The following is a 922,746-nucleotide window of genomic DNA, read 5'->3' on the forward strand; positions in this document are numbered from 1 at the left end:
GGTACAGCGTTTGAAATTCTATCGATCGATATCGCTGACGTTGACATCGGCAAAAACATCGGAGCGATTCTGCAAACCGACCAGGCTGAAGCCGATAAAAACATCGCCCAGGCGAAAGCGGAAGAGCGCCGCGCCATGGCGGTTGCGCAAGAACAGGAAATGCGCGCCCGCGTCGAAGAAATGCGCGCCAAAGTCGTCGAAGCCGAAGCCGAAGTGCCGCTTGCAATGTCTGAAGCTCTCCGCAGCGGAAAAATCGGCGTCATGGACTACCTCAATATGAAAAACATCGACGCCGACACTGACATGCGCGATTCTTTCGGAAAGATGACGAAAGACCAAAATGAAGAGGATCATAAATAAACAAGCCCCTGTAAAAAGGAGGGAGCTCATTGCTTGATATCCTGTTCGACAATCCGATTATCATGGCGGCCATCATCGCAGCCATTTCCTTCATATTCAACAAGCTCGGAAAAAACGATGAAAATGAAGAAGCGAAGCGAAAACCGGCGCCTGAACAGCAGAGGACGCAGACGCCGAAGCCGAAACAGACGGCGCAGCACCGTCCTGCAAAAAATAAAAACCAGCGGCCGGCAGCGGCAGCTGCAAACAGCGCAGATATGGAAGCAGAGCTCCGCAGAATCAAAGAAGATGCCGAGCGTTCCATGCCGGCCGTTGAACGGACCATTAAAAAGCAGAGCAGCCGGGTGATCAACCGGAAGCAAGAGCTGCTCGACATGAATAAAAAAACAATAGTTCAAGGCATTGTCCTCAGTGAAGTATTCGGCCCTCCGCGGTCGAGAAAGCCGCATTACACAATGAGGCGCCGGCCTAAAATTTAAGTATTAGAACCCCCTTCTCACTCATACATATGAGATGAAAGGGGGTTCTTTTTTTATGGCGCAAAGAAAAAACCGCATCAAAGCGTGGCTGACAAGAACACTGGAAATTCCCCCTGATGTCATGATGGATCTTCCGAGAATTACGATGATAGGAAGACTTCACATATATATTGAAAACCACAGAGGGCTTTTGCTTTTCAGCGATACGGAAGTAAGGCTGATGCTCAAACAGGGGCAGTGCATCATTCAAGGCAAAGACTTTGTCATCAAAACGATTTTGCCTGAGGAAATTCTGCTTGAAGGCACGATTGAGCTTGTCCGCTATATCGATTCATAAGTCGGGGGGAAAGAAGCGTGAAGAATAAATGGCTTTCTTTTTTTTCAGGAAAGATCCAGCTTAAGATAACGGGAAAAGGGATCGAACGGTTATTAAATGAATGCACCAGGCGCAACATCCCGATGTTTAATGTAAAGAAAAAGAAAGACGCCGTCTTTCTTTATATTCCGCTTTCTGATGTACATGCCTTCCGGAAGGTCATCAGAGGCTTCGACTGCAAGTGCAGGTTCATCAAACGAAAAGGGTTTCCTTTCCTCGTGCAGAAGTCTAAACGGAATAGCGGCTTCACTTTTGGAGTTGCTGCATTTTTTATCATCATGTTCCTATTGTCCAACATGCTTTGGAAAATTGATATTACAGGAGCCAATCCAGAGACAGAACATCAAATCAGACAGCAATTGGATCAAATCGGCGTCAAAAAAGGCCGCTTTCAGTTTTCAATGCTGACCCCGGAAAAAATTCAGCAGGCGCTCACAAAGCGGGTCGAAAACATCACTTGGGTGGGCATTGAGTTAAACGGTACCGCCCTTCACATGAAAGTCGTTGAAAAGAATGAACCTGACAAAGAAAAATATATCGGTCCGAGGCACATCGTCGCCAAAAAAGGGGCGACCATCTCGAAAATGTTCGTGGAAAAAGGCGAGCCGCTCGTCACGGTGAACCAGCACGTTGAAAAAGGGCAAATGCTCGTTTCCGGGCTGATCGGAAGCGAAGAGGAAAAGCAAAAAGTCGGAGCAAAAGGGAAAATCTATGGTGAAACCTGGTACAAGTCAACAGTAACGGTTCCTCTTGAGACATCATTTGACGTTTTTACGGGTAAAGTAAGGACAAGTCACAAGCTATCCCTCGGATCATTTTCCGTGCCGATCTGGGGCTTTTCATTTAAAAAAGAAGACTTCTCGCGCCCGAAGACGGAGACCGAAAAACACTCGCTGCATTTTATGAATTTTAAGCTTCCTGTCGCTTATGAAAAGGAGCATATGAGGGAGAGCGAACAAATCAAAAGGGTGTACTCGAAAAAAGAAGCAGTTCTTGAAGGAATCGAAATGGGAAAAAGAGACATCAGGAAAAAAATCGGCAGAGACGGGAACATTATCAGTGAAAAAGTTTTGCACGAAACGAGCGAGAATGGTAAAGTTAAATTGATCATCCTTTACCAGGTTATTGAAAACATTGTTCAAACAACACCAATTGTTCAGGAGACTAAAGAATGACAGAACACTTACTTGCGATTCATCAGCAACTGGAAAGTCCGAATGAGGCTCAAGCGCTGTTTGGGAACCAGGATTCCCATTTGAAGTTGATGGAGGAAGAGCTGAACATTTCAATTGTCACGCGCGGAGAAACCGTGTATGTGACAGGAGATGAAGAAACGTTTGAAATCGCGGACAGCCTGCTTGCCTCTCTCCTAAATCTGATCCGCAAAGGAATCGAGATATCCGAACGCGATGTCTTGTATGCGATCAAGATGGCGAAAAAGCAGAAGCTTGAGTTTTTTGAAAGCATGTATGAAGAGGAAATTACGAAAAACGCCAAAGGAAAACCGATCAGAGTCAAAACCATCGGTCAAAGAGAATACATCGCCGCCATGAAAAGGCACGACTTAATCTTCGGCATCGGCCCAGCAGGAACGGGGAAAACCTATTTGGCTGTCGTAAAGGCCGTTCATGAACTGAAAAACGGACGCATCAAAAAGATCATTTTGACAAGACCAGCTGTTGAAGCAGGGGAAAGCCTCGGATTTTTACCGGGGGATTTAAAGGAGAAAGTCGACCCTTATTTAAGGCCGCTGTACGATGCGCTCCATGATGTGCTCGGAACGGACCATACGGCACGGCTGCTTGAAAGAGGAACGATTGAAATCGCGCCGCTTGCTTACATGAGGGGGCGGACGCTTGACGACGCATTTGTGATTTTGGATGAAGCGCAGAATACGACACCGGCACAAATGAAAATGTTTTTGACGAGATTGGGTTTTGGATCTAAAATGGTCATTACAGGCGACATTACGCAAATCGATTTGCCAAAGGGCGTCACATCAGGGCTTGCCGTTGCAAAAAAGATGCTCCTTGATATCGAGGGCATTTCAATTGTTGAACTGGATCAGACGGACGTGGTCAGACACCCGCTTGTCGCCCGTATTATTGAAGCATACGAAAAGTCAAAATAACTCCGAATGGCCCGATCGCCCGTTATCGGGTCATTTTTTAGTTTCCCGCGGGAAAAGAGGTGCTTTTGTTGAAAAAGAAAAAAAGAGGCGGAAAGTTTCGGCTTATCCGCTTGAATAACGGGGGCTTCCTTCCCGTCATTCTTTATGCGGCTTTATCCGCGCTGATGTTCATCCTGCTGTTTTTCCATGTGAGGCCGGAGTCCCTCGACCTCGATTTATTTTCGATCAGCGAGAATACGATCTATGCGCCGGCGACTGTCGAAGATCAAAAGGCAACGGCTAATAAAAAGCAGGAAGCAAGAGAAGAAGTTCCCGACCAGTACACCTTGAAAAAAGAGTACTCTGACAACAGGGTCGACCTTGTCTCATCAATATTCGACATCTTTAAAGAAGTGAAAAAAGAAAGCGCAGAACAAGAGAAAAAAGACAAGCAGGCCCCATCAGAAAAAGACCAGATCAAATCTGTCGAAGAAAAGCTGACTTCAGATGTGACGGACTCGCTGTCGCAGGATTCAGTCAAACACCTGCTGAAGGCCAGCGACGGAGAGCTTTCCATGACACAGGATTCGGTCATCACCGCCGTCAATGATGTGATGAGCAAAGAAATCCGCGCCGGAAAGCTTGATGAAGCGAAAGAGCATGTAACGAAAGAGCTGAAGGGTAATTCGATACCTTCAAAATTAAAAAACGCCGCTGATGAAATCGGACGCTTTGCAATCATTCCCAACTATGTATACGATCCTGACAAGACGGAGCAGAAGCGTCAGGAAGCGGCTGACAGCGTGCAGCAGGTGCAGATCAAGCAGGGGCAGATACTCGTTGAGGAAAATCAGCTGATCGACAGGGAAGTCTATCGAAAGCTTGAACTGACAGGACTCTTAAGCGGAGCCAACATCTTCAAGCCTGTCGGCGGACTGCTGCTTTTAATCGCGCTTTTCATCTCAGCTTTGGTTTACTATTTCGAAAAGCAGTACAGCAGCCGGATTCCGAAAAATAAGTCGCTCATGCTGTTTTCATTGATTACAGCGATCGTTTTAATCGTCATGGAAGTGATCAGTCTTTTTCAGCAGCTTGAAATCGGCCATATCGGCTATCTCGTGCCGATTGCGATGGGCGTGATGCTCATTAAACTGCTGATCAATGAAAGGCTGGCGATCCTGTCGAGCATGATCCTTTCCATTTGCGGAAGCATGATGTTTAACCAAGGTGTGACAGGCACGTTTAACTATGGAATCGGAACGTATTTCTTGATCAGCTCGATGGCGGGTATACTGTTTTTAGGGAAGCATAATGCGAGGGCGAAAATCCTCCAGGCCGGCTTGTTTGTCTCCCTGATCAACATCGTCGTCCTGTTTACCCTGCAGCTCATTCAAAACACGGCGCAAACCGGACTTGAGATGGGTACATACCTTGTCATGGGAGCGGTGTCCGGCATCGGATCGTCAGTTCTTGTGCTCGGGCTCATGCCGTTTTTTGAAAGCGGCTTTGGGATACTGTCCACGATGAAGCTTCTCGAGCTTTCAAACCCGAACCATCCGCTGCTCCGCAAAATTCTGACGGAAACACCCGGCACATACCATCACAGCGTTATGGTCGCGAACTTATCGGAGGCGGCATGTGAAGCTGTCGGAGCAAACGGGCTTTTGGCAAGAGTCGGAGCCTATTACCATGATATCGGCAAGACAAAGCGGCCCCAATACTTTATAGAAAACCAAATGAATATTGATAATCCGCATGACAAGCTTTCTCCGCAGCTGAGCAAAAACATTATCATTGCCCATGCGACAGACGGCGCCGATATGCTGAGGGATCATAAAATGCCGAAGGAGCTTGTCGACATCGCCGAACAGCATCACGGCACATCGCTGCTCAAGTTTTTTTACTATAAGGCGAAAGAAAAAGGCGATCAGACGACTGAAGAAGAGTTCCGCTATCCTGGTCCGAAGCCCCAGACAAAAGAGGCGGCGATCATCTCGGTGGCCGACAGCGTCGAAGCAGCCGTCCGCTCAATGCATAACCCGAATCCCGAAAGGATTGAAAAGCTGGTGCGCGGGATCATATCAGATAAGCTGCAGGACGGGCAGTTTGACGAATGCGATTTGACTTTAAAAGAGCTCAATATTATCGCGAAGACGCTCTGCGAAACGCTGAAAGGCATTTTTCATTCCCGGATCGAATATCCGGAAGCTAATCCTAAACAGAAGGTGAAACACACATGAGTTTAATTCTAGATATCACAGACGAGACCGGACGGGTTCCTGAAGACCAGCTTGCTGAAATTGAAAAAATTCTTCAATTCGCAGCGGCAGAGGAAGGCGTCGCAGACGGCGCCGAAGTTTCGGTTACGATCGTCAACAATGAAGAGATACAAAAAATCAACAAAGAGTACAGAGGCAAAGATTATCCGACTGACGTCATTTCATTTGCCCTTGAAGAAGACGGCGAAGGAGAGATTGAAATTATCGGCGCTGACATGCCGCCCGTTCTCGGAGATATCATCATCAGCGCTGATAAAGCACGGGAACAGGCCGAAGAATACGGGCATTCACTGATGAGGGAGCTGGGTTTTCTGACGGTTCACGGCTTCTTGCACCTCCTCGGCTATGACCATATGACAGAGGAAGAGGAAAAAGAGATGTTCACTAAGCAAAAGGAAATTTTGAATCGATATGGGCTCTCAAGATCCTCATAAACAAAACGAATGGCGCCGTCTGAAATGGAGTTTTTCAAACGCCTTTACAGGAATAGTTAAGACGTTCATGTCGGAGCGCAATTTTAGAATTCATTCTGGAGCCGCCATCCTCGTGATCGCCTGCGGCTTTTTCTTCAGGCTGACGCTGATCGAATGGACCATCATCTTGATCCTGATCGGCGGAATGCTCGCCTTGGAGCTGATGAATACGGCTGTGGAGCATACGATCGACCTTTTCACAAAAGAGAACCACCCGCTTGCAAAGGCGGCAAAGGACGCGGCGGCCGGGGCGGTTTGCGTGTTTGCGGCCGTTTCGTGTATGATTGGGTTACTCATCTTTTTGTCAAAATTGTTTTGATGCCGTGCCTTTCATTGTGCGCAATTCTTACAAAAATTTTACATTTGTGATTTGGGCGTGAAAAAGAAGCCATTTTTATGTAAAATAAAAGTGTTAGCGGTACCATAACCGCTATAGGAAGGAATACACACATTGACTAAACAAGAATTGATTGCAGAAGCTTTAAAAGCAAGGGAATTTGCATATGTTCCGTATTCGAAATTCAAAGTCGGCGCTGCCCTTTTGACTGAGGACGGCAAGGTGTACAAAGGCTGCAACATTGAAAATGCTGCATACAGCCTGTGCAACTGCGCCGAGCGGACAGCGTTGTTCAAGGCTTACTCGGAAGGGGAAAAATCGTTTAAGATGCTTGCCGTCGCTGCGGATACGCCGGGTCCGGTGTCGCCGTGCGGAGCGTGCAGACAGGTGATTTCCGAACTTTGTTCAGCAAATATGCCTGTCATCTTAACCAATCTGAATGGCCAAGTCAAAGAAATGACGGTTCAAGAATTACTGCCAGGAGCATTTTCATCGGAGGACTTACATGACACAGGAAAGCTTTAAATCAGGATTTGTCTCCATTATCGGACGACCAAACGTAGGAAAATCTACATTTTTGAATCGCGTGATCGGCCAAAAAATCGCCATCATGAGCGACAAACCGCAAACAACAAGAAACAAAGTGCAAGGTGTGCTGACAACCGATACATCCCAGACGATTTTTATCGATACGCCGGGCATTCATAAACCGAAGCATAAATTGGGCGATTTTATGATGAAGGTGGCGCAGAACACTTTAAAGGAAGTCGACTTGATCTTGTTTATGATCAATGCGGAGGAAGGCTACGGAAAAGGCGACGAATTTATCATCGAGCGCTTAAAAGGAGTCAAGACGCCGGTATTTTTGATCGTCAACAAAATCGACCGGATTCATCCGGATGAGCTTCTTGTGCTTATCGATGAGTACAGAACCAGGTATCCGTTTCAGGAAATCGTTCCGATCTCCGCCCTTGAGGGAAATAATATCGATACGCTTTTAAAGCAAATTGAGGATTATTTGCCGGAAGGTCCGCAGTTTTACCCGAGTGACCAGGTGACCGATCATCCGGAGCGATTTATCATTTCTGAGCTGATTCGGGAAAAAGTGCTGCATCTGACAAGGGAAGAGATCCCTCACAGCATTGCGGTCTCGATCGAGTCCATTCAAGAACGGGAAAACGGTTCTGTGTATGTGAGCGCGACCATCGTCGTCGAACGCGATTCGCAAAAAGGGATCGTCATCGGAAAAAGAGGCAGCCTGCTTAAAGAAATCGGCAAGCGGGCAAGAACCGATATCGAGGTGCTGCTCGGATCATCGGTGTTTTTAGAGCTGTGGGTTAAAGTGCAGAAAGACTGGCGCAACAAGATGTCTCAGCTTCGTGATTTTGGATTTAGAGAAGACGAGTATTAACGGACAGAGCTTGACCGCGGTTTAGTCGTGACAAAATCTCTCGAAATCAAAGATATATTAGAAAAAATTGTTTAACATGAAATGGAGGATACAAGGTCAAGATAATCTTAAGAATTTGGATGTTTAAAAAGCTAGTTATAAACAGAAAGGTGGGGCTTTTTATGTTGAATTTTACTTGGAATGTATTTTCACAAACAGGAAGCGTAGACACGTACCTCCTTTTTAAAGAATTGGAAAAGGAGAACCTGGAAAGACCCGAAGTACTTGAAGAAGAGCTAGCGCAAATTGACTTTCCAATTTTGTGATCATGCTTGACCCCTCCAATTTTTGGATGGTGCACATATGCTGACGAAATGTGAAGGTATCGTCCTTCGTACAAACGACTATGGTGAAACAAATAAAATCATTACGCTGTTGACGAGAGAACACGGGAAAATCGGTGTGCTGGCAAGGGGCGCCAAAAAGCCGAACAGCCGCTTGTCAGCGATTTCCCAGCCGTTCCTTTATGCTTCTTTTTTATTCCGCAAATCATCCGGTCTCGGCACATTGGAGCAGGGCGAGATGATCGAAAGCATGAGGCATATACGCGAGGATCTGTTTTTAACAGCATATGCGGCCTACATCGCTGAATTAATCGACAAGGGAACGGAGGAAAAGAAACCGAATCCGTTTTTATTTGAGCTGCTTCTTCAGTCGATGAGGAGGCTCGATGACGGTACAGATCCCGACATTATCGCCAACCTTATCGAAGTTAAAATGCTCAGCGTGATGGGGCTGTATCCGGAGCTGGATGAATGTGTGCACTGCAAAAGCAAAGACGGCACATTTCATTTTTCGATCCGCGACAACGGCTTTATCTGCCACCGCTGTTTTGCGAAAGATCCATACAGGATACCGCTGTCTCCCGCATCCGCCAGGCTGTTGAGGCTGTTTTTTTATTTTGACCTGTCAAGGCTCGGAAATGTCTCCGTCAAACAGGAGACGAAGGATGAGCTGAAAAGGGTCATTCAGACGTACTATGACGAGTACTCAGGGATCTACCTGAAATCGCGGCGCTTCATGGAACAAATGGACAATATGAAAAAGATGCTGGGCGATGAAAACAAAAGTTGACAACCTCTTCATCTTTTTATAAGATCATGTCATGAAGATTGGATTCAATAATGACGTTGCGTTGACGGAAAGAAGTAATTGCGCATGGCCTCATTGAAGCGACTCCGGGGCGGTGAAAGCCGGGGATGAGAGCGTAATGAAAGGCATTCCTTGAGCAACTTTTAAAAAAGAGGCTGAGACATTTCCTCTCAGCAATTAGGGTGGAACCGCGGGAGAACTCTCGTCCCTATGTTTGTGGGCAAACAAGCATAGGGACGGGAGTTTTTTTCTGCTCAAACCAGCCCTATGCCAAAAATTAAACTTGAAAACACGTTTTGTGGAGGTGCTTCATTTGAATATTCAAGAAATGATTCTGACCCTGCAAAAGCACTGGTCCAATGAAGGATGCGTACTTTTACAGTCGTATGATGTAGAGAAGGGTGCAGGAACGATGAGTCCATATACATTTTTGCGGAGCCTTGGACCTGAACCTTGGAAAGTCGCTTATGTGGAGCCGTCAAGACGCCCTGCGGACGGAAGATACGGGGACAATCCGAACAGGCTTTATCAGCACCATCAATTCCAGGTGATCATTAAGCCGTCTCCCGACAATATTCAAGAGCTTTATTTAGAGTCATTAAAAGCCCTTGGAATCGACCCTCTGGAGCATGATATCCGTTTTGTCGAGGATAACTGGGAAAATCCGTCGCTCGGCTGTGCCGGGCTTGGCTGGGAAGTGTGGCTTGACGGCATGGAAATCACCCAGTTTACCTATTTTCAGCAGGTCGGCGGGCTTGAGTGCAAACCGGTTTCTGTGGAAATCACATACGGTATTGAACGCCTTGCTTCTTATATTCAAGACAAAGAAAACGTCTTTGACCTCGAATGGACGAAAGGCTATACGATAAAAGACCTGTTCAAGATGGCTGAATACGAGCATTCCGTCTATACGTTCGAGACATCTGACGTCGACATGCTGTTCGAATTGTTTGCCACGTACGAGAAAGAAGCGAACCGCCAGATGGATCAGGGCCTTGTCCATCCTGCTTATGATTATGTACTGAAATGCTCGCATACGTTCAACTTGCTTGACGCAAAAGGAGCGATTTCCGTCACGGAGCGTACAGGATATATTGCAAGGGTGAGAAATCTGGCCAGAAAAGTGGCGAAAACGTATTATGATGAACGCGAAAAGTTGGGTTTCCCAATGCTGAAGGAGGAAGAGGCTTCACATGAGTAATCAAGATTTGCTTTTAGAAATCGGATTAGAAGAAATGCCGGCTCGCTTCATGCATGACAGCATGACTCAGCTGGGTGAGAAGCTGGAAAGCTGGCTCAAGGAAAAAAATATTGCCTTCGGTTCCGTCAAGCTGTATAACTCCCCTAGAAGACTGGCCGTTCTTGTCGAGAACGTGGCGGAGAAGCAGGATGATGTGAAAGAAGAAGCGAAAGGACCGGCAAAGAAAATCGCCCTTGACGAAAACGGCGAATGGACAAAGGCGGCCATCGGCTTTTCACGGGGGCAAGGAGCAAGTCCGGAAGATTTGTATTTTAAAGACATCAAAGGAACGGAATATGTATTTGTGCAAAAATTCCAAAAAGGCCAGGATACGTTTTCATTGCTTCCTGAGCTCCGCGATTTGGTGACAAGCCTCCACTTTCCGAAAAACATGCGCTGGGGCAGCGAAGATTTAAAATATATCAGGCCGATTAAATGGATCGTCGCGCTGTTCGGAAGTGAAGTCGTTCCGTTTTCAGTCGCTCATGTCGAAACCGGACGCACAACGCAGGGACACCGCTTCCTCGGAAAAGCAGCCGACTTGAGCGCACCTTCTGAATACGAAGCGACACTGGAAAGCCAGTTTGTGATTGCCGATCCGGCCAAACGGAAGCAGCTGATCGTTAAGCAGCTTGACGAACTGGCTGCTGAGAAGTCCTGGGACATTCCGAGAGACGAGGATCTGCTGGATGAGGTCAACCATCTGGTTGAATATCCAACGGTACTGTTCGGTTCTTACGAAGAGGAATTTCTCGCAATTCCTGAAGAGGTGCTCGTGACAACAATGAAAGAGCATCAGCGTTATTTCCCTGTCAAAGATGAAAACGGCAGCTTGCTTCCTTACTTTGTGACCGTCCGCAACGGAGACAGCCGCGCCCTTGAAAACGTGGCGAGAGGGAATGAAAAAGTGCTGAGAGCAAGGCTTTCAGACGCTTCCTTCTTCTATAAAGAAGATCAAAAATTAAACATTGACGAGAATGTGAGAAAGCTCGAAAAGATCGTTTTCCATGAAGAACTGGGGTCGCTCGGAGATAAAGTGAGACGCACTGAGGCGCTTGCTGAACGGATCGCTGAAGTCATCGGTGCCGATCAAGAGACGGTGCAGCTGATCAAGCGCGCTGCGCACATTTCAAAATTCGACCTTGTGACACACATGGTTTACGAATTTCCTGAGCTGCAGGGCATCATGGGTGAAAAATATGCGCGGATGCTCGGTGAGAAAGAAGAAGTTGCGCTCGCAGTCAATGAGCACTATATGCCGAGACAAGCCGGAGGACAAACGCCTTCATCAATCGCCGGCGCCGTCGTCGCATTGGCGGACAAACTCGATACGGTCGCTTCATTCTTCAAAATCGGCGTCATTCCGACAGGATCTCAGGATCCGTATGGACTGAGAAGACAGGCGAGCGGCATCGTCCAAATCCTGCTTGACCGGAACTGGGGCATTTCATTCAAAGAACTGGCTGCGTTTGCCGGACAGGAAGCAAACAGCGAACTGCTCGAATTCTTTAAACAGCGCCTCAAATATGTATTAACAGCGGAAAACATCCGATACGACGTCGTGGATGCCGTGCTCGAAAGCACGAACCTTGAGCCGTATTCGGCTGTCAAAAAAGCCGCCGTCCTTGAATCGGCTGCAGCCAAACCGGAATTTAAAGAAACGGCTGAAGCGCTGGCAAGGGTTATTTCGATCAGCAAAAAGAGCGAAACGAGCGCCATTGACGCTTCACTGTTTGAAAACCCTCAAGAAGAGGAGCTTTTCAAAGCTTATGAGGCGTGCAGGCAGCAAATAGAGACCCTTTACCAAGCAAAAGATTATGAGGGCGCCTTCAGTGAGCTGTCCAAGCTGAAAGAGCCGATTGAAGCGTATTTTGATCATACGATGGTACATGCCGAAGATGAAAGATTAAAAGCGAACCGCCTGGCGCAAATGGCAAGCTTGGCGGAGCTGATCCGATCTTTTGCAAACATCAATGCCATCATTGTAAAATAAACACCGCAGAAGACGGTTGCTGACAGGCTGGCAATCGTCTTTTTGCTCAAATCGATTTTTCACATCCTTGTCAAATACCGCCTGTCTTTTTCATAGAATTCAATTGTAATTGCTGTTATTTTAGTCTTCATATGCGTTATAATATGTTATCGACTTTTATACATAACGAACGAATTGTGAGCTTCGGCTTAAAGGTGGTGAGTACGATCGAACTAAATAAACGTCAGGAGCATATTTTGCAGATTGTCAAAGAGAACGGGCCGATTACCGGAGAACATATCGCGGAAAAGCTGAATCTGACGAGGGCTACCCTTCGTCCGGATTTGGCAATATTGACGATGTCGGGATTTTTGGAAGCAAGGCCGCGGGTCGGTTATTTCTACACGGGAAAGACGGGTACGCAGCTCTTGGCTGATAAGCTGAAAAAGCTGCAGGTGAAAGACTTCCAGTCCATTCCGGTGGTCATTCATGAAAATGTCTCCGTTTATGATGCGATTTGCACGATGTTTTTAGAGGACGTAGGAACGCTTTTTGTCGTTGATGATAATGCCATCTTAGTCGGTGTACTTTCACGAAAAGACTTGCTCAGAGCCAGCATCGGCAAACAGGAGCTCCCTTCAATACCCGTCCATATCATTATGACGAGAATGCCGAACATTACGCTTTGCAGGCGCGACGATTTCATTTTGGACATTGCCAAGATGCTTATCGAAAAACAAATTGACGCACTGCCTGTTGTAAAAGATACAGAAAAAGGCTATGAAGTTGTGGGAAGAATTACGAAAACGAACATGACAAAAATTTTAGTCGGCTTATCTGAAAATGAAATCATGTAGAGTGAACTTCAAATGGAGGGATATCATGAGTAATCGGACGATTTATGTTGTATCAGACTCTGTCGGCGAGACCGCTGAGCTCGTAGTCAAGGCGGCTATCAGCCAGTTTAACGGTTCATCCGAGCAGACAAACATCAGGCGGATTCCTTATGTTGAAGACCGCGGAACAATAAAAGAAGTGATCTCGCTGGCAGAAGCGGACGGCGGCATCATCTGTTTTACGCTTGTTGTCCCGGAGATTCGTGATTTTTTAATCGCCGAAGCGGAAAAGGCGAATGTCGTGTATTACGATATCATCGGCCCGCTGATTGAGAAAATGGAGACGGCCTACGGCTTCAGCGCGAAATATGAGCCGGGCAGAGTCCGGCAGCTGGACGAAGATTATTTTAAGAAGGTAGAGGCCATCGAATTTGCCGTAAAATATGACGATGGCAGAGACCCAAGGGGCATCTTAAAAGCGGATATCGTGCTGATCGGCGTGTCGAGAACGTCCAAAACTCCGTTATCCCAATACTTGGCGCACAAACGGTTAAAAGTGGCAAACGTTCCGATCGTTCCCGAGGTGGATCCTCCTGAAGAGCTCTTTACCGTTGATCCGGCTAAATGCATCGGGTTAAAAATCAGCCCGGATAAGCTGAACCATATTCGCAAGGAGCGCCTGAAATCGCTCGGCCTCAACGACAAAGCGATTTACGCTAATATCAACCGCATCAAAGAAGAGCTGGAGTTCTTTGAAAAGATCGTCGGCCGCATCGGCTGCAATGTCGTAGACGTATCAAATAAAGCGGTAGAGGAAACGGCCAACATTATTCACAACATGATGACAAAAAGGGTCTAAGAATAAAACTCAGGACACCCCATCCTGGGTTTTTGCTTTGATGGTTTTGGGAAAAGTGAAAATGATAGCATCTTTAACCCATTTGTATTATAATAAAAAATTGTGATAAAATAATTAACTTTTAGGTTTAAGCTTAGTACAGAACGAATAAACTATTATGGGTATCGTGTCAAGAATTTCCCCAAAAAAACTTTCGACAAATTCTTATAGATCGATTATTTTTGAAACCTGTGTGATTTTGCCTGTATTTATAGCAGGAGATTGATGGAGGGATGGAGAATTAGTCTTCTTGAAAAAGAAAGGACGATTTTTGTCGATGCAGACGCATGCCCGGTAAAAGATGAAGTGCTTAAAACAGCGGCGGATTTCGACGTTAAGGTGGTATTCGTGGCTTCATTCGAGCATTTTCAAGTCACAAGGAAAGAAGAAGAGAATTGGACATATGTCGATCCGCACAAAGAAGCAGCCGATCTGTACATTGCCAACCATGTTCGACCAGGTGATGTCGTCGTGACACAAGATATCGGGCTGGCATCGCTTTTGCTTGGCAAAAAGGTCTATGTGATGACGGAGAGAGGCTTTCTTTTCGAAGAGGACACCATCGATCATGCTCTTTTCCGCCGTCACGTCGCACAAAAATTGAGAAGAAGCGGACGTTACACGAAAGGCCCGAAAAAACTGGTCAAGGAAGACCGAGAGCGATTTGTCAAAGAGCTGCAAAAAATCTCGTCGAAAATTGAAGGATTTACGTACTAAGCAGCGAATTATGTACGACGGAGTGTTGGAACATGGGCAATCGTATACCAGACGAAATTGTAGAACAGGTACAAAAATCAGCTGATATCGTAGAAGTTATCGGAGAGTACGTCCAGTTGAGAAAACAGGGGCGTAATTATTTTGGGCTTTGTCCTTTTCATGGTGAGAATACGCCATCTTTTTCCGTTTCCGGAGAAAAACAGATTTTTCATTGTTTTGGCTGCGGAGCGGGAGGGAATGTTTTTTCATTTTTAAGACAAATGGAAGGCTATTCATTTACGGAGGCCGTCTCTCACCTGGCGGACAAATATCAAATAGATCTGCCGGAGCAGGTTGCAGCTGTATCAGCATACAGCACAGGCAGTTCGGATGAACAGAAAATGGCGGAAGCTCATGATCTGTTAAAGAAATTTTATCATCATTTGCTGGTCAATACAAAGGAAGGCCAGGAAGCGCTCGATTATTTGCTCGGAAGAGGCTTTGAGATGGAGCAGATCGAGCAGTTTGAAATCGGATGCGCCCTTGATTCATGGGATTTCATCACAAAGTTTTTGGAACGGAGAGGTTTTGATCTTGCGCTGATGGAAAGAGCCGGACTCATCATCAGACGCGAGAACGGTGACGGCTATTTTGACCGTTTCAGAAACAGGATTATGTTTCCGATTCATGATCATCACGGCGCAACGGTCGCTTTTTCCGGACGGACGTTCACCGGGGAGCAGCCAAAATACATGAACAGCCCGGAAACGCCGCTTTTTCGAAAAAGCAAGCTTCTCTATCATTTCCATCAGGCCCGCCTTCACATTCGAAAAGAAGAGAGGGCCGTCCTTTTTGAAGGATTTGCCGACGTCATTTCAGCCGTCAGTTCCGGTGTGAAAGAATCGATCGCCACGATGGGCACATCGCTGACAGAAGAACATGCGAAAATCATCAGGCGAAATGTCGGAGAGGTCATACTGTGCTATGACTCGGATCATGCCGGTTATGAAGCCACGCTGAAAGCGGCGGAGATTCTTCAGAAAAAAGGCTGCGACGTCAAGGTGGCCATGATACCTGACGGGCTGGATCCCGATGACTACATCAAAAAATTCGGCAGCGAGAAATTTAAGAATGATGTAATAGGGGCCAGCGTTACGATGATGACGTTTAAAATGAACTATTTCCGCAAGGGCAGAAACCTGTCTGATGAAGGAGACCGTTTAGCCTATATCAACGATGTACTGAAGGAAGTCAGCCTTCTCAGCGGGCCTTTGGAACAGGAAATATACATCAAACAGCTGGCAAATGAATTTTCAATCTCATTTGAATCCTTGAAGGATCAGCTTTCCGTATTTGAAAAGCAGGCTGTAAGCCGCAGCAGGGAAAGCAGCCGTCAGGACTCAAAAGAGCGGCAGGCGGCCGTTTCGCGCGCGCCGCGGAGAAAGACGGGTCTTCGGCCGGCTCATGAGAACGCGGAGCGGATGCTCCTGGCTCACATGATTCATGACCGGGACGTCATTCGAAAGGTTTTAGACCGGGTGGGCTTTGAATTCAACCTTGATCAGCACCGCGCGATTGCCGCTTATTTGTACGCCATGTATGAAGAAGGAGCGGACATTTCCATCCAGGAGCTTTTTAAAAGAGTTGAGGATCAGGAACTCGGTCAGCTTCTGACAGATATCTTAATGCTTCAGGTGAACGAAGAATTAAGTGAAGCGGAATTATCTGATTATGTAAAAAAAGTGTTGAATTATCGAAATTGGTCAATGATAAAAGAAAAAGAAGCTGCAAGGGCGGAAGCCGAGAGGCAAAAAGACTTCATCAAAGCGGCAACTTTGGCGCAGGAAATTGTTAAGCTGAACCGTTCGCTGAAATAAACCGTTATATATAATAGGAAAAGCTTTTGGCAATGAATCCTAACGGAGGAGCAAAAGCTGCTTGTCCTAATCATATATTGTCAATTTATGATTTGCTTTCCCGTGAAGCCCTAGATAAGAGAGAAGGCTTTACTCCGTGAAATAGGAACAAAAAAAGCGGGATGCTTTTAGAATTCGTCTGTAAGTTTTGGAAGGAGGGATCCATGAATGGCTGATAAACAAGCACACGAGACCGAAACTGAATTCACATTTGAACAGGTGAGGGATCAATTAACAGAAGCCGGGAAAAAGCGCGGAGTGCTCACATATGAAGAAATTGCAGAGCGCATGTCCAGCTTCGAGATCGAATCAGACCAAATGGATGAGTATTATGAATTTTTAGGAGAACAAGGCGTTGAATTAATTAGCGAGAACGAAGAAACTGAGGATCCTAATATTCAACAGCTGGCCAAGGCCGAAGAAGAATTTGACCTTAACGATTTAAGCGTGCCTCCGGGCGTTAAGATAAACGACCCTGTCCGCATGTATCTGAAAGAAATCGGACGGGTAAACCTTTTGTCTGCAAAAGAAGAAATCGAATACGCGAAAAAAATTGAAGAAGGCGACGAAGAGTCGAAGCGCCGTCTCGCTGAAGCCAACTTGAGACTTGTCGTCAGCATCGCAAAACGGTATGTCGGCCGCGGAATGCTTTTCCTTGACCTTATTCAGGAAGGAAACATGGGCCTGATGAAGGCGGTAGAAAAGTTTGACTACCGCAAAGGATACAAATTCAGCACATACGCGACATGGTGGATCAGACAGGCGATTACAAGAGCGATTGCCGACCAGGCGAGAACGATCAGGATTCCTGTTCATATGGTTGAAACCATCAACAAGCTGATTCGTGTTCAAAGGCAGCTCCTTCAGGATCTCGGCCGCGAACCAACGCCTGAAGAGATTGCGGAAGATATGGATCTGACGCCTGAAAAAGTCCGCGAAATCCTAAAGATCGCCCAGGAACCGGTTTCACTCGAGACTCCGATCGGTGAAGAGGACGATTCACATCTGGGAGACTTCATTGAGGATCAGGAAGCGACTTCTCCGTCAGATCATGCAGCATATGAATTGCTGAAAGAACAGCTTGAAGATGTACTGGATACATTGACAGACCGTGAAGAAAATGTGCTCCGCCTTCGCTTCGGCCTTGATGATGGTCGTACAAGAACATTAGAAGAAGTTGGTAAGGTATTTGGGGTAACAAGAGAACGAATTCGTCAAATAGAAGCTAAAGCACTTCGTAAATTAAGACATCCAAGCAGAAGCAAACGCTTGAAAGATTTTCTCGAATAAACTTGAACGGGTCAGGAGATCCGTTCTTTTTTCACGACATAATGAAAGCGCTATTATTGGTAACCCGATTATATTTTACTTAATTTCTTTCGAATTTGCAAATATCCAAAAGTGCATTTTGAGTCATTATAACCTTGAGATCGAAGGAAAAGCCCTTTATAATTGTTGTTGTAACCGTATTCAAAAACTGGTCTTTAAATGGAAAATGAACAATCGCTTCATCATCCGTTATTTTGTCTAAAATGTGAACTTCATCAGCTTTTGTTTCATAATTGGTTTACTTTTTGTAAAATTAAAGTAGAATTAGAATTGTTTACATAAGGGGCAGGGGTAAATTAAAAAGGGGGATGTAAAATGAACCGCAATCCATTGATACCATTTTTGTTAATCGCCATTATGGGCATAGGACTTGTTTTTATCTTATCCATAAAAGGCCTTTATGACGAAAAAGAAATTGCAGGTGAAGGGAATAAAACAGCTCAAGAAGACAAAGCGGATGCCTCGCCTGAAGAAATTTACAAAGCGAACTGTGTAACCTGCCACGGCGAGAATTATGAAGGTGTATCAGGTCCTAAACTGAAGGGCGTCGGGGACCGGATGGATACAGGTGCGATTAAAGAAAAGATTGAAAAAGGCGGTAACGGAATGCCGGGCGGACTTGTTCCGGCGGAAAAGCTTGATGATATGGCAAAATGGGTGTCAGAGATTAAATAGCTTTTCCAGATTGGCTAAATCACCAAAAGGATTCGTAATGAAAGCTTAGACAAGAGCTTTTGTGCGAATCCTTTTTTGTTTTCGTTAAACGGGGGCTTTTGCTTAGCGGTGAGTCATGTTGAAGGGTGATTTGGACTATTTAGATTTTCGGTCCCGGCCTTTATGAGTGTGATGCGTCTGCCTGAAATAGGCCTTTGTTACTTTTTTTGGGGCGCACTCCACCTTTGTGGGGGAAAAAATAAGCATTACACCCTATTTAAGTAAGATTGCATCTATTTTACTATTATATAAATGGAGAAAATGCAGCGGATGCACTGGTGCCATCCGTCTATTTGAGTATTTCCCTGAGGTGAATCATATGAGTCATGAGAGCACATTGAATCATATCCACAGCACGATTAACCAAAAGCTGGCTGATGTAGAAAGCCGGATTGAACGTGTCAAAACAGCAAAAAAGGAGATTGAGAAAGAACACGAAAGCGGGATTGTCGAGATCAGACAAATCTTGCACCCTCATCTGAACAGCCACTGGACGGGGGACTTCGCCAATGATTTTGATGACGAACGGGATGAAGCTCATACATCAATGTACAACATCGTGAACGGAAAGTATGAAGGCTATATTTCACAGCTGGAGAGAAAAATTTTCGCGCTGGAAATTGAAAAACACAGCCTTGAATTGGCGGGAGCGGCAGCTAAAGAGGCGGATCATTTGCTTTCTCTCGGAGAAAAAGCGGTTGATCAGTTGAGCGATAAACTCCGCTCAATCAAAAACAGTTGGAGCTGGTTTTAATGACGACAATCAAGCTGAAACATGAAGCGGTCATCAAAAAGCTGGAGGCCGTAAGAGAGGCGCTCGATGCCCTGGGCCTGCCAAATCCTCCGAAAGCGGCGGGGAAAAATAAATTGACATATGTGACAAAGTGCAACGAACGCGAGCAGAACATTCATCAGATGGTGGTTGATTACAAAAAAGCCGTACACAAAAACATAAGGGATACGAAGGAAAATGTCGATTTGCTGAAAGAGCAGGACAAAGCAATCGCCAGAAAATAGCCCTTAGGTTAGAGAGGACAATTCAATGAAAGTATTTGAAGCGCATTCTTTAATTGAAGCAGCGAATAACCGCAAGAAACAATACGAAACCTTTGAGGATCAACTGCAGACGCTCAAAAAAGCGTTTCTTGGGGTCGCTGATTTAGGTGAAGATTTTCAGGGGAAAGGTGCCGACAACATTAAAGACTTCTACAAAGGACAGGCAGAGATCGTAGACAGCTGGTTAAAGCTTGTTGAAGCGCAGATTGCTTTTTTTAAAGGTGTATCAGGTGATATAAAGGACAAAAAGCTGTCCGATTCTTATGTGGAAATCTCTTTTTTGGATCATGAACTGAAAAACGCGGATTTGAAAGCGACGGAAATCGTCTCGGGGCTCAAGCTGGAAATGGATAAAATCATCGCAAGTATCAGCGATATCGTTGACTTGGACAATTGGACGCTCGACGATTATATTGATAAAATGTCTAAAGCACAAACAACCCGGCAAAACACCATCGACGCCGTTAATCAGCTGGATGAATCGCTCAAGACCGAATACACAAACTTACAAGCGCTCGACAGCGCCGTGCTCGGCAAATATTCCGGGCTGATGGAAGCTACAAGCCACGGAAAAACCGCCTCGCCGATGTATTTTAGCTTGAAATCATTCCACTCAAGCGAGATCTATAAAAATACGATAGAAGTCGAAAATCAAGCCGCCAATTATATTCAATTCAAAAATGAACAGGCAGAAGCGCGCAGGCTTCAGGAAAAACAAGAAGAAGAAGCGAACAAGCCTTGGTATTTAAAAGCGCTTGATGCAGCCGGAACATTTGTCGGAGAAGTCAGCGGGTATTATGATTATAAGAGAGCCGCTGAAGGCGTCGACCCGGTCACAGGAGAAAAGCTGACAGACGGCCAGCGTGTCGCCGCCGGAGCAATGGCGGCAGCAGGATTTATTCCGATTGTCGGCTGGGCGGGGCGCGCCTTCAAAGGCGGAAAAGCCATTTATAAAACAGGAAAAGGACTCATCGCCGCTGAACACGCACTTGACGCTTACAAAGCCTCAAAAACGTTGAATGCCCTGAAAATGACGGAAATGGGCGCCTACGGCCTTGTCGCTTCAAATGGGTTCTCAGAAGCTGTTACGGGCAAGGACATGTTTGGAAACAAAGTTTCTGAAGAAAGACGGAAACAAGGCCTGATTGAAGCAGCCTTGAGTCTCGTCGGTGCAGGTGCTGTCGCAAAAACAGCAAACCACGGCGCTCAAACATTGGCCAAAACACCTGGCAAAAATATTCCGCTCGCGAAATCGCCAAAAGCGGCGCTGGTGCAAAAAGGAAACAACATCCTTGAAAAGGTGAAATCCTTCCAAGTTCCGACAAACGTCCGCGTCTACGTCGAACAGCCGGCCTCCGCAACAGGCCACCACATCGGCACCCCAATTGTCCGCGTGAATGTTGAGAAAACGCCGGTGAAAGAGCTTGGGATTGTGAAGATGGTGAGTGGTGGGGGGAACGTCAGTAAGGGAGCCAGGACTGGTAGTAAAATAGATGTTGGAAAAGCTGATTTAGGTGTTCTGCGCCAAAAATGGAATGTTCCTAAAACTGACACTGTTGCGGTTGGAAAGACAGATGTGGAAGGTTTGGAAAATTTAGTATTTGAGGGTGGATCCCCTAAAGTTAGAAAAGAAGCCGGGCTTCCCGATTTAGACTCAGTAATGCCAGATAGACCTATAAAATCTCCAGGAAAAATCGCAAGTGCAACAAGACATGCTGAAGAAGGCGTGTTAAATGATTTTATAAGCAAAGTAGAAGCTTTAGGAAAAAATCCTGCTGAAATAACAGGAACATTAAAAATTCACCAATCTAATCCTAAAGGGGTTTGTCCAACCTGTATTCAAGGACTAAATAATCCGAATGTACCAGCTGGAGTATTTAAGCAATTTAGCGAGATGTTTCCTAATTTGACGATAGAAGTAACTTCTGAGACTATTCAAGGAATCAAGCCAAACGGAAGATTGAATTTAGTTATTAAAAATGGTGAATATATTTAATTGAGGAGTGTAGTATATGTTTCAAGAATGGGAAGAATTGAATGATGATTTAAAATCTGCATATTATTTAGGACTTTGTGAAGCAATAGTTCCTACATTAAAACAATCAAATGATTTCAATTTTATAAAAGAAGCATTAGATGCCTGCTGGAAGTGGCTTGAACACAAGAATATAGAAGCAGACGATCTTTATACTTACCTGGAAAATTTAGATGACACAGGGATTTTAACTTTAATGCAGCTTGAATCAAATGAAGATGATCTAGATGCTTGGATATGTATTGCTGATGCAATATCTTATACAATTTACAAAGCATATAAATATCAGAAAGATGAGTATTTACCTGAAACCATCGAATCTATTGATTCTTACGAGTTATTTGAGGAATTTCATAGTCACTTTAGTTTATTATCTAAAAATCCAGGTCAAAAAGAAAAAGCTTTTTTGAAGTTTTTGAAAAAAGAGGGGGAGAAAAAAATTTCCAGGGAGAGCATTCAAGATTTTTTACTTAATAGTGTAGAATAAAAATAAGAAAGTTGGGATATTCCAGCTTTCTTATTTTATCTAATGGATGGGAATATCAAGAATTTTAGAAAAGTGGAAAAAATAAAAAGCTCCCTATTTGGAACAGAGGCGGTGAAGCAACCGAAGAGTTATTGAAAAGGTGGTTATCTAAATGAATTTTGGTAAGAACACTCAATTAGTCGAAGAAGTAATGAGCTTTATTCGTAATAACAAGATGTTTTTCAATGAGAACTTTAATGTCCCTAATTTGCGAGTCATTAATAATTTTAGTGATGCCCAAAATTTTGCCTGGTCACAAGATTTAAAGAAGTTGATACAGTGTGGGAGCATGTTAAGTCATTAGAAACTGAAAATATTGCAGAAAAGATATACGATTTAGATTTAGCTACTCAGCAAGATGAATTATACGAGTATTTCGGTGACTATGAAAATTACTCTGAACATTTTCTTCCGTTTGATTATGTAGATATTCATGAGGAGATTGAAGGAGACCTCACAATGTGTGCTTTAAATCGGTTGGTCAATGGAAAAACAAATAATTTTTATGAAAAGGTTTTTGAGTTATATAAAGAAGGCGGATGGCCTTGCGGTTGGAAGGGAACATATCCTAAAGGGGAATTTATTGTGTTTGTCCCATCTAACAGCAATGAATAAGAAAAAATAAATATAATCATTTCAAGCCTTGATTAGCTGTATGCTTTTCAAGGTTTTTTAGAAATTTGATACAGGTTAGTGTTGACAATGAGTTAATGTATATAAAGGTAAATGAATTACAACGAAGTTCAGCCTATCACTTCCTACAGGTTTGAGCATAAAGAAAAGCGTCTTCGTAGAACAGCCGACCACATCGGCACTCCAATTGTCTGCGTGAATAAGGGAGGGTATCATGAATAATATATTTTTGGACAATTTGCAAAATAAAGTTAAAGTAGGCTTTGTTTTAACAGTTGCCGAAAGAGTATTTTCTGTAATCAGCAAAGATGATGAAAGGCATCCGGAAGGAAGAGAAGCATTGGACAAATGTTGGTTATGGGTTGAATCTCATGCCGTTACTGGTGATGACTTATACGAGCTAATTGATAACGCAGACTTTACAGGAATTTCAGAATTTGCTGAGGAAGAAGAAGACTCGAATATTGCCAGGCTGTGGTCGCTACTAGTTGATGCTGTCGCTTATACTTCTTGGGAAGCTTATAAAAAAGAAAAAGTAAAACATTTGCCACAAGCGTTAGAGGGTATAAATAAAGATAGCATTACCATCTTTTTAAATAGTACGGTGGAAACTGGTTTTATCACATCGAAAGAGGTTGAAAAGATAAGAAAGGGCATTGAGGTTTATCAGAGTGCAAAAGAGGAGATCCCCACAAATAGAGAAGCGTTTATAAAGTTATTTTAATTATGAAAGAACTCAATCGCAAGTTAAATATATGTTTAATAACCGCTCCTAAAGTTAAGAATAAACCACTTGATTGCCAAGCACAGGGGATACGATTCTTATATGGAAGACCCTTTTTTGGATCATGAAGTGAAAAACGCGGATTTGAAAGGGGCGGAAATTGTCTCGGGGCTCAAGCTGGAAATAGATAAAATCACCGTAAGCATCAGTGCTATCGTTCATTGGACAATTGTACGCTGGACGATTATATTGATAAAATATCTAAAGAGCAAACAACTAGGCAAAACACCATCGACTAAAAGTAGAACTCATTTTGATGTAAATTCAACTGTCATATTAGAATCGCAAAAGGCCACTATATTTTTAAGGGAAGTACAGTGGGTCCCGCTCAAAAAGAGTACACCTAAAACTCTTAGGACATGCTCAACTAACTCATGCTGAATCTCATGCAGGGCTTATGAAAGACACGGAAGAGTAACAAGCCAATAATAATTGAGGCTACCAAATAAGGTGGTATTAATATGATCACGTATAATGGACCGGTTGAAGAACCAATTGAAAACCCGAATGATGATTTTATAAGAAGTATTGTATTTGAAAAAGGCGAGGATTATTGGAAGCAAGGAAGCGGGGATTCATGTTTTGAAGTAGAGGGCTGTGATGAATGGTTAATTTTCTTTTATGATGAACCATATGGGTTCTTTATAATGAGACATCCAGACTACCTCGTTCCAATGAATAAAAATGTTGAAATAGAAACGGTGGAACATTTAGTAGGTGGGGAGCCAATGAAGATTCCGTCTTGCAGCTATGTAGATCGTGGTTTAGCTTACCGTATAATTAATGAGTTTACTACCACTAAATCAATGCCGACTTTTATAGAATGGGTAGATTTGTATGAAATAGACTTTGACCATGGATTTTGATCTATATAGAATTATTCATATTTCATTTTGTCATACATAAAAGACAAGAAGACGATCATGATTATTGCTTGCTCCAAGTAGGAGAGCTTGTGGACACAGTCCTTTGTATTCTAGTGTCGGCAGTTTGGTCTGGCTGTGAAATAAAATGATCTCCGTCAGTCATCTAATGCAAATAGTAAAGTACTGACACATTATTTGTATAAAACTTGGTAATAAAACAAATAAGAGGACAAGACCTGAACTCAAGAGACGAATATACAAATCAGGAGTGAACGATTTGTCTAATTCCATAAAATCATTAGAACCTATAAATATACCGTGCGGCTGGTTCGTTAAATATAATGACTTAACCGACACACATGAAAAAGTTGAACCAAATACCAAATTATTAGAATTAGAAAAACAAAGATATCATGCTGCGGTCAAAATCATTAAAGGCCAGGATGAATATCTTATTCATATTTATGACAATCATAGAGAAACGATTGACACAATCAATGTTGAAGATCGCAGGCAGCTAGTAAAAGAGCTGGAACGGATCATTTGGAAAATAGAAGCGGCGGCATTTGGAGGGAACTTTTTCATTTTTGAAGGGCCTCCTGACTATTTACGTCTTAGAATTCCTCAAGGATGGACCGTCTCTTATAATAAACTAATTGATATCGATCCAGATCAGTTAGAGGAGGACAGTGATGACTGGTTTAACTTTACGTCATCATTACTACAGTTGGAGCATAAAGAAAGCCGCTTGATTTTAGATGTCGGCTGGTACGTGGATATTGAGCCTTCAGGCACTTTTTATATGCTATTAATTAAGAATTTGGACTGGGAAAACCCGTTAGAAGACATGGAAACGAGAAGACCGGAAAAATTAGTGGACCACATAGAAGCCGCCCTTCAAAAAGCAGCCGAACATCAATATAAATAGCCAGCCGATGCTTTGTTTGACTTCAGCCCCTCATTATTAATCGATTTTAGTCAGAAAAAGTTGTATTCCATGTACCTAGAACCAGCATGTTATGAAGAATATATACCAAAATCATTGGATTGGAGTTTATGAGGACTTTACAAGTCTAGTTCCTACAAATTAAAAGTATTGGATAAATCATAAAGGGAAAAGTTTATTTTAAAAAAGATAGGAGAGTTTCTAATGAATAGTAATGATACGGTAACCATGTTGAATGAGGAATTTGAGAATGATCAGACAGGTGAAAAGGTCGAAGGCATTACGATTATCGTAGATGGACAATTTAAACAAGTTTTAGATATCATTAAAGCCAAAAGCGACAGTTACCAGAATTACACTGAAATCATACGGGACGCCCTTTTTGAAGGTGTAAACAGCATGACGATGAAGCTGAGAAATAAAGAATAATAATGAATGATTAAAACATCACCCGATTTACAAAAAGACAAACAGAGCTCCCGAATTTTTGCTTGTTAAGGGGCTCTTTTTTTACAATGATCATTCTATAAGACATCTTGCTGTCCGGCATCGGAGTGATGTCCCGGTAATGAACTGAACAATTTAGATATGATCTAGATAAAGGCGTTCAAAAAAAGGCATGTAGAAAGTTGGTTTTTAAAGATGAACATCAACAATATACACGATTTTAATTTAAACCAAGAAAATGACTTCTTAACGATACAAACAAAACTAAAAAAACATATCAATCTAGAAAACCCCATCAGTAAAGACGCTCTGCAAACCTGTGCGGGGGTTGATTTAGCTTATTGGGAGAAAGATGGTGAAGCATTTGGTGTCTGCAGCATCATCGTGCTGGATTTTCATACGAAGCGTGTCATTGAAAAAGTACATTGTGCAGGGAAAATCGCCGTGCCTTATATCGCAGGGTTTCTTGCTTTTAGGGAGCTGCCGCTTATTATTAAGGCAGCTAAAAAGCTGACGATTGAACCGGATGTTTTTTTATTTGACGGGAATGGCTATCTCCATATTAACCATATTGGATTGCGACACATGCTGCGTTTTTTCTCGAAAACCCAACGATCGGCATTGCGAAAACTTACTTGAAAATAAAACAAACTGATTTTGTGATGCCTGATAATAAATTCGGCGCTTATACAGATATTGTGATTGATGGCGAAGTCTACGGACGTGCGGTGCGGACAAGGCAAGATGTCAAACCGATATTTCTATCATGCGGACATTTGATTGATTTAGACAGCAGTTATGACATCGCGATGAGCTTAATCAATCGAGAAAGCAGGCTGCCGATTCCGGTTCGGCTCGCGGATCTTGAGACCCATACTTTACGTGGATATTACAGAGAGAATCCAAAATTGACCGAGTAGAATGTTGATTTGCTGTTCCAGCTTGGAAAGTAAAGCGATTTTTTATATGATAGTAAAAGTAAAATGAATCTAGAAAAGTAGTGATGATTGTGAATGAATTGAAGTTATCGAAAAGGCTGCAGACTGTGGCGGAATACATAACAAAAGGGGCTGTTGTGGCTGATATCGGGTCTGATCATGCGTATTTGCCTTGCTATTGTGTGCTGAATCGCCTGGCAAGCGCCGCGATCGCCGGAGAAATCACAGATGGTCCGTTTCTTTCTGCGAAACAGCAGGTTGAGAAACTGCAGTTAAGTTCGCTCATATCCGTCAGGAAAGGAGACGGGCTTGAAGTGATTGAAAAGGGCGAAGCCGATGTGATCACGATTGCCGGAATGGGTGGCTCGCTCATTGCTCACATTCTAAAAACGGGCAAGGATAAGCTCTCAGGTAAGGAGCGTTTGGTTTTACAGCCGAATATCCACGCTCACCATATTAGAGAGTGGCTCTACCAGGAAGGCTATGCACTGATCAATGAAGAGATCCTTGAAGAAGACGGCAAGTACTATGAGGTTCTCGTGGCTGAAGCGGGCGATCGGGATGCGGCTTACGATGGGGTTTCCTTTGCGGCAGGCATGCTTGTCGGCCCATTTTTGGTCAAAGAACAAAATGATGTTTTTATCAAAAAATGGTCGCAGGAGCTGAAACATACGGAAAACATCTATCGACAAATTGAAGCGGCTCCTCCGAGTGAAGAAAATCGACAAAAATTGCTTGAGCTGTCAGAACGGATAGAGATCTTAAAGGAGGTACTTAGAAGATGACAAAAACGATAAACGGGCATGAAATCATTCAATTGTTTGAACAGTTCTCGCCTAAGTCTTTAGCCGTTGAAGGAGATAAAATCGGCCTGCAAATCGGCACGCTGAACAAAACGGTGGCCAATGTCATGGTCACGCTTGATGTTCTCGAAGAAACGGTTGATGAAGCGATCGCAAAGAACGTTGATTTAATTATTGCGCACCATCCCCCTGTTTTCAGGCCGCTGAAACATGTCATCACAGATCAGCCCGGCGGAAGGCTGATCGAAAAGTGCATCAAGCATGATATCGCGGTTTATGCGGCTCATACGAATCTCGATGTCGCTGACGGCGGTGTCAACGACATGCTAGCGGAAGCGCTGGAATTAAAGAACACAAAAGTTCTGGTTCCAACCTATGAAGAGCCGCTGAAAAAACTTGCCGTCTATGTCCCGAAAGATTATGAAGAACAGGTACGCACAGCTCTTGGAGACGCTGGAGCCGGCCATATCGGCGCCTACAGCCACTGTGCGTTTTCTGCAGAAGGAGTCGGCAGCTTCAAGCCGCTATCTGAAGCTGATCCGTTTATCGGCAAGCGGGGCGAGCTTGAACGGGTCGAAGAGGTAAGAATCGAGACCGTTTATCCGGCGGGTATTGAAAAATCCGTGATCAAAGCGATGAGTGAGGCCCATCCGTATGAAGAAGTGGCCTTTGATATTTATCCGGTCGAGCAGAATCCGCTTCAAAAAGGGCTGGGCCGCATCGGTGAATTGAATGAAGAGATGACACTCGAAGCGTTTGCCCGATATGTGAAGGAAAAGTTGGAGGCGAACGGAGCGCGGATGGTGGGCAAGTCTGATGCGAAAGTGAAGAAGGTCGCCGTATTAGGCGGTGACGGCAACAAATACATCCATCATGCAAAACGTATGGGCGCTGATGTATATGTCACGGGAGACCTGTATTTCCATACGGCGCACGACGCCATGATGATCGGGCTGAATGTAGTTGACCCCGGCCATTATGCTGAACAAATCATGAAAAACGGGGTTGCAAAAAAGCTGACAGCGATGTGCCGGGAGAAAAAATTTGATGTCTCGGTCTTTCCATCGGATACGAATACGAATCCGTTTACGTTTGTATAAAAAACAAAACCTGAAGCTATTAGCGCTTCAGGTTTTTGCTTTTACTTTAGGCAAGATTTTATGCAGCGGTACTTCGTGACTGATCTTCCATGTGGACGGATCTTCATGATCGAATTGCTCTAAAAAGCGGATGACTTCCTTTGTAATCGGGGTCGGTGTCGATGCGCCGGCCGTTACAGCGACGGTTTCTACGCCGTCAAGCCATTCCAGCTTTAATTCGCTTAAATCACCGATCCGGTATGCTTTCGTGCCCGCGATTTCTTCGGAGACCTGGGCGAGGCGGTTTGAGTTATTGCTTTTCGGATCGCCGACAACGATCGTCAAATCGGCTTTTTTCGCTTGTTTGGACACCGCTTCCTGACGCACTTGGGTGGCCAGGCAAATCTCCTGGTGGAATTCAACATCCGGATATTTTTCTTTTACCTTTTCCATAATATCGTGGACATCCCATTGGGACATCGTCGTTTGGTTCGTGACAATCAGTTTCTCCGCTTCAATGTCCAGCCTTTCCACATCTTCTTCGGTTTCAACAAGATGAACGATATCCGGGGCGACGCCGACCGCTCCTTCAGGCTCCGGGTGTCCTTTTTTTCCGATGTAGATGACGTGATAGCCTTCGGCTTTCATTTTCCGGATTAAATCGTGTGTTTTTGTCACATCAGGGCAGGTGGCGTCAATCGCGACAAGACCTTTATCCTCAGCTATTTTGCGGACTTCGGGCGAAACGCCGTGAGCGGTGAAGATCACCGTTCCTTTGTCGACCTGATTCAAAATCTCGAGCCTATTCGGGCCGTCAAGCGTATAAATGCCCTCTTTTTCAAATGCGTCTGTGACATGTTTATTGTGAACGATCATTCCTAAAATATAAATAGGTCTCGGCAGACTTTTATCGAGAGCCGCGTTTTTTGCGATGACCATGGCGTCGACGACACCGTAGCAATAGCCGCGCGGCGATATTTTAATTACGTTCATTCTTAGTCCTCCTATAAAGAAGTAAGAGCCGGGCATGATAAAAAGCCGTAAAAAACGGCTTATTTTTGCAGTCTCTATAGACCTCATTATATCTGATCCCGCAGGAGATATCAAAGAATGTTATATATACAGTTTAGGTTTAGATCCTCCGGTTTTTCTTTTTGCAGACGGAGGGGCTGAACGGCTCTGTTTTTTTCTGATTTCTTCGGGTTTGGATTTTTCGGGTTTTTTGGATGACACTTTAATTTCTTCTTTCTTTTCGCCGCTCGTTTCGGTCTTGTGTTCCGGTTCGTCTTTTTGTTGTTCGCCGTCTTCTGCTTCCGTATCATCGGAATTCAGCTGTCTGAACATTTTCACCATTCCGGGGAGATTGCGGACGAGCGGTCCGTATTGCTGAATCATCGGTGTTACTTGCTGGGCTACGCCGAGCGCTTTTTGAACATTGCCGAGCATATTTGAAATGGTAGACGGATTGGCCAGACCCTGAATGCCTCCAAGGCCGCTTCCGGTTCCGCCGAGACCCGCTCCTGTTCCCCCGGATGCGGCAGATCCGGGAAGAAATTTCGAGAGCAACCCCTGAATCCCTCCTCCTCGCGCGCCTGCTTGCTGCTGGGCGGCGCCCATTGGCTGAAACATCTGCTGCAGGCCACGCTGCTGCGCTTGAGGGGGCTGCATTCCCATCCCCGGATGTCTCGGCATCAAGGCTCTGCCGGGCCTTTGCGGCGCCTGCGGTCTTGGCTGATTTCTCATCGGCTGTTGCTGAAACATACTTGTACCTCCTTTCAAAATCCTTCTCTTGATAGGGTATGCACCAACGGTGGCAAAGTGCCTTTGTCCGCCGGCCCGATTAGGGCGGGGGTGATGGTTTTTTTCTGCAGGATCAGTTATAATTTAATGATGGACATGATATCAGCCTTTTTTTTAGCAGTGCGGCATAAAAAAGGATACATAAGCGCACAATTCAGCCATATAGGATAAAGCTTGGAGCGCCGGAATAACGGCTTTCCAAGAAGGAGTTGGGAAAATGAAACAAACGAAATTTGAAATGTACGATTTAAAGCCGTTTATTATAGAGGCTGTTCACCACTTGGGATTTTATGAGCCGACTGATATTCAAAAGCGGTTAATCCCTGCGGCGCTGAAAGGGGAGAGCGCGATCGGGCAGTCGCAGACAGGTACGGGAAAAACGCACGCCTATCTGCTCCCGCTTTTAAGCAGGATCGATCCTGAAAAGGAGTTCGTTCAAGTCGTGATTACGGCTCCGACAAGGGAGCTGGCCAACCAGATTCATCAGGAAGTTCTGAAAATCACCAAGTTTTTAGGGCCTGATGAAGCGATTCGTTCGAAATGTTTCATCGGCGGTACCGATAAACAAAAATCGATTGACAAATTAAAAACGCAGCCCCATCTGGTGGTAGGTACGCCGGGGCGAATTGCAGACCTGATCAGGGAGCAGGCGCTCGATGTTCATAAAGCCGGTTCGTTCGTTATTGACGAGGCGGACTTAATGCTTGATATGGGATTTTTGGAAGATGTCGATTTTATCGGGTCGCATATGCCGGAAGGCTTGCAGATGCTTGTATTTTCCGCAACGATTCCCGAAAAATTAAAGCCTTTCCTGAAAAAATACATGGCCAATCCGAGGTATGCACATGTTGAGCCGAAGCACATCACGGCTGAAAAAATCGAACACGTGCTGATACCTTCCAGGCACAGGGATAAAAATGAGCTGCTGCTCGAGGTCATGACCCATTTAAATCCGTATTTGGCGATTGTTTTCGCCAATACAAAAACAACGGCCGACGAGATCGCCGCTTATCTGACGGACAAAGGGATGAAAGTCGGACTTCTGCACGGGGGGCTTACGCCGCGGGAACGAAAAAAAGTGATGAAGCAAATCGGCGATCTGGAATTCACCTATATCATAGCCACTGATTTGGCTGCAAGGGGAATCGATATTAAAGGCGTCAGCCATGTCATTAACTATGAACTGCCTGATGATCTTGACTTTTACGTTCACCGCGTCGGCCGTACAGCGCGCGCCGGAACATCCGGAACAGCGATGACGTTTTATGATACATCTGATGAAGATGCACTTGTGAAGCTTGAACAGATGGGGATCGTGTTTGAAAACATGAGGATTGAAAAAGGCGAGTGGAAAAAGATCGATGACCGCAAGCGCCGTCAGAACCGAAAAAGAACGCCTGATGAAACGGATGAGGTCGCCAAGCGGCTTGTGAAAAAACCGAGAAAAGTCAAGCCTGGATATAAGAAGAAAATGCAGACGGAAATCCAAAAAATAAAAAGACAGCAAAAAAGAAAGCAATTTAGAAAAGGAAAGTAGGGGAAACAGTTTTGTTGAAAATCGGTTCACACGTCTCAATGAGCGGAAAACATATGCTGCTTGCGGCCAGTCAGGAGGCAAGCTCCTACGGCGCCAATACATTTATGATCTATACGGGAGCGCCGCAGAACACGCGCAGGAAAAAAATCGAGGATTTGAATATTGAAGCGGGAAGGGCTCACATGGAAGAGAACGGCATCTCTGATATCGTCGTTCATGCCCCGTATATTATCAATATTGCCAATACAACGAATCCGGCCACATTTGAGCTCGGTGTCGAGTTCTTGCGTTCTGAAATTGAAAGGACGTCGGCAATCGGCGCCAGACAAATCGTTCTTCACCCGGGAGCTCATGTAGGCGCAGGCGCAGAAACGGGCATTCAAAAAATCATCGAAGGATTGAACGAGGTCATCGACCCGAATCAGAATGTGCAGATCGCTTTGGAAACGATGGCCGGGAAAGGTTCAGAATGCGGGCGGACGTTTGAGGAGCTTGCACAGATCATCGACGGCGTTACACACAACGAGCATTTATCCGTCTGCTTCGATACATGCCATACCCATGACGCGGGTTACGATGTAGTATCCGACTTTGACGGTGTCTTAAACGAATTCGATAAAATTGTCGGAATCGACCGTTTAAAAGTGCTTCATATTAATGACAGCAAGAATGTCAGAGGTGCGAGAAAGGACCGCCACGAAAACATCGGATTCGGAGAAATCGGTTTTGATGCGCTCCAATACATCGTTCACCACGATCAGCTGAAAGATATTCCGAAAATCCTTGAAACGCCTTATGTAGGAGAAGATAAAAAGAACAAAAAGCCGCCTTACCGGTTTGAAATTGAAATGCTCAAAAATAAACAGTTTGATGAAGAGCTGCTTGAAAAAATCAAGCAGCAATAAAAAAGGGGGGCACACCAGCTCCCCTTTTATGATACGTATTGAGCAAACAGCTGGTTCAATAGCTGCACCGCTTCTTTTGAAGTGACCGCTTCCACTTGCTTGAGCAGTTTATTGCGTTCTTCTTCATTAAAAATATTGATGTTTTTTCCTTTCACAAGCTTTTCCACTTCAAGCGCCTGTTTTCTTGTTACTTGAATTCCGTATTGTTTAGCGTACTTCAGCACCTCGTCAGCCGTGACCTGATTTAAACGCTGCAGCACGATCTTTTGAAATAAAATCACGTCCATTCCTCCCCTCTGAACTAATGTATGGCGTAAAATTAAAAATGTGTCATTTTTTTATTTCAGTCTGTTAAATGATATGATAGTGATAAGGAACGGTTTGGCCAGTTTGTGAAAAGGAGAGACAGAATGGCAAAGACTCAAAAACAGCATAAAAAAGAATCAGCGGTCAAAAAAGCGTTTAGGATCGTCATGATTCTTATCGGGGCTGCCTGTGCTGCCGCCAGCATCGAATTATTTCTAGTGCCGAATAACATCATCGACGGGGGCATTATCGGCATTTCATTAATATTGGACTACCTCTTTAAAGATAACCCGTATATCAACTTCGCTCTGCTCGTCGTCGTTCTCAACATCCCGTTTATGTTTTCAGGCTACAAACACATCGGAAAAACGTTCTTAATTTCAACACTAATCGGAATCGTCAGCTTGTCAATTATTGAAACACTGTTGCATCATGTAGAAGGGGTTACGACTCAGCCCGTCCTGGCAGCCGTATTCGGCGGTCTTCTGCTCGGATTCGGCGTAGGGCTTGTTATTCGTAACGGCGGTTCTATGGATGGAACTGAGATACTCGGCATTTTGCTTACGAAAAAGCTGCCGTTTTCTGTCGGCGAATTTGTCATGTTCGTCAATGTCTTTATTTTTGCATGGGCGAGCTTTGTGTTTGGCCTTGAGCAGGCTATGTTTTCGGTTATGACATATTATATTGCGATGAAGACGATTGATGCCGTCATTCAAGGGCTTGAAGAGACGAAAGCGGTCATCATCGTTTCAGATCAATACGAGGAGATTTCCGATTCGCTGCTGCATCGCCTCGGCCGGGGAACGACCAAGCTCAAAGGGAAAGGCGGCTATTCCGACGAGGACACAGAAGTGATTTATGCCGTTGTGACCAGGCTTGAAGTGACGAAGCTGAAATCGATTGTCTTCGATATTGATCACAATGCTTTTATAACGATTATGGACACGCACGAAACGCGCGGAGGAAAGTTTAAAAACGCCATCCATTAGGCTTTCATTTACTTTTTTAAAGTTTATATGTATAATTTAAAGATGAACTGGTCAATCGTGAAAATGGCTTGCTGCTTTTCGGCTGCCATTTTCTTTTTGTGCGATAAATCGTAATGATTCTGGAGAATTTGAAGGTGAACGAATTGAAACAACCTATTATTGAAATGAAGCATGTATCATATTCCTATGATCATCGCAATGTGATAGAAGATATAAATTTGCAAATTGAAGAAGGGACTTTTCTCGGCCTGGTTGGTCCAAACGGATCGGGAAAGACGACATTGCTGAAATGCATTTTGGGGCTGATTAAGCCGCAGACAGGCGAACTTAAACTGTTTGGCGTTCCTCTCAGAAAATTTAAGGACTGGAGCAAAATCGGCTTCGTATCCCAAAAAGCAAACAGCTTTAACACCGGTTTTCCCGCTTCCGTTTATGAAGTGGTGGCAAGCGGTTTAACCGCAAAGCTCGGCTTATTCAGACGCATGTCCAAAGCCGATAAGCAGAAGGTGGATGAAGCGATCGAAGCTGTCGGCATCACGTCCCTGAAAGACAGAAACATCGGCGAGCTTTCGGGAGGACAGCAGCAGAGAACTTTCATCGCGAGAGCGCTGGTGAGCGAACCGAAGCTGCTCATTCTTGACGAGCCGACGGTTGGAGTCGATCAAAAAACAGTTGAAGGGTTTTACAAGCTGCTGGAGAAATTGAATCATGAAAAAGGCATTACGCTCATTCTTGTCACCCATGATGTCGGCACGGTTTCCGATAAAGTCACACACGTTGCCTGCATGAATAAGCATCTTCATTTTCACGGCAATACAGAAGAGTTTGAGTCCATGACAGATCAAGACTTGTCTCAATTTTACGGGCATGATGTTCAAGCCATCAGCCACAATCACCATCATCATGGAGGACACGAATAATGCTGACACCTTTTTTTCATTATGAGTTTTTGCAAAACGCTTTTATTTCAGGAATATTAATCGGCCTCATCGCGCCCTTGCTCGGCGTATTCATCGTTGTCAGGCGGCTGTCGCTGATCGCAGATGCGCTCAGCCACGTCTCTTTAGCCGGCATAGCAGCGAGCCTGTATGCAGGCAAACAGTTTGCAGTGCTCGCAGGAGTCAGCCCGATCTATTTCGGAATGGCGTTTTCCGTTGCCGGCTCTTTAATCATCGAGAGGCTGAGAACGGTTTATAAACATTACCAGGAGCTGGCGATCCCGATTATCATGTCGGGGGGAATCGGCATTTCCGTTATTTTTATTTCGCTTGCGGACGGATTCAATACGGATCTGTTCAGCTATTTATTCGGCAGCGTCAGCGCTGTTTCACGGGAAGACATGCTGGTGATCGTCGGCATTTCCGCAGCCGTTTTGATCGTGGTGTTTTCCCTTTTTAAAGAGCTGTTTCTTCTGTCGTTTGATGAAGAGCATGCAAAAGCTTCAGGGATTTCCGCAAAGTGGATTCATTTTATTTTTATTTTGATCGTTGCGCTTGTTATCGCCGCCTCAATGAGAATCGTCGGTACGCTTCTCGTTTCAGCGCTGATGACGCTCCCTGTCGCTGCGAGCATGCGCATTGCCAAAGGATTTAAGCAGGCGATTTTCTTATCGATCCTGTTCGGTGAACTTTCCGTCATCGTCGGCCTTGTGCTTGCCTATCATCTCGATCTTGCACCGGGGGGAACGATCGTGATGCTGTCGATCTTTATCCTGATACTGTGCATCAGTTATAATAAAGTCAAAAGGAGGATTCGCCGTGAACGTACAGGAAGCGCTTGATTTACTGAAGGAAAAAGGATATAAATATACAAGCAAACGGGAGGATATGCTTCAGCTGTTTAGTGATTCAGATAAATATTTAACGGCGAAAAATGTCCTTTCCGCTTTAAATGATGATTATCCGGGGCTAAGCTTTGATACAATCTACAGGAATTTGTCGCTGTTTGAAGAACTCGGCATTTTGGAAACGACTGAGCTTTCCGGTGAAAAGCTGTTCCGTTTTAAATGTTCTTCTGCTCACCACCACCACCATTTTATTTGCATGGTGTGCGGCAAAACGAAAGAAATTGAGCTATGTCCGATGGAAAAGCTGACAGACGATCTTGACGGCTATCAGATCAGCGGCCATAAGTTTGAAATTTACGGAACCTGCCCGCGCTGTGAAGAAGAAAGCACGGAAGCGCAGTAAAGGGAGCGGCATATGGCGGTTAAAGCCATATGCCTTTTTTTAACGCAAAAAGCATGTAAGATAAAACCTCTTACATGCTTTTTGCGGCTTTAAGCGTTTTCTCGTTCTTTTTCAGCCATTCGGCGGCTTCAAGCCAGCTGTCGACTCTGACGATGTTTGAATCGGTCGGAAGCTGATTGTACGGCGTATTAAACAACAGAACAGGAATGCCTGCTTCTTTTGCGATCATGGTTGCATTCCCGTGGTGGTCTTCAAAGAAAACATCGATCTCATGTCTGAAGACGGCTTCCAATTTATCGTGACCGCCGACAAGTTCTATATGGTCATAATGAATGTCGCGTTTCTCGAACCAGTCATAGGTGATATCCTCCAGGTGATGTCTTCTTGCTGTAATATATATCAGCTTATGCTGCTTTTTCAGCTCATCCAGCGTCTGTTTGGCATATTGAGCCAGCAATGCTTCCTGATAGATGCGGGGCTCGTTTTCGTTCATCCATTTCCAAAAATCTTCTTGAGATATATTCAGCAGCTTTGTCAGGTCATATTCCTTAATATCTTCCAATGTAATGGAGAGGCTGAACGACTCGTTCAAATAGGGAACAAAAGTATCCTGGGCAGTGATCGTTCCATCAATATCGATTCCTAAATGTAACATGTCCACACTCCTTATCATCCATTCCTCCAGTGTATCATAATCTTTTAACATTTACAGTAAAGTTTAGCAAACATGAATCGGGCTAAAATGCTTAAACTATAAATGCTCCTGGATTAAAGAGGGGGGATATCGAATGGAAAGAGATCAAAATGTTCGCGATCGTAACCGAGCAGGTTATGATGCTGACTTAGTCGATGCGACTTTAGATAATGATGAATTTTTAGAAGAAACAGCAGCAGAAGTTGCCCCGACCTATCGTACGGATAACGGGGACAACGGCGAAGCGCGTAACGATGCCGATGCTGCCGGCGGACGTGTAACCGGATATATTGCGCTTGCGCTTTCGATTATTTCCTTGTTTATGCTTCCAGTGCTGTTAGGAATTGCAGGGATCATTGTCGGTTATATAGCCAGAAGACAAGGAGCAGCTGGCTTAGGAGCATGGGCAATGGGTATCGGTGCAGTTTCCTTGGTGCTTGGCATATTCATCACCCCGTTTTTCTAACGGAAAAAGCTTGACGGATATCCGTCAAGCTTTCAGCTTGTCGACAAAGTCACAAAAAAGTGGCTTGATCGACAAGCTTTTTTTGTTAAAATGTGTGTGGAATCTAATTTTTGGAGGTTTTACCATGTTGACCAAACACTCTAAAGATCAGCGTGAACAGCTTGAAGTCGTTGCCTTAAGTGAGCTTGTACCTGAAGACCATTTGGTCAGGAAGATGGAAGAAGCCATTGATTTTTCATTTATTTATCAAAAAGTTGCCCCTCTTTATTCTTCAAAAGGGCGTCCAAGTATTGATCCTGTTGTACTGATTAAAATGGTGCTCATTCAATACGTGTTTGGTCATCGCTCCATGCGCGAAACCATTAAGCGAATCGAAACTGATGTAGCCTATCGCTGGTTTATTGGATATGGATTCTCTGAAAAAATCCCTCACTTTTCAACCTTCAGTAAAAACTATGAACGTCGCTTTCATGACACAGACCTATTTGAAACAATCTTCTATAGGATTTTACGTCAGGCCATGGATCTCGGCCTCGTCGATCCTTCGGTTGCCTTCATCGACAGCACACATGTCAAAGCGAATGCCAATAAGAAAAAGTTTGTGAAAAAGATCGTAAGAAAAGAAACAAGAGCTTATCAGGAACAGTTAGATCAAGAAATTAATGCCGATCGCGAAGCCAACGGCAAAAAGCCCTTAAAGCCCAGGCAATGCTCAGAAGAACGAGAAATAAAAGAAAGTACAACAGATCCTGAGAGCGGCTATTTTGTAAAGGGTGAACGGGAACGCCTTTTTGCTTATGGTTTTCATACAGCTTGTGACCGGAACGGATTTGTGCTGGGGACGGTTGTTGAGCCTGCCAATATTCATGACAGCCAAGTGTTCACGACCCTGTTTCAACAAGTGAAAGAGCGCGTCGCCAAGCCTCATACGGTCGCAGTTGATGCCGGATACAAAACACCGGTTATCGCAAAATTTCTTCATGAAGAAAACGTTCGCCCTGTTATGCCTTACACGCGTCCGCAAACCAAAAAAGGATTCATGAGAAAACACGAGTATGTTTACGATGAATTTTATGATGTCTATATCTGCCCGCAAGACCATATTCTCTCCTATCGCACAACCAATCGGCAAGGTTATCGAGAGTATGCTTCAGATCCAAATCGATGTAAACAATGTCCATTACTACATACGTGTACAGAAAGTAGAGATCATCGAAAGATGATTCACAGACATATCTGGCAGGATCATTTAGACGAAGCTGATCATCTTCGGCATACGGAAGAGAATAAACAAATCTATGCCAAACGTAAAGAGACGATCGAACGAGTTTTTGCCGATTTAAAACATAAGCATGGCTTGCGCTGGACAACCTTACGGGGAAAGAAAAAATTGTCCATGCAGGCGATGCTTGTTTTCGCTGCCATGAATCTGAAAAAGCTGGCGAATTGGACCTGGAAAGGTCCTAACCGCCAGCCTTCTGATCGAAATAATAGAATAAAATGGACAAAAACAGGTCGGATTTTTAAAATCCGACCTGTTTTGTCAACGGTCTGAAAGCTTGACGGATATCCGTCAAGCTTTTTTTTATTATGTGTTTAATTTTTCTTTTTCTGCCGCTTGTTTGGCATAATGCTCTTCGGCGAGCTTGTCGATTTCCTTTTTCAATTCCTCGACCATCGTTTCTTCAGGCACTTTCCGGACGATTTCGCCTTTGCGGAACAGAAGTCCTTCGCCGCGTGCGCCGGCGATCCCGATATCGGCTTCGCGCGCTTCTCCGGGACCGTTGACGGCACAGCCGAGAACGGCAACTTTGATCGGCGCCTTGATTTTCGCGATGTAATCTTCGACTTCATTGGCAATGCTGATCAAATCGATTTCGATCCGGCCGCAAGTCGGGCAGGAAATCAATGTTGCCGCATTGGAAGCGAGCCCGAAAGATTTCAGGAGCTCCCTGGCGACTTTTACTTCTTCGACCGGGTCCGCGCTTAAAGAAATCCGCAATGTATTGCCGATTCCTTTTGAAAGGATCGCGCCGAGACCCGCGGCGCTTTTCACTGTACCGGCAAACAGCGTTCCCGATTCGGTGATGCCTAAATGAAGCGGATAATCGAAAGCTTTAGCCGCTTTTTCATATGCCTCAATCGCCAGGTTTACATCAGACGCCTTCATGCTGACGATGATATCGTGGAAATCGAGATCCTCAAGAATTTTAATGTGGTGCAGGGCGCTTTCGACCATGCCGTCTGCTGTCGGATAGCCGTACTTCTCAAGGATTCGTTTTTCCAGAGAGCCTGCATTGACGCCGATCCGGATCGGAATGCCCTTTTCCTTCGCTGCGTTGACGACCGCTTCAACCTTTTCGCGGCGGCCGATGTTACCCGGATTGATGCGGATTTTATCGGCTCCGCCTTCGATCGCTTTTAATGCCAATTTATAGTTGAAATGAATATCCACGACAAGAGGGATGGATATCCGCTTTTTGATCTCTGGAATGGCGTCGGCAGCCCGTTCATCAGGACAGGCGACGCGGACGATTTGACATCCTGCTTCCGCGAGTCTGTTGATTTCGGCGACGGTTGCTTCAACGTCATGTGTTTTCGTTGTTGTCATGCTTTGAATGACGACTTCGTTATTGCCGCCTATTGTTAAAGGTCCCACTTTAACGGGACGCGTTTTTGTACGATGTGTGATTTCACTCACTTGAATTCGCTCCTTAAGTATAATTCGGAGGCGGTTGCTCCTTTTCTTATACCAAATCGTTTACAAGTCTTATTGTAACAGCCCGTTCATGAAACTGACAAGAAATTAACGCTTAATCAGGATAAACGGGAAACTTGTAGGTGACACCTGCTTGAATGCGGCCCGCCTCAACATTCGGATTCAACTCTTCAAAATCTTCGGCTATTTTGTCAGCCGGAACGGCGCTGTTCCCGATGATTGAAAATACCGTTTGTCCGGGCTTTACCGTAACGGACTTATATTGCAGGCTTGCAGCCGGAGCTTCCGCTGCCATGGTTGAAGCCGGTAAGGCGTTTTGAGGGATGGTGCCTGATTTCAAGTCATAATAAACAATGAACAGGGCGAGCAAAATCGAAAACAGCACAATGACACGTTTCATCTGATTTGTCCCCATTTCGTGCATTTTTTATTATGTTACGCTTGTCCCTCTTCCAACATGACAACAAATTTGCTCCTGCCCGCTTTACCTCGCTGCTTTAGAAGCCGGCGTTTCTTTAATGGCGAGAAACAGCATGATAAAGTTCACAAACCAGTTCAGGAGGAACTGACTTGGAACCACCGCCTCCAGCGCGTCCATAATTGCAAAAAACACGGTTGCGAGGGTGATGGAATAAGCAGACATTACCCAAAGCTGCTTATAGGAGAGCATTTTCTTCTGCCCGTTGCGAATGATCAGCCCGATGACGGCGAGAACCGAGACATCAATGAATTTTCCGGCTGCCGTCGCCAGGAACAGCAGAACGCACAAGACGGGAACAATCACCGCTTTATTTTGATCAACTAAAGAAAGAATATCATCCTTAGACATGTCCTCGGGAAGCATTGTGTACGGCATTTCCTGGACTTGGCCGTCAATGGCGATGACGAACTTATCTTTCAGGATGCCGACGGAATTGCGTTTGTCTTCGATCTGTTTTGTTTCATAAGAGCCGCTCGGATCAAAAACGATGACAAATCCGAATGACTGTGATTCAATCGCTTTCTTTGCATCTGTTTGCAGTGTGCCGTCTTTTATGGAGAAAGCGGGGAATTCTTTCACAGCTGACTGAAAGCTGTTCATCGTATTCACCACTCCGCTGCTGATATGGTAAAGGTTCGGGAGAGCGGCGATCACGCTGAGCAAAAATACGTATAAAATCGTTTTTCCTATGCCTTGGAAACGCATTTTCCCAATAGCTTGAGGGGAATATGTACTTTTAAAAAATCGCTGAAATAAATTCATTCGGTTTTCACTTCCTATTTCTATAATGTATCTGCATTATTGTATCGTCACAAAAGGACGAATACAAGAAAACTTATCGATCAACAGGCGCTCTGGAAGTTTCCTTTCAGAAAAATGGGTATAATATGAAGCATCACAATCGATTGGAGGGATTCGGATGGATGTTTTGTATTGGATCATCATTGCGGCAATGTTCGTCATTGCTTTCATCGGCCTTGTCTATCCCATTATTCCGAGCGTCGTTTTCATCGTAGCCGGCTTTGTTCTATACGGATTTTTATTTACATTCGGGCATTACTCCTACCTATTTTGGATCATTGAAGGCATTTTTACAGCCGTATTGTTTGCCGCCGACTATATTACAAATCTCCTCGGCATTAAGCGCTTTGGCGGCAGCAGGGCAGCGATATGGGGCAGCACGATCGGCCTTCTGGCCGGACCGTTTGTGATACCGGTGGCGGGCATTATTTTGGGTCCGTTTATCGGGGCCTTGGCGGGTGAGGTGATTGTCCATCAGAAGGATTTAAAAACGGCGGCCAGAATCGGAATCGGTTCATTGATCGGGTTTATTTCAGGCGTTTTTGCGAAAAGCGTGATTCAGCTGATAATGATCGGCTACTTTTTATATACTGTGCTCTAAAATTTTCCCCTGCATGTTTAAAAAGAAGGGGAAAAGGATAAAGTTTAGTGAGCGCTTGAAATGCATTTGTGATCATTTTGTGAGCATTTCCATTGAAACAAGCCTTTTCTTTTGATAAATTGAAAGAGGAAAGGCTTGCTAAAGGCGGCATTTCAATACATACAATATTAAGGAGGAATTGATAATGGCTTACAAACTTCCAGAATTACCTTATGCTTACGATGCGTTAGAACCTCACATCGACAAAGAGACGATGAATATTCACCATACGAAGCACCATAACACATATGTTACAAAATTGAACGAAGCGGTGGCAGGCAAACAGGATCTTGAAAGCAAATCTGTTGAAGAGCTTGTTGCAAACCTTGATGCAGTACCGGAAAACATCCGTACAGCTGTCCGCAACAATGGCGGAGGGCATGCCAACCACTCATTGTTCTGGAAACTTCTTTCTCCAAACGGAGGAGGCGCTCCAACTGGTGAATTGGCAGAAGCCATCAACAGCAAATTCGGCAGCTTCGATCAATTCAAAGAAGACTTTGCGGCTGCAGCAGCAGGCCGTTTCGGCTCCGGCTGGGCATGGCTTGTTGTCAATAACGGAGAGCTTGAAATCACAAGCACGCCAAACCAAGATTCTCCTCTTTCAGAAGGCAAGACTCCTATCTTAGGTCTTGATGTATGGGAGCACGCATACTACCTGAATTATCAAAACCGCCGTCCAGATTACATTAAAGCATTCTGGAACGTCGTTAACTGGGATGAAGTTGCACGCCTTTACAGCGAAGCAAAATAATCCAGCTTGAGAAAAGAGGCCCGCGAGAAGCGGGCCTTTTTATGTTGTCCGCGAAGCGGAGCGTCTGCTGAAAGACCGGCGAAAAGCCGGTCTGTTTGTTTTTCGTTTCTTTTGCTCTGAAGTACATAACTGACTTTTGATGAGACAGACTAATGGTGATCAGTAAAGGGGAGTCAGTTATGAGCAGAATCAAAAACATAATAGGCGATGTGGAATTAAACAGGGACCTCCTGCTGCTGCTTGCAGTCGGCGGCCTTTATTCTCTTAGCATTGCCCTTTCCAATACGTTTGTGAATGTATATCTGTGGAAGCAGTCCGGACAGTTTGTCGATTTGGCCATTTATAATTTGTCGATCGTCGTGATGCAGCCGATTATCTTTATGTTCGCCGGCCGCCTTGCCAAAAAAATCGACAGGGTTTTTATACTCAGGTTTGGCGTTTCGTTTTTAGCTGTATTTTATTTAACAGTGCTGTTGGCGGGGGAAAATGCGGGATCACGGCTGGTGCTGCTCGGAAGTGTGCTCGGAATTGGCTACGGATTTTATTGGCTTGCGTTTAATGTCCTGACATTTGAAATCACTGAGCCGGACACGAGAGATTTTTTTAACGGGTTCCTCGGCATTTTAAATTCCGGCGCGGGAATGATCGGTCCGATTGTTGCCGGCTATGTCATTTCAAGGCTTGCCGACAACACGGGATACACGGTGATTTTCAGCCTGTCCTTGGCTTTATTTTCAGTGGCCGTCATTACGAGCTTTTTTTTAAAAAGGCGTGAATCGCGCGGCCGCTACATTTTGAAAAAAATCTGGACGGAACGAAATTCAGACCCGAATTGGCGCAGCATTACAAATGCTCATTTTTTTCAGGGGCTGAGAGAAGGGATTTTCGTTTTTTTAATCAATGTCTTTGTCTTTATCACGACAAAGAGCGAGTTGGCATTGGGGAAGTTCGGCTTGATTAATTCAGCTGTTTCTTTTTTTGCATACTATTTCGCAACGCGGCTTATTAAAAAGGGAGCGCGCAAAAAGGCGATTTTAATGGGCGGTCTCGTCCTGTTCGGCGCTCTCTTTCTGATTTTGTTTCATATGACGTATGTGACGCTTTTGCTGTATGCTGTTGCGATTGCGATCGGCTATCCGATTTTGCTCGTACCGTATTCATCGCTCACATATGATGTGATCGGTAAAGCGAGGTATGCCCGGAAAGCGCGGATCGAATACATTGTCGTCAGAGAAGTTTTTTTAAACATCGGACGGATTGTCTCGATTTTGGTTTTTTTGCTGCTCGTGTCGCTTCTGAAGGAGGACTTGGGCATTCCGGTTTCTCTCGTTTTGCTGGGGGCAGGCCACACGCTGATCTACTATTTCGTCAAAGATATCCGTCTGACAGAGCCCGCCCGCGAAACGGTCGGAAAAGATGCGCATAAACAAACAGCTGAACCGAATTATTTAGAAGGAAAAAGGTAAGCCCCAAGGGAAAATAGTAGAAAAATGCTGAAAAAAACTTTACAATATATTTGGCACCTTTTCATAAGGTGTCTTTTCTTTATTTCAAAAAGGTGATGCTAATGATGAACAAAAAAATGAAAAATGAAAAACGCAAATCGCTCCCCATCAGGTTGAACATATTGTTCCTTCTCGCTTTTATTATTTTCACCATCGTCGTCGTGCGCCTCGGCATGGTGCAGATCGTCTTTGGCGAAGACTATACGAACGAAGTGCAGAAGCAGGAAGAAGTCGATGTCTCGACAAGCGTTCCGCGGGGGAAAATATATGACCGGAACTTGAATACGATCGTGAAAAATAAACCGATGAATGCCATTACATACACAAGGACATCATCGACCTCTCAGGAGGACAGGCTCAAAATAGCAAAAAAACTTGCAGAAATGATCAAAATCGATACAGATAAAATAACGGAGCGCGATAAAAAGGACTACTGGATTTTAACGCGCCCGAAAGAAGCCGAGAAGCTCATCACCGATGAGGACCGGAAAAAAGTCAAGGACGGCAAGCTGAAGGAAGACGATTTATACCAGCTGCAGCTTGACAGGATCACGGAAGATAAACTGAATGAATTGACAGATCAAGATTTGAAAGTCTTGGCAATCAAGCGTCAGATGGATTCTGGATACGCGCTGACTCCGCAGTATATTAAAAACAAAGGTGTAACTGCAAAAGAAATGGCGGTTGTCAGCGAACACCTGGACGAGCTCCCGGGAGTCGATGTGACGTCTGATTGGAAGCGGGATTATCCTTATAACGGTCTGCTCAGAACGATGATCGGCAGCATATCCGATTCAAATGAAGGGCTTCCGAAAAGCCTGCTTGATCATTATTTGTCGCTCGGCTACAACCGGAATGACCGCGTCGGAAAAAGCTACCTCGAAGCCGAATATGAAAATGTGCTTCAGGGACAGAAAGAGAAAGTGAAAAATATTACCAATAAATCAGGGGATATCGTCGATACGGAAGTCATTTCCGAGGGGAAAAGCGGAAAGGATTTAGTCTTGACGATTGATGTTGATATGCAAAAAGCGATTGAAAAAATTGTCGAGGATGAACTGAAGTCTGCCAAAGCCAAGCATAGCGCTCCGCTTCTCGACCGCGCATTCGTCGTTATGATGGATCCGCGAAACGGGGAAGTGTTATCGATTGCCGGCAAACAGCTTAAAAACGAAAGCGGCAAATTAAAGGTTGACGACTATGCGCTCGGCGCGATGACGTCTTCTTATGCGATGGGCTCGGCTGTCAAAGGGGCCACCGTTTTAACAGGTCTGCAGACGGGAGCCATTAATTTAAATACGACTTTTCTTGATGAACCGCTCTATATCGGAAAAGGAAAACCGAAAAAATCTTGGGCGAGCAACTTGGGAACACTGGGTATCCAGGGAGCTCTTGAAAAGTCTTCAAACGTGTTCATGTTTAAAACGGCGATCGCCCTTGGTAAAGGCCAATATAAGGCGCATCAGCCGCTCGACCTTCAAACAAAAGCATTTGATACATTCAGGTATTATTTCAGCCAGTTCGGCCTCGGCGTCAAAACCGGAATCGATCTGCCAAATGAAGCTTCAGGCTACAAAGGATCTCAAAGACTGCCCGGTTTCCTGCTTGACTTTTCCATCGGACAGTATGACACATACACACCGCTGCAGCTGGCTCAGTACGTGTCAACGATTGCCAATGGGGGATACCGCATGAAGCCGCAGCTTGTGAAAGAGATCAGAGAGCCCGATTCGAAAAAAGGAATCGGAGCCGTTACACAGTCTGTGCAGCCTGAAGTATTGAACAAAGTGGACATGAGCGATGAATATATAAAAGAAGTCCAGAAAGGATTCAGGCGCGTAATGACAAAAGGTACGGCAGCGGGACAGTTTGCCTCTGCTTCATATAAACCAGCTGGAAAAACAGGAACGGCCCAGTCTTTCTATGACGGACCGGACAAATCGAAAACGGGAACATCGACATACAATACAACGCTTGTTGCCTACGCACCTTACGATAATCCGGAAGTCGCTATTTCCGTCGTCGTTCCTTGGGTTTATAATGACTATGGCCAGAGATATTCGATCACAAACGAAATCGGCCGAAAAGTGCTTGATAAGTATTTTGAACTGAAATCAAAACAATCAAAAGAAAATACTGTCGAAAAAAATAAAGACAAAATCGAAAAAGAAGCTACAGAATAGGACTTTTTCATTAAAACACCTGCATTGAACCATGCAGGTGTTTTTTTGTGCGCCCGTTCCTTTCGTCCGCATTCTATACAAAGTTCAAGCTTATTTTACAAAACCTTAATAATTCATTTAAACAAGATTAATATTGAAAAGTTACGCTATACCCGTAGGACAAATTACACATTTACGCGGGAGGATTAAGAAGTGAAACCATTTAAAAAAATCACACTGATGTTCATCATGTCCGTTTTAGTTGTCTTCGCAGCAGCTTGTGGAAGCAGCAGTACAAACAACAATGCAGACGAAGGCAAACAAAGCGATAAAACAGAGAATAAGGCTTCAGGTTCTTTGACGATTTCGGGTTCTTCGGCGATGCAGCCTCTTGTCTTAGCAGCGGCTGAAAAATTCATGGATGAAAATCCTGATGCCGATATTCAAGTTCAGGCTGGAGGTTCTGGTACAGGCCTTTCCCAAGTGGCTGAAGGCACAGTCCAAATCGGAAACTCCGATGTCTTTGCCGAAGAAAAAGAAGGCATTCCTGCCAAAGAACTTACCGATCATCAAGTTGCGGTTGTCGGAATGGCAGCTGCCGTTAACCCTGAAGTAGGCATCGATGACATTTCGTTAGAAGATCTCAAAAAGGTATTCACAGGTAAAATCAAAAACTGGAAAGAACTAGGCGGGAAAGATCAAAAGATCACCCTTGTCAACCGTCCTGATTCTTCAGGAACCCGCGCGACTTTTGTCAAATATGCACTTGATGGAGAGACTCCAGCTGAAGGAATCACGGAAGATTCTTCAAACACAGTGAAAAAGTTAATCGCTGAAACGCCTGGTGCAATCGGATATCTTGCGTTCTCGTATATCAAGGATGATACTGTCACTCCGCTTTCAATCGACGGCGTTAAGCCGACAGCCGAAAATGTACAAAAAGGCAAATTCCCGATCTGGGCTTACCAGCATTCTTATACGAAAGGCGAACCTGAAGGCTTGGCGAAAGAATTCCTCGACTATTTGATGAGCGATGACATTCAAAAATCCATCGTGACGGAGCAGGGCTACATTCCAGTAACAGACATGGAAGTAAAACGCGACGCGGATGGAAAGCAAACTGATAAATAATGACAATAGAAGGCGGGAAAGTGTGCTCCTGACACTTTCCCTCTTATGACTTGTTCTTATAGGAGTGTAAAAAATGGTTCAAAAAATAGAGAAACTGTCCGCGAAAGAGCGGCTGATCAGCTCCAAGCATAATCGCAAAATGGATGAAATCCGCGGGAGGATTTTGGTTGCGTCGTGCGCCTTTATCATGATGGCGGCGGCGATTTCGATCACAATTTTTCTCGGAAATAAGGGGTTGCAATCTTTTCTGGCCAATGGTGTAAGTCCAATTGAGTTCTTAACCAGTCTAGATTGGAATCCAACGAACGAAAACCCTGAATACGGAGCACTTCCGTTTATACTCGGATCTTTTGCAGTGACCCTTCTTGCATCTTTGATTGCTGCACCGCTAGGAATAGGAGGTGCGATTTTCATGACGGAAATCGCGCCATCATGGGGCAGAAAAGTGCTGCAGCCGGTTGTCGAATTGCTTGTTGGCATTCCTTCCGTCGTTTATGGATTCATAGGCCTTACAGTGTTAGTGCCGTTCATTTCACAGTTTAAGTCAAGCGGATCGGGCCACAGCCTTCTGGCGGGAACGATCGTCCTGGCTGTCATGATTTTGCCGACGGTCACTTCGATTTCAACGGATGCGCTCATGTCGCTGCCGAAAAATCTCCGCGAAGGATCATACGCATTAGGCGCAACCCGCTGGCAGACGATCCGCAAAGTGCTGATACCGGCAGCGCTGCCTTCGCTTCTGACAGCCGTCGTCTTGGGAATGGCGAGGGCGTTCGGCGAAGCGCTGGCCGTGCAGATGGTCATCGGAAATTCCCGAAATCTGTTTGAGAGCCTTTTAGACCCTGCGGGGACATTGACAACGATCATTACGTTGAACATGGGCCATACAACATACGGGAGCGTGGAAAACAATACGCTCTGGTCAATGGGGCTTGTCCTTCTGATCATGTCGTTCTTGTTCATCCTGCTCATCCGCTATCTGTCATCCAGGAGGAAACTGTAATGAACAGCAAAGTAACAGATCGTTTAGCAACCGGTGTTTTTGGATTGATTGCTGCGGTAATCGCCGCTATTCTTGTCGGTTTGTTCGCTTATATCATCATCAATGGTGTTTCGCATATCAGCCTCAGCTTTTTAACTTCGCGTTCAAGTGCGCTGTCAAGCGGCGGAGGAATTCGAGATCAGCTGTTCAACTCGTTTTATATTCTCGTGCTGACGATGCTGATCACGGTTCCCCTGGGAGTCGGCGGGGGAATTTATATGGCGGAATATGCGCCCGCAAACAAATTGACCGATTTTATCCGTGTCTGTATTGAAGTTTTGTCATCTCTTCCTTCGATCGTTATGGGGATGTTCGGCATGCTGATGTTTGTAAATCTGACCGGATGGGGGTACAGCATTATCGGAGGAGCGCTTGCTTTGACGATTTTCAACCTGCCTGTCATGGTCAGGGTGACAGAAGATGCGATCCGCTCCGTACCTAAGGAGCAAAAAGAGGCTTCCCTTGCTTTAGGCGTGTCCAAATGGCACACGATTAAAACGGTATTGATTCCTGGCGCGGTGCCGTCCATCATCACAGGCGCGATTCTTGCGTCGGGCCGTGTATTTGGCGAAGCTGCCGCTTTGCTGTTTACAGCCGGACTAACCACGCCGAGACTGAATTTTGCCGATTGGAATCCGTTTTCTGAGACATCGCCGCTCAATATTTTCAGACCGGCTGAAACGCTGGCCGTTCATATTTGGAATGTAAACACACAGGGGATCATCCCCGATGCTGAAGCGATCGCAAACGGCGCATCCGCCGTTCTCGTTCTGTCCGTCTTGATCTTTAACCTGGCAGCCCGATGGCTCGGCTCTTTTATTCATAAAAAGTTAACGGCAAACAAATAAGAAGGAAGGATGAAATCATATGGCTCAGGTTCAGATGCCGGTTTTGGAAACCGTGCGCGACAATATCGGAATCGCTCCGTTCCCTGAAGCGAAAGAGCATATTTTAGAAGTGAAAAATTTAAATATTTACTATGGAGAAAAGCGGGCCGTCAACGACATTTCCATGCGTATTGACAAACATGCGGTCACGGCTTTGATCGGTCCGTCAGGCTGCGGAAAATCGACTTTTTTAAGAAGCATCAACCGGATGAACGATCTGATTCCATCAGCCAGAACATCCGGAGAAATACGGTATGAAGGGCTTAACATCCTTGATTCCAATATCAATGTCGTCAATCTGAGAAGGGAGATCGGCATGGTATTTCAGAAGCCGAACCCCTTTCCAAAATCGATTTACAGCAACATTACCCACGCATTAAAATATGCGGGCGAACGGCGGAAATCCGTGCTTGATGAGATCGTGGAAGAAAGCTTGACGAAAGCCGCGCTGTGGGATGAAGTGAAAGACAGGCTGCATGAGTCGGCTCTTTCGCTGTCAGGCGGGCAGCAGCAGCGTCTCTGCATCGCCCGGACGCTCGCGATGAAGCCCGAAGTCCTGCTCTTGGATGAGCCTGCTTCAGCGCTCGACCCGATTTCAAACGCGAAAATAGAGGAATTAATCGTCGGTTTAAAAGAGGAATACTCGATCATCATTGTCACGCATAACATGCAGCAAGCTTCAAGAATTTCCGATCAAACGGCGTTTTTCCTTAACGGAGATTTAATCGAATACGATCGTACGGAAAAGATTTTTATGAATCCTTCAGAAAAAAAGACAGAGGATTACATCAACGGCAGATTTGGATAAGGAGGGGCCGGTATGAGCGCTGTAACAGCTGTAAAGCCAGAAGATGTATACCAGATCAACGACTTGAATTTATGGTACGGCGAACATCACGCATTAAAGAACATTAACTTGACAATACCCGAGTACGAAATTACCGCCATCATTGGACCGTCAGGGTGCGGAAAGTCGACATTCATTAAAACGCTGAATCTCATGATCAATATGGTTCCGAATGTCAAAATGACCGGAGAGATCAGCTACAACGGAACGAACGTACTCAACAGCAAAGTCGACCTTGTCGAGTTACGGAAAAAAGTCGGCATGGTGTTTCAAAAAGGAAACCCGTTTCCCCAGTCGATCTTTGATAATGTCGCATACGGACCAAGAATCCATGGATTGAAAAACAAAAAAGAACTGAATGAGAGAGTGGAAAAGGCGCTTGTGGATGTAGCGCTGTGGGATGAAGTGAAAGACCGTCTTCATTCCCAGGCGCTCGGACTTTCCGGGGGGCAGCAGCAGCGCCTCTGCATCGCAAGGGCGCTGGCCACCAATCCTGACGTTCTCTTGATGGATGAACCGACATCCGCCCTTGATCCCGTTTCAACTTTGAAAATCGAAGAGCTGATGCTCAAGCTGAAAGAGAAATATACAATTGCCATCGTCACGCACAACATGCAGCAGGCCTCGAGAATTTCCGATCAAACGGCGTTTTTCCTGATGGGCGAGCTGATTGAGTGCAATGATACGGTCAAAATGTTTTCAAGTCCTGACGATCATCGGACGAAAGATTATATAACAGGCCGGTTCGGATGAGAAAGAGGCTGCCGTTTTAAAGCGGCAGTCTTTTTTGCATCGGCGGCGGAGGCAATAAAAAAGCAGGCTGGTACGAAGGGGTCTGACCCCATAGATGAGACAAATAAAAAACACCTTCAAGTTTGCACGGATAGTTGTTATCCGAAATAAGACATGGAGGTGTTTTTTCTATGGGGACAAGTAAACGGAAGGCTGGAGAAATGAGATTGGTAGGCGTACCTATGAAAGAGATCATGCAGAAATCGAATATCAAGAATAAGGCGCGGGTTCAGACATGGGTCAGGTGGTATAAGGCTGCGGATAAACACCGATTCGAACAGCCTGTTGAAAAACAATATACTTATGGAAAGGATCCCGAGTATTCTTCTGAATTAGAGAGACTGCAGGCAGAAAGTCGTTAGCTGAAACAACAAAATGAAGTTTTAAAAAAAGGGGGTAGTCCCAGAGGCATTCTTTTCGATTTTTATGAAACAATTCAACCTTAAATTTACCTTAATAAATAAAATTCCATATTTACCAAACATTGTAAAATGTGATACATTATTTAATAGAATTAACAAAAAATACTTTTGTTTATATAAGGAGCATTTATGGATAACAAACAAAACTTTATTACTCTCATACATCATTTCATATTTTCTCCAAAGGACTTTCTTTCTATCAAGTATTCTAGCGATAAGAATTATCGTCATTCTTGGTTTGTCTTCCTAGCTGTATTGTTTCTGTTTTTAGGCTTTTATTTAGCTATCTTCCCAACACTCTCTACCTTGATTAATAATTCATTTCAAGACAATGGAATTGATTATACAACTGATATGAATACACTCATTATGATTATTACATTAGTATTAGGTATTATTCAATTTACCTCGATGGTTCTTGTAAGCTTTTTTATTATACATATTATTGGGATATTAATTGGCGGGACCGCTACCGCCAAAGAATTTTTCCCTAGTTTTATTTATTCAATCATACCAATAGGCATCAAATTTACAATACTCGTTATTTTTTCTTTCTTTTTAGGTAGTGATTTCGCCTTTTCAGTTATTTACCCAAATTCTCAACAGCCACTAGATATTATCTTGAATATTATTATTGACCCTTTCTTTTGGTGGTCTACCATTCTAGGGTGTATTGCCTTAAAAGTAATACATCAAATTTCTTATAAAAAAACCATCATAATCATTAGCATTACAATGTCTTTAGGTATTATTTCTCTTTTTTCAACAAGTTTATTTTTATAAACTGAAAGGAGGTGAAATTTCAAAATGAAAAATAGCAATCTTTTTAAAATTGCAAGTATTACAGGTGTAGTTTCTCTCTTTGCCATTGCTACTTTCCTGATGGGCTCTTCAGAAGGTATTGCAGGTTTAGCTTCTATTGACTTTAGTTCAGGTCATCAGTTCGCTTTAGACCTTGCAACAAACCTAGGAATTAGTAAAAAAACAGCCTATGTAGCAATCGGTGTTATTATGACAACAGGCGATGTATTAACAATTCTCAGCCTATTGGCTGTTGTTTTGGGCGGAACGGGTCTAATTACAGCTGCAATGGTAGCTACAGCGAAAAAGCTGGCTAAAAAATACGGCAAGAAATATGCTGCTGAATGGTAAAATGACCAAAAGGAAGAGATTGAGGAGTATAATTATACTCCTCCTTATTTTCGTTTTAGGAGGAATATACACATGCTCAACAAAAGGGTTCTCATTGCAAACTTTAAACTAACCTATAGACGAACTTTAAATCGCTTGATTTATTTTTTTCCATCAAGCGAAAATTTACTTAAATCAAATAAAATTCTATTTGTCTTTGCGCCCTTTTTCTTGGTGTATATATTTATTCTATATAAAGCCTCACAGACTCTTTTAACTGGAGTTCCAGAGCATATTCTAACCCTAGGTACTAATTTTATCATTCTCTTTTTTGTTTTGAATATATTAAAATCATCGACTGATATCATACATCGATATGTATATCCTGAAGATTTTCTTCTTCTCCATACTTTAAAAACGGATCCAAAAAAAATTTTATTATCAAGGTTCTTTACAACAATTTTTCTAAACATCCTGTTTAAATTAACAGTAGTGTTATTCCCTATACTCTTTTTTATAAATTTTTCTACACATGACCGTATATATCTTTTGTTATCATTTCCATCACTGCTAATATTTATTGTTGGACTGACAAGTCTTTATTCATCGCTTACATACATCGTTTATTCTAAATTTCTACATAACATTTTAAATTCACGATTAAAAAGCTTGTTATCCCTTATAGGAATTGCCTGTATATCTGCCATTTCAACTACTTTTCTTGGCTGGATTGGACTTAATTATTTTTATCAAAATGATCTCCTTGAAGCTATTGGCAATTTCATATATCTATTCAAATTAGATATGATATTAGCCACCAATTGGCTACCTACAAATTGGTTTTTACTTTCAACAAGTGATATACATTTATTTTTTATATATTCTATAGGTTATATTGCTTTAGGTTGCCTTTGCGTCTTTATTACCTTTCATTTAATTTCGAAAGTATTGATTATAAAAGAAGCAGTACCTAATAATCTTTTGCCAAAATTAAAACCAATTAAGTTGCCTTTTTTAAGCTTCTTACAAAAGGCCTTACCACGGCAAAATATTGCTATTCTAAAGAAAGACCTTACTGCACTATTAAGGGCTAATTTTACAATAAAAAAACGACTGGTACTTTCCATTAATATGATTGCAATAGAACTAGGTGTATTGATAGGTCTTAGTTTAAATCAAATGTGGTTTGATTTCTCAGATATCTTTGTTATCTACCCAATTTTATTTGCGGTGACTTATAATACATCTTTATTAGGAGAGGGATTACTTGGCGTAACTTCAGCAGATGCAGAGCGTGAGAACCTTTATGTTTATAAGAGTTCGGGTGCTTCTATTTTTAAATTGATCGCAGGAAAATCTTTATTGCACTTATCTGTGATTCTTATTTTAATGAATACGTTATTTCTATTTATCTTATTGTTATTCAACTTAGATATTATGACGCAATTTATATTGTTCATCATGATTAACTCCATCAGTCTTATCATAGGTGCTGGGCAAATTATTGGAACATTTCTCTATCCTCGTTTAGATTGGGAGAATTTCGAAGATATTGGTTCATCTGTTAAAGCATCATTTTTTGAACATACTATTCTCGGAGTGTTACTGGCATTTTACCTTCAGTTGTATGGTATCACAGGCGTTCTCGTTACATTTGATATTATTAATAGGGGAATATTCTTTTTAGTCATTGTAACAGGCACCATTTTATTTGTTATAGGTATTGGATTCTTTTATTATTTTTGGATTAAAAGAATAGGAACGAAAAATTGGGAGATGAAAACATGAACATTGAAAATGTGTCTTTCAAATATAAAGATAAACTGATCCTTAAATCTATTAATTTAAAGATAGAGAAAGGCAAAGTGTACGGCTTGCTTGGACCAAATGGAGCCGGTAAATCAACTCTTTTAAAATGTATCCTTGGTATAGTGAAACCTTACGAAGGTAAAATCACTATCAAAGGAGAAACCTTGGAATCTGAAAGATCCTCTTACCTTAAATATATAGGATACGTTCCAGACGCGCCTTTTATCTATCATTATTTAACACCTAGAGAGTACCTTGAGTTTGTTGCTGATTTACAAGATGTCCCTTATGAGATTAAAAATGATAGAATAGATCTTTTGTTAAGTCAATTTAACTTGAAAGATAATGAAAATGACATGATATCTACATTTTCTTTTGGTATGAAACATAAGTTATCTGTTGCAGGAGCCATACTTCATGAACCAGAAATATTAATATTAGATGAACCATTAGGTGCATTTGATCCTCCAACTACAAAGATGATGAAAAGTTTTCTCAAACGTTATGCTGAACAGGGAAACACTGTCATCATGTCTACACACCTTGTAAACATAGCACAACAACTATGTGATAAGGTTGGAATACTGATTAATGGTACTTTAGTTAAAGAATATAATCACCTTACAGACATAAAGGATTTTGAAGATTTGATTATAAGGGATATGGATACGATTCTAAAATGAAGGAATTATTAAAAAGAAATAAGCGTATACTCTATATAGCAAGCTCCTTTTACATAGTGGGTTTAGTTCTTGGTGTGATTTTTAACAATATTCTACCTAGTCTTAGTCAAGATAATGTTCAAAATATCACAGTATTGGGTTATTTTACACATAATTTTGCAGCAAATTTATTTCTCATTTTTTCAATGTTTACATTTGGAATTTTGACATCTATCTTATTAATATTGAATGGCTTCTTAGTCGGTCTATCTTCTTTACATAGTATCACCGACCATGGAAACGATGTCTTATTTATATTAACTGCTTTGGTTCCTCACGGTATTTTTGAGATTCCCGCAATGATTTTATCGGGAGCACTTGGTTTCAAATTGTTAGATTACGTATATATGAAGATAAGGGGTATTAAATTTCCGAAAAAACAGTTTTTACTAGATTTTTTGTACTTTGTTATTATACTATTTTTATTGACATTACTTGCTGCTGTTACAGAAGCATTAATAACGCCTTATTTACTTACCAAATTAACATTAGGAGGCTCTTATGTTCTTTAATAAAAAGCAGATAGATAAATTATTGGATGATCATACAGAAGAAGAACAAAAAGAAACGAAAAGTAAAGTTAATACTTCATTTATAATAGTATTTTATTTTTCAATACTGCTATCAATCTGTACTATCTTTTTTGATTATAGGTACTTTTTGATTGCTTTGTTTGGCCCGACTATTTTAGTAACTTTTATATCCCCACCTTTCCAAACCAAAAAAGGTATTTATAGAATTTTTTCGGCCATATATTTAATAATTTTAATTACAGTTACTTTCTTTTGGTTAAATTAAGTGCTTAATTCTCAATCAAAAAACATCCTTAATGGATGTTTTTTGATTGTTTAAATTAATAATTTGAATTGCTTTTTGACAAGTTCCACCCCGTACTACGAATGGGTTCTTCATCCTTTTTGTTACTGTATAGGTATGTAAACGGTTTATTGTAGGAGGGGTCTTATGTTAACGTTTACTGGTTTGCTGATTTTGGGAAAGTAAGTCCGACCATCGTGTCTCTGATAGGGGTGCTCATTGCTGGATTTGACATCAATGATATTTAAACCTTCTTTGAAGAAGGGATTATCAAAGTACTGCCAGTGGCGACCATGTTTATCTTCGCCACTTTATTTTTTGCATTTTACAAGACACAGGATTCTTTGAACCTCTAATCAAAGCATTAAAAAGCTGACAAAGGGGAATGTTGTCACTGTTTCCATGGGGACAGCTGCAATTGGGATGATCTCACACTTAACTGTACCCGCACTGCTTCCACTTGTAAAAATTACATATAAGTCCTTGCTTACTGTACGACCAAGGTTAAGTGTATACATCTTACGAGTATCAGAAAGCTATTAATATAATGCCTCCATCGGATCGTTTCATTCCTCACTAAAGTCTGAAACGTTCTATCTTAACAGCATTGATCGAACTACGACTGCCATCGTAGAACGCACTGTTAAAGAATACATTCATTATTTTAACAATATTCGTATTCAAACAAAACTAAACAACCAATCACCGGTAAACTATCGGGAATTGGTTGTTTAAAGGTGTTTTTGAATCCTGTCTCAAAACGGGGGTCAGTCCCGTTCCAGTCTGCTTTTTTATTTAGACAGCGTTTTGACGATGTTTTTCAAGCTGTCACCGCGCTTCAGTTCGTATTTACCTGCGCGGATTTTAGATTCGTTTCCGGTCTTTTTCACATAATCTTTGAAGTCATCGGCAGATGAAATCACTTTTCCTTTTGCAAGGAGGTCTGCTATCTCAGCCGTGCTCATGCCGCTTTTGATTTCAAGCTTATACTTGGAATCTTTTTTTTCTGCTTCCTTCTCTTTTTTGTTTTGAGACGAAGCATCCTGCTTCAGAGCGGTCTCTTTATAATGGAGCAGCTGCTGGTATTCTTCGCGTTTCAGCGAAACCTGCTGGTTGTCCTTTAAATAAGTTTTGACATCGTTTTCGCTGATGTTTTGAGCGTCTTTAGAAGCTTCAGCTTTTCCGTTATCCGTCAAATAAAATGCGCCTGCAAGAACGGCGGTAGCCAAAATCATTCCTCCGGCAAATGCTTGTACACTTTGTCTGGTCATACAAGCACCCTCTCATTGTCTTTAATGATCGCTTTGACATCTTCGACAGATACGTGCTCAGCTTTTGCGATGGCGTCTACAGACATGCCGTTTTGGTATTTTGAAAGAATCTGCTTCGCAATATGCTGGCTGATTCCGGCATTTGGTCTGCGGACGACCACATTTGAATCGAGGAGCTCTTCCTCAAGGACGGTCATCTTCTTTTTTAGTTTATAGATTTCCTGCATGGCGGACAGCTGAAGGGTTTCCAACTCCTGTTCAACTTCCTTGATCGGTTCTCTTTGAAAATATGAGAATGCAATCAGCGCAATACTGACAACGAGCAGCGCAATGATAGCAATTTCCACGTTCATCACCTTCAATTCTAATTTTCTCCTTCTTTTTTATACCATAAAAACGCTTGCTTCAAAAGGAGTTAATGCAAAAAATAAAAATTTTGTCGAAGAATTTTATTTTCGTTGCGCCTGCGGGGCCATTTCCAATAGGATAGATACATAACAGGACTTAACGGGAGGGCGCACGGTGAAAAGGATAATCATCTCGAAAAAACCTTTTCAACATAGTATTCGAAGCGAATCTTCGTTTTGTAACGATATTTTAAAAATATCTTCGCCGGATCATGAAACCGTTCGGCTGAGCTGGGAGATCTCAGATGCGGCCCTTTCTGCGGCTGAAGCGGTTCTGTTTGAAAGGATAAGAGACGTCGAAAAGCAAATTCTTCTCTTTTGCGTAAAAAACGGAGAGCGCAGCGTACGGACGATCCATACCGATGCATTTAAAGGGGAAGCCTCGGTTTTTCCCGCTGCAGGCAATGCGTTCTACAAAGCGGAATACCGGATATACAATTCGCTCAACATGTCGCTGGCCGTTCTCACATCCAGCTGCTTCTTCCTTGGGGAAAACGGAATCCATTCAAACAGCAGCTGTTTTCTGTATCACGACAATCAGCAGGATTGGACGACTCAATTTTCCTCGTATACGAGTTATTCTTTAATAGAAGGAAAGGAGCGTTTCCGTTGATCAACGTATTGCTGCTGTCGCTGGAAAATCCCCTTTTATTGAAAAGCGGAGCGGGACGCTATGTGAAAAGTCACCTTGAACTATTGCGGAACGAAGTCAGCTTTACCGTCTGCACGACGGCTGCCGGGCAAAACAGCCATGCATGGGAAACGCTTGAGATTCCGCTTGATTTAAAAGTGTTCGCTTCTTTTGAAGAGGCGGTGGCCGCCATGAATTTTCAGATGATCAAAACCGTGCTGGCTCAAAAAGGACAATTTCATTTCATCCATGCAAATGATGATATCACCGCGCCTGCCGCCGTTTATCTCAGCGAGATGCTGGCTGTGCCGCTGATTTCCACGGTACACGGCCTTGAAAGCGGCCGGAAAACGGCAGCAGGCGAAAATGTCCACCCATACAGAGCAAGCCTCGAACGGCTTCTGGCTGAAAAAAGCGATCAAATTCTCGTGCTGAGCAGCATGATGAAGTCAGACATGCAAAAGGCGTTTTCGCTTCCTTTCGAGCAAGTCCGCGTCATTCCCCATCCGTGCAAAAAAAGCCGCACAGTGAAAAAACGAATGAAAAGCGCGCCGTACTTTTTTTCCTGCGGAAGGTTTGTTCCGGAAAAAGGGTTTATCGCATTGCTGCACGCCTTTCAGCAGCTTCGCAAACGGCGGCCTGATCTTGAACTTGTCATTGCCGGGGAGGGACCGCTTCAAAGCGGGATCGAGGCCAAGGCAAGAGAATTGGGTATTAAGGAAAGTGTGACAATTCTTCCTTTCCTTTGTGAAGAGGAAAGAGAGAGCTGGCTGGCATTTTGTGAAATGGCTGTTTTCCCAAGTTGTTATGAGCCGTTCGGCATCGCTGTTCAAGAAAGCATGGCCGCAGGCGCTGCCGTCGCCGTCGGAATCAACGGGGATGGAACGATTTCGTCATCGATCGGGTGACAGGCTTTCATCTTGATTTTAATGATCCGGATAAGGCTGCATATGCGCTCGCAGAAATTGTCGGCGCTAAGGAGCAGCTGCTCAAGGTCGGGCGAACGGCAGAGGCTTATATAGTGGATTTGCATGATCCTGGATATATCAAAAATGTGTTTTTGCAACATGTGTATCACACGTCTTTTTAACAAACCGTGACAAACTAAAAAAAACGCCTGGCATTCCGGCATCATAAGTGGTATTATAGATAAGTCTGAACAGAAATGATATATAGTTTGGAGGGAAAAATAAATGCGCGTTAATATTACTTTAGCTTGCACTGAATGCGGCGAGCGTAACTATATTTCTACAAAGAACAAGCGTAACAATCCAGATCGCGTTGAATTCAAAAAGTATTGCCCACGTGACAAAAAATCAACATTACACCGCGAAACAAAGTAAGCAGCAGGGATTTTCCTGCTGTTTTTCTGTTTTTAAGGGGGAAAGAGATGTGAAGCGTTCTTTACGAAACGAGGTCAGAAAGAGGCTTGCAAACATGCCGGAACAGGAGTTTCTTCTAAAGGCGGAAGCGATTCACCGGAAGCTTTTTCAATCAAAACAGTGGAAAAAAGCGTCTGTCATTGCCCTCACGATATCCAGAAATCGCGAAGTTCCGACAAAACCGATTATCGAACAGGCACGGCTTGAAGGAAAAACGGTGTGCATTCCGAAATGTATGCCTGATACAAAAGAGATGCACTTTCGCAGCTTTCAGGATGAAAGCGATCTTGAAGTTGTGTATTTTGGGCTGCAGGAACCGATCGTGCACAAAACCGGGCGGATGGAGCCTGAAGACATCGATTTCATCCTTGTGCCGGGAATTTGCTATGACCGGACAGGATACAGAATCGGTTATGGAGGCGGCTATTATGACAGATACCTGGCCGGTTTCACAAAAGATACCGCATCGCTGGCTTTCGAGTGCCAAGTGATCGATCATGTCCCAAAAGAACCGCACGACATTCCGGTTGAGCAAATTTTTACCGAAGACGCCGTTTACACCTGCAGCGGGTCTGCTGAATAATTATTAAAAAATGAGACACGATACGGTTATAGGAGGGATCATATGAGAAAAGTTACATTCGCTGCAGTAGGCGTCATTGCCGCTCTTGTGTTTTTTCAAAACCGTTATCGTGTCATCAATTTCATTCTTGGTCAAAACCAGATCCGCCACTATTTTATCCATTTGATGATGAGAATTCCGTTTTTTCGCAATAAGTTTATACAGCAGGCTTTCTGAATCCCGTTTAAAAACGGGGTTTTTTTAAAGCGCTTAAAAGGCGCAGAATGACGCGTTTCCTGTTATAATGGACAAAAACAATTGTGGAGCGTCGGTATGTATTCAATCGATTATTTGTATTGGAATTTCATCGGGAACCTCTTAGACAGGGATTTTGAGCTTGTCCAGGCACCCGCTTCATTCGGAGAAGCCTGGCTTGAAGCAAGGGGGAGCGCGCCGTATGATTTGGTTCGCGTTTTTCGAAAGGATATCGATTTCAGACAGGATCTCGTCGGTGACTTGGAATCTCTTTATGAAAGAGCGGAGCGCCTGAGAGCAGCATCAAGGCAGCGAAAGCTCTCGATATTGAACGTCTATTTGTCGCAGGAAGCACCTGTAGATGAGTGGGAAGATGTTGTCAGTCATCCGGTCGCAGATAAACGGATCAGCATCGTGCCGGTTTTTATTGAGCACGCTTCGGCTGAAGAAGGCTTCCGCAAACTCGCCGTTGCTTTAAACATGGGGCCGGATGAGCTGACAGGCCACATGCAGGATGCCGGATACGAGAATGTGGAAGAGAAGAGAGCCGAAGTATTAGCAGCGGCTAAAGCAAGAGAAGAAGAAAGGCGGCGGGAAGCGGCTGTATTTGAGAAAGGCAAACCGATGTTTACCTGGATTTTTGCAGTGCTTCAAGTCTTCATGTTTCTGCTTCTGGAAATGTCGGGCGGCAGTCAGAATACCGACACGCTCATCCGGTTCGGTGCGAAGGAAAACAGCCTCCTGTTAGCCGGGGAATGGTGGCGGCTTGTCACGCCGATCGTTCTTCATATCGGATTGGTCCACCTCATGTTTAATACATTTGCATTGCTGTCTGTCGGAGCCGCGGCAGAAAGGGTGTTTGGATCATTCCGCTTTCTTGTTATATACATATCAGCCGGAATTTTTGGATCGATCGGCAGCTTTCTGTTCAGCCCGTATCCGTCCGCAGGGGCTTCGGGAGCCATCTTCGGTTGTTTGGGGGCACTTTTGTATCTGGCTTTTTCAAACCGGAAAGCTTTCTTAAAAACGATCGGAACAAATATCATTGTGATTATCATTCTGAACCTCGGCCTCGGTTTCACCATTTCAAATGTTGACAATGCCGGCCATATCGGCGGATTGATCGGCGGTCTCCTGACGGCCTTGGCGGTCGGAATCCCCGGGAAAAAAAGACCGCTCCAACGGCTGGCAGGCTGGGTCCTCATCTTTGTCATCGGAGGAGGGGCCCTGTACTTTGGGACACATTCAGCTTCGATGCAGGAAAATGCCATGCTGCATCAGGCGGCGCAATGGTATGATGAGGGAGACTATGAAAAGGTAAAAGATGCCTTGCAGGAAGCGGGCTCAAAACAGGATGCTTCCAGCGACACTTTAAGACTGCTCGCTTATTCCGAATATCAGCTCGGCGAGTATGAAAACGCGGAGAAAAGGTTCGAGGCCGTCGTTGAAAAAGATCCATCAGATCACGCCTCACACTATAATCTTGCCAGGCTCTATGCTCAAAAAGGCGAGTTTGCCAAAGCCGAACAGTCTGTTGTAAGAGCGTTGGCAGAAAAGCCTGATGAAGAGTTGTATAAAGCGTTTCGGGACGAACTTAAGAAAGAAACCGCCCGGTAACCAAGTATGAAAAGCTTCCGTTATGTTAAAAATGGTCTTTAGAACAGACTCATTTTGACGGGAGCTTTTAATATACAATGGAAAAAAAGCATGCGGTCCAAAAAAATTTAGCGAAAAATGTTGAATATTTAAATGAAAAGCTGGGTGTCGACAAAAGCTTCGACATGATCCGGCTTGATGTTGTTTATGCTGATAGAGACATGTCGCTTTATCTTGTCGACGGCTTTGTAAAAGATGATATTATGCACCATCTGCTTAAGAATCTCTCAAGGCTCACCCCTGAAAGTCTGGAAGACGATCCGCTTGAGAAGCTGATCAAAACGTACATCCCATACATCGAAATTGATACGGAAGACGACCTCGACAAAGCAGCCGCCCAGGTGCTGTCTGGGCCGGCCGTTCTCCTTGTCGACGGGGTGGACCATGCCATTATTATCGATGCGCGGACATACCCGGCAAGAAACCCGGAGGAACCCGACAATGAACGTGTCGTCAGAGGTTCAAGAGACGGCTTCGTCGAAACGATCGTGTTCAACACCGCACTGACGAGAAGGAGAATCCGCGACCGTTCCCTCAGAATGGAGTTCCTTCAGGTCGGCAGAAGAAGCAAAACGGATGTCGTCATCTGCTATTTGGAAGATATCGCTGATTTGGAAAGTGTAAAAAAGCTGAAACAATCGCTTGAAGCGATCGATACGGACGCTTTGACAATGGCGGAAAAGACACTGGAAGAATATATCGGCGGCCGTCATTGGAACCCTTATCCGACGGTTCGTTATACAGAAAGGCCTGATACTGCGGCCGTTCATTTGTACGAAGGCCACATTCTTGTCTTTGTGGACGGCTCGCCAAGCGCGCTGATTACCCCTGTTACTTTTTGGCACCATCTGCAGCATGCCGAAGAGTACAGAAACAAACCTCTTGCAGGCGCTTATTTGCGAATGGTTCGTTTTATATCTGTGTTGGCATCGATTTTTTTGCTGCCGCTGTGGTTTTTGCTTTCCGTCCATCCCGATCTTTTGCCGGACGCCCTTGAATATATAGGGCCTGACAAAAAAGGGGCTCTTCCGCTGCTTGCGCAATTCATCATAATTGAAATAGGCGTCGACATGATGCGGATGGCTGCAATCCACACCCCGTCGTCTCTGGCTACGGCTCTCGGACTTGTAGCTGCTTTAATGATCGGGGAAGTGGCGGTGCAGGTCGGACTTTTCTCGCATGAAGTCGTCTTGTATCTCGCTGTTGCGGCTATCGGCACGTTTGCTACGCCGAGCTATGAGCTGAGCATCGCGAACAGGCTGGCAAGAATCGTTCTCCTGATCGCGGCCGGCGCATTCGGGCCGATCGGCTTTGTCATCGCGATCTTCTGCTGGGTGATTTATCTGGTCAGAATGAAGTCGTTTCATGTGCCGTATTTATGGCCGTTTATCCCCTTTGACTACAGAGCCTTTCGAGATATCGCGATTCGAACGCCAATGCCGCTGAAAAATAGAAGACCCGTATTTTTGGATCCCCAGGATCCCGACCGCTGAATGTCTGTTTTCCCAGGAAAACAGGCTTTTTTTTTTTGCTTGACGCCGGACAGCTTTATGAATACTCTAATGTTAGACCTTTAAAGAATGGTGAAATAAAATGAAAACAGCCTATGATGTACAGCTGTTGCTGAAACAGTTTGGATGTTATGTTTATTTTGGAGACCGCGAACTTGAACTTGAATATATGATGGACGAACTGAAAGAAATGTTTCTTTCGAATCTGATAGAAAAAGAACAATGGCTTAAAGGCGTTTCAATTTTGCAGAATGAACTCACAAAAGTAAAGAGAAAATAAAACAGGGATTAGAGGGGGAGCAGAATGAATGACAGCTGGCTGGTCGGAGTCGACCTTGGAGGAACAACGGTAAAGCTCGCTTTTGTAAGCGCTTATGGCGAAATCCTGCACAAGTGGGAAATTCCGACCGATAAATCGGGGGAAACGGTTACGGTAAGCATCGCAAAAGCCATCGACGGCAAATTGAAAGAGCTCGGCAAACCGAAGCACATCTTAAAATGGATCGGCATGGGCGCTCCGGGCCCCGTCAATACGGAGACCGGCATCGTTTATAAAACGACGAACATGGGCTGGGAAAACTATCCGTTAAAAGACCACCTTGAAGCAGAGACAGGAATAGCGGCGGTCATTGAAAATGACGCGAACATCGCGGCTCTCGGCGAAATGTGGAAAGGAGCGGGAGACGGCGCAAAGGATTTAATTCTTGTCACATTGGGAACGGGTGTCGGAGGCGGCATTATTGTAAACGGAGAAATCGTCCGCGGGCAAAACGGGGCAGGCGGTGAAATCGGCCACATCTGTTCAGTTCCTGAAGGAGGAGCGCCGTGCAACTGCGGAAAAAGCGGCTGTATCGAAACGATCGCTTCGGCAACGGGGATCGTCAGGATTGCCAAAGAAAAAATAAAAACCGGCCATCGAAATACAGACTTGCGTGCATGTCCGGAGATCACGGCGCGCGATATTTTTGAAGCGGCCCGGGAAAATGATCCGGTTGCTTGCGAAGTCGTCGATTATGTGGCGGGTCATTTAGGAATGGTCCTCGGCAACTTGGCGAGCTCGCTCAATCCTTCGAAAATCGTAATTGGCGGAGGCGTCTCAAAAGCAGGAGAAATCCTGCGCTCAAAAGTTGAACAATCTTTCAACCGCTTCGTATTTCCGCGGGCCGGCGAGGCGGCTGAGATCGTAATCGCTTCACTTGGAAACGACGCAGGCGTGATCGGCGGCGCATGGATCGCAAAAAACCAATGGCTGAAAAGCCAGGCGGAGCCTGTTTTATAAGCATTTTCAGACCGCTTTGCAGCATTGTTAACACTGTTAAGCCAATGTGAAAAATGATTGATTTTTTTGTACAGACAGGTTAAGATATGATTTAGTAATTTTAGCGATTTTTCTAAAATAAAACAATATGTGGAAATTCAGTTTACGGAAACATGCGTCTTGCTGCATAGGGAGGTTTCGAATGCGAAAGTCATTTTTTTCAAAGATTTCGTTTTTGTTAATTGCGACATTGCTGATGTGGCTGAAAACGTATGTCGTCTACAAAACAAGCTTCAATATTAAAATTGAAAACTTCATGCAAGAGTTTATATTGTTCATCAACCCTTTAAGCTTTTTGCTGTTTATATTCGGAATCGGCCTGTTTTTTAAAGAAAAAAACAGGAACCGGTTTATTATCGGGGCAAGCATCGTCCTGACGTTTGTCTTGCTTGCGAACATGATCTTCTACCGTTTTTACAACGACTTTTTAACGATTCCTGTATTGTTCCAGACGAATAATATGGGCGATTTGGGAAGCAGTATCAACTCTTTGTTTATGCCGACTGATTTGCTTCTCATCGTCGACATTGCCATTTTAATTTGGCTGTACAAGCGCCAGCCTGCCAAAACAGGCGGAAAGGCGACAAGAAAGGAGCGCGCGGCTTACTATCTATTTGTCGCTGCCGTTTTCTTTTTCAATTTAGGGATTTCTGAGACAGAAAGACCGCAGCTTTTAACAAGATCGTTTGACAGGGAAGTTCTTGTGAAGAATATCAGCCTTTACAACTTCCATATCTATGACGGGCTGATCCAGTCAAAGCAGTCTGCACAGCGTGCGCTCGCCGACAGCAACAGCCTCACGGAGATTGAAAACTATGTCAACGCAAACCGCACGGACACCAATAAGAAACTGGCCGGGATCGCCAAAGGGCGGAATGTGATTCTCGTTTCCCTGGAATCCACCCAAAGCTTTGTCGTGAACCAAAAGTTAAACGGCAAAGAGATTACGCCTTATTTAAACGACCTGATAAAGAAAAGCTACAGCTTCGAGAATTTCTATCATCAGACAGGCCAAGGCAAAACGGCAGATTCCGAATTCATCGTCGACAACTCTCTCTACCCTCTTGGAAGAGGAGCGGTCTTCTTTACGAATGCAGGAAACGAATATACGGCAATGCCTGAAATAATGAAAAATCACGGCTATTATTCCTCGATTTTCCATGCGAACAACAAAAGCTTCTGGAATCGGGATATTATGTACGATACGTTGAAATACGATAAGTTTTACGATATCAATTCCTATGATGTAAACGAAGAAAACTCAGTGGGCTGGGGACTGAAAGATAAGGAATTTTTTGAACAAACATCAGAGCTGATGAAAGAAATGCCTCAGCCGTTTTATACCCGCCTGATCACGCTGACAAACCATTTTCCATTTGAGCTGGATGAGGAAGATAAACTGATCGATGAATTTGATTCAAAAAGCCGTACGTTAAACAGATATTTCCCGACCGTCCGCTATCAGGATGAAGCGCTTAAACGTTTTATTGAAAAGCTGAAAGAAGACGGCCTCTACGATAATTCTGTTATCGTGTTATATGGTGACCATTACGGGATTTCCGAAAACCATAACGAAGCGATGAGCCAATTCCTCGGCAGAGAAGTAACTCCGTTTGAGGAAGTGCAGCTTCAAAGAGTCCCGCTTGTGATCCACATTCCGGGAGTGACGGATAAAGAGCCGAAAGCCATTGACACCGTCGGCGGCCAAATCGACATTCGGCCGACTGTACTGAACCTTCTCGGAATCGATTCAAGCGATCAGATCCAGTTTGGAAACGACCTGTTTGCCAAAGACAAAACGGAGTTTACAGTGCTTCGCGACGGCAGCTTTATTACGAAAGACAAAGTATACACAGACGGCATATGCTATGATAAATCGACAGGAAAGCCGTCTAAAGATAAAAAAGGCTGTGAGCCGTACATTGAAAAAGCGAAACAGGAGCTTTCATATTCAGATCAAATCATTTATGGCGACTTGCTGAGGTTTTATGACAGCGAGCGCTTAAAAAAGCAATCTGACGCCAAGCCGAAAGACGAGTAAGCTTTTCTTTTGGCGGAGAAAGCTGATGCAGCAGGCCGGATATCGTTCCGGCCTGTTTTTAATGACAAGCGTCCGTCATCAAAATCATGATCCAAGCCGATGCCGGTTATGATATAATTGATAATGATTCTCTTTATCGATATTCAAACCAGAAAGAAGGTATGAAAGGTGAATATGAAAGGAAAGACGCTCGCGGGAGCATGCTTTGTACTATTATTGGTCTTAGCATTGACAGCATGCGGCAATCAAACAGAGAGCAAAGATTCTTCTTCTAAATCAAAAAGCGAAGAAACGATTACATACAAGGCTGAAAACGGAACGGTTAAAGTTCCGAAGCATCCGAAACGGGTGGTTGTCATGGCTGACGATTATTTCGGCTATTTCAAAACACTCGGTCTCAATGTAGTGGGTGCCCCTGACAGGGTATTCAAAAATCCTTATTTCAAGGGGAAAACCGATGGTGTGACAAATATTGGTGAAGGAAATTCCGCTGAAAAGGTTATTCAATTAAAACCGGACCTGATTGTTGTATGGACGACCCAAGGCGCTGATATCGAAAAGCTGGAAAAAATCGCTCCGACGGTCGCTTTGAAATATGACAGCTTGAATAACACTGAACGGCTGAAGGATTTCGCAAAAATGACAGGCACTGAAGATCAAGCGGAGAAATGGCTGGCTGAATGGGACAAAAAAGTTGCCGCGGCAAAATCAAAAATTCAAAAAGCGGTCGGGGACAAAACGGTTTCCATTATGCAAACGAACGGCAAAGAAATCTTTGTATTCGGCGATCAATTCGGAAGGGGAGGAAGCATTGTTTATCAAGATCTCGGCTTAAAGGCGACAAAGCTGACGAAGGAAAAAGCAATCGACGAAGGGCCGGGCTACACGAGCATTTCATTAGAAAAGCTGCCTGAATTCGCCGGAGATTATATATTTATAGGTCCCTGGGAAACAAGCGGAGACGACAGCTCCGTGCTTAATACCTCCATTTGGAAGAACCTTGGCGCGGTCAAACATCAACATGTCTATAAAATCGACCCTGTCGGCTTCTACTTTTCCGATCCGATTTCATTAGAGGGCCAGCTTGACTTTATTACAGAAAGCTTAGCGAACTAATAGAAGAACTTCCGCCTATTTAGGCGGAAGTTTCAGCTTGTCGACAAAGTCACAAAAAAGTGGCTTGATCGACAAGCTTTTTTTGTTAAAATGTGTGTGGAATCTAATTTTTGGAGGTTTTACCATGTTGACCAAACACTCTAAAGATCAGCGTGAACAGCTTGAAGTCGTTGCCTTAAGTGAGCTTGTACCTGAAGACCATTTGGTCAGGAAGATGGAAGAAGCCATTGATTTTTCATTTATTTATCAAAAAGTTGCCCCTCTTTATTCTTCAAAAGGGCGTCCAAGTATTGATCCTGTTGTACTGATTAAAATGGTGCTCATTCAATACGTGTTTGGTCATCGCTCCATGCGCGAAACCATTAAGCGAATCGAAACTGATGTAGCCTATCGCTGGTTTATTGGATATGGATTCTCTGAAAAAATCCCTCACTTTTCAACCTTCAGTAAAAACTATGAACGTCGCTTTCATGACACAGACCTATTTGAAACAATCTTCTATAGGATTTTACGTCAGGCCATGGATCTCGGCCTCGTCGATCCTTCGGTTGCCTTCATCGACAGCACACATGTCAAAGCGAATGCCAATAAGAAAAAGTTTGTGAAAAAGATCGTAAGAAAAGAAACAAGAGCTTATCAGGAACAGTTAGATCAAGAAATTAATGCCGATCGCGAAGCCAACGGCAAAAAGCCCTTAAAGCCCAGGCAATGCTCAGAAGAACGAGAAATAAAAGAAAGTACAACAGATCCTGAGAGCGGCTATTTTGTAAAGGGTGAACGGGAACGCCTTTTTGCTTATGGTTTTCATACAGCTTGTGACCGGAACGGATTTGTGCTGGGGACGGTTGTTGAGCCTGCCAATATTCATGACAGCCAAGTGTTCACGACCCTGTTTCAACAAGTGAAAGAGCGCGTCGCCAAGCCTCATACGGTCGCAGTTGATGCCGGATACAAAACACCGGTTATCGCAAAATTTCTTCATGAAGAAAACGTTCGCCCTGTTATGCCTTACACGCGTCCGCAAACCAAAAAAGGATTCATGAGAAAACACGAGTATGTTTACGATGAATTTTATGATGTCTATATCTGCCCGCAAGACCATATTCTCTCCTATCGCACAACCAATCGGCAAGGTTATCGAGAGTATGCTTCAGATCCAAATCGATGTAAACAATGTCCATTACTACATACGTGTACAGAAAGTAGAGATCATCGAAAGATGATTCACAGACATATCTGGCAGGATCATTTAGACGAAGCTGATCATCTTCGGCATACGGAAGAGAATAAACAAATCTATGCCAAACGTAAAGAGACGATCGAACGAGTTTTTGCCGATTTAAAACATAAGCATGGCTTGCGCTGGACAACCTTACGGGGAAAGAAAAAATTGTCCATGCAGGCGATGCTTGTTTTCGCTGCCATGAATCTGAAAAAGCTGGCGAATTGGACCTGGAAAGGTCCTAACCGCCAGCCTTCTGATCGAAATAATAGAATAAAATGGACAAAAACAGGTCGGATTTTTAAAATCCGACCTGTTTTGTCAACGGTCTGGAACTTCCGCCTATTTAGGCGGAAGTTTTTTTGCGGGCTGAAACCTTATTGAAAAAGCGTTTTTTAAGTGCAAACCGGGAGAGTATTTAAACAGGCCTTCATCATATGCTATTGTGGGAAGGATCATTGATGGCATTCATCAACATCAAACCGGAGTTAAAGCAGAATATGGAAAGATTGTCTGATATCCTGAACATACCCGAACCGCTTTTAATCAGCGCAAACGCGAATGCAGCCGCGGACGAATTTTATTTTCCGGGAGCACCTTTTCTAGCAGGAAAAAACGTTCCAGCAGCCGAAACATATGAACAGCTGCAATTATTGGTGAATCAATACACACTTGAAGATGAACAGTGGCTGACAAAAACAGTCGTTTACGATGCAGCAGAACTGAAAAAGGAAATTGACAGATTGACAGAGTGCTTTCCGTTTGTTACTTCCCGCGTCATCGGCCGCTCAAGCATGGGCCAGCCTATATACGAACTGCTCCTCGGAGCTGAAAATGCCGAAAAAAAAACGCATATAAATGCCTCTTTTCATGCCAATGAATGGATCACCACTTCTGTTTTGATGAAATGGCTCAAAGAATACTGTTATCATGTATGTACAGGCCGGTCCGCTTTAGGTTTTTCACCGCACGACATTTTTTCATCAACAAAGCTTTCCGTCGTGCCGATCGTTAATCCCGACGGGGTTGATCTTGTGCTTAAAGGTCCCGGTCATCTTGGGATCGCGCGGGAAGCACTGGATGAGATGAATGAGCATCAGCCAGATTTCCGGGAATGGAAAGCCAATATAAACGGAGTGGATTTAAATAATCAGTTTCCGTCTTTTTGGGAGATCGAAAAACAGAGAAAACCGCCCAAATCCCCTTCCTACAGGGACTACCCCGGAGATGAACCGCTGACAGAACCGGAAGCGGCAGCGATGAGGGATTTAATCGCAAACGAGCCGCCTGATCGGCTTGTGGCGCTTCACACACAGGGAGAGGAAATTTATTGGGGCTATAAGGGGCTGGAGCCTCCTGAATCAGCTGATGTGATCCAAACATTTGAGCGCCTGAGCGGTTATAAGGGCGTCAGATATATAGACAGCTATGCAGGATTTAGAGATTGGTTTATTCATTTTTTCGGAAGAGAAGGATATACCGTTGAACTCGGCAAAGGAAAAAATCCTTTACCGCTAAAACAATTTGACGATATATATTGTAAAAGCAGAGGCATACTTTGGGCATCCTGCTTTTTTGAAAGCTGAAACTTTTCACGGTGAAAATCGTAAATTAGACAGTGACAGCCAATCATTTATGGAGGGAGAATGGCCGGTTTGAGAGTTTCGTTATGGCTTATTGCCGCTGTGATGACCGTGGCTGCGGCTGGTTGCACACCGCAGCATCAGGAAGGAACGAAAAGCGTTCATCATGAGGAGCCGGAAGGGAAAAGAAAAAGCAGTGCAGCAGTAAAAGATAAAAAAGTAATAGCGCTGAAGGACCGGCACTTTGATGAGGCGGCAGGATGGCTTGATAATGAAACCGTTATATACACCGCAACCGATCCGGTCGCAGGAAGTAAAGTCAAATCATATGATATATTTAAAGGGACGGGCGAAACGATCTACAAGACGGATGACAGGCTGATAGCGGCGGAAGTAAACAGGGAAAAAGGCATGATTCTCATCCAAACCGCCGGAAACGGCTCTGAAATGAAGTTAACTTTGCTTAATTTACAGGGAAAACAGCTATACACAAAAAAATTTCGCACGCATGAACTGCAAGTGGACTGGAATCGGTTTGACCCTTATCTTTTATACGTCACAACTTTTACGAAAGACTGGAATTATGAATCGCGCCTGATTGATGCGAAAGAAGAGCAAACTGAAAAAGACATCGCACAGGCCGCCTTTGTTCATTGGACTTCCGCCGACACTTTTGAATATATCAAATGGAATGAACGGGACCGGGAAAAACCGGCTCCTGTTTATTCCTACAACACAGCGGACGGACGGGAAAAGAAGCACGCCGATGATGCCGTACTGCTTGATGTTCTGGGGGATATGCGGCTGATCGTAGCGCCTTCATCCAATCATCGCCAGGGCACCTACATATTTTCAGACGTTTCTTCGTCGGACAAGAAAATTTCTTTCAAGTTGCCGCTGTTCTCGGAATATGGCAGCCTGTCACCGATGGAATACAGTTACGACCCTCGGCATGAGCTGTTTTATACGTATCAGCCGAATGAGTCGGGCTCCTTGTATGATCTGATTTCCGTCAGTCTCAAATCCGGCAAACGGGAAGTCATTCGTGAAAAAGTGGAAATGCTTCCGATTACCGTATCTCCTGACGGGGATTATGCATTGTACGGTTATACCCAGGATCAAATCATTTCATTCAACTCAAAAACAGCAGCGCCCCTTGTGACAAAAGAATAGAAAGGAGAATGGACAGTGGCCATAGCAGACGTTACCATCATACCGATCGGTACCGAGACTCCGAGCGTAAGCGCGTATGTAGCGGAGATTCAAACCATTTTAGAAGGATTTAAAAAAGAAGGCAAAATCCATTATCAACTGACACCGATGAATACTTTGATTGAAGGGGAATTAAGCGATTTATTTGAGGTGATTCAGACGATTCACGAAGCACCTTTCCAAAAAGGCATCCACAGAGTGGCGACAAATATCAGGATTGACGACCGCCGTGACAAGAAAACGACGATGGAAGGCAAGCTTGCAAGCGTCCAGCGTCATTTCAGCCAATAAGAAAAACAGCCTTATTCCGGAATAACGGAATAAGGCTGTCTTTGTCTGAAGGCACCGGGTTTAGTGGACTGTCGGATACCCGCTGTTAATGATTGTCATGACGGTAAACCATCCAAACACTAAAAAAGCCGCCCCGCCAAATAAGATGCCAAGAACGTTGATTTGTTTAAGAGAACGAAGAACTCCAAGAGCAGATAATATCGTGACTAGACCGAAAATGATCACGAGCAACATTAATATAAACCCCCTTCGTTTGGATCCCCTGCAGTATATTTCCAATTTTATTTTAACCGTTTTCATCAAATTTGTCGAGGACAACATGATTCATTGAAAGTTTCCCGCAAAACCTTCATAATGGAACAAAGAAAGATGAATCTGAGGTGAAGAAAATGAAATGGAGAAGAATGCCTTTAGGGCCTATCCAGACGAACGCTTATATTTTATCCCATGACGACGGTACCTGCTTAATATTTGATCCCGGCAGCGAATCAGGGAAGCTGAATGCATACATAAAAGAAAACGGCCTGAAACCTCTTGCTGTATTGCTTACTCACGCTCATTTTGATCATATCGGAGCTGTGGACAATGTCAGAAAAAAATGGAACATTCCTGTATACGTACATAAAAATGAAGCTGAATGGCTGACCGATCCTTCATTAAACGGTTCAGCGCTGCTTACAGGACAGATGATCACAGCAGAAAAAGCAGAGCATCTGATCGAAGAAGAGGGGGATCTTAAAATCGGCTCTTTTACGCTCCGCATGCTCTTTACGCCTGGACATTCTCCGGGCAGCGTCTCGTATTATGCGGAAGAGGAAAACCTGATCGTTTCCGGGGATGTTTTGTTTCAAGGAGGGATCGGGCGTACAGACCTGCCGGGAGGCAATCAAAAGGTGCTGATGGACAGCATTCATCAAAAACTGCTGACGCTTCCGGAAGAGACGCTTGTGTTAAGCGGTCACGGCCCCGAGACGGACATTGCAACAGAACAGGAACAAAACCCGTTCATCAACGGATTTACTTTGTAAAACATAAAGAAGACGATCCAGATGGATCGTCTTCTTTAATGGCCTCCCTGCCCGGGAACCATAATAAACACAGAATAATATGTAAATGCGGCAAAAAAGACTGTCAAGTAAGCACCGAAAATATAAATGTACATCCGCTCGGTCAAGTTGAGATACGATAAGAACACAAAGAATACAGTTTGACCGAAGAACAGCAGTGATGCATCTTTCATATTTCCTAAATAAAACATGACCGCAAAGATACCTGTCCAGAAACCTAACACACGGAACATGCGATTCATTTATATCCCTCCCAAAAAGCCCCTTTGATTTTATTATAAGCCAATTTATCTTGAAATGTAAACATTTTCATTTTGGGAAAATCAATTCATTTTTTACAATTTTGTGATAAGCATTTTTAAAAAATCACCTGTCACGTGTTTAAACGGAAAATATCACGGGTACTAGAACATACAAAGACAAAGTCAGTACATTTTAAGGAGGAATCATTCATGGAAGAGCTGACCTTTTATTCATACCCGAGCTGCACATCATGCCGGAAAACGAAACATTGGCTGAAAGCGAACCAAGTTGATTTTACAGAGCGGCATCTTTTCAGGGAAACGCCGAATCAGGACGAGCTGAAACATATTTTGTCTCTCACGACCGAAGGAATCGATGAGATATTGGCGACAAGAAGCCAGGCATTTAAAGAGTTAAATCTTGATATTGAAGAATTAACGGTAAGCGAAGTGCTGGAATTGTTAATTCAAAAACCAAAGCTGCTGAGACGCCCGATTATCGTAAACGGCGATAAGCTGGTTGTCGGATACAATCCCGGCGAACTCTTAAAATTAAAAAAACACACCTTACACCGTTCTGTTTCCTGAAAAAAACGAAGATTGCTGACACATTGCATGTTCAGCATATCTTCGTTTTTTCGCCTGTGTAACTGGGCTAGCTGGATTCGAACCAGCGCGTCACGGAGTCAAAGTCCGTTGCCTTACCGCTTGGCTATAGCCCAATGCGCTTACGTATAGTGTAGACAATCGAATTCGTTTTATACATAGTGATCAAAATGTTGGTCATATAGCCGATTGATTTAAAGGAAAAAAATGAGGAGGATTGACATGGAAAACAAGCATGCAGCCCTTTATGAGTATGTGGTCAAACAGGCGGACAGAATCACCGATGAATGGCTGTCCCGAACAGCGTCTGAAAAAGAAAAAACGGCAAAGCAATATAAGGACTTTATACTGGCTGTTTCAAAGGTATTTGCTAAGGAAGAACAGGCGCTCTGCTGGGATAAAGCCTCCGGATGCGCCAAGGAAATTGCCTACGACAGGGCTGTCAGCCAAATTCCGGTGACTGAAAGCATAAAGGGTTTTAAAGTGTGCCGTGAACTTTTAATAGATGAAATCGAGCATTTTTCAGATAAACATGCACCGGACTGTTCGAAAAAAGACTTTTTTATCTGGAATAAACAGCTTCACTCAATGATGGATGAGGTTATTGAACAGTTTATTCTTGAATATGAGCATACGACAAAGAGCCAATTGAAGGCGCAGACCGAGATGATACGCGAACTGAGCGCACCGGTTATACCGGTATCAGAACACATCGGTGTGCTGCCGCTCATTGGCGAAATTGATACTCACAGGGCAACGGTGATCATTGAATCTGCGCTTAAGCAGTGTGCTGAGCTTCATCTCTCGCATCTGTTTATTGATATTTCCGGTGTTCCTGTCGTCGATACGATGGTTGCCTACCAGTTGTTCAAAGTCGTAGACAGCACAAAACTGCTTGGTGTTGAGACGGTTCTTTCGGGTTTGAGACCGGAGATTGCCCAAACAGTTGTGAAGCTTGGCATGGATTTTTCGCATATTAAAACAGAACAGAGCCTTGCTAAGGCGCTTTGCAATAAAGGCTTTTGCATCCGTGAAAACGGCAAGGCTGAAGAGAAGGTTTAAATTTCTCATTTCAGCAGCCGGAAGCTGAATAAAATAGTCAAATCGGTATTCGGAAATTCCGTTTTTGCTTCGTATTCAGCTTGATTTGCGATCTTTAAGGATTTGATGCTTCCGATGTTTTTCGTATAAACTGCGCTTAGAAAGGAGGCGCAATGTTTTGTACACGATTGAATCATTAAGCGGAAGATTAATTGACGAGGCATATAGAATGAAGGCGTCAGACATTCATATTGTTCCCGGTGAAAAAGAGGCGGTGGTCCGCTTCAGGATTGATGATGAACTGTTTCAAAAAGACAGATTAACGAGAAATGAGTGCTCAAGGCTCATTTCTCACTTTAAATTCCTTTCTTCGATGGACATTGGGGAAAGACGGCTGCCGCAAAGCGGAGCTTTAACTCTTTATATCAACCGTCAGCCCGTTCATTTAAGAATGTCCACTCTGCCCACCATCCATGATGAAAGCTTGGTCATCAGGCTTCTTCCCAAGATGAGCAGCAAGCCGCTCACAAAGCTCTCATTGTTTCCGAGTGCAACATTCAAGCTGCTGTCTTTTCTGAAGCATTCCCACGGATTAATGCTTTTCACCGGTCCGACAGGCTCGGGGAAAACGACAACACTCTATTCTTTAATTGAATACGCCAAGCGGCATTTTAAGCGAAATATTATTACCTTGGAAGACCCTGTCGAATCAAGAAGCGAAAACATTTTGCAAGTGCAAGTTAATGAAAAAGCGGGCATGACTTATTCTGCGGGGTTGAAGGCGGTGCTTCGCCACGATCCGGACATGATCATCCTTGGGGAAATTCGCGATGCCGAAACAGCACAAATCGCAGTCAGGGCAGCTTTGACAGGACACCTTGTTTTATCGAGCATGCATGCGAAAAATGCAAAAGGCGCGATATACAGGCTGCTCGAGTTCGGAGTTGATATGACAGAAATTGAACAAACACTGGTCGCAATCAGCGCCCAACGCCTCGTCGGTCTCGTCTGCCCGTTTTGCGGCGACAGCTGCTCTTTATATTGCAGATTGTCGAGGCCTGTGAGAAGAGCAAGCGTCTTCGAACTTTTGTACGGAAAAAGCCTCAATCTCTGCATCGAAGAAGCAAAAGGCAGGTGCAGTGGCATGAAAACAGAAACTTTGAAAACGCTAATCCAGAAGGGAATAGCACTCGGATATCTGCCGTCGAATACTTATGAACGCTGGATAGGCCATGAAGATTAAAATGAAGTGGCCCGTCCTGGAACAGGCGGACATTCTGAAAAAGCTCGGAGACATGATGAAGAGCGGATATACGATTTTGGATGCTTTAAGTATGCTGAAACTGCAATTGAATGAAAGGCGAAGAGCAGATCTGACATTTGCGATGGAGAAGCTGACAGAAGGGCGACCTGTGTTTCAAGTACTTGAAATGATTTCCTTTCATAAGGATGCTGTTACCATTGTTTACTTTGCCGAACAGCACGGGAATTTGCCATATGCCTTTCGGCAGAGCGGAGAGCTGCTTCACCGCAAGATCGCTCAAACCGAAAAAATAAAGAAAGCCGCCAGATATCCTTTGTTTTTAGTTTTAACGGTCTGCGTCATTATCTCTATTATGAAATCGGCAATCATCCCGCAATTTTCCGCGATCTATGAATCAATGAACGTTGAAACGTCTATTGCAACGACCCTCATCTTTTCGGTTTTTGATCATTTTTATCTTTTTATCGCAGGAATGTTGTTGATTGCCGCCGCTTTATCCCTCTATTATCTGTGTTCATTTCGCCATAAACCTCCAGAAGACAAAATGACCTTTCTCATTAGAATTCCCTTGCTGGGCCAAACCTTCAAACTATTCAACAGTTATTTTTTATCGCTCCAATTGAGCAATCTTTTGCAAGCGGGTCTGTCTGTATATGACAGTTTAAAAGCATTTGAAAGCCAGCCGTTTTTATCATTTCATAAAAATGAAGCGAAGCGCCTCATCGAGCGGCTGAAACAAGGGGAGAGTCTGGAGCAGATGCTGGCCGGGCATCCGTTTTATGAAAATGATTTGGCAAAGGCTGTTGCTCACGGCCAATTAAACGGACACTTATACAGAGAGCTGTATTCATACAGTCAATTTTTGATTGAGCGGCTTGAACGGAAAGCAGAAAAATGGACAGGTCTGATCCAGCCATTGATTTACGGGCTAACAGCGGCGATGATATTAATTCTTTATTTGTCTATGCTTTTGCCAATGTATCAAATGATGAACCAGTTATAAGGAGGACGGAACTGTGAATGAAAAGGGATTTACACTGATAGAAATGTTAGTCGTCATGCTCGTCATCTCCATCCTGCTGTTGATCACCATACCGAATGTGACCAAGCATAATCAAAGTATTCAAAAGAAAGGATGCGAAGGCTTAATTAATATGGTTCAAGCGCAAATCACGGCTTATCAAATGGATCATGACGGGAAAATGCCGAGCAGGGCGGACCTTGAATCTGAAGGTTACGTGAAGAAGAACTTAAAGTGCCCGAATGGGAAAGAAATTAAAATTTCAAACGGCAAAGCACAGGCTGATTGACGGTTATGAATCAAAAAGGATTTACGCTTTTGGAAAGTCTTACTGTATTGATGATCGGTTCCATTATGCTCTCTCTTCTCTTTGCCGCACTGCCTCCCGCTTATGAAAAAAGAGTTGTTCAGCATTTTGTCTCACAGCTTGAAGAGGATTTGCTTTACGCTCAACAGACAGCTCTCGTCCGCCATGCGAAGGTTAAGGTGCAGTTTGACTTTGCCGGCTGCCGCTATATTATTAAGCACGCGGACGAAGGCTCATCGCCTAAGCTGGTCAGGACATACAGTTGCCATATTGCGTTCAAAAAAGCGACGCTCAAACGAACTCTTACTTTTAACCCAAGCGGAGTTCCGAATCAAGGGGGAAAAATCGTGATCGATACACAGCACGCCTCTTTTGCACTGACGATCTATTTAGGAAGCGGAAAGATTAATGTGCAAAAAAAATAGAGGCTTTACAACAGTTGAAGCTGTTTCCGCGTTCGGCATTTGGGTCATGATCACCATGTTATTGATTCCTATGGTTCATCAGCTGTCTTTGCAACGCGGGGCATCCGAAAAAGAAGAAGAGGCATATCGCATATTGGATGAAAAGATCAGCCGCTACACGCTGACCGGACGGTTTCAGCCTAAAGAAACCGTGCTTTACCGAAACACATCTTACTTTATTGAATGGAAGGAGCAGGGAGATGATTATGAAGTATGCATCTCCATTAAAAAAAGAGACAGTCAAAGGAGTTGCTTCACCATTTTGCGGTCAAAAGGGATTTACCCTTCTTAATGTACTGGTTTCCTTAATGGTGTATATGTTCATTGCAGGAACGATGGCCTCGATATTTCATCTGTTTTTATCCCCGGAAAGAAACGGTGCGGATATTCACCCGCGTGAATGGACGATTACTGCCGAGCAAATATTGAAGGAGTGCAGGAATTCACTTGATATAAGAGCGGCCGGCGATCATCAGTCATTGGAAATGACAAATCGCCAAGGTGCCGCCGTTCGCTATGAGAAATATCAGACAGTTATTCGAAAAAGAGTCAATGGAAAAGGTCATGTGCCGCTTTTACAACATGTCAAACACATGAGTTTTGTGATTGAAGATCATTTGCTGACCCTTGAAGCTACAAGTTTAAGCGGCAAGTCATACCGTAAGTCCATTCCGCTCTATCATATGTAAAGGGTGATCACGTGAAAAATTCAAAAGGATTCATTTATCCGGCTGCTGTTTTCACAGCTGTGATTTGCATGCTCTGCACGAGTCATTCAGCCGTTTTATTAACGAATCAACGAATGTTTGCACAGCAAACAAAAGAATTTCATATTCAGCAAAACCTTCTCCAAAATGGAATTCTCCATGCCTTGTCTCATATTCACGAAGAGACAAAAGAGAAAATTCAAAAACAGCATGGCTTGATATCGTATACTGTCAATCCGGCTCATCAGCAGCTCAAGCGAGTGAAGATAGAGGTAACGACAGCTTCCGGCACAGAAACGAGCGCTGAATTTCAATATGATTTGAGCACTAAGAAAATCACACAGTGGAAAGAATATTAAAAATTGTGTGTCGGAATCATGAAGAATGTATAAAAAAAGATTCGTATGACAACACTTCAACTGACAGAACTCCCCAAGAGGTGACGTGATGAAAACGAACGATTATGTTAAATATATGACGGAACAGCTCGTAAAATATATGGACACGCCTAAGCAGGAAAGAAAAGAAATGAAAGAAAAACGTAAAGAATCGAAGCCGCCGTCCAGGATTTATCAATGGTTCGGCATTCTTCCTCTTGGCTGTATCATGTTTTTTAAACGGCATAAATAAAGACAAGCCGCTTTCTACTGCAAAGCGGCTTATTTATATTCTTCCACAACGACGACTTTGTTGATTTTGTGTGTCGCAGGATCAAATGAAATTGTGACAAACACTCCGAAATTTTTATTTCCTTCACTCAATGTGACATGGTATTGTTTGACCGCTTCATCCGCCCGCTTTCGATCCCATACTTTTTTCGTGAGACGCACTTCTGCTTCCGGATACCTCTTTTTTGCTTCCTCAACCGCTTTTTCTTCCCACTTAGACATGCGGGCTGTTTCGTAAGCTGCCGCATGGGCATTGAGCGGCCCAATGCTTGCAAGCAGTAAAAAAGAGCATAACATGGCGTTTTTCAGCACGGGGCATCATCCTTTCTATCCTATTTTTTCCTTGTCAACAGTGTTTATACAAAAATGAAGAAGAAATTATGTACTTTATAAAGAACTTCAAACTTTTCGAAAAGATGAGAATTTGAGAGATTTTTTGAGGAATTAAACGAAAATGTTCTATAAAACGAACTTAATCGACTATTTTGATAGTTTTCAAAAGGTACATTTGTTCTTTATACTCTAACTATCAAGTTCTTTAAAACGAACGATCAGAAAAAGCCATTACATACTCGCTAGGAGGGTAGTCATGATCCGATTATCTCGAACTAGGAGATCCCGAAAAAGAGCCGGAAAAAACATCATCGTTTTTCAAACGCTGCTGATCATTTATCTTTTAATTGGATTGGGGAGTCAGCTGTCACAGCATACAAACGCATCATTTCACGATGTGGAAGCATACAGCATGACAATGAAAGCGGCCTCATCATTTCCTCAAGATGAGAAACAGTGGGACGGGAGCAATTTGAAGCTTCAAAAACAGACAAAGACGAAAGGTACGGTCTGTGCACCGCTGACATTGTTTGCAGAATATAAAAACCGCGGCAGCCAAATCGCCGACTCTGAATGGAAGTGGGAGCTTCATAAACTCGGTAATGCCAAAAAGCCGCTAGAGGACGGGACTGTCATCGATAAAGGCGCGTTCAAAAAAGAAGCCGAAAAGAGCATCTACCGGATAGAGTCAAAGCGGGCGGCAAAAGGAGGGCTCTACGCTTTTAAATTGATTAAGCCCGAAGGCCATCCCGATGTGAAAAAGGGCAAACCTTTCATTTGGTCAAATGTGATGGAGCTTCAAGAATGCAAAGAAGAAACACCGAAGCCGCCTAAAAAAGCTTCAGGAAAGCCAAAGCAAACAGAACAGACAGAAACACGGGAAAAGTCTGAACAGGACATAGAGAAAACACCAAAGAGCAGTGAATCCATAGAAAAAGAAAATAGAAAAGAAGAAAATTCATTAGAAAGCGGGGAAGCGTCATGAAACATGTGATGAAATGGGTCAGCAATATCTTATATGTGATTATTTTCACACTCATCATCGCCGCGGTCATCGTCGTGATTTCGACAAAGTCGTCCGGCGGAGAGCCGCAACTCTTCGGCTATCAATTGAAAACGGTTTTATCCGGTTCGATGGAGCCGGAGTTTAAAACAGGTTCTGTGATAGCCGTTCAAAAGATTGAAAATCCCGGGTCTTTGAAAAAGGGAGATATCATTACATTCATGCAAGACGAAAACACCATGGTTACCCACCGAATTATCGGTATAACAAAAAATAAATCAAATCTTATGTTTAAAACAAAGGGTGACAATAACCAAAACCCTGATTCCGATCCGGTGCTGGCAGAAAATGTTGTCGCTAAGTATTCGGGCATTACGGTTCCGTATGCCGGGTATTTGCTGGATTTTGCAAGTAAACCGATCGGCACAGCCATATTGCTGATCGTGCCGGGACTCTTGTTGATTCTTTATGCAGTGATTACTGTATCCGCGGCTTTAAGAGAGATTGACCAAAAAACTAAAGCAATTGAAGCCGCCGGGAAAGATCAATCAGTTTCCATGTAATCTTCGTTGGTCACCTGAACATTCAGGTCTCCATATATACAGATTTTCTTATTATAAAAGGAGGAGTTATCAATGGGTACAAAGAAAAAACTCGGATTAGGCGTTGCGTCTGCTGCGCTTGGACTGGCATTAGTAGGAGGAGGAACTTGGGCTGCGTTTAACGATATCGAAACAACTCAAGCAACTTATGCAGCAGGTACGCTTGACCTGAATGCGAAAGATACATCTGCAAGGGTGAACTTGTCCAACTTAAAACCTGGCGACAAATTCACTAAAGATTTCGAATTCAAAAATGACGGATCACTTGCGATTAAAGAAGTGCTGATGCAGGTTGGCTACAGCAATTTTGTTGACGGAAACGCGAAAAACGGCGGAAAAAGCACAGCGGAAGACTTCCTGAAACAATTTAAAGTCAGCGTTCTGACTGTCGGAGTTGAAGGCGGAAACGGCTATCCTAAAAACATCATTTTAGATGAAGCCAACCTTTATGATTTGTACAATATGTCCGCGAAAAAAGATAAGGCCGCGTACGAAAAAGTGAAGAAAGCAATCGAGCCAGAGTTCCTGCATGACAATGGCAAAATCAATGTAGCGACAATCAACGGAAAAACGGCGCCTGAATACGACGGCATTCCGAAAGATCCATATGACTTTGACAAAGTTCAATTGGTGATTGAGTTCGTCAATGACAAAACAACAGACGCCAGCGGCAGAATGGTACAGAACAAATATCAAGGAGATTCTGTGCAGCTTGACTTCTCATTCGAAGCTACTCAATGGAACGGCTTGACAATCGACGGCAAAAAACATGCCGATGAAAAAGGTTATGTAAAAGAGAACGAAAGAGCGCACAGTGAAGATAAATAATGGTGCAATTTAAAAAACGGATCTATATGATCCGTTTTTTTATGTTCATGAGGAATCGGCTTATTCAGCGTAAAAAATGCCAAAGGGAGTAAGATATGTTTCCCTTACTCCTTTTCCTGTCTTTTCTTCCACTTTTGATAATCTAAAAATTCTCGAAATTGTTTTTTAGAAACCCCTGATGCCATAGCGTCACGAACTAGATTTTCCCATTCACTATCTAATTGACCATCGTATTCGGTTTCATCTTTCTCATCGAGCAGGGTATGAACCGAGACGTCCAGAACAGCGGAGACTTTTTCTAGAAATTGAATGGAGGGGTTTGTTTGCAAGTTTCTTTCTATTGAACTTAAATAAGACTTCGCTACCCCAGCCTTTTCAGCTAGTTCAGATAGTGAGTAGCCTTTTTCTTTTCGATATTGTTTAATACGCTGGCCAATCAATGTCATCACCTTCCTTTCGATATTATAGCACATTCAGAAAGGATTTATTGAATGACTTCTTTCAATTGATGCGGAAGGTTTTGAAGACTTCTTACCCAAATTGAGAAAAATACGTATATCCTCTGGACTAATGCCTTGTTCAAGAGCGTGTTTAATCAGTTCTATCCACTCCTCATCCAATTCTTCTTTCTCATTTTTATCTTTATTCATGCATTTCCCCCCCAAAATACTTCATTATGTATTTCAGACAACCGTGTTGTGATAAACAAAGATAAACCCCGAGACTCAACACTTTACCAAGCTTGTCCAAATGGTGTTACGAAAGTTCTCCCTATCTCTTTAGTTCTATTATAAGTCCAGCTCACTGAATAAAAACAAGAATGGTGTCGAATCGGAAAAATTATCGTGAATTTTTTTTGTGCAAATAAAATAATCCCCCGTTTTGAACTTTAATATCGATTTTAGGCTCGTAAAGCGTTTGGAGAGCCTTTTTCTCAATTTCGTATTCCTCCGGTTTTTCTTCAGTATCCTCGTAAAATTGGTTTAAAAGTGACAGGTCGTTATTCCAACGTCTCAGGGAAGCTTCAGCCCAATCAAGCGGCTCGCTTCTGGCCGCCTGTTCGATATAGCGCTCAAGCCGTTTAATGCCGCTTTCCGGCTTAATCAACGGCGACATCGTGTAGCAGTAGTCAGAGATCTGTGAAGAGAGATCGCGGGCCTCCATTTGTTCTTGAAACGATTCGACCAGCTGACCGCTGATTAAATGAAGGCCGAGAGACAAAAGCTTATCTTTTTTCATGTCGGATTGGTACGAGATCGTCACATTCATGCCGAGCCATGGTTCCAGGGAAATATGGGCTCCATCGGAACGGATTTTCTCATAAAGGCGAATATATTTGCCGTTTTTTTGCACGGCCTGGAAAATTTGAAAAAGTCTTGGTGATCCAAAATGAATAAACTCACCTTCGATATCGGAAGGGGCCTCGTCTTCATTCGTGATCAGCGTGATTTTCATCGGATTAGGTTCTCCGCCCGTCTTTTCGAGCCAGTGCCAGTAAAACGGCCTGTTCATAATCTGTTTATCGACTTCAACCGTCAGCTGCACAGTCATGTGGCCTGAACTTTTGTCGGTGATCGTGCAGCCGTTTGCGATGAAAAAGCGTTCTAAAAACAGGTATATTTCTTCCTGACGCATTTGATTTTAGCCTCCGATCTGTTCTTGGTTTGAAACGGCTTCATTTCCGTATGAAATGAAAGAGGTTAAGTTTTCCATTTTAATCTTCATTTCCTCGTCTGTCGCGGAGTAAAAGAGAATGTCATGAAGGTGGTCTTCAAAATTGCCGACCTCGATTTTTGTTAAAATATCATCCAAGTCTCCGACGACTTTTTCGAACAAATGGATCTTTTCATAGAGAAGTTTTAAAATATGCTCTTCTACGGTATGCTTTGTTGCCATGTTGTAAATGTAAACATCGCGTTCCTGGCCGAGCCGGTGAATCCGGCCGATCCTTTGTTCGAGACGCATCGGGTTCCACGGAAGGTCATAGTTGATGATTTTATTGCAAAATTGAAGGTTGATCCCTTCACCGCCTGCTTCAGTCGCGATCAGAACTTGAACTTTGCCCCTGAACAAATCTTTCATCCAGTCTTTCTTTCCTCTTTTAAATCCGCCTCTGAACGGTACAGAACTGATGCCGTTCTGCTGGAGGAACCATTGCAGATAAATCTGCGTCGCCCTGTATTCAGTAAAGATGATGACTTTGTCATCGAGTTCTTGAATGAGCTCAACAACTTTCAGCGCTTTTGAATTTTGCGCGACCTCGTTGACCTTTTCGATCAAATGGTGGATGACAGGTTCGGAGATCACCGGCGCTTCGCGATCCTTTCGGTCAAGCATGTTTTTCAGCGTCATATAGACAGCTTCTCTGCTTGAACAGCATTCGCGCTCCAATGTCATGATTGAGAACATGCTTGATGAATGCTGATGACTTGTCTTCAGCTTTTTAATCTCGTCATACAAAGCCTGTTCTGTAGGAGAAAAGGAAATGGGCACGGTTTCGACATGGCGCTTCGTCCAGGTGATGCCGGTATCATGCCGTCTGTTTCTGATCATGACTTTATTGATAAGGGACTTTAAGCGTTCATGCGCTTCAGCTGAATTGATCTGTTTTGTATAATCTTTGTTGAAGTTGCTTTCATTTCCCAAGTGTCCGGGTTTTAGCAGGGAAACGAGATTAAATATTTCGTCGATCTTGTTTTGGATGGGCGTCGCCGTCAGCATCAGGCAATATTTTTTCTTTAAGCTGCGGACAAACTCGTAATTTTTTGTTTTATTGTTTTTCAGTTTGTGAGCTTCATCAATAATCACCACATCATACTGGATCGACAAAACCGTCTCCCTGTGCGGCGACCGCTTTGCCGTGTCAAGGGAGGAGACGACAACATCGCACTGCTCCCAGACATAGCTTTTTTTCTGTTCCACGGCCGGAATTAAAAACTTTTCCCGCAGTTCCTTCACCCATTGCGAGACGAGCGAGGCGGGGACGAGGATTAAGATTTTCTTGGCCAGCCCGCGAATCATGTATTCTTTTAATATCAGCCCAGCCTCGACCGTTTTGCCGAGGCCCACTTCATCCGCCAAGATGGCTTTTCCGTTCATCTGCTCGACTACCTTCCGGGCGACTTCGAGCTGATGGGGAAGCGGGGTGAAGCCTGGGAGGTGATAAGGGGCCTGCAAGCCTTCAAACGTCGGAATCGCAAGCCTTTTCTGCACTTCACAGGAAAGCTTGTAAAGCTCCCAATTCGCCCATGGTCCGTCTTCATCAAGGTGCTTTTTGAACTGTTCCGGCCACTCGTTGTCGAAATGAATGTCTGGTCTCATCACTAATGCCGCCTTTCTCTTCTGAGATTCAAATGTTCTTTTTTAAAAGAAAATATTGCGTGAAAAAAACGGATTTTACTAACAAATAAACAAAACACGAACATTCTTATTTTAAAATAATAAATTGTTAATGATTTTTCCTGTTGCCCAATTGTTGTGATGATGGTAGGATATTTGTAGATCATCAGTAAAAAAATCATAAGCTTTATATAGTATGTCCATGAAAAGAAATGAATATGAGCGAATGACAGCAAGGGGAGAGACCGATAGCGGGAAACCTTAAAGCGGCGCCGAAGGAGCAAGCTGGGGATACAGTGAATCTCTCAGGCAAAAGAACTCTTGCTTGACGCAACTCTGGAGAGAGTTTGTATCATATGATGTTTTAACAAACCACCAAAGGGGACATCTTTGCTTTTGATGCAAAGTAAACTTTCAGGTGCCAGGACAGAGAGCCTCAGAACTGACAAAGGGGCTTCTCTGTCCTTTTTTGTGCCGTCCAAAGCGGCGGAACCATCCAGGTGATGTTGGAATCTTTCTTGTTTTCTGATGATTGGCAAACTTGTTTTTAGTTTGAAAAGCGAAGGGGGAAGCAGAATGCTTAAACGAACGCCTTTATTTGACCTTTATAAGGAATATGGCGGAAAAACGATTGATTTTGGCGGCTGGGAACTGCCTGTTCAATTTTCTTCAATTAAAGAGGAGCATGAAGCCGTCAGGACGAAAGCGGGGCTTTTTGACGTCTCACACATGGGGGAGGTCGAAATCACAGGAACAGACAGCCTTCCGTTTTTGCAAAAACTGTTGACAAACGATGTTTCGACACTGAAAGAAGGCGGTGCCCAGTATACGGCCATGTGCTATGAAGACGGCGGAACGATCGACGATCTCCTCGTCTATAAAAAAGCGGCCAATGTCTACATGCTCGTCATTAACGCAGCCAATATCGACAAAGACGTCGATTGGATGAACAAGCACCAAGAAGGAGACGTTTCGGTTCGAAACGTGTCTGGCGAGATTGCGCTGCTTGCCCTTCAAGGACCGAAGGCCGAATCGATTTTAAAACAGGTCGCAGATAGCGATCTTGCCGGGTTAAAGCCGTTTACGTTCAGGGATGATGCGGCGATTGGCAGCGTGCAGGCGCTTGTGTCCAGAACGGGATACACGGGAGAGGACGGCTTTGAGATTTACTGCCGGAGTGAAGATGCAGCCTACATTTGGAAGCTGCTTCTTGAAACGGGCAAGGATTCGGGATTAGTGCCGTGCGGCCTCGGGGCCAGAGATACGCTGAGGTTTGAAGCGAAGCTGCCGCTGTACGGACAAGAGCTCTCAAAAGATATTACACCGATCGAAGCCGGCATCGGATTCGCCGTCAAAACAAACAAAGCCTCGGACTTCTTCGGAAAAGCCGTCCTGGCAAGCCAAAAGGAACATGGAGCGGACAGAAAGCTCGTCGGCCTTGAAATGATCGATAAAGGCATTCCAAGGCACGGCTACGCCGTCTATTATCAAGGCGAACAAGCAGGCGAGGTGACAACCGGCACACAGTCGCCGACCTTAAAGAAAAACGTCGGCCTCGCATTGCTGAAAAAAGAAGCCTGCGCCCTCGACACCGTCGTTGAAGTGGAAATCAGAAATAAGCGCTTGAAAGCCAAAATCGTGAAAACCCCATTTTACAAACGGCAGCCGTAAGTTTGCCATGACCGTGAAAGGAGACTGAAGATGAAGCACCGTTACCTGCCAGCTACAGATCAGGATAAAAAAGAAATGCTTGAGGCAATTGGAGTCGAGAAGATCGAAGAGCTATTCTCCGATATACCCGAAAGCGTCAAATTTAAAGGGGAATACCAAATTAAAAAGGCAAAGTCCGAGACTGAGCTCACAAAAGAGCTGACAAAACTCGCGGCTAAAAATAAAGATACAGTGATGCACGCCTCTTTTTTGGGAGCGGGCGTATACGATCATTACCAGCCCGTCATCGTGGACCACGTGATTTCGCGGTCGGAATTTTACACGGCTTATACACCGTATCAGCCTGAAATTTCTCAAGGGGAGCTCCAGGCGATCTTTGAATTTCAAACGATGATTTGCGAGCTGACGGGCATGGATATCAGCAACTCGTCGATGTATGACGGGGGAACGGCATTAGCCGAAGCGGCAATGCTTGCTTCAGGACATACAAAAAAGAAAAAAATTGTCGTTTCGGAAACCGTCCATCCCGAATCGCGCGAGGTTTTAGTAACGTATGCGAAAGGACAGTACATCGACGTGGTAGAAGTCCCTGCCAAAAACGGAACAACAGATCTTGCGGCTCTTGATGAAGCCGTCTGTGAAGATACAGCAGCAGTGATCGTCCAATACCCTAACTTTTTCGGGCGAATTGAGCCGCTGAAAGACATTGAACCGATCGCCCATAAAGGGAAAAGCATGTTCATCGTGTCCGCCAATCCGCTGGCTCTCGGGCTTTTAACACCGCCCGGGGCACTGGGAGCTGACATCGTTGTCGGGGATGCCCAGCCGTTCGGAATACCGGCCGCTTTCGGCGGGCCGCACTGCGGATTCTTTGCCGTCACGAAAAAATTGATGAGAAAAGTGCCTGGCCGTCTCGTCGGTCAGACGGAAGATGAAAACGGGAAAAGGGGATTCGTTCTCACCTTGCAGGCGCGCGAGCAGCATATCAGACGGGATAAAGCAACATCAAATATATGCTCCAACCAGGCGCTCAATGCGCTTGCCGCATCAGTCGCCATGACGGCGCTCGGCAAAAAAGGCGTCAAGGAAATCGCATGGCAGAACCTGCAAAAAGCGGCTTACGCAAAAGAAGCAGCTAAACGGGCCGGTCTTGAAGTCGTGTTTGACGGACCGATGTTCAATGAGTTTGTCGTCAGGCTCAATGAACCTGTCGAAAAAGCGAATGAACGCCTGCTTGAGAAAAATATTATCGGAGGCTACGATCTCGGCGCTTCATATCGGGATTTAAAACAGCACATGCTGATCGCCGTGACAGAGCTCAGAACAAGAGAGGAAATCGATACACTCATGAATGAATTGGGGGATCGCCATGAATAATCAGGATCAATCGCTTATTTTTGAAGTATCAAAAGAAGGGCGGGTCGGCTACAGCCTTCCTGAGCTTGACGTCCCTAAAACAGATGTGACAGACGTCCTTGACGAAGCGTATCTCAGAGATGAACCGGCAGATCTCCCCGAAGTGTCTGAGCTTGATATTATGCGCCATTATACGGCTTTATCAAGGCGCAACCACGGAGTGGATTCGGGCTTTTATCCGCTCGGTTCATGCACGATGAAGTACAATCCGAAGATTAACGAAAAAATCGCGAGAATCCCAGGACTTTCTGCGATCCATCCGCTCCAGGATGAACGGACCGTGCAGGGTGCGCTAGAGCTCTTGTACGACTTGAGCGAGCATTTGGAAGAGATCACGGGGATGGATGAGGTCACCCTTCAGCCGGCTGCGGGTGCGCACGGCGAGTGGACCGGGCTGATGATGATCCGCGCGTTCCATGAGGCAAACGGCGATCATAAAAGGACGAAGGTCATTGTACCTGATTCGGCCCACGGTACAAACCCGGCGTCTGCGACTGTTGCCGGATTTGAAACGGTCACCGTCAAATCGAATGACGACGGTCTTGTTGATCTTGAAGATTTAAAGCGTGTCGTAGATGAAGAAACAGCCGCGTTAATGCTGACTAATCCAAATACGCTCGGCCTTTTTGAAGAAAATATTTTAGAAATGGCTGAAATCGTCCATAAAGCCGGAGGAAAGCTGTACTATGACGGAGCGAACCTGAACGCCGTTCTCAGCAAAGCAAGGCCGGGTGACATGGGATTTGACGTCGTCCATTTGAACCTTCACAAAACCTTTACAGGACCGCATGGAGGCGGAGGACCTGGATCAGGCCCTGTCGGCGTCAAGAAGGAATTGATTCCGTATTTGCCGAAGCCGGTGCTGGTGAAAAAAGATGGCCGTTATACCTTTGACCATGACCGTCCGCATTCGATCGGCAGGGTGAAACCTTACTACGGAAACTTCGGCATCAATGTGAGAGCTTATACGTACATTCGTTCAATGGGGCCGGACGGGCTCAAAGAAGTAACGGAAAACGCCGTTTTAAATGCGAATTATATGATGAGAAAGCTTGCTCCATACTACGATCTGCCGTTTGACCGGCACTGTAAGCACGAATTTGTGCTGTCGGGAAGGCGCCAGAAAAAGCTGGGAGTCAGGACGCTTGACATCGCAAAGCGGCTTTTGGACTTCGGCTTCCATCCGCCGACTATCTATTTCCCGCTCAATGTCGAGGAATGCATCATGATTGAACCGACAGAAACAGAGTCTAAAGAAACGCTCGATGCGTTTATCGATACGATGATCCAGATTGCAAAAGAAGCGGAGGAAACGCCTGAAGTCGTTCAGGAAGCACCGCATTCAACCGTTGTGAAACGCATGGATGAAACAAAAGCTGCGCGGAAGCCCGTGCTGCGTTATGAAAAATGATAAGAAGCCGGCGGATCGATTTCGCCGGTTTTTTTGTAAAAAAAACATCTTTATGTAAACGGTTTATGTACTGAATGATAAGGATTTCTCTCGTATTAAATAGTAAATTCATCAAATTTAAAATTAAAAATAAAAATTACATTGTAAAACGTGATAGTTTCAATGTTTTTATCAAATATAATGGTTTAATTTGCCTTAAAAGAAGAGGATTATGGAGTATTTAAAAGGATTCACAAGGGTAGAGAGTGACAACGATGAATATGAAGGTTTGATACAAAATGACAGTGAATATGCCGTTTGTCTCATATGTTACATAAATGTTACGGTATATTAGATTGCTTCATACGGGAGGAGAAATATGAATTCAGACGAAAAGCCAATCAAGATAAAAGTAGAAAAAGTGTCTAAAGTTTTTGGGAAAAATACAAAGAAAGCAACGCAGCTGCTTGCCGATGGCAAAACCAAAAAAGAAATTCTGAAAGAAACCGGGGCGACCGTCGGGGTGAACCAAGCGGATTTTAGCGTGTATGAAGGTGAGATATTTGTCATCATGGGTCTATCAGGGAGCGGTAAATCAACCTTGGTGCGGCTTTTAAACCGGCTGATTGAACCGACTGCAGGACATGTGTACATAGATGGTGACATGATAACAAATATGTCTAAAGACCAGCTTCGGGAAATCCGCCGGAAAAAAATCAGCATGGTCTTTCAAAAGTTCGCTCTGTTTCCGCACAAAACGATTCTTGAAAACACAGAGTACGGATTGGAACTGCAAAAAGTCGATAAAAGTAAACGCCGGATAAGAGCTATGGAATCATTAAAGCTTGTCGGTCTTGAAGGATATGAACAGCAATATCCGGATCAGCTGAGCGGCGGGATGCAGCAGCGCGTCGGGCTTGCCCGCGCATTGACGAATGATCCGGACATTCTGCTGATGGACGAAGCGTTCAGCGCGCTTGACCCGCTGATTCGCAAAGATATGCAGGATGAACTCCTCGATTTGCATGAATCAGTAGGCAAAACGATTATTTTCATTACCCATGATCTTGATGAAGCGCTGAGAATCGGCGATCGAATCGCATTGATGAAAGACGGAAACATCGTTCAAATCGGTACGCCGGAAGAGATCTTAATGAACCCGTCAAATGAATATGTTGAAAAATTCGTTGAAGATGTCGACTTGTCTAAAGTGCTGACAGCCGGTCATATTATGAAACGCGCTGAAACCGTACGCGCAGACAAAGGGCCGCGCGTCGCTCTGACGCTGATGAAAAACCTCGGGATTTCCTCGATTTATGCCGTTGACAAACACAATAGGCTTCTTGGTTCTGTTGATGCTGAAACAGCTAAAAAAGCAGCCGAAAAAAGCCAGACGCTGGAGAGCGTCATCTCGAGAGACATTACAACCGTGGAAGAGAATGCGGTCCTGACGGATATTTTTGAATTGGTCTCTGATGCCAGCATCCCGATTGCTGTCGTCGATGAAAAACAGCGGATGAAAGGGATCATCGTCAAAGGCGCGTTAATCGGAGCGCTTGCCGGAAATGACCGGTATATTAATGCACATTCAGATCATGAACCAGCTCATGAAACTGTTGTTCAGGAGGTGAGATAATGTTTACTTTATCATCGCTTCCCCGCATTCCTTTAGCCGATTGGATCGATCAGTTTGTTGACTGGCTGACGGTGTCGTTCGGCGGGGTATTTAACGGAATTGCCAGCGGAGTGGAATCGTTTGTTGATGCGATTGTCCAAGGCCTGGGTTTTGTTCCGCCGGTTATTTTGACCGTTATCTTTGCCGCGCTCGTCTGGCTGATCAGCAAAAGAGGCATTGCGCTGTTTACTTTAATCGGATTTTTTATCATTGATTATTTAGGATATTGGGACGCCATGCTCCAGACATTGGCGCTTGTCGTCACATCCGTTCTGATTTCTGTCATTATCGGCATTCCGGTCGGAATCTGGGGCTCCCAAAAGAAAACGGTTCGGAGAATCGTTACGCCCATTCTTGACTTAATGCAGACGATGCCGGCATTCGTTTATTTGCTTCCGGCCATCTTCTTTTTCAATATTGGGGTTGTGCCGGGTGTTGTCGCTTCCGTTATCTTTGCGATGCCTCCGACAATCCGGATGACAATCTTAGGAATTCAGCAGGTGCCGGAAGATCTGATTGAAGCTACAGAAGCATTTGGTTCAACGACAAGCCAGCGGCTCTTTAAAGTGCAGCTGCCGCTTGCGACGAAAACCATTCTGGCCGGTATCAATCAAAGCATCATGCTTGCGTTGTCAATGGTCGTTATTGCATCCATGGTAGGTGCGCCTGGACTTGGAGAAGAAGTTTACCGGGCTGTTACCCAGCTGCAAACGGGTACTGGTGTAGAAACCGGGCTTGCGATTGTTATTATTGCGATCGTACTTGACCGGGTTACACAAAATATAAAATTGAAAAAAAGCAGGGGGAATGCATAATGTGGAAAAAGATAGCGGGAATCGGCACTGCAGCAGTACTGACATTGGGTCTGGCTGCCTGCGGAAGCAGCAATAATAATGAAAACGCGTCTGTAGGCGATCAAGTCAGTTATAAAATTACCGGCATTGATCCTGGAGCGGGCATTATGAATGCAACGGACAAGGCGCTCAAGGATTACGATCTCAGCAAGTGGGCTGTAACATCAGGCTCAAGCTCAGCGATGACAGCCGCATTGAAAAAAGCTTACGATAAAAAAGATCCGATCATTATTACGGGTTGGACACCGCATTGGATGTTTGCAAAATACGATCTCAAATATTTGAAAGATCCAAAAGGTTCTTACGGCGATGCCGAAGAAATCCATACTGTTACGCGCAAAGGATTCAAGGACGATCATCCGGGCGCACACAAGCTGCTCAGCCAATTCAGCTGGACAGAGGATGATATGGGAGAAGTCATGCTTGCCGTTCAGGATGGCAAAAAAGCGGAAGAAGCTGCAGCAGATTTCGTTAAAAAACATCAAGACCTTGTTAAGAAATGGACAAAAGGCGTCGATAAAGCGGACGGCGAAAAAATTAAGCTCGGCTATGTGGCATGGGACAGTGAAATTGCGAGCACAAATGTCATCGCAAAAGTTCTTGAAGACTTAGGCTACAACGTGACGCTCAGCCAAGTAGAAGCAGGCCCGATGTGGACTGGAATTGCAAATGGAAGCGTCGATGCTTCACTTGCTGCATGGCTGCCGCAAACGCATAAAACATATGCTGAAAAATACAAAGGCAAATACGAAGATATCGGTACAAGCATGACAGGCGTAAAAATTGGCCTTGTCGTTCCGACCTACATGAAAGATGTCAATTCAATCGAAGACTTGAAAAAATAACGAACAAAGCCGGCGAACCCATTTCGCCGGCTTATTTTTATTTGAAGGATCATCTGCTCCGCCTGTTTTGATTGTCTGCAGGATATGCTAAAAAAAATCCTAAAACGCAAAGACGCTTTAGGATGTTGGCCGCAACTGGAGACAGCTGCGGTTATTAATTTTTCGTTTTAATTTTTCCGCCCCATTTTTTGAACCCGCCTTTCAGGTTGTAAATCTCCTTACAGCCGTGTTTGCGGAGCGTTTGGGCGGCTCTTCCGCTTCTGACGTTGTTTTGGCAGTACAGGTAAACCGGTTTGTCAGGACGGATTTCGCTTTTTCTTTGCTTAAGCTGTGAAAGCGGAATGTTTCTCGCACCCAAAATGTGGCCGCCTTCATACTCGTTCGGCTCGCGCACATCGATGAGCTGTGCTTTGCGATAGCCGGCCCGGAATTCTTCTTCTGTCAAGGTTTTCATAATGCGCTGCTGATAGATGTATGAAACGACCGCGTAGATGATGAGCGCGGCGCAAATCAAGAGAATGATAATGCTGCTGGTAGACAATCTGATCCGACTCCTTTTTGAATTCATCCCGTCTGATAATCGGGAGATTTTTAACGATATGTTAAGACAAATACTATTATAGTAAAGCCTCAGAAATCTGTCATCTGATTCGCCGAATTTATTTTCAATTTTAAGAGGGAATGGTAGACTTATTTTATACCAAAGAAAAAGAGGGTAGGTTATGGAAAAAGAAATATGGCGTTTTATCGATTCGGGACGACAGGATCCCGCTTTTAATATGGCGCTCGACGAGGCGCTCCTTTATTGGCACAGCGAAAATAAGATTCCGCCGACCATCCGCTTTTACGGCTGGAATCCGCCAACGCTTTCAGTCGGCTATTTCCAAAATATCGAAAAGGAAATCAATCTGGATGCCGTCAAAAAACACGGTTTAGGCTTTGTGAGAAGGCCGACCGGCGGAAGAGGCGTGCTCCATGATCAAGAGCTGACCTACAGTGTTATTGTGTCTGAAGAACACCCGGAAATGCCCAAGACGGTGACGGAAGCGTACCGCGTCATCTCAGAAGGTATTCTTGAAGGCTTCAGAGAGCTGGGACTTGATGCGTATTTCGCCATACCAAGAACGGAAAAAGAGAAACAGAGCCTGAAAAACCCGAGATCTTCCGTCTGTTTTGACGCGCCGTCGTGGTATGAGCTCGTTGTCGAAGGCAGAAAGGTCGCAGGAAGCGCCCAGACGAGGCAGAAAGGAGTCATTCTCCAGCACGGTTCGATCCTTCTTGATCTGGATGAGGACAAGCTCTTTGATTTGTTTATTTACAAAAATGATCGCCTCAGAGAGCGCATGCAGAGAAACTTCAAACAAAAAGCGGTCGCCATCAATGAGCTCGCAAAAGAAAAAATCACGATTGAAGAAGCGAGCAAAGCTTTTAAAAAAGGGTTCGAAAAGGGGCTTAACATTCATTTGGAGCCTTATGAACTGACAGAAGAGGAAACGGAATTTGTCGCCGATCTCGCCAGAACGAAGTATGCGGCAGATGAATGGAATTATAGAAGGTAATCGGGTGAAAACGTTATCCCGTTGCTTGTTTTTTACATGCACATAGTGTAAACTTGTTATGATTTGAATAGGTGTGATTTGGAGGGATTTGATGACAACACCGAGTATGGAAGATTACATAGAACAAATTTATATGCTGATTGAAGAAAAAGGATATGCAAGGGTCTCAGATATAGCCGAAGCTCTGGCCGTCCATCCCTCCTCGGTTACAAAAATGGTTCAAAAACTCGATAAAGACGAATATTTGATTTATGAAAAGTATCGCGGCCTCGTGCTGACGCCTAAAGGGAAGAAAATAGGCAAACGTTTAGTATACAGACATGAATTATTGGAGCAGTTTTTACGAATCATTGGTGTTGACGAAGAGAAAATTTATGATGATGTCGAAGGAATCGAGCATCATTTAAGCTGGAACAGCATTGACCGTGTCGGAGATCTTGTGCAGTATTTTGAAGACGACAGCAAAAGAATCGACGATTTGAGAAGCGTCCAAAAAAGAAACGAACAGGAAAATCAATAAAAGCCGCCGGGTAACGGCGGCTTTTCTCTTTCCGTATCAGTTTTTCCAGCTGCCGCTTTGTCTCATGGTCTTTTTTTTCTGTCCGTTTCTTAAAATGGTGTAAAGCCATCTTTTAAGGGAGGGAGATCGCGATGTACATCGACGGGGTTTTTTCAGGCGGCGGTATGAAAGGGATTGCACTTGTGGGGGCATACGAGGCGCTTGAGAAACGGGGCTTCCGATTTAAAAGGCTGGCCGGAACGAGCGCCGGTTCGATTATTGCCTCGTTTATCGCGGCAGGTTATACAAGCGCGGAGATCCGTCAAATGATGGAAGAATTAAATGAAAGCGAGCTCCTTGACCCGAGATTTTCACTCTTGCCTTTGAAAATGCTGCAATGGGCATCGATTTATTGGCGGCTCGGTTTATATAAAGGAGATAAACTGGAAAACTGGATTTCCGAAAAGCTGAAAGCGAAAGGCATTTCAGTTTTCGGGGATCTTGAACAGGGAAAACTGAAGTTGATCGCCTCCGACTTATCGAATGGCAAGATGCTTGTGCTGCCTGACGATTTAAACAGATACGGCTTAAACCCAAGGCGTTTTTCCGTCGCCAGGGCGGTCCGGATGAGCTGCAGCATTCCTTATTTTTTTGAGCCGGTGAAGCTCAAGTCCTCCAGCGGCATCAGCGTTGTCGTAGACGGCGGAGTTCTGAGCAATTTTCCGATGTGGCTGTTTACAACAGAAAAAAAACGGCCGGTATTGGGGATCACGCTGATGCCCAATGAAAAAGAGAGGCCGAAGAAAACGATTAAAAATGCGTTCGAACTGTTCGGGGCGCTGTTTGAGACGATGAAAGAGGCGCATGACGCCAGGCACATTGCCACAAAACATGAGCGCAACATCATTTTTTTACCTGTTGAGGAAGTCCTGTCGACTGAATTCGCGATGTCGGCAGAAAAAAAACTAGCTCTAATCGAGCTAGGAAAAAAACGAACAGAATTATTTTTGAAACAGTGGACGTTTTAAAAGAAAGCCCTGTTTTTCTTTTTGCTTTTTTTGCCTTCAATCACTGTCAGCTGAGTCTGGCTTTTTTTCTTCACCAATACCGGCTTCGATTTATTAATAGACGGTACGCTTCTCAGATGATTAACCTTGCCTTTTATAGAGCGTTTTTTGTGATCTTGAAAACGCTTGTTGGATTGCTTGGCTGCTTTCTTAAAAGCGGCTCCTTCACTGCCCATATCGCGATTGGAAATGCGCCTGATCACGAAATAAATGATGGCGCCGACCGCTGCAAAAACAACCAAGTATTGGAGCAGGCGGCCCGGACTTGTGACGGCGAAATAGACAAACCCAAAAATTCCAAACGCAATAATTAAAGCTGAGACAGGATGTACGCGTTGCTTCATAACTGTCCACCTCCCAAAAAATTAACCAATTCGTTGCATTACATTACGATATTAGAAGGTTCCTTCTGTTCGTCCTCTGCTTTGGTCTCCATATGAAGAAGCTCATTGAAGCTTGCGATGGCGACTTCCACCTGATCGTCAGACGGCTCTTTCGTTGTTAAAAGCTGCAGCCACAAACCCGGATAGCCGAGCACCTTCAATACGGGGATGTCTCTCAGTTTGTTTGTCAGCTGCAGAACTTCAAATGAAATGCCGAGAACGACGGGTATCAGTGCGAGTCTATTCAAAATACGGAACTTGAGAGGGTCAGTAGGAACGAGCAAGTAAACAAACATGCCCACGATGACGGTGAATAAAATAAAGCTGCTTCCGCATCGGTAGTGCAGTCTTGACTGCCGCTGAACGTTTTCAACCGTGACCGGCAGATTTTGCTCGTAACAGTTTATGACCTTGTGTTCTGCTCCGTGATATTGAAAAACTCTTTTAATAAAAGGAGTGCATGATATGGCGTAAATATAGCTTAAGAGAAGGAGCAGCTTAAAAAAGCTTTCGATCATAATCTGCGCGACGTCCGACTGAAAGACCGGACGGGTGAGCTCCGCTAAAAAAACGGGCACGAGCGTAAAAATAAACTTGCTGAACAAAAAAGACAGGACGCCGACTGCGGCGAGGCCAAAAATCATCGTCAGCTTGGACGGCTTCTCTTCTTTCAATTGATCGTCTAAAGAAGGATCGAGGTCATAGCGTTCGCTCGAAAAATTCAAGTGCTTGGTGCCGTTCGCGCTTGCTTCAATAATCGCGATAATCCCTCTGAGAAAAGGAATTTTTTTAAATTTTTCAAGCGCCGGATTGGTTTTCCGAGGCAGCTTAAAAAATTCAAGGCTTCCGTCTTTTCTGCGGATCGCGGTTACATAATGGCGCCTGCCGCCGAACATAACGCCTTCGACGACAGCCTGCCCTCCGTATGCGGGCTGTTTTGTTTGATTTGACATTTGCATCAACCTATCTGTATCAATCTATGAGTACATTAACCATTTCCTTACACCTATTGTACAGGAAAAACGCTGAAACCTCTAGATTGACGGGCTCAAAAATTTAAGAAATTCGAACCTATTACAAAGCCAAATCTAATTAAAGTATACCCTTTTTCATGCTTTTTACACTCGGATCTTAAAAATCCGGGAAAGCTGATGTTGGCGAGGCTGTTTTTGGACATACTGGAAATGGAGGTGATCTGGACTGTATGGGTAATGAAGACAATCAAAAACAGCCGGAAGAGCTTGAGCAAAATAAGCGTGAAACTCCGATGACTTTCATCGGAAGGGTGATCACGACTGGCTTTGTCGGCGGAGTGCTTTGGAGTGCACTCGGTGAGCTTGCGTACCTTTTTAAGTTCTCCGAAGTCAATGCAAACATGATTCTCCAGCCTTTTGTCATCGGCGATTGGAAAAACGGATTTCTCGGGACGTTTATCAGCATCCTGCTGATCGGTGTTATTTCCATCGGAGCTGCCCTGCTTTACTACGGCACTTTGAAGCAGGTCAAAGGCATGTGGGCAGGCATTGTATATGGAGCCGTTTTGTGGGCTGTCGTGTTTTACCTGTTCAATCCGATGTTCCCAGATGTTCAGACTGTGGCTGAATTAAAGAGGGAAACGGTTGTGACGACGCTTTGCATTTACCTACTTTACGGTTTATTCGTCGGCTATTCCATTTCGTTTGAATACAATGAGCTCAATTCTGAAAAGTTGACGCGGGCCCTTGGAGAAACAAGAGAATAGTGCCTGATCAGGAAGCAATATGATAAAATGTTCACTGTAAGTGGACATTTTTTTGCGTGATGAGAAGGGGGAGGCAGAGTTGCCGCATATTTTAATATTGAACGGACCGAATTTAAACCGGCTTGGAAAACGCGAACCCGATGTATACGGTACAGACACATTAACTGATTTGGAACAAAAACTTTTTCAATTTGCCGAAGGCATTCAGATTGAATTGACTTTTTTTCAATCAAACCACGAAGGGGACCTGATTGATGCTCTTCATGAGGCAGAGGAACAATACGATGGAATTGTCCTGAACCCGGGGGCTTTCTCCCATTACAGCTATGCCATCCGCGATGCGGTGGCAGCAATCAGCATACCGGTGATTGAGGTCCATCTTTCAAACCCTCATGCGAGGGAAGAGTTCCGGCACCGCTCGGTCATCGCTCCGGTTGCAAGAGGCCAGATCACGGGACTCGGCTTTGAAGGTTATAAGCTGGCCATCTGTTATTTTATGAACGCAAATAACAAATAGGGGGACTAGTGGACAATGAAACTAAACAAATTGAGAGAGCTTTTCGGCGGTTTGGGTATTGACGGGATTTTGGTGACGAGCAGCGTTAATCTGCGGTACATCACCGGATTTACCGGATCTTCAGGACTGGCGGTCATCTCCGGCGACCAAGCGGTCTTTATTACAGATTTCCGCTATACAGAACAGGCGAAAGATCAAGTCAAAGGCTTTGACATTGTTCAGCATGCCGGCGGAATCGTTCAAAAGGCCGCCGAAGTGATCAAAGAGATGGGGATAAACAAAATCGGTTTTGAACAGGATAAAATGACATACGGAACGTATGCCGCCTACAAAGAGCAGCTTGGCGCAGCTGAACTCGTTCCTGTTTCTCAATCTGTGGAAAAGTTGCGCTTGATTAAGTCTAGTGAAGAGATTAAGATATTAAAGGAAGCTGCAAAGATTGCAGATGATGCATTCAGCCATATTCTGACGGTCATAAAGCCCGGCATCACCGAAATTGAAGTCGCCAATGAGCTCGAGTTTTACATGCGGAGCCAGGGAGCGGATCATTCGTCCTTCGATATGATCGTGGCATCAGGCGTACGCTCAAGTCTGCCGCACGGAGTGGCAAGCGGCAAAGCGATTGAGAAAGGCGACCTTGTGACATTGGACTTCGGGGCTTACTATAAAGGTTACTGCTCGGACATAACGCGTACGGTCGCGGTAGGAGAGCCGGATGATGAGCTGAAACGCATTTATCAAACCGTGTTTGAGGCGCAGGCTATCGGCATGCGGAGCATCAAGCCAGGAATCACCGGGAAACAGGCTGACGCTTATACAAGGGACTACATATCTTCACAAGGCTACGGCGAGTATTTCGGTCATTCAACAGGCCACGGCCTCGGCATGGAAGTTCATGAAAGTCCGGCGCTTTCAGCACGTTCGGACCAGATGCTTGAAAAAGGCATGGTTGTAACGGTTGAACCGGGAATTTACATACCGGGAAAAGGCGGGGTCAGGATAGAAGATGATATTGTCCTGACAGAGGAAGGAAACGAATCCCTTACCCATTCCGCGAAAGAATTAATTATTTTATAATCCGTTTGATTGGAGCAATAGGAGGATAATCATGATTTCAGTAAACGATTTTCGTACAGGATTAACGATTGAAGTAGATGGAGGCATCTGGCGCGTTGTTGACTTCCAGCACGTTAAGCCGGGAAAAGGTGCGGCATTTGTCCGCTCCAAACTGAGAAATCTTCGCACAGGCGCGATTCAGGAAAAAACATTCCGCGCAGGTGAAAAAGTGGCACGCGCCCAAATTGAAACAAAAACGATGCAGTACTTGTATGCCAACGGCGACCAGCACGTTTTTATGGATACGACATCTTACGAGCAGCTTGAGCTGAACGAGAAGCAAATCGAACACGAGCTCAAATTCCTGCTTGAAAATATGTCTGTCCACATCATGATGTATCAGACAGAGACGATCGGAATCGAACTTCCGAATACAGTTGAACTGAAAGTTGTGGAAACAGAACCGGGCATTAAAGGCGACACAGCCTCAGGCGGAACAAAACCGGCAAAAACAGAAACAGGCCTTGTTGTCAACGTGCCGTTCTTCGTAAACGAAGGAGATACGCTTGTTGTCAATACTTCTGACGGATCTTACGTATCAAGAGCATAAGAGTAACAGCGGGAAAGAGCCGGCTTCATTGAAGCCGGCTCTTTTTTTGCTGTCTGAAATCTTTTACCTCTCACAGGCCAAATAGAAAAATCGGAAGACTACTTTTTCAATGAGGAGCATAGATTGTAAAAAAAGAGGATGTGTTACTGGAGGTTTAAGATCATGAAGCTTTTCTTTGGACAAGTCAATCCGACGGTTTTGACAATGGCTGCGTTAAGAGTGGTATCATCTTTGATCGAACTGACGGCGGCTGTCGTAATGCTTTTGACAAACGACGTCAGAAAAGCCGTGGCGGTCAACAGTGTGCTTGCGATGGTCGGACCGCTCATCTTTATTATTACAATGACAATCGGCATCTATCAGATTGCAGGGCAGCTTTCTTACGCAAAGCTGATTTTGATCTTTATGGGAGTGGTGTTGATCATCGCGGGGATCTATAAATAGTGACACATGATAAGAGAGACCGACTTGTCATAATGTCTTCCGTTGATCATACATTTTTATAGAAGACAAGCAAAAAGAGGAGGGAGTGTTTTTGCATCACATCACAGAGATTCTCCCCGATACGATCAAACGCGCGCTCAACGGTTTTGGCGACCATGAAATCAATCAGATAGAAGAAATTCGGATTCGGACAAGTCGTCCGCTCGAACTGGTGAACAAAGGAAAGCCACGCTTTCTCCCTTATGCGGCGACGCCTGAAGACTCGGCGCTTCTTTTAAACAGGCTGGGAAATTACAGCATGTATACACTGGAAGAGGAATTGAAAAAAGGATATGTCACGATCAGAGGCGGACACCGCGTGGGGCTTGCCGGCCGGGTTGTCGTCGAAAACGGAGCAGTCAAAGGAATCAGAGAAATATCATCATTTAATATCCGCATTGCCAAAGAAAAAATCGGCATTTCCGAACCGTATGTCCCTCATTTATTTCAAAACTCGTGGCTGAACACGCTGATCATCGGTCCGCCGCAAACCGGAAAAACAACACTGCTCAGAGATCTCGCCAGGCTGATCAGCTCAGGGAGCGGCAACGTGTCTGCCAAAAAGGTGGGAATCGTCGACGAAAGGTCTGAAATCGCAGGTTGTGTAAACGGTATCCCGCAATATCGGCTCGGCGACCGGGCAGACATCCTTGACGCCTGTCCAAAAGCGGAAGGCCTGATGATGATGATCAGATCGATGAGTCCGGAGGTTATGATCGCCGATGAGATCGGAAGAATGGAAGACGCAGAAGCGCTCTTGGAAGCGGTCCATGCGGGGGTGTCTGTCATCGTTTCGGCTCACGGCTCCTCATATGCCGATATCGCCAGGCGTCCATCATTGAAAATGCTTCAGGAGCACCGGGTTTTTGAGAGAATCGTGGAACTATCCAGAAAGAACGGTCCCGGCAGCCTGAGCCGCATCTTGAACGGGAATGGAGAGCCGCTCGGTGCGGCGAAGAGGATGTTATTATGCTGAAGCTTTTAGGTGCCGTGCTTATTTTGGCAGCAGCCACATGGACAGGATTTGAAATGGCGAAGCCTTTCAGGGATAGACCGAAGCAAATCCGCCAGCTGTTGGCCGCTTTGCAGTCTTTAGAGGCTGAAATCATGTACGGGCACACACCGCTCCTTCAGGCGTCAAAGCAGATCGCACACCAGCTTTCCGGGCCGATAGCTTCTTTGTTTCAGACATTTGCAGAACAGCTGGAAAAAGGCAGCGCTTCAGCGGGGACGGCATGGGAAGACAGCTTGGAGAAAGTATGGCCCGAAACGGCTCTCAAAAAGAAAGAATACGAGATTTTACGGCAATTCGGCGAAACGCTTGGCCGTCATGATCTGATTTCTCAGCAAAAACATATCAAACTGGCGTTAACCCATTTAGAGACAGAGGAAGCTGAAGCAAATCTCGCCCAGGCGAAAAATGAAAAAATGGTGAAGAGCCTTGGGTTCTTGTCGGGACTGCTGCTGATTCTTCTATTGATGTAATGAAGAGGGGAGCATACACGAAATGGGAGTAGACGTAAATATTATTTTTCAAATTGCCGGCGTCGGGATCGTCGTCGCTTTTCTTCACACCATACTGGATCAAATGGGGAAGAAGGAATATGCCCAATGGGTCACGCTTTTAGGATTCATTTATATATTGTTCATGGTGGCTACTGTTGTCGATGATCTATTCCAAAAGATAAAAGCTGTCTTTCTATTTCAAGGATAGGGGGGCTCACTCATTGAAATCGTACAAATCGTAGGATTGGGAATGATCGCCACCTTCCTCAGCTTGATTGTGAAAGAGCAAAAACCGACGTTTGCTTTTATGATTGTCGTTTTTGCCGGATGCACGATTTTTTTATTCTTAGTCGATCAAGTCTACGAAATCATTCGGATGATTGAAAAAATAGCTGCCAATGCCAACATCAACATGATGTATGTCGAAACGATTTTGAAAATTATCGGGATTGCTTATATAGCGGAGTTTGGCGCCCAGCTGACGAAAGATGCCGGACAGGGTGCGATTGCTTCAAAAATCGAATTGGCAGGCAAAATCCTCATCTTAGTCATGGCCGTGCCTATTTTAACTGTCATTATCGAAACGATCATCGGACTCATCCCTTCCATGTCTTAGTCAGAAAGGAGGATTTCCTGAGTGAAGCGTTTTCTGTTCTGGCTCTTGGTCATAGGAATCGTATGCTTTGGAGCGCGTGATGTACAAGCTTCGCCACAAGAAGCGGAGCCGGCTGGGGAACCCGCCGCGGAAGAATCGGCTGAAGCGATGGCCAGAGAGCAGGCTGAAGGTTTGGAGCTTGACCGGGTCGGGGAGTTCTGGAACAACATTTTGACTGAGTATGGAGGACACCTTCCCGAAAGTCAAAAAGGAAGCCTGCTTGAATTTGTCAAAGGTGAAAAGCACTTTTCGCCTGAGGAATGGAGCAAAGCGCTGTTTTCTTACTTGTTTCATGAAGTGCTGGCTAACGGGAAACTGCTCGGGACGCTGATCCTGTTGACCATCTTCTGCGTGCTGCTTCAGCTTTTGCAAAACGCGTTTCAGCAAAGCACCGTCAGCAAAGTGGCGTATGCAATTGTCTACATGGTGCTGATCATTCTTGCGCTCAACAGCTTTCGGGTTGCCGTCACATATGCGAATGAAGCGATCCAGACGATGACAAGCTTTATTCTGTCGCTCGTACCTTTGCTTCTAGCGCTGATGGCGACTTCGGGAGGAGCCGCCTCAGCCGCATTTTTTCATCCGGTCATTCTCTTTCTCATGAACACGAGCGGCTTGTTTATCCAATATATCGTGCTGCCGCTTTTGTTTTTATCAGCGATTTTAAGCATTGTCAGCACGATGACGGACCAGTATAAAGTCACACAGCTGGCTCAGCTCCTCAGAAACGCGGCGATCGGCACGCTGGCTGCATTTTTAACCGTGTTCCTCGGTGTCATCTCGGTTCAGGGCGCCTCAGCCGCAGTGACGGACGGCATTACTTTGCGGACGGCCAAATTCATCACCGGAAACTTCATCCCCGTATTGGGCCGCATGTTTACCGAAGCGACGGACACGGTGATCAGCGCGTCTCTCCTGCTGAAAAACACCGTCGGGATACTCGGGGTGGCGATCTTGATTTGCATCGCAGCCTTTCCCGCAATCAAAATCCTCTCCCTCGCGCTCATATACAAAATTGCCGCAGCCGTTCTCCAGCCTCTCGGAGGCGGTCCGGTGATCAGCTGCCTGGATGTCATCAGCAAAAGCGTCATCTACATTTTCGCGGCCATGGCCATCGTTTCGCTGATGTTTTTTTTAAGCTTAACCGTGATCATTACAGCGGGGAATTTGACGATGATGATGAAGTAGGGAGGGATGAGATGGAATTTCTGACAGAGTGGCTCACGAACATTATTCTATTTATTCTGATGGCGATCGTCATCGATATGCTTCTGCCGAATTCGAGCATGCAAAAATACGCGAAAATGGTGATCAGCCTGCTCTTGATCGTTGTGATACTGAATCCGATTTTCTCTTTATTCAGGACCGATCCGGATGTCATCTTTGAGAGGCTTACAAAAAACGGACAAGTTCAGTCAAACGAAATAAAAAATCAGCTGAATTCAGAAAAAAAAGAAATACAAGCCTCACAACAAGCATATATCTTAGAACAAATGGCTGTTCAATTGAAAAAGAGCGCAGAGGGAAGGTTTACAAGCGACAAATACAAGATTGACCGAGTCGCGGTTTCTTCTGACAGCCAGCTGAAAACAGAGAAAGATCTCAGTAAGCATGCGGAAGTCTCGGTATTCATGGAACCGGCATCCGAAAAAACGGTCCAAGCCGTCGCTCCTGTCGAAATCAATACGGATCGCGGCTACCAGCCAATGCGAGAAAGAGAAAAGAAAGAGACGGGGGAAGTCAGAGAACAGCTTGCAGGCATATGGGAAATAAGCCCCGACAAGATTACCGTTCATATTGAAGGGGGAGAACGAAGCGGCAATGAATAAAAGAACCTGGATCGAAAAGCTGATCAGCCACCTGCTGCCAAAAGACGAGAAAAACGGGAAAAAGCTGACGAAATATCACTACTTTCTGCTGCTTTTTGTTCTCGGCGTTTCCTTCATGCTCGTCAGTCAAATCTTCTCTTCCGAACCTTCTCAAGATCGAGCGGCAGATCAGCCGGCGGCTTCACAAAAAGCTTCATCTGAAAGCGCCGGACAGAGCGGTGAGGGTGAAAAGGAAGTGTTCAAACCCGCTTCAGATGACAAACCGAAGGACTCGATCCAAGATTACGAACAGGAATATGAGAATCAGCTCAAAGACATATTGGAAACGATCATCGGCGTTGAAGACGTATCAATCGTCGTCAATGTTGACGCAACCTCATTGAAAATATTCGAGAAAAATAGAAAAACCCAGGAGACTTCAACGAATGAGACAGATAAACAAGGAGGCAAGCGAACGGTGTCTGAAATGTCTTCCGACGAAGAAATTGTCATCATCAAAAACGGAGATAAAGAGACGCCTGTCGTCGTTCAGACGAAAAAGCCCGATATCAGGGGTGTTCTCGTTGTCGCTCAAGGAGTCGACAACGTTCAAATAAAAAAGACCATCATTGAAGCAGTGACAAGGGTTCTTGATGTTCCGAGCCACCGCGTCGCTGTTGCCCCTAAAAAAATGAAGGAGGATTCATAAATGATGCTGAAAAAACAAACGGTTTGGCTTTTAACCATGTTAAGTCTCGTCGTTGTGCTGAGTGTCTACTACATTATGTCGCCTGAAGGAGAAAATGTCGTCACGGTGGATGACAAAGAACAAGTCGCCGCTGAAAAAGAAAAACCGATGAAAGAAGAGCCTGCCAAGGATGGCAAAGAAGACACAGCGCCTGCTAAAGACAAAACTGAAGGGAAAGACGCAAAAGATAAAGAAACGTCTGCGAGTGAACAGAACGGAGAAGTCGTAACAAAAGAATCATCCGGTGATGAAGATTTATTCACGACATACCGCATGGAAATGGACGATCAGCGCAGCAGGGAGAGGGAGGAATTAACCGAAATCGTCAGAAGCGATAAAGCGACGGCAAAAGAAAAAAGCGAAGCTTACGACAAGATGACAGAGCTCAGCGAAGCTGAAGGAACGGAAAAGACGCTTGAAACCCTGATCAAAACAAAAGGCTATAAAGATGCCTTGGTCAATGCAGACGGCGATAAAGTCAATATTACGGTGAAGGCGAAGGAGCATTCGAAGGCCGCTGCCACCGATATCATCGACATCGTCGCAAAAGAAGTGAAAAACTTAAACGATGTGGCTGTGACGTTCGAGCCAGCAGATTGAACATGTCCCGCTTGCAAAAAGCGGGATTTTTTTATGTCTGAGGCCCCTGTTGATGCAGGGCGCTCATGATTGTAGTTGAATTCGGCATTCCTCTCCTGTAAGATGAATATAGTATGTACTTTTAGTACTAACTGATAAATGCGTAAAATCTTTTTCATTAGGAGTGCGATAGCATGTTAAACATTGATGAAATCAGACAGTTGATAAAATTAATTGATGAATCTTCGATAAATGAATTTACATACGAAAACGAAGGATCGAAGGTTGAACTGAAAAAACAAAGCGGAACCGTGCAAACCATCCAGCAAGTGGCCGCAGCGCCTGTTCAAACACCGGCTCCGGAAGCTCCGGCGAAGCAAGCGCCAGTTCAGGATGCGCCTGCAGCAGAAGAAGCCGCAAAAGACGGCGGAAACCTCCACAAAATCACCTCTCCGATGGTCGGAACGTTTTATGCGTCTTCTTCGCCTGAAGCCGATCCTTACGTAACAGTCGGTTCGAAGGTAACAGAATCCTCTGTCGTCTGCATTGTGGAAGCGATGAAGCTCTTTAATGAGATCGAAGCCGAAGTGAAAGGCGAGATCGTTGAAGTATTGGTTGAAAATGGCCAGCTGGTTGAATACGGACAACCTTTATTTTTAGTAAAAGCAGAGTAAGGAGCAATAAGATGATCAAAAAGCTATTAATTGCGAACAGGGGAGAAATTGCTGTCAGAATTATCAGAGCGTGTAAAGAACTGGGGATCGATACGGTGGCCGTCTTTTCCGAGGCCGACAGAGAGGCGCTCCATGTTCAGATGGCTGATGAAGCATTTTGCATCGGACCTAAGCTTTCAAAAGACAGCTACTTGAATATAACGAACATCGTCAGCGTCGCCAAAATGACCGGCGCTGATGCGATTCACCCGGGCTACGGCTTCCTGGCGGAAAACGCCGATTTTGCCGAGCTTTGCGAAGAGGTAAACGTAACCTTCGTCGGCCCGACAGCAGACGCGATCTCTAAGATGGGGACAAAGGATGTTGCCAGGGAAACGATGCAGCAGGCTGGCGTTCCAATCGTACCGGGTTCCAAAGGAATTATTGAAGATATTGAAGATGCGGTTTCATTGGCGCGCGATATAGGGTATCCTGTCATTATAAAGGCAACTGCCGGTGGCGGCGGAAAAGGAATCAGGGTCGCTCGTACGGAAGAAGAACTGATCAACGGCATTAAAATCACTCAGCAGGAAGCGGCCACCGCTTTCGGCAACCCGGGTGTGTACATTGAAAAGTACATTGAAGACTTCAGACACGTCGAGATCCAAGTGCTTGCGGACACACACGGAAATACGATTCACTTGGGTGAACGCGACTGCTCAATCCAAAGAAGGCTCCAAAAGCTGCTTGAAGAAACCCCTTCACCTGCGCTTGATGAAGGAATCAGGGAGCAAATGGGGGAGGCGGCCGTCAAAGCGGCTGAAGCCGTTAAGTACACGGGCGCGGGAACAGTTGAATTTATCTACGATTACCGCGAGCAGAAGTTCTACTTTATGGAAATGAACACGCGCATTCAGGTTGAGCATCCGGTAACAGAGATGGTGACGGGCGTTGATTTGATTAAAGAGCAGATCAGAGTGGCGTCAGGCGAAAAATTAGCCCTCACCCAAGATGAAGTCACTTTTAACGGCTGGGCAATCGAATGCCGGATTAATGCGGAAAACCCTGAGAAAAACTTCATGCCTTCTCCGGGAAAAATCGAGATGTATCTGCCTCCGGGCGGGCTCGGCGTCAGAGTGGATTCTGCGGCTTATCCGGGATACTCGATTCCTCCTTATTATGACAGCATGATTGCAAAAGTCATCACATACGGGAAGACGAGGGAAGAAGCTGTATCAAGAATGAAAAGAGCGTTGAGCGAATTCGTCATCGAAGGCGTTCATACGACGATACCGTTCCATCTGAAACTGCTCGAGCACGAAACATTCGTAAGCGGAGAATTTAATACGAAGTTTTTAGAAATATATGATGTAATGGGATCGTAATTTTAACGGAGGTGAACATATTGAAAGACGACAACAGCTTATTGGAAATGAGCCATGAAGACAATCATTTAGGAAAAGTGGAAATCGCTCCGGAAGTCATCGAAGTCATTGCCGGAATCGCAGCTTCCGAAGTTGAAGGCGTAGCTGAAATGCGCGGCAATTTTGCGACAGGTGTCGTGGAACGGTTTGGAAAAAAGAATCACGGCAAAGGCGTCAAAGTTGATTTGTCAGATGACGGAATTATCATTGATGTTTATTGCGTGATGATGTTTGGCGTTTCGATTCCTAAAGTTGCAAATGCCGTTCAGGATAATATCCGCCAGACGCTTCTCAATATGACAGCTCTTTCGATTAATGAAATCAATATTCACATCGTTGGCATTCAATTCGATTCAAAAACGCACGAGGTGGAAGTCGATCAAGAGATGTAGTGCGGTGAAGTGGAAGAACCAAGGGGAATGACGGCCCTTTGGTTTTTTCATGTTCCGTTTTAAAAAATGACGTTTAAAAGCATCTTTCCGCTGTTATCGACCAAAAATAAGAGGAACCGGAAAGTTTGCAAAGAAGTTCGAAAAACGAATGATAATAAATGATTATTTCTTATTATTCGGTTATTGACGATAAAACCGCGATTTTTGCATGCGGAAAGACTAAAAATATGATATGATCTCTTTGTGGCTTAAACGGCAAGCGGCAAAGAGGGTTAAAGGAGAAAAAGAAAGAATGAAAAGAAGAACAGCAAGAGAAAAGGCTTTGCAGTCACTATTCCAGATTGATGTCAGTGATACAGAACCGAATGAAGCGATGCAGCACGCCTTGGACGGGCAGGAAAGCGACGCTTTTTTCGAGCAGCTTGTTTACGGGGTCTTAGAGAACAAAGAGAAAATCGATGAGATGATCAAACGGCATCTCGTCAATTGGAAGCTTGACAGGCTGGCGAATGTCGACCGCGCGATTTTGCGTTTGTCCGCCTACGAAATGATCTTTTTAGAAGACATACCTGTCAACGTCTCTATGAATGAAGCGATTGAACTGGCGAAGCAATTTGGAGATGACAAGTCGGCGAAGTTTGTAAACGGTGTTCTTTCTAACATTAAATCCGATCTTGAATAATCTAGGAGGAGAGCAAATGACAGCAACCATCATCGACGGGAAAGAAACAGCAAAGGAAAAGCGCGGGCAGCTGGCCAAGGAAGTTGAAGAGCTGAAAAAACAAGGAGTGACCCCGGGACTGGCCGTTATTTTAATTGGTGATGATCCGGCGTCTCTTTCATATGTACGGGGAAAGAAAAAAGCAGCTGAAGCCATGGGGATTCGTTTTCAGCTGGATCATTTCGATGCAAGCTTCTCTGAACAAGAGCTTCTTGAAGTGATTGACCAGTACAACCAAAATAACGACTTTCACGGAATTCTTGTCCAGCTGCCTCTTCCGGATCATATTTCCGAACAAGCGGTGATTGAAAGAATATCCCCTGACAAAGATGTTGACGGTTTTCATCCATTAAACGTAGGAAAGCTGCTGCTTGGCGAAGACACATTTCTGCCTTGCACGCCTGCGGGCATCGTGGAGCTTTTAAAGAAAACCGAGATTGATCTGTCGGGAAAAGAGGTTGTTGTCGTCGGGCGAAGCAATATCGTCGGAAAGCCGGTAGGACAGCTGCTCTTGAACGAAAACGCAACCGTTACGTACTGCCATTCAAGAACGGCCGACATTACGGCTCACACAAAAAAAGCTGACATTCTGATTGTCGCTGTCGGAAAGGCGAATTTCATCAAAGCGGATCAAATGAAAGAGGGAGCCGTTGTCATTGATGTCGGCGTTAACCGCCTTGACAACGGAAAGCTCGTCGGTGATGTCGATTTTGAAGAAGCGAAGGAAAAGGCTTCCTATATTACCCCCGTACCGGGCGGTGTCGGTCCGATGACGATTACAATGCTGGCCCATAACACGGTTAAATCAGCGAAGCGTACAATTTAACTTTAATGTACAGCCGTTCATCCGCCTGGTCTCGCGCCGGCGGATGAACGTGCTTGTGCCTTCTTAGAAAGGAGACTGTGCCATGAGTGAAATTTCATTTGTCACGGTCACGGCTTTGACAAAATATATTAAGCGCAAATTTGACGTGGACCCCCATCTTGAAGATATTTGGATCAAGGGCGAGCTGTCAAATGTTAAAATACATAGCAGAGGCCATATTTATTTTACACTGAAAGATGATAACGCCCGCATTCAATCCGTCATGTTCGCCAGACAAAACAGAAATCTCGCCTTTACCCCTGAAAACGGGATGAAAGTATTGGTGAGAGGCGGCATTTCGGTATATGAACCGAGCGGCAACTATCAGCTCTATGCAAAAGAAATACAGCCTGACGGCATAGGTGCGCTTCATCTCGCGTATGAGGAACTTAAGAAAAAGCTATCGCAAGAAGGCTTGTTTGATGAAAAACATAAGAAACCCATCCCCGCGTTCCCATCAGTCGTCGGTGTTGTCACGTCTCCAACTGGAGCGGCTGTACGCGATGTGATCACCACCATTAAAAGAAGATACCCCCTTGTAAAAGTGATCGTCTTTCCAACGCTCGTTCAAGGAGTAAACGCGGGCGAGTCAATCGTCAGCAGCATTAAAGAGGCTAACCGCAGAGAGTTATGCGATGTATTAATCGTCGGACGCGGAGGAGGATCGATCGAAGAGCTGTGGGCATTTAATGAAGAGGCTGTCGCCAGGGCCATTTTTTCTTCCGGCATTCCGATCATTTCTGCCGTCGGGCATGAAACGGATTTTACAATCAGCGATTTTGTCGCGGATTTACGGGCGGCGACCCCGACGGGAGCGGCCGAACAGGCCGTCCCTAATATGCTTGATTTGCTGGAGCGTCTGAAAACGCTCGAAGCGAGAATTGCAAAATCGATGCAGCAGGATTTAAGAAAGCGGCAGGAGCGGGTGAAAACCCTTCAGTCCTCTTATGCCTTCCGCTACCCGAAACGGCTGTATGCCCAAAAGGAACAGGAATTCGACCTGATATTCGACCGTTTCCAAAAACAGCTGGCGATGACCGTTGAACGCAAAGAACAAAAACTGAACGAACAGACATACAAGCTGGAGATGCTTCATCCCGAGGAGCAGCTTAAACAAGCGAGAAAGAGGCATGAAGAGCAAACAGTCCGGCTGAAGCGGAATATGGATGTGCAGCTGAAGCAGATTCACTCGCAGTTTCAAACGGTTCTTGGTAAACTGAATGCATTAAGCCCTCTCCAAGTGATGGAAAGAGGGTACAGTTTGACATATAAGGAAAATGAATTGATTAAAAGTATTGAACAGGTTCATGAAAAAGATGAGATCCGCGTCACATTAAATGATGGGACGCTGACCTGTGAGGTACTGCAAAAGAGAGGCGAAACAAATGGCTGAAGAAAACAAAACAAACCGGGAAGACCTGACATTTGAAGAGGCGATGAAAGGTCTGGAACAGATCGTATCAAAGCTTGAAGAAGGGGATGTGCCTTTGGAAAAGGCGATCGACTATTTCCAGAAAGGGATGGCTCTTTCGAAAATGTGCCACGAAAAACTGCAAAATGTCGAAAAGCAGATGGACTACATTTTGCGGGAAAATGGGGAATTAGCTCCTTTCAGTGTTCGGGAGGAGGAAAAAGGTGACCGGTAAACTTGACGGATTTTTAAAATCGAGAAAAACATTAATTGAAGAACGCCTTCCGATGTATATTAAAGACCTGCGAGCGCCGTCTATCCTCAAGGAATCCATGCTGTACTCATTGGAAGCCGGAGGGAAACGGCTGAGACCGATTTTGGTTCTTGCGCTTCTTCATGCGTACGGAAAAGACGAAGAAGCCGGAATTCCGGTCGGGTGCGCGGTTGAAATGATCCATACGTATTCATTAATCCATGACGATCTTCCTTGTATGGATGACGATGACCTCCGAAGGGGAAAGCCGACAAACCATAAAATTTACGGGGAAGCGACGGCCATTCTCGCCGGAGACGCCTTATTAACTGAAAGCTTCAAAATGATCACTTCCAATATGCCTTCTGAAGTATCCGCTGAAAAACGCATCAGACTGGTGAATGAGCTGATATCGGCGGCGGGGGCTGAAGGCATGGTAGGCGGTCAGATTTTAGATATGGAAGCGGAATCAAAGTCTGTCTCTCTTGATGAACTGCAGCGGATTCACGAAGGAAAAACGGCTAAACTCCTCAGCTTCAGCGTCATCGCGGGGGCGATTCTAGCAGATGCATCTGAAAAAGAGATTGAAAAGCTCCGCGAATTCAGCCATCATATCGGCATCGGCTTCCAGATCAGAGATGACATTCTCGACCTTGAAGGCTCAGAGGATAAAATCGGCAAACGGATCGGATCTGACGAGACAAACGGAAAATCGACCTATCCGTCGCTCCTTTCGCTTGAGGGCGCCAGCCAAAAGCTTGATGAACATATTGAAAAAGCAAAACGGCTGATTTCAGAGCTTCCGCTTGAAAAAGAGCTTATGTACGAGTTCTGCGATATGATTGCCGCAAGGGATCATTGATACAGGGCTTCCATTTGAGCATCAAAGGCTTATTATGATAAAATATAAAAAGTTGAACTCTAAAACGCCGCGCCGTTATCACGTTGTGTTAGCGGCTGTTTTTTCAAACGAAGCGTCCGCATATGCAAGTTTGCGCATGGGGATGAATTCGTCATATAATAATTCAAGCTGAAACTTAAAATGAAGCAAGGCGCATACTTGCAGAAATCATGCTGAAAGTGAGTTGATCCGATTGGATCTGTTATCGATAAAGGACCCTGCATTTTTGAAGAACCTTTCAAATCAAGAACTGGAAGATTTAAGCGCTGAAATTCGCCGCTTTTTAATTGAAACGCTTTCTGAATCTGGAGGGCACATTGGTCCGAATCTCGGTGTTGTCGAGCTTACCATTGCATTGCATAAAGAATTTAACAGCCCGAAAGATAAGTTTTTGTGGGATGTGGGGCATCAATCGTATGTCCATAAACTGTTGACCGGCCGCGGAAAGGACTTCGCCACGCTGCGTCAGCATAAAGGACTGTGCGGTTTTCCAAAGCGGAATGAAAGCGAACATGATGTCTGGGAAACGGGCCACAGTTCGACTTCTCTCTCCGGTGCGATGGGGATGGCGGCTGCGAGAGACTTGAAAGGGACTAACGAATATATCATCCCGATCATCGGAGACGGTGCACTGACCGGCGGCATGGCTCTTGAAGCGCTTAACCATATCGGCCATGAGCAAAAAGACATGATTGTCATTTTGAATGACAACGAAATGAGCATCGCTCCAAACGTCGGAGCGATTCATTCCATGCTCGGAAGGCTGCGCACAGCCGGAAAATACCAATGGGTCAAAGATGAGCTTGAGTATTTGTTCAAGCGGATTCCTGCTGTTGGCGGCAAGCTTGCCGCTACAGCCGAGCGGATCAAAGACAGCCTTAAATACCTGCTGGTATCCGGGATGTTCTTTGAAGAGCTCGGATTTACGTATTTAGGGCCTGTAGACGGTCATTCCTATGATGAACTGTTTGAAAACTTGCAGTATGCGAAAAAGACGAAAGGCCCGGTACTCCTCCACGTTATTACGAAAAAAGGAAAAGGCTATAAGCCTGCGGAAACCGATAAAACTGGCACATGGCACGGAACCGGCCCATATAAAATCGATACCGGTGATTTTGTTAAGCCGAAAGCCGCTGCGCCATCATGGAGCGCGCTCGTAAGCGAAACGGTCAGGAAGCTTGCCCGCGAGGATGAACGGATTGTGGCCATTACTCCGGCCATGCCTGTCGGTTCAAAACTTGAAGGGTTTGCGAGCGAGTTTCCGGAGCGCATGTTTGATGTCGGCATTGCGGAACAGCATGCGGCAACGATGGCGGCTGGTCTCGCGACTCAGAATATGAAGCCGTTTCTGGCGATCTATTCGACATTTCTTCAGCGCGCTTATGACCAGGTTGTCCATGATATTTGCCGGCAAAACCTAAATGTATTTATCGGCATTGACAGAGCGGGCCTAGTCGGCGCTGATGGGGAAACACACCAGGGCGTGTTTGACATTGCTTTTTTACGGCATATTCCGAATTTGGTTCTCATGATGCCGAAAGACGAAAACGAAGGCCAGCACATGGTCAACACGGCTGTCAAATACGATGACGGCCCGATTGCCATGCGCTTTCCGCGCGGAAACGGACTCGGCGTCAAAATGGATAAAGAATTGAAAACGATCCCGATCGGAACGTGGGAAGTGCTGAGACCCGGGACAGACGCGGTCATTTTAACATTCGGCACCACCATTCCGATGGCGCTTGCTGCCGCGGAGGAGCTGCAGAAAGAAGGACGTTCGGTCAGAGTGGTTAACGCCCGTTTTATCAAGCCGCTTGACGAAAACATGCTGATGGAAATCCTGAACGAAGGGCTTCCGATTTTAACGATCGAAGAGGCTGTGCTCCAAGGCGGATTCGGCAGCTCGATCCTTGAGTATGCCCATGAACATCAGTCATACAGCCCGATCATTGATAGAATGGGGATACCTGATCAATTTATTGAACACGGCAGCGTCGCCAAGCTTCTGGAAGAGATCGGAATGACAAAAGAAGACGTCATCAGACGAATAAGACTATTGACGCCCGTAAAGACTCATAAAGGAATTGGATCATGACAGGAAAAAAAGAACGGCTCGACGTTTTATTAGTAGAAAGAGGGTTAATGGAAACGCGGGAAAAAGCGAAAAGAGCCATCATGGCCGGCATCGTCTATACGAATGAAAACAGACTGGACAAGCCGGGCGAAAAGGTCGACCGCACGATTCCGCTGACCGTTAAAGGAAACCCGTTAAAATACGTCTCAAGAGGCGGATTAAAACTTGAAAAAGCATTAAAAGAGTTTCAGCTTTCCGTTCAAGGCAAGCTGATGATTGACATCGGCTCTTCCACCGGCGGCTTCACAGACTGCGCGCTGCAAAACGGCGCTCTCCGCTCATATGCCGTTGATGTCGGGTATAATCAGCTCGCCTGGAAGCTGAGACAGGATGAGCGGGTTGTAGTGATGGAACGCACGAATTTCCGGTATTGCACACCTGCCGATTTTACGGAAGGACTGCCGGAGTTCGCGACGATCGATGTCTCTTTTATCTCACTGAAAATCATCCTGCCTGTGCTTAAGAGCATTTTAGTTCCGGGAAGCGACTGCATCGCTCTCGTAAAACCGCAGTTTGAAGCAGGGCGGGAATCCGTTGGGAAAAAAGGGATCGTCCGCGATCCCCTCGTCCATCAAGCTGTGCTTGATGACATCAGCCGGTTTGCGGCTCGGGAAGGATATGACTGCAGAAACGTCTCGTTTTCGCCGATTACCGGCGGCGACGGCAACATCGAATTCCTTCTCCATTTGCATTGGGACGGAGAAGAGCAACCTGGCACGCCGATAGCAGAAGAAACGATCAATCAAATTGTCGAAGAAGCTCACAAGACATTAAAAGCGAAAAAAACGGATCCGCGTGATTAAAAACCCTTGAGAGTCGTACGGCGAATGCGAGGGTGGCCGGCACGCAAAAAGGAATAATAGTGGGCTATTATTCCTTTTTTACTGCAAACATGTACTTTTCCGACAAAATCATTTAACATAAATGTATAAACATACACAATTTGTGTATAAAACGAGGTGTGAAATGAACAAAGGTCAAAGGCATATTAAAATCAGGGAGATTATCACCGCTAATGAAATTGAAACGCAGGATGAGCTTGTCGATATTTTAAAGAAAGACGGCTATAATGTGACGCAGGCCACCGTCTCGCGGGACATTAAAGAGCTTCATTTGGTCAAGGTGCCGACAAACAACGGTTCCTACAAATACAGCCTGCCTGCTGATCAGCGCTTTAATCCCCTTTCCAAATTAAAAAGATCATTGATGGACGCATTTGTCAAAATCGACTCAGCCAGCCATCTGATCGTTTTAAAAACAATGCCGGGCAACGCGCAGGCGATCGGGGCGCTGATGGACAATTTGGATTGGGAAGAAATCATGGGAACGATCTGCGGAGATGATACCATTTTGATCATCTGCCGGACGCATGATGATACCAAAATCGTACAGAAGAAAATATTGGAGCTTTTATAAACGAAGGCCTGAAAAGAGGTGTCATGAAAGCTTGTTAGCTGAATTATCGATCAAAAACTTTGCCATTATCGAAGAATTAACCGTTTCTTTTGAAAAAGGGCTGACGGTTCTGACCGGTGAAACCGGGGCCGGAAAATCGATCATCATCGACGCCGTCTCTTTGCTTGTCGGAGGCCGCGGCTCGTCCGAATATGTCAGGTATGGCGAAAAAAGAGCCGAATTGGAAGGGCTTTTCCTCCTTGACAGCGGCCATCCGGTTTTTGATTTGTGCACAGAACTCGGGATTGAAGCCTCGGATGACATGATCGTCATGAGGAGAGATATTAACGCAAACGGCAAGAGCATCTGCCGCGTCAATGGAAAACTTGTCACCATTGCCGCTTTGCGGGAAGTCGGCAGACTGCTGCTTGACATACACGGGCAGCACGACAATCAGCTGCTGATGGAGGATGAGCACCATCTTCAGCTTCTGGACAGGTTTGCAGGAGAAGAAATCGAGCATGCTCTAAAAGCGTATCAGGAAGTTTACAGCCGCTACATGGACGTCATGAGAAAGGTGAAAGAGCTTTCTGAAAGCGAACAGGAAATGGCTCACAGACTCGATTTAATACAGTTTCAGCTTGATGAAATCGAATCTGCAAACCTTGAGCCGAAAGAGGACGAACTTCTTCAGGAAGAGCGCCGTCAAATCGCTAATTTCGAAAAAATATACGAAGCTCTGCAAAATGCCTATAATGCGCTACGCAACGAGCAGGCTGGGCTTGACTGGGTCGGCATGGCTTCAAGCGAGCTTGAAAACGTCTCAGGCATCAATGAAGGGCTCAATAAAGTATCTGAATCCGTAGCCAACGCATACTACATTCTCGAAGATTCAACTTTTCAGATCAGAAATATGCTGGATGAACTCGAATACGACCCCGAGCGCCTCGATTATATCGAATCGCGATTAAACGAAATCAAACAGCTGAAACGCAAATACGGCGCTACTGTCGAAGATATCCAAGCTTATTCGGCTAAGATAGAGGAAGAGATCGACCGGATCGAAAACCGGGACAGCCACTTGCAGGCATTAAAATCCCGCCTCGAATCAATCGGCAAGGATGTGGCGATTGAAGCCGCCAATGTGTCCGAAATCAGAAAAAAATGGGCGAAAAAACTGGCCAAACAGATTCAGCAGGAACTGAAAGATCTGTATATGGAAAAATCGACATTCGATACGGAATTCCAGGTGAAAAAAGCGGAACGGGATGATGATGCACCCGTCGTCAACGGTATGCCGGTTCAGCTCACAAAGCACGGCATTGATACCGTCCATTTCCTAATCTCAACAAACACGGGAGAACCGCTCAAATCTTTGTCAAAGGTTGCATCTGGAGGAGAGCTGTCAAGAATCATGCTGGCCATGAAAAGCATTTTCTCTGCTCAGCAGGATGTTACATCGATCATTTTCGATGAAGTGGATACGGGTGTAAGCGGCAGAGTCGCGCAGGCGATCGCCGAAAAAATACACCGCGTCTCGATCGGCTCTCAAGTTTTATGCATTACCCACTTGCCGCAGGTGGCCGCGATGGCTGACACCCATCTTTTGATTACGAAACAGTCGAAAGACGGGAGAACGACGACAAGCGTCACGCCGTTGACAAAACAGGAAAAAATAGCGGAAATCGGCCGGATGATCGCCGGAGTCGAAGTAACGGATCTGACGAAGCGCCATGCGAAAGAACTTTTGAACCAAGCTAAGCTTGTTAAAACTACCGGATAAGCTGTTCATCCTGAACAGCTTCAGCGTGTCGACAAACCCTCGCATTCGTTGTCAGGCCTGCGCGTCGGTGCTCACGAATTCCAACATTCGCTCCGCTCCGATGCTCGGCCTTCCTAGACTGCAAAGGTTTTCAATCACGCTGAAAGGATGACAAAATCCCAAAACTAAGAGCAGTTTTGGGATTTTGTTAACAATTTGAAGCTGTTCATCCTGAACAGCTTATTTTTTTTTGTCGGCATTTTCTTATACAAACTCATTCTTATCATTTTATCCAATGATTTTCTTCCGTCCGCAGTTATAATTCGCTGTCCGAAAGGCAAAAGTAATGAATGTAGCGAAAGAAATTTTATATGGTGTGGGTTAGGTGCGAGGAGAGTGAAAAGGTGGATGTTGAAAAAATCAGAAAAGTTGTGGGTATGATTCTCCTTGTTTCTTTAATAAGTGTAGGGTTTTACAAACCGGTGAAAGAATACATTGTAATCCCAAAAAACTTGAACATTTTTGAGACGGGTACCCGTGCGGTTGAAACGAGCTTATCCGTCAGTGCTTCGAAAGATGGATCATCGGAAGCATTCACACTGAAAGAAAATCAAAGTGAAGTGGAAATAAAAGGTGAAAAGAATGGAAAGGCAGAACTCGTCTATGATTTTGCCGGATTCCCAGTTAAAAAAACGAAAGTAAATGTCCTGCCTGATTTGAAAGTGGTCCCCGGCGGGCAGTCTATTGGTGTAAAGCTTCACTCCGTTGGCGTATTGGTCGTAGGTTTTCATCAAATCAATACCTCTGAAGGCAAAAAATCGCCCGGTGAAGCAGCCGGAATCGCGGTAGGCGACATTATCACCGAAATCAACGGCACGAAAATCGAAAAAATGAATGACATTACCCCTTTTATTCAAAAGGCCGGGAAAACAGGAGAAACCTTACATCTGTCGATTAAAAGAGATAAACAAGAAATCAAAACGAAGCTCATTCCGAAAAAAGACCAGGCTGAAGATAAATACAGAATCGGCTTATATATCAGGGACTCTGCCGCAGGAATCGGCACAATGACTTTTTTCGAGCCGAAATCGAAAAAATACGGAGCGCTTGGTCACGTCATTTCAGACATGGATACGAAAAAACCGATCGTTGTTGAAAAAGGGCAAATCGTGAAATCGACCGTCACTTCGATTGAAAAAGGAACAGGCGGAAATCCCGGAGAGAAACTGGCCCGTTTCGCATCAGAACGAAAAGTGATCGGTGATATCAACAGAAACAGCCCATTCGGGATCTTCGGGACGCTTCACGAGTCAATCAAAAACCGCATCGCTGACAAAGCCATTCCGATTGCATTTTCAGATGAAGTAAAAGAAGGCCCGGCCCAAATTTTAACGGTTATCGAAAACGACAAAGTCGAGAAATTCGATATTCAGGTCGTCAGTACGACACCTCAGAAGTTTCCGGCTACAAAAGGGATGGTGCTGAAAATTACCGACCCGAGGCTGTTGAGCAAAACAGGAGGCATCGTTCAAGGGATGAGCGGAAGCCCGATCATCCAAAACGGAAAGATCATTGGCGCCGTAACTCACGTTTTCGTCAATGATCCGACGAGCGGATACGGCGTGCATATTGAATGGATGCTGTCTGAAGCGGGAATCGATATTTATAAAAAAGAAAAAGCAAGCTGACTGCCGGATTCCTCCGGCAGTTTTTGATTTCGTCTTTTTTTCTTGCACGTTGTGCGTTAAAATGAAAGAAGAAAAGATTTTTCGACAAATTCACGTTCCCCGGTTTGTCAAGTCGCATTTCGAGTCGAAAAATCGAGAAAATCAGAAAAAAACAGAGAAAAAGCGAGAGATACCACTATTATTGGAAAAATCCTTTTTAAAAAAAGGGAATAAAGTGGTGCTGTCGAATTAAACATATTAGAAAAAGAATGATGAAATTTATCAACATACACATTGGGGAGGAAGAAACGTGGAGAAAATTAAAGTATGTGTTGCTGATGATAACAGGGAGCTTGTCGGCCTATTAAGCGAATATATCGAGGGACAAAGCGACATGGAAGTACTTGGTGTCGCATACAACGGACAGGAATGCCTTTCGTTGTTTAAAGACAAGGAGCCCGATGTGCTTGTGCTGGATATTATCATGCCTCACCTCGACGGATTGGCCGTTCTTGAAAGGCTGAGGGAATCGCAGCTTAAAAAGCAGCCGAATGTCATTATGCTGACGGCGTTCGGTCAGGAAGACGTGACGAAAAAAGCTGTAGATTTGGGCGCGTCGTATTTTATTTTGAAGCCTTTTGACATGGAGAACTTAGTCGGCCATATCCGCCAGGTCAGCGGAAACGGATCTCAATTGACACACCGTGCCCCGTCTTCTCAAAGCAGTGTGCTTCGGCCGCAGCCGGAATCGCCGAAGAAAAACCTGGACGCCAGCATCACGACCATCATCCACGAAATCGGCGTGCCCGCTCATATAAAAGGCTATTTATACTTAAGGGAAGCCATCTCCATGGTGTATAACGACATCGAACTGCTCGGAAGCATTACAAAAGTGCTTTATCCGGATATCGCCAAAAAATTCAACACGACTGCAAGCCGAGTCGAACGGGCGATTCGCCACGCCATCGAAGTCGCATGGAGCAGAGGCAACATCGACTCGATTTCGTCACTTTTCGGCTACACAGTCAGCATGTCAAAAGCCAAGCCGACGAATTCAGAATTCATCGCGATGGTCGCAGACAAGCTGAGACTGGAGCATAAGGCTTCTTAAACGTTGACATGGCGCGGTTTTAACGAAGATTTACCGTTGAATTGCCGACCTGTTTCTAACGAATAGTTTATCGTAATTCCGATGAATTTTTCGCCCTTATTGCGATGAATTGCGATCCGAAGGGTTTCATACAGTATTTGAAGGTCTCGTTTTTATAAACGAGGCTGTTTTTTTGCTCTTAAATGTACTGTTTTGAAGTCATCCCTAACAGCACATCTGAAAATACTAAAAAATGTAATTTGTACACTTTTTGGACATGCTTGCACGCCGTCAACAAGGGTCGGGAAGCAGTATGTGCAGCAGCAAATATAAGCATGAGAACTGCGGAAGGAGCAGCGCTACTCATCATCCGCTATGAAGGATTAAATGCTTGTCATGAAGCAGCCGGGCTTTAAAAAATGTTTAAAATAAAAGAATATTTGTACTTGCATTCCTGCAAGTTCTGACAAAAACTACATAGCACGCAGCCAGCTTTCGGTGTATCCGTCTATTTTTCAAAGTTTGTCTCACGCCCGGTGCATTGGCGTCATAGACTGAATCATATAAAGCGAAAGCCGCATGAAACGTCTTTTTTCTTATGAAAAAAGACGTTTTTTTATACAAAAAAATAAAAATGATGAAATAGATCTGATTTCTTCCAGATGTCAACCATTTTTCGGCCTTGGATAGACCGTTTTTCACAGACGTTTTTGAGCGGATGGCTTCTAACAATTCGGAAATCCTTGGGGCATTGGACGGGTAAATCGGGCGAATATCTGCTGAAGCGGCCTGCTTTACAGCTGTCGGGTATTAAAGATAAGGTACGGGGTGTAAAAAATTCAGCGGGTGAGGTGGTCGACATGAGGAAAGGAGTCATCCTTGTTCTGTTCGCTATGCTGTTATTGGCAGGCTGCGGCACAACGCAACATAATGGGCAAAGCGGTGATGAGAGCCGAAAAGGAACAGGCGAGGAAACGCTCGTGAAAGAAGGCACCTTTGTCGGTTTGGCGGACCAGCATACCGTCGCCGTCAATATTGACGGCAAAGAAACGATGTTTCAGGTCCCTCCCGAAAAACGGGACAAATATAAAGGGATCAAGGATGATACAAAGGTGGAAGTGGAGTACACGAAAGCAGAGGACGGAACATTACAGCTTGAAGATATGAAAAAGAAAGAATGATCGTTTGCAAAAAGGGATTGTAGGAGGAACAAATCGTGAAACTGTTAATAAAGAGTTTTGTTTTGCTGCTGTTTTCGTTTATGGCGGCTTTTCCAGCTGCTTTTGCGGCTGAGCCGCTTTCCGGGAAGACGGTATATGTTGATGCAGGTCACGGGGGTGAAGACAGCGGTGCTGTCGGAAACGGGCTGCTTGAGAAAGATGTCAACCTTGATGTGGCAATGCTGGTTGATGAAAAATTGAAAGAAGAGGGAGCCGACACGGTCGCCTCAAGAACGGATGATACGTTTTTGACGCTGGAAGACCGGGTGGCCAAGGCGAGCAAGAATGCTTCAGACTTGTTTATCAGCATTCATGCAAACTCTGCCGTCCCTGAAGCGTCCGGTACAGAAACATATTACAATTCTACGTATCAAGCCGCTGACAGCGAACGGCTGGCATCTGACATTCAAGAGCGGCTTCCGGATGCGCTGGGCACTCGGGACAGAGGTGTAAAAGAATCAGGGTTTTATGTCATCAAAAATTCTCAAATGCCGAGTGTTTTAGTCGAACTGGGCTTTATCACAAACAAAACTGATGCAGATAAACTCGAAAGTCCGGAATATCAGGAAAAAGCTGCAGACGCGATTGCTGACGCTGTCGTATCTTATTATGAATAATAGAAGGGCCCCGGTATATGACCGGGGTTCTTGTGTTATGTTTATGTTAAAAAAGGCCTTATGTGTGGAAAGAAAACAGTAAGACCTTCATAATGGGTTATAAACTTGCAATTCTTGTAGAGGTGAACCAGAAATGACGAAAATATTTGCACACAGAGGGGCTTCAGGCACTTTTCCCGAAAATACAATGGCGGCGTTTAAGCATGCGGCGGCCATTGGTGCAGACGGCATCGAATTGGATGTTCAAATGGCAAAAGACGGACGTCTTGTTGTCATTCATGATGAAAAGCTTGACAGGACGACTTCACTGAAAGGGTATGTGAAAGATCTTACATATGAGGAAATAAAACATGGAGACGCAAGCCACCGTTTTGCCGAAAAAACCGGTTCTGTCCCTGTGCCGACCCTTGAAGAAGTGTTTGAGTGGGCGGCAGATGCTGAATTTCTTCTTAATGTTGAATTGAAAAACAGCATTATCCGCTATGAAGGGATGGAAGAAAAAGTGATGTCGATGATTGAAGCGTACGACCTTCAAGACCGGATCATTCTTTCATCATTCAATCATGAAAGCCTTGCGTTATGCCACAGACTGAATCCAAGTATTGAATTGGCTGCGCTTTACATGGATGTCATCTACAAGCCGGAGGAATACATTGAGATGATTCCGGCTTCAGGATTTCATCCGTATCGCCGTTCAATGTCGGATGACACGATCAAAAACGCCCATTTGAAAGAAAAAGCGGTCAGGCCGTTCACCATCAACCGTGGAGAGGAGATGAAAAAGCTGATTGCTGCGGGAATAGACGGTTTCTTCACCGACTTTCCCGAAAAAGCGTTAAAATTAAAGGCCGAGATGTGAGATGCAAAAAGCCGCAGATATTGTCTGCGGCTTTTTCTTGTTCACAGATATCACACCTCGCGGCCGCTCTGCTTTTTTCTGAAACGGGGGCTTACTTGGTTGCGTTTTCTGTCTCTGTATAGAATAAATCCGCCTAACAAATAAAGGCCGCCTGCGAAGCATATGAACCCCGCCAGCCCCTGAAGCCAAAGGATCTGAAACGGGCCGATCAAAATGCCGAAAACCGTGTCGCGCATCAATTTAATTCCGAGAGCAGCCAGGCCTCCCGGGATCAGCAAAACGAGCAGTGCGATCATTCTCCCCATACACGAATCCCCTTACCAAAGATTTACCTTTATTGTCTATTTGAAAAAAAAGTTTGTCAAGAAAGGAAAACATGATAACATAGATGTTGTGCAAATTGTTGCAAGAGAACGTGAGAGTGTGCAAAATTTTTCATACAAAGGGGTAAAGGGATGATGCAAAAAGTACTGATCGTTGGTGCTGGAAAAGGGGGGACCGCTCTCTTGGATTTGCTGCTGAAAACAAAGACGATGCATATCGAGGCGGTCATCGATAAAAATCCGGAAGCTCCCGGGCTTTTCGTCGCGCAGAAAAACGATATCGAAACGGCACTCGACTGGACGCCATACATCACAGAACAGATCGACATCATCATTGAGACGACCGGAGACGCCGGCGTGTTAAAGCAGCTGATGCGAAAAAAGCACGACAGAACGATCGTGGTGCCGGGATCGCTCGCTTATATCATCTCTCAGCTGATGAATGAAAAGCAGCAGCTCATCCAAATGTTAAAAGAGCAGACGTATAAACACGACCGTATTTTCAACTCGATGAATGACGGCATGATTTTTATCGACATTAACGAAGAGATCATTTTGTTTAACAAAATGGCGGAGGTTATGACCGGAACAAAGCGCAGCGAAGCGATCGGCCAGCATATTCAAAGCGTGATCCCGACGACGAAGCTGCCGCGTATTCTCAACACGAGAGAGCCTGAGTATCATCAAAAACAATTTCTCCATCCGAACAGGCAGATTGTCACGACCCGAATTCCGATTATTGATGACGGAGGAACGCTCCTCGGGGCGCTCAGCATATTTAAGGACATTACCGATGCGGTCGAGCTGGCTGAAGAGGTGACCAACCTGAAGGAAGTCAGAACGATGCTTGAAGCGATCATTCAATCTTCCGATGAAGCGATTTCGGTCGTTGACGAAAACGGAAACGGAATGATGATCAACAGGGCATATACGAAGATGACAGGTCTGACAAAAGACCAGGTGATCGGGAAGCCGGCTAATACCGACATATCTGAAGGCGAGAGCATGCATTTGAAAGTGCTCGAAACGAGGCGCCCTGTCAGAGGGGTCAGAATGAAAGTCGGCCCGAATAAAAAAGAAGTGATCGTCAATGTTGCGCCGATTATCGTCGACGGCATTTTAAAAGGGAGCGTCGGCGTCATTCACGACGTATCTGAAATTCAATCGCTCACAAACGAGCTGAACAGAGCACGCCAGATTATCCGTACACTTGAGGCGAAATATACATTTGCCGACATCATTGGGTCAAGCGAGCAGATGCTCGTCGCGCTGGAACAGGCGAAATTGGGGGCGAAGACGCCTGCGACGATTTTGCTGAGAGGCGAATCGGGAACGGGTAAAGAGCTTTTTGCCCATGCCATACATAACGAAAGTGACCGAAAGTATAATAAGTTTGTCCGCGTCAATTGTGCGGCCATATCGGAATCACTGCTTGAATCAGAGCTTTTCGGCTATGAGGAAGGCGCTTTTTCAGGTGCGCGCCGCGGCGGGAAAAAAGGATTCTTTGAAGAAGCGAACAACGGAAGCATTTTCTTGGATGAAATCGGCGAGCTCTCGCTAAACACACAGGCGAAGCTCCTCCGCGTTCTTCAGGAAAAAGAAATCGTCAGAGTCGGCGGGACCAAACCGATCCCTGTGAACGTCCGGGTCATCGCGGCGACTAACGTCAATATTGAAAAGGCGCTCGCTGAAGGCCGGTTTCGCGAAGACTTGTACTACCGGATCAATCGCTATCCGATATCGATTCCGCCGCTCAGACAGCGGAAAGAGGACATTGAAGCCTTGAGCAGGCATTTGATAGGGAAGATCAACCAAGAGTACGGGCGCAATGTAAAGGGGCTTACGAAAAACGCCCTCAAATCGCTAAAAGCGCGGAAGTGGCCGGGGAATGTCAGAGAGCTTGAAAATGTCCTCGAGCGGGCGATGATTTTTTTAAAACCGCAAATGGAATGGATTGATCTAGAACATCTTCCTGAAGCGGACCGTCCGAGAAAAAAGGTGGAAGCCGGCGAAGCTTTCCCTGAAATTGAAGATGAAAAGCTGTCTGATGCGGTCGAACGGTTTGAAGCTCATATCATTAAAGAAACGCTTGAAAAGCATCAATATAACAGAACGAAAACGGCAAAAGCTCTTGGAATCAGCATTCGCAACCTCTATTACAAAATGGATAAATACAACCTTGCAAAAGATAGCATGCAATAAATTGCAAAAACGAGTGCAAAATCATGCAAACTGTAAACAGGTTCACAGTACCGAACCGCTTTTTTCATACTGGCACGAAACTTGCATGATATAGTGGGCGGATGTTTGCTTAGAAAGGTGGGTACTATGAAGCTGAAACAACTATTGCAAAAAGCGGCGGAGCTTGACAATAAAACGGTCGCCGTCGCACATGCGGAAGATGACGAAGTGCTGCAAGCGGTCAAACTTGCGGTCGACAAACAATTTGCCCGGTTCTTGCTGATCGGGCACAGAGAAAAACTTAGACATATGATGACAGAGCAGAATATTTCAAAACGGCACGTGGATATCATTCATTCGGAATCGCCGGCGGATTCTGCGAGAATTGCCGTTCAAGCTGTCAAAAGCGGCAATGCGGATGTTCTTATGAAGGGGAATGTCCCGACAGCTGTGCTATTAAAAGCCGTTTTGAATAAAGAGTACGGGCTTCGTTCCTCGCACGTGCTGTCACATGTAGCAGCATTTGAAGTCAGCGGGTTTGAGAGGCTGATTTATGTAACAGATGCGGCGATGAATATCAGCCCCAAGCTTGATGAGCTGAAGCAGATTTTAGAAAACGCAGTCGGCGTGGCGAGGTCGGTCGGCGTGCAAATGCCGAAAGTCGCTTGTCTTGCCGCAGTGGAAACAGTGAATCCCGCGATGGAAGCGACATTGAATGCAGCTGCCTTGACGCAGATGAATCATCGGGGCCAAATCAAAAACTGCGTTGTTGACGGGCCTCTTGCATTGGATAACGCGATATCGCCGCTTGCCGCCCGGCATAAAAACATTTCCGGGATCGTAGCAGGCGAGGCCGATATCCTGCTTGTTCCTTCAATTGAAACAGGCAATGTCCTTTATAAATCATTGATTCATTTTGCGGGTGCAAAAGTGGGAGCCATTTTAGCAGGGGCAAAAGCACCCATCGCCTTGACAAGCAGGGCCGATTCCGCAGAAAACAAGTTGTATTCGATTGCTTTGGCGCTGTGTACGTCTGAAGCACGACATGAGGAGGAATAAAAAATGGAACTATTTCGATATATGGAACAGTATGACTACGAGCAATTGGTATTTTGCCAAGATAAACAGTCCGGTTTAAAAGCGATCATCGCGATTCATGATACGACGCTCGGGCCGGCTCTCGGCGGCACAAGAATGTGGACATACGAAAGTGAAGAAGCCGCAATTGAAGATGCGCTGCGCCTTGCGCGGGGAATGACCTACAAAAATGCGGCGGCCGGACTGAACCTCGGAGGAGGCAAAACCGTTATTATCGGAGATCCGCGCAAAGATAAAAACGAAGAAATGTTCCGCGCTTTCGGCCGCTACATTCAAGGCTTGAACGGCAGATACATCACAGCCGAAGACGTCGGTACAACCGTTGAAGATATGGACATCATTCATGACGAAACCGATTTCGTTACAGGCATTTCACCTGCTTTCGGTTCATCAGGAAATCCTTCTCCGGTAACAGCTTACGGGGTATATAAAGGGATGAAGGCGGCGGCGAAAGCGGCATTCGGAACGGATTCGCTTGAAGGCAAAACCGTTGCGGTTCAAGGCGTCGGAAACGTGGCCTACAACCTGTGCCGGCACCTCCACGAAGAAGGCGCGAAACTGATCGTGACCGACATCAACAAAGAAGCAGTTGAACGTGCAGTCGCCGAATTCGGCGCCCGCGCCGTCGATCCGGATGATATTTATTCGCAGGAATGCGATATATATGCGCCGTGTGCCCTCGGAGCGACAATCAACGATGATACGATTCCGCAGCTGAAAGCCAAAGTGATTGCCGGGGCAGCCAACAACCAGCTGAAAGAAACCCGCCACGGTGATCAAATCCACGACATGGGCATCGTTTATGCCCCGGACTATGTCATCAATGCCGGCGGCGTCATCAATGTCGCTGACGAGCTTTACGGCTATAATTCGGAGCGCGCGCTGAAAAAAGTCGAAGGCATCTACGGAAACATTGAACGCGTCCTTGAAATTTCGAAGCGCGACCGCATTCCGACATACTTGGCCGCAGACCGTCTGGCGGAAGAACGAATTGAGCGCATGCGCCAATCGAGAAGCCAATTTTTGCAAAACGGCCATCACATTTTAAGCAGACGTTAAAATCATAACCCCTATTCTCTATTGGAGGTTTTAATTCAATGCAGGTACAGGAAAAACGTATTCTCGTCATCAATCCGGGATCTACATCTACAAAGATCGGCGTTTTTCATGATGACCGTTCGATTTTCGAAAAATCAATCCGTCATGACGAGGCTGAGCTACAGCAATATCAGACCATTATTGATCAATATTCGTTCAGAAAACAGGCGATACTCGAAACCCTGCATGAACAGGGAATCAATATTTCTAAATTGGATGCCGTTTGCGCCAGGGGAGGGCTGCTTCGGCCGATTGAAGGCGGCACTTACGAAGTCAATGATGCGATGATTGTCGATTTGAAAAACGGCTATGCGGGGCAGCATGCATCAAATCTCGGGGGCATCATCGCCAGGGAGATTGCCGACGGGTTAAATATTCCCGCTTTTATCGTCGACCCCGTTGTTGTGGATGAAATGGCTCCTATCGCAAAAATTTCCGGCACCCCGGCTATTGAAAGGCGCAGCATTTTTCACGCGCTCAACCAAAAAGCAGTCGCAAGGAAAGCGGCTTGGCAGTTTGGGAAGCGTTATGAAGATATGAAAATGATCATCACCCACATGGGAGGCGGCATTACGATCGGCGTCCATTGCCGCGGCCGGGTGATCGACGTCAACAACGGCCTCCACGGGGAAGGTCCGCTCAGTCCAGAGCGGGCCGGAACCATTCCTGCGGGTGATCTGATCGATATGTGCTTTTCCGGCGAATATACGAAAGACGAGCTGATGAAAATGCTTGTCGGCGGCGGAGGGCTTGCCGGCTATCTCGGCACGACGGATGCGGTAAAAGTTGAGAAAATGATCAAGGAAGGCGATCAAAAAGCTGCGCTCATCTATGAAGCGATGGCTTATCAAATCGCCAAAGAAATCGGGGCGGCCAGCGCCGTCTTAAAAGGCGAAGTCGATGTCATTATTTTGACAGGAGGACTGGCATATGGAAAATCGTTTATTTCCTCGATCAGACAATACATAGACTGGATTTCGGATGTCGTCGTCTTTCCAGGAGAAAATGAACTTCAAGCATTGGCTGAAGGTGCATTTCGCGTATTGAACGGCGAAGAAGAGGCAAAACAGTATCCGAACCAGAGGAGGGAAAGTCATGGCAACTGAATACGATCTCGTGATTCTTGGAGGGGGCACAGGCGGCTATGTGGCCGCCATCAGAGCCTCGCAGCTGGGGCTGAAAACAGCCGTCGTTGAAAAGCAGAAGCTCGGCGGCACGTGCCTTCATAAAGGCTGCATCCCGTCGAAGGCGCTCCTTAGAAGCGCGGAAGTATACAGGACAGCAAAAAAGGCGGACGAATTCGGAGTGGTCATTCCTGAAGTCGGACTGCGGTTTTCTCAAGTTCAAAGCAGAAAACAAAAAATAATTGACCAGCTGCACAACGGTGTCAAACACTTGATGAAAAAAGGAAAGATCGATGTTTACAAAGGAATCGGACGGATTCTCGGGCCGTCGATTTTTTCCCCGATGCCTGGGACGGTTTCCGTTGAGATGGCGAACGGGGATGAAAATGAGATGCTCATACCGAAAAACGTCATCATCGCTACAGGCTCAAGGCCCAGGTCGCTGCCAGGGCTTGAGCTTGACGGAGAAAACGTTCTGTCATCAGACGAAGCGCTTGAACTTGAGCAGCTTCCGGCTTCCATGCTGATCGTCGGAGGAGGTGTCATCGGGATCGAGTGGGCTTCCATGCTGAACGATTTCGGTGTTGATGTCACCGTCATTGAGTATGCAGACCGGATTTTGCCGACTGAAGATGCCGATATTTCTAGGGAAATGCAGGCGCAGCTCGCGAAAAAAGGCATCACAATCATCACGGGAGCAAAAGTGCTGCCCGACACATTGGAGAAAGGCGATGCGGTCAGCATTCAAGCGGAAAAAGACGGAGAAAAACAATCCTATTCCGCTGAGAAAATGCTCGTATCGGTCGGAAGGCAGGCAAATATTGAGGGTATCGGTCTGGAAAACACGGATATCCAGGTGGAAAACGGCTTTATCGTGACAAACAGCATGTACCAGACAAAAGAATCCCACATCTATGCGATAGGAGATGTGATCGGCGGCCTTCAGCTTGCACATGTAGCTTCTCACGAAGGGATTACGGCCGTTGAGCATATTGCTGGTGAAAACCCGCACGCCATCGATTATTCGCTTGTTTCAAAATGCATCTATTCAAGCCCTGAAGCCGCATCGGTCGGCTTGACAGAGGGTGAGGCGAAGGCGCAGGGGAATAGCGTTAAAGTAGGCAAATTTCCGTTTCAGGCGATTGGCAAAGCGCTCGTGTACGGTGAGACGGACGGCTTTGTCAAAATCGTCGCCGATCGCGAAACAGATGACATTTTGGGTGTTCACATGATCGGCCCGCATGTGACAGACATGATATCTGAAGCCGGTCTGGCAAAGGTGCTTGACGCCACCCCGTGGGAAGTCGGTCAAACGATCCACCCGCATCCGACGCTGTCGGAGGCGATCGGAGAAGCCGCCCTTGCCGTGGATGGAAAAGCGATTCATTTTTAGAAAGCATGAAGGAGTGAAAAAAATGGGCAATAACCGTCATGAAGCAGTGGGATTAACAGATGAACAAGCAATCGACATGTACAAAACCATGCTTTTAGCCAGAAAACTCGATGAGCGGATGTGGCTCTTAAACCGTTCAGGCAAAATTCCTTTTGTCATCTCTTGTCAAGGACAGGAAGCAGCCCAGGTCGGAGCGGCTTTCGCTTTAGACCGGGAGAACGATTATGTGCTTCCGTATTACAGAGATATGGGCGTTGTGCTTGCTTTTGGAATGACGGCAAAAGATTTAATGCTGTCGGCGTTTGCAAAAGCCGAGGATCCGAATTCAGGAGGAAAGCAGATGCCAAGCCACTTCGGCCAAAAGAAAAACCGGATCGTCACGGGCTCTTCGCCGGTGACCACGCAAGTTCCGCATGCGGTGGGCGTAGCGCTTGCCGGAAGGCTTGACAAGAAAGACATTGCAACTTTTGTGACGTTCGGCGAAGGCTCTTCAAACCAAGGGGACTTCCATGAAGGGGCAAACTTTGCCGCCGTGCATAAGCTTCCCGTCATTTTTATGTGTGAAAACAATAAATACGCGATCTCGGTTCCTTATGAAAAGCAGGTGGCTTGCGAAAACATTTCCGACCGCGCCGTCGGTTACGGCATGCCTGGCGTGACCGTTGACGGAAATGATCCGCTTGAAGTCTACAAAGCTGTTAAAGAAGCAAGGGAACGGGCCGGAAGAGGCGAAGGGCCGACATTAATCGAAACGATATCATACCGGCTGACCCCGCACTCCAGCGATGATGACGACCGAAGCTACAGAGAGCGCGAAGAGGTGGCGGAGGCGAAGAAAAATGATCCGCTTAACAAATTCGCACAATACTTAAAAGAAGCAGGTCTTCTGGACGACCAGTCTGAGAAGCAAATATCGGATGAGATCACAAACATCGTCAATGAAGCAACAGATTATGCTGAACATGCACCTTATGCAGATCCGGAAGATGCGCTGCGGCATGTTTATGCGGAGTAAGGGGGAAGAACAATGCCAGTTATGTCATATATAGATGCTGTCACTTTGGCTTTGAAAGAAGAAATGGAAAAGGATCCCCGCGTCTTTGTTTTAGGGGAGGATGTCGGCAAAAAAGGCGGTGTATTCAAGGCGACAGCCGGTCTTTACGACCAGTTCGGCGAAGAGCGGGTGATGGACACGCCTTTGGCGGAATCCGCAATTGCCGGCGTCGGAATCGGGGCCGCCATGTACGGGATGAGACCAGTCGCTGAAATGCAGTTTGCTGATTTTATTATGCCGGCTGTCAACCAGATTATTTCGGAAGCGGCAAAAATCCGCTACCGCTCCAACAATGACTGGAACTGTCCGATCGTCATCCGCGCACCTTACGGCGGAGGCGTGCACGGCGCGCTGTACCATTCACAGTCGGTTGAAGCCGTGTTTGCCAATCAGCCCGGCCTGAAAATCGTCATGCCTTCGACGCCTTATGATGTCAAAGGGCTTTTGAAAGCGGCCATCCGCGATGACGACCCTGTGCTGTTCTTCGAACATAAACGGGCATACCGGCTGATCAAGGGCGAAGTGCCGAGTGACGACTATGTGCTGCCGATCGGAAAGGCGGACGTGAAGCGGGAAGGCGAAGACATTACCGTCATCACATACGGATTGTGCGTCCATTTCGCCCTTCAGGCTGCCGAACGGCTTGCCAAAGACGGGATTTCCGCACATATCCTTGATTTAAGAACGGTATATCCGCTCGATCAGGAAGCGATTATTGAAGCGGCTTCCAAAACGGGCAAAGTGCTTTTGATGACCGAAGATACGAAGGAAGGCAGCATTATGAGTGAAGTGGCCGCGATCATTTCAGAGCATTGCCTGTTCGATTTGGATGCGCCGATTAAGCGGTTGGCGGGCCCTGATGTCCCGGCAATGCCGTATGCTCCTACAATGGAAAAATTCTTTATGGTCAATCCGGATAAAGCAGAAGCAGCGATGAGAGAATTGGCTGAGTTTTAATATAGCGAAGGAGGACACATCGTATGGCAGTGGAACAAATGACAATGCCGCAGCTCGGGGAGAGCGTGACTGAGGGAACCATCAGCAAATGGCTCGTCAGCGTCGGAGATCACGTCAACAAATATGATCCGATTGCTGAAGTGATGACGGATAAGGTCAATGCTGAAGTCCCTTCATCGTTCACGGGAACGATTGCCGAGCTAGTCGGGAAGGAAGGCGAAACTCTGCAAGTCGGAGACGTCATCTGCAAAGTCGAAACAAATGAAGAAGCAAAACCGGAGGCTGAGGCTGTTTCCAAGCCAGATCAAGAGGAAGCGGAGCCGGCCAAACCGGAGGCGAAAGATACATCTCAGAAAAAACGTTATTCCCCGGCGGTGCTGAGACTTGCCGGAGAGCACAACATCGATTTGGAGCAGGTGGAAGGTACAGGCGCCGGCGGACGGATCACAAGAAAAGACATCCAGCGCATCATTGCTTCCGGAGCTGTTCCTCAAACTGATGCAGCGCCGGAAAAACAGCCGGGTGCAAATGCCGCGGGAGCGATTGAACCTGATCAAAAACCGGCGCAAGCCGCACCTCAAGCTGCACCGCCTCAAAGTGCGGCCGGAGACGTTGAGATTCCTGTAACTGGAATCCGCAATGCGATTGCGACCAACATGGTCAGAAGCAAGCATGAAATCCCTCATGCCTGGACGATGATGGAAGTGGATGTCACAGGTCTTGTGAGCTACCGCAACAAAATAAAAAACGAATTCAAGAAAAAAGAGGGCTTCAGCCTGACCTTTTTCGCGTTTTTTGTCAAAGCAGTCGCACAGGCGCTGAAGGAATTCCCGCAAATGAACAGCATGTGGGCCGGAGATAAAATCATTCAGAAAAAAGACATCAACATCTCAATTGCAGTAGCGACTGAAGATGCGTTATATGTTCCTGTCATCAAGCATGCCGATGAAAAAACGATTAAAGGCATCGCAAGGGAAATCTCCGAACTGGCTCATAAGGTCAGAAGCGGCAAGCTGACCAGCGGGGATATGAGCGGAGGTACGTTTACGGTCAATAATACCGGTTCGTTTGGATCGGTTCAGTCGATGGGGATCATCAACCATCCGCAGGCTGCCATCCTGCAGGTTGAATCGATCGTCAAGCGTCCCGTCGTCATGGAGCACGGCATGATCGCGGTCAGGGATATGGTGAACCTATGCTTATCCCTCGATCACAGAGTGCTTGACGGCCTCATTTGCGGCAGATTCCTTGCCCGTGTGAAAGAGATTCTTGAACAGATCGATGATCATACGTCCATCTATTAAAAAAGCCGGCCCGTTTAGGGTCAGCTTTTTTCTTTTTCTAAGGGGGTGAGCATGCGGAGGTGCCCGTTCAGCACCTCGATTGAAGCCGGCGTTTTTGTGCAGATTTCGCCGTCTGTATCGGCTTCCATGGGAAGGGCGGTTTCAATTCGAACGGTTTGCCCCTGATAATAGGATAGCTCGCCTTTAAAGGAATCCCATTCGGGATCATCCATTGCAAAAAGCTCTTTCAATGCAGCCAGATTCGTATTCCGGCAGACGAGAATGTCCGCTTTTCCGTCGTTGATGCGCGGAAGGGGGATCTTGTTCGTTCCGATAAAGGGGCCGTTCAGCACGACGACCATGACCGCTTCGTCAGCAAACTCTTCTCCGTCGATCGACAGACGAAAAGAGAAGGGCTCAAGATTGGAGATTGTCCGCAGTGCGCTTGTAAAATAACTGATTCTCCCGAGCAGCGCTTTTTCCGTTTGATTGATATGGCTGGAAGCTTCCGTGATCAATCCGATGCCCCAAAAGTTGAGACAATAATGATCATTCGCTTTTAAAACATCGACCGGGACGGGACTTCCATTGACGAGCGCTTCCGCCGCTTTCTCTATGTTCTGGGGAATGCGGAGCGCCCTCGAAAAGTCGTTGCATGTACCGCCAGGGAGGATGCCGATATCTGGCTTGGTTTGAAGCTGGCTAATCCCGTTAATGCATTCATGCACCGTCCCGTCACCGCCTAAGATAAACAACTGCCCGATATCCTCCCCGATCTCCAGGCAAAATTCGAACGCATCGCGCTTTTTTCTCGTCGGTTTCACGATGAGTTCGTCTATAGCTTGTGAAAGAATCGGTACGGCAGCACCGAGTGTTTTTTCAACATTTTTTTGCCCTGCATTCCCGTTGTAAATCAGCATTGCTTTCTTTCGGTTCATAAAGTACTCCTTTATTTATAGGGTCTTTACTTATTTTTCCCCGGGCTGCCCGTTCCGTAAACCTGAAGGAACACGAATCGCCTGATTTGCGGTCCGGGCGGTTTCAAAGTATCATTAGAACAGATGAGCAAACAGCGGCTTTAGCATCATGCTATAAGCGCTAAAAAGGAGAGATCTTAAAGTGAACATGGATTTTAATCTGTTTATGAACGATGTCGTACGCCAGGCCAGACAAGAAATAACGGCTGCCGGCTACACCGAATTGAAAACGCCTGAAGAGGTCGATGAAGCGCTCACGAAAAAAGGCACTACGCTTGTCATGGTCAACTCCGTCTGCGGCTGTGCAGGGGGGATTGCAAGACCTGCCGCGCACCATGCGGTTCATTACGATAAGCGCCCTGATCATCTCGTCACCGTTTTTGCCGGACAAGACAAAGAAGCGACGGCAAGAGCAAGAGAATATTTTGAAGGATATCCGCCTTCTTCTCCGTCATTCGCCCTTTTGAAAGACGGCAAGATTTTAAAAATGGTGGAGCGCCATGAAATTGAAGGCTATGAGCCGATGGCTGTCATCACCAAGCTTCAAGGACTGTTTGAAGAATACTGTGAAGAAGTATAATGGAAAAACTGCCTGCCAAAACAGATGGCAGGCTTTTTTTGTGTATAAAAATGCTTTTTGTATGCAATCAGAAAGATAAAGACACAGGCGTTCAATTGGTATTTAAAGGCTTATTTAAAGGTTTTTTAGTTATTTTTCAAAATGGTATTGCATCCGCCTCGGAAAATGTTTAAAATACATAACAACGAATAAATATTCAAACAGGTTCAGGGGGATACGCAACATGAAAAAATGGATGTTACTGGTAGTGACAGCATGTGTCACATTTGCATTGACTGCTTGCGGGACGAGCAGCAGCTCTGATGATAAAAAAACATTGGTGATGGGAACTTCTGCCGATTACCCGCCTTTTGAATCGAAAGACGGGGATAAGATTGTCGGTTTTGATGTTGATCTGGCCGAAGCACTGGCTGAAAAGACGGGCCATGAAATCGAAGTGAAAGACATGGACTTCAACGGCTTGGTGACCGCTCTTAAAACAAACAAAGTCGACATTGTGCTTTCAGGAATGACGCCGACGCCTAAACGCAAAAAACAGGTCGATTTTTCAAATGTCTACTATACGGCTCACAACATGATCGTTACAAAAAAATCAAGCGGCATCAAATCGCTTGACGATCTGAAAGGAAAAACGGTCGGCGTACAGCTTGGCTCCATCCAGGAAGAAAAAGCAAAGGATCTCACGCCGGATTACGATTTAAAAGTTGAAAACCGCAACCGCATTTCGGATTTAACTGAAGAAATCAAAGCGGGCCGCTTTGACGCTGCAATCATTGAAGATATCGTTGCCGAAAAATATATTAATAAAAATGAAGAACTGGCTGGCTACAATCTGCCGAAAGAACCGGATGAAAAAGCCGGCTCCGCGATCGCCTTTAAAAAGGGAAGCGATTTGACCGAGAAGTTCAACAAAGCGCTTGAAGAAATGGAGAAAAGCGGAGAACTTGATAAACTGAAAGAAAAATGGTTCGGCGGAGAAACAAAAAAGTAAGCGTAAAAAGTTCAACTTTTTGTTGAACTTTTTTTTTCTAAAGCGATGTACGCCTCTTTGATCATGAGGCGGGAGAGGGAGAGTCATCATGAATTTTCTTGATTTTTCTAGTACAGTACCCGAAATGCCTTTCATCCTGGAAGGCTTGGGCGTTACCTTAAAAGTGGTCGCGGCTGCGGCCGTGCTTGGATTTTTGCTGGGGGTTTTGATTACGCTTTTAAAAATCAGTTCGATCAAGCCCCTCGCATGGATTGCAGACTTTTACACTTCCATATTCCGGGGGACACCGCTCGTTCTGCAGCTGATGATCGTCTATTACGGACTGCCTCAGGTGCTGGGCTTTGATATTGATGCTTATTGGGCGGCCGTCATCGCATTCGGCTTAAATTCCGCTGCTTATGTATCAGAAATCATCAGAGCAGGAATCAATGCGATCGACAAAGGGCAAAAAGAGGCGGCGATGGCTCTGGGCGTCCCGTATGCAAAGATGATGAAGGATCTCTTGCTGCCGCAGGCCTTTAAAAATATCATGCCCGCGCTGATCAACGAATCGATTACACTGACAAAGGAATCGGCTGTTGTCACCGTCATCGGACTCGGCGATATAATGAGGCGAAGCTATCAGGCGGGAGCTGCGATCTACAGCCCGCTTGAGCCGATGCTGTTTGCAGGCCTCATCTACTATGTGCTCGTTTTGATCCTGACGTTTGTCGGCAAAGCGATTGAAAGGAAGCTGAATGTCAATGATTAATGTTCGCAATCTCTCAAAATCTTTCGGAAAGCACGAGGTGCTTAAACATATTTCCGTTTCCTTTGAAAAAGGCGAAGTAGCCGCAGTCATCGGCCCGTCGGGCTCAGGCAAGTCCACGTTTCTGCGTTGCTTAAACCTGCTCGAAAAGCCGACGGAGGGCAGCATTTTCATTCAGGATCAAGAGATTACAAGCCCGAAAACAAATGTGCTGAAAATCAGAGAGAACATCGGCATGGTCTTTCAGCATTTTCACTTGTTTCCGCATAAAACGGTTCTTGAAAATATTACGTATGCACCTGTCCATGTCAAAAAAGAAAGCAAACAGGCGGCTGTGAAAAAAGCGGAAGAACTGCTTGAGAAAGTGGGGCTTCTCGATAAAAAAGATGATTATCCGAACCGTTTATCAGGGGGACAAAAGCAGCGCGTCGCGATTGCGAGGGCGCTGGCGATGAATCCGGATATCATGCTGTTTGACGAACCGACATCAGCTCTTGATCCCGAGATGGTCAAAGAAGTGCTCCAAGTGATGCAGGATTTGGCGAAAACCGGGATGACGATGGTGATCGTGACGCATGAAATGGGATTTGCCAAAGAAGTCGCCGACAGAGTGCTTTTCATGGATGAAGGAACCATTGTAGAAGACGACGATCCTAAAGCGTTTTTTTCTTCTCCAAAATCGAAAAGAGCTCAAGACTTTTTAGAGAAAATACTATAAAATAAGCTGAAGAAGATGCTGATCTTCTTCTTTTTTATTCACTAAGACTAGCAGAAAAGATTGGGGTTAACGATGTTTAAAATAGGTTATCGCACATTAAAAACAGCGCTTGGAACAGCATTGGCCATCTATATCGCACAGCTGCTCGGCCTCCATAATTTTGTGTCGACAGGGATCATCACGATCCTCTGTATTCAAGTGACGAAAAAACGGTCTCTTCAGGCATCATGGGCACGGTTTGCGGCATGCATACTTGCGATCGTCTTTTCATGCGCATTTTTTGAGCTGATCGGCTATCATCCTGCTGTCATCGGTCTGATGCTGCTGTTCTTTATTCCGACAACCGTTCTTCTGAAAATAAAAGAAGGAATCGTCACAAGTTCGGTCATCATTCTTCACCTTTATATGTCGGAAGGGATCACCCTTTCTCTCGTTTGGAACGAATTCCTTATCATCATTACGGGAATCGGCGTAGCCCTGCTGATGAATCTGTACATGCCGAGCCTCGATAATGAGCTCAAACAGTATCAGCAGAAAATAGAAGATAACTTTGCCAAGATTTTCGAAGAAATCGAACGGTATTTGCTGACTGGGGAGCAGGATTGGACGGGAAAAGAGATTCCTGAGACGCACCGTTTGATCAATGAAGCGAAGACCCTGGCATACCGCGATGTGGAAAATCATTTTCTCAGGCACGAAAACCTCTATTATCACTACTTTAAAATGAGAGAAAAGCAATTTGAAATTATCGAAAGGGTTCTGCCGAAAATCACGTCGATTTCGATGACGGTTGAACAGGGGCAGATGATCGCGGCGTTTCTCCATGATTTAAGAGGAGCCATCCATCCCGGAAATACGGCTCATAAATTTTTGAAGCGGCTCGTGAAAATGAGAGAGGAAATCGAAGAGATGGAGCTGCCGACGACACGAGAAGAATTTGAAGCGCGCGCTGCTCTTTTCATTTTTCTCGGCGAAATGGAACAGTATCTTGTGATTAAGAGTTACTTTAAAGGTATTAAATCTCCTGCATAACCGCATGAGTTTCTCCTTCATTGGTCAATCTAATGAAACAGGGAGAAGCTTGTGCGGTTTTTTCTATTCTTCCCGGAAGCCTGAGCCCGAAAAAAGCAGGCGTTTCTCCGAAAAAAGAATCGCCTGCTTTCATGATCTGTATTAAAAAATCATGCTGATTCCGGTAAGCAGAGTGGTCAGCACCATGACGCCGATCATTAAAATAACCATGAACTTGATGAATTTTCGAGACAAGCTTTTCACCTCTGTTTTTTAATCTCCCATTATTTTATACTGCTTTTTTTCATCGGACAAGTTTCGTTCTTGGAATCAAATAGAGAAGGGGCAGAACGTGATGAATATGTTTGAAAGAGTCGACGATTTAAACAACAGCCGCCAAAAAGCTTCGCTCGGAGGCGGCCAGGAACGGATCGACAGGCAGAAGCAAAAAGGCAAGCTCACCGCCAGAGAACGAATTGATCTTCTGCTTGATGAGGGGACGTTCACTGAACTGAATGCCTTTGCCAGAAGCCGGCAGTCCGGCGGCCCGTTAGGCGACGGGGTTGTCACGGGATTCGGAAAGATCGACGGGCGGCCCGTTTATCTATTTTCCCAGGATTTTACCGTCACCGGCGGAGCGCTCGGAGAAATGCACACCAAAAAAATAGCGGCCGTCATGGATCTTGCCCTCAAAAATAAGGCGCCGTTCATCGGTCTGAACGACTCAGGTGGTGCGAGAATTCAAGAGGGTGTGCTATCATTAGATGGATACGGTCATATTTTTTACCGAAATGTCCTTTGCTCAGGCATCATTCCGCAAATCTCTGTCATTCTCGGCCCTTGTGCGGGCGGCGCGGTTTATTCCCCCGCTTTGACCGACTTCGTTTTCATGAGCGAAAAAACCGGACAGATGTTTATTACCGGTCCGAAAGTCATCAAAACGGCGACAGGCGAGGCTGTCAGCTCCGGTGAATTGGGGGGCGCCTATATACATAATTCAATCAGCGGGAATGCCCATTTTTCCGGGGATTCCGATGAGGCCGTCCTCCATGAGGTGCGCAAGCTCTTGTCCTACATCCCCCAGAATCACGAAGAAAAGCCTCCCGCCAAGGCGAGAAAGGCGAAAGATCATGAGATAAGGCCTGCTTTAATGACGATCCTGCCTGAAGACGGTCAGCGTCCGTATGACGTCAAACAGATCATCGCGGAAATCGCAGACGGCGGAACATTTTTTGAAGTGCAGTGCCATTTTGCCAAAAACGCGGTGATCGGTTTTGCAAGGATAGCGGGGGAAACGGCGGCGGTCGTGGCCAACCAGCCGAAGTATTTAGCCGGAAGCCTCAGCATGGATGCGGCTGACAAAATCGCCCGGTTTATCCGTTTTTGCGATTCCTTTCAGATCCCGATTTTGACTTTGGTTGATTGTCCCGGTTTTCTTCCGGGAATACGCGAAGAGCACGGCGGGGTGATCAGGCACGGCGCCAAAATTCTTTACGCGTATGCGGAAGCCACTGTCAGCAAGGTGACGGTCATTTTAAGAAAAGCATACGGCGGAGCATATGTCGCTTTAAACAGCAAGGCGCTTGGAGCGGATGCCGTGTTTGCGTGGCCGAATGCAGAAATTGCAGTGATGGGCGCCTCGGAAGCTGCAGACGTGCTGTTTGCGAAGGAAATCGAACGGTCAGACGACCCGCGGGCCGCCCGGGAGGAAAAAATCCGGAAGTGCATGCAGGCTTCAAGCCCTTTTACCGCTGCAAGATACGGCATGGTTGACGATATCATCGATCCGAAAGAGACGCGGAAGAAGCTGATCCAAACGTTTGACATGCTGAAGAGCAAAAAAGAAATCCGGCCGGACAAAAAGCATGGAAATATACCGCTTTAAAAAATGGAGGGGAAACTAGTATGAATAAAAAACGCTTGTTAGAAGAGTTTTTAGAACTTGTGCAAATTGATTCCGAGACAAAACATGAAGCTGAAATCTGCAAGGTGCTGAAAGAAAAATTTGCGGCGCTTGGAATGGATGTCGTGGAAGATGACACAAAGCCAAAAACCGGGCACGGAGCAGGCAACCTCGTGTGCACGCTTCCGGGAACGAAAGAAGCGGACACGATTTACTTTACATCCCACATGGATACGGTCGTACCCGGAAAAGGCGTAAAGCCGGTCATTGAAGACGGATATGTCAAAACAGACGGCACAACAATTTTGGGAGCCGACGACAAAACAGGCCTTGCAGCGATGCTAGAAGCCGTAAAAGTGCTGAAAGAAAAAAACATTCCGCACGGAACGATCCAATTTATCATTACGGTCGGTGAAGAATCGGGGCTTGTCGGAGCGAAGGCTCTAGACCGTTCGCTGATCAAAGCCGATTACGGATATGCGCTTGATTCCGACGGGAAGGTCGGCAATATTATCGTGGCAGCGCCGACACAGGCGAAAATTAGAGCAACTGTCTATGGAAAAACGGCTCATGCCGGTGTAGAGCCGGAAAAAGGAGTCTCAGCGATCACGATCGCTTCAAAAGCGATTGCCAAAATGCCGCTTGGCCGCATCGACGAGGAAACGACGGCTAACATCGGCCGCTTTGAGGGCGGAACGCAAACCAATATCGTCTGCGATCAAGTCGACATTCTTGCTGAAGCCCGTTCGCTTGTTCCGGAAAAAATGGAAAAGCAGACCGAAAAAATGAAGCAGGCGTTTGAATCGGCAGCCGCCGAAATGGGGGGCAGAGCCGAGGTGGAAATCGAAGTCATGTACCCGGGCTTTAAATACAAAGACGGTGATCTTGTCGTTGAAATTGCCAAAAAAGCCGCCGGGAAAATCGGCCGTCCGTACGAGCTGTTGACGAGCGGCGGAGGAAGCGATGCGAACGTCATCGCAGGCCACGGCATTCCGACTGTCAACCTTGCAGTCGGATATGAACAGATCCATACGAAAAACGAAAAAATGCCGATTGAGGAACTTGTCAAAACTGCAGAAATGGTCGTTGCCATTATTGAGGAAGTAGCGAATCGTTCATAAAGGCGGGGTTTTACAGGGGAAGTTGCCGTTCGTTTCAGCTCTTAGAGCGGCGTTCTCGAACAAAAGAGCCGTCTCATTATTCTCATCAGCCCTTTAGTCGCGATCGAGAAGATTAAAGGGAAACGCAAAAAAGCTTGCGCCTTTAAAGGCGCAAGCTCAGCTTGTCGACAAAGTCACAAAAAAGTGGCTTGATCGACAAGCTTTTTTTGTTAAAATGTGTGTGGAATCTAATTTTTGGAGGTTTTACCATGTTGACCAAACACTCTAAAGATCAGCGTGAACAGCTTGAAGTCGTTGCCTTAAGTGAGCTTGTACCTGAAGACCATTTGGTCAGGAAGATGGAAGAAGCCATTGATTTTTCATTTATTTATCAAAAAGTTGCCCCTCTTTATTCTTCAAAAGGGCGTCCAAGTATTGATCCTGTTGTACTGATTAAAATGGTGCTCATTCAATACGTGTTTGGTCATCGCTCCATGCGCGAAACCATTAAGCGAATCGAAACTGATGTAGCCTATCGCTGGTTTATTGGATATGGATTCTCTGAAAAAATCCCTCACTTTTCAACCTTCAGTAAAAACTATGAACGTCGCTTTCATGACACAGACCTATTTGAAACAATCTTCTATAGGATTTTACGTCAGGCCATGGATCTCGGCCTCGTCGATCCTTCGGTTGCCTTCATCGACAGCACACATGTCAAAGCGAATGCCAATAAGAAAAAGTTTGTGAAAAAGATCGTAAGAAAAGAAACAAGAGCTTATCAGGAACAGTTAGATCAAGAAATTAATGCCGATCGCGAAGCCAACGGCAAAAAGCCCTTAAAGCCCAGGCAATGCTCAGAAGAACGAGAAATAAAAGAAAGTACAACAGATCCTGAGAGCGGCTATTTTGTAAAGGGTGAACGGGAACGCCTTTTTGCTTATGGTTTTCATACAGCTTGTGACCGGAACGGATTTGTGCTGGGGACGGTTGTTGAGCCTGCCAATATTCATGACAGCCAAGTGTTCACGACCCTGTTTCAACAAGTGAAAGAGCGCGTCGCCAAGCCTCATACGGTCGCAGTTGATGCCGGATACAAAACACCGGTTATCGCAAAATTTCTTCATGAAGAAAACGTTCGCCCTGTTATGCCTTACACGCGTCCGCAAACCAAAAAAGGATTCATGAGAAAACACGAGTATGTTTACGATGAATTTTATGATGTCTATATCTGCCCGCAAGACCATATTCTCTCCTATCGCACAACCAATCGGCAAGGTTATCGAGAGTATGCTTCAGATCCAAATCGATGTAAACAATGTCCATTACTACATACGTGTACAGAAAGTAGAGATCATCGAAAGATGATTCACAGACATATCTGGCAGGATCATTTAGACGAAGCTGATCATCTTCGGCATACGGAAGAGAATAAACAAATCTATGCCAAACGTAAAGAGACGATCGAACGAGTTTTTGCCGATTTAAAACATAAGCATGGCTTGCGCTGGACAACCTTACGGGGAAAGAAAAAATTGTCCATGCAGGCGATGCTTGTTTTCGCTGCCATGAATCTGAAAAAGCTGGCGAATTGGACCTGGAAAGGTCCTAACCGCCAGCCTTCTGATCGAAATAATAGAATAAAATGGACAAAAACAGGTCGGATTTTTAAAATCCGACCTGTTTTGTCAACGGTCTGAGCTTGCGCCTTTAAAGGCGCAAGCTTTTTTATTTTGTAGCCGATTCAGCAGGCTGAATGGCTTTTTTGTTTTTTTGGTAAACTTGATGAAGAACGACCGATTGAATCGTCAGAAGCAGTCCGCTTGTCAGCCAGTACAGCGGCAGGGCTGCAGGGACATTGATCGAAAAGATCGTCATCATTACAGGGAAAAAGAAGCCCATGATTTTGGCGGACTGCTGAGCCGCCGGATTTGATTGGGCGTTCTGTGCGTTCAGCTTTTGAGACACATAGAACTGGATAAAATACATGAACCCGGCGCTTAAAGATACGATAATATCAGAATGCCCGAGGTTAAACCAGAGAAAAGAGTGCGAAGCAATTTCAGGCGTCGAGCGGATCGCATAATAGAAACCGATCAGAATCGGAAACTGAATCAGCATCGGCAGACAGCCCATCGCCAGCGGATTGATGTTGTGCTTTTGGTAAAGCTGCATCATCTCCTGCTGGATTTCCCTCTGCTTCACGGGGTCTTTCGTCTTTTTTAACCTGCTTTGAATCGCATCCAGCTCAGGTTTGACAAGCGCCATTTTTTCCTGCATCGCCCGCTGCTTTTTATACTGGTTGGCAAACAGCGGAAAAACGAGAACCCGGACGATGATGGTCACAAAAATAATCGACAATCCGTAGTTTCCGTGGAAGATTCCGGCGATTCCCTTAATCAGCTCTGAAAAAGGCACCACGACATAATGGTGGAAGAAGTTGTCGCTTCCTCCGGTGCTGCCGGTGGCTGCCGAAGCTTGTTCACCTATAAACATAGTCATGATCAAAAACATTGCAGTCGCAAACAATTGCTTTAGTTTCGTGTTCAACACGTTCTCCTCCTTCTAAATAAGGGCCCGTATGCCGGACGCCCTTCACGTTTAAATTGAAAGAAGAAGGAAACGGTGGTCTTCATCGTCGTTCGATGAAGCTTTCATGCGAATGACTTTACTTATCCATACCGTAATGCGATGATATAGGATGATGAGAAAATCGACTGCAGAAACAAACTGTATTGCATGATATTCTTCAAACCGTTTCGTTTTCCAGCTGTCTCCCGTACTGCAATCCTTCAGGATCAGGGCGATACCGATCGCCGTCAGTGCGGGGAGGACGATTGTGAAAAACTCAATCAGAAAAAAAGCATCGTTGAAAGATTCAAGAATCATCTTTTATCACTTCCGTTTCATTTAACATCTTACTATATGAAAGCCGGGATGTCTAATCAGAGTGCCAGGAGGGAGCCGCTTTGTCTGCTGATAAACAAAAGGGGAGAGTCATCTTTCATATCGATATGAACAGCTTTTACGCGTCTGTTGAAATGGCGTATGACCCTTCGCTGAAAGGCAGGCCGCTAGCCATCGCGGGAAATGCGAAGGAGCGGAAAGGAATCGTCGTCACGTGCAGCTATGAGGCGAGAGCACGCGGCGTCAAACCGCCCATGCCGCTCTGGGAAGCGAAGCGGCTCTGTCCCGAGCTGATCGTCAAGCCGCCGAATTTCGACCGCTACAGAAGCTCTTCAAGAGAAATGTTTCAAGTGCTCAGGGAGTACACGGACCTTGTCGAGCCTGTTTCGATCGACGAAGGGTACATGGACTTAACGGATACGCCATACAGAAATCGGGCATGCGAAACGGCAAAGGAAATTCAGGAGCGCCTTCAAAAGGAACTGCTGCTTCCGTCAAGCATCGGGATCGCTCCGAATAAATTCCTGGCCAAAATGGCTTCGGATATGAAAAAGCCGCTCGGCATTACGATTTTGAGAAAGCGTGAAGTGCCCCGGATTCTTTGGCCCATGGACATCAGCGAGATGTACGGAGTCGGCCGGAAAACCGCCGAAAAGCTTAAGACGCTCGAGATCGAAAAGATCGGCGATTTGGCTGCCGCAGATGAGTATGCTTTAAAGCGCCTCCTCGGCATCAACGGCCCCCGTTTAAAAAGAAGGGCAAACGGTATCGACACAGGAGAAGTGAATCCCGACAGAATATACGAATTCAAAAGCGTCGGCAATTCCTCGACCCTCCCGCATGACAGCACAGATGAGAAAGAGCTGTTCGGACTGATTGACAAGCTTTCAATCTCAGTAAGCGACAGGCTGAAGCGAAAAGAGGTCATGGCAGCAAAAGTTTTCATCATGATCCGCTTTGCGGACTGGACGAACATAACAAGAAGCAAGACCCTTCTGAATCCGACCGATTCAAAAGACGAAATTGCGAAGGAATCGAAAGCCCTTTTCAGGCAGCATTGGCACGGAAGCCCTGTCAGGCTTTTGGGCGTGACGGGAACAGACCTCGTCAATCGAAAGGAAGCCGTCAAACAGCTTGATTTGTTTTCCTTTCATGAGGATGCCAAAGATGAGCCGATCCAAAAAGTGATGGCCGAACTGAATGAAAAATATGGAACAGACCTCATCAAAAAAGGGGTCAGGATTGTGAAAAAAGAAAGCAAAACGAGCGGAACAAGCTTTAACAAAGATTTTTTCCAAGACGAGAGACAAGATCAATAGCTTGAAAATGTAGGTCAAAGTGTGGTAATTTCAATTTAAATAAAAATTAAACTATAATGCTAAACGCTTTAGAAGGGACGTTAGACATGGCAAAACAACAAATAGGTGTAGTTGGTTTAGCAGTAATGGGAAAAAACTTGGCTTTAAACATTGAAAGCCGCGGGTTTTCAGTTTCTGTCTACAACAGATCAAGCGAGAAAACCGAAGAGTTTCTGAAAGAAGCCGAAGGCAAAAACGTTGTCGGTACATACAGCATTGAAGAGTTTGTTGAATCTCTTGAAAAACCGCGCAAAATTCTTTTAATGGTCAAAGCTGGAACACCGACAGACGCAACGATTCAATCGCTTCTGCCTCATCTTGAAAAAGGCGACATTTTGATTGACGGCGGAAATACATATTATAAAGATACGCAGAGAAGAAACAGGGAGCTGGCCGAAAGCGGCATTCACTTCATCGGCACCGGCGTTTCCGGCGGTGAAGAAGGCGCTCTGAAAGGGCCGTCTATCATGCCAGGCGGACAAAAGGAAGCCCATGAGCTTGTCAAGCCGATTCTTGAAGCTATTTCTGCCAAGGTGGACGGCGAACCGTGTACGACATACATCGGTCCTGACGGCGCCGGCCATTATGTAAAAATGGTTCATAACGGCATCGAATACGGCGATATGCAGCTGATCTCAGAATCCTACTTTATTTTGAAACACATTGTCGGTCTGTCATCAGATGAGCTTCACGAAGTCTTTTCCGAGTGGAATAAGGGAGAGCTTGACAGCTATCTGATCGAAATCACGGCTGATATTTTCACGAAAAAAGACGAGGAAACCGGCAAGCCGCTTGTTGACGTCATCCTCGATAAAGCAGGTCAAAAAGGCACAGGAAAATGGACAAGCCAAAGCGCTCTTGACCTGGGCGTTCCGCTTCCCATCATTACGGAATCTGTTTTCGCCCGCTTCATCTCTTCCATGAAAGAGGAGCGCGTCAAAGCGAGCAAGCTTCTGGCAGGACCTGAAGCGAAACCTGCCGCTGAGAACAAAGAAGAGCTGATCGAAGCGGTCAGAAAAGCGCTCTTCATGAGCAAAATCTGTTCTTACGCCCAAGGCTTTGCTCAAATGAAAGCCGCATCAGAAGAATACGGCTGGGATTTGAAATACGGCGATATCGCGATGATTTTCCGCGAAGGATGCATCATCCGCGCGGCGTTCCTGCAAAAAATCAAAGAAGCGTATGACCGCGATCCAGAGCTTGACAACCTGCTTCTTGACCCGTACTTCAAAAATATCGTTGAAAGCTATCAGGGAGCCCTCCGCAAAACGATTTCTCTTGCGGTTGAACAAGGAATTCCTGTACCTTGCTTCTCAAGCGCTCTCGCTTACTTTGACAGCTACCGCACTGCCACCCTGCCGGCCAACCTGATTCAGGCGCAGCGCGACTACTTTGGCGCCCATACGTATGAGCGTACAGATAAAGAAGGCATTTTCCACACTGAGTGGATGAAATAAGATGTAAAGCCGCAAGCTGAAAAGCTTGCGGTTTTTTGATTTTCGGAAGGATGCATGTTTAAGCGGTTGTGTGGAAACCTACTCAAAGAGAGAGTTTCAATAAGGAGGAATCAACCCATGTATCCAAGTTTAGAGGGAAAAACGGTCGTTATCACAGGGGCGGGTACAGGTCTTGGAAAAGCGATGGCACTGCGCTTCGGTGCTGAAAAGGCCAATGTAGTGATCAATTATTTCAAGGAAGAAGAAAATCCCGAAGAGACGGTGGAGAAAATAGAAAGCAGCGGAGCGCGCGCGATTGCCGTTCAAGGAGATGTCTCAAAAGAAGATGATGTGAAAGCGCTGATCAGACAGGCTGTTGATTCATTCGGTTCCGTTGATGTGATGGTGAACAACGCCGGGGTGGAAAATGAAGTACCTTCTGAGGATTTGTCTCTGGAGGACTGGAACCGCGTCATATCAACCAATTTGACGGGGATGTTTCTAGGATGCCGGGAAGCGATCGGCTATATGCTCGACCATAATATTAAAGGCTCGGTCATCAATATGTCCAGCGTCCATCAGCAAATCCCGTGGCCGCATTTTGTCCATTATGCGGCAAGCAAGGGCGGGGCAAAACTGCTGACGGAAACCCTTGCTTTGGAATATGCTCCGAAAGGAATCCGGGTAAACGCGATCGGCCCCGGTGCAATCGATACGCCGATTAACGCCGAAAAATTCGCTGATCCCGAATTGAAAAAAGGCGTTATTGAATTGATTCCGATAGGGTATATCGGAAAGCCGGAGGAAGTCGCAGCCTGCGCGGCCTGGCTAGCATCTGAAGAAGCAAGCTATGTGACAGGCCTGACGCTGTATGTAGACGGCGGGATGACAAAATACCCGGGATTCCAAGCGGGAAAAGGGTGAAAAGAAGGCGGGATGCCTTCTTTTCATCATAAGCCCATGAAAATTTACATAAGATTAATAGAAAGCAATAGTGCTGTTTACATAGCAATGATAGTGTAGGTGTGTCAACAAAAAGCGGTTATGGAGGGAGTACATAAGAATGGGTTTCTTACGCAACAGAATCGTCGGCATTACACTGGCAGGAGCAGTCGCTTTAGGATCGGCGGGAACAGGCAGTGCGGCAATGGAAACAGCGAAAAAAAAGGAAGAGCCGAAGGTCAAAAACGTGATCATGATGGTCATGGATGGAACAAGCTCTTCTGCATCAACTTTGGCACGCTGGTATAAAGGCGAACCGCTCGCAATGGACCAGATCGTCAGCGGCGGTGTCCGGACGTATTCGGCAGAATCGGCGATCACTGATTCTGCACCTGCAGCAACTGCGATGGCAACGGGACGAAAATCAAATTCTTCCTATATCGGTGTGCTGCCTTCAAAAGTGAACACACCAGGAGTCGAGAAGGTCCGTGAAAAAGATCATTACCGGCCTGTAGCAAACGTGCTGGAAGGCGCAAAACAGAAGGGGAAAGCAACCGGCATCATTGCAACATCTGAAATTCAGCATGCCACGCCTGCCGGCTATTCCGGCCATCATAAAGACCGCAATAATTTTGAAGTGCTCGGTGAACAGCAGGTTTATCAAAACATGGATGTTGTCCTTGGCGGAGGAAAAGAATCGCTTCAGCCGGGTACAAAGGATAAAAGCCGCAAAGACGGTGAAGACCTTGTAAAAGTGCTCAAAGATAAAAAGTACGATTTCGTTGAAACGAAAGATCAACTCCTCAAGTCAAAATCGAAAAAAATCTGGGGCGCCTTCTCACAGCGCGATCTCGCGTATGACATGGACCGCCGCGCAACGCATCCAGAGCAGCCGACTATTGCAGAGATGACGAAAAAATCGATTCAGACGCTTTCTAAAGACAAGGACGGTTTCTTTTTATTCGTGGAAGGAAGCAAGCCTGACTGGGCAGCGCATCAAAACGATCCGATCGGCATGATCAGCGATGTATTGGCGTTTGATAACGCGGTGAAAGAAGCGCTTGATTTCGCTAAAAAAGATAAACATACAATGGTTATTGCCGTCTCGGACCATGGCAACAGCGGCATCTCCATCGGCAACAGCAACACGACGAAAGGCTATGACACAACACCGGTATCAGCCTATGTCGATCCGCTGAAAAAAGCTAAAATGACGGTGGAAGGCGCAACTGGCAAATTAAAAGACGACTTATCGAATATCGAAGAAGCGGCGAAGCTTTACGGACTTGATGATTTAACGCCGGCAGAGAAGAAACAGCTGAAAAGCGTGAAAAACAAAAAAGAAGCGGCTTCATTATTTACCAAGCTGCTCAGCAACCGGGCCAACATCGGATTCACAACAGGCGGTCATACGGGTGAAGACGTCTTCCTGTATTCGTATGGTCCAGAAAAGCCGCAGGGTCTCGTCGAAAACACCGATATCGCCAAAACGATGGCAAAGGCAATGGGCTTCAACTTAGACAAATTAACAAACGAATTATTTATCGAAGCAAAACAGGCATTTAAAAAAGCCGGAGCCAGCGTAACGATCGATCAAAAAGATCCGGCTAACCCAGTTCTTGTCGCAGCGCGCAAAAAAGCAAAAGCCGAAATGCCTGTGAACAAAAACATTATCAGAATCAACGGGAAGGAATACGAACTAGACAGCGTGATTGTTGAAAGCAATGGATCCTTCTACGTGCCTAAAGAAGCAGTTCAGCTGTTCAAAAAATACGCCAGATAATTTATTTGAAAACCCCTCTGGAAAGAAGAGGGGTTTTTTATTGTTCGAAATAAATACATACATTTATTTTTAAATGTCTAGACATTTAAAAATAAAAAGATATAATAATAGTTGTGTGAAAGCGCTTTTAATAAAGGGAGGAGATCACCATGAAGAAAATTTTACTCGCATGCAGCTCTGGAATGTCGACAAGCCTCCTTGTCACCAAGATGCAGGAATACGCGCATTCAATCGGTGATGAGGCAAAAATTTGGGCGGTCGGACAGGACCAGGCGAAAAAAGAGATGGCAGAGGCAAACGTCGTTCTCATCGGCCCGCAAATGAGCTTTTTAAAAGGCGAGCTGCAGAAGGAAGCTGAACAGTACGGTATTAAGGTTGATGTGATTGATATGCTGGCTTACGGAATGGCTGATGGAAAGAAAGCTTATGAACAGGCGCTAAGCCTGATCGGGGATTGACGATAATGGAAAAATTAAAGCTCGATGAATTAACAGGCGAACAAATTTGCTTTCAGCTCATTCTTCACAGCGGAAACGCCCGCAGCAAGGTTATTCAGTCCATCAGGGAATACCGCGACGGCAGCGTTCAGAAAGCAGAGGAGCTGCTACAACAGGCAGAAGACGATTTGCAGCAGTCCCACGATATTCATTTTCAAATGATCCAAAAAGAAGCGGGTGGGGGAAAAAATGAGTTCTCTTTGCTGCTCTTGCATGCCGAGGACCATTTGATGTCGACGCTCACGATGAAGGAACTCGTTTCTGAATTATTGGAATTGTTCAAAGAGAAAAGTCTATGATTCGCACTGCATGGCAAAATCGAAGGGGGATAAGAGACCATGTTTGAAAAATTGAGCAACCTCTTGGTGCCGATTGCCGGGAAGCTGAATAATAACCGGTATTTAGGCGTGCTGAGGGATGCATTTATGCTGGCTTTTCCGCTCACCATTTTCGGATCGATCATTGTCGTTTTAACCAATTTGCCGTTTCTCAATAAAATGATGAGCAAATCCGCGCTTGAAACGTTCCAGTCGGCTTTAAGCATAGCGCCGAGCGCAACGATCAGCATCATGTCCGTTTTCGTCGTATTCGGGATCGGGTATTATTTGTCCAAAACTTATGAAGTCGAAGCGGTTTTTGGAGGAGTCGTCGCTTTGGCATCGTTCCTTCTGCTGACTCCGTTTGTATTAAACGGCGAAGGAGGGGAAGTGATTCCGAACGTCATCCCGATTGACAGGCTCGGTGCGAAAGGGATGTTCCTCGGAATGATTACCGCCTTTACATCCGCGGAGATTTTCAGATTTTTTGTCCAGAAAAACTATACGATCAAAATGCCCGCCGGCGTTCCGCCTGCTGTAGCAAAATCTTTTGCCGCGCTGATTCCGGCGGTGATGACCTTGTCCGTCTACTTGGTCATCAATATCCTTGTGACCCAAGCGTTCAATACGAATATGCACGATTTAATTTACAATCTGGTACAGGCTCCGCTTGTCGGTCTTGGAAGCGGTATCATTCCGACCTTGATTGCTATATTTTTTACTCAGCTTCTCTGGTTCTTCGGACTCCACGGGCAAATTATCATCAACTCTGTAATGGATCCGATCTGGAATACGCTTTCGATCGAAAATTTGAATAGCTATACCGCAACAGGGGAAGTTCCGCATATTATCAATAAGCAGTTTATGGAAGTGTACACCGTCGGAATGGGCGGAACCGGCATGACACTGGCCGTGATTATTGCCATCCTGCTGTTTATGAAGAGTAAGCAGATGAAGCAGGTCGCAAAACTCGGAGCGGCGCCGGGGATTTTCAACGTAAATGAACCGATCATTTTCGGCCTGCCGATCGTCATGAACCCGCTCATTTTTATTCCGTGGGTCATCTCGCCGATGATCGTCACTTTAATTACGTATTTGGCGATGGCGTCCGGGCTTGTGCCGCCGCCGACGGGGGTCACGATTCCTTGGACTGTGCCGATTTTTATCAGCGGAATGATGGCGACCAATTCGCTTGCCGGCGGCATTCTTCAGATTGTGAATTTAGCCGTTGTCTTTATGATCTGGTTCCCGTTTTTGAAATTCATCGACCGGATGAATATGAAAAAAGAGCAGGAAATCAATGCAGCGGAACAAGATCAGACAACGCTAGGACTTTAAAAGGAGATTGATGACATGTCAAAAACAGAACTGCAGCTAGAACAAATTCAATACCGTTTTCCAAAAGGTTTCTGGTGGGGGTCGGCGGCGTCCGCGACCCAGACTGAAGGAGCGGCGGCTGAAGGAGGCAAAGGAAAGAACATTTGGGATCACTGGTACGAAAAAGAGCCAAACCGATTTTTTGACGGAGTAGGCCCTGAGAAGACTTCGCGTTTTTACGAGACTTACAGAGAAGATATTCAGCTGATGAAGGAGCTCGGCCACAACTCTTTTCGTTTCTCCATTTCGTGGGCCCGTCTGTTTCCTGAAGGAAAAGGCAGGCTGAACGAGGAAGGAGCTGCCTTTTATAACCAAGTCATCGATGAACTGCTGGCAGCTGGGATCGAGCCTTTTGTCAACCTTTATCATTTTGATATGCCGCTTGCGCTCCAGCATATCGGCGGGTGGGAAAACAGGCAAGTCGTCGATCACTTTGTTTCATACGCGGAAACGTGCTTTCGGCTGTACGGGGATCGTGTGAAAAAATGGTTTACCCACAATGAGCCGATCGTTCCTGCTGAAGGCGGCTATTTATACGATTTTCACTATCCGAACATCGTCGACTTTCAAAAGGCCGTCCAGGTCGCATACCATGAAATTCTTTCAAACGCCAAAGCGGTCGAAGCCTACCGCAGACACGGAGGCGACGGCAAAATCGGCATCATTTTAAATTTAACGCCATCCTATCCGAGAAGCCAGCACCCGGCAGATGTAAGAGCTTCTGAAATAGCTGACGCTTTCTTTAACCAGTCGTTTCTTGATCCTGCCGTTAAGGGTGAGTTTCCGCAGCTTTTAACAGCTATTTTAAAAGAAAAAGGCTATTTGCCTGTCATGGAAGAAGGAGACTTGGAGCTGATCAAAAATCACACTGTCGATCTGCTCGGCATCAATTATTATCAGCCGAGACGGGTGAAAGCGAAGGAGCACCTGCCTCATCCGGACGCGCCTTTTATGCCGGAGCGTTTTTTTGACCATTATGAAATGCCCGGACGAAAAATGAACCGCCACCGCGGCTGGGAAATATACGAAAAAGGAATCTATGATATTTTAATGAATGTCAAAGAAAACTATGGAAATATTGAATGCTTTATTTCTGAGAACGGAATGGGTGTTGAAGGAGAAGAGCGTTTCCGCGGCGAAGACGGCATAATCCGCGATGACTACCGAATTGCGTTTATCGAAGAACACTTAAAATGGTTGCACAGAGCGATTCGGGAAGGAGCGAATGTCAAAGGCTATCACCTTTGGACATTCATGGACAACTGGTCATGGACAAACGCCTATAAAAACCGCTACGGATTTGTATCTGTCAACCTTGACAAAAACGGAGAACGAACGATTAAAAAAAGCGGATACTGGTTTAAGAAACTTGCCGAGAACAACGGTTTTTAAAAAGGACTCGGGCTAAAAGATGGTCTGTTGGGCCATCTTTTTATTTCCGCTTCAAAACCGATATAATGATAAGGAAGGTGTTACAAGCATACAGAATCCTTAGTAATGGTGGTTAAAACATGAGAAAATACGAATATATTTCAAACGAAATGAGGAGGCGGATTCAGGAAGAATACTATCCGATTGATCAGCCCATACCTGATGAGCTTTCTCTCGCCAAAGAATTTTCCTGCAGCAGAATGACGATGAAAAGAGCCCTCGATATTCTCGTGTCAGAAGGCATGCTGTACCGCAAGCGCGGACACGGCACCTTCATTGTGAAATCATCGATTCAGCAGCTTCCCGTCAGTGTGACAGACCGCGAAAACCTCGGGCTGACCAAGCTTCTCGCCAATAAACAAATCGAAAGCCGCATCATTCAATTTGATGTCGAATTCCCTTCAGATGAAGTGGCTAAGCAATTGTCAATCGAAAAGACCGTTCCGGTGTATCATATCATCAGGCTCAGAAAGGTTGAAGATGAACCGTATGTCATTGAAGAAACGTATATGCCTTCGAATGTCATCTCTGAATTAAATGAAGACGTCCTTCACGGCTCCGTTTACCGGCACATCACCGAGACGCTGAAACTGACAATCGCCGGCTCGCACCGGAAGATCAGGGCGGATAAGTCGAATGCGCTCGACCGAGAGCACTTGGAATGCGCCCCTGACGATCCGGTTCTTGAAGTTGAACAGGTCGCTTTTTTAAATACAGGTGAACCGTTTGAATATTCTTTTGCAAGGCATCGCTACGACAAGTTTGTGTTTTCCAGCGTCCATGTTCGGAAATGAAAAACCTGCATAACCGCGGGTTTTTTGTTTTGTCATGCAATCTTCCAGCACGCTTGTCCTCCGAGGGGATCGTGGGCTACCATCGCTTTAGCGGACGGGAATTTCCGGGGCCGTACGCATATTTAGAACCAGCTGCTCATAAAATTAACTAAATAATTAGAAATAAAACAATATATTGACAACTAATACATTTTTCGTGGTACGATAGGATTGTTATTTGTCCAACAAGCAAAGGGGGAGAATGAATGAAAAAGTGGAAAAGCTTATCATGGATTGTATTGCTGCTGACGCTTGTCATGGGATTGGCAGCGTGCGGAAGCGGCAATGCATCAGGAAATAAGGACGGCGGATCTGCGTCAAAAGGCTCAGAAAGCTACAGTCTGCTGACAGGGGGAACCGGTGGTACATATTATCCGCTCGGCGGTCAATTTGCAAACCTTTGGGAGGATGCAACAGGAGACAAATTTACGACGCAGACTACAGGGGCTTCTGCTGAAAACATGGCAACTCTGCAAAAAGGGGAAGCTGAGGTCGCTTTTTCTCAGACGGACATTGCCACTTATGCCATAGAAGGCAAAGAAATGTTTAAAGAAAAAATTGACGGAATCAAGGCGATTGCCGCCCTGTATCCTGAAACTGTACAGATTGTGACAACAGAAAAAAGCGGAATCAATTCGATTGAAGATTTAAACGGCAAAACGGTTTCCGTGGGTGCTGCTGGTGCAGGGGTCAATATTAATGCCAAGCAGATTTTGGAGGTTCACGGGATGTCTTTTGACGACATCAAACCGCAAAACTTGTCTTTTGAAGAGTCGACCGACGGCATTCAGTCAGGCGCGATCGATGCCGCCTTCATCACGGCTGGAACGCCTACCGGCGCTGTCGAAGGGCTTTCTGCACAAAATAAAATCAAAATTTTAAATATTGAAAAGGATAAGCAGGAAAAGCTGATGGAAAAGTATCCGTTCTATGCTGAGGATACGATTAAAAAAGGCACGTACGGCATCGGGAGCGATGTGAACACGGTCGCTGTCAAAGCGATGCTCGTCGCATCCGACAAGATGGATGAGGACACCGTCTATAAAATGACGAAAGCGCTGTTTGAAGCCGATAAAATCAATCATGCCAAAGGCGAATTTATCAAGCCTGAAACCGCGCTTGAAGGATTGGGCGATATTGAAATTCATCCGGGAGCGGCTAAATATTTCAAAGAAAAAGGGATAGAAAAATCGTAAAGCCGCAGGCAGATAAACGATGAACAAGTCAGGACACTCGATAGACCGTTGCAATGAAACATCGGTCTATCGTTTTTCTATTCGGCAGGGGATTTGGGAAAATGAGGAAATTTAAAATTGTAAAACGGCTTGTGCCGGCGCTGATCATTGCCGCTTTTGCAGCGGCATGCCTGATTCCTTATCAGACCGCTGTCGTGTTCGAGAAAGAGGACAGCGGCGAGATCATCGCTTTTCTTCCCCTCCAAAAGAAGAAAAGCTTTGATGTGATCTATACGCATTCCATCCATCGGACAGAAGTGATCGAATCGTATGTGTGGGAAAAAGGAATGATTCGGCAGACCGCTCTGACCTATCATGATCCGGCCGTCGGAATGCCCGCAAACGCGGAGCAAGGTGAAAGGCTCGTCATCAATAACGGTGTCTACACCATTTCGGACATGAAGAGGACCTTTCCGTTCATTGATATGCGGATCGGAAGGGTGAGGGCGAATCACAGGATCAAGTATTCAGGCGCTGAACATGAGTTAAAGCGGTACATCCGCCCCGGCACATGGACAAGGATGAGTGTCCGAAAACTAAATGTCTTGCAACAACTGAGGGGAGTGAAGATCAATGACTGAGCAGCTTTCGGAAAAAGATCAGCAGGAACTGCTGGAGAAATACGATCCTGAAGCGGGAACGAGAAAGCTCAAAGGGTTGACGGGGGTCATTGCATTTGCCGGCCTGCTCGCTTTTTCTTTGTTTCAATTATACACAGCCATTTTTGGTGTTTTTCCGGCTCAAATTCAAAGGTCGGTTCATTTAGGGTTTGCGCTCGGTCTGATTTTTTTATTGTTTCCTGCGACAAAAGGTTTACGGAAGACCGGCAAATTCAAAGTCGCCTGGTATGACGCAATCTTAGCCGTATTAGGAGCGGGCGTCGGCGCTTATTGGGTTGCCAATTATGAAACGATTGTAGGCGGGATCGGATTGATCACGGAAACTGACTTTTATGTCGGGCTGTTGGCCGTCCTGCTCGTATTGGAAGCGACGAGACGTGCTGTCGGACTGCCGATTACGATCATCGCCGGCCTGTTTCTTTTGTACGGCCTTTACGGCTCGTATCTGCCGGGCTTTTTGTCTCACAACGGCCTGACGCTGGAAAGGCTCGTTCAGACGATGTATTTTACGACGGAAGGAATTTTGGGCACGCCGCTCGCTGTGTCTTCGACATTCATCTTCCTGTTCATCCTGTTCGGTTCATTTCTTGTCAGAACCGGTGTGGGGCAGTATTTTAATGACCTTGCTGTGGCGATCGCCGGGCGAAGCACGGGCGGACCGGCAAAAGTCGCGATTTTTTCAAGCGCGCTTCAGGGAACGATCAGCGGAAGCTCTGTCGCCAATGTCGTCACTTCCGGATCGTTTACGATTCCGATGATGAAAAAACTGGGCTATAAAAAAGAATTTGCCGGTGCAGTCGAAGCTTCCGCATCTACCGGCGGACAGCTGATGCCTCCGATTATGGGAGCCGCCGCCTTTTTAATGGTTGAGTTCATCGGCGGAGGGATTACGTACTGGGATATCGCGAAAGCCGCGATGATCCCGGCTGTTTTGTACTTTACAGGCATCTGGATTATGACGCACTTTGAAGCGAAGCGCCTCGGCCTGCGCGGATTGACGAAAGAAGAAATGCCGAACCGCAAGGAAGTATTCAAAAAGATTTATTTGCTGCTTCCGATCGTTTCGGTCGTCTTTTTGTTAATGTCGGGCATTACGGTCATGCATGCCGCATTGTATTCGATCGTTCTGGCGATCCTGGTCGGTTTGTTCAACAGGGAAACGCGAATGGGCCTTAAAGGAATTGTGCTGGCTCTCGCGGAAGGAGCGAGAATGGCGCTTTCCGTTGCGGCGGCAACAGCTGCCGCCGGCATCATCGTCGGAGTCGTCACAAAGACGGGCCTCGGCCTTAAACTTGCAAACGGTCTGCTCGATTTGGCAGGAGGCGCATTGCTGCCTTCGCTCTTTTTGACAATGATCGCCGCTCTTGTTCTCGGAATGGGGTCGCCGACGACGGCAAACTATGTGATTACGTCGACGATTGCCGCGCCAGCCTTGATTTTGCTGAATGTTCCTGATCTGTCGGCCCACTTGTTCGTGTTTTATTTCGGCATCGTAGCTGACATTACACCGCCCGTTGCTTTGGCAGCCTTTGCCGCCGCCGGTGTTGCGGGAGGAGAGCCGATCAGAACGGGGATCAATTCAGCAAAGCTTGCGATTGCCGCTTTTATCATCCCGTATGTATTCGTCCTGTCTCCGGAGCTTCTCATGATTGACGCGCATTGGTATGAAATTCTCTGGGTGATCTTTACCGCATTGTCCGGAATGATCGCCATCGGTGCGGGCATGGTCGGATTCTGGATGAGAAAAGTGTTCTGGTTTGAAAGAATACTGGCGGCTGCGAGCGGTCTCCTGCTGATTTATCCGGAGGGCTATTCCGACATAATCGGTCTCGGCATATTCCTTCTGTTGTTCGTCCTTCAGCTGATGTGGAAGCGGGACAAAAGCCATCCGAAAGAAATACAGGCCTTAAAAGCATAAATAAAAAACAGCCTTCAATGTGAAGGCTGTTTTTTATTAAAGCGGCCACCAATGAAAGCCGTCTTTTGCGAGCAGGTCATCAGCAGCTTTCGGCCCCATAGAGCCCGCCTCATAGTTAGGGGAAAGGGTTTTGTTTTCCTCCCAGTTTTGAGATATCGCATCAACAAAACTCCAGGAAAGCGCAACTTCATCCCAGTGAGCAAAGTTTGTCGCGTCTCCGTGCAAACAGTCCAAAATCAGCTTTTCATAAGCTTCAGGCGTGTTGATGCCGTCCCCGCAGTTATGGCAGTAGTCGAGCTTGATCGGCTGGGCAAAAGTGCCGCCTCCAAGCTTCCTTGCGTTTAAATGAAGGGTGATGCCTTCATCCGGCTGAATATGGATCACCAGCAGGTTAGGATGCATCGTGTTGCCGTTTCCGTAATAAAGGTTCATCGGAATGTCTTTAAATTGGACGACAATCTGCGTTGATTTTTTCTGCATCCGTTTGCCTGTCCGGATGTAGAACGGCACACCGGCCCATCTGAAGTTGTCGATCAGCAGTTTGCCGGCAACGAACGTTTCCGTATTCGACTCTTTTGCTACATTTTGCTCATCGCGATAAGCCGGAACCTGTTTTTCGTCAACGACGCCCGCGTCATACTGGCCGCGCACAAAAAATTGATCGACTTCGTCTTTTCGAATCGGACGAAGGGCTCTGAGCACCTTCACTTTTTCGCTGCGGATCTCTTCCGTGTTCAGCTTGATCGGCGGTTCCATCGCAAGCAGCGCCACCATTTGAAGAATGTGGTTTTGAACCATGTCTCGAAGCGCACCAGATTTTTCATAATATCTCGCTCTGTCTTCCACACCCAAATCTTCACTTGACGTGATTTGAATGTTCGAGATGTATCTGTTTGTCCAAAGCGGCTCAAAAATCGCGTTGGCAAAGCGGATGACTTCGATGTTCTGCACCATTTGCTTTCCTAGATAATGGTCAATCCGATAGATTTGATCTTCTGTAAAGGCTTCACGGATTTCCTGATTCAAGGCTTTTGCGCTCGGCAGATCATGTCCGAAAGGCTTCTCGATAACAAGCCTTGACCAGCCTTTTGTTGAAGTGACACCCTCTGATTTTAGGAACTTTGCAATCGTTCCGAAGAATTCAGGAGCCATCGCCAAGTAAAACATCCGGTTATTCGGAATATCATATGTACTTTCCAGCTTCTCTAAAAGTTCGTTCAATTCCCGGTATGAGCCGGAATTTGTAACATCAAAAGGATGGTAGTAGAAGTGAGATGTAAACTCGTCCACATCCTTTTCGTTTAACGGAAACTTCGAAACCGATTGCTGTACGGTACTGCGAAAGTCTTCATTTGTCCAAGGGCGTCTGCCGACTCCGACAACCGCGAATTCATTCCCGATTTGTCCGTTTTCGTAGAGCCTGTGGATAGAAGGATATAGTTTTCGTTTTGCCAAATCCCCTGTTGCGCCAAATATTACGATAACTGCTTTTGGTTCCATTTGATCTTTTTTCAATTAAACGTACCTCACTTTATTCGAAGCTAAGTTTATTTTCTTCATTTTAAAGCTAATAATCCCTTAAAGCAAACATTTGAGATCGAATCGTATGAAAAGTTTACTGAAAACGGGCAGGGTATTTAGTTGCATAGCCTGGCGTGAAGCCGGCGTTTCTTTTTTCTCAGACTTCCTGTATGCTTGTGATAGATGAAGTTTTTAGCAGGAGGAAAGGATATTGGAGTTATTATTTTTAGGAACGGGAGCAGGCATCCCCGCAAAAACGAGGAATGTCACATCCGTCGCATTGAAGCTTTTAGAAGAAAGGCGGTCTGTTTGGCTGTTTGACTGCGGGGAGGCCACACAGCATCAAATTTTACATACATCGATCAAGCCCAGAAAAATTGAAAAGATTTTTATTACCCATCTTCACGGCGATCATGTATACGGGCTTCCGGGTCTTGTCAGCAGCCGCTCTTTCCAGGGAGGGGAAGGTCCGCTGACCGTATACGGACCGCAAGGAATCAAAACGTTTCTTGAAACGGCGCTTGACGTATCGGGGACGCATGTCACATACCCGCTTGTGATTAAGGAGATTGAAGAAGGGACAGTCTTTGAAGATGACCAGTTTATCGTGACGGCGAGAAGCGTATCTCACGGCATCCCCGCTTTTGGATACCGCGTGCAGGAAAAAGATGTTCCAGGCGCACTTGACGCCGAAGCGCTGAAAGAGACCGGAGTCTCGCCTGGCCCTGTTTATCAAAAGCTGAAAAACGGGGAGACGGTCACATTGGAAGACGGCCGGAAGATTCGCGGTGCAGACTTTATCGGACCGCCGAAAAAAGGGCGGATTGTCGCTTTTTCCGGAGATACGAGGCCATGCGAGAATGTGAAGAAGCTTGCCGAAAAAGCCGATGTCCTCATCCATGAAGCAACATTTGCGAAAGGTGACAGGGAGCTTGCCGGAGACTATTATCACAGCACTTCAGAACAAGCGGCGGAAACAGCGCGGGAGGCCTGCGCAAAAGAACTGATTTTAACACATATCAGTGCAAGATACCAGGGGGAAAACGTGCTTGAACTGGTCAATGAAGCGAAAGCGATCTTTCCTGATACCGTGGCAGCTTTTGACTTTTATGAGCATGAGATTAAAAGAACTTAATTGGCATTCGAAGCTTCTTTGTTCCAGCAATGCGGGACGGGAAGCTTTTTTTGTTGACACGGTTCTAAAATGGTGTATAATAAAGCGTAATCATTACGTTTTGATAAGGAGGACAACATGAGAGTCAAAATTACATTGGCGTGTACTGAAACAGGGGACCGCAATTATATTACGACAAAAAACAAACGTACAAATCCGGATCGCCTGGAATTGAAAAAATATTCTCCGCGTCTGAAAAGGCACACGATTCACCGTGAAACAAAATAACCAAAAACCAGCAGAATGTCTGCTGGTTTTTTTGTTTAATTGGCGGCTTGATAGGCGTATGTTTGCTGCTGTGCGGCATACCACACATCATAGATCGCAAGCTGGACGATGTGGGGCTCATCATGATGGATCAAATGCGAGCTGTTTTTCGCTTGAATCCAGCCGCTTTGATGCGAAAGAGACAGCAGTCTGCTGTGAAGCTTCAGCCACTCGTGATGAGCCTGTTTCGCCGTCTCCGTCCTTTTTCCCGCCGAGAGGACGAGCAAAGGAACCGAACCGAGGTGTTTCTTTTCCTGCTTCAGAATGTCCAGGCTTTGTTGAAAGTCCTCATGAGACCCTTCGATCGAAAACTGTTTGCTGTAGTCTTCTTTTAATGTTTCCGGAAGAAGAGGCAGCACTTTTTCCTCCTGATCTTCACAAGCGGGATCAAGCAGCACCATGCCGATGACTTCATCGCTGTACCGGCTTGCAAACAACCTTGCAATGACGGCGCCGAACGAATGGGCGACAAACAGGTAGGGCGGTTTGACGCCTGCTGCTGCAAGCAGCGCTTTCAGTTCCTTTACCATCTGATCCGCTGTTCTTTTGCTGCTGCTCGGCCCGCTGTTGCCAAGGCCTGCACGGTCGTATGCAAACAAGCCGAGATCTTCGTCTATATCCGGTAAAATGGGCTGCCAAGTTTTTGAAGAAGAACCGTAGCCTGCTTCAAAAATAATGGTTGCGTTCTTTTTTCCTTTTCTCTGCTTTGTGTAAAACATGCATCCTTTAACTGTATATATTCTTTCCGTTATGGTCATAGAGGTCATCCTCTCTCTGTATATGGTGTTTCTATTAGGAAAGACGCACGAACAAGGATGTTCGTTTCTCACGAGTTTGAAAAAAAGAAATATCCCGCCTTGAGGCGGGATATCAGCAACTTACCAGGCTCTGTCGTACTGAACAGGCCCTTCAATTTTTGTGTTCAGCTGTTTGGCAGCAGTTTTCGGCCAGTATGGATCTCTCAGCAGCTCTCGCGCAACGAAAATGAGATCTGCGCGTCCATTTTGGAGGATTTCCTCAGCTTGAAGGCCGCTTGTGATCAACCCGACTGCACCTGTCTGGATTTCGGCTTGGGCGCGAATTGTATCGGCGAAGCCGACTTGGTAGCCCGGGAAGACGTTGATGTCGGCAGGCACGACGGCACCGGAGCTGACATCGATCAAATCAACGCCCTGTTCTTTCATCCATTTGGCGAAACCGACATAATCGGCGACATCAAGGCCTTTTGTTTTGTAGTCTGAAGCCGAAACGCGTACGAACAATGGTCCGTCCCAGACTTCTTTTACAGCGTCGATGACTTCGCGAAGCAGCCTGTAGCGGTTTTCCGGTGATCCTCCATATTCATCCTCGCGTTTGTTGGAAAGCGGTGATAAAAATTCGTTGATCAAATATCCGTGGGCTCCATGAATCTCAATGATGTCAAAGCCGGCGGCTTTCGCACGTTCAGCTCCTTTTTTGAAAGCCTGAACGGTTTCTTTTATGTCTTCTTTTGTCATTTCAACAGGTATTCGCGAATTTTCGTCGAAAGGAAGAGCTGAAGGACCGTAGATTGTACCTTCGACCTCGGCTTTTCTTCCGGCGTGCGCCAGCTGAATCGCCGTTTTGCTGCCGTACGGCTTGATTTGTGACGTTAATGCGGCAAGTCCGTCAATATGCGCGTCATCCCATATACCGAGATCCTGATCGGAAATTCTTCCCTCTGGGGTGACGGCGGTAGCTTCTACCATGATCAGTCCGACTTGTCCGACGGCGCGGGAGATGTAGTGGGTCATGTGGAACGGCTGCACTTTTCCATCCTTTTCATGGGAGGAATACATGCACATCGGCGACATGACAATCCGGTTTTTTAGTGTAACTCCTTTTAAACTCCATGGTGTAAACAGTTTTCGATTACTCAAATTTTTTCGCCTCCCGTAAGTTTTCGCCTCGATTATACCAATTCTGTCCATTCTCGTCATATAAACTGCTCAAGTCATTTCCATATATAAGAATGTTCAGTACAATAAAGTTGTTCACATTCTAATTTTTACTAAATACGATATTTGCATACATCTGCGGAAAACAGTGAAAGAGGGGGTTTGCTTTATGAAGTGGCAGACAGTGGAAGAACTGAAACAGCTGCTCATTTCTCTAGTTCAATACGAAAGCATCTCAGGCACAGCCGGAGAAGTGGCGCTTGCGAAGTATATGCATGATATATTAAAGGAACGTTCGTACTTTCAAAAGAATCCTGAATACTTAAAGCTTCACCCGATGGAAGACGGGCGTTATTTTCTAACCGCCCTCGTCAAAAAGGAAGAGAAATCAAATACGGTGCTCCTCTTGAGCCATTTTGACGTGGTCGATACGGCAGACTACGGAGAATTCAAACATATGGCATGCAAAGTCCCGGAACTCATGGATGTATTAAATGATAAAAAAGAACTTTTGCCCGAACGGGTCAGAAGAGACTTGGAAAGCGGCGAATGGCTGTTTGGAAGGGGAAGCATGGACATGAAAGCGGGTCTTGCTGTTCAATTTTCGATGCTGGAACGGGCGATGAACGGAGAATTTGACGGAAACCTTCTATTAATTACGGTTCCCGACGAAGAAGTCAATTCACAGGGGATGCTTGAAGCAGTACCCGCACTGAAAGCTTTGGAAGAGGAATTTGGCCTTCATTATACATCGTGCTTAAATTGTGAGCCGATGTTTGAAAAACATCCGGGAGATCCGAAGCTGTACGTCTATTCAGGCAGCATCGGCAAAGCGCTTGCCGGATTTTTCTGCAAAGGGGTTGAGACGCATGTCGGCGAGCCGTTTGCAGGGGTGAATGCGAATTTAATGGTGTCCGAAATCAACAGGCTGCTCGAATTAAACGTCGACTATTGCGAAGAAGCGGACGGAGAGGTGACGCCTCCCCCGGCCAATCTGATGCAAAAAGATTTGAAGGAGGCGTACTCGGTTCAGACTCCTCACGCAGCGGTGTCGCTCTTTAATTTACTGATGATGCAGCGTTCCGCCGCCGAGCTCCATCGCATGCTGCTTGACACAGCCAAGGAAGCGGCCGCCAATATTCAAACAAATATTGAGCGTAAAACGGCCGAATATCAGCGGTTTGAAGCATTCACGCCAATGAACCCGACCGTTTCCGTGCTGACGTTTGAGGAGCTGTGGAACAAAGCAAAGGAAAAGGCCGGGAAGCCCGAGGCGGAACGCATACTTAACTTTGCATTTGCCAACAGGGGCGAGCTGGGAGACCGCGATTTTTCAACGAAAATCGTCTCTGAATTGGCTTCACTCTGCAAAGAAGATGCTCCGATGATCGTTCTGTTTTACAGTCCGCCGTTTTATCCGGCTGTTTCTTCAAAGGACGATCCTTTGATCCGAAAGGTGATGAAAGAAGTGAAGCAGTATGCGGCCGACAGGTACGGTATTGAATTTACAGAAGTCCAATATTTTCCCGGCTTGTCTGATTTAAGCTACCTTCAGCTGCAAAAGCAGTCTGTCGATGCGTTCACATCAAATATGCCGCTGTTTCAACACGGCTATTCACTGCCTAAAGGACGAGAAAACGCACTGTTTGTTCCAGTCATCAATATCGGGCCGGCCGGCAAAGACCCTCATAAATGGACGGAACGCCTCCATGTGCCGTTTTCATTCGGAAAGCTGCCCGATATTCTCCGGCTGGCGATACACAAGCTTCTCTAAGTATACGGACGGGACCGCTTGGGGAAAAAACGGGAACAAGCGACACGCTGTCTCCCGGTTTTTTTAAATTTTGGCCGCAAACATATCCCTGATTTCCGCAGAACGATTCGCCGCTTCTTTGACGCAGGATATGACAATCTGTTCAAACTGATGGTCGTCAAGCACCCGAAGGCCTGCTTCCGTTGTCCCTCCGGCGCTTGTGATCTCTTTTCTCATGACAGAAGGATTCCTGCCGGTTTCAAGCATTTGAGCCGCACCTGACATCATATCGATAATCAGCTGTTTCGCCGTTTCTTCAGGAAGCCCCAATTCCGCAGCCGACGCCTGCAGGGCTTCGACAAACCGATAAACAAAAGCGGGGCCGCTTCCGGCTAAGGCTGTCACCGCATCAAGGGCAGATTCCTCAACGATTGCAACGCTTCCGACTGTCGCAAAGAGGTCAGCCGCTTCCTGCATCTGCTCTTTCGTCACGAGCGGGCTTGCCGCAAAGGCTGTGGCTGATTTTTGAATGGCGGCCGATGTATTCGGCATGGCCCTTACAACTGGCAGCTCAAGCCCGGCATAGTGCTGGATCGTGTGAATCGGAATGCCTGCAAGGACGGAAATCAGCAGCTGATCTTTTCGCAAATAGGGGCGGAGTGCGGCTATTCCGTCCGCCGCGTCCTTCGGCTTCACCGCCAAAACGAGTGTATCCGAACGGGCGGCGACTTTTGCTGTATCGGCTTCTCCGCATACCCCGTATGTCTCGCTTAATTCACGAAGCCTGGCCGTATTCGACTGATTCGTGACGAATATTGCTTCCGGCTCCATCGCACCGCTTTTGACAAGCCCCTTAATCATCGCTTCAGCCATCGAACCGGCTCCGATAAATCCCATTCGTTTCATTATGAATTCCTCCTTCTAAAAAACAAAAAAACCTTTCCGTCTTCACAAAGGACGAAAAGGTTTCGCGGTACCACCTTCATTAGCATATACATGCTCAGCTCTTGCCCCGTAACGCGGGATACGTTTAGGTTTGCCTAAGCGCTCAGAGGGCAGGTTCAACAGGCAAGCGGGCTGTGAAATCTTTCAGCCGTGGATTTCACTCTCTTTCGCCATTGCTCGTTTACTATTCCTCTTCATTGCGTCTTCGTTCATTTACCTGCATATATTTGTTGTTCATTATGCTATGAGGAATGATGAAATGTCAACAGGCATTTGAAGCAAAAATGACATGCGCGGGAGAAAAAGGTAAAATATGATCAACATCAATTCGCAGGATGAGGAGAATCAAACGATGAAAGACGCAAGAATCATTCCTATTTCATTGCCGACTCCGTTTGCAGTCGGAGACGTCAACATTTATTTGGTCAGAGGCGAGGCGCTCACTCTGATCGATGCCGGGCCCAATACAAAGGAGGCGGCCGCCGTTTTGAAGAAAGAGCTGGCCGGCCAGGGACTGTCATTAAACGATATCGACCAGGTCGTTCTGACCCATCATCACGCTGATCACGCCGGACTGCTGGACGAATTCCCCGCAGGGGTCAACATCATCGGCCATCCGTTCAATGAACCGTATATCAGCCAAAATCCCGATTTTATTGAAAAACAAAAGGCCTTTTTTACATACCTGTTTCAGCGATTCGGCGTTCCCGGCGATATGAAGCCGCCGGGGCTTACGGTAAAAGCGTCGTACCGGTTTTCCTGTAATCGGACATTGACAGAGACCGTTTCAGAAGGCGCGCAAATTGACGGGCTTGAAGGGTGGAGGGTTCTTGAGACGCCCGGACACGCCGCTTCACATATTGTCCTTTATCATGAGGAGCTTGGAAGCATGCTCGGAGGAGACTTGCTGTTAAAGCCGTCTTCTTCAAATCCGCTTCTGGAAGTGCCGCAAAAAGGAGAAAAGCGCCCGACTCCGCTGCTGGACTATTTGAAATCGCTCGGCAGGCTGCGAGAGCTTCCGCTCAACATTATTTATCCCGGCCACGGGGAGGAAATCACAAAAGTGAATGAGCTTGTCGCCAAAAGGCTGGAAAAGCAGCGAAACAGAGCCGAAGAGGTGTACCGCATCCTTTCTGAAAAACCGCATTCACCTTATCAGATATGTCAAAAACTGTTCCCTGCAGTCTATGAAAAAGAGCTGTTCTTAACGATGTCAGAAACGATTGGGCAGCTTGACGATTTGGAATCCCAAGGGAGGATCGGAGCAGAAACGGCCGATGGAATCGAGTACTATTACGCAAAGTAGGTGATGAACATGCAGCAAAAGTTGAAAGAGCAAAACGTGATGATTACAGGGGCTTCAGGAGGACTTGGCGAACGGATCGCATACCATGCCGCCAAGGAAGGAGCCGAGATCATTCTGGCTGCGCGCAGAAGAGACCGCCTCATGGATTTGAAGCAAAACATCGCCGATGAAACCGGTGCAAAATGCCGCATCATCGCATTGGACGTCAGCCGGACGGATGACATTAAAGCGGCGTTCCAAGAAGCCGGTCCGGTTGATATTCTTGTGAACAACGCGGGATTCGGTATTTTCGAAAGCGCGCTTGACGCTTCCCTTGAAGATATGAAAGCGATGTTTGAGGTCAACGTATTCGGTCTGATCGCCTGCACGAAAATGGCACTTCCGCATATGATCAGGCAAGACAAAGGCCATATTATCAACATCGCCTCACAAGCGGGCAAATTAGCGACGCCCAAGTCAAGCCTTTATGCAGCAACAAAGCATGCTGTGCTCGGATATTCAAACAGCTTGAGAATGGAGCTTGCCGAGACAGGGGTCAACGTGACAACGGTCAATCCTGGACCGATTCAAACCGATTTTTTCAAGACGGCCGATAAAAGAGGGGATTATGTCAAAAACGTCGAGAGATGGATGCTTGATCCGGATCAGGTTGCTAAGAAAGTCGTCTCGGCAATGATGACGAACAAGCGCGAAATTAATCTTCCAGGCTGGATGAACGGAGTCAGCAAACTCTATCAGCTCTTCCCATCCCTGGTTGAACGAGCAGGCCGGAGCGCTTTCTATAAAAAATGATCGTCTCTCGAAGAAAGGAACGGAATCGTCCGTTTCTAGACTAAAAAGAAAGCTAGAAAGTGTCATTGATCCTGATGAATTTGTTGAAATTGCAAAAGAGATTGGAATTGAGAATCTGACAGAACAGCAGCAGAATTATTATTTATACCCTATAAATAGAAAAAAACAAAGTGGAATCATGGGGCGCATCAATAGGGGCATTGAAGAAGGAATAAGCAGCGGATAAAGTTGTCAGAGATTTTAAAGATATTAAAAATCTTCTTGTCCAAATCGCTTCCCACCAACTAGCCTTGTCATTAACAACATGACTACTTTTATTCAAGGATTAATGAAGCATCACCCAGAAGTTAAAAAGCCATATTGTGGTCGATATGTTTTGGAGATTCATAAGGTCGAAGAGAAGTCCTTTTAAAAGGGCTTTTTTTATGTGTAAATTTTTTTGATAACATTTTGGATAGTGTATAACAGAACTTATATTCGGAATGAGGTAAATAATTTGAAGCCTGCAATTTCGAACTTGAAAATGCCTTTCATGAAAAAATTATAATTGATCTCTGTGTCCATGCGATGGAACAAGAATTTATAAAGCTGAAGCAAGTGGCAACAAGAAAATAGAGGAATATTATCAGCTCAAATTAAAAGAACTGTTTTCCTAAAGAAAATAAACGATTATTTGAGAAAAGAAAATGTCAAAATACAAGAGGTTGTTGTATGTGATGGCATGTTTGTAAAATATCCATATTACATTAGGAGCAAGGAAGGGGGCATAAAAGAAGGGGAGGCGATGTATTGGAAAGCTGCCTTAAAATTGCACATGATAAGGAAACTAAATCATCTTTGAGATGAGAGTAACTCATGTTTTAGGTAGCCAAAAAAGCAGAGATGTGGAAACACCTCTGCCATTCATTTTATGCAGCAGCAGTTTGATAATAAGCGATTATCCCTACCGCTAATAATACAATCATTACTGCCAGAATAGACCACAAGATGGTTTTTGCTTTTTTGGACATTGGTTTCACCTCACAGTCGTCGATTAATCAAGCCTGGTTTTTTTGTAAGTCCTCTTTCCATTTTTGTCGCCAACAGCTTTAAGATGCACATTCCCTAATTGCACCGCAAAATCTTTAAGTGGCCCAATCCGATAAAAGAAGCTTCCTGTGACAGCTGCCTTATTGTCACCTGTTACCCAAGCATTTTTGCCAACTGGGTTTAATTCTGTTCTGACGACAGGATTCCAGTTTCGAACTACATAAGCGCTACTAGAGTTAATTTTTTTCACTTTGCCTTTAGTAACACTATAGTTTACTGAGACCCTATATGTAGTTACAGGTGCTCCAAAAAATTTAACTGAATCTGTGTAAGAAACTGCCTTATTTGCTTGAGGCTTCGCAATAATATCCTCTTCTTCATTTACTTCTGTATTTATAGTTAAAGCATTTGTGTCAAACTTGGTAAGATTGTCAACAAACTTCTGTTGATCTTCTTTAGGCATCGCCTTAAATTGGTTTAATACATTTTGTGCATCAAATACTGCGGAAGAAACATATTCTGGTGAAACTCCACCTTTTATGGCATCTTCTTCACTATAGTTGGCCAGGTAATTGATATAGTCCTCTATAGTGTATTTAAACGCTGTATCATTGGCGTGAACCTCTGCGGCCGATATTTGACTTGGCACTGTCAATCCAATTGTAGCAAAAACAGCAACAAAAAACAGAATCAATTTCCTTATTTTTCCTCTCCCTCTCAAGCTTTTTTCCAAGGATTATGACCTACACCGTATCACCTATACTTTTGATTAATTTGCCCCTATACCCACCCCCTTTACCTAAAGGTTAACAAACAATCCTCCAAAAATAAACAGTTTTTGATGAAAATAGGTAATAAAAGCTCAATATTTTGAAAATATGTCAGTATTAAAGTCTTGATCCAATTTCAGTATATGTGGTGAATGTCTAGCAATCTGACATATATGAAATTACTTCAAATCAAAACCATGATTGACTAATGACAAATAAATGGATATTGTATTAAAATGAATAACTGTAAAATTGAGGTATTGATGTAAGGGGGACAAAAATATGCAGAAAAGCAACAGCTTCTGGCAAAAAAACTTCACCTTTTTATTCGGCTCCAAAATGGTGAAGATAACCGCAGACAGTTTTGCATTTAGCACTATTCTGTGGTTTTTGATTTTAGATGGTAAAGGGGCTATTGGTACAGCTTTTTTGATATCTGTTAGCTTTCTTCCTCAAGCGATTTTGGGGCCGATCATTACACCATTGATGAAAACATCTACATTAAAGTTCTGGATGTTCTTCTCAGACTTGACTAGAGCGTCAATAATGCTAATCATCCCAATATGTTATTTTAATGGTTTTTCTCCTTTGTGGTTTATTATATTGCTAATGCTTATACATTCTGCAACTGGAGCTTCATATGATCCAGCTTCTGTTTCCTTAATTCCGAAAATTGTGAAAGAGGATAATATCCAAAAAGCTAACGCAACAATTCAGTCATCTGGTCAAGTTGTTAGATTAGCCGCAGTAACACTTTGTGGTGTTATGATAGCCATGATTGGAGCAGCATACACAATGTTGATTATCCTTCCGCTTTATATTCTTTCAGCCCTGCTAGTTCTTTTTATTAATTACAAAGCTAAAGAAGATGAGGTTAATGGAAAGGAAAACAAACCACGGGGAGGATATTTCAAAAAATTAAAAAGAGGGTTCGCACTTGTACGCAGGCATCATATTCTGTTTCCGTTAGCTCTTTATTGTGTGTTTTCAAATCTTGCATCAGCTCCTTGGGAAGCACTTTCAGCAGTATATATCTCTGAGGAACTCAATGGAGGGCCAATCGTTCATTCATTTGTAAGAGTGGCCACAGCTGCCGGTGCATTTTTATTAGGATTTGTATTGGCTAAAGTGAAAATTAATCGGTATGGTCTATTGTTTGTTGTTGCTGGCATGGTAGAAGGAACTGCTTTTTTTGTAACTGGAATGAATTCAATTTTGCCGTTAGTATTCATAGCTGCATTTGCATTAGGGGCTACAATTAGTGCAATTAATGTTCCAGAACACACAATCATTCAAATGTCTGTTGATGATGAAGATCAGCCACAAGTCTATGCGATCATAAATATGATTTCTTATGTCATGATTCCATTAGGAGCTTTAATTGGTGGATATGCTGCAACAGTATGTGGGTCAGGGAAGGTCATAGCAATAGGGGGGGAATCGAAATTATTGCAGGGATCTGCATTCTTGCATTCACTAGGCTTGGTAAAGCACAACGATCCGACTTAATTGCTGAAAAGGATCAAAGTTTAAAGATATGATAATCATACAAAACATTATATAATTATAGATTTTCGATTCTCAATTTTTTGAAAATATGCTACGATGGAAGAAGTTACATATTTCCAAGGTGGTTTAATAGGGGGAGGTTACTATTGATTGGTCAAATTGCTCATCAAGAAATTGCGAATGATTTGAATGAATGGTATAAGTCAATAAAACAGAGAGATAAGAGTAAAGCAACTCAACTACATCAAGAGATTAGTGATAGGTTGCCCAACATGTCAGAAAATCAAACTGTTTTGCTTTATTATAATCTCATTGAATCCAGGTATAAGCTTTTAATGGAAAGGTTCAATGAATCCGGAGAGATTTTAAGCAATATTAAAAAGTTTAAAGACCTTGAAAAAAACACAGATGACATCATTCAGTATTATTTTTATTTCTTTTCCGGAGTATATGAGTTTTATCAAAAGAATTATATAAAAGCAATCAATTATTATAAAAGGGCTGAAATAATGCTACATAAGATACCTGATGAAATGGAAATGGCAGAATTTCATTACCAGGTGGCAGTTGCTTATTATAGAATTGATCAGCATATTTTTTCAATTAATCATGCAGAAAAAGCATTGGAATCATTCAGAGCAAACAGCCTCTATCATGAAAGAGAGATCTATAGCGAAATGGTTCTTGCCGCTAATAAACTCGATATGCTCAACTACGAAGAAGCTGAGGCCAACTATCTAAGCGCAATAAAGAAATCAAAATCAGTAGGCAGTAAGTATTCAGAAAGTTTAGCTTATTTTAATTTGGGATTATGCTACGGGCGTATGGAGTTATATTCAAAAGCAGCTGAGTCTTTCAACAAAGCTTTAGACAACGAAGACCTTAAAAGTGGTGTTGTTGGAATAAAGTCAATGTTTGAATTAACTCATGTTCTATATAAGGACCATAAATCGGACGATGCACAAATTTGGTTCAAAAAAGGATTTTCTAGAGCAAATAAAGAAGGAGAAAAAGAATACGAAGCGAAATTTATATTTATTGATGGTCTCTACAATACAAAAGATACTCTATCTATGGAAAAAGGGTTAGAGTACCTTGAGTCGCAAAACTTATGGACAGATGTTTCTGAACTGTGTCTGGATGCAGCTCATTATTACAAAAACAAAGGCGATACAGCAAAGTCATCCCGCTATTTCGAAAGAGCTCATCACGCAAGAGACCAAATATTAAAGCTATTGGAGGAATTAAAATGAAAAAAGCCATCAGCGTTGTTATTGCATCGACTATCCTTTTAACAGCTGCATTTTTTGTAACAACATCAAGTAATACTCAATTGGGTAAAACCGCTTCAACTAATTTTCAAATAGCAGGTAAAGCTGAATTTGGATGATTTCCCAATTCATTTAACCGGCGACCACCACTATGTGGGAAATGGTCGCCTTTTTCTCTTGAAAAGGTTGTATCAAAGACTAACCATTTGATTATGTTATGGGTGGTCTTTTTTTGTGTTAAATGTTGCTTAAATTATGCCAGAAAGGGGAGGGATCATGTCATCAAAATTAAATTCAACAAAATTTTTATTAGCTCGACAGCTTAGAAACATTATGACCATCGAAGCTATGTTTGTTTTAAGAAAAGAGGCCCAAGTGCTGTTATCGCTTGGATAGCATGCCCAAAATATATTAGCAGCTTTATTAGCGGGAAAGACGAGGCGATGAAAGATGCTGTTAGTCGATATCTCGCTGAGGGAAAAATTTTGGATGAAGCTTATGGTATGCTTGAGGTAATATGTTACAGTAAGAATAGCTCACATAAACGTTTGTATTTGATTCCAAGAACTCAAAGAGGTTTCCTTTTTTTAGAAAGGCCTGTACATGAATTTCCCCTTTGGATACATTAATTCCAACTACAGGATTCACTGTTGTTGACCACTCTCTTTTTTGTCTTAACCGGTAACTCCTATCCCATCTCGACCCATATTTTCGCTTGTAATACGAGATTAATGTCTCAACCAGCTTAAACTTGCTTCAACAAGTAGAATGGTGAACAGTTTTTTGGCGGAATCTGTGGTTCTATAGACTTCCTCGCTCTATTCGGCTACCTTTATCTCAGAAAGATCAATTAAGAATACTATATAAGTAAACTTAATTGATCTACTATACGAATAGCCCTCAAGCTTGGAAAACTTAAAACAAAAAAAGATCTAATAACTCGTATTAAGATCTATAAACCAATTCTCTGACCGTACGGTGTACCAGCACCTGTAGTCTTGCTAACTTAAGTTGTAATACCTTTGATAGCCAAAACATAAGTTTTAGACTCAACTGTTGCCCCAGTCGAAATGAAGCTTAATGATCAGCCTTTATTTTAGCTTAACTAAAATCCATTCCAATAGCTTAATTTGCTTATTGCACAACAATAATATCAGGTTCGCCATCTTCTCCAATAAATGCTTCACCTTCATCAACAGATACATAAAAGCTGATGTGATACACGTTTTGAGAATGAGGCGGCAGGGACAACTTCTCTGGTTTGAGATCTGATCCTCCATCATTACTTGGGTATACGTAGACATCTTCTGTATTTTTTCCATAGTTGTTTATCTTTACAGAACAATCAATGTTTAGCTGGTCATCCATTGTTTCATACTCACAGGTGCTTTTGTTTTTTATATACTCAACAGCTTCTAAACCTTTTGCGTTCGCTTTCAAAATAAACATTGATTGCTCGGTGAGCAAAGGGTAAAGAACAGCAATCGCAATTGAACCTAAGACAAGCTTCAATTTGATGCGAGGAACTTCCTTGTAATGGCTAACAGCCAGAATAAACCCCACAACAACTATTATAAGCGCAAGAATAGCACTGTAATGGAGACCTGTTGACTCTGCATTGTTGCTCCAAGCTGGCAATCCTAAGAACCGAAGAATGATATCACCGGCAGCTTGGTATTGGTAGGTGTTGACTCCAAATATTAAACCAAAAATTATTAACCCAACACCAATAAGCCCTTTAAATCTCTTCATATTCTCCCTCCTTTTTTCTTCCTCTGTTTCTGTATTTTTTATTTTACTTCCCGTTCCATTAAAACTCAAGGTAATTTAACATAATTAGGAATTTGAATAAATGTTTGGGAGTAATCCAATGGAAAGAAAAGGGCGGAAGCGCTTTGCAGATAATAAAAAAGGTTCGAGAAGTGCTGGAGAAAACAAATCGTACTAAAGAAGAGATTAAAATTAAATAGTGCTCTAGTTTCGGTGGGCTTACACGTTCAGGATGAATAATGGCCAATTTTTCACGCCAATCGAAGTAGCAGTCTTTACAAGCCTAATGATGGGGATCGAGGGAGGACGAGTTTTTTAGACGTTCTTCCTGACTGCGAAATACATCGAGTAGAGCTAATGGCTGAAGCAGCACGTGTTTCAGAGGTCTGCTATCCTCATGCTTCTATTTATTAAGGGGATACAGTTGAAATGGAATGAGTTGAGTCATTTGATCATGTAATAGTGAATCCACCTTACGGACCAACGATCGACAATTGGGAGTTTGCAATTCCTTCGAAACGGAATCGTCCGTTTCTTTTTTATTTGCATTTTTTTAGATGATCTCCTGTCAGAGAGGCTCAAAATATCATATAAAGACAGGGAGACTTTGTCCCTCTTCAAACCGCTGCACCGAACCTGTGCTTCCTTCTATAGGCTTTGCTTGATCTGAAGGCACCTGTCCCGTCTGAGGCAATCGATATAAAAATACTGTATGCCGAAAGATTCCGTGCTTCCGGGAACACGTGCCGGCCGCTGATGAAAAATAAGGTAAAGGTCGCTTTCGTTATGCAGTTCTTCTTATATAAAATGGCAACTGGGTGACGAAAAGAAGTAATATTTTACCATTTATTGAGATTCTCTCATCCCGGCCGAAACATGATATCACGTGATACTCGCAACAAAATACACGATAAAAGGAGTTTCTTAACGGTGCAGGAAGAATGGAACCCATTGATGAAAAGTCGTTGCATCATCTGGTTAGTCACGGGGATTTACTTAACGGTCATCTTTCAATTTCCGCTGCAAAGCGTCGCTTCATCCGCAGACAAATACACCAATTTTGCCGAGCTTGCCGAACATGAAACAGAAGGAGAAGATTATCAAATCGAATATACAGACATGGGCACCGAACTGTTGATTCTTTCGCCGCACGGCGGAGGAATCGAAGGAGGTGTCAGTGAACTTGTCCGCGCCTTCAGCGCCGATTATTCCACTTACTTATTCGAAGGAATCAAACCCTCGCAAAACTGGGATCTTCACATCACAAGCAACAATTTTGATGAACCGCAGGCCGTCAAAGCGGTCAAAGAGCACAACTATACGCTGGCTTTTCATGGATATCATGACATCGTTGAACATACGCTTGTGGGGGGAACGGATACCGGAGGGGCGAAAGCAATTGTCAGAGCGCTGCAGAACAAAGGTTTTTCAGCGGAGCTGGTCAGCCCAAGCCACCGGCTTGCAGGGGGAAATCCCGAAAATATCAATAATCAATGCAAAACAGGTCAAAGCATTCAATTGGAAATCAGCACGCCTCAACGAGAGGCTTTTTTTTCGGAGTTCGGCCTGTGGACGCGGGCAAGTTCTAAAAATGAGACGTTCCAAGCGTATGTCTCAGCTGTTAAAGAAGTTTTGGAAACACGGTATAAATAAGATTGTATATTTGGGTCACATTAAAACTAAAGACATTTAAGAGGGTGAGCATGTTGATCTATATATACAACTGTTACGGCGGCACTCATTCATCTGCGCTTGCCGCCGCTTATCATCTGAAAAAGCTCCCATTCAGCAGAAAACCGACGAAAAACGAAATTTTAAGCACCGACTGTTTTAATCAATTAAGTCCGAAGGAAATGGGAAAATTAATTTTTCACGGTCTAGATGAAGAAGGCCACCAGGTGTACACGATCGGCCGAGGATCATCAAAAGCGGTCATTCCAGCCATGCTGGGCGTTTTCGAGCTGTTTGAAAAAAGCGGAAAACTGCAGGAAAAAGTCATTTTTTCAAACACGTCTCCGACTGTGCCCATTGCGATGACATTCGGCGGTTTATTTTCAAGGAGGCTGAAAATCGATCCGATCGGGGTTCCTTTGCTGGTGCTCGGAGCGCAGCAGGCATACCAAGACATCATCAAACTGGTACAGCAAACAAAAGACCGTTCAAAAACGACTTCTTCGGTGATCGAAGTGCTGGATAACAATTTCATAAAAAAATGAACATCTAAACAGCTTCCGGTATGCTGAGTCTTTCGGCTTCCATATCGGAAGCGTTTTTTTGTTTTCTTGATATAGTAATTACTTTTTGAAAAGGACATTTTCTAAAAAATTGAATATAAGATAGAGGATATTGTTGAAATAGGACGAATCTATAACCTTAGAATTACTTTTCATAAATTTACTTCTTTGTAAATTTGAAGGGGAGCGATCGGGGATTTCCCTATCACTTTGCTAGAGAATACTATCTGAAAGAAGAAACGGGGGGTTAAAAAGACGGCTGCAATCGTTATGAGAAGCAGCGATTTTATATTGGGAAATTCAATCTGCGACACTTTAAATGATAGAAGTGTAGTTTTAAAAATGAAAATCAACGTGATAAGAGACGGAAAATTAGAATGATGTTATTTTTCCAGAATAACAAATGGAGCCGTCTGTCTCAATACAAATTAGGAGGCGCCTATGAAAAAAATGTTTTCTATTTTTCAAAATAAAAATTATGCGCTGCTGTTCTTCGCATCCTTTACCTCACAAATGGGAGGGATCATCGGACTCACTGCACTCTTGTTTTACCTTCTAGACCGTTTTTCCAATCAGCCTGCATATGCCACAATGACCGAGCTGATGCTGTCATTGCCTACATTGGCTGTGTTTTTTCTCGTCGGTGTTTTCGCGGATAAGTTTGACCGGCAGAAAATCGCCAAAAACTGCGACTGGATCTGTATGGGACTATCTATTGTATTACTGCTGTCTCTCTATCTTGAATGGATGCCGTTTACATTTGCCGTTCTTTTTTTAAGAAACGCCGTTAAAAGTTTTTTCACTCCTGCCCAAACTTCTCTTATTCAAGGAATATTATCTGAAAACGAATATTCGCTGGCCGTCGGATTGAATCAAATGGTAGCCAGTTTATTTATGCTGTTCGGAAACGGGCTTGGCGTATTTTGTTATTGGACGCTTGGAGTTGAAGGAGCCGTCATGGTTGATGCAGCCAGCTTCGCACTGAGCGGGCTTTTGATTCAAGCCTGCCGGATCTCCGATGCCGTCCGCATGCCAAATGGAAAACATTCCATTAGACAGCTGAATATCGCTGGTATATGGAAAGATTTCACACTTGGTTTTACTTATATTCTCAACCATAAATTGCTGCTTGCCCTCGTGTCCGGATTCGTCCTTTTCGGAGTTGTCAATGGGGGGCTCTCGGTCATGCAGGTGTTTATACTAAAATACAAGCTTGCACCTGGAAACTATGAAGAAATGTCGATTGTACTCGGCATTGTTTTCGGTGCGGGGTTTTTGGCGGGAAGCATCGCCGCATCCTTGCTTTCTCAAAAATTGAAGCTTTATCAACTTTTGATCCTGGCGCTGATTGTTTGCGGTTGTGCCACGATTTCCGGCTCCCTGGTTAAAAGTTTGTGGCTGTATATGGTCTGCTCCTGCTTTATCGCGGTTTCTCTTCCAAGCATCAACGTTGCCATCGGAGGATGGATACCAAGCATCGTCAATCCGAAAATGATGGGAAGGGTACAGGGGTGGATTCATCCGCTTATGATGCTCTCACAGTCGCTGACCCTTCTGTTTATTGCGTGGCTTTACCCGGCATGGATCGCGCTTGAAAGCTTGTATTGGCTAGTCGGGGGAAGCCTGATTGCTGTTGGCGTTTTCTACATGATTATCCTTCCGAAGTTTTTAGCGGTGAACCGGACGGCTGACGTATCTGTCGATTAACGGCTTATTCACCAAAAAATATCTACAACGAAAGGGAATGATAGAAATGAAATTATTTTGCCTGCCTTACGCCGGCGGATCCGAATCCGTATTTTATTCCTGGAAAGGCCATATGCAGCCCGACATTGAGATTTATCCGATTCAGCTGAAGGGAAGGGGCCGGCGTTTCAACGAGCCTTGTTACGAAAGCCTTGAAGAAGCAGTTCAAGACATTTTTGAGCAGGTTCAAGCTGAACGAAAAGGTGACGACTACGCTCTTTTCGGGCACAGCATGGGAAGCCTTTTGGCATATGAACTTTACTATCAAATGAGCGGGGCGGGAGCTGAAAAACCGGTTCACATTTTTTTCTCGGGCTATAAAGCGCCAAACAGGATCAGAAAGACAGAAAAACTGCATACCTTGCCCAATCCTATTTTTAAGAAAAAAATTGTCGAGCTCGGGGGAACGCCTGAGGAGCTCATCAATCATGAAGAGCTATTTGAATTGTTTATCCCCATTCTCAAAAGCGACTTTAAAATGGTAGAAAACTATATCTATCAAGAAAGAAACAGCAAAATAGATTGCGACATTACCGTTCTCAACGGAAAAGAAGACGCCATGAGCAAGGAAGATGTATCCGATTGGAAACATCATACTTCAGGACACTTTACAGCCTATTACTTTGAGGGGAATCATTTCTTTTTGCACCATCACGTTGAAAAGATCACCGAAATCATCAATCATTCACTGACAGCCAGCCGGACGTTTTAACCTGCGATTTCGGCGAGATTCAAGCCCGGGTCTAATCTATTTTTCCTTCTTCGGACGCTTCAAAAATTACTTTTATTATAATCGGAACAGTGTTTTTTAGATCTTTTGATCTATTTGGTGTTTATCTTGTCTCATAAATACATGTTTAAACAATGTAAAATATAAAATATCCAATTCATAAAAAATTAACCATTATTAAACAATATTCCCATGGAAAATAATGATTATTTTTGATAATCTGTTTTCACAAGACGGAGGTTCAATAAAAAATCGGTAAAAGAGCAACTACAGACCAATATTATGGTGAATATTTTATCAAAAAGGAGAATTTTTATATGGTTGCTAAACATTCATTAGAAAATGGGGTATTTCACAAAATGACAGAGAATGAAAAAGAACTGATCCTACATTTTAACAACACAAAAACCGATTATCCAAAAAACAAGACGCTTCATGAGCTTTTTGAAGAACAGGCCATGAAGACGCCTGACCATACGGCTCTTGTGTTCGGTGCTCAGCGCATGACCTACAGAGAGCTGAATGAGAAAGCAAACCAAACCGCGAGACTTCTCAGGGAAAAAGGGGTCGGCAGAGGCTCGATTGCCGCGATCATCGCGGACCGCTCCTTTGAAATGATCATCGGCATCATCGGTATTTTAAAAGCGGGAGGTGCGTATCTGCCGATCGACCCTGAAACGCCGAAAGACAGAATTGCCTTCATGCTCAGCGACACGAAAGCCGCGGTGCTGCTAACGCAAGGAAAAGCGGCAGACGGAATCGATTGTGAGGCCGACATCGTTCAGCTGGACAAAGGGGCTTCAGACGGATTCAGTAAAGAACCGCTCAGTTCTGTCAATGATTCCGGCGATACCGCCTATATCATCTACACATCAGGTTCTACGGGAACGCCAAAAGGCGTCATCACCCCGCACTACAGTGTCATAAGGGTCGTTCAAAATACCAATTATATCGATATCACAGAAGACGACGTGATCCTCCAGCTTTCCAACTATTCGTTTGACGGATCGGTGTTCGACATCTTCGGCGCTTTATTAAACGGAGCGTCGCTGGTCATGATTGAGAAGGAAGCGCTATTGAACATCAATAGACTTGGAAGCGCTATCAACGAGGAGAAGGTCAGCGTGATGTTCATTACGACGGCACTGTTCAACATGATTGCCGACATTCATGTCGACTGTCTGTCGAATTTACGAAAAATCCTCTTCGGCGGGGAAAGAGCGTCGATACCGCATGTAAGAAAAGTGCTGAATCATGTCGGCCGGGATAAATTGATTCATGTTTACGGCCCGACGGAAAGCACGGTATATGCGACATATTATTTCATCAACGAGATAGACGATGAGGCGGAAACGATTCCGATCGGCAGCCCGCTGGCGAATACGTCGGTCTTGATCATGGATGAAGCCGGCGAGCTCCTGCCGATCGGGGTTCCCGGCGAGCTGTGCATCGCGGGCGATGGCTTAAGCAAAGGATATTTAAACCGCGAGGAACTGACGGCGGAAAAATTCATCCCGCATCCGTTCATTCCGGGAGAAAGGCTGTACAAGACGGGCGATTTAGCGAAATGGCTGCCTGACGGCAACATCGAATTCATCGGCCGGATCGACCACCAGGTGAAAATCCGCGGCTTCAGGATCGAACTTGGCGAAATCGAAAGCCGGCTGGAGATGCATGAAGACATCAATGAGACGATCGTCACCGTCAGGGAAGACGAAGAAAGCCGCCCGTACATTTGCGCCTATATCACGGCGAATCGCGAGATTTCCCTTGATGAGCTGAAAGGATTTTTAGGTGAAAAGCTTCCGGAATACATGATTCCCGCATATTTTGTCAAATTGGACAAGCTGCCGCTCACCAAAAACGGGAAAGTCGACAGAAAAGCCCTGCCTGAGCCGGACAGAACGGCGGGGGCGGAAAACGAATATGAAGCGCCGCGAAATGAAACGGAAGAAAAGCTGGCAGCTGTTTGGCAGGATGTTTTGCACGTTGAAAAAGCGGGCATTCATGATCATTTTGCACAAATGGGCGGACATTCATTGCATGCGATGGAGCTCATCGCAAAAATAAAGGAAAAAATGAATGTTGAAATTCCGCTGCATCAGCTATTTAAGCTTGCGACCATAAAGGAATTGAGTGCTTTTATCGAAGCTAATCAAGAAGAAGACAAGGGAGACGGCTTCGTGACAAGTGCTGCCGATCCGGAAAATATCCATGAAACATTCCCGCTTACAGGCATTCAGCTGGCTTATTTGGTTGGCAGGGATGAGACGTTTGAAATCGGCGGAGTCGCTACGAATTTAACTGTCGAATTTGAGGCTGATGTCGATTTGAATCGATTTCAGCTGACACTGCAAAAACTGATTGACAGGCATCCGATTCTCCGCACGATCGTATTTGAAAACGGAACGCAAAAAATTCTCGAAGCAACACAACGTTATACGATCGAAACTCAGGATTTAAGAGGTTTCACAGAAGAAGAAATCAACGCCAGAATTTTAGAACAGCGGGAGAAGATGACATCAAAAATCATTGATCCAAGTGTATGGCCTTTGTTTGAACTCAAAACGTTTATGCTGCCTGGAGAGAAAAAATATTTTTTCCTCAATGTGGACCCGCTCATTTGCGATGACAGCAGTATGAAACGATTAATCAGAGAGTTTAAACAACTATATGAAAACCCCGGCCTCCAACTGCCTTCACTAGAATACAGCTTCAGAGATTATGTTTTGGCCTCAATCAATTTTAAGCAAACAAGCAGATATCAAAAAGATCAACAATATTGGCTGGATAAACTGGATCATTTTCCAAGTGCGCCTGAGCTGCCTCTTAAATCTGATCCAGCTCATGTAGCGAAACCTTCGTTCAAGAAGTTTTCAACGTTTTTGGATGGACATACATGGAATGAATTAAAAAAGAAAGCCCGGCATCATCATCTCACGCCGACTTCCGTCCTTTGTGCTGCATATGCCTATATATTAGCTTATTGGAGCCGGCAAAATCATTTTGCTATCAATTTAACCGTATTTAACAGAATCCCGTTTCATCCGGATGTCAAGAACATGATCGGAGATTTTACCTCTTTAATGCTGCTGGATATCCATGCCGAAGAAAACATGAGCTCTTTCTGGAGATTTGCTTTAAATGTTCAGGACACGCTTTTGGAAGCACTGGAACACAGACATTATGACGGGGTTGATGTGATCAGAAACATTGCCAAAAAGAATGGCATGAATAAAAAAGCTGTCATGCCGATCATATTCACAAGCGTGCTGAGTGAAAATCCCGACGACTCATTTGACAGTCTTGTCGATTTTGACAACATTCATTTCTTTAGCACGAGAACGTCGCAAGTATATATTGACAACCAAGTTTATGAAATAAACGGCGGCCTTTATATTACATGGGACTATGTGGAGCAAATTTTTGAACATGAAGTAATTGAATCGATGTTTGACCAGTATATCGCTGTCATCCAGAAAGCCGTATCCGGCGAGGACGTTTCAACCATCCAAATGAATGAAAAAAGCCGCCAAATGATCAGCGCCTATAATGACACAGATCAATCTTTCGATACCGAGCCTTTGCACGAATTGTTTACCGGCCAGGTTAAACATGGACCTGACAGAATAGCACTCAAGCATCATGATGAGGTGATGACCTATCAGGAGCTTGACGAAAAATCCAACCAGGTCGCAAGATTTCTCATTGGAAAAGGGGTTGAAAAGGGCGACTATATCGGTGTCATCGGCAAAAGAAGCCTGGGGACGATTGTCAATTTATTGGCTGTATTGAAGACTGGAGCAGCTTATATCCCTCTCGATCCGGATTATCCGGAAGAAAGAAAGGCGTATATCCAATCAAAAAGCAATTGCAAATTCTTCATCAGCCATGACGTGTATGACAAAGAACATATCGAGCGCTTCTCAAAAGCGCCGGTTGACCGAAAAGTCGATTTGGATGACATGGCATATGTCATCTTTACGTCAGGAAGCACAGGCAAGCCAAAAGGCGTTCAGATTACGCATGGTGCCGCAGCGAATACCATTCTCGATATCAATGAAAAATTCAGCGTCACAGAACAAGATAACATGATGGGCATTTCCTCATTGTGCTTTGATTTATCTGTTTATGACGTGTTTGGCGCTTTAAGCAGCGGGGCGTCACTTGTCATCATTGATGACCAAAGGGATGTATTCAGTCTGAAAGAGACAGTCGAAAAAGAACGGATTACAATTTGGAATTCTGTTCCGGCGATTATGGGAATGACGGCCGATGTATACCCGGACAACGAACTCAATCATCATCTCAGACTCATCCTGCTAAGCGGAGACTGGATACCGCTTCAGTTGCCTGCAACCATAAAGAAGACGTTTAAAAACGCAGAAGTGATTAGTTTGGGAGGCGCAACAGAAGGATCCATCTGGTCGATCTACTATCCGATTCAAAAAGTAGAGGAAGACTGGAAAAGCATTCCTTATGGAAAACCGCTGGCCAATCAAAAAATATACGTATTGAACCAGAATAAACAATTATGTCCCGTCGGTGTCGAAGGAGAGCTGTATATAGGCGGAGCGGGGGTAGCAAGCGGGTATATTCATGATCAAGAAAAAACGGATCATTCATTTATCCAGCATCAGGAATTAGGTTACATCTATAAAACGGGTGACTACGGCGTCTTGAAAGAGGACGGTTATGTAGAGTTTCTCGGAAGAAAAGACAGCCAGGTGAAGATCAGAGGCTACAGAGTGGAAATGGGGGAAATTGAAAATACTCTCGTAAGCCATCAGGAGATTACGAAGGCATTGGTTATTGATTATACAAGTCCGGACGGAATCAAAAACTTATACGCTTTTGTTGTAGCCAAGAACGCGATCAGCCAATTAGATGTAAAGGAATTTTTGCAAAAAACGCTGCCTGACTATATGATTCCTGCGAAATTCGTACAAATTGACGAAATCCCGTTAACTGTAAACGGAAAAGTCGATAAACGCACGCTCCATGACTTGGCTGAACAGCATACCGCAGATGAAGGTCAACGAGGCGGATCGATGCTGCCGGAGAATGAAACACAAGCCATGCTTCTGGAGATTTGGAAAGATATATTTGGCCTAGACAGCATCAATCTCGATGTCAGCTATTATGAAATCGGCGGAGATTCACTCAAAGCGATATCCATCATCACGGAAATCAACAAACGAATGAATGTTGAGATGCCGATCAGCGAAATCTTTAAAAATGATACAATCATCGCTTTGGACCACTATTTGAAAAACAGAGAAGAAAGCGATATGGAACATCCGATTCAAAAGGCTCGCGAAAAAGAGTATTATCCGACTTCCCCTGCCCAACAAAGAATGTATATGCTGTCGATGCTGGAAAATGAAAGGGGAGCTTACCATATTCCGATGGCCCTTCTTGTCGAAGGCCGGATCAACGCCATACAGCTCGAAAACGCATTGAAGACATTTTTGCAAAGACATGAAATATTGCGAACCGGGTTTGAAATCCAAAACAATGAACTCATCCAAAAAATTTATGAGAATGTCGACTTCCGCCTGGAATACGAGTGCTTAGACGCTTCGATTACAGATCAGCGTGCTTTAATGGAGATCACAAGCACGTACTGTAAAGAATCCATCAAGCCCTTTGATTTAAGCCGGCCGCCTCTTATGAGGGCCAAGCTTATCAAAATCGACGATATGAGGCATATACTGGTCTTAAATTTCCACCACATCATCAGTGACGGGGTTTCTCAAGGCATCCTGATGAATGAAATATTGGAACTTTACAGCAATGTGCCATTGCCGGAAGTAAATGTGCAATATAAAGATTATGTGGAATGGAATCATACATTTAATCAATCAGACGCGATGAAAAAGCAGGAAGCCTATTGGCTTGACGTTTATCGCGATATACCGTCAAAGCTGGACTTTCCTTATGACTATAAACGTCATCATATTGACACGTTTGAAGGAAGCAGCGTGTTTTTGGACATGGAGCGGGAACTGTCAGATCATATAAGGAAGCTGGCGAAACATACCGGAACAACTCTTTATACGGTGATGCTGAGCGCATATTATGTGCTTTTAAATAAATATACAAATCAAACAGATATCGTTGTCGGAACCGCTGCTGCGGGAAGGCTGCATCCTGATCTGCAAGATGTATTCGGCGTTTTTGTTAATACACTTGCTTTGCGGAACGAGGTTGATACTTCCAACAGTTTTAAAGAATTTTTGCAGCAGACGAAAGAGCGTACGATAGCGGCCTTTGACAATTCCGAGTATCCGTTTGATGATTTGATCCGCAAACTCAATGGTGTACGGGAGTCTAACCGCAATCCTTTATTCGACACAATGTTTGTTCTGGAAGATGCCAGAATGTTTACCAAACAGAAAGGCGATGTCAAGCTAAGTCCGATCATCTTTGAACTGGACAATGCAAAATTTGACATGATCTTTAATGTGTTGGATTTTGAAGAAAAGATCGTATTGAATATTGAATATTCGACAAGTCTCTTCAAGGTAGAGACGATTCAAAAGATAGCGGAAGATTATTTCAGGATTTTAGAGGAAGTTTCAGAAAACCTTGATGTTGCTTTACATCAAATCGACATGATATCCCGTCAAGAAAAACGGATACTTTTAGAGTCCTTTAACGATACAAAGACGGCATATCCAAAAGGAAAAGCAATCCACCAGCTGTTTGAGGAACAGGCAAAACGAATACCAGATCACACTGCAGTTGTTTTTGAAAATCAAAAACTGACGTACCGACAGTTGAATGAAAAAGCAAATCAAGCGGCAAGGCTGTTGCGAGAAAAAGGTGTCAAGCCGGATACGTTCGTCGGGATCATGATGGAGCGTTCGTCCGATATGATCGCAGCGATTCTCGGTGTGCTAAAAGCAGGCGGCGCCTATTTACCGATTGATCCTGAGTATCCTCTGGAGCGGATGAAATACATGGCTTTTGACAGTGAAGTCAAAGTCATCATCTCTGACGTTCCGCTTGCCGAGGAGCTTACGGCGGAATCGATCGAGTTGATTCATATGGATGATGAGAGGATTGCCGGGCAGGATCGGTCAGACATTGACAATGTCAATCAAAGCGGCGACCTTGCATATGTCATCTATACGTCGGGTTCAACGGGAAAGCCAAAAGGCGTGATGATCGAACATCAATCATTGATCAACTTGTGCAGCTGGCATCAATCCTGTTTTGAAGTCGGACAAAACGACAACAGCTCGATTTATGCGAGCATCAGCTTCGACGCTTTTGTCTGGGAGCTGTTCCCTTATATAACAGCGGGAGCCACCGTTCATGTCCTCAATCAGGAGACAAGGCTGGATGTTGAAAAGCTGAACCGGTATTTTCATGATCATCATATTACGATCAGCTTTTTGCCGACACCAGTCTGCGAACAATTTACAGCGCTTGACAATCATTCGTTAAGAACGCTGTTAACAGGCGGAGATAAATTAAACGTCTTTAAAGAAAAAAGCTATCAAATCGTTAACAATTACGGACCGACGGAGAATACAGTCGTTGCTACAAGTTTTCCAATAGACAAATCGTATCAAAATATACCGATCGGCAAACCGATCGAAAACGTCAAAGTGTATATATTGAACAAAGACCTGCAGCTTTGTCCGCTCGGAGCGAGCGGCGAGCTCTGTATCGCCGGGGAAGGGCTGGCCCGCGGGTATGTCAACAGACCGGAATTGACTCGGGAAAAATTCATCGAAAATCCGTTTGTACCCGGGGAAAGAATGTACCGTACAGGTGATCTTGCCAAAATGCTGCCGGATGGAAACATTCAGTTTTTGGGACGGGTTGACCAGCAGGTTAAGATTCGCGGCTATCGGATCGAACCCGGCGAGATCGAGAACCAGCTGCTTAAATATGAAAAAATTGAAGAAGCGGCGGTCATCGCAAGAGATGACGGAGATCATGACCCGTATCTTTGCGCATATGTAACGGTTAAAAAGGAAGTCGAACCGGAGAAAATCAGAGCGTTTTTAAAGAAAAGCCTTCCGGATTATATGATTCCTCAGCACTTTGTCCAGCTTGACGGGCTGCCGCTTACCGTGAATGGAAAAGTGGATAAGAAAAGCCTTCCGGTTCCGGAACGGAGCGCCGCAATGGATCGCCGCTATGAAGCGCCGCGGGATCAGGTGGAAGAAAAACTTGTTTCCATATGGGAAGAGGCTTTAGGAATCAATAAAATCGGGATCAACAGCCATTTCTTTGAAGCCGGCGGGCATTCGCTAAAAGCCGCCGCTTTAGTATCAACCATTCATAAAGAACTGAATGTCAAGCTGCCTTTAAGACAAATATTCGAAACCCCGACGATTAAAGGGCTGAGGGAATATATCGGTGCGGCGAAGGAAAGTGTTTTTACATCGATAGGAAAAACGGAAGAAAAACCATATTACCGATTGTCTTCAGCGCAAAAAAGGCTCTATATCCTTTCTCAAGCAGGCAGTCATGTTGCATATAACATGCCTTTTGCCATGACGCTCGAAGGCGATTTTGATATCCGCCGATTTGAGAATACATTAAAAAACATGATCAAAAGACATGAATCATTTCGAACTTCATTTGTCATGATCGACGGTGAGGTGATGCAGCAGATTGAACACGAGATCGATTTTCAAGTCGCATACAGTGACATCGGCAAAGAAAGCGCTGAAGAAAAAATCAAAAGCTTCATCAAGCCGTTTCATTTGGAAAAAGCACCGCTTTTAAGGGCGGAGGTCGTCAAAGTGAATGAACGTGAGCACTTGCTGATGTTCGATATGCACCATATCATTTCCGATGGCGTGTCCACCGACATCTTCGTTCAAGAGCTGGGAGCGCTGTATGAAGGGAAATCACTGGAGCCGTCCGATATTCAATATAAAGATTACGCAGAATGGGAAAATAGCCATGCCCGCAGCGATGAGCTGAAAAGACAGGAAGAATACTGGCTGAAGACGTATAAAGGCGATATCCCGGTCCTTGATCTCCCGACAGATCATAAAAGGCCGCTGACGAAAAGCTCTGAAGGTGACACCGTCACTGCAGCAATCGAAAGTGAAACATTCCGCAAGCTTCAGCATATGGCGAAAGAAAACGGCGTTACGATGTACATGCTTCTGTTGGCCGGTTATACAGCACTGCTTTCCAAATATACAGGTCAGGAAGATATCATCGTCGGGACCCCGGCTGCAGGGAGAAATCATGAGGATATTCAACATCTCATCGGCATGTTTGTCAATACATTGGCGATCAGAAACCATCCGGAAGGGAAAAAGACGTTCAGACATTATTTGCAAGAGGTAAAAGAAAACACGCTTCAAGCTTATGAAAACCAGGATTATCCGTTTGAAGAGCTTGTCGAAAAAGTAAACATCAAACGCGACATGGCCCGAAACCCGCTCTTTGATACGATGCTCGTGTACCATGACACAGACTTGAAGCCGTTTGAAGCAGAGGGGCTGAGAAGCAGGCTGGTGGACATCAAGCGCGGCATTTCCAAGTTTGACATCACAGTGACTGCGAGTGAAGCGGCAGACGGATTAAAATTGGAAGTTGAGTATTCGACGTCGCTATTCAACAAGGAAAGAATGGAAAGATTATCTGAACACCTGATCAGCCTGTTGGAACAAGCGGCGGATCATCCGGACGTTGCCATCAATCAGATAGATGTCCTGACAAAGGATGAAAGACATCGGGTTCTGTATGATTTTAACCGAACAGACGGTGTGTTCTGCAAAGAGATGACGATACCGGAGCTGTTTGAAAAGCAGGCGGAAAAAACGCCTGATCATCCGGCGGTTGTCTTCGGGGATGAAACGATTTCTTACAGGGAGCTGAATGAAAGGGCGAACAGCCTGGCTTTCACCTTGCGTCAAAAAGGAGTAGGCCCTGATGTGATAGCAGGGATTCTCACAGAACGGTCAATCGAAATGATCGTCGGTATGATGGGTATTTTGAAAGCTGGCGGCGCCTATCTGCCAATCGATCCGGCGTATCCGCAGGAAAGAATAAGCTACATGTTAAAAGACAGCGATGTCAGCGTATTATGCGCGGCAGGCGATGTGGACCCGGGTGAAGCATATGCCGGAGACATCATCCGGATTGATCAAACCGGACAAAATGACCACGTGGAAAACCTTAAACATGACATCAAGCCGCAGCATTTGGCATATGTCATCTATACATCAGGATCCACTGGAAAACCGAAAGGCGTCATGATCGAGCATCATAGTGTGAACAATCTTGTTCATGGATTAAATGAAAGAATTTATCAGCATCTCGATGCTCATTTAAATGTAGCGCTGGTTGCACCTTATATATTTGATGCCTCTGTCAAACAAATATTCGCAGCGCTTCTCTTCGGGCATACCCTTTGCATCGTCCCGCGCGAGACAGCCTGGGATGCCATGAGTTTAATTGAGTATTATTCGAAAAACAACATCCATGTATCGGACATGACGCCTGCTCATTTAAACATGCTGGCTTATTTGGACAAATCGGAGCTCGAATTCTGTCTGAAGGAATTGATTGTCGGCGGAGATGCATTAACACCTGATGTCATAGGCGGCCTATTTCATAAATTCCCGAATCTGTCATGCAATATCACGAATGTATACGGTCCGACAGAGTGCTGTGTGGATGCTGCTTCATACAAAATAGAATATGGAAAAGTGCCGCAAACACCGTCCATTCCGATCGGCAGACCGCTTCTCAATACAAGCATCTATATTGTGGACAAAGAACTCCGCCCTCTGCCGGTTGGGATTGCCGGAGAACTATGTATAGCAGGTGAAGGGGTTGCCAGGGGGTATGTAAACAGACCTGAGCTTACGGCGGAAAAGTTTGTCGACCATCCATTTGAGCCAGGCAAAAAAATGTACAAAACCGGAGATTTGGCGATGTGGCTTCCGGATGGACAGATTGAGTTTTTAGGACGAGCCGATCATCAAGTGAAAATCCGCGGCTATCGCATAGAGCTCGGCGAAGTGGAACAGCAGCTCTTGACACATGAGAAAATCAAAGAAGCGGCAGTGATCGCAGGAAAGGATCAAAACGGCAACAGCTATTTATGCGCCTATATCGCCTCTGACAAGGAATTGCCTGCAGCTGATGTACGACAATTTCTTGAAAGGGAAATGCCTGATTATATGATTCCGTCCTATTTTGTGAAGCTTGACAGGCTCCCGCGCACCCCAAGCGGTAAAGTGGACAGAAGCGCACTGCCTGAGGCGGACGGCAATGTAAATGTCATGGAAGGAACCCGGTACGATCCGCCCCGAAATGAAATCGAACGAAAACTCGTGCAAGTCTGGAGAGAGATTCTCGGTGCCGAGGACATCGGGATCAGTCACCATTTCTTTGCGGCAGGGGGAGACTCGATCAAGGCGCTCCAGATCGTATCCAGGCTGGCAAAGATGAACCTGAAACTTGAGATGAAGGCGCTGTTCGCCAATCCGAAAATAAAAGATCTCAGCCGATTTATTACAGAAGAAACAAGACATCGCAAACATAACAAACCCGTTACAGGTGAGACGGAACTGCTTCCTATCCAAAAGAGATATTTTGCGAACAACAAAGAGGAGCTTGACCACTTCAACCAGTCATTTATGCTCTTTAGAAAAGACGGCTATGACGAAAACATCGTCAGAACAGCATTCAATAAAATACTGGAGCAGCATGACGCGTTAAGGATGATCTATGAAGAAAAAGACGGAGACATTATTCAATACAACAGAGGCTATCGTGAAAACTTGTTCGACCTGGATGTTTATGATGTAAGAGGCTTTGACAGTCAAGCGGAAAAGGTGTTTGAGCTGGCGACAGGCATTCAAAAAAAATCATCGATTAGAAAAGGAAAACTCGTTCATCTCGGCATCTTCCGGGCTGATGAGGGCGATCACCTGCTCATTGCGATCCATCATCTTGTCGTTGACGGCGTATCGTGGAGAATTTTGTTCGAGGATTTTGAAACATTGTACCTTCAGGCATTGAAAGGTGAACCTCTCGACATCGGATATAAAACGGATTCATACCAAGAGTTCGCCCGTCAATTGAAGAAGTATGCCCAAAGCCGCAGGCTGTTAAAGGAAAGGGAGTATTGGCAAAAGGCCCTGGAAGCGGATGTTCCATTTATTCCTGCTGAAAAGCTTGAACGAGACACGTTTGAACACAGCGCGACTTTGAGCATCAGAATCGGCCCAGACATGACAGCGAAACTTTTGCGAAACGCAAACAAAGCCTACAACACGGAAATCAACGATATTTTGCTGACGGCATTAATCGCCGCAGTCAGGGATATCACCGGCGAAAACAAATTGAAGGTCATGATGGAAGGGCACGGCAGGGAGGACATCTTAGACGGTGTTGACATCACGAGAACGATCGGCTGGTTTACGACGGTTTATCCGGTCTTTATCGATTTGGGAGAAGAAAAAGAAATATCGCAAAATATCAAAATGGTCAAAGAAGCGTTGAGAAAAATACCGAATAAAGGGATCGGCTACGGTGTTTTAAAATACATGACAGAAGAGCTTCAGAAAATACAAACACAGGCTCCGCTTTCTTTTAACTATTTTGGAGAAATGAACAATGACATGAATAGAAAAGTATTTTCCCAGTCGCCATTTTCACCGGGAGAAAGCATCGGCGGAAAAATCGTAAGGCACTGCGCCATCGAAATGAATGCGATCTCTTTAAACGGCGAATTGACAATCTATACGACGTTCAACCAGGACCAATACCAAACAAGCACAATCGAACAACTCAATCAATCATTCAAAGAAAACCTGGAAAAGATCGTCGATCATTGCGTTGATAAAGAAGGATCGGACATGACGCCTTCCGATTATGGCGATGTCTCGCTTGGTCTTGAAGAGCTGGAGCGTATTAAAGATAAGTACAGCGCGTTTCAAATCGAAAAGATCTATCCACTGGCCAATATGCAAAAAGGAATGCTATTTCATAACGCTATGGATCAGACATCAGGGGCATACTTCCAGCAAATTGTCATCAAATTAAAAGGACGTGTCCATCCGGACATTTTAGAAGAAAGCTTTCACGAAATCGTGAAGAGGCATGAAATCTTAAGGGCGTCTTTTGAATATGAAATCACAGCCGAACCGAGACAGATTATAGCTAGAGACCGGAAAACACCTTTCACATCAATAGATCTGACAGGCGAAAATCGAACGCGGCAGCATAGGTTCATAGAAACATATTTAAAAGAAGATCAAGAAAAAGGCTTTGATCTGAGCAGTGAAGCCCTCATGAGGGTTTGTTTGATCAAAATGAGTGATGAATCGTATCGGCTCATTTGGAGTCATCACCACATCCTCCTGGACGGCTGGTGTCTGGGTATTGTTTTGAGCGAGCTGTTCAGTCTATATGGAAAAATAATGAAGGGCGAATCCCGCCGATTAAAAGAGCCGAAGCCGTATGGAGACTATATCAAATGGCTGGAAAAACAAGATCAAGAAGAAGCGGCGGCATACTGGAAGGATTATCTAAAAGGGTATGAGTCGCGGTCTGAACTTCCGGCGTTCAATCGCGGCGCAACGTCAGAAGAATATTGCGGCAAAGAAAAAGTCATATCGTTTTCAAAAGAACTGACAACGAAAATCACCCGGATCGCCAAGCAGCATCATGTCACCATCAATACGGTTCTTCAAGGAATTTGGGGCATGATTCTGGCAAAATACAACAATACCGATGAAGTCGTATTCGGAACCGTCGTCTCGGGACGGGAGGCTCCTGTTGACGGCATCGAAGAGATGGTCGGCTTGTTTATTCATACAATACCGACACGGATCAGCTTTGAAGGCGCAAGAAGCTTTAAAGAGGTGTTAAAGAAAACACAAGCCGAGTCTATCGAAAGCAATCGATACAGCTATATGAATTTATCGGAAATTCAGGAACTGAGTGAAATAAAAAGAGAGCTGATCACTCATGTCATGGCCTTTCAAAATTATGCGTTTGATGAAGAGCTGTTCAGAAGCCAATCCGGGGAAACCGGTTTTGAACTGGAAGGTGTTCATGGAAAAGAACGGACCAACTATGATTTTAATCTGACCGGCGTTTTAGAAGATGAGCAGCTGAAGCTCAAATTGACATTTAACGAAAATGTGTATGACAACACCATCATCGAAACATTAGAAAAGCATATCATTACCGTCGCAGAACAAGTGGCGGAAGATGAGACACAAACATTACGAGACATCAACCTTGTGTCAAAAGAAGAACAACACAGGATTTTACACACATTCAACGATACAAAAACGGGTTACCCGAAAGACAAGCCGCTTCATGAGCTCTTTGAGGAACAGGCCATGAAGACGCCTGACCAGACGGCTCTTGTGTTCGGTGCTCAGCGCATGACCTACAGAGAGCTGAATGAGAAAGCAAACCAAACCGCGAGGCTCCTCAGAGAAAAAGGGATCGGCAGAGGCTCGATTGCCGCGATCATCGCGGACCGCTCCTTCGAGATGATCATCGGCATCATCGGGATTTTAAAAGCGGGCGGCACATATTTGCCGATCGATCCTGAAACGCCTAGGGACAGAATCGATTATATGTTGAAAAATAGCGGTGCGGCATTGTTAGTAACAACAGATTCGCTTCTTAAACCTTTTGATATAAAAACCGTTGATTTGTGTTCGGACGAGTTGCACTTACTAAGTGAAGAGAATCTTCCGCGTGTGAATCGCTCAAGCGATACAGCGTACATCGTCTACACGTCCGGCTCAACCGGAACGCCAAAAGGAGTGGTCATCCCGCATTACAGTGCGGCAAGAGTCGTTAAAAATACCAATTATATCGACATCACAGGAAACGATGTCATTCTCCAACTGTCCAATTATTCGTTTGACGGATCGGTGTTCGACATCTTCGGCGCTTTATTAAACGGAGCCTCACTCGTCCTGATCGAAAAAGAGACGGTCTTGAATACACATGAGCTGGCCGAAGTGATAAAAAAAGAACAAGTCAGTGTGATGTTCATTACGACGGCGCTGTTCAATACGCTCGCCGACATCAATATCGGCTGCCTTGCCAAGCTGCGGAAAATCCTCTTCGGCGGGGAAAGAGCGTCGATACCGCATGTAAGAAAAGTGCTGAATCATGTCGGCCGGGATAAATTGATTCATGTTTACGGCCCGACAGAAAGCACGGTATATGCGACATATTATTTCATCAACGAGATAGACGATGAGGCGGAAACGATTCCGATCGGCAGCCCGCTGGCGAATACGTCGGTTTTGATCATGGACGAAGCCGGCAAGATCCTTCCGATCGGGGTTCCCGGAGAGCTGTGCATCGCAGGCGACGGTTTAAGCAAAGGATATTTAAACCGCGAGGAACTGACGGCGGAAAAATTCATCCCGCATCCGTTCATTCCGGGAGAAAGGCTGTACAAGACGGGCGATTTAGCGAAATGGCTGCCTGACGGCAACATCGAATTCATCGGCCGAATCGACCACCAGGTGAAAATCCGCGGCTTCAGGATCGAACTTGGCGAAATCGAAAGCCGGCTGGAGATGCATGAAGACATCAATGAGACGATCGTCACCGTCAGGGAAGACGAAGAAAGCCGCCCGTACATTTGCGCCTATATCACGGCAAATCGCGAGATTTCTCTTGATGAGCTGAAAGGATTTTTAGGTGAAAAGCTTCCGGATTACATGATCCCCGCCTATTTCGTGAAAATGGACAAGCTGCCGCTCACCAAAAACGGGAAAGTGGACAGAAAAGCCCTGCCTGAGCCGGACAGAAGCGCAGGAACTGAAGCAGAGTACGAAGCGCCAAGAAACTATGTCGAACAGCGCATCATTTCCATCTTGGAGGACGTACTCGGAACAGAGCGGATGGGTATTTCCTGCCATTTCTTCGACAAGGGGGGGAATTCGCTGAAAGCGATGCAAGCTGTCCATTCCATTAACAAAACGTTTGGCATTGATATGAGGATCAGCACGTTCTTTAAACATCCGACTGCAAAATCATTAGCGCGTTTTGTATTAACCGCTGAAGCCGAATCGGCCGTTAGTGAGGAGTACGCGGAAGAGGAAGTGTGATGGAATTGCACTGTACAATCTATCATTTCAAATGATAGATTGTACAGCTGCCCCATTTTCCGCAAAAAACCGATTCTGATATTGGCCGCAAGTCTGACGAATGGAGTGAGATGAGTATGAGCATAATGGACTTCATAAATGATTTGAAAAAGAAAAATATCACCTTATACCATAACAAGGGAAAAATCAAAATCATCGGTCCTCAAGAATTATTGACGGCTGACTTAAAACAGCAAATCAAGCGGTATAAAGAAGACATCATCGCAGCGCTGGAAGCGGGCGAAACGGACATTGAGCGAAGCTTTCCGAAAGCGGCGCCGTCTAAAAGCGGAACCTACCCTTTGTCAAGGGAACAAAAAAGGATGTTCATTTTAAATCAGCTTGATGACAGCAAAACGGCCTATAACATGCCGCTGGCGGTAAAAATAAACGGTGAAGTTCAAATCAGCCGACTTGAACAGGCATGGAAAGCACTCATCAAACGGCATGAATCGTTAAGAACTTCTTTTGTCATGCTCGATGGCGAACCGGTGCAGAAAATCGAACAGGAAGCCGAGTTCCGACTTGAATACAGCGAGTTGGGGGATCAAAGCATTCAGGAGAAAATCAGCCGTTTCATCAAACCTTTTCAATTAGAAAAAGCCCCGCTTTTAAGAGCGGAAATCGTAAAAGTGGATGAAGCTGAGCATATGATGATGGTTGATATGCATCATATCATTTCAGACGGCGTCTCTATCGGAATTTTAATGAAGGAATTCGCCGACTGCTGTGAAGGCAAAGAATTGTCTCCGCTGGCGGTTCAGTATAAAGATTATTCAGAGTGGCAGAGAGACATCGAGCAGCAGAGCCGGTTGAAGAAGCAGGAAGCGTATTGGCTCAATACCTTCCGGGGAGACATTCCGGTATTGAATATGCCGCTCGATTTTCCGAGACCGAAAATCCGAAGCTTTCAAGGAAACAGAACGGTTGTGGAATTGGATCAGGACACCACAAAAAAACTGAAGACGATCGCCGCAAAAAACGGCGTTACAATGTACATGCTTCTTTTGGCAGGCTACACCATTCTGCTGTCAAAATATACCGGACAAGAGGATATCATTGTCGGCTCGCCGATTGCCGGAAGACCGCATGCCGATTTAAACGGGACAATCGGGATGTTTGTCGGCACCCTTGCGCTGAGAAACCGGCCAAAGGGGAACATGACATTTAGCGAATATGTCCAAACGGTCAAAAACAATACGCTGAACGCCTATGAAAATCAAGATTATCAATTTGATGCATTGATCGAACATCTGGGCTTGACACATGACATGAGCAGAAACCCGCTGTTTGACACGATGTTTGATCTGCAGCATGCGGATGATTTCGCATCTGAAGCCGGCGGGGGGCATTTTGAAACGTATGATATTCCATTTCATGTCGCGAAATTCGATGTAAGCCTGACGGCATTTTTGCATGGAAACAACCTGAAATTCGATTTCCAATATTGCACCGATCTGTATAAAAAAGAAACGGTTGAAAGAATGGCCGGACATTTTTTGAATGTTTTAAAAGACGCTGCTCATCACCCTGAACTGGCGTTAAGCGAGATTAGGATGATGTCGGAAGAGGAGAAAGACATCATCTTACATACATTCAATCATGAGAAAACAGATGGTCCGAAAAACAAGACACTCAGCCGGCTGTTTGAAGAGCGGGCTGAAAAAACACCCGATCACACCGCTGTTATATTCGAAGATCAGCAATTGACATATCGAGAGCTGAACGAAAAAGCCAACCAATTGGCCTGGCTTTTAAGAGAGAAGGGTGTAAAGCCGGATACAATTGTCGCGATCATGACAGACCGTTCACTCGAGATGATCATCGGGATTATCGGAATTTTAAAAGCCGGCGGAGCCTATCTGCCGATTGATCCGGATTATCCCGAGGACAGAGTCAAATATATGCTGGAAGACAGCGGAGCTGATATGGTCGTTACCCAGGAGCCCTTTAAATCAAAAATAGACGGGCGTCAACTGATAACCGCCGAAGATACCCGGTCTTTCAGCAAAGAAAATCTCCCAAATGTCAACAAGGCTTCTGATTTGGCATATGTAATTTATACTTCGGGTTCTTCTGGCAGGCCGAAAGGTGTCATGACGACTCACCGTAATGTCGTTCATTATGTTGATGCTTTTACGAAAAGGATTCCTTTGAGCGAACATGATACAGTTTTGCAAGTCGTATCCTTTTCATTTGATGCATTTTCTGAAGAAGTCTACCCTATTTTAGCTTGCTCAGGGCGCTTGGTGATCAGCAGAAAAGTAAGCGATCTGAACATTGATGAACTGGTGAAAACGATCGGGAAGTATCGTGTCACACTTGTCAGCTGCTCCCCGCTTCTATTAAATGAAATCGATAAAAATCAGCACTTAACCTTTCATCCGCAGATGAAATTTATCAGTGGAGGCGACGTATTAAAATTTGAGTACGTCGAAAATATCATCAAAGGCGCCGACGTTTACAATTCCTATGGTCCAACGGAAGCGACAGTTTGCGCTACCTATTATCAACTAAGCAGCGCAGACTGCAAAAAAACGAGCATTCCTATCGGCAAGCCTTTAAGCAATTATAAGGTATACATTGCAGATCAATACGGCCGGCCGCAGCCGGTTGGAGTACCGGGCGAACTGCTGATCGGCGGCGAAGGGATCGCAAGGGGATATTTGAATCATGAAACATTGACAAAAGCGGCCTTTGTGCTGGACGAATCAGGCGAGAGAGTATATCGTACAGGCGATTTAGCAAGATGGCTGTCTGACGGAAACATCGAGTTTTTAGGCAGAATTGACAGCCAAGTCAAAATCCGCGGCTATCGGATCGAGCTGGAAGAAATCGAACACCGGTTGCTGATGAACGACAATATCAATGAAGCCATCGTGGTGGCGAAGGAAGATCAGGAAAACAGCAAATATCTATGCGCCTACATCGCATTCAATAACAATAACGCAGATATTGAGCAGGTTCAAGAACGTTTGGCGAAGGACCTTCCGGAGTATATGATTCCGTCCTGCTTTATCAAGCTTGATCAAATTCCCCGCACGATCAATGGAAAGGCTGATCTTAAGGCATTGCCGGAGCCGGATCGAAGGGCATTTGCCCAAGCCCGCTATGAAGCCCCGCGCAATCAAACGGAAGCCTTACTTTTATCGATCTGGCAGGACATCTTGCCAGCGGAACAGATCGGGATTAACGACCATTTCTTTGACATCGGCGGACACTCGTTGAAAGCTTTTTCAATGGCCGCGAAAATTCAATCGGCATTAAAAGTCGAAGTGACGCTAAAGGAGATCTTCAGCCATCCGACGATTAAAGACATCGCAGCTTATATTGAACAAAAACAAAAACAAGTTCAATCCGACATTCAAAAAGCGGAAAAGAAAGAATACTACCCGCTTTCTTCCGCTCAAAAAAGGCTGTATATCCTTAATCAGATCGAAGAAGGCCAAACCGCCTACAATATGCCTTTTGCGATGAAAATAAAAGGTGAGCTCCAAACGGACAAGGCCGAGAAGGCCTTCAGAACGCTAATCAAAAGACATGAGAGCTTAAGAACATCCTTTGTGACCATCAATGGCGAACCCGTTCAGAACATAAACGAAGAGGTCACATTTGAAATGAAATACCGGGAGCTTGACAATTGCAGCCTTCGGGAACGGATGAATCAATTTATCAGACCGTTTGACCTGGAAAAAGCCCCTCTTCTGAGAGCGGAGCTGGTGAGGGTGAACGCAGCCGAACACATTCTCCTGCTTGATATGCACCATATCATTTCCGATGGCGTGTCAATCGGGATCTTGATGAAAGAATGGGCGGCTTTATATGAAGAAAAAGAACTTGCACCGTTAAAGATCCAGTATAAAGATTATTCCGAGTGGCAGCGAGAGTCCTGGCAAAAAGACCGGTTGAAAAAACAGGAAGAATACTGGCTATCCGTTTTTCAAAACGACATTCCTGTTCTGAACATGCCGACAGACTTTCCAAGGCCGCAAATGCAAAGTTATGAAGGAGATCGAATCGCATTTGCAATCGAAAGAGAGCTGACGGATAAGCTGAAAAAAACAGCGAAAGAAAACGGAGTCACGATGTATATGCTGCTGTTGGCCGGGTATACAATACTCCTTTCGAAATACACCGGACAGGAAGATATCATTGTCGGTTCGCCGATTGCGGGGCGAACCCGGGAGGAGTTGGAACAGACGGTCGGGATGTTCGTAGGCACCCTTGCGATGAGAAACCATCCAAAAGGCGGCAGGACATTCATTGAGTATTTGCAAGATGTAAAAGAAAATACGTTTAACGCCTATGAAAATCAAGATTATCCTTTCGATGAACTCGTAGACAAATTAGATTTGGAACGGGACATCAGCAGAAATGCCTTATTTGACACAATGTTTGATATGCAGGCGCTGGATGATGCAGAGCCTGATATAGAGGGATTGGATGTTGAACCCGTCGATTTGGAGTTTCAGATTTCAAAATTCGACTTGTCGCTAACAGCAGCAGAGTCCGCAGGCGTCATTACGTTTCACCTGGAATTCTGCACAAGGCTGTATAAAAAAGAAACCGCCGAAACGCTGGCGCAGCATTTCGTGAATATCCTAAGAGATATTTCCGATCATCCGCAGAAGCCGTTAAACGACATCAGCATGCTTTCAGAAGAAGAAAGACACACAGTGCTGTATCAATTTAATGATACGAACGCCGAACACCCGTCAGGGATTTTTTCTGAGCTGTTTGAAGAGCAGGCCGAAAAATCACCGAATCATCCGGCGGCGGTCTTCAAAGATCAAATGTTGACATACCGTGAATTAAATGAAAAAGCGAATCAATTGGCCAGAACATTGCGGCAAAAAGGGGTTCAGCGGGAGTCAGTAGTCGGAATCATGGCGGAGCGTTCGTTGGAGATGTTGACAGGCATATTGGCGGTTCTAAAGGCCGGCGGGGCGTACATGCCGATCGATCCGGGGCTTCCGAAAGAGCGCATCCAATATCTCATCACGGATAGCGGAGCTGATCTATTGCTGACCCAGCATCAGCTTATTGGCAGCATCAGCTTTGCCGGAGAAATCATCCAAATCGATCAGGCCGATGCTTACGACACGGATGGAAGCAATCTGGAGCATCTTAATTCCCCCGGTGATTTGGCATACGTCATCTATACCTCGGGTACGACGGGAAACCCAAAAGGCGTGATGGTCGAGCACCGCAATATCATTCATGCCCACTATACTTGGAGAAAGCACTATGAATTGGCATCATTTTCAGTTAACCTGCTCCAGCTTGCCAGCATGTCGTTTGATGTATTCGCGGGAGATTTATGCCGCAGTCTTCTCAACGGCGGAACAATGTATATAGTCCCGGATGATGTCAAACTGGAAATGAATCTTCTGTATGACATGATCAACAAATACGGCATTCATATGTTGGAATCGACGCCAAGCCTGATCATTCCTTTGATGAAATATATCGATCATCACAAGCTTGACTTTTCAAGCATGAAGCTGTTGATCATGGGTTCTGACACTTGCACGATCAAAGATTATAAGTGGCTCGTTGAACGGTTCGGACAAAGGATGAGAATCATCAACAGCTATGGCGTCACAGAAGCTTCTGTCGATTCCGGCTATTATGAGGAAGCTTTGGATCGGATTCCAGAGATTGCGAATACGCCGATAGGAAAGCCGCTGGACAATACAGCATTTTATATATTGGATCCCTCATTAAACCCGCAGCCGGTCGGCGTTTATGGCGAGTTGTACATCGGCGGTGAAGGGATCGCGAGGGGATACTTAAACAAACCGGAACTCACGAAGGAAAGGTTTGTTCCAAATCGTTTTGCCGCCGGGGGGAACATGTATAAAACGGGAGACTTGGCAAGGTGGCTGCCTGATGGAAATGTCGAATTCCTCGGGAGAATCGATCACCAAGTCAAGATTCGCGGTTTCAGAATCGAAACCGGCGAAATTGAAACGAAGCTTTTGGAAAATCAAAACATCAGCGAAGCTGTCGTTATAGACCGGGAAGATAAGAAAGGACATAAGTACCTGTGCGCCTATATTGTCGCTCGAGCGAAAACAAACGCAAATGAACTGAGGGAATATTTGTCCGATCACTTACCGGACTATATGCTCCCTTCCTATTTTATTCAAATCAACAAGATGCCTCTCACACCAAACGGAAAGATCGATCGAAAAGCGCTTCCTGAACCTGCCGGAGACGTCATAGCGGCAAGCGGATATGAAGCGCCGCGTAATGAAACGGAAGAAAAGCTGGCCGCTGTTTGGCAGGAAGTGCTGGACAGGGACAAAATCGGAATCAACGATAATTTTTTTGAAATCGGGGGAGATTCAATTAAGGCTCTGCAAATCGTTTCAAAATTATCAAGAGCCGATCTCAAGCTTCAGGTTAAAGATCTGTTTACCAATCCGTCCATCAGACACCTCAGTAAATATGTCAAAAAAGAAACGAAAGCACGCACCAGCGAAATCGTGCAAGGGCAAGTGCCGCTGACCCCTGTGCAAAGGTCGTTTTTTGAAGCGAATCAAAGGGAGCAAAACCATTATAATCAAGCGTTTATGCTCTACAGGGAAAACGGGTTTGCTGAAAGGATCGTCGAAAAGGTTTTCCGTAAACTCACAGAACACCATGATGCATTACGGATGGTCTATCGGGAGAAGAACGGTGAAATCATTCAGCATAACCGCGGCTTGGAAGACAGCGTCTTCGATCTGTATGTCTATGATTTGAAAACGGAAAAAAATCTCGAGAAAACCGTTTATCAGATAGCGACGAATATTCAAAAAGACATATCCATCAGCGAGGGCAAAATGATCAAGCTCTGCGTGTTCAAAACAACGGAGGGAGACCATCTGCTGATTGCGATCCATCACCTTTTGGTAGACGGCGTGTCCTGGAGAATATTGTTCGAGGATTTTGAAGCGGCATACGGTCAAGCCCTGCAAGGCAAACCGATAGAGCTCGGTTATAAAACGGATTCGTACAAGACGTTTTCCGAAAAACTGGCTGAGTACGCAAACAGCAAAAAGCTCCTGAAAGAACAAGAATATTGGCGGGAGATATCCAAAGGAAAGATGGCATTCCTCCCTAAACATCACCAAGCGGCACATGATAACTATGAAAATAGCAGAACACTCAGAATATCCCTCAGCCAAACGGAGACGGAACAGCTCCTGAAAGAGGCGCATAAAGCATACAATACGCAGATCAATGATCTCCTGTTAACGGCTTTGTTGATCGCCTCAAGGCAGCTGACGGGGGAAAACAGGCTGAAAATTCTTATGGAAGGCCATGGAAGAGATGATATTTTGCAAGATGTGGATATCACGAGAACGGTCGGCTGGTTTACCGCAATGTATCCGGTATTCATCGACTTAGAAGATGAAGCAGACTTGTCTGTGATGATTAAGATCGTGAAAGAAACTTTGCGAAAAATACCGAATAACGGAATCGGATACGGCATCCTTAAGTATTTGAGAAAAGACGAAGGGCTTTTAATGGATGAAAAGCCTCCGATCTTATTCAATTATCTTGGTGAGCTCGATCATGATCTGACGACTGAACAATTTTCATCGTCAAAGCTTTCGGCAGGTCAAAGCATCGGAGAAAAAAGTGCAAGGGATGCTTCTGTTGAAATCGATTCAGTCGTTGCCGGCCGGCAATTGATGATCAGTACGACATTTAACGAATACGAGTATTCTCCAGATACGATCAGCGAATTGAATCAAGCATTCAAAGAAAGTTTGCAAATGGTCATCAGCCATTGCACGGGCAAACATGAAACCGAAAAAACGTCCTCTGACTACGGTTATGACAAACTCTCATTGGAAGATCTAGAAGAATTATTAAATGAATATGAATCTGTCGACAGCTAGAAATCCTGACAAAAGAGATGAAAAGTGGTTAACCTGCTGCTTAAAAAATGGGCGGCCCATGTGGATCTGAAAACAAAAGGAATTCTAGGAGATGAGATGACGATATGAAAACAAAAGTTGAGAAAATATATCCGTTATCAAACATGCAAAAAGGAATGCTGTTTCATGCCATGAAAGACGAAGCGTCACACGCATATTTTGAGCAGTTCATCATTGAATTAAAAGGTGATGTGGATGAGCGGATGTTTGAAGAAAGCCTAAATGAAGTCATGAAAAGGCATGAGATCCTAAGAGCATCATTTCATCACAGATTGGATGAGCCGCTGCACGTCATTATCAAAGATCGGCACATGAAGTTTGACTATCTTGATATACGAGGCCGGCATGATCAAGACGGCGTTTTGGAAAGATATTTGGCAGAAGATAGACAAAAGGGTTTTGACCTAGCCAAAGATACGTTGATGAGAGCCTGTCTCATCAGAATGTCTGACGATTCGTATCAATTTGTCTGGACGTATCATCACATATTGCTTGACGGATGGTGCCTTGGCATCATCCTGGATGAGCTGTTGACGATATATGAAATGAAGCGGAAAGGTCAACATCATCAATTGGAAGACCCGAGGCCGTACAGCGATTACATCAAATGGCTGGAGGATCAGGATAAAGAAGAAGCTCAGAGCTATTGGGAGAGCTATTTGAGCGGCTATGATCAAAAAAATTCGCTTCCAAAGCTCCGCACACCTTCTGAGACGGGGTTTAAAAGAAGAGAGAAAACGATTGAATGTTCCAAAGAATTGACAAATCGCCTGATTAAATTGGCCAACCGGAATCATGTAACGATCAATACAGTGCTGCAAAGCATTTGGGGCGTGATTTTGGCGAAATACAACAACAGCGAGGATGTGGTGTTCGGAACCGTTGTTTCCGGCAGAGATGCCGAAGTGGAAGGTATAGAAACAATGGTCGGCGTCTTCATCAACACCATCCCGACCAGAATCAGGCTGGACAAAGACAAGCTTTTTAAAGATGTTCTGCGCCAAACCCAAGCCGACGCTTTGGAAAGCAGCCGCTACAATTATATGAATTTAGCGGAGGTTCAAGCGCTAAGCGAGTTGAAAAACGATTTGATCGACCATGTCATGGTCTTTGAAAACTATGCCGTTGACCAAAAAGCGTTTGAAGAAAAAAATGATGTAGGTTTTGAAATGGTGAATGTCAGCGGGGAAGAACAGACCAATTACCATTTCAGCATTTCCGCAGCTCTTGACGATCAATTAAAACTGCTCTTCATCTATGATGAAAATGTATATGACAACACCATCATCGAAACATTAGAAAAGCATATCATTACCGTCGCAGAACAAGTGGCGGAAGATGAGACACAAACATTAAGAGACATCAACCTTGTGTCAAAAGAAGAACAACACAGGATTTTACACACATTCAACGATACAAAAACGGGTTACCCAAAAGACAAGCCGCTTCATGAGCTCTTTGAGGAACAGGCCATGAAGACGCCTGACCATACGGCTCTTGTGTTCGGTGCTCAGCGCATGACCTACAGAGAGCTGAATGAGAAAGCAAACCAAACCGCGAGGCTCCTCAGAGAAAAAGGGATCGGCAGAGGCTCGATTGCGGCGATCATCGCGGACCGCTCCTTCGAGATGATCATCGGCATCATCGGGATTTTAAAAGCGGGCGGCGCTTATCTGCCAATTGACCCTGAAACGCCTAAACACAGAATAGCCTTCATGCTCAGCGACACGAAAGCCGCGGTGCTGCTTGCGCAAGGAAAAGCGGCAGATGGAATTGACTGTGAGGCTGACATCATTCATCTGGATAAAGGAGTGGCGGACGGATTCAGTAAAGAACGGCTCAGTTCTGTCAATGATTCCGGCGATACCGCCTATATCATCTACACATCAGGATCTACGGGAATGCCGAAAGGCGTCGTCACCCCGCATTACAGTGCGGCAAGAGTCGTTAAAAATACCAATTATATTGACATCACAGGAAACGATGTCATCCTCCAACTGTCCAACTATTCGTTTGACGGATCGGTGTTCGACATCTTCGGAGCTCTCTTAAACGGAGCGTCACTCGTCCTGATCGAAAAAGAGACGGTCTTGAATACACATGAGCTGGCCGAAGTGATAAAAAAAGAACAAGTCAGTGTGATGTTCATTACGACGGCGCTGTTCAATACGCTCGCCGACATCAATATCGGCTGCCTTGCCAAGCTGCGAAAAATCCTCTTCGGCGGGGAAAGAGCGTCGATACCGCATGTGAGAAAAGTGCTGGATCATGTCGGCCGGGATAAATTGATTCATGTTTACGGCCCGACAGAAAGCACGGTATATGCGACATATTATTTCATCAACGAGATAGACGATGAGGCGGAAACGATTCCGATCGGCAGCCCGCTGGCGAATACGTCGGTTTTGATCATGGACGAAGCCGGCAAGATCCTTCCGATCGGGGTTCCCGGAGAGCTGTGCATCGCAGGCGACGGTTTAAGCAAAGGATATTTAAACCGCGAGGAACTGACGGCGGAAAAATTCATCCCGCATCCGTTCATTCCGGGAGAAAGGCTGTACAAGACGGGCGATTTAGCGAAATGGCTGCCTGACGGCAACATCGAATTCATCGGCCGAATCGACCACCAGGTGAAAATCCGCGGCTTCAGGATCGAACTTGGCGAAATCGAAAGCCGGCTGGAGATGCATGAAGACATCAATGAGACGATCGTCACCGTCAGGGAAGACGAAGAAAGCCGCCCGTACATTTGCGCCTATATCACGGCGAATCGCGAGATTTCCCTTGATGAGCTGAAAGGATTTTTAGGTGAAAAGCTTCCGGAATACATGATTCCCGCATATTTTGTCAAATTGGACAAGCTGCCGCTCACCAAAAACGGGAAAGTGGACAGAAAAGCCCTGCCTGAGCCGGACAGAACGGCGGGGGCGGAAAACGAATATGAAGCGCCGCGAAATGAAACGGAAGAAAAGCTGGCAGCAATTTGGCGGGATATTTTAAAGGTAGAAAAAACGGGTATCAACGATCATTTCTTCGAGATGGGGGGACATTCTCTCAAAGCGGCCGCGCTGGCGGCAAGAATCCGAAAGGAGCTGAAAGCGGAAATCCCTCTTGGGCAAATCTTTAAAACGCCGACGATCAAAGGGTTGGGAGAATATATCAGATCGACAAAAGATAGTGTCTATTCATCTATTAAAAAAGTGGAAGAAAAAGAATACTATCGTCTTTCATCCGCGCAAAAAAGACTGTACATTCTAGGTCAAATCGAAGGGAGCGGATTGTCCTACAACATCCCTTTTACCATGAAAGTCAAGGGCTCCTTCGATATACGCCGGTTTGAGAACGCATTGCAAATTGTCATTCAAAGACATGAAGCGCTTAGAACGTCCTTCTTGATGGCGGATGGAGAGCCTGTTCAAAAGATTGAAAAAGAAGTAGATTTCAGCATCAAATGCAGCAAAATAGAGTCTCTATCGATTCAGGAGATCATCAAACAATTTGTCAGACCGTTTGATTTAAAAAAGGCCCCGCTTTTTAGAACAGAGGTGGTCAAGGTTGATGACGAGGAACATATCATTCTGTTTGATATGCACCATATCATTTCAGACGGTGCATCGATGGGGGTTTTGACAAAAGAAATTTGCGATTTGTACGGCGGAAAAGAACTGGAGCCGCTCAGCCTCCAATATAAAGACTATTCAGAATGGCAAAGGGATTTTTATCAAAAAGATGAGATGAAAAGGCAAAAAGAGTACTGGCTCAATATTTTCAAAGGCGAGATTCCAGTCCTCAACATGCCGACGGATTACCCGAGGCCGCAAATGCACAGTGTTGAAGGCGATAGAATCGGTTTTGCAATCGACGGCGAATTGACGAAGAAGCTCAAGCGGATCGCCAAAGACAATGGAGCCACCATGTATATGCTTCTTCTGGCGGCGTATACGGTTTTGCTTAGAACATATAGCGGACAGGAAGATTTGATTATCGGAACGCCGATTCAAGGAAGAAAACATCACGAGCTGAAACATGTGATCGGAATGTTTGTCAATACGCTGGCGATGAGAAATCATCCGAAAGGCGACAAGACATTCGCTGAATATTTGCAAGATGTAAAAGAGACGGCGCTGAAGGCATATGAAAACCAAGATTATCAATTTGATGATCTTGTCGAACAGCTTGACCTTGAACGCGACATGAGCAGAAATCCGCTGTTTGATACGATGTTTGTCCTGCAAAACCTGGAAAAAGCGGATGCTGAAATAGAAGGGCTCACATTTGAACCGTTTGAAAGCGACATCCATATTTCAAAATTTGACCTTACTTTATCGGCAATCGAAAAAGACTCGAAGATAGAATTTGATTTGGAATACTGTACAAAACTGTTTAAAAGAGAAACGGTCGAAAGGATGGCGGCGCATTTCGTCCGTGTTTTAGAAGACATTTCCAAACGGACGGACAAGCGGCTTGATCAAATAGAGGCCATGTCAGAAGACGAAAAAAACACATTGCTATATCGGTTTAATGATACGAAAACGGATGCTCCAACAGACAAAACCATTTGCCAGCTGTTTGCGGAGCGGGCGGAGACATCGCCTGACAAAACCGCGGTCGTGTTTGAAGATCAAACGCTGACATATCGACAATTGCATGAGAGGTCAAATCAGCTGGCCCGGTTTTTAAGAGAAAAAGGGGTTCAACCGGACACAGCCGTCGGCATCATGGTGGACCGCTCTCCCGAGATGATCATCGGCCTTCTGGGAATTTTGAAGGCCGGAGGCGCGTACCTGCCGCTTGATCCGGCATATCCTGAAGACAGGATCAAATACATCCTGGGCGACAGCCAAACAAAGTTTCTTCTGTCGGAAGAGGCGCTCATCAAAAAACGGGCCTTTATCAAAGAGGCCGACATGATCAACATTGATATTCACGACAAGCAAATTGCCGCACAGGATGCGGCTCAATTGGAGCCTGTCAGCCGCAGCGGGGATTTGGCTTACATCATCTATACTTCAGGGTCCACAGGAAAACCGAAGGGCGTCTTAATCGAACAAAAAGGGCTGAGCAATCTCGTTTCAGCGGTTGTCAAATTGATGCATTTAAACACGGGCAGCAGAGTGATTCAATTTGCTTCACTATCATTTGATGCGTCAGCATTTGAAATCTTTCCGGCGCTGGCAGCCGGGTCGGCTTTAGTGTTGGGACGGCAGGAGGAAATGATGCCGGGGCAGCCGTTAACAAGCTTTCTAAGGCAGTATAACATCACTCATGCGACCTTGCCGCCGACCGTACTGAATGTGTTGGATGAATCCGGATTGGAAAACCTCAAAGTAATCGTTTCCGCGGGCTCTGCCTGCAGCGAAGAACTCGCAAAAAGATGGTCCGGAAATCGGCTGTTTATCAATGCCTACGGACCGACGGAAACGACGGTCTGTGCAACGGCGGGGATTTACGAAGGATCCGGTCGTCCTCATATCGGCAGTCCGATTGCCAATACAAACGTATATGTATTGGATCAAAACCAGAAGCCTGTGCCGACAGGCGTTGTTGGAGAGCTGTGCGTCGGCGGAATGAGCCTTGCGCGCGGGTATTTAAACCGGCCGGAACTGACAGCCGAAAAGTTTATTTCACATCCGTTTGCATCAGGGGAAAGATTGTACCGGACGGGTGATCTGGCCAGATGGCTGCCTGATGGACATCTCGAGTTTTTAGGAAGAATAGACCATCAGGTGAAAATTCGCGGATACCGGATTGAACTGGGGGAAATCGAGAATCAATTGCTCAAGCTTGACAAAATCGACGAAGCGGCGGTTATAGCCAGGAAGGACGATGACCACAGCGATTATTTGTGCGCTTATATCGTCTCCAAAGAAGACTGGACATCAACCGAGATCAGTGAATGGCTCGAAAAAGAGCTTCCTCACTATATGATTCCGGCTTATTTTGTCAGACTTGATAAGCTGCCGCTCACATCAAACGATAAAGTCGATCGAAAAGCCCTTCCTGCACCTGACAGACATGTCGCCACAGGAGCGGAATACGAAGCACCGCGGAATGACACAGAAGCTAAGCTCGTTGACATCTGGAGGGATGTTCTCGGTGCCGGAGACATCGGTATCAGCCATCACTTCTTTGCAGCAGGAGGAGATTCGATCAAGGCGTTGCAAATCGTCTCAAGGCTGTCCAGGCTTGGCCTGAAGCTTGAAATGAAGGATTTGTTCGCCAATCCGAGAATCAAGGAACTTGCCAAATATGTTAAAAAACAATCACAGAGGAAAAATGCCAATACAACCGTCACGGGACATGCAGAACTCACTCCGATCCAAAAATGGTATTTTGCTAATAACAAAGAAGAACTGGATCACTTTAACCAGTCTTTTGTGCTCTTCAGAAAGGGCGGATTTGACGAAAGCTGTGTCAAAAAGGCTTTCAATAAATTAATGGAGCAGCACGACGCGTTAAGGATGATCTATGAAGAAAAAGGCGGGGACTTCATTCAGTACAACAGAAGCTTTCGGGAAGATCTGTTCGACCTGGATGTTTATGATGTAAGAGGTCTTGATCGTCAAGCGGAAAAGGTATATGAGCTGGCGACGAGCATTCAAAAACTATCATCGATTAGAAAAGGAAAACTTGTTCATCTCGGCATCTTCCGGGCTGATGAGGGAGACCACCTGCTCATTGTAATCCATCACCTTGTCGTCGACGGTGTATCGTGGAGAATTCTGTTTGAGGACTTCGAAACATTGTACAGTCAGGCATTAAAGGGGCAAACGCTTGAGATCGGCTACAAAACGGATTCCTATCAAGAATTCGCCCGCAGGTTAAAAGCATACGCCCACAGCCGAACATTATCGAAGGAAGCCGAGTATTGGCGGAACATTGCCAAGGCTCGTGTCCGGTTTATTCCGCCAAAGAACGTATTAAAGGAAGATGTATACGAAAACAGCACTACGTTGAGCATCAAGCTCGGCAAAGAGGCAACAGCGGACCTTTTGCGAAACACGAACAGAGCCTACAATACCGAAATCAACGATATTTTGTTAACGGCATTACTGACCGGAGCAAGGGACATCACAGGTGAAAACAAACTGAAGGTCATGATGGAAGGCCACGGCAGGGAAGATATTTTAGAAGGCGTTGACATCACGAGAACAATCGGCTGGTTTACGACGATGTATCCGGTGCTTCTTGATGCAGGAGAAGAAAAAGCCCTCTCCCAACAGATCAAAATGGTCAAAGAAACGTTGAGAAAAATACCGAATAAAGGAATCGGCTACGGGCTATTAAAGTATATGGCTGAAGACCCGGACTTCATCAACGAAGAAAAAGCCCGGATTTCATTTAACTATTTAGGCGAGATCGATGCCGACATAAACCGCGGCGAATTTTCCGGCTCCAGCTTTTCCGAAGGGGAAAGCATCGGCGGAAAAATTGCGAGAAGTCATTCTATCGAAATCAACGCCATCGTGATGAATCATGAACTGGTGATTCATACAACCTTTAATCAAATGGAATACGAAAAAGATACGATCAGCCGGCTGAATCATCAATTAAAAGAACGCCTGGAACAAATCATTAAGCACTGCACGCAACAGACGGAAAGCGAACGAACGCCGTCCGATTATGGAGATACAAATATCAGTTTAGCCGAACTTGAAGAAATCAAAGGAAAATACAGGAGCGCCATTGAAAAAATCTATCCGCTTGCCAACATGCAAAAAGGTATGCTGTTCCATGCCATCGAGGATCATACCTCAGATGCATATTTTCAGCAGACGGTCATGGATATTGAAGGATATGTCGATCCGGCGATTCTTGAGGCAAGCTTTAATGACATCATGAAACGGCATGAAATCTTAAGGGCCTCTTATGAATATGAAATCGTTGAAGAACCGAGGCAGATCATCATCGAAAACCGCAGCATCGATTTCACCTATTTCAATATCGCGAAAAGCTCCGCCCAGCAACAGGAAATGTTCATTGAAAGATTGCTCAATGAAGATCGAAAAAAAGGCTTTGATTTAAGCAGAGATGTACTGATGAGGGCTTATTTGCTGAAAACGGCGGAGCGCTCGTACCGGCTTGTCTGGAGCCATCACCATATTTTACTCGATGGCTGGTGCCTTGGCATCATCATGCGTGAGCTGTTTGTCATCTATGAAAACCGGATGAACGGCAAAGCCAGTCCATTAAAGGAGACGAAGCCGTACAGCGATTATATCAAGTGGCTTGAAAGTCAGGATCAGGAAGAGGCCCGTCAATATTGGCGCGAATATTTGAAAGGGTATGAGGAACAGGCACAGCTGCCTACATTAACAAAACGCAAAAAAAGCAGCCGCTATGACCGCCGGGAGAAGGTCATCCATTTGTCAAAACAGCTGACAAAACAATTGAAGGAGCTCGCTGCCAAAAACAGCGTTACGCTTCATACGGTAATTCAAACGATTTGGGGCCTGATGCTAACGAGATACAACAAGATCGATGATGTCGTGTTTGGAACGGTCGTATCTGGCAGGGAAGCAAACTTAGACGGAATCGAAGACATGATCGGTCTGTTTATCAACACCATCCCGACAAGAATCAGATTCAATGAGCAGGCGCGTTTTAACGATTGTTTGCAAAAGGTTCAGGAAGATGCGATTCAAAGCAACCGCTACAACTATATGAATCTCGCTGAAGTCCAGGCTTTGAGCAGCTTAAAGAAAGATCTGATCGATCATATTCTCGTATTTGAAAACTATGAAGCTGATGAACAGGACTTTGAAGAGAGTCAAATGAAGACAGGCTTTAAGGTGAATGAGATCAGCGCTGCCGAACAAAGCAATTACAGCTTTAGCATGTCGGTGACTCCAGGCGAAGAGCTCACACTTGTTTTGACATATGACGGCAATGTCTATGACAGGGATATCATCAACAATATCGAAGGTCATATTAAAAGGGTCGCTGAGCAAGTGACGGCAAATGAGAACCGGAAAATCGCAGAGATTGACATGCTGGCGGAGGAAGAAAGAAAGACGCTCCTATATGAGTTCAACCGGACAACCGCAGATTATCCAAGGAATAAAACGATCCATCAATTATTTGAAGAACAGGCGGAACGGACGCCTGGGCATACTGCGATTGTATTTGAAAAGGAGGAGCTCTCTTACAAAGCATTGAATGAAAGGTCAAATCAGCTGGCGGGACTGTTAAGGGAAAAAGGCGTCAAACCTGACATGATCGTCGGCGTTATGGCGGAACGTTCTGTGGAGATGATCGTCGGAATGCTGGCGGTGCTGAAAGCCGGAGGCGCATACTTGCCGATCGATCCCGAATATCCGGAAGACCGGATCAGGTACATGATCGAAGACAGCGGCATCAGCATCCTGCTGAAAAAGGCGGACAAACAGATTGACGTTGATTTCACCTGTATCGATATGAACGAAAAAGGGCTGGCGAAAGACATGGCCGCAGAGAACTTAGGGCACACGAGCGGATCTGCCGACATGGCTTATGTCATCTATACTTCAGGTTCGACCGGAAAGCCGAAGGGTGTCATGGTCAACCATCAATCAATTGTCAATACGCTTTATTGGAGGAAACAATCGTATGGCTACAGTACAGCCGATGCCACGCTTCAAGTGCCGTCCTTTTCTTTCGACAGTTCTGTTGAAGATATTTTCACGACGCTTATATCTGGGGCGAAGCTGGTTTTAATTAGAGATTTACGGATGAATCCGCGTGAGATCATCGGCGTGCTGCGAACGCATAAAGCGACAAACTTACTGGCCGTTCCGAGCTTTTATCTAAATCTGCTCGACACGATTGAGCAGCCTTTAGAGGATTTAAGATTTGTCACGGTCGCAGGGGAAGGCTTCAATGAAAGTCTGATCCGGCAGCATTTTGAAAAGCTGCCGAACGTCAAATTGTTTAATGAATACGGACCGACGGAAAACAGCGTTTGCTCAACGCGGGGCGAGCTGCGAAAAGATGACGAAAAAGTCGTCATCGGCCGGCCGATCAGCAACCACAAGGCTTATATTTTAAATCACAACCAGCAGCTGCTGCCGTTGGGCACGCCCGGTGAACTTTGTCTGAGCGGGGAAGGCCTTGCCCGCGGATACTTAAACAGACCTGACCTCACGCTTGGAAAATTTGTTCCAAACCCGTTTGTTCCGGGAGAAAACATGTACAGGACGGGGGATCTCGCAAGATTTTTACCTGATGGTCAAATCGAATATTTAGGAAGAATCGACCACCAAGTCAAAATCCGCGGATTCAGAATCGAACTGGGCGAAATCGAAAACCAATTGCTGAAAATAGAAGGCATTGACGCGGCGGCAGTTATGGCGCGGGAAGATCAAGCCGGCGGGAAATACCTATGCGCATATATCGTCGCGGACAAAACGGCCGGCGTTACAGACGTCAGAAAATGCTTGTTAAAGGAACTGCCGGATTACATGGTGCCGTCATACTTTGTCAAGCTCGATCAATTGCCGCTTACGGCAAACGGCAAAATCGACAGAAAAGCGCTCCCTGAACCAAGCGGCACAATCAGTGAAGCGGCGTACGAAGCACCGAGGAACCGTACAGAGGAAAAGCTTGTCTCAATCTGGGAGGACGTTTTAGGGATCGAAAACATCGGAATCAGCCACAATTTCTTTGAACTTGGCGGCCATTCCTTAAAAGCTGCGGCATTGACTGCAAAATTGCATAAAGAAATGAAGATTGAAGTCCCTTTAAGACAAATATTCGAAACACCGACAATCAAAGACATCGGTGATTTTATCGAATCCATGAAAGAAAGCCCTTATGCGTCCATCACACAAGCGGAAGAGAAAGAGTATTACGCATTGTCATCCGCACAAAGAAGGCTGTATATCCTTAATCAAATCGAACCAGGCGGCCTCTCTTACAACATGCCTTTCGCCATGAAAATTGCAGGAGATTTTGATGTCGACCGGTTCGAGGATGCTTTTCGGCAATTGATAGAAAGACATGAAGCCTTGAGGACGGCCTTTGTGATGGTTGACGGCGAACCTGTACAAAAAATCGAAAAAGAAGTCGATTTTAAAGTGAAGTACGGGCGACTCGGACAGGACCGGCTAGAAGAAAAAATCAAAGCGTTCATCAAGCCGTTTGCTTTGGAAAAAGCGCCGCTTTTAAGAGCGGAAGTATTAAAAGCGAGTGGCGATGAGCATGTACTGATGCTCGACATGCACCATATCATTTCAGACGGGGTATCCATGGCCATTTTCACAAGAGAGCTGGCCGAGTTGTATGAGGGGAAAACATTGCCGCCGTTAACGATTCAGTACAAAGACTTTTCAGAATGGCAAAAACTTTTTTATCAAAAAGATGAGATTAAACGCCAGGAAGACTACTGGCTCAACGTTTTTCAAGGTGAAGTGCCGGTGTTGAATTTGCCGGCGGATAAAAAACGTCCGCAAAAGCGTTCGATTGAAGGAGATATCGTCCAGTTTGAAATAGACGGCGAAACGTCCGCCATGCTGAACAAACTGGCGAAAGAGAACGGCGCGACGATGTATATGTTGCTTTTGGCGGGATACACAACGCTCTTGGCGAAGTATACAGGCCAGGAGGATATCGTTGTCGGCTCACCGATCGCGGGAAGGCATCACAGCGATTTGAAACATGTCATCGGACTGTTTATCAACACGCTGGCGATGAGGAACCATCCAAAAGGAGACATGCCATTTGCCGACTATTTAAAAGAAGTGAAAGAAACGGCGCTGAAAGCTTATGAAAATCAAGACTATCCATTTGATGAACTGGTTGAAAAACTTGATGTCAAACGGGATATGAGCAGACACCCGCTGTTTGATACCATGCTTGTTCTGCAAAACTTCGACGGCGATGAAGCGGACATCGACGGCCTGACATTCCAGCCGCTCCAAACCGAGGCGAACATCTCAAAATTTGATTTGACGCTGACAGCCGCTGAGACAAATGAAGGCATTCAATGTGTTTTCAACTACAGTACAAAATTGTTTAAGCAGTCCACGATTGAAAGAATGGCGGTCCATTTGATCAATATTCTGAAGGAAGCGGCAAACGATCCGCAAATGCCGTTGAGCGACGTTAACATGCTGTCAGATGAAGAAATGAGAGTGCTTCGGGATCAGAATCAAGGACAACAAACAGATTACCCTAAAGATCAAACGGTTCATCAGTTGTTTGAGCATCAGGCTGGCAAAACGCCGGAGCAAACAGCGGTGGTCTTTGCGGATGAAAAGCTGACGTACAGGGAACTGAACGAAAAAGCAAATCAATTGGCAAGGCTTTTGAGAGACAAAGGAGCAAGCGCCGGTGCACCTGTAGCGATCATGATTGAACCATCGCTTGAGATGATCATTTCCATGCTGGCGGTACTGAAAGCCGGAGCGGCTTACGTGCCGATCGAGCCGGAGCAATTGTCCAAACGGACGAATGAGATTTTAAGTGACAGCAGAGCTGCAATATTGCTTGTCAAAGGCTCTGTCAAAGAAAACGTCGCGTTCGCTGGAGAAATCGTCAATGTTGCCGACGGTTTGATTGATGCGAAGGCCGCGTCAAACCTGTCTGCATCGGGTTCAGCCGATCAGAATGCATATATTATATACACATCAGGATCCACCGGAAAGCCGAAAGGCGTATTTGTCAGACACGGGAATGTGGTGAATTATACAACTTGGTTTATGAAGGAAGCGGGTCTTACAGAAAACGACAAAGCCATGCTTGTGTCCTCATATGCGTTCGATTTGGGCTATACGAGCATCTTTTCGGCGCTGTTAAGCGGAAGCGAACTGCATATCGCACGTAAAGAATGTTATACAAATGCGCACCGGGCTTTACAGTATATCAAAGAAAACGGCATCACCTATATCAAGCTGACGCCGTCTCTGTTTAACATTTTTGTCAATGATCCGGGCTTTTCCGCCGAAAAACCTTGCGCTACTCTCAGGCTGGTCGTCTTGGGCGGGGAGATGATCAATACAAGGGATGTTGAGACATTTTACAACCAATATCCGGATCATGTAGTCATGAATCATTATGGCCCGACGGAAACGACAATCGGCTCAGTCTTTAAAGTGATCGACCCGGAACACCTCCATTCTTTCAAAGAATATCCGGTTATCGGCACTCCGATTCATAATACGAATGCATATGTGCTGGATGAAAACATGAAACTGCTTCCGGAAGGTGTGTACGGAGAGCTCTGCATCGCAGGAGCCGGAGTGACAGGCGGCTATGTAAACAAACCGGATATCACGAAAGAAAAATTCGTCGAAAATCCGTTTGCACCGCATACAAAAATGTACAGAACCGGAGATCTTGCCAGAAGGCTGAGCGATGGAAATATCGAACTTGCAGGCCGGATGGACAGCCAAGTAAAGGTAAGGGGCTACAGAATAGAACCGGAAGAAATCAAAAACAGGCTGTTGGCTCATGATGATATCAAGGAAGCCTTTATTGCTGCAAGGGAAGACCATAAAGGTGCAAAACAGCTGTGCGCCTATTTCACAGCAGACGCGGAATTGCTGTTCGAGGACATCAGGACGTACCTGATGCGTGAGCTTCCAGAATATATGATTCCGTCTTCATTTGTCCAAATTGAGAAGATGCCGCTTTCAGCCAACGGGAAGATCGATACGGCTGCATTGCCTGAACCGCAGCCGGGAAAAGAGACGGAATATGAACCGCCGCGGAACGAGACGGAAGAAAAGCTTGTTCAAATATGGGAAGAAGTACTTGGCATTGACAAGATCGGGATCACTCATCACTTTTTTGCAGCAGGCGGCGATTCCATCAAAGCGCTGCAAATGATCTCAAGATTATCAAGAGAAGGCCTGTCACTGGAAATGAAAGATCTATTTGCAAATCCGCAAATCAAGTCTTTGAGCCGATATGTCAAAGCCGAATCCGACAAATCAGCATCCTATGAAACGGTAGAGGGCGAGGTTCTCTTGACCCCGATTCAACAAGAGTATTTCTCGTTGAACAAAACGGACAGGAACCATTACAACCATGCGGTTATGCTTTATAGGAAAAACGGATTCGACGAGAGCATCGTCAAACGTGTGTTCAAAGAAATCATCAAACATCACGATGCACTCCGGACGGTGTTTACAGAAGAAGACGGAAAGATCATTCAGTACAACCGGGGACCGGACAAACAGCTGTTTGACCTATTTATCTATGATGTCTCGAGCGAAAACGACCAGCCTCAGAAAGTGTACCAATTGGCAACGGAACTTCAGCAAAGCATCGATATTAAAACCGGCCCTTTGGTCAAATTGGCGCTCTTCAAAACGAATAATGGGGATCACCTGCTGATCATCATCCATCACCTTGTGGTCGACGGGATCTCCTGGAGAATATTATTTGAAGATTTGGCGCTGGGATACAGCCAGTTATCGAATGGGGAAAAAGTCGAGTTTTATCCAAAAACGGCTTCCTACCAGGAATATGCGCGGCACATCACGGAATATTCAAAAACTGAAAAACTGCTTGGTGAAAAACAGTATTGGCTGAAGGCCATTTGTGACGACGTAAAATTCCTGGAAATGAATGAAGATGCAGGTGTCTTCAAAGTTGAGGACAGCAAAACATTCAGCACGGAACTCGAAAAAGAGGAGACAGCGCGGCTTTTAAGAGAAACAAACCAAGCTTACCGTACCGAAATCAACGATCTTCTGATCACAGCGCTTCTGGTGGCGGCAAGAGGTATGACCGGGCAAAATCAATTAAGAATCACGCTGGAAGGGCATGGAAGAGAACAGGTGGCAGATGGCATCGACATCAGCAGAACGGTCGGATGGTTTACCTCGAAATACCCGGTATTCATCGATCTGGGACAAGAAACAGACATGTCCAGGACGATTAAAATGGTGAAAGAGCACTTGCGAAATGTGCCGAACAAAGGCATCGGCTACGGAATTTTAAAGTATCTCACCCGGGACAGTGAGATCACAAAAGGCGCAGCATCACCAATCTTGTTCAATTACCTGGGACAGCTTGATGAAGACATCAACAGCGGAGAATTTTCTTCATCACATCTGTCGCCGGGAGAAGCAGCCGGAAAGGGCATCACAAGAGAACATCCACTCGAAATCAATGCGGTGGTCTTCAGGGGAAAACTGGCCATTCAAACGACCTATAACACAAGAGCATACAGTGAAGACGTCGTCAGAGCTTTTGCTCAAAACTATAAAGAAGCTCTTAAAGCGGTCATTCGCCACTGCGCGGAACGAGAAGAGACGGAAAAAACGCCGTCCGATTACGGAGACAAAGGCATCAGCTTAGATCAGCTTGAGGAAATCAAACTGAAATATAAAGGGATGGAAATCGAAAAAATCTATCCGCTTGCCAACATGCAAAGGGGCATGCTGTTCCACGCGCTCGAAGACAAGGAATCACAGGCGTACTTTGAACAAATGGCCATCAATATGAAAGGATTGATCGATGAGCGTCTATTTGCAGAAACGTTCAATGACATCATGGAAAGACACGAGATTCTAAGGGCCTCTATTGAATATGAAATAACGGATGAACCAAGAAATGTGATCATCAAGGACAGAAAGATCAATCTTGACTATCATGACTTGCGAAAGCAGAGTCCGGCGGAACGGGAGCAGGTGATTCAAGCGTATCGCAAAGCAGATCGGGAGAAAGGTTTTCGCTTAAACAGCGAACCATTGATCAGAGCCGCGCTGCTGAGAACCGGGGATGACAGTTATACGTTCATATGGACAAACCACCATATTCTGCTTGACGGCTGGTCCCGGGGAATCATTATGGGAGAGCTGTTCCAAATGTATCATATGAAAGAAGCCGGGCGAAAACACCGGCTTGAAGAGGCAAGACCGTACAGCGATTATATCGGGTGGCTACAGCAACAGGATAAAGAAGCTGCAAAAGCGTACTGGAGAAACTATTTATCAGGCTTTACCGAAAAATCGCCGATTTCGGTTTTGGCGGGTTCTGCCGGACATGCGAAATATAAGAGAAAAGAGGCCGTCATCGAATTCCCGCAACAATTGACCGGACGGATCACAGAGCTTGCCAGCCGTAACAATGTCACTTTCCATACTGTTTTACAATGCATTTGGGGAATGCTTTTGGCAAGGTACAATCAAACGGATGATGTCGTATTCGGTACAGTCATTTCCGGAAGGGATGCACAAGTAGCCGGAATCGAAAAAATGGTCGGATTATTCATCAACACTGTACCGACGAGAATTAGACTGGACAAAAGCCAAAGCTTTAAGGAACTCATCAAAAGCGTTCAGGAACAGGCTCTGGAAGGCAGGACATATCATGCCATGAATTTGTCGGAAGTACAGTCGCTCAGTGAATTAAAAAGAGAGCTGCTGGATCATATCCTGATTTTCGAAAATTACGCGGTTGATCAGAGTGCATTTGAGACAAGCGGCAAACGCGGTGCCGGTTTTGTCTTTGAAGAAATTCACGCCGAAGAACAAACAAATTACGGATTTAATATTGTGGCCGTCCCGGGCGAACGTTTGGTCATCAAATTGACTTATGACGGAAATATCTATCATGACCACATCATCGCCGGTATCAAAGAACACCTTCAACAAGTGATGGAACAGGTCGTCCAAAATGAAGATCAGTCATTAAACGACATCACAGTCCTTTCGGAAGCTGAAAGAAACAGACTATTGTACGAATGGAATGACACGAAAGCGGAATATCCGAATCAGACGATTCACCGGCTGTTTGAGGAACAAGCCGAAAAAACCCCTGAGCTTGCTGCGGTTGTCTCAGGAAATGACAAACTGACGTACCGTGAGATCAATGAAAAATCAAATCAGCTTGCCAGATACCTCAGGGACAAAGGAGTCAAAGAGGATACGATTGTCGCCATCATGGCAGAACGCTCACCGGAAATGGTGGTCGGAATCATGGGGATTTTGAAAGCCGGAGGAGCCTATTTGCCGATTGATCCCGATTATCCGGAAGAAAGGATCAAGTATATGCTTGAAGACAGCGGCGCGGCCATCATTCTTGCGGATCACAAGCAGGACTTGGGCACACTTCATCAAGAAGCCGTCGAATTAACCGGAGATTTCAGCAGTTATCCGGCTGACAATCCGGAACCGGCGGGTAACGCTGACAGCCTTGCATATATCATCTACACGTCAGGTTCTACAGGCAAACCGAAAGGGGTCATGATCAGGCAAAGAGGGCTGGTCAACTATATTACCTGGGCTGACCGTGTATATGTCCGAGGCGAACAGCTCGATTTTGCCCTCTACTCATCCATTGCCTTTGATTTAACGGTGACATCGATATTTACGCCATTAATCTCAGGCAACCGGGTGATTGTTTATCAGCATAGCGGGGACGGGGAACCGCTGATTCGAAAAGTGTTCAGAGACCAAAAAGCCGGGATTGTCAAATTAACCCCGTCTCATTTAAGCCTTGTCAAAGACATGGATGCCAGCGGATCAAGCATCAAACGCCTGATCGTCGGCGGGGAAGATTTAAAAACGGAACTGGCCAAAGAAATCACGGAGAGATTTCATCACAGCATTGAAATCTACAATGAATACGGTCCGACCGAAACGGTTGTCGGCTGCATGATCTATCAATATGATGTCGGACGGGACCGCCAAGTTTCTGTCCCGATCGGCAAGCCGGCCTCCAATGTCCAGCTCTATATTTTGGATGAGCGTCAGGAAGTGCAGCCGGTCGGAATTGCCGGAGAGCTGTATATCAGCGGAGATGGAGTCGCAAAAGGCTATTTGAACAAACCGGAGCTGACGTCTGAAAAATTCCTGCCAAATCCGTTTTTACCGGGTGAAAGAATGTATCGAACAGGAGATCTTGCGAGGATGAGACCGGATGGACATATTGAGTATCTGGGCCGGATCGATCATCAAGTCAAGATTCGGGGCTACCGCATCGAACTTGGCGAAATCGAGCATCAATTGTTAAGGCACAGCGATATAAAAGAAGCGGCGGTTGCCGCCAAAACAGATCAAAGCAACAATCAAGTTCTTTGCGCATACGTCGTTTCCGAAAGAGACATCACACAGGAAGACATCAAAGCGTTTTTGGCGAAGGAGCTTCCGGAATATATGGTGCCGTCTTATTTGCTGAAGCTTGATGAGCTGCCGCTGACACCAAACGGAAAAGTCGACTTGAAGGCCCTTCCAGAGCCAGATCGAAGCGCGGGCGCTTTACTGGAATACGAGCCTCCAAGACACGAACTTGAAGAAAAAATGGCCGCCATTTGGGAAGACATCCTGAATATCGAACAGATTGGCATCAACGCCAACATATTCGATATCGGGGCGAATTCTTTAAACGTCATGTCATTTGTCTCTAGGCTATATGCAGAGCTTGGCTTCAGAGTTCCGTTTAAGGACATTTTCTCCAAGCCGACCATTAAAGAGCTGTCTGATTTTCTGAAGCATGCACAAGACCTGCTGAAAGACTACACAGATGATTGCATGCAGCTGACCAGGGCGGAAGAAGGCGGCAAAAACCTGTTCTGCTTCCCGCCGGCCGCGTCGATGGGCATTGCCTACATGGGCTTGGCCAAGCATCTAAAGCAGCATTCGGTGTACAGCTTCAACTTCATTCCATCCGCAAACAGGATTCGAAAATACGCAGATATCATCAAAAACATTCAAGGTGAAGGGCCATACACATTAATCGGCTATTCATCCGGCGGAATCCTGGCATTTGATGTGGCGAAAGAATTGAACCGGCAAGGATATGAAGTCGAAGATTTGATCATCATCGATTCAAAATATCGGACAAAAGCCGAGAAACATCAGTTCACAGAGGAGGAATACAGAGAAGAGATATCCAAAACATTTGAACTTGAGAAATACCGCGATGCAGAGAAATTATTGAGCGACTATTTAGTGGACTTGGTGATGAAGTCTTATGTATATATACAAAACACAGTCACAACCGGCGCAATTGACGGACATATCAGCTATATCAAGTCAAGCGACAATCAGCGGGATGAAAATATGATGATGTGGGAAAAAGCGGCGTCCAAAACCTTTACAGTCGTTCAAGGAGCCGGAACCCATATGCAAATGATCTCCAAGTCCCATCCCGACATTCTTGAAAGAAATGCAAGATTGATCCATGATATCATCAATAAGACTGTCAAAATATGAACAAAACGGCATCCTTTTCAGGGTGCCTTTTGTTTGCCTTATCAACTCTCTGTTATAATGAAAGGCAAAGAAAAGAGAGGAAATATTTCAAAAAACATGCAGCAGCGGGTGCTGCGGTGTGAACATCTATCAAGACAAAATAAAAGCGGGTGAACCAAGTGGAAACCATTCGAGTGCTCATAGCGGATGATGAAAAAGAAATCAGAGATTTATTGAAAACCTATTTAAAAAGAGAGTGTTATGAGGTTGACGTGGCAGTTGACGGAGAAGATGCGTTAAGGCTGTTTGAACAAAACCATTACCACCTCGTGATATTGGATGTCATGATGCCGAAAATCGACGGCATCGAGGTCTGCAGAAGGATGAGGAATCATACGAATGTTCCGATCCTGATGCTGACCGCCAAAGACCTTGAAGGCGATAAAATTTTAGGACTGTCCATCGGTGCCGACGATTATATAACAAAGCCCTTCAGCGTAAACGAAGTGCTTGCGCGGATCAAAGCCATGCTGAGGCGCTTTTTGGTCCTCGGCAGCGAAAGCCGCTCTGATGAACAATCGCTGATTCAATTTAAAGGATTGACCATCGATTTGAAAACATATACGGTCACCGCAGGCGGACAGGAGATCTCCCTGACGGCGAAGGAGTTTGAACTTCTGAAGTTTTTCGCCTCAAATCCGGGGCAGGTATTTACGAAAACGCAGCTGTTTCGAAACGCTTGGAGCGACCAATACATAGAAGATGATAATACGGTCATGGTGCATATCAGAAGGCTGAGAAAAAAAATAGAGCCGAACCCTTCCGATCCACAATTTATTCAAACCGTTTGGGGAATTGGCTATAAGTTTGTAGGTGAGAAAGATGCTGACCGATAAAAAGCTGCTGCTTCTCATTCTGCAATGTGCGGCGATTGCAGCACTTTTGTTCATCTATATGAAAACGGCTTCCTTTGGGGTTTTCAGCACAATGTTGTTTGTTTTTCTGTTTGCCGTTACCGCGCTGCTGTTTACGATGAGGCTTCGCTTCATCGATCGCTTAAAGCTGATCGAAACCGAGCTGAAGCGCGTGGCGGATGGAAATTTAAGAAGAAGATTGCTGGCGGAAGGCGGTCAGCCGTTTAATGAAATCATTTTTTCCATTAACGAATTGATAGAGCAGCTTGAAAAAGTTCAAATCAACGCCGCAAAATCGGAAGCGGCCAGAAAACGGCTGCTGTCTAATATTTCCCACGATATCCGAACGCCGCTCACATCAATTATTGGCTATGTTGATGCATTAAAAGACGGGGTCGCGTCTTCGGAAGAAGAGAAACAGGAATATCTCAATATCCTTTCTAAAAAATCCAACAGCCTCAAGCAATTGATCGATGAAATATTCAACATGGCGAAATTGGACGCGAATGAAGTCCAGTTGAAAACAGAGTTTTTTGACCTTGCCGAAGTCGCTAGGGAAACGCTGATCGACTTTTTGCCGGAACTGAAAAAACATGACATTGATTTGAATGTGCAGCTTCCGGAAAAGAAATGCTTTGTTATCGCAGATCGGCTCAGCTTGATCCGCGTGATCGAAAACATCGTGAGAAACGGCATTCATTATGGAAAAGAGGGAAAAGTACTTGGAATCGAACTGACGGAATCAGAACATGAATATCAGCTTCTCATCTGGGATCAAGGTCCGGGAATTCCGGAAAACGATATTGAAAACGTGTTTGATAGAATGTACCGCAGAGACCGGTCGAGAAGCCTTGATGACGGGAGCGGCCTGGGGCTTGCCATCGCCAAATCGCTCGTCGAAAAAAACCGCGGACGCATATGGGCACAGAGCGTCCCGTGGGAAAAAACGACGTTTGGTTTTTCGCTGCCTAAACAAAACCATCTCCAATCATTTAAGAATTAATTAAGAATTGGTTAAGAAGAAGTTAAATCCTTCTGTTTATGATGTAGTTATAAGGCGAGTGAAAGAGAGTGGATCAACTTTGAACACAATTATTAAAACGACGGATCTCACGAAAATGTACGGGCCGCAAAAGTCTGTAGACCATCTCAATATCAATGTAAAACAAGGAGATATATACGGATTTTTGGGACGAAACGGCGCCGGCAAAACGACGACGATCAGAATGCTGCTGGGTCTGATCAAACCGACCAGCGGGCAGATAGAAATTTTCGGAGAGAATTTTTTCAAGAATAAAAAAGAAATTTTAAGAAGAATCGGATCTATCGTGGAAGTGCCCGGCTTTTACGCGAACTTGACGGCAAGGGAAAACCTGCTGATCAATGCGAAAATCATAGGTATCCATAAAAAAAATGCGATCGATGAAGTATTGGAGATCGTGGGCCTGCAGCATGAAACGAAAAAGCTCGTCGGCAAGTTTTCCTTGGGCATGAAACAAAGGCTGGGAATTGCAAGAGCCTTGCTTCACTATCCGGAGCTGTTGATACTGGACGAGCCGACAAACGGCTTGGATCCGATCGGGATCAAAGAAATGAGAAGACTCATTCATTCTCTCGCCAAAGAAAGAAACATCACCATCTTTATATCAAGCCACATTTTGTCTGAAATCGAACAGCTCGTCGATCATGTCGGGATCATTCATGAAGGAAAACTGCTTGAAGAAATTCCGTTTGACCATCTCAAAAAAAGAAACCGCAAATATCTGGAATTTCAATTATCCGATCAAAATAAAGCGGTCGTTCTGATGGAACAGCATTTTGATATTCATGACTACGAAGTTCACCAGGACGGGATCATCCGGGTATACTCCCATTTGGGCCAGCAGGGAAAGCTCAATAAATTGTTTGTCGAAAACGGAATAGACGTATTGAAGATTGCGATGAGCGAAGACAGTCTTGAAGACTATTTCGTGAAGTTGATTGGGGGCGGGACGATTGGCTAATTTGCTATATACCGAATTGCTGAAGCTTAAGCGGTCACAGATGTTTCTTGTCAGTATCCTGGGAGCGGCGGCAGCCCCTTTCATCTGTTTTATATCGTCTTTGGCTAAAAAAGCCAAGTACCCTGATGTACCGATTCGCTTCAGTGAGACCTTTTCCGATACCAACCTGTATATTGTGCTTTTGATCGGAGTCCCGTTGTATGGCGTGATTACATCATATTTATTCAATCGGGAATACGCTGAAAGCACGCTAAAGAATCTATTGACGATTCCTGTTTCAAGAATCAGCCTGATTGTCAGCAAATTGGTTCTGCTCCTCATTTGGATCATGATGCTGACGTTGATTGCCTGGGTGCTGACGCTGCTGTTTGGGCTGATCGGCCAGTTTGAAGGGCTCAGTTCGGCGGTTTTAATAGATGGGTTTAAACAATTTATGATAGGCGGGGCACTTCTTTTCTTCCTGGTCAGTCCAATTATATTTGTGACACTGCTGTTTAAAAACTACGTGCCCACCATTATCTTTACAATCATTATATCAATGGTCAGCATTATGGTATACGGCACGGAGTACAGCGCTTTACTCCCCTGGTCGGCGGTATGGGTGATCGCTTCGGGTACGTTCTTTCCGGAATATCCGCCCGAATATTCTTTTATCAGTGTTGCCGCCACAACCGTTCTTGGATTAGCCGCGACAATCGTTTACTTTAAAAAAATCGATATTCATTGATGCAGGAGGAGTCTAAAGGAATGTGCAACACATGTTTGTACATTCCTAATCCCGATAAAGGCTTATTGCACAATTTTGATGGATATATTTAGGATAAAAGTATAAAAAAGGAGAATGGAACATGTCTTTTTCAGAATTAAATATTGATGCTTTTCGTTTCATTAATGATTTGGGAAAAGAGTATTCGATGCTGAATCCGGTCGTTTACTTTCTGGCCGAATATATGATGTACTTCCTCGCGTTGGGTCTTGTCGTTTATTGGCTGACCCGGACGACAAAAAACAGATTGATGGTCATTTATGCAGTCATCGCATTTGTGATTGCCGAAATTCTTGGGAAAATCATGGGCTTTCTGCATTCCAACTATCAACCGTTTGCCACGCTTCCGAATGTCAACAAGCTGATAGAGCATGAAATTGACAATTCGTTTCCGAGCGACCATACGATTTTGTTTTTTTCAATCGGCTTTTTATTCTTCCTGTTTCACAAAAAGACGGGCTGGCTGTGGCTTGTGCTTGCGTTTGCCGTAGGCATTTCCCGCATTTGGTCGGGCGTTCACTATCCGCTCGATGTTGCGGCGGGAGCCCTTCTTGGCGTGTTGTCAGCTCTGTTTGTATTCTGGACAGCACCGAAGCTGTCATTTATTCATCAAATGCTGTCCCTTTATGAAAAGGTGGAACACCGGATTGTTCCTTCCAAAAGCAAATCGAACGATAAATCGAAGAACTTTTAAAGGATGAGGCTGCCTTGGATTTAAGCAGCCTTTGCTATGTGCACTCACAAATAAACGATCGGCTTCTTCATCCTCCAAATCGAAGGCGGTTCCCGACAGACCGTCTCCATGAAGGTAGACAGTCTGTCGGGTGCTTTGTTTTTTTGTACGAATAACAGCTGTAGAATCGCTTTCCAGGTATATAGGTTCCTCTTCTTCCTCCTTTTTTCATCCCCATTATAAAAGATGCGGGCTACCCATGACGAAAATTCCAAATAATAGGAATTGAATATAAGTAAAAATATGGTATAATATCAATTACATAGGAGGTGATAATTTCCAATAGGTAATGATAAAATGGTCCATTCTGCTAGAAATCTATTTTTTTATCCATTAAAATGAGAGAACTCGGACCTTAAATTGTTTTGGATGCGGCAGTAGCTTATGGATGGCAGCTGAAGACGTACATACGAATTATCAAAAATACGGAGGGAAACGAAATGAAAAAAGCGATTTTAGGGTTTTCTTTGTCTGCGGCGCTCCTGGTTCCATCCTCATTCGCTGCGGCTGCTGGGGACGGGCAGCTGACAAGTGAGCAAAAAGAACTGCTTGAAGCCAAGACAGAATACGTGCAGTCACTTCCTGAACAGGCATCTGTCCAAAGCGGTGTGACGGCATATGCAGGAAAAAGGCTCACAATTAAAAGAGGAAGCTTCCTCGCTTGGTCGAAAGATTATATCGACTGGTACTACAACGGCAAAAAAGTATCGAAAAGCAGCGGATCGCAGGATGTCGGCTACGTCTTTCCGAATGTCGTGAGAGCAAAAGGGATTAAAAGGTATTACAAGTCTTCAGGGCTTCACAAATGGAGAGCGAAAAAAACGCTGAGCTTCGGGACCGTTACACCGTGGGGAGATGTTGAATTCGCCAGCTCAACCTTTACAGACAGAAGGTGGGTCAATAAAAAAGGAAAATACGGAAACGATTAATTTGCCGTAAGCCATTTCATACAACGCTGCTAAAAGACTATTTTGAAATTAATGGCAGCGTTGTATAATGGAGAATGTTGCAACACCATCCTGATGCAAGAAAGGATTTTTTAAATTGATCAAAATCGATGACCTGACGAAATCTTATGGAAGCAAAAAGGTATTCAACCGTCTCAACATGAATATCGAAAAAAACAAAGTCACCTTCCTGATGGGGGAAAACGGCGCCGGGAAAACGACGCTCTTGAAATGCCTGCTCAAGCTGGAACATTTCGAAGGCGGCATTCTGTACGACGGAGAGCCGCTTGAAGCCGTCAGGAGCAAAGTGCACGTTATCTATGACGATTCCCCGTTTTACGATCATCTGAGCGGATATCAAAATATTAAACTGTTGATCAATAAACCTGCCGGCAAAGAAGAGCTGGAACAATTATCGCAAAAGTTCCTCGGCCGGGCGCTGCTGAAAAAAAAGGTTAAGACCTATTCATACGGACAAAAGAAAAAGCTGGCCTTAATGATCGCTGCATTAAACAAACCGTCATATTTGTTTTTGGATGAGATATCAAACGGGCTTGACTACCGGTCCATGATGGAGCTTCAGGCGCTGATCAATGACTGGTCGAGCAGGATGACGATTGTTGCCGCCGGCCATCAGTTTGAGTTTTATTCTTCAATCGTCGATCAATTATACGTGTTGAAAGACGGTTCAGCTATCCACATAGACAATTTTAAAACGAATGGAGCAGAATTGGGCGATGTCTATAAAGAATATTTATAATATTTTCAAAAAAGAGCTTGCATTTCAATCATATTCTAAAATGCTCGTCATGTTATTGCTTCCTCTATTATTCATTTCATCCGGATACATATATGTACATTATAAAAATACAATTGACAGCTATCAGCAGTTTAAAAAGACTGAAGACGAATATAAAGAACTCGGCATCGATATTAAGCAGGCGCTGGCGTCGCCCGTCAAGGTGAAGGAAGGGGAGCTGAAAAGCGAGGATGGCGACGGAGAGATCGTCGAAAATATTTTAAGGTTTGACTATGAGAATTTCGTCTTGTCCCTCCATCATCTGGAGCCCAAGCAGTCGGTTATCATGACGCTAGAGCTGATGGGCTTCATCATTTTTCCCTTGGCTTTTACGCTGTATGCCATCTATATCTCCTCTTACGACATCAGGTTCAAGACGGTGAAAGTGAAAGCTGTCAGCCATGATTGGAAATCCGTTCTGCTGGCCAAACAGTGTTCAGTTTACATGGTGATGGCTGCCGCCGTGATCGCCGTTGTATGTACGGCATATGTGTCAAGCTTCGTCTTTTATTCCCTGGCTTCAAGGGCCATACCGGTCGGCGAGTTCACAATACCCGCTGTTTCAAAAAGCAATATCCCGCTTCAGCTCGTTGTCGTTCTGGCGGTCAGCTTCATTTTTTCGACGGTCGGATTTTATTTGGGCGTCCTCTTCAGAAGCTTTATTACGCCTGCTTTGCTTTATATCGTTTACAGCCTGCTTATCCCTGCTTTGGGGAGATTCGATTTGAAAAACCTGCTGTCTAATCTCGGGCATGCGGTTTTCAGTTTCAGCGGCGGCTTTAAACTGTTTACACCGGTGAAGGTGGACATGATTCCGGTCGTCATCATTTTAGCCGCATCCATCGGCTTGCTGTCTGCGGTTACTTATTATATGGCGCACAGGCAAAGCAAATATGTCGTTTGAAAAAAGAGCGCAGGCACTTGCGCTCTTTTTTTGCAAGCGACGGATGCTCGTTGGCTCAGGTTTGGCAGGCGAGTGTCAAATAGTTGGAACAACAGAATCTGCCGTCTCTGGATGAGGCGGTTGTTTTGATTGAAACCTTGTTCCTCGTAAATATTCGGAAAATTCTATATAATAATAAAGCGGTCTCAGAAATTCATGCACTTTTTAGTAAACAGCTTTTGAACAGAGGGCAGGTGAGTATAATGGCGAATCAGGATTTGAATTTGCACACGTTATATACGAGTCATACCCGCGATGCCTGGGCAAATCTCGGCGGGCATATGGCGGTAGAAATGACCGAAGAGGAAGTAAAAAGGCTTGAAGGTTTAAATGACTATCTGTCTTTGGAAGAAGTCGAAACCGTTTATGTTCCGCTGGCGAGGCTGCTTTATTTACACCGGACAACTCAATATGAACGGAACACCCGGGTGAACGGTTTTTTGAACCATCCTCACGCGGCCAAAATTCCGTTCATCATCGGGATTGCCGGAAGCGTCGCGGTTGGAAAAAGCACGACGGCCCGCATCATTCAGACGGTGCTCTCGCGTTTGCAGGAACGGTTGAAAGTCAGTCTGATCACAACTGACGGTTTTCTTTATCCCAATGCGGTGCTGACAGAAAAACAGATGATGTCGCGGAAGGGGTTTCCGGAAAGCTATGATGTCAAAGCATTGCTTGAGTTTTTAAACGATTTAAAATCCGGCAAGAAAATCGTTCGCGCACCCGTTTATTCCCATTTAACGTACGACAGATTGGAAGGGGTTTACGAAACGGTTGAACAAGCGGATATCGTCATCATCGAAGGCGTCAATGTGCTGCAGACGCCGACGATCGAAGACGACCGGACAAAACCGCGGGTTTTCGTTTCCGATTTTTTTGACTTCTCAATTTATGTGGATGCCGAAGAAGACCTCATTATCAAATGGTATCTTGAACGCTTTCGCATGCTCAGAGAGACGGCATTTCAAGATCCGAGTTCTTATTTCCATAAATTCAAAGACCTTGCGGACGAAGAAGCGGACCATATGGCAAAGTCAATATGGGAGACCGTCAACCGTCCGAATTTGTATGAGAACATTCTGCCTACAAAATTCCGGTCTGATTTAATCTTGAGAAAAGGCGAAGGCCACAAGGTGGAAGAGATTCTCGTCAGACGGGTGTAGAAGAGGAGGCTTGCATGATCCATCATATTGAACTGTATGTTTCAGATTTGGAAGCGTCGAAGCGCTTTTGGGGCTGGTTTCTCGGAGAGCTCGGCTATGAGGTTTTTCAACAATGGGAAGACGGGATCAGCTGGAAAGCAAACGGCGCCTATCTCGTGCTTGTGCAGGCGAAAGAGCAGTTTGTCAAAGCAGGTTATCACAGGTGCCGCGTCGGTTTAAACCATCTTGCTTTTTACGCGGCATCCAAAGAACAGGTCGACGAAATGACAATGAAACTGAGGGAGCGTGGATGCCGCATTTTATATGAAGACAGACATCCGTTTGCCGGCGGAAGCGGGCATTATGCCTTGTATACCGAAGATCCCGACCGCATTAAAGTCGAACTTGCGGCGCCTTGAGGCGGGCGTCCGCCGGAAGGCCGGCCTTTGACCGAGCCGGCCTGTTTTCAATTAATGCTGCATCGTTTTTTTCGAACTTAATTTGACTTTTGCTTCATCTATTTTGAGCTTCCGGAAGGCTGCCACCAGGAAAGGAACGCCGCAAATAGTGACAGCAGACAGGATTGCAAAAGTGAAAAACGGCTTTTCCGCTCCAAAGGCGTCCAGCAGCATTCCCCCCGCCCAAGGGCCGATCACGCTTCCCAGCTGGGTGAAGCCTATAGCCCCGAAGTAAGTGCCTTTCAGCTCAGGCCGGGCAATCCGGTCGACCAGTAAATCCATCATCGAAAAGAGAAGCACTTCCCCGATCGTAAACACGATAATGATCAAGACGATGGACCATAGATCGTGGAAAAACGAGAGGCTGAACAGGCTTCCGCTAATCAGCACATTTCCGGCAATCAGCGATAAAATCGGTGAAAACCGTTTGGCGATATGTACGATCGGGTACTGTACGACAAGCACGGCCAAGGCATTCAGCGTCAGCATCATACCGAACACTTTCGTCCCGTCTTCGATGAACGGGCTGGCCGCCATGTATTGTGCGAGCGTGGATGTGAAGTGGGAATACCCGAATAAACAAAGAATCGAACCGATTAGTGTAATCGTAAATACCCGGTCTTTTTTTGTCACCTCCAGCGCGTCCCGCACTTTTATACGCTTATTCCGCTCAGTTGCCGGTACGGTGTGGTGTTTAAACTGAATGACCAGCACCGCCGCATAAATAAAATAAATGAAAGCCGCAATGAAAAACGGCAGCGTCGTTTTCGAAGATCCGAGGTACAGGCCTAAAAGCGGACCAAAGACGACGCCGAGGTTGATCGCGGTATAGCGGAGATTAAAGACGAAAAGGCGCGTTTCGGGTTTGGATACGTCTGAAAGCAGCGCTCTTGAAGTCGGTTCAAACAAAGCGCGGCATAATCCGTTTAAGGCATTCATGACAAAGAATGTCCAGACATGATCGGCGAGCGCGAAACCGGCGAACACGAATGTCCAGCCGAAAATCGAAACGAGCATGATGGTTTTCCGGCCGAACCTGTCTGATAAGTACCCGCCGTAAAAGCTTGCCGCAATTCCGATCAGAGAGCTCGCTGCAATAACGGCGCCGGCAAAGCCGGAAGAGGCGCCTTTCACTTGTGTCAAATAAATTGCTAAAAAAGGGATGCTCATGGCTGTGCCCATACGTCCGAAAATGGTTCCGACAATAATGGTCCAGCTGAGCGGGTGGATGTTCTGCCATTTTTGTTTCATGATAAACTCTCCGTTACGTTTTTATTTGTTTATCATACATGAAACAAATGGCGGTGAATAGAGGAATTTCTATATGCTGGGTGATCAAAAGGAGAACAAGCCTTGATTTGTGACATAATCATAGATGACATCTTCGATATGGGCATGCAGCCCCTCATTCGGTTCCTCGATCCGCCTTTCCTGCAAAGCCAGCTTCAGGATTTCTTTTTCGCCGGGGCTGAGCGGATCGGTTGCAACATTGCGTCCGTACTGCTTCAGCGCCTGTCCGAGCATTTTTTCAATCAGTTTCTCATCCATTTGTCTTTCTCCTTTAGGAGCGCTTTTTCTTTTATCTTACTAGGAAAAAACGAGGTTCTCAAGGGAGCTTTCAATTTGAGCCATTAAACCGGATGCGGCAGCATTCCGAACTGGAATGATCCGCCATGTCACCTTCTTTCCAAAGAAGGTGTTTTTTGTTGCTTTCAGCCAGGATTTTCTTTGGATAAAATTACGCCTGGAAATCGAACGTATATTCGGAGTATAGTATTCATACACTAATTGTGCGAACATCAGTTCTTTTTGGAGGGAGAGAGATGGATTACGGTCAATATCCGTCGCGTTCGGTTTTGTGCGTTGATATGCGGAGCTTTTATGCAAGCTGTGCCGCAGTCCTGCTCGGACTTGATCCGATGACTTGCCTGCTGGCGGTTGTCGGAAACACGGAGCGGCAGGGGAGCATCGTTCTCGCTGCTTCTCCGGCTCTGAAAAGAGAGTTCGGCGTGCAAACGGGAACAAGGCTTTATCAGCTGCCGGATGATCCGCGCATCAAGCTGGTCAATCCAAAGATGGGGCTGTTTGTCCGTGTTTCTACAGAGCTCACCCGGCTGTTCTGCCGCTATGTGCCGCCTGATGCCATTCATACGTACAGCGTGGATGAAAGCTTTATTCAGGTGGACGGTGTTGAGAGCATGTGGGGAGACGCCCGAACGATTGCGATGAAAATTCAAGATGATATGGAAAGGGAGTTTGGCCTTCCCTGTGCTGTCGGAATCGGACCGAATCTGCTGATGGCAAAGCTGTGCCTTGACCTTGAAGCGAAAAAATCAGCAGACGGAGTGGCCGTTTGGGGCTACGAAGACGTGAAAACGAAGCTGTGGCCGCTGTCTCCGCTGCGCCGCATGTGGGGAATCGGCTCCAGGCTGGAAAAGACGTTAAACCGGATGGGGATCTTTACAGTCGGTCAGCTGGCTCACTATGATCTCAAGCGGCTTGAGAAAACATTCGGGGTGATGGGAAACCAGCTCTATTATCACGCTTGGGGCATCGACCTTTCAGCGATCGGAGCGCCGCTCTTGGAGGGGCAGGTCAGCTATGGAAAAAGCCAGATTTTGCTTCGCGATTATCCGAATCCGGAGGAAGTCAAGCATGTCATTCTTGAAATGTGTGAAGAAGTGGCCAAAAGGGCGCGCGCCCACCGCCAGGCGGGCCGGACCGTCAGTCTTGGCGTCGAATACAGCCGCGATGAGCTTGGCGGCGGGTTTTACCGTTCAAAAACAATGGAAAGCCCTTCAAATGTCACCCTTGATCTATACCATACATGTCTGGCATTGTTCGAGCGGTTTTATGCCGGCAAAACGGTTCGGAAAATTTCCGTCTCTTTGTCCAATATTCAAGACGATACCAATATGCAGCTTGATCTTTTTCGTCCCGATCAGGAAAAGAAGCGGCAGCTCGGGTACGTGATGGACGGCATCAGAGAACGGCACGGATCAACAGCGCTTTTGCGGGCCGTTTCCTATACAAACGCCGGGACGGCCCGGCTGCGGTCAAAATTGGTCGGAGGCCATCAGGCATAGAAAGGAGAATCATTTATGCTTCGCGACAGAGGCAGTATCAAATGGGTTTCCATGATGCTGCCTGAGCACGTGGAATTGCTCAGGGAATATCATGAAAGCCTTCAAAAACTCAAAAAACCGATCCTGGATGAACAAAAATATGAAGAATTTAATGAAATCATTTGTGAAGCGATGGCAGAAAACAGAATGTTGCAATTTGCCTATTATCGGCAGGGGGAAGTGAAAACGCTGGCCGGCCGGATTCACTATGCCGACGCCCTGAAAAGGGAGCTGCGGATCGTAAGCCGGGCGGATGAAATATGCATTTTAAAGATGGAGGATATCATTGAGATTGAATACGATTGTCGTTTATAATAGAATCAGTATTCGGAGGTGGATAAAATGGTAAATGACATTCATTTGCCGACTGCAGCGTCTCATGCAAAGCCTGTTATCTTGAAAGGCGATACTTTGCATGAGGCGGGGTTATCAACAAATCGCCTAAAAAAAGCAAGGTATCATTTCTGATCATCCGGCTTTGCACCTTATTTTTAAATATAGATCCATAAATAAGGAGCTGGCAGAAATGAAGACACCTTTTATCAGAAATGACCAATATAATTTTATTAAGTTTCAAACGGACAGCCTTGTTCAGGGACATGCGAACATCAATGACGAAAACGTACTTGACGCTTTGAAATGCAATGCGCTCGATCAAGTGTTCAACCTGTTTCCTGATCTCAGCAGCGATCAAAAGTCTTTGCTGCAGAAGATGGCAGAAGTGGAAGACAGCGGTGAAACGATGCGCTTTTTAGCCGAATTAAAGCCTCATGTCATTCCATTTCAGCGTATAACAGTAAAAACCGCTAAAAAGCTATTTTCTAAAGTGAAGAAGTTAAAGACGCCCGATTTTGAACAGATGGATTTCAGCGGATATTCCTACCTGGGATGGAATGATGCAGGATCAGGCAGAAAGTACATGATTGTGGATGCCGGCGGAAAGCTGACCGGAATACACGGCACCATCAAATCCAGCAATAAAAAAGGAATCTGCGCGATATGCAACAGGACCGAAGAGATCGGACTGTTCATGGCCCGGGTGAAAAGCGGGAAAGAAACCTATACAGACAGAGGCAATTATATTTGCTGTGACAGTGAAACATGCAATCAAAATGTGATGACGCTGGATCATCTGAACCATTTCGTCGCACAATTAACGAAAGAATAAACGAGAACCCCCCCGGCTAAGCTTTAGCCGGGGGGTTTTATGATTTGGCTTTTAGCCTGCCTCTTTCGCAGCACTTCGCTCTCCGAAGAGACGGGTGGTCAGCCCGGGAACAGCCATACATAAGAATACGGAACGTCCAAGGCTGAATAAAAGAAAAGCGAGCCACAGCCCATGGTTTCCGAAAGCGGGCACAGCGGTAAAAAAGGCGGCCAGGAAGACGAGAACAGCCAAGAACATTGAATTTCTGACCGGGCCTATTTCAGTCGCTCCTGTAAAAATCCCGTAAAAAACGAGTCCAAAACTTGCGGCCAAAGGAAAGAGAGCGATCCAAATATCGTAGGTTTTCGCTGCTTCCAAAACGCTTTCAAGCGGTGTAAACAAGGGAAGGATTACACCTTTCAAAAGAAAGTAGCCGACTGAAAGCAGCGCGGCCGAGATCAGCGACCACTGGATCGAAAGGGAAAGCGTACGGGAATAAAGTTCCCGATCCATTCTTCCAACGGCTTTCCCGGCAAAAATGCTCGATGCATTGGCAAATCCGTCAAACACATAAGCCATCATATAATGAATTTGAATTAAGATCGCATTTGCGGCCAAAACTTCAGCGCCGAAGCCGGCTCCTTTAGCCGTAAACAAATTAAAAACTGTTAAAAGGCACAATGTCCGAATCAATAGATCGCGGTTGACAACCATCATTTTTTTAAACGGTTTCGGGTCGAACAAAACCTTGACGGACGGCAGCTTAAACCGCATGGCGGCATTCGTTTTCACAAGCCAGCAGCCGATCAGGCAGCCCGTCACTTCCGCAATCAAAGTGGCTAGAGCGATGCCGTATACTTCCATGTGAAAGACGTAGACAAAAACGATGTCAAGCACGATATTCAAGACGTTCATCGAAATCTGCAAAAGCAATGTCACTTTGATAAGGGACATTCCCATCAGCCAGCCGAGAATGCAATAGCTGATTAAAGCAAATGGAGCGCCCCAAATCCTCAGCGAAAAATACTGCGAGGCGAATTCAGCGGTATGGCGGTCAGGCTGTATCAGCGTCAGCGCTGCGTATTCAAGCGGTTTTTGCAAGAGAATGAACATCAGTCCGGCAAAAAACGCGATGCAAACAGGCCGGGCAAGAGCCAAAACGCTCTCTGATCTGTTTTGGGAGCCGAGCGACTGAGCAGCGAACCCCGATGTGCTCACCCGCAAAAAGCCGAGGAGCCAATACATCGTATTAAAAATCATCGTTCCGACTGCAACACCGCCGATGTAAGCAGGGGAGGAAAGCTGCCCGGCTACCGCCGTATCGACCGCCCCCAGCAAAGGAGTGGTGATCGTTGAAATGATCAGCGGAACGGCGAGTGCTAGATAATGTCTGTGATTCATCTCTTATGACCCCCCTTAGGATTCAAACACCTGAAGCAGCTTTTTGGCATATGGGTGCCTTTCGGCAGAAAAAAGCTCTTCTTTTTTAAATTGATCGGCAATCTGCCCGTCTTTCATGACCATGATGCGATGGCTCATAAAGTGGACAGCGGCCAGATCATGGGAAATAAACAAATAGGAAAGCCCCATATCATCCTGCAAATCTTTGAGGAGGTCGAGGATCTTCGCCTGACTGGTGACATCCAGGCTTGCCGTAGGCTCATCAAAGATGATTAAAGACGGGTGAGTGCTGATGGCTCTGGCGATTAAGGCCCTTTGGAGCTGCCCGCCGCTTAATTCATGCGGATAGCGGTCAAGGAGGCTCGAGGGAAGGCCGACCATTGAGAACAGACGCTCAGCCGTCAGACGGCGGCTGCCTTGGAAGTCCTTTAAAAATGGCGGTATGTCTTGTTTGGAAACATCAAGCGGCTCCATAACTGAATCGATAATATTGAGCTTTGGATTCAATGATGCGGCCGGATTTTGAAAAACAGCCTGCAGCTTTCGGCGCAGTCTTCGGGTCTCTTTTTTGTTTATGCCGGGAAGCGGATGTTGATGAAGCCGAATCTCTCCGTGATCGATTTTTTCGAGCAGGAGAAGGCAGCGCGCGAGGGTGCTTTTCCCGCTGCCGCTCTCGCCGGCGAGCCCGAGGCATTCGCCTTTTCGAATGGAGAACGATACATTGTCAACCGCTTTGTGGCCGCAAGCGTAATGTTTTGTCAGATTGCTGACAAAAAGAACGGTTTCTGCTGAATGGGTCATCACGCACCTCCTGTTCCCGCCAGCGCCGCTTCCTTTGTTTCAGGCGCGGCTGTCAGCCTCGGCGGAGGATTTTTCAGCGGCGGGACGGCTGCGAATAAACGTCTTGTACATTCATGTACCGGTTGTCTGATTAAATCAGCGGTTAAGCCGCTTTCGACGATTTCTCCGTTTTGCATGACAGCGGTTTGATCGGCGTACCTTTTGACAAGCCGGAGGTCATGAGTGATAAAAAGGATGGCGCAGTTTGTTTTGGCGCGCATCACGGTGAGCTGTTGCAAGACGTCCGCGGCCGTGATGCTGTCTAAAGCCGTTGTCGGTTCGTCTGCGATGAGAAGCTTCGGGCGGAGCACCATCGCTTGAGCGATCGCGGCCCTTTGGAGCTGCCCGCCGCTCAATTGAAACGGGTAGCTTTCATATACTCTGTTTTCCGGCAGAGAAACCTCCCGAAAAGCGCGGAGAATCGCTTCTCTTCGCTTGTTTTTAGACCAATCGGTATGCGTTTTGACCATTTCGTCAATTTGTTTGCCGATCCGTATAAAAGGGGTGAATGCTCCGTGACAGTCCTGAAAAATACAGGCGATATCCTTTCCGCGCATGCGTCGGAGCGCTTTGCGGCCGGCTTGAAGCATCTGGCGGCCCTCAAATATCACATCTCCGCCGGACACCGTTAGTCCGTCCGGAAGCAGCCCGGCTATGGCCGAAGCGGTCAGGCTCTTTCCGCTGCCGCTTTCCCCGAGCAGCGCGAACCATTCCCCTTCATGGATCGAGAAGGAGGCATTTTTGACAATGGTGTGCTGTCGGGAGCTGATTGATAAGCCCTCAATGGATAACATCGGCATGCTAAGAAACTCCTTTCTTGTGTTTAACGTCAAACCTGTCCCTTAAACGATCACCGTACAGGTTGGACAACAGAACGATGAACATGATCGCAAGACCGGGAATCACCATAAGCTGAGGCGCATGCAAAAAGTAATGTTTTCCGTCATTCAGCATGGCGCCCCATTCCGGGTATGGAGGCTGAGCACCCAGTCCGATATAGGACAGGGCAGCAATCATTAACACCGTTTTTCCGATATCAAGTGTCGCAAGTACGGAAACGTTGCCGAGAACATGGGGCAGCAAGTGCTTTTTTAAAATCGCCCCGGAGCCTAAGCCAGTCAGCTCGGCCAAGGCGATGTAATCTTTTTGTTTTTCCGAAAACACCGTGCTGCGGATCAGCCTTGCATAGCCGACCCATTTGACAGCGACAACGGCTAATATTAAGTTCATCAGACCGGGGCCAAGCAAACCGCTTAAAACAATCGCGACAATATAGTCCGGAAACGCCATGACCGCGTCAACGATTCTCATGATCATCCGATCCAGCCGTCCGCCGAAAAAGCCGGAGACAAGCCCGACGGGAACGCCTATGAAAACGGAGATCAGAATCGCGGCCAAGGCGGTGCCGACCGTCGCTTTCGCACCGGCGATCATTCGGGAAAATATATCTCTGCCCAAATGGTCTGTCCCGAGCCAGTGCTGCAAGCTGATCGGCTGGAGACGGTTGGCCATATCTGTGCGGAGCGGATCGAACGGCAAAAAGAAGGGGACGGTGAACAGCGCCGCGGAAAACAGCAGCACGAACCACAGTCCTGTTTTGGTTCGGAATATAAGTTTGACGTTTTTTCTCATCGGCGTCCAGCCTCCTTTAAGCGAATTTCCGGATTGAGGTACCGATAGGAGAGGTCGACCAAAAGATTGATCAGGACAACCGTGATCCCCATGAAAAGAATGTACCCCTGAATGATCGGATAATCACGCTGAACGATGGCGTCAACGACAAGCTTGCCGACGCCGGGATATGCAAACAGGACTTCAATAATCACCGTGCCGCCGAGCAGGCTGCCGAGGCTGACTCCGAATATCGTGATGACAGGGACAAGACAGTGGCGAAACGCGTGAAAGAAGAAAATTCTCGCCTCGCTGATACCGCGCGCCCTGGCTGATCTGATGAAATCCTGACCAAGGCTTTCGATCAAGCTTGACCGTACAAGGCGGACATAAACGCCCGACATCGCGATCCCGAGCGTGAGAGAGGGGAGAATCAAATGTTTAAACGTTCCGGCTCCCATCGACGGCAGCCAATTCAGCCTGACGGAGAAGAGATCGATCAGTATCAATCCGAGCCAAAAGCTTGGGAGCGCGGCTCCCACTAAAGCGAGCAAGCGGCCGAGATGATCGATCCACCGATCCCGGTATAAAGCGGAAAGCGTTCCGACCGGCACGGCGATCAGCAGCATGACGAGAAGCGATGCGCCGGTCAGAAGCAATGTCGCCGGGAATTTCCGGCTGAGCTCGTCGATGACGGGTTCGTGTGTTGTATAGGATTTTCCCAAATCAAATTGGAAAAAGCGTTTAAACCAGTTCCAATATTGAATATAAACCGGTTTGTCCAAACCGAGCTCCTCTTTGAATGCCTCGATCTGCTCGTCTGTTACCGCTACATCATCTACGCGAAGCATCTGTTTCACCGGATCACCGGGAGCCGCTTTCATAAATACAAAGCTGATAAACGAAAGCAGGAATAAGAATAGAACCAGTTCAAACAGCCGCTTAGCGATCTGCTTCATTTCGTTTTCACATCCAAATCTTTCGTCAGCATATAATACTCACTTTTGCTCGTTTCCCAATTTAATACACCGTCTCGGTATGCCGTGATGTTTTCGGGAGTGACGATAAAAGAGTTCAATGTCTCCTTCTCGATCAATTCAGCTGCTTTTTTAGCAAGGCGGTCTCGCTTCTCTTTGTCGATTGTGCGGTTGAATTCCTCAATCCATTTGATCAAGGTTTGATTTTCGATGCCGCTGTAGTTTAAAGCGCCATTCGGCATATAGGCGGTGTTCAGCAAATAGCCGGCATCGCCTCTGGGCGCGGTCATCGAGCTGTATGTCGCCAAATCCCAATCATCGTTCTTCGCCAAATACTCATCGATATTTTCGACTTGTTGAATCTTAATCGAAATGCCCAGTTCCTTCGCATTTGATTCAAGAATTTGTGCGATTAAAGGCAATTCCGGACGAGACTGATAGGTTAGCAGTGTAAAAGATAAGGCTTGTCCGTCCTTCACGGCTTTGCCGTTTTCAAGCTCGTAGCCGGCTTTTTTCAGCTCAGCTTTTGCCGCTTCCAGTCCGCTCGGCTTTTGAACCGTACCGGCGGAAAACGGGAAATCCGCTAAGAAAGGTCCGTCTGCCGGCTGAGCATGCCCGTTCAAAATGCTTTCAGCGATTTCTTTGCGGTCCAGTAATGCGTCGAAGGCGCGGCGCAGGTGACGGTCAGCGAAATGATCCTTCTTTGTATTGTAGAGAATCTGGTGAACGCGCAAGCTCGGCACCGAATCAACGGTAATCGATGAATCTTTTTGAATTTGGTCAATATCCTCCACGCTCGGTCTGTAAATAATGTCGGCATCTTTTGATTGGAGAGCCATGACGCGGGCGTTTGCGTCTTCATTAAACGAAAATGTGACGTGCTTCAGCTTCGGTTTGCCGTCCCAATAATCGTCATACCGTTCTAACTCTATTTTATGGCCGGCCTCAAAAGAGGAAACTTGAAAAGGGCCCGTCCCAACGGGCTGTTGAGAAATGTTTGCTGCGCTGACGTCAATGATCGATGTGTTTGGATGAACCAACTCTGAAGGGAATTCGGGAAAAGGCTCCTTTGTTGTAATCGTCAATGTTTGTCCTGCAGCTTTGATTTCTTTAATTTTTAAGGCGTTATTCATCGCTTTGCTCTCGCGTATCGTCCGTTCTAAAGACGCTTTTACCGCTTTGGCATCCGCTTTTTTGCCATTTTGAAACGTCAGATTGTCTTTAAGGGTGAAGACCCATGTTTGTCCGTCTTTACTTTCCCAATCCTTGGCAAGCCAAGGTTCGATGGAAAGGTCAGCGCTGATTTTGACGAGCGTTTCGCTGATGCCGGCGCGGACAGCCGTATAATTGACATCGAGATTCGGGTCAAGGGTTTGACTTGGAATATTGAAAAGAAAGGTGAGTTTCTTCTCATCACCTTTCGCTGAGTCAGCGCCTCCGGCGGAGCAGGAAGCGAGAATGAAGAGAAAAACAATCGGTATGATCATGCGTTTTGCTATGTAAGCCATCGGTTAATACCCCCAAGTAGTAATGATTTCGATTTACCCTCATTATCATAGGGGATATTTCCTTTGTTGTAAAGGAATGTTTGTTCGTGTTTGACGAAAGTGCGTGGACAAATTTTTCGGAGCCCGGCCAGCTTTTCCATATAAAATAGGTCTGCAAAAAAGAAAGCGCGAATAATTTGAAACAAGGGAGTTAATGGAACGATTTACAGGGGAAAAAAATATGCTGTTAATAAGATGTTCAAACAGCAAGTGAAAGGAGCCATAAAGCGATGATGATTACAGTAAAAATACGCCATACCGCTGAAACCGAAGGCACAGACATAGGTGACTTCACTCCTGCTGAACTCGAAAGCATCGTCCAGACGATCAGAAAATACGGAGCTTGGCTTTCACCTGATGCCGACGCAGATGATTATAAATTTACATTCCAAGACGCTAAATACAATCTCGAACAAAGAGTCTTTGAAATCATTGTGGAATAATCATATATCGACGGGGTTGACGGACACTGAATGAACGATCGGAAATGGCGTTTATTTAGAGTCCTTTTTATTTTTGCCGGGCGGGAAGACAGTCCCGATAAATGAGGAGGAGCCTTGAAGAAATTTAGCTCTTCAAGTTCCTTCACTTTTACTTCCCGTTGACGGTCAAACCGTCTTTAATCAAGGCATTCACTTTGCTGCTGAACAAAAGGCCGACATGGCTTACGCCTGAGATTTGCACATTGTTTGCACCACCAAGTTTGGAGAGGCTGTTTAAGACGATATAGTCGCTTGTGCTGTAAATCGAAGTGTATGAGATTTTGTCATTCGGAGCGATTCCCTGAGGCGCCGTGTTTGTAACCAGCCGGTTAGCACCCCCAAGGGTAACGACATGTCCGACTTTATCTGCTCCGTCCAGATTTTTAATATAATAGAGCGTATTGGCCCCGCCCATGCTGTGGGCGACAATATCGACTTTTGATGCTCCTGTTTGATTCAGCACATGCTTGATGTATTCGGATAATGTCGGCGCATTGATTTTATTATTTCCTGTTTTATCGATAAAGTTGATGGCGTAAAGCTCACTGCTTGTCCAGCCTTGAGATTGTAAATACGATTTAATGCCGATGAAGTTATAATTGGCTCCGCCGATGCCGTGAACCATGACGACCGGATTGTGGGAAGCGGCGGAAGCTGTTGAAGGCCGGCATGAAAATACGGACACAACAGACAGCATGCAAATCAATAGAATAGATAAAAATGAATGGCGACGCATTGTTTCTCCTCCTAAAAAAGTAATAAGTTCACAACAACGACAATTCTATAAAACGAACATATGAAAACGAAGTGTAAAATTATCTATTTTTTACACTCGGAAAAAGAGCAGTATATGAAACGGTTTTTTGCCGCTGGGCGCGCCGGTATCCTATGGGGCAAGGTGAGTGAAGCTTTTCAGGGAGATGGCAAATCGATTTGTGCTGTTGAATTAGAACTAAGAAATTACTCCCATTCATCTACTGACGTATTAAAATGGTAAATTGGGAGCGGGAAACGGTATAATAAGGAAGCATATCCATTGCTTAGTTGCAGAACATTTGTGCCGATGGTCAGGTATAATGTTGAAAGGAGAGGTTAGATTTTGATGAAAACATGTGCATTGAAAACAATGTGCCTGTGCTCTCATGTGCAGTTTTTTTCCGACTGCAAAGCGGTCCGCTGCATATCAACAAAGTGTTGATTGCTTATCAGCGGAAAACGGGATTTTCGTAAAAAAAAGACGTTTCGAATGATGACAGACCGGATCAGGATCAAGTCCTGTTTACCAAAGGGGGATGAACATGATTTCAAAAACGCCGGAGCCGCCGTATTACGCAGTGATTTTCACATCGGTCAGAACGAACGGGGATCATGGCTACAAAGAGACGGCTGCGAACATGCTAAAGCTTGCCGCAGCACAGCCAGGCTTTTTAGGAGCAGAAAGCGCAAGGGACATGAACGGAAAAGGAATAACGGTTTCCTATTGGGAAAGCCTTGAGGCGATTGAAAAATGGAAGTTTCACAGCGAACACCGGCAGGCGAAGGAAAAAGGCCGAACAAAATGGTATTCTGACTTTGCCGTGCGGGTTGCAAAAGTTGAAGCCGCAAGGATTTCGGAGCGGCCCGGCCGGCCCCCGTCAGATGGCACCGGCGGGGAGGAAATGCAATGATTCAATTGTTAAATCATAAAGACCCGCACACGGCCCGCCGCATTGTAAATGTTCAAAGGCCGGCTTATGAAAAAGAAGCGGAGATTATTCAATTTCAGGGCATTCCGCAGCTGAATGAAACAGCTTTTGATGTGATGGATTCCCGTGAAACTTTCATCGGCTGGTTTGAGGGAGGAGAATTAGCCGGAATCGCTTCCTTTATACATACAGCCGAAAAGCTGACGATCTGCAGGCTGGTCGTTCATCCCGTCCATTTTCGAAAAGGGATTGCGATGGCATTGCTTCGTTATCTATTGATGGAGAAGGAAGCCGAAGCGTTTGAAGTGACGACGGGAGCGGAGAATGAACCGGCAAAAGCGCTATATCAGAAATTGGGATTTTCCGAGATTGAGCAGTATGAACCTGAAAAAGGAATTGTTCTTTCAAGACTGACGCTGAATGCGCCGAGAAAGGTGAAAGTCGTCTCCTATCAAGAGGAGTGGAAGGGCGAATTTTTCAAAGAAAAAAAGCAGCTTGAAGCGCTTTTCCAGAATGAAGTCTTGCATATTCACCACATTGGAAGCACGTCAATTCCGGGGATGAGCGCCAAGCCTGTCATTGATATCCTGATCGAAGTAAACGATCTCGGCTCCGCCGCCCGCTTCGAAAAGGAGATGAAAATGCTCGGCTATGAATCGAAGGGGGAAAACGGAATTCCGGGGAGAAGGTTCTTTCAAAAAGGAGGACGGAAGCGTACACACCATGTCCATCTGTATGAAAGCGGGCATCCCGATATCAGGCGGCATCTCGCGTTTCGGGATTATTTAATCTCGCATCCGGAGCGGGCCGAAGAATATGCTGCTCTGAAGATGAAGCTGGCGGAGATGTTTCCGCTTGACATGGCAGGCTATGTTGACGGCAAAAACGGTTGGATAAAAGAGACTGAGCGCTTGGCTGAACAATGGGAAAAGGGAGGGGAGGACAGGACAGGTAAAGCCCCCTCCTGTTTCAGGCTCTGACACAAGAGTCAAACGTTCCTTTGTGGCTTCCGTCACAGTAAGGCATTTTCAGCGATTTTCCGCATCTGCAGAGCGAAAAAGCGGGTTTTTCAGGGAACGGGTTTCCTTCCATATCGATCAATTCGACGTCTCCCGTGACCCGGAAACCGCCGTTGTCCATCACTTTAATCTGCACTTTTTTGGGCATCATTCCACCTCCGAATCCCTTCATATTTATGCCTGACAGTCGGAAACGATGCGCTTTTTCCTGCTCCTGTGGTACAATGTCCGTAAACGAAATAGAGAAGGATGATATCATGCAGCTTGAAATCACTGCACAGGCAAAACAAGCCATTCAACGGGCAACAGAGCCTTATCCTGATAAAAAGATCCAGCTTCGCTATGATTCCGAGGGCTGCGGATGCGCGGTCAGCGGCGTGCCGGTTCTGTGGCTGACGGACGAATTATCGGGAAGTTGCGAGCCCCTTGAGACAAACGGGCTTCCGATTTATATTCAGTCATCGCAAAAAGTCTTTTTTGATGAAGCGATGACCATCGACTATTATGAGAAGGCGGGTGCCTTGATGCTGAAAAGTCCGGCACAGGTGCTTTCTCCCAGAATGAGTATTTTAGTGAAATAGGGTGGCGTTCGATTTGAATCAAAAGGTAAAATCTTTAAAACAAACCGCTCAAAATAAAACATGGGCGTCCTTTTTACATCAAAATCATCCGTATACACTCCTTCATTGGTCAATCGGAGGGACAGAGTCCGTCAAAAAGGATGTCTGGCTTCTTCAGGATGAAATGACTTTTGAAACAAAGGAATTCGATACAATTGAGACGGCCATCTCTTGGATCGGCGATCATATGAGCGACATTACGGATATTTTGTAGCACAAAAGAAGGCGGACGAGACTTATGCTCGTTCGCCTTCTTTACGCCGATTTGTGATCTCTTGAAGAAAGTCCCGCACCGTGTTTTTATAGCTGTTTCTGTTTTGGGTATAGCTCATCGCGTGCGCACCTTTTTCAGCGATATAAAGCCTTTTCTCCCCCGGCTTCTTCTCGTAAAGCATTTCGCTCGATTCAGCCGGGATATAGTCGTCGTGTTTGCTGTGAATGAACAGCACCGGTTTTTTGATCTTCCCGACGACGGATAAAGGGGAGACATCACCGATGCGGTAGCCGTCCCGCCATCTCAAAAAGAGGCTGGCAAGCGGCAAAATGAAAGCTCCCGGAAGATGAAAATCTTCTTTCAGCCGGTAAACGAGCTGATCCTCAAATGTGGCAAACGGACAGTCGGCCACGTAAAAATCAGCGTCGGCATCGTCCATTCCCGCGTAAAGAAGCGTCGTGACAGCGCCCATCGATTCGCCGTGAATGCCGATCAGCGCGTGTTCGCCGTGTTTTTCCCGAAGCCAATGGACAACCGTTTTCAAATCGTTTTTTTCATAATATCCGTAGCTCGTTGTTTTTCCGCCGCTTGTGCCGTGCCTTCGGTGGTCATATATGACGGCGTTCCAGCCGAGATCAAGAAACAGATTCATATATTTGATCGAATTCAGCAAATTCATCGTCACCCCGTGGCAGATAATCACGGTGTTTTTCGTTTTGTGCGGATGGACGTAGTATCCTTTAATATTGTAGCCGTAAGAAGAAGGGAGGTTGATTTCTTCTTTCGGGAGAGCGGCAAAAGCTTTTTCGTCATAATGGCCGTCAGCCGTTTCCCGCTCGATAATGTATTCGTCTGTCCGTTTTTTAATGTACATGATTTGATTCGTAAAATAGATTCCGAGCGCGGCAATAAACAGCAAAACCGCCCCGATAGCAGCCAGCCAAATCAACATCTGATGTATTCTTCCTTTCTTAAATGCTTCTCACTTTATCATACCACACAACGATTGGCATTTGCCGAGAGAGACGGCTTGCCTGAACTTTTAGATTCCTGATAAACTATCATCACAAACAGGGAGAACGGAGGACAGGATATGGGAAAGAAAAAACAAGACCCAAATGCCCGGCAGCTGCTGAAAGATGCGCTCGCCGACGATTTGAAAGATAAACTTCAGCAAATGAAGAGCGAATTGAAAGAGGAGGACGAAAAAAGAAAAGAGCGTGAGAAAGAACGGCTCATCAAGGAAAGACAAGAAAGGGAAAAAAATAAAAGCTTTGAAGAGCTCCTCAACGAAAGCGGAATTGACGACTGGAAGAAGTATAAGTAAGAAAGCCCCGTCTGATCAAGAGACGGGGCTTTCTTATTGCTTTATTCGCGATGTGCAGTGTACACGCCGCGTTTTGTATAAAAGCGGAGTGCTTTGATTTCCTGTTCTGTCAGACCGCGTCCGCCGACAGATTCAACGTTTTCCCGAAGCTGGGAGATTTTGCTCGCTCCGGGGATGACCGCTCCGACAGCCGGCTGGGCGAGAATATACTTCATCGCGGTTTCGGTCGCGGATAAATCAGGCGCCGTTTTTTCAATGTCCGCTTTTGTTTTAACGAGTTCATCGTAGGAATACGATAAATAGCCGTTTTTCTTGATCGCGGCGTTTGCATCTGACAGAGGTTTTTCTGTCAGAATCCCTTTTGCCAAAGGTCCTCTTGCAATCACGCTGATTCCATGTTCTTCAAGGAGAGAAAGCCATTCCTCAGGCCGTCTGTCCAACAAGCTGTATTGCATCATGACCGTGACGATGTTTGATTTTTTGATGTATTCCTTAATGACGTTCGGCCGAATTGAAGAAATGCCGTAATGGCGGATGACGCCTTCCTGTTTTAATTCTTCAAAAGCTTCGATCGTTTCGTCGATATTGTCTTCAATTGTGCCGCCGTGCAGCTGATAAAGATCGATGTAGTCGGTTTGCAGCCGCTTTAAGCTGTGCTTGACGGCTTCTTTTATGTACGCTTTCCGGGGATCCCAGAACCAGCCCGGTTTTCCTTCCTCCCAGCGGTTTCCTGCTTTTGTCGCAAGGATCACGTCTTGGCGCCTTGATTTGATTGCTTCACCGACAATCTCTTCGTTGCGTCCAAAATCGTACAAGTCGGCAGTATCCAAATAATTGATGCCAAACGCCAAAGCTTCATCCAAAATTGACAGTGCGTGCTTTTTGTCTGTTCCGAGAGACATGCAGCCGAGGCCGACTTCACTCACCTGTAAATCGGAATGTCCGAGCGTCCTTTTTTTCATAAGCTTCACTCCTTTTTTTCTTACTTTGAACGTAATACAAAGGAGCGAAGTTTTCAACCCATCGGCATCGGAATCAGAAGTACAGCTCGAAGATGATCACGCTTAGGGCGCAAATCAAACAAACCGCGGCAGGGATGGCCGTAAAAAAAGCTGCCGCGCCCGGAATAGGTGGGCATGAATGGCGCCTGTCATAAGCAGGGAGAACAACAGCCCCGAGCCGACAGCCAGATGCACATTCCAAATCCCGGCGATCATGCCGAGCGCTCCGGCGATTTCAAGAAATCCTGTTACTGAAAGAAACCACAGCGGGTATTGATAATGGCGCCAATGTTCCACTTGAAAAGGAACGTGCATCGCCTTGATTACGCCTCCGATCAGCATAAATGCCGCCAATCCTGCTTTTACGAAAATAAATGCCACCATGTTCACTCCGTTTCTGGATGTTGCGGATTAACGAGCATCCCGTGGATCAAAAGATCCGTGATTTGTTTTGCGAGACTTGAGGAGTCTTTTGATCCGTCAAGCAAATAGATATCGGCAAGGTGCTCAATCATGCCTGTCAGGCATTCGGCAACGGTCTCCATTTCCAGGCCGGACCGGAAGTAGCCAAGCTCCTGCTCTGCTTTCAAGTTTTCTTTCAAGGCCAGTGTTAAATCTTTTTTCATTTCATATGCTTCCGAGCTGAGAAAAAAACCGATGCGGGTCAAATCCGGGTCCTCTGCCAAAAAACGAAATACAGCCTCTACAGCAGCCGTTACCCGTTTTGATACGTGTTTTTTCTCGATTCCTTCTTCTAAACGAAACGATTCGATCAGATTTTTTAAGTTCGCGTGAAAGCCATTGATCAGCTCGTTATAGATGGCGCCTTTGCTTGGAAAGTATAAGTAGAAAGACGGCTGAGTCAGCCCCGCTCTTTTGACAATCGTACTTACTTTCGTCTCATGGAATCCCCGGTTTGCAAATTCGTTTGCAGCAACTGTGAGCAGCCGCTTCCGGCTTTCTTTACCTTTGCGTCCTTTTTCATTTCCCACATCCATCCGCCTCCAAAATAATACTTTCAAGTAATGTTACTGAAAAGTATTATTTCATGCGATCCTTCTTGATGTCAATCAAAATCATGCGATTTTCTTTTTCAGAAAGCCAGTCTTTCACATAGTGATACATTCGTCCGTATTCCTTCAGCTTGGCGCGGATTTCCCATGCTTTCCCCGACATGACGATGCGGTTGTTCAGCCGGTAGACCTTCATGGCGCGTCCCCCTTCCATGGTGTATGATAAAATGTATGGGATCAAAAGCCAGAGCAGAACTTAGGAGATGATCAAACTGAAGCATTTAGAGGAGAAAACCATATCTAAAGAAAAACTTTTTTCGGGCAAGGTGATCGATCTTTATCTTGAAGACGTCGAACTGCCGAATGGTAAAACGGGAAAGCGCGAAATCGTGAAGCATCCGGGCGCTGTTGCGGTGCTTGCTTTGACTGATAAAGGAAACATCATTTTGGTGAAGCAGTACAGAAAAGCGCTTGAACGGACGATCGTTGAAATACCGGCAGGCAAGCTTGAAAAAGGAGAGAAACCTGAATATACCGCGCTGCGGGAGCTTGAGGAAGAGACGGGATACACGGCGGCAAAGCTGGAGAAAATCACCGCTTTTTACACATCGCCGGGCTTTGCGGACGAATTGGTGCACCTGTATCTTGCCGAAGAGCTGACACCGCTTGAAGAAAAGCGCGAACTTGATGAAGACGAATTTGTAGAAGTAATGGAGGTGCCGCTTACAGGTGCGCTGAAACTGATGGAAACTCAGGACATCTATGATGCGAAAACGGCTTATGCCGTGCAGTATCTGGAGCTGAGAAAGGCCCTGCAAGCAAAAAAATGAAAGAAATATTCGCAGACATGCATATCCATATCGGGCGGACGGAATCAGGCCGGCCCGTTAAGATAACGGCTGCCAGAACGCTTACGCTCGACGAAATTTTGATTGAAGCAAGCGAGCATAAAGGAATGGAACTGATCGGCATTATAGATTGTCATTCACCGGAGGTGCTGGCGGAAATTGAAAAAGGGGTGTCTTCAGGCCGTTATACAGAGCTTGAAGACGGCGGAATCAAATATAAAGATACCGTGCTTCTGTGCGGTTCTGAATTGGAAATCAATGATGACAGATGCCGGGGCCCGATTCATGTGCTGGCATTTATGCCGTCGATCTCCGCAATGAAGCAGTTTTCCGCCTGGCTCTCGGAAAGGGTGACGAATATCCATCTGAGCTCCCAGCGCATCTATGAGACAGGCATCGGCCTTCAGCGGAAGGTGAAAGAGCTCGGCGGCTTGTTCATTCCCGCTCACATTTTTACGCCGCATAAGAGCCTGTATGGCAAAGGAGTCAAATTTTCGCTGCAAGAAGTGCTTGACCCGAAGATGATTGATGCGGTTGAACTCGGGCTGAGCAGCGACACAGATATGGCTTCACACGTATCCGAACTGAATCCCTATGCATTTTTGACCAATTCGGACGCCCATTCTCTTGGGAAAATCGGCAGGGAGTATAATAAGCTCCACATTAAACATGCCAGCTTTCAAGAGTTTTCACTTGCTTTAAGAGGACAAGAAGGGCGCTGCATTGCCGCCAATTACGGAATGAATCCGCAGTTGGGCAAATATTTTCAAACCGCTTGTGAAACATGCGGCCGTTTGCAGGAGGCAGGTGAAACGGTGTGTAAAGCGTGCGGAAGCCGAAAGTTTACAAAAGGCGTCAGCACACGTCTAATGGAGCTTTACGATCAGGATAAAAGCCCGGTCAAGCGCCCGCCGTACGTTCACCAGGTTCCGCTGCAGCTGATCCCCGGCATCGGTCCGAAAACGATTCAGAAGCTGAAAGATGCTTTCGGCACTGAGATGAATATCCTTCACCGGGTAAAAGAAGGCGAACTAAAAGAAACCATTCGTCCGCAGACGGCTGATCTCGTGATCAAAGCAAGGAACGGGGATTTAGAGCTGAAAGCCGGAGGCGGCGGAACCTATGGAAAAGTGCAGAGCTGAAGGGGGCTTTGGAAAAAGGGATGGAGTGGAAACTAAAATCGTATGAGGAATTGTCGAAGGAAGAGTTGTACCGCATCATCAAGCTTAGAATAGACGTCTTTATCGTTGAACAAAACTGTCCGTATCATGAGCTTGATCACTTAGATGAGCGGGCACACCATTTATTTCTAAGCCAAGAAGGAGAGATCGCTGCGTATTGCAGGCTGTTCCCGAGCGGTACGGCTTACCCGGAGGCATCAATCGGCCGGGTGATCGTCCGTAAAGAGGACAGGGGAAAGGGATATGCGCAGACGCTTCTTGATCAAGCGCTCCGCTTTTTGGAAGACGAGCGGGGGGAGAAAAGGGTCAAGATCAGCGCCCAGAATCATTTGCGTTCCTTTTACGGCTCCTTCGGATTTAAAGCAATATCAGACGTCTATATGGAGGACGGCATTCCGCATGTGGATATGATCAAAACGGCAGAAACCGTATGACTTGCGTTCAGAACCCCGCCTTTCTATAATAATAAGATAGTGGGGAACATGGCCAAAAGCAAGGCAAGGAAAAAGCGTGAGCACATGTTGAGAAACACAGGCAGAGATGCCGCCGTATCAAGAGGCAAGGCGCCTGAATTCAGCACGCACGTCAGAAAAACGAAAAGCAGGCGGGAAGAGCTTGCAAAGCTGCATATGAAACATAAACGAAAGAACCCTTATGATTTGCTTCATGAAGATCATAAGGGTTCTTTTTTTAGAAGATGCGCGAATACATGCATGTGTCCCGATGTTCGCTTAAATCATTCGAAAGGTCATCGCTTTGTAAAACGGCTTCCAGCTGAAAGCCGAGGCGCTCCGCCATTTTTCTGCTTTTCGTGTTCATGCTGTCACAGCATATCTCAAGCCGCTTGGCTTTGATGTGTCCCCTCGCGAAATCAATCAGTCCGTTAAGTGCTTCGGTCATGTACCCCTGTCCGGCAAATTCAGAACTGCGCCAATAGCCGATTTCAAACCGTTTCGCTTGCCAGTTCATGCGGTGAAGGCCTGTGCTGCCGACGAATTTCCCCGTTTCTTTATGGAAAATATGCATCCGTAAATCGTTGCGCAAAATAAAATCGGCCTGTGCCTGCCTGACGTTGATTTCTACATGTTCTTCCTCGGGCATTTCCCTTGCAAACGGCATCCACGGCTTGAGCTCAGGCAACGATTTTCGAATGGCGTCATGGACGACCGCGCCGTCGCCTGCCCTTGGCGCTCTGACAAAAAGGCGCGGGGTTTCAAAACTGTCCGGAAAATCGAGCAGTATCGGATTCATCCAGGTTCCCTCCAGATATTCTTTCTATTTTCGATTGTGCCATCTTCCCATCATAATCGTGTTGTTATATGTTCCGTCAGAAAGCCGCTTGTCTTTTTTTAAAATCCCTTCTATTTTAAAGCCATGCTTTTGATACAGGGCAGAAGCCCTCTCATTTGTTTCCGACACGCGCAGGGTCATTTTTTGAATGCCTGCGGCATCAGCCCAAACAATCGATTCGTTTAAAAGGCGTTTTCCAATGCCGTATCCCCAAAATTCTTTCAATACGCATACGCCAAACTCGATTTGATGAGAGAAGCGTTTTAAATCCTGTCCGGCACATCTTGAAAAGCCGACGATCCTGTTTCGAGCGACCGCCACTAAAAACAAGCATCGGTCATGTTCGCTGTCTCTTTTGATCAGCTCTCTAAAACCCGCTTCATCAATAAAACCTTCACCCTTTTCCCTGTCCAAATATTCGGTTTCTCCATCGATCTGTACCCTTACAGCAGATAATTCCTTTGCATCTTGTTGGACAGCTGGCCTGACGATGTAGCTCAGCCCTTTACCATCAAAGCGTTTGTTCATGAGATACTCCAATCATTTTTTATATCCATTAGTCTATCACATTACTTAGCTCGAATTTGTTTAAAATGACTGAATATAACAAAAAATGGATCGCGAATAGCGTTTTCGCGGACCTTGAGCCCGTGCTTATACATTGCTTTCGGCAGCGTAGTCAGCGGTTTTATCTCTAAGGACGCCGGGTGGATGGATGCGCATCAAAAAGATGTATGCGGCAAATGCGAGCAGCACGCCTGAAAACCATGAAATATCATAGAGGGGTTTCAGGGCCGGCAAGTATGTCCCGATCAAAGACATAAACGCTCCAAGTCCAACTGCGGCAAATGCGCGGTAATTGTAGCCTTTATAGTACGTATACCTCCCGGTTAGAGAGTAGAGATCTTCGATGTGAAGCGTGCGCTTCCGGATGATAAAATAATCGGCAAGCATAACGCCTGCGACCGGCCCCAATATTCCGCCGATTGTGCCGAGAAACGAAAACACGCTCGCTTCATTCTCCATCAGCTTCCATGGGAAAGTGAACAGGGCCAAAACAGCTGTCAAATAGCTGCCTCGCTTAAAATCGATATATTTCGGCAAAAAATTGGCCAGGTCATAGGCTGGCGAGACAATATTCGCTGCAACGTTTACCGAAATGGCGGCGATGCAAAGCGTAATGACCGAAAGCGCGATCACATACGGGTTGTCAAAATGGGCGAGAATATCGACAACATCCCAAATCGGCTCCCCGAAGGCAGCCTGTGAGCCGGAGGTGACGGTAATGCTTGCAAATGCAAACAGAACGAATGTGCCCGGCAAACCGTAAAACTGCCCTCTGATTTGTTCTTTTTGAGAGGCTGCAAACCTCGTAAAATCGGGAATGTTCAAAATGAGTGTCGCCCATATGCCGATAATTCCCGTCACACCGGCAAGAAACGGCCAAATCAATTCGCCGAATGTCTGAAATTTTCCCGGCTGCGAATAAATCGGACCGAGTCCTCCCGCAATATCGACTGCCCACCACACCATTCCGCCAAAGACGAGATAAACGAGCGGGCCGGCCCAGACTTCAAACTTTCTGATCGACTCCATTCCGTGGTGAAGGACAAGCAGATGAATTCCCCAAAAGAAAGCAAATGACAAAAGCCCTGATAAATGCAATCCAAACAAGTTCCAATCGCCGCCGATGTCTTTCCAGCCGCTCCACACATTTAAGATCAGGATGTTAAGCGCCATGCTTCCCGCAAACGCTTGAATGCCGAACCACATAATCGCCACAAAACCTCTGAGAAGCGCCGGAATATTAGCCCCGTATATCCCGAAAGAAGCCCTGATTAACACGGGAAAAGGCACGCCGTATTTTGTGCCGGCATGTCCATTCAATGCGAGGGCTGCATAGAGCACGACCGAAGCGACTGCGATAATCCCAAGCACCTGCCACGGAGAAAGCCCGATCGCTATCAGTCCGCCAACCGTTGCGTAAGTCGGGATGTTATGGATGCAGCCCATCCAGATCGATGCGAAATTGACCGCTTTCCATGTGCGTTCCTCAGGCTTTAGAGGCTGCAGGTCGCTGTTTGAGAGTGTACGGTCTGATTGAACTTTTTCATATTGGCCAGATTTCATATAATCCCTCCGCTTATTTTTAAGGAAAAATATAACTTATTATTCTGAAAAATTCATTAGATAAACTAAACAAATGTTTCAAGGCGTTTGTTGAGGTTGACTAAACGAGCCGTTTGAAACCGTTATAAAAATATTGATTTTTATGAAACAGTTGTCTATCTCGGTCATAGGATAAAAGACCAGGTTGAAATATTACTCCGCATTGTAATGAAAGCGTTTTCTGATCGGCGGAGAAAAAGGTGAAACTGAAGGGGGTTAACAAATAATGAAGAAAATTTTATTGGTTTGCGCGGCCGGCATGTCAACGAGCCTGCTTGTCAGCAGAATGAAAAAGCATGCCGAGGCGCTGAACGAAGAGGTCGACATCATCGCACTGCCTGTATCCGAAGCCGGGACTGCCGCGTCAAGCGCGGACGTCGTACTGCTGGGGCCGCAAGTCAGGTACCAAAAGTCACAGGTTGAGGCGAGCGCGGGAGACACGCCGGTTCAGGTGATCGACATGCGCGACTACGGCACCATGAACGGCGAAGCTGTGTTGCAAAAAGCGCTGCAGCTGATGAAATAAAAAGGAGGGGAGACAGGGATGAGCGGGTTTATGGAGAAGTTTGAGCGGAACGTGGAACGGTTTTTGGTTCCCGTTGCTGCAAAACTGAACTCACAGCGCCATATATGTGCGATCAGAGATGCTTTTATTCTATCATTTCCGATTATTATGGCAGGGTCGATTATCATTTTATTGAATTTCGCTATTTTATCTCCGGACGGGTTTATCGCCAACATTTTGTTCCTTGAAAAGATATTTCCGAACTTGGCTGATTATCAGTCGGTCTTTACCCCCGTACTGCGGGGATCGCTCGATATTATGTCCATATTTGTTGTGTTTCTCGTCGCACGCAATTTAGCCATCTCAATGAAAGCGGATGAACTGCTTGCCGGATTAACGGCCGTATCCTGTTATTTTATCATTTATTCACCGTACCGCCTGATCGAAAACGAGAGCTTTTTAACGACGAAGTGGCTCGGTGCGCAAGGGCTGTTCGTTGCCTTAATCATCGGGATCCTCGTCGGTGAAGTGTTCAGCAGGCTTTCAAATGCCAAGCGCCTGCAAATTCATATGCCTCCGCAGGTGCCGCCTGCGGTTGCCCGGACATTTAAAGTGCTGTTTCCGATCATCTTCATTACAATTGGTTTTGCGATGTTAAGCTTTGCGCTATTGTCTCTGTCGAAAAACGGTTTGCATGAATTGGTGTATACCGTGCTGCAGGCGCCGTTGAGAGAGATGGGAACGAATATTTTCACTGTTGTTTTCCTTGGAATCGTCGCCAACTTTTTATGGCTGTTCGGCATTCACGGCCCGAATACAATCGCGGCGATCAGAGAAACGATCTTTGCCGAAGCAAACCTTGAAAATCTCGCTTTTGCTGCCAAAACAGGCTCTGCCTGGAACGCTCCGTTTCCTGAAACATGGGCGCTGAATGACGCCTTTGCAAACTACGGGGGATCGGGCATGACGCTGGGGCTTTTGATCGCAATATTCATCGCTTCAAAGCGCCGGGATTATAAAGATATCGGTAAGCTTTCGATCGGGCCGGGGATATTTAACATTAATGAACCTGTTATTTTCGGACTTCCGGTCGTGCTCAATCCAATCTTCATGATTCCCTTTATCATCGTTCCGGCAGTCAACACTGTCATCGGCTACTTGTTCATCAAGTTTCAGCTGATTCCGCCGATCGCATACGCTGTTCCGTGGACAACGCCCGGGCCGTTGATTCCGTTTCTCGGGACAGGAGGAAACTGGCTTGCGCTCGGGGTCGGCTTTCTTTGCCTCGCCATTTCAACAGTGATTTATCTGCCGTTTGTAATGGCTGCCAACAAGACTGTGAATACGGACAGGGAGCATTCTTCGGAAAACAGGGAGGAATCATAACGTGATCAGGGCGCCTTTTACGGGCGCCTGTCTTTTTTCAAAAAAAGTCATGCGGCTCTCTTTTCTCTCATACAATCTATTAAAATCAAAAGCACGTCTGGGAGGAAGATACATGCGGAAGCCCACAATCAAAGAGCTCATCTTTCAACATATGAAGGATCATCTGTCAATCTATTTATTTGTTTCAGTACTGTTTTTAATGGGTGTGATTTTCGGCGCGGTCATCGTCAACAGCATGACGATCGGTCAAAAAGAAGATTTGTTCTACTATTTGAATCGATTTTTTGGACAGCTTTCCGAAGGAAAAGCAGCCAGCTCAAAGGAAATGTTTTTGCAGAGCTTTCTTCATAATATGAAATATTTAGGCTTAATGTGGATTCTCGGGATTTCCATCATCGGCTTGCCCGTCATTTTTATCATGGTCTTCTTAAAAGGGATCGTCGTCGGATTTACAGTCGGCTTTCTCGTCAATCAAATGGGAATCAACGGCTTTTTCCTGTCTTTTGTCTCCGTGCTCCCGCAAAATATGCTGCTGATCCCAGCTTACTTGATCATGGGGACTTGCGCCATCGCCTTTTCGATGAGGCTCATCCGCCAGCTTTTTGTCAAACGCAGCCTTGCAGAAGCGCCTGTCCATTGGTTTGGCCGGTACGCTTTTGTGCTCGTCCTGATTCTCGCGATGTCTCTTATATCCTCTTCCTTTGAAGCATATCTTTCACCGGTGTTGATGGAAAAGCTGACGGAGTACGTCTTGCCGAAACAGCATTAATTTATAATGATTATTAAAAAATATTCATTTTGTTTCTCAATTTATAATGATTATAGTTGGCTCCCTGCGCTTGTTTTGTTATAATAAGCTAGGTAATGCGGCGTAGGAGGGAAAGTCAATGGAAACACGTATTGATCGGATTAAAAAGCAACTGCATTCTTCCAGCTATAAACTCACCCCTCAGCGCGAGGCTACTGTAAGGGTGCTGCTTGAGAATGAGGAAGACCATTTAAGCGCAGAAGATGTATACCTCCTCGTAAAAGAGAAATCTCCTGAGATTGGTCTTGCGACAGTATATCGGACTCTTGAATTGTTAACTGAATTAAAAGTAGTGGATAAAATCAATTTTGGCGACGGTGTGTCAAGATATGACCTCCGTAAAGAAGGTGCCGCACATTTCCATCACCACCTCGTTTGCATGGAATGCGGTTCGGTTGTTGAAATTGAAGAAGATTTGCTTGAAGACGTGGAAGAAATCATTGAAAAGGATTGGAAATTTAAAATAAAAGACCACAGGCTGACGTTCCACGGCATCTGTCATGACTGTCAGCAAAAGGAATCGGAATAGTCTAAACCGGAGAGAACCCTTTCAGCCATGAGCGGGTTCTTTTTTGATTCAGACGTATAAAACTTGTCTCATTTGGCATAAGTTTTAGTAATCGAATCAAAAGAAGGGACCTGAAACCGTATGAAAATGCTGAAAACGGCTGCCGATATGATCAAGGTGTTCGTGCTGTTTACCGGTTTTACCGTCTTGTTTTATTATGCTATGATATGGATAAATTCAGAGTATGAAAACTATCATCGGTATGATAAACCTGAAGGAGCAGCCCTCAAGGTTGCCTCGATGGAAGGGGACGAGCAGGGCAGCTGGTTTAACCGGTTAATCTTTTTTTATTTGAACGGGGAGTAGGATAGCGTGAAAGTTCATATTAAAGACTTTATCCACTACGCCGTTGTTGAACGGGGGCTTTCCCACAACACGGTTGTGAGCTATGAACGGGATTTGAACAGCTACGCCGCCTATTTAGAGGAACAGGAGCAGCTGAGCTCTTTTGACCAGGTGACAAGGCTTACCATCATCCAGTTTTTAAAGCATTTAAAAGACGCCGGAAAATCCGGTAAGACGATTGCGAGGCATCTCGCTTCCATCCGCAGCTTTCACCAGTTTCTGCTGAGGGAAAAAGTAACGGCCCAGGACCCGTCCGTCCATATTGAGTCACAAAAAACGGAACGGACGCTCCCGAAGGTGCTGTCATTACAGGAAGTCGAAACGCTTCTCGATACGCCGAAGCTGACGGGGCCGTTCGGCTACCGCGATAAAGCGATGCTGGAATTACTGTATGCGACAGGAATCCGCGTCAGCGAGATGATCGCATTAAAGCTGTCCGATGTCCATTTATCGATGGGCTTTATCCGCTGCTTCGGGAAAGGAAGAAAGGAGCGGATCGTTCCGCTCGGCGAAGCGGCGTCACATGCGGTCGGCGAATATCTGTCAAAAGCGAGGGGAAGGCTTTTGAAAAAAAATTCCGAAGACGCCCTGTTTCTGAATCACCACGGCAGACAGATGAGCCGGCAGGGGTTTTGGAAAAATTTAAAGAAAATCGCCTTGGAAGCGGGAATTAATAAAGAGCTGACGCCGCATACACTGAGGCACTCATTCGCCACACACCTGCTCGAAAACGGAGCCGATCTCCGGGCCGTTCAGGAAATGCTCGGACACGCCGACATTTCGACGACGCAAATTTATACACATGTGACGAAAACAAGGCTGAAAGACGTATATAAGCAATACCATCCCCGTGCATAGCCTAAAAGAACAGGCGAAAGCACGGTTTTTCATGTTGAGTGAGCAGCAAATTGCGGGAAGTTTCTCACTATTCCCGTTCGTATTGTCAACTGTTGTGTAAACGGTTTATACTTGGCTAATAGCGGTATTTTGGTTTTTTTATGCCAAGCGTGACAGCCTACAGCTGACAGAAAGAAAAAAAGGAGGCCGACAAATGCCTGCATTTGATTACAACCGCGTATTTTTAATTGTGATGGATTCCGTTGGAATCGGCGAGGCGCCTGATGCCGATCAATTTAATGACAAAGGCGCAGATACATTGGGCCATATTGCTGAACACATGGGAGGCATCCGCCTGCCGAACATGTCGAAGCTCGGACTCAGCAACATCCGAGAAATCAAAGGTGTCGAAAAGGCAGAAGAGCCGCTTGCCTATTACGGCAAAATGAAAGAAGCTTCAAACGGAAAAGATACGATGACTGGTCATTGGGAGATAATGGGACTTTACATAGACAAACCTTTCCAGGTGTTTCCCGAAGGTTTTCCGGACGAATTGATCCATGAACTTGAACAGAAGTCCGGAAGAAAAGTGATTGGAAACAAACCTGCATCAGGCACTGCGATTTTGGATGAGCTCGGTGCGGAGCATATGGAAACCGGCGCGCTGATCGTCTACACCTCAGCGGACTCCGTTCTGCAGATTGCCGCACACGAAGAAGTCGTACCTCTCGAGGAATTGTACAAAATCTGCGAGATCGCGCGCGAGCTTACGCTTGACGAGAAATATATGGTCGGACGCGTCATTGCGAGGCCGTTTGTCGGCAAGCCGGGCGAATTTAAACGGACGCCGAACCGGCATGATTATGCACTGAAGCCGTTTGACAGAACCGTAATGAATGAATTGAAAGATGACAGCTATGATGTGATTGCGATCGGCAAAATCTCCGATATCTACGACGGCGAGGGCATTACGGAATCGCTTAGAACGAAATCGAATATGGACGGGATGGACAAGCTGGTGCAAACGCTTGACAAAGATTTTACAGGAATCAGCTTTGTAAACCTCGTGGACTTTGACGCGCTGTTCGGGCACCGCCGCGATCCTGAAGGATACGGAAAAGCGCTCGAGGAATTCGACGCGCGCCTTCCTGAAGTATTTGAAAAGATGCGTGAAGACGATCTGCTCATCATTACCGCCGACCACGGCAATGATCCGGTTCACCATGGCACAGACCATACAAGGGAGTACGTGCCGCTTCTTGTATACAGCAAAAAGCACGAAAAGCCCGGTGCGCTTCCGCTCGCAGATACATTCGCGGACATCGGCGCGACGATTGCCGACAACTTTAAAACGAATATGCCAAAGTACGGAAAAAGCTTTTTATCCCTGCTGAAATAGGAGGAAACGACGTGAAACAGATGATTGCAAATGCCGCAGACTATATTAAAAGCAAAACAGAAATCAAACCGGCGGTCGGCCTGATTTTGGGATCGGGCCTTGGCGTGCTTGCTGATGAGATAAAAGACGCCGTTCGCATTAAATATGAAGACATCCCGGATTTTCCTGTTTCCACTGTTGAAGGGCATGCCGGACAGCTTGTCATCGGCAGACTTGAAAATGTGCAAGTCGTCGCGATGCAAGGGCGTTTTCATTTTTACGAAGGATATTCAATGGACAAGGTAACCTTCCCGGTACGTGTCATGAAAGAACTTGGGATCGAGACTTTAATTGTGACCAATGCCGCAGGCGGCGTCAATGAATCGTTCCGTCCCGGCGATTTGATGATCATATCCGATCATATCAATTATATGGGAACGAATCCGCTGATCGGGCCGAACGATTCCTCGCTGGGTGTCAGATTCCCTGACATGTCATCCGCATATGATAAGGAACTGCGCCTCTTGGCGAAAAAAACAGCCGAAGAATTGAACATCAGTGTACAAGAAGGGGTTTACACAGCCGTCACAGGACCTACATACGAAACGCCTGCCGAAGTGCGCTTCCTCAGAACGATCGGATCGGATGCTGTCGGCATGTCGACGGTTCCGGAAGTCATCGTGGCAAAACATGCGGGCCTTCGCGTGCTCGGCATTTCGTGTATATCAAACGCGGCAGCCGGAATCCTCGATCAGCCGCTCTCCCATGACGAAGTGATCGAAGTCACCGAAAAAGTAAAAGCCGACTTTTTGCGGTTTGTTAAAGCGGCCGTCGCCAAAATCGGCTAAAACCGCCGCGAAGTTGAAATGTGAGCCAATGCAAGTTCAAATAAGAACCTGCATTGGCTCTTTCTTTTTGACTGATGAGAAATTTTTTCCAATCAATCCGTATAAATCCAACTGGATTGGAAAAAATAAAGAGGATTACGAAATGGAGGTCTGGGTGATGAAACGTCATTTATCCAAATTGCTGATTTTTACGATAATCCTGATGACTGCGCCGCCGGCGTTTGCAAAAGAGAGCGAAAAGAAACCGTCGGAGCTTGCTGATGACGCAAAATCTGCCGTTTTAATCGAGCGGGATACCGGTAAGGTGATGTATGACAAGAACAGCCGTGAAAAGCTTCCCCCGGCCAGCATGACAAAAGTGATGACCATGCTGTTGATCATGGAAGCTCTTGATGAAGGCAAGATCAAAATGAAAGACAAAGTCAGAACAAGCGAGTATGCCGCTTCAATGGGGGGATCGCAAATTTTCCTTGAGCCCGGCGAAGAAATGACGGTTGAAGATATGCTGAAAGGGATCGCCATCGGATCGGGTAATGATGCCTCTGTGGCAATGGCAGAGCATATTGCCGGATCTGAAGAGGAATTTGTCAAAAGAATGAATGAAAAAGCCGCTGAGCTCGGCCTCAAGGATACATCTTTTCAAAATACGACAGGTCTGCCTGAAGAAGGCCATTACAGCACAGCCTATGACATGGCACTCATGGCGAAAGAGCTTTTAAAATATGAAAACATCACGAAATTTACGGGAACATATGAAGACTATCTGAGAGAAAACAGTGATAAAAAATTCTGGCTCGTCAACACAAACCGCCTCATCAAATTTTATCCCGGCGTTGACGGAGTCAAGACCGGCTTTACAAATGAAGCAAAGTACTGCCTGACAGCTTCAGCGAAAAAAGGAAACATGCGCGTCATCGCTGTCGTTTTTGGTGCCAGTACGCCAAAAGAACGAAATGCCCAAATCACAAAAATGCTTGATTTTGCATTCAGCCAATATGAAACGCATCCGATGTATAAACGCAATGAAATCATTTCCGATTTGAAGGTCAATAAAGGCCATGAGCAAAAAATAAACCTTGTCACATCGGAACCGATTTCCCTTTTGACGAAAAAAGGCGAAAATATCGAAGCTGTTAAAAAAGAAATCAAACAGAAGGAAGATATCCAGGCCCCTGTCAAAAAAGGCACAGAGCTTGGGACGCTCGTATTGAAAAAGGACGGAAAGGTTCTCGCTGAAAGCCCTCTTGTCGCGGAAAAAGACATGGATAAAGCAGGGATGTGGACGATGTTCAAGCGGACGATGACCCACTGGACGAAGTGGAGTGAATAATGCCGAACGGTCACTAGTTTTGTCACGGTGAAGGAATTTATAAAGTCTGAAGCGAAACACTCATTATCCGATTTAAACCAAGGAGGAATGAGGATGAGCCTCGGAATCGATATTCACGTCAAAGAATCCGTACTATGCATTCGGTTGACAGGTGAACTCGATCACCATACAGCAGAAACCTTGAGAAAACAAGTCAGTGACCATCTGGAACAATCCGGCATTCGCCATATTGTCATGAATCTTGCAGACCTTTCGTTTATGGACAGTTCAGGACTTGGCGTCGTGCTCGGCAGATATAAGGAGATTAAACAGCTCGGCGGAGAAATGATCGTCTGCGCCATTTCTCCTGCTGTTAAACGTTTATTTGATATGTCCGGGCTGTTTAAAATCATTCGCCTTGAGCAATCAGAGCAGCGTGCACTTGAAACGTTGGGGGTGGCGTCATGAAAAATGAAATGAATATCCAGTTCACGGCACTCAGCCAAAACGAATCGTTTGCACGGGTGACAGTCGCTGCTTTTATCGCTCAGCTCGACCCGACGATGGATGAACTGACCGAAATTAAAACGGTCGTATCCGAAGCGGTCACAAACGCGATCATACACGGTTATGAAAACTCAGGGCAGGGAGACGTATACATTTCCGTCACCCTTCATGATCATATCGTCTACTTAACGATTCGTGACGAAGGAGTCGGCATCCCTGATCTTGAGGAAGCGCGCCAGCCCCTGTTCACGACAAAGCCTGAACTCGAGCGGTCGGGAATGGGCTTTACGATCATGGAAAATTTCATGGATGATATCTCGATCGACTCCTCACCTGAGATGGGAACCACAATACACTTAACAAAGCACTTATCAAAAAGCAAAGCGCTTTGCAATTAAGGGAGATTTGTTATGGATGTGGAGGTTAAAAAAGAAAACCAGAACACTCAGCTTAAAGACCATGAAGTGAAAGAACTGATTAAAAACAGCCAGAACGGCGATCAAAAAGCAAGGGACCTCCTCATAGAAAAAAACATGCGTCTTGTTTGGTCAGTCGTTCAGCGTTTTTTGAACAGAGGCTATGAGCCTGATGACCTCTTTCAAATCGGCTGCATCGGCCTCTTGAAGTCGGTGGACAAATTCGATCTTTCCTATGACGTTCGGTTTTCCACCTACGCCGTCCCGATGATTATTGGCGAGATTCAGCGGTTTATCAGAGATGACGGAACCGTCAAAGTGAGCCGCTCGCTGAAAGAACTCGGCAACAAAATCCGGCGGGCAAAAGACGAGCTTTCCAAGTCAAACGGCCGGATTCCGACCGTTCAGGAAATCGCCGATTATCTCGAAATCAGTTCGGAAGAGGTCGTGATGGCCCAGGAAGCGGTCCGCTCTCCCTCATCCATTCATGAAACGGTTTACGAAAACGACGGAGACCCGATTACACTTCTGGATCAAATCGCCGATCAGTCGGAAGAGAAGTGGTTCGATAAAATCGCTTTGAAGGAAGCCATCAAGGATTTGGATGAACGGGAAAAGCTGATTGTTTATTTAAGGTATTACAAAGACAAGACGCAATCTGAAGTTGCCGACCGCCTCGGCATTTCCCAGGTGCAAGTGTCGAGGCTTGAAAAAAAGATTTTAAAGCAAATCAAAAACCAGATGGATCAATTTGAAAGCTGAGGCTGCTCGGATGTCTAATGAAAAACCGGAACGCTCCAAAAAAGAGCGTTCCGGTTTTTTTTGTGGTAATTTATGGTCTTTTGCCGCTTGCTGAATGATAAATGGGATGTACTTCATACTACAACTATAACCATCATATAGGAAGTGACCCAGATGGAACGTCAAGTTTTTATCAGACTCCGCCACCGGCTTGAGGCCGATCCCGATGAATTGATTCTGCTCGGCCATATCGCACAGGTAGCGGGCGACCGCCGATACAAAGAAAAGCTTGAACGGCTGCCTATTTATCAGGTCAGCAAAGCGGATCAAAGCATGGTGGTGTTGGACGTGATGAAGGTGATCGAAGCTGTACATAAATCGTTTCCTGACCTTGACGTCCAAACCGTCGGCGGTTCCGAAACAATCGTGGAGATCCAATATCCGAAAAGGGGGCTGTCTCCCGTACTGTTCGTCGGCGTCTGGCTGCTCCTGTTCGTCGGTGCCGGCCTTGCTGTCATGAACTTTCATGAAGATGTCAGCATGAGGGACGTACACATCTTGCTTTACGAAATGGTGACGGGCAAGGAGAACCGCTATCCATACCTTTTGCAGATTCCGTACAGCATCGGTCTCGGTCTCGGCATGATTTTGTTTTTTAATCATTTATTTAAAAAACGGTTTAACGAGGAGCCGAGCCCTCTGGAGGTCGAGATGTTTAAATATCAGCTTGATTTGGACCATTATGTGGCATTGCACGAAAACAAAGAAACGACAAAGGATATTCATGATCATTAGCGTGATCTTTATCATCTTTCTCGGACTCGCAGGAGGGATTGCGGTTGGATCTGGATTTGTCGCTTTTCTTACCGTGCTTGGCATTATCCCGAGACTGACTCAGCTGACGAAAACGCAAGGGTTTATCCAGGCGTATGAATGGGCTGTCATTCTGGGCGCGGTGTTCGGAGGATGGGAATCGCTGAACATGTCCCGCTTTTTTTTATCCAAATGGCTGCTTGTTCCGATCGGCCTTTTTGCGGGCGTTTTCATCGGAATGCTTGCAGCGGCGCTGACAGAAGTGTTGAACGTGCTTCCGATACTGGCGAAACGCATCGGTATGAGGGACAGGATTTTGATTCTTTTAATGGCCATTGTGTTCGGGAAGATCCTTGGCTCGATGTTTCAATGGCTCATTTTTGTTCATTTGTCATAAAAGGAGGAATATGATGTCAAATTTGAAAGATAATTACCAATCGAAAGTCAAAGCTTATCAGCCTACGCCGCCTTATGTCCTGAACTGTATCAAGGCTTTTCTTGTCGGCGGTCTGATCTGTACGATCGGCCAGGCTCTCCAGAATTTTTATATGGCCGTATTCCACTTTGATGAAAAAACAGCTGGAAACCCGACGGTTGCTACGCTCATCTTAATCTCCGCTCTGTTAACAGGCCTTGGCGTCTACGACAGAATCGGCCAGTTTGCCGGCGCTGGTTCCGCCGTTCCGGTTACAGGGTTTGCCAACAGTATGACGAGTGCAGCCCTTGAGCATAAAAGCGAAGGCTATGTTCTCGGCGTGGGGACAAACATGTTCAAGCTTGCCGGAAACGTCATCGTGTTCGGCGTTGTGGCCGCTTATATTGTGGGAATGATCCGCTTTGCCTTTGACAAGTTGTTTTAGGAGGAAAACATCATGAAATTAACTGGAAAACAAACATGGGAGTTCGAGAACCCGCTGTTTGTTAACTCGAGCGGAACAGCGGTTGGACCTAAAGAAAAAGAAGGTCCGCTTGGACACTTATTTGACAAAACCTATGATGAAATGCACTGCAACCAGAAAAACTGGGAGATGGCAGAGCGCAAGCTGATGGAGGATGCGGTTCAGACTGCGTTATCAAAACAAAATCTTAAAAAGGAAGACATCGATATCTTTTTGGCAGGCGATCTGCTCAACCAAAACGTGACAGCCAACTATGTGGCGAGGCATTTGAAAATTCCTTTTCTTTGCTTATTTGGAGCATGCTCGACATCAATGGAATCGATCGCGATCAGTTCGGCATTGATTGACGGAGGTTTCGCAAAGCGTGCCCTAGCGGCAACCAGCAGTCATAATGCTACTGCTGAAAGGCAGTTTCGCTACCCGACGGAATACGGCGGCCAAAAGCCGGGAACCGCTACATCCACAGTGACCGGAAGCGGAGCAGTCGTCCTCAGTCAGCAGCCCGGCGGCATCAAAATCAGCAGTGCAACCGTCGGAAGAGTTATCGACTTGGGGATTACCGATTCGCAGGATATGGGGTCGGCGATGGCCCCCGCTGCGGCGGATACGATCAAGCAGCATTTAGAGGATCTGGGACGCACCCCTGATGATTACGATTTAATTTTAACCGGCGACCTTTCAGGTGTCGGCAGCCCGATTTTGAAGGATTTGTTAAAAGAGGAAGGAATCAATGTCGGGACAAAACATAATGACTGTGGACTGATGATCTATACGCCTGACCAGCAGGTTTTTGCAGGCGGAAGCGGATGTGCTTGTTCCGCTGTCGTCACCTTTGGCCACATTTTTAAAGAAATTGAAGCGGGAAGGCTGAACAGAGTGCTTGTTGTAGCGACAGGCGCCCTTTTAAGCCCGACGATCGTCCAGCAAAAAGAATCGATACCATGCATTGCCCATGGCGTCGTATTTGAACGGGCCGAAGGGGGGAACGCTTAAGATGGAATATGTCATTGCTTTTATTGCAGGAGGATTGATTTGCGTCATCGGCCAGCTTTTGCTTGATATCTTTAAAATGACGCCGGCTCATGTCATGTCAACTTTTGTCGTATCAGGAGCGATCCTTGACGGTTTCGGCCTTTACGACCGTTTTATCGAATTTGCCGGTGCCGGGGCTACAGTCCCGATTGTCAGCTTCGGCCATTCTCTTTTGCACGGCGCGATGCACCAGGCTGAGGAACATGGCTTTATCGGAATCGGCATGGGGATATTCGAACTGACATCTGCCGGTGTATCTGCCGCTATCTTGTTTGCTTTTCTTGTTGCCGTGATTTTTAAACCGAAAGGATAAAGGATAATGCCAGCAAAACGCAAGGTCATTTTGGTCACAGACGGCGATATATACGCTGCAAAAGCAATCGAATATGCGGCAAGAAAAACGGGCGGCCGCTGTATTTCCCAATCGGCGGGGAATCCAAGCATTAAAACGGGACCGGAGCTTGTATCCATGATCCTAGAAACCCCTCATGATCCTGTATTCGTCATGTTTGATGATTCCGGACTTCAAGGCGAAGGGCCGGGAGAGACAGCGATGAAATATGTAGCGATGCATGGCGATATCGAGGTGCTCGGGGTCATCGCCGTCGCTTCAAAAACTCATTATGCAGAGTGGACAAGGGTCGATGTATCAATCGATGCGGAAGGTGAACTGACGGAATTCGGCGTCGATAAACACGGGGTCAAAGAGCTCGATGTCAAACGAATGAACGGTGACACGGTCTATTGCCTTGATCAGCTGGATGTTCCGATCATCGTCGGAATCGGTGATATCGGTAAAATGAACAGAAAAGACGATGTGGAAAAAGGGTCGCCGATTACAATGAAAGCGGTCGAGCTCATTTTAGAAAGGAGCGGGTATCATGAGTGCTCAAAAGCAAGAGAAGACGAACGTATTCCTTGATCCTTCTAAGAATGAAGCGTATTTCAAGAAGCGGGTCGGCATGGGAGAAAGCTTTGACCTTGGCGTACGCAAGGTCTTTATCCTCGGCCATGAAGTTCAGCTTTATTATGTCAACGGGTTGTGCGACACCCAATACATCATTCACCTGTTAAGGGAACTGGTGCATCTCAATGATAAAGAAAAAGAGTCGGGCGAGGTCGAAGACATTGTCGAAAACAGGCTTTTGAACCAGCAGGTTTCAAAAGCAGAAACGCTTGATGAAGCGGTGGACCAAGTGCTGTCGGGACTGGTTGCCATCATCGTCGAAGATGCGGGATTTGCATTTATCATTGATGTCAGAAGCTATCCTGGCAGAACGCCGGAAGAGCCTGATACAGAAAAAGTCGTACGCGGTGCAAGAGACGGGCTCGTCGAGAACATCATCGTCAACACAGCCCTGATCAGACGCCGGATCAGAGATGAACGCCTGCGCTATAAAATGCTTCATATCGGTGAACGCTCCAAAACAGACATCTGCCTTTGCTATTTGGAAGATGTTGCAGATCCCGATCTTGTTGAAGTATTAAAAAAAGAAATTGAAAATGTGAAGATCGACGGACTGCCGATGTCGGATAAATCGGTAGAGGAATTCATTGTCGGCCAAGGCTTCAATCCGTTTCCGCTTGTCAGGTTTACGGAAAGGGCAGACGTAGCCGCAAGCCATATTTTAGAGGGGCATGTCATCGTGATCGTCGATACGTCGCCAAGCGTCATCATTACGCCGACGACTTTGTTTCACCATGTACAGCATGCTGAGGAATACAGACAGACACCGGCTGTTGGGACGTTTTTAAGGTGGGTGCGGTTTTTCGGTATTTTGGCCTCCACCTTTTTGCTGCCGCTTTGGCTATTGTTTGTCATTCAGCCGTCGCTCTTGCCTGATAATTTATCGTTTATCGGTTTAAACAAAGACACTCATATCCCGATTATCATGCAGATTTTCCTGGCGGATCTCGGCGTCGAATTTTTAAGAATGGCCGCCATTCATACGCCGACGGCGCTTTCGACTGCAATGGGCCTGATTGCTGCCGTATTGATCGGCGATATCGCGATCAATGTCGGCTTGTTTTCTCCCGAAGTCATTTTATACGTTTCCCTCTCGGCAATCGGAGCGTACACGACACCAAGCTACGAGCTGAGTCTGGCGAATAAAATGGTGAAGCTGTTTATGCTGATATTGGTGGCGCTTTTTAAAGTGGAGGGATTTGTCATCGGATTAACGATCTTAACTATAGTGATGACTTCGATCAGATCATTGCGGACGCCTTACTTATGGCCCCTCCTCCCGTTCAACGGAAAAGCGTTTTGGCATGTTCTCGTGCGCACTTCCGTTCCCGGGGGAAAAGTCAGGCCGAGCATCGTTCATCCGCGAAACCGCTCCAGACAGCCGTGAAGACGGTACTCCAAGAGGCTTTTCCCCGGGGAAAAGCCTCTTTTTCAGTAATCGAATTCAGGGGTCCCGATGCCTCTGTATTCGTTCGCAGAGATCGCGACTGCCCGGAGGCTGCAGATGTTGTTCTGTCTTCTGATCGGATAGACGACATACAACATTTCGCGGCCGGACGGGTCAAACGTTGACGAATGAAGGAAAACCTCGGTTCCTCTCCGCCAAAATCTCGTATTCGCCGGAGATGTAATAATCTGCCCTTCATAAGGCTCGTAAATTCGCTGTTCATGATGTACAGCCGGCTGATAAGAGCCGTATACATCTTCCGGTGTATAGCCTGGAGCCGGGGTGTAGGGGTAACGGTTTGGATACATATGATAACCTCTTTCCCACTTCGTTTTTTTAGGTTTCATCTTTAAGATTATATTCAGGTAAATGCCTATTTGTATGGGCGATAATCTCGATTTTTCAGCTCTTTTTTTAACTGAATGGACGTTATGTATGCCTATTTCTATCAAGTGCTGTTTTCTGTTATTCTATAATCAATAGAATGGATTGGTTTTTTAGGGGATTATTCCCTTTGTAAATCAAGAAAATTTGGACAAATGGTGGTTTAGTTTTTAAAACGAAATGTTATAATACAACATAAGAATCGCACTATCATGAAGCCGGAAGATGCATCGGGCAGCAATCGGACCGCCCCTTGCACCTTTGTAGATAGAGAAAGAGGGAATGACAATTGTTTTTACATGGTACTAGCAGACGAAATGAAAGTGGACACCTCGAAATCGGCGGTGTCGATGTTCTATCATTGGCAGAAAGATATGGAACACCTCTTTATGTATACGATGTCGCGCTGATAAGAGAGCGCGCCCGAAAATTCCAGAAGGCATTCAGGGAAGCCGGTTTAAAAGCGCAGGTAGCGTATGCAAGCAAGGCGTTTTCAGCGGTCGCCATGATTCAGCTTGCCGAACAAGAGGGGCTGTCTCTGGATGTGGTATCGGGAGGAGAGCTTTTTACTGCGATCAAAGCAGGGTTCCCCGCTGAACGGATTCATTTTCACGGAAACAATAAGAGCCCTGAAGAACTAGCCATGGCTCTGGAGCATCAAATCGGCTGCATCGTGCTCGATAACTTTCACGAGATCGCCATTACAGAAAAGCTTTGCAAGCAATCAGGACAAACTGTAGACGTTTTGCTCAGAATCACACCGGGAGTTGAAGCGCACACGCATGATTATATTACGACGGGACAGGAAGATTCGAAATTCGGTTTTGATCTGCACAATGGGCAGGTCGAACAAGCCATCGAACAAGTCCTTCGCTCATCTGCGTTTAAGCTCCTCGGCGTGCACTGCCACATCGGTTCGCAAATTTTTGATACGGCAGGATTTGTTCTTGCGGCAGACAAGATCTTTGAAAAGCTCGCTGAATGGAGGGAGACTTACTCATTCATTCCGGAAGTGCTCAATCTCGGCGGGGGCTTCGGCATCCGCTATACAAAAGACGACGAGCCGCTCGCTGCCGATGTCTATGTTGAAAAAATCATCGAGGCGGTCAAAGCAAATGCCGAGCATTTCGGCTTTGACATCCCTGAGATTTGGATCGAACCAGGCAGGTCTCTCGTCGGAGATGCGGGAACCACGCTGTACACGACCGGTTCGCAAAAAGAGGTGCCGGGCATTCGCAAATATGTGGCTATTGACGGCGGCATGAGCGATAATATCAGGCCGGCGCTTTATGAGGCAAAATATGAAGCGGCCGTCGCCAACAGGATGAACGATGATTGTCATGATACCGTATCAATCGCAGGAAAATGCTGCGAAAGCGGAGATATGCTGATTTGGGATTTGGAAATCCCCGAAGTTCGTGACGGAGATGTGCTCGCCGTTTTCTGCACCGGTGCATACGGCTACAGCATGGCCAACAACTACAACCGCATTCCGCGCCCGGCCGTCGTTTTTGTCGAGGATGGAGAAGCGCAGCTCGTCATTCAGAGAGAGACGTATGAGGATATCGTCAAGCTGGATCTGCCGCTGAAATCGAAAGTAAAACAATAAAAAAATGGAGATTCCCTCAAGGGGGGTCTCCATTTTTTTATTCAAAAAGAATTTTTTCCCGTTTGCCGCATGAAGAATATTTCCCGACCATCGGGCGGTGTTTTTTGCAAAAAAGATCATGACATGCATAGAACAGCGACCGGGCTGATTGTATATAATATTGGGAATTTAACAAAAATTTAACAAAGGAGATGGTAAAGGCAATGATCAAGGTGAAAAGGATGAGATTTGCTGATTTCGCGGATTTAGAGGCGGAGTAGATGAAACCGGCCAAAGTATCCCTACTCCACCGCATGCTCCAGTGCCTGAAGCAATGTGTTGATTGTAACATAGTGAAGTGTTTTACAGCAATAAACAGTTCTGTGAATATTTTATTAATTTCTGCTGTGATCTCATTCCCATATTCTGCTGCGGCCCATAGTGCAACACAGTCCGCTGATAAATATTCAAGCTTTGAAGAATTGGAGCGGAATGAAGATCCGGCGTCTTACCGAATGACGGAGAAGGACGCAAAAGTGCCGATGCTCATCATGGCCATTCATGGAGGCGGCATCGAACCCGGAACAAGTGAAATCGCCAATGAAGTGTCGAAAAATTATTCCTTGTACTTGTTTGAAGGGCTGAAATCATCAGGCAATAGGGATCTTCACATTACAAGCACGCGTTTTGACGAGCCGGCGGCGCTCGCCATCACTGCGAGCCATCAGTACGTCATGTCGCTTCACGGCTATTACAGTGAAGACCGCGCTATTAAAGTGGGAGGGACAGACCGCGTTAAAATCAGAATATTGGTTGATGAGCTGAACCGCTCGGGGTTTGCCGCTGAAATGCTGGCGACAGACGACAAGTATGCCGGAACCCATCCGAACAACATCGCCAACAAGTCGCTTTCCGGGCTGAGCATTCAGCTTGAAATGAGCACAGGATTCCGCCAATCTTTATTCGATCGGTTCACACTAAAAGACAGGGCAGCGACGCAAAACGAAACGTTTTACCGATTTACAAAACTGCTGACCGATTTTATTCACGAAAACTATGAAGAAGACGGAGGGGACTTCCCCTCTGCAAAAATAAAACACCCCCTTCAATTGAAAAAGGAGGTGTTTTGGCGGTTGTGTTAACCGTTGGACTCTGAGGTGCCGCCGCCGGTGAATACGGAAACGATGGCGTTCCACAGAGACACAAAAAAGTCGATCAGTTTTTGAAGGAAATTTTGTCCTTCTTCAGAATCCAGGAATTTCGTGATTTTATCTTTTGCTTTGTCAAGCTGGTCTCCAACCTGGTTCCAGTCGATATTAATATTTTTCATGTTATTAAATAAAGACATGAGAGATTTTTTCTGATCCTCTGTGAGCGTCACGCCCAGATCGGAAGCAGCCGAATCAATGGTTTTCTCCAATTCCTCTTTTGATTCGGGAACCCCGTTTTTCGAGATTTCTTCCTTGACTTTGGCCATCAGCGCCGATGCGTTCTCACTGCCGATTTTCTCGCCAAGCTCTGAAGTGGTGACTAGCTCTTCATTCGCGACTTTTTTCACGTCTTCGGAGATCTTTTCGCCCGAAGTCGTTTCATAGGCTTTCATTAAGCCGGTCAAAGCGGCCGTGCCTGATACTTCAAATGGTGCGGTGATATAGACTTTAGCGTCTTTTACACCGGCTGTCATCAGCGCGTTTAAATACATTTCATCCGTAATTCTGCTGATATTGTGTGTCTGCACTTCCAAACCGGTGCCTTTTTTTGCTACGGTAATCGAAGAAGAAGAAATCGCTCTTGTTCCGATTTGTGCTTTCGGTATATAATCCCCTAAATATTTATGCTCCTCATCATTTGTCACCTCGATGATGGTCGCATTTTCAGGCGCATTCATTTCTTTTAATACCTTTTGTCTGTCCTGGCTTGACAAGTCTTTCCCCAGCGTGACGATCACATCACCCACTGCGGCGTCAGCAAAGCTGACCTGCGGGAAAATGAGCAGACACAATGCTGTAAAGATTCCTAGTATCGATTTTTTCAAGCTCAATGCCCTCCTTAAAAATGCAGGCTTCAGGCAGAATTGCTGTACTTTTAAAGAAGCCTGCCGGAACGGAAATAATGCGTTCCGAAATATAGACGGATGAAAGATGAGAGAGGTTTCAAAGAAAAAAAGAGATCCATTTCTTTTCAAGTCAAATGCCCTCCGGGTATCGTATCACACCGCTCTTTTATCATTCATGATTTTCACAGGCGATTCAACCTTTTTTTAAAACTTTTACAAAAGCGATACAAGAGCGCCGTTTATTTCAGGTTGATTGGCTCTGTGCTTCTACGATATGATATAATGACCCTTGTGAAATGAAAGGAGAGAATCAAGATGGCTAAAAAAGGATACATACAACTGACAAACGGCAAAAAAATCGAGTTTGAACTATATCCGGAAGCGGCGCCGGGAACTGTCGCCAACTTTGAAAAACTTGCAAACGAAGGGTTCTATGACGGATTGAAGTTCCACCGCGTTATTCCGGGCTTCGTCAGCCAGGGAGGCTGCCCGCACGGCACCGGAACAGGCGGACCTGGATATACGATTAAATGCGAGACAGAAGGGAATCCGCATAAACACGAAGCCGGTTCTCTCTCAATGGCTCACGCAGGAAAAGATACTGGAGGCAGCCAATTCTTTATCGTCCATGAGCCTCAGCCGCACTTGAACGGCGTTCACACTGTTTTTGGAAAAGTCACATCAGGTTTTGATGCTGTCACTTCAATGGAACAGGGACAAGGCATGGAAAAAGTCGAAGTATTTGACGCATAATCAGAAAGTGCAGAAACAGCCCGCTAAGCCGGGCTGTTTTTTTTGTCTGAAACGGTGTTCATTTTCCAGATGCAATAGGACCAGGGACCGATTCTTAGACCGCATTCTGCTAGGAAATGACGATCCTAATAAATAAAATAATTGTGAAAAAATGACCCTTTATGTAAAATATATTCAAGTGAAGAGCTAGATAGAGAACGCAATCTGTAAAAAAGGAAGGGGCGTAAGGGGTGAGCGTAAAAATCCCATCGACTGCAGTCGGCGTAAAAATTAATGACTGGTATAACGCGATACGCAAATTCAATGTCACGGACGCCGAAATGCTGAAGGCAGAAATTGAGCGCGAAATTTCTCAAATGGAAGAAGATCAAGACTTATTATTGTATTACGCCTTAATGGAATTCAGACACAGAATCATGCTTGATTACGTAAAACCATTGGAAGAAGGCGAAACCCCGCCTGACTTTTCTGAAATATTAAAAGATATCGAAGATGAACAAGGAAAGCTGACAGGCCTGCTTGAATATTATTTCAACTTTTTTAGAGGGATGTATGAATATAAAAACCATGATTTTATTAAAGCGATCTCTTTTTACAGGGGCGCCGAAAAAAAGCTGCTGCATGTCGAGGACGAAATAGAGAGAGCCGAGTTTCATTTTAAAATGGCTGAAGTGTTTTATCATATGAAACAGAGCCACGTGTCGATGAACTATGCGCTTCAAGCGATTGAAACCTACCAGGCGCATGAAACTTACACGGTTCGGAGAATCCAATGCGAGTTCGTCATCGCAGGGAACTATGACGACTTGGATTCGAATGAAAACGCGCTTTCGCATCTTAAAAAGGCGCTGAAGCTTTCACAGCAAGAAGGCCAGCTCATATTGGAAGGACACACCTATTACAATTTGGGAAATTGCTATTATAAGATGGGGGATTTCAATCGGGCGGCTGAATACTTCAACAGAGCTGCTGCGATTTATCAAGAAGAGTCATCAGATATTCTCCCAAAAGCGTTTTTTAGTCTTGCACATGCATATTTCAAGCTGAAGCACCTGGAACAGGCGGATGACGCGTTAAACAAAGGGATTGACATCGCCCGGCGATCAGACGATTCGATCTATCTATCAAAATTTCATTTTTTGAAAGCCTTGTATCTTGATGATGACGGAAGAGCTCAAATGCTGGAAACTTTTCAGCTGCTCGGGTCAAAAAAGATGTATCCCGATATTGAGGACTTGGCATTGGAAGCAGCTGAATACTATAATGAAATTGGGCGCTTGAGCGACTCTGTTTATTTCTATCAAACGGTATTCAGTGCTCGAAAACAAATGAAAAAAGGGGACTGGTCGTATGAAATCTAAACTGTTGTTAACCGCCGCTGCTTCAGTAGCAGGACTTTCTCTGGCAAGTGCTGTGCTGATGACGCAAACAGATGGTATGAAAGTCGCCGAGAGAAATGTAACGTCCACACCGGTGCAAATCGCTGAGAGAAACGTAACGTCTACACCGGTGCAAATCGCTGAGAGAAACGTAACGTCCGCACCGGTGCAAATCGCTGAGAGAAACGTAACGTCCGCACCGGTGCAAATCGCTGAGAGAAATGTAACATCCGTACCGGTACATGTTGCTGAGAGAAACGTAACATCTGTCAAAACGTCACCGATTCATATCGGAGAACGAAATGTAACATAATATTCCGTCAAAGGGCAGTGCTGGTTTATATCAGCACTGCTTTTTTCATGTCCGATAAAAAGAGGATAGATGAGAAGTTTCATTAAGGACACGTAAAAAGTCCCCTTTAGGGGATCTTTTTTGTTTATTTTTTGAAACAAAATGCAAATAAGGACGTATATTCTTGGAAGGAATGCTGAATTTTTTTATAATAAAACTTATCAGAACTGAATAAGGAGATCAATAATGAGGACTTTAGTACTGCTTAGAGGCTGCCCTGGCACCGGAAAATCAACCTGGATCAGGGATCATCAATTGAATCAATATACGCTGTCTGCGGATCAGCTGAGGCTGATCCATCAGTCACCCGTGTTAAATTTGGAAGGGAAATACGACATTTCCCAAAAAAATGACGGCAAGGTATGGAAGCTTTTGTTCACCCTCCTTGAAGAAAGGATGGAAAGGGGGGAATTCACCGTCGTTGATGCCACCCATGCGAAACCAAGCATGATTTCAAGCTATAAAGCTCTCGTTTTAAAGTATCGCTACAGAGCGTATGTGGTTGATTTTTCCGATATTCCGCTTGAGACCGCTCTGTTGAGAAACCGGGAGAGGGCCGAGCATAAGCGGGTGCCCGACAGCGTGGTTCACGCCATGCACGAGCGGATTTTAACCGAACCGGCGCCTTCCTGGACAACGGTCATCAAGCCGGAAGAATTTGAAGATGTGATGCAGTATAAGCCGAGGCGGCTCGACAGCTACAAAAAAATACATGTGATCGGGGATGTGCACGGCTGTTTTACGGTGCTGGATTCTTATTTGAAAGGCAGACTCGAAGATGACGAGTTATATATTTTCACAGGTGATATGCTTGATAGAGGAATAGAAAACGCAAAAGTTGTTCAATTCCTGCTCAGTATCAAAGATCGTAAAAATGTGATTTTGCTCGAAGGAAATCATGATAAATACTTGAAGCAATACGGGCATGATGAAGAGACAAGAAGCAGCGTATTTAACAAGAAGACAAAACCGGAATTAGACGAAGCAGGCTTTGACAAAAAAGATATCAGGGAACTGGCCAGGCGCTTCCACCAAATTGTTTACTTCACGTATGGAGAAGATGCTTACATCATCACGCACGGCGGCATTTCCGCGCTTCCTGACAACCTTCTGCTTACGGCTACCAGCCAGCTGATCAACGGTGTCGGCGGATATGAGACAGATATCGACCATGTCTTTACGAAAAATATGGAAGGGCGGAACATCATTCAAATCCACGGGCACAGAAACATGTTCCGGCTTCCAGTGCATGCAGCCGCAAAATCATATAACCTGGAAGGGCAGGTGGAGCACGGCGGGCATTTAAGGGTTGTCACCATCGATCGGTCGGGAATTCAAACACATGAGATAAAAAATGATGTGTTTAAAACGTCCGCTCCTTCGCTTGATTCTCATCACGAACACGAGGAGCTGACGGTCGACCATTTTCTAAAGCATTTGGACGAACACGATTATGTGTCTGAGCAAAAATTAGCCGGCGGCATTTCCTCTTTTAACTTTACAAGGAAGGCTTTTCAGGAGAGAAAATGGGACAGCGTCAGCATGAAGGCAAGAGGGCTGTTTATCAACAGAAACACCAAGGAAATCGTCAGCAGAAGCTACAACAAATTTTTCAACATCGATGAGCGCCTGACGACGAAAATGCATGTTCTCGTTAACACGCTGCGCTTTCCGGTCACTGTTTATGATAAGGCGAATGGATTTTTGGGAACTGTCGGCTACAATTCTGAAACCGATGAGCTCGTCTTCACCTCAAAATCTTATACATCGGCAAGCGGACAAAAAGACGGCCATGCGAAATGGGTGGAAGAGCTGTTTCACAAAACGTTTGACGCATCTCAGATAGAGGATGTAAGAGAATATGTAAAAAAACGCAATGTTTCGTTAGTATTTGAAGTCGTGCTGCCAGAAAAAGATCCGCACATTATCGAGTACAAATCGGATAAGCTTGTCCTTCTCGACATTGTTAAAAGGCAGATGAAATATGAAAAGCTGCCGTATGAAGATGTCCTCTGTTTTGCTGAGACATTTCGTGTAGAATGTAAGCAAAAAGTCATTTCTTTTGACCAGTGGACGGATTTTTATAAATGGTACCTGTCTGTGTCAAATGACCCGTCGATTGAAGAGGAGGGATATGTGATTGAAGACTCGGCAGGATTTATGACAAAATTAAAACTGCCTTTCTATCAATATTGGAAGTTCGTGCGCGGTATCAAGCACAGACTCGGAGCGGCTGCTGCTCGCTCGCCCCATCACGAGGCTCTGTTCCATTCCGAGCATGTGAAGTTTCTCGCCTGGGCCAAAACGAAAGACAGCGAGTATCTTAAAAATCAGTCTGTTATTGCCATCCGAAACGACTTTTACAGCGAAACCTAAAGCGAAGAAACCAGAACAAACGGTTTCTCAAAACATAGTTATTTGGACTCAATTTTAAAGCTTGTTTTCACACACACCCCTAAACCAGAATGTACATTCGTAGGTTATAAGTAGTATTTCGTCTGAATATGAAACGATTTCCCTTCATTTTGCGTTATACTTAAAAACCACATATTTTCCGTCTGAATCGAACATGTTTTATTTCATCATTAACAGGAAATAAACATAGGATAGTTCAGAACGTGTTCTGGAGGTTTTGATCATGGGGAAAATAAGATTCAAGCTCACGGTTCTGCTCGTTTTGGCTGCCGTACTGGCCGGAGGCTTTTATTATTTAAAAAACGGAAGCGTTCAAGATGTCTCAACGGCGCTCAGCCAAACCGTCTCATCTGAGGAAAAGAACTATACCATTTATCAATATAAGATCACCAAAATTGACGGCACTGAATACCACGGGGTATCAGATAACGGAACGAAGATCATTTTCAATGCGAAAAATCTTAACCAGGATCTGTCCGACATTAAAGAAGGAGACAAAGTAAAGGCCTACTTCTCTAATGCCAACAGAATCGACGGATTAATCAAAGTCGTCAAGGTGGCAGATTAAAACCCCTCTGTTTCTCAGAGGGGTTTTTCTGTGCAAGCAGTTTTCATTGCAATTTTAATATGCGGCCGCTATAATTACGCATAAGGACAAGTAAATATCGATTGTATCCTTCGGGGCTGGGTGAAAATCCCGACCGGCGGTAATAAAGCGAGAGACAGCTTTAGAGCCCGTGACCCGCTGTGCGTCGTGCAAAGCGGTGGATTCAGTGAGAAGCTGAAGCCGACAGTGAAAGTCTGGATGGGAGAAGGATGAAGAGACTATGTGAAAAATAATGATGATGCATAGTTTTATTTCTCATGCACAAAAACAAACCCCCGGATCGACATCCGGGGTTATTTTTTTGGAAGAAGGGAGGGAAATTCATGACAGATGCGCATTATATGAATCTTGCATTGGAGCTTGCGAAGCAGGGCGAAGGTCAGACAGGGGCCAATCCGCTTGTCGGAGCCGTTGTCGTCAAAGACGGTGAAGTGGTCGGGATGGGGGCTCATTTAAAATACGGTGAAGCGCATGCAGAAGTGCACGCCATTCAAATGGCAGGCCGCCATGCGGAAGGAGCCGTCATTTATGTGACGCTTGAACCGTGCAGCCATTACGGCAAAACCCCTCCTTGCGCGGAACTGATTATTCGTTCCGGTTTGAAGCGGGTAGTCGTGGCAGCCGAAGATCCGAATCCGCTCGTTTCCGGAAGAGGAATCGGGATGCTGAGAAGCGCCGGGATCGAGGTCGAAACAGGCGTTCTCAAAGAACAGGCGGAAGAGCTGAACGAAAAGTTCATGCATTTTATGCGGACAGGCCTTCCGTATGTGACATTAAAAGCAGCTGCCAGCCTTGACGGCAAAACCGCTACCGCAACAGGCGACAGCAAATGGATTACTTCTGAAGAAGCGCGGATGGACGCTCACCAATACCGAAAAAACCACCAGAGTATTTTAGTTGGATCGGGCACAATAAAAGCAGACGACCCGAGTTTGACATGCCGTCTCCCCGGGTCAGTGAATCAGCCGGTGCGTGTCGTTCTCGATACGACGCTGTCAATCCCGCTTCAGTCAAAAGTAATTCAGGATAAAGCAGCGGAAACCTGGATTTACACGACGTCCAAGGCAGATCCCGAAAAGGTTCGGAACCTGGAAAAAGAAGGTGTACAGGTAACCGTGCTGGATGCGGATGAACTTCCGGTGCGCGACGTGCTTCTGCACCTTGCAGACCGAGGAATCGCTTCAGTCTTTGTCGAAGGTGGCGCGACGGTTCACGCAAGCTTCGTCAAAGAAGGACTCTATCAGCAAATGATCTTCTATCTTGCCCCTAAATTAATCGGAGGGCTGCAATCTCCCAGCATCCTCTCCGGTGAAGGCTTTCAATCGATGAAAGATGTCCCCTTACTGCATTTCACAACCATTACCAAAATCGGCCAGGATATAAAGCTGGCGGCAAAACCGATAAAAGAATAAGGCGGTGGCATATGTTTACAGGCATCATTGAAGAAGTCGGAACGATTTTGGACATGAAAAAGGCGGGAAGCGCCATGTCTTTAGTCATCCAATCCAACAAAGTGACCGAAGATGTGAAGCTTGGCGACAGCATTGCTGTCAACGGAGTCTGTCTGACCGTAAATGAGTTCGGTTCCGGCAGTTTCACGGCGGATGTCATGCTTGAAACGCTGAAAGCAACATCACTCGGCACATTAAAAAAAGGAAGCCGCGTCAATCTTGAACGGGCGATGGCGGCAAACGGCCGCTTCGGCGGGCATATGGTGTCGGGGCATGTCGACGGCACCGCGTCTATCGTACGCATAGAAAAAGCGGCTAACGCCGTATACTATGATTTAAAACTTGACTCTTCACTGGCCAAAATGCTTGTGTTAAAAGGTTCGATCGCCGTAGACGGCGTCAGCCTCACCATTTTTGGACTGACGGAAGATCAAGTAACAGTCTCGCTAATCCCGCACACATTGGATGAAACGATTTTTTCGGAAAAAAAGCCCGGAAGCATCGTCAACATCGAGTGCGATATGATCGGCAAATACATTTACCGGTTTCTCCACCAAGCAAAACAAGACAAACAGGCAAAGCCATTGACTGAATCATTTTTTAAAGAAAACGGGTTTTAAATGAAAGGAGGCTGAGCGCCTATGTTTCACACAATTGAAGAAGCGATACGCGATTTGAAGCAAGGAAAAGTCATCATCGTGGTCGATGACGAGGACAGGGAAAACGAAGGCGATTTCGTTGCGCTGGCAGAATACGCAACACCTGAAGTGATCAACTTTATGGCTTCGCACGGAAGGGGTTTGATCTGCGCGCCGCTTAATGAAGAGATCGCTTCACGGCTTGACCTCCATCCGATGGTGGACGAAAATACCGATTCTCATCACACGGCATTTACGGTCAGTGTGGATCACCGCGATACAAAGACGGGGATCAGCGCTCAGGAGCGGTCGTTGACCGTCATGTCGCTGATTGATGATCACGCGCTTCCGGGTGATTTTAAAAGACCGGGGCACATTTTCCCCTTGATTGCGAAAACAGGCGGCGTTTTAAAAAGAGCCGGACATACGGAGGCGGCCGTTGACCTTGCGGAGGCATGCGGTTCCGCGCCGGCCGGCGTCATCTGCGAAATCATGAATGAAGACGGCACGATGGCAAGGGTGCCCGAGCTCAAAAAAATAGCCGACCAGCATGACTTGAAAATGATTACGATTAAAGATTTGATCGAATATCGCTACAGCAAGGGAACGCTGATCAACCGAGAAGTGAAGATTACGCTGCCTTCCGAATTCGGCACATTCAAGGTTTACGGCTATACAAACGAAATCGATGACAAGGAACATATAGCACTCGTCAAAGGCGATATACCTTTCGGAGACGAGCCTGTCCTTGTCCGCGTACACTCAGAATGCCTGACGGGCGATGTTTTCGGCTCTTACCGCTGCGACTGCGGCCCGCAGCTTGCTGCCGCGCTCGCGCAAATCGAACAAGCGGGCCGGGGCGTGCTCCTTTATTTGAGACAGGAAGGAAGAGGAATCGGCTTAATTAATAAACTGAAAGCTTACAAGCTGCAGGAAGAAGGATATGACACCGTACAGGCTAACGAAAAGCTCGGTTTTCTCCCGGATCTTCGCAACTACGGGATCGGCGCCCAAATCTTAAGAGACCTCGGCGTGAAACAAATGAAGCTGCTGACGAACAATCCGCGAAAGATTGCCGGTCTCGAAGGCTACGGCCTGACGATCGCAGACAGGGTGCCGCTGCAGATGGAGACAAAAAAAGATAATGAAAAGTACTTAAAAACGAAAAAATCAAAATTGGGGCATATGCTTCATTTTTAAACTAAAATCAATCACAAAAAAGGACGGGATTCATATGAATAAAATAGAAGGTCATGTAATTGGAACAGATTTGAAAATTGGGATCGTTGTGTCAAGGTTCAACGATTTTATTACAAGCAAACTTCTAAGCGGTGCAGAAGATACGCTGTTGAGACATGGGGTCAAAGCTGATGATATTGATGTCGCCTGGGTTCCCGGCGCATTCGAGATTCCGCTGATCGCCAAAAAAATGGCTGAAACGAAAAAATACGACGCCGTGATTACACTTGGCACGGTCATCAGAGGAGCGACAAGCCACTATGACTATGTCTGCAATGAAGCGGCAAAGGGGATTGCGGCGAGCAGCATGTCAACAGGCGTTCCGGTGATCTTCGGCGTATTGACGACAGACACGATCGAGCAGGCGGTAGAACGCGCCGGAACAAAAGCCGGAAATAAAGGTGCAGAAGCTGCCGCGGCAGCGATTGAAATGGCGAACCTGACCCGGTCGCTTCAATAATTACCGAAAAAGAGTTTAAAAAGGTTATAAAAATGTTTATAATGTGATGTGAAGCGACTAGCCTTCGTTAGATCCACATTTTGATATATTGAGGGGTATTTATGTTAATTCGTTATAAAAAGTCATTCGAAAAGATTGCGATGGGGCTCCTTTCGTTTATGCCGAATGAGAAGGACGTCAAGCAGCTTCAGCAGACAATTAAAGACTATGAAACGGACACTGAAAGGCAGCTGTTCCTATGGAAAGAAGGCGAGGATATTGTCGGCTGTGTAGGAGTAGAGAAAAGAGAAGAAGAAGTCGAGATCAAGCATATCAGTGTAAACCCGTCTCACCGTCATCAAGGAATCGGCAAAAAAATGGTGTCGGCCATTTCGCAAATGTTTGCACCTAAACCGCTGGTTCCGAATGAATTAACTAAAGGATTCTTTGAGCGCTGTCAGGATCACGAAAATGAAGACATCACATATAACCAATGAGCAGAGGCTTCTAGCCTCTGCTCTTTTTTCGCCGTTCGATTTGTTTTTCCCTCTCGGCAATCACTTCAGTCCGGTCTCTCAGCAGGTGTTTATCGATGATGAAGGCGTCTGGTGGATCGTTTGCTCCCCACTCATACGACCTTTTTTCACATTTTTTCCGGCATGCTTTGATCAAAGCTTCATCTGTGATCGGAAGCATGATGCTTTCATAAGGAGAATGGGCTTTGATTTTTTGGTACGTCTTCCTTAACAGCTTGATGAAGCGGCTGTAATCCAATCCGAGCGATTCGACTGCGTCTTTTTCGGACGCCAGGATGCGAATGCTGTTCGCCATTAATCTCTCTGCGCCGGCAAAATTGTTTCTCCGCTGATGATAGAGTGCGACTGCCAGCTGAATCAACCCGACCCAGTATGATTTCCGCTCGCCGGGATTGTCCTTTTTCCAATGGTCTTCTAAAATTTCGTGGCATTCAAAATAATCCCTTGACCCGTGGAATTCGGCCAGGTAATCGATATAAGCTTGGGGATACATCTGACATCCTCCTTTAAGTTTCCGTTAAAGTGTATCATAAGAACGGAACGGAGGAAAAACGGCTGATATATCCAGGCTATGAAAAAAGCGCCCGGTAAAGGACGCTTCTCATTTTTATGTTAATAGATCCATGCCGCTCCTACAATAATCAACAAAATAAACAGAACGACAATCAAAGCAAATCCTCCGCCGTAGCCGAAGCCTTTACCTCCCATGTTGTTCCCTCCTCAGGTTTAAGATTTTACACAGTATTCTATGCAGCATACGCTCAAATCGTATAGGCGAATGCCAAAGCTTCTTAAATTATATTGGACTCATGCAGACGCGTAATTTATACTAAAGGGTAGCCAGTTTTAGCCGGCTTAGAAGCGATTTTGAAAATGGTGAGAAATGAACATGGAATATCAGGTGAAAATCGAGGCGTTTGAAGGGCCACTGGATCTGCTGCTGCACTTAATCAACCGCCTTGAAATAGACATTTATGACATACCTGTTGCGAAGATAACCGAGCAGTATTTATTATATGTGCATACGATGCGCGAACTTGAGCTCGACGTGGCCAGTGAATATTTGGTGATGGCCGCGACCCTTCTCAGCATTAAAAGCCGAATGCTCCTTCCAAAGCAGGAAGAGGAGCTCTTTGACGAAGAGTTTCTCGAGGAAGAAGAGGACCCGAGAGAAGAATTGATTGAAAAATTAATAGAGTACAGAAAATACAAAAGTGCCGCGCAAAATTTGAAGGAGCGCGAGGAAGAGCGGCAAAAAGCATTCGCGAAGCCGCCGAGCGATTTGAGCGACTATGCCAAGGAAATCAAACTCAGCGAGCAAAAGCTGTCCGTCACCGTTTACGACATGCTCGGGGCATTTCAAAAGGTGTTGAACCGCAAAAAAATCAGCCGGCCGTCTGAAACTAGAATTTCAAGACAGGAAATACCGATAGAAGAACGAATGACGCAAATCGTCGATTGTTTGAAATCGTCCCGTAAAAGGATGCATTTTATGGAACTGTTCCCGTACGAACAGAAAGAGCATCTCGTTGTGACGTTTTTGGCGATTTTGGAGCTGATGAAAAACCAGCTGATCATCATTGAACAGGAACACAACTTTTCAGACATTTACATAACAGGGAGTGAAGCGATTCATGACGCTTGATATCGTGAATTGGAAAGCCATTGTCGAAGCGCTTTTGTATGCCGCCGGCGACGAGGGCCTGACAAAAAAACAGCTATTATCCGTTTTGGAGATCGATGAAGCCGAGCTTCAGGATATTATGCTTGATGTCAAAGAAACCTATGAAAAAGAAGACAGGGGCATCGAGCTTGTCGAATACGCAGATACGTACATGCTTTCGACCAAAAAAGAATTCGCCGTCTATTTGAAAAAGCTGATTGAAGCCCCTTCAAAAGGGCTTTCTCAGGCTGCCCTCGAAGTTTTGGCCATCGTCTCATATAAGCAGCCGATTACAAGAGCGGAAGTCGAGGAGATCAGAGGGGTCAAATCTGAACGGATTCTCCAGAGCCTTGTCGCAAAAGCGCTGTTGTGCGAAGTAGGCCGGGCGGACGGACCGGGCAGGGCAATCTTGTACGGTACAACCGAAACATTCCTTGAACAATTCGGCTTAAAAACGCTTGAAGAGCTTCCGCCGCTGCCCGAAAATGTAGAAGAAGACGGGGTTCAGGAAGAAGCCGATCTGTTCTTTGAGAACTTTAACCAGACGTTCGAAGATTTAAAATAGACTCACCTTAAGGACCGAAGTATGATAATATATATTATCGTATTTTTTATGTTTAATTTCATGCATGAAAGAATACGATTGTAACAAAGCGATGAGGAGAGGGTGCCGACACCAATGGGAAAATCTATGGCAAGAGCCCAAACCGAGCAGGCAGGCGAATTTTTAGCACAGACCGTTCAGACGCTGTGCGATTATTTAAACGAAACGACGCTTTCATCCCTTGAAGCCGAAGAGCCCGGGAGAAGAGATTATTATCGCGATGTCCTCAGCAACTTGAGAAAACTGGCGGTGTACTGTGAAGAAGGGCTTGCGGCCTGCCGAATCAGGCTGCAGCAGGATCCTTTTCAGGAGGCTGCAGCCGAAAGGACGCTCTATCAGGTCTATCATCGATGCATAGAAGAATTTTTTACACCGAAAAAAGATACTTGGTACGAAGACAGCAGAGCGGCCTACACGGGAAAAAACGCCATTTGCTTTCACGAACCAGCGCCGGCCTCATTAAAAAATTTGATGGCTTCGCTTGAAACAGGATATCAATCGATGAGAGAAGAATTGGAATACTATGCGACTGACTATCGAATGAAGATGGTTCAGCCGAGATCATAGCTTAAATGAACCGTGAGCCGGAACTCCCCCTTTCATGAAAGGGGGGTTTTTATCTTGCTTTAGATTTTTCTCGGGAAATCATCCAATTGGTGTTCATAACAAAAAGACAAGCGCATAAACTTGTACAAACAACCACAAGGACGTGAGAAAAAATGCGCTTTTTTCTAAAACAAGCGGCAGCAGCCATCATGATATGCTCTCTTTTATGCTCTTCATACGAAACCGCTCAAGCACAGCCCTCCCTTCATATCAGCGCAAAAAGCGCGATTGTCATGGACGGGCAATCCGGACGGGTTTTGTTTGCAAAGGATGAGCATGAAAAACGGCGCATTGCAAGCATTACGAAGATTATGACAGCCATTTTGGCCGTGGAATCGGGCAAATTGGATGAGACGGTCACGGTCAGCGACAGAGCGGTCAGGACAGAGGGATCATCGATCTATTTAACAAGCGGGCAAAAGGTGAAGCTGAAGGACCTTGTTTACGGTTTGATGCTGAGATCGGGAAATGATGCAGCCGTTGCGATTGCCGAACATGTGGGCGGAAGCCTGGAAGGCTTTGTCTACATGATGAATCAAAAAGCGGCCGAGCTCGGCATGGAAAACACCCTGTTCCGCAATCCGCACGGACTTGATGACCACCCTGATCACTATTCCTCGGCCTATGATATGGCGCTTTTAACAAAATATGCGATGACAAATGAAACGTACAAAAAAATCGCCGGAACGAAACGCTATAAAGCAGAAACGATGCAAGGCATCTGGAGAAATAAAAACAAGCTTTTAACAGGGCTTTACAAATACAGTACAGGCGGGAAGACGGGATATACAAAGCTTGCAAAGCGTACGCTCGTCTCCACTTCATCGAAAGACGGAACCGATTTGATCGCCGTCACAATCAATGCCCCTGACGACTGGAATGATCATATGAACATGTTCAACTATGTATTCGGCCACTACAAAACATATATCATCGCCAAAAAAGGCGAGATTCCGAAATTAAAAGACTCTTTTTACGGAAATAAAGCTTTTATTAAACGGGATGTCACATATCTTTTAAACGAAGAGGAAAAAGAAGATGTGAAGGTTGATATCGAGCTTCTTGAACCGAAAAAATCATGGCGTAAAAACAAAAAAGAAATCCCGGACATCATCGGAGAAATGAACGTCATGTTCGACGGAAAAACGATTGCAAGCGTACCGATCTATTATGAAAACGAGCGAAACAAAAAACCGAAAAAATCGTTTTTCGAGACCTTTCAATCCGTATTCCAAAAAGCGGCGGGCGGTTCATCATGGTCAATATAATCTGGGTCGGCTTAACGGTGATCGGTCTGGTGTTTGCGCTTTTCAACGGAACGGTTCAGGAAGTTAATGAAGCTGTATTTAAAGGATCGAAGGAAGCCGTCACGATTGCGATCGGACTGATGAGCGTCCTTGTTTTTTGGCTGGGGCTGATGAAAATCGCTGAACAGTCCGGGCTTCTCGAAAAATTCAGCAGGCTGTGCCGGCCGTTCATTTCAAAGCTGTTTCCCGAGATCCCTCCGGATCATCCGGCGATGGGATATATTTTATCCAATTTAATGGCCAACTTTTTCGGATTGGGCAATGCAGCGACACCGCTCGGTATTAAAGCGATGGAACAGATGAAGGCGCTCAACCGGAACCGCAGGGAAGCGAGCCGCTCAATGATCACCTTTCTGGCGGTCAATACGTCAAGCATTACCTTGATTCCGACGACCGTCATCGCGGTCAGGATGACATATGATGCAAAGGCGCCGACAGACATCGTCGGTCCGACCATTTTGGCGACTTTAATATCGGGGATCTTTGCGATCTTCATCGACCGATACTTTTATTATAGAAGAAAAAAGAAGGGGTGAGCATTTGGAATTCATCAACTGGCTTTCTCTGGCCCTTATCCCGTTTATCATCGCCACGATTCTGCTATACGGTACATTCAAAAAAGTTCCGACTTATGAAGCGTTTGTTGAGGGGGGAAGGAAGGAATCCAAATTGCATTTTCCATTATCCCTTATTTAGTCGGTATGCTTGTAGCGATCACGGTTTTCCGGGCTTCAGGGGCGCTCGATTTTTTTATGAATCTTTTAAAGCCCGTGTTTTCCGCCGTGGGAATTCCGACGGAAGTGGTTCCGCTGGCTCTGATCCGGCCGATTTCGGGAACGGCAGCGCTCGGCATGACGACCGATTTAATCGCAGTTTACGGGCCCGATTCGTTCATCGGCCGGCTGGCCTCTGTCATGCAGGGATCGACAGACACGACTCTGTACGTTTTGACCGTCTATTTCGGAGCGGTCGGAATCAAGAAAATGGGGGATGCTTTAAAGGTGGGACTGCTTGCTGATTTAGCGGGGGTTATCGCGTCTGTAATTATTGTAACATTGCTGTTTGGAAGCGCCTGATCAACAGGCGCTTTTTGCTTTTTAGCCAAAACTGTTTTACTTTTGAGGTGAGAAAGGATACATTTAAGGGCGGAGTGCTACTTTCCTAAGGAAGAAGGCGCCTCGCAAACTTGTTTGTTGGTCTGGAAAAAAGTAAGATAATACATGAGGTGAAAGATATGGAACGACTTCAAAAAGTAATCGCCCACGCCGGTATCGCATCGAGGCGGAAGGCGGAGGAGCTTATAAAAGAAGGGAGAGTCACGGTCAACGGCAAAACCGTCAGAGAGCTTGGCGTTAAAGTATCAAGCTCCGATCGGATTGAGGTAAACGGCATCCAGCTTGAAAGCGAAGAACCCGTTTATTTTCTCCTGTATAAACCGAGAGGGGTTATATCAGCAGTTAAAGACGACAAAGGCCGGAAAGTTGTGACCGACTTTTTCACCGAGGTGGAGGAGCGGATTTATCCGATCGGAAGGCTTGATTATGATACGAGCGGCCTCTTATTGCTAACGAATGACGGGGACTTCGCCAATAAATTGATGCACCCGAAATACGAAATTAATAAAACGTATGTAGCAAAGCTGAAAGGCATTCCTTTAAAGGAGAATTTAAAAAAACTTGAGCGGGGCGTGCGCCTTGAGGATGGAAAGACAGCTCCTGCAAAAGTGAAGCTTTTGTCGCTTGATAAGAAAAAGCAGACAAGCATCGTCCAAATCACGATCCATGAGGGGCGAAACCGCCAGGTCAGGAGAATGTTTGAAGCCATCGGACACGAGGTGCTCAAGCTGAAAAGGGAAGAGTATGCTTTTTTGAACCTGGCGGGCTTGAAAACAGGGGAAAAAAGAGAGCTTACGCCTCATGAAGTCAAAAGGCTCAGGGCATTGGCAGAACACGGTAAAGCGGCTTTCTAAATTTTCACACAACCTTCAAAAAAGGCAAATGGCAGTCAGTCTTGAGATGATATAATGATACTGAATGTCTACATGAGGGGGCGGATTATGAAAAAAAAGCGTTTTTACATTCGGACAGGCATCCTCCTTGTGCTGCTTGCAGCGCTTGGCTACACGCTGTACAGCGCCGTGTTTCAAAACACGGAGAGTGTGGCGGTGGGGGAAAAAGCTCCCATTTTTTCGCTGGAGGATGTTGACGGCAACCGTCTCAAACTGGACGAACTAAAAGGCAAAGGGGTATTTTTAAACTTTTGGGGAACATGGTGCGAACCATGCAAAAGAGAATTTCCTTATATGGCGAATCAATACAAGGTGTTTAAGGATAAAGGGGTGGAAATCGTCGCCGTCAATGTCGGCGAATCGAACCTCGCCGTCCGAAACTTTATGAAAGACCACGGCGTCAATTTTCCGGTTGTGCTTGATAAAGACAGGCAGGTCCTTAACGCATATGATGTCACACCGCTGCCGACCACGTTTTTGATCAACCCTGACGGAGAGATTGTCAAGGTCGTGACGGGCGAGATGACAGAACGGATGATCCACGATTATATGAATATGATCAAACCAGAGGGATCGTCATGATGAAAGAAATCAAATGCGAATGCGGCCATGTGAATCCGGCGGGTACCGTTTTGTGTGAATCGTGCGGAAAGCCGCTCGTCAAACAGGATGCCAAACTCCTTGACATGCGGTATGACGGAAGTGCGAGACGCTCTCAAACCTATAATAAAACGATCGTAGATAAAATATGGAATTTCTTTTCGTCTGTAAAGGTCGGCGTCTGGCTGATCGTCATTACGCTGACAGCATCGGCTTTTGGAACGATATTTCCGCAGGAAATGTTCCTGCCGCCGGGTGCGCAGGCTGATACATACTACAGCGAACAATACGGGCTTCTCGGACAAATCTATTATGCTCTCGGTTTTCACAATCTCTACGGTTCATGGTGGTTTATTATTCTGGTTGCCTCAATCGGCATTTCGCTTGTCATCTGCAGCCTTGACCGGGTCGTTCCTTTGTACAGGGCTCTGAAAAACCAGGGCGTCACGCGAAATCCGAACTTTATGGAGAGGCAGCGCCTATTCAGCCGGACGGAAGCGGACATGTCTGAGGACACAAAATCGCAAATCATCGGTAAGCTGAAGAAAAAACGATACCGCGTCAAGGAAGAAAACGGCAACCTATTTGCCGAAAAAGGCCGTTTTTCAAGGTGGGGCCCATATGTTAACCATATCGGACTGATTATATTCCTCATCGGGGTCATGCTCAGATTTGTCCCGGGCATGTATGTCGACGAAACCCTTTGGATCAGGGAAGGGGAAACGGTGCCAATTCCGGGAACTGACGGCCATTACTATTTGAAAAACAACCGGTTTATAAAAGAAATGTACGACAGTGAAAAAGAAAAAGAAGTATTTTCAGAGGCGATCACCAAAGCTGGTGACGGGACTGTCGCAAAAACATATCAAACCGATGTTGAACTGTATGAAAGAAAAAATGACAGCCTGCCGGGCGAAGCGCCTGAATTGAAGAAAGTGAAAAACGGCAAGATCAAGGTCAATGACCCGTTGAAATTCGGTTCATATGCACTCTATCAGCTGACATACAAGGAAGGCGAGCTCGACAAAATGGTGTTTCAGCTGATTGAAAAAGACAGCGGGAAATCCTTCGGCAAAGTGGCAATCGACCTCTTGGAGCCGAAACCGGAATATGATCTTGGTAACGGTTACAAAGTTCATATAGCAAGCTACCTGCCGGACTTTTATTTTAACAAAGACGGGGAACCGAGCACGAAAACGAGGAATCCGAACAATCCGGCATTTGTATTCCAGATCACCGCACCGGATAAGCCTAAAGGAGAAAAAAGTTTCGTGGCGATTCAGGAAACAATCGAAGGTTCTGACGACAATAAATACAAAATGAAGTTTGACCATGTCGAAACGAAGAATCTCTCAGGCCTCACAATTAGAAAAGATTTGACTTTGTGGGTGCTCATTGTCGGCGGTGCCATCTTTATGATCGGCGTCATTCAGGGGATGTACTGGCACCATAGAAGGATCTGGCTCAGAACGCTGGACGGGCATGTGCTCGTCGCCGGACATACGAACAAAAACTGGTACGGGCTGAAGCAGGACTTGAAGGCCGCGCTCGCGGATACGGGGATATCCGAACCGGCCGATCAAAAAGAACTGTCAAAGGAAAAAAAATAAACGGCCAGCATAGGGAGGGGTTTTCATGGCAGAGTTAAGCGGCAATTTATTGTACGCGGCATTTCTCTTGTATCTCTCAGCGGTCTTCTTTTTTGGCGGCTCCATCAGGAGCAAGGCTTCAGACCGGAAGAAGAAGAACCGCTGGGCATCGATCGCAGTGTTGATCACGATCATCGGATTTGTATGCCAGTTTGGATATTTTATTGCGAGATGGATCGTTTCCGGACACGCGCCGGTCAGCAATCTCTTTGAATTTACAACTGCTTTCAGCATGATGCTCGTCCTGGCGTTCATCATCATCTACTTTATTTACAAGCTGTCTGCATTGGGACTGTTTACGCTTCCCGTTGTCCTGCTTTTGATCGCATATGCCAGCATGTTTCCGACCGATATCACACCGCTGATTCCGTCGCTTCAAAGCAACTGGCTGTATATTCATGTTACGACTGCAGCTCTCGGACAGGCGATTCTCGCCATCAGCTTTGTCGCCGGCGTGATCTTTCTGCTCAAGCATGTGGATCAGTCACAGCCGGGCAAAAAAACGTTCTGGCTCGAATTTGTCATGTTTATGCTTGTGACAACGCTCGCGTTTATCCTTGTCACGACCTCATTCCGCATTGGGGGCTATGAGGCGCAGTTCAAGTGGATTGATAAAGACAACCAGGAAGACGTCATGATTTACGAGCTTCCCGCTCTGATCGGACCGAACAAAGGCGAACTTTTAACAGAGGAGAGAATGGAGCCGCTTGTCAATGTGCCGCCTATTTTTTCAGGCCGGAAGCTGAATACGGTTCTCTGGTCGTTTGGAACCGGCGCATTGCTTTACGGTGTCATTAGGCTGATCATCAGAAAACGCATCAGTCAGCTTCTTCAGCCGCTCGTGAAAAATGTGAACCTTGACCTTGTCGATGAAATCGGCTATCGCTCCGTTTCGATCGGCTTTCCGGTTTTTACGCTTGGCGCGCTTATTTTCGCGATGATATGGGCACAGCTGGCATGGAGCAGATTCTGGGGCTGGGATCCGAAAGAAGTCTGGGCGCTGATTACATTTTTGTTTTATGCAGCTTATCTGCATCTCAGGCTTTCGAGAGGCTGGCACGGCGAAAAATCGGCGTGGCTCGCCGTCATCGGTTTTGCCATTATTATGTTTAATCTTATTTTTGTAAACCTTGTCATCGCCGGACTTCACTCTTATGCATGATCCGTGCGGTGCAGGAAGGTCCGGGCTTTTCGCCGGGCCTTCCGCAGCTTATCGTTTTAAATTGCGGAACGGCCATTCTTAGCTTGGCTTACGATCGCTTTTCTAATAAAATGAATGTAAGAAGATTCAAATCAGGAGGTTTACGATGGAACAGACGAAAGAGACAAAAATATTAGTAGTAGACGATGAGGCAAGAATCAGACGACTTTTAAAAATGTACCTGGAAAGGGAAAATTATAAGATCGAGGAAGCCGAGAATGGCGACGAAGCCATCGATAAAGCCCTGGGCAACGAATACGATTTAATCCTGCTCGATTTGATGATGCCCGGAACAGACGGTATTGAAGTATGCCGCCAAGTACGCGACAAAAAAGCCACTCCGATCATCATGCTGACGGCGAAAGGCGAAGAAGCTAACCGGGTGCAGGGCTTTGAAGTCGGAACCGATGACTATATTGTAAAACCTTTCAGTCCGAGGGAAGTGGTGCTGAGAGTCAAAGCGCTCTTGAGAAGATCATCGCAAACCTCTTACCTGAATACAGATACAACGGCAAAAAATGTTCTTGTTTTTTCTCACTTATCCATTGATCACGATGCTCACAGAGTTATGGCGGACGGAACCGAAGTCAGCCTGACGCCGAAAGAATATGAACTGCTTTACTTCCTGGCCAAAACCCCTGATAAAGTATACGATCGTGAAAAGCTGCTGAAGGAAGTATGGCAATACGAGTTTTTCGGCGATTTGAGAACGGTCGACACCCATGTTAAACGTCTACGTGAAAAATTGAACAAAGTCTCGCCGAAAGCTGCGAAAAAAATCGTAACGGTATGGGGTGTCGGGTATAAATTTGAGGTCGGAAACGAATGAAGTTTTGGAAGAGCGTAGTCGGTAAACTGTGGTTTACCATACTGCTTTTGGTTTCATTTGTCTTATTTATCCTTACGTTCTTTCTGCTTGAGTTTATTGAAAACTACCATGTCGATGAGGCGGAAGCTGATTTGACAAAGCTCGCCAGCAAGGTGGCCGTCATCATGGAAAACCATAAAGACCAGGAGACAGCCAGATCGATTACATGGGAGCTTGCCGATGAACTGACGAGCATTACCGTTATCAAAAATGAGAATGAATATTGGTATTCACCGCGGGAAAATCAAAAAGTGGCTTCCATCACATTAAAAGATATTAAAAATGATCCCGATCTGAACGAAGCGCTTCAGAAGCATCAAAAAGTGCAGAAGCGGACGGTCATCTCCAATCAAAAGAACGATCAGCTGATTGTCGGTGTACCGTACGGGAAAGACGAAAATGAAGGCATGGTGTTTCTTTCTCAATCGCTTCTTGCCGTGAAAGATACGACACAGCATACGACAAGGTATATTCTCTTTGCCGCTGCGATTGCGATTGTGTTAACGACGATTTTCGCTTTCTTCCTGTCGAGCCGGATTACCTACCCGCTCAGAAAAATGCGGCAAGGTGCACAGGATCTTGCAAAAGGGAAGTTTGATACGAAGATTCCGATCCTGACCCAGGATGAAATCGGCGAGCTGGCGATTGCCTTTAACCAAATGGGGCGCCAGCTGAAGTTCCATATTACGGCGCTCAATCAGGAAAAGGAGCATTTATCGAATATCTTAAGCAGTATGGCCGACGGCGTGATCACCATCAATATCGACGGGACGATCCTTGTGACTAACCCTCCGGCTGAACGCTTTTTACAGGCTTGGTATTATGAGCAGAACATGAATGTAAAAGAAGGCCATGAACTGCCTCCTGAAGCGCGCGAGCTTTTTCAAAACACCGTCAGCACGGAGAAGGAGCAGATGATTGAAATGACCCTGCAAGGCAGAACATGGGTGCTGCTCATGAGTCCGCTGTACAATCAGTCACATGTGCGCGGAGCGGTCGCCGTGTTGAGGGATATGACGGAGGAAAGACGGCTTGATAAGCTGAGAAAAGATTTTATCGCCAATGTCAGCCATGAGCTGAGAACACCGATTTCGATGCTTCAAGGATACAGTGAAGCAATCGTTGACGACATTGCAAGCTCTGAGGAAGAAAAAAAGGAAATCGCGCAGGTCATCTATGACGAGTCTTTACGAATGGGAAGGCTTGTGAATGATTTGCTGGACCTTGCCAGAATGGAGGCGGGTCATATTTCCTTAAACGTTGAACCGGTGGAGCTCCGCGAATTTTTCGAGAGAGTGTTCAGGAAGTTCTACGGAGTGGCCGGGGACAAAGAGATTACGCTTTCTCACAATCTTGATCTGCATGAAGCCAAATTTGTGTTTGATCCGGACAAAATGGAGCAGGTTTTAACAAACTTGATTGACAACGCGATCCGCCATACAAATGCCGGGGGCACCGTACATGTCGATGTGCAGTCAGCGCAAAGCGGGCTGAAGATCGCCGTGAAAGACTCGGGCAGCGGCATCCCCGAAGAGGACCTGCCGTTTATTTTTGAACGCTTTTACAAGGCGGATAAAGCAAGGACGAGAGGAAAAGGCGGGACGGGCCTCGGACTTGCGATCGTCAAAAACATCGTCGATGCACACAACGGATCGATCACCGTACACAGCATGCTGAACGAAGGAACTTCCTTCACGTTTTACATTCCAAGAAATAAGCAGGATGATGGCCAAATTTGACGAAGAATCTTGTTCCATAAGAAACAAAGAGCACCTGTTCATGCAGAACAGGTGCTCCGTTATTTGAGAACAAAATGTATCCAATTTGTAAAATGTCTGCTTATCCTGAAACGTTTTTGCCTTTGTTGCCGTTAAAAGAGTGGGAATTCCAAAAGACAGATGATCATCGATGAAGAATTTGGGATAACCGGAAACTTTGTCATAGTAAAAACCGGATATGGACCCGTTCTGATCATTATAAAAGGCCGTTCATTTTTTTCTGCGCCTTATAGCCCGCCAGCGATCCAATTGCGGACCGCCAAATGAAGAGTTTGGTTTGGATTTATGTATCATCTCTTTAGAAGGATGCGAGAAACAAACGAGATTTTTAGAAAAATAAGCATGAAACAAGGAATGAGTGATGACTTTATGGATAAAACCAAAATACTGATTATTGAAGATGATGAAGCAATTGCTGATTTGCTTTCATACGGGCTGACGTCCGAAGGTTTTGAAACGTGCACGGTCAATAGCGGCTCCTCAGGCATGAAGGAATTAGATCAGTTCAAACCTGATCTTCTGCTGCTCGATTGGATGCTGCCTGACTGCAGCGGATTGGATATTTGCAAAACTGTGACCGAAAGCTATAATATTCCGATCCTGATGATCACCGCCAAATCAGATATCACGGATAAAATACTCGGGTTGGAATTCGGGGCCGACGACTATATAACAAAGCCGTTTGATCTGCGCGAAGTTGTCGCGAGAATCCGCACGATCCTTCGGCGTCTGGAACAAGCCTATCATGTGAACGAACGGGAAACGGAAAAAGAGGATGAGATCCGGTTTAAAAATATTGTGATCGTTCCGGGTGAAAGACTGGTGAAAAAAGACGGATCAGCCGTCGAATTAACTCCTAAAGAATATGATCTGCTTATGACTTTGGTTGACCATCGGGGAAAAGTTTTCACGCGTTCAGAGCTTTTGGAATTCGTTTGGGGGTACGATTTTTTCGGTGACACCCGCACAGTTGATACCCATATTCAAAGACTCCGCAAAAAGCTTGATGCAAGCAACTTGATTAAAACGGTGTTCGGTATCGGATATAAATTCGAGAAGCAGGAGGAGTAGAGAGTGTTACGGACCATCAAGGGCAAATTTATTGTTGGCTTTTTTCTGATTTTTTCTCTCTCTTTCCTTGTGCTCAATCACACGGTTAAGAACGTGATTTGGTCGAGTAATGAAAAAATTGTAACATCGGATTTAGTCGAATTGAAAAAAAACAGTATCGTCTATGTAAACCAGGCATTTTTAATCAATCATTATAAAAACAATGAACTTTATTTCGGTGATATGGCCGATGAAATGGTAGATAATTTGAATCACTCTACAGGAAGCAATGTCGGTGTTTATACCGTGAATGGTGCATTGTTGTCTTCTTCTGATCAGAAGGCGTTTTCCCGAGGGAGTGATGAAGATCTTAAACAGGCGATCAAAGGAAAGACTGCCTATCATATCACCTATAATCGCAACAAAGCAGAAGTGTTTTTTTCATATCCGGTTGTCGTTGAAGGCACAAAAGTAGGCATATTGCGTTTTTCGAAAAATTTCGACTTGCTGTATAAGCAAAGCGGAGAGGTTCTGGATATTGTTTTTTACATCGCGCTTGCCATATTTGTGGCGGCGTTCCTTTTCTCCTATATCCTGTCCAGACATATCACGATTCCGCTCGTCAAGCTGACCGATGCCACCTCGCAAGTCAAGAAGGGCAAGCTGGATATGGATATCCACTTTAATAGAAAAGATGAAATCGGCCAGCTTGCCGTCAACTTTAACGATATGATCAGCAGGATTCGAGAACAAATTTTAACCATCGAAAGGGATCGCGATCGTCTAAAGGAATTGAACGAACAAGAAAAACGATTTTTTGACAATATGACGCATGAGCTGAAAACACCTCTGACCTCTATCCAAGGATATGCTGAGATCATAAAAAATAAAGGGGAATCGGATCGGGCTTTTTTTGATAAAGGAATGAACCATATTGTTGAAGAAAGCCGACGCCTGCACAATTTGGTGATCAAGCTTCTTGAAGTATCCCGGGAAACATCCAAAGGCGCTCAATTTGACAGGGTCGACGCAGGGGAAATTTTAAAAGATGTTTGCGAATCGATGAAGTTTCGGGCAGAACGGTATAAGAAAAGAATTACCTGTGACATTGAAGATGGCCTGTACGTTCACAGTCATGTGAGCAGGCTGCGCCAGCTTTTCATCAATCTGCTGGACAACGCCATCAAATACAGCTTATCTCATTCGGAAATCATCATTAAGGCCGAAATCATTGGAGAAAACATTCTTTTTACATTCAAGAATCCAAGTGCTCCATTGGAAAATGACCAACACTCCAAAATGTTCCAGCCTTTTTATTCAGTCAATCAGAAGATTAAGGAAGAGGGAAGTGTAGGCTTGGGATTAAGCATTGTGAAAACAATTGTTGACGAACACGGAGGAACAATCGAGATGTACTACAAGGAAAACCAAACAGTGATTCATGTTGAATTAGCTTACGCAAAGGTTGAGAAATGATGAAAAACAAACCGTTTATCATTTGGGCAGGAGTGCTGTTGTTTCTGGTCATTATCGTGTCCAGTTATAATGTCGGAAAAAGATCTGAAACGATTATCATCCCAAGCGAGGAAGACAATCATGTCGGTGACCAGAAGACCCGCCCTTTTCAAGTCAATACGATCTATCGCCTTCCAAAAGCAGGGCAGCTGCTTGGCTGGTCTTCACCGGATTCCGTAGTCGGTTTTTTCAAGGGAGATGGGACATCTGAACGTACGGCGCGCAGTCTTCAGCGCCTTTCCTCCCCCTATGAAAAAGCCGAAATCGTAAAAGGCATTGAAAGCAATATGTCCAACCTAAAAATGTCTCCAGACGGAAAGCGTATCGCTGGAGTCAATTTGGGATTAAATAAGGCATCCATGCTGCTGTTTTCGCCTGCGAACGGTAAAAAAACGGAAATCGCCAGCATCTCCGCCAGCAATGAGGTCTATGTCCAAGATGTTTCATGGTCAAATAATAGCAGATACGTTTGTTACCTCGTTTTAGATGCCGGACAAGGGAATCAGACAAGCCTTCGTGTTTATGATACGGCTTCCGGAACGCTCAAAACGTATACATTGAACGATTTTGCGGAGAAAAACTCGCTTACGGGCGTTAACATCTCTGATAATGGACGAGATTTTCTGCTTACCGAGTTGCAGCGTTCCGACGAGTACGGAATCAGAATGGGAACGATTGACGGCAACCGCATTAAAATCCAGGACAAGCGTCTGGACAGCCGCGGCGGGCCGGTTTGGTTAAACAATGATCAATTTGTATTCCTGGACACAGGAGAAACCCTGTACGAATATGATCGCAGAAACGGCGAGCTTTCTGCTTTGCTCGAAAAAGTAACTGTTTTTAAATTCTCAAACGACTTAAAGAAAATCGCTTACTCTTTGAAGGATGAAGAAAATATCTATGCAGGCAAGCTTCAGGGGAAAAATATCCTCTATGAAGAACCGATATACCACGGCACCATCCCTTCGGAAATATATTGGAGTCCGGACGGCAACAGCCTGCTCGTTAGCGCTCAATACCAGTATCCTTCAATGGAGAGTGCATCGGCGCGATTTTTAGAAGAACAAGCTTATATCATCACATTTAAATAACCGCTGTTTGAATATCAGGCAAAAAAACCTTATTTCAGTTAAATACCGAAATAAGGTTTTTCTTTTCACTCGTTTATTCCTTTCTCACTATTTTTCGCAAGGTAATAAGTCTTATTATTGTTCCTCAAAAAATGATGTATTTCCTCTTTTTGTGACATTTTGTTTACAAGTTGATCGAACTTCTGCGATATCTTCCCCTTATATTTAAAGAGCATCCTTCTTATAGAACGTTGTCTTCAAAATAGCAGCTTAAAAATTGTCATTTGTATGTGACGAGATTAAAAGAAACCTAGTGATTGATAATTACAGCTTAAGGAGTTGGAAAAAGTGTAAAATTTACCAAAAAAAGATCATAAATTGAGCGCACTAGGAAAATTAGTGCTGGGTATGTTGATTGTACTGGGTGTCACTTTGTTATGCATTTCTTGGAATGTACTTGCCGGTCCAAAGCAGGAACCGCTAAAAGAAAATTCCGCCGCTTCAGCACCGGTGACGGGAGGCAAACATAAAGCAGAGAAAAAAGAAAACAAGCAAACAGCGCCGGAAATCGGAAAGGTCGTCTATTTGTCATTTGACGACGGGCCGAATCCTGCGGCTTCAGATAAAATCTTAAGTTTGCTCGATAAGTATCATGCAAAAGCTACTTTTTTCATGTTAAAACCGAATATTGAACAAAATCCCGATATAGTGAAGAAAATGGTTGAAAACGGCCATTCTGTCGGCTCTCACGGAGTGACGCATCAAGTATCGAAAATCTATAAATCTCCTGAAAGCTTTGCAGCAGAAATGAACGATACGCTGAAAACGATCAAAGAAACGACCAACGTTGACACACATTTGATCAGATCGCCTTACGGATCAAAGCCTTACATTACCGGTCCATTTCAAGAAGTCATTAAGCGCGACCACTTTAACCTCTGGGATTGGACTGTTGATTCAGAGGACTGGAAATCTGCAAATACGAACGGTCAATTCGTGAATAATGTGATTCAGCAAGTCAATAACCTTTCCGGAGTTGAGCCGCTTGTCGTATTAATGCATGAAAAACCGACGACTGCCGCCCATTTGGAGAAACTATTGAAATACTTCCAAGAAAACGGTTATGAAATGAAGCCAATGCATGATTCGATCAAACCGGTTCATGTTCAGATGGAATTAAAAAATATGAGATGCATGAACAAGGAAGGGATACTATGGTGAAAATGAGAAAAAGAAAACTAAAGATGAAAAATGTGATATTGTTCGCCCTCGCGCTAGTGATAACGATTGGCAGTGTGGTTTCATACGGGATTTACCGTACCGTCGCAAAATCAATAAATGGAATGTACGAGCCTCTTCACCGGGATGCCGAGCAGAAGGATACTGCTCCGCACGATCCTATATCCATTCTCTTATTAGGGATAGATGAGCGCCCCGGTGATAAAGGACGACCGGATTCTCTGATTGTGATGACGATTAACCCGGAGACAAAGAAAACGACAATGACAAGTATTCCGCGTGATACAAGGGTGTTTATCAAATCGAAGAATAAATTTTCGAAAATGAATTCGGCTTACACCTATGGAGGAATTGAAGGGACCGTTGAAACTGTAGAACAATTTTTGAACATTCCAATCAATTATTATATTAAAATCAATATGGATGGGTTTAAAGATATTGTAGATGCAATTGGCGGCGTTACGGTGGATAATCAGATTGATTTCACCCTTGAAGGCGTGCATCTGTCAAAAGGGAAGCAGCATCTTAATGGCAAAACTGCTTTGACATATGCTAGGATGAGAAAAGACGATCCCCGCGGTGATTTTGGACGTCAAGAGCGTCAGCGTGAGATCATCAATGAAATCATTCATGAAGGTGCTCAATTAAAATCATTAACAAACTACCAAGAGATTTTGACAGCTTTAGAAAAAAACATCAAAACAAACTTAACACTGGACAAGATGATCGATATTCAACATTCTTATAAAGAAGCTGCCAAGGATATTAAACAGATAGAAATTGAGGGTGAAGATAAAAAAGTTGACGGCCTATGGTATCACCTGGTGACTGACGAAAAGAGAAAGGAGATTTCCAAAAAGCTTCGCCAACAATTGGACTTACAGTCATAAACGGATGAAAATCAGTCCATTTCAAAGGATCCGCCTTAAGGAACGTTCCGATTATGAGTATACGAACACAGCTTAGTGAGAAAGCGGAAGTTCCTATAGCTTGGCACCTGTTCATTTAGAACGGGTGCTTTTATGCTTGTTAAGTTAAAATTAAGCTTAACTTTAGTTAAACCCCCTTTCCATTTTCATATGTTCGTAATATAGTTGTAATAGTTGTAATGTAACCTTTTAAGATTGACAAACGACAATAAATTGAACGGAGGGGTTTCAGGTGGAAGAAACCTTTCAGAAAATATATGATCAGTATCATCAGGATTTATTTCAGTTTTTATTTTATATGGTAAAAGACAAAAACCAGGCAGAAGACTTAGTTCAGGAAGTATACATCCGCGTCCTGCATTCTTATGAAACATTTGAAGGCAGAAGCAGTGAAAAAACCTGGCTTCTTTCGATTGCGCGGCACGTTGCGATCGACTGGTTCAGAAAGCAGCAGACGATCCGCCAGCGGATTTTGGGGACGTTTGACTGGGAGAAACAAGATGTAAAAGACCGCAAGCCTCTGCCTGAGGACATCGTGATGCAGAATGAAAACCTGAAGGAAATTTTCGAGGCCCTTGACAAGTGTACGCTTGATCAAAGATCCGTTATCGTATTGCGGTTTATCCAAGGGTATTCGATCAGTGAAACAGCAAAAGCCTTAAATTTTTCCGAAAGCAAGGTAAAAACCACTCAGCATCGCGGTCTGAAAGTGCTTCGTAAACAGATGGAGCTTTTGAAGGAGGATCCAAAGAATGAAGAAGTCAGAATGGAACGAAGAACGGCTGAAGGCGTTACTAAGCCAACTTCCAACGGTTAAGGATAATCGTTCGGCAAATCAGATCTATCAAAAGCTGATTCTCGCACCAAAGCGTAAATCACCGAAAAAACGGGTCGGCGCATTTGCTGCTACAGTTTTGGTTCTCTTTCTTCTGATGCTGATCACTCCTCAATTAATCGAACAGATCAGATCTCAAAACAGCGCCGACGCCAACATTTCTTCTGACGGAAAATTGGTGCAGACGGAGGCTGATGCTGCCAAGTCTGAACCTGTAAATACGTATGTCGTCTCCCAGAATCAAAAAGACGACTATATCACCTTCGCTTTCCTTGATGAGTCCAAGTCTGTCGTTGTCCCGATAAGTCTCGAGAAAAGCATAAGCATGACGAATCTTGAAGATGCGCTTCACGCGTACAGCCGGCTTAAAGTGGACCAATTTACATCATTTGATACATCTTATCTTGATCAGGTGAAGTTCAAAGAACAGAAAAACAGTAAAAAACTGACGATTCAAGTAAATGAAAAAATACCGGAGCTTTCAGTGGAAGATTTCGAACGGCTGAAAAATGTGATCAATGAAACCTTTAAATGGGGTTCATATGATTCTGTTTTGTTTATTTCCGATGATAAATCTGGCGTTGAATTTGAATCATTCGGAATGCTCGCCGATATGGCGATTATGCATCAGACGCAAAAAGGCTACTATTTATATGAAAGCTCTGACGGACGCCGGTTCCTTGCACCTTCAAGCGAATCTTACGAAACGGTGCAGGAAGCGATAAAGATGATGAAAAATAAAGAAAGCGGCACTCATTTACAACCCATTCTATCCGATGATACGCAGATTGAAGATATTCAAAAGAATGGAAAAGAACTGATCATTCAATTTTCTTCCTCCGCGAATATTAAAAATAAACCTGAAGACGTTTTGATGGTTGAAGGCCTTCTATTGACCGCCAAAGATTTCGGGTTCACAAAAGTGAAATTTAAAAATGCATCCACAACCAAGGTCGGTGCCTATGACTTGTCGAAATCTGTACAGGTTCCGTACGCACCGAATCCGATAACGATAGAAAGCTAAAAGACTCCCTGCGAGGAGTCTTTTTTTGATGTATAAAATGTATTGATTTGGAAGTATACTAAGCTGTCTCCGAATAGGGGGGAATATTACCGCAGATGCTTGTAATAGGAGGATATGGAAAACCTTGAAGATACTCAGACAGCAAAACTTCCTGTTCGCGATCGCATGGCTTTCGGGGCTTGCGTTTCTCGTCATCACGCCGGGGGCGGCAGCTTCAGAGTGGATTGAACCGATTAAAGGGGAGATCACAGATCAATTCGGGACGAGAAACGGAAAGCATAAGGGGCTTGACATCGCCGCTCCTGAAGGGGAAGCTGTAGCGGCAGCCGCAGACGGAACGGTAAGCAAATCGTATCAATCGGACTCCTACGGCCACGTGATATTTATCAAACATGACAACGGATATGAAACCGTTTATGCCCACTTAAGCAAACGCCTGAAAAAGGAAAAAGAACGGGTGAAAAAGGGCGAGCAAATCGGAATCATCGGCAATACGGGAATATCGACCGGAACCCACCTGCATTTTGAAATGCATCACGGTTCATGGACTAAAGATAAAAGATATGCAATCAATCCGCTGACGGTGCTTCGTGAAGAAGCGTTCCGGCAAAATTCTGTCCACGTTCATCAAAACACCGGGACAATGAGCGGTGCGGTAACTGTTCAAAAAGGGGACACGCTCTGGAAAATCAGCAAGGATAGCGGTATATCAATCGAGGAGATCATGAGAATAAACGGGTTGAAACATTCGAAGCTTAAGGCCGGCCAAACACTCCGCCTTCATGACGACGAACCGAAGACCGGCACATATGTGGTGCAGAAAGGGGATACGCTTCATCATATTGCTGAAAAAATGGGCGTTACTGTCCGGCACCTCAAAGAATGGAACGATTTGAAAGGAGAGCAGATTTATCCCCGCCAGCTGCTTGAGATCAGGGAGAGTTCCTAAAAAAAACGGAACCCGAAAGGAATTTCTTTCAGGTTCCGGGGCTTTTTATTAAGGAAGATCGATGACTTTAACAGACACGATATCCGGGATGTTTTTCAGTTCATTTAAAATGTCGTCCTCAAGGTGGCGGTCAAATGAAAGCATCATGATCGCTTCTCCGCCTTTTTCTTTTCGGCCCACCTGCATAGTGGCGATGTTGATGTCATGGTCGCCTAAAATTCGTCCGACATGGCCGATAGCCCCCGGTTTATCCTGGTGGTGAATATACACAAGGTGTCCAGCCGGATAAAAATCGATATCAAAGCCGTTTAAGGCAACGATGCGACCGCCGAAGTGCGGAATGTACGTCGCTCTTAAAGAGAATGTCGTCACATCTCCGGTGACAGTCACAGAAATGCAGTTTTCATAGCCTGACTCATTGGAAGAAATTTTTTCGCTGAAGCTGATGCCGCGCTCTTTCGCGACAGTGCCGGCATTCACTTCGTTGACGGTAGCCGCGACCCTCGGCTTCAGGAATCCGGCTAAAAGGCTTTTCGTAATAAATGACGTTTCAAGCTTGGCGATAGAGCCTTCATATTGGATGGCTACATCTTGAACAGGCTCATTCATGCACTGGGACACAAGGTTTCCGATCGTATTGGCAAACTGATGATAAGGCTGGATTTTTTCGAATGAATCCTTTGTCATGGCCGGAAGGTTGATCGCGGACATCACAGGATTTCCTTGCGCATACTGAAGGACTTCTTCGGAAACTTGTGCAGCAACATTCAGCTGGGCTTCTTTCGTTGAAGCGCCCAAGTGAGGAGTCGCGACCACAAGCGGATGATCGATCAGTTTTGAATCGACCGGAGGCTCGACTTCAAACACGTCGAGGGCAGCGCCTGCGACATGTCCGCTTTCCAAAGCTTCCAAAAGCGCCGCTTCATCGATGATGCCGCCTCTTGCACAGTTCACGAGACGCACGCCTTTTTTCGTTTTTGCGATGGTTTCTTTGTTCAAAAGTCCCTTCGTTTCTTTTGTGAGCGGGGTATGAACCGTAATAATGTCGGCGCATGCCAGAACTTCTTCAAAACTGTTCGCATTAACGCCGAGCTTGCTTGCCCTTTCTTGAGTCAGGAACGGGTCAAATACATGAACGGTCATGCCGAACGCTTTTGCGCGGCTCGCGATTTCGCTTCCAATGCGGCCCATTCCGATGATGCCGAGTGTTTTTCCGTAAAGCTCTGAACCGACGTAAGCCGAACGATTCCACTCCCTTGATTTAACGGAGATGTTTGCCTGCGGAATATGTCTCATTAACGCTGAAAACATTGCAAAAGTATGTTCAGCAGTTGAAATTGTATTTCCATTTGGCGCGTTTACGACGATGACACCGTGCTTTGTCGCCTCGTCAATATCGATATTGTCGACGCCGACGCCTGCTCTGGCAACGATTTTTAGCGAAGTCATCTTTTTAAACAATTCTTCGGTCACCTTCGTGGCGCTCCGCACCAAGAGAGCGTCAAACGTATGAAGCTCGTTTTCCGCTTCCGCAACATTCTTTTCTACAATTTCAATAAAATCTGCTTCCATTAATGGTTTGAGGCCGTCGCTGGACATTTTATCTGAGACCAATACTCGAAACATGTAAGATTTCCTCCTAAATAAGCGTCATAAATATCTGATAATTTACCATATTCCATAAAGGGTGTCAATGAGTTTCGCGCGGAAAGACGAAAATTAAAAATGAAATAACTGTGAATGTGCGGTTTTTAGCGTGTGGGAAAAGTGAGTTTGCCGAAATATCCTGAAGGACGTCCCAAAACAGCTTAATAAGCTTTGAATCTGTACATTTTTTCACAATTCATTTATAATAATATCAGTATCAAAAATAAATAAGATCAATCTTCGGGGCAGGGTGAAATTCCCTACCGGCGGTGATGAGCAAGCGCTCTAAGCCCGCGAGCCTCTTAAGGGGCAGGATTCGGTGCGATTCCGAAGCCGACAGTATAGTCTGGATGGGAGAAGATGGAGGTTCCGTGCGTTTTGAAATGATATTTTCAAACGTTTATTTGACCTGTCTGTAAAACAGCCCCGCTTTTTCAATAAAGCGGGTTTTTTGTTTAGGGCAGGGGAAAGAACCATTCCTCTTTTCGTGAGATGTGATCGAAAAGGAGAGAGTGACAAAATGAAACACAACAAGGTGAGACGTCTCGTCTCAATCAGCATGCTGAGCAGCATCGCATTTATTTTAATGATGCTGAGCTTTCCGATCTTGGGGGCATTCCCGTATTTAAAAATCGATTTCAGTGATATCCCGGCACTGCTCGCTGTTATTTTGTATGGTCCGGGAGCCGGAATTGCCGTTGAAGCGATCAAAAATGTGCTGAATTACTTTATTGCCGGAAGCGCCTCAGGCGTTCCGATTGATCAGGCGGCTAACTTCATTGCCGGAACATTGTTTATCCTGCCGGCAGCTGTGCTGCTTAAAAAATCAAATTCTGCCAAAGGGTTTGTCACAGCTCTTTTCGCAGGAACGCTTGTGATGGCCGTTTCGATGAGCATTTTAAATTATCTATTGTTTCTGCCTGCCTACACTTGGTTTTTAAATGCTCCAGTGCTATCGGGAGAAGCGCTCAAAACCACAGTTTTGGCCGGAATCCTGCCATTTAATTTCATCAAAGGCATCGCTGTGGCTCTCGTGTCCACGCCGATTTTCCTTTCGTTGAAGCCGCGGCTGAAGGAAAACGTCCGCATGGCCGCCAAATAAATAGACATGAAAATGCCCGGCACAGTGCCGGGCATTTTCAGCTGCAGAAGGAGCCGGCTTCTTTTTGCTTGTTGGCGAAGCACTGCTTATCTGATAAAAAAACATCCGGCACTTTGTGCACCGGATGTTTTTTTGCTTTATTCGTGTTTAAGCGGGTCGCCTTCGAACGGCTCATCCGCAACTTTGATCGAATCTGTAGGACAGCCTTCAAACGCGTCCATCATGTCTTCTTCCAAGACGTCAGGGACTTCGACGACACCCTGATTGTCGTCAAGGGTGACAAATGCGATTCCCTCATCGTCGTAATCATAAATATCAGGAGCCGCAGCACCACAAGCTCCGCATGCGATGCACGTATCTTTGTCTACAATTGTATATTTTGGCATGAATAAAAAACCTCCCAGATTGTTCTTCGTTGGAACAAATGGTTTAACCCTCTATCTATCCGATATGAAACCTATTCCCATTCCTTATTGTAATGGTGTTAATCTTACATTTCAACTCAAAAATATTGAGAATGCTTATCACACAAGGGTTCTACTGCTAACATACCCCTTTTATATGAGTTTAAACGTCGATTTCTCCGCAAAATCTGTTAAAATAAAAAGAAGAAAAGATCGAATGTTGCCGGAAGATTGTAGGTGATGATATGCCGGTTCATTTTTTTGACGCCATTGTGCTCGACATTCTGTCATCCATGAAGGGTGAGCGTTCTTCAAGCGCGGTCTATCATTTATTAAAAGGAAAAAGGTCGTCACAGACGATACAGGACGCCGGTTTATTTGCCGTTTCAAAATACTTCGGCTTTTGTTCGGCTCTGTCCAGAGAGCAGGTGACAGTCAGCGTTCAGCGATTGAAACAGGAGTCTTTGGTCAGAGAAAAAGCGGAAAGCGGCGCTTACATCGTCACCGAAAAAGGAGAAGCGGAACTTGCCGGCTTTTTTGCCCTTTACCCGTGGCCCTGCCATTTTCACGGAGGCTATTATCAGGCGGCAGCCAAAATCATGTGGGCAAGGATGTCGCTTTTGATACAAGTGCTCTCCAACAAACTTTACCGCGAACGCGTGTATTTGCCGATCGTAAAAGATTATCAGATTCAGAACTGGGTTAAACAATATTTAAGAAACCGGAATGCCGCTGAAACAGCAGCCCAGTTCCACCATGAGCTGAAAGAGAAGCTGTCTGTTTTGAACGATGATGAACAGGCCGCTATTTTTGTCCACTCCCTGACTTCCGGGGCAAAAGCGGGCTATACATTTAGACAGCTTTCCGAAAAAATGGACCTTGATGAGTGGTACATATATGCACTGTTTTGGGATGTTCTGCATCATTTTATTCAATCCGCCCAAAATGGTGAAAGTCCGCTTTTTCAAACGCTCATTCAGGACATTCCTTTAAAGGATGGCCTGACACAATCGACGAGAAAAACGCTTTTTCTTATAAAAGAAGGGCATACAATAGAGCGGATCGCAGACATTCGAAAGCTGAAATCGGCGACGATCGAGGATCACATTGTGGAAATTGCCATTCATGATCCGTCTTTTTCCATCGATCAGTACGTGTCGAAAGAGGAGCAGAAAATCATTGCCGATTATGCGAAAGCGAACCAAACCAATAAAATCAGACAAATTAAAGAGGGGCTCGGCGGCCGCTACAGTTATTTTAAAATCCGCCTGGCCCTGTCGAAAACGGTGATCAGGAATGGATAAACTTCATCAGGCGCTCCGCCGGTATTTTGGTTATCATACTTTTAAAAACGGCCAGGAAACGATCATCAAAAGCGTGCTGGAGGGGCGGGACACGGTGGCGATGCTTCCGACAGGAGGCGGGAAATCGCTGTGCTACCAGCTTCCCGGGCTGTTGAAAGACGGAACCGTCCTGATCGTCTCACCGCTTTTGTCTTTAATGGAAGACCAGGTGCAGCAATTAAAGATGCGCGGAGAGAAGCGGGCTGCGGCCTTGAACAGCGCTTTGACACACCAAGAAAAAAATGACGTATTAAGTCGGCTTCACAGCCTCAAATATCTGTATATTTCACCAGAAGCGCTTCAGTCCGGCCAAATGCTGAAAAAGCTTCAATTGCTCAATGTCAGCCTTTTTGTCGTTGATGAAGCTCACTGTATTTCACAATGGGGGCATGATTTCAGGCCTGATTATTCGAAGCTTGGAGACATCAAGGCACTCCTCGGTCATCCCGTCACCCTGGCACTTACAGCGACGGCAACCGAAGCGACATTGAAGGACATTTCCAATATGCTGGGGCTTAAAGGCGCCAATTATTTGATCCATTCCGTTGATCGCCCGAACATTGCGCTTCATATTGAAAAGTTGCGGGATACCGCTGAGAAGACGGAGCGGCTGACAGGGCTGGTTCAAAAGCTGCAAGGTCCCGGTCTTGTTTATTGCCCGACAAGAAAATGGGCTGAAGAACTGGCTGACAAGCTTCGTGATGAGACAAAATTGAGAACGGGATTTTATCATGGCGGGATGGAGGCAAGCGACAGGATGCTGATTCAGCAGCAGTTCATCCGCAACCAGCTTGATGTGGTCTGCTGCACGAACGCCTTCGGTATGGGAGTTGACAAGCCTGATGTCAGATATGTGATCCATTTCAGCCTCCCGCAGACGACAGAGGCGTATCTGCAGGAAATCGGACGTGCGGGCAGGGATGGAAAGCAGAGCGTCAGCATTTTGCTGAAAGCTCCGGGAGACGAGGAAATCCAGGAGCAGCTCATTCAAATGGAAGCTCTCTCTCAAAGTGATATCGGCTTTTTATACGAAAAGCTTGCCGGAGTGAAAGATGAGCGAAGCCGGCGGGAAGTTCTGCAGCAGGCCGGTTTATCAGAAACGCAAGCCCGCCATTTTCTACATCTTTATCAGAAGGTGCATCACCTGGGCGGCGACGGCCGGGCGGCCATTCAGAGGGAGATGGACAGCCGCAGGGAGCTCAAGTTGAAAAAAGCGGCTGGGTTCGCCGCCGTCACCGAAAGCGAAGGGTGTTTCAGGGAAAGCTTGCTCGCTTATTTTAATGAACAAAAAGAACCGCTGGAAACGGATGACACAGCGTGCTGTACATCCTGCGGTTTAAGTCTTGAAGCATACGAAGTCAAAGGAGACCGTCCGTCTATGAACAAATTGACAGCGTGGGAAGAAGAATTAGATGCCATTTTTGCCGCCAGCTGTGATCGTGTATGCTGAAAAAACAGTCGGAAATTATACGTCGCCTGTCAGACAGGGAAATGCTGAAACAGCTCTATTTTTCCCAGATGCTGATGCTTTTTACCGCATTATTGATGGGCATCTTTTTATTTGATGATGCAGACGCTTTTTTGTCGCTTTGGAATCCATCGGATTTGAGCATCTTGAAGTACGGGGCGCCGCTCGCGGCTCTCGTGATTATCGCCGACCTGATGGTGATGAAATGGGCTCCGAAGCATATGTATGACGATGAAGGGATAAATGAAAAGCTTTTTCGTGAACGCTCGTACCCGCATATCGTGATTCTTACCCTTTTCATTGCATTTGCAGAGGAAATATTGTTCAGAGGCGTTATCCAGACGCATTTCGGTCTCTGGGCAGCGAGCATTATTTTCGCGATTTTGCATTTTCGTTATTTGAAAAAATGGCTGCTGTTTGTAATGGTTGTGTCCATCAGCTTTTTGCTCGGATTGAGCTTTGAATGGACAGGGAATTTATTCGTTCCTGTTACGGCACACTTTTTGATCGATGTTGTATTTGCGTGCCAGATTCGTTTTCAACACGTAAGGAGGAGTTCGCATGACGGAGATGTCAAGGATAGAGAGGAAGAAGAAGGAGCAGGAGAAGGCCCGTGCTGAAATAAGCCGGGAGGCGGCCGCGGCTGTTGAACTGAAGACACCTGATGATGACATTCCTTCCAGGCAGACATATCATAAAAAAAAGAAGCACAGCAAAAAAAAGAATAAAGACAGAAATCCGCTATTCACGTCACTTGCAGTCATGTTTGTTTTCATTCCGATCATCGTCTTCGTGGTGTTTATGTACATGCTGAATCAAGGCGAAGGCGGCGATTCCAACTCTGATCAGTATGATAATGTGTTTTATGAAAACAAATCCGGTGAGACGGGAATGACGAATGAAAATCAAAACGGTGAACAAGAAGCGGATCAAAAGGCGGCTTCGCAGCATACAGCCGCCGCCCTTCAAGAAGAAAAGCTGAAAGAGAGCAAACAATCGGAAAATAAAGAGGATGAACCGTCAAAAAAAGACGAGCAAAAGCAAAAAGAGCAGCCTAAAGAGGCAAAAAAAGCTGAGGAGAAGCCTGTCGCTGCAAAGAAGCCTACCGCACCGAAGCAGCCTGCGGTACAAGAGAAGAAAACGGCAAGCGCAGCTCAAACGCCGCCAGTTCAGCAAGCGCCGCAGCCCAAAAAGGTGCTGAAGCACACGGTTGGCGAAAAAGAGACGCTTTATCGGATTTCAATGAAATATTATAAGAACCGGTCAGGAGAGGAAAAAATCCGCAATTATAATCAATTATCAGGCAACAATGTCTACGCCGGCCAGGTTCTGAATATCCCGATTTATTAACAATGGCATGATTTTGCCCGCGAATACATATACATTGTACTATCAAATAGGACAAGGTGTGAGGACTGTGGGAAGCGAGCTTGAAGAGCTGAACCGTTTTACGGACGAACCGACGAAACAAATGCTCCGCGCCTTAATTAAAAGGAAGAAAAAGTACGAAAACTATGCCAGACAGACATTCAGGTGGCAGGTGCTGGCGGCGATATGTGCGGTTTCGTTTTGTTTGTTTGCAGCGTCAAAAGGGCTCGGGCAAAACGGCTTCCTTTCCGGCTTGCTGAATGACTCCGTCTACCTGCTTTGGATTTTGTCGGCCGCTTTTGCATACAGCACCGCTTACTATTTTAAAAAGAAGGAAGAAAAAGCAGAAGGGGAATTTCATAAGCTGAGATGCGAGATTATTCAGAAAAGCACGGATTTATGGCCCCAGCCTGAAGAGTGGAAATCAAGGGAAACGGTTTTTAAGATCATGAAACAGCAGTATGACATTAATCTTTATTTCGAAAGCAAATAAAAAAGACGTTTTCTTATTAAAAGAAACGTCTTTTTGCATAAAGCCGTCTTATGATAAACAAAACAGATTGGAGAATGCACATGATCTATTGGCTCAGTCTGGCTTCGGCCGTTTTCATCGGTTTTGCTGCTTTAGTGTGGAAAATGTCAGGTATCGCGCGAGAAAACCGGGTATTGAAAGCCGAGTTTTCGCTCAGGCGCCTAAATAACGAATTGACCGTCTTTTTTATTTCGGATATTCATAGGCGGACAGTCAGTGAAGACATTATTCGTGAAGTGAAAGAACACGGGGTTCAGCTCGTCTTGATCGGCGGCGACTTAGCGGAGGGCGGCGTTCCTTATTCGAGAATTGAAGAAAATATCAAAAGGCTTTCAAGTTTGGGAAAAACGTATTTTGTATGGGGAAATAACGATTATGAAGTTGATCAGGAAAGGCTGCAGGAAATATTCAGGGCACACGGCGTAACGCCTTTGCGCAATGCTTCGGTTTTGCATGACCATCAAGGACAAGCCGTCAATATTTGCGGAGTGGATGACATCAGGCTCGAATTGGATGATTACCCGGCAGCGCTCAGAGGCGTGCAGCAGGATTTTCCGACCATCCTTGTGTCACATAATCCGGAGATTCATCATCAAATACAGGAGACGGACGGTATTGATCTCATATTGAGCGGTCATACCCACGGAGGACAGATTCGCCTCGGCAGATTCGGGCTCTGTGAAATCGGAGGAACCGGAACCGTTCATCAGGCGCCGTACTTGATCAGCAACGGCTATGGCACATCGAAGCTTCCGCTACGGCTGGGAGCGAGGCCGGAAACCCATCTGATTAAGCTGGTCCCGGAACCCTGCATGGAAGGAAACTGATGCTTTTTCACTGAAAAGGAACGAAAAGGCGGCATTGTGCTTGTCTTCCGCCCAAACACAGTGTAAACTGGTATCAAAATTAAGAACCTATGACTCATCATCTCCATATAATAAGATATATGATGTGTGCAAGAAGAGGCAGGAGGGAACGTTATGCGGCTTGAGCGTCTAAATTATAATAAGATCAAAATCTTTCTGACACTTGACGATCTGACAGACCGGGGGCTGACGAAAGAAGACCTTTGGAAAGACTCATTTAAAGTTCAGCAGCTGTTTAAAGACATGATGAACGAAGCGAATACAGAGCTCGGGTTCGAAGCGAATGGCCCAATCGCTGTTGAAGTGTATTCTCTTCAAGCACAAGGAATGGTCATCATTGTCACAAAAAATCAAGAAACAGATGAAGACGATAATGAGTATGATGAGGACTATATTGAAATGCAAGTCAAACTTGGCGAAAGTGTTGACATTATATATGAATTTCAAACGTTTGAGCATCTGATTGAACTTTCCAAAAACCTGGACCGCATCGGTATTCAAGGCGGGACAGTCTACCACTATGAAGACAGGTATTTCTTAAGTCTCGACGATTTTGACTCCCATGAGGCTGACGGCGTGATTTCGATTTTAGCCGAATATGGGAATCCGACGACTTTAACGATTTACAGGCTTCAGGAATACGGAAAGAAAATCATGGAAAACAATGCCGTTCAGACCATTCAGACATATTTCAAATAGCCCGCATTCAAAAAAGATATTCTGCTGTGTTAAACAGCAGTTTTTTTCTGCCGAAAATAAGAATATAAAAAAAAGATTTTTCTCGAATATTTTCACGAAAAATGGTTGATTGTTCTTTGCATGATTAGTGCAAGGGTGTATACTATTCTCTGAAAGGACAACATGCCAGAAAGACTTTAGGAGGTTAACTTATAATGGTAGCCGATCAAAACACCGGTCATACTGAAGAAAACACACATGACGTTTTGAAATCAACGCAAACGGTGATACATAAGGCGCTTGAAAAATTGGGGTATCCTGAAGAGGTGTATGAATTACTAAAAGAACCGATCCGTTTTTTAACGGTGAAAATTCCGGTTCGCATGGACGATGGATCTGTTAAGATTTTCACGGGCTACCGAGCCCAGCACAATGATGCAGTAGGGCCGACAAAAGGCGGCATCCGTTTTCATCCGGGAGTTACAGAAAAAGAAGTTAAAGCGCTTTCTATTTGGATGAGTCTGAAATGTGGCATCATCGACCTTCCATATGGAGGCGGAAAGGGCGGGATCATCTGTGATCCGCGGGATATGTCCTTTCCTGAACTGGAACGTTTAAGCAGAGGGTACGTCCGGGCGATCAGCCAAATTGTCGGACCGACAAAAGACGTGCCGGCTCCCGATGTATTTACCAATTCTCAAATCATGGCATGGATGATGGACGAATATTCAAGAATCGACGAATTCAACTCGCCGGGCTTCATTACCGGCAAACCGCTCGTTTTAGGTGGTTCTCACGGCAGAGAATCTGCGACAGCAAAAGGGGTTACAATCTGCATTAAAGAGGCGGCGAAAAAGAAAGACATCGACATTGAGGGAGCTTCTGTCGTCGTGCAGGGGTTCGGAAATGCGGGAAGCTACCTTGCGAAATTCATGTATGACGCGGGTGCAAAAGTTGTCGGCATTTCTGATGCATACGGCGGCCTGTATGATCCTGAAGGGCTTGACATCGATTACCTGCTTGACCGCCGGGACAGCTTTGGGACGGTCACAAAGCTGTTTAATGACACCATTACAAACAAAGAACTGCTGGAACTGGAATGCGACATTCTGGTGCCGGCTGCAATAGAAAATCAAATTACCGCGGAAAACGCCCATAACATCAAGGCGAAAATCGTTGTCGAAGCAGCCAACGGCCCGACGACGCTCGAAGCGACGAAAATTCTTTCCGACCGCGGCATTCTTCTTGTACCGGACGTGCTGGCAAGCGCCGGCGGTGTAACCGTATCGTATTTTGAGTGGGTGCAAAACAACCAGGGATTCTACTGGACTGAAGAAGAAGTTGAAGAACGTTTGGAAAAAATGATGGTCAAGTCGTTCAACAATATTTACGAAATGGCGCACAACCGCAGAATCGACATGCGGCTTGCAGCCTATATGGTGGGCGTCCGCAAGATGGCGGAAGCATCCCGCTTCAGAGGCTGGATATAGGTTCAAACATTTGCAACAACCCAAAAAATCTCCTATCATAAAATAGGAGATTTTTTGATTTGCCCGATATGACAGGAGATGAACGGAACATGAAAGAAGAAAAAGTGATCATTATCGGCGGTGGCCCCTGCGGGCTTTCAGCAGCTATTCACATGCAAGAGATCGGAATAGATGCACTCGTCATTGAAAAAGGAAACATCGTCAACAGCATTTATCAATATCCTACACACCAAACCTTTTTCAGCTCAAGCGAAAAACTTGAAATTGGCGATGTCGCTTTTATTACTGAAAATCACAAGCCGGTCAGAAATCAGGCGCTTTCTTATTACAGGGAAGTCGCCAAGCGGAAAAATTTGCGGATCAACGCGTTTGAGAAAGTTCAATCCGTCACAAAAACAGAAAATAACCAATTTGTCGTGGAAACATCAAAGGATACGTATTTGTCGTCATTTTGCGTGATCGCAACGGGATATTATGACAACCCGAACTATATGAACGTCCCGGGAGAAGACCTTCCGAAAGTGTTCCATTATTTTAAAGAGGCTCATCCGTATTTTGATAAAGATGTTGCGGTTATCGGCGGGAAAAACTCAAGCGTCGACGCGGCGATGGAGCTCGTTAAAGCGGGCGCAAGAGTTACCGTTCTGTACAGAGGGAACGAATATTCCTCCAGCATCAAACCATGGATCCTTCCCGAATTCCTTTCGCTTGTCAAGCACGGAAAAATCAGAATGGAATTCCGGGCGGTCGTCAAAGAAATTACGGAAGAAGAGCTGATTTTTTCTGTCGACGGAAAAGAGACCAAGATCAAAAATGATTTTGTATTCGCGATGACAGGCTATCACCCTGATCATGGCTTCCTTCAAAAAATGGGAGTCGAAATTGACGCGGAGTCGGGCCGTCCTTCCTTTAATGAAGAAACGATGGAGACGAACGAAGAAGGCATCTTCATCGCCGGCGTTATTGCGGCCGGGAACAACACAAATGAAATCTTCATTGAAAACGGACGTTTTCACGGCGGCTTAATTGCAGCTGAAATTGCTAAACGAATATAAAACCAATATTTTATGATTTGTATCAGGCAAAAGAGAGCATATTCTATATATAGATGTGCTCTCTTTTTTTATCGGCACACAGATCAACATGAAAAGGGGCAGCCTGACATGAAAAAGAAAGTAGCTCTTATTACAACAGGAGGAACGATCGCCAGCCGGAAAACTGAAAGCGGCAGGCTTGCGGCAGGGGCGATCAGCGGTCCTGAATTAGCTGAAATGTGCAGCCTGCCGGAAGATGTCCAGATCGATGTCTATCCGGCGTTTCAGCTTCCGAGTATGCATATTACATTTCAGCATTTACTAGAACTCAAACAAACCGTCGAACGCGTTTTTCAGGACGGCAGCTATGACGGCGTGGTTGTGACGCATGGTACGGACACGCTTGAAGAAACCGCTTATTTTTTAGATTTAACCTTGCAGGATGAGAGGCCGGTCGTTGTCACAGGCTCACAACGAGCCCCCGAGCAGCAAGGAACAGATGCATATACAAATATCAGACACGCCGTTTATACAGCGTGCAGCCCAGATATAAAAGGAGCCGGCACGGTCGTTGTTTTTAACGAGAGGATCTTCAACGCGCGCTACGTAAAAAAAGTGCACGCTTCGAATCTGCAGGGTTTTGACGTATTCGGCTTCGGTTACTTAGGGATTATTGACAATGATAAAGTATACGTTTATCAAAAGCCATTAAAGCGGGATGTTCATCAGCTGCAAAGACCGCTTCCTGAAGTGGATATCGTCAAATGCTATCTGGATGGAGACGGCAAGTTTATCAGAGCCGCTGTCCGCGAGGGTGCAGCAGGGATCGTCCTTGAAGGAGTCGGAAGGGGACAGGTACCGCCGAATATGGTGGGCGATATTGAGCAAGCTTTACATCAGGGCGTTTATATCGTCATCACGACGAGCGCAGAGGAAGGCGAAGTGTATACGACCTATGACTATGCGGGCAGCAGCTATGACCTCGCAAAAAAAGGGGTCATCTTAGGCAAGGATTATGACAGCAAAAAAGCGAGAATGAAACTGGCCGTCCTTCTTGCAAGCTATGAAGAAGGTATAAAAGACAAATTCTGCTACTAGGCGGCCCGTTCTTTTTCAATTTCAAAACAATCAGAATCATGGTAGGATAGAATGAGATGAAAAGGAAAGAGGTTTCCTCATGTTCGGAATTATCTCAGCAGGCTTAGCTCCCGGAATCGCACTGTTAATGTATTTTTACTTAAAGGAAAAATATGAATCCGAGCCCATTCATATGGTCATCCGCCTTTTTATACTGGGGGTCTTGCTCGTTTTTCCGACGATGTTTATCCAGTATGTATTGGAAAAAGAACACATTTCTGAGGGCAGTTTTGTCGTTTCATTTTTAACTTCCGGCTTTTTGGAAGAATTTTTAAAATGGTTTTTGCTGATGGTCAGCGCTTTTCAGCATATCGATTTTGATGAACACTATGACGGGATCGTATACGGGACAAGCCTTTCATTGGGGTTTGCGACGCTTGAAAATATATTGTATCTCATCGGGAACGGGGTGGAGTACGCTTTTATGCGCGCTTTGCTTCCGGTTTCCAGCCATGCCTTATTCGGAGTGATCATGGGCTTTTACATCGGCAAAGCCCGTTTTTCCTCAAGTAAAACAAAGATGAAATGGCTGTTCTGCTCGCTTTTTATTCCGGCTTTGCTTCACGGTCTCTACGATTATATTCTGCTTGCCTTAAAAAACTGGATTTATTTTATGCTGCCCTTTATGGCGTTTCTTTGGTGGTTCGGCTTGCGCAAAGCAAAAAAAGCCCGTTCCGTCAAAGCCGGCGGGCAGTCTCTTCAGCAATAGCCGCCTCGAGCATAGGCGGTTTTTTTCATTTTCTGTCCGGCATATTTACCTAAAGTTGAAACAGAAAGGAAAGCGTGTATAAAATCTGCCTCTCTACAAAAGATATGGGTACAAAAATGCTGGAGGAGGCTTAAAACATGAAGTCGAAAGGTTCTTTTTGTTTGAATGTCATTTTATGTACCATTATGGCAACCAGTCTTTCACTTCCATTCAGTCAAAAAAGCGCTGCCTTTTCTGAACAGGTGATACAGCGGGGGGCGACAGGGGATGATGTGATTGAACTGCAGGCAAGGCTTCAATATAACGGCTATTACAATGGCAGAATTGACGGAGTATACGGATGGGCGACATACTGGGCCGTCCGCAATTTCCAAAATCAGTTCGGCTTAAAGGATACAGACGGCCTGGTCGGGCCGAAAACAAAACGATTTTTAATCAATCATACTAAATATTACAGCGACTACGTGCACAGACAACTTCGAAAAGGAAACCAATTTACACATTACGGCGGACTGCCGCTAAAGTATCAGACGAAGCCTTCAAAAGAAGTGCAGCAGCAGGCGAGAAAAAAGGCGGAAGCAAGACAGCAGCAGGGCGCACAGCAGCAGGGCACTGCCCAAAAGCAGCCGCAGCAAAAGCAGCAGGCCGCTCCTGCACAGCCGAAAAAACAAGCGCAGCCAAAGGCTGCACCTAAACAGCAGGCGCCTAAAAAACAGGATGCCGTTGCAGCCAACATGCCGGGCGGTTTCTCGAACAACGACATCAATCTGTTGGCCCAAGCGGTTTACGGTGAAGCGCGCGGAGAACCGTATGACGGCCAGGTTGCTGTTGCAGCCGTTATTTTAAACAGGCTCGACAGCCCTACCTTCCCGAACACGGTGGCTGGTGTTATCTTTGAACCGCTTGCATTTACAGCTGTCGCGGATGGACAGATTTACATGACCCCGGATGAAACGGCGAAAAAAGCCGTTCTTGACGCCATCAATGGCTGGGATCCGTCAGAAAATGCGACTTACTACTTTAACCCTGACACGGCCACTAGCTCATGGATTTGGGGCAGACCACAAATTAAAAGGATCGGTAAACACATTTTCTGTGAATAAAAGCGAGGTGCTATAAATGATCAGAGGAATTTTAATCGCACTTTTAGGTGTCGCCATCGTCGGAACAAGCTATTGGGGCTATAAGGAACATCAGGAGAAAGACGCCGTTTTGCTTCATGCCGAAAACAACTATCAAAGGGCATTTCACGATTTAACTTATCAGGTGGATCAGCTGCATGACAAAATCGGGAGCACACTTGCGATGAACAGCAAAAAAACCCTGTCTCCCGCCTTGGCGGAAGTATGGAAGACGACTTCTGAAGCGCATAACAATGTCAGCCAGCTGCCGCTGACCTTAATGCCGTTTAACAAGACAGAAGAATTTTTGGCAAAGGTCGGAGATTTCAGCTACAAAGCAGCCGTGCGCGACCTTGACAAAGAGCCGCTTAATAAAAAAGAGTACGCTTCTTTAAATCAGCTATATGAAAATTCAAAGGATATACAAAATGAATTGCGTAATGTCCAGCATTTGATTATAGACAAAAATCTGAGATGGATGGATGTAGAGCTTGCGCTCGCGTCCGGCCAAAAACAAAGCGACAATACGATCATTAATGGATTTAAAACCGTTGAAAAAAGCGCAAGTGCGTTTTCTGATACGGATTTAAGCGCGACAGAGATGACGAACACGAAAAAAGAGCAGCAAGGGTACGACCATTTAAAAGGCAAGAGAATAACCGAAAAAGAAGCGTGCAAGATTGCCCAAAAATTCGCTCAGGACAAAAATTACAATATCAAAGTGTCGAAAAGCGGCAAGAAAACGAACAGGGATGTATACAGCATCAGCATGCAGGACCCTGATCAAAAAGCGGATATTTATATGGACATTACCGAAAAAGGCGGATATCCGGTTTATCTGATCCAAAACAAAAAAATTAAAGATGAAAAAATCAGCCTGAACGACGCGTCGAACAAAGCCCTTCAATTTTTGAAAAAAAACGGCTATAAAACCGAAGACCTGAAGATGGATGAAAGCTCGCAATACGACGGCGTCGGCGTATTTTCGTTTGTTCCGGTCCAGGACGGCGTCTGGCTCTATCCGGACAGCATCCGCATCAAGGTCGCGCTTGACGACGGCGAAATTACCGGATTTAATGCAAAGGATTTCTTAATCTCCCATAAAAAAAGAGACTTGCCGAAGCCGAAATTAACGCTTGAAAAAGCGAAAGCAAGCCTGAATCCCAACGTAAAGGTTCAGGAGACGCGCCTTGCTTTAGTCACAAACGAGCTTTCACAAGAAGTGCTCTGCTACGAAATTCTCGGCACGATTGAAAATGATACATTCCGCATGTTTATCAATACCGAAGACGGCACGGAAGAGAAGGTCCAAAAAATGAAAAGTGCAGAACCGATATATAACGATTTGTAAAACGATAGATCAGAGGGAAAAGGCGGATACATGCCTTTTCCTTTTTAACATTCGGAATAATTCGTCCTAAACATTTCCATACTGAACGTATGGGCGGAACGTCCGCCGGTGAAAATTGAACATGCCCGGTGCCATAAACTTTCCGGGCAGCGGAGGAATGTTATGAAAACAATTGAACGGTTATTATTTAAGATTCTTGTCGTACAGGCGGTCATATTAATCAGCGTGCAGCTTCTTTTTCATTTCTCCAAGGCTGAGCCTTATCTGTCAAAAGTTGTGCAGTATGAAGGCGTGAACAACATGAAAATCGGCGAATGGATCGAGACATTTAAGCCGTAAATTCACGCTAAAATCTCCCCTTTTTCGCCTGATACATGATACAATCCTATAAGGAGTACCAGATAGCAAGGAGAGGAATTATGGAAAAGAAATTATGCATTGCAATAGACGGCCCTGCGGCAGCCGGAAAAAGCACCGTGGCTAAAATCGTGGCCGGAAAAAAGTCGTATATTTATATCGATACGGGTGCCATGTACAGGGCGATTACGTATTTAGCGCTGAAAAAGGGCGTCGATTTAAACGACGAAGCGGCTTTGACGGCCTTGTTAAAAGAATCTGCCATCGATCTCACGGTTTCGCCTGAAGGAGAGCAGAAGGTTTATATCGCAGGCGAAGATGTAACAGAGTCGATCCGCACGGATGACGTGAGCAACCAAGTTTCAATCGTCGCCAAACACGCCGGGATCCGCGAAGAAATGACGAAAAGGCAGCAGCAGCTGGCTGAAAAAGGCGGCGTCGTCATGGACGGCCGCGACATCGGAACCCACGTTCTCCCGAATGCGGAAGTGAAAATATTTCTTTTGGCGTCCGTTGAAGAGCGGGCAAAACGCCGCTTTGAAGAAAACGTCAAAAAAGGGTACAATGTAAACTATGAAACGCTTGCAGAAGAAATCCGGCGCCGCGACAAAATCGATTCAGAGCGCGAGATTTCGCCGTTGAAAAAAGCGGACGACGCGCTTGAAATCGACACGACTTCACTGACGATCGATGAGGTGGCCGAAAAAATCCTGCAGGTTGTAGACAAAAAGGCTCAAAAATAAAAAATCCGGGCAAATTACTTATTGTCTGCATGTTTTGACTTGACAAACACAGGCTTTTATTAGAAGTTAGTAATAATAAATCATGTTTTAGAACATTCAAATATCCATTTTTGAATGGTTCTTTAATACATATCGGCTGTCCGGATCGGATATCAATTCGTCCGGAATAACCGTTTTTACAAAAGCTGTGTAGGTTTGGACCAAGGAGGTTATTGAAATGACAGAGGAAATGAATAAAATTGATGTTCAAGTACCAGAGGTTGGAGATGTGGTGAAAGGTATTGTAACGAAAGTTGAGGACAAGCATGTTGATGTTGACATCCCCAACTGCAAGCAAATCGGAATTATCCCAATCAGTGAATTATCAAGTCTTCATGTTGAAAAAGCATCAGATGTCGTCAATGTAGACGATGAGCTTGAATTAAAAGTGACAAAAGTGGAAGACGATGCATTGATTTTATCAAAACGTGCTGTTGATGCAGACCGCGCTTGGGAAGACCTAGAGAAAAAGTTTGAGTCAAAAGAAGTGTTTGAAGCCGAAGTAAAAGACGTCGTCAAAGGCGGTCTGGTCGTCGATATCGGCGTGCGCGGATTCATTCCCGCATCGCTTGTAGAGGCGCATTTTGTTGAAGATTTTACAGATTATAAAGGAAAGACGCTTACTTTAATCGTCGTTGAGCTTGACAGAGATAAAAACCGCGTGATTTTATCACACCGTGCGGTTGTTGAAAAAGAGCAGTCGGAAAGAAAACAGGAGTTTCTTCAAACGCTGGAAGCCGGACAGGTGCTTGAAGGAAAAGTGCAGCGCCTGACAGACTTCGGTGCTTTCGTTGACATCGGCGGCATTGACGGTCTTGTTCACATCTCCCAGCTGTCGCATTCACACGTTGAAAAACCGTCAGACGTAGTCGAAGAAGGCCAGGATGTCAAAGTCAAAGTGCTGTCCGTTGACCGCGACAATGAGCGAATTTCGCTATCAATCAAAGAAACGCTTCCTGGGCCTTGGTCCAACATCGGCGAAAAAGTGAAGCCTGGAGACGTATTGGACGGAAAAGTCCAGCGCTTGGTGAGCTTCGGTGCATTTGTCGAAGTGCTGCCTGGAGTTGAAGGCCTCGTCCACATTTCGCAAATCTCGAACAAACACATCGGAACGCCTCATGAAGTCCTTGAGGAAGGCCAGGACGTTAAAGTGAAAGTTCTTGACGTCAACGAAGAAGAAGAGCGTATTTCTTTAAGCATGAAAGAGCTTGAAGAAAACACCGATAAAGCAGAGCAGGAAGATTACCGTCAATACCAGGCTAAGGAAGAGTCTTCAGGATTCCAGCTTGGTGAAATGATCGGAGACAAACTGAATAAATTAAAGTAAAATTTGGTGATGATGGTGACGCGAGCGAAAAGAAAAAAAGAACACATTGATCATGCCCTGTCCACCGGACAGAAACGTCAGACCGGGCTTGATGATATTACGTTTGTTCACGTCAGCCTTCCGGAAACGGAATTGTCACAAGTTGATACTTCAACCAAAATAGGCGAACTGTTTTTAAGTTCGCCTATTTTTATCAATGCGATGACAGGCGGGGGCGGGAAGGCGACGTTTGAGATCAACAGGGCTTTGGCGAGGGCGGCTGCACAAACGGGCATACCCGTTGCTGTCGGCTCGCAAATGTCCGCTTTGAAAGACCCTGATGAACGTCCTTCATACGAGATCGTCAGAAAAGAAAATCAGAAGGGTCTTGTATTCGCCAATTTGGGGAGCGAAGCGACGGTGGACCAGGCAAAGCGGGCGGTCGACATGATTGAAGCCGACATGCTTCAAATTCACCTCAATGTGATTCAGGAAATTGTCATGCCTGAAGGCGACCGCAGTTTTACAGGTCGCCTGCGCCGGATTGAAGACATCTGCCGAAATGTCAGCGTACCGGTCGCCGTAAAAGAAGTGGGCTTTGGCATGAGCAGGGACACCGCGGCCCGGCTTTTTAACGCCGGGGTTCAGGCGGTCGATGTCGGCGGTTTCGGAGGAACGAATTTTTCGAAAATCGAAAATTTGCGCAGGGATAAAGCGGTTCAGTTTTTCGATCAATGGGGCATATCGACAGCAGCCAGCCTGGCCGAAGTCAGCTCTCTGTTCAGCGATCAGCCGATTATCGCATCCGGAGGCATTCAAGATGCCCTTGATCTGGCCAAATCGATAGCGCTGGGTGCGTCTGCGGCGGGGATGGCGGGCTATTTTCTCCAAGTGCTGACAGCTTCGGGAGAAGAGGCGTTAGCCGCCGAAATCGAGAGCCTGATCGAAGATTTAAAAAGGATCATGACCGTCTTGGGGTGCCGGACGATTGAACAGTTGAAAAAAGCACCGCTCGTCATCAAGGGCGATACATATCATTGGCTGAAAGCGAGGGGTGTTGACCCCTTTGTTTACAGCAAGCGCTAAAAAAACCGGCTTCTCATGAGCCGGTTTTTTTACGGGTTTCGCTTCCGTGCGTCCTCCGCACTTTCGAGAGAGGCGGCCCCATTGTAGCTGATGGACTGGTCACGGTCGGATTCGGTTCGCTTCTGCTGTTTCAGCTTCTTTTCCTGCCTGTCTTTTCCCAACGCTGTTCCCTCCTTATCGCACGTTTAAAAAATCTCAAGTCACTCCATACTGAAAATGGAGGACGAAAACATATGGAAGAATTCTATTATTATTGGTCAATGTGGTTTTTATGGGTGTTAACGACTTTTATTCTTGAGAAAAACAGCTTTCGCTTTTATGCGTCAGCATTTATTTTGCTCAACATCATGTTAAGTATGTATCAGATTCAGCTCTTTCTGCATTTTAATGCTGCCTATTTGTCGTTTTATATAGGAGCTTTCATGCTGTGCGGTTATTTAAGGCTTCATAAAAGCGTCAAGCGGCTGCTGCTTCATTTGTCGATGGTGTCCGCCTACGGTTTTTTGTTTCTTTTTGCATTATATGACCCTGTTTGGTTTATCCTAAAGCCTGAATGGCTGATCATCATTCTGTTTGTCATCATGACGGCGGCTTTTGAAAGAAGCTTTGCCGCCCGTCTCGGGCTGTTTGTGCTCGGTACGTGCCAGGGGGAACTCTTGTATACGTTCGTCATCAGAAAGCTTTATGGAGACATTGCAGCCGGCGGTTATTCCTGGCTGTCAATGTGCGCTGCGGGGATCGTTCTCGTTTACGGAATCTCCCGGTATGAACGGCTGATGCATCAGGTCTATCACAAATGGAAACGATTGAATAAAGGAGCAGCAAAAATGTCATGAGCCAATATACTTATCCGATTATCTTGGGAATTATCGCCGGTATTGTTGTCAGAGTGTACATGCTCCGAACCGACTACCGCCAGTACCCCACATATCTTCATGGGAAAACGATACATATTGCGCTGGCTTTGATCGCTGCCAGCATTGGAGCGATCATTATTCCGTCGATCTTAAAATCGGATTATACAGCGATTACGTTTTTAACGCTGGCTGCAACCCAATTCAGGGATGTCCGGAATATGGAACGCGAAACATTGACGCAGCTTGACGGCTATGAACTCGTTTCAAGAGGCAGCACGTATATCGAAGGAATTGCGATCGCCTTTGAAAGCAGAAATTACATTGTCATATTCACATCGCTCCTGACGACCCTCGCATACATTCTGTTTTCATCGGTATGGGCAGGCCTTGCTGCAGCTTTCATCTGTTTTATCTTGGGCAGGATCTTAATGTCCGGAAGCTTTATTAAGGACATCGTCGATATAGAATATAAAAAGCCTCATTTTGACGGGGCCGGCCTTTATGTCGACAATATTTACATTATGAATATCGGGCTTCCCGAAAAACAGAAGCTGATTTTGGAACACGGCATGGGTTTTATTTTAAAACCGAAAAATTTTAATTCCGCAGTAACCATTGCCAATCTCGGGCAAAGGCAAGCGATTTTATTCGACGTTTCCAATGTGCTCGGCGTGTACCGGGATTCTGGAGAACCCTCTCTTTCGCCGCTGGCGAAAAGGGATTTGAATGACGGGCGGGTCGCGGTTTTTGTCCTTCCGGTCATCAAGGACAAAGAGACGGCGATCAGGGTGATCGGCGATGTTCCGACGCTGGAAAACGCCATCCGCATACCGATGGAATTTATTAAAGAAAAGCACAGCAAGGTGATAAAATGAGCGAATCAATCGAAAATTTCATTCTCGCCGTCGTCACAACAAGGCGCGACCGGGTGATTGGTGGGACGGCTGCATTTTTCTGCGACACCCCCGAGGAAATGAACACGTACGCGAAAAACCTTGAAGCCATTCTCGACGGAATCGCCCACGGAATAGGAGATGACCTTTATTTGATTGTGAAACATTTTTAATTACAGTTGTGATCTCTTTAGAAATTGATATAATATATGAGTTAAGCCCTTCTGCATGGAATAAGAAGGGTTTCTTTCTTCAAACTGATTTTTTGAAAAGAGAAACAAATGATGATTCATTTAAAGATGGAAAAGCTTTACTGAATTGAAAGGAAGGGTACTATGGGAAAACCTGTCGTAGCCATAGTTGGAAGACCCAATGTGGGAAAGTCCACGATCTTTAACAGGATCGCGGGCGAAAGAATTTCGATTGTGGAAGATACACCTGGCGTGACGCGGGATCGGATATACAGCTCTGCCGAGTGGCTGAATCACGACTTCAACCTGATTGATACAGGCGGAATCGAAGTCGGCGATGAGCCGTTTTTGGCGCAGATTCGCCATCAGGCCGAGATCGCCATGGAAGAAGCAGATGTGATTATTTTCATGACGAACGGCCGCGAAGGCGTTACGGCCGCTGATGAAGAAGTGGCAAAAATTTTATACCGTACAAAAAAACCCGTCGTTCTGGCGGTTAATAAAGTGGATAATCCTGAAATGAGAGCAAACATTTACGATTTTTATGCCCTCGGCTTTGGCGAGCCGTACCCGATTTCAGGGACGCACGGCCTCGGTCTCGGCGATCTGCTTGACGCGGTCAGCGAACATTTTAAAAACATACCCGAAACGAAGTATGAGGATGAGGTCGTTCAATTTTGCCTCATCGGCCGGCCGAACGTCGGAAAGTCCTCTCTTGTAAACGCCATGCTTGGAGAAGAGCGCGTGATCGTCAGCAATATTGCGGGAACAACGCGCGACGCCATTGACACGAGGTTTACATACAATCAAAGAGACTTTGTCATCGTTGATACAGCCGGGATGAGAAAAAAGGGAAAAGTGTATGAGGCAACTGAAAAATATAGTGTCCTCCGGGCTTTAAAGGCGATCGACCGCTCAGAAGTCGTCTGCGTCGTCTTGGACGGCGAAGAAGGCATCATCGAGCAGGACAAGCGGATTGCCGGCTATGCGCATGAAGCCGGAAAAGCCGTCGTCATCGTCGTAAACAAATGGGATGCAGTCGAAAAAGACGAGCGGACGATGAAAGAATTCGAAGAAAAGGTTAGAGACCACTTTCAATTTTTGGACTACGCGCCTGTTTTGTTTATGTCCGCTTTGACGAAAAAGCGCATCCATACGCTGATGCCTGCAGTCATGACGGCAAGCGAAAACCATTCGATGAGGGTGCAGACCAATATTCTTAATGATATCATTATGGATGCAGTGGCTATGAACCCGACGCCGACGCATAATGGCAATCGCTTAAAAATTTATTATGCGACACAAGTGGCTGTGAAGCCGCCGACATTTGTCGTATTTGTCAATGATCCTGAGCTGATGCATTTTTCTTACGAACGCTTTTTGGAAAACCGGATACGCGACGCCTTCGGATTTGAAGGAACACCAATCAAGATTTTCGCAAGAGCAAGAAAATAAAGAGGTGTAGTAAAAATGACAAAAGTATCGATTTTGGGAGCCGGAAGCTGGGGAACAGCCTTGGCGCTCGTTTTGGCGGACAACCAGTACGATGTGTGCATTTGGGGCCATCGTGAAGAACTGATTCAGCAAATCAATGAACACCATGAAAACAAAGATTATCTGCCGGGTGTCAAACTTTCTGAAAACGTGCATGCCACAACAGATCTCGAAGCTGCAGTGGCCGATGTCAGGACGATCATCGTCGCCGTTCCGACAAAAGCGATCCGCGAAGTTCTCGCACAGGCTGTTTCCTTCATCGACCAAAAGGCGATTTTTGTACATGTTTCAAAAGGAATTGAGCCTGACACACTGCTTCGCATTTCTGAAATGATGAAAGAAGAAATTCCGGCTGAATTAAGGGAGGACATCGTCGTTCTGTCCGGACCGAGCCATGCGGAAGAAGTCGGTTTAAGACACCCGACGACGGTAACCGTATCTGCCGACAGCAGCATTGAATCGGCACAGGCGATCCAGGATATGTTTATGAATCAGAATTTCCGCGTGTATACCAATCCGGATATGATCGGCGTAGAGATCGGCGGCGCCCTGAAAAACGTCATTGCGCTTGCCGCGGGCATTACAGACGGTTTGGGATACGGAGATAATGCGAAGGCCGCGCTGATTACAAGGGGCTTGGCAGAAATCGCCCGACTCGGCACGAAAATGGGCGGAAACCCGCTGACATTCTCGGGGCTTACGGGAATCGGGGATTTGATCGTCACCTGCACGAGCGTCCATTCACGAAATTGGCGAGCCGGTAATATGCTGGGTAAAGGCTTCAAACTGGATGAAGTTCTGAAAGAAATGGGGATGGTCGTTGAGGGGGTCCGCACGACAAAAGCCGCTTATCAGCTTTCAAAGAAATTTGATGTGAAAATGCCGATCACCGAAGCATTGCACAAAGTATTGTTTGACGGCGAAAAAGTTGAGACGGCAGTCGAATCATTGATGGCGAGAGTCAAAACGCACGAAATGGAAGATCTTGTGAACACATTCGAAAATCAAATGAAATGACCCCCCCATCACCAACTGCTTTTATACTCTCCTCTAAGTTCGTTTAAAAAAACCGAAACATTTTGGAGACTTAGGCAAGAGAGGATACATTTGTCCGAAGACTTGCATAAAATAGAATCGAAGTCTGGAAGAGCTGTATCTTACCAATTGGGTTATATAGTCACAATCGTTATGCCTGAAGCAAAGCCCCCCTCTTTGCTTCAGGTTTTTTTTGCGCCTTTTTCCGTTTCGAAATATTGGAAAAGCTGTTGAACTTCTGGTTTTTCTTATATAAAATGAAATATAACGCTTACATCACAAGAAAAGGTAGAAGGAGGGCTTCAATGTGAATGTCGGTCTGTTAAAAATGTGGTTTGCCTTGGGATCAATGGGCCTGATGTTCTTAGCGGTGATTGCCATATACATAAGCAGATATAAATTTAAAAACCGTTTTTTAAAAGTGATCACGTCGTTCGTCGCCTATACATGTATGCTCATCTCCGGCGTGATCGTCTTTTTTGTCGTCTTCAGCGGTCCCGTCAACGAATAATGCATAAAAAGGAAGATTCATATGAAAATCGTAAACGCACTGCTTGCAACTGTATTGACCGCAATCATGTTAAGCGGCTGTTTGTACCCTGAAGAAAGAAAGGCGAAAAACAGCGTGCCGTATCAGCACCAGCTCAAAGAAGTGCAGGCGGCCGTTGATGAATTCAGGGAGGCGACGGGAGGGCTTCTGCCGATTAAGACAAGGGATATGAGCGTTCCAATCTATCAAAAATACCCTATCGATTTTAACAGGCTGTCCCCCCGGTATATGGCTGAGCCGCCGGGCACTTCCTATGAAAGCGGCGGAGAGTACTTGTATGTTCTTGTCGATGTAGAAAAAAAGCCGACGGTCAAGCTCATTGATGTAAAAATGTCGGAAATGATCAGGGAGTTAAAGCTTCGGGTCGAAATGTATAAAGATCAGCACAAGTATCCGCCGTATAAAAAAGTCGTATCCAATCACTTATTCATGCTTGACCATGAAAAGCTCGGACTGAAAGAGGCGCCTTCTGTCACGAGTCCGCTTTCGGGCACCTCGCTGCCGCTTCTCGTCGATGAAAAAGGCGACATTAAAGTGGATTACCGGATGGATTTAGCCAACCTGATGAAGAAATCGAAAAAAACGGTAAAGCCGGGTGAGGAAATTCAGGATTTGATGTGGGAAGAGACGCCTTTTGTTCCGGCGTTTTCGGTAAAGTATACAGTGAATGACAAACAGGAACCTGTTTTTCTCGAATAGATATCGGTCAAAATGCAAGTATCAGTCATGAACCTTTCTCCTCAGCATACAATGAGGAGAAAGGTTTTTTCATGTATGCCGAAAAAATTTCCCTAAGCTGTCATATTGAAATAGGACAACGTCATACACTATAGTGTCCTGTTTTTGATTGATGAAGAAGTAAAAAATTGAAAAGGATTGGAAGTCCGGGAGGGGATCACTTGGAAAAGGTCGATATTTTCAAGGATATCGCTGAACGAACAGGAGGCGATATATACTTAGGTGTCGTAGGAGCTGTACGTACAGGAAAATCTACGTTTATCAAAAAATTTATGGAGCTAGTGGTGCTCCCGAATATCAACAATGAAGCAGACCGGGCGCGCGCACAAGATGAGCTCCCCCAAAGTGCCGCTGGCAAAACCATTATGACAACTGAACCGAAGTTTGTTCCGAATCAGGCAATGTCAGTTCATGTCAGTGACGGACTCGATGTGAATATAAGGCTTGTCGACTGTGTCGGCTATACTGTACCCGGAGCAAAGGGATACGAGGATGAAAACGGGCCGAGAATGATCAACACTCCTTGGTATGAAGAGCCGATTCCGTTTCACGAAGCTGCCGAAATCGGCACGAGAAAAGTCATCCAGGAGCACTCCACCATCGGTGTTGTCATTACGACTGACGGCACGATTGGAGAAATCGCCAGACAGGATTATATCGAGGCTGAAGAACGGGTGATTGATGAGTTAAAAGAGGTTGGAAAACCGTTCATCATGGTCATCAATTCCGTAAGGCCGTACCATCCGGAAACGGAAGCGCTCAGGCAAGAGCTGATGGAGAAATACGACATTCCGGTGCTGGCGATGAGCGTTGAAAGCATGAGGGAAGCGGACGTTCTGAGCGTTCTCAGAGAAGCGCTTTACGAATTCCCTGTACTCGAAGTCAACGTCAACCTTCCAAGCTGGGTGATGGTATTAAAAGAGAATCATTGGCTCAGGGAAAACTATCAAGATTCCGTTAAAGAAACCGTCAAAGATATTAAAAGACTGAGAGATGTCGACCGCGTCGTCGGCCACTTCAGCGAATTTGATTTTATCGAGCGCGCCAGCCTCGCCGGAATAGAAATGGGCCAGGGGATCGCCGAAATCGATTTGTACGCGCCGGATTACCTGTACGATGAAATTTTGAGGGAAGTCGTCGGCGTAGAAATCAGAGGAAAGGATCACCTCCTTCAGCTCATGCAGGATTTTGCTCATGCCAAGACCGAATATGATCAAGTATCAGATGCGTTGAAAATGGTGAAACAAACCGGCTATGGAATCGCTGCTCCTGCATTAACCGATATGAGCCTTGATGAACCGGAAATCATCAGGCAGGGGTCTAGATTCGGAGTCCGGCTGAAAGCGGTGGCGCCGTCGATTCATATGATCAAAGTCGATGTGGAGAGCGAGTTTGCGCCAATCATCGGAACGGAGAAGCAGAGCGAAGAGCTTGTCCGCTATTTAATGCAGGACTTTGAGGATGATCCGCTGTCAATCTGGAATTCCGACATTTTCGGAAGGAGCCTGAGCTCCATCGTCAGAGAAGGGATTCAAGCGAAGCTGTCACTCATGCCTGAAAATGCAAGATATAAGCTGAAGGAGACGCTCGAGCGCATCATCAATGAAGGCTCAGGCGGCTTGATTGCGATCATCTTATAAAAGGGAAGGCCTCTTATCATACGGGAGGTCTTTTTTTATGTCTGAAACAGGCTGAACAGGCGCCGTGAAAGGGATTGAGGCGGCAAGGGCAAGCGGCTGGAAATATAGGAAAGATTATGATTAAAAAAGGAAAAACAGGAATATTTGTTCGTTTCATTCTGCTTAAACCTTGACGAATAAGGGCTCATCGCTTTAAAATGCTTGATATGGTTATTCAGATGTGTTAATCTACATACAGAAAATCTTCACTTTACTGGACAAACGTTCCTCTCAAAGTGAAATTTTCACTGAAAGCCGTGAAATGCCTTTTCTATATTTATTTGAAATTTCTGTTCAAACAGGTATAGAAACAGGTTGAACTGTGAAGAAATGATGATAATCTATTGTTTGATACCTTTTGGGAGGAGGTGAAAGGCATGAACAAGACAGAACTAATCAATGCGGTTGCAGAAGCAAGCGAACTATCTAAAAAAGACGCTACTAAAGCAGTTGATTCTGTTTTTGATACAATTTTAGATGCACTTAAAAACGGTGAAAAAATTCAATTGATCGGTTTTGGTAACTTTGAGGTTCGTGAGCGCTCAGCTCGTAAAGGACGCAATCCTCAAACAGGTGAAGAAATCGAAATCCCTGCAAGCAAAGTACCTGCTTTCAAACCAGGTAAAGCGCTTAAAGACGCTGTAGCAGGAAAATAATTGTATGTATATATGCCGTTTTCGCGCGTAATACATACCATGTTGTTTCTTCACAGGAAAGCCCCTTTTCAAAGGGGCTTTTCATAATTTTAAGGCTTTTTTTCAGACGGAAAACATTTTGCCGGTAAAAAACCTTTCATTTTGCTTTTATAAGCTGAAGTGTGCTAGAATCTGAATTAAATGTATGCGTTTCTGGAGGATATAAAACAATGAGAGAAATCAACAAAGAACAAATTGAACAAGCTGTCCGGCAAATATTGGAGGCGATCGGAGAAGATCCGAACCGTGAAGGCCTTCTTGATACACCGAAAAGAGTCGCGAAAATGTACGCCGAAGTATTTGCGGGGTTAAACGAAGATCCGAAAGAGCATTTCAAAACGATTTTCGGCGAGGATCACGAAGAGCTTGTTCTTGTTAAAGATATTCCCTTTTACTCAATGTGTGAGCACCATTTAGTCCCTTTCTACGGGAAAGCCCATGTAGCCTATATCCCTAAAGGGGGAAAAGTGACAGGGCTCAGCAAATTGGCGAGAGCCGTTGAAGCGGTGGCAAAGCGCCCGCAGCTGCAGGAGCGGATTACGTCAACAATCGCCGACAGCATTGTTGAAACGCTGACTCCGCACGGTGTCATGGTTGTTGTTGAAGCCGAGCACATGTGCATGACGATGCGCGGCGTGAAAAAGCCGGGTTCAAAAACTGTCACTTCAGCCGTAAGAGGAACGTTTAGACAAGATGTAGCCGCTCGCTCTGAGGTGTTGGAGCTTATCAAAACATCATGATTAAAATTGAGAAGGTGTGCGATGAACATGACCAATAATCAATCGAATGATTTTGTCGTTATCAAAGCCGTCGAAGACGGCGTCAACGTGATCGGCCTGACGAGGGGCACGGACACAAGATTTCATCATTCAGAAAAGCTTGATAAAGGAGAGGTGATGATCTGCCAGTTTACCGAGCACACCTCTGCGATCAAGATCCGGGGCGAGGCCCTGATTCAGACGGCAAACGGCGAGATGAAAAGCGAGTCGAAAAAATAGAAAGCCGGCCTTTTATGGCCGTTTGCGTGGCATAAGACAATATCTTTCAACATATTATGGTATAATTAAACTTTCTCCGCTCAAAAAAGATACATAATCAATCAAAAAGAAAAACTGCGAATTTTGGGACAAGGGTGATATCTTTGCAAGACATCTACGGACAATTATCTTATTTGAAAATCAAGCTGAATCAAAAGCTTTCACATCCATATTTGGCGAAGCATTTGACTGCGCCGAAAGTTGATGAGGATAAGCTGTTTCTTTTCTACGCTCTGTTTGAGGAAACGGATTTAAAAGAAGCTGACAAGGAAAGTTACATCTTAACGGCGATGCTTGTTCAAACAGCCCTTGATACCCATGATGAAGTTACGACCGCAGCTTCAATTAAGCAGGACGACTATAAAAACCGCCAGCTGACCGTATTGGCCGGTGATTATTTCAGCGGCATGTACTACTCGCTGTTATCGGGTATGAAGGATATTTATATGATTCGGACGCTCGCTGCGGCCATCAAAGAAATAAACGAACATAAAATCAGGCTTTATGACCATTCCGCGAAAGATGCGGACAGTCTGAAAAAAAGCGTCAGCATAGTGGAAGCTGCACTTTTTCACCATCTCGCCGACCACTTTTACCTGCCTCACTGGAAAACAGCCGCCAATGACTTTCTTGTGTTTAAAAGGTTTGCGGCCGAAGAAAAAGCTTCAGATTCCCGGCTGCTGGAGACGATCATACAGAAAGAGTTTCCGGAAGACCAGGCTTCATGCGGACAGCTGGCTGCAGCGGCTTATGAAGAAGCCAAGCTTGCGATCAACCAGTCACTTGCTGCAAAGCCCGCCGTCCAAAAATGGCTTCTGAAACGGCTGCAGGAAATTCGGCCTGAAAAACGAACTTATCATCAGAAAGTGGAAGAAGGGTAATCATGGTGCAGTCAAAAGAACAGCGCGTACACGGCGTGTTTGAAAAGATTTATAAAAATTACGACCAGATGAACTCCGTCATCAGCTTTAAACAGCATAAAAAATGGCGCGACAAAACGATGCAGCTCATGAACGTACCAAAAGGAGCCAAAGCGCTTGACGTCTGCTGCGGGACGGGCGACTGGACAATCGCGCTCGCTGATGCGGCCGGAGAGACAGGGGAAATCAAGGGCCTTGATTTCAGCAAAAACATGCTGAGCATCGCCGAACAAAAGACCGACAGCTACAGCCAGATCGAATTGATCCACGGCAACGCGATGGAACTGCCCTTCCCGGACAATACGTTCGACTATGTCACCATCGGCTTCGGGCTTCGCAATGTTCCCGACTATTTAACCGTATTAAAAGAGATGGCGCGCGTGGTAAAACCCGGCGGCCAGGTTGTATGCCTTGAGACGTCCCAGCCTGAAATGTTCGGGTTCAAACAGCTGTACTTCCTGTACTTCCGTTTTATTATGCCCATGTTTGGAAAGCTCTTTGCCAAAAGCTTTAAGGAGTATTCATGGCTTCAGGAATCGGCCAGGGAATTTCCTGGTATGAAAGAGCTTGCCGCATTGTTTGAAGAGGCTGGATTAGAAAATGTTCAATATCATCCGTTCACAGGCGGCGTAGCGGCTACACATGTCGGCTGGAAGCGATGATGACTACAGAAATACTCGGGTGAATCGATATGAAATTGACAACGTTTTATTCTTTTTTGAATGACGATATTGAATTAATAGAAAAAGAGCTTGAAAAGACCGTGCACTCCGACTATCCATTGCTCAGTGAAGCGAGCCTGCATTTGCTGCAGGCCGGAGGCAAGCGGATTCGTCCTGTGTTTGTCCTGCTTTCCGGCATGTTCGGTGAATACGATATCAACAAAATTAAAAATGTCGCTGTTTCATTGGAATTGATACATATGGCTTCGCTCGTACACGACGATGTCATCGATGATGCGGAGCTTAGAAGGGGACAGCCGACAATCAAGGCGAAGTGGGATAACCGGATTGCAATGTACACAGGTGATTATTTGTTCGCTCGCTCACTTGAAGCGATGACGAAAATAAACGAACCGAAAGCCCATGAAATCTTGTCCAAGGCGATTGTCGAAGTCTGTCTTGGAGAAATTGAACAAATCAAAGATAAATATAATATGGAGCAAAACCTCAGAACCTATTTGAGGAGAATCAGGCGCAAGACAGCCCTTCTGATCGCATCGAGCTGCCAGCTTGGCGCCATTGTTGCCGGCGCGGGTGAAAACATTCACAAAACGTTGTACTGGTTTGGCTATTACGTCGGCATGTCCTATCAAATTATTGATGACATCCTCGATTTCACCTCAAGCGAAAAAGAGCTTGGCAAGCCTGTGGGCAGTGATCTGCTTCAGGGGAATGTCACGCTTCCCGTATTATATGCACTGAAATCGCCTGAATTAAAAGCGCGTCTGATGCTGGTCAACAGTGAAACGACACCGGAACAGATCAAACCAGTGATCGAAGAACTGAAGAAAACCGATGCCATAGAACATTCGTTCAGAGTCAGCGAAATGTATTTAAATAAGGCGTTCGCACTGCTTGAAACGCTCCCGAAGAACCGGGCGCGGACGGCGCTGGGCCAAATTGCGAAATACATCGGCAAACGAAAGTTCTAAAAAACGTCAAATGAGTCGAAAGTATGAATATTCTCCACCCTTTATTGATTAATTGTTTGAAAAATGCTATATTTCTGTTGTAGTGTTGAAAGCCTATACATATTAGCGGGGTGGAGAATCGACTATGGAAAAAACCTTTGTGATGGTAAAACCTGACGGCGTTCAGCGTCAGTTGATCGGCGAAATTTTGTTAAGATTCGAACGTAAGGGCTTACAATTAATCGGAGCCAAGCTGATGAAGGTCTCAGAAGAGACGGCAGGCGAGCATTATAAAGAACATAACGGCAAACCGTTTTTCGGCGAGCTTGTCGACTTTATTACTTCAGGCCCGGTATTCGCCATGGTGTGGGAAGGCGAGGACGCAATCGCGGTCGCCAGACAGCTGATCGGGAAGACGAACCCTAAGGAAGCGCTCCCGGGTACAATTCGCGGAGACTTCGGCATGTTTGTCGGAAAAAATATCATTCACGGTTCAGATTCTCCTGAAAGTGCAGCACGCGAAATCAACTTGTTTTTTAAAGAAGACGAACTTGTTGAAGACGAGAAGTTAATGAATCAATGGATTTACTAAAAATCAGCTGAAAAGCTGATTTTTTTATATGGATCAGAGTGGCTGCCGCCGGGCAGGCTTTTTTCTTTTTAAAGATACAAATTTAAAAGAAAACAAGCTATAATTGTACTCATATCAGCACGACGATTAGGAGAGAAAACATGGACAACTACAGTTTCTTTGTTGATAAATGGAAAAAAATAACTGGTGTGGATTTGGCATTATACAAAGAGGCGCAAATGAAAAGAAGGCTAACATCTCTTTATGAAAAAAAGGGGTACGGCGATTTCCGCGAATTTGCGATCGCTTTAGAAAAGAATGAAGCTCTTCTGCAGGAAACGCTGGACAGGATGACGATTAATGTTTCAGAATTTTACAGAAACTATAAGAGGTGGGAGGTTCTCGAAAAAACCATCCTCCCGCTTTTAAAGCCTGCGAAAACATTGAAAGTATGGAGTGCGGCGTGTTCAACCGGTGAAGAGCCGTATACATTATCGATGATTTTAAGCAGACAGAAAGGCCTCTCAGACTATCAGATCATCGCAACAGATATCGATGACAAAGTTCTTGCGAAAGCGAAAGAAGGCGTGTATCAGGAAAGATCTCTGCAGGAAGTGCCGAATGAGATAAAGGAACTTTATTTTACGCAAGACGGAAACCGGTTTGCCGTAAAAGACGAGATCAAGAAAAACATTCGCTTTCAAAAACACAATTTACTGGCTGATGCATATGAGAAAGATTTTGATATCATCGTATGCCGCAATGTTCTCATATATTTTACAGAGGAAGCAAAAGAGAAGATCTATCATAAGTTCAGCGGCAGTTTGAAGAATAAGGGAGTTTTGTTTGTCGGAAGCACGGAACAGATCTTCAATCCGGAAAAATACGGTTTTCAATCGACAGATACGTTTTTCTATCAAAAAAGTTAGCTGACTTTTTATAAAAGGTTATGTTATAGTTTTACTTAAAAGCGTTAATGTGATGAAGGGAGAACGAAAGCATGAGGTATTTAACAGCCGGTGAATCTCACGGTCCGCAGCTTACGACAATTATCGAAGGAGTCCCAGCAGGGCTTTATATCACAAAAGAAGACATTGATTACGAGCTTCAAAGACGTCAAAAAGGCCATGGCCGCGGACGCCGGATGCAAATCGAAAAAGATCAGGCGCGGATCACAAGCGGTGTAAGGCACGGGCGTTCTCTTGGATCGCCGATCGCTCTCGTCGTCGAAAACAATGACTGGAAACACTGGACGAAAATCATGGGATCAGAGCCGATCACAGCTGAAGAAGAAAGCGAAATGAAACGACAGATTTCAAGGCCGAGACCGGGTCACGCCGATTTGAACGGCGCGATCAAATACGGGCACAGAGATATGCGCAACGTGCTTGAACGTTCATCTGCCAGAGAAACGACCGTCCGTGTGGCGGCAGGAGCCGTCGCCAAAAAGATCCTTTCCCAGCTCGGCATTCAAGTGGCCGGCCACGTGCTGGAGATCGGCGGTGTAAAAGCCGAAAAAACAAATTACGAATCTATCGAAGACTTGAAAAAAGTAACCGAAGAGTCCCCTGTCAGATGCTATGACGAAGAAGCGGGCAGAAAAATGATGGACGCGATCGATGAAGCAAAAGCAAATGGCGATTCGATCGGCGGAATCGTCGAGGTGATTGTTGAAGGGGTGCCGGTAGGAGTCGGCAGCTATGTCCATTACGACCGCAAACTCGACAGCAAGCTGGCTGCCGCCGTGCTGAGCATCAATGCTTTTAAAGGTGTTGAATTCGGCATCGGCTTTGAAGCTGCACGCAAAAACGGCAGTGAAGTCCATGACGAAATCATTTGGGACGAAGAAAAAGGCTATACGCGCGCAACAAACCGTCTCGGCGGCCTTGAAGGCGGGATGACAACGGGAATGCCGATTGTCGTCAGAGGCGTGATGAAGCCGATTCCAACGTTATACAAACCGCTCAAAAGCGTTGATATCGAGACGAAAGAGCCGTTTACAGCGAGCATCGAGCGTTCCGATTCCTGTGCTGTCCCTGCCGCAAGCGTGGTGGCTGAAGCGGTTGTTGCATGGGAAATCGCCAAGGCGATCGTCGAGCAGTTTGGCGTTGACCAAATGGACCGGATCGCTGAAAATGTTGAGAAAATGAGAAAGCTTGCGAGGGAGTTTTAATGAAATCACTTCAAATCGAAACCGCTTCTTTGTCCTACCCGGTGTTCATCGGAGGAGGCATTAGAAAAAACGCGGCAGAGCTCTTGTCATCCTTGAACCTTCCGATGACGAAAGTGCTATTGATCACCGACGAAGAAGTTGATAAACACTATGGAGAAGAACTGTTCGGCCTTCTCCGCAGCAAATGGCCCGTCAAAAAGGTCGCGGTGCCAAGCGGTGAACAGGCCAAATCAATCGATATGTTTATGAAGCTCCAGACGGAAGCCATTCAATTTCACCTTGACCGTTCGTCATGCATTGTGGCGCTGGGCGGCGGCGTTGTCGGCGATCTTGCAGGGTTCGTCGCTTCAACTTTTATGAGGGGCATCGATTATGTGCAATTCCCAACGACTCTGCTGTCTCATGACAGCGCGGTCGGAGGGAAAGTTGCCATTAATCATCCGCTCGGAAAAAACTTAATCGGCGCTTTTCATCAGCCGAAGGCGGTGGTTTATGATACCGAATGCTTGAGCACGCTTCCTGAAAAAGAAATGCGTTCAGGTCTTGCGGAAGTCATTAAGCACGCATTTATCCGTGATGAAGCTTTCTTGAACGAATTGCTTAAAATTGATTCAATAAAAGCGATTACGACCGGCCAGCTCAGTGAAATGGTGTACAAAGGCATTTCGATTAAAGCGGAAGTTGTCTCACAAGACGAGCGCGAACAGGGAATCAGGGCCTATCTGAACTTTGGGCACACGCTTGGCCACGCCGTTGAAGCCGAATACGGCTACGGAGAGATGACCCATGGCGACGCCGTCGCTTTAGGCATGCAATTTGCTTTATTTGTCAGCGAGAAGGTGCTGAATTGTCCTTTTGACCGTACAAAAATCGCCGCCTGGCTGAAAAGTCTCGGCTATCCGGAAAGCGTAAAACGCGAAGTGTCAACAGAAGCTCTCATCAATCGAATGATGAACGATAAAAAAACACGCGGAGGCATCATTCAGTTTGTCCTGCTGGATAAGATCGGCAGTGTGCGGCTGCACGCCTTTAAAGCCGATGAAATTGAACGATGGCTGAATATGTGGAGATTGGAGGGAGGCAAATGATGATGCGCGGAATTCGGGGAGCGACGACAGTTGACCGGGATACAGAAAAAGACATTACGGAGCGGACGAAGCAGCTGATCGGAAAAATGATCGATGAAAATCAACTCAAACCTGAGCAAGTCGTGCAGATCTTCATTTCTGCCACTTCCGATATTCACGCTGCTTTTCCCGCAAAGGTCGTCAGAACGTTTGACGGCTGGCAGCATGTGCCTGTCATGTGCATGCAGGAAATGGATGTTGAACACGCCCTTAAAAAATGCATCAGAGTGATGATGACGGTTCAGACGGATATGCGGCAGGATGAAGTCCGCCACGTTTATTTAGAAAATGCCGTAACGCTCAGACCTGATTTATCATTGACAAAAAATACTGAATTGTAATACGATTATAGAAACCTTGAAATACACAGGAGTGTGTATGGGGTTTTAGTTTAGAAAAGCTGAGTATGAGACTAGGGTAGATTGAGAATGAGCTGAGATGAGCTGAGTTGAGACAAAACGTTTATTCATTCTACCCAAAAGACGCTGTTCTTTTGGGTTTGTTTCGTTTTCCCCTCTTCAATTCAATCATTTGTCCTCTAAAGGCCTTCTTCTCATTCTCTCCGCCTGAATAAGGAGTGAGAGATTGTTGAGTCTGCAAACCGATTTTGCCTCTTTTTCAGAGGATACTTCACACTTTAAAACAATACCGATAATTGAGAGTTTTTCTGTCGATACGCTGACGCCCGTTCAATTGGTCGAGAAGCTGCAGGAAAACATCGTGTATTTGCTGGAAAGCCAGGATGAAACCTCCGAATGGTCAAGATATTCTTTCATCGGCCTGGACCCCTTTTTGACGATCAAAGAAGAATGCGGCCGGTTTCACGCCTGCGATCAAAAGCAGAAGAAGCTTTATTCAGCTTCACAGTTAAAAGAAATTCTCGAATGGATGTCGGAGACGTATTCGATCAAAGCGCCTGAGCTCGACATCCCGTTTACAGGGGGAGCGGTCGGCTATTTAAGCTATGATTTAATGCCGCTCATTGAACCGTCCGTCAAAGGGCACAGCAAAGAAACGGAGATGGAAAAATGCCTCCTGTTTGTCTGCCGGACGATGATCGCCTATGATCACGAGCTGAAAAAGCTGCATTTCATCCACTATGCAAGGCTTGAAGGCAGTGAAACAAGGGAGGAGAAACAGCGCATTTTTAAAAAGGGGAAAGAAGAGCTTAAACAGCTTACACACAGGCTGTCAGCCCGGAAAACGCCGAAAGAGCTGTTTCTCCCGCAAGGACGGCACACGGCCCCCAGCTTTGAAGGGATTCAATCAACATATGAGAAATCCCGGTTTTTGGCCGATGTCGATCGCTTGAAAGAGTACATTAAAGCGGGAGATATTTTTCAAGGCGTCCTTTCGCAAAGGTTCGATATTCCGGTGAAGGTCAGTTCTTTTGAGTTATACAGAGTGCTGAGAATGGTCAACCCGTCCCCGTACATGTACTACATGAAGCTTCCTGACCGCGATCTCGTCGGAAGCTCGCCTGAACGCCTGATCCATGTTCAAAACGGTCATCTTGAAATTCATCCGATCGCCGGCACGAGGAAAAGAGGCGGCGATCAGGCTGAAGATAAGCGGCTCGAAAAAGATCTTTTAGCTGATGAGAAAGAAAAAGCGGAGCATTACATGCTCGTCGATTTGGCGAGAAATGATATCGGCAGAGTAGCTGAGTACGGATCTGTCCAAGTGCCCGAGTTTACGAAAATCGTTTCCTTTTCACACGTCATGCACATCATTTCAATCGTAACCGGCTCTTTAAAAGCGGGCGTTCATCCGGTAGACGCTTTAATGAGCGCATTTCCGGCCGGAACTTTGACTGGCGCTCCGAAAATCCGCGCGATTCAGCTTTTAAATGAGCTTGAGCCAGAACCGAGGGAAACATACGGGGGATGCATTGCTTATATCGGATTTGACGGAAATATCGATTCATGCATCACGATCCGGACGATGAGCGTGAAAAACGGAGTGGCGTCCATCCAGGCTGGAGCAGGCATCGTAGCCGACTCCGTGCCTGAAAAAGAGTGGGAAGAGACCTGCAATAAAGCGGGGGCTCTGTTAAAAACGATTCAAATCGCAGAAGAAATGTTTCTCGAAAAGGGGGAGGGCGGCAATGAACGAACTGCTGAAATCATGCGTTAACGGAGGAACAATGAATGAAGCCGAGGCACACAGCATCATGCGTGACATGATGAGCGGCTCGCTGAGCGCCGCGGAAATCGGAGCCCTCCTGTCCGTTCTCGCCTACAGGGGAGAGACGGCTGAAGAGATTGCGGGATTTGTCAGAGCCATGCGGGAGCAGGCGCAAACAATAAACGGGCCGGAACATGTTGTTGATACGTGCGGAACCGGAGGAGACGGAAGCTCCACCTTCAACATTTCCACAGCGGCGGCGATCATCGGTTCATCAGCCGGGGCAAAAATCGCAAAACACGGTAATCGTTCGGTTTCTTCAAAAAGCGGGAGCGCTGATGTTCTCGAATATCTCGGCGTTTCAATTCAGACGTCGCCTGAAGAAACAATTCAAAGTATTGAACGCCGCAACATGGGATTCCTGTATGCGCCAAGCTACCACTCTTCCATGAAGCACGTGGCCGGCGCAAGGAAGGATCTGGCTTTCAGAACCGTTTTCAATCTGCTCGGCCCGCTCAGCAACCCGATGAAAGCCAAACGCCAGGTGATCGGCGTCTACTCGATTGAAAAAGCAAAGCTCATGGCCCGCGCACTTGAAGCGTTTGAAACGGAACACGTATTGTTTGTGTCGAGCCGGGACGGTCTTGATGAACTGTCGATCACGTCGCCGACAAGTGTGATTGAACTGAAAGGCGGCAAAACATACGAATACACCGTTGAGCCTGGCGATGTCGGTCTGCCGTTCGGCAGGCTGAGCGACATTCAGGTGGCGACGCTTGAAGAAAGCGGCCGTCTCATCGTCGATATTTTGAAAAAACGCGCTCCGGATTCGGCTGTTCATATCGCAGCGTTTAATGCCGGAGCCGCTTTATACGTCGCAGAGCAGGCACCGGATTTAAAAGAGGGCGTTGCGCTCGCTTTAGAAGCTGTTGCAAGTGGTGAGGCGCTTGATCAGCTGGAGCGATTAAAACAGAAAGAGGAAGAGTTGTATGCTTAATCAAATTATTGATAGAAAACGAGAAGACATTCTGAAAATCGAACTGCCGGAAGATTTGAAGCTGCCAAAGCGGTCATTTAAAAAGGCGCTCCTTTCTCCTAACCGGTTTGTCGCTTTAATTGCGGAGGTGAAAAAAGCTTCACCGTCAAAAGGTGTGATTCAGGAAAACTTTGAGCCCGTAAAAATCGCTAAACAGTACGAACAGGCTAAAGCCGACTGTTTGTCTGTTCTGACAGATACACCTTTTTTTCAAGGGAAGAACAGTTATTTGTCAGATGTGAAACGCTCGGTTTCGCTGCCAGTACTGCGCAAGGATTTTATCATTGATTCCATTCAGGTTGAAGAAGCGGACCGCATCGGAGCGGATGCGATCCTGCTGATCGGAGAAGCGCTTGAACCGCAAAAGCTGTTTGACCTCTATCAGCAAGCTGCTGAAAAAGGCATGGATGTGCTCGTCGAAGTTCATGGCGAAGAGACGCTTGAGGGTATTTTAAATGTCTTTACACCCGAAATCATCGGCGTAAACAATCGAAATCTAAAAACCTTTGAAACATCCGTCGGGCAAACGGAGCGTATGGCAAAACTCGTTCCGTCAGGGACCGTTCTTATCAGCGAAAGCGGCATCGGAAAACCGGAAGACCTCGCATTTGTAAAAGCGTGCGGAGCCCGGGCCGTGCTTGTCGGCGAATCGTTGATGAGAGAGCCGTCACAGCTGAAGGCTGTCCATGCGTTATTCGGAGAGAACGGATGATGGAGAAACCGAGCTTAAAATATTGCGGGATTCATTCATTGGAAGATTTAAAGGTGACAGCCCGCTCGAAAGCCGATTACCTCGGATTTATTTTCGCCGAAAGCAAACGATCGGCAGACCCAGAGGATGTGAAACGCTGGTGTGGCAAAACGGATACAGCGGGTAAAAAGCTTGTCGGCGTCTTTGTTAATGAAAACATTTGCAGAATAGCAGAAATCGTAAAAGATGCCGGTTTGGACGTGATCCAGCTTCACGGAGATGAAACAGCGGCAGACATCAAGCGGCTGAAAAACATGACAGACTGCGAGATTTGGAAGGCGCTCCATCACGGGAATGATACCGTTCAGCGCATGGCATCTTTCGCACCTTACATCGACGGGTATGTCATCGACTCGTCTGTTAAAGGGCTGAGAGGAGGAACGGGCGTTTCGTTTTCGTGGGACAGCGTTCCGATGTATAAAGATGCAGCGCAAAGAGAAGGAAAGCGACTGTTTATCGCCGGGGGCGTGAACCCGGACACAATCGCAGGTCTTTTAAAGCGGCGCCCGCCGGGAATCGACCTGGCAAGCGGAATTGAAGAAAGAGGCAAGAAAAGCGAAAAGCTGATCGGCCTTTTAGAAGAAAGGATGTTCGAACATGTATTCATATCCGAATGAACAAGGCAGGTTTGGTGATTTTGGCGGGAAATTCGTCCCGGAAACACTCATGCAGCCTTTGGAAGAAATCGAAAAAGCGTTTCTTGAACTGAAAGACGACCCCTCATTTCAAAAGGATTATCAAAAGCTTTTAAATGACTACTCAGGCAGGCCGACGGCTTTGACGTTCGCCGACCAGCTCACAAAGCAGCTGGGCGGAGCGAAGATTTATTTAAAAAGAGAAGATTTAAACCATACAGGCGCCCACAAAATCAACAATGCCCTCGGCCAGGCTCTGTTGGCCAAGAAAATGGGGAAAACAAAGCTCATCGCTGAAACCGGCGCAGGGCAGCACGGCGTGGCTGCGGCGACGGTCGCTGCAAAGTTCGGCTTGTCATGCATTGTCTTTATGGGTGAAGAAGATGTTGCCAGACAATCGCTGAACGTGTTCCGGATGAAGCTCCTGGGAGCGGAGGTCGTTCCGGTGTCAAGCGGAAACGGGACATTGAAAGATGCTACAAACGAGGCGATCCGTTACTGGGTTCAGCATTGCCAGGATCATTTTTACATGATCGGTTCCGTCGTCGGGCCGCACCCGTATCCTTATATCGTCCGTGAATTTCAACGGATGATCGGCGAAGAGGCGAAAGCGCAGTTTTATCAATTGGAGCAAAGCCTCCCCGATAAAGTTGTCGCCTGTGTCGGAGGCGGAAGCAATGCGATCGGGATGTTCAGCGCGTTCATTGAAGAAACTGTTGAACTGATCGGAGTCGAAGCTGCGGGAAAAGGTGTCGACACCCCCCTTCATGCGGCAACGATCACAAAGGGTACAAAAGGCGTTATCCACGGTTCTTTGACCAACTTGATTCAAGACGAGTACGGACAGATCATTGAGCCTTATTCCATCTCAGCAGGACTTGATTATCCGGGGGTCGGCCCCGAGCACGCTCATCTTCATCAAACAGGGCGCGTCACGTATGAATCAGTCACTGATGATGAAGCGGTCTCGGCATTAAGGCTGCTGACAGAGACAGAGGGCATTTTGCCGGCTATTGAATCCGCCCATGCTTTGGCAAAAGCATTTGACATCGCTAAAGAACTGCCGAGAGAGAAAAGTGTTCTCGTCTGCCTTTCAGGCAGGGGAGACAAAGACGTCCATACCTTGATGAAGGTGTTGGAAGAAGAGGTGAATCAAGATGTTCAATCTGAAAAAACAGCCGTCCGATAAGTTACTTGTTCCGTTTATTACAGCGGGAGATCCGCTGCCTGAAATCTCGATCGAGCTGGCGAAATCCCTTCAAGAGGCGGGGGCGTCCGCCCTTGAACTCGGGGTTCCGTATTCTGATCCGCTCGCTGACGGCCCGGTGATTCAGCGCGCGTCCAAAAGGGCGCTTGACAACGACATGAACATCGTAAAAGCGATCAGGCTTGGCGGTGAAATGAAAAAAAACGGCGTCCATATTCCGATTATTCTCTTTACGTATTATAATCCTGTGTTACAATTAGATACAGATCACTTTTTCGCTTTACTGCGACAAAATCGGCTAGACGGACTCCTTGTACCGGACCTTCCTTTTGAGGAAAGCGTATATTTGCAGCAGCAGTGTAAAAAACACGGGATTACCTATATTTCGCTGGTCGCGCCGACAAGCGAATCGCGCATTCAAAAAATAACGCAGCAGGCGGAAGGTTTTGTGTATTGCGTTTCTTCGCTCGGTGTGACAGGTGTGCGCAATGAATTCGAAGATTCTGTTTCTTCATTTATCAGGTCAGTTAAAGGAATGAGCTCCGTCCCGGTTGCCGTTGGGTTTGGGATTTCCAGCTCCAAACAAGTGGAGATGATGAATGAACTGGCGGACGGCGTTGTCGTGGGAAGCGCCCTTGTCAGAAAGATCGAAGAGCTGAAAGACGAACTCATCGCCCCTGAGACAAGGGAACAAGCCTTAAAGGCGTTTGAGGCATACGCTAAGACATTTAGCGGATCGTACATGGTAAAATGAGGTGACAGAATGTTGCAAATTAAAGAACAGTTAAAACAATTAACGCCTTACAAGCCGGGCAAACCGATTGAAGAGGTCAAAAAAGAATTCAACCTCGACCGGGTCGTCAAGCTCGCTTCAAATGAAAATCCTTACGGCTGTTCGGAAGCGGCAAAAGCAGCGCTCCAGACCGAAGTGCAGCAAATGGCTCTCTATCCTGACGGCTATAGTGCGGCATTGAGAACAAAGCTTGCCTCCCATCTCGGCGTAAACGAAACGAACATCATCCTTGGAAACGGAACGGACGAAGTCATTCAAATTATTTCCCGCTCTTTGTTGGATCCTGCCTCAAACACTGTAATGGCGAATCCGACATTTTCACAATACAAGCACAATGCTGTTATCGAAGGAGCGGAAGTCAGGGAAATCGGCCTGCTTGAAAACGGCTGCCACGACCTTGATGCAATGCTGGAGGCGATCGATGAACAGACGAAGGTTGTCTGGGTTTGCAGCCCGAACAATCCGACCGGAACGTATGAATCCGGCCGCAACCTGATCCGTTTTCTTGAAAAAGTCCCGGAACATGTCCTTGCTGTCGTCGATGAAGCTTATTACGAATACGTAACGGCTCAAGACTACCCTGAGACCATTCCGCTTTTGGAACGCTTTCCGAACCTGATGATTCTCAGGACGTTTTCAAAAGCTTACGGTTTAGCGTCTTTGAGGGTCGGCTACGGGATTGCCTCTGAACAGCTGATTCAGGCGGTTGAGCCGGCGAGACAGCCGTTTAATACAAACCGGCTCGGCCAGGCTGCCGCGCTTGCCGCCCTGGGCGATCAGGCATTTATCGACGATTGCGTGAGAAAAAACAATGAAGGGCTCAAACAGTACTACGATTTCTGTGATGAGCACGGGCTAAATTACTATCCTTCACAAACGAACTTTGTGCTGATCGATTTTAAACGGGATGCAGACGAACTTTTCCTGGAACTGCTGAAAAAAGGCTATATCGTCAGATCGGGGAATGCGCTCGGCTTTCCGACATTCCTTAGAATATCGGTCGGTACGAATGAACAGAACGAAGGCTTGTTGAAAACGTTAGCCGGCATGTTGTAAGAGGTGATGATTCAGTCACCTCTTTAGTCTATTGATGAACTTAGGTGATAAAAAATGACTCAACCAAATGAAACGATTTTATTGGCCGGTTTGGGCTTAATCGGCGGCTCGATCGCCCTTGCCATCAAAAAGGAACACCCCGGCAAACGGATCATCGGGTTTGACGTGTCAGAAGAGCAGGCAAGAGCTGCACAAAAGCTTGGCGTTATTGATGCTCCGGCTGCTTCTTTTTTAGAAGGGGTGAAAGAAGCGTCAACCGTTTTTTTAGCGGCGCCGGTCGAACAGACGCTTCACATGCTTGATGAACTTGCCGCTTCAGGCATCAAAAAAAAGCTGCTCATTACAGATGTCGGCAGCACGAAACAAAAGGTCGTCAGCCATGCCGAGAAAGTGCTGCCGGATGAATACAGGTTTATCGGGGGCCATCCGATGGCCGGATCGCATAAATCGGGCGTCGCAGCCGCCAAAGACTTCCTTTTCGAGAACGCGTTTTATATTTTGACGCCTTCCGGCTCCGCCGGCGAAGAAGCAGTTGCTTCCTTAAAAGATCTGCTCAAAGGAACAAATGCAAAGTTTGTGGAAATGTCTCCGGCTGAACACGACGCCGTTACAAGCGTGATCAGCCACTTTCCGCACGTCGTAGCGGCCAGTCTCGTCCACCAGACCGTCAAATTCGAAGATCATTACCCGCTCATCAAGCGTTTTGCCGCAGGGGGCTTCCGCGATATTACGAGAATTGCCTCAAGCAGCCCGGCGATGTGGCGCGATATTCTTTTGCACAATAAAGATAAAATATTGGAGCGGTTTGACGAATGGAAATATGAGCTGGACAGAATTCAGTCTTTTGTTGAAAATGAAGATGCAGACGGGCTGTTTGAATTTTTTCGGCAGGCCAAGGAATACCGTGACGGTCTGCCTTTGCGGCAAAAAGGCGCGATTCCTTCCTTTTACGATCTTTATGTCGATGTCCCCGACCATCCCGGGGTCATCTCGGAAATTACGGCGATTCTCGCTGACGAGAAAATCAGCATTACGAACATCCGGATTATTGAAACGAGGGAAGATATAAACGGTGTTCTCAGAATCAGCTTTCAATCCGATGAAGATCGAAAACGCGCCGAAAAATGCATTCAAACCCGCGCAAAATATGAAACATTTTATGCTGATTGAGGTGGAACACATGAAAAGAGGAAAAATCAGTTCGCTAAAAGGAGAGCTTCATATTCCGGGAGATAAATCCATCTCTCATCGCTCTGTTATGTTCGGAGCCATAGCAGAAGGGAAAACGGTCATCAAAAACTTTTTGCCAGGAGCCGACTGCTTGAGCACGATCGCCTGCTTTCGGAAAATGGGCGTGGAAATCGAACAGAATGGCAGTGATGTCACCGTCCTCGGCAAAGGGCTCGATCAGCTGGCTGAGCCTGCGGAACTCCTTGACGTGGGGAATTCCGGAACGACGATCAGGCTGATGCTCGGCATTTTGGCAGGACGCCCGTTTCACAGTACAGTCGCCGGCGATGAGAGCATCGCCAAAAGGCCGATGAAGCGTGTCACAGAACCGCTTCGAAAAATGGGAGCGAAAATCGACGGCCGCGCCGGAGGGGAATACACACCGCTTTCTGTACGCGGCGGACATCTGGCAGCGATCGATTTTCAGTCGCCTGTTGCAAGTGCGCAAATCAAATCTGCCGTTTTGCTTGCGGGTCTGCAGGCCGAAGGCGCCACAACGGTGACGGAGCCTCATAAATCAAGAGACCATACGGAACGGATGCTGTCGATGTTCGGCGTCAGCCTTCAGGAAGATGAAACAAGCGTAACGATTGAGGGCGGGCAGCAGCTGAAAGCGGCCGAAGTCTTCGTGCCGGGTGATATTTCATCAGCTGCGTTTTTCCTGGCAGCGGCATCGCTAGTTCCTGACAGTGAAGTCGTGCTTCGCAATGTCGGACTCAATCCGACCAGGACGGGAATCATCGATGTCTTGAAAGAAATGGGAGCCGATCTTGAAATCGAAGAAAAAAATGCCGGAAACGCCGAGCCGTACGGCGATCTGAGAATCAAAACGTCCTCCTTGAAAGCCGCTGAAATTTCGGGCGATTTAATCCCGCGCCTCATCGATGAAATACCGATCATCGCTCTTCTCGCTACACAGGCTGAAGGAACGACGGTCATCAAAGACGCGGCTGAGCTCAAAGTAAAAGAAACGAACCGAATCGATACCGTCGCCTCAGAGCTGAAAAAAATCGGTGCGAACATCGAGCCGACAGAAGACGGGATGAAGATTCACGGCAGGACGCCTCTTACAGGCGGCGCGAAAGTCTCAAGCCACGGGGACCACCGGATCGGAATGATGCTGGGAATCGCCGCCTGCATCTGCGAGCAGCCGATCGACATTTTACAGCCTGAAGCTGTGAGTGTCTCATATCCTTCGTTTTTTGAACATATCGAAAAGCTTGCAAAAAAAGCCTGAAGCCTTGTGCTCAGGCTTTTTCAGCCCGGAAAATCATGAAAGCCGGGTGTTTGATCATAAAACGAATGTCTCCCGCATAGCTTGTCTTAACAGAATCAATCTGCTTCATCCAGCTGTGCGGGCAACATATTTGCCGGAAGCCGCCGCGTGAATTATGATAGTAAGTAACTCACCGCGATATGCCGGCTGATACGGCAGGCGATGAATTGACGAAAGAAAGGGACGTTTAGATTTGAATACTTCGATTCAAGAAGCCATAAAATTAGTTGAAGCAGGCCACCCGGAAAGCGGATTGAAAAAGCTTGCTGATATCGAGTCTGACCTTCATGATGAAGACAAAGCCATAGTAGCCCAGCTGTATTACGAATGGGGAATTGTCGATAAGGCTATCGCTATTGCGAATGATCTCCATGAACTGTATCCGGATGAAACGGAGCTGACATGCTTTTATGCCGAACTCCTCATCGAAACCGATCAGGAAGAAAAAGCGCTCAGCGTGCTTGAAACGATTCCGGAAACAGACGAAGCGTACCCGCAGTGCTTGCTTTTAATGGCTGACCTCTATCAGATGCAGGGTCTGTTTGAAGTCAGCGAGCAAAAGCTGTTGAAGGCGCAAGTCATTTTGCCGGATGAGCCGGTTATCGATTTTGCTTTGGGAGAGCTGTATTTCACTCAGGGAGCTTACGGCAAAGCTGTCCGTCAATTCAAAAAAGCGGCCGAAGAAGAAGCCGTCATCGGCGGCGTCAATGTGTACCAAAGGCTGGCGGAATCATTAAGTTCATCCGGCGCGTTTGAAGAAGCGCTTGAATGGTATGAAAAAGCCGTCAAGGAGAACCCGGAGCCCAACACACTGTTCGGGTTTGGTTTTACAGCGCTGAAAGCGGGGTATCCTAAAACTGCGATTAAACAGCTGACAGAGCTGAAGGAAATGGATCCCGCTTACTCTTCACTTTACAAGCCTCTGGCAAACAGCTTTGAAGCAGAAGGGCTTTATGAAGAAGCATTTGAAACGGCAAAAGAAGGAATCCGCTTCGATGAATTCAACAAAGAGCTTTATCTTTCCGCTGCAAAAGCAGCCTTAAAAACGAAAAGGCATTCGGAAGCGAAAGAGCTGCTTCGTGAAGCGCTGGCGCTGGACCCCGGGTATCTGGAAGCCGTCCATACCCTGCTTGCCCTGTTTCTTGAAGAAGAAGACGATGAGAGCATCATTGAACTCGTACAGGAAGTGCGCAAATACGGAGAGGATGATCCGAAGTTCAGCTGGCATCTGGCATCGGCGTTCGCCCGGACAGAGGCGTACGACAAGGCGCGTGAGGAATATGAGAACGCATTTTTGCACTATCGGGATGACGCCGATTTCCTTTACGAATATTCAATGTTTCTGCTTGAAGAAGGACGGCGGAAAGAAGCGCTGCCTCTGCTGAAAAAACTGGCAGAGCTCGACCCGGCAAACGAAGAAGTCCAGGAGACGATTTTCAGAATCGAAGATGAAAATTCCTTTGAATAAGCAGGATATGATCGGTTTGTGTGGAATTTATAAAGTAATACACAAGATGCGATAGAGGAGGGAATAACATGCAGACCCCTGTTTCTGTCAATGAAAAAAAAGATTTTATCCGCTGGTTTCTCAACCATTATCAGCTGAAACGAAGAGAGTGTGTATGGATTCTGAATTATTTAATGAGCCATGACTCGCTGATGGAAAAAGTGCATTTTGTCGAGCAGGCCGAATTTTGTCCGAGGGGCATTATCATGTCTACCCACTGCGTTGAGGAAGTGCCTTTTCGTTTTTATAAAGAAAATGTCATGACGACCGATGCAGAAAAATCATTTCATGATATCAGGCTGAATAAGCAGCAGGATCTCTTTATCCAGCTGAACTTCCGCTCAGCCTATAATTCTCCGGAATATGCGGCTGTACTCGAAGCCAATCCCCATATTCCGAAAGACCTATATGAAAATGAAAAAGATAAAATTGTCGCTGAACAGATTTTGGAGCATTCCATTTCCACTTTTCAGAGACAAAAGCTGCTGCGGGAAATCGATGAAGCGCTTGACCGCCAAGATAAAGAAAGCTTCGAAAAACTAGCTAAACAACTGAGCCAGCTGCGATAATCCGCTGCCAATCAAGCCTTGCCGAGAGCAAGGCTTGTTCAGCTCCGGAGAAAGCGCTGTCAAAACGAGGAGGCCGGGAGCCGTGAAATGGAATACGCACGATGCGGATGTTTACTTGAACGCGAAAGAATACATCGATACAGCTGTCATCCCTTTAATATCGGTTGATTTGGGAGATCAGTTTAAATCGGCCGTATCAAAAGGGGAATTTACGTCTATACTTGCAGAAGAACTTGAAAGGCAGCTGAAGGGCAGAATCTATTTGTTTCCGCCCTGTACATATTTAGATGCGGATGAAAAATCGGCGCAGCATATCGCCGATTTAAAAGAAATGGCCGGAAAACATTTTCACCACATCGTTTTTTTAACGACGGATGAACGCTGGAAGCGGGTGCTCGAAAGCGAGCAAAAGCTGCTGTGGGTTCCGGCGATTCCTCTCGAACATATGAAGGATTCGTTAAAGCAGAAGCTGCTGGAAGATCAAATTGAGCAAATATTGAACATTTTGTTACAATATTGGAACTCTTAATAAAAACACTTACATTTCCTTTGTATAATGATTTTGGGAATGTTGACCTTCCTAAAATATTGATATATTATGAGGGTGTCCTAGTTTCATGAATTTTTTTCTATTTCAGTTATATTGTAGCTGGGGACTTGAGGGGGGATATGAAGATGAGCGAAAAAAGACATCGGGTATCCAGACGTCAGTTTTTAAACTATACGCTGACCGGAGTCGGCGGCTTTATGGCGGCGGGGATGCTCATGCCTATGGTTCGCTTCGCGCTCGATCCGGTTTTAAGGCCGACTGAAGATCAGGACATGGTTCAGGTTGTCAGCGTTGATGAATTGACAAATGAACCGCAGCGCTTCGATTTTAAAATCAAACAAGTGGATGCCTGGTACGAATCGGAAGAATCGAGATCAGCGTGGGTTTTCAAAAGTGGGGACGAAATTGTAGCTTTATCACCGGTTTGTAAACATTTGGGGTGTACGGTCAACTGGAACAGCGATCCTAAAAATCCGAATAAGTTCTTTTGTCCGTGCCATTACGGACTTTATGAAAAGGATGGTACCAACGTGCCCGGAACTCCGCCGCTTGCTCCTTTGGACCGCTATGAGCAAGAGGTTAAAGACGGCTACCTTTACTTAGGGAAAGCCAAGCCGAGGAAGGATGGGTGATCATGCTAAACAAAATTTATGACTGGGTGGACGAAAGACTTGACATTACGCCGCTCTGGCGGGACATCGCCGACCATGAAGTTCCTGAACACGTGAACCCGGCTCACCATTTTTCAGCTTTCGTGTACTGCTTCGGGGGATTGACGTTTTTCGTTACGGTGATTCAGGTGCTGTCTGGCATGTTTTTGACGATGTATTACGTTCCGGATATTAAAAATGCCTGGGAATCTGTTTATTATTTGCAGAATGAAGTGGCGTTCGGACAGATTGTAAGGGGAATGCACCACTGGGGTGCAAGCTTGGTCATTGTGATGATGTTTCTTCATACGCTCAGGGTTTTCTTCCAGGGGGCCTATAAGAAGCCGAGAGAGCTGAACTGGATTGTCGGCGTTATGATCTTCTTTGTCATGCTCGGTTTAGGTTTTACAGGCTACCTTTTGCCTTGGGATATGAAAGCTCTGTTTGCGACAAAAGTAGGTTTGCAGATTGCTGAGGCGACGCCGCTGATCGGCTCGGAAATTAAAACGCTGCTTGCCGGTCATCCGGATATTGTCGGCGCTCAGACGTTGACGCGCTTTTTTGCCATACACGTCTTTTTCCTGCCAGCCGCTCTGTTCGGACTGATGGCTGCACACTTTATCATGATTCGCAAGCAAGGAATTTCTGGGCCGCTGTAAACGAGCGACTCAATTGAGAAGGAGGGGATGGCATGAAAAGGGGAAAAGGGATGAAGTTTGTCGGTGATTCACGGATCCCGGCGGAAAGAAAACCGAATATTCCAAAAGATTATTCCGAATTTCCTGGGAAAACGGAAGCGTTCTGGCCGAATTTCCTGCTGAAAGAATGGATGGTCGGGGCGGTTTTCCTTGTCGGTTTTCTCGTGCTGACCATCGTCCATGAGCCTCCGCTCGAGCGGATGGCAGATCCGACCGATACCGGCTACATACCTTTGCCAGACTGGTATTTTCTATTTCTTTACCAATTGCTGAAATACGAATATGCTGCCGGACCGTATACTGTGGTTGGCGCAATTATTATCCCGACAATTGCATTCGGAGCGCTATTATTGGCGCCGTTTCTTGACAGAGGCCCTGAAAGAAGGCCGTTTAAACGCCCGGTTGCCGTAGGGTTGATGCTTTTGGCGATTTCAGCGACGGTTTTCTTAACATGGCAGTCCGTTGTCACCCACGACTGGGCCGCTGCTGAAGAGCAGGGTAAAATCAAGGAAGAGGCCGATATTGATACGAGTGCAGCAGGGTATAAGATTTATCAGGAGCAAGGCTGTATTTCGTGCCATGGAGACAACATGCAGGGAGGAGCGGCAGGCCCGTCTCTCGTTGACAACGGCTTGTCTCCGGAAGAGATTGCGAAAATCGCCAAGGAAGGAAAAGGCGAAATGCCTGCTGGCGTTTTTAAAGGATCTGATAAAGAGCTTAAAGAACTGTCTAAATTCATCTCCGAAACAACGGCGAAATAAAACGGTTGTCAAGTTGATGAAGGCAGGCTATACTCTTGATAGAGCTGAAGCTGACGCCAAGTCAGCCTCTCGGGCTGTCGACGATGTCGATGGCCTTTTCAATTTTGACCGCTGCTGATCGTGAACCGTACGGAAGCTGGAAAGACCGCTGCTTCTTGGCGCGCGTTTCTGCGGTCAGTCTGTGAAGCTGACTCGGCGGCGGCTTTTTTTATTTAAAGAGACTGTGAGTTGATTGCTTTGAAACTAATTTCCTACATGCTCGCTCAAAAACCGCTGCTTCTGCTGCTTTTGATCATTAATTTCTTCGGTACGGTTTACGGGTATTACTGGTACCTTCCGCAGCTGACGAATACGCCTGCGAAATTTCTGATTTTCGTTCCCGACAGCCCGACGGCGACATTGTTTTTTTTATTTGTTCTCATCGGACTTTTATTGGGAAGGAATGCTCCTCTCTTTGAGGCGCTTGCGCTTGTTACGCTCGTCAAATACGGGCTGTGGGCGGTTGTGATGAATATCCTCGTGCTTGCGGTGTCCGGAAGCCTCCATTGGACGGGCTATATGCTGATCGCGTCGCACTTCGCAATGGCTGTGCAAGGCGTGCTGTACGCCCCTCATTACCGGTTTAAAGGGTGGCATTTGGCGCTTGCGGCTGTTTGGACGCTGCATAACGATGTCATTGATTACTTGTTTGGCATGATGCCGAATTATTCAATGCTCGATCAATATATGCCGCAGATCGGCTATTTTACATTTTGGCTCAGCATCGCTTCGATCGGTTTGGCCTATTACTTGGTTTTGTCCCGGAAAGCTTTTAAGCTGTAACACGGATTCACAATCTTGGTCTAACCTTGTCCCTCTCTTCATACGCTTTAATAGAAGGAGTGGGAGGGACCGTAATGATACGAAAGGTGATCCTTTGCATGATGCTTGCGCTTGTTTTTCCTGCGGCCGGTTTAAAAGCGGAAGAATCATCGGCTTTGCAGGAATTGACGGAACTGTCAGATACGGTATTCCAGCTAACAAGGCAGTCTCAATATGAGGAAGCGGTACAAATTCTTCAATACTTTGAAAAACGGCTGAAAGCAGCGGAGAAAGGCGAAACAGAGGGTATTATGACAGGCTCGGAAATCCGTCAGGTCAGTCTGGCCTACCATGATACGCTGAAAAGGCTGGAAAGCGAAGAGGTCGCACAGCAGGAAAAATTTAAAGCCGCCGCCCAGTTTAGAATGCTGATGGACGCCATAGAATCTGACCATGATCCGCTGTGGAGCAGTTTGAAAAAGCCGATCATGGATTCTTTCAGCGCTTTGAAGGCCGGGATTCAGAAAGAAGACAACCTGACATTCAGGGAAAAGTGGAATCATTTTTTATCCTTGTATGATACGATTTACCCAAGCTTAACGATTGATATTTCGCCAAAGCAGTTAAAAAGCGTCTCCAACCATATTGCAGTCGTGGAAAACGGGGGCTTTCAGCAAATGACGGAAAGCAGCAAGCTGGAAAGGCTGACGCTTTTGGAAAAAGATTTGGAAGATGTGTTTAATCAAGTAGAAGAAGATGATGCAGACCCTTCACTGTTATGGGTCATCCTGACGACGGGAAGCATTATCCTCTCGACGCTGACATATGTCGGATTCAGAAAGTATAAAGCCGAAGAGGACAGGCGCAGAAAAAGAGAAAAAGATTGGCCGAAATAAGAAGCTCCGCTGATCGCGAGCTTCTTTTTTTGCTGACCTTCAATCAGCGTGTGATCGGATTTTTGTTCTCATCAAGCGTAAACCCTTCTCCCAGAACGTCGTGTACGTCGCTTACGGCTACAAAAGCGTGCGGGTCGACCGAGGTAATCACGTTTTTCAGCTGGAAAACCTCATTTTTCGGGACGACGCAGTATAGAACGTCCCGCTCTGTTTTCGTATATGACCCCTGACCTTTTAAAACCGTGACGCCTCTTTCCATTTCTTCTATGATTTTGCGCTGGATCTGGTCGTTCTTTTCAGAGATGATGGTGGCGCCTTTTGCGGCATAACCGCCTTCCTGCATAAAATCGATGACTTTTGACGCGACAAATACGGCAACAAGCGTGTACATCGCTTCCTTATAGGAGAGGTAAAAAATAAGGGATAATGTAATGACGCAGGCGTCAAACACAAACATGGCTTTGCCCATCGGCACTTGAAAATATTTGTTGATCAGCCGCACAATAATATCGACGCCGCCCGTCGTTCCGCCGTATCTGAAAATAATGCCCAATCCGGTACCGATAAACACGCCTGCAAAAAGAGCCGCGAGCGCAAGATCGTTTTGTAGCGGCATATGAATCTGGAAGCGCTGAAAAATCCATAAAAACACCGACAGACTGACTGTGCCGAGAATGGTATATGAGAAGACCGTTCTGCCGAGGAGCTTCCAGCCGACGAAGAAGACGGGGATGTTCAGCACCAGATTGGATATGGAAGGATCGATATTAAACAGGAAATAAAGCAGCAGGGTAATGCCGGTAAAACCGCCTTCCGACAAGTTGTTCTGCATATTAAAATGAACGAGTCCAAAGGAAAAAACTGCAGCGCCTGCCAAAATAAACAGGACGTTCTTCATTCTGATGTCTCCGAACATAAAAAAACTCCTTTCCTTCCATAAGCTGGCGTTAATATTATAGTGTATCCGTTTTAAAACAGCAAACCCGTCTTAAACATTTGTCAAACTTGTTTGAATTCGCTAACATGTAAGAGATGACAGGAGGTTTTGTCAGCATGACGAAAGAAAAAACGATGAAAGATATACAGCGTGAGGTTGACGAATATATCGGCCAGTTTAAAGAAGGCTATTTCAGTCCGCTTGCCATGATGGCCAGGCTGACGGAAGAGCTTGGCGAACTGGCGAGGGAAATCAACCATCATTACGGCGAAAAACCGAAGAAAAAAACCGAATCGGAAAAAAAGATCGATGAAGAAATCGGCGACGTATTGTTCGTTTTAGTTTGTCTTGCGAATTCGCTTCATATATCATTGGATGAAGCGCATGATATGGTCATGGAGAAGTTCAACACCCGTGACAAAGACCGCTGGACAAGAAAAGAAGAAGGAAAGTAGAGGAGAATTAAGATGCAAAAGGAGACCATTAAAATCGCAATAGCAGGACCGCGCGGAAGAATGGGAAGCGAAGCGGTCAAACTTGTTGAAGATACCGCACATTTTGAGCTTGTCGGTGCAATCGACCGTACATATAACCGTGAAAAGCTGTCAGACGTGATGATATCAAGTTCAGATGCCGTCATTTACACCGATATTACCGAATGCTTTTCAGAAACGGCTCCGGACGTTCTGATTGATTTGACAACGCCGGAAATCGGCAAGCTCCATACAAAAATCGCGCTGGAGCACGGCGTCCGTCCTGTTGTGGGAACGACAGGATTTTCTGAGAGCGACTTGAACGAGCTTATGGAACTGACCGACGAGAAGGGGATCGGAGCCATCATCGCGCCAAACTTCGCGCTCGGAGCCGTGCTGATGATGAAGTTTTCGCAAATGGCTGCCAACTATTTTACCGATGTCGAAATCATTGAACAGCACCATGATCAAAAGCTTGACGCGCCAAGCGGAACGGCCTTGAAAACGGCGGAAATGATTTCGGCTGTTCGCGAAGCGAAAACCCAGGGACATCCGGATGAAAAAGAAATTCTGCCGGGGGCAAGAGGCGCCGATCAAAACGGAATCCGTCTCCACAGCGTTCGTCTGCCGGGATTGATCGCCCATCAGGAAGTGATGTTCGGCGGAGACGGCCAAACCCTGAAAATCCGTCACGATTCATATAACCGCGCATCTTTTATGTCTGGTGTGAAACTGGCTGTTGAACAAGTGATGAAAATCGATCAGCTTGTCTACGGCCTTGAAAATATCATAGAGTAACAAAAAGGGGGAAATCGCTTTGAAAATCGCCTTAATTGCCCATGACCGAAAAAAACAGGACATGATTCAGCTGACAACCGCTTATAAAGATATTTTAAAAAAGCATGAGCTGTTTGCGACAGGAACGACCGGTTTAAAAATCACCGAAGCGACAGGGCTGCCCGTCGTGCGCTTTCAATCGGGACCGCTTGGCGGAGACCAGCAGATCGGCGCTTTGATCGCGAAAAATGACATCGACCTTGTGATTTTTCTGAGAGACCCACTGACGGCCCAGCCGCACGAACCTGATGTGTCAGCTCTTATCCGCTTGTCTGACGTTTACGCCATTCCGCTCGCCACCAACATGGGAACGGCGGAAATCTTGATCCGATCTGTCGAGGCAGGCGCATTTGAATTCAGAAACATTGTCCACGGCGGGGATCGAGATGCTTGATATACTGGCTTTCGGTGCGCACAGCGATGATGTAGAAATCGGCATGGGAGGAACCATTGCCAAATATACTAAAAAAGGCTTTCAAATTGGAATCTGCGATTTAACCCAGGCTGAACTGTCTTCAAACGGAACAGTCGAAACGAGAAAAAGCGAAGCGGCGCTGGCGGCCGACATTCTCGGCGCCAGTCCGCGGATTTCCCTCACGCTGCCGGACAGGGGGCTGTTTCCCAGCCAGACGGCGATCAGAGACGTTGTTGCCGTCATTCGGAAACATAAACCGAAGCTTGTCTTTGTCCCTTATCCAAAGGACCGGCATCCCGATCACGGGCACGCAGCGGAAATCGTCGAAGAAGCGGTCTTTTCCGCTGGTATACATAAATATGAAGATGCAGAAAAACAGCCGGCCCATAAAGTCCAAAACGTGTACTATTATATGATCAACGGTTTTCATAAACCTGAATTTGTCATCGACATTTCCGAAACGATCAATCAAAAAAAGGAAAGCCTTGCTGCTTATCAGAGCCAGTTCATCCGTTCCCGGCAGTCGGTTGAAACACCGCTGACGAACGGATATATTGAAACGGTCGAAGCAAGGGAAAAGCTTTTGGGAAAAGAGGTCGGCGTCGCATACGCGGAAGGGTTTTTTGCAAAGCGGACTCTTCTGTTAAACAACGATTTATTTGGGGGCGGATGATGAAACAGTTAAAAATCGGAATCACATGTTATCCGAGTGTCGGAGGATCAGGAATTATCGCTACCGAGCTCGGCAAGCTCCTTGCGGAAAAAGGACATGAAATTCATTTTATTACATCAAGTGTTCCGTACAGGCTCAATAAAGTGTATTCCAACATCTATTTTCACGAAGTCGAAGTCAATCAATATGCCGTGTTTAAGTACCCGCCGTATGATTTGGCTTTGGCCAGCAAAATGGCGGAGGTGGCGAAGCGGGAACAGCTTGATGTTCTGCATGCCCACTACGCGGTGCCTCACGCGATTTCCGCTTTTTTAGCGAAGCAAATGCTGAACGGAAACATTAAAACGGTCACAACGCTGCACGGCACAGATATAACCGTTCTCGGCTATGATCCGTCTTTAAAAGACCTGATCAAGTTTGCGATCGAGTCGTCTGACCGCGTAACCGCGGTTTCTTCAGCTCTTGCCGCGCAAACGTATGATTTGATCAGACCGAACAAAAAAATCGAAACGATCTATAATTTTGTGGATGAGCGCGTGTATTTAAAAAAGCAGGAGCATCATTCGCTGAAAGAGCAGTACGGCATCGCACCTGATGAAAAAGTGATCATCCACGTATCCAATTTCAGACAGGTGAAGCGTGTACAGGACGTCATCCATGTCTTCAGCCGCATTGTCAAACGAATGAAATCGAAGCTGATTCTCGTCGGCGACGGGCCGGAAATGACCGTGATCTGCCAGCTTGTCAGGCAGCTCGGATTAAAAGACGACGTTCTTTTCCTTGGCAAACAGGACAGCGTAGAAGAGCTTTACGCCATCAGCGATTTAAAGCTGCTTTTGTCCGAGAAGGAAAGCTTCGGTTTAGTGCTGCTGGAGGCGATGGCCTGCGGCGTTCCGTGCATCGGCACCAATATCGGAGGGATTCCCGAGGTGATCAAAAACGGTAAATCCGGTTACTTGGTCGATGTAGGAGATATTGAAGGCGCAGCTCGTAAGGCGCTCCATTTGCTGACTGATGAAAGCCTGCAGCGCCAGTTTGCGGAAGCGGCGCTAGAAAGCATCAAGGCGCGCTTTTCTTCCAGTAAAATCATCGCGCAATATGAAGAAATTTATCAACAATTAACAGAAGGGGAGTGTGACAATGGAGGATCTCTTTTTGAAGGCTCTTCCTCTCCTTCGTGAGCTGAAAAAACACGGCCGGCAGGCCTACTTTGTAGGCGGAGCCGTCAGGGATGCCCAAATGAACCGGGATGTCGGTGATATTGACATCGCTACAGATGCATCCCCGGAAGAAATTGAAGCCATTTTTCCGAAAACCGTTGATGTCGGAAAGGAACACGGAACCATCATCGTCCTCTTTGAGGGAGAATCTTATGAGGTGACGACCTTTCGCGCAGAGCTTGAGTACGAGGATTACAGAAGGCCGAGCGGCGTTCAGTTTATCAAATCGCTGAAGGAAGACCTGAAGAGGCGGGACTTGACGATTAATGCCATGGCGATGGATGAACAGGGGAGACTGATCGACTATTTCGGCGGACTCCGCGACATACGGGAAAAATTGATTCAAACGGTCGGCGACCCGGCGGAGCGTTTTCACGAAGATGCGCTTCGCATGCTGCGGGCGCTCCGTTTTATGAGTCAGCTCGAGTTTGAGCTTTCTCCAAATACAAAAAAGGCGATTTGCGAAAACCGTCTGCTCTTGGCTCATATTTCTACAGAGCGGAAAACGGTTGAATTCGAAAAGCTGTTAAAAGGAAAAGCAGCGGACAGGGCTTTGGAAGCGGCGGCTGAAACAGGGCTTTACAAGGAGCTTCCGGGGTTGGACGGCAAAAAGGAGCGCGTTCTAGCTGCCCGAGCTTTTCCTTTTTATCAACTTCAAAAAAGAGCGGATATATGGGCGGCTTTCATTCACATGATATCGATCGATCCCGCTGAAGCGCACCGGTTTTTAAAAGGGTGGAAGCTTCCGGGGAAAGTCATAAAACAGGCGATCCTGACGGCTGAGCGAATCGATCAAAAATGGGATGCCGTCTCAATGTATGAGGCGGGGGAAGAGACGCTGCTGTCCGCTTCCGCCATCCGCAGCTTAAGGGACAAGCAGGCAATCGATGAAAAGCGGCTGGCTGAAATCAGACAGTCGTACCATGCGCTTCCGATTAAAAGCCTGAAAGACCTGGCGGTGTCTGGAAGCGATTTGCTGAATTTCAGAAAGAAGCCGGCCGGGAAATGGGTGTCCGATGATTTGAAACGGATTGAGCGGGCCGTGTTAAACGGGGAGCTTGCCAATCAAAAAAAAGCCATAGAGGAGTGGCTGGATTCATGCAGTCAAATTTAAGAAAGAAACTCATTCAATTGTTTACAGAGGCCGACGGCGAATTCATTTCAGGCCAGAAAATCAGCGAAGAGCTCGGATGCTCAAGGACCGCCGTGTGGAAGCATATCGAAGATCTGAGAAAATCGGGATATGAACTTGAAGCGGTCCGAAAGCTCGGCTATAAAATGATAAAAAAACCTGATAAAATCACCGAAGATGAAATCAGGCTCGGGTTAAAAACGAAAAAAATGGGACAGACCATCCATTTTCAGGATGTCGTCTCATCAACTCAAAAAATTGCCCATGAGCTAGCAAACAACGGTGCGCCGGAAGGAACGATCATCGTTGCCGACAAGCAGACTGAAGGAAGGGGAAGAATGGCGAGAGCATGGCATTCCCCGGAAGGAAACGGCATTTGGATGAGCATCATTTTAAGACCTGAAATGCCCGTGCAAAAAACGCCCCAGCTGACGCTTTTAGCCGCAGTCGCGATCGTTCAGGCAGTCGAAGAGCAAACCGGCATCGCAGCCGAAATCAAATGGCCGAACGATATTTTGATCAACGGCAAAAAAGTCGTCGGGATCTTAACCGAACTGCAGGCGGAAGCCGATCAGGTCCATTCTGTCATCGTCGGAACGGGGATCAACGTCAATCAGATGGCTTGCGACTTTCCCGAAGAATTAAAAGAAACAGCGACAAGCCTTCGTCTCGCAAGCGGCGAAAAAATCGACAGAGCAGCTTTGATTCAAACGATAATGACGACATTTGAAAAAAGGTATGAAGACTATCACGCCTACGGTTTCGAACCGATCAAGCTTTTATGGGAGAGCTACGCTTTGAGCCTGAACCGCGAATTGACGGCCAGGACGCTGAACGGAACGTTTCACGGCAAAGCGTTGGGAATAGACGAAGAAGGCGTCTTGATCCTGGAAACGAGTGACGGCATCAAAAAAATATACTCCGCCGATATCGATATAAATCCGTCATAGTTGGAAGGATCCATGCGTTTTTGGTATACTTCGGATGGGCAGTATCCTGTAGGAACTGCACCTGGAAAACATGCAACTGATAAAAAACAGTCTGCCTTGATCCAAAAAGGACTGGGACAGAGGGATGATTCTTGCCGAACACGGACGATTCGAAATCCTTCTCCTTGCCGGAAGGTTTTTTTGCTGTCCGAAAAGATGCACATGCAAGCACGGCAGCTCATCTCCTCTGAAAAAGAGGAGGAGAAAACATGAAGACAAAGATTGATTTTCTAAAAATGAAACAAGAGGGAGAGCCGATCGTCATGCTGACGGCCTACGATTATCCGGCGGCAAAGCTTGCCGAACAGGCCGGCGTCGATATGATTCTTGTCGGCGATTCGCTCGGCATGGTTGTGCTCGGCCTTGATTCGACCGTATCTGTGACGGTCGCTGATATGATCCACCATACAAAAGCCGTCAAACGCGGGGCAAAAGATACGTTTGTTGTGACGGATATGCCGTTTATGTCTTATCACTGCTCTTTGGAAAGCGCACTGAATAATGCCGCGGCGATCGTTCAGGAAAGCGGAGCCGATGCTTTGAAGCTTGAAGGCGGCGACGGTGTGTTTGAGACGATCACGGCTTTAACACGCGGCGGAATACCTGTTGTCAGCCACTTAGGCTTGACTCCTCAATCCGTCGGTGTCTTGGGAGGCTATAAAGTTCAGGGGAAAGATGAAGAAAGCGCCCGCAAGCTGATTGAAGACAGCAGGCGCTGTGAAGAAGCAGGCGCAATTGCGCTCGTTCTCGAATGCGTCCCGGCAGCGCTCGCTGAACAGATTTCAAAAGAGCTCACGATTCCTGTCATCGGCATTGGAGCAGGCCCCGGTACAGACGGACAAGTTCTCGTTTACCACGATGTTGTCGGACACGGAGTGAGCCGGACGCCTAAATTTGTAAAACAGTATGTGCAAATCGATCAGCCGCTTGAAAAAGCGCTTCGGGGATATGTTGAGGATGTCAGAAGCCGCGTGTTTCCTGAAGATGCTCATTCATTCCGTATCGATCAGCAAGTTCTTGAAGGATTATACGGAGGGAAATAAGCATGATTCAGATCCATACAGCAAAAGATATACAAAATGTAACGAAAAATTATCGCAAAGAAGGCAAAACGATCGGTTTTGTGCCGACAATGGGCTTCCTTCATGAAGGCCATATGTCGCTTGTGGAAAAAGCGCGAAAAGACAATGATATTGTCGTGATGAGCATTTTTGTCAATCCTATGCAGTTCGGTCCGGGTGAAGACTATGAAGCGTACCCGAGAGATATCGAAAGGGACCGGCAGCTTGCGGCCGACGGCGGAGTGGACATTTTGTTCACTCCTGAGCCTGAAGAAATGTACGGCCAGGAGCCGACGGTTACCGCAAGCGTGAAAAAGCGGACCGACGTCCTTTGCGGCCGTTCAAGGGAAGGACATTTCGACGGTGTCGCAACAGTGCTCACAAAGCTGTTCAATCTCACCTTTCCGACAAGGGTTTATTTTGGCATGAAGGATGCGCAGCAGGTTGCCGTGGTCGACGGGCTGATCAACGACTTTTTCATGGATATTGAGCTGATCCCGGTTGAAACAAAACGGGAAGAAGACGGGCTTGCCAAAAGCTCAAGAAATGTCAACCTGCGAGCAGAAGAACGGCAGAAAGCAGCCGCTCTCTATCAAGCCCTTCAGCGCGGCGCCGAGCTGATCCGCGATGGAGAGAGGGACGCGGAAGCTGTTAAGCGAGAGGTTCGGAGCATTCTTGAAAAAACGAGCGGTGTCATTGATTATGCGGATATTTATTCATATCCCGATCTGGAGATCAGGGAGCCATTAACTGGAAAAGTCATCATAGCGGTTGCCGTTCAGTTTTCCAAAGCCCGCTTAATTGATAATATCATCGTCGATATCCCGGCAGATCAAAAGGAGGATTTATGATGTACCGTACGTTAATGAGCGCAAAACTTCACAGAGCGAGAGTGACGGAAGCCAATTTGAACTACGTCGGCAGCGTGACAATTGATGAAGATTTGCTGGATGCCGTCGGAATGATGGCAAATGAAAAAGTGCAAATTGTAAATAATAATAACGGGGCCCGGCTGGAAACGTACATTATTCCCGGTGAAAGGGGGAGCGGCGTCGTTTGTTTAAACGGAGCTGCCGCCCGCCTTGTCCAGGTGGGAGATGTCGTCATCATCGTTTCTTATGCCATGATGTCTGAAGAGGAGGCAAAGACCCATAAGCCGAAGGTTGCCGTTTTGAACGAGAGAAACGAAATCGAGGAAATGCTGGGTCAGGAGCCCGCCCGTACCATTTTGTAGCCCCCTTGCCTTTAGGGGGCTTTCATATCGTTAGAAAGAGCAGAAGGTGAAGCTTTTCCCCCGCATCTTTCTAAAACGTGTTACACTTTTGTCGAAGGTATCGAAATTGAGGTGTCCATTGAATGAACAATCAACGATATGTGGTCATTGATGTGGAAACGACAGGGAATTCGCCGAAAAAAGGCGACAGAATCATTCAAATTGCAGCGGTTGTGATTGAAAATGGACAAATGACCGAACGTTTCTCCAAATATGTGAATCCCAATCAGCCGATTCCCGCTTTTATCGAGCAGCTGACGGGAATTTCAAATGAAATGGTTGAAAATGAAGAACCATTTTCGGCGATTGCCAAAGATATTTTTGAGCTGCTTCAAGACAGCTGTTTTATCGCTCATAACATTCATTTTGATCTTGCTTTTGTAAAGCATGAGCTGCAGCAGGCCGGCTTTGGTGAGCTTGAATGCAGCGTTCTCGATACGGTTGAGCTTTCGAGAATCGTTTTTCCGGGTTTTGACGGCTATAAATTAACTGAACTGAGCGAAGAGCTTCAGATTCGCCATGAAAACCCGCACAGGGCTGACAGCGATGCAGAAGTGACCGCTTTGATCTTTTTACATATGATGGACAGACTGAAAAGGCTGCCGATTCCTGTTTTGAAATCGATCAGACGTCTATCCTGGCATTTGATCAGCGACGCGCAGGAGCTTTTTGACGGCTTGATTGCTGAAAAAGGCGCCGATGCTGAGCTTGAGGCAGGCTTTATGAAGGTCGGTTCCTTTGTGATCAGGACCCCTGAAGACGAAGATGAAGAGGCCGGTCATAAGAGCCGGATCCCGCAGACAGAGCCGCTTATTTGGGAAAAAGACGGCGGGCTTTCTTCATTGGACGACCGGTTTGACAAGAGAGAAGGACAGACGAAAATGATGCGGGAGGTCTGGACCGCTTTTCAAAATCATGAGCATGCTCTGATCGAAGCCGCCACTGGAATCGGAAAAACGCTCGGATATCTTGTGCCGGCTGCAATCTATGCCAAGCAAACAGGCAAGCCGGTTGTGATCAGCACATATACGACATTGCTTCAGCAGCAGATGATTAACCGCGATATCCCGCTTTTGGAAAAGATTTTTCCTTTCCCGGTCAAAGCCGCGGTTTTAAAGGGGCGCTCCCATTATTTATCCATTCGCAAGTTCAAGCATATTTTACAGGAAGATGATGACAATTATGATAGCGTCCTTGCAAAAGCGCAAATTCTCGTCTGGCTGACAGATACAGAAACGGGCGATTTATCGGAAATTAATCTTCCGTCAGGCGGAAAGCTTCTCTGGGACAGACTGGCATATGATTCGCATTCATATGCAGAAAACAGCAGCATAAGGAAATTGTGTTTTTATGAGAGAGCCAAAACGCGGGCGCAGAAGGCTGATATGATCATTACCAATCATGCGCTTCTGTTGACTGACGAAGCCAATCAGCGAATTCATACCGGTGATGCCGATACGTTTGTTATTGATGAAGCCCATCACTTTGAACGCGCGGCGGGCGAGCAGTATGGAGCAAGAGCAGACTATGTCTTTCTTCATAAAAGGTTGATGCGGCTCGGCACCCTCAAGCAAAGGGGGATTTTAAAAAAAGCCGAACGCCTCTACCGGTCCGCAGGCATTTCATCAGAATCTTTTTTCCAAATGGACGAATGGCTCGCTCAGCTTCTTGAAGAAAGTGATCTTTTCTTTACGGCTGTTCATTCTTTTGTCAAGCGGAGGAAACCAAGAAACGATCTAAACCGTCTCTTATATAAGATCGGCGAAACCGGTGAAAGCAGGGCGTGGAACAGGCTTGAAGAAGGCGCGAGAAGACTGTGTTCCATGCTGTATGACATGCACCGGCTCTTTACGGATCAAAAGAAAAGCCTCGCTGAAAAACAGGCTTTTTTCACCAGCCGTCAGGCGTTTTTGATAGACGAATACGATTCATGCATGAACGACCTTGAAGAATATCGAAAGACGCTCGCCCGCTTGATGTTTGACCCTGTCGAAGATGAGGTCGTCTGGATTGAAATTGACGCGAAAGGAGCAAAAAACGCCGCGGCCATTTACGCTCAGCCGCTTGATACAAGCGAAATTCTGGCCGACCGGTTTTTCACCGAGAAAAAAAGCGTTGTGCTCACATCGGGGACGCTTGTCGTCGAGAACTCATTTGACTATATGATCAATAAGCTCGGTTTAAGCGATTTCTATCCGAGGACCTTGCAAATCGAGGCGCCTTTTTCTTATGATAAGCATATGAACATCATGATTCCGACGGATGTCAGCCCGATTCAAAACGATCCTGAAGACTATATTCAAGATGTCTCGCGTTATGTCAAGGCGCTTGCAAAACAGAAAAATGCCAAAGTGCTCGTCCTGTTTACGTCTCATGATATGCTGCGAGACGTCTACCATGCAATAAAACACGAGGAAGACTTTCCTTGTCCGCTCCTTGCGCAGGGGATTTCCGGAGGAAGCCCCGTCAAGGTCATGAAATTGTTTAGATCGTATCCCCATGCGGTTCTTCTCGGAACGAACCATTTTTGGGAGGGCGTTGACTTTCCGGGTGACGAGCTGACGACGCTTGTCATCGCAAGGCTGCCGTTCAGGCCGCCTGACCACCCTGTTGAATCAGCCAAGTGCGACCGGGCAAAGAGAAGGGGAGAAAGCCCGTTTCAAGCGGTATCTCTGCCGGAAGCTGTCCTGGCATTCAGGCAGGGGATCGGCAGGCTGCTCCGCTCGGAGAAAGACAGCGGAACGGTCGTGATTCTCGACCGCCGCATCCGAACCTCTTCCTACGGCACGGTGTTTATGAAGGCTCTGCCCCCTGCAAAAGTCATGGAGCCTGCATTCCTTGAGCTTGAAGCCTACATAGCCGGGAAAAACGGCTAAAAGCCGCATAAAGCGGCTCTTAAATGGTGTGGATTAAGGTTTTATTTTTTAGGCTGTTTATTTAAACGGTTATCCCGTTGTAACAACTAGTATGGCTTTAGGCACAAAGAGTATGAATTACAATTATTGTTTCGTTCGGAGGTATTTGAAAAATGGAAAACAAAATCGAAATTTTATCTACCGTAAGCGTCGAGCATTCAGAAGACCTGTATAAAATCGTCGACCTTTTGAACCGCACGCTCAAACGCGATGATCTCATGTTCGGCCTCGCTCTCGATGAAGAAGATCAAAAACAGGCCATTTTTACGATTTATCGTACTTAGGAGCAGAAAATGGGCAAAAAAACATTAATTTTCATACTGATATTTGGTATTATCTTTTTAACAGCACTTCTTGCGGGAGCGAATGTCTACCGTACGGCAATGGATCAGAAAGAAAGCGGCCACGAGCAGGCTGCCGAAACAGCCAAGCAGGAAGCAGGCTTAAAACAAGTTGACAGCGTGGAGACGTTTGTCGGCAAAGAAAAGCAGTACATTGTCACAGGGACGGACAAAAAAGGCGGCAAAATGTATGTTTGGGTGCCTGCTGACAAAAAGCAGAAAACGATTTACAAAAAAGCGGCAGACGGCATTACCGGCCGCCAGGCTTCAAAAGCGGTTCAGGATGAAGGCCTTGTGTCTGAGCTTAAAGAGGTGCACCTTGCAAGGGAAGGCAATGTTCTATTGTGGGAAGTTACATACTTAAATAAAGATGGGCAGTACAGTTTAAGCTATGTGGACTTTATAAACGGAAAAATTCACAAAAATATTACGCCTTAGACGAAACAGGGGGAAATCGAGTTGAATCTAGCTAAAAGAGTATCAGCGTTAACACCATCTGCAACATTGGCAATCACTGCAAAAGCAAAAGATTTAAAAGCGGCAGGGCACGACGTCATCGGTCTTGGGGCGGGTGAACCGGATTTTAATACGCCTGAGCACATCATTGAGGCGGCTGTCCGTTCGATGAATGAAGGACATACCAAATACACGCCTTCCGGAGGTCTTGCGGCGCTGAAAGACAGCATCCGCGAAAAATTCAAGCGCGATCAGGGAATCGAGTACCGCCAATCTGAAGTTATCGTGTGCACAGGTGCAAAGCATGCTCTTTACACCCTATTTCAAGTGCTCCTCGACGAAGGGGACGAAGTGATTATTCCGACTCCGTACTGGGTCAGCTATCCTGAACAAGTCAAGCTTGCAGGCGGCAAACCGGTATTTGTGGAAGGCCTTGAGGAAAACAGCTTCAAAATTTCTCCGGAGCAGCTTGAAAAAGCCGTCACGGAAAAAACGAAGGCTGTGATCATCAATTCCCCAAGCAATCCGACAGGCATGATGTATACGGAAGAAGAGCTCAAAGCGCTCGGTGAAGTATGCCTTCGCCGCAACATTCTAATCGTATCTGATGAAATATATGAAAAGCTGATTTACGGCGGAAAAAAACATGTATCCAGTGCACAGCTTTCTCCAGAACTTAAAAATCAAACCGTAATCATCAACGGGGTTTCCAAGTCACACAGCATGACCGGCTGGAGAATCGGGTATGCGGCAGGCAGCGAACCGATCATTAAGGCGATGACGAACCTTGCCAGCCACAGCACGTCAAATCCGACATCTGTCGCACAATACGGAGCCATTGCCGCTTACAATGGACCAAACGAGCCTGTTGAAGAGATGAGAAAAGCTTTTGAAGACCGGCTGAACAAGGTGTATGAACTGCTTGTTGACATTCCGGGATTGACATGCCTGAAGCCTGAAGGGGCCTTCTACTTGTTCCCGAATGCAAAAAAAGCGGCAGAATCGTGCGGCTTTTCAAGCGTTGATGAATTCGCTGAAGCGCTTTTGGAAGAAGAAAAGGTTGCGATCGTTCCCGGTTCAGGGTTCGGCGCACCGGACAACATCCGTCTGTCGTATGCGACATCCCTGTCACTTTTGGAAGAAGCGGTCGCACGGATTCGCCGCTTTGTCGTGAATCGAAGCCGCTAGAAGCAGAAAGCGTCCGCAGCTGGACGCTTTTTGCATGCACGCAAGCTGCATTGACCTGATCGAATCAAAAAAGGTATAATATACGTTATGGACGTCAGAAAGAATGAGGGCTTAACCGAATTCTTTCGTGTTTTGGAGGGAAACGATAGTGAAAACAACAATAAACCAAGTGTACAAGCATGTTGGTGAAGAAGTAACAATCGGCGCTTGGATCGCCAACAAACGCTCAAGCGGCAAAATTGCGTTTTTGCAGCTTAGAGACGGGACAGGCTTTATCCAAGGAGTCGTCGTCAAAGCGGAAGTGGACGAAGAAACATTTCAAGCCGCTAAATCTGTCACACAGGAAACATCGCTATATGTAAAAGGCGTCGTCAAAGAAGACGAGCGTTCGCCACTCGGCTACGAGCTTGCTGTCACATCGCTTGAAGTCATCCATGAAGCAACAGATTATCCGATTACACCAAAAGAACACGGAACAGAATTTTTGATGGATCACAGACATTTGTGGCTCCGTTCAAAACGGCAGCACGCAACGATGAAAATCCGCAATGAAATCATTCGCGCTACATACGAATTTTTCAATAAGGAAGGCTTTGTTAAAGTCGATCCTCCGATTTTGACGGGAAGCGCACCTGAAGGAACGACAGAGCTTTTTGCGACAAAGTATTTTGACGAAGATGCCTACCTTTCGCAAAGCGGCCAGCTTTACATGGAAGCTGCTGCAATGGCTTTAGGAAAAGTCTTTTCATTCGGGCCGACTTTCAGAGCCGAGAAATCAAAAACAAAGCGCCATCTGATTGAATTCTGGATGATCGAACCGGAAATGGCGTTTGTCGAATTCAATGAAAATCTTGAAGTTCAAGAGAACTATGTCTCTTTTATCGTTCAAAGCGTGCTTGAAAACTGCAAAATTGAACTGAATACGCTCGGCAGAGACACTTCCAAACTGGAGCTTATCAAAGCGCCTTTTCCAAGAATCACGTATGATGAAGCGATTCAGTTCTTAAAAGAGAAAGGCTTTGACGATATTGAATGGGGCGATGATTTCGGCGCTCCTCACGAAACGGCGATTGCCGAAAGCTATGACAAGCCGGTATTTATTACACACTATCCGACATCATTAAAGCCGTTTTATATGCAGCCTGCCCCTGACAGGGAAGATGTCGTATTGTGCGCTGACTTGATTGCGCCTGAAGGCTACGGTGAGATTATCGGCGGATCTGAACGGATCCATGATCTTGAGCTTCTCGAAGCACGCCTGAAAGAGCACGGTTTAGAATCGGATGCTTATCAATGGTATGCAGAGCTGAGAAAATACGGATCAGTTCCGCATTCAGGATTCGGACTCGGACTCGAACGGACGGTTGCCTGGATCTGCGGCTCTCCGCACGTCCGCGAAACGATTCCGTTCCCAAGACTATTAAATCGCTTATATCCTTAAGAAAAAAGTCTCCTGATTGCAGGAGACTTTTTCACAGTCATCCATGATATACTGGAAGGTAAGAGGTGTATCGAATGAAAAAACAGCACTTTATTAAGATGCAGGAGATGGGATCTGTCACCATTCCGAATCTGCTTTTTTTAAACTACCGGGAGCTTGGCTTAAACGAGACAGAATTCATGCTGCTCTTAAACATTAAAATGCATGTTGAGAGAGGTTCATTTTTTCCGACCCCGGAGGAATTAAGCAAGACGATGTCGATTGAAACCGAACAATGTATGAACATGCTGAGAATGTTCATTCAAAAAGGCTTCATCTATATAGAAGAATGCGAAGACCAGAACGGCATTAAGTTTGAAAAGTATTCGCTCGAACCTCTCTGGGGCAAGCTGTTTGAGCATCTTGAAATGGACGAGCAGAAGCAACTCGCCGAACAGAATGAAGGCGAAGAGAAGAGCCTTTATACGATCTTTGAAGAAGAATTTGCGCGGCCGCTGTCTCCGCTGGAATGCGAGACGCTCAGCATCTGGCTTGACCAGGATCATCACGATGCACAGCTGATCAAACAAGCTCTCAAAGAAGCCGTCATATCAGGAAAACTAAATTTCCGCTACATTGACCGGATTTTGTTTGAGTGGAAGAAAAACGGCATTTCAACAGTCGAACAAGCCGCAAACTACAGCCAAAGATTCAGGCGGAAGACCGCTCCGCGGCAAAGTGAGCAAAAGGAGTATACAAGACAGGTTCCTTTTTACAATTGGCTTGAACAATAAAGTGAAAGGTGAAGACATGCTGACAAAAAAACAGATCGAGTTTTGTTTAGAAACAATCGGTGAAATGTTTCCGGATGCTGAATGCGAATTAGTCCATGACAATCCGTTTGAACTTGTCATCGCCGTCGCTTTATCGGCCCAGTGCACAGACGCGCTTGTCAATAAAGTGACGAAAACGCTTTTCAAAAAATATAAAAAGCCTGAAGATTATCTTGCCGTTCCGCTTGAAGAGCTGCAGCAAGATATCAAATCGATCGGCTTATACCGGAACAAAGCCAAAAATATTCAAAAGCTCTGCAAAATGCTGCTGGAAGAATACGGCGGTGAAGTGCCGAAAGACCGGGATGAGCTGGTGAAACTTCCGGGCGTCGGGAGAAAAACCGCCAATGTCGTCGTTTCCGTTGCATTCGGTGTTCCTGCCATTGCCGTCGACACCCATGTGGAAAGGGTTTCAAAAAGGCTCGGCATTTGCAGATGGAAGGATTCGGTCACGGAAGTCGAAAAGACGCTGATGAAAAAAGTGCCTGAATCAGAGTGGTCCGTTACTCATCATCGACTGATCTTTTTCGGACGCTATCACTGCAAGGCGCAAAGGCCGAAATGTGAAGAATGCCCGTTGTTTTCTCTGTGCAGGGAAGGGCAAAAACGATATAAAAAAGGGCTGGTGAAGCTGCCGTGACAAGCGTTTCACTGTTGGACGAATACGAAAAAACGCTGCGGAAGAGAAGACTGGAATCCGGCGAAAGGCTTGCCGTTCTTTCGGAAAATCCGCTCTGCTATGATTTTTTTCAGGACATAGAAGAGGACAAGCCGTGGGAGCATGCTGAAGAATGGGTCCCGCTTCTGTTTGCGGTTTGGGAGCGTACAAAAGAAAAGCTTCTGCCCGTCTTTAAAACGAGAAAGTCAAGGTGCAGCCAGGATGATATGCTGAACGGGGTGTGCTGCTTGATCGCAAGCCTCCACTGGACGATGGGGGAGCCCGTCAAAAGTCTCAACTGGGAGATCATCACCCGTAAGGATTTTGGAGCCAAGCCGATGAACTGGACGGAACGCCTCGAGTTTATCCTCCAGAAACCAACGCAGTATCATTGTTTTATTCAGCTTGACGAATTGTTTACGGAAATGAAAAAGCAATTTTATAAATATGTTGCCATCAATCATAAAAAAGCCACTCACTAAACTGTGAGTGGCTTTTTAGATTAATGGGTGCCGGTTGATTGACCGTTGGAATTTGTTTGTTGATCATCTGTGTTGCTGTCTTGATCCGGGTTTTTGTTTTTGTCTTTATTCTGATCTTTGTTTTGATCATCGGCGTCATCATCTTTTCTGCCGTCTGTATTTCCCGGATTTTGATTGTTTTGATCCGTATTGCCTGAATTTTGATCATCCGGCTGATTTGAGTTGCCGTTATTTTGTTTGTCTTTGTCCTGATCATCATCAGCATCAGCATCCTGCTTCTTCTCGTCATCCTCGTCTTTCTTTTCATCGTCCGCTTTTGACTCATCATCTTCAGCCGCGTTGACTTTAAGCGTCACAGAAGCAGGGTCGCTTTCGCCATTTTCAGTAACGGCCGTGACTTGGAATCTGTAGACGGATCCTTCTTTTGCATTCGGTATGACGGCTTCTTTCGCGCTACTGCTTTGAATTTCGCTGTATCCGCCTCCGTCAACAGATTGTTTGACTTTAAAGGATACATCACCGTCTCCGGAATATGACCATGAAAGCTTGATGCTCTTTGATGCTTCATCATATTCTGCGCTCAAACCTGTCGGCTTCTCGGCATCTTCTTTTTCCTCATATTTTTTCGAAACGGTCGTCGGCTGTGTGCCTTTTACAAAGTACTCAGTGACTTTTTTATCGCTAGGCGTGTTGCTGCTGGCGAGCACCGGCGGGTTCGAGCCTTTTAGAACGGTCGCTTCAACGACGCTGTCAGGCTTTTCAAATGAGCCGCTGCCGTTGTCCACCTTGGCAATCAGTTTTTTGAACAGGAGCTTAGCGACTTGCTGTTCGTTTACGCTCAGCGAATTAAAGCCTTCTTTACCGGTCCAGACCGCTGCCGTATATTGCGGCGTATAGCCGACGAACCATGAATCCCTTGCTCCGTTTCGACTTATGCCGTGTTTTCTAATGTCGTCCTCGGTAAAGTTCGTCGTACCCGTTTTACCTGCTACAGTAACGCCATTGACTTGTGCGGCTGTTCCTGTTCCTCGCTGAACAGCGCTTTTCAGCATATCCGTTATCATAAATGCGGTATAATCGCTCATGGCTGCCTTTGATTCAGGCGTCAAATCAAGCTTTGTGCCGTCATTGAATTCCACAGCGGTAACGGTATGCGGCTCATTATAGTAGCCGTTGTTCCCGAAGGCGCTGTACGCTCCGGCCATTTGCAGAGGCGACACACCGTTTCCGAAGCCGCCGATTGCGTAAGCTTCCACTAAATCATCTGAATTTATGTTAAGACCAAGGTTGCCTGCGAATTTTACAATATTGTCTTTTCCGGCTGCCTGGAATGCTTTCAAAGCTGGAACGTTTCGAGAATCGACAAGTGCCTCTCTCATCGATATCCAGCCTCTGTGTTTTCTGTCATAGTTGTTAATCGGATCTCCGGTTGAATATGTGTATGCTTCATCTTTAATCTGTTCATACGTCGACCACTTCTTGTTCTCAATGACAGGGCCGTAGTCAAGGATCGGCTTAATCGTTGAACCAGGCTGACGTTTCGTATCTACTGCATAGTTAAAGTCGCCTGCTTTCCGGTCGCGTCCGCCGCCGAGCGCGCGGATTTCTCCGGTCTTCGTATCAAGCAGGGTGAGGCCGGCCTGCATTTTTTCAGTATACTGGATCGAATCGCCGTCCATCAGCTCATCCACATAATCCTGGGCGTCTGTATCAATCGTCGTGTAAATTTTCAGTCCGTCCGTTCCCGGAGTGACGTTCGCTTTTTCTTTCACTTCAGCGACGGCCTGCTCGATAAACGCGCTGTATTTGTTGGACGTTGATTTTGCGTACTCCTTCGGAGAGACAAGGCCTTTTGTGACGGCTACTTTTTTCGCTTTGTTGTACTCTGCGTCAGAGATAAAGCCGTGTTTATTCATCAGGCTCAGCACGACGTTGCGCCGTTTCTCGGCTTTTTCCGGATGTTTGATCGGGTTGTAGTTATTCGGGCTTTGCGGCATGCCGGCAAGCGTTGCGGCCTGCTCGACCGTTAAGTCGTTTAGATCTGTAACCCCGTAGAACTGCTCAGCCGCTTTTCCGACACCGTAGGCCTGCGGAGAGAAGTAAATCCGGTTTAAATACATTTCAAGAATTTCGTCTTTTGAGTATTTTCTTTCGAGCTGGAACGACAGCCAGACTTCCTGGACTTTCCGTTTCAGCGTTTTTTCATGTGACAGAAGGGAGTTTTTGACGACCTGCTGTGTGATCGTACTTCCGCCTTCAGAACCGAATCCGCCTTCGAAGTTTGCCAGAAGCGCTCCTCCGATCCGGATCGGATCGACGCCGTGGTGGTCATAGAAACGCGCGTCTTCCGTTGCAAGAAATGCGTTTTTGACGGAATCCGGTATATCTTTAATCGACACGTACGTCCGCTTTTCCGAACCGATTTCGGCGATTTCTTTTCCGTTTTTGTCATAGACGGTGGAAGAGTACGGTGTTTTCAGTTTTGCTTCATCAAGGGACGGGGAGTCCGCTACCATCACCGCAAAAGTGACGCCCCCGGCAATCAAGCCGATAACACCGATGATTAAAATAGATAAAAGAATTTTCTTAAACAATCCTGCTTTTTTCTTTTTCTTGGGTTTAGAATGAGTATTAGACCTGCTTTTGCCCTGCTGGGCTTTTCGCCGTTCCTGGCGGCTGTTAAATTGATCTGACATAACATCTCAACCTTTCGTAGTTAAACCTTTCCGCTCACATGACTTTAAAATCATAATTTATGATGGCGAAAAATACAACTGATCAATAATCTTAATATAATCAATTCTTGGCGAGTATCCAAGTGAAATGGGGTGAGCGGCTTCCTGAAGCTCGTCTTTTCGGATCGATTTTCTGCCGTTTTGTTTTTTCCGCTCCCAGAAATAAAATAATTTTTCTGCTTCCAAAAAATAAATTTCTTCAAAAGCGGATATGATAACAAAACAAATGCCGTCTTGCGCCACAACCTGCTTCATATGCTCGATCTGATGATCGTGGAAATTCTGAAGCGGGAAGGAGGTCCGGCTCTTCGTTTCTTTCGCTTCAAAATCGATGTAGCGGCCTTTATAAACCCCATTATAATCAGTAGTTGACGACTGCTTGAAATATGCTTCCTTGATCACCGCAGCGCTTCGCTTCGGATAATCGACCTGAACAATCTGTACAGGAGTCGGTTTTTTATGGATGACCGCAATCGAATGAGATTGATAATACATATTCGTTTCATTCAGGTCATCTTCGAGGGTCATGCCGCGATTGGAATACGACGGCTTCTTTTGCAAGGATGAGGCAGCTGTTTTCGGCTGATACGATTTGCCGTTCGGGTAACGAATCACTTTCTTCATCCTCCTTTTACAAAAAATCTGGATACTAACGGAAGTGGCTGATCTTGCACAACACTTTTTCCGCGGCGGAGCTGACGAGCCGCATTCAAGAGCTGACCGCAAAACTGAACAAGGACAATATCTCACGGACAAATGCCTACAAACGCTACTTTGACCGCCATCCTGAAATCAAGTGGTCGCTTTTGGCTTCATTTGTTTCCAGGAATGCCGGCTGGTCGATGACCGATTTAAAAGGACGTTTATTCGAGCTCGGACTTACGGCTTTTCAGCAAAAATGGCTGTTTTTAACGTATGAAAGAGCGAACTGGCTGATTTTTTCGGACGCCTATCCGCAGCTCCTGTTATACCATTGGTCCAAGCAGCTTGGCCAGCCGCTGTTTCATTTGCTCTCCTCATTTGGTGTGTCTTCATTTATGAAAACGGAGTGGGAGCGGTTCTGGCATGAGCGCGATCAAAAGCGGCTCATGTACGCTCTCATTATAAATGAACAAAACACTATCCAAACTCCTATTATACAAAATCCTTTGTTTAAAAAGAATGTTTTTCAGACGATTCCTTTTCAGCTATGTGAATGGTTTCACTTCAACACAGTGATTTTTCCGACGGTAGAAGGCGTTTTTTACGGTGTGTCTGTCAAACGCTTCACTAGTTTAAAGGAAAGGATCAAGCTCGGCAAGCAATTAAGCGAGCTGCTGTTTTCGCCTGAGCTTTTCCCCGGTTTTTTTCACTTTACATCATGTGTTCCGCATACCGGGTCGCGCTTTGATATGGAACGCTGGGCAGGGGTTAAAATCAGAACCTCGCCGTTTTTGAGAACGTGTTATCCCGTTGTTGCCCATTCATTAGACGGATTAAAATCCGATTGGTTTCGCGGAGGAAAGAGAGAGGCAATGTTCAAAGATGAAAAACTGCCGAAAACGATCGAAATCACCGATTGGTATTTTCAAAAAAGAAGGCAGCTGCAGGCATTGTTTTCGCTGGAGCATTGGCTGAATAAGAGGTAAAACAAAAAAGCAAGGGTTCTCCTTGCTTTTTAAGTGGACGGGCGGTTAGGTCCGCCTAATTTTTTATCCAGTGTGTCTGTTTGTTTAGCATCAGGTTTTGTTTTCGCAGGTGTTTTCTTTTTGTTGTTTTCCACAGCGGGCACCTCCTTACCTTTTTAGATTTTGCAAAAAAGCGCTGATCATACCATTTTTCGCAAGATCACTTGTCGAAAGCGGCGCGTTTGGCTGGAAAATGAGTTTCTTTGGCGGTTTGCTTCTAGTTTTGTCAGCTGCGGAGGAGAGGGGGCGCATAGGGGAGAATGCATAGAAGGCGATCAAAAAGGAGGGAAGCAAATGAACGGATTTGCAAGCAAAGACTCGGTCCTTCAAATGCTTTTGGAAACGGAATCAGACATGTCGTCTGCTGAGAAGGCTTTGACAGAAGCAGTACGCCGGGCGGAGTATGAAAATCGGGCTGGCTGGAACGAACGGCTCGATCTGATTGAAAAAGAACTGGCAGAGCTCTTGGCTTGTTTAAACAGCACGTTAATGGGAGTGGAGCCAAGAGGAGAGACGGCATAAGCCGGATTCGTTGTAACGGTCGTCTTCCTTTGGTACGATAAACCCGAGGTGAAAAAATTGGATACACAATCTCTTCTTGTACAGACACGGGAATTAATCCGCCTTGTAAAAGAAGCGGAAGAACGATACAGTAAGGGAAAAGAGGAAGGGACGGAATACGATTTTTTCGAGGTTGTCAAACCTTCTGTCGAGAGACTCGAACAAACAGTGAAAAGCTGGCTGGCGGAAAGCCTGCCTTATATCAAGGCCAATCGGCCAAAATACATTTATGAAGAACAGCTCAGCTCGGTGGAGGAAAATGCAAATGAAATTTTCATGCAGTCCTATTTTTGCAAAATCCATAAAAAACGCTTTAAAGATCTGACGGAATCCGTCCTCTATACGCTGAAAAACGTAGAAGACGATATATTAAAAGAAGACCGGGATTAGACCCGGTCTTCTCAGACCGTTGACAAAACAGGTCGGATTTTAAAAATCCGACCTGTTTTTGTCCATTTTATTCTATTATTTCGATCAGAAGGCTGGCGGTTAGGACCTTTCCAGGTCCAATTCGCCAGCTTTTTCAGATTCATGGCAGCGAAAACAAGCATCGCCTGCATGGACAATTTTTTCTTTCCCCGTAAGGTTGTCCAGCGCAAGCCATGCTTATGTTTTAAATCGGCAAAAACTCGTTCGATCGTCTCTTTACGTTTGGCATAGATTTGTTTATTCTCTTCCGTATGCCGAAGATGATCAGCTTCGTCTAAATGATCCTGCCAGATATGTCTGTGAATCATCTTTCGATGATCTCTACTTTCTGTACACGTATGTAGTAATGGACATTGTTTACATCGATTTGGATCTGAAGCATACTCTCGATAACCTTGCCGATTGGTTGTGCGATAGGAGAGAATATGGTCTTGCGGGCAGATATAGACATCATAAAATTCATCGTAAACATACTCGTGTTTTCTCATGAATCCTTTTTTGGTTTGCGGACGCGTGTAAGGCATAACAGGGCGAACGTTTTCTTCATGAAGAAATTTTGCGATAACCGGTGTTTTGTATCCGGCATCAACTGCGACCGTATGAGGCTTGGCGACGCGCTCTTTCACTTGTTGAAACAGGGTCGTGAACACTTGGCTGTCATGAATATTGGCAGGCTCAACAACCGTCCCCAGCACAAATCCGTTCCGGTCACAAGCTGTATGAAAACCATAAGCAAAAAGGCGTTCCCGTTCACCCTTTACAAAATAGCCGCTCTCAGGATCTGTTGTACTTTCTTTTATTTCTCGTTCTTCTGAGCATTGCCTGGGCTTTAAGGGCTTTTTGCCGTTGGCTTCGCGATCGGCATTAATTTCTTGATCTAACTGTTCCTGATAAGCTCTTGTTTCTTTTCTTACGATCTTTTTCACAAACTTTTTCTTATTGGCATTCGCTTTGACATGTGTGCTGTCGATGAAGGCAACCGAAGGATCGACGAGGCCGAGATCCATGGCCTGACGTAAAATCCTATAGAAGATTGTTTCAAATAGGTCTGTGTCATGAAAGCGACGTTCATAGTTTTTACTGAAGGTTGAAAAGTGAGGGATTTTTTCAGAGAATCCATATCCAATAAACCAGCGATAGGCTACATCAGTTTCGATTCGCTTAATGGTTTCGCGCATGGAGCGATGACCAAACACGTATTGAATGAGCACCATTTTAATCAGTACAACAGGATCAATACTTGGACGCCCTTTTGAAGAATAAAGAGGGGCAACTTTTTGATAAATAAATGAAAAATCAATGGCTTCTTCCATCTTCCTGACCAAATGGTCTTCAGGTACAAGCTCACTTAAGGCAACGACTTCAAGCTGTTCACGCTGATCTTTAGAGTGTTTGGTCAACATGGTAAAACCTCCAAAAATTAGATTCCACACACATTTTAACAAAAAAAGCTTGTCGATCAAGCCACTTTTTTGTGACTTTGTCGACAAGCTGAGAAGACCGGGATTAGACCCGGTCTTCTTTTTTATGAGGGCTGTTTGTTTAGCTGGCGTCCGTATTCATATCATAAGCAGGGTGCTGTGCGCCATTCGCTTCAAGAACTTTCATACTTGTGCGAAATTCGTTTAATGTCAGATGTCCCTGGATATACAAAAACTTGGCGAAATCCATCAGTTTGTTCATGCAGTCTGTCTCATACTGTTTCATCTCGGCAAAACAATTTCTTAAGTATGATACGTTCATATGGTGCATCCCCTCTCCTTTATATTAATAATATCGTACCATAACAATTCGACTTTTTTCTGTTTTTCAAATATTAAAATTTTCGACACTTTTTGACAAACTTGTGACAGAACCTTTGGAACGGGAAATGCTTTTATATCATACACATATAAAAAAGGGCTTTAGGAGGAGAGGAAAGATGGAAGAGAGGAGAACCGCCGTATATCCTTATTCCGGCCCCGGTGCGTATGTTCAAGCGGATCAGCAAAACCATCATGCCTATCATCCCGTTCAGCCGTACTACAGCCAGGAAACCGTCCCGTACGCTCATCCAGCTCAGCGGCCGCAGGCATATCAGCCGATCGAGCAGAATGTGGACCCGTTTTCAGTCTATCATCAGCCTGTTCAGCAGCAAATGCAGCCGCCGCTTCCGCCGTTTCAGGCATTTCCTTACCAGCATCCATATCCCTCGCCGCGGCCGAATCTCCACCAGCCATCACAGTTTCAAAGCTTTCTGTCGCAATTCAAAAAAAAGAACGGGCAGTTTGATTTCAGCAAAATGATGGACACCGCGGGCCAGATGGTGAGCACGGTCAACCAGGTCGGAGCGCTGGCCAAAGGGTTTATGGGATTCTTCAAATAAAAAAAGCATGGATGAAGGTCATTCATGCTTTTTTTGCTCCGGAAATGAGACCGTGAGGATATTTCGGTTCCACGACGTCTTCATTGTTTCTTCGCGGACGGGATATGGGAGCAGAACGGTTCTGGACAGGCTTGTAAATGATGAAGAACCGCCGTTTTCTTTTTTCTCCTTCAAGGCGACATGAAGATACCTCGATTTCGCTTCAATCATGATATCTCCGTTTTGAAACGATTCAGGAACGGCGATGTCGACGTGAAGCACCTCATTCTCCTCTCTGATGTTCATGGAAATGGTGGAATTCTGAAGCTGGTCTGATATCAGTTTTTGAAATGAATTTAAAATATCGTGGAAAGGTGAATTGTAAAATAACTGTTCAACCGCTTCTTGAATTTCGTCTTTCTTGCTGAGCGAGTGATTGTCGTTTTCCTTGAAATCCATTCTTCATCACCCCGGTTTTTTATTTTCAGCTTATGCAGGGGCTCTTGGTATGGTTATTCATTGATGGGAATTTGAAAGTGTGGTTAAATAGTGGGGAATCCAAAGATTTGATATTTAACCTGTTCCTCTTTTAATAGCCATCATAAAGAGGCGTTTTGAAAGGAGTCCAACTGTATTGCTGAAAAAATTATTCGGTATTGGTCAGAAACAAAATGAAGTGAAAGAAGAAACCGTTTTTTCACCGGTTGACGGACAAGTTTTGGAACTTTCAAAAGTCCCTGACCCCGTTTTCTCCCAAAAGATGATGGGTGACGGAATGGCTGTCGAGCCTTCCGGAGGCGAGATCGTATCACCTGTCGACGGGGAAGTGATCCAGCTGTTCCACACAAAACATGCCATCGGCATCCGTTCACTGTCCGGTGTGGAACTCTTGATTCATATCGGTCTGGAAACCGTAGCGATGGAAGGCGTTGGTTTTACAGCCCATGTCAAAGAAGGAGACAAAGTAAAAGTCGGCGATCCTTTAATAACGTGCGATTTGGAACTGATCAAGGAAAAAGCGAGCAGCACCATTACGCCGATCGTTATTATGAACGGCGATGTGTTGGAGCGCGTCACAAAACATGAAGAGGCAAAGGCGAAAAAAAGCGAGACAAAGCTCATGGAGCTTAAAGTTAAGTAACAGCAAAAAAGCAGAGAGCGATTCTCTGCTTTTTCCTTTTTCATTTTCTCAGGAAATCACCTCTTTCAGAACGAACGGACATTCGCTAAAATAGAAGGGAGAGGTGACAGCGTTGTTTCAAAAACGAAATTTGACAGATATGATTCAGCTTCTGAAAGAAGACCAAGCTTTCAGTAAGCAAATTGTTCATTGGCATACAATTGAGGAAAAAGAAGCGGATTACCGCGATTTTCCTGAAGGTTTAGATAAAAAAATCGTCCATGCTTTACAGCAGAGAGGGATAGAAAAGCTGTATTCCCATCAGGCTGACGCGTTTCTGCACAGCGCCGCCGGCAAAAACGTGACGCTTGTGACGCCCACGGCATCTGGGAAGACGCTTTGCTACAATCTGCCCGTCATTCAGCGGATCACAGAAGACCAGGATGCACGCAGCTTATATCTTTTTCCGACAAAGGCATTGTCGCAGGACCAAAAAAGCGAACTGAACGAATTAATCGATGAAATCGGTGCGTCGATCAACTGTTATACATATGACGGAGATACGTCGCCTTCGATCAGACAGAAAGTCAGAAAAGCAGGACATATCGTCATTACAAACCCGGATATGCTGCATTCGGCGATCTTGCCCCATCATACAAAATGGGTGTCATTGTTTGAAAATCTGAAATATATCGTCATCGATGAGCTTCACGTATACAGGGGAGTCTTTGGCAGCCATGTAGCCAATGTCATCAGAAGGCTGATGCGGATCGCTGAATTTTATGGAAGCAAGCCGCAGTTTATCTGTACATCCGCGACGATCGCCAATCCATTGGAGCTCGCTGAAACGCTCACAGGGCAGCCGATGCATCTGATTTCAAACAATGGCGCCCCGTCGGGAAGAAAGCATTTTTTATTTTACAACCCGCCGATGGTCAACCGTTCGCTTAACATCAGGAAAAGCGCGACCCTTGAAGTGAGAAAGCTCGCATCCGAATTTTTGAAAAACGGCATTCAGACAATTGTGTTTGCAAGAAGCAGAGTCCGGGTTGAAATTATATTGACATACTTGCAGGAAGTGATGAAACCGATTGTCGGCCCTAATTCGATTCAGGGGTACAGGGGCGGCTATCTGCCGAACGAGCGGCGCGTCATTGAAAAAGGCCTTCGCAGCGGGGACATTAAGGGCGTTGTCAGCACGAATGCGCTTGAGCTGGGCGTTGATATCGGACAGCTGCAGACATGCATCATGACCGGATATCCGGGAACGATCTCGAGCGCCTGGCAGCAGGCCGGCCGCGCCGGAAGAAGGCACAACGAAGCGCTGATTGTCATGGTGGCAAGTTCCGCCCCGCTCGATCAGTACATTGTACAGAATCCGGACTATTTCTTTAAACAAAATCCCGAGACTGCCGTCATTAATCCGGACAACCTGGTCATTCTTGTCGATCATATTAAATGCGCAGCCTTTGAACTGCCTTTCAAAAGAACGGACACATTCGGAGGTGCCGAAATCGAGGATATTCTTGACTACTTGGCAGAAGAAAGAGTCCTCCACTTAACCGGGAACACGTATCACTGGATGAATGACGCTTTTCCGGCGCACGGCATCAGCTTGAGGTCGGCTTCTCAGGAAAATGTTGTCATTATTGATCAGTCAAAGCGCGAGAAGGCGAAAGTGATCGGGGAAATGGACAGGTTCAGCGCCATGACGCTTCTGCACGATGAAGCCATTTATTTGCATCAAGGCATCCAATACCAGGTGGAAAAGCTTGACTGGGAGGAGAAAAAGGCGTTTGTCCGCGAGGTTCAAGTTGATTACTATACGGATGCCAATCTTGCCGTCCTATTGAGAGTTCTCGAAGTTGACAAGGAAAAAAAGACAGAAACCGCAGCGTTCGGTTTTGGGGATGTGACCGTTCAGGCAAAAGCGACGATTTTTAAGAAAATAAAATTTGAGACGCATGAAAATATCGGTTCAGGACCGATTCATCTGCCTGAAGAGGAACTGCATACCAATGCGGCTTGGGTGCAGGTGAACGATGACGAGCGGCAAAATTGGAACGATATCAAATTGGAAGAGGCTTTGCTTGGAACTGCAAACGTCCTGGGACATGTCGCCGCCTTAAAAGTGATGTGCGATCCGTCTGACCTGCACGTTTTTCCGCAAATTAAAGCCGTTCATAACGAAAAGCCGACGATCTTTTTGTATGATCGATATCCCGGCGGAGTGGGGCTGTCTCAGAAAGTGTATGAACAAATGCCTGAGATCATCAGTGAAGCGCATCGGCTGATTTCAAGATGTCCGTGTGAGTCAGGATGCCCTTCCTGCATAGGAGTGGGCGGCAGCGGCGATCAGACAAAAAACAATGCGCTGCGCCTTTTAAAAGGCTGGAAAGGTTGAGCGGAATGTCTTTAAAACGAAAACTTAACCGCTATAAGCATCACCTGGGAAATCAAGCGAAAGAAGAAAAAACGGATTCTCCGGCAGAAAAGCGGACTTCCGTGTCCGTCGGTTTTGAGAAAGAATGGGCCGAACTCGGTGTTAAACCGTATGTGTTTGAGGAATGCTATTGCCTGATCAGGGAAGTCGTTTATCCGTTGACACATGTTCATGGCCATTACGCATTTTCTGAGCTGCATGAGACGGTTCGGCACTGGAACAACAGCGCCGTTTCCCATTCACTTTCAAGCAAAGGGTATACACCGAGCCAGCTTTTTTTCTTTGATACGGAAACGACCGGTCTCGGAGGAGGAGCCGGCAATGCGATCTTTTTGCTCGGCCATGCACGGGTGTATGACGACTGCGTAGTTGTCAAACAGCATCTGCTGCCAAAGCCGGGGCACGAAGCCGCCCTCTATCACAGCTTCCTGAGTGAAGTCGATATTCAGTCTCTTGTCACCTACAACGGGAAAGCGTTCGACTGGCCTCAGGTGAAAACAAGGCACACGCTGATCCGCGACAGGGTCCCAAAGCTGCCGGATTTCGGCCACTTTGACCTGCTCCACGGATCCCGCCGCCTTTGGAAGCATAAATTTGACCGCGTCTCTTTGGGGACGGTGGAAAAGGAAGAGCTGGGTGTTGGAAGAACTGAAGATACGCCGGGCTACCTGGCGCCGATGATGTATTTTCATTTTTTAAAGGAGGAGCGCCCGGAAATCATTGAAGGCGTTTTGCGCCACAATGAGCTTGACGTGCTTTCTTTAATCTCTCTTTACATCCATTTATCGAAGAAAATCCTCGCCCCGGAGCAGACAGCAGAAGCAAACGAAAAGTACGCGATGGCAAAGTGGCTCCTCGCCAACCGGGAGACAGAGCTTGCGACAGCGCAATTGCAGGAGCTTGAAAAAAAGCCTTTCGAGCAGTCTGAACGCGCATCATTCGATTTATCCATGCAGTATAAAAAGCAAGGCATGCTAAAAGAAGCCGCATCCCTTTGGCTGAAGCTCCTAAATGGAAAAGACGGAAAAACCGCCTGGCGCGCAGGCATCGAACTTGCCAAATACCTTGAACATCGAAAGCGGGATATCCGGGCCGCCCTCGAGGTAACGGATAACCTGATGCTGCAGCACGGTTCACAAAAGTTTGAGCTGACCGAAAAAGAAGTGGCCGATCTTTTGAAACGGCGCGAGCGGCTGGAAAGGAAATTCGGACGAAATATTCCCCGGGCAAGCGCAGAAAACGACGGTCTTCGAAAGCCAAACATTTCAAGCATGTTATGAATTGTAGAAACCGATCGCTTCTTGTAAAATAACGTTAGAATGGTTTGAAGGGAGCGTCGATATGTATAAGGGGCTGTTTTATCTGTTTTTTGTCGTCGTACTGTTTATCGTATTGATCATGACGAATTTCAAGGAAAGCTTTATGGCTTACTTTTAAAATAGGTTTTTATATTAGTACATGTTTACCCCTTGCTTCATAGTTTAATAGTGTATATAGAAGCTTAAAGAAAGGGGAATTTTCATGCACTGTAAACCGCATGTAATGGCGCCGATTGTTCATCCTACTCAATGCTGCTACAACCATACGCAAAGCAAAACCGTCGTACCGCACATTCACCCGCAGCACACAACGAATGTCAACCATCAGCATTTTCAGCATGTTCATTACTTCCCGCAAACTCAATCAGCTGTCAACCAGGCATCACACCAGCACTTCGTGAGCCCTGGCGCAGGAATGATGCCCGGGCCTGGAGCGATGCCGGGACCTGGAATGGGTATGGGTCCTTACTAAAAAGGATTTTCGGAAGTTTTGTCAGGATGAACGAGCGCCGGATTGAACGTGAGCAACAGAATATCTTTTGAAAAAATGGGGCGGAATACGGCCCCTTTTTTTAGCAGGTGATTAACATGAAAGTATTGGCCGTTACAGGGTACAAGCCGTTTGAACTCGGGATTTTCAAACAGGATGACAAGGCCCTGTTCTACATAAAAAAAGCGCTTGAAAACCGACTGACCGCCCTGCTTGAGGAAGGCCTGGAATGGATCCTTATCTCAGGCCAGCTCGGCACGGAACTATGGGCGGCGGAAGTCGCGTTTTCGCTGCAGGAAGAATATCCCGACTTGAAAGTGGCGGTTATCACTCCGTTTTTGGAACAGGAAAAGAAGTGGAACGAGAAAAACCAAGAGCAGTATGAAGCTGTGCTCGCAGCCAGCGATTTCACTGAAAGCTTGACACACAGGCCGTACGAAAGCCCGGTCCAATTTAAACAAAAAAACCGGTTTTTCATCGAAAAGGCGGATGGCTTATTGATTCTGTACGACGAAGAAAGAGAAGGCTCGCCTGTGTATATGCTGAATGAAGCAAAAAAGGCTCAGGAAAAACGCGATTTTCCGATTTACACGATTACGATGGATGACCTGAGAGTCACCGTTGAAGAATGCAGCTTTTATGAAGAGTAAAAAGTGCAAGAGAAAATTTGACATTGCACACGTTTTCTGAAAAAATATAAGATGATGATTCACGATATGAGGTGAAAAAGATGCTTGCTGATAAAGTGAAGCTTTCTGCTAAAGAAATTTTGGAAAAAGAATTCAAAACAGGAGTCAGAGGCTACAAGCAGGAAGATGTTGACAAATTTTTGGACATGGTCATTAAAGACTATGAAGCCTTCCATCAGGAAATCGAAGAATTGCAGCAGGAAAACCTGCAGTTGAAAAAACAGCTTGAAGAAGCCAACAAGAGACAGCCGGCTCAATCAAATACGACCAATTTTGATATTCTAAAACGGCTTTCCAATTTGGAAAAACATGTGTTTGGAAGCAAATTATACGATTGATGAAAACCGCTTGCCCTTTAGAACAAACTAAGCTATAATAGTTGATGTCTTAACGTTCGGGTAATCGCTGCAGATTTTACATCTGTAGAGGAAAGTCCATGCTCGCACGGTGCTGAGATGCCCGTAGTGTTCGTGCCTAGCGAAGTCATAAGCTAGGGCAGCCTTGCAGAAGGCTGACGGCAGGAAAAAAGCCTACGTCCTTTATGGATATGGCTGAGTATCCTTGAAAGTGCCACAGTGACGAAGTCTCACTAGAAATGGTGAGAGTGGAACGCGGTAAACCCCTCGAGCGAGAAACCCAAATTTTGGTAGGGGAACCTTCTGGACGGAAATGAACGGAAAGAAGGACAGAGTTGACTCTGTAGATAGATGATTACCACCCGAGTACGAGGCTTAGCAGCCGACGGCAGTACGACGGAACAAAACATGGCTTACAGAACGTTACACACTATTATGATGATGACAATGTATAAGCTCTCCGCAGGTAGGAGAGCTTTTATCATGTAAAAAACATACATAAAAACAGGTGATATGATGAAAACCTATACATTAATTGCAACAGCGCCGATGGGAATTGAAGCGATCGTCGCCAAAGAGGTGCGAGATCTTGGATATGATTGTACGGTTGACAACGGCAAAGTCTTGTTTGAAGGCGATGCCCTCGCCATCTGCAGAGCCAATCTGTGGCTGAGAACCGCTGACAGGGTGAAAGTGCAGGTTGCCGAATTTACGGCCAAGACCTTTGACGAGTTATTCGGGAAGACAAAAGCGATCGACTGGAGCGCCTATCTTCCTGAACACGCCTCATTCCCTGTGACGGGAAAATCTGTTAAATCAGTGCTCGCAAGCGTGCCGGACTGCCAGCGTATCGTCAAAAAAGCGATCGCCGAGAAGCTGAAATCAGCGTATCAGACACAAGGCGGGTGGCTTGAGGAAACAGGCCCGGAATATAAAATCGAGGTCTCCCTTTTAAAAGACAAAGCGGTCATTACGCTTGATTCATCCGGAGCCGGTCTTCATAAACGGGGATACCGAACCGGCCAAGGGGAAGCGCCGCTGAAAGAAACCCTTGCTGCAGCATTGATTCTATTGACAAATTGGACGCCTGACAGACCTTTCGTCGATCCGTTTTGCGGTTCGGGCACGATACCGATCGAAGCGGCTTTGATCGGCCAAAATATCGCGCCGGGTTTCAACAGGGATTTTGCATCCGAAAGATGGGAATGGATCGGCAAAGAAGTGTGGGATCAAGCGAGGCTGGAAGTCGAAGACAAGGCGAATTATGATCAGCCTCTGTCAATTTCGGGGTATGACCTGGATCATCGTATGATCGAGATCGCCAAGGCGAATGCCGAGGAAGCGGGACTCGCCGATTTCATCGAATTTAAGCAAATGCAGGTAAAGGATTTTCGGACGAAAGAGGAATACGGCGTGATCGTCGGAAATCCGCCGTACGGGGAACGCCTCGGTGAAAAGAAAGCAGTCGAAGCCATGTATGAAGATATGGGCAAGGCATTTGCCGGACTTGATACGTGGTCTGTTTACATGCTGACATCAAACGAGCGTTTTGAAGAGTGCTACGGGAAAAAAGCGACAAAAAAACGGAAACTCTTTAACGGTTTTATTAAGACGGACTATTACCAGTATTGGGGGAAAAGGCCGCCAAAACCGAATAAAGAGAAGTGAAGCTAAAAGGCTGCCATGAAACGGCAGCCTTTTTTTCTTTCCATAGCTGGAAAGCCGCCAAACGGCGTTTTTAAATTCGCGCCCCTCAGGGTTTAATCCTTAAAAGCGCATGGCAAAACATCGATTCACTAGTAAATCCATGAATCATTTTTCTTTTTATAAGACGAATCATAGCATTTTTTGCGCGGCTCATAGTAGCAGTCTTTCTTGCAAGGTTTGTGGTAATCGTAGTCTTTTTTGCAATCATCATGGTAGTAATAATCGTAATCCTTCTTGCAAGGCTTGTGGTAATCGTAGTCTTTTTTGTAATCATCATGGTAGTAATAATCCTTTTTGCAATAATCGTAATCCTTCTTGTAAGGCTTGTGGTAATCGTAGTCTTTTTTGTAGTCATCATGGTAGTAATAATCCTTTTTGCAATAATCGTAATCCTTCTTGCAAGGCTCATGATAGTAAAAATCTTTTTTGCAATAATCGTGATCCTTTTTGTAAGGATCATAATCATAATCCCAATAATCTTTCTTTGCCGGTTCATAATAGTACATAAACTCTCCACCTTTAGTCTATAAATTTTTAAGTCCCTATAGGATATGATAGAAAAACGGAATAGACTGGGTTTATATAGTGGATAAAGCGCACATTGTCTAACACAGTCCTTGCTATCTGATGTTAAGCTTTTGTTTGACTGAAAAAAGGGTGGTTTGACCGCTGCGAAAACGGTCCGCCCTTTTTATTTAAAAGAGCAAAGAAAGAAAAAACATAAAATCAGCCTGTATAAAAACGATTCATCCTGCATATACTCGGGATTATTGATTTTGAAAAGGGGTGATTTCATGTTGAACAGCGATCACATTCAAATGATTCAAAAAGCGCTGGAGACGTCAGAAAATCAGCTCGAGGACATTGGCGAAGAGCGCCTTACATATGCGAAGGAAGAATTGAAAAACGCGATCAGCCATATGGAATCGACGGATCATCCGTTTTTGACGCATTCGATTTACCGGAAATAGTTGAGAGAGGCTTCCTGCTCCTTTTTTCAAATCTTTCTTGTTGAATTTCCCGAATCATAGTGATAGGATAGAAGTTCTGAAAACTCGATAGTTGGGGGTTGGAGCAGGGTGACAGCATCTCGTCTGCCTTTTTCATTAACAAAAACAAAAAACTTTTATGAAGAACTGAACAATTGGATCGGTGATGTATTTTACGATATTCTTCCTGAAAAAGGCTTTGATTTGCGCGATGAGCAAATATTCATGGCTTTTCAATTAGAGAGGGCATTTAAGGAAAAGAAGGTCATGTTTGCAGAAGCCGGAGTCGGATCCGGAAAAACGCTCGTCTATCTTCTGTTTGCCTTGAGCTATGCCAGGTATACGGGCAAGCCGGCGGTCATCGCTTGTGCGGATGAGACGCTGATCGAACAGCTCGTCAAAAAAGAAGGCGATATTTACAAAATTTCCGAGCATTTGGGCTTGACGATTGACGCAAGGCTCAGCAAATCGCATGATCAATATTTATGTTTGAAAAAACTGGAGAAAACGATGCAGCGCTCTGATGATGAGAAATGGCTTGACCTTTACGAAAGTCTGCCGTCTTTCGTTCACGAATCGCAGGGCATGCAGACTTTTTATCCATACGGCGACCGCAAAGAGTATTCGTCTTTATCAAATGATGAATGGTCTGAAATCGGTTACGATTCTTTTCAAGACTGTCTCACGTGTGATATGAGGCACCGCTGCGGACTCACACTGTCAAGAGACCATTATCGAAAATCAACCGATTTCATCATCTGTTCCCATGATTTCTATATGGAGCACGTTTGGACAGAAGAGGCGAGAAAACGGGAAGGCCAGCTTCCGCTTTTGCCGGAACACAGCGCTGTGGTTTTCGATGAAGGGCATCTGCTCGAGTTTGCGGCGCAAAACGCGCTGACGTACAGGGTGAAGCAATCGACGCTCGAAATGTTTCTCGAGCGCCTGCTCGGCAATGATATCAGAGAAGAATTTGCAGAGCTTGTCGAAGAAGCGCTTCGCGCCAACGACGAATTTTTCGGTTTGCTTTCGGAAAACGCCGAAAAAGCAGAAGGCTCTGAGCGCATGCGCATCAAAGATCATGCCAATCTGAAAAAAGCGGCCGCCGAGCTGTATGATTTGCTTGAAAAAATCGGGGAGGCGCTCGTTTTTGAAGGCGAGCTGTACACGATCGACCAATACGCTTTAACCGTTGTCGAGGAGTATCTCGAACAGATGGCTTACTCCCTTTCGCTCTACAGGAAAAATGCGATCAGCTGGCTTGAGCAAAAAGAGCTTGAGTCGACATTCGTCGTTATGCCGAGAACCGTCTCCGAAGTTCTCGGAGAAAAAGTGTTCTCCAAGCAGATTCCATTTATTTTCTCATCGGCGACATTATCGGAAAACGGATCGTTCGATTATTTGGCGACAAGCCTCGGAATCCGCGACTACTTATCATTTACCGTTGATTCGCCGTACGATTATGAAGAGCAGATGAAAGTGTACATCCATCGAATTGAGGAAAGAGAAGCGAAAGAAAAAGCGGCAATCCGTGCAATCAAAGAATCGGGCGGGAAGACGCTGATCCTGTTTCCGTCTTTTGAGGAGCTTCTGTCCTTCAAGCGCCGGACTGCACAGGAATCATTTTCGTTTCCTGTTTACTTTGAAGGGGATGAAGAAATCAGTACAATCGTTGAAAAGTTTCAAACGGTTGAAGAATCCGTTTTGTGCTCTGTGCATCTATGGGAAGGGCTCGATATTCCCGGAGATCCGCTGCAAAATGTCATCATCTGGTCGCTTCCTTTTCCGCCGCATGATCCTGTGTTTGAAGCGAAGCGGAGCGGTTTGGAAAACGCCTTTCGCGAAGTAGACCTCCCTTACATGCTGCTAAGGCTGCGCCAAGGCGTCGGACGTCTGATCAGATCAAACAGCGACTCCGGCACGATCAGCATTTTTGCGGGCGATGAGCAAGAATGGAATGTAATAAAAGAAGTCGAATCTGTGCTTCCTGTTCAGCCGGTCTATGTATAAAGAAAAGCGGACATTCCGCTTTTCTTTTTTTTGCCCGCATAAAAGTTGACTTTCGTAAATATTTCCATTAGTCTGATTACAATTCGCATCATATAAGGGAAGAGGAGGATGAATGATGTCGATCAATACATATGAAAAAGAGTTTTTAGAAACATTAAAGAAAATCAGCCGGTATGAGCAGGCGATTAACGTGATGTATTGGGATATGAGAACGGGCGCGCCGAGAAAAGGCGAAGAAAGCCGCGCCGAAGCGATCGGCCAATTGTCGGCAGACGTCTTTCAGATGAGAACGTCCCCGCGGATGAAGGAGCTTTTGGATGCCCTTGCCGAGCAAAAACAGGATCTGCCTGCCGATACACAGAAAGCGGTTGAGGAAGCAAAAAAAGAATACGATTTAAACAGCAAGATTCCGGAAGAGGAGTTCAAAGAATATACGACGCTGACATCCAAAGCGGAATCCGTCTGGGAAAAAGCGAAAAAGGCGTCCGATTTTTCTCTCTTTGCTCCGTATTTAGAAAAAATCATCGACTATAAAAAACGGTTTATCTCGTACTGGGGATATGAAGGCCACCCTTATAACACCCTTCTGGACCAATATGAGCCAGGCGTTACAGTCGAAAAGCTCGACGGCCTTTTTGCTGAATTGCGGGAGGCGATCGTTCCGCTTGTGCAAAAGATTGCCGCCAGTGATCAAAAGCCTGATACGAGCTTTGTGCACGAACGTTTTCCAAAAGAGCGGCAGCGCGATGTATGCCACTTTTTCTTAAAAGAACTGGGCTATGATTTTGAGGCGGGGCGCCTGGACGAGACGGTTCACCCTTTCCAGGTGACAATCAGCCAAGGGGATGCCCGGGTGACCACAGCTTATAATGAAAACGATTTTCGCTCGGCTGTTTTCGGAACGATTCATGAATGCGGCCATGCCATTTATGAACAAAACATTGATGAAGCGCTGGGCGGAACCAATTTAGCAGACGGCGCATCAATGGGGATACATGAATCCCAATCCCTTTTCTATGAGAACTTTATCGGCAGGCATCAAGGCTTTTGGAAGCGGTATTTTGAGAAAATAAAAGAAGCAAGTCCTGACCAGTTTGCAGGTGTTACTGCCGAAGGGTTCTACAGGGCCGTTAATGAATCAAAGCCGTCGCTGATTCGGATTGAGGCTGATGAGCTGACATATCCGCTGCATATTATGATTCGCTACGAAATTGAAAAAGCGATTTTCAGCGGGGAAGTATCGGTCGGAGACCTTCCGAAACTATGGAATGACAAATATGAAGCATATCTGGGCATTACGCCTCCCGACGATGCTAAAGGAATTTTGCAGGATGTCCATTGGTCCGGCGGCGATTTCGGTTATTTCCCTTCATATGCGCTTGGATATATGTATGCGGCTCAACTGAAATCAAGCATGCAGAAAGATTTCCCTGAGTTTGACCGCCTGATTGAAAACGGCGAATTTCAACCGATCAGAAAGTGGCTGACAGAGCACGTTCACATCCACGGCAAAAGAAAAAAACCGCTGGACATCATCAAGTCTGCGACAGGCGAAGAATTAAACGTCCGTCATTTAATCCGCTACCTGAAAGAAAAATATACAACACTCTATTTGTAAAAAAGAAATCCCTCCCGTTGCCCGGGAGGGATTTTCAGGTCAGAATTTTCTGTTAAATACGAACATTCAACTAAAAAAATGTGTGCAGGTTCGTCTTTTTTTGTTTTATCCCTTTTCATTCAGATCGAAAGTTGATATAATTTGATACATTATATCACTCATATAATCGCGTGGATATGGCACGCAAGTTTCTACCGGACACCGTAAATGTCCGACTATGAGTGGGCGCTAAGAAAACGAACGTCTTTTAGTGAAACAGACGGAATTCGTCTTTTTAAGCATTGCCCGCTCGCATTCAAAATCCGAGCGGACAATGCTTTTTTTTATGAAGGGCAATTGATGAACGGAGGGGTTTAATGGAAAAGCTAAAACGAAAAATTGCAGAGCATGGCACGGTGTTGTCTGACGAAGTGCTGAAAGTTGATTCATTTTTAAATCATCAAATCGATCCGGAATTAATGCTTGCTGTGGGCGAAGAGTTTGCCTCGCTTTTCCGGGAGGAAGGCGTCACGAAGATTGTGACGATTGAATCCTCAGGGATAGCACCTGCCGTGATGGCAGGCTTGAAGCTGGGCGTGCCGGTAGTATTTGCAAGAAAGCGTCAATCGCTTACCTTAACGGAAAATCTGTTGACGGCTTCTGTCTATTCCTTTACAAAGAAAACGGAAAGTACGATCGCCGTATCAGCCAGCCATCTTTCAAAGGATGACAAAGTTCTGATCATCGACGATTTTTTGGCAAATGGACAAGCGGCGAAAGGGCTTGTTTCCATCATTGAGCAGGCCGGCGCAAAGGTGTGCGGAATCGGAATTGTCATCGAAAAATCATTCCAGACGGGCAGGGAGGAGCTTGACAATCTTGGAATCAGAGTCGAATCCCTTGCGCGTATTGCATCTCTTGCCGATGGAAAAGTTACCTTTTTACAGGAGGTTGGGTCATGAAACTTACGGCCGGTAAAACCGTTTCATTAAGCATTCAGCACGTCCTGGCCATGTATGCAGGAGCCGTTGTCGTGCCGCTGATCGTCGGCGGCGCTCTCGGCTTGACGCCGGCTGAGCTGACATACCTTGTGTCTGCCGACATTTTGATGTGCGGAGTGGCGACACTGCTGCAAGTTTGGAAAAACCGCTTTTTCGGAATCGGTTTGCCTGTTGTATTGGGGTGTACGTTCACAGCCGTTTCCCCGATGATTGCGATCGCTTCGAAATACGGTATTCCAGCGATCTATGGAAGCATCATCGCAGGCGGTGTGATTGTCGTTATCGTTTCTTTTTTCTTCGGAAAGCTTGTTAAGTTTTTCCCTCCCGTGGTCACAGGATCGGTTGTCACGGTGATTGGGATCACCTTGATTCCCGTTGCGATGAACAACATGGCCGGCGGTGAAGGCAGCAGCGATTTCGGCGAGCTGTCCAATCTTGCATTAGCTTTTTCCGTTTTGCTGGTCATCGTCCTTTTATATCGTTTTACAACAGGATTTATCAAATCAATTTCCATTTTAATCGGTTTAATCGCAGGAACAGCCGGCGCCGCTCTGATAGGGAAAGTTGATTTTACAGAAGTGGCAAACGCAGGCTGGGTGCAGATGATCCATCCATTTTACTTCGGCGCTCCCGTTTTTGAGGTCACACCGATCTTGACGATGTCTCTCGTGCTGATCGTCAGCCTTGTCGAGTCTACAGGCGTCTACTTTGCATTGGGTGATTTGACGGACCGCCGGCTGACAGAAAAAGATTTGGCAAAAGGCTACCGTGCCGAAGGGATTGCCGTGCTGCTGGGCGGGGTTTTCAACGCCTTCCCTTATACGGCCTATTCGCAAAACGTCGGTCTCGTCCAGCTGACAGGAGTTAAGAAAAACAGCGTGATCGCGCTCGCTGGAGCTTTTCTTATTCTGTTGGGGCTGTTTCCGAAAGCCGCTGCTTTAACGACGATCATTCCTAAACCTGTGCTCGGCGGCGCTATGGTCGCGATGTTCGGCATGGTGATCGCCTACGGGATCAAAATGCTTAGCCGGGTTGATTTCGGAAAGCAGGAGAACTTGTTGATTGTAGCGTGTTCAGTTGGAATCGGCCTCGGCGTGACGGTCGTACCGCAAATGTTTCAAAACCTTCCTGATGCCGTCAAGCTTTTGACAGAGAACGGAATTGTCGCGGGAAGCTTTACAGCCATTCTCTTGAATGCGATCTTTCACATCCATCCGTTTTCTCGTCATGCTGAACAACCAGAAGCAGTTCCAACTGAAAAATCCGCTGTTTAAAACCTCACAGATTGTGAGGTTTTTTTGCATTGCGGATTAGCCATACTACCGGTATGAAGAGGAGGCGTAACGAATGGAAACTGTGAATGAGCTTGTCGAACGCATCAGCACGAAAGACGGCGGTGAAGCTGTCATCCGTCCCGTCAAAATGGCGGATGCTCCTGATATCATTGAAGCGGTAAAAGATGTGATTCATACCGGTGTTTACATCCAAAAAGAACGGCCGCGCACACTTGAGGAAGAGCGGGCATTCATCAGCGATATGATGGAAAAGGATAACATGTATGCGGCGGTTGAAATCGATGGTGCGGTGTACGGAATTGCCCGTGTCATTCGCGGCGACCTCAAAATGAAGCGGCACACGGGGCTGTTCAGAACCTGGCTTCACAGCAAAGCGCAAGGTCTTGGGATCGGCAGGGAAATCATGTCCTACACCCTCAACTGGTGCAGGCTGCATCGTCTGCATAAGCTCTGCCTGACCGTATTTTCCGCAAATCAAGCAGCGCTGTCGCTCTATGAGAAAAGCGGCTTTATCATTGAAGGGGTTCAAAAGGAGCAGGTTTTGGCGGACGGGAATTATGAAGATGAAGTGCTGATGGCCTATTTTTTCGGGAGGTCCACATAAGGCCGGGCGATTCGGGAGACGCTGTAAATAGAGGTGGTGTTATGGCCTATGTCATTTCGGCGGGGACAAGCCTTCCCCGCTTTCATGTCGACCAGAAGGAAGCGGCCGTTTTTGCAAGGGAGATGTTCAAAGATTCATTTAAAGACATTGACCGGCTGCTGGCAGCTTTCCAAAATGGAGAAATCGCTTCAAGACAATTTGTCATGCCTTTGGATTGGTATAAAGAAGCCAGGAGCTTCAAGGAAAAAAATCAAGCGTACATTGAAATGGCTGTCAGACACAGTGCAGAAGCCGTTTCGAATTGCCTGTCAGACGAACGGTTTTTGAAAAAAGAAATCCCTTTCGAAAAAATTGAAGCGATTTTTTTTATATCTTCTACAGGCATCTCGACTCCCGGCATTGAAGCGAAGCTCATGAACATTCTGCCCTTTTCAAAACGGACGAAGCGGATTCCGATTTGGGGGCTCGGCTGTGCAGGAGGAGCTTCAGGTATAGCGCGGGCATTCGAATACTGCAAAGCGTTTCCAAAAGCCCATGTCCTTGTGATTGCGGCGGAGCTCTGCAGCTTAACGTTTCAAAAGGATGATCAATCGAAAAGCAACCTTATCGGCACATCTTTATTTGGCGATGGAATCGCCGCGCTCTTAATGTGCGGCAAGGAAGCGGATATCTCATCAGCCGGATTGGAGGTTCTTCCGGAAGTAGTGAGCTCACAATCAGCCACCTTGGAAGATTCGGAAGATGTCATGGGCTGGGAAATCAATGACAACGGTTTCCGTGTCGTTTTTTCCAGGGACATTCCGACATTGATCAAAACACATTTAAAGAACGATGTCGAAGCATTTCTCCATAAGGAACAGATCGCTTTGGAGAACATTCAAGTATTTCTGGCCCACCCGGGCGGTAAAAAAGTTCTCGACGCTTATTTGGAAAGCCTCGGCTTTTCCGAAGCGCACATCGACTGTTCACGAAAAATTTTGGCCAGGCACGGCAATATGTCATCGGCCACTGTGATGCATGTTTTAAAAGAATATTGCTTGCATGGCAGTCCTGTGCCGGGAAAATACGGTCTCTTAGGGGCGCTCGGTCCGGGCTTTTCATCGGAGCTGCTGCTCTTGAAATGGACAAAAAGAGAGTGACTGACACATGTTTTTTTGGACGATTTTAAGCATTTTTGCCGCCCAGCGCCTGCTTGAGCTGGCAGTCGCGAAGTTCAATGAAAAAAACGCTCTGAAAGAGGGAGCGGTCGAATACGGGAGACGTCATTACCCTTACATCGTCGCGATGCATGTTTTGTTTTTCATATCTTTGATTTGGGAAACAATCGCTTTTCAACGCGGACCCCTTCCGATGGCGCTTGTCGTATTAACAGGCCTCATCTTTACTCAGGCCCTCCGATATTGGGCGCTCTTTTCTCTGGGGAGATGCTGGAACACGAAAATCCTTGTCATCCCTGGAACGAACCTTGTCCGAAAGGGGCCTTATCAATGGTTCAAACATCCGAACTATGTGGCGGTGGCTCTTGAATTTCTGCTTTTGCCAGTGCTTTTCCAGGCATACGCCACCGCACTTTTATTTACGGTGCTCAACGCTGCTGTCATGTACATCCGCATCCGCACGGAAGAACAGGCATTAGAAAAATTACACCATTGAAAATGATTATCATTTCATTTATAATGATGATAAACATTCTCATTATAGGATGGTGAGTCGCGTATGACGATGTTTTTTTTGCTGGCGGCGGTCAGTACATACAGTTTATTGATTGGTTATGTCTTAAAAGGTATCGCGGGAGCGAATCCGCAAAAATAAATAAATACACGTGCTGAAGCTGCCGAAACCGGCAGCTTTTTCTCGTTTTTTCTTTCAGATTGTGAAGAAAAATACAGCAAGGTTGTGTAAAATGGGAGAAAGGGCTAAGATGGCAAACAACAACGCATAAAAGGGGTAGGAAACATGGCACAAATAAACACGAAAGACGATCTGATGAAAAGAGCCGGAGCGGTTTTCGGGGAGCTCAGGAAGAACGGGGATGACAAGCGGTCGGCTCAGCTTGCGGGAATCATCCGAAAATGGCTGAGAAAAGAAGTGTACATCGCGTTAACCGGACATTATTCAGCAGGAAAATCATCGCTATTGAACGCGCTGCTTCAGGAAGACGTCCTGCCGACAAGTCCGATACCGACGAGCGCCAACCTTGTGCTGGTCCGCCGGGGGGAAATGAAAACAACACTCCATACGATCGATGGAAGGTACGCCCGGATGGATGGCTCTTATGATAAAGAAAAAGTGCAGGCGTACTGCAGGGACGGCAGCCAGATTGAAATGGTGGAAATCGAGGGGGCTTTTTCAGGAATCGCGCCTCAAGCCGTCTTAATTGACACGCCCGGAATTGATTCGACGGACGATGCCCATTTTTTATCGGCGTCTTCAATTCTTCACCAGGCGGATGCCTTGTTTTATGTCGTGCATTACAATCATGTCCATTCCGAAGAAAATGTGAAATTTCTTCGATCAATAAAAGATAAGATACCCAATATTTTTTTCATCGTGAACCAGATTGACCGTCATGACGAAGCGGAAACAGGCTTCCATGCCTATAAAAAGCAAGTGCTTGATATGCTGCTGAAAGAAGGGATCAATGAAGATCATCTCTTTTTTACATCGGTCACCGAAGCCGGTCATCCGCTGAACGAATTCACCCGGCTTCGCGCTGTGCTGGAAAGGCTGCAGCATCAATCCGAACAGCAGCTAAAGGCATATACGGAGCAAAAAATCAGCAGTCTGATTCATGAACATATCAAAATGCTGATCAGTGACGAAGATACGGCTCTGTCTGAAGAAACCGCTTCCTTAAGAGAAAAAGTCGAGACTGTAAAAGGACGGCTTGCCGATTTGACAGAACAGGAAAAACGGGCGGAGGAACAAATCAAAAAAGACATTCATACGATTGCCCAAAACGCAAACTTAACGCCGTTTGAGATGAGAGAGCTGGCCAAATCGTATTTGGAATCAATCGAAAAAGGCTTTAAAAAAGGATTTCTTTTCAGTAAGGCCAAAACGCTTGAAGAAAAACAAAAACGAAAAGAAGTGTTTCTTGCCGACGTCCAAAAAAGGGTTCAAGCCGAAATCGACTGGCATGTCATTGAAGCAATCAAGGCTTTCATGAACCGCTTTAACGTCCAGAGTGATGAACTACTTCGGGTCGTTCTTCAATTTCGGACAGAGGTAGATGAAAATGAACTGCTTCGTTCCCAGAAAAAAGGGGCTGAGCTTTCACCGGAATACGTGCTGAACTATACGAAAGAACTGGCTGAAAACATCAGAAGAAAGGCAAAAAGACAAGCGCAGCCGCTTATCGATCAGCTCAAAACTTTCATCAAAGAAAGAAGCGGCCTGCAGTCGGAAGCGATGAAAGCCGAATATGAAGCGGAAAAAGCGAAGCTCGCCGAGCACGAAAGCCGGTTGATCGAACAGCAGAAGTCATATGAAAAAGCAAACCGTCTCTGGGATCAATGGGAACACGGTGATCTGAGCGAGCTGCCAGCGAATTGGTATGCCGCTGAAACAAAGCCCCTTGAAAAACCGCTTGATGGCCGACGAGCGGAACCGGTCCGTGTGCAAGGGGAAAACAGCAGCAGTAAAGACGATGTGCTCCATCCGAAAAAGGGCGTTTCCGAGTACATTGAGCACTTTTTCGAACTAGCAGGGTTTTTGGCGGATATTCCTGCTTTGGAAAAGCAGCGAAAAGCATTCTTGGCCAAAACGGAACGCCTTCATACAAGGCAGTTCACCCTGGCGCTCTTCGGCGCATTCAGTTCCGGCAAATCATCTTTTGCAAATGCGCTCTGCGGGCGGAAAGTGCTGCCGTCATCTCCGACGCCGACAACGGCAACGATTAATAAAATAACCAAACCGTCGGGAACCAAAAGGGACGGAACGGCAGAAGTCGTTTTTAAAACTGAAGGGGAAATCAGAGCGGAACTGGATCAGCTATTGGAGGGGAAAATGGCTGCGGCAAAAGGCTCCGCTTTTCGCGAAAAACTTGGAAACCTTTTGAAAAAAGGAGAACTGGATGATGATGAACGGCTGCTGATTAAGAACTTCCTCAAAGCTTATGAGCGTTATGGTGCATATATCAACGATCGGGAAATCCTGACGATTTCCGCTGACGATCTGCATCCGTATGTCGCTGAAGAACAAACGGCCTGTGCCGTCCGCGAAGTCACCGTTTATTTGAGCACACCGGTCACGGAGAAAGGAATAACAATCGTCGATACACCGGGAGCCAGCAGCATGAATAAACGGCATACTGAACTTGCGTTTCAATACATGAAAGATGCTGATGCCCTGCTTTACTTAACATACTACCAGCATTCATTTTCCAAAGCGGACCGGTCGTTTTTGCGCAAGCTGGGGCTCATTAAAGACGCTTTCAGCATGGATAAAATGTTTTTTATTTTAAATGCGGCTGACCTCGCGAAAAGCCCGGTCGAATTACAGACGGTTGAAGACTATGTAAGGGGAGAGCTCTTGAAAGAAGGCATCCAAAATCCGCACCTGTACCATGTATCGAGCAAGCAGGAGCTCAACAAAAAAACTTCGCCGTACAACGACTTCAGCAGGCTAAAGCGGGAGCTCGACGATTTTATCGAAAACGGTTTGGCCAGAACAGCTGTCGAAGAGCTGCTTGATGAAGGCAAAAAACTGTGTGAAACCGTCTTTCAGCTCCGCGGTTCACTGCACCGTTCCGCTGAAGAAAAGGAAGCGGAGCAAAAGCGCGTCGCAAAAGCTTATCAAGAGGCTTTGGCTGCGATTGAAGAAGCAGAGAAGGGGTCATCAATCCTTCAAATGACGGAAAAGGATGTGGAAGAGCAATTTTACCACATGAAGCAGCGTCTGGCCTTTTTTGCACACGATTTATTTAAAGCTGCGATACACCCCGGGCTTCAGAACGGAGATTGGCGCGCCAATCTGCAAACCGCTTTGAAAAGCTGCTTAAAGGAGTATGAATTCGAATTTTTGCAGGAACTAAAAGCGCTTGATATCAGAATGGAAAATTTGATGCTGAAATTTGCGGGCGAACAATGGGCAAATGCCGTAAAAGAGCGGCTTGCCGGCAATCCTTATTTTTCGGTTCATATCCAGGCTGACCGGCCTGAGACCGAAAGCTGGGAAACGACTGAAGCGTCAGCGGATGAAGGGGAGTTTACAGATGAACTGAAAATGTTCAAAACACCTAAAACGTTTTTTCAGCAAAATGGCAAAGCCCGGCTTGTCGAGGCGTTTACTGCAAAGCTTTCGGCGATCACGGACAATTGGATTCAACGTGAAAAGCAGACATTTTTAAACCGCTGCAAAACGAGCGCCGGTCAATTACAGAAAGCGGCTGTTCTATCCGCAAAAGCTCAACTCGAAGAACAAAAAGAAGCATATTTTCATGAGGCGCTGGAGAGCGCAGAGCGCGAAAACATTGAAAAAGCGCATGCCTTGGCAGGCGAATGGCTCCGCTCATGTTGAATCAGATTGATATTGGTATGGATATCTGGCTGGCAGGCATGATAGACTGAATAAAAAAAGAAGGGAATTAGACGATGACAAACGTTCATGAAGCGATTACAGCACATTCAAAAAAACAGCACCAGCACATCAAGCAGTTCGTGCGTCTCGAACAGGAGAGGGAAAAAGCAATCGATGATGTGGTCGATAAGTGCCGGCGTAACGAAGCATTTTCAACCGACCTCATCAACCAAATTACAGTGCAGATGAACGAATTGGCCAAAAAAGGCATCGTTCCCACAAGACGGCTCGTCTCGAAGGAAATGGTTGCCGAATACGTCAGCCGAAAATATCCGCAGGCCTAGCTGGTGGATCCTTCCGCGTGTGGCGTCATGTGTTTTTGCAAAACATAAACCATGACCCGCCCGCTGGAGGTGAAGTGTAATGGGAAGAACAAAGCTTGGCAACGCGAATGCACAGCGAAACAACAACGCTAAAAAGAAGAACGGCTTTAACACTGAATTTGCGACTGAATCCTATTCGCAAATGGAAGCCGCAAAATTAATCTCAAGCAAAAAACAGCACCAAAAATAGAAACAGCGTCGCTAGACGCTGTTTCAGCTTGTCGACAAAGTCACAAAAAAGTGGCTTGATCGACAAGCTTTTTTTGTTAAAATGTGTGTGGAATCTAATTTTTGGAGGTTTTACCATGTTGACCAAACACTCTAAAGATCAGCGTGAACAGCTTGAAGTCGTTGCCTTAAGTGAGCTTGTACCTGAAGACCATTTGGTCAGGAAGATGGAAGAAGCCATTGATTTTTCATTTATTTATCAAAAAGTTGCCCCTCTTTATTCTTCAAAAGGGCGTCCAAGTATTGATCCTGTTGTACTGATTAAAATGGTGCTCATTCAATACGTGTTTGGTCATCGCTCCATGCGCGAAACCATTAAGCGAATCGAAACTGATGTAGCCTATCGCTGGTTTATTGGATATGGATTCTCTGAAAAAATCCCTCACTTTTCAACCTTCAGTAAAAACTATGAACGTCGCTTTCATGACACAGACCTATTTGAAACAATCTTCTATAGGATTTTACGTCAGGCCATGGATCTCGGCCTCGTCGATCCTTCGGTTGCCTTCATCGACAGCACACATGTCAAAGCGAATGCCAATAAGAAAAAGTTTGTGAAAAAGATCGTAAGAAAAGAAACAAGAGCTTATCAGGAACAGTTAGATCAAGAAATTAATGCCGATCGCGAAGCCAACGGCAAAAAGCCCTTAAAGCCCAGGCAATGCTCAGAAGAACGAGAAATAAAAGAAAGTACAACAGATCCTGAGAGCGGCTATTTTGTAAAGGGTGAACGGGAACGCCTTTTTGCTTATGGTTTTCATACAGCTTGTGACCGGAACGGATTTGTGCTGGGGACGGTTGTTGAGCCTGCCAATATTCATGACAGCCAAGTGTTCACGACCCTGTTTCAACAAGTGAAAGAGCGCGTCGCCAAGCCTCATACGGTCGCAGTTGATGCCGGATACAAAACACCGGTTATCGCAAAATTTCTTCATGAAGAAAACGTTCGCCCTGTTATGCCTTACACGCGTCCGCAAACCAAAAAAGGATTCATGAGAAAACACGAGTATGTTTACGATGAATTTTATGATGTCTATATCTGCCCGCAAGACCATATTCTCTCCTATCGCACAACCAATCGGCAAGGTTATCGAGAGTATGCTTCAGATCCAAATCGATGTAAACAATGTCCATTACTACATACGTGTACAGAAAGTAGAGATCATCGAAAGATGATTCACAGACATATCTGGCAGGATCATTTAGACGAAGCTGATCATCTTCGGCATACGGAAGAGAATAAACAAATCTATGCCAAACGTAAAGAGACGATCGAACGAGTTTTTGCCGATTTAAAACATAAGCATGGCTTGCGCTGGACAACCTTACGGGGAAAGAAAAAATTGTCCATGCAGGCGATGCTTGTTTTCGCTGCCATGAATCTGAAAAAGCTGGCGAATTGGACCTGGAAAGGTCCTAACCGCCAGCCTTCTGATCGAAATAATAGAATAAAATGGACAAAAACAGGTCGGATTTTTAAAATCCGACCTGTTTTGTCAACGGTCTGAAACAGCGTCGCTAGACGCTGTTTTCATCATTTTTGCTCCTGTGGTACAATAAGTGCATTGTATGATGAAAGGAAGTTTCCATAATGAACAAGAAGCTGCTGCTTGTAGACGGGATGGCTTTATTATTCCGGTCTTTTTTTGCGACTGCGGTGCACCGCAATTTTATGCTGAATGACAAAGGCGTGCCGACAAACGGGGTTCACGGTTTTTTAAAGCATCTGTTAACCGCTGCGTCTGCGTTTGAACCGAGCCATGTCATCTGCTGCTGGGACATGGGAAGCAAAACGTACCGAAACGATTTATTTAAGGACTATAAAGCGAACCGGAGCGAGCCGCCTCTAGAATTGATTCCGCAATTTGACATGGCGAAGGAAGCGGCGGAAGAGCTCGGGATTTTAAATATCGGCCTTGCGGGCTATGAAGCCGATGACTGCATCGGCACCCTGACAGCGATGTTCAGCGAAGAAGCGGACATCACGATCGTCACCGGTGATAAAGATTTACTTCAGCTTTTAACAGTCAATGTTAAAGTTGCCCTGCTTCAAAAAGGAATCGGCAATTATAAGGTATACACAGAAGAATCATTCAGTGAAGAGACAGGTATCGAACCGAAAGCTTTGATTGACATTAAAGCGCTGATGGGCGATACAAGCGATAATTATCCGGGTGTAAAAGGCATCGGCGAAAAAACGGCCTACAAGCTGATCAAGGAATATTCGACTGTTGACCGGCTGCTGGAAAACATCGGTCAGCTGACGAAGGGCCAGCAGACGAAAATAACCGAATGTCTAGAAGATCTGAAGATGTCCAGAATTCTTGCAGAAATTAAATGCGATGTACCGCTTTCCTGCTCATTGGACGATGCGGACTTCACCTTGATGCATGACAGGGCAAAGGAGATGCTGAGACTTCATCAAATACGGGGAATCGAGCCGCTGCTGATGAAATTCGAAAAAAGAGAGATCGGATAAACCGATCTCTCTCAGCGTGCTGCCAAACCCTCGCATTCGTTGTCAGGCCTGTGCTCCGGTGCTCACGAATTATAACATTCGCTCCGCTACGGTGCTCAGCCTTCCTAGACTGCAAGGGTTTTCAGACACGCTGAATGGGATGACAAATTCCTAAAATAAAACCTTTTAGGAATTTGTCAATCATTTAAAGAGAGATCGGATAAACCGATCTCTCTAATGTTTTGTATTGCTTTTTTTCGCCCGGTTTTCAAGCTCGGTTTTTGGGTCTGTATGACGGTTATCCCGGTTCAATACAATATCACCCTGGGGCGTGACACCGCCTGTCAGACGGCCTCTTCCTGCTGAATGCTGTTTTTCCACATGAACCACCTCACTCGTTATGATGTGCAGCGGGAATGGAATTTACTCGGGTTGGTTCAGCAATATCGCTTTTTTCGCAAGCTTGTCAGCCGCTTGATTTGACTTCGAAGGAATCCACTTGATAAAAAATAAATCAAAATCCTTTTTTAAGCGGATGATTTCATCCAGATAAGGCTTAAATGCCTGATTTTTGACAAACTCCGAATCGGCCGTGCGCTCAACGATCTGCGAATCGGTCCGAAACGAAACGATCCGATAGTTTCGTTCGGCGCACAGCTTCATTCCTTCGATCAGCGCCTTGAATTCCGCTTCATGGTTGCTCAGTAAGCCGGCGGGAAGGGAGATAGACTCGGTCTTCTGACCGTCTTTGATGAAAATGCCAAGTCCGGACGGTCCGGGATCACCCGCGCTTGCTCCGTCGATATAGACCTCAACCGGCATTGTTTTCGCTCCTTTCATCCAAAGGGGTGATTCTTTTAGCAGCATAAGCGTACGGCGCTGCGAAAACGGCGACAACGAATTTCAAGACGTATGTCGTGATGAAAATCTGAATCCATACATCAAGCGGATAAGCGCCCATAAATGCGACACTTGTAAAAATCAACGTATCGAGCAGCTGGCTTAGGGCTGTGCTGCCGCTGTTGCGAAGCCACAGTGCCCGATCGGAAGGAAATAACCTTCTGATTCCCGAATATACATAAACATCAAGCGTTTGGCTGATGATATAGGCGAGCAGGCTGCCGAGGGCCACGCGGGGCAAGAAGCCGAATATCGTCTCCAGCGCAGGCTGTGCGATGTCTTCCGGATGCGGCTTGAACAGAAGCGCTCCCTGCATGACGAGCGTCAAGGCAATCAGAATGAAAAAACCGATTGAAACGGCTTTTTTCGCTTCTTCCTTTCCGTATCTTTCATTGATGACGTCGGTCGCAAAAAATACGCTTCCGTACAGGATGTTGCCGAGTGTCGCGGTCAACCCGAACAGCTCGACCGTTTTGACCACCTCGATATTGGCGGCGGCTGTCGCAAAACCGATCCAGACAAATAAACCGGTTTTGCCAAATCGTTTAAAAAAGAAGAGAACAATGATAAAATTAATGATCGCAAAACTAATCCATAATATTTCGTTAAACAAGAACGGTACTTCCTTTCTGAATAAACTGTTTTGATTATAGCATAACAAGCCATAATTTGAATAAAGGTGATTTTGTGAAACTGAGAGCAGGTATGAAAATCAAGATTAAAGGGTCTTCACCCATTCCATTTACAGCTGATGAATGGATCGAGGTCAATGAGGCAGTGGCGGCCGGGCGTCAGCTTTCTCAAAGTCCGTATGTCACTGAACTTGAGTTTGAAGATGAGAAGGGCAGCTTTTGGACTCTGAAAGAGCTGGAAAAGCTGAAAGAAGAGCTTGCGGCTGAACCGGATGAGATCACCGTCTATTTTGACGGCAGCTATGATAAAGAAAGTCAGCTCGCTGGTTTAGGCATTGTGATATATTACTCCCTCGGCGGGGACCGGTATCGATTGAGAAAGAACAAGAGCTTTCGGCTGACAACGAATAACGAGGCGGAATATGCGGCTCTCTCTGAAGCTGTTAAAGAGCTTAAAGATCTCGGGGCAAGCAGGAACTCCGTCGTCATTAAAGGGGATTCGCTCGTCGTGCTGAACCAGCTTGAAGGGAACTGGCCATGCTATGACCCCGTCCATTCGAAATGGCTGGACAGAATCGAAAGCCAGCTTCAAAAATTAAAGCTCACGCCCACCTATATTCAAATCAGCCGCAAAGACAACAAGGAAGCGGATCAGCTCGCAAAAAAAATGCTTGAGCATACCATTGTGGAAAGCCAAATCAAACTAGATGAATAACGGAGATGAACGTTTTGGATAAGAAAGAGATCTTTAAGGAACTGACACATTTGCAGGACACCTACTGTGAAGGGTGCTTCATCAAAAAACACTTCAGAAAAGAATACGGAAAAACGTAGGCCCACGCATTTTGCATTTCAAAATGTACGGTCGGGGAAAAGCTCCGCACCTATGGAGACGTGCTGACAAACAAAAATTGATCCCTTTACCATCCCCAATAGGCCATTATCCTTGGGCCGCGCTAAAAAAACCGCTGAACGCGGTTTTTTTAATGCTGTGATTCGTCAAGCTGGTGCTGGCAATCATTTAATATGTTGAGCTGTTCGTTTAAAAAGTCTTCATCCAGTGCGGATAGTTCCTCAGCCTGTGACAGCTGTCTGGCATCTTCGATCGATTGATACGCCGATTTCAGCAAAGTGGAGCTCTTTTGCCTCGTCGCCATTCCCGTCGTCTTTTGGGCGGTTTCTACGGCTATTTCAAGCTGCTTGCGCTGATTAAATCCCGTTACGAGATCATCGCGATGTTCTGAGTTCATGATCATACACCTCCGACAAGTATTTTTTCTAAAAAAGGCATTTTTATGTGTGAAATAGAAAAAATAAAGTAAAATTAATCCGATATAACTATTGAACCTAAAAAATATAAGTCTTTATTACTAATTTAGGTAATCATGAAAAAAAGGAGTCTGAGGAACAGTGGAAAGCAATGAACTGCAAACCGTTCTTCACAAGACATTTGTGGAGGTATATAAAGATCTTGAACAGCTCGTTGATATCGCGAAAAAGGGGCGTCCATCTCTCGAGAAGAACATTGAGGAAATCGAGCAAAGGCTGAAGCAAAATATACTGGCGATCGAAATTCAGCTGAAAATTAAATAGGAGAGGCAAAAAATGCCTCTCCTATTATTTGAAGTCTCAATTGTCTTGATTTTGTTAAAGCTTTACAACGTTAGATGCTTGAGGTCCACGATTACCTTCAACAATTTCGAAAGAAACTTCTTGTCCTTCTTCTAGAGATTTGTATCCGTCACCTTCGATTGCAGTGAAATGAACGAATACATCGTCTCCGCCTTCAACTTCGATGAAGCCGAAGCCTTTTTCATTGTTAAACCATTTTACTTTACCGTTTTGCATATTGCTTAATCCTCCTAGTACTGTAGCACAATGTGCTAAAAAAAATTTTCATCATCTAACGATGTTCTGCTAAATGATGGTTTCACTATACACTATCTATGGAGGCTTCGTCAAGCTGTCAAGAGAAAAAAATGAACTTTAATGCTTTTTTAAGGAATTTTTTTGAAAACGTTTTCGATTTATGGTTATTGATCATTATTTTTCGCAAAGCGGACGAAACATTTTAAGCGTCAGCCCGTATATAATAAAACCAATATCAGGAATGCGAAGAGGAGTGTTGATAGATGAACCGTTATTCGGTTGATGAGTTTGTATCCAAAACCCAGCAGGAAGACAAAGGGGAGGGGCTGTTTGAAATGGAAACGCCCCGTCTCTTGGAAGTTAATCTCGATGGAAAAGTGTGGGCAAAGGCCGGTTCGATGGTTTCCTACAGGGGAAGAGTCAAATTTAAGCGTGAAGGGGTATTTGAACACGGAATTGGACGTATGGTGAAAAAAGTGTTCAGCGGCGAAGGGGCTGCACTGATGAAAGCGGAAGGAAACGGGAAGGTGTACCTCGCGGATCAAGGAAAGAAGATTTCCATCTTAAACTTGAAGGAGGACTCCATATTTGTGAACGGGCACGATCTGCTCGCATTTGAGCCGTCGATCGATTGGGACATCAAACTGATGAAAAGAATTTCCGGCATGCTGGCCGGCGGATTGTTTAACATTAAGCTTGAGGGTACTGGAATGGCTGCAATCACAAGCCATTACGAGCCGCTCACTTTGATCGTAACCCCGGAAAGCCCAGTCTATACCGATCCAAACGCAACGGTTGCCTGGTCTGGAAGCCTGCAGCCTGAATTTGTGACAGATGTATCTTTTAAGACGTTCATCGGCAGGGGAAGCGGGGAATCGATCCAAATGAAGTTTTCAGGGAACGGGTTTGTCGTTGTGCAGCCGTTTGAAGAAGTTTATTACTCGGAATCTTAATATTAAACGAAAAAAACACTTGCAGAGCAAGTGTTTTTTTGACTCGGGCTTTTTTAGGACAGCGCCCGGACAGTCTGTTTTTTGTTCATGATGATTTCAGACTGCTCGATAATGTCCGTCAGGATGACTTCTGATGAATTGGATAAATGCAGGCTTTTAATGTTTTTCTTCATTTCGTTTAACTTTTTCTCATCAGCCAAAAGGGAGGAGACTGATTCAAGAATTTCCTCATGCCTGTTGACGACGATGGCAGCTCCTCTGTCTTCGAAGAACAGGGCATTTTCCTTTTCCTGCCCGGGAACAGGCTTGTAAAGGATGACGGGAACGCCGATTGCCGTGGCCTCCGTCAAGGTAATTCCGCCCGGCTTTGTGATCATGCAGTCAGCCACCCTGAACAGCTCGTCAATTCTTTCGATATAACCGAGCGATTTCAGCTTGTTTGGATAAAGGGCTTCAATGTCTTCCAGTGAAGATTTCAGCATCGTATTTTTTCCGCACACGACGACGACTTGAACATCCTCTTTCGTCACCAGAGATTCACACAGTTCTTTTACGTTTTTCAGAACCCCGTGTGCGCCTGCCATGATCAGCAATATCTTCTTGTCGGGAGACAGCTGATACTTCTCGTAGATTTTATCTTTGTCCATTTCTTCTTCAAACTGCCTGCGGATCGGAATACCCGTGATCTTGACATTGCTCGGGTGAGTGCCGATTTCGAGCAGTTTTTCCTTCACATAATCAGTTGCTACGTAATATTTATCAATATGTTCGTGGACCCAAATTTTGTGAAGGCAGAAATCTGTCATGACGTTAAAGGTCGGAATGACTTTTCCCATTCTCCGTCTGTATTCGGGCACGACAATCATTGGAAACGTATTGATGATGATGTCTGGCTGATGTTTTTTAACCAGTTGGTCCAGCCGTTTATTTCCCATTTTGAAATAAATATTAAACTTTCTTTTATTGTAAATTTTATCGACCCCATAGTAGAACAGGCGATAAAACTGTTTACCGATTGAGAAGCTTTTCAGGTAGAGATACTGCGTGATCTCTGACACAATCGGATTTGATTCTTGATACAAATTCGAAACAGTTACATTCTTAAAACCGAGCCGTTCGCACTCTTGGTAGAGCGTTTTGGCTACTTGAACATGGCCATTTCCGTAATTTGCAGTCAAAATTAATATATTTTTATTGGTATTCAAGCATATTCACCTCAATTAATTCAAACAGCAAGAGCTAAAATGGTAAAAAAACAGGAGTCAATGTCCACACATACCATACCATAAATATTATTTTAATTATAAATGAAGAACAAAAATTAAGGTATTTTTAAAGTATGGATCGGCAGGAAAGCACTGGGTTCCTTATTATTCTTGCTTTCTCGGCAAAGCCGAACCCCCCCTTATGGAAGACTAACCCAACTGTATTTTAACACATTTTGAATGTCTTGCATCAGACCAGGGCATGAGAATTTCATTTCCACTCATATGGTGTTTCCTGGTAAACGTAATAGTTCAGCCAGTTCATGAACAAAAGAGTCGCGTGGGCTTTCCAGCGGTTTACAGGCGCCGCGCCGTCCGGCCCGTCTTTAAAATAATTCACCGGCGGATCAATGTCCATGTTCCTGGCTAAATCCCTTTCATACTCTTCTTTAAGAGTATTTGTATCATACTCAGGATGTCCAGTTAAAAAAACTTGTTTTTCATCTTTTGAAGCAATTAAACAGACGCCCACTTCATCGGATACGCTGAGCACTTTTAAATGGGAAACGGCTTTCAGGTCATCCATATTTATATCTGTATACCTCGAATGCGGGACATAGTAGAATTCTTCAAAGCCTCTGACCAGTCTTTCATTTTTCTCCATTATTCTGTGTTCGAAAACGCCAAATGTTTTTTTCGGCAGTTTGACTTTGCGAATTCCGTAGTGATGATACAGTCCTGCCTGCGCTCCCCAGCAGATGTGAAGCGTTGACGTGACATGCGTTTTGCTCCAGTCTAAAATCTCCTGGAGTTCTTTCCAATAGGACACCTCTTCGTACTCCAGGTGCTCGATCGGCGCACCGGTAATAATCATGCCGTCGAATTTTCGGTCCCTGATCGAAGAAAAAGTTGTATAAAACTGTTCCAAATGCTGCCTTGGTGTATGTTTTGGCGTGTGTGTAGACGGTATTAAAAAAGTGAAATATACCTGTAAAGGAGAATTTCCGAGCATCCTGAGCAACTGTGTCTCGGTCCTGATTTTCTGCGGCATCAGATTAAGAATTACAATATTTAAAGGTCTAATGTCCTGATGAAAAGCCCGTTTTTCATCCATGACAAAAATATTTTCACTTTCAAGAATCTGCTTCGCTGGCAAATTGATAGGTATGTTGATAGGCAACACGCCACCTCCGGTTTTCTCCGCTGATTTTTCTTCATTATAGGAACTTTTTGGCGATATTTCAATGTGTGAATTGTGTTACAATGAAAGAAGTGTGTGAAAAATATGGAAAATCATCGTGTGATGAACCAAAAGGAGGCTCCTCTTGCAAATGAAATCCCATTTATCAGACATAGAAATCGCCCAAAGCACGGAATTAAAACCGATTGCCGAAATTGCACGGAAACTCAATATAAATGACGATGAAATAGAGTGTTTTGGTTGCACAAAAGCGAAAATTTCTTTAAAAATTTTTGAGCGTTTAAAAGAAAAACCCGATGGAAAGGTGATTTTGGTAACTTCCATCAACCCGACCCCGGCCGGCGAAGGGAAGTCGACTGTCACCGTCGGATTGAGCCAGGCACTCTGGCAGATTGGCAAAAAATCAATCGTTGCATTGAGGGAACCTTCACTCGGTCCGACAATGGGACTGAAAGGCGGGGCTGCCGGAGGAGGATATTCCCAGGTTCTTCCGATGGAGGATATCAACCTCCACTTTACGGGAGATATGCATGCGATCACAGCTGCGAATAACGCTTTGGCGGCTTTTATAGACAATCATATTCATCAGGGAAACGAATTAAACATCGATATTAGAAAAATCGTCTGGAAAAGGACGCTTGACCTCAATGACAGGGCGCTGCGCGAAACCGTTGTCGGCTTGGGCGGAAAAGCGAACGGATTTCCCCGGGAAGACGGCTTTGACATTACTGTCGCATCGGAAATCATGGCCGTTTTATGCCTGGCCGGAGACTTGGCCGATTTAAAAAGACGCCTGGCAGCAATGATCGTTGCCTACACTGTTGACGGAGAGCCGGTGACGGCCGGCATGCTCGGTGTCCAGGGAGCGCTTGCCCTCCTGTTAAAAGATGCCATCAAACCAAACCTTGTTCAGACTGTTGAAGGAACACCGGCGCTCGTCCACGGAGGCCCGTTTGCAAACATCGCTCACGGGGCAAACAGTTTGATCGCGACGAAAACGGCTGCGAAACTGGCTGATTATGTCGTGACTGAAGCGGGATTTGGCGCGGATTTGGGTGCGGAAAAATTCATGCACATCAAAACGAGAGCCGGCGGGTTCACCCCGGGAGCGGTCGTGATCGTCGCCACCGTCAGAGCGCTGAAAATGCACGGCGGAACGCCTCTCGCCGATTTGAAGCAAAAAGACGTAAAAGCATTAAAAAGCGGAATCGCAAACCTTGCGAAGCATATCGAAACGATAGACGCCTTCGGTCTTCCGTACGTTGTGGCCGTCAACAGATTTGTACACGATGCGGAGGATGAGCTTGAGACCGTTCTTGGCTGGTGCAGGGAAAACGGACATCCGGCTGCACTGTGCAATGTTTGGGAAGAAGGCGGAAAAGGCGGGACTGACCTGGCAAGGGAAGTCATTCATGTCATGGAACAAAAGGACAATCGTTTTTCCTATTTATATGAATTAACCGACTCGATCGAAGACAAATTAACCAAGATTTCCCGCACCGTTTATGGAGCCGAAGGGGTAGAGTTTACCGAAAAGGCGAAAAAGCAGCTGCTGGAATTGAAAAAGAACGGATTGGACGGGCTGCCAGTATGCGTGGCCAAAACTCAGTATTCTTTATCAGATGATCCGGGGAAAATCGGCAGGCCGAAAGGTTTTAGCATCACCGTCCGTGAATTAAAACCATCGAGGGGCGCGGGATTTATCGTCGCTTTAACTGGCAGCATTTTAACAATGCCCGGGCTGCCGAAACGTCCTGCTGCACTTAAAATGGATGTCGGTGAAGACGGCAGGGCCAAAGGTTTATTCTAAAAAGGAGGGACGGTCATGTCCATTTACGATATCAGCGTCAAGACGATTAAAGGCGAGGACACGACACTGCGGCCGTATAAAGGCAAAGTGCTTCTCATCGTCAACACGGCCTCAAAGTGCGGATTTACACCTCAATATGAACAGCTTCAAGACTTGTATGAAACATATAAAGACCGAGGGCTTGAGATTCTGGGCTTTCCCAGCAACCAATTCATGAATCAGGAGCCTGGCGATGAAAAAAGCATTGAAGAATTTTGCAGCGTAAACTACGGTGTCACGTTTCCTATGTTTTCGAAGGTGAATGTAAAAGGAGATCAAATCCATCCACTGTTCCGCCACTTGACGAACAAGGCGAAGGGCATGCTTGGAACAAAAGCGGTCAAATGGAATTTCACAAAATTTCTCGTCGATCAAACTGGCGAAAACGTTGAGCGTTTTTCACCGCAAACCAATCCAAAGGAGATGGAGGAGGCCATTCAGAAATGGCTCGGCTGAATCAGGAACAAACAGAACAGATCCGCTTGATGTCCGAATGGGTAAGAAAAAAGCTCGCAGCCGAAGGCACAGGACATGACTGGCTGCATATCGAAAGGGTTCGGAACGTAAGCCTTCAGATTGCAAAAGAAGAGGGTGCAGACCTGTTTATGACCGAAGCTTGCGCCCTTCTCCACGATGTGATTGATGTAAAGCTTGCCGATGAACACCGGGTTCCGCTTCAGGAGCTGAAAAGGCGCCTGTCAGAAGACTGGAAGGTCGATCCGGAAACAGTTGACGGGATTCTCGCCATCATCACAAGAATTTCCTTCAGAGACAGAGAAAAATATAAAGATGAACCCCTTTCAAAAGAAGGTATGGCCGTTCAGGATGCCGATCGGCTTGATGCGATCGGCGCTGTCGGGATCGCCAGGGCTTTGATGTATGCGGGGGCAAAGGGCCATCTCCTCTATGGGAGCGCCAATGCCCCTACTGCTGTCGGCCACTTTTACGAGAAGCTTCTCCTTTTAAAAGATTTGATGAATACAAAGACGGGACGGATGCTCGCGGAAAAAAGGCATCAGCTGATGCTTGACTTTCTCGGCGAACTGGAAAATGAATGCGCCTTCTCCATAGAAAGCCGCCTTGATAGATCAGGGCCGGGGGTTATGGTAGAATAAGACCGGATCTTTTAACAGAGGGGGACAATGATGAAAATTAAATCGATAGAACCGACACCGAGCCCGAATACAATGAAGGTGATTTTGACCGAAGAACTGCCGGGCGGAAAAAGCAATAATTATAAAAAGGACCATGCGGAAGGCGCGCCTCCCGTCATCCAAGAGGTTTTAAACATAGACGGAGTAAAAGGCGTCTACCATGTGGCCGATTTTATCGCTGTCGAGCGCAATGCGAGATTTGACTGGAAAGACATCCTCCCTGCTGTGCGCGCTGCCTTCGGAATGGACGAAGCCGAAGAGGCGGGGGCCCGTTCCGAAGAAAAGGAATCGTTCGGTGAGGTTAAAGTCTTCGTGCAAATGTTCAGCGGGATACCGATGCAGGTGAAATTGACCGACGGCGAGCGCGAGGAGCGCTTCGGCCTTCCGGAACGTTTCCAGGAAGCGATCTTGAAGCTTAAAACCGCGTCTTCCAACGTCGTGCTCGAACGGTCATGGAAAGAGCAAGGCGTCAGATTTGGCGATTTTTCAGAAATCGGCCGTGAAGTAACGGAAGAGCTTGAGGCGGCTTACGATGAGGAGCGCCTGCGGAAGCTGACGGAATCAGCCGCATCAAGCGATGCTGAGGATAAACGCGCGGCTGTGCAGCGAAAGTCTTACCGGGTAACGCTTGAAATGATGGATGAGGAAGATTGGCAAAAACGTTATGCCCATCTAGAACAAATGGACCCGGATGAAAAGGACATTCCAGTACTCGAAAAAGCACTCAAGGATCCGAAAACATCGATCAGAAGGCTTGCTGTCGTTTATTTGGGCATGATCGAAACGCCTGCGGTGCTTCCTCTTTTATATCAAGCGCTCGAAGACAAAACGATCACGGTCAGAAGAACAGCCGGTGATTGTCTGTCAGACATCGGAAACCCGGAAGCGATTCCGGCAATGATCAAAGCGCTCAAGGACCCGAGCAAGCTTGTGCGCTGGAGAGCCGCCATGTTTCTGTACGAAGTCGGCGATGAGAGCGCGCTTCCCGCTTTAAAAGAAGCTGAAAACGATCCCGAATTTGAAGTCAGCCTTCAAGTCAAAATGGCGATCGAACGGATCGAATACGGTGAAGAAGCGAAAGGCTCCGTATGGAAGCAAATGACGGAAAGCCGCAAAAAAGACGGCTGACAAGGACGCTGGAAACAGCGTCTTTTTTGATGCCTTAAGCTCTTCGTTCCGAAGCGGCGATCCATCCGGGAATTTTGAAAAAAGTCACGCATCTTGTTATAAAATATCACTTTTTCTATAAAAATATTTCGAATATTGTTGAAAAACACGCTGAAAATATATATAGTAGTTAGCAATCATATGGAATGTGGAGGTTCTGATTCATGGGGAATGATTTACAGATGAAGATCAAAACAGCCGTCATCTTGCGGATCAGTCCGGCAAGCGGTTAACAGACAGTTTTTTAAAACTGAATATTCAGAAAATATAGAATGTAAATACGAAGATATTTAGGAGGATCACGATGACAGGTTTACGCAGTGACATGATTACAAAAGGGATCGACAGAGCGCCGCACCGCAGTTTGCTGCGCGCGGCAGGAGTAAAAGAAGAGGACTTCGGCAAACCGTTTATTGCCGTATGTAACTCATATATCGATATCGTACCGGGTCATGTCCATTTGCAGGAGTTCGGAAAAATCGTCAAAGAGGCGATCAGAGAGGCCGGCGGTGTTCCGTTTGAATTTAATACAATCGGGGTCGACGACGGAATTGCGATGGGGCACATCGGAATGAGATATTCTCTTCCGAGCCGCGAAATCATCGCCGATTCAGTGGAAACGGTTGTATCAGCGCACTGGTTTGACGGAATGGTATGTATTCCAAATTGCGATAAAATCACGCCGGGCATGATCATGGCAGCAATGCGGATCAATATTCCGACCGTGTTTGTCAGCGGGGGACCGATGGAAGCGGGAAGAACGAGCGACGGACGGAAAATCTCGCTTTCCTCTGTATTTGAAGGCGTTGGCGCTTATCAATCAGGCAAGATCGATGAGAAAGGGCTTGAGGAGCTTGAACAGTTTGGCTGTCCGACATGCGGATCATGCTCGGGCATGTTCACGGCCAACTCGATGAACTGCCTTTCTGAAGCTCTTGGCATCGCTATGCCGGGTAACGGCACCATTTTGGCGACATCGCCCGACCGAAGGGAATTTGCCAAACAGTCGGCCCGCCAGCTGATGGAGCTGATCAAGTCGGATATCAAACCGCGCGACATCGTGACCGAAAAAGCGATCGACAATGCGTTCGCTTTAGACATGGCGCTCGGCGGATCAACGAATACGATCCTCCATACGCTTGCGATCGCCAATGAAGCGGGGGTAGACTACTCGCTTGAACGGATCAATGAGGTAGCGGCAAGGGTTCCGCATTTATCAAAGCTTGCGCCGGCTTCCGATGTGTTTATTGAAGATTTGCATGAAGCTGGAGGCGTATCAGCAGTCTTAAACGAGCTGTCGAAAAAAGAAGGCGCGCTTCACTTGGATACGCTGACCGTAACGGGAAAAACGCTTGGCGAAAATATTGCCGGGCGCGAAGTGACGGATTACGAGGTCATTCATCCGATCGATCAGCCGTTTTCAGAGCAAGGCGGACTCGCCGTCCTGTTCGGCAACCTGGCGCCTGACGGAGCGATCATTAAAACCGGCGGCGTCCAAGACGGGATTACCCGTCATGAAGGACCTGCGGTTGTCTTTGACTCGCAGGAAGAAGCGCTTGACGGTATCATCAACCGTAAAGTAAAAGCGGGAGATGTCGTGATCATCCGCTATGAAGGTCCTAAAGGCGGACCGGGAATGCCTGAAATGCTTGCACCGACTTCGCAGATCGTCGGAATGGGCCTCGGTCCGAAAGTCGCCTTAATTACTGACGGCCGCTTTTCCGGAGCCTCCCGCGGTCTTTCGATCGGCCACGTTTCGCCAGAAGCAGCCGAAGGCGGCCCGCTTGCTTTCGTAGAAAACGGCGACCATATCATTGTCGATATCGAAAAGCGGATTTTAAACATCGAAATCTCAGATGAAGAATGGGAAAAAAGAAAAGCAAACTGGCCCGGATTTGAACCGAAAGTGAAAACAGGCTATCTCGCCCGGTATTCAAAGCTGGTGACATCTGCCAATACCGGAGGCATTATGAAAATCTAGCGGTTTTTTCGCTCGGTGTTTGAAATTCAGCCCCCGCTGTAGTATCCTTGACATCAGTAGTCAAGGTTTATAGAGGGGGCTTTTTAATATGTCAACAGCTTATGAAGAATACATGCGCCAGCTCGTTCTTCCGATGCGTCAGGAATTGGTGCAGGCCGGCTTTAAAGAGTTATCGACTGCGGAAGAAGTTGAGACTTTCATGGAAGGTGCAGAAGGCACGACTTTCGTCGTCATCAATTCAGTCTGCGGATGTGCCGCCGGACTGGCGAGACCGGCAGCCGTTCAGGCCGTCTCCGGAAGCGAAAACGGGCCTGACGAGACCGTTACAGTTTTTGCCGGACAGGACCGCGAAGCAACGGCAAAAATGCGGGAATACTTCGAAGGATATGAACCGTCTTCACCTTCAATGGCACTGCTGAAAGGCAAAGAAGTCGTTCATTTCATTCCGCGTGAACAGATTGAAGGCCGTGAAATGACGGAGATTATGAAAAACATTACAGATGCTTTTGAAAAACATTGCTAAAATGCCCTTTGAAGGGCATTTTTTACGGAGAAAAACATGATTGTCACAACAAGCTACAGACCGACTGAAAGCACGGTTTTAACGGCGGAAAAAATCAGCCGGACGCTCGGCGCCCGCTTTTCCGAACGGAGAAAACGGCCGATTCGCCAGATCCGGCAAACAGAGCAGGATGATGTTCTCGTGGTTGGAAAAGAGCGCTTTGAGCTGTATCATTCAGAGGGTGAAAAGTTCTTTTTCCATCCGAACTCTGCAATGTTCCGGGCGAAGCGCATGTTAAGGGGCGAACCGGACCCTTTTGTCGAAGCTGCACAAGTTGAACCGGGAGACAAGCTGCTCGATTGTACGCTCGGTCTTGGATCAGACGCGATCATTGCGAGCCTTGCCGCAGGCGAACTAGGCGAGGTGTGCGGAATTGAAAAAAGCCCGCTCCTCGCTTTTCTTGTCGAGGCGGGGCTTCAATCGTGGGAGACCGGCCTTGACGCTTTGGATCAGGCGATGAAAAGGATTCGGGTTCATTCCGGCGACAGCATTGATTACTTGCTGGAACTTGATGATGATTCAGCAGATATCGTCTACTTTGACCCGATGTTTGATGTTGGAATCAAAGAATCAGACGGCATCGCCCCTTTAAGAAAGTGGGCGCATTCCGAATTTACGCTTGACGGTGCTTTACATGAAGCCCTTCGGGTCGCCAGAAAAAGAGTGGTCCTGAAAGACCACTGGAAGAGTCCGCGCTTTGAAAAATACGGATTTTCCGTAAAAAAACGAAAAACAGCCCTGTTTCATTACGGTGTCCTCGAAAGATGAAATCCCAAGGTATACACCTTGGGATTTTTTAATCTGCGATTTCCATGACGATAAAATAAGCGAGGGTAATCAATGAAGCGGCTATAAAAAGACCTTCAACCATGAACGATCACTCCCAGTTTTGGAATTTTCATCTTTGATTGTAAACGTTTTATCGGCAAAAGAAAAGGCGTTTTGTTTTTCTGCACTGCCACTTTATGAATGACTGAAAATTCAACCTATGATAGAATAAGAGAAAACGAGAAAGCGATCAGAAGGGGACTAATCAGTCATGAAGATGTGGATGAGAAAAGCGCTTGTCGCATTATTTACAATTGCAACGTTCGGCCTTGTATCTCCTCCTGCTGCATTAATGGCGGACAAGCCGCAGGAGCATCAGAGCGTGAAAGAATCCGGGTATACAGCTGTTTATCAAAAGCAGGAAGAGCCCGAACTTGAAGAAGACAGCGAATCCAGATCTTCATTTAACACTTACAAGGACGAACTGCTCAATGAAGCGGAAGATCTGTCATTCGTAAAATTCGGCAGCAGGATATCGCCGGTCATTGAAGACGAGTACAGGGAAGAAGTGCTTCCAAAGGTCGAGGAGATCATCGTCAGCCATCTCATGACAATGCAGGACAATGACGCTTACCAGGATCTCGTCATTTCCAAAACGCCGACGGCGGGGAAGTCGGAAAGAATTTTCCACGTTTACAACCGGAAAACGGGGGAAGATGTGCTGAGATTCCATGTGCGCAGGGACAAGCCGCCGCATAAAGGGTACTGGTTTAACTTTCATTATCATACTGCCGAAGACGGCTTTCAAAAACATCACGATCTCGGAAGCATTTACTGGGACCGCAATACACCGCCTAACTGGATGAGCCACTAAAGGAGATTGATGCAGATGAAGAAGTATACGATGAATGAAATGGTGCACATAACGAAAAATATGCTGAATGAGCGCGGGGTTACGATTGAGGATATCGCGCTGATCGTACAAAAGCTGCAGGAAAAATACCATCCTGATCTGTCGCTTGAAGTATGCATTGAGAATGTCGAAAAGGTCTTAAACAAAAGGGAAATCGTTCATGCCGTGTTAACGGGGATAGCGCTTGACCAGCTTGCCGAGAAAAAGCTATTGCCTGAACCGCTTCAATATTTGGTCGAAACGGATGAACCCCTTTACGGAATCGACGAGATTATTCCGCTTTCCATCGTAAACGTCTACGGTTCGATCGGCTTGACGAACTTCGGCTATCTGGATAAAGAAAAGTTCGGCATCATTAAAGAACTGGACGACTGTCCGGACGATGAGGTTCACACGTTCCTTGATGATATCGTCGCTGCCTTGGCGGCAGCTGCTGCAAGCCGAATTGCCCATTCGCATCAGGATCTTGAGGATGAAGTGCAGGAAAAGAGAACAGACGGACAGAGCGTTGCGAATAGCCGCTGAAAGATCCGGCCGTCCCCGCCATCAGGCGGGGACTTTTTTATGCCGCATATTTTAAACCTTTTCTCGAAAAATATCTTGTTTTCGAAAGGTTAAACAAGATACACTACAAAAGGATGAAAAAAATGAAACATCATGCGGATATATGCCGTCATATGTTAGAGAACCGGAATTGAACAAAACGGGGAATGACACCAATGCATTCGGGCGGCCTGATCAGAATGAAAACCTCGAAGAAAGAAAGGTTTCCTCTCATCACAGCTTTAACCTCCATCTACATGCATCATGTTCACAGATGATCACACAAAGAGATGAGCATCATCCGGCTTTATTTCGCTACAAACATCATAAGGGGGCTTTAAATTAATGATTTCATTGATTACCGCCATGGACAGAAACCGCCTGATCGGCAAAGATAATGATCTGCCATGGCATCTGCCGCAGGATTTGAAGTATTTTAAAGAGGTGACGAAAGGACACGCCGTAATCATGGGGAGAAAGACGTTTGAATCCATCGGCAGACCTTTGCCTCACCGGGAGAACATCATCGTTACATCCAATAAAGAACTGGATATCCCGAATTGTCAGGTGATGCACTCGGCAGAAGAAGCGGTGCGGTTTGCGAAAAACAAAAATGAAGAATGTTTTGTCATCGGCGGTTCAACACTGTACGCGGAGATTCTGCCTTTTGCGGACAAGCTGTATGTGACAAAAATCGATGAAACCTTTGAAGGGGACCGGTATTTCCCTGAATTCAGCGAAGCCGAATGGGAAATCGTTTCGAGGCGGAAAGGCCTGAAAGATGACAAAAATCCTTATGACTACGAATTCCTCGTTTATCAAAGAAAAGGATAGAGGAGAGGGTTTTTCATGTTTCGCTATTGTTTTTTATGGGTTTATTCAGCCTATATGTTCATCAAGCATATCAAGCTCCTGCAGGCGCTGCAGACACTTGACCCGCGCCTTTCGTATGCCAATCAGATGGAAGCTGTCTTTGATAAGCCGAAAGCTTTTTTGCGGGGGTGCATCGGCTTAACCGGTTCGACCGTTTCCATCCATCAGAACGGAAGATCCCCGGCGGGGCCCGTCCTTTACGTGCATCCAAAGCTCGGCCTGTCAGAGCTCGCCGTGCTGCTCGGACACCTTGATAAAACGGCTTCGTTTTTTGCTGATCCGCGCGCCTTTCGTTATCCGCTGCTCAGCGGCTGGCTCAATAAAATGGCCGCGGTCAAAAAAAGCGCCGACAAGGAAGCATCACTTGAAAAAGTGGAAGAGATCATCAGGAAAGGCCAAAGCTTTATTCTGTCTGAAGACGGGCTCGATTACAAATCTTTATCCAAAAGGCTCGGCATTCCGATCGTTGCAGTCGAAACAGCCGGTACGGAAGACATGAAGAAAGGCAAGTTGTTCAAGAGGCTGAGGCCTGCTGATATCGACTTGACGATCCACCAGGCTTACGTCCTGACCGAAAACAAACAGCTTCAGGCATAAAAAAAACCAGGCTCCCGTAAAGGAAGCCTGGTTTTCGCCGTTTATGATACAAACGGCACCTTTGCCACGTAGAAAAGTACGCAGAAAAACATGGAGGCGCTGCCGCCGAGTACGAAAGTGTGCCAAATCGCATGATGATACGGGATCTTTCTCCATAAATAAAAGATCGTTCCGACGGAATACAATATTCCCCCTAAGAGCAGCAGGGCGAATCCTTCTCCGGTCAAGGCCGTATAAAGCGGCTTGATCGCAATGATCGCCATCCAGCCCATCACGAGATACACCAGCGTGCTGACCACGATAAACCGTTTCACAAAAAAAATTTTAAATACAACTCCGCCAATCGCAAGCCCCCAGACAACCGCAAGCATTGTATAGCCGAGCGCGCCTTTCAAAGGTCCGAGGAGCAGCGGTGTGTATGTACCCGCAATCAGTACATAGATGGCTGAGTGATCGATGATCTCAAGAATATCTTTCGTTTTTTTGTGCTGAATGCTGTGCAGAAGGGTCGAACTTAAATACAGGAACAGCATGGAAGCGCCGAAAATCGAAAAGCTGACAACATCCACCGGACTTCCGTAGCGGATCGCAAATATCACCAAAAATACGATGGCGGGTATGGAGAGGAGAACGCCGAGTCCATGGGTTATTGCATTCGCAATTTCTTCTTTAATCGTGTACATACCAAGTCACCCTTTCTAATCTTGAATAATGTGATGCTTTAAAGAGCTTAAAAAGCGGAGGCCTTCAAGCGTGATTTTTGTCCCGGCTCTTCCGCGGCCCTTTGTAATAAACTCTCTTTTTTCCAAATAATCCAATCTGCTGCGCACTTGCTGGGGGGTAAGCTCCGACTTGCCGTTTTTGCTCAGTTCAGACAGAACCCTGCGGCTGGCAGGCTCTCCTTTTTCATTTAATTGTTTGACTGCATCGAGCAAAAACGCAAACTCCTCTTTTTCCATTAAAGTCAGTGATGTTGAAGCCGTTTTTTTGTCTTTTGGCTTCTTCTTTTCGATTTGTTCTCTTAACGCCGGCGGAGTGTCGTAAAGCTGAATCGTTTTCCCGTCTGAGACGGTTTTCATATAATCCGTCATGTTTTTGAGTTCTCTGACGTTCCCCTCAAACTCATGCTGCTCTAAAGCCTTCCAAACGACCGGTTCGACATATATGTCATGATCCCCGCTTTTTACAAAATGATGCACGAGAAGGGGGATGTCGCTTCGCCGTTCAGCAAGGGGGGGAAGCGGAAGGTCGAGCACATTGAGCCTGTAGTACAAATCCTTGCGGAATTCGCTGCTTTCAATCCGTTCACCGAGCGGCACGCTTGAGGTGGCGATCAGTCTTTTTGCCATCCCTTTTTCAATGGCTGCCAAAAGCTTGCCCTGGAGAGGCAAGGAAAGCCCCCACACTTCGTCGAGAAACAAGGTTCCGGATTCATTCATCTCTGAAAGAAAAAAGTCTTCAGCCGCTTCATCTTCATTCAGCGTGCTGCAGCTTACGTGTGTAAAGGGATCATGCTTGAAAGATGATCCGGAATGAATGGCTTTGGCGAACAGCTCTTTACCTGTGCCTGTTTCTCCATGAATCAGAATCGGATGGGAAGAGGCTGCAAATTGTATCGCTCTGTTTTTCGTTTGCAAAAAGGAATCGCATTCCCCGATCAGCTCGGAGAACCCTACGGACGGATACGTGTGTTTAATCATGGCGGATCTCCTTTTGGTTCTAATTGGTTCTATTATAACACCCAATTAGAACAAATAAAGAGTTTTTTGAAAAAAAGTGTATTTGGCTGCACATTAACAATCGAAAAGAACTCCGTATATATCGAGAAAGTGTATAATATTCTGTAAATAACAAAGAATTGCCCTTTAAATTTTGAATATTCATGATATAATGGCGTATTAAATAAAGCTTTATACAGAAAGGATCTTATACATGAAACCGTTGCTTAAAGAAAACTCTCTCATCCAAGTCAAAGACATTTTAAAAGCCCATCAAAATGTAAAAGATGTTGTCATTCATACCCCCCTCCAAAAAAATGAGAGGCTCTCTGAGAGGTACGATTGCAACGTATATTTAAAAAGAGAAGATCTGCAGGTTGTCCGCTCTTTTAAACTGAGAGGCGCCTATTATAAAATGAAGCAGCTTTCAAAAGAAACGACGAAAAACGGGGTCGTCTGCGCCAGTGCAGGAAACCATGCGCAGGGGGTCGCTTTTTCCTGTAAACATCTCGGTATTCACGGAAAGATTTTTATGCCGTCGACGACTCCGAGGCAAAAAATTTCTCAAGTCGAATTGTTCGGCAAGGAATACGTCGAGATCATCCTGACAGGCGACACGTTCGATGATGCATATCAAAGCGCAGTCGCATGCTGCGAGGAAGAAAAACGGGCATTTATCCACCCGTTTGACGATCCTGCCGTCATGGCCGGCCAGGGAACGGTTGCGGTCGAAATCTTAAACGATATCGAAACAGAACCCCATTATTTATTCGCAAGCGTAGGCGGAGGCGGCCTGCTTTCAGGAGTGGGAACCTACATGAAAAACGTATCCCCGGATACAAAGCTGATCGCGGTTGAGCCCAAAGGCGCGCCGGCTCTATTTGAGTCAAACAAAAAAGGCGAAGTCGTCACCCTCGAGAAAATCGATAAATTTGTAGACGGAGCCGCCGTGCAGAAAATCGGCGAAGAGACATTTAAAACGCTTGAAACCGTTGTAGATGATATTTTGCTCGTTCCCGAAGGCAAGGTATGCACCGCGATTCTTGAGCTGTACAACCAATGCGCGATTGTCGCCGAGCCTGCGGGAGCGCTGCCGATCGCCGCTTTAGACCTTTACAGGGATGAAATTAAAGGGAAAAATGTCGTATGCATTGTGAGCGGAGGAAACAACGATATCGGCAGAATGCAGGAAATCAAAGACAGATCAATGATGTATGAAGGACTCCAGCATTATTTCATCGTGAACTTCCCGCAAAGGGCGGGAGCTTTGCGCGAATTTTTAGATGAAGTGCTCGGGCCGACCGATGATATCACCCGGTTTGAATATACGAAGAAAAATAATAAAAGCAGCGGCCCTGCGCTCGTCGGCATCGAATTGAAGCAGCGCGAAGACTATGAGCCGCTGATTGCGAGAATGGACCGTAAAGGCTTCCGCTATGTCGAAGTGAATAAAGATGAAGGGCTCTTTCATTTGCTGATTTAAGAAATTTTTTTGAAAACACGCATAAATCACAGACAACGGCTCCTGAGATTATGTATAATAAAGAAAATATCTCATAAATGAGGATTGATAGCTTGTTACTTAAAAGCCTGGAGTTCAAACGTTCGGATGGACAGAAGGTGAAGGTGACGGAAATACCCGTGCTGAAGGAGGACGACCCGCATTTTTTTATGGCCAGTCTGAGGCTCGAAATCTTTTTAAAGACGCTCTATTGTTCAAAGCGGAAAAAAAATGTCTACTCCTTTAGGGACTACTTAAAGAGAGCATTGAAATGGCAGGATTACCTCGCCATTTATCAACAGGAAGAATTGAAGCATAATGCATAAGAATTGATTGCATTCTTTGCCGGCCCATGAAGACAGCCAAATCCGCTTTGAAAAGGGCGGAAGACGGCATTCGGCCGGCAAAGAATTTTTCATGCCGATTTGGCCTCACTAGGAAATTCACCATTTGAACCGACAGGATGTGAAGGGAATTGACAAGCATTAAAATTGTAACGGACTCAACAGCTGACTTGAGCGAAGAACTGCTCAGAGAATATCATATTTCCGTTCTCCCGCTCTCGATATCAATCGACGGCATTGTTTACAGAGACAGGTTCGATATTCAGCCGGACGAATTTATTGAGAAAATGGAGAGCGCCGCAGAACTCCCGAAAAGTTCACAGCCGCCTTTAGGCGCTTTTATCGAACTGTACGAAGAGCTGACCGCTGACGGAAGCGAAGTGATCAGCATCCATCTCTCAAGCCAATTGAGCGGGACATACCAGACGGCTGTAAGCGCTTCAAACATGGTCGACGGGAACATTACGGTGATTGATTCCATGTATATTTCAAAAGGCCTCGGCTTTCAGGTCTTGCGGGCCGCCTTGCTGGCCGAAGAGGGAATGACGGCCGAAGCGATTGTAAATGACCTGGAGAACTTGCGCGACCGGACATCCCTCTACGTGACAATTGATCATTTTGATAACTTGATCAAAGGCGGCCGCATCGGGAAAGGAAAAGCGCTGATCGGCTCATTGCTCAAGGTTAAGCCGATCGCGAGGCTCGAGAACGGAATCTATACGCCTGAAAAAAATGTCCGGAGCAGCAGTCAGCTTATCCGTTATTTAACTGGTCAATTTCTTTCCGCGGTGAAGGGAAGGACGGTGCAGGCGATCGGAATCGCCCATGCCGATGCACTCGACCTTGCCCATAGGCTGAAAGACTCTTTGCTTGAACATATCCCGGGAATCGATATTGATATTTCATACACAACGCCGATTATCTCGGTTCATACCGGAAAAGGAGCGATCGGTTTTACCTTTTACACCGATTGAAAAAGGGGATGGAAGGATTGAAAAACGTTTTTGGCATTGTCCTTGCAGGTATACTCACAGTGTTTCTTTCGTCCTGCGGAACTAGCAAGATTGAAAATTCTTTAAACTATGACGTACAATCTTTTTCTTTTCAAAATCAAGACGGGAAAACGGTGTCTCTTGAAAGTTTAAAAGGCCAGGTGTGGGTGGCCGACTTTATATTTACGAACTGTAAAACGATCTGTCCGCCGATGACTTCACATATGGCTGAACTGCAAAAACAAATGGAAGAGGAAAACCTGCAGGCCCGCATCGTCTCATTCAGCGTTGACCCCGAAAATGATACGCCTGAAAAATTGAAGAAATTTGCGGCCAACTATCCGCTCAATTTTCAAAACTGGGATTTTTTAACCGGATACTCGCAGGAGGAAATCGAAAAATTTGCGCTGAAAAGCTTTAAAGCAATCGTGAAAAAACCTGAAGATGAGGATCAGGTGATTCACCAATCGTCATTTTATCTAGTCGATCAAAACGGCAAAGTCGTCAAGGATTATGACGGTGCAAAAGATACGCCGTACGATGAAATCATCGCCGATATTAAGACGCTGGAAAACCGTTGATAAAAACGGGCGGCCTGCCGCTAAAAGCCTGCTTCCTGACCACCGGAAAACAGGCTTTTTTTAACACCTGTCAAATCATTTTCAAAAGAATCAAAACATGGTACACTTTTTTTTAGGTTATCTAGAAGGAAGGGGCATCATTTTTGAACATACGGTTTATAACAGTCATGATGGCCCTCGTCTGTCTGCTTTCAGCCTGTACGGAATGGAATGCGGGCGTTGAAAAAACATCGGTCTCCCCTAAGCGCGATATCGTGATTGCAGCAGTGGGCGATTCTCTGACAGAGGGGGTAGGCGATCAAGAAAAGAAAGGCTATGTCGGCATGGTGGCCGACGAGCTTGAAAGCCGGAGAGATGTGAAGTCCGTAACGGTCAAAAATTATGCCGTTAAAGGCTCCCGGACCGATCAGCTGCTTGAAAGATTAAAAGAAAAAGAAGTACAAGAGGGCCTGAAAGATGCAGACTACATTTTATTTACAATCGGGGGCAACGACCTGATGAAAGTCGTCCGCCAAAACTTCGCGCACTTAACGCTCACACCTTTCCGCGTTGAACAAAAACTGTTTGAAAAGCGGTTTTCGAATATTTTAGCGGAAATCAGAGAGCAAAACGCCAGCGCTGAATTGATTTATGTCAGCATGTATAATCCATTTAAGTTTACGCTGTCTGAACTGAGGGAAATTGACCAAGTCGTAGACGAATGGAATGAAGGCGCAGAAAAAAGCCTGAAAAAGGTCTCCAATACGAAAATGGCGGATATTGCTGATATTTTTGAGGAATACAGCGATGAAAAGAAGATTGCAAAAGATGAGTTTCATCCTAATCAATACGGGTATTCTTTAATAGCGAAACGCGTTTACGAACAAATTAAAAACGAAGACCCCTCAGCAGAATAAGGTGAAAAAATGAAGAAATGGAAGAGCTTATTTTTAATTTTAGCAGCAGTCAACCTCATCATACTTGCCGGGATTTTCATTCTCGTATTCATGCCCGGCGGTCAAAAGGAACCGTCGCGGCCGACTCCGAGCGAATACCAATTGAACGTGACGAGCACGAAAGAGTCATTGGCCGCATTCATCAACACGTATTTGGAAAAGGAGTCTTCACCGGATCTTGACTATCAAATCGAAATCGATGATGAATTCCACATCGTCGGTGCGATCCGCGCCTTTTCCTCGACAGTCGATGCGAAGGTGTCCTTTCGGCCGACAGTGGAAAAAAACGGAGATGTGGTTCTTGACGTGACGAGATTTTCGATCGGCAAGTTAAATGTTCCGATATCGATGGTGCTGAACTACATGGATCAATTTTATGATCTTCCTGATTTTGTACACGTTCGTTCGGACGCTAAAGAAATTCAAGTCCGTCTGTCAGAGATGCCGCTTAAAAACGGAATGTATGTGAAAGCAAAAGACATTGATTTAGAAAAAGATCAAATCGAATTTGTTTATTATCAGCCTGCACAAACAGATTCATAGATCGTGCAGCGGGATTTACAGGGGTGAACATATGGAACGTATCTACACATATTTCAGCTTGCTGTCTATGTTGTTTTCACTGTACTTCGGCGGCCTCGCCGCCTTCAGTTTCATCGATGAAAACATGGACAAGATGTATTTGAACATCGGGTATTGTGCGTTGTTTTTAAGCATTATGATCTTTACCCTAGATGCAAAAAAACATAAAAAAACTGACCATCACAATCAATAATTGCCGGCAAAATCCTAAAACATGAGACCGTTTTAGGATTTTGTTGTCCATGCTTCAGCAGACTGTAAAAGAGACATCAGGTCTCTTTTTTTTCGCTATGAAGGCGGAGCTTTGGCAGGAAACGGCGCCGCTTTTATTGTGAGAGAAGGGGAGCCGTTGACGAAACCGAGACCATACAAAGTTGCGGATTCCCCGGCGTGAAGCGTGATTTTCGGGACCTTCAGCAGGACCGCTGTTGAACCGGCGGCCTTTAGCTCCATGTCGATTTTCTGTGAACGCACCTGGATGTACCGGGTGACCGTTTGAAAGGGGACACCGGAAAACAGGACAGGTCCGTTTTGCACTGCAAAGTCAAGAGCGGGGGAGTCCGGCGATAAATGGACGCATCGGATGCTGCGGCTTTCCGGATCAGCCGCAGGCTGGTCATACATTCCGACGGAAACGAGCTTTGCGGCTGTGCCTGTAACGGCAACCGTGCAGTACCCGCCGTGGATCAGGTGATACTGTACCGTCAGTATGGGACCGCGCGCCCTGCCTCTTTGGAAAACATCGATTTGAATACGGCCGGCAGGAAACCGGACATAAGAAGATAAATCTGTATAGGAGATGTTTTGAAAAACGGATATTCCGTTTACGAATACGTCGAGATTGTCGGTGTGAGGAGCCGCGTGGAGCAGTCTGATCATCGCTGCTTTTCCGCCGTTTCGAAAATAAAAGGGCGCCTCTGCAGGCGGAAGATGGCAGCAGTTCCACCGAAAACCTTCCGCCATTTGACGGGCATCATGATCTGTAGAGAACATCTTGTCACGCCCCTTTTCATGCTTTCTGACATCATATGAGGCTGCGAAGCCATCGGTCACATCGCGATCAAGACGACAGTTTAAAAGGAGAAAACAATGAAAACGGATTTTACATACGGAAATGTGTTTAAACAGCTGGTCTTTTTTTCTGGCCCGATCATTTTAGCCAATCTTTTGCAGATTTCATTTCAATTCGTTGACAGCTTGTGGGTCGGAAATCTGCTCGGAGCAAAAGCTCTCGGTGCTGCGGCCGTCTCAGGGACGGTTTTCTTTACGGTGCTGTCGTTCGTATTAGGCGTCAACAATGCGGCACTGACGATTCTTGCGCAGCAAAAAGGAAAAGGGGATAAGAAGGGACTTGCTTCATATGTCAACGCGTTTGTCGTTCTGATGACGGCGATGAGCGTATTGCTCGGGGTTATCGGCTATTTTTTCACAGAGCCTCTGCTTTCGCTTCTTCAAACGCCCGGCAATATGATGGATTTGGCTGTAAGCTATTTGAGCATTCATTTTATCGGGATTATATTTTTATTCGGCTATAATTTCATCAGTACAGTGTTAAGGGCGGTCGGTGACAGTCAAACACCTTTGCGTTTCGTCCTCTTGGCCGTCATCCTGAACCTGTTCATGGATCCGCTGTTTATCTCGGTATTCAACCTCGGAATTGCAGGAGCGGCCTATGCAACCGTCATTTCCCAAGGGATTGCTTTCATTTACGGTGTGGTCTATACGGTGAGAAAGCGGCTTGTTCCATTTTCAAAGCCGGCGCTTCCGTCGCTGGAAGAGACGTCCGTCATTTTGAAGCTCGGAGTGCCTGCCGGCTTGCAAATGATGGTGATTTCAGGCGGCTCGATGGCAATTATGAGCGTTGTCAATTCATTTGGAGAACGTGTCGTGTCAGGATTTGGCGCGGTACAGCGGCTTGACAGCCTGCTGATTCTCCCGGCGATGGCCATCGGCACTGCTGTCAACAGTATGGCTGGCCAAACCGTCGGCAGCGGCGATATGGAGCGTACGAAAAAAATCGCTCATTACGGTGTCATTTATGTTCTGCTGTTTATGGCTGCCGTCAGCACCGCGATATTTCTGACAGGCTATCATGCGGTCAGGCTGTTTATTTCGGAAGCCGATTCAGCCGCATTCGGGGAAGAATATTTAAAAACGATCGCTTTTTTCTATCCGTTTATCGGGATTAACTTTGTGTTAAACGGTGTTGTAAGGGCAGCCGGCGCAATGTTTCAAATTTTGGTGCTGAACGTGATTTCTTTTTGGGCTTTGCGTTATCCGTTTACATACTTATTTTCAAAGTGGCTTGGCGAAAACGGCATAGCCCTTGGCATTGGAATGAGCTTTATGCTGAGCAGCCTGACTGCGTTTTTATATTACCGCTACGCGAAGTGGAAGCACCTCGTTTTATTTGAAAAATGAAAGCAAGCCCCGGAAGTGCCTCCCGCCGGGTATCTGAAGCAAAGAAACAAAAATGCTTTTAACGTCTTAATAATTGACGATATATACAATATAAAATGAGTTTGGTGTTGGGGGCTTGTCATGTTTTTAATCGATTTATTTTTGAATTTGTGCATTTTAATAACTTCGCTCTTTATTTACACTCAGCTAAAGTGGAATATTTTTTCCCGAAAAGCTACTAATAAACAACTTGATTGGATTGACGGCGTCATGGGAGGGTTGCTCGGAAATGTGCTCATGTTCTTTTCGATCCAGGCAACCGATGAGACGCTCGTTGATTTGCGTTATGTGCCCGTCATGATTTTGTTTTTATTTACGGGCGCCTTTCCGGCCTTTATTTGTTCTCTGCTGATTATAGGAGGAAGATTTGTTTACGGGGGGAATACATCTTCGATTGCTGCGCTCACAGGAATGATCGTTATATTCATGGGATATTATCTCATCCTCAGGGTCATGGATAAAGACGCTGACACTTATCGAAAGACATTTGCTTTAGTCATTTTTGCCAATGTGGCGATTTCAATTGTGATCTTGATGCTCCTCCATGATTTCCATTTAGTGAAAATTTTAATGATCTGGTTCTGGATTTTATCTACTATCGGCGGATTTACATCAGTATATGTCGTCTCATATTTAAAAAAATCTCATTTTCTGTTAAAAAAGTATGAAGAGGAATCGTCGATTGATTATTTAACGGGATTGAATAATGTCCGCCATTTTGATGCGATATGGAATGCTCATATTTCAAACGCAATGGAGAAGAACGAGAAACTGTCTTTGCTTATGATCGATATCGATTATTTCAAAACGATTAATGATACATACGGACATTCAAACGGAGACGTGATTTTAAAAGAACTGGGAACGATTTTAAAAAAGTCAACGCGTACGGAAGATATCGTATCAAGAAACGGCGGAGAAGAGTTTTCGGTCATATTGCCGAACAGTTCCCATTCGCAGGCTGCAGAGATCGCTGAAAGGATACGCAAGGAAGTGGAGACACACACTTTTTCAATTTCTCATTCTAAAAAGATTCATATTACCGTTTCGATTGGGGTTGCGGCATTTCCGGAGGTCATTCGCAGTACGGACGAGTTGATTGAAAAAGCCGACCAATGTTTGTACAGGGCTAAACACCTTGGGAGAAACCGGGTGTGCACATCACTTTAAGCTGTACGAAAAAGGATAGATGAAACGATGTCCATCTATCCTGTCTTTGTTAGGTGCGTTTATCGAATTCGGCAAGCTTGATAAAAGTCTTTTCATCTTCAATTAATCCGCACGCGCCGCACTGCACTTTTATGGCGGGACCGCTGTACGGCAGGTGAAATGGAGAAAGCTCGTCATCTGAATACGTTTCCATGATCTCCCCTGTTGCCGGATCAATCTTAACGGATGTTGGGGACTGTTCGATTAAGTTGAACCGTGTTCGGTTTGTTTTGCAGTTTGGACAAAGATAAGGAGCTGTCATAAGTCAGTACACCTCTTTTTTGAATTAAGGTGCACAGATTCGGGCCAATTTATGTAAAACCCGGATTAGCGCTGTTCCCTTTTTTTGTCCAATTTGCTGAACAGTTCAATCAGCGTTTTCAGCTCTTCATCACTGAAGCTGCTGAACCGCTTGAAATAATATTCCGTTTTCTTTTCTTCAAAATATCTGATAATTTCTTTTCCCGCGTCTGTCAGATGGATTTTGATGATCCGTCTGTCTTCTTTTGACCGGACTCTCGTGATCCATCCTTTTTCAACCAACGCATCGGTTACAGCTGTGATATGGCTCGCAGAAACGCCTAAAATCGTTGCAAACTCCGTGACTTTCTTCGGACCTTGCTCGCTCAGCAGGCGGAGAATCATGAATTCATTGCGGGACATCTCTTTTTCGAGCAGCTCATTTATTTCATCACGTATCTGTTTAAATACTGTGCGAAGCAGTGCTTCCATATCATACATCATTTGTTCTCTAACTTTCAAAATTTCGCCCCTCCATATAAGTAGCAAATTTCAGCTTTTTTTAAAAAGGAATGACCGAATCAGCATGAATATTATTTTTCATGAACATGATATCACTATGATACCATAATTTTCGTTTTTCAAGTGTATGTTTCAGAAGATTTTTAGTTCATTTGACCATCAATTGAACAACGGCCCATGACAATGATAGATGAATACTGCTGTTTCTTAGAATTTGGTGATAGCAATGACATATTATTGTCATTTTTTCTTTTTAGGCAGCGGCTGATTTTGCGATGAGCGGGAGCAGGCTTAAAAATGAGCATGATGTGGTATAATGATTCCCAGCAAATGTTGAAGAGAAGGAGGCAGAACAGATGGCTGAAAAACGAGAACTCGCCACATTTGCCGGAGGCTGCTTTTGGTGTATGGTCAAGCCTTTTGACGAACAGCCGGGCATTATAAAAGTCGAATCCGGCTATACCGGCGGCCATACGGAAAATCCGACCTATGAAGAGGTTTGCAGCAATACAACGGGACATAGGGAAGCGGTGCAAATCACGTTTGATCCCGATGTCTTTCCATACGAAAAACTGCTGGAACTCTACTGGCAGCAAATCGATCCTACTGACAGCGGAGGACAATTCGCAGACCGCGGCGAGTCTTACCGGACAGCAATTTTTTACCATAATAACAAGCAGCGGAAACTCGCTGAGGAATCGAAGAAAAAGCTTGAAGAAAGTGGCATCTTTAAAGATCCGATCGCGACCGACATTCTGGAAGCCGGGCCATTTTATCCGGCTGAAGAATATCATCAGGATTATCATAAAAAGCATCCTGAACGCTACACACAGTATCGGATCGGAAGCGGCAGAGAAGGATTTTTACAACAGCATTGGGGGCGAAAGCATGACGAACAATAAAGAAGAACGGCTGAAGCAGCTGACCCGGATGCAGTATGAAGTGACGCAGAAAAACGGGACGGAGCCTCCATTTCAAAACGAATACTGGGATCTGCACGAAGACGGAATCTATGTCGACATCGTGTCGGGAAAACCGCTGTTTTCATCGCTTGACAAATTTGACGCACACTGCGGCTGGCCAAGCTTCACAAAACCGGTCGATTCCGGGGAGATCGAAGAAAAACTTGACACTTCACACGGCATGGTTCGGACTGAGGTGAGAAGCAAATCTGCCGATTCCCATCTTGGACACGTGTTCCCGGACGGCCCCGGACCGGACGGCCTGCGCTATTGCATCAATTCAGCAGCCCTCCGTTTTGTGCCGAAGGATGACCTTGAAAAAGAAGGGTACGGCGAATATGTCAAGCTGTTTGAACGTGAAAAATAGGTCTTAAAGGCGCTCAATAAATTATCAAGGATCTGCCCTCTTTGCTCTCACAAAGCAGAGAGGGCTTTTTTATCTCCGAATTTGGAATTGCATACTCCGAGCGAAAAAGTCGAGTAGTTTCTATTGATAAAGTAAAGCGGCATGAAGACTGCCGTGAGGATACCCAGCAAACAATAAAAATTTGAAACTTGTTACGAAAAATCCGTTAACATCCCACGAAATACAAACAAGGAAAAATGTTAATTTAAAGCGGTTTATGAACTTCCATATCATGTGGAAGAAACTCGTCTATGAAAAAACGCAAGAAATCCGGAGAAGAAAGCTGAGAAGAGCCGCATGTTCAGATGATCCTTTCTTTCAAAGAGTCATCTTTTTAGAGGATTTTCTGCTCTGAAAGCGAAAAACATTATGATAGAACATCTTGAGAAAAGAGGCAGCCGTTGTGACATCCATTTCAAACACAGAAGACCGTTATTTAATGCTGACATGCAGCAAAAAAATTGAGCCGCATTATCATCTATACACAGATGACCAGATCCCGCAAATGTTTTCATCTCATTTTCTGCAGCTGCAGGACGAATTTCCGCTGACAGAGCTGTACTCCCTGCTCGTTCGGGTACCCGATATATTAAAACGAAATTATATTCATGTGAAAAGCTCTTTTAACCGCGATCTCCCTTTCACAATGAAAAAGTCGCTCTTTGATCTTGGATACATTCTTGATGAAGAATTGTTTTATTCGATCCGGCTTGCAGATTGGAAAGGAGTTTCCCCTGTGCGGGCAGAATGGGGGACGAAGAAATCGCTCAGTGACGGCTGCCGCATCATGCAGGCTTATGATTCTTTGTCGATCAATGAAGCGTTTGCGAAAGAAAAGCTGCTGCGCAAGTATCCTTTTTACGAGGAAGGCATCATTCAGCTGTGTGTCTGCTATTCGGAAGAAGGAGAACCGATTGGATGTGCCGAACTTTATCTCGATCAGGACGAAAACGTTGCTAAAATCGAGGAAGTCGCCATTTTGGAACCTTACCAGCGAAAAGGCTATGGATCTGGCCTTATCAAGCAGATGCTCGCCGCTGCCAAACAATCGGGCATGGAATCGTGCTATCTTGTGACTTCGGGAAGCGATCAGGTGAAAACGTTTTATGAAAAGCTGGGTTTTCAGCAGGAGGAAAAGCTCACAACGATATTTAAATATTTGTTCGAATAAAGTAGGCAGGTGCACATACCAACTGGGACTTGGCCTGCATAGGCTGGGGTGTAGACTTTATACGAAAGGATGATAAGCCTGTGCATTACTCCCATTATTGCTGTCCTACTGGAGGATACGGCTACGGGTTTCACGGCAGAAACACATTTGTGCTCATCGTTGTCCTCTTTATTTTGCTCATCATTGTCGGTGCGGCTTTCATTTGCTAGCTAAAAGCCCTACGCCCGGTCGCTTGACATGCTCACAAAGCCTTCCATCCGGAAGGTTTTTTGTTTTCATTGTAAAATTTTACATATATATGTAATATAATCATGAGGTGAAAATATCGGACAAACGGGGGAGAAACTTTGAAATATGCTTGGGTCATAAAAAGGGACTTTTTCAGACTGTGGTCTGGAACATTTTTATCGCTCTTTAGTTCGGTTCTTTTCTATTATTCATTGGTATGGTGGTCTCTATCTGAAACCGGAAGCGCCCTTTCGGGAAGCGTCGTGATTGGCATCGGTCTGACTGTCTCAATTTTGATATCGCCGTTTACAGGCTGGCTTTCCGACAGGTTTCACAGGGGGAAATTGATTGCGGCTTCAGATATGATCATTTCAACTGTATTTTTAATAATCGGATTTTTGGCTGTCAGGCATGAGTTCAGTTATGTTACTGGCGGTTGCAAGGGCGATTGTATCGGCATGTTTGACCGCAATCGAACCTGCTGCAAGATCGCTCTTGCCGGATACATTGAGAAAAGAACAAATTGAAAAAGGTATCGCATTTCAAGAAGTGATCACACAGCTTATCCAAGTGATCGTTCCGCTTGTCACAGGGGTTCTGTTTTCCTTTCTGCATTTCGGCTGGTTATGGGTGCTGTGCGGAAGCCTCTCCCTCCTGTCCATCTTTTTGGAGTGGAGAATCATAGATAAAAGGGGCAGCCAAAAGCGTATTCCTTTTACAAACAAACAATTGTTCAGCGGTTTTACAAGCTTGTTTCAAAATAAGCCGCTCAAGTATTTGTTGTATGGGACGAGCATACAGCAGCTTGTATTCAGCGGTTTTCCAATATATATCGTCATTTGGACTTCGCTATTAATAAAAGATCAGGCTTGGCTGGGCGGCGCTTTTCAATCATTTTGGGCGTGCGGGACGCTGTCTGCGGCGCTTTTCTTGTCCTTTATCGCAAAACCGGAGCACGCAAAAGCAGCTGTGCCCGCTTTAATGCTGATTTTCGGCCTGCTTTTGTCGCCTCTCGGCTGGATTGATCATGTCGTGCTCGGCGCCGCGATTTTGATCGTCATCGGAATGATCAGCGGCGTAGTCAACATCTATATTGAAGGTTACTTGCAAAGGGTAACGGAAGGTGAAAACAGAGGAAGGTCGCTGGGCGCTTTTTTTGCGGTTAACAGCTCTTTTATGCCGCTCGGCTATGCGGCCGCGGGGATGTTGTCGGATGCCGTCAGTCCCGAATATTTATTTCTCATCGTCGCACTGCCCGCGCCGTTTGCTGCGTTTTCGATGATGAGATCATTTTATTTATGGGAAAAACAGACGAAGGAAACAGTTGCTTTGCAGGACAAAACGTCAATGTGAATAAGCGCGCTTGGAAAAATAAAAGGACATGTCCTTTTATTTTTTTGTTTACAACTAACGGCGATCGCTCCGAAATCAACCATTTCCGCTTGAAAAGAGAATGCCGCCTTTTCCCCATTCATATAATGTAAAGAAAAACCTCTCATTGGGGAAGGGGGGAGTTTTCATGTCGTTTTTGATTAAGCCGGATTTGCACGCAAGCTATCCGGTCGTTCAGTATGCAAAAGGAAGCTGGATTGTCGACAATTCCGGAAAGCGGTACCTTGACGGTTGTTCAGGGGCTGTTACCTGCAATCTCGGGCACGGTGTACAAGAAGTGATTGCGACTCTCAAAGAACAGCTTGATGCCGTTTCATTTGTCTACCGTTCACAGTTTACGAGTGAACCGGCTGAACAGCTTGCCGAACTCCTTGCTGAATGGCTGCCGGGTGATCTGAATTGGTCTTTTTTTGTCAACAGCGGGTCGGAAGCTGTTGAAACCGCTATGAAAATCGCCGTTCAATACTGGCAGGAAAAGGGGCAAAATGACAAAACGATTTTCCTTTCAAGATGGAACAGCTATCACGGAATTACAAACGGAGCCCTGTCGCTGTCGGGATTTTATGAGCGCCGCTACAGGTTTACTCACATGCTGCACAAGTATCCCGCCGCTTCCGCGCCAAACTGCTACAGATGCCGGCTTTCTCATCCCGAATGCCAGGAAGCGTGCGTGAAAGAAATCGAGCTCGCCGTTAAAAGGATCGGCAAGCAATTCATCGCGGGCTTCGTGGCCGAACCCGTCATCGGGGCTGCTGGAGCAGCCATAACAGCACCTGATGGTTATTACAAAAAAGTAAAAGAGATTTGCGAAGAAAATGAAATTCTTTTTATCGCGGATGAAGTCATGAGCGGGATGGGAAGAACCGGCCGGTTGCTGGCGATTGAACATTGGGGTGTGACCCCGGATATTGCCGTACTCGGCAAGGGGATGAGCGCAGGGTATTCACCGATTGCCGCAGCGGTCATATCCGATGACATCATGGAAACGGTCAAAAACGGCTCAGGAGTCATCATGAGCGGACATACGTACAGCGCAAACCCTTTTTCAGCCCGTGCGGCGCTCGCCGTTCTCCGCTACATTTTGAAGCACGATCTTGTTAAACAAGCCGGGCTAAAAGGGGAAAAGCTGAAAAAGATGCTGAAAGAAGTCATGAAACAGTCGAGCATCATTGGCGACGTTCGGGGCAAGGGGCTTCTTCTCGGGATTGAATTTGTCGCTGATCGAAAAAGCAAAAAGACATTTCCTTCATCAATGCCGGTGTCGGCTCTCGTCATTTCCGAAGCGAAAAAAAGAGGCCTGCTTCTTTATCCGTCCCAGGCGGGTATTGACGGCGGCGGGGGAGATGCGGTCATCATTGCGCCGCCCCTTACGATATCGGATCAAGAGCTGGAAGAACTCATTCATATATTTAAACATGCCGTACACGAGATTGAAAAACAAGCAGAAAAGGTGATACGCGAAAGATGACGGTTCTGAACAAACGTATTGCTGTTGAAGATGCGATTGCCGATTTGAAAGACGAAGCGACCGTCATGTTTGGCGGATTTGGGGGAGTCGGTTCACCGCCTTCTTTCATCAGTGCGATTTTGAAAAAAGGCGTAAAAAATTTAACGGTCATATGCAATGATGCAGGATTTCCCGCGATCGGCATCGGTCCATTAATCGTCAATAACCGTGTAAGGCGGCTGATCGCTTCCCATATCGGATCAAATCCCGTTGCGGGAAAACAAATGACTGACGGTTTTCTCGCCGTTGAATTTTCACCGCAAGGGACGCTCGCGGAAAGAATCCGTGCCGGCGGCACAGGTCTTGGCGGCATTTTGACCGATATTGGGATCGATAATGACATGGTGCGTCAAGGAAAGAAGATCGTTTCTTTGAATGGTCGCGAATACCTTGCCGAAGAAGCGCTGAGTGCGGAATACGCTTTTATTTATGGGAAAACCGCCGATGAATTCGGCAATATCATCTACGACAAAACGGCGCGTAACATGAACCCGCTTATGGCGATGGCTGCTGATCGAACATTTGCCGAAGTGGAGCGGATCGTTCCGCTTGGAGAGCTCGATGAAGAAGAAGTTGTAACACCCGGTGTTTTTGTCGAAGGTGTCGCTGAAACGGAAGGGGTGAACTGGAAATGGGTTTGGGAGTCATAGAGCGGGAGAGAATTGCAAAACGGGCGGCCCGCGAAATCAAAAGCGGAATGATTGTCAATCTGGGCATCGGCATTCCGTCTTTGGTTCCCAATTTTTTAGATCCGGGCACTTCCGTTATGATCCAATCTGAAAACGGGCTTCTCGGCATCGGCGAGTCGCCTGAAAAAGGAAGGGAAGATGAGAATCTTTGCAATGCGGCAGGCTGGCCTGTCACCGTAGTAAAAGGCGCTTCTTATTTCGATTCGGCCCTGTCGTTCGGCATGATCAGAAAGGGCGCGATTGATGTCACGATTCTTGGTTCTCTGCAGGTCAGCCAGTCAGGGGATCTGGCCAACTGGATCGTCCCCGGCAAAAAGGTTCCTGGAATGGGAGGGGCGATGGAGCTTGCCCAAAAGGCGAAAAAAGTCATTGTCGTGATGAGCCATACCGATAAAAACGGCGCACCCAAACTTGTCGCTAACTGCACTCTGCCACTGACAGCAAAAGGCTGTGTAGACATGGTGATTACAGAAAAAGCCGTGATCACCATTGACAGCGGCGGTTTTGTATTAAAAGAGCTGATGAATGAAGAGGATCTTGATGATGTGCTGCGGCTGACGGATGGAAAGGTCCGGATCGAACTGCCGCTTTCGTAAGAGGAGGAATTGAATGGAGAACATAGAGAGAAAGGTGTGCGATTGGATTGATTCGCACGAGAAAAAAGCGGTTCGCCTTTTGAAAAAACTTGTCGGAGAAAAAAGCACAATGGGCAGTGAATTTACCGCCCAAGCCGTCGTCCTGGAGAAACTGAGGCAATTCGAAGCTGAAATCGATGTCTGGGAGCCGAGCATGAAGCAATTGGAACAGCACCCGCTGTTTAAATCAGACAGAACAAGCTTTAAAGAAAGCCCGAATATTGCGGCTGTCAAAAGAGGAAAGGGCGGCGGGAAATCGCTGATCTTAAACGGACACATCGATGTCGTGCCTGAAGGAAACAGAAAAGACTGGGGAACGGAGCCTTTTCAGCCGGTCATGAAGCAAGGACGGATATACGGCCGAGGCACAACTGACATGAAAGGCGGCAATACGGCTCTTTTAATCGCGATGGAAGCGCTGGAGCAATGCGGGGTTCAATTAAAAGGAGACCTGATTTTTCAAAGTGTCGTAGACGAGGAGTGTGGCGGAGCCGGGACGCTGGCGGCCGTCATGAGGGGCTACAAGGCGGACGGCGCTTTGATTCCCGAGCCGACAAATATGAAAATGTTTATTAAGCAGCAGGGATCGATGTGGTTCAGAATCATGGTCAAAGGGCTTTCTGCACATGGCGGCACAAGATATGAAGGTGTCAGCGCCATTGAAAAAAGCATGCTTGTCATCCAGTCGCTCCGCCAGCTTGAACAGGTCAGGAATAAGAGAATAACAGATTCTTTGTATGACAATATCCCGATTCCGATTCCGATTAACATCGGCACGATCAACGGAGGCGCATGGCCTTCATCGGTCGCCGACACGGTGACACTGGAAGGAAGGTGCGGAATCGCTCCGAACGAATCTCCTGAAGCCGTCCAGGCCGAGTTTGAAAACTGGCTCAATGATCTTCAATACCATGATGAATGGTTTAAACACTATCCTGTTGACATAGAATGGTTCGGCGCCATGTGGCTCCCAAACGATTTGGCTGAAGACCATGAACTGACGAAAGTGCTGAAATCCGCCTATCAAACCATCACGGCAAAAGATCCCCTAATCGAAGCTTCCCCGTGGGCGACAGACGGCGGAATATTGTCGCACGCCGGAGGCACCCCTGTCATCGTCTTCGGACCGGGAGAAACAAAAATGGCTCACCAGGCAAATGAATATATTGAAAAAGACGCCCTGATTCAGTCAGCCAAAATCATCAGCCTGTTTATTATGAATTGGTGTGATTATGAACGGTGAAAAGATCAGCTGATTTGGAGGTTAAATATGGTGGAAAAATGGAGCAATGACAGCTGTACGCTTGAAGCGGATGTCGACTTGTTCAGTAAAAGAATCAGAATCATCAATTATGATGGCGATGTGTGTTCATTTTTTCCCGCCATATTGAAAGAAGCAAAAAAACACGGCATAGGGAAAATGATCGTTTTCACCAAAACGACTGACAGAAACGCTTTGCTTGAGCGGACGTTTGAACCGGAAGGGAAAATTGACGGATACTTTAACGGGCATGATGCTGACGTGTTCGTAAAATATGTGAAAGAAGACAGGCGAAAAACCGCTGACTGGCTTGCGCAGGATCAAATGCTGACAGAGCTGTTCAGCACTCCCCGCATCGCGGAGGCCCAAAACGCTTCCTTTAAAATCAGGCGGGCCGCCTCCAGTGATGCTCCTGGTCTCGCCGATCTCTACAACTGTGTCTTTCCTGTATACCCCGCGCCTGTTTCAGATCCGGCATATCTTAAGGAAGCGATGGGGAAAGGGGCCGTTTACTACCTCGCTTTTGACGGGGAAAAAGTGATTGCATCAGCAGGTGCAGACGTGAATCCCGTTTTGGGGAATGCGGAAATAACCGACTGCGCCGTCCTGCCGGAATACAGGGGCTTTTCATTGACGAGGCGGCTGATTGCCGCACTTGAAACCGATTTGAAACAAGCGGGTATCTTTTACGTTTATTCAATCGCAAGAGCAGCTTCTTTCGGGATGAACGCCAGTCTTTATCATTTATCATACTCATACAGGGGCCGGCTTTTGAACAACTGCCTCATTTATAAAAATATCGAGAACATGAACATCTGGTGCAAAAATTTAAGCCGGTCTTAAAAAGCGGTCTTCCGCTGGTTTTACATTTGAAGAGACACTTTTCACACCGGTCACATAACCTGAAAAGTATAGGGAAAATGCTGATAGGGGGATGAAAGATGGAAAACGGTCTGTTTCAGCCGAAAAGGCACTGGAAGGATATTGAGCTTTGGAAAGATGTTCCCGAGGAAAAATGGAACGACTGGATCTGGCAGCTGACCAACACTGTCAGAACGCTTGACGATTTGAAAAAAGTCGTCAATCTTACGAAAGAGGAAGAAGAAGGGGTGCGAATCTCCACAAAGACGATCCCTTTAAATATTACGCCGTATTACGCTTCACTGATTGATCCGGATGATCCGCGCTGTCCGATCAGAATGCAGTCGGTGCCCCTGGCAGAAGAAATGCACAAAACAAAATACGATCTTGAAGATCCCCTTCATGAGGATGAAGATTCGCCAGTCCCCGGCTTAACCCACCGCTATCCGGACCGGGTTTTGTTTCTCGTCACTAATCAATGCTCGATGTACTGCAGATACTGTACAAGGCGGCGATTTTCCGGACAAATCGGCATGGGCGTGCCGAAAAAGCAGCTCGATCAGGCGATCGCATATATCCGGGATACGCCCGATGTCAGGGATGTCCTGATTTCAGGGGGGGACGGCCTTCTTATTAACGATCAAATTCTTGAATATATTTTGAAAAACCTCCGTGCGATCCCGCACGTGGAAATCATCCGGATCGGCACAAGAGCCCCGGTCGTCTTCCCGCAGCGGATTACCGACAAGCTTTGCAGCATTTTGAAAAAGTATCATCCCGTCTGGCTGAATACGCATTTCAACACGAGCATCGAAATCACGAAGGAAGCGAAGGAAGCCTGCGAGAAGTTGGTCAACGCCGGGGTGCCGGTCGGCAACCAGGCCGTGATTTTGGCCGGTATAAATGACAGCGTTTCCATTATGAAAAAGCTGATGCATGATTTGGTGAAAATCAGAGTCCGTCCGTATTATATTTATCAATGCGATTTGTCTGAAGGAATCGGCCATTTCAGAGCGCCTGTCTCCAAAGGTCTTGAAATCATTGAAGGCTTGCGAGGACACACGAGCGGTATGCAGTGCCTACCTTTGTCGTTGACGCGCCGGGCGGGGGCGGAAAAATCGCCATACAGCCGAATTACTTGATTTCGCAAAGCCCTGATAAAGTTGTGCTCCGCAATTTTGAAGGCGTCATTACGTCTTATCCTGAGCCTGAGAACTATATTCCGGGAAGAGCGGACGACTATTTTTCTGAAATTTTCCCTGATGTAATGAAGGAAAAAGAGGAGATCGGCATATCGGCAATCTATGCGGATCAAGCTCTTTCATACACACCGGACGGCTTAAAACGGCTCGAAAGAAGGGAGAGCTATTCCGCAAGGCCCGATCATGAAACATTGAAAAGCCGCCGGGCAAAGCGCGATGAATTGAAAGAAAAGAAATTCCTTGCCCAGCAAAAAAAAGAAGGCGAAGCTGAGGGGCGTGTGCAATGAAGAGGTGTGAATGGTGCAGCGAAGAAAAAGCCGGGGAAGCCCGCACGGCAGTTTATTGGGAGCTTCCTGACGGGACGAAAGCGATCGAAATCACCGATACACCTGCGGTTGAATGCGAAGGCTGCGGCATGGTCTATCAGGAGGACAATGTCACCTGGGAAATTGAAAATCAGCTGCTCTTGATCGATACAAAAAAACTGCCTTCGTCCGTTTCGTATGATGCGCTGATGAAAACAGAGCGCATATTGAAGCGCAATTACTTTGATTTTTCTTCATGAAGCCGGCTTTTTGCCGGTTTTTTTGTTTGTATTTTTTCAGACGCCCTGTATAATAGAACATCAAAAGAGGACAGGAGGGGAGACCGTGAAGTCTTTTTACCATTATTTAATGAAATACCGCCATCCGAAACCGAAGGACGCGATCAGCGAATTTGCGAACCACGCTTATCTTGATCACGGATTTCCCAAGACATCAACTCATTACGATGAAATCAGCTCTTACCTTGAGCTTAATGGGGATTATTTATCGTCAATGACGAAATTTGATGAGGCTTGGGAGCAATATATTTCGGAAACAAAGCGATAAAAAATCCGCAGTTATTTCAGAACTGCGGATTTTTTTGCGTTCTCCCGGGCCGGCTGGGCTTTTCGGAAAACTCATCGGGCTTTGGAACCTTAGCCCATGCGAATTAACAGCACTCAGCATACGATAAGCGTAACACGGAAGCTTCAAGGCAAGGGGGAATCCAAATATGAAGTCAAACGCGCCAAAATTCAAAGTCGGGGATGTTGTCGTTGTCGTGATGTACGGGACGGTCGGAACGATTACAAAAGTTCATAAAATCGATAAGCATTTTTTGTATGAAGTCAATCATAATGAAGTGCTTTATTTTGAGACTTCTCTTCAGCTCTACAAAGATTATGACGGGGTCATTGTCGATACGGAAAAGCTTGACATCGAATATGAATTTTTAATCGGGGATGTCGTCTATGTAAAAGATTACGGCAAAGAATTGTTTAAAATCACCGGGCACAGAACGGAAATTTGGAGATATGTGGAGGATGGCTGGGAAGATATCATTTACGAGCTGACCCGTTTGAAAGACGGGGAATGGCTTGAAACCGAAGAAGAAGATTTAACGCTCGTCCTCAGAACTTACGAAATGGACCAGTTTGTCCATCAGCTTCTGTTTGTTCATTATGTCGGCGAAGCCGGACAAGAGCTTGATGAACCGATATCTGAAAAGGTGTTTCTGCCATTTGCGGGGGATCCCGAGGAGCAGGAACATGAGCGCAACATGGCTGTTGCTGTCGTGGATGAGCTGCTTGATATTTACAATGACTATAAAGTATTGTATGAAATGTTTCAGGATGCGGAATATAAAGAAATGATGGAGTTTGTGTTAAGCAGCCTGAAAGAATATTTCAAATGATAAACACCAAGTATAAAAAGTAAGGAAAACAGCCGAACACAATCAGGCCGAACATGGCTTTCAAGACCTTCCCCAACACCAGGTCAAACCCTTCTCCGTCAATTGCTTCAAGCGTTTTTTGGATCATTTTCTTTCCCCTTCCGGCTTTTGTCTTGTTACGACATGTATATGACAGAGGACAAACATTATGACAAACCGGTTATAAAACCGGATGCCAGCTCATACATCAGAATAAGGAGGCGATCACAATGAAAGAAATTGAATTGATGATAGATACAGAAGAAATCGCTGATTTTTTTTATCTAGAGCTGACAAGAAGAGGCTACATACCGAGCGAGGACGAACTGTTCGAAATTGCCGATATCACCTTTGATTATCTGATTGCAAAATGTATGATAGATGAGCATATAGAGGATTGAAAAAGGGGACCGGGGCGCAAATGCTCCGGTTTTTCTTATATATTTGCCCGGCGGGGGAGCCGGGTGTAAAATGTTTAAAAACAATGACAAGGAGGCACTGATTTTTTCAATGTATAAAGCACTATTTTCAGCCGCTGTCTTTGCAATCATGGCCATTCTTATCCGCATCCCGGCGGTTCAATCGTTTGATGTGAGCGTGATACAAGCTCTCGAATCTGTCAGACACCCGGTTCTCACAGCGTTTTTTAAAGCGGTGACAGAGCTTGGATCAAGCGGTTTCATGCTGCCGCTGATGCTTGCTTTAACTTTGGTACTTGCCGTCTATAAAAAAGCAGCGGCATCACTGTATCTTTATTTGCTGTTTTTCGTTGAGAGAACGGCCAATGAAGCTTTAAAAGGCTGGATTGCCAGAGAGCGCCCTGCGATAAACCCGCTCGTGCACGAACCGTCACACAGCTTTCCGAGCGGCCATTCAATGAATGCGGCGAGCATATATCCGTTTATCGCATATCTCCTTTTGCTCTGCATTCCTTTTTTTCAACAACGCAGCCGCGCACTTTACATGTGGACAGGGCTTATCGTCGGACTCATCGGCATTAGCCGCATGTATCTCGGCGTTCATTATATGACAGATGTCATCTCAGGATTTTCTCTCGGTCTGGCGCTGTTTTTCATCTTCAAAAAAATTGGCGAAAAGTCCCCGCTTGTTCGACAAAAGTAGTCAAAGGGATTGAGCCGCGAAACGCCAATTGTATAAAAAAAGGAGGGATCTGTATTGCCGTTAATGTTTCAAATGTTTAAAAAGAAGCTGACACCTTATGATGTGACGATTTTTCAAACGCCTTGCTTTGGTGAAGATAAGGGATATGAAATGGTTTACAGAACGGAAATAAACGGCAGAACCCATGAAGATGTGCTGGAGCGGACATTTTCCAATTTCAATGTTTATGACACGGTGCCGAATGATTACAAGGCGAGATTCCTTGCAACAGGCGACATCGTTTTAATCGATGAAGGAAGAAAGGGAAAAACCTATTATAAACTGCTGTCTACGGGATGGAGCAAAATCAACCGCATTTTGCTGCAGTCATCGTAAAGCTGAAAAAACTGCGGAAGCGCTGTCCGCAGTTTTTTTATGTTGTATTCTTTCGTTTTCTGGCGCTGAATTCCTTTTCGTGTGCATCCTCTGCCTCGATGACGTCCTTTGTCGGGATGTGGTTGTTCTTTTTCAGTCCGGTGACTCTGTTTCGCTGTTTTTTGCCCATCATTTATGACCTCCTTCCTCAAAAATAGGATGACTAAACGCCCCGCTATTTATCCAGGAGAAAGTCGTCTTTATTCTGTCATATTGATTGCGGCCGGGTAGACATACGGCTCCTCCGGCTCGCTGATCTCCTTCCATCGTTTCGTGCGGATGATCGGGATGACAGCGCCGTTATAAGATGCTTTGCCGAGCGTACCTTCCAATTCAATCCATGTATCAGGCTGCAATTGTTCTGCGCCGTTCCATTCGGCGAGAAACCCGATCAGGCTGGCGTCTGCGATGCAGTGCGTGATCATAAATCGGGACAGCACGAGCTGGCGTACGCTCAGCCCCGCTTCCTTATGGACGAAGCCTTTGACCTTGATCTCCTTTCCAATGTAATGATCAAGACGGCTTGTCACTTCATCATAATAGTCTGCAAACATATCGTCATTCATGACAATTCGCTTTTCATGTTTAAATTGCTCCATCTTCCGGTCATACGCCGACTTCGGCATTGCTGAATCGGCGAGCCCCTGCTGAATCTCCGGTGTCATGACATGTTCCTTTTCGCCTTCGGTTTGAGGGGCGATCTCCGTTTTGGTGAGCATCGTCCCTTTATTGGCGGCGACAGACGAATTCAGTACAGCCGGGGCAAGGGTGAATCCGGTGATAAGGGGAAGAGCGATTATGCCATTATGCATCAGTCTGATGAAAAAAGGTTTTGACTCGCCATGATCATGTCCGCAGCCGCAATCTCCAGTGTGGTCATCCTTCACCGTCCAGATCCTTGTCAGCTGAATGATAAACAGAAACGCAAACACACCTGCGGCGATGAGGCTTGTGTAATCGTATTTCGGATTGATCAGCTTATCAATTTCCCCTGTGTAATGAAGCTTGAAAATCAAGACGGAAAAGGCCGCCAACACGAGGGCGCGCAAAAATTGCCGAGGCTGAAAAACCATTGGTGAAACCTCCTTTCTACAGCAAACTGACAAATTTGATACAACCATAGACAACAACGGTGATCAGAACAGACAAACAAATGACGAACTTCGGCTTAAACACATGCAGCATCATGACCGTATTTTTTAAATCGAGCATTGGTCCGTACACGAGAAAAGCAAGGATGGACGAAGAAGGAAACAAATTGGAGAAGGAAGCGCCGATAAATGCATCCGCTTCAGAGCACAGTGATAAAAAGTAAGCCAGTCCCATCATGACCAATGCCGAGTCAAGCATGCCCCCTCCGAACAGAAACAGCGATTTTAACGGGAGGTAGGTTTGCACAAGCGCGGCAACTAAAGCGCCGATAATCAGAAACCTCCCCATATCAAAGAATTCGTCAACAGCATGTTTCAGCATATCAAATAGCTTTTCCGTAAAAAGGGATTGTCTGCCGGGATGGGTGCAGTGTGCAGCTGTCTTGCGGCTTTCCGTTTTCAGCTGGCTGGAGCGGAACATCATGCTGATCGCAAAAGCGATGATGACCGCTGCGGCAAAACCGACAGCAACCCTTAAAAGGGCCATTCGCAAATCATTGCCAAATGCCATAAAAGTGGATAAGATGACAATCGGATTGATCAGCGGACCTGTCAACAGAAAGCCGACACCGGCGTAGATGGGAACGCCTTTTGAGACGAGCCTTCTCACGATCGGGACAATTCCGCATTCGCAAGCCGGAAAACAAGCGCCGAGCAAACAGCTGACAATGACTCCTGAAAACCTGTTTTTCGGAAAAAGCGAGCGAATGTGCTCTTCAGTCACAAAGATCTGGATGAAACCGGCGATCAATACCCCGATTAACACAAAGGGAAGGGCTTCGATTAAAATGCTGATGAAAATCGTATTCAGCTGCTGAACGGAAGCCGGAATCTGGAAGGGGAGGCCTGCGGCGAACGATCCGCCGGCTGTTACAAGGCATATCAAAACACCGATGACGACAAGCCCGGTAAAGTCGATTAAATAACTGTTAAGTGAACGAAACATCGCTTTTCCTCCATCCTGAAATAGCTAATCGTAATGATTCTTTTTTAAAGGTATGCCTGTCCTTTTTTAAACATGACAACAAAAGAATGATGCCGAAGCGGAGCAGGGCTTTATTTTCTTTTTCCGCGATGTTGGTTTATAATACATATGCGAGTGGATGCTGCAATCATCATCACCAATCAGCTTTAAAAAGGCAGGAGGAATATTCATGAGCGTACATATTGGCGCAGAAAAAGGACAAATTGCAGAAACGGTGCTGCTCCCAGGAGACCCGCTGCGTGCAAAATATATCGCTGATACATATTTGGAAAACGTTGAATGTTATAACGAAGTACGGGGAATGTACGGCTTTACGGGCACTTATAAAGGAAAGCGCGTTTCCGTACAGGGGACGGGCATGGGTGTGCCGTCTATTTCAATTTATGTTAATGAACTGATCAGAAGCTATGATGTGAAAAATCTGATCCGCGTCGGCTCGTGCGGTGCGATCAGAAAAGACGTCAATGTAAGAGATGTCATTCTGGCAATGACTTCATCAACCGATTCGCAAATCAACAGAGTGGCATTCGGTTCGATCGACTTTGCGCCTTGCGCAGACTTCGGCCTGTTAAAAGCTGCTTATGACGCTGCAAGTGAGCGGAACATCCCGGTTACGGCAGGGAACGTGTTTACGGCTGATCAATTCTATAATGACGACAGCCAAATTGAGAAGCTTGCCAAACACGGAGTGCTTGCGGTCGAGATGGAAACGACGGCGCTTTATACATTAGCTGCGAAATTCGGCCGAAAAGCTCTCTCCATTTTAACGGTCAGCGATCACGTCATTACCGGCGAAGAAACAACGGCGGAAGAAAGACAGACGACCTTTAATGATATGATTCTGCTGGCTCTGGATACCGCTTTGTAACCAGATACATGCACTGAAAAAGGATGGATTCAAATGAACGGAAAGTACAAATACGTGACAATTGCTTCATTGCTGAGTGCAGCGGTCCTGCTTGGCACAGGATGTACCATGACCGAACAGAAGTAAAATGACACGGCTAAAACACAGAACACTGCAAATGCAAGCAAAGATGCAAAAGACCAAAAGGCTGACAGCAGCCTGGAAGATCAGGACTTCATACTCGAAAGCAAGTATTTTAATCAAATTAAAGATGTAGACGGGCTGCCGACGATTCAAAATCCGGAAAACATACTAGCGCTCGTCAATAAAGAATACGCGCTTCCCGGCAACTATGCACCGAGCGACCTGACAGTGCCTGATGTCGCGTTTTCTTTTACCGAGGATATCGACAAGCGGTATATCAGAAAAGAAGCCGCCAAAGCACTTGAAGAGATGTTCAGCGCCGCTAAGAAAGAAGGCTATGAACTGGCTGCGGTGTCCGGCTACAGATCCTATGACAGACAAAAAGCGATCTATAACAACGAAGTCAGCCAAAAGGGTGAAGAAAAGGCGAAAGAAGCTGTGGCATATCCGGGTCAAAGTGAGCATCAGACAGGACTTGCGATGGATATTTCCAGCAAAAGCAACGGCTTCGCCTTATCAGAGGACTTCGGCAATACGAAAGACGGACAATGGGTCGAGAAGAACGCCTATAAATACGGCTATATCATCCGTTATCCGAAAAACAAAGAAGACATTACGAAATATAAGTATGAACCTTGGCACCTGCGCTATGTAGGCAAAAAAGCGGCTAAAGTCATTCAGGAACACGACTTGACGCTTGAAGAGTATTTTAAACAGGTGAAAAAGATATAAAAGGGAAAGGGCCGATATGAATCGGCCTTTTCATGTTACCAAAAAAACAAACCTGCTAGGGCCACACCGGCAATTAAACCGAGTCCAAGTCCGTATACAGGACCCCAACCCCATCCGCCGCCGTAATATCCGTAGGCGAATCCGCGGCCTCCCCGTCTGATCATCGGGGCGATATACACTTTGCTTGGTGATACACGGACGATTCTTCCGACATGGACGCGGCCTCTTTTGTCGGTGATTCTCGCAACTCTGCCAACATTTTGGTGGCAAAACCTATAGTATCGGTCCACTTGAATGCTCCTTCCATCTTCTAATCTATTCCTAGTCAGCTTATGACGGATTCAATAGAAAAGGTTGGACGAAAGAAGGAGGACAAATGATGGTTTATAGATGTGATATCAAAATAATATGATCAAGAGAATCCCGGTATTTTTCCAGGTAATGCAGGTGTTTTTCCATTGTTTCATAGTTTTTGTCGGAAATCGAAGGCGATAGATCCATTTCAACGGCGTCATCGGGATCTGCTGCGTCTTCCAATAGGACAGGGATGATGTTAACCTTTGAAAATCCTTCTTCCCGAAGAACATGAACCCATTCATCCTCGGCATATAAAGCGGTGAATCCGTAAAAGTCCGTGATTTCTTTTTTGGCTTCGTCTGTCAGATTGTTGCCTTCCTTAAGGCAGACTTCGATCGCGATCAGCGTCCCTCCGGGTTTTAAAATCCGCCGGATTTCCTGTAAAGCAGACCGGATATTTGTGAAGCTCAGTACAGATTCAGATAATACACAGGCAAAGCTTTCAGACTGAAACGGCATTTCCTCGAGGGGAGAGTGGACAACCGGAATGGATAGCTGTTCTTTTTTAAAACGCTGTCGGGCTTTGTCGATCATGACCGGGTCGGCATCAAGAGCAGTGACAGGAAACAGCAGCTGCCCCAAATAAGCGGCGGTCTGGCCGGTTCCGCAGCCTGCATCAAGAATCGGTTGCTCAGGGTCGAGGCCGGCTTTGGCGAGCACTGCCTTTGACAGGGACATCCCGCCGGGATGAGCGGATGAGACGCCGAAGCTGGCGAGCATGTCTAAATAATCGCTCAAATTGAAATCCCTCCTTTTTTGTATGCATATGCAAAAGCGGAATAATGGTTGAAAAATGATCGAATGCCAGCAGCCCGGAAAATCGGATCCTGAGTGATTCGAGTTGACGAATAAAGATTCGTCCATGATAATATGGTAAGAAGAAAAGGTGGTGTTCGTTTGAAACAACAGTTAAAACTCTTTTTGGCTGTATTGATTACGGCTGTCGCCGCCTCCGCACTGACGCTTTATCTGGTGGGCAAAGGCAGCGGCGGTTCAGTATATTCCGCTTCAGACTCCGAGAAATTCGAAAAGCTGATGGCGGCGTACGACAAAATCAAGAGTGACTATTATCAAAATGCAGACGATGAAAAGCTGACTGACGGGGCGATTAAAGGGATGCTTGGAGCTTTAGATGATCCATATTCAACATACATGGATAAGAAAGAAGCTAAAAGCTTTGAAGAAAGCATTACCTCTTCTTTTGAAGGAATCGGCGCCCAAGTAGAAGAAAAAAATGGACAAATTCTAATCGTCGCGCCTATTAAAGGATCTCCCGCAGAAAAAGCCGGCTTAAAGCCGCATGATGAAATTCAGAAAGTGGACGGCAAAAGCGTAAAAGGCAAGACCGTCAACGAAGCGACAGCAATGATCCGCGGCAAAAAAGGCACGAATGTCAAGCTTGTTCTCAACAGGGGAGGCGTCGGCCAAATCGATGTTACGATTAAGCGGGATACGATTCCGATCGAAACCGTTTACTCCAAAATGATCGACGGCAACATCGGTGAAATCCAAATTACGTCTTTCTCTGAAAATACCGCAAAGGAACTGACGAAAGCCATTGATGACTTGTCTGAAAAAGGTGCGGAACGATTCGTGCTTGACCTCAGAGGCAATCCCGGCGGCCTCATGGACCAAGCGATTATGATGAGCAACCTGTTTGTCGATAAAGGCAAAACCATTATGCAGGTTGAATCCAAAAACGGAAAAAAAGAAGTGTACAAAGCTGAGAAGGAACGAAAAGTGAACAAGCCAACTGTCGTTCTCGTCAACGGAGGAACGGCAAGCGCCGCTGAGATCATGGCCGCAGCACTTCACCAGTCTTCAGGCATCCCGATTGTGGGTGAAAATACGTTTGGAAAAGGAACGGTTCAAAATGCGGAGAGCTTCTCCGACGGATCGACCGTCAAGCTGACGATTGCCAAGTGGCTGACGCCAAATGGAGACTGGATTCACGAAAAAGGAATCAAACCTCAATATAAAGCAGAGCTCCCAAGCTATGCCAAACTGCCGTACCTGGACTCCAAAAAAGAGTATAAGGCAGGCAGCACCGGAGACGAAGTGAAAGCCGCCCAGCAAATGCTCCAAGCGCTCGGCTATAAGCTGAATGCGACAGGGGCATTCGACGCACAGACGGAGGCTGCCGTTAAGGCTTATCAAAAAGACCAAAAGCTGAAAGCGACAGGCATCCTAACGGGCGAGACGACAATCAGCATGACAAGCAAGCTGCAAGATAAGCTTGCCGACAATGATACGCAGCTAGATAAAGCGATTGAGATCTTAAAAAAAGAGAAATAAAAGAAGCCCTTACGCTCACACGGAGCGTAAGGGTTTTTTTAGTGATCAAGCGCTTTTTTGCACATTCTTCTTAGTATGGAACAAATAGTTGATCACAGAATTGTGTTTTACATTTTTCACAAATAACGGATTCAACAAGACAACAGTCAAAAGGTTGGCGGCAAGCCCCCAGAAGCCTTCGTAAATGCCGAAAGTGGCTCCTGTCAAATAAACGGTAAATGTAACGGCAAGGCCGATGAGGAGACCGATGATCGTCGCTTCCTTCGTCTGGTTTTTCCAGAACAGGCTGATGACGATGGCAGGGAATATCTGCACCATGCCTGATACACCGAGAAGCTGAAGCGTTACAAGCGCTGCCGGGAACAGCATTCCGAATAAAAGGGCCAGGCCGATGACGACGAATACCATCGAGCGGGTGATGATCGTCAGTCTTTGTCCTGAAACGCGGGGGTTGATCAAATCGCGGTATAAATTGTTAGCGAACAGGTTGGACGCCCCAATCGCCATAATCGAACACGGGATCAGACTTGCCAGGGCAATCGTTGAATAGGCGAATCCTTGCGTGACGCCGCCGTAGGAACTTTGAATTAAATACAGCAATGCAAATCTCGGATTAATGTCATCAGGAAGTACGAGAAATGCGATAAAGCCTAAGAAAATGACTAAAATCAATACAATATTGTACAGCGGCAGAAACATACTGTTTTTTCTGAGTGCATCCGCGCTGTTCGCCGTGAAAACGCCTGTCGCCGCATGGGCCCACATGAACAGAGCCAACGCGGAAACGATCGATGCCGTGATGAACCAGGCGATTCCGCGAGGTCCGTCAGAAGGGATTGTCAGCATATGCGGTGCTTCATTTGCCAGCTTGTCAATCATCGGCGTCCAGCCGTTAAAATGGATGAGCGGCAACGAAACGACCATAAACAGCATCATCACCCAAACTAAAATGTCTTTAATAATGGCGGTATATGTAGGACCTTTGATGCCGCTGAAAAACGTATAAAGCGCGACAAGGACGAACGAAATGATTACGACGACATTGACGTTAATAAACCCTGTACCCGCGACTTGAAGTGTATCCTGAATTCCGCTGAGCTGCAGGCAGATATACGGGATCAGCATTAAGACGCCGACAATCGCAACAAGCGAAGACAGGAGCTTGCTGCTGAAGCGTTCCCTTGCGTAATCGGCCAGCGTTGTGAGCTGGTGTACTTTCGCCACCTTCCAAATCTTCGGCAGAAAAAAGTAGGCAATGAAATAGGCCAAAACCGAATAAGGAATTGCGAAAAAAGCGACGCTCCCGCTTGTAAAAGCGGTGCTTGTCAATCCTAAAAACGTGTAAGCCGTATACAAGTCGGCACCTACAAGAAACCAGACGAGCAGCCCTCCGAACCGCCTTCCGCCGACGGACCACTCTTCAACCGATTTCCGCGACTGCTTATTGCTGCCGGCGATAAACCCGATACAGACCACGGTCAAAATAATGCCGGCGGTAATGAGGAGCGCGGTTAAATTTCCCTGCATCACTCATAACCTCCGTTTCTTTTCTCAAATCTGTAAACCGCAAATGTGATCATCGGTGTCAGCACAATCCACAGCACCAGCCAAAAATGAAAAAATGGAAGTCCGAAAACGATCGGATCAATCCGGTTTACAAATGGCAGCAAGGCAAGCTGCCCGATAAAAGGGATGATGAACAGAACCCATTTAAAAAGCTGTTGATTCACCTTTTTTCCTCCTTTAGCGATTTTAATGTTCATAATCATAGCAGTTGTCAGATTTAATCACAAGATAATTATTAGAAAAAAGTGATTTTTTAAATTATTTAAACAGCCGTTCTGACTTGCATATTCGAAAGTATAACTTTACAATAATTAATATCTCGAATTCGAGATAAAACAGAATGAAGGGGATCACTACACAGGAGATTCCTGAGTAAATGAATGGGAAAGAGACGGGCGAACGGGGGCTTTTTGATTGATGAACCGCTGGAAAGACTGGCGCAATGACATCGCGGAAACAAAATGGGAAAAGGAGTGAAAGGAAATGAATCATATATATGAGAAAGGGAATTCGGATACCACCCTGTTGTTATTGCATGGAACAGGGGGAAACGAACACGATCTTCTGCCGATCGGCAGGATGATTGATTCCGATGCAAATTTGCTCGGAGTCAGGGGAAATGTGCTGGAAAACGGAATGCCCCGGTTTTTCAGGCGCTTGAGAGAAGGGGTGTTTGACGAGAAAGATTTGATCGACCGGACGGATGAATTAAAAACGTTTTTAGATGAAGCCGCTAATGAATTTCACTTTGACAGGAGCCGGGTGGTCGCAATCGGCTATTCAAACGGCGCCAATATCGCGGGAAGTCTGCTGTTCCGTCATGAACGTGTACTGAAAGGGGCAATTTTGCATCATCCGATGGTTCCGTTTAGAAATCGCAAGCTCCCCGATATGACAGGCCTGCCCGTGTTCATCGGAGCCGGCAAAACTGACCCGCTCTGTCCGCCGCAGGAATCAAGCGAGCTTGCCGACTATTTCACAAACGCCGGCGCCCAAGTGCTCCTTCACTGGGAAAGCGGCGGCCATCAGCTGACACACAGCGAGATCGACCAGGCGAAAATCTGGTATGAAAAGCATATAAAAGCATAAAAATAAACCTTAGTCCTTTTTGGGGACTAAGGTTTTTAGCATATTTAGAGCCATGTAGATACGTCAGACACATCAAAACGATTGCTTTTGTGCGCAGGTTTGACCGGTTTTCCGATCGAAATCAGCATGACCGGTACATAGCGTTCATCAATATTGAATTCTTTAACGAACGCTTGCTTGTCAAAGCCGCCCATCGCGCATGTGTCATAGCCCATTGCTTTAGCTGCAATCATCAGCTGCATGGCCGCGAGCGATGCGTTTGTAAAGGCGGCGTCTCTTGCAAATCCGCTGTTTTGATAAGCGCCGTTGATTTGTCCGAGCAGCGTGTTTTTAATGTCTTCAGTCATATAACCTGCTTCTGTCAGAGGGCCGTATACGGCTTCACCGTTCAGGTTCGCTTGTAAGTCTCCAAGCACGGCTACAACCGCAGATGCCTGGCTGACTTGTTTTTGGTTGAACGCAATCGGAAGGAGCTTATCTTTTGATTCCTGGCTGTGGAAGACTGTAAAATGCCAGTGCTGCAGATTCCAGGCTGACGGAGCCTTTGTTGTGACGCTCAGCAGCTTTGTCAGCTCCTCTTTGGAAATGGAAACGCTTGTGTCATATTCTTTAATCGAAGTACGCTCTTCCAGAATGTTGAGAGCGGTGTTTTCTTGTGAAGACATGTGACTTCCTCCTTTGGGCTAAACATGTTATGATAGAGTTAGACAAAAAGTTAGAAACTTACTTTTTGTAACTTTAATGAGTATTTTAATGGCACACATTATATTTGTCAACTGGATATGGAGGGGTGAGAGAATTGGGGTTTACAATGTGTCCTAGAATGGAAGCCGCCTTTTCTTTACTCGGCAAACGATGGAATGGATTGATCATCCATGTATTATTGGATGGACCTAAACGGTTTAAAGACTTGACCGAAATGATACCGATGATTAGCCAAAAAATGCTGGCTGAACGTTTAAAAGAGCTCGAACACTGCAAAATAGTCGAGCGCCAAGTGCTGCCGGAAACGCCGGTAAAAGTCATCTATCAATTGACAGACAAGGGAACGGCGCTAGAGCCTGTCCTCAGAGAGATACAAACCTGGGCCGAACATCATTGCGATCCGGAAGGGAGCTGACCGGATTGACTAGTAAAGAAACAGTCGTCATTACAGGCGGGGCCAAAGGCATCGGAAGAGACCTAGTGGCCGCCTATGCTCAAAAAGGTTTTATCGTCGTATTCGCCGACGTACTGAAGGAAGATGGTGAACAGCTTGAAAAAGAGCTGACCGCTTCCGGAGCGCGGGTTCAGTTTGCAGCTTGTGATGTAGGATCTGAAGAAGATGTGAAACGGCTGATGCAGGAAGCTTCCCGAAACGGCCGTTCGATATCGGCGCTTATTAATAACGCGGGCAGATCAGTTTGGAAGTCCCCTTATGACTTGATGGCGGAAGAATGGGACGATGTTCTGAATACCAATTTGAAAGGCGCGTTTCTTTGCGCAAGAGAAGCCGCCAAACAAATGAAAGAAGCGAAAACAGGCGGAGCCATCGTTAATATCGCTTCGACAAGGGCGTTTATGTCCGAGCCGGACTCGGAAGCCTATGCCGCGTCAAAAGGGGGCTTAATCGCTTTGACTCACGCATTGGCAGCGTCTTTAAGCAAAGATTCAATCGTCGTCAACAGCATTTCCCCGGGATGGATCGAAACCGGGGATGATACTGCCCTGCGGCCTATTGACCACGGGCAGCATTTGTCAAACAGGGTCGGCCGCCCTCAGGATATCGTCAAAGCATGCTTTTATTTGACCGATCCGGACAATCGCTTTGTTACCGGTACAAACTTGACAGTGGACGGCGGAATGACAAAAAAAATGATTTATGAAGAATAGCCCAAACGTTTCCCGACTTTATGAATACCTTTACTATAGGCAGACATAAAGGAGGATAAAAGCCAATGAACCCTCATATGCTTTATTCGAGATCAGGTCCTGCCGGATACCCGGCCAGATTCCCGTTATTCTGGGGTTTTGGAGCGCCGCTTGTCGGCGGATTGCTGGGCGGATTTCTCGGAAGCGCGATTTTTAACTACCCAAGGCCTTACGCTTACCCGCCGCCATACCCGGGACCTTACGGCGGCGCGCCTTTTTACGGCTACGGGGCAGCTCCTGGGGCCGTTCCGTACGGAGGTGTTCCGGGCGCAGCTCCATACAGAGGGGCGGGACCGGGCTATTGATCAATAAGCCAATTGTTGCTGGCATCTAAATGCCGGATGTCCAATATGAAGCGGCGGCCAAAGCTTGCGAATCTTTTCGCCTTTGGCCGCCGTCTCATTCTTTCCGGATCGATCAGTCAGGGAACTGTACTTTTCCAGGTACGGTATATGCGCTTGACGTCCCGTTTTCCGGCAGTTTTTTTATCGTGTCTTTTACGACTTTTCCTCGGATATCTGTAATTCTGACTTTAAGCGGACTTGTCCCGAGATTGGTGCTGACGAAATGGTTGTAGTCCGTTTTCTCCATGTTGATCCACTTTCCGTCTTTGTAATATTCCATTTTCATGACGGGATATTTGTGATTTCTGACTTGGATCGCCGCCCACCACTGGCTGCTGCCTTCTTTGATCCGGAAAGTGAAATTGCCGGTAATCGGCGCTTTGACTACACGCCATTTAATGTTGATTTTGCCGTCTTTCATATCGCCGATCTCGCGAAAAGCGTTCGGTGAAAGGTCAAGAGCTCCCGGCGCGCCTTCAGGATACAGATCGGTCACATAGACGGTCGTTTTTCCTTTCGGCCCTTCAACCCGCAGATAGGCGCCGGCAAGAGCTGCTTTCACTCCGCGGTAATTCATATCTGTCGGATTTAAAGCGGTGATCTTCATATTGGACGGAATCGGATCCAAAAGCAATGCACCGCCGGAGTAACCTGACCCCGTATAAGTGGCGTAGCCCGTATGCAGTGAGTTGTATGCTGCAGAAGCTTGAGGTGAAAAACAAAGGATCGTCAAAAACATCGCTGTGATCAATAGGCTGATTTTCTTTTTCATATCCATCCTCCTGTTTTATAAATTGAGAACCATTATCATTATAAGGACTAACTGACAGCAGCCGAAAGAGGAAATAGTTACAGGGACTTTTTAAGGAATAATGACTAACACTGTCGAAATGTAAAGGCACAGCCTGATGTCAGGCAAATGAGATGATCATCCAAGAGGACTAGTGTTAAGATGGTACAGGAAGAAAAAAACAGCCTGCTTCTCCAAGCTGGCCGTTTTCAAAACGTGATGTCGATTTCAGACAGGTTAAAGTCCTCATTTTTTAAGAACATCACTTCCAAAATGCCGTCTTTAAATATTGCTTTCGTACCCTTTCTGCGTACTAGAGAGGGGAGAACGACTTTTTCCTGCCGCCCTTTTTCAGGGTAGTTTTCTATGATCAGGGTTTGTGAAGTATGTTTAATTTTCAGAAGGTTAAGCTGTTCTTTGGTGAGCGGTACTTTAACAAATACATGGCTTGTCGTTTCAAAAATATCAATCGGATCAGATTCATCTGCCGCCGGTGTTTCTTTTGAGAGAGGGTCACGAAAAGGAAATTGAACTGCATACCCCGGTCCGAAAACACTTTTCATCATGTGGTGGATATATTGCTCCACATCTTTCGGGTCAGCGTTTTTTAATCCGTCCTTGGAAAACTGCTGAAATGGAAAAAAGCGTTGCCAATCAAACACGATCACACTTCCTTTCACATAGACGGTACAGTATATGCAAAAAAGTGCGGAAAGTGATGAGAAGAAAGGAAAGAAACAGACATGAATCATTCATCTCAAACGAAAGGAATCATTTACACAGCGCTCTCATATCTGCTGTGGGGGCTCCTTCCTTTATATTGGAAAGTGCTCGATCAGACGGCTGCGCTCGATATACTGGCGCACCGGATTATCTGGTCATTTGTTTTCATGTGCGGCGTGCTTCTCGTTTTGCGGCAGTGGAAAAACGGAGTCAAAGCATTTCGCGCGCTTTCGGGAAACCGAAAGGAATTTGTACCGCTCATTTTGTCGTCCGTTCTGATTTCGATCAATTGGTATGTCTACATATGGGCTATCAGCAACGGCTATATTCTTGAAGCGAGCCTGGGCTACTACATCAATCCGCTCGTATCGATCGTGCTCGGAATTGTCTTTTTAAAGGAAAAGCTGACGCGGATGCAGGGAGCGGCAGTTCTTCTCGCAGCTTTCGGCGTGCTTATTTCCGCCTTCCAGTACGGTTCCGTGCCGTACATCGCCCTGATACTTGCATTCAGCTTCGGGCTCTACGGACTGGCGAAAAAGCGGACATCGCTCTCAAGCGCCATAGGGCTTACCCTGGAAACGATGATGATCGCTCCGGTTGCAGCGATCTACCTGCTGTTCCTCAGCCATCCGGAAAAGGCTCAAGCCGCTTCAGGGAGCATCGGCATGATGGTGCTGCTGTTTTTGGCAGGAGTGTTAACCGCGATTCCGCTGCTTTTATTTGCGGAAGGTGCGAAAAAACTTCCGCTTTATCAAGTTGGCATTTTGCAATATATCGCTCCGACCATTACATTATGCTTAGGCGTTTTCGTCTACCATGAACCGTTCAGCAGCAGCAAGGTCTTTACGTTTACCTGCATATGGGCGGCGCTGATTTTGTTTACACTTTCGCAATTTCAATGGAAGAAACCGGAGAAAGTATTTTTGAAAAGAAAAAATTCCTTTCATCCGTAAGCCCTTTTTCTTTTCAATAAGCACCGATTATGTATAATTAAACATTATTGAAGCAATTCGGAGGTTATTCCGTCATGGCAGACGAATTAGAGCTTTTCCGGGCGTATAAAACCCTTTGGAAAAACCGGACGATGGACGGAGAAGGCAGGCAGGCGCTTTATCGGGCGATTGATGATGAGCTGAACGACCTCCGCACCCATCCAAGGCTCAGAAAGACGAAGCATGAAAAATACTATCAATCAATCCGGCGCATTGTGAATTCACAATTGGAACCAGATATGAAGCTCAAGCTGATTGAATGGCATACGGAACGATTAGAGTTATTAACAAACGAAGAAAGCAGGGAGTAACATGAAAGCAATAATAAAAGAAGATGTGCAGGCTTCTTTGGAAACATTTTTAAACCAGCCTGTTTACATTCATTTGGAGACGACAACCGGATCGTATTCCGCGCATAAAGATGAGCAGAACATGACCGTGGTGGCGTATATCAGAAACGCGAAGGTGACCTGCTCCCGGGCTAAAATCACGGGTGAGGGGCCATTTCGCGCCGGTTTGAAAATCGAAGACGGCTGGATCTACGCCGAAGGCCTGACGGATTATACGGTTGATGATGAAGGAAGATTGCTTCTCGCCGGCTATTTGCCGGGCGGCAAACTCGCCATTTCGCTTCAAATCAGCAAAAAGCCATTTGCAGTCTAAAAAGAAGGTGTTATAGATGAAAAAACATTTACTCGTGATCTTGCCGCATCCTGACGATGAATCTTTCGGAGTCGCCGGCTTGATCGCCTTAAACCGAAAAGAAGATATACCTGTCACATACGCGTGCCTGACGCTGGGCGAGATGGGAAGAAATATGGGAGACCCGCTTTTTGCCAACAGGGAAACCCTTCCGCTGCTCAGAAAGCAAGAGCTGATCGACGCCTGCAGGGAAATGGATGTACAGGACTTGCGCATGCTCGGATACCGCGACAAAACGCTCGAATTCGAGGATGAAGAAAAACTGGCCGATCGAATAGAGGCTATCATCGATGATGTAAACCCGAGCCTTGTTGTGACGTTTTATCCGGGACACGGTGTTCATCCTGACCATGATGCGTGCGGTGCCGCGGTTATCAGGGCATTATCGCGGAAAAAGAAAGAAGACCGGCCGCGCGTCTTATGCATGGCCATCACCCACCACAGAGAAGAGGTTCTTGGCAAGCCTGACGTCGTTCTTGATATCAAAGAAGCCGCAGATATTAAAATGAACGCGCTCAAAGCGCATAAATCTCAAACAGGCGGCTTTATGAAAGAAATAGAGCAAAAACTCGCCAATGGCGAGCCGGTTGTTGAGACATGGTTTGAAAAAGAAACATTTTGGACCTATCAATGGAATGATTAAAATGGTCAAAAAAGGTGTCGGGCATATGAGCCCGGCACCTTTTTATACGCTTTGAGTGTGAATATAGCGGTTTTGAATGCGTTTGAGCCTGAAGAACAGCCCGACTGCACCGGCTGCGAGCCCCGTGATCAGTCCGATCCAGTACCCGAAAGCTCCGAATGAAGTATACGTTCCGATCACAAAACCGACCGGAAGCCCGATAATCCAATACGAGACGAGAGCGGTAACAAGCGTGTAGTTGACATCTTTATATCCTCTGAGCGCTCCTTGAATCGGCGCGGCGATGGCATCTGACAGCTGAAAAAACAACGCATACAGCAAGAAGTCCTTTGTCAGAAGCAGCACATCCCGGTCAGCCGCATACAAACCGGCGATTTGCTCTCTGAACAGTAAAATGATGAGTGCGGTGAATAATGAAAAACCGACCGCTATTGAAATGCCGAGATAGCTGTAGGTTCTCGAGTCTTTAAACCGTTTTGCTCCGGCCTCAAAGCCGACGACAATTGTCAGTGTCATCGATACGCTCAATGGAAGCATGTAAAGAAGCGAAGCGAAATTCATTGCCGCCTGATGGGAAGCGATCGTGACCGTGTCAAAATGGCTCATCAGCAAAGTGACAGCTGCGAATATACTCGTCTCAAAGAAGATGGCGAAACCGATCGGAATCCCGATCTTCAGCAGCTTCATACTTTCAGCAAAAGAAAATGAATAGAATGTTCCAAAAATCCTAAACTGGTGAAACGGCGTCTTTTTGTGGACGATGTATAAAGAGATCAGACAAATGCACCAATATGTGATGGCGGAAGCCATACCGGCTCCTGCTCCTCCAAGCTTTGGAAAGCCGAAGTTCCCGAAAATGAACAAATAATTCAAAATAAAATTAATGGGCAGAGAACAGAGCGTAATCAGCATCGTCACCCGCGTTTTTCCGAGTGAATCAATAAAGCAGCGCATCACATTGTAAACAAACAGCGGCAATATGCCGAGCCCGATGCAGATTAAATATTGCTTTGCGATAACCGCTACCTTCTGTTCAAGATCGAGGTTCTCAAGCACCGGATCAATCAGTAAGTACCCGGAAACGATGACAGCAATGCTGATGATCCCGGCCACATAGACCGATTGAATAACAGTATAAGGGACATCCTTTTGCCGCTTGGCCCCCATCAGCTGGGCGACCATCGGTGTTACAGCCGTCAAAATGCCGGCAAGCCCTGTATAAACGGGGGTCCACAAACTCGAGCCGATTGCGACCCCGGCGAGGTCTGCGGCACTGACTTTGCCTGACATCACCGTATCGAGAACCGTAATGAGCGACAGTCCCGCTTGCGTAATCAAAATCGGAATTAAAATCGTTAAAAACTGTCTTGTTTTCTCCCGCAAATCCTTTGTTTCCCTCATATCAGTTCCCCGTTTCTTTTGGATAACGAGAGAAATTATAACACGTTATGTATAAAATGCAATAAATGTCTGTTCAATCTTTTTTCGTCTGTTTTGTTTTTTTAAACATTTGCACATAAATAAAGGAAAGAGAAAGGATTCCTAAACACGTACATAAATATTGACATATTTTTTGAATAGCCAAGAAGATTCACCTCCATGTCTTAAAATGCGCCATAAAAGGAGGAAACATGCATGAAAGCGGCGGTAATCAACCGGAAGTTTTTTATGTGTTTTTTAATAGCCTATTAAGACTATTAATATACAAAAATTAATGAGCATTAAGTTTTATTTTTCTAATTATCGTTACATTAAGACGGGAAAAAAGAATCTATAAATGAAATAGTAAAACGCCGTTCGATCTAAATAAAAGATGCTCCCAATTCCGGATGTTGGCAAAAAAAATGTGTGATATAGTCAATTTATGGTTTCTTGGAGGAATTTGTGCTGAAATGTAGAAATGTATGAGTGATCCTGATCTTTGCTTTTCGATTAGGCAATAGATGAGGATTGATCGGCGATTTCCGGTAAACTAATGAATATGAATACACAGTTTTTACATCCTCAACTTGAATGCTGGCTTGTCCATCTGTTGACCGTTTGATCCGAGAGAAAAAGAAAGCGGCTGTAAAACGGTACGGAAATCCGCATGTTACGGCGTCTATTCGGGCTGTTTCAGCACATGCAGCATATCCAGTCAACTCCTTCTCGCTGTTTTTCACCATGAACCTCTGATTTTAAAACAACTGATCATCGTATTTCCGAAAAATTGAAACGCAAACCTTTGCAAAAAAAGCATCCGGCATCTCGAGCGCGCGAAAAAAGTATTGATTTTTGTCAATATGTCTATCAGTCTGTATTTTTAATGAGAAATTTGTAAAAAAACAAAAAGACTATTAAAAAAATATAAAATAGACCGATACAAATCGTGAATTGCATTTTTTGCTTAAGAATATAAAAGGGGGCTTTCGGCCAAAGGTCATACATATGGTGATCAGATCACCTGTCTGATCGGCCGGATAAAGGCTTAAGCAATAGCAAATGTAATGGCATACATAGAGAGAACGAAAATGAAACGGGAGGTTAAAAGGTTATGAAGAAGAAGATAGCAGTAGGTTTGGCGGCCTCTGCGGTAGTTGGAACTTCATTGGCGGCATCACCGGTAGAAGCCCAAACCATCAAGGTGAAAAGCGGAGACTCACTGTGGAAGCTTTCAGCTGATTACAATACCAGTGTTTCGGCACTTCAATCAGCAAACAATCTTTCATCTACAGTTATTTATGTCGGACAAACTTTAAAAGTACCGGACGGCAAGTCAACAAGCAGCTCACAGACAAAATCCGCAAGTTCCAGCTCAAGCTCAAGCACTGCCAAGTCAACTTACACGGTAAAATTAGGAGATTCCTTGTGGCTGATTGCCAAAGACTACAAAACAACCGTAAAAGAGATCAAAAACTTAAACGGGCTGAGCAGCGATATGATTTACCCGGGACAAAAGCTGGTCATTAAAGGAAGCGCGAAAAACACCGGTTCCAGCTCCGGCTCAAGTTCGAGTTCCAGTTCGAAATCATCCAGCTCATCCTCAAGCTCGCAAAGTGCAAGCAGTTCAAGCAGCACATACAAAGTCAAATTGGGCGACTCTTTATGGAAAATTGCCAATAGTTTGAATATGACAGTCGCCGAAATTAAAACGCTGAACAACTTGAAGTCGGACACGATCTACCCGAACCAGGTTCTTAAAGTGAAAGGAACGGTTTCCAGCGGAAGCAAACCATCTTCTGGTTCGTCTTCAAGTTCTTCATCAAGTAAAACGAACACAAGCAGCAGTTCAAAAACGACCACTTACACGGTTAAACCAGGGGATTCTCTCTGGAAAATTGCAAATTCGATGAAGGTGACAGTCCAAAGCATCAGAGAGGCTAATCAATTAAAAACAGATGTTTTGCAAGTCGGCCAGAAGCTTAAAATCTCCGGTGCATCGACTTCCGGATCATCTGGCAGCCCGTCTTCCAGCTCGCCGAACTCTTCAGTTTCAACCGGCACTTCGACAAGCGCAAAGGTCGAGCGAATGATTGCGGAAGCAGAAAAGCATATCGGCGTGCCTTACAGATGGGGAGGCAACAACCCTTCAGGCTTTGACTGCAGCGGATTCATCTATTACACGTTGAACAAAGTCACATCTGTCTCAAGGCTGAGCGCAGCCGGATACTGGAACATCATGTCGCCAGTCAGCCAGCCTTCAAGAGGAGACTTCGTTTTCTTCCAAACATATAAAGCGGGTCCTTCACACGTCGGCATTTATTTAGGAAACAACAAGTTTATCAATGCCAACGATTCCGGTGTCACCGTCAGCGACATGAATAATTCCTACTGGAAACAGCGCTACCTCGGCGCAAAACGGTATTCATTTTAAAAAAGCCATTTTATATGGCTTTTTTTTTGCGTGATTTCAGGATGGTAAGGACAGGTTTAATGCCCCTCTTCATTGTCTAAACTGAAAAGAAAAGCGAAGGGGGAAGCCGTTTGAGAACATTACAGTACATATTGCTCACATGTATGGCTGTTTGTTTGGCAGCTGCATGCACACAGCAGAAAGAAATCGAGCAAAAAAATGCCGAACAGGAACATAAAGAAACTTTTGAAGCGATGACACAGCCATTAAAAATACCGCTGATCAAACGCGACGGTACGGAGACCGGTTTTATAGAAGTGTCTGCATCTGCTGCAGAAGGCCTTGATATCAGAGTCAGCGCCCATGATCTGCCGCCGGGAATGCTTGCTTTTCATATTCATGAAACGGGCGTGTGTAAAAAGCCTGATTTTGAAAGTGCGGGTGCTCATTTCAATCCTGACCAAAAGGAGCACGGCTTTCACAATCCGAAAGGACCGCATGCCGGTGATTTGCCGAATATTGAAGTCGGAGCCGACGGCAAAGTCGACGTCATCGTAAATGCGCCGGACGTCACCCTTGATCAGAAAAGCAAGTTCAGTCTGCTTGATCATGATGGAAGTGCCTTCATCATTCATGAGCATCAGGATGATGATTTAACAAATCCATCCGGAAACTCCGGAGCCCGGATGGTTTGCGGAGCGCTGACGAACACCGGAAAAAAGTGAATCGGCGCATGGAAGCCGTTTATATTGAGGGCAGCGCATCTTTTCTAGTATACTTACATACAGAAGACGCTTTGAGAAAGGAATTTTACAACACATGAAATATGATCTGCATGAACTAGAGCTGCCTGAAAAAATAAAAGAGCGGCTGATTCAGTCTGCCGCCCAACCTGTTGCCGCGGAATACCAATCATTGATTGGAACGCCCGGCTATGAAGCGGAAGACAGCGCCATTCTCTATGACGCGATGATCGCGCTGTCACTCGGAAAAAACGTTTTGTTAAAAGGCCCGACAGGCTCCGGAAAAACAAAACTTGCCGAAACGCTCTCCGCTTATTTTCAAAAACCTATGCACAGTGTCAACTGTTCTGTGGACCTTGATGCAGAGGCGCTTGTCGGTTACAAAACGATTGAAAACACCGACGGGAACGCCTCTATTGAATTTATCGAAGGTCCCGTGACAAAAGCGATGAACAACGGCCATTTCCTATATATTGACGAAATCAACATGGCGAAACCGGAAACGCTGCCGATCTTAAACGGGGTGCTCGATTACCGGAAAATGATGACCAATCCGTTTACGGGGGACGTCATCAAAGCGAAAGAGGGATTCGGCGTGATTGCAGCGATAAACGAAGGTTATGTCGGAACGGTCCCGTTGAATGAAGCGCTGAAAAACCGGTTTGTCATTATCGACGTGCCCTACATTAAAGGTGACCTGCTGAAACGGGTGCTTGAAACACAATCCGAACTGAAAAATCAGAAGCTGCTGGACCGCTTTGTCACCCTGTCATCGGACTTAATGACGCAGGCTCATAATGGACAGGTTTCTGAAGAGGCCGCTTCCATCAGAGCGCTTCTCGATACTTGCGATCTGTCGACGTATATTCCGCCGCTGCGAGCGATCGAACGGGGCATCGTTGAAAAGCTTGATGATGAACGCGAAAAAGCGGCGGTCCGAAATATTGCCCAAACTTTGTTCGAATGAGGGTTTTTTTATGAAGTTTATTAAATTCAATGACAGCAAGATTGACTCTCTGCTTTTTATGGAGCTGACAGATCTGGCGAAAACGCTCGCAAAAAGCGATCAGGTTGAAGTGGAGTACGGGGTTCAGTCTTATTACAATCCTTTTGAGAAAAAGATCTACATGAGCCATTTTTGGAAAGACAGGAACCACCGGGATATGGTAGACGGTTTGAAAAGTGATGTCTACTTGCGGTCAATCGGCTCCCGCTACAGCTCGATGAAAGACTTTTCCCGCATGCTTGACGCGGCTCGGAAATATCAGTTTAAGAGTTTGGCAAAACAGTTGTTTATGCTTTTTGAAGACATCAGAATCGAAGAGTCCATCAAGAGGGAGCGCCCCGGCACAAAACCGGTATTTTCAAACCGGAAATCAATGTACCGGAAACACTTTACGACCCAGTTGACGCTGAATTTGGAGCGGAGCATTTTTACAGATGCTTTGTTTTGCGCTGTATATCTTAAGCTGACCGCGGAATCGCCGCTTGATGAGATACCGGCTATCCATGAATCGGTCGATCCGATGAAAGGATTTATAGAAGCCGAGCTCGCCCGCGTATTCGAAGCGCGTTCAACTGCTGACATCGTCTCGATTGTAAGCGGGCTGATGGAAGGTTTCGAAGAGGTGCTCGAAAAGGATATGCTGAATACGTACTTCTTTTTTCCGGAACTGGAATACGAACAAGTTGACGAAGAAGAGCTTTTTCAAGATTTGAAAGCAAAACCGAAGCTGAGCGAGGATCTGACGCTTGAAGAGAAAAGTGCGGGTGACGAGGAAGTTCATGAAGAAGAAATGCCGACTTGGCACAGAGAAACGGAAGCCCCGGCGAAAAGCTTTCTCCAGTTTGATTTGGAGCACGGCGCCAAAACCGATATTTCCGGCGGCGCTTTAAGAGAAGGAGAAGACGGCGACCAAGCGCTCGGGTCTGTTCAGGGAACGGCGAAGCAGACGAAAAGAAAAGACTATTCAAAACTTGAATCGCTTGAATCTGTTCAAGATGAGCCGAACGGCGGCGCCGCACCAGCCGGCAAAGAAAACCGCTATGCGTTTTCGGTGATGAAGCCTCCGGAAAAACCTTCTAACGAAGACATATTAGACTACCAGGCTCAAGCCAAAACAATCGAATCGTATCAAAAACGGCTCAAACAGATGATTCAAAAAACGCTCGAGCATAAAAAAACGCTCCCGAGAACCGATTTGCATGCAGGCAGATTGAACAATAAACTGCTCCGTTACTTTACAGAGCGCAATCCGCGCCTGTTCTATAAAAAGCAAGAACCGTCAACAGAGATCGACGCCGTTTTTACATTGCTTGTCGACTGTTCAGCAAGCATGCATGACAAAATGGCGGAGACGAAACGGGGCATTGTCCTGTTTCACGAAGCGCTTAAATCTGTTGCTGTCCCTCACCAAATCGTCGGTTTTTGGGAAGATACGAACGATGCGACAGAGACGAGCCAGCCCAATTACTTTCATACGGTCGTCTCTTTTGCGGATTCCTTAAAAGCAGGCGCCGGACCGCATGTCATGCAGCTTGAACCGGAAGAAGACAACCGGGACGGATATGCGATCAGACAGATGACGAAGATGCTTGTTCAAAGAAGCGAAGCTCAGAAGTTCCTGATTGTCTTTTCAGACGGGGAGCCGGCCGCATTCGATTATGAACAAAACGGGATTGTCGATACACATGAAGCCGTTATGGAAGCGCGGAAACGAAATATCGAAGTCATCAATGTATTTTTATCAAACAGCGAAATCGAAGAATCGCAAATCAAGACGATACAGGACATGTACGGAAAGTACAGCCTTTTCGTCCCAGACGTCGATCAGCTCCCCGATGTTCTGTACCCGCTTTTAAAAAAGCTGTTGAGCAAAAGTATAGGATAGATATGACAGATGGCAGCAATACTCGCGGCCATCTGTTTTTTATCGTAGAAACACAGTGAAATATTGAAATTTTTATTATTTTTATCAACTTAATTTTTTACGGAGCACATCGGGATGTTAAAAAATAGACGGTCAGGGGAAATATGTGAATAAATAATGAGGCAGTTTAAAAGAATTCGGTCTGAAAGTTCAAAATTATAAATTTTTTTATTTTTCAAGATGATTTTTTAATTTTATTTGAACAATCTGTGTAGAAACAAATGAGAAACAGTGGTAAAATGTACGTGGAAGCGTTTTTATTACATATTTCTGGGCGTAAGGTTCAGAAGATATATTAAGATAGTGAATCATTCACTTGATTATTAGGTTGGGGGTAATGTTCAAATGTTTCAAAATAGTATGAAACAAAGAATGACTTGGGAAGAATTTCACGGTCCGAACCTCGGCTATGTGCTGGAGCTTTACGATCAATACGTCAAGGATCCAGAAAGCTTGGATGCTGAGTTAAAAGAGATGTTTGACGAACTTGGAGCTCCCCCGGGCGATATAAGGGCCGCCTCTCTAAAAAACGAAAACGAAGAGGCAGATTTCACGGCTGGATCTATTCAAAAAATCGCATCAGCGATAAAACTCGCAGAAGATATTAGAACCTATGGCCATTTAAACGCTTCCGTCAATCCACTGAGAAAAACACAAGAGAAACAGGAGTTTTTTCCTCTTGCTGAGTACGGGTTAACTGAGCAGGATGTGAAAAAAATTCCGGCGTCTGTCATATGCAAAGATGCCCCTAAAGAAGTAACAAACGGTTTAGAAGCCATTCAGTACTTGAGAAACACATACAAAAAATCGATTTCTTTTGAATTTGACCATGTGCACATTTTTGAAGAGCGCAACTGGCTGATGAAAAAGATCGAATCCGGGGAATTATTCGCCCCGAAATCGAAAGAAAAGCTGGTGGAAGTTTTAAGAAGGCTGACAGAAGTTGAAAGTCTTGAACAGTTTCTCCACAAAACCTTTGTCGGGCAAAAACGCTTTTCAATAGAAGGACTTGATGCGCTTGTGCCCATGCTGGATGATATTATCGCCAAGTCCGTTTCGGCAGGTACGACAAACGTTAATATCGGTATGGCGCACAGGGGCCGCCTGAACGTTCTTGCGCATGTTCTAGGAAAACCTTATGAAATCATTTTTTCTGAATTCCAGCATGCGCCGAATAAAGATCTCGTTCCGTCGGAAGGTTCGACAGGGATCAATTACGGCTGGACGGGTGACGTAAAATATCACCTCGGCGCCAACCGTCAGATTCAGGATGAGCATACGAAAACGGCGCGCATTGCGCTCGCGAACAATCCGAGCCACCTGGAGTTCATCGATCCGATCGTTGAGGGTTCGACAAGAGCCGCCCAGGAAACGAGAACGGAGAGCGGCTATCCGGTTCAAGACGTTAAAAAATCGCTGGCGATTCTGATTCACGGCGATGCGGCATTCCCAGGGGAAGGCATTGTCGCGGAAACGCTGAATTTAAGCCAGCTTAAAGGCTATCAGGTGGGCGGAGCGATTCACATTATCGCCAATAACATGATCGGATTTACGACGGAAAGCAATGAGTCAAGATCGACGAAATATGCAAGCGACCTTGCAAAAGGGTTTGAGATTCCGATCGTCCACGTTAATGCGGATGATCCTGAAGCATGCCTTTCAGCGGTTCAGCTCGCTGTTGAATACCGCATGACTTTCAACAAAGACTTTTTGATCGATCTGATCGGCTACCGCCGTTTCGGCCACAATGAAATGGATGAGCCGTCTGCAACGCAGCCGATGCTGTATGATGCGGTCAGAAAGCACCCGACCGTCAAGAACATCTTTGCTGAAAAGCTGATTCATAACGGGATCGTCGATAAAGAAACCGTCGACAAAATCGGGGACGCTGTCATGAAGCGTTTAGAAGAAGCCTATCGCAAAGTGCCGGCCAAGAAGGAAGACATGACACATGAAATCGTTCTTCCCGAGCCTGTTTCCAACGGTTTTCCTGATGTTGACACGTCGGTTGATGTTGAAACTTTGCGCAAAATCAATCAGGAGCTTGTTTCATGGCCTGAAAACTTCAACGTTTTCGATAAGCTAAAGCGAATCCTCGAAAGGCGCGCCAAAGCGTTCGACGATGACCGAAAAGTCGACTGGTCGCTAGCAGAGGCGATGGCTTTTGCGTCCATTTTGAAAGACGGCACACCTCTAAGACTGACCGGGCAGGATTCAGAACGCGGCACATTCGCACACCGCAACCTTGTCCTTCACGACAGCAAGACAGGGGACGAATTCATCGCACTGCATCACCTTGCAAATACGAAAGCGTCATTTGCGGTTCACAACAGCCCGCTTTCTGAAGGGTCCGTCCTAGGCTTTGAATACGGATATAACGTGTCTTCGCCGGAAACGATGGTGATCTGGGAAGCGCAGTTTGGAGACTTTGCAAACGCGGCGCAAGTGTACTTTGATCAGTTCATTTCTGCAGGAAGAGCGAAATGGGGACAAAAATCAGGGCTCGTTGTTCTCTTGCCGCACGGCTATGAAGGGCAGGGACCTGAGCATTCAAGCGGAAGAACGGAACGCTTCCTTCAGCTGGCGGCGGAAAACAACTGGACTGTCGCCAACTTGACGAGCGCCGCCCAATACTTCCATATTTTAAGAAGGCAGGCCAAGATGCTCCTTCGCGAGGAGATCCGCCCGCTGATCATCATGACGCCGAAAAGCCTGCTGAGAAATCCGAATACCGTGTCAGAAGTGCAGGAGCTCAGCGACAGCAGCTTTAAGCCGGTCTATGAAATGTCAGGACTTTCCCATCAGTATGACAAAGTGACGCGCCTCGTCCTTTCAAGCGGTAAAGTTTCGATTGACATCAGCAGCCATTTCAATAAAATGGAAGGTGAAAAAGATTGGCTGCACATTGCACGGGTTGAAGAGCTGTATCCTTTCCCTGCAAAGCATATTAAAGCGATCTTCAGCAAACTCCCGAATTTGGAGGAGATTGTCTGGGTACAGGAAGAACCGCAAAATATGGGTGCATGGAACTATATCGAGCCTTATTTAAGAGAGATTGCTCCAAAGGACGTGAAGGTCCGCTATATTGGCAGAAGAAGACGTTCAAGTCCGGCAGAAGGGGATCCGACGGTTCATAAAAAGGAACAGGAACGCATTGTATCTGATAGCTTGACTCGCAAAAATTAAGGGGGAACTAAAAAATGGCGGAAATTAAAGTACCTGAATTAGCGGAATCAATTTCAGAAGGAACGATAGCCCAATGGCTGAAACAACCGGGAGATTATGTAGAACAAGGGGAATTCCTGCTCGAGCTGGAGACTGATAAAGTCAACGTTGAATTGACGGCAGAGCAGTCCGGCGTTCTTCAGGAAGTGCTGAAAGATTCCGGTGACACGGTTCAGGTCGGCGAAATAATCGGAACGATTTCAGAAGGCGGCAAATCAACGGCTCCTCAAGCTGACGCTCAAGAAAGCGCCGGTGCTTCGGAAGAGAAGGCAGCCTCGTCTGAAAAGACAGCCGAACTTCGCGAAAGCGCGAACGATGAGGCGGATACAGCCAAAACAAGAACAATCGCTTCTCCGGCTGCCCGAAAGCTCGCCCGTGAAAAAGGCATCGATTTATCGGAGATTCCTACCGGAGATCCGCTCGGAAGGGTCAGAAAGCAAGATGTTGAATCTTATCAGAAGAACGAGCAGCCGCCAAAAGCTCAGCCTGATCCAAAACGCGAAACACAGGCGCCGGCTGCTAAACAAACTGAAAATGCAGGTAAACCGGTAGAGCGTCAAAGAATGTCCCGCAGGAGACAGACGATCGCCAAACGCCTCGTTGAAGTTCAGCACACCGCCGCAATGCTGACGACATTCAACGAAGTGGACATGACGGCGGTCATGAACCTAAGGAAACGCCGAAAAGATCAATTCCTTGAGCAGCATGATGTGAAGCTCGGATTCATGTCATTCTTTACAAAAGCTGTTGTCGCCGCGCTGAAAAAATATCCGCTCCTCAACGCGGAAATTCAAGGCGACGAGCTTGTGATCAAAAAATTCTATGATATCGGAATCGCTGTTGCTGCGCCGGATGGCCTCGTCGTACCGGTCGTTCGGGATGCAGACCGCAAAACCTTTGCTGATATTGAAAGGGATATCGGTGAGCTTGCGAAGAAAGCGAGAAACAACAAATTGTCGCTCAACGAGCTTCAAGGAGGCTCCTTTACGATCACAAACGGAGGAACGTTCGGATCACTGTTATCGACTCCGATTTTAAACAGTCCGCAAGTTGGTATTTTGGGTATGCATAAGATCCAGCTGCGCCCTGTAGCAATTGATGAAGAGCGTTTCGAAAACCGCCCGATGATGTACATTGCATTATCGTATGACCACCGGATCGTCGACGGTAAAGAGGCGGTCGGCTTCCTGGTTACGATTAAAAATCTGCTTGAAGATCCTGAACAGCTTTTGTTGGAAGGTTAAATCAAGAAAAAAGCTTTGGCCGCATGTACGGTCAAAGCTTTTTGTTTATCATCTGCGGGGCAGGAGAATAATTGTTATTCTTCTGCTTATTTGCTTTCTTGCTCCAGTATGTCGCAAGCCATGAGCCTGAAAGGTTATGCCAGACGCTGAAAACAGCGCTCGGGACAGCGGAAAGAGGAGAGAAGTGCGCCGTTGCCAATGCTGCACCGAGACCCGAATTTTGCATGCCGACCTCAATGGACACGGCTTTTTGTGATGCATAATCCATTTTAAAGCACTTTGCCAAAACAAAGCCAAGGAAAAGCCCGAGGCCATTATGAAGAACGACTACCGCAAAAATCAACAGCCCCGATTGAATAATGTTTTCCCGGTTGCCTCCGACGACCGCGGTGACGCTGGCGACGATGCCGAGAACAGAGACGAGCGGAAGCACCTGCACCGCTTTTTTCACTTGTTTTTTAAAGAAAAATTGAACGATCAGCCCGGCGATAATCGGGAGCAGCACCGCCTGCAAAATCGAAACGAACAGAGAGCCCGGAGATACCGGAAGCCATTCTTTTGCGAAAAATAAAATGAGAAACGGCGTTAAAAAAGGGGCAAGCAATGTGGAAACCGTTGTAATCGCCACTGACAGGGCGATATTCCCCTTCGCCAAAAATGTCATGACGTTTGATGCCGTGCCCCCGGGACAGCATCCCACTAAAATGACCCCAACCGCTATTTCGGAGGGAAGACCGAGTCCATAGGCCAGTCCAAAAGCTAGCAGCGGCATAACCGTATATTGAACCATCACACCGATCAGCACATGCAGGGGACGTCTCAGCAGCTCTTTAAAATCGTCCGCTGACAATGTCAATCCCATGCCAAACATAATCACGCCAAGCAGGATGGTAATATAAGGGGTGATCCAGGTGAATTGCGTCGGAAAGGCAAAGCCGAGAACCGCAAACAGAATCACCCAAATGGCAAACGTTTTTCCTGCAAATTGACTGATTTTGATCAAATAACTCATAAGTCCAGCTCCTCACATCTGTAGAAAATATAACATTCTCTTATTATAATTAATATTCTGAATAATTCAATACTAGTAAAATGCGAATTTGTTTTAAATAATATTATTATGTAAACTGAAAGAAATGTTTGAAAACCTTGACGAATTCGTTTATGCTTTTTAAAATGATAGTTTGTAGCCATATGCAATTAGACCGAGAAGAAGAGGTGCTTAAGTGGAAAATAAACAAAATATATGGTCATCAAAGCTTGGATTTATCTTAGCTTCGGCCGGCTCGGCAATCGGGCTCGGCGCGATATGGAAGTTTCCTTATGTCGCCGGAACAAGCGGCGGCGGAGCATTTTTACTTATGTTTATTCTTTTTACTTTATTGATTGGGCTTCCATTATTAATGGCGGAGTTCATTATCGGCAGAAAGACTCAAAAAGATGCCGTTGAATCCTATAAGGAGCTGGCGCCCGGCTCGCTTTGGCATTGGATCGGCCGGCTCGGCATTATCACGTGTTTCATTCTGCTGTCTTTCTATAGTGTTGTCGGCGGCTGGATCATCATTTATATTATCAAAGGACTGACCGGCGAACTGTCAAGAAGCACGGATTATGCAGGTCTTTTCGGGGAGACGATTGCAAATCCGTATCTCGTTCTTGCGAGCCAGTTTGCATTTATCATGATAACGATTCTTGTCGTTTCCAAAGGAGTCAGAAGCGGGATTGAAAAAGCGAGCAAGTTTATGATGCCTGCTCTGTTCATTATTTTTCTGCTGTTGATCATCCGTTCGCTGACACTTCCCGGTTCAATGGAAGGATTGGAGTTTTTCTTAAAACCTGACCTTTCCCATATCACAGCCAAAACGGTGCTGTTTGCGCTTGGACAATCCTTTTTCTCGCTGAGTGTCGGTGTTTCCGTTATGGTAACGTACAGCTCTTATTTATCGAAAAAAGAAAACCTTGTACAGTCGGCCGTTTCAGTGACATTGCTCAATGTATCTGTAGCGATTCTTGCCGGGTTTGCAATTTTTCCGGCCGTTTTTTCATTCGGATTATCTCCTGATGCCGGCCCGATGCTGTTATTTAATGTGCTGCCGTCAGTCTTTCACAAGATGCCTTTAGGAATCGTCTTTTTATTGGCGTTTATGCTCTTATTTTTATTTGCTACACTGACGTCCGCATTTTCAATGCTTGAAATCCTTGTTTCTTCCTTGTCAAAAGGGGATCCTAAAAAAAGACAGGCTTTCGCTTGGGCCGGAGGAATTGCGATTTTCCTATTCGGAATTCCTTCAGCATTATCATACGGCGTGCTTCAGGATGTATCGATTTTTAATCTATCCATTTTTGATGCGGCGGATTACCTTGTCAGTAATATTTTAATGCCGCTCGGCGCTTTGCTCATCGCCGTTTTTGTGCCGCTCAAAATCCCGAAAGAAGAGCTTTTTGCCGAATTGAAAGAGGGCTCTAAAATCAGCAGAAAATGGTTTGCAGCATGGCTTCTGCTGATTCGCTACGCCGCTCCAATCGTTATTATTATCGTCTTTTTGGACGTCATTGGCGTATTCTAAGATTGAATTGTTGTAAGGCCGGACAGTTTGAGTGCCGCTAAAGAATGGCGGCGGTATGACCGGCAAGGGAAGTGTTTGATAAATCGGCTTTTTTCTGCGCAAACATATTAAAAAGGCCTGCCGGTGAATTCGTTTTTGACGATTTTACCGGCAGGCAGAAGAGGGGGATACTTTGACTTTGATTAAGGCTTGCGGAATGTTACAGTTTGGCCGTTTCGATCAAACCAGCCTTTAAAGGCCCAGTTAATCCAGCCGCCGTCTCCCTGGTTTGTAAATTGTCCGCTTTCAAATACCCAAATGCCGTAAATCACCCCATGATAGTTGGCAGATCCATAAAATTTTACTCCTCTTAAACCATTTTGATAGCCTTGACTTAAGTTAAACACCATGACATTGTATCTTTGCCCAGCAGAATAAAAAGCGGTTTCCATGCAGTTTTTGACGAAACCGCTGCGGTTATTGCTTTGAACGATAGCATCCCTAATCGAGTTTCCGATTCCTAAGAGATCGAGGCCGATGTTGAGATTAATAGCGGAAGTTTTAAACTGTTGTTTTTCCTGGTCTAATGACTGATTGAGAGATGTGGGTATAGACATAGAAGGTAAGGTTGTAACAGAACTATCCGTATGTTTTGATTCTTTCGCTTCTGATAAGTACGGCAGACAGGTCAAACCGAGCATGAAGGCTGTAAAGAAAGCAAACATTTTTTTCATGATTAACCCTCCTAAATTAAATTTCCATTTTTCGAAAAAACAATCAGACAAACATCGACAGTTTGTTCATTTATCCCCTCCTTTCTCATAGAATAGCTTAACGAGTTTTGAAATTAGAAGAATGAGGAAAAACGACTATTTTCCAAATAAATCAAAAAATATTCACAATTCATACTTAAGGCACGAAATTGGGATATATTGATAGAATGTTGCAGATTCGCTTTTCCATAAGGAGATTATCATAATAGCAGGTTCAAAAAAGTGCACGACTGCGGGATTTCTCTTCTGAATCTGCTCAAACATCTCCGTGTATCGGTCTTGAAAATCCTGAGGATAAACTGGAGTATTTAAACTTTTATACGTTGTCTTTTTACATATGATAGAGGATTTAAGAGAAAACATAGATGGGCATTGACAGTGATAAGGATTCGGCGTTCGGCTCGATACGGCCGGTGTCGACGACTGCATGGCGCCAGGAAGCATTCATGAATGAAAGATGCGAGAGGAAGCGCTTGTTCGCTTTTTGAGGAAAGGCTTGTTTCATCTCTGATGGCGGGGAGGCCGATGTCCGGCTTCACAATCGAAACAAAAACAGGACTTCAATAGTTTGAAGTCCCGCCATTTGAATTTGTATCAGAAGGGCTCCCATAGAACGCGCTTTGCTGTCGCAAACCGCCTTTCAGGTTCTCTCCAGTCAACGACATTCCACCAATTATCGACGTATTTTGCCCTTTCATTTTTATATTGAAGGTAGTATGCGTGTTCCCATACGTCGAGCGGGAGAAGGGGGATCACATCCCATTGGCTCATCAGCTGATGTTTTTCTGCGATCAGAATTTCCAAGCGGTGCGAGCGAGGCGCCCAGACAAGGATCGCCCAGCCCACGCCTTCCACCTTTTTCGCCGCTTCGGAAAATTGTTCTTTAAAGGCCGAATAGCTGCCGAAAGAACGGTTAATCATTTCCAGCAATTCGCCTGTCGGCCGCCTTTTTCCTTTTGGGTGCATCGCGTACCAAAATATAGTGTGCAAATAGTGCCCGGCTCCGTGGAAGGCGAGCTCTCTTTCCCAGTGGTTTACAAGGTCGAACTGTTTGGTTTGCCTGGCTTTCTGCAGTTCTTTTTCAGCTTTGTTCAAGCCGTCGACATAGCTTTGGTGATGTTTTGTATGATGAAGAAACATAATTTCTCTTGAAATATAAGGCTCAAGGGCTGAATACGAGTAGGGCAGGCTTGGCAGGCGGTGGCCTCCGATCGGCACTGTTCTGAATGGCTGCCGGCCTGCTTGAGACGCATCACTGCGGGAGATGGCTTGATACACGGCTTCTGCCTGTTCATACCATTCCTGTTCGGTCGCACGAGGATCATCCAGTGATTGAAAAAGTTTTTCTAAATGGCTTTCTAAAGAAGGATCATCTTTCATTTGGTCTTTCAGATCTTTGGCCCATGACGCTATTTTTTCTTTGTAAGCATTCAATATGTCTCCCTCATTTCCGCTTTTTTAATAAATGCGCTTGAAGCGAGCAATGAAAACACAAAAGGATAACTGTGATAGCGGATGTAGAATTGTTTCGGCAGCCCGATTCCCGTCGGGTATTCGAGTCGCTCAGGCGAGCTTTCGTGATCATCGGTGAGAAAACGAATCCCTTTTAAGATCTTAGGGTCATCCGGACGCTCATATTGCAAGAGCGCCTCCAGCGCCCATGAAGATTGAACAACTGTTCCAAAGTGAAGAGGGACAAAACGCTTCGCTTCACAGCTTTTGCAGGATTCTCCCCAGCTTCCATCTTCGAGCTGGATCGATTTAAGCCAGGAGACCGCTTTTCTGACAGACGCGTGGTTGCGGGAAATCCCGACGGCTTTCATTCCGGTGAGTGCGGCCCATGTCCCGTAAATAAAGCAGACGCCCCATCTGCCATACCACGAGCCGTCAGCTTCCTGATGGTGATCAAGCCACCTTAGAGCGCGTCTGACCGCGGGATGGTCATCTGTCAACCGCTCTTTAAGTCCGAGCAGATGAAGAACGCGCCCAGTCAAGTCTGCCGTTGACGGATCGACCGCTGCGTCAGCGGCAGATTCGAGCGGCAGATTTCGGATGAGCGGATGGTCAACGTTTTTTTCAAATGCTGCAAACCCCCCGTCGTTGTTTTGCATTGATAAAAGCCAGGTAAGCCCCCGGTTCCAGGCAGCCGGATGCCTTTGAAACGGAATTGCTTTTAATGCCGCAGCGGTATCGTCCAAATCGGGATTGTTTGTATTGATGTGTGAAAAACCCCACCCTCCCGGTGCCGCTTGAGGATTTGAGACCGCCCAGTCCGCTTTTTTCACATGCTGTCTTTTGAGAAGGTAGTCCGCTGCCGATGAGATGGAAGAATGTTGTTCATCAGGTATTCCGGATTCCTGCATGGCATAGCTGATGAGCGCGGTGTCCCAGACAGTGGAAGTTGAGTTTTCCAAATGGAAGCCTTCCTCTCCGCATGATGAAATAAGGCTTTTGATTCCGCCGACTGCTTTTTTAACAACGGGGGCGTTTTTTGATATTCCCATCGCTAGCAGGCTGTAAATCATGAACATGGTCGCGCTCGCATAGCTGTATAGTGTTCCGTCTTCTTCGATTCTGTCCAGCATATATTTTTTGCCCGCTTCAAATCCGAGCTGATGGACATAAGCCGGCCATTGAAAGAGCTGTTTCCATTGCAGATTGAAAGAATAGAAGGTTCTCTCGTCAAAAGAGCGGATATTCAGCCATTCGAGAGGATTTTTTGACATGGCTTCATCCAGGTGCCGAAGCGAGCCGATTTGGTTGTTTTTTAAAGAGAATCGTCGATTAAACGTAATGGCCATCGGGACAAAATGAATTCTTGCGTATGTGCTGAAATGGTAAAAATGAAGCGGGAAATAGGGCGGGATCAGTAAAAACGAAAGCGGAATATAGGCTCTCGGCCATGGATACAGCCCGTTGGCAGCGAGCATCCACTTCGTCATAAAGTGCACATTCTTCAAACCGCCTGCGGCCTTAATAAATGCCTCGGCTTTCTGCATATGCGCATCTCTCCGGTCATAGAGCCCCGAAGCCAGCATCCCGGTATAGCCCTGGACTGTCGCGGTCAAATTGCCTGCCGTTTCATCCGGATGATTGCGAAATGCACCGTCTCCGCTCTGCTTCGAACGGATTCGTTCAGCAAGACTTGCGATGAGAGAAGAGTCCTGATCGCCAAGTGAAGTCAGCATCAAAATGAAAAAGCTGTCTGTCATCACTGGCCCTTCAAAACAAAACCGCCACGAACCATCAGGTCTCTGTCTATTTTGAAGCTTTGCGAGCGTCTTTTGTCTGAAAGCTTTCACGTCTTCTAGTAAAGAACGCAATCTTCTCATCTCCTTCATTTTACTGTATTCATTTCGGAAATGTGTCATGCCAACCGGATGAAAACAGAAGAACAGCGATTTTGAATATGTGATGAGTATACAGGCATTCGTCAGTGTGGGCATGCGTGAGCATGATCAGGAAATCATGAATATCTTCATTTACCTCTGTTCCATTTTCAGGTATTGTAAAAAGAGAGACCTTAGAAACAATGTTTGGGGGATGTTGCTGAATGAATATTGAACAGATGCTGTATGACACCGCAGTCGAATTGATCAAAAAGAGGTATCCGACCGGATGGGGCGGGGCAGCCGCCATGTACACCGAAGACGGAAGAATCTTGACGAGCGTAGCGCCGGAAGTAATCAACGCTTCAACCGATTTATGCATTGAAACGGGCGCCATTCTCGAAGCCCATAAGTATCAGGCAAAAATTACGCACTCTGTTTGTGTCGTGAGAGATGATGAACATTCCGAATGCAAGGTATTAACGCCGTGCGGGGTATGCCAGGAAAGACTTTTTTATTGGGGGCCGGATCTTAAAGCAGCTGTAACTGTACCGGATGGGCGTCTGGTTTATAAATCTTTAAAGGAAATACAGCCATACCATTGGTTTGCTGCGTATCAAAAATAGCAGGGGAGGCGCGTTCGATGTTCGAGAGCCGTAAAGTTTATCTCAGGCCTGTTGAAAAAGGCGATATGGAGAGCTTTTATAAAGCCGCTCAAAATGAATACATCAGGTATATGACGGGCACGATACGTGAATTTACGATGGAAGACCTTTATGAGCACTACGAGAGAATCACAAGCGATGAGACGCGCTATGATTTTGCCGTCTGCTTAATGGAGGACGATCTTTTGTTAGGCGATCTGTCCATCATTGACATCGACCGGACGAATCGAAAAGCGGGGTTTAGAATCGCTTTGCACAGCCCCGCTTATTTGAACAAAGGCTATGGTTCTGAAGCGGTGCGGCTGGCCATGCAGTTTGCATTCGAAAGGCTCGATCTTAACCGCCTCCAGCTCGAAGTCTTTTCACACAATAAGCGCGCTCTGAAAGCATATGAAAAAGCCGGATTTAAAAGGGAAGGTACGGTCAGGGAGGCTCTTTATATGAATGAACAGTACTCAGATGAAATCATTATGGGGATATTGAAGCGGGAATACAAAGAGCTGATATTCTGCTGAATCAGAGGACGCGCAGCATGTTATTCTACTGAGCGCCGCTTTGTTCATTCTTATTTTTCAATCTTTGCTGAACGGCTGCAAATGCCGCCGAAAACAGGCCGCCGGCAATCTGCGCCATTGTCATCAAATGAGCTTCTTTTTTTCTAAAACGATCACTCCAAATATACCGTTGATGAGAAAAATCCACAGCAGCTTCATCGTTCTATCTCCTCTTTCGTGTGCTGCCTTGCAGACTGGCTGTACGTTCTCACATCCCGTACGAAAAATGTGACAGCGGCTGTTCCGGCATATAATACAGCGGCAGCGATAAATACGCTTTGCACCCCGATCAAGTCAGCCAAAGCCCCCATAATGGCGATTGTTAAAACAGACCATGCAGTCAAAATGGTATTTTTGGCGGCGGTAACCGGTGCACGCTCTTCATCTGTCAACGTATCTTGAAGGATAACCGTCTGACTGACGTCTCTTACTTGATAAAGCGGACCCATCATGATACAGAGGATGACTGAAAGGAGGGGATTTGACGAATAGGCGAATAAAAGCGTTGTGATTCCCATTGAAACAGAACCCAAGACAATCATGAGGCCAAGCCTTTTTTTGAGCTGGTTGGAAAAGAGCACAGCGAGAATGCCGCCCAAAATTGCTCCCAAAAAATAACCGGCATTGATGAATCCCCACCAAGCCTCTCCTTTATTCAGCACCTCTTTCGTAAAAGCCAGCAAAACGGCGGAAGTCCAGACCGCATTTGCTAAACCTTCTGACATGTCCATCATCGTAAGCAGCAAAACGGTTTTCTTCCTGTATACAGTGCGCCAGACTGATTGTGTGCGGATTTTTTGGCGAGGGATAACCGCTGTTTTCAAATCAGGCAATTTGATTAAAAGCCCTGATACGAAAAAGAGTCCTGCTGTAAACACTGTCAGCGTGTGAGTCTGGGTCAAAACGGTTAAATAGCCGCCGAGCCCCCAGCCTGCTGCCTGAACAAACTGGTTGACCGTTACGATGCTTCCCGATGCAGCCACGTAATCGCGCTTTTTAATCGCTTGATACAGTAAACCTAATTGTGCGGGAGAATACCAGGAGCCGACAAAGCTTTGCAAAAACAGCAGCATATAAATGATATAAGAGGGTAAGCCTAGCGATTGGCATAAGCCGATGCATAATGCGCAGACCGCTCTGAACCATGTTGAACAAGCCGCTGTTTGAAGCAGGTCGAGGCGCTGAATAGCAAAAGCAGCCATCGCACCGCCTAATACACTGCCGAACGAGGATAAAGCCAAAACCAGACCCGATCCGAATACAGAGTTCGTTTCCTTAAACACATCGACCATGACGATGATCGTCATCAAAATCGATCCGACAGCCTGTGCTGTTTGTGACGCCCATATGTATCTAAAGCTTTTTTGATTCCAGAGGGTTTTGCTAAGAGAGGAAGAATACACGATTCTATCATTCCAGTCGATTTAAACTATCATCCATTTTACCATATGTATCTATAAATGTTTATTTCCACAAAAAGAAAACCGCCCTGATCGACAGGGCGGCTGCAGAAACTCATGTCTTGCGTTATTCGCCTGTATGAATCCAGACGCTTTTTACTTCTGTATAGTTATCCAGAGCGTATGAGCCCATTTCACGTCCGAGTCCCGACTGTTTGTAGCCGCCGAATGGGGATGCAGCGTCAAAGGCATTATAGCAGTTGACCCAAACGGTACCGGCTTGCAGACGGTCGGCGATATAGTGGGCGTTTTTCAAATTTTCCGTCCATACGCCAGCAGCAAGGCCGTATTCGCTGCGATTGGCCCGTTCGATCACTTCATCTACCGTTTCATAAGGGATCGCCGCCAAAACAGGACCGAAGATTTCTTCTTTTGCTATTGTCATCTCGTCTTCGACATTGGTGAATACAGTCGGAGAAACAAAGTATCCCTGTTCATAAGGGCATGTTCCGCCGGCTGCGATTTTCGCACCCTCCTGACGTCCTTTTTCAATATACGAGAGGACGCGTTCGTGCTGCTCTTTGCTGACAAGCGGTCCCATTTGCGTGTCTTCATGAAGGCCCGCACCCTGGCGGAGCGATTTGGAATAAGCGGCCATTTCATCGACGACTTTGTCATATTGGTCTTTATGGATGAACACGCGTGATCCCGCACAGCACACTTGGCCTTGATTGAACATGACGCCGGTCAGTGCGCCTGGAATCGCTTTCTTCAGGTCGGCGTCAGGGAGGATGATATTCGGCGACTTTCCGCCGAGTTCAAGGGTAACCCGTTTAACCGATTTGGCCGCTTTCTCCATAATTTTTTTGCCGATTTCCGTTGACCCTGTGAATGCCAGTTTGTCGACAAGGGCATGATCGGTCAGAGCTTCTCCGGCCGTCTCACCGAAGCCAGGAATGATGTTGATGACGCCTTTCGGGAAGCCTGCTTCATCGATCAGTTCTGCCAAATACAGAGCGGAAAGCGGCGTTTGTTCCGCCGGTTTTAAGACAACCGTACATCCCGCTGCAAGGGCGGCTCCCATTTTCCACATGGCCATCAGAAGCGGGAAGTTCCAAGGGATAATTTGCCCGACAACTCCGACAGGCTCATGTCGTGTATAGTTGAAATAAGGTCCGTTAACAGGAATCGTCTGTCCGGTTATTTTCGTCGCCCAGCCGGCATAATAGCGCATATGTTCAATTGACAGCGGAATATCGCCTGCGGTCGTTTCGCTGATCGGCTTCCCGTTATCCAGCGTTTCAAGCTGAGCCAGTTCCGTTTTGTGTTCCTCCATCAGATCGGCGAGTTTGTACATCAGCCGGCTTCTTTCGGCCGGGTTCATCGTCCGCCACTCACCGCGGTCAAAGGCTTCCCGCGCGGCTTTCACCGCTTTGTCCACATCCTCGGGACCTGCCTCATATAAGGTGGCGAGCGTTTCACCAGTCGCCGGGTTTGGGGTCTCAAACGTTTTGTTTGAGGCGCTGGTTACAAATTCCCCGTTAATATAGAGCTTCTTTGTTCCCTGCAAAAATGACTCCAGCTTTTTACTGACCTGCATTGTTAATGAACTCATGTTTGTCAAACAAACCTCCTTTGAAATTTTGGTCTGTCTTCGGGTGAGTTGTCTTGATGCTGGTTTGTCTTTTGATTCGGTCATTGCGTGGATGGAAGAGGGATATATTTCTGATTTTGGAACTATACACCACCATTCTATAACAGGGAATGAAACCAAATCAATATCCATGCTCTTTAAAATCACATTCGCCTCCAGATCGCATTGCATTTCGGCGAAAAAACGCTACAATGGAAACTATAGGACGTATGAAAAAGGAGACATCCACATGATTCACGAAAAATGGCAGAACAATAAAACCATTAAAAAAGTAAAGTGCATACATACCGATGCCAAAAAGTACATCGTCAACAGAGCGCTGACCGTCGGTAACGTATACGAGGTCAAAAACGAAACGGAAGAGTTTCTGTTTATCATCGATAATACAAACAAAGTCGGAGGCTATTACAAAGAGTACTTTGAAGAAGTAAAAGCCTGAATCAATTCGCGCGGGTCATCAACAGCAATGAATGGTAGTCGAACAAAAACCGCACGCATTCATAAAAAATCGGCTGACTGAATCAGTTGCGTGACCGAAGCAGGAAAAGCGCCTGATATGTACATAAAAGGCATAATAGTCAAAAGAGAACCGCAGAGGAAGAACATCCTGCTGCGGTTTTTTGTTTTATCCGTTATGCACCTTTTGATTGGTAGCAAACGAAAAATAAGCTAAAAAAACTGATAAAAAGTTGAAACCTCACGCGTCCGCCGGGCGTATGAATTGATAGTAAAAACAAACATATAGCGTTAAAGAAATGTAATCTGCTCGTAATTGTTTATAAATCAGGGTTATCGTATCCTTATTAGTAACTGACAGCATACTTTGCCTTGTGCATAAACATAAATTGGACATACAGAAAGAGGGGTTTTGATTGGGCGTTTTTTCAGCAAGCAAAACAGCAGACGGCAAAAAATTTGAACCGCTGCTCATAGAAGGAGAAAAAATTGAATCGGTTTGCAGACTGAGGATAGATCAAATTTGTTTTACGAACAAGCGGATTATTTTTTTTGATAATAAACTGTTTTCCAAAAAGAAAGTCCGCGTCTTTCTGCCATACAGATCGATTGAAGGCTTTGCGATTAGAGAAGTCAGCATGTTCAATCCAGACAGTTCTCTTTCTCTGATGACCAGCAGCAAAATCTTTGACCTGGAATTTACGAAGGATACCGACATGCTTGAAATTCAAGCGCTGTTATCAAAATACTTATGTGCATAATCTCAACAGGCTGTTCAAACGCTATTTTGCGAACGAACGGTCTTTTTTTTGCGGAGAAATGCAGGTTTCCCCTTTCGGCAATCGGGTAATGAAAAAGAAAGGAGGATGATCAACATGGCATTGACAGAGGAACAAAAACAGCACCTTTACGATAAATTAATCAGCTTAAAAAACGAAATCACAGCTGCAAAGTCTGAGGTACAGCCGATGAATGAAGAAACAGGCGAATTGTCAAACGGTATTGACAATCATCTTGCCGATCACGCCGGTGTGTATACCGAACGAATGAGGGACCAGGCTTTCCGGCAATCGGACGAAGCTTTGCTGAAAGAGATCGAAGACGCTTTAAATAGGATGAAAGACGGCACATACGGAAGGTGTGAAGCAACTGGAAAAGAAATCCCTTATGAACGCCTTGAAGCGGTTCCATATGCGCGAAGAACGGCCGAAGCTCAAGCGGAAGCAGACACAAGACATGAAGACCGCACAGAGAATGACCGGCAATTTACACGGCAGATGAAGGATTTGACGAATAAAGAAACGATGGATCAAAAGCATTCATACGTCTATGAACGGCTTGACCAGGAGCAGGACTCCAAATAAAGCGCCCAAACGGGTGCTTTTTTTTGGCCAGAAAAATAAATGAGTTGACTTTCTATTTAAAAGAAAGTAACATACTATTTGTAAGTAAATATTGAAACGTTAGCACGGGAGGAAAATAGAATGTCTAAAGTATTGTTTGTTAAAGCTAATGACCGTACTGCTGAAGAAGCTGTATCTGTAAAACTTTATGATGCGTTTCTTAACAGCTATAAAGAAAATCATCCAAACGATGAAATTGTAGAGCTTGATCTTTACAAAGAAAACCCGCCGTACCTGGGCAGAAATGCTATTAACGGGACATTTAAAGCAGGAAAAGGCATGGAATTGAACGAGGAAGAAAAAGCAGCTGCATCTGTAGCGGACCGTTACTTGGACGAATTCGTCAAAGCCGATAAAGTTGTTTTTGCTTTCCCATTGTGGAACTTTGCTGTTCCAGCTGTACTTCACACTTATGTGGACTACTTGTCCCGCGCAGGAGTGACGTTTACATACACTCCTGAAGGACCTAAAGGCTTGATGGGAGACAAGAAGGTTGCTCTGTTAAATGCCAGAGGAGGCTTCTATTCTGAAGGACCGATGGCTGCAATGGAAATGTCATTGAACTACATGAAAACCGTCATGGGCTTCTTCGGTGTTCAAGACCTGCATACCGTTGTCATCGAAGGACACAACGCTGTTCCTGACGACGCTCAAAAAATTATTGAAAACGGCTTAGCAGAAGCTAAAAAGCTTGCAGCATCATTTTAATTGTGAAACCCTTGTTCCAAAAGCGGAACAAGGGTTTTTTATTTATGTCGGCTGCTTCATGCTTAATAAATAATAAACATAGTCTGTCGGCACACCTGCTTCACCCATCTGTCTCAGCATCGCTGAAATGTTGCCTCTGTGGTACGTGCCGTGATTGACCACGTGATGAAGGAGTTCGCTAACAGGCGTTTTGATTTTGCCGAATGCCGGATGTGCAATCGTGATTTCACCATCGGGGTCTTCAAGATTTTCAAAAAACGTTTCATATTGAAGCGCTGTGTCATGGAAGAGGGAAATGAAGTCATCGATCTTTTTCCCCTTTAATCCTTCTTTCAGCCGCATGCCTGTTTCCTTTGCTTCCTCGTAAGCGGCTCCGGATATAATCTTCAGCCATAAGGCGTCAGCCACGCACATATGGGTAACAACCTCAGATACAGATTGAAAAACGCTTTTGATTTCCCGAGTGAACAGCTCTTCAGGCAGGCTTTTCAGGTGGGTGAGCACCCTTTGATTCGCCCAATTGTGATAATCTAAATGCTTTAGCGCGCTATGTGTCATTTTTTTGTCCTCCTCACTTTTTTAATATCAATTCGTGAAAAAGACTCATATTCCTTTAATTATGAAAAATGCCTCTGGTCATAAACGTAAAAAAACCTGCCGATCGGCAGGTTCTTGTGCTTAGTCTTCGTCCTGTTTTTTAGACGGGGTAACCGGGTAAAGCTCTTCCGATGCTTCACTTTGATACTGCAATGAGCCTGGCTTTTCCCGTTTTTCGTTTTCCGTTTCGCCCAAAACGTTGGCTTCCATATAGCGGTGGAAGAAATATTCGAACACTGTGACGCCGATCGCTGACACGATTGAAGCTGCAGCTAGCGAACCATACGGCGGATTATTTTGCATGGCGAGAATCGCCCAGATCAGTACGAGGGAAAGTCCAAAATCTCCCATTGTCGCTGTTGTATTGTTTGTTCTCGGCAGCAGAAGAAGATCTCCGATCAGATAGGAGATCACACCTAAAAACAATGTCAAAACAAACATTTCGCCGAATGGAACGCCAAAAAACAGAGTTAGCACCACATATAAGAGGACAAGGCTCACAATGAATTTTAAACACAATGCTCTTACATGTTTCATTTCGTTTCCACACCTTTCAGCTTATTTTAAAGCATTCCTGTTTTGTTGCTGTTTATTGCTTTTGTTATCCTGCTGGAATGCGCTTTCTGTTTCGTGGTCGTTTTTCAGCTGCTCGAGGCTGCTGTTTTGAATGCCTTTCTTCTGCATGGTCTCACCACCTTTTTCACTATATTTTGGATTGTTTTTGATTTCTTATACATACCACGAAAAAAGCAAAAAAGAGGGTTATCCCTCTTCCTGAAAGCCTGTCATTTTTTTCTCAGTCCTGCCGCGTATGCAGGGCCCATCCCGGTTATTTTTGATAAAATGAGCGCCATATCATGCGGCGTCTCTTTCATGCCGTTTTCCAGCCATTGCTGCATGACGCTGATATGAGCGCCGGTTATATAGGAAATCAAGTAGTCCTCCGGTACGATCGGATCCGTCTTGATCGCTTTTTTCAGCCGTCTTAAATTAATGCTCAAAACCGATTTGAATTTCAAACGGAAAGAACCCGGGCCTTTAGGGCCTAAAATTGCCTTCATAAAAACCTCGTTTTCTCTTATATATTGAAAAATATCGACGACGTCAGCGGATGGTCAATCACTTCCTGATTTAATATGTCCATTGAGTGAATCGAGCGTTTAGCAATGTTATTGATCTCTTGGATAATTTCCTCCTCGCTTTGCTCCAGCAAATCGTATTTATCTTCGTAATGCAAGTAAAACGTGCCGCGGTTAATATCGGCTTTCGTTGTAATGTCCGTGACGGATATCTCTTCAAACGTTTTATTTTTCATCAGTTCAGAAAGTGCGTCTCTAATCATTTTTTTCGTGCGCTTTACCCTGCGGTCTTTTTTTTGTCCAGTCATACAAATCCTCCTGACGGTCCATGAAAATCAACAATGTCCATGTTTGTGTTGAGAACTTAACATTTGCTGATTAATTGTTCATTGCATTCGCCTTTTGTGCAATTATAATAAACATGATGAATATTAATCAACACAGTGTTCAATATTTACGTATAAAAAAGCATGCCTCATAAGACAAAGTGTGTTTGTTGAAAGTCAGGCCAGGGCAAAATAAATTATCCAATATGAGGCGTGGAATTGCTGCAAAAAGCGGATCTAAGGAGAGGATAGAATGGAGAAATATGTGGTGTATTTCAATGAAATCGATCAATTTGCTTTGCCCTATGTCGGCGGAAAGGGGGCGAACCTCGGGGAAATGACAAAAGCGGGTTTTCCCGTTCCCAAGGGATTTTGCCTATCAACTGCCGCCTACCGCGCGTTCATACAAACATGCGGCATCATCGACAGCCTGCTCGATCAGCTTGGACAGCTCAAGCATGATGATCTCGAACAGATTCGGATTGCGGGGAAGCAGATTCGCGAGCATCTTGCCCAGATTCCCATACCTGGCGAGATCAAATCGGCGATATTGGAAGGCGTTGATACGACCGGCAAAGAAAAAGCCTATGCCGTCCGCTCCAGTGCTACGGCAGAAGACCTGCCGACGGCTTCATTTGCGGGGCAGCAGGATACCTTTTTGAACGTCTGCGGAGAAGATCAGCTTCTTGATGCAGTGAAACAATGCTGGTCCTCTCTGTTTACGGACAGGGCGATTTCCTACCGCGCGAAAAACGGTTTCGATCACCGCTCTGTCTTTCTTGCAGTTGTCGTGCAAGAGATGGTTTTTCCCGAGGTTTCCGGAGTTATGTTCACTGCGGACCCGATCACGGGGCACCGCAAAACGGTTTCCATCGATGCCAGCTTCGGCTTGGGTGAAGCGTTGGTGTCCGGAATTGTGAGCGCTGATCTGTATCAGGTTCAGTCAGGTGAAATCGTCAAAAAACAACTTTCGAAGAAGGAATCGGCTATTTACTCCGTGCCAGAAGGAGGAACCGTTCAGAAAATTCTCTCTCCGGAAGAACAACAAACACAGGCTTTGCCGGATCCAAAAATCGTCGAATTGGCAGAACTGGGGCGCAAAATCGAGGCTCACTACGGCAAGGAACAGGATATAGAATGGGCTTTTGCCGGCGGCAGCTTTTACATTCTTCAAAGCCGGCCGATTACATCTCTATACCCGGTCGTACGCTTTTTTGATGATAAGCCGCACGTATTGATTAATTTTGGCTATATCCAAATGATGACAGATCCGCTGAAACCATTGGGTGTATCGGTGATCAGCCAAGTTCTCCGATTTTTAAAAAAAGACCCTTCGGCACATCCGATTCTTCGCGAAGCGGGAGGAAGAGTGTTCGCCGATATTACGGGTGCTCTTTCTCTCAGATTCGCCCGGAGCCGGCTGCTTAAAGTATTAAATGGTATGGATCAGCTGATGGCATCTGCTGTATCGGAGGCAGTCAAGCGCAAAGAACATCAGCTTAATTCTCTTTCGATAAAAGGCATGTTTCATATTGCCGGGAGATTGGCGCCGATTTTGATTCCGGCAGCATTAAAGGTTGCCGGAATCCTGCTGATGAAAAACCCCGATAAAGCCGAGAAAAAAGCGGAATTGATCATTGAAGCGATCGTGACGGACACCGAGGAGAAGCTTAGCCGGACTTCCGGCGCTGAGACGATCCGCGTCATCCAAAAAGGAATGGAAAGGATGTTCCAAGACGTGCTTTCAAAAGTCGCTGTATATGTCTTCAGCGGAATGATTGCAGCCGGATCGCTCGAAAAAAAGCTAAAAAAAAAGCTGGGGGACGAGAAAAGCGCTATTTTACTGGGGAAATTGTATAAATCCCTGCCTCATAATGTCACAACGGAAATGGGTCTTGAGTTGGGGGATCTTTCCGATCAGGCGAGGAAGTATCCTGAAGTCATTGACTATTTCAAGCGTGCAGACAGCGAAAACTTTATGGAAGAATTGCTCAAAATCCCCGGCGGCGCCGAATTGAAATCCAGTTTAGATGGTTTTCTCAAAAAGTACGGGATGCGGTGCGTGGGAGAAATCGATATGACAAGGCCAAGATGGGCAGAGGCTCCGGTTCAGCTCGTTCCGTCCATACTCAGCCATATTCGGACGACTGCCCCTGGGGAACACAGGAGGAAATTTAAACAAGGCGAAATGGAAGCGGAAGAGGCAAAAAAGCAAATCATCTCTCAATTTCGTTTTCTGGAAAAAAAGAGAGTCTCCCGGCTCGTTCATATGTATCGAAGCCTGATGGGAATGCGGGAGCATCATAAATTTACACTTGTAAAATTGATGTTTTTATACAAAAAAGCCATTCTTAAAGAAGCCCGCACCCTCGTTGAAAAAGGTATCCTCAATTGTGAAGACGATGTTTTTTACCTTACGCTTGAGGAGCTTATCGCGCTATTGGAGAATCGCGGCATCGGGGATATTCCGGAATTGTTAACAGACAGAAAACAGCAGCATATGTCCAATCAAAAGCTCACATCCCCCCGCGTGATGACAAGTGAAGGGGAGATCATTACAGGGAGGCTGCGAAATGCAAAAAGTCCCGAAGGAGCTCTCACAGGGACACCGGTTTCTGCAGGCACCATTGAAGGGACCGCCAGAGTTGTGAAGAGCCCTGAAGACGCGAAGCTGAATCAAGGGGACATCTTAGTGGCGCCGTATACTGATCCGGGCTGGACTCCGCTTTTTACTTCAGCGGCCGGACTGATTACGGAGGTGGGCGGCATGATGACTCATGGTTCAGTAGTGGCAAGGGAATACGGCATTCCTGCGGTCGTCGGAATCGACAAAGCGACAGACATTATTGAAGACGGCGCCTACATCCGAATCGACGGAACAAACGGGTTTGTTCAAATATTGAACAGTGACGGCTCATGAACGCGCTTATATTGATATTTGCTGCTTATACAAATCCCTGATATAATAAAAATAGAACGAGTGTTCTGTTTGGTTGTCAAGGTGTGCAAAGCGTTGAGAGCTTTCAATGAACAAAGCAGATTCATGAAAGAAGAAGCTAGTCAAGCCAATGAAAATAAAGGAGAAATGGATGTCGCAAAATGGAATTGTTTTAGTAGCCAGTGTATCAATCTTACGTGATAATAAAGTCTTGATGATAAAAGAGAATAAGCCTACCGCCGTTCATAAGTGGAACTTTCCGGGTGGACGTATCGAATATGGAGAGGACATTCTCCATTCAGCTCGAAGAGAAGTTAAAGAAGAAACTGGATTGGACGTAAAACTGATTGCCGCTGCTGGTGTATATAATTTTATCAGTAGGACGAAGAATCAAGTTATTTTATTTCATTTTATTGGTGAAGTTACCGGAGGTTCTTTCAATCTCGAAGAAGATGAAATTTCAGACAGCAAGTGGATAAAAGTAAGTGACCTTGTAACATTTGAGAACGAAGACTTACGAGAACCAAATGTAACAAAGCAAATCATTGATAACTTATTAAAAGAGAATGTACACTCAATGAGTGTGTATAATGGGCAACTGATTCAATAGTTCTTATCCAGCTAACAGAGACGTTAGTTGAACAAGTATAGAGGAAACCCTAATCATAGGATTTCCTCTATTTTTATGCAATATCAACATTAAAATTCAACAGAGCCTAAATCAAAAAAGCCAGCCTCTTGAAAAGGCTGACGAAGTCGTTCTTACCAGCTTGCTTTTTTAACGCCGGGGATATGCCCTTTGTAGGCAAGCTCGCGGAAGCAGATGCGGCACAATTTAAACTTCCGAATCACGGAATGCGGTCTGCCGCAGCGTTCGCAGCGGGTGTACTCTCTGACTTTGAACTTTTGTTCCCGTTTTTGTTTGACAATCATTGAAGTCTTGGCCATCTTTTTACCTCCTTCATTTTAAATTCATCGATTTATATAAATAAAAATAGATTTTATTTCTGTAAAAAATTTATTATAACATTTAAAATATCATTTGTAAATAAATTCAAAAGACTCACTGTCCGAGTCTTTTTTGCAGATAAAAAGCGAAAATGAATCTCATTGATTAAAGCAAAACTTAGCAGATACACGAATCAAACGATCCCGTTTCTCCTCAAAAAGCGGCATATTCTATCAAAAAAGACCCACGCCCATCGATTGACTGATCTACCGTCCCTAAGATCGATGTGTCCGCTTTATTCGATCTGATGATTTGGATTGAGCGGAAAATAACCGATTTGCATCATTACGAAGCAGCGGGAAATTTGTATACTGGCTTCAAAGAAAGGGGGAGGATAGAGAACAACGGTATTTAGATTTTTGTCTCATTGTCTGGCACTCCACTATACAATGAAACGAAGGAAGAATCTAACACAGCAAGAAAGCGCTGCAGAATTTGACAGTCTTGTGATTCGACTCCAGCCAAAGAAACAAATCACTTCGATTCCGCAACACCAGCTCCCGCTCTCAACGATCAAGCTTGAAAACGAATAACGGAATGCAGGGCTGTTCATTTTCACATGAACCTCGATGTTTAAAGGGATGACATTGCCGCTGTGTCCATGAAAGCGGCGCCCGACGGCGAAAATGGTAAACGCGTCAAATGTTATAAGCGGTAAAATCGGGAAAAGGTGTGCTGGCTGCACACCTTTTTTCAGCGGAGCTACCTTTGGCTGACCGCTATTTTAAGTCCGATCAAAGCGAATAAAGACCCTTCCAGCAAATGAACTTTTTTGGCGGCTTGCGGACTTCTGCGCAGCCGGCCTCCGACTTTTTCCGCAAACAGGCTGATCATTACAAAGATCACAAACGCTTGAATTAAAAATAACATGCCGTAAACGAGCATTTGCGTTGTCACGCTGAAGGTGCCGGGGTGTATAAATTGCGGAAGAAAGGCAAGGAAGAACAATGAGACCTTCGGGTTTAATAGATTCATCACAACGCCTTTTTGGTATAAAGCCCTGCGGTTCAATGAATCTTTGGCTTCAAGATTGAAACCAGCGCTTTTTTGCCGAAAAGACTGGTAAGCTAAAAACAACAGATAGGCTGCACCTGCATATTTCACGATCGAGAAGGCGACAGCTGATTGATAGATCGCAGCAGAAATACCTGCTGCAGCCGCTGTGATGTGGACGACTAACCCTGTGCATAGCCCGCATGCGGTTGCTGTACCTGCCGATTTTCCCTTTGAGATGCTCTGTGCCAAAACGAACAAGTTGTCAGGGCCCGGCATAAGTGTAAGCAGTATAGCCGCACCCAAAAAAGAAACGATCGATATCACATCCATCTGTCCAACTCCATTTTCATTAGTATTTTTTTAATTATACCATCAGAGAAACTCTCTTTTGAGTGAAAAGGCGGGGAAAATGGACGGATTTTTAGTTTCTTGTATTAGTACAAGTTTGTGCTAATCAACATATTTTGATAATGAAGAATGAAACTCAAGGAAGGGAGAAGTGCTTATGTCTTACTGCAAACCGCGCGTTCTGCCGCCAGTTGTGCATCCTACCAGGTACTGTGAGGATCACAGATACTCTAAAACGATCGTTCCTCACATCCATCCGCAGCATATTAAAAAAGTGGATCATCAGAAATACGAGCATGTTCACTATTATCCGCATTCTTATTCAAGCTATAAGCCGGTATATCATGATCACTCTTACTGCGGTAAACCTTGTAATCGCTACGAAAAATACTAACCTTTCCCGAAGAAAAAATTCTTCTCATGAAAAAAGGCCGTAAGAAGCGTCCTAATGGTGCTTTTGCGGCCTTTTTTTTGATTTAGTTCCTGCATCCTTGCAAAGTCCCCTGCAAAACAGCTCGGCCGGCCTTTTTCGTCTTCGAATTGAAAGGACGCACTTCGACTCGGGTATTCACAGTCAGCTCTGACGATATTTCGTCAAATTTGCCCGCCCAAGGACTTCCGCCAAACCAGCTTGGCGCGTCTTCCCGGACGAGATGCATGGTAAAGCGCCAGCTGATCTGGTCCGGTATCCGGGCAATTCCTTCATATTGATCATAATCTCCAAATGAAGCAGGGGCTGGAAGCCAATCGGCGTAGATGCCGACGCTCCGCCGTTCCCTGACTGGACTTCCAGGGGCTTCGGTATACGGTTTCTTCACTTTCGCAATTAAAGCCGTTCCGCGGGCATTGGGAATATCCTGGGCTGGATGAAGAACGACGCTGCATGGATAAGGTACTAGTGCGGCAGGCTGCGCTTGGATCGTCGCCGCAGGCAGCATGAGGACAAGCGATATCGCCAGACTTCTCAAGCGTTTCATCATTGAACCACCTCCGTATCTTGAAATAGTCTAACCAGTCACACCTTTTCAAATTCTTCACCTTCAGCCGTCTGGACATTCACCTATTGACATCTTGGGAGTACCTTATGGTAAAGACATGATTGGGGGCGACGGCATGGGATACTTTGTTCAGGCTGAATCAGACGTTCACCTGTACGTAGAAGACATCAATCCTCAAAGCCGCAAAACAATTGTATTTTTGCACGGCTGGCCATTAAGCCATCTGCAGTTTGAATATCAATTTGACGATCTTTCACAAAAGGGATACCGCTGTATCGGCATTGACTGGCGGGGATTCGGGCGTTCGGATAAGTCGGCGACGGGCTACAATTACAACCGTTTGGCTGATGATATCCGCGCTGTCGTTGAGACGCTTCAACTAAACCGCTTCACGCTTGCCGGTCATTCAACCGGCGGCGCCATAGCACTTCGCTATATGTCGCGATACAGGGGTTCCGGGGTCTCAAAGCTGGTTTTGATCGATGCAGCGGCACCTGCGGGATTTACAGAAGAGACGGCAGCCAAATTGCTCCAGCAAGCGTCTAACGATCGTCCTAAGATGATGCGTGAAGTGACCGACACATTTTTCTTTCAATATATTACACAACCGTTCTCGGACTGGTTTTTTCAATTGGGATTGCAGGCGGCAGGCTGGTCGACAAAAGCGGTTATCGACATGCTGAGAGATGAGAAACTGTTTGATGATCTTGGAAAAGTCGCTGCTCCGACCTTGATCATTCACGGTGTTCAAGACAAGGTGATTCCGTTTGCACAAGCAAAGGAACTCAAACGCAAAATAAGAAATTCATATCTTGTTCCGTTTCAATACAGCGGACACGGCCCGTTCTGGGAGGAACGCGAAATGTTCAACCGGATTTTAACGCAGTTTATCGGTTGATTCTATACGGAGGAGCTGCCGCCACATAATGTTCAAAAAGCGGAAAGGAATATTTTGGATAACGTGTTATGATGATAATTACCGTACTGCTTCTACAGTTTGAGGCGTAAAAAATACCCGAATAATTTTAAACTCCAGGGAAGAGAAAAATCGCAAGTTTTTACTGGGGTGAATCTCCGTTTTGCGCAGAAGCAGAAGGAAGCATGACGTTTCTGAGGGGGAATGGGATTTAATGAAGTCAATTCAAGCAATCACCGTTCATTCAAAGCAATATATTGTAGGTGAGCCATGCCATCCGCCAGGATTTAGAGACGAAGCGACCGTTATGAAAATTACAGAAAAAAACAAGTTCTATGGGTTAATCAGAGGCTTTGTTGTTCATTTCGATACAAAAACAGAGCTGCATATTCATACAGATCCCGTCAAGGTTTATTGGAGATGAAGGACTTTAAGCGAACATTTAAAGTATTCGTTTAGTGTCTTTTTTTAACTCCGGAAGCAAGGGGTATTCAACCGGCGGATGCTTCAGGGTAATAAAGCAGATTTTTCAAAAACGATCTTCAGAAAATGAACGGGCAAAAATTGGGACAAAGTATAGGTACTTATGCAGTCAGGCTTTAGCTTTTCAGCATAATGTACTAGTGAATCTATAAATTGAAAGGAGCGTGTACACATGTACTGCAAAAAACATCATGAGCCGCATGTTTACCCTACGAAATATTGTGAGGATCATAAGTATTCAAAATCTGTCGTTCCTCATATTCATCCGCAGCATACTAAAAAAATTGACCACCACAAATATGAACATGTTCATTACTATCCGCACACTTATTCACATCATAAAGACGTTTCGCATGAACACTATCATTGCGGAAAACCTTGCAAAGGCTATGAAAAAAAGTCGGACTATGGCCATTGCTATTAATAAAGTGATTGTACCGTATTTTGATCGCAGCTAAATATACGTTCACTCATTCACAGACCATAGCTTTTTTATGGTCTGTTTCTATTTTGGAGGTAGTAACCTATATCGTGATAACCAGCAGTATGAAAGCGGAATTTACGATAAATACACACCGCATCATTGCAATATAAATAACCGCTGTTTCCTGCAATTCACCTTTCTTCTTTTTCTGACGTGATCGTGTACTGCATCTCTTGCATCTAGCTCAGAAGGCGGATTTCCAAGTCGCACAATGCATATTAATATCATTTATACCTTTTTTATTTTAAAATGGTACATATAGGATGTTGTTTTCTCTAGTTGGCTGGGAAGAAAGGAGAACCGTTATGCAAAAAACACTTTTTCAAAACGCAACGATTGTTACTCTTGATCCGCAGCTTCATACGATCGAAAAAGGGGACATGCTGATTGAAGGCTCCGTCATTCTTGACGTTGCCGAGTCGATTGCACCGGGAGACGCTGAGATTGTTGATGCCTCCAATATGCTGATCATGCCTGGATTTGTCGATACACACCGCCACGTATGGGAATCTGTGATCCGCGGAATCGGAGCTGACTGGTCCCTGCAAACTTATTTAAACCGGATTTATTATGGGAATTATGGATCGATGAGAAGGCCTGAGGATGATTGGGTCGCGAACTATTTAGGAGCGCTTGAGGCGCTTGATGCAGGGGTCACAACTTTGCTGGACTGGACGATGATTGAATCGCCTGATCATACGGACCAGCTGATTGCGGGACTAAAAGACGCCGGCATTCGCGCAGTATTCGCTTTCGGAACATCCGGTGATGCAGAATATTGGGACAGAGACAGCGATCTTTCGAATATGGACGAAGCGAAACGGGTAAAAAAAGCATATTTTCAATCGAAGGATCAGCTTCTGACGATGGGACTTGCAATTCGCGGTCCGGAGTTTTCTTCATGGAAGACATCTGTCTTTGAAATCGAAACGGCCCGGGAACTGGATGCCTTATGCAGCATGCATATTGCGTTTGGCAACTAGGGAGCGAAAGATCGTTCGATTGAGAAGCTGAATCAAGCCGGGCTGCTCGGTCCCGATTTAAATATGGTGCATGCCAATGCGATGAGTGAAGAAGAAATGAAAATGCTTTCGACTCACGGAAGCTCGATTTCTGTGACACCAGAAATTGAGATGATGATGGGGCACGGCTATCCTGTTACAGGGCTCGCCCTAAAAAACGGGGTTCTTACTGCACTTGGGGTTGATGTTGTGACATCGACGGGAGGAGACCTTTTCGCACAGATGAAATTTGCCCTTCAAGCAGAGCGTGCAAAGCACAATGAAGAGCTGCTGAAAGAAGGGATCATGCCTGGTCCCGAATTGAGCATATCGGCCGAACAAATCCTGAGAGCGGCGACCATTGACGGGGCGAGGGCCTTAAGGCTCGATCACAAAATCGGCTCGCTTTCCCCCGGCAAAGAAGCTGACTTTATCATGGTGAAAACGGACAGCGTCAATTTGCTTCCTTTCACTGATGCGGTGGGGGCTATTGTCCAAAGCGCGCACACGGGAAATGTAGACTCCGTATATGTCGCAGGAAAAGCGGTGAAACGAAACGGCCGATTGGTTGATGCAGATCTTGAAAAAGTGAGACAAAAAGCGCTGGAAGCAAGAGACCATATCTTATCCCGATATCCTGAAGGCGCCTTTTGATCTTTCCTTTGAAATTCTCAGTGATAAACTTGCCTTGCTAGACTTCAGAAAGCCGCTCCTTAGGATTTGTTCTGTTTGAAGACCAGCTTTCTGGTTTAGTTTTCAGAGAAGAGTATGTATGGAAAAGATTAAGATGATGTTATAACCTTTTCCTGTCGCTTATTAGTTTTGTTTAAAAAGGGATATAATTCACGCCATTAAGCATTTCTCTCCACAGATGATCATTAGACTGCCAGATTTCACGATCTGGAAGTGTAACCGCGCATATTCTTTTTAATGGCCAATTCTGCTCGACAATTCCTTTAACTTTTGAGTGATTGATAAGGAGTACCCTGAAGTCGTTTTGTACTAAATCCGATAATACGGACTCAGTTCTTGAGCTTCCTTGTAGGTTCCGTTAGTTCTGACAAAAAGGATCCGATTAGCGGTTGACATCTTTTCATAAAATCTGTTGATTCTTCTATTGAATTTTTCCATCACTTCATCGTATGCGGCAAGATGTTCGAGTGTATTTTTATCTGCTTTAAAATCATGAGCTGAATCGACATGATAATAATCATCTGTAACAGAGATATAACGGTCAGTAGTATAAACACCTGTTGAGTAGCCTGTTACCCTTAGATTTAGGGGTGCCATAAAATTTGAAAAGCGATTCTTTAAAAGACGGTTCAATTCGGTCAGGGAAGAGGTGCCGACCCAGTCTAAAGGGCCTGCATACGGCCTTAAATTGTTTTCTCTAAGCTGAAGAGCAGTTAACAGAGGTGGCCTAATCCGAAAATGGCATTATAGTCTCCTTTTATATCATTCAAATTCATAATCTAAACTCCTTTTGTGGATTAATTTCCAACAATCTATTTAGTATTCTATGTTTTATAAAAGGTTGAGTAACAACAGTTGCCTACATTGAGGTCTCGGAACAGGAGAGTTTATAGAATGGGGCGGAAACATAAATAAAAAACAACATAAAAGTTGTTTTTTAAAGGGAATCTTTTATCTGTACTAAAAGGATGTCTATAACAGAGTCATTCAAATTCTTTAGAATAGCTGCAATGTCTAAGACCAGCCTTCTTGTTTGTTCGTTATCAAGCATTAAATCTTTATAGTAGGAAATAATGGATTCTAAAACAATGGCAAGTTCGACACCATTGTCAATATTTGCTGTCAATGAGCTTTCTTTTATTTTTGTCAGAAGCCAATTTAAATCATCCAAACCTTCAATAGGGTAGTAATGAATCTGATACAGATCGGCTGCCGAATTTTCAGTTTCAGTCAGAATCTGTTCCGTTTTTTCTTTTGTGATGGCATCTTCCGGATAGACATAGGGAATATCTACATTCTCAGGATATATGCCTTCCTTATGTTCGCAGCTGTCATCATCAATGGAGTCATCTGTATAAAGTTTAGAGAGAAATTCTCCAAATGAACCGGCTAATCTAAAATCCTCTTCAAGTTCTGAGTCAAAATAGTGAACGGGCGGATTTTCTTTCGTCTCCCTGTAGTCAAGCGCTATCCACGTATGGCCGTCACCATGAATAAGGACCAGGTTGTCGGGCAGTCCCCATTCTTTAATAAAGGCTTTACTCTCGAGAATTCCTTCCTTTTTCCCCATGCCTAATAAGTAGTCAAACTGGATATGATCTTTAGCCCAGGAGGTGGGCCGTTCAGAAGGGAAAGCATTAAAATTGATATAGCTGCCATTTTGTTCAAGAATAAGCGCTTTATATTCTTCCGGAAGTCTCACACCTAACTTTTTTTCAGCTTTCAGAATGCCTCTCTCTGATATGCTTTTTAAAGTGTACGGATCTTCGTCTTCGTATGTCCAAAAGTTTTTCAAATGATTCCCCCACATCCGTTTGTAGTCAGCAAAATGGTGCTCGGGCCTTTATGCTTGTATTGCCTTTATAACGGCTATCTTTCGCTGAAGGCCGAGAAATTATCATACGTTTGCGGAATAGCTCCGTATGTTCCTTTAATGCGGATATCCTTACATTCACCTTCGGTATTCTCAAAATAAAGCCTATAGGTCCGAGGCATCAACGTGATGACATCCTGAGCGGTTCGATCAGGCCAGTTACCTTCAAAATCTTTAATGCTTAAGCTCATAAATCTGCCGGAAAGGTGCATCATCTGAATTTTAATCGTTGTTTTGCAGTTTTCTGCATTGAAAATCGTAAACTTGTAGCCAATATGCCAATTATAAACGTTAGTGTCGCTATTGGGAATGACTTCCACATGTGTTCCCGTAAACGTTAAATTCAATTTGTGCGGGAACGAATAAGCTTCAGCACTGCTCCCAAAACTGAAAAATCCACAAACCAACACCGTGATCAGCAAAAAGCGTTTCATTCCATCTCCCCTCCTTTTTTCCATTTTATTGTAGCATAGATGAGTTGAAAAAGATGGAAGTTTTTTGAGAGAGAAGCACAAACCGAAAATCACGTACGGTTTTGATCGGTGTAGAAGCCTCTCCAATATGGTTTTAATTACCGTATATATATAAATTGATCCAAGGGAAAATTAGGATCAGCCCTAGTTGGATCCATGGCAATTCTCTTTATTTTTTTTCATGTGAGGAGCGGAAACATGAAACTTAGCACTTATAAGATCTGCTTTTTATTTTCTATCATCATTCTTTTTTTAACCGGATGCTGGAGCAGCCATGAAATTGAAGAAATTGGTTTGACTTTTGCTCTAGGGGTTGATGAAGGCCGAGCGACTGCCCTTGAAAAAAAATTTATTAAAATAGGCGGTAATTATCCAAAGAAAGATCGAAACACTTTGACATACCAATATGTTAGTCCGTACACAGCAGGGGTTAAGATTGCTGGGGGAAGCAGCAGCAACGCAAAAGCTTACATTAACGTATATGAAACGGGTGATTCCTTTCAGCAAATAGGCACTGAAGTAGCGCTCAGACAGGACAGGCCGGTCTTCAGCTCCCACTTAAAGGTGATCGTCATTGCTGCGGATTTGCTTCGTACATATTCACTGAAGGAATTGCTTGATCAGTCTCTGAGGGACAATGAAATCAGGCTGAGTACGCTTGTCCTTGTCACAAGAGGAAGAGCAAGCGATGCACTAGAACTGAAAGACGGCTCCGGGGAAATACCCGCATTTCACCTTAGCAGAATTATTCACAATGACTTTAAGGCGAAAAAGATTCTTCCTCCGATCACACTTGCCAAATTGCCGGGCATGATGAATGCTGGAACGAGCTATTTGCTTCAAAACGTTATCGGTGTCAATGGGGAAATCAAATATGCAGGAGCTGTAGCCATTAACGGAAAAACAAACAAGCTCCTTGGTTTATTAGATGAAAAAGATTTGGACGGGATTATGTGGATCAAAGGACAAGGGATAGGCGGTACCATCAAAAACTATGATCCGAAAACAAAAAAACTGACGGCTTTGGCAGTTGATCATTTAAAGAGTGAGATCAAGCCGGTCGTTAAAGGAAACCGCCTTTCGTTTAAAGTGAAAATTGAGTCAGAGGCACACCTGGCCGAAACCTGGAATACAGCCGACGCAGAAATTGACAAAAAATATTTGAAAAGGAAGGAAGCATATGCGTCACAAACAGTGAAACAGCTAGTTGAGCAGATTACAGAAAAAATGCAGAGGGAATATAAAGCCGACCTTGCTGGCTTCGGTGATGAAGTGAGGATTCAATTTCCCTTTCTTTGGAAGAAGTTGAAGAAAAATTGGGATGAAGTGTTCACGGAGATTCCCATTCAATATGATGTGAACATCACGATGAAGGAATTTGGATCACAAAGCAGACATTAGCTTTAACTGGAATTTATAAAAAATGAAAGGGATAGAAGGAACGGGTGAGAAGTTGGTTATAATCAGATGGCTTTAAAAAGACAAAGACATCTGATCAAACACGCATTTTATAGTTCGTCCATGGCATCCTGAGGTTGACCGAATCTTTTGTTAAACAAAACGGAACTAACTTACTCTTTTAAGTTAGTTCCGCCGTTCAAACGACTAATCCAAATTTTGATCGATCGTTCCTTCAAAATAGTCATCACTGACCTGTTCATGAGTTTCAGCCAATCCTTTTTCCAACTGCGTGGCTCCTTCATAATCCGAGGGGTCAAAGTATTTTCCAGCCATATCCGTGCTGTCATTTATGTTATCTTTCCTATCAGTTTCAGCGTTCTCTGTCTTAGCATTGCTGTCTAACGATTGCTGAGAATCGTATTCCTTGTCTGCTGAAGAAAATCTTTTGTAATCATCGGGTTTGTCTGCTCCATTTTTTTGCATCACGTTTATCACTCCATATCATTGAATTTTATAATAAGAAAGGGGCATCTGAAGACCATTTCAGTTTGATGATCATTCAATACAATGGTTTCACTCCTTTTGTGAATTGTGCTGAAATATCAACTCTTCTTATTTTGTCTGTTGAGGTGGTATTCATTCGCTTTTTCGGGAAATCCAACTTCAACCCTATATCAAGGGAAAGAGAACAGGCGCAAAAAAATCATAAAGTAAAGCCGGGCGTGCAGGAACGACGCCGATCCTTTCAATGGCAGACATCAAACAAGATAACTTCCCATTCGATGATTAAGGCTTATGTATTTAAGGACATGTGAACTTGCATTGGACGCCTCCTCTGGGGGATAAAAGCGGAAAAAAAGCGAATTCAACTCTGGAATATATATTTTCACGCCTGTTTATGTTTTTTTGTTTCTATATGATGAAATGGTTGTTTTCAATGATGCATATGAACCAATAGCTGCGTAACCATAGAATCCGCCCATAAATACTCCAGCTATGAGGCTGTGTCGATGGCTTATGCAAACAGATATGATTAAGCCTAATGCGAGCGCAATTGATGGGACATACTTTTTGGGAACCTTGAGAAAAACTTTAATGATCTGTGTGACGATCATAATAATTGGCACTGCTATAACAGCATCCCAAAAGTTTGTATGAATGATTGGGAAATCCAAATAAACACCACCTTATTCATCAGTATTTCTTGATTTGCTGAAAAATATTTAACCCGAGCAGCAGAAAAGCTAACGGATCACATAAATGAAGCAGTATGCCAGCTTCAAGAAACATCACAAGCGCTCCCAGTCATGATGTTGTTGTTTAGCTTAGAAATAAGTTTTGAATGATCTTTTTGCAGCCGTTTCATTAGCAGCATTTTTTATGCGCTTGAAACTCTCGATTAAAGAATAGGTTTATTGGCCTGGTCTTAAAGATACATTTTGTTGGATTGAAAGGATTTATTCACCAATTCCTTTCCGTATAGTGGTAAACTCTTAGTTGGTTATTACTTTTGTCATGCATTTTTCGGGAAGCGAGGTGTTGCATATGATAGGTTCAATACTTGGAGAAACGCTGGCTTTAGATATCATGAAAGTTGATTTATCGATGAAGAAAGAATTTTTGGCAGAGCTGAAAGCTTGCCGCAAAGAGCTAGAAAAAGACAAAACGGAGTTCTCTGATTCCAAAAAGACGATCACCGAACCACAGTTGTCGTCTCATACATGGCAAGGCAGTCTTGCTGACTCCTTTGACCGTATTCGAGGCCTGATGAAGACTGCCTACAATGACATCAGCGGAAAACAGCTTTCTGATGTTTTAAGCAAAATCGATGAACGAATCAAATCTTTACAAGAGGATATTCACTCGCTCAGCCAGGAAGTTCGTTCTTTAGAGAAAAAGATTGAGAACGCGAAGCGAGAAGCGCGAAACAAGGAGTAAATGAAAAATGGGTCAAGAAATAAAAGTAAATACCGGGGAAGTCAAACAAGCGCTTTCTAATTTGAAGCATTCCAGCCATTCAATGAAAGCATCGGTTCCGACAGATATCAAGGGCCAGAATCAGCTTGATGCGACGATGAAGATAGAGGAATTGAATCAGACGATTAATAAGATCGCTTCTTCCTATGCCTCCGCCTTCTCAAAACAAGCCGCCCAAACGGAATCAGCAGTCGAAGCAATGAAGGACACCGACAAACAGCTGGCTTCTTCGATGAAAACAAAATAGAGGAGAATGCCATGAAGACTCTTGATGTTCAGGTGTTGCCCAAAGCCATTGATCAAACGTTGGAACAATTAAAACAACAATCAGACGAATTTACCAAAGTCAAAAACAAAAAACATGTTATATATCGGCTAGAAGATGATGTTATTGAGGCAGAAGAGAGATTAGAAAAAATTTCCTAATGATGAGGATGATTTTATAGATCCAAGCATTAGGGAGTTATACCCAGAGAACATGTTAGTGTTTTTTGAAGTTGGTGAGGGGACAAATCTTACTCTAGATTTAGATCAGGAAGAAGAGAACGGGATTTGTCCAGTATACTATTTTGAAAAGAAAATTGCGGCATCACTCGAAGAATTTTTGAAGAAAATGGATGAAGAACCAGACTATTATATTCATGCCTAAATTGACTTGAAAATTGATTAACTTTAAAGAATTACCTTGATTGGCTATTGCCTTTCAAGGTTTTTTATATTTAATCTGAAAAAAGTGGCATAGAATGAGAGACACACCTTTCCATAATCGAATGATGATGAAGATCGTCAGGGTTACTGAGACGTGGCTGGAGTCTATGCAGTTTTGCGCGTGATCGTCATCACAAGGCGGTAAGGTCCCGTGGAAATTATAAGTCTTTCAATTTCTTCAATGCCTTCTTCTTTTCTTTTTTAAAATTATGTGTCATAGTACCGATATAATGATTAAGTAGAATTGAAAGAGTGATGTCCATTGTTATCTTTAGGAAATATTATAACAATAGAATTTGAAAACGAAATTCAAGAATATGTCCTTGCGAAAAGCAAAGTGTTATCTATTGAAGGCAATGTTTTAAGAGTGCATTATCCTGTGGATGAAGAAACGGGGAGAACCGTTATTATTCCAACAAATACAATGGCCATGGTTCACTTTATAAGTGAGCAACAAGTCCCATATAAATTCACTAGTGTAATACAAGGCCGAGAAATCTATCAGGATATACCTGTATTAAATATGTATTTACCTGAAGAAGTTCAAATGACAAAAGTTCAAAGACGGCAATTTTTTAGAGTCAATACAACGATTCCCGTCACTGTTCGCCCATATGGATCTGGCTCAATGTTTAAAACATATACAGCAAATATCAGTGCTGGAGGCGCTGCGTTAATCATTGACGAGACGCAAAAACACGAACCAGAAGATGATTTAAATCTAAGTATCCATCTGCCAAATGAGCATGATGAAGATGTGATTGACGTCCATGCTCAAGTCAAACGCACTTACATTGACCCCAGAACAAACAAACAGTTCATGACAGTTGAATTTATCAAGATGAATGAACATGACGAACAAACTCTTGTACATTATTGTATAAAATTGCAATTGACAGAAAGAAGGAAATTGAAAACTGAATAAGTGTTAATTTTAACCTTCTTTATGAATGAGGTTTTAGATGGAAGTTTAGGAAGACAGTGATCTGCCTAAAATTTCTTAATTAATTCAGAGGAGATGTTTCGTCCTCGCCATATACATTTATGGAAACCTGTTGGCAAGTTGGCGTCCAACTCTGCCAACAGAAGTCATCAACTGCACTGAAGTGTAGTGATCCTTCACATGTAACAGATATTCTGCATGAAAACGGCAGATCGACAAGCAACATCGTCGGTGAAGCAGTGGAATCCTAGGTTGCGCCGGCCGATTTCAAGGTCAAAAAAGAAGCATGAGTTCTCGTCGCATAAGCCTGGGATGAGCTATCAAAAAAGGTGACATAACCGGGATTCAATGGCCGCGACCGCTGAACCAACGAAAAAAAGAGAAGCCTTTTTTCTTCTGCCAATGAAGAAAAAGGGCTTTTTAATTTGCTGAAAAACTTCTTTTTTGAAGCAAAGCACCAAACACCAGTAGAAAAAGGCGGTCGTAAGATTTCTGTGTCTAACTTAAATCAAATTAAAACGGCTCATGCAGCTCTCGTCTGGCAGAGCCAATGAGAGGAATACGAGTTAAAAAAGATTGAGAAATTGCTTAATGACAAATTGAACCCGATCGAGACTTATTGAAAAAGAAACAGAATCGACGCCAGACGAGTCACAGGAGATATGATTATTGATTTCGAGAAACCAAGAATTGAAATTATATTTAGGCCAAATACAAGCAAAGACCGCGAGCGTGGTATTCCGATGGGGGATAGTCATGAAAGTGAACCAGGCAAATCTAAAATAGATAATTCTTTTTTGATATGGGTGCGGAATTTAGAGTCTTTTAAAAATTTCAGCAGGAAATCATTCATATTTCGAGAAAGTTTTGCATTCTCGAATGGAGTTAAATCATTTGCAAAAAATGCAATATCTGTCTGGTTTCCATCTTTATCTGTCGCATACATTGCAATTGTAAGAATAAACGCAGTAGATCCTCCCTTTTGTCCCGCATGAACAAGCCATTCACAATTGTTTGGATTTCTCATTATTTGTTCCATTACCGGATCAAGATATTGATATACATTTGCACTAAAATATACTTTGCTGTTTAGCTTTTTCATAATAGATACATAATCTCTAGTCGTTGATCGGGGCAAACGGTCGGACCAAATTTTTTGAAAATCCTTGTCCAAAGTTTTTCTTAATTGTTTTTTTTCTTGATCAGTTAGTGGTTGGCTCAGCCATCTATTATGAATTTCAACCGCTTTATTACGGTATTCATGCATATCCATGTTTTTCATTACTTCTAGGACTTCTTTTTTCGATAAGTTCTTTTCATTCATCAGTTGGGCAGGTATATAGAGTGCACTTACAATGGGATACATAGGCTCATGCTTTAACATATCTAAGCTCTTTGGAACATGATTGATGTTTTGAAGCCCCAGCACCTCAATTAAGTATTCAGTATTTGCATTAGAACTGTAAGCAATCATCCCGTTGACTACCTCACATAATGGAACACGATCTATCTCTTTGTCTTTTTTTAATTGAATAATCCAAGCCTCATGCGCACCGCCGTCTGTTTTTGGAATATAGAAATTCTCTAATTCATTTAATCTTACTTCTTTTTGCGGATCGATTTTTCCTGTTGCTGCTTGTTGTGCATATTCGATGGCTAAGATGATTTTTACAGTACTTGCCAGTGGAAGTTGCTCGTTTACGTTAACATCAACCCAATTCTCATCATTGTACTTTATGGATAATGAGACATTCCCGCTTCCTGATTTTGCTTTAACAAACTGTACAATATACTCTGGATTTAACTTTTTTATTTCCCTCCGAAACATAAGAATACCGATTGCTATTACTAAACCAAGAGAAATTATTATACCTGCAATAATCCATAGTGCAATCTTCAATTTAACACTCCCTATAATGTTCAAATTACTATAGATACGAATTAAATAATGTTAGGTTTCAATTTCCTTCACACCAGCTCTTGTGATACGCAGTCCTGAAACCTCTTCTCAGGATTTCCGGGCATGATTCCTTTGATACTTGAGCCGGAATCATAAGACAAGCGCTTTTAAGCAAGAGCAAACGTCATTTCTGCCTTTTTGATAATTTCCTTTTAAAATAAGCCGTCCCAAACGGGGTTTAGCCAAAAAGCTCACCAAAAACAGGAAGATTTTGCGAGCTGGCAGTGGTAATGAAAAAGTGCTGAATGCCGGCAGCACATTTGTAGAAAAAATCAGAGGAAGTATCAAATGGGTGTCAATGATTTTATCGGAACACGCGGCTGCTGATTGGTTTGTGTTTTCAGAGAGCGGAATGTTTGAGTTACAGCGTTTGCCGGTGTTGAAAAGGGCGCCGCCCCAAAACCGAAAAGAGAGCCTGTCAGTGCTGCTGCCGCGGTTAGAACAGACATTGTTTTTTTCATGCCGCCCCTCCTTTTTTATCTATCCTCTCGTTTTCCGGTGATGACGCAATAAAACATGTGAGTGCGCTTTGTATGTTTTATTGATCCCTTGCAAGGGAAGAGAAATGGGTAATTCGGTATATACACAAGCAAGAAAGGGGAATGGAGATGGCTGAACAGAAAAAAATCACAATAAACGGCGTTGAAATGGAAGCGTCCGAGGAACAGACGGTGCTGCAGCTTTTGAATAACAGCTCGATTGAAGTGCCGCAAGTTTGCTATCATCCTAGCTTAGGGCCGATTGAAACATGCGATACGTGCATCGTCAGCATCAATGGCGAGCTGAAGAGGTCGTGCTCCGCTGAATTAAAGGATGGCGACGTCATTGATACGCTTTCGTCTGATGTGAAAAAAGCGCAGGTTATCGGGATGGACAAGATTTTATATAATCATGAGCTTTATTGTACAGTTTGCGATTACAACAATGGGGGATGTGAAATACATAATACGGTGAAAGAAATGAAAGTCAATCACCAAAGCATCCCGTTTGATCAGAAGCCTTACCATAAGGATGAATCTCATCCGTTTTACCGGTATGATCCGGATCAATGTATTTTGTGCGGACGCTGTGTCGAAGCGTGTCAGGACGTTCAGGTAACTGAAACACTGACCATTGACTGGGAGCGGAAACGCCCGCGCGTCATTTGGGATAATGATGTGCCGATCAATGAGTCATCTTGTGTATCATGCGGACACTGTTCTACCGTCTGTCCATGTAATGCGATGATGGAAAAAGGAATGGAGGGGGAAGCCGGATATTTAACAGGAATCGATGACGAAACGCTGCGTCCGATGATCGAGATCACAAAAGGCGTAGAAACTGGTTACGGCTCGATTCTCGCCATTTCTGATATGGAATCCGCCATGCGTGATGAACGAATCAAGAAAACGAAAACCGTCTGCACCTATTGCGGCGTCGGCTGCAGCTTTGATGTCTGGACAAAGGGCAGAGACATTCTGAAAGTCGAGCCGCAGGAAGAAGCACCGGCCAACGGCATTTCTACTTGTGTAAAAGGAAAGTTCGGCTGGGATTTCGTCAACAGCGAGGAACGCCTGACAAAGCCGCTGATCCGCGATGGCGACCATTTCCGTGAAGCGGAATGGGAGGAGGCGTTATCGCTGATCGCCAGCAAGTTCACGGATTTAAAAGAGGAGTTTGGCCCGGATTCGCTTGCCTTTATTACATCTTCTAAATGTACAAACGAAGAATCCTACCTCATGCAAAAGCTGGCGAGAGGGATCATCGGCACAAATAATGTCGACAACTGTTCGCGCTATTGCCAATCTCCTGCGACTGCCGGCCTGTTCCGGACAGTCGGCTATGGCGGTGACTCAGGGTCGATTACAGATATCGCGGAAGCGGACCTTGTGTTGATTATCGGTTCGAACACGTCTGAGTCGCATCCGGTCTTGTCCACTCGCATTAAACGGGCTCATAAGCTGAGAGGGCAGAAAGTGATCGTAGCGGATATCAGAAAACACGAAATGGCAGAGCGCTCTGATTTATTTGTCCAGCCGCGTGCCGGCTCGGATATCGTCTGGCTGAATGCCATCGCCAAATATTTAATTGAAAACGGCAAGGCCGATGAACGCTTCTTGCGGGAGAGAGTAAACGGCCGGGATGAATATGTGAAAAGCCTGGCGCCTTACACACTTGAATATGCCGAGGAGAAAACCGGAATTGATCAAGAAACCCTCATCCAAATCGCAGAGATGATTGGTCAGGCTGCCAGTGTGTGCGCATTGTGGGCGATGGGCGTGACACAGCATATTGGCGGAAGCGACACGAGCACGGCAATTTCTAATCTGCTGCTTGTGACAGGAAACTATGGAAAACCGGGAGCGGGTTCTTACCCATTGCGCGGCCATAACAACGTACAGGGAGCAAGTGACTTCGGAAGCATGCCTGACAGACTGCCGGGCTATGAAAAAGTGACGGATGAACAAGTCCGCCAAAAATACGAGCAGGCGTGGGGAGTGCCGCTGCCGAAGGAGCCTGGCATGACCAACCACGAAATGATCGAAAAAATCCATTCTGGCCAGCTGAAAGCGATGTATGTAAAAGGTGAAGAAATGGGTCTGGTCGATTCCAATATCAATCATGTACACGCCGCATATGAAAAGCTTGATTTCTTTGTGGTGCAGGATATTTTCTTTTCACGTACAGCCGAGTTTGCTGATGTGGTTCTTCCTGCGAGTCCGAGCCTTGAAAAAGAGGGCACCTTTACAAACACAGAACGCCGGGTTCAGCGGCTATATCAGGTGTTTGAACCGCTTGGCGAATCAAAGCCTGACTGGCAGATTATTATGGAGGTTGCCAATAAGCTCGGTGCTAACTGGCACTATGAGCACCCTGGAGACATTATGGAGGAAGCAGCCATGCTGTCGCCGATTTATGCCGGCGTCACCTATGAGCGCCTTGAAGGCTACAACTCCCTGCAATGGCCTGTAAGCGCTGATGGAAAGGATTCACCTTTACTCTTTACCGAGCGCTTCCCTTTCCCGGATGGCAAAGCCATTCTTTATCCTGTTCAGTGGACAGAGCCTGAAGAGTTCGGTGAGGAATATGATATCCATGTCAACAATGGGCGGCTCTTGGAGCATTTCCACGAAGGGAACCTGACCTACAAATCAAAAGGCATTTCGAAGAAAACACCGGAAGTGTTCTTAGAAATTTCTCCTGAACTTGCGGCAGAAAGAGGGATTCAGGACGGAACTCTTGTCAGACTCACATCGCCTTTCGGAAATGTCAAAGTGAAGTGCTTGATCACTGATCGTGTCAAAGGGAAGGAAGTATATCTGCCAATGAACGATTCAGGGGAAGCAGCGATCAACCTGTTAACAGGCAGCCATGCCGATAAGGATACCGATACGCCAGCATACAAAGAAACCTCAGCCAAGATGGAAATTTTGAAGCACGACGGAACCAATCCGCTGCCTAAGATCAATCACCGCAATGGCAATCCGCAGCCGCAAATCGGTGTGCAGGTACAAAAGAAATGGGCGCGGAAGGATTATATTTTCCCTGGTGACGCTGTGAAAAGGGGGATTGGGCATAATGGCTAAAGCGATTAAACGAATTCAGAAAATCGAGATAACCGAAGAGGAACAGAGAAAGCGTGATATGAAAGAAATAGAAGATGCATTAGTCGAAAATAAGGAAGCCATTCTTGAAACGCTGCATATGATTGCCCACATGAACGAGCGCGGTGTTTTGCCATTGCTCCGCGGCCTTTTTGGCCAAGGAGATAAAGTTCTTGACATCTTAGTGAAAAAGGCAGATACAGAGGAAACGGCCAATACACTGAAAAATCTGCTTCTTCTGTTCGGAACGCTTGGCATGCTGGATGTAAAACAGCTGGAACCTCTCATTTTGAAAGTGAATGCGGGGGTGGCAAACGCGGTGGAACAGAAGGACAGCGAAGAGAAAACAGGTTATTTTGATATCATCCGCTCGCTCAAAGACCCGGAAATCAACAAAGCAGTTACACTGCTATTCTCCTTTTTAAAAGGAATGGGACAAGATACAAAGGAGCTGGAACGCACGACTCAGCCTCCGGAGCACCAAAAACATCATCAGGAACCCCGAGAGAAAAGGGGGATGAATAAGAGGGATTGACCACCCGCCCGAGCCGGCTGTTGCCAGCTCGGGTTTTTGGTGAAAAGATCTAATGGACCGGTTAAAAATGATCAAATACGAGGAAGAAGTAAGTTTGCAGGCAGCCGGCTAATCAATATGAAATCGAAGCAATAAGAGCTCACTCAAAAAACAGGAAGATCTTGCGAGCGGAGTGGTATGAAAAAGTGTTGGATGCAGGCAGCACATTTGCAGGAAACATCACCGGATATTATGATTACAAGAAAGCCACTGAGGGTGTTAATCCCGTTACAGGAGAGAAACTTGAAGGTCATCGGATTGATGCAGCAGTAATCGACTCGGCCGGATACATTCCGGTTATCAAGAGTGCAAAGGAATTAAAGGCGTATATAGCTTATATGACTTCACAATCATTGGCAAAGTCTTAGCTACCTAGACAACACCGGAAACATTCCAGGTAGGTCTATTCGGGCTCGCCGCAGCAGATGGCTTTAGCGAATCGGTCACCGGCTGTGATATGTTCGTTAATAAGGGAAAGAAGCTGAAATTTCGCTTCCAACTGTGTTAAGAAAAAGGGATATGGATATTTCTGTTCGAAGTGTTTGAACTTCAGGTGAAGTCATTTGAACACATGCATTAAAGACCAAATAGCCAGAGTAAGCGGACCTCCATGCGCATTTAAAAACTCTTATATTTGAAAACCCCCTTCTATTTAGTTTGGGATTCCTTACCCGAAACAGAAGGGGGATGTATTATAACAATCTAAAAGAGTTCAGTTTTCCAAGACTTTTTAGGAACGAAGAACCACAAATTCCAAAAGTCATCCTTTGATTTAACCGCATATCTATAGATTGTTGTTGACTTTGCAGCGGATGGAGCACTTAAATAAAATTCATGGTTCGGAGCCTTGTCATGTTTGCCCGAAATGGATGCCATACTCTTCGTCAGCATTACATTATAACTGTAGTCAATCTTTGGATAATAGCTTCCGAATGGTATTCCAACTGCATGAGTTACAGTCCAATGGAGGTAATCGCTTTTTTTGCTAGTGATATGCAGCTTTATTCCAGAGCTACTGGCGGTTTTTCTTTCGATGACTTTTTTGCAGTTCGGGTCGCTACATCTTACAGATTGACTGACATCTTTATACAGGGTTATGCTTGTCGGCGAATGGAATTGTGTATTAACCATCGCCTGTGTTCTGAATTTACTTGATGTATCTGAAAAACCTCTATTATCCCCCTTTAAATATGTTTTCGAAATTTCTGGTTTAGGATCTGCAACCGTTTTGTAAGGTATGAAAGTTTTATAATCCCATCCCTTCATATTATCCTTTGGTAGCTTTCCTTGTATCGAAAAGTTTTCGTCAGTCGTTAAATCAGCTAATACTGAATCTTTTGATTCTAAGTATGATTCTTTGTTTCCCGGCATATCTACGACTGCAGAGAGGGAACCTTCGACACTCATGATTTTAGATTTTTCTTCTTCTGAAAGATTTGAACCCGATTCTTTCATCTTTTTCTCGATCTCTTTTTTCTTCGCTTCAGGCGGATCCAAACTAACATGGATAGAGTAGTTGTATTTTTCACCTGATTTCGCATGGTAGTCTGTAAACTCTCGATTTGTTGTTTCACCTATTTTTTGATCGTCTCTATAAACCTCATATACTCCGTCTTTGTCAGGGAGTTCATCCCATGAAAGCTGCACGCTTTCAGGATCAGCTATAACATTTAAGTGGCCATTTTGAATTTGATAAGCCATTAAATCTTCGGCATATGATTCTTCAGATGAATTTAAAGCTTTTTCTCCTAAATCATTGGTGACGTTTAGAGTGACCACTTTCTTTAACTTATCTTTTTGAAAGATTCCTATTTTATATTTATCTCCAATCGTTGACACATCATCACTGTATTCATTAGAATCACCTTCGTAAACTGGTGTGCCATTTTTGAAAAACTTGTATTCGTCTCCTTTTTCGTTTACCTTTAATGTAACATGTCCATTTTTTACTTTTGTTTCAATATCAGGGATCTCTTTCGCATAACCTTTAGGTATTGAACATAAACAAAGAAACAGAATTAGCAGGAAAGGTAAAACAAAAAGCTTTCTCATGGGAATTCCTCCGATCTTTGAAAAAAAAATTGATTACAAGAGAAAAGGAGTTTGACTAATGCGCGTTTTTGGTGGGATTATTAGTTACTTATGTACAGTTGTCTTTTCCGTTGTATCAGCGGCAATTGTCTACACGTTGATGTTCTTAGAAGGGTTTGGTTTTTTGTCTTTTAGAGCGATAAGTTTGTTTATGTTTGTTGCTTATTTAATCTTTGCTACACCAATACAAATCTTTCTAAATCGCAAACCAAAAAAATATCATGGATGGTATTTGCTAACTTACTTTATAGTCTCTCTTGTCGTTTGTGGAATTTTAGCCTTATTGACTAATTACGGTTTGACTATTTTTGTCTCGTATAAACTATACCTTTTTAGTTTTCTTTTGGCTTTAATTTATTGGTTTTGGGACTCTGTTTTTAGACAAAAGAAATAGCGCACATAATATTAAGCCAAATTTCACCCCTTTGTTTTTTATTTGTGCGAGTCAATTGTACCACAAGAAATTACAATTTCAAGAAAAAATACATATTTTTTCAACTTTACTCTTTTTTTGTCTTGCATCTGGATGATACATCACATTTTCAATTAGGTACAACTGAACCAACCAGGGACTACGACGAAAAGAGTCAATACAGAAAGACTTGGGATTGACCGATAAGGAAGTTTTAATATTAGAAGCGGGGTTAACATCCAAGAAGTATACTTGGCATCATCGTCAAATTCCTAGGGCGAATGGAACTTGTTGATTCTGAAATCCATGCAAAAACAGGACATACAGGCGTCAAAAAATATGGGGGAGATTCATAAAAAGAAAGAGAAATAGATAATGATTCAAGAAATATTAGTCCCTCAAAGTATAAAGAGTTTTCAAACAAGGAAATAAAAGAAATAGAAAATAAAATGAAGGTAGCAATTCTATCCGACTATAAAGAAGTTGTTAAGAAATATCAGGGGTGTATATCTTTAGATAAAAATGTTGTTGAAATTGGCAGTTTTAAAGAATCTTTTAATTTTCTTCTTAAATTTGAAAGCGATAAGTATATAGGAATACTAGAAGTTTATGACTCTATCAAAGATCGAAAATGTAATACCGTTTGCTAATGATCCAGGAGGGAATTTTTATAGTTTTGATTATAGGGATTCGTCTGCACCTAAAATCGTTTTTTGGGATCATGAAGAGGCTTATACAAATCCAGAAAAAGCGTTGATTTATGTTTGTTAGAACTTCACAGAATTAATCAATGGACTCAGACCTCTTAAAGAGGAAGAAGAATCGTTTTTTTAGCACCCAATATTGTTTGGGTGCTTTTTTATGTTCAAAACCGAGAAAAATCCGACAAAAGGGGGATAAAATGGGGGTCTTTTTCTATTCCACTTTGTCATACGATAGCGACAAGAAAAACGAACGTGAATATCGAGTCCAAGAAGGAGAGCCTGCGGACACTGATCTTTTGCACACGGATGTTGTGCCGCTGATTAGTGGCCGCTTTTTTAATGGCCAGAATGGGAGACGCACCTTTCCATTATTAAGTGTGAACCCGGATGTAAATCGTATGATGATTCGTCAGCATCACAGGAGGAGCGCCTGGAGACTATGCAGTATTACGCGCGATAGTCACGGGGAACACAAGCGGTGAGATCCCGTTTGCACAGGAAGTCATTTTTAATTCAAAAAAGCGAAAGCGCAAGGTGGTGTTTATTCGGTAAGGAGAATGAAACATGAAGATGAGATATGTTTTGTTTTATCAGCTGACACGAAGCAGCAGCTTAAAAAGTATTAAGCTCCTCAACGAAGGAAGATGAACATTAACGAGACGGGATTGGGAAGAGATCATGGGAGTCAGGAAGGACACCTATAAACGACAAGGTGGCCGCATTCGCCGCAAATAGTAGCAGGAAATTCCATTGTGTTATAATTAATGAAAACATGGCGAAGCGGGAGGTTTAAATTTGGGTAAGGATAAAGAAGAATTTAAGAAAGCGGATGACCGAGGTCAATGGCAGTGAGGCTGCGGATGTTTTTTTTGGAGCTGTTAAGTGATAATAAAGTTATTCTATTAAAAGACCATTTTGTAGAATAAGATAGGTTAAAATTTAGATATCATGTAAATCAAGGGAGGAATCAAGTATGTCAACATCTGTTGTAACCATCATAGCTATATTTTCTGTCGTTATATGGATTGCTGTGTCCCGAGAAGTTGTTAAACCTACAAAAATGATAAACAGGCGAAAAATGATAACTTTAGTGTCGGCAGGAACTTTATCAACACTAATAATAACCATTTCACTTTTTCAAAATCTCTCGTTCTTCCATTAAAGGGTGCGTTTGTAGAATAAGCCTTAACAATGAACAAACTTTTAAAAAAAAATGTATACTAATCATAAGAGAATCACTCGTTTTGATCAAATGGGTTCATTTAATTTAACGTAAGTGTGGATTTGTAAGATGTTTTTGACCAGACTTTGTTTTAAAGTAACAATTGGCAAGATTTTGGGAAAGCAAGTTGTTTTAGAGTGGTTATAGGTGATAAAGCGAAGAGCGGCCCTGCTAATAAGCGGGGCCCTTGTTGTTCAAAACTTCTTAGTGGTTTGTCTAACGATGAAAGATGTTATCGTCAGACAAATTATAGGTACGTTTGCTGAAATTCCATATATTTTACATACTGTTAAAGTACCCAGAATTGAGGCCTCATTCAAACTTTTCTCTCAACCCCTTCGGCTGAACCGTTTGATAGCCTCCTCGGTTACCGGCTCGAAGAGGTTAATTAGGTTTCCGTCGGGATCACGGAATAACATAGCACGGTTCCCCCATGGCATCGTGGTCGGTTCCTTTACCCAATCGTCTACAAACGGTTTCAAGCGCTCGTATTCGGCATCGATATTAAAGACGCGAAACTCAATAATGACGGAGTGATTGTTGGCCGCCACTGCAGAACCAGCGCCGAACAGTGGTACCGTCTGCGAGTGGCCGATCGCAAGAGTACACGATGGTACAACAAGTTCGGCAAATACAGGCGCATGGTGTTCAGCCGAAACACCCATGACTTTTTCATAGAATTTGACAAGACGATCCACGTCTTCAGTAATGACGAAAAGACTTGTTCAGAAGGCATCATCTACTCTGGCAGTGCAGCTGCTTTTGACCACATGGTTAAAAGTGACCACCAAAATGACCACAAATTTATTAAACACACATTGAAAAAACATGAAAATAAGTAAAGATGATGTGTATAAAAATTCTTTAAAAAAATGAAAGGAAACGAAAGTCTTGGGAATGATATTTTTAAACGGTGATTTAATACTTTTTCTAAGCAGAGTTTGGCCTTAAAAAAATCCGCCACCAAAACGGTCAAAGATGCGTGATCACCCTGATGAAAACCTCAAACAAAAAAAGAGGCAAACCCTTACGTACCAAGGGTTTGCCTCTTTACATTTAAAACGTCCCAGGAGAGATTCGAACTCCCGACACACAGCTTAGGAGGCTGTTGCTCTATCCACCTGAGCTACTGGGACACAGAACAATATTATAGTACAAAAAACTGAAAAAATAAAGAGGTTGCAGCGGTTTTTTGAAAAAATTCTTCGGGAAAACATACATCCGGCAGACTTCGCAGCCTGCTGAATGTATGTTTCTGCCTTAACCTTTCAGGTCAATATGATGCCCTGAAACGGGATGTGGCGCCTGCACCATGTCAACAAGCTGCTGTGCGCTTTGTTCGGCGGTGTCCAAAGCCGTCTTTGTCAGCGACATTTGCACGTTTTGATAAAGAGCGGCCTGACTCATGGCCATTGATAAAACAGCAATATCCAACATAACCACCTCCTTAACATGTGTATCGGTTAGAGAGGTGAGGACTTTACTCATATTTACTAATCTGAATATTCAATTTAATATAGTTGTAAACCGATCCCAGCGGCATCTTAAACACCATAAAAAAGAAGCCGTCTCTCAATACGGCCACTGATCGGTTCCTTGTTTGTCTTCGAATAAGGAGAGGGGCTGTTTTGTATCTTCCGCGATTCTTCAATTCCTGAGCATTTGTCTAATGTTTTTTGTTGATTTCATTCTCAAAGAGGCTGATGATTCTATCATTCTGCTTGACAATCGTTCGCAACATGGCGACAATGTTTCCTGCAAATCCGATCAATATGATCATCAATATGATGATGATCCACATGGTAAACCACACCCTTTATGCACAAAATTTTCCTTTCGATTCAACATTACCACCTGGTCTTTCACAAAACAACTTTCCTTTTGAAACGGAGGCTGATTTTATGGATTGGCTTGAATTTGTTTCTGCGACGGTTCAATCATTGGCATGGCCAGCTGCTTTGATGATTTGCGTTTTGCTGTTAAAGGAACCTTTGTCTGAACGGATGAAGGAATTGATCAAACTGAAATACAAGGACTTTGAATTGGAGTTTGACAAAAGGCTTCAGGAGCTCGTCTCCGTACGGGAAAAAAGGTTATCGGGACTGACATCTGTACGGTCGGTGCCGGCAGGGGAAAACATGATCGAAAGCGCTTGGTCTGATGTTCACAATGTTCTGCGGGAAACAGCCTCGACATTTGATCAAAATGCGATCCGCCTTGAAGGCGATGAATTGATTCAAATGCTGCATGACCGCGGAATTATACAAGACGACGCGGCATCTGTGCTGTCAGAGCTTTCCGCTCTGCGCCGGAATGCATCGGACGGAGCGAGCATTACCGGAGCCCTGGCATACAAAACGCTTTGCTTGGAGGAAGCGAAGCGTTTGCAATTATTAGCTGAACAACAGACTGCGATTAAATGAAAGGCGAAACTATTCATTTGATACTCTGACGCTTTACATCAGCGCCGGGGTTTTTTGTATTTGAGCTAAAAATGAATTTTCTTTATCGAATAGACGATTTTACGGAGAGAGGCTGATTGCCGGTTTAAATATGATATCATGGTGGACAGGAAGAAGTTTATGATAAGAGAGGGTTTCATTTATATGCTAGAGAAAGCTGAAGCTATATTGCAGCACTATTATGGCTATCCTTCACTGCGTCCGGGCCAGAAGAAAGCCATTCAATCGGTCGTTTCTGAAAAACGAGATACAGCATGCATTATGCCGACGGGCGGAGGGAAATCAATCTGCTACCAAATTCCCGCGCTCCTTATGGAAGGGACAACCATTGTGATCTCTCCTTTAATTTCCTTGATGAAGGACCAGGTGGATGCTTTAAATCAGCTTGGAATTCAAGCTGCGTACGTGAACAGTTCTTTAGGCCATGGCGAAATCGCTGAGCGGCTTTCCGTTTTAAAGGAAGGCGGCTACAAGCTGTTTTATGTCACACCTGAGCGGCTGACGTCTCCCGATTTTATTCGCGTGATTTCCCACATTCATATCCCGCTGACAGCGATAGATGAAGCTCATTGCATTTCACAGTGGGGCCACGATTTCAGGCCGAGCTACAGACATATTGAAAGCTTTTTAAATAGCCTCGGCACCCGTCCGGTCGTATTGGCATTGACGGCTACCGCAACGCCCGAGGTTCATGAGGATATTTGCACACAGCTCGGGATCGAAAAAGAGAGCACGGTTTTCACCGGTTTTTCACGGGATAATTTGACGTTTAAAATTTTAAAAGGCGAAAACAAGGATCGTTTTATCGAATCATATGTGGAGAAAAACCGCTCAGAGGCGGGAATTATTTATACAGCGACAAGAAAGGAAGCCGAAAGAATATCAAGCCGCCTGTCTCAAAAAGGAATTGCGGCCGGATGCTATCACGGCGGGATGAATGATGAAGAAAGGGACCGGCAGCAGGATCTCTTTTTAAATGACGAGATCAGCGTGATGACAGCGACCTCAGCATTCGGAATGGGCATCGATAAATCCAATATCCGCTATGTGATTCATGCTCAAATTCCAAAGAACATGGAGAGCTATTATCAAGAAGCAGGACGAGCCGGACGCGACGGTCTTGACAGCGAGTGTATCCTGCTATTTTCTCCTCAGGACATCCGGCTTCAGCGGTTTTTAATCGAACAGTCGACAGAGGATGAAGACATTCGGGCGCAAGACGTGAAAAAGCTGAGGCAAATGGTTGACTTTTGCCATACTGAAGGCTGTCTTGAACGGTTTATTCTTTCTTATTTTGGCGAAGTTTCGACTGAAGACTGCGGCAGGTGCAGCAGCTGTCTCGACACCCGAAGCATCACCGATGTGACGAAGGAAGCACAGATGGTACTGTCCTGCATCATCCGCATGGGAGAAAGGTTCGGAAAAACCATGGTGGCGCAAGTTCTGGCAGGTTCGAAAAATAAGAAAGTGACCGAAAACGGCTTCCAGCAATTATCGACTTACGGAATTTTAAAGAGCCGGTCTATTGCCGACATCAGCGATTTTATAGAGTTTTTAATCGCAGATGAGTACATCCAGATGTCCGACGGAACATATCCCGTTCTCTTTGTCGCCAACAAGGGGCGAAACGTTTTGCTCGGCCGCGAAGCGGTGATGCGCAAGGAAAAAATGCAGACAAGTCAAATTGTTAAAGATGACGAATTGTTTGAACGGTTAAGAACGCTGCGCAGAAAGCTGGCCCAGGAACAAGGCGTGCCTCCTTTTGTCATATTCTCTGACGAAACACTGCGGGAAATGAGCGGGAAAGTTCCCCTGACAGACGAAGAACTTTTGTCAGTCAAAGGAGTGGGAGAACAAAAAAGAGTAAAATACGGCGCTGTATTTCTACAGGAGCTTCAAGCCTATAAAACCGAGAAAGAAGTATAAAAACCCAAAAACATCATATGTAAAAAGTTTTTTTAGTAAATTTCCTATTGCAGATAAAAAAAGATTGGAACCCTTGATACACCTGAATTTATGCCGATTTTTGGACGGCTGAAAATCCTTCTCGTAAAATAACTGTAATCAAAAACAAATTGTTTTGTTATTGATTTGACATTTTCATATGTTACGATTGCTCCTGTTAGCCGGACAATAAAAAGCTAACAAGGGAGGATTTACTTATGAAGAAGACGTTTATGTCCTTTGTTGCAGTTGCAGCATTATCTTCAACTGCATTCGGAGCGAGTGCCTCTGCAAAAGAAGTAACAGTCCAAAAAGGTGACACCCTTTGGGGAATCTCGCAAAAACAAGGGGTAAATCTACAGGACCTAAAAGAATGGAATCAGCTTTCCTCAGACCTGATTATTCCAGGACAAAAGCTGAACGTTTCTGAAAAACAGACAGAAGAAAAGAAACAATATACCATTAAAAAGGGAGACACTCTCTGGAAAATCGCCCAACAATTCGGCGTTTCCGTGAACGACCTTAAAAATTGGAACAACATAAAATCAGATATCATTTACCCGAATACATCCATAACTGTTGACGGACAGGCGACGGTTCAAGCTGCTGCGGCGCAGCCTGCGGAAACAAAGCCTGCCGTACAAAAAGAAGCGAAAGTTGAGAAAGCTGCGCCTGCACCTAAGCAGAAAAAAGAAACGGCTTCCCGTTCAAACGAATCTCAAAGCTCTCAAAGCGCTCAAAGCGCTGCAAAAGAACTGACGGTTACCGCGACGGCATACACTGCCAATGACGGCGGAATGACAGGCGTGACAGCTACGGGTTTTGATCTGAACGCCAATAAAAATGCCAAGATTATTGCGGTGGATCCAAACGTGATCCCGCTTGGATCCAAGGTGTATGTTGAAGGCTACGGAGAAGCGACTGCTGCCGACACCGGCGGTGCGATCAAAGGGAACAAAATCGACGTATTTGTTCCAAGCAAATCCGCGGCAAAAAACTGGGGCGTTAAAACGGTTAAAGTAAAAGTTTTAAAATAATAAGTTTTACCATTGATGGACACTGACCATGGAGATGATCAGTGTCTTTTTTCTGTTTTCTGCATCTTTTTTTCGATTTAGATGTTTTTTTAGATTGGCAAATGGGTAGTTCAATAGATATGTACATATCAGCTGATTTAGAAAAGGAGATGCAGGAGTATTGCTGTGGATTATCATGACATTTTTATTGATTAATGCAGGGATTTTTATTTTTTCTTATCTGAGGACAAAAGATATTAATTTGAAGACGTCAGACGGTTATTTTCTCGGCGGGCGCAGTCTCACTGCTCTCTATATTGGAAGTTCGCTGCTTTTAACCAATTTGTCAACGGAACAAATGGTTGGGTTAAACGGTCAAAGCTATTCGGGAACGATGAGTGCCATGGCTTGGGAGGTTACAGCACCGCTTGCGCTCATTATGCTGGCATTCGTCTTTTTACCGAGGTATCTCAGTTCCGGAATCACGACGATACCCGACTTTCTTGAAAAACGCTATGATCAAAGAACGCGGCAAATCGTCTCGATTCTCCTGCTTCTGGGATATGCGACCTCGTTTCTGCCAACCGTTTTGTACTCCGGAGCGCTCGTTCTCGATCAAGTGTTTAATATTTCCTCCGCGCTTGGAATCAGTACGTTTACGACTGTTTTTTTCATCTCGCTTGTGATCGGGGCCGCAAGCTGCTGCTACATATTTTTCGGGGGGCTCAAAGCTGCGGCATCGGCTGATGCCATTTATGGCGTCGGTTTAATTCTTGGCGGTCTGTTCATTTTTGTGCTCGGAATCATGGCAATCGGCGACGGCAGTCTCTTAAACGGCTATACAGAGCTGACGAGTGTACATAAGGAAAAGCTGAATGCCATTACAGCCGACAACGCTGCAGAAGTCCCGTGGCCGACGATTTTTACGGGACTGCTTGTGAACAACTTATTTTATTGGGCTGTTAATCAGTCGATCGTTCAGCGGGCGCTCGGGGCGAAAAATTTGGCTGAAGGGCAGAAAGGCGCATTGCTGGCCGGTGTATTTAAGACGATCGGTGTGTTTTATCTCGTTCTTCCCGGGGTTATTGCTTATCATCTTTACGGAGGTCATATTCAAAATGCTGACACCGTTTACCCTAAGCTGATCGTTGATTTGCTGCCGACTGCGCTTATCGGTGTCTTTGCCGCGATTTTATTCGGAGCGATTCTCAGCTCGTTTAACGGTTCGCTGAACAGCACGATCACGTTGTTTACATTGGATTTGTACAAACCGCTCTTCAAGCCTGAGGCAAAAGAAGAAGAGCTTGTGAAAACGGGAAGGATCTTTGTGGTGATCCTTGCCGCGGTATCGATTATCATCGCGCCTTTTATTCTGTTTGCGCCGTCTGGCCTTTACAATTATTTGCAGGAAATGTTCGGATTTTTCAATGTCCCTGTATTGGCGGCCGTCGTCGTTGGATTCTTTACGAAAAAAGTGCCGGCGCTTGCCGTGAAATGGGCGATATTCGCACACATTGTTTTGTATACCATCTCAAAAATTTATTTTGTCCATATTCATTTTCTCTATATATTGGCCGTTTTGTTTCCGTTTTCCGTCCTCTTGATGCTTTTCATCGGAAAATTGAAGCCAAGGCCGTCGGAATTCAAGCTTGAGAAAAATGCTAAGGTTGATTTGCGGCCATGGAAGCATGCCAAACTTGCTTCTATTCTTGTGATTTGTCTGATGGCCTGCATTTATCTGTTATTTTCGCCTTGGGGTCTTGCCAAATAAAAAAAGGCAGAGGATGTGTTCATCCTCTGCCTTAATGTTTTGAGATACAAAGTGATACATGTTCTTTCTGTGCGTCGATGCGGCACCATCCGCCAATCGGAAATGTAAAGAAAGGGCTTGTATGGCCGAAATCTAAATTCGCGATAACGGGTATTTGAGAAAGCTCTTTTTTTGTTTGCACAATTTGTTGGAGGCGCTCAAGCGATACGGCTGATGCTGTCTGAAAACGGCCAATGAGAACAGCTTTGACACCGGAAAAATCGGGCAGATGAAGCAATGACTGCAGATCGCGGTCAAAAAACGCTGCCGGCGATTCCCAATCATCCTCAAGAAACAATACGGCGTTCTTGATGTCAGGGAAAAATTCCGTACCTTGCAATAGGTTCAATGTGCACAAATTCCCTCCTATGATCTTGCCGTCTGCTGAGCCTTCGTTGATCACAACAGGGCCGCTGTTTTGTTTGGGACATTCTTCAGTTTCGATTTCTTCACACCACATCGATGATGGTTCAACATCGTAGACACCGCTTGCGCAACAGCACTTCAAAAAGTAATCCTTCATGTAGTTTAGTCCATACCCCATTGAAAAGCTTGAAAAATGAGGTCCCGAATAGGTGACAAGCCCGGTTTTTGCATAGATCGCCGCTGAAAGGGCGGTAATATCTGAAAAGCCGCAGAACACTTTTGGGTTGGCCTTTATGAGTTCATAATTTAAATGTGATAACAGCTGATTGCTGTTATACCCGCCGAGCACAGTGAGTATTCCTTTGACGCGTTGATCAGAAAAGGCATCATGGAGATCGCTTACTCTCGATTGAATGCTGGAGGAAGAACATTCATCAATTTCATTAGCATGTGCGGAAAAAGAAATTCGAAATCCGAGATTGTTTAAAACTGTTCTCGCTTTTTCGATCTTATCGGTGTTGAGAAGTGACAGGCTTCTCGATGGGGCAATCACCCTGATTTCGTCACCGGGCTGTAGTTTTTCTGGAAACATGAACGGGCACACCTTTCATTGTTTCTATCTATTTCACCATACTTTTAAAGATCCTGCCACTGAATTTCACCGGATTTTGAACCGGGGTCAATCGTTACTTCAAAATGATGCTTTTCATAAAAATGAACCAGCCGATCCACATGGTCCCAATCCCTTTCAGCAATGTCCCCCGTGATGACCGGTATGTTGTGCTCGCGGGCTTTTTCTTTTAAATACTTCATGCAGATGGACCCATAACCGTAGCCTGCCGGCCCTTTAATATCCCCGATATGGATCGCGCGTTTTTCTTCTTTGTAGGAAGCGACAAGAGAAAAATCACATCTTCCGCGGTACGGCGACTGGCAATCGCTTAACATGATCTTGCATGTCCGGCCATCATCAATCGAATGGACAATCATCCATTCATCGTCTTTCGATTGATCAATACCGAGCACTCGCGAATCTTTGGAGATATCCTTCATATTTTCACGCATCCGAAACAGTTGAAATTGCAATTCGTTCAATTCCTTCTGCAAGCCGGAGCTGTCTTTTTGCATTTCTTCATCCGTTATCATAAAACTTACTCCTTTCCATTAAAACATACAGTTTTCGATTATAGTAAAAAGAACGGCAATTTGCAAATGGGTTGCTAGAATTAAATTTTAATGTAATTTTAAACAAAAATTTCACATTCTACGATTTTTTTGTGATAGAATTCATATGACTTCTGGTATATTTACCTAGGATACGAGACAATGGATCCTCCTAACCCCAGAAAAATCATGACAAAAGGAGCGTACGATTTTGAAGAAAAGAATTTTTTCTCTATTGATGCTGATGTCAGCTTTTGTTCTTGTATTAGCTGCATGTCAGCAGGCTGATCCAAAAGGATCTTACGCAGCGGCTTATAAAAAGCTGATTTCTGCGAAATCATACGAATTTTCAAGTGATATCGGCTTGAAAGTTGACGCATCCAACCTTGGAGCGGAAGATAAGCAAGTTGCTGATATGCTGAACGATGCAACATTAACGATCAGCGGAAAAACGAATGCTGAAACGAAACAGTCTGAGGCTGTAATTAAAGCGAAGCTGAAAGTCCAAAACATGTCGCTTGATTTCGATATTCCGGTTTATATGGACGAAAAGAAACAAGTCGGCTACATCAAAATTGACAGCGTTCTCGACAGCTTCGGCTTGTTCCTTGGAACAGCCGGCATGAATTTTGACAGCGTCAAAGGCAAGTACCTTGAATTCCCGCTTGAAGATGACAAAACTTCATCTCAAGACACGGATGAACTTCAAAAACAATTGATGGAATCCATCAAAGAAGCTGCGGACAATCTGCCTGCAGATAAGTTTGAAAAAGCGGATCTGACGGATAAAGAAAAAGAGCAGGGTGCTGCTCAAAAAGTCGCTTTCAGCTTTAGTGACAAAGAAATTAAAGCTGCGGTCGTCAAGTTCATCGAAATCGCCGGAAAAGCGAGCGGAGAAGCTGTTCCGAAGAGCGAGCTGAACAAGATCAAAGACGGACTGAAAGACGTCACATTCAAAAAGTTTGATGTGACATCAACAATCGATGACAAAGAAAATCTTCTGACTGAAAATGCGGATATCTCTTTGTCTGTTGACAGCAAAAAAGCCCCTCAATCTTTAGGCATCACGGCATCAACGACGTACAAAAATATCGATGGTGACGTAAAGTTTGAGCATAAACCGAATAAAGAAGATATCGTAACTGAAGAAGAATTCGAAAAATTAATGGCTAAAGATGCTATGAATTTCTAAGGCATCCGCCTGAGTTCCCTTCCTCGTTCTAGAGGAGGGGAATTTTTGTATATTCTGTGACTAAATTCTGACGAAAAGCCGAAAACGTTGACATTCCTCCTGAATTTGAATACGATTTTGATAGCTTGCACAAATAGGAGAGATTGCCCGATATGACCCATACACAAAAAAATAAAAACTATACAGGCATTGTTGTTGCTCTGACGATTATCATAAACGGAGTCATTGCCCTCTTGTTTTTCATGCCGAAAAGCGACAAATTCGCTCACTTGGATTTGACTTTTCTGCCGCTTTTGAACGCAGTCTGCAACAGCTTCACATTCATTTTCTTAGTGGCTGCACTGATCATGATTAAACAGAAAAACATTAAGGCGCACAAGCGGTTTATTTTTGCCGCTTTTACGACAACGTTCATCTTTCTCGTTTCATACTTAACTTACCATTCATTAATGCCTGACACTCATTTTGGCGGGGAAGGGATTATAAGACCGATCTACTATTTTATTTTGATCACACACATTGTCTTGTCCGCTTTAATCGTTCCCTTGGCCTTGTTTACACTGTTCAGAGGCCTGAGCATGCAGGTGGAACGCCACCGCAAAATCGCCCGCTGGACGATGCCGCTTTGGCTGTATGTCAGCCTGACAGGTGTTCTCGTCTATATGATGATTTCCCCCTATTACTAAAAGAAAAATCCGTTCTCTTATAAAAGGAGAGCGGATTTTTTCTTTTAGCAGCCTCTTGAAAAATAATCTTTCTTAATTGGATATCCGTCCTACACAAGATATGACAATCACCAATATAAATAATTAGAGCATTGGATAGAAATGAAAAAGGGAGATGCTTATGAAAATTCTTCTTGCCACTTATTGGAGTATTCCGCATGTAGGTGGTGTATGGACATATATGGTCCAACTGAAAGAATCGCTCGAATCTATGGGACATGAAGTCGATTTGCTTGGATATGGAGAGGAGAATCAGATTGTTCATATTGTAAACGAAAATCGCAAGGTCGAAAAAGAACAGCTGATGCCTATGATTGAGCAATCGGTCAATCAACAATCTTTTCCGCAAATATTTGACAATCAATTGATTCACTTTACAGAGATCCAGCGCTATGTTTACGAACTTGCAGCCATTTATTTAGGATTGGAAAAATACGATCTGATCCATGCCCAAGATGTCATCTCAAGCGGCTGTCTGAAACGAGTGAAGCCAAAAAACACACCGCTTGTCGCAACGCTTCACGGGAGTGTGGCCCATGAAATCAGACACCAGCTTACAACGATCCACAGAAGATCTAATTCTGACGTTGCAGGGGCGTACTTCGACCATCTTGAACGGGTCGGCGCTGTTTCGGCTGACACCACAATCGTTGCCAACAATTGGTTAAAAAATCTGCTGACTAAGGAATTCGATACACCGGAGGAACAAATCAGCGTTCTCCATTATGGCTATGATATTGATAGCTTTCTAAAACGAAAGGATATAAAGTCGTCAGCAGAAATACCGCAAACAGATAAGAAAATTATCCTTTTCACAGGTAGGCTCGTTGAAAACAAAGGTGTTCAGCATCTGCTTGCCGCACTTTCACATTTAAAAGAGGTTCGGGATGATTGGGTATGCTGGATTGCCGGCGACGGAGAGAGAATGGCGGGACTGCGAATTCTATGCAGACAGCTCGGTTTGGAAAATGATGTCGTGTTTATGAAAAAGCGCGATGATGTCCCTTATCTTCTTTCAATTGCTGATGTGTATGTTTTGCGAGTCTTCTCGAAAATCAGCCGCTGTCTGTAATTGAAGCACAATTAGCCGGACTTCCTGTCATTGTCAGCGACGCCGGAGGTCTTCCTGAAATCGTCGAACACAATGTGACCGGTATGGTTACGCCTAAAGGAGATGCACAGGCCATATGCGACTCTATCAATCAGTTGTTGGAAGATGAGACGCTCAGAAAAACTTTAGGATCCAATGCGCACAAGTTTGCAATGGAATATTGGAATATGGAGGAAGCTGTCAACAAGGTTTTGGAAATTTATCAGCAAACTTTAAAATAAAGGAGATATGTCATATGAAGTCTGAAATTAAAAAGCATTTGTTTGAACTTCTGACGAAAGAGGAAGTGGATATCGATTGGTGGGATAAATATTTGGATTTGCTTTTCGAGTTTCAAAAAGAAAAAGTTGAGGCATTAGCCGAAAAGGCCGCTCAGACGAATTCGGCAGCTGGATCAAATGAACAGCCTGTTGAAACCACAGAGGCTTTACCGGAAGAAAGCTCAACTAATGTAAACAGCAAAAATGAAGTATTAGACGAATTAACTGCGAGCTTTGAAGAAATGAACAGTAAAATTATAGAAAGCAATAACAAAGTGCTTGAAGCGATCAAAGAGTCGCTTCCAGAGAATTATACAATTCCAAATGATTCCACATTGAATTTCTTTAAAACACAAAATCATACAAAAACAGAATAATTAATTCTTCACAATCAACCTTCGGAGCTCCGAAGGTTTTTATTAAGCCTATAAATCTATCAAGGCTGATTGAATTTAGGAGGCTATGTTAGGTAATTGTCTTTTACCAATTTGCTACACCGACATAATATGTTATAAAGACCACATGCTCTTTCCTATCATTAGCTACTTATAACGGCCATCTTTTGTCAGTAAGCACAAGGAGTGAAAATATGAATTTAAAAGAGATACAGGGCGAATATGATGCGATTTTCAGCTTGGGGCATTTATGCCTGACAGCTCTCCAGCTGAGAAAAATGAATAAAAGGCCTTATGCGGGGCCGTTTGATTGGGTCGGCTCCTCGTCGCTGCCGGATCTGTGCCGACTGATACGAAACCGATTTGAAGGCTTTATGGATCCTATAAATTTGAGAGTGACGGGGTATTCCACAGGAGTTGCCACTAAAGATCCTTTTATTTCGGTTACGGATGATCATTATTGCATTGACTCGGCCCACGATTTTAAAGCGGATCGAAATACACTCGACAACCTGGCTACTTATCATGAAGTGATAGAAAAATTTAACAGGAGATTTAACAGATTTTTAGAAAAGACATCGACTGCACAGCGCGCGTTGTTTGTCAGAACAAGCGGCACAATGCAGGAAGCAAAAGAGCTTGAAGAAGTGCTCTCTGATTTGGTTACAAACGATTTCAGCATTCTTTTGATCAATCACACAAATGTATCGGGTATTGTTGAAAATCACTGGCCGTTAAAGAACGTATGCGCTGTCGAACTTCCTGATCAAGAAATTTGGCAATCAAATGACCCATATTGGAGTGAAATGTTCCAAGGTATAACGATTCGTTAGTTTTTTGCCGATGAGAATGATTGACTAAGGCACAAAGGGAGAGAAAAAGCGGATGTTTGAAAATAAAACGATATTCATTACTGGAGGAACAGGCTCATGGGGCCGGGAACTCATTCTTCAGCTGCTATCCTTAAACCCTAAAAAGCTCATTGTATTTTCCAGAAATGAAGAAAGACAAGTTCAAATGAGAAGGCAGATTGAAGATCCGAGGCTGACGTTTTTCATCGGGGATATCAGAGATCGGAAAGCGCTGAACACAGGATTAAAAGGTGTCGACTATGTCTTTCATTTAGCAGCGCTGAAGCATGTGCCGGTGTGTGAAGAACAGCCGCTAGAAGCATTAAAAACGAATGTCACAGGGACGGAAAACGTTATTGAAGCAGCGATCGAAAACGGCGTTAAAAAAGTCATCAACGTCTCGACCGACAAAGCGGCTGATCCTGCCAACTTTTACGGTATGACGAAAGCGATCGGCGAGAAGCTGATCGTATATGCGAACCATCTCTATTCAGACACGGATTTTATTTGTGTAAGGGGAGGAAATGTGCTCGGAAGCAGCGGAAGCGTTCTTCAGCTTTTTAAAGACCAGATCAGGGAAAAGAACCAGGTCTCCATCACAGACAAAAGAATGACCCGTTTCTTCCTCACGAAGGAAAAAACGATCCGGCTTTTATTAAAAGCGGCTGAAAGCGGCCAAGGCGGGGAAATTTTCATTATGAATTCGCCGGCCTGCAAAATTTTAGACATGGCTGAGGTGCTGATCGAAGCTTATGGAAACGAAATAACGTCCATCGCAGAAACGGGGGCAAGGCCGGGGGAAAAGCTTCATGAACTGCTGATTTCACCTCATGAACGGCAGCATGCTGTCTCATTTACAGATGACCTCGCGGTGGTGCTTCCTGCAATCAAAATGCCCGAGCTTCATAAAAAGTATGCGGATTGCCAGCCTTTAGAAACAGATAACTTGAGCTCAAAAGACTTTTTAATCTCAAAAGAGGAAGTAAAAGAAATGCTGAAAAAAGGCGGTTTTTTGGATTAGACGGATGGATCGAAGCGTTCACGGGGAATATGCGAACTGATGACAAGCATGGCATGCGTCTGCAGGCGATGCTTTCGTTCGCTCCTCCAAAACAGGACAAGCCGGGCGAAAAATCACCCAGCCAGCCGCTTTGTCAATGTTCAAGTGTTAATCCTTCGATATGTTCTTCGACTTTTTTTGTGCGTTCCATTACTTTTTCCGTGTAAGAGTAATCCCCGTAGCAATAAGGATAGCGGAAATTGTTTGTATCCCCGCCGCAATTGTACAGGTCGGGGTTCTTTTTGACTTGTTCTTCGGAAAATGCCTTTGCCAGCTTCTCAGAGTGCTTTCCGCCGTGTTTTGAGACATAGTCGATATAACCGGCCCCCATATTATAGCTTTGGATAATCGTTTCAATATCGACGCCTTTTTTCTGTCCCTTTTGATACATTACTGTAAAATGGCGCACACCCTGCTTAATGCTTGCTTTTGGATCGTCAATCTCATTTCGCTTCATGCCGAGAGATTCCGACGACTGCATCGGATCACCGCCTCTGCCTTTTGACTCTTGATACATCATGCCCAATAAAAGACCGGTGTATTGTGAAAGACCCTGTTTATCGAGTTCTTCTTCAACAAGAGGCTTGTAATCTTTTAATCTCTCAAGAATATTAGATTCAGTGTCAAGAGGAAGCCATTTTAATTGTTCCAGACCGGAGATGGCAAAGAAAATGATCAATGGAACAAACACAAAAAATGACAAACAGCCAGCTCCGGCTAAACATCCTGATTTCTTTTTCTTCAATGGTTTCACCTCTGTAGCGCCCTGATGCAAAACAGTATACAGTCTCATTTATTATGACATATCTCTACAAGAAGACCAAGTGATATACCATTCTAGCGCGGATCGCGATCAAAGCCGAATGTGACGTCCGGAAGAGAACGGATCCTGAACAAAAAGTATATAAAACCGGCAATCAGCCAGCCGGCTCCAATTATTAGCGCATTTTTGCTGATGCTAAGCAGCAGCCAGCCGCAGAAAGAGGCCCCTAAAAAGGGCATAACCAAATAACGAAGCGTTTTTAAAAAGCCTTTTTCCTGCCTCCGAATGTAGTAATGGCCGATGACAGACAAATGGACAAAAATAAATCCGATCAGCGCGCCGAAACTGATGAATGAATAGATGACCTCGAGTTCCCCGATCATGGCCGTCAATGAAATCAGCCCGATGAACATAATATTAAACACCGGCGTCTTTAAAGTCGGATGCACATAGCCGAAAAAGCGTTTCGGAAGAGAGCTGTCCCGCCCCATCGCATACAAAAGCCGCGAAGCGCTCGCATGCGAAGAAAGCGAGGATGAAATGACAGCGACCATTGTTCCCGCCAAAAAGAAGGACTTTAAAAAAGCGCCTCCTGTATATAGGGCGATTTCCAGCGATGCCGAATCGGCGTGCCGGAAGCTATCATAGGACGGATAGATTTGCTGCATCAAGTAAGAAATCGCCGTAAACAGCGTTCCGCCAATCGCTACTGTTAAAAAGATGGCCAACGGAATGTTCTTCTTCGGGTTGACCATTTCTTCAGACATGGTGGAAATCGCATCAAAGCCAAGAAACGAAAAACACAAAATCGTCGCTCCTGATACAATCAGGGAAGGCTCGATATCAGAACGGAAAAACGGATCGGCTGACATCAGCTCGCCCGTCCCGAGACCGTCTGCGAGCCCGGCGATCATAAAACCGGCAAAAGTCAGGGCGACGATCACTTGAAAAGCGACGAACAGCCCTGTAATATTTGCCGTTAGTCTGATGCCTAAAATATTGACAACGGTAATCGATAAAGCGAGCAGAACGACCCAAAAACCATGCGGCACTTCAGGAAAAGCCGCCGTCAAATAAGCGCTGCCGATCGCAAAATTGACCATCGGCAAAAATAAATAGTCCAGCATGATCGTCCAGCCGGCTAAAAATCCCGCATGCGGATGAATGCTTTCATATGCATATGTATAAACCGATCCCGCTTGTGGATAGGCCTTGACCATGCTGCCGTAGCTCAAAGCGGTCAAAAGGAGTGCGGCAACAGTGAATATGTATGCCGCCGGAACGTGTCCCTTTGTCAGTTGTGCGACCACTCCGTATGAATCAAATACGACGAGCGGGTCCATATAAGCAAGGCCGATCACAACGAGCGGGCCGAGTGTAAGACTTCGTTTAAGCGCAGTTTCGTTTTTCAATGACTTCTAAATCCCCTTATGTAAAAAATACAGAAATTAAGACATATTTTATCTGTTTTTTTGCGCTTGAGCAACCGTATAAAACCTCTTTTTCCCGTATAAAAATAATAAATGTTGCAAACCCTTTGAAAAAAGGCAAGGAGTATGAAGACATGGATATATTGAGAGGCTATGTTGAAGCCGTCAAAAGAAATATGGAGACGATGAATGCATCTGATTATGATGGAAAAGAAGAGGATTTAAGAAGACAGCAGGAAGAGCTCGAACGCTATGAACAACGGTTAAAAGAGAAAAGCGCTTCGGCCGATCGCTTTGATCAGGTAGTCGATGCCGCTGTAGATTGTGCGGCCGGCGATATTTCATTTTCACAGCTTGAACATATGTATCAGCAAGAAGGCAGCTAGCGTCCGGATCAGCGGACGCTTTTTTCACGTTTCAGGATGATGCGGACAGATCAGCCTGGATATCATGAATAATAGACTGCATATAGAAGCGAAAAAATCATGTATATGTGAAGAAGATGGTAAAATATAGTTTGAAAGGGGAGGGAGCAATTTTGACTAACTATATTTGCACGACGTGCGGTGTACAATATGACACTGCTCCGAAAGAGCCGGCGGAATGCATTATTTGCAATGAAGAAAGACAGTATGTCAATCATTCAGGGCAAGCTTGGACAACGCTGGAAGAAATGAAGCAAAGCGGAAGGTTTCAAAACGAGATCTCATTGGAAGAAGAGCGCCTATACAGTTTGACGACAACGCCCGAATTCGGCATCGGTCAATCGGCATACCTGATACAGGAGCCCGGTTTTAACTTGCTGTGGGATTGTATAACATACCTGGATCAGCGGACGTTTGAGAACATCGAGCGAATGGGCGGAGTCCAGGCGATCGCTTTATCACATCCGCATTATTATGCTGCACAAACGGAATGGGCTGAAAAGTTTGATGCTCCGATCTATATTCATGAAGATGACAAACAATGGGTGCAGCGGCCGAGCAGCCGGATTGTGTTTTGGTCCGGCGATTCCCTCAAACTGTCAAGCGGGTTGACTTTGCACCGGCTTGGCGGCCATTTTAAAGGGGGAGCGGTCTGCCATTGGGCAAACGGAAACGGAGGCAAGGGAATCCTCCTTTCAGGAGACATTATCCAAGTCGTTCAAGATCGCAGATGGGTGAGTTTTATGTACAGCTATCCAAATTTGATTCCTCTTCCCGCCGGCAAAGTGGAGCAAATGGCTGATCAATTAAAAAATGTTCCATTCAACCGGCTGTACGGCGCTTTTCGCCGCTTAGTGGAAAACAGTGCCGGAGAACGTGTACAGCTGTCAGCCGCAAGGTATGCAGAAGCGCTTCAGGGGACGCTGTTTTCGACTTGATCTGTTCCCTGGCTATAAAACTTTTCAACCGGTATGTTTTGGTATATGATATGAAGGTAAAAGTTGCGCGGAAAAGGTGAAAAGCATGAGTGAGCACAATCAGGAAACAACAGAAAAACAGGTGCGGGCCGAGTTAGATGAAGAAACTTTATTTCTCGTTTCACAGACGTTTAAAGCGCTCTCAGACCCTACGAGAATCAAAATTCTTCACCTGCTCTCACAAGGCGAACATTCGGTCAATGAAATAGCGGAGAAGCTGAGTCTGCTGCAGTCAACCGTTTCTCACCAGCTCAGGTTTTTAAAAAACCTTCGTCTCGTCAAATCAAGAAGGGCAGGGACTTCCATTTTTTATTCCCCAGAAGACCAGCATGTCCTCGATGTACTTCAGCAGATGATCGATCATACACAGCATGACTAAAGCTTATGAAAAGGCAAACTCCACATCCCGAGTTTGCCTTTTACGCTGAGCGTTTTTCTTCGATTCTCCCTTTTTTTAAAACAAAAAAAGAGAAACCGACATAATAAACGGCCAGTACAAAAAAACCGATCATCGTCGCCGGATCCTGCGCAAAAAGGGCGCCGTACGCTGCTGAACCCCCGTTTGAAACCGCAGTCTGGAGCTGGCCGATCTCGGCGATCCGGTAAAGAAACCGGTATAAAAATAACAAAAGTACGATCAATTCAATCCATAAATGCGTTCTGAAATAAAGGATGCCGTCCCGATTTTCGATTGACACATGCTTCAGCGCATAGGCGGTCAAGAGGAGCCCGAGCGCAATCCCAATCAGATCATAGAAGTATGATAAAGGGTGTAGTGCGCTCATCGTCAGCAGAAAAACGAAAATTCCCGAAAAGAGGATGATCCGGAACAGCATGCGTGCCGGCTTTAAAGGCTGATAGCCGACTGAGCGTTTGAACTTGATATAGACGAAGGACACAATGACGAAAAACTGTAAAAAATAAAATATGATGTTTTTAAAACCTCCTTTTTTAAGGAGTATATGTCCAAACTGTAAAAATCGTAACAGGAAAAGTGATTTTCTAAATAATTGGGTGATGAGATCCCCTTTTTTGTCATGATATTCCAAAATGGTGTGTGCTTTAGAATGAAAATAGGCAGCGTAAGATGAATGTGAGGGATCTGCGGTGAAAATTGACCGGCTATTGGCCATTGTGATTTTATTGATTAATAAACGCCAGGTGCAGGCAAAAAAGCTTGCCGGCATGTTCGAAGTCTCTGTCAGAACGATTTACCGGGATATCGAGGCGATCAACCAGGCGGGCATTCCGATTGTCACCTCACAGGGAGCGGGAGGCGGGATCAGCATCATGGAGCGGTTTCGGCTCGAAAATAAACTGCTTTCTGCAGACGAACTGGCTGCCATTACTACGGCTTTGGAAAGCGTTTCTTCGACGTATGGAGTGCTTCATCACGGTTCTGCCCTTGAAAAAATCCGGTTTCTCGTTTCCGAAGAAGAAATGCCGGAATTCCGCAAGAAAACGGAAAAATGGTTTGTTGACATCTCTTCCTGGGGAGAAAGTCCTGTCATTAAAGAAAAGATCCGCTTGTTAGATGGGGCGGCAGACAGCACGCGGGCGGTCTCCTTTACATACGTGAACAGAGAGGGGCAAACCGGAACAAGGAAAGCGGAGCCGCATACCCTCGTCCTAAAGGGAAGGCACTGGTATTTGTATGCGTTCTGCCTGAAGAGACAGGCGTTTCGCTTCTTTAAACTGTTGCGTATGAAAGACGTGCGGATGCTTGAAGAAAAGTTTGAAAGAAAGGAAGTTGATCTGTCTTCACTTCCTTGGGAAACATCATGGTACAAACCGGACAATATGACCGAGTTGACCCTTCTCATTAAGCCGTCGGGAGAGTCTTTGGCGAGAGAATGGTTTGGCTCCGAAGCGCTCACTTATGAAAACGGACAATGCGTGGCAACCGTTTCTTATCCGGAAGATCAATGGCTGTACGGATTTCTGCTCCAATTTGGAACACATATCGAAGTTCTCGCACCTCCCCGCATCCGTCAAAAAATAAAAAACTTAGCTAATCAAATTGTACATTTATATGAAACCTGACACGATGCTGTCAGGTTTCTTTTTGTATGATGAAGAAAAAGGAGGAATGAAACATGGAACATTATGTTTGCCAAAGCTGCGGCATGCCGATGATAAGCGAACTTTTCGGCACAGAAAAGGACGGGGGGAAGAATCGCGACTACTGTATGTACTGCTATGAAAACGGAGCATATACACATCCGGATGCGACATTGAAAGATATGATCGAAATCTGTGTTCCTTATATAAAAGAAGAGGGAAAAACCGAGGCCGAAGCGAGAGCGCTTTTGGAGCGGACGCTCCCTCATTTAAAACGGTGGACGGCGGATACGCAAACGAAAGGCGGGCAGAGAAGATGAGCTTTTCTCATTTCGAAAAACAGAAGGCAAAGTTATTCAGCGGGATATCGACCGTGACAAGCAACCGTGATGAAGCATCCGAAAAAGGTAAAATTCCTTCTATGTGGAGTTTATACCGTGAAAAATTTCTGCATACTGAACGCCAGGACATAAGGAGAGACACGATCGCACTTTATGCAGATTATGAGACGGACGAACACGGGACATATACATTTTCAATCGGAACGTTCGTTGATCAGCATGAAAAAGCGGCGAATCTCATTTCGCTCCCTGCATCCGAATATGCCGTTTTTGTTTCAAAGCGGGGGAGGATCGAGGAGGTCGTGTTTGAAACTTGGCAGGAGATTTGGACATGGGATGAAAAAAATCTTCGTACTTATACCGGAGATTTTGAAGTTTATGATGAACAAGCAGAGAATCCCGAAAACGCTCAAGTTACCATCTATGTTGCTGTCGATCGAAAAAAATAATGCTTGCAAAACTAATACCATTAGTTTTAAAATGAAAACTAACGGTATTAGTTTTTTATTTTGATCGAAGAGGTGAAAGCGATGAGGATTACCCGATTTGAATCTGTCTACCAGCTGACTTTTTTTCCGCGCATATTTCCTGTCAACTGTTATTTAGCAGATGAAGAAGACGGCCTTACATTAATTGATACAGGGATTCCGATCAGCAAAACAGGGATTTTAAAGGCTGCGGATCATCTCCGCAAGCCGATTAAACGGATTTTGCTGACCCATGCCCACAGCGACCATGTCGGTTCGCTTGACGCGCTGTACTACAGCCTTCCCGGTGTGAAGGTGTCAATATCTGAACGGGATGCGCGTCTGTTAAAAGGTGATACAAAGATGCTGGAAGGGGAGCGCGGAACAATCAAAGGAGGCGTTCCGAAAAACATCAAGACAAATCCTGATATCCTTTTAAAGGAAGGAGACAGGATCGGTTCATTGCTGACCGTTTCATCACCCGGGCATACACCTGGCAGCATTTCGTTTTTTGATGAAAGAAGCGGTCTTCTAATAGTCGGTGACGCCTACCATACGCGAAGCGGCATGACGGTATCGGGGCATTTAAAGCTTTCATTTCCTTTTCCGGCTTTGGCCACGTGGGACAAAGAAATCGCTTTAGAAAGCGCGCAAAAGCTGTTAGATTTAAAACCGAAGGCGCTTGCCGCCGGCCACGGCGATCTTGTCCATGATCCGGCTCAAGCGATGAAAAAAGCGATAAACGAAGCATATATCAAATTGATCAGGAAAGGATGAAGAAATCGTGTCTCCGCGAATCGGGTTGAATAAAGATGCAGTATTGGAAGCTGCGGCATCTCTTGCTGATGAGGAAGGCATTCATGAAGTGACGCTTGCTTCTCTTTCCAAAAGGCTGAATGTCAAACCTCCGTCTCTGTACAATCATATAAAAGGATTGAACGACTTACGGAAAGAACTCGCACTTTACGGCTTGACGATACTTTATGAAAACATGGCTTCTGCTGTCCAGGGAGCCGAAGAGGATCAGGCTGTCAGCAGAATGGCTCATGCATATGTCGCTTTTGCCAAAAACAGACCGGGGCTTTATGAAGCAACTTTTATTGCAATGCCTGATGAAGATGAACGGCTTGACGAAGCAGGAGACAGAATCCTCGCCTTGGTGCTTTCCGTTCTGAAAGACTATCATTTAGACGATGACTTCACGATCCATGCGGTCAGAGGCTTGAGAAGCATCATGCATGGATTTGCAACACTCAGGCAACACGATGCGTTCGGTCTTCCTTATTATGTAGAAGAAAGTTTTGATCTGACAATCCGTGCCTTCTTAAAAGGCATTGCTGTCTATCAGACCGAATAAACAAGGGAATTTCCCCCTTAATTGTTTACATTTTTTCGAAAATTTAGTATGATTGTCGTATGGCTCTTCCATTTTTTGAGTCATAGGTATGAGAAGGCTTAACCAGCCACTAATTGCCTTGGCCTAACAGCCGAGGATTTTTTTATGTCGGCAAAGAGAGGCTGAATATGCAAAAATTGGTTCACACATGATGTGTTCCATGTTATGCTGTTATTGTGAATATATTCACAAAAGGGCGTGCGTAATGAAAAAAACTCCGATTTACGTAGAAATATCTATCCAGACAGATATGGAGCGGCTATGGCGCTATACCCAAGATCCTGCCCTCCATCGGCAATGGGACTTGCGATTTACGGACATTACCTATTTAAAGCGCAGACCGGGTGAACCGCAAAGGTTTTTATACGAAACGAGAATCGGCTTCGGCTTAAAAATTTCCGGTACAGGAGAGTCTGTCGGAAACGTATATCAAGACACGGGAGACAGAGTCTCGTCACTCAAGTTCGCTACAAACCACCCGCTTTCTGTCATTCGCGAAGGCAGAGGATACTGGAAATACAGCGAGAGCGAAACCGGGATCACGTTTATGACACAATACGATTATGACACCCGTTACGGGAGGCTGGGCCGGCTTGCAGATATGGCATTCAGGCCGCTCATCGGCTGGGCGACGGCCTGGAGCTTTGCTGCGCTGAAGATTTGGCTTGAAAAAGGACTTCACCCAAGGCTGCTTTTTCAAAAAACATTGATCTATTGGCTCGTTTGTCTGCTGTTTTCTTTCGTCTGGATTTACCAAGGGCTTGTTCCAAAGCTTATTACGGCTCATCCTGAGGAAATCAGCATGCTTTCAGCTTTCACGGGCGGCCGTTTTCATCCCGAAATGCTCCTGAAGCTTATCGGTTTGGCCGAGGTGATGGTCGGTGTGTTATGGCTTTATCCAGGCCGGAAAAGGAAGTGGTTCCTTCTGCATATCGCCCTGCTTGTGCTGCTTTCGGCATCGGCGGGAATGGCTGATCTCGGATCTTTTGCCCAACCTTTTAACCCGGTCGTGCTTAATGCAGCGCTTATCATCTTGTCCGTTGTCGGCTATGTGAGCGCTTGCGGCATTCCAAACGCGGGTAATACGATCAGAAAGAGGCGTTGATTTGGTTTCGATTTATGAACGGGTGATCGAGGACTTTCACCTTCTTCACCCAAAACTCAAGGAACGGTATCACCCCACTCAAGAAAGCGCGTTCAGAGGCAAAGGAGTCATGACGGAAATATCCGGCGGTTCGTACTGGATCAGGCTGTTGTTTAAAGCGGGAACGGTCTTCCGCTGTTTTTTTCCCGAAAGAGGGAGGAACGTTCCGTTCACGATTGAAAATCATATTCGGCTGACGAAAAATGATACACCGGCAGCTGTTTGGAACAGAACTTTCTTTTTTCGTGATAGACAAAGGTATTTTGATGCTGTCATGATCTATGATGAAAGCCGTGTTGAAATCATCGACTATTTCGGACATCCGCCAATCTTAATCTCAAGCCTGCGGTTTAAGGCGGAAGCCGACGGATCATTGTCGATTACTTCTGTCAGACAATGGCTGCCTTTATTCAGTAAAAAGCTGCCCCTTCCAAAGTGTTTATACGGTATTTCCAGCGTGAATGAATCGTATGACGAAGAAAAAAGCTGTTTTACGATTGATGTTCATGTGAAAAACCCGCTGTTCGGAACGCTGTTTGCCTACAGAGGAACGTTTAACAGGGAGGGGGAGACGGCATGAAAGTCCGCCGCTTTTTTGTAAGCGTTCTTTGCTTTGCGGTTTTTTTCGCCGGAAAAGCGCCGGACATCCCGGCAGCAGAGGCGCTGCTTTTATTAGCGATGCTGTTTTTTGTTCCGGCCGCGCTCAATCTCATTCAGTATGAAAACGGAATGTTTCAGCTGATCAGCGTGTGCTTTCCTTATGCGGCATGTGCGGCTTCGTTATCCCTGTTGTTCCATTCCCCGCTTTTTTCAGCGGTTTGGCTGTGCTATACGGGGATGATCGCCTTTTACGGCGTCCTCCGCCTCTGGGAAAGAGGAGGAAAGGGCCTTGAAGAGGCATCGATTGACAGCGGCCTGCTTTACCTTCCTTTCGGAGGGGTTTGGCTTTTTGCTTATACGCTGAATCTCCAGGTCATGGATTTCAGCCCGCTGATCGTGCTGCTGACAGCGGTGCATTTTCATTATTCTGCCTTTTTCATTCCGATTTTTAATGGAATGCTCGGAAGGAAGCTGAAAAAGAAAGGCCTTCTTTATGCGGCGGTGACATGGCTCATCATGCTGTCTCCGCTTTTCATTGCGGTCGGCATATCGTTTTCGAAAACCATTGATGTCTTCGCAGTTGCGCTGTATTTGGCGGCCATATACGGCAGCGGCTTTCTCGTCTCGATTGCGGCCTTCAAAAACAGCGCGGCTCGCCGCTTTGTTATCTTTTCGTCTTTAACATTGATGATCACCATTGCTTTTTCACTCATTTACTCTTACGGCGTTTTTCGCGGCCGGCCGACTTTTACAGTCCAGGAAATGATTTGGATTCATGGGCTTGTCAACGCTTTAGGCGTCATTATTCCAGCGCTGACCGGCTGGCGTCTTGAATCTCCTGAGCCGGACTGTGAAAGAAGGCAAGGCGAAATGATGAGCAACATTTACGGGTCATGGAGAATAGGAGCCGATTTTTTACACCGGCACCGATTACAAAGCGATTCGTCTTACCAAGGTCTTGCCGATGATATGAGCGCATTTCAGAGAAACGGATTTCAGCTTGAGACGGTTTCTCCTCTTATTCTCGATTTCTATGAGCATACTGCCGATTATTCGTTAACAGCGGAGATCGCCTGGCGTCCATGGTTTAAGCCGCTTGCGCACATGTACCAGCTGATTTCAAAAATGACAGGGCAAATTCATTTGGGGACAAAGACCGGGCGGCAAACGATGGAGGGCGAGATTATCGGTGTTAATTCAGCCAAAGACGGCAGGAAGAATGTGCGCGCATGGGTCAGAACGAACGAGGAAGGCGAGACTGTGTTCGTGGCGCTTTATTCTGCTCATACCCATGATCACATCACATATATGAATATTGCTCTGCCATTGCCGTTTTCCAATCTGACAGGCATTTTAAAGCCGAAAACAGAGGACGGCTGCCTGATTTTGACGAGCAGTGACAAACGATCTGACCGGGGGGATGAAGGCATTTTCCTTTCGACCGGAACAGGTACGTTTAAACTGCCGCTTGCCGAACGCTTTATCATCAAAGAGCAGGGACGGAAGAGGCTCTGCGCCCATCACCGCATGTGGCTGTTCGGCATAAGGTTTCTCGACATTCAATATCATATTGAAAAAAAGGATTCTGCCGTCAATAGGGCGAAAATAGCAAATGAAAGCTAGGCAAAAATCGAATCGAACTGGAGGGTATTTATGCTAAAAAACATTTTACTTGAACAGTTTAAAGCATGCTTTAACGAAACGACTTGGTTTGTTTGTTTTCAAACGGCTTCCGCTGATCTCACGGAAAGCCAGGCAAGACAAAAAGGGGAAGGTTCGGAAAATTCGATTTTAGAAATTGCCAACCATTTGATTTTTTACAACGAGCGCTATTTAAAGTGGTTTAAAGGAATTCCCGTTCCGGCTTTTGATTATACGATCGATGATACGTTTGTAAACAAAAGCGGACTGGGCTGGGAAGAAAGCCGGCAGGAACTGAATACGATCTATGACGAATGGATCGATGCGCTTTCGGCATGCGAAGAGGAGATGCTGAACGAGCCGGCCCAGCATGATCCGCATTCCACCTGGGCGGAGATTTTGTCCATTCTCATTCTTCATAACGCTTATCATCTGGGACAAATCGTCACGATCCGAAAACAGCAGAAATCGTGGGACCCTTCAAAAGGCGTCAACTAACGGTGTTGTCAAGCAAGATGGCGGCTTAAGGCGGTCACCCACCCTAAGCCGCAGCTCATTTTGCCTGGGGGCATGCTTCGATTATTGCTTTTAGGTGATAATAGGCGTCTTTTAGCCAGGGATGGACAACTTTCAGTTTATCTTTTTGTTTCCACAAATACTGAATATAAACAAACGCCCCGTGCTCCAGAGAAATTTCAAGCGCTTCATGAAGCTCCTTGATGTAAGGCGGAGTCCCTGTCTGATCCCATTCTATTTTGTCCGCTGAAAACAGGACAAGGTCGAGCTGCGAGGGATTTTTTTTAAGCGTTGTATGGCATTCTATTGCATCTAAAATATCTTGATCCGCCACCTGAAACAGGTCCCGCGCCATCACTTTCGACAGTTTTTGATGGATAATCATCGGAAATATCCGTTCTTCGGGCAGAATATCAATACCGAGCGCCTCAGCAGCTGCAATCCTTTTTGCATTAGGGATGACACCGCTGATGTCATGCAAAATTCCGGCTATTCCCGCTTTTTGTGCAGGAACATGAAAACAATTTGCCAAATCTTCCGCCGCTTTTTTCACCCTTATCGAATGTTCGGCTGTTTTTTCGTGGTTATGGCGTCTCAAAAATTCAAGGGCATCTGAACATACATCGCCTGTGCAGCGAACTTCCATCTCTATTCCTTCAATATTCATCAGCGATTCTCCTTTTTGATGTTGTTTCATGATAAACAAAACACCTTCGTTATCTGATTTTATCTTATCATAACATTGACAAATCCGAGAACATACAATTAAAATATTTTGTTAACCGGAAAATAAAAAGAAGGGACTGTCGATTGACTATGTCTGAACTGACAAAACAGCTGATCTATGATATGTATGTTAAACTCCTGCACCTGAACGAACAAAAAGCGGATACTGATCTCAAGGCATTTTTAAAGCAGGCGGCAGAATCTGATGTTAAACGGCTCCCGGGGAATATGACGACGATCCATGTCATCAGCTGTATCGGTCATGATGAACCGATTAACAACACAGGCATCGCCAAAAAAATGAATTTATCAAAAGCAAATATTACAAAAATCAGTTCAAAGCTGCTGAAAGAAGGCCTTATTAAACGGTTTCAATTGACGGACAACAAAAAAGAGATATACTTCAGGCTGACGCCCAGCGGAAAACAAGTGTTTGAGCTTCATGAAAAGCTCCATCAGCAAAAAGCGGAACAGTTTCAGCGGTTTCTCGATTCGTTTTCAACAGCAGAACAGGGAGCTATTTTGAAATTTCTTCAAGGGCTGGCGCTTATGGCAGAAACAGATAATAAACAATAATAATATTATGTTAACTTGAAAGAGAAGATAAAACCGATTGACAAGAAAACCCTTCCAGATTATAGTTGAACCATCAAGTTAGTTATTCAGATAACTAAGAGGTGAAGTTTAATGGCAAGGCCGAATGTGACATCAAAAGAAACGCTGATTGAGGCGGCTAAGCGCCGCATTGCCGGACATGGTCTCGACAAATTGACGTTAAAGGCGGTTGCTGAAGAAGCAAAGGTGACGCAGGGAACGGTTTACTATCATTTCCGGACAAAAGAGCAGCTCGTGTTTGAAGTGGTTCGCGACCTTTGCCGCGCGTCGTGGGAAAGGTTGAAAGCAAATGAAAAACCCGCTGCCGAAAGGATAAAAGACGGATTATCATCGGCGAAATCAAGAACACGGAAAGATGCGTATTACCATCAGCTTTTTTTAGAATTGGCCGTTTTAGGTTTTCGAAATGAAAAGATAAACGAACAGCTTGGAGAACTTCTCGAAGAGGAAAATGCGGTGTTGGCAGAACAGCTTTCCGAGATGTGGAAGCGTTCTCCTGTTGACGGGGTTTCTTTCAGCACGTGGGGCATTCTTTTAAACGCACTAATCGACGGTCTTGCGCTTCAGTCGCTGATGTCTCCTGGATTTTCCTCTGAAAAAGTCTACGGAGAACTAGAGGCGGTGCTGCAGATGCTGACGGAAACCGCTGTAAAACAGCATGGAGGGGAGTAAAGGAAGATGGAGAGGTTGACTGAAAAACTAGGTTTGGCTCTTGTTTTTTCGTTCGTTGTCTGGCTTGGCGCCACCGTGTTTTTTATGCTGTTCGGCAGTGCGGTTCTTGCCGAACCCGGCCAAGATGCTTTTATGCTCCGCTTTTTGCTTCTTGAAGCCGGAACTTTTACCCTGCTATATGCCGTGATCCTCGCTTACCGGCGAGTTGACAAATCGAGGTTTGCGGCGGTTAAGCTTGGCATTGTGGGGTCGGCAGTCGGTTTATTTCTCGACACTTTTTCTTTATGGCATCATTCATTGATCTTCCCGGCGCTTTCAAAGGGCCAGGTGATTGGATTTGCGGTTTGGATGGTTTTCGCGTATGCCATGTATTTGACGATACCGCTCATACTTGAAAAAAGAAGGTCTGCGGTTTAAATGTTTTATGTAAGATTCGCCCGCTTTATGCCAAAACGGGCGAACGGTCTTTAATCTTGCGGAACCGATTGTTCTGCATTGATGTATCCCGCACCGTAAACATTTGGATCGCGATCTTTCCATAAATCGGTTCCGTCTATTAACAGTTGTTTGATTTCATCAGGTTCTGTCCCTGGGGCTTGCTGAAGAATAAGTGCTGCAATGCCTGCACAGATCGGCGTGGCCATCGAGGTTCCGGATAATATCATATAATCCGTGCCGACTCTGTTTGCTTTTTGCATCTTATCGAGAAAAGATCCGGGTGAACGAAGCGATGTAATATTTGTGCCCGGTCCCAGCAAGTCCGGTTTAACTTGACCGTAGATCGTCGGCCCTCTGCTTGAATAAGAGGCAACATCATCATCCTCCCGGCTGACTGTATCCCGGTCATCCAAAGCTCCGACTGTAATAATCTTGCTGCTGACGCCCGGGCTGGCAATCGTTTGCGCATCAGGACCGGAATTTCCGGCTGCCGCACATACAACAATGCCTGCATCCCATGCTGCATGAACAGCTTTAACGACCGGATCTTCTTCCTCATTCTCGTAGCGTAATGCATCTGCCCCCAATGACATTGAAAGAATGTCGATCGGATCATCAGGGTTTTCCTCATTGAATTGAATGCACCAATCGATCCCTTGAATGACGGTTTCCAGCGTGCCGGATCCCATTTTGTCCAATACTTTTACACCGACAAGTTCCGCTTCAGGAGCAGGCCCTCGGTACTGACCCGATGAGGCAGCTCCGTTTCCGCAAGCATCGCCGGCGCAGTGTGTGCCATGGCCGTTGTCATCATACGGTTCTGTCCTTTGGTTGACAAAGTCTTGAAAAGCCCTGATCCTGCCTTCAAGATCTTTGTGAGGGTATATGCCCGTATCAATGACAGCGATAGTGACACCTTTGCCTGTCAGCGTCTGGTTGTTTCTGATCACCTCTTTGGCACGGCTTGATTCAACCGCTACGTCGAGGAGCGCTTTCACTTTGCGATTTAAATAAATTTTGCGAATGTCACCGCATTGAGATAGGAGCGATTGCAAAGAAGAAGGGGTGACTTCCGCGCTGCAGCAGCTAATGTTGGAGAAGCGATGCTTGATTTTGTTTCTTCTTTTGCTGCCGATCATTTCATTGACTACTTGATAGCCTTTATGGTGGCTGTCTTTTTCAAATTCAATAATGACCGGTATTTTTTTGTTTTTCATTAATATTTTTTCGAAAAATCCGTGTAAAAAGCAAGGCGTCCATTTAAAAGGTTTATAGAGTTTCAGCACGCTTTCTCTCAGCGGCCGGTCCAGTTTATGGGCGTTGGACCTTACCATTTGAACCATATAGGAACCGAACATCCTAGTTCCACCTCATCTCTTAGTTTATTCTTCCTCTTAATCTATGAATGAAAGGGGGTTCCCGTAAAGTTGGCTGTCCTAAAACGGCGGCAAAAGAGGCCTGTTTACTATTCGCTTCTGGAAGTGGCAGCGGAAGTCCAGGGTTTCAACGAATCAAAATACATGATATTCTAGTCATGTCAATATCACCCTCTAGAAAGCGGCCAAAGGAGCTGAATTCATGGCAACAATCGAAGATTTTTTAAAGCTTGATATTCGGGTTGGGACAATTTTAAAAGCGGAAGAGTTTCCGGAAGCGAAAGTGCCGGCTATTAAGCTTGAGATCGATTTCGGAGAAGAGATTGGCGTCAAGCGTTCGAGCGCTCAAATCACAAAGCGTTATACACCTGAAAAGCTTGTAGGCCGGCAGGTGACAGCAGTCGTCAATTTTCCGCCGCGGCGGATTGCCGGGTTTAAATCGGAAGTTCTCGTTCTTGGCGGCGTGCCGGAAAAAGGCGACGTTATTTTGCTGGCGCCTGATCAAGAAGCGCCCAATGGAACGAAGATCAGCTGATACATAAAAGAGAGGCTCCCTCCAAACAGAAGGAAGCCTCTCTTTTTATTTCACCTTGAATTTTTTCGTCAATTCTCGCAGATCTTCCGCCATTTGTTCAAGTGTGGCAGAAGACGTGCTGATTTCTTCCATTGAAGCCAGCTGTTCTTCCGCTGATGCTGCAATATCTTGTATTCCAGCTGTGCTTTCCCTTGAAACATCGGCGATTTCCTGAACGGCACCGGAGACTTCCTGCGAACCTTTCGACAATTGTTCGACCGCCGCATTGAGCGTTTGCAGCTTGCCGGCGATCTCATTCGTCATGCCGCTGATTTCGTGAAAGCTTGTTTCTGTTTTCTCTGTTATTTTGAGTCCGGATTGGACTTCATGGTTGACCGATTGAAACATCTTGAGAGAATGTTCGATTTCTTTGACGATTTCCTGAATCAGCGCTTCGATTTCTTTTGCCGAATCCGCTGATTGGGCAGCAAGCTTTCGAACTTCTTCGGCGACGACGGAAAAGCCTCTGCCTGACTCGCCGGCGCGGGCCGCTTCAATCGCAGCGTTCAATGCCAATAGATTCGTTTGATCAGCAATTCCGTTAATGACCCTGAGAATTGATGTGATATCTTTCGATTTGCCTTCGAGACCTTTGACGACGCTCTCAGCTTGTTTGACAGATCGATCGATGGAGTTCATCTGGCCGACCGTTTTCTGAACGAGTTCTCCGCCGGTTTCGGCGATTTCTGTCGATTTGATCGATGATTCAGTAATCGATTCCGACACTTCGGTCATTTCGCTCAGATGATCATTCATTTGGCTGAGCTGCTGCGAGCTGGTTTCAACTTTTTCATTCTGGCTTTCGGCCCCGTTAGAGAACTGTTCGATCGCAGAAGTAATATGTTCTGTCGCTTGGCTCGTCTGTTCCGCGCTTGCTGTCAGCTGCTCTGATGAGGAGGCGACATTTTCAACCGATTCCTGAATGGTGCCGATCAGTGTGCGGAGCGATTCCGCCATATCATTGAAGCTTGTGCCGAGCTGCCCGAATTCGTCATTTGAACGCACTTTAATTTGCTGTGTCAAGTCGCCGCTGCTGATTTTTTTGGCAGATTGAACGAGCTGATTCAATGGTTTGCTGATCGCGCGGACGATAAAGAAAATGAGAATTCCGCCAAGCACCAAAGCCCCTGAAAAGACGATCAGAGCCATATAAAAGACGGGCTTTGTGGCGTTTGTTATCTCATCGGAGAACATTGTCCCGGCGATTTTCCAGCCTGTTAATTGATTTGTGGCAAAGGCCATTTGCTTTTCTTTTCCTTCAAAAGTATATTTGAATTCGCCTTTTTCTTGCTGTAAACTTGGTCAACCCAGCCGCCTTCACCTTCAGTTCCGGCTTTCATCTTCGGGTGGGCGATGTATTTTTTTGACGCACTTGAAATAAAAGCAAAGCCGTCTTTTCCAACTTTGACATCGTTTGTCGCTTTAATCAGCTCATCGATATTCAAGCTGAGCGCGGCGACGCCAGACCCGTCTTCATTCTGCTTGGCGATGGTAATGACCGTGTTGCCGGTGGCGGCAGAGGTGTATGGATCAGTGACGATGATTTCGCCTTTTTTCTCAACCGCTTCTTGGAACCATGGCCTTTCCGCGGGATTATAGCCGTCAGGCATTTTCGTATAAGGATGCTGCACGTAGACACCGTCTGCAGAGCCTGTGAACACGGCTTCTACATCTTTATTTTGTCTGGCGTATTGTTCAAACTTTTGTCTTAACGAAGTCTGGCCTTTTTCCTTGTATGTTTTTTCTTTGATCTCTTCACTGAAATATGTAACAGCATCCGCTTTTTTCTCAATGTTTTGATCGATCATTTCGTTTAATTGATCCACGCTGTTGCTTGCGCTTCTCATGATTTCATCTTCAATCGAACTTCCCGCCGTATAATAGGAAACACCTGAAAGGATTAAAACTGGGAGCGTTAAAATCAATAAAAATGAGACCGCTAATCTTTTAGAAAGAGAGGGATGCTTGAACCAGTCCAATATTTTTTTCATTCGCCAAAACTCCTTTTTATAGTTACGAGATTAATATCGGACAATTTTCACACTTTTGCATTAAATTTTAAATTTTAGACTTCGAAATAAAATTCTCAACTAAGGTGAAAGGCAACAGTTTTTGGGATCGGCTGAAAAAAGGGCTGCATAACTGTTGACAAAGTTTACCTTCGTTTATATACTAATCGGTAAATACAGTGAAAGGAATAGGTATAGGGGACATGAAGCAGTAATCTTATTTTCCATCGTTTTTTAAATATGAAAAAAACGGAAACTTGGAGAATAGGATGAGTATGCCCTTTTATACCTTGCATCAATTTCTAAATTTGCATGTTTTTTGTCGTGCAAAGAATTGGGATCGGTTCATACCGCTTTCACGATGCATATTTTGGCATGATATCCTCTCCGGGTTTCCGCGAGAGGTTTTTTGTTCCAAGCCAAAATAAAACAGAGGTGAACGGTATGACGATCTTAATGAAAATAAGAGGTTTGCAAAAAAGCTTTGGAGAGCAGACAATTTTAAAAAACATCGATTTTGACATTTCCAATCAAGAGCGGATTGGTTTGGTCGGATGCAATGGAGCGGGGAAAACAACGCTTGCAAATATATTAAGCGGTCATGCAGAAGCCGACAAAGGCACTGTTCAAACAGACCGGACGCTTAAAATCGGCTATCTGCTCCAGTCGATTGAGTACTCTGTTCATGATTTCAACAGCATATTAACAGGCGATGAGGGGGGGAATTATATCAGTTGACGAGCAGTCTTGGCTTATCAAAGGTTCAAAGCTGGAATTCCGAACGGCTCAGCCATTTGAGCGGAGGAGAAAAACTGAAGCTTGCACTGGCACACGTCTGGAAGACGATGCCTGATCTCCTCATCTTAGATGAGCCGACCAACCACTTGGATTTAAAAGGGATCAGTTGGCTCCTTGAAGAACTGCAGCAATATCAAGGGGCAGTATTGATTATTTCTCACGATCGTTATTTTCTGGATCAATCCGTCTCCAAAATCCTCGAACTGGAAGATGGGAATTTGCACACCTATCAAGGAAACTATAGTGCATACCGGCGGGAGAAAAAACGGTTATATGAAGCACGCCTGCACCAATACGAAGTCCAGCAGAAGCAAAAAGAAAGAATCGAGTCACAGATTGCAACTCTTCAAAATTGGTCGCAGAAAGCCCACCGCGACTCAACAAAACAGGGATCACAGTCAGAACGAAGGCAGCTTGGTTTTAAAGAATACCATCGGGTAAAAGCCAAAAAGCTCGACAACCAAGTCAAATCAAAACTGAAACGCCTTGAACAGGAACTTGAAAAAAACAAAGCTGAAAAGCCAAAGGAAGCGGCATCTGTCAATTTTCAGTTTTCATCAGGAGAAAAAAGGGGCAAGCGGATTATCGAAGCTAAAGGCCTGGCAAAAGCGTTTGACGGACGTACTTTATTCAAAGACAGCCATTTTTACGTCAAGCATGGCGAGAGAATAGCGCTTATCGGAGACAATGGGTGCGGCAAAACGACCCTTGTTAAGATGATGTTGGATGCTGAACCTGCAACAGCCGGAACGCTATGGAAAAGCCAGTCTGTAAAGGCCGCATATTTAAGCCAGGATGTCAGTGATCTAAGGGTTGACCAAACAGTTGCTGAAGTGCTGAATTTGTCTGACAGAGCCGAAATCGCAAATGCGCGGACGATTTTGGCCAATATGGGGATCAAAGAAAACCGCTTTCATGATGGAATCGGGACGTTCAGTCTCGGGGAGCGGACCCGAATCAAACTGGCAGGCATGATTTTAAAGGATTATGATCTGCTGATTCTGGATGAACCGACCAACCACCTCGATTTGCCAAGCAGGGAGCAGCTTGAGCAGACATTGCTTGAGTTTCAGGGAACGATCATCATTGTGTCGCATGACCTGTACTTCACAGACAAATTGTGTGAGAAGCTCCTTGTATTTGAAAACGGTCGTATCACCCGCGTCGAAACCGGATTAAAAGATTATCGGAACAGACAGAAACAGCCCCATGCAAAAAGCGATGAAGAGGAGCGGCTGCGCATCGAAAATCGGATGACCGCCGTTCTTGGAGAGTTGGCGGGACTCACGCCTCAAGATCCGAAATATCATGAATTGGATCAGGAGTTTTCAGAGCTGGCCAAACGCAAACGGGCGTTTTTAGAAAAAGAATAAATGAACAGAACCATTTGTGTTTTTAACGCAGATGGTTCTTTTTTGTTTGACGTGGTTTAAATTACCACCAATTATAGCTGGCACCCAAGGTAATAATAGGATAAAAATGATGGACTTACTACAGCAATGAAAAAGGGTGATCGACATGTGGAAAACCATTGTTTCCTATTTTCCGGACTGGCTGGTCCTGATGCAGGCTTTTTTTGTCTTTTTTGTCCCGTTTGCCATATCAAAAGTATTTTTGTGGCTTCGCACGGCAGGGGATGAGTGAGTGGCATGAGATGGTGGAAAGCAAAAACGCGAAGAATGATACAGTCGTCCAACAAGCCGGATAAACCTAAAAATGAAGTGCCGTCTGTGGAGTCAACTGGGTATTTTACCGGCGATTTTGATCACGACTTGAAACTGGCCAAAACGGCTATGGAGAATAACTCAGACGTTCATTTCCGCGAATTCAACTTAGGGCGCACCGGCATCCGCGCGGCGATTGTATTTGTCGAAATGCTTGCGGATCAAGACCTGATTGACAAGCATATTATGAAATCCCTTATGGATGATTTTTCCAAAGAATATAAAGTTGAACTTTCTTCATTAAGCAGCAATGTGACCGACTTAATTAAAAAGCAAATTTTATCAATTAGCGGCGTATCAGAGGTAAACCATGTCAACGAAGTGGTGCCCGAAGTGTTATCCGGTGCGGCCATGCTGCTGATCGACGGTTCAGCGGAAGTTTTACTGCTGGGAACTGTTAAAAGAAATACAAGGAACATTGAAGAGCCCGTATCAGAATCTTTGGTAAGAGGCGCGCGCGTCGGCTTTACAGAAACGATCGGCACCAATACAGCCCTTTTGAGGCAGCACGGCAAAAATCAAAACTTGTCTATGGTTCAATTTCAAGTTGGGAAGCGAGCCGTCAAAAATCTTGTCGTCGCTTATATCAAAGACATTGCGGAACCAGGGCTGGTGGAAGAAGTCAAAAAAAGAATCGAAAAGATTGATATAGATGATGTCCTTGAATCAGGTTTTGTCGAACAGCTGATCGAAGACAATTATCTCAGTCCATTTCCGCAGGTGCAAAGCACTGAACGTCTTGACAGGGTAATGAGTGCGTTAATGGAGGGAAGAGTGGCCATTTTATTGGACGGAACGCCTTTTGTTTTAATCGTTCCGGTTACATTCAGCATGCTCCTCCAATCGCCCGAGGATTATTATGAACGCTGGCTGCCGAGTTCCCTGATCCGCATCATGCGAATCGGCGCAGCCATGATCTCGCTGCTTGGGCCGGCTCTATATATTTCCTTTATTTCGTTTCATCCCGGGCTGATTCCGAGTGAACTTGCGATTTCCATTACCGGAACGAGGGTAGGTGTGCCTTTTCCATCGCTGATTGAAGCGCTCATTATGGAAGTGGCAATTGAAATTTTGCGCGAGGCCGGCCTGCGGCTTCCAAAACCAATCGGTCCCGCGATGGGAATCGTCGGCGGTATCATCATCGGGGAGGCTGCCGTGCAGGCAGGCATCGTCAGCCCGATTATGGTCATCGTCGTTGCCGTCACCGCGATTTCTTCATTTGCGATTCCTCAATACAGCGCCGGCATTTCGCTGCGCATGCTGAGATTTGTAGCGATGTTTTGTGCAGCCACGTTCGGTTTGTACGGGGTGATTATGTTTTTCCTCATGCTTGCCAGCCACGCGGTGAAGCTGAAAAGCTTTGGCGTTCCTTATGCGAGCCCTGCCGTTCCTTATCGTTTGCGCGATTGGAAAGACTTCATCGTTCGCATGCCGATACAGATGATGAAAAAACGGCCGAAGCTGTTAAAAACAGACGATTCGACACGCCAGTAGCATAGAAAGGAGGGAAACGCTCATGATGGTCAGGCACGAAGAGCGCATCACCACTTCGCAAACAGCAGTTCTCATCACCAATTTCCTGCTTGGGACAGGGATTCTGACGCTCCCGCGAACGTCTGTTGACGAGGTGGGGACGCCTGATGTCTGGATCACGCTTGTATTAGGCGGCTTGGTCGCTCTGACGGCCGCAGTCATCATGGTAAAGCTCAACCACCAATATCCTGATAAAAGCTTTTATGAATACAGTCAGGACATCATTGGCAAATGGACCGGCAGCTTGATCAGCCTGTTTTTCGTTTGTTACCTATTGGCCCATTCCGGTTTTCAGGTCCGCTCAACGCTTGAAATCATCCGCTTTTTTTTACTGGAAGGAACCCCCCGCTGGGCAATTGCGATGGTTTTTTTGTGGGTGGGCTTATACTTGATCGTCGGCGGCTTAAGCGCGATCGCCCGCTTGTTTCAAATTGTTTTTCCTATCACAGTCATTCTTTTTTTACTGGTCGCTTTAATGAGTATCGGAATTTTTGATGTGGACAACTTGCGTCCTGTACTGGGAGAGGGAATAGGGCCTGTTTTAAAAGGAATAAAGGTGACCGCATTGTCTTTTTCAGGTATTGAAATCATTTTGATCCTGATGCCTTTCATGAATCAGCCACGCAAGGCCATTCATACGATTATGATCGGAATCGCCATCCCTCTGCTTTTCTATATGATCACCGTCGTTATGGTGATCGGCGCCCTGTCTATAGACGGGGTAGTTTCACGGACCTGGCCGACGATTGATTTGATGAGAAGCTTTGAAATACCTGGTCTGATATTTGAACGGTTTGAGTCTTTGCTGCTGGTCATCTGGATCATGCAGCTGTTCTGTACCTTTGTTATTTCTTTTTATGGTGCGGCATTAGGCCTGGCCCAGCTCTTTAAAACAAATATTCGGCCGATGATGTTTGCTTTGCTTCCGGTCATTTATCTGATTGCAATGATTCCGAAAAATATTAACGCGATGTTTGCATTTGGAGACTTTATTGGAAACAGCGGCGTTTATTTAGGCGGCTTGACTCCGCTCGTGCTGCTGGTGATTTCAAAAATAAGAAGGAGAAAACAGGGAATCAGCTGATGCTTGAAAAAGAAAGGGGGGTTCTCCATGATGGTGAGTCAGCAGGATAAAATTACCGTTTCACAAACCGGCATCGTCATTACGAATTTTCTGTTGGGAACGGGCATCTTGACGCTGCCGCGGACATCTGCGGAAGCGGTTAAAGCCCCGGATGTCTGGCTTTCTGTTGCATTCGGAGGGCTGGTTGCCATATTAGCCGGTTTCATCATGGTGAAATTAAGCATGGAGTCCCCCGACAAAACGCTATATCAATATAGCCGGGATCTCATTGGCAAGTGGCCGGGAGGACTTTTCACCCTGCTTTTGATTTGTTATTTTCTCGCAACATCAGGTTTCCAAGTCCGGTCTGTCACAGAGGTTATGGGATTTTACTTACTGGAAGAAACGCCGCTTTGGGCGACAGCGATGGTTTTTTTATGGAGCGGAATCTATTTATTAACCGGCGGTATTAACCCGATCGCCCGACTTTATGAAATCGTCTTTCCGATTACTGTTCTCATTTTTCTGATCGTCATTTTTATGAGCGCAAGCATATTTGATATCGACAATTTGCGCCCGGTTCTCGGGAAAGGGATCATGCCGGTGCTTGAAGGAGTCAAGACAACGTCTTTTGCTTATACAGGCATAGAAATCATACTGATCATCGTTCCTTTTATGAGAAAGCCCGAGCAAGCGTTAAAAGCTACTTTGATGGGAATTTCTTTTCCGGTTGTCTTTTATATGATCACCGTCATTATGGTCATCGGTGCACTGTCAATCGATGGAGTGTCGTCACGGACATGGCCGACGATTGATTTGATGCGTAGTTTTGAGATACCGGGTCTGATTTTTGAACGCTTTGAGTCCTTGCTGCTAGTGATATGGATCATGCAAATGTTCTCCAGTTTTACGATCAGCTATTTTGCTGCTGCTTTAGGTCTGTCGCAACTCTTGAAGAAAAGGATGGAACCGATATTATTCAGCTTGCTTCCGGTTATTTATCTCATTGCGATGATGCCTAAAAATATTAATCAACTTTTTCAACTGGGAGATCTAATCGGCAACAGCGCCATCTATTTAGTCGGCTTCATCCCGCTAATGCTTCTGGTCATATCGAAAGTGAGGAGGGGAAAGTTTGAAAAAAACTAACACCATCCGTTATTTAACGATTGTTTTACTAATGTTTCTATTAACCGGGTGCTGGAGCAGCCACGAAATTGAAGAGCTCGGCTTAACATTTGCAATGGGGATTGACAAAGGCGAGGAAACCGAACTTGAAAAAAAGTTTGACAAAGCGGGGGGCGATTATCCGAAAAAAGACCGGATCACGATGATCTATCAATACGTGAACGAACAAGCGGCCGGTTCAAAATCGACTGGAGGAAGCACTGATCAAAAGACGTATATCAACGTTTATGAAACTGGAGACTCGCTTCAGCAAATTAATGCTGAAGTAGCATTAAGACAGGACAGGCCTGTATTCAGTCCTCATTTAAAGGTGATTGTCATCGCCGCTGACCTCCTCCGCACCTATTCGCTGGCGGAACTGCTAGATCAGCCTCTCCGCGATAATGAAATCAGGCCGAGCAGTATGGTTCTTGTCACAAGAGGGCGTGCAAGAGACACGCTTGAGCTGAAGGAAACCGGCGAAATGCCGGCGTTTCGTCTGCGTAAAATCGTTGAAAATGAGTATAAAGCGAAAAAGATCCTTCCCCCTGTGACACTTGCCAAACTGACAGGCAAAATGAGATCAGGAACAAGCTATCTTCTTCAAAATGTCATCGGTACCGACGGAGAAGTCAAATATGCGGGAGCAGCTGCGATCAATGGAAAAACCAATAAGCTGATCGGCTATTTGGATGAACAGGATGTAGAGGGCGTAATGTGGATTACCGGAAAGGGGACCGGAGGTACGGTCAAAAGCTATGATCCGACAGAAAAGAAGGTGACCGCATTTGGCGTTGAATCGATTAAAAGCAACATAAAGCCCATCGTCAAAGGTAACCGCCTGTCTTTTGAAGTGAACGTAAAGTCAGAGGGGTATCTTGCGGAAAACTGGAACACGAAAGAAAAAGCTTTTGATGACAAATTTTTAGAAAAAGTCGAAAAAACAACCGCGAAAACAGTGAAAAAATCGATGGAGGACATTACAAAAAAAATGAAAACCGAATACAAAGCAGATCTGGCCGGATTCGGTAACGAGCTGAGGATCAAGCATCCGAGGCTTTGGGAAAAACTAAAGAAAAATTGGGATGAGACCTTTACCGATATACCGATTACATTTCATGTTCAAATCGCGATTAAAGAATGCGGAACTGTTGGGGATCAGTAACAGAAGAACTTCTAATCACGAAAGGCGGAGAAACGCGCAATGATCCGTTCCGAAGATAAAATCACGACTTCTCAGGCAATCGTTGTCTTGGTCAGTTATATTATGGCGGCCGGGATTCTCACCCTGCCAAGAACCGCTGTAGAAGAAGCCGGTACGCCGGATGTATGGATTTCCGTCCTATTAGGCGGACTTGTCACAACGGCAGCCGGAGTGGTTATGACAAAGTTAAGCCAGCATTATCCCGGGCAAACATTTTTTCAATACGGGGGAGACATTGTCGGAAAGTGGCTCAGTATTGTGATCAGCCTGCTTTTCATTGAGCATTTTGTAGCGATTGCTGCTTTTGAAGCAAGAATTCTGGCGGAGGTGATCACCTTTTTTTTGCTGCAGCAAACGCCGATTTGGGCGATCATCATGTCAATGATGTGGATCGGATTCTATTCAATAAAAGACGGAATGGGGTCGCTTGCCCGTTTGTTTGAAATCATCTTTCCGATTACAATTCTTTTCTTTTTAACCGTGGTATTTATGAGCTTTGGCATATTTGAACTGGATAACCTGCGGCCTGTCTTAGGGAAAGGCATCATGCCGGCATTAAAGGGGACAAAAGCAACAACGCTTTCGTTTATCAGCGCAGAAGTGATGGTATTCCTTTTGGCGTTTATGAAAAAGCCGAAAGATGGTATCAAAGTCGTTGTCATGGGAATCGGCATCGCAATGCTCTTTTATCTAACAACGATCGTATTTGTGATCGGAGGGCTGTCAGTTGACGGGGTGACAGCGATGACATGGCCGGTGCTTGACCTCATCCGCAGTTTTGAAATGCCCGGCTTAATATTTGAACGTTTTGAATCGCTGCTCCTTGTCATCTGGATTATGAAGCTGTTTGCGACTTTTTCCGTCTCATATTACGCTGCATCCCTGGGGCTCTCGCAAATTTTCAAGAAAAAGAGCAGACCGATCATGTTCGGTCTGCTCCCGGTGATGTATTTGCTCGCAATGACGCCAAAAAATATCGATGATGTATTTTCTCTCGGCGACATGATCGGCTATCAAGCGGCTGTTTTATTCGGCATTGAGCCGATTCCGCTTTTATTGATTTCGAAAATGAGAAAAAAGAAATCTTTGCAAAGCTAGATGTTCAGCCCGCTTTGTTCACTCGCTTTTTAGCTCTCGGTTTCACCCTGTCATTCGGCATGAAAAACACGAGCAAAAAGGCGGCCGCTGCGGGGAAAATTGCCCAAGTAAACGTATGAACAATCGAATTTGACAGCGCCTCGGTGATGTGATTTAAAATATCCGGCGGCAATGATGCCCGGGCACTAGACAAAATCTGGTTGGCGTCATTCGGTGAGGCGGGATTTGAAGCGCCTGTGCTTTTAAACATATCTTCCATCTGTTCTGAAAATTGTTTTTTTTGAATCATTCCGAACATACTGGCGCCGATCGTCATGCCGAGAGAGCGCATAAAGTTGCTCGTAGAAGTCGCTGAACCGCGCTGTTCCGGGCCGAAATGATGGATTGCCGCCATGCTTAATACAGAGAATGAAAAACCGACTCCCAAGCCGACAACAATCATATAAATTGTTAATAATAAACGCGGAGTGTCAATATTAAGCGTGCTTAATAAAGAAAACCCGCTGACGAGAACCAGTCCGGAGATGAGCATAATGTTCCGGTAGCTCATTTTTGTCGTTAAGAATCCGCCAAGCTGGGCTGATACGACAGAGCCGAGCATCATCGGCAAAAGAACAAGCCCGGAGTTTGTCGCAGAGTCTCCGTAAACACCCTGAACAAAGATCGGAATCTGGATGGTCGCCGAAATAAATGTCCCGCCGTAAAATAAAGCGACAAGCGTGCTGCCGGCAAACAGACGGTTTTTAAACATATGAAACGAAATGATCGGTTCACTGGCCTTGCGTTCGATCATGAGGAAGCAAACCAATAAGACGGCTGCACTTCCGAAAAGAGTAAGGATGACATTCGAATCCCAGGCGTATTTCTCGCCGCCGAGCTCCAACGCAAACATGAGGCAGACGACCGCTCCTACGAGCGTGATCGCCCCTAGCCAATCAATGCGATGCTTTTCATGCTGTTTCGTCTCTTTGTAAAATAGAAGAATAAAAACAAAAGAAACCATACCGAGCGGCAGATTCATATAAAAAATCCAGTGCCAGCTGATGTAGTCAGTGACATAGGCGCCGATGAGCGGTCCGAAAATGCTCGAAAGGCCAAAAACAGCGCCGAAAAGTCCAGTGATCTTACCGCGCTTTTCCAGCGGGAAAATGTCAAAAATGATGGTAAAAGCAATCGGAATGAGAGCGCCTCCGCCAATTCCTTGGACCGCGCGGTAAATGCTGAGCTGCTCAATGGTTGTAGCCGTTCCGCACAATGCTGAACCCGCCATGAACACGATGCTGCCAAAAAGAAAAAAACGTTTTCTGCCATACATATCCGACAGCTTGCCGAATATCGGCATACCGGCCATTTCGGCGACCATAAAGGCAGATACAACCCAGACAAAGCTGTCGAGTCCGCCAAGATCGCCGACAATTGTTCCCATTGCCGTGACGACGATGGTATTGTCCATCGAAGCCATCAAAATAGCAAGCAAAAGTCCTGCTACAACAAATCCTAATTTTTGATTTTGAGTTTGTGACAAATCAATCTATTCTCCTTTTAAATAAATTCGTTCTAAAGCAGCGTTTGGCATGGACGCTTCATCCTGTTATGATCATTTATATCAGGAAATAAATATCTTAGCTGCTAAGACATAATGATTTTATAGAAGGGTGTTACAGATGTCAAGAACAAATCATATTGAAGGAAAAGGGCTGGTCAACGAGCTGATACAGCAGTTGAGGTTTCACAGCACAGCAACCGTTTTTCTGCACCAGGCGATCGGCGAGAAAATCGGACTGAACGGAACGGATCATAAATGCCTTGAGATCATCTCGCGGGAAGGTCAAGTAACAGCGGGGGAGCTCGCCGCAAAAAGCGGACTGACAACGGGAGCGATCACAGGAGTGATCGACCGTCTTGAGAAAGCGGGCTATGTCAGACGCATCAGGGATTCGTCCGACAGAAGGCGTCTTTTAGTCGAACTGATCCCGGAAAATCTGGAGACGATATCACATATATTTCATGACTTGGCGCAAGAGTCTGCCGAATTTCTAAGCCGATATTCAGAGGAAGAACTGCAAACCATTATCAAGTTTTTGAAAAACAGCACGGCGTTTGCCGCCGATTATGCCAAAACCTTAAAAAAGACGAAGTGATAAAAGACCGGTTTTGCTGCAACCGGTCTTTTTTGATGTTCATATTTTTTCAATTTGAACTCTTCCGGAAAAGAAAGTTGCACCACCGCCCATATCAGCTAAACGGTCGGGCGTCAGCGCATTGACGAGATAATGCTTCCCTTCTGCATCCGCCCACAATCCCTGGCTGACGGCCACGCCCGGAAGGACGTTTTCTCCGACGGCAGCGGGCAGGATGCATGAGCCGCGGTCATTCCAAACTTTCACCAAATCTCCATTTTCGATGCCCTTTTCTTCGGCATCTTTTATATTTAAGTGAAGTTTCGGCTCCTTTTCTAATTTGATATGTTTTTCATTGTTTGAAAAGGTCGAATTTAAAAAATTGTGATTCGGGCCGGGCACAAATAAAAATGGATACTTGTCCGTTTCAATGAGCGGGGTATGAGTCGGCAGGCCCGGATAGCCGTGCTGCTCCATCATTTTTGAATACAATTCAATTTTTCCGCTAGGCGTCGGCAGTTTATCAGGAAAAAACGTTTTTCGATTTGCTTTGACAAAATGCTTTTCAGTCAGGCTGTCATAGTCAATGCCATCGAGCCACGGATTATCAGGGTAGTCAAGCGCCTGTCTGATCATCTCTTCGTCGGAATCTTTCAGCGGCTCATCATCAAAGCCCATCGCCTCAGCCAAAAGCCTGAATACTTCTGTATTTGACTTGCTCTCGCCGTATTTCTCAATCACAGGCTTCTGAATCTGCGCATAATGGTGCCAATATGATGTATAGAAATCCGTATTTTCGAAAGCGGAAGAAGCCGGCAGGACGATATCGGCGTACCGTGCCGTTTCCGTCAGAAATAGATCGTGAACAACCGTGAATAAATCTTCGCGCTCAAGTCCTTTTCTGACTTTGTTCGCCTCAGGCGCGACAACGGCCGGATTGCTGCTGTACACAAACAGCGAACGGATCGGTGGTTCGGTTTCTAAGAGAGCTTTGCCGAGCTGATTCATGTTGATGACTCTCGGCGTTCTGCCTTTTAATAAATCGGGGCGCTGCAATGCTTTTGTATTATAGGCCAAAAATGCCGTGTTGCCTTTGATCGCTCCGCCTCCTTTTTTCGTCCATTGGCCCGTGATCGCGGGCAGGCACGAGATGGTGCGAACGATCATTCCTCCATTATCATGATGCTGAAGACCGTTGCCGATCCGAATCAATGAAGGGGAGGTGCGGCCGTACAGGCGGGCAAGCTCGATAATATCATTCCGGGATACGCCGGTGACCGCCTCTACTGCGGCGGGGTCGTATTGCCGCACATGGCGGCGCAGCTCTTCGTGGCCGACTGTAAATTCTTTCAAAAATGATTCATCAGCCAAATGTTCCTTGAATAAAACATGCATGATGCCAAGTGCAAGCGCGCTGTCCGTGCCGGGGCGAATCGGAATAAACCAGTCGGCCATCCGGCCGGTCTGATTTTTATGAACATCGATTACGACGATTTTTGCGCCGTTTTTCCGGGCTTTTTGAGCAATGGTGATTTGATGCATGTTGGTTGAGACCGCGTTGATTCCCCAAAAAATAAACAGTTTTGTCTCCGTTGTATCTTCAGGATCAGTGCCGATGCTTCCGCCCATCGTGTATTTATAGCCGACAGAACCGGCAGGGGTGCAAATCGCCCGGTCAAGCTGGCTGGAACCGAGGCGGTGGAAAAAGCGCCTGTCCATTCCTTCAGCCGTCAAGTTTCCCATATTGCCGTAAAAGCTGTAGGGCAGAATGCTTTCGGGGCCTTCCTGTTCAATGAGCGACTGCCAGCGGGTGCGAATCGTTTCAATCGCTTCATCCCAGCTGATCGGTTCAAACATTCCGGCTCCTTTAGGGCCCGTCCGTTTCAGCGGGGTTTTCAGCCGTTTGGGGTCATAAATACGCTCCGTCATATTGCGGACTTTATTGCAAATATTGCCCTGTGTGACCGGATGGTCCGGGTCGCCCTGTATTTTAACGATTTTTCCGTCTTTTTTATGAACGAGCAGCCCGCATTGATCCGGGCAGTCGAGCGAACATACGGATTTGAAAATCCCGTCTTTTTGATCAACATATGACTCCATGGAATCCGTTCCTTTCCGATAAAATGAATATGATTCTAGCATTATATCACAAAATGTCGTCAATTCTGAAAATACGAGCGGAAGAATCCCGGCAGAAAAAATGATAAAAAAGGATGCCCCGAGGAAGGACATCCTTTAAGTTTTTGGTTATTCTTTATCAAAATCAGGCGCGACCGCTTTTTTAATAAATAAAGCGGTAAAGAAAGCGATACAGCTTAAAGCGAGCGCAAACCAGTAGGCATGGTGAACGCCATGAGTCATCGCTTCATGCACGATTTGTTTGCTGGCTGCTTCTTGGCCGGCAAGATAGCTTTTCTGTCCCTGGCTCATAATGCTGACGAACACCGAAACACCGAGTGCGCCTGCAACAGGCTGAAGAGTATTGGAAATTGCCGTTCCATGAGGATATAAATGCTTCGGCAATTCGTTTAATGCATTCGTCTGTGCGGGCATCATGATGGCCGAGATGGACAGCATCAAGATGATGTACACAATAATGAACGCCCAAAGCGGCACCGAAGGATTGATCCTGCTGAAGAAAAACATCACGCCGACGAGAACGATCGTACCAGGAATGATGAGTTTTCTCGGGCCGAACTTATCGAACAAAGCGCCCATAGCCGGCGACATGAGACCGTTTAGCAAGGCCCCGGGCAAAAGCAAAAGACCTGCTGTTTTTGCTGAAAAACCGAGCGGCCCTTGCAAATACATCGGCATCACAATTTCGGAAGCGAACATCGCCATAATGACAATCACAAAAAGGCAGACCCCGCGCGTATAGTTTTTATAGGCGAACACACGCACATCAAGCAACGGTTGTTCAAGCTTCAACTGACGAAGCACGAACAACACGATGCTGATCAGGCTGACGATGATCACACCGATGATCAGAGGGGACTGAAATCCTTCCTGAGCTTCTCCGGCACTGCTGAATCCGTATACGATTCCGCCGATCCCGATGGTTGACAGGATGATCGACAAAAAGTCAGCCCGCGGGCGCGTCGCTTCTCCGACATTTTGCAAATACTTCACCGCAAACAGGATTGAAAATACTGCAAAAGGAATGACGATGATAAACAGCCAGCGCCAGCCGAGGATGTCAACAATGACGCCCGAAAGAGTGGGGCCGATCGCCGGAGCAAACATGATGACCAGCCCGAACGTCCCCATGATTTTCCCTCGGACTTCAGGCCGGTAAATCAGCAAGAGGGCGTTCATAATGATGGGGATCAAGAGCCCCGTACCGACTGCCTGAATCATGCGCCCCGTCAAGAGCATCGGAAAATTCACTGCACAAGCGGCGATGATAGTTCCGACTAAAAAAGTCGACATGACGCCGATAAACATCTGTCTTGTCGTGAACCATTGAATCAGTAAAGCGGAAATAGGCATTAAAACACCCATGACAAGCATAAATCCGGTTGCCAGCCATTGAACAGTCGGGGCATCAACGTGAAAGACTTCCATCAGCTCTGTTAATGCGATGTTCAACAGCGTTTCGTTTAATATTGCAAAAAATGCACCAATCATGAAGGTGACTAATATTGCTTTAGAATTAAACTTTTTCTCCATATCAAACCTCCTGTAATACAATTTACCCAAAAACATGACGACAAATGATATGTAGGATTCCCGAATATCCGGAGTCCCAATTTGCTTCTTTCGTTTTTCATCTTATATAATAACGTGTCTCCACCGCCGTTCATCGTTTTTCTTCATGATTGGCAACTATATGAGTATACTCGGTTTCACCCATATTTACAATAAAATTGTCAGGTTCATCTTTTGAAGTTAACGAGTGGATGATTATGAAATGACAGGGAGGTAAGGGCATAGATCATCCCTTCAGTCAAATAAGCCCATTATTACAGGTGTATTTTACCTGTATTGCGGGCAGCTGTTCTGACTGAAGAACATCATGCCCGGATCCTTTCCCTGATAGATAAAAAAGGTAAGAACTCTCCAAATCTGAAGAGTTCTTTTACATGCACTGTCGACTCCCGTATTTCTTTTCGCAGCAGACACCGTTACAAAATTTCGATATATCCCTCTGTACCGTGCACGCGAATTTGTTGCCCATCTTTTATCAGCCCAGTAGCATTCTCCACTCCGACGACTGCCGGCAGGCCATATTCGCGTGCGATCACCGCTCCGTGGGTCATTAATCCGCCGACTTCGGTGACCAGGCCTTTTATGGATACAAATAATGGTGTCCAGCCTGGGTCGGTAAAGGAGGTGACTAATATATCTCCATCTTCCAGATCGGCATTTTCCATGTTTAAAATGACACGCGCTCTTCCTTCTATCACTCCGGAAGAAACAGGCAGGCCTGCAATCGCATTAGGCGGCAAATTTTCTCGTTTGTACTCACCTGTAATGATTTCGCCATCAGACGTGATCACGCGCGGTGGAGTTAGTTTTTCATATAATTTGTACTCGTCTTTCCGTTTGCTGATGATTTGGTCATCTATTTTTTTTGTGCGTGCGGCTTCGTGAAGTTCTTCAAAATTGAGGTAGTAAATATCTTCTTTTTCATGAATAACGCCCGCTTGTACGAGTTGTTCGGCTTCTTTCAGCAAAGCCTGCTTATATACGAAGTAGCGACTGACTATGCCGTATTTTGGATATTCCCGGTAGCCGATGAAATTCCGGATGAGGTCGATCATTCGTTTTGTTTCTTTAGCTTTTTGTTCACCATCCGGTAATTGCTTCAATCGATCTATTAACTCTTGTTCTTTTTCCAAAGCAATCCGCCGCCCTTGTTCAAACTTTCGATTGCCGGCATTAGGCTCAAAGTTTTTAATATGACTAAGAATCATAGGGACAAGTGTAATTGGTTTTTCACTCCAGCGAGGTCTTGTAATATCGATTTCTCCGGGACACCGCATTCCGTATTTGCTGAGAAAATCATAGATAGCCTCTTGGGTTTCCCTTCCTCCATCAAACTTAACCAGTTCATCGAGAAAGTGATCTTCTTTTGCATGCTGCAAATAATCAATCACCTCTGGATAAGGCCGAATCACATCCGCCACATCCATCAGCGCCAGACCCATTTCCGAAGTAATATTGCCCGGTACAGATTGAGAAAGGGTATCAGCGGCGTTTTTTTCGCCTAGCCACTCGTTCATGTTTTCATTGATCCATGTTGTCGCATTTATAGCAGCCATAAACACAGCCGTACTTTGCGGGTCAAATACGATCTTCTTTAATTGCTGGATATCTTCCAGAATAAAATCAAACAAATCCGATCCCGATTTCGCTTGGATGTTTTGTTTTAACTCTTCGATCGATGTTTGACTGCGCTTCATCAAATCAGAAACGATTGCCGGATCGTTCTCGAATTGCGCCGGCAAATCTGAATGACCGCTGCCCGGAATCGGTGCTGTTTGATCATTTGGCAACAATTTTATAAAATCTCGCTCGATTACGGTCAAGAGTGCGTCTTTTGTAAGCGGATCAGATCCCACGGTATTTAATAAAGTTTCCCGGCCGGCACGTGTCGTCAGCCTAGGCGCAACATCAACAAACAATCTCCCGCCGGCTTTACGCATCGGTGCAGGAGTAATTAACAGGTAAAAAGACAATCCCAACGGTTTAATGGGATCAGTCATCATTTGCTGATGACCAACAGATAGATAGACGTGATTTTCTTGATCATTCGCTTCAGGGATCGGGTATAAAGTCGTGATCGGCCGGCTCTGAACAATATAAAATGTATCATCAGCCAAACACCATTCGATATCTTGCGGCTGGCCGAAATGAGCTTCGATCTGTCTTCCGATACGCGCCAGCTGTAAAATTTGCCCGTCAGTGAGCGCTTGAGACATCTGCTGATCAGGATCGATCTGCTTTGTCTCTGTTCCGCCTTGTGCTCGTCCATAAATCGCCAATTTCTTGGCCGCTATTCTTTTATCGGCGATTTGTCCGTTTTGCACTTTATAACAATCGGCAGAGACCAAGCCGGAGACAAGAGCTTCACCAAGTCCAAAACCGGCATCGATTGAAAGCAGTTTCCGGTTGGAAGTCATCGGATCAGCGGTAAATAAAATCCCTGAAGCCTGCGGGAAAACCATCTTTTGAATGATAACGGATAAATAAACTTGCCTGTGATCGAATCCATTCTGCATACGGTAGATGACCGCGCGTTCCGTGAACAGGGAAGCCCAGCATTTGCTGATATGCTGCAAGATCGCATCCTTGCCGATAATATTTAAATAGGTATCTTGTTGACCGGCAAAAGAAGCATGCGGTAAGTCTTCAGCAGTCGCACTGGAACGCACTGCATAAGCATGTTCCTCGCCATATTGGGAGAGATAGTGAGTTACTGCTTTCACAACATCAGAAGGAATTTCTGCTTCCATAATGATTTGCCGAATTTTCCTGCTGATTTCACCAATTTGATCCCGATCCTCAACTTTTAGCATGGCCAGTTGATCCAGCAACGCTTGGAACGTTTCGTTTCGTTTGATGGCTTTTTGAAATGCTGCTGTCGTGAGGCAAAAGCCTTCTGGTACTTGTATTCCTTGAATTTTTGATAATTCACCTAAATTTAACCCTTTTCCCCCGACAAGCAAAAGCTGTGTTTTTTCCATTTCGTGAAAACCGAGAACGAAATGACTCATTCTGCATCTCTCCTTCGAAAAAAAATTTGACAAGAGCTTTCCGATATGGTAGACTTAAAATGTAAGATGGGATACCTTTGACAATTAAGTCGAAACATACGTGTTTTGATTATATCATCGCGTCTGTTTTTATGCAATATTAAAAGAACCTGGTAAAACGATCCGGGTTCTTTTTTGTTTCTTCATGCAATCGAATATAACGATGGCCGATTTGATCCGGTTGGTTCGCGGATGACGCCAGCTGAGCAGGCGGTTTATTCTTCGCAAGTCGTCATATTTGCAAAAACGCAGTTTATTTTCCTATAATTTAAACGTGTGATACATATAGAAAGGAAGTTTTTCATATGCAATCTTTACAAAACAAAACCGCTCTGATTACAGGAGGGGGAAGAGGGATCGGCCGCGCAACAGCGATCGCCCTTGCAAAAGAAGGCGTACACATCGGCCTTATCGGCCGTACAGCTGCGAATCTTGAAAAAGCAGCAGAGGAATTAAAGGCCTTCGGCGTAAAAGTATCTGTAGCCGCAGCTGACGTAAAGGATTTAACAGCTGTAGAACGTGCGGTCCAATCCGTAAAAGGAGAGCTTGGACAAATCGACATTCTCATTAACAATGCCGGGATCGGCGGGTTTGCAGGATTTCTTGAGCAATCCCCTGAAGAGTGGGAAAATATTGTCCAGGTGAATCTGATGGGGGTTTACAATGTAACACGCGCCGTTCTGCCTGAAATGATCGAAAGAAAAGCCGGCGATATTATTAATATTTCTTCTACAGCAGGCCAAAGGGGAGCAGCCGGGACAAGCGCCTACAGCGCGTCTAAGTTCGCGGTACTCGGACTGACCGAATCGCTGATGCAGGAAGTCAGAAAGTACAATATCCGCGTGAGCGCCCTTACACCGAGCACGGTTGCGACGGACTTGGCAATCGACTCCAAATTAACAGACGGCAATCCGGAACGCGTCATGCAGCCTGAAGATCTGGCTGAATACATGGTCGCCCAGCTTAAACTGCATCCGCGCATTTTCATTAAATCAGCGGGCATGTGGTCTACAAACCCTTAAGCAATCGGGAAAGGACAGGCTTGAAACAGCCTGTCCTTTTTTCGTGCTATTTTCGCGAAAGGCGTACGGGGAGATGGCGGACGCCGAAGACAAACGGACTTTGAATCGCTTCAAGCTCCTCTGAGCTGTCCCTTTCCACGGATGCATGCCGCAGCAAGTAACCGAGTGCGACTTTCGCTTCAAGCCGGGCAAGGGGAGCGCCGAGACAAAAATGGATGCCGAAGCCGAAGCTCATATGAGGGTTTGATTTACGATCAAGCTTAAAGCTGTCAGGATCGTCAAATTTCAGTTCGTCACGGTTCGCTGAAGCGACCCAGTTGATCACCGTGGAACCTTTTGCAATCCGCACGCCCTTGATGTCAAGGTCTTCAGCCGCCGTGCGGCCGATCGCTTGCACGGGCGGATAATACCGCAGGGTTTCTTCAACAAAAACAGGAACGAGGGACAGATCTTGTCTTACGGCTTCCTGTGTGGCTTTGTCTTCGGTGAGATTGATGACGCTGTTTGCGATCAGGTTGGTTGTCGTTTCGTTGCCTGCGACCAAAAGAATGATGCAAAAATTCAGCAGCTCTTCTTCTGTCAGCGACTTGCCGTCAACTTCCGCCCGCAGCAAAAGCGAAATAAGGTCGTCTTTTGGCTCTTTTTTGCGCTGTTTGATAATGTTTTTAAAATAATCCGCCAAAAACCGATTGCCTTCTTCACGGCGTTTGTACATCTGTTCAGCGGCTTCAGCCGAGCGGTCTTCCGCACCTGCGACAAGGATGTCTGAATAATGTTTAAACATGAGGCGGTCTTCAGCCGGAACGCCCAAAAGTTCAGCAATGATAATGACGGGAAGGGGAGCAGCCAAGTCATCCACCACATCAAACAAATCCTTCTGTTTCGCTTCGTTAAATAAAAAAGCCGTCACTTCTTCGATATGCGGCTCAAGCTCTTTCACCGCTTTCGGCGTAAAAGCTTTATTAACGATGGCCCTCATTTTTGTATGTTTCGGCGGGTCCATTGTTAATATGCTTTTTCCTTTCATATTACCGCCGCGCTTTGAAGAGAAAAGCTTCGGGTTTTTTAACACGAATTGAACGTCTTCATATGAAAAGATATCCCAGCATTTTCGCTCATCATCGTAACGCACAGGAGACGTTTTTCTGATCCGGTTATAAATCGGGAACGGAAACAGCCGGTCATTACGGGAGCTGATTTCCTTCATCGGAATCCAATTGGCATAGTGCTTGCTTGATTGAAGTGAATTTGAATTTGCCACGTCAACTCTCTCCTTTAACATGAATCGTTTATACATGATGAACCGGTTCAATCTTTACGTTATCACTATTTTTACAACGGTTTCAACGGACATACCATGAAAAAATTGTCAATTGGACGAAAGTATCGGATCTAAAAAAGGAAAAAAGGCGAGGTATGCTGAACAACTGCGGGAACATCAGCTCAGAGATGGATGAAAAACGAGGCCGCACCTGATCAGGTACGGCCTCGATCTTTCAGCTGACAGCTTCTTCCCGGGAGAACTGGCTGTTATACAAATCGGCGTAAAATCCGTTCTTGCGGAGCAGCTCTTCGTGGCTGCCTTTTTCAATAATATCTCCGTTTTTCATCACAAGAATCATGTCGGCATCTTTAATGGTAGAAAGACGGTGGGCGATAACAAAGCTCGTACGGTTGGCCATCAGTTTGTTCATCGCTTTTTGAATATTCATTTCCGTCCGGGTGTCGACACTGCTTGTCGCTTCATCTAATATTAAAATCTTCGGATCAGCTAAAATGGCTCTCGCGATCGTTAAGAGCTGCCGTTGCCCTTGCGAGATGTTTTGGGCATCTTCGCCAAGTACCGTATCATAGCCGTCCGGCAAGGTGCGGATAAAATCGTCGGCATAGGCGCCTTTTGCCGCTCTGATGATGTCTTCTTCGGTCGCGCCTTCACGCCCGTAAGCGATGTTTTCCCGGATGGTGCCGTTGAACAGCCATGTGTCCTGTAACACCATCGCAAACATGCTTCTCGCCTGTTCACGCGACAGCTCGCTGATATCTGTGCCGCCGACCTTGATGCTGCCTTTGTTTAGTTCATAAAAACGCATCAGCAAATTGATGATCGTCGTTTTTCCAGCGCCGGTCGGTCCGACGATCGCAATCGTCTGGCCTTCTTTGGCGTGAAGGCTTAAATCGCGGATGACCGGAACGTTTTCATCATAGCCGAAGGCGACACGTTCAAACGATACATCGCCTTTTAATGTGCCGGTATCGATGGAAGCCGGCGTCTCCTCGGTTTCCTCGTCTTCGTCTAAAAGACTGAACACCCTTTCGGCGGATGCGATTGCCGATTGGATTGTATTCGCGATTCCGGCAACTTGAACGAGCGGCTGGGAAAATTGCTGCGTGTATTGGATAAAAGCCTGCACGCCTCCGATTAAGAGGGTGCCGTTAAGAACGAAAATACCGCCGGTTATGCTGACAAACACATAGCCTAGGTTGCCGATGAATGTCATGATCGGCATCATCAGACCTGAAATAAACTGCGCTTTCCAGCCTGACTGGTAAAGTCGCTCATTCACTTCATCGAATTGCTGAATCGCTTTTTCTTCATGACCGAATGCCTTTACTTCCTGATGCCCTGTAAACATCTCTTCAACGTGTCCGTTGATGTCGCCGAGTTCTTTTTGCTGCGCGCCGAAGTGTTTCTGCGAAAATGAGGCTATAAATCGGACAGCGAGCATGCTGAGCGGAACCGTGATGAAGACGACGAGCGTCAGTACAGGGCTGATTAGAAGCATCATGACAATGATGCCGACGATGGTAATGACAGATGTAATCATTTGCGTCAGCGCCTGCTGCAGTGATGTATTAATATTGTCAATATCATTGACGGCGCGGCTGAGCGTGTCGCCGTGCGAATGCTTGTCATAGTACTTTAAAGGGAGCCGCGTCAGCTTTTCATTCACTTCCTGGCGCATTTCGTATATCGTTTTCTGGGCTACGCCGGCCATCAGGTATTGCTGCAAGAACGTAAAGAAAGCAGAAAGCAGATACAGTCCTGCCAGGATCATCGTGATCCGGCCGAGAAAGCCGAATTGAACACCGGTGCCTTCTGTAAAGCTTGCGAAAAGGGAAGAGGTCGCATCTCCGAGAAGTTTTGGACTGATGACATTAAACAACGTCGCCAATATTGCAGCACAGACAACGAGCACCAGCTGGAAGGTCCGCGGTTTTAAATAGCGGGCCAATCTCAAGAGGGTCTTTTTAAATTCTTTCGGTTTTGTCTCGTCCATTCCTTTTGGTATCGAGCCGTGATGCTTTTGTTGTTGGCTCATGCGCTTTCCTCCTCAGCCTGCTGTGATGCCACGATTTCCTGGTAAATGTCATTTTCAGCAAGCAATTGTTGATGGGTGCCGATACCGGCTATTTTTCCTTCATTTAATACGATGATTTGGTCCGCATCCGTAATCGTGCTTACCCTTTGGGCAACAATAATGACGGCGGCATCGGCGGTGGTTTTCTTCAGCGCTTTTCTCAGCTTTTGATCCGTTTTGTAATCAAGCGCGGAAAAGCTGTCGTCAAATAAATAAATTTCCGGTTTTCTGACCAATGCCCGGGCGATGGAAAGCCGCTGTTTCTGGCCGCCTGAAAGGTTGGCTCCGGCCTGCTCGATATCAGATTCAATTCCGTTTTCCTTGCCTTCCACAAACTCGGCAGCCTGAGCCGTTTCAAGTGCTTCCAAAATTTCTTCATCTGTTGCATCTTCTTTGCCAAATCGGATATTGTCCTTAATCGTCCCGCTGAATATTGAAGCTTTTTGCGGGACATAGCCGATTTTTGCGCGAAGCTCCTTTTGCGCCATCTTTCTGACATCTGTTCCGTTGACAAGCACAGACCCTTTTTCAATATCGAAAAATCTCGGGATCAATTGAAGAATCGTCGTTTTTCCGGCTCCTGTGCTGCCGATGATCGCAGTCGTTTCACCTGGTTTTGCCTTGAACGTGATATTTTCGAGAACGGGCTTTTCAGCTCCGGCATAACGAAAAGTCACATCTTGAAATTCCACATAACCGCGCAGGCCGCTGTCTTTCTGCGGCTCTTTCGGATCGGTAATCGAAGGCACTGTTAACAGCACTTCGTTAATGCGGTCGGCAGATGCCTGAGCCCTTGGGATCATCACGAATGTCATCGCAAGCATGATCAGTGCGATTAGAATCATGGATGCATATTGAAGGAAAGCCATTAAGTTCCCGACCTGCATGCTGCCTTGATCGATGCGGATGCCTCCGAACCAGATAATCGCGATGTTCGTGAAATTCATCATAATCATCATGACAGGGAATAGAAAAGCCATGATTCTGTTGACGGCGATGCCTGTATCGCGAAATTCTTCGTTCGCTTTTTGAAACCGGACTTTTTCTTGATCAACGCGGTTAAACGCGCGAATGACACGAACGCCCGTCAAACCTTCCCTGAGAACAAGGTTGAGACGATCAGTCTTTTTTTGCAGGACGCCGAATAAGGGGACAGCTTTTCTTGTAATGAGAAAAATCAGCCCTGCAAGTATCGGGAGAGCGGCCAGAAATATAATCGACAGCTTGGCATCTCTGGAAACCGCAAGCACAATACCGCCGACCAGCATTAACGGCGCTCTCGTCATCAATGAAAGCATCATGTTGAGCACATCTTGGACCTGCTTGACATCATTGGTGGTACGGGTAATGAGAGAAGCAGAACCGATTTTTCCGAATTCATCCATTGAATGGTGTTCAACTTTGACAAACAGCTTGCGCCTGATATCTCTTCCAAAGCCGAGGGCTGTTTTCGAAGCGAAAAACGCTTTTCCGACAGTCATGATGATAGCCAGAAGGGAGCAGGCGATCATCCAGCCGCCGGTTCTCAATATGAATGGCATGTCGCCGTTCACGATTCCGACATCCACGACATCTGCCATTAACGTCGGCAAATAAAGCTCAAGCACACTGCTCAGCAAAGTAAAAACAGCGACAAGAATCACTTGCAGCTTATAAGGCTTTAAATATTTTAAGAGTGAGATCATTTTTCAACCTTCTTTTCACTTGTTTTTTCTCCGTGTTCGATAAACTCGGATAACTTATGAATCAAATCGGCGAACTGCCTGCTTTCATCCTCGCCCAAATACCGAGTGAGCTGCAGGAACCACCGGTTCAGCCCTTTAAGCGCATCGTCCGCCGCTTTTTTTCCTTCATCGGTTAAAAAAATCCGGACGATCCGCCTGTCATCCTCATCCATACGCCGAAAAACGAGTCCTTTTTTTTCCATCCTGTTCAACATCTGCGTGACGAAAGGGGAGGTGACATGCAGAGCGCGGCTGATTTCGGATGCCATTTTTCCTTCACCGCTTGCTTCATTTAAAAACATCAGCGCTTTTGCCTCAGTCTTTTTCCATTCAACTGCAGGAAAAGACTGCTTCATTTCCGCATACCGCAGCCGGTTGAAAGCTTCAATCAACTGCACAACGGTCTTGCGGCTGACTTTATCTTGTTTCATAAAAAGCACCTGCTTCTCCATTTTAATTAATTAAGTAAATAAACTAAAACACGGTATTATCATACATAGAACAACAAAAGATTGTCAAAGAAGAAACTTTGAAAAAAGAAAAAACCCGATCATTGATAACATGACCGGGTCATTGTACGAGCTTCATAAAAAAATCTTTCATTTCAAGGTGGCGAAGATGTTCCGGAACTTTTTCCGAACCGACGATGATCATCGGAGCCAAGCTATCCGTTTTATAAAGTGAGCCATGGCCGCCTCCTCCAAAATGGAGGGGAGACTTTTCGCCGGCAAATTGGAACCCGGGTTTCGCGTCGGCGATCACAAATTGTCCGCGATGCGAATGCATGGCGCTGTACAGGCGGGCAAGAGCATCCGGGTAATCGCCGTATTTGATCGATGCGCCATCTGCTTTAATGTCCAATAAAGAAAAATCTCCGCTGATCGTCCATGACTGCCCGTAAGGATCTTGATAGCCGCCTTTTGGACGAAACCGCAGCGGTTTTAAAGAACGCTTCGAATCGACATATATCCAGCCGCTTTTTTTCCACGCTGTAAAAGCGATTCGTTCGTCTTTTTTCAATTCATTGATGGCATCTTGCAGCGGCATGTTTCGATCCGTGACATAAATGTATGCCATTCTGTCGTTTACCGCAAAAAGAAGCTGGTCGCTTCGATCGGGGACTTCATTTATTTTAGCGATCCGGTATCCTTTAAAAAGCGAATGAAGCCGGATGGCGGCCTTGTCTTTATCGCGTCCGATCGCTGTCTGCCCGCCGTCACCCATGACGACCCACACCGCTTTTTCGGCCGCATCGCGCCAAGAATCATATGCATTCAATATGCGCTGCAGCTGCCGGTCCATTTTTTCGAGGCCTTTCATATCCATCGGGCCTTTTTTGTGTGCATCGCGGTCAAAATCGGGCAAGTAGGCGACAGTCAGCGCAGGAAGCTTCCCCTTTTTAATTAAATAGGCCATTTCCTGTGCCGTGAACTTGTCGTTAACGCCATAACCTTGCCAAATATGGTGGTAGGGGTTATCGGGATCGAGCTGGGCAAAGCGGCCGAACGAAAAAAGAGCCGGCCTGTTTACCGTCATATGTTCAGGCATCAATTTCAGCTTCTTGAGCGGGGGCGGGATGTTTAATTCGCGGCGGTCAGGCCCCCTGTATATGAGCCCGTTGATGGATGCCGACTGTTTTCCTCGCTCTTGCAAATCATCATGGACCGTTGCCGCCTTTCGGCTTAAATGGCGGTGATTAAGAGAATATAGTCCGTCTTCGATCGTTTGTTTGATGCCGAGCGCGGCGATTTCTTTTTTATCGCTCCCGTAATTCACGATTCTCTGTTCATCCTGGTTATACCAGACGAGCCCGGGAACGCGGTGGATATTCGGATAAGTTCCGGTGAGCAGCGTGCTGTCAATCGAGACCGACATCGTCGGATACGCGCTCACCACTTCAGGTTCATAATGACCGTTTTCAAGAAAGAATTTTAATGCCGGGGCGCGGCCATCTTGAATCGCTTTTTTCAAAGGCTGATCCATCAAAGAGTCGATGATAAGGACAATGACCGGTTTTTTGGAAGATTTGACAGCCACTGCTTCTTCATCCGGGAGCCCCAATTTTTCATCCCCGGCATTCAGCCATATGATAAATGAAACCAGCGCACATATAAAAATGACAAGTACAATGATTAGCTTTTTCAAAACGGCCTCATTCCTTTAATCCCAACATATGCATATTCTGGCATGGGACGCCGGAAGTTATAGCTGGTAATAGGTTCTAAATGAATCACGGCAGCACTTGGGAAGCCTATTTAATTAGAAAGGAGGGTTAATGATGAAAAAACATAAATGGTTAGCCGCATTTGCTATCATCGCAATTTTAGCCGTTATAGGCTATATCGCGGTCAGACATCTTGAACCGGAATATGCATATATGCCTCCTAAAGAAAAAGTCATCTCAAAAGAAAAACGAGTGCACGGATACGATCTATGGGGAGCATTTACACCGGACAAGCCCGCCTCCGCAGGGGAGGGAGCTGTAAAGGTTGATGACCGCCTTCTCGACTTGGGGCGGGAGACATTTTATAAGGAAACTTTCGGCAATGAAGTGTTTTTGACAGATATCATCGGACTCCTTGACGGTCCCATTACAGCAGCCAACATGACGAAAGCCATTGCCGGATTGAAAGGGAAAGGGACGACGAACTTGCGCATCGAATTGGCCGAAACCGTTAAGATCGGGGAGAAAACCTTTAAAAAAGGCGAGAAGATCGACACCGGCATTGATGTTGCAAAAGGGGCATACGCCCCGCTCGGCATGCCTTTCAAATACGCTGACGGAAAAATCAAAGCCGGCATCAGCTGTGCGGCCTGCCACGCCGCAGTCGATCCGAAAACGATGAAGGTGATGGAAGGCGTGACAAATCCTGATTTAAATACAGGGCTGATGTTGGCGCTGGCGACAAATTCAGCGGCTTATTTTACACATGCCGAAATTGATAATATTCAACAATTTATGAATGATAAAAGCCCTGTGATCACCGCCGGAAACGGCAAAAAAGAACGCCTTCCCGATCCGGACCGCCTCGAAGATGCGGTCGATCGCATTTTCCTGAAGTGGCCGAGAGGTTTTTTCGACTCGACGATCGATATGAAAAGCAATCCCACGCAGATTCCGGATGCTTATACATTGGGCGACCATCCGTATAGCTGGAGCGGTGCGGCAATGGCCGGTCCTTTTAAAGGCTTGACTGTGTTCAGCAATAATGTTCATGCGCAAAATTCGGACAGCCTCTCGCAAGCCCCGGCAAGCCGGGCGCTTTTCGGCATGAGCGAAGATGTTTATATCGGGACGATCCTGCAAAGGGCTCCCGCCTCAACATACAGGTATCAGCCGAAAAAAAAGGAAAGTCCGACTGCGTTTTTCAAAAAAGCCGATCCCACTCCCGGAGTACCGGGCGTCAACCAAATGGTCAAGCCGCCTAGCTTTCCTAACATCACTTTGGCGGCGCCCGACGGCGTACTTGTGAGCTCACCCGGACGAAAAGTGAATGAAGAAAACAACGCTGTATCCGCCTGGCAAAATACACTTAGACCGCCTGATCCGCGGCAAAAAACCGACAGCCAAACCGTCAGGCGCGGCAGGCGCGTTTTTGAACAAGCGGGCTGCATATCCTGCCATGCCGGCCGGTATTTGACGAACAACAAGGTCATCTCGGCTGAAAAAATCGGAACCGAGCCGACAAGGGCCCGGTCTTTTAAGAAAACGGAAAACATATTCGGGAAAAGCCTTATTCATTCGCCTGACACACCGGTGCCTCTGCCGCGCAAGCCGAAGATCCTGAAAGTCCCGACAGCCGGGTTTGACCCCGAACAGATCAAGCTTTCGTGGGCGCAGGGAGATTCCAAAGGCGGGTACAAAGTGCCGAGTTTAATCGGCGTTTACTGGCGCGCTCCTTATTTGCACGACGGAGGGGTTGCAGTGGGAAGCTCATTAAAAGAGACAGGCATACCAAATACGGTCATAAAAGGTAAGCAGGCGGACCCTTATAACAGTTTGCTGGCGATGATCGACAGAGACTTAAGACAGCAGGTCGTCAAAAGCAATTCAGAATCGCCAGACTTAAAAACGGTCAGGGTAACCGGCAAAGGGCATGAATTCTGGGTCGACGCCAAAAGCGGCTTTTCCGAACAGGAGCAAAAAGCGTTGATTCATTATTTAATCCATGCCGATATGCCGAGAAAGCAAGGAATGAAATGAAACGATAAGCCGCCTGAATGGCGGCCTTTTTTAAATCTTCGTCAGGGGAGCGGCGATATGATCGCCTTTTCGGTCCTTTGTGACGGCGCGATCCGGCTGACGGAATTGTCATTCACTTCAGCGGTTATGACGAGTCCAAGGCCGGTTCCAGACTGCAGCCAGTGCAGGCGAGTCCGTTCCCAGACAGAAAAAACTGGCGTCAGTATGAAAAATCAGCATAAAAAAAGGGGAAGAACATACATATATAAGATGCGCTTTTTACAATAGAAGAGATGCGGCAACAAATAAATGTACAGAAAATTCAGACTTCAATTGCTGTTTATGATAAAATGAAAGCAGCCAAGCTTTTGCGCCCGGCTGAATTCGTTGTCATACTGGCTATTGGTATTGCTGAAGGCGAGAAAAAAACTTCTTTACGAATTGATAAAAGACTTTTGCAGAAGGGGAAAGCTCCCTGTTTTTAGGGGTAATGATTCCGACTGTGCGCTTTACTTGAGGATAATCAATCGGAATCTTCTTTGTAAAACGGGGAGCCGTTTCATTAAAGGCGCTTTCCGGCAAAAGCGTCACCCCCATATCAGCAGAAACCAGCCCTTTGATCGCATCCAAATCTTCGCCCTCTGAGGAAATTTTAGGCGTATATCCTACTTGCTTGCATGCATCAACAGCCATTTTTCGAAGGATGTATCCGTCTGGAAACAGCACATACTGATCATTTCTGAGATCGCCTAGATGAAGGCTTTTCTGGCCTGATAGGGGATGATTGATCGGCACGAGTGCCAAAAGGCTTTCCGAAAACAAAATGTCCCCTTTAATCTCAGCGATATTTGACGGAACAGGACCGAGAAAAGCCAAATCGATATCCCTGTTTTTCACCGCTTCGATTAAAAATTTATAAGATCCCTGCCTTAAAAGAAAAGCGACATTAGGATGCTCCTCTTTAAAAGCGGAAATAACCGTCGGAAGGAACTGGCCCGCAAGGCTTGTCGGGAAACCGATTTTAACGGTCCCGCGATTCGGGTCCAAATACTCATCGATTTGTTCCCTCGCGAAATCGATCGCTTTCATCGCTGTTTTAATGTGATCTAAAAACTGTCTCCCGATCGGAGTCAGCTTCACATTGCGGCCTTCGCGCTCAAACAAATCAACACCGAGCTCTTCTTCGAGATTGGCGATCTGCCTGCTGATCGCCGACTGAGCGACGTGAAGGTGCATGGCCGCTTCCGATACGTGCTCTCTTTCTGCAACTTCCATAAAATAATGCAATTGGCGTAATTCCATCGTTGTTTCACCTGCTCATCTCAAAATGAGATAGTTTTAATCTAAATTATATATTGTTTGTATAGATTTGAAAACCTACAATAGGATTAGAGTTTGTAAGATTTTATGACCGGGGACAAACGGGAAAAATGAACGGGGGAGAGGAACAATGACTTATAATCAACTACCAAAGGCACAAGGTCTCTACCGTCCTGAATTTGAACATGATGCATGCGGAATCGGCCTTTACGCTCATTTGAAGGGCCTTCCTACTCATGATATTGTCAAAAAAGGATTGCAAATGCTTTGCCAATTAGACCACCGGGGCGGTCAGGGCAGTGACCCGCATACCGGAGACGGAGCAGGCATCATGATGCAGATTCCGGATGCTTTTTTCAAAAAAGTCTGCGCCGGTTTCAACTTGCCTGAAAAAGGACGCTACGGCGTCGGGATGATCTTCTTTTCTAAGGATGACAGCGGGCGCGAAAAAACCGAAGCGCGCATTAACGAGCTGATCGAACAGGAAGGGCAGACGGTGCTCGGCTGGCGAACTGTACCTATAAATGTCGGAAAAATCGGAACAGTCGCACAGAAAAGCGCGCCGGTCGTCCGCCAGGTATTCATCGGAGCAAATGAAACGCTGAAAGACAATCTGGCATTCGAACGCAAGTTGTACATCATTCGCAAACAGGCCGAAAATTGGGCAAAAGAACACGACAAAACGTTCTATTTCGTCAGCCTCTCTAGCAATACCATCGTATATAAAGGACTTTTAACGCCCGAGCAGGTTGATGCTTTCTATGAAGATTTGCAGGACGAGGACTTCGTCTCAGCTTTTGCATTGGTTCACTCCCGTTTCAGCACAAACACGTTTCCGAGCTGGGAAAGGGCGCATCCGAACCGTTATCTGATCCACAACGGGGAAATCAATACGCTGCGCGGCAATATGAACTGGATGAAAGCGAGGGAGCAGCAGTTTGTTTCTGAAGCGTTCGGTGAAGACTTGCCGAAGGTTTTGCCGATCCTCGATGAAAACGGAAGCGACTCCTCGATCTTGGATAACGCTTTTGAATTCTTTGTTCTGGCTGGAAGGAATCCGGCCCATGCTGCAATGATGCTGATTCCGGAGCCGTGGAACGAGAATCCGTACATGTCAAAAGAAAAGAAGGCATTTTACGAATATCACAGCTCTTTAATGGAGCCGTGGGACGGCCCGACTGCGATTTCATTTACAAACGGAAAACAGATCGGAGCCATTTTAGACCGGAACGGGCTCAGACCTGCCCGCTATTATGTCACTAAAGACGACTACCTTATTTTTTCCTCCGAAGTCGGCGTGATTGATGTCGAACAGGAAAACATCTTATATAAAGACCGGCTGGATCCCGGAAAAATGCTGCTTGTTGATCTTGAAGAAGGGCGGATTATCTCCGATGAAGAAGTCAAATCCGAAATCGCCGGGGAGTTTCCGTACCAGGAATGGCTCAGTAAAGAACTGGTTCATGTCTCAAACGATATTGAGGAAACCGAAGAAAAATCTGTGCCTGACCTATTGACCCGCCAAAAAGCATTCGGTTTTACGTACGAAGATATTCACAAATATTTAATTCCTGTCATTACAGAAGGGAAAGACCCGCTCGGTTCAATGGGCCACGATGTCCCGCTGGCGGTATTGTCAGACCGTCCGCAATCGTTGTTCAACTATTTTAAACAGCTGTTTGCACAAGTTACAAATCCGCCGATTGATGCAATCCGCGAGCAGATCGTCACTTCGACATTGACATGGCTCGGAGCGGAAGGCGATATTCTCCATCCGAACGAAAGCAGCTGCCGCCGGATTAAATTGTATACACCGGTCTTGACAAACGCGCAGTTCAATTCTTTAAAAGGACTTGTGCATAAGGATTTCAAAAGCAAAACGATTCATACGCTCTTTACAGACGACTTGAAGAGCGGTCTCGAAGATATGTTTAAAGAAGCGGACAGAGCGATCGCCGAAGGCGTGACTCTCCTTATTTTATCCGACCGCAAAATGGACGGTCAGAAAGCGCCGATTCCTGCGCTGCTAGCCGTCAGTGCCTTGCATCAATATTTAGTCCGCGCGGGAAAACGTACGAAAGTCAGCATTATCGCCCAATCCGGTGAAGCGCGCGAAGTTCACCATTTTGCCGCCTTGATCGGCTACGGAGCGGATGCCATTCATCCGTACCTCACGTATGCGACATACAAGCAGGCAATTGAAGACGGAGCGCTCTCCATCAGCTATGAAGAAGCCGTTACAAAATACAGCAAAAGCGTGACAGAGGGCGTCGTAAAAGTGATGTCCAAAATGGGCATTTCCACTGTCCAAAGCTACAGGGGCGCACAGATTTTTGAAGCGGTCGGGATCAGCAAAGACGTCATAGACAGCTATTTCACAGGAACGGCATCACAGCTCGGCGGAATCGGCCTGGACACGATTGCCGAAGAAGCGAAGCGCCGCCACAGGGAAGCTTATGAAGATACATTCAGCGAAACACTTGATTCGGGAAGCGATTTTCAATGGAGAAAAGGCGGGGAGCACCACGCTTTTAACCCGAAAACGATTCACACGCTGCAATGGGCATGCCGCAAAGGTGATTACAGTCTGTTTAAACAATATTCGAAAGCAGCTGATGAAGAAAGAATCGGTTTTCTCCGCAATCTCTTCTCGTTTGATGAAAACCGGAAGCCGCTGCCGCTTGAAGAGGTAGAATCCGCTGAATCGATTGTGCGCCGCTTTAAAACAGGGGCGATGTCATTCGGCTCTTTAAGCAAGGAAGCCCATGAAGCGCTGGCGATTGCAATGAACCGTCTCGGCGGAAAAAGCAACAGCGGGGAAGGCGGAGAAGATCCGGCGCGCTTTACCCCAGACGCGAATGGCGATAACCGCCGCAGCGCGATCAAGCAAATTGCTTCAGGCCGTTTCGGTGTGAAAAGCCACTATCTCGTCAATGCCGACGAGCTGCAAATTAAGATGGCGCAGGGTGCAAAACCTGGAGAAGGCGGACAGCTCCCTGGCAACAAAGTGTATCCATGGGTTGCCAATGTTCGCGGATCTACGCCTGGGGTCGGCTTGATTTCACCGCCGCCGCACCATGACATCTACTCGATTGAAGATTTGGCGCAGTTGATCCATGACTTGAAAAACGCCAACCGCGATGCACGGATCAGTGTAAAGCTTGTCGCTAAAGCCGGGGTCGGCACGATTGCAGCCGGAGTCGCCAAAGCGACCGCCGATGTCATCGTGATCAGCGGCTATGACGGGGGCACTGGAGCATCACCGAAAACAAGTATTAAGCATACCGGCCTCCCGTGGGAACTAGGGCTCGCCGAAGCTCATCAAACACTGATGATGAACGGTTTGCGCGAACGCGTCGTATTGGAAACAGACGGCAAATTAATGACCGGCAGAGACGTTGTCATGGCTGCGCTTTTAGGAGCCGAAGAATTCGGTTTTGCCACAGCGCCGCTCGTTGTTCTCGGATGCGTTATGATGAGAGCCTGTCATTTGGATACGTGCCCTGTCGGGGTAGCGACGCAAAACCCTGAGCTGCGCAAAAAGTTCATGGGCGATCCGGATCACATCGTGAATTACATGCTCTTTGTCGCAGAAGAAGTACGCGAATTGATGGCCCGGCTCGGATTCAGAACAGTTGATGAAATGGTGGGCCGCACGGATGTCCTTCGTGTCAGCGAACGGGCGAAAGCACACTGGAAAGCGGGTCAGCTCGATTTATCAAACCTGCTATATCAGCCGGAAGGCGCACGCACATTCCGTACGCCGCAAAACCATAAAATCGATGAATCGCTCGATATTACGCAAATTCTACCCGCCGTCCAGTCAGCTGTTGAAAACGGCACGTCTGCGGAAGCATCTTTTGAAATCCGCAACATCAACCGTGTAACAGGAGCCATAACCGGAAGCGAAATTTCTAAGCGCTACGGCGAAGATGGCCTCCCTGAAGATACGATTACGCTCCGATTCACAGGTTCAGCGGGGCAAAGCTTTGGCGCGTTCGTACCAAAAGGAATGACAATGTATTTGACAGGAGATGCCAATGATTACATCGGCAAAGGTCTTTCAGGCGGAAAAATCGCCGTCAAAGCGCCTGACGAATTCAACCCTGCATTCCGTGAAAATGTTATTGTCGGAAATGTTGCGTTCTACGGTGCTACAAGCGGAGAAGCTTATATTAACGGACTCGCCGGCGAACGGTTTGCCGTCAGAAACAGCGGAGTCAGCGTTGTCGTTGAAGGCATCGGCGACCATGGCTGCGAATACATGACCGGCGGGCGCGTCGCTATTCTCGGCGACGTCGGCAAAAACTTTGCCGCGGGCATGTCAGGCGGAATCGCCTACGTGTACGCCGAAGACAAAAAAGCCTTTAAACGGAAATGCAATCCTGAAATGATCGAATTTGAAACACTTGAAGCACCTGAGGAAATCGCCGAACTGAAAACGATGATCGAAAACCATTACAGATATACCGAAAGCTCAAAAGCAGCTTCGATACTTGATCATTGGGAAGAGGCCGTCGGCCGGTTTGTGAAAGTGATTCCGAAAGACTTCAAGCGAATGATAGAGCGGATTAAAGAGCAAAAAGAAGCCGGCTTGTCTGATGAAGAAGCGCTGATGTACGCGTTTGAAGCCGGTACGAAGCAAAAGATTGAACCGTCTGCGGCTGCTTCTTCAAAAGAAGCGGTGGCACAGTAAGAAAGGGGAGGGGAAAATGGGCAAAGCAACAGGATTTATGGAATTCAAGCGGGAAAAGCCTGCTGAACGCGATCCTCTCACACGGATAAATGACTGGAACGAATATTCGTCTCCATTTTCTGAGGAAGCATCAAAAAGACAGGGAGCGCGCTGCATGGACTGCGGCACCCCCTTTTGCCAAATCGGCATGGATATAGGCGGTTATACGTCAGGATGTCCGATTCACAATTTAATCCCTGAATGGAACGACCTCGTTTACAAGGGAAGGTGGAAAGAAGCGCTTGACCGCCTTCTGAAGACAAACAACTTCCCTGAATTCACGGGGCGGGTCTGTCCGGCGCCTTGCGAGGGCTCTTGTACGGTGGCGATTTCCGACCCTGCGGTATCCATCAAAGGGATCGAACGGACGATTATTGACAAAGGATTTGAAAACGGATGGATTCAGCCGCGGATTCCGAAAAAACGGAGCGGCAAGAAAATCGCGATCGTCGGCTCAGGGCCTGCCGGTCTGGCAAGCGCCGATCAATTGAATCAAGCGGGGCATTCGGTCACTGTTTACGAGCGCAGCGACCGCCCGGGCGGCCTGTTAATGTACGGCATTCCAAGCATGAAGCTTGAAAAAAGCGTTGTCGAACGCCGCATCAAACTATTGACGCAGGAAGGCATCGACTTTGTCACCAATACGGAAATCGGCAAAGATATTACAGCCGACGAGCTAAAAGAACAGTACGATGCGGTTATCCTTTGCACAGGAGCCCAAAAACAGCGAGATCTCTTGATTGAAGGCCGTGAAGCAAAAGGTGTCCATTTTGCCATGGACTATTTAACAGGCACTATAAAAAGCATGCTCGATTCGAATTTTAAAGATAAACAGTTTATCAATACGAAAAATAAAGATGTCATCGTCATCGGCGGGGGAGACACCGGGGCAGACTGCGTTGCAACGGCCTTGCGCCAAAAAGCGCGAAGCGTCGTCCAGTTCGGCAAACATCCGAAGCTGCCCGATACAAGAACCGCCGAAAATATGTGGCCTGAACAGCCGCATGTCCATTCACTGGACTATGCTTATGAAGAGGCGCAAGCAGCATTCGGCAGCGATCCGAGACAATATTCGATCCAAACGAAAAAGCTTGTCGCAGATAAAAACGGCCATTTGAAAGAACTGCATACGATTCAAATGAAAAAAGAAAAGAATGATCAAGGAAAATTTGAGTTTCACGAAATTCCGGGAACGGAAAAAGTATGGCCTGCTCAATATGTCTTTATTGCCATCGGCTTTGAAGGAACGGAACAGCCGCTGCTTGAACAATTCGGGGTAAATACGGTGAGAAATAAAGTTGACGCAGCATACGGGGAATTTAAAACGAATGTCGATGGAGTCTTCGCAGCAGGGGATGCGAGAAGAGGACAAAGCCTGATCGTTTGGGCGATTCACGAGGGACGCGAAGTCGCCCGTGAGGTTGACAAATATTTAATGGGAAGTTCTGTACTGCCGTAAAACAAAGGGGTATTCACATCATATAAATAAAGCCTGTCCTGCGACCTTCTTTAGGTTGACAGGGCAGGCTGTTTTTTGTTTGATTTACAATGCCATATCGTTATTTGTTCGAATTTATACAAAAGCAATGATAAAAAAATTGTGTACGTACTCCATTTCATGGTATATAACATAACCTAAATTATGCAACGCAATAAAGGAGGCTATAACAGTGGAAGAAACTTATCAATATCAAGATGACTGGACGGATGCGGATAGACAGCAGCCTTTTACTTATGGCGGCTACGGCGGCTACCCCTATCCGCGGCCAAGGCCGCGCCCTAGACCAAGACCGCCGTTTTATCCGTATCCATTCTTCTATCCGTTCTTTCCTTTTTATCCATACTACCCTTACTACCCGTACCCTTGGTAATGGGTAAAGCGAAGCTGTCTGGTGAAACAGACAGCTTTTTTCATTTTGATGAATTTTTCAAAACGCTTCCACGAATAATAACAGCGATATGATAAAAGCTCTATATTTCCAAAAGAGAACAAAATTGGATGTGGTATTCGTGTCGTTATTCGTCAAAAAGACCAGCAAGGAAAAGCGATATTTGATTTTCGCATTCAGTGTCATTCTTCTCTATGTCCTTCCGCTTTACATATTAAATGAAGACGCTCATATCCGCGTGCATGACAACCTGGATTCCAACATCGCATGGTATAAGGTGCTGGCGGAAAGCGGTCAACTGCTCGGCGGTGTTAAAGCCGTTATTCCGCAAATCATCAACGGACTGCCGCGGGATGCTTACGGAACGGAATGGAGCGGCATTGTATGGCTTCATGCCTTGTTTCCCTCGATGACCGCATACGCTATAAGCCAAACGATCACGAGGGTGTTTGCCTTTGTCGGGATGTATCTGCTGCTGAAAAGCCATTTGATTCGCGATGAAAAAGCGTATTTCATCAGAATCGCGGTATCGCTTGCTTTTGCTCTGACACCCTTTTGGCCTTCGGGAATGCTCAGCACGCTTGGCCATCCTTTAGCTTTATGGGCGTTTTTAAACATCAGGGCAGGAAGAGACTCATGGAAAGAATGGGCGACCCTTGCGCTTTTGCCGCTTTACTCAAGCTTTGTGCTCGGTTTCTTCTTTTTCCTTGCGGCCGTTTCGCTGATTTGGCTTTATGATTTGGTTACAAAGCGCAGCTTTAACCTTCGCTTTCTCGGAAGCATCGCTCTCATGACGGGCATTTTTCTGGCGATAGAATACCGGCTTGTTTATTCGGTTTTCGCTTCAGGCGAAACGATGCATCGGGTTGAATTTATTTCATCCAGGCATGACATCCTTCATTCGTTTCGGCTTTCATTTAAAAATTTCGTGCTCGGCCACAATCATGTCATGACCGTCCATACGGCGGTGATACTGCCTTTGATTGTGCTCACTTTCGGGCTCGTCGTTGCGAGACAACGAAAAAAGCGGCCAAGAGAAGAAAAGCTGTTCATCTTTTTATTCATTTTAAATTATGCGCTTTCTTTATGGTATGCCCTCTGGTTCAACAAGCTGTGGGCGCTTCCAAAGGAAAAGATCAGTCTGCTTTCGGCATTCAATTTCGCGCGTTTTCACTTTTTGCGCCCTCTTGTGATATACGCAAGCTTTGCAGTTGCATGCTACATATTGTGGAAAATGGGGAAGAGATGGCGGCGCTTCGTCCATGCCGCGCTGGTCGCCCAGCTGCTCGTGCTTATACCGTTTCATGAAGAGCTGACTTACGGCGCATACCACCATGCCCCGACCTTTCGGGAATTTTATGCATCAGATCAGTTCAAACAGATCAAACGGTTCATCGGCCGTTCTCCCGATTCCTACCGGGTGGCGAGCATCGGCCTTCATCCCGCGATTGCGCAGTATAACGGTTTTTACACACTTGATACGTATGCCAATATTTATCCGCTGAAATACAAGTATCAATTCCGGAAAATCATCGCCAAAGAGCTTGATAAAAATCCGGTCCTGAAGCGCTATTTCGATGAGTGGGGGAGCCGCTGCTACCTGTTTGTTGACGAGCTCGGAAAACATTACGCGTTCAAAAAGAACACGAAGAAAAAAATCACGAACCTCGAATTGAACACTGAAGCGTTCAAAAAAATGGGGGGGCGATATATTTTTGCTTCGGTTCCGATTATGAATGCAGAACAAAACAAGCTGGCGTTTTTAAATCGGTTCAGCCACCCGCAGTCCGCTTGGAACATCTATGTATATGAAGCGAAATAAGCATCGATAAGGAGGAAGCAAATTGAATCTTCAACAGCCTTTGCTGACAATCGTCATACCCTGCTATAACGAAGAGGACGTGTTTGCCGAAACCGCAAAACAGCTGACTGCGGTATTGGATGATCTCACAGCAGACAAGCTGATCTCTGCAGAGAGCAAGCTTTTATTTGTCGATGACGGATCGACGGACCGCACATGGCCGCTGATTGCTATGGAAAGTACAAGAAACCGCTATGTGACAGGCTTGAAGCTGGCCCGTAATTCCGGACATCAAAAAGCTCTCTTAGCCGGACTAGATAAAGCGAAGCAAAAATCGGATTGCGTTATTTCAATCGATGCCGACCTTCAGGATGACATTTCGGCGATTCGCCGGTTTATCGAAAAATATCATGAAGGCTATGAAATCGTCTACGGCGTACGCCGCAGCCGGAAAACAGATACATGGTTTAAACGAACGACAGCCGCATGGTTCTACCGGATCATGAATAAGCTCGGCATCCAGCTGATCGATAACCATGCCGACTTTCGGCTTTTGAATAAACGGGCGCTCGAAGAGCTCAGCCGCTATGCAGAAGCAAATGTTTTCCTGCGCGGTCTGGTGCCTTTGATCGGCCTCCGGTCGGCCAAAGTGTTCTATGACCGAAAAGAGCGGCTGGCTGGAGAAACGAAATATCCGCTGAAAAAAATGCTGTCTTTCGCTTTTCACGGGATTACGTCATTCAGTGTCGCTCCGATCCGTTTTTTTACCCTGATTGGCTTCTTCTTATTTTTCCTAAGCTGTATCGCAGGTATATATGCAATGATTCAAAAGCTGCTCGGCTACACGAATGCAGGCTGGGCTTCGTTGATCATTTCGATATGGTTTTTGGGCGGTTTGCAATTGATGGGGATCGGCATTATCGGCGAATATATCGGAACGATTTTCACCGAAGTGAAAAGAAGGCCGAGGTATGCGGTGGATATCGATTTATATACGGAACGGCTCGGCCGGCGCGAACCTGAAAAACGGCCGGGAACGAAGTTCAGTTGATGACGGGTCAAACGGATTACTTAACTTTTACAGTTCATTTTGAATAAGGAAGGATGTACAAATTTATGGCAGAAAAACAAACCTCTGGCATGACGGTTGTCGCTATCGGGTCGATCCCATTGATTATGACGTTGGGAAATTCGATGCTGATTCCGATTTTGCCGAAGATGAAATCTGAACTCAATTTATCGCAATTTCAAGTCAGCCTTGTCATTACCGTGTTTTCGATTACTGCAGCGCTCTTTATTCCGCTGCTGGGTTACTTGGCGGACCGCTTCTCAAGGAAAGTGGTGATTATTCCGTGCCTGTTCCTTTACGGGGCCGGCGGGATTCTTGCAGGATTTGCATCGACGACCTTTGCGAACGCTTTCCCGTGGGTGCTTTTCGGGAGAGGACTGCAGGGGCTTGGAGCAGCCGGTACAGCGCCGATCGCAATGGCGCTGACAGGAGACCTTTTTAAAGGATCTGAAGAAAGCCGGGTGCTCGGTCTCGTTGAAGCCTCGAACGGCTTCGGAAAAGTGCTGTCTCCGATTTTAGGATCATTGATTGCATTGATCGCTTGGTTTTGGGTGTTTTTTGCATTTCCTGCTTTCTGTATTGCACCGATCATTTTGACTTGGATTTTTATCAAAGAAAAAGACAAGAAAAAAGATCCGCCGCCTCTCGGAAAATATGTGAAAGGGCTGACAAGCGTTTTTAAACATGAGGGCAGATGGCTTTTCACCGCATATCTCGCAGGAGCCGTCTGTTTGTTTACTCTGTTTGGCATCCTCTTTTACTTATCTGATGTTTTGGAAAAAGAATTTCATACAGACGGCGTAAAAAAAGGTCTGATCTTGGCGATCCCCCTGCTTGTCATGTGTACAACATCATATATTACGGGCAGCAAAATCGGACAAAATCAGCAGCTGATGAAAAAAATGATGGTTATCGGGCTCGCTCTGATTACGATTTCCTACGGCACACTGTCTTTTTTCTCCGCGCTCATTCCTTTTATCTCGATCCTTGTCATCAGCAGCATCGGTACAGGCTTTGTTCTGCCGTGTGTCAACAGCTTCATAACCGGGGCTGTCGGAAAAGAGAGGCGCGGCTTTGTGACCTCGCTGTACGGATCGGTCAGATTTTTAGGAGTCGCGATCGGTCCGCCGATTTTCGGGAGGCTGATGGAATGGTCGAAACTCGGCATGTTTATGTCGATTGCAGGCCTGACATTAATCGTCGGTGTGCTGGTGCTGACTATGATTCACGTCAAAAAGGAAGACACCAAAAAAGGGGAGAAAGGGCTGCAGCCTGCTGACGCAAGATAGGAGGGAAGGAAAAAATATGCGCATTGAAAAGGTTGACACATTTCCGCTGTTCCACAAGCTTTCCTCCCCTTACGGCGATGCGAACGGATTGAAAAGCTACAGAACATGCTACCTGATTCGGATCACGACAGCTTCAGGCCTGTCGGGATGGGGGGAATGCGCGGATTGGCTGCCTGCTTTGGATGCGGGCTTTAAAAAACGGATCATTCCTTACTTAATTGGAAAAGAAGCGGGCAATCGCACGGAGCTTGTCACCGTCATTAAAAAGTGGCATCAGCGGGCCGCAGCTGCTGTAAGCATGGCTTTAACGGACATCACGGCGAAAAAAGCAGGCCTTTCGGTATGTGAATTATGGGGAGGAAAACTGAGGGAGCAGATCCCGGTCTATGCGTCATTCCAATCATATTCAGACAGGCCCGATTGGAGCCGCCATTCCCTCCGGCTCGTCGAAAAAGCCGTGCGGTTCGGATTTAAAACCGTCAAGCTGAAAGCGGGAGGCAAGTTGTTTTCCGAAGATTTGGCGCATATTCAGGCATTCCAGGAGATGGCAGGGCAAAACACCGGACTGATCCTCGATGCAAACCAGAGTTATGACCAGGCCGCCGCACGGAAGTGGGAAACGTGGTTTTCCGCCTGGGGCAACGTACTTTGGTTTGAAGAGCCCATGCCGTTTGACGTTCCCGCTGAATACCGGATGCTGCGTTCAGCGCTTTCTGTTCCGGTTGCCGGAGGAGAAAATGTAAAAGGCGCAAAACCGTTTTTGCCGATTTTTCTGGAGAACGCAGTCGATATTGCTCAGCCAGATGTTATGCACTGTGACGGCACAGACGATTTTCAAACCGTTCTGAAGCTCGCCAGGCATTTCGGAAAAAGGGTTTCTCCCCACAGCTATGACGGCGGACTTTCAAGAATGTACGCCGTTTTCGGACAAGCCTGTCTGCCGCCTTGGACCAAAATGGACGGAGAAGATATCGAACCGCTCGAATGGGATGCGATGGAGAATCCGTTCACACAACTCGTGCCCGTCAGCATAAAAAACGGCTGCATTCAAGTCCCGGACAAAATCGAAATCGATACAGAGCTCGTAGAAGCGTATGGATGGGACGGCTCGTCTTACATGTGATAGCGCCAACTCGAAAAAATGTGATATTTTTCATTTCCCCTTACATATAGTAGGAAAGAGGACAAGTTTCTTTAAAGGGGATTATATCCGTATGGGAAGAAAGCTCAAAATCGTACAGGCTATCGTGTTGGGCAGCGTGTTACAGGGTCTCGGCATGGCGCTGTTTTTGTTTCCGAATCATATTCCTTCAGGGGGCGCAGCCGGCATCGCTGTTTTGCTCAATTTTTGGTTTCAGGTTCCGCACGGATTAACCGTCTGGGCTGTCAACTTTTCGCTGCTTTTGACGGCCGTTAAATGGCTTGAACCCGTGACAGTCTTCGGGACGATGGGGGCGATTACCATGACGTCCGTTTCGGTGCAGATCTTCGAATCCTGCATGCCCTTCATGACGACGAACAATATCTGGCTGGATTTATTTTACGGATCCGTCCTTTTGGGGACGGGGGTTGGACTGCTATATAAATACAATATTTCTAACGGCGGTTTTGGCGCCCTGGCTTTAATGATATCGATTTACCGCGGCGGAAAACCGGGAACTGCGCTGTTTATGATGAACGCATTTATCTTCCTTTTGACGGCGTCTGTCATCGCCTGGGGAATCGTTATCCAAGCTCTAATCTGCCAGTGGATTTCTACGAGGATCATCGATGCGATTTATCAGATTCGCTTCCGTCCGTTATTGATGCCTATCGCCAGTCTCCGCAATAAAAAATAGGCCGCTTTTCAAACGACCCTAATCATATAAATAAAATGTATCTGATCGAAGTCCCAGTCTCAGCGTTTCAAGCGGAATGGCATCCTGAAACGGTATATTAGCCAAATTGGCGTCAGGACCGATTTTTTCAATGAAACACGTCTGCAGCTGTTTCGTCGGCGCTTCAAAAATTAAATCCCTTGAAGCGATGCCGGAATGAAGGATCTCCTCAATAAGCTGGGACCGCATTTCTCCATCGCTTTTGCACAGCCCGCTCGTGCCGCTTTCCCTCGTTTCCGTGATCACTTTTTCGGCCCCGGCTTCAAGATCTTCGAGGATGTAATCGATCCATTCGGCTGACTCCAGCTCACTGCTGAGGGCGCTGTCTTTGCTGCCGACTTCGCTGAACACGTGAAACTCTTTCGAAAAATCGGAAATAAAGCTTGCTTTATCTTTATTAGAGAGACGGACCGTTCCGTTTGATATTTCCACATAACGACATCCATATAATTTGCAGTAGCGATAGTAATCTTCAATTTTATCCTGGCTTAAAAACTTCTCAAACAATGTTCCGCCAAAAAAGAATTGAACGTCATTTTGCTTCAGACATTCGATTTTCTCAACCAAATATTTCGTAATTAAAGATGTTCCCCAGCCAAATTTCACAAAATCTATATAATCTGCCGCTCCGTGAATCGTATCTTTAAAAAAGTTCAAGGGAACCCCGTTATCAATCAGGATGGTGATCCCTTTCAATCTTGGTTTAAGCTGCCTGTCGGGCAGTATCAGTTCAGAAGAAATCATTGATTACCCCTCACAATCTGCTGTATCTTTCATACTTTTAGGTAAATGTCTGTCGGCCATTATTCAGCTGTCACATTAAGAATTCACCTTTTCCCGTTTATCGTTTCTCCCATTCATGTGTTGCCGTTCGGCAAGGAGTGATCTTCGTCCACCTCCCCATTAGGCAGCATGTTAGCCTCTCATCGCCTGACTTGCTTCTCAACTAGGTATCTATCCATTTTGTGAAGTCAAAGTAAGTATATTCGCCGTCCTTTCATATGGTTCCTCACTAGTTCTTCACAATGAAAACTGACGTAAAAAGAAAGCCTGCGACAGATTCGCGAAGCCCTTACTTAACATTAGAAAATATATCAGTATATCAAATCCGGATCTCTCACCGTCAGTTTTTATTTTTAATGCCACAAGACAGATGTAATGATTGACTGATATGAATCGGTTTATTTCAATTTGGCGCGCCGGGTCTTTCAGATATTCACAAAATTGCTGAAATCAAAACAATTTCCAGATCACATTTAGTTTAAAAAGTGAATAATCTGCCTATATGTTCTTTCAGTTCATGTTTCGTATCAGGGGGTAAGAAAACTAACCTTTAGGACGTATTGGGGGAAAATCGATGAACGATGTTTTAACGTATCACACATGGAATGAAAAAGCTTCTGAAGAGGTGATGGATACTTTCAGCGGCGAGATGGACGTTTTGAAATGGGCGTACAGCACGTATCAAAAAATCGTTTACGCCTGCAGCTTCGGCGCGGAAGGAATCGTTTTGATCGACTTGATTTCAAAGGTTGTGAAAGAAGCGGACATCGTGTTTTTAGATACAGGACTGCATTTTCCGGAAACATATGAGCTGATCAATGAAGTGAAAGATCGCTATCCCGGTCTGTCGATCCACTTTTTAAAACCCGGTCTCTCACTTGAAGAGCAGGAAAAACGCTATGGCAGCGAACTTTGGAAGCGCCAGCCGGACCAGTGCTGCCGCCTTCGCAAAATCGAGCCGCTCAGGGAGCATCTGTCAGGCATGGAAGCCTGGATTACCGGGCTGAGGCGGGAGCAGTCGGAAACACGGAAACATGTCCGATATATCAACAAGGACGACAATTTTAAACTGATTAAAATCTGCCCCCTTATTCACTGGACATGGGAGGATGTCTGGACTTACATTAAGCTGAATCAGCTGACGTATCACAAGCTTCATGATCAAGATTATCCGAGCATCGGCTGTGAGGTGTGTACGCTTCCCGTGACAGACAGCGGCAATTTAAGAGCGGGAAGGTGGGCCCACCAGGAAAAAACAGAATGCGGGCTGCATCAATTCCGGTAGGAGCTGGGTAAAAAATGACGATTACAATTTTGGCATTCATTATCGCTTTGTTTTTTGCCATGAACATAGGAGCGAGCGGAGCAGCAGCGTCGATGGGAATAGCATATGGCGCAGGCGCCGTCAGGAAAAGGCAGGCGGCCTTGTGGATCAGCGGAATTGGCGTATTTCTGGGCGCCATGATAGGCGGAGGAGAGGTTGTGAAAACAATCGGTTCAGGCATCATTCCCGCGTCTATTCTCAATGTGCATATTGTCGTGATTATCCTTGGATCATCCGCGATTTCGCTGTTTATCGCGAACATCGCCGGGATTCCTCTTTCAACCAGCGAGGTGACGGTCGGCTCGATTGTCGGGGTCGGCGTCGCGTTTCAGGCGGTATTTACCGATAAGCTGTTGGTGATCGTCATGTATTGGCTGATCATTCCGATTGCCGCATTTTTTCTCGCTTTTTTAATTGGACAATTGCTGAAAAAGACTGAGGCGAAGCTGCGGTGGCTCAAACAGCAAAAATGGGCGCGGCTGCTTACTGCGCTGGTGATTTTAACCGGGTTTTTAGAAGCTTTTTCGGCGGGAATGAACAATGTCGCCAATTCCGTTGGACCTCTCGTTGGAGCAGGCCTCTTGTCAGTCGGCAGCGGAACGTTTCTTGGAGGGCTGTTCGTGGCTATCGGAGCCATTTGCCTTGGAAGCAGAGTCATTGAGACGAATGGGAAAAAAATCACCGAGTTTTCGCTTTTGCAAGGGTCATGTGTTTCTGGACTCGGTGCGTCCCTAGTCATCGGCGCTTCGCTATTCGGCATTCCCGTGCCGCAAACCCAGATTACGACTTGCAGCATCATCGGGATTGGCCTTTCTGAAAAGGGAAGGGCAATTTTTCGTAAAAGCGTTATTTTGAAGTTAATGAAAGTATGGGTTGTTTCACCGGTTTTTTCACTTGTCATTTCGTATAGTCTCGTGAAAATCTTTCTCGATTTTGATTTATATTCAGTTGTAGTTGTTTTATGTGTTTTTCTTGCCACTCTTGGATCTGTAAGCCTTATGAAACATGCCAGGCAGAAACAATCAGATGTCCGAAGAAACAGGGATCATGTAAAGTCGATCGTTGGAGGAAGGGGGCAAAAAAGAGAGCCTGCCGCATGGAGGGACTTTAGTTAACCGGACCCGCCTGTTTTGGATGATTGGGACTAAGGCCCGGAATCAGCCGGATTTAAAAAAGGCGCTCGTGCAGCTTTATCTGTTTCATTGCCTGATCGTGAGAAGTCATGAGCGGAACGGCACTTCTCAGCCGTATGATCGAAGAAGAGGTTGGCACGACGCCGCTATTTTTTGAAGAATACCAATGGATTGGCAGAAGGCGCGGCGCAGCAGATGGCCCTTTTTCTCAGGAAAAGTATTCCTCTGGTATAAACTACATCCCGATTGTTAACAATGAAGAGAGAGATTCGGGAGGGAACCTTGATGGAATATGTACACTTGGTAGTCGAACTGACGATAGGGTTTGCAGCTTTATTTCTGATGACGAAAATTCTGGGGAAAACCCAATTTGCCCAAATTACGCCGTTTGATTTTATTTCCGCTTTAATATTGGGGGAAATGGTTGGAAACGCGATTTTCGATCAGGATGTCACCATCTGGAAAGTCCTTTTCACCATCCTCGTTTGGGCCATTCTAATCTATTCAATAGAAGTTTTATCACAAAAAGTGCAAAACATCAGAGGTTTTCTCGAGGGCAGGCCAAGTATTGTGATCAATAAAGGAAAAATCGATTATAACGCCCTCAAAAAAAATAAATTGGACCTGAACCAGCTGCAGACATTGGCACGTAAAAAAGGCTGTTTTTCCTTAAACGAGATCCAATATGCCATCCTTGAAACAGACGGTTCGCTCAGTGTCCTGCCAAAACACAAATACGGGATGCCGACAAAAGAAGACTTAAACATCCCTTACAAACCGGTTCAGCTCCCGGTGCCGTTAATCCTCGACGGCGAGCTAGAAAAGAACAATCTGCATGAAGCCGGCTTTGACGAGCTTTGGCTGCAAAATCAATTATCAAGTCAGGGTATCACTCAGTATCAAGAGGTGCTGTATGCGGAATGGCGCGGTGATGAGGGGCAGCTTTACATCACAACATATTGATGTTGGCAGGCGCGGGTTCGACAAGCTTCGAACCCGCGCTTTTTCAATTGCATTCACAAGGCTCGAGGAACATACTTTTTTACCGGTCCGAAAGGCTGTTGATCTCCAAAAAATTCCGTTAAATCATTCAAACGGCCTTCAAATGGCCGGATGACAAACGACAAAAGGTGCACATGAAGATGAAGAATCTGCCTTCAGCCTCCTTTTCTTTTCCTTTTTTCTTCAAAAATCTCCATTTTTCACATGCTCTGCACCGTCCAAGCAAAACACGCAAACTTGACATAATGATCTAAAGTGTTAATATACTAACCGTGTTCGAAAAATACGAACAGAAATGCGAACAAAGGGAGATGTTAAAGATCTTTAATCAAAAAAACGTAGCTTTTATAGGGGCGGGATCAATGGCAGAGGGAATGATCTCAGGCATCGTTCAATCCAAAAAACTGCCTGCTTCGCAAATCTATGTTACAAACCACACGAACCACCGGCGTTTAGAAGAACTCCAGCAGAAATATGGAATACAAGGCGTCAAAAAAGAACAACTTGACTATCAGAACATCGATTGCTTCATCCTGGCGATGAAGCCGAAAGATGCAGAGGGCGCTCTTAATTCCATAAAACCGCATATCAAACCCCATCAGCTTATCGTGTCAGTTTTAGCTGGCATATCAATATCATTTATTGAAAACACGCTGCACGACATGCAGCCGGTCATCAGAATCATGCCTAATACCTCAAGTGCAATCGGCGCATCTGCAACCGCCATGGCCGAAGGAAGCCATGTAACGGCCGATCTGTCAAAAACCGCGAAACAACTGCTTCAATGCATGGGAGAAGTCTATTCCATCGAAGAAAGCAAAATGGACATTTTCACTGGCATTGCCGGCAGCGGGCCTGCTTACTTTTATTATTTAATGGAGCACATCGAAAAAGCGGGAGCCGAGGCTGGATTAAGCCAAAAATTAACAAGGGAAATCGGCGCGCAGACATTGTTAGGCGCCGCCAAAATGCTGTTGGAAAGCCCTGAGGATACAGCTGTTCTCAAAGACAACATCACTTCCCCCAACGGTACGACTGCCGCCGGTTTAAAGGCCTTGGAAGAAAGCGGCGGAGGCGAAGCGATCGAACAGGCGGTCAAACAAGCCGCAAAACGATCCAAAACGATCAGTCTCGAACTGGAACAATTAGTCGCAGCAAAGTAAATGCCCGTAACGAAGAAAAATACTACAGGAGTGATAAAATGACCTCTAATCAACAGAGGGTAGTTGTCAAAGTGGGAAGCAGTTCTTTAACAAGTCTTCACGGCGAAATCAGCAGCAAAAAGCTCGAAAAGCTCGTTGAGCAGATTGTCCGCCTCAAAGATGAAGGACACGAAGTCCTCCTTGTTTCATCTGGCGCTGTAGCAGCCGGTTACCGGAAGCTCGGCTTTATCAACAGGCCGGATACATTGCCTGAAAAACAAGCATCCGCTTCTGTCGGCCAAGGCTTATTAATCGAAGCGTATTCCAAGCTTTTTTTATCCCACGGCTATATCGCTTCACAAATTTTAATCACAAAAAGCGATTTTTCAGATGAAAAACGGTACAACAATGTGAGAAATACGATGAACGTGCTGCTGAAACGCGGCATTATTCCGATCATCAACGAAAATGATACGGTTACCGTCAATCGGCTCAAATTCGGAGACAATGACACGCTTTCTGCTAAAGTGGCGGGTCTGATCGACGCCGACCTGCTGACCATCCTCTCTGATATAGACGGCCTTTATGACGCGAATCCGCGAAAAACGCCGGACGCCGCACTCGTCCAGGAAGTAACTGAAATCACGCCGGAAATAGAAGCTTCAGCAGGGGATGCAGGAAGCGAAGTCGGAACCGGCGGCATGAAGTCCAAACTGGACGCTTTTAAAATTACAATGGCTTCAGGCATCAAAGGGTTTTTAGGGCGCGCGGACACCCCCGGCATTTTGCACGAAGCGATCTGCGGGACTGCGAGGGGAACGTATTTTATACCGAATGCGGATTCACACGCCCTCAACCATAAAAAGCAATGGATAGCATTTAACTCTGGACCTGAAGGAGACATCGTCGTCCACAACGAAAGCAAAGAGTTTATTATCGACCGTAAAAAAAGCCTGTATCCTTCTAGTATTTACGACATCAACGGCCGTTTCAGCAACGGATCCGTCGTTCGAATCCTTGATCAGGAAGGAGAGGAAATCGGCCTCGGCGTCGTCAACTTTTCCTCATCCCAGCTTCGTAAATGGAAGAAGGATACGAATCAGGAAACAGCCGCTTCCTCACAGGCTGTCGTTGACAGAGAAGCGTTTGTCTGTCATTTAGAGCTATCCGTTCCGCTTTAAAAAACAAATCAAAGGAGGAATTGACATGACTGCGACGAGCGAGAGCATCAGTGCACAAATCGAAGAAAAAGCGATAAAGGCAAAAACGGCCGCAAAATCTTTGCGGCTGGCAACTGAAAAAGAAAAGAACGAGGCGCTTGCTGCATTGGCCGACCACCTGAAACAAAACATGAGCTATATTCTCACTGAAAATGCCAAAGATATCGAAGCGGGACGAAAAAAAGGCTATGATGCAGCCTACATCGACCGCCTGTCGCTCAATGAAGACAGGGTTCTGGATTTTGCCGATGGGCTGCTGGAAGTCGCGGAACTTGATGATCCGGTCGGAGAAACGCTATCAAGCTGGACGCTCGACAACGGGTTAAAAGCGGAAAAAGTCAGCGTTCCTCTCGGCGTCATCGGCATGATCTATGAAGCGCGTCCGAACGTAACTGTCGATGCGACCGGGCTTGCTCTAAAATCAGGCAATGCGATCGTTTTGAAAGGCGGCTCTTCCGCCATTCATTCGAATACAGCGATCGTATCGGTCATGCATCAAGCACTTGAGACGACAAACATCCCCCGCGATGCCGTTCAATTCATCGAAAGCACAGACCGAAGCGCAACGAAGCAGCTCTTTAAGATGAAAGAACATATCGATGTACTCATCCCCCGGGGAGGCGGGGCCCTCATTCAGGAAGTCGTTGAGAACGCAACCGTTCCGGTCCTTGAAACGGGAGTCGGCAACTGCCACATCTATATTGACCGGGAAGCGGACCCTGAAAAAGCAATCGATGTCATGATCAATGCGAAAACAGACCGCCCCGCCGTCTGCAATGCGCTTGAAACGCTGATCGTCCACGAAAAATGGCTTGAGGAAAACAGCGCCGCGCTTATCAATGCTTTAAACGAACACGGGATTCAAGTTCACGGGGACGAAAAGGCTGTTCAAATGATTCCAGGCGCAAGACCAGCAGGGGAAGCCGATTGGCAGAACGAATATTTAAGCCTTGATCTCGCGGTTAAAGTCGCAGGAAGTCTTGAAGAAGCCTGCAATCATATCGAAACATACGGAACAAAGCATTCAGAAGCGATTATCACCGAAAATCCGGAAACAGCCAAAGCTTTTCTGAATACCGTTGATGCTGCAGCATTGTACTACAATGCCTCAACCAGGTTCACCGACGGCGGCGCACTCGGATTCGGCGCTGAAATCGGGATTTCTACACAGAAGCTTCACGCCCGCGGACCTATGGGTCTGAAAGAATTGACCACATGCAAATATATCATGAGAGGCGACGGCCATATCAGAAGATAATTAAAGAGACCTGTACTGAAACTGCACCTGGTTTGTCAGACACCATCTGACAATCCGGAGGTGCAGTTTTTTTCGGCTGAATTTACATCCTCATAAAACATGCAGGCGCAGAATTTTTTTACCAGGCACCTTTCAAACTCCTCCCTTTACATCCTTTCAATCACATTACATAATGATCTATGATATAAGAGTCAGAAGGAGAGTGTGCGTTATGCAAATCCCATCCGGAAAAACCTGCGTTCCGACCGGTGTGGAACTTAAAGACACCGGCTTTGGCTATACGTTGTCATTGATAAGCGGCAAATATAAAATAGTCATTCTATATTGGCTGTCTGAACGCGAAGTGATGCGGCATAATGAATTGAAGCGAAGCATCGGCACCATTTCCTTCAAAACGCTAAGCATCATGTTAAAAGAGCTGGAAGCAGACGGCCTTATCATTCGCAGAGAATTTCCCCAAATCCCCCCAAAGGTTGAGTATTCATTATCTGAACGCGGACGCTCCATCGTGCCTTTGTTAAATATGATGTGTGAGTGGGGGGAGAAAAACAGGCTGGGCTGACAGCCTGTTTCAGCCCGAATGATTTTCAGCAAAACCCCTTGCTACATATGATCAATAAAATGCAAATAATCTCGTGCGCTTTTCTCCAATTCTCCTGCTCCCGGCTCATTTTCTTCTTCCTCGTTTCCGCCAGGCTCTTTTTCCTTGCCGTAAAATGCAAAAAATGAACGATAATCTGCGCGGCAATACCGGAATGTCGTTTCAAATGGAACTAATATTTGTTCAAGCGTATACCGGTACCTTCCGTTTTCACGATAATCTTCCTCTTTAATTCCGGCGGATACACCTAATGCCACTTTACGATTGTTTAATCGATCTCCTCCATTTGAACCATAAGCCCAGCCGTAAGCTAATACATCATCAAGCCATTTTTTAAGAAGAGGCGGACAGTTAAACCAATAGATAGGGAATTGCAAAACAAGATTGCCGTGCGATTCCACCAATTTTTGTTCTTTTTCCGCGTCTATGTTTCCATCCGGGTAAACGTCGGACAATTCGTGAACCGTATACTTTTCCGGATATTTTTTGAGTTCCTCTACCCAGCGCTTATGAACCACTGATGTTTCTAAATTTGGGTGTGCAACGATAACTAGCGTTTTCAAAGATTTGCCCTCCTTCAGCATGTTTTCATCTTGAGTATAAAGTTCACACTGCCAATTTGTAAGTATGCACTTTTAGTTCAGGTACTTACATAAAGGTAAGTACCTGTTGGCGATCAAACATGCAATTTACCTGTCCAAAATCCTCTGGCATGAAAAATGCACTTTTTTAATATAATGTTACAAAGCTCTGCTGCCTAAGGAATTTGACGATCCAAAAAGGGGGGCACTTTATGAATTTTGAACTAACCAGAGAACAGCAAATGATTCGTGAACTCGCAAGAGATTTTGCGAAACAGGAAATTGCACCGCACGCCGAACATGTTGACAGGACGGGAGAATTTCCGATTGAGACATTTAAAAAAATGGGGGAGCTCGGCCTCTTGGGGATTCCGTTTCCTGAAAGCTACGGCGGTTCAGGCGGAGATACGATTTCCTATGCACTTAGCGTCGAAGAAATCGGCAAAGCGTGCGGAAGCACCGGTCTTAGCTATGCTGCGGCTGTATCGCTCGGGGCTGCACCGATTTATTATTTCGGCACTGAAGAACAAAAACAAGAATATCTCGTCCCGCTTGCGACGGGCCGGGCGCTCGGAGCATTTGGGCTGACCGAACCGAATGCAGGTTCCGATGCGGGCGGCACCCGGACAAAAGCCCGCTCGGAAGGGGACAGCTATGTGATCAGCGGTGAGAAATGCTGGATCACAAATGCAGGATTTGCCAGGACCGTCATCGTCACCGCCGTCACCGGAATAGATGACAACGGAAAAAACATCATTTCCGCCATCATCGTTCCGACAGATTCGGAGGGCTTCACCATTAAAAGCGAATATGACAAAATGGGTGTCCGCGGCTCGAATACATCACAGCTCATATTGGACAATGTCCGCGTACCAAAACAAAATCTATTGGGAAGCCCGGAAAAAGGGTTTAAACAATTTCTCAATACACTTGACGGCGGCAGAATTTCGATCGCAGCGCTGGCTGTCGGTATTGCCCAAGGCGCATTTGAGGCGGCGCTCACATACGCGCGCGAACGAAAACAATTCGGCCGACCGATCTCTTATTTCCAGGCGATTCAGTTCAAGCTTGCCGACATGGCCATGGAAATTGAGCTCGCCCGCAATATGGTGCTGAAGGCCGCCTGGCTGAAAGATCAAGGACGTCCGTTTACAAAAGAAGCGGCTTTTGCCAAGCTTTATGCCTCAGAAATGGCGTTCAGGACATGCAATCAGTCCATTCAAATACACGGAGGATACGGGTATATGAAAGAGTATGGAGTGGAGCGCATGCTGCGGGACGCAAAATTAATGGAAATCGGTGAAGGCACTTCAGAAATTCAACGGCTCGTCATCGCAAGGCAGCTCGGCATCGGCAAACAAGCGCTGAAATGAAAACGCTTTCTATCGGAAGGGAGGGACAACGTTGGCAGAGCTGCTCCATTTGACAATTGGAAAGTTATTGGAGAAAACCGCGGCAGACGCCCCTGATCACGAGGCTGTCGTCTATCCGGACCGCGGCCTGCGTTATACGTACCGGGAATTTGACCAGTTGTGCAGAAAAGTCGCAAAAGGACTGATGGCGCTCGGTATTGATAAAGGTGAACATGTCGCAATTTGGGCTTCCAATACTCCGGAATGGCTCACCGCCCAGTTTGCTTCGGCAAAAGCGGGTGCTGTACTAGTCACAGCCAACACGAACTATCAATTATCAGAGCTTGAATATGTGCTGAAACAGTCAGATGCCACAACACTCATTTTAATGGAATCATACCGGGGCACTTCCTACATTGATATCCTTTGCAAACTGATTCCTGAATTAAAGGAGGGCGAACCGGGCAGGCTTGCATCTGAAAGACTGCCTTTCTTAAAAAATATTATTTTGCTGGGGGATCAAAGGCATCCCGGCATGTACCTATGGGATGATTTATTAAAGCTCTCAGGGTCAGTAAGCGAAAAAGCGCTTGATCGCAGGATGGAACGGCTCAAAGAGCATGATGTCATTAATATGCAATATACATCAGGTACGACAGGCTTTCCGAAAGGCGTGATGCTCACCCATTCCAATTTGGCAAACAATGCGGCAAATATTGCGGAATGCATGAATTTATCGAAAAAAGACAGAATGTGCATCCCCGTTCCGTTTTTCCACTGCTTCGGCTGTGTACTGGGGACTCTCGCTTGCGTCACCGCCGGCGCGACGATGGTGCCGGTACAAGAATTCAGTCCGAAAGAAGTGCTTTCAGCCGTCGAAACGGAAAAATGCACGGCGCTTCACGGTGTACCGACCATGTTCATCGCCGAACTGAATGATCCAGATTTCGCATCATATGACCTGTCTTCTTTAAGAACGGGCATCATGGCCGGTTCAAACTGTCCGATCGAAGTCATGAAAAAAGTGATCGATAACATGGGGATGTCTGAAATAACGATTGCATACGGACAGACGGAAGCCTCACCGGTCATTACCCAGACTAGGGTCAACGATTCGCTCAAAAGAAGGGTCGAAACCGTAGGGCGCGCTTTGCCGAATGTAGAAGTCAAAATAACTGAACCGGGTACGAACCGGGAGGTTGAAAGAGGCGTTCAAGGCGAGCTGTGCACACGCGGCTACCATGTTATGAAAGGCTACTACAAAAATCCTGAGGCCACGGCAGCGGTCATCGATGAGGATGGATTTTTGCATACGGGAGATTTAGCCGTAATGGATGAAGAAGGCTACTGCCGGATTACCGGGAGATTAAAAGACATGATCATCAGAGGCGGTGAAAACATATATCCGCGGGAAATAGAAGAGTTTTTATACAAGCATCCCGACATTCTCGACGTCCAAATTGTCGGAGTGCCTGACGAAACATTCGGCGAAGAGGTATCGGCCTGGATCAAACTGAAAAGCGGAGCATCGATGACGGCTGACGAATTAAAAGAATACTGCAAAGGCAAAATCGCCCGCTATAAGATTCCGCGCTATATCGCATTTGTAGAAGAGTTCCCGATGACGGCATCAGGGAAAGTGCAAAAATTCAAGTTAAGGGAGCAGGCGCTTGAGCATTTTCAATTGTAATTTTCTCTTTCAAGCGCGACTAACATAAAAGGAGGGACCTTTTTGTTTAAGAAAGTACTGATTGCCAACCGGGGAGAAATCGCCCTCCGGATCATCCGAACTTGTCAACGGCTCGGTATTCAGACGGCTGCTGTCTACTCTGAAGCGGATGCGGAGTCCCTGCATGTCAAAGCTGCGGATGAAGCCTGGCTGATCGGCAAACCGCGGGTCAGTGAAAGCTATTTAAATATTGAAAAAATCATCGAAACCGCTAAAAAAGCGGGGGTCTGTGCCATTCATCCGGGATACGGCCTGCTTTCCGAGAACAGCCGTTTTGCCGAAAGGTGCCTCAAGGAGAATATTACGTTTATCGGTCCGCCGCCTGACGTTATCGCCAAAATGGGAAGCAAAATTGAAGCAAGACAAGCGATGGAACAAGCCGGGGTTCCCGTCGTTCCCGGCGTGACAAAAAGCTTGTCCGGTCTGAATGAAGCCCGGGCTCTTGCCGAATCCATCGGCTATCCCGTGATGCTCAAGGCTTCTTTTGGGGGCGGCGGCATCGGAATGCAGCTGATCCGCAATGAAAGCGAATTAGAAAAAGCATATGAAGTCAACCAAAAACGAGCCGCCGATTTTTTCGGAGACGGGGCTATGTACATCGAGAAATATATCGAACAGGCAAGACATATCGAGATTCAGATTTTAACAGACAAATACGAAAATGCCGTCTATCTTTGGGAGCGGGACTGTTCGATTCAGAGACGCCAGCAAAAAATCATCGAAGAAGCACCTGCTCCGTTATTCGATGAAACCATGCGCACAAAGCTCGGTGAAGCGGCCGTGAAAGCTGCGCTGTCGATCGGCTATGTCAACGCCGGGACAATCGAGTTTTTAGTAGACAAGGAGAATCATTTTTATTTTCTTGAGATGAATACCCGCCTGCAAGTCGAACACCCGGTGACAGAGGAAATTACAGGGCTTGACCTTGTCGAAGAACAGCTCAATATCGCAGCGGGAAAACCGCTTTCCCATAAGCAGAAAGACATTCGGCGGGACGGACATGCGATCGAAGTCAGAATCTGTGCCGAAGATCCGAAAACATTTTTCCCTTCGCCGGGGCGGATTACCGACCTTAAGCTGCCTGAGCAACCGAATGTCCGTCATGAATGCGCAGCAGCCCCGGGTATGACTATCACCCCGTATTACGACCCGATGATTGCCAAGATGATCGTCAAAGGAAGCAGCAGAGAAGAAGCCATCTGCACATTGGCCGAAGCGCTTTCACAATATCAAGTGAAAGGCATTAAAACGAACATTCCGCTCCTTGAAGACATTGTAAGTTCTGACGAATTCCGAAAAGGCGGGGTCCAAACCGATTTTATCAGTCGCTATCAGTCAAAATGAAATCAAGGAGGCGTACTATGAATACTGTTGTCACCAATATGGCGGGAAACGTGTGGAAAATATTAGTGAAAGCGGGGGACAAAATCGAAAAGGGGCAGGAAGTCGCCATTTTAGAATCGATGAAGATGGAGATTCCGATTGTCGCCGAAACGGCCGGAACAGTCAAAACCGTCAGAAAGAACGAAGGTGATTTTGCCGATGAAGGGGATGTCTTATTGGAGCTTCAATAAGGTCTGGAGGATGGCAAATGGACGTACCGAAGAACATTTTCATTAAAGAAGTCGGGCCGCGCGACGGTCTGCAAAATGAACAAACCGCACTTTCGACAGCTGATAAAATTACCTGGATCGACATGCTTTCTGCCACAGGGCTTTCGTATATCGAAATCACTTCATTCGTCCATCCTAAGTGGATTCCTGCACTGTCTGATGCCCTTGACGTCGCCAAAGGCATTAACCGGAAGCCGGGCGTCACCTACGCAGCCCTCATTCCGAACCGAAAAGGGCTGGAACGGGCTCTCGAAGGAGGGATCGATGAAGCTTCTGTTTTCATGTCGGCAAGCGAGACACACAACCGGAAAAATATTAACAAATCGATCGGAGAAACGCTTCCCGTCTTACAGGAAGTCACCGGGACAGCAAAACAAGCGGGCCTCACCGTCAGAGCCTACCTGTCCACCGTATTTGGCTGTCCTTATGAGCATCACGTTCCATTGGAGCAAATCATACGCATCTCTGAAGCGCTGTTCGACATGGGCATCGACGAACTTTCTCTCGGAGATACGATCGGCGCAGCAAATCCCGTACAGGTTCAAAGGGTGCTTGACGTACTTTTAAAACGCTTTCCGAAAGAGAATATCGCCCTTCATTTTCATGATACGAGAGGGATGGCGCTCGCCAACATGATCGCAGCGATGGATATGGGAATCACCGTATTTGACGCATCATGCGGCGGGCTGGGCGGCTGTCCTTATGCCCCTGGAGCAACGGGAAATGCGGCAACTGATGATTTGATTTACATGTGCGCCCAGATGGGCATCGAAACCGGAGTTGATCTCAGCAAGCTGCTTTCAGCTGCTAAATGGATCGAAGACAAAACCGGAAGAGAGCTGCCAAGCCGAAATTTGCAGGCGGCTAAATCAAAGAACTGTTTTTCATAGATAAAGAGGAGGAAGATCGAATGGAGCCCAATGTTCTTTATTCCATCAACGAGCAGGCTGTTGCCGTGTTGACGTTGAACAGACCGCAGGCTGCAAATGCCCTCTCGCTCGGACTTCTCGACGACTTTCAGCGCATCCTTCGCGATATCCGTTCAAACCCGGCCGTCCGCTGTGTCATTATAACGGGAACAGGGGACAGGACGTTTTGTGCAGGTGCCGATTTAAAGGAAAGAGCCCGCATGAGCCGCACAGAAGCGAAGCAGGCCGTTTCCATGATTCAACAAGTGGTCAGCGAGACGGAAAAACTGCCGCAGCCCGTCATCGCTTCATTAAACGGAAGCGCTTTGGGAGGGGGGCTGGAGCTTGCATTGGCGTGCGACATCAGGATCGCAGCCGAACATATTGAACTCGGTCTCCCCGAAACAACGCTCGCGATCATTCCCGGGGCAGGGGGAACACAGCGGCTGCCCCGCTTAATCGGCAGGGGAAAGGCGAAAGAAATGATCTATACCGGCTGCCGCATCAGCGCCGAAGAAGCGCAAAAGATCAGCCTAGTTGAACATGTCGTTCCGCTTCAAAAGTTAAAGGAAACGACCGAAAGTATCGCAGCAAACATCGCGGCGAACGGACCGGTTGCCGTCAGACAGGCGAAGTTCGCCATCAACCAAGGGCTTGAGACAGATATCGAAACTGGACTCGCGATTGAACAAAAAGCCTATGAACTGACGATTCCGACGAAAGACAGAACCGAAGGGCTGAAAGCTTTTACAGAAAAACGGAAGCCGTATTATACGGGAGAATAAAACGAACGGGGGGACAGCCGATGCCGGCCGAAAAGGAATTGTATGAACGCATCCGCCGGATTCAGGAAGGCGGAGCGCAAAAATACCATGAAGCCAATGAGAAAAAAGGGAAATTATTTGTCAGAGACCGATTAAAGCTGCTGCTTGACGAAGGCCTCGACCTTGAGGACGCTTTTTTTGCCAATTGCATGGCAGACGGGCTTCCGGCAGACGGAGTCGTCACGGGAATCGGAAAAATCGGCGGCCGAACCGTTTGCGTCATGGCTAATGATTCAACGGTTAAAGCAGGATCATGGGGAGCGAGAACCGTCGAAAAAATCATCCGCATCCAGGAAACAGCCGAAAAACTGAATTGTCCGCTTCTTTATTTGGTCGATTCGGCAGGCGCAAGGATTACGGATCAAGTTGACATGTTTCCGGGGCGAAGAGGAGCAGGGCGGATTTTTTATCAGCAAGTCAAATTATCCGGGCGTATCCCGCAAATCTGTCTTTTGTTCGGGCCTTCAGCCGCAGGCGGCGCCTACATACCGGCTTTTTGCGATATCGTCATCATGGTCGAAGGTAACGCCTCGATGTATTTAGGCTCGCCGCGTATGGCGGAAATGGTGATCGGCGAAAAAGTGTCGCTTGAAGAAATGGGCGGCGCGCGAATGCACTGTTCTGTTTCAGGCTGCGGAGACATTCTTGCCGAAACGGAAGAAGATGCGATCAAGTCGGCGCGTCGGTATCTTTCCTACTTTCCGCCGAACTACACCGAAAAAGCGCCTGTCATTGAAGCAAAACCCGCCCGTCCGTTTGACCGGCCGTTGGAGGAGATCATTCCGAAAAACCAAAACGCACCGTTTCAAATGATGGATTTAATCGATCAGATCATTGATGAAGCGTCTTTTTATGAGATCAAAAAATTGTTCGCGCCAGAGCTGATTACCGGTTTGGCAAGGATTCACGGGCAGCCTGTCGGCATCATCGCCAATCAGCCGCGGGTCAAAGGCGGTGTGTTGTTTCACGATTCGGCAGACAAAGCCGCAAAGTTTATCAATTTGTGTGATGCCTATCATATCCCGCTGCTGTTTCTGGCTGATATCCCCGGCTTTATGATCGGAACGAAAGTCGAGAGGGCGGGTATTATCAGACACGGTGCGAAAATGATTTCAGCGATGGCCGAAGCAACCGTGCCGAAAATATCCGTCATCGTCAGGAAAGCTTATGGCGCAGGCTTGTATGCGATGGCTGGGCCGGCCTTTGAGCCTGACTGCTGTCTGGCGCTGCCTACAGCTCAGATTGCCGTGATGGGGCCGGAAGCAGCGGTAAATGCCGTTTATGCAAAAAAAATCGCACAATTGCCTGAAGAAGAGCGGTCCGCCTTCATTGCCGAAAAACGGGAAGAATACCAAAAAGACATAGACATTTACCGGCTTGCTTCAGAAATGATTGTCGACGGGATCATTCCGGCCGATTCGCTTCGTACGGAACTCATCAAACGGCTGAATGCATATATGACCAAATACATGACATTTACGGAACGGAAGCATCCTGTTTATCCCGTCTAAAGGCCAATGAAACGAAAAGGAGGAAACGGCATGGCCGAAAAAGCGGTTTGGCAGCCTGATCCGGAATTTGTAAAAACGACCCGGCTGTTTCAATGGATGACAGCCCTCGGTTTTTCCGACTATGATGATTTTTTGAAAGCAAGTACAGACGATATCGCCTGGTTCTGGGAAGAGGCCGAAAAAGCGCTCGGCATCAGCTGGTACAAGCGGTACAGCCAAACATTGAATCTCGATAAAGGCATAAAATGGCCGAAATGGTTTTCCGGCGGACGCTTAAATGCCGTTTGCAGCGCCGTCGAAAAATGGTCCCGACAGCCTGATACGGCCGGCAGGACGGCCCTCATCTGGGAAAGTGAAGACGGAAAAACAGAACGGATCACCTATTCTTCTTTACATCAAAAAGTCGCCCGTGCGGCGGCAGGCTTTAAAAAACAAGGCATATCAAAAGGGGATGTCATTGCGATTTACATGCCGATGATCCCGCAAACGGTCATCGCCATGCTCGCCGCCGCTAAAATCGGCGCGGTATTCTCACCGGTTTTTTCAGGCTACGGCGCCCATGCGGCAGCCGCGAGACTCAGCGCTGCCGGAGCAAAAATTCTTGTCACAGCAGATGCCTTTTTACGAAGGGGAAAGAAGGTCTGTATGAAGAAAGAAGCTGACAAAGCAGCAGACCGTGCCCCCACTGTCCAAAAAGTTGTCGTCTGCCGGCTTCACGATGGCGAACAAGATTGGAATCATAATAGAGATATAGACTGGAATGAATTGATGAAAAGCGATCCTCTCCAGATTACAGAAGAAATGGACAGTTCAGATCCGCTCATGCTGCTTTACACATCGGGCACGACAGGACAGCCGAAGGGAGCGGTTCATACCCACGCCGGTTTTCCGCTGAAAGCTGCATTTGATGCGGGCTTCGGGATGGATGTCAAACAAGGGGACACGTTTTTCTGGTTTACAGACATGGGCTGGATGATGGGGCCGTTTTTAATATTCGGGGGTCTCATAAACGGAGCGGCAGTTTTGCTGTATGACGGAGCACCGGATTTCCCGGCCCCGGATCGGCTGTGGGAGCTCGTCAGCAGACACCGGGTGTCGCATCTCGGCATCTCTCCGACGCTCATTCGCTCGCTGATGCAGCACGGCGAAGATTTTCTTCATCAATGCGACCTGAGCAGTCTGAAGGCAATCGGCTCAACGGGCGAACCATGGAATTATGAACCGTGGATATGGCTGTTCCGCCATGCTGGAAAAGAGCGGATTCCTATTTTTAATTATTCAGGAGGAACGGAAATTTCAGGCGGCATTTTGGGCAATGTGCTCCTGCGGCCGATCACGCCGATGACGTTTAATTCGCCTCTGCCCGGCATGGCGGCCAATGTCTTCAACGAAAAAGGGGAGGAAGTCGTCAATGAAGTCGGGGAGCTTGTCCTGACAAAGCCGTGGGTCGGCATGACATACGGTTTTTGGAAAGAGCCGTCCAGATATGAAAAAGCATATTGGAGCCGCTGGACTGACGTCTGGGTGCACGGCGATTGGGCAAAACGGGATGAAAACGGCTACTGGACGATCAGCGGACGTTCTGATGATGTCATCAATACTGCAGGGAAAAGGATCGGGCCCGCTGAAATAGAGTCCGTTCTGGTCGGCCATCCGGCGGTGGTGGAAGCAGGCGTTATCGGCGTTCCGGATAAGCTCAAAGGTCAGGCTGCCGTCTGCTTTGTCGTCCTCGCACAGTCGGAAAAGCCGTCGGAAAAACTAAAAGATGATTTGCTGAACCTCGCCTCTGATGCCATCGGTAAAGCGATCAAGCCAAAAGCGGTTTACTTTGTCAGCGGTCTGCCGAAGACGAGAAATGCAAAAGTGATGAGACGGCTGATCAGAGCTGCCTATTTGAACGAGCCGGCAGGCGATTTGTCAACATTGGAAAACCGTGAAACATACGATGAAATTGCCGGCCTTTCAGCGCAAAAAAATCTGTAGTATACTGGATAAGGCTTGCAGACAAAGAAGAAGGACACGTCCTTCCTCTTTTTATTTTAATGAAGCTCGATTGACCAAAAACTCACATTCTGACGATAACCGAACCGCCGCCTGCCGCGCAGACGCGGTTCTGCTGCTCTTCAATTGAACGCAGCAGCTGATTGTTGCTTTCCATGAGTTTGATCAGCAATTCCATTTGATCTTCGAGATTTTTCAGCCTTTGATTCATCTGCTGAGAAGATTGACCGGTATGCATTTGCGGGGCTGAAGGCGGATAAAACGTTTCAGCATTCCATTTTGAATACATAGAATAGGCCTCCATCATCTAAACTGATATATCTTATCGTATGATCCTAAAATCGCAACGTTCGCCTAAATCAAAACGAGAGGAACCAAAACATGGACTTGACAATAAAGGAAACCGCAGAATATTTAACGCTTTCAGAAGCATATGTTGAACAGCTTGTGAGAGAAAAGAAAATCCGCACCGTCTTCGACGGACAGCAGCATTTAATTAACAAAGAACAATTCAATACCCATATGGAACAGATGGAAAAGTATAAAGCGTGGGCGGAATCCGTTCTGAACGAACCCATCCCCGAAGATCCGGATGTTAAAGATGAAGATTAACTCGAGGCAACAATAATTTTATTATGTAAACTAATAGATGCGATTCTCTGACATTTTCGGACGTCTCCCGTCTCTATCATGACATGACGTTTCGTAAAAAAAAGACACAATATAGGAAATAAAAGGAATGAAAGAAGCCCTATATATAAAGTTTTCTATGATTTTATTTCATTTCCGAAACAATCACGTTCATTTTTTGTTCAAAAAGTGTTATCATTTAGTAGTAAAAAATACAGCGTGTTTTGAGATTGCGGGTTTTCGGGAATTCCAGACTGAAAACAGCAATACAAACACAAAAGGGGAGAACCTTTTTGCGGACTTGTTTGTGCACAAATTCACAAACTATGAAAAAGGGGTTCCTTCAAAAAACAGCACATCGCTTATTGAAAAGGAGAATTGGTTATGCCGGAAACAATCGATCAAACAGCTGATCAAACAAACGAATCTGTAAGCCAAAGCCAACGCGATCTTATCGATCAACTGCTAAAACCTGAAGTACAGGAGTCTTTGACTACTTTAGTCGACCAGCTTCCAAAGCTGACAGAACTGGTCAACATTTTGACAAAGTCTTACGATTTCGCACAATCCGTTGCAACTGATGAAGTATTAAAAAATGATACGGTCGGTGCCATTACAGAAATTCTTGAGCCTGTCAAAGATACGGCAAAAGAAATCGCGGCTACCGCCATTGAAGCAAAAGACCGCGCTGACGAAAGCAATGAAGTCATCGGACTTTTCGGTTTGCTGAAAATGCTTAAAGATCCGCAGGCCCAAAAGCTGTTCCGCTTTGTTCAAAGCTACCTGCAAATCATGTCAGAACGCGAAAAACAAAAATAATCACTATACATTCAGAATAAGGACGGAGGATTCACGATGTCAAAACATATCGTCATTTTAGGCGCTGGTTACGGCGGATTACTGTCTGCTTTAACAGTTCGCAAACACTACACAAAAGAAGAAGCAAAAGTCACAGTGGTTAACCAATACCCGACACATCAAATCATCACAGAACTGCACCGTCTTGCTGCGGGCAACGTGTCAGAACAGGCAGTTGCAATGCCGCTTGCAAAGCTTTTCAAAGGAAAAGACATCGATCTTAAAATCGCCAAAGTCAACTCGTTCTCAGTTGACAAAAAAGAAGTCGCTCTTTCTGACGGCTCTACCTTGACGTATGACGCGCTTGTCGTCGGTCTTGGTTCTGTCACTGCTTACTTCGGCATTCCAGGACTTGCAGAAAACAGCATGGTGCTCAAATCTGCAAACGATGCAAACAAAATCTTCAAGCATGTTGAAGAGCGCGTGCGCGAATACGCTAAAACGAAAAACGAAGCGGATGCTACGATCTTAATCGGCGGCGGCGGACTAACAGGCGTCGAGCTTGTCGGTGAACTTGCCGATATCATGCCGAACCTTGCGAGAAGCTACGGTGTCGATCCGAAAGAAATCAAGCTGAAGCTTGTTGAAGCCGGTCCGAAAATCCTGCCGGTTCTTCCGGATGAGCTGATCGAACGTGCGACAAAGAGCCTTGAAAAACGCGGCGTTGAATTCTTGACAGGACTGCCTGTCACAAATGTAGAAGGAAACGTTGTTGATTTGAAAGACGGGCAAAAAATCGTCACAAATACATTTGTCTGGACCGGCGGTGTTCAAGGCAATCCGCTGATCGGCGAGTCAGGTCTTGAAGTCAACCGCGGACGCGCAACTGTAAACGATTTCCTTCAATCCACATCACATGAAGACGTATTTGTTGCAGGAGACAGCGCCGTTGTCTTCGGTCCGGATGGCCGTCCGTACCCTCCGACAGCTCAAATCGCTTGGCAAATGGGCGAGCTGATCGGCTACAACCTGTATGCATACTTAGAAAACAAATCAATGGAAACGTTCAGCCCTGTCAACTCAGGCACGCTTGCAAGCCTTGGCCGCAAAGACGCAGTTGCCGTTATCGGCGCGAACAGCACATCTCTTAAAGGCCTGCCTGCTTCATTGATGAAAGAAGCGAGCAACGTCCGCTACCTGAGCCATATTAAAGGTCTGTTCAGCCTGGCTTATTAATCCGAAATGAAGCGCTACTTATAGTTTAAACTATAAGTGGTGCTTTTTTTTGCTTTAAATTTGACGGGCAAATGAAAATATTGTGGTAAATTTGAACCAAAATATATTGACAAAAAGAGGGACGCAGCGCATTATATGAATATAAAATCAAAATATTCATATGTTTATAAAACAAGGAGAGACTGCCATGCCGAAATTTACCAAAAAAGAAAAGGAAGTGATCCGTTCAGCTTTAGTACAAAGCGGAAGGGAGCTTTTCGCGCAGCTTGGATTGAAAAAAACGAGTGTCGGAGAGCTAACAGCCTCGGCCGGAATTGCCCAAGGCTCATTTTATACATTTTTCGACTCGAAAGAGGAGCTTTATTTTGAGATTTTGCAGCAGGAAGAAAGTAAGATTCGCGCCAAGCTTGAGGCATCATTTTCTGAAAGCGGGAAAACATTTGCACAGTTTTTGCGTGAAGCATTGGCGGTGATGGAACATAACCCGTACATTCGCCAAGTTTACGATGACAACTTACTCGAGACGCTCTTCCGCAAACTCCCTGAAGAAAAGCTGCAGGCGCATTTCGCCAGCGATGAAGATTTTTTCAAGCCTTTAATTGAAATGGGCCAGGAAAAAGGCTGGCTTGTCAGAAAAAAACCGGAGACGATCATCAGTGTGATTCGCGCCATTGTTCTTTTATCCTTTCAAAAAACAAACATTGGGGAAGACCGCTACGACGAAACGATGGATTTGCTTATCGAATTGGTCGGACAGGGACTTTCGGCCAAGGAGGATGCAGCTCATGATTGAAGTCAGCGGGCTTCGCTTCACATACCCCGGACAAAAAACGCCCGTATTGAAAGGAATCGACTTTTCGATTCAAAAGGGTGAAATTTTTGGATTTCTCGGCCCTTCCGGCGCCGGGAAAAGCACGATTCAAAAAATCTTAATCGGTATTTTAAAGCAATATGAAGGCCGGGTTTCTGTGATGGGAAAAGAATTGAATCAAGCCGACAGCTCCTTTTATGAGAAAATCGGCGTCGCTTTTGAATTTCCGAATTTTTATCAACGATTAACTGCGCTGGAAAACTTAAATTTGTTCCGTTCCTTGTATGCATCTGAAACTGAGGAGCCGGAAACGCTGCTCGCTTTAACGGGTCTTGAAGAGTACGGCCGGACAAAGGTATCCGCTTACTCAAAAGGCATGAAAATGAGGCTGAATTTTTTGAGAGCCCTGATCAATCAGCCTGATCTTTTATTTCTAGACGAACCGACCTCAGGGCTCGATCCCGTGCATGCCAAAACATTAAAACAGCTTATCCTGAACAAAAAGGCGGAATGGAAGACGATTCTGATCACAACGCACCACATGCAGACAGCTGAAGAAATCTGCGACCGCGTCGCTTTCATCGTTGACGGCAGGGTGGCTTTGATTGATTCTCCGCGCGCCTTGAAAGTGCAAAAAGGAAAAAGGCACGTAAAAGTGGAATACCGCAGCCGCAGGCAGCTGGAAACCGCTCAATTCGACCTTGATCAGATCGGCAGCAGCCCGGAATTTTTGAACTTGATCAAGGAGCACCCTGTGGAAACCATCCATTCCCAAGAAGCGTCGCTTGAAGACATCTTTATCGATGTGACGGGGAGACGTTTAAGTTGAGGATCTTGTCAGCGATTTCCCATGATATCAAACTTCAGTTCAAGCACGGTTTTTATTATGCCTATTTGCTGATCAGCACGGTGTATATCGCCGTATTGCTGTTTCTTCCGGCTGATTACAGGGAGGCGGCCAGCATTGCCTTGACGTTTTCAGATCCGAGCTTCCTGGGGTTTTTCTTCATCGGGGGTCTTGTTTTACTGGAGAAAGGGCAAAACATCCATGACAGCCTGTTTGTCACACCGCTAAGTGCGAGTGAGTATATTCTTTCCAAAACGGCGTCCTTGTCCGTTTTGTCTCTCGGATCGAGCATTTTCATCCACAGCAGCGTGTTCGGCTATGGAACAAATTCCGGTTTGTTCGCTTGCGGCGTGCTTTTCACTTCATTTTTCTTCACGATGATCGGCTTAGGTTTGGCAGTGCGGTGCGAAACCTTAAACGGATTTTTCTTTTTGTCTTCGTTGAGCACCTTTGTGTTCGTTCTGCCTTTGTTTGAAACAGCGGGCATTTGGAGCAGCCCGCTGTTTTACGCTCTGCCGTCAAAGGCCTCATTAATGCTGTTAGGTTCCGTGTTTACCGGCCTTCAGCAATGGGAGCTCGTCTACGCGATTTCCACTCTCTTGTTCTGGAACGGAGCCGCGTATTTGTGGGCGAGGCATTCACTTCAGACGTTCATCACATTAAAGCTTGGCGGAGGTGATACACGATGATGAAAATCATTCAGCTGATACGCGGAGATATGAAACAGATCAAGCGTGATTCAATGCTCGCTTTTTACGGTCTGGCGCCTTTTCTGCTCATCATCGTGACGGCAGCAGGCATTCCTTTGTCAGCGGAACTGACGGGATTTAATATCATCCCATACCGGCATTTGATCATGAGCTTTGCCATGCTTTTCATCCCCCTGATTCTCGGTACCATGTCGGGGTTTATCCTGCTTGATGAGCGCGACGAAAATATGATTCAGTATTTTGCCGTGACGCCCTTGTCGAAGCACGGATATGTCTTGATCCGCCTCATCCTGCCGATGGCGCTCACTTTTTGCTACAGCATTTTGCTGTTTGCATCCGGCGGTTTAATGGCACCCGGCTCTGTGTACCTTTTGTTCGTCCTGATTATGGTGACGCTTCAAGCCCCGATTTACACGCTGCTTTTAGCCGCCTATGCTTCGAACAAAGTGGAAGGGCTTGCTTTAATGAAAGGGTTCAGCCTGCTCACTCTTATGCCGGCCGCGATTTATTTTATTCCTTTTCCGTGGCAGCTTTTCGGCGTTTTCACGCCGACCTACTGGACAGCGAAAACGTACTTGGCGGGAACTACTCAGGAAGGGCTTGTTTTCGTTTTCGGGTTCATCGGAGTTGTGCTGCATGTCATGATACTGCTGCTTTTATACCGGAGGTTTTTGGTGAAAACCGACCAATAGGAGTATATCCCGCCGCGTTTTGCAATAAAGTATTAAAACATCAGCGGGAGGCGGGATATTTTATGAAGAAAAATATGAAGCTTTGTCTGTGTATGATCATGATCTTTGTATTGACGTTGGCCGGCAGCATAGACGGCTTGGCCGCCGGGGAAAAAGGCGGCGGCCTCAAAGAGCAAATCGATCAGCTGTTAAAGACCGAACCTGATTTAAAAGGTGCGCTCGCAGGCATCAGCGTCAGATCCGCGGAAAGCGGGAAAATGATATACGGCCATATGAGCGATACACGGATGAGGCCGGCGTCCAATCTGAAGCTTTTAACGGCAGCAGCTGCCTTTTCCGTCCTGGGCGGGGACTATACCTTTCCCACAGAGGTGATGACAGACGGCGCGCGAGCCGCGGGCACACTCAAAGGCAGCCTTTATATCAAAGGAAAAGGCGATCCGACGCTTTTGAAAGCGGATTTTCAGCAAATGGCCGAAGCACTCCGAAAACAAGGGATCACAGTCATCCGGGGAGACTTGGTCGGCGATGATTCCTGGTATGATGATGTCCGCTACTCTCCAGACCTTTCCTGGAGCGATGAAGACGCATACTACGGAGCGCAGATCTCGGCTTTAACAGCTTCGCCAAACGAAGACTATGATGCCGGAACGGTCATCATCGACGTGAATCCTGACGTCAAAACCGGAAAAAAACCCGTTGTATCGCTTACCCCGCAAACGAACCATGTCAAAATCGAAAACGGTGCCAAGACCGTTGCTGCAGACGGAAAAAAAGATATCACGATTAAAAGGGAACACGGCGGAAATACCATCCAAATCAAAGGGACGATTCCACAAGGCGCTTCAAGGGTCAGACAATGGGTTGCGGTTTGGGAGCCGTCAGAATATGCACTCGATTTATTTAAACAGGCTTTACAGCAACAAGGCATTCGAATCCTGGGAGAGACTAAAACCGGCAAAGCGCCAAAAAAAGCGCGCCGCATCACCGCACATCAATCCATGCCGCTTTCAGAGCTGATGATCCCCTTTATGAAGCTCAGCAACAACGGCCATGGCGAAACACTGATCAAGGAAATGGGAAAAGCCGCGAACCGTGAAGGAAGCTGGGATCAAGGTATGGAAGTGTTGAATAAAGAACTGCAGGGATTTGGAATGGACACAGAAAAGATCGTTCTCAGAGACGGCTCAGGCATCTCGCATATCAATTTGATTTCTGCCGACCAGATCACAAAGCTATTGTATTCCGTTCAAGAGGAGAAGTGGTTTCCGTCGTTTGCCCGTTCACTCCCGGTTGCGGGGGATAGCGACAGAATGGTCGGCGGCACATTAAGAAACCGGTTGAAAGACCCGGCTCTAAAAGGCAAAGTCAGAGCGAAAACAGGTTCTCTTTCAACCGTCAGTACATTGTCGGGCTATATCGATACTGCAAGCGGCAAGACATTGATTTTCTCCATTCTTCTCAATCAGCTCGCGGATGATGAAAAAGGAAAGGATATTGAAGACAAAATCGTTCAAATATTAGCTTCTTCATGACATCTCCCATTGCTGAAGGCAATGGGGTTTTCTTTATTTCATGTTTTGCTGCCGGCCGATTTTGATTTTATAACCCGGTTCTTTTTTATATAACAGATCCCCTCTATTTTGATTTTATTATAATACAGAATCATCAAAAGAAAATAGCTTCAAACAACGGCTGAAATGAGAAAAAACGCGATGTTCAAAGAACTTTCTCAAATTTGTTAACTATTTCACAAAATATGTGATATTTATCACATTCAAACCTGTTATATTCAACATAAGATATAAATGCAACAACTGTTATATCATTTCAACTTGAAAAAGAGGGGGATTTAAATGGAACAATGGAAAGGTTTCACCACAAACGTTTGGCAAAAAGAAGTCAATGTCCGCGATTTTATTCTCTCGAACTTTGAGCCATATCAAGGTGACGAATCGTTTCTCGAACCTCCGACGGAAGCTACATCGGCATTATGGGATCATGTAATGGATTTGACAAAAAAAGAGCGTGAAAACGGAGGCGTCCTTGATATGGATACAGAGATCGTCTCAACGATCACCTCGCACGGTCCCGGATATTTGAACAAAGACCTGGAAAAAGTCGTCGGCGTTCAAACCGATGAGCCGTTTAAACGGTCGCTTCAGCCTTTCGGCGGCATCCGAATGGCAAAGCAGGCATGCGAATCCTATGGTTTTGAACTGAATGAAGAAGTGGAAAGGATCTTTACCGATTACCGCAAAACTCATAACCAAGGCGTGTTTGACGCATATACGGACGAAATGAAGCTCGCCCGAAAAGTCGGAATCATTACCGGACTGCCTGATGCTTACGGGCGCGGGCGCATCATCGGTGATTACCGGAGAGTGGCGCTTTACGGCGTGGATTTCTTGATCGATGAAAAGAAAAAAGATGCGGCCGGCACCTCTCGGGTGATGTCTGAAGAAAACATCCGCCTTCGTGAAGAACTGTCAGAACAAATCCGAGCATTGAACGAACTTAAAGCGCTTGCAAAAAGCTATGGGTTTGACATTTCCAAGCCTGCGGCGAATGCAAGAGAAGCATTTCAATGGCTGTATTTTGCCTATTTGGCTGCCATTAAAGAGCAAAACGGAGCAGCAATGAGCCTTGGCCGCGTGTCCACGTTCCTTGATATTTACATCGAAAGAGATTTGAAAACGGGCGTATTAACAGAGCGTGAAGCCCAAGAGCTTGTCGACCATTTCGTCATGAAGCTGCGTTTGGTCAAATTCGCGCGCACACCTGACTACAATGAACTGTTCAGCGGCGATCCGACGTGGGTGACAGAATCAATCGGCGGAATGGCGCACGACGGACGCGCCCTGGTGACGAAAAACTCGTTCCGTTTCCTGCATACGCTTGACAATTTAGGCCCGGCGCCTGAACCGAATTTAACCGTTCTTTGGTCTGTCAGACTGCCGCAAAAGTTTAAAAACTACTGTGCCAAAATGTCGATTAAAACAAGCTCGATCCAATACGAAAATGACGATATCATGCGTCCAGAATACGGTGATGACTACGGAATCGCCTGCTGTGTATCGGCAATGGCAATCGGCAAACAAATGCAGTTCTTCGGAGCACGCGCCAACTTGGCGAAAGCTCTTTTATATGCGATTAACGGCGGAAAAGACGAAAAGCATAAAATGCAAGTCGGTCCGGAAATGCCGCCGGTTGCTTCCGACGTGCTGGACTATGACGAAGTGATGCATAAATTCGATCAGACGATGGAATGGCTTGCAGGCTTGTACATCAACACGCTCAATGTCATTCACTACATGCATGATAAATATTGCTATGAAAGAATTGAAATGGCCCTGCACGACACGGAAATTTTGCGGACGATGGCCACTGGGATCGCCGGCTTGAGTGTTGTCGCCGATTCATTAAGCGCTATCAAATATGCCAAAGTCAGCGTGGTCCGCGATGAAAACGGCATTGCGGTCGATTTTGAAACAGAAGGCGACTTTCCTAAGTACGGAAATAACGATGAGCGCGTCGACGCGATCGCCGTTGACATTGTCAAGCGCTTTATGAAAAAACTGCGCAAGCATCAGACATATCGCCAGTCCGTTCAGACCATGTCAATTTTAACGATCACGTCAAACGTCGTTTACGGCAAGAAAACCGGAAATACGCCGGATGGACGCCGCGCGGGAGAACCGTTTGCTCCAGGTGCGAATCCGATGCACGGCCGCGATACTAAAGGGACGCTTGCATCGCTGTCTTCAGTGGCAAAGCTGCCTTACAGCTATGCGCTCGACGGCATTTCCAACACCTTTTCAATCGTCCCGAAAGCGCTTGGCAAAGACGAAGAGAGCCGCGCCGCCAATTTGTCAAGCATCCTTGACGGATATGCCGCAAAAACAGGACATCACTTAAATGTAAACGTATTTAACAGAGAGACACTGCTCGACGCCATGGAACATCCAGAGGAATATCCGCAGTTAACGATTCGCGTCTCAGGCTATGCGGTCAACTTTATTAAGCTGACGAAAGAACAGCAGTTAGACGTCATCAGCAGAACCTTCCATGAATCGATGTAGCGAGCAATAAGCGGAGCGCGACCAAGGCGCTCCGCCTCATAAAAAGAGGTGATCTCCATGGATGGAAATATTCATTCGATCGAAACATTCGGCACCGTTGACGGTCCAGGCATCAGGTATGTCGTCTTCACACAAGGCTGCCTGATGCGCTGTCAATTTTGCCATAATGCTGATACTTGGGAAATCGGAACCGGAAAACAAATGACGGTTTCCGAAATCGTTCAGGATGTCCAGCATTATCTCCCGTTTATTCAATCATCGGGCGGAGGCATCACCGTGAGCGGAGGCGAGCCGCTTTTACAACTGCCGTTTTTAATCGAGCTGTTCAAAGCATGCAAAAGCCTCGGCATTCACACGGCACTCGATTCGTCCGGCGGATGCTATTCGGCTGCGCCGGCATTTCAAGAGCAGATCAAAGAACTGATCCAGTATACAGACCTTGTTTTGCTTGACCTCAAGCATCACAACAGAAAAAAACATATCAACCTGACAGGAATGCCGAATGACCACATTTTAGAATTTGCCCGGTTTCTCGCTGAACATCAAGTTCCCGTCTGGATCCGCCACGTACTGGTTCCGGGGATCTCCGATATCGATGCCGATTTAACGGCCCTCGGCACGTTTATCGGCACGCTTGCGAACGTTCAGAAGGTGGAGGTTCTTCCTTATCACAAGCTCGGCGTCTACAAATGGGAAGCGCTTGGCCTGGATTATCCGTTAAAAGGGGTTGAACCGCCAAGTGCCGACAGGGCCGAAAATGCGTACAGACTGCTCACCGCACACTTGCAAGGCGGATCCTTGCTGCAAGAGACATAAACGCTTTTGCCGGACAGACTTTTTCTAACAAGAAGCTGTCCTTTTTGTCTTACCTCACAACTGTATAAAAAATCCGTTTCTTTACAATAGTAAGATGAGAAAGATGCGCCTGCTGCGGCAGGCCGACAATAAAACAGCAAGGTGGGCGGGAAGCATGTATCATTTGTATTCTCACAACGACTTGGACGGAGTCGGCTGCGGAATTCTCGCAAAAGTGGCTTTTGGCGAACGGGTCGAGGTCCGCTACAATTCGGTCACCGGACTCGACATGCAAGTCGGGCGTTTTTTGGAGCGGACAAAAGGCAAAGAAAAACAGCATGAAGGCCTGTTTATCACGGACTTGTCCGTTCATCAAGAAAATGAGGAAAGGCTGGACCAATATGCGGAAGCGGGGGGAAAGGTCAAACTGATCGACCACCATAAAACTGCGCTTCATTTGAATGAACGCCCTTGGGGCATGATAAAAGTTCAATATGAGGATGGCAGGCTCGCTTCAGCGACTTCTCTTTTCTATGAATACTTAATAGACAACGGCCACATTCGAGAGACAAAAGCGATGGATCAGTTCGTCGAACTCGTACGCCTCTATGATACATGGGAATGGGAACAGACGGGCGCGCTCGAAGCGAAATGCCTGAATGACCTGTTTTTTATGGTATCCATCGACGAATTTGAGGAAAAAATGATCCGGCGCCTTAAAGAAAGCGACGCGTTTTCATTTGATGAATTCGAAGAAAAAATCTTGGATATGGAAGAAGAAAAAATTGAACGGTATATCCGCAGGAAACGGCGGGAAATCGTTCAAACCTTCATTAATGCGCACTGCGACGGCATCGTGCATGCCGAATCCTATCATTCAGAGGTGGGGAACGAACTCGGGAAAACGTATCCGCACCTAGACTATATCGCCATCTTAAATATGGGCGGCAAAAAAGTGAGCCTTCGCACCATCCATGATGAAACAGATGTATCAGAAATCGCCGGCACGTTCGGCGGAGGCGGCCATGCCAAGGCAGCGGGGTGCCCGCTGACAGATGAAGCGTTCAAGCTGTATGTAACTGAACCGTTTCCGCTGGAGCCCTTGAGAGCAGATGCCTTTAAAAACGTCTATAATGTAAAAAAGTCCGACTACGGCAGCCTTTATGTCAACAGGGACGAGGACCAGTTTTTTCTCTTTCCTAGCGCAAATGGCTGGAACATTCAATTAAACGGCGTGGCTCAGCATGAGACATTCACTTCATTCGAAGAGGCAGAGCGGTTCATTAAAAGAAATTACGCTGCATGGCTCGCAAGGGATGAAGCATTTGTCCAATATTTGATGCAGCAGGTGAAACTGGCGCTTCAAACGACAGGCTAAAGACAGCGACATGTCTTGGCCTGTTTTTTCATATACAAAAAAGAACATCCGGCATATAATAACAGAAAGTTCTGATTTTTCCAAAAGGGGAGATGTTCATGAAAGAAAAGAGCGCAGGCTGCGAAACTAAAGAATTCCGGGCAGTGTGGATCGCCACCGTCACAAATATTGACTGGCCTTCAAAAAAAGGACTGACAATCGAAGAGCAAAAAACGGAGTATGTGAAGCTTTTGGATGATGTGACAGCAATGGGGATGAACGCGGTCGTCGTTCAAATTAAGCCGGCGGCGGATGCTTTTTATCCTTCCGCATACGGGCCGTGGTCGGAATACTTAACAGGGATTCAAGGAAAAGACCCTGGATACGATCCGCTGGCATTTTTGCTCGAAGAAACCCACCGGAGAAAGCTTGAATTTCATGCATGGTTCAACCCTTATCGGATCACGATGAATCATACCGATTTGAACAGGCTGTCACAGGATCACCCGGCCAGAACGCACCCCGACTGGGTCGTTGCCTACGGCAGACAGCTGTATTACAATCCCGGCATCCCTGAGGCCCAGGAATTCATTGTCCAAGGCATAGCGGAAGTCGTCAAGAATTACCCGGTCGACGCCGTTCATATGGATGACTATTTTTATCCGTATAAAATTGCGGGAGTCGAATTTCCCGACTTGAGCACATATGAACAATATGGAAAAGACCGTTTTTCAAATATTGAAGATTGGCGAAGGGACAACGTCAACCAGCTTGTCAAACAAATCAATGATGCCGTCAAAAAAGAGAGGGCCTCAGTCAAATTTGGAATCAGCCCCTTTGGTGTATGGCGAAATATAGCAGATGATCCGACGGGATCGAATACAGCCGCCGGAATGACAAACTATGACGACCTTTACGCTGACACGAGGGAATGGATCAGACAGGGATACATCGATTACATCGCCCCGCAAATCTACTGGAGCATCGGCTTTGCCCCAGCTTCCTACGACATCTTAGTGGACTGGTGGAAAAATGAAGTCAGCCATCGCCCCGTTCATTTATACATCGGACAAGCAGCCTATAAAATCAATCAAAACTCAGATCCCGCCTGGTCAGACCCTGAAGAATATCCGCGGCAGATCGCATTAAACCGCGCCTCAAATGTGATGGGAAGCATCCATTTCAGCCTGAAAGATTTAAACCGGAATCCGCTCGGCATTAAAGACAGACTGATCCAGGACTTGTACAAAAAACCGGCAGCTGTTCCCGATATGCCTTGGCTTGGCAGCGTAAACAGTGAAAACTGATATTTTGCGGTAACAGTACCAATCCATTTTGAACGTTGTTCAAAATGGATTTTTTGTGTTAAAAATCGCATCGATAGTGCACCTTAATAGATAAAAACAAGGAAAGAAAGGTTTAAATCAAATGGACATTTTCTTAGCGATTTTACCAGCGATTTTCTGGGGAAGCATCGTGCTCTTTAATGTAAAGCTTGGGGGCGGACCGTACAGCCAGGTGCTCGGCACAACATTCGGCGCTTTAATTTTTTCAATCGGAATCTACTTCGTCGTCCAGCCTGAATTATCCCCCCGGATATTTGCCGTCGGCGTCGTTTCCGGACTATTTTGGGCGCTCGGCCAGACCAATCAGCTGAAAAGCATCGATCTGATCGGCGTGTCTAAAACGATGCCGATCTCAACAGGGCTTCAGCTCGTATCCACTTCTCTGTTTGGGGTGCTTGTTTTCCATGAGTGGGCGACGACAATCTCGATCGTTCTCGGCGTTCTGGCGCTGATTTTTATCATCGTGGGAATCGTGCTGACATCGCTGGAAGACCGCAGCCAAAAAACAGAGGAAAAAACCGGCGACATGAAAAAAGGAATCGTGATTTTGCTGATTTCAACATTCGGCTATCTCGTGTATGTCGTCGTCGTCCGGCTTTTTGATGTCAGCGGCTGGGCGGCTCTTTTTCCTCAGGCTGTCGGCATGGTTGCCGGCGGTTTGATCTTGACATTCAGGCATAAGCCGTTTAATTTTTACGTCATCAAAAATATCATTCCTGGTTTAATCTGGGCAGCGGGAAACATGTTTTTATTTATCTCCCAGCCGCGGGTCGGCGTAGCGACCAGTTTTTCGCTATCACAGATGGGGATCGTCATCTCAACGCTCGGCGGCATTATTCTGCTCGGCGAAAAGAAAACAAAGCGGCAGCTGATCGGTATCGCCATCGGCATCATACTGATCGTCGCAGCCGGCGTTTTGCTGGGCATCGCAAAAGCTTAAGGACGGCTTCTAAAGCCGTCCTTTAATATGTGATGCTGCCCTTAAGCGGCAGATGGTCGGAAGCGTTCGGATCAACGGCGACAATTTCAGCCGCTGACACATGAAAAGACGGACTGAGAAAGATGTAGTCCAAGCGCCGTCTCGGGCGGTGGGAAGGGTGGGTGAACCCCTGTCCGTATTGACTTTCATCCCACAGGTCGGCCAGTTTTTCCGCGACCTTTTTCCATCCCCGTGAATAAGGTTTCATATTAAAGTCTCCCGTGACGATCACAGGCAGATCGCTCTCTTGAACCTTCTCGATTAAAAAATCCGTCTGCTTGCCGTGAAGCCACGGATTCAGGCTCAAATGCGTAACAAAAACGCGAAAGAGCCGGTCACCGATCCGGACATCAGCCTCAAGAAGAGACCTTCCTTCGATCAGCCCTTTGACAAAATTGAATGAATGATGCCGTTCTTTCTTAATCGGAAAACGCGTTAATAGAGCGTTCCCGTATTGCCTTTTCTCAGAAGAATCGCCGGAACTCAATGAAAGGGAGGGGCAGTACGCATAGTGCATGTTCAATTGTTCTGCAAGCCGGCCGATTTGGTCTTCGTAATCGCTTCTATTTGAGAAATGCCGATCCACTTCATTCAGGCCGATGATGTCGCAGCCGCTTTGAGCGATCACACCGGCTGTTCTACCTAAATCAACGCGGCGGTCCCTTCCTTTTCCATGATGGATATTAAACGTCATGATGCTAAATTTCATAATCATCCCGCCTCTTCTTTTGCTAAGCATATTGTATCTCCGTAACGCTTAAAATATTTCAGCTGTCGGCAGAGCAAGTTTAGGTTAAAATGACATTATGAAATAAAGAGGGGTGGTCCTTATGACAAATAGCAGAACGAATCCAAAGGTTGATGAATTTTTAAGCAAAGCCGAAAAGTGGAAGGAAGAATTTAAGAAGCTCCGTCAAATCGTACTTCAATGTGAGCTGAACGAAGATTTCAAGTGGAAGCATCCTTGTTATACGTTCGAGAATAAAAACATCGTTTTAATCCATGGATTTAAGGAATATTGTGCGCTTTTGTTTCATAAAGGCGCATTGTTAAAGGACCCCAACGGGATTCTTATCCAGCAAACGGAGAATGTACAAGCCGCGCGGCAGGTTCGATTCACCAATGTACAAGAAATAGCTGAAATGGAGACCATTTTGAAAGCTTATATAAATGAGGCCATTGATGTAGAAAAAGCCGGCCTGCAAGTGGATTTTAAACAGGCTGCAGAATATACAATTCCAGAAGAACTTCAAAAAAAATTCGCTGAAATCCCAGCTTTAAAAGCGGCTTTTGAAGCATTGACGCCGGGCCGGCAAAGAGCATATATTCTTTATTTTTCCAAACCAAAACAATCCAAAACCAGAGAGTCGCGGATTGAAAAATATACTCAGCAAATTCTCGATGGAAAGGGATTGAATGACTAGTATATTACGCAACTACCTTTCATGGGAGATGCGAATCATAATCATGCCGAAGAAGCGGCGAAATGATGAGTGAGAATAAAAAAGCTTCCGAGTCCTCGGAGGCTTTACTGTTCTAGTATGATGATAATTTGAAGGAACCTATTGCAAAACGTACATACGTATATTTCATTGTCTTTGGTCATTATCATTTGGGAATCCTTCATGTCTGGCTTTTTCATTGGGAACTGCTTGCTACAGAAACCGGATTTTTCATTTGGGGCTGTTCGATCCTCATGGGCCTCATCCTTTATTTGTCCGGCCGCAAAAACGCAGTGACACGCCGATTTTTGCCTCAACTCTAGTGTCAATCATTTTAGCGTGTTTCACAGTGACAATCGATGTTGTCACGAGTTCCGCGCCTTGATGATCACCGCTTGATTATATAAAAGGACATTTATATAATGGATGCAACATAACGTCTGCAAAACGCCTGATATTGGAGGAATGTCATGTCCGTACAAACAAAGCTTGATTCGAAAAGCACGGTGAGCTGCATGAAGATATTGAGCGATTCTACCCGACTCTTAATTCTGAAACTGCTTCAGGAGAAACCATATTGCGTCTGCCAGCTTGTCGATATGTTTGAAACAAGCCAGCCCGCAATCAGCCAGCATTTGCGAAAGCTGAAAAGCGCAAATATGATCAAGGAACAGAGAAGGGAACAATGGCGTTTTTATTCGCTTCATGACGACTTTCCGGAACGCGAATTGGTCCTTGCCGTTCTCAATCAGATCGATGCACACGACGAGGTTCTTCAAACCGTTAAAAGAAAAGAAAGACCCGTTTCGTGCAGTTAAAACAGAAGAGGGTGGACTGTTCCCTCTTTTTCATTTGCATTCCGAATATAAGCATTGACTTATATAAAAATTTTATTATAAGATGTGTCCGGAGAGAAAACCTATGAAGGAGGCGTACACGCGATGACGACAGTCTTAGCCACTTTGATTTTTCTGCTGACGCTCACGCTCGTGATTTGGCAGCCGAAAAATCTATCCATCGGCTGGTCGGCCTGCGGAGGAGCGGTGCTGGCTTTAATTGCCGGAGTCGTCAATTTTCAGGATGTATTAGACGTAACGGGAATCGTATGGAATGCGACTTTGGCATTTGTTGCGATCATCATTATCTCCCTGATCCTTGATGAAATCGGATTTTTCGAGTGGGCCGCCCTGCACATGGCCAAGGCAGCTAAAGGAAACGGCATTCGGATGTTTGTCTATGTCACCCTGCTGGGAGCCGTAGTAGCCGCGCTGTTTGCCAATGACGGAGCTGCTTTAATTTTGACGCCGATTGTGCTTGCCATGGTACGCGCGTTAAATTTTCAAGAAAAGCTCGTTTTTCCTTTTATTATCGCAAGCGGATTTATCGCGGATACAACATCGCTGCCGCTTGTTGTCAGCAACCTTGTCAATATTGTCTCAGCAGACTTTTTCAACATCGGATTTATCGAATATGCAACAAGAATGATTGTTCCAAACCTGTTTTCGCTTATTGCAAGCATCATCGTGCTTTTTTTGTTTTTCAGAAAAAGCATTCCGCGGCATTATGACATGACAAATGTAAAACAGCCAGCGGAAGCGATTAGAGACAGGAAAATATTCCGCTTGTCATGGCTCATATTAGCCGTTCTGTTGGCCGGTTACTTTATCAGCGAGCTGTTCTCGATCCCTGTCTCGATCATCGCGGGCGTGATCGCCGTCATTTTCTTAATTACAGCGAAAAACAGCCCCGCGGTGCAAACGAAGAAAGTGCTGAAGGGAGCGCCTTGGGCGATCGTTTTCTTCTCAATCGGGATGTATGTCGTGGTATACGGTTTGAGAAACGCCGGCTTAACAGATGTTCTCTCACAGGTCATCCAGACCGTCAGCGATCAAGGGCTGTTTGCCGGAACAATGGGAATGGGCTTTATCGCAGCCATCCTGTCTTCATTAATGAACAATATGCCGACGGTGATGATTGATGCGCTTGCGATTCAGAATACCGATACACACGGGATTCTCAGAGAAGCGCTGATTTACGCCAATGTCATCGGCTCTGATCTCGGTCCGAAAATCACGCCGATCGGCTCCCTGGCGACGCTCTTGTGGCTTCACGTCCTTTCACTGAAAGGCGTAAAGATTTCTTGGGGAACCTATTTTAAAACAGGTGTCATTTTGACCATTCCAACCCTGTTCATCACGCTTGCCGGACTTTATGTGTGGCTGCTGATTATCCATTAAACATGATAGGAGACGATGACCAATGTCAAAAAAGACCATCTATTTTTTATGCACAGGCAACTCCTGCCGCAGCCAAATGGCTGAAGGCTGGGCGAAGAAACATCTCGGAGACGAGTGGAACGTCTACAGTGCAGGGATTGAAGCGCACGGTTTAAACCCGAACGCAGTCAAAGCCATGCGAGAAGCAGGCATCGATATTTCTGAGCAGACGTCCGATATCATTGATCCCGATATCTTACACAACGCAGACCTCGTCATTACGCTGTGCGGGGACGCGGCTGATAAATGCCCGATGACACCGCCGCACGTCAAGCGCGAGCATTGGGGTTTTGACGATCCCGCCAAAGCAGAAGGGACAGAAGAAGAAAAATGGGCATTCTTTCAGCGTGTACGCGATGAAATTGGAGAGCGGATCAAGCGATTTGCGGAGACAGGAGAATAAATGCAAAGCTCAGGTAACAATACCTGAGCTTTGCATTTATTAGAAACATATAAAAACACGTCTGCAACATATATTTTCTATAAAGAAAGAACGTCCCCTAAGGCATGCGGCCGTTCATGTAAAAATTCAGAAATCAATGTACCGAGGAATTCTGTAAAATCCATTGCCATCAGCTTTTAAAAGAAAAGATGACCTGAAAAACTCGTCTTAAATCTTACTTGTTTTCTTCACCTAAAACTGCTGGAGAAGCGCATGACATTCTTACGTTTAATTCAGGGTCCATTTTTTGAGTTAATGGTATTGAGCCCGGCTCACGAATAAGAGACAGCAGAGAATCGACCATTTTGTGAGCCAATTGATCGATTGGAACCCCTACGCTCGTCAGCGGGGTTTCAAGGCTTGCCATTTGAGGGATATTATCATAAGAAATTAAAGATAGGTCTTCGGGTATACTGAGCTGTTGTTCCTTTACGGCTCGTAAAATCCCTACACTGATATCGTAGCTTCCGCTAATGATTGCTGTAGGTTTTGGGGTTTGTTGTAATAGTTTTTTCGCAGCGGTATAACCGTTATACCAGCTTAACCCATTAGTATTTAAAATACTGTTTCGACTTAATTTCAAACCGGCTTCCATCATAACCTCTTCAAACCCTTTGCTTTTTTCAACCTGACGCTTGTCGGCAGGGGAGAGGTCGCCGACGTAGCTAATGTTTTTGTGGCCAAGTTGATACAGATACGCAACGGCTTTATAAATTGCTTTTTTATGATTGACATCGATAATAGGATGTGTATGTTCACCTGACACTCCGTAAGATAAGATAGGAATAGTTAATCCAGTATCATCACTAAGCTGAGTTTCGCCGCCTTCTTCAAAAATCATAATTCCATCCACGCGAAAACTCTTAAACAAATCCACTGCCTCTTTAGCTCTGTTAACAGATAAAATCATTGAATAGTTGTTCTTTTCGACCACTTCATTTATTTTAGTAACAAGTGCTGATAAAGCGATTCTTTCAATGGTAGGCCAGACAAGACCGATCGTTTGACTTTTTTTAGATGCCAAGCTTCTCGCTGCAAAATTCGGACTATACCCTAATTGTTCGGCAACTTGCAAGACCTTTTTCTTTGTATCCGGTTTTACAAGAGGGCTGTTTCTTAAAGCCTTTGAGACTGTTGAATAGCTTACTCCGGAAGCATTGGCGATGTCTTTAATGGTTACAGTCATTTTGGACCCTCCAAAACATCTTTAAAAATATAATATTGCAAATTTTCAAAAATAATTTTATGATAATAAATAACAACGTTGTTATTATAAATGATACATCATAAAATAACAATCATATACATCTTCCGAAGAAAATAACAACGTTGTTAAAGAATTTTTCGGATGATGAAGCAACGTTTATTTTTAACAACGTTGTTAAACTTATCGTAAAGGAGGAGATGTGTGAGAAAAACGATCATCTAATGCACTAAAATATTACACAAATTGTTACAGAACATAATTGGAAACGGGATTCAGGGGATAAACCGAAACATACAATGCAAAAATTTCACATATTCGTTCACTATTCGAGCGGAATTGTAAACGCTACCAAAAAAATATGGCGATGAAAGAAAACATGAATCGCAATCAATCATTGGTTAGAAAGCAACGGTTATGAGATTCAAGGAGGGTAGTTCATGAGAAAAATGCTATCCGTGTTTTTTGTATGCGCTTTAATCTTTGGAATGCTTACGGGGTGTAAAAGCAGCGATGTAATAGGCGTCGATAAAACCGTAACGTTACCATAATGAGGAACACCCCATCCACAAGTCTTTACTCAAATTTTCAAAAGACGTAGAAAAGAAAACCAATGGCACCGTTAAAGTGCAAGTGTATCCAAATGCTCAGCTCGGTTCAGAACGTGAAGTGATTGAATTGACACAGACCGGGGCTGTCGATCTGGCTAAAGTAAGTGCAAGCGCTTTAGAAAGTTTTTCAGAGGTCTACTCCATCTTCAGCTTGCCTTATTTATTTGACAGCAAACATCATTTCTATGAAGCCATGGACAGTGATATTGCAAAAGAAATGTATGATACAACGAAAAACATAGGGTTTATTGGATTAACCTACTATGATGCCGGTTCGCGGAACTTTTACACAAAGAACAAACCGATTATGCACCCAAATGACCTTAAAGGTTTAAAAATTCGTGTGCAGCCGAGTGCTACAGCGATTCGAATGGTGGAACTCATGGGTGGAGCACCTACTCCAATGGCTTATGGAGAAGTATATACAGCATTGCAGTCAAGTGTAATCGATGGCACCGAAAACAACGAAATGGCTTTAACAAGCAGCAATCACGGGGACGTGGCAAAAGAATATTCATACTCAGAACATGCGATCGTTCCGGATATTTTGATCATGAATTTGGACAAAAAGGATCAATTAAGCGAAGAGCAGCAGAATGCGGTGATCGAAGCGGCGAAAGAGTCTACTGAGTATCACAAAATCGTTTGGGCTGAAGAAACTGAAAATGCGGTTGAGAAAGCAAAGGAAATGGGAGTGAAGTTCCACAAGCCAGACAAGACTCCATTCCGGGATGCGGTAAGCCCGCTTCACGATGAGTTTGCCAAAAAAGAATTGATCGGAAAATACTATAAAGAAATTCGTGCGAAAGCTAAAAAAGTAAAATAACTCTGGATGAGCGAATCGAATATTTTTCGATAAGGGAGGGATGTATATGCTCACTTTAAAAAAAGCGGTGGATAAAACGATTGAATGTTTGACTTGCACACTAATGGCAGTCATGGTTTTTGTTGCGATATGGCAAGTATTTACGCGATATGTACTGAATTCTCCTAGTACGTTTTCAGAAGAATTTTTACGCTATTCATTGATATGGATTTCTATGTTGGGTGGTGCCTATGCATTTTGGAAAAAAAAGCACTTGGCCATTGAATTTATCGTTCGAAAACTTCCAATAAAAGCAGCTGTTTTCCTTCATACTTTCATTCAGATTCTCTTGATTGCTTTTGCTCTGATTGTGATGGTGATGGGAGGATCAAAAGCAGTGATCACCACAATGGGGCAATCTTCAGCAGCATTAGGGATACCGGTGGGATTTGTTTATCTATCACTTCCTGTTGCAGGCATACTCATCATTGGATACAGCTTGGCCGGTTTATATGAATCTTTACATGAATTCAATTCAAAACAAAAGTCAGGTGATGATGTAAAAAAAGCAGAAAAGATGTGACTAAGGCTTTTTGAAAACTAAAAAAAGAGGTGAAATGATATGACCATAGCAGCAGGTCTCATTTTATCGGCAGTATTCTTCATATTATTGTTTCTCGGCGTTCCGATTTCCGTAAGTATTGCGGCGGCGTCCATTGTAACAATGCTTACCATTTTTCCTTTTGATGTTGCCATTTTCACTTCGGCGCAAAAAATGGTAACTGGAATCGACAGCTTTTCTTTATTAGCGGTACCGTTCTTCATTTTATCAGGCATTATTATGAATAATGGCGGTATTGCAATGCGGCTCATTAACGTCGCAAAATTGATCAGCGGCAGGCTGCCTGGTTCTCTGGCCCATACAAATGTTATCGGAAACATGTTATTCGGATCGATTTCCGGTTCGTCTGTAGCTGCTGCTGCTGCAATCGGCGGGGTCATGTCGCCGCTCCAAGAAAAAGAAGGATATGACCGGACTTACTCTGCCGCAGTAAACATTGCTTCTGCACCAACTGGTTTGCTTATTCCGCCTAGCGGTCTTTTGATCATTTTCTCATTAGTCAGCGGCGGAACATCTGTAGCCGCTTTATTTATGGCGGGCTATTTGCCCGGAATTTTGTGGGGGCTGGCTACGATGGTTGTCGCCTGTATAATTGCAAAAAAGAAAAAGTATCCTGTTGCGCCAAAGATTACGATGAGTCAAGGTTTTAAAGTACTTCTCGATGCGATTCCAAGCCTGTTGCTCATTGTAATCGTAATCGGGGGTATTATCGCCGGCATATTTACAGCAACTGAAGGTGCAGCAATAGCGGTGGCTTATTCCTTATTGTTATCACACTTTTATAGGACATTGAAATGGAAACAGCTCCCCCAAATGCTGCTGGAAACGGTCGAAATCACAGCTGTTATTATGTTTTTGGTTGGGACTTCAACAATGCTGTCATTGGTCATGGCGTTTACAGGCATACCGGCGGCAATCAGCAATGGAATGCTAGGGATTACAGATAACCCCATTTTGATCCTGCTGATGATGAATATCATCTTATTAATAATCGGTACATTTATGGACATCACTCCGGCTGTTTTAATTTTTACTCCAATCTTTCTGCCAATTGTTCAAAGCTTTGGCATGGATCCGGTGCATTTTGGAATTATGATTGTATTTAACCTTTGTATCGGCAATATCACTCCACCTGTGGGAAGTGCTCTGTTTGTGGGATGCAGCATAGGTAAAGTTGATATTGAACGAGTGGTTAAACCGATTCTGCCATTTTACGCTGCGATCATGATTGTCCTTTTAATTGTTACCTACATTCCACAAATCAGCTTAATGCTGCCTCAATTATTTGGACTTTAAGACAGGAGGCGTCTGTTTAATGTCAATTAAAGAAACCTACATGTTTACATTTATAAAAGAAGAGAAAAATGTGCTGCATTTTCATTTAAATGACGGCCATGCACAAGCAAAAATATTCATTCTTGAAGAAGATATGATTCGGATTTTGCTGACAGAGGGAGAAGCGTTAACGCTTGAAAAAACGTGGAGTGTCGCGCCTGGACAGATCGATGTGCCATGGGAGGGCCGCCATCGTTTAGACATGAGCGGATTTACATTGCCTCAATACGAATTTCAGCAAGTCAAAGATGTTTTTATCGTAAAAACCGGCAAGATCAAGCTTCATGTTCAATTGAACGGTTTTAAGATCAGCTGGTTTTATCACAGTGGTTCTGAATGGATCAATGTTGCAAACGATCGGCAAACACAAGGGTATAATTTTGAAGGGGCTTTTGGAAAGGGCGTATACCATTATTTACAACGCGATTTCCAGGAACAATATTTTGGATTTGGCGAGAAAACGGGAAACATCGATAAACACGGGAAACGCTACCGGATGTTAAATATCGATGCGATGGGGTATGACGCAGAGCGGTCAGATCCGCTATACAAACATATCCCATTTTATATTACACGCCATAAGAAAACAGGCATCTCCTATGGAATTTTCTATGATAATCTATCAGCTTCCATTTTTGATATGGGTTCAGAGCTTGATAACTATCATGGACTGTACCGCTATTATCAGGCCGAAAAAGGGGATTTAGACTACTACTTCATAGCCGGTCCGAAAATAAAAGATGTAGTCGAAACATTCTCTTGGCTGACAGGCAAAACGATCTTGCCGCCAAAATGGAGCCTGGGCTATTCAGGCTCTACGATGAGCTATACCGATGCTCCAAATGCACAAGAACAATTAAAAAATTTCGTTCATCTTTGTGAAGAACATGATATGTTATGCGATTCGTTTCAGTTATCGTCAGGATACACATCTATCGGTGACAAACGTTATGTCTTTAACTGGGATGAGAGCAAAATTCCTGCTCCAAAAGAGATGGTGCAACAATTCCATGAGAAGGGCGTGCGTTTATGCGCCAACATTAAACCGTGTTTGCTAAAGGATCATCCGTACTTTGATGAACTAAAAGAAAAAGAAATGTTTATCGTAAACAGAGAAACACAAAAACCGGTGATGGCTCAATTTTGGGATGATATCGGGGCTTATTTAGACTTCACGAATCACCAAACGTTCGACTGGTGGAAGGCTCAAGTGACAGAAAAGCTGTTGGAATACGGAATTGATTCAACCTGGAACGACAATAACGAGTTTGAAATATGGAGTCAAAACGCCAAGTGTCACGGCTTCGGCAAAGAAGTGGAATTTGAATTGATCCGCGCGCTTCACCCGCTTTTGATGATGAAAGCGTCTTTCGAGGCGCAGCTAGAACACAACCCGGAATTACGCCCGTATCTGATCTCAAGATCCGGCTGTCCCGGCATGCACCGTTATGCACAAACTTGGACCGGTGACAACCGAACAAGCTGGAAAACATTAAAATTTAATATTCAAACTGGCATCGGTTTAAGTTTATCAGGCATTTACAATTTCGGCCATGATGTCGGGGGATTTTCTGGACCGGCCCCTGAACCGGAGCTATTCGTAAGATGGGTGCAAAACGGCATCATGCATCCGAGATTTACCATTCATTCGTGGAACGATGACGGGACAGTTAATGAACCATGGATGTTTCCTGAAACAATCGATGAAATCCGTGAACTCATTAAGTTTAGACATAAGATCATCCCTTACATTTACACCGCGCTGTATGAGGCGCACGAACATTATCAGCCGATCATTCGACCGACATTTTATGATTTTGAACATGATGAGAAAACATTTGAAGAAAACGATGAATTTATACTTGGTGAATCTTTGCTGGTTGCATCTGTCGTCAAAAAAGGAATGACGGAGCGGGAGGTGTATTTACCGAACCATGAAAAAGGCTGGTACGATTTCCATACGGGAACTTGGTATGAAGGAGGAAAGACAGTCGTTCTGCCGGCACCATTACATTATACTCCGCTATTAGCGAAAGCGGGAGCGATCGTTCCGGTAAATGATGCAAAAGTGACATTCCAAACAAAGAACCAAGATGAAAGAGGATTTTTGTTATTCCCATTCAAAGGAAAAGGAAAATCAACTTATCGTTTGTATGAAGATGATGGGTTAACAAATGAATATACTTATACATTTGCCTTTATTCATGTCGATATGGAAACAACAGAAGACGGGATCAAACTTTCAATACAAAAGGAAGGAACATACGAGTTACCGTATGATCAACTCACTTTTCACGTACCAAATGGAGAAAAGAGAAAACTGATCGTAAATGGCACAGAGCTGGAAAGCAAGAACGGAGAGTTTTCTTACAGTTTGCCGTGTGGTTAAAAGATTAAGGCCACATGATGATAATGTTTTCCATTACTCGAGGCAAGAATCTTTGTCCGCGGTTACATCCCGGCAAGCTACATGAATAATTATCACGAAAATTATGTAAGGGAATACTAATCAGCAAATTCTTTTTTAGAAAATCGGTCCAATATATTGTTATTGTCATGCGAAATGATGGCATCGAATGTTAAATAAAAAGAGGGAAGAGGATGGGAGAACCATGCAAATGACGTTTCGATGGTATGGAGACAGCGATCCGGTCACATTAGAGTATATTCGCCAAATTCCCGGCGTTACTGGAATTGTTTCGGCTATTTATGATATTCCTGTAGGGGAAGCCTGGCCTTATGAGAAAATTGCGGAATTAAAAGAAAAAATTGAAAATCATGGTTTATCGTTAAGTGTCATTGAAAGTGTACCTGTCCATGAAGATATTAAATTAGGTCTTCCGACAAGAGATCAATATATTGAAAACTATAAAACGACGATACGCAACTTGGCAAAAGCGGGTGTTAAAATCGTTTGTTATAATTTCATGCCTGTCTTTGACTGGACTCGTTCTTCTTTAGACTATGCACTAGAAGACGGTTCTACAGCATTAATTTATGAAGAAGAAAAAGTTAAACAAATGAACCCTTTGCATGGTGAACTAAAACTTCCCGGTTGGGACACAAGCTATGAAGATGGACAGCTAAAGAATCTTTTTCAACAATACCAGCACGTTACAGAAGAGGATTTATGGGGAAATCTTTCGTATTTTATTAAAGCGGTTATACCGGCGGCAGAAGATGAACAAGTCAAAATGGCGATTCACCCGGATGATCCGCCATGGCCTATCTTTGGACTGCCCCGAATCATAACGAACAAAGAGAATTTGGAGCGATTGATTAATCTCTATGACAGCTCCTTTAACGGTTTGTGTTTATGCAGCGGGTCGCTGGGGGTGAATTCAACAAATGATATTCCCGCATTGATTCGTTATTTCGGAAAAAAAGGAAAAGTCAACTTTGTGCATCTGAGAAACATTAAGATCATCGGGGAAAAGTCATTTCAAGAATCCTCCCACCGTTCAGAAGACGGTTCTTTAGATATGTATGAAATCGTAAGAGCATTAAGAGATATTGATTTTGCCGGGCCAGCCAGACCGGATCATGGGAGAATGATTTGGGGAGAGACCGGAAAACCGGGTTATGGTTTATATGACCGGGCGCTGGGTGCAGTGTATTTAAATGGAATGTGGGAAACATTGACGAAAGAAAAGAAGCGGATCGCCTTGGAATGCAATAAATGAACAAGCACTAACTAAAATGCAGAGACGGGGGATGAATGTGCAGATACCTTTTCATGTCAACTTGAAAGGTAAGGTGGCTGTAGTGACAGGTGGAGGCGGCATTTTATGCAGCTGTTTCGCTAAAGCATTAGCTCAATGCGGTGCAAAAGTAGCAGTAGTCAGCCGAAGAGCTGAATCGGCTGACAGCGTAGCGAAAGAGATCCAAGCAAACGGAGGCGAAGCACTTGCCCTTACAGCAAACGTCCTTGATAAACAAAGCCTTGAACAAGCAAAACATCTCATTAACAGAACATTCGGCAGATGCAATATCCTAATTAACGGTGCAGGCGGCAACCATCCAAAGGGAACAACAGATAAAGAATATTTATATAAAAAAGACTTGAATACTAAAGAATTGACTACGTTTTTTGATTTAGAAATAGAAGGTGTAAGGTCTGTATTTGATTTAAACTTTCTTGGCACACTGTTAACCACTCAAGTATTTGCAAAAGACATGGCTGATCACGACGGAAATGTGATCGTTAACATCTCATCCATGAACGCCTATACGCCGCTTACGAAAATTCCCGCCTACAGCGGTGCAAAAGCGGCCGTCAGTAACTTTACACAATGGCTTGCTGTGCATATGTCAAAAGTCGGTATTCGTGTCAATGCCATTGCCCCAGGCTTTTTTCTTACCGCCCAAAATAGGAGCCTATTGCTCAATGACGACGGAACGTATACGGAGCGAGCACAAAAAATTATCAACCAGACGCCGTTGGATAGATTTGGGGTTCCGGAAGATCTAATCGGAACATTATTATGGTTGGTAAGCGATAAAGCCTCGGGATTTGTCACTGGAACCATCATACCGGTCGATGGAGGGTTCTCCGCCTATTCTGGAGTATAACTAAGAGGATTTGCTCCAAAAAGCTGATTTTCAACACTGATAAAAATCCCAATTTCTCTGTGTCACATTGAGAAATTGGGATTTATTCATTCAATTTTTCCTTTTTACAGGCAAGAAGATAAACAACATTGTTGTATGATCTGCTTCCTTATTTCTTCAATTGCTACGTAATACAAAACCATTGCAATTGATATGCATTGTTTTGTTATTGTTTGACAAAGGTGTTATAACTGTTTATATTGTATATATACAGTTATAACGAATAGAGGGATGTCATGCATTGAATATCATCATTTCAAATTCATCTGATGAACCGATTTATTTGCAGATCGTCAACCAATTAAAAGATCAAATCGTCAAGGGAGAACTCTCGGAGTCAGAGGCGCTCCCATCGATCAGAAACCTGGCCAAAGAGCTTAAAATCAGCGTAATTACAACAAAAAGAGCCTACGACGAGCTGGAGAGAGAAGGGTTTATCGTCACAGTTGCAGGAAAGGGCTCGTATGTCGCAGCCATCAACAAAGACGTGCTTCGAGAAACAAAAGTCAAATTGATCGAAGAACACATAGCAGAAGCCGTCACTGAAGCGAAACAAATCGGCTTTACATACGAAGAACTCCAAGAGATGCTCAAACTGGTTTATGAGGAGTGGTAAAAGTGACCAGCATACTGGAATTAAAGAATGTAACAAAACACTATCAAGATTTCTCTTTAAAAAACATCAACTTCTCGCTTGAGAAAGGTTATATTATGGGTTTTATCGGCCCGAACGGAGCCGGAAAAAGCACGACCATCAAGCTGATCATGAACCTGATCAAAAAAAACGAAGGGAACATCAGCATTTTCGGTCTCGACAATGAAAAACACAATATCGAAATCAAGCAGAGAATCGGCTTTGTATACGATGAAAATCATTTTTACGAAGAACTGACACCAAACGAAATGAAAGGAATCATCAGACCGTTTTACAAAAAGTGGGACGAAGCTGTTTTTCAGCGGTACGCAAAAGACTTCCAGCTCCCTTTAAACAAACAGATCAAAAACTTGTCAAAAGGGATGAAGATGAAATTCTCATTGGCGGTCGCGCTTTCCCATCATGCCGAATTATTGATCATGGATGAACCGACATCAGGACTGGATCCGCTTGTCAGGTCCGAACTCCTCGACGTGCTGCAAACATTGCTGCAGGACGAGAACAAGTCGATTTTCTTTTCGACGCATATTACCTCTGATTTAGAAAAAGTAGCGGACTATATTACTTTCATTCATAACGGCCGGCTCGTGCTGAGCAAGACAAAGGATGAGCTGTTGGAGGAGTACTGCATTGTGAAAGGAGACCTCGATACGCTGCGCAAAGGGAACGAAGACGCCTTAATCGGCATCAAGAAAAACCGCTATGGTTTTGAAGCGCTCTCCAGAGATAAGCGGGAAGTCGTTCAGCATTTCGGGGATTCCGTCATGATAGAAAAACCCACTTTGGAAGATATTTTGGTATTTTCAACCGGCAGGAGTGATCATCGTGTATCATCTAATTAAAAAAGATATTTTAATGCAGAAAAGGGCAATGAAGCTATCGCTGTTATTGATGATTTTTTTCACTTTTACATTGTCGCAGCTTGAGCTTGTCGGATATACGGTCGCTGTATTGGCTGTCACGTACCAGCTGGCATTAGGCGCAAGCTCCTTGGAAGACAAAAACAACAGTGACAAAATCCTGATCAGCTTGCCTATTAAAAGAAACATCATCGTATTATCGAAATATGTATCGGTTTATGTCTATGCGGCTTATGCCATTCTCTTCTATTCTTTGATCAATGCGGTCGGACATTTGCTGCACTTGCCGCTTGATTTCCCATTGACATTTTCAGGAGCGATGGGTGCTGTTATGGCTGTCACTTTATTTAGCTCGATCTCATTTCCGCTGATTTTTAAGTACGGCTATTTGAAGTCCAAAATGGCGAATATCCTCATATTTTTCTTCATTATTTTTGGAGGAACAGCCTTTTTTAAATTTATAGACGCGGACGAGAACCTTGCATTGAGCCAAAAATTAACGGCTTTTCTGAGCGGAATGTCAAATGCGGGTACATTCATCCTTTTGGTTGGTGTACTGCTCGTGATGATCTCCGTTTCATACGCGATATCGCTCAGCTTTTATAATAAAAGAGAATTTTAATGTTTAAGGATCGGCGGGAGCAGCACCGTTGATCCTTTTTCCGTTGCTCAGAACCGTGCGGCTGTTTTCATTCTGCCGTCTGCTTTTCTCTTTCCCCTCACTATCATCTATTATAAAAAATTCCTATAAAAGAAAAATTTCCGAGTTGATTAAAAGCATTTTTTCCGGAAGTTTCGGTAAAAAACGAAACTTTTGGCCCTTTTATTTCACTGTATAATGTAAACGGTTACGTATATAGTATACTTATACTAACATTTCTTTTAAGTGAAACTGACGGGAAGGATAGAAAAACAGGTGAGAGAGATATGAATACGAGGCAAAAAGACATTCTGAATCTGTTGTTATCTGAACCTGATGACTATTTAGTCGTACAAGATTTCGCAGACAGGGTAAAGTGTTCTGAAAAAACGATCAGAAATGATCTGAAAACGATTGAAGACTATCTCAATCAGCATTCTGATGCTCAATTAATTCGCAAACCGGGATTGGGCGTTTATTTGAATATTGAAGATCAAGAAAGAGTCCGTTTAAGCCGGCAATTATATACCGAACATCACGCCGCACAGCAGCTACCCGATGAAGAAAGAATGCTGCAAATCGCTTATCAGCTATTAATGAATCCAAAGCCGGTTTCTGCAAAAGAAATGGCTGCCGAGCATTTCTTGAATAAGTCTTCCATCAAAAGGGATTTGAATAAAATTGACGTTTGGCTGAAGCGGTTTGGCCTCACACTGGTATCCAAGCAGCGCCTCGGTTTAAAGATCGAAGGAAGTGAAAAAAATAAGAGAAAAGCGCTGGCGCGCATCTCGGAGTTGATTGACAACCCGGAGTTTACAAGCCGATTTATTAAAAGTAAATTTTTAAGCCATGAAGTGGAATTTGTTAAAAGTGAGATCAGATCATTGCAAAGGCGGCATTCTTTATATTTCACTGATGAAACGTTCGAAAATTTACTGTTGCATACATTGCTGATGATCCGCCGCATCAAAATGAAACAGCCGATCACCATTTCGCCGGGGGAAATCGATGCAGTCAAAAAGAAAAAAGAATTTCAGTGGACGTTTGCCTGTTTAAAACGGCTGGAAGCTGTTTTTGCGATCCGCTTTCCTGAAGAAGAGGCCGTCTATTTAACATTGCATATATTAGGCGGAAAAGTTCGCTACCCATTTGGAAAAGAAGGGGACAGCGGACTGGAAAACCCTTTGCTTCCAAAGGTTGTCGAATATTTAATCAATCGCGTATCAGAGTTGAAAATGATGGATTTCCGCGAGGACCGGGTTTTGATCAATGGATTGAAAGTTCACCTTAATACCGTTTTAAACCGGCTGAGCTATGACCTTTCCGTATCAAATCCGATGCTCAATGATATCAAAAAAATGTACCCTTATCTGTTTCATATTGTCATTGATGCTCTTGAAGACATCAACCAAACGTTTTCACTTTCGATTCCCGAGGAAGAAGCCGCCTATCTGACATTGCATTTCCAAGCGGCGATCGAGCGCTTCAGCTATGGAAAAGACAAGCATAAAAAAGCGATCATCGTTTGTCATATGGGCATCGGAATGTCACAGCTGCTGCGGACAAAAATCGAACGGAAATTCCACCAAATTGCCGTGATGGACTGCATCGCGAAAGCAGATTTGGCGGACTATACTGCAAGATATAAAGATATCGAGCTTGTCATATCAACGGTCAGCCTGGAGGATTTATCAATTCCTCATATTGTTGTATCACCGCTGCTCGAGTCGGCTGATGAGAAAAAGCTCAGCGACTTTATGGATCAGCTCGGTGAATCGACCCGCCAAAAACAAAAAACGTTTAAAGTGCTGAACGACACGACTCCTTTTCTCGTTTTCTTGCAGCAAGAGTCAGAACACCGCTACAAGCTGATTGAACAGCTGGCAATCGCTTTATACGAGAAAGGCTATGTGGAAAAAGAATATGCCGTACACGCCGTCTTGAGAGAGAAAATGTCGGCGACAAACATCGGAGCGGGCATCGCGATTCCCCACGCGAACGCCAAATTGATTAAACAATCAGCCATTGCGATCGCCACATTAAAGGAGCCGCTTGACTGGGGCTCTGAAAAAGTATCGCTCGTCTTTATGCTGGCTGTCAAACATGAGGATCAAAACATGACAAAACAATTGTTCCAAGAGCTGTCCAGCTTAAGCGAGCAGCCGGCCTTCATCCAAAAGCTGACGAAAGAAACAAATGTGATGAAGTTCTTATCTTATTTGGATTATTAAAAGCGGGGCGCTGACCTTTATCAAAATTCAATTAGAAGGCCTTTATCACTTCATTTCCACCGTGCCGCCCAACTGAAAAAACATCATATCTTTTTCTAAAGGTAGGGTTTCCTAATGAATTATGATGAAGCACAACATCTACATATTAGTTACAATAAAAAGGGATTAGATCTTGAAGCGGTAGGATTAAAACGCCTAGATATCGATGTGTGGGACGTGTATTTTAACTTTCAGGATCATGGGATAGATGAGCCACCTTTGAGTTTTTCAAAAATCGATCCATTCGGTTGCAATATACTTTCAATAACAAGCAAAGATTTAAAGATTAATGAGGCTACTCAATACTTCGAACTTTGGATTAAACATGAGTTATATAAAGATCTCTAATTTATAGCTCCCCACTGAAAAAGAAGTGGAGTTTTATAGTGCAAGTAGACCGTTGAGAAAGAATAAACACATTAGCAATAGGGAAAGGAGCATTCCAAAAAATGAAACACAATCATTAGGATGATGATATAATCAATAGAAAGGGATGGACGAATTGGATAATCAAGTTTTGCAAGCGATCTACGAAATGCAAAAGGAAATGAAAGAAGACTTCAAAAGCGTAAACGAGCGGTTAGATACAATCAACAAAACATTAACACGCATAGAGGAAAACGATCCTGAAAAAGTCATATCCATGCTTAAACTAATCAATAAGAAACATTGAACGTGATCATAGATACAACGACAAGAAGTTCTCTGAGCTTGAAAGAAGGATTCATGAGTTAGAGGAACGATTAAATAATTATTCTGTATTATAAAAAGAAATGATGAAATCTGTTTCAGCATCAACGAATATATCGTCTATTTCGGCGTCCTTTATAATCTTTTGAAATATTTGTCCAGAGCCATGAATTAGTGAGGAGTAGATTTCTTTCTAATTCAACAGGTTTGGACACTTTTTTATTTCTCCAATAGGATGATTAATTTTTCACAATGAAACGAGCTGAATACTGGTTGATGAAGAGCATAGAAATTGTTACTTTTTTTGTCTAGTTTCTGTATAACAAGCAAAAGCTGAAAAAGAGAAAGAAAAGGTGTCCTGATGGATGTCTTTTTATTTTGAATTTGAAGGTGAAAAACATTGCGGACACCGGAAAAAGAGTCTGCCGAGATGGTACGAAAAAAGCAGGCCGCCCATCTGCTTAGTCTGTCTTAGCTTTCTTCCATCTACTCTTAATAATCACCATAAACAAAATGTGAATCAATACAACGATGATATTATACTTAGGGTCAATTTTTACAAAGACGGTATTAAGAGTCATCACTAGAACCATGAGAATTGTTGCGATCCACCATATAAACTCATACTTTTTATCATTCTGATCTTTGCTCTTTTTACGTTTAACCAGGTCAAAATGCAAACAAGCAGCCACAAAAACCACTAAAACAATTGTTGTCACAGGGAAAGAAAAGTTTGATTTTATGTTATACATTATAACTGCCCCTAAAGCCCCGAATATAAAACTAATAAGTAATCTCATCATTGATATCATACCTTTCTTAATTTTTTATTAAATCATAATCAGAGCTTTCGGGCACTAGGAATGAGATATTTTTTAAAGAAGCTTCCCCATTTCATCAATACCATCAGATATTTTCTTTTCACTGGGGTTTTCTTCGAATACCCTCATCAAAATAACCTTCATAAAGAGGATGTCCTATGTTTACACCCCCTCGACAAATTTCAGCTCCCTATTGCAATACGGCACATTTTTTTCAAATTCAGTCCCATATGTTTTTACAAGTCGCCGCTCACTGCAGTCCTGCTTTAAAAAAACCGATTTTTCCGGAGCCTGCGGTAAAAAACAACGCTTTTACACGCACGTTTTTATTATAAAGTAATGACAAGAGCTGCTCACTACTTTAGTTTCAGAAGGAGGATTCGCATGAAACTGTTAGCGATTACATCATGTCCAAACGGCATTGCCCATACGTATATGGCTGCGGAAAATTTGCAAAAAGCGGCCGATCGAATGGGCGTTCAAATGAAAGTCGAAACACAAGGCGGCATCGGGGTGGAAAATGAGCTGACCGAGCAGGAAATCCGCGAGGCTGACGCGATTATTATAGCCGCAGACCGCTCGGTCAACAAAGACCGTTTTATCGGAAAAAAACTTCTGGCTGTCGGTGTTCAGGAAGGCATCCGAAAACCGGAAGAATTAATACAAAAAGCGATCGGCGGCGATATACCTGTCTATCGTTCGGCTGTGAAAACGGAAGCCTCCGCTCAAACGGAGAAAAAGCAAAATCCGATTTACAGGCATTTAATGAACGGTGTATCGTTTATGGTTCCTTTCATTGTCGTCGGCGGATTATTGATTGCGGTCGCATTGACGCTTGGAGGCGAAAAGACGCCGAAAGGGTTAGTGATCCCTGATGATTCTTTTTGGAAAACGATTGAGCAAATCGGGGCAGCCTCATTCTCATTCATGATCCCGATTTTAGCCGGTTACATCGCCTACAGTATCGCCGATAAACCGGGGCTTGTGCCGGGAATGATCGGCGGATACATCGCAGCGACGGGAAGCTTTTACGGCAGCGGGAGCGGTGCAGGGTTCCTCGGCGGCATTATCGCGGGCTTTCTAGCCGGATATGCGGCGCTGGCCATCAAAAAATTAAAAGTGCCAAAAGCCATACAGCCGATCATGCCGATCATCGTCATACCGGTGGTTTCCTCGCTCATTGTAGGCTTGGCGTTCGTATTGCTGATCGGCGCGCCTGTCGCGCAAATCTTTGAATCATTGACGGTTTGGCTGGCTGGTATGCAGGGCTCAAGCTCGATTCTGCTGGCATTAATTTTAGGGGCGATGATCTCATTTGATATGGGCGGCCCCGTCAATAAAGTGGCATTCTTGTTTGGCTCGGCCATGATCGGTGAAGGCAACTATGAAATTATGGGACCGATCGCCGTCGCCATTTGTATTCCTCCGATCGGGCTTGGAATCGCAACGTTTTTAGGGAAAAGAAAATTTCAGGCGCAAGAAAGAGAAATGGGAAAAGCAGCATTTACAATGGGATTATTCGGCATTACTGAAGGCGCCATCCCGTTTGCTGCACAGGATCCGCTCCGCGTCATACCAAGTATTATGGCGGGTTCAATGACAGGTTCCGTGATCGCCATGATCGGTAATGTAGGGGACAGAGTCGCCCACGGCGGACCGATCGTAGCGGTGCTTGGCGCTGTCGATCATGTGTTGATGTTCTTTATCGCTGTTATTGCCGGATCCCTGGTTACCTCTCTTTTGGTCAATGTGCTCAAAAAAGAGGTCACAGCTGCACCCGCAGGGATAAGTGAAGCTGCTGCAGGGAACGACATTCCCCAACCGAACATCGAAATCGAAGCGGAAAGCAAAAAAATCGAAAAGCCGGAAATTACAAAGCTCACAGACATCATCGATACAGATTTGATCGAACCTCATTTGTCAGGAGATACGAGAGACGACATTATTGATGAAATGATCCAAAAATTGTCCCGGAAAGGCGTACTGCATTCAGAAAGCGAATTTAAACAAGCTATCATCAATCGCGAACTTGAGGGTACAACGGCGATCGGTATGAATATCGCGATCCCGCACGGGAAGTCTGATGCCGTCAAGAAGCCGAGTGTAGCATTCGGCATTAAACGTTCGGGCGTAGACTGGAGGAGTCTTGACGGAACTGACGCCAAACTGATTTTTATGATCGCCGTCCCGAAAGAAAGCGGAGGAAACGAGCATCTGAAGCTTCTGCAAATGCTCTCCAGAAAACTGATGGATGACACCTACCGGGACAAGCTTCTCTCTGCCCAAACAAAAGAAGAAGCATACAAACTTCTGGATGAAATCATCTAAAAAAGGAGGACGCCCGTCATGACTGAACCGTTATTTTTCGAGCCTGTTTTTAAAGAAAGAATATGGGGCGGAACGGCTTTAGCCTCTTTCGGCTATGACATTCCATCCGAACAAACAGGGGAGTGCTGGGCTTTCGCCGCACATCAAAATGGACAAAGCGTCGTGAAAAACGGCTTGTATAAAGGGCTCACATTAAGCGAATTATGGGATGAACACCGTCATTTATTCGGACATATAAAGGGAGACCGCTTTCCTCTTTTGACAAAAATTTTGGACGCCGACCAAGACCTATCCGTACAAGTGCATCCAAATGATGAATATGCAAAGCTGCACGAAAACGGGGAGCTTGGAAAGACGGAATGCTGGTATATCATTGATTGCAAGGAAGATGCGGAGATCATTTACGGCCACCATGCCAAGACGCGGGAAGAACTGGTCTCAATGATCGAAAACGGAAAATGGAATGAGCTTTTGCGCCGCGTCAAAGTGAAGCCGGGAGATTTCTTCTATGTGCCGAGCGGAACTGTCCATGCGATCGGAAAAGGCATTTTGATTTTGGAGACGCAGCAGAATTCTGACACAACCTACAGACTATATGATTATGACAGAAAAGACGCTGAAGGAAACCTGCGCGAGCTCCATTTGCAAAAAAGCATAGAAGTGATCGACGTTCCGTCTTCCCCTGATCGCGAAACCGTTCAATACGAAACATCGGGCGACGTCAAGACTGCCGCACTGATTGATTGTCCTTATTTCTCAGTAGAAAAATGGGATGTAAAAGGATCGGCCTGTTTCAAACAGGATAAACCGTTTCTTCTTGCCAGCGTCATAGAAGGGGAAGGGCGCATCGCATCTGGCGGCCATAACTTTTCATTTAAAAAAGGAGATCACATGCTGCTGCCCTGGGGCTTTGGAGAATTTACGCTCGCCGGCCATGCGGAATGTATCGTCTCAAGCTTATCAATTGAATAAACGATCAGCGGCGCCCTTTCTGAACAGACCATAAAACTATGGTCTGTTTTATTTTTGCAAAAAAAATAATCTCGACTTGCCAAGACGTGTTCACAGAGGGCTGACAATGCATATTCCCAAGCTTTCACAAGTAAAATAGAGTAAACCAAAAAAACATTTGGAAATCTTCCAATTATTTGATAAGCTGATATTAAAAGCTTCATATCTTTCATCAGCTGCACTGCCCGGGACTTTTCGCGGAACAGCTGCTTCATGAAACAAAAAGGCGGTCCTATGTTCCGGCGTCTGGCAAGAAAAGCCTGCTAAATGACCGAAACAACCGTGCCCTTCATAATTGGTTGGTCCTTATCTGGATGAGAAAAGGAGACGATGATTCGTATCAGCAAAAATGTAAGCGGATTCATCGTCTTTTTATCTCGGTTTATCACTCTTTTTAGCGGAAGCGAGGAGGTAAGCAATGGGGAAAGCAAAACTTCGATGGAATGAACCCTTGATTTCTCAACACGAATCGGCTGCTGAAGGATTTACACCGGAAGATTTCACAGAGGAAGATCGACTGATTTCAAAAACGACAGAATCATTTGTCAAAAACGAAGTCATGCCCCTTCTTGAATCGATTGATCAGCAGGATCACGAAAGCGTGAAAAAATTGTTTCAAAAAGCAGGAGAGCTCGGTTTGCTCAGTATCGAAGTTCCGGAGGATTGCGGCGGCCTTTCACTCAGCAAGAAGCTTTCCGGGTTGGTGGCAGAGAAAATGGGAGCCGGCGGATCGTTCAGCGTCTCCTTTAATATTCATGCGGGAGTCGGGACACTGCCGTATATTTATTATGGAACAGAGGAACAAAAACAAAAATACCTTCCAAAACTGGCATCGGGCGAATGGATCGGAGCATATGCTCTGACAGAGCCGGGCGCAGGATCGGATGCTTTAAACGCAAAAACGACAGCCGTCTTGAATAGGGAAGGGACAGCCTGGATTTTAAATGGGGAAAAGCAGTGGATTACGAACGCGCAAGTAGCTGATGTATATGTTGTCTTTGCAAAAACGGCGGAAGGCATGACAGCATTTATCGTCGAACGCTCGTTTAAAGGTGTTTCCATCGGACCTGAAGAGAAGAAGATGGGAATCAAAGGGTCTTCGACAGCAACCTTAATCTTGGAGGAAGTCGAGGTGCCAAGCGACAATGTTCTAGGTCATATCGGGAAAGGTCATCACGTCGCTTTGAACATTTTAAACATGGCCCGCTTAAAGCTCGCGTTTTCGAACATTGGAACGGCAAAACAAGCATTGAACCTTGCTGTTAGCTACGCCAAACAGCGAAAGCAATTTAACAAGCCGATCATCGGTTTTTCAATGATTCAAGAAAAGATTGCCGACATGGCGGTCTCGATTTTCGGCGCGGAAAGCGCTGCTTACAGAACGGCAGATTGCTTGGACAATGTTTTAGATTCGGCTCTCCCATTAGACGATAGACTGAGAAAACTCACAAACTATGCATCCGAATGTGCGATCAATAAAGTTTACTGCTCCGAAATCCTCGGCCGGATCGCAGACGAAGCGGTGCAGATTCATGGCGGCTACGGATACATGCAGGAGTACGAAGTCGAACGATTGTACCGGGACGCGAGGATCAGCCGGATTTTCGAGGGGACAAATGAAATAAACCGCTTAACGATCGCCAAACTGCTCATGAAAGAAGTGCAGCAAAACGGCATCTCAGAGCCGGAAGCTCAACTAGGCAGCGAGGGAAATCGAAACCGGCGATTTATTCAGCTGTCCAACAGGCTTTTCGGCAAGACACTGAAAGCGCTTATCCGCTCTCGCGTGAACACTCAAGAAGATCAGGAATACGCACGGCTTCTCGCCGACATGAAAAAAGAAATCTATGTGATGGAATCCGCCGCCCGCCGAACCGAAAAAGCTAGGCAAATATACGGTGGTGAAAAAGCACGGTTGAAAGAAATGATGACGAATGTCATTTGTGAAGAAGGCTACCGCAGAATCGAAGAGATGGCGGTGACCGCCTTATCAAGCATAGCATCTGATGAAGCCGAAAGAAAACTCGCATTTGAAGAGGCTCGCAGCCTTTCTTTGCCTCTTTTCAGCAATCTGTTTACTCAAAAACGCGAAATCGCAGAAAAAATAGCCGCTCATGAAAAATATACGGTGTGATCGGAGGGAAACTGTTTGAAAAAAATCGGATTTATCGGTTTGGGCAATATGGGTCTGCCAATGTCGAAGAATCTGCTTCAGGAGAACTTTACGGTTTATGGAATGGACCTTAACAAAGAAGCTGAATTGGCCTTGCATCATGCAGGAGGAACGATCGGGATTTCAGTTGAAAAAATGGTTGAAGAGTGTGACGCCATCCTCACAAGCCTTCCTTCCTCAAACGCTGCAGAGGAGGTTTTTCTGGGAAAAAAAGGGCTCGTACACCTGGCTGAACCGGGCGTCCTCCTGATCGATACAAGCACGGTCGCTCCTGAACTGAATATCCGAATTGCGGAGGAAGCGAAAAGCAAAGGTATCGATTTTCTTGCGGCGCCGGTCAGCGGCGGTGTGATCGGGGCGGTCAACCGGACGCTGACCTTTATGGTCGGGGGTCCGAAGTCCGTTTTTGATAAAGCGTTGCCTGTTTTCAATGCATTGGGCGAGAATATTTTTCATGTGAACGAAAACATCGACAGCGGAACGAATACAAAGCTGATCAACAACCTCTTAATCGGTTTTTATACAGCCGGCGTCAGTGAAGCCTTGCACCTTGCCAAAAACAGCAATCTCGACCTCGACCAATTGTTTGAGATGCTGAACGTCAGCTATGGGCAGAGCCGGATCTATGAGCGCAACTATAAAAGTTTCATAGCGGATGAAAACTATAAACCTGGCTTTTCTTTGAAGCTGCTGCTGAAAGACCTTGGCTTTGCATTGGATTTGGCTGAGAAGAACAACGTTGAACTGCCGGTGAGCAAGATTCTCTTCGGCATTTACGAAGAAGCCGATCAGAACGGATACGGGGAAAAAGATATGTCTGTTTTATACAAAAAAATAAGCGAACAGAAGACAACTTATCAGTAAGGAGAGGTGAGAAATCAAATGATCACAACCAATGCAAAAAAAATGATGAACCATATCGACGGGGAATGGGTCAATTCTCTAGGTGCGGAATCGGAAGAAGTCGTCAATCCTGCAAACGGAAACGTCATCGCTTATGCGCCTCTATCTGTGAGAGCGGATGTAGATCGTGCCGTGCAGGCTGCCAAGCACGCTTATCAGACCTGGTCGCTTGTGCCCGTCCCCAATCGGGCAAGGCTTTTATACAAGTATTTACAGCTTCTCCAGGAGCAAAAAGAACAATTGGCAGACATTATTACGACGGAAAACGGCAAAACGTTAAAAGACGCCCGCGGCGAAGTGCAGCGGGGAATCGAAGTTGTTGAGCTTGCGACAGCCACACCTACTTTAATGATGGGAGAATCCCTGCCCGCGATAGCCGGGGGCATCGACGGATCGATTTGGCGCTATCCTTTGGGAGTCGTCGCCGGCATTACGCCGTTTAACTTTCCAATGATGGTTCCCCTGTGGATGTTTCCGCTCGCCATCGCCTGCGGAAACACGTTCGTCCTGAAACCTTCGGAACGGACTCCTATTCTTGCCGGGAAGCTTGTTGAGCTGTTCTATGAAGCCGGGTTTCCAAAAGGTGTGTTAAACCTCGTCCATGGAGGAAAGGATGTTGTAAACGGAATATTGGAGAACGATGATATTAAAGCCGTCTCCTTCGTTGGTTCAGAACCGGTCGCAAAATATGTGTATCAAACGGGCACAGCCAACGGGAAACGCGTTCAGGCGCTGGCCGGCGCTAAAAACCATGCGATTGTTATGCCGGATTGCCATCTTGAAAAGACTGTTCAAGGCATCATCGGTGCGGCATTCGGGAGCAGCGGGGAACGCTGTATGGCCTGCTCCGTTGCGGCGGTCGTTGATGACATCGCCGATGACTTCATGGAAATGCTCGTCTCTGAAACACGGAAGCTGAAGACAGGAGACGGCAGATCCGAGGATCACTTTGTCGGCCCGCTGATCCGCGAAGTCCATAAACAACGCGTCCTTGACTATATCGACAGCGGTATAAAAGAAGGGGCCGCACTCGCCGTAGACGGACGCAATCCGGATGTTCGAGAAGGATACTTTGTGGGAGCCACGATTTTCGATCATGTGACACCAGAGATGAAAATCTGGCAGGACGAAATCTTTGCACCGGTCTTGAGCGTCGTCCGTGTACAAGATCTTGACGAGGGGATCGAGCTCGCCAATCAATCCAAGTTTGCCAACGGCGCTGTCATCTACACATCGAGCGGGAAAAGCGCCCAGCAGTTCCGCGACAAAATCGATGCCGGAATGATCGGCGTCAATGTCAACGTCCCGGCTCCGATGGCGTTCTTCTCCTTCGCAGGGAACAAAGCCTCTTTCTATGGAGATCTTGGGACAAACGGAAAGGACGGCGTCCAGTTTTACACGCGTAAAAAGGTCGTCACCGAACGCTGGTTCTAATCCTTAACATAAGGCTCCCTCTCATGCACAACTGATTTTTTTTCAGAGGGGCCTTTTTTATTTAATCAGGGAGGGATCAATATTGAACTTGAAATATGCCACACTTAAAACAGAACATGGCATCACAACCGTGACGTTGAACAATCCGCCGGCAAATACACTTTCTTCTTCCTGTATCGCCGAATTGCGCTCTCTTTTTCGGGAATTGGCCCGCGACGAGGAGACAAAAGCAATCATCATTACTGGAGAAGGCCGCTTTTTTGTGGCGGGAGCGGATATAAAAGAATTCGTTTCAAAACTTGGGGACCAAAAACAAGGATTGGCGCTCGCACAAGGGGGCCAGGCGCTCTGCGATGAAATCGAAGCTTCCAAAAAACCCGTCATTGCGGCGATAAACGGACCGGCTCTTGGCGGAGGCCTGGAACTCGCGATGAGCTGCCACTTCAGAATCGTATCAGACGATGCAACAGTCGGTCTTCCCGAATTAAAGCTCGGCTTGATTCCTGCATTTGGTGGTACACAGCGGCTTCGCAACATAACGGACACAGCGACAGCACTCGACCTTATCCTGACGGGCCGATCGCTTTCAGCTCAAGAGGCGGTAGAGCTGAAAATTGCACAGATGGCTGTAAAGGGGGAGGAACTGATGAAGACGGCAGCAGGGGTCGCGTCGTCTTTTATCGAAGGAAAAAGCATGACCAGCGTGAGGCGCGCCGTCGAATGTGTCGTACAGGGCGCCAGCGAAAGCATGGAACAAGCACTGGAGAGGGAGCGAAACAGATTCGCCGAGCTGTTTGTCACTTCAGATGCCAAAGAAGGAATTCACGCATTTGTCGAAAAGCGCAAACCAAACTTTCATCATTCATAAAAGGAGTGGATCAAGATGTCCGATGACGTGCTGTTTTCCGTCAATCAAAACGGCGCCGCAGCGATTGTTCTGAATCGCCCGAAAGCGCTCAACTCACTCACATACGACATGGTCCGTCTGATTGGTGAAAAGTTAAACGAGTGGGAGACAGATCAAAACGTTTCTATCGTGGTCATCAAAGGTGCAGGACCAAAAGGACTATGTGCCGGAGGGGATATTAAGGCACTCTATGAAGCTCGTTCGTCAAAACAGGCCCTGCAAGATGCCGAGCGCTTTTTTGAAACAGAGTACGAAGTCGATATGGCAGTCCATCGATTTTCGAAACCGATCATCGCCTGCTTGGACGGGATCGTCATGGGGGGAGGCGTCGGCCTGACGTACGGGGCCAGCCACCGGATCGTCACGGAGAGGACAAAATGGGCGATGCCCGAAATGAATATCGGCTTCTTTCCGGATGTCGGGGCAGCCTATTTTTTAAACAAAGCCCCGGGCCGCTTAGGGCGGTATCTTGGATTAACGGCGTCTGTCATCCATGCAGCCGACGTGCTGTATATCAATGGGGCAGACGCCTACATGGAGAGCGGCGCTTTAGAACGATTGCTTCAAGCAGTGGAACAAACCGATTGGCGCCTTGCAAGCGTTGAAGAAAAGCTCGATCAGCTGATCCGCGAATCGAAAACGGAGCCCTCCCAGGAGAGCACGCTCGCCCGTGATCAGCAAGCGATTGACCGTCATTTTAAGTATGATAAGCTGGAAGAGATCCTTCAATCGCTCGAAAGCGAGGGAAGCACCTTTAGCTCGAATGTGAAAAAAACAATGCTTTCCAAATCGCCATTTTCATTAAAAATCACATTGAAACAGCTGGCGGACGGACGTCAAAAAACACTGGAAGAATGCTTTGCCACGGATCTGGTGCTGGCAAAGAACTTTTTGAAGCACAATGATTTCTTCGAAGGCGTCAGGTCCGTCCTGATCGACCGTGATCAATCACCGAACTACAAGTACCGGAACGTTTCAGATGTAACCGATGAAGCGGTGGACCGGTTTTTCCAACCCTCTGAATCTGTCCGGTTTTAAAAGCGGGAGCTGACCATTAGCGTCAGCTCTTTTTTTGTAAGAACCTTATTATAGAGGTATATATTTCGATATGGAGAATATGTATACTGACAATATTTGGTTAGAGGTTGACAACATGAACATCGGAAAATTAAGCAAGTATTTCTTGTCACTAGCCATTGCCCTTGCGACGATTCTGTCCTTTCATGCCGTTTCTGCAAATGCTGCATCAGTTGGTACTATTAAACCAAGCGAATGCTCAACTCACATCTTCACCGTATACGACGAAACAGTTGGCATTGGCGGTTCCGGCCGTGCGCATTTCTATTGCGGCAGTATAAATGGAGGTCCTCAAATTGAATTTTCGGACGAAGATTTAGAGGTTGCGGTCGATGACCCCTTTATTCTCCATGCATATGCTAATCCGAGCATGAACTCGGTAGACTACGAAGGACGCCAAAAGGGAGATGCGGAGGTAACGATTTATTGGAAAAACAAGCCGGAGGGCACCAAATACACATTTTTATTAGTGCAAAATAAATAATTGCTGCATCCTGCCTGAGAAGGCTATGGCGGTGGTCTGGAATCGCCGGCTGAGCATTTACACAATAGCCGTTTTACGCGGCACTATTAAAAAGAACTCTCCAAATTCGGAGGGTTCTTACATTTTATTCATTATACTGGCGACGAAGCAGCTATAATCGGTAGAATAAGAAGAAGCAAGATATCATCCTGAAAAGGAAGGAACAAGGAAAAAAACCATGATGTTTTTATTCATTTTTATCATCATCTTAGCTGCGGCTGTTTTATTGTTCATCAATTTACATCCTGTGTTTGGAGGAAATCCAAGCAAGGAACAAAAAAAGCTGTATCAAAGCTTTGACAATTATGCCGATGGCAAATTTCTTAATCAAACACAAGAAAAGATGGATATGGGCGGAATATCCGGAGTTTTCTCAATGATGAGAGACGCTGTTTCCGGCGGCAAGGAGCGCAATCCTTCCGATCAAATCCCTGTTTCTGAGATTGATTGGAACATCGTTAAAAGTAACGAAGACAGCTTAACATGGTTTGGACATTCCGCTTTTTTACTGAGCATCGACCGCAAAAAAATACTCGTAGACCCTATGCTGGGTCCAATTGCTTCACCCGTATCATTCATCGGAAGCAGACGCTACAGCGAAGACATCCTGCATACGGTCAATGATATGCCGCCGATTGACGCCGTCTTGATTACACATGACCATTATGATCACTTAGATTATCCATCCATCTTAAAGCTGAAGGAAAAGGCCGGTCATTTCTTCGTTCCTTACGGAATCAGCGCACACTTGATCCGGTGGGGAATTGAGAAAGAAAAAATCACCGAACTCAATTGGTGGGATGAAACGGAGTTTCAAGGTTTGACAATAGCCCTGACACCGTCCAAACACTTTTCAGGCAGAGGATTATTGAATCGAAACACGACCCTGTGGGGCGGCTGGGTCATCCTCGGAAAACATACGCGTTTTTATACGAGCGGTGACGGGGGATATGATGAACACTTTAAGGAAATCGGCAAAAAATACGGCCCTTTCGATATCACATTAATGGAAGGCGGCCAATATGACAGACGCTGGTCCGGGATTCATATGACACCCGAACAATCTGTACAAGCCCATAAAGATGTAAAAGGAAAGAACATGATGTTGATTCATTGGGGAGCCTTTACCCTCGCATACCACGGCTGGAAAGAGCCGATTGAACGCGCATTGAACAGCCAATACTCGCTTCCCGAAACCTTTTGGTGGGATATATAAGCAGGTCGTTTATCTGTATATAAAGCATCCTTTTTAAATTAAGAAAAAAGCCGTTTCCAGCGCAGGCCGGAGACGGCTTTTTCTCAGCAAATTTCACAAAATCCCTTGCGTTAAAGTGGGCTTTAACGATTATTCTGTAGATGCAGCTTAGAAAAGAATTTCGTAGCCTTAATCGAAAAAGAAGCAAGGAGAGAGTTATGGTGTTAGTAACAAAATCAACAGTTCGGCTCCCCCGGGGGCTTCAGGCCAGGCATACGACCCTATTTGTCCGCAAAGCGATTTCATTCAAAAGTGAAATCGTACTCGCTAAAAACGGGCAGACAGCAAACGGGAAAGATCTGATGGAAATCCTTCAATTAGGAGTGCAAGAAGGGGATGAGATCACGTTAATGGTCTATGGTACGGATGAGCAAGCCGCAAAGGAGACTTTGGAAAAATTTCTTTTGAATGTAGTGCCATAATTGAAAGCGCGCCGGCACTTATCAAATTACTTTTCATCCGCTTTCAAGGACATTGCCTGATTCTTTTTTTCTAATCCATCATAGTACATGATTTTCTCATCGATTTTTAAAAAGGCGCGTTCCAGGACTCTTTGCTTTTCAAGCATTTTTTCTTTATGTTTTTCAAGTATTTGTTTGCGCTTCGAGATGGTCCAATCTCCTTCTTTTGTTAAATTGACGATTTCCCGTAATTCCGAAAGCGCAATGTCAGTTTTCCGCAAGCATATCACAAGCTCCAACCATGACAAGTCTTTTTCTTCAAAAATGCGGTTTCCATTTGCGTCTCTTTTAATAAAAGGCAGAAGACCTTCTTTTTCATAATATCGGAGTGTATGTGTAGGCAAACCTACTTTTTCAGCAACTTCTTTTATAGAATACCCCATTTTGAAACCTCCATCATATTCATCAAAATTCTAATTGGATGTGTCACAACACACAATGATTATAGACCTTAAAGTGGACTTTAACGCAAGCCGAAGAAGATTTCAGAAAAACCTCTTGCCTTAAAGCGAACTTTAAGGTTTAACCTTAACTTGCACCTCTTCTCTATGAATTGGCGTAATATAACGTAAGAAAGGATCGATATGGATGTGTAATCTGCATAAAACCATCTCAACCCGTGTACTGAGTGCTCCGAGAGCCAAGGCGAAATTTGAACAGACCACAATTGAAAGAAGGGAATTACAACCGAATGACGTTTTAATCGATATTAAGTACAGCGGCATTTGCCATTCGGATATCCATAGCGCGTACGATGAATGGGGAGGCGGAATCTTCCCAATGGTTCCGGGACATGAAATCGCCGGCATCGTCAAAGCAGTTGGGACAAGTGTTAAAAAATTTGCTGTCGGCGACCGCGTGGGGGTCGGCTGCTTCGTTGACTCTTGCGGCGAATGTGAATACTGCCAGAGCGGAGAGGAGCAATTTTGTACGAAAGGCGTGATCCAAACGTATAACTGTTTAGACTACGATGGAAATCCGACATATGGCGGTTACAGCCAATACATCGTGGTTAAAGAAGATTTTGTTGTCCGCATTCCGGACAGCCTGAACTTGGATGTTGCAAGCCCGCTCTTGTGCGCAGGCATCACCACGTACTCTCCTTTGAAGCATTGGAACGCAGGCCCCGGCAAGAAAGTTGCCGTTGTGGGAATGGGGGGACTCGGCCACGTCGCCATCCAATTTGCGCATGCCATGGGGGCAGAAGTAACGGTCTTAAGCCGCTCTTTGAATAAACAGGAAGAAGCCTTGCGTTTTGGCGCAGATCATTACTTTGCAACTGGCGACCCTGCAGTATTCACTGAGCTGGCCGGACGCTTTGATCTTATTTTAAACACGGTGTCCGCCAATCTGGACGTTGATGCATACTTATCGCTTCTTCGCGCCGATGGAACACTTGTTAACGTCGGCGCGCCGGCAGAACGGGATCAGTACAGTGTGTTTTCCTTAATCATGGGCCGCCGCAGCATTGCAGGTTCGCTTGTCGGCGGCATTCGGGAGACACAAGAGATGCTTGATTTCGCTGCTGAACACGGCTTGGCTCCGCAAATTGAGGTCATCGGAGCTGACCAAGTAGATGAAGCATATGAGCGCGTCCTCAAAAGCGATGTGCGTTATCGATTCGTGATTGATGTCTCTACTTTGTAAATCATATATAATAACAGATAGGCCAGTCATTTTATTTGACTGGCCGCTTTTCTTAGCTTTTGCCCCGCATGACCCGGCAATTTCAGCCGAGCGAATGAAGATACCATTCTATATATCTCCTTGTTCTATAACGAGCAGAGAGCCGAACAGGGATTGGCGGCCTTGGTTTATGCGACAAGGGATCGGGGCCGAGGCGTCCTGCCATCAATTAGATTTCCTTACCGCTCTCATAATGACATATACGATCCCCGAATCCTATTAATACCGAAATGATTGCAGGCCCTAATGGCATTTCACAACCTCCCAAAAAGAGAATTTACTTTCCATCGTTATTTTTACATTATGTAACAAACTTTCAAATCAATTCCAAAGGAGGAGTGCGACGTAATTTTTATACAGACTAAACCTTTGACAATACGAGCAACAGCTACTATAGTAGGATAGTACTTTTATTTAATATTTACTGATAATTCAGGACATTTATTTTGAAAATTTTTATCGCGCTACACTGCTGACTACTAAAAACGCACTAATAGCTTAACCCGAATCGGAGGACTCATGATGGCAAAAAAAATTCCTTTTTCATTTATCCTAATCATAGGATTAATGCTATTCGCATTATTTTTCGGTGCAGGAAATCTCATTTTCCCGCCTATGCTGGGTCAGATGGCCGGAGAGAATGTATGGACAGCCAATGCAGGATTCTTGGTGACCGGAGTCGGATTGCCATTGCTCGCCATTACGGCATTCGTTTTTTCAGGAAAAAATGATTTGCAGTCTCTGGCCAGTCGTGTGCATCCGTTGTTCGGCATTGTATTTACAACGGTTCTCTATTTAGCAATCGGCCCTTTTTTTGCGATTCCCAGATCCGGCAATGTGTCGTTTGAAATAGGAGTTAAACCTTTTTTATCAAATGATGCGGGCCCTGTTGCCTTAATCATATTTACCGTATTATTTTTCACTGTGGCATGCTTGCTGTCCCTGAATCCAACTAAAATTATCGATGTAATCGGAAAATTTCTAACTCCTATTAAATTAACATTTATCGGATTGCTCGTTGTTACGGCTATTATTCATCCAATCGGAAGCTTTCAAGCTCCGTCTGAAGGATATGCATCACACGTATTTTTTAAAGGATTCAAAGAAGGTTACTTTACTCTTGATGCCCTTGTCGCTTTTGTATTTGGAATCATCATTGTGAACGCCATGAAAGAGAAGGGAGCGGCCTCCAAAAAACAGCTCATAATCGTTTGTGCAAAATCGACGGCGATTGCAGCGGCGCTCTTGGCTCTGATCTATTCAGCGCTTTCATATATGGGGGCTTCCAGCGTTGAAAAACTGGGTCTTTTAGAAAATGGAGCCGAGGTTTTGGCAAAGGTTTCATCCTATTATTTCGGACCATATGGTTCCGTTTTTTTGGGCTTAATGATAACTGTAGCATGTCTGACAACAAGTGTGGGACTCATCACAGCATGCTCTTCGTTTTTCCACGGCTTGTTTCCAAACATCTCCTATAAAAAAATTGCTGTCATTCTGTCAATGTTCAGCACCCTTGTAGCAAATATAGGATTAACACAGCTGATTAACGTTTCAATGCCGGTTTTAACAACTTTGTATCCCATTGCGATTTCTTTAATATTCTTAACATTTTTACATCCTTTATTTAAAGGGAAGAGGGAAGTGTATCAAGGCAGTCTGATATTGACCTTTATCATCAGCCTGTTTGACGGCCTGAATGCTGCCGGACTCAAAATTGCAGCTATTAATCAATTTTTCAATCAGTTTCTCCCGATGTATGACATCGGATTAGGATGGGTGCTTCCGGCGATTTTAGGAGGAATAGGCGGCTATCTCATTCATAGACTCCGGAAGTGCTGAATAAACTCATAAATATGAAGGCAACCCTATGATCCCAGGGTTGCCTTTTTCTTTCAAATGTTTGCGATGGTTTTCCATAAATGGATATTCTATAATGGTGTTAGTTTATCCATTTTGAAAAGAAAAGAGTGCTGAGTATGAGAAAATGGTATTTTATTTTATCAGCGTGTATTTTAGTTTCTGTTATCATCGCTTTTGCTTACGATAAGACCGGAGCAAAAGAAGCAGAACCGGCTAACAGCTTGTATGTTTCCCCCGATGGAAATGATCAAAATGAAGGAACGAAAGAAAAGCCGTTTCGAACTCTGAAACAGGCAGCAAAAAAGGCTGTCCCCGGCACAACTGTCATGATTCGGGAAGGCACGTATCATGAAACGCTTGATGTGAGAGAGAGCGGGTCGGCTGAAAAGCCTATCACATTTCAAAACTATGAGAATGAAAAAGTCGTCATCAGCGGAGAATCTGTTAAGGACGCGGAATATGAAACACCGCTCATTCAGATTCACAATCAACAGTACATCACAATCAGCGGACTGACGATTCAAGACCTTTCCGTTTCATCAGAAGAAGCAACAGCCATGGGAATTTATGTGTCAGGCTCCAGCAGTCATATTACCATCAAAAACAATCACGTCCGGGATATAAAAACAACAGCGGATGATGGCAATGCCCACGGGATTGCCGTTTATGGCTCCGGCAGCATGAAAGACATTAAGATCGAGGACAATACGGTTGAAAAGCTGACACTCGGAGCGAGTGAAGCGGTTGTGCTGAACGGAAACATTGACGGTTTCACGGTGAGAGGCAATGTGGTTCGCGACAATAACAACATCGGAATTGATCTGATCGGATATGAAGGAACGGCCGCTCAAAACGATTTTGTGCGAAACGGTATCGTAGAAAACAACACGGTTTACGATAACTCCACTTACGGAAATCCTGCCTATGGTGATGACTATTCTGCGGGCGGAATATATGTTGACGGAGGACAAAGCATTGACATTAAGGAAAATACGGTCTACGGCAACGATATCGGAATTGAAGCAACGTCTGAACATAAAGGGAAATATGCTGATGATATTCAAATAACCGACAACAAAGTGTATGAGAATGCGTATACGGGCATTTCTATCGGCGGATACGACCAAAAGCGGGGAGGCACCAGCCATTCTGTCATTGCACACAATATTATTTACCGCAATGATACAAAGGGGCTGGATGGCGGACAGCTTTTGCTCCAGTATGATACAAAAAACAATACAATCGAAAAAAACATCATAACAGCAAGCGATTCGCGAATATTTATCGCAAACGATTTTACGAAAAATGAAGGAAATAAAGTGAATCATAACGTGTACCACAAGGAATCCGGCAAAGACGGACTATGAATTTGGAAACAGAATGAATACGACTCGTTTTCGCCGTATCAAAACGCAACAAATCAAGATCAAGACTCGATTTATGCCGATCCGATGTATCGCGACGAGTCATCTCATGACTTTACATTAGATCCTGATTCACCGGCTTGGTCTGTGATTGAGTAAAGTGCGAAACACCGAACATGCTAAAAGAATTCCCCATACCCCAAAGCTGCTTTCACAGCGTAGCTTTGGGGATTTTTAAACTGCAAAATTAATCTATGGATTGCCTTCTGAATACAGCCAAAAGAGCGGATGAATGTTAGAAAGATACCCGTTCACTAATTTCTTTAATGTCAAACAAGAGAAGATTTTTTCTCACTAGTTGACCCCGAATCATTGTTTCATGTGATAGCCTTTTCAGCTACCTGAAAATCTGGAGTTCCCTTTTATGAATGTTGTACGTAGATCGGGCTTCGGTTGTTTCTTTCCTTTTGATCCTGCAGAAGTGTGGAAAAAAGTATGAAAAACTTGACATTGCCTAAATATAAAAGCTATCATGGATAAGTAAAGTCTATGATTGAGGTGAAAAACTGCGCTATGAAGTATTCGAAAGCAACGAACTATGCCCTTCACACTATGCTCTTTCTTGCAGCAGGCGCCCCAAATACATTTGTCGGTGTACAGCAGTTGGCAGAACGGCAAGAGGTATCGCCCACGTATTTATCGAAAATTTTAACGAAGCTGGCCAAGGCGGGAATGATTGAATCCGCTTCAGGCGCCAATGGCGGATATAGGCTAAAGCGGAATTGGGAAGACATTTCGTTTCTTGATATTATTCACGCAATTGAAGGTACAGCCTCCTTGTTCGATTGCAACTTGAACCATGGATCAGAATGTGTGATTCAGAAGGTGATGGTATCTGCAGAAGATGAAATGGAGAATTATTTGAGACAACAAAAAATATCTGACCTTGCCAAAAAAATAACTGTTGAGTTGTGAACCGCAGTTATTTTTTTAAGACTATCAAAGATATAAAGTGTCTTTAAAGTCTGTTAAGCCTTAATCATTGATTTTACAGCAAAAAATGAAAGGAGTTATGGATCTTGATAAACGAATTTTTTAAAGAAACCGTTTGGGAAGAAGCTTGGAAGGAAGATCAGCAGACAGCGGTTAACAAAATGAAAAAAGCCGGAATGGATAAAGTACACCATTTTGACCTTAGAGCAAAGTCATTCAATGAGCAAGCGTTTAACGAAGAAGGGAGGAAAAGGACAAAACGGATTATGAAATGGCTGGAAGGGCAGGGGGTGACATTTAAAGATACCTCTATTTTAGATATTGGAGCAGCCTCGGGCGGATTTACAGTGCCATTTGCAGAGAGAGGGGCCGAAGTTACCGCCGTGGAGCCTAGTCTTCCTTTAGTCGAGCTGATGAAAGAAAATATAACAGGAATAACAAACGGGAAGGTTAAGATTGTAGCTGAGCCTTTCGAAGACATAGATATCCAAGCAAAGGGATGGGGAAATGCTTTTGATTTTGTATTTGTCTCCATGTGCCCGGCTATTGCTGATTGGGAGAGCGTAAAGAGGGTGCTGAGCTGCGCACGGCAGTTTTGCTATATCAGTCTGTCAGCCGGCTCTCGGGAGCACAGTCTTCTGAATGAGATTTGGCCGCTGGTTTCAGATCAGCCCCTTAAAAATGAACATTCGGAGATGGCCTATTTGCTCCATTTATTGTTTCTAAAAGGTTATACCTATGAATCACTCGTAACCCGGGAAATGAAAACGAGGGAGGTATCCAGGGAAACGGCGCTCAATGAGGTTATGGACATGTTGAGAATGTTTGGTTTGCCTGCGGACGATCGCAACCGGAAAATCACCGCCGCTTATTTGGAACGGACTTATCCAAACGACAAGGTGGAAATCCGACAGGGCGGCCGTTTTGGAAAAGTTCTGATCCGATTACAGAATCAGAACATGTACATGAATTCATGACGACACAGCAATTAATTATAGATATTAAAGATCTATGGAGGTTCTTAAATACATGAAAAAACAACTTCTCGATGTAGCGATTATTGGGGGAGGTCCAGCAGGGTTGAATGCCGCCCTTGTTCTTGGGCGTGCGAGGAAAAATGTGGCGGTGATCGATGCAGGCCGGCCACGCAACGCCGTTACTCGCAAAGCTCACGGATTTCTTACCCGTGACGGAATAAGCCCAAGTGAATTTCGGCAAATTGCAAAGGAACAGATCAGTGCATATCCCTCCGTGTCTTTTATAGCGGATAAAGCTGTGTCGATTACAAAAACCGGCGGTCATTTTCAAATGACAACTGCGCAAGGAAACACTTTTGCAAGCAAGAAAGTGCTGTTTGCCGTCGGAATGAAGGATCAGCCGCTAGATATTCCAGGGCTGGCAGAGGTTTATGGGAAGAGCGCCTTCGTCTGCCCGTACTGTGATGGCTGGGAATTAAGGGATAAGCCTCTAGTGATCATTACCAAGGGGGACGAGGCCATTCACTTCGCTTCTCTCATATCAGGATGGACGAACCGTTTTACGATTTGCACGAACGGCCCCCATCAACTGACGGACGAGCAGTGCGAGGAGCTCAGCAGGCATCGCGTCCCTGTATTCGAAGCGCCGATTCGATGCATCGACTCAGACGACGGGATCGTGCAACAAGTCGTTCTCGAAGACGGGACGACAATTCCATGTAAGGGAATCTTTTTTAAAACGGAACTTGTGACAGGATCGGATTTACCGCGAGCCATAGGATGCGACATCACAGAATCGGGAACGGTCGTCGTTGATAACTTTGGGAAAACGAATATACCGGGCATCTATAGTGCAGGCGATGCAGCTACGAAATTGCATCAAGCCGTTGTCGCCGCCTCGATGGGTGCTATGGCCGCCGCGGCCATAAACAATGAACTGAATTTGGAGGCTTGGGAGCAAAACGGATGAAAACTTTCTGATACTCAAATGTCCAAAATTAAAAGAGCCATACTTTAAGTCAGAAGAAAATAGGGGTGTATGTTGACATATGTAGAGGTGAAATGCCTGGTAGCTGTTTTTTTATTCGTCATTTGATAAACCGTTCTGTGAACAATAAACTAAAGTTATCGATTAACAGTTCGTTGAAAAACTTGGTGTCATATGTTCAAAAAAACCCTAATTTAATGGGGTTTTTTTATTTTCGGTAATACACTTCTGTTGTACAAGGAAGTAAACATAGATCCATTTTATGCGTTGTAAACACTAGTCAAATAAGTATTTTATCATTTAATGGATCCACTCTTATGTTCTCTTTACAGAAAGTAAAAGTGGATCCATTATTATTTGGGAAAGTAAAACTGGATCCATTCTGAACGACTGATGCACTATTACTGAGATATTATGAATATTCATAGAAGGGTATTGTAGAACCTTGTCGAAATTTTATAGAAAAATCTTGTTAAAAGAGGTGTGCACATATATTCACCCATTAACATTAAAAGAAGCAGCAAGTTTGGAAATAATTATTGGGAATCATATATCTGAAATTGTTAGCGATCTCAAGAAAGCCAAGGAGTAGATATGATTCACTGAAGATAGGATGTAATAGTTTCACAGTTTTGAAAAGCGCTTATAGCGCAATGTATGTATTTCACATTCGCCACTTTTATTAATTAAGGGGGAATAAGAAAATGAAAACTTATGACGCATTTCCAGAACCAATTGGCGGCTATACTGTCGGTCGAACCCAGATGGATTTTGAGTACACGGCATCAGATCACTCAAAAAGAGAACTGACGGCGTTTGTGTACTATCCGTCCGACAGTAGCGAAGGTAAGACTACATCAACGTACATGTTTCCTGAAGTCTACGAGATGTTTAATGAGCAGCCACTTGTCACTGCGTTGAAGGATGTTTTCTCTATAGATATCAAGACCCAGTGTTACGACGACCTTGCTCTCTCCGGGAAGGAAAAGCGCTATCCGGTATTATTCTATGTTTGCGGCGGGGGCGGTTCTCCAGAATGGGGTACAGTGATCTGTACAGACTTGGCAAGCATGGGATATGTTGTGGTAAGCATCGGCCATCAGAATAGCACGATGTATAAGCGTAAAGATGGGCGCCTGTTTAATGTATCAAAGGATTTTTCGGATGTCATTATGGCGTTTTCTGAAGATCCGGAGATGCTGGCGTTGGCTGGTAAGATGGAGATGCGGCCTGACGATGAAACTGCCATTGAGATGTGCCATAACGTGCTTACACTGCCGATACTTGCCAAGTTAACAGAGTATAGTGAGTTACAGGCAGAAGATGTAAGGTATGTAGCCGATTATCTTTACAAACTGGACTCTGGAGAACTGAATTCCATCTTTAAGGGCAGATTGTTGCTTGACATCGGCATGGGCATAGTCGGACATTCTTATGGAGGGCCTACGACGGCGATTGTTTGCCGGGACGACGACCGGTTCGCCTGCGGGATTGGCTTGGATAGCGGTGCGTTCGGCCTTCTCGACAGCGACCTTAAGAAACCCTTCTTGCTACTGTTTTGTGAACCTAACTATAACATGAATGCGATAATTGGCGCTAACAATAGCATGGAAACCTATTATTTCTCTGTTGATCGTGTTGCGCATTTAGATTACTGCGACATCGTGTTTACCAGTGTTAATGAGGAACTCAGAGGTGAACGGGATGCTATGGAGATGCGAAATCTTGTTACAGACTATACGAAGAACTTTTTTGATCATTACATACTGCTGAAGGCTGCAAGTGTGGAAAGTCTGGCATACGATGGCGTGGACTTGATCAAGAAGACCAGCAACAAGTGACATAACCGAGAGGTTGCTGATAAACGCATGTCAAAGAGTTAGCCGTACAGACACAAAGCCGATAACCCTATTACGCGGTTATCGGCTCTCTCATATTTCAGGCATTGTTTTCTATTTGAGATGATAAGCGGTGTTTTCACCGTTGAAGATGTTAGAAATTGGCTGGATTCTAGAACAGATCATACCAAATGAATTTATACTATATTGACATATAGATATTGAGATGAGTTTTGATTTGATAGGGAGAATCGCGCCCAATTAAAACTAAATGAATATGCAAGCAAAGAAGTGTTTATTCCCTTCAAAATTACAATTCTTTTGTACAAAGATGATCACAAGAAGAGATCAATTTTTATAAGTTAAAGGAGAAGGAGTTTGAGAAGAATGGGTTATGTCAAAGAACCGTCGTACAGGAGGAACATTGTATAATCCTAACCTTCATTTCTTTCTAGTTTACATAATATATATTCTCGGAAGCTAAGGATTGAAAAGAAATTCTGTCTCAATCTCAAAGTATACTCAAGTTAGTGAGACAGAATAAAAAATTTTATCGATAAACTGAATATACGGCAATTTCTTTTCCCCATTTATGTATCGTTTTTTCTAAAGTCATGCCGATTCGTTCGGCAACTTTTCTGGACGGCAGATTTTTCGCATCAGGTAAAGATACGATTTTTTTCAGGTGAAATGCCTCAAATCCATACTGTTTGCATGCTGATGCTGCTTCGGTTGCATAGCCGTTTTTCCAGACGCTCCGTTTAAACAAATAGCCGATTTCCATTTCGTCCGATCCTTCGACTTCCTGTGGCACGATACCGCATTGACCTAGAAATTCGCCTGTTTGTTTATGTTCGGCAACCCACAGGCCGGTTCCGTGTTTTTCATAGTTTTCAAGCGTCCAGTCGATCCATTGCAATGTCTGTTTTTCATTCTTTGTCGATGGATAATATTCCATGGCTGTCGGGTCAGAAAAGATTTCGAGCAGGTTTTCCGCGTCATCACGCCTCATTTTTCGCAAAATCATCCGGTCTGTCTTCATGATCGTATCTTTCATGGTTCTTCTCCCCCTTATTTTATTGATTATGAAGACGTTAATTCCCGATAAACCGTTTCTAATTCTTCCATTGTCAGATCTCCGTATGCGCATTTAATCACGGCATCTGCGAATTCATCATAGTCGTCATCTGTTGAAAAACCTTGCTGGAGCGTTTTGGCGTAAAGCGCGATTTGTTTTTTTCGCTTTTCAATGTCTTCCTCTTTGCCTGCGTAATCAGGTCCATTGATCGTGTCGTAGTTTTCCTTGACAAGCATCATGTATTGCTGCAATGTTTCATTCATACATCCATCTCCTTTCATGTTTACAAAAATATTCCTCATTCCTTCCATTATATATAATATATACGAAAACGGACACCAAATTCGGTGTCCGTTAAAGTGCCGTTATTTAGGTTCAGCGCCCCAAATCAGTTTTCCATTCTCATACAACGTGATTTTTTTCGTATTTTTAAACGTGTTTGAACCTGAAGAAAATGAATAGTCGCCGCTTTGGGCATAATTGCTCCAGTTGTCATTGTGAAGACGGATCTGGATTTCGCCTGTACTTGCACCCGGCGCTAATGTACCGTTTTTAAATCCTACTTCAAGATACGTGTCTGCTCCGTTTACCGCTTTTTTTAATTGGACGAATTTGTGCGTGATTTTGCTGCAGCCGATTTGGGCATAGTCGCAGTCAAAATTTTGTCCTTTGTGATTCGTTTTATACCAATAGCGGACAGTGATTCGATTTAAAGACACGGTTTTTTTGCTGTTGTTTTTAATGTTGAGCTGAGGGCGGATTTGGTTGCCGTTTACATTGTTGTCCCCCGCTCTGTATTGTACTGCTATCGTGTTGGCTGCAGCGCCGCTGTCTTGACCTGGTTTATCCTGATCCTTTTTCTGGTCTTTTTGATCTGACCCTTTCGAATCCGATCCAGAGTCTCCTGACGAACCGTTTGATCCGCTGCGGATGTTTTCCCTGACGAATTTACCTGATGAGGATAAGTCGGATTGAGACCATCCTCCCTTTTTAGAGGCGCCGGAGTTTAAAGCAGCTGACGACTCTTGTTTGTCGCACAAGCTCCAGTTTACCCAGCTGATTTTTTTGCTGTCTAAATATTTCAGCCACTCCCTGGATTGGTCGAGGTAGACACCGCCGTTTCCGGAAGCATCGCTCGTTCCCCATTCTGTGACGAAAATCGGCGCTCCTTTGCTGAGTGCATAGTCTGCTTTATCCCGCAAAGACTGACCGTGCGTACCCGCATAAAAATGGAGCGCGTACATGACATTGCCGTCTTTCAGCTGATTGTCCGCCGCATCGTTGACATCTTGGCTCCAAGTGCCTGTCCCAACGATCACAATATTTTTCGGAGAATTTTTGCGGATCACGGACAAAATGTCTTCAGCGTAAGGTTTAATGTCACGGTTCCAGTTGACATCGCCGTTCGGCTCGTTGGCAATTTCAAAAATGACGTTTGGCGTCTTGCCGTAAAGCCTTGACATTTCGTTGAAAAACTCTTTTGCTTTCGCTTTGTTTTGGTTTGGATTGCCGTCGCTCAGTATGTGCCAGTCGATGATCACATAGATTCCGAGTTCTTTTGCCGCTTCGACGGCTTCCTTCACTTTGTTTTTAACCGACGGATTGTCAATATAGCCGCCTTCACCCGTATACATAGCCGCGCGGAAGACATTGATGCCCCAGTCGTCTCTCAGCCATTTTAACGAGTCTTTGTTGACATAATCGCCATACCACTGCAGCCCGTGTGAACTGATTCCTTTCAGCTGAACCGCTTTTCCTTTTTGATTGACGAGCTGCGTACCTTTCAAGGTGAGCTGTCCGTTTACAGCAACGGGTGTTTGAGAAGCGGCAGACGCTTTAGATGCGATGATACCGCTGATGCCGAGTGCTGCTACCATGAAGCAGGCGATGAAGACAGAAATGGAACGTTTCATGTATGACATTCTTTTTCCTCCAATGATGTTATTTTCCAAAAACACTTTCTGGCAGACATTTTCACCCCTTTCTTGGCTTGTAGCACGTTACTGATTGTAAAAAAACTATTCATTGATTGTCTATCAACCATATTTCACGTTTTTTTCGTTTTGAAAATCTATCTATTTCCTCTTTTCGTATGAAATGGGAGGTCTGAATGCTAATGATGAAAAGCTAAAAAAGTATGACCGGGGACTTTGTGCTTCCTTTTTCTCTCAATTCGAAATTTTAAAACCTGATTCTTCTTCAAAATAATGTCTTCCCTCTGCCTAAAATGCGGCAACCGGGAAAAAATCGCTGTAAAAAGTTCACAAAGCGGACATGTTCTCTCTGCTGTTTGTGTCACTTTATTGTCAAAAAAATAAAACCATCCGCTTGGAATGGTTTATTTCTTTAAATCAGAGAAAAAGCTGACAAGTTTTGTTGCGACACCGACAAGCGTTTCAAGAATCGCCTGTCCACCTGCGACCGATAAAATTAAAATTAACGGGAATATCGTTTTTGGGACAATCAGATACCCGACAGCAATGATCAAAGCGCACCATATCCCTGCGCACCAATAGCAATTCAGCAAATAGCCGAAGTTTGATTTCGGCACTTTTTTCGTTTCTACATGCCCTTGTTCATCAACCGTCTGCTTTTTCTTCATGAACGGTTTCCGGATAAACTCCGTGATCTTGTCAAAAACAATCAAATGAGTTAGCCGGTAACTGGCGAGAATCAGCATCGTAAATGTAAGCCAGGATAAATGCTCCATTGCAGGCCTCCAACATGAAAAGTTATCTATAGCTATTTCCCGATTTCTTCTGACTTATTGCTTTTTCTGTCATTTTTCCCGAATGTGATGTAGATCACGATTTTCCATCGGTGAACCCGTTACATTTAACCCATAGCATAAAAAACACTTCAGGAGGTTTTACAAATGGAAGCAGTATTTGATCAAAACACAAAAACAGGTGATATTGTTACGCGTTTTCCAAGAGCCAGCCGGTTGCTAAAAGAATATCGCATCGACTTTTGCTGCGGGGGCAACCGCCCGATCGGTGAAGCGATAAAAGAACAGGATTTAAATGAAGAAGAGATCTTAGCAAAAATCAATACATTATATCAAGAGACAAAGGCATTGAACGCAAAAGAGACGAACTGGAGTGAAGCCCCGTATTCACAGCTGATCGACCATGTGATTCATACGCACCATGCTTACCTGTATGAGGTGCTTCCTGAACTATCAGGCTTTGTCACAAAAGTCTACCGGGTTCACGGCATCCATCATCCGGAACTCGCCCAGGTCCATCAATTGTTCCATCAGCTGAAAACTGAACTGGAACACCATCTCTTTCAGGAAGAGGAACTCATTTTCCCGAAAGTGACGGCCTATGAAGAGACGCGATCAATGGACAGCCTGGCAGAAGCGGTTCAGGCGATCGACGTCCTTGAACAAGAGCATGAAGCCGCAGGCAGCATCTTGAAGGAACTGAGAAAAGTGACCAATGACTATACCCTTCCTGAAGGGGCATGCACAACATATACACTGACTTACTTAAAGCTTGATGAATTGGAAACAGATCTTTTTCAGCACATTCACCTGGAAAACAATATTTTGTTCCCGCGGCTTGAAGCGGAAGCCAATCAATAAAACAAAAAGACAGAGGATTTCACTTCCTCTGTCTTTTTGTTTATCTATTCATCTGAAGCAATGTCTTTAACTGGAAGCGCTTCTCCTTCCTGATGCGTCGGTTTGCGGAGATGGAATAATGCTCTGATGCTGAATATGACCAAAATCACGATTCCGGCTAAAAAGATCGTATCCGGCACAGCCCTCCAAGTCAGCAGCGTTTGCACCGTATCCTGCTGTAAAAACTCAGGCGCCCTTGAGCTCCAGTACCCGTCTTCAAACGCTTTTTTCAATTGAAGAAAACCGACCGGCAACAAATTGATAAACACCATTCCGAACAAGCCGATGTTCAGCGACCAGCAGGCTATTTTCAGCCATTTATCATTCCACGCTTCTTTTTTGGCGATATTGCGTAGCGTATACAGCCAGACAGCAATGGCAAACATGCCGTACACGCCCATCATCGCCCCGTGCCCGTGGGCAGGTGTCAGGAACTGGCCGTGCTCAAAATAGCTGACAGCAGGCAGATTGATCAAAAAGCCCAATACCCCTGCACCGACCAGATTCCAGATCGCCGTTGAAATCAAGAACCAGAACGTTGCTTTATACGGGAAATGATGGCCGCCGTCTTTCATCATCTTGTATTGTTCATAAGCTTCCAATACAAGCAGGGTAAGAGGAATCACTTCCAGGCATGAGAAGACGGAACCAAGGCCGATCCAAACTTCGGAAGAACCGTTGTAATAGTAATGATGTCCGATCCCGATGACACCGCTCCCCAGCAGGATCGTCAGTTGAAAATAAAGCGTTCTGACGGTCGATTTTTTCGTAACCAGGTTCATTTGCACGAGCAAAAAGCCGATGACCACGACGGCAAAGACTTCAAAAATCCCTTCCACCCAAAGATGGATAATCCACCACCGCCAAAAATCCGACATTGTAATATTTGTGCCGGGATTAAAGAAAAAGGCTGCACCGTAAAACAGCGGAATGGCGATCGAAGAATAAAACAGCAGATGAATCAAACCGCCTTTATCAGATTCCCGCTTGAGGCCGCTCTTAATGCCTCTGAAAACGATAAACAGCCATATCAGCATGCCGAGTGCGAGAATGACCTGCCAGAAGCGGCCGAGTTCAATATATTCCATTCCTTGGTGGCCGAATAAGAACCAGTTATTTCCTAAAAGGCCTTTCGCTCCGAGCCATTCGCCGGCCATGCTTCCGCCGACAAGGACGATCAGCGCCCAAAACAGAATATCGACAAGCAGCCCCTGCCTTTTCGGCTCGCGGCCTCCGACAAGCGGCGCTGCATAAATGCCCATACCGAGCCATGAAGTCGCAATCCAGAAGATCGCCAGCTGGAGGTGAAATCCCTTAGATATGCTGAATGGCAACATATCCCTGATCCAATCGATCCCAAAAAAGCTGTCCGGCTCAATATAATAGTGGGCAAGCAAAGCTCCGAACATAGCCTGAACAAAAAACAGCAGCGACACAACGGCGAAATATTTTCCGGTTTTAACCTGTGATGCCGTAAGCGGCTGTTTATCCAGATCAAATACCGGAAACGCCCCTTCCTGATAAGCCTCTTTCATTCCAAGCTTGTAACGGTAAAACACGAATAGAATAATGCCGACAAATAAAATAAGGATGGTGACGCTTGCGCCGCTCCACCAAACGGCGGCAAATGACATCGTGTTTCCGGCATCTTCATCATACGGCCAGTTGTTCGTGTACGTAATGTCGTCGCCAGGCCTTAATGTACTGGAAAGCCATGCCGTCCAGAAGATAAAATCGGAGATCTGCGTGATTTGGTCTTCGCTGTCAACCCACGCTCTGTCGCGTTTAGGCATGTGGCTTTCTTTAATTAAACCGGGCTCAAGCCCCCAGCCGTCTCCTTTTGTAAAGACATTGCGGTAATGATCACGCACTTGCTGCAATCCATAAACCTGCGCATCTGTCAGCTTCAATGTATCTGACGCGCGATTATAACGGTTTTTTCTCATTTCGCGGATGACTTGATTCCGGATGGTGGACTGCTTTTCATCTGAAAGTTGTTTAAAGCGCTTGCCGTATCGTGCCTCCGCCTTAAAATCCTGCATCCCTTCCGTATAGATTTTCAGGGCTTCGGCCGTGTAATCAGGCCCCATGTAAGATCCGTGCCCCAAAATCGTGCCATAATCCATCAGCGCGTATTTTTGAAATACGGCCTGACCGCCTGAAATGGACGATTTGGTCATGAGCACCTCTCCGTTTGGCCCGGACACTTCAACTGGTCTTGGTGCAAGTCCTTTGAAGATCCAATAGCCTCCCAAAAGCAGCACCGAAAAACTAACGATTAAAGTAAAGACGAGAACAGATTTCAAAAAACCGTTTTTTGATGCTTTTTTAACGGGCACCGTCTTTCTTTGAACTTCCATTGCGGTTCACTCCTTTTTTGATTTTGCATGTCCTAAGATACTGGATATGCAGCACACCGGTTGTGAACCAGATCACTTAAATAATGGCGGATTTGTGAACAAAATAAAAACAGGCTTTCCATCTGTTGTTCAATGGAAAGCCTTCATCTTATCCTTCAATTGCAGCCGTTCAGCCAGTCTGTATCATGTATGAAAATTCCGCTCCTGTCAGCTGTCAGCAGATTTTTCTTTTTCATTTCATTTAATGTACGGTTAATCGTTTCCCTTGACGTTCCGACCATGTTCGCAAAATCCTGATTGGTAATGGGCAGGCTGATGTAGACCCCTTTTTCTTGAGGAATGCCATGTTCTGCAGCGAGCTTCATTAATACATGCGTCAAGCGGTGCTGGACATCTTTTGAAATAAAACCCTGGATCCGCTCTTGCAAATCGAGAATCTTTTTCCCCATGATTTGCATCACTTTTATTGTCATTTCCGGATATTTCATCAAAAGTTCATTAAAATCAGCGATGCGGATTACGATCAACTCGGTTTCCTGAACGGCTTCGGCTGTTGCCGGGTATGGGGAGCGGTCAAAAAAGCCGACATGGGGGAACATATCCCCGCTTTGCAGAATCGAAATCACTTGCTCATTGCCGTCTTCATCGATTTTAAAAGCTTTAACAAGACCGGATTTAATGAAGAATACCGCTTCCCTCTCTTCCCCTTCCATAAAAACAAACATTCTCGGCTGATAGGTGCGCTTGACCGCGATTTGCTCGATTTGTTTGAACTCTTCATCATTCAGCCCGCTGAAAATCATAAATTGCTTCAGAAACTCCATTGGTCTTTCAATCCCTTCGGTTTTGCTAAAGGAGAGCGCGTTGTCACAGGCGGCGCTCCAGCGCAAAGAGCTCTTCTTCAATCGCCGCTGCCTTCTCTTCCACGACTCTGCGGCTGTCCTTCAGCGCCTGATTATAAAAGTAAGGGCCCAGCTTTTCCTTTACGAATTCAAACATTTGAATCGCCGCGATGTCTCCAACCTCTTCTCCCCTTTCTTCAACATAAAAGCGTTTGATTTCCTCGATAATCGCTTGTTTTTCTTCTTGCGTAAGCTTTATAAACATAAAAGCGGCACTCCTTTTTTTATTTTCATGATAAACGAAAAAGTCCGCAAATGAACCATTTATTTTTTACATCCGTTTACTATCCCTCACTTACCGATATTAAACACGAATCAAACGAATGACCGTGTGACGTAATTCACAATGTTTTTAAAAGACTTTTTGTAAGATAAACATGCTGATTGATTTATTCATTTTTCCCTTTGAAAGGAGCAAAAACGCAATGGTAAATCGTCAAAAAATACAATTACCGCTGCAGTCATTTAGTTTAGTCGCAGGATTTATGGTTTGGGTGTTGATTTCCTCTTTAATGCCCCACATTAAGCAGGACATCGCCCTGACAGACAGCGAGATATCCCTTGTCACGGCCATTCCGGTCATACTCGGCTCGCTTCTGAGGATTCCGCTGGGATACTACACAAACAGATTTGGTGCGAGAATCACGTTCATGATCAGCTTTGTGCTGCTTCTGTTCCCGATTTTTTGGATCAGCACAGCCGATTCGCTGTTCGACTTGATCCTTGGCGGATTCTTCCTCGGCATCGGCGGAGCGGTCTTTTCCATCGGGGTCACATCATTGCCGAAATACTACCCTAAAGAAAAACACGGGTTTGTCAATGGGATCTACGGCGCCGGGAACGTCGGTACAGCGATTACCACGTTTGCCGCTCCTGTCGTAGCAAAGACAGCCGGGTGGGAAAATACGGTGCGGATGTACATCGTGTTAGTCGCCGTATTCGCTTTATTGAACTTTATCCTTGGAGATCGAAAAGAAACAAAAGTGACGGTTTCTGTAACAGAGCAAATGAAGGCAGTCTACCGAAATCAGACATTATGGTTTTTAAGCTTGTTTTACTTCATTACATTCGGATCTTTCGTCGCGTTTACGATTTATCTTCCGAACTTTCTTGTTAATCACTTCGGGCTTGATCCCGTTGATTCAGGGCTTAGAACCGCCGGATTTATCGCTGTCGCCACTTTTCTGAGGCCTGTTGGCGGCTGGCTCGCGGACAAATTCAACCCGCTGAAGCTGTTGATGTATGTATTTGCCGGCTGTACCTTGTCAGGGATTTTATTGGCCTTTTCGCCCAGCCTCGGACTTTACGGATTTGGGGTATTAACCGTTGCCGTATGCGCCGGTCTTGGAAACGGGATCATCTTTAAGCTCGTGCCGCTTTATTTTTCAAATCAGGCCGGCATCGTCAATGGGATTGTATCAGCGATGGGCGGCTTGGGAGGATTCTTCCCGCCACTCATCCTGTCAAGCGTTTTTCAGGCAACCGGCCATTATGCGATCGGATTCATGGCGCTGTCAGAAGCAGCCCTTGCCAGCTTTGTGATCGTGGTCTGGATGTATTTTCAGGAAGTGAGCAAAACATCGACCAAAACGAAGACGAACCATTTATAAACCTTTCCTGCAAAAGGAGCCTTGAGCTGATGTGCTCAGGCTCTTTTTTGGGACTTTATTCATAAGTTCACAATATTGTTTATATTTAAAAGGTCACTCAGCCTTATTTAACGTTAAAATAAGAACTGCTAAAGGGGTGACGCTCAATGAATATTTCTGTTAGAAAATCAGACACAGATTTGCTCTCAGACGATCTGCATCACTTGCTGGAATCAATCAGTACACGACGAAAAATCAGGCAGGACACATTCCTTTTTCAAGAAGGGATGGATGCGGAGGAACTGTATCTTATTCAGTCGGGACTTGTCCAAATCGGCAAATTGACGTCCGATGGCAAAGAACTGACACTCAGAATGTGCAAAAAAAATGATATTGTCGGGGAGCTTACGCTTTTTACAGAAGATGCGAAATATATGCTGAGCGCAAAGATCCTCTCTGATGGCGAAGTGTTGGTCATCAATAAAGATAAGCTTGAAAAAGAACTCATACAAAACGGTGCACTGACGTTTGAGTTTATGAAATGGATGAGCACGCATTTGCGAAAGATTCAATCGAAAATCCGCGACCTTTTGCTGAATGGTAAAAAAGGCGCGCTCTACTCCACCTTGATCCGTCTCGCAAACAGCTACGGCATCACAAGAAGCGACGGGATTCTCATCAATATTGTGCTGACGAACCAGGATCTGGCGAAATTCTGTGCCGCCGCAAGGGAGAGCATCAACCGCATGCTGAGCGACCTCCGGAAGAACGGTGTCATTTCAATTGAGGACTCGGGAAAAATCGTCATTCATCAGCTCAACTATTTAAAACGCGAAATCGACTGTGAAAACTGCCCGCTCGACATCTGCAATATCGACTGAAAAAACGAAAACAAACAAGGACATGAAGCACAGTGTCCTTGTTTTTTACGTTTGCAGCAGAAAAACGATCAACACGGCCATAAAGAAACAGGCATTCACCAGCTCTGAGATTCCGATTGTCTTAATCGACAGTTTCTTTCCATGTAAAAACCACGCTCTGAAACTGCTCGGCACTACACCAAGCACGGCCCATCCTGCCCCCGCGGCCAGCGAGATGAACGGCAGGAATACGTGGTATCCCCATGAATAAAGTTTAAACCGATTGTTTTTCTTTTCGCGGATCATCGACTTGACATAAAAGGCGCTCCCTGTGAAAAACAAAGCGGACTGGATAAAAACAAACAATGCTTCACCATCAAGCTTCCCCGCTCCCATCCAGAAGCTTGCAAGCCCGCCCGCGCTGAAAACAAGGATTGCAGCAATATCATTTAAAAGCGCCCTGTCGTTGTTTCTTTTCGCATAATAAAGATTGATGAGAAAGAGCGGAAACAGCGGCAGCCCTAGAAAAACGAGCCGCGGCTCCAGCCAGACCGAAATAAGCAGGAAAACGATGGCCGGAATGCCGTAGATGAGAACCCATTTTTGATAGTAAACGATATTTTTCTTCTTCACCATCATCGTAGCCGGAAATGCCGCTAGATATAGAGACAGCCATCCGCAGAACAGCGGAATATGCTTTACATCCGCGCCCCCGGCGAACATGCCGAGAACAAACGGGATGACAAGCATCGCCCAGGCGCCGTGCTGCTTCGGTATGAACACTTTCATCAAGCATCCTCCCTTCTTTTCTATTACATTATAAAAGTTTCGTCTTTTTTACACAGTGACATTTTGCATACAGGCGTGTGAAATAAATCACTGCGCCCTCCAGCCCGGCGCTTTATACTAAATGCTAATATATAGAAGGAGGATATACCATGGACCGGTTTGACTACTTATTGTTTCTGAAAAATCTTCCTATGTTTCTCGGGGTACCCCTTCCGATCATCAAAAGGCTGCTGAAAAACGGGAAGGTGATCGATATCCAGCCATCTCAGCATTCGCGATCGTTCCTTCATTCGCAATCCGTCTATTTTGTTTTAAAAGGGGAAGTTCATTTTTCTGACAGAAGACTTCCAGAAGAATCCCGAACGATCGCCGAGTGGGAAAAAGGCGATGTTTTCCCTATTGATCAAAAAGGCGAACCTTTCGTATCTCCGTTTATTTCAGTCAACACTGCCGCAGAAACCGCCGTACTTGAAATTCCATTTCATACTTTCAAAAAAATGATGACTTATAACCGCCAATTACAGACGAACTTTCTCATGCTGCTTCAGCAGAATTTGTATTTTTCCTACCAGCTTTTTTTGCGTTACCTCAACTCCTCCGCAGAAGACGACGCGTGAGAAGGGCCTCCCCCTTCTTTCCCTTCCTTTTCTAAATGTGATCTACTTAACTTTTTTTCTTTTTCATTTCCGCTACGATACACATGAATGCAAACGAAAGGACAGATGAAAGATGATACATTGCGATTTCGACAAGTCTCCGTTTATCGTCATTTGGGAGCTGACAAGAGCGTGCGAGCTCAAGTGCCTTCATTGCCGGGCATCGGCTCAAAATAAACGCGATCTGCGGGAGCTCACCCTGAAAGAGGGAAAAGATTTAATTGATCAAATTCATGCGATGGACAATCCCCTCCTCGTGCTGACAGGGGGTGACCCTTTAATGAGAGACGACGTATTCGCCATTATTGAGTATGCCGTCCAAAAAGGGGTTCGCGTCTCTATGACCCCGAGTGCCACGCCGAATGTTACAAGAGAAGCGATTCAATCAGCAAAAGAAATCGGCTTATCCCGATGGGCGTTCAGCTTGGACGGCCCAACCCGAGAGATTCATGATCATTTTCGAGGAACGGACGGTTCCTTTGACCTGACCATGAAGGCCATACGCTACATTCATGAATGCCATCTGCCTCTGCAGATTAATACCGTTATATCCGCTTATAACATCGATTACCTGGATGAAATGGCAAAGCTGATCGAAGAATTGAACTGTGTATTATGGAGTGTATTTTTTCTCGTCCCGACAGGCCGCGCGAAGCGGAAAGATATGATTTCGCCGGTGGACCATGAAAAAGTCTTTCTTTGGCTCAGCCGTTTGGCAAAAGAAGCGCCTTTTGACATCAAAACGACAGCAGCCCAGCACTACCGACGGGTCGTTATTCAACAAAAAATGCGGGAAGCGAAAAACCCCAACATGAAAATCCGCTATGAACACGCATTGCAGAAAGGAAAAATGGATGCCATCGGCGGATTGGGCCGGGCTCCGAAAGGTGTGAACGATGGCAACGGGTTCATGTTTATCTCCCATATCGGTGATGTATATCCAAGCGGACTCCTGCCGGTTAAAGCCGGAAACATCCGCGAACAGCCGCTGGCTGAGATTTACCGCGAATCACCGATCTTTAAGGATCTTCGAAATCCGGACGGATTTAAAGGGAAATGCGGCGTCTGTGAATTCCGTCATGTGTGCGGCGGTTCGCGCTCGCGTGCTTATGCTCTGACAGGCGATTACCTAGAAAGCGATCCGAGCTGCATTTATATTCCGAAGGCTTTGCGCTAAAAAAATGTGATGTACGTCACATTTTTTTCAGCTTCCTTGTATTACGGTATAGATGAGAATGATCATCACTATCAAAGGATGTGATCCCTTGCATAAAAAAATTGATTTGGACGATTCCGTTTACAAACTTTGCACATTGCATCCTGAACTAAAAGCCGTGATGAAGGATGCCGGGTTTCAAAATATTACAAAGCCCGGCATGCTGGAAACAGCCGGGCGCATCATGACGATTCCAAAAGGCGCGCGAATGATGCAAATCGAATGGAACCATGTCTTAGACATATTGAAAGCACACGGATTTGACCCCGTTTGGAAAGGAGAAAAACAATGAGCGAAATCATTAACAATCGGGAAACGCAGCAAGGTCTGCCTGAGGAAAAAAAGCAGCTTCTGAAGGAGATCATCATCGACCTTCATAAAGGAAAGCCGCTTGCCGACGTCAAAAAACGGTTCGAAAAGGCATTCGGCTCAGTCAATGCCGAAGAAATCGCCCAGCTGGAACAGGCGTTGATGAAGGAAGAAGGCATTACACCTGAAGAGATCCAAGAGCTCTGCTCCGTTCACGCCGCTGTGTTTAAAGGATCGATTGAAGACATTCACCGCGCGGACGCCGACAAGCAGCCTGGCCATCCCGTTCATACATTTATGAAAGAAAATAAAGAAATCGACCTCCTTTTGAACTTTAAAATGCAGCTTCATTTGGAACGCTTTGAAAAAGAAGATCATCGCGACAACATTCTCAAACTGCTCGCAGACTTAAATTTGCTAGCTGACGTCGACAAACATTACAGCAGAAAAGAAAATCTTCTCTTCCCCTATTTAGAAAAGTATGGAATTACTGGGCCCAGCCAAGTGATGTGGGCTGTCGATGATTTTATCCGCAAGAGCATCAAAGAAGTGAAGCGTTTGTTGGAAGAGTATACGCCGGACAAAAAAGATGAAGTCATCCGCGAGCTAACGTTTATCATTCAAGAAGGCACGGAAATGATTTATAAAGAAGAAAATATCCTCTTGCCGATGGCGCTCAGAACGCTGACAGAAGACGAATGGCTGAAAATCGCGGCTGAAAGCGACGAGATCGGATATTGCCTGACTGCTCCGGAAACGGTGTGGAAGCCTGAACGCCATCAGCTCAAAACAACAGAAGAGGCGGCTGACGGATATGTCAGGCTCCCTACTGGTATTCTGTCCGTGGCCCAGCTTGAGCACATGATGAACCATCTTCCGGTCGATATCACCTTCATCGATGAAAACGATGTGGTCCGCTATTTTTCACACGGAAAGGAACGGATTTTCGCAAGGACAAAAGCCGTAATCGGCCGGACCGTCCAAAACTGCCATCCGCCGGCAAGCGTCCATATCGTCAACAAACTTCTTGACGACTTTAAATCAGGCAAAAAAGACGTTGAAGACTTTTGGATCAAATTTAAAGACAAATACGTGTTCATCCGCTATTTTGCCGTACGCGATGAAAACGGCCGCTATATCGGAACTTTGGAATTCACCCAGAACATCGCCCCGATTCAAGAGATTACCGGGGAAAAGAGAATTTTGAACACGAGCGATTGACCCATTCGACAGCCCGCTTCCATGCAGGCTGTTTTTTTGTCCTCCCTCTCCCCCTCCTGAAAATGTGACAAATTTGTGAAAACCCGAAAACATGTGACAAATTTAACAAGGTCCAGCGCCTCCTCCATATATAGTGAGGGTAGCATCACTGACTCAGAAGGAGTGAACCAGCAATGAAAAAAAAGAAACAGAGTCCCATTTTCAGGAGATTAAATTATTTCTCTCCTATTGAACGCCATTCCAATCAACACAGCCAAACCACTTATGAAGACCGGAATTGGGAAGATGTATACAGAAATAGATGGCAGCATGATAAAGTGGTTCGCTCTACCCACGGGGTGAACTGTACAGGCTCCTGCAGCTGGAATATCTACGTCAAAAACGGAATCGTCACATGGGAAGGGCAGCGACTCGATTACCCTTCGACTGGCCCTGATATGCCGGACTTTGAACCGCGCGGCTGTCCGAGGGGAGCGAGCTTTTCCTGGTATATATACAGCCCGCTCCGCGTGAAATATCCGTATGTACGCGGTGTGCTGATCCAGATGTGGCGCGAGGCGCTAAACAGCAGCAAAAATCCGCTGGAAGCATGGAAATCAATTATCGAAAACCCTGAAAAAGCAAAGGCCTATAAACAGGCGCGCGGAAAAGGCGGATTTGTCCGCGCCGAATGGAGCGAAGTCCTGAAGCTGATTTCGGCTTCCCTTCTGTACACCATTGCCAAATACGGTCCTGACCGAAATGTCGGCTTCTCGCCGATTCCAGCCATGTCGATGCTCAGCCACGCAGCAGGGTCACGCTTTATGTCCCTGATCGGCGGGCCGATGCTGAGCTTCTATGACTGGTATGCCGACCTCCCTCCTGCTTCACCGCAAATTTGGGGAGATCAAACCGACGTTCCGGAAAGCAGCGACTGGTACAATTCGGGCTACATCATGACATGGGGTTCTAATGTGCCGCTTACCAGAACGCCTGACGCTCACTTTTTAGCCGAAGCCCGCTATAAAGGGGCAAAAGTGATTTCGATCAGTCCGGACTTTGCCGAGTCCTCAAAGTTTTCCGATGATTGGCTGAGCATCAGACAAGGAACGGACGGCGCACTGGCCATGGCGATGGGCCACGTCATTCTGCAAGACTTTTATGTCAACCAGAAGACGGAGCGTTTTATTGATTATGCAAAACAATATACCGATTTCCCGTTTTTGGTGACTTTGAAAGAGGAAAACGGAACGTTCACAGCAGGCCGCTTCCTCCATGCTAAAGATATCGGGCGTGCGACAGAGCATGATGAGTGGAAGCCTGCCGTTTGGGACGAAGACACAGATGGATTTGCGATTCCGCAGGGCACGATGGGCTCTCGCTGGGACGGCCAAGGAAAATGGAATCTGCGCATGGTTGATGAGGATTCAGAAAAACCGATCACACCTCGGCTTTCCATGCTTGGACACGAAGATATGATCGGCACGGTCAACATTCCTTACTTCTCACATGACGGCAATAAAGTGCTTGAAAGACCGCTTCCGATCAAAAAAATGATTCTGGACGGCGAGGAAGTTTTTGTTTCTACCGTTTTCGACCTGACGCTCGCCAACTATGGCGTCAACCGCGGAATTGACGGGCAGACGCCGGCATCATTTGATGATCCTGAACCGTTTACACCGGCTTGGCAAGAGCCGATTACTGGCATTAAAAGTGAAATGGTGATCAAGATCGCAAGGGAATTCGCGCAAAATGCGATTGACACAGAGGGCCGCTCAATGATCATTGTCGGCGCCGGGATTAACCATTGGTTCAATTCAGACACCATTTACAGAGCTGTGCTGAACCTTGTGCTTCTCGTCGGAGCTCAAGGGGTTAACGGAGGCGGCTGGGCCCACTATGTCGGCCAGGAAAAACTCCGGCCGGCCGAAGGATGGCAGACGATCGCGACGGCGAAAGACTGGGGAGGCCCTGCCAAACTGCAAAACGGAACATCATTTTTCTACTTCGCTACCGACCAGTGGCGCTATGAAGATCAGGAAATCAGCGGGCTTGCTTCCCCTATCGCAAAAACATCGCGCTACAAGCACCATGCCGATTACAATGTGCTGGCGGCAAGACTCGGCTGGCTTCCATCGTATCCGACGTTTGAGAAAAACGGTATCGATCTGTATAAAGAAGCAGAAAAAGCAGGCGCTGAGAACGCTCAGCAAGTCGGAAGCTATATCGCCAGACAGCTTGAGGAGAAAAAGCTCAAGTTTTCGATTGAAGATCCTGACAATGAAAAGAACTTCCCGAGAAATCTATTTGTCTGGAGAGCCAACTTAATCTCGAGCTCCGGCAAAGGTCATGAATATTTTCTGAAGCACTTGCTCGGCACGACGAACGGACTGATGAACGATGATCAGGACAGCATCCGTCCCGAAGAAATCACATGGCGTGACAAAGCGCCTGAAGGCAAGCTCGACTTACTGGTCAATCTCGATTTCCGGATGGCGGGAACAGCCCTTTATTCAGACATCGTGCTCCCTGCGGCCACCTGGTACGAAAAGCACGATCTCAGCAGCACGGATATGCATCCGTTCATCCACCCGTTTAACCCGGCAATCAGCGCGCCGTGGGAAGCAAAGTCTGATTGGGATATTTTCAAAGCATTGGCAAAAGCGGTTTCCGATCTGGCTGAAGAAATGGACATGGAACCTGTAAAAGAGGCTGTTGCGACTCCTCTTCTCCATGACACTCCACAGGAAATGGCGCAGCCGCTCGGGAAAATCAAAGATTGGAGCAAAGGCGACTGCCCTGCCGTTCCCGGCAAAACAATGCCGCAAATTCACGTTGTGGAACGGGATTACAAGCAGATTTTCAATAAGATGACATCGCTCGGGCCGAATGTTGTCAAACAGCCGTTTGGTACGAAAGGAATGAACTGGTCTGTTGAAGCGGAATATGATTCCCTCAAAAAAACGCTCGGCGTCGTAAAAGACGACACGATCGCCAAAGGCTGTCCTGACATCAGTGATGCAAGACAGGCTGCGGAAGCGGTATTGACCCTCTCTTCCACTTCAAACGGGAAAGTAGCCGTTAAAGCGTGGGAATCGCTTGAAAAAATAACGAATCTTGAGTTGAAAGACTTAGCTGAAGAACGGGAAGAGGAATGCTTTACATTTGAGCAAATTTCGGCTCAGCCGAAAACGGTGATCACCTCCCCTGCTTTCAGCGGTTCTGAAAAAGGCGGACGGCGCTATTCGCCGTTTACAACGAACGTTGAAAAACTGATTCCGTGGAGAACGCTGACCGGCAGACAGTCTTTTTACCTTGATCATGAAATGATGACGGAATTCGGCGAGAACATGGCGACATTCAAGCCGATCCTGATCCACCGCCCTTTCTTGAACAAGCGTCCGGATCAGGAAGGAAAAGAAATCGTTTTAAACTATTTAACGCCGCATAATAAATGGTCGGTTCACAGCATGTATTTTGATTCCCTGCCGATGCTTACCCTTTTCAGAGGCGGGCCGACAGTCTGGATGAATAAAGACGATGCGGAAGAAACCGACATTCAGGACAACGACTGGATCGAATGCTTCAACCGAAACGGAGTCGTCGTCGCACGGGCCGTGACATCACACCGGATTCCAAAAGGAATGGCCTTTATGCACCATGCCCAAGACCGGCATATCAATGTACCGGGAACAAAGCTGACGAATAACCGCGGTGGAACCCATAACAGTCCGACACGCATCCATGTCAAGCCGACGCAGATGATCGGAGGCTACGGCCAGCTCAGCTACGGATTCAACTACTACGGGCCGACAGGAAATCAGCGCGACCTCAATGTCGTGATCAGAAAATTGAAGGAGGTCGATTGGCTTGAAGATTAAAGCTCAAATCGGAATGGTAATGAACCTTGATAAATGCATCGGCTGCCATACATGCAGCGTCACATGCAAAAACACATGGACAAACCGTTCCGGTGCAGAATATATGTACTTCAACAACGTCGAAACAAAACCGGGCATCGGCTACCCTAAACAATGGGAGGACCAGGATAAATACAGAGGCGGCTGGGAGCTGAAAAAAGGCAAACTTCAGCTCAAATCAGGCGCCAAAACAACGCGGCTCATGAATTTATTCTACAACCCGTACCAGCCGACGATCGATGACTACTATGAACCTTGGAACTATGATTATGAAACGCTGACAAACAGTCCGGAGAAAAAACACCAGCCTGTTGCAAGGCCGAAGTCTTCTATTACGGGAGACTTCATGAACCTTGAATGGGGTCCGAACTGGGAAGACGATCTTGCCGGCGGCCACATTACAGGCCTTCAAGATCCAAACGTCAAAAAAATGGAAGAATCGATCAAGACTGAATTTGAAGACGTCTTTATGATGTATCTGCCAAGGATATGCGAACACTGCATCAATCCTTCCTGCGTCTCCTCCTGTCCGTCGGGAGCGATGTACAAACGCGAAGAAGACGGGATCGTTCTCGTCGATCAAAATGCGTGCCGCTCATGGAGACACTGTGTATCATCATGCCCTTATAAAAAAGTGTATTTCAACTGGCAGACGAACAAGGCGGAAAAATGCACATTGTGCTTCCCTCGTCTTGAAGCAGGACTGCCGACAATCTGCTCTGAGACATGCGTCGGCAGAATCCGCTATCTCGGAGTCATGCTTTATGATGCAGATAAAGTCGAAGAAGCGGCTTCAGCCGAAAATGAAAAAGATCTATATCACTCCCAGCTGGAAATTTTCCTTGATCCGAATGATCCCGCTGTCGCAGAAGAAGCAAAAGCTCAAGGCATTCCGCTGGAGTGGATCGAAGCAGCGCAAAAATCTCCGATCTACAAAATGATCATCGATTGGAAAATCGCTCTGCCGCTGCACCCTGAATACCGGACATTGCCGATGGTATGGTATATTCCGCCGCTCAGTCCGATTATGAATATGTTTGAAGGAAAAGGAACGGCCCAATCAGCTGAAGATATCTTCCCTGCCATTGATGAAATGCGGATTCCGATCGAATATTTGGCCAATTTGCTGACTGCCGGTGATACACACCATATAAGAACGACATTAAAGAAAATGTCTGTGATGCGTATGTACATGCGAGCGACTCAAACAAACAAACAGATCGATTCAGCCCTGATTCAAGATACCGGATTGACTGAAGAGCAGATTGAAGATATGTACCGTCTGCTTGCGATCGCCAAATACGATGACCGCTTTGTCATTCCGCAAACCCATCGCGAAGAAGTCGCGGATCTGTACATGGAACAAGGAAGCTGCGGATTATCGTTTGCCGGAGGACCCGGCTCTTGCCAAAACATATAACACTGGAGGGAAGCTTCATGAATGGAACAGACAAACAAACCGTTTTTGCCGCTCTTTCTCACCTCCTCTCCTACCCTGATGAAGAGTGGAGAAAAGAACGTTCCGAATGGCAGCAGATCATCGGCGAAATCGAACATGAAGCGCTGAAAGGGCATCTGCTTGCCTTTTTGGAAAGCGCGGCTTCCTATTCGTCTGAGGAATTGATCGAAACGTACGTATATACGTTTGATTTCGGCAAAAAAACGAACCTTTATGTCACCTATTTCAACTCCGGTGAACAAAGGGAGCGCGGAATTGAATTGCTGCAGCTGAAAGATCTGTATCAGCAGTCCGGTTTTCAGCCGACAGACAAAGAGCTGCCGGATTATCTGCCGCTCATGCTTGAATTTGCTGCAGTCGCCGATCATGAAAAAGCTGCGGCTGTATTCCAAAAATACGCAGCGAACCTGGAAGAATTAAGATTGCAGCTTTCAGAGAATGAAAGCATCTATACGCCGTTATTAGACGGATTAATGATGATTTTAGAGGAAATTGGTGTTGAAAGGAATGTACAGCCATGATCGAACAAATCCTGTGGGTCATCCTCCCCTATATCGTCATCACCATTTTTATCGGAGGGCATATATACCGCTATCAACATGATCAGTTTGGCTGGACGGCCAAATCAAGCGAAATGCTCGAAAAGAAAAAATTGGCGCTTGGCAGCAGCCTTTTTCACTGGGGAATCTTTTTTGTCATCGGCGGGCATGTGATGGGAATTTTAATTCCGGAAAGCCTTTATCAAGCGCTCGGCGTATCAGAGCATATGTACCATAAAATCGCGATCGGTTTCGGACTGCCAGCGGGCATCGCCGCGCTGTCAGGACTTATCATATTGACCTACCGCAGATTCACGGACAAACGAATTCGAAAAACGAGCTCTGCCGGTGATTTCATCACGCTGGTCGCTTTGTTATTCGTCATGACGACTGGGCTTGCGGCAACCTTCTTGAACATCGATTCAAAAGGATTCGACTATCGGACAACAATCAGCCCGTGGTTTCGCAACATTTTCTTATTCAAGCCTGATGCCGGACTTATGGCGAACGTGCCCCTCTGGTTTAAGCTTCATATTATGATGGGCTACGTCATTTTCATCGTCTGGCCGTTTACTCGGCTCGTCCACGTATTCAGCATGCCGCTAAAATATTTGACAAGAAGCTATGTTGTTTACCGAAAACGGGCGCCCCGCAAAAGCATTTAAACATTTTCCCTAAAGCCAAAACGGCTTTAGGGATTTTTTTCTCTATAGGCAAGCTACCCTTATTCCCTATCAATCATACGATAAAGCAAACCATCAGAAAGGAGCGTTTTTATTGTATCCATACGATCCTTCACTATATGATCCGTATCGCCAGCAATTTCCGCCGGGTCCGCCTCCAGGAGTTGGAGGACAGCAGCAACAGCAGTTTCTCCCCCCGCCGCCGAGCCAATTTCCGCAAGACACCGGCCCTTCGGTATTTGCCGTTGATCCCGGCGGAATCAGAAGATGCCTGTTCAAATATACATTCATCCGCTTAAGAAACGGCAGCCGCTTTTGGTTCTACCCGGTTTTCGTCGGACGTTATTCGATTGCGGGCTACCGCTGGAGACCGCGTCAATTCCGCTGGGTTTACTTCGGTATTGACTTGAACGAGATTACCTCATTCAGCTGTCAGTAAAAAAACAAGAAAAAGGCGCCCCAAGGACGCCTTTTTTCATATTGTTTATTTCGATTGCAATGTTTCCTTCTCGTCTTCCCAAGCCTCTGTGTTTTTCAGACCTGGAATCGAGCTTGCCTTAAAGACAGGGTTCTTCCCTGTTTTACGCTGATCAGTATAGTCTTTCAGCACTTTCGCGGCAATTCCGGAAAGAAGCAGAATCGCAATCAGGTTAATGATCGCCATTAATCCCATAAATAAATCCGCCATGTCCCACACAAGCTGAAAACCGGATACAGATCCGAAGATGACCATTGCGACAACAGCTGTACGGTAAACGGCAAGCGTCGTCTTGCTCTTTTTAATAAATTCAATATTCGTCTCACCATAATAGTAGTTTCCGACGATTGAGCTGAAAGCGAACAGGAAAATCGCCACTGCGACAAACGCAGGCGCCCAGCTTCCGACATGATGCTGCATGGCTGCTTGTGTAATTTGAATGCCGTCAAGCTCTTTGCCCGGCGTCAGATTGAACAGCAGAATCATAAAGGCTGTCGCACTGCAGATAACCATCGTATCAAAGAATACGCCAAGCGTTTGGATAAAACCTTGCTTCGCCGGGTGAGAGACATTGGCAGTCGCCGCTGCGTTCGGCGCGCTTCCCATTCCGGCTTCGTTTGAAAACAAGCCGCGCTTCGCACCGATAATAATGATGCTGCCGAGCGTACCCCCTGCAATCTGCTCGATCCCGAAAGCATCTTTCACAATCATCGCGAAAACGGCCGGTATTTGAGAAATATTCGTCAGCACGACAAATAAAGCAAGTCCAAGATAAATGACCGCCATAACCGGAACGATCAACTGCGTAACTGTCACGACGCGTTTCAAACCCCCGAAAATGATAAAAGCGGTGATCGCAGCAAGGACGATGCCGACCGCTGTTTTATCCAGGTTGAAAGCCCCTTGCATCGAACCGACGATCGTGTTGGCTTGAACTGCATTAAAAATCAAGCCGAATGTAATCGTAATCAAAACGGCAAAGATAATGCCCATCCATCTGGCGCCCAGCGCTTTTTCCATGTAATAAGCAGGACCCCCTCTGAAATGATCGCCGTCTTTGACTTTGTAGACTTGAGCCAGCGTACTCTCCACAAAGCTGGAAGCCATACCGACAAGCGCGACAACCCACATCCAAAAGACCGCCCCCGGTCCTCCTGTTGCAACAGCAAGCGCGACACCGGTCAGGTTCCCCGTGCCGACACGCGAAGCGGCGGAAATAAAGAAAGCCTGCAAAGACGAGACGCCTTTTCCTTTCTCCTCCTTTTGTCCGACGATACGAAACATCTCGAAGAAATAGCGGAATTGAACGAATTTCAATTTAAAAGTAAAGAACAGGCCTATTCCTATTAATATATAGACTAAATAAGTCCAAATAAAACCGCTCGGGACATTGATGATTTCGCTTAAAATTTCTTCCATAGCACCCTCCTGAAAACAAACGAATTTTGTTTTGATGTTAAGTTTTCTAACATGATAGGATTATATCATAATAATGACACAAGAAAAACTAGATAGAATTTTCTGTTTTTTAAACATAAAGGCTGTTAACATCATTATTACTTTAGTCCCAATGCTCATTATAGCAGAGTATTATCTTTATTCATATATAAAAATGCGCTTTCATTCCAAATGCGCTGCGAAAAATCTCATGTTGTCAATAAATATTTGCTAACTGTCACAAAATAATCATCTTTTCTTATAACACAAAATATGCTAAGATGATGAGATACTAAGGGGATGAGATCAAATGAAAAAGACATTGTTTCTCCAACTGTCCATATTCTTTTTAGTCATTGCGAGCCTTCATTCGTTCTCAATGCCCCAGATGCCGGCAAATCACCATACGCAAAAAGCTGCTGTTTCAGGAGATGAACTCCATGAGCTGACAGCCGGCAAATATGGTGAAGAAAAGGCGAAATCATTGTGGAATTCACTCGGCTTCGGAGCTGAATCCATCCTTCTCTTAATCTTAGCTGCGGCTTCTGGCCAGGCGTTCATGATGAACAGGCGGAAAGAGCATCTGAAGGCATTTATGCTCGCAGTGTTCTATCACTCTTCTTATTTCGATAAAGCGCATGTTTTAAAACCATAACCATACGAAAAAAAACGGGAGGTTTTAACATGTTATTTATCATAAGAACAGTGATTATTGGACTATTTTCATTGGCAGCAATCAATTTGTTTGTTTTTCAAGGAATTGAATTCATGCACGCGATTACCGATCTTTTCAATCGCCAGGACAGCTGAATTTGAAGCGATCTGAAAAGCTGGACAATAAAATTTCATGAAGCAGTTTGATTGGCATGAATCCGGATTGCACGGATTCATGCCTTTTCATTTGGTCTTCCTTCGTCTTGCGATTGCAGTAAGGCTTTAAAGCAGAACAATCTACTTAAATACATCTTTTCCACCTTCTTCAAAAACAATTAAATTTTTTCGAAAAATTTTAAACATTTTTTCAACAACTCCCGGGATTTTATTTCAAATCTACAAATATAAGATATAATGTTTCTGTACCAATTAAATACCAATTACTTATAGAAAGAAGATGTTCATATGAGTAAAGTATCCGGAAAAATTGCTTTTGTTACTGGCGGAGGCCAAGGAATTGGCGGAGCAATCTGCAAACGCTTGGCGGAGGATGGGTTCGCTGTTGCAGTTGCCGATTATAATGTAGAAACTGCAACACAAGTTGCTGAGGACATTAACCAGCATAACGGTAAGGCAATTGCAGTTAAAGTGGATGTTGCTGATCGTGACGATGTTTTTAAAGCAGTCGATGAAACGGTTAAACGCCTCGGCGGTCTTGATGTGGTGATCAATAATGCAGGTCTTGGACCAACCACACCTATTGAAAGCATTACATATGAAGATTATCGGAAAGTCTATGATGTTAACGTCGGCGGTACTTATTGGGGAATACAAGCAGCTGTAAAAGCCTTTAAAGAACTTGGACACGGCGGGAAAATCATTAATGCTTCTTCTCAAGCCGGTCAAGTCGGCAACCCGGGCTTGGCAGTTTACGGCGGAACAAAGTTCGCTGTTCGCGGGATTACGCAAACGGCGGCAAAAGATCTGGCTGAATTAGGCATTACTGTTAACGCCTTTTGTCCGGGTATCGTTAAAACTCCCATGATGATGGGGATTGCACAGCAAACCGCTGATGAAGCAGGCAAGCCATTTGAATGGGGAATGGAACAATTCGCTAAAAATATTGCCTTAAAACGCTTATCAGAGCCGGAAGATGTAGCAGCATGCGTTTCTTACCTTGCAGGGCCGGACTCAGATTATATGACCGGCCAGTCTCTTATCATTGATGGCGGAATGGTATTTAATTAATTTTATAATCATATTCAATATGGAGGGCGGAGCTATCCGCCTCCATATTGAATAACAAGCTAGAGCTGATATGGTCACAGTTCGTCCAACCGCGCCCCGTTTAAAAATTTTGACCAAAGAGCGTCTTCCCTTTGAAACCCCTGTTGCACTACTGCGCACAGATTTCCCCTGCGATAAGCGGCAACCAAGATAACTCCTTTCTATTCCGCTCCAAACCTCATAGGTTTATTTGCGCGCTTTTTCCGCCAATTTGTTTATTTCCTCCATTTTTTTCGATTTCCTCTAAACTGCGACCTCGAGTTTCAGGGACGCGTGTCCGGATAAATACAACTCCAAGTAAACAAATAACACCGAAGATTGCAAACACAGCTTCTTGAGACATCGAAGCGGTCATAATAGGAAATAGCAATCCAACCAAGAAAGAGCCAATCCAGTTAAATGATGAAGCTAATCCAGACGCACGCCCGCGAATGACCAGAGGGAAAATTTCTCCAACGATGACCCAAGTTAAAGGAGCCCATGTGAATGAATAAAGTGCTACATAGATACTTAAAAAGACAACCATCATCATCGGATTTGCATTAGGGATTAATATATTCAAGATTGCCGGCAAAATAAAGGACAGCCCCATAATGGTTCCGCCTACTGTTAATAAAGTGCGGCGATTAAATTTATCAGCAATCATGATGAATAGTAATGAACCTAGCACGAGAATAACGCCTTGAATAATCGGCCACATCAACGCTGAACTTGCTGCATTCCCTGTTGCTTTTTCTACAATCAAAGGAATGTAATAAAAAATTGCGTTTGCACCCTGGAATTGTTGAAAGGCGGCAACACCCACACCGGCAATTAATAAAAAACGATATTTATTACTTAAGAGTGTAGCCCATGATGCTTTTTGATTTGCCTTTATTTCCTCTCTGGCAGTTTCTTGAATTTGTGCTATTTCAGAATCAATCTCTCCTTTGTTAGAGCGAATATAGCTCAACACCTTGCGAGCTTCATCAAGTTTATTGTTCTTGATTAAAAAACGAGGTGATTCGGGTAACTTTAACATTCCAACATATAAGATCAAAGCAGGTACGGCAGCCAAACCAAGCATCAACCGCCATGCCATTGTTTCCGGCAAATCTTTCAATAGAAAATCAACAATGTAAGAAAGCAACATTCCAGAACAAATCATGGTTTGATTAATTCCTGACAGCCGTCCGCGTAAACGTGCAGGCGCCATTTCCGACATATAGGCCGGGACCAATGCAGAAGCAGCACCAACGGCCAATCCCAATAAAACCCGAGAAACAATCAAAAACAGGACCCCATTATGAGGTGCTATTCCTGACAAAATGGATCCAACAACAAAAATGACAGCAGAAATTAAAATCATTTTGCGCCGTCCCAAACGATCAGAAAGTTGTCCGGCCAGGGCGCCTCCAAAAATAGCGCCTAACATGACCGAAGAGGTAATCCAGCCAATAACCCCGGCGTTGTCTTGAAGGTTCCAATCATGTTGCAGAAAAGGCAAAGCACCTGTCATAACGCCGATATCATAACCGAAAAGAATGCCGGCAAAAGCTCCGAAAAAATAAATGAAGCCACTTGAGATTTTCTTTTCATTAACCATTAAAGTTCCCTCCTCAAGGTTGAAATGATATTGTGTAATCCAGCCACCAAAATTATCGATGGCTTTTTAAGAACTCATAAAAGTGTTTTCAAACTGCAAATACATCTAGGATATAGGTGGGATGTCTCACTAAACCTCATGGTTTTATTCGCCTATTATTAAACGCTTTCATTTTTTCGGAATATCACGATAACGCTTACAAAATCATGAATATTTTGATATCTGATATCCCTAATTTTCACCTCCAAGGAAGCAGAACCTCCTCGGAGGTTAGAGGCATTACTTAATAACCACATATTCCAGGTCAACCAGCTTTGCATAAGTGATCATTTGGTCTGTTGTTACATTCAACGAAACAACTGTATGGTGACCGCCGCCATTCTCAAGCCACGCTTTCACTCCATCCTGGAAGTTAGGCTTCACTTCCCAAAGCACCCGTGCCACTGGAAGGTTTGGTGCCGGAACAGTTGGTTCAAACGCAGAAACTTCGTTAATCAACAGTTTGTAATGCGTACCAAAGTCTGCCATTGAAACAACCACACCATCTCCTGCTTTTCCGTCGAACACTAAGCGTGCTGGGTCTTCACGATCACCAATACCTAATGGGGATACGATAATTTTCGGTTTGTTGCTTGCTAAAGATGGGTCAACTTCAAGCATATGTGATTGAAGAATTGATTCTTGCCCGGCAGCTAATTCATATGTGTAATCTTCCATAAAGCCGGTTGATTGGTTACGGCTCATCACTTTGAGTAAGCGATCGAGCGCTGCAGTTTTCCAATCTCCTTCACCAGCAAAGCCATATCCTTGGGCCATCAAACGTTGGACGGCAAGACCCGGAAGTTGTTTCATCCCATATAAATCTTCAAAGTTAGTTGTGAAGGCATTATAACCACCATCATCCAGGAAGCGTTTAATAGCGATTTCATAGCTTGCTTGTACTTTTACGCTCTTCTCCCAATCTTCCTGACTGTAAGTACCATAATCAAATTCATAAAGGTCTGCATATTCAGCAAACAAATGATTAATTTCTTCATCTGTAACCGCATTCACGTATTGAACAAGATCACCAATGCCAAAGTAATCAACTGTCCAGCCAAATTGAATTTGCGCTTCAACCTTATCCCCTTCAGTAACAGCAACGTTACGCATGTTGTCACCAAATCGAGCGACCTTGATGTTGAAGCTTTCGTTATAAGCAACCGCTACGTCCATCCATTCCGCAATTTGCTGTTGCACTTCAGGACGCTCCCAATAACCTACGACAACTTTATTTTGTTTTTTCAAACGGGCATTGATAAAACCATATTCACGGTCCCCATGAGCAGATTGGTTTAGGTTCATAAAGTCCATGTCAATCGTTGTCCATGGGATACTTTCATTAAATTGTGTCGCTAAATGAAGTAGCGGTTTTTGTAATAATTTTGTTCCGCGAATCCACATTTTCGCAGGTGAAAAAGTATGCATCCAAGTGATAACACCGGCAACTTCGTCACGATAGTTCACTTCTTTCATGATGCTTGTGATTTTATCTGCACTAACAGCTAAATCTTGCAATACAAGCGGGTATGGCAATACAGCGCTTTCATTTAATGCATCAGTCACGGCTTGCGCGTGCGCTCTGACTTCTTCCAGCGCTTCTTCCCCATAAAGATGTTGTGAACCTACGACAAACCAAAATTCTTTTTTTCCTGTTGTTAACATCATAACCCTCTTTTCTTAAATTAATAGTTTGATAGAATTGATTTACTTTTGACCATAATAAGCATTTTCACCGTGTTTTCGTAAATAATGTTTATCTAAAATACATTGTGGTAATTCTTTTGCAAAATGATTTAATTCTCGTGTGAATAAATTCATTTTCGCGACTTCGTCCAACACCACACTATTCAATACTGCTGATTTTACATCTTTGCCCCAAGTAAATGGACCATGACCATGTAGTAAGACACTAGGGACAGCTAAAATATCTAACCCGCGCTCTTCAAATGTTTCGATAATGACATGACCTGTTTCTACTTCGTAACCTCGATCAACCTCCTCTTGTGTCAAGTAACGGGCACATGGCACGGAACCATAGAATGTGTCTGCATGAGTGGTCCCCATCGCCGGAACATCAAGGCCTGCTTGAGCCCAGATTGTCGCCCAAGTTGAATGAGTGTGTACAATTCCTCCAATTTCAGGGTAATGGTTATAAAGTACCGCGTGAGTCGCTGTATCTGATGAAGGCCTCAGCTCTCCTTCAACAACATGGCCATCTAAATCAACAACTACCATATCACTAGCTTTCATTGTTTCATAATCAACACCACTAGGTTTGATAACGAATAAACCAGTTTCACGATCGATGGCACTTGCATTTCCCCATGTGTATTTCACGAGTCCATATTTAGGCAAGTCCAAATTTGCTTGTAACACTTCTTCTTTCAGTTGTTCTAGCACGTCAACCCCTCCACTTTCCACTCATTAAATCAAATGATCCACAGCGGCCTGCTCAATCATTAAACCTTTTTTGTACCGTTCGATAAATGTTTCAAATCCTTCAACATCTAATTGATCAGGGTAAATTTCTTGCCCGGCATCCTCTTCAAAGACTTTTTTGTCGAGGAAGTCTTCTAAGCTTTCTTCTTGATCTTTGTTCATCATGTAAGAAGCAAGAATAGCCATCCCCCACGCACCGCCTTCTCCGGCTGTTGCCATAACTGATACTGGCGCATTCATTGCAGCTGCAACAATTTTTTGTCCGACAAGTGGGGTTTTGAATAAACCGCCGTGAGCTAAAATGCTATCAATTTCAATATTTTCCTCTTTGGTCAAAATATCCATTCCGATTTTCAAAGCTGCAAAAGCTGCAAAAAGGTGTGTCCGCATGAAGTTTGCTAAATCGAAACGACTCTCTGGTGAGCGGACAAATAATGGCCGGCCTTTTTCTAGTCCTGTAATATTTTCACCGGAGAAATAACCGTAGCTTAGTAAGCCGCCGCCGTCTGAGTCAGCTTCCAATGCTTTATTCAACATCACTTCGAATAATTTATTCATTTCAACCTTTTGTCCCATTGCCTCAAAAAATTCACGAAACAACCCTAGCCAAGCATTAATATCGCTTGAGCAGTTATTCGCATGAACCATTCCAACCGGACTGCCGTTTGGCGTTGTTACCAAATCAATTTCTGGATATACTTTTGAAAGTTCTTTCTCTAATACAATCATGGCAAAAACTGAAGTTCCTACTGAGATGTTTCCAGTGCGTTTCCTCACACTATTCGTAGCAACCATTCCTGTTCCAGCATCGCCTTCCGGCGGACAAATCGGAATGCCTGGTTGTAAATTTTTTGATTGATCCAGAATTTTCGCGCCAATTTCGGTTAATTCGCCAGCTTGCTCGCCTGAAATATAAACTTTAGGAAGAATATCCTTTATCCTCCAAGGATAGCCTTTGTTCGAAATCAGTTCATCAAATTGCTTGACCATCGATTCATTGTAATTTTGCGTTGATTCATCAATTGGGAACATGCCCGAAGCATCTCCAATGCCAATTGCTTTATTGCCAGTCAGCAACCAGTGAATGTACCCAGCTAAAGTGGTGATATAATCAATGCGAGGCAAATGCTTCTCTTCATTTAATATCGCTTGATATAAATGAGCAATACTCCACCGTTCAGGGATATTGAATTGAAATTGATCAGTTAATTCTTTTGCTGCAGCACTGGTTGTTGAGTTACGCCAAGTTCGAAACGGAACAAGCAGCTCCCCTGTGTTGTCAAAAGCCATATATCCATGCATCATGGCAGAAAATCCGATAGAACCGATTTTGCGAATGGTGATGCCATAATTTCGTTCAACTTCATTCTTCATTTCACTATAAGCTGTTTGCAATCCGGTGATAATATCCACTAAGTTGTACGTCCAAAATCCATCTTCCAAGCGGTTTTCCCACTCATAGCTTCCAGATGCGATTGTTTCAAAACTGCTATCAATCAACACTGCTTTAATACGTGTGGATCCAAATTCAATTCCAAGTGATGTTTCTCCCTCAGTTATCGCCTGCTTGATGTTTACTTGATTCGCTTTCACGTTATCCCCCCTCTGATAGCGATTTCAATATTATTCGAAAGAAGGCATTCCCCTTTTCGCTTAACTTAATTACAGACTTAGTATATTTTTTGTACGTACATTTGTCAATCTAGAATATAATATGTTCATATAAATATCACAACGATATTTCTGTCCGTTTTCTCTTAAATGCTTATAATAAAAGGTATTTGTATAACATAAAATCTAAAGAAAAAAATTATAATTACTTGTTCATTTTCACGAAAATAAGGCGAAATCTTTTCATTCATTGAAAGCCATGATAAAATATGTCCACACAAATCATTCAATTAAAAAAAATTAGAATGCGAACAACTATGAAAGAAGTGAGTGAAATGAAACCAAAGTATAAGGTCATCATTAATGATATAAAAAGTAAAATCCTTTCAGGAGTTTACAGGGTAGGGGAACAAATTCCTACTGAATCCGCCATACAAGAAGAGTACAAAGTCAGCCGGCACACTGTTCGAAAGGCCATTTTAGAGCTGGCGAACGAGGGGTTTTTAAGAAGTGAAAAAGGGTCTGGCACTTATGTAAGTAACCAGTATCAATCAAAACCTGGAGGGAATTCCAATAATAAAATAATCGGTGTAATTACAACCTACATTTCAGATTACATTTTCCCCTCAATTATTCGCGGAATTGAAGGGAGATTGAATGAGGCTAATTATTCGTTACTATTAGCTAGTACAAATAATGATGTCGAACAAGAAAAAAAAGCTTTGGAAATGATGTTGTCATTTGGCGTAGATGGTTTAATTGTTGAACCTACGAAAAGTAATCTATACAATCCTAATATTGCTTACTATTTATCGTTTAAGGAACAGGATATTCCTTTCATCATGATCAATGCTTATTATGAAGAATTAGATGTTCCTTTTCTTTGTCTCGATGATGTGCAGTCAAGCTATCTCGCAACAAAAGAATTAATATCAAAAGGACATACACAAATTGGTCTCATTTCAAAAATGGATGATTTACAAGGAAAGTATCGAATGAAGGGGTATATAAAAGCGCTTGGTGAAGCCAAATTACGATTTCAACCAGAGCATGTGCTTTCGTACAATACAGAGACGAAGCTGGATCTATACACAAACCTGAAGAAGTTTCTAAATGAAAAGAGAGACGTGTTGACTGCAATTGTTTGCTATAACGACGAAGTAGGGTTGGAAGTAGCAAATGTATGCAGACAACTTAATATTTCTGTCCCGGACAAATTGTCAATTATTGGTCAGGACAATTCGTATATTGCCAAAAATGCGAATATCAAACTAACAACATTGACACATCCTCAAGAACAAATGGGACACGATGCAGCTGATTGGGTCATCAAGAAATTGCAGGGAAAGAAGGATTTACCAAACGAAACCTACTATCAGCCTGTGTTAATTGAAGGTGAAACCATAAAAGAGTTAGAAATACAATAAAGGAAAACCCAGTCCATGTTCACTAAAGGCGTGAACACGGGCTGGGTTGTTTTACTCTGTTATCAATTAAGCAGCAGAGAACTTTCATGTATTTGACGCTTACTCCAAAAAGAAAGCGAAAATCTCACCGATACGGGAAAAAGCTTGTATCACAAGAAAGTAGCCTAGTGTTTACAAATGAACCTGTTTAAGGTTTATCTGGCATGCTTTTTTCTGCAGCACTCTTCGTTATCTTGCAGAATGGCTCTATTCTTGATGGGCATGTGGTGATAGGAGGTCGATTTCACTCTCGTTCATGTTTGCTGATCCATACATCCGTTACTTCCCCTGCCTCATCTTCGTCGATGATGAAAGAACCGTTGCTGTACCGGTCATGAAGCTTGATATCTTTGACAAGCAGCTCCTCTGTGATGCCTTTTTCGGTTTGAAGCGTGATTTGAGCATGATATGAGCATGCGAGCAGCCCGGTGATGCGGTGAGGTTTTTTCTTTAGTTCCCTCAGCATGAGAACCCCTCGTTTCGCCCGTGACGTTTTTTCAAATTCGGTGCGGTTCATCCGCTTAATAGATCCGCGCTGGGTCACGAGCACAAGCACATCCGATTCCTCTAAAACCTGCCCGCTGGCGACAAAGTCGCCGTCTTTCAAATTGACGCCTTTGACACCGGCCGCCCTTGCGCCGACGACGCTGACCTCATCTTCTGAGAACCACAGACCGTAGCCGGAATGTGTCGCGATAAACAAATCTTTCGTTCCGTCCGTTACATGAACATCGACCACTTCATCGTCGCCTTTTAAGTTAAGAGCGACCAGTGCTTTTGAATAGCGCTGTGCTTTATACTGCATCAGCTGAGTTCTTTTCGCCATTCCGTTTTTCGTAAAGAACAGCAGGTATTCAGATTCGGTAAACTCTCTGACAGGGATCGCCTTGACGATGGATTCATCGCTGTCGATCGATATGATATTCGTGATGTGCTGACCCAAGTCTTTCCATCTGATATCAGGAAGCTGGTGAACCGGACAATACACATAGCTCCCTTTACTTGTAAACAAGAGCAGTACGTCTGTCGTATTCATTTCCAATTGACAGAGCAGACGGTCGGTATCTTTCATGCCGAAGTCCTGGCCGTTTGATGCAGCAAAAGACCGCTGGCTCGTTCGTTTAATATAACCGTCTTTCGTCACGGTCACATAAACGTCTTCAGACGCCACCATCACTTCAAGATTGATTTTGATTTCTTCAATTTTCTCCTCGATGACAGAGCGCCTTTGACCGGCATAGGTTTTTTTCACCTTTTTCAAGCTGTCTTTGATCACTTTCAAGAGTTTCTTGTCATTGGAAAGGATCTCTTCCAGCTCTTTGATCTTCTGGCCGAGTTCTTTTGCTTCTTCCTGGAGAGCCGTAATATCTGTGTTTGTCAGCCTGTATAGCTGCAATGAAACGATCGCTTCAGCCTGCGGCTCTGTAAATGCGAACTTTTCGATCAGATTGTTTTTGGCATCGCGCTTGTCATTGGAGGAGCGGATCGTCGCAATGACTTCATCCAAAATGGACAGTGCCTTCATCAATCCTTCTACGATATGATGCCTTTCCTTCGCTTTTTTCAGCTCATACTGAGAACGGTTGGTGATGACTTCTTTTTGGTGGCCGATATAAGCGTCCAAAATCGATGTGAGATTCATCAGCATCGGTCGTCTGTTATGAATAGCCACCATGTTAAAGTTGTACGGAATCTGCAAATCCGAGTTTTTGTACAAGAAATTTAAAATGCCTTGTGCATCCGCTTCTTTTTTCAGCTCAATCACGATTCTGAGTCCTGTCCGGTCGGTCTCGTCACGGACTTCGGAAATCCCTTCGACCTTCCGTTCAATCCTGAATTCGTCCATTTTTTTCACTAAATTCGCTTTGTTGACTTCAAACGGGATTTCAGTAATGACAATTTGCTGGCGGCCGCCTCTGATGGTTTCGATCTCGGCTTTGCCCCTGATGATGATTTTACCTTTTCCGGTTTCATAGGCTTTTTTTATGCCCTCTTTCCCCTGAATGATTCCTCCGGTCGGAAAGTCCGGTCCTTTTACGAGCTCCATGAGGTCATCCACACTGCAGTTCGGCGAGTCAATCCGCCTTATCACGGCATCGATCACTTCCCCGAGATGATGCGGCGGAATGTCAGTCGCATACCCGGCGGAAATCCCTGTCGATCCGTTGACAAGCAGGTTCGGGAACATCGCCGGAAGGACGACGGGCTCCTTGCTTGTATCATCAAAGTTTGGCACAAACTCGACCGTTTCTTTGTCAATATCTCGCAAAAGCTCTGAAGCGATCGCTGCGAGCCTTGCTTCTGTATAACGCATCGCAGCCGGCGGATCACCGTCGATGCTTCCGTTGTTACCGTGCATTTCAACCAGCACGTTGCGAACCTTCCAGTCCTGGCTCATCCGCACCATCGCTTCGTAAACCGAACTGTCTCCGTGAGGATGATAGTTCCCGATTACATTACCGACCGTTTTTGCGGCCTTGCGGAAATTCTTATCGTGCGTGTTCCCTTCCGCATGCATGGCGTATAGGATTCTTCTTTGAACAGGCTTCAGGCCGTCCCTGGCGTCAGGGAGCGCCCGATCCTGAATAATGTATTTGCTGTATCGGCCGAAACGGTCGCCGATCACGTCTTCCAATGGTAAATCATGATAAATCTCTGGCTGTGCCATTTATTTAAACCTCCTCAGCGACCGATAAATTCTCGTTTTCTAAAATGTTGCTTTCTTCATCAAGTCCGAAGGCGACGTTTTTCTCAATCCATTTTCTTCTCGGCTCAACTTTGTCGCCCATCAATGTCGTTACGCGCCTTTCCACACGGGCTGCGTCATCGATTTTAACCCTGACAAGCGTCCTTGATTCGGGGTTCATTGTCGTTTCCCAAAGCTGGTCAGCGTTCATTTCGCCGAGACCTTTATAGCGCTGAATCGTATATCCTTTTCCGACTTTTTTGAGGACGTCGTCCATTTCTTCATCAGACCAAGCATATTCAATGATTTCTTTTTTGCCCGATCCTTTGCTGACTTTATAGAGCGGCGGCAGCGCGATAAACACTTTTCCGTGCTCGATCAGCGGCTTCATATAGCGGTAGAAAAAAGTCAGGAGCAGCACTTGGATATGAGCGCCGTCTGTATCCGCATCTGTCATGATGATGACTTTGTCGTAATTGATATCCTCAATGTCAAAATCGGCGCCGACCCCACCGCCGATCGCGTGAATGATCGTATTGATCTCTTCATTTTTAAAAATATCGGCCAGCTTCGCTTTTTCCGTATTGATAACTTTTCCGCGGAGCGGCAGGACAGCCTGGAATTTCCGGTCTCGTCCCTGCTTTGCTGATCCTCCCGCAGAATCACCCTCCACGAGATACAATTCGTTCTTGGATGGATTCCTTGATTGTGCAGGCGTCAGCTTCCCGGAGAGCGTCGCTTCGGATTTCTTTCTTTTCTTTCCGCTTCTTGCCTCTTCTCTTGCTTTTCTCGCAGCCTCTCTCGCCTGGGAGGCTTTAATCGCTTTTTTGACAAGCAATGTTGCCGTTTCCCTGTTTTCTTCAAGAAAATAGGCGAGCTGCTCAGAGACGATTGCATCAACGGCTGACCGTGCTTCACTTGTGCCGAGCTTTCCTTTTGTCTGTCCTTCAAATTGAAGAAGCTCTTCGGGAATCCGGACGGAAACGATGGCTGACAGGCCTTCCCTGATATCCGTTCCTTCAAGGTTTTTGTCCTTTTCTTTTAAAAGGGCCACCTTTCTCGCATACTCGTTGAATGCTCTCGTCATCGCCGTTTTGGCACCGGACTCATGGGTTCCTCCATCTTTCGTTCTGACATTATTGACGAACGACAGGATGTTTTCGGAATAGCCGTCATTAAACTGAAACGCGAAGTCAACCTCGATGCCGTTGTGCTCTCCTTCAAATGAGACCACTTCAGAAAGCGCGTCTTTCTCCTCATTTAAATAAGCGACAAAAGCTTCGATTCCGTTTTCGTATAAAAACGTTTCTTTTGTTTGATCGCGTTCATCGATCAATTCTATTTTTAGTCCTTTTAACAAAAAGGCTGATTCTCTCAGACGCTCTGAAAGCGTTTCAAAGTTAAACGTCGTCGTGCTGAACATCGCAGGATCAGGCTTGAAATGAATCAGGGTGCCGGTCTTTTTGGTCGTTCCGATTTTATCAAGGGATGTCACCGGTTTGCCGCCGTTTTCAAAACGCTGCCTGTAAACATTTCCGTCCCGCTCAATCGTGACTGTCAGCCACTCGGACAGGGCGTTTACAACGGATGCACCGACGCCGTGCAGCCCCCCGCTCGTTTTATAGCCGCCTTGGCCGAACTTTCCTCCGGCATGCAGCACTGTCAAAATAATTTCTGGAGTCGGCTTGCCGAGCTTATGCATTCCTGTTGGCATTCCCCGGCCTCTGTCTTGCACCGATATGCTGTTATCTTTATGTATTTTTACTATAATGTGATCCCCATGGCCTGCAAGGACTTCATCGACGGAATTATCGACGATTTCATATACGAGATGGTGCAGTCCCCGGCTGTCTGTCGAACCGATGTACATACCGGGGCGTTTTCTGACCGCTTCAAGGCCTTCGAGCACCTGTATGGAATCATCATTATAGTCAACTTGCTGTTTTTTAACCAAATGCATAAACCCCTTTCAAAAATCAAACATTGCTTATAAAGAATAATACACACTCTGTCATATAAAGCAAAGTATTATCCGATTATTTTCCAATTTCTTCAAGCATTGTCGGGAACATGTTAAAATGAAAGCCGCTTTTTGCACAGCCGTCATTTTACACGATTCATCACCCGCAGCACAATGCTTTCCACATCGCAATTGGAAAATCATTCTTAAAAAAACTGTCCAAGACTTATTGTAGCCGTTTTTCACAGCAATTCGCAAACATATTCTCGCATAAAAAAGACAAAAACCCTTGAAAAAACAAGGATTTTTGTCTTTTTTATGCCGATTTTGTTAACGCGTGTGCCACTTTTATACACAAATCCATAATCACCGTATAGCCTTTTTCGCTCAGAAGCCGATAAGCTTCTTCGTTTACAAGCCCCTGCTGCGCCCAAAACACATCTGCGTCAATCTCCAGGAATTCCTTTGCGACATCAGGCAGATGCTCGGATCTTCTGAACACATTGACGATATCAACGTGTCCTTCAATGTCTTTTAGGGATGCCACAGCCTTGACGCCCAGCGCCTCATCAATGGTCGGATTGACAGGGATGATGTCATATCCCGCGTCCTGCATCGCTTTTGATACCATGTACGATGTTCTTTCAGGGTTGTCGGACAAGCCGACTACCGCAATTCGTCTGCTGTTTTCAAGAATGGTTTTGATTTCCTGTTTAGAAGGATTTTCCACACCGATCACTCCTTTTAAGTTCAGTTTACACGAAAACAAAGGAGATAATCAAAATTTTCATATGATTAGCGCGCATTATCTTGTATGATATATACGGTACTTCTAAAGAAAAGCCGTCATGGAAGGCGCCTCTCATGTTAAAATAAAGAGAAGGGATCATCTAAAAAGGAGAAATGAAATGTTAATAGCTTTATTATTTATTTTAGCCTATCTACTCGGCAGCATTCCGTCCGGCTTGATTGTCGGAAAGGCCGCCAAAGGAATCGACATCAGGGAACACGGCAGCGGGAATCTTGGCGCCACCAACGCATTTCGGACACTCGGCGTAAAAGCCGGCTCTATCGTTGTGGCTGCGGACATTTTGAAAGGGACGCTCGCCGCCTTTCTGCCCGCCATCCTGCACATCGGCGTACACCCTTTGCTGGCCGGCGTAGCCGCAGTCATCGGGCATATGTTCCCTGTGTTCGCAAAATTTAAAGGCGGAAAAGCTGTCGCTACTTCCGGAGGCGTATTGCTTTGCTATCAGCCTCTTCTGTTTCTCACAATGGTTGCGGTGTTCTTTCTGTTTTTGTATATCACAAAATATGTATCGCTTTCTTCCATTTTAACCGGCTTGTATACAACGGTTTACAGTCTGTTTACGAAAGACCTTTTATTGGTGGCAGTCGTCGCCTTTCTTACGGCGTTTGTCGTATACAGACACAGGACGAACATTAAACGCATCATCGATAAAACCGAGCCCAAAATCAAGTGGATGTCCGGCAAAAGATGAGCCTATCCGAAGAACATTATATTTTCATGATCGGACAAAAACGTTATATACTATAAATAGTTTCAGCATGCTTTGAAACAAATGATGAAGGAGTGCTTGCCCGTGAATTTGAAAATTAATGAAGAGGCGCTTAAATGGTATAAGAACGAGCTTGATTTAAAAGAAGGTGATCAGGTTCGCTTCTTTGTCCGCTACGGAGGATGCAGCAATGTTCAAAAAGGCTTCTCCCTTGGGGTCTCAAAAGATGAGCCGCAGCAAATCGGTGTAAGTGCGGAAAAAGACGGCATTACGTTTTTCGTTGAAGAAAGCGATGTATGGTATTTCGACGGCCATGATCTGCTTGTCACCTATAACGAATCTGCGGAAGAACCTGTTTTTGAATATCAGTAAAATATCATTTTTTACGGCTTGCAGAGAATCCCCCGTTTTTCTGCAAGTTTTTTTATTTTTCTTCGTCATTGAAGTGCCGAAAAAAAGCCTTCAAAATCTAGGGTGGCTTGCCTGAGTGTTCGGCAAATGTACACCGCGAGCTGCGTAAAGCTCCTAAAGGACATTATATACGGGGCAGCAAACACGAATAACTGAGCGGGTACAGATCCTGTATATCTAAAATACAGTTCGTTTAAAATAAAGCGGCAAGGATTTCCCCATTCAATAAAGATTTTTACACACTCTAATATTATACAAAGTCATTTACATCGAGGTGTTTGGTCATGGTTTACGGTGTGACAACTTTTATTTTACTGGCTGTTTTTCTGATCTTTTATTTAACGGACCGAAGAAGGATCATCAACGGTTTTTTATTCAATCTATTTTTTTGTTCATTTCTTGTTCTTTCCTACTATCTGGCATACGTTGTCGGAATTGGCTTTTTCAGACTTTTCGTCATTGTACTGCTGCTGATCTTTTTCTTTATCCTAACGTTCGGTCTATTTGCTTTAATGATCGGGTTATTTCTGAATGCGAGAATTCTTATCAAAAGAGAAGGACGACGATTGTCTAATTGTTTGACTTTAATTTCCGGGCTAGGCATTATCATATTTTTTCTATTGTCAGTGATTGACCCCGCTCGTTTTTTATCGCCAAATGTTCAGCCGTTGTTTGCGGGATCATCGCTTATTGCGGTCTATTTCTTCTTTCATTTAACAAATTTCTTAACAGCCTATTTTCTATATCAATTTAACAGACCGAAACTTAATCAGGATTACATCATCGTTCTCGGAAGCGGATTAATTAACGATACTGTACCCCCGCTTTTAGCAAGCAGGATAGATAAGGCTGTCGATTTTTATCGGAAACAAGCAGCTGTTGCTCCTCCGCCGAAAATTATTTTTTCCGGCGGGCAAGGACCTGATGAAAACCTTTCTGAAGCAGAAGCCATGCAGAGATATGCTTTAAAAAAAGGGATACCTGAAGAGCACACTTTCAAAGAAGACCGTTCTGTAAATACATATCAAAATATGCTTTTCTCCAAACAACTGATGGACTCATTATCAGACGGCAAATACAACAGCATCTTCACAACAAACAATTTCCACCTGTTCCGCGCCAGCCTATATGCAAAACGAGCAGGCTTAAAGAGCCAGGGGATCGGTTCAAAAACCGCTTTTTATTATTGGCCGAACGCCATGATCCGTGAATATATCGCTGTTGTTGTAATGAATCGTAAACGGCATAGCATTGTCGTAGGTACTATTTTAGGTTTTTCTATAATTTTGACTGCTCTTAATTTTTTCATTGATTAAAACTTCAAAAATGCGTCTTGAGATTTTGGTTTGTCCGGATGGCACACTTTCTATTGCAGTCATCCCCAACAAGGGTGCAGAGATATATTGATGGAAGTCCCAATAGATAATGATGGATATTTTCAAAGGACATCTTCGCCGGAAAGATGTCCTTTTGCTTTGAAAACATTACACCGTCATGTTGATGATTCTAATGCTTCCTGAGCAATGGGCAACTTCCCTGCTCCAAGCAGCTGTTTTTTTGATGCGCTTGGACTTTTATTGCTTACAAATGTGAAAGGAATATGTAAGATAAATCAATGGTTTCGTTGGGAGGTTTTATATATGATGGGTTCCGAGGTGATAAATGATGAAATGGTTTTTAGGAATTTTAACGGCAGGACTGATAATTTTGGTCGGGGGCTACTTTTTATATTCCGGATATTATTCAACGGAAGATTATTACGTCAAAATTACAACAGATCCAAAAGTCGTGAAAGAAAAAGCAAGTGATGGATACACATATATAAATTATAACTATGATGTTACGGGTTATGATAAAGATGGGAAATCCAAAAACCTAAAGCTCTCTTCTCAAGAAAAAATGCAGAAAGGTCAGTACTATATTATTCATTGGGAAGATAGAAGGGAAATCATATCCAGCAAAGAAAAAGCGAGCGAGAAGCAAATAGATAAGGACATCCTGCATAAATTAGACAATCAAAATTAATCAGCCGCTCACTCTTTCCCCCTAAAACTTCTTGTTTTAGGGACTTTTTTACGAAAAATAAAATGGCTTATCAAGGCATGAAAAACACTGAAGTAAAGGTGAACTTTGTGATTGAAACAGATGATGACAATATAACTGAAACTTAAAGATACGTTTTTGCTCATCAAAATGAAACAAGCAAGAACAATGCTTGCTTGTTTCAAGGATGTCCGAGTTTCTTTAAAACACCGTATTATTCAAGCCTGAAACGCTTGATATGGCTTGAGAGCTTTTCTTGTTTTAAAATCATGATCTGCTTCTCTCCCAATAAATCAAAGTGGGGAAATTCGCTTCTTTTATCAATCCACTCTTTTTTCAGTCCGTACTGTTTGCCCCACTCTGCAAGCTTCTCAATGTTCGCGCATCCTGCTTTTGTCACCGTTTTGACATCCGGATACCTGTCATCGAGCCAGTAATGCGTAAGAAACGCAACTTCGCCGTTTAAAACGGCGCGCTTCCATTCGTTCAGCTCGTTTCTTTTAATACCGAACGCCATTACTTTTTGGCCTCTTCGTATGCTTCATGCCACTTTGGATAAAGCTTGCGGAACTGAACCGGTTTGAAGCTGTCCCCGTCAACGCAAATATGGGACGATGTTCCCTTCACAGAGGTTTCTCCGGCGGAATTAAAAATTTCATACCCATATACCGTTTTAAAGCCGTTGTAATCTTCAATCCACGTATGTACCGTCGCTGTTTCACCGTAGCGAAGAGGTTTGACGTAGCGGACATTGATATCCACGACAGGCGACAGGATGCCGTCTTTCTCCATTTCGGCATAAGAAAAGCCGAGTTCTTTAATTAAAGCCGTCCGGCCTACCTCCATCCAAATCAAATAATTGGCGTGATAGACGACACCCATTTGGTCTGTTTCGGCATAGCGGACTTCTATTTCTTTTTTTGAGACGTACAAATTCCCTCTACTCCCTTTTCACAAATGTGTTTAATCCAATTCTAGCATATACAATGGGCAAAAACACGACGGACGGCTTCATGCAAAAAAACCAGGTCGCCCTGGTTTATTGATGATATCCGTTTTTGCGGGCTTCCGCCTCGTCATGGATTTCATTGCGCATCGCCTCAATGCTTTCATTTCGGCGTTCATTTTTTTCGCGGATCTGTTCCTGTTCCGCCTCGCTGGCAAAAGACAGCTGCTCTTCAGACTCCTCAATGTTTTCGATTGTGTTCTGCACCATGTCTTGAAGCTTTTCTACGTTGTCTGATCTGTCATCCGGATGATGTTTTTGATGTGTCATTCGGGTCTCTGCCTCCTTTTCATCTTTACTCGCCTTTTGTCTGCATAATGATCGGTGTTTCTCCTGATTTATCATGCATCTTTTTTCCTTTGTTGCGCTTATATTCTACCGGTTTTGTCCCAAGATGGCTCGGGGCAAATTTAGACTGTTTGTCGTGTTCTCTCGGCATGTCTATCCCTCCTTTTCAGCATTAGGATTCTCAAAAAGGAGCGTAAACATGAATCGATTTTTAAAAACTCACTTCAGCTTAAATTTCTCTTCAAGCTTATCTTCCAGCCGATCAAGAAACTCCTGGTTGGTCATGAGCTCCTTTTTATTTTCCGAGACAAGTTCTTCAAATGTTCGCCTTTTCGCTTTTTTCATGTTGAATCACCTCCAGCTTGTTTTCATTTTCACCATTTTTTGGGCAATATAAGCAAAAAAGCCGGGATTTTTTATAATCCCAGCTTTTCTTCCATATTCTTTTTCGACATCGTCCCCAGCACGATATCTTTAATGATTCCGTTTTCATCAATGATAAATGTCGTCGGATATGAAAAAATCTCGTATTTCGCATTGATGCCCGTTCGGTCTAAGACGATGGGGAAATGTAAACCGTGCCTTTCGGCAAACGCTTTGACCGTCTTTTCGTTTTTCTCGGAAGATGTAAAGTTGACGGCTAAAACGGCAATGTCCTGATTTTCATTTTGAAGCTCTTCCATTGCAGGCATTTCGGTTTCACACGGTCTACACCAGGTGGCCCAAAAATTTAACAGCACTTTTTTCCCTTTAAAGTCTGACAAAGATACATCGTTTCCATTCTTTAATGACGGCAGCGTAAAATCAGGCGCCTTGTCTCCTTTCTCAATGCCGATTTCGGCTTCCTTTTGCCCTGTAAAATTCCAAACCGCAAGACCGGCCAAGACTAAAAGAAACGCGGCAGCCAGCACTTTTTTCATCATCGGCATCCTCCACATTCAGGATTACGCTGAAAAAAGAAGAGAAAGCTAAAGGCTCTCTCTTCCTCATTCAATTACTGTTTCATTTTATTGCGGAGCACCATTTGCAGGATTCCGCCGTGACGGTAATAATCGATTTCCACTTCGCTGTCAAAGCGGACAACAGCTTCAAACGACTTGACCGTGCCGTCTTCGGCAATCGCTTTGACTTGGACGAGATCGCGCGGGCGCACCGTCTCACTCACGTCTACTTCAATTGTTTCTTTCCCGGTCAAACCGAGCGTTTCAGCGTTTTCTCCCTCTTTAAATTGCAGCGGAAGAACGCCCATCAGCACAAGGTTGCTTCTGTGAATTCTTTCAAAGCTTTCTGCAATGACGGTTTTGATGCCGAGCAGATTTGTTCCTTTTGCCGCCCAGTCGCGGGAAGAACCCATTCCGTAGTCTTTTCCGGCAATGACGACCAGACCTGTGCCGTCTTCTTTATACTTCATGCAGGCATCATAAATGGACATCACTTCTCCGGTCGGCCAATACGTTGTATAACCGCCTTCAGTGCCCGGAGCGATCTGGTTTTTGATTCTGATGTTGGCGAATGTTCCCCTCATCATGACTTCATGGTTTCCGCGTCTTGAACCATATGAGTTGAAGTCTCTAGGAGAAACGCCTTTTTCCTGCAAATATTTTCCGGCCGGCGTGTCTTTGCCGATCGCTCCCGCAGGAGAGATATGGTCTGTCGTGACAGAGTCTCCGAATTTGCCGACAATGCGCAAGCCTTTAAGCGGTTCAACTGTACCTGGCTCAACTGACATGTTTTCAAAGAATGGCGGGTTCTGAATGTAAGTGGACTCTTCATCCCATTTATACAGGGCTTCATCCGTTGTTTCAATCGCATTCCAGCGTTCATTGTCATCAAACACGCGCTCGTATTCTTTTCTGAACAGCTCAGGAGTAACGGTTTGCTTCACGACGGAATTGATTTCGTCCATCGTCGGCCAAATATCGTTGAAGTACACATTTTGACCGTCTTTGCCGACGCCGATCGGTTCGTTTTTCAGGTCGATATCTACCGTACCTGCCAATGCATAGGCCACGACTAGAGGCGGAGACGCCAAGTAGTTTCCTTTGACAAGCGGATGAATCCGGCCTTCAAAGTTACGGTTACCGGAAAGGACAGACGTAATCAGCAGGTCGTTTTCGGCAACCGCTTTTTCGATTTCAGGCGCAAGCGGTCCGGAGTTCCCGATACATGTCGTACAGCCGTATCCGACGATGTTAAATCCAAGCTCGCGCATATACGGAAGCAGGCCTGAATTGACTAAGTAGCCTGTTACGACTTTTGAACCCGGAGCCAGAGATGTTTTCACATAGTTCGGTACTTTCAATCCCAGTTCAACCGCTTTTTTGGCGACGAGGCCCGCACCGATTAAGACATAAGGGTTTGATGTATTTGTACAGCTGGTAATCGCCGCAATTGCGATCGCACCCGTTTTCATGACGGCTTCTTCGCCGTTTTCAAGCTTAAATTTGATTTCTTTGTCAGCCTCGCTCGCGTTTAAACCGAATCCCTGGTTGCCCGCAGGGCTTGCCAAATGCTTGTGGAATGTTTCTTTCATGTCAGTCAGCGGAATGAGATCCTGAGGACGCTTCGGACCTGAAAGGTTCGCTTCAACTTTTGACAAGTCGATTTCAACGATATCGGTAAATACAGGATCTTCCTGATCAGGCGTGTAGAACAGTCCGTTTTGACGGCAATATTCTTTCACCACATTGATATGTTCTTCATCACGGCCTGTTAAACGCATGTATTCCAATGCTTCCTCATCAACAGGGAAGAAACCGCAAGTCGCGCCGTATTCAGGAGCCATATTTGCGATTGTCGCACGGTCTGCAAGCGGTAGTTCCGCAACACCCGGACCGAAGAATTCGACGAACTTTCCGACTACGCCTTTTTCACGCAGCACCTGTGTCACTTTAAGCGCAAGGTCCGTCGCTGTCGTACCGTTCGGCAGCTTTCCGACAAGCTTCGCACCGATTACTTCAGGTACAGGGAAATATGAAGGCTGGCCGAGCATGCCTGCTTCAGCTTCAATTCCGCCGACGCCCCAGCCGAGAACGCCGATTCCGTTGATCATCGTTGTATGGGAGTCAGTACCGACAAGCGTGTCAGGATAAGTGACAATCTCGCCGTCTTCTTCCACTGCATGGACAACGTTTGCCAAATACTCAAGGTTCACCTGGTGAACAATACCTGTAGCAGGGGGAACAGCTTGATAGTTATTAAACGCTTTCTTAGCCCAGCTTAAAAATTTGTAACGCTCTGCATTTCGTTGGAATTCAAGGTCCATATTAACGGTCAATGCATCTTCCGTACCCGCTTTGTCAACTTGTACGGAGTGGTCGATGACAAGGTCTACCGGTATTTCAGGATTGATTTTATCCGGATCTCCGCCGACTGAAGCCATCGCTTTTCTTAATGAAGCAAGGTCTACAACGGCTGGAACGCCGGTAAAGTCCTGCAAAATAACGCGGGATGGTTTGAAAGGAACGTCAATATCTTTTAATTCGGCAGTGCCCCATTTTGCCAAGTTTTCAACGTGTTCCTCAGTAATGACTCTCCCGTCTACTTGACGAAGAACGGATTCGAGCAAAACTTTAATGGAATAAGGAAGTTTTGATACGTTTCCGATTCCTTGATCCTCTAATGCTTTTAAAGAATAATAGCTGTACGTTTTGCCTTGTACTGTAAACGTTTTTCTTGATTGAAAAGCGTCTTTTTTTGCGACTTGTTGCTGATTCGCCATTTCTCCAAAATCCCCCTTTAAAGATCAAGATCATACGCCAGAAAAATCGGCATATTTCACCACAATTTTCTCACAATTTAATCTTAAAACAATTTTAAACATAAGTAAATATCAATGTTTTTATTAAATTCAATAAGAATGCCTTATATACGGAAAAAAGTTTATTTTACTGGAAATACATTTTTTTATACAATACACCCGCTAAGGCTATACTACAGTCTGAGGTGATCGAAATTGGCCAAACGAAAAGCAAATCATGTCATCAACGGAATGAACAATGCTAAACGCCAAGGAAACGGCGCGGGATACATCGAAGATGACCAGCATATTCTCACTGAGGCGGAACGCCAAAACAACAAAAAACGGAAGACCAATCAATAAACACTAAAAATCCTTCATGAATGGCTTAGGAGGCTAAGACATTGACAAATAAAAACGACGGCAAAGATATGCGCAAAAACGCACCTAAAGGAGCTCAGCCTGGGCAGCCAGAGCCCTTGAGCGGAAGCAAAAAAGTTAAAAACCGGAACCATACGAGACAAAAACATAATTCCAGTCACGATATGTAATATTTTCCGCGTCTTTCACGGCGCGGTTTTTACTTTAACTCCTGGCGATGTAACCCCCTTCGAATCACCTCCTTCACATGAATTCACAGCTGTGCATAATCTAACGGTAAGGCTAGGTATGGAGGAATGATCAAATGACAAATGCAAAACGTTTCGATTCCGCAGATTTTGACAAAGAATGGATGAAACAGTTTGTTGACGACCCTTTTCTCCTCTATGATGAGACTTTACCGATTGACCTTTATGAAACGAGCACTGAATATATAATCGAAGCAGATTTAAGCCGCTTGAATGCCCGGCACCTTGACATGACGTTTTCCGGCTACGATTTCAAGCTTGCGGTTAAAACCGATGAACAGCATTACGAAAAATCGCTGATGCTTCCTTTCTTTTTGAATGACAAACAGATCGAAGCGGAATGCGAAAACAGCATTCTTGCAGTTAAAATCAATAAGGAAGCAAGCCAAGATGAAGTTTCGCTTTCATTTCATATTCCTTTTATATCATACATGCACAACAAGCAGAACCCGGACAGCGCTTAAAACACTTTGCCATCCGGGTTTTTTCCGTTCGTTCGTCAAATATCCGCTAGCAATTCTCTATGGCCGATTAGGGAATTGCTATACAATAGATTATGTTCTAGCATCTCTTTTGATCAGGCCGGTGTCCCATTTTATATTATTTTTTCTATGTTCTTCTAAAACGCCTTCATGTAAAATAGGTTATAGACAAAGGAGTGATGAGAGATGCTGGAAGGATGGTTTTTATGGCTGATGCTCGCTTGGATCGTCATCATGATCGTCCTCTTGTCAATCGGCGGTTTTTTCATGTTTCGCAAATTTTTAAAAAGGCTGCCTAAAGAAGATGGGAAATCTGAGCTGGACTGGCAGGATTATTATATTGAACGAACAAGGCATTTGTGGAATGACGAAGAAAAAGAACTGCTTGAAGAATTGGTTTCTCCCGTACCCGAACTGTTTCGCGATGTAGCAAAAGCGAAAATCGCCGGAAAGATCGGAGAGCTCGCATTGAAGGAAAAAGCAGGCGCAATCGACCGGGATTTAATCGTCAGAGGCTATATTATGGCCACACCGAAAAGAGACCATAAGTTCCTCGTGAAGCGTTTAAAAGAAAAGAACATTGATCACTCTTCATATCAAGAGCTTTTTAAATAAACAAAACCTTTCCTGAAAGAAGGAAAGGTTTTGTTTTAATTGACCTGTATGTGATTTGACGCTTCAATCTGGCTTGAAAGCTTTCTGAACGATAAAAACATGGCAATCCGCCAAGGAACGATCATCCCGAAAGCCAAAATCCAAAACATTCCGCTCAGTGCGCCGTAATCGATCGTTGTGCTTAATATGCTCTTCATCACGATCCGGATAACGAGCAGCGCAATTAAAATAAACACAAACGATTTGGAGCGTTTAATATAGATTTTATCATCGCGGATTTCAAATTTTGAGGTTTTAATTAAGAAAATAGAAAAGATCATGCCCACTGTGAGAGCTTCCAAAAATTCGGCACCGGTCACGTGGAACATCGGAAATAAAAACATGAGAGCACCGGTGCTCATAAAAATCGGAGGCAGTATAATTTTTTTGGCCGTAGCCGGTTTTTCAGATGACTTGATTCTGACAGCCATGACAATGACGGCCATCACGACGGCAAGTATAGATGAAACGACGATCATCATACATATCATCCCTTTTTCTAAAGCTAATTTCTCTACTTGTTACTATACTCCAAAACGAAGAAAAAAACCATGTTCAGGTTTTCAGCTGCAAGGATTTCCGAGCACGTGGCGGATCGCTTCGACGACTTTCGTCTCCTCGAAAGGCTTGACGATAAAGTCCTTGGCTCCGGCTTCGATCGCTTCAACAACGATTCGCTTTTGCCGCATGGCCGTACACATGATCACTTTCACCTTCGGGTTCAGCTGGATCATGTCCTTTAAAGCTTCAATCCCGTTTTTCACAGGCATCGTAATATCCATGATAACCAAGTCCGGCTGCAGCTCTTGATAAAGCAAAACAGCTTCTTCCCCGTTCCCGGCTTCACCCGCGACTTGCAAGTCTTCTGTTTCAAGTATTTCTCTGATTTTATCTCTCATAAATTTTGCATCATCAACAATTAAAACCCTTGTCATACTCCCCTCCAACATCATTATTCAATTTTGCTGTGAATAAATCCTATTGTAACAAAAAACCAAGGCGGTCCTTAGCCAGGTTTCTAAAAGCCTCTGAAATCGCCGAACAGGCCTGACAGTACGATAATGATTTTCGTCATCCAGTCAAAGAACAGCAGGATTCCGACTACAATCATTGCAATTCCGCCGATCTTCATGATGATGAGCTGATGCTTCCGAAGCCATTTCATCTTTGTAATGAAAAAAGACAGGAGCAGAAACGGCAGACTGAATCCGAGCGCATAAAGCACCATATAAGGCACAGCCGACATCGGGTTCGTTCCGGCGAGTGTGATGACCGCTGCAAGAATCGGACCGGTGCAGGGCGTCCAGCCGGCGGCAAATGCCATTCCGATTCCGACAGAACCGAGCAGGCCGCCGGGCCTGTTTTTAAAATGGAGGCGCCTTTCTTTCATTAAAAACTCAGGCTTAAAAACCCCCAGTGTGACAAATCCGAAAAAGATGATAAATACCGCGCCAAGCTGCCTGATGAGCTGATGATAATCCTTAAAAAAGGACCCGACAAGCGATGTGCTGTAGCCGAGAGCCACAAAGATCATCGAAAAGCCAATCAGGAAAAAGATCGTATGTACCAGGCTCCTTTTTTGAAACATAAGTCTGTCAGAATGGATTTCACTCATGCTGACACCTGTAATATATGATAAAAAAGCGGGATACAGCGGCAGGCAGCATGGCGAAATAAACGATAGAAACCCTGCACCGAAAGCGAGAATATAGTTGATATCAGCCATCTCTTTCTCCCTTCTATTTTTTGGAATACCATGAAAGAAAATCATTAGATATGACAATTACATTTCAATTTCCTAACATATCACAAAAAAGGATGTTGGTTTCACGAATTTCTTTATATAATCGATTTTGACAATTTACCCTTATCACCTTCAGAATTGAAAAGGAACCTATATATGGATATAATAACATTTAGTAGGCAACAAAAAGATGATTTTTACAGAAGAAAGGATAAATTCCTGTGATGAAAGAAAATTTGCTTCATGAAATTGAGGAAAAAAGAAAAGAGCTGCTAAAAATCGTCATGACAAACGGCATGACTTCACATATCACCATTCAGCACAGCCAGCAGCTGGATATCCTTCTTTTGGAATACCAAAAACGATCTCTCGGAAATACACAATAATCATAGATCAAAATAAAAAACCCGGAAGCGGGTTTTTTATTTTATAACCATGTTCCTTCTATGTCATAATCGCATTCGTATTATTTCGTTTGATTTTCCATGGCTTTCATCATTTGATTAATTTTCTTCTGGGATGGTTTCATACCCATCTGCATCATCATCATGCGCAGCATTTGTTCATTAATTGGCGGATTTTTTTTCAAATAGTTCATCATATATTTACGAGCAATAAAAAATCCGAGTGCAACACCTGCGAGCAATGCTAAAACGCCCACTAGGATGACAACCCACAAATCCATTTAATTTCCTCCTTCATGTTGTCTCGTATAAAGTGTACTAAACCAAACGCTATTATACAACATTTACAGTCCAAATTCTTTTTTTTATACAAAATTTCTTTCTTTCACAGGGTTCTGCCAGCCGTAACGTTTCATATTAAAATCCATCGCAAGGAAACACGGACTTACTTTCCGCAAAACCTCAAAGAAAACCGTTTCGGCATCGAATGGACCCTTCGCCAAAATCTCAATATGACGGTCTTTGATAATAAAAGAAGCGCTTCCTTTTGGAACAATCAATCTGTATACATAGTCAACTTGTGTATAGTCTTCCCGGCAGAGGTTCATTTTCATTCTTTTGTGTATATGGGCTGCGGGAATCGGTTTTGTAATGAACTCGATCTGCTTGGCGGCTAATTGAGACTTTTGATCGGGGCTCGTCCAATGATAATCGTAAAACAGCTTGAACATGACAGACTCTCTTCCAAAATAATGGCTGGCAAATTCCTCTTCTATCAAATACGTATAATAATGGCGTTCCATCACTGTCTCATCCCCCTGTTTCGAAGAATATATGCTTTCTATTATACAAAAGGGGGTTAGAAATAATTGTCTGATGATGATAAAAGAAGCGACTAATTTTGTCGAAATGAAAAAAAGAGAATGACCCGCAGATCATTCTCTTTCATATACCCGATTAGCGATTTAACAGCTTTTTCACCCGATCAACTACATTCGCAGGCGTAAAACCGTATTCTTTCATGATCGTTTCGCCGGGAGCTGAAGCACCGAAATGGTCAATTCCGAGAATGTCCCCGTCAGTGCCGGTATATCTTTCCCATCCGAGCGGCGATCCCATTTCAATTGCGAGACGCTTTGTCACATCAGTTGGAAGAACAGCGTTTTTATATTCGGCCGGCTGCTTGTCGAAACGATCCCAAGACGGAACGCTGACAACGGATACGTCAATGCCTTCTTTTTTCAGCTCGCTTTGTGCGTCAAGCGCAAGGCCAACTTCAGATCCGCTCGCAAGCAAGATCGCTTCCGGTTTTTCGTTTTGGCTTTTCGAAACGACATATCCACCTTTTTCAACGCCTTCATAAGCTGCTTCAGCAGACTGATCGATTGTCGGCAAGTTTTGGCGTGTCAACACAAGCGCAGTCGGCTGATTTTTTGATTGAAGCGCCAGTTTCCAGGCTGCTGCTGTTTCATTTCCGTCTGCAGGTCTGATGACGGACAAGTTCGGCATCGCACGTAGTGATGCCAGCTGTTCAATCGGCTCATGAGTCGGTCCGTCTTCTCCGACGGCAATGCTGTCATGTGTAAACACATATGTGACAGGAAGCCCCATTAATGCCGCAAGACGGATCGCAGGTCTCAGGTAGTCGGAGAAAACGAAGAACGTTCCGCCGAATACGCGAAGGCCTCCGTGGAGAGCCATTCCGTTCAAAGCTGCTCCCATCGCAAATTCCCGTACACCGAACCAGATATTTCTGCCGGCGTAATCTTTCGCTGAAAAATCTCCGCCGTTTTTGATTGTCGTTTTGTTGGAGCCGGCCAAGTCAGCGGATCCGCCAAAGAAAAACGGCACTTGTTGAGCGATTCCGTTTAACACTTCCCCTGAGGATGCACGCGAAGCAAGGCTGCTTCCTTTCTCATACGCAGGTACTTTCTGATCCCAACCTTCAGGAAGTTCGCCCTTCATCGCAAGTTCAAGCTCTTCGGCAAGTTCCGGGTGGGCTTTCTTGTATGCGGAGAACAGCTCGTTCCATTCCGCCTCTTTTTTCTTGCCCGCTTCCTTCACTGTTTCGTTAAAGTGTTCGTACACTTCGGAAGGGACATGAAAATCTTCTTCGTATGTCCACTCATACGCTTCCTTCGTTAATTTCGCCTCTTCTGAGCCGAGCGGAGCGCCGTGAACGCCGGATGTTCCCGCGCGGTTTGGAGAGCCGAAACCGATCGTTGTTTTCACTTCAATTAATGTCGGCTGCTTTTCATTTTGTTTCGCTTTCTCGACGGCCGCCGTAATTTCGGCAATGTTATTGCCGTCTTCAACATAAAGCACTTCCCAATTCATCGCTTCAAAACGCTGCTTCACATTTTCAGAGAATGAGCGGTTTAATTCACCGTCAAGCGAAATGTCATTTGAATCATAAAGCACGATGAGACGGCCGAGTTTCAAATGTCCCGCAAGCGAAGCCGCTTCCGATGAAATTCCCTCCATCAAGTCTCCGTCACCGCAAATGCTGTATGTATAATGGTCAACGACGCGATAGTCGTCACGGTTGTAAGTTTCCGCAAGGTGACGTTCAGCAAGCGCCATTCCGACAGCCATTCCGATTCCTTGGCCAAGCGGGCCTGTAGTCGCATCTACACCCGGAGTATGTCCGAATTCCGGATGTCCAGGCGTTTTGCTTCCCCATTGGCGGAAATTCTTGAGGTCTTCAATTGAAACGTCATACCCGCTTAAGTGAAGCATGCTGTACAGAAGCATTGATCCGTGACCGGCAGACAGCACAAAACGGTCCCTGTTAAACCAATTCGGATTTTCAGGGCTGACATTCATCATTTTTGTCCAAAGCGCATAAGCCATCGGAGCAGTCCCCATCGGCATGCCCGGGTGACCGGATTTAGCTTTTTCAATCGCGTCTATGGAGAGTGTTCGTATTGTTGCGACAGATTTTAATTCAATCGTTTTCATTATGATCCCCTTCCTGTATGGACTCTACTTTCTTATCATAAATCTACCCATCGGTTTTCACAACCATTTCAGCTCAAAAGCAGTGAAAAATGACGAATCTTTGCCTTCATTTTAAATTGTAGTATATACAAAAAGGGAATACGATATCGGCGTATTCCCTAAATTAATGCAATCGGCGGTTTCTTTTTTCCTGTTTGAGCTTTTCAGGCGTCACATCGTTACCTTCAGGGTCAACAATCGTCACAGTTTTCAACGTGTTTTTCATAGAGGCGCGGACGCCTTGAAGATATTCCTGGCGAAGCTTCTGCTGTTCTGCTTTTTCTTCGTCTGTTAAAGATCCGCTCTTTGCTTTTTTGGCAAGCTCGTTAATTCTGGCTATTTTTTCATTAGAAATCATAAGATACTCCTTTGATTCGGTATATATCCATCATACTACTAAATCCGCTTTCGTTTGACAACAGATTAGTCTGCAAGGCCGTCCTTATACTCCTGGTAGCGGCGGTGAACGGTTGCTTTTGAAATGCTGTATCCGAACCCTCTCAACACGGCTGCAATCTCCGCAAACGTCAGCTTGTTCTCCCTGAGCCTGACGATTTCTGAAAGAGGCGCTTCGATCCTCTCTCTCCCGCCGCCTTCATTGCGGTGTTTCAGATTCCTCTCCGGGCGGTAGCCGTTTTCGACCGCCTTCTTCATTCCCCGCTTAATCTTCAGGTTATGTATTTTCCGCTGGTATTCTTCGACAATGCCGACAATCTCCAAAACCATCGAATCCGCTTCGGAAAGCTCAAGCTTTCCCCGGTGAGCCAGCGTGTAGATTTGAACGCCTTCTTTATATAAACAGTGAAGAAGGGCAATTTTGGCATTCCCTCTTCCAAGCCGCGTATCATCCTGTATTAAAACCGCGTCAATGTCTGATGTTTTGATTTCCTCGAGCAGATCGAAGACGCCGTCGCGGTCCATCTCATATCCGCTCGCCTGCTCGGAGATGACATTCACGACGTTCATTCCGTGCTCAGCGGCAAGCGACTGCAGCTCTTCAGCCTGCCGTTTTAATGAGGTTTCCTGCTGCTCCTTCGCAGTGCTTACCCTGGTGTAAATAATCGCATTCATGGAAATCCCCTCAATCTTTTATTCTACAACTGCAAGCTGATATTGATCGGAGTGCTGTTTGGCTACCGGCAGGACCAAAACATCGCCCGGTTTAATGACGGAGGTCGGCAGATTGTTTTTATCGGCGACCCATTCGATGAATTTTTGTTTGTCAGCGGGTTTTCCGCCTTTGATCCGGTCGGCCAGCTCCCACAATGTATCGCCTTCCTGCACTTCTATTTTAACATATTGCTTTCTTTCTTCGATTTTACCGGCAAAAGACACAAACAGAATACAGCAGCTGATCACAGCAGTAAACAGACTGACAAAAATCAATGATTCTCTTTTCATATCCATCACCCCAGAATGTTTGTTCGGTTTTATGATTTCAGTATACATACGAACAAATGTTTCTGTCAATCGTTTTTTTCGAACCTATGTTTGTACTCAAAGGAAAAACATGCTATAATCTAGCTAAAATCGACGTTTTGAGGTGCAAAAAATGACGAAGCTATCAAAAAGACAACTTGATATTTTGCGTTTCATTAAAGAAGAAGTGAAACGCAAAGGCTATCCGCCTTCCGTCAGGGAGATCGGAGAAGCGGTCGGCCTGGCGTCAAGTTCAACGGTACACGGCCACTTGGCAAGGCTTGAAACGAAGGGATTGATCAGAAGGGATCCGACGAAGCCGAGAGCGATCGAAATTCTCGATACAGAGGAAGAAATTCACATTCCGAAAAACCAGGTTGTCAATGTCCCGGTCATCGGAAAGGTGACGGCCGGTACGCCGATTACCGCAGTCGAAAACATTGAGGAATACTTTCCGCTTCCTGACCGCCTGGCGCCGCCGGATGAGCATGTCTTTATGCTGGAGATCATGGGCGAAAGCATGATCGATGCCGGAATTCTTGATCAGGATTATGTGATAGTCAAACAGCAGAACACCGCAAACAACGGAGATATCGTCGTTGCGATGACCGAAGACGACGAAGCGACTGTTAAGCGGTTTTTCAAGGAAGAAACCCATATCCGCCTTCAGCCGGAAAACCCGACGATGGAACCGATCATCCTCCAGAATGTGACGATTCTCGGAAAAGTCATCGGCGTATTCCGCACTGTTCATTAAAAAACGGACTCATCAGCAAAACCGCCGGTCGGCGGTTTTTTTTTCGCACGAAAAAACAGGCTCACAACCATACGGCAATGAAGGATGTGAGCCTGAAACAGAGGGATTGATCATATGCTTACATTGCCATTATCCCCCAAAATGGTTTTCTTGTCAACAAAAATGTTTCCCGGAGGAAACATTTTTTTTCGTTGTCTCCCTTTTATTGAACGATAAACAAAATTCTCGTCCCGTCAGCGTAACCGCTCAGCCTGTTCCCGACCCAGGAACCGGCTCCGCGGTTATCCGATGAGCTGACATATCTGACCGACGCTCCTTTTCCCCCTTCTTCACACATGGCCATCGGCCATTCGTCACGGTCAAAGCCCGGCTTGGTCGGAATCCCCTTTAATGATTCCTGACGGCGCTTATCCGCCCCCGATCTTTCAATTGTGCAGACATCTGCATGGCCCGCTTTGATCGCGTCGCTTATATGAGCGCCGGTTTCAGGATAGCGCGATGCCGGAAAATACAATACGTCATCATACCTTGCAGCGCCTTCGGCATGCTGAGGAGAATATGCAGCCCCTCCCGAAAGCCCAAGCAGCACCAATGCGGAAAACAGCAGATGAACCGCCCATTTTTTGATCATGACAAAAACAACCTCCTCTTGTATATGCTGGTGTCACTAACAGATTAAGAGAGAATTGTTTTTGCTTTTCTGGCTCTTTGTGAAAAAGACGTTTAGATTGTGTAAATAAACGTTTATTCTTCTATGATCAAGTTAAATGCTCGGTCATAGCCGTGAATGAATTCATCGATAGCGAGCTTTTTTAAACTGCACGTGCTTTTGCGTCCGCTCTAAGCGTAAACACGGCTGCCGTCAGTAAACATGCGGCAGCCAGATACGCAAATTTCCTAGAAAATAATTCATTCACACAACAAAAAAACAGGCGGCAAATCCGCCTGTTCATACGGCAACTTCAAATGTCAGCTTGTCGCCGTGCTTATAGTCAATTAATTTAAAATCATCGATTGTAAAGTCATAAAAGTTTTTGATGTCCGGGTTGATCCACAGCTTCGGCGCTTCATACTGCTCGCGTTTCATCTGAATGTTTAAATTGTCGATGTGACGGGTATAGATGTGGCAGTCACCGATATTAAAGATGTATTCGCCCAGCTCATAACCGAGAACCTGAGCGATCATGCGCTGCAAGACGTTATATTGGAACACATTGAACGGGTTGCCAAGCGCCATGTCATTGCTTCTCGCTCTTACTTCCAAAGAAAGCTTTCCTTCCTTCACATACCATTGCGTCTCATAGACGCAGGGCGTCAAGGCCATGCCGTCCAAGTCATCGGGATTCCACAGCATAGTCAAATGCCTGCGTGAAGACGGGTTATGCTTTAACTGATGGAGCAAATAATCCACTTGATCGGCTTTCTGACCGTTAACCGTTCTGTTTTTCTTCCCTAATTGATAGCCGTAGGCTGCTCCGATTGTGCCGTCTTCAAGCCGCCATTGATCCCAAATATGAACCCCCATATCGTTCAGAACTTGAACATCATTGGATTTCATCTGCCAGATCCAAAGCAGCTCTTTGATGGCCGTTTTCCACGCCACCTTCTTCGTCGTCAAAATCGGCACTTCCGAATTGTCAAACCGCATTTTTTCGCTCATGATGCTCAACGTATGAGCCGGCGTTCCGTCTGAATCCCACTTCGTCCGGACCTGATATTCTTCATCGGAGATCCCTGATTCAATAATTTTTTGAATGATTGCATTGTATTGCTGGTCATAATGGCTCATCTTATCCTCTCCTCTTTCCACATGATATGTATAAAATGAGTTTTTTTCAAGGTTTAAGATCATGCGCGGGTTTGATAAATCTCCAACGCTTTCTTGATAACATTTTTATCGTATCCAGTGACATCATGGATTTTCTCAGTCCAGCCTTCGATTGTGTCCGGCTTCGTTTCTCTGTATAATCCTTTGCTCGTGCTAAGATAGATGTCCCAGCCGCTGAATTCCCAATGCGCGATTTCATGTTGAAACGGAACTCTGCATTCCAGTAATGGCACAGGCTTCAATGCCGCTTGCGAGTAGTCAGCCGCCTCCCATAAAACGGACATCTCAACAGGCTCTGTAGAGTAGACTTGAGTTGACACCTTTCCGTTCGGCCGATGGTAAAGGACCTTAACTCCGCCGGCTGTCGGCTTGACTTGAATTTGTGCTGCCGGGAAAAAACCGTCCAGCTTTTCACTGGTATAATCTTCACATTCGCAGTCGATCAGAATCGGCTGCAGCCATTGGTCTCCCAGATCACACAAAAAGCGCCGTCCTCTTTCATCAAGCGCGATGACTGCGGCATGCGCACGTTCTGTTTTGAACGAACGGCCGATCGGAAAAGCTTCCACTCCGTCTTTTGTAAACTCGTCCAGCAGCCAAATCGAAAGGTCAAAGCAATTGCCGGCAATGCCGTACTCATGGTGGTGTTCCTTCATCATCGATACGTTCCGCTGTTTCTGATCCCCTGCCTGATGATAAAACCATGCCTTTGTCAGCGTTTCCATCGGAAAAGCGTCGAATCTTCTCCACGTACGGAGAATGGCGTCCGGAGCAAACATCATCTTCCCTCCTGTCCAGAAGCGATTGTTAACACTATTATATACGGGCGCCCGAGACGAAAAAAATCCCTTAGCAAGGGATTTTTTCGTTTTATTTTCCTTTCTCATCGGTCGGAATCTGGATCAGGGAATTCGATCCTGTCGCTTTAGGCATTTTTCCGTCCCATTTTTGGATCCATTGATACTTGATCATTTCATCTGACATCGATTTTTTAATAATTTCGTTGTACTCGGCGATACCTTGGGCTTCGATCTTTTTCTTTTTCGCTTCCGCTTCGGCGATCTTCAGCTCTGTCTGCGTTCTTTCCAGTTCCTGCGAAGATTTCACGCGCGCGTCAATCGCTTCCTGGGTCGCTTTATCAGGCTTTGGCACACCGAGTGTTAAATCGTCAATGACAAAGCCGAGACCCTTCATATCATCTGCAAATGTTTTTTGGATTTCTGCGGCGGCATCAGATGATTTTTGTCCGTATGTATCAATGACGGAGTATTTGGAAATCGACTTTCTTGCAGCGTCCCACAGCCTTGTTTTCAAGTAGCTGTTTTCGATTGATTCAATATCAACCGCTCCGAATTTATTAAACAATTCTACGACTTTATCAGGCTGAACGACATAGTTGTAGGCGATGTCCATTGAGATGTTTTTGCCGTCAGAAGTAGCCACTTGAATATCCTGATTGTTTACAGTCTGCATCCGCACTGGATATCTTGTGACTTTGTCAAACAGTCCGACTAAATGCCAGCCTTGATCGAGCGTTTCCGATTTCACCCCGCCATTCGGAGAATAAACAACGCCGACATATCCGTTCGGAATTTTCTCGATGAACAGGGAAGCCGTGAATCCCCCAATAATTAAAGCAACAGCGACAATAATTCCGCCGAGCAGCGTTTTGTTTTTATTCTTCTTTGGTTGTTTTTCATTCATCTTTGTCATCCTCCAGCGTTTTCTTTATTTTGCTCGCCCCGCTTCCGACTTTTTTAAAAAGCGGGCTTAACATAAGCCATACGCCAAACCCTATAATGGATAGCAATATGATCGAACCAATCATGACTTTCACTTTTGTTTCACCCCTTTTGCATTTGTTGATTGATCGTATGACTAAATAAAATCATCCCACTTATGTTTACGTTCATATGAACTTAAAGTTTCATTTTTTTAAAATTTAATAGAAAAAATTTTATCTTGCGAAATCAATGGCATCGTTTTAGGATATGTCGGATATCTTACTCTTTATGCCGCATATATCATGGCGTGTTCACAGTCAAATGAAGACATCAAATAAAAGAAGCGGCATGGCGAACCAACTATAAGCTGAGCACATACTAAAAAAAGAGCCAATCATTTGGCTCTTTTAAAAATATTAAATTTCAATTATTGTTGATTGCCCTTTTTAACCCATTCAGCTACTGTCACTGTGCGTTTAGCTTGATGTTTCACTGCAGCTTCCACGTCTTCAATCATCTTCCCGTTTTGATCGACTGTAACACTTGTTCCATATGGATTTCCGCCAGCCCCGAAGAGGACAGGATCAGTGTATCCAGGAGAAGCAATAATAGCTCCCCAGTGCATCATTGAAGTATATAAGGACAAGATTGTTGCTTCTTGACCACCATGTGGATTTTGAGCAGAGGACATTGCGCTTACAACCTTATTAACTGTCTTGCCGTTTGCCCAAAGTCCGCCTTGTGTATCAAGAAACTGTTTCATTTGGGATGCCATATTACCAAAGCGTGTTGGTGTACTGAATATTATAGCATCTGCCCACTCTATATCTTCTGAGGATACGACTGGAATGTCCTTTGTTGCATCAACAGTGGATTTCCACACTTCATTTCCCTCAATGACTGATTGCGGAGCCAATTCTTGTACTTTTAAAACTTTGACCTCAGCACCTGCTTCTTCTGCTCCTTCTGCAGCCCATTTGGCTAATTGATAGTTTGTTCCGCCCATACTATAAAAAACTACAGCTAATTTTACATTTGACATATGATCCAGCTCCTTTGATTTTCTAAATAATTTGTCTAAAAATCCCATGTTTTAACACCTGCTTTTTTGTTTTCTTTTCGGCAAACCTTTTAAGAACCACCTCCTTGAAGTGTTTCGCTGCCATTATTATTCCTTGCTAGAATAAACTTAAAACATTTCAATTTAATAAATCTCAACTTCAAGATATTATGGATGGTTATATTACTTCGGTCTTTTTCTGGTGAAGATTTCGCCAATCTTTGCGTAATCATGCCCGGCTAAACGACTGATGGCGCCGAGGCCTCTTGGATCGATTTTTCCACTTTCATAGATGCCGCTTTCGATATGATATTGAACGACTCTGCCTATCATAAAATCGCATCCGTCAGAGTGCTTATCTCCCAACTCTAATGAATACTCCAGAACACATTCCATACGCACTTTTGCTTCTTTCACGCCCGGCACCGAGACTTTCACACTTTCAACGGGGGTCAACTCCGCTAACTGAACTTCACTTTGACTTGGTGGTAAGCTGGCGGCCGTTAAATTCATTTTTTCAACGTTTTGTTCATCAACGATATGGACCACAAATTCTTTGCTGTTCAAAATGTTTCTCGCTGTATCCTTTTGGCCCCCTTCAAAACGTTGAATAGAAAGGGAGATCATCGGAGGATTTGAAGATACAATATTAAAGTAGCTGAAAGGAGCTCCGTTTAAGACGCCCTCCTCTGATAAACTTGTAACAAATGCAACAGGTCTCGGTATAATACTCCCGATTAAAAACTTGTAGTTCTCTCTTTCTGTTTTTGTATTGGGATCAATGGACAGCATCGAATCACTTCCTTACAAAAATTAATCCAGCGCCTTCACTGTTACAGGAATTAATCTTCTTTCTAACTGCTCTCTGTAGTGTTCATACTGGGCCGGCAGCATTAACTGTTCTCCCATTGTTTCATATGATTCATCATGGGCGAATCCTGGTGGATCTGTTGCAATTTCAAATAAGATTTCCCCGTGTTCTCTGAAATAAATCGCGTTAAAATAATTTCTGTCTTGCACAGGTGTAACACGGTATCCGTTTTCCGCAACATATTTTTGCCATTCCAATTGATCATTGTCATCAATGGCTCTCCAGGCAATATGGTGAACTGTACCCGTCCCCATTTGTCCGCTTCCTATAGTTGTTAATTTCAAATCAATCATATTTCCTATGTCACCAGCAGAACGAAAACGTACAAAATCTCCTTCTGCTCCAACTTTTTCAAGCCCCATGACCTTTTCTAATAATTCAGCCGTTTTTTCCGGTTGTTTGGATAACAGTGTTGCTCCGCCAAATCCTTTGATTGCATTGTCCGGTGTTATTTCCCCTACTTTCCATCTGTTCTTTTCCCCTTGTTCTCTTTCGACAATTTCCAGATGAAGACCATGAGGATCATCGAACTCTAAGTATTCCTCTCCAAAACGGTTCATTTTTGTATAAGGCACATTGAATTTTGCTAATCTGTTTTCCCAAAAAGCCATCGCGCCTTTAGGAACGACGTAAGAAGTCACTCCCACTTGACCATCTCCAATGACTCCCCGACGGGCACCTGCCCAAGGAAAGAATGTAATAATCGTTCCCGGCTTCCCGCCTTCATTGCCAAAATAGAGGTGGTATGTTCCCGGATCATCAAAATTAACGGTTTTTTTTACTAAACGTAAACCAAGAACGCCAGCGTAAAAATCCACGTTCTCTTGCGGATGGCCGACAATCGCTGTAATGTGATGGATTCCGCTTGTTTTCTTTTTCATTCCATTTCACTCCTCTTTCATGAAACATAGCTTTATGATGAGATATACGTTACAAATTCATTTACAGGTTTTCTAAATCCCCGTGGTTTTTCTGCTTTCTATTTTTTCCTTCTTTAAAAGATCAAAACCAATGGACAAGCATCCCTGCCTTTTTCTTTAGCAGCCATGAGCCATTCCTGATGGCTTCATCCCTTTGAAATTCTACTCTCTGGATTGATCGTATCGTCAACCATATCATCGTATCTTTTTTACTTAGGACTCCGGGCAGTTTTCAACCTTCGTAGATTTCTTTTGCTTGATGAAAAGCCTTTTTGTCATCCAAAACGATGATGACTGCTGATGAGCTTAGGATCTTGTTATGTCATTAAGCTCCTGTTCAGAAATAGAATACCCAGATCAATATTTATTTCTCATTATCATGAATTCATATATTTCGAATTCGAGATATTATTATAAAAAAATTTACATGCTTTGGGCATGGAAGCCAAGTTTTTTTAACTTTTCAATTAGAACTTCTTTTTCTTTTATGTCTAACCCGCCGAAAATACCTTTCATAGCTGTTTTATGTTTTGGAAAAAGGTTGTTCATCAGTGCAGTTCCTTCATTCGTTAAGGCAGCATATGTTATACGGCGATCTTTAGGACAAGGCCTTCTCTCTATTAACTTTTTCTTCTCCAGCTTATCTACAACATAGGTAATGCTGCTGCTTGCGATTAATACCTTTTCGCCTATTTTTTGTATCGGCTGATCACCTTTACTATAAACTAATTCTAGAACAGCAAACTCAGTTGGGTTTAGTCCTAAACATTTAATGTCCTCTTCCACACGCTTTTTAATCGATTGCAGTGCACGAGACAAGACAATAAATGCCTTTAAAGACAACTCCTCTTCGTATCTCTCCATATCTTGACTGCCCACGGTATTCATCCTTTTTGATTATCTCGAATTCGAGATAATTGTATAATAACGATTTGCTTGTGTCAACTTTTTAATATTGTTAAACGGATTCATTGATTTGGGCGTACCATTGACGAAGCAGGATTCGAATCTAACACAAAAAACCGCCGACTCAAGGTCGGCAGCGCCGGCTGTTTCAGAAGTCTTGTCATGCATGAAATAGTTTGTCTTTTATCTGGAGATGCAGCTTCGGATTCAGCAAGAATATAATGGACTGAAGCTGTTCCTGTTTATTAATCGAGGGATCCGCGTGGTGTTGATGGTTGTATCCGTTAAAGATTGCAATCAGCGTGGTGGCCATCACCTTCGGATTGAGCTGTTTCTGAACGATGCCTTCTTCCTGGAGCTGCTCGATCAGTTCAACAAAAAACTCTCTCCACTGCTCATACAGAAGAGCTACTTTTCTTTGAATCTCAGGATATCTATGACTATTTGCCATAAATTCCAAAAATAAAGCTGTCGAATGCTCTTTATTTGATGTTTGAATCAAGTGTTCAATCCCTGCGAGCAATCCCCTCAGCGTCTTTTTTCGAAAACAATTCATGCTGGTTTGAAAGCGATCTTCCATTTGCTCATTCATAATATGGAGAAACAGCATCTCCTTTGACTTGAAATACAAATAAAACGTAGCTTTAGAAAAACCGGCTTCTTTCATAATTTCATCTACAGAGGTTGCCGAATATCCATTTTGGGCGAACAGATGATATCCGGCTTCTACGATCTTTTGAACCGTATTCTGTGTCTTCTTTTTCATTAAGCTGTCCTGTCCTCTCTACTTACTTCACTAATTAAGGTAAACCGCCTATGTATTGAGATATACTGGGAACGTCAAGGACTCGTTATGTTAAAGAAAATTGGAAAAAGACGCTTAAAATCTTTTGCTCAAACATACACTTGCAGCCTGCGCGGACGTTCTTTCATCAAGCATAGCAGTCACATATAAACACCGCCAAGTGACATAAGCCCGGTAAGTCAACAAGGTCGATCGCCCTAACAGGCCGGTAGCCGCATGTTCCTTTCCTTGCAAAATTCCCAACATTCATTCTAGCATTTACTGCTAAAAACTTCATATATATTGCAATTTATTTAATTGGATTTTTCTGTTTTTTAAAAGCCTCTATGAAATACCCGGGGTCCGCATTCACTTCATAAGCAAATACCCCCTGATTCGTGTGGAGGTAAAGCAAACCGGCCTCGGAAAAAGGTCTGTATGATACATCGTGGACGTGCTCAAGGCGATACTGGCGGCTTGCAGTTAAAATTTTATCGTTGTACAAGTACATTTGATTCTGCTTTTTTGTATAGGTTTGCCGGTTAAAATCAATCGTCCGTTCTGTTTTGTAGTAGCTGACAGCGGCGATGGCCTGATGGCACCCGTCTTTCATTTGAAACCTCCATTTGCTATTCGTTGATTAATTTGGACATGACATATTCATCAACATATTGTCCTTTTACTTTCAAAGCGTGCTTTTTAGTGCCTTCAATGATAAAACCCATTTTTTTGTATAAACGCACGGCGGCTGTATGATGGGTCATGACAGTCAGTTCAAGTCTATGAAGCTTTTCTTCACAGGCCCATTTTTCCAATGCCTGAAAACAGCTTTACTCCAATACCTTGTCCAATATATGTTTGGCGTATGCCGATGATGATATGGGCGCGGTGGCGTGTTCTCTGAACCTGTCCTCTGACTGCTGCAACATATCAGACTAAGCTTCCGGCATCAACCGCACAAACAAAAACTTCACACACGCTGGTTTGGATCTGTTTGATTTGCCGTTGTGCCTGAAGCTTTCGTTCACCTGGTTCAAACAGCATGAATTCAGATTCTTCATCGATCGTTTCACAAAGCTTCAGATCGTTTTCTGCATCTAAAGCTGTTCATTTTCTGACTTGCAAGAAAAAGCCCTCCAAACAGTTTTTAGATTATCTATATATTCTGAATTATAATCGCATAAAAAAGGCTGTGCAAACCGCAGGTGCCAAGATCGATTCGCGGCTTCATTAAAAAAAATAGCAAAACCGCCGGCATTACTTTTCAAGCAGCCTCGGTTTCGCAGGGTCGCACGCAGGTTTTTGCGTATTTGTCGATTCGGCGATTTTCATTAAATAATAACATTCTTCCCTCATCATATGGTCTGCCATCAGCGCAGAGAACGTACCGAGCATCTGATCTGTAAGCTCCAGCTCCTCCACTTCTTTCAAAAAGGTACGAAACAGCTCGATCTCAAGCTTCACGTCTTTATTCATCCTTCTGAGAGCGGGAAAAGATTCAACATTCGCTCTGAGATACCCCGTCAATTCAACGGATTTAATATAGAACTGTTCAAAGTGTTTGACAAACTCCCTGCTCTTCTCTTTCAAACGTTTTTCCACCGCATCCAGGTCATCGGCAATTGCACCAGCATGTCCGGCGGCATCCATCAGCCACAGCATATGGTGGTGCAGCTCATGGAAAACAGGCGGCACTTCCCGTTTTTTCAAGTATTTAAGCACAAGCAAATATTCCTCCAGTTCATTTACCATATGGTTGATAAAAGTCGGAGAAAGGTGAATTTTAATATCGCCTGTCAGGTGCCTTTTAATGATGGAAAGTTTAAATTTCCTGAACTGCAGGGCATATTCTTCAGCTTCAAGCGTTAATGAATACAAATCAGGCGAAGCATTCACTTTTTTCAGCAAAACATCAAACGTCTGCTTGAACTGCTTCGCCTTTTGAATATCTTCTTTTTCCCTTTCAGCCAAAGAATCCAAAATAAAACGCGCATGATCACCCAAAACCTGAAGCCAAAATTTATGTTCGAAAACGGCCGTCTCCTTATAAGTTTTCAAGCTTGCGCCTCCCTTTAAATACCATTCTTCAATATGGCTATTCGCTGCAAGCCCAAAATATGATCATGCAAATAGAAGCTGATCAATAAAGATTCGGAGGCAGCACGTCATCCCGTTTTCTTTATGATGAGTAGTCCGGTATTTGATGCTCAAAGCCGTAAAAGCCTGTAATTCCAACATCTCCGCAGCCCGACACTTTTGTGATATCCAGGAAATGATTGCGGTGCGGCGTCCCGCTCACTTTATCTGCAGCACTTAAATGAAGATGATTTCCCGTAAACTCTTTCTCGCTTAAAGTGATCGCATGTCCTGTTAACGTGATTCTCTGCAGCTTGATGTTGAGTGTGCAGCCTTCTGCATTAAAAATCGTAAACTTATAATACAGCCATGTCGGGTAGTAATTTACATTGTTGCTGTCCGCCATAAAAAATCCCACTTGATCTTCAGTCATTGTCATGGTCGTCTTTTTCTCATCTTTTGTAACCGCAGCATCAGCAGGCTGAATATGAAAACCGAAGGCCGTCATGATTGAAAACACCATCAAAAATAAATTTTTTTCATTGGCGCCCCTCCCTTTTTCCATATTATTAACTTTATTGAATAAAAAGGATATTGAAATTTAATCTCCCGTCTCCGGATGAGTGTGCCGAACGATCCCTTACAAAAGTGTAATGTTCATGTCACGTTATTCGATTTTTTTATCAGACAATGAATCTTAGAATGATAAATGAGGTGAAATTGTGAAAAAGCATATCGTATGGATCAGCCTGTTGATCATATTTACCGCATTATTAAGCGGATGTAACTTAAACCGTGTGGGAACAGACGAATATTATGTTCACATTACCGGAAACGGGAAGGAAGACACGTCGAAGTTTGACGACGGCGAGGAATACTCCGTCTTCAAATATGAACTGGCCGGTTTTGATGAAGACGGTCAAGAAAAAACAATGGAATTCACAGCTGATAAAAACCTTCGCACAGGCGCGTTTTTACGGCTTTTCTATTCTGAAAATAAAGGCGTGAAATCGTGGGAAGAGGTTGAAAAAGACGATATTCCCGCCAAAGCCAAAGATCGATTAGGTGTGGAAAATTAAAAAAGCATGCAGGGAGATGGCGCCGCCATCTCTTTATTTTATCCTTGCATGCCTTCCTTTTTGTTTTTTTTAAGTGATAAAAATTCATCCTGAAAAATGCACATTCTAATAGCGTTACGATAATAGCCGTCAACGAAAAATTCATCCTGCAGCTCGCTCTCGATTGTGAACCCTGCCTTTTTATACAAGTGAATCGCTTTTGCATTATCTTCGTCGACGATCAAATACAATTTGTGCAAATTCAAGACGGAAAACGCGTAGTTCATCGCCAAATACGTTGCGCTTGACGAATACCCGTTCCCTTGATGCTCGGGATCAATGATGATTTGAAACTCCGCCCGTCTGTGAATATAATCAATTTCGACCAGCTCAACCAATCCGATCATCTCAGTCTCTTTCTCTATGATAAAGCGCCGTTCGCTTTGGTCATGAATGTGTTTGTCAAACAAATCCTGCAGCTCAACAAAAGTCTCATACGGTTCTTCAAACCAATACGACATAATCTTCGCATCGTTGTTAAGACGGTGGACAAACGGAAGGTCTTCTCTTTCGAGCGGACGCAATTTAAGCTGATTGAACATATCAGCAACCTCCAATATAAATTAAAATTTAAGATGATGTAAGGCGCAGGCCGATCACCCCGATTATAATAAAGCCAAGTGAAATGAGCTGCGGAGCACGAATACGCTCCTTAAACCAAAATAAGCTGACTGCCGTAATGCCGATGCTGCCGATCCCGGTCCAAACGGCATAGGCAACACCGGCTGAAAGTGCCTGCATGGCTTTTGAAAGGCAGAAAAAAGACAAAGCAAACCCCAACACCATGACAATAATCGGCCATTTTTTTCTTGTGCCGTCTACATATTTCATAGCGATGGCGGCAATGACCTCTTCGATTCCGGAAATCACCAAAAATATCCACGGCATTATCAATCACCCCCTGACTGGGTATTGTTCTCTTTTGTAAACATCTTCATGCCAATAATGCCTCCCAATAGCACGATCAAAAAAAATATTTGCCCTCCTGAAAAGGGTTCGCCCATAAAAACACCCGTCACATATGTGCCGGCCGTTCCGATCCCGACAAATACGGTATAAGCCGACGCCATCGGAATGTTCCTGTAAGATCGTATCAGCATGAGAAAACTTGCCGCGATCAGTACAAAGATCATCAGCCAATCGGCGAAGGAATCCGCATGTTTAAGACCTGAGGCCCAAACCACTTCCAAAAAACCCGCAATAATTACGAGGAGCCAACTCAATGATAACACCCTTCCTCTTGTGAATGAACGTCAGTCATTTTTAGGCCGATAAAAAATGAACAGCAGCAGCCGGTCATTTTTTACTTGGTTCCTATGCTTCTCTTTAGAAAAGTAAATATTTCTTTTTTGAACACACTGAGCTCTTCGTCTTTTTCCGCCCCGATGTAATAACGTTCCGCTGTGTTTTCGACAAAGTTGATAATCGTCCTGGCCGTCCAGCGCACATTGATGTCCGGAATAATCTCGTTTTTCTCAACTGCTTTTTCAATAAGTCCTTCAAGCCAGGAATAATAAGGCTGATAGATCGCCTCCCATTTTTCCATCGAATGGTCAAAGGCAAGACCTGAGTAGCAAAGAACGATTATATCCTGATGAAGTTCTGTCATGTTGAACGTCTCATCGATCATGATGTCCAAGGCGGTCCAGAAAGACATGGTTCCGTCGACCTTGCTCTTAATATGGTCCAAAGAATGTGTCAGAAGATTTTCCGCAATTGCGGGAATCAATGCATTTTTGGATGAGAAATAAAGATAAAAAGTGCCCTGCGCAGTACCTGCTTTTTTCACGATATCTGAAATCGACGCCTTATCCAGCCCCTTTTCAGAAATGACTTCAATGGCCGCCTGCAAAATCTTTTCATATTTCCCGGACGTTTGCTTTGGCATATTGCAGACCCCCCTAAAAATGAATGACTATCATTCATTTTAGTGGAGCGGCTTTTCATTGTCAACCGGGCGGCGCAGGACTTATTTCCTTAAAATTTCTTTAAAATCTTAAGCATAAGCTGTCTTTGGATATGAATCCCTTTTATACTTTACACATACACCAAAACAGATGGAGTTGATATTGTTGAAACCGCTGATCAAGCTGGCATGCGGAGCTGCCTCTCTTATCGCAGCCGTCCTCGCTGTATGTTTTGCAGTGAAACGGAACAAAGACAAACAATAGGCATTGGGAAAAGTCCTCAGCAAAGCTTTTCTTTTGCTAAAAGTTTTTTTGCTGATCTCCCTGTTCAGTTTAAAGAGAAATGCAATGCAAATCGAACAATCGATTAGACCTCCTACAGATTTCTATTAATCTTATTGGACTATTATGATTCATGAAAATATATACACAAAATATAACACTTGGAAAATCAATATGATATAATCATTACTCTAAAGAGTAAATAAAGAGCTTTTTTTAAATATAAAAACTACGAAGGGGCTATAGAATGGAACTTACGATCACCAGAGCACTAAGCGAACTCAAAATGTTGGATAAAAGAATCAAGCGGGCCGTAAATGAGAGCACATTCGGAGGCTTGATGATCGGAAAGAAACTGCCAAACGGATTTCGGACAACCGAAGACTTGGAAACTAGGGCGAAAGCCGATTATCAATCAATTGAAGCCTTAATCAAAAGGCGAAATGCCATTAAGTCTGCCATTGTTGTATCCAACGCGACGACCAAAATCGAAGTGGCCGGAGTCAAGATGACCGTGGCTGAAGCCATCGAAAGAAAAACCTCCATCAGCTACGACATTCAGCTTTTGGATAAGCTGAAAGAAGTGTACGCTGATTTAGTCGACGAGGCCGACAGCGTCAATCAAAAAGTAACAGAAAGACTGGACAAACATCTGGAGACTCTTTTCGGAAAAGACGGCAAAGTAAAAGCGGCTGAAAACCAGGAAATCGTCAAATCTTTCCTCGCTGAAAATGAAGCAAAAATCATCGATCCGCTGAATCTAAAAGAGAAGATCGATTCCTTGTCAAAAAAGATCGAGGACTTTGAAATGGAAGTTGACTTTGCATTGTCCGAGAGCAATACACTCACCAAAATCAAAATCGATTAAGGCCGATTGTTAGCCAACCGAAAACCGATAAAACTAAACACCTTCCGAGGGAAAGGTAACTCCCTCCTTTTATTTCATCTGCACAGCCAAAGAGACGCTGTGCCAACATTGAGATAAAAGCTCAAAGCTCAGCGTTCAGCGTTTACAGCTTAAGTATCAAAGCTCTTAACAGTTCAAAGCTTACGCCTTAAAGTTAAAAGATCGATAAAATCTGGGAGAAACGGCTGCTTGAGCATTTGTTTACCGGCTCAGTCGGTTACCCGCCCAGCAGGTTGGCTAACAATGGATATCAATAACAAAAAAACGTCTATATAGACGTTTTTTTAATGGATTCACAAATCAATGGATGCGCTCAATCTTTCTGTTTGTCCTTTTCTATATGTACCCAAAGATAGTAAATCACCCCGCATGCTAAAATAAACACAATCCCCAAGTACCCTTGCTCTGCGGGAACAAAAAATTGAAATAAAAACGCTAAAATTAAAGCCGGTACCATAATCATGAAGTATTTCTTTTTATCCAACATGTAGAACACCCTTGCATTGATTTTAGCTAACTATACAATATAAGTGCTGTTTGGTTTCAATTTTTAAAGATTCCGCTCTGATTTATGACAATATGAATCTGGAATTAGCCTCAAAGGTCTTTTTCTTTATGCAGAATATAATGGCCGTGGGCAGGTTTTTTAATTTCTGGGCGATGTTTCATTAAGCTCTTCATAAATGTCGTCATGTTTTTAATCGGAAAGCCGGTTTCTTTCTCGATTTCAGTTTTAAGCTTAATGCCTTTCAAGCCCTCTTCATAGCGGCTTAAAATGTTTAAGGCAGCCTCACGTTGTATGGTTGTTTTTGATTGGAAAATAGTATGAGATGGAGTCTTGATGGGCGGATGTTTGTCAGCGGCAATTTGGGATTGTTTTAATTCCTCTGCTGCAGCGCTTGCCAAGTCGATTAATGAAGATTTTTTGTTAATTGCGGGATCACCCTCCCGATCCAATTCATGCAGCTTCGAATAAATGTCCTGTCGTTCTTTTCGCAATTCCCGCATCACCTGAATCTCCGCATCACCTAGCTGTTCAAGTCTCAAACGCAACGCTTCTCTTTCGTCGAACATATCTCCCACATCCTAAAATTAAGATTCCATTCTAGTTTATAGGACTTTTTTAACTTTAACAATTTATTTAAAAATAAATTCAAGAAAAGTTCTTTTTATGGTTAAAACATATATGGAATATAAAGGATGTTTACGTTCATGATTCCTCTATGGGCAGTACCGACCGCATGACAGATATTCTTGTATCAATCGGCATATCCTTCGTCCGTCTCCTCCAAATCATATGATCATATCCCTTCCCCCAATAATCCTTCAGCACATAGTCAGGCTCGCCGAATTTCTTCTTCCATATTCTCTGTGCACCGGGATAGCCGCTGTCCAAACAAAATTCCTTCACTCTCCGATTCAGAAAGGTCAAAAACATAACGCTGAACAGCAAAGTCCCGATTCCGCGTCTTTGATAATCCGGGTGGACAAATACCGTTCCTACCTCATATAAATCCTTTAAAGCCCCATCCGTACAAATATCGATCAATTCGCTGGCAGGACCATATTCAATTGTACCGATGATTTTATTCAGACGTTGATCTGAAGCGATAAAAAAGTGCCGGCTTTTCCCCTTGCTGTCTAAGTCTGCTTTCAAATATTTCCTCTTACTTTCAATTTCACTTTCTTGATCATCAAGCAGATCGGATATCCCCTCTTTAGCAAAAGTATCCTCGACTACGATTCTGAAAAACTGATTCAGCTCTTCAACGTCGTCAATTTGCGGCCTTCTGATCTCAATTTCATTCATTTTAAATCACTTCCTTATTCAGTGATTGTCGTTTCATTTATACCACGGTATCTTGTTTAATTTCATTATTTCTGCGTCCTCTTCATCTCCGGTTTTCCACTCCACTTTGACTGATAACGCATGCCCGATGACATCCTCTTCAGGCATAAAATCAAAAGTCGCGATATGATCTTCCATATGGCCTCCGCCATCCATTTCCTCTCCGGTATATTCAGAAAGATCGTATTCTCCTCTGTCATCATATTTTTTGCCGTCTATGTATAAGGTGATTGTTTTCACAATCGTTCTTTTCGCATCTTCTTTCGCGCCATCCCAATATAAATTCAAAAAATAATTAGGTCCGATTGACGTTTTATCTAATTTCTCAATCGAAGCATGCCACAGACCGCTTTCCCCCTTTCCTTCATACACCACTTTCTTTCCGAAGATCATTGCACTGACATATCCTCCGCCAATGAAAAGCAGAATTGCGCTGATCATCAGCAGCCGTTTGAGTCCATTGTTGTTTTTCATCGTTTCCCCCGCTTTCACTGCATTAGTAGTAATGGGGGTGAAAAGGTTACGCAAAAAAAGCGCCATGAACGGCGCCTTTTTAAAATGAGATTTCCCCGGCAGAATTCATTGTTTTTGCCCAATAAATTGAATGACGTGGGACAGGCCGTTGTGCGAATCCCCTTCATGGCGAACGACTTCCCCCATAAAAAAGTGGACAATACGCCAATCTGAAAAAATCTGCAAAAATTCTTCCGGTGTATATAAAAGTTCCGGATCCTGCGGCCCGCCGCTTTTGTAAGGGATTTGGTGCGTCGAATACACTTCTGTCACGTAAAAGCCCCCGGGCTTTACGGCTTTTTTTACTCCCAGAAGCGTTTTGCGGCGCAGCTCTTCTGGAAAATGTCCAAAAATACAAACAATCTCGTCCCACTGCCCTTGATTCCAAGACGCTTTATTTAAGTCAACAAGCTCCGTCTTCACCGATACATGACGGGTTTCAGCAAGCTTTTTCGTTTTCTCCAACCCTGACTCGGCATAATCCCATGAAGTGACGTTCATCCCTTGTTCTGCTAAAAAAACCGCATTGCGCCCCTCACCTTCTGCAATAGCTAAAGCATCACCCGACAATTGAAGTTTTCTCTGCGAATCTGCCAAAAACGCATTCGGTTCCGTTCCATACACATAGTTCTCATCTTGAAAGCGCTTGTGCCAAAAGTTCATCGTTTTTGTTCTCCTTTTTTTAGATGCTTTCATATCAATGATATACCCGCTTCTTTTAGATGATGCATCAATTCGCAGTCAAACTGGATACTCACCTTCGAATTAATCCTTATCATTTGTCCGCAAATGAACAATGATCATGATGACGCCTAAAATGAGAAGCAATACAGGATAAAACAATACAGATGATTGAAAATAAACTGAAGCTTCACTATTGCCATCTGCATCAATTATATAATGAGGAAAAGCAACAGATAACACCTGTAAGAAAAACAGCGTTAATAGACCCAGCAAAATTGAAACAAATCCGGAAACAAAGTACATAAAAAAACCTCCTGTAAAAAGAAAACTTCCTATTAGAACATTTTGAAAATTGTCAGCTTATTAATAAATTAAAGAAATTATCCCTCATAAAGCTGTTTTAATTTTTTTCGGATGAAAGAAATCGTATCTAATGCCAGCTTTTTACGACAAAGAACAATTCCGGCATGGCCGCAATTGTAAAGATGTCTTTCGGGTCTCCCCCAGCTTTCCCACAACTTATCAGCATCCTCTAAGTGAACATATTCGTCATGAACGGCGGATATCAGCAAAATGTTATCTTTGTTAACTTTCGGCACAGCTTGGCTGGGATCTGTAATTTCCCAATATGTTTTTAAATCTTCATATGTCACACCGTGCTGTTCTAATTCTTCTCTTAAGAATTTACCCGGGATGGTATTCCATATCGAGTAAGAAAGACGATTCGCATAAAATATCGAGACCACGATGTCGATTTCAGTCTCAAGGGCAGCCAGTAAATTTGTCATCCACCCGCCTAAACTAACGCCCACAATAATAACAGGACTGGTTTTATTTGCTTTGATCCAGTGAATGAGCGCCCGTAAATCCACGACAGCTTGTCTTGTTGATTCAACTGTACGATTCAAATTCGCACTTATCATCAATTCACCGCTGTAAAGCGAATGTTCCGGCTCTCTTTCAAAATGATACGGAAGAGAATAGTAGTACATGCTCCAGCCTAAATCGTTCATCATACGCTCATGAAATATCTTTTTTATTCTGTCGTATGAATCCATTCGCCAGCCGTGTACAAAAATAACATTAGGTTGATCTATATCATTCTTATTTTAAAAAAACTCGCCTTTTAAACTATCATTGACAGGGTCCCCGGATGGAATGATAGATTCATAGCTGAAATGTCCAGCCAAATAGTTTTTTCTCGCTTCATGAAGAATAAAGGAGACATCAGCCGCTTTTGCTTGATAGAATTCGTCCCTGTCAATCGAATCCAATGAAAAAGCGGAAAAATGTTTTTCTTTACTTCTTTTCCTGTGCAAATCATATAACGCTAAACGATCGATCATCTTTGCAAAAAACACTTTTTGTCCTCCTGATTGGTATAAGTAATGGTGCTTTTTTATTGAAGGACGTTCGGCCAAAAAGAGGGGCTCCCTGCAGCTTCAGTCAGTTTCATTAACTTTTAAAAAGTGTCACAAGCTACTTTTAAATTCTTACCGCTCCCTTTGCGCAACTTTCAATACTGCAATTTTTTATGTAGAGTAACGCCATTGCTTAAGATCCTTAACGATATGCCATTCAAATTGTTAGGATTAAAGCAATTGGATAAAAAGCTGATGCTGATTTTTGCTTCTTTTCATCAATATGAATTAAAATTTGCGAATTTCGGTAAGAATATCAAAATAACTTGTAATAAGAAAGACAGCTTTTGCATGAGGGTAAGCGGACTAAATGTAAACCCGAATCCCGCATTACCTCCTATCGTTGACCAATACATAAAAAAGTTAAGGAAAGGTATTATAAAGCAAAATATATGTCTGTATAGATTGATATAGTAATCATGTTTTTCAGCATTCATACCTTTGGAAGAAAATCTAAGTCCATAGATGAAAAGAAAAACCGTTCCAAAACTTAATATCGGCTGCTTTATAAAGTACGCCAAGGTAAAACCTATTAAAAACATAATTTACTCCCTTATATTTCAATAAAATAAATATTTAAATCCATTTACGATCAGCAGTTTCACCGTTCTAAAATGCCAAACAAATAGCTTAATTTACTGCATATTAGTAGGGTGATGTCTAACATTTCGATTTGTATCCGCCTTTCTAGTAACCAAAGGCACCTGCAGTTCTTTAGTTCTATTATATAAGAAAGGGAATAATTATTAAGCAGCAAGTAAAATAAAAAATTGTAATGATTAAGGAGCTATAAACGTGTCTGGCGAAAGGTTCCAAATCAAGATCAATACACGCTGTAATTGCCGCATTTCTCCTTCCCTCTTCCCCGCACCAGTTTTCTTGAGAGCTGGTGTTATTGCTGTATAGAGCCACCTGTGGTAATATTCTCATGTGAATTTTTGATTAGCAATTTCACATAATATATGTTTTGCTCATTATACATTTCGCAGCATCTCTCTATTCTGATATTGTTTTGACAAAACAAATTGAAATAATTATTGCTTCACGTCCCAATTATGGCAAGCAATATGCCCCAAAATATTAATGAGAATGATTTCACATTCTATTGCGGCATTACTTTGAAATTCTTAACAATTTGCAGATTCAAGGAAACGGAAGCAGGATCGTAAGAAGCCCTCGGTTGCCCGAATGTATCAGCTCAAGATTCTATAAAACAAAAGAAAGGAAAATGTGCATGTGAAGTCATCCGCTGCAGCTCTCACTCCAATAGTGCAAAGCAACGTAGCTTTTTTAAAGAAGAAAGAAGCTGATTTTTATTGAAGGAAAGCGACCAATGGGAATTTTATGTTGATCGTGTGAGTTTAAGAGAAATAACTGTTGCCACTTAGGAAGATTGGCATATAGATTAATTGGGTGTTTTCATTTTGCTCTTTTCCGCAGGTTTGCTCCACTTGAAAATTTTGTTTAAATGTTTATAAACACTCTTACTTTCTTTTGCCATAAGTGGTCCTGAAACTGCCAGAATGAGAACATAGAGCGCGGTAAAAGGCGTTAAAATAGGATTTAATCCTGCAGCGACCCCTAAATTTGCTACGATGATAGAAAACTCTCCCCGAGCCATGATGGTTAATCCGATATTAGTAGAGGCCTTATGGGATAGCCCCGCTTTCCTTCCAGAAATCATTCCAGCCACAAAATTGCTTATTATCGTAAGTACAGCTGCACCTAATGCCAGCCAAATGGCATCAGCTAATGTTGATGGATCAATACTTAATCCAAAACTGAAAAAGAAAATTGCCCCAAAGAAATCCCTAAATGGAACAACAAGATGTTCAATGCGATCCCGATGCTCAGTCTCAGAAAAAACCAAACCTAACAATAAGGCACCAATCGCTTCTGCCACGTGAAGAGTTTCTGAAAATCCCGCAACAAAAAATAAGATCGAAAATATCACAATAATAAAAATTTCATCTGATTTTATGTTTAACCATTTATTTAATAACGAGGCTCCTTTTCGTGCGATAATAAAGAACAGTAACATATAAGCAACAGAAATAAGTACGGAGGTGAAGATACCAAGAAAAGATGTAGAACCTGCAAGCAAAACTCCTGATACAGTTGTTAAAAATAAAGCCAGAAAGATATCGTCAAATAAAATAATCCCCAGGATGAGCTCTGTTTCGGGATTAGCTGTTCTTTTTAAATCGACAAGAACTTTGGCTACAATCGCACTGGAAGATACACTAAGCAGTCCAGCAATAATGAGCGTTTCCATCCAAGGCATGCCTGTGATAAATCCATACAGAAGACCTAAGATAAAGTTGATGGCCACATAGATACTGCCGCCTACTACGATGTTTTGCCCTGATTTGACCAGTTTGCCAACGGAAAATTCAAGCCCTAAATAGAAAAGTAAAAAAAGCACACCTATTCGGCCTAGAAATTGAATAATCTCATTACTTTCGATAAATGTTAAATCAATGATCCCAATCGTCGGAGCATGCGGGCCCACAATCATCCCAAGAATAATTAGAAAGGGGATGATTGAAAACTTTAGTCTGTTTGCAACAACAGCTCCAATCGCAACTATAACAAGTGCCGTACCAACTTCAAATACTAAGTGATCCATCTTTAATCTCCACTCCTTATGTTGATAACAGCTTTTTAATTAACTCTTTAATCTGCTGTCTTTCTCCTGAAACAACCAATGTGTCGCCAGCTTCAATAACTGTATCAGATCCCGGATTGTGTGACTTTTTGCTGTTTTTTTTCTTAATTGCAATAACAGTAACTCCAAAGTTATTTCTAATATCAATTTCGCCAATGGTTTTATTTACAGCGGGTGCATTGGGTTCTACTTGATACCATTCAATGATTGTATCGTCAAAGGCAAATTCTACAGTTTCTAAAGCTTTAGGTTTATATGCCATACCTCCTAATATACTTGCAATTTTTCTGGCTTCAGAATCGTTAAAAGTAGCACTGACCAAAACCTCTTCATGATCGTCAGCATCAAAATGATAAATTTCTCTGCGGCCGTCATCATGGATTACAATGACCAACTTATCCTGATTTTTTGTAAAGATCTCAAACTTATATCCAATTCCCGGAAGCTCAATTTCCCGAATGTTCATTTAATATTCCTCCTCTGAAAACAATAATGGATATGGGTTAGGGCTATTCTAAAGATTGACTTCAATTTTGCTTTTCTTTAATTCCAAAGACATTTGATCGACTCAGAAGGGCGAATGATAAAATCGCTTTCGAAAGAAACCTCCTTCCCTATTGCCCCTTCTTATTCAAATAATTTTAATATTTATATGTGAAGACAATAAAGAAGGTAAGAACGTTCAAACACTTTTTTACATATTTTATAAAATTAACTAAATTTACATATATTGCTTAATTAACCTTCTCGATCCATGTCACTCAATACCATTATAGTATTGTTTTGTAACAATGCAAACGCCAAAGATTATGTAATTAGCCAACACTTGATTAAAGTTACTTCGCCTCCCTCGGTTTTATACGATTTTCTCTCAAATGCTCGCTTAATCGCAGGATTCCATCTGGATTAACGGGTAATTTTGGGTAATTGTAGAGAGATTCAGGAACAGTTGCTTGATAAACTTACTGAAGTTACATGCAAAAAGAACCTGGTTGAACACTTTTTAAAATTTAAGCTCAGTTTCGGATGCTGCAAATGCTAATTTGTTGATTGTAGAATCTGATACACTTTACATAAATCGACAATTGATTTGATGACGATGATATGATTGATATAAAGCATTCCCTTTTATGATGATCCGCCAAATGCAGTATACATAGCGGATAGTCAGAAATTATGGCAAAAAAATGAACAGCAATTGACAAGTTGGAATTTAATAAGCAGCTCTTTTTCAAGAGAGCTTTTGCATAGAATGCGAAATAAAATATGTAGCTCGTGTTGGAAAATTGCTGTTTTTTTAGTATGAATGTGTATTGACCAGAGTCTACACCTTTGTTTAAGATTTCTAAGAAACGATTACGACAGACATGACTGAACTTATGATTTCAAAAAATTTCTCTTCCTTTAAAACAACATAGCAAATTCTTTTTCTAAAAGAAACCAATCTTCCGATTTTTGGTTATGAAGGGCTGATTTTCTTGTGGTTATTTGGTTTGAACTAAGTTTTAATCTGCAAATAATTAGCCGCTGGCTATAAAAACCCATTTCTAATGAACTATCAACGAAAATCCAGACTTTATGATCGATGTGACCATTTCGTGACCAATTTAACTAACAATGAAATCCTTGGAAATCTAGGGGGTTTTTTGTGGGCTGCATCATTCCGCCCATTCCGTCTATCAACTTCGTCGTTTTTTGTATCCTTTCGAAAAATTGGCATAAGTGGGTTTCGAATAAGAATTATTTTGCCGACTCTCTTGTTTTTATATACTTTTCGTGCTTTATTTGTGATTTTTTCATTGTTGATTTATTTCTTACTGATAAGAGAATATCTGTATATTTTATCTATTCTTACAAATGATATAAGAAATCAATCACTTAAAAGAAGCGAGGTATATTATGTATTACTACAAAGAGGAACTGATAAATATCATTAAACCGGACAAGCCTGACCCGGCAGCCGCTAAGGTGTTGCAGGAAATATTGGGCGGACATTTTGGAGAAATGCGTACGATGATGCAGTTTTTTTTTCAAAGCTCAAATTTCAGGGGAGAACAGAAACAATACCGTGACCTGCTCCGGGGCATTTTCTTAGAGGAAATTGCTCACGTTGAACTAGTGCAAAGTACAATTAATGCTTTATTAGATGAATCAGGCGGCGAAGGAGTCGGCAATCAAGGTGCAGATCAGGCTCCTCTCAATGAAGCGATTAAAAATGCTAATCCTCATCATTATATTATTGGGGCGCAAAGTTCACTTCCCGTTGATGCAGGAGGAAATCCTTGGAATGGGTCATGGGTGTATAACCACGGAAACTTAATCGCCGACCTGCTGGATAACTTGCTTCTTGAGTCGACAGGCGTGCTGCAAAAAACAAGGATTTATGAAATGAGCTCTAATCAGACATTTCGGGAAACCCTTGCTTTTCTTATTGTACGCGACAATGCTCACCAAAATGCGTTTGCTAAAGCGCTCGAGACATTGGGAGTTGACTGGGCGAACCTTTTTCCTGTGCCGAATTACGACATTAATAAATATCCCGAGTGCAGAAAGTTTGTTGAATTAGGCTACCACAATGCCCTGTTTAACTTCAGGTTGGATGAGACAAGAATCGGAGAAATCTATCAAGGGAAATCTCCAAGCCGTAATGGCGGAGAGTTACAAGTAACAGACCCTCCGGCAGGATTTCCTGTACCGGTGCTTCCGGAAATACCGAATGAACACAGTCCCGGATTAGGCGATATGAATGCCTGATCAGGATGTATGAAGGTGCTCAAGAAATCTCTTGAGCACCTTTAATTTTGATTGATTATGCTTATTCGTTAATATAGAATTTTAAGGCTGCTTTAAATCATTTGTGAACTATCCACTCTCTATATCATGATTAAAAAATTAGCGAATGAAATGATATAGAGATGCATATTTCATCGACATCTCAATCCTAAATGTGGTAAAATCGATGACAATGAAAGAAAGGGCGGATTAAATGTATATGAGTATTATTATTTTAGCATCCATGCTTTTATGGGGTGCATTAACCCGTGAACTAAATAAACCTTCAAAAAAGCAAAACAACCAAAAAATTGTATCTTTGATATCTTTGGGCTCTTTATCAATTTTAGTTATTACTATTTCGCTTTTTCAAAAACTTCCGTTTTAAATTTGTTTATAACTAAATCCTTAGTATTAAATTATTCATTATTATGCTTTTTCCTTGAAACAAAAGAGGTTAAAGTAGTTTCAAGTGAAAATAGAGACGCTATTACAGTAATATCACTATTTTTAAGGAGTCAGTTGGATGTTTATAAAATATAATGAATATGATTTACTGGAACTTTTTGAGATCGAGCCAGTCAGTATAGCTGATGATCCAGAGGCCGGCGAATTGATTTATACTTATAAAGATAATCAAAACTTCAAGTTAATTTTAACGCTAGATGTTTATCAACTAACTTGTAGCTTGGATATAACCTATAAAGATTCCGCAGTATTTACAGGTGTTTTTCAAAACGTAACTAGCATTAAGAAAGTTGAAGACTTCATGGTTGTAAGTATTAGAGAAGAAGAGAGAATAAAAGTAAAATTCACTAAGCAAATTGGAGTAGAGTTACTTTAAGCTTTTAAGTTGTATTGAAAAAACTTTCCTTAGCGGGATGAGATTGCATTTATCGAGTGCTGTTATTTATCTCCGTCTTTTTTTAGACTCTCCTTTTTAAAAGAACTTTTAATAACGTCTTTACTTAATAAAACGATATCTCCTCATAGTCAATATCATTGATCAGGTGTCCAATGGTTGCAATGCGTTCATCTTCTAATTGTTTAATAAACTTCATATAATATGTTTCCCACTCGCTCTTTGCTTCAACACAGTCAGCAACAATGTCAATGAAATTGAGAATTCCCCCTCTTAATTCTTCATAAAATACAATTTTCGCAAAAATGGCCAATTCAAAATTCCCAAACGTAGCAAAAAGTGCGTCATATTCGTCGTCAAACAGACATCCCGAATTTAGCAAATCCAAATAATCATGTAGTGAAACAAAATGATCGCGGATCAGTGATATTTTTTCTGCTGTGTTCTCTCTTTCCATGATGCAATCCACCAATTTCCGAATTTCAATATCACTCATGCGATCATTTTCATTTAACATTAAGGCTATTGGTTTTTCTCTCTCTTCAATTTCTCTGATGATCAACATTTTGAAGCCATCAATTTCCGCAGCGTTATTTACCCTTTGAATAAATTCATTGCGATACAAATTGATATAATCAGTAATCGTTTGATCTGTCTTTAAATCCCGTTGTAACCGATCAAATGCTTCGTTAATTAAGTTTGCCCTTTTTTCAGCATGGCAATCACTTAACAACCGACTCAACCTGTCATATTGAACTTCAGAAATTCTGACTTGATTGGCTTCGCCCCCGGATAGCAGTGAAAAAACAGCATTGTTTATCATTAACTCAAAAATATTAAAAAGTTCTATGCGATAATTAAAGCGACATATTCTCCCGAAGTTTGTCAAGATATACATTAAATCGTGATGGTTAAAAAAGTGACAGAATCTCGTTTCTATCAGCAGTCGCTCTAAATACTGTTTAATATAAAAAACACCTTGCAGTTCCATGTTATCAATGGCTAAAGGATAGTCAATGCTCGCCATCGTATTTTGAGCTTCAAAAATAATATTATAATGATTCATAAATACAGGTAACGATTCGTCAATGGTTAAATGATAAGCATCAACAGGCACATCTAATTTTAATTTTTTTACGTCTTGATACAATTGTTTAGCTTCTTCAAAATAACAGTGAAGTAATTCGACACCTTTGGTATATATTTTTTTTATACTATCAGAATGTAAATATACTATGGCCTCTTCAGGTTTCTCAAAATGGAGAGCATAAGCATCTATTGCATACATGAGAGAAACCATAATCCCTTCCGCCGTTTCTGTAGTAACCGACGTACTTTCCCCTTTGGTATACTGGCCAATCAATCGTTGCAGGATTTGCATAATCTCTACCTGTATCTTGTAAGCTTTCTCGCTGGTAATAACTCCAACACTTTGGCCTTCTTTTAGAAGCGACAACATATATTGGCTTTGCTTTAACTTTGATTTATCAATCGTAAAATTTGAAACCAAATCATAGCGATTTAAAGTGTTATCTAAGTCCATGTTATTCATCACCTTTATATAAAGACTCACTTCTCATCGTATCTCTTCTGAAACACTCCGCGAGTTCCTCCATTTTACTTCTTAATATCTCTAAAGACCCGGCAGAAGGCCCGTTAAAACACTCCATCATCTGATGAATCAGTTTCATGTCCCCTATCTTATCTTCTGTTTCATTTCTGAGATAATAAAAAATCTCCTGAAGCTCGATTAACGTTTCGACATAATTATCCTCATCCATATAGGGCGAAGCAGCAAACACCTCAATTAATTCCTTTAGTACTTCAATCCCCAGCTCTATACGCCCATGATCATGAAGCACTTTATTTCTATAAACGATTAATGTTTTTATATCGCTGGGTGTTAAGATCAGGCCATGCTCTTTTGTTTTTTCATTTAATTCAAGCAGTTCCATCATAGGTTTTGATTGAGGGGATAATTGAATGGAATTCAAAAAACGAGATAAGTTCATAACCTCTCTTCCTTTCAAAAGCATCTTTTTTTAAAAAAACATTGACTTTTTATTTCTTGTGTGTTACAATAAAATTAGTTTACTTTTTATTAACATTCATTAATTTATTCTATTTACTTACATATGTCAATAGTTGTTTTTCAGCAGCATTGTTTCTTTCCCTTTTAAATCAGCTTTTTATTCCTCAAGCCCCATTTTCATTCCCCTTCAACTCAACAGATTTCTTTCAAAATTTTTATCTGCTTATACTTCATTCTGTTAAAATTGTTGTATTACTTAACTTTTCTAATTTTTTTAATCTTTTGTCTTAGACCCGTAAATACCATCAGTAGACGGTCCCGCCGCTTTCTGGACGTGTAGCCGACTATACCTTGCTCTCTTGGAGCCAAAAGAACAGCCAACGGTTCCCGACACGTACAGCCGCTCCTTTCTCTTAATTCGCTTGTCACCTTAAAGATGCCGTACAGCAGCGTGTTGGATGATTTCTTTCCATTTGTACTGACTTTTAATAAGGCTGCAGCTTACAACCTCATTTTGTTAACCTTTTTTGTTGCATAGTCTCTTTCTGTTATGGCTATAAAAGGTGTCCATTTCATTTTCGACAACAAAAGCAATAAAGACATTTCAATAAGGAACTCTATACTAGAGAGTAAGTGAATGTCAGTGTTCATAGTGAGAACTTCGAAGGAAATATAATGTCCGCGTTGAAAATAAACGGTTTTGTTCTTCAGTAAAAGAATGAAATAGACCTGAAGAAATCAAATCTATAAGAGTTAAAATGAAATAAAGATGCTTATTTCATCGACATCTCAATCCTAAATGTGGTAAAATCGACGACAATGTTAACCATAAAAAGGAGGATTATGCGTATATGAGTATTATTATTTTGGCATCTATGCTTTTATGGGGTGCATTAATTTATGAACTAAGTAAATCTTCAAAAAAGCAAAACAACCGAAAAATTGTATCTTTGATATCTTTGGGCTCTTTATCAACTTTAGTTATTACCATTTCGCTTTTTCAAAACCTCCCGTTTTAAAAATTGTTTATAACTAAATCGATCGTATATGTCGTCGGTGTGGTATTGTTATAAAAAAAATCCTTCTTGCAAGAAGGATTTCAGCTTGTCGACAAAGTCACAAAAAAGTGGCTTGATCGACAAGCTTTTTTTGTTAAAATGTGTGTGGAATCTAATTTTTGGAGGTTTTACCATGTTGACCAAACACTCTAAAGATCAGCGTGAACAGCTTGAAGTCGTTGCCTTAAGTGAGCTTGTACCTGAAGACCATTTGGTCAGGAAGATGGAAGAAGCCATTGATTTTTCATTTATTTATCAAAAAGTTGCCCCTCTTTATTCTTCAAAAGGGCGTCCAAGTATTGATCCTGTTGTACTGATTAAAATGGTGCTCATTCAATACGTGTTTGGTCATCGCTCCATGCGCGAAACCATTAAGCGAATCGAAACTGATGTAGCCTATCGCTGGTTTATTGGATATGGATTCTCTGAAAAAATCCCTCACTTTTCAACCTTCAGTAAAAACTATGAACGTCGCTTTCATGACACAGACCTATTTGAAACAATCTTCTATAGGATTTTACGTCAGGCCATGGATCTCGGCCTCGTCGATCCTTCGGTTGCCTTCATCGACAGCACACATGTCAAAGCGAATGCCAATAAGAAAAAGTTTGTGAAAAAGATCGTAAGAAAAGAAACAAGAGCTTATCAGGAACAGTTAGATCAAGAAATTAATGCCGATCGCGAAGCCAACGGCAAAAAGCCCTTAAAGCCCAGGCAATGCTCAGAAGAACGAGAAATAAAAGAAAGTACAACAGATCCTGAGAGCGGCTATTTTGTAAAGGGTGAACGGGAACGCCTTTTTGCTTATGGTTTTCATACAGCTTGTGACCGGAACGGATTTGTGCTGGGGACGGTTGTTGAGCCTGCCAATATTCATGACAGCCAAGTGTTCACGACCCTGTTTCAACAAGTGAAAGAGCGCGTCGCCAAGCCTCATACGGTCGCAGTTGATGCCGGATACAAAACACCGGTTATCGCAAAATTTCTTCATGAAGAAAACGTTCGCCCTGTTATGCCTTACACGCGTCCGCAAACCAAAAAAGGATTCATGAGAAAACACGAGTATGTTTACGATGAATTTTATGATGTCTATATCTGCCCGCAAGACCATATTCTCTCCTATCGCACAACCAATCGGCAAGGTTATCGAGAGTATGCTTCAGATCCAAATCGATGTAAACAATGTCCATTACTACATACGTGTACAGAAAGTAGAGATCATCGAAAGATGATTCACAGACATATCTGGCAGGATCATTTAGACGAAGCTGATCATCTTCGGCATACGGAAGAGAATAAACAAATCTATGCCAAACGTAAAGAGACGATCGAACGAGTTTTTGCCGATTTAAAACATAAGCATGGCTTGCGCTGGACAACCTTACGGGGAAAGAAAAAATTGTCCATGCAGGCGATGCTTGTTTTCGCTGCCATGAATCTGAAAAAGCTGGCGAATTGGACCTGGAAAGGTCCTAACCGCCAGCCTTCTGATCGAAATAATAGAATAAAATGGACAAAAACAGGTCGGATTTTTAAAATCCGACCTGTTTTGTCAACGGTCTGAAATCCTTCTTGCAAGAAGGATTTTTTATTCATTATTCTCTTCTTTATTATCCAATTCTGGAAAATAATCAATCATTGATTGAATATCTTCGACAAATTCTTTCTCTGTATATTGACCATCCGCGTCTACTCCACCCTTTTTTGTAATTCTGTACAATTCTTTAGCAGTTTTTTCAAAATTAAATGAATATCCATTGTAATTTCTTAAATCGTCATAAGGAGGAGAAGTCACTGTTAGATCAATGGAACAGTTATCTATATGCTCATTCATAAACTCGATGCAATCGTAATTATGTATCTTATTTAAAATGTTGCAATCTATTTCCCTTCACTCCCCTTTTCTCTTTAAAGAGATATTTTAAGTTTCACAAACACTTCACACATTGCTAAATTTTTACATGCTATACTAGACTTGTAACACAATCAAAACCTAGGGGGCAAATCTTATGAATAAGTTTTACAAAGGATTGATTGTTTCAGCATTATCTATTTCTTCATTAGCTCTTCCAGCGTTAACAAATCAAGCATCTGCCCAAGAGCCAGCACAAATTAAACAAGTTGTAAAACCTGCCGATGCCATTGCAACAGTAGATTTTCATATGCTAAGGAATTCTAATGTTTTGTTGTTAAATGGCTATACAAGATGGGAAATAGTTTCTGGCAGCCATCTTATCAGCATAAGTCCTGGTGGTGTCGTATCTTCCCATTCTTCACTCGGTACAGCATTGGTTTATGCTTATGATATCAATGATAACTATGTGATTTATAAGATTACTGTAGAACCTCGGTAAATTCTTGGTAAAAGGAGTGATTATTCACTCCTTTTTTATACGCCTAATTACAAAGTTAATAATGTCATCCTTACAGGCTTCTAAAGCTGATATCTTTGATACCAAAGCCGCAAGACTAGCGCGATCCGGCTCAGAATGTTCCTCCCGTTTGGCTTCATTCTTCATCGCCTTGATTTGAGTATCCGAATCCAACTTGATAAGGGACTGGTACATCTCCCATTATTTTTTGAAAGTAAATCTTATCGTTTAAACAAACATAAAAAGTCCCCCTGTTTGTCGGAAAATTGTCGTTTTCATTCCAATAAAATAAACAAAAAAGAGAGCAGATTGAAGTCTGCTCCCTGCAAAAATTTATGATTTTTCATTATCAGATAATCTTAGAACCGCAATACTCAATAATATTAAGCCTATAAACGTGCCGTATTTTCCGGTATCTATATCTGTAAGTGGGGCTACAATATATTCAATTAAAAATATAATAATAGCTATTGAGACCAATATACGATTCATTTGACATTATCACCTCAATTATTAACCATTTCTCTAAGGAAAAATAAAAATGGTACCAGGTACCCAATTATAAGAAATTCCGTACTTTCCATTATCAGATATTTTTTTATAACATACTTACCAGCAAACATTGCCCCTGCAAACATGAATTCAAATGCATCTTGACTAAAGGATATTCTACTGAAGCACCTTGTTTCACTCTACATTTTGCTTGAATTGACATCTTACTTGATTCCTTAGAAAGACTGACTGTAGCAGAATCAACTAGTGTTTTATGCCCATCAGTTAACAAATATTGATCAACTTTAATCGCCTCTTTAGAGGTTCCTTTATCTAATGTTTTTTGATCAATAAAATACTGTTTTCCGCCATATTCAAGTGTATAAGATGCTTCATCTTCAGACTGGCTTATAACATTCATTCCAGAAGTATTAGTTTTTGCCTTTTCATTCATCGATGTCTTAGCATAAGATGGAAGTGCAAATCCGCAGACTAAACTTAATACAAGTAGCAAGCTTACAATTTTTGTTTTCAAATTGTTATCCCTTCTTTAACGAGACTAACATAGTCATAGTAAAAAATATACCATATAACGATAAAATAGGAATTTTTGCCCTCGAAATACTAACTACAAAAAAGCACTCAGATTATTCCGAGTGCTTTTACTATACGATATATTGCACGCTGTTTTATTTCATAATAGGTGTCCTTTGATGCCGAGTTCCATATATATTAACATCTTTGACCCTAAGCTCATTAAAATGCTGGTTCCTTTTGCTTCCTCATATCTCCAATAATGATCATGCTGTCCAGGATACTTTTCATTTCAGTATCCGAATATTGTTAGTGAATAATCGCCATGCTTTCTTCCCCTTAAAATACAACATGGGCCTTTCATAGATTTCTAAAGAGAGCTTGTCCGTTTCTTCATTCTCAAAATTCGCAACGAAGCCATTCAGATCTCTCCAGCCGTGTTCAGGAGCGACTCGAGCACAAAAGTATTCAAGTAACATCCGATATTTATTCATGTCAGCAAAAAGATTGACATGGATTCAACGAATAGATTTGAAGAGTATATCTCCACGATAAGATGGAGTAATTTTTTTATTGATTTTTTTGTGGGTGATTTGTGGGTGATTAATGTTCCATCTTAAAATATTAAAAACACCCACAAAAACAAAAACCCCCTGACACCACTGGTGCCAAGGGATTCCTAGATTAATACTGAGACATATACTGCTCGCGCTCCCAAGGGTAGACTTGTGTGCGGAACATATCCCATTCGATTTCTTTTGCTTCGACGAAGTGTTCGAATAAATGGTCGCCGAGGGCTTTGACCATGACTTCGTTTGATTTGAATTCTTCGAGAGCGTCTGCGAGTGTCGCAGGATGGTCTACGATTCCGTTTTCGAGGCGCTCTTCTTTTGTCATGACATAGATGTTGCGGTCGATCGGAGCCGGTGCTTCCAGCTTGTTTTTGATGCCGTCAAGTCCTGCTGCAAACTGTATACTCAAGTCTATAGTTATCATGAAAAAATCCCTCTTTTGACAGGTGAAGATGTTACAAACGCCTCCTTTTCTCTTATAAACATTTTTGGTAAAATTAAGTTGTTGGTTGAAGAATTCAAAATGCGGGAGTGACCAGCAATGCTTTTGTTTTTTGGTAAGTTTATCTTGCTCTATTTGCTTTGTTCAGTTGCATACGCCTTTTTCAACGTGCTGTATTACAATATCGGCAAAAAATTTGTTTCAAAGACGGTCGATGGTACAAAATTGAATTGGGCTTTAAATGTTTTTGTTAAAAACGGTACGAAAATGGATAGTAGTGATTACTTTATTATGGCTGTCTTAGCAGCTTTATTGGCGATCTACTTATAAAAAAGCTCCTGGAATTAATCCAGGAGTTATTTTTATTTTGTTGGATATCCATTATTTTTACAGAAGGCTTTAATCTTCTTATGTTTTTTTGAAAACTTTTTGCATGCTTCTTTGATCCCATGTGTGTAAATGTCTTTTAAGAACTTTTGAGCAACACCAGCCAATCCCACAGCTGTTAAAATTGCAATTAACTCCTGCAACGAAATATATACAACCCAAGGTAACGCAGGCACAAACATAGGCTTGATTTGATTATCGCCTTTTACCGCAACCTGTTTCCCTTCCTCTAAAAATTTCACTTGTTCTGTTGGTAAGTTTTCATAAAACATCGCCATATTTGTTACTTGATCTACAGAAAAACCAATTTGGAGTGCTTTTTGACGGTCTACAGAATATGTAAAATCATCATTGGTTTTCAATGCTTCTTTTACAAACTTCTTCGCTTTTTCCATGACTTTTTCATCAACATTTTGCACAACATCGCTAACTTCTTGATGATTGATCAAACTTTCTGTTGCATTTTTTGCCTGTACTGTAGCCGCTGGCGTAGTCAATACTACTGTGGTTAGGAGTGCAAATACTGAAAAAAACATTAACACCCTAGCCTTCATACTTTTCACACCAAAAACAACCTCCTATAGTTTATATTTACAAGTAATATATTAACATATAAACCAACTATATGGAATATCTGTTTTTGAGAATTTTACAAACTTTTAATTTTCTATCTGATAAAAGATTAGTATAAGAAGGTTCTCAAGATAGAGGACGTTGTCTTCACTTCAATAAAGTTTCAATTTTTGCTTTCGTTTATGGCCCGTATATACAATTCGCAGACAGCCCGTACATCAGCTGGAACCGTTTGACTGCGTTCGCTACTTTCGGTCCGTATAGCCATCTATGCCGTTATTCTTTGCCCCTTTGTCTAGATAGAAATAGAGGGCAGCTAAAGCCTCCTGAATCTGCCGGACGGCCGTCCCTTTCATCAGCGGGCTTTTTACCTTATAGATGCCAGACGGCAGCGGGTAGGATGATTTTTTGCCGCTTGAGGAAGGCTTTTTCTTTGATGCTTCCACGGCTGCCAATGCTTTTTCTGTCGCTGGTCCGTAAATTCCATCCACCGTGATACCGGCTTTCTTTTGCAGAGCTTTGACGGCCCGCACCGTTTCATTGCCATATGAGCCATCGACCCCATACTTCGGCAGAGAGAAGCCTGCGGCAATCAAACGTTTCTGCAGCATCTTGACCTGGGAACCGGACGACCCTTTTTTCAGAATGGTTCCTGTGGATTTGCTTGACTGGCTCGTGGATGATGTTGTCTTTGACACAGTTTTATTCCCAAGCAGAGCATTAACTTTTTTCCTGAATGCCGCCAGCTGGCTGGAATCGCTCACCCACGGAGCCGGACAGTTTTTGTTTGTCACATCATAGTGCCGCACAATCTTGTCTGTAGAAAGGCCGTGACGCTTGCACAGATCGGCGACCAATTCAGCGGCATTCTGAACAGTTTCACTGTGAATCTTGCCGTCTTTTTCGACACACATTTCAACACTGATTGACTTTGTGTTAGCGTTCGGTTTAAGGAAACTCACATAACAGCGGTTTTTATCATGTGCATGGTACGCAACTTCATTTTCACGGGTAATATGCTGCGCCTCTTTACAGTCCACAAAATAATGGGCTGACGCGTACGTTTGTCCACGATACACGTTCCCAAAAAGATCGACACGGATTCAATGAATAGATATGAAAAGTATATCTCCACGAGAATGGAATAATTTTTTTATTGATTTTTGCGGGTGATTTGTGGGTGATTAACGTTCCATCTTAATATATTAAAAACACCCACAAAAAACCCCCTGACACCACTGGTGCCAAGGGATTCCTAGATTAATACTGAGACATATACTGCTCGCGCTCCCAAGGGTGGACTTGTGTGCGGAACATATCCCATTCGATTTCTTTTGCTTCGACGAAGTGTTCGAATAAATGGTCGCCGAGGGCTTTGACCATGACTTCGTTTGATTTGAATTCTTCGAGAGCGTCTGCGAGTGTCGCAGGAAGGTCTACGATTCCGTTTTCGAGGCGCTCTTCTTTTGTCATGACATAGATGTTGCGGTCGATCGGAGCCGGTGCTTCCAGCTTGTTTTTGATGCCGTCAAGTCCTGCTGCAAGGAGTACGCTCAAAGCAAGGTACGGGTTCGCAGAAGGGTCTACGCTTCTGACTTCTACGCGCGTGCTGATGCCGCGGGAAGCCGGGATACGGATCAACGGGCTTCTGTTTTGCGCGCTCCATGCCACATAGCAAGGTGCTTCATAGCCTGGAACAAGGCGCTTGTAAGAGTTGACAGTCGGGTTTGTCACAGCTGTAAAGCTTGTTGCGTGCTTGACGATACCGGCGATGAATTGCTTTGCCGTTTCACTCAGCTGAAGGTCAGCGTCTTTGTCAAAGAAGGCGTTGGCGCCGTTTCGGAAGAGTGATAGATTGCAGTGCATGCCTGATCCGTTTACGCCGAACAACGGTTTTGGCATGAATGTTGCGTGCAGGCCGTGTTTGCGCGCAATTGTTTTAACAACGAGCTTGAACGTTTGGATATCATCGCAAGCGCGGATGGCTCCAGCGTATTTGAAGTCGATTTCGTGCTGTCCAGGTGCAACTTCGTGGTGTGACGCTTCGATTTCAAAGCCCATTTCTTCGAGCTCAAGTACTATGTCGCGGCGGCAGTTTTCACCAAGGTCAGTCGGCGCAAGGTCAAAGTATCCGCCTTTGTCATTCAGTTCAAGGGTAGGCTCGCCTTTTTCGTCAAGCTTGAACAGGAAGAATTCCGGCTCTGGTCCAAGATTGAAATCTGAGAAGCCCATATCTTCCATTTCTTTCAAAATGCGCTTCAAGTTGTTGCGCGGATCGCCTTGAAACGGCGTGCCGTCCGGATTATAAATATCGCAGATGAAGCGGGCTACTTTACCTTTTTCGGCGGTCCATGGGAAAATCACAAATGTATCTAAGTCAGGGTATAAGTACATATCGGATTCTTCAATGCGGACGAATCCTTCGATTGAAGAGCCGTCGAACATAACCTTATTATCAAGTGCTTTTTCCAGCTGGCTCACAGGAATTTCAACGTTTTTAATCGTTCCAAGAATGTCTGTAAACTGAAGGCGAATATATTTTACATTCTCCTCATTTACTAGTTTAACAATGTCGTCTCTTGTATACTTTGCCATTCGTAAAACTCCTCCTCTAAAAGGTAAATGTATATAGCAATGCAGTTGCTAACAAATTAATGAAAAAACCTGGACATGTCTCCCTGGCGGAATGTCGTCCCTCTCTGGAAACGGCCTGCTTGGATAAGCTCGTTTTTCAGCAGTTTTCTCAGTTCTTCATCCGACAAGTTGTGTTTCTCTGCTTTTTTCGGCTTGTCTTGTTTGTCTTCTTTTTGTTCGTTTTCTGTTTTGGCGAAAATTTGTTTGATCCCTGCCATGTTTACACCTTGTTCGATCAAATCTTTAATTTCGAGCAGCTTATCTACATCATGGAATGAAAATAAACGTCTGTTCCCTTCGCTTCTTGCAGGAAATACCAGTCCATTTTCCTCATAATACCGAATTTGTCTTGCGGACAGTTCGGTCAGCTGCATGACGATACCTATCGGAAATAAGGGCATTGAGCGGCGAATTTTATCACTCATCTCAATTTCCTCCTTTTCTTATATAAATTTATTATATGTGATGTTATATAATGTGTCAACACGATGTAAGGATTCTTCACATGAAAATATTCTTTATTTTCTTTACATTAATCCCTGCTTCATGAGCGCATCCACAGCACTGCATATCGCATTCTTCACATGGGAATAGGTTAATCCGCCTTGGACATATGCCACATAAGGCGGTCTTATAGGGCCATCCGCTGATAGTTCAATGCTTGCTCCCTGTACAAAAGTGCCGGCCGCCATAATAACATCGTCTTCATAGCCCGGCATATAGCTCGGATACGGCGTGACATGAGCATTGACAGGAGAAGCGTACTGAATCGCCTGACAAAACGCGATCATCTGCTCCGGGGTGGAAAATTCGACAGACTGGATCAAATCGGTCCGCTTGCTGTCCCACGAAGGATTCGTCCTAAAGCCGAGCTTTTCGAGAAAGCGGGCTGTGAACACGGCTCCTTTTAATGCCTGGGAAACAACATGCGGCGCAAGGAAAAAGCCCTGGTACATCTCCTGGAGGGTGTACAACGACGCACCGGCTTCACTGCCGATTCCAGGTGACGTCATTCTGTAGGAGCAGGCTTTCACCCATTTTTCCTTGCCGGTGATATAGCCGCCTGTTTTGGCGAGGCCGCCTCCCGGGTTTTTAATCAGCGAGCCTGCCATCAGATCCGCTCCAACATGGCACGGCTCACGCTCTTCTACAAATTCGCCGTAGCAGTTGTCGACGAAAACGATGATGTTTTCGTTTATTTCTTTAACAAAGCGAACCATCTTCTCAATCTCATCAATTGTAAAAGACGGACGGTCGGCGTATCCTTTTGAACGTTGGATTCCGACGACTTTTGTCTGCGGTGTGACGGAAGCTGCCACGTGATCAAAATCAACGGCTCCCTCTTTAGTCAGCTCGACATGGCTGTATCCGATCTGGAAATCCTTTAAAGACCCTGAGTTTTCCTCACCTCTGACGCCGACGATCTCTTCGAGGGTATCGTACGGTTTGCCTGTGATGTAAAGAAGTTCATCCCCCGGGCGTAGAATGCCGAATAAAGCAATTGATATCGCATGGGTTCCCGAGATGATCTGCGGTCTGACAAGGGCCGCTTCACCGCCGAAGACGTCGGCATAGACTTTTTCCAGCGTATCGCGGCCAATGTCATCGTAGCCGTAGCCAGTCGATGGTGTGAAATGTGTGTCCGATACTTTGTGCTTTCTGTAGCTTTCAAGCACCCTCCACTCATTTCGTTCACTGATTTCATCAATTGTTTTATGGATCTGAGCGATATCGGTTTCAGCCTCCACCGCCGTTTTCTTTAGTAGATCTCCGTGTTTTAATGTCTCAAACATGTTCTGCAGTGTCCTTTCCTACATATACTTCTTCAGCTCTCCCAAAATGTTTTGATCAGGGAGAATATATCCTTCCACTTCATATGCTTCGCGACCTTCGTCAAAAATGGTGCTTTTCGTCATTGTCTCAGACTTGATTCTCGACAACAGCCTGCCTTCTGAAGCGGGAATTCTCACATCATACGGAACGAGCAGCTCCTTTTTCAGATAGTCTTCAACCGCCTGCTTAAACAGCGGCAGGTCTCCGTCTATTTTGGCGCTCGTCATGATATGCCCTCTCCCTGAAGAAGGGATGAAATCCGGCCGCTTCCGGTCTCTTTTATTATAGACGGTTAAAACGGGAATATCGTCGGCTTCAAGCTCTTCAAGAAGGCGCTTGACCGTCGCTTCGTGGCCTTCGTAGTCTTCGTGTGAAGAATCGATCATATGAAGAATCAGATCGGCTTCTTTTACTTCTTCGAGCGTCGATCTGAAAGCCGCGATCAAAGTCGTCGGCAGATCCTGAATAAACCCGACCGTATCTGAGAGCAGCACGCTGTATCCGCTCGGCAGCGTCATTTTGCGGGTCATCGGGTCAAGTGTGGCAAACAGCAGGTTTTCTTCATAGCTGTCGGCGTCTGTAAGCCTGTTAAACCATGTCGATTTCCCTGCATTGGTGTAGCCGACGAGCGCGATTTGCAGTACGCCGTTTTTCTTTCTTCTTTCTCTGTATCTACTTCTGTGGCGAATGACGGTAGACAGCTGAACATTGATTTCATGAATCCGGTTTCTGATATGGCGCCGGTCGGTTTCCAGCTTTGTCTCTCCGGGACCTCTTGTTCCGATTCCGCCGCCTTGCCTTGACAGGTTGATTCCCTGGCCGCTCAACCGTGGGAGGGCGTATTGCAGCTGCGCCAGCTCAATTTGCAGCTTCCCTTCCCTTGTCCGCGCGCGTTTGGCGAAAATATCGAGGATCAACTGCGTTCGGTCGATGATTTTCACGTCAAGCGTTGTGACAAGCGCTTTCAGCTGACTCGGCGACAATTCATCATTAAAAATTAAAACATCAGGCAACAGCTCTTCACAGAGCACCGCCAATTCATCTACTTTTCCTTTTCCGATATATGTAGCAGCATCCACACGGTTCCGCTTCTGCGTAACCGTGGAAACAACCGTTCCATCGGCCGTTGTCGTCAGCGCGGCGAGCTCTTCCATCGAATATGAAAAACGCTCATCAGACACGTGGGGAAGCTGGCATCCGACTAATATGGCTTTCTCTTTCATGACGTCCTGTCCGTTCAAGTGATCATGTTCCTTTCTTAACGTTAGTCAATAAGCAGTACTATCATAACAAACGAAGGGAGCGGTTGCCAGAAATCCTCGAAAATAAAAAAAGAACGCGCCATTATACGTGCGGCGCGTCTTCCTTCAAGTCGAGATCCTGGCTTTTGATGGTTATCAAGTCATTCTTTAAGTAGCAGTCTCCCATCAGCAGTCTCATCGCCTGCGACCGGATGGATTTTTCGATCAGGTTGCGGACGAAACGGCCATTGCTGAACTTCGCGGGGCTGACCGTACTTTTGACGGCCATCAGATGGTCTTTCAGCTTCCATTCAGCCTCAGGGCTGAACTGATATTCCCTTTCCGCCATCATCCGTTTTGCAATGTCCATCAGCTGGCTGACTGAGTAATCGGGAAAATCGATGCTGATCGGAAACCTTGACTGAAGGCCCGGGTTTAATGAAAGAAAATGATCCATTTCCCGCGAATATCCGGCGAGGATTAAAATGAATTCGTTGCGCTTATCCTCCATATGTTTGACCAATGTATCGATTGCCTCCTTGCCGAAGTCTTTCTCTCCGCCTCTGGCAAGGGAATAGGCTTCATCGATGAACAGGATTCCGCCCATCGCTTTTTTGATTAAATCCCTCGTTTTTTGCGCCGTATGGCCGATGTACTCACCGACGAGATCGGCGCGCTCCGCCTCGATCAGATGGCCTTTTGAGAGAACATTCATTTCGTAAAAAAGCCTGCCGATCAGCCTGGCGACGGTCGTTTTTCCGGTTCCCGGATTTCCTTTGAACATCATGTGAAGCGCCTGTTTTCCGGCCTTAAGGCCTTGTTCTTCGCGCTTTTTATTAACGAAAATCCAGGCGTAGATTTCCTTGATATTGCGCTTCATTTCCTCCATTCCGACCAGCGTGTTCATTTCCCTTTCAATTTCTTTCAGAATGCTGTGTTTGGCTTCATTTTTTTGCAGTGCGGCCTGATATTCGGCTTCAGCCTCTGAATTGGCCAAAACCTGCTTTTGACCGTTCAATATGATATTGATTTGTCCGTTGTTTTTATAAGTAACAGCCCTTTCCAACACACTCACCTCACCATTCTCTCTTTATATCCTATTCATGGCGCGCTTAAGCCGTGACAGACGCCTACATGACTGCGCATTCCGATGTTTTTTGAGAAGGACGGGGCAGGTCTTGTTGAAACCTGCGCTTTCCCGAGAAATACTTTATTTCTTATTGTATTCAGGTAAGCTGTGCGGACAAACCAATTTTTTATTTCTGTTTGCCTTTTTGGTAAATGCTTAACGGGTTGACATGATTAATCGTAAAAAATGATGAGTGATGAGGTCTTTAGGGAAATGGAGCCAGTCCGTCTGAAGATGTGCTGCGGCTGTTGCTCGGCTCAGTTCTTTCATCTTCTCTTTGTTAGCTATGCTTTTTGATTGAGTAAATCCTAAGTGATGAAATGCGTGGCAATTAACGCATATTAAATCAAGATCAATTAATTTAACTACTATGTTATCAAAATCATACTCCGATTAAGTGTTTGGTCAATATGAGGTTGATAACCCCATATACTACATGGGGACTCGCGGTTCTGTAGAACTTCTTTTCTGATTTCACCCCACAATGCTCCTCCTACTGCCTTCCTAACAGTTTGCTTATGTAATAATGAAGGTTTAGCATCTATTTTTAACTTAAAATGATCATATTTATCCATGATGCACCTATCTTTAAATTAATAGCGAATACCCGACTTAAATGACTCCAGTTTGATTTCATCGGCTTGCATCTTTCCAATATTCTTTAATATTTCTTCATTACTTTTTGCAATAGCTTCTGCTACACCTTCTATAATCAAATTTATAATCTTTTGCATGTAATAATCATCAATATAATAAAGTATATCAGGATTCTGTTTTACTTTTGACTCAATAATGCCTTTAATCTCATTTTCATTTAACATATACGTATTATAATTCACAAGGACACCTCGTTCTTATATTAATCGACTTTTATTTTCATATCTTATCTGTATAAAATTTATTACTTTTGCTATTCCTAGTGTAAGATCTGCTGTGTACTCTTTAAGATCTTCATATTCTTTTTTAATTCTTAACACAGAAGCTAAACTTTTACTTTCAATTAAAATTTGTTTAATTTCTCCCATCATTTGATTTTTCAAATCCTCATCTCCAAGAAAGAATATAGGTGACAATGAACTATCAAATGTTGAATCATTTAATAAAATGTCGGTCATAATTCGCTGCTGTATGCTATTTCTGTTCCTTTCTAAACGTTCCTCAAAAAACTGATTTTTTTCTTCATGGAGTAGAACGTTTTTTAACTTGGCCTCTATTTCTATATCATCTATACAAAACATATAATTATTAGATTTACTTATTAACTTATTAAAGTACTTTTTAATATGTAATGGTACTTCTATCCCTCTTACATCAGACATTATTCTATTCCAAGCCGTAAAACAAGGAACTGTTTCTTGATATCGAAGCAACTCCAGATCAATTTGTTTAGTAATTATTTTTTGAGGATAATTAATTTTCCTTAACTCCGAATAAAATTTTGTTAGTTCATCATATAATGGAGAATAAATAACATTCTTTCGTGTAATAATACCCTTTATCTTAACTTGATGGGAATTTAATAGAAAAGTTCCTACTAAAGATAATACACTCCCTATAAGAACACCTAACAATCCGATTACACTTGAATTGTTTAAAATATTATTAATTGAAGAAAATTGCACATGTAATGTAGGGAGCAACCTAACTATTAATAAATAGATTAGCAACAGGGTGACAATTGTTATTATTGGTAGTTTTAATCTGATGAACCAATTAATTATTGAGATTTTAGTGTTTACTTTCATTATATCTTTAACCTTTCTAATATCTAGATAAAACGATGGTTTTTATTCGCATTCATTGTAAGTTAAGCCATTCTTCTTCCTTTGGGAATGGCTCCTTATTTGTACGATACCATCCTTTAAAATATGCTACCAAATGCATCATTATCTCTTCTGCTCGTCCTTTAGAATCCATTCCTAATTGAGTAAAACCATTTTTGCTGCTTAATGGATCTTTATCTCCTGGTTTATCGAACTGAACAAGGGCTATATAATACCTTCTGAGCCTGTACCAAAAGGTAATGCTTCCCCCGGAATGGTCTCCAAAATGCATTACATCTACTTTCGGCTTAAAGCCTCTTAATCTTAAGTAATCAGCGATTTCTTCAGCACCAAATTCTTGATCTATTTGCCCTCTTTCTTTGAGTACCAAAATTAACCCTTCTATACGTAAAATGATGATTAGAGCTAAAATTCATCAATTATTAAATTTAAAGCAATAAACAACAGAACAATTGCTATTACAATAATTGTTTCGATAGTATAGGTTTTGTGATTTTTCTTCTTTTACATTTCCTCCCTATATTTTTCTTGAAGCTCTTTCCTCTTCTCATCCATTTTCATTATTAGGCTCCCCTTTCGCCAAAACCAAAGTATGAACCTATTTTCGAGTCGTCTAAACAATGGGCACTTAAGAAACTAAAACGTAAGACATACGAAACCAGTGTTTTGGTTCCATTATACAACAAAGGAAAGAATTATTGGCCAAAATGAGAAACAAATAATATGATTCCTATCCCTGCGCTCATCGCACCAAAAAGATTAAATCATCGTAAAGTCGAAACTTATATCTGAAGGTGATTTAATGGAGAAAGAGTTTGAAACAAAAGGATATGACACATCCACTGTGTACGATTATAAAGTGTATGCTGATGTACATTACGGCCGCTGCGACAATTGCGACTATACGCTGTTCAAGAGCTCTGTTAAAGACGTATATTCCTGCGTGAATGTCGACGCTGCGGGATGAAGAAGGGCATTTAGCCTCTCTTCTTCCATATGTTGGCTGTTTTAAATAAATCTTATATGCATGATTAGCATAATACATTGAAAAATATGTTTGCTTCATATAGTAATAAATTTCTGACAATTTGAAATAAAATTCTGCCTTTTCAACATCATCACTTTCAAATGAATTCAACTGATTTTCGGCATTTTGGTAGTAAGCCAAAGCATGAAGAAGTTCTTTCTGTCTAAAATGATACATTGCTGTGAAGAAATAGTAATAATATTCGAGCATACCATTCAAATTTTTCCCGCCTTTAGTCTTTTCCCTTAACTCTTCATAATGAACCTGTATATCTTTTGCTGCTTCCGGACAAATGTAATCCAACATCAGCTTATGACGGAATTCAAGCAATGAAAAATATATAAGGACATCCTGATTTTCTTCCATAATAGCGATCTCTTGTTTAACCTCAGATTTCATTTTTTCAGCTTCATCAACCCAGTCATTTTTAAGAGCTACATACCAATAATTCATTTTCGTTGCCACTAGATCATAAGGTATTACGCTTTTATCTACCAAAATAAAAACCCCTTTCTTCTCTATTTTTTCTGATACTTGACTCTTGGAAGCTTATTTAATCATTTTGAAATATTCGGCATTTTGAATGTGTGAATTTTCTTACATTTTTAAGCTTTCTTCTTTACCCCTTATCATGTCTGAACGATTGGTTTTACTTAGTTTCGTAAGAGTTAATATCGCAATTCCAGCTAGAATTTCAATCAGTCCGCCGAAAGCGATAACTTTTCCTGCACCAAAGGCAGCAGCTGCATAGCCGCTAATTAAAGCCCCTAATGGTACCATCACATGAGAGATCATTCTAATAACAGCAAATACCTGCGGCTGATCTTCATCTGCAACTGAGGTTTGAATAATGGTGTGTTCAGGTACGTTTATGGCACTAATGGTAGCCCCCAAAATAAATGCTGCGAGAAGAAGTAGCAACAAGACTGAATTCATTCCTGTAATGAAAAGTGCAATTCCTTCTATAATTCCAGCGGAGACAAACAATAGTCCGTATCGGTTCACTCTTACTTTAGTTAAGATAAACCCCATTAAAAAGGCTCCGGTAGCTGTTGCTACTCTTATGAAAGAATGAATGACCGAACCGCCGCCTAAATCTTCTGAAAGATAGATCGCTGAAAGCGCCTCCCAAGGAGCTGAACCGATATTCAACAAAATGCAGTATACGGCTAGCGGAAGCAAAATATGATGATTTCGAACAAGTACAAAACCTCTTTTTAGCTTTTTGAAATAAGCGCCTTTTGGTTTCTGTTCCTCAGCCCCTTCTTCTTTCAAGCTATATTTAATACACAGAACTAAACAGGCTGAAGCGATGTAAAATGGAAATTTAATAAGCATTGTATAAGCAGCGCCTATTACGGCAATCAATATACCGCAAACCATTAACGAGACCAATTTTACAATTTGGGCTGAAGATTCTATGGTGGCATTAGCTTTTTGAATAAGTTCATTCTTAACAATTTGCGGAATCATGGAAATGGATGCAGGATCATAAGAAGCCCCAGTTGCCGAATGCATCAGCATTAGTGAAATAATGAACCATAATGGTGAAAATCCACTAAAATAAAAAATTGGAATGATCAGCATCAATGAAGCCCTTGTTATATCTGCGGAGAACATCCAGAACTTAAGAGTTTTTGGCTTCATAAAAGGTGAAATCAACGGTGCTATTAAAGCTTGTGGAAGAAGGGTGACAGCTATTAGCATACCTGTTCCGACAGCCCCTTTTCCATCTAAAATGAGAAACCACAAAATAGAAGTAAAAGCAAAGCTGTCTGCGGTTATTTTCACCATTTTAGAGACAAACAGAAAGGAAAAATTTCTTTGCCACACAGTGGAGCCACTATTCATTCCTCAAAAAATCCCCCTTACAAAAATCCCTCATTTTTACAGGCTCTCACCAAAGCATATCCTATATTTGGTTTCTTGGTCAATGTAGGAGAGGAATAATTTAAGAAACATTAAGGTAAAAAAGGGAAAGATTTCATTACCCTCTTAAAAAGCTCTCTTTTACAGAGAGCTTGTTTGCAGGTGTTAAATCAATCTTTTAATAATTCATCATCTAACCAAATAGAAACAATTCCCTCGTCTCCATAAGGTTCAATTAGTTCGTCCTCCAGACTTAAAATAAAGTCCTCAAAAGAATTTGCTATAAGATAAAAATCTTTTTCTGGGTTTCTAAGCTCATGATCCCAAAATAATACTTTGCCATTGTCTAAATCTAAACAAATTTCATTCCCTCCGGGAGAACCAGCAATTGCAATGATTGTTTCAGGAAATCGATCAGAATATGTTTCAATGATATCCATGATATTGTCAATATCGTTTCGCAAGCCGTAAAAGGACTCTAATAATTGTGTCTCATCATTTATCCCCATCCATGGATCTTTTTCAATTGGTCTATAACAAACATCAAACTCCACGTCATCGTTTGTTTTTCTACTCTAATGAACATCCTCCGTATTTAGCTAAAAACTTTTTATAATTTGAATGAAGTTTTTTACCAAGCTTCTTTTCAAGATCTTCAATTTCAATATTAGAATTATTATTGCAATCCTCATTTATATTAATTGAAAACTCTTTCATTTTTTGTTCAATCTTTTCAAAACTCATTAAATGACCTCCTCTCAAATCTGATACTTAAACCTACAGTAGGAACTAAGCAAAAACCTCACCCTCTAATAAGGATGAGGCTGTTTTGATCACTCTTCATCGTCCCAATCTTCGTCTTCTTCCCAATTTTCTTTAGACTCCTTAAGATCTTCCATGAAAAACTCTAGAAAATTAGTTGCAACTACATCTCCGTAACCTGCATCATTAGCCCATACAATTACAGGACACTCTCCGTCTTCCATTTTATTTGTATCGAGGCAATAGGAGAACTCGTCAACATACTCTATTACAACTATCCCATCAGGTAAATCATAATACTTCCTATAATCTTCAGTTTGCTCTACAACATAGGCCCCCTCAAGGTCATATCCGATTATTTCCACACCGGAAATTCCACCTGAGCCATAGTTTTTTAAAAACCATTTATAACTCTCTGGAAGATCGACATTAAGTTCGTTTTCAATAATTTTAACTTTTTCTTCAGAAACTCCTCCAGTAAAAGTCGCATGATCTTTGTTGTCTTTTTCTTTTATGAATTTTTCCACCTTAGAATAATCCATTTTTTCATATCCTCTGCCAGGGGGAATTTCAACTCCCATTTTTCGTTAAGCTAAAACAATATAATATTTGTCGTCGTCCATAACTTTAATTAGAAATTCTTCCAATGAATCTGCTATCTTTATATCATCATAATAAATTGGATTGTTTTGCTCTTCACTTAATTCAATTAATAATAACGCACTTTCATTCGCCTCAAAAAATATTAACTTATCTTCTTCAAGATCCTCATAAACTTCGATGTCAGGATAAAATTCAAAATCATTAGTTTTCAATCTAGCATCTCGTATTGAAGATGGCCCCATAATCCGATTGATGTTATATTCTGATCTTTTTAGAAAACCATACCCTACTTCCAATAGAAACTTCCGTAATTCAATAGGCATCTTTAATCCCAATGTTTCTTCTACCTCTTGTATTTCTTCCTCACTTACCGGATAAAATTGATTTTCTTGATAATCTTTAATAAAATCGTATTTCATTTTATTTACCCCCTTTAAATAATTTATTCGCAGGTGACCCTGTACCATGGATACCAGATTGATGTTCATTTGGAAATTTAGCAGGGGGTATATTCCACCACTCATGTTCTCCGCGAAAGCTATTTTCAATTATATGATGTGTTCTTCTAACTGGCCATGATACGATTTCTAATCCCAGTTATCTATTGCTTCTTGAAAACTGTCTTGTAAATACTCATCAAAATTAGAATATCTTTCAATCTTCTTTTTGCTTATGGCATCCCACCTTATTACACAGTGATTTTCTTCAGTATTGAGACAATAAACAAATTCGTCCACATTTTCAATAACTAAGTATTTATCAGGCAGACCAAAATTTCTAAATCTTTCGGTAGCATCAACTACTGAAGCATATCAATTCCCCTCTACTCCTAAGACCTCAACCCCACATATACCTCCTGAGCCATATGCTTTAACAAACTCTTTATATTGCCGTGGAAATTTGCACCCTAGTTTTTCTTCAGCCCTCGAAATATCTTCATCGGGTATTGCTCCGAAAAAATCACCTTTTTCTACATATGCATTTATCATCATTGAAATTTGAGCATTCATTTTCAATTCTCACCTCAGTCATTATTCCCCGCTCTCCAGCTCCAATATTTTATTCTAAAGTTATTGAATTGTTTGTCTAATATTTTATCATTACTAAAACTATCACCATTTTTTTAATCCATGTAAAATCTTTTTGTATTCATCGTGTAGTGGCTATGATTTCAACCATGACGCTCGCTCCTTATGTGAAGATGATGACCATCATCATCGGATTTTTCTCGATTTAAACAAAAAAGCACTCAATCAAAGATTAAGTGCTTGAGATTTAATATATTATTCTTCCTCGTACCAATCTTCTTTAGCTTGATTTAAATATTCCCATAAAAACTCAAGGAAGTTAGGAGCCTTTTGGTGATCATATCCGCTTTGATAAACCCATGTAACTACAGGACATTCTCCGTTATCCATTTTTTGTGTATCTAAGCAATAAGCAAATGCATCTACATCAACGACTACTACAATGTGATTTGGTAAGTCATAGAGCTCCCTATAGTCTTTGGTGAACTCTACGACTTCAGGGGATACAAGTCCATGACCCAATATTTCGACGCCAAAAGAGCCGCCTGAGCCATAGTTTCTTAAAAACCATTTATAACTTTCAGGAAGAGTGGTTTGTAAGTCATTTTCAATTTTTTTGATTTTTTCCTCATTAATTCCTCCTGTAAAATCATGGGGAGTAGCATGTTTGTTTATAAAGTCTATAATTAATTCCTTAGTATTCATTGAGATCCACCTTTCAAGCTCTTTTCATATTGTTCAGCTCTCCACATCCAGTATTTTCTTCTGAAACTATCGTATTGTTGTTGCAGTTCAGGATTATTTCTAAAACTATCCCCCTTCTCCACTAATTGGTGTAGTACTTTATGGTATTTTTTATGAGTGGTATGAAGAATCTCCAACATCGTACCTGGCTCTTTTTGTATTAAATGATGTAAATTAATTGGTTTGCCATCTTCCCCTATGGGCGCTTTTCCGCTTTTCATTAATTCTAAATTAGTTATATTTTTATTTGGATGCTTCATGTTGAAGTCAATGTTTTTAAGTTGATAAATTCTTCTGTCAACATCTTTTAAGTTTCCTTTTGGTTTTACTTTACCTTTAACTTCAACTGCATTGTACTTCTCTTTATTTAACCATGGTACTGAGATTTTACCACCTGTAAACGGTTTTCTGCTTATATCAGAGACTTTCTTCGCAAACTGAATAAGACTGTCTTTTATTTGCTCCCCATTAAGTGCATGATAAGGAACTTTACCTCCGCCAGCAAACTGAACTTGCGGCGCAAAAGGGTTGTGTATTTGAATCCCTTTTATGTTTGAAGCAACCCTTTGCATCGATTTCTTGAAAGACGCTACGCTTTTTTCAAAAGCTTGTTTCGATACTTTTTTAGAAGCTTTAGTTGCTTTGGCAGCGACTTGCCCTACCTTCCCCGCCTTGGCAGCTTTTGCTGCTTTGTCAACGCCTTTAGAGCCGACAATCGATGTCCCGACCATTCCAACGGCATAGCTAAACCATCTGGCTTGGGTGTAAGAATCACCATTGACGACATCTCGCTGATACGAGTCTTCAATTCCCTTTTTTATAATATTGAATGTGACATCAGGATGATGAAGCGTAAAGTTAATGCCCTCAATCGTTTCGTCTGCGTGAACGACCATGTCCCATAGGCCTACAGCAGTGTCGACGGCTGCATTTTTAAGTCCTTCAGCACTTCCTTTTATTGCGTTGCCAAAATTACGAGCGCCTTCAATTTGATTGAAATATCGCTGTTGCCAAGGGGAAAGGTTTTCGTAGCCAATTTCCGTGGCCATCTCATAAAACTCTGAAGCTGTTGAAAAATTGTAATCATCAAGCTTCTTCTTTAGTTTAGAAATTTTATTATCCTGTTTGCTAACTTCGCTAACTTCTTTTTCGAGCTTCGATCTCTTATCCAGCTTATCCAACATGACGCCCATCGCTGTGTCTTGTCCACCACGCAAAGCATCCATTTCATCCGGTTTTAAAATCGAACCTTTTTGGTAGCCGGTAATTTCAATTTTAGGGCCTGTATACATTTTTTCAAGCCTGCTTATGTATCTCTGCATCGTTTCCAGGTCGTTTTCAGCGGTTTTAAGAGCGCTTGTTTGTTCGCGATCAAAAGTGTACAGCTTTTCAATTGTCTGACTGATTTCCTTTAATGCTTTTCGATTTTGTTCATGAAAATCGCTGTCATTCAAATCAGGCAAATCGACAATATGGCTGACCTTCGCAATTGTAGCGTTGGTCTTGGAAACCAAATGCTTGGTTGTTCGATCAGCAGCATTTAAGCCATTCTCCAGTTCGTGTTCGAGGAAGGTTTGCGAAATAAATCCGTTGTGGTTTGGTTCAAGAGAATTTAGTGCGCTTTTCAATTTCTTCAGCGTGGAACTGTATTCCTCTATAAAAGTATCATAGAACTGTAGAAAAGGAGTGTGGCACTCCTTATAAAATGCACGAATTGCGTCTCCGCCTTTTCCCTTTAAAGCATCATCAAGTGATGCGATATCCTCAACGCTTTTTTTGACTTGAGCAAATTCGTCTGATTGTTGTTTTAATTGTTCCAGGGTTTGATCAATGGCTTTGTGCAGCGCCTGAACATCCAGAGTCTTCATGGCACTCTCCTCTAATACTAAAGTTACAATCATTTTAGAGTTTACCACTTTATAGAAGGGAATTGGGGAATAAATCCTGATCATCCATGAAAATGAATCCTTGGAATTAGGATAAAAAACCTATTCAAAAAAGACGACCAGAAATCCGATCGTCATGTTCTATAATAATTTTCCGCTGTGTAATATCTCCACTCCCAAAATGGCTGCCCATGACACATAACATATCGGTCTAAAAATATCTCAAAATTTAAATCGAGAGGCTTATACTCAAGACCATCCTCAAGTAGATAAAGGTAGTTGGGATCTCCTTCCTTGAGCCTGTCTCTGTCAATCATTAGGTCGCACTCTTCCAGCAAATGTCCAATTGGAATACCGCTAACATCCTCATACAATTCTTCATCTTTTAGTTCTGTGTCGATTTCGTTGAGGTTAAATAAATGCAGACCTCCGCCAATATTCACTCCATCTAAAAGAATATCAAAAATTCTAGCCCCATTATGTAAAGTTAAGAATTTTTGATAATCATCAGGAAGAGTTAATTGATGATGTGATTCGAAAGCGCGTATATCGTTTTGGGAAGCTCCGCTGTCAGAGAATGTGACAAGAGCATCTGTAATTTCACCTTCAGAGCCAAGGCTCCTAATGACTCCATGCACCTCTATTTGTAGAGGAAACAAATTGCTCGGGATTCCGTAATCATCATAAGTTTCTATTAAGTATATCCAAAAATTAAGGTTATTTTTATTTAAAGGTTTAGGGGTAAACTGCAGCAAACCAATAGCTGCATGAAATAGCCTCCTTGCAAATCTCACCCCGACTTTCACGGTGCAGTCTTATCCTCAAATGTTTCCTCTGAAGCACAACTAAATCACTCCAGAAATATAATATCTTTTATTTTTGCTCTAAATCTTTGCTTTTCACTTCCTTTAATATCTCCCTAAGCAACTGTTGAGTTTCTTCGTTTTGTTTGCGATTTATCTTGTTTTCCTTTATCAATACGATCATGTAATATAAAAATAAAATGATAGCAGAAAGGATAAGCAAATTAGGCAGCAGCACACTTAACATTTAATATAAACCTCCTCTTAAAAGATGCCAGTCAAACGATATGAACACTTTTTTTCCATTGAATATCTGAACCCCTTTTTTGCTTGATGTGAACAGTTGCACTTTGCCGCATTTTAAAAACTTGTTTACATAAAACGACTTACTCAAGCGGCGGTTACTGATCACATCAATTTTTAAAATGGAGTTTTTTTATTTCTTCAAATTTTGACAAAAACAGGGCAGGTCTTGTTGAAACCTGCGCTTTCCCGAGAAATAATTGTGCGGTCAAACCAATTATTTATTTTTGTTTGCCTTTTCTGTAGATCAGCCATCCGGCCAGAATGATCAAAAGGCCTGATGCGTCATAGGCAAGGTCGAATAAGAGGCGGTTCGGGCTTAGCGGGTTGACGTGGTGAATCTGAAGAAGATGATGATTGATGATGCCCTCAAGGAAATTAAACCAGCCCGCCCCCAGCAAAGAGGCTCCCCAAAAGATGTGCTGCGGCCGGCTGCTGCTCAGGTCACCTCTGTTCCACAGCAGGATCCCGCCGATAAAAAGGATGACGAGCGAAAACAGATGGAACAGTCCGTCGCTCATAATTTGGTGAGAGCGGTCTGTGTCCATGTACACGCTGTGCCATTGAAGCAATTGGTGAAAAACGATGCCGTCGATCATGGCGATGATACCCACACCGAACAGAAAAGGTCCCCAAAACGCTTTTTTGTTTCTCATATGATTTGTCCTCCTTTTATTTGCTAATCTGTTATGTACCCGCCGGCTTAAAAGATCAAACCGGTTATGTTTACATTCTCTCCCGAAAGCGATTATCCTCTTTTTACCATATAAGTATTTAAAAAGCTGATCCGAAAAGGTGTCTTCATTCCTTTCAGATCAGCTTTTTTATTTATGAAAGGCGGGAAGCCCGCACACGTTTTGTTTCCATTTCGTTAATGGTAAGTGTCTCAGGGTCAATTACGACACCGTAATCTTGCAATGCTGATTCAATGCTGACAAACTCGTTGAAGACGTCGTCCAGCACCTTTTCCGGTTCACGTTCCAGCGGATTTCCCCAGCCTCCGCCGCCTGCACGGTAAAATTGGATGATGCCGCCCGCAGGCATTTTGACTTCAAAAGCGGTTTCCGCGATTTCTCTGGCTTCGTCTGTTCCATACCCGACGATCACCTTGTTGCTTGGTGCATCGCCAGCTCCGCAGAAGCCTTTTGTTGTATTTCGGACCCCTGCCATCATGACGCTTGTGCGGCTTTCCTTTAAGTGCTGGATCTGAACATCCAGCCCGGGGGTTCCTCTCCATCGGCCTGCACCCGTAAAATCGCTCGTATATTCATGCTTTAATACACGGCTCGGGTATTGAACTTCAGTCATTTCAATCGATGGAAGAATAACTCCTGTCATAACGGGAGGATAAAGCCCCCATCCGTCCGTTTCGTATGCAGCCCCCGCACCGCCGGTATAGCCGTAAAAATTCAGGTTCACCCACGGCTTCCCGTCGTCGTATTTTCCGTGAGAATAGGCGAGAGGAAGCTTATGGGCGTTCACTCCGACGCGTTTTGGCGCACATTGGGAAATGGCCTGAAGAACAGCTTCGGCTATTTCTGCTCCTACGCACGCAGTCGCGTGTCCGCACGGTGCCGGCAGCTGCGGGTTCACAACTGTTCCTACAGGCGCAGTTACTGTTACCGGATTCATATATCCTTCATTGATCGGAATATCCTCATCACAGCAAGTCGAAATACCGACAAAAGCAAATGAAGTCGTATTTGAGAGCGGACTGTTGATGAAGCCCTTTACTTGCGGAGAGGAGCCGGTAAAGTCAATGTGAAGATCGCTGCCTTTGACAGTCACCGTTGCGCGAACCTTAATATCGCGGTTGCCTTGAAAGTCGTGGTCAGCAAATGTTTCACCGACATAGGTGCCGTCCGGCCAGCTGGTGATTTCATCGCGAACCCTGTTTTCTGTATATTGAATCCGGTTGTCAATGGCCGTAATCACCTTTTCGGCGCCATACTTATCCAGCATCGTTTGGATTCGGGAGGCAGCGACCTTGCATGCCCCGATCATCGCATTTAAGTCGCCTTCAAGCCAATGGGAAAGCCGGTTGTTTGCAACGATTAAATCGAACACATCCCTGCGCTTTTCTCCCCGCTCATAAATTTTTAATGGCGGAATCCGCAGGCCGTCATGCCAAATGTCTTTTGAGCGCGGATTGTACCCTCCGGCAACCGGACCTCCATTATCGGCCATATGGCTTCGGACAGCAGGGAGCAGGATCGGCTTGCGATTATAAAAAACCGGCATGACGATTGTCCAGTCAAGGCTGTGTGAGCCTCCATGATACGGATCATTCACCAGAAGAATATCTCCGGGGTGAAGATCGTACCGAAAGGCGTCCAATAAATGGTCAACTGCGCCTACTACCGCATAAAGGTGCAGCGTACAGCCCGGGGCTTGCGCGACGAGGCGCGATTTTTTGCCGGAAAGGTCAAAGACGCCCGTCGTAAAATCGTGCGCTTCGTTAAACAATGGGGAACGGGCCGTTCTCGTAACAGTGGCGCTCATTTCCCTGGCAACCGCATCAAGAGAACCGCCGACCACCTGTGATAGAATAAAGTCCTGATTAATCATAGCTGCTCCTCCTTTTGAGAGTACGTAAAGACGAGGAGCTCGCCTTTTTTCACATGTTGGTTTACCGTGCTTTCATAAAAGATTTCGTCATGATCTCCCGTTCTTGACAGAGACCCGTATTCTCCCCTTTCACTAAAAGGCAGAAGAAGGTTGAAATAAATATCGTCCTCCTGGTTAAGCAGAGACACTTTCATTTCCTCCCCACTGTCCGTCCACTCCCGGGAAACCATTTTAAAACCGTGGTAAAGCTCCAATTCCTCTGCAGAGACAAGCATCCGTTGGCCAAATAAAGCAGGCGGCCCGAAGCCATTTGAAGCTGAAGGATACCCGGGCGCCAGAACGATTGATTTCGTTTCAGCTTCCGCGCCAAGCTCCGGATAAAAAACGGCCTGCGGACCTGTCCCGTAAATCGGCGGAAATTCTTCATTCGTCCCTTGTCCGTTTTGAATGGCTTTATATACCGCTTCAGCGATGAAATGGCCGGTAATGCTTGGAGCTAATGCTGTCGCTGCAGGAAATTCCGGATCCAAAATCGTTCCCAGCCTCGTCTTCGTTTGAAAAGGTTGAAGCGTTCCCTCGTTGATCGGTATTTCATCGGCAATCCTCGCCAGGAACGGCCAAACGGCAAACGCCTTCGTTAAAGCGGCAGGCGAATTAACCGGCTTTACGGATTGCGCCGATGATCTGCTCAAATCGATCTCAACCGCATCGTCCTTCTTTGAGATTTGCACATGAATTGTACTCTTGCTTCCTTTGGAAACTTCAAACTCCTGGACAGCGCTCATTTCAGTTTCAGGCAGGTGAGAGACATGATGCTCAACCCTTTTGCGGCTGTATTCAAACATGCCGTCGATCGATTCGGTCACTGTTTTTTGGCCGTAGCTGCCAAGAAACGTTTTCAATTGCTGTTTGGCGCCATGCAAACATGTATACATCGCTTCCAAATCCGCTTTAAAAGAAGCGGGCACCCGGCTGTTTGATAATAAGAAACGAAGAATATCGGTCTGCAGAACACCTTGCTTATAAAGCTTCACCGGTGTAATTCTGATATTTTCCTGCCAAACTTCAAATGCATCGGGATGGAAGCCGCCCGGATACTCGCCGGCCAAATCGATCATCTGAGCGCGGACAGCGGGGAAGAGTACGAGCTCCCCTTCAAGGAATAACGGCGCCGCCATGGTGAGCGACTGTCCTTTCGTTCCGCCGCTGTATGGATCTGCGACGAGCAACACATCTCCATCTGCGATATCAAATGAAAAATAGTCGAACAGATTTTCCACGCTTTCTTTTAAGGCGAACAAATGTTCAGGCTCATATTGATGTTGAACCGCGATTTTCAGCTCATTCGTAAAAATCGCTGTAGCAAATGCCCGGTCTTGCGAAAGCAAAGGAGAACGGGAGATTCGCTGCAAATTATCCCCGACTTCTCTGCCGATCGATTGCAGCTTGCTATAAAGAATTTGAGCTTGGATCATGCATTTCCACCTCTAGTCGCCTGTTGAGAGTGCTTTACTTCAATGACACAGTTGCGGTAAGAATCGATTAGCGCCTCATGTCCCGGATAAACAACAATGGTCGTACCCCATTGCTCAATGATGGCAGGACCGACAATCAAGTTGCCCGGCTCAAGCATTGATCCGTTGAAAATAGGCGTCCTCGTCGGTTCGATGTCAAAATACATCTCGCGTTCACCTGTTTTCGCTTTTGAAGAGTCCTCCTGCTCAAACGGCTCCTCCTTAAGCTTTAACGGCTCTCTGACCCCAACCAGGTCAAGGCGGAGATTTAAAATTTCAATGTCGTGCTCGGGATCTTTATGGGCAAACATTCTTTCATGAAGGTCATGGAAATCTGCCGCCGTTGCTTCAAGATTCAATTCTGTAATTCTCCGCGTCCTCGATTTTACCGGTACGGTGACTTCATGGACTTCCCCGGCGTAGCGCATATCGATAAAGCGGCGGGTTTCATATTGATTGGTGACCGACTGGCCTCCAAGTTTTTCGCGGGCCGTCTGTTCCATCTTTTCAAAATCGGCATTCATCGCTTGCAGATCAACGTTTTTCAGACTTTCAAAGCGTGTCCTGAGCTCCGTTACTTTAAGGTTTGCTGCCACATCGCCGAGCGCACAGAAGACCGGGGCAAGGGACGGAACAATAACGGTTTTAATGCCGAGGTCTTCCGCCTGCTTGCCTGCATGGATGGCTCCGGCGCCGCCGACAGCCATTAGGGCGAAATTCCTTGGATCATGACCCCGTTGTGTCGTCACAAAGTGGACTGCATTTGACATATCGCTATTGACGATTTGTGAGATCGCAAGAGCGGCTTCCACTGTCGAAATTCCGAGCGGTTCGGCAATTCGTGTGCGGATCGCCTTTTCAGCCAGTGAACGGTCAAGCTTCATTTCTCCGCCTAGAAAGTTATCAGGGTTAATATAGCCTAAGAAAACATTCACGTCCGTAACTGTCGGTTCTTCTCCGCTTCTTCCGTAGCAGGCCGGCCCCGGATTGGAGCCTGCGCTTCGCGGGCCGACTTGTAAAGCTCCGCCGCTGTCAATCCAGGCGATACTTCCGCCGCCGGAGCCGATCGTGTGAATATCCATCATCGGCAAGGCAACCCGGTATCTGCTGATCCAGTTCTCAGTCGTGATTGCCGGATTTAACTTTTCGATAACCGAGACATCGTAGCTTGTTCCGCCCATGTCTACGGTAATGACGTTCTCGTAGCCCGATTTTTCTCCGATAAAGGAAGCAGCCGTCACTCCTCCGGCTGGACCTGAGAGAAGGCCTCCTGCGGCAAATTTTCCGCTTTGAATGACATTTTGCACCCCGCCGTTAGATTGCATGACAAACAGTTCTCCGGCAAATCCGGCTTCGCGAAGCCGTTCGTCAAGATGGTTCAAGTAGCTTTGCATGGAAGGGCCGGTAAACGCGTTGACAATGGTCGTGCTCACCCGTTCAAATTCCCGAATCTGCGGCAGCACTTCATATGATAACGATACAAACATGCCGGGAGCTTCCTCATGAATAATCTCTTTAACGCGGATTTCGTGCGAAGGATTCATGAAGCTGAACAGAAAGCAAACAGCAACCGCCTCGATCCCCTCTTGGATAAACCCGCGGACTGCCCGGCGGACGGCTTCTTCATCAAGCACAGTTACGATATTTCCCGTATGATCCAGTCGTTCAGGAATCCCCACACGATACCTTCTTGGGACAATTTGATAAGGGGCTTCCAAGCGCGGAGAAAACACGCTTTCTTTGTACGCGCGGCGGAATTCGATTTCGTCCCGAAAGCCTTCCGTTGTGAGAAGCCCCACCTTTGCTCCGTTATATTCCAGCAAAGCGTTAGTGGCAACTGTTGTTCCATGGACCACCAATGGACTGTTGGCTAACAGATCCTTTAAATCTATTCCGATGATTTCAGCCATTTTTTTAATCCCGTTCATGACACCATCAGACTGATCAGGGGTTGAAGGCGTCTTCGTCGAAACCATTTTCCCTCCCTTGTTGACAGCCACTAAATCTGTAAACGTCCCGCCGACATCAATTCCAAATACCCATTGGTTTTTTTCATTCATCATTGAAAACCTTTCCTCCTTATCCGCTTAAAAACCAGACGATTCCTCTGTCGCTTCTCCGATTTCGTAACGGAGATTTAATTTTGTGAAAATAAATGTAAAAACGATATAAATCAAAAATGCAAGTACAGTAGAGTTAATCGGTCCGATGCCGAACGTTACCTTTGAAGCGGTAAAACCTCCGATGATCACCGAAAGAATCGCCGCAACATTCAGCTTCGAATAAGTTGTTCCAGCCCCGAATCGATATTGTATTTTCTTGATGACAGGTGCTGTGATCCAATGATCGGCGATCATCACTCCTGCGATCGGCGGAACATACAAACCTAAAAATGTTAAGAATGGCACAAACATATTTTGGACACCTAATAATGCAATGATGATGCCGATCACGCCCATGATCGCCACAAGTGCTTTCTTAGGAATGTTCACAACATTGCGAAGCCCCAGAGATCCGGTATACAAATTGTTATCATTCGTCGTCCACTGTGCAAAAACGATGATGAAAAATGCCAAAAATCCAAGCCCGAGCTTGCTCATCGCGGCAGGAATATTCGGTGTTGACCCGATATCCGGAACATTCGCAGCAATGGCCATTGCCGCTCCTGCAACAAGACAGAAAACACCTCCAAGGAAATAACCGACAGACGCACCTATTCCTCCTGAAACCGCTCCTTTTGCATATCTCGTCACATCAGGAAAAACAACCGCACCTAATGCAGCATTTCCAACTACGATTGTAATTCCGGCAAATATCGTCATAGGGTCCCCTGTCGGATGAAACGTCAGCAAGTTATGCCAGCTTCCAGAATAATTGACAGCACTCACGATGCCCCATATAGAAAAGATGACGACTAAAGGTACAGCGATAAAGCTTAAAGCGGCAAGTCCGCGATATCCTATAAAAGCGGTAAGGATCATTAACATACCGCCCCAAACGATGGCGACTTCAGGCTTTGCAAGCCAAACACCCGGAAACATTTCAGAAATGGTCGTGCCGAAAAAAGCAACCTGCCAGCCAAACCAGCCGATTCCCAGCGTCAGCGCCAAGACGATTCCAAAAAGGCCCGATCCGTAGCGTCCAAATGCCTGACGGGCAAGAACAGTTGTCGATATTCCGTATTTTGCACCCATTACACCTTGAAAAAAGCCATAGACCGCAATAATCAGCATACCTAAGACGGCAGCCAAAACGGCATGCGCAAAATTCAATCCCTGGATCAGCGCTCCTCCAGTCACAATCGTCGACAATGAGATAATCCAGGCACAGCTTGTAATCGTAATATTAAAAATCGATTTTCTCTTATTTTCAGGCACTGATGTAACAGCAAAATCATCAGCATTTGTATAGGAAGGTTTTTTACTGTTGTTTTCCATTTTCATGCTCCTTCTTTTCATCATGTAGGTTGTTACACCATATTCGTATCAATCGTTACCCCTCGTTTTAACGTATTGCCGATTGTACATGCCCTTTCAGCAGAGGTGATTAATTTCTTTTTATAGTCGGTCGGAAGATGCTCGGGCAATTTGACGCTAACCGTACATTTTTCAACACGGGACGGGCCATCGGGCGCTTTAGCGGCGGAAACAGAAACTGAAAACTCATCCTCCTGCACCTCTATGCCGTCCCTTTCAAACATCCTTTGCAAAGAAATGGTGATACACATCCCTAATGAAGCTTCCAACAGTTCAATCGGCGAAAGGCCGTCTGAATTCGGAGTGAAAGATCCCTTGGCCTGCATACCGGCTTCATGAAAAATCCCAAACTCTCCATTCGTTTTTTGAATAATAGACAAATTTAATTCCTCCTTTGGCCAATCAGCCCGAAAAATTCAAAATGAACCAATTCTTCAGTCATTTCATCAACCGAAAACTTAGGAACATAATTCAGATCATGCTTTGGCCCAAACAGCCATTTTGATAGTGTGCCCAACACAAGACTTGTTAACATGGTGGCCTGCAGATCAGTATTATGGGAGGAATTTAGCATGCCAAGCTCTGTAGCCCTTTGGATATTCTTTTTAAATGCTTGTTCAACACTGATCAGCGCCTCTTCGATTGCCTCCCTGATTTCCGGATCGGCGCCTTGTCCCTTGACTAATAAAAACGTCATTAAGTGTCGGTTCTCCTGTGCAAACGTAAAAATTCTTTTCATAAGGGCTGTCGTGGATTGGATCATGTCATCTGTAAGAGCAAACGTCTGCCTGTAGCCTTGATGAATGGCTGCAAGAAGGTTTTCTTTCCCCTTGTCTATGATTTCCTTGGCGATTTCTTCTTTGCTTTTGAAGTGCCAGTAAAAAGTTCCCTGTGCAACGCCGGCCTGTTTTACGATGTCTGAAATTTTTGTCGCGTGATATCCTTTCGTAGCAAAAATCTCAAGCGCAATATGTAGCAATTCCTCTCTTGTATCCGTATTTCCCAAGTGTTTCCCTCCTTACCCTGAATCTCGATTGACAAGTCAGTCAGTTTTAGGGCCGTTATTCCTATTGGATTTGTAAGAATAATCTTATACAATGTTCTTTTCCTAGTCAAGTTGCTAACCTTTCCATTTTTCGCGCAATTGCAAAATATGAGCAAAGTAAAACCTCTATTTCATTCTTTCATCCCTCTCACGGCCACTGGATCAAACGGCTTTCGGTTTATTTTTTCAAGAGATTTGCAGTTTCATCGACTAATTCTAATAACGTTTTTTTATGATGTGATGATGAAACTTTTAGACAATCTAATTCCCGCAGCCTGGAATAAATGTCTTTCCGCTCATTTTGGAGTTCGCGTATGGCTTGTATCTCGGCATTGTTCAGTTGTTCCAGTCTTAATCGGAGCGCCTCTCTTTCGTTGAACACGTTCCCACCCCCTAACAAAATATTACTTGTAGTTTATAGGACTTTTTTCAGTTTAACAATTCTTCTTTCTTAAAAATTTGCGTGTTCGATTTGGATGAGCGGAATTTTGCCGGGATTCCAACTTACTTTTTATGGAGAGATTTTACGGCTTTGAACACGAGGAACCGGACTTGAAAAAACCAAAGAGAACTCAGCCGGAGCCCTCTTTGGTTTTTTTATCGCTACAAGATTATTTTCATAAAAGAAAAATGATATAGATACAAAGCTGCAAATTTTGAATTCTTTTCATCAATCAGCACTTGCATCATGAACTCCTTTTCGCCAAAATACAAAGTGTCCCTCAAAAACAGCAAGACTTTCAGCTTTGAAATAATCGTTCCAATTACCGCAAAAAGGAGTTTTTAAAAATATGATCATTTTAATACTAATAGCCGGCATTTTGGCCGGAATGGCCATTCCTGTTCAAACCTCAATTAATTCACGGCTGGGCATGAAGATCGGTTCGCCTTACGGGGCGGCGGCCATATCTTTTTTTGCCGGGACGCTTATCCTGCTCATTGTCGCCTTAGTGACAGAGCGCCATTTTTTGTCTATCATCGGACTTCTCCCTTCCATCCCCTTGTGGATCCTCATTGGAGGCGGATGTTTAGGCGTTTTTTATTTAACTTCAAATATTTTGTTGCTTCCGCGCCTTGGATCAGCACTGACGGTTGTTGTCACTTTGCTTGGGCAGATGGTGATGGCTCTGGCCATCGATCACTTCGGATGGTTTCATATTCCCGTTCATGAATTAAACTTTCCAAGAATCATCGGCATTTTGTTCATCATCTCCGGGGTTTTCATTATCAAAAAATATTAATAGCAAGGGAGTTTATCACCAATGAAAAACAACACTATGAACGTTTTTCTTTACATGATGCTCGGGCTTTTTGCCGGAATGGCATCACCGATTCAAACATCTATTAATTCAGAGCTGAGAAATGCTCTCCAATCACCTTTTATCGCTTCACTTATTTCGTTTTTGGTCGGAATGGTCATTCTTCTCTTTCTTACGTCGATCATTGAACATCGGCGGTTATTTCATTTAAACAATTTACATACAGCAAAAACCTTTATCACGGGCAGCCCTTGGTGGCTCTGGACTGGCGGAATACTTGGCGTCATCTTTATTACATCCAATATTTTACTTTTGCCGATTGTCGGAGCGTCGCTTACTGTTGTTTTGGCTTTAAGCGGCCAAATGATCATTGCCCTCATCATCGATCATTTTGGATGGTTCGGAACCCCCAAACACCGCTTGAATGTGCAGCGCATGCTGGGAATTGTCCTGATGATCACGGGAATTATCATCATTCAGCATTTTTGATGCCAGCCATTTTTGCACCTTCTGCCTGCTGGAATTCAGGCATTCGTTTTACTTGACAGCATTCACTTTAAAATGAATAAAGGGGCGGACACCGCCCTTTATTTACAGCAAGTTAGTTTACATAAAACATTTATAGTAAACCTATTTTAAGCAAATAAAAAAAGCCATTTTATTCAAATGACTTAAGTGAAGTGCTGCAATTGCCGTATGCAAGTAAGAAAGTTTTAAACCACACTCCTCAAAGTGGGTGTCTGCAGAAACGTTCCTGTCGTCCTTTCGAGGAAGGCATGACATTCCGGTTCCGATATAAAACTCCCTATTACAGCTTAAAGGTTAAAACTTAATTATCATTACGTACAATGCAGCGTAATTGAATTATATGATAAAAACATTCAAAATGCAACCTCTTGCCTGAAGAGAATATGACGCTCTATAATAAGTTGAATATTTACAAAATTCTGCAATCTTGTGGCGATCGTACAACCCTTCACGTCCATCTGTTCATAGACTGTCTATTGAGGTGATGTCTTGTGGTAAAAATTTTTATCGATCCCGGCCATGGCGGGACTGATACAGGTGCTTCAGCTAATGGTTTGCAAGAAAAACAGTTAACATTGCAAACCGCCTTGGCTTTAAGAAACATGCTGCTGAATGAATATCAAAATGTTTCAGTCCTGTTGAGCAGGACAAGCGACCAAACCGTCAGTCTGACGCAACGCACGAACGCCGCGAACAGCTGGGGAGCGGACTACTTTCTATCGATTCACATGAATGCCGGGGGCGGGACAGGTTTCGAGGATTACATTTATCCCGGCGTCGGCGCACCTACCACCACCTATCAGGATATCATGCATGAAGAGATTTTAAAAGTTGTCGATTTCAGGGATCGCGGCAAGAAAACGGCCAATTTTCATGTACTAAGAGAAACAGCCATGCCCGCACTCCTTACGGAAAATGGCTTTGTAGACAATACAAGCGACGCCGAGAAACTGAAGTCTTCCGCGTTTATTCAATCCATTGCCAGAGGCCACGCCAACGGACTCGCAAGGGCATTTAACCTTTCCAAAAACGCCGCAGCTCTCTATAAAGTGCAGATCGGCGCTTTCAGGACCAAAGCCAACGCCGATTCGCTTGCCGCTCAAGCGGAAGCGAAAGGGTTTGATGCCCTTGTGATTTACAGGGACAGCCTTTACAAAGTGCAAATTGGCGCTTTTTCTTCAAAAGAAAATGCCGAAGCGCTCGTTCAGCAAGCCAAAAACGCCGGATTTGACGCTTTCATTTACCAGGAATAGGGACAATCATCAAGAAAAGCCCGCGATCTGTCTCGTATAGATCGCAGGCTTTTTTCATGCTTTTGCAGCTTTACTTTGAACCGCCGGCTTTTGCGTTTGATTCGATGCATGGCTGTTCAACACCATTCCGATAATCACAAGAGCCATGCCGCTCCATGAGATGGCACCAGGAAGCGGACTTGAAAGAAGCAAAATTTCACCAGCGGCAGCAAACAGCACTTCAAACGATTGTGTGGCCTCGACAGCCCCTAATTTTCGCATATCCCCTTTTACAAGATCGGTTGCGGCAAAGAACAGCACAGTTGCGCATATTCCGGAAAAGACAGCCACCAAACCTGACTGAATGACTTGTCCCCGGCTGGGCGCACCCGCCGACGCCAGCCCGTACAGCGAGAGGATCAGCCAAAACGGAAGGCTTGCCAGCGTCATCCCCAATACCCGCTGGTAAGCATCAAGGCGCCCGGCGCATGCTTCCATCATTTTCCTGTTCCCAAGCGGATATGCAAATGAAGCCAACATAACCGGCACGACGCACAGCAGCATCTCGTGCAAAGAAAGCTGTGCCGCATGCTCAGCCTGCATCAGCGCCACCCCGATTAAAATGATAAACGACATCGCCAGCCCTTTATAGGGAATTTTGCCCCTCATCTGTACGGGACCTGTTTTTGTTTGGATGGTTTCGTAAAAAAGCGGCGCCAAAAGGGAGCCGGAAATAATCGTGATTTGCCATGTTCCTGCGATCAGCCAGCCCGGCCCGTAAGCCGCCGCAAAACAGAGCGGCGCATAAAAGAGGCCGAAGCCGACGATGCTCCATCTCAGCCAAATGCCCGGTGCTTTTTTGATTTCCTGAAAAAGCTCTTTTACGTTCCCCCTCAGCCAAACAATGACAAATAAAAGAGGCGCCATAAAGATAAATCTTAGCGATGCGCTCCAGATCCAGCTTCCCCCTTCAAGCTCCATCGCCCTGTTTAAAACGAATGTAAAAGCAAAAAAGAAGGCTGCAAAAACGCCCAGTATAATCGGCCTCACAATCCCCTCACTCCTTTTCCTGATGTCCGGCCAATCGGTCTCCGAGACTGAGCCAGTTTTCCTCGGCAAGCCTGATGGCCGCATCCCGATCCCGCTGTCTGCAGGCATCGATGATGTTCTGATGCTGTTCGACAGATTTCAAGCTGCCGATCGAGGAAAACTGAGACATCTCAAGGCGGTAAATTTTTGAAGAAATTCTCTCCAATGCCCGGGTAATTTCCGGGTTTTTTGATGCTTGTAAAAACACCTCATGAAAAGCAGCATCCGATTCGATTGCTTCGATAATGTCTTCTTTTTGAATCGCTTGCTGCAACGTTTTGTTATGCGCCTCCAGTTGATCAAGGTCTGAATCCGTTAAAAAAGGAAACGACAGCTTGACAGCCAGCGCATGCAGTGCTGCAGTGACTGTAAAAGCATGTTCAGCTTCCTCGCGATTTAACGGTGCTACACGTGTTGCTGAACCCGGAACAGTTTCAACAAGTCCTTCATCTTCCAGTCGTTTGAGCGCCTCCCTGACAGGTGTGCGACTGATGCCAAACTGCTCTGCAAGCTCCTGATCATGCAGGCGCTCCCCCGGCTTAAGTTCTAAATGTACGATGGTGCGCTTCAGCGTTTGATACACTTCTTCCCGAAGCGAAATTCGTTTGATTCGTTTAATGTTATTTTTCATCATAAAACCAATATATCGGATTTTGGTTTTATGCACAACTAAAAAGAGGTTAGATTTTATCTAAGCTCTCAGATTGTTGACAAAATCCCAAAACGGCTTATAGTTTTAGGATTTTGTCATCCTTTAACCTCCTTCACTTTAGCGGCGTATTTTCTTTTCGCCTGGCAATCTTTGCAGATGCCGTACAGTTCCAATCGGTGATGTGTCACTTTAAATCCGGTCATCCGTGCCGCAACGTCTTTCACTTTCTCAAGTTGCGGACAATGAAAATCGACGATCTTTCCGCATACTTCGCATATGACATGCTCATGTTCCTCTAGAGCCAGATCAAAGCGAAGCGGTTCGGTAAACCCCATTTCTTTTATAAGGCCCTCTTGTTTAAAATAGCGGATGGTGTTGTATATCGTCGCTGTACTGACGGCAGGATATATCTCCCTCAATGATTGTTGAATTTCAGCTATTGTGGGGTGGTTCCTGTTTGCTAAAAAATAATGGTAGATGGCCAGCCGCTGCGGCGTCATTCGAATGCCTTTCCGTTTAAGCTGTGCCATCGCTTCCTGCTTTACATTCGTTTCGTTTTCCATACCTCTTTCGTCACTGCCCCTTTTTCCCTTGAATCTTCCGATATTCTTTACCCGGCGGCCTTAGAACCGGAGCGCTTTAGGTGTGATGTTCATTTAGTAAACGTTCTCCTTGATCCGATCGAGCGCCTGCCACGGCATCAGGGCACAGTTATGACGGGCACGCAACGGATGGACGCCAATCAGGGAAACGGCATCTCCCAGTAGATCCTCTGCCGGTTCTTCTCCTTTTCTGATCATATTCTCCATCGCTTCCCGCATTAGCCCGGCTTCTTTTAACGTCTTTCCTTTTATCAGTTCAGTCATGATTGATGAGGAAGCCATGCTGATGCTGCACCCATCTCCGATAAAAGCTGCGTCTTCGATCTTTTCATCTTTAATGTCGATAAACAAAGTCATCACATCACCGCACGTTGGATTTTTGTAGTGGACGTAATTCGCGCCGTGATTATCGATTTTTCGAAAATTTCGCCTGTATCTTGCATGATCCATAATGACGGACCGATACAGCTCTTCCAGTTTCGGCATGAAATGATGCTCCTTCCCTGTTGAACAGTTTATTTTGGTTGAAAGAACAAACGGATTCAGTTATACTCCTGTTGTTAAATCGTAATTATTACGATTTAATGATAACCGATCAAGCAGCTCATCGCAAATGAAAAGACACAATGAAGCTGCCTCTTCTAATAAAGAGGCAGCTTGGTCAAACGCAAAGGGGGAAGGATTTATTATGAAGGAGCCAGACCGCATTCAACTCGATTCTTTTCAAATGACAATTTTATCTGACGGAGCATTTCGAGTTTCAAGGGATTTCTTTTTGGCGGGAGGAGACCCTCATGAAGCAGAACATTATCCTGAAGAATTTGAAGTAGCGCTGAACTTTATCTATCTGGAAACGAACGGAAAACGGATGCTCATTGATACGGGATTTGGCGAAACAGGCGGACAAGAAAGCGGATACTTGATTCATCACCTGACACAGGCGGGAATCAAGCCTGATTCCATAGACTATGTCATTTTGTCACACAGTCATTTAGATCATACGGGAGGTCTTCTGAATAACGGGAAACCCGCTTTTCCAAACGCTGTTCATCTGATCAGTGAAGCAGAATGGCTGTACGCAAAACAAACGCCGGCTTCTGAACAGTTTCGCATTCTTTCCGCTGTCCGGCCGCTTCTGAAGCTGCTGATAGAAGATACCGAACTGCTTCCCGGACTGAAGCTGATCCATACGCCCGGACATACACCTGGACACCTGACGATTGAATTACAGACAAAAGACGGGGTCTGTCAGATCACCAATGACGTATTTCATATTCCCGAAAGCATTTCCAATCCAAAGCTGCGGGTTTCGCTTGAACATGACCCTATAGAGGGAGAAAAGACAAGAAGACTGCTGGCCCGGCAGGCTTATAACGGACAGGTCCTGCTCCACGGGTGTCATTTCCCCTACCCTGGTTTCGGGTTAATCGAAAAGCAGGGCTCACTTTTTCAATGGAAACCTGTCCAATATGAAAAGAAAACTCGCTGAATCAGCGAGTTTTCCAATTTAAACTAAGATATCAACGACAAACTGTGACCAAGATTCAAGTCTGTCATAGACGCTTTTTTCTTTCAGATCACTGGCTTTCATCCACCGGCCGGCAATCTGCTCCTTTTCTTTGACTTCAACGTGTGCACCCGGTTTTAACTCAAGCGCTGAAAGGATTCCGATATGTACTTTTCCGACGCTGTTTTCATCATCATTAATCAGTCCAAGCGTCACCATTTTTTCTTTATCTGATTCCTCAATCAGAAGCTCTTCATCAAGTTCACGGTCTGTGTTTAACTTCAGAATATCGGAAAAGTCAAGCCCTTCGGCAAAGTTCATGTGGCCGCCGAAGCCGAGTGACAGCTTGTTGTGAAGCCGCGCTTCCCCTCCGCCTTCGAGCCGCTCGTATACAAATATTTCGTCTTCTCTTTTGATGACAACATAAGGGATCGGCTGTTTAAACGCAGGATCTTCTTCGGCGTCTCCCCTTCTCATTTCACTGAAGTGCTGTTCAATATGCGCCATGATCTTCCCGACCTTCTCACCGTCGCTGTTGACGCCTTGGAAGGTCAGCGTTTCATTTGCAAATACGTTTTCCCGCGGGACCACGAGAATGATTTCATCCATTTTTCCCATTGTATCCGTTTCCTCCTCAAAGTGAAAAGAGCAGATTCGTTCTGCTCTCATTTTGCCGTGTATCTATAACTGAAAGGCGGGGCTTGGGCGCGGATGCGCCCTTTTAGCCCGGCCGGCTTACTTATCGTCAAAGTAAAAATCGTCGTCTCTTAACGGTTCAACTGTTGCTTTTTTGTAGCCGTTCCCTTTCATTGAGAAGAAGTCGTGTGACTTCGTTTTCGTATTCAACCCGTTCAACACGATCGGATTGATCTCTTCTTCTTCAAAATAAGCTTCAAAGCCAAGGTTCATCAGCGCTTTGTTGGCATTATAGCGGATGAACTTCTTCACGTCGTGTGAAAGGCCGACCTGGTCGTACAGATCTTCTGTATATTCAAGCTCATTTTCATAAAGCTCTTTCAATAGATCAATGGCAAACGCGTACAGCTCTTCTTTTTTCTCAGGTGTCTGCTGATTGTAAATCTCCTGAGCGAGCAGGCCGACATAGACGCCGTGAATCGCTTCGTCCCGCAAGATCAGGTTGATGATTTCGCCGCTTTGCATCAGCTTGCCCTGTCCGTAAAAATAAAGCGGGTAGTAGAAGCCGCTGTAGAACAGGAAGCTTTCTAAATAAACGGATGCGACCATCGCTTTAAACAGCGAGATTTTATCGCCCTGGCGGATTTTCTCATAGAGTCCGACAATGACCTGAGCTTTTTTCTGCAAATATTTGTTTTGTTTAACCCATTCAAAGACTTCGTTGATCGTCTCTGTCGGGGCAAGCGTCATGAAAATGTTTGAATAGGACTTGGCGTGGACCGCGTTTTCCATCATCGCCATGAAGTTCAGCACCGCTTTGCGCTGATGCCCTTCCACATGCTCAGCGACAAGGGGCATTCCCGTGTTCCCCTGCTCTGTATCGAGAAGCGTCAGCCCCGCGAGCACCTTCATATAAGTGTCCTGTTCATTTTTACCCAAGTACTTCCATGTCAGAAGATCTCCATTAAGCGCAATCTCTTCCGGAAGCCAAAATTGCTTCACATTTTGGTTGTAAAACATTTGGGTAAAATCATCTTCATGCTTTGACCAGTTTGCTGCATCATAAATTTTCGTCACTTTCGCATACTCTCCTTTAATCAAACGACACAAGAAAGGCAGCCTTCTTGCCCTGTATCCTTCGTTCTTGCATAGTAAAGTGTTTTGATTCCTTTATGGTGGGCATAAAGATCGATCCGGTTCAGATCGCGTGTCGTCATTGTATCTTTCAGGAACAATGTAAAGCTTATGCCTTGGTCAACGTGCTGCTGAATCGTCGAGATCATGTCGACAACTCTGAACATGTCCATATCATACGCTTCTTTATAGTAGAACCAGTTGCTTGGCGCAAGTCCAGGCATCGGATAGTACGTCTTGGAGTTGCCGTAGGTTCTTTCTTCAATCCGCTCCATGATCGGCATGACTGATGCCGTGCTTGACTGTACATATGAAATGGACCCGGTCGGTGCGATGCACAGTCTGTAGCTGTGGTACAATCCGTGTTCTTTGACAAACTGTTTCAGCTGCTCCCAGTCTTCTTTTGTCGGAATGTGCATGCCTTCAAAAAGCTTGGCCACTTTTTCGAATTTAGGCGAGAAATCTTGTGTCACATACTTTTCGAAGTATTCACCCGTTGCGTAAGCCGAACCTTCGTAGTTATGGTACGTCTCACCTTTTTCTTTGGCGATCTCGGCAGACCGTTCAATCGAGTAAAAGTTCATCATCATAAAGAAAGTGTTCGCGAAGTCCCTCGCTTCCTCACTTTCGTAGGCGATATTGTTCTGTGCCAGGAATCCGTGCAGGTTCATCGCTCCAAGGCCGATGGATTTCATCGCTTTGTTCGCTTTTTTGACCGCCGGTGCGTTCGTAATGTTTGTCGTTTCAGAAACGTGCGTCAGCGAGTCGGTTGCAAGCTTAACCGTCTGCTCAAGCGATTTGTTTTTCATGACGTTCAAAATGTTCAATGAACCAAGGTTGCAGGAGATGTCAAGGCCGATCTCATCTTCTTGACCGTAGTCTGTGTATGAAGAAACTTGTGAAGCCTGAAGAACCTCCGAGCAAAGGTTGGAAAATTTAACCTTGGAAATATGATTGTTCGCATGCGCGTTGTTGACATTGTCTTGGAACATAATGTACGGATACCCGGATTCCGATCTTAACATCGCAAGCTTTTCGAGCATCTTGCGCGGGTGGATTTTTTCTTTTTTGACGCGCGGATCTTCCACAAGCCGGTCGTACATCTCGTTCATGTCCATTTCATCGAGGTGCTCGCCGTACGCTTTATAAACGGTGTGCGGATAGAATACGTATGCCGCTTTATCCTCTCTTGCAAGCTCGATGAATTTATCTGGAATGACAACCCCGATGGACAATGTTTTCACCCGGACATCCTCATCAGCCGAAATCTTCTTCGTATCGAGGAAATCGTTGATGTCGCGGTGGAAAATGTTTAAGTACGCAGCGCCTGAGCCTTGTCTTTGTCCCATCTGATCAGCGTAGCGGAATGCGTTGTCAAGAAGCTTCATCACGCCGACGACGCCTTTTGTCGCGTTTTCGACGTCTTTGATCGCTTCGCCTTTCGCACGCAGTTTTGAAAGGTTTAACGATACGCCTCCGCCGAGCTTTGACAGCTGCATTGAAATATCAATCGCTCTCGAGATGTCGTTCAAGGAATCATTGACTTCCAGGAGGAAGCAGCTGACCAGCTCTCCGCGGCGTTTGCGGCCGGCATTTAAGAATGTCGGCGTGCTCGGCTGATACTCCTGGTTGATCATCATTCTGACGAATTCCTTCGCCTTCTCCTTATCCCCGTTTGCAAAAAATAAAGCTACGATAGAAATTCTGTCTTCATAGCGTTCAAGAATTTTTTTCTTGTCGTTTGTCTTCAGCGCATAGTCATTGTAAAACTTAAAAGCGCTCATAAAGGACGGGAATCTGAATTTTTTAGCGTAAGCCTCTTTGAACACTTCCTTGATTTCTTCGAACGTGTAGCGGCTTAAAAACTCTTCTTCATAGTAGTCATTCTTGATTAAGTAATCGATTTTCTCTTTCAGATCATGGAAAAATACCGTATTTTGGTTGATATAGTCTACAAAATAACTATGTACAGCTTCTTTATCTTTATCAAACTGGAATTTCCCGTCTTTTTGGATCATGATCTCATTGTTTAACTGGATCCATTTTGGCACTTGATTTTGTGACAACTCTTTCTACCTCCTGAGTAAACAGTTCAACGTCTTTGGCCGTCCCGCTGAGTTCAAATTTGCCGAGAATCGGAACCTGATACTGCTTCGAGATTTTTTCTGCGCTTTTCGCAAAATTGTCTCCCCACACTCTGTTTCCGCTTGCCGCAACTCCCAAAAGAAGATGGGCGTTTTTCTCAAGAAACATCTCAGTCGTTTTCGGAACTTCCCCAAACCCTGTCGTGTACGTGATCAAAACAAACGGTTCGTCTAGATACTCCTCTGTGCTGACTTTCCGTTTATTGCGAAAAGGCGTCTTATCCACAAAGCGCTGAACGTTTCCCGTTTTTGAATCAAATACGATCTGAATCATCATTATCACGACCTAGTAAAATTGTTTCCGAGTCTTTCAACTCGAACCTTACACAATATATAGTATACTATCATTCAAGAAAACACAATATATTGTGCTCAGGTTGATGAAAGTTCACAATTTGCTTCAGCTTAGGAGGCCTAAGGCCAAAGAAATATGAGTAGAATGAGAGCCGTTCGCTCATCCTACTCACAAACCGAAATCTATCATAACACGAAAAAAATTGAGTTAGTAGACTAGACTTTTTCGCTTATTTTTTGTAAGTGTCACAGCACTTGTTCTCGCATACCTCTTTAATATCGGCTTCGATGCCGAGTTCCTTAAGAACCGACTGAACAGCCGTCATGATCGACGCTTCCCTGACAAGTTCTTTTCCGTTGACGAGAATACTTGTGCCGTATTCATAGCAGGAATCATCTTCACACGTCTCTTCCCAATGGTTGATGACGATCTTAGGTTTCATTGTTCGCTCATTCCTTTTCATTTTCAAACTGAATTGATGTAAACACTACTTAGTTTAGCGATTAGATGCCGCTTTGTAAATTTGAATGCCTCGGTCTTTCACAGAACGTGATGACGGCGGCGTTTTAGACAGGATGTCCGGCAATTGGCCGCCGTTCCTTTTATTCCCTGACTCCTGCTCGGCAGGATCGGCAACGGCCGCGGTTGATTGTAAAGTCGCTTCGAAAACGACAAAATCCCAAAACAGTAAACTGTTTCAGGATTTTGTCAGGCAATCTGAAAAAACCATGCCAGGCATGGTCTTTTAGCCGTAAATCGCTATTCGAGTTCGAGTTGAACGTTTTTTTGCGGTGCAAACGTGGAAATGGCGTGTTTGTATATAAGCTGCTGCTTTCCTTCCGATTCAATCAACACTGTAAAGTTGTCAAATCCTTTTACTTGTCCGCGCAGCTGAAATCCATTCAGTAAAAAGACCGTGACAAATGTGCTTTCTTTCCGAATCTGATTCAAAAACTGATCTTGAATATTTATCGATTTCATGTTTCTGGTCCTCCTTGTTTCTCTATACCATACTGTTTCGATTAAAGTTCGAGCTTTCCTGCTATGTAAGTGAAAATTTCCTGTTTTTTCTGTTCGATATTGACAGGGGGCGTCATGTCATACCAGGCGACATCCATTTGATTTCTGAACCATGTCAGCTGTCTTTTGGCATAGCGTCTCGAATTCCGTTTCAACGTCTCAACCGCCTCTTCCAAGGACGCTCTGCCTTCAAGGTGCGCATAAAGCTCTTTGTACCCGATGGCCTGAACAGACTGGCAATTTCTTATGTTTTCATCATAAAGCTGTTTCACTTCATTCAGCAGCCCCTCATCCATCATCTGGTCTACGCGGCTGTTGATCCTGTCATACAGCACTTCCCGCTCCATCGTCAAACCGATGAGAGCCGTGGTGTATAAAAGCTCTTTCCGCTGTCCTTCCATATGTTCGGACATCGTTTTTCCTGTCGTATGGAAAATTTCAAGCGCCCTGATGACCCTGCGTTTATTGTTTGGATGAATGGCTTTAGCCGCTCCCGGATCGCGCTCTTTCAAAAGACAGTGAACATATTCGGCTCCCCTCTTGTCAGAGAGCGCCTCCATCTCCGCCCGGAACTCAGGGTCGCCCGCTTCCTCTGTGAATGAATAGTCATAAAGGACAGACTGGATATAGAGCCCGGTTCCCCCGACAATCATCGGAAGCTTCCCTCGCCTGCCAATCTCTGCGATTTTTTGTCTGACGATCTCTTGATATTCAGCAACCGAGAAAGATTCCGTCGGTTCTTTAATATCGATCAAGTGATGCGGAACCCCGTTCATTTCTTCTTCTTTGATTTTTGCTGTGCCGATATCCATTCTTTTGTAAATCTGCATCGAATCTCCGCTGATAATTTCCGCATTCAAATGCTCGGCCAGCATCACGCTTAATTTTGTTTTACCGACAGCGGTCGGTCCGATCAAAACGATGACCGGCGGTTTCGTTTTATTCACTGCTGATCACTCTCTTTAAACAAGCTCCTCCCATTATACCATTTCACGTTCAAAAACACCCATTTCATTTTACCCGTTTTCATTGTTTTCCAAACATTCCCTCACCACCCTATCGGCTCATTCCCCACGATTTCTCTTGTGGAACCCTTAAAAGTATGCCGGTGCCTCTCCTTTATACCATCGCTTACATACACGACTCCGCCAAATCTGATCGGGGGAGCCGAAGAATATGCCAGATAGGTCGTGCCCCCGATTTCATGATAGTGCGTGCCGTCCGCCCGCGGGATCGCGGGCCCCGTAATCCCGTAATACCTGTGGTAATGTCCCTTTTCGAAAGAAGTGATGCCGGAATAAAAATGAACGTGCCCATCTGTATTGCTCCCGTTTGCCGGCTGGGAAAAGCCTTCAATTAGGTGGTAATGGCCATTGGCAGTCGATGTTCTCGCCCTGTAGGCGTGGGCATGGGGAGGCGCTTTTGACCAATCCGACTGATACAGCGTCATGTTTCATTCACTCCTTTTTAAGGGCGGCTTCACTCAAAAATACGACGGGCGCCCAAGCAAAAACGGCTGGGCAGAATACAGTGATGTTAGTCAGGTTTCATTTTATTATTGGAGGGATTTTTTTATGAATCATTTCGAGCATTCTCATGTATATGGCGACGACAACCAGCGCATCATCGGCAGACCTTTCTTTGGCGGACCTTTTGGGCGCCCGTTTTTCGGCCCGCGTCCGTTTTTCGGTCCGGGCCCCTTCTTCGGAGGTTTTTTGGGCGGACTTACTGCCGGAGCGCTTCTCGGCCCTTGGGGATATCCGTATCGGCCGTATCCTTACTATCCTTTTTTCTGACAGATAAAGGCTCTTCCAGGGGCCTTTTTACATAACTTTTTTCTTGACTTAGAACTTTTGCATCAATTAAGATGGATTTTACCAACCGGTTAGTAATGCGGGTTTTTTTTATGTCTAAAAAAGAAGAAATCTTTGAAGCGGCCTCATGACGATTGCGGAATAAACCTTTAACACTTTAAAATCGTTTATGGGCTGCGTTTTTTGATATTCGAATGAAAACTGACTTTGTACAAGCGCCCTTGCTGCGGCAGCATTTCTTAAACCGCAGCGTGAGTTGTGTGAAAAGAGCGCTGGCAAATGGTCAAAGTCTTTTGTTTCAATTGGAACTGCTGGCTGACGAAGAGAAAGCTCTCCTTTTGAATCATGGAATAACATCGATAGAGGAGGATTTCGTATGATTGCAGGCTACATTTTTCTACTGATCGCCATCTTGTCAGAAGCGGCGGCAGCCGCCATGCTGAAAATATCTGACGGGTTCGCGCGCTGGCGGCCGTCGGTTCTCGTAGTGATCGGCTACGGTCTCGCATTTTACATGATGTCGCTCACATTGCAGGTCATCCCTCTAAGCCTCTCCTATGCGACTTGGAGCGGAGCGGGCACCGTTCTGACTGCAATCATCGGCGTCTTGTGGTTTCAAGAAAAGCTGAACCGGCGAAATATCGCCGGCATTATTTGTCTCGTGTCAGGCGTTGTCCTGATCAATCTGTCATAAGGAGGAGAATGTCATGAAAGGCATGATCTTTTTGGCGGCTGCCATTTTGTCCGAAGTATTCGGAAGCACGATGCTGAAGCTGTCAGAAGGCTTTAGCGCCCCCCTGCCCGCTGCCGGTGTCATGATCGGTTTTGCGGCTTCTTTTACGTTTCTGAGCTTTTCATTAAAAACACTGCCTTTATCTGCGGCTTATGCGACTTGGGCCGGCACCGGGACGGCTTTGACAGCTGCGATCGGGTATTTTATATTTCAGGAGCCATTCAATCTCAAAACTCTTATTGGGCTTGTATTGATCATCTGCGGCGTCTTTTTGCTCAATTCAAAGCATGCTGACGCCGCAGATCAAAAGGCTCAGCTCACGATCGAAATCTAATCCGCTTTGGAGACGACAATCTTCGGCTCTAATTCAATGGCGACATTGCCCTGAACCGCCCTTGATATCATACAGGATGTCTCCGCCTTTTCAGCCAGTCTTTCGGCAAGTTGGACTTCTTTTTCCGCCGCTTCTTTCGGAAGGCGGATCAGAGGTCTGTGAATGATTTTTTCGTACGTAAACACCCCGCCTGTCACATCGACAACAGCCTCGGATTCCATCGTCAGGCTCTCTTTTTCCAATCCGCTTCTTTCCATCATGGCTGCAAGCGTGATGATATAGCAAGTCGCAGCGGCACCGAGCAGCATTTCGTCAGGGTTTGTCCCTGCCCCCGGACCGTCCATTTCCTTTGGAATTGAAATTTCTGTTTTTAAATTCCCGCTTTCAATCCTTCCGATGTCGTTACGTTTTCCAGGCCAGTCTGCCTGAAGGTAAAAATGATGTTTAGCCATAAAAAATACCTCCTTTTTTTATCCTGCTTTAAAGTCTACCGGTATTTGACCTTTCTGTCTGTTGATTTGCCTAAAAAACCGGTAAACCGTGACAGCCGTCTAACACACGGGGTATGAGCGGAACATAGAATACAACGAAAATCCGCGCAAGAAAGGACGAAAAAAAATGGAGAATGCAGAACATTTACAGCAGACACCAGCTCCCGAACAGCATATGCATATCCCCCAGTATCAGCACGCCGAAACAGCCGTGCACCACATCAAATGTCCGTTGTTTCCGCACTTGAAACATAAGACGTTGTGCACAGTTGCGCCGTTTGTTCATTACGGTTTAAATGAAGCGCAAGCCACTTCCTATCACCACGCCATGGAGGAAGTAGCGGCAATGGCTTATTTAATGGGCATGGGTATGGACCCTCACTTGGCCTACTGTACAGTTGAGTCATGGGAAATCAACGAAACATTTTATTAATTAGACTGAACGGTCAAAAATAAAGAGAAAAGACCGTTCAGTCTCAGGAACGAGTTAAAGCAGACGCCAGCGTCCGGCGTGTTCATTGGCGAAATCAGCCAGTGAACGCGTTTTTTTCCCGTGATGCGTTCCACTGTATCTGTGATGCGGTTTTCTTTGCCATTCTTGATTTTCCTGTCTAATTCCGACATGAAGCCGGCATAATCGGGAGATAATCCTGCTTTTATATACCTTTCCCTCAAAGCGGACACTCCGACATTGACATGCCTGATGTCGCGGCCTGCCGCTCTGCCGATGATTGCCGCGGCTTCAGCATAACTCAAGGCTTTCGGCCCGGTCAAGATATGGCTCGTATTATGCGGCTTTTGATCAAGCAATGCGCGCACAGCCACTTCAGCAATATCGTCTGCATCTATAAACCCGACTTTGCCGCTGCCTGACGCCGTGACGATTTCATTTTTCTTCCGAATCGAAGCGCCATGCTGATGGTCAAAATTCTGCATGAAATATGAAGGCTCTAGCACCGTCCATTCAGGAACATATCGCCTGACCGCGTGATGAAGCTTCCCAAATACGGGTCCGTCTTCATCAATAATTGCAGCGCTGAGCAGAACAATGCGGCGGACGCCGAATGCCGCTGCCATTTCCAAAAACGGGACAACGAGCGGTGACGGTTCGAATACACCGACAGGCGCAACCAAATATAATGAGTTCGTGTTTTTTAATGCGTCTCTGTAAGTTTTTTGATCATTCCAGTCAAAATACACATGTTCCGTTCCGGCCATTGCAGGCATTCTCCGGCTTGCGATCCGGACGCCGGCCCCCCGAACGTACAAGCCGTTTGGCGATTCGGCTTCCAGTCGTGCCGGTTCCGCCGGTAATCAATATTTTTTTCTCCACTTTTATCACTCCTTGTTAGGTCATTAAAAAGCCTGCAGCCGTCCTCCGAGCGATTCGATGACAATCAAAGGATTCCAATAATCTTTGTAGTGGACAATTTTGCCCTCTTTCATGTTTACAAGGCTGATGTACTGTTGGTTATAAGGAAGACCCGTCTCGCACACCGTGCCTTCACATTCAAATTCGACAGCCGCATTGCCCGTATTTGCCATTTGATGAATAGTGGGTGCTGTGAAGCGGACAATATCGATCTTTTTGGGAAAATCCTTTATATATTCGTAAATCGCCGACTTTCCTTCTATTTTTTAGGAAAACCTGGCGGTGCATATGGATGCTCAAACACCGCGTCTTGATCCCAAAGCTGTATCCACTTTTCCATATCCTTTTCGAGCATCGACTGCAAAAATTGTTCGGATCACACAAATTCTTTCCCCCATTCTTTTTTGACCATTCGGTCTAAAATAGTAATAAAAACGAGCGGCAGCCCATCTTCCCTTGACGAAAAAATTCTTTAATCAAGAACAGACAGGCTGACATCGATCAAATCCTGAAGGGCGTCAAAGTCCCCCGTTAACTTCGCCTGAAACGTGAGCGACAGCCGGGTTTGATTTAAAAAACGGGCAACTGCTGAAAGATCTTGGCCGCCCTTCTTTAGTTCCCCCTGTGACTCGGCCCGGACAAGCGCTTTGTAAAAGGCGGTTTCCAGCTGCTTTGTCTGCTTATCAAAGTATTCGGCAACCTCTTGATCGCGGGGAATTTGTTCAATTGCGCTGTTGATGATATAGCATGCCTTTGAACGTTCGGGGTCTTTCAGAACGTTTAAGCTTTCCTGGAAGATCTGCCGAACCGATTGCTTCACTGATCCGGGGCTTTCAAGCATGGCGATCACTTGCGCATTTTTATCATCTAGATATCTTGTAAGGGCGGCGATAAACAGATCCCTTTTAGTCCCGAATGCATTGTACAGACTTTGCCTGGCAATTCCCAGGCGGCTGAGCAGCTCCTGCATCGACGCCCCCTCATAGCCGAATTGGCCGAAAACCTCCATCGCTTTATGAAGGACGAGAGCGGTATCAAATTCTTTGCTCCTTCCCAAGCCCCTATCACCTCCTTTATTTGAAGGATACACTTTCTAGACTGTTCAGTCAAGAATTATCCGCTTCACGGTTCTATTCACCATTCCAGCTGTAAAAAACGGCGCATGATCCTTCTTTAACGGTCATAGACATAGCATAAAACCCCCTGTCACATACAGAGGAACAAAAGGAAGTGTGCCAGTTGTTTATTTATACAGTCCAGCCGGGAGATTCACTATTTGTCATCGGCGCCAAGTTCGGAATTTCGATTGACCAGATCCGATTGGCGAATGGGTTGATCGCAACAAACATTGTCCCCGGACAGGCTCTTTTAATACCGCTTTATACATATACCGTTCAGCCGGGAGACAGTTATTACACGATTGCCCGCCGGACGTTTGTATCCGTCGAAGCATTGCAAAAAGCAAATCCGTCTGTAACCCCTGCCAATATGAGGCCGGGGATAAAAGTGATGATTCCGGAATTGCCGAAAAAACCGATCACTGCTTTAGGATATTACACACTGAGAAACCCCCGGTTAGACCAGGAATTGATTCATAATTTTGCCCCATACGCCACGTATCTGGCATTTTTTGAATACCACATTTCAAGCGACGGATCGTTAAGCGAGCTGAATGATTCACCGGCCGTACAAACGGCTTGGAGACGGCGCGTTCCTCCCCTCATGACAGTCACCAATCTAACTGAATCAGGCTTCAGTCCGTCTCTTGCGCACCGCGTATTAAATCAGCCTGCCGTAAGAAATCGCCTCATCGACAATATTGTCCAAACGATTTCCAGAAAAGGATATGCAGGCGTCAATATTGATTTCGAACAGATTTTGGAGGAAGACAGAGATTTATTTTCAGGTTTTCTCCGCCTGTTGAAAGAGCGGCTGAAGCCGTCCGGCTATGTGTTGACGATTGCCGTTCCGCCGAAAACAAATGAAAATATCGCCTGGCTGAAAGGGTATGACTATGGCGGAATCGGCGCAGTGAGCGACCTTATCTTCATCATGGCATACGACTGGCACCACGGGACAAGCGAGCCCGGCCCCATTGCTCCGATCAATGAAGTCCGGCAAACAATTCAATTTGCTCTCCGCCATGTCCCCAAAGAAAAAATCGTTCTCGGCTTTCCGCTTTACGGCTATAACTGGACCCTGCCCTATCAGCCCGGTGCCGTATACCCCGGAATCGCCAACCAAGACGCCGTTCAGCTCGCCATGAAGCACCAGGCACCGATTCAATATGATACAAATTCTGAGTCCCCTTTTTTCAGATACACCGATGAACAGGGCAGACGGCATGTCGTATGGTTTGAAGACGCACGCAGCATCGGAAAAAAACTGCAGCTGATCACCGAATACGGACTTGACGGCGGCGGCGTCTGGCAGCTCACACTCAGTTTTCCGCAAGGAACATGGCTCTTGACCAAATTCTTTCGCGTCCGAAAAGTCTGACATCATTATGTGATTTATTGTAAAATAACAAACCGAATAATCCCGCTAACGAATTTTGATACTAAAGATGTGTCCTTCACACAATAACAAATTTGAAAGGAATGTTTGCGATTGAATAATGCGATCCATGAAACATTGGAGCTGCATGAGCTGTTAATGTTTAAAAACCTTTGTCTGACAAAGTCATCAACAATGACGGGAATGGTTCAGGATCAAGAGCTTCGCGACATCTTGGAGCGTGATGCATCCCAAACAAAGCATCAGATCGAGCATTTACAAGGTCTGCTGTCAGTTAGAGGTGAAAATATATGAACGAATTCATCCAAAACATGACAGGAATGGGTGCGATGACTGAACAAGTGATTGCCACCGATTTTTTAATCACGGCGAAAACCGGTGTCAAAAACATTGTCACAGCTATCACAGAAACATCTTCTCCAGAAGTGCGCGAAACGCTTAAGCAGTATTTAAACGACGCGATTGACACCCATGAACAGATCACAAACTATATGATTTCCAAAGGGTATTACCATCCTGCGAATTTATCTGAACAAATTCAGATTGATACCAAAGCTGCCGAAACGGCTAAAGATCTTCCGCAACTGTAATAAAAACGTGTGAATACCCCGCAGTCCATACAGCGGGGTTTTCATACTTAAACGGTTTCTTCTTTTTTCTCATCATAATCAATGACTGCCTTTGGCAGCGCCGTATATTTCGCCCAGTAAAATACCGCAATCGATCCTAGCGCGATCAAGATTAAATCGACCGGCGTTCTCAATAGGCCAAGGCCGTTACCGAATGAGCCCAGAAACGATAAAATCAGGAGCATCACATAATATCCGACGATCCACCAGCTTGATTTAAGCTGCTGTGCAAACGAAACATCGTCCTGCGGAACGTATTTTTTACACGCGCAATAAACAGCAAACATCACAAGCTGTGATCCGAGCAGCCATGACACGGTGTTCCACCCTGACCAATAGACGATATACGACGCAAATATGAAGGAGACAGGAGCGATGACAGCCATTCCTTTGATTTGCAGAGGCTTTTTAAGCTGCTTGGCATTCACATTCAGCGCCGCTGCTGAAACCGGAGCAATCGCATAGGAGAGGATCAGGGCAACAGAGCAAACATTGACGAGCGCGTCCCAAGACGGAAACGGAAGCGTCCAAAAAACGGCGAGCGCAAACGACAGCCACAACGACGGACGCGGAATTCCCGTTGGTTTATTCACCTTGGCAAAGATTTTGAACAATGTGCCGTTCCGCGCCCATGCATAAACCAAGCGCGATGTTGTATTCATAAAAATATTGCCGTTTCCGCCGGGTGATAAAATCGCATCCAGAACGACGCCAGCCCATCCCGAGCAGCACCGCGATATCTTTAAACGGAAGAGAAAATTCCCTGCCGATCGCTTTCCATCCGTCATTTAGCATATCAGTCGGTATGGCTCCGATAAACACCACTTGCAGTATCGTATAGACGCAAGCCGAAACAATGATGCAAATCAGTAGAGCAACCGGGATGTTCCGCTGCGGATTTTTCACTTCGCCGGCGACCGAAACGATCGGATGTAGACCGAGGTATGCGAACATCACCCCGCCGGTCGAAATGGATGTCTGAACCCCGCCAAAGCCAAACGGCGCAAATTCTCCCGCAAAGTTCGCCGATTTAAAATGGAATATCAACACGATGATGATTGTCAAAGGAACAAAATACTTAAAAACCGAAATAATTAAATTTGATTTCGCAAACGCTTTGACACTCCAATAATTCAGTAAAAAGAACAAACAAAGCAGCGCAAACTGCAAAAGCCAGCCGATAATCGTCGGCGATTCAGAACCTTTTATCGTCAAACCGGGAAACCAATAAGCCACGTATTGCCTGACAGCGGTCACTTCGATTGAAATCAGGCTTGTATAGGCAACGATCGTGATAAATGAAATCAAGTATCCGACAAGGTGGCCGTGGGTATAAACGGGATAGCGGATAATCCCGCCCGTCCGCGGCAAAGCAGCTCCAAGCTCGGCATAAACGAGTCCGATTAAAAGGATAATGACACCGCCGATAATCCACGAAAAGCTTCCCGCCGGCCCGGCTTTTGAAGCGACATTGCTGACGGCAAACAGCCAAGCCGAGCCGAATATCGCACCCATGCCGATCAAAATCAGGTCAAGCAGAGAGATCGTTTTTTTGAAATTGCCCTGATTTGACAAATCACTTCCTCCTTTTTAATACATTTAATAGAAGGTAGTATGTTCAAAAAGCGCCTCTGTATACTTTTCCCGCTTCCTTTCGGCTCAACAAAAAACCCGGGGATTTCCCGGGTTCCTTCATATGGTTATTTCACTCCTGCCGGTGCTAAAAATGCCTCAATTTCATCTGCGGCTTTCTCGGCCCCTCCTGCTTGTTTAATGTGCTCTTGCATGTCCTTTACGCGTTTCAGGACATCCGGGTTACCGTCCGTCTGGGAGACGGCTTCCCGCAATGAAGCAACTGTTGTGTCCTCCGGCTGCAAATGCTTGCCAAGCCCGAGTTCTTCGACGCGGCGGGCAGTGATTTCCTGTTCAGGCATTTGTGGGACCGCAACAAGCGGTACACCGGCATTCAATCCTTCCATCGTACTGTTCATACCCCCATGGGTGATGAAAAGCTCCGCTTTCTTCAGGATTTCAAGCTGTGGAACCCGCTGATGAATTGAAAAGTTATCAGGTATGTCGTCAAAGCTTTCAGGATCGATTGTCGTGCCGACAGCCATGATCACCTGCCACTTCGTGTCCCTGAATGCTTCTATGCACATATGATAAAATTCCGGCCAGGCATTGAACGCCGTCCCTAAAGAAATCAGCATGACAGGACGGCCGCTGTCCGAAATAACCGGCGTGTCTTTTTCCTGAAACTTGCGTTTGGCTAGAGAAGGACCGACAAAAGAGAACCGTTCATCAAACGTTTCGCCGTATGGCTGAAAAGCACGAGGCATAAAGACAATGTTCAATTTTGCCGGTTCGAACATCTCTTCAAAACTAAATGACGGAAGATTCTCATTTTTCAAAGCGGCTTCTTGCTCAGGCGTGAGCTCGATCTTAAACTCTTCAGACATTGATTTGAATGAAAAATGTTCGTTCTGTGCATATGTAGAACAAAGGCGAACCGCCTCTATTCCAAACTTCTCAGCCAGCATTTTTCCCGCCATGGCCATAAAGTCAAAAAGGATGAGGTCAGGCTTGTCATTCTCATAAAGCGCTTCAAGCTGAGGAAGAACCTCCTCCATTTCTTTCATAAACATCATCGGAGCCTGCGTCATATCTTTTTTATTTTTCATCAGCTCCCGAATTTGCTGCGGATCGATATTTAAAGTTGAGCGGTAGTTGAGCGGCTCTGCCCCAGTTTCCTCAACAGCTTTCACAAACTCATCCGTTACCGGATATGTTACCCGATAACCGCGTTTGACAAGGCTTGCAGTTAAAGCAAGCGTCGGATTAATATGCCCGTGAGCGGGAATATTAAAAATCGCGATATGTTTTTGGCCCATTTTTTAACCTCCCGTTATTTTTCGCTTCATAACAGTAACGATGATTTTAAATCTCTTTCACTATGTTAAACAACATATTATAGATAATAAAGGAAAAACCCTTCAAAATTAAATTAAAATTAAAAAATACTAATATAGTCCTTCTTCTCACAAAAAAACACCAAACTTTAGCCCTTAGTTTAAGGCCGCACTCGACTTTATTCCCCTTTTCGTTACTGCCGACTTATATTTCAATCGTTTTATAACAAAAAACATCCGTCAAAACAGCACTCGTTTTAACGGATGTCATGAAATTGCCATATTTTAAATTTAGTTTAAATTATTCTGTAAATGATGGTAAATACAAAAAAATTTTTATAATGTTATTTTGTCGCGTTTCCTGCTTCATTTCCTTTCAAAACTATCGTTTATCGTTTCCTTCTCATCATAATTAGATATGAAAGGACTGTTGTTATTGGTATATACAGCGGAACATCTTGATGATTATTTAATGGAACAAGCATCCAACAATCATTTTCACGGCAGCATTTTGCTGGCAGACTCAAACGGTATTCTGTTATCGCAAGGATACGGTTATGCTAATTGCAAGGACAAAGTGAAGAATAAACCGTCTACACGCTACCAAATTGCTTCGCTGACAAAGCAATTCACAGCCATAGCGGTCATGCAGCTGCAAGAAAAGGGGCTGCTTCGTACAGATGATCCGGTACAAAACTATTTAGAAGGCTATCCCAACGGCGACAGCATTACCATCAAACATTTATTAAGCCATACGTCCGGAATTCCTGATTTTCTAGAGGAAGAATTGCTCGATATTGAGCTGGAGCGCGCACCGTTAGACCAATTTATCGGCCGTTTTATCGACAAGCCGCTCGAATTTCGCCCGGGACAAAGGTTTAATTACAGCAATTCAGGATACATACTGCTCACAAAAATCATTGAAACAATCACAAATGAAGCTTATGGAGACGTCATTCAACAATTGATCTTTGACCCTTTAGGCATGAAAAACTCCGGTTTCTTCGCTTCTCCGGAAGATATTTCGCCCACAGTCGGATATTTATGCCTGAATCGCGAAATGATCAAAGCGCCTATCGTATACGGCTACGGGGAAAGCGTGCTCTATTCAACCGTTGAAGACTTGTACTTATGGGACAGGGCGCTTTACACTGAAAAGCTTGTCACAAAAGGCGCTTTGAAAGAAGCGCTTTACAGCAGTGTCAAAAAAACGGCTTTTGCAGCCGAAGGCCCTTCTCCGGCACTCATTCAAAACAATTCGATCGGATACGGATGGTTTATTAATCATCAAAACAAGTATAAAATATGGCATGATGGAGAAATCCACGGTTTTATCAGCTCGATTAACCGATACATAAACGAGAAAAAAGTGCTGATTATGCTCAGCAATTGCAACCTGTCAAAAACAGACGAGATTTTGGCAAACTTGGAACAAGCTTTATTGCAAATGTAGAAGTTAAAAACAAAGAAAGGCAGCGGGAGCGGTATGATCAGAAAACTATTCACTATCCTCATCATGGCAAGTATCATCGCGGTCGGATTCGTCTGCAAAGATTCCTGGCTCGGCGTCATCAGGGACGGAGGCGTTTATTCGGTGCTATTCAGCATGCTGCTTGTGGCGGCCTGTGTATTTTTCCCGATCGTCCCGTTTGCGCTCATTGCCGGATTAAACGGCGCTTTGTTCGGAATCGCAAACGGCGTGCTGATCACGCTGACAGGGTCGATGCTCGGCACCATGCTCTTGTTCTTTCTCTCACGTTACGGATTCAGAGATTTGGCTCGCAAACGCTTAACGAAATACCCGAAAATGAGCGAATATGAAGCCTATTTTAACCAAAATGCTTTTACAGCCGTACTATTGGGCAGACTGATCCCCGTTATCCCCGCCGTTGTCATGAATATTGTCTGCGGTTTAAGCAAGGTGAAATGGGCTGTCTTTTTCGCGGCTTCGACACTTGGAAAAATCCCTAACGTTCTCGTCGTCTCTATCGCAGGTGCCAATTTCAGTGAAAACAAGCTGATCTCTATCGGTGTCTACGGCTTATACATGGCGATCATAGCGCTTGTCATCTACAGAAAGTATCCCCATCTGACTCAAAAACATAAAGAGACAAAACAGACAGGGAAACCTTCTTGACCCGCTGAGGCGGCAATTATAGCCGCCTTCGTTTTTCGGTTGAACGTCAGCCGATTACAACAGCCGTACCATATCCGATTAGTTCGGAGGTACCCTGGCCTGCAGATAGTTCGAACCTTAGACCGACGATCGCGTTTGCTCCGAGTTCTTCAGCTTGATTCACGAGCCGTTCCCTCACAGCTTTTTTCGAATCCTCAAGCATTTGGGTGTAATTTTTTAATTCTCCGCCAATGACCGACTTCAATCCTGACAGAATATCTTTTCCGATATTCCGCGACTGAACGATGCTGCTGGTGACAAGCCCTTTGACTTCGACGATATTTTGATTCGCGATTGTATCTGTTGTGACGATGATCATTAATATCCTCCCTTTTCCTAAACTTACTAGCTACCATACCATATCCGCCGGAAGCGTGCAGTTATTTATCCATCATATCGGCTGGATTTTTAAAATGTTAAGTTTTTCATGCAAAGTTTCACCATGCTGCATAGAATTGAGGTAAACGATGTATAAAGAGCGGAAGAAAGAATGACAAGAGCACGCTCAGATACTAATATTTGTGATTACACAATTGATGAATTTACTGGAAATAACCATGTACTACTATGAAGTTAAAATAACCTTTCTGGAAGTTGATTATATCAATTGTCCAGTTTATTTTGATACAGATAGCAGGTTTGCATCAACTGAGGAAAGAGAAAAGTATAGGAGACAATACCAGCTTGAAAAAGAAGATTTAATGATTGTCTTTGATTTTGATGTTTCAAACACTTTTTATTATCTGTCAAGTTTCGAATTTGAAATGGGTCTGCATAAACTGCAGCTCAATAGAAGGATGATTCACAAAACTGAAGCTTCTATTCTTTTTTTCCTAACTCTCATTTATGTTCCACTTCAACACTCTTTCATCCCAGTTGATTCTTCTTCCACTTTCTTATTTTAGTCCTGAAGCTTTTAAATGGAGCCACAGAGTTGATGTGGATAAACCTTATAGCAGGCCACTTCGGGTTTTCACCTGTCCAATTCAAAGTACCTTGGGTGAATAATTCTTCATCTGTGAGCGTATCAATCCAAGACTGAAGTTGCGCCTCTGCCTTCTTGAATTCTTGGCGAAGCTCAGTTAACGAAAAGTGAGAATACAGATCGTAAAAAGATTGATAAAGATCCCCCAATTGGTTCCATTTATAATGAGGAGAGGGAGTGACAACGGTTTTCCCCAAGCGCTCATCCCTGTCCCAGCTCATCAACAGGTTTAACCATCCGAGCTGATAAGCAAGGATTTCCCCTGGTGTTCGATCTACATCTTGATCCCGAACATCTCTAAACTGATCGGGGATATCGTCAAACTCCCCATCTAGTAACAAATAGCGCTTATGAATTTCTTCTTTTAAATGTTTCTTGGACTCGTACACCGTCATCCCTCCTTGATATCAACTATAGTGTACACGATTTGTCCGCCTTATTTTAAAACAAATCATGAACTTTTAATAAAGAGCAGTTTGCGAGACTTCCCTTACATTGCATGTATTGAATTTATTCAGCGATTTCCGCTTCAATATGAGGTAATGTGAATCGGCTCCCCTTCACCTGCTCGTGAATATGCAATAGTCAGTCCGTTCGTTTCAAAGGTGCCGATGCTTCTTTTCATAATTTCTTCATCCTTTACTTTCATCATGTTTCAGAAATTCGATACAACATAAAAAACGGCTGGGCTGTACCGCCCAACCATTCGAATATTTTAAGATTTTTTGCGTTTGCAGGTCCATAAATAAAGCAATCCGCCAACCAATACAAAGACTGTGAATATGGCAAACGAGCGGCTGAATACAGCGCTTTCGGCATTGTCCATTGCCGGAAGCGCAGAATAGCCGAACCCGCGCACTGCCATCAAGCCTCCTGCAAATGCGACGCCTATTCCTTCAGATAAAAAACAGGCAAAGTTCAGCATCCCCATTCCAGCGCCTGCAGCCTCTTCTTCCAAGCTTTCTGCGGTACTATTTGAAATCGCCGTTTTCACAAATGAAAGACCGCCAAATATAAACACGAGCATCATCGTCATCACCCATGGTGTCCGGTCACCGAACTGTGCCGCGGCCGCCATGGTTGCTAAGATCAATAACCATCCAAGAGTAAAAACAAACCGGCTGCCGAAGCGATCTGTCAGGGCTCCCCCCGCGACACCAAAAAAGATAACGCCCACACTACCCGGAAGCATGATGCCGCTCCCGATAATATCGGCATTTAAACTGAACAAGACTCTCATCATATATGGAACGACAGAGACGATTCCCGCAATGCTTCCCAATACGATACATCCTGCCAAAACGACGCCTATATATCTGCGGTTCTTGATTAAAGACCGGTCAATAAAAGGATGTTCCGCATATCGGGTATGAACCGCAGCTCCAATCAAGCAAAAAATGCCCGCCGCTAAATAAAAGACATGATACAGCGATATATATACAGCGAACATCACAATGCTGATTGTCAGCAGTCCGATCCCAATGATATCCAGATTTGCTTTTGCAGCGGCTTCAGCAGGCATATTTCTGAGGAAGAAAGGAATCGACATCAGCACCGCCATCGGAAGAAGGAACAGAAACGACCAATGAATATGATGTACAATCATTCCGCCGATAGCCGGACCTATTCCTTCACCCATTGCCACCAGTGATCCGACAAGGCCGAACGCTTTGCCCCGGCCCTCCGGACGGACATAGCGTGTAATGATGACCAGGATAAGCGCGGGTACAGCGGAAGCCCCGGCTCCTTGAACAAAGCGCGCAAGATCACGGCCGGGAAATAAGACTGAGCTGAAAGACCTATTAACGAACCTCCGCCATAGATGATTAGTCCGGCCACAAACAGCTTTCTGACACCGTACATATCAGAAAGCCTGCTGTAAACGACCGAACCGGCAGCAAAAGAAATGATAAAACTCGTATTCACCCAATTTGCCGCGGCAGGCGACACGCCAAATTGATTTTTTATATCCGGCAATGCAACATTAAATACGGTTTCGTTCATCACACTGAAGAAAGCGACAAAGCTAAGCCACCAAAACGCCTTCTTTTGATGCTTAAAGGACTGTATTTTATTGTTTTTCAATTGAATGATACCCCCAAAATTATAGGGGAATCACGCAGTTTATAGGGTTAATGATGCGCTTTCCCCTCAAATGTTAACCCGTTTATTTTTTTGCACTTCATCATTCATGCGCCTCCTCATATTTGATTTTTAAATTATACAATTGATCAACAAAGGGATCAATGTAAGGAACATAAGCTGAACTTTTACATTGCAAAAAAAGGCCAATGAAGAATACCGGTGCAGTACCCTTCATTGACCTTTATTCGTGACATACTGAGCAAGCCAGCCTTGTACTGTGCTTTTCCGAAAGCTTAATCAAATTCCCTGTTTAATAATTTTTTCAGTTCCTTTTTTTGTTTTTTCGATACGAGGATATACAAAATATCGCCTGATTTAATTTTTGTTTCTCCGTGCGGCGTGACCAAATCCCCGTTTCGAATGATCGCATTGATCAGGGCATCTTTCGGAAAGCTGATGTCTTTCAGTGCCTGCCCGGTGATGGCTGTTTGGTCATCGACTTCAAATTCGATAATTTCGGCGTTCGCCTTGCCGATGGAAACAAGCTCCAGCGAATGCGGCGCTTCGACTTTCTGCGGCCCGTTCAATTTTAATTTTTCTGCGAAGACCGATATGGTTGACCCTTGGATCAAAGCCGATGTTAAAACAACGAAGAATACGACATTGAAGACCAATTGGCTGTTTTCAAGCCCCATCGTCATGGGAAATGTTGCGAGAACGATCGGAACGGCCCCTTTTAATCCGGCCCACGACAAGAAGATTTTTTCGTTAAAATGAAAGCCCATTTTGATGGTCGACAGAAAAACGGCAACCGGCCTGGCGATAAAAATTAAAATCAGCGAAAGCAGGAAGCCTTTGAAAATGATGTCGAAAGATAAAAATTGGGCAGGAAAAACCAATAACCCCAGAATAATAAACATCAAAATCTGCATCATCCAGGCAAAGCCTTCATTAAACCTGAAAATAGAATGTCGGTAAGTCAAATCTTGATTTCCGATGACAAGCGCAGCAATGTAGACGGCAAGCAAGCCGCTCGCCCCGATGACATCTGTAAGACTGTAGGTAAGAAGCGCAAAAGCAAGAGCAAAGATCGGATAAAGTCCGCTTGAATCCAAGTTGATTTTATTGATGGCAAAGCTGGCGAACCGCCCGAGTAAATATCCGAGCAAAAGCCCCATTCCCATCTGCCAGAAAAATGAAATCACAAGCATGAAATAAGATGAATGATCAGCCGTCAGCAGCTGGATGAGCGATAAAGTCAAAAACATCGCCATCGGATCATTCGTCCCCGACTCTGCTTCCAGTGTGGAGCTCAATCTGTCTCTAATATTCTGGCCTTTCAAAACGGCGAATATCGCGGCCGCATCTGTAGAACCGACAATCGCTCCGAATAAAAAGCCTTCTATCCAGGAAACATTAAAAATCAGTTTGGCCGCAACCGCAACCACACAGGTGGTCAGCAAAACACCAATCGTTGCGAGCGACAATGAAGGAACGGCGACCGCTTTGATTGAAGACCACTTTGTTTGCAGACCGCCTTCAAAAAGGATGACGACGAGTGCGATAATTCCGATCAGCTGGGCTAGCTCGGGATTATTAAAATAAATAATTCCGAGACCGTCGCTCCCCATGATCATCCCGACAATCAAGAACAAAACGAGAGCGGGCACTCCGAGCCTAGTCGAAAATTTCGTTGTCAGTACACCGATAATCAGCAATAAGGCCGCTAATAAAATAAACTGCTCCATATTAATGTGTTCCAACCATTTATCCTCCTCCCAATCTTAACCGATACTGGTGCTGTTCCCCGTTCTTTTACCCGAACAGGCACCTTCATAAAACGTATGTAACAAACGATGTTCGTGTATGCTCGTGTATGGGACCGTCCTTCAGCCTTCACTCTGTCCGTGAAACTTTGTGCCTGCAATCGCAATAATCCCAATAATGATTGCGATTGGAATCCAAATCACGGCAAACGGATGCGCAGGCTCAGCAAGTGCGGCAATGACGGCCCCCAGGCAATAGAGCACAATCGTCAAAGCGCGAAGCCATGCGTCCTTATGGATGACCTTTTGGTCGTTTTTGCTGAGGAACCGTTTTGTCACATCTTCGAAAAAGTTTGCGAGCGTCCCCGTTAGGACAGTAGTAGAAATACCTGCAATGCCGAGCTTTCTGGCTGCTGTGGTCTGAAGCCCCATCGCCATGCTTAACAGCAAGATCAAAAAGTGTGGTGAACTTTCATAGAAAGTCAGACAAGCAAATAGAAGCAATACGGCTGCTTCAACAGCAAGTGCAATCGTGACGCCTGACGGCCAGAACGATTTTTCCTGTTTTCCGACAATGGCTGCTGAAATAATCACGCCGATGATAAATCCGAACAATGCGATCAGCGAGTACACGGCGGTCGCATGAAGAGAATTGCCGATTGATAATCCTAACAGTACGATATTCCCGGTCATATTAGCAGTAAATACGTGACCGATACTTAAGTACCCAATCACATCTACAATACCTGCTGTCAAACAGAGAAGTAAAAGCATGATGTTTCGATCATGAGCAGCATTCAATGTGATTCAATCCTTTCGAAGCTATTCTGCCCGGCGGCATGTTAAGCCATTCAATCCGGTATGTCATGAGCCTTTCCTAAGGGAAAACTCGTTTTGGGGGCTTTTTTATTGTTAGAAAAAGAGGGGTTCTTAACGAAAAAATGCGGGCGATCCGATCATGCACCTCAGCAAAACACTTATCGCTCATCGTGTTACATCTGCAATTCAATTGTATCATAAGCATTAAAATTTTTTATAAATGAAGTTCTTAAAAACTTGTTTTTAATAAATGGGAACTCATTTCTTACTGTTAAGAAAGCAGCCGACCGGCGTTTATTGCATGATCCGTCTGTTTGCCTAAATAAAAACGAACGAGCCGCCTTTTAAAAGCGACTCTTCCCCATTCCTTCAATACTTGCAAAGTTCATGTTACACGCGGGAGGACTGATTCACTTCATATGCCGCCCGTATTCCCGATTCAATCGCTCCCTGCATCCACCCGTGAGTGAGGGAAGCGTGCTCCCCGGCGAAATACACCCTTCCCTCAGGCATAGGAATATAAGGATACAGCTCCAATTCCTGACCAGGTTCGAAAGCTGTAAATGCTCCCGCTGAAAAAGGATTTTGTGTCCAGCTGAAAGAAGCGCCTGATACAAACTCAGAATACACGATATTTCCATATATTCTCGCTAAATTTTTCAGCGTATAGCGGATCCGCTCTTCTTCCGGCTGACTGTCCCATATCAGCGCTTCATCAGCCCACGTATAGCTCGCTAAAATAACAGCATGCCCGTGTGCCCCTATGCCGCTGCTTGGGTAATATGAAAAGCGAATCGGCAAATCGGTAATGGATCTGCCGCCGCGCTGCCCGACTCTTTCCCAAAACCTGCTCTTAAATTCAATTCCTATTTTTGTCGCGGCAATATAGTTAAGCTCCCGAATCGCTCTCCGCTTATGATAGGAAAACGAATCAAACGGCTCAAATGTTACAAATCGCAAAGCTGAAAAAGGAATTGTTACGATTACGAAATCACTTGTCAGCGCTGAATGTTCTGCCGACTGTTGGTGGATACAATGGGCTGTCACCTTGTTTTCAGTTTGAGATATTTTCATCAATTTTTGACGGTATAAAATATCGCCCTTCAATTGCGGAAGAAAAGCTTGCGTCAGCAGGTCCATGCCGCCTGTAATCTCATAGAAACGAGACGGCGATGTAAAAAAGATCGATTCCCTCAATACTTCGACAAGTGACAATCCCATGTACGCTTCCATGTCCAATAGCACACCAATCATATCAATGGCGCCGTGTGAAAAATGAGTGTTGAGAAAAGAGCCTAACGATTCGTTTCTGTATTGTTTTTCAACAATACGCCAATTTCTCGCCGGATCTTGGCTGATAAAATTGAGGATAGGCTGCAAAGCAGTAAGCATCAGCTGTTCAGCCGTTTTTCCCTGCTCATGGGGAGCAGCGGGGAATCTTAAAACACCCGGATGTCTTTCAAACTCATGAAGACGGGTTTTCACGCCGTTGACGTAAAGAATATCCATGGGGGTTCTGTTGATAAACTCATTAACAGGCAGATTAAATTTCTTAATGTATTCCATCGTTAAAGTATGAATATCGGGGATGCGCATCGGACCGGCATTGAAATACAGCCCTTCGCTAAAGGGCGCACGGGAAGTAAAAACACGTCCTCCCGCTCTGTCATTTCCTTCCACAATCGTCACTCTGTGCCCGGCACTCTTTAATAAAGACGCTGCGACAAGCCCGGACAGCCCGGCACCAACGATCATTATATGCTTAGGATACTGTGTTGTTTGAAGGCCGTTCCTGATGATATGAAGCATGTCTCTCTCAGTTAATTGAAAATTCAATTTACTCAGCGCCCTTTTAGGTGGATTTATTGCATTATATTCCGTTTAAAAGACGCCAATCACCATTTTCATCCTCTCTGCACGAAGACTCCGCATGAGGGCGCAGTTGCAAATGGATCAACTATTTTTAAAAATGTAAATCAATATCCTATACCGAATTTATAAAGTGACATAGGATAAACTATGTATCTTTAGGGAGGTGAAACATATGAGCGGAGGTTACGGATACGGAAGCGGTTTTGCTTTAATTGTTGTCCTGTTCATTCTCTTAATCATCATTGGTGCCAGCTGGTTCGGCGGTGGTTATGGAGGCTATTAAGTAAGTTCTAAAATAGTTCCGTTTTAAAAGCAATAACCTATGACCTTCTCCTTATTTTACATGTTCTCCCCTCTTGCTTATCGTTATTGACGCCATTATGAAAGGCTCTTTTTAAAAAGAGCCTCAGACCGTTGACAAAACAGGTCGGATTTTAAAAATCCGACCTGTTTTTGTCCATTTTATTCTATTATTTCGATCAGAAGGCTGGCGGTTAGGACCTTTCCAGGTCCAATTCGCCAGCTTTTTCAGATTCATGGCAGCGAAAACAAGCATCGCCTGCATGGACAATTTTTTCTTTCCCCGTAAGGTTGTCCAGCGCAAGCCATGCTTATGTTTTAAATCGGCAAAAACTCGTTCGATCGTCTCTTTACGTTTGGCATAGATTTGTTTATTCTCTTCCGTATGCCGAAGATGATCAGCTTCGTCTAAATGATCCTGCCAGATATGTCTGTGAATCATCTTTCGATGATCTCTACTTTCTGTACACGTATGTAGTAATGGACATTGTTTACATCGATTTGGATCTGAAGCATACTCTCGATAACCTTGCCGATTGGTTGTGCGATAGGAGAGAATATGGTCTTGCGGGCAGATATAGACATCATAAAATTCATCGTAAACATACTCGTGTTTTCTCATGAATCCTTTTTTGGTTTGCGGACGCGTGTAAGGCATAACAGGGCGAACGTTTTCTTCATGAAGAAATTTTGCGATAACCGGTGTTTTGTATCCGGCATCAACTGCGACCGTATGAGGCTTGGCGACGCGCTCTTTCACTTGTTGAAACAGGGTCGTGAACACTTGGCTGTCATGAATATTGGCAGGCTCAACAACCGTCCCCAGCACAAATCCGTTCCGGTCACAAGCTGTATGAAAACCATAAGCAAAAAGGCGTTCCCGTTCACCCTTTACAAAATAGCCGCTCTCAGGATCTGTTGTACTTTCTTTTATTTCTCGTTCTTCTGAGCATTGCCTGGGCTTTAAGGGCTTTTTGCCGTTGGCTTCGCGATCGGCATTAATTTCTTGATCTAACTGTTCCTGATAAGCTCTTGTTTCTTTTCTTACGATCTTTTTCACAAACTTTTTCTTATTGGCATTCGCTTTGACATGTGTGCTGTCGATGAAGGCAACCGAAGGATCGACGAGGCCGAGATCCATGGCCTGACGTAAAATCCTATAGAAGATTGTTTCAAATAGGTCTGTGTCATGAAAGCGACGTTCATAGTTTTTACTGAAGGTTGAAAAGTGAGGGATTTTTTCAGAGAATCCATATCCAATAAACCAGCGATAGGCTACATCAGTTTCGATTCGCTTAATGGTTTCGCGCATGGAGCGATGACCAAACACGTATTGAATGAGCACCATTTTAATCAGTACAACAGGATCAATACTTGGACGCCCTTTTGAAGAATAAAGAGGGGCAACTTTTTGATAAATAAATGAAAAATCAATGGCTTCTTCCATCTTCCTGACCAAATGGTCTTCAGGTACAAGCTCACTTAAGGCAACGACTTCAAGCTGTTCACGCTGATCTTTAGAGTGTTTGGTCAACATGGTAAAACCTCCAAAAATTAGATTCCACACACATTTTAACAAAAAAAGCTTGTCGATCAAGCCACTTTTTTGTGACTTTGTCGACAAGCTGAGGCTCTTTTTAAAAAGAGCCTTTTTTTAATACAACACAGGAAAACGCGCCTCTATTTAGCTTCACTTTGCTCCAAAGAAACCCTATTTTCCCCTATGCTTTTGTTTCGCTTTTTGCTTTCTGAGTAAATACTTTTGTTCTTTTTTCTTTTCCCGCTGCTCTTTTGTCAGCCGCTGTTTCTTTCGTTTTCTTGCATCCAGCTCTTGTTTTATCGCTTCTTGCGCCTTATGAGACACACCGGCATTTTTCAATTCTTTAGACACTTGCCGCTGCAGCCTTTTCGGATTTATTTTGCGCGGGCGGCGGGCGGCCAGCCCAACTCCTTCCTGTTCTGCATGTGACAGTGCCTGTAAAAGTTGATGATGAACAAAATGCAATACTTCCGAATCCTTCGGCTCTTTGCCAAACAAATGCCGGACGGCTCTCAGCTTACCTTCAATCACAACTTCAATGACTCCTATCCAAAACTGACCATCATAGTAAACCGTTAATTTCATAACGATTCCCTCCTCCATCAACATGTATTTCAGAGAATGACGGACATCCCGAGGAGGGGAAGGTTACTGGCATGATCAATCATGCATCCGGACTACCAACCGACTCGTGTTTTTTCATTCTCCGCTAAAAATTTTATCAATTTTTCCAGTTTAGGAAAAGGGGTAAAGTGCTTTTATATTCAGTACAATAATATAATGCAATCCCTCCCTTGAGCCAGATAGGCTCTCAGAACTTCTCACTGTAAAGGTGCGGCTGGATAGAAGCTGCTCAGATCTCATTGGCACCGTTTAACCTCTTCTATTTGCGTTTGACTTGAAAAAGAGATAAAATGATTTACAAATCGTAATAATTACGTTTTGTTCCGCCGTATTGAAAGAGAGACCATATAAATAAACAACCAAAGGCGGCAAGAGAAGGCTGAAATATAGAGAGCTTGCGAAAGGAGTGAAAAGCTCAAGGTGACGAAGAAATACTGCGGAGCTTATCCCACCGTCTCCCCGGTTATCGGTATCACCTTTCGGGACAGTTATCGACCGGGGCTTGCTTAGTTCTTTATCATTTTACCGTTTGCAAATCGTAATAATTCTGTTTTATTTGGAGGAAAGATACATATGGCGACATGGGATTTAAGTAATATGAAACATCATATCTTTATCTGCAACGGCAGCAGCTGCAATCGGGTCGGAGCTGAGGAACTGACTCAAGTGATTCGGCAAGAAATCTCCGAGCGGGAACTTGACGATGTCATTCATACAACGCGCACGCGGTGTAATGGAAGATGCCAAGATAAATGCGTGGTCATCCACTATCCGAAAGGAACATGGTATAAAGATTTAAAACCGGAGGATGTCCCCCTCCTGATTGACTCGCTTTTTACCAATGAAGATTATACAGAAAAAGCGAGCCATTTGTATGATGGCCAACGTTTCGAGCGTTCATCTGGCGTCATCGCCGGGATTCCAAAAGACAAAGAAAAAGTAATCAAAGTATCGAAAAAATTGTAAATGAGGTCGAATGATCATGCCTTTAACTAAAAAGAAAATTCCTATCACCATCCTCACTGGATATTTAGGCGCCGGGAAAACTACACTTTTAAATCGAATACTTACAGAAAAACACAATCAAAAGATTGCGGTTATTGTCAATGAGTACGGAGAAGTCGGGATAGACAATCAGCTCGTCGTTGATTCTGAAGAAGAAATTTTGGAAATGAACAACGGCTGTATCTGTTGCACGGTCCGCGGAGATTTGATTCGTATTTTGCGAACTCTCGTATTCTCAATGGATCAAGGGAAAGTTGCATTTGATCGGGTTTTAATCGAAACAACGGGACTGGCTGACCCAGCACCTGTAGCCCAGACTTTTTTCATGGATGAACTGCTGTCCGACATATTTGAAGTTGACAGCATCGTCACGGTAGTAGACAGCAAGCATGTCACCAGACATCTGGATGATCAGGATGAAGCTCAAGAACAAATCGCTTTTGCTGACGTCATCATCCTCAATAAAACAGATTTAGTATCAAAAGACGAACTTATATCCTTGGAGCAAAGACTTGTCAACATTAATCCTGCGGCTAAGAGGCTGCATGCCAGAGATTGCAAGATCAATTTAAAAGATATACTGGGGATCAATACGTTTGACGTCAATCGAAAACTTGAAATCGACCCTCATTTTCTAGAGGATCATCATCACCACCACCATGATGATAAAGTGTCTTCTATTGCTTTTCGGGAAGAGAAGCCTCTTGATTTGGCAAAAGTGGATCATTGGATGAGTTATCTCGTACGGGAAAAAGGAGAAGATTTATTACGTTATAAAGGGATCCTTTATATTAAAGGGGAAGAATATCGAATCGTATTCCAAGGGTTGCATATGCTGTTTTCAGGACGTCCGGATCGGAAGTGGAATGAAAACGAGACAAAACAAAGCGAACTTGTTTTCATTGGAAAGGACTTGGACAAAGAGGAACTGGAGCGGCAATTTAAAAATTGCATAGCGAAGTGATATTTCTCGCTTTGTTGGGTCTCTCTTTGCTTAATAGAAAGAGCCGAGATTTGATTTTGCAAGTCTTTTTCGAGGGCAAAATGAGTTTTTAAGCAGGTCATTGCCTGCTTTTCTTTTTGTTCTTATAAGGACTTGCCTGCGTTCCCGCAACTGTCGCGCGATAGTTTACAGCCGCCCTTCCTTTGAATCTGACGACACCTTCGATACATCCGGATAAAAACACTTAAGGTAAAGGTGCGTCTCACAGTTCTAGCCATTAAAAAAGCAGCTAACCAGCTGCACAATATTTGCAAAAAATCATCGTCCGTAGGCTCTCGTATAGGATTCTGGTATTCATGTCCATTTTTCTTGCTTTGTATGACAAAGGTGAAAGGATAAAAGCCCTCCATTTTGTCGGATTTTATTAAAAACCTTGAAAGATAGTTTCCTTTCAAGGTTTTTGAATTTTGCCTTATTCGGTTATTTCTATATAATGATTCATATTTTGAAGTTCTTCATACCTGATCTGTAGACCGTCAGTTCCTTCAAGTAGAGTAGACACATATCCAGTTATATCTACTTCTATTTCATCCGCATCATCTGGTTCAATAATTTCTGGATGTGAACGAACTTCCAGGGTATAGCCTTTTTCTCCTCCAAACCCCTGAATCACTACCTGAAATCCTAAAATTGGATTTTCTATAAAAACAGCGGGCACTTCTTCATAAATTTGTTCCTCCATACCGCCAAAGGGTATTCCTCCAAATAATTTAACTGAAATTATTCTTGCTAAATCATCTATATCCTTATTCGAAGTAATTGGAATTAAACATTTAAAATACGGATATTTTTTTTCCATCTAACATTCTCCTATTCATCTTTTAATATTTTGCTTCCTTTTGTAAATTTACTATTATATTCTTCTTGAGTAAATATTCTAAAGGTTAATTTATCAGGTCTCCCTTTTTTATCTGTTTTTCTTAATCCATCTAAAGAGTTTTTTAGAGTTTTATCTAACTCTTTTTGTATTTTCCTGATTTCCTTTATATCGGTACCAGCCCTCCATTTTGAACTTGATGGAAACTTTGAGGCTAATTTATCACTAACAATGAAAGCATCAATATCGAAATCCGTAGGGTCAAATGGAGCGTTTCCCTTATGCGGTCCTTTCTGCCCTGTAGCCAATGAGCCTCTATAACCAACTTTAGCATTTGGATCAATTTCTTTAATTTTCTTCACTGCAGGACTCATTTTGCTTTGAACGGTATTCATAATTTCTTTTCTAGTTTGAACCTTCTCCGCCCCTTTAACACCTTTTTCAGCCTTCGCAACTTTCTTTCCCGCTTCTTCACCTTTAAATAACTTGAAGCCGCGCTTTCCGTACTTAAATGCCTTTCCGAAAGGGGTGACATTCAATGCGGCCATCAAACGGTCACCATTACCTTTAACGATTTCACCTGTCGCAAGGTCGTATCCAAACGCTGCTCTTACTCCATCATACACACCTGTAAATTCCATCGCTGTATCGAAATATTTAGCAAAGTCGCTTTTTTCCACATTCTCTGGAAGGGTGTAGGCGGGTTCGATCTTAACGATTGTATCCCCATCTATGTATGCCCGGTAAAGCGTATCGTTAAATACTCTATAATCTTTTTTTAGTTCATTCAATTCCTCTTGAGTGTACTCTTTTTTGGAAACCTTTTGTGTCGCCAATTTTTTTAATCGATCTGGATCGGCGAGAGTGTTTACGTCAGCATCTTCTTTGTCTCCGACTTTTTTCAACATGGCACCCATCGCTGTTTCTTGATTTCCGCTCAGGTTATCCATCTCATCCGGCTTTAAAATCGAACCTTTTTGGTAGCCGGTGATTTCAATTTTTGGTCCGGTATACATCTTTTCGAGCCTTGAAATGTATTTCTGCATCGTTTCTAGGTCGTTTTCAGCCGTTTTGAGGGCGTTTGTTTGCTCGCGGTCAAACGCATGCAGCTTTTCAAGAGTCGTGCTGATTTCCTTTAACGCTTTCTGATTCTGTTCATGAAAACCGCTGTCATTCAAATCCGGTAAATCTACGATATGGCTGACTTTTGCGATCGTGGCGTTGGTCTTAGAAACCAAATGTTTCGTTGTGCGATCAGCAGCATTTAAGCCATTCTCCAGCTCGTGTTCGAGAAAGGACTGGGAAATAAATCCGTTATGGTTTGGTTCCAGGGAATTCAATGCGCTTTTCATTTTCTTCAGCGCGGAACTGTATTCCTCTATGAAAGTATCATAGAAATGTAGAAAAGGGGTGTGACATTCCTCGTAAAAGGCGCGGATCGCGTCGCCGCCTTTTCCTTTTAAAGCATCATCAAGTGATGTGATGCCGTTAACGGCCTTTTTGACTTTGGCGAATTCGTCTGATTGATGTTTTAATTGTTCCAGCGTTTGATCAATGGCTTTGTGCAACGCTTGAACATCCAGAGTCTTCATAGCATTCTCCTCTAATACTAAAGTGACATACCTCGAAATATTTTACCACTTTATAGAAAAGAATTGGTGAAAAAAACCTGTCAATCCATGAAAATGAATCTTTGAGATTAGGTCATTAAACCTATTTGTTAAGGGGGTGATATACATAAAAAAAGCCGCTAATTAAACGGCTAAAAGGATATTCCAAAAACTCATTTTTAGGTTAAACAACAAAATAATGATTGGGTGCGCTTGTGATGTTTCTTGAAGCTGTGTTCATATCATCGTTGTTCGAAAAATGACTGAGAAAACCAAGTCCAATTATCATAATCCCTAAACCGACCTTCATTTTAGACTTCATACAAACATTCCCCCTTCAATATTTGCTTTTGAGCATAGACCATCTTTTTAAGACAGATGAGACTATCCTCTGTTTTTCCATTATAATCTAGATAGGTGCCGGCTAACAATGCCAGCTCTTCCAAATACGGAAATCCTTTGCTTGTTTCCAGTCGATTGAAAATTTTAAAAAGCGATGCAGTTTCACACCGCTTTATATAAAGTGACTCGAGAGCTTCAAAAAGGCTTATAAACAGATGATCTTTAAGCTCCACAGCACTTCTAAGCCCTGTTCGGTAATAATCCTTGGCTTTATCATACTTATTTTGTTTGAAATTGATTAGCGCCAAGTCGTGGTATGCTTGCGGCAAATTTTTTGATTTATATTGAATTAGAGCTTGTTCAATATATCTTGCAGCCTTATTTAAGTTGTCCATTTTGTGATAGCAGTTGCCAAGGTTATAAAAAGCAGAAGCGTATATCTGTCGATTTTTCTTTTTTAATAGTTCTGCGCCTCTAAGTGCTTGATTTAGATGTGGAAGAGCCTTTTCATGATTCTCTAAATCATCATAATTCCCAGCAATGACAAAATGACACTGAATTAGGCGAACAGAATAGAGTTCATATTTTTTGTAAATGTTATATGCACGCTCTGCAAAGTACATCGAAACGTGGGTCATTTTCATATGGTAATAGACTTCAGCCATTTTAAAGTAAAATTCCGCTTTTTCAATCGTATCTGATATAGCAGGAAATTGACGTTCCGCTTTTTTATAATAAGTAATTGCCTTCGTATATTTTCCATTCCTAAATTCGTACATCCCTCGAAAAAAATGATAATAATACGTAAGCATATGATCTAATTTTCGTTTATTCCCTTCAATTCTCTTCAAATATTCTGATAATTCCATCTGTTTTTCACCCGAAGGTGCTATATATTCAATCATTATACTGTGGCGGAAAGCCATCAATTGATAATAGATTAGTAAATCCTGATCTTCTTCCATAACCTCTATATCCCTTTCAATTTCAGCTTTAAGCATTTCGGCGTCTGTCACATTGAATTTTTGAATATGCTGGTGCCACTCCGTAATTTTCATCCCCACTTCTGCAGATGAGATTCTATCCAACCTTTTCACCCTTCCCTTAACTATACTAATGATGTAAATTTTAACAATATTTCATCATTCGAAAAAGACGTTCGGGCCACCGCAATTAAATTTTCGGTTCCTCCCGCAACAGCAATTTGAGAAAGGAGTTAGAACCATTGATTTAATGGGGGCGATTTTAGGAGATTAAAGTTAGATGCTATTGCGGCTTTTTAAAAGGGAGCGCTATATAATCCCAAGAGCTGTCGAAAAATTGTAAATGGCTCGCCGTTTGACCAGATAGTATTTGTCCTTTTTCAACCCCATCTCCATATCAATCTCAATGTCCTTTATTTTTTTGGAGAGCAACAGGCTGAGAATTCATATACTTCTACCTAATCATAAACTTTATATAATGGACTTTTTTAAACGGTGAAGATTGCACCACCTAGGCAAATATACAATTATGTATAGACAAACTTCCAGTCCAAAAATAGTTGAATATAATTCTTTATTATAATTCGTAAGATAAAAAGGAGTGATAGGGCTTGTTTTATGATCAATATCCTGTAAACCCGTTTTCCCTCCCATCTTTCCATCGTCCATTTGGAATTGAATCCAGTACCTATGTTCGGAATATGCGAGCATTTAGAGATCTTGACCACCTTCGCAGAAATATTGTTCGTTTATTAAGCAGGATGGGGTATGTATTAGTCAGAATTGGAGTGGATCAATTTAATAATCTAGGAGTTACAGGTCAAAGACCCGGTACAGCTTACCAAGAGCTATGTGAAATCTGGATTTATCATAAACACCTTGAGGGCAGAAGTTACGAGGAAACCGTTCTTGCTGAATGTACTACTGATGAAGAGGCTAAAAGACATGTCGATCAGGTTGTCGCCGCACTACAGGGAATGGTTCGCCCTATAGAGCCTTAATTGATATGTGATTCATTAAAGTAGAATTACATTCAAACCATACAACATTAGGGGAAAAGGGCCGACAAAGCAGAATAGAAAAAGTCCACCATTTTGTCGGCTTCAATCGAGTGCTGAAGCTGTTGAAAAAATGAAGAAAAATAGCAATGGGCTTTCAGTCTTCTACTATTTTTTTCATTTGACATCAGTAGAATTCTCATTAACCTAGCTTGAAACATCAGGAAGCCGCAATTATCACAGCACCCGCGATGAACATATCGTATCAATTACTGAATTCCATGCTGTTGAGGTAGGATCAATAATTTTAAAATGTTCCACATCTGGAAGCACAATTAATCTAACATTACTGCCTTGTTCGGTTGCCTTGAAATAGTAGTCCTTGCTTAACTTTATTGGAACATGGCGATCCTTCACTCCATGAATTAAAACATGATCGGTTTTTATCGGCAACAACTCAATTGGAGAAACAACTTTATAGCGTTCAGCTACCTCTTGTGGTGACCCACCCATTAGTGCGGATACATGACTTTTCATTCCTTTTTCTTCGTGAAATTTCCACATTTTTTTTAGGTCTGTTACTCCAGCCAAACTTATTACTTTGTTGATAGACACAAACAGCTTATTAAACATTTGATCTGATTTTGTTTCAGTTCGAGAGGCTAGCCAAAGTGCTAAATGAGCTCCTGCCGAATGACCAATAACAATTACACTTGACAGGTCTAAATGATAAGATTCCTTTACCTGTGACAGATGATTTATAGCATCAATTACATCGTTAAATGTCCCTTTCCAACCTCCTCCTTCTTCCCCTACTCTGCGGTACTCAATGTTCCAAGTGGCATATCCCCTACTAGTTAAATCCTCAGCGATAGGATTATTTTCTTCTAAGTCATATCTCGACTGCCAAAAACCCCCATGAATCATAACAACTACTGGGCAAGGCTCTTTCCTTTCAGGCACCCGTAATACACCATATTGCGAGTGATGTTGCCCATAAGATATTTTAACTTTATTAGACATCATTCTCCTCCCCCTTTACGTGAGGCATCTGCAAAAGATCCGAAAGCACCCCATCCGCTCGATGCGAAATCGAGCCGGGCTATAGCTGTAGATAAGCTCTTATACTAATGAGTTTCTATCTCCATCTTCAGTTAATTGCGCCATCTTCATAAACAGCAGGAACGATAATTCCTTTTTTAGTTAATCCTTATCTGTTATAAAACCATTCACTTCGTCTAACCATTCTGCGTCGTAATGTTCTTCCTGAAAGTCGTGATCTTCATCAATCAAGGCATCAAAAAACTATCTGAATTTTTCGATTTTTACATTTTGAAAAATGTCACCATATAGCCTAAAACCATCGATTATGTCATCTTCGACTAGATTTTCATCCTTAAAGTATCATCTCTACTTGGCCCTTTCTAAATTTGTTCATGAAATCCGCTTGGAACTTCGACTATAACTAAATATTCAATGTCGATTATAGTACTTTTAAAGCCATACGTCGGCTGAACTTATTTAGCAAATATGTTCTTTTCCAATCAAAAACTGGTATTGGAAAGGCCTTGAACATACAAACTCGAGTAACTTTGGGGAAGAACAAGGGTTTCACGTTGCCGAAAAAGCAATCACCGGCTAAAAAAATCAATCAGTGTTTCAGATTAATGACTGAAGCGGACTCCTAAAGAGTCTGCTTTTTTGTTCTTAACAGCCCTCAGATAAACCCGAGAGCTGTCGTGAGTTTGTAAATTGCCCCGCCGTTTTATTTGATAGTATTGATCATTTTAAGGCCACCTCTATATAAATCTCAAGGAGCCTTTTAATCCTTCACATTGCTTTTCATTAACCATTCTACTTCCGTTAATTCTTGTTTTTGAACGTCTTTTGTGTGTTTTTTTGTGAAATGGGCTTTAACAGCTTCTTCGTTTTCCCAAATCTCCCAGAGCATGATTTTACGTTCTGATGGTTCAAGGGGATAAGCATGGAATTGAATGCACCCTTCTTCTTTGTTCGTTTCTTCCTCAAGTTTTTTGAATTCCTTCATTATTTCATTGAGGTCTTTATCACTGATAATTTTTAAGCATGCCGTTATGTAATGCATACAAATTCCCCCTTCAAATCATTTCATAGCTTTTCATTATAACATTTTCTCGAAAAATGAAAACAACTGCGAAATTTGTCTAATGGCTGCCTTATGGGTTTCCACTAAAAAAAGGGCTTCATCTCAAAGAGAAGTCCTTTTTTATTTAAATCCCTATCTTGAGAATAACCGGACGAAATACGTGCCGCTTCTTAATGTTCTTCTTACAGACGGCAAGATTTAAAGCAACCCGTCTAAAAGTGGTCAAAATGTGGCCAATAAAATGAAAATCGCTCACAGCCGTTGAAGTATCAAGGGTTGTGAGCGATTGGAAATTACATGACCCGCTTAAACATCTTCTCCATTTCATATGTCGAGTAGTGAATGATGATCGGGCGGCCGTGCGGGCATGTGAATGGGTCGGATGTTCTGCGCAACTCATCGAGCAGGGCGGTGATTTCGTCGTCCCGCAGATGATGGTTGGCTTTGATGGAGCCTTTGCAGCTCATCATGATTGCGGCTTCTTCGCGCAGTTTTTTGATGTCGATCGTGCGGTCATCAAGGACTTGCTGAATGATGTCTTCAATGATCGTCGTTTCTTCCCCTTTTGGAAACCAAGTCGGGTGGCATCGGACGATATAGCTGCCGGCGCCGAACGATTCGAGAAAGACGCCGACTTTGGCTAAATCGTCCAAGTGCTGGTCGATCGTCAGCGCTTCATTTTTTGAATAATGGAATGTCAGCGGCACAAGCATGTCCTGGACTTCCGGTTCGACCTCTCCGACTTTTTCACGGAAATACTCGTATTTGATCCGCTCCTGTGCGGCGTGCTGATCGATGATGTACAGCCCGTTTTCATTTTGGGCGAGAATGTAGGTGCCGTGCATTTGGCCGATCGGATACATGATCGGCACCCTTTCTTTTGGCGTCTCTTCGTCTTGGACGTTTTCGCCTGCCTGTTCCGGTTCTGATTGTACAGTCGGTTCGGCTTCCGGCGTATACTCTTCAGCTCCGGGCCATTCAGGCTCGGTGTCTTGCATAATGCTTTCTTCTCGCTCTGCAGGAGCGGAAGGGGGCGGGTCTTTGACAACCGAGCTTAATTTCATCGCCGAAAACGATGGCTCTGGCTTATATTCTCGTTCAACATCAGGATCAGAAAGAGGTGCCGGCTCTCGTACCTGGTCGAAATCAAGCTTTTGCTGCTCTGGTTTATGGATCAGAGGTGCGGTTTTTTTCGGAACTTGCACGCTCGGAATGAGCTGCTGCTGTTTAAAGACGTCTTTGATGGCGTCGCGAATCAGTTCGTGAAGCTCCGTCTCTTTGCTCAGCCTGACCTCCAGCTTTGACGGATGCACGTTGACATCCACAAGCAGCGGGTCCATGTTGATTTCAATGAACGTAATCGGATGGCGGCCGATCGGAAGAAGCGTATGGTAGCCCTCGTGGATCGCTTTCACGAGCGGAAAGTTTTTAATGTATCTGCCGTTGACGACAGATGACATGTAATTTCGCGATGCGCGCGTAATTTCAGGAAGGGCGATATAGCCTTTCACTTCAAAATCAAGAGATCTCGCTTCAAGCGGGAGCATTTTTTTGGCAACCGCCGTGCCGTAAATCGCCGCAAGCACGTGGCGGACATCGCCGTTTCCGTTTGTCTGCAGAAGCGTTTTCCCTTGATGACGCAGCCTGATCGAAACTTCCGGGTGGGCAAGAGCGATTCTGTTGACCACATCTGTAATGTTTCCTAGTTCCGTATGGATCGTTTTCATGTATTTCAGCCTTGCCGGCGTATTGAAAAACAGATTGGTAACTGTAATTTCGGTTCCTCTGCGGCTTGACGCTTTTTGCTCGGAAATGATTCTTCCCCCCTGAAGCGTCAAATGGGTGCCTGCTCCTTCTCCGGTGCTCGTTTTAATGCTTAAGTGTGAGACAGACGCGATACTTGGCAAAGCTTCTCCGCGAAATCCGAGCGTTCTGACGCGAAACAGGTCGTTTTCGTCTTTGATTTTGCTTGTGGCATGACGCAAAAAAGCTGTTCTGCAGTCTTCTGCATCCATCCCTTCGCCGTCGTCAAGCACTTTAATCGAGGCGAGACCCGCTTCTTCAACATCGATTTCAATCACGGAGCTGTTCGCATCGATGGCATTTTCGACAAGCTCTTTGACGACCGACGCAGGCCTTTCCACTACTTCACCCGCCGCGATTTTATTCGATAAATCGTCAGGCAGCTGAACAATTTTTGCCAAGTTGGGTCACCTCTTTATTACTTTAATTTTTTTTGCAGCCTGTACAGTTCATTCATGACTTGTATAGGCGTCATATCGAGCAGATCCATCGTTTTAAATTCAGCTAAAACAGCCTGCTCTTTTTTAGAGAGCTTCGTCTCTTTTTCTTTCGGCTTGTCCGTTTCAAAAAATGACAGCTGGGCCGGTTGATCTGCAACAGTTGCCGCGACTTCTTCCGCCGCCTCTTTTACCGTATTCGGAGCCGTTGATGGAGCCGCTTCTTTGGCGCCGGATTCAAGCTCTTTCAGGATCGTTTTCGCCCTGCTGATCAAACCGTCGGGCAATTCGGCCAGCTGCGCGACATGGATACCGTAGCTTTTATCTGCTGCGCCTTCTTTTATCTGGTGAAGGAAAACGACCTTTCCTTCGTATTCTTCCGCACGAACGTGAATATTCTTCAAGTCGGCAAGCTTTTCTTCAAGGGACGTTAGCTCGTGATAGTGAGTGGAAAATAAAGTCTTCGCGCCGATGTGCTCGTGAACGTACTCGATGATCGCCTGCGCAAGCGCCATTCCGTCGTAAGTGGACGTACCCCGGCCGATTTCGTCAAATAGAATCAAGCTGTTTTTCGTCGCATGAACGATCGCATTTTTGGCTTCAAGCATTTCCACCATAAACGTACTCTGTCCGGATATAAGATCATCCGCAGCGCCGATTCTTGTAAAAATCTGATCAAAGATCGGCAGCACCGCTTTTTTGGCAGGAACAAAACAGCCGATCTGCGCCAAAATGGAGATCAGCGCCATCTGTCTCATATACGTGCTTTTTCCTGACATATTCGGCCCGGTGATTAAAAGCATTTGTCTGCCCTTGCCCATTTCGCAGCTGTTCGGGACGTAAGACTGGCTGTCCATCACCTTTTCTACGACTGGATGCCGTCCGTCGATCACCTGAACGACGTCCTCGGAAAACTCCGGTTTAACATAGTGGCGGTTTTCGCTGATCGTCGCAAAACATTGGAGCACATCAAGCTCGCTCATCATTTTTGCCAGCTGCTGCAGGCGCGGGATATATTCCTTCACCCTGCTGCGAAGCTCGGAAAACAGCTCATACTCCAGCTCGCAAATATTGTTTTCCGCTTCGAGAATCAGCGCTTCTTTTTCTTTCAGCTCCGGCGTGATGTAGCGTTCTGCATTGGTCAGCGTCTGCTTCCGTTCATAGCGGCCTTCTTCAAGCAGATGGATGTTGGCTTTCGTCACTTCAATATAATAGCCGAACACCTTGTTAAAGCCGACTTTTAAAGAGCGGATTCCCGTGTACTCGCGTTCCTGCTGCTCAAGCCTTGCGATCCAGTCCTTTCCGTTCTTGCTTGCGTCCCTGTATTCATCCAGCTTCGCGTGATAGCCGTCTTTGATCAAGTTCCCCTCTTTTAATGAAAGAGGCGGATTCTCGTATAGCGCATCTTCCAAAAGATTCAAAAGATCGCCGCACGGATCGATTTTCTCGGCGCGCGCTTTTGCTTTCGGATGGTCGAGGGAGCCGACAAGCTGTTTGATGGCCGGCACTTGTTTCAGCGATTCCTTCAGCTGGATCAAATCTCGGGCATTGACATTGCCGTAAGCGACCCTTCCGGCGAGCCGCTCGAGATCGTATACTTCCTTCAGCCGTTCGCGCAAATCTTCCCGCTCAAACAAATGGGCGATCAGCGTTTCGACAATTTCCTGGCGCTCTTCAATCTGTCCCTTTCTGATCAGCGGCCTGTCGATCCATTGCTTTAACAGGCGCCCTCCCATTGCCGTTTTCGTTTCGTCCAAAAGCCAAAGAAGCGAGCCTTTTTTGTTTTTCGAACGGATCGTTTCCGTCAGCTCGAGATTGCGTTTCGAATACAAATCGATTTTCATCGCTTCTTCGAGCTCGTAAGCCTGAACGTTTTGAAGGTGGTCAAGGCTTCTTTTCTGCGTCCGCTTCAAGTAGACGTAAAGCCTCATAAACGTATCGACAAGCTCTTTGGACGCCAGACCGTTCACAATGTCAGGCCATTCATCTGCTTGTTCATCCTCGAAAGAGATCGTGGCGCCGCAGCGCTCTTTCAACAGCGCGACGTCTTTCTCGTCAAGGTTGCGGCTGACGACGATTTCCCTTGCTCCGACAGAGTAAATCTCGGAAACGACATCATCAAGCCTTTCGATAATCGTCACTAAGTTCTCGCCCGTCGTCAAATCAGAAAAAGCGAGCCCGTATGTATGCTGAAATTCACTGACAGAGGCGATAAAGTTGTTTTCATTTTCATGAATTCCTTTTCCGTCCATCACGGTGCCGGGTGTGATCAGCTGCACGACTTCCCTTTTGACGACTCCTTTGGCCGATTTAGGATCCTCCACCTGCTCACAGATCGCGACTTTATAGCCTTTTTTAATGAGCTGTTCGATATACGAAGAGCATGAATGATAAGGAACCCCGCACATCGGGATTCTTTCGCTCGATCCTCCGTCTCTGCTCGTCAGCGTGATTTCGAGTTCCTGAGACGCCTTTTTTGCATCTTCAAAAAACATTTCATAAAAGTCTCCAAGACGAAAAAATAAAAAGGCATCCTGATACTCTGCCTTAATCTTTAAATATTGCTGTATCATAGGCGTGTAGCCTGCCATATTTAATCCCTCACTATGTATAAACGTTTCTATTGATTCCAACACTCATTATACCATAAAGATTCATGCTGAAAAAAAAAGAAACTAGGGCGGTGTTTCCCTAGCTTCCTTTTATTCTTCTGGATCTCCGACCAAAAACTCCGGATTGATGTCCTCAAGTTCTTCATCAAGTTCTTCTTCCCACGCTTCTTCCTCATCGCTTTCCGTCCAATCAGAATTGACCTCAACGACGACCTTTGTCTCGCCGACAACCTCTGATAAAAATTCCCTTTCCGCCTGTACCACCACTTTGTTTCCGTTCGGAGAAATGGTCACTTCAAGGCAGTTCGGCTGCTGAAGCACCTTCGCAATCACTTCGTGTTCATCATCTAAGTAATTTTTGTCGCGATACCGGAGCTTAATAACATCAACATAGGAAACGCGTTCTGTCACAACTTCGGTTTTGGTGTTGTCCGCATATGAATACCAGACGTTGATATCATATGTCCCTTCAATTTCCACGGTTTTTCCGATTTTTTCGGCGTCATACTTATGATTGATAATCCAACCGCCTAAAATACTGGTTGGCTTTTGCGAAGGAGAGATTGTATGAGTGGACTGAGTGAATTTCCGGCCTTTCGCGACCACCGCTTTGGTAATAATTTCCCTGTATTCAGACATTCGGTCATGCCTCCTTGTTTTTCCTCGTATTATCCTATGCTGGGCATTCGTCTAATGTGCGTTCCTTGAGAAATCAAAATAACATTCCCATATAATGAATCTGTTTAAGTGTATGCAGATAAAAGGATAAACTTGACTTAAATCAGAAAAGAAAAAGACAGACCGAAAACCGAATCTTTTCAATAAGCCGTCGCGGCGGGAAATTGTATAAAAAAATGGCGCCTTAAAAGGCGCCGCCAAATTATAGAGAACAGCTCGGTGATGAATTTTTTACTCTTGAACCGGTCTCGCCTTTCAGCAGGTCTCCCCCGGTTGATGTGATGATCTCGTTTGTCACTTGGTTTGATATTGTATGCGCGACGAGCTGCAGAAGGTCGTTGACTTCCATTTGGGAGTCTCTGAACTCTTGAATGATCGGAATCTCGTCAAGCTCTTCCTGAAGCGCGTCAATCTTTGCTTCCGTTTGTTTAAGCGCTTCGTGCTTTTCATAATGTTTAAAGTTGACGGCTTGCTTTTGCAGGGCTTTGATTTGATTGATAATACCCGTTATTTTGGCATTCTCATTAATCTGTGCCTCCGCTTTTTTGAAAAAGTCGACTTCTTCCGTTTCGGCAATCATTTTTGCGAGCTCCCGCGCTTTTGCAACAATCTCTTTTTTCGTATAAAGCGTCACTTTATTTCACCTCGATTGCTTCTCCTACCATTTCTCCGTCAAGCGACCAAGTTTTCGCCTGGTGGATTTTCACGTTGACAAGCTGGCCGATCGCTTCTTTTGGTCCTTTGAAGTTGACAAGCTTGTTTTTCCGAGTATAGCCGGCAAGGATATCAGGGTTGTTTTTACTTTCACCCTCTACTAACACTTCGACAACCTGCCCCTCATATTCCTTCATTTTCTTCGCGGAAATTTCGTTGACCACTTCATTTAATCGCTGAAGCCGTTCTTTTTTCACGCGCATCGGAACATTGTCTTTCATTTTTGCAGCAGGCGTTCCTTCGCGAGGCGAGTAGATGAACGTATAGGCGCTGTCAAATTCAACTTCTCTGTATAAGGAAAGCGTTTCTTCAAATTGCTCATCAGTTTCGTTCGGGAAGCCGACGATAATGTCTGTTGTTAAAGACGCGTTCGGCATCGCTTTTTTAATTTTGGCGACAAGCTCGAGATAGCGTTCCCGGTCGTATTTGCGCGCCATCAGTTTCAAGACATCCGAGCTTCCGGACTGAACAGGCAGGTGGATGTGGTCCAGAAGGTTCCCGCCTTTTGCGAGCACCTCGATCAGATGATCGTCAAAATCACGCGGATGGCTCGTCGTGAAGCGGATTCGCGGAATATTGATTTTGCGGAGCTCATCCATCAAGTGTCCGAGTCCGTATTCCATATCCTCGAAATCTTTGCCGTAAGCGTTGACGTTCTGTCCGAGAAGCGTGATTTCTTTATAGCCTTCAGCCGCAAGTCGTCTCACTTCCTGAATGATTTCTTCGGGACGTCTGCTTCGTTCTTTTCCTCTTGTGTACGGCACGATGCAGTACGTACAGAACTTGTCGCAGCCGTACATAATGTTGACCCAGCCTTTAATTTTGCCGGTGCGGACTTTCGGAAGGTTTTCAATGACATCGCCTTCTTTAGACCACACTTCGATGACCATTTCTTTTGACAGATAAGCTTCTGACAAAAGTTCCGGCAAGCGGTGGATATTGTGTGTGCCGAAAATCAGATCCACGAACGGATGTTTCTTTAAAATCCGGTTGACGACTGATTCTTCCTGGGACATACATCCGCATACGCCAAGGATCAAATCCGGATTGTCTTTTTTCAAAGCTTTTAAATGGCCGATTTCACCGAATACTTTGTTTTCCGCATTTTCGCGAATGGCGCATGTGTTTAACAGAATCACATTGGCATCTTCAGTCGAATCGGTCGGCTCATAGCCGAGGGTCATGAAAATACCGGCCATGACTTCTGTATCGTGTTCATTCATCTGGCAGCCGTATGTGCGGATGTAGAACTTCCGTCCTTCACCCATCCCTTTGTACTGCTCGGAAATTTTAAAATCGCTATGGTATTTAACCTCTTCTTTGCCGCGTTTTTTCGCATCTTTTAAGGAAGGCGGAACATAAACAGCTTCGAAGTACTTGCTGTAATCCTTCTCGGATTTTTTGTCCGATGGATTGACCTGTCCGCTTTCAATGCGCTGTTTCTCATTCATGTTTTTGATCTCCTTTCAAACAAAGCTCCACTCTTCAGTATAAAGGTTCTCGGTTGTCAGCACAACCCAGAACCCATCATTGTACACTAACTGAAAATGATTATCAATGGTTATTTGCTTTGTTGAAAAAGAAATCGACGAGTTTAAAGCAGACCCGCTTTTTTGGCGCCGGTTTCAATGATTTCAAGTGCTTTATCGAGCTCTTCTTTCGAATGCTGGGCGGTCATGATCGTTCTGATCCGCGCTTTGCCTTTCGGGACGGTCGGAAATACAATGGCCTGCGCAAATAAACCGAGCTCGAAAAGCGTGTTTGAAAAGCGGCATGCTTCGGCTTCATCACCGATCAAAATCGGCGTGATCGGCGTCTCGCTCTTAATCAGCGGGAGGCCGATTTTTTCAAGCTCTTTTTTGAAGTACGAAGTATTGTCCCAAAGTTTTTTAATCAATGAAGGTTCCTCCATCAGCACATTGACCGCTTCAATGCATGCCGCAGTGACGGCCGGCGGATGGGAAGTACTGAAGAGAAACGGTCTGCCTTTATGCTTTAAATAGTCGATCAGCACCTTGGAACCGGCCGCATAGCCTCCTAAAACACCGATCGCCTTGCTGAGCGTGCCGACTTGAATGTGAACCTTCCCGTCCAGCCCGAAATGGTGAACCGTTCCGCGCCCGTTCTCGCCGAGAACGCCGGACGCGTGCGCATCGTCGACCATGACAAATGCGTCATACTGTTCAGCGAGCCGGACGATTTCGGGAAGCGGCGCGATGTCTCCGTCCATCGAAAACACGCCGTCTGTAACGATAAGCCGCATTCTGTAATTCATTGATTTTTTTAAAATCTTTTCTAAATCTTCCATGTCCGCATGCTGATATACTTTTTTGCCCGCTTTGGTAAGTCTGATGCCGTCAATGATGGAAGCATGGTTTAATTCGTCTGAGATGACGATATCATCTTTGGTGAGAATGCTTGAAAGAATGCCTTGATTTGCGGTGAAACCGGACTGGAATACGAGTGCAGCTTCAGTGTTTTTAAATGAAGCGAGCTTCTTTTCAAGCTCATCATGCATGGTGAATGTTCCGGCTATTGTCCGGACCGATCCCGTTCCAGCTCCGTACCGTTTGACCGCCTCTTCGGCCGCTTTTTGGAGGCGCGGATGAGACGTCAACCCGAGATAGTTATTGGATGAAAGCTGAATGATGTCTTTTCCTTTCATTTTGACAGTTGATCCTTGCAGCGATTCGATGATCGGCAGTTCCTGAAAAGTTCCGTTTTCTTTCATTGTATCAAGCTCGGAAGCTAAAAAATTAAATTCCTTCATATCTATCTCTCCTTTCACGGTATCAATACGACTTTTCCGCATTGCCCTTTTTTCATCAATTCAAAGCCTTTTTCAAACTCTTCCATCGGGAAACGGTGGGTGATGACAGGCTTGATTTGAATCGTACCGGACTGGAGAAGACCGCTGACCTGCCTCCACGTTTCAAACATTTTGCGGCCGGTAATTCCCTGAACCGTTAATCCTTTAAAGACGATATCATTTGTCATGTCGATGCATACGGGATGCTCAGGCAGACTTAAGACATGAACCCGCCCTCCGTTCGCAGCCATTTTTAAACTTTGGCGGATGGCCGTAGGATGGCCTGACATTTCGCAAACCAAGTCCGCCCCTTCACCGTCCGTTAAAGCGCTTACATTTTTGAGCGGATCTTCTTTTTCAACGGAGATGATATCGGTTGCCCCCATTTGCAATGCAAGGTCAAGCCTGTATTCGTTTTTATCGATGGCGATCACCTGTGATGCGCCTGACGCTTTTGCAACTGCCACGGCCATCAATCCGATCGGTCCGCAGCCGACGACAGCGACTTTCACTCCAGCCGTCATTCCCGTCAGAACCGTATGCACGGCATTTCCGAGCGGTTCTTGAATAGAAGCAAGATCCTCAGGCATGCCGGCCGGGTTTTTCCAAATGTTTGCGGCAGGCACTTTGACATATTCAGCAAAACAGCCGTCTGTATCGACACCGAGAATCAGCGTTTTTCTGCAGACATGCTCTTTTCCGGTCAAACACGGCAGGCACTTTCCGCAAACGATGTGCGTTTCTGCCGAAACATACTCCCCTTCTTGTACCGCAGTCACATTTTCCCCCACTAGAACAACCTCGCCGGAAAATTCGTGGCCAAACACATAAGGCGGTTTCACCCTGCTTTTCGCCCATTCATCCCAATTATAAATATGGACATCGGTTCCGCAAATCGATGCGGCTTTGACTTTGATCAGCACCTCGTGTTTGTCGATCTTCGGTATCAGGACGAGCTCGAAGCTGGCGCCCGGCTCCCCCGGCTTCTTGATAAGCGCTTTCATATTTCCGTCCAAGATGAACAGACCCCCTTTGCAAAATCGCTTTACAAAAGGATTGTAGCACGATAATTCATATTGGTAAACAACTGTGTCCTTCTGAGAAAAACAGATGAACACCCTCTGAAAAATGTATGATATTTTTTTAAAATGGGATGCGGCTGAAGAAATTTTGAAAGAGAAATCCGTCGACTTGACTTGGTGTATATGAGCGCTGCAGCGCTTCGATCAGATTCCCGTAATCTTTGTGGGCTTCCAGACCCGGAATGCCCCGGTCGATGCCGTCAAAATCAGATCCGAATCCGATATGCCGCTCGCCTCCCAAAGAACAGACATGGTCAATATGCGAGAGGATATCTTTGATCACAGGCGTTTTTCCGTTTCTCACGAATTCAGGGACAAATGTCAAGCCGATGACGCCGTTCTTTTCAATAAGCGCTTTAATTTGATCGTCTTTTAAATTTCTCGGATGAGGGCAAAGGCTGTGCGTATTCGAATGAGAGGCGATCGGATACGCTGCCGTTTCAACCGCATCCCAAAAGCTTTTCTCGGATAAATGGGAGAGATCGGTCCATGCCCGGTTTTTGTTCGCCTTGCGAATCAGCCTTTCCCCGTAAGAAGTCAAACCTGCGTTTCTTTCTTCTAAAGCGCCGTCTGCGAACGTATTGGCCCAGTTCCACGTCAGGCCGAAACTTCTGACTCCGAGCTGAAAAAAGATGTCAAACAGCCTTAAGTTTTTTGAGATCGGCTCACAGCCTTCCATCGTTAGAATGATGCCGGTTTCATCGCTTTTGAGCTTGTCGATATCGGCTTTATGTTTGATCAGTTTGATCCGCTTGTACTTTGCAATTTTTTCGTGAAACAGCCGGATCTGCACGAGCGCCATTTCAAGCCTTATTGTATCGGGTACGGTTTCGGGCAGAAAAATCGCCAGACACTGCACTTTCGCCTTTCCGTTTAAAAGCGCCTGAACCGGCGTTTGCAGCGACGGGTCGCTGTATTCATTGAGTTTCGGATTTTTCCAAAGCTTCAGCAGCAAATCAGAATGGGCATCAAAAATTTTCACGTTCATCCTCTCCCGGCTGCATTTTTCAAAAACGGCCAAACCAAAAACAACCCGCTTACGTGAAAGTAAGCAGGTTGAAGCATTTGAAAAAGAGTGATTTTTCTATCAGCGAGGCTCTACGATTAGCTTAATCGCTGTTCGTTCTTCACCGTCAATTTGAATGTCCGTAAACGCCGGAATGCAAATCAGATCGACACCGCTCGGCGCTACAAATCCCCGTGCAATCGCTACCGCTTTAACAGCCTGATTTAATGCTCCGGCTCCGATTGCTTGAATTTCTGCAGCTCCTCGTTCCCTCAAGACTCCTGCGAGCGCACCTGCGACCGAGTTTGGATTTGATTTTGCTGAAACCTTTAATATTTCCATTCCTGCTCCCCCTTAAGTTTACAATGGATAAGTGAGTGTTCATTAGAACAATCATTATTAGATGTTGCTATTTTCAAAGCCATCCCCTTTTAATTGCTTTTCAAAAATAGCAGGGTACCTTCCATTTTTACTATATTCACTATAGGACCGGGATATTCCTGCTTTCCTTTTAATATTTTTCTAAAATGATTTTCTGTTCAGTTATTCAAAAAACATGTGGTCATCATTGATTAATATCCGGTCAATTTTAACGGCTTTCTTGCTCTGTTCGTCGATGTCAATGACAACTCCGCTCAGTGTTGTGCGGCCTTCGGCAATTTCAAAACGGACGGGCAGGCTCGTTTTAAAACGCTTGATAATCGTCTCGCGGTCGACGCCGAGAATCCCGTCGTAAGGCCCTGTCATCCCCACGTCTGTTATATATGCCGTGCCTTTCGGAAGAATGCGGTTGTCGGCTGTCTGAACATGCGTGTGCGTTCCGACAACCGCTGACACGCGGCCGTCCGTATACCAGCCGATCGCCTGCTTTTCGCTTGTCGCTTCGGCATGAAAATCGATAAAAATGAACGGTGTTCTTTTTGACGCTTCTTCTATTAATTCATCAGCTTTTCGAAAAGGGCAATCGATCGCAGGCAGAAATGTGCGGCCTTGCAAATTGATCACAGCCAGTTCCTTTGAACCGTTTGTTTTTATGTATGTGATGCCTTTTCCAGGCGTGCCTTCGGGAAAATTGGCGGGTCTGACGATCTGCGGCGCGTCATCAATAAAATCAAATATTTCCCTTTTATCCCATGTGTGGTTTCCCATTGTGAGAACGTCGGCTCCCGCTTGAATGAGCTGGTGGTATATTTTTTCGGTAATGCCTTTTCCGTGTGCCGCGTTTTCTCCGTTGACGATGACGGCGTTCGGTTTATATTTCAGCTTCAGCTTCGGCAAATAGGTTTTGATCATGTCTCTGCCGGGCGAACCGACAACATCTCCAATAAATAAAATTCTCATAATTTGACCCTTTCTTTTTTAAAATAGGTTTTAATCATAGTGTTACACAAGGAAACAAAAAAATAAAGTGGCGCATTCGCACCACTTTATTTTGCGTATTCAACGGCTCTCGTTTCCCTGATCACGGTTACTTTGATGTGTCCAGGGTAGTCAAGCTCGTCCTCGATTCGTTTTCGAATATCACGCGCCAAACGATGGGCTTCAAGATCATTGATTGAGTCAGGTTTGACCATGATCCGCACCTCTCGTCCCGCTTGTATCGCGAATGATTTTTCAACACCTTCGTACGATTCAGAGATTTCTTCCAGCTTTTCAAGCCTGCGAATATAGTTTTCGAGCGTTTCGCTTCTTGCGCCAGGTCTTGCGGCGGACAGCGCATCGGCTGCGGCCACGAGCACGGCAATGATGGAAGTCGGCTCCTGATCTCCGTGGTGAGATGCGATACTGTTGATGACAACTGGATGCTCTTTATACTTGGTGGCCAGTTCCACACCGATTTCAACGTGGCTTCCTTCCACCTCATGGTCAATCGCTTTCCCGATATCATGAAGAAGTCCTGCCCTTTTTGCGAGCGTCACGTCTTCTCCGAGCTCTGAAGCCATCAAGCCTGTCAGAAACGCCACTTCCATTGAATGTTTCAGTACATTCTGTCCGTAGCTCGTTCTGAACTTCAAGCGGCCGAGGATTTTGATTAAATCGGGATGAAGACCGTGAACTCCAACTTCAAACGTCGTCTGTTCACCCATTTCGCGAATGTAATCATCCACTTCACGGCGGGATTTCTCAACCATTTCTTCGATTCTGGCAGGATGAATGCGGCCATCCTGAACGAGTTTATCAAGAGCGATCCTGGCTGTTTCACGCCTGATCGGATCAAATCCTGAAAGGATAACGGCTTCCGGCGTATCGTCGATGATCAGATCGATCCCCGTCAATGTTTCCAATGTACGGATATTACGTCCTTCACGTCCGATAATGCGGCCTTTCATCTCATCATTTGGAAGGTTGACAACTGAAACCGTTGTCTCGGCCACATGATCTGCCGCACAGCGCTGTAAAGCCAATGAAAGAATATTTTTCGCTTTTTTATCAGCCTCTTCTTTCGCTCGATTTTCACTTTCTTTCATCATGATCGCGATGTCATGGGAAAGCTCGTTTTCAACCCGTTCCAGAATGATTTGCTTCGCTTCATCTCGCGTCAGACTTGAAATACGCTCCAACTCTGACTGCTGCATACGAATCATTTCATCCACTTTGCTTTCCATCTCTTCAATATGTTGTTGTCGTTCATTCAGAGAATGATCTTTCTTCTCCAACATCGCTTCCCGTTTATCTAATGATTCATCTTTTCGGTCAAGGTTCTCTTCCTTTTGAAGTAAACGGTTTTCTTGTTTTTGAAGCTCATTTCGTCTTTCACGAACTTCTTGTTCAGCTTCTATCCGAAGCGTATGAATCTCGTCCTTTGCTTCAAGAAGGGCTTCTTTTTTCAACGCTTCAGCATCCCGCTTTGCGTCTCCAAGAATTTGTTCGGCTGCATTTCGCGCACCTGAAATTTTTGCTTCGGCAATGATTTTACGAACATAGTAGCCAACAACTAAACAGAATAGGCTCAGCAAAATGGAGATGAGAATTGCTAAAGGATTCATAACTTTCACCTCCTCTTGCTATGAACTTGTCTTGCTAAAAGTAAGTGTCGGCATGTACATTGTACTTCTTCTCAACATACAGAACCTTCACAGGGAGTGAAGCGGCTTCACAGCCCTTGTCAAGTTTAAATGTTTATCAATCATGTTAAGAAAAACAAGTGATACAATTTCATTGTAATTGTGTGGGAAATACTTGTCAAGCTTACGGTCTTAACGTTTCTGGATTAAACGCCTTTTCAAACCGCCCGGATGAAGGAGATGGATAAAGGAGCTGCGTCTGAATGCGCAGATGAAAGGAAAAGGCCGCCGATCGGGTCGGCAGCCTTTCACATGTTTCATGATTAAAATTCGAGTTCTTCCTGAGCTTGGGCATCGTCTTCCTGCGCAGGAGCAACGCCTCCAGTATCCAAACCGTAGTGCTCCCGGATCTGCTCTTGAATCATCAAAAGGATGTCCTTGTTTTCTTTCAGGAACTGTTTGGCGTTTTCACGGCCTTGTCCAAGACGTTCCTCCTGATAAGAGTACCATGCACCGCTCTTTTGAACGATGTCAAGCTCTGTTCCGAGGTCGATGATTTCCCCTTCTTTTGAAATCCCTTCCCCGTACATAATGTCCACTTCGGCCGTCCGGAACGGAGGTGCCACTTTGTTTTTCACGACTTTGATTTTCGTCTTGTTCCCCATGACATCGTTGCCTTGTTTCAGCTGCTCTGCGCGGCGCACTTCAAGACGGACAGAAGAGTAGAATTTCAGCGCTCTTCCGCCTGGTGTCGTCTCAGGATTTCCAAACATGACGCCGACTTTTTCACGAATCTGGTTAATAAAGATCGCGATGGTCTTCGATTTATTGATCGCTCCGGAAAGCTTACGAAGCGCTTGAGACATCAGTCTGGCCTGCAAACCGACGTGGGAATCCCCCATGTCTCCTTCGATTTCAGCTTTCGGCACAAGCGCTGCCACAGAGTCGATGACAACGATATCCACCGCTCCGCTTCTGACAAGAGCTTCGGCGATTTCAAGCGCCTGCTCGCCCGTATCAGGCTGTGACAGCAAAAGCTCATCAATGTTGACACCCAGCTTTTGTGCATAGACGGGGTCGAGCGCGTGTTCGGCGTCGATAAACGCCGCCTGTCCGCCCTGCTGCTGAACTTCGGCAATCGCATGAAGCGCCACCGTCGTTTTACCGGAGCTTTCAGGCCCGTATACTTCAATAATCCGGCCGCGCGGGTATCCGCCCACTCCAAGAGCCGTGTCGAGCGCTAAAGAACCGCTCGGAACTGTTGAAATTCTCGTTTCAGTTTGTTCGCCCAGTTTCATAATCGAACCTTTACCAAACTGCTTTTCTATTTGTTTAAGCGCCATATCTAAGGCTGCCTGACGATCACTCATTCTATTTTCCTCCTTTATCACTTCCGCTATATCTACTATACCTTGTTTGCACGGATTTGCCAAGAAAAAAGCGAACGCATATTCGATTTTTTAAGAGGAAAAAATCGATCTCCTAAAATGGAATGACCTTTTTCATAAGAAAGATATTCCGAAAATCCGGTTTCCGCTTATTTTTCCATCATTTTCAGCAACAGATGGCAGCCGTATTTGGCAGAACGCTTTCGCACCGCAGACCTGGATCCGGCGAACTGAAATTCGAACGCTTCTTCAGCCTGGTCCTTCACGGAGATGCCGATAAACACCTTTCCTGCCGGATGGCCTTCTTGCGTATTCGGCCCGGCTACTCCAGTAAAGCTGATGCCGATATCGCTTCCTGTTTTGACTCTGATGCCTGCGGCGAGTTCTTTTGCACATTGCGCGCTGACCGCACCGTAGCGCTGCAGCGTGTCTTCGGCAACGCCGGCCGCTGAAACTTTCAATTCGTTTGTGTAGCAGACGGCGCCGCCTTTGAAATATTCCGAAGCGCCGCTCATTTCCGTCAGCCAGCTGGAAAAAAGCCCGCCTGTAAAGCTTTCCGCAGCAGCCAGGGTCATTCCCTTGCTCCTGCATGCTTTCGCAAGCTCTTCTGCAAGCGATGTATCATCATACCCGTAAAAGAACTCTCCGACCCGCTCCATGATGAGGTCTTCCGTTTCTTTTAACAAGCGGTTTGTCTCCTCCGGATCCGCATGCTTTGCCGTGAGTCTGAGCGTGACTTCCCCGTCGGCCGCAAGCGGGGCGATTGTCGGATTAGTCTGCGCATCGATGAGATCTTCCAAATCGGTTTCAAGCTGGGATTCTCCGATGCCGAAGAACCGCAGCACCCTTGACACGATCTTTTCCTTCGAGCCGAGCTTTTCCAAAATCAGCGGCTTCGCTTCGTTTTCAAACATCGGCTCCAGCTCTTTCGGAGGTCCCGGCAGGAGCATATAAAAGCGCGATTCATGCTCAAGCAGCATTCCCGGCGCCATCCCGAAGCGGTTCGGCAGAACATCGGATCCTTCGAGGATCAGCGCCTGTTTGCGGTTGTTCGGCGACATCTCCCGGTTCGTTTTTTTGAAGTAATCCTGAATCGATTCGAAGGCTTCATCGTCGAGCTGAAGAGGGCGCCCGACAACTTCAGCGATCGTTTCTTTTGTCAAATCGTCTTTCGTCGGTCCAAGGCCTCCCGAAAAAATGATGAAGTCAGACCTTTGCTGTGCTGTCTGAATCACTTGTTTAAGGCGTTCCGGGTTGTCTCCCACCGCCGTGTGATAAAAGACGTTAATGCCGATTTCGGCCAAATGCCTGCTGATAAACTGAGCATTTGTATTAGCGATTTGTCCGAGCAGAAGCTCAGAACCGACAGCGATAATTTCCGCTTTTCTTTCCAACTTCATTGTTTCCACTTCCCCACGTTTAGTTCGATGTTTTTAAAGCATCCCAGTTTTTAGCGAAATATTCCCATCCTGATACGACTGTGAAAAAGACAGCCACCCATAAAGCAAGCGAGCCGAACGGGAAGGATACAAGCTCAAATGGAAGATTGTGAAGCAAAAGAGCAGAGATAGCGATGATCTGAGCCCATGTTTTCACTTTTCCAAGCATGTTGGCCGCGACAACTTCCCCTGTTCCCGCAAGGACGAGCCGCAGTCCCGTTACGGCAAATTCCCGGCTGATAATGACAATGGCCATCCAGGCCGGAGCAAGATGGTAATGCACCAGAATAATTAAAGCGGAAGACACGAGCAGCTTGTCTGCAAGCGGGTCAAGAAATTTTCCAAAGTTTGTGACAAGGTTCAGCTTTCTCGCATAATAGCCGTCAACCCAATCGGTGACAGAAGCAAAAATAAACAACAGTGCGCCGATCAAATGGGTGACCGGAATCGACTCGCTGCCGAAGGAGACAGCCCCCCAGTGAAACGGCACAAGCATGATGACCATAAAAACAGGAATTAATGCGATTCTAGAAAGCGTGATTTTATTCGGTAGATTAAACATAAAGGTTCCTCCAGATATGTATGTTTTCCTATTGATGATGAACGCAAGAAAAAGTCATCTGTGCAATTAAGATGACTTTTCCTCCTTTTTATTTTGAATCGTTATGTTTTGTGTCATCACAGTCTTAGGATCGAGCTTGTAAGAAAGAACTTCTCCGTTGATTTTAATTTCAACGCCCGGCGCATATCCGATCCGCAAATCAATTTGCGATTGATCGGTAATATTCTTTTGAAAGGTTTCTCCTTTTTTCATCATTCCTTCTTTAAGGGAGCTTCCTTTCTCGTCGCGCACCCTGACCCATGAGTTTTCGTTTGCCTTTACTTCAAGCTCCAGCTTGTCGGATCCTGATACTTCATAAGTTGTGGAAGAGCCTTCGCTTGCGGTCGCTTTCATGGTCAGCTTGTCGTTCTCATCAGACTGCTGATCCTTTTTTTCTTTGTCGCCTTCAGCGCTGTCTTTCTGCGCATCCGTGTTCTGTTGATTTCCCTTTGTCAGCGGGGAATCTTTTGAGACGTCATACTTGCTTTGCGATTCCTCTGTCTTAGGCTCTTCAGCCTGCTGGTTGCCTCCGCCGTTTACAGCCTGAACGATGACGTAAATGATCGCGATCACAACGATAACGCCGGCTGCCACAAGCAGGGTAGGCAAAAGTTCAAGCGCTTTTGAGGCAGACTTGGGCAGCTCTCTCTGCGGCTTGATTGAAGAAAGCTTCTCAGAAACCTCATCATTGTAAGAATTAGGGATATCTTTTTTAAACTCTTCAAACAAGAGCTCCGAGTCGAGGCCGACAGCTTCGGCGTACTGCTTGATAAAAGCCCGCACATAAAATTTTCCCGGAATGATATCATAGTTTCCTTCTTCAAGGGCCGTTAAATACCTTTTCTGGATCTTTGTGGCCGCCTGAAGATCGTCCAATGACATCCCTTTTTCCTCTCTGGCTTCTTTCAGCCGATTTCCTAGTTCAGTCACAACAAACACCTTCCATTTTAAAAATCAAAGCCGGAAAAACCTGAATGGTCAAACATCTGCGGTTCTTCAGCATGTTCATATGTAATCACCTCATCGGGGCTGTTACGCAATTCGATGATGTAATCAAAATCGTCCATCGTATATTCCGTATTTTGCACGAAAATGTCCGGATGCTCGACAACTTTGGTCGCCGGCAGCCGCATGATCTCACTGACGAGCTGCAAATGGCGTTCAGATCCTCTTCTCGTCGACACAATGCCGTCCAAAATGAAAACATTCTCCGGACTGTACTCATCGGCAATCAGCTGGCTTCTGATCGTTTGCTTCAGCAGTGTCGAAGAAACAAAAAGCCACCTTTTGCTTGCACAGACGCTTGAAGCGACAATTGATTCCGTCTTGCCGACGCGGGGCATTCCCCTGATCCCGATCAGCTTGTGCCCGTCTTTTTTAAACAGCTCAGCCATAAAATCGACAAGCAAGCCAAGCTCGTCGCGTTCAAACCGGAATGTTTTTTTATCGTCTGCATCCCGCTGGATATAGCGGCCGTGCCTTACAGCGAGACGGTCACGAAGCTTCGGCTCGCGGAGCTTCGTCACTTTAATCGTATCCATCGTGTTCAGAATCGATTCCAGTCGCTTAATCTGATCTATATGACGGCATTTTAACAAGAGGCCTCTTCTTTGAGTATCGACGCCGTTAATGGTCACAATATTAATTGAAAGCATCCCCAATAAAGAGGATATATCTCCCAGAAGTCCGGGACGGTTGACTTGTATTTCATATTCTAAGTACCATTCGAGCTTTGCCAAATGATAACCTCCCTACCCATCATCGTGGCAAAAATTTACCTTCCTTTATCATAAAGCATTTTGTCTCAATTAGAAAGCAGAATGTTGTGATTAAATAAGAAAAACGTCCGTTTCCCAGAATCGGGAAAAACCTGCTGTAACAGCGCCTGGATGATGTTTACCCTATCGGGGTGGAAAGCAAACAACAAAAGCGGTGCCGCCGACAAAGCCGCGCCTATAAAAAAGAGAGAGTGAACACACTCTCTCCTTAATGCGAGCTGTTGTTTTCAACAAGCTTAACCATCACATTCGCAATGGCGCGCTGCTCTTCTTCTGAAGCCACGCTCCAAAGGTCCGCGAGCACTCGTTCTTGATGGTTTTTTGAATCAACCTCACCGGCCAAATAATCGCCGATCTCATATGCGAGATCTGAGATGGTTTCGTTTGACATTCCTCTTTCTTGGGCATAGTTCAAACGGTCGCCCAAAAAGTTTTTCCACTGATCCCAATTATCCAGTACGGACATATCAGGCCCCTCCATTCTCTTGAAGTTACAGCCTTATTATTCTCTGGGGAACCGCAAACTATACATGTTTTTAACAATGCCAGCCGCCATTAACTGACAAAATTTGACCCGTGATATAAGATGCCTTAGCAGAGAGCAGAAACAGCACGGCGTCCGCAACCTCTTCGGCTTCGGCGAGCCTTCCCATCGGAATCTCATCGGCGATCATCTCTTCTTCCTCTTTTGAAAACGAGCCCATCATCTTTGTTTTCACAGCGCCCGGAGAAACGGCGTTGACTCTGATGCCGCTAGGCGCAAGTTCTTTTGCGAGGGCTTTGACAAACACATTTTGCGCGCCTTTTGTCATGCTGTATAAAACTTCGCACGACGCCCCTGTTTCACCCCAAATAGAGCTGACGGCTACAATTGCGCCGGATTTTTTCCTGATCATCGCCGGCAGCAGATTCCTCGTCAGCAGAAACGGGCTTGAGACATGGAGCTGCACCATGTCCTGCACAGCCTCATCAGTCATGTCTGTCACAAGCCCGCGGAAGCTTTGACCGCTGTTTAAGACGATGCCGTCAAGCGCCCGCCCGCCGATGGAAGCGGAAACGGCTTTTGCGCCGCCGGGATCGGACAGGTCGCCGTGAATGATTTCGGCGTGAATGCCGTATGTATGTGACAGCCTTTCTGCAAGTGCTGCGGCTGCCTGCTCATTTGTATGGTAATGGAGGAGAAGATCATACCCGTTTTGCGCCAGCTTTTCGCTGATGCTTTGCCCGATTCCGCCGCTTGCACCGGTGATAAGAGCGAGTTTTGTCATACTATGTTTCCACCTTTCCGTTAAAAAGAAGAAAGGTTCAGCGTGCATCGGAAAATGTCCTGACACGCTGAACTTTCAGACCTTGCTTTATGATTTTGGAACGACTTTGCAGACGGTGATTCTGTCTTCTTCGATTTCTTCCTGGATGACGCGGTGAACGTCCTCAAGCGTAATCGATTCGAGTACGGTGACGATATCAAACAGACTCGTCTCCAGAAAAGCGTACCGTGTAAACTGGTTGGCGATATACTCAGGCGAATTCATCGATTTTAAGAAATTGCCGATTTTTTTCTTTCTAGCCAGCTCCAGCTTTTCGGCTGTGATCGTTTCTTTCGCCTTGAACAGCACTTGTTTCAGCTCCTCGGCAAGCTTGTCGGGCTCAGGCGTATCACCGCCGACAGAGACGAAGCCAAATCCGTGTTCTTCAGTATAGTCATAGCTGAATGTCTCATCGATATACCCTTTTTCATAAATTCTTTCATAATCGCTGGAGCTTTTGCCGAACAGGCACTCAAGGATGAGGTTGATGGTCAGCTCATGCTTCAGCAGGGCTTCTCCCGTATTCATCGGATGAGCGCTTTTTAAACCGACGAGGCATTTTGAGCTTTGAACATTCATTTTAATTTCCTGTTCTTTTTTGAATACGGCTCCAGGCTCTTTAACTTCTTTGCGGACGATTTCAGGCTGGTCTGTATACGGCTTTTTCTGCTGGTTTTCGCGGACCTGGCGGATGATCGCCTCGGGATCGACCGGACCGACGACAAACAGCAGCATATTGCTCGGGTGATAGAACGTCTCATAGCATTCGTACAAAAGGTCTTTTGTAATATGAGAGATGCTTTCGATCGTGCCTGCGATATCAATCCGGACAGGATGCTCCTGGTACATGTTTTCGATCAAGCCGAAAAACAGACGCCAGTCTGGGTTGTCGTCATACATGTTGATTTCCTGTCCGATGATGCCTTTTTCCTTCTCAACCGTTTTTTCCGTAAAGTAAGGGTCCTGCACAAAATCGACGAGCGTTTCCAAGTTTTCTTCCACGTTGGACGTGCTCGAAAACAGGTAGGCCGTTCTTGTGAAGGAGGTAAACGCATTTGCCGAAGCTCCCTGCCTGCTGAATTGCTGAAAAACATCGCCGTCTTCTTTTTCGAAGAGCTTATGCTCCAAAAAGTGTGCGATTCCGTCAGGCACACGGACCATTTCTTCTTTTCCGAGCGGGACAAACTGATTGTCAATCGATCCGTATTTTGTCGTAAAGACCGCATATGTCTTGTTAAATCCTTCTTTCGGAAGAACATAGACATCGAGGCCGCCAGGCATTTTTTCGTAATATAATGTTTCCTTCAGCTGTTTAAATTCGATCGTTTTCGTCAAGATGCTCCCTCCGTCCCTTTGAGAAAGTACGTTGTATCCAAATCGATTTTCTTCCCGACTTCGATGATCTCGTCTTTTGTGACGTTGTCGATTCGTCCCAGCCAGTCTTCCAGGGAAAATTCGGTTTGGGCGGCAGCCTGCTGATAAATAAATTCGACTAAGCCGTACGGTGTATCAAGCGTTTCAAGAATCTGGTTTTTAATGACGGCTTTCGTCTGGTCGATCGCTTCTTCTGTAAAGCTGCCTTTTTTCATTTCCTGGAACTGCTCCTTGATGATGTCGACGGCTTTTTGATAATTGCCGACTTCAATCCCCGACATCACCATCAACAGCCCTTTAAAGCTTTCGATTCTGGAAGCCGCATAATAGGCAAGGCTGGCCTTTTCCCTGACATTAATAAACAGCTTTGAATGTGAAAATCCGCCAAACAAGCCGTTAAACAGCTGAAGCGCCGGATAATCATCATCCGTAAAATACGTTCCCGTCCGAAATCCCATGTTCAGCTTGCCTTGCTTGACATCCGCATCCTCGACGACTTCCTGAGGCTCCTTTGCGCGGATTTGCTCAAGCTTGGGAACGGTTCTCAGCTCGCGCTCGTTTACTTCGAAGTATTTGGAAATGTACGAATTCACCTGCTGTTCATCCACATCTCCAACGACATAAATGTCGAGCTGGTCTTCTGTGACCGCTTTTTGATAAGCTTCATACAGGCTTTGAGACGTGATGTCGTCTACATCATCAAGCTCTCCGTTGACGTGAAGCGCGTATGGCTCATCTTTGCACATCACCTGAATCAGCCTCAAATTTGAATAGCGCATTTTGTCGTTATAAACCGCCTGTATTCTTTGCTTTAGTGTGCGTTTTTCCTGAGACACGTACAGCGGCAGAAAGGACCCGTCTTCAAGCGCCGGCGAAAAAATGATCTCTGATAAAAGCTCGAGCCCTTTTTCCAGAAGCGGTGTCTGATCCTTTAAAAATTTTTCGTTTGCGATATCGAGCCTGAATGTAATGACATGCATTTCCCCTTTTTTGGAGAGGTCGCATGATACGGAAGTGCCGTAAAGTTCATCAAGATACGTTCTGAGTTCTGAAGTTTTGGGGCGGGTGCCCGTTCCCCGCAAAAGCACATGCGGAAAAAGCGCCCTCTCTGTCACATCCTCCTTTGTTAAAGGAGCAAGCATTTTAAAAATAATCGAGACGGTTTTGAATTTTTCCGTTTTGACGATGTGGCTTGTCAATCCGCGGTGCTTTCCTTTTATTTCGTTAAGGTATGTCATATAGAACCTCCTTCGTCCTTGTTTATATTATGTATTATGACCACATTTCAGCATATGCGCTTGGACTGTATGGTTGTAATTATATCAACTGGAGGAGATTTAAGGAAACTAAAAACCTTATCAAAAAGACGGTGCAGATTTACACCGTCTTTGCCGCTTCACTTTCGTCTTCTTTCGGGTCGATATTAAACAGCACAAGCGCTAAGGCGGCTAAACCGCACAAAAGCGATACGATGAATATCAGCCAATCCGCATTTGTCATCATATAGGCGAAAACCGGCGGTCCGAGCGCAACCCCGATAAACCGCATACTGTTGTAAAACGAAGATATCGTGCCGCGTTCTTCTTTTTCAATTCCCTCGGTAATCAGCGCATCCAAAGAAGGGAGTGCAATCCCGATCCCGATACCGCCGATGGACATAAATAAAAACAGCGGGTAAAAGCTGTGGTTCCACCACAAACCGGCAAACGACAGAGACAGCAGGACCATGCCGGTCAGTACGCAGGCCTTCATCCTGATTTTGTCGTTTCCGATTAGCTTTCCGGCAAGGTAGGAGCTGACGGAAAGGAAAAGCAGCGGAATGCTGAGAAGCGCTCCTTTTGCAATCCCGTCAATTTGATGCTGCTTCTCCAAAGTATCCGACAGGTAGAAGAGAACCCCGAATAAAAGAAACATAATGATCCCGCCGATGACATAAATGGAAACAAGCCATCGTCCTTCCCGTTTAAATATCTCCTGTACGTTTTTTGCGAAGTTTTTTAATGTTTGCTTTTCATCATCTTTGTCATTCGGTTTGGGAACAAAGAACAAGACGAGAAAAAAGCTCGCGAGAGACACGACCGGAATAAACCAAAATGGCATGTACCAAACCCAAGATGCTAAAAAAGCCCCTAATATCGGGCTTAATACTTTACCGGCAGTATTGGCCGTCTCTATATCTCCGAGTCCCGCGCTGATTTCTTCATCATTTTGAAAAAGATCGCCGATAAACGGCATGACGATCGGCGCTGCGCCGGCTGATCCGATTCCTTGAAGAACGCGCCCGGCTAAAATCATCGCAAACGGATCTTTGAAAAAAGTTGAAGCCAAACCTGCCAGAGCTCCTCCAGCTCCCGCGATCACAAGACATGGGAGCATGATCTTTTTTCTTCCGAACCGGTCTGACATATAGCCGGTAATCGGGATGCATAAAATCGCCACGATTGAGTAAACCGTGATGATCAGCGACACTTGGAACGAAGAAATGTTTAATTTTTTTTCGATCACCGGCAAAACCGGAATCAGCATCGAATTGCCTAGCGTCATCACAAGCGGGACCGAAGACAGCGCAACAATGCTTTTCATGTCTTTTTTTCTGCTCAACTTTTTTCACCCAATTCATCAGTATTTCCATCTGTTATTGTTCCGTGATGCGGGCTTATTTATGTATGGGCGCTAATGGGCAAAAAAAAACAGCCGCTCCTAATCGAGCGCCCGTATATCAAAAACGTTTTCTGACGACGTGAAATCTGAATTTATCGGCCCGAAAATAGTTTAAAGAATATAAAACGGGCTTATCGTTTTGGTCATAATGAGTCTGTTTGAGCAGAAGCAAAGATGTTTCAGGATCGCATTCGAGAATTTGAGAAATGGTGTCGTGATACCCGATCGGCACAATATCGGCAACAGCATAGCTGATCACGGCGCCGGATTTGTCCTCAAGCCATTCAAACATCGATTCCTGCTCGTGTGAAAAGCCTTCCGGGAGGATATCCACAGGTATTTTATCAAGACAGTAGACAACAGGCATTCCATTTGCCGTTCTCACCCGCTCAAGCAAAAAGATCTCGGTTTCTTCCGCATATTGAAACCGGAGCATATCTTCTTCGGTAGGAGCGGTAACCTGTGAAGACATAAAAATGGTTCCCGGTGTCATGCTTGCCTGCTCGATCATTTTTGTGACGCTGTTCAGCTGCTCAATACCAGATAGAAATAACGGTCTGGCATTTACAAAATGTCCGACTCCATGCCTTCTGATGATGACGTTTTCTTCTTCCAGCATTCTAAGCGCATCACGCAAAGCCGTTCTGCTCACACCAAGCATCCTTGATAGCTCAAACTCAGACGGGAGCCGTTCATTCTCGCAAAAGACCCCATTTTGAATATCATCTTTTATCCGATCAATCACTTTTAAACATAACCGTTGATTGTCAGCTTTTATCGACATGTTTTCCCTCCGTCTGACAGATCAGATTCAAATTATCTTTAATTGAGGATAACTATATCATGTTTTGTCAAATAAATAAATAGACGTTTTCCAGTTTACATAATGAAATTATGTAAAACAAGAACTCTCTTCTCAAGAAGAGAGTTCTTCGTATTGCTCTTTTGACAAGAGGACTTCACGGGGTTTTGAACCTTCATAAGGGCCGACGATTCCCCGCTCTTCCATAGCATCGATAAGCCGCGCCGCTCTTGTGTAGCCGATGCGGAATCTTCTTTGCAGCATGGACACGGACGCCGTCTGCATGCTGACGACAAGCGCAACCGCTTCGTCGTAAAGATCGTCTGTCACTTCGCTGACCGTTTCCTGCGTCTCTTCTGGAATCATTTCTTCTTGGTATTGGGCTTTTTGCTGGCTGATGACATGATCGACAACTTTTTCAACTTCTTCGTCTGACAGGAAGGCCCCTTGAACGCGAAGCGGTTTGTTGGCGCCGACAGGCAAGAACAGCATGTCCCCTCTGCCGAGAAGTTTTTCAGCGCCTCCCATGTCAAGAATCGTTCTGGAGTCGGTCTGTGACGATACGCTGAAAGCGATCCTTGACGGAATATTGGCTTTAATGACCCCTGTTATGACATCGACCGAAGGCCGCTGCGTCGCGATGATCAGATGGATTCCCGCCGCCCTGGCCATTTGCGAAAGCCTTGTGATCGAGTCTTCCACATCAGAGGAAGCGACCATCATCAAGTCGGCGAGCTCGTCCACGATCACAATGATATATGGCAGCTCCGGCTGCTTTGCTTCTTCTGCGGCATTCATCCGTTTAATATAGTCGTTATACCCTTCGATATTTCTCGTTCCCGTGTGAGAAAACAATTCGTAGCGCCGCTCCATTTCATTGACGACTTTCTTCAAAGCCTGCGATGCTTTTTTCGGGTCTGTCACGACGGGCGCGAGCAAATGCGGAATCCCGTTGTAGACGTTGAGCTCGACCATTTTCGGGTCAATCATCATCATCTTCACTTCGTGGGGCTTTGCCCTCATCAAAATGCTTGTAATAATCCCGTTGACACAGACGCTTTTCCCGCTTCCTGTCGCTCCTGCAACAAGAAGATGGGGCATTTTGTTCAGTTCTGCCAATACAGCTTCTCCGGAAATGTTCCGGCCGAGGCCGATCATCAGCTTTGCATCCGGGCGGTCATTCAGTTTCGATTCGAGCACTTCTTTCAAGGAAACCATCGCGACTTCCGCATTCGGAACTTCGATTCCAATCGCCGATTTTCCGGGAATCGGGGCTTCGATGCGGATATCTTTGGCCGCGAGCGCAAGAGCCAAGTCATCACTTAAATTGACAATTTTGCTGACTTTGACGCCCACATCAGGATAGACTTCATATTTCGTCACGGCCGGGCCGAGATGAACCTGGGTGACTTTCGCCTTAACTCCGAAGCTTTGAAACGTCTTTTCCAGCTTCCTGGCATTGTCGTAAATATTCTTTTTATCCGCCTGCTGCCCTGTGTGCTTCGGCTCATCGAGCAATTGAATTGACGGAAGCTGATAATCCTTGTTTTCAAGCTCTGTGAACGTGATCTCGGGCGCGGCTGTAGCCTGCATGTCCTCACTGGCTTCAGGCTCAGGAGAATGCTCGGCAGGGGCAGGCGCCTGAGCTTCGTACGCTTGAACTTCGGGCTTTTCATCACGGTCGGAAAAGCTTGAAATAATCGGTTCTGACTGAATCACCGGATCTGGATCAAGCTCCGCTTCTTGTACAGGCTCTTCAGACACTTTCGGTTTTCTCTGCGCCTTTTGTTTTTTTCCTGATTTCTTTTTGGGCGAGCTGCTTTTCAATTGTTTCATGTCTGCTAAAAAGGCCTGCCACTGGTTTTTAATGAAGGACGCGACCGGGGTCATCCATTTGATCAGCGTCTCCTGCAGCGAACGGTCCGTAATCAAAAGAAGGCCGATCAAGATCAGGAAGACGGCGATGATTTTAGACCCTGCAGATGCAAACAGAAAGTATGACGCCGCAAACAAAACGGCTCCAATCATTCCGCCTCCAAGATCAGGTGTTCCTGTCTCGCCTTTTACATCCATCAGAAACAGCTCCCACGTATTTTGGATCACGCTCGGAGACTGAACGATTCCCCTTTCGGTCAAATGCTGAAACAGCTGGACATGGGAAAGAAGCAGCATGCTTGCGATGATGCAGTAAAGGCCCGCTTTTCTCCTCGTCAAAAAACTGGGTGTTTTTTTCTTCCAAAATAAAGACACGCCCGTTAAAAAGAGGCCGAGAAAGCAAAGGATGAACCATTCACCGGCGAAAAAGCGGAACATGTAAATGAACGTTTGCCCTGCTACGCCAAGCTGCAAAACTGCAATAATCGAGATGGCGATACAGATTAATCCGTACAATTCAAATTTAAGATGAATCCGTTTTTTTCCTTGTTTTTGTTTCTTTGTTGATTTTCGTTTTCTTTTTGCCATGTTCCATCACCTTACTGCGTGTTAAAAAATGTAAAAACAAAGAGAAAGCAGCCTTTTTTCGGCTGCGATTTTCCTCTGGATTCCCCTATTATAGCATATTTATCCTTGCGACACTTCAGCTATTTATAAAATGTCAGTTTAAGCGTCTGCCCAGGTGCTGTTTCTTGTTTTAAAAAATCCATCGGGTTCGTGCTGAGAACTTGGACGACTCTTGCTTCCTCTCCGTTCATTTCGACTAAAAGGGGTACGCCGTTGACATCGATCTGTTTTAAGTTCGAATTTTCCGCCTGCCCTGCGAACACGATTTCCTGCGGCATTGTCGTATACAGAATCATTGGATCACCCCTTCCTGGGCGCCCTTGTTTTGTTCGATTAATTCATTCAGCTTTTGAATCGCCTGTCCGACTCCGCCGGTTTCATCGATTAATCCGTATTTAACGGCATCCTTTCCTACGACATTCGTCCCGATATCGCGGGTCAAATTGCCTTTTGAAAACATCAGTTCTTTAAATTTGTCTTCCGATATGTTCGAATGACTTGTCACGAAATTGATGACCCTTTCCTGCATTTTATCGAGATACTCAAATGTCTGCGGCACACCGATGACAAGCCCTGTCAGTCTGACCGGATGGATCGTCATCGTCGCTGTTTCAGCGATATAGCTGTGGTCGCAGGACACCGCAATTGGAACTCCGATTGAATGTCCGCCGCCCAGCACGATAGAGACCGTCGGCTTTGACAGAGACGCCAGCATTTCCGCAATCGCAAGGCCCGCTTCAACGTCTCCTCCGACCGTGTTTAAGATGATGAGCAGCCCTTCGATTTTAGGATTCTGCTCTACTGCAACGATCTGGGGAATCACATGTTCATATTTTGTTGTTTTATTTTGGGGAGGAAGCTGTACGTGACCTTCAATTTGCCCGATAATGGTCAGACAGTGAATGTTGGTATCCTGACCCATTTGCGGAAGTGTCGTTTCGCCGAGCTGCTGGATTTTGTTGACTAGATTGTCTTTTGCGTCCGGCTTAGCCGGCTGCTCCCCCTGGCTGTCCCCGTTTTGTATCCGGTTTGAGTCCATCTGGCTCACCTCTTTCTCGAGTTTCTTTTGTATTATGGACAATGGCGTTTTTTTCATTCAACGCAAAAGGGATGAAAAAAAACCAAGAGGAGTCTCTTGGTTTCAGCGTGTCGACAAACCCTCGCATTCGTTGTCAGGCCTGAAAGGGTTTTCAATCACGCTGAAAGGATGACAAAATCCCAAAACTAAAAGTCGTTTTGGGATTTTGTCAACAATCTGAACCAAGAGAAATCTCTTGGTTTTATACTTCCATGATGATTGGAATGATCATTGGTTTTCGTTTCGTTTTTTCGTATAGGAACTGGTTTAATGCGTCACGCATCGCCTGTTTTAAGGCGGACCATTCGACGACGGCGTTTTCTGTGCTTTCATTGACGAGTTCCCTGACAAGTTCCGTCGCTTCAACGATCAGCTGTTCAGATTCTCTGACATAGACAAAACCTCTCGTGATAATTTCGGGTCCTGATACAAGATGTTTTTTCTTTTTATCAAGGGTAATCACAACGATTAAGATTCCGTCCTGGGACAGAAGACGGCGGTCTCTGAGCACGATATTGCCGATGTCGCCGACACCGAGTCCATCGATCAAAATATTGCCTGAATGCACTTTATCGCCGATTTTCACGTTTTGTCCGCGGAATTCCACGACGTCTCCTTTTTCAATCAGGAAAATGTCGCTCCGTTTCATGCCGATTTCTTCGGCAAGCTTGGAATGCGCTTTTTGCATTCTGTATTCACCGTTTACTGGGATTAAATACTTCGGCTTCAGCAAGTTGAGCATCAGCTTCAGTTCTTCCTGACAGCCATGGCCTGATACATGGACGCGTTTTTGGGCGAATACGACCTGCGCGCCCGCTCTTGTTAAGAGGTCGACCGCTTTGGAGTAGACAAGCTCCTGACCTGGAATAGGGGAGGATGCGATCAGGACGGTATCCCCTTTCTCAATGTCGAGCTGCTTATGCCCTTGTTTTGCGATCCTGGTCAATGCGGCGAGCGGCTCTCCATGGTTGTCCCCTGTCAAAATCGCGACTTCTCTTTTCGGATACTTTTTAACTTCCTGGACAGGGATGAACAGATCCTCATCTGCCGTGACATACCCGAGTTTCATCGCCAGCTGGAGTATCGACGAAATATTTTTTCCTGAAACCGCAAGCTTCCTGCCGTTTTGGAGCGCGGCATCAATGACCTGCTGAATCCGGTTAAAGTTAGACGCGAACACGGCAATAATGACGCGGTTTTCAGCATTGTACATCACATCGGATATCTCTCCGCCGACGACTGCTTCTGAAGGCGTATAGCCCGGTTTCTCAGCATTGGCACTGTCGGAAAGCAGACACAGCACACCGCTGTTGCCGATTTTGGCAATTTCGCCGATGTCGCTTGTCTGGTTTAAAACAGGTGTCTGGTCAAATTTAAAATCGCCTGTGCACACGATGGATCCGAGGGATGTTTTAAAGCTGACACCGACGGAATCCGGAATGCTGTGATTTGTTTTAAAGAATGACACTTTTGTTGATTCAAATGTAATAACGGATTTTGAATGAATTTCTCTTAAATCGGGCTTTTTGTTTACACCGTACTGCTTCAGCGTTTCCTTTAAAAGGGCGAGCGTCAGCTTCGTTCCGTAAACAGGCACAGAAAGTTTGTTCAGGCAGTAAAATACGCCGCCGATGTTTTCCTCATGCCCGTGTGTGAGAAAAATCGCCTTTACGCGGTCAGATCGTTCAATTAAATATGAAATGTCAGGAATGACCACATCGATACCCAGCATTTCATTTTCTGGATGCATGAGACCGGCGTCAACCACGAATATGTCAGAATCGATTTCAATGACATAAAGGTTTTTTCCGATCTCTCCGACGCCTCCTAAGGCGATGATTCTAATATTTTCTGTATTTTTTTTCAAATTGTAATCCTCCTAATCTAAGTACCCGTCCATCATCACTTGTCCCTATTATACCTGAATCTAAATTTAGAAAACAAGAACCATTATGTATATGACAAACGGTCATCCCCTCCAAAAGAGAATGACCGTTTTCGTCCGTATTGTTTTTTACAGGCCGTTCATCAGGCTGCTTAAACGGAGTCGTTCATCTTCATTTAGCGGAATCAAAGGGAGCCGGACGGACCCGACGTCAAGACCCTTCAGCTGAAGAGCCGTCTTTAATGGAGACGGATTCGGTGCGGCAAAAAGCCCTTTCATCAGCGGAAGCAGCTTTTGATGAATCAAAGCAGCCTGAGCCGTGTTCCCCTCTGTATAATGTTTGATCATTTCCTGCATTTCCGGTCCGATGATGTGTGATGCAACGGAAACGATTCCTCTCGCTCCTACGGACAGCGCCGGCAGTGTCAGGCTGTCATCTCCTGAATAAACGGCAAAGTCCTCAGGGGTTTCAGCTACGATTTTTGTCATCGCATCTAAGTCGCCGCTCGCTTCTTTAATCGCAATGATATTCGGGATCTCCGCAAGGCGGATCGTCGTTTCCGGTGCGAGCGAAGCAGCCGTTCTTCCCGGTACATTATAAAGCATGACAGGCAGTGACGTTTCCTCCGCAATCGCTCTGAAATGGCGGTACATGCCTTCCTGAGAAGGCTTGTTGTAGTACGGAGTGACGAGCATGACGGCGTCAGCGCCGGCTTCTTCAGCTTTTTTCGTCAGCTTGATCGACGCTTTCGTGTTATTGCTTCCCGTGCCGGCGATGATCGGGACGCGGCCTGCCGCTTCCTTAACGGAATATTGAATGAGCGCTACCTTTTCTTCTTCGGAAAGCGTCGGCGATTCTCCGGTTGTTCCGGCAACAACCAGGGAATCTGTCCCATTGTTTATTAAATAATCGATCAGCTTTGACAGTTTTTGAAAATCGATATTTTCATTTTTGTCAAAGGGCGTAACCATTGCGGTTGCGATATTTCCGAAATTCATTTTTTTCACCTCATCATGATTCAATCATATTTATTTTGACAGTTCAAACACTTCATGCAGCGCATTCACGGCCGTCGCCATATTTTTCTCGTGCACGAGCACCCATATCGTCGTATGGCTGTCAGCAGACTGCAAGATCGGAATGCCTTTTTCTGATAAAGCGGTAACGATTTTTGAGGTAACGCCCGGAACGCCCATAATTCCCGCGCCAACTGCTGACACTTTCGCGCAGTTTCTCGTCACGGCCGGTTCATAGCCTAATTCTTTCAGGATGCCAGAGGCGCGGTCGGTCATGTTTCCAGCCACCGTGTAGACAATTTCACTTGGTGTAATATTGAAGAAGTCGACGCTGATGCCGGCATTCGCCATCGCTTTAAACACTTCAGTCTGTACGTTATATTGTCCTTCTTTTGCCGGGACTTTAAACTGTGTCACGTCTTTCACATGGGCGATGCCTGTGATAAGCCGCTCAAAAACGTCGCTTCCGGCTTTTGAGTTGTGATGGCTTGTGACGAGCGTACCCGTCTCGTTTGAATAGGTTGAACGCACGCGGATCGGCACTTTCGCCTGCATTGCGATTTCAACGGCTCTCGGGTGGATCACCTTGGCCCCCTGATAGGCTAAATTACAGATTTCCGTATAGGTAATCATAGGCAGCGGCTTCGCTTTTTCAACGATGCGCGGATCAGCGGTCATGACGCCTTCGACATCTGTATAAATATCGATAAATTCCGCGTCCAGCGCCGCGCCGAGCGCCGCGGCCGATGTATCGCTTCCGCCGCGGCCGATCGTTGTGATGTCCCCTTTTGCAGTCGCACCTTGGAATCCTGCGACGACAACCGCATCATGGTCGGCCAGCATGCTGACAAGCCGCTCCGGCTTCATTTCGAGAATCTTTGCATTCGTATGGTTGTTGTCCGTTAAAAAGCCCGCTTGCGCACCGGTTAAAGCAGCTGCTTTAATCCCGTTTTCCAAAAGCATGCTGGCGAACACAACAGAGGAAATCGTTTCTCCGCATGATAAAAGCATATCCTGCTCGCGCTCGGTAATAGTATCCTGTCCGCCGTAAAGCAGATCAAGCAATGAATCAGTCGCATACGGATCGCCTTTCCGGCCCATGGCCGATACGACGACAACCGCTTTGTATCCTTCATTGACCGCTTCCTGAATATGGCTTAAGGCAAGCTTTCTGCCGCGGTCATCTTTTACAGACGTTCCGCCGAATTTTTGAACGATGATTTTCACTTTATTTCACTCCAAGTTGATTTCGGACGTAACAGAAGAGAGCAGGCTTTCATTTTTGCCTCACTCTCTTCTCACATCCCGTTAGAAATCTTAAACTAAATTTAAAGCTTTTAGGCTTTCTGCGATTTGTACGGAATTCCATGCTGCGCCTTTCAGCAGGTTGTCGGAAACGATCCACAGATGGAAACCGTTCGGGCGGTCGAGGTCTTTTCTCACCCGGCCGACAAACACGTCTCTTTTCCCTACTGCATCTGCAGGCATCGGATAGACCTGTTCAGCCGGATCATCCTGCAGAACGACGCCTGGAGCTTCTTTTAACAGATTTTTAATATCTTCTGCTGTCACATCATCACGGTCTGTTTCGATGTAGACGGATTCTGAATGCCCTGTTGCAACCGGCAGTCTGACACATGTGGCTGAAACTTGAAGCTCAGGCATGTGCATGATTTTTTTCGTTTCATTTATCATTTTCATTTCCTCAAACGTAAAGCCGTTTTCCTGGAATTTATCGATTTGAGGAATAGCGTTAAATGCGATTTGGTAGTGTTTTTCATCACTCTTCACCGGCATGATCTCAGGCTCGAACGGTTTGTCGTTCAAAATGGCTTCGGTTTGCCCGTAGAGCTCTTTTACCGCTTCGTTTCCGGCTCCCGACACCGCCTGATAAGTCGACACGATGATTTTGTTTAAACCGAAAGCCTTGCGGATCGGTTCGAGCGCAACAACCATCTGGATTGTTGAACAGTTCGGATTTGCAATAATGCCGTTGTGCTTGTGCAAATCTGCCTCATTGACCTCAGGTACGACGAGCGGAGTGTTTTGGTCCATCCGGAACGCGCTCGTATTATCAATGACGATCGCCCCGCGTTTGACAGCCTCGTGAGCAAGCGCCTGCGAAACGCTTCCCCCCGCGCTGAAAAGCGCGATGTTGACGCCTTCAAAACTCTCTGGACGAGCTTCTTCTACAGTGTACTCTTCGCCTTTGAAAGTCTGCTTCGTACCTGCTGAACGTTTTGAGGATAATAAAGTCAGTTTATCCAGTTCAAAATTCCTGTCTTCTAGTGTTTTTAACATTTGCTGTCCTACAGCGCCTGTCGCACCAACTACTGCTACATGTAATCCTCTGCCCAATTGTAAAACTCCTTCCACCTTAATCGTCGTAAACGATTGGTTGACTATGCATTTTACATTTTATTTTAACATAGATGTGTGCCGTGGTGATTGATATTTTTTGTTACAACTTTATTTTCAAAAGATTTATTGATCATTGTGGACCAGGATAGGCTGCATTTGTTTATGGGAGAGCGCTTCTTCGACCGCCGGCACTAAAAGATCCATTTTGGCGACGAGCGAATTCGGCTTTTTATAAGGATCATCCTGGCCGAACGGAATAAAGTAAACGTTTTTTGCCGCCATCAGCCTCATCAAGTTGACGCCGTTCAAGCCGAGCGCGTCATTCGTTGAAATGCCGAGGACGACGGGACGGGAGTTTCTCATCGTCGCCTTAGCCGCCATGAGAACCGGACTGTCCGTCTGGGCGTTTGCGAGCTTGCTCATCGAATTTCCCGTCAGCGGCGCAACAACCATGCAGTCCAGCGGAGTTTTCGGTCCGAGAGGCTCCGCTTTCGGAATGGAATCAATGACTTTAAATCCAGTCAGTTCCTCTATTCTCCTAACCCATTCTTCCCCTTCTCCAAAGCGTGTGTCCGTCGACTTAACAGTATGCGTGACGACCGGTCTGACTTCAGCTCCTTTGTTGATCAGCGCTTCGATTTGCGGAAATACGGCATCATACGTGCAATGTGAACCCGTCAGACCAAATCCGATTCTTTTTCCTTTGATCGACATTTATGACAGCCCCTTTCGGTCAGTTGTTAATTCAGACAAAAGGTTGCACAAAACATTGGCAATGATCTGTCCCGCCGTTTTAGGCGCGACGATCCCGGGAAGTCCCGGAGCAAGCAGCGCTTTAATGCCTTGCTTTTCGGCAAAATCAAAATCGGTGCCTCCGGGACGGGTTGCTAAATCGAGAATTAATGTTCTGGGTGTCATTCGTGAGAGGACGTGTTTATCGAGAATCAGGCTTGGAATGGTATTGATGCAAATGTCGATATTTTCAACATGCTCTGCAAGTTCGTTTGTGTGGAAAGGAGTGAGGCCCATCTCCAAGATTCTGGCGAGGTGGGCGGAGTCGCGCGCTCCGACTTTTACGCGTGCGCCGAGCGCCGAGAACGTCCGGCTAATGCTCATTCCCGTCCGCCCGAGCCCGAGAACCATCACATTCGAGCCGTGAATCGTAAAGTCTGTATGCTGTATGGCCATCATAATGGCACCTTCGACTGTAGGTATCGAGTTGTAAATCGCAATATCGTCTCTTTCAAAGAGCTTGACAAGACGGCGGTTCGCCCCTTTGGCCATGCCGTCTAAATACTGATTTGAAATCCCTGAGTAAATCGCACAGTGAGGCGGGGTTTTTTCTAAATGTTCCTGTTTTAACACCACTTTTTCATTGGAAAAAACAGTCGCAACCGTCCCTTCCATCGATGTGCCCGATACAGGCAGAATAATGCTGTCTATTGCGCCAAAGTCAAGTTCGTTCAGCTTTAGTTTTGTAGCTCCGGTAAACCCGTGATCAAGCTGGTCAAAACCGATTAAAAAGACCTTTGCATCCTGTTCCGTCAGCTTGCGGATGATCTCGAGCTGCCTTGCATCGCCGCCGATGATTGCAATCGTCAATCCGGTTAACATGGCTCTAACATTCACCTTCTTTTTTGACAAGGATCTAATTCATAAGCTAATTTCATCATATGACAAAAAGGAAATAGCGGTGAATTGAAATCCAGAAAAACAAAAAGCCCGCCTCAAGGGACGGGCGGGTCCTTCCAGCCTTGCTTATTCTTCTTTTGTCACGCTGCTTTCCGGCACATCCAAAATGATCATATCCGATCCGATTTTTTGAATCTGCGACCAGGGCACCTTGATGTCATTCCCCTGTTTTCTGCCAAGTCCGAACCATTTAACAGAAGGGATGATAAGAGCGGTAATCTGTCCGTCCTGCTCATTGATCTCAAGATCCGTCTGCCCCAGTACGCCGAGCCGTTCGGCCCGCTTAACATCGACGATTTCTTTTCCCGAAAGTTCACTCAGCCTCATGAAAAAACCCCCTTTTGTTATGATGTATGAACCGATAACAAAAAACATGCCTGCCTAAAAAGACAAGCATGTTTTAACGAGGCATTATTTCGGCAGCTCACCCGAAGGGCTGATCAATGCAGACGAGTAATCATCGGTGAAAATCCGGTTGGCAAGATTGTTCACACGCTCGAGGCTGACGGCATTCAACTTTTCGATGATTTCATCAAGCGTCCGGTGTTTGCCGAGCAAAAGCTCATTTTTGCCGTTGCGGCTCATTTTGCTGTTTGTGCTTTCGAGACTGAGCATCAGGCTGCCTTTCATTTGCTCTTTGCTGTTTTCAAGCTCTTTCGGTGTGATTCCGTCGCTTTTCAGCACGCGCAGTGTTTCATGAATCGTTTCTGACAGAAGCTGAAGCTGATTTGCGCCGGTTCCGGCGTAGATCGTCATCATGCCGCTGTCTTCATAGGAAGTGTGGTAGCTGAACACGGAATATGCAAGACCTTTATCTTCCCGGACATCCTGAAAGAGGCGGCTGCTCATGCTCCCTCCCAAAATATTATTGAGAACGATCAAATCGTAGATTTCCGGGTGGCCTGCTTCCAGCCCGTTGAAGCCGAGGCAGAGATGAGCCTGTTCGGTTTCTTTTTTGCGCGTCATTTTCTCATGGTGAAAATCCGGTTTTGTCATGCCGGTTCTTTTGCCTTTGGCTTCATATGAGCCGAAATGCTTTTCAGCTTCTTTTATAAAAGCTTCCGGCACATTTCCGGCTATCGAAATGACGACACGGTCAGGCGTGTAATATTCGTCCATATATTTTCTGAGCGAATCTCCGTCAAATTCAGCAAGCGTTTCCTCTGTGCCAAGGATCGGATAACCGAGGGAATGGCTGCCGAATGACGCTTTGCTCAAGAGATCGTGGACGATGTCGTCAGGCGTGTCCTCATACATTTTAATCTCTTCATAGACGACGTTTTTTTCTTTTTTCAATTCTTCCTCGTCAAATGATGAATGAAAGAACATGTCAGAAAGCACTTCCAGAGCATAGCTTGCATGCTCATCGAGAACTTTGGCGTAATAGCACGTATATTCCTTTGAGGTAAACGCGTTGACCTGTCCGCCGATTCTGTCGAAAGACTCTGCGATGTCCCTTGCAGTGCGCGTTTTAGTCCCTTTGAAAAACATGTGCTCAAGAAAGTGCGAAATACCGTTAATTTCAGGTGTTTCATGTCTTGATCCGGTTCCAATCCAAACTCCGATGGCCACAGACCGGACAGTGGGATTGTTTTCGAATACGATTCTTACCCCATTTTGACAAGTATACCGTTTAATCAAATTTGTTCCTCCTATTCAAAGAACGGGCCGCACATCCTATTCTTCAACAAGCCTTTTTTCATTCATCAGCTGTGAGACAGTTCCGATTTGATAGCCTTTTTCATGAAGGTTCTGTATCAAAACGGCAAGACTTTTTGCAGTTGGATCTGTCGGATGCATTAATATCATGGCGCCGTTATGTACTTTGCTTAATACCCGTTGCTGTAAGACGGCCGGCTGCGGTTTCTGCCAATCGATCGTATCAACTGTCCACATGATCGTTCCCATCCCCATCTTGTGAGCCTGATCCACAACCTCTTTGCGGAAGCTGCCGCTCGGCGGGGCGAACCATTTCGGCTTGACGCCGAGCGTTTCCTCTATTTGTTCATTTGTCATCCGCAGCTGTTCTGAAATACGTTCTCTCGTCAGTTTGCTCATATCCGGATGATTGTATGAATGGTTTCCGATTTCATGCCCGCCGTTTTGGATGGCTTTTGCGAGCTCGGGATGATGTTTCACCCATCTGCCCTCCAAAAAAAAGGTGGCTTTGACACGATGCTTTTCTAAAACGGGAAGCATCTCTTGCAAATATTCATTGCCCCAAGCGACATTGATAATAAACGAGACCATCGGTTTATCCGGGTGTCCGCGGTAGATCGGCTCAGGCTTTAAGGATTCTAAATGAACGTCAGGTTTCACTTGATCATAAACGAGCAGCTTCTCATCAAATGCTCCGGCCCGTTTCATTTTTTTGTACGATTTTTCGATGTTTACTTTTAAGCCGTTGTAGCCGGGCATCGCTTTCCATATTTGATCAATTTTCGCATTCTGGGCCTTTACTTCATATTCAGGCGCTTTTTGCAAAAGCTCCTGGTACAATTCGTCCTTCTGAGCGGCAACCGTGACCGCATCTTTTTTCATCGCATCTATGTAATGTTGTGAATACGGACGGTTCATCATCTGATAGGACATCAGCAAAAGAAAGAAAAAAACGGAAACACGAACAATCGTTCTTTTCAATTGTATTCCTCCCTTCCCCACAAAATATGTGAGAAAAGGACAAGATAGAACCGGACCGTTTTCACGGCTTAAAACAAAGAAGCCGGGTTACCCAGGCTTCCTTTTGCTTTGAAGACGAAGACAGAAGCAAGATAAAACACCGTTTTTTTACGATTTTTGTTCTTCTTTTTCCTTCTGTTCACGCAGTACAGCTTTTCTTGATAAGTTGACGCGTCCTTGTTTATCGATTTCGGTAACCTTAACAAGGAGCTCGTCGCCGATTTTGACGACATCTTCGACTTTTCCTACCCGTTCGAGCGCAAGCTCTGAAATATGGACCAAACCGTCTTTTCCGCTGAACAGTTCAACGAAAGCTCCGAATTTTTCAATCCGCTTTACTTTACCTAAGTAAAGCTGTCCGACCTCAACTTCTCTGACAAGGTCTTCGATGATTTTCTTCGCTTTTTGGTTCATGCTTTCATCGGTGGAAGAGATGAAGATTGTGCCGTCTTGTTCAATATCGATTTTAACACCTGTATCTTCAATGATCTTATTGATTTGTTTTCCGCTTGGTCCGATGACGTCGCGGATTTTATCCGGATTGATCGACATCGTCAAGATTTTCGGCGCATAAGGAGAAAGCTCTTTTCTTGATTCAGCCAATGTGCTCAGCATGCTTTCAAGAATTTCCATTCTGCCTTTTTTCGCCTGCTGAAGAGCCTCTTCCAAAATCTCTCTTGATAGGCCTTCAATCTTAATATCCATTTGCAGAGCTGTGACGCCTTTGGACGTTCCCGCTACTTTAAAGTCCATATCTCCGAGATGGTCTTCCATACCTTGAATATCGGTTAAGACCGTGTAGTTGTCACCTGATTTGACAAGACCCATCGCGATTCCGGCAACCGGTGCTTTAATCGGCACCCCTGCATCCATCATCGCAAGCGTGCTTGCACAAATACTCGCCTGGGAAGTTGAACCGTTTGATTCAAGCACTTCAGAGACGAGGCGGATGGTGTACGGGAAGTCTTTTTCAGACGGAACAATCGGTTCAAGCGCACGTTCCCCGAGGGCTCCGTGCCCGATTTCGCGGCGTCCCGGTCCGCGCATCGGCCCTGTTTCCCCGACGCTGAATTGTGGGAAGTTGTAATGGTGCATAAAGCGTTTTGATTCCTCGACACCGAGACCGTCCAAAATTTGCACATCGCCAAGCGCACCGAGCGTACAAATGCTGAGCGCCTGCGTCTGACCCCGTGTGAAAAGGCCTGAACCGTGTGTTCTCGGAAGGAGTCCGACTTCTGAAGAAAGCGGGCGGATCTCATCGACAGCCCGGCCGTCAGGACGAACTTTTTCCTCCGTGATCAGACGGCGCACTTCATTTTTAACAAGCTGCGACAAGATGTCTTTCACTTGTTTCAGCGTGTCTTCATCGTGTTCCTCTTCTTCAAACTTGGCCAAAACCTCGTTTTTCACTTCGCTGATCGCGTCTTCGCGCGCGTGCTTTTCATGAACCTGGATCGCTTTTAAGAGGTTTGATTCGGCCATTCCCCGCACTTTTTCTTTCAGATCGGAATCGATCTCATACAGGGTGATTTCTGATTTTTCTTTCCCGACAGCGGCGACGATTTCCTCCTGGAACGCAATAAGCCGCTTGATCTCCTCGTGACCGAACATGATCGCTTCAAGCATGATCTCTTCCGGAACTTCGTCTGCTCCTGCTTCAACCATGTTGATCGCATCCTTCGTTCCCGCTACGACGAGGTGAATGTCGCTTTTTTCAAGCTGTTCAAGTGTCGGATTGATAATGAATTCGTTGTCAACCCGCCCTACCGTCACTCCGGCGATCGGCCCTTCAAACGGGATGTCCGATACGGACAGCGCAAGAGACGATCCGAACATTGCCGCCATTTCCGACGAACAATCCTGGTCAACACTCATGACGATGCTGACGACTTGAACTTCATTCCGGAAGCCGTCTGCGAACAGCGGACGGATCGGCCGGTCGATTAACCGGCTGGCGAGAATCGCTTTTTCGCTCGGTCTGCCCTCTCTTTTAATAAACCCGCCCGGAATCTTTCCGACGGCGTAAAGTCTTTCTTCATAATTCACGGTTAACGGGAAAAAGTCTACGGTTTTAGGTTCTTTTGAAGCCGTTGCGGTGCTGAGCACGGCGGTGTCTCCATAACGCACCATGACAGCTCCGTTTGCTTGTTTTGCAAGCTGGCCGGTTTCTACCGTCAGCTTGCGGCCGGCCCAATCTATGGAAAAGACATGTTTCTCTTGTCCCATTCTTATATGAACTCCTCTCTTCGGATAGTTTTTAGGTTACTCCTATTATGAACGAAATGAATTGAACATATCAATGGCAAAGTGCTATGTAAAGAATGAATCGGTGTCATTTAAAATCATTTATATGAACAACGCGTTTTGGAGTTGCCGGATATTCGTTCTTATACGATAAAAAAGCGGGAATCCTCCCGCTTTTCACGATTATCGACGTAATCCTAGTTTGTTGATCAACTCACGGTAACGAGTTACGTCTTTGTTACGAAGATACGTAAGAAGATTACGACGTTTACCTACCATTTTAAGAAGACCGCGACGTGAGTGATGGTCTTTCTTGTGAGTGCGTAAATGCTCGTTCAAGTTGTTGATTTGATCTGTTAGGATAGCGATCTGAACTTCCGGTGATCCCGTGTCAGATTCGTGGGTTTTGAACTCATTGATGAGTTGTGTTTTACGCTCTTGAGTAATTGCCATCCTGTTTCACCTCCATATAATATTAGCCCCGATTACCTAGCAAACGCCGGTGATTCGATTTGCCAAGTGAACGGTTTTAAAGCTACAGACAATATGATACTAGAAATGCGGGCCTAATGCAACCATTTATGATGAAGTTTAGCTATTATCACCATTGTTGACGCGTATTGCCGTTTCCATACATCTAGATTCCGGCCGGCTTCCGCTCTCTGAAGAAGCGGATCGCTTCTTCTTTGTCTCTGGAAATCTGTTCGACAAGCTCGTCAACGCTGCCGAATTTTTTTTCGCTCCTCAGCCGCTTATACCATTCAACCTTAATTTCGGACCCGTATATGTCACGGTCAAAATCGAATAAGTTGACTTCGATTGAAGGCTGCCCCGGCCGTTTTTCATAAAACGTCGGCTTGTATCCGACATTGCAGACGCCGTTGTAGACAGCGCCGCCGATTTCGGCTTTAACGGCATACACACCTGTCGGCGGGACGATGTATGTGTCTTTAAGGCCGATATTGGCGGTCGGAAATCCGATCGTTCGGCCCCTTTTATCGCCGTGGATCACAAAGCCTTTCACATGGTACGGCCTGCCGAGCAGTTCAGCGGCGTATTCGACGTCTCCGGCTCCCAGGACGGTGCGGATTCTCGTGGAGCTCACCTTTTGGTCCTGATTGGAATATTTTGCGACAGACGTGCTTTTGACACTGCCTTTCGCATACTCCTGGAAGTTTTCCATTGTGCCTTTGCCGAATTTCCCGAAGGTAAAGTCAAATCCGGCGACAACATGAGTAACGTGAAAGCCGAGTATATATTGATCGATAAATTCTTCAGGCGATAGAGAAGCGAATTCAGGGGTAAATGTGACAACGTATAAAAAATCGACCCCTAAATCTTCAATGATGCTGATTTTGTCCTGCAAAGGCGTGATTAAATCTTTTGGCTCCCGGCCTTTTTTGAGCACGGCAGAAGGGTGGGGGTGAAAGGTCATCACCGACGTTTTGACCCCTTCCCTTGCCGCGGTGTTTTTTGCAGTAAGAATCACTTGCTGATGTCCCAGGTGAACACCGTCAAAATAGCCTAATGCCATAACTGATGTCGGAAAATCCTCACGCTTCAAGTCGTGTGGGTGGGAAATATGTATCGTCTTCAAGAACGGTCACCTTTTCTATTGTTCGCTTTTTTGCACGAGTACTTTTGCCGGCTTCAACAGGCCGGTCTTGGTCGGATGCGGATAATAGACGGCTGTGCACCGGCCTGCTTCCGTAAAGACCGCAATTCGGTCTTCGCTCGTCAAATGAGAAAAGCTGCCGGGCGTTTCAAGCACCGCTCCATTTTCCACTTTCTTAGCTAATGTATCACTAATTATCCATTTCGGCAAATGATCAAGCGCACGTTCGATGGGGACGAACTTTTCGGACAATGTTCCGTCAGCAATCAAGCCTTCGACGTCTTCGAAGGTCAAGCATTCATCAAGGGTAAAAGGGCCTGATGCGGTCCTGACCAGGTGGGACATATGCGCGGGATATCCGAGCTTCTCCCCGATTGTTACCGCCAAGGTCCTGACATATGTGCCTTTTGAACATGTCACAACAAACCGAAAGCGGGCTTTATCCTGCTCGTGGCGAATCTCGGATGCCAGTTCGATATGATGGATGGTGATGGCCCGCTTCGGCCGTTCAACCTCGATTCCGGCCCGCGCGTATTCATACAGCTTTTTGCCGGCTACCTTGACAGCGGAATACATCGGCGGGACTTGCTCAATCGTTCCTTCAAGAGATCTCAGTACGCTCTGCACGGTCTGTTCATCAGGCGGCGCTAAGACGGGTTTCGTTTCCGTGACTTCTCCCGTCTGGTCTTCTGTCTCCGTGGAACAGCCAAGCGTGACCTCTGCATCATATGTTTTGGACTTTTCGGTCAAATACTCGACGATTTTGGTTGCTCTCCCGACGCAGATCGGGAGGACGCCCGACACCTCGGGATCCAATGTGCCGGTATGGCCGACCTTTTTTGTTTTCAACAGTTTGCGGATCTTCATGACGCAGTCGTGTGAAGTCATGCCGACCGGTTTATGTAACAGAAGGACTCCGTTATACATTCGTGTTTCTTCGCCCCTTTCTCATTTGGAGCTAAAAAGGACAGGCAGTCGCCCGCCTATCCTTTTTCAGCTTATGATTCTTCTTTGTTTGCGTTCAGCTCGTGAATCAATGTTTCGATACGGTTTCCGTAATCGATCGATTCATCGAACTCAAAATGGATTTCAGGTGTTTTGCGAAGCCTGATTCGGTTTCCAAGTTCGGAACGAATAAAGCCCTTTGCTTTTGCCAGGCCTTTGAGCGTTTCTTCCCGTTTCTTTTCATCGCCTAAAACGGAAATATACACTTTGGCAATTTGCAGATCACCTGAGACCCTGACATCAGTGACTGTTAAAAATCCGATCCGCGGATCTTTCAGCTTTCTACCGATAATGTCACCAAGTTCTTTTTTCATCTGCTCACCCACACGGGTAGCTCTCATCGTCATGACCATACCACCTCTACGTTAAAACCACTCTGTTCTCGTGATCGTCCGTTCAATTTCCGGAAAAGAGTCGATAAAGCTTAGAACCCGTTGCAGCTCTTTTTCCGTTTGCACGCGAGAGGAAGAAACGGCGGCGATACCAAAGCTTGTGCGCTGCCAAGTGTCCTGGTAGTCAATTTCTGAAACAGAAACGTTGAACTTTGCGCGGATTCTTGTGATCACCCGCTTCAGCACCGCCCGTTTTTCCTTGAGTGATGATGCATCGTAAATGATGCATTCGCATTCAACGAAACCGATCACTTTCTTTTCAATTTCTTGCATAACATACGCTTCGATCATATCGCCTTCGCGTATGTCGTTGTATTTCTTAATGGTGATACCACATTCATATCCTTGTGAAACTTCTTTTACATCATCTTTAAAGCGTTTCAGCACATCGACTTCACCTTCATAGATGACGACGCCGTCGCGGATCAAGCGGATTCCGCTGTCACGCGTGATCGTACCTTCCGTTACATAGCCTCCGGCAATCGTTCCGATTTTAGAGACTTTGAATGTTTGACGGACTTCAACCATGCCGATCACTTTTTCTTCATACTCAGGATCAAGCATGCCTTTCATGGCTGCTTCGATCTCATCGATGACTTTATAAATGATGCGGTGAAGGCGGATATCCACATTTTCGGCTTCGGCGGTACTCTTAGCATTTCCGTCAGGTCTGACATTAAACCCGATCACGATTGCATTTGATGCAGAAGCTAAAATAATGTCTGATTCAGTAATCGCACCTACGCCTGTGTGGATGATTTTGACTCTGACGCCTTCGACTTCTATTTTTTGCAGTGCTGCAACGAGAGCTTCAGCAGAGCCTTGCACATCGGCTTTGACAACGAGATTAATGTCTTTGACATCGCCTTGTTTAATCTGTTCAAACAAGTCATCAAGGCTGAGCTTCGCTTTATCGCTGCGCTGTTCTTCAAGCTGTTTGGTAGCGCGCGCTTCTCCGACTGAACGGGCTGTTTTTTCGTCTTTGAACACAAGGAACTGATCCCCTGCGTTCGGAACTTCGTTCAACCCGGTGATTTCAACAGGTGTTGACGGCCCCGCCGATTTAACGCGTCTGCCGATATCATTGACCATCGCGCGAACGCGTCCGAATGTGTTCCCGACAACGATCGGATCTCCGACGTGAAGCGTTCCGTTTTGAACGAGCAGTGTTGCGACAGAACCTTTTCCTTTATCAAGCTCGGCTTCGATGACCGTTCCTTTTGCTCTGCGGTTCGGATTCGCTTTGAGCTCCTCGACCTCGCTGACGAGCAGGATCATTTCGATCAGCTCATCGATTCCCTCTCCTGACAGTGCTGAAAGAGGAACGAAAATCGTCTCGCCTCCCCATGCTTCCGGAACAAGACCGTGCTCTGTCAGCTCCTGCATCACCCGGTCAGGGTTTGCCGTCGGTTTGTCGATTTTGTTGACAGCGACGATGATCGGCACTTCAGCCGCTTTCGCATGGTTGATCGCTTCGACCGTCTGCGGCATGACCCCGTCATCTGCAGCTACGACGAGAATCGTAATATCCGTAACTTCCGCACCGCGTGCGCGCATCGTTGTGAATGCGGCGTGGCCCGGAGTGTCAAGGAAGGTGATCTTTTTGCCGTTTTCCTCGATCTGATAAGCGCCAATGTGCTGTGTGATGCCTCCGGCTTCGCCTTCGACGACCTTCGTTTTTCTGATGCTGTCGAGAAGCGTTGTTTTTCCGTGGTCGACGTGGCCCATGATTGTAACGACAGGAGGACGGATTTCAAGGTCTTCTTCTTGATCCGGCTCTTCGTATTTTTCGAACTCGGTTTCTTCAAGGACGATCACTTCTTCGACGTCGACGCCGTATTCTGAAGCGATCAGCTCAACGGTATCTTTGTCAAGATCTTGGTTGATCGTTGCCATAGTGCCGAGAAGCATTAATTTTTTAATGATTTCTGACGGTTCTTTTCCGAGCTCTTCGGCAAGCTGCCCGACCGACATTGAGTTGGTAAATTCGATTTTTTCAGGCAGTTCTTTTTTCGGCTTGAACTGCTTCTCCTGCGGAGATTGATGATTTTTACCGCGCTTGTTCTTTTTGTTATTGTTGTTGTTGTTTTTCTTCTTGTTTTTATTGTTAAATTGAGTATTCTGCACGTTATTCTTCTTTCCGTCTCGATTTTTATTTGGCTTACTTCCGGCATTCTGTTTTGCGGCTTCTTGCTGCGGCTTTTGTCCGCCTGTACCGGCATCCTTTTTATTTCCCGCAGGTTTAGCGCCCTTCTTGAATTTTTGATCGAGCTGTTTGATCGCATTTTCTTCGATCATCGCCATATGGTTATTGACTTCGATATTCATATCTTTCAATGCCGCGATAATATCCTTACTTGAAACATTTATGGCTTTTGCATATTCATAAACTCTCATTTTAGCCATTCGTTCACCCCCCAAAAAATTAATCGAGCTTTCGGAGCAACGTATTCGCAAAACCTTGATCAGTGACAGCAACAACCACACGGGATTCTTTGCCGATTGAACGGCCCAAAAGCATACGATCTCCGACTTTTTTCACCGGTACATCGTAGTGCCTGCATTTGTCGGTTACTTTTTTCTCCGTGTTAGCCGATGCGTCGTCTGCAAGCAAAACAAGCTTTGCGCGCGAATGCCTGATTTCTTTCACAACCAGGTCTTCTCCGGACACGACCTTTCGAGCTCGATTCGCCAGACCCAGCAAGGAAAACCATTCTGATTCCGACATTTATCTGTTCTCCTTTTCCGCCAGTTCCAGCAGTTCATCAAAAATCTGATCATCAATCTGTGCTTGAAGCTGATTTGCTAAGCTGTTTTTCTTTTTTGCAGTTAAAATGACGTCTTTATCAAGTGTAAGGTAGGCTCCCCGGCCGTTTTTCTTGCCGGTCGGGTCTACGGAAACTTCCCCTTCTTTCGAACGGACGACGCGGATGAGCTCCTTTTTAGGCTTCATTTCCCCTGTTACGACGCATTTTCTAAGCGGGATCTTCTTTCGGCTTTTCACCAAAGGTCACCTCTTATTCATCCGATTCTGGAGTTTCGCTTTCAAAGAAAAGCTCTTCCGGCTCCTCTTCTTCAAGCTCCCTTGGATAAATTCCAAGCTCTCTTGCATCTGTTTCGCTTTTAATATCGATCTTCCAGCTTGTCAGCTTGGCTGCCAGGCGGGCGTTTTGACCTCTTTTTCCGATGGCGAGCGACAGCTGGTAGTCGGGAACGACAACCGTTGTCGCCTTATCCTCTTCATTGACGATGACGTCGAGCACTTTTGAAGGGCTCAGCGCATTGGCGACGAATTCAACCGGATCGTTTGACCAGTGAACAATGTCAATTTTCTCGCCTTTCAATTCATTAACGATCGCCTGAACGCGCTGACCCTTCGGTCCGACGCAGGCACCGACGGGATCGATGTCGGGATTATCCGTGCGGACGGAAATCTTCGAGCGGTCTCCCGCTTCTCTCGCCACGGATTTGAGCTCGACCGTTCCATCGTAAATTTCCGGGACTTCGATTTCAAAGAGCCGTTTTAATAAACCTGGATGAGTTCTTGAAACGTAAATCTGCGGACCCTTCGTCGTTTTTTCGACTTTTGTAATGAACACTTTGATCCGGTCATGAGGCTTGTAGACTTCATTCGGCATCTGTTCTGAAACCGGCAGAAGGGCCTCGATTTTTCCTAAAGAGACATAGATGAACTTATTGTCGATCCGCTGAACGATGCCTGTCATGATATCTTCTTCGCGATCGATGAATTCGGAATAGATGACGCCGCGCTCCGCTTCGCGGACGCGCTGAGTCACGACCTGCTTTGCCGTCTGGGCAGCGATGCGGCCGAAATCCTTCGGTGTCACTTCGATTTCCACGACATCTCCGACAATGTAGTTCGGATTGATGTTTACGGCATCTTCAATCGAGATTTCAAGGCGCGGATCATACACTTCATCCACGACATCTTTGCGGGCGAAAACGCGGATTGAACCGGTGTCGCGATTTAAATCTACCCTGACGTTCTGCGCCTGGTTGAAGTTCCGCTTATAAGCGGAAATGAGCGCAGCTTCAATTGCTTCAATAATAATGTCCTTACTGATTCCCTTTTCTTTTTCAAGAACCGTCAGGGCATCTAACAACTCACTACTCATGTTTATGGTTTCCCCCTTAAACAGTCAAAAATTAATTGAACGAAACAGCCAGCCTTGCTTTGGCTACTTTATCATATGGAATATTGATCGTTTTCCGGCGCGTTTTGATCATCACCGCGACTTCCACGTTTTCACCGTCAAATGCGGAAAGCTCGCCTTCAAACTCTTTATTGCCTTCAATAGGTTCGTACGTTTTAATATATACGTTTTTTCCGAGCGCTTTCATGAAATCGGCTTCTTTCTTTAAAGGCCTCTCAGCTCCAGGTGACGATACTTCAAGAAAATAGTTTTGCTTGATCGGATCAGCCTCGTCGAGCTTTTCACTAAGAGCTTCGCTAACCTTGGCACATTCCTCGATGTCCACGCCGTCATCTGAATCAATAAACACGCGAAGAAACCAGCTCGGACCTTCCTTGACAAATTCGATGTCAACGAGCTCAAGCTGAAGATTGTCTAGTATAGGCTGGACCATTTCGCTGACGGTATCGATCACTTTGTTACTCATACTTTTCCTCCTTGTGCAGGCTCCCATTCATCAGCTCCCTCGTAAAAACCCTGCTTCAAAAGCAGGGGATTTTAGAAAAAACGATGAACATGTCGAGACAAAATTGCCTGTTCAATACAAAAGAGCGGGTTTCCCCACTCTTCGCCTCGGCTATCGTTAGCATTTCCAATAAAACTATACCATAACCATATTTTTATTGCAAATCATGACAGCGTTTAGTCTGACGCATTTCGGAAGGGGATGATTTTTCATTCATCCGCTTCGCATGTTCTGAAATGACAGAAGCGGCAGAGCTCGGATAAACGATCCGAAAACCGTCATAGTCCGGATAAAGGGTCCCGTCATCCTGAATACCGGTCAAAATCCAAAATTGGCTGCCCGCCCCGCCCTGCTTTTCTATGAGTTCAAGCCATGTTCTGTAGACGTCGTCCCTTCTGGACTTATCCTGATAGCCGTACTCTTCTAAAACGACCGGCTTGCCGATTTCTTTTCCATCGCAAATATGGTCTGTGATCCACTGATTCCCCCACTCGGCCGTTTTGCCCCAATGATCCGGATAGAGGTGATATGTGCCGTAATCAATATGCTTCAGAGCGGTCAGCCTTTTCCAATCCACACCCTCTCCGCCGTTGTAATGCCAATCAGGGTGCCCTTCTATATGATAAAATCCTTCATCTCCAACCGCTACAAGATGGTTCTGATCAATGGATTTAATAAATCCGCTCATCTCATCCGCCCATTCGACAAGTGTATTTCCGGTCCTGTCAGACTGGACCCTTGGTTCATTGGCAAGCTCCCACGCCATAATCGCGGGATCATCTTTATATTTGACGCCATTATATGTGTTGACTCGGTTCAGCATATAGGATACATAATTTTTATACGCCTCTTTAATGTCCGGATGAGTATAAAAGGCGTCATGTCCATCCGCCTGAAACCACCTGACATATTGATTCATTCCGCCGAAATCATCCCAGTTGTTCACAAAAGGGATGACTAGTTTTATCCCTGTCTGCCCCGCTTTATAAATGGCATAGTCAAGCTTTGAAAATCCTGATTCATCATATATGCCCGGCCTTGGCTGCATGACGGTATTTTCCTGCGGCTGGCCGTCAAGAAAACCCCAGATGCGGATCACTTTCAAATTCATCGCTTTCATATCTTCGAACACATCATCGACCATTTTTTTAGATTTATAATGGAAATAATAGTTATTCGCCCCGGCAAAATAAAAGTCTTTTCCATTTAAAGTGAACGATGTTCCGGATGTCTCAACAAAAGGAGATGCGGCTAGTGCCGGCCGGGGATTGCCAAACTGAATGGCGGAAAGCGCAAGCAAAAACGGCATCAGCAGTGTCAAAAAAACCTTTCTCGTCATCATTATGTTTTCCCTGCTTTCATAGAGAGGATCCATGGACGGCGCCATTCAGAGATTAGAAGGCCGTTCAAGGCGTGACTTTTACCTTCACGACCGTCTCGACGCCTTTCGGCCACAGTTCAAATGTAAAGGTGGAATTGCTTTTCAAATACTTTAAAACCCGCTCTCTCAAATACAAATCCCCGTCTAAAAATCCTCGTCATAGTTCAAGTAGGGCGTCCATGACCATACTTCTTCAAGAACCGGCCTTCCTGTAGAATCGACGACTCCTTTAACCGTAGCCAGCTTCGTTCCGTTCAGTGACGCCGGGATTTTGAGATCACCGCTGATTGCCGATTGACTGATGGTGAATTCGCTTTTTTCAAGCTTCGGGTCATCATAAAGAATGATATCCATAACCTGGCTGGCTCCTTTATGAAACGTAAAAGTGAGCTGCGCTTTTACCCCAGGCTGCCCGGACCCGTTCAGCAGCTTTGCCAAGCAGGATGCCTTAATAGAGACCGTTTTTCCGGCATTGTCAACTGTATAATCACTGCCTTCCTTTAATGGTTCGGATTTCTGATAAATGCCAGTCAGCACATTGCCGTTCAGCTGAATGTCCACCGTCTGATCGCTGAGGTTTTGACCTTTTTTTATAAAAAGATCTGCCGGTTTGATGATCGCATTGGGAACGCCGCGTCCCGCCTGAATGACAATCTCTTTAACAACAGGATCGCGCCACTGTCTCTCAGTCCGGTCAAACTGGTCATTCCCGTTGTCCCACCACATCGGGATCATTTGATATTTGTGGGCAAGGCGGACAAACGTATCATGATAGAGCCGCTTTGAATGCTTTTCATTGGCGCCGAGGGTACCGTATTCGCCGATGATAACCGGGTATCCTTCCCTTACAAATTTTTCATAAACCGGTTTGATATCCTCCTCCATCTCGGAGATTTCGGCTGCCGATCCCCAAGTTGTCCGGCCCCACCAGTTTGATACGTAATCCCACGGAGAATAATAGTGATATGTGAGGACAATCCGGTCATCATCAGGCGGTTCAAATGAATGAAGCAATTCATCTTTGTTATCTTCAAGCCCCCCGACGATCACAAACCGCTGGCTGTTGTTGCCGCCTGTTGAACGGATGATGTTCAGCATCTCGCGGTTAAGCAGATTCATTTGATATGCGTTCATTCCAGTCGGTTCATTGACGATTTCAAACAGGAGGCGTTCACTTTTGTTTTTAAAACGCTCGGCAATTTGCTTCCAGACTTTCCCCAGCTTATCTAATGTCTCCTGCTGGCTGTTTCCCATGCGGCTGATCCATAGCCAAGAATCGTGGTGAATATTTAACACGACATAAAATTCTCTTTCCAACGCCCAATCCGTCACTTCTTCCACCCGGTTCATCCAAGCGGTGTCGATCGGATACCCGGGAGCGCTGCCGATGTGGGAGTCCCATGTCACCGGAATCCGGACGCTTTTAAACCCCGCGTCGCGAATATCATCAAAAGTATGCTCGCGAACCGGCGGATTGTTCCAAGAGCCTTCTGTCGGAACAGCATCCAGCGTGTTGCCAAGGTTCCATCCGGGGCTCATGTTTTCCAAAAGGTCTGACGGGGTGATGATGCTCTGCTTTTTTTGCTTTGCTGGCCCGCTTGTTCCCGAAGCTTTCGGAACTGCGGATAAAAGAACGGTTCCCATGATCAAAACGAACAGAATGATCGACTTTAAACATAAGGCTAACCATTTTTCTCTCAAACTTTTGATCTCCTTTTTTAGATGATCGTGCAAAACACTCGCTAAAATCCCTAAATTTAAAAAAGGCGGCTGAACGCCGCCTTTTCCCAAACGTTCAAGCGCATATCAATCTGGCATTCTCTTACCGATTGTTATGCATTTCCGATTAAACGGTCATACTCAGCGTAAGCTGTCGCCATATCGACCTGAGACCAGAAACGGTGATACACAAAAGTCGGCAGACCGTTTTCCCATTTGCCTGTATTCGGATTCCACGAGGTCTGATATTTATTTTCCAAATAAGGCCACATCGGATCGTTTTTAATTTTCGGACGCAGGTCGGCATGACTGATATAGACGCCGTTACCGCCCTTTGCCGGATCAGACGGCACAGTGTTGGAACCAGGAATGGTGTTGCCCTGCCCGTTTCTGCCGCTCCAGCCATTCGGAAAATAGACTTCCTTCGTAAAGTAGCGGATATAATCTTCATGTTCTTCCTCTGCTGCGATACCGATTCCGTCATTTTTATTCCATGCTGCATCAAGCAGTTCTTTTGCCACGTTTTTGGCCTTGTTTCCAAGAGCGGTAAAGCCGCCGGTTTCGGCTTTTGTTCCGGCTGCAAAGAAGACAAGCGTTTTAATATAGCTGCCGAGAACGCCGACATCTTGAGAAGGATTCTTCGTCGTGACATGCAGTCCCGGATTTCCGGTAAATGAATCAAATCCCTTCCACGGATCAGGCTGGCCGCTCCATTCAAGGTTTGCCGGAATCCAAAACTCGCCTGGATCGGATTGTACGGCGATCTGCGGGTTTTGGCCGCCAAGGACGCGTTCTCCCGCTTCATTTAAATAATAGCCTTCTTCATCAGTAACAGGCCGTTCGCCCACAAACACATAATCAAGCGAGTACGCGATCCATTTTTCAATCACATGCTTTGCCATTTGGAAGTTTTCAGACGATTTGTCACCGTTCTCTGCGAAAATATAATACAGTTCCGCCACCCTTTCCAGCGGCCAGACTTGCATCCCGAACCAATTGTTAGAAGGCGGATCGTGATATACAGGCGCTTCTGTGTATGCCATTCCGTAAAATGTGCTGACATTCTGCGGATATGCGCTGTAGCTGCCGTTCCAGCTGTTCGTGGCGCCGCCTGCAACAGCTCCTTCTGAAGAAAGCAGCCACGTGTAAAGTTCCAGCTGCCTTTTCAGCGCCTTTTCCCAATCGCTGCGCGCGGTGGATGAATTTGGAACCAATCCGCCTTCAGCCGTCGACAGTGCATAAGAAGCGACAGGGTTTTGATAACCTTGGTGCACATGACTCGCACCGATCCGCCACGCCCAGTTGGCATACTGTCCCAATCCGCCTCCCCAAGCGGTGTACCATGCCATTAAATAATGACAGGCATTTTTTCCAGTTCCGCGGGAAGGCGAGCCGTCAGCAGCGCTTCCAATCTCTTGAAAGTATTTGTCATACATGCCGTAACGGAGAAAGTCCCCCATTTTTTTAGCTTTTTCTAAATACTTCGTATTGCTGTAGCCCCATTGCCTTGCCCAGTACATCGCCTGAACGGCGCGCGCATCGGCGTCGGTCGCATTAGTGTAGCGCCATTGCGGGGCAGGAGCCTGATTTTCTTTTGTAAACAGACTCATAAATCCTTCATTCGGTTTTCCAAACGTCTGATTATCCTGAGAGGGGTGCGGAACCGTTTCCCAAACAGACTCCTGTTCACCGCGCTGGTAAGTGTTCACATAAATGGCGGTGTGTGATGGGTTCAACAGGTTCCCAAATCCATACCAGTTATCGACATCAAGCAGCCAGTGCATTAAATACGTTTCATTGCTTCCGTATGTGGATCTAAGTTCACTGTCAAGCGGATCGTTTCCGGCCGGATATTGTCCGGTCAGAGACGAAGGATAAAGATCTGGGTGGCGGTGTTCGGCGGCATATGTGGCAGGGCTTGAGGGGTTATAATAGTTCATCGTCGGCTGTTCTTCGTTTCCATCGCCTTCATTGACCGGGATGATATATTTCTCCATATTATCCCAGGCGACTTCTAGCTTTGACCAGTCCTGTGTGTATCGGCCGTACATCGCTTCAAGCCACAGCCAATAACTGTATGCTTCAGATGTTGTCATATGGCCGTAATCAGGCGCTTCGCATATGAGCGTTTCAACTGAGTGATAAGGAATGCCTTCAGGCGAAAAATAACCGTTTTGCGGATTTTTAATTTGCTCATACAATTGCATAAAGCGTGTTTTATTGTCCATGATGCGTCCTCCTTTTGAAGCTTCAAGCTTTCGTTTTCATATGATGGGACTGCCGGGGATTGAATCCGGGTGTTTTTTAGTCGGGCTCATTTCCAAAAACAAGCCGGCCTTCATCATATACCGGCATATACCGGGTTTTTGCCAGCGTGTGTGACAGCCCCCGGTAAGAGTGGTCATTTTCCGGATTCCAAAAAGACGTCCCCGCCGGAGCCGCTAGGCGGAACTGAACTTCTTTCTTATGGGCGGATTGACCGCCGGGGTATATCATAACCCCGCTGAAGCTGATTTCCGTATAGTAAATGTGTTCGTCGATGTGATATGGCTTCAGCTGGGACACCGACGCCCCTTCGTTGTATCCGGTTGATACCTTTATATCTTCCGAAGAAAATCCGGCATTCACCGCTTCAGTCAGGTCCACGTAATAGCGGAACGACAGCTTATCGGTTTTCTTTGCCGGCCATCCTGATCGGTTATTAAGCTGCACTCTGATTTCTGAGTAGTTGTTTCCCGAGCTGTTTATGGATGCCTCTGCAAAAAATTCATCTTCTGGTGTTTCCTTTTCGGGAAAATGAGGCAGCGGTGATTGCCCGGCACCATACAGTTGAAACATTTTCGCTGCATTGCCCGTGAAAGCCGCATTGTAATCGATCGCAACTTCGTTTGACACATAATCATTTGTTTCGTCCCGGTACGAATCATCTCTTCCCGGTCCGCCTACTAACGCGCCGTAAAGGGTATGGCGGTGGTTTTCAGGGACATTCATATGATCGGCCCATGAACCGTGTGCGGTGCGGTGATGCGGGTGTTTCGGCGGGTTTGTTCCGTACCCGACGATAAAGCTGCGCTGTTGCGGATTATCCCCAAGCATATAGTTCATTTGCTGAACCGCAAAACCCCGATACCTTTTTGCTTTGCCGGCATCTTTTACCCAATCTGAATAAACAAAAGCGAGAAAAGCGGCGTTTGAAGCGTAGCGCAGCGATCCCCACTGCTCAAGCCACGCCAGCCCGCCTGGTGTATAAGTGATACGCTCTGTGCTTCCATTATGATTGTAGCCTGTCGACCAATAATCAAGATTGCGTTCGACAGATGCGGTAAATCGGGATTCGTTCATCAGACGAGCGAGCAGCAGCTGTGCTCCGTAAGTGACGTCATCCCAGGAAAGCGTCCAGCGGTAAGGCCAGCCTGCGGGATCGCCCCAATCTGAGACCGAAGCAAGCGCTTTATCCAAATATTTTTGTTCGCCGGTTGCCAAGTAGAGCCAGACGGCTCCCCATGTCAGCTCATCTTTATACCCGCTCCACGAATTATAATATTGCTGCGCGTCTGTAATGCAGTCTGAATATTTGCCGCGGTAGCGGTCGGCAAAATCGTACAATTCCTTGGCATGGGCCAATAGTTTATTTGAATAAGAAGCGTCTGTCGGCTTGAAAATGATTGATGCAGAAGCTAGGGCTGCTGCTGTACCGCCGGCAAGGTCTGACCCGGGACAGGCTGCATCTATCTTATAAGCCGGCCGCTTCATAGGCATCGCGGTACTCATAGACGGACCATGACAGAACGACCGCAGAATAAGCCATTGGAAGGCCGAACTTCACGTGATCTCCGGCATCATACCATCCGCCTGTCAAATCATGGCCGACATCTTTTCCATCCTCAAGCGCAGAGTCCCCTCTCCAATTCAGACGGCTGCCTTCCGGAAGCTTTCCCGAGCGCTGCGCCTCATAGAAAAGAATTGATTTTTGCAGCAACTCCGCATAATTTTGGTTCTCTTTCGCAAATGCAATGTCCGCCTTGCCGAAAGCCGGCATGAACAACATCGCAAACGCAAGCAGTAAAACAAGGAAAAACGCTTTCATTTTCAAAAAAGCTTTCTCTTTCAACTGACTCCTTCCTCCTCATTTTGTTTTCCTTCAAAACAGCCGATGTTTACATTACACTCACCTCCTTTAGTGACGGACAAATGGTGTCTTTCGGTAAGCGGAGAAGAGCCTGATTGAATTTTTGAAATTTGAGGATGTGCTGCTGATTCACCTATTTTGGTTCAACATGCAGGTTCAGTGTTTGACGGAGGAACGAAGAACTTTGTTTGTTTAATCAAGAAACTAACTTCTGTTCACTGAAAAAGCGGACTTCTTTATAGAATGATATCATTTTGAAAATATTAACATTAATGTATTTTTATTGTCAATCAATCTAACAAACTTTGATACCGCAATATTCGCGCCTCTGAATCTTTGAAGAACGCGCTGGGTTAGCAACAAAAAAGAGACTGCCGAATAAGTCGGCAGCCTTTAAAATAAAGACAGCTGGTTCTGATCTGGAAGCGACTCGAGACAGCCGTGGCGCTCCAAGTATTCCATGATCGTTTTTGACACCTTGCCTCTTTTTTGCAAATCTTCTTTTGAAAGAAATTCGCCTTCTTCTCTCGCTTTGACAATATTCAAGGCGGCGTTTGTTCCAAGCCCCGGTATTGAATTAAACGGCGGAATCAAGCTGTTTCCGTCAATGATGAATTCGGAAGCGCTCGATCTGTATAAGTCGACTTTTTGGAAAGAGAAGCCCCTTTCGCACATTTCAAGCGCCAGCTCAAGCACCGTGAGCAAACTTTTCTCTTTAGGAGAAGCGTCAAGGCCTTTAGAGTTGATGTCATCCATGACGGCTTTAATCGCTGTCGACCCTTTGATCATCGTTTCGATATCAAAGTCGTCGGCCCGCACCGTAAAGTATGCTGCGTAGTAGAGCAGCGGATGATGGACTTTAAAATAGGCGATTCTGACCGCCATCAAAACATATGCCGCAGCGTGGGCTTTCGGGAACATGTATTTGATTTTTTTACAGGAATCGATATACCAGTCCGGAACATTATTATTCTTCATTTCTTCTTCCCACTCAGGTGTCAGTCCCTTACCTTTACGGACAAATTCCATAATCTTAAAGGCGAGGGATGGCTCAAGCCCCTGGTAGATTAAGTACACCATAATATCATCACGGCAGCCGATCACTTCGCTCAGTTCACAAATATTATTGTGAATCAGCTCCTGCGCGTTTCCGAGCCATACGTCCGTGCCGTGTGACAGGCCGGAAATCTGAACGAGCTCGGAAAATGTCGTCGGCTTGGTGTCCTCGAGCATCTGTCTGACAAAGCGGGTTCCGAATTCAGGGATGCCAAGCGTTCCGGTTTTACAGCCGATCTGCTCCTCGGTTACCCCTAAAGATTCTGTCCCTTGGAAAATTTTCATCACTTCGGGATCATCGGTCGGTATTGTCTTCGGATCAATCCCGCTCAGATCCTGGAGCATACGGATGACCGTCGGATCATCGTGTCCGAGAATATCCAGCTTCAGCAGGTTGTCATGGATGGAATGGAAGTCAAAGTGCGTCGTCTTCCATTCGGAATCGGTGGCATCCGCCGGAAACTGGATTGGTGAAAAGTCGTAAATATCCATGTAATCAGGCACAACGATGATTCCGCCCGGGTGCTGTCCTGTCGTCCGCTTGACGCCTGTACAGCCTTGGACAAGGCGGTCGATTTCCGCCCCGCGCATATGCAAATTGTTGTCGTTAGCATACCCTTTGACATACCCGTAAGCCGTTTTTTCAGCGACTGTGCCGATCGTTCCCGCACGGTAGACGTTATCCTCTCCGAACAGGACTTTCGTATAGTTGTGGGCGTGCGGCTGATATTCGCCTGAGAAGTTCAAGTCGATATCAGGAACCTTGTCCCCTTTAAACCCTAGAAACGTCTCGAACGGAATGTCGTGGCCGTCTTTTCTGTAGGCCGCTCCGCACTTCGGACAGTCTTTGTCAGGCAAATCAAATCCAGAACCGACCGATCCGTCGTTGAAAAACTCAGAATGGCAGCAATCCGGACAGACGTAATGCGGCGGCAGCGGGTTGACCTCGGTAATTTCCGTCAATGTTGCGACAAGGGAAGAACCGACAGATCCCCTTGAACCGACGAGATAGCCGTCATCAAGGGAGCGTTTTACAAGCTTATGAGAGATCAGATAGATGACGGCGAATCCATGGACGATAATGCTTTTCAGCTCTTTTTCGATCCGTTTTTCGACGATTTCCGGAAGGTCGTCGCCGTAAATGCTTTTTGCTTTCTCATAGCTCATGCGGCGGATTTCGTCATCTGCGCCTTCAATCTTCGGTGTGTAAAGATCGTCTTTGATCGGCTTGATTTCTTCGATTCGCTCGCTGATCAAGCGGGTGTTCTTGACCACGATTTCTTTCGCTTTTTCCTCACCCAAAAATGAAAAGGCCTCAAGCATTTCATCCGTCGAACGGAAATGAACGTTCGGCAGCTCGTGCCTGTTGAGCGGATTTGCGCCGCCTTGTGAGGATACCAGAATCTTGCGGTAAATTTTATCCTCAGGGTTCAGGTAATGGACATTGCCTGTTGCTACTACCGGAATATTCAGCTTCTCGCCGAGCTTTGTGATGTTGGCGATGATTTCTTTTAACGCTTTTTCATCCCTGACGAGTTCAAGCTGGAGCAGGTGCCGGTAAACTTCAGGCGGCATGACTTCAAGATAGTCATAAAATGAAGCGATGTCTTCTACTTCTTCCGGCGATTTCTGCATCATGCCTTCGAATACTTCGCCTTTGTCGCACGCCGAACCGATTAACAGGCCTTCTCTGTACTTTTCAAGCTGTGATCTTGGGATCCTCGGCACCCTGTAAAAATAATGGATATGTGAAAGCGAAACGAGTTTGAAAAGGTTTTTCAAACCTGTCTCATTGACCGCCAAAAGGGTCGCGTGATACGGCCTTGAACGCTGATAGGCATTGGACTGCCCCATATTTTCATTCAGCTGATCGTGGTACAGGATATTTTTTTCGGCCGCGTCTTTCAGCATTTTCACAAGGAGATAGCCCGTCGCTTCAGTATCATAAATCGCCCTGTGGTGCTGGGTGAGCTCGATGTCAAACTTTTTACAAAGCGTATTCAGCCTGTGGTTTTTGAATTCCGGATAAAGAAAACGGCCCAGCTCAAGTGTGTCAATGACCGGGTTCTGCACTTTCTCCGAATTCAGCAGACGCTTGTAGGCGACATTGATGAAGCCGATGTCAAAGCTTGCATTGTGAGCGACAAGCGTGTGATCTCCGACCCATTCTTTAAAATCTCGGATGACCTCTTCGGCTTCAGGCGCATCTTTCAGCATATCATCGGTAATCCCCGTCAGCTCGATGATCGTAGCCGATAAAGGGCGATGCGGGTTGGCAAACCTTTCAAAGCGTTCGATGATCTCCCCGCCTTTTACTTTTACTGCGGCCAGCTCGATGATCGTATCATAGACGGCCGACAGCCCCGTCGTCTCGACGTCGAACACGACATATGTCTCCTCTTCAAGCAGACGATGCACCGGATTGTAGGCAATCGGCACGCCGTCGTCGACGAGGTTGGCTTCAAGTCCGTAGATCATTTTCACGCCATGCTTTTTGCTCGCCGCGAATGCATCAGGAAACGATTGGACAACAGCGTGATCAGTGAGCGCGATAGCCGGATGCCCCCATTTTTTCGCCTGTTCGACAAGCTTGCCGATGCTTGATACGGCATCCATCTGGCTCATCGGTGAATGGAGGTGGAGCTCGACACGTTTTTCGTCCTCCGGTGCTGTATCCTCACGGGTTTTCGCTTTGATTTCATTGACATCGTTGGCGATCATCACCAAATCGCGGACGAACGTATCGTTTTGTATGCTGCCTCTCGCCTTTACCCACATCCCTTTTTTCAGGGACTTCATCAAAACAGCGTCCTCTTTTTCACGCGCGAACATTTTGACGAGAATGCTGTTTGTATAGTCGGTTATTTTAAAGATACAAAGCGTTCTGCCGCTTTTCAGCTCTCTTGTTTCAGCGTCGAATACATAGCCTTGCACCGTAATTCTCCGCTCTTCATCCATGATACTGTCAAGCGTTCTGATCTCTTCAGAGTCTTTAATCTGGTAGCCGATCTGAAGAGGGCCTGACGGCGCTTCATCGTCTTGGGCTTCCTTATCCTGCTTTTCCATTTCGATTAAAGCCTGAAGGGCTCTCTCTTGATCTTCGGCCATTTTTTGCTCTCTGAATTTCTGAATCTCTTGATCTGACACAAAGATTTCTGTGTCGAGCTGGAGCTCAGGAAAACCGAATGTGCAGTAGCTAGACTGGATGAGCGAGCTGTATTTCTTTTTTAAAGCGGATGCTTCTGTATCTGTTTTCGTTTTAAGCAGGATTTTGTTCCCCGTAAGCTTGGGCTTTTGGTCGTTCAAAAGCGTCAAAATCGGCGGGGAAATACCGTCGAGTTCCTGGATGCAGCGCGTCCAGTAATCCTGAACAAGCTGCTCGTCAATCGAAGGGTTTTCCGCCTCGATGGAACATGTGACCTGAGCGATATGGGAAAAGGTGCGGGTCAGCTGGGTGTGAAACCGTTCGAAGATTTGATAAGGCAGGACATTTTTCAATTTAAAGTGAAAGTGCCATGTCTTCTTGTTTTTATGAACGGTCAGCTTTATGATTTGTCCGCCTTCAAGATGGCGGATCATCGTATCTTCCGTTACATTCAGCTGCTGCAGAAGAATTTGAAACTGTCTTCTGTTGACAGAAAGCTGGTCTTCCAAGACAGATTCCTCCCTAAAAGAAAATCATAATTGAAGGTACCTTGGGACGATTCCCGAGGTACCTTCCTTTACTCTAGTTTAACATCTTTAAGCGTGAGAAGATAAGCTCTTGACTTGTTTTTCGATAAAGTCCAAAAGCTCTTCAGCGGCGACTTCAAATGATTCTCCGGTTTTGCGGATCTTCACTTCGACAACGCCTTCATCAGCTCTTTTTCCGACCGTGATGCGGATCGGCAGACCGATCAAATCGGAATCTGCAAATTTAACGCCTGCCCGTTCAGCACGGTCATCAAACAGTACGTCATAGCCGTTCGCTTTAAAATCTTCATACAGCTTTTCGGCAAGCTGAACCTGCGCGTCATTTTTCATGTTAAGCGCGAGGATGTGCAGGTCATACGGCGTCACTTCCAGCGGCCAGATCAAGCCTTTATCGTCATGATGCTGCTCAACGATGGCCGAAAGTGTCCGGGAAATCCCGATTCCATAGCAGCCCATCAGCATCGGCTGAGCGCGTCCGTTTTCGTCAAGGTATGTTGCGTCCATCGCTTCTGAATAGCGGGTGCCGAGTTTAAAAACTTGTCCGACTTCGATTCCTTTTGCAAAACGGATCGTTCCGTTTCCATCCGGTGAAGGGTCTCCTTCCTGGATAAAGCGGAGATCGGCGAATGTCACATTGTGCGCATCCCGGCTGATATTCACGTTTTGATAATGGTAATCTGTTTTATTCGCTCCTGCTGCTGCGTTTGCCATCGCCTTCACAGCAAAGTCTGCAAAGATTTCGATTTCACGGTCGAGCCCCACCGGTCCGACAAAGCCAGGCTCAGTACCTGTTATCTCAGCAACCTCTTCGGCGCTCGCGAATTCGATCGTTTCTGCTTGGAGCAGATTCTTCACCTTAATATCGTTGACTTCATGATCCCCTCTCGTCAACACGAGGACAAAACGTCCGTCTGCTTTCATGAGCATTGATTTCATGCAGTCTGACGGGGATATGCCAAGAAATGCGGCAACTTCTTCGATCGTTTTGACCGAAGGTGTGTGGACTTCCTGGAGCTCTTTCATTTCAGCCTGCTCGCCAGCACCGGCTTCCTTCACTTCAGCCATTTCGATGTTGGCAGCGTATGAAGACTGATCAGAGTACGCAATTGTATCTTCACCGACATCGGACAATGCCATAAATTCATGGGTATCCTTTCCGCCCATCGCGCCTGAATCTGCAATGACCGGTCTGAAATTCAGGCCGCAGCGCGTAAACACATTCGTATACGCCTGGTACATATCATTGTACGTCTCATCAAGGCTTTCGGCGGAAGAATGGAAGGAATACGCATCCTTCATGATGAATTCGCGGCCTCTCAACAGACCGAAGCGCGGGCGCTTTTCATCGCGGAATTTCGATTGGATCTGGTAAAGGGTCAGCGGAAGGCGCTTGTACGATTTCACTTCATCTCTGACGATGCTTGTGATGACCTCTTCGTGTGTCGCGCCAAGGGCAAATTCGCGGCCGTGGCGGTCTTTCAGCCTCATGAGCTCAGGACCGTACGTGTACCATCTTCCCGATTCCTGCCAAGTTTCCGCTTGCTGGAGCGCCGGCATCAGCATTTCGACGGCATTGATTTTCTCCATTTCTTCGCGGACAATGCTCTGGATTTTATGAATGACTTTATTGGCAAGAGGCATATAGCTGTATACACCGCTTGTGTTTTGTCTGATAAACCCCGCTCTGAGAAGAAGCTGATGGCTTTTCGCTTCAGCATCAGCCGGCACTTCGCGGAGCGTAGGAATTAAAGTCCTGCTCTGTCTCATTCGTTCGCACCTCATTTGTTTCAGTTGGTTACTTTTTGAGTCGGGAACGGCGTCCCTAAAAAAGAGCCTTTTAAAAGGCTTGGCTGCACTTAAAAAGGCAATTGGTTTTACAGAAATAAGCGCTGGATATCGTTCCATGTGACGACAAGCATTAAGAGCATCAAAAATGCGACGCCGACAAAGACGACAAACGCTTCTTTCTCTCGGTTGATCGGCTTTCCGCGGATCGCTTCAATAAACAGGAACAACAGTCTGCCGCCGTCCAGCGCAGGGATTGGCAGAAGGTTGACGATCCCGAGGTTGATGCTTAAAAATGCGGCCAGCTTCAGCAGGTTGATAACGCCTGTCTTGGCCACTTGGTCTGTCATGTCATAAATGCCGACAGGACCGGCCAGCATGTCGATTGAGAATTGTCCCGTGACGAGCTTTCCGAGATTGGTCACGATGCTCTGCGCCACTGTCGCCGTTTCGGTCGCACCGTAGGAAATCGATGTCAGGATTCCTGTTTTCACCGGGTTGTAAGCGCCGAATCTGCCGACGGTTTCATCCCCTGCCTTGACTGCTTCAGGTGTTACATATTTCGTCACCTTAACGTTGTCGCGCATCACAACGATTTTCAGTTCTTTTTCAGGGTGTTCCCTGACAGTGTTGACAATATCCGTCCACGATCTCATGTTCTCCCCGTTGATCGTTTGTATGCGGTCTCCTTCCTGGAGCCCCGCTTCCGCCGCCCGTCCGTTGTCTATCAACTTGCCGAGCACCGGCTCGTCAGACGGCACTCCCTGCATCAGGCCGAGCAATACGAGAATGACATAAGCCAAAATAAAGTTCATGATCGGGCCGGCCGCAATCGCCTTTATACGCTGCCAAACCGTTTTTGAATGGAATTGGCGGTTGTAAGGAGCGATCTGGACTTCTTCCCCGTCTACGATGAAAAAGGACGTTTCACTGACAGAAAAGGAAGAGAGATGATCTTCATTGCCGTGCTCATAGCCCGTAATCCTCATCTGGTGCTCCAGGTCAGCCTGCTCCACTTCGATGACCAATGCGTCAGGATACTTTTCTTTTTGGTTAATAATGATCTTTTCGACTTTGTTTTCGCTGTCGAACAACAGCCCGACCGTATAACCGGGCTTCACTTCAATCATCTCAGGATCTTCACCGGCCATTCTGACAAAGCCGCCGATCGGAAGAAGCCTGATCGTATAAACGGTCTCATTTTTCTTAAACGAAAAGATTTTCGGACCGAAGCCGATAGCAAACTCCCGGCACAGTATTCCGGCTCTTTGAGCAAGGATGAGATGACCAAGCTCATGGAAAAATACGAGCGTTCCAAAAATAAGAATAAACGCGATCACAGTATTCACGAACATACCACCTTATGTGAGTAATGTTTGGACAAACTTTCTGGCGTCTTTGTCCACTTCACGGATCTCTTGAAGGCTCGGCTTTGCGATCACCTGATGGCGTTCCAAAGCTTTTTCAATGATGTCTTCAATCCCGAGAAAGGAAATCCTGCCTGAAAGAAATGCCGCAACGGCTTCCTCGTTGGCCGCGTTTAAAACAGTCGGCATTGTACCGCCTATTTTACCTGATTCATAAGCGAATTGTAAGCAGCGGAACCTTTCAAAATCAGCTTGGGCAAAATTCAGCTGTCCGACTTCCCAGAGTTCGAGTGATTTGGCTTCATCAAACGGCAGGCGTTCCGGATAGCTGAGCGCATATTGAATCGGCACTCTCATATCAGGTGTGCCAAGCTGGGCGATGACGCTTCGGTCATGGAATTCCACCATTGAATGAATGATGCTTTCTTTGTGAAGGAGGACATCGATCCGGTCATAAGGCAGATCAAACAGCCAGTGCGCTTCAATGACCTCGAGCCCTTTATTCATCATTGTAGCCGAATCGATCGTGATTTTTGCACCCATCGACCAATTTGGATGATTGAGGGCTTCTTCCACTGTGACGCCTTCAAGTTCCTGCCTTGTTCTGTCCCTGAAGCTGCCGCCTGAAGCCGTGACGATCAGCCGTTTAATATGCTTCGGATTTTCCCCTTGGAGCGCCTGGAAAATCGCGGAATGCTCGCTGTCGACGGGCAAGAGCGGGACATCGTATGTTTGGGCGTGTTCTTTCACTATATGACCGGCTGTCACGAGAGTTTCCTTATTTGCAAGCGCGACTGTTTTTTTATGCTCCATCGCCTTTAAAGTCGGCAGAAGACCGACGCTGCCGACGAGAGCGTTGACGACGACATCCGCTTCCGGACTAACGGCCGCTTCGATTAAAGATTCCTCCCCGATCCCTGTTTTAAAGGTGTAAGAAAAAGAATGCTGTTTTAATGCTTCATATGTATGCTCATCCCCTACGGATACATACTTCGGTTTAAATGTTTCAATGATTTCTGCCGCTTTTTCGGCGTTTTTTCCGAAAGACATGGCGGTCAGCTGAAACTTATCGTCATGCGCTTTGATCACATCAAGCGTCTGTTCTCCTATGGAGCCTGTCGCCCCCAATAGACATATGTTCTTCAAAATTGCCGCACCTCTGTTTCTTTCTAGCTATCAGTACCCTTTTCTATCATAGCCCGAACGGCTGAAAAAGAACAAGCAGGAAGTATAGAACCGGCATGACAAATAAAAAGCTGTCAAAGCGGTCCAGCATTCCGCCGTGTCCCGGAAGGATCCGGCCCGAGTCTTTCACTTTGTAGTGCCTTTTGAACGCAGACTCGGCCAAATCGCCGATCTGACCGACGATTGATAAAAGCACGGTAATGATCAGCACAAACAGATAAGCGTGCGGAAAACCTGTGGCAGCCTGATAAATCGCGGAAAAAACGACCGCTGTCAAAATTCCGCCCCAAAAGCCTTCAACCGTTTTGTTAGGGCTGATTTCAGGCCAGAGCTTCCGCTTTCCAAACGCCTTTCCGATAAAATAAGCGCCGGAATCCGTTGACCAGACGACGCCGATTGCAAAAAAGACATAGCTGAGTCCGATGTTTCTGATTTCAATAAAGTAATAAAACCCGAATCCGATATAAACTGCTGCCAGCGCCATGAATGCCGCTTCGTCAAAGGTAAACGAGTTTTTGCTGAGCACTGTGTATGCCAAAAGCAAAAGGACGGCCAAAAAGACGACCTCCCCTTTGGTTATGCCCAGCCCCGCGTCTTCTGCATATTGGCTTGGATACAGCAAAACCGCCAAAAGCAGCAGGCTGATGATACCCGGAGCGCTGATAAGCTTCAGGCCTTTCATTCTTAAAAGTTCAAATAGAGCGAGTATACCTATTGCATAAACTAGCAGGGTGAACGGCAGCTTGCCGAAAATCACGAGCGGCAGAAAAACCGCTGCCGCGATCACACCCGTCAATATTCTCTGTTTCATTTACACCATCCTCTAAATTCCGCCAAACCTTCTCCCGCGACGCTGATATTCTCCGATAGCCTGAAGCAAGTGAACGTCTTTAAAATCAGGCCATAATACATCGGTAAACAAAAATTCGCTGTAGGCAAGCTGCCAAAGCATGAAGTTGCTCAGCCTGATCTCGCCGCTAGTGCGAATCAGCAAATCAGGGTCCTGCAAAGCTTCTGTCATTAAATAATCGGAAAATAGCTTTTCATCGATTTCCTCGGTATTCAATGTGCCTTTTTTCGCTTCTTCGGCGATTCTCTTTGCGGCTCTGACGATTTCTGCACGTCCCCCGTAATTCAATGCAAAATTAAGAATAAGACCGTCATTGTTCTCCGTATCACGGATGGCTTTTTCAACCGCGCGGATCGTGTGGGGCGGCAGTCCTTCCCTATCGCCTGTCAAGCGGACCCGGACATTTTCTTCGACCAGCTCCGGGAGATACGTTCCCAGGAACTCTTCAGGCAGCTTCATTAGAAAGTCAACCTCAAACTTAGGACGCTTCCAATTTTCCGTCGAGAAGGCATACAGCGTCAACGCTTTGACACCGAGCTCATTGGCAAGCTTTGTCGTCTGTCTGACCACCTTCATGCCTTCGTGATGACCCGCGATGCGGGGCATCGCCCGTTTCTTTGCCCAACGGCCGTTTCCGTCCATAATAATGGCGATATGTTCAGGAATTTCTCCTTTTAAAATATTTTCTTTTGTGTAACATTCCATGTTGGAAGCAGCTGAATGCTGATTCTTCCAATTTTTGAGTATATTGAGCATGAGAGTCCTCCATCACCCAAAAGGTTGCTTTCCTGTTATATCGTTCTAGATAACAACAGTATTAACAAAAAAACCCCCTGTAAACATGAGAGGGTCTTTTCACTATTATCTATTGTACAGAGTTTTTCATTAAACTTCCATGATTTCTTTCTCTTTATCTTTTGTGATCTCATCAATTTTTGACACATATTCATCTGTCAGCTTTTGTACGTCTTCCGTTGAAGAGCGCAATTCATCCTCAGTCATTTCACCATTTTTCTCTAGTTTTTTCAGATCGTCATTGGCATCGCGGCGGATGTTGCGGACCGCGACTTTAGCATCTTCCGAATATTTTTTCACGAGCTTGGCAAGCTCTTTTCTGCGCTCCTCAGTTAGAGGAGGGATCGTGATCCGGATGATGTTGCCGTCGTTTGACGGAGTTATGCCGAGGTCGGCTTTTTGAATCGCTTTTTCAATATCGCCGAGCGCTGTTTTGTCATATGGTGTGATGAGGAGCATGCGCGCTTCCGGAACCGTAATGGACGCGATCTGGTTTAAAGGCGTCTGCGCTCCGTAGTATTCAACTGTCACTTTGTCCAGCAAAGACGGATTTGCACGTCCTGCACGTACAGTGGCCAATTCACGCTGATAAGCGCCTATTGCTTTTTCCATCCGTTCTTTTGTTTCATTCATCACTTGAGTTGACACGTTATTTCCCCCTTACGATTGTACCGATTTGTTCGCCTAAAACGGCTTTTTTAATATTTCCTTCTTCCATAATAGAAAAGACGATCAGCGGGATGTCGTTATCCATGCAAAGTGAAGAGGCGGTTGAATCCATGACGGCCAAACCGTCTTTTAACACATCGAGATAAGACAATTTTTCATATTTTACGGCTGTTTCGTCAGTTCGAGGATCGGCATTGTATACACCGTCGACATTATTTTTAGCCATTAAGATGACGTCGGCTTCGATTTCAGCCGCTCTGAGCGCTGCTGTCGTATCCGTTGAGAAGTATGGATTGCCTGTACCGGCAGCGAAGATGACGACGCGCTTCTTTTCAAGATGGCGAATCGCTTTTCTTCTTATGTATGGCTCAGCGACCTGCCTCATTTCGATGGATGTCTGAACTCTTGATTGAATGCCGAGCGTTTCAAGGCTGTCTTGCAGCGCAAGGGAATTCATGACCGTTGCAAGCATTCCCATGTAGTCCGCTGTTGCGCGGTCCATTCCGAGATCGCTGCCCGTTTTTCCGCGCCACAGGTTGCCGCCGCCGACGACGACCGCCACTTCAACATCAAGCTCGGCGATTTCTTTCACCTGTTTGGCGATGGACTGGATCACGGTCGGGTTGATGCCGTTTCCCTGTTCACCCGCAAGGGCTTCTCCGCTAAGCTTTAATACGATACGATTATACTTTGGTTTTTCCATAATAACCTCCAAGTGCATGCTTGCCGTTATTTATTATGCAAGAGAAAAAAAGGTTTGTAAACTGTTTTAAAAATAGGGACACAAATTGTGTCCCCTATTTTCCTTGAAAAGATCCTGCCGTGTGTTTTATGGCAAGCGGCTTTTCAATCTTATTTTTTCACTTGGTTCATAACTTCTTCAGCAAAGTTTTCTTGGCGTTTTTCGATACCTTCTCCAACTTCGTAGCGGACGAACGTTTCAACCGTTGCGTTTTTCGCAGCAACGACCTGTTTCACTTTTTCATCCGGGTTTTTAACGAACGCTTGATCAAGCAGGCAGATTTCTTCGAAATATTTGTTCAGGCGGCCTTCAACCATTTTTGCGACGATGTTTTCAGGCTTGCCTTCTTGAAGCGCCTGCTGAGTCAAGATTTCGCGCTCGCGGTTCGCTTCTTCTTCTGACACTTGGTCGCGGGAAATGAAGCGAGGGTTTACAGCTGCAACGTGCATTGCGATGTCTCTTGCTGTTTCTTCGTCAGTTGTGCCGTTAAGGACAGTCAATACGCCGATTTTTCCGCCCATGTGCAGGTATGCGCCGAATGCAGCGTCATCGCCTTTTGTCAGGACAGCGAAGCGGCGAAGCGTGATTTTTTCTCCGATTTTAGCAACCGCGCTTGTGATGTATTCTTCTACAGTTGAACCGTTAGCCATTTTTTGACCCATAGCAGCTTCAACGCTTTCAGGCTTTTCAGCCAGAATGTGGTCAGCCAGGTCGTTCAAAAGCTCCTTGAAGCCTTCGTTTTTCGCAACGAAGTCCGTTTCAGAGTTCACTTCAAGAATAACGCCTGTGTTGCCGTCGGTTTTGATCAAAGTCAAGCCTTCAGCCGCGATGCGGTCAGCTTTTTTGGCAGCCTTTGCGATTCCTTTTTCTCTTAGAAGATCGATCGCTTTATCCATGTTGCCGTCAGTTTCAGTTAACGCTTTCTTGCAGTCCATCATGCCTGCGCCAGTTTTTTCGCGAAGCTCTTTTACCATTTGTGCAGTAATTGCCATTTTTGATTTCCTCCTTATATATCAAACAAAATATGTAAATGTTGATCTGGTAAAAAAAAAGGTGATAAAAGGCAGACCCCCTTATCACCTTTTGACCAGGTTAAGCAGTTGTTGTTTCAGTTGTTTCTGCTTCTTTCGCTTCTGTTTCAGCTGATTCTTCACCTTGTTTTGCTTCAAGGATGGCATCTGCCATTTTAGAAGTCAGCAATTTAACAGCGCGGATGGCGTCATCGTTCGCAGGGATGACAACATCGATTTCATCAGGATCGCAGTTTGTGTCAACGATTCCGATGATCGGAATGTTCAGTTTGCGCGCTTCTGCAACCGCGATGCGCTCTTTGCGAGGATCGATGATGAACAGTGCGTCAGGAAGCTCTTTCATTTCTTTGATTCCGCCGAGGAATTTTTCAAGACGCTCTAATTCTTTTTTCAATTGAACGACTTCTTTTTTAGGAAGTACGTCAAATGTGCCGTTTTCCTGCATTTTTTCGATATCTTTAAGGCGTTTGATACGCTTTTGGATCGTTTCAAAGTTTGTTAATGTACCGCCAAGCCAGCGTTGGTTGACATAGTACATTCCAGAACGTTCCGCTTCTTCTTTAACAGAGTCTTGAGCTTGCTTTTTCGTACCGACGAAAAGGATTTTTCCTCCGTCAGCTGCAAGGTTTTTCGTGAAGTTGTATGCTTCTTCAACTTTTTTGACTGTTTTTTGAAGATCGATGATGTAGATTCCGTTACGCTCCGTGAAGATGTAACGCTTCATTTTTGGGTTCCAGCGGCGCGTTTGGTGGCCGAAGTGAACACCAGCTTCAAGCAATTGCTTCATAGAAATGACTGACATGTGTTATTTCCTCCTAATATAATGGTTTTTTTCCTCCGCTTAGGTCATTTTTATGCAGGACTGCACGCGAGAATCGCACAGCACCGCTTGCATAAATCGTTAAGCGTGTGTAATTAACACCAAGAAATAATATAACATAAGCTTTCTCGACAATCAAGAATCGTTTTTGAGCTTTCCGCGAAATTTTAAGAAAAGCTCGATTTCTGTTTTCCCGCTTTTCAGCTGTCTTGCGATTTCCTCCGGAGAGAGCCCCTTTTCATATAATGCGAGAGCTTCTTCTTCATAGGATATGGATGCTTCCTGCTCCTTTTGATTGAGCTCATCTTCTTCCTGCTCCACCTCATTGATCATCGCTTCGATGTGAAGCGGCAGATCGCGCGATTCGTCCGCTTCCGGAAGGACGGGGGTTTGAGCGGGAATTTCAGGCTGTGTTTCCGGTCTTTGCGGCTCTTTTTCGGCATTCGCCCGAATCTCTTGAACGAGTTTTTCATTTTCGTCTTTTAACTCCATCAAAAAAGCGGTCAATGTATTCTCGGTTTCTTCCAAAAGCTGTTTTTGCTCTTTCTCCGCTGCCTTGAAAGCGCTGAGCCTCGTATTCAAAATGATGACGAAATAAATCAATATACCGTGGAGCGTGAAGCTCACAAGCCATAATATTGTTGACATATTTTTCACTCGCTAACCATGAAATTTAATCAAAAAAAGACTTCCCGTCGGACGCTTAAAAAATGCTGCCGGTTTCATGCCGGCAGCTTACATGCTATTGTACCACTTTATCCAGCAGATGCTTCAATTTCAAAAGCGCCTTGGAGTGAATCTGTGAAATACGGGAAGTCGACAAATTCAAAACCTGTCCGATTTCCGTCAGCGTCAGCTCTTCTTTATAGAATAAGCTGATCACGAGCTGTTCTTTTTCTGAAAGCTCGTTTATTTTTTCCGCAAGCTGGGAGATCAGTTCGTCTTTGAGCATTTTTTCTTCCGGCGTGCTCGTTTTGTCGTCCCTGATCATCACTTGGACGTTCTCCCCGTCTTCATGGTCGTGAAGCTTCTCATCAATTGAAAGGAGATTCGCAAAGAAACCTTCATTGATTGTGGTCACGACGTCTTGCTCGCTCATTCCCAGCTCAGCGGCGATTTCACTCGGCGAAACATTTCTTAAGTAACGCTGTTCGAGCTTTTCGATCGCAGCTTCCACTTTCTTCGTTTTTTCACGGGATGTTCTCGGAAGCCAGTCTTCTTTGCGAAGGCCGTCGATAATAGCGCCTCTGATTCTGAAGGAAGCGTATGTATCAAACTTCAAATCCCTTCCCGGATCAAATTTTTCAAGGGCGTCATACAAACCCAGCATGCCAAGGCTGACCAAATCGTCTTTATGAACGGACTTGGGCAAGCCGACGGCTATCCGGCCGACATGATATGTCACAAGCGGCATATAGCGGCGGATTAAATCATCGCCTGCCTGAGGATCTTTCCATTCTTTCCACCGCGACCAAAGCATCTGATCTTCATAGTTCAAGGATTGCATCTTTATCCCCCTATATTGCATATTAAATCGTCGTTACACCTTGTTTAACTGTCCGGATGACAAGTTCTGCTGACTGCGGATCGAACTCGATCGTTCTTCCGCTGTTTCCGCCTGTATCCTCGCTTACAATCGGAATGTTTAAGAGAGATAGATGTTTTTTAATCGCAAGCACATTTCTTGGCCCGACTTTCATCAAATCATTTGTCATCTTAAATTTAAACATTTCGGCTCCTCCGGCCATTTTCGCTTTCAAAGCGTATTTTCGGCATCCGGCTTCAAGCAGCATCTTGACCGTCGCTTCGACAGCTGTGTCCGCGTACTTTGCCACATTGATGTCCGGTGTCTTGGATAAGGAAGAGTCGGGAAGCATGACGTGGACGAGACCGGCCGTCTTCGCTTCCAAATCATAGAGCACGAGTCCGACGCACGAACCGAGACCCGATGTCCTGATCTTGTCGGGAGTGCGGACTATTTTCACATCGGCAATTCCCACTCTGATAATCGATGTTTCTTTTTCTAAGATTTTCATAGCGCTGCACCCAATGCATGAAAGAGCTTTTCAAAAGAATCATAGTCCGGCAGAAGGAACAAATGCGCTTTTACTTTCCGGTTGTGTTCCTCGTCAAAAATGGAGTTGTCGATCACGATAACCTGGTCTCCGACTTGGCTGAGCTCGATCAGCCCTTCGCTGATGACAGCTCCGAACATATCAAGCGTCAGTTCAGGGACGCTCGGGTACATTTGCCGGTTTGTCAAATCAGCGAGAGCGGTCAAATAAGATCCCGCCATAATATTCCCGAGTTCGTGCAGGGCGGAGGCTCCGATATCGTTCGGCGTCATGCTGTCAATCTCGAATTCCGGATTGCCGACAAGCTCCCTGATCAGCTGCTCGGCCTCTGAAAAAGGCATGATCACGAACATAGAGCCGGGAAAATCCCCTTCCATGCGCAAAAAGATGCTTGCGACAGGAAGGTCTGCACCGCCGAATAGGTTGACAAGCTCATCAAACGACATCAGCTTGACAAACGGCACTTCCATTTCGATTTTCCTGTTCAGCAATAGAGCCAGGGCAGAAGCGGAATGACCCGCTCCGATATTCCCGACTTCCCGCAATATATCAAGATGCTCTTCTCTAATTCCGTTAAATACGCTCATCATAGGCTCCTTATTTCTTCACATTTTCAGAAGCGGCGGCAAGGCTCGACTTCCGGTTTAAAACAGCTTCAGAGTCAATCAGATTGAGAAGTCTGGACCCTTGCTTGACGATGCCTTTAATCCATTGCCTGCCGTCTTTTCCTACCGTTTCGGGAGCCGATTCAATTTCCTCTTCCTCGACGGTGATGACATCGTTCGCCTCATCCACCACCCAGCCGACTTCAATGTCCTGATGGGTGATGATGATGATTCTCGTTTCATCTGTAATCGTATCTCCAGGCGCTTCAATCCGCTTTCTTAAATCGATGACAGGTGTGACAACACCTCTCAAATTAATGACGCCGCAAATATACGGTTCCACTCCCGGCACCCTTGTTGGCTGCTGCCATTTTTCAATGGACATCACTTCGGATACAGAGATGGCATACTCTTTATGATTTACTTTGAACACAATCATTTTTTCACCGGTGGTAGTCTGTGTGGTCAAGAGGATCGCTCTCCTTTCGCTTTCTATTTGATAAGGGCGTTGCAGTCGATGATCAGGGCTACTTGTCCGTCTCCCAAAATCGTCGCGCCGGAAATGGCAAAGACGTTTGTTAAATAATCGCCGAGTGATTTTAGTACGACTTCCTGCTGGCCGATAAAGGAGTCGACAACAAATGCCGTCAGCTTGTCTCCTTTTTTCACGACGATGGCGTGAAGCTGATCAAGATCATCCGAAGAATCCTCAACATTAAACTGTTCTTTCAGGTAAACCACCGGTACGATATGGCCCCTGAAATCGATCACTTCGCGGTCGTGCGTCTGAAGAATATCTTTCTTATCGATGACAGCCGTTTCTATAATAGAAGAAATCGGAATCGCAAACGTTTCGTTTTCAAGTTTGACTAGCAGCACGGATATGATCGACAGTGTAAGCGGAAGCTGAATGGAGAAAAGCGAACCTTCGCCTTCGCTCGATTTGATGCTGACAGAACCGCCCAAAGATTCCAGCTTGCTTTTGACAACGTCTAAGCCGACCCCGCGTCCTGAAATATCCGAGATTTGATCTGCGGTTGAGAATCCCGGTGCAAAAATGAGTGCGTCGATTTCATGATCTTCGATCGTTTCGGCGTCGCGTTCGGTAATGACGTTGCGTTCAAGCGCTTTTTCAAGCACCTTTTTGCGGTTGATGCCGGCTCCGTCATCCTCGACCTCGATAAAGACGTGGTTCCCGCTGTGATATGCTTTCAGACGGACTTGACCCGTTTCAGGCTTACCGTTTTTCACCCTGACTTCAGGCGCCTCGATCCCGTGATCAAGGCTGTTTCTCAAGAGGTGGACAAGCGGGTCGCCGATCTCGTCTATTACCGTTCTGTCAAGCTCTGTTTCCGCCCCGAAAATCGATAGTTCGATCTTTTTATTTAATTCTTTTGTCAGCTGGCGAACCATGCGCGGGAAGCGGTTGAACACCGTTTCTACCGGAACCATTCTCATATTGAGGATGATCGATTGCAGGTCGCCTGAAATTCTTGTCATCCGTTCGACGGTTTCTGTTAATTCGCCGTGTTCAAGCTCTTTGGCGATCTGCTCTAAGCGCCCCCTGTCAATGACCAGCTCCTCAAACAGGTTCATTAATGAATCGAGGCGGTCGATGTTGACGCGGATCGTCTTCGTTCCGCCGCCTGCTGCAGGTTTCGCCGCTTCTTTTTTGCCGTCCGGCTGCTTAGCCGGTTTTTTCTCCGCGTCTTTCGGTGCGGTTTCTTTTTCAGGCGCGGCAGGCGCGGCTTCTTCCTGTGCCGAAAAATCGTTTTTCAGCTCGGTTACTTCTATTTTTTCGATTTCAGATACGCCGTTGATTTTGTTGAAAATCTCTTCTTCCCCGTGTTTGCTTAAAAAGCAAACGACGAATTCGGAATCAAAATCTTCCGATTCAAGGACTTCCGTTTCCGGAATCGTTTTGACGACTTCGCCGATTTCGTTTAGCTGCTCAAATACCATGTACACCCGAACGCCTTTCAACAGGCAGTCCTCTTTCAACGCAACATTGATTTCGTAACATTTAAAGCCTTGTTCCTCAGCTTCGGCAATGACCGTCCGCTGAAATTCGTCATAGGCCCATTTCGTTTCGGAAGACCCCGCTTCAGGCGCTTCTGCCGATGCGGCCGCCTCCTTGTTTGCGCCTGTCACGTCAAGCTTGGCGCAGACTTCTGAAACGTCTCTTTTGCCGTCGCCCCCATCGATGATCGAAAGGACAATCGCTTCAAGGTCATCGAGCGCTTCAAACATGACGTCCATCCACTCTGACGTAATGGTCATTTCTTCATTCCGGATCGCGTCCAGCACGTTTTCCAGACTGTGCGTTAAATGAGCCATATCTTCATAGCCCATCGTTGCACTCATCCCTTTCAAAGTATGAGCCGCTCTGAAAATATCATGGACAAGCTGCAGGTCTGTCGGATTTTTTTCGAGTTCGAGCAATTTTTCGTTACAGGTTTGCAAATGTTCTCTGCTTTCTTCAATAAAGACGTCTAAATATTGATTCATATCCATATGAGTCACGCCCTCTCTTTTTTCATATACGTCATAATGGCTGCGGCAATCTCATCAACATGCTTGATGTCGTTTGCAAGCCCGTTGTTAATGACCGATTTCGGCATTCCGAAAACGACGGACGACTCGGCTGCTTCGGCGATCACCGTTCCGCTTCCATGTTTCAAAAGGCCTTTTACGCCTTCTGTTCCGTCGCTTCCCATCCCCGTCATAATGACGGCGATTTTTTCAAACTCCCGAAGTGAGGCCAGGGAATGGAACAAATAGTCAACAGAAGGCTTGTGACGGCTCTCTGTGTCGCGGTCATCGAGCGTGATCACCAATTCGCCCTTTTCAAGGCCGACTGCCATGTTTTTCCCTCCGGGTGCAATGTAAACCCAGCCGTCTTTCGCTCTCTCACCGTTTTCAGCCTCCTTCACGGTTACTTCTGAGAGGTGGTTCAGCCTGTTCGCTAATGAGGCTGTAAACCCCTTTGGCATGTGCTGAACGACAAAAACAGGCGCCTTCAACGTTTTGGGAAGCTTGGGAAGCACTCTTTGCAGCGCCCTCGGTCCCCCTGTCGATGTACCGATGCAGATGAGCTGTTTTCCAGCCCGAAAGCGGACTGAATCGCTGCCGCTCACTGGCGGCCGCTTTGCCGTCCCGATGACGGGCTTTGAAATCGGAACAGGCCGGCCTTTCAGTTTCACCCGCCCTGCTGTCAACACTTTCTCAATCAGCATGTCTCTTACTTTATATAAATCAATTGAAATCGAACCCGACGGCTTTGCGACGAAATCGATCGCCCCCAGCTCAAGACATTCGATCGTGATATCAGCCCCCTGCTGCGTCAGACTCGATACCATGACAACCGGAAGCGGATCGCTCGCCATGATCCTTTTCAATGTTTCTTTTCCGTTCATCACAGGCATTTCAATATCCAATGTGATCACATCCGGGCGGAGCTCCTTGATTTTTTGGAGCGCTTCCTCGCCGTTTCTTGCCGTTCCTGCTACAGCAATCTCGTGATTGGATGTTAAAAACTTGGTGATCATGTTTCTCATAAAAGCAGAGTCGTCAACGACAAGAACACGAATCATAATGTATTGCCCCTCCTCAGGAATGAAGATAATTTATCGATAAAGGACCGGTTTTCGCCCATTTCCCTTCTGCCGTTATCAAGCAGCGATTCTGCCAGCAGGTAAACCGCCCTGCTCGGCTTGGAGCGCGGGTTCTTCATCAGAAACGGCTGCTGCTCCACAACGGCTCTTGATACCAGGGGATCCTCAGGAATCGGCCCTGCATATGCAAGCTTTTGCTGTAAAAAAGCGTTTACCGTGTTGGAAAGGCGGAGAAAGGCAGAAATTCCGTCTTTTTGGGTTGTACAGCGATTGACAGCGACTTTCAGCTGAAGATCGCGTCCGGTTAATGCCAAATGCTTGATCGCGCTGTAAGCGTCCATGATGGATGTCGGCTCCGGCGTGGTGACGACCAGAATTTCATCCGCTGACAGGACGAATGGCAGCTGATCTTTTGACAGCCCCGCTCCCATATCAAAGATGACATAATCGAAGCTTGTCAAAGCCCGCGTTAATTCTTTCAGAAAGAACGCCCAGTTTTCCCCGTTCAATTCGAACATCGCATCCAGTCCCGTTCCGCCCGAAATGTATTGAAGGCCACGCGGACCGGCTGACAAGGCGCGCTCAAACGGCATTTTTTGCTGGAGGAGATCCATCACGGTGTAAAGCGATTGCCGGCCGATCAAAATATCGATGTTCCCCATACCGACATCAAGATCGATCAAAAGCACGCTCTTTCCTTTTTCCAAGAAGGCGAGAGCCGCATTCAGCGATATATTCGACTTCCCTACGCCTCCTTTTCCGCTCATAACAGCGAGCGTTTTCGCTTTTGGCTGAGCGACAGGGGCGGGCGGTTCGGCGAAGCGCTGCCCCATCCGCCTTCGTAAGCTTTCTGCCTGATCCATGTTCAACACCCCGTAAGCAGTCTGACAAATGATGCATTTGACAAGTAGCGGATATCTTCCGGAACATTTTGTCCGTTTGTCATATAGCCGAGGCCGATTCTCGATTCGGCGAGCAGATTCATGACGCTTCCCAATGAATCGGTTTCATCCACTTTCGTGAATATCAACTGATCGATCGGAATGCTTGAGAACTGCTTAATGAGCTCCTTCATATCCTCGTACTTGCTCGTCGCGGACATGACGAGAAACGCCTGTATCTTACGCTCAAACGGAATGATTTCCTTCAGCTCCCTGACATATTGCCCGTCTTTGAAATTCCGGCCCGCCGTATCGATGAAGACGTGGTCAAAATCGGCGAACTTTTGCTGGGCCGCTTTAAATTCTTCTTTCGTGTAGCACACCTCGAGCGGCGCATTCAGAAGCTCGGCATATGTCCTGAGCTGTTCAACCGCTGCAATCCTGTACGTATCCGTCGTGATAAAAGCGATTTTTTTCTGCTTTTCCAGCACGGAAGAAGCGGCAAGCTTTGCCAATGTCGTCGTTTTGCCGACTCCGGTCGATCCGAAGAGCACGACATATTGGGAATGAATCGCCGCGTCCTGTTCCCGATTATCGGGCAGAAGATCCGCCAAAGCATCTGTTAAGCGGGCCAGCGCCTTTTCATCCGTCCATTCTTCGCCGTTTTTTAAAGAAGTGCTGATCAACCGGCCGAGCGCTTTCGTACGGATGGCCGGCGATACCCCTTGCTTTGCCAGAAGCTGGTCCGCCTTTTTCAGCGGCTCAGGCAGCACATCAACAGGCTGCTCATGATGCCGCATTTCCAGCAGTTCTTTCAGCTCTTTCACTTGGCTTGCCAAATCGAGGTGGTCCGGCTGCGGGACAGGTGAAGGGCTTTGTTCACGTAAAACAGGCTTTTGCCGCTCCGGTTTCCTTGCGTCGGAAGAGTCCTGGTCGACAACCGCAATCACTTCAACCCCGGCTTTTTTCACAAAGCCGAGAAATTTTCTCGTTTGAATTTTTTTAGAATTCAAGATTACGGCGTCATTCCCGAGCTCTTGTATAATTTGCTTTGTGGCTTCCTGCATAGAACCAGCTACAAATTTTTTAATTTTCATTGAATATCCACCACTCCGATGCTTTGAACTTCTACATTGGCTTCCAGTTCGTTATAAGAAAGAACCGGCAGATCAGGGAAATAGCGCTCTAACAGCTGTTTGACATACATTCTGACAGGAGGCGAACATAGAAGGATCGGTACTTCCTGCCTTAATGAGAGCTGTTCGATTTCTCTTGCTACAGATTGAATGATATTTTCGGATAATACAGGTTCAAGAGATAAAAAGTTGCCGTGTTCAGTCTGCTGAATTCCTTCCGCCACGGCCTTTTCGACACGGCCCGAACACGTCACCACTTTCAGCGTCTCATTTTCCTTCGCATATTGGGCAGTGATCTGCTTGGCAAGCGCCTGTCTTACATACTCGGTCAGCATATCTGAATCCGTTGTCAGCTTTCCGTAGTCGGCCAGTGTTTCAAAGATTGTCACCAAGTTCCTGATCGATACTTTTTCTTTCAGAAGTTTTGCCAGCACTTTCTGAATATCACCGACAGACAGCGGATTCGGCGAGACCTCTTCGACCAGTACAGGATAAGATTCTTTCAAGTGGTCGATCAGCTGTTTTGTTTCCTGTCTTCCGATCAGTTCATGAGCGTGCTTTTTCACTTGCTCTGTAATGTGGGTCGACACGACTGAAGCCGGATCGACAACCGTATATCCGAGCATTTCGGCTTGATCTTTCTGAGATTCCGGTATCCATTTAGCCGGGAGACCGAAGGACGGTTCGATCGTGTCAATACCTTCGATCTGATCGTCTTCGCCTGTCGGAGACATCGCCAAAAAGTGATCGAGGAGAAGCTCGCCCTTTGCGACTTCGTTTCCTTTAATTTTGAGCCTGTACTCGTTCGGCTGAAGAGCGATGTTATCCCTGATTCTGACGACCGGAATGACGAGACCGAGTTCAAGCGCAAGCTGACGCCTGATCATAACGATTCTGTCTAAGAGGTCGCCGCCTTGATTTGCATCTGCAAGCGGAATCAATCCGTAGCCGAATTCAAATTCGATCGGATCAATATCGAGCAGATGAACGACGCTTTCGGGACTTTTTAATTCGTCCACTTCAGCTTCTTCCTCAAGGATATCCTCCACTTTTTCCTTCTCTTCACCGGCTTTGGAGAGCGTATAGCCGCCGATGGCGAGAAGAAGTGCCAGAGGGCCTGTCAGGAGAATGCCGATCGGTGTGAAAATCCCGAGCAGGAAAATCGTTCCCGCCGTCACATACAAAAGCTTTGGATAAGCAAACAGCTGGCCTGTAATATCGTGGCCCAGGTTTCCGTCCGATGCTGCTCTTGTGACGACGATACCCGTCGCCGTTGAGATCAAGAGCGCAGGCAGCTGAGATACGATCCCGTCGCCTACAGACAAGAGCGTAAAGTGTGAAGCGGCTTCCTGAATGCTCATTTGTTTTTGCAGCATGCCGATGACAATTCCGAAAAGGACGTTAATGAGGACGATGATGATCCCTGCGATCGCATCCCCTTTCACGAATTTGCTCGCACCGTCCATCGCGCCGTAGAAGTCGGCTTCACGGGCCACTTTCTCACGGCGCACTTTCGCTTCCTGTTCGGTCACCATTCCGGCATTCAAATCGGCATCAATGCTCATCTGTTTCCCCGGCATGGCGTCGAGCGTGAATCTGGCAGCAACTTCAGATACCCGTTCCGCCCCTTTCGTTATGACGATAAATTGGATAATGATCAAAATGATAAAGACAACGAGACCGACCAAAACGTTTCCGCCGACAACGAAAGACCCGAACGTCTCGACAACTTTTCCCGCATCTCCGTTGGACAGAATCGAACGCGTCGTCGATACATTCAGCCCGAGGCGGAACAGCGTCAAGAGGAGCAGCAAAGAAGGAAATATCGAAAATTGCAGCGGTTCTTGCATGTTCATTGTGGTGAGAAGCACGATTAACGCAAGAGAAATATTCACGATAATTAAAACGCTCAACAACCATGGTGGAAAGGGTATGATAAGCATTGCCACAATGAGGACAACGCCTGATAAAACTGATAAATCTCTTGCTGACATGCTGTTTCTCTCCTTTTAAAACTGAAAAATTCACTAGATTTTTTGCTTTGTTTTGTAAACATAAGCCAGGATTTCGGCTACGGCCTTAAAGAATTCTTCCGGAACGGCCTGGTCAATCTCAACCTGGTCATAGAGCGCCCTCGCCAAAGGTCTGTTCTCGACTGTCATGACATCGTGTTCTTTGGCGATCTGCCTGATTTTCAGAGCCATCAGATCGACCCCTTTTGCGATGATAAACGGCGCATCCATTTTGTTTTCGTCATATTTCAGCGCGACGGCGTAATGGGTCGGGTTTGTGATGATGACATCCGCTTTTGGCACTTCCTGCATCATGCGGCGCATCGCCATTTCCTTTTGCTTCTGCTTGATCTTCGACTTAATCAGAGGATCGCCTTCGGTTTTTTTGTATTCGTCTTTAATGTCCTGTTTTGACATGCGAATATTTTTTTCATAATCAAATTTTTGATAGAGGTAATCGAGCACCGCGAGAAAAATCAGGGCGACTGCAGCGGAAACCCCCATTAAAAAGGTGAGCCAGCCGACATATGACAAAGCCTCGCCCGCAGACAGCGCCGGGATTCTGAGAATTTTGTCAAAGTTCAGCCAGAGAACGGCGAATGTCACGCCGCCGACAATCACGATTTTTAAAATCGATTTAAGCAGTTCAACGATCGCTCTGATGCTGTAAATCCGCTTGAATCCTTTAAGCGGGTCAAGCTTTTTCAAATCAGGCTTGATCGCTTCAGGGGCAAATAAAAACCCGACTTGCAGATAGTTGCTCAAGACCCCGGAGACGACGGCTGTCAGCAAAAGCGGTGCCATGATGAAGCCCGATTCAAGCACAAGACTTTGAAACAGGCCGGGAATATTGGCGACTGACACCTTCATCGTGATCAACTCTTTGTAATACTTTTCGATCAAGGCGAGCAGGCGGTCTCTCATAAAAGGTCCGATGAATAAAAATGATAAAAACACGATAAGAAGCGTGATCGCTGTATTGACATCTGCGCTTTTGGCAACCTGTCCTTTTTTTCTGCTTTCCCGCCGTTTTTTCGGCGTCGCTTTTTCCGTTTTTTCACCTGCGAAAAATTGCAAATCCAACGTCAGCTTCATCATGCCACCCCAAGCAAAGTTAATAGATCTCTCATTGTCCGAATGGCAAATTCGAAGACGTGCTGCATCATGCTGAACATAACGGCCATGCAGATGATGAGCATGATAAAGGTGATCGCGATTTTCAAAGGAAGCCCGACGACAAACACGTTGAGCTGCGGCACCGTTCTCGCCACAATCCCCAATGCCAGATCGACTAAAAACAAACAAGCCACAACAGGCGCAGACAATTGAAATGCTGTTATAAACATCGTGTTGAAGCTCTTTGCAATAAACTCGGCAAATCCTTCGCTTCCAAACGACAGCGCCATCTTGTCGACCGGGATGTATTGATAGCTGTAATAAATCCCGTCAAGCAGGAGATGGTGCGCATTCAGGCTTAGCATGAGAAGCAGCGCCATCGTGTATAAAAACTGGCCGACAAGCGGGCTTTGCGCCCCTGTCTGGGGATCGATCACATTCGCCACCGCAAATCCCATTTGAAAATCAATGAATGATCCGGCGATTTGAACGGCCGAGATCATCATGTAGGCGATCAGCCCAAGGAGAAGCCCGATCAGCGCTTCCTTCATGGCCAACATCATGTAAACTCCGTCAACATCAAGCTGAGGAGGCTTTTCAATCGCCTGAAAACTGACGAGCGCAAGAAAAAATGCAAAACCTATTTTATGAACGGCCGGAATTGTCCGATAAGAAAATAGAGGCACCGTTACATAGAATGCTGTGATTCTGACAAATACAAGTAAAAAGGCTGGAAATGATTCGATTATTGACATGTTAAAACTACCCTGCAAAACGGTTTAAATTAGAGAACAGCTCAGTCGCGAATGACAAAATCGTCGACAGCATCCACGGGCCAAAAATGACGAGTCCGACCAAAACGGCGACGATTTTCGGAATGAATGCAAGAGTCTGTTCCTGTATTTGGGTGGTTGCCTGAAAAACGCTGACGATCAGCCCGACGAGAAGAGCGAGCGCCAAAAGCGGCCCGCTGATAAGCAATGTAACGTATACAGCCCTTTCAGCCATCGATATAACAAATTCTGAATTCATGTATTAGCACCTACTCTAAAAGCTTTGCAGCAAAGATTTAACGATTAAATACCAGCCATCTACAAGCACAAACAGCAAAATTTTAAACGGCAGTGAAATCATGACCGGCGGAAGCATCATCATCCCCATCGACATCAAAACACTCGCCACTACCATATCGATAATTAAAAACGGAATAAAAATCATAAATCCCATTTGAAACGCGGTTTTTAATTCCGAGATGACAAACGCGGGAACCATCGTTGAAAGCGGAATATCATTAATGGATTCAGGCGTCTCCATCTTTGCGTAATTCATAAATAAAGCCAGATCTTTCTGTCTTGTATGTTTGCTCATAAAGGTTTTGATCGGGGCTTCCGCTTTTGTGTAAGCTTCATCCAAGGTGATTTTATTGTTCATTAATGGCGTCAGCGCTTCTTTATTAATCTCTGAAAAAGTCGGCCCCATAATGAAAAATGTCAGGAACAGTGCAAGTCCGATCAGCACCTGGTTTGGGGGCATTGACTGTGTTGCCAGCGATGTCCGGACAAAGGACAATACGATGACAACCCTTGTGAAACACGTCATCAGGATCAAGATCCCCGGAGCGATCGAAAATACTGTCAAAAGCAGCAAGAGCCGGACGCTGGCGCTGACATTTGCCGCATCGCTTGAATTAAATAAATCCATAAACTCATTCATGTTGATTTTGGCCTTTCTTTCTGCCTTCTGCGCGATTTTGTTTCAGTTCCGCGAGCTGTGCTTTTAACGACTCGGAAAAAGATGCCGTGCCGCTTTGCTTTTGCACGCCTGGAACTTTGACTTGATCCATCCATTTCTGCCATTCAATCTTGCTGTTCATCGCAGCTTCATGCTGCGTGAGAATTTCTTTATATTCCTTTTCATCATCGATCTCTTTCAGCAGCTGGATATTCTCGCCGACACCGACGACCAGCACCCTGTTCCCTACTTTAATCAGCTGTACGGATTTGTTTTGCCCGAGCGAAGTTCCGCCGATGTTTTCGACATACTGGAAGGGTTTTAACAGGCGGTTGCGTTTATTCATGAATTTGACCAAAGCGTAGATTAGAAAAATGACGAACAGTAACGCGCCGATCATTTTCACAAAATCAAATATGGAAACGGAAGGAGACGGGGGTTCGGCCTCCGCCTCTTCCTTAAGAGAACTTTTTTCCTCGGTTTTGTCTTTGTCTTTTGCTTTTTCTTTTTCTTTGCCCGCACCTTTTTGCTCAAACAGATGGTCAACGGTCTGATCCCCCGATTCCTCTGCGAGAGCCGGAGCGTACGGCAGTACGAGAAAGGCAAATAGACAAAGGCCGGCTATGAAAATAAGAGGTTTCTTAAACAAGTTGTACACCCTTTAGCTTAGCGTTTTATTGATCGCTTCCATGACGCGGTCAGCCTGGAACGGTTTGACGATAAAGTCTTTCGCTCCCGCCTGAATGGCGTCGATAACCATCGATTGCTGGCCCATTGCCGAACACATGATGATTTTTGCTTGCGGATCGATTTCCTTGATTTCTTTAAGAGCCGTGATTCCGTCTTTTTCCGGCATCGTGATATCCATTGTGACAAGATCAGGTGAATGCTCTTTATATTTTTCAACAGCCTGCGCTCCGTCTTGCGCTTCTGCGACGACTTCAAAGCCGTTTTTCACTAAAATGTCTTTAATCATCATTCTCATAAATGCTGCATCATCAACTACTAAAATCTTGTAAGCCATTATTAATCTCTCCAATCAATCTGTTATTATCGTAATTTGCTGATTCGTTCCGCCTGACTTAAAATGTCTGTCACCCTGACGCCAAAGTTTTCGTCGATGACGACGACTTCGCCTTTGGCAACGACGCGCTGGTTGACCAGGATGTCGACAGGCTCGCCTGCGAGTTTGTCAAGCTCAATGATACTGCCGGTTGACAGTTCAAGCACCTCTTTGACGCTGCGGTTTGTCCTTCCCAGCTCGACCGTGACGGATAAAGGAATATCCATGAGCATGTCAAGGTTTTGAAGGTGCGGCTGCGCATCAGTCTGAGGGGCAAAAGATTGAAACTCTGCCGGTGCCACCTGCACAGGCTCTGAAACTTTTGCCGTCCCTTGCCGTTTAGGCGCAGGCTCCTGTCTTTGTGTCTGAGCAGGTGCCGGACTCGGACTAGGCGCAGGCTCCTGTCTCTGTGTCTGAGCAGGTGCCGGACTCGGACTAGGCGCAGGTTTTTCCTGTACGGGCGGCTGCTTTGCCTCTTCAGTCTGCACTGGCTCTTCTCCGCCGTCCTGATTCGTTAATTCATCGATCAGGTCTTTTGCAAAGGTCAGCGGATAAAGCTGCATAATATGCGAATCGATCAGTTCTCCGACTTTCAGTCTGAAAGATACTTTGACGAGCGGGTCCTCTTTCGGAATTTGCTCTGTTCCTTCCCCTTCATTCACATCAAGGAGGTCAACTTCCGGCGGAGAAATATCAATCTTCTTGCTGAAGACGGTGGACATCGACGTCGCTGCGGAACCCATCATTTGGTTCATCGCTTCCTGAACGGCGCTTAGATGAATTTCGCCAAGCGACGGATCTGCGTTCGTCCCGTCTCCACCCATCATCAAATCAGCGATGATCGCGGCATCTTCCTGCTTGATGACGAGAAGATTATTTCCTGAAAAACCTTCCGTATAGCTCACACCAATTGAAACATACGGGTGCGGGAACTCATCATTTAAATGGCTTTTTTCAATCACCGAAACAGTCGGCGTTGTAATTTCGACTTTTTGATTCAATAAAGTGGACAAAGCTGTTGCAGAGCTCCCAAAGGAAATGTTTCCGATTTCCCCGATCGTATCCTGTTCCATCAGGGACAACCCTGATTCCGGCTGCTCTTGAGCCGTATCATCGCCGCCTTTAAGCAGCGCATCAATTTCATCCTGTGATAACCTATTGTTATTCTCCATATTCTTCACCTCTTATGTCGTGATCTAGAATTTGAATCGCAGTCTTTCGATTCATTCGGCCGGCTTGTGCTAGAAATTTCGGTTTATCTCCGACCAAAACAGTAAGAGGTTCTGCTACTGATTTGTCCAAAGTGATACAATCTCCAATTTCTAAATTTAAAAACTCTTCAATGGTTAATTCCGATGATCCGAGTTCTGCGACAATTGGAATTTGCGCCGTCATAATCCGCTTTTCTATCGACTTTGTTTCCTCCGGTTTTGGTTCAATTCTGTCTGATTGCATCCAGTAGTGAACGGAAAGCTTAGGAATGATCGGTTCCAGGACGACGTGCGGGATGCACAGGTTGATAACCCCGCTGATGTCTCCTATTTGCGTGTTCAGCGAAATGACAACGACCGTCTCATTCGGCGATACCATTTGCACAAACTGCGGATTCACTTCAAAATCGGACATTTCCGGCTCGATTTCCGTGATGGATTCCCACGCATCTTTATAATTCGAGAGGCAGCTTTCAAATAAATTGGACATGATTTTCGTCTCAATTTCTGTCATGCTGTCAATTTTGTTGTGGCTCGAACCGATCCCGCCCATCACCCGGTCCATCATCGTATAGGCGATGGTCGGGTTGATCTCCATCATGATTCTTCCTTCAAGAGGGCGAACCTCAAACAGATTGAGAATCGTCATATTCGGAATGGATCTGATGAATTCCTCATAAGGAACCTGATCAACCGAGCTGACCGAGATCTGGATATAGGTTCTCAGCTGAGCCGAGAAATAAGTCGTTAGCAGCCTTGCAAAGTTATCGTGAATCCTTGTCAAGCTGCGGATCTGATCCTTTGAAAAGCGGAGCGCCCGTTTAAAGTCATAGACTTTTACTTTTTTAACGGACTCTTCTTTTTTCAGCTCGTCGGCGTCCATTTCACCGGTCGATATCGCTGAAAGCAGTGCATCGATTTCATTTTGGGAGAGTACTTCTCCTGCCATTTGTTTTCACCTCCATGGTTCTGTCATCTATGTTCCTACTGCAGATTAAAGGAGGTAATGTATACAGTTTTCACTTTTCCCTCTTTCATGTAGTTCGTGTTCAGCTTTTCTTTCAGCTGCTCTTTAAATTTTTCTTTTCCTTTTTGTCCTTCAAGATCATCTGCGTTCGTGTTTGCCAAAAGGGAGATGACTGAATCTTTAATTTGGAAATCCCGCTTTTCAAGCTCTTCTTTCGCTTCTTTCGAATCGGTTTCAAGCTTGATTGACAAACGGACCACATTGTCCGATTTCAAGTTTGTCGTGATTTCGGCAACTTCAACTGATGATTCGACCACTTCATCGATCGAAGGTTCTTTCGTTTGATCTTTTTCACTTGCGCTTCCCTTAATGACAAAGAACGCAGCGGTTCCTAACACAGCAATTGCCAGAATAATCGTCAGCATAATTCCTAGAAGTTTTTTATTCATTCAGATTCCTCAATTCTTTGGTCACAAGAAAGTATTTGGATTTTTTGATAGAATGACACGATTGTATCCACAACTGTATCTTCATCTTCTTTGACAACAAACTTTTTTCCGTTTGACAGCGTAATTGTCGTATCCGGAAAACATTCAATTTGCTCAATGAATAGCGCGTTCAGAATAAAAGGCTGTCCGTTTAATCGCGTAACTTTGATCATGTGTTATCAAGAGGCGCCTTTACAAGGTGAGCCTCCGTCCCTCCTATCGCTTCAGATTGACGAGTTCCTGAAGAATTTCATCAGAGGTTGTAATGATTTTCGCATTGGACTGGAAGCCGCGCTGCGCGATAATCATTTCGGAAAACTCTTCTGAAAGGTCGACGTTCGACATTTCAAGCGCACTCGTTTGAATCTTTCCTGAGCCGCCTTCTCCAGGCACGACGACTTGCGGAGCTCCGGAACTCAATGTTTCGCGGTAAAGGTTGTCTCCCGTTTTTGTTAAACCCGATGTATTGTTGAATGTCGCGAGCGAGATTTGGCCGGCGGGCTGGCTCTCGTTGTTTTTGTCGACATAAGTCACCGTTCCGTCAGGTCCGATGCTGTAGCTTTGCGCGTCTTGCGGAATATTGATTCTCCCGTTATCAGGCGTTAAGACGAACAGCCCGTCAGCAGTGACGAGATCACCTTCATCAGAGCGGTAGAAGTTCCCGGATCTTGTAAAGTACACTTCATAATCTCCGTCTCCCAATCCGACACGGAAATAGCCGTCTCCTGTAATGGTCATGTCAAGCTGGCGGCCTGTTGTTGAAGGCGCTGCGTTTGTGTGAATGATATCGATCGATCCGGTCGTCGCACCAAGCCCGACCTGCTGGCCGTTGACAGAGCCGCGGTTTGCAGTAGACGACGTCGCACCGGAAAGCTGCTGGCTGACAATATCTTTAAACGTAATCCGGCTTTTCTTATAGCCTGCCGTATTGACATTCGAAATGTTGTTTGCGACGACATCAAGCTTTGTCTGAAAGTTTTTCATGCCGCTGATTCCTGAGTATAGTGAACGTAACATAATTATTCCTCCCTGAATTATCTGTTTTTATTTGTCAGAATGACTGACCGCCGTCACATTCCACGGATTGACTTCGGTTCCATCGTCAAGGACAAGCAGATACTGTCCGTCTGAGCTTTTAACTGATTTGACGAGCGCTGTTTTTTCTTCGCTGTCTTCACCTTCATAGGTGACTTCTTTTCCGATCCAGCTGACATACATCGTCATCGGGTCCTGAAGACCGACGAACGCCGACATCGTTGTGTTCAGATTCGTTAGTTGCTCAAGGCTTGAAAAGGTCGCCATTTGCGCAATGAATTCACGGTCTTCCATCGGATTTAAGGGGTCTTGATACTGCAGTTGTTTCATGAGCAGTTTCAAAAATTCATCCTTGCCAAGATTGGAGCCGCTCCCTGCTTTTTCGGCTTTTTTTGCCTCGGATAAAAAATCGGATGTCGTCGATTTCGTGTTTGTTGTCCCTATGGCAGTTCTTGTATCAATTGAAGTGTCAGGCATTAGATCTCCTCCTCGCTGTCCAGTGATCGAGTCTCGATAAGCTCATCCAGAAACTCCTGAAAATCCTCATTTTCCTGCTCTTTTTGCTGATCTTCCTTCGGCTGATGTTGGTTTTTCTGTTCGTCCGCCAGCTGTCCGAAGGTCTGATCGCCGTTTTGAAGCGGCACACCGAAGCGGTCAATTTGTACAGACATGTTGGGCAGCGCCTGTTTAAGGTACGCGAGATTGTGTTCGAGCAGCTCTTTAGCCGACTGGGTCGATGCGATGATTTTGCTCGAAAACATCCCGTGCTGTTTGACGAGTTTGATCGTGATAAAGCCGAGATTTTCAGGATTCAGGCGGATTGTGAAACTGCCTGTCGATCTGCCGAACGGTGTATACTTCATCTGTTTCCATGAGCTGAGAATTTGTTCTGAAAAGCTTTTCGGCTGAGCGGAAGATTCCTCTGCCGCCGCGGTTTGGAGACCCTGGATCAGCACTGCGCCTGTCCGATGATTGGCCAGTACAGAGGACTGAATCGGCTGTTCCTTTTGGCCTTGCTTTCCTTCAGTTTGAATTTCCCTTCCGTTCAAAACAAAGGACAACGGCTTCTCGGAAAGAGAGACATCGGTTTTTTTGCTCATGAGCATTGCCTTTAGTTCGCTTTCCGCCATTTTCCACTCTTTTGGATCCGGTTCAGCGTTTGCGCTCATCATCTGCTCCATTATACTTTTCAAGCTTTTCAGCTCAGCGTTTGACATGGACAAAAGCTGCGACTCACCCGGATCTTTCGTGAAAAATTGGCGTTTAAGTTCATCAATCAGCCCTTCTGTTCCCGCCTTTGTCTGAAGAGCGGCGAGAAATTCCGGCGCTTGTTTCAATATTTCTGCGATTTGTGAAGTTTTGAGTGCCGGTTGATTTTCATTTACGATCACAGCGAGCAGCTGCTGAATCTGACCAAGAATTTGCAGGTCAGGCAGTTTCGGCTCTTCTGTCCCGCTTTCGTCAGTAGGCAAAGCTTCAATAGCATCAGCTGTTTTACCTGATTGTCCAGGCAGAGCGGCATTTTCAAGCAGCTCTTTTATTTGCTGTAACAGCTGTTCTGCCAATGCGAGTTCATCCGGAGATGGATTCAGCTCTTCAACATGCTGGAGGGAATTCAGCCAGCCTTCATTGAAGGAGCCGCCTTCATTATTTAAAAGCCATTGCTTCAGTTCATGCAAAAGCCCTTCCAATGACGTGTCCTGAGAAGGTTCTTCTCCCTTTTGAAAAGGGGAAACTGAGCTATTTTCCTTTTGGAGCACATTTTGAAAGAGTCCGCCCAGAGGCGTCCTGCTCGTTTTTGCAGTTGCGGTATCCGCCGCAGGCTTGGCATCAAAAGAGATTGCGTCAAAAAGCCTCAAGCTATTCCCCCCCTTCTTTTTTCTTTTCATTTTTCGCTTCGTTTTTCACAAGCTTTTCTGTGAATACAGCCGCTTTATCAGGAGACATTTTGGAGAGGATCTCAGTCACTTTCTTTTTGCTTAAAGAATCTAAAATGTTGATTGCCTCTTCTTCTTTTAATTCGCTTAAAATTTTTGCAGCTTTATTGCTTTGCATGCTTTCATAAATTTTGACGACTTTTTTTCCGTCTCCTTGACCTTCGGCGTTCTTTTCTTTCTGCTCTTTTTCATCTTTTTCCGTTTTTTCGAACGAGCTGATTTTTTGTTTCAGCCTTTTAATCTCTTGATCACTCGTTTTCAAGTCACTCGTCAGCGTTTCGATTTCGCTTTTTTGTTCATCGATCGTCTTTTGGAGCTTTTCTGCTTTGTTCTCCTGCTGCTTTGCTGCGTGATCTTTGTCCTGATCCTCGCCGTTTTTCACAAGCTCTTTAACAACGGGGATTTTGGAGGCTGCATCCTGGAAATTGACGCCCAAAAGCCACATGCCGACAAACGCTACAACGATTAAAAAGATCAGCGGAATGACGATGACAAACAAAAATGTCTGAAATTTACCGGCTTTTTTTTCTTCGGTCATCGTTTTTCTACCCCTAGCTTCCTTGAGTTATGTACTGGGCAATGGAGATATCGTCCATTTCCTTTAACTCATTTGCTTTGTTTTGCAGCGAATACATTTCAAACTGCTTTTCTTTCATTTTTTCAAATTTTTTCAGCTCGATATTTTTTTCCGTCAGATCGTGCTGTTTTTCATTCATTTCATTTCTCTTCATCATGACGAGCTTTTGATAATGGTAGATAGTCGTTTCAAGATTTGTGACAAATTGCTGATAATGCCGCATTTCCTGAACGCTCATTCCTGTCTGCATCTTGATTTCCTTGTTTTTTTCTAGCGTTTCTTTTTGGTTCATGCTTTCATACAGCTTTTCCGCGACCTTTTCGAATTCGGAAACTGAGTGCTGATATTCAGCGAATGATTGGTCTTTTTCATTTTCTTTAAGCTCGAGGAGCTTTTGAAATTTAAATGAATAAGCCATTCTTAATCCTCTCTTCCTGTAAGACTCTTTAATAAAGAAATGCTCTCTTCCAGCGACGCCGCTTCATCCACTTCCTGCTTGAGGAAGCTGATCAGCTTAGGGTGGAATTGTATGGCCTCATCAATTTCTCTGGAAGACCCTTTTTTATAGGCTCCTATGTTGATCAGGTCCTCTGAGTTTTGATAGGTTGACAGCATTTCCCTGAACCGGTTCGCTGCTCTTATATGATCTTTCCCGGCGATGTTTGACATCACCCTGCTGATGCTTTTTAAGATGTTGACTGCCGGAAACTGGCCTTTATTCGCAAGGCTCCGGTCAAGAACGATATGACCGTCCAAGATTCCCCTGACAGTATCGGCGATCGGTTCATTCATATCATCACCGTCGACAAGAACCGTATAGAAAGCAGTTATTGACCCGTTTTCCGTCGTTCCTGTTCGTTCTAAGAGCTTAGGTAAAATAGCGAACACTGAGGGTGTATAACCTTTCGTCGTCGGCGGTTCGCCCGTCGCCAGGCCTATTTCCCTCTGAGCCATGGCAACCCTTGTCACCGAGTCCATCATGAACATCACATTTTGTCCTTTGTCGCGGAAGTACTCGGCAATCGCTGTTGCTGTATAGGCCGCTTTCAGCCGCATCAATGCCGGCTGGTCGGACGTAGCCACTACAACGATCGTGCGCTTCAGCCCTTCTTCGCCGAGATCTTTCTCAATGAACTCTCTGACTTCGCGGCCCCGCTCTCCGACAAGAGCGATGACATTCAAGTCTGCGGCCGTCTCTCTTGCAATCATTCCCATAAGCGTGCTTTTTCCGACGCCGCTTCCGGCGAATATCCCGACACGCTGTCCTTTTCCGACGGTCAGCAGACTGTCGATTGATCTGACGCCGACCGCCATTTTTTCTCTGATTGGCGGTCTTTTCATCGGATTAGGTGGCGCCTGGTCTGTCGAAACTTGAGCCAAACCTTTCGGAAGCGCGCTGCCGTCGAGCGGATTGCCGAATGCATCGACAACTTGCCCGATCAAGCCGGAGCCGACTTTAACTCTGAGCGATTCTCCCGTCGCTTCGACAATGCTGCCGGGTGCAATATTGGCCGCTTCCAAATATGGCATGAGAAGAATATTTTGGTCTTTGAAGCCGACGACCTCAGCTTTGATGGCCTTTGGCCCGTCACCTTTTGTATAGATTTTGCAGACATCACCGATTGAGCATTCAGGTCCTTTGGATTCAATCATCAGGCCGACCGCTTGTTTGACTTTTCCGTAACGTTTGTAGGAGTCTGCGGTTTCTATACATTCAAGCAGCTGCTCAAGCATCACTGGACAACACCTGCCGTTTCAAGCAGGCTGAGCAGTTTTTGTTTCAGCTGCTGTAATTGAGTGTCGATTCCTGCATCAATTCTTCCGAAGGCCGTTTCAACATAGCACGTTCCCTTTGGCGCTATTTCATCGGCGTATATCGCGAGATGGGCGCCATATTGGAGGAGCTGCTCAAGTTCGTTTTTGTGGCTTTGAACCTCTGTGTAATACTCCGGATCCACATAGACGGCAATGTCATCGAACTCTTTCATTTCGGACAGCACCTGTTTGACGAGGGCTGAAAAAGCTTCTTTGTCGTCAGTCTTTTGATTCCAAACTTTTTTAGCCAGCGACACGGCAAGTTCGACAATTTCTTCGGAAGATTGTTCGATTTTTTCTTCATAGTCACGCCTCGCCGCTCCGACGATGGCGTTGGCTTCATCCAAATAGGATTGATAAGTGCTTTGGGCCTCGGCCTTTCCCTGTTCAAACCCCGCTTGAAAGCCTTCTTGTTTCGCCTGGTCTATCAGCGCTTCGCGTTCTGTTTCCCAGCTTATCCTTTCCTCTTCGATTTGCCGTCTGACCTGTTCGAGTTCAGCGTTCGCTTTTTCGTATATTTTCCCTGCTTCCTGTCTGGCATGATCGAGGAGGAATTCCGGATCCTGTCCGGTATCAAGTTCAGTTTCTGTTTCAGGAAATTTGACTTCCTTTAATGAAATCGTCCGCCTTTCTTTTGGCGGTATTGATGATAATCGCTGTTTAATAATGTTAGACAATGATATCATCTCCTCCACCTCTGGCGATTACGATCTCACCTGCTTCTTCAAGTCTTCGGATGACGCTTACGATTCTGGATTGAGCTTCTTCTACGTCACGCAGACGCACAGGGCCCATGAATTCCATTTCTTCTTTAAATGTTTCAGCCATACGCTGCGACATATTGCTGAAGACGATGTCTTTGACCTCTTCGCTGGCCACTTTGAGGGAGAGAAGCAGATCGTCGTTTTCCACATCGCGGATAACCCTTTGAATGGCGCGGTTATCCAGCGTAACGATATCTTCAAAGACGAACATCCGCTTTTTAATCTCGTCGGCAAGCTCAGGATCCTGGATTTCAAGGGAGTCAAGGATCGTTTTCTCTGTACCTCTGTCAACTCCGTTCAACACTTCGACAACGGCTTCAATGCCGCCGGTCTGCGTGTAGTCCTGAGTGAATGTGGAGGATAACTTTTGCTCCAAAATCTGTTCGACTTCATTGATGATTTCCGGCGACGTCCTGTCCATGACAGCGATCCGTCTTGCAACCTCTGCCTGCACATCCTGATTCAGTTCTGACAATATCTGACCGGATTGCACGGGATCGAGATAAGACAGAATCAATGCGATCGTCTGCGGATGTTCATGCTGGATAAAGTTCAGAATCTGCTCGGGATCCGCTTTTCTGGCAAAATCGAACGGTCTGACTTGAAGAGACGATGTCAGCCTGTTGATAATGCTGGCGGCTTTGTCTTCGCCGAGCGCTTTGTCAAGCACCTGCTTGGCGTAGTGAATGCCGCCTTGTGATATATATTCTTGAGCAATAGCCGTTTCATGAAATTCCTGAATAATTTCATCTTTTTTCTCTGGTGATACAGCTCTGACATTTGATATTTCAAGCGTCAGCCTTTCGATTTCTTCATCTGTTAAATGCTTGTAAACGGAAGCTGACACATCAAGCCCTAAGGATATCATGAGAATGGCCGCTTTTTGTTTGCCTGTAAGCCTGTCTTGTTTCATTTTTGCCATTTCAATACTCCTCCTAATCCTCGGTCAGCCAGCTGCGCAACAATTTGGCGAATTCTTCAGGCTTATCTTTCGCCATTTTTTCAAGCTGTTTTCGTCTGACAGTTTCTTCCGTCTCTTTTTCATTGTTCACATCAGCAACACGAATCGGTTCCTGAGGCGTTTCATACCATTCTTCCTCGTATTCGTCATCTCTATTTTTACGTCTTCTGACAAGCCAGATGATGAGGCCGATTACAGCAACAAGCGCTGCTCCGCCTGCGATGTAAATCCACATCGGTATACCGCCTGTTTCCGTTCCTTCATCGATTGTCTGCTTGCCGTCGAACGATTGGACAGAAACAACGATTTTATTTTCAATATCCTCATCTGTCAGCGGCTCTTCTTCATAGTTCTTGTCGATCGATGTTTTCACAATGGTTGAGAGGATTTTCTTAATATCATCTTCTCTTTCAGCAGGCAGTGACTGCGGGTTCTTCGCATCAGGCGGTTCAACCATGACCTGGACGCCCAGATCTCTGATTTTGTACGGACTTTCGGCGATTTCTTTATGGATTTTGTTGACTTCATTGTTGATTCGTTCTTCGCTTTTTTCGTAGTCTCCGTTGCCTGTTCCGCCTTCTGTCTCCGCATAGTTTGTCACATCGTTTTCACCTGTTCCGTTGACGCCTCCAGCTTGCGCTCCCTGTCCGGAATACGTTTCACTGACGCGCTCTGCGCTGACCGTGATCCCTTCCATATTTTCTTTGTCGACAGGTTCAACCAGATCTTCCGTCCTGTTTTCTTTTGTGAAGTCGATGTCGGATGTGACGGATACAACTACTTTATCCTGTCCCATCATCGTGCCGAGCATGGTTTGGATTTGTCTTTGCAGGTCCTTTTCGATCTGGGCCTTGACTTCCCTTTGGGAAGAATAGCTGTCGGCGTAAGAACCGGACTCTTTGCCTGTTTGATCGTAATATGTGGAGTTTTGATCCATGATCACGATGTTTTTCGGGTCAAGGTTCGGCACGCTTTTCGATACGAGATGATAAAGGCCGTTGATTTCATTTTGATCAAGCGTGTGGCCGGGCTTCACCTGAAGAACAATCGAAGCGGATGCTTCCGGCTTTTCCTCTCCGACAAAGACGGATTCCTTCGGCAGGTTAATCATAACCTTCGAATCTTTAATCCCGTCTATTCCTTTGATGAGGTTGGATAGCTCGGTTTGCGTGGCTTTCACTTTCAAAACGTCAAATTCGTTGTCCGTCATGCCGAAACCGGCATTTTCGCCAAAGAATGAATAATCGATGCTCCCGCTTTTCGGAAGGCCCTCTGCGGCAAGATCGACTTTCAGTTCATCGACTTTTTCTTCCGGAACTTTGATGACTGAACCGTCAGTCGCAACTTCAGATGGAATACCTTTTTCATCGAGCACCTGTTTGATTTGGCCGGTTTCTTCAGCTGACAAATCTTTATAGAGCGGCACCATTTTATTTGACGAAGCAACAATTCCAATGATGATTGACAGGATGACTGCCAGAGCGACAATGCCGATCAGCAGAATCTTCTGCAGCTTTGATCTGTTTTTCCAAAAATCAGTTATTTTCGTTTTAATTTGCAATAAATTACGATTCATCTTACTCCCCCGGTAGTTACACTAATTCTCTTCGCTTTCAGACTCCTTTCTTACATTTGCATTCTCATGATTTCCTGATAAGCTTCAACCGCTTTGTTGCGGAATTCCGTCGCAGCCGTCAATGTAATGTTTGCCTTCTGGGCTGCAATCATCACTTCATCAAGGTTGACATCCTGACCGAGAGCAAGCGCGTTTGTCAGTTTATCAGATTCATTTTGAGATTGATTCAAAGCATTGATAGAATCTTTCAGCACGTTGGAAAAGCTGACTTGGTTCTCTGAACCGTCCTGCTTGTTCTTGATCTGATTTGTTGCATTCGTTCCCGCCTGCACGGATTGAACTCCAAACGGAGAGATTCCATTAACCATTCGTGTCATCACCCTACTTTCCGATTTCTAGTGCTTTCATCAGCATTCCTTTTGTCGCATTCATCGCTGTGACATTCGCTTCATATGACCTTGTGCTGCTCATTAAATCGACCATCTCTTTTAGCGGATCGACATTCGGCATCTGCACGTATCCGTCTTCGTTTGCGTCGGGATGGGTCGGATCATAAACGAGCTTAAACGGTGTTTTGTCTTCGCTTATCTTGGTCACCTTCACCCCTTCGCCGACTCTCGCCGATGCATTCATCGATGATTGTAGAACGGATGAAAAGGATTCGCCTTTCGGAGCCGTCGATACAAGCTTTCTTCTATACGGCTGCCACTGTCCGTCAACCAGCTTCGCTCTCGTCGTATCCATGTTTGCCAGGTTGGAAGAAACGGTATCCATTCTGACTCTCTGTGCAGTCAACGCTGAAGCTGAAATGTTGATGCTATTGAATACCCCCATTATTTACCTCCTGTAATCGCGGTTCTTAGCGAGTTGAATTTTCCGCTTATTCTTTCAACCAGCGCTTGATACTGGATTTGATTTTTCGCCATTTCACTCATTTCCTGATCAACGTCCACATTGTTCCCGTTTTCTTGATAAGTTGTATTCTTTCTCGACACAACTGAATAATTTGGCTCAT

Annotated in this window: 899 protein-coding genes, 2 tRNA genes, 2 other RNA genes, 35 pseudogenes, 4 riboswitches and 1 other annotated feature (2 of these 943 only partly in view); of the genes and pseudogenes, 582 read left to right on the forward strand and 356 right to left on the reverse strand. The window is 45.2% G+C overall.

The features are described from left to right. The 32 genes and pseudogenes from floA to ACVC9U_RS05815 all read left to right on the forward strand — a co-directional run. Positions 1-360 carry the 3' portion of a flotillin-like protein FloA gene (gene floA, locus ACVC9U_RS05660; RefSeq protein WP_003183647.1) on the forward strand. The gene continues 633 nt to the left of window position 1, outside the view, so only the last 360 of its 993 coding nucleotides appear in the window; the start codon falls outside the window, past its left edge; its stop codon occupies positions 358-360. A gap of 29 nt (positions 361-389) precedes the next feature. After that, complete coding sequence (locus tag ACVC9U_RS05665; protein WP_003183645.1) at positions 390-839, forward strand: hypothetical protein; 450 nt, start codon at positions 390-392, stop codon at positions 837-839. 55 nt (positions 840-894) lie between these two features. Beyond that, complete coding sequence (yqfC, locus tag ACVC9U_RS05670; RefSeq protein WP_003183644.1) at positions 895-1,176, forward strand: sporulation protein YqfC; 282 nt, start codon at positions 895-897, stop codon at positions 1,174-1,176. A gap of 17 nt (positions 1,177-1,193) precedes the next feature. Then, positions 1,194-2,390 carry a sporulation protein YqfD gene (gene yqfD, locus ACVC9U_RS05675; RefSeq protein ID WP_003183642.1) on the forward strand — a complete coding sequence of 399 codons (1,197 nt, stop codon included), beginning with the start codon at positions 1,194-1,196 and terminating at the stop codon, positions 2,388-2,390. Beyond that, positions 2,387-3,346 carry a PhoH family protein gene (locus ACVC9U_RS05680; RefSeq protein ID WP_003183639.1) on the forward strand — a complete coding sequence of 320 codons (960 nt, stop codon included), beginning with the start codon at positions 2,387-2,389 and terminating at the stop codon, positions 3,344-3,346. The genes yqfD and ACVC9U_RS05680 overlap by 4 nt, the downstream gene beginning before the upstream one ends. 164 nt (positions 3,347-3,510) lie before the next feature. Next, positions 3,511-5,565, forward strand: a complete 2,055-nt coding sequence (locus ACVC9U_RS05685) for an HD family phosphohydrolase (protein ID WP_237562614.1) — start codon at positions 3,511-3,513, stop codon at positions 5,563-5,565. Further along, positions 5,562-6,038, forward strand: a complete 477-nt coding sequence (gene ybeY, locus ACVC9U_RS05690) for an rRNA maturation RNase YbeY (RefSeq protein WP_075752265.1) — start codon at positions 5,562-5,564, stop codon at positions 6,036-6,038. Before ACVC9U_RS05685 ends, ybeY begins: the two co-directional genes overlap by 4 nt. Next, a complete protein-coding gene (locus tag ACVC9U_RS05695; protein WP_075752267.1) occupies positions 6,016-6,396 on the forward strand; it encodes a diacylglycerol kinase family protein in 381 nt (126 codons plus the stop codon). The genes ybeY and ACVC9U_RS05695 overlap by 23 nt, the downstream gene beginning before the upstream one ends. A 132-nt stretch (positions 6,397-6,528) precedes the next feature. Continuing rightward, a complete protein-coding gene (locus ACVC9U_RS05700) occupies positions 6,529-6,939 on the forward strand; it encodes a cytidine deaminase (RefSeq protein ID WP_065644190.1) in 411 nt (136 codons plus the stop codon). Then, entirely contained in the window at positions 6,920-7,825 is a 906-nt protein-coding gene (gene era, locus ACVC9U_RS05705) for a GTPase Era (RefSeq protein ID WP_441390246.1), read from the forward strand. Before ACVC9U_RS05700 ends, era begins: the two co-directional genes overlap by 20 nt. Positions 7,826-7,986: 161 nt before the next feature. Further along, on the forward strand, positions 7,987-8,130 hold the full coding sequence (locus tag ACVC9U_RS05710; RefSeq protein WP_003183626.1) for a YqzL family protein: 144 nt from the start codon (positions 7,987-7,989) through the stop codon (positions 8,128-8,130). A gap of 37 nt (positions 8,131-8,167) precedes the next feature. Further along, the gene (gene recO / locus ACVC9U_RS05715) at positions 8,168-8,938 is read left to right on the forward strand and encodes a DNA repair protein RecO (protein ID WP_075752269.1); all 771 of its coding nucleotides are present in this window, start codon (positions 8,168-8,170) and stop codon (positions 8,936-8,938) included. Between the two features lie 331 nt (positions 8,939-9,269). Continuing rightward, on the forward strand, positions 9,270-10,157 hold the full coding sequence (glyQ, locus tag ACVC9U_RS05720; protein ID WP_441390249.1) for a glycine--tRNA ligase subunit alpha: 888 nt from the start codon (positions 9,270-9,272) through the stop codon (positions 10,155-10,157). Next, positions 10,150-12,189, forward strand: a complete 2,040-nt coding sequence (gene glyS, locus ACVC9U_RS05725; RefSeq protein WP_009327872.1) for a glycine--tRNA ligase subunit beta — start codon at positions 10,150-10,152, stop codon at positions 12,187-12,189. Before glyQ ends, glyS begins: the two co-directional genes overlap by 8 nt. Positions 12,190-12,386: 197 nt before the next feature. Continuing rightward, positions 12,387-13,025, forward strand: a complete 639-nt coding sequence (ccpN, locus tag ACVC9U_RS05730) for a transcriptional regulator CcpN (RefSeq protein ID WP_025804968.1) — start codon at positions 12,387-12,389, stop codon at positions 13,023-13,025. A 25-nt stretch (positions 13,026-13,050) separates the two neighbouring features. Further along, a complete protein-coding gene (locus ACVC9U_RS05735) occupies positions 13,051-13,863 on the forward strand; it encodes a pyruvate, water dikinase regulatory protein (RefSeq protein WP_020452237.1) in 813 nt (270 codons plus the stop codon). A 264-nt stretch (positions 13,864-14,127) separates the two neighbouring features. After that, complete coding sequence (locus ACVC9U_RS05740; RefSeq protein WP_441390251.1) at positions 14,128-14,619, forward strand: YaiI/YqxD family protein; 492 nt, start codon at positions 14,128-14,130, stop codon at positions 14,617-14,619. 32 nt (positions 14,620-14,651) lie between these two features. Beyond that, positions 14,652-16,475, forward strand: coding sequence for a DNA primase (gene dnaG / locus ACVC9U_RS05745; RefSeq protein ID WP_020452235.1), 1,824 nt, complete (start codon positions 14,652-14,654; stop codon positions 16,473-16,475). 207 nt (positions 16,476-16,682) lie between these two features. Then, a complete protein-coding gene (gene rpoD, locus ACVC9U_RS05750) occupies positions 16,683-17,804 on the forward strand; it encodes an RNA polymerase sigma factor RpoD (protein WP_043928723.1) in 1,122 nt (373 codons plus the stop codon). A 354-nt stretch (positions 17,805-18,158) separates the two neighbouring features. Next, positions 18,159-18,518, forward strand: a complete 360-nt coding sequence (gene cccA, locus ACVC9U_RS05755) for a cytochrome c550 (RefSeq protein WP_020452233.1) — start codon at positions 18,159-18,161, stop codon at positions 18,516-18,518. A 358-nt stretch (positions 18,519-18,876) separates the two neighbouring features. Further along, positions 18,877-19,311: a YwqH-like family protein gene (locus ACVC9U_RS05760; protein ID WP_075752274.1), complete on the forward strand. Its 435-nt coding sequence runs from the start codon at positions 18,877-18,879 to the stop codon at positions 19,309-19,311. Beyond that, a complete protein-coding gene (locus tag ACVC9U_RS05765) occupies positions 19,311-19,574 on the forward strand; it encodes a YwqI/YxiC family protein (RefSeq protein WP_075752276.1) in 264 nt (87 codons plus the stop codon). The genes ACVC9U_RS05760 and ACVC9U_RS05765 overlap by 1 nt, the downstream gene beginning before the upstream one ends. A 25-nt stretch (positions 19,575-19,599) precedes the next feature. After that, positions 19,600-21,609 (forward strand): ribonuclease YeeF family protein, encoded by a 2,010-nt coding sequence (locus ACVC9U_RS05770; RefSeq protein WP_441390255.1) that lies wholly within the window; start codon positions 19,600-19,602, stop codon positions 21,607-21,609. Positions 21,610-21,625: 16 nt separating this feature from the next. Continuing rightward, positions 21,626-22,135 (forward strand): Imm6 family immunity protein, encoded by a 510-nt coding sequence (locus tag ACVC9U_RS05775; protein WP_003183600.1) that lies wholly within the window; start codon positions 21,626-21,628, stop codon positions 22,133-22,135. Between the two features lie 318 nt (positions 22,136-22,453). Continuing rightward, entirely contained in the window at positions 22,454-22,789 is a 336-nt protein-coding gene (locus tag ACVC9U_RS05780; protein WP_003183595.1) for a hypothetical protein, read from the forward strand. A 232-nt stretch (positions 22,790-23,021) separates the two neighbouring features. Further along, positions 23,022-23,531: an Imm6 family immunity protein gene (locus tag ACVC9U_RS05785; RefSeq protein WP_009327873.1), complete on the forward strand. Its 510-nt coding sequence runs from the start codon at positions 23,022-23,024 to the stop codon at positions 23,529-23,531. Between the two features lie 521 nt (positions 23,532-24,052). Then, the gene (locus tag ACVC9U_RS05790) at positions 24,053-24,457 is read left to right on the forward strand and encodes a hypothetical protein (protein WP_009327874.1); all 405 of its coding nucleotides are present in this window, start codon (positions 24,053-24,055) and stop codon (positions 24,455-24,457) included. A 268-nt stretch (positions 24,458-24,725) separates the two neighbouring features. Then, the gene (locus ACVC9U_RS05795; protein ID WP_223307053.1) at positions 24,726-25,385 is read left to right on the forward strand and encodes a hypothetical protein; all 660 of its coding nucleotides are present in this window, start codon (positions 24,726-24,728) and stop codon (positions 25,383-25,385) included. A 222-nt stretch (positions 25,386-25,607) separates the two neighbouring features. Beyond that, positions 25,608-25,832, forward strand: a complete 225-nt coding sequence (locus ACVC9U_RS05800; protein WP_003183583.1) for a hypothetical protein — start codon at positions 25,608-25,610, stop codon at positions 25,830-25,832. Between the two features lie 213 nt (positions 25,833-26,045). Further along, positions 26,046-26,770 (forward strand): annotated as a pseudogene (locus ACVC9U_RS05805) (endonuclease V). A 155-nt stretch (positions 26,771-26,925) separates the two neighbouring features. Beyond that, entirely contained in the window at positions 26,926-27,573 is a 648-nt protein-coding gene (locus ACVC9U_RS05810; RefSeq protein WP_025804967.1) for a tRNA (adenine(22)-N(1))-methyltransferase, read from the forward strand. Then, complete coding sequence (locus ACVC9U_RS05815; protein WP_003183574.1) at positions 27,570-28,691, forward strand: Nif3-like dinuclear metal center hexameric protein; 1,122 nt, start codon at positions 27,570-27,572, stop codon at positions 28,689-28,691. The genes ACVC9U_RS05810 and ACVC9U_RS05815 overlap by 4 nt, the downstream gene beginning before the upstream one ends. Before the next feature lie 27 nt (positions 28,692-28,718). Here ACVC9U_RS05815 and ACVC9U_RS05820 read toward each other — a convergent pair whose 3' ends face one another. Both ACVC9U_RS05820 and vrrA read right to left on the reverse strand, forming a co-directional pair. After that, positions 28,719-29,663, reverse strand: coding sequence for a 4-hydroxy-3-methylbut-2-enyl diphosphate reductase (locus ACVC9U_RS05820; protein ID WP_044822588.1), 945 nt, complete (start codon positions 29,661-29,663; stop codon positions 28,719-28,721). Positions 29,664-29,783: 120 nt separating this feature from the next. After that, positions 29,784-30,431, reverse strand: a complete 648-nt coding sequence (gene vrrA, locus ACVC9U_RS05825; protein ID WP_003183571.1) for a VrrA/YqfQ family protein — start codon at positions 30,429-30,431, stop codon at positions 29,784-29,786. A gap of 256 nt (positions 30,432-30,687) precedes the next feature. Between vrrA and ACVC9U_RS05830 the strand changes: the two genes are divergently transcribed. Both ACVC9U_RS05830 and ACVC9U_RS05835 read left to right on the forward strand, forming a co-directional pair. After that, positions 30,688-32,007 carry a DEAD/DEAH box helicase gene (locus ACVC9U_RS05830; protein WP_009327877.1) on the forward strand — a complete coding sequence of 440 codons (1,320 nt, stop codon included), beginning with the start codon at positions 30,688-30,690 and terminating at the stop codon, positions 32,005-32,007. Positions 32,008-32,018: 11 nt separating this feature from the next. Then, the gene (locus ACVC9U_RS05835) at positions 32,019-32,912 is read left to right on the forward strand and encodes a deoxyribonuclease IV (protein ID WP_003183567.1); all 894 of its coding nucleotides are present in this window, start codon (positions 32,019-32,021) and stop codon (positions 32,910-32,912) included. Between the two features lie 26 nt (positions 32,913-32,938). Here the strand turns inward: ACVC9U_RS05835 and ACVC9U_RS05840 are convergent, their stop codons facing one another. After that, on the reverse strand, positions 32,939-33,193 hold the full coding sequence (locus ACVC9U_RS05840; RefSeq protein WP_009327878.1) for a DUF2624 domain-containing protein: 255 nt from the start codon (positions 33,191-33,193) through the stop codon (positions 32,939-32,941). 129 nt (positions 33,194-33,322) lie between these two features. Between ACVC9U_RS05840 and ACVC9U_RS05845 the strand changes: the two genes are divergently transcribed. The 4 genes from ACVC9U_RS05845 to zur all read left to right on the forward strand — a co-directional run bounded on the left by ACVC9U_RS05845 (position 33,323) and on the right by zur (position 36,396). After that, positions 33,323-34,207: a YitT family protein gene (locus ACVC9U_RS05845; RefSeq protein WP_003183563.1), complete on the forward strand. Its 885-nt coding sequence runs from the start codon at positions 33,323-33,325 to the stop codon at positions 34,205-34,207. Between the two features lie 164 nt (positions 34,208-34,371). Next, positions 34,372-35,127: a metal ABC transporter ATP-binding protein gene (locus tag ACVC9U_RS05850; protein ID WP_371268609.1), complete on the forward strand. Its 756-nt coding sequence runs from the start codon at positions 34,372-34,374 to the stop codon at positions 35,125-35,127. Beyond that, positions 35,127-35,987 (forward strand): metal ABC transporter permease, encoded by an 861-nt coding sequence (locus tag ACVC9U_RS05855; protein WP_009327880.1) that lies wholly within the window; start codon positions 35,127-35,129, stop codon positions 35,985-35,987. Before ACVC9U_RS05850 ends, ACVC9U_RS05855 begins: the two co-directional genes overlap by 1 nt. Next, positions 35,965-36,396 (forward strand): zinc uptake transcriptional repressor Zur, encoded by a 432-nt coding sequence (gene zur / locus ACVC9U_RS05860; RefSeq protein ID WP_003183555.1) that lies wholly within the window; start codon positions 35,965-35,967, stop codon positions 36,394-36,396. The genes ACVC9U_RS05855 and zur overlap by 23 nt, the downstream gene beginning before the upstream one ends. A 70-nt stretch (positions 36,397-36,466) precedes the next feature. Here the strand turns inward: zur and ACVC9U_RS05865 are convergent, their stop codons facing one another. After that, positions 36,467-37,051, reverse strand: a complete 585-nt coding sequence (locus ACVC9U_RS05865; protein WP_009327882.1) for a 5' nucleotidase, NT5C type — start codon at positions 37,049-37,051, stop codon at positions 36,467-36,469. Between the two features lie 133 nt (positions 37,052-37,184). Here ACVC9U_RS05865 and ACVC9U_RS05870 point away from each other — a divergent pair, with 133 nt between their 5' ends. After that, positions 37,185-37,556: a hypothetical protein gene (locus ACVC9U_RS05870; RefSeq protein WP_003183551.1), complete on the forward strand. Its 372-nt coding sequence runs from the start codon at positions 37,185-37,187 to the stop codon at positions 37,554-37,556. Positions 37,557-37,680: 124 nt separating this feature from the next. After that, a complete protein-coding gene (locus ACVC9U_RS05875) occupies positions 37,681-39,111 on the forward strand; it encodes an IS1182 family transposase (protein WP_016886315.1) in 1,431 nt (476 codons plus the stop codon). A 33-nt stretch (positions 39,112-39,144) separates the two neighbouring features. Here ACVC9U_RS05875 and ispG read toward each other — a convergent pair whose 3' ends face one another. From ispG to ACVC9U_RS05890, 3 genes are all read right to left on the reverse strand, one after another. Continuing rightward, positions 39,145-40,263 (reverse strand): flavodoxin-dependent (E)-4-hydroxy-3-methylbut-2-enyl-diphosphate synthase, encoded by a 1,119-nt coding sequence (gene ispG / locus ACVC9U_RS05880; protein ID WP_085959519.1) that lies wholly within the window; start codon positions 40,261-40,263, stop codon positions 39,145-39,147. A 106-nt stretch (positions 40,264-40,369) separates the two neighbouring features. Continuing rightward, positions 40,370-40,675, reverse strand: a complete 306-nt coding sequence (locus tag ACVC9U_RS05885; RefSeq protein ID WP_003183547.1) for a LysM peptidoglycan-binding domain-containing protein — start codon at positions 40,673-40,675, stop codon at positions 40,370-40,372. Between the two features lie 84 nt (positions 40,676-40,759). Next, positions 40,760-41,518: a DUF1189 domain-containing protein gene (locus ACVC9U_RS05890; protein ID WP_003183545.1), complete on the reverse strand. Its 759-nt coding sequence runs from the start codon at positions 41,516-41,518 to the stop codon at positions 40,760-40,762. 157 nt (positions 41,519-41,675) lie between these two features. Between ACVC9U_RS05890 and ACVC9U_RS05895 the strand changes: the two genes are divergently transcribed. From ACVC9U_RS05895 to ACVC9U_RS05975, 17 genes and pseudogenes are all read left to right on the forward strand, one after another. Next, complete coding sequence (locus ACVC9U_RS05895; protein ID WP_009327884.1) at positions 41,676-42,158, forward strand: DUF456 domain-containing protein; 483 nt, start codon at positions 41,676-41,678, stop codon at positions 42,156-42,158. Between the two features lie 184 nt (positions 42,159-42,342). Beyond that, on the forward strand, positions 42,343-42,951 hold the full coding sequence (gene sodA / locus ACVC9U_RS05900) for a superoxide dismutase SodA (RefSeq protein ID WP_003183541.1): 609 nt from the start codon (positions 42,343-42,345) through the stop codon (positions 42,949-42,951). Positions 42,952-43,130: 179 nt separating this feature from the next. Further along, positions 43,131-44,417: an MFS transporter gene (locus ACVC9U_RS05905; RefSeq protein ID WP_003183539.1), complete on the forward strand. Its 1,287-nt coding sequence runs from the start codon at positions 43,131-43,133 to the stop codon at positions 44,415-44,417. Positions 44,418-44,518: 101 nt separating this feature from the next. Next, positions 44,519-46,639: a peptidoglycan D,D-transpeptidase FtsI family protein gene (locus ACVC9U_RS05910; protein ID WP_003183537.1), complete on the forward strand. Its 2,121-nt coding sequence runs from the start codon at positions 44,519-44,521 to the stop codon at positions 46,637-46,639. 192 nt (positions 46,640-46,831) lie between these two features. Continuing rightward, complete coding sequence (locus tag ACVC9U_RS05915; RefSeq protein WP_003183534.1) at positions 46,832-47,749, forward strand: phosphate ABC transporter substrate-binding protein; 918 nt, start codon at positions 46,832-46,834, stop codon at positions 47,747-47,749. Positions 47,750-47,822: 73 nt separating this feature from the next. Continuing rightward, entirely contained in the window at positions 47,823-48,752 is a 930-nt protein-coding gene (pstC, locus tag ACVC9U_RS05920) for a phosphate ABC transporter permease subunit PstC (protein ID WP_003183532.1), read from the forward strand. After that, positions 48,752-49,639 (forward strand): phosphate ABC transporter permease PstA, encoded by an 888-nt coding sequence (pstA, locus tag ACVC9U_RS05925; RefSeq protein ID WP_003183530.1) that lies wholly within the window; start codon positions 48,752-48,754, stop codon positions 49,637-49,639. The genes pstC and pstA overlap by 1 nt, the downstream gene beginning before the upstream one ends. Positions 49,640-49,673: 34 nt before the next feature. Beyond that, positions 49,674-50,486 carry a phosphate ABC transporter ATP-binding protein PstB gene (pstB, locus tag ACVC9U_RS05930; RefSeq protein WP_043928725.1) on the forward strand — a complete coding sequence of 271 codons (813 nt, stop codon included), beginning with the start codon at positions 49,674-49,676 and terminating at the stop codon, positions 50,484-50,486. Between the two features lie 12 nt (positions 50,487-50,498). Then, complete coding sequence (pstB, locus tag ACVC9U_RS05935) at positions 50,499-51,278, forward strand: phosphate ABC transporter ATP-binding protein PstB (protein ID WP_003183523.1); 780 nt, start codon at positions 50,499-50,501, stop codon at positions 51,276-51,278. Positions 51,279-51,448: 170 nt separating this feature from the next. Beyond that, positions 51,449-51,676: pseudogene (locus tag ACVC9U_RS05940) on the forward strand (IS3 family transposase); the annotation flags it as partial. Positions 51,677-51,868: 192 nt separating this feature from the next. After that, positions 51,869-52,522 carry a YIP1 family protein gene (locus ACVC9U_RS05945; protein ID WP_075752312.1) on the forward strand — a complete coding sequence of 218 codons (654 nt, stop codon included), beginning with the start codon at positions 51,869-51,871 and terminating at the stop codon, positions 52,520-52,522. Between the two features lie 24 nt (positions 52,523-52,546). Then, on the forward strand, positions 52,547-52,891 hold the full coding sequence (locus ACVC9U_RS05950) for a circular bacteriocin, circularin A/uberolysin family (protein ID WP_020452200.1): 345 nt from the start codon (positions 52,547-52,549) through the stop codon (positions 52,889-52,891). A 72-nt stretch (positions 52,892-52,963) separates the two neighbouring features. Next, complete coding sequence (locus ACVC9U_RS05955; RefSeq protein WP_075752314.1) at positions 52,964-54,658, forward strand: hypothetical protein; 1,695 nt, start codon at positions 52,964-52,966, stop codon at positions 54,656-54,658. After that, positions 54,655-55,362, forward strand: a complete 708-nt coding sequence (locus ACVC9U_RS05960; RefSeq protein WP_075752315.1) for an ABC transporter ATP-binding protein — start codon at positions 54,655-54,657, stop codon at positions 55,360-55,362. Before ACVC9U_RS05955 ends, ACVC9U_RS05960 begins: the two co-directional genes overlap by 4 nt. Further along, the gene (locus ACVC9U_RS05965) at positions 55,359-55,913 is read left to right on the forward strand and encodes a stage II sporulation protein M (RefSeq protein ID WP_075752317.1); all 555 of its coding nucleotides are present in this window, start codon (positions 55,359-55,361) and stop codon (positions 55,911-55,913) included. The genes ACVC9U_RS05960 and ACVC9U_RS05965 overlap by 4 nt, the downstream gene beginning before the upstream one ends. Beyond that, positions 55,903-56,199 carry a methyltransferase gene (locus tag ACVC9U_RS05970; RefSeq protein WP_075752319.1) on the forward strand — a complete coding sequence of 99 codons (297 nt, stop codon included), beginning with the start codon at positions 55,903-55,905 and terminating at the stop codon, positions 56,197-56,199. Before ACVC9U_RS05965 ends, ACVC9U_RS05970 begins: the two co-directional genes overlap by 11 nt. A gap of 526 nt (positions 56,200-56,725) precedes the next feature. Continuing rightward, positions 56,726-56,952: pseudogene (locus tag ACVC9U_RS05975) on the forward strand (IS3 family transposase); the annotation flags it as partial. Positions 56,953-57,008: 56 nt separating this feature from the next. Here the strand turns inward: ACVC9U_RS05975 and ACVC9U_RS05980 are convergent. Then, positions 57,009-57,488 carry an endolytic transglycosylase MltG gene (locus tag ACVC9U_RS05980; RefSeq protein WP_075752321.1) on the reverse strand — a complete coding sequence of 160 codons (480 nt, stop codon included), beginning with the start codon at positions 57,486-57,488 and terminating at the stop codon, positions 57,009-57,011. Then, positions 57,485-57,835: a hypothetical protein gene (locus tag ACVC9U_RS05985; RefSeq protein ID WP_011198121.1), complete on the reverse strand. Its 351-nt coding sequence runs from the start codon at positions 57,833-57,835 to the stop codon at positions 57,485-57,487. The genes ACVC9U_RS05980 and ACVC9U_RS05985 overlap by 4 nt, the downstream gene beginning before the upstream one ends. A gap of 175 nt (positions 57,836-58,010) precedes the next feature. Here ACVC9U_RS05985 and ACVC9U_RS05990 point away from each other — a divergent pair, with 175 nt between their 5' ends. The 15 genes from ACVC9U_RS05990 to ACVC9U_RS06060 all read left to right on the forward strand — a co-directional run bounded on the left by ACVC9U_RS05990 (position 58,011) and on the right by ACVC9U_RS06060 (position 72,675). Then, complete coding sequence (locus ACVC9U_RS05990) at positions 58,011-58,508, forward strand: hypothetical protein (protein WP_075752323.1); 498 nt, start codon at positions 58,011-58,013, stop codon at positions 58,506-58,508. Beyond that, entirely contained in the window at positions 58,505-59,434 is a 930-nt protein-coding gene (locus ACVC9U_RS05995) for a glycosyltransferase family 4 protein (protein ID WP_237562596.1), read from the forward strand. The genes ACVC9U_RS05990 and ACVC9U_RS05995 overlap by 4 nt, the downstream gene beginning before the upstream one ends. A 285-nt stretch (positions 59,435-59,719) precedes the next feature. Then, on the forward strand, positions 59,720-59,869 hold the full coding sequence (gene rpmG / locus ACVC9U_RS06000; protein WP_003183500.1) for a 50S ribosomal protein L33: 150 nt from the start codon (positions 59,720-59,722) through the stop codon (positions 59,867-59,869). A gap of 49 nt (positions 59,870-59,918) precedes the next feature. Further along, positions 59,919-60,491, forward strand: coding sequence for a 5-formyltetrahydrofolate cyclo-ligase (locus tag ACVC9U_RS06005; RefSeq protein WP_075752325.1), 573 nt, complete (start codon positions 59,919-59,921; stop codon positions 60,489-60,491). Positions 60,492-60,533: 42 nt separating this feature from the next. Next, positions 60,534-60,707 carry a hypothetical protein gene (locus ACVC9U_RS06010; RefSeq protein WP_167564577.1) on the forward strand — a complete coding sequence of 58 codons (174 nt, stop codon included), beginning with the start codon at positions 60,534-60,536 and terminating at the stop codon, positions 60,705-60,707. A 96-nt stretch (positions 60,708-60,803) separates the two neighbouring features. Then, positions 60,804-62,342, forward strand: a complete 1,539-nt coding sequence (locus ACVC9U_RS06015) for a rhomboid family intramembrane serine protease (protein ID WP_075752327.1) — start codon at positions 60,804-60,806, stop codon at positions 62,340-62,342. Between the two features lie 77 nt (positions 62,343-62,419). Continuing rightward, positions 62,420-63,874, forward strand: a complete 1,455-nt coding sequence (locus ACVC9U_RS06020; RefSeq protein WP_075752329.1) for a spore germination protein — start codon at positions 62,420-62,422, stop codon at positions 63,872-63,874. 100 nt (positions 63,875-63,974) lie between these two features. Beyond that, positions 63,975-64,172 carry a YqgQ family protein gene (locus ACVC9U_RS06025; protein ID WP_020452188.1) on the forward strand — a complete coding sequence of 66 codons (198 nt, stop codon included), beginning with the start codon at positions 63,975-63,977 and terminating at the stop codon, positions 64,170-64,172. 24 nt (positions 64,173-64,196) lie between these two features. Further along, the gene (locus ACVC9U_RS06030) at positions 64,197-65,171 is read left to right on the forward strand and encodes an ROK family glucokinase (RefSeq protein WP_075752331.1); all 975 of its coding nucleotides are present in this window, start codon (positions 64,197-64,199) and stop codon (positions 65,169-65,171) included. Between the two features lie 181 nt (positions 65,172-65,352). After that, entirely contained in the window at positions 65,353-67,251 is a 1,899-nt protein-coding gene (locus ACVC9U_RS06035) for an LTA synthase family protein (protein ID WP_075752333.1), read from the forward strand. 174 nt (positions 67,252-67,425) lie between these two features. After that, positions 67,426-68,367 (forward strand): iron-hydroxamate ABC transporter substrate-binding protein, encoded by a 942-nt coding sequence (locus ACVC9U_RS06040; RefSeq protein ID WP_075752517.1) that lies wholly within the window; start codon positions 67,426-67,428, stop codon positions 68,365-68,367. Between the two features lie 124 nt (positions 68,368-68,491). Then, complete coding sequence (locus ACVC9U_RS06045) at positions 68,492-69,973, forward strand: IS1182 family transposase (RefSeq protein ID WP_441390273.1); 1,482 nt, start codon at positions 68,492-68,494, stop codon at positions 69,971-69,973. Between the two features lie 77 nt (positions 69,974-70,050). Then, positions 70,051-71,175, forward strand: a complete 1,125-nt coding sequence (locus tag ACVC9U_RS06050) for a M14 family metallopeptidase (protein WP_075752335.1) — start codon at positions 70,051-70,053, stop codon at positions 71,173-71,175. A gap of 60 nt (positions 71,176-71,235) precedes the next feature. Then, the gene (locus ACVC9U_RS06055) at positions 71,236-72,345 is read left to right on the forward strand and encodes a YqgU-like beta propeller domain-containing protein (protein WP_075752337.1); all 1,110 of its coding nucleotides are present in this window, start codon (positions 71,236-71,238) and stop codon (positions 72,343-72,345) included. 15 nt (positions 72,346-72,360) lie between these two features. Beyond that, positions 72,361-72,675 carry an MTH1187 family thiamine-binding protein gene (locus ACVC9U_RS06060; protein ID WP_075752339.1) on the forward strand — a complete coding sequence of 105 codons (315 nt, stop codon included), beginning with the start codon at positions 72,361-72,363 and terminating at the stop codon, positions 72,673-72,675. A gap of 60 nt (positions 72,676-72,735) precedes the next feature. On the opposite strand, the gene ACVC9U_RS06065 is transcribed toward ACVC9U_RS06060, so the two are convergent. After that, positions 72,736-72,909: a DUF2759 domain-containing protein gene (locus tag ACVC9U_RS06065; protein ID WP_003183486.1), complete on the reverse strand. Its 174-nt coding sequence runs from the start codon at positions 72,907-72,909 to the stop codon at positions 72,736-72,738. A gap of 155 nt (positions 72,910-73,064) precedes the next feature. Here ACVC9U_RS06065 and ACVC9U_RS06070 point away from each other — a divergent pair, with 155 nt between their 5' ends. Beyond that, positions 73,065-73,703, forward strand: a complete 639-nt coding sequence (locus ACVC9U_RS06070; RefSeq protein ID WP_145651079.1) for an MBL fold metallo-hydrolase — start codon at positions 73,065-73,067, stop codon at positions 73,701-73,703. A 35-nt stretch (positions 73,704-73,738) separates the two neighbouring features. On the opposite strand, the gene ACVC9U_RS06075 is transcribed toward ACVC9U_RS06070, so the two are convergent. Next, complete coding sequence (locus ACVC9U_RS06075) at positions 73,739-73,984, reverse strand: DUF2626 domain-containing protein (protein WP_020452180.1); 246 nt, start codon at positions 73,982-73,984, stop codon at positions 73,739-73,741. Positions 73,985-74,194: 210 nt separating this feature from the next. Here ACVC9U_RS06075 and ACVC9U_RS06080 point away from each other — a divergent pair, with 210 nt between their 5' ends. After that, the gene (locus ACVC9U_RS06080; protein WP_003183482.1) at positions 74,195-74,572 is read left to right on the forward strand and encodes a Spx/MgsR family RNA polymerase-binding regulatory protein; all 378 of its coding nucleotides are present in this window, start codon (positions 74,195-74,197) and stop codon (positions 74,570-74,572) included. A 62-nt stretch (positions 74,573-74,634) separates the two neighbouring features. On the opposite strand, the gene ACVC9U_RS06085 is transcribed toward ACVC9U_RS06080, so the two are convergent. Continuing rightward, positions 74,635-74,706, reverse strand: a tRNA-Gln gene (locus ACVC9U_RS06085). A 106-nt stretch (positions 74,707-74,812) separates the two neighbouring features. Here ACVC9U_RS06085 and ACVC9U_RS06090 point away from each other — a divergent pair. The 9 genes from ACVC9U_RS06090 (at position 74,813) to ACVC9U_RS06130 (ending at position 80,024) form a co-directional block, all read left to right on the forward strand. Next, positions 74,813-75,652 carry an STAS domain-containing protein gene (locus tag ACVC9U_RS06090; protein ID WP_441390277.1) on the forward strand — a complete coding sequence of 280 codons (840 nt, stop codon included), beginning with the start codon at positions 74,813-74,815 and terminating at the stop codon, positions 75,650-75,652. Positions 75,653-75,809: 157 nt separating this feature from the next. Next, positions 75,810-76,874, forward strand: a complete 1,065-nt coding sequence (gene comGA, locus ACVC9U_RS06095) for a competence type IV pilus ATPase ComGA (RefSeq protein ID WP_145651076.1) — start codon at positions 75,810-75,812, stop codon at positions 76,872-76,874. Then, positions 76,864-77,898 carry a competence type IV pilus assembly protein ComGB gene (gene comGB, locus ACVC9U_RS06100; protein ID WP_441390280.1) on the forward strand — a complete coding sequence of 345 codons (1,035 nt, stop codon included), beginning with the start codon at positions 76,864-76,866 and terminating at the stop codon, positions 77,896-77,898. The genes comGA and comGB overlap by 11 nt, the downstream gene beginning before the upstream one ends. A gap of 13 nt (positions 77,899-77,911) precedes the next feature. Next, on the forward strand, positions 77,912-78,205 hold the full coding sequence (gene comGC, locus ACVC9U_RS06105) for a competence type IV pilus major pilin ComGC (protein ID WP_441390281.1): 294 nt from the start codon (positions 77,912-77,914) through the stop codon (positions 78,203-78,205). Between the two features lie 5 nt (positions 78,206-78,210). Continuing rightward, complete coding sequence (gene comGD, locus ACVC9U_RS06110; protein WP_075752351.1) at positions 78,211-78,648, forward strand: competence type IV pilus minor pilin ComGD; 438 nt, start codon at positions 78,211-78,213, stop codon at positions 78,646-78,648. Next, positions 78,632-78,979 (forward strand): competence type IV pilus minor pilin ComGE, encoded by a 348-nt coding sequence (gene comGE, locus ACVC9U_RS06115; protein ID WP_075752353.1) that lies wholly within the window; start codon positions 78,632-78,634, stop codon positions 78,977-78,979. Before comGD ends, comGE begins: the two co-directional genes overlap by 17 nt. Positions 78,980-79,004: 25 nt before the next feature. Further along, a complete protein-coding gene (gene comGF / locus ACVC9U_RS06120; protein ID WP_256700642.1) occupies positions 79,005-79,376 on the forward strand; it encodes a competence type IV pilus minor pilin ComGF in 372 nt (123 codons plus the stop codon). A gap of 11 nt (positions 79,377-79,387) precedes the next feature. Beyond that, a complete protein-coding gene (gene comGG, locus ACVC9U_RS06125) occupies positions 79,388-79,753 on the forward strand; it encodes a competence type IV pilus minor pilin ComGG (RefSeq protein ID WP_075752357.1) in 366 nt (121 codons plus the stop codon). Between the two features lie 88 nt (positions 79,754-79,841). Next, on the forward strand, positions 79,842-80,024 hold the full coding sequence (locus ACVC9U_RS06130; RefSeq protein ID WP_020452171.1) for a YqzE family protein: 183 nt from the start codon (positions 79,842-79,844) through the stop codon (positions 80,022-80,024). A gap of 29 nt (positions 80,025-80,053) precedes the next feature. Here the strand turns inward: ACVC9U_RS06130 and ACVC9U_RS06135 are convergent, their stop codons facing one another. Then, positions 80,054-80,359 (reverse strand): YqzG/YhdC family protein, encoded by a 306-nt coding sequence (locus ACVC9U_RS06135; RefSeq protein WP_154495412.1) that lies wholly within the window; start codon positions 80,357-80,359, stop codon positions 80,054-80,056. Positions 80,360-80,651: 292 nt separating this feature from the next. Between ACVC9U_RS06135 and tapA the strand changes: the two genes are divergently transcribed. From tapA to tasA, 3 genes are all read left to right on the forward strand, one after another. Next, the gene (gene tapA / locus ACVC9U_RS06140) at positions 80,652-81,380 is read left to right on the forward strand and encodes an amyloid fiber anchoring/assembly protein TapA (RefSeq protein ID WP_075752361.1); all 729 of its coding nucleotides are present in this window, start codon (positions 80,652-80,654) and stop codon (positions 81,378-81,380) included. Continuing rightward, entirely contained in the window at positions 81,377-81,961 is a 585-nt protein-coding gene (gene sipW / locus ACVC9U_RS06145; protein WP_075752363.1) for a signal peptidase I SipW, read from the forward strand. The genes tapA and sipW overlap by 4 nt, the downstream gene beginning before the upstream one ends. A 72-nt stretch (positions 81,962-82,033) precedes the next feature. Beyond that, complete coding sequence (tasA, locus tag ACVC9U_RS06150) at positions 82,034-82,828, forward strand: biofilm matrix protein TasA (protein ID WP_075752365.1); 795 nt, start codon at positions 82,034-82,036, stop codon at positions 82,826-82,828. 104 nt (positions 82,829-82,932) lie between these two features. On the opposite strand, the gene sinR is transcribed toward tasA, so the two are convergent. From sinR to ACVC9U_RS06170, 4 genes are all read right to left on the reverse strand, one after another. After that, the gene (gene sinR, locus ACVC9U_RS06155) at positions 82,933-83,268 is read right to left on the reverse strand and encodes a transcriptional regulator SinR (RefSeq protein ID WP_006637528.1); all 336 of its coding nucleotides are present in this window, start codon (positions 83,266-83,268) and stop codon (positions 82,933-82,935) included. Between the two features lie 33 nt (positions 83,269-83,301). Beyond that, positions 83,302-83,478, reverse strand: coding sequence for an anti-repressor SinI (sinI, locus tag ACVC9U_RS06160; protein WP_075752367.1), 177 nt, complete (start codon positions 83,476-83,478; stop codon positions 83,302-83,304). Positions 83,479-83,668: 190 nt separating this feature from the next. Then, complete coding sequence (locus ACVC9U_RS06165; protein ID WP_441390287.1) at positions 83,669-84,463, reverse strand: YqhG family protein; 795 nt, start codon at positions 84,461-84,463, stop codon at positions 83,669-83,671. 6 nt (positions 84,464-84,469) lie between these two features. Continuing rightward, a complete protein-coding gene (locus ACVC9U_RS06170; RefSeq protein ID WP_020452163.1) occupies positions 84,470-86,149 on the reverse strand; it encodes a DEAD/DEAH box helicase in 1,680 nt (559 codons plus the stop codon). A 244-nt stretch (positions 86,150-86,393) separates the two neighbouring features. Next, positions 86,394-86,498: riboswitch (glycine riboswitch) on the forward strand. 245 nt (positions 86,499-86,743) lie between these two features. Between ACVC9U_RS06170 and gcvT the strand changes: the two genes are divergently transcribed. The 6 genes from gcvT (at position 86,744) to ACVC9U_RS06200 (ending at position 94,018) form a co-directional block, all read left to right on the forward strand. Further along, positions 86,744-87,838: a glycine cleavage system aminomethyltransferase GcvT gene (gcvT, locus tag ACVC9U_RS06175; RefSeq protein WP_023855182.1), complete on the forward strand. Its 1,095-nt coding sequence runs from the start codon at positions 86,744-86,746 to the stop codon at positions 87,836-87,838. A 30-nt stretch (positions 87,839-87,868) separates the two neighbouring features. Next, positions 87,869-89,215 (forward strand): aminomethyl-transferring glycine dehydrogenase subunit GcvPA, encoded by a 1,347-nt coding sequence (gene gcvPA, locus ACVC9U_RS06180; protein WP_020452161.1) that lies wholly within the window; start codon positions 87,869-87,871, stop codon positions 89,213-89,215. After that, complete coding sequence (gene gcvPB, locus ACVC9U_RS06185) at positions 89,208-90,665, forward strand: aminomethyl-transferring glycine dehydrogenase subunit GcvPB (RefSeq protein WP_023855181.1); 1,458 nt, start codon at positions 89,208-89,210, stop codon at positions 90,663-90,665. The genes gcvPA and gcvPB overlap by 8 nt, the downstream gene beginning before the upstream one ends. 358 nt (positions 90,666-91,023) lie before the next feature. After that, positions 91,024-92,280, forward strand: a complete 1,257-nt coding sequence (opuAA, locus tag ACVC9U_RS06190) for a glycine/proline betaine ABC transporter ATP-binding protein OpuAA (protein WP_023855180.1) — start codon at positions 91,024-91,026, stop codon at positions 92,278-92,280. Then, positions 92,280-93,134: a glycine/proline betaine ABC transporter permease subunit OpuAB gene (gene opuAB, locus ACVC9U_RS06195; RefSeq protein WP_023855179.1), complete on the forward strand. Its 855-nt coding sequence runs from the start codon at positions 92,280-92,282 to the stop codon at positions 93,132-93,134. The genes opuAA and opuAB overlap by 1 nt, the downstream gene beginning before the upstream one ends. Then, positions 93,134-94,018: a glycine betaine ABC transporter substrate-binding protein gene (locus ACVC9U_RS06200; protein WP_441390291.1), complete on the forward strand. Its 885-nt coding sequence runs from the start codon at positions 93,134-93,136 to the stop codon at positions 94,016-94,018. Before opuAB ends, ACVC9U_RS06200 begins: the two co-directional genes overlap by 1 nt. A gap of 154 nt (positions 94,019-94,172) precedes the next feature. Here ACVC9U_RS06200 and ACVC9U_RS06205 read toward each other — a convergent pair whose 3' ends face one another. After that, positions 94,173-94,559 (reverse strand): rhodanese-like domain-containing protein, encoded by a 387-nt coding sequence (locus ACVC9U_RS06205; RefSeq protein WP_020452156.1) that lies wholly within the window; start codon positions 94,557-94,559, stop codon positions 94,173-94,175. A 181-nt stretch (positions 94,560-94,740) separates the two neighbouring features. Between ACVC9U_RS06205 and ACVC9U_RS06210 the strand changes: the two genes are divergently transcribed. The 3 genes from ACVC9U_RS06210 to ACVC9U_RS06220 all read left to right on the forward strand — a co-directional run bounded on the left by ACVC9U_RS06210 (position 94,741) and on the right by ACVC9U_RS06220 (position 97,104). Then, on the forward strand, positions 94,741-95,577 hold the full coding sequence (locus ACVC9U_RS06210) for a lipoate--protein ligase family protein (protein ID WP_023855177.1): 837 nt from the start codon (positions 94,741-94,743) through the stop codon (positions 95,575-95,577). 91 nt (positions 95,578-95,668) lie between these two features. Continuing rightward, entirely contained in the window at positions 95,669-96,097 is a 429-nt protein-coding gene (gene mntR, locus ACVC9U_RS06215; protein ID WP_020452154.1) for a transcriptional regulator MntR, read from the forward strand. Between the two features lie 131 nt (positions 96,098-96,228). Then, complete coding sequence (locus ACVC9U_RS06220; RefSeq protein ID WP_020452153.1) at positions 96,229-97,104, forward strand: patatin-like phospholipase family protein; 876 nt, start codon at positions 96,229-96,231, stop codon at positions 97,102-97,104. Here ACVC9U_RS06220 and ACVC9U_RS06225 read toward each other — a convergent pair. Together ACVC9U_RS06225 and ACVC9U_RS06230 are read right to left on the reverse strand one after the other, a co-directional pair. Next, a complete protein-coding gene (locus ACVC9U_RS06225) occupies positions 97,101-97,487 on the reverse strand; it encodes an SA1362 family protein (RefSeq protein WP_020452152.1) in 387 nt (128 codons plus the stop codon). The two genes, ACVC9U_RS06220 and ACVC9U_RS06225, sit on opposite strands and share 4 nt — an antisense overlap. A gap of 38 nt (positions 97,488-97,525) precedes the next feature. Next, positions 97,526-98,479 carry a DUF1385 domain-containing protein gene (locus ACVC9U_RS06230; protein ID WP_441390295.1) on the reverse strand — a complete coding sequence of 318 codons (954 nt, stop codon included), beginning with the start codon at positions 98,477-98,479 and terminating at the stop codon, positions 97,526-97,528. A 251-nt stretch (positions 98,480-98,730) separates the two neighbouring features. Between ACVC9U_RS06230 and ACVC9U_RS06235 the strand changes: the two genes are divergently transcribed. The 30 genes from ACVC9U_RS06235 to ACVC9U_RS06380 all read left to right on the forward strand — a co-directional run bounded on the left by ACVC9U_RS06235 (position 98,731) and on the right by ACVC9U_RS06380 (position 124,593). Continuing rightward, complete coding sequence (locus ACVC9U_RS06235) at positions 98,731-99,267, forward strand: YqhR family membrane protein (RefSeq protein WP_020452150.1); 537 nt, start codon at positions 98,731-98,733, stop codon at positions 99,265-99,267. Positions 99,268-99,346: 79 nt separating this feature from the next. Further along, a complete protein-coding gene (aroQ, locus tag ACVC9U_RS06240; RefSeq protein WP_020452149.1) occupies positions 99,347-99,784 on the forward strand; it encodes a type II 3-dehydroquinate dehydratase in 438 nt (145 codons plus the stop codon). 15 nt (positions 99,785-99,799) lie between these two features. Next, positions 99,800-100,861 (forward strand): M24 family metallopeptidase, encoded by a 1,062-nt coding sequence (locus ACVC9U_RS06245; protein ID WP_020452148.1) that lies wholly within the window; start codon positions 99,800-99,802, stop codon positions 100,859-100,861. A 31-nt stretch (positions 100,862-100,892) separates the two neighbouring features. Then, positions 100,893-101,450: an elongation factor P gene (gene efp / locus ACVC9U_RS06250; RefSeq protein ID WP_020452147.1), complete on the forward strand. Its 558-nt coding sequence runs from the start codon at positions 100,893-100,895 to the stop codon at positions 101,448-101,450. A gap of 162 nt (positions 101,451-101,612) precedes the next feature. Next, positions 101,613-101,894 (forward strand): YqhV family protein, encoded by a 282-nt coding sequence (locus ACVC9U_RS06255; RefSeq protein ID WP_003183412.1) that lies wholly within the window; start codon positions 101,613-101,615, stop codon positions 101,892-101,894. A gap of 91 nt (positions 101,895-101,985) precedes the next feature. Then, entirely contained in the window at positions 101,986-102,909 is a 924-nt protein-coding gene (spoIIIAA, locus tag ACVC9U_RS06260; protein ID WP_023855174.1) for a stage III sporulation protein AA, read from the forward strand. Further along, entirely contained in the window at positions 102,903-103,418 is a 516-nt protein-coding gene (gene spoIIIAB / locus ACVC9U_RS06265; RefSeq protein WP_020452145.1) for a stage III sporulation protein SpoIIIAB, read from the forward strand. The genes spoIIIAA and spoIIIAB overlap by 7 nt, the downstream gene beginning before the upstream one ends. Positions 103,419-103,440: 22 nt before the next feature. Further along, positions 103,441-103,647, forward strand: a complete 207-nt coding sequence (spoIIIAC, locus tag ACVC9U_RS06270; protein WP_003183409.1) for a stage III sporulation protein AC — start codon at positions 103,441-103,443, stop codon at positions 103,645-103,647. A gap of 12 nt (positions 103,648-103,659) precedes the next feature. Then, entirely contained in the window at positions 103,660-104,055 is a 396-nt protein-coding gene (spoIIIAD, locus tag ACVC9U_RS06275; protein WP_256164082.1) for a stage III sporulation protein AD, read from the forward strand. A gap of 21 nt (positions 104,056-104,076) precedes the next feature. Next, positions 104,077-105,282 (forward strand): stage III sporulation protein AE, encoded by a 1,206-nt coding sequence (gene spoIIIAE, locus ACVC9U_RS06280; protein ID WP_441390300.1) that lies wholly within the window; start codon positions 104,077-104,079, stop codon positions 105,280-105,282. Between the two features lie 11 nt (positions 105,283-105,293). After that, positions 105,294-105,923, forward strand: a complete 630-nt coding sequence (gene spoIIIAF / locus ACVC9U_RS06285) for a stage III sporulation protein AF (RefSeq protein WP_035338364.1) — start codon at positions 105,294-105,296, stop codon at positions 105,921-105,923. Further along, positions 105,916-106,611 (forward strand): stage III sporulation protein AG, encoded by a 696-nt coding sequence (gene spoIIIAG, locus ACVC9U_RS06290; protein ID WP_075752401.1) that lies wholly within the window; start codon positions 105,916-105,918, stop codon positions 106,609-106,611. Before spoIIIAF ends, spoIIIAG begins: the two co-directional genes overlap by 8 nt. Beyond that, a complete protein-coding gene (locus ACVC9U_RS06295; RefSeq protein ID WP_075752403.1) occupies positions 106,612-107,250 on the forward strand; it encodes a SpoIIIAH-like family protein in 639 nt (212 codons plus the stop codon). It begins immediately after the preceding gene. A 173-nt stretch (positions 107,251-107,423) separates the two neighbouring features. After that, positions 107,424-107,903, forward strand: coding sequence for an acetyl-CoA carboxylase biotin carboxyl carrier protein (gene accB / locus ACVC9U_RS06300; protein ID WP_075752405.1), 480 nt, complete (start codon positions 107,424-107,426; stop codon positions 107,901-107,903). Between the two features lie 11 nt (positions 107,904-107,914). Beyond that, positions 107,915-109,267, forward strand: coding sequence for an acetyl-CoA carboxylase biotin carboxylase subunit (gene accC, locus ACVC9U_RS06305; RefSeq protein WP_075752407.1), 1,353 nt, complete (start codon positions 107,915-107,917; stop codon positions 109,265-109,267). Between the two features lie 47 nt (positions 109,268-109,314). After that, positions 109,315-109,698 carry an Asp23/Gls24 family envelope stress response protein gene (locus ACVC9U_RS06310; RefSeq protein WP_031304734.1) on the forward strand — a complete coding sequence of 128 codons (384 nt, stop codon included), beginning with the start codon at positions 109,315-109,317 and terminating at the stop codon, positions 109,696-109,698. A 292-nt stretch (positions 109,699-109,990) separates the two neighbouring features. After that, positions 109,991-110,380, forward strand: a complete 390-nt coding sequence (gene nusB / locus ACVC9U_RS06315) for a transcription antitermination factor NusB (RefSeq protein ID WP_020452136.1) — start codon at positions 109,991-109,993, stop codon at positions 110,378-110,380. 16 nt (positions 110,381-110,396) lie between these two features. Continuing rightward, positions 110,397-111,245, forward strand: a complete 849-nt coding sequence (gene folD / locus ACVC9U_RS06320) for a bifunctional methylenetetrahydrofolate dehydrogenase/methenyltetrahydrofolate cyclohydrolase FolD (RefSeq protein ID WP_441390304.1) — start codon at positions 110,397-110,399, stop codon at positions 111,243-111,245. An 82-nt stretch (positions 111,246-111,327) separates the two neighbouring features. Beyond that, positions 111,328-112,677: an exodeoxyribonuclease VII large subunit gene (gene xseA, locus ACVC9U_RS06325; protein WP_075752409.1), complete on the forward strand. Its 1,350-nt coding sequence runs from the start codon at positions 111,328-111,330 to the stop codon at positions 112,675-112,677. Next, complete coding sequence (locus tag ACVC9U_RS06330) at positions 112,670-112,930, forward strand: exodeoxyribonuclease VII small subunit (protein WP_075752411.1); 261 nt, start codon at positions 112,670-112,672, stop codon at positions 112,928-112,930. Before xseA ends, ACVC9U_RS06330 begins: the two co-directional genes overlap by 8 nt. Further along, positions 112,920-113,810 (forward strand): polyprenyl synthetase family protein, encoded by an 891-nt coding sequence (locus ACVC9U_RS06335; RefSeq protein WP_441390307.1) that lies wholly within the window; start codon positions 112,920-112,922, stop codon positions 113,808-113,810. Before ACVC9U_RS06330 ends, ACVC9U_RS06335 begins: the two co-directional genes overlap by 11 nt. A 232-nt stretch (positions 113,811-114,042) precedes the next feature. Next, complete coding sequence (gene dxs / locus ACVC9U_RS06340) at positions 114,043-115,944, forward strand: 1-deoxy-D-xylulose-5-phosphate synthase (protein ID WP_265626367.1); 1,902 nt, start codon at positions 114,043-114,045, stop codon at positions 115,942-115,944. Continuing rightward, a complete protein-coding gene (locus ACVC9U_RS06345) occupies positions 115,941-116,786 on the forward strand; it encodes a TlyA family RNA methyltransferase (RefSeq protein WP_020452130.1) in 846 nt (281 codons plus the stop codon). The genes dxs and ACVC9U_RS06345 overlap by 4 nt, the downstream gene beginning before the upstream one ends. 163 nt (positions 116,787-116,949) lie before the next feature. Then, entirely contained in the window at positions 116,950-117,399 is a 450-nt protein-coding gene (ahrC, locus tag ACVC9U_RS06350) for a transcriptional regulator AhrC/ArgR (RefSeq protein WP_020452129.1), read from the forward strand. A gap of 31 nt (positions 117,400-117,430) precedes the next feature. Beyond that, the gene (recN, locus tag ACVC9U_RS06355; protein ID WP_020452128.1) at positions 117,431-119,161 is read left to right on the forward strand and encodes a DNA repair protein RecN; all 1,731 of its coding nucleotides are present in this window, start codon (positions 117,431-117,433) and stop codon (positions 119,159-119,161) included. 350 nt (positions 119,162-119,511) lie between these two features. Further along, positions 119,512-120,828: a SpoIVB peptidase gene (gene spoIVB, locus ACVC9U_RS06360; RefSeq protein WP_043054395.1), complete on the forward strand. Its 1,317-nt coding sequence runs from the start codon at positions 119,512-119,514 to the stop codon at positions 120,826-120,828. A gap of 289 nt (positions 120,829-121,117) precedes the next feature. Then, positions 121,118-121,918, forward strand: a complete 801-nt coding sequence (gene spo0A, locus ACVC9U_RS06365; protein ID WP_003183361.1) for a sporulation transcription factor Spo0A — start codon at positions 121,118-121,120, stop codon at positions 121,916-121,918. 839 nt (positions 121,919-122,757) lie between these two features. Then, positions 122,758-123,078, forward strand: a complete 321-nt coding sequence (locus tag ACVC9U_RS06370; protein WP_034291702.1) for a hypothetical protein — start codon at positions 122,758-122,760, stop codon at positions 123,076-123,078. A 35-nt stretch (positions 123,079-123,113) separates the two neighbouring features. Next, on the forward strand, positions 123,114-123,734 hold the full coding sequence (locus tag ACVC9U_RS06375) for an N-acetylmuramoyl-L-alanine amidase family protein (RefSeq protein ID WP_044822591.1): 621 nt from the start codon (positions 123,114-123,116) through the stop codon (positions 123,732-123,734). A gap of 133 nt (positions 123,735-123,867) precedes the next feature. Beyond that, positions 123,868-124,593, forward strand: coding sequence for a glycerophosphodiester phosphodiesterase (locus ACVC9U_RS06380; RefSeq protein ID WP_009327925.1), 726 nt, complete (start codon positions 123,868-123,870; stop codon positions 124,591-124,593). A gap of 50 nt (positions 124,594-124,643) precedes the next feature. Here the strand turns inward: ACVC9U_RS06380 and ACVC9U_RS06385 are convergent, their stop codons facing one another. After that, positions 124,644-124,898, reverse strand: coding sequence for a DUF2627 domain-containing protein (locus tag ACVC9U_RS06385; protein WP_003183348.1), 255 nt, complete (start codon positions 124,896-124,898; stop codon positions 124,644-124,646). Positions 124,899-125,051: 153 nt separating this feature from the next. Between ACVC9U_RS06385 and ACVC9U_RS06390 the strand changes: the two genes are divergently transcribed. The 8 genes from ACVC9U_RS06390 to ACVC9U_RS06425 all read left to right on the forward strand — a co-directional run bounded on the left by ACVC9U_RS06390 (position 125,052) and on the right by ACVC9U_RS06425 (position 135,125). Continuing rightward, a complete protein-coding gene (locus tag ACVC9U_RS06390; protein ID WP_011198108.1) occupies positions 125,052-127,118 on the forward strand; it encodes a sigma-54 interaction domain-containing protein in 2,067 nt (688 codons plus the stop codon). Positions 127,119-127,244: 126 nt separating this feature from the next. After that, positions 127,245-128,156, forward strand: coding sequence for a phosphate butyryltransferase (yqiS, locus tag ACVC9U_RS06395; RefSeq protein ID WP_003183343.1), 912 nt, complete (start codon positions 127,245-127,247; stop codon positions 128,154-128,156). 3 nt (positions 128,157-128,159) lie between these two features. After that, the gene (bcd, locus tag ACVC9U_RS06400; protein WP_003183340.1) at positions 128,160-129,254 is read left to right on the forward strand and encodes a branched-chain amino acid dehydrogenase; all 1,095 of its coding nucleotides are present in this window, start codon (positions 128,160-128,162) and stop codon (positions 129,252-129,254) included. 38 nt (positions 129,255-129,292) lie between these two features. After that, positions 129,293-130,399 carry a butyrate kinase gene (gene buk / locus ACVC9U_RS06405; RefSeq protein WP_009327926.1) on the forward strand — a complete coding sequence of 369 codons (1,107 nt, stop codon included), beginning with the start codon at positions 129,293-129,295 and terminating at the stop codon, positions 130,397-130,399. Next, on the forward strand, positions 130,389-131,810 hold the full coding sequence (gene lpdA / locus ACVC9U_RS06410) for a dihydrolipoyl dehydrogenase (protein WP_441390313.1): 1,422 nt from the start codon (positions 130,389-130,391) through the stop codon (positions 131,808-131,810). The genes buk and lpdA overlap by 11 nt, the downstream gene beginning before the upstream one ends. Positions 131,811-131,832: 22 nt before the next feature. Continuing rightward, entirely contained in the window at positions 131,833-132,825 is a 993-nt protein-coding gene (locus ACVC9U_RS06415; RefSeq protein WP_003183334.1) for a thiamine pyrophosphate-dependent dehydrogenase E1 component subunit alpha, read from the forward strand. Between the two features lie 12 nt (positions 132,826-132,837). Next, complete coding sequence (locus tag ACVC9U_RS06420; RefSeq protein ID WP_003183332.1) at positions 132,838-133,821, forward strand: alpha-ketoacid dehydrogenase subunit beta; 984 nt, start codon at positions 132,838-132,840, stop codon at positions 133,819-133,821. A gap of 23 nt (positions 133,822-133,844) precedes the next feature. Further along, complete coding sequence (locus ACVC9U_RS06425; protein WP_003183330.1) at positions 133,845-135,125, forward strand: dihydrolipoamide acetyltransferase family protein; 1,281 nt, start codon at positions 133,845-133,847, stop codon at positions 135,123-135,125. 20 nt (positions 135,126-135,145) lie between these two features. Here ACVC9U_RS06425 and ACVC9U_RS06430 read toward each other — a convergent pair whose 3' ends face one another. Further along, positions 135,146-136,042 (reverse strand): YegS/Rv2252/BmrU family lipid kinase, encoded by an 897-nt coding sequence (locus ACVC9U_RS06430; protein WP_441390316.1) that lies wholly within the window; start codon positions 136,040-136,042, stop codon positions 135,146-135,148. Between the two features lie 181 nt (positions 136,043-136,223). Here ACVC9U_RS06430 and ACVC9U_RS06435 point away from each other — a divergent pair, with 181 nt between their 5' ends. From ACVC9U_RS06435 to ACVC9U_RS06460, 6 genes are all read left to right on the forward strand, one after another. After that, the gene (locus tag ACVC9U_RS06435; protein WP_003183325.1) at positions 136,224-136,661 is read left to right on the forward strand and encodes a BrxA/BrxB family bacilliredoxin; all 438 of its coding nucleotides are present in this window, start codon (positions 136,224-136,226) and stop codon (positions 136,659-136,661) included. Then, entirely contained in the window at positions 136,661-136,834 is a 174-nt protein-coding gene (locus ACVC9U_RS06440) for a hypothetical protein (RefSeq protein WP_003183323.1), read from the forward strand. The genes ACVC9U_RS06435 and ACVC9U_RS06440 overlap by 1 nt, the downstream gene beginning before the upstream one ends. Positions 136,835-136,884: 50 nt before the next feature. Beyond that, positions 136,885-137,652 (forward strand): transporter substrate-binding domain-containing protein, encoded by a 768-nt coding sequence (locus ACVC9U_RS06445; RefSeq protein ID WP_441390319.1) that lies wholly within the window; start codon positions 136,885-136,887, stop codon positions 137,650-137,652. Positions 137,653-137,740: 88 nt separating this feature from the next. After that, positions 137,741-138,403 carry an amino acid ABC transporter permease gene (locus tag ACVC9U_RS06450; RefSeq protein ID WP_003183320.1) on the forward strand — a complete coding sequence of 221 codons (663 nt, stop codon included), beginning with the start codon at positions 137,741-137,743 and terminating at the stop codon, positions 138,401-138,403. Beyond that, positions 138,396-139,118: an amino acid ABC transporter ATP-binding protein gene (locus ACVC9U_RS06455; protein ID WP_003183318.1), complete on the forward strand. Its 723-nt coding sequence runs from the start codon at positions 138,396-138,398 to the stop codon at positions 139,116-139,118. Before ACVC9U_RS06450 ends, ACVC9U_RS06455 begins: the two co-directional genes overlap by 8 nt. A gap of 72 nt (positions 139,119-139,190) precedes the next feature. Beyond that, positions 139,191-140,150 carry an aromatic acid exporter family protein gene (locus ACVC9U_RS06460; protein WP_009327929.1) on the forward strand — a complete coding sequence of 320 codons (960 nt, stop codon included), beginning with the start codon at positions 139,191-139,193 and terminating at the stop codon, positions 140,148-140,150. Between the two features lie 141 nt (positions 140,151-140,291). Here ACVC9U_RS06460 and prli42 read toward each other — a convergent pair whose 3' ends face one another. Further along, positions 140,292-140,384 carry a stressosome-associated protein Prli42 gene (gene prli42 / locus ACVC9U_RS06465; RefSeq protein WP_003183312.1) on the reverse strand — a complete coding sequence of 31 codons (93 nt, stop codon included), beginning with the start codon at positions 140,382-140,384 and terminating at the stop codon, positions 140,292-140,294. Positions 140,385-140,484: 100 nt separating this feature from the next. Here prli42 and ACVC9U_RS06470 point away from each other — a divergent pair, with 100 nt between their 5' ends. The 3 genes from ACVC9U_RS06470 (at position 140,485) to ACVC9U_RS06480 (ending at position 144,832) form a co-directional block, all read left to right on the forward strand. Further along, positions 140,485-142,014, forward strand: coding sequence for an acyl-CoA carboxylase subunit beta (locus ACVC9U_RS06470; RefSeq protein WP_441390322.1), 1,530 nt, complete (start codon positions 140,485-140,487; stop codon positions 142,012-142,014). A 20-nt stretch (positions 142,015-142,034) separates the two neighbouring features. Further along, complete coding sequence (locus ACVC9U_RS06475) at positions 142,035-143,153, forward strand: tripeptidase T (RefSeq protein ID WP_003183307.1); 1,119 nt, start codon at positions 142,035-142,037, stop codon at positions 143,151-143,153. Between the two features lie 248 nt (positions 143,154-143,401). After that, positions 143,402-144,832, forward strand: a complete 1,431-nt coding sequence (locus ACVC9U_RS06480) for an IS1182 family transposase (RefSeq protein ID WP_016886315.1) — start codon at positions 143,402-143,404, stop codon at positions 144,830-144,832. 28 nt (positions 144,833-144,860) lie between these two features. On the opposite strand, the gene ACVC9U_RS06485 is transcribed toward ACVC9U_RS06480, so the two are convergent. Further along, positions 144,861-145,685, reverse strand: a complete 825-nt coding sequence (locus ACVC9U_RS06485; RefSeq protein WP_003183305.1) for a membrane protein insertase YidC — start codon at positions 145,683-145,685, stop codon at positions 144,861-144,863. A gap of 48 nt (positions 145,686-145,733) precedes the next feature. Beyond that, the gene (locus ACVC9U_RS06490) at positions 145,734-146,021 is read right to left on the reverse strand and encodes a hypothetical protein (protein ID WP_003183303.1); all 288 of its coding nucleotides are present in this window, start codon (positions 146,019-146,021) and stop codon (positions 145,734-145,736) included. A gap of 80 nt (positions 146,022-146,101) precedes the next feature. On the opposite strand from ACVC9U_RS06490, the gene ACVC9U_RS06495 reads away from it, so the two are divergent. The 12 genes from ACVC9U_RS06495 to ACVC9U_RS06550 all read left to right on the forward strand — a co-directional run bounded on the left by ACVC9U_RS06495 (position 146,102) and on the right by ACVC9U_RS06550 (position 159,786). Then, on the forward strand, positions 146,102-147,358 hold the full coding sequence (locus ACVC9U_RS06495; protein WP_003183301.1) for a DNA polymerase IV: 1,257 nt from the start codon (positions 146,102-146,104) through the stop codon (positions 147,356-147,358). A gap of 86 nt (positions 147,359-147,444) precedes the next feature. Continuing rightward, positions 147,445-148,854, forward strand: coding sequence for an NADP-dependent phosphogluconate dehydrogenase (gene gndA / locus ACVC9U_RS06500; RefSeq protein WP_441390326.1), 1,410 nt, complete (start codon positions 147,445-147,447; stop codon positions 148,852-148,854). A gap of 117 nt (positions 148,855-148,971) precedes the next feature. Continuing rightward, positions 148,972-149,757 (forward strand): glucose 1-dehydrogenase, encoded by a 786-nt coding sequence (locus tag ACVC9U_RS06505; RefSeq protein WP_003183296.1) that lies wholly within the window; start codon positions 148,972-148,974, stop codon positions 149,755-149,757. 139 nt (positions 149,758-149,896) lie between these two features. Further along, the gene (locus ACVC9U_RS06510) at positions 149,897-151,558 is read left to right on the forward strand and encodes an alkaline phosphatase (RefSeq protein ID WP_003183293.1); all 1,662 of its coding nucleotides are present in this window, start codon (positions 149,897-149,899) and stop codon (positions 151,556-151,558) included. Positions 151,559-151,707: 149 nt separating this feature from the next. Continuing rightward, complete coding sequence (locus tag ACVC9U_RS06515; RefSeq protein ID WP_003183291.1) at positions 151,708-152,016, forward strand: PTS sugar transporter subunit IIB; 309 nt, start codon at positions 151,708-151,710, stop codon at positions 152,014-152,016. Positions 152,017-152,021: 5 nt separating this feature from the next. After that, positions 152,022-152,354, forward strand: a complete 333-nt coding sequence (locus tag ACVC9U_RS06520; protein WP_003183289.1) for a PTS sugar transporter subunit IIA — start codon at positions 152,022-152,024, stop codon at positions 152,352-152,354. Between the two features lie 39 nt (positions 152,355-152,393). After that, positions 152,394-153,710, forward strand: coding sequence for a PTS cellobiose transporter subunit IIC (celB, locus tag ACVC9U_RS06525; protein WP_441390329.1), 1,317 nt, complete (start codon positions 152,394-152,396; stop codon positions 153,708-153,710). Positions 153,711-153,725: 15 nt separating this feature from the next. Next, entirely contained in the window at positions 153,726-155,141 is a 1,416-nt protein-coding gene (locus ACVC9U_RS06530) for a glycoside hydrolase family 1 protein (protein WP_075752453.1), read from the forward strand. Between the two features lie 119 nt (positions 155,142-155,260). Then, complete coding sequence (locus ACVC9U_RS06535; RefSeq protein ID WP_075752455.1) at positions 155,261-155,974, forward strand: GntR family transcriptional regulator; 714 nt, start codon at positions 155,261-155,263, stop codon at positions 155,972-155,974. A gap of 245 nt (positions 155,975-156,219) precedes the next feature. Further along, the gene (locus ACVC9U_RS06540) at positions 156,220-157,209 is read left to right on the forward strand and encodes a TAXI family TRAP transporter solute-binding subunit (protein ID WP_075752457.1); all 990 of its coding nucleotides are present in this window, start codon (positions 156,220-156,222) and stop codon (positions 157,207-157,209) included. 101 nt (positions 157,210-157,310) lie between these two features. Continuing rightward, complete coding sequence (locus ACVC9U_RS06545; RefSeq protein ID WP_059231906.1) at positions 157,311-157,829, forward strand: DUF1850 domain-containing protein; 519 nt, start codon at positions 157,311-157,313, stop codon at positions 157,827-157,829. After that, positions 157,822-159,786 (forward strand): TRAP transporter permease, encoded by a 1,965-nt coding sequence (locus tag ACVC9U_RS06550; RefSeq protein WP_075752458.1) that lies wholly within the window; start codon positions 157,822-157,824, stop codon positions 159,784-159,786. Before ACVC9U_RS06545 ends, ACVC9U_RS06550 begins: the two co-directional genes overlap by 8 nt. Before the next feature lie 36 nt (positions 159,787-159,822). Here the strand turns inward: ACVC9U_RS06550 and zwf are convergent, their stop codons facing one another. Further along, positions 159,823-161,286, reverse strand: a complete 1,464-nt coding sequence (gene zwf / locus ACVC9U_RS06555; protein WP_041817458.1) for a glucose-6-phosphate dehydrogenase — start codon at positions 161,284-161,286, stop codon at positions 159,823-159,825. A gap of 232 nt (positions 161,287-161,518) precedes the next feature. Between zwf and rnz the strand changes: the two genes are divergently transcribed. Continuing rightward, on the forward strand, positions 161,519-162,442 hold the full coding sequence (gene rnz, locus ACVC9U_RS06560) for a ribonuclease Z (protein ID WP_020452090.1): 924 nt from the start codon (positions 161,519-161,521) through the stop codon (positions 162,440-162,442). A 117-nt stretch (positions 162,443-162,559) separates the two neighbouring features. After that, positions 162,560-162,709 (forward strand): 50S ribosomal protein L33, encoded by a 150-nt coding sequence (gene rpmG, locus ACVC9U_RS06565; protein WP_003183271.1) that lies wholly within the window; start codon positions 162,560-162,562, stop codon positions 162,707-162,709. A gap of 35 nt (positions 162,710-162,744) precedes the next feature. On the opposite strand, the gene ACVC9U_RS06570 is transcribed toward rpmG (ACVC9U_RS06565), so the two are convergent. Beyond that, on the reverse strand, positions 162,745-163,506 hold the full coding sequence (locus tag ACVC9U_RS06570; protein ID WP_441390333.1) for an alpha/beta fold hydrolase: 762 nt from the start codon (positions 163,504-163,506) through the stop codon (positions 162,745-162,747). A gap of 120 nt (positions 163,507-163,626) precedes the next feature. Next, entirely contained in the window at positions 163,627-164,697 is a 1,071-nt protein-coding gene (gene namA / locus ACVC9U_RS06575; RefSeq protein ID WP_116758571.1) for an NADPH dehydrogenase NamA, read from the reverse strand. A 136-nt stretch (positions 164,698-164,833) separates the two neighbouring features. Here namA and ACVC9U_RS06580 point away from each other — a divergent pair, with 136 nt between their 5' ends. Beyond that, positions 164,834-166,438 (forward strand): M20/M25/M40 family metallo-hydrolase, encoded by a 1,605-nt coding sequence (locus tag ACVC9U_RS06580; RefSeq protein ID WP_441390335.1) that lies wholly within the window; start codon positions 164,834-164,836, stop codon positions 166,436-166,438. Positions 166,439-166,501: 63 nt separating this feature from the next. On the opposite strand, the gene proC (ACVC9U_RS06585) is transcribed toward ACVC9U_RS06580, so the two are convergent. After that, a complete protein-coding gene (gene proC / locus ACVC9U_RS06585; protein ID WP_441390337.1) occupies positions 166,502-167,323 on the reverse strand; it encodes a pyrroline-5-carboxylate reductase in 822 nt (273 codons plus the stop codon). A gap of 44 nt (positions 167,324-167,367) precedes the next feature. Then, positions 167,368-167,569, reverse strand: a binding site (T-box leader). 145 nt (positions 167,570-167,714) lie between these two features. On the opposite strand from proC (ACVC9U_RS06585), the gene ACVC9U_RS06590 reads away from it, so the two are divergent. The 3 genes from ACVC9U_RS06590 (at position 167,715) to ACVC9U_RS06600 (ending at position 169,872) form a co-directional block, all read left to right on the forward strand. Further along, positions 167,715-168,668 (forward strand): MBL fold metallo-hydrolase, encoded by a 954-nt coding sequence (locus tag ACVC9U_RS06590; protein ID WP_041817457.1) that lies wholly within the window; start codon positions 167,715-167,717, stop codon positions 168,666-168,668. Between the two features lie 9 nt (positions 168,669-168,677). Then, on the forward strand, positions 168,678-169,460 hold the full coding sequence (locus tag ACVC9U_RS06595; protein WP_075752466.1) for an SDR family NAD(P)-dependent oxidoreductase: 783 nt from the start codon (positions 168,678-168,680) through the stop codon (positions 169,458-169,460). 295 nt (positions 169,461-169,755) lie between these two features. Beyond that, the gene (locus ACVC9U_RS06600; protein WP_419762504.1) at positions 169,756-169,872 is read left to right on the forward strand and encodes a Rok-like winged helix domain-containing protein; all 117 of its coding nucleotides are present in this window, start codon (positions 169,756-169,758) and stop codon (positions 169,870-169,872) included. Between the two features lie 621 nt (positions 169,873-170,493). On the opposite strand, the gene ACVC9U_RS06605 is transcribed toward ACVC9U_RS06600, so the two are convergent. Continuing rightward, positions 170,494-171,222, reverse strand: coding sequence for a hypothetical protein (locus ACVC9U_RS06605; RefSeq protein ID WP_441390340.1), 729 nt, complete (start codon positions 171,220-171,222; stop codon positions 170,494-170,496). A 319-nt stretch (positions 171,223-171,541) separates the two neighbouring features. Between ACVC9U_RS06605 and ACVC9U_RS06610 the strand changes: the two are divergent. From ACVC9U_RS06610 to ACVC9U_RS06620, 3 genes and pseudogenes are all read left to right on the forward strand, one after another. Continuing rightward, positions 171,542-172,800: pseudogene (locus tag ACVC9U_RS06610) on the forward strand (MFS transporter). A 114-nt stretch (positions 172,801-172,914) separates the two neighbouring features. Next, entirely contained in the window at positions 172,915-174,021 is a 1,107-nt protein-coding gene (locus tag ACVC9U_RS06615) for a response regulator aspartate phosphatase (protein WP_048350171.1), read from the forward strand. Continuing rightward, positions 174,018-174,158 (forward strand): hypothetical protein, encoded by a 141-nt coding sequence (locus ACVC9U_RS06620; protein ID WP_154495338.1) that lies wholly within the window; start codon positions 174,018-174,020, stop codon positions 174,156-174,158. The genes ACVC9U_RS06615 and ACVC9U_RS06620 overlap by 4 nt, the downstream gene beginning before the upstream one ends. Before the next feature lie 1,015 nt (positions 174,159-175,173). On the opposite strand, the gene ACVC9U_RS06625 is transcribed toward ACVC9U_RS06620, so the two are convergent. Next, the gene (locus tag ACVC9U_RS06625) at positions 175,174-175,791 is read right to left on the reverse strand and encodes a hypothetical protein (RefSeq protein WP_050821076.1); all 618 of its coding nucleotides are present in this window, start codon (positions 175,789-175,791) and stop codon (positions 175,174-175,176) included. A 948-nt stretch (positions 175,792-176,739) separates the two neighbouring features. Between ACVC9U_RS06625 and ACVC9U_RS06630 the strand changes: the two genes are divergently transcribed. From ACVC9U_RS06630 to ACVC9U_RS06710, 17 genes are all read left to right on the forward strand, one after another. Then, the gene (locus ACVC9U_RS06630; RefSeq protein ID WP_080131438.1) at positions 176,740-177,462 is read left to right on the forward strand and encodes a poly-gamma-glutamate hydrolase family protein; all 723 of its coding nucleotides are present in this window, start codon (positions 176,740-176,742) and stop codon (positions 177,460-177,462) included. Positions 177,463-177,515: 53 nt separating this feature from the next. After that, positions 177,516-178,025, forward strand: a complete 510-nt coding sequence (locus ACVC9U_RS06635; RefSeq protein WP_041817455.1) for a DUF3189 family protein — start codon at positions 177,516-177,518, stop codon at positions 178,023-178,025. Between the two features lie 459 nt (positions 178,026-178,484). Continuing rightward, positions 178,485-179,750, forward strand: coding sequence for an MFS transporter (locus tag ACVC9U_RS06640; RefSeq protein ID WP_020452081.1), 1,266 nt, complete (start codon positions 178,485-178,487; stop codon positions 179,748-179,750). A 46-nt stretch (positions 179,751-179,796) separates the two neighbouring features. Further along, a complete protein-coding gene (locus ACVC9U_RS06645) occupies positions 179,797-180,501 on the forward strand; it encodes a thioesterase II family protein (protein ID WP_075752470.1) in 705 nt (234 codons plus the stop codon). A gap of 335 nt (positions 180,502-180,836) precedes the next feature. Next, complete coding sequence (gene bacA / locus ACVC9U_RS06650; protein WP_441390344.1) at positions 180,837-196,607, forward strand: bacitracin non-ribosomal peptide synthetase BacA; 15,771 nt, start codon at positions 180,837-180,839, stop codon at positions 196,605-196,607. A gap of 116 nt (positions 196,608-196,723) precedes the next feature. Beyond that, complete coding sequence (bacB, locus tag ACVC9U_RS06655) at positions 196,724-204,541, forward strand: bacitracin non-ribosomal peptide synthetase BacB (protein WP_441390346.1); 7,818 nt, start codon at positions 196,724-196,726, stop codon at positions 204,539-204,541. A gap of 104 nt (positions 204,542-204,645) precedes the next feature. After that, positions 204,646-223,725: a bacitracin non-ribosomal peptide synthetase BacC gene (gene bacC / locus ACVC9U_RS06660; RefSeq protein ID WP_441390348.1), complete on the forward strand. Its 19,080-nt coding sequence runs from the start codon at positions 204,646-204,648 to the stop codon at positions 223,723-223,725. A 158-nt stretch (positions 223,726-223,883) separates the two neighbouring features. Then, positions 223,884-224,600, forward strand: a complete 717-nt coding sequence (locus tag ACVC9U_RS06665) for a response regulator transcription factor (protein ID WP_441390350.1) — start codon at positions 223,884-223,886, stop codon at positions 224,598-224,600. After that, the gene (locus ACVC9U_RS06670) at positions 224,587-225,621 is read left to right on the forward strand and encodes a sensor histidine kinase (protein ID WP_075754050.1); all 1,035 of its coding nucleotides are present in this window, start codon (positions 224,587-224,589) and stop codon (positions 225,619-225,621) included. Before ACVC9U_RS06665 ends, ACVC9U_RS06670 begins: the two co-directional genes overlap by 14 nt. A 79-nt stretch (positions 225,622-225,700) precedes the next feature. Beyond that, positions 225,701-226,621 (forward strand): bacitracin resistance ABC transporter ATP-binding subunit BcrA, encoded by a 921-nt coding sequence (gene bcrA, locus ACVC9U_RS06675; RefSeq protein WP_023855962.1) that lies wholly within the window; start codon positions 225,701-225,703, stop codon positions 226,619-226,621. After that, the gene (locus ACVC9U_RS06680) at positions 226,614-227,348 is read left to right on the forward strand and encodes an ABC transporter permease (protein WP_023855961.1); all 735 of its coding nucleotides are present in this window, start codon (positions 226,614-226,616) and stop codon (positions 227,346-227,348) included. The genes bcrA and ACVC9U_RS06680 overlap by 8 nt, the downstream gene beginning before the upstream one ends. A gap of 121 nt (positions 227,349-227,469) precedes the next feature. After that, on the forward strand, positions 227,470-228,081 hold the full coding sequence (gene bcrC, locus ACVC9U_RS06685; RefSeq protein WP_075754052.1) for a bacitracin resistance undecaprenyl-diphosphatase BcrC: 612 nt from the start codon (positions 227,470-227,472) through the stop codon (positions 228,079-228,081). Positions 228,082-228,560: 479 nt separating this feature from the next. Continuing rightward, a complete protein-coding gene (locus tag ACVC9U_RS06690; protein ID WP_023855959.1) occupies positions 228,561-229,049 on the forward strand; it encodes a hypothetical protein in 489 nt (162 codons plus the stop codon). Between the two features lie 115 nt (positions 229,050-229,164). After that, positions 229,165-229,827 (forward strand): ATP-binding cassette domain-containing protein, encoded by a 663-nt coding sequence (locus tag ACVC9U_RS06695; protein ID WP_023855958.1) that lies wholly within the window; start codon positions 229,165-229,167, stop codon positions 229,825-229,827. Next, positions 229,805-230,770: an ABC transporter permease gene (locus ACVC9U_RS06700; RefSeq protein WP_095291528.1), complete on the forward strand. Its 966-nt coding sequence runs from the start codon at positions 229,805-229,807 to the stop codon at positions 230,768-230,770. Before ACVC9U_RS06695 ends, ACVC9U_RS06700 begins: the two co-directional genes overlap by 23 nt. 242 nt (positions 230,771-231,012) lie before the next feature. Continuing rightward, entirely contained in the window at positions 231,013-231,972 is a 960-nt protein-coding gene (gene coaA / locus ACVC9U_RS06705) for a type I pantothenate kinase (protein WP_441390355.1), read from the forward strand. Positions 231,973-231,986: 14 nt separating this feature from the next. Continuing rightward, positions 231,987-232,370 carry a VOC family protein gene (locus tag ACVC9U_RS06710; protein WP_023855956.1) on the forward strand — a complete coding sequence of 128 codons (384 nt, stop codon included), beginning with the start codon at positions 231,987-231,989 and terminating at the stop codon, positions 232,368-232,370. 51 nt (positions 232,371-232,421) lie between these two features. Here the strand turns inward: ACVC9U_RS06710 and ACVC9U_RS06715 are convergent, their stop codons facing one another. Both ACVC9U_RS06715 and ACVC9U_RS06720 read right to left on the reverse strand, forming a co-directional pair. Continuing rightward, complete coding sequence (locus ACVC9U_RS06715) at positions 232,422-233,660, reverse strand: MDR family MFS transporter (RefSeq protein WP_023855955.1); 1,239 nt, start codon at positions 233,658-233,660, stop codon at positions 232,422-232,424. Positions 233,661-233,744: 84 nt separating this feature from the next. Then, the gene (locus tag ACVC9U_RS06720) at positions 233,745-233,957 is read right to left on the reverse strand and encodes a YqzH family protein (protein ID WP_023855954.1); all 213 of its coding nucleotides are present in this window, start codon (positions 233,955-233,957) and stop codon (positions 233,745-233,747) included. Positions 233,958-234,232: 275 nt separating this feature from the next. Between ACVC9U_RS06720 and ACVC9U_RS06725 the strand changes: the two genes are divergently transcribed. From ACVC9U_RS06725 to ACVC9U_RS06735, 3 genes are all read left to right on the forward strand, one after another. Continuing rightward, a complete protein-coding gene (locus ACVC9U_RS06725; RefSeq protein WP_023855953.1) occupies positions 234,233-235,495 on the forward strand; it encodes a Y-family DNA polymerase in 1,263 nt (420 codons plus the stop codon). 15 nt (positions 235,496-235,510) lie between these two features. Next, positions 235,511-235,849, forward strand: a complete 339-nt coding sequence (locus ACVC9U_RS06730; protein ID WP_020452064.1) for a YolD-like family protein — start codon at positions 235,511-235,513, stop codon at positions 235,847-235,849. Positions 235,850-236,060: 211 nt separating this feature from the next. Then, positions 236,061-236,702: a FusB/FusC family EF-G-binding protein gene (locus ACVC9U_RS06735; protein ID WP_075754058.1), complete on the forward strand. Its 642-nt coding sequence runs from the start codon at positions 236,061-236,063 to the stop codon at positions 236,700-236,702. Between the two features lie 51 nt (positions 236,703-236,753). Here ACVC9U_RS06735 and ACVC9U_RS06740 read toward each other — a convergent pair whose 3' ends face one another. From ACVC9U_RS06740 to nikA, 6 genes are read right to left on the reverse strand one after another with little or no spacing between them, the layout of a single operon-like run. Further along, positions 236,754-238,082, reverse strand: coding sequence for an MATE family efflux transporter (locus tag ACVC9U_RS06740; RefSeq protein ID WP_075754060.1), 1,329 nt, complete (start codon positions 238,080-238,082; stop codon positions 236,754-236,756). 15 nt (positions 238,083-238,097) lie between these two features. Then, positions 238,098-238,883 carry an ABC transporter ATP-binding protein gene (locus tag ACVC9U_RS06745; RefSeq protein ID WP_020452061.1) on the reverse strand — a complete coding sequence of 262 codons (786 nt, stop codon included), beginning with the start codon at positions 238,881-238,883 and terminating at the stop codon, positions 238,098-238,100. Continuing rightward, on the reverse strand, positions 238,883-239,722 hold the full coding sequence (locus ACVC9U_RS06750) for an ATP-binding cassette domain-containing protein (RefSeq protein WP_075754062.1): 840 nt from the start codon (positions 239,720-239,722) through the stop codon (positions 238,883-238,885). Before ACVC9U_RS06750 ends, ACVC9U_RS06745 begins: the two co-directional genes overlap by 1 nt. 1 nt (position 239,723) lies before the next feature. After that, the gene (gene nikC, locus ACVC9U_RS06755; RefSeq protein WP_103749511.1) at positions 239,724-240,554 is read right to left on the reverse strand and encodes a nickel transporter permease; all 831 of its coding nucleotides are present in this window, start codon (positions 240,552-240,554) and stop codon (positions 239,724-239,726) included. Beyond that, the gene (gene nikB, locus ACVC9U_RS06760; protein WP_020452058.1) at positions 240,551-241,492 is read right to left on the reverse strand and encodes a nickel ABC transporter permease; all 942 of its coding nucleotides are present in this window, start codon (positions 241,490-241,492) and stop codon (positions 240,551-240,553) included. Before nikB ends, nikC begins: the two co-directional genes overlap by 4 nt. Next, entirely contained in the window at positions 241,489-243,018 is a 1,530-nt protein-coding gene (nikA, locus tag ACVC9U_RS06765) for a nickel ABC transporter substrate-binding protein (RefSeq protein WP_026579342.1), read from the reverse strand. The genes nikB and nikA overlap by 4 nt, the downstream gene beginning before the upstream one ends. A gap of 269 nt (positions 243,019-243,287) precedes the next feature. Between nikA and ACVC9U_RS06770 the strand changes: the two genes are divergently transcribed. Next, positions 243,288-243,500: a hypothetical protein gene (locus ACVC9U_RS06770; protein WP_023855949.1), complete on the forward strand. Its 213-nt coding sequence runs from the start codon at positions 243,288-243,290 to the stop codon at positions 243,498-243,500. A 148-nt stretch (positions 243,501-243,648) separates the two neighbouring features. On the opposite strand, the gene ACVC9U_RS06775 is transcribed toward ACVC9U_RS06770, so the two are convergent. Then, entirely contained in the window at positions 243,649-244,275 is a 627-nt protein-coding gene (locus ACVC9U_RS06775; RefSeq protein WP_023855948.1) for an esterase/lipase family protein, read from the reverse strand. Positions 244,276-244,831: 556 nt separating this feature from the next. Here ACVC9U_RS06775 and ACVC9U_RS06780 point away from each other — a divergent pair. Together ACVC9U_RS06780 and ACVC9U_RS06785 are read left to right on the forward strand one after the other, a co-directional pair. Beyond that, positions 244,832-245,206 (forward strand): antibiotic biosynthesis monooxygenase family protein, encoded by a 375-nt coding sequence (locus tag ACVC9U_RS06780; RefSeq protein WP_223254782.1) that lies wholly within the window; start codon positions 244,832-244,834, stop codon positions 245,204-245,206. Next, positions 245,203-246,204 carry a bifunctional GNAT family N-acetyltransferase/GrpB family protein gene (locus tag ACVC9U_RS06785; protein WP_146874510.1) on the forward strand — a complete coding sequence of 334 codons (1,002 nt, stop codon included), beginning with the start codon at positions 245,203-245,205 and terminating at the stop codon, positions 246,202-246,204. The genes ACVC9U_RS06780 and ACVC9U_RS06785 overlap by 4 nt, the downstream gene beginning before the upstream one ends. On the opposite strand, the gene ACVC9U_RS06790 is transcribed toward ACVC9U_RS06785, so the two are convergent. Then, the gene (locus ACVC9U_RS06790) at positions 246,194-246,391 is read right to left on the reverse strand and encodes a CDGSH iron-sulfur domain-containing protein (protein WP_043054379.1); all 198 of its coding nucleotides are present in this window, start codon (positions 246,389-246,391) and stop codon (positions 246,194-246,196) included. The two genes, ACVC9U_RS06785 and ACVC9U_RS06790, sit on opposite strands and share 11 nt — an antisense overlap. Positions 246,392-246,500: 109 nt before the next feature. Between ACVC9U_RS06790 and ACVC9U_RS06795 the strand changes: the two genes are divergently transcribed. Further along, on the forward strand, positions 246,501-246,824 hold the full coding sequence (locus ACVC9U_RS06795) for an iron-sulfur cluster biosynthesis family protein (protein WP_020452052.1): 324 nt from the start codon (positions 246,501-246,503) through the stop codon (positions 246,822-246,824). Positions 246,825-246,837: 13 nt separating this feature from the next. Beyond that, positions 246,838-247,077, forward strand: coding sequence for a YqkC family protein (locus tag ACVC9U_RS06800; RefSeq protein ID WP_003183211.1), 240 nt, complete (start codon positions 246,838-246,840; stop codon positions 247,075-247,077). Positions 247,078-247,099: 22 nt separating this feature from the next. Here ACVC9U_RS06800 and ACVC9U_RS06805 read toward each other — a convergent pair whose 3' ends face one another. After that, positions 247,100-248,029 carry an alpha/beta hydrolase gene (locus ACVC9U_RS06805; RefSeq protein ID WP_043054378.1) on the reverse strand — a complete coding sequence of 310 codons (930 nt, stop codon included), beginning with the start codon at positions 248,027-248,029 and terminating at the stop codon, positions 247,100-247,102. Between the two features lie 141 nt (positions 248,030-248,170). On the opposite strand from ACVC9U_RS06805, the gene ACVC9U_RS06810 reads away from it, so the two are divergent. Then, the gene (locus ACVC9U_RS06810; protein WP_023855942.1) at positions 248,171-248,404 is read left to right on the forward strand and encodes a YqkE family protein; all 234 of its coding nucleotides are present in this window, start codon (positions 248,171-248,173) and stop codon (positions 248,402-248,404) included. A 41-nt stretch (positions 248,405-248,445) separates the two neighbouring features. On the opposite strand, the gene ACVC9U_RS06815 is transcribed toward ACVC9U_RS06810, so the two are convergent. The 4 genes and pseudogenes from ACVC9U_RS06815 to mciZ form a co-directional block, all read right to left on the reverse strand. Next, positions 248,446-249,366, reverse strand: coding sequence for an aldo/keto reductase (locus ACVC9U_RS06815; RefSeq protein WP_039072813.1), 921 nt, complete (start codon positions 249,364-249,366; stop codon positions 248,446-248,448). Between the two features lie 73 nt (positions 249,367-249,439). After that, a pseudogene (locus ACVC9U_RS06820) lies at positions 249,440-249,786 on the reverse strand (DoxX family protein). Positions 249,787-249,791: 5 nt separating this feature from the next. Next, positions 249,792-250,397 (reverse strand): TetR/AcrR family transcriptional regulator, encoded by a 606-nt coding sequence (locus ACVC9U_RS06825; protein WP_441390365.1) that lies wholly within the window; start codon positions 250,395-250,397, stop codon positions 249,792-249,794. Positions 250,398-250,497: 100 nt separating this feature from the next. Then, positions 250,498-250,614 (reverse strand): annotated as a pseudogene (gene mciZ, locus ACVC9U_RS06830) (Z-ring formation inhibitor MciZ); the annotation flags it as partial. Between the two features lie 76 nt (positions 250,615-250,690). Here mciZ and ACVC9U_RS06835 point away from each other — a divergent pair. From ACVC9U_RS06835 to ACVC9U_RS06845, 3 genes are read left to right on the forward strand one after another with little or no spacing between them, the layout of a single operon-like run. Then, complete coding sequence (locus tag ACVC9U_RS06835; protein ID WP_026579348.1) at positions 250,691-251,248, forward strand: NUDIX hydrolase; 558 nt, start codon at positions 250,691-250,693, stop codon at positions 251,246-251,248. Then, complete coding sequence (locus tag ACVC9U_RS06840; protein ID WP_039072811.1) at positions 251,245-252,408, forward strand: TIGR00375 family protein; 1,164 nt, start codon at positions 251,245-251,247, stop codon at positions 252,406-252,408. The genes ACVC9U_RS06835 and ACVC9U_RS06840 overlap by 4 nt, the downstream gene beginning before the upstream one ends. A gap of 20 nt (positions 252,409-252,428) precedes the next feature. Further along, positions 252,429-252,881 carry a GNAT family N-acetyltransferase gene (locus ACVC9U_RS06845; protein WP_023855935.1) on the forward strand — a complete coding sequence of 151 codons (453 nt, stop codon included), beginning with the start codon at positions 252,429-252,431 and terminating at the stop codon, positions 252,879-252,881. Positions 252,882-253,137: 256 nt separating this feature from the next. On the opposite strand, the gene ACVC9U_RS06850 is transcribed toward ACVC9U_RS06845, so the two are convergent. The 3 genes from ACVC9U_RS06850 to ACVC9U_RS06860 all read right to left on the reverse strand — a co-directional run bounded on the left by ACVC9U_RS06850 (position 253,138) and on the right by ACVC9U_RS06860 (position 255,867). Continuing rightward, the gene (locus ACVC9U_RS06850) at positions 253,138-253,698 is read right to left on the reverse strand and encodes a GNAT family N-acetyltransferase (protein ID WP_441390368.1); all 561 of its coding nucleotides are present in this window, start codon (positions 253,696-253,698) and stop codon (positions 253,138-253,140) included. 24 nt (positions 253,699-253,722) lie between these two features. Beyond that, positions 253,723-254,265, reverse strand: a complete 543-nt coding sequence (locus tag ACVC9U_RS06855) for a GNAT family N-acetyltransferase (RefSeq protein WP_039072809.1) — start codon at positions 254,263-254,265, stop codon at positions 253,723-253,725. 126 nt (positions 254,266-254,391) lie between these two features. After that, positions 254,392-255,867 carry an NCS1 family nucleobase:cation symporter-1 gene (locus ACVC9U_RS06860; protein ID WP_039072808.1) on the reverse strand — a complete coding sequence of 492 codons (1,476 nt, stop codon included), beginning with the start codon at positions 255,865-255,867 and terminating at the stop codon, positions 254,392-254,394. 265 nt (positions 255,868-256,132) lie between these two features. Here ACVC9U_RS06860 and ACVC9U_RS06865 point away from each other — a divergent pair, with 265 nt between their 5' ends. The 19 genes from ACVC9U_RS06865 to ACVC9U_RS06955 all read left to right on the forward strand — a co-directional run bounded on the left by ACVC9U_RS06865 (position 256,133) and on the right by ACVC9U_RS06955 (position 270,652). Further along, the gene (locus ACVC9U_RS06865) at positions 256,133-256,432 is read left to right on the forward strand and encodes a PTS sugar transporter subunit IIB (RefSeq protein ID WP_003183185.1); all 300 of its coding nucleotides are present in this window, start codon (positions 256,133-256,135) and stop codon (positions 256,430-256,432) included. 18 nt (positions 256,433-256,450) lie between these two features. Then, the gene (locus ACVC9U_RS06870; protein WP_023855931.1) at positions 256,451-257,797 is read left to right on the forward strand and encodes a PTS sugar transporter subunit IIC; all 1,347 of its coding nucleotides are present in this window, start codon (positions 256,451-256,453) and stop codon (positions 257,795-257,797) included. Positions 257,798-257,909: 112 nt separating this feature from the next. Next, positions 257,910-258,566, forward strand: a complete 657-nt coding sequence (gene spoIIM / locus ACVC9U_RS06875) for a stage II sporulation protein M (protein ID WP_026579353.1) — start codon at positions 257,910-257,912, stop codon at positions 258,564-258,566. A 118-nt stretch (positions 258,567-258,684) separates the two neighbouring features. Beyond that, entirely contained in the window at positions 258,685-259,134 is a 450-nt protein-coding gene (fur, locus tag ACVC9U_RS06880; RefSeq protein WP_003183178.1) for a ferric iron uptake transcriptional regulator, read from the forward strand. 120 nt (positions 259,135-259,254) lie between these two features. Beyond that, positions 259,255-259,479 (forward strand): YqzK family protein, encoded by a 225-nt coding sequence (locus ACVC9U_RS06885; RefSeq protein WP_023855929.1) that lies wholly within the window; start codon positions 259,255-259,257, stop codon positions 259,477-259,479. 6 nt (positions 259,480-259,485) lie between these two features. Continuing rightward, positions 259,486-260,376, forward strand: a complete 891-nt coding sequence (gene xerD / locus ACVC9U_RS06890; protein ID WP_441390372.1) for a site-specific tyrosine recombinase XerD — start codon at positions 259,486-259,488, stop codon at positions 260,374-260,376. Positions 260,377-260,569: 193 nt separating this feature from the next. After that, positions 260,570-261,754, forward strand: a complete 1,185-nt coding sequence (gene deoB / locus ACVC9U_RS06895) for a phosphopentomutase (RefSeq protein WP_020452036.1) — start codon at positions 260,570-260,572, stop codon at positions 261,752-261,754. Positions 261,755-261,774: 20 nt separating this feature from the next. Then, a complete protein-coding gene (locus ACVC9U_RS06900; protein ID WP_031304985.1) occupies positions 261,775-262,581 on the forward strand; it encodes a purine-nucleoside phosphorylase in 807 nt (268 codons plus the stop codon). A gap of 157 nt (positions 262,582-262,738) precedes the next feature. Beyond that, complete coding sequence (locus ACVC9U_RS06905) at positions 262,739-263,911, forward strand: D-alanyl-D-alanine carboxypeptidase family protein (protein WP_020452034.1); 1,173 nt, start codon at positions 262,739-262,741, stop codon at positions 263,909-263,911. Between the two features lie 93 nt (positions 263,912-264,004). Next, a complete protein-coding gene (gene spoIIAA, locus ACVC9U_RS06910) occupies positions 264,005-264,358 on the forward strand; it encodes an anti-sigma F factor antagonist (protein ID WP_020452033.1) in 354 nt (117 codons plus the stop codon). Next, on the forward strand, positions 264,355-264,795 hold the full coding sequence (spoIIAB, locus tag ACVC9U_RS06915; protein ID WP_020452032.1) for an anti-sigma F factor: 441 nt from the start codon (positions 264,355-264,357) through the stop codon (positions 264,793-264,795). The genes spoIIAA and spoIIAB overlap by 4 nt, the downstream gene beginning before the upstream one ends. 12 nt (positions 264,796-264,807) lie before the next feature. Further along, positions 264,808-265,575 (forward strand): RNA polymerase sporulation sigma factor SigF, encoded by a 768-nt coding sequence (sigF, locus tag ACVC9U_RS06920; RefSeq protein ID WP_020452031.1) that lies wholly within the window; start codon positions 264,808-264,810, stop codon positions 265,573-265,575. 153 nt (positions 265,576-265,728) lie between these two features. Next, positions 265,729-266,349, forward strand: coding sequence for a stage V sporulation protein AA (locus tag ACVC9U_RS06925; RefSeq protein ID WP_020452030.1), 621 nt, complete (start codon positions 265,729-265,731; stop codon positions 266,347-266,349). Then, the gene (locus tag ACVC9U_RS06930) at positions 266,339-266,764 is read left to right on the forward strand and encodes a stage V sporulation protein AB (protein ID WP_441390376.1); all 426 of its coding nucleotides are present in this window, start codon (positions 266,339-266,341) and stop codon (positions 266,762-266,764) included. Before ACVC9U_RS06925 ends, ACVC9U_RS06930 begins: the two co-directional genes overlap by 11 nt. A 13-nt stretch (positions 266,765-266,777) precedes the next feature. Then, on the forward strand, positions 266,778-267,227 hold the full coding sequence (gene spoVAC / locus ACVC9U_RS06935; protein WP_023857501.1) for a stage V sporulation protein AC: 450 nt from the start codon (positions 266,778-266,780) through the stop codon (positions 267,225-267,227). Between the two features lie 12 nt (positions 267,228-267,239). Continuing rightward, positions 267,240-268,259, forward strand: a complete 1,020-nt coding sequence (spoVAD, locus tag ACVC9U_RS06940) for a stage V sporulation protein AD (protein WP_020452027.1) — start codon at positions 267,240-267,242, stop codon at positions 268,257-268,259. A 1-nt stretch (position 268,260) separates the two neighbouring features. Beyond that, positions 268,261-268,611 (forward strand): stage V sporulation protein AE, encoded by a 351-nt coding sequence (gene spoVAE / locus ACVC9U_RS06945; protein ID WP_020452026.1) that lies wholly within the window; start codon positions 268,261-268,263, stop codon positions 268,609-268,611. 6 nt (positions 268,612-268,617) lie between these two features. Continuing rightward, complete coding sequence (gene spoVAEA / locus ACVC9U_RS06950; RefSeq protein ID WP_143260969.1) at positions 268,618-269,220, forward strand: stage V sporulation protein SpoVABEA; 603 nt, start codon at positions 268,618-268,620, stop codon at positions 269,218-269,220. Continuing rightward, entirely contained in the window at positions 269,180-270,652 is a 1,473-nt protein-coding gene (locus tag ACVC9U_RS06955) for a spore germination protein (RefSeq protein ID WP_035338481.1), read from the forward strand. The genes spoVAEA and ACVC9U_RS06955 overlap by 41 nt, the downstream gene beginning before the upstream one ends. Before the next feature lie 44 nt (positions 270,653-270,696). Here the strand turns inward: ACVC9U_RS06955 and ACVC9U_RS06960 are convergent, their stop codons facing one another. After that, the gene (locus tag ACVC9U_RS06960) at positions 270,697-271,020 is read right to left on the reverse strand and encodes a hypothetical protein (RefSeq protein ID WP_143260970.1); all 324 of its coding nucleotides are present in this window, start codon (positions 271,018-271,020) and stop codon (positions 270,697-270,699) included. Between the two features lie 365 nt (positions 271,021-271,385). On the opposite strand from ACVC9U_RS06960, the gene lysA reads away from it, so the two are divergent. Next, on the forward strand, positions 271,386-272,705 hold the full coding sequence (gene lysA, locus ACVC9U_RS06965) for a diaminopimelate decarboxylase (RefSeq protein ID WP_145653104.1): 1,320 nt from the start codon (positions 271,386-271,388) through the stop codon (positions 272,703-272,705). Between the two features lie 260 nt (positions 272,706-272,965). Continuing rightward, positions 272,966-273,826 carry a poly-gamma-glutamate hydrolase family protein gene (locus ACVC9U_RS06970; protein WP_441390380.1) on the forward strand — a complete coding sequence of 287 codons (861 nt, stop codon included), beginning with the start codon at positions 272,966-272,968 and terminating at the stop codon, positions 273,824-273,826. On the opposite strand, the gene ACVC9U_RS06975 is transcribed toward ACVC9U_RS06970, so the two are convergent. After that, positions 273,823-274,719 (reverse strand): DUF1002 domain-containing protein, encoded by an 897-nt coding sequence (locus tag ACVC9U_RS06975; RefSeq protein ID WP_020452020.1) that lies wholly within the window; start codon positions 274,717-274,719, stop codon positions 273,823-273,825. The genes ACVC9U_RS06970 and ACVC9U_RS06975 overlap by 4 nt on opposite strands. Before the next feature lie 336 nt (positions 274,720-275,055). Between ACVC9U_RS06975 and ACVC9U_RS06980 the strand changes: the two genes are divergently transcribed. The 10 genes from ACVC9U_RS06980 (at position 275,056) to ACVC9U_RS07025 (ending at position 284,510) form a co-directional block, all read left to right on the forward strand. Further along, entirely contained in the window at positions 275,056-275,493 is a 438-nt protein-coding gene (locus ACVC9U_RS06980) for a peptidylprolyl isomerase (protein WP_075754102.1), read from the forward strand. Between the two features lie 230 nt (positions 275,494-275,723). Then, positions 275,724-276,854 carry a response regulator aspartate phosphatase gene (locus tag ACVC9U_RS06985; protein ID WP_441390383.1) on the forward strand — a complete coding sequence of 377 codons (1,131 nt, stop codon included), beginning with the start codon at positions 275,724-275,726 and terminating at the stop codon, positions 276,852-276,854. After that, positions 276,844-277,185 carry a hypothetical protein gene (locus ACVC9U_RS06990; protein WP_075754105.1) on the forward strand — a complete coding sequence of 114 codons (342 nt, stop codon included), beginning with the start codon at positions 276,844-276,846 and terminating at the stop codon, positions 277,183-277,185. Before ACVC9U_RS06985 ends, ACVC9U_RS06990 begins: the two co-directional genes overlap by 11 nt. 225 nt (positions 277,186-277,410) lie before the next feature. Next, positions 277,411-279,600, forward strand: a complete 2,190-nt coding sequence (locus ACVC9U_RS06995; RefSeq protein WP_075754107.1) for an RNA ligase — start codon at positions 277,411-277,413, stop codon at positions 279,598-279,600. 262 nt (positions 279,601-279,862) lie between these two features. Beyond that, positions 279,863-280,207, forward strand: a complete 345-nt coding sequence (locus ACVC9U_RS07000; RefSeq protein WP_020452015.1) for a hypothetical protein — start codon at positions 279,863-279,865, stop codon at positions 280,205-280,207. Between the two features lie 102 nt (positions 280,208-280,309). Further along, a riboswitch (FMN riboswitch) is annotated at positions 280,310-280,460 on the forward strand. Between the two features lie 109 nt (positions 280,461-280,569). Beyond that, positions 280,570-281,658, forward strand: a complete 1,089-nt coding sequence (ribD, locus tag ACVC9U_RS07005) for a bifunctional diaminohydroxyphosphoribosylaminopyrimidine deaminase/5-amino-6-(5-phosphoribosylamino)uracil reductase RibD (protein WP_075754109.1) — start codon at positions 280,570-280,572, stop codon at positions 281,656-281,658. An 11-nt stretch (positions 281,659-281,669) separates the two neighbouring features. Further along, on the forward strand, positions 281,670-282,317 hold the full coding sequence (gene ribE, locus ACVC9U_RS07010; protein WP_048350677.1) for a riboflavin synthase: 648 nt from the start codon (positions 281,670-281,672) through the stop codon (positions 282,315-282,317). Between the two features lie 21 nt (positions 282,318-282,338). Then, entirely contained in the window at positions 282,339-283,535 is a 1,197-nt protein-coding gene (locus ACVC9U_RS07015; RefSeq protein ID WP_020452012.1) for a bifunctional 3,4-dihydroxy-2-butanone-4-phosphate synthase/GTP cyclohydrolase II, read from the forward strand. 34 nt (positions 283,536-283,569) lie between these two features. Further along, the gene (gene ribH, locus ACVC9U_RS07020; protein ID WP_003183115.1) at positions 283,570-284,034 is read left to right on the forward strand and encodes a 6,7-dimethyl-8-ribityllumazine synthase; all 465 of its coding nucleotides are present in this window, start codon (positions 283,570-283,572) and stop codon (positions 284,032-284,034) included. A gap of 101 nt (positions 284,035-284,135) precedes the next feature. After that, positions 284,136-284,510: a GNAT family N-acetyltransferase gene (locus tag ACVC9U_RS07025; protein WP_020452011.1), complete on the forward strand. Its 375-nt coding sequence runs from the start codon at positions 284,136-284,138 to the stop codon at positions 284,508-284,510. A 10-nt stretch (positions 284,511-284,520) separates the two neighbouring features. On the opposite strand, the gene ACVC9U_RS07030 is transcribed toward ACVC9U_RS07025, so the two are convergent. Continuing rightward, positions 284,521-285,042: a DUF309 domain-containing protein gene (locus tag ACVC9U_RS07030; RefSeq protein ID WP_075754111.1), complete on the reverse strand. Its 522-nt coding sequence runs from the start codon at positions 285,040-285,042 to the stop codon at positions 284,521-284,523. Positions 285,043-285,161: 119 nt separating this feature from the next. Then, positions 285,162-285,257, reverse strand: a complete 96-nt coding sequence (locus ACVC9U_RS07035) for a YjcZ family sporulation protein (protein ID WP_003183108.1) — start codon at positions 285,255-285,257, stop codon at positions 285,162-285,164. A 181-nt stretch (positions 285,258-285,438) separates the two neighbouring features. On the opposite strand from ACVC9U_RS07035, the gene ACVC9U_RS07040 reads away from it, so the two are divergent. From ACVC9U_RS07040 to ACVC9U_RS07135, 20 genes and pseudogenes are all read left to right on the forward strand, one after another. Beyond that, on the forward strand, positions 285,439-286,194 hold the full coding sequence (locus tag ACVC9U_RS07040) for a segregation/condensation protein A (protein ID WP_075754113.1): 756 nt from the start codon (positions 285,439-285,441) through the stop codon (positions 286,192-286,194). Next, complete coding sequence (scpB, locus tag ACVC9U_RS07045) at positions 286,184-286,777, forward strand: SMC-Scp complex subunit ScpB (RefSeq protein ID WP_023857488.1); 594 nt, start codon at positions 286,184-286,186, stop codon at positions 286,775-286,777. The genes ACVC9U_RS07040 and scpB overlap by 11 nt, the downstream gene beginning before the upstream one ends. Before the next feature lie 114 nt (positions 286,778-286,891). Beyond that, positions 286,892-287,383 carry a YpuI family protein gene (locus ACVC9U_RS07050; protein WP_003183101.1) on the forward strand — a complete coding sequence of 164 codons (492 nt, stop codon included), beginning with the start codon at positions 286,892-286,894 and terminating at the stop codon, positions 287,381-287,383. A gap of 188 nt (positions 287,384-287,571) precedes the next feature. Then, positions 287,572-288,690 (forward strand): D-alanyl-D-alanine carboxypeptidase family protein, encoded by a 1,119-nt coding sequence (locus tag ACVC9U_RS07055; protein WP_369878958.1) that lies wholly within the window; start codon positions 287,572-287,574, stop codon positions 288,688-288,690. Then, entirely contained in the window at positions 288,678-289,265 is a 588-nt protein-coding gene (locus ACVC9U_RS07060) for a nucleoside recognition domain-containing protein (RefSeq protein ID WP_003183096.1), read from the forward strand. The genes ACVC9U_RS07055 and ACVC9U_RS07060 overlap by 13 nt, the downstream gene beginning before the upstream one ends. Positions 289,266-289,269: 4 nt before the next feature. Then, positions 289,270-289,805: pseudogene (locus ACVC9U_RS07065) on the forward strand (spore maturation protein). Between the two features lie 158 nt (positions 289,806-289,963). Further along, on the forward strand, positions 289,964-290,698 hold the full coding sequence (gene rluB / locus ACVC9U_RS07070) for a 23S rRNA pseudouridine(2605) synthase RluB (protein WP_003183092.1): 735 nt from the start codon (positions 289,964-289,966) through the stop codon (positions 290,696-290,698). Positions 290,699-290,785: 87 nt separating this feature from the next. Further along, positions 290,786-291,319, forward strand: a complete 534-nt coding sequence (gene resA / locus ACVC9U_RS07075) for a thiol-disulfide oxidoreductase ResA (RefSeq protein WP_003183090.1) — start codon at positions 290,786-290,788, stop codon at positions 291,317-291,319. Then, positions 291,319-292,947: a cytochrome c biogenesis protein ResB gene (gene resB / locus ACVC9U_RS07080; RefSeq protein WP_025808105.1), complete on the forward strand. Its 1,629-nt coding sequence runs from the start codon at positions 291,319-291,321 to the stop codon at positions 292,945-292,947. The genes resA and resB overlap by 1 nt, the downstream gene beginning before the upstream one ends. 25 nt (positions 292,948-292,972) lie before the next feature. Next, positions 292,973-294,148, forward strand: coding sequence for a c-type cytochrome biogenesis protein CcsB (ccsB, locus tag ACVC9U_RS07085; RefSeq protein WP_020452000.1), 1,176 nt, complete (start codon positions 292,973-292,975; stop codon positions 294,146-294,148). Positions 294,149-294,293: 145 nt separating this feature from the next. Continuing rightward, positions 294,294-295,016 (forward strand): response regulator transcription factor, encoded by a 723-nt coding sequence (locus ACVC9U_RS07090; RefSeq protein ID WP_020451999.1) that lies wholly within the window; start codon positions 294,294-294,296, stop codon positions 295,014-295,016. Further along, a complete protein-coding gene (locus tag ACVC9U_RS07095; RefSeq protein WP_145653122.1) occupies positions 295,013-296,794 on the forward strand; it encodes an ATP-binding protein in 1,782 nt (593 codons plus the stop codon). Before ACVC9U_RS07090 ends, ACVC9U_RS07095 begins: the two co-directional genes overlap by 4 nt. 408 nt (positions 296,795-297,202) lie before the next feature. Then, positions 297,203-297,904, forward strand: a complete 702-nt coding sequence (locus ACVC9U_RS07100) for a winged helix-turn-helix domain-containing protein (protein WP_441390392.1) — start codon at positions 297,203-297,205, stop codon at positions 297,902-297,904. 3 nt (positions 297,905-297,907) lie between these two features. Next, on the forward strand, positions 297,908-299,359 hold the full coding sequence (locus ACVC9U_RS07105; protein WP_441390394.1) for a HAMP domain-containing sensor histidine kinase: 1,452 nt from the start codon (positions 297,908-297,910) through the stop codon (positions 299,357-299,359). Further along, the gene (locus tag ACVC9U_RS07110) at positions 299,356-300,489 is read left to right on the forward strand and encodes a WD40 repeat domain-containing protein (protein WP_441390396.1); all 1,134 of its coding nucleotides are present in this window, start codon (positions 299,356-299,358) and stop codon (positions 300,487-300,489) included. Before ACVC9U_RS07105 ends, ACVC9U_RS07110 begins: the two co-directional genes overlap by 4 nt. 387 nt (positions 300,490-300,876) lie before the next feature. After that, positions 300,877-301,689, forward strand: coding sequence for a polysaccharide deacetylase family protein (locus ACVC9U_RS07115; protein ID WP_441390397.1), 813 nt, complete (start codon positions 300,877-300,879; stop codon positions 301,687-301,689). Continuing rightward, positions 301,683-302,597, forward strand: coding sequence for an LCP family glycopolymer transferase (locus ACVC9U_RS07120; protein ID WP_145653132.1), 915 nt, complete (start codon positions 301,683-301,685; stop codon positions 302,595-302,597). Before ACVC9U_RS07115 ends, ACVC9U_RS07120 begins: the two co-directional genes overlap by 7 nt. 271 nt (positions 302,598-302,868) lie before the next feature. Next, positions 302,869-303,453, forward strand: coding sequence for an RNA polymerase sigma factor SigX (sigX, locus tag ACVC9U_RS07125; RefSeq protein ID WP_003183073.1), 585 nt, complete (start codon positions 302,869-302,871; stop codon positions 303,451-303,453). Further along, entirely contained in the window at positions 303,389-304,495 is a 1,107-nt protein-coding gene (locus tag ACVC9U_RS07130) for an RsiX protein (RefSeq protein WP_441390400.1), read from the forward strand. Before sigX ends, ACVC9U_RS07130 begins: the two co-directional genes overlap by 65 nt. Positions 304,496-304,619: 124 nt before the next feature. Then, the gene (locus ACVC9U_RS07135; protein ID WP_441390402.1) at positions 304,620-305,444 is read left to right on the forward strand and encodes a M23 family metallopeptidase; all 825 of its coding nucleotides are present in this window, start codon (positions 304,620-304,622) and stop codon (positions 305,442-305,444) included. Positions 305,445-305,492: 48 nt separating this feature from the next. On the opposite strand, the gene serA is transcribed toward ACVC9U_RS07135, so the two are convergent. Beyond that, positions 305,493-307,070, reverse strand: coding sequence for a phosphoglycerate dehydrogenase (serA, locus tag ACVC9U_RS07140; RefSeq protein WP_441390404.1), 1,578 nt, complete (start codon positions 307,068-307,070; stop codon positions 305,493-305,495). A gap of 253 nt (positions 307,071-307,323) precedes the next feature. Continuing rightward, a riboswitch (FMN riboswitch) is annotated at positions 307,324-307,457 on the forward strand. Positions 307,458-307,611: 154 nt separating this feature from the next. On the opposite strand from serA, the gene ACVC9U_RS07145 reads away from it, so the two are divergent. Next, positions 307,612-308,193, forward strand: coding sequence for an ECF transporter S component (locus ACVC9U_RS07145; protein ID WP_145653138.1), 582 nt, complete (start codon positions 307,612-307,614; stop codon positions 308,191-308,193). Positions 308,194-308,330: 137 nt separating this feature from the next. Here the strand turns inward: ACVC9U_RS07145 and ACVC9U_RS07150 are convergent, their stop codons facing one another. Further along, a complete protein-coding gene (locus ACVC9U_RS07150) occupies positions 308,331-308,579 on the reverse strand; it encodes a ferredoxin (protein WP_003183064.1) in 249 nt (82 codons plus the stop codon). 263 nt (positions 308,580-308,842) lie between these two features. On the opposite strand from ACVC9U_RS07150, the gene ACVC9U_RS07155 reads away from it, so the two are divergent. The 17 genes from ACVC9U_RS07155 (at position 308,843) to fni (ending at position 325,225) form a co-directional block, all read left to right on the forward strand. Continuing rightward, positions 308,843-309,901, forward strand: coding sequence for a YpbB family protein (locus ACVC9U_RS07155; protein ID WP_145653140.1), 1,059 nt, complete (start codon positions 308,843-308,845; stop codon positions 309,899-309,901). Next, positions 309,894-311,390, forward strand: a complete 1,497-nt coding sequence (locus ACVC9U_RS07160) for a RecQ family ATP-dependent DNA helicase (protein WP_145653142.1) — start codon at positions 309,894-309,896, stop codon at positions 311,388-311,390. The genes ACVC9U_RS07155 and ACVC9U_RS07160 overlap by 8 nt, the downstream gene beginning before the upstream one ends. After that, on the forward strand, positions 311,384-312,028 hold the full coding sequence (locus tag ACVC9U_RS07165; RefSeq protein WP_145653144.1) for a CPBP family intramembrane glutamic endopeptidase: 645 nt from the start codon (positions 311,384-311,386) through the stop codon (positions 312,026-312,028). Before ACVC9U_RS07160 ends, ACVC9U_RS07165 begins: the two co-directional genes overlap by 7 nt. Next, on the forward strand, positions 311,970-312,758 hold the full coding sequence (locus tag ACVC9U_RS07170) for a LysM peptidoglycan-binding domain-containing protein (protein WP_441390408.1): 789 nt from the start codon (positions 311,970-311,972) through the stop codon (positions 312,756-312,758). The genes ACVC9U_RS07165 and ACVC9U_RS07170 overlap by 59 nt, the downstream gene beginning before the upstream one ends. A 121-nt stretch (positions 312,759-312,879) precedes the next feature. Then, a complete protein-coding gene (locus ACVC9U_RS07175; protein WP_276578966.1) occupies positions 312,880-313,269 on the forward strand; it encodes a YpbF family protein in 390 nt (129 codons plus the stop codon). An 80-nt stretch (positions 313,270-313,349) separates the two neighbouring features. Next, positions 313,350-314,135 carry a metallophosphoesterase gene (locus tag ACVC9U_RS07180; RefSeq protein ID WP_326455500.1) on the forward strand — a complete coding sequence of 262 codons (786 nt, stop codon included), beginning with the start codon at positions 313,350-313,352 and terminating at the stop codon, positions 314,133-314,135. Positions 314,136-314,288: 153 nt separating this feature from the next. Further along, the gene (locus tag ACVC9U_RS07185) at positions 314,289-314,873 is read left to right on the forward strand and encodes a genetic competence negative regulator (RefSeq protein WP_020451981.1); all 585 of its coding nucleotides are present in this window, start codon (positions 314,289-314,291) and stop codon (positions 314,871-314,873) included. Positions 314,874-315,067: 194 nt separating this feature from the next. Further along, complete coding sequence (locus tag ACVC9U_RS07190; protein ID WP_020451980.1) at positions 315,068-316,342, forward strand: Glu/Leu/Phe/Val family dehydrogenase; 1,275 nt, start codon at positions 315,068-315,070, stop codon at positions 316,340-316,342. 89 nt (positions 316,343-316,431) lie between these two features. Further along, the gene (locus ACVC9U_RS07195) at positions 316,432-317,397 is read left to right on the forward strand and encodes a YpdA family putative bacillithiol disulfide reductase (protein WP_441390410.1); all 966 of its coding nucleotides are present in this window, start codon (positions 316,432-316,434) and stop codon (positions 317,395-317,397) included. Positions 317,398-317,505: 108 nt separating this feature from the next. Further along, the gene (locus ACVC9U_RS07200) at positions 317,506-318,474 is read left to right on the forward strand and encodes an asparaginase (RefSeq protein WP_020451978.1); all 969 of its coding nucleotides are present in this window, start codon (positions 317,506-317,508) and stop codon (positions 318,472-318,474) included. Positions 318,475-318,553: 79 nt separating this feature from the next. Continuing rightward, the gene (prsW, locus tag ACVC9U_RS07205) at positions 318,554-319,222 is read left to right on the forward strand and encodes a glutamic-type intramembrane protease PrsW (RefSeq protein WP_023857465.1); all 669 of its coding nucleotides are present in this window, start codon (positions 318,554-318,556) and stop codon (positions 319,220-319,222) included. Between the two features lie 185 nt (positions 319,223-319,407). Continuing rightward, positions 319,408-320,325 (forward strand): spore cortex-lytic enzyme, encoded by a 918-nt coding sequence (sleB, locus tag ACVC9U_RS07210; RefSeq protein ID WP_371268733.1) that lies wholly within the window; start codon positions 319,408-319,410, stop codon positions 320,323-320,325. 16 nt (positions 320,326-320,341) lie between these two features. After that, complete coding sequence (ypeB, locus tag ACVC9U_RS07215; protein ID WP_441390413.1) at positions 320,342-321,694, forward strand: germination protein YpeB; 1,353 nt, start codon at positions 320,342-320,344, stop codon at positions 321,692-321,694. A 162-nt stretch (positions 321,695-321,856) separates the two neighbouring features. Then, positions 321,857-322,033 carry a YpfB family protein gene (locus ACVC9U_RS07220; RefSeq protein WP_023857462.1) on the forward strand — a complete coding sequence of 59 codons (177 nt, stop codon included), beginning with the start codon at positions 321,857-321,859 and terminating at the stop codon, positions 322,031-322,033. An 80-nt stretch (positions 322,034-322,113) separates the two neighbouring features. Continuing rightward, on the forward strand, positions 322,114-322,794 hold the full coding sequence (gene cmk, locus ACVC9U_RS07225; RefSeq protein WP_020451973.1) for a (d)CMP kinase: 681 nt from the start codon (positions 322,114-322,116) through the stop codon (positions 322,792-322,794). Positions 322,795-323,011: 217 nt separating this feature from the next. Further along, positions 323,012-324,160 (forward strand): 30S ribosomal protein S1, encoded by a 1,149-nt coding sequence (gene rpsA, locus ACVC9U_RS07230; RefSeq protein WP_441390416.1) that lies wholly within the window; start codon positions 323,012-323,014, stop codon positions 324,158-324,160. Between the two features lie 15 nt (positions 324,161-324,175). Beyond that, positions 324,176-325,225: a type 2 isopentenyl-diphosphate Delta-isomerase gene (gene fni / locus ACVC9U_RS07235; RefSeq protein WP_441390418.1), complete on the forward strand. Its 1,050-nt coding sequence runs from the start codon at positions 324,176-324,178 to the stop codon at positions 325,223-325,225. A 29-nt stretch (positions 325,226-325,254) separates the two neighbouring features. Here the strand turns inward: fni and ACVC9U_RS07240 are convergent, their stop codons facing one another. Next, a complete protein-coding gene (locus ACVC9U_RS07240; protein ID WP_003183025.1) occupies positions 325,255-325,386 on the reverse strand; it encodes a YpzI family protein in 132 nt (43 codons plus the stop codon). Between the two features lie 72 nt (positions 325,387-325,458). On the opposite strand from ACVC9U_RS07240, the gene ACVC9U_RS07245 reads away from it, so the two are divergent. The 37 genes from ACVC9U_RS07245 (at position 325,459) to ypjB (ending at position 357,361) form a co-directional block, all read left to right on the forward strand. Further along, positions 325,459-326,061: a YphA family membrane protein gene (locus tag ACVC9U_RS07245; protein ID WP_441390420.1), complete on the forward strand. Its 603-nt coding sequence runs from the start codon at positions 325,459-325,461 to the stop codon at positions 326,059-326,061. Continuing rightward, complete coding sequence (locus ACVC9U_RS07250) at positions 326,058-326,957, forward strand: YIEGIA family protein (protein WP_265626552.1); 900 nt, start codon at positions 326,058-326,060, stop codon at positions 326,955-326,957. Before ACVC9U_RS07245 ends, ACVC9U_RS07250 begins: the two co-directional genes overlap by 4 nt. Next, on the forward strand, positions 326,954-327,148 hold the full coding sequence (locus tag ACVC9U_RS07255) for a capping complex subunit for YIEGIA (protein ID WP_152847137.1): 195 nt from the start codon (positions 326,954-326,956) through the stop codon (positions 327,146-327,148). Before ACVC9U_RS07250 ends, ACVC9U_RS07255 begins: the two co-directional genes overlap by 4 nt. A gap of 162 nt (positions 327,149-327,310) precedes the next feature. Further along, a complete protein-coding gene (der, locus tag ACVC9U_RS07260; RefSeq protein ID WP_020451968.1) occupies positions 327,311-328,621 on the forward strand; it encodes a ribosome biogenesis GTPase Der in 1,311 nt (436 codons plus the stop codon). A gap of 15 nt (positions 328,622-328,636) precedes the next feature. Continuing rightward, positions 328,637-329,677, forward strand: a complete 1,041-nt coding sequence (locus tag ACVC9U_RS07265) for an NAD(P)H-dependent glycerol-3-phosphate dehydrogenase (protein WP_145653163.1) — start codon at positions 328,637-328,639, stop codon at positions 329,675-329,677. A gap of 325 nt (positions 329,678-330,002) precedes the next feature. Then, positions 330,003-330,206 (forward strand): DUF2768 domain-containing protein, encoded by a 204-nt coding sequence (locus ACVC9U_RS07270; protein ID WP_145653165.1) that lies wholly within the window; start codon positions 330,003-330,005, stop codon positions 330,204-330,206. 21 nt (positions 330,207-330,227) lie between these two features. Then, positions 330,228-330,944: a hypothetical protein gene (locus ACVC9U_RS07275; protein WP_145653167.1), complete on the forward strand. Its 717-nt coding sequence runs from the start codon at positions 330,228-330,230 to the stop codon at positions 330,942-330,944. A 200-nt stretch (positions 330,945-331,144) separates the two neighbouring features. Beyond that, positions 331,145-332,623, forward strand: coding sequence for a stage IV sporulation protein A (gene spoIVA, locus ACVC9U_RS07280; RefSeq protein WP_020451964.1), 1,479 nt, complete (start codon positions 331,145-331,147; stop codon positions 332,621-332,623). A gap of 416 nt (positions 332,624-333,039) precedes the next feature. Next, positions 333,040-333,318, forward strand: coding sequence for a non-specific DNA-binding protein Hbs (hbs, locus tag ACVC9U_RS07285; protein WP_003183006.1), 279 nt, complete (start codon positions 333,040-333,042; stop codon positions 333,316-333,318). 209 nt (positions 333,319-333,527) lie between these two features. Beyond that, a complete protein-coding gene (gene folE / locus ACVC9U_RS07290; protein ID WP_020451963.1) occupies positions 333,528-334,097 on the forward strand; it encodes a GTP cyclohydrolase I FolE in 570 nt (189 codons plus the stop codon). Positions 334,098-334,124: 27 nt separating this feature from the next. Then, on the forward strand, positions 334,125-334,355 hold the full coding sequence (gene mtrB / locus ACVC9U_RS07295) for a trp RNA-binding attenuation protein MtrB (RefSeq protein WP_023857455.1): 231 nt from the start codon (positions 334,125-334,127) through the stop codon (positions 334,353-334,355). 143 nt (positions 334,356-334,498) lie between these two features. Beyond that, positions 334,499-335,275: a heptaprenyl diphosphate synthase component 1 gene (locus ACVC9U_RS07300; RefSeq protein ID WP_145645742.1), complete on the forward strand. Its 777-nt coding sequence runs from the start codon at positions 334,499-334,501 to the stop codon at positions 335,273-335,275. A 2-nt stretch (positions 335,276-335,277) separates the two neighbouring features. Further along, positions 335,278-335,976: a demethylmenaquinone methyltransferase gene (locus tag ACVC9U_RS07305; RefSeq protein ID WP_145645740.1), complete on the forward strand. Its 699-nt coding sequence runs from the start codon at positions 335,278-335,280 to the stop codon at positions 335,974-335,976. Positions 335,977-336,005: 29 nt separating this feature from the next. Next, positions 336,006-336,968: a heptaprenyl diphosphate synthase component II gene (gene hepT, locus ACVC9U_RS07310; protein WP_441390425.1), complete on the forward strand. Its 963-nt coding sequence runs from the start codon at positions 336,006-336,008 to the stop codon at positions 336,966-336,968. 124 nt (positions 336,969-337,092) lie between these two features. After that, on the forward strand, positions 337,093-337,539 hold the full coding sequence (gene ndk / locus ACVC9U_RS07315; RefSeq protein WP_003182994.1) for a nucleoside-diphosphate kinase: 447 nt from the start codon (positions 337,093-337,095) through the stop codon (positions 337,537-337,539). A 140-nt stretch (positions 337,540-337,679) separates the two neighbouring features. After that, positions 337,680-338,447, forward strand: coding sequence for a CheR family methyltransferase (locus tag ACVC9U_RS07320; protein ID WP_145645736.1), 768 nt, complete (start codon positions 337,680-337,682; stop codon positions 338,445-338,447). 71 nt (positions 338,448-338,518) lie between these two features. Then, a complete protein-coding gene (gene aroC / locus ACVC9U_RS07325; protein WP_025811222.1) occupies positions 338,519-339,691 on the forward strand; it encodes a chorismate synthase in 1,173 nt (390 codons plus the stop codon). After that, positions 339,691-340,779, forward strand: a complete 1,089-nt coding sequence (aroB, locus tag ACVC9U_RS07330; protein WP_441390428.1) for a 3-dehydroquinate synthase — start codon at positions 339,691-339,693, stop codon at positions 340,777-340,779. The genes aroC and aroB overlap by 1 nt, the downstream gene beginning before the upstream one ends. After that, complete coding sequence (aroH, locus tag ACVC9U_RS07335) at positions 340,776-341,159, forward strand: chorismate mutase (protein WP_026579379.1); 384 nt, start codon at positions 340,776-340,778, stop codon at positions 341,157-341,159. The genes aroB and aroH overlap by 4 nt, the downstream gene beginning before the upstream one ends. 247 nt (positions 341,160-341,406) lie before the next feature. After that, on the forward strand, positions 341,407-342,954 hold the full coding sequence (gene trpE / locus ACVC9U_RS07340) for an anthranilate synthase component I (RefSeq protein ID WP_145645733.1): 1,548 nt from the start codon (positions 341,407-341,409) through the stop codon (positions 342,952-342,954). Beyond that, positions 342,926-343,942 (forward strand): anthranilate phosphoribosyltransferase, encoded by a 1,017-nt coding sequence (gene trpD, locus ACVC9U_RS07345; RefSeq protein ID WP_441390430.1) that lies wholly within the window; start codon positions 342,926-342,928, stop codon positions 343,940-343,942. Before trpE ends, trpD begins: the two co-directional genes overlap by 29 nt. Then, positions 343,935-344,693: an indole-3-glycerol phosphate synthase TrpC gene (gene trpC, locus ACVC9U_RS07350; RefSeq protein WP_145653177.1), complete on the forward strand. Its 759-nt coding sequence runs from the start codon at positions 343,935-343,937 to the stop codon at positions 344,691-344,693. Before trpD ends, trpC begins: the two co-directional genes overlap by 8 nt. Then, entirely contained in the window at positions 344,693-345,349 is a 657-nt protein-coding gene (locus ACVC9U_RS07355; RefSeq protein WP_441390432.1) for a phosphoribosylanthranilate isomerase, read from the forward strand. Before trpC ends, ACVC9U_RS07355 begins: the two co-directional genes overlap by 1 nt. Next, positions 345,330-346,556 (forward strand): tryptophan synthase subunit beta, encoded by a 1,227-nt coding sequence (gene trpB, locus ACVC9U_RS07360; protein ID WP_441390434.1) that lies wholly within the window; start codon positions 345,330-345,332, stop codon positions 346,554-346,556. Before ACVC9U_RS07355 ends, trpB begins: the two co-directional genes overlap by 20 nt. Then, a complete protein-coding gene (trpA, locus tag ACVC9U_RS07365) occupies positions 346,525-347,328 on the forward strand; it encodes a tryptophan synthase subunit alpha (protein ID WP_075754127.1) in 804 nt (267 codons plus the stop codon). The genes trpB and trpA overlap by 32 nt, the downstream gene beginning before the upstream one ends. Positions 347,329-347,337: 9 nt before the next feature. Then, complete coding sequence (gene hisC / locus ACVC9U_RS07370) at positions 347,338-348,423, forward strand: histidinol-phosphate transaminase (protein WP_081379923.1); 1,086 nt, start codon at positions 347,338-347,340, stop codon at positions 348,421-348,423. A 54-nt stretch (positions 348,424-348,477) separates the two neighbouring features. Further along, complete coding sequence (locus ACVC9U_RS07375) at positions 348,478-349,593, forward strand: prephenate dehydrogenase (RefSeq protein WP_075754129.1); 1,116 nt, start codon at positions 348,478-348,480, stop codon at positions 349,591-349,593. Between the two features lie 10 nt (positions 349,594-349,603). After that, positions 349,604-350,890, forward strand: coding sequence for a 3-phosphoshikimate 1-carboxyvinyltransferase (gene aroA, locus ACVC9U_RS07380; protein WP_023857440.1), 1,287 nt, complete (start codon positions 349,604-349,606; stop codon positions 350,888-350,890). A 232-nt stretch (positions 350,891-351,122) separates the two neighbouring features. Continuing rightward, on the forward strand, positions 351,123-352,397 hold the full coding sequence (locus tag ACVC9U_RS07385; protein ID WP_075754131.1) for a tetratricopeptide repeat protein: 1,275 nt from the start codon (positions 351,123-351,125) through the stop codon (positions 352,395-352,397). A 68-nt stretch (positions 352,398-352,465) separates the two neighbouring features. Next, positions 352,466-353,005 (forward strand): ReoY family proteolytic degradation factor, encoded by a 540-nt coding sequence (locus ACVC9U_RS07390; RefSeq protein ID WP_020451944.1) that lies wholly within the window; start codon positions 352,466-352,468, stop codon positions 353,003-353,005. Positions 353,006-353,087: 82 nt separating this feature from the next. After that, complete coding sequence (locus ACVC9U_RS07395; protein WP_441390438.1) at positions 353,088-353,534, forward strand: YpiF family protein; 447 nt, start codon at positions 353,088-353,090, stop codon at positions 353,532-353,534. A gap of 146 nt (positions 353,535-353,680) precedes the next feature. Further along, positions 353,681-354,187, forward strand: coding sequence for a QcrA and Rieske domain-containing protein (locus ACVC9U_RS07400; protein ID WP_003182954.1), 507 nt, complete (start codon positions 353,681-353,683; stop codon positions 354,185-354,187). A gap of 2 nt (positions 354,188-354,189) precedes the next feature. After that, positions 354,190-354,864: a menaquinol-cytochrome c reductase cytochrome b subunit gene (qcrB, locus tag ACVC9U_RS07405; RefSeq protein WP_441390440.1), complete on the forward strand. Its 675-nt coding sequence runs from the start codon at positions 354,190-354,192 to the stop codon at positions 354,862-354,864. 32 nt (positions 354,865-354,896) lie between these two features. Continuing rightward, positions 354,897-355,664, forward strand: coding sequence for a menaquinol-cytochrome c reductase cytochrome b/c subunit (locus ACVC9U_RS07410; protein ID WP_075754134.1), 768 nt, complete (start codon positions 354,897-354,899; stop codon positions 355,662-355,664). 35 nt (positions 355,665-355,699) lie between these two features. Further along, a complete protein-coding gene (locus tag ACVC9U_RS07415; protein WP_167564582.1) occupies positions 355,700-355,849 on the forward strand; it encodes a hypothetical protein in 150 nt (49 codons plus the stop codon). 52 nt (positions 355,850-355,901) lie between these two features. After that, positions 355,902-356,486 carry a lipoprotein heptaprenylglyceryl N-acetyltransferase LhaT gene (gene lhaT / locus ACVC9U_RS07420; protein ID WP_020451941.1) on the forward strand — a complete coding sequence of 195 codons (585 nt, stop codon included), beginning with the start codon at positions 355,902-355,904 and terminating at the stop codon, positions 356,484-356,486. Between the two features lie 74 nt (positions 356,487-356,560). Next, entirely contained in the window at positions 356,561-357,361 is an 801-nt protein-coding gene (ypjB, locus tag ACVC9U_RS07425) for a sporulation protein YpjB (RefSeq protein WP_441390442.1), read from the forward strand. Positions 357,362-357,404: 43 nt separating this feature from the next. On the opposite strand, the gene ACVC9U_RS07430 is transcribed toward ypjB, so the two are convergent. Beyond that, on the reverse strand, positions 357,405-358,277 hold the full coding sequence (locus ACVC9U_RS07430) for a YitT family protein (RefSeq protein ID WP_020451939.1): 873 nt from the start codon (positions 358,275-358,277) through the stop codon (positions 357,405-357,407). 137 nt (positions 358,278-358,414) lie between these two features. On the opposite strand from ACVC9U_RS07430, the gene ACVC9U_RS07435 reads away from it, so the two are divergent. The 18 genes from ACVC9U_RS07435 to ACVC9U_RS07520 all read left to right on the forward strand — a co-directional run bounded on the left by ACVC9U_RS07435 (position 358,415) and on the right by ACVC9U_RS07520 (position 374,664). Beyond that, complete coding sequence (locus tag ACVC9U_RS07435; RefSeq protein ID WP_023857432.1) at positions 358,415-358,753, forward strand: nucleotide pyrophosphohydrolase; 339 nt, start codon at positions 358,415-358,417, stop codon at positions 358,751-358,753. 12 nt (positions 358,754-358,765) lie between these two features. Further along, entirely contained in the window at positions 358,766-359,569 is an 804-nt protein-coding gene (dapB, locus tag ACVC9U_RS07440) for a 4-hydroxy-tetrahydrodipicolinate reductase (RefSeq protein WP_075754136.1), read from the forward strand. Positions 359,570-359,588: 19 nt separating this feature from the next. Then, entirely contained in the window at positions 359,589-360,002 is a 414-nt protein-coding gene (mgsA, locus tag ACVC9U_RS07445) for a methylglyoxal synthase (protein ID WP_075754138.1), read from the forward strand. Further along, positions 359,995-360,696, forward strand: coding sequence for a bacillithiol biosynthesis deacetylase BshB1 (gene bshB1, locus ACVC9U_RS07450; protein WP_075754140.1), 702 nt, complete (start codon positions 359,995-359,997; stop codon positions 360,694-360,696). The genes mgsA and bshB1 overlap by 8 nt, the downstream gene beginning before the upstream one ends. Next, a complete protein-coding gene (gene bshA, locus ACVC9U_RS07455) occupies positions 360,696-361,877 on the forward strand; it encodes an N-acetyl-alpha-D-glucosaminyl L-malate synthase BshA (protein ID WP_075754142.1) in 1,182 nt (393 codons plus the stop codon). The genes bshB1 and bshA overlap by 1 nt, the downstream gene beginning before the upstream one ends. After that, the gene (locus ACVC9U_RS07460) at positions 361,837-363,030 is read left to right on the forward strand and encodes a CCA tRNA nucleotidyltransferase (RefSeq protein ID WP_075754144.1); all 1,194 of its coding nucleotides are present in this window, start codon (positions 361,837-361,839) and stop codon (positions 363,028-363,030) included. The genes bshA and ACVC9U_RS07460 overlap by 41 nt, the downstream gene beginning before the upstream one ends. Beyond that, on the forward strand, positions 363,015-363,998 hold the full coding sequence (locus ACVC9U_RS07465; RefSeq protein WP_075754146.1) for a biotin--[acetyl-CoA-carboxylase] ligase: 984 nt from the start codon (positions 363,015-363,017) through the stop codon (positions 363,996-363,998). Before ACVC9U_RS07460 ends, ACVC9U_RS07465 begins: the two co-directional genes overlap by 16 nt. Before the next feature lie 248 nt (positions 363,999-364,246). Next, the gene (gene panB / locus ACVC9U_RS07470; RefSeq protein WP_075754148.1) at positions 364,247-365,080 is read left to right on the forward strand and encodes a 3-methyl-2-oxobutanoate hydroxymethyltransferase; all 834 of its coding nucleotides are present in this window, start codon (positions 364,247-364,249) and stop codon (positions 365,078-365,080) included. 2 nt (positions 365,081-365,082) lie between these two features. After that, positions 365,083-365,949, forward strand: coding sequence for a pantoate--beta-alanine ligase (gene panC / locus ACVC9U_RS07475; protein ID WP_075754149.1), 867 nt, complete (start codon positions 365,083-365,085; stop codon positions 365,947-365,949). After that, a complete protein-coding gene (gene panD, locus ACVC9U_RS07480; RefSeq protein ID WP_003182918.1) occupies positions 365,949-366,332 on the forward strand; it encodes an aspartate 1-decarboxylase in 384 nt (127 codons plus the stop codon). Before panC ends, panD begins: the two co-directional genes overlap by 1 nt. A gap of 122 nt (positions 366,333-366,454) precedes the next feature. Further along, positions 366,455-369,247 (forward strand): ATP-dependent DNA helicase DinG, encoded by a 2,793-nt coding sequence (gene dinG / locus ACVC9U_RS07485; RefSeq protein ID WP_075754151.1) that lies wholly within the window; start codon positions 366,455-366,457, stop codon positions 369,245-369,247. Positions 369,248-369,399: 152 nt separating this feature from the next. After that, positions 369,400-369,570, forward strand: coding sequence for a YpmA family protein (locus ACVC9U_RS07490; RefSeq protein ID WP_003182913.1), 171 nt, complete (start codon positions 369,400-369,402; stop codon positions 369,568-369,570). 9 nt (positions 369,571-369,579) lie between these two features. After that, positions 369,580-370,065 carry a cell wall elongation/penicillin-binding protein regulator TseB gene (tseB, locus tag ACVC9U_RS07495; RefSeq protein WP_020451926.1) on the forward strand — a complete coding sequence of 162 codons (486 nt, stop codon included), beginning with the start codon at positions 369,580-369,582 and terminating at the stop codon, positions 370,063-370,065. A 21-nt stretch (positions 370,066-370,086) separates the two neighbouring features. Next, positions 370,087-371,271: a pyridoxal phosphate-dependent aminotransferase gene (locus ACVC9U_RS07500; RefSeq protein WP_441390449.1), complete on the forward strand. Its 1,185-nt coding sequence runs from the start codon at positions 370,087-370,089 to the stop codon at positions 371,269-371,271. Between the two features lie 148 nt (positions 371,272-371,419). Continuing rightward, positions 371,420-372,712 (forward strand): asparagine--tRNA ligase, encoded by a 1,293-nt coding sequence (gene asnS, locus ACVC9U_RS07505; protein ID WP_020451924.1) that lies wholly within the window; start codon positions 371,420-371,422, stop codon positions 372,710-372,712. A 74-nt stretch (positions 372,713-372,786) separates the two neighbouring features. Beyond that, positions 372,787-373,485, forward strand: coding sequence for a DnaD domain-containing protein (locus ACVC9U_RS07510; RefSeq protein WP_020451923.1), 699 nt, complete (start codon positions 372,787-372,789; stop codon positions 373,483-373,485). A 16-nt stretch (positions 373,486-373,501) separates the two neighbouring features. Then, entirely contained in the window at positions 373,502-374,164 is a 663-nt protein-coding gene (nth, locus tag ACVC9U_RS07515) for an endonuclease III (protein ID WP_023857420.1), read from the forward strand. Continuing rightward, positions 374,161-374,664, forward strand: a complete 504-nt coding sequence (locus tag ACVC9U_RS07520; RefSeq protein WP_075754153.1) for a YpoC family protein — start codon at positions 374,161-374,163, stop codon at positions 374,662-374,664. The genes nth and ACVC9U_RS07520 overlap by 4 nt, the downstream gene beginning before the upstream one ends. A gap of 20 nt (positions 374,665-374,684) precedes the next feature. On the opposite strand, the gene ACVC9U_RS07525 is transcribed toward ACVC9U_RS07520, so the two are convergent. Both ACVC9U_RS07525 and recU read right to left on the reverse strand, forming a co-directional pair. Then, positions 374,685-377,360 carry a PBP1A family penicillin-binding protein gene (locus ACVC9U_RS07525; protein WP_075754155.1) on the reverse strand — a complete coding sequence of 892 codons (2,676 nt, stop codon included), beginning with the start codon at positions 377,358-377,360 and terminating at the stop codon, positions 374,685-374,687. Between the two features lie 57 nt (positions 377,361-377,417). Then, positions 377,418-378,014, reverse strand: coding sequence for a Holliday junction resolvase RecU (gene recU, locus ACVC9U_RS07530; RefSeq protein WP_003182896.1), 597 nt, complete (start codon positions 378,012-378,014; stop codon positions 377,418-377,420). A gap of 53 nt (positions 378,015-378,067) precedes the next feature. Between recU and ACVC9U_RS07535 the strand changes: the two genes are divergently transcribed. Beyond that, positions 378,068-379,027 (forward strand): DUF2515 domain-containing protein, encoded by a 960-nt coding sequence (locus ACVC9U_RS07535; RefSeq protein ID WP_020451919.1) that lies wholly within the window; start codon positions 378,068-378,070, stop codon positions 379,025-379,027. Between the two features lie 29 nt (positions 379,028-379,056). Here the strand turns inward: ACVC9U_RS07535 and sspM are convergent, their stop codons facing one another. After that, on the reverse strand, positions 379,057-379,161 hold the full coding sequence (gene sspM, locus ACVC9U_RS07540) for an acid-soluble spore protein SspM (RefSeq protein WP_025811234.1): 105 nt from the start codon (positions 379,159-379,161) through the stop codon (positions 379,057-379,059). A gap of 199 nt (positions 379,162-379,360) precedes the next feature. Here sspM and ACVC9U_RS07545 point away from each other — a divergent pair, with 199 nt between their 5' ends. Together ACVC9U_RS07545 and ACVC9U_RS07550 are read left to right on the forward strand one after the other, a co-directional pair. Further along, positions 379,361-379,588 carry a YppD family protein gene (locus ACVC9U_RS07545; RefSeq protein WP_025811235.1) on the forward strand — a complete coding sequence of 76 codons (228 nt, stop codon included), beginning with the start codon at positions 379,361-379,363 and terminating at the stop codon, positions 379,586-379,588. Positions 379,589-379,645: 57 nt separating this feature from the next. Beyond that, entirely contained in the window at positions 379,646-380,017 is a 372-nt protein-coding gene (locus tag ACVC9U_RS07550) for a YppE family protein (protein ID WP_050820869.1), read from the forward strand. Positions 380,018-380,028: 11 nt separating this feature from the next. Here ACVC9U_RS07550 and ACVC9U_RS07555 read toward each other — a convergent pair whose 3' ends face one another. Continuing rightward, on the reverse strand, positions 380,029-381,459 hold the full coding sequence (locus tag ACVC9U_RS07555; protein ID WP_016886315.1) for an IS1182 family transposase: 1,431 nt from the start codon (positions 381,457-381,459) through the stop codon (positions 380,029-380,031). 139 nt (positions 381,460-381,598) lie between these two features. After that, positions 381,599-381,799, reverse strand: a complete 201-nt coding sequence (locus ACVC9U_RS07560) for a YppF family protein (protein WP_011198064.1) — start codon at positions 381,797-381,799, stop codon at positions 381,599-381,601. A 178-nt stretch (positions 381,800-381,977) separates the two neighbouring features. On the opposite strand from ACVC9U_RS07560, the gene ACVC9U_RS07565 reads away from it, so the two are divergent. Beyond that, positions 381,978-382,421: a YppG family protein gene (locus ACVC9U_RS07565; protein ID WP_025811236.1), complete on the forward strand. Its 444-nt coding sequence runs from the start codon at positions 381,978-381,980 to the stop codon at positions 382,419-382,421. Positions 382,422-382,439: 18 nt separating this feature from the next. Here ACVC9U_RS07565 and ACVC9U_RS07570 read toward each other — a convergent pair whose 3' ends face one another. Continuing rightward, positions 382,440-382,859: an Hsp20/alpha crystallin family protein gene (locus ACVC9U_RS07570; RefSeq protein ID WP_025811237.1), complete on the reverse strand. Its 420-nt coding sequence runs from the start codon at positions 382,857-382,859 to the stop codon at positions 382,440-382,442. Between the two features lie 175 nt (positions 382,860-383,034). On the opposite strand from ACVC9U_RS07570, the gene ACVC9U_RS07575 reads away from it, so the two are divergent. From ACVC9U_RS07575 to ACVC9U_RS07610, 8 genes are all read left to right on the forward strand, one after another. After that, on the forward strand, positions 383,035-383,541 hold the full coding sequence (locus ACVC9U_RS07575; RefSeq protein WP_025811238.1) for a PTS sugar transporter subunit IIA: 507 nt from the start codon (positions 383,035-383,037) through the stop codon (positions 383,539-383,541). A gap of 139 nt (positions 383,542-383,680) precedes the next feature. Next, positions 383,681-385,924, forward strand: coding sequence for a DEAD/DEAH box helicase (locus ACVC9U_RS07580; RefSeq protein ID WP_048350638.1), 2,244 nt, complete (start codon positions 383,681-383,683; stop codon positions 385,922-385,924). 5 nt (positions 385,925-385,929) lie between these two features. Next, positions 385,930-387,243 (forward strand): ribonuclease H-like domain-containing protein, encoded by a 1,314-nt coding sequence (locus ACVC9U_RS07585; RefSeq protein ID WP_020451912.1) that lies wholly within the window; start codon positions 385,930-385,932, stop codon positions 387,241-387,243. 241 nt (positions 387,244-387,484) lie between these two features. Continuing rightward, positions 387,485-387,754, forward strand: a complete 270-nt coding sequence (locus ACVC9U_RS07590; RefSeq protein WP_020451911.1) for a CotD family spore coat protein — start codon at positions 387,485-387,487, stop codon at positions 387,752-387,754. A 116-nt stretch (positions 387,755-387,870) separates the two neighbouring features. After that, positions 387,871-388,422 (forward strand): SLOG family protein, encoded by a 552-nt coding sequence (locus tag ACVC9U_RS07595; RefSeq protein WP_025811241.1) that lies wholly within the window; start codon positions 387,871-387,873, stop codon positions 388,420-388,422. An 80-nt stretch (positions 388,423-388,502) separates the two neighbouring features. After that, positions 388,503-388,799, forward strand: coding sequence for a cell division regulator GpsB (gene gpsB / locus ACVC9U_RS07600; RefSeq protein ID WP_003182873.1), 297 nt, complete (start codon positions 388,503-388,505; stop codon positions 388,797-388,799). Between the two features lie 52 nt (positions 388,800-388,851). Next, positions 388,852-389,238: RNase P RNA component class B (gene rnpB / locus ACVC9U_RS07605), an RNA gene on the forward strand. Positions 389,239-389,333: 95 nt separating this feature from the next. Next, a complete protein-coding gene (locus tag ACVC9U_RS07610; protein WP_075754157.1) occupies positions 389,334-390,485 on the forward strand; it encodes a THUMP domain-containing class I SAM-dependent RNA methyltransferase in 1,152 nt (383 codons plus the stop codon). Positions 390,486-390,613: 128 nt separating this feature from the next. On the opposite strand, the gene ACVC9U_RS07615 is transcribed toward ACVC9U_RS07610, so the two are convergent. Continuing rightward, complete coding sequence (locus ACVC9U_RS07615) at positions 390,614-391,030, reverse strand: hypothetical protein (protein ID WP_441390457.1); 417 nt, start codon at positions 391,028-391,030, stop codon at positions 390,614-390,616. A 288-nt stretch (positions 391,031-391,318) separates the two neighbouring features. Between ACVC9U_RS07615 and ACVC9U_RS07620 the strand changes: the two genes are divergently transcribed. The 14 genes from ACVC9U_RS07620 (at position 391,319) to ACVC9U_RS07685 (ending at position 406,630) form a co-directional block, all read left to right on the forward strand. Continuing rightward, the gene (locus ACVC9U_RS07620; RefSeq protein WP_164468300.1) at positions 391,319-391,495 is read left to right on the forward strand and encodes a hypothetical protein; all 177 of its coding nucleotides are present in this window, start codon (positions 391,319-391,321) and stop codon (positions 391,493-391,495) included. A gap of 108 nt (positions 391,496-391,603) precedes the next feature. Continuing rightward, positions 391,604-393,523 (forward strand): ATP-dependent DNA helicase, encoded by a 1,920-nt coding sequence (locus ACVC9U_RS07625; RefSeq protein ID WP_441390459.1) that lies wholly within the window; start codon positions 391,604-391,606, stop codon positions 393,521-393,523. A 115-nt stretch (positions 393,524-393,638) separates the two neighbouring features. Next, on the forward strand, positions 393,639-395,141 hold the full coding sequence (locus ACVC9U_RS07630; protein ID WP_075754159.1) for a carboxypeptidase M32: 1,503 nt from the start codon (positions 393,639-393,641) through the stop codon (positions 395,139-395,141). 138 nt (positions 395,142-395,279) lie between these two features. Beyond that, positions 395,280-395,379, forward strand: a riboswitch (purine riboswitch). 118 nt (positions 395,380-395,497) lie between these two features. Continuing rightward, complete coding sequence (gene xpt, locus ACVC9U_RS07635; protein ID WP_020451903.1) at positions 395,498-396,082, forward strand: xanthine phosphoribosyltransferase; 585 nt, start codon at positions 395,498-395,500, stop codon at positions 396,080-396,082. Then, positions 396,079-397,395, forward strand: a complete 1,317-nt coding sequence (locus ACVC9U_RS07640; RefSeq protein WP_075754161.1) for a nucleobase:cation symporter-2 family protein — start codon at positions 396,079-396,081, stop codon at positions 397,393-397,395. The genes xpt and ACVC9U_RS07640 overlap by 4 nt, the downstream gene beginning before the upstream one ends. Before the next feature lie 73 nt (positions 397,396-397,468). Next, entirely contained in the window at positions 397,469-398,020 is a 552-nt protein-coding gene (locus ACVC9U_RS07645; protein WP_441390462.1) for a GNAT family N-acetyltransferase, read from the forward strand. 41 nt (positions 398,021-398,061) lie between these two features. After that, positions 398,062-399,159, forward strand: coding sequence for a type III polyketide synthase (locus ACVC9U_RS07650; RefSeq protein WP_025811248.1), 1,098 nt, complete (start codon positions 398,062-398,064; stop codon positions 399,157-399,159). 7 nt (positions 399,160-399,166) lie between these two features. Continuing rightward, complete coding sequence (locus ACVC9U_RS07655; RefSeq protein ID WP_145646130.1) at positions 399,167-399,673, forward strand: isoprenylcysteine carboxyl methyltransferase family protein; 507 nt, start codon at positions 399,167-399,169, stop codon at positions 399,671-399,673. A 63-nt stretch (positions 399,674-399,736) separates the two neighbouring features. Then, complete coding sequence (gene fbpC / locus ACVC9U_RS07660) at positions 399,737-399,832, forward strand: Fur-regulated basic protein FbpC (protein ID WP_003182857.1); 96 nt, start codon at positions 399,737-399,739, stop codon at positions 399,830-399,832. Between the two features lie 144 nt (positions 399,833-399,976). Continuing rightward, a complete protein-coding gene (gene dynA, locus ACVC9U_RS07665) occupies positions 399,977-403,540 on the forward strand; it encodes a dynamin GTPase (RefSeq protein WP_441390465.1) in 3,564 nt (1,187 codons plus the stop codon). A 74-nt stretch (positions 403,541-403,614) separates the two neighbouring features. Next, the gene (locus ACVC9U_RS07670; protein WP_003182854.1) at positions 403,615-403,884 is read left to right on the forward strand and encodes a YpbS family protein; all 270 of its coding nucleotides are present in this window, start codon (positions 403,615-403,617) and stop codon (positions 403,882-403,884) included. A gap of 79 nt (positions 403,885-403,963) precedes the next feature. Then, entirely contained in the window at positions 403,964-404,113 is a 150-nt protein-coding gene (locus ACVC9U_RS07675) for a hypothetical protein (RefSeq protein WP_003182852.1), read from the forward strand. 115 nt (positions 404,114-404,228) lie between these two features. Next, positions 404,229-405,659 carry an IS1182 family transposase gene (locus ACVC9U_RS07680; RefSeq protein WP_016886315.1) on the forward strand — a complete coding sequence of 477 codons (1,431 nt, stop codon included), beginning with the start codon at positions 404,229-404,231 and terminating at the stop codon, positions 405,657-405,659. A gap of 83 nt (positions 405,660-405,742) precedes the next feature. Beyond that, on the forward strand, positions 405,743-406,630 hold the full coding sequence (locus tag ACVC9U_RS07685) for a 5'-3' exonuclease (protein ID WP_003182849.1): 888 nt from the start codon (positions 405,743-405,745) through the stop codon (positions 406,628-406,630). 213 nt (positions 406,631-406,843) lie between these two features. On the opposite strand, the gene sspL is transcribed toward ACVC9U_RS07685, so the two are convergent. From sspL to ACVC9U_RS07700, 3 genes are read right to left on the reverse strand one after another with little or no spacing between them, the layout of a single operon-like run. Then, positions 406,844-406,990: a small, acid-soluble spore protein L gene (sspL, locus tag ACVC9U_RS07690; RefSeq protein ID WP_003182847.1), complete on the reverse strand. Its 147-nt coding sequence runs from the start codon at positions 406,988-406,990 to the stop codon at positions 406,844-406,846. A 42-nt stretch (positions 406,991-407,032) separates the two neighbouring features. Next, a complete protein-coding gene (locus tag ACVC9U_RS07695) occupies positions 407,033-407,431 on the reverse strand; it encodes a reverse transcriptase-like protein (protein ID WP_441390469.1) in 399 nt (132 codons plus the stop codon). Beyond that, on the reverse strand, positions 407,421-408,122 hold the full coding sequence (locus tag ACVC9U_RS07700) for a queuosine precursor transporter (RefSeq protein WP_065643811.1): 702 nt from the start codon (positions 408,120-408,122) through the stop codon (positions 407,421-407,423). The genes ACVC9U_RS07695 and ACVC9U_RS07700 overlap by 11 nt, the downstream gene beginning before the upstream one ends. A gap of 92 nt (positions 408,123-408,214) precedes the next feature. Here ACVC9U_RS07700 and ACVC9U_RS07705 point away from each other — a divergent pair, with 92 nt between their 5' ends. Continuing rightward, positions 408,215-408,856: a reverse transcriptase-like protein gene (locus ACVC9U_RS07705; RefSeq protein WP_441390471.1), complete on the forward strand. Its 642-nt coding sequence runs from the start codon at positions 408,215-408,217 to the stop codon at positions 408,854-408,856. A 14-nt stretch (positions 408,857-408,870) separates the two neighbouring features. After that, positions 408,871-409,056: pseudogene (locus ACVC9U_RS07710) on the forward strand (zinc-finger domain-containing protein). Positions 409,057-409,124: 68 nt separating this feature from the next. On the opposite strand, the gene ACVC9U_RS07715 reads toward ACVC9U_RS07710, so the two are convergent. Beyond that, positions 409,125-409,391 (reverse strand): DUF2564 family protein, encoded by a 267-nt coding sequence (locus tag ACVC9U_RS07715; RefSeq protein ID WP_020451892.1) that lies wholly within the window; start codon positions 409,389-409,391, stop codon positions 409,125-409,127. Positions 409,392-409,551: 160 nt separating this feature from the next. On the opposite strand from ACVC9U_RS07715, the gene ACVC9U_RS07720 reads away from it, so the two are divergent. Then, entirely contained in the window at positions 409,552-409,734 is a 183-nt protein-coding gene (locus tag ACVC9U_RS07720; protein WP_003182837.1) for a hypothetical protein, read from the forward strand. Positions 409,735-409,788: 54 nt separating this feature from the next. On the opposite strand, the gene cspD is transcribed toward ACVC9U_RS07720, so the two are convergent. Then, on the reverse strand, positions 409,789-409,989 hold the full coding sequence (gene cspD, locus ACVC9U_RS07725; protein WP_003230776.1) for a cold-shock protein CspD: 201 nt from the start codon (positions 409,987-409,989) through the stop codon (positions 409,789-409,791). 284 nt (positions 409,990-410,273) lie between these two features. On the opposite strand from cspD, the gene ACVC9U_RS07730 reads away from it, so the two are divergent. After that, positions 410,274-410,963, forward strand: a complete 690-nt coding sequence (locus ACVC9U_RS07730; RefSeq protein WP_145646124.1) for an AIM24 family protein — start codon at positions 410,274-410,276, stop codon at positions 410,961-410,963. 53 nt (positions 410,964-411,016) lie between these two features. Here the strand turns inward: ACVC9U_RS07730 and ACVC9U_RS07735 are convergent, their stop codons facing one another. Together ACVC9U_RS07735 and metA are read right to left on the reverse strand one after the other, a co-directional pair. Continuing rightward, positions 411,017-412,168, reverse strand: coding sequence for a diglucosyl diacylglycerol synthase (locus tag ACVC9U_RS07735; protein ID WP_145646122.1), 1,152 nt, complete (start codon positions 412,166-412,168; stop codon positions 411,017-411,019). Positions 412,169-412,439: 271 nt separating this feature from the next. Continuing rightward, positions 412,440-413,348 carry a homoserine O-acetyltransferase MetA gene (gene metA / locus ACVC9U_RS07740; protein ID WP_441390474.1) on the reverse strand — a complete coding sequence of 303 codons (909 nt, stop codon included), beginning with the start codon at positions 413,346-413,348 and terminating at the stop codon, positions 412,440-412,442. Positions 413,349-413,499: 151 nt separating this feature from the next. Between metA and ACVC9U_RS07745 the strand changes: the two genes are divergently transcribed. From ACVC9U_RS07745 to ACVC9U_RS07795, 11 genes are all read left to right on the forward strand, one after another. Continuing rightward, the gene (locus tag ACVC9U_RS07745; RefSeq protein ID WP_145652277.1) at positions 413,500-415,179 is read left to right on the forward strand and encodes a formate--tetrahydrofolate ligase; all 1,680 of its coding nucleotides are present in this window, start codon (positions 413,500-413,502) and stop codon (positions 415,177-415,179) included. Positions 415,180-415,194: 15 nt separating this feature from the next. Next, entirely contained in the window at positions 415,195-415,674 is a 480-nt protein-coding gene (locus ACVC9U_RS07750) for a glutathione peroxidase (protein ID WP_075754165.1), read from the forward strand. Beyond that, positions 415,662-416,333 (forward strand): HD domain-containing protein, encoded by a 672-nt coding sequence (locus ACVC9U_RS07755; RefSeq protein WP_075754167.1) that lies wholly within the window; start codon positions 415,662-415,664, stop codon positions 416,331-416,333. The genes ACVC9U_RS07750 and ACVC9U_RS07755 overlap by 13 nt, the downstream gene beginning before the upstream one ends. Before the next feature lie 30 nt (positions 416,334-416,363). Further along, complete coding sequence (locus ACVC9U_RS07760) at positions 416,364-417,500, forward strand: conserved virulence factor C family protein (RefSeq protein WP_075754169.1); 1,137 nt, start codon at positions 416,364-416,366, stop codon at positions 417,498-417,500. Between the two features lie 343 nt (positions 417,501-417,843). Beyond that, positions 417,844-419,520, forward strand: a complete 1,677-nt coding sequence (ilvD, locus tag ACVC9U_RS07765; RefSeq protein ID WP_075754171.1) for a dihydroxy-acid dehydratase — start codon at positions 417,844-417,846, stop codon at positions 419,518-419,520. Positions 419,521-419,608: 88 nt separating this feature from the next. Then, positions 419,609-420,043 (forward strand): BrxA/BrxB family bacilliredoxin, encoded by a 435-nt coding sequence (locus ACVC9U_RS07770; RefSeq protein WP_065643820.1) that lies wholly within the window; start codon positions 419,609-419,611, stop codon positions 420,041-420,043. A gap of 36 nt (positions 420,044-420,079) precedes the next feature. Then, positions 420,080-420,850 (forward strand): class I SAM-dependent methyltransferase, encoded by a 771-nt coding sequence (locus ACVC9U_RS07775; protein ID WP_075754173.1) that lies wholly within the window; start codon positions 420,080-420,082, stop codon positions 420,848-420,850. 271 nt (positions 420,851-421,121) lie between these two features. Beyond that, complete coding sequence (locus tag ACVC9U_RS07780; RefSeq protein ID WP_065643822.1) at positions 421,122-421,724, forward strand: YpjP family protein; 603 nt, start codon at positions 421,122-421,124, stop codon at positions 421,722-421,724. Positions 421,725-421,739: 15 nt separating this feature from the next. After that, positions 421,740-422,288 carry a phosphatidylglycerophosphatase A family protein gene (locus ACVC9U_RS07785; protein WP_441390479.1) on the forward strand — a complete coding sequence of 183 codons (549 nt, stop codon included), beginning with the start codon at positions 421,740-421,742 and terminating at the stop codon, positions 422,286-422,288. Positions 422,289-422,651: 363 nt separating this feature from the next. Continuing rightward, a complete protein-coding gene (locus ACVC9U_RS07790) occupies positions 422,652-423,140 on the forward strand; it encodes a dihydrofolate reductase (protein WP_075754175.1) in 489 nt (162 codons plus the stop codon). 15 nt (positions 423,141-423,155) lie between these two features. Further along, positions 423,156-423,776, forward strand: coding sequence for a 1-acyl-sn-glycerol-3-phosphate acyltransferase (locus ACVC9U_RS07795; RefSeq protein WP_441390481.1), 621 nt, complete (start codon positions 423,156-423,158; stop codon positions 423,774-423,776). Between the two features lie 41 nt (positions 423,777-423,817). On the opposite strand, the gene trhA is transcribed toward ACVC9U_RS07795, so the two are convergent. Beyond that, the gene (gene trhA / locus ACVC9U_RS07800; RefSeq protein WP_065643827.1) at positions 423,818-424,459 is read right to left on the reverse strand and encodes a PAQR family membrane homeostasis protein TrhA; all 642 of its coding nucleotides are present in this window, start codon (positions 424,457-424,459) and stop codon (positions 423,818-423,820) included. A 15-nt stretch (positions 424,460-424,474) separates the two neighbouring features. Continuing rightward, on the reverse strand, positions 424,475-425,476 hold the full coding sequence (locus tag ACVC9U_RS07805; RefSeq protein WP_075754177.1) for a sigma 54-interacting transcriptional regulator: 1,002 nt from the start codon (positions 425,474-425,476) through the stop codon (positions 424,475-424,477). 232 nt (positions 425,477-425,708) lie between these two features. Here ACVC9U_RS07805 and ilvA point away from each other — a divergent pair, with 232 nt between their 5' ends. From ilvA to ypmT, 7 genes are all read left to right on the forward strand, one after another. Next, positions 425,709-426,977: a threonine ammonia-lyase IlvA gene (gene ilvA, locus ACVC9U_RS07810; protein ID WP_075754179.1), complete on the forward strand. Its 1,269-nt coding sequence runs from the start codon at positions 425,709-425,711 to the stop codon at positions 426,975-426,977. A 92-nt stretch (positions 426,978-427,069) separates the two neighbouring features. Continuing rightward, on the forward strand, positions 427,070-427,321 hold the full coding sequence (locus ACVC9U_RS07815; RefSeq protein WP_025811264.1) for a YpmP family protein: 252 nt from the start codon (positions 427,070-427,072) through the stop codon (positions 427,319-427,321). A 149-nt stretch (positions 427,322-427,470) separates the two neighbouring features. Further along, positions 427,471-428,313, forward strand: coding sequence for a DegV family protein (locus tag ACVC9U_RS07820; protein ID WP_025811265.1), 843 nt, complete (start codon positions 427,471-427,473; stop codon positions 428,311-428,313). A gap of 8 nt (positions 428,314-428,321) precedes the next feature. Continuing rightward, entirely contained in the window at positions 428,322-428,912 is a 591-nt protein-coding gene (locus tag ACVC9U_RS07825) for an SCO family protein (RefSeq protein ID WP_033155119.1), read from the forward strand. 143 nt (positions 428,913-429,055) lie between these two features. Then, positions 429,056-429,808: an SGNH/GDSL hydrolase family protein gene (locus tag ACVC9U_RS07830; protein ID WP_025811267.1), complete on the forward strand. Its 753-nt coding sequence runs from the start codon at positions 429,056-429,058 to the stop codon at positions 429,806-429,808. 9 nt (positions 429,809-429,817) lie between these two features. Next, positions 429,818-430,390, forward strand: a complete 573-nt coding sequence (locus ACVC9U_RS07835; protein ID WP_075754181.1) for a YpmS family protein — start codon at positions 429,818-429,820, stop codon at positions 430,388-430,390. A 31-nt stretch (positions 430,391-430,421) separates the two neighbouring features. Next, entirely contained in the window at positions 430,422-430,622 is a 201-nt protein-coding gene (ypmT, locus tag ACVC9U_RS07840) for a protein YpmT (RefSeq protein ID WP_020451868.1), read from the forward strand. Between the two features lie 95 nt (positions 430,623-430,717). On the opposite strand, the gene ACVC9U_RS07845 is transcribed toward ypmT, so the two are convergent. Continuing rightward, complete coding sequence (locus ACVC9U_RS07845) at positions 430,718-431,422, reverse strand: DUF4397 domain-containing protein (RefSeq protein ID WP_075754183.1); 705 nt, start codon at positions 431,420-431,422, stop codon at positions 430,718-430,720. 96 nt (positions 431,423-431,518) lie between these two features. On the opposite strand from ACVC9U_RS07845, the gene ACVC9U_RS07850 reads away from it, so the two are divergent. Next, positions 431,519-432,850: an MATE family efflux transporter gene (locus ACVC9U_RS07850; RefSeq protein ID WP_075754185.1), complete on the forward strand. Its 1,332-nt coding sequence runs from the start codon at positions 431,519-431,521 to the stop codon at positions 432,848-432,850. Positions 432,851-432,970: 120 nt separating this feature from the next. Beyond that, on the forward strand, positions 432,971-434,059 hold the full coding sequence (locus ACVC9U_RS07855) for a GGDEF domain-containing protein (protein ID WP_075754187.1): 1,089 nt from the start codon (positions 432,971-432,973) through the stop codon (positions 434,057-434,059). 49 nt (positions 434,060-434,108) lie between these two features. On the opposite strand, the gene ACVC9U_RS07860 is transcribed toward ACVC9U_RS07855, so the two are convergent. Continuing rightward, positions 434,109-434,360, reverse strand: a complete 252-nt coding sequence (locus ACVC9U_RS07860; RefSeq protein ID WP_020451864.1) for a hypothetical protein — start codon at positions 434,358-434,360, stop codon at positions 434,109-434,111. Positions 434,361-434,425: 65 nt separating this feature from the next. Next, complete coding sequence (locus tag ACVC9U_RS07865) at positions 434,426-434,860, reverse strand: MarR family transcriptional regulator (protein WP_020451863.1); 435 nt, start codon at positions 434,858-434,860, stop codon at positions 434,426-434,428. A gap of 356 nt (positions 434,861-435,216) precedes the next feature. On the opposite strand from ACVC9U_RS07865, the gene msrA reads away from it, so the two are divergent. The 15 genes and pseudogenes from msrA to ACVC9U_RS07940 all read left to right on the forward strand — a co-directional run bounded on the left by msrA (position 435,217) and on the right by ACVC9U_RS07940 (position 446,893). Next, entirely contained in the window at positions 435,217-435,762 is a 546-nt protein-coding gene (gene msrA, locus ACVC9U_RS07870) for a peptide-methionine (S)-S-oxide reductase MsrA (RefSeq protein ID WP_065643839.1), read from the forward strand. Beyond that, the gene (gene msrB / locus ACVC9U_RS07875) at positions 435,749-436,189 is read left to right on the forward strand and encodes a peptide-methionine (R)-S-oxide reductase MsrB (RefSeq protein WP_075754189.1); all 441 of its coding nucleotides are present in this window, start codon (positions 435,749-435,751) and stop codon (positions 436,187-436,189) included. The genes msrA and msrB overlap by 14 nt, the downstream gene beginning before the upstream one ends. Positions 436,190-436,631: 442 nt before the next feature. Then, the gene (locus ACVC9U_RS07880; RefSeq protein ID WP_081379925.1) at positions 436,632-437,399 is read left to right on the forward strand and encodes a GNAT family N-acetyltransferase; all 768 of its coding nucleotides are present in this window, start codon (positions 436,632-436,634) and stop codon (positions 437,397-437,399) included. An 80-nt stretch (positions 437,400-437,479) separates the two neighbouring features. Next, positions 437,480-437,608, forward strand: coding sequence for a YjcZ family sporulation protein (locus tag ACVC9U_RS07885; RefSeq protein WP_003182774.1), 129 nt, complete (start codon positions 437,480-437,482; stop codon positions 437,606-437,608). Between the two features lie 138 nt (positions 437,609-437,746). After that, the gene (locus tag ACVC9U_RS07890) at positions 437,747-438,154 is read left to right on the forward strand and encodes an MFS transporter (protein WP_237562599.1); all 408 of its coding nucleotides are present in this window, start codon (positions 437,747-437,749) and stop codon (positions 438,152-438,154) included. Beyond that, entirely contained in the window at positions 438,051-438,980 is a 930-nt protein-coding gene (locus ACVC9U_RS07895) for an MFS transporter (RefSeq protein ID WP_237562600.1), read from the forward strand. Before ACVC9U_RS07890 ends, ACVC9U_RS07895 begins: the two co-directional genes overlap by 104 nt. 166 nt (positions 438,981-439,146) lie before the next feature. Next, positions 439,147-440,487, forward strand: a complete 1,341-nt coding sequence (locus ACVC9U_RS07900; RefSeq protein ID WP_025811275.1) for an aspartate aminotransferase family protein — start codon at positions 439,147-439,149, stop codon at positions 440,485-440,487. Next, positions 440,484-441,176: a CoA transferase subunit A gene (locus ACVC9U_RS07905; RefSeq protein WP_025811276.1), complete on the forward strand. Its 693-nt coding sequence runs from the start codon at positions 440,484-440,486 to the stop codon at positions 441,174-441,176. Before ACVC9U_RS07900 ends, ACVC9U_RS07905 begins: the two co-directional genes overlap by 4 nt. Next, the gene (locus ACVC9U_RS07910) at positions 441,158-441,811 is read left to right on the forward strand and encodes a 3-oxoacid CoA-transferase subunit B (protein ID WP_145652237.1); all 654 of its coding nucleotides are present in this window, start codon (positions 441,158-441,160) and stop codon (positions 441,809-441,811) included. The genes ACVC9U_RS07905 and ACVC9U_RS07910 overlap by 19 nt, the downstream gene beginning before the upstream one ends. 13 nt (positions 441,812-441,824) lie before the next feature. Continuing rightward, a complete protein-coding gene (locus tag ACVC9U_RS07915) occupies positions 441,825-443,093 on the forward strand; it encodes a peptidase (RefSeq protein ID WP_441390490.1) in 1,269 nt (422 codons plus the stop codon). Between the two features lie 27 nt (positions 443,094-443,120). Continuing rightward, a complete protein-coding gene (ablB, locus tag ACVC9U_RS07920; protein ID WP_145652241.1) occupies positions 443,121-443,954 on the forward strand; it encodes a putative beta-lysine N-acetyltransferase in 834 nt (277 codons plus the stop codon). A gap of 98 nt (positions 443,955-444,052) precedes the next feature. After that, positions 444,053-445,461: pseudogene (gene kamA, locus ACVC9U_RS07925) on the forward strand (lysine 2,3-aminomutase). Next, complete coding sequence (locus ACVC9U_RS07930; protein WP_020451850.1) at positions 445,458-445,739, forward strand: YokU family protein; 282 nt, start codon at positions 445,458-445,460, stop codon at positions 445,737-445,739. The pseudogene kamA and the gene ACVC9U_RS07930 overlap by 4 nt, the downstream one beginning before the upstream one ends. Before the next feature lie 85 nt (positions 445,740-445,824). Next, on the forward strand, positions 445,825-446,046 hold the full coding sequence (locus ACVC9U_RS07935) for a YozE family protein (protein WP_441390493.1): 222 nt from the start codon (positions 445,825-445,827) through the stop codon (positions 446,044-446,046). Between the two features lie 166 nt (positions 446,047-446,212). Continuing rightward, positions 446,213-446,893, forward strand: a complete 681-nt coding sequence (locus ACVC9U_RS07940; protein WP_043054349.1) for a hypothetical protein — start codon at positions 446,213-446,215, stop codon at positions 446,891-446,893. Here the strand turns inward: ACVC9U_RS07940 and ACVC9U_RS07945 are convergent. Then, positions 446,886-447,020 (reverse strand): hypothetical protein, encoded by a 135-nt coding sequence (locus tag ACVC9U_RS07945; RefSeq protein ID WP_441390495.1) that lies wholly within the window; start codon positions 447,018-447,020, stop codon positions 446,886-446,888. The genes ACVC9U_RS07940 and ACVC9U_RS07945 overlap by 8 nt on opposite strands. Before the next feature lie 121 nt (positions 447,021-447,141). On the opposite strand from ACVC9U_RS07945, the gene ACVC9U_RS07950 reads away from it, so the two are divergent. The 3 genes from ACVC9U_RS07950 (at position 447,142) to ACVC9U_RS07960 (ending at position 448,408) form a co-directional block, all read left to right on the forward strand. Continuing rightward, positions 447,142-447,312: a YozD family protein gene (locus tag ACVC9U_RS07950; protein ID WP_020451846.1), complete on the forward strand. Its 171-nt coding sequence runs from the start codon at positions 447,142-447,144 to the stop codon at positions 447,310-447,312. A 109-nt stretch (positions 447,313-447,421) separates the two neighbouring features. Then, the gene (locus ACVC9U_RS07955; RefSeq protein ID WP_441390497.1) at positions 447,422-448,033 is read left to right on the forward strand and encodes a phosphatase PAP2 family protein; all 612 of its coding nucleotides are present in this window, start codon (positions 447,422-447,424) and stop codon (positions 448,031-448,033) included. 63 nt (positions 448,034-448,096) lie between these two features. Then, entirely contained in the window at positions 448,097-448,408 is a 312-nt protein-coding gene (locus tag ACVC9U_RS07960; protein WP_441391216.1) for a YodL domain-containing protein, read from the forward strand. 37 nt (positions 448,409-448,445) lie between these two features. On the opposite strand, the gene ACVC9U_RS07965 is transcribed toward ACVC9U_RS07960, so the two are convergent. The 3 genes from ACVC9U_RS07965 to ACVC9U_RS07975 form a co-directional block, all read right to left on the reverse strand. Beyond that, positions 448,446-448,577 carry a hypothetical protein gene (locus ACVC9U_RS07965; protein WP_441390499.1) on the reverse strand — a complete coding sequence of 44 codons (132 nt, stop codon included), beginning with the start codon at positions 448,575-448,577 and terminating at the stop codon, positions 448,446-448,448. Positions 448,578-448,647: 70 nt separating this feature from the next. After that, positions 448,648-449,520: a TIGR03943 family putative permease subunit gene (locus tag ACVC9U_RS07970; RefSeq protein ID WP_441390501.1), complete on the reverse strand. Its 873-nt coding sequence runs from the start codon at positions 449,518-449,520 to the stop codon at positions 448,648-448,650. A gap of 16 nt (positions 449,521-449,536) precedes the next feature. After that, entirely contained in the window at positions 449,537-450,544 is a 1,008-nt protein-coding gene (locus ACVC9U_RS07975) for a permease (RefSeq protein WP_441390503.1), read from the reverse strand. Between the two features lie 208 nt (positions 450,545-450,752). Here ACVC9U_RS07975 and deoD point away from each other — a divergent pair, with 208 nt between their 5' ends. Beyond that, positions 450,753-451,451 (forward strand): purine-nucleoside phosphorylase, encoded by a 699-nt coding sequence (gene deoD, locus ACVC9U_RS07980; protein WP_003182742.1) that lies wholly within the window; start codon positions 450,753-450,755, stop codon positions 451,449-451,451. Positions 451,452-451,664: 213 nt separating this feature from the next. Beyond that, positions 451,665-452,306, forward strand: a pseudogene (locus tag ACVC9U_RS07985) (M15 family metallopeptidase); the annotation flags it as partial. Positions 452,307-452,341: 35 nt separating this feature from the next. On the opposite strand, the gene ACVC9U_RS07990 reads toward ACVC9U_RS07985, so the two are convergent. Then, positions 452,342-452,596, reverse strand: coding sequence for a hypothetical protein (locus ACVC9U_RS07990; RefSeq protein WP_165427258.1), 255 nt, complete (start codon positions 452,594-452,596; stop codon positions 452,342-452,344). A 94-nt stretch (positions 452,597-452,690) separates the two neighbouring features. Continuing rightward, positions 452,691-453,401, reverse strand: a complete 711-nt coding sequence (locus ACVC9U_RS07995; protein ID WP_441390506.1) for a class I SAM-dependent methyltransferase — start codon at positions 453,399-453,401, stop codon at positions 452,691-452,693. Between the two features lie 159 nt (positions 453,402-453,560). Between ACVC9U_RS07995 and ACVC9U_RS08000 the strand changes: the two genes are divergently transcribed. After that, positions 453,561-454,958, forward strand: a complete 1,398-nt coding sequence (locus ACVC9U_RS08000) for a S41 family peptidase (RefSeq protein WP_441390508.1) — start codon at positions 453,561-453,563, stop codon at positions 454,956-454,958. A gap of 45 nt (positions 454,959-455,003) precedes the next feature. Here ACVC9U_RS08000 and ACVC9U_RS08005 read toward each other — a convergent pair whose 3' ends face one another. Further along, the gene (locus ACVC9U_RS08005) at positions 455,004-456,485 is read right to left on the reverse strand and encodes a sodium:solute symporter family protein (RefSeq protein WP_441390510.1); all 1,482 of its coding nucleotides are present in this window, start codon (positions 456,483-456,485) and stop codon (positions 455,004-455,006) included. Beyond that, a complete protein-coding gene (locus ACVC9U_RS08010) occupies positions 456,485-456,688 on the reverse strand; it encodes a DUF3311 domain-containing protein (protein WP_441390512.1) in 204 nt (67 codons plus the stop codon). Before ACVC9U_RS08010 ends, ACVC9U_RS08005 begins: the two co-directional genes overlap by 1 nt. A gap of 319 nt (positions 456,689-457,007) precedes the next feature. On the opposite strand from ACVC9U_RS08010, the gene ACVC9U_RS08015 reads away from it, so the two are divergent. Beyond that, a complete protein-coding gene (locus tag ACVC9U_RS08015; RefSeq protein WP_145651258.1) occupies positions 457,008-457,613 on the forward strand; it encodes an alpha/beta hydrolase in 606 nt (201 codons plus the stop codon). Positions 457,614-457,657: 44 nt separating this feature from the next. Here ACVC9U_RS08015 and ACVC9U_RS08020 read toward each other — a convergent pair whose 3' ends face one another. Then, entirely contained in the window at positions 457,658-458,278 is a 621-nt protein-coding gene (locus ACVC9U_RS08020) for a nitroreductase family protein (protein ID WP_065643847.1), read from the reverse strand. 134 nt (positions 458,279-458,412) lie between these two features. Here ACVC9U_RS08020 and yodB point away from each other — a divergent pair, with 134 nt between their 5' ends. The 3 genes from yodB (at position 458,413) to ACVC9U_RS08035 (ending at position 459,829) form a co-directional block, all read left to right on the forward strand. Continuing rightward, positions 458,413-458,733 carry a transcriptional regulator YodB gene (yodB, locus tag ACVC9U_RS08025; protein ID WP_145651259.1) on the forward strand — a complete coding sequence of 107 codons (321 nt, stop codon included), beginning with the start codon at positions 458,413-458,415 and terminating at the stop codon, positions 458,731-458,733. A gap of 5 nt (positions 458,734-458,738) precedes the next feature. Further along, positions 458,739-459,485, forward strand: a complete 747-nt coding sequence (locus ACVC9U_RS08030) for an SDR family oxidoreductase (RefSeq protein WP_145651260.1) — start codon at positions 458,739-458,741, stop codon at positions 459,483-459,485. 65 nt (positions 459,486-459,550) lie between these two features. After that, the gene (locus ACVC9U_RS08035) at positions 459,551-459,829 is read left to right on the forward strand and encodes a hypothetical protein (RefSeq protein WP_145651261.1); all 279 of its coding nucleotides are present in this window, start codon (positions 459,551-459,553) and stop codon (positions 459,827-459,829) included. 112 nt (positions 459,830-459,941) lie between these two features. Here the strand turns inward: ACVC9U_RS08035 and exlX are convergent, their stop codons facing one another. Next, positions 459,942-460,640 (reverse strand): expansin ExlX, encoded by a 699-nt coding sequence (exlX, locus tag ACVC9U_RS08040; protein WP_441390516.1) that lies wholly within the window; start codon positions 460,638-460,640, stop codon positions 459,942-459,944. A gap of 227 nt (positions 460,641-460,867) precedes the next feature. After that, positions 460,868-461,320, reverse strand: coding sequence for a spore gernimation protein GerT (locus tag ACVC9U_RS08045; RefSeq protein ID WP_065643852.1), 453 nt, complete (start codon positions 461,318-461,320; stop codon positions 460,868-460,870). Positions 461,321-461,401: 81 nt separating this feature from the next. Between ACVC9U_RS08045 and rarD the strand changes: the two genes are divergently transcribed. From rarD to bshB2, 4 genes are all read left to right on the forward strand, one after another. After that, positions 461,402-462,334: an EamA family transporter RarD gene (gene rarD, locus ACVC9U_RS08050; protein WP_441390518.1), complete on the forward strand. Its 933-nt coding sequence runs from the start codon at positions 461,402-461,404 to the stop codon at positions 462,332-462,334. A gap of 74 nt (positions 462,335-462,408) precedes the next feature. Beyond that, positions 462,409-462,684 carry a hypothetical protein gene (locus tag ACVC9U_RS08055; RefSeq protein ID WP_075754199.1) on the forward strand — a complete coding sequence of 92 codons (276 nt, stop codon included), beginning with the start codon at positions 462,409-462,411 and terminating at the stop codon, positions 462,682-462,684. Between the two features lies 1 nt (position 462,685). Continuing rightward, complete coding sequence (locus ACVC9U_RS08060; RefSeq protein WP_020451827.1) at positions 462,686-463,036, forward strand: YojF family protein; 351 nt, start codon at positions 462,686-462,688, stop codon at positions 463,034-463,036. A gap of 16 nt (positions 463,037-463,052) precedes the next feature. Further along, positions 463,053-463,718 (forward strand): bacillithiol biosynthesis deacetylase BshB2, encoded by a 666-nt coding sequence (bshB2, locus tag ACVC9U_RS08065; protein ID WP_075754201.1) that lies wholly within the window; start codon positions 463,053-463,055, stop codon positions 463,716-463,718. Positions 463,719-463,760: 42 nt separating this feature from the next. Here bshB2 and ACVC9U_RS08070 read toward each other — a convergent pair whose 3' ends face one another. Continuing rightward, a complete protein-coding gene (locus ACVC9U_RS08070; RefSeq protein WP_075754203.1) occupies positions 463,761-465,119 on the reverse strand; it encodes an MATE family efflux transporter in 1,359 nt (452 codons plus the stop codon). Positions 465,120-466,251: 1,132 nt separating this feature from the next. On the opposite strand from ACVC9U_RS08070, the gene ACVC9U_RS08075 reads away from it, so the two are divergent. The 6 genes from ACVC9U_RS08075 (at position 466,252) to odhB (ending at position 475,692) form a co-directional block, all read left to right on the forward strand. Next, positions 466,252-467,571: a C40 family peptidase gene (locus tag ACVC9U_RS08075; RefSeq protein ID WP_165427251.1), complete on the forward strand. Its 1,320-nt coding sequence runs from the start codon at positions 466,252-466,254 to the stop codon at positions 467,569-467,571. Between the two features lie 143 nt (positions 467,572-467,714). Beyond that, complete coding sequence (locus tag ACVC9U_RS08080) at positions 467,715-468,275, forward strand: superoxide dismutase family protein (protein WP_419865818.1); 561 nt, start codon at positions 467,715-467,717, stop codon at positions 468,273-468,275. 94 nt (positions 468,276-468,369) lie between these two features. Next, a complete protein-coding gene (locus tag ACVC9U_RS08085; RefSeq protein ID WP_075754209.1) occupies positions 468,370-469,260 on the forward strand; it encodes an ATP-binding protein in 891 nt (296 codons plus the stop codon). A gap of 10 nt (positions 469,261-469,270) precedes the next feature. Further along, positions 469,271-471,184, forward strand: a complete 1,914-nt coding sequence (locus ACVC9U_RS08090; RefSeq protein ID WP_075754211.1) for a nitric oxide reductase activation protein NorD — start codon at positions 469,271-469,273, stop codon at positions 471,182-471,184. Positions 471,185-471,568: 384 nt separating this feature from the next. Continuing rightward, entirely contained in the window at positions 471,569-474,409 is a 2,841-nt protein-coding gene (gene sucA, locus ACVC9U_RS08095) for a 2-oxoglutarate dehydrogenase E1 component (RefSeq protein ID WP_441390523.1), read from the forward strand. 14 nt (positions 474,410-474,423) lie between these two features. After that, on the forward strand, positions 474,424-475,692 hold the full coding sequence (odhB, locus tag ACVC9U_RS08100; RefSeq protein ID WP_075754215.1) for a 2-oxoglutarate dehydrogenase complex dihydrolipoyllysine-residue succinyltransferase: 1,269 nt from the start codon (positions 474,424-474,426) through the stop codon (positions 475,690-475,692). A gap of 31 nt (positions 475,693-475,723) precedes the next feature. On the opposite strand, the gene ACVC9U_RS08105 is transcribed toward odhB, so the two are convergent. Next, the gene (locus ACVC9U_RS08105) at positions 475,724-476,704 is read right to left on the reverse strand and encodes a bile acid:sodium symporter family protein (protein ID WP_441390526.1); all 981 of its coding nucleotides are present in this window, start codon (positions 476,702-476,704) and stop codon (positions 475,724-475,726) included. A 214-nt stretch (positions 476,705-476,918) separates the two neighbouring features. Here ACVC9U_RS08105 and ACVC9U_RS08110 point away from each other — a divergent pair, with 214 nt between their 5' ends. After that, positions 476,919-478,259, forward strand: a complete 1,341-nt coding sequence (locus ACVC9U_RS08110; RefSeq protein WP_075754219.1) for a sodium-dependent transporter — start codon at positions 476,919-476,921, stop codon at positions 478,257-478,259. Between the two features lie 182 nt (positions 478,260-478,441). Here ACVC9U_RS08110 and ACVC9U_RS08115 read toward each other — a convergent pair whose 3' ends face one another. The 3 genes from ACVC9U_RS08115 to ACVC9U_RS08125 form a co-directional block, all read right to left on the reverse strand. Further along, positions 478,442-478,972: a stress response protein YvgO gene (locus ACVC9U_RS08115; RefSeq protein WP_075754221.1), complete on the reverse strand. Its 531-nt coding sequence runs from the start codon at positions 478,970-478,972 to the stop codon at positions 478,442-478,444. A 633-nt stretch (positions 478,973-479,605) separates the two neighbouring features. After that, complete coding sequence (locus ACVC9U_RS08120; RefSeq protein WP_237562621.1) at positions 479,606-480,391, reverse strand: superoxide dismutase; 786 nt, start codon at positions 480,389-480,391, stop codon at positions 479,606-479,608. 50 nt (positions 480,392-480,441) lie between these two features. Continuing rightward, the gene (locus ACVC9U_RS08125) at positions 480,442-482,343 is read right to left on the reverse strand and encodes a terpene cyclase/mutase family protein (RefSeq protein WP_370510569.1); all 1,902 of its coding nucleotides are present in this window, start codon (positions 482,341-482,343) and stop codon (positions 480,442-480,444) included. 221 nt (positions 482,344-482,564) lie between these two features. Between ACVC9U_RS08125 and ACVC9U_RS08130 the strand changes: the two genes are divergently transcribed. Then, complete coding sequence (locus ACVC9U_RS08130; protein WP_065643862.1) at positions 482,565-482,966, forward strand: cytidine deaminase; 402 nt, start codon at positions 482,565-482,567, stop codon at positions 482,964-482,966. A 17-nt stretch (positions 482,967-482,983) separates the two neighbouring features. Then, complete coding sequence (locus tag ACVC9U_RS08135; RefSeq protein WP_441390529.1) at positions 482,984-483,520, forward strand: GNAT family N-acetyltransferase; 537 nt, start codon at positions 482,984-482,986, stop codon at positions 483,518-483,520. Positions 483,521-483,714: 194 nt separating this feature from the next. Here the strand turns inward: ACVC9U_RS08135 and ACVC9U_RS08140 are convergent, their stop codons facing one another. After that, a complete protein-coding gene (locus tag ACVC9U_RS08140) occupies positions 483,715-484,866 on the reverse strand; it encodes an MFS transporter (RefSeq protein WP_253182886.1) in 1,152 nt (383 codons plus the stop codon). Between the two features lie 220 nt (positions 484,867-485,086). After that, positions 485,087-486,574: an aldehyde dehydrogenase family protein gene (locus tag ACVC9U_RS08145; RefSeq protein WP_059230638.1), complete on the reverse strand. Its 1,488-nt coding sequence runs from the start codon at positions 486,572-486,574 to the stop codon at positions 485,087-485,089. 268 nt (positions 486,575-486,842) lie between these two features. Here ACVC9U_RS08145 and ACVC9U_RS08150 point away from each other — a divergent pair, with 268 nt between their 5' ends. The 4 genes from ACVC9U_RS08150 to ACVC9U_RS08165 all read left to right on the forward strand — a co-directional run bounded on the left by ACVC9U_RS08150 (position 486,843) and on the right by ACVC9U_RS08165 (position 489,180). After that, the gene (locus ACVC9U_RS08150; RefSeq protein WP_043928038.1) at positions 486,843-487,052 is read left to right on the forward strand and encodes a DUF6501 family protein; all 210 of its coding nucleotides are present in this window, start codon (positions 486,843-486,845) and stop codon (positions 487,050-487,052) included. 433 nt (positions 487,053-487,485) lie between these two features. Continuing rightward, entirely contained in the window at positions 487,486-487,830 is a 345-nt protein-coding gene (locus ACVC9U_RS08155; RefSeq protein ID WP_020451808.1) for a PH domain-containing protein, read from the forward strand. Between the two features lie 114 nt (positions 487,831-487,944). Beyond that, on the forward strand, positions 487,945-488,433 hold the full coding sequence (locus tag ACVC9U_RS08160; protein ID WP_075754225.1) for a TraR/DksA family transcriptional regulator: 489 nt from the start codon (positions 487,945-487,947) through the stop codon (positions 488,431-488,433). 120 nt (positions 488,434-488,553) lie between these two features. Continuing rightward, positions 488,554-489,180: an FMN-dependent NADH-azoreductase gene (locus tag ACVC9U_RS08165; RefSeq protein WP_441390533.1), complete on the forward strand. Its 627-nt coding sequence runs from the start codon at positions 488,554-488,556 to the stop codon at positions 489,178-489,180. A 42-nt stretch (positions 489,181-489,222) separates the two neighbouring features. Here ACVC9U_RS08165 and ACVC9U_RS08170 read toward each other — a convergent pair whose 3' ends face one another. From ACVC9U_RS08170 to ACVC9U_RS08185, 4 genes and pseudogenes are all read right to left on the reverse strand, one after another. After that, entirely contained in the window at positions 489,223-489,738 is a 516-nt protein-coding gene (locus tag ACVC9U_RS08170) for a DinB family protein (RefSeq protein WP_075754227.1), read from the reverse strand. A 120-nt stretch (positions 489,739-489,858) separates the two neighbouring features. Beyond that, entirely contained in the window at positions 489,859-490,314 is a 456-nt protein-coding gene (locus tag ACVC9U_RS08175) for a YndM family protein (protein ID WP_020451801.1), read from the reverse strand. Between the two features lie 21 nt (positions 490,315-490,335). Further along, the gene (locus ACVC9U_RS08180; protein ID WP_020451800.1) at positions 490,336-490,461 is read right to left on the reverse strand and encodes a hypothetical protein; all 126 of its coding nucleotides are present in this window, start codon (positions 490,459-490,461) and stop codon (positions 490,336-490,338) included. A gap of 101 nt (positions 490,462-490,562) precedes the next feature. Next, positions 490,563-491,164, reverse strand: a pseudogene (locus ACVC9U_RS08185) (TetR-like C-terminal domain-containing protein). Between the two features lie 271 nt (positions 491,165-491,435). Here ACVC9U_RS08185 and ACVC9U_RS08190 point away from each other — a divergent pair. Continuing rightward, a complete protein-coding gene (locus tag ACVC9U_RS08190) occupies positions 491,436-494,102 on the forward strand; it encodes a phosphoenolpyruvate synthase (RefSeq protein WP_441390536.1) in 2,667 nt (888 codons plus the stop codon). 169 nt (positions 494,103-494,271) lie between these two features. After that, entirely contained in the window at positions 494,272-494,730 is a 459-nt protein-coding gene (locus ACVC9U_RS08195) for an NUDIX hydrolase (RefSeq protein ID WP_441390538.1), read from the forward strand. A gap of 152 nt (positions 494,731-494,882) precedes the next feature. Here ACVC9U_RS08195 and ACVC9U_RS08200 read toward each other — a convergent pair whose 3' ends face one another. Together ACVC9U_RS08200 and ACVC9U_RS08205 are read right to left on the reverse strand one after the other, a co-directional pair. Next, positions 494,883-495,068 carry a type Z 30S ribosomal protein S14 gene (locus ACVC9U_RS08200; RefSeq protein WP_003182651.1) on the reverse strand — a complete coding sequence of 62 codons (186 nt, stop codon included), beginning with the start codon at positions 495,066-495,068 and terminating at the stop codon, positions 494,883-494,885. Between the two features lie 763 nt (positions 495,069-495,831). Beyond that, entirely contained in the window at positions 495,832-496,455 is a 624-nt protein-coding gene (locus tag ACVC9U_RS08205) for a LysE family translocator (RefSeq protein ID WP_075754233.1), read from the reverse strand. A 175-nt stretch (positions 496,456-496,630) separates the two neighbouring features. On the opposite strand from ACVC9U_RS08205, the gene ACVC9U_RS08210 reads away from it, so the two are divergent. Then, positions 496,631-496,867 (forward strand): CotD family spore coat protein, encoded by a 237-nt coding sequence (locus ACVC9U_RS08210; RefSeq protein WP_065643871.1) that lies wholly within the window; start codon positions 496,631-496,633, stop codon positions 496,865-496,867. Positions 496,868-496,949: 82 nt separating this feature from the next. On the opposite strand, the gene ACVC9U_RS08215 is transcribed toward ACVC9U_RS08210, so the two are convergent. Further along, positions 496,950-497,453, reverse strand: coding sequence for a YoqH family protein (locus tag ACVC9U_RS08215; protein WP_081379927.1), 504 nt, complete (start codon positions 497,451-497,453; stop codon positions 496,950-496,952). A gap of 133 nt (positions 497,454-497,586) precedes the next feature. Here ACVC9U_RS08215 and ACVC9U_RS08220 point away from each other — a divergent pair, with 133 nt between their 5' ends. The 4 genes and pseudogenes from ACVC9U_RS08220 (at position 497,587) to ACVC9U_RS08235 (ending at position 501,009) form a co-directional block, all read left to right on the forward strand. Further along, positions 497,587-498,369: an alpha/beta fold hydrolase gene (locus tag ACVC9U_RS08220; protein ID WP_441390542.1), complete on the forward strand. Its 783-nt coding sequence runs from the start codon at positions 497,587-497,589 to the stop codon at positions 498,367-498,369. A gap of 232 nt (positions 498,370-498,601) precedes the next feature. Beyond that, complete coding sequence (locus ACVC9U_RS08225) at positions 498,602-498,811, forward strand: hypothetical protein (protein ID WP_065643873.1); 210 nt, start codon at positions 498,602-498,604, stop codon at positions 498,809-498,811. 231 nt (positions 498,812-499,042) lie between these two features. Beyond that, positions 499,043-499,294 (forward strand): CotD family spore coat protein, encoded by a 252-nt coding sequence (locus tag ACVC9U_RS08230; protein WP_020451792.1) that lies wholly within the window; start codon positions 499,043-499,045, stop codon positions 499,292-499,294. 365 nt (positions 499,295-499,659) lie between these two features. After that, positions 499,660-501,009, forward strand: a pseudogene (locus ACVC9U_RS08235) (amidohydrolase family protein). 348 nt (positions 501,010-501,357) lie between these two features. Here the strand turns inward: ACVC9U_RS08235 and ACVC9U_RS08240 are convergent. The 3 genes from ACVC9U_RS08240 to ACVC9U_RS08250 form a co-directional block, all read right to left on the reverse strand. After that, a complete protein-coding gene (locus ACVC9U_RS08240; RefSeq protein ID WP_305954537.1) occupies positions 501,358-501,780 on the reverse strand; it encodes a DUF1796 family putative cysteine peptidase in 423 nt (140 codons plus the stop codon). Between the two features lie 205 nt (positions 501,781-501,985). After that, entirely contained in the window at positions 501,986-502,843 is an 858-nt protein-coding gene (locus ACVC9U_RS08245; RefSeq protein WP_075754237.1) for an SMI1/KNR4 family protein, read from the reverse strand. A 74-nt stretch (positions 502,844-502,917) separates the two neighbouring features. Further along, positions 502,918-503,355, reverse strand: coding sequence for a hypothetical protein (locus tag ACVC9U_RS08250; protein WP_065643875.1), 438 nt, complete (start codon positions 503,353-503,355; stop codon positions 502,918-502,920). 237 nt (positions 503,356-503,592) lie between these two features. On the opposite strand from ACVC9U_RS08250, the gene ACVC9U_RS08255 reads away from it, so the two are divergent. Beyond that, complete coding sequence (locus ACVC9U_RS08255; RefSeq protein WP_441390545.1) at positions 503,593-504,795, forward strand: Ger(x)C family spore germination protein; 1,203 nt, start codon at positions 503,593-503,595, stop codon at positions 504,793-504,795. A 204-nt stretch (positions 504,796-504,999) separates the two neighbouring features. Here ACVC9U_RS08255 and ACVC9U_RS08260 read toward each other — a convergent pair whose 3' ends face one another. Both ACVC9U_RS08260 and ACVC9U_RS08265 read right to left on the reverse strand, forming a co-directional pair. Continuing rightward, positions 505,000-505,281: a YozQ family protein gene (locus ACVC9U_RS08260; RefSeq protein ID WP_075754241.1), complete on the reverse strand. Its 282-nt coding sequence runs from the start codon at positions 505,279-505,281 to the stop codon at positions 505,000-505,002. Positions 505,282-505,691: 410 nt separating this feature from the next. Further along, the gene (locus tag ACVC9U_RS08265) at positions 505,692-505,970 is read right to left on the reverse strand and encodes a hypothetical protein (protein WP_075754245.1); all 279 of its coding nucleotides are present in this window, start codon (positions 505,968-505,970) and stop codon (positions 505,692-505,694) included. 322 nt (positions 505,971-506,292) lie between these two features. On the opposite strand from ACVC9U_RS08265, the gene ACVC9U_RS08270 reads away from it, so the two are divergent. The 5 genes from ACVC9U_RS08270 to ACVC9U_RS08290 all read left to right on the forward strand — a co-directional run bounded on the left by ACVC9U_RS08270 (position 506,293) and on the right by ACVC9U_RS08290 (position 508,405). Next, positions 506,293-506,733: a YwqH-like family protein gene (locus ACVC9U_RS08270; RefSeq protein WP_081379928.1), complete on the forward strand. Its 441-nt coding sequence runs from the start codon at positions 506,293-506,295 to the stop codon at positions 506,731-506,733. A 7-nt stretch (positions 506,734-506,740) separates the two neighbouring features. After that, a complete protein-coding gene (locus tag ACVC9U_RS08275; protein ID WP_075754247.1) occupies positions 506,741-507,019 on the forward strand; it encodes a YwqI/YxiC family protein in 279 nt (92 codons plus the stop codon). An 11-nt stretch (positions 507,020-507,030) separates the two neighbouring features. Continuing rightward, positions 507,031-507,198, forward strand: a complete 168-nt coding sequence (locus ACVC9U_RS08280; RefSeq protein WP_167564583.1) for a hypothetical protein — start codon at positions 507,031-507,033, stop codon at positions 507,196-507,198. Between the two features lie 52 nt (positions 507,199-507,250). Further along, positions 507,251-507,421 (forward strand): hypothetical protein, encoded by a 171-nt coding sequence (locus tag ACVC9U_RS08285; RefSeq protein ID WP_237562604.1) that lies wholly within the window; start codon positions 507,251-507,253, stop codon positions 507,419-507,421. A gap of 321 nt (positions 507,422-507,742) precedes the next feature. Beyond that, positions 507,743-508,405, forward strand: coding sequence for a flagellar brake protein (locus tag ACVC9U_RS08290; protein ID WP_075754249.1), 663 nt, complete (start codon positions 507,743-507,745; stop codon positions 508,403-508,405). Positions 508,406-509,177: 772 nt separating this feature from the next. Here ACVC9U_RS08290 and ACVC9U_RS08295 read toward each other — a convergent pair. Next, positions 509,178-510,323: a serine hydrolase gene (locus tag ACVC9U_RS08295; protein ID WP_075754251.1), complete on the reverse strand. Its 1,146-nt coding sequence runs from the start codon at positions 510,321-510,323 to the stop codon at positions 509,178-509,180. Positions 510,324-510,701: 378 nt separating this feature from the next. Next, positions 510,702-510,844, reverse strand: a pseudogene (locus ACVC9U_RS08300) (YjgB family protein); the annotation flags it as partial. Between the two features lie 147 nt (positions 510,845-510,991). Between ACVC9U_RS08300 and fdhF the strand changes: the two are divergent. The 3 genes from fdhF to ACVC9U_RS08315 all read left to right on the forward strand — a co-directional run bounded on the left by fdhF (position 510,992) and on the right by ACVC9U_RS08315 (position 514,909). Beyond that, a complete protein-coding gene (gene fdhF / locus ACVC9U_RS08305; protein ID WP_441390549.1) occupies positions 510,992-513,949 on the forward strand; it encodes a formate dehydrogenase subunit alpha in 2,958 nt (985 codons plus the stop codon). Continuing rightward, positions 513,942-514,502, forward strand: coding sequence for a helical membrane plugin domain-containing protein (locus ACVC9U_RS08310; protein WP_075754255.1), 561 nt, complete (start codon positions 513,942-513,944; stop codon positions 514,500-514,502). The genes fdhF and ACVC9U_RS08310 overlap by 8 nt, the downstream gene beginning before the upstream one ends. Positions 514,503-514,663: 161 nt before the next feature. Beyond that, positions 514,664-514,909: a pre-toxin TG domain-containing protein gene (locus ACVC9U_RS08315; RefSeq protein ID WP_075754257.1), complete on the forward strand. Its 246-nt coding sequence runs from the start codon at positions 514,664-514,666 to the stop codon at positions 514,907-514,909. 334 nt (positions 514,910-515,243) lie between these two features. Here the strand turns inward: ACVC9U_RS08315 and ACVC9U_RS08320 are convergent, their stop codons facing one another. Beyond that, entirely contained in the window at positions 515,244-516,593 is a 1,350-nt protein-coding gene (locus ACVC9U_RS08320; RefSeq protein WP_441390551.1) for a hypothetical protein, read from the reverse strand. A 58-nt stretch (positions 516,594-516,651) separates the two neighbouring features. Here ACVC9U_RS08320 and ACVC9U_RS08325 point away from each other — a divergent pair, with 58 nt between their 5' ends. Together ACVC9U_RS08325 and ACVC9U_RS08330 are read left to right on the forward strand one after the other, a co-directional pair. Beyond that, complete coding sequence (locus tag ACVC9U_RS08325) at positions 516,652-517,026, forward strand: UPF0715 family protein (RefSeq protein ID WP_075754261.1); 375 nt, start codon at positions 516,652-516,654, stop codon at positions 517,024-517,026. A gap of 627 nt (positions 517,027-517,653) precedes the next feature. Continuing rightward, the gene (locus ACVC9U_RS08330; RefSeq protein ID WP_081379931.1) at positions 517,654-517,815 is read left to right on the forward strand and encodes an SMI1/KNR4 family protein; all 162 of its coding nucleotides are present in this window, start codon (positions 517,654-517,656) and stop codon (positions 517,813-517,815) included. A gap of 1,484 nt (positions 517,816-519,299) precedes the next feature. Here the strand turns inward: ACVC9U_RS08330 and ACVC9U_RS08335 are convergent. The 4 genes from ACVC9U_RS08335 to ACVC9U_RS08350 all read right to left on the reverse strand — a co-directional run bounded on the left by ACVC9U_RS08335 (position 519,300) and on the right by ACVC9U_RS08350 (position 520,771). Further along, on the reverse strand, positions 519,300-519,680 hold the full coding sequence (locus ACVC9U_RS08335) for a VOC family protein (protein ID WP_075754267.1): 381 nt from the start codon (positions 519,678-519,680) through the stop codon (positions 519,300-519,302). Positions 519,681-520,032: 352 nt separating this feature from the next. After that, positions 520,033-520,106: transfer RNA gene (locus ACVC9U_RS08340), tRNA-Arg, on the reverse strand. A gap of 124 nt (positions 520,107-520,230) precedes the next feature. Next, a complete protein-coding gene (locus ACVC9U_RS08345; RefSeq protein ID WP_003182594.1) occupies positions 520,231-520,407 on the reverse strand; it encodes a YjfB family protein in 177 nt (58 codons plus the stop codon). Between the two features lie 229 nt (positions 520,408-520,636). Next, a complete protein-coding gene (locus ACVC9U_RS08350) occupies positions 520,637-520,771 on the reverse strand; it encodes a hypothetical protein (RefSeq protein WP_023855695.1) in 135 nt (44 codons plus the stop codon). Positions 520,772-520,871: 100 nt separating this feature from the next. Between ACVC9U_RS08350 and ACVC9U_RS08355 the strand changes: the two genes are divergently transcribed. The 4 genes from ACVC9U_RS08355 to ACVC9U_RS08370 all read left to right on the forward strand — a co-directional run bounded on the left by ACVC9U_RS08355 (position 520,872) and on the right by ACVC9U_RS08370 (position 526,163). Next, positions 520,872-521,393 (forward strand): hypothetical protein, encoded by a 522-nt coding sequence (locus tag ACVC9U_RS08355; RefSeq protein ID WP_075754269.1) that lies wholly within the window; start codon positions 520,872-520,874, stop codon positions 521,391-521,393. Positions 521,394-521,576: 183 nt separating this feature from the next. Next, complete coding sequence (gene recQ, locus ACVC9U_RS08360; RefSeq protein WP_145654026.1) at positions 521,577-523,358, forward strand: DNA helicase RecQ; 1,782 nt, start codon at positions 521,577-521,579, stop codon at positions 523,356-523,358. Between the two features lie 236 nt (positions 523,359-523,594). Then, positions 523,595-524,413 (forward strand): 3D domain-containing protein, encoded by an 819-nt coding sequence (locus ACVC9U_RS08365; protein ID WP_075754271.1) that lies wholly within the window; start codon positions 523,595-523,597, stop codon positions 524,411-524,413. Between the two features lie 160 nt (positions 524,414-524,573). Continuing rightward, positions 524,574-526,163: a solute:sodium symporter family transporter gene (locus ACVC9U_RS08370; protein WP_075754273.1), complete on the forward strand. Its 1,590-nt coding sequence runs from the start codon at positions 524,574-524,576 to the stop codon at positions 526,161-526,163. Between the two features lie 31 nt (positions 526,164-526,194). Here the strand turns inward: ACVC9U_RS08370 and ACVC9U_RS08375 are convergent, their stop codons facing one another. Next, positions 526,195-527,160 (reverse strand): S66 family peptidase, encoded by a 966-nt coding sequence (locus tag ACVC9U_RS08375; RefSeq protein ID WP_075754275.1) that lies wholly within the window; start codon positions 527,158-527,160, stop codon positions 526,195-526,197. 44 nt (positions 527,161-527,204) lie between these two features. Continuing rightward, positions 527,205-527,714: a GNAT family protein gene (locus tag ACVC9U_RS08380; RefSeq protein ID WP_075754277.1), complete on the reverse strand. Its 510-nt coding sequence runs from the start codon at positions 527,712-527,714 to the stop codon at positions 527,205-527,207. A 229-nt stretch (positions 527,715-527,943) separates the two neighbouring features. Here ACVC9U_RS08380 and ACVC9U_RS08385 point away from each other — a divergent pair, with 229 nt between their 5' ends. From ACVC9U_RS08385 to ACVC9U_RS08410, 6 genes and pseudogenes are all read left to right on the forward strand, one after another. Beyond that, a complete protein-coding gene (locus ACVC9U_RS08385; protein WP_075754279.1) occupies positions 527,944-528,924 on the forward strand; it encodes a hypothetical protein in 981 nt (326 codons plus the stop codon). 152 nt (positions 528,925-529,076) lie between these two features. Beyond that, complete coding sequence (locus ACVC9U_RS08390; RefSeq protein WP_020451765.1) at positions 529,077-529,610, forward strand: DUF420 domain-containing protein; 534 nt, start codon at positions 529,077-529,079, stop codon at positions 529,608-529,610. A 160-nt stretch (positions 529,611-529,770) separates the two neighbouring features. Further along, positions 529,771-530,981: pseudogene (locus tag ACVC9U_RS08395) on the forward strand (glycosyltransferase family 4 protein). Between the two features lie 14 nt (positions 530,982-530,995). Continuing rightward, the gene (locus ACVC9U_RS08400; RefSeq protein WP_128739445.1) at positions 530,996-531,397 is read left to right on the forward strand and encodes a hypothetical protein; all 402 of its coding nucleotides are present in this window, start codon (positions 530,996-530,998) and stop codon (positions 531,395-531,397) included. A 212-nt stretch (positions 531,398-531,609) separates the two neighbouring features. Further along, complete coding sequence (locus ACVC9U_RS08405; protein WP_075754285.1) at positions 531,610-532,248, forward strand: papain-like cysteine peptidase; 639 nt, start codon at positions 531,610-531,612, stop codon at positions 532,246-532,248. A gap of 52 nt (positions 532,249-532,300) precedes the next feature. Continuing rightward, positions 532,301-533,287, forward strand: coding sequence for a polysaccharide biosynthesis protein (locus tag ACVC9U_RS08410; protein ID WP_441390558.1), 987 nt, complete (start codon positions 532,301-532,303; stop codon positions 533,285-533,287). A 133-nt stretch (positions 533,288-533,420) separates the two neighbouring features. Here ACVC9U_RS08410 and ACVC9U_RS08415 read toward each other — a convergent pair whose 3' ends face one another. Continuing rightward, positions 533,421-534,071, reverse strand: coding sequence for a lysozyme family protein (locus tag ACVC9U_RS08415; RefSeq protein WP_009328096.1), 651 nt, complete (start codon positions 534,069-534,071; stop codon positions 533,421-533,423). Between the two features lie 92 nt (positions 534,072-534,163). Then, positions 534,164-535,501, reverse strand: coding sequence for an APC family permease (locus ACVC9U_RS08420; RefSeq protein WP_441390561.1), 1,338 nt, complete (start codon positions 535,499-535,501; stop codon positions 534,164-534,166). Positions 535,502-535,653: 152 nt separating this feature from the next. Here ACVC9U_RS08420 and ACVC9U_RS08425 point away from each other — a divergent pair, with 152 nt between their 5' ends. The 3 genes from ACVC9U_RS08425 to czrA all read left to right on the forward strand — a co-directional run bounded on the left by ACVC9U_RS08425 (position 535,654) and on the right by czrA (position 537,300). Continuing rightward, on the forward strand, positions 535,654-535,905 hold the full coding sequence (locus ACVC9U_RS08425) for a YnfE family protein (RefSeq protein ID WP_023855704.1): 252 nt from the start codon (positions 535,654-535,656) through the stop codon (positions 535,903-535,905). 152 nt (positions 535,906-536,057) lie between these two features. Further along, a complete protein-coding gene (locus ACVC9U_RS08430; protein ID WP_075754293.1) occupies positions 536,058-536,882 on the forward strand; it encodes an MBL fold metallo-hydrolase in 825 nt (274 codons plus the stop codon). Positions 536,883-536,967: 85 nt separating this feature from the next. After that, entirely contained in the window at positions 536,968-537,300 is a 333-nt protein-coding gene (gene czrA, locus ACVC9U_RS08435; RefSeq protein WP_003182557.1) for a Zn(II)-responsive metalloregulatory transcriptional repressor CzrA, read from the forward strand. Between the two features lie 40 nt (positions 537,301-537,340). Here the strand turns inward: czrA and ACVC9U_RS08440 are convergent, their stop codons facing one another. Continuing rightward, the gene (locus ACVC9U_RS08440; protein WP_474077340.1) at positions 537,341-537,883 is read right to left on the reverse strand and encodes a CcdC protein domain-containing protein; all 543 of its coding nucleotides are present in this window, start codon (positions 537,881-537,883) and stop codon (positions 537,341-537,343) included. A 145-nt stretch (positions 537,884-538,028) separates the two neighbouring features. On the opposite strand from ACVC9U_RS08440, the gene ACVC9U_RS08445 reads away from it, so the two are divergent. From ACVC9U_RS08445 to ACVC9U_RS08485, 9 genes are all read left to right on the forward strand, one after another. Beyond that, positions 538,029-538,964: a helix-turn-helix transcriptional regulator gene (locus ACVC9U_RS08445; RefSeq protein ID WP_441390564.1), complete on the forward strand. Its 936-nt coding sequence runs from the start codon at positions 538,029-538,031 to the stop codon at positions 538,962-538,964. A gap of 53 nt (positions 538,965-539,017) precedes the next feature. Next, positions 539,018-539,302, forward strand: coding sequence for a zinc ribbon domain-containing protein (locus ACVC9U_RS08450; protein ID WP_075754297.1), 285 nt, complete (start codon positions 539,018-539,020; stop codon positions 539,300-539,302). Further along, positions 539,299-539,772: a GyrI-like domain-containing protein gene (locus ACVC9U_RS08455; RefSeq protein ID WP_075754299.1), complete on the forward strand. Its 474-nt coding sequence runs from the start codon at positions 539,299-539,301 to the stop codon at positions 539,770-539,772. The genes ACVC9U_RS08450 and ACVC9U_RS08455 overlap by 4 nt, the downstream gene beginning before the upstream one ends. 81 nt (positions 539,773-539,853) lie before the next feature. Continuing rightward, positions 539,854-540,567: an MBL fold metallo-hydrolase gene (locus tag ACVC9U_RS08460; RefSeq protein ID WP_075754301.1), complete on the forward strand. Its 714-nt coding sequence runs from the start codon at positions 539,854-539,856 to the stop codon at positions 540,565-540,567. Positions 540,568-540,574: 7 nt separating this feature from the next. Beyond that, on the forward strand, positions 540,575-541,147 hold the full coding sequence (locus tag ACVC9U_RS08465; protein WP_441390567.1) for a TetR/AcrR family transcriptional regulator: 573 nt from the start codon (positions 540,575-540,577) through the stop codon (positions 541,145-541,147). A gap of 244 nt (positions 541,148-541,391) precedes the next feature. Continuing rightward, positions 541,392-542,291, forward strand: a complete 900-nt coding sequence (locus tag ACVC9U_RS08470; RefSeq protein ID WP_075754305.1) for a DoxX-like family protein — start codon at positions 541,392-541,394, stop codon at positions 542,289-542,291. A 1-nt stretch (position 542,292) separates the two neighbouring features. Beyond that, on the forward strand, positions 542,293-542,910 hold the full coding sequence (locus ACVC9U_RS08475; RefSeq protein WP_441390569.1) for a DUF4166 domain-containing protein: 618 nt from the start codon (positions 542,293-542,295) through the stop codon (positions 542,908-542,910). Then, entirely contained in the window at positions 542,907-544,553 is a 1,647-nt protein-coding gene (locus tag ACVC9U_RS08480) for a YndJ family protein (RefSeq protein ID WP_441390571.1), read from the forward strand. The genes ACVC9U_RS08475 and ACVC9U_RS08480 overlap by 4 nt, the downstream gene beginning before the upstream one ends. A gap of 30 nt (positions 544,554-544,583) precedes the next feature. After that, a complete protein-coding gene (locus ACVC9U_RS08485) occupies positions 544,584-545,069 on the forward strand; it encodes a DinB family protein (RefSeq protein WP_075754310.1) in 486 nt (161 codons plus the stop codon). A gap of 55 nt (positions 545,070-545,124) precedes the next feature. Here ACVC9U_RS08485 and yqeK read toward each other — a convergent pair whose 3' ends face one another. Beyond that, the gene (yqeK, locus tag ACVC9U_RS08490; RefSeq protein WP_252606941.1) at positions 545,125-545,733 is read right to left on the reverse strand and encodes a bis(5'-nucleosyl)-tetraphosphatase (symmetrical) YqeK; all 609 of its coding nucleotides are present in this window, start codon (positions 545,731-545,733) and stop codon (positions 545,125-545,127) included. Between the two features lie 170 nt (positions 545,734-545,903). Here yqeK and ACVC9U_RS08495 point away from each other — a divergent pair, with 170 nt between their 5' ends. From ACVC9U_RS08495 to ACVC9U_RS08505, 3 genes are all read left to right on the forward strand, one after another. After that, the gene (locus ACVC9U_RS08495) at positions 545,904-546,389 is read left to right on the forward strand and encodes a MarR family transcriptional regulator (RefSeq protein WP_186447413.1); all 486 of its coding nucleotides are present in this window, start codon (positions 545,904-545,906) and stop codon (positions 546,387-546,389) included. Positions 546,390-546,500: 111 nt separating this feature from the next. After that, positions 546,501-547,100: a TetR/AcrR family transcriptional regulator gene (locus ACVC9U_RS08500; protein ID WP_441390574.1), complete on the forward strand. Its 600-nt coding sequence runs from the start codon at positions 546,501-546,503 to the stop codon at positions 547,098-547,100. Positions 547,101-547,106: 6 nt separating this feature from the next. Continuing rightward, positions 547,107-547,517, forward strand: a complete 411-nt coding sequence (locus ACVC9U_RS08505) for a DUF5367 family protein (RefSeq protein ID WP_441390576.1) — start codon at positions 547,107-547,109, stop codon at positions 547,515-547,517. Between the two features lie 50 nt (positions 547,518-547,567). Here the strand turns inward: ACVC9U_RS08505 and ACVC9U_RS08510 are convergent, their stop codons facing one another. Next, the gene (locus tag ACVC9U_RS08510; protein WP_441390578.1) at positions 547,568-548,896 is read right to left on the reverse strand and encodes a S8 family peptidase; all 1,329 of its coding nucleotides are present in this window, start codon (positions 548,894-548,896) and stop codon (positions 547,568-547,570) included. A 220-nt stretch (positions 548,897-549,116) separates the two neighbouring features. Between ACVC9U_RS08510 and csaA the strand changes: the two genes are divergently transcribed. Beyond that, on the forward strand, positions 549,117-549,449 hold the full coding sequence (csaA, locus tag ACVC9U_RS08515; RefSeq protein WP_441390580.1) for a chaperone CsaA: 333 nt from the start codon (positions 549,117-549,119) through the stop codon (positions 549,447-549,449). A 45-nt stretch (positions 549,450-549,494) separates the two neighbouring features. Here csaA and tlpB read toward each other — a convergent pair. Beyond that, positions 549,495-551,479: pseudogene (tlpB, locus tag ACVC9U_RS08520) on the reverse strand (methyl-accepting chemotaxis protein TlpB). A gap of 462 nt (positions 551,480-551,941) precedes the next feature. On the opposite strand from tlpB, the pseudogene abc-f reads away from it, so the two are divergent. The 7 genes and pseudogenes from abc-f to ACVC9U_RS08555 all read left to right on the forward strand — a co-directional run bounded on the left by abc-f (position 551,942) and on the right by ACVC9U_RS08555 (position 560,084). After that, a pseudogene (gene abc-f / locus ACVC9U_RS08525) lies at positions 551,942-553,668 on the forward strand (ribosomal protection-like ABC-F family protein). A 145-nt stretch (positions 553,669-553,813) separates the two neighbouring features. Then, complete coding sequence (locus tag ACVC9U_RS08530) at positions 553,814-553,939, forward strand: hypothetical protein (protein ID WP_003182518.1); 126 nt, start codon at positions 553,814-553,816, stop codon at positions 553,937-553,939. Between the two features lie 5 nt (positions 553,940-553,944). Next, complete coding sequence (locus ACVC9U_RS08535) at positions 553,945-555,513, forward strand: spore germination protein (protein ID WP_009328109.1); 1,569 nt, start codon at positions 553,945-553,947, stop codon at positions 555,511-555,513. Between the two features lie 22 nt (positions 555,514-555,535). Continuing rightward, positions 555,536-556,636, forward strand: coding sequence for a spore germination protein (locus ACVC9U_RS08540; RefSeq protein WP_080623601.1), 1,101 nt, complete (start codon positions 555,536-555,538; stop codon positions 556,634-556,636). Between the two features lie 27 nt (positions 556,637-556,663). Continuing rightward, on the forward strand, positions 556,664-557,764 hold the full coding sequence (locus ACVC9U_RS08545; protein ID WP_016885404.1) for a spore germination protein: 1,101 nt from the start codon (positions 556,664-556,666) through the stop codon (positions 557,762-557,764). Then, complete coding sequence (locus tag ACVC9U_RS08550) at positions 557,751-558,947, forward strand: Ger(x)C family spore germination protein (RefSeq protein ID WP_441390584.1); 1,197 nt, start codon at positions 557,751-557,753, stop codon at positions 558,945-558,947. The genes ACVC9U_RS08545 and ACVC9U_RS08550 overlap by 14 nt, the downstream gene beginning before the upstream one ends. 39 nt (positions 558,948-558,986) lie before the next feature. Continuing rightward, positions 558,987-560,084 (forward strand): spore germination protein, encoded by a 1,098-nt coding sequence (locus ACVC9U_RS08555; protein WP_441390586.1) that lies wholly within the window; start codon positions 558,987-558,989, stop codon positions 560,082-560,084. A 4-nt stretch (positions 560,085-560,088) separates the two neighbouring features. On the opposite strand, the gene ACVC9U_RS08560 is transcribed toward ACVC9U_RS08555, so the two are convergent. Next, positions 560,089-561,546: an MDR family MFS transporter gene (locus tag ACVC9U_RS08560; protein WP_441391217.1), complete on the reverse strand. Its 1,458-nt coding sequence runs from the start codon at positions 561,544-561,546 to the stop codon at positions 560,089-560,091. A 202-nt stretch (positions 561,547-561,748) separates the two neighbouring features. Here ACVC9U_RS08560 and ACVC9U_RS08565 point away from each other — a divergent pair, with 202 nt between their 5' ends. Further along, on the forward strand, positions 561,749-562,225 hold the full coding sequence (locus ACVC9U_RS08565; protein ID WP_003182504.1) for a MarR family winged helix-turn-helix transcriptional regulator: 477 nt from the start codon (positions 561,749-561,751) through the stop codon (positions 562,223-562,225). 39 nt (positions 562,226-562,264) lie between these two features. Here the strand turns inward: ACVC9U_RS08565 and ACVC9U_RS08570 are convergent, their stop codons facing one another. The 3 genes from ACVC9U_RS08570 to ppsA all read right to left on the reverse strand — a co-directional run bounded on the left by ACVC9U_RS08570 (position 562,265) and on the right by ppsA (position 568,926). Next, positions 562,265-564,304: a molybdopterin-containing oxidoreductase family protein gene (locus ACVC9U_RS08570; protein ID WP_044790251.1), complete on the reverse strand. Its 2,040-nt coding sequence runs from the start codon at positions 564,302-564,304 to the stop codon at positions 562,265-562,267. Positions 564,305-564,451: 147 nt separating this feature from the next. Next, positions 564,452-565,876 carry an MDR family MFS transporter gene (locus ACVC9U_RS08575; protein ID WP_441390589.1) on the reverse strand — a complete coding sequence of 475 codons (1,425 nt, stop codon included), beginning with the start codon at positions 565,874-565,876 and terminating at the stop codon, positions 564,452-564,454. Positions 565,877-566,331: 455 nt separating this feature from the next. Then, a complete protein-coding gene (ppsA, locus tag ACVC9U_RS08580) occupies positions 566,332-568,926 on the reverse strand; it encodes a phosphoenolpyruvate synthase (RefSeq protein WP_075754336.1) in 2,595 nt (864 codons plus the stop codon). A gap of 344 nt (positions 568,927-569,270) precedes the next feature. Between ppsA and ACVC9U_RS08585 the strand changes: the two genes are divergently transcribed. Beyond that, the gene (locus tag ACVC9U_RS08585) at positions 569,271-569,987 is read left to right on the forward strand and encodes a 3-ketoacyl-ACP reductase (RefSeq protein WP_075754338.1); all 717 of its coding nucleotides are present in this window, start codon (positions 569,271-569,273) and stop codon (positions 569,985-569,987) included. A gap of 46 nt (positions 569,988-570,033) precedes the next feature. On the opposite strand, the gene ACVC9U_RS08590 is transcribed toward ACVC9U_RS08585, so the two are convergent. From ACVC9U_RS08590 to ACVC9U_RS08610, 5 genes are all read right to left on the reverse strand, one after another. Then, positions 570,034-571,248: a cytochrome P450 gene (locus ACVC9U_RS08590; protein WP_441390592.1), complete on the reverse strand. Its 1,215-nt coding sequence runs from the start codon at positions 571,246-571,248 to the stop codon at positions 570,034-570,036. A gap of 235 nt (positions 571,249-571,483) precedes the next feature. Continuing rightward, positions 571,484-573,307, reverse strand: a complete 1,824-nt coding sequence (locus tag ACVC9U_RS08595) for an ABC transporter ATP-binding protein (RefSeq protein WP_441390594.1) — start codon at positions 573,305-573,307, stop codon at positions 571,484-571,486. Then, positions 573,304-575,031: an ABC transporter ATP-binding protein gene (locus tag ACVC9U_RS08600; protein ID WP_441390596.1), complete on the reverse strand. Its 1,728-nt coding sequence runs from the start codon at positions 575,029-575,031 to the stop codon at positions 573,304-573,306. The genes ACVC9U_RS08595 and ACVC9U_RS08600 overlap by 4 nt, the downstream gene beginning before the upstream one ends. After that, entirely contained in the window at positions 575,028-575,501 is a 474-nt protein-coding gene (locus tag ACVC9U_RS08605) for a MarR family winged helix-turn-helix transcriptional regulator (protein ID WP_075754344.1), read from the reverse strand. The genes ACVC9U_RS08600 and ACVC9U_RS08605 overlap by 4 nt, the downstream gene beginning before the upstream one ends. A 139-nt stretch (positions 575,502-575,640) precedes the next feature. Then, positions 575,641-577,215 carry an alkaline phosphatase family protein gene (locus ACVC9U_RS08610; protein ID WP_441390598.1) on the reverse strand — a complete coding sequence of 525 codons (1,575 nt, stop codon included), beginning with the start codon at positions 577,213-577,215 and terminating at the stop codon, positions 575,641-575,643. Positions 577,216-577,345: 130 nt separating this feature from the next. On the opposite strand from ACVC9U_RS08610, the gene ACVC9U_RS08615 reads away from it, so the two are divergent. Further along, positions 577,346-579,274, forward strand: coding sequence for a di-heme oxidoredictase family protein (locus ACVC9U_RS08615; protein WP_081379935.1), 1,929 nt, complete (start codon positions 577,346-577,348; stop codon positions 579,272-579,274). Between the two features lie 378 nt (positions 579,275-579,652). Here the strand turns inward: ACVC9U_RS08615 and gltC are convergent, their stop codons facing one another. Next, complete coding sequence (gltC, locus tag ACVC9U_RS08620) at positions 579,653-580,555, reverse strand: glutamate biosynthesis transcriptional regulator GltC (RefSeq protein WP_075754352.1); 903 nt, start codon at positions 580,553-580,555, stop codon at positions 579,653-579,655. Positions 580,556-580,703: 148 nt separating this feature from the next. On the opposite strand from gltC, the gene gltB reads away from it, so the two are divergent. From gltB to ACVC9U_RS08660, 8 genes are all read left to right on the forward strand, one after another. Next, positions 580,704-585,269, forward strand: coding sequence for a glutamate synthase large subunit (gene gltB, locus ACVC9U_RS08625; protein ID WP_075754354.1), 4,566 nt, complete (start codon positions 580,704-580,706; stop codon positions 585,267-585,269). Positions 585,270-585,285: 16 nt separating this feature from the next. Then, positions 585,286-586,767 (forward strand): glutamate synthase small subunit, encoded by a 1,482-nt coding sequence (gene gltD / locus ACVC9U_RS08630; protein WP_075754357.1) that lies wholly within the window; start codon positions 585,286-585,288, stop codon positions 586,765-586,767. A 211-nt stretch (positions 586,768-586,978) separates the two neighbouring features. After that, positions 586,979-587,179: a hypothetical protein gene (locus ACVC9U_RS08635; protein ID WP_020451719.1), complete on the forward strand. Its 201-nt coding sequence runs from the start codon at positions 586,979-586,981 to the stop codon at positions 587,177-587,179. 124 nt (positions 587,180-587,303) lie between these two features. Beyond that, positions 587,304-589,019 (forward strand): DUF6044 family protein, encoded by a 1,716-nt coding sequence (locus ACVC9U_RS08640; RefSeq protein WP_441390602.1) that lies wholly within the window; start codon positions 587,304-587,306, stop codon positions 589,017-589,019. 22 nt (positions 589,020-589,041) lie between these two features. Further along, positions 589,042-590,049, forward strand: a complete 1,008-nt coding sequence (locus ACVC9U_RS08645; protein WP_075754361.1) for a glycosyltransferase family 2 protein — start codon at positions 589,042-589,044, stop codon at positions 590,047-590,049. A gap of 65 nt (positions 590,050-590,114) precedes the next feature. Next, complete coding sequence (locus tag ACVC9U_RS08650; RefSeq protein ID WP_075754363.1) at positions 590,115-591,356, forward strand: MFS transporter; 1,242 nt, start codon at positions 590,115-590,117, stop codon at positions 591,354-591,356. Between the two features lie 16 nt (positions 591,357-591,372). After that, a complete protein-coding gene (locus tag ACVC9U_RS08655; RefSeq protein WP_075754365.1) occupies positions 591,373-592,479 on the forward strand; it encodes a mandelate racemase/muconate lactonizing enzyme family protein in 1,107 nt (368 codons plus the stop codon). Between the two features lie 91 nt (positions 592,480-592,570). Then, the gene (locus tag ACVC9U_RS08660; protein ID WP_075754367.1) at positions 592,571-593,194 is read left to right on the forward strand and encodes a YitT family protein; all 624 of its coding nucleotides are present in this window, start codon (positions 592,571-592,573) and stop codon (positions 593,192-593,194) included. 18 nt (positions 593,195-593,212) lie between these two features. On the opposite strand, the gene ACVC9U_RS08665 is transcribed toward ACVC9U_RS08660, so the two are convergent. Then, positions 593,213-593,977 (reverse strand): phosphosulfolactate synthase, encoded by a 765-nt coding sequence (locus ACVC9U_RS08665; RefSeq protein WP_075754369.1) that lies wholly within the window; start codon positions 593,975-593,977, stop codon positions 593,213-593,215. A gap of 613 nt (positions 593,978-594,590) precedes the next feature. On the opposite strand from ACVC9U_RS08665, the gene ACVC9U_RS08670 reads away from it, so the two are divergent. The 7 genes from ACVC9U_RS08670 (at position 594,591) to ACVC9U_RS08700 (ending at position 601,657) form a co-directional block, all read left to right on the forward strand. Further along, positions 594,591-595,301, forward strand: a complete 711-nt coding sequence (locus ACVC9U_RS08670) for a phosphoadenylyl-sulfate reductase (RefSeq protein ID WP_441390606.1) — start codon at positions 594,591-594,593, stop codon at positions 595,299-595,301. A 14-nt stretch (positions 595,302-595,315) separates the two neighbouring features. Then, positions 595,316-596,455 carry an inorganic phosphate transporter gene (locus ACVC9U_RS08675; protein ID WP_061578613.1) on the forward strand — a complete coding sequence of 380 codons (1,140 nt, stop codon included), beginning with the start codon at positions 595,316-595,318 and terminating at the stop codon, positions 596,453-596,455. A gap of 303 nt (positions 596,456-596,758) precedes the next feature. Beyond that, a complete protein-coding gene (locus tag ACVC9U_RS08680) occupies positions 596,759-597,436 on the forward strand; it encodes a DUF421 domain-containing protein (RefSeq protein ID WP_441390609.1) in 678 nt (225 codons plus the stop codon). A gap of 350 nt (positions 597,437-597,786) precedes the next feature. Then, positions 597,787-598,638 (forward strand): pyrroline-5-carboxylate reductase, encoded by an 852-nt coding sequence (gene proC, locus ACVC9U_RS08685; protein ID WP_075223382.1) that lies wholly within the window; start codon positions 597,787-597,789, stop codon positions 598,636-598,638. 38 nt (positions 598,639-598,676) lie between these two features. Next, a complete protein-coding gene (gene proB / locus ACVC9U_RS08690; protein ID WP_003182466.1) occupies positions 598,677-599,798 on the forward strand; it encodes a glutamate 5-kinase in 1,122 nt (373 codons plus the stop codon). A gap of 25 nt (positions 599,799-599,823) precedes the next feature. Beyond that, positions 599,824-601,095 carry a glutamate-5-semialdehyde dehydrogenase gene (locus ACVC9U_RS08695; RefSeq protein WP_075223378.1) on the forward strand — a complete coding sequence of 424 codons (1,272 nt, stop codon included), beginning with the start codon at positions 599,824-599,826 and terminating at the stop codon, positions 601,093-601,095. A 211-nt stretch (positions 601,096-601,306) separates the two neighbouring features. Next, positions 601,307-601,657 (forward strand): winged helix-turn-helix transcriptional regulator, encoded by a 351-nt coding sequence (locus ACVC9U_RS08700; protein WP_003182462.1) that lies wholly within the window; start codon positions 601,307-601,309, stop codon positions 601,655-601,657. Between the two features lie 41 nt (positions 601,658-601,698). On the opposite strand, the gene ACVC9U_RS08705 is transcribed toward ACVC9U_RS08700, so the two are convergent. Continuing rightward, positions 601,699-602,259, reverse strand: coding sequence for an NAD(P)H-dependent oxidoreductase (locus tag ACVC9U_RS08705; RefSeq protein ID WP_003182460.1), 561 nt, complete (start codon positions 602,257-602,259; stop codon positions 601,699-601,701). Between the two features lie 230 nt (positions 602,260-602,489). On the opposite strand from ACVC9U_RS08705, the gene ACVC9U_RS08710 reads away from it, so the two are divergent. From ACVC9U_RS08710 to ACVC9U_RS08745, 8 genes are read left to right on the forward strand one after another with little or no spacing between them, the layout of a single operon-like run. Then, positions 602,490-603,650: an acyl-CoA dehydrogenase family protein gene (locus ACVC9U_RS08710; protein ID WP_009328128.1), complete on the forward strand. Its 1,161-nt coding sequence runs from the start codon at positions 602,490-602,492 to the stop codon at positions 603,648-603,650. A 31-nt stretch (positions 603,651-603,681) separates the two neighbouring features. Continuing rightward, complete coding sequence (locus ACVC9U_RS08715; RefSeq protein WP_003182456.1) at positions 603,682-605,319, forward strand: AMP-binding protein; 1,638 nt, start codon at positions 603,682-603,684, stop codon at positions 605,317-605,319. Between the two features lie 42 nt (positions 605,320-605,361). Then, entirely contained in the window at positions 605,362-606,702 is a 1,341-nt protein-coding gene (locus ACVC9U_RS08720) for an acetyl-CoA carboxylase biotin carboxylase subunit (RefSeq protein WP_016885417.1), read from the forward strand. Between the two features lie 17 nt (positions 606,703-606,719). After that, a complete protein-coding gene (locus tag ACVC9U_RS08725) occupies positions 606,720-606,932 on the forward strand; it encodes an acetyl-CoA carboxylase biotin carboxyl carrier protein subunit (protein WP_003182452.1) in 213 nt (70 codons plus the stop codon). Positions 606,933-606,949: 17 nt separating this feature from the next. Further along, positions 606,950-607,861, forward strand: a complete 912-nt coding sequence (locus tag ACVC9U_RS08730; protein ID WP_075754695.1) for a hydroxymethylglutaryl-CoA lyase — start codon at positions 606,950-606,952, stop codon at positions 607,859-607,861. Between the two features lie 20 nt (positions 607,862-607,881). Continuing rightward, complete coding sequence (locus tag ACVC9U_RS08735; RefSeq protein ID WP_075754693.1) at positions 607,882-608,664, forward strand: enoyl-CoA hydratase; 783 nt, start codon at positions 607,882-607,884, stop codon at positions 608,662-608,664. Between the two features lie 20 nt (positions 608,665-608,684). Further along, on the forward strand, positions 608,685-610,214 hold the full coding sequence (locus ACVC9U_RS08740) for an acyl-CoA carboxylase subunit beta (RefSeq protein WP_075754691.1): 1,530 nt from the start codon (positions 608,685-608,687) through the stop codon (positions 610,212-610,214). 30 nt (positions 610,215-610,244) lie between these two features. Continuing rightward, complete coding sequence (locus ACVC9U_RS08745) at positions 610,245-612,197, forward strand: AMP-binding protein (protein ID WP_441390616.1); 1,953 nt, start codon at positions 610,245-610,247, stop codon at positions 612,195-612,197. Between the two features lie 82 nt (positions 612,198-612,279). Here the strand turns inward: ACVC9U_RS08745 and ACVC9U_RS08750 are convergent, their stop codons facing one another. Beyond that, positions 612,280-612,504: a hypothetical protein gene (locus tag ACVC9U_RS08750; protein WP_075754687.1), complete on the reverse strand. Its 225-nt coding sequence runs from the start codon at positions 612,502-612,504 to the stop codon at positions 612,280-612,282. Positions 612,505-612,596: 92 nt separating this feature from the next. On the opposite strand from ACVC9U_RS08750, the gene ACVC9U_RS08755 reads away from it, so the two are divergent. From ACVC9U_RS08755 to ACVC9U_RS08815, 13 genes and pseudogenes are all read left to right on the forward strand, one after another. Continuing rightward, the gene (locus ACVC9U_RS08755) at positions 612,597-612,827 is read left to right on the forward strand and encodes an excisionase family DNA-binding protein (protein ID WP_075754685.1); all 231 of its coding nucleotides are present in this window, start codon (positions 612,597-612,599) and stop codon (positions 612,825-612,827) included. Positions 612,828-613,229: 402 nt separating this feature from the next. Beyond that, complete coding sequence (locus ACVC9U_RS08760; RefSeq protein WP_043929066.1) at positions 613,230-613,664, forward strand: helical membrane plugin domain-containing protein; 435 nt, start codon at positions 613,230-613,232, stop codon at positions 613,662-613,664. Between the two features lie 36 nt (positions 613,665-613,700). After that, positions 613,701-614,879 (forward strand): NAD(P)/FAD-dependent oxidoreductase, encoded by a 1,179-nt coding sequence (locus ACVC9U_RS08765; RefSeq protein ID WP_065643150.1) that lies wholly within the window; start codon positions 613,701-613,703, stop codon positions 614,877-614,879. A gap of 187 nt (positions 614,880-615,066) precedes the next feature. Then, positions 615,067-615,672: a TetR/AcrR family transcriptional regulator gene (locus ACVC9U_RS08770; protein ID WP_075754683.1), complete on the forward strand. Its 606-nt coding sequence runs from the start codon at positions 615,067-615,069 to the stop codon at positions 615,670-615,672. Further along, on the forward strand, positions 615,665-616,519 hold the full coding sequence (locus ACVC9U_RS08775) for an ABC transporter ATP-binding protein (RefSeq protein ID WP_075754681.1): 855 nt from the start codon (positions 615,665-615,667) through the stop codon (positions 616,517-616,519). Before ACVC9U_RS08770 ends, ACVC9U_RS08775 begins: the two co-directional genes overlap by 8 nt. Further along, positions 616,516-617,226: a fluoroquinolone export ABC transporter permease subunit gene (locus ACVC9U_RS08780; RefSeq protein ID WP_075754679.1), complete on the forward strand. Its 711-nt coding sequence runs from the start codon at positions 616,516-616,518 to the stop codon at positions 617,224-617,226. Before ACVC9U_RS08775 ends, ACVC9U_RS08780 begins: the two co-directional genes overlap by 4 nt. After that, positions 617,223-617,939: a hypothetical protein gene (locus tag ACVC9U_RS08785; protein WP_441390620.1), complete on the forward strand. Its 717-nt coding sequence runs from the start codon at positions 617,223-617,225 to the stop codon at positions 617,937-617,939. Before ACVC9U_RS08780 ends, ACVC9U_RS08785 begins: the two co-directional genes overlap by 4 nt. Positions 617,940-618,001: 62 nt before the next feature. Beyond that, positions 618,002-619,474, forward strand: coding sequence for a D-alanyl-D-alanine carboxypeptidase/D-alanyl-D-alanine endopeptidase (gene dacB, locus ACVC9U_RS08790; RefSeq protein WP_075754675.1), 1,473 nt, complete (start codon positions 618,002-618,004; stop codon positions 619,472-619,474). Between the two features lie 321 nt (positions 619,475-619,795). Next, positions 619,796-622,021: a formate C-acetyltransferase gene (gene pflB / locus ACVC9U_RS08795; protein ID WP_146910862.1), complete on the forward strand. Its 2,226-nt coding sequence runs from the start codon at positions 619,796-619,798 to the stop codon at positions 622,019-622,021. Positions 622,022-622,078: 57 nt separating this feature from the next. After that, entirely contained in the window at positions 622,079-622,837 is a 759-nt protein-coding gene (gene pflA, locus ACVC9U_RS08800; RefSeq protein WP_003182430.1) for a pyruvate formate-lyase-activating protein, read from the forward strand. 154 nt (positions 622,838-622,991) lie between these two features. Beyond that, a complete protein-coding gene (locus tag ACVC9U_RS08805; RefSeq protein WP_441390623.1) occupies positions 622,992-624,194 on the forward strand; it encodes a DHH family phosphoesterase in 1,203 nt (400 codons plus the stop codon). A 128-nt stretch (positions 624,195-624,322) separates the two neighbouring features. After that, positions 624,323-625,456: pseudogene (locus ACVC9U_RS08810) on the forward strand (glycoside hydrolase family 10-like protein); the annotation flags it as partial. A gap of 145 nt (positions 625,457-625,601) precedes the next feature. Then, positions 625,602-626,459 (forward strand): RhaT/GlcU family sugar-proton symporter, encoded by an 858-nt coding sequence (locus ACVC9U_RS08815; RefSeq protein WP_003182422.1) that lies wholly within the window; start codon positions 625,602-625,604, stop codon positions 626,457-626,459. A gap of 22 nt (positions 626,460-626,481) precedes the next feature. Here the strand turns inward: ACVC9U_RS08815 and ACVC9U_RS08820 are convergent, their stop codons facing one another. Further along, positions 626,482-627,237: an endonuclease/exonuclease/phosphatase family protein gene (locus ACVC9U_RS08820; protein ID WP_003182420.1), complete on the reverse strand. Its 756-nt coding sequence runs from the start codon at positions 627,235-627,237 to the stop codon at positions 626,482-626,484. Positions 627,238-627,328: 91 nt separating this feature from the next. On the opposite strand from ACVC9U_RS08820, the gene ACVC9U_RS08825 reads away from it, so the two are divergent. The 4 genes from ACVC9U_RS08825 (at position 627,329) to arsC (ending at position 630,619) form a co-directional block, all read left to right on the forward strand. Further along, a complete protein-coding gene (locus ACVC9U_RS08825; protein WP_441390626.1) occupies positions 627,329-627,922 on the forward strand; it encodes a YdeI/OmpD-associated family protein in 594 nt (197 codons plus the stop codon). A 488-nt stretch (positions 627,923-628,410) separates the two neighbouring features. Then, the gene (locus ACVC9U_RS08830; RefSeq protein WP_003182415.1) at positions 628,411-628,758 is read left to right on the forward strand and encodes an ArsR/SmtB family transcription factor; all 348 of its coding nucleotides are present in this window, start codon (positions 628,411-628,413) and stop codon (positions 628,756-628,758) included. 123 nt (positions 628,759-628,881) lie between these two features. Beyond that, positions 628,882-630,177: an arsenical efflux pump membrane protein ArsB gene (locus ACVC9U_RS08835; protein WP_003182413.1), complete on the forward strand. Its 1,296-nt coding sequence runs from the start codon at positions 628,882-628,884 to the stop codon at positions 630,175-630,177. Positions 630,178-630,199: 22 nt separating this feature from the next. Then, entirely contained in the window at positions 630,200-630,619 is a 420-nt protein-coding gene (gene arsC, locus ACVC9U_RS08840) for an arsenate reductase (thioredoxin) (protein ID WP_003182412.1), read from the forward strand. A gap of 214 nt (positions 630,620-630,833) precedes the next feature. Here arsC and ACVC9U_RS08845 read toward each other — a convergent pair whose 3' ends face one another. Next, positions 630,834-631,844 (reverse strand): LacI family DNA-binding transcriptional regulator, encoded by a 1,011-nt coding sequence (locus ACVC9U_RS08845; RefSeq protein WP_003182409.1) that lies wholly within the window; start codon positions 631,842-631,844, stop codon positions 630,834-630,836. A gap of 458 nt (positions 631,845-632,302) precedes the next feature. On the opposite strand from ACVC9U_RS08845, the pseudogene ACVC9U_RS08850 reads away from it, so the two are divergent. The 12 genes and pseudogenes from ACVC9U_RS08850 to ACVC9U_RS08905 all read left to right on the forward strand — a co-directional run bounded on the left by ACVC9U_RS08850 (position 632,303) and on the right by ACVC9U_RS08905 (position 644,944). After that, positions 632,303-633,299 (forward strand): annotated as a pseudogene (locus ACVC9U_RS08850) (TRAP transporter substrate-binding protein). A gap of 46 nt (positions 633,300-633,345) precedes the next feature. After that, positions 633,346-633,861, forward strand: a complete 516-nt coding sequence (locus ACVC9U_RS08855; RefSeq protein ID WP_075754659.1) for a TRAP transporter small permease — start codon at positions 633,346-633,348, stop codon at positions 633,859-633,861. A gap of 39 nt (positions 633,862-633,900) precedes the next feature. Continuing rightward, on the forward strand, positions 633,901-635,196 hold the full coding sequence (locus tag ACVC9U_RS08860; RefSeq protein ID WP_075754657.1) for a TRAP transporter large permease: 1,296 nt from the start codon (positions 633,901-633,903) through the stop codon (positions 635,194-635,196). 19 nt (positions 635,197-635,215) lie between these two features. Next, positions 635,216-637,624, forward strand: a complete 2,409-nt coding sequence (locus ACVC9U_RS08865) for a glycoside hydrolase family 31 protein (protein WP_075754655.1) — start codon at positions 635,216-635,218, stop codon at positions 637,622-637,624. Between the two features lie 223 nt (positions 637,625-637,847). After that, complete coding sequence (gene uxuA, locus ACVC9U_RS08870; RefSeq protein ID WP_075754653.1) at positions 637,848-638,918, forward strand: mannonate dehydratase; 1,071 nt, start codon at positions 637,848-637,850, stop codon at positions 638,916-638,918. A 37-nt stretch (positions 638,919-638,955) separates the two neighbouring features. Further along, the gene (locus tag ACVC9U_RS08875) at positions 638,956-639,807 is read left to right on the forward strand and encodes an SDR family oxidoreductase (RefSeq protein ID WP_075754651.1); all 852 of its coding nucleotides are present in this window, start codon (positions 638,956-638,958) and stop codon (positions 639,805-639,807) included. 280 nt (positions 639,808-640,087) lie between these two features. After that, positions 640,088-640,462, forward strand: a complete 375-nt coding sequence (locus ACVC9U_RS08880) for a GntR family transcriptional regulator (protein ID WP_020451666.1) — start codon at positions 640,088-640,090, stop codon at positions 640,460-640,462. A 2-nt stretch (positions 640,463-640,464) separates the two neighbouring features. Then, complete coding sequence (locus ACVC9U_RS08885; protein WP_069500524.1) at positions 640,465-641,343, forward strand: ABC transporter ATP-binding protein; 879 nt, start codon at positions 640,465-640,467, stop codon at positions 641,341-641,343. Continuing rightward, on the forward strand, positions 641,327-641,983 hold the full coding sequence (locus ACVC9U_RS08890; RefSeq protein WP_441390632.1) for an ABC-2 transporter permease: 657 nt from the start codon (positions 641,327-641,329) through the stop codon (positions 641,981-641,983). Before ACVC9U_RS08885 ends, ACVC9U_RS08890 begins: the two co-directional genes overlap by 17 nt. A 305-nt stretch (positions 641,984-642,288) precedes the next feature. After that, positions 642,289-644,232 carry a mannose transport/utilization transcriptional regulator ManR gene (manR, locus tag ACVC9U_RS08895; RefSeq protein WP_003182388.1) on the forward strand — a complete coding sequence of 648 codons (1,944 nt, stop codon included), beginning with the start codon at positions 642,289-642,291 and terminating at the stop codon, positions 644,230-644,232. Positions 644,233-644,346: 114 nt separating this feature from the next. Continuing rightward, the gene (locus ACVC9U_RS08900) at positions 644,347-644,619 is read left to right on the forward strand and encodes a DUF3986 family protein (protein WP_003182387.1); all 273 of its coding nucleotides are present in this window, start codon (positions 644,347-644,349) and stop codon (positions 644,617-644,619) included. 145 nt (positions 644,620-644,764) lie between these two features. Beyond that, positions 644,765-644,944: a hypothetical protein gene (locus tag ACVC9U_RS08905; RefSeq protein WP_003182385.1), complete on the forward strand. Its 180-nt coding sequence runs from the start codon at positions 644,765-644,767 to the stop codon at positions 644,942-644,944. Positions 644,945-645,422: 478 nt separating this feature from the next. On the opposite strand, the gene ACVC9U_RS08910 is transcribed toward ACVC9U_RS08905, so the two are convergent. Further along, a complete protein-coding gene (locus tag ACVC9U_RS08910; protein WP_016885426.1) occupies positions 645,423-645,713 on the reverse strand; it encodes a hypothetical protein in 291 nt (96 codons plus the stop codon). A gap of 453 nt (positions 645,714-646,166) precedes the next feature. Here ACVC9U_RS08910 and ACVC9U_RS08915 point away from each other — a divergent pair, with 453 nt between their 5' ends. The 10 genes from ACVC9U_RS08915 (at position 646,167) to ACVC9U_RS08960 (ending at position 657,815) form a co-directional block, all read left to right on the forward strand. Beyond that, entirely contained in the window at positions 646,167-648,110 is a 1,944-nt protein-coding gene (locus ACVC9U_RS08915) for a PTS fructose transporter subunit IIABC (RefSeq protein WP_003182381.1), read from the forward strand. Positions 648,111-648,128: 18 nt separating this feature from the next. Continuing rightward, on the forward strand, positions 648,129-649,082 hold the full coding sequence (manA, locus tag ACVC9U_RS08920; RefSeq protein WP_003182379.1) for a mannose-6-phosphate isomerase, class I: 954 nt from the start codon (positions 648,129-648,131) through the stop codon (positions 649,080-649,082). A gap of 457 nt (positions 649,083-649,539) precedes the next feature. Then, complete coding sequence (locus ACVC9U_RS08925; protein WP_009328144.1) at positions 649,540-651,255, forward strand: acyl-CoA dehydrogenase family protein; 1,716 nt, start codon at positions 649,540-649,542, stop codon at positions 651,253-651,255. A 15-nt stretch (positions 651,256-651,270) separates the two neighbouring features. Next, positions 651,271-652,158, forward strand: coding sequence for an NAD(P)-dependent oxidoreductase (locus ACVC9U_RS08930; protein WP_003182374.1), 888 nt, complete (start codon positions 651,271-651,273; stop codon positions 652,156-652,158). Between the two features lie 18 nt (positions 652,159-652,176). Continuing rightward, positions 652,177-653,631, forward strand: a complete 1,455-nt coding sequence (locus ACVC9U_RS08935) for a CoA-acylating methylmalonate-semialdehyde dehydrogenase (protein WP_003182372.1) — start codon at positions 652,177-652,179, stop codon at positions 653,629-653,631. A gap of 82 nt (positions 653,632-653,713) precedes the next feature. After that, entirely contained in the window at positions 653,714-654,499 is a 786-nt protein-coding gene (locus tag ACVC9U_RS08940) for an enoyl-CoA hydratase-related protein (protein ID WP_441390637.1), read from the forward strand. Positions 654,500-654,514: 15 nt separating this feature from the next. Further along, entirely contained in the window at positions 654,515-655,576 is a 1,062-nt protein-coding gene (locus ACVC9U_RS08945; RefSeq protein WP_003182367.1) for an enoyl-CoA hydratase/isomerase family protein, read from the forward strand. A 115-nt stretch (positions 655,577-655,691) separates the two neighbouring features. Continuing rightward, complete coding sequence (locus ACVC9U_RS08950) at positions 655,692-656,099, forward strand: hypothetical protein (protein ID WP_009328147.1); 408 nt, start codon at positions 655,692-655,694, stop codon at positions 656,097-656,099. A 217-nt stretch (positions 656,100-656,316) separates the two neighbouring features. After that, the gene (locus ACVC9U_RS08955) at positions 656,317-657,354 is read left to right on the forward strand and encodes an MBL fold metallo-hydrolase (protein WP_009328148.1); all 1,038 of its coding nucleotides are present in this window, start codon (positions 656,317-656,319) and stop codon (positions 657,352-657,354) included. A 197-nt stretch (positions 657,355-657,551) separates the two neighbouring features. Then, positions 657,552-657,815, forward strand: coding sequence for an HPr family phosphocarrier protein (locus ACVC9U_RS08960; RefSeq protein ID WP_003182361.1), 264 nt, complete (start codon positions 657,552-657,554; stop codon positions 657,813-657,815). Positions 657,816-657,841: 26 nt separating this feature from the next. Here the strand turns inward: ACVC9U_RS08960 and ACVC9U_RS08965 are convergent, their stop codons facing one another. Further along, positions 657,842-658,237 carry a MerR family transcriptional regulator gene (locus ACVC9U_RS08965; protein ID WP_003182359.1) on the reverse strand — a complete coding sequence of 132 codons (396 nt, stop codon included), beginning with the start codon at positions 658,235-658,237 and terminating at the stop codon, positions 657,842-657,844. Positions 658,238-658,442: 205 nt separating this feature from the next. Here ACVC9U_RS08965 and ACVC9U_RS08970 point away from each other — a divergent pair, with 205 nt between their 5' ends. The 7 genes and pseudogenes from ACVC9U_RS08970 to ACVC9U_RS09000 all read left to right on the forward strand — a co-directional run bounded on the left by ACVC9U_RS08970 (position 658,443) and on the right by ACVC9U_RS09000 (position 667,563). Then, entirely contained in the window at positions 658,443-659,501 is a 1,059-nt protein-coding gene (locus ACVC9U_RS08970; protein WP_009328152.1) for an NAD(P)-dependent alcohol dehydrogenase, read from the forward strand. Positions 659,502-660,062: 561 nt separating this feature from the next. Next, positions 660,063-661,379 (forward strand): branched-chain amino acid transport system II carrier protein, encoded by a 1,317-nt coding sequence (gene brnQ / locus ACVC9U_RS08975; protein WP_025804657.1) that lies wholly within the window; start codon positions 660,063-660,065, stop codon positions 661,377-661,379. Positions 661,380-661,516: 137 nt separating this feature from the next. Continuing rightward, a pseudogene (locus ACVC9U_RS08980) lies at positions 661,517-662,923 on the forward strand (right-handed parallel beta-helix repeat-containing protein). Positions 662,924-663,337: 414 nt separating this feature from the next. Further along, on the forward strand, positions 663,338-663,739 hold the full coding sequence (locus ACVC9U_RS08985) for an Rrf2 family transcriptional regulator (RefSeq protein WP_011198022.1): 402 nt from the start codon (positions 663,338-663,340) through the stop codon (positions 663,737-663,739). Between the two features lie 104 nt (positions 663,740-663,843). Beyond that, the gene (locus tag ACVC9U_RS08990) at positions 663,844-664,734 is read left to right on the forward strand and encodes a class I SAM-dependent methyltransferase (protein ID WP_003182348.1); all 891 of its coding nucleotides are present in this window, start codon (positions 663,844-663,846) and stop codon (positions 664,732-664,734) included. Positions 664,735-664,786: 52 nt separating this feature from the next. Continuing rightward, complete coding sequence (locus tag ACVC9U_RS08995) at positions 664,787-665,704, forward strand: NAD(P)/FAD-dependent oxidoreductase (protein ID WP_003182345.1); 918 nt, start codon at positions 664,787-664,789, stop codon at positions 665,702-665,704. A gap of 722 nt (positions 665,705-666,426) precedes the next feature. After that, on the forward strand, positions 666,427-667,563 hold the full coding sequence (locus ACVC9U_RS09000; RefSeq protein ID WP_003182343.1) for an alpha/beta hydrolase: 1,137 nt from the start codon (positions 666,427-666,429) through the stop codon (positions 667,561-667,563). A gap of 547 nt (positions 667,564-668,110) precedes the next feature. On the opposite strand, the gene ACVC9U_RS09005 is transcribed toward ACVC9U_RS09000, so the two are convergent. The 4 genes from ACVC9U_RS09005 to ACVC9U_RS09020 form a co-directional block, all read right to left on the reverse strand. Then, entirely contained in the window at positions 668,111-668,617 is a 507-nt protein-coding gene (locus tag ACVC9U_RS09005; protein ID WP_026579642.1) for a GNAT family N-acetyltransferase, read from the reverse strand. A 26-nt stretch (positions 668,618-668,643) separates the two neighbouring features. Beyond that, a complete protein-coding gene (locus ACVC9U_RS09010) occupies positions 668,644-668,901 on the reverse strand; it encodes a YnfE family protein (protein WP_020451644.1) in 258 nt (85 codons plus the stop codon). A gap of 102 nt (positions 668,902-669,003) precedes the next feature. After that, positions 669,004-670,551 (reverse strand): cellulase family glycosylhydrolase, encoded by a 1,548-nt coding sequence (locus tag ACVC9U_RS09015; protein ID WP_079289405.1) that lies wholly within the window; start codon positions 670,549-670,551, stop codon positions 669,004-669,006. A gap of 425 nt (positions 670,552-670,976) precedes the next feature. Continuing rightward, complete coding sequence (locus ACVC9U_RS09020; protein ID WP_079289402.1) at positions 670,977-671,348, reverse strand: DUF1360 domain-containing protein; 372 nt, start codon at positions 671,346-671,348, stop codon at positions 670,977-670,979. A gap of 165 nt (positions 671,349-671,513) precedes the next feature. Between ACVC9U_RS09020 and ric the strand changes: the two genes are divergently transcribed. Continuing rightward, positions 671,514-672,227 (forward strand): iron-sulfur cluster repair di-iron protein, encoded by a 714-nt coding sequence (ric, locus tag ACVC9U_RS09025; RefSeq protein ID WP_075213281.1) that lies wholly within the window; start codon positions 671,514-671,516, stop codon positions 672,225-672,227. Between the two features lie 44 nt (positions 672,228-672,271). On the opposite strand, the gene ACVC9U_RS09030 is transcribed toward ric, so the two are convergent. The 3 genes from ACVC9U_RS09030 to ACVC9U_RS09040 form a co-directional block, all read right to left on the reverse strand. Next, a complete protein-coding gene (locus tag ACVC9U_RS09030) occupies positions 672,272-674,626 on the reverse strand; it encodes a nitric-oxide reductase large subunit (RefSeq protein ID WP_020451640.1) in 2,355 nt (784 codons plus the stop codon). Positions 674,627-674,781: 155 nt separating this feature from the next. Beyond that, entirely contained in the window at positions 674,782-675,450 is a 669-nt protein-coding gene (locus ACVC9U_RS09035; RefSeq protein WP_023857565.1) for a Crp/Fnr family transcriptional regulator, read from the reverse strand. Between the two features lie 43 nt (positions 675,451-675,493). Continuing rightward, positions 675,494-675,733, reverse strand: a complete 240-nt coding sequence (locus ACVC9U_RS09040; protein ID WP_020451638.1) for a DUF2164 domain-containing protein — start codon at positions 675,731-675,733, stop codon at positions 675,494-675,496. Positions 675,734-675,953: 220 nt separating this feature from the next. Here ACVC9U_RS09040 and ACVC9U_RS09045 point away from each other — a divergent pair, with 220 nt between their 5' ends. Further along, on the forward strand, positions 675,954-677,138 hold the full coding sequence (locus tag ACVC9U_RS09045; RefSeq protein ID WP_020451637.1) for a nitrate/nitrite transporter: 1,185 nt from the start codon (positions 675,954-675,956) through the stop codon (positions 677,136-677,138). Positions 677,139-677,284: 146 nt separating this feature from the next. After that, positions 677,285-677,998 carry a Crp/Fnr family transcriptional regulator gene (locus ACVC9U_RS09050; RefSeq protein WP_020451636.1) on the forward strand — a complete coding sequence of 238 codons (714 nt, stop codon included), beginning with the start codon at positions 677,285-677,287 and terminating at the stop codon, positions 677,996-677,998. A gap of 45 nt (positions 677,999-678,043) precedes the next feature. On the opposite strand, the gene ACVC9U_RS09055 is transcribed toward ACVC9U_RS09050, so the two are convergent. Next, complete coding sequence (locus tag ACVC9U_RS09055) at positions 678,044-678,766, reverse strand: YwiC-like family protein (protein ID WP_441390647.1); 723 nt, start codon at positions 678,764-678,766, stop codon at positions 678,044-678,046. Between the two features lie 149 nt (positions 678,767-678,915). On the opposite strand from ACVC9U_RS09055, the gene ACVC9U_RS09060 reads away from it, so the two are divergent. The 9 genes from ACVC9U_RS09060 (at position 678,916) to ACVC9U_RS09100 (ending at position 689,187) form a co-directional block, all read left to right on the forward strand. Beyond that, the gene (locus ACVC9U_RS09060; RefSeq protein ID WP_020451634.1) at positions 678,916-679,383 is read left to right on the forward strand and encodes a cyclic nucleotide-binding domain-containing protein; all 468 of its coding nucleotides are present in this window, start codon (positions 678,916-678,918) and stop codon (positions 679,381-679,383) included. A 112-nt stretch (positions 679,384-679,495) separates the two neighbouring features. Further along, positions 679,496-680,599: a TIGR04053 family radical SAM/SPASM domain-containing protein gene (locus tag ACVC9U_RS09065; protein ID WP_441390649.1), complete on the forward strand. Its 1,104-nt coding sequence runs from the start codon at positions 679,496-679,498 to the stop codon at positions 680,597-680,599. Between the two features lie 88 nt (positions 680,600-680,687). Continuing rightward, positions 680,688-680,930: a DUF1858 domain-containing protein gene (locus ACVC9U_RS09070; RefSeq protein ID WP_003182317.1), complete on the forward strand. Its 243-nt coding sequence runs from the start codon at positions 680,688-680,690 to the stop codon at positions 680,928-680,930. After that, positions 680,927-682,168: a DUF438 domain-containing protein gene (locus ACVC9U_RS09075; RefSeq protein ID WP_441390652.1), complete on the forward strand. Its 1,242-nt coding sequence runs from the start codon at positions 680,927-680,929 to the stop codon at positions 682,166-682,168. The genes ACVC9U_RS09070 and ACVC9U_RS09075 overlap by 4 nt, the downstream gene beginning before the upstream one ends. Positions 682,169-682,341: 173 nt before the next feature. Beyond that, the gene (locus ACVC9U_RS09080; RefSeq protein WP_441390653.1) at positions 682,342-686,028 is read left to right on the forward strand and encodes a nitrate reductase subunit alpha; all 3,687 of its coding nucleotides are present in this window, start codon (positions 682,342-682,344) and stop codon (positions 686,026-686,028) included. Continuing rightward, positions 686,018-687,487 carry a nitrate reductase subunit beta gene (narH, locus tag ACVC9U_RS09085; protein ID WP_020451629.1) on the forward strand — a complete coding sequence of 490 codons (1,470 nt, stop codon included), beginning with the start codon at positions 686,018-686,020 and terminating at the stop codon, positions 687,485-687,487. The genes ACVC9U_RS09080 and narH overlap by 11 nt, the downstream gene beginning before the upstream one ends. Positions 687,488-687,504: 17 nt before the next feature. Further along, complete coding sequence (narJ, locus tag ACVC9U_RS09090; RefSeq protein ID WP_020451628.1) at positions 687,505-688,047, forward strand: nitrate reductase molybdenum cofactor assembly chaperone; 543 nt, start codon at positions 687,505-687,507, stop codon at positions 688,045-688,047. Then, the gene (narI, locus tag ACVC9U_RS09095; protein ID WP_105980983.1) at positions 688,044-688,730 is read left to right on the forward strand and encodes a respiratory nitrate reductase subunit gamma; all 687 of its coding nucleotides are present in this window, start codon (positions 688,044-688,046) and stop codon (positions 688,728-688,730) included. Before narJ ends, narI begins: the two co-directional genes overlap by 4 nt. Positions 688,731-688,842: 112 nt before the next feature. Continuing rightward, positions 688,843-689,187, forward strand: coding sequence for a hypothetical protein (locus ACVC9U_RS09100; RefSeq protein WP_020451626.1), 345 nt, complete (start codon positions 688,843-688,845; stop codon positions 689,185-689,187). A gap of 45 nt (positions 689,188-689,232) precedes the next feature. On the opposite strand, the gene ACVC9U_RS09105 is transcribed toward ACVC9U_RS09100, so the two are convergent. Next, positions 689,233-690,645 carry an alanine/glycine:cation symporter family protein gene (locus ACVC9U_RS09105; protein ID WP_441390657.1) on the reverse strand — a complete coding sequence of 471 codons (1,413 nt, stop codon included), beginning with the start codon at positions 690,643-690,645 and terminating at the stop codon, positions 689,233-689,235. Positions 690,646-690,973: 328 nt separating this feature from the next. Here ACVC9U_RS09105 and ACVC9U_RS09110 point away from each other — a divergent pair, with 328 nt between their 5' ends. The 3 genes from ACVC9U_RS09110 (at position 690,974) to ACVC9U_RS09120 (ending at position 692,565) form a co-directional block, all read left to right on the forward strand. Beyond that, positions 690,974-691,318 (forward strand): hypothetical protein, encoded by a 345-nt coding sequence (locus ACVC9U_RS09110; RefSeq protein ID WP_075754590.1) that lies wholly within the window; start codon positions 690,974-690,976, stop codon positions 691,316-691,318. A gap of 29 nt (positions 691,319-691,347) precedes the next feature. Next, on the forward strand, positions 691,348-691,473 hold the full coding sequence (locus tag ACVC9U_RS09115; RefSeq protein ID WP_020451622.1) for a hypothetical protein: 126 nt from the start codon (positions 691,348-691,350) through the stop codon (positions 691,471-691,473). 309 nt (positions 691,474-691,782) lie between these two features. After that, positions 691,783-692,565 (forward strand): (S)-acetoin forming diacetyl reductase, encoded by a 783-nt coding sequence (locus tag ACVC9U_RS09120; RefSeq protein WP_441390659.1) that lies wholly within the window; start codon positions 691,783-691,785, stop codon positions 692,563-692,565. A gap of 217 nt (positions 692,566-692,782) precedes the next feature. Here ACVC9U_RS09120 and ACVC9U_RS09125 read toward each other — a convergent pair whose 3' ends face one another. From ACVC9U_RS09125 to ACVC9U_RS09140, 4 genes are all read right to left on the reverse strand, one after another. Next, entirely contained in the window at positions 692,783-694,189 is a 1,407-nt protein-coding gene (locus tag ACVC9U_RS09125; protein ID WP_075754586.1) for a sugar porter family MFS transporter, read from the reverse strand. 279 nt (positions 694,190-694,468) lie between these two features. Beyond that, positions 694,469-695,893, reverse strand: coding sequence for an L-arabinose isomerase (araA, locus tag ACVC9U_RS09130; RefSeq protein ID WP_075754584.1), 1,425 nt, complete (start codon positions 695,891-695,893; stop codon positions 694,469-694,471). 42 nt (positions 695,894-695,935) lie between these two features. Beyond that, positions 695,936-696,631, reverse strand: a complete 696-nt coding sequence (locus tag ACVC9U_RS09135) for an L-ribulose-5-phosphate 4-epimerase (protein ID WP_441390662.1) — start codon at positions 696,629-696,631, stop codon at positions 695,936-695,938. A 24-nt stretch (positions 696,632-696,655) separates the two neighbouring features. Next, positions 696,656-698,263 carry a xylulokinase gene (locus tag ACVC9U_RS09140; protein WP_075754582.1) on the reverse strand — a complete coding sequence of 536 codons (1,608 nt, stop codon included), beginning with the start codon at positions 698,261-698,263 and terminating at the stop codon, positions 696,656-696,658. Between the two features lie 353 nt (positions 698,264-698,616). Here ACVC9U_RS09140 and ACVC9U_RS09145 point away from each other — a divergent pair, with 353 nt between their 5' ends. Then, positions 698,617-699,708, forward strand: a complete 1,092-nt coding sequence (locus tag ACVC9U_RS09145; RefSeq protein WP_075754580.1) for a GntR family transcriptional regulator — start codon at positions 698,617-698,619, stop codon at positions 699,706-699,708. 283 nt (positions 699,709-699,991) lie between these two features. Here ACVC9U_RS09145 and parC read toward each other — a convergent pair whose 3' ends face one another. The 3 genes from parC to ACVC9U_RS09160 form a co-directional block, all read right to left on the reverse strand. Beyond that, entirely contained in the window at positions 699,992-702,415 is a 2,424-nt protein-coding gene (gene parC, locus ACVC9U_RS09150; RefSeq protein WP_075754578.1) for a DNA topoisomerase IV subunit A, read from the reverse strand. A gap of 4 nt (positions 702,416-702,419) precedes the next feature. Next, positions 702,420-704,387, reverse strand: coding sequence for a DNA topoisomerase IV subunit B (parE, locus tag ACVC9U_RS09155; protein WP_003182282.1), 1,968 nt, complete (start codon positions 704,385-704,387; stop codon positions 702,420-702,422). Between the two features lie 322 nt (positions 704,388-704,709). After that, positions 704,710-705,123, reverse strand: coding sequence for a CoA-binding protein (locus tag ACVC9U_RS09160; RefSeq protein WP_441390665.1), 414 nt, complete (start codon positions 705,121-705,123; stop codon positions 704,710-704,712). Positions 705,124-705,301: 178 nt separating this feature from the next. Here ACVC9U_RS09160 and plsY point away from each other — a divergent pair, with 178 nt between their 5' ends. The 4 genes from plsY (at position 705,302) to ACVC9U_RS09180 (ending at position 708,349) form a co-directional block, all read left to right on the forward strand. Continuing rightward, the gene (gene plsY, locus ACVC9U_RS09165; protein ID WP_003182278.1) at positions 705,302-705,895 is read left to right on the forward strand and encodes a glycerol-3-phosphate 1-O-acyltransferase PlsY; all 594 of its coding nucleotides are present in this window, start codon (positions 705,302-705,304) and stop codon (positions 705,893-705,895) included. Positions 705,896-705,997: 102 nt separating this feature from the next. Beyond that, positions 705,998-706,285: a HesB/YadR/YfhF family protein gene (locus ACVC9U_RS09170; protein ID WP_003182275.1), complete on the forward strand. Its 288-nt coding sequence runs from the start codon at positions 705,998-706,000 to the stop codon at positions 706,283-706,285. Positions 706,286-706,608: 323 nt separating this feature from the next. Further along, positions 706,609-707,640 carry a YdcF family protein gene (locus tag ACVC9U_RS09175; RefSeq protein WP_095325299.1) on the forward strand — a complete coding sequence of 344 codons (1,032 nt, stop codon included), beginning with the start codon at positions 706,609-706,611 and terminating at the stop codon, positions 707,638-707,640. Positions 707,641-707,989: 349 nt separating this feature from the next. Beyond that, positions 707,990-708,349, forward strand: a complete 360-nt coding sequence (locus tag ACVC9U_RS09180) for a YxeA family protein (protein WP_009328208.1) — start codon at positions 707,990-707,992, stop codon at positions 708,347-708,349. A gap of 232 nt (positions 708,350-708,581) precedes the next feature. Here ACVC9U_RS09180 and ACVC9U_RS09185 read toward each other — a convergent pair whose 3' ends face one another. The 7 genes from ACVC9U_RS09185 to acnA form a co-directional block, all read right to left on the reverse strand. Then, the gene (locus tag ACVC9U_RS09185) at positions 708,582-708,884 is read right to left on the reverse strand and encodes a hypothetical protein (protein WP_003182267.1); all 303 of its coding nucleotides are present in this window, start codon (positions 708,882-708,884) and stop codon (positions 708,582-708,584) included. Continuing rightward, the gene (locus ACVC9U_RS09190) at positions 708,884-709,300 is read right to left on the reverse strand and encodes a YbgC/FadM family acyl-CoA thioesterase (protein WP_441390669.1); all 417 of its coding nucleotides are present in this window, start codon (positions 709,298-709,300) and stop codon (positions 708,884-708,886) included. Before ACVC9U_RS09190 ends, ACVC9U_RS09185 begins: the two co-directional genes overlap by 1 nt. A 106-nt stretch (positions 709,301-709,406) precedes the next feature. Then, positions 709,407-709,643, reverse strand: coding sequence for a small acid-soluble spore protein Tlp (tlp, locus tag ACVC9U_RS09195; RefSeq protein ID WP_003182262.1), 237 nt, complete (start codon positions 709,641-709,643; stop codon positions 709,407-709,409). Positions 709,644-709,668: 25 nt separating this feature from the next. Continuing rightward, positions 709,669-709,812, reverse strand: coding sequence for an acid-soluble spore protein N (locus ACVC9U_RS09200; RefSeq protein ID WP_003182261.1), 144 nt, complete (start codon positions 709,810-709,812; stop codon positions 709,669-709,671). Between the two features lie 68 nt (positions 709,813-709,880). Continuing rightward, positions 709,881-710,006, reverse strand: coding sequence for an FbpB family small basic protein (locus ACVC9U_RS09205; RefSeq protein WP_003182259.1), 126 nt, complete (start codon positions 710,004-710,006; stop codon positions 709,881-709,883). A gap of 71 nt (positions 710,007-710,077) precedes the next feature. Further along, the gene (locus tag ACVC9U_RS09210) at positions 710,078-710,584 is read right to left on the reverse strand and encodes a peroxiredoxin family protein (protein ID WP_003182256.1); all 507 of its coding nucleotides are present in this window, start codon (positions 710,582-710,584) and stop codon (positions 710,078-710,080) included. Positions 710,585-710,655: 71 nt separating this feature from the next. Then, the gene (gene acnA, locus ACVC9U_RS09215) at positions 710,656-713,382 is read right to left on the reverse strand and encodes an aconitate hydratase AcnA (protein WP_441390673.1); all 2,727 of its coding nucleotides are present in this window, start codon (positions 713,380-713,382) and stop codon (positions 710,656-710,658) included. Positions 713,383-713,616: 234 nt separating this feature from the next. Here acnA and sspO point away from each other — a divergent pair, with 234 nt between their 5' ends. From sspO to ACVC9U_RS09235, 4 genes are all read left to right on the forward strand, one after another. Continuing rightward, positions 713,617-713,763 carry a small acid-soluble spore protein O gene (sspO, locus tag ACVC9U_RS09220; RefSeq protein ID WP_020451603.1) on the forward strand — a complete coding sequence of 49 codons (147 nt, stop codon included), beginning with the start codon at positions 713,617-713,619 and terminating at the stop codon, positions 713,761-713,763. Positions 713,764-713,804: 41 nt separating this feature from the next. Beyond that, positions 713,805-713,951 carry a small acid-soluble spore protein P gene (locus ACVC9U_RS09225; protein ID WP_003182250.1) on the forward strand — a complete coding sequence of 49 codons (147 nt, stop codon included), beginning with the start codon at positions 713,805-713,807 and terminating at the stop codon, positions 713,949-713,951. Between the two features lie 134 nt (positions 713,952-714,085). Then, the gene (locus ACVC9U_RS09230; RefSeq protein ID WP_075754564.1) at positions 714,086-714,493 is read left to right on the forward strand and encodes an Hsp20/alpha crystallin family protein; all 408 of its coding nucleotides are present in this window, start codon (positions 714,086-714,088) and stop codon (positions 714,491-714,493) included. A 204-nt stretch (positions 714,494-714,697) separates the two neighbouring features. Beyond that, positions 714,698-715,126, forward strand: coding sequence for a DUF2621 family protein (locus tag ACVC9U_RS09235; RefSeq protein WP_059231064.1), 429 nt, complete (start codon positions 714,698-714,700; stop codon positions 715,124-715,126). A 35-nt stretch (positions 715,127-715,161) separates the two neighbouring features. On the opposite strand, the gene ACVC9U_RS09240 is transcribed toward ACVC9U_RS09235, so the two are convergent. From ACVC9U_RS09240 to ACVC9U_RS09250, 3 genes are all read right to left on the reverse strand, one after another. Continuing rightward, positions 715,162-715,656 (reverse strand): CcdC family protein, encoded by a 495-nt coding sequence (locus ACVC9U_RS09240; RefSeq protein ID WP_116758574.1) that lies wholly within the window; start codon positions 715,654-715,656, stop codon positions 715,162-715,164. 72 nt (positions 715,657-715,728) lie between these two features. Further along, a complete protein-coding gene (locus ACVC9U_RS09245; protein WP_020451599.1) occupies positions 715,729-716,100 on the reverse strand; it encodes a response regulator in 372 nt (123 codons plus the stop codon). Between the two features lie 83 nt (positions 716,101-716,183). After that, complete coding sequence (locus ACVC9U_RS09250) at positions 716,184-716,891, reverse strand: cytochrome c biogenesis protein CcdA (RefSeq protein ID WP_059231061.1); 708 nt, start codon at positions 716,889-716,891, stop codon at positions 716,184-716,186. A 242-nt stretch (positions 716,892-717,133) separates the two neighbouring features. Between ACVC9U_RS09250 and ACVC9U_RS09255 the strand changes: the two genes are divergently transcribed. After that, entirely contained in the window at positions 717,134-717,295 is a 162-nt protein-coding gene (locus tag ACVC9U_RS09255) for an aspartyl-phosphate phosphatase Spo0E family protein (RefSeq protein WP_154495889.1), read from the forward strand. 80 nt (positions 717,296-717,375) lie between these two features. On the opposite strand, the gene ACVC9U_RS09260 is transcribed toward ACVC9U_RS09255, so the two are convergent. The 6 genes from ACVC9U_RS09260 to yneA all read right to left on the reverse strand — a co-directional run bounded on the left by ACVC9U_RS09260 (position 717,376) and on the right by yneA (position 721,714). Continuing rightward, positions 717,376-717,594: a YneF family protein gene (locus ACVC9U_RS09260; protein ID WP_003182236.1), complete on the reverse strand. Its 219-nt coding sequence runs from the start codon at positions 717,592-717,594 to the stop codon at positions 717,376-717,378. 84 nt (positions 717,595-717,678) lie between these two features. Continuing rightward, positions 717,679-718,116, reverse strand: coding sequence for a sporulation inhibitor of replication protein SirA (sirA, locus tag ACVC9U_RS09265; protein WP_441391218.1), 438 nt, complete (start codon positions 718,114-718,116; stop codon positions 717,679-717,681). Positions 718,117-718,270: 154 nt separating this feature from the next. Then, positions 718,271-720,274: a transketolase gene (gene tkt / locus ACVC9U_RS09270; RefSeq protein WP_059231057.1), complete on the reverse strand. Its 2,004-nt coding sequence runs from the start codon at positions 720,272-720,274 to the stop codon at positions 718,271-718,273. Between the two features lie 163 nt (positions 720,275-720,437). Further along, positions 720,438-720,671, reverse strand: coding sequence for a DUF896 domain-containing protein (locus ACVC9U_RS09275; protein ID WP_020451594.1), 234 nt, complete (start codon positions 720,669-720,671; stop codon positions 720,438-720,440). 65 nt (positions 720,672-720,736) lie between these two features. Next, a complete protein-coding gene (locus ACVC9U_RS09280; RefSeq protein ID WP_020451593.1) occupies positions 720,737-721,384 on the reverse strand; it encodes a YneB family resolvase-like protein in 648 nt (215 codons plus the stop codon). Between the two features lie 18 nt (positions 721,385-721,402). Further along, positions 721,403-721,714: a cell division suppressor protein YneA gene (gene yneA / locus ACVC9U_RS09285; RefSeq protein ID WP_020451592.1), complete on the reverse strand. Its 312-nt coding sequence runs from the start codon at positions 721,712-721,714 to the stop codon at positions 721,403-721,405. Positions 721,715-721,865: 151 nt separating this feature from the next. Here yneA and lexA point away from each other — a divergent pair, with 151 nt between their 5' ends. Continuing rightward, positions 721,866-722,489, forward strand: a complete 624-nt coding sequence (gene lexA / locus ACVC9U_RS09290; RefSeq protein WP_020451591.1) for a transcriptional repressor LexA — start codon at positions 721,866-721,868, stop codon at positions 722,487-722,489. Between the two features lie 202 nt (positions 722,490-722,691). Here lexA and ACVC9U_RS09295 read toward each other — a convergent pair whose 3' ends face one another. The 14 genes from ACVC9U_RS09295 to ACVC9U_RS09360 all read right to left on the reverse strand — a co-directional run bounded on the left by ACVC9U_RS09295 (position 722,692) and on the right by ACVC9U_RS09360 (position 733,166). Then, positions 722,692-723,120: a NucA/NucB deoxyribonuclease domain-containing protein gene (locus tag ACVC9U_RS09295; RefSeq protein ID WP_075754562.1), complete on the reverse strand. Its 429-nt coding sequence runs from the start codon at positions 723,118-723,120 to the stop codon at positions 722,692-722,694. Positions 723,121-723,438: 318 nt separating this feature from the next. Continuing rightward, a complete protein-coding gene (locus ACVC9U_RS09300; protein ID WP_059231154.1) occupies positions 723,439-724,278 on the reverse strand; it encodes a thymidylate synthase in 840 nt (279 codons plus the stop codon). A 59-nt stretch (positions 724,279-724,337) separates the two neighbouring features. Next, positions 724,338-725,099: a hypothetical protein gene (locus ACVC9U_RS09305; RefSeq protein ID WP_075754560.1), complete on the reverse strand. Its 762-nt coding sequence runs from the start codon at positions 725,097-725,099 to the stop codon at positions 724,338-724,340. A gap of 88 nt (positions 725,100-725,187) precedes the next feature. After that, a complete protein-coding gene (locus ACVC9U_RS09310; protein ID WP_020451587.1) occupies positions 725,188-726,021 on the reverse strand; it encodes a prohibitin family protein in 834 nt (277 codons plus the stop codon). After that, positions 726,014-726,154 carry a hypothetical protein gene (locus tag ACVC9U_RS09315; RefSeq protein ID WP_023857597.1) on the reverse strand — a complete coding sequence of 47 codons (141 nt, stop codon included), beginning with the start codon at positions 726,152-726,154 and terminating at the stop codon, positions 726,014-726,016. Before ACVC9U_RS09315 ends, ACVC9U_RS09310 begins: the two co-directional genes overlap by 8 nt. Positions 726,155-726,468: 314 nt before the next feature. Beyond that, positions 726,469-727,083: an NAD(P)H:quinone oxidoreductase gene (gene wrbA, locus ACVC9U_RS09320; protein ID WP_059231975.1), complete on the reverse strand. Its 615-nt coding sequence runs from the start codon at positions 727,081-727,083 to the stop codon at positions 726,469-726,471. A gap of 201 nt (positions 727,084-727,284) precedes the next feature. Next, positions 727,285-727,893 carry a flavin reductase family protein gene (locus ACVC9U_RS09325; protein ID WP_075754558.1) on the reverse strand — a complete coding sequence of 203 codons (609 nt, stop codon included), beginning with the start codon at positions 727,891-727,893 and terminating at the stop codon, positions 727,285-727,287. 21 nt (positions 727,894-727,914) lie between these two features. Continuing rightward, complete coding sequence (locus tag ACVC9U_RS09330) at positions 727,915-728,853, reverse strand: ring-cleaving dioxygenase (RefSeq protein ID WP_075754556.1); 939 nt, start codon at positions 728,851-728,853, stop codon at positions 727,915-727,917. Between the two features lie 462 nt (positions 728,854-729,315). After that, on the reverse strand, positions 729,316-729,771 hold the full coding sequence (locus ACVC9U_RS09335) for a MarR family winged helix-turn-helix transcriptional regulator (RefSeq protein ID WP_075754554.1): 456 nt from the start codon (positions 729,769-729,771) through the stop codon (positions 729,316-729,318). Positions 729,772-729,958: 187 nt separating this feature from the next. Next, complete coding sequence (locus tag ACVC9U_RS09340) at positions 729,959-730,564, reverse strand: TetR/AcrR family transcriptional regulator (protein ID WP_023857600.1); 606 nt, start codon at positions 730,562-730,564, stop codon at positions 729,959-729,961. Between the two features lie 328 nt (positions 730,565-730,892). After that, the gene (locus ACVC9U_RS09345) at positions 730,893-731,195 is read right to left on the reverse strand and encodes a hypothetical protein (RefSeq protein WP_075754552.1); all 303 of its coding nucleotides are present in this window, start codon (positions 731,193-731,195) and stop codon (positions 730,893-730,895) included. A 16-nt stretch (positions 731,196-731,211) separates the two neighbouring features. Further along, positions 731,212-731,397 (reverse strand): GNAT family N-acetyltransferase, encoded by a 186-nt coding sequence (locus tag ACVC9U_RS09350; RefSeq protein WP_237562722.1) that lies wholly within the window; start codon positions 731,395-731,397, stop codon positions 731,212-731,214. 442 nt (positions 731,398-731,839) lie between these two features. Then, entirely contained in the window at positions 731,840-732,640 is an 801-nt protein-coding gene (locus tag ACVC9U_RS09355; RefSeq protein ID WP_075754550.1) for a DUF2935 domain-containing protein, read from the reverse strand. Positions 732,641-732,761: 121 nt separating this feature from the next. Next, positions 732,762-733,166: a hypothetical protein gene (locus ACVC9U_RS09360; RefSeq protein ID WP_237562720.1), complete on the reverse strand. Its 405-nt coding sequence runs from the start codon at positions 733,164-733,166 to the stop codon at positions 732,762-732,764. Between the two features lie 214 nt (positions 733,167-733,380). On the opposite strand from ACVC9U_RS09360, the gene ACVC9U_RS09365 reads away from it, so the two are divergent. Continuing rightward, the gene (locus tag ACVC9U_RS09365) at positions 733,381-733,737 is read left to right on the forward strand and encodes a YxeA family protein (RefSeq protein ID WP_075754546.1); all 357 of its coding nucleotides are present in this window, start codon (positions 733,381-733,383) and stop codon (positions 733,735-733,737) included. A 38-nt stretch (positions 733,738-733,775) separates the two neighbouring features. On the opposite strand, the gene speG is transcribed toward ACVC9U_RS09365, so the two are convergent. The 4 genes from speG to ACVC9U_RS09385 all read right to left on the reverse strand — a co-directional run bounded on the left by speG (position 733,776) and on the right by ACVC9U_RS09385 (position 735,664). Further along, positions 733,776-734,318 carry a spermidine N1-acetyltransferase gene (speG, locus tag ACVC9U_RS09370; RefSeq protein ID WP_441390684.1) on the reverse strand — a complete coding sequence of 181 codons (543 nt, stop codon included), beginning with the start codon at positions 734,316-734,318 and terminating at the stop codon, positions 733,776-733,778. A 28-nt stretch (positions 734,319-734,346) separates the two neighbouring features. After that, positions 734,347-734,664 carry a DMT family transporter gene (locus ACVC9U_RS09375; RefSeq protein WP_075754544.1) on the reverse strand — a complete coding sequence of 106 codons (318 nt, stop codon included), beginning with the start codon at positions 734,662-734,664 and terminating at the stop codon, positions 734,347-734,349. Positions 734,665-734,666: 2 nt separating this feature from the next. Continuing rightward, positions 734,667-734,999 (reverse strand): DMT family transporter, encoded by a 333-nt coding sequence (locus ACVC9U_RS09380; RefSeq protein ID WP_020451572.1) that lies wholly within the window; start codon positions 734,997-734,999, stop codon positions 734,667-734,669. 80 nt (positions 735,000-735,079) lie between these two features. Beyond that, positions 735,080-735,664 carry a TetR/AcrR family transcriptional regulator gene (locus tag ACVC9U_RS09385; protein ID WP_075754542.1) on the reverse strand — a complete coding sequence of 195 codons (585 nt, stop codon included), beginning with the start codon at positions 735,662-735,664 and terminating at the stop codon, positions 735,080-735,082. 548 nt (positions 735,665-736,212) lie between these two features. On the opposite strand from ACVC9U_RS09385, the gene ACVC9U_RS09390 reads away from it, so the two are divergent. Then, on the forward strand, positions 736,213-736,833 hold the full coding sequence (locus tag ACVC9U_RS09390) for a hypothetical protein (RefSeq protein ID WP_075754540.1): 621 nt from the start codon (positions 736,213-736,215) through the stop codon (positions 736,831-736,833). Between the two features lie 352 nt (positions 736,834-737,185). Here the strand turns inward: ACVC9U_RS09390 and ACVC9U_RS09395 are convergent, their stop codons facing one another. The 9 genes and pseudogenes from ACVC9U_RS09395 to ACVC9U_RS09435 all read right to left on the reverse strand — a co-directional run bounded on the left by ACVC9U_RS09395 (position 737,186) and on the right by ACVC9U_RS09435 (position 744,473). Then, entirely contained in the window at positions 737,186-737,356 is a 171-nt protein-coding gene (locus ACVC9U_RS09395) for a hypothetical protein (RefSeq protein ID WP_167564591.1), read from the reverse strand. A 113-nt stretch (positions 737,357-737,469) separates the two neighbouring features. Continuing rightward, on the reverse strand, positions 737,470-737,946 hold the full coding sequence (locus ACVC9U_RS09400) for a Rok-like winged helix domain-containing protein (RefSeq protein WP_441390688.1): 477 nt from the start codon (positions 737,944-737,946) through the stop codon (positions 737,470-737,472). A 136-nt stretch (positions 737,947-738,082) separates the two neighbouring features. After that, entirely contained in the window at positions 738,083-738,682 is a 600-nt protein-coding gene (locus ACVC9U_RS09405) for a GNAT family N-acetyltransferase (protein WP_075754536.1), read from the reverse strand. Positions 738,683-738,715: 33 nt separating this feature from the next. Further along, a complete protein-coding gene (locus tag ACVC9U_RS09410) occupies positions 738,716-739,195 on the reverse strand; it encodes a DUF4944 domain-containing protein (RefSeq protein ID WP_075754534.1) in 480 nt (159 codons plus the stop codon). 105 nt (positions 739,196-739,300) lie between these two features. Then, positions 739,301-739,897, reverse strand: coding sequence for an SAM-dependent methyltransferase (locus ACVC9U_RS09415; protein WP_075754532.1), 597 nt, complete (start codon positions 739,895-739,897; stop codon positions 739,301-739,303). A 102-nt stretch (positions 739,898-739,999) separates the two neighbouring features. Continuing rightward, positions 740,000-740,221, reverse strand: coding sequence for a hypothetical protein (locus ACVC9U_RS09420; protein WP_075754530.1), 222 nt, complete (start codon positions 740,219-740,221; stop codon positions 740,000-740,002). 77 nt (positions 740,222-740,298) lie between these two features. Beyond that, positions 740,299-741,279, reverse strand: a pseudogene (locus ACVC9U_RS09425) (alpha/beta hydrolase family protein). Positions 741,280-742,744: 1,465 nt separating this feature from the next. Continuing rightward, a complete protein-coding gene (locus ACVC9U_RS09430) occupies positions 742,745-743,968 on the reverse strand; it encodes a cation:proton antiporter (protein WP_075754528.1) in 1,224 nt (407 codons plus the stop codon). A 16-nt stretch (positions 743,969-743,984) separates the two neighbouring features. Continuing rightward, complete coding sequence (locus ACVC9U_RS09435; RefSeq protein WP_006636982.1) at positions 743,985-744,473, reverse strand: cation:proton antiporter regulatory subunit; 489 nt, start codon at positions 744,471-744,473, stop codon at positions 743,985-743,987. A 1,433-nt stretch (positions 744,474-745,906) separates the two neighbouring features. Here ACVC9U_RS09435 and ACVC9U_RS09440 point away from each other — a divergent pair. Then, on the forward strand, positions 745,907-746,761 hold the full coding sequence (locus ACVC9U_RS09440; protein WP_075754524.1) for a manganese catalase family protein: 855 nt from the start codon (positions 745,907-745,909) through the stop codon (positions 746,759-746,761). A gap of 544 nt (positions 746,762-747,305) precedes the next feature. Beyond that, positions 747,306-747,623 carry a hypothetical protein gene (locus tag ACVC9U_RS09445; protein WP_075754522.1) on the forward strand — a complete coding sequence of 106 codons (318 nt, stop codon included), beginning with the start codon at positions 747,306-747,308 and terminating at the stop codon, positions 747,621-747,623. A gap of 124 nt (positions 747,624-747,747) precedes the next feature. Here the strand turns inward: ACVC9U_RS09445 and ACVC9U_RS09450 are convergent, their stop codons facing one another. After that, a complete protein-coding gene (locus tag ACVC9U_RS09450) occupies positions 747,748-749,184 on the reverse strand; it encodes a DUF6179 domain-containing protein (protein WP_075754520.1) in 1,437 nt (478 codons plus the stop codon). A 1-nt stretch (position 749,185) separates the two neighbouring features. Then, complete coding sequence (locus ACVC9U_RS09455; RefSeq protein WP_075754518.1) at positions 749,186-749,653, reverse strand: DUF6323 family protein; 468 nt, start codon at positions 749,651-749,653, stop codon at positions 749,186-749,188. Positions 749,654-750,864: 1,211 nt separating this feature from the next. Between ACVC9U_RS09455 and ACVC9U_RS09460 the strand changes: the two genes are divergently transcribed. Beyond that, complete coding sequence (locus ACVC9U_RS09460) at positions 750,865-752,295, forward strand: IS1182 family transposase (RefSeq protein ID WP_016886315.1); 1,431 nt, start codon at positions 750,865-750,867, stop codon at positions 752,293-752,295. 24 nt (positions 752,296-752,319) lie between these two features. On the opposite strand, the gene ACVC9U_RS09465 is transcribed toward ACVC9U_RS09460, so the two are convergent. Beyond that, positions 752,320-752,565, reverse strand: a complete 246-nt coding sequence (locus ACVC9U_RS09465; protein WP_237562719.1) for a site-specific DNA-methyltransferase — start codon at positions 752,563-752,565, stop codon at positions 752,320-752,322. 175 nt (positions 752,566-752,740) lie between these two features. On the opposite strand from ACVC9U_RS09465, the gene ACVC9U_RS09470 reads away from it, so the two are divergent. Beyond that, positions 752,741-753,085: a BLB8/JUQZ-1 family protein gene (locus ACVC9U_RS09470; protein WP_073425996.1), complete on the forward strand. Its 345-nt coding sequence runs from the start codon at positions 752,741-752,743 to the stop codon at positions 753,083-753,085. 616 nt (positions 753,086-753,701) lie between these two features. Here ACVC9U_RS09470 and ACVC9U_RS09475 read toward each other — a convergent pair. Then, a complete protein-coding gene (locus ACVC9U_RS09475; protein ID WP_237562718.1) occupies positions 753,702-754,130 on the reverse strand; it encodes a hypothetical protein in 429 nt (142 codons plus the stop codon). Between the two features lie 683 nt (positions 754,131-754,813). Continuing rightward, positions 754,814-755,110: pseudogene (locus ACVC9U_RS09480) on the reverse strand (type I glutamate--ammonia ligase); the annotation flags it as partial. Between the two features lie 132 nt (positions 755,111-755,242). Here ACVC9U_RS09480 and ACVC9U_RS09485 point away from each other — a divergent pair. After that, on the forward strand, positions 755,243-755,473 hold the full coding sequence (locus ACVC9U_RS09485; RefSeq protein WP_009327761.1) for a hypothetical protein: 231 nt from the start codon (positions 755,243-755,245) through the stop codon (positions 755,471-755,473). 32 nt (positions 755,474-755,505) lie between these two features. Here ACVC9U_RS09485 and ACVC9U_RS09490 read toward each other — a convergent pair whose 3' ends face one another. From ACVC9U_RS09490 to ACVC9U_RS09535, 10 genes and pseudogenes are all read right to left on the reverse strand, one after another. Next, positions 755,506-756,084: a hypothetical protein gene (locus ACVC9U_RS09490; protein WP_154495906.1), complete on the reverse strand. Its 579-nt coding sequence runs from the start codon at positions 756,082-756,084 to the stop codon at positions 755,506-755,508. A gap of 199 nt (positions 756,085-756,283) precedes the next feature. Continuing rightward, positions 756,284-757,244: pseudogene (locus ACVC9U_RS09495) on the reverse strand (peptidoglycan recognition protein family protein). 119 nt (positions 757,245-757,363) lie between these two features. After that, positions 757,364-758,698, reverse strand: coding sequence for a type I glutamate--ammonia ligase (gene glnA, locus ACVC9U_RS09500; protein WP_025811550.1), 1,335 nt, complete (start codon positions 758,696-758,698; stop codon positions 757,364-757,366). Positions 758,699-758,754: 56 nt separating this feature from the next. Next, entirely contained in the window at positions 758,755-759,162 is a 408-nt protein-coding gene (locus ACVC9U_RS09505) for a MerR family transcriptional regulator (RefSeq protein WP_003182143.1), read from the reverse strand. A gap of 102 nt (positions 759,163-759,264) precedes the next feature. Continuing rightward, positions 759,265-760,530, reverse strand: coding sequence for a methionine gamma-lyase family protein (locus tag ACVC9U_RS09510; protein WP_075754513.1), 1,266 nt, complete (start codon positions 760,528-760,530; stop codon positions 759,265-759,267). Positions 760,531-760,548: 18 nt separating this feature from the next. After that, positions 760,549-761,793 carry a GTPase HflX gene (hflX, locus tag ACVC9U_RS09515; RefSeq protein WP_370510579.1) on the reverse strand — a complete coding sequence of 415 codons (1,245 nt, stop codon included), beginning with the start codon at positions 761,791-761,793 and terminating at the stop codon, positions 760,549-760,551. Between the two features lie 121 nt (positions 761,794-761,914). Beyond that, positions 761,915-762,880 carry a stage V sporulation protein K gene (gene spoVK, locus ACVC9U_RS09520; protein WP_003182136.1) on the reverse strand — a complete coding sequence of 322 codons (966 nt, stop codon included), beginning with the start codon at positions 762,878-762,880 and terminating at the stop codon, positions 761,915-761,917. 653 nt (positions 762,881-763,533) lie between these two features. Next, on the reverse strand, positions 763,534-763,779 hold the full coding sequence (locus ACVC9U_RS09525) for a hypothetical protein (protein ID WP_075754509.1): 246 nt from the start codon (positions 763,777-763,779) through the stop codon (positions 763,534-763,536). A 15-nt stretch (positions 763,780-763,794) separates the two neighbouring features. Further along, positions 763,795-764,685, reverse strand: coding sequence for a hypothetical protein (locus ACVC9U_RS09530; RefSeq protein ID WP_075754507.1), 891 nt, complete (start codon positions 764,683-764,685; stop codon positions 763,795-763,797). Between the two features lie 52 nt (positions 764,686-764,737). Then, positions 764,738-765,094: a hypothetical protein gene (locus tag ACVC9U_RS09535; protein ID WP_075754505.1), complete on the reverse strand. Its 357-nt coding sequence runs from the start codon at positions 765,092-765,094 to the stop codon at positions 764,738-764,740. 432 nt (positions 765,095-765,526) lie between these two features. On the opposite strand from ACVC9U_RS09535, the pseudogene ACVC9U_RS09540 reads away from it, so the two are divergent. Next, a pseudogene (locus tag ACVC9U_RS09540) lies at positions 765,527-765,705 on the forward strand (DUF8096 family protein). On the opposite strand, the pseudogene ACVC9U_RS09545 reads toward ACVC9U_RS09540, so the two are convergent. The 20 genes and pseudogenes from ACVC9U_RS09545 to ACVC9U_RS09640 all read right to left on the reverse strand — a co-directional run. Next, positions 765,698-766,249 (reverse strand): annotated as a pseudogene (locus ACVC9U_RS09545) (response regulator aspartate phosphatase); the annotation flags it as partial. The pseudogenes ACVC9U_RS09540 and ACVC9U_RS09545 sit on opposite strands and share 8 nt — an antisense overlap. Before the next feature lie 99 nt (positions 766,250-766,348). After that, positions 766,349-767,602: an MFS transporter gene (locus tag ACVC9U_RS09550; protein ID WP_075754480.1), complete on the reverse strand. Its 1,254-nt coding sequence runs from the start codon at positions 767,600-767,602 to the stop codon at positions 766,349-766,351. A gap of 188 nt (positions 767,603-767,790) precedes the next feature. Next, positions 767,791-768,364, reverse strand: a pseudogene (locus ACVC9U_RS09555) (SMI1/KNR4 family protein). An 89-nt stretch (positions 768,365-768,453) separates the two neighbouring features. Further along, positions 768,454-768,924 (reverse strand): SMI1/KNR4 family protein, encoded by a 471-nt coding sequence (locus ACVC9U_RS09560; RefSeq protein ID WP_075754478.1) that lies wholly within the window; start codon positions 768,922-768,924, stop codon positions 768,454-768,456. A 45-nt stretch (positions 768,925-768,969) separates the two neighbouring features. Further along, positions 768,970-769,404 (reverse strand): SMI1/KNR4 family protein, encoded by a 435-nt coding sequence (locus ACVC9U_RS09565; RefSeq protein ID WP_075754476.1) that lies wholly within the window; start codon positions 769,402-769,404, stop codon positions 768,970-768,972. Position 769,405: 1 nt separating this feature from the next. Beyond that, positions 769,406-769,543 (reverse strand): annotated as a pseudogene (locus ACVC9U_RS09570) (hypothetical protein); the annotation flags it as partial. 29 nt (positions 769,544-769,572) lie between these two features. After that, positions 769,573-769,995: pseudogene (locus ACVC9U_RS09575) on the reverse strand (SMI1/KNR4 family protein). A 14-nt stretch (positions 769,996-770,009) separates the two neighbouring features. Then, the gene (locus ACVC9U_RS09580) at positions 770,010-770,078 is read right to left on the reverse strand and encodes a hypothetical protein (protein WP_075754714.1); all 69 of its coding nucleotides are present in this window, start codon (positions 770,076-770,078) and stop codon (positions 770,010-770,012) included. Between the two features lie 190 nt (positions 770,079-770,268). Continuing rightward, positions 770,269-770,718 carry an SMI1/KNR4 family protein gene (locus ACVC9U_RS09585; protein WP_026579690.1) on the reverse strand — a complete coding sequence of 150 codons (450 nt, stop codon included), beginning with the start codon at positions 770,716-770,718 and terminating at the stop codon, positions 770,269-770,271. Next, positions 770,715-772,625 (reverse strand): T7SS effector LXG polymorphic toxin, encoded by a 1,911-nt coding sequence (locus ACVC9U_RS09590; RefSeq protein WP_075754474.1) that lies wholly within the window; start codon positions 772,623-772,625, stop codon positions 770,715-770,717. Before ACVC9U_RS09590 ends, ACVC9U_RS09585 begins: the two co-directional genes overlap by 4 nt. Before the next feature lie 152 nt (positions 772,626-772,777). Further along, positions 772,778-773,314 (reverse strand): SMI1/KNR4 family protein, encoded by a 537-nt coding sequence (locus ACVC9U_RS09595; protein ID WP_081379942.1) that lies wholly within the window; start codon positions 773,312-773,314, stop codon positions 772,778-772,780. A gap of 202 nt (positions 773,315-773,516) precedes the next feature. After that, positions 773,517-773,693, reverse strand: a complete 177-nt coding sequence (locus tag ACVC9U_RS09600; RefSeq protein ID WP_167564593.1) for a hypothetical protein — start codon at positions 773,691-773,693, stop codon at positions 773,517-773,519. Positions 773,694-773,970: 277 nt separating this feature from the next. Further along, positions 773,971-774,405: a DUF2243 domain-containing protein gene (locus ACVC9U_RS09605; protein WP_075754472.1), complete on the reverse strand. Its 435-nt coding sequence runs from the start codon at positions 774,403-774,405 to the stop codon at positions 773,971-773,973. 172 nt (positions 774,406-774,577) lie between these two features. Continuing rightward, entirely contained in the window at positions 774,578-776,317 is a 1,740-nt protein-coding gene (locus tag ACVC9U_RS09610) for a hydantoinase B/oxoprolinase family protein (RefSeq protein WP_075754470.1), read from the reverse strand. Continuing rightward, positions 776,314-777,792, reverse strand: coding sequence for a hydantoinase B/oxoprolinase family protein (locus tag ACVC9U_RS09615; protein ID WP_075754468.1), 1,479 nt, complete (start codon positions 777,790-777,792; stop codon positions 776,314-776,316). The genes ACVC9U_RS09610 and ACVC9U_RS09615 overlap by 4 nt, the downstream gene beginning before the upstream one ends. Next, on the reverse strand, positions 777,789-779,894 hold the full coding sequence (locus ACVC9U_RS09620) for a hydantoinase/oxoprolinase family protein (protein ID WP_075754466.1): 2,106 nt from the start codon (positions 779,892-779,894) through the stop codon (positions 777,789-777,791). The genes ACVC9U_RS09615 and ACVC9U_RS09620 overlap by 4 nt, the downstream gene beginning before the upstream one ends. Positions 779,895-779,918: 24 nt before the next feature. Then, positions 779,919-781,268 carry a cytosine permease gene (locus ACVC9U_RS09625; RefSeq protein ID WP_075754464.1) on the reverse strand — a complete coding sequence of 450 codons (1,350 nt, stop codon included), beginning with the start codon at positions 781,266-781,268 and terminating at the stop codon, positions 779,919-779,921. 32 nt (positions 781,269-781,300) lie between these two features. Beyond that, positions 781,301-781,687, reverse strand: coding sequence for an OsmC family protein (locus ACVC9U_RS09630; protein ID WP_020451518.1), 387 nt, complete (start codon positions 781,685-781,687; stop codon positions 781,301-781,303). 2 nt (positions 781,688-781,689) lie between these two features. Beyond that, entirely contained in the window at positions 781,690-782,313 is a 624-nt protein-coding gene (locus tag ACVC9U_RS09635) for a TetR/AcrR family transcriptional regulator (protein WP_075754462.1), read from the reverse strand. 298 nt (positions 782,314-782,611) lie between these two features. Further along, positions 782,612-782,734, reverse strand: a pseudogene (locus tag ACVC9U_RS09640) (hypothetical protein); the annotation flags it as partial. A 409-nt stretch (positions 782,735-783,143) separates the two neighbouring features. On the opposite strand from ACVC9U_RS09640, the gene ACVC9U_RS09645 reads away from it, so the two are divergent. Continuing rightward, positions 783,144-783,593, forward strand: coding sequence for a DMT family transporter (locus ACVC9U_RS09645; RefSeq protein ID WP_075754458.1), 450 nt, complete (start codon positions 783,144-783,146; stop codon positions 783,591-783,593). Between the two features lie 21 nt (positions 783,594-783,614). After that, entirely contained in the window at positions 783,615-784,100 is a 486-nt protein-coding gene (locus ACVC9U_RS09650; RefSeq protein WP_020451514.1) for a DMT family transporter, read from the forward strand. Positions 784,101-784,287: 187 nt separating this feature from the next. Here ACVC9U_RS09650 and ssrS read toward each other — a convergent pair. Beyond that, positions 784,288-784,471, reverse strand: a non-coding RNA gene (gene ssrS, locus ACVC9U_RS09655) — 6S RNA. A 159-nt stretch (positions 784,472-784,630) separates the two neighbouring features. Between ssrS and ACVC9U_RS09660 the strand changes: the two genes are divergently transcribed. After that, positions 784,631-785,392, forward strand: a complete 762-nt coding sequence (locus ACVC9U_RS09660; RefSeq protein WP_075754456.1) for an N-acetylmuramoyl-L-alanine amidase — start codon at positions 784,631-784,633, stop codon at positions 785,390-785,392. A gap of 54 nt (positions 785,393-785,446) precedes the next feature. Here ACVC9U_RS09660 and ACVC9U_RS09665 read toward each other — a convergent pair whose 3' ends face one another. The 4 genes from ACVC9U_RS09665 to sufU all read right to left on the reverse strand — a co-directional run bounded on the left by ACVC9U_RS09665 (position 785,447) and on the right by sufU (position 788,200). Further along, positions 785,447-786,421 (reverse strand): DMT family transporter, encoded by a 975-nt coding sequence (locus ACVC9U_RS09665; protein ID WP_075754454.1) that lies wholly within the window; start codon positions 786,419-786,421, stop codon positions 785,447-785,449. Between the two features lie 7 nt (positions 786,422-786,428). Further along, on the reverse strand, positions 786,429-787,094 hold the full coding sequence (locus ACVC9U_RS09670; RefSeq protein WP_075754710.1) for a GntR family transcriptional regulator: 666 nt from the start codon (positions 787,092-787,094) through the stop codon (positions 786,429-786,431). Between the two features lie 113 nt (positions 787,095-787,207). Further along, positions 787,208-787,675: a Fur family transcriptional regulator gene (locus ACVC9U_RS09675; protein ID WP_075754452.1), complete on the reverse strand. Its 468-nt coding sequence runs from the start codon at positions 787,673-787,675 to the stop codon at positions 787,208-787,210. A gap of 93 nt (positions 787,676-787,768) precedes the next feature. Next, positions 787,769-788,200: a Fe-S cluster assembly sulfur transfer protein SufU gene (gene sufU, locus ACVC9U_RS09680; protein WP_075754450.1), complete on the reverse strand. Its 432-nt coding sequence runs from the start codon at positions 788,198-788,200 to the stop codon at positions 787,769-787,771. A gap of 127 nt (positions 788,201-788,327) precedes the next feature. Here sufU and ACVC9U_RS09685 point away from each other — a divergent pair, with 127 nt between their 5' ends. Then, positions 788,328-789,203, forward strand: coding sequence for an MBL fold metallo-hydrolase (locus tag ACVC9U_RS09685; protein WP_237562717.1), 876 nt, complete (start codon positions 788,328-788,330; stop codon positions 789,201-789,203). 18 nt (positions 789,204-789,221) lie between these two features. Here the strand turns inward: ACVC9U_RS09685 and ACVC9U_RS09690 are convergent, their stop codons facing one another. The 8 genes from ACVC9U_RS09690 to ACVC9U_RS09725 all read right to left on the reverse strand — a co-directional run bounded on the left by ACVC9U_RS09690 (position 789,222) and on the right by ACVC9U_RS09725 (position 795,900). Next, a complete protein-coding gene (locus ACVC9U_RS09690; RefSeq protein WP_075754446.1) occupies positions 789,222-789,839 on the reverse strand; it encodes a hypothetical protein in 618 nt (205 codons plus the stop codon). 117 nt (positions 789,840-789,956) lie between these two features. After that, positions 789,957-790,934, reverse strand: a complete 978-nt coding sequence (nrdF, locus tag ACVC9U_RS09695) for a class 1b ribonucleoside-diphosphate reductase subunit beta (RefSeq protein ID WP_075754708.1) — start codon at positions 790,932-790,934, stop codon at positions 789,957-789,959. A gap of 20 nt (positions 790,935-790,954) precedes the next feature. Continuing rightward, positions 790,955-793,057 carry a class 1b ribonucleoside-diphosphate reductase subunit alpha gene (gene nrdE / locus ACVC9U_RS09700; RefSeq protein ID WP_020451504.1) on the reverse strand — a complete coding sequence of 701 codons (2,103 nt, stop codon included), beginning with the start codon at positions 793,055-793,057 and terminating at the stop codon, positions 790,955-790,957. Next, positions 793,014-793,409: a class Ib ribonucleoside-diphosphate reductase assembly flavoprotein NrdI gene (gene nrdI / locus ACVC9U_RS09705; protein ID WP_011197997.1), complete on the reverse strand. Its 396-nt coding sequence runs from the start codon at positions 793,407-793,409 to the stop codon at positions 793,014-793,016. The genes nrdE and nrdI overlap by 44 nt, the downstream gene beginning before the upstream one ends. Positions 793,410-793,659: 250 nt before the next feature. After that, positions 793,660-793,872, reverse strand: coding sequence for a hypothetical protein (locus ACVC9U_RS09710; RefSeq protein WP_020451502.1), 213 nt, complete (start codon positions 793,870-793,872; stop codon positions 793,660-793,662). A 317-nt stretch (positions 793,873-794,189) separates the two neighbouring features. Beyond that, positions 794,190-794,411, reverse strand: a complete 222-nt coding sequence (gene hfq / locus ACVC9U_RS09715) for an RNA chaperone Hfq (protein ID WP_020451500.1) — start codon at positions 794,409-794,411, stop codon at positions 794,190-794,192. Between the two features lie 41 nt (positions 794,412-794,452). Beyond that, the gene (gene miaA, locus ACVC9U_RS09720) at positions 794,453-795,397 is read right to left on the reverse strand and encodes a tRNA (adenosine(37)-N6)-dimethylallyltransferase MiaA (protein WP_020451499.1); all 945 of its coding nucleotides are present in this window, start codon (positions 795,395-795,397) and stop codon (positions 794,453-794,455) included. A gap of 101 nt (positions 795,398-795,498) precedes the next feature. Next, a complete protein-coding gene (locus ACVC9U_RS09725; protein ID WP_075754444.1) occupies positions 795,499-795,900 on the reverse strand; it encodes a YmaF family protein in 402 nt (133 codons plus the stop codon). A 124-nt stretch (positions 795,901-796,024) separates the two neighbouring features. On the opposite strand from ACVC9U_RS09725, the gene ACVC9U_RS09730 reads away from it, so the two are divergent. From ACVC9U_RS09730 to erbB, 3 genes are all read left to right on the forward strand, one after another. Further along, positions 796,025-796,246 (forward strand): hypothetical protein, encoded by a 222-nt coding sequence (locus ACVC9U_RS09730; RefSeq protein WP_075754707.1) that lies wholly within the window; start codon positions 796,025-796,027, stop codon positions 796,244-796,246. A 373-nt stretch (positions 796,247-796,619) separates the two neighbouring features. Next, a complete protein-coding gene (gene erbA / locus ACVC9U_RS09735) occupies positions 796,620-796,958 on the forward strand; it encodes an SMR family multidrug efflux transporter EbrA (protein WP_075754440.1) in 339 nt (112 codons plus the stop codon). Positions 796,959-796,971: 13 nt separating this feature from the next. Continuing rightward, positions 796,972-797,331 carry an SMR family multidrug efflux transporter EbrB gene (gene erbB, locus ACVC9U_RS09740; RefSeq protein ID WP_023857656.1) on the forward strand — a complete coding sequence of 120 codons (360 nt, stop codon included), beginning with the start codon at positions 796,972-796,974 and terminating at the stop codon, positions 797,329-797,331. Here erbB and ACVC9U_RS09745 read toward each other — a convergent pair. Next, positions 797,328-797,783 carry an OsmC family protein gene (locus tag ACVC9U_RS09745; protein WP_075754438.1) on the reverse strand — a complete coding sequence of 152 codons (456 nt, stop codon included), beginning with the start codon at positions 797,781-797,783 and terminating at the stop codon, positions 797,328-797,330. The genes erbB and ACVC9U_RS09745 overlap by 4 nt on opposite strands. 166 nt (positions 797,784-797,949) lie before the next feature. On the opposite strand from ACVC9U_RS09745, the gene ACVC9U_RS09750 reads away from it, so the two are divergent. Next, entirely contained in the window at positions 797,950-798,255 is a 306-nt protein-coding gene (locus ACVC9U_RS09750) for a hypothetical protein (protein WP_075754436.1), read from the forward strand. 54 nt (positions 798,256-798,309) lie between these two features. Here ACVC9U_RS09750 and ACVC9U_RS09755 read toward each other — a convergent pair. The 3 genes and pseudogenes from ACVC9U_RS09755 to ACVC9U_RS09765 form a co-directional block, all read right to left on the reverse strand. Next, positions 798,310-799,161: pseudogene (locus ACVC9U_RS09755) on the reverse strand (NmrA family NAD(P)-binding protein). Positions 799,162-799,178: 17 nt separating this feature from the next. Next, positions 799,179-799,549, reverse strand: a pseudogene (locus tag ACVC9U_RS09760) (nuclear transport factor 2 family protein). A gap of 117 nt (positions 799,550-799,666) precedes the next feature. Further along, the gene (locus ACVC9U_RS09765; protein WP_441390708.1) at positions 799,667-800,251 is read right to left on the reverse strand and encodes a TetR/AcrR family transcriptional regulator; all 585 of its coding nucleotides are present in this window, start codon (positions 800,249-800,251) and stop codon (positions 799,667-799,669) included. Between the two features lie 182 nt (positions 800,252-800,433). On the opposite strand from ACVC9U_RS09765, the gene ACVC9U_RS09770 reads away from it, so the two are divergent. From ACVC9U_RS09770 to ACVC9U_RS09780, 3 genes are all read left to right on the forward strand, one after another. Next, the gene (locus tag ACVC9U_RS09770; RefSeq protein WP_441390710.1) at positions 800,434-801,693 is read left to right on the forward strand and encodes a glycosyl hydrolase family 18 protein; all 1,260 of its coding nucleotides are present in this window, start codon (positions 800,434-800,436) and stop codon (positions 801,691-801,693) included. 111 nt (positions 801,694-801,804) lie between these two features. Further along, on the forward strand, positions 801,805-802,005 hold the full coding sequence (locus ACVC9U_RS09775; RefSeq protein ID WP_043929021.1) for a hypothetical protein: 201 nt from the start codon (positions 801,805-801,807) through the stop codon (positions 802,003-802,005). Beyond that, positions 802,002-802,301, forward strand: a complete 300-nt coding sequence (locus ACVC9U_RS09780) for a spore coat protein (protein WP_441390712.1) — start codon at positions 802,002-802,004, stop codon at positions 802,299-802,301. Before ACVC9U_RS09775 ends, ACVC9U_RS09780 begins: the two co-directional genes overlap by 4 nt. Before the next feature lie 47 nt (positions 802,302-802,348). On the opposite strand, the pseudogene ACVC9U_RS09785 reads toward ACVC9U_RS09780, so the two are convergent. Beyond that, a pseudogene (locus ACVC9U_RS09785) lies at positions 802,349-803,915 on the reverse strand (APC family permease). 125 nt (positions 803,916-804,040) lie between these two features. Beyond that, positions 804,041-805,231: a UDP-glycosyltransferase YjiC gene (gene yjiC / locus ACVC9U_RS09790; protein WP_075754426.1), complete on the reverse strand. Its 1,191-nt coding sequence runs from the start codon at positions 805,229-805,231 to the stop codon at positions 804,041-804,043. 454 nt (positions 805,232-805,685) lie between these two features. On the opposite strand from yjiC, the gene ACVC9U_RS09795 reads away from it, so the two are divergent. Beyond that, complete coding sequence (locus tag ACVC9U_RS09795) at positions 805,686-806,702, forward strand: serine hydrolase domain-containing protein (RefSeq protein WP_441390715.1); 1,017 nt, start codon at positions 805,686-805,688, stop codon at positions 806,700-806,702. 33 nt (positions 806,703-806,735) lie between these two features. Beyond that, complete coding sequence (locus ACVC9U_RS09800) at positions 806,736-807,386, forward strand: TVP38/TMEM64 family protein (RefSeq protein WP_075754422.1); 651 nt, start codon at positions 806,736-806,738, stop codon at positions 807,384-807,386. Positions 807,387-807,432: 46 nt separating this feature from the next. Here ACVC9U_RS09800 and ACVC9U_RS09805 read toward each other — a convergent pair whose 3' ends face one another. The 7 genes from ACVC9U_RS09805 to ACVC9U_RS09835 all read right to left on the reverse strand — a co-directional run bounded on the left by ACVC9U_RS09805 (position 807,433) and on the right by ACVC9U_RS09835 (position 814,889). Further along, the gene (locus ACVC9U_RS09805; RefSeq protein ID WP_003182008.1) at positions 807,433-807,744 is read right to left on the reverse strand and encodes a YbjQ family protein; all 312 of its coding nucleotides are present in this window, start codon (positions 807,742-807,744) and stop codon (positions 807,433-807,435) included. Positions 807,745-808,292: 548 nt separating this feature from the next. Then, positions 808,293-808,805 (reverse strand): ClbS/DfsB family four-helix bundle protein, encoded by a 513-nt coding sequence (locus ACVC9U_RS09810; RefSeq protein ID WP_441390717.1) that lies wholly within the window; start codon positions 808,803-808,805, stop codon positions 808,293-808,295. 320 nt (positions 808,806-809,125) lie between these two features. Continuing rightward, positions 809,126-810,127 (reverse strand): MFS transporter, encoded by a 1,002-nt coding sequence (locus ACVC9U_RS09815; protein WP_441391219.1) that lies wholly within the window; start codon positions 810,125-810,127, stop codon positions 809,126-809,128. Further along, a complete protein-coding gene (locus ACVC9U_RS09820) occupies positions 810,034-810,495 on the reverse strand; it encodes an MFS transporter (RefSeq protein ID WP_441390719.1) in 462 nt (153 codons plus the stop codon). The genes ACVC9U_RS09815 and ACVC9U_RS09820 overlap by 94 nt, the downstream gene beginning before the upstream one ends. 293 nt (positions 810,496-810,788) lie before the next feature. Further along, positions 810,789-812,258, reverse strand: coding sequence for a potassium/proton antiporter (locus ACVC9U_RS09825; RefSeq protein ID WP_075754418.1), 1,470 nt, complete (start codon positions 812,256-812,258; stop codon positions 810,789-810,791). A 126-nt stretch (positions 812,259-812,384) separates the two neighbouring features. Continuing rightward, positions 812,385-813,062, reverse strand: coding sequence for a YoaK family protein (locus tag ACVC9U_RS09830; protein ID WP_075754416.1), 678 nt, complete (start codon positions 813,060-813,062; stop codon positions 812,385-812,387). Between the two features lie 408 nt (positions 813,063-813,470). After that, entirely contained in the window at positions 813,471-814,889 is a 1,419-nt protein-coding gene (locus tag ACVC9U_RS09835; protein WP_142238640.1) for a flavin monoamine oxidase family protein, read from the reverse strand. A gap of 235 nt (positions 814,890-815,124) precedes the next feature. On the opposite strand from ACVC9U_RS09835, the gene ACVC9U_RS09840 reads away from it, so the two are divergent. Next, positions 815,125-815,235: a YjcZ family sporulation protein gene (locus ACVC9U_RS09840; protein ID WP_020451477.1), complete on the forward strand. Its 111-nt coding sequence runs from the start codon at positions 815,125-815,127 to the stop codon at positions 815,233-815,235. Positions 815,236-815,358: 123 nt separating this feature from the next. Here ACVC9U_RS09840 and ACVC9U_RS09845 read toward each other — a convergent pair whose 3' ends face one another. Continuing rightward, on the reverse strand, positions 815,359-816,789 hold the full coding sequence (locus ACVC9U_RS09845; protein ID WP_016886315.1) for an IS1182 family transposase: 1,431 nt from the start codon (positions 816,787-816,789) through the stop codon (positions 815,359-815,361). Between the two features lie 174 nt (positions 816,790-816,963). Then, positions 816,964-817,450 (reverse strand): annotated as a pseudogene (locus tag ACVC9U_RS09850) (YjdF family protein). 539 nt (positions 817,451-817,989) lie between these two features. Here ACVC9U_RS09850 and ACVC9U_RS09855 point away from each other — a divergent pair. Both ACVC9U_RS09855 and ACVC9U_RS09860 read left to right on the forward strand, forming a co-directional pair. Continuing rightward, the gene (locus ACVC9U_RS09855; RefSeq protein ID WP_075754410.1) at positions 817,990-818,382 is read left to right on the forward strand and encodes a (2Fe-2S) ferredoxin domain-containing protein; all 393 of its coding nucleotides are present in this window, start codon (positions 817,990-817,992) and stop codon (positions 818,380-818,382) included. A gap of 10 nt (positions 818,383-818,392) precedes the next feature. After that, the gene (locus ACVC9U_RS09860; RefSeq protein WP_075754408.1) at positions 818,393-819,385 is read left to right on the forward strand and encodes a CobW family GTP-binding protein; all 993 of its coding nucleotides are present in this window, start codon (positions 818,393-818,395) and stop codon (positions 819,383-819,385) included. A 451-nt stretch (positions 819,386-819,836) separates the two neighbouring features. Here ACVC9U_RS09860 and ACVC9U_RS09865 read toward each other — a convergent pair whose 3' ends face one another. The 4 genes and pseudogenes from ACVC9U_RS09865 to ACVC9U_RS09880 form a co-directional block, all read right to left on the reverse strand. Next, a complete protein-coding gene (locus tag ACVC9U_RS09865; RefSeq protein WP_075754406.1) occupies positions 819,837-820,223 on the reverse strand; it encodes a hypothetical protein in 387 nt (128 codons plus the stop codon). Positions 820,224-820,234: 11 nt separating this feature from the next. Then, positions 820,235-821,833 carry a T7SS effector LXG polymorphic toxin gene (locus tag ACVC9U_RS09870; protein WP_342410013.1) on the reverse strand — a complete coding sequence of 533 codons (1,599 nt, stop codon included), beginning with the start codon at positions 821,831-821,833 and terminating at the stop codon, positions 820,235-820,237. A gap of 329 nt (positions 821,834-822,162) precedes the next feature. Continuing rightward, on the reverse strand, positions 822,163-823,281 hold the full coding sequence (locus ACVC9U_RS09875) for a response regulator aspartate phosphatase (protein WP_142238604.1): 1,119 nt from the start codon (positions 823,279-823,281) through the stop codon (positions 822,163-822,165). Between the two features lie 204 nt (positions 823,282-823,485). Continuing rightward, positions 823,486-823,608, reverse strand: a pseudogene (locus ACVC9U_RS09880) (ArpU family transcriptional regulator); the annotation flags it as partial. 179 nt (positions 823,609-823,787) lie between these two features. On the opposite strand from ACVC9U_RS09880, the gene ACVC9U_RS09885 reads away from it, so the two are divergent. Beyond that, the gene (locus ACVC9U_RS09885) at positions 823,788-824,177 is read left to right on the forward strand and encodes a hypothetical protein (protein WP_075752737.1); all 390 of its coding nucleotides are present in this window, start codon (positions 823,788-823,790) and stop codon (positions 824,175-824,177) included. Positions 824,178-824,411: 234 nt separating this feature from the next. Here the strand turns inward: ACVC9U_RS09885 and ACVC9U_RS09890 are convergent, their stop codons facing one another. The 92 genes and pseudogenes from ACVC9U_RS09890 to flgB form a co-directional block, all read right to left on the reverse strand. After that, positions 824,412-825,197, reverse strand: coding sequence for an alpha/beta hydrolase family protein (locus ACVC9U_RS09890; protein ID WP_142238605.1), 786 nt, complete (start codon positions 825,195-825,197; stop codon positions 824,412-824,414). Between the two features lie 799 nt (positions 825,198-825,996). After that, positions 825,997-826,315, reverse strand: a pseudogene (locus ACVC9U_RS09895) (putative quinol monooxygenase). Positions 826,316-826,592: 277 nt separating this feature from the next. Beyond that, positions 826,593-828,503, reverse strand: coding sequence for a DNA mismatch repair endonuclease MutL (gene mutL / locus ACVC9U_RS09900; protein WP_075752743.1), 1,911 nt, complete (start codon positions 828,501-828,503; stop codon positions 826,593-826,595). A 17-nt stretch (positions 828,504-828,520) separates the two neighbouring features. Further along, positions 828,521-831,130, reverse strand: a complete 2,610-nt coding sequence (gene mutS, locus ACVC9U_RS09905) for a DNA mismatch repair protein MutS (protein WP_075752745.1) — start codon at positions 831,128-831,130, stop codon at positions 828,521-828,523. Between the two features lie 111 nt (positions 831,131-831,241). Continuing rightward, a complete protein-coding gene (cotE, locus tag ACVC9U_RS09910) occupies positions 831,242-831,790 on the reverse strand; it encodes an outer spore coat protein CotE (protein ID WP_020451464.1) in 549 nt (182 codons plus the stop codon). Between the two features lie 241 nt (positions 831,791-832,031). Then, positions 832,032-832,463 carry a regulatory iron-sulfur-containing complex subunit RicA gene (gene ricA, locus ACVC9U_RS09915; protein ID WP_020451463.1) on the reverse strand — a complete coding sequence of 144 codons (432 nt, stop codon included), beginning with the start codon at positions 832,461-832,463 and terminating at the stop codon, positions 832,032-832,034. A 1-nt stretch (position 832,464) separates the two neighbouring features. Then, positions 832,465-833,994 carry a tRNA (N6-isopentenyl adenosine(37)-C2)-methylthiotransferase MiaB gene (gene miaB / locus ACVC9U_RS09920; protein WP_020451462.1) on the reverse strand — a complete coding sequence of 510 codons (1,530 nt, stop codon included), beginning with the start codon at positions 833,992-833,994 and terminating at the stop codon, positions 832,465-832,467. A gap of 143 nt (positions 833,995-834,137) precedes the next feature. Further along, complete coding sequence (locus ACVC9U_RS09925) at positions 834,138-835,313, reverse strand: glycine C-acetyltransferase (protein ID WP_252606728.1); 1,176 nt, start codon at positions 835,311-835,313, stop codon at positions 834,138-834,140. Between the two features lie 14 nt (positions 835,314-835,327). After that, complete coding sequence (gene tdh / locus ACVC9U_RS09930) at positions 835,328-836,371, reverse strand: L-threonine 3-dehydrogenase (RefSeq protein ID WP_128739513.1); 1,044 nt, start codon at positions 836,369-836,371, stop codon at positions 835,328-835,330. 124 nt (positions 836,372-836,495) lie between these two features. Then, on the reverse strand, positions 836,496-837,416 hold the full coding sequence (locus tag ACVC9U_RS09935; protein WP_075753444.1) for a dipeptidase: 921 nt from the start codon (positions 837,414-837,416) through the stop codon (positions 836,496-836,498). 105 nt (positions 837,417-837,521) lie between these two features. Continuing rightward, positions 837,522-837,782, reverse strand: coding sequence for a stage V sporulation protein SpoVS (spoVS, locus tag ACVC9U_RS09940; protein ID WP_003181955.1), 261 nt, complete (start codon positions 837,780-837,782; stop codon positions 837,522-837,524). Between the two features lie 201 nt (positions 837,783-837,983). Further along, entirely contained in the window at positions 837,984-838,781 is a 798-nt protein-coding gene (locus ACVC9U_RS09945) for a TIGR00282 family metallophosphoesterase (RefSeq protein WP_003181930.1), read from the reverse strand. Positions 838,782-838,867: 86 nt separating this feature from the next. Continuing rightward, positions 838,868-840,427, reverse strand: a complete 1,560-nt coding sequence (gene rny, locus ACVC9U_RS09950) for a ribonuclease Y (protein WP_075752751.1) — start codon at positions 840,425-840,427, stop codon at positions 838,868-838,870. A 341-nt stretch (positions 840,428-840,768) separates the two neighbouring features. Beyond that, entirely contained in the window at positions 840,769-841,815 is a 1,047-nt protein-coding gene (gene recA, locus ACVC9U_RS09955) for a recombinase RecA (protein ID WP_075752753.1), read from the reverse strand. A gap of 167 nt (positions 841,816-841,982) precedes the next feature. Beyond that, the gene (locus ACVC9U_RS09960; RefSeq protein ID WP_075752755.1) at positions 841,983-843,233 is read right to left on the reverse strand and encodes a competence/damage-inducible protein A; all 1,251 of its coding nucleotides are present in this window, start codon (positions 843,231-843,233) and stop codon (positions 841,983-841,985) included. 19 nt (positions 843,234-843,252) lie between these two features. Beyond that, positions 843,253-843,834, reverse strand: a complete 582-nt coding sequence (pgsA, locus tag ACVC9U_RS09965; RefSeq protein WP_441390728.1) for a CDP-diacylglycerol--glycerol-3-phosphate 3-phosphatidyltransferase — start codon at positions 843,832-843,834, stop codon at positions 843,253-843,255. A 66-nt stretch (positions 843,835-843,900) separates the two neighbouring features. Then, positions 843,901-844,803, reverse strand: coding sequence for a helix-turn-helix domain-containing protein (locus ACVC9U_RS09970; protein ID WP_075752759.1), 903 nt, complete (start codon positions 844,801-844,803; stop codon positions 843,901-843,903). Between the two features lie 17 nt (positions 844,804-844,820). Further along, on the reverse strand, positions 844,821-845,612 hold the full coding sequence (locus ACVC9U_RS09975; protein ID WP_003181917.1) for a YmfK family protein: 792 nt from the start codon (positions 845,610-845,612) through the stop codon (positions 844,821-844,823). A gap of 247 nt (positions 845,613-845,859) precedes the next feature. Beyond that, a complete protein-coding gene (locus ACVC9U_RS09980; protein WP_075752761.1) occupies positions 845,860-846,117 on the reverse strand; it encodes a DUF3243 domain-containing protein in 258 nt (85 codons plus the stop codon). A 70-nt stretch (positions 846,118-846,187) separates the two neighbouring features. Next, entirely contained in the window at positions 846,188-846,919 is a 732-nt protein-coding gene (ymfI, locus tag ACVC9U_RS09985; RefSeq protein ID WP_075752763.1) for an elongation factor P 5-aminopentanone reductase, read from the reverse strand. Positions 846,920-847,006: 87 nt separating this feature from the next. Then, positions 847,007-848,293 (reverse strand): EF-P 5-aminopentanol modification-associated protein YfmH, encoded by a 1,287-nt coding sequence (gene yfmH, locus ACVC9U_RS09990; protein ID WP_025811427.1) that lies wholly within the window; start codon positions 848,291-848,293, stop codon positions 847,007-847,009. Beyond that, entirely contained in the window at positions 848,290-849,570 is a 1,281-nt protein-coding gene (gene yfmF, locus ACVC9U_RS09995; protein ID WP_441390732.1) for an EF-P 5-aminopentanol modification-associated protein YfmF, read from the reverse strand. The genes yfmH and yfmF overlap by 4 nt, the downstream gene beginning before the upstream one ends. A 139-nt stretch (positions 849,571-849,709) precedes the next feature. Further along, positions 849,710-850,915: an MFS transporter gene (locus tag ACVC9U_RS10000; protein WP_441390734.1), complete on the reverse strand. Its 1,206-nt coding sequence runs from the start codon at positions 850,913-850,915 to the stop codon at positions 849,710-849,712. A 136-nt stretch (positions 850,916-851,051) separates the two neighbouring features. Beyond that, positions 851,052-851,777, reverse strand: coding sequence for a GntR family transcriptional regulator (locus ACVC9U_RS10005; protein ID WP_075752769.1), 726 nt, complete (start codon positions 851,775-851,777; stop codon positions 851,052-851,054). A gap of 132 nt (positions 851,778-851,909) precedes the next feature. Further along, positions 851,910-854,258 carry a DNA translocase FtsK gene (locus ACVC9U_RS10010; RefSeq protein WP_075752771.1) on the reverse strand — a complete coding sequence of 783 codons (2,349 nt, stop codon included), beginning with the start codon at positions 854,256-854,258 and terminating at the stop codon, positions 851,910-851,912. Between the two features lie 119 nt (positions 854,259-854,377). Beyond that, complete coding sequence (locus ACVC9U_RS10015; RefSeq protein ID WP_003181904.1) at positions 854,378-854,593, reverse strand: YlzJ-like family protein; 216 nt, start codon at positions 854,591-854,593, stop codon at positions 854,378-854,380. Further along, on the reverse strand, positions 854,590-855,336 hold the full coding sequence (locus ACVC9U_RS10020) for a ClpP family protease (RefSeq protein WP_441390737.1): 747 nt from the start codon (positions 855,334-855,336) through the stop codon (positions 854,590-854,592). The genes ACVC9U_RS10015 and ACVC9U_RS10020 overlap by 4 nt, the downstream gene beginning before the upstream one ends. A 241-nt stretch (positions 855,337-855,577) precedes the next feature. Next, positions 855,578-857,242: a ribonuclease J2 gene (gene rnjB / locus ACVC9U_RS10025; RefSeq protein WP_075752775.1), complete on the reverse strand. Its 1,665-nt coding sequence runs from the start codon at positions 857,240-857,242 to the stop codon at positions 855,578-855,580. A gap of 147 nt (positions 857,243-857,389) precedes the next feature. Then, the gene (gene dapA, locus ACVC9U_RS10030; protein ID WP_075752777.1) at positions 857,390-858,259 is read right to left on the reverse strand and encodes a 4-hydroxy-tetrahydrodipicolinate synthase; all 870 of its coding nucleotides are present in this window, start codon (positions 858,257-858,259) and stop codon (positions 857,390-857,392) included. A 30-nt stretch (positions 858,260-858,289) separates the two neighbouring features. Beyond that, a complete protein-coding gene (dapG, locus tag ACVC9U_RS10035; RefSeq protein WP_075752779.1) occupies positions 858,290-859,504 on the reverse strand; it encodes an aspartate kinase in 1,215 nt (404 codons plus the stop codon). Between the two features lie 90 nt (positions 859,505-859,594). Continuing rightward, complete coding sequence (asd, locus tag ACVC9U_RS10040; protein ID WP_025811420.1) at positions 859,595-860,635, reverse strand: aspartate-semialdehyde dehydrogenase; 1,041 nt, start codon at positions 860,633-860,635, stop codon at positions 859,595-859,597. A 126-nt stretch (positions 860,636-860,761) separates the two neighbouring features. Further along, complete coding sequence (gene dpaB / locus ACVC9U_RS10045; protein WP_043926412.1) at positions 860,762-861,352, reverse strand: dipicolinate synthase subunit B; 591 nt, start codon at positions 861,350-861,352, stop codon at positions 860,762-860,764. Beyond that, the gene (gene dpaA, locus ACVC9U_RS10050; protein ID WP_075752781.1) at positions 861,353-862,252 is read right to left on the reverse strand and encodes a dipicolinic acid synthetase subunit A; all 900 of its coding nucleotides are present in this window, start codon (positions 862,250-862,252) and stop codon (positions 861,353-861,355) included. 144 nt (positions 862,253-862,396) lie between these two features. Beyond that, positions 862,397-862,657: a YlmC/YmxH family sporulation protein gene (locus ACVC9U_RS10055; RefSeq protein ID WP_003181887.1), complete on the reverse strand. Its 261-nt coding sequence runs from the start codon at positions 862,655-862,657 to the stop codon at positions 862,397-862,399. A gap of 84 nt (positions 862,658-862,741) precedes the next feature. Next, positions 862,742-863,971 (reverse strand): M16 family metallopeptidase, encoded by a 1,230-nt coding sequence (locus ACVC9U_RS10060; RefSeq protein ID WP_025811414.1) that lies wholly within the window; start codon positions 863,969-863,971, stop codon positions 862,742-862,744. Between the two features lie 36 nt (positions 863,972-864,007). Further along, a complete protein-coding gene (locus tag ACVC9U_RS10065) occupies positions 864,008-864,970 on the reverse strand; it encodes a polysaccharide deacetylase family protein (protein ID WP_075752783.1) in 963 nt (320 codons plus the stop codon). Positions 864,971-865,117: 147 nt separating this feature from the next. Continuing rightward, positions 865,118-867,235 carry a polyribonucleotide nucleotidyltransferase gene (gene pnp, locus ACVC9U_RS10070; protein WP_020451436.1) on the reverse strand — a complete coding sequence of 706 codons (2,118 nt, stop codon included), beginning with the start codon at positions 867,233-867,235 and terminating at the stop codon, positions 865,118-865,120. Positions 867,236-867,436: 201 nt separating this feature from the next. Beyond that, positions 867,437-867,706, reverse strand: a complete 270-nt coding sequence (gene rpsO / locus ACVC9U_RS10075) for a 30S ribosomal protein S15 (protein ID WP_003181879.1) — start codon at positions 867,704-867,706, stop codon at positions 867,437-867,439. 184 nt (positions 867,707-867,890) lie between these two features. Next, the gene (gene ribF, locus ACVC9U_RS10080) at positions 867,891-868,850 is read right to left on the reverse strand and encodes a bifunctional riboflavin kinase/FAD synthetase (RefSeq protein WP_075752785.1); all 960 of its coding nucleotides are present in this window, start codon (positions 868,848-868,850) and stop codon (positions 867,891-867,893) included. Positions 868,851-868,865: 15 nt separating this feature from the next. Beyond that, entirely contained in the window at positions 868,866-869,795 is a 930-nt protein-coding gene (gene truB, locus ACVC9U_RS10085; protein ID WP_075752787.1) for a tRNA pseudouridine(55) synthase TruB, read from the reverse strand. Positions 869,796-869,866: 71 nt separating this feature from the next. Beyond that, positions 869,867-870,220 (reverse strand): 30S ribosome-binding factor RbfA, encoded by a 354-nt coding sequence (gene rbfA, locus ACVC9U_RS10090; RefSeq protein WP_003181873.1) that lies wholly within the window; start codon positions 870,218-870,220, stop codon positions 869,867-869,869. An 18-nt stretch (positions 870,221-870,238) separates the two neighbouring features. Further along, positions 870,239-872,671 (reverse strand): translation initiation factor IF-2, encoded by a 2,433-nt coding sequence (gene infB / locus ACVC9U_RS10095; RefSeq protein WP_441390745.1) that lies wholly within the window; start codon positions 872,669-872,671, stop codon positions 870,239-870,241. Between the two features lie 19 nt (positions 872,672-872,690). Beyond that, positions 872,691-872,993 (reverse strand): YlxQ family RNA-binding protein, encoded by a 303-nt coding sequence (locus tag ACVC9U_RS10100; RefSeq protein ID WP_020451431.1) that lies wholly within the window; start codon positions 872,991-872,993, stop codon positions 872,691-872,693. Then, positions 872,994-873,269, reverse strand: coding sequence for an RNase P modulator RnpM (rnpM, locus tag ACVC9U_RS10105; protein ID WP_029327011.1), 276 nt, complete (start codon positions 873,267-873,269; stop codon positions 872,994-872,996). A 13-nt stretch (positions 873,270-873,282) separates the two neighbouring features. Then, positions 873,283-874,401 carry a transcription termination factor NusA gene (gene nusA, locus ACVC9U_RS10110; RefSeq protein ID WP_020451429.1) on the reverse strand — a complete coding sequence of 373 codons (1,119 nt, stop codon included), beginning with the start codon at positions 874,399-874,401 and terminating at the stop codon, positions 873,283-873,285. Between the two features lie 31 nt (positions 874,402-874,432). After that, positions 874,433-874,906: a ribosome maturation factor RimP gene (rimP, locus tag ACVC9U_RS10115; protein WP_023857195.1), complete on the reverse strand. Its 474-nt coding sequence runs from the start codon at positions 874,904-874,906 to the stop codon at positions 874,433-874,435. 193 nt (positions 874,907-875,099) lie between these two features. Beyond that, positions 875,100-876,287, reverse strand: a complete 1,188-nt coding sequence (locus ACVC9U_RS10120; RefSeq protein WP_075752791.1) for a glycoside hydrolase 5 family protein — start codon at positions 876,285-876,287, stop codon at positions 875,100-875,102. 183 nt (positions 876,288-876,470) lie between these two features. Further along, a complete protein-coding gene (locus tag ACVC9U_RS10125; protein WP_237562669.1) occupies positions 876,471-878,027 on the reverse strand; it encodes a cellulase family glycosylhydrolase in 1,557 nt (518 codons plus the stop codon). A gap of 131 nt (positions 878,028-878,158) precedes the next feature. Next, positions 878,159-880,273: a glycoside hydrolase family 48 protein gene (locus ACVC9U_RS10130; protein WP_075752793.1), complete on the reverse strand. Its 2,115-nt coding sequence runs from the start codon at positions 880,271-880,273 to the stop codon at positions 878,159-878,161. Between the two features lie 76 nt (positions 880,274-880,349). After that, positions 880,350-882,156: pseudogene (locus ACVC9U_RS10135) on the reverse strand (glycoside hydrolase family 9 protein). Between the two features lie 411 nt (positions 882,157-882,567). Continuing rightward, complete coding sequence (locus ACVC9U_RS10140) at positions 882,568-886,884, reverse strand: PolC-type DNA polymerase III (RefSeq protein ID WP_441390749.1); 4,317 nt, start codon at positions 886,882-886,884, stop codon at positions 882,568-882,570. Positions 886,885-886,971: 87 nt separating this feature from the next. Next, the gene (locus ACVC9U_RS10145) at positions 886,972-888,690 is read right to left on the reverse strand and encodes a proline--tRNA ligase (protein WP_075752799.1); all 1,719 of its coding nucleotides are present in this window, start codon (positions 888,688-888,690) and stop codon (positions 886,972-886,974) included. Positions 888,691-888,797: 107 nt separating this feature from the next. Then, positions 888,798-890,063 carry an RIP metalloprotease RseP gene (rseP, locus tag ACVC9U_RS10150; protein ID WP_142238606.1) on the reverse strand — a complete coding sequence of 422 codons (1,266 nt, stop codon included), beginning with the start codon at positions 890,061-890,063 and terminating at the stop codon, positions 888,798-888,800. Between the two features lie 6 nt (positions 890,064-890,069). Next, the gene (dxr, locus tag ACVC9U_RS10155) at positions 890,070-891,221 is read right to left on the reverse strand and encodes a 1-deoxy-D-xylulose-5-phosphate reductoisomerase (RefSeq protein ID WP_026579731.1); all 1,152 of its coding nucleotides are present in this window, start codon (positions 891,219-891,221) and stop codon (positions 890,070-890,072) included. A 46-nt stretch (positions 891,222-891,267) separates the two neighbouring features. Beyond that, complete coding sequence (locus ACVC9U_RS10160; RefSeq protein ID WP_075752803.1) at positions 891,268-892,071, reverse strand: phosphatidate cytidylyltransferase; 804 nt, start codon at positions 892,069-892,071, stop codon at positions 891,268-891,270. A 12-nt stretch (positions 892,072-892,083) separates the two neighbouring features. Then, positions 892,084-892,866: an isoprenyl transferase gene (locus ACVC9U_RS10165; RefSeq protein WP_020451418.1), complete on the reverse strand. Its 783-nt coding sequence runs from the start codon at positions 892,864-892,866 to the stop codon at positions 892,084-892,086. A gap of 129 nt (positions 892,867-892,995) precedes the next feature. After that, positions 892,996-893,538, reverse strand: a complete 543-nt coding sequence (frr, locus tag ACVC9U_RS10170) for a ribosome recycling factor (RefSeq protein ID WP_154495759.1) — start codon at positions 893,536-893,538, stop codon at positions 892,996-892,998. A gap of 16 nt (positions 893,539-893,554) precedes the next feature. Beyond that, positions 893,555-894,277: a UMP kinase gene (pyrH, locus tag ACVC9U_RS10175; protein ID WP_020451416.1), complete on the reverse strand. Its 723-nt coding sequence runs from the start codon at positions 894,275-894,277 to the stop codon at positions 893,555-893,557. A gap of 149 nt (positions 894,278-894,426) precedes the next feature. After that, positions 894,427-895,308 (reverse strand): translation elongation factor Ts, encoded by an 882-nt coding sequence (tsf, locus tag ACVC9U_RS10180; RefSeq protein ID WP_003181832.1) that lies wholly within the window; start codon positions 895,306-895,308, stop codon positions 894,427-894,429. A gap of 100 nt (positions 895,309-895,408) precedes the next feature. After that, the gene (rpsB, locus tag ACVC9U_RS10185) at positions 895,409-896,149 is read right to left on the reverse strand and encodes a 30S ribosomal protein S2 (RefSeq protein ID WP_003181828.1); all 741 of its coding nucleotides are present in this window, start codon (positions 896,147-896,149) and stop codon (positions 895,409-895,411) included. Positions 896,150-896,302: 153 nt separating this feature from the next. Beyond that, on the reverse strand, positions 896,303-896,815 hold the full coding sequence (locus tag ACVC9U_RS10190) for a DUF6115 domain-containing protein (protein WP_003181825.1): 513 nt from the start codon (positions 896,813-896,815) through the stop codon (positions 896,303-896,305). 94 nt (positions 896,816-896,909) lie between these two features. Further along, entirely contained in the window at positions 896,910-897,674 is a 765-nt protein-coding gene (locus ACVC9U_RS10195; RefSeq protein ID WP_003181822.1) for a FliA/WhiG family RNA polymerase sigma factor, read from the reverse strand. 22 nt (positions 897,675-897,696) lie between these two features. Beyond that, positions 897,697-898,203: a chemotaxis protein CheD gene (locus ACVC9U_RS10200; protein ID WP_003181820.1), complete on the reverse strand. Its 507-nt coding sequence runs from the start codon at positions 898,201-898,203 to the stop codon at positions 897,697-897,699. Then, positions 898,200-898,829, reverse strand: a complete 630-nt coding sequence (locus ACVC9U_RS10205) for a chemotaxis protein CheC (RefSeq protein WP_003181818.1) — start codon at positions 898,827-898,829, stop codon at positions 898,200-898,202. The genes ACVC9U_RS10200 and ACVC9U_RS10205 overlap by 4 nt, the downstream gene beginning before the upstream one ends. A gap of 10 nt (positions 898,830-898,839) precedes the next feature. After that, positions 898,840-899,316 (reverse strand): chemotaxis protein CheW, encoded by a 477-nt coding sequence (locus ACVC9U_RS10210; protein ID WP_003181816.1) that lies wholly within the window; start codon positions 899,314-899,316, stop codon positions 898,840-898,842. Between the two features lie 23 nt (positions 899,317-899,339). Beyond that, complete coding sequence (locus ACVC9U_RS10215; protein ID WP_075752809.1) at positions 899,340-901,361, reverse strand: chemotaxis protein CheA; 2,022 nt, start codon at positions 901,359-901,361, stop codon at positions 899,340-899,342. Between the two features lie 5 nt (positions 901,362-901,366). Continuing rightward, positions 901,367-902,440: a protein-glutamate methylesterase/protein-glutamine glutaminase gene (locus ACVC9U_RS10220; RefSeq protein ID WP_075752811.1), complete on the reverse strand. Its 1,074-nt coding sequence runs from the start codon at positions 902,438-902,440 to the stop codon at positions 901,367-901,369. After that, the gene (locus tag ACVC9U_RS10225; RefSeq protein ID WP_075752813.1) at positions 902,437-903,324 is read right to left on the reverse strand and encodes a MinD/ParA family protein; all 888 of its coding nucleotides are present in this window, start codon (positions 903,322-903,324) and stop codon (positions 902,437-902,439) included. Before ACVC9U_RS10225 ends, ACVC9U_RS10220 begins: the two co-directional genes overlap by 4 nt. A 2-nt stretch (positions 903,325-903,326) precedes the next feature. Next, complete coding sequence (gene flhF / locus ACVC9U_RS10230) at positions 903,327-904,439, reverse strand: flagellar biosynthesis protein FlhF (RefSeq protein WP_075752815.1); 1,113 nt, start codon at positions 904,437-904,439, stop codon at positions 903,327-903,329. After that, positions 904,436-906,472, reverse strand: coding sequence for a flagellar biosynthesis protein FlhA (gene flhA / locus ACVC9U_RS10235; protein WP_075752817.1), 2,037 nt, complete (start codon positions 906,470-906,472; stop codon positions 904,436-904,438). Before flhA ends, flhF begins: the two co-directional genes overlap by 4 nt. Before the next feature lie 33 nt (positions 906,473-906,505). Next, on the reverse strand, positions 906,506-907,585 hold the full coding sequence (gene flhB / locus ACVC9U_RS10240; RefSeq protein ID WP_075752819.1) for a flagellar biosynthesis protein FlhB: 1,080 nt from the start codon (positions 907,583-907,585) through the stop codon (positions 906,506-906,508). Further along, on the reverse strand, positions 907,585-908,361 hold the full coding sequence (gene fliR / locus ACVC9U_RS10245; RefSeq protein ID WP_043926383.1) for a flagellar biosynthetic protein FliR: 777 nt from the start codon (positions 908,359-908,361) through the stop codon (positions 907,585-907,587). Before fliR ends, flhB begins: the two co-directional genes overlap by 1 nt. Before the next feature lie 7 nt (positions 908,362-908,368). Then, the gene (gene fliQ, locus ACVC9U_RS10250) at positions 908,369-908,638 is read right to left on the reverse strand and encodes a flagellar biosynthesis protein FliQ (RefSeq protein ID WP_020451404.1); all 270 of its coding nucleotides are present in this window, start codon (positions 908,636-908,638) and stop codon (positions 908,369-908,371) included. 15 nt (positions 908,639-908,653) lie between these two features. After that, positions 908,654-909,319, reverse strand: a complete 666-nt coding sequence (gene fliP, locus ACVC9U_RS10255) for a flagellar type III secretion system pore protein FliP (protein WP_009328512.1) — start codon at positions 909,317-909,319, stop codon at positions 908,654-908,656. Then, entirely contained in the window at positions 909,312-909,986 is a 675-nt protein-coding gene (gene fliZ / locus ACVC9U_RS10260) for a flagella biosynthesis regulatory protein FliZ (RefSeq protein ID WP_025811387.1), read from the reverse strand. Before fliZ ends, fliP begins: the two co-directional genes overlap by 8 nt. 12 nt (positions 909,987-909,998) lie before the next feature. After that, positions 909,999-910,361 carry a response regulator gene (locus tag ACVC9U_RS10265; RefSeq protein ID WP_003181796.1) on the reverse strand — a complete coding sequence of 121 codons (363 nt, stop codon included), beginning with the start codon at positions 910,359-910,361 and terminating at the stop codon, positions 909,999-910,001. A gap of 26 nt (positions 910,362-910,387) precedes the next feature. After that, positions 910,388-911,572, reverse strand: coding sequence for a flagellar motor switch phosphatase FliY (gene fliY, locus ACVC9U_RS10270; RefSeq protein ID WP_075752821.1), 1,185 nt, complete (start codon positions 911,570-911,572; stop codon positions 910,388-910,390). After that, positions 911,562-912,560 carry a flagellar motor switch protein FliM gene (fliM, locus tag ACVC9U_RS10275; protein WP_441390761.1) on the reverse strand — a complete coding sequence of 333 codons (999 nt, stop codon included), beginning with the start codon at positions 912,558-912,560 and terminating at the stop codon, positions 911,562-911,564. Before fliM ends, fliY begins: the two co-directional genes overlap by 11 nt. A gap of 35 nt (positions 912,561-912,595) precedes the next feature. After that, positions 912,596-913,027 (reverse strand): flagellar basal body-associated protein FliL, encoded by a 432-nt coding sequence (fliL, locus tag ACVC9U_RS10280; protein ID WP_020451399.1) that lies wholly within the window; start codon positions 913,025-913,027, stop codon positions 912,596-912,598. Then, a complete protein-coding gene (gene swrD, locus ACVC9U_RS10285) occupies positions 913,024-913,239 on the reverse strand; it encodes a swarming motility protein SwrD (protein ID WP_003181786.1) in 216 nt (71 codons plus the stop codon). Before swrD ends, fliL begins: the two co-directional genes overlap by 4 nt. Before the next feature lie 43 nt (positions 913,240-913,282). Beyond that, positions 913,283-914,083 carry a flagellar basal body rod protein FlgG gene (gene flgG, locus ACVC9U_RS10290; RefSeq protein ID WP_145929874.1) on the reverse strand — a complete coding sequence of 267 codons (801 nt, stop codon included), beginning with the start codon at positions 914,081-914,083 and terminating at the stop codon, positions 913,283-913,285. 27 nt (positions 914,084-914,110) lie between these two features. Then, complete coding sequence (flgD, locus tag ACVC9U_RS10295) at positions 914,111-914,578, reverse strand: flagellar hook assembly protein FlgD (RefSeq protein ID WP_023857206.1); 468 nt, start codon at positions 914,576-914,578, stop codon at positions 914,111-914,113. Continuing rightward, positions 914,578-915,960 carry a flagellar hook-length control protein FliK gene (locus ACVC9U_RS10300; RefSeq protein WP_214485556.1) on the reverse strand — a complete coding sequence of 461 codons (1,383 nt, stop codon included), beginning with the start codon at positions 915,958-915,960 and terminating at the stop codon, positions 914,578-914,580. The genes flgD and ACVC9U_RS10300 overlap by 1 nt, the downstream gene beginning before the upstream one ends. 1 nt (position 915,961) lies before the next feature. Further along, positions 915,962-916,576, reverse strand: coding sequence for a MotE family protein (locus ACVC9U_RS10305; RefSeq protein ID WP_020451395.1), 615 nt, complete (start codon positions 916,574-916,576; stop codon positions 915,962-915,964). Between the two features lie 13 nt (positions 916,577-916,589). Further along, on the reverse strand, positions 916,590-917,033 hold the full coding sequence (gene fliJ / locus ACVC9U_RS10310; RefSeq protein WP_020451394.1) for a flagellar export protein FliJ: 444 nt from the start codon (positions 917,031-917,033) through the stop codon (positions 916,590-916,592). Between the two features lie 2 nt (positions 917,034-917,035). Next, positions 917,036-918,349 (reverse strand): flagellar protein export ATPase FliI, encoded by a 1,314-nt coding sequence (gene fliI, locus ACVC9U_RS10315; RefSeq protein WP_065644130.1) that lies wholly within the window; start codon positions 918,347-918,349, stop codon positions 917,036-917,038. Next, entirely contained in the window at positions 918,349-919,116 is a 768-nt protein-coding gene (fliH, locus tag ACVC9U_RS10320; RefSeq protein WP_318602050.1) for a flagellar assembly protein FliH, read from the reverse strand. The genes fliI and fliH overlap by 1 nt, the downstream gene beginning before the upstream one ends. Further along, positions 919,100-920,116 carry a flagellar motor switch protein FliG gene (gene fliG / locus ACVC9U_RS10325; RefSeq protein WP_020451391.1) on the reverse strand — a complete coding sequence of 339 codons (1,017 nt, stop codon included), beginning with the start codon at positions 920,114-920,116 and terminating at the stop codon, positions 919,100-919,102. The genes fliH and fliG overlap by 17 nt, the downstream gene beginning before the upstream one ends. A gap of 13 nt (positions 920,117-920,129) precedes the next feature. Further along, positions 920,130-921,731: a flagellar basal-body MS-ring/collar protein FliF gene (gene fliF, locus ACVC9U_RS10330; protein ID WP_441390767.1), complete on the reverse strand. Its 1,602-nt coding sequence runs from the start codon at positions 921,729-921,731 to the stop codon at positions 920,130-920,132. Between the two features lie 50 nt (positions 921,732-921,781). Beyond that, entirely contained in the window at positions 921,782-922,099 is a 318-nt protein-coding gene (fliE, locus tag ACVC9U_RS10335) for a flagellar hook-basal body complex protein FliE (RefSeq protein ID WP_003181764.1), read from the reverse strand. Between the two features lie 13 nt (positions 922,100-922,112). Next, positions 922,113-922,565: a flagellar basal body rod protein FlgC gene (gene flgC, locus ACVC9U_RS10340; protein ID WP_009328519.1), complete on the reverse strand. Its 453-nt coding sequence runs from the start codon at positions 922,563-922,565 to the stop codon at positions 922,113-922,115. Further along, positions 922,565-922,746, reverse strand: partial view of a flagellar basal body rod protein FlgB gene (flgB, locus tag ACVC9U_RS10345; protein ID WP_003181758.1) — the 3' end only. Its footprint extends 208 nt past the window's final position; 182 of the gene's 390 nt are visible here — the last part of the coding sequence; its start codon lies off the right edge, out of view; the stop codon is at positions 922,565-922,567. Before flgB ends, flgC begins: the two co-directional genes overlap by 1 nt.

The sequence above is a fragment of the Bacillus sp. GM2 genome (assembly GCF_056155945.1).

What these genes read in the sequence shown, in the direction of transcription:
- yqfC (WP_003183644.1), top strand. Translation starts at nt 895, where the DNA reads ATGGCGCAAAGAAAAAACCGCATCAAAGCGTGGCTGACAAGAACACTG.
- ACVC9U_RS05680 (WP_003183639.1), top strand. Translation starts at nt 2,387, where the DNA reads ATGACAGAACACTTACTTGCGATTCATCAGCAACTGGAAAGTCCGAAT.
- ACVC9U_RS05685 (WP_237562614.1), top strand. Translation starts at nt 3,511, where the DNA reads ATGTTCATCCTGCTGTTTTTCCATGTGAGGCCGGAGTCCCTCGACCTC.
- ybeY (WP_075752265.1), top strand. Translation starts at nt 5,562, where the DNA reads ATGAGTTTAATTCTAGATATCACAGACGAGACCGGACGGGTTCCTGAA.
- ACVC9U_RS05695 (WP_075752267.1), top strand. Translation starts at nt 6,016, where the DNA reads ATGGGCTCTCAAGATCCTCATAAACAAAACGAATGGCGCCGTCTGAAA.
- era (WP_441390246.1), top strand. Translation starts at nt 6,920, where the DNA reads ATGACACAGGAAAGCTTTAAATCAGGATTTGTCTCCATTATCGGACGA.
- ACVC9U_RS05710 (WP_003183626.1), top strand. Translation starts at nt 7,987, where the DNA reads ATGTTGAATTTTACTTGGAATGTATTTTCACAAACAGGAAGCGTAGAC.
- recO (WP_075752269.1), top strand. Translation starts at nt 8,168, where the DNA reads ATGCTGACGAAATGTGAAGGTATCGTCCTTCGTACAAACGACTATGGT.
- glyS (WP_009327872.1), top strand. Translation starts at nt 10,150, where the DNA reads ATGAGTAATCAAGATTTGCTTTTAGAAATCGGATTAGAAGAAATGCCG.
- ACVC9U_RS05735 (WP_020452237.1), top strand. Translation starts at nt 13,051, where the DNA reads ATGAGTAATCGGACGATTTATGTTGTATCAGACTCTGTCGGCGAGACC.
- ACVC9U_RS05740 (WP_441390251.1), top strand. Translation starts at nt 14,128, where the DNA reads ATGGAGGGATGGAGAATTAGTCTTCTTGAAAAAGAAAGGACGATTTTT.
- dnaG (WP_020452235.1), top strand. Translation starts at nt 14,652, where the DNA reads ATGGGCAATCGTATACCAGACGAAATTGTAGAACAGGTACAAAAATCA.
- rpoD (WP_043928723.1), top strand. Translation starts at nt 16,683, where the DNA reads ATGGCTGATAAACAAGCACACGAGACCGAAACTGAATTCACATTTGAA.
- cccA (WP_020452233.1), top strand. Translation starts at nt 18,159, where the DNA reads ATGAACCGCAATCCATTGATACCATTTTTGTTAATCGCCATTATGGGC.
- ACVC9U_RS05760 (WP_075752274.1), top strand. Translation starts at nt 18,877, where the DNA reads ATGAGTCATGAGAGCACATTGAATCATATCCACAGCACGATTAACCAA.
- ACVC9U_RS05765 (WP_075752276.1), top strand. Translation starts at nt 19,311, where the DNA reads ATGACGACAATCAAGCTGAAACATGAAGCGGTCATCAAAAAGCTGGAG.
- ACVC9U_RS05770 (WP_441390255.1), top strand. Translation starts at nt 19,600, where the DNA reads ATGAAAGTATTTGAAGCGCATTCTTTAATTGAAGCAGCGAATAACCGC.
- ACVC9U_RS05775 (WP_003183600.1), top strand. Translation starts at nt 21,626, where the DNA reads ATGTTTCAAGAATGGGAAGAATTGAATGATGATTTAAAATCTGCATAT.
- ACVC9U_RS05785 (WP_009327873.1), top strand. Translation starts at nt 23,022, where the DNA reads ATGAATAATATATTTTTGGACAATTTGCAAAATAAAGTTAAAGTAGGC.
- ACVC9U_RS05790 (WP_009327874.1), top strand. Translation starts at nt 24,053, where the DNA reads ATGATCACGTATAATGGACCGGTTGAAGAACCAATTGAAAACCCGAAT.
- ACVC9U_RS05800 (WP_003183583.1), top strand. Translation starts at nt 25,608, where the DNA reads ATGAATAGTAATGATACGGTAACCATGTTGAATGAGGAATTTGAGAAT.
- ACVC9U_RS05815 (WP_003183574.1), top strand. Translation starts at nt 27,570, where the DNA reads ATGACAAAAACGATAAACGGGCATGAAATCATTCAATTGTTTGAACAG.
- ACVC9U_RS05820 (WP_044822588.1), bottom strand. Translation starts at nt 29,663, where the DNA reads ATGAACGTAATTAAAATATCGCCGCGCGGCTATTGCTACGGTGTCGTC.
- vrrA (WP_003183571.1), bottom strand. Translation starts at nt 30,431, where the DNA reads ATGTTTCAGCAACAGCCGATGAGAAATCAGCCAAGACCGCAGGCGCCG.
- ACVC9U_RS05830 (WP_009327877.1), top strand. Translation starts at nt 30,688, where the DNA reads ATGAAACAAACGAAATTTGAAATGTACGATTTAAAGCCGTTTATTATA.
- ACVC9U_RS05845 (WP_003183563.1), top strand. Translation starts at nt 33,323, where the DNA reads ATGGCAAAGACTCAAAAACAGCATAAAAAAGAATCAGCGGTCAAAAAA.
- ACVC9U_RS05850 (WP_371268609.1), top strand. Translation starts at nt 34,372, where the DNA reads ATGAAGCATGTATCATATTCCTATGATCATCGCAATGTGATAGAAGAT.
- ACVC9U_RS05855 (WP_009327880.1), top strand. Translation starts at nt 35,127, where the DNA reads ATGCTGACACCTTTTTTTCATTATGAGTTTTTGCAAAACGCTTTTATT.
- ACVC9U_RS05865 (WP_009327882.1), bottom strand. Translation starts at nt 37,051, where the DNA reads ATGTTACATTTAGGAATCGATATTGATGGAACGATCACTGCCCAGGAT.
- ACVC9U_RS05870 (WP_003183551.1), top strand. Translation starts at nt 37,185, where the DNA reads ATGGAAAGAGATCAAAATGTTCGCGATCGTAACCGAGCAGGTTATGAT.
- ACVC9U_RS05875 (WP_016886315.1), top strand. Translation starts at nt 37,681, where the DNA reads ATGTTGACCAAACACTCTAAAGATCAGCGTGAACAGCTTGAAGTCGTT.
- ACVC9U_RS05885 (WP_003183547.1), bottom strand. Translation starts at nt 40,675, where the DNA reads ATGAAACGTGTCATTGTGCTGTTTTCGATTTTGCTCGCCCTGTTCATT.
- ACVC9U_RS05890 (WP_003183545.1), bottom strand. Translation starts at nt 41,518, where the DNA reads ATGAATTTATTTCAGCGATTTTTTAAAAGTACATATTCCCCTCAAGCT.
- ACVC9U_RS05895 (WP_009327884.1), top strand. Translation starts at nt 41,676, where the DNA reads ATGGATGTTTTGTATTGGATCATCATTGCGGCAATGTTCGTCATTGCT.
- sodA (WP_003183541.1), top strand. Translation starts at nt 42,343, where the DNA reads ATGGCTTACAAACTTCCAGAATTACCTTATGCTTACGATGCGTTAGAA.
- ACVC9U_RS05905 (WP_003183539.1), top strand. Translation starts at nt 43,131, where the DNA reads ATGAGCAGAATCAAAAACATAATAGGCGATGTGGAATTAAACAGGGAC.
- ACVC9U_RS05910 (WP_003183537.1), top strand. Translation starts at nt 44,519, where the DNA reads ATGATGAACAAAAAAATGAAAAATGAAAAACGCAAATCGCTCCCCATC.
- pstC (WP_003183532.1), top strand. Translation starts at nt 47,823, where the DNA reads ATGGTTCAAAAAATAGAGAAACTGTCCGCGAAAGAGCGGCTGATCAGC.
- pstA (WP_003183530.1), top strand. Translation starts at nt 48,752, where the DNA reads ATGAACAGCAAAGTAACAGATCGTTTAGCAACCGGTGTTTTTGGATTG.
- pstB (WP_043928725.1), top strand. Translation starts at nt 49,674, where the DNA reads ATGCCGGTTTTGGAAACCGTGCGCGACAATATCGGAATCGCTCCGTTC.
- pstB (WP_003183523.1), top strand. Translation starts at nt 50,499, where the DNA reads ATGAGCGCTGTAACAGCTGTAAAGCCAGAAGATGTATACCAGATCAAC.
- ACVC9U_RS05945 (WP_075752312.1), top strand. Translation starts at nt 51,869, where the DNA reads ATGGATAACAAACAAAACTTTATTACTCTCATACATCATTTCATATTT.
- ACVC9U_RS05950 (WP_020452200.1), top strand. Translation starts at nt 52,547, where the DNA reads ATGAAAAATAGCAATCTTTTTAAAATTGCAAGTATTACAGGTGTAGTT.
- ACVC9U_RS05955 (WP_075752314.1), top strand. Translation starts at nt 52,964, where the DNA reads ATGCTCAACAAAAGGGTTCTCATTGCAAACTTTAAACTAACCTATAGA.
- ACVC9U_RS05960 (WP_075752315.1), top strand. Translation starts at nt 54,655, where the DNA reads ATGAACATTGAAAATGTGTCTTTCAAATATAAAGATAAACTGATCCTT.
- ACVC9U_RS05965 (WP_075752317.1), top strand. Translation starts at nt 55,359, where the DNA reads ATGAAGGAATTATTAAAAAGAAATAAGCGTATACTCTATATAGCAAGC.
- ACVC9U_RS05970 (WP_075752319.1), top strand. Translation starts at nt 55,903, where the DNA reads ATGTTCTTTAATAAAAAGCAGATAGATAAATTATTGGATGATCATACA.
- ACVC9U_RS05980 (WP_075752321.1), bottom strand. Translation starts at nt 57,488, where the DNA reads ATGACCAGACAAAGTGTACAAGCATTTGCCGGAGGAATGATTTTGGCT.
- rpmG (WP_003183500.1), top strand. Translation starts at nt 59,720, where the DNA reads ATGCGCGTTAATATTACTTTAGCTTGCACTGAATGCGGCGAGCGTAAC.
- ACVC9U_RS06010 (WP_167564577.1), top strand. Translation starts at nt 60,534, where the DNA reads ATGAGAAAAGTTACATTCGCTGCAGTAGGCGTCATTGCCGCTCTTGTG.
- ACVC9U_RS06015 (WP_075752327.1), top strand. Translation starts at nt 60,804, where the DNA reads ATGTATTCAATCGATTATTTGTATTGGAATTTCATCGGGAACCTCTTA.
- ACVC9U_RS06020 (WP_075752329.1), top strand. Translation starts at nt 62,420, where the DNA reads ATGGAAAAAAAGCATGCGGTCCAAAAAAATTTAGCGAAAAATGTTGAA.
- ACVC9U_RS06025 (WP_020452188.1), top strand. Translation starts at nt 63,975, where the DNA reads ATGAAAACAGCCTATGATGTACAGCTGTTGCTGAAACAGTTTGGATGT.
- ACVC9U_RS06030 (WP_075752331.1), top strand. Translation starts at nt 64,197, where the DNA reads ATGAATGACAGCTGGCTGGTCGGAGTCGACCTTGGAGGAACAACGGTA.
- ACVC9U_RS06035 (WP_075752333.1), top strand. Translation starts at nt 65,353, where the DNA reads ATGCGAAAGTCATTTTTTTCAAAGATTTCGTTTTTGTTAATTGCGACA.
- ACVC9U_RS06040 (WP_075752517.1), top strand. Translation starts at nt 67,426, where the DNA reads ATGAAAGGAAAGACGCTCGCGGGAGCATGCTTTGTACTATTATTGGTC.
- ACVC9U_RS06045 (WP_441390273.1), top strand. Translation starts at nt 68,492, where the DNA reads ATGTTGACCAAACACTCTAAAGATCAGCGTGAACAGCTTGAAGTCGTT.
- ACVC9U_RS06050 (WP_075752335.1), top strand. Translation starts at nt 70,051, where the DNA reads ATGGCATTCATCAACATCAAACCGGAGTTAAAGCAGAATATGGAAAGA.
- ACVC9U_RS06055 (WP_075752337.1), top strand. Translation starts at nt 71,236, where the DNA reads ATGGCCGGTTTGAGAGTTTCGTTATGGCTTATTGCCGCTGTGATGACC.
- ACVC9U_RS06065 (WP_003183486.1), bottom strand. Translation starts at nt 72,909, where the DNA reads ATGTTGCTCGTGATCATTTTCGGTCTAGTCACGATATTATCTGCTCTT.
- ACVC9U_RS06070 (WP_145651079.1), top strand. Translation starts at nt 73,065, where the DNA reads ATGAAATGGAGAAGAATGCCTTTAGGGCCTATCCAGACGAACGCTTAT.
- ACVC9U_RS06075 (WP_020452180.1), bottom strand. Translation starts at nt 73,984, where the DNA reads ATGAATCGCATGTTCCGTGTGTTAGGTTTCTGGACAGGTATCTTTGCG.
- ACVC9U_RS06080 (WP_003183482.1), top strand. Translation starts at nt 74,195, where the DNA reads ATGGAAGAGCTGACCTTTTATTCATACCCGAGCTGCACATCATGCCGG.
- ACVC9U_RS06090 (WP_441390277.1), top strand. Translation starts at nt 74,813, where the DNA reads ATGGAAAACAAGCATGCAGCCCTTTATGAGTATGTGGTCAAACAGGCG.
- comGB (WP_441390280.1), top strand. Translation starts at nt 76,864, where the DNA reads ATGAAGATTAAAATGAAGTGGCCCGTCCTGGAACAGGCGGACATTCTG.
- comGD (WP_075752351.1), top strand. Translation starts at nt 78,211, where the DNA reads ATGAATCAAAAAGGATTTACGCTTTTGGAAAGTCTTACTGTATTGATG.
- comGE (WP_075752353.1), top strand. Translation starts at nt 78,632, where the DNA reads ATGTGCAAAAAAAATAGAGGCTTTACAACAGTTGAAGCTGTTTCCGCG.
- comGF (WP_256700642.1), top strand. Translation starts at nt 79,005, where the DNA reads ATGTTCATTGCAGGAACGATGGCCTCGATATTTCATCTGTTTTTATCC.
- ACVC9U_RS06130 (WP_020452171.1), top strand. Translation starts at nt 79,842, where the DNA reads ATGAAAACGAACGATTATGTTAAATATATGACGGAACAGCTCGTAAAA.
- ACVC9U_RS06135 (WP_154495412.1), bottom strand. Translation starts at nt 80,359, where the DNA reads ATGTTATGCTCTTTTTTACTGCTTGCAAGCATTGGGCCGCTCAATGCC.
- tapA (WP_075752361.1), top strand. Translation starts at nt 80,652, where the DNA reads ATGATCCGATTATCTCGAACTAGGAGATCCCGAAAAAGAGCCGGAAAA.
- sipW (WP_075752363.1), top strand. Translation starts at nt 81,377, where the DNA reads ATGAAACATGTGATGAAATGGGTCAGCAATATCTTATATGTGATTATT.
- tasA (WP_075752365.1), top strand. Translation starts at nt 82,034, where the DNA reads ATGGGTACAAAGAAAAAACTCGGATTAGGCGTTGCGTCTGCTGCGCTT.
- sinI (WP_075752367.1), bottom strand. Translation starts at nt 83,478, where the DNA reads ATGAATAAAGATAAAAATGAGAAAGAAGAATTGGATGAGGAGTGGATA.
- ACVC9U_RS06165 (WP_441390287.1), bottom strand. Translation starts at nt 84,463, where the DNA reads ATGCGTCAGGAAGAAATATACCTGTTTTTAGAACGCTTTTTCATCGCA.
- ACVC9U_RS06170 (WP_020452163.1), bottom strand. Translation starts at nt 86,149, where the DNA reads ATGAGACCAGACATTCATTTCGACAACGAGTGGCCGGAACAGTTCAAA.
- gcvT (WP_023855182.1), top strand. Translation starts at nt 86,744, where the DNA reads ATGCTTAAACGAACGCCTTTATTTGACCTTTATAAGGAATATGGCGGA.
- gcvPA (WP_020452161.1), top strand. Translation starts at nt 87,869, where the DNA reads ATGAAGCACCGTTACCTGCCAGCTACAGATCAGGATAAAAAAGAAATG.
- gcvPB (WP_023855181.1), top strand. Translation starts at nt 89,208, where the DNA reads ATGAATAATCAGGATCAATCGCTTATTTTTGAAGTATCAAAAGAAGGG.
- opuAA (WP_023855180.1), top strand. Translation starts at nt 91,024, where the DNA reads ATGAATTCAGACGAAAAGCCAATCAAGATAAAAGTAGAAAAAGTGTCT.
- opuAB (WP_023855179.1), top strand. Translation starts at nt 92,280, where the DNA reads ATGTTTACTTTATCATCGCTTCCCCGCATTCCTTTAGCCGATTGGATC.
- ACVC9U_RS06200 (WP_441390291.1), top strand. Translation starts at nt 93,134, where the DNA reads ATGTGGAAAAAGATAGCGGGAATCGGCACTGCAGCAGTACTGACATTG.
- ACVC9U_RS06210 (WP_023855177.1), top strand. Translation starts at nt 94,741, where the DNA reads ATGGAAAAAGAAATATGGCGTTTTATCGATTCGGGACGACAGGATCCC.
- mntR (WP_020452154.1), top strand. Translation starts at nt 95,669, where the DNA reads ATGACAACACCGAGTATGGAAGATTACATAGAACAAATTTATATGCTG.
- ACVC9U_RS06220 (WP_020452153.1), top strand. Translation starts at nt 96,229, where the DNA reads ATGTACATCGACGGGGTTTTTTCAGGCGGCGGTATGAAAGGGATTGCA.
- ACVC9U_RS06225 (WP_020452152.1), bottom strand. Translation starts at nt 97,487, where the DNA reads ATGAAGCAACGCGTACATCCTGTCTCAGCTTTAATTATTGCGTTTGGA.
- ACVC9U_RS06230 (WP_441390295.1), bottom strand. Translation starts at nt 98,479, where the DNA reads ATGTCAAATCAAACAAAACAGCCCGCATACGGAGGGCAGGCTGTCGTC.
- ACVC9U_RS06235 (WP_020452150.1), top strand. Translation starts at nt 98,731, where the DNA reads ATGGGTAATGAAGACAATCAAAAACAGCCGGAAGAGCTTGAGCAAAAT.
- ACVC9U_RS06245 (WP_020452148.1), top strand. Translation starts at nt 99,800, where the DNA reads ATGAAACTAAACAAATTGAGAGAGCTTTTCGGCGGTTTGGGTATTGAC.
- efp (WP_020452147.1), top strand. Translation starts at nt 100,893, where the DNA reads ATGATTTCAGTAAACGATTTTCGTACAGGATTAACGATTGAAGTAGAT.
- ACVC9U_RS06255 (WP_003183412.1), top strand. Translation starts at nt 101,613, where the DNA reads ATGAAGCTTTTCTTTGGACAAGTCAATCCGACGGTTTTGACAATGGCT.
- spoIIIAB (WP_020452145.1), top strand. Translation starts at nt 102,903, where the DNA reads ATGCTGAAGCTTTTAGGTGCCGTGCTTATTTTGGCAGCAGCCACATGG.
- spoIIIAC (WP_003183409.1), top strand. Translation starts at nt 103,441, where the DNA reads ATGGGAGTAGACGTAAATATTATTTTTCAAATTGCCGGCGTCGGGATC.
- spoIIIAF (WP_035338364.1), top strand. Translation starts at nt 105,294, where the DNA reads ATGGAATTTCTGACAGAGTGGCTCACGAACATTATTCTATTTATTCTG.
- spoIIIAG (WP_075752401.1), top strand. Translation starts at nt 105,916, where the DNA reads ATGAATAAAAGAACCTGGATCGAAAAGCTGATCAGCCACCTGCTGCCA.
- ACVC9U_RS06295 (WP_075752403.1), top strand. Translation starts at nt 106,612, where the DNA reads ATGATGCTGAAAAAACAAACGGTTTGGCTTTTAACCATGTTAAGTCTC.
- accB (WP_075752405.1), top strand. Translation starts at nt 107,424, where the DNA reads ATGTTAAACATTGATGAAATCAGACAGTTGATAAAATTAATTGATGAA.
- accC (WP_075752407.1), top strand. Translation starts at nt 107,915, where the DNA reads ATGATCAAAAAGCTATTAATTGCGAACAGGGGAGAAATTGCTGTCAGA.
- ACVC9U_RS06310 (WP_031304734.1), top strand. Translation starts at nt 109,315, where the DNA reads ATGAGCCATGAAGACAATCATTTAGGAAAAGTGGAAATCGCTCCGGAA.
- nusB (WP_020452136.1), top strand. Translation starts at nt 109,991, where the DNA reads ATGAAAAGAAGAACAGCAAGAGAAAAGGCTTTGCAGTCACTATTCCAG.
- folD (WP_441390304.1), top strand. Translation starts at nt 110,397, where the DNA reads ATGACAGCAACCATCATCGACGGGAAAGAAACAGCAAAGGAAAAGCGC.
- xseA (WP_075752409.1), top strand. Translation starts at nt 111,328, where the DNA reads ATGAGTGAAATTTCATTTGTCACGGTCACGGCTTTGACAAAATATATT.
- ACVC9U_RS06330 (WP_075752411.1), top strand. Translation starts at nt 112,670, where the DNA reads ATGGCTGAAGAAAACAAAACAAACCGGGAAGACCTGACATTTGAAGAG.
- ACVC9U_RS06345 (WP_020452130.1), top strand. Translation starts at nt 115,941, where the DNA reads ATGACAGGAAAAAAAGAACGGCTCGACGTTTTATTAGTAGAAAGAGGG.
- ahrC (WP_020452129.1), top strand. Translation starts at nt 116,950, where the DNA reads ATGAACAAAGGTCAAAGGCATATTAAAATCAGGGAGATTATCACCGCT.
- spoIVB (WP_043054395.1), top strand. Translation starts at nt 119,512, where the DNA reads ATGGTGTGGGTTAGGTGCGAGGAGAGTGAAAAGGTGGATGTTGAAAAA.
- ACVC9U_RS06370 (WP_034291702.1), top strand. Translation starts at nt 122,758, where the DNA reads ATGAGGAAAGGAGTCATCCTTGTTCTGTTCGCTATGCTGTTATTGGCA.
- ACVC9U_RS06380 (WP_009327925.1), top strand. Translation starts at nt 123,868, where the DNA reads ATGACGAAAATATTTGCACACAGAGGGGCTTCAGGCACTTTTCCCGAA.
- ACVC9U_RS06385 (WP_003183348.1), bottom strand. Translation starts at nt 124,898, where the DNA reads ATGGGGAGAATGATCGCACTGCTCGTTTTGCTGATCCCGGGAGGCCTG.
- ACVC9U_RS06390 (WP_011198108.1), top strand. Translation starts at nt 125,052, where the DNA reads ATGCAAAAAGTACTGATCGTTGGTGCTGGAAAAGGGGGGACCGCTCTC.
- yqiS (WP_003183343.1), top strand. Translation starts at nt 127,245, where the DNA reads ATGAAGCTGAAACAACTATTGCAAAAAGCGGCGGAGCTTGACAATAAA.
- bcd (WP_003183340.1), top strand. Translation starts at nt 128,160, where the DNA reads ATGGAACTATTTCGATATATGGAACAGTATGACTACGAGCAATTGGTA.
- buk (WP_009327926.1), top strand. Translation starts at nt 129,293, where the DNA reads ATGCAGGTACAGGAAAAACGTATTCTCGTCATCAATCCGGGATCTACA.
- lpdA (WP_441390313.1), top strand. Translation starts at nt 130,389, where the DNA reads ATGGCAACTGAATACGATCTCGTGATTCTTGGAGGGGGCACAGGCGGC.
- ACVC9U_RS06415 (WP_003183334.1), top strand. Translation starts at nt 131,833, where the DNA reads ATGGGCAATAACCGTCATGAAGCAGTGGGATTAACAGATGAACAAGCA.
- ACVC9U_RS06420 (WP_003183332.1), top strand. Translation starts at nt 132,838, where the DNA reads ATGCCAGTTATGTCATATATAGATGCTGTCACTTTGGCTTTGAAAGAA.
- ACVC9U_RS06425 (WP_003183330.1), top strand. Translation starts at nt 133,845, where the DNA reads ATGGCAGTGGAACAAATGACAATGCCGCAGCTCGGGGAGAGCGTGACT.
- ACVC9U_RS06430 (WP_441390316.1), bottom strand. Translation starts at nt 136,042, where the DNA reads ATGAACCGAAAGAAAGCAATGCTGATTTACAACGGGAATGCAGGGCAA.
- ACVC9U_RS06440 (WP_003183323.1), top strand. Translation starts at nt 136,661, where the DNA reads ATGGAAAAACTGCCTGCCAAAACAGATGGCAGGCTTTTTTTGTGTATA.
- ACVC9U_RS06445 (WP_441390319.1), top strand. Translation starts at nt 136,885, where the DNA reads ATGAAAAAATGGATGTTACTGGTAGTGACAGCATGTGTCACATTTGCA.
- ACVC9U_RS06450 (WP_003183320.1), top strand. Translation starts at nt 137,741, where the DNA reads ATGAATTTTCTTGATTTTTCTAGTACAGTACCCGAAATGCCTTTCATC.
- ACVC9U_RS06455 (WP_003183318.1), top strand. Translation starts at nt 138,396, where the DNA reads ATGATTAATGTTCGCAATCTCTCAAAATCTTTCGGAAAGCACGAGGTG.
- ACVC9U_RS06460 (WP_009327929.1), top strand. Translation starts at nt 139,191, where the DNA reads ATGTTTAAAATAGGTTATCGCACATTAAAAACAGCGCTTGGAACAGCA.
- ACVC9U_RS06470 (WP_441390322.1), top strand. Translation starts at nt 140,485, where the DNA reads ATGAATATGTTTGAAAGAGTCGACGATTTAAACAACAGCCGCCAAAAA.
- ACVC9U_RS06475 (WP_003183307.1), top strand. Translation starts at nt 142,035, where the DNA reads ATGAATAAAAAACGCTTGTTAGAAGAGTTTTTAGAACTTGTGCAAATT.
- ACVC9U_RS06480 (WP_016886315.1), top strand. Translation starts at nt 143,402, where the DNA reads ATGTTGACCAAACACTCTAAAGATCAGCGTGAACAGCTTGAAGTCGTT.
- ACVC9U_RS06490 (WP_003183303.1), bottom strand. Translation starts at nt 146,021, where the DNA reads ATGATTCTTGAATCTTTCAACGATGCTTTTTTTCTGATTGAGTTTTTC.
- gndA (WP_441390326.1), top strand. Translation starts at nt 147,445, where the DNA reads ATGGCAAAACAACAAATAGGTGTAGTTGGTTTAGCAGTAATGGGAAAA.
- ACVC9U_RS06505 (WP_003183296.1), top strand. Translation starts at nt 148,972, where the DNA reads ATGTATCCAAGTTTAGAGGGAAAAACGGTCGTTATCACAGGGGCGGGT.
- ACVC9U_RS06510 (WP_003183293.1), top strand. Translation starts at nt 149,897, where the DNA reads ATGGGTTTCTTACGCAACAGAATCGTCGGCATTACACTGGCAGGAGCA.
- ACVC9U_RS06515 (WP_003183291.1), top strand. Translation starts at nt 151,708, where the DNA reads ATGAAGAAAATTTTACTCGCATGCAGCTCTGGAATGTCGACAAGCCTC.
- ACVC9U_RS06520 (WP_003183289.1), top strand. Translation starts at nt 152,022, where the DNA reads ATGGAAAAATTAAAGCTCGATGAATTAACAGGCGAACAAATTTGCTTT.
- celB (WP_441390329.1), top strand. Translation starts at nt 152,394, where the DNA reads ATGTTTGAAAAATTGAGCAACCTCTTGGTGCCGATTGCCGGGAAGCTG.
- ACVC9U_RS06530 (WP_075752453.1), top strand. Translation starts at nt 153,726, where the DNA reads ATGTCAAAAACAGAACTGCAGCTAGAACAAATTCAATACCGTTTTCCA.
- ACVC9U_RS06535 (WP_075752455.1), top strand. Translation starts at nt 155,261, where the DNA reads ATGAGAAAATACGAATATATTTCAAACGAAATGAGGAGGCGGATTCAG.
- ACVC9U_RS06540 (WP_075752457.1), top strand. Translation starts at nt 156,220, where the DNA reads ATGAAAAAGTGGAAAAGCTTATCATGGATTGTATTGCTGCTGACGCTT.
- ACVC9U_RS06545 (WP_059231906.1), top strand. Translation starts at nt 157,311, where the DNA reads ATGAGGAAATTTAAAATTGTAAAACGGCTTGTGCCGGCGCTGATCATT.
- ACVC9U_RS06550 (WP_075752458.1), top strand. Translation starts at nt 157,822, where the DNA reads ATGACTGAGCAGCTTTCGGAAAAAGATCAGCAGGAACTGCTGGAGAAA.
- zwf (WP_041817458.1), bottom strand. Translation starts at nt 161,286, where the DNA reads ATGGAACCAAAAGCAGTTATCGTAATATTTGGCGCAACAGGGGATTTG.
- rpmG (WP_003183271.1), top strand. Translation starts at nt 162,560, where the DNA reads ATGAGAGTCAAAATTACATTGGCGTGTACTGAAACAGGGGACCGCAAT.
- ACVC9U_RS06570 (WP_441390333.1), bottom strand. Translation starts at nt 163,506, where the DNA reads ATGACCATAACGGAAAGAATATATACAGTTAAAGGATGCATGTTTTAC.
- namA (WP_116758571.1), bottom strand. Translation starts at nt 164,697, where the DNA reads ATGGACAGAATTGGTATAATCGAGGCGAAAACTTACGGGAGGCGAAAA.
- ACVC9U_RS06580 (WP_441390335.1), top strand. Translation starts at nt 164,834, where the DNA reads ATGAAGTGGCAGACAGTGGAAGAACTGAAACAGCTGCTCATTTCTCTA.
- proC (WP_441390337.1), bottom strand. Translation starts at nt 167,323, where the DNA reads ATGAAACGAATGGGATTTATCGGAGCCGGTTCGATGGCTGAAGCGATG.
- ACVC9U_RS06590 (WP_041817457.1), top strand. Translation starts at nt 167,715, where the DNA reads ATGAAAGACGCAAGAATCATTCCTATTTCATTGCCGACTCCGTTTGCA.
- ACVC9U_RS06595 (WP_075752466.1), top strand. Translation starts at nt 168,678, where the DNA reads ATGCAGCAAAAGTTGAAAGAGCAAAACGTGATGATTACAGGGGCTTCA.
- ACVC9U_RS06620 (WP_154495338.1), top strand. Translation starts at nt 174,018, where the DNA reads ATGAAAAAAGCCATCAGCGTTGTTATTGCATCGACTATCCTTTTAACA.
- ACVC9U_RS06625 (WP_050821076.1), bottom strand. Translation starts at nt 175,791, where the DNA reads ATGAAGAGATTTAAAGGGCTTATTGGTGTTGGGTTAATAATTTTTGGT.
- ACVC9U_RS06640 (WP_020452081.1), top strand. Translation starts at nt 178,485, where the DNA reads ATGAAAAAAATGTTTTCTATTTTTCAAAATAAAAATTATGCGCTGCTG.
- ACVC9U_RS06645 (WP_075752470.1), top strand. Translation starts at nt 179,797, where the DNA reads ATGAAATTATTTTGCCTGCCTTACGCCGGCGGATCCGAATCCGTATTT.
- bacA (WP_441390344.1), top strand. Translation starts at nt 180,837, where the DNA reads ATGGTTGCTAAACATTCATTAGAAAATGGGGTATTTCACAAAATGACA.
- bacB (WP_441390346.1), top strand. Translation starts at nt 196,724, where the DNA reads ATGAGCATAATGGACTTCATAAATGATTTGAAAAAGAAAAATATCACC.
- bacC (WP_441390348.1), top strand. Translation starts at nt 204,646, where the DNA reads ATGAAAACAAAAGTTGAGAAAATATATCCGTTATCAAACATGCAAAAA.
- ACVC9U_RS06670 (WP_075754050.1), top strand. Translation starts at nt 224,587, where the DNA reads ATGCTGACCGATAAAAAGCTGCTGCTTCTCATTCTGCAATGTGCGGCG.
- bcrC (WP_075754052.1), top strand. Translation starts at nt 227,470, where the DNA reads ATGTCTTTTTCAGAATTAAATATTGATGCTTTTCGTTTCATTAATGAT.
- ACVC9U_RS06690 (WP_023855959.1), top strand. Translation starts at nt 228,561, where the DNA reads ATGAAAAAAGCGATTTTAGGGTTTTCTTTGTCTGCGGCGCTCCTGGTT.
- ACVC9U_RS06700 (WP_095291528.1), top strand. Translation starts at nt 229,805, where the DNA reads ATGTCTATAAAGAATATTTATAATATTTTCAAAAAAGAGCTTGCATTT.
- coaA (WP_441390355.1), top strand. Translation starts at nt 231,013, where the DNA reads ATGGCGAATCAGGATTTGAATTTGCACACGTTATATACGAGTCATACC.
- ACVC9U_RS06710 (WP_023855956.1), top strand. Translation starts at nt 231,987, where the DNA reads ATGATCCATCATATTGAACTGTATGTTTCAGATTTGGAAGCGTCGAAG.
- ACVC9U_RS06715 (WP_023855955.1), bottom strand. Translation starts at nt 233,660, where the DNA reads ATGAAACAAAAATGGCAGAACATCCACCCGCTCAGCTGGACCATTATT.
- ACVC9U_RS06720 (WP_023855954.1), bottom strand. Translation starts at nt 233,957, where the DNA reads ATGGATGAGAAACTGATTGAAAAAATGCTCGGACAGGCGCTGAAGCAG.
- ACVC9U_RS06725 (WP_023855953.1), top strand. Translation starts at nt 234,233, where the DNA reads ATGGATTACGGTCAATATCCGTCGCGTTCGGTTTTGTGCGTTGATATG.
- ACVC9U_RS06730 (WP_020452064.1), top strand. Translation starts at nt 235,511, where the DNA reads ATGCTTCGCGACAGAGGCAGTATCAAATGGGTTTCCATGATGCTGCCT.
- ACVC9U_RS06735 (WP_075754058.1), top strand. Translation starts at nt 236,061, where the DNA reads ATGAAGACACCTTTTATCAGAAATGACCAATATAATTTTATTAAGTTT.
- ACVC9U_RS06740 (WP_075754060.1), bottom strand. Translation starts at nt 238,082, where the DNA reads ATGAATCACAGACATTATCTAGCACTCGCCGTTCCGCTGATCATTTCA.
- ACVC9U_RS06745 (WP_020452061.1), bottom strand. Translation starts at nt 238,883, where the DNA reads ATGACCCATTCAGCAGAAACCGTTCTTTTTGTCAGCAATCTGACAAAA.
- ACVC9U_RS06750 (WP_075754062.1), bottom strand. Translation starts at nt 239,722, where the DNA reads ATGCCGATGTTATCCATTGAGGGCTTATCAATCAGCTCCCGACAGCAC.
- nikC (WP_103749511.1), bottom strand. Translation starts at nt 240,554, where the DNA reads ATGAGAAAAAACGTCAAACTTATATTCCGAACCAAAACAGGACTGTGG.
- nikB (WP_020452058.1), bottom strand. Translation starts at nt 241,492, where the DNA reads ATGAAGCAGATCGCTAAGCGGCTGTTTGAACTGGTTCTATTCTTATTC.
- nikA (WP_026579342.1), bottom strand. Translation starts at nt 243,018, where the DNA reads ATGGCTTACATAGCAAAACGCATGATCATACCGATTGTTTTTCTCTTC.
- ACVC9U_RS06770 (WP_023855949.1), top strand. Translation starts at nt 243,288, where the DNA reads ATGATGATTACAGTAAAAATACGCCATACCGCTGAAACCGAAGGCACA.
- ACVC9U_RS06775 (WP_023855948.1), bottom strand. Translation starts at nt 244,275, where the DNA reads ATGCGTCGCCATTCATTTTTATCTATTCTATTGATTTGCATGCTGTCT.
- ACVC9U_RS06780 (WP_223254782.1), top strand. Translation starts at nt 244,832, where the DNA reads ATGAACATGATTTCAAAAACGCCGGAGCCGCCGTATTACGCAGTGATT.
- ACVC9U_RS06785 (WP_146874510.1), top strand. Translation starts at nt 245,203, where the DNA reads ATGATTCAATTGTTAAATCATAAAGACCCGCACACGGCCCGCCGCATT.
- ACVC9U_RS06790 (WP_043054379.1), bottom strand. Translation starts at nt 246,391, where the DNA reads ATGCCCAAAAAAGTGCAGATTAAAGTGATGGACAACGGCGGTTTCCGG.
- ACVC9U_RS06795 (WP_020452052.1), top strand. Translation starts at nt 246,501, where the DNA reads ATGCAGCTTGAAATCACTGCACAGGCAAAACAAGCCATTCAACGGGCA.
- ACVC9U_RS06805 (WP_043054378.1), bottom strand. Translation starts at nt 248,029, where the DNA reads ATGTTGATTTGGCTGGCTGCTATCGGGGCGGTTTTGCTGTTTATTGCC.
- ACVC9U_RS06810 (WP_023855942.1), top strand. Translation starts at nt 248,171, where the DNA reads ATGGGAAAGAAAAAACAAGACCCAAATGCCCGGCAGCTGCTGAAAGAT.
- ACVC9U_RS06815 (WP_039072813.1), bottom strand. Translation starts at nt 249,366, where the DNA reads ATGAAAAAAAGGACGCTCGGACATTCCGATTTACAGGTGAGTGAAGTC.
- ACVC9U_RS06840 (WP_039072811.1), top strand. Translation starts at nt 251,245, where the DNA reads ATGAAAGAAATATTCGCAGACATGCATATCCATATCGGGCGGACGGAA.
- ACVC9U_RS06845 (WP_023855935.1), top strand. Translation starts at nt 252,429, where the DNA reads ATGGAGTGGAAACTAAAATCGTATGAGGAATTGTCGAAGGAAGAGTTG.
- ACVC9U_RS06850 (WP_441390368.1), bottom strand. Translation starts at nt 253,698, where the DNA reads ATGAATCCGATACTGCTCGATTTTCCGGACAGTTTTGAAACCCCGCGC.
- ACVC9U_RS06855 (WP_039072809.1), bottom strand. Translation starts at nt 254,265, where the DNA reads ATGAACAAACGCTTTGATGGTAAAGGGCTGAGCTACATCGTCAGGCCA.
- ACVC9U_RS06860 (WP_039072808.1), bottom strand. Translation starts at nt 255,867, where the DNA reads ATGAAATCTGGCCAATATGAAAAAGTTCAATCAGACCGTACACTCTCA.
- ACVC9U_RS06865 (WP_003183185.1), top strand. Translation starts at nt 256,133, where the DNA reads ATGAAGAAAATTTTATTGGTTTGCGCGGCCGGCATGTCAACGAGCCTG.
- ACVC9U_RS06870 (WP_023855931.1), top strand. Translation starts at nt 256,451, where the DNA reads ATGAGCGGGTTTATGGAGAAGTTTGAGCGGAACGTGGAACGGTTTTTG.
- spoIIM (WP_026579353.1), top strand. Translation starts at nt 257,910, where the DNA reads ATGCGGAAGCCCACAATCAAAGAGCTCATCTTTCAACATATGAAGGAT.
- fur (WP_003183178.1), top strand. Translation starts at nt 258,685, where the DNA reads ATGGAAACACGTATTGATCGGATTAAAAAGCAACTGCATTCTTCCAGC.
- ACVC9U_RS06885 (WP_023855929.1), top strand. Translation starts at nt 259,255, where the DNA reads ATGAAAATGCTGAAAACGGCTGCCGATATGATCAAGGTGTTCGTGCTG.
- deoB (WP_020452036.1), top strand. Translation starts at nt 260,570, where the DNA reads ATGCCTGCATTTGATTACAACCGCGTATTTTTAATTGTGATGGATTCC.
- ACVC9U_RS06900 (WP_031304985.1), top strand. Translation starts at nt 261,775, where the DNA reads ATGATTGCAAATGCCGCAGACTATATTAAAAGCAAAACAGAAATCAAA.
- ACVC9U_RS06905 (WP_020452034.1), top strand. Translation starts at nt 262,739, where the DNA reads ATGAAACGTCATTTATCCAAATTGCTGATTTTTACGATAATCCTGATG.
- spoIIAA (WP_020452033.1), top strand. Translation starts at nt 264,005, where the DNA reads ATGAGCCTCGGAATCGATATTCACGTCAAAGAATCCGTACTATGCATT.
- spoIIAB (WP_020452032.1), top strand. Translation starts at nt 264,355, where the DNA reads ATGAAAAATGAAATGAATATCCAGTTCACGGCACTCAGCCAAAACGAA.
- sigF (WP_020452031.1), top strand. Translation starts at nt 264,808, where the DNA reads ATGGATGTGGAGGTTAAAAAAGAAAACCAGAACACTCAGCTTAAAGAC.
- ACVC9U_RS06925 (WP_020452030.1), top strand. Translation starts at nt 265,729, where the DNA reads ATGGAACGTCAAGTTTTTATCAGACTCCGCCACCGGCTTGAGGCCGAT.
- ACVC9U_RS06930 (WP_441390376.1), top strand. Translation starts at nt 266,339, where the DNA reads ATGATCATTAGCGTGATCTTTATCATCTTTCTCGGACTCGCAGGAGGG.
- spoVAC (WP_023857501.1), top strand. Translation starts at nt 266,778, where the DNA reads ATGTCAAATTTGAAAGATAATTACCAATCGAAAGTCAAAGCTTATCAG.
- spoVAD (WP_020452027.1), top strand. Translation starts at nt 267,240, where the DNA reads ATGAAATTAACTGGAAAACAAACATGGGAGTTCGAGAACCCGCTGTTT.
- spoVAE (WP_020452026.1), top strand. Translation starts at nt 268,261, where the DNA reads ATGGAATATGTCATTGCTTTTATTGCAGGAGGATTGATTTGCGTCATC.
- spoVAEA (WP_143260969.1), top strand. Translation starts at nt 268,618, where the DNA reads ATGCCAGCAAAACGCAAGGTCATTTTGGTCACAGACGGCGATATATAC.
- ACVC9U_RS06955 (WP_035338481.1), top strand. Translation starts at nt 269,180, where the DNA reads ATGAGTGCTCAAAAGCAAGAGAAGACGAACGTATTCCTTGATCCTTCT.
- ACVC9U_RS06960 (WP_143260970.1), bottom strand. Translation starts at nt 271,020, where the DNA reads ATGTATCCAAACCGTTACCCCTACACCCCGGCTCCAGGCTATACACCG.
- ACVC9U_RS06970 (WP_441390380.1), top strand. Translation starts at nt 272,966, where the DNA reads ATGAAACCGGCCAAAGTATCCCTACTCCACCGCATGCTCCAGTGCCTG.
- ACVC9U_RS06980 (WP_075754102.1), top strand. Translation starts at nt 275,056, where the DNA reads ATGGCTAAAAAAGGATACATACAACTGACAAACGGCAAAAAAATCGAG.
- ACVC9U_RS06990 (WP_075754105.1), top strand. Translation starts at nt 276,844, where the DNA reads ATGAAATCTAAACTGTTGTTAACCGCCGCTGCTTCAGTAGCAGGACTT.
- ACVC9U_RS06995 (WP_075754107.1), top strand. Translation starts at nt 277,411, where the DNA reads ATGAGGACTTTAGTACTGCTTAGAGGCTGCCCTGGCACCGGAAAATCA.
- ACVC9U_RS07000 (WP_020452015.1), top strand. Translation starts at nt 279,863, where the DNA reads ATGGGGAAAATAAGATTCAAGCTCACGGTTCTGCTCGTTTTGGCTGCC.
- ribD (WP_075754109.1), top strand. Translation starts at nt 280,570, where the DNA reads ATGACAGATGCGCATTATATGAATCTTGCATTGGAGCTTGCGAAGCAG.
- ribE (WP_048350677.1), top strand. Translation starts at nt 281,670, where the DNA reads ATGTTTACAGGCATCATTGAAGAAGTCGGAACGATTTTGGACATGAAA.
- ACVC9U_RS07015 (WP_020452012.1), top strand. Translation starts at nt 282,339, where the DNA reads ATGTTTCACACAATTGAAGAAGCGATACGCGATTTGAAGCAAGGAAAA.
- ribH (WP_003183115.1), top strand. Translation starts at nt 283,570, where the DNA reads ATGAATAAAATAGAAGGTCATGTAATTGGAACAGATTTGAAAATTGGG.
- ACVC9U_RS07025 (WP_020452011.1), top strand. Translation starts at nt 284,136, where the DNA reads ATGTTAATTCGTTATAAAAAGTCATTCGAAAAGATTGCGATGGGGCTC.
- ACVC9U_RS07030 (WP_075754111.1), bottom strand. Translation starts at nt 285,042, where the DNA reads ATGTATCCCCAAGCTTATATCGATTACCTGGCCGAATTCCACGGGTCA.
- ACVC9U_RS07035 (WP_003183108.1), bottom strand. Translation starts at nt 285,257, where the DNA reads ATGGGAGGTAAAGGCTTCGGCTACGGCGGAGGATTTGCTTTGATTGTC.
- ACVC9U_RS07040 (WP_075754113.1), top strand. Translation starts at nt 285,439, where the DNA reads ATGGAATATCAGGTGAAAATCGAGGCGTTTGAAGGGCCACTGGATCTG.
- scpB (WP_023857488.1), top strand. Translation starts at nt 286,184, where the DNA reads ATGACGCTTGATATCGTGAATTGGAAAGCCATTGTCGAAGCGCTTTTG.
- ACVC9U_RS07050 (WP_003183101.1), top strand. Translation starts at nt 286,892, where the DNA reads ATGGGAAAATCTATGGCAAGAGCCCAAACCGAGCAGGCAGGCGAATTT.
- ACVC9U_RS07055 (WP_369878958.1), top strand. Translation starts at nt 287,572, where the DNA reads ATGATATGCTCTCTTTTATGCTCTTCATACGAAACCGCTCAAGCACAG.
- ACVC9U_RS07060 (WP_003183096.1), top strand. Translation starts at nt 288,678, where the DNA reads ATGGTCAATATAATCTGGGTCGGCTTAACGGTGATCGGTCTGGTGTTT.
- rluB (WP_003183092.1), top strand. Translation starts at nt 289,964, where the DNA reads ATGGAACGACTTCAAAAAGTAATCGCCCACGCCGGTATCGCATCGAGG.
- resA (WP_003183090.1), top strand. Translation starts at nt 290,786, where the DNA reads ATGAAAAAAAAGCGTTTTTACATTCGGACAGGCATCCTCCTTGTGCTG.
- resB (WP_025808105.1), top strand. Translation starts at nt 291,319, where the DNA reads ATGAAAGAAATCAAATGCGAATGCGGCCATGTGAATCCGGCGGGTACC.
- ccsB (WP_020452000.1), top strand. Translation starts at nt 292,973, where the DNA reads ATGGCAGAGTTAAGCGGCAATTTATTGTACGCGGCATTTCTCTTGTAT.
- ACVC9U_RS07090 (WP_020451999.1), top strand. Translation starts at nt 294,294, where the DNA reads ATGGAACAGACGAAAGAGACAAAAATATTAGTAGTAGACGATGAGGCA.
- ACVC9U_RS07095 (WP_145653122.1), top strand. Translation starts at nt 295,013, where the DNA reads ATGAAGTTTTGGAAGAGCGTAGTCGGTAAACTGTGGTTTACCATACTG.
- ACVC9U_RS07100 (WP_441390392.1), top strand. Translation starts at nt 297,203, where the DNA reads ATGGATAAAACCAAAATACTGATTATTGAAGATGATGAAGCAATTGCT.
- ACVC9U_RS07110 (WP_441390396.1), top strand. Translation starts at nt 299,356, where the DNA reads ATGATGAAAAACAAACCGTTTATCATTTGGGCAGGAGTGCTGTTGTTT.
- ACVC9U_RS07115 (WP_441390397.1), top strand. Translation starts at nt 300,877, where the DNA reads ATGTTGATTGTACTGGGTGTCACTTTGTTATGCATTTCTTGGAATGTA.
- ACVC9U_RS07120 (WP_145653132.1), top strand. Translation starts at nt 301,683, where the DNA reads ATGGTGAAAATGAGAAAAAGAAAACTAAAGATGAAAAATGTGATATTG.
- ACVC9U_RS07130 (WP_441390400.1), top strand. Translation starts at nt 303,389, where the DNA reads ATGAAGAAGTCAGAATGGAACGAAGAACGGCTGAAGGCGTTACTAAGC.
- serA (WP_441390404.1), bottom strand. Translation starts at nt 307,070, where the DNA reads ATGTTTCGAGTATTGGTCTCAGATAAAATGTCCAGCGACGGCCTCAAA.
- ACVC9U_RS07145 (WP_145653138.1), top strand. Translation starts at nt 307,612, where the DNA reads ATGAAACACAACAAGGTGAGACGTCTCGTCTCAATCAGCATGCTGAGC.
- ACVC9U_RS07150 (WP_003183064.1), bottom strand. Translation starts at nt 308,579, where the DNA reads ATGCCAAAATATACAATTGTAGACAAAGATACGTGCATCGCATGCGGA.
- ACVC9U_RS07155 (WP_145653140.1), top strand. Translation starts at nt 308,843, where the DNA reads ATGCCGGTTCATTTTTTTGACGCCATTGTGCTCGACATTCTGTCATCC.
- ACVC9U_RS07160 (WP_145653142.1), top strand. Translation starts at nt 309,894, where the DNA reads ATGGATAAACTTCATCAGGCGCTCCGCCGGTATTTTGGTTATCATACT.
- ACVC9U_RS07165 (WP_145653144.1), top strand. Translation starts at nt 311,384, where the DNA reads ATGCTGAAAAAACAGTCGGAAATTATACGTCGCCTGTCAGACAGGGAA.
- ACVC9U_RS07170 (WP_441390408.1), top strand. Translation starts at nt 311,970, where the DNA reads ATGACGGAGATGTCAAGGATAGAGAGGAAGAAGAAGGAGCAGGAGAAG.
- ACVC9U_RS07175 (WP_276578966.1), top strand. Translation starts at nt 312,880, where the DNA reads ATGCTCCGCGCCTTAATTAAAAGGAAGAAAAAGTACGAAAACTATGCC.
- ACVC9U_RS07180 (WP_326455500.1), top strand. Translation starts at nt 313,350, where the DNA reads ATGATCTATTGGCTCAGTCTGGCTTCGGCCGTTTTCATCGGTTTTGCT.
- ACVC9U_RS07185 (WP_020451981.1), top strand. Translation starts at nt 314,289, where the DNA reads ATGCGGCTTGAGCGTCTAAATTATAATAAGATCAAAATCTTTCTGACA.
- ACVC9U_RS07190 (WP_020451980.1), top strand. Translation starts at nt 315,068, where the DNA reads ATGGTAGCCGATCAAAACACCGGTCATACTGAAGAAAACACACATGAC.
- ACVC9U_RS07195 (WP_441390410.1), top strand. Translation starts at nt 316,432, where the DNA reads ATGAAAGAAGAAAAAGTGATCATTATCGGCGGTGGCCCCTGCGGGCTT.
- ACVC9U_RS07200 (WP_020451978.1), top strand. Translation starts at nt 317,506, where the DNA reads ATGAAAAAGAAAGTAGCTCTTATTACAACAGGAGGAACGATCGCCAGC.
- prsW (WP_023857465.1), top strand. Translation starts at nt 318,554, where the DNA reads ATGTTCGGAATTATCTCAGCAGGCTTAGCTCCCGGAATCGCACTGTTA.
- sleB (WP_371268733.1), top strand. Translation starts at nt 319,408, where the DNA reads ATGGCAACCAGTCTTTCACTTCCATTCAGTCAAAAAAGCGCTGCCTTT.
- ypeB (WP_441390413.1), top strand. Translation starts at nt 320,342, where the DNA reads ATGATCAGAGGAATTTTAATCGCACTTTTAGGTGTCGCCATCGTCGGA.
- ACVC9U_RS07220 (WP_023857462.1), top strand. Translation starts at nt 321,857, where the DNA reads ATGAAAACAATTGAACGGTTATTATTTAAGATTCTTGTCGTACAGGCG.
- cmk (WP_020451973.1), top strand. Translation starts at nt 322,114, where the DNA reads ATGGAAAAGAAATTATGCATTGCAATAGACGGCCCTGCGGCAGCCGGA.
- rpsA (WP_441390416.1), top strand. Translation starts at nt 323,012, where the DNA reads ATGACAGAGGAAATGAATAAAATTGATGTTCAAGTACCAGAGGTTGGA.
- ACVC9U_RS07245 (WP_441390420.1), top strand. Translation starts at nt 325,459, where the DNA reads ATGGAAGAATTCTATTATTATTGGTCAATGTGGTTTTTATGGGTGTTA.
- ACVC9U_RS07250 (WP_265626552.1), top strand. Translation starts at nt 326,058, where the DNA reads ATGAGCCAATATACTTATCCGATTATCTTGGGAATTATCGCCGGTATT.
- ACVC9U_RS07255 (WP_152847137.1), top strand. Translation starts at nt 326,954, where the DNA reads ATGAGCGAATCAATCGAAAATTTCATTCTCGCCGTCGTCACAACAAGG.
- der (WP_020451968.1), top strand. Translation starts at nt 327,311, where the DNA reads ATGGGAAAACCTGTCGTAGCCATAGTTGGAAGACCCAATGTGGGAAAG.
- ACVC9U_RS07265 (WP_145653163.1), top strand. Translation starts at nt 328,637, where the DNA reads ATGACAAAAGTATCGATTTTGGGAGCCGGAAGCTGGGGAACAGCCTTG.
- ACVC9U_RS07275 (WP_145653167.1), top strand. Translation starts at nt 330,228, where the DNA reads ATGAAAATCGTAAACGCACTGCTTGCAACTGTATTGACCGCAATCATG.
- hbs (WP_003183006.1), top strand. Translation starts at nt 333,040, where the DNA reads ATGAACAAGACAGAACTAATCAATGCGGTTGCAGAAGCAAGCGAACTA.
- folE (WP_020451963.1), top strand. Translation starts at nt 333,528, where the DNA reads ATGAGAGAAATCAACAAAGAACAAATTGAACAAGCTGTCCGGCAAATA.
- mtrB (WP_023857455.1), top strand. Translation starts at nt 334,125, where the DNA reads ATGACCAATAATCAATCGAATGATTTTGTCGTTATCAAAGCCGTCGAA.
- ACVC9U_RS07305 (WP_145645740.1), top strand. Translation starts at nt 335,278, where the DNA reads ATGGTGCAGTCAAAAGAACAGCGCGTACACGGCGTGTTTGAAAAGATT.
- hepT (WP_441390425.1), top strand. Translation starts at nt 336,006, where the DNA reads ATGAAATTGACAACGTTTTATTCTTTTTTGAATGACGATATTGAATTA.
- ndk (WP_003182994.1), top strand. Translation starts at nt 337,093, where the DNA reads ATGGAAAAAACCTTTGTGATGGTAAAACCTGACGGCGTTCAGCGTCAG.
- ACVC9U_RS07320 (WP_145645736.1), top strand. Translation starts at nt 337,680, where the DNA reads ATGGACAACTACAGTTTCTTTGTTGATAAATGGAAAAAAATAACTGGT.
- aroC (WP_025811222.1), top strand. Translation starts at nt 338,519, where the DNA reads ATGAGGTATTTAACAGCCGGTGAATCTCACGGTCCGCAGCTTACGACA.
- aroB (WP_441390428.1), top strand. Translation starts at nt 339,691, where the DNA reads ATGAAATCACTTCAAATCGAAACCGCTTCTTTGTCCTACCCGGTGTTC.
- aroH (WP_026579379.1), top strand. Translation starts at nt 340,776, where the DNA reads ATGATGATGCGCGGAATTCGGGGAGCGACGACAGTTGACCGGGATACA.
- trpD (WP_441390430.1), top strand. Translation starts at nt 342,926, where the DNA reads ATGAACGAACTGCTGAAATCATGCGTTAACGGAGGAACAATGAATGAA.
- trpC (WP_145653177.1), top strand. Translation starts at nt 343,935, where the DNA reads ATGCTTAATCAAATTATTGATAGAAAACGAGAAGACATTCTGAAAATC.
- ACVC9U_RS07355 (WP_441390432.1), top strand. Translation starts at nt 344,693, where the DNA reads ATGGAGAAACCGAGCTTAAAATATTGCGGGATTCATTCATTGGAAGAT.
- trpB (WP_441390434.1), top strand. Translation starts at nt 345,330, where the DNA reads ATGTATTCATATCCGAATGAACAAGGCAGGTTTGGTGATTTTGGCGGG.
- trpA (WP_075754127.1), top strand. Translation starts at nt 346,525, where the DNA reads ATGTTCAATCTGAAAAAACAGCCGTCCGATAAGTTACTTGTTCCGTTT.
- hisC (WP_081379923.1), top strand. Translation starts at nt 347,338, where the DNA reads ATGTTGCAAATTAAAGAACAGTTAAAACAATTAACGCCTTACAAGCCG.
- ACVC9U_RS07375 (WP_075754129.1), top strand. Translation starts at nt 348,478, where the DNA reads ATGACTCAACCAAATGAAACGATTTTATTGGCCGGTTTGGGCTTAATC.
- aroA (WP_023857440.1), top strand. Translation starts at nt 349,604, where the DNA reads ATGAAAAGAGGAAAAATCAGTTCGCTAAAAGGAGAGCTTCATATTCCG.
- ACVC9U_RS07390 (WP_020451944.1), top strand. Translation starts at nt 352,466, where the DNA reads ATGCAGACCCCTGTTTCTGTCAATGAAAAAAAAGATTTTATCCGCTGG.
- ACVC9U_RS07400 (WP_003182954.1), top strand. Translation starts at nt 353,681, where the DNA reads ATGAGCGAAAAAAGACATCGGGTATCCAGACGTCAGTTTTTAAACTAT.
- qcrB (WP_441390440.1), top strand. Translation starts at nt 354,190, where the DNA reads ATGCTAAACAAAATTTATGACTGGGTGGACGAAAGACTTGACATTACG.
- ACVC9U_RS07410 (WP_075754134.1), top strand. Translation starts at nt 354,897, where the DNA reads ATGAAAAGGGGAAAAGGGATGAAGTTTGTCGGTGATTCACGGATCCCG.
- ypjB (WP_441390442.1), top strand. Translation starts at nt 356,561, where the DNA reads ATGATACGAAAGGTGATCCTTTGCATGATGCTTGCGCTTGTTTTTCCT.
- ACVC9U_RS07430 (WP_020451939.1), bottom strand. Translation starts at nt 358,277, where the DNA reads ATGTTCGGAGACATCAGAATGAAGAACGTCCTGTTTATTTTGGCAGGC.
- ACVC9U_RS07435 (WP_023857432.1), top strand. Translation starts at nt 358,415, where the DNA reads ATGACGAAAGAAAAAACGATGAAAGATATACAGCGTGAGGTTGACGAA.
- dapB (WP_075754136.1), top strand. Translation starts at nt 358,766, where the DNA reads ATGCAAAAGGAGACCATTAAAATCGCAATAGCAGGACCGCGCGGAAGA.
- bshB1 (WP_075754140.1), top strand. Translation starts at nt 359,995, where the DNA reads ATGCTTGATATACTGGCTTTCGGTGCGCACAGCGATGATGTAGAAATC.
- bshA (WP_075754142.1), top strand. Translation starts at nt 360,696, where the DNA reads ATGAAACAGTTAAAAATCGGAATCACATGTTATCCGAGTGTCGGAGGA.
- ACVC9U_RS07460 (WP_075754144.1), top strand. Translation starts at nt 361,837, where the DNA reads ATGGAGGATCTCTTTTTGAAGGCTCTTCCTCTCCTTCGTGAGCTGAAA.
- ACVC9U_RS07465 (WP_075754146.1), top strand. Translation starts at nt 363,015, where the DNA reads ATGCAGTCAAATTTAAGAAAGAAACTCATTCAATTGTTTACAGAGGCC.
- panB (WP_075754148.1), top strand. Translation starts at nt 364,247, where the DNA reads ATGAAGACAAAGATTGATTTTCTAAAAATGAAACAAGAGGGAGAGCCG.
- panC (WP_075754149.1), top strand. Translation starts at nt 365,083, where the DNA reads ATGATTCAGATCCATACAGCAAAAGATATACAAAATGTAACGAAAAAT.
- panD (WP_003182918.1), top strand. Translation starts at nt 365,949, where the DNA reads ATGTACCGTACGTTAATGAGCGCAAAACTTCACAGAGCGAGAGTGACG.
- dinG (WP_075754151.1), top strand. Translation starts at nt 366,455, where the DNA reads ATGAACAATCAACGATATGTGGTCATTGATGTGGAAACGACAGGGAAT.
- ACVC9U_RS07490 (WP_003182913.1), top strand. Translation starts at nt 369,400, where the DNA reads ATGGAAAACAAAATCGAAATTTTATCTACCGTAAGCGTCGAGCATTCA.
- tseB (WP_020451926.1), top strand. Translation starts at nt 369,580, where the DNA reads ATGGGCAAAAAAACATTAATTTTCATACTGATATTTGGTATTATCTTT.
- ACVC9U_RS07510 (WP_020451923.1), top strand. Translation starts at nt 372,787, where the DNA reads ATGAAAAAACAGCACTTTATTAAGATGCAGGAGATGGGATCTGTCACC.
- nth (WP_023857420.1), top strand. Translation starts at nt 373,502, where the DNA reads ATGCTGACAAAAAAACAGATCGAGTTTTGTTTAGAAACAATCGGTGAA.
- ACVC9U_RS07525 (WP_075754155.1), bottom strand. Translation starts at nt 377,360, where the DNA reads ATGTCAGATCAATTTAACAGCCGCCAGGAACGGCGAAAAGCCCAGCAG.
- ACVC9U_RS07545 (WP_025811235.1), top strand. Translation starts at nt 379,361, where the DNA reads ATGAACGGATTTGCAAGCAAAGACTCGGTCCTTCAAATGCTTTTGGAA.
- ACVC9U_RS07555 (WP_016886315.1), bottom strand. Translation starts at nt 381,459, where the DNA reads ATGTTGACCAAACACTCTAAAGATCAGCGTGAACAGCTTGAAGTCGTT.
- ACVC9U_RS07560 (WP_011198064.1), bottom strand. Translation starts at nt 381,799, where the DNA reads ATGAACGTATCATACTTAAGAAATTGTTTTGCCGAGATGAAACAGTAT.
- ACVC9U_RS07565 (WP_025811236.1), top strand. Translation starts at nt 381,978, where the DNA reads ATGGAAGAGAGGAGAACCGCCGTATATCCTTATTCCGGCCCCGGTGCG.
- ACVC9U_RS07570 (WP_025811237.1), bottom strand. Translation starts at nt 382,859, where the DNA reads ATGGATTTCAAGGAAAACGACAATCACTCGCTCAGCAAGAAAGACGAA.
- ACVC9U_RS07580 (WP_048350638.1), top strand. Translation starts at nt 383,681, where the DNA reads ATGATTCAGCTTCTGAAAGAAGACCAAGCTTTCAGTAAGCAAATTGTT.
- ACVC9U_RS07585 (WP_020451912.1), top strand. Translation starts at nt 385,930, where the DNA reads ATGTCTTTAAAACGAAAACTTAACCGCTATAAGCATCACCTGGGAAAT.
- ACVC9U_RS07590 (WP_020451911.1), top strand. Translation starts at nt 387,485, where the DNA reads ATGCACTGTAAACCGCATGTAATGGCGCCGATTGTTCATCCTACTCAA.
- ACVC9U_RS07595 (WP_025811241.1), top strand. Translation starts at nt 387,871, where the DNA reads ATGAAAGTATTGGCCGTTACAGGGTACAAGCCGTTTGAACTCGGGATT.
- gpsB (WP_003182873.1), top strand. Translation starts at nt 388,503, where the DNA reads ATGCTTGCTGATAAAGTGAAGCTTTCTGCTAAAGAAATTTTGGAAAAA.
- ACVC9U_RS07610 (WP_075754157.1), top strand. Translation starts at nt 389,334, where the DNA reads ATGAAAACCTATACATTAATTGCAACAGCGCCGATGGGAATTGAAGCG.
- ACVC9U_RS07615 (WP_441390457.1), bottom strand. Translation starts at nt 391,030, where the DNA reads ATGTACTATTATGAACCGGCAAAGAAAGATTATTGGGATTATGATTAT.
- ACVC9U_RS07620 (WP_164468300.1), top strand. Translation starts at nt 391,319, where the DNA reads ATGTTGAACAGCGATCACATTCAAATGATTCAAAAAGCGCTGGAGACG.
- ACVC9U_RS07630 (WP_075754159.1), top strand. Translation starts at nt 393,639, where the DNA reads ATGTCGATCAATACATATGAAAAAGAGTTTTTAGAAACATTAAAGAAA.
- xpt (WP_020451903.1), top strand. Translation starts at nt 395,498, where the DNA reads ATGGAAAAGCTAAAACGAAAAATTGCAGAGCATGGCACGGTGTTGTCT.
- ACVC9U_RS07640 (WP_075754161.1), top strand. Translation starts at nt 396,079, where the DNA reads ATGAAACTTACGGCCGGTAAAACCGTTTCATTAAGCATTCAGCACGTC.
- ACVC9U_RS07645 (WP_441390462.1), top strand. Translation starts at nt 397,469, where the DNA reads ATGGAAACTGTGAATGAGCTTGTCGAACGCATCAGCACGAAAGACGGC.
- ACVC9U_RS07650 (WP_025811248.1), top strand. Translation starts at nt 398,062, where the DNA reads ATGGCCTATGTCATTTCGGCGGGGACAAGCCTTCCCCGCTTTCATGTC.
- ACVC9U_RS07655 (WP_145646130.1), top strand. Translation starts at nt 399,167, where the DNA reads ATGTTTTTTTGGACGATTTTAAGCATTTTTGCCGCCCAGCGCCTGCTT.
- fbpC (WP_003182857.1), top strand. Translation starts at nt 399,737, where the DNA reads ATGACGATGTTTTTTTTGCTGGCGGCGGTCAGTACATACAGTTTATTG.
- dynA (WP_441390465.1), top strand. Translation starts at nt 399,977, where the DNA reads ATGGCACAAATAAACACGAAAGACGATCTGATGAAAAGAGCCGGAGCG.
- ACVC9U_RS07670 (WP_003182854.1), top strand. Translation starts at nt 403,615, where the DNA reads ATGACAAACGTTCATGAAGCGATTACAGCACATTCAAAAAAACAGCAC.
- ACVC9U_RS07675 (WP_003182852.1), top strand. Translation starts at nt 403,964, where the DNA reads ATGGGAAGAACAAAGCTTGGCAACGCGAATGCACAGCGAAACAACAAC.
- ACVC9U_RS07680 (WP_016886315.1), top strand. Translation starts at nt 404,229, where the DNA reads ATGTTGACCAAACACTCTAAAGATCAGCGTGAACAGCTTGAAGTCGTT.
- ACVC9U_RS07685 (WP_003182849.1), top strand. Translation starts at nt 405,743, where the DNA reads ATGAACAAGAAGCTGCTGCTTGTAGACGGGATGGCTTTATTATTCCGG.
- ACVC9U_RS07695 (WP_441390469.1), bottom strand. Translation starts at nt 407,431, where the DNA reads ATGCCGGTTGAGGTCTATATCGACGGAGCAAGCGCGGGTGATCCCGGA.
- ACVC9U_RS07705 (WP_441390471.1), top strand. Translation starts at nt 408,215, where the DNA reads ATGAAAATCAAGATTAAAGGGTCTTCACCCATTCCATTTACAGCTGAT.
- ACVC9U_RS07715 (WP_020451892.1), bottom strand. Translation starts at nt 409,391, where the DNA reads ATGAACTCAGAACATCGCGATGATCTCGTAACGGGATTTAATCAGCGC.
- cspD (WP_003230776.1), bottom strand. Translation starts at nt 409,989, where the DNA reads ATGCAAAACGGTAAAGTAAAATGGTTTAACAATGAAAAAGGCTTCGGC.
- ACVC9U_RS07730 (WP_145646124.1), top strand. Translation starts at nt 410,274, where the DNA reads ATGAACCGTTATTCGGTTGATGAGTTTGTATCCAAAACCCAGCAGGAA.
- ACVC9U_RS07745 (WP_145652277.1), top strand. Translation starts at nt 413,500, where the DNA reads ATGAAATCCCATTTATCAGACATAGAAATCGCCCAAAGCACGGAATTA.
- ACVC9U_RS07750 (WP_075754165.1), top strand. Translation starts at nt 415,195, where the DNA reads ATGTCCATTTACGATATCAGCGTCAAGACGATTAAAGGCGAGGACACG.
- ACVC9U_RS07755 (WP_075754167.1), top strand. Translation starts at nt 415,662, where the DNA reads ATGGCTCGGCTGAATCAGGAACAAACAGAACAGATCCGCTTGATGTCC.
- ACVC9U_RS07760 (WP_075754169.1), top strand. Translation starts at nt 416,364, where the DNA reads ATGAAAATTAAATCGATAGAACCGACACCGAGCCCGAATACAATGAAG.
- ilvD (WP_075754171.1), top strand. Translation starts at nt 417,844, where the DNA reads ATGACAGGTTTACGCAGTGACATGATTACAAAAGGGATCGACAGAGCG.
- ACVC9U_RS07770 (WP_065643820.1), top strand. Translation starts at nt 419,609, where the DNA reads ATGTCAACAGCTTATGAAGAATACATGCGCCAGCTCGTTCTTCCGATG.
- ACVC9U_RS07775 (WP_075754173.1), top strand. Translation starts at nt 420,080, where the DNA reads ATGATTGTCACAACAAGCTACAGACCGACTGAAAGCACGGTTTTAACG.
- ACVC9U_RS07780 (WP_065643822.1), top strand. Translation starts at nt 421,122, where the DNA reads ATGAAGATGTGGATGAGAAAAGCGCTTGTCGCATTATTTACAATTGCA.
- ACVC9U_RS07785 (WP_441390479.1), top strand. Translation starts at nt 421,740, where the DNA reads ATGAAGAAGTATACGATGAATGAAATGGTGCACATAACGAAAAATATG.
- ACVC9U_RS07790 (WP_075754175.1), top strand. Translation starts at nt 422,652, where the DNA reads ATGATTTCATTGATTACCGCCATGGACAGAAACCGCCTGATCGGCAAA.
- ACVC9U_RS07795 (WP_441390481.1), top strand. Translation starts at nt 423,156, where the DNA reads ATGTTTCGCTATTGTTTTTTATGGGTTTATTCAGCCTATATGTTCATC.
- trhA (WP_065643827.1), bottom strand. Translation starts at nt 424,459, where the DNA reads ATGTACACGATTAAAGAAGAAATTGCGAATGCAATAACCCATGGACTC.
- ACVC9U_RS07805 (WP_075754177.1), bottom strand. Translation starts at nt 425,476, where the DNA reads ATGATTAAACACACGTATCCGTCCGTAGGGTTCTCCGAGCTGATCGGG.
- ilvA (WP_075754179.1), top strand. Translation starts at nt 425,709, where the DNA reads ATGAAACCGTTGCTTAAAGAAAACTCTCTCATCCAAGTCAAAGACATT.
- ACVC9U_RS07825 (WP_033155119.1), top strand. Translation starts at nt 428,322, where the DNA reads ATGGAAGGATTGAAAAACGTTTTTGGCATTGTCCTTGCAGGTATACTC.
- ACVC9U_RS07835 (WP_075754181.1), top strand. Translation starts at nt 429,818, where the DNA reads ATGAAGAAATGGAAGAGCTTATTTTTAATTTTAGCAGCAGTCAACCTC.
- ypmT (WP_020451868.1), top strand. Translation starts at nt 430,422, where the DNA reads ATGGAACGTATCTACACATATTTCAGCTTGCTGTCTATGTTGTTTTCA.
- ACVC9U_RS07845 (WP_075754183.1), bottom strand. Translation starts at nt 431,422, where the DNA reads ATGTTCTCTACAGATCATGATGCCCGTCAAATGGCGGAAGGTTTTCGG.
- ACVC9U_RS07850 (WP_075754185.1), top strand. Translation starts at nt 431,519, where the DNA reads ATGAAAACGGATTTTACATACGGAAATGTGTTTAAACAGCTGGTCTTT.
- ACVC9U_RS07855 (WP_075754187.1), top strand. Translation starts at nt 432,971, where the DNA reads ATGTTTTTAATCGATTTATTTTTGAATTTGTGCATTTTAATAACTTCG.
- ACVC9U_RS07860 (WP_020451864.1), bottom strand. Translation starts at nt 434,360, where the DNA reads ATGACAGCTCCTTATCTTTGTCCAAACTGCAAAACAAACCGAACACGG.
- msrA (WP_065643839.1), top strand. Translation starts at nt 435,217, where the DNA reads ATGGCTGAAAAACGAGAACTCGCCACATTTGCCGGAGGCTGCTTTTGG.
- msrB (WP_075754189.1), top strand. Translation starts at nt 435,749, where the DNA reads ATGACGAACAATAAAGAAGAACGGCTGAAGCAGCTGACCCGGATGCAG.
- ACVC9U_RS07895 (WP_237562600.1), top strand. Translation starts at nt 438,051, where the DNA reads ATGTTACTGGCGGTTGCAAGGGCGATTGTATCGGCATGTTTGACCGCA.
- ACVC9U_RS07900 (WP_025811275.1), top strand. Translation starts at nt 439,147, where the DNA reads ATGTCGTTTTTGATTAAGCCGGATTTGCACGCAAGCTATCCGGTCGTT.
- ACVC9U_RS07905 (WP_025811276.1), top strand. Translation starts at nt 440,484, where the DNA reads ATGACGGTTCTGAACAAACGTATTGCTGTTGAAGATGCGATTGCCGAT.
- ACVC9U_RS07910 (WP_145652237.1), top strand. Translation starts at nt 441,158, where the DNA reads ATGGGTTTGGGAGTCATAGAGCGGGAGAGAATTGCAAAACGGGCGGCC.
- ACVC9U_RS07915 (WP_441390490.1), top strand. Translation starts at nt 441,825, where the DNA reads ATGGAGAACATAGAGAGAAAGGTGTGCGATTGGATTGATTCGCACGAG.
- ablB (WP_145652241.1), top strand. Translation starts at nt 443,121, where the DNA reads ATGGTGGAAAAATGGAGCAATGACAGCTGTACGCTTGAAGCGGATGTC.
- ACVC9U_RS07930 (WP_020451850.1), top strand. Translation starts at nt 445,458, where the DNA reads ATGAAGAGGTGTGAATGGTGCAGCGAAGAAAAAGCCGGGGAAGCCCGC.
- ACVC9U_RS07940 (WP_043054349.1), top strand. Translation starts at nt 446,213, where the DNA reads ATGAAGTCAAACGCGCCAAAATTCAAAGTCGGGGATGTTGTCGTTGTC.
- ACVC9U_RS07945 (WP_441390495.1), bottom strand. Translation starts at nt 447,020, where the DNA reads ATGATCCAAAAAACGCTTGAAGCAATTGACGGAGAAGGGTTTGACCTG.
- ACVC9U_RS07950 (WP_020451846.1), top strand. Translation starts at nt 447,142, where the DNA reads ATGAAAGAAATTGAATTGATGATAGATACAGAAGAAATCGCTGATTTT.
- ACVC9U_RS07955 (WP_441390497.1), top strand. Translation starts at nt 447,422, where the DNA reads ATGTATAAAGCACTATTTTCAGCCGCTGTCTTTGCAATCATGGCCATT.
- ACVC9U_RS07960 (WP_441391216.1), top strand. Translation starts at nt 448,097, where the DNA reads ATGTTTCAAATGTTTAAAAAGAAGCTGACACCTTATGATGTGACGATT.
- ACVC9U_RS07965 (WP_441390499.1), bottom strand. Translation starts at nt 448,577, where the DNA reads ATGGGCAAAAAACAGCGAAACAGAGTCACCGGACTGAAAAAGAACAAC.
- ACVC9U_RS07970 (WP_441390501.1), bottom strand. Translation starts at nt 449,520, where the DNA reads ATGGTTTTTCAGCCTCGGCAATTTTTGCGCGCCCTCGTGTTGGCGGCC.
- ACVC9U_RS07975 (WP_441390503.1), bottom strand. Translation starts at nt 450,544, where the DNA reads ATGTTTCGTTCACTTAACAGTTATTTAATCGACTTTACCGGGCTTGTC.
- deoD (WP_003182742.1), top strand. Translation starts at nt 450,753, where the DNA reads ATGAGCGTACATATTGGCGCAGAAAAAGGACAAATTGCAGAAACGGTG.
- ACVC9U_RS08005 (WP_441390510.1), bottom strand. Translation starts at nt 456,485, where the DNA reads ATGCAGGGAAATTTAACCGCGCTCCTCATTACCGCCGGCATTATTTTG.
- ACVC9U_RS08015 (WP_145651258.1), top strand. Translation starts at nt 457,008, where the DNA reads ATGAATCATATATATGAGAAAGGGAATTCGGATACCACCCTGTTGTTA.
- ACVC9U_RS08020 (WP_065643847.1), bottom strand. Translation starts at nt 458,278, where the DNA reads ATGTCTTCACAAGAAAACACCGCTCTCAACATTCTGGAAGAGCGTACT.
- ACVC9U_RS08035 (WP_145651261.1), top strand. Translation starts at nt 459,551, where the DNA reads ATGAACCCTCATATGCTTTATTCGAGATCAGGTCCTGCCGGATACCCG.
- exlX (WP_441390516.1), bottom strand. Translation starts at nt 460,640, where the DNA reads ATGAAAAAGAAAATCAGCCTATTGATCACAGCGATGTTTTTGACGATC.
- rarD (WP_441390518.1), top strand. Translation starts at nt 461,402, where the DNA reads ATGAATCATTCATCTCAAACGAAAGGAATCATTTACACAGCGCTCTCA.
- ACVC9U_RS08055 (WP_075754199.1), top strand. Translation starts at nt 462,409, where the DNA reads ATGGCAGACGAATTAGAGCTTTTCCGGGCGTATAAAACCCTTTGGAAA.
- ACVC9U_RS08060 (WP_020451827.1), top strand. Translation starts at nt 462,686, where the DNA reads ATGAAAGCAATAATAAAAGAAGATGTGCAGGCTTCTTTGGAAACATTT.
- bshB2 (WP_075754201.1), top strand. Translation starts at nt 463,053, where the DNA reads ATGAAAAAACATTTACTCGTGATCTTGCCGCATCCTGACGATGAATCT.
- ACVC9U_RS08070 (WP_075754203.1), bottom strand. Translation starts at nt 465,119, where the DNA reads ATGAGGGAAACAAAGGATTTGCGGGAGAAAACAAGACAGTTTTTAACG.
- ACVC9U_RS08075 (WP_165427251.1), top strand. Translation starts at nt 466,252, where the DNA reads ATGAAGAAGAAGATAGCAGTAGGTTTGGCGGCCTCTGCGGTAGTTGGA.
- ACVC9U_RS08080 (WP_419865818.1), top strand. Translation starts at nt 467,715, where the DNA reads ATGGCTGTTTGTTTGGCAGCTGCATGCACACAGCAGAAAGAAATCGAG.
- ACVC9U_RS08085 (WP_075754209.1), top strand. Translation starts at nt 468,370, where the DNA reads ATGAAATATGATCTGCATGAACTAGAGCTGCCTGAAAAAATAAAAGAG.
- ACVC9U_RS08090 (WP_075754211.1), top strand. Translation starts at nt 469,271, where the DNA reads ATGAAGTTTATTAAATTCAATGACAGCAAGATTGACTCTCTGCTTTTT.
- sucA (WP_441390523.1), top strand. Translation starts at nt 471,569, where the DNA reads ATGTTTCAAAATAGTATGAAACAAAGAATGACTTGGGAAGAATTTCAC.
- odhB (WP_075754215.1), top strand. Translation starts at nt 474,424, where the DNA reads ATGGCGGAAATTAAAGTACCTGAATTAGCGGAATCAATTTCAGAAGGA.
- ACVC9U_RS08105 (WP_441390526.1), bottom strand. Translation starts at nt 476,704, where the DNA reads ATGAGTTATTTGATCAAAATCAGTCAATTTGCAGGAAAAACGTTTGCC.
- ACVC9U_RS08115 (WP_075754221.1), bottom strand. Translation starts at nt 478,972, where the DNA reads ATGAAAAAAATGTTTGCTTTCTTTACAGCCTTCATGCTCGGTTTGACC.
- ACVC9U_RS08120 (WP_237562621.1), bottom strand. Translation starts at nt 480,391, where the DNA reads ATGAAAGATGATCCTTCTTTAGAAAGCCATTTAGAAAAACTTTTTCAA.
- ACVC9U_RS08125 (WP_370510569.1), bottom strand. Translation starts at nt 482,343, where the DNA reads ATGAGAAGATTGCGTTCTTTACTAGAAGACGTGAAAGCTTTCAGACAA.
- ACVC9U_RS08130 (WP_065643862.1), top strand. Translation starts at nt 482,565, where the DNA reads ATGAATATTGAACAGATGCTGTATGACACCGCAGTCGAATTGATCAAA.
- ACVC9U_RS08135 (WP_441390529.1), top strand. Translation starts at nt 482,984, where the DNA reads ATGTTCGAGAGCCGTAAAGTTTATCTCAGGCCTGTTGAAAAAGGCGAT.
- ACVC9U_RS08140 (WP_253182886.1), bottom strand. Translation starts at nt 484,866, where the DNA reads ATGACGATCATCGTCATGGTCGATGTGTTTAAGGAAACGAACTCTGTA.
- ACVC9U_RS08145 (WP_059230638.1), bottom strand. Translation starts at nt 486,574, where the DNA reads ATGAGTTCATTAACAATGCAGGTCAGTAAAAAGCTGGAGTCATTTTTG.
- ACVC9U_RS08150 (WP_043928038.1), top strand. Translation starts at nt 486,843, where the DNA reads ATGATTCACGAAAAATGGCAGAACAATAAAACCATTAAAAAAGTAAAG.
- ACVC9U_RS08160 (WP_075754225.1), top strand. Translation starts at nt 487,945, where the DNA reads ATGGCATTGACAGAGGAACAAAAACAGCACCTTTACGATAAATTAATC.
- ACVC9U_RS08165 (WP_441390533.1), top strand. Translation starts at nt 488,554, where the DNA reads ATGTCTAAAGTATTGTTTGTTAAAGCTAATGACCGTACTGCTGAAGAA.
- ACVC9U_RS08170 (WP_075754227.1), bottom strand. Translation starts at nt 489,738, where the DNA reads ATGACACATAGCGCGCTAAAGCATTTAGATTATCACAATTGGGCGAAT.
- ACVC9U_RS08175 (WP_020451801.1), bottom strand. Translation starts at nt 490,314, where the DNA reads ATGAAACATGTAAGAGCATTGTGTTTAAAATTCATTGTGAGCCTTGTC.
- ACVC9U_RS08180 (WP_020451800.1), bottom strand. Translation starts at nt 490,461, where the DNA reads ATGCAGAAGAAAGGCATTCAAAACAGCAGCCTCGAGCAGCTGAAAAAC.
- ACVC9U_RS08190 (WP_441390536.1), top strand. Translation starts at nt 491,436, where the DNA reads ATGGAGAAATATGTGGTGTATTTCAATGAAATCGATCAATTTGCTTTG.
- ACVC9U_RS08195 (WP_441390538.1), top strand. Translation starts at nt 494,272, where the DNA reads ATGTCGCAAAATGGAATTGTTTTAGTAGCCAGTGTATCAATCTTACGT.
- ACVC9U_RS08200 (WP_003182651.1), bottom strand. Translation starts at nt 495,068, where the DNA reads ATGGCCAAGACTTCAATGATTGTCAAACAAAAACGGGAACAAAAGTTC.
- ACVC9U_RS08205 (WP_075754233.1), bottom strand. Translation starts at nt 496,455, where the DNA reads ATGGATGTGATATCGATCGTTTCTTTTTTGGGTGCGGCTATACTGCTT.
- ACVC9U_RS08210 (WP_065643871.1), top strand. Translation starts at nt 496,631, where the DNA reads ATGTCTTACTGCAAACCGCGCGTTCTGCCGCCAGTTGTGCATCCTACC.
- ACVC9U_RS08215 (WP_081379927.1), bottom strand. Translation starts at nt 497,453, where the DNA reads ATGATGAAACGCTTGAGAAGTCTGGCGATATCGCTTGTCCTCATGCTG.
- ACVC9U_RS08220 (WP_441390542.1), top strand. Translation starts at nt 497,587, where the DNA reads ATGGGATACTTTGTTCAGGCTGAATCAGACGTTCACCTGTACGTAGAA.
- ACVC9U_RS08225 (WP_065643873.1), top strand. Translation starts at nt 498,602, where the DNA reads ATGAAGTCAATTCAAGCAATCACCGTTCATTCAAAGCAATATATTGTA.
- ACVC9U_RS08230 (WP_020451792.1), top strand. Translation starts at nt 499,043, where the DNA reads ATGTACTGCAAAAAACATCATGAGCCGCATGTTTACCCTACGAAATAT.
- ACVC9U_RS08250 (WP_065643875.1), bottom strand. Translation starts at nt 503,355, where the DNA reads ATGAAACGCTTTTTGCTGATCACGGTGTTGGTTTGTGGATTTTTCAGT.
- ACVC9U_RS08255 (WP_441390545.1), top strand. Translation starts at nt 503,593, where the DNA reads ATGAAACTTAGCACTTATAAGATCTGCTTTTTATTTTCTATCATCATT.
- ACVC9U_RS08275 (WP_075754247.1), top strand. Translation starts at nt 506,741, where the DNA reads ATGGGTCAAGAAATAAAAGTAAATACCGGGGAAGTCAAACAAGCGCTT.
- ACVC9U_RS08280 (WP_167564583.1), top strand. Translation starts at nt 507,031, where the DNA reads ATGAAGACTCTTGATGTTCAGGTGTTGCCCAAAGCCATTGATCAAACG.
- ACVC9U_RS08285 (WP_237562604.1), top strand. Translation starts at nt 507,251, where the DNA reads ATGTTAGTGTTTTTTGAAGTTGGTGAGGGGACAAATCTTACTCTAGAT.
- fdhF (WP_441390549.1), top strand. Translation starts at nt 510,992, where the DNA reads ATGGCTGAACAGAAAAAAATCACAATAAACGGCGTTGAAATGGAAGCG.
- ACVC9U_RS08310 (WP_075754255.1), top strand. Translation starts at nt 513,942, where the DNA reads ATGGCTAAAGCGATTAAACGAATTCAGAAAATCGAGATAACCGAAGAG.
- ACVC9U_RS08320 (WP_441390551.1), bottom strand. Translation starts at nt 516,593, where the DNA reads ATGAGAAAGCTTTTTGTTTTACCTTTCCTGCTAATTCTGTTTCTTTGT.
- ACVC9U_RS08325 (WP_075754261.1), top strand. Translation starts at nt 516,652, where the DNA reads ATGCGCGTTTTTGGTGGGATTATTAGTTACTTATGTACAGTTGTCTTT.
- ACVC9U_RS08330 (WP_081379931.1), top strand. Translation starts at nt 517,654, where the DNA reads ATGACTCTATCAAAGATCGAAAATGTAATACCGTTTGCTAATGATCCA.
- ACVC9U_RS08345 (WP_003182594.1), bottom strand. Translation starts at nt 520,407, where the DNA reads ATGTTGGATATTGCTGTTTTATCAATGGCCATGAGTCAGGCCGCTCTT.
- ACVC9U_RS08350 (WP_023855695.1), bottom strand. Translation starts at nt 520,771, where the DNA reads ATGTGGATCATCATCATATTGATGATCATATTGATCGGATTTGCAGGA.
- ACVC9U_RS08355 (WP_075754269.1), top strand. Translation starts at nt 520,872, where the DNA reads ATGGATTGGCTTGAATTTGTTTCTGCGACGGTTCAATCATTGGCATGG.
- recQ (WP_145654026.1), top strand. Translation starts at nt 521,577, where the DNA reads ATGCTAGAGAAAGCTGAAGCTATATTGCAGCACTATTATGGCTATCCT.
- ACVC9U_RS08365 (WP_075754271.1), top strand. Translation starts at nt 523,595, where the DNA reads ATGAAGAAGACGTTTATGTCCTTTGTTGCAGTTGCAGCATTATCTTCA.
- ACVC9U_RS08375 (WP_075754275.1), bottom strand. Translation starts at nt 527,160, where the DNA reads ATGTTTCCAGAAAAACTACAGCCCGGTGACGAAATCAGGGTGATTGCC.
- ACVC9U_RS08380 (WP_075754277.1), bottom strand. Translation starts at nt 527,714, where the DNA reads ATGATAACGGATGAAGAAATGCAAAAAGACAGCTCCGGCTTGCAGAAG.
- ACVC9U_RS08390 (WP_020451765.1), top strand. Translation starts at nt 529,077, where the DNA reads ATGACCCATACACAAAAAAATAAAAACTATACAGGCATTGTTGTTGCT.
- ACVC9U_RS08400 (WP_128739445.1), top strand. Translation starts at nt 530,996, where the DNA reads ATGAAGTCTGAAATTAAAAAGCATTTGTTTGAACTTCTGACGAAAGAG.
- ACVC9U_RS08405 (WP_075754285.1), top strand. Translation starts at nt 531,610, where the DNA reads ATGAATTTAAAAGAGATACAGGGCGAATATGATGCGATTTTCAGCTTG.
- ACVC9U_RS08410 (WP_441390558.1), top strand. Translation starts at nt 532,301, where the DNA reads ATGTTTGAAAATAAAACGATATTCATTACTGGAGGAACAGGCTCATGG.
- ACVC9U_RS08425 (WP_023855704.1), top strand. Translation starts at nt 535,654, where the DNA reads ATGGATATATTGAGAGGCTATGTTGAAGCCGTCAAAAGAAATATGGAG.
- czrA (WP_003182557.1), top strand. Translation starts at nt 536,968, where the DNA reads ATGAGTGAGCACAATCAGGAAACAACAGAAAAACAGGTGCGGGCCGAG.
- ACVC9U_RS08450 (WP_075754297.1), top strand. Translation starts at nt 539,018, where the DNA reads ATGGAACATTATGTTTGCCAAAGCTGCGGCATGCCGATGATAAGCGAA.
- ACVC9U_RS08455 (WP_075754299.1), top strand. Translation starts at nt 539,299, where the DNA reads ATGAGCTTTTCTCATTTCGAAAAACAGAAGGCAAAGTTATTCAGCGGG.
- ACVC9U_RS08460 (WP_075754301.1), top strand. Translation starts at nt 539,854, where the DNA reads ATGAGGATTACCCGATTTGAATCTGTCTACCAGCTGACTTTTTTTCCG.
- ACVC9U_RS08470 (WP_075754305.1), top strand. Translation starts at nt 541,392, where the DNA reads ATGAAAAAAACTCCGATTTACGTAGAAATATCTATCCAGACAGATATG.
- ACVC9U_RS08480 (WP_441390571.1), top strand. Translation starts at nt 542,907, where the DNA reads ATGAAAGTCCGCCGCTTTTTTGTAAGCGTTCTTTGCTTTGCGGTTTTT.
- ACVC9U_RS08485 (WP_075754310.1), top strand. Translation starts at nt 544,584, where the DNA reads ATGCTAAAAAACATTTTACTTGAACAGTTTAAAGCATGCTTTAACGAA.
- yqeK (WP_252606941.1), bottom strand. Translation starts at nt 545,733, where the DNA reads ATGGAAGTTCGCTGCACAGGCGATGTATGTTCAGATGCCCTTGAATTT.
- ACVC9U_RS08495 (WP_186447413.1), top strand. Translation starts at nt 545,904, where the DNA reads ATGTCTGAACTGACAAAACAGCTGATCTATGATATGTATGTTAAACTC.
- ACVC9U_RS08500 (WP_441390574.1), top strand. Translation starts at nt 546,501, where the DNA reads ATGGCAAGGCCGAATGTGACATCAAAAGAAACGCTGATTGAGGCGGCT.
- ACVC9U_RS08505 (WP_441390576.1), top strand. Translation starts at nt 547,107, where the DNA reads ATGGAGAGGTTGACTGAAAAACTAGGTTTGGCTCTTGTTTTTTCGTTC.
- ACVC9U_RS08510 (WP_441390578.1), bottom strand. Translation starts at nt 548,896, where the DNA reads ATGTTCGGTTCCTATATGGTTCAAATGGTAAGGTCCAACGCCCATAAA.
- csaA (WP_441390580.1), top strand. Translation starts at nt 549,117, where the DNA reads ATGGCAACAATCGAAGATTTTTTAAAGCTTGATATTCGGGTTGGGACA.
- ACVC9U_RS08530 (WP_003182518.1), top strand. Translation starts at nt 553,814, where the DNA reads ATGTGGAAAACCATTGTTTCCTATTTTCCGGACTGGCTGGTCCTGATG.
- ACVC9U_RS08535 (WP_009328109.1), top strand. Translation starts at nt 553,945, where the DNA reads ATGAGATGGTGGAAAGCAAAAACGCGAAGAATGATACAGTCGTCCAAC.
- ACVC9U_RS08540 (WP_080623601.1), top strand. Translation starts at nt 555,536, where the DNA reads ATGATGGTCAGGCACGAAGAGCGCATCACCACTTCGCAAACAGCAGTT.
- ACVC9U_RS08545 (WP_016885404.1), top strand. Translation starts at nt 556,664, where the DNA reads ATGATGGTGAGTCAGCAGGATAAAATTACCGTTTCACAAACCGGCATC.
- ACVC9U_RS08555 (WP_441390586.1), top strand. Translation starts at nt 558,987, where the DNA reads ATGATCCGTTCCGAAGATAAAATCACGACTTCTCAGGCAATCGTTGTC.
- ACVC9U_RS08560 (WP_441391217.1), bottom strand. Translation starts at nt 561,546, where the DNA reads ATGGCTTCGATGGACAATACCATCGTCGTCACGGCAATGGGAACAATT.
- ACVC9U_RS08565 (WP_003182504.1), top strand. Translation starts at nt 561,749, where the DNA reads ATGTCAAGAACAAATCATATTGAAGGAAAAGGGCTGGTCAACGAGCTG.
- ACVC9U_RS08570 (WP_044790251.1), bottom strand. Translation starts at nt 564,304, where the DNA reads ATGGAGTCATATGTTGATCAAAAAGACGGGATTTTCAAATCCGTATGT.
- ACVC9U_RS08575 (WP_441390589.1), bottom strand. Translation starts at nt 565,876, where the DNA reads ATGGAGAAAAAGTTTAATTCTAAAGCAATATTAGTCACCTTCATGATT.
- ppsA (WP_075754336.1), bottom strand. Translation starts at nt 568,926, where the DNA reads ATGAGTCATTTCGTTCTCGGTTTTCACGAAATGGAAAAAACACAGCTT.
- ACVC9U_RS08585 (WP_075754338.1), top strand. Translation starts at nt 569,271, where the DNA reads ATGCAATCTTTACAAAACAAAACCGCTCTGATTACAGGAGGGGGAAGA.
- ACVC9U_RS08595 (WP_441390594.1), bottom strand. Translation starts at nt 573,307, where the DNA reads ATGAGCCAACAACAAAAGCATCACGGCTCGATACCAAAAGGAATGGAC.
- ACVC9U_RS08600 (WP_441390596.1), bottom strand. Translation starts at nt 575,031, where the DNA reads ATGATCTCACTCTTAAAATATTTAAAGCCTTATAAGCTGCAAGTGATT.
- ACVC9U_RS08605 (WP_075754344.1), bottom strand. Translation starts at nt 575,501, where the DNA reads ATGAAACAAGATAAAGTCAGCCGCAAGACCGTTGTGCAGTTGATTGAA.
- ACVC9U_RS08615 (WP_081379935.1), top strand. Translation starts at nt 577,346, where the DNA reads ATGATGAAAAAACATAAATGGTTAGCCGCATTTGCTATCATCGCAATT.
- gltC (WP_075754352.1), bottom strand. Translation starts at nt 580,555, where the DNA reads ATGGAATTACGCCAATTGCATTATTTTATGGAAGTTGCAGAAAGAGAG.
- gltB (WP_075754354.1), top strand. Translation starts at nt 580,704, where the DNA reads ATGACTTATAATCAACTACCAAAGGCACAAGGTCTCTACCGTCCTGAA.
- gltD (WP_075754357.1), top strand. Translation starts at nt 585,286, where the DNA reads ATGGGCAAAGCAACAGGATTTATGGAATTCAAGCGGGAAAAGCCTGCT.
- ACVC9U_RS08650 (WP_075754363.1), top strand. Translation starts at nt 590,115, where the DNA reads ATGGCAGAAAAACAAACCTCTGGCATGACGGTTGTCGCTATCGGGTCG.
- ACVC9U_RS08655 (WP_075754365.1), top strand. Translation starts at nt 591,373, where the DNA reads ATGCGCATTGAAAAGGTTGACACATTTCCGCTGTTCCACAAGCTTTCC.
- ACVC9U_RS08660 (WP_075754367.1), top strand. Translation starts at nt 592,571, where the DNA reads ATGGGAAGAAAGCTCAAAATCGTACAGGCTATCGTGTTGGGCAGCGTG.
- ACVC9U_RS08665 (WP_075754369.1), bottom strand. Translation starts at nt 593,977, where the DNA reads ATGATTTCTTCTGAACTGATACTGCCCGACAGGCAGCTTAAACCAAGA.
- ACVC9U_RS08670 (WP_441390606.1), top strand. Translation starts at nt 594,591, where the DNA reads ATGAACGATGTTTTAACGTATCACACATGGAATGAAAAAGCTTCTGAA.
- ACVC9U_RS08675 (WP_061578613.1), top strand. Translation starts at nt 595,316, where the DNA reads ATGACGATTACAATTTTGGCATTCATTATCGCTTTGTTTTTTGCCATG.
- ACVC9U_RS08680 (WP_441390609.1), top strand. Translation starts at nt 596,759, where the DNA reads ATGGAATATGTACACTTGGTAGTCGAACTGACGATAGGGTTTGCAGCT.
- proC (WP_075223382.1), top strand. Translation starts at nt 597,787, where the DNA reads ATGTTAAAGATCTTTAATCAAAAAAACGTAGCTTTTATAGGGGCGGGA.
- proB (WP_003182466.1), top strand. Translation starts at nt 598,677, where the DNA reads ATGACCTCTAATCAACAGAGGGTAGTTGTCAAAGTGGGAAGCAGTTCT.
- ACVC9U_RS08695 (WP_075223378.1), top strand. Translation starts at nt 599,824, where the DNA reads ATGACTGCGACGAGCGAGAGCATCAGTGCACAAATCGAAGAAAAAGCG.
- ACVC9U_RS08700 (WP_003182462.1), top strand. Translation starts at nt 601,307, where the DNA reads ATGCAAATCCCATCCGGAAAAACCTGCGTTCCGACCGGTGTGGAACTT.
- ACVC9U_RS08710 (WP_009328128.1), top strand. Translation starts at nt 602,490, where the DNA reads ATGAATTTTGAACTAACCAGAGAACAGCAAATGATTCGTGAACTCGCA.
- ACVC9U_RS08725 (WP_003182452.1), top strand. Translation starts at nt 606,720, where the DNA reads ATGAATACTGTTGTCACCAATATGGCGGGAAACGTGTGGAAAATATTA.
- ACVC9U_RS08730 (WP_075754695.1), top strand. Translation starts at nt 606,950, where the DNA reads ATGGACGTACCGAAGAACATTTTCATTAAAGAAGTCGGGCCGCGCGAC.
- ACVC9U_RS08735 (WP_075754693.1), top strand. Translation starts at nt 607,882, where the DNA reads ATGGAGCCCAATGTTCTTTATTCCATCAACGAGCAGGCTGTTGCCGTG.
- ACVC9U_RS08740 (WP_075754691.1), top strand. Translation starts at nt 608,685, where the DNA reads ATGCCGGCCGAAAAGGAATTGTATGAACGCATCCGCCGGATTCAGGAA.
- ACVC9U_RS08745 (WP_441390616.1), top strand. Translation starts at nt 610,245, where the DNA reads ATGGCCGAAAAAGCGGTTTGGCAGCCTGATCCGGAATTTGTAAAAACG.
- ACVC9U_RS08750 (WP_075754687.1), bottom strand. Translation starts at nt 612,504, where the DNA reads ATGTATTCAAAATGGAATGCTGAAACGTTTTATCCGCCTTCAGCCCCG.
- ACVC9U_RS08755 (WP_075754685.1), top strand. Translation starts at nt 612,597, where the DNA reads ATGGACTTGACAATAAAGGAAACCGCAGAATATTTAACGCTTTCAGAA.
- ACVC9U_RS08760 (WP_043929066.1), top strand. Translation starts at nt 613,230, where the DNA reads ATGCCGGAAACAATCGATCAAACAGCTGATCAAACAAACGAATCTGTA.
- ACVC9U_RS08765 (WP_065643150.1), top strand. Translation starts at nt 613,701, where the DNA reads ATGTCAAAACATATCGTCATTTTAGGCGCTGGTTACGGCGGATTACTG.
- ACVC9U_RS08770 (WP_075754683.1), top strand. Translation starts at nt 615,067, where the DNA reads ATGCCGAAATTTACCAAAAAAGAAAAGGAAGTGATCCGTTCAGCTTTA.
- ACVC9U_RS08775 (WP_075754681.1), top strand. Translation starts at nt 615,665, where the DNA reads ATGATTGAAGTCAGCGGGCTTCGCTTCACATACCCCGGACAAAAAACG.
- ACVC9U_RS08785 (WP_441390620.1), top strand. Translation starts at nt 617,223, where the DNA reads ATGATGAAAATCATTCAGCTGATACGCGGAGATATGAAACAGATCAAG.
- dacB (WP_075754675.1), top strand. Translation starts at nt 618,002, where the DNA reads ATGAAGAAAAATATGAAGCTTTGTCTGTGTATGATCATGATCTTTGTA.
- pflB (WP_146910862.1), top strand. Translation starts at nt 619,796, where the DNA reads ATGGAACAATGGAAAGGTTTCACCACAAACGTTTGGCAAAAAGAAGTC.
- pflA (WP_003182430.1), top strand. Translation starts at nt 622,079, where the DNA reads ATGGATGGAAATATTCATTCGATCGAAACATTCGGCACCGTTGACGGT.
- ACVC9U_RS08805 (WP_441390623.1), top strand. Translation starts at nt 622,992, where the DNA reads ATGTATCATTTGTATTCTCACAACGACTTGGACGGAGTCGGCTGCGGA.
- ACVC9U_RS08815 (WP_003182422.1), top strand. Translation starts at nt 625,602, where the DNA reads ATGGACATTTTCTTAGCGATTTTACCAGCGATTTTCTGGGGAAGCATC.
- ACVC9U_RS08820 (WP_003182420.1), bottom strand. Translation starts at nt 627,237, where the DNA reads ATGCTTAGCAAAAGAAGAGGCGGGATGATTATGAAATTTAGCATCATG.
- ACVC9U_RS08825 (WP_441390626.1), top strand. Translation starts at nt 627,329, where the DNA reads ATGACAAATAGCAGAACGAATCCAAAGGTTGATGAATTTTTAAGCAAA.
- ACVC9U_RS08830 (WP_003182415.1), top strand. Translation starts at nt 628,411, where the DNA reads ATGTCCGTACAAACAAAGCTTGATTCGAAAAGCACGGTGAGCTGCATG.
- ACVC9U_RS08835 (WP_003182413.1), top strand. Translation starts at nt 628,882, where the DNA reads ATGACGACAGTCTTAGCCACTTTGATTTTTCTGCTGACGCTCACGCTC.
- arsC (WP_003182412.1), top strand. Translation starts at nt 630,200, where the DNA reads ATGTCAAAAAAGACCATCTATTTTTTATGCACAGGCAACTCCTGCCGC.
- ACVC9U_RS08845 (WP_003182409.1), bottom strand. Translation starts at nt 631,844, where the DNA reads ATGACTGTAACCATTAAAGACATCGCCAATGCTTCCGGAGTAAGCTAT.
- ACVC9U_RS08855 (WP_075754659.1), top strand. Translation starts at nt 633,346, where the DNA reads ATGCTCACTTTAAAAAAAGCGGTGGATAAAACGATTGAATGTTTGACT.
- ACVC9U_RS08860 (WP_075754657.1), top strand. Translation starts at nt 633,901, where the DNA reads ATGACCATAGCAGCAGGTCTCATTTTATCGGCAGTATTCTTCATATTA.
- ACVC9U_RS08865 (WP_075754655.1), top strand. Translation starts at nt 635,216, where the DNA reads ATGTCAATTAAAGAAACCTACATGTTTACATTTATAAAAGAAGAGAAA.
- uxuA (WP_075754653.1), top strand. Translation starts at nt 637,848, where the DNA reads ATGCAAATGACGTTTCGATGGTATGGAGACAGCGATCCGGTCACATTA.
- manR (WP_003182388.1), top strand. Translation starts at nt 642,289, where the DNA reads ATGAATACGAGGCAAAAAGACATTCTGAATCTGTTGTTATCTGAACCT.
- ACVC9U_RS08900 (WP_003182387.1), top strand. Translation starts at nt 644,347, where the DNA reads ATGAATTATGATGAAGCACAACATCTACATATTAGTTACAATAAAAAG.
- ACVC9U_RS08905 (WP_003182385.1), top strand. Translation starts at nt 644,765, where the DNA reads ATGGACGAATTGGATAATCAAGTTTTGCAAGCGATCTACGAAATGCAA.
- ACVC9U_RS08910 (WP_016885426.1), bottom strand. Translation starts at nt 645,713, where the DNA reads ATGTATAACATAAAATCAAACTTTTCTTTCCCTGTGACAACAATTGTT.
- ACVC9U_RS08915 (WP_003182381.1), top strand. Translation starts at nt 646,167, where the DNA reads ATGAAACTGTTAGCGATTACATCATGTCCAAACGGCATTGCCCATACG.
- manA (WP_003182379.1), top strand. Translation starts at nt 648,129, where the DNA reads ATGACTGAACCGTTATTTTTCGAGCCTGTTTTTAAAGAAAGAATATGG.
- ACVC9U_RS08925 (WP_009328144.1), top strand. Translation starts at nt 649,540, where the DNA reads ATGGGGAAAGCAAAACTTCGATGGAATGAACCCTTGATTTCTCAACAC.
- ACVC9U_RS08935 (WP_003182372.1), top strand. Translation starts at nt 652,177, where the DNA reads ATGATCACAACCAATGCAAAAAAAATGATGAACCATATCGACGGGGAA.
- ACVC9U_RS08945 (WP_003182367.1), top strand. Translation starts at nt 654,515, where the DNA reads ATGTCCGATGACGTGCTGTTTTCCGTCAATCAAAACGGCGCCGCAGCG.
- ACVC9U_RS08950 (WP_009328147.1), top strand. Translation starts at nt 655,692, where the DNA reads ATGAACATCGGAAAATTAAGCAAGTATTTCTTGTCACTAGCCATTGCC.
- ACVC9U_RS08955 (WP_009328148.1), top strand. Translation starts at nt 656,317, where the DNA reads ATGATGTTTTTATTCATTTTTATCATCATCTTAGCTGCGGCTGTTTTA.
- ACVC9U_RS08960 (WP_003182361.1), top strand. Translation starts at nt 657,552, where the DNA reads ATGGTGTTAGTAACAAAATCAACAGTTCGGCTCCCCCGGGGGCTTCAG.
- ACVC9U_RS08965 (WP_003182359.1), bottom strand. Translation starts at nt 658,237, where the DNA reads ATGGGGTATTCTATAAAAGAAGTTGCTGAAAAAGTAGGTTTGCCTACA.
- ACVC9U_RS08970 (WP_009328152.1), top strand. Translation starts at nt 658,443, where the DNA reads ATGTGTAATCTGCATAAAACCATCTCAACCCGTGTACTGAGTGCTCCG.
- brnQ (WP_025804657.1), top strand. Translation starts at nt 660,063, where the DNA reads ATGGCAAAAAAAATTCCTTTTTCATTTATCCTAATCATAGGATTAATG.
- ACVC9U_RS08985 (WP_011198022.1), top strand. Translation starts at nt 663,338, where the DNA reads ATGAAGTATTCGAAAGCAACGAACTATGCCCTTCACACTATGCTCTTT.
- ACVC9U_RS08995 (WP_003182345.1), top strand. Translation starts at nt 664,787, where the DNA reads ATGAAAAAACAACTTCTCGATGTAGCGATTATTGGGGGAGGTCCAGCA.
- ACVC9U_RS09000 (WP_003182343.1), top strand. Translation starts at nt 666,427, where the DNA reads ATGAAAACTTATGACGCATTTCCAGAACCAATTGGCGGCTATACTGTC.
- ACVC9U_RS09005 (WP_026579642.1), bottom strand. Translation starts at nt 668,617, where the DNA reads ATGAAAGATACGATCATGAAGACAGACCGGATGATTTTGCGAAAAATG.
- ACVC9U_RS09010 (WP_020451644.1), bottom strand. Translation starts at nt 668,901, where the DNA reads ATGAATGAAACATTGCAGCAATACATGATGCTTGTCAAGGAAAACTAC.
- ACVC9U_RS09015 (WP_079289405.1), bottom strand. Translation starts at nt 670,551, where the DNA reads ATGAAACGTTCCATTTCTGTCTTCATCGCCTGCTTCATGGTAGCAGCA.
- ACVC9U_RS09020 (WP_079289402.1), bottom strand. Translation starts at nt 671,348, where the DNA reads ATGGAGCATTTATCCTGGCTTACATTTACGATGCTGATTCTCGCCAGT.
- ric (WP_075213281.1), top strand. Translation starts at nt 671,514, where the DNA reads ATGGAAGCAGTATTTGATCAAAACACAAAAACAGGTGATATTGTTACG.
- ACVC9U_RS09030 (WP_020451640.1), bottom strand. Translation starts at nt 674,626, where the DNA reads ATGGAAGTTCAAAGAAAGACGGTGCCCGTTAAAAAAGCATCAAAAAAC.
- ACVC9U_RS09035 (WP_023857565.1), bottom strand. Translation starts at nt 675,450, where the DNA reads ATGGAGTTTCTGAAGCAATTTATGATTTTCAGCGGGCTGAATGATGAA.
- ACVC9U_RS09040 (WP_020451638.1), bottom strand. Translation starts at nt 675,733, where the DNA reads ATGTTTATAAAGCTTACGCAAGAAGAAAAACAAGCGATTATCGAGGAA.
- ACVC9U_RS09045 (WP_020451637.1), top strand. Translation starts at nt 675,954, where the DNA reads ATGGTAAATCGTCAAAAAATACAATTACCGCTGCAGTCATTTAGTTTA.
- ACVC9U_RS09050 (WP_020451636.1), top strand. Translation starts at nt 677,285, where the DNA reads ATGAATATTTCTGTTAGAAAATCAGACACAGATTTGCTCTCAGACGAT.
- ACVC9U_RS09055 (WP_441390647.1), bottom strand. Translation starts at nt 678,766, where the DNA reads ATGAAAGTGTTCATACCGAAGCAGCACGGCGCCTGGGCGATGCTTGTC.
- ACVC9U_RS09060 (WP_020451634.1), top strand. Translation starts at nt 678,916, where the DNA reads ATGGACCGGTTTGACTACTTATTGTTTCTGAAAAATCTTCCTATGTTT.
- ACVC9U_RS09065 (WP_441390649.1), top strand. Translation starts at nt 679,496, where the DNA reads ATGATACATTGCGATTTCGACAAGTCTCCGTTTATCGTCATTTGGGAG.
- ACVC9U_RS09075 (WP_441390652.1), top strand. Translation starts at nt 680,927, where the DNA reads ATGAGCGAAATCATTAACAATCGGGAAACGCAGCAAGGTCTGCCTGAG.
- ACVC9U_RS09080 (WP_441390653.1), top strand. Translation starts at nt 682,342, where the DNA reads ATGAAAAAAAAGAAACAGAGTCCCATTTTCAGGAGATTAAATTATTTC.
- narJ (WP_020451628.1), top strand. Translation starts at nt 687,505, where the DNA reads ATGAATGGAACAGACAAACAAACCGTTTTTGCCGCTCTTTCTCACCTC.
- narI (WP_105980983.1), top strand. Translation starts at nt 688,044, where the DNA reads ATGATCGAACAAATCCTGTGGGTCATCCTCCCCTATATCGTCATCACC.
- ACVC9U_RS09105 (WP_441390657.1), bottom strand. Translation starts at nt 690,645, where the DNA reads ATGGAAGAAATTTTAAGCGAAATCATCAATGTCCCGAGCGGTTTTATT.
- ACVC9U_RS09110 (WP_075754590.1), top strand. Translation starts at nt 690,974, where the DNA reads ATGAAAAAGACATTGTTTCTCCAACTGTCCATATTCTTTTTAGTCATT.
- ACVC9U_RS09115 (WP_020451622.1), top strand. Translation starts at nt 691,348, where the DNA reads ATGTTATTTATCATAAGAACAGTGATTATTGGACTATTTTCATTGGCA.
- ACVC9U_RS09120 (WP_441390659.1), top strand. Translation starts at nt 691,783, where the DNA reads ATGAGTAAAGTATCCGGAAAAATTGCTTTTGTTACTGGCGGAGGCCAA.
- ACVC9U_RS09125 (WP_075754586.1), bottom strand. Translation starts at nt 694,189, where the DNA reads ATGGTTAATGAAAAGAAAATCTCAAGTGGCTTCATTTATTTTTTCGGA.
- araA (WP_075754584.1), bottom strand. Translation starts at nt 695,893, where the DNA reads ATGTTAACAACAGGAAAAAAAGAATTTTGGTTTGTCGTAGGTTCACAA.
- ACVC9U_RS09145 (WP_075754580.1), top strand. Translation starts at nt 698,617, where the DNA reads ATGAAACCAAAGTATAAGGTCATCATTAATGATATAAAAAGTAAAATC.
- parC (WP_075754578.1), bottom strand. Translation starts at nt 702,415, where the DNA reads ATGGCACAGCCAGAGATTTATCATGATTTACCATTGGAAGACGTGATC.
- plsY (WP_003182278.1), top strand. Translation starts at nt 705,302, where the DNA reads ATGTTAATAGCTTTATTATTTATTTTAGCCTATCTACTCGGCAGCATT.
- ACVC9U_RS09175 (WP_095325299.1), top strand. Translation starts at nt 706,609, where the DNA reads ATGGTTTACGGTGTGACAACTTTTATTTTACTGGCTGTTTTTCTGATC.
- ACVC9U_RS09180 (WP_009328208.1), top strand. Translation starts at nt 707,990, where the DNA reads ATGAAATGGTTTTTAGGAATTTTAACGGCAGGACTGATAATTTTGGTC.
- ACVC9U_RS09185 (WP_003182267.1), bottom strand. Translation starts at nt 708,884, where the DNA reads ATGGCGTTCGGTATTAAAAGAAACGAGCTGAACGAATGGAAGCGCGCC.
- tlp (WP_003182262.1), bottom strand. Translation starts at nt 709,643, where the DNA reads ATGACACATCAAAAACATCATCCGGATGACAGATCAGACAACGTAGAA.
- ACVC9U_RS09200 (WP_003182261.1), bottom strand. Translation starts at nt 709,812, where the DNA reads ATGCCGAGAGAACACGACAAACAGTCTAAATTTGCCCCGAGCCATCTT.
- ACVC9U_RS09205 (WP_003182259.1), bottom strand. Translation starts at nt 710,006, where the DNA reads ATGAAAAAAGCGAAAAGGCGAACATTTGAAGAACTTGTCTCGGAAAAT.
- ACVC9U_RS09210 (WP_003182256.1), bottom strand. Translation starts at nt 710,584, where the DNA reads ATGATGAAAAAAGTGCTGGCTGCCGCGTTTCTTTTAGTCTTGGCCGGT.
- acnA (WP_441390673.1), bottom strand. Translation starts at nt 713,382, where the DNA reads ATGGCGAATCAGCAACAAGTCGCAAAAAAAGACGCTTTTCAATCAAGA.
- ACVC9U_RS09230 (WP_075754564.1), top strand. Translation starts at nt 714,086, where the DNA reads ATGACAAATGCAAAACGTTTCGATTCCGCAGATTTTGACAAAGAATGG.
- ACVC9U_RS09235 (WP_059231064.1), top strand. Translation starts at nt 714,698, where the DNA reads ATGCTGGAAGGATGGTTTTTATGGCTGATGCTCGCTTGGATCGTCATC.
- ACVC9U_RS09240 (WP_116758574.1), bottom strand. Translation starts at nt 715,656, where the DNA reads ATGATATGTATGATGATCGTCGTTTCATCTATACTTGCCGTCGTGATG.
- ACVC9U_RS09245 (WP_020451599.1), bottom strand. Translation starts at nt 716,100, where the DNA reads ATGACAAGGGTTTTAATTGTTGATGATGCAAAATTTATGAGAGATAAA.
- ACVC9U_RS09250 (WP_059231061.1), bottom strand. Translation starts at nt 716,891, where the DNA reads ATGGCTGATATCAACTATATTCTCGCTTTCGGTGCAGGGTTTCTATCG.
- ACVC9U_RS09255 (WP_154495889.1), top strand. Translation starts at nt 717,134, where the DNA reads ATGAAAGAAAATTTGCTTCATGAAATTGAGGAAAAAAGAAAAGAGCTG.
- ACVC9U_RS09260 (WP_003182236.1), bottom strand. Translation starts at nt 717,594, where the DNA reads ATGGATTTGTGGGTTGTCATCCTAGTGGGCGTTTTAGCATTGCTCGCA.
- sirA (WP_441391218.1), bottom strand. Translation starts at nt 718,116, where the DNA reads ATGGAACGCCATTATTATACGTATTTGATAGAAGAGGAATTTGCCAGC.
- tkt (WP_059231057.1), bottom strand. Translation starts at nt 720,274, where the DNA reads ATGAAAACGATTGAATTAAAATCTGTCGCAACAATACGAACACTCTCC.
- ACVC9U_RS09275 (WP_020451594.1), bottom strand. Translation starts at nt 720,671, where the DNA reads ATGATTTCTAATGAAAAAATAGCCAGAATTAACGAGCTTGCCAAAAAA.
- ACVC9U_RS09280 (WP_020451593.1), bottom strand. Translation starts at nt 721,384, where the DNA reads ATGAATGCGATTATTTACACCAGGGTAAGCACTGCGAAGGAGCAGCAG.
- yneA (WP_020451592.1), bottom strand. Translation starts at nt 721,714, where the DNA reads ATGAAAAGAGAATCATTGATTTTTGTCAGTCTGTTTACTGCTGTGATC.
- lexA (WP_020451591.1), top strand. Translation starts at nt 721,866, where the DNA reads ATGACGAAGCTATCAAAAAGACAACTTGATATTTTGCGTTTCATTAAA.
- ACVC9U_RS09295 (WP_075754562.1), bottom strand. Translation starts at nt 723,120, where the DNA reads ATGATCAAAAAATGGGCGGTTCATCTGCTGTTTTCCGCATTGGTGCTG.
- ACVC9U_RS09300 (WP_059231154.1), bottom strand. Translation starts at nt 724,278, where the DNA reads ATGAGCCATTATGACCAGCAATACAATGCAATCATTCAAAAAATTATT.
- ACVC9U_RS09305 (WP_075754560.1), bottom strand. Translation starts at nt 725,099, where the DNA reads ATGATGTTTGCTCCGGACGCCATTCTCCGTACGTGGAGAAGATTCGAC.
- ACVC9U_RS09310 (WP_020451587.1), bottom strand. Translation starts at nt 726,021, where the DNA reads ATGAATGAAAAACAACCAAAGAAGAATAAAAACAAAACGCTGCTCGGC.
- wrbA (WP_059231975.1), bottom strand. Translation starts at nt 727,083, where the DNA reads ATGTCAAATGTAAAATTAGCTGTAGTTTTTTATAGTATGGGCGGAACA.
- ACVC9U_RS09325 (WP_075754558.1), bottom strand. Translation starts at nt 727,893, where the DNA reads ATGCTGTCCATTGATCCCAATACAAAAACAGAAAGAGAGAACTACAAG.
- ACVC9U_RS09330 (WP_075754556.1), bottom strand. Translation starts at nt 728,853, where the DNA reads ATGAAAAAGAAAACAAGCGGAATCCATCACATTACAGCGATTGTCGGC.
- ACVC9U_RS09340 (WP_023857600.1), bottom strand. Translation starts at nt 730,564, where the DNA reads ATGAAAAAGAAGACACAGAATACGGTTCAAAAGATCGTAGAAGCCGGA.
- ACVC9U_RS09345 (WP_075754552.1), bottom strand. Translation starts at nt 731,195, where the DNA reads ATGAAAGACGGGTGCCATCAGGCCATCGCCGCTGTCAGCTACTACAAA.
- ACVC9U_RS09360 (WP_237562720.1), bottom strand. Translation starts at nt 733,166, where the DNA reads ATGACGGCCTTCGGTTTTCATATTCAGCCTGCTGATGCTGCGGTTACA.
- speG (WP_441390684.1), bottom strand. Translation starts at nt 734,318, where the DNA reads ATGTTCAATCAGCTTAAATTGCGTCCGCTCGAAAGAGAAGACCTTCCG.
- ACVC9U_RS09375 (WP_075754544.1), bottom strand. Translation starts at nt 734,664, where the DNA reads ATGCCGTGGATATTTTTGGTGATTTCCGGAATCGAAGAGGTCATTGCC.
- ACVC9U_RS09385 (WP_075754542.1), bottom strand. Translation starts at nt 735,664, where the DNA reads ATGCCAAAGCAAACGTCCGGGAAATATGAAAAGATTTTGCAGGCGGCC.
- ACVC9U_RS09390 (WP_075754540.1), top strand. Translation starts at nt 736,213, where the DNA reads ATGGAACTTACGATCACCAGAGCACTAAGCGAACTCAAAATGTTGGAT.
- ACVC9U_RS09400 (WP_441390688.1), bottom strand. Translation starts at nt 737,946, where the DNA reads ATGTTCGACGAAAGAGAAGCGTTGCGTTTGAGACTTGAACAGCTAGGT.
- ACVC9U_RS09405 (WP_075754536.1), bottom strand. Translation starts at nt 738,682, where the DNA reads ATGAATGAAATTGAGATCAGAAGGCCGCAAATTGACGACGTTGAAGAG.
- ACVC9U_RS09410 (WP_075754534.1), bottom strand. Translation starts at nt 739,195, where the DNA reads ATGAAAAACAACAATGGACTCAAACGGCTGCTGATGATCAGCGCAATT.
- ACVC9U_RS09415 (WP_075754532.1), bottom strand. Translation starts at nt 739,897, where the DNA reads ATGAACTTTTGGCACAAGCGCTTTCAAGATGAGAACTATGTGTATGGA.
- ACVC9U_RS09420 (WP_075754530.1), bottom strand. Translation starts at nt 740,221, where the DNA reads ATGTACTTTGTTTCCGGATTTGTTTCAATTTTGCTGGGTCTATTAACG.
- ACVC9U_RS09430 (WP_075754528.1), bottom strand. Translation starts at nt 743,968, where the DNA reads ATGGATCACTTAGTATTTGAAGTTGGTACGGCACTTGTTATAGTTGCG.
- ACVC9U_RS09435 (WP_006636982.1), bottom strand. Translation starts at nt 744,473, where the DNA reads ATGAACATTCGGGAAATTGAGCTTCCGGGAATTGGATATAAGTTTGAG.
- ACVC9U_RS09440 (WP_075754524.1), top strand. Translation starts at nt 745,907, where the DNA reads ATGTATTACTACAAAGAGGAACTGATAAATATCATTAAACCGGACAAG.
- ACVC9U_RS09445 (WP_075754522.1), top strand. Translation starts at nt 747,306, where the DNA reads ATGTTTATAAAATATAATGAATATGATTTACTGGAACTTTTTGAGATC.
- ACVC9U_RS09450 (WP_075754520.1), bottom strand. Translation starts at nt 749,184, where the DNA reads ATGGACTTAGATAACACTTTAAATCGCTATGATTTGGTTTCAAATTTT.
- ACVC9U_RS09455 (WP_075754518.1), bottom strand. Translation starts at nt 749,653, where the DNA reads ATGAACTTATCTCGTTTTTTGAATTCCATTCAATTATCCCCTCAATCA.
- ACVC9U_RS09460 (WP_016886315.1), top strand. Translation starts at nt 750,865, where the DNA reads ATGTTGACCAAACACTCTAAAGATCAGCGTGAACAGCTTGAAGTCGTT.
- ACVC9U_RS09465 (WP_237562719.1), bottom strand. Translation starts at nt 752,565, where the DNA reads ATGAATGAGCATATAGATAACTGTTCCATTGATCTAACAGTGACTTCT.
- ACVC9U_RS09470 (WP_073425996.1), top strand. Translation starts at nt 752,741, where the DNA reads ATGAATAAGTTTTACAAAGGATTGATTGTTTCAGCATTATCTATTTCT.
- ACVC9U_RS09485 (WP_009327761.1), top strand. Translation starts at nt 755,243, where the DNA reads ATGCTTTTGTTTTTTGGTAAGTTTATCTTGCTCTATTTGCTTTGTTCA.
- ACVC9U_RS09490 (WP_154495906.1), bottom strand. Translation starts at nt 756,084, where the DNA reads ATGAAGGCTAGGGTGTTAATGTTTTTTTCAGTATTTGCACTCCTAACC.
- glnA (WP_025811550.1), bottom strand. Translation starts at nt 758,698, where the DNA reads ATGGCAAAGTATACAAGAGACGACATTGTTAAACTAGTAAATGAGGAG.
- ACVC9U_RS09505 (WP_003182143.1), bottom strand. Translation starts at nt 759,162, where the DNA reads ATGAGTGATAAAATTCGCCGCTCAATGCCCTTATTTCCGATAGGTATC.
- ACVC9U_RS09510 (WP_075754513.1), bottom strand. Translation starts at nt 760,530, where the DNA reads ATGTTTGAGACATTAAAACACGGAGATCTACTAAAGAAAACGGCGGTG.
- hflX (WP_370510579.1), bottom strand. Translation starts at nt 761,793, where the DNA reads ATGAAAGAGAAAGCCATATTAGTCGGATGCCAGCTTCCCCACGTGTCT.
- ACVC9U_RS09530 (WP_075754507.1), bottom strand. Translation starts at nt 764,685, where the DNA reads ATGAAAGTAAACACTAAAATCTCAATAATTAATTGGTTCATCAGATTA.
- ACVC9U_RS09550 (WP_075754480.1), bottom strand. Translation starts at nt 767,602, where the DNA reads ATGAATAGTGGCTCCACTGTGTGGCAAAGAAATTTTTCCTTTCTGTTT.
- ACVC9U_RS09560 (WP_075754478.1), bottom strand. Translation starts at nt 768,924, where the DNA reads ATGGATTATTCTAAGGTGGAAAAATTCATAAAAGAAAAAGACAACAAA.
- ACVC9U_RS09565 (WP_075754476.1), bottom strand. Translation starts at nt 769,404, where the DNA reads ATGAAATACGATTTTATTAAAGATTATCAAGAAAATCAATTTTATCCG.
- ACVC9U_RS09585 (WP_026579690.1), bottom strand. Translation starts at nt 770,718, where the DNA reads ATGAATACTAAGGAATTAATTATAGACTTTATAAACAAACATGCTACT.
- ACVC9U_RS09590 (WP_075754474.1), bottom strand. Translation starts at nt 772,625, where the DNA reads ATGAAGACTCTGGATGTTCAGGCGCTGCACAAAGCCATTGATCAAACC.
- ACVC9U_RS09600 (WP_167564593.1), bottom strand. Translation starts at nt 773,693, where the DNA reads ATGTTAAGTGTGCTGCTGCCTAATTTGCTTATCCTTTCTGCTATCATT.
- ACVC9U_RS09605 (WP_075754472.1), bottom strand. Translation starts at nt 774,405, where the DNA reads ATGAGAAACAAAAAAGCGTTTTGGGGACCTTTTCTGTTCGGTGTGGGT.
- ACVC9U_RS09610 (WP_075754470.1), bottom strand. Translation starts at nt 776,317, where the DNA reads ATGATTAATCAGGACTTTATTCTATCACAGGTGGTCGGCGGTTCTCTT.
- ACVC9U_RS09615 (WP_075754468.1), bottom strand. Translation starts at nt 777,792, where the DNA reads ATGATCCAAGCTCAAATTCTTTATAGCAAGCTGCAATCGATCGGCAGA.
- ACVC9U_RS09620 (WP_075754466.1), bottom strand. Translation starts at nt 779,894, where the DNA reads ATGATGAATGAAAAAAACCAATGGGTATTTGGAATTGATGTCGGCGGG.
- ACVC9U_RS09625 (WP_075754464.1), bottom strand. Translation starts at nt 781,268, where the DNA reads ATGGAAAACAACAGTAAAAAACCTTCCTATACAAATGCTGATGATTTT.
- ACVC9U_RS09645 (WP_075754458.1), top strand. Translation starts at nt 783,144, where the DNA reads ATGATCATTTTAATACTAATAGCCGGCATTTTGGCCGGAATGGCCATT.
- ACVC9U_RS09650 (WP_020451514.1), top strand. Translation starts at nt 783,615, where the DNA reads ATGAAAAACAACACTATGAACGTTTTTCTTTACATGATGCTCGGGCTT.
- ACVC9U_RS09670 (WP_075754710.1), bottom strand. Translation starts at nt 787,094, where the DNA reads ATGATGAAAAATAACATTAAACGAATCAAACGAATTTCGCTTCGGGAA.
- ACVC9U_RS09675 (WP_075754452.1), bottom strand. Translation starts at nt 787,675, where the DNA reads ATGGAAAACGAAACGAATGTAAAGCAGGAAGCGATGGCACAGCTTAAA.
- sufU (WP_075754450.1), bottom strand. Translation starts at nt 788,200, where the DNA reads ATGCCGAAACTGGAAGAGCTGTATCGGTCCGTCATTATGGATCATGCA.
- ACVC9U_RS09685 (WP_237562717.1), top strand. Translation starts at nt 788,328, where the DNA reads ATGAAAAGACACAATGAAGCTGCCTCTTCTAATAAAGAGGCAGCTTGG.
- ACVC9U_RS09690 (WP_075754446.1), bottom strand. Translation starts at nt 789,839, where the DNA reads ATGGGAAAAATGGATGAAATCATTCTCGTGGTCCCGCGGGAAAACGTA.
- nrdI (WP_011197997.1), bottom strand. Translation starts at nt 793,409, where the DNA reads ATGATTCAGATCGTATTTGATTCAAAAACGGGAAACGTTCAGCGCTTT.
- ACVC9U_RS09710 (WP_020451502.1), bottom strand. Translation starts at nt 793,872, where the DNA reads ATGAAACCTAAGATCGTCATCAACCATTGGGAAGAGACGTGTGAAGAT.
- hfq (WP_020451500.1), bottom strand. Translation starts at nt 794,411, where the DNA reads ATGAAATCGATAAATATTCAAGATCAGTTTTTGAATCAGATTCGGAAA.
- ACVC9U_RS09725 (WP_075754444.1), bottom strand. Translation starts at nt 795,900, where the DNA reads ATGACGCTGTATCAGTCGGATTGGTCAAAAGCGCCTCCCCATGCCCAC.
- ACVC9U_RS09730 (WP_075754707.1), top strand. Translation starts at nt 796,025, where the DNA reads ATGAATCATTTCGAGCATTCTCATGTATATGGCGACGACAACCAGCGC.
- erbB (WP_023857656.1), top strand. Translation starts at nt 796,972, where the DNA reads ATGAAAGGCATGATCTTTTTGGCGGCTGCCATTTTGTCCGAAGTATTC.
- ACVC9U_RS09745 (WP_075754438.1), bottom strand. Translation starts at nt 797,783, where the DNA reads ATGGCTAAACATCATTTTTACCTTCAGGCAGACTGGCCTGGAAAACGT.
- ACVC9U_RS09750 (WP_075754436.1), top strand. Translation starts at nt 797,950, where the DNA reads ATGGAGAATGCAGAACATTTACAGCAGACACCAGCTCCCGAACAGCAT.
- ACVC9U_RS09780 (WP_441390712.1), top strand. Translation starts at nt 802,002, where the DNA reads ATGAACGAATTCATCCAAAACATGACAGGAATGGGTGCGATGACTGAA.
- yjiC (WP_075754426.1), bottom strand. Translation starts at nt 805,231, where the DNA reads ATGGGCCAAAAACATATCGCGATTTTTAATATTCCCGCTCACGGGCAT.
- ACVC9U_RS09800 (WP_075754422.1), top strand. Translation starts at nt 806,736, where the DNA reads ATGATCAGAAAACTATTCACTATCCTCATCATGGCAAGTATCATCGCG.
- ACVC9U_RS09805 (WP_003182008.1), bottom strand. Translation starts at nt 807,744, where the DNA reads ATGATCATCGTCACAACAGATACAATCGCGAATCAAAATATCGTCGAA.
- ACVC9U_RS09810 (WP_441390717.1), bottom strand. Translation starts at nt 808,805, where the DNA reads ATGACGGTGTACGAGTCCAAGAAACATTTAAAAGAAGAAATTCATAAG.
- ACVC9U_RS09835 (WP_142238640.1), bottom strand. Translation starts at nt 814,889, where the DNA reads ATGCTTCATATCATCAGGAACGGCCTTCAAACAACACAGTATCCTAAG.
- ACVC9U_RS09840 (WP_020451477.1), top strand. Translation starts at nt 815,125, where the DNA reads ATGAGCGGAGGTTACGGATACGGAAGCGGTTTTGCTTTAATTGTTGTC.
- ACVC9U_RS09845 (WP_016886315.1), bottom strand. Translation starts at nt 816,789, where the DNA reads ATGTTGACCAAACACTCTAAAGATCAGCGTGAACAGCTTGAAGTCGTT.
- ACVC9U_RS09855 (WP_075754410.1), top strand. Translation starts at nt 817,990, where the DNA reads ATGGCGACATGGGATTTAAGTAATATGAAACATCATATCTTTATCTGC.
- ACVC9U_RS09860 (WP_075754408.1), top strand. Translation starts at nt 818,393, where the DNA reads ATGATCATGCCTTTAACTAAAAAGAAAATTCCTATCACCATCCTCACT.
- ACVC9U_RS09865 (WP_075754406.1), bottom strand. Translation starts at nt 820,223, where the DNA reads ATGGAAAAAAAATATCCGTATTTTAAATGTTTAATTCCAATTACTTCG.
- ACVC9U_RS09870 (WP_342410013.1), bottom strand. Translation starts at nt 821,833, where the DNA reads ATGAAGACTCTGGATGTTCAAGCGTTGCACAAAGCCATTGATCAAACG.
- ACVC9U_RS09890 (WP_142238605.1), bottom strand. Translation starts at nt 825,197, where the DNA reads ATGTCTAATAAAGTTAAAATATCTTATGGGCAACATCACTCGCAATAT.
- mutS (WP_075752745.1), bottom strand. Translation starts at nt 831,130, where the DNA reads ATGGCAGGCTACACGCCTATGATACAGCAATATTTAAAGATTAAGGCA.
- cotE (WP_020451464.1), bottom strand. Translation starts at nt 831,790, where the DNA reads ATGTCTGAATACAGGGAAATTATTACCAAAGCGGTGGTCGCGAAAGGC.
- miaB (WP_020451462.1), bottom strand. Translation starts at nt 833,994, where the DNA reads ATGAATGAGAAACAGCGCATTGAAAGCGGACAGGTCAATCCATCGGAC.
- ACVC9U_RS09925 (WP_252606728.1), bottom strand. Translation starts at nt 835,313, where the DNA reads ATGAAGGAATTTAATTTTTTAGCTTCCGAGCTTGATACAATGAAAGAA.
- spoVS (WP_003181955.1), bottom strand. Translation starts at nt 837,782, where the DNA reads ATGGAAATATTAAAGGTTTCAGCAAAATCAAATCCAAACTCGGTCGCA.
- ACVC9U_RS09945 (WP_003181930.1), bottom strand. Translation starts at nt 838,781, where the DNA reads ATGAGAATTTTATTTATTGGAGATGTTGTCGGTTCGCCCGGCAGAGAC.
- rny (WP_075752751.1), bottom strand. Translation starts at nt 840,427, where the DNA reads ATGAATCCTTTAGCAATTCTCATCTCCATTTTGCTGAGCCTATTCTGT.
- recA (WP_075752753.1), bottom strand. Translation starts at nt 841,815, where the DNA reads ATGAGTGATCGTCAGGCAGCCTTAGATATGGCGCTTAAACAAATAGAA.
- ACVC9U_RS09960 (WP_075752755.1), bottom strand. Translation starts at nt 843,233, where the DNA reads ATGAAGTTGGAAAGAAAAGCGGAAATTATCGCTGTCGGTTCTGAGCTT.
- pgsA (WP_441390728.1), bottom strand. Translation starts at nt 843,834, where the DNA reads ATGTTTAATCTACCGAATAAAATCACGCTTTCTAGAATCGCATTAATT.
- ACVC9U_RS09980 (WP_075752761.1), bottom strand. Translation starts at nt 846,117, where the DNA reads ATGTCCGTACTGGATAATTGGGATCAGTGGAAAAACTTTTTGGGCGAC.
- ymfI (WP_075752763.1), bottom strand. Translation starts at nt 846,919, where the DNA reads ATGACAAAACTCGCTCTTATCACCGGTGCAAGCGGCGGAATCGGGCAA.
- yfmF (WP_441390732.1), bottom strand. Translation starts at nt 849,570, where the DNA reads ATGACATACCTTAACGAAATAAAAGGAAAGCACCGCGGATTGACAAGC.
- ACVC9U_RS10000 (WP_441390734.1), bottom strand. Translation starts at nt 850,915, where the DNA reads ATGAAAAGCATTGTTGCGCTGTCTTCGGTCCCGCTTGTGATGACGCTA.
- ACVC9U_RS10005 (WP_075752769.1), bottom strand. Translation starts at nt 851,777, where the DNA reads ATGTCGATAAAAGCTGACAATCAACGGTTATGTTTAAAAGTGATTGAT.
- ACVC9U_RS10010 (WP_075752771.1), bottom strand. Translation starts at nt 854,258, where the DNA reads ATGGCAAAAAGAAAACGAAAATCAACAAAGAAACAAAAACAAGGAAAA.
- ACVC9U_RS10015 (WP_003181904.1), bottom strand. Translation starts at nt 854,593, where the DNA reads ATGATTCTGTATACGACAATGCCGCAGGAAATCGTGTTCGCAGGGCAG.
- ACVC9U_RS10020 (WP_441390737.1), bottom strand. Translation starts at nt 855,336, where the DNA reads ATGGACTCAAACCGGATACAAAACGGGGACAGCCAGGGGGAGCAGCCG.
- dapA (WP_075752777.1), bottom strand. Translation starts at nt 858,259, where the DNA reads ATGAATTTCGGAAATATCGCAACCGCAATGGTTACGCCCTTTGACAAA.
- dpaB (WP_043926412.1), bottom strand. Translation starts at nt 861,352, where the DNA reads ATGTCGATCAAAGGAAAAAGAATCGGATTTGGTCTGACGGGTTCACAT.
- dpaA (WP_075752781.1), bottom strand. Translation starts at nt 862,252, where the DNA reads ATGTTAACCGGATTGACGATTGCAATCATCGGCGGCGATGCAAGGCAG.
- ACVC9U_RS10055 (WP_003181887.1), bottom strand. Translation starts at nt 862,657, where the DNA reads ATGAGGCTGAGTGAACTTTCGGGAAAAGAAATCGTCGATGTTAAGCGG.
- pnp (WP_020451436.1), bottom strand. Translation starts at nt 867,235, where the DNA reads ATGGGACAAGAGAAACATGTCTTTTCCATAGATTGGGCCGGCCGCAAG.
- rpsO (WP_003181879.1), bottom strand. Translation starts at nt 867,706, where the DNA reads ATGGCAATTACTCAAGAGCGTAAAACACAACTCATCAATGAGTTCAAA.
- truB (WP_075752787.1), bottom strand. Translation starts at nt 869,795, where the DNA reads ATGTATAACGGAGTCCTTCTGTTACATAAACCGGTCGGCATGACTTCA.
- rbfA (WP_003181873.1), bottom strand. Translation starts at nt 870,220, where the DNA reads ATGACGATGAGAGCTACCCGTGTGGGTGAGCAGATGAAAAAAGAACTT.
- infB (WP_441390745.1), bottom strand. Translation starts at nt 872,671, where the DNA reads ATGGCTAAAATGAGAGTTTATGAATATGCAAAAGCCATAAATGTTTCA.
- ACVC9U_RS10100 (WP_020451431.1), bottom strand. Translation starts at nt 872,993, where the DNA reads ATGTCGGAATCAGAATGGTTTTCCTTGCTGGGTCTGGCGAATCGAGCT.
- nusA (WP_020451429.1), bottom strand. Translation starts at nt 874,401, where the DNA reads ATGAGTAGTGAGTTGTTAGATGCCCTGACGGTTCTTGAAAAAGAAAAG.
- rimP (WP_023857195.1), bottom strand. Translation starts at nt 874,906, where the DNA reads ATGAGTAACAAAGTGATCGATACCGTCAGCGAAATGGTCCAGCCTATA.
- ACVC9U_RS10120 (WP_075752791.1), bottom strand. Translation starts at nt 876,287, where the DNA reads ATGATGACGAGAAAGGTTTTTTTGACACTGCTGATGCCGTTTTTGCTT.
- ACVC9U_RS10130 (WP_075752793.1), bottom strand. Translation starts at nt 880,273, where the DNA reads ATGGACAATAAAACACGCTTTATGCAATTGTATGAGCAAATTAAAAAT.
- ACVC9U_RS10145 (WP_075752799.1), bottom strand. Translation starts at nt 888,690, where the DNA reads ATGAGACAGAGCAGGACTTTAATTCCTACGCTCCGCGAAGTGCCGGCT.
- rseP (WP_142238606.1), bottom strand. Translation starts at nt 890,063, where the DNA reads ATGTTCGTGAATACTGTGATCGCGTTTATTCTTATTTTTGGAACGCTC.
- ACVC9U_RS10160 (WP_075752803.1), bottom strand. Translation starts at nt 892,071, where the DNA reads ATGAAACAGAGAATATTGACGGGTGTGATCGCGGCAGCGGTTTTTCTG.
- ACVC9U_RS10165 (WP_020451418.1), bottom strand. Translation starts at nt 892,866, where the DNA reads ATGCTCAATATACTCAAAAATTGGAAGAATCAGCATTCAGCTGCTTCC.
- frr (WP_154495759.1), bottom strand. Translation starts at nt 893,538, where the DNA reads ATGAATGAAACAAAAGAACGGATGGAAAAAGCAATAGGCGCTTATCAG.
- pyrH (WP_020451416.1), bottom strand. Translation starts at nt 894,277, where the DNA reads ATGGAAAAACCAAAGTATAATCGTATCGTATTAAAGCTTAGCGGAGAA.
- tsf (WP_003181832.1), bottom strand. Translation starts at nt 895,308, where the DNA reads ATGGCAATTACTGCACAAATGGTAAAAGAGCTTCGCGAAAAAACTGGC.
- rpsB (WP_003181828.1), bottom strand. Translation starts at nt 896,149, where the DNA reads ATGTCAGTCATTTCTATGAAGCAATTGCTTGAAGCTGGTGTTCACTTC.
- ACVC9U_RS10190 (WP_003181825.1), bottom strand. Translation starts at nt 896,815, where the DNA reads ATGTCAACAATATTATGGCTTGTGAGCTTCACGCTCCACGGTATATTG.
- ACVC9U_RS10195 (WP_003181822.1), bottom strand. Translation starts at nt 897,674, where the DNA reads ATGCAATCCTTGAACTATGAAGATCAGATGCTTTGGTCGCGGTGGAAA.
- ACVC9U_RS10200 (WP_003181820.1), bottom strand. Translation starts at nt 898,203, where the DNA reads ATGAAAATCTTAGAAAAAGAAACATCGATTATCAGAGTGGGAATTGCC.
- ACVC9U_RS10205 (WP_003181818.1), bottom strand. Translation starts at nt 898,829, where the DNA reads ATGAGCGTATTTAACGGAATTAGAGAAGAGCATCTTGATATATTGCGG.
- ACVC9U_RS10215 (WP_075752809.1), bottom strand. Translation starts at nt 901,361, where the DNA reads ATGGATATGAATCAATATTTAGACGTCTTTATTGAAGAAAGCAGAGAA.
- ACVC9U_RS10220 (WP_075752811.1), bottom strand. Translation starts at nt 902,440, where the DNA reads ATGATTCGTGTTCTTGTCGTTGACGACTCTGCTTTTATGAGAAACATG.
- ACVC9U_RS10225 (WP_075752813.1), bottom strand. Translation starts at nt 903,324, where the DNA reads ATGGATCAGGCAGAAAGCTTACGAAGGCGGATGGGGCAGCGCTTCGCC.
- flhF (WP_075752815.1), bottom strand. Translation starts at nt 904,439, where the DNA reads ATGAAAATTAAAAAATTTGTAGCTGGTTCTATGCAGGAAGCCACAAAG.
- flhA (WP_075752817.1), bottom strand. Translation starts at nt 906,472, where the DNA reads ATGTCAGCAAGAGATTTATCAGTTTTATCAGGCGTTGTCCTCATTGTG.
- flhB (WP_075752819.1), bottom strand. Translation starts at nt 907,585, where the DNA reads ATGAAGCTGACGTTGGATTTGCAATTTTTCGCAGGTGAAAAAACGGAA.
- fliR (WP_043926383.1), bottom strand. Translation starts at nt 908,361, where the DNA reads ATGTCAATAATCGAATCATTTCCAGCCTTTTTACTTGTATTTGTCAGA.
- fliQ (WP_020451404.1), bottom strand. Translation starts at nt 908,638, where the DNA reads ATGAATTCAGAATTTGTTATATCGATGGCTGAAAGGGCTGTATACGTT.
- fliP (WP_009328512.1), bottom strand. Translation starts at nt 909,319, where the DNA reads ATGAATGAGTTTATGGATTTATTTAATTCAAGCGATGCGGCAAATGTC.
- ACVC9U_RS10265 (WP_003181796.1), bottom strand. Translation starts at nt 910,361, where the DNA reads ATGGCTTACAAGATTTTAGTAGTTGATGATGCAGCATTTATGAGAATG.
- fliY (WP_075752821.1), bottom strand. Translation starts at nt 911,572, where the DNA reads ATGGAGAATAACAATAGGTTATCACAGGATGAAATTGATGCGCTGCTT.
- fliM (WP_441390761.1), bottom strand. Translation starts at nt 912,560, where the DNA reads ATGGCAGGAGAAGTACTCTCCCAAAATGAAATCGATGCACTGCTTTCA.
- fliL (WP_020451399.1), bottom strand. Translation starts at nt 913,027, where the DNA reads ATGAATAAAAAACTTCTAGGAATTATGCTGACGATTATTCTGGCAATT.
- swrD (WP_003181786.1), bottom strand. Translation starts at nt 913,239, where the DNA reads ATGATCAAAGTTACGCGATTAAACGGACAGCCTTTTATTCTGAACGCG.
- flgG (WP_145929874.1), bottom strand. Translation starts at nt 914,083, where the DNA reads ATGTTACGTTCACTATACTCAGGAATCAGCGGCATGAAAAACTTTCAG.
- flgD (WP_023857206.1), bottom strand. Translation starts at nt 914,578, where the DNA reads ATGCCTGACACTTCAATTGATACAAGAACTGCCATAGGGACAACAAAC.
- ACVC9U_RS10305 (WP_020451395.1), bottom strand. Translation starts at nt 916,576, where the DNA reads ATGACCGAAGAAAAAAAAGCCGGTAAATTTCAGACATTTTTGTTTGTC.
- fliJ (WP_020451394.1), bottom strand. Translation starts at nt 917,033, where the DNA reads ATGGCTTATTCATTTAAATTTCAAAAGCTCCTCGAGCTTAAAGAAAAT.
- fliI (WP_065644130.1), bottom strand. Translation starts at nt 918,349, where the DNA reads ATGCTTGAGCAGCTGCTTGAATGTATAGAAACCGCAGACTCCTACAAA.
- fliH (WP_318602050.1), bottom strand. Translation starts at nt 919,116, where the DNA reads ATGATATCATTGTCTAACATTATTAAACAGCGATTATCATCAATACCG.
- fliG (WP_020451391.1), bottom strand. Translation starts at nt 920,116, where the DNA reads ATGGCAAAAATGAAACAAGACAGGCTTACAGGCAAACAAAAAGCGGCC.
- fliF (WP_441390767.1), bottom strand. Translation starts at nt 921,731, where the DNA reads ATGAATCGTAATTTATTGCAAATTAAAACGAAAATAACTGATTTTTGG.
- fliE (WP_003181764.1), bottom strand. Translation starts at nt 922,099, where the DNA reads ATGGTTAATGGAATCTCTCCGTTTGGAGTTCAATCCGTGCAGGCGGGA.
- flgC (WP_009328519.1), bottom strand. Translation starts at nt 922,565, where the DNA reads ATGGGGGTATTCAATAGCATCAACATTTCAGCTTCAGCGTTGACTGCA.